The sequence below is a fragment of the Acinetobacter sp. LoGeW2-3 genome, from assembly GCF_002688565.1.
Classification (GTDB): Bacteria; Pseudomonadota; Gammaproteobacteria; order Pseudomonadales; family Moraxellaceae; genus Acinetobacter.
Map to the genome: position 1 here is coordinate 230685 of NZ_CP024011.1, position 922746 is coordinate 1153430.

The window sequence follows — 922746 nt, forward strand, 5'->3', positions numbered from 1 at the left end:
ACGGTATGAAGATTGGTTACCGCTTCTAATCTCAAACTTATGCAAATAAAAAAAGCCGCATCAAGCGGCTTTTTTTATTATGTATGTCTTTATCCAGGAATATCACGTACTGAAGCATTACGAATTGCTTCTTTCAGTGCTGCATAACCATGAATTGGTGGAAATTGCGGAAATTCTGCAATCACATTTTCTGGTGCATCAAACAGGAATCCTTGATCTGCTTCACCAAGCATCGTCGTATCGTTATAAGAGTCGCCTGCCGCGATCACACGGAAATTCAGACCATGTAATGCTTTTACTGCTTGGCGTTTCTGATCGGGCTGACGTAATTTGTAGGCAGTGATCATGCCCTTCTCATCAGTTTCAAGTTTGTGACAAAAAATAGTTGGCCATCCTAGCTGTTTCATTAATGGATGCGCAAATTCATAGAAAGTGTCAGAAAGAATGATTAATTGGAAATGTGTACTTACCCATTCTACAAACTCTTTGGCACCTTCAAATGGCCCCATATCAGCAATCACTTCCTGAATATCATTCAGACCCAAGCCATGTTCTTTCAGAATATTCAGACGTTGTGTCATTAACACATCATAGTCAGGAATATCACGAGTCGTTGCTTCAAGCGCTTTAATGCCTGTTTTCTTTGCAAAATTAATCCAAATTTCAGGAACCAATACACCTTCAAGATCCAGACATACGACTTCCATGAATATTCCCCTCAGTTATCATTTAAAAACTTTCCATATCATAGCTGAAGATTCACATTTTGCATTGTTCTTTTTTAAATCTGTTTTTTTCATAAGTATTTATTTTTTAGTGATAAGACAGCTAATTCTCTTCTATTAAAATAGATGTGAAATTAATTAATATAGGCAGAGTCATTCCAAGCCTATGTCGCCAGGATTCCCATGACCACTATTCCTACTATTGATATTGTAGATGCACTTGCATCTGAATATGCAGATAAATCTCCAAGTGAAATTTTGGAACTTGCACTGAGTCAAACCGGTGAAATTGCCATTTCATTTTCTGGTGCGGAAGATGTCGTACTGATTGATATGGCTTCCCATCTCGGTAAACCATTCCGTGTCTTTAGTCTGGATACAGGCCGCCTGCACGCTGAAACTTATCAATTTATTGAGCAAGTTCGTAAACACTATAATATTGATATCGAAATCTGCTTCCCTGAACATGAAGCAATTGAAAATCTGACCACTCAAAAAGGCATGTTCAGTTTTTATCGAGATGGTCATCAGGAATGTTGCGGGATTCGTAAGGTTCAACCATTACGTAAGAAGCTTGCAACTTTAGATGGCTGGATTACTGGTCAACGTAAAGATCAGAGTCCAGGTACCCGTAATGAAATCCCAGTGGTTCAGGCAGATCCAGGTTTTTCAGGTCCAGGTAAACAGCTGATCAAATACAATCCTCTTGCAAACTGGTCAAGTGCTGATGTATGGAATTACATCCGTATGATGGAAATTCCATATAATCCATTGCATGAGAAAGGCTTTATTTCGATTGGTTGTGAACCTTGTACCCGTCCTGTACTACCAAACCAGCACGAGCGTGAAGGTCGCTGGTGGTGGGAAGAAGCGACACATAAAGAATGTGGCCTACATGCTGGCAATTTGAAAAAATAAAGCTGAGCTACATCATTCAGTTTTATGGGAAGGCCATCTTAAAAAAGGTGGTCTTTTTAATTTTTGGTTTTACATTTAGTGACAAGATATAAAATCTCCTGCTCACCATTCGTCGGGAAGTATGATGATGATAATTAAAGAATTTATAAAGTATTAGCTAATTGATTTATTCGCATAAAAATGTGAAATTGCACTTAATACTCTTCTTTTAAGTCCTCATAATTATTCAGTTACCCTACATTTTGCTTCTTAAATCCTATTTTTAGTGATGTATTTAAAAACTAAAAAATTCACATTTCAAAAATTTAGGAAGCTATTAATTTCCTTGTCAATAGTTACTTATTCACTTGCAAGATCGTGATAAAGCAGTTCATTTATGCGTTAAAACCGCTATACTTTAATCACTAAAGCAATAATTCTAACAAGGCTTTTCAGATAGAGAACAGCCAAATAGAGTGCAGTGAGGCAATCCACGCTATGCGTCCATTACATCCAATTGATCTTATTTTTCTCTCATTAGAAAAACGGCAGCAGCCTATGCATGTAGGTGGTCTTTTTTTATTTCAGATTCCTGAGAATGCACCTGCAACTTTTATTCAAGATTTGGTCAAAGATATTCGTACTTCCAAATCAATGCCCATTCCACCATTCAATAACTATTTAAACGGTTTTTTCTGGGATGAAGACGAGCAGTTTGATCTGGATCATCACTTCCGCCATATTGCCCTGCCAAAGCCAGGCCGTATTCGCGAATTACTGACTTATATCTCACAAGAGCACAGTGCACTGATTGACCGGGCCAAACCGCTATGGACCTGTCATATTATTGAAGGTATTGAAGGTAATCGCTTCGCCATGTACTTCAAAATCCATCATGCCATGGTTGATGGGATTGCCAGTATGCGTCTAGTAGAGAAATCCCTGTCGCAAGATCCATATGCAAAAAGTATCGTACCCTTGTGGTCTGTAGAAGGTCCGCGTGCCAAGCGTCTGAAAGCACCGAAAGTGAGTCGAATCAAAGGCGTTCTATCTACACTTAAAGAGCAGTTAGAAACGACGCCACGTGTCCTGTATGAAGTGTCGCAAACCATTCTAAAAGATATGGGGCGTAATCCGGATTATGTTTCCAGCTTCCAGGCACCCGCTTCTATTCTGAATCAGCGTGTCAGTGCATCACGTCGCTTTGCTGCGCAGTCATTTGAGTTCGAGCGTCTACGCCATATTTCTAAAGCTTTAGGGGTAACGATTAACGATATCGTTCTTGCGATCTGTTCAGGCGCTTTACGTGAATATTTAATCAGTCAGGATGCCCTGCCGAAAAAACCATTGATTGCCATGGTTCCGGCTTCTGTACGTTCAGATGATTCCGATGTATCGAACCGTATTACCATGATTCTGGCGAATCTGGGTACGCATAAGGAAGACCCACTAGAGCGTCTTAAAATTGTGCGTCGCAGTGTATTAAATGCCAAAGAACGCTTTAAGCGCATGAATGCCAATCAGATTCTAAACTATAGTGCTTTTGTTTATGGGGCTGCAGGTTTAAATATCGCCTCTGGTCTAATGCCAAAACGTCAGGCGTTTAACCTGGTGATTTCCAATGTACCTGGACCACAGGAACCACTGTACTGGAATGGTGCTCGTCTGGAAGCCCTCTACCCAGCTTCAATCGTACTGGATGGTCAGGCGCTGAATATCACCATGACCAGTTACTTAGACAAACTGGAAGTTGGCCTAACTGCCTGCCGTAATGCCCTGCCAAAAATGCAGAATCTGCTCACTCACTTAGAGGACGAAATCCAGCGTTTTGAACGGATTGTAGATGGTGGCAAAACCCCAAAGCTTGCAGCAGTGAGTTAGACTGCGATAACGACTAGATTTATGTGCAAAAATGCACGTGAGCATTTTTGCCAATAATTTCATGCAAAAATATAGGGGCTTATAGAGCCCCTTTATTTTTATTTGATTATTTTTTATTCAAATAATTTCGACAATGTCAAAATTTTAACTTTTCACAGTACGACATTGCTTTAGCAATTGATAGCAAACCGTACGGACCATAGATGAAGTAATCTGAACTTCATTGCCACGTTCATCCACAATGTATCCTGCGTGGACAGTTTTCGGTTCAAGCACGTGTTTTAGACCCTTATTAATAACTGCTTTACTTATACTCATAACACACCTCATTTTTGCTAAGCCAAAAATACAGGGAGATCGGCTTTGGCTACTGAATGTATCTAGTATTCAGAATTCACCCGTACTTGTAAAATTGCAGTTGTAACAAGGGTTTTACGACATTCTGTTACAATTTCAGCTAAGAATGATATCGTATTGCTCTTGCGTGTATAAATTTTCAACCTGGAACTTAATCACGCGATCAATAAAGTGCTCCAGATCCGCCACAGCCGGAGCTTCTGCGGTCAGCAGTCGATCAATGACCGATGGATGTGCCACAACCGTAAATCCACTTTGCGATTGATAAGCACGCGCATAACGTAGAATCTCACGGAATATTTCATAACACACTGATTCTGCTGTTTTGACATAGCCACGTCCCTGACAGGTTGGACAGGATTCACATAACAGGTGCTCTAGAGATTCACGAGTACGCTTCCTTGTCATCTCAACCAGACCCAGTTCAGATACCTGAGTAATCTTGGTTTTAGCATGATCACGTTCCAGCATTTTCTCAAACTGATTCATGACCTCATCACGATGCTGCGCTTCCTGCATGTCAATGAAATCAATAATGATGATCCCACCGAGATTACGCAGTCGTAACTGACGCGCAATGACTTCAGTTGCTTCCATATTAGTTTTGAATACGGTGTCTTCCAGTGAACGACCACCGACATAGGAACCGGTATTGACATCGATGGTGGTCATAGCTTCAGTCTGATCAATCATCAGATAGCCACCAGACTTCAATGCTACACGGGTCTGTAAAGCCTTTTGGATATCATCTTCAACGTTATATAGATCAAAGATCGGACGCTCACCTGGATAATGCAGCAAGCGATCGTTCATGCTTGGCACAAACTCTTCGACAAACTCTTTTAGCTTACCGTGAATTTCACGTGAGTCGACATAGATTTTGGCAGTGTTTTCATTAGCTAGATCACGAATCACGCGTTGCGGTAGCGGTAATTCTTCAAATATCAATGATGGAACAGCGATGTTTTTTTGTTTACGCTGAATGTATTCCCAAAGCTTAGCCAGATAAGCCATATCCTGAGCAATTTCTGCTTCATCGATGCCTTCTGCCGCAGTACGTACAATCACCGAACCTGGTAGCTTATGCTCTGCCTGAATCCGTTCGATAATGGAACGTAAGCGATTACGTTCTTCTTCAGATTCAATACGTTGTGATACGCCAATATGATTACCATATGGCATCAAGACTAAATAACGCGAAGGAATAGACAGATCGGTAGACAGGCGTGCGCCTTTGGTACCGAGCATGTCTTTCATGACCTGCACGGTCAGAACCTGACCGGGTTGCAACAATTCAAATACATTCGGCGTCGGCTGCTGGCGCGGCCAAACCATATCATTGATATGCAAAAAGGCGGTACGTGACAGACCGATATCGACAAAAGCAGCCTGCATCCCGGGTAGGACACGCACCACCTTGCCTTTATATACATTCCCCACCAGACCGCGCTTCGCGGTACGCTCGACGAACAATTCGTTCACCGTGCCGTTTTCAATTAACGCCACCCGACATTCCATCGGTGTGAAGTTAATCAATAACTCGTCAGACATAACAACACTCAAAACATTATAAGAATTCTTTTTCAGCAGTTAATTTAGTGCCTTAACCGTCTGTAATAACTGTACCGTTTCATATAGGGGCAAGCCGACCACATTGGAGTAGCTGCCCTGAATTGCAGGAATATAGCGTGCTGCAATGCCCTGAATGGCATAACCGCCCGCCTTGCCTACCGGTTCACCAGTTGCCCAATAACTTTCCATATCATGGGTGGTGAGTGATTGAAATTCAACCTGTGTACGTACCACTATACTGTATTTTTCATTTTTTGTGCGTACGCATACACCGCTAAATACATCATGCTTACGGCCAGAGATTTTAGCCCACATTTCAAAAGCATGCTGCTTTGATTCAGGCTTTCCGAGGATCTCGCCATCGACACCTAAACTGGTATCTGCAGCAATAATGATGGCATCAGGATAACGCTCCGCCACAGCATCAGCTTTGGCACGTGCCAAACGTTCAACATAAGCTGCGACGGACTCATTTTGCAGTACTGATTCATCAATATCAGGACTGTAGATTTCGAACTCCAGTCCCAACTGTTGCAGCAGTTCACGGCGTCGAGGTGAACTGGAAGCCAGAATCAGATGCGCCATTTTCTGAGTAGATAATATAGAACAGGCCAGACCATGACGCTAGTCAGCATCGGTAGCCAGTGACGTGGAATTGAGAATTGGACGCCGCTAATGATCTGAGCAAAGAAGGTTAGCATCAGATGGGCAATGAGTGCCAATGCAGTAATAATCCAGAGATTACTAAAGGTCAGAATGCGCCGTTCACGGGTCAGGAAGCGTGCCATAAAGGCAATAATGATAAAGCTAAGTGCATTCAGACCCAAAGGTGCATCCAGCAGTAGATCTAGCAAGATCCCGGTGCTAAACGCAAACCAGATGCCACACCAAGTTGGCTGGCATAACACCCAGAACAGCATGATCATCAGCATAAACTGCGGACGCCAGCCAGAGACCGAATAAGATAAGGGATAGACCACCAGAACCGAGGCGACAATCACCGAAATGATGATCGGAAACAATGGATCCCGATGGGTTCTGGATTGCATTTTAGCGATCGACATGTGGTTGCTCCATCGCTAATGAATCAGAGAACAGCACCACCACATGGTGACCACCGGCAAGCTGTGCTGCCGGAATGACATCAATCTGGGCAAATTCACCTGAGTTATGACGTTGTACTTTTGAGATGGTACCGACCAGATAGCCCGCCGGGAAATGTTGTCCTAGCCCTGAACTATAGACTTTTTCACCGACTTTAATATTGGCGCTGGTGGGTACATATTCCATTTTCAGACGTCCCAGATCACCCGTCCCCGAGACGATGGCACGCATGCCGGTGTGTTCCAGACGTACTGAAAGTGAATGTTCTTTATCTGAAAGCAGCATGACGCGACTACTATGCGGGTAGACATTAATCACCTGCCCCATAATACCTTTATCATCGAGTACCGTTTGTCCAACACGTAGCTGACTATTAGAACCCCGGTTAATCACGATGATATGGCGCAGCGGATCAGCATCTGTGCCAATCACTTCTGCAATTTCCATACGTCCATCAATGATTAGAGGCGTGTCTAGCAGCCCGCGCAGACGAGTATTTTCGGCAGACAGTTCAGAAATTTTCTGTAAGCGCACCTGAGCCTGTAAGAGCTCAGCCTGCATCGCGGTATTTTCACGACGCAGTTGTGCTTCAGACTTGGTTTGTTGATTCAGCCATTCTCGCGACAATACGGGATAACTGGCCAAGGCATAAATCGGATTATATGCCGCGTTCAGTACATCCCTTGCAGGTTGAACCAGATGAGGCATGCGCCAATCAAAGAAAAGCACCACCAAACAGGTCACCAACGCAATGACGAATGAGCGAAAAGATGGCGGTTGTCGAGAAAACAGATGTGTTTGCACCCGCCGTGTCCTGTTCTTAGCCTACGAATAACATGTCATGATTTGGGTTGTCGAAGAATTCGAGAACCTTACCGCCACCACGCGTTACACATGACAGAGGATCTTCAGCAACAACCACGGGCAGACCGGTTTCTTTGGCAAGAAGCTTGTCCAGGTTACGCAGCAATGCACCACCACCCGTCAACACGATCCCGCGCTCAGCGATGTCTGAAGACAGTTCAGGAGGCGTTTGTTCCAATGCGGATTTCACTGCAGACACGATATATTGCAGTGGATCAGAAATTGCCTGAGTCACTTCATCAGAAGTTACAGTAATTGCGCGTGGCACACCTTCAGCCAGGTTACGGCCACGAACTTCAATTTCCAGTGCTTTTGCACCTTCATCCGGAAGCGCCATACCGACTTCTTTTTTGATAATTTCAGCAGTCGTTTCACCGATCACGCAGCCATGCGCTTTGCGCACGTAGTTGATGATCTGTTCATCAAATACATCACCACCGATACGCAATGAGTCCGCATAGACACAGCCTTGCAGCGAGATGATCGCGATTTCTGTTGTACCACCGCCCACGTCTACAACCATCGAACCACATGCCTGCTCTACCGGCATGCCAGCGCCAATTGCCGCTGCCATTGGTTCTTCAATCAAACGCACTTCACGCGCGCCAGCGTTATATACCGCTTCACGAATCGCACGACGTTCAACCAAAGTAGATTTACATGGAACACACACCACAACACGCGGTGCAGGTGGGAATAAACGTTTTTCGTGAACTTTGCCGATGAACTGATTCAACATGGTTTCAGTTACTTCAAAGTCTGCAATCACGCCATCTTTCATCGGGCGGATTGCTGAAATATTTGCCGGGGTACGACCAAGCATTTGTTTCGCGTCAAGACCTACGGCAGCAACAATTTTCTGTGAACCACTATGACGGATTGCTACAACCGTCGGTTCATTTAATATAATGCCTCGTCCTGGCGCATAAATAAGTGTATTTGCAGTACCTAAATCAATGGCTAGATCTGGCGAAAACAAGCCTATTAGTCGTTTTAGAATCACGGGGACGTTCTCAATTAAACTTTATATGGACGCAAGGTGGCAACTTTAACTAAATGTGATGCTTTGGACAAGTCAATCGCTTATCATAACGCATGATAATTTGATTTTTTTTTAATACTGATTAGGTAATGTTATGTCTACATCGGATGCACAGCATTCTGCAGATTTAAATGCAGAAACAGTTTCAGCTATTGCGAACCTTGCACGGTTATCTCTGAATGATACGCAATCTGCTGAATATGCTCAAAGTTTAAATAAAATTTTAGGCATGATGGAAACGCTGAAAGGTATCAATACTGACGGTGTTGAACCATTAAAAAGCCCTTTCGACCATCCTCAGCCATTACGTGAAGATGTGGTCAGTGAAAGTAATCACCGTGATGAATATCAGGCAGTTGCGCCAGCGGTACAGGAAGGCTTGTACCTCGTTCCTCGCGTGATTGAGTAATTACTATCCAGTTCACTCTTTTTATTAAATTAAACGTAAAGAATTATTTCTCATGACAGATTTACACCGCCTATCAATTCGTGAACTTACCGAAGGTTTGGCCAATGCTAAGTTTTCATCACGCGAATTGACTGAACACTATTTAAAACGCATCGAAAAAGTGGATGCTCAAGTGAAGTCATACGTGACTGTAACTGCTGAGCAAGCTCTGGCACAGGCCGATGCTGCTGACGCACTGCGTCGTGCTGGTAGCGCAAATGTGCTGACTGGTGTGCCCATTGCGCATAAAGATATTTTCTGTACCCAAGGCATTAAAACCACAGCCGGTTCTAAAATGCTGGACAATTTTATCTCTCCTTACGACGCGACCGTTGTAGCGAAAGGTAAAGCTGCGGGCCTGGTGACGCTTGGTAAAGTGAACATGGACGAATTCGCCATGGGTTCAACTTCTGAGTCATCTTACTTTGGCGCGACCAAAAACCCTTGGGCACTGGATCACGTTCCGGGCGGTTCTTCAGGCGGCTCTGCAGCAGTTGTCGCTGCTGACTTGGCTCCTTTTGCAACCGGTACCGATACTGGTGGTTCGATCCGTCAGCCAGCATCTTTCTGTGGTTTGACTGGTCTGAAACCAACTTATGGCCGTGTATCACGTTTCGGTATGATTGCGTATGCATCATCTTTAGACCAAGGTGGTCCAATGGCACGTTCAGCTGAAGACTGTGCTTACCTGATGAATGTCATGGCGGGTCACGATGCGAAAGATTCAACTTCAATGGACAAAGAAGTTGATGACTACGTCGAAAACCTGAACGGCACTTCTGTGAAAGGTTTACGTATTGGTATTCCGAAGCAGTATTTCAACGTTCAAGGTCTGGATGCAGACGTTAAAGCACGTGTTGAAGAATCACTGAAAAAACTGGAAGAAATGGGCGCTACGTTGGTTGAGATTGATCTCAACATGACTGAAGCTTATGTTCCAACTTACTATCTGATCGCGCCTGCTGAAGCATCTTCTAACCTGTCTCGTTATGATGGCGTGCGTTATGGCTACCGCTGTGAAGAACCTAAAGATCTTCTCGATCTTTACAAACGTTCTCGTTCAGAAGGCTTTGGTGCTGAAGTTCAGCGTCGTATCCTGATTGGTACCTATGCCCTATCTGCTGGTTATTACGATGCTTATTATGTGAAAGCACAAAAAGTACGTCGTTTAATCCAACAAGATTTCTTAAAAGCATTTGAATCTGTAGACGTCATTGCTGCGCCTTCTGCGCCGACTACCGCATATCGCATCGGTGCCAACCTGTCTCCGGTAGAAATGTACCTAGGTGACATCTACACCATCGCGGTGAACTTGGCAGGTCTTCCTGCGATTAACGCGCCTGTTGGTTTTGACAAAGACAACTTGCCAGTTGGCTTACAGCTGATTGGTAATTACTGGTCAGAATCTCAATTGTTGTCTGTGGTACACCAGTATCAACAAGCAACAGATTGGCATACTAAACGCGCTGCAATTGCTGAGGAGAATGCATAATGGCTAAAAACGCTGCTAAACCAAAATCTAACCTGATTGACGGTTGGGAAGTCGTTATTGGTATCGAGATTCACACTCAGCTTGCGACGAAATCTAAAATCTTCTCGGGTTCATCGACTGAATTCGGTAATGATCCAAACACTCAGGCCAGCCTTGTAGATTTGGCCATGCCGGGCGTGTTGCCAGTATTGAATAAAGAAGTGGTTGATCTTGCGATCCGCTTTGGTCTGGGTATTGATGCGTACATCGACCAGGCTTCTGTATTTGCACGTAAAAACTACTTCTACCCGGATTCTCCAAAAGGCTATCAGATTAGCCAGATGGACAACCCGATTGTGGGCTTGGGTCATATCGACATCCAGCTTGAAGATGGCACAGTTAAACGCATTGGCGTAACGCGTGCTCATCTTGAAGAAGATGCGGGTAAATCAATCCATGACCAGTTTGAAGGCATGTCAGGTATCGACTTGAACCGTGCCGGTACGCCGCTTCTTGAAATCGTATCTGAACCAGATATGCGTTCGGTTGAAGAAGCGGTTGCCTACATCAAGGCGATTCACACGCTGGTACGCTGGTTAGGTATTTCTGACGGTAACATGGCTGAAGGTTCATTCCGTGCAGACTGTAACGTGTCTTTACGTCGTCCGGGTCAACCGTTCGGCACACGTTGTGAATTGAAAAACCTGAACTCATTCCGTTTCATTGAACAGGCGATCAATGTTGAAATTGAACGCCAAATGGAAATTCTGGAATGGGACGGCACCATTGATCAGGAAACGCGTTTATTCGACCCTGTGAAGATGGAAACTCGTTCAATGCGTTCTAAAGAAGAAGCGAACGATTACCGCTACTTCCCAGATCCAGATTTATTGCCTGTGGTGATTCCAGATGCGCAAATCGAGGCGATTAAAGCGCAAATGCCTGAGCTTCCTGCTGCACGTCGTGCGCGTTTCGTGGCTGACTTCGGCGTGACTGAATACGATGCTCACGTTCTTACATTGACTCGTGAAATGTCAGAATTCTACGAAGAAGTTGTCGCTGCTGCTGGCGGTGCTGCTCAAGGTAAGATTGCGGCAAACTGGGTAATGGGCGAATTCTCAGGCGCTTTAAATAAAGCTGGCCTAGACCTTGCTGACTCCCCTGTTTCTGCTGAGAAATTGGGTGGCATGATCGCACGTATTGTCGATAACACTATTAGCGGTAAGATTGCGAAACAGGTATTCGGCTTTATGTGGGAAGAAGGCAAAACTGCGGACGAAATTATTGCTGAGAAAGGCTTGAAACAGGAAACTGATACAGGCGCGATTGAAGCAATTATCAAGGAAGTGCTTGCTGCTAATGAGAAGATGGTTGAAGAGTATAAATCTGGTAAAGAGAAAGCCTTTAACGGTCTAGTTGGTCAGGTGATGAAAGCTTCACGTGGTAAAGCCAACCCTGCTCAAGTCAATGAATTAATGAAGAAATTAATTGGTTGATTTAACCAGTTAACTTGATTAAAAAAGCCTCGATTTATCGGGGCTTTTTTAATAGAATTCAATTTAATTTAATGCAAGTAAAATCAAATGGATATAAAAGAAGAAGTAGAAGCTATACAAGAAAAACCATCAACTCAGTATAAAGCGGAAAAAGCTTCAACTTTTTTTATTAATTTTATTAGCTTACTTAAAGAAAACTTAAGTTTCCTAGTAATTATTCCAACTCTTATGGGAGGCTTATTTCAATTAATTAAATTAGCCTCACTCGATACATCTTACATAAGATTCTTTTCAGTTTCTCAAGTTGTAGCGGACGGTCTTACTGTACTTTTTTGCATTATTTTAGTCGGTCTTCTTATTAGTTCTTTCAAATTTGCTATTAGTGATTACCTTCCAATACATGATGAAAAATACAGTTATCGAACATTTATACAATTTTTTATCATTGCAATTTTTGCATTTCTTGGATATCAATTAATTCTCAGTGAAAATCCTTTTAAATTTTCATCTATCGTTTGGGCAGTAAGTGCAAAAATTGGATTATCTTTATTAGGCTACTATGTAATTGCATTTTTTATAAAGAAGCATTTCAGTTCATTAACAAATATCCTAATTTTTATAAGAGCTGTGCTTACTCTCAGTATACTTTTTTTCTGTATAAAATTTATTATCTCAGTTAATAACATTTATTCTAATTTCAACAACTTAGAAAATACTGTAATCTTAACTAATAAATTACAATCATCTTTAAAACTTAAAGAAAAACCAACTTTTATATATTTTAATAAGGATTATGTTTTCTTCAAATATATAGAAGATGAAAAAGAAAAATTTATTGTAATTGACGGTAGTGAATTAGTTCTTAAGTTTGAAAAATAGGTTTACATTTATATAAATGCATATACCAAGCAAAAATAAAAAAGTAGTTAAAATATATAGTACATATTCAAATATAAAAGTCTTTTTTGATGCATAACTAGCATCTTCACCCAACCATGTCTCAAAGGGAGAAGTTGTCATGTGATCAATTTGATACGTGTAGTTCCCTCTCCTTTATTAAAGGAGAGGGCGAGGGAGAGGTAAAACATTTAATTTTCAAAATTTTAAATATAAAATCAATCAAACACTTCACACTAAAAACAACATGACCATCAAAAAAGTATCCTCTATCACTAAACTCGAAGACTTAGGACGTATCCAACTTTCAAAGTCTTTCTTTATGCGTGACTTTCTCTATAGCGAAATCGCCAATTGGTACGGTATACCCAACTTCCCCGACCATCCTGAGATTGCGATTCGCACAGGTACAGAACTTTGCCAACAACTGCTCGAACCGCTACAAGACAAATTTGGACGGATTACTATTCGTTCAGCGTATCGCTCACCAAGCGTCAATCAACTAGGCAATAAAAAAGGACACAACTGCGCAAGTAACGAGAAAAACTTTGCCAGCCATATTTGGGACTATCCGGATGAAAAAGGCTATGGCGCAACGGCGTGTATCGTCATTCCTTCATTTCTAGAACTGTATGAAAAAGACCAATCCAACTGGCAACAACTTGCCTATTGGATTCATAACAATTTGAACTATAGTTATCTGCAATTTTTCCCAAAACTTTGTGCTTTTAATATTGGCTGGCACGAACAGCCTGCACGGGAAATTTATAGCTATATTCAACCTAAAGGTTATTTGTTGCGGGGTGAAGCGGCGAATCCAGAGTTTTAGAAGTTTTATCCGGATCTTATTTAATTGTTACCCCTCATCCCCTGCCTTCTCCCAATGGGAGAAGGAGCTTTCATTACCAATCCTATTCTGACATGAGTTTAGTAATGGATATTCCCTCTCCTGAGCAAGTTTTAAAGCACTGCTTTAAAATGCAGCGTAAGTGATGAGAATCACTGCTTCGCAAGGGAGAGGTATTTCTAAAACGAAACACAAGTTAGGATTAGAGATAGGTCTTTAAAGAAGATACTTATCAATCCCTTATATACCTTTCTCGTATGAATATATACCCGAATGATCCTTGATTAGTCATGCACTTCTCAATCAAACTTCGGCCACAAGGAGAAGTGCATTATGATTCAAATTTGGAATTCGTTGTGGTCACGCCACAACAAGACAAAGGATTTGTTTAAACGTCTAAACCCACACTATATTTTGTCTCAGAATATCAATCACACAAACGACAGCATCAATCAAGAGCAAAGTAAAAGTAATCAAAAACAAGGTTTTAATGGCTCATATAATAAAACCCAATGGTTGGGTCTATTCCTAGGTCCTTTAATATTTGCATGGCTCTATTTTGGTATGAGCTTTGATGGGTTATCGCAACAAGGGCAAGGCGTACTGGCACTTACTGCATGGCTATCCATTTGGTGGATTTTAGAAGTAATGCCTTTAGGGATTACTTCTTTACTACCCATTGTCATCATGCCAATGATGGGTACACTCACCATCGCTAAGGTTACATCTAGCTATACCGACCCAAATATTTTCTTATTTTTAGGTGGCTTTGCAATCGCTATTGCCATTGAAAAATGGAACTTACACGAACGTATTTCACTCGCGATTATTAGCTTTTCAGGCTCAACCATTAATGGCCTGATATACGGTTTTATGTTTGCAACTGCATTCCTTTCGATGTGGATTTCAAACGTTGCAACCGTGATGATGCTTTTACCTATTGGTACAGCTATCGTTTATAAGATTATTTCATTACTTAAAATGAAACAACACATGATACAGCTGATGAAGTTAAATTTACCAAGGCAATTATTTTTGCCATTGGTTTTGGTGGCATTATTGGTGGCAGTGCAACACTGATTGGTACACCACCAAATTTAATTTTGGCTGGATTAGTTAAAGAAATGTATGGCTATGAAATTGGCTTTGCAGAATGGTTTATATTCGCTTTCCCACTCTGTTTTTGTCTGGCTGTTTTCACCACATTTTGGCTCACTAAAATTGCCTACCCAATGAAAGCAAAACATATTGCTGAAGGGAAACAATTTATCGATTCGGAAAAAACACGCCTAGGCCGTATGTCTTATGAAGAAAAAGCGGTAGCAACTGTTTTTGCGATTACTGCTTTTATGTGGCTGACCCGTACTTTTATTTGGAAAGATATCATTCCGGGGATCTCAGACACAATGATTGCAATAACTGCAGCAATGGTCTTGTATATACTCCCTGCGACAGATGGAAAACGTATTCTGAATGCTGAATCACTGAGTCAAATGCCATGGGATGTATTACTTCTAGTTGGTGGTGGTTTAGCGTTAGCAGCTGGTTTTAGTAACACTGATTTATCTCAGTGGATCGGACAACAATTATTAACACTACAAAACATGCCGTATTGGACAGCATTACTGCTTACAACGATCTTAACGATTAGTCTTACGCAAGTTTCACCAAATACTGCTGTCACTACGATCTTTGTACCAATTGCTGCTACCCTTGCATTGGCTCTTGATGTCCATCCTCTTCCATTAATGGTTGCTGCTGCACTTGGCGCAGGGTTTGCATTTATGCTTCCTATCGGTACACCATCTCAAGCTGTGATCTTTGCAACAGGTAAAGTCAGCATTCGCGATATGTTAATGCAAGGTACGTTAGTTACTATTTTAGCGACTTTACTCATTGTCATATCTATTTATCTACTACTTCCAATAACTTTTGGCTTAGACTTATTTAGCTTCCCAAGTAACTGGAAATAAGATCATTTAAACTGTGAAAGTCTCCCTTTAAAAAAGGGAGACTTTGTCATTTGATCAATTTAATATGCGAGGTTCCCTCTCCTGAGCAAGTTTTAAAGCACTGCTTCCTAAGGGAGAGGTATTTCTAAAAATAAGCACAAGTGAGGATTAGGGAGAGGATTATTTTTTATGCTATAAAATCAAAAACCTCAAAGAAAAACAAAAATGACACCTGAACTTTTACTCGCCATCATTCAAATTGCTATTGGCGTATTTGCGCTGATCATTACCATTTTGCTATTGATTCCAAAATGCCGTAAATGGCTATCCGAAATGCAGCCTGAACCCCGCAGAAAACAGCGAGGACTAGGATTAAGCAATGGAATAGAAGTTATTTTCTATCCCATTTACTGGCTGTTTAAAATCATCGTTGCCATCTTCAAATAAGTCGGTACAGATACGTTAATTCCCTCTGATCGAACCCAACTTATTCCAGATATCCGGTGTCAAAAACGTCGTAATCAACTTGTTTAAATCCACATAGCGCAGTACACCTTTCAGCTGATTATTCACTTCAGGATTTTTCAGAATTTCCTCACCTGTACTACGTCCCAACGCCTGAAAACTATTACCGACAGCCTCTAAACCTTCTGCCTGAATCACCGCCTTGGTCTGTGCCGAACATTGCTCGACCAAGATGCGCTGCAATACCGCTGCCAGATTCTTATCCAGACTTTCCTTCTGCTGTGCAGACACATTGCTAAACGCTTTCAGGTCTGGATGTGCCGCTAAAGCCACAAAGGTCCATTGCATCACAGCAGTTTTATCAGCAGTTGTGGTGGACTTATCCAAACAGTCACTCAGCTGATCGACCGTTGGACCTGCATTTACCATTTGTACCGTTCCAAACAAGGCAGTCGCCATCAGCGCAGAACGAGCGATTTTGGGAAATCTGTGGCGTACAGGGGAAATACAGCGTGACATAAGCAAACTCCATTAACAGTCTGCCCTTTGTACCACAAAGCATGACAGTTCATCTGTTATTACATTGCAAAATCAAGCTGATTTTTAACCTGTTTGTAGTTATCTGATCTTGGGTAGATCCAGTTACGACTAAAGTGAACAATAAGCATCTTAAATCCACAATCTGCCTGTGCTATGGTAAATAAAAATAAATTTCTCATATAAATCATAGAGAATTAGAGGGTAACAACATGTCTAAACAAATCTTAATGTTGGTCGGTGACTATGCCGAAGACTATGAAACCATGGTGCCGTTCCAGTTTTTAACTAGCCTGGGCTATACCGTCCATGCCGTCTGCCCGGACAAAAATCCGGTGACACTGTAGCGACCGCTATTCATGACTTTGAAGGCGATCAAACTTATAGCGAAAAACGCGGTCATAACTTTGCTATTAACTATGACTTTAGTTCGGTGAATACCGGAGACTATGTCGGTCTGGTGATTCCAGGTGGACGTGCACCGGAATACCTGCGTATGAATGATCGCGTAATTGAAATCGTACGTGAATTTGACAGTGTGAAAAAACCAATTGCAGCCGTGTGTCATGGCGCACAGATCCTTGCAGCAGCAGATGTACTCAAAGGCCGCACCTGTTCCGCTTACCCGGCTTGTGCCGCTGAAGTCAAATTGGCAGGCGGACAGTACGCTGATATTGCAGTGACTGAAGCGGTAACTGATGGACATCTAGTGACTGCTCCAGCTTGGCCTGCGCATCCAGCCTGGTTGGCCCAGTTTGTTAAAGTGCTTGGTGCAACGATTAAGCTGTAAGTACCAGTCCTTTTCAGCTTTTAAAATAAAAATACCACGTTTTTGGAACGTGGCATTTTTATGTGTTGATTCAGATTGTTTTAATTCAGCTGTCTCAACATATTCTTGGCACCAGCATGATTATATTGCGTTGCCAGTCCGCTCAAGACGCGTTGAGCCTGTCCTTTAGCATTTGGAAAGCGGCTGCTATAGGTCGAAATACCAGTCAGACAACGCGCTACCAACATACCTGATTCAGTATAAACCCGAGTTCCTTCTGTACCGTGCTGCTTGCCATAGTTATAGGCACGCTGGGCATTATTGCAGGCATTATTAAGGTTCTTGCCATTATTAATGTCACGCCGAGCAGCAACATAAAGCTTCATTTGCTGCTGTTGTGGGGTTTCAACCACAGTCGCACGCGGGGTAGCGACCGTTACTGGCTTCTGCTCTTTTTTCTCTGCTTCGACCTTGGCAAGTTCTTTGCGCTCAAGCTCTTTACGATCCTGCTCCTTACGGTCATGATCTTTCAGTTCTGTCGCTGGTTTAGCTGCTACAGTCGTTTTGGCAATAGGAGTTACAGTTGCCTTCGCCACATTGAGCTGTTTCTTGGCTGGATTTGGAGTACTCGCAGCCGCGCGATAGAAATTATGTGCTTCAGCTGTTTCCATCAGTCGGGTCAGCAAGCGTACATTACGGGTCTTACTGTTCTTTTCTGGCTGACGCTCAGAAACAGGTTCAATTGAGACAATCCAGCTTTCCGCAAGGTCATCCATTGTGCATTTATAGGCACCCACACCCTGCACCACACCGCGGTTTGCAGCAAGACGCGTACGCTGAGCAGAATCGCCTACCAGACTAAATTTACTTTTATACAGCAGGGATAGCTTGCCCCCTTGCTCATGACAATATTGCGTCACGATTGAACGCGGATACATCGCCTGAGTCGAATTGCTGTGCTGTTTTTGATCCCATAGATAGACATATTCTTTCGCCTTACCATCTGGCTGATTGATTCCCCGTTTCACAATCAGTTCCTGTGGACTATGAAAAGGATGCAATATATTTTTCTTTGCGCGTTCCATGCTATTACACGCCGCCAAGCTCATTGTTATTGTTATCAATAAAAATACTTTCAGTTTCACCGTAGATATCTCAACCCAAAGCATGCAGATAAAATAATGCAAAACTGAGCAAATACCAAATCCAAGCGTCTGATTAATAAATTTATTTTTAAGGTGAAAAAAATCAAAAATGACAATTAAGACACATTTTAATGATTATTTTTCGAACTCACCCACATCAGGCTTCATTCGGTACAGTATTATTTATTAGGCAAAATTTATAGACGAAAAAAGACCAAAGAAGGAATCACGTACTTCTTTGGTCACTTATCTGTCAGGCTGGATCGAGCTTTTCTACTTTTACAGCAAACCAATCTCCACTACCAGCATACAGTTGATAAGTCTTAAACTTCTTAATTTTCATCAACGTACAGTTATTATTTTTATACGACAGAAGGCCTGAAAATTAAGTACCAAATACACTTGGCCCTTAAGATTCTAGTCAAGCGAATATTCATTGAATATCCCAAAATGAGGAGGTTTTACAAAAATTTTGCCTAAAATCGACCGTTCATCGGATACACCGGCCAATCCTGATGTGGCATAAAAAAGACCCGCCATTAGACAGGTCTTTTTTAAAAACAAAATACTATTTTTAATGAATGTGTGATTCGAATGCTTTCAGACGTTTGTAGATCGACATCAATTCGATAATTTTCGGCCAAGACAAAATCAAGTACTGGAAAGATTCACGTACTTTGTTAAATACGTTCAGGATCTGCATCATCAAACCTAAAGTAATCGCCCCTGCGGCAATACTCGGGAACAGTACGAACAGACCATAAATATTGTCGAGCTGCAAATACCAGATCCGCACCATATTGAAATAGGCATAATGGAAATACAGACGGAAATAGTTCCAGCGTACCCGGCTAAACAGTTCTTTTAGCGTCAGCGGTTGAGCACGTTCAGCATAATCTTCCCCATAGACCAGTTCCTTCCGGTAAGCCGCTTCAACCTTCTGATTGTTGAATTCCAGTCCTGGCAGTTTCATACCCACGATCATCAATACCACTGTACCAAAGGCTGCCCAACCCAGTGATGCCCAGACCAGTGCATGACTGATCTCACCTACAATTGGCAGTGTCTTAACGTGACTAGAAAGCTTGTATAGCACCGGTAAGAAAGCCATTAGCAACATAAAAGATTCAATAAAGGAAACACCGAGTTCTTCAGTACTGCGGGCAAAGCGCATGGTATCTTCCTGGATACGCTGTGAAGCTCCTTCAATATGACGCAGCTGTTCCCAGTAAGCCGTGTAGTAATCATTCATTGCTGTCCGCCAGCGGAATACATAATGGCTGACAAAGAACATATTAAATACCGCTAAAGTGACATAAATCATCGCGATATAAATAAAGACCAATGCACCCTGATAAAGCAAGGTCACGTCCCCACCACCACTGGTTAGCATCTTCTGGATCTGGTCATAGAACGGGCTATACCATTCATTCAGCACGACATTGACCTGAACACCAAACCAGATATTAAACAGGATAAAGGCTGAACCCCACACCGACCAGCGCTGCCATGGATGTCGCGCCACCACATACCAGAATCCGGCAAACAGCGCTGTGGCTGTCAGGAACCAGAGATAGAACCACAAGAATTTCTGCGACCAAAACCGACTGATATCAATCGCCATCGTCGCTTCATGGTAGCCTTCGCTAAAACCCACATAGCTGCCCCAACTTGAGCCACCACTATGCCAGACCGCGAGGTTGATAAAGAACCACACCACCACGCTGAGAAAAAACCAGACGGGTTTTGGAAAGAAAGACTTAAACATGTCCTTTGCATGCTCCTTATTTTTAATAGACCTCAGGTCAATTAATCATGATGAAATTTGCAGCAGTGTAAAGCAGTTCAGTGCAAGTTTTTCAGCTTGATTAAAAAATATCTGGCTAAAAACTGGTTATTTTTATCTGCTTATTCATAAGTATGAATCATTATATTTGTAGTGGACTGAATACTTATGTGATGAATCCTGTGATCAATCCTTTGTTCGTTTTAACATCAGTGAGCAAACCTGTACAGAACAGATACGATATATGGTTATTTTTTATCTTACTCTACGGAGATATGCACTAATAAAAATATTTATGCTGATTTTCATTTTGCAAAAACTACTCAAATACAAAGAAAAATTATGCTATCCTTGAATGAATAGTAAACATAAGAACCGTGGGGAGTTAAATCATGGAAAGCTCTGTAATTGAACTACTGAAGCCGATCACCCTAGAAAAAGAAAACTGTGCACCGATTATTTATGAAGAAGGTACAGTGCTAAAAGTAGTGATGCAAACACCAACCAGCCTATTGGTGACTACAGACAACCAGTTTAACTTCACTGTTGCGCTTAAAGACGAAAATGAAATCTGGAGAGAGCTGTAATTCTGTTCATTGAATGCGTGGGTTGTTGTATGTTTCACTTCCCCTCATGAATACAGATCAACACCTTCCTGAAAATTTTTATTTCAGTCCTAAAAACTGAAAGAAATAAAAAAAACCTCCCATCAAATCGGGAGGTTTTTTTATTGTCTTATGCAAATGCAAATCTTAAAGTTTAATAGGCCAGCTGTAGCAGGAAACGGAAAAAGCCAGCAATGATCGCCATCGTGAGAAAACCCGCCAGCCATAACACAATAAACCATCCAGCCCGATTCAGTTTCATCCTGTTTCCTCCTCCAGCTTAATGATAGCCGTCGTCACCCACCCGCACCTTGTCGCGGAACACCCAATAAGAAATACCCGTATAGAACAGGATAATAGGTATCAAAATCAGCGCGCCGATCAGCGCAAACAACTGACTGCTTTGCGGTGCAGCCGCTTCCCAAAGGGTAACGCTTGGTGGAATGATATAAGGCCACAGACTGATCAGGAATCCTGTATAAGCCAGAATCACCAATGCCAAGGTATAAATAAATGGCGCAAATTCCTGACGGCGTTTACAAGCACGTAGCGCCATAAAGGTAAATAACAACACCAGAATTGGCACAGGACTAAAATAGAAAATCTGAGGCTGACTAAACCAACGTTCGGCAATCTGTTGATGTGCCAATGGCGTATATAGACTGACTGCCCCGAAGATCACGAGCAAAGCAATGATCAGTTTTGGCATTAACTGGAACATCTTGTCTTGCAGTTCATGGTCGGTTTTGAAGATCAGCCAGCCACAGCCCAAGGTTGCATATAAGGCCACGACCCCTACCCCGGTAAATAGCGAAAATGGCGTGAGCCAGTCCAATCCACCACCGCTATAAATGCCATTGGTGGTTTTAATCCCCTGAATATAGGCACCCAAGATTACACCTTGCAAAAAGGAGGTCAGAATCGAACCGCCAATAAAAGCAATGTCCCACCAGTGCTTACCCCGATGTGCCTTAAAGCGAAACTCAAACGCGACACCACGGAAGATCAGCGAAATTACCATCAAGATGATTGGGATATACAGAGCAGAAAGCACGGTCGAATACACCAATGGAAAAGCTGCAAATAGCCCCGCACCTCCCAGTACCATCCAGGTTTCATTACCATCCCAGACTGGTGCCACGGTATTCATCATTACATCCCGTTCATGCTGATCCTTGAAGAAAGGAAACAGAATCCCGATACCCAAATCAAAACCATCCAGTACCACATACATCAGTACGCCGAGAGCAATGATCGCAATCCAGATCAATGACAGGTCAATCATTTGTTATTCTCCTGATCACGTTGAGCACGGTCATCTTCTTCATTTTGCTCAAAGGTACTCATTGGACGCTTAGAGGCACGGATGACTTCACCATCTGTATGTGGACTGGCATGGATAAATTCTGGTCCCTTATGCATCATTTTCAGCATGTAATAAATGCCCACACCAAAAACCACACAGTAGACCAGTACAAAGATAATCAGGGTCAAACCCACCTGCTCTGCTGAAACCGGGGACAAGGCATCCCGGGTACGCATAACGCCATAGACTACCCACGGCTGACGGCCAACTTCAGTGGTAAACCAGCCAGCCAACAAAGCAATGAAACCGGAGGGTCCCATAATAAAAGCAAAACGATGTAACCACGATGCTTCATAGAAACCACCGGCCTTACGCAGGATCAAGCCAGCAAATGCCAGCAACAGCATTAGCATGCCCAGACCCACCATGATGCGGAAACTCCAGAACACAATTAAGGAGTTCGGCCGGTCTTCCGGTGCAAAGTCTTTCAAACCCGGTACCTCTCCATCCCAGCTATGGGTCAGAATCAGACTACCCAGTTTCGGAATGCCAACAGCATATTTGGTTTCTTCAGCTTCCATATCTGGTATTCCGAACAGATACAGCGGCATACTCTCACCACGGTTGGTTTCCCAGTGCCCTTCAATCGCAGCGATTTTGGCAGGTTGATGTTTACTCGTATTCAATCCATGAAAGTCACCCACAACCACCTGTAACGGTGCCAGAACCAGAATCATCCACATCGCCATGGAAAAGGATGTTTTGACCAATGCATCCCGACGACCTTTGAGCAGATGCCAGGCGGCTGTCGCTGCTACCAGCAGTGCTGAAACCAGAAAAGCTGCGATCCCCATGTGAACCAGGCGATATGGGAAAGACGGGTTAAACACGATCGCCAGCCAATCCTGTGGAACAATAAGACCATTCTCAATAGCAAAGCCCTGTGGCGTCTGCATCCAGCTGTTGGAGGACAGAATCCAGAACATGGAAATACAGGTGCCAAGGGCAACCATCACCGTTGCAAAGAAATGGGTTTTCGGTCCGACCCGGTCCCAGCCAAATAGCATGATGCCGAGGAAACCGGCTTCCAGAAAGAAAGCACTCAACACTTCATAAGCCAGCAGCGGTCCGGTGACACTACCAGCCACCCGGGAAAATTCACTCCAGTTGGTGCCGAACTGATAGCTCATCACCACACCAGAGACCACTCCCATACCAAAGGCCAGCGCGAAAATCTTGATCCAGAACTTAAATAGGTCACGATAAACTGGGTCATTAGTTTTTAACCAGCGCCATTCCAGTACCGCTAAAAAACTGGCCAGACCAATGGAAATCGCCGGGAAAATAATATGGAACGAGACGGTAAAAGCAAATTGAATACGTGCCAGCTCAAGGGCCGTCAAACCTAAATCCATGTCGTCACCTTATCGTTGATTATTTTGGTGCGTTGCTTCAGCAAACCGTGCTGAAAATCTTTTAAATACAGTCTAGTTCCATCAAGATGGATACAATGTTGCGAATCTGTTGAGCTTTGGCTGCAATAAGATACGTAGTAAGAAGATAAGTGCCTAAATTGTTAGCTGTTTTGAAATGAAAATTGAGCAAGAAATGCTAAAAACAGAATAGAAAGATTTGTAAATGAAATTGGCTTTTTTATTCCATAGAAAAATTATTTAAATAGAAACAAACCCGGATTTTTGGACACATGATTATTCTGATCAAAAGGTATAAGTACAAATAAAAAGACCAAAATATCTGGTCTTTTGCTTTCATATTCGACTTGTCTAAACCAAATAGCTTAAGACTTAAAATAATTCAGTGGTAATTTTAAATAGGAAATACCATTGGCTTCCGGCTCAGGAAACTGCCCGGCACGCATATTGACCTGAATCGCTGGCAAGATCAGTTTCGGCATGTTCAAGCCAGCATCACGCTGGTTGCGCATCTCGACAAACTCAGCTTTGCTGATGCCATGCCTGATATGAATATTCTGGGTTTTCTGGGTCTGGATATCGGTCTGGCAGACAAAGTGTTGACGGTCTTTGGGTAAATAGTCGTGACATAAAAATACCCGAGTCTGGTCAGGCAACTGGAATAGTTTCTGCAATGAGTCATACAGCGTTTCAGCACTACCACGCGGAAAATCACAACGTGCCGTACCATAGTCCGGCATAAATAGTGTATCGCCGACAAAGACTGCATCGCCAATCACATAGCTGAGACAAGCTGGTGTATGTCCCGGAGTTGGAATGTTATAGGCTTCGAGATTGCCAATTCTGAAAGCTTCCTCATCTTCAAACAGATAGTCAAAAGGCTGCAAGGCATTAAACTGCTTGATGTCCAGGTTATAGATACTACTAAAGGTTTCCTGCACCAGCGAAATTTTATGGCTCATGGCAATTTTGCCACCAAGTACCGATCTCAGGTATTGTGCTGCGGTCAAGTGATCAGCATGGACATGGGTTTCCAGAATCCATTCAACGGTTAAATTCTGTGCCCGCACATAGGCAATGATCTGATCGGCATGGGTGGTCGAGGTACTGGCAGAGGCGGCATCATAATCCAGCACGCTATCAATAATGGCACATTGCTGGCTGGCAGGGTCGCTGACGACATAACTAAAGGTATTGGTATTTTCATCAAAAAATTCCTGTACCTGTGGCTGTTGTAACATGCTTATCCCCCTGCCCATTTTTTATGAATGAAAACACCGACCAACATCGCCATAATAAAGTAAAACACCTGATAATGTCCTAGACCGATGAGGGTAAAACTGGGTGCCGGACAAATCCCGGCAATGCCCCAACCTATCCCAAATAATAGGCTGCCAATAATCAGTTTGCGATCAAGTTCAGTTTTGCTTGGTAATTCTATTGGTTCACCGAATAGGGTTTTCGTTGCTGGATTACGTACTACTTTCTGGAATGGAATAAAAGCCACCATAATTGCACCCAACATTACAAAGGCCAGACTCGGATCCCAGTTACCAAACAGGTCTAAAAAACCCAGTACCTTTTCCGGATTGAACATGCCTGAAAGCATCAGCCCGACCGAGAACAGACCACCAAAGACAAAAGCCAACAGGTTTTTCATGCTAGAACGCTCCTGTCACATGGCGAATTACATACACCGTGATAAAACCGGTGGCCATAAAACACAAAGTCGCCACAATAGAACGACCTGACAAACGACTGATGCCACAAATGCCATGTCCGCTGGTACAGCCAGAACCGAGTCGCGTACCAAAGCCGACCAACAGCCCAGCCACAATCATCATCAATGGGCTGGCATTCAGCTCGATCTCGGGCTGGATAAACAAACCATAGATAAATGGGGTAATGATCAGACCAGCCAAAAACCAGATCGCCGGAGTTTTAAAGAGGGTCTCTTTATTCACGACCTGTCCGATCAGTCCACTAATCCCGGCAATCCGTCCATTAATGTAGAGATAGCCGACGACAGCCACACCGAGCAGCGAACCGCCTAAAAAGGCCAAAGTAAAATCGTGCATAGGAATTCTGGAAATTTAATATATAATTTTATAATATATAATAATTAACATTATTCAAGACGAATTTAGTAAGACATATTTTCAGAACAACATATCAGACACGATACAGGTATTTAATATGGACTTTTCTAAGGTTGATCAGGTCAGTAATTTATTGAAAGTTCTGGCGAATCCGGATCGCCTGAAAATTCTTTGTGTACTGGTCGACACCGAACTCAATGTACAGCAAATTGCCGACTGTTCTGACATTCAGCAGCCGACCCTGTCACAACAACTCACCGTGCTGCGCAAATATAAATTGGTGCATACCCGCCGTGAAGGCAAACAGATTTATTATCAGCTGAGTGATCCGAAAATTCTCAAAATCATGCAGACCCTGTATCAGTTGTATTGTCAGAATATAGACACTGTTTCCTCTGAAAAATGATCAGCTAAACAGTCCAAATTCATCTAACAAAAAATAAACTTAGTCTTAATTCATGCCACCTTGTGAGCCATCAGCCGGTTCTGTATCTTGATTTAAACTACATTAACCAATGGAATGTCCAGCCACTGAGCCTTTGGAAAATGCTGTTGTAAATATTGCTGTAAATACTGAATAGTATCCTGCGCAATCACTTCATCTTGAGCATCATCGGCATGGTTAAAAGCCAGGGCATACAATTCAATCTTGCGCTGCTTTAACAGTTCCAGACTGAGCAAGGTATGGTTAATACTGCCGAGACGGCCAGAAGTAACCAGAATCACTGGGAACTGCTGTGCTGCCATGTAATCCACGGTTAACAACTGTTCAGTCAGTGGCACCATTAAGCCCCCTGCACCTTCTAGCAATACTCGGTCATAACGTTGAGCCAGAATTTGGGTGGCTTGCTGGATTTTGGCAAAGTTCACCGGACGCTGTTCCAGCCGGGCAGCCAGATGTGGTGAAGCCGGATAGGCATAGATTTCCGGCATCGTTAACCTTTCACGATCTTCCAGTAAAAGGCCGCACCCCATAATCTTGCGATGCTGTTCGATGTCTTCAGACAGATTGGGATTGCCGGTCTGGATCAGCTTCTGGGTAATGGTACGAATCCCCTGCTCATTCCAGCTTTTAGCCAGAAAACCAGTGGTATAGGTCTTGCCAATGCCGGTATCGATACCGCTGACAAAATAGATTTCTGCGTTCATGAGCGCTTCCATGCAATGAGATAAATCGGGTGATAGGTCAAAGGATATTGCTGGTTATCTGGTAACTGGAATTGTTGATATTGCTTATAAAACTGCTGCAAAGAAGACTTCGTCCAGCGGAAACCCTCAGCGGTTGCTTGCACCCCAGTGGCCTTGATATGTTTCAGCACATCACGCGGATGTCCAAACTCCAGAATCAGGTGCTGTTCTTCTTGAACCAGAACTTCATAACCACAAGATTCCAGTAATTCAATCATTTGCGGCAGTGACTGATAATCGAGTCCCTGCCCGGTCAGTGCCTTAATTTCTTTGAGATTGTCCTGAGCATAACTGGCAAAACACAACCATCCAGACGGGTTTAAAACCTGATGAATTTTCAGGAATAACGCTTCAAGCTGCTGCACCCACTGCAAGGCAGAACAGGACACGACCAGATCCAGCGATTGTGGCAGCGGCAAAGTTTCGATATTGCCAATGCCCCAGTAAATTCGGGCATCTTCATCAAAATGCTGTTTGACTTGGGGATAGAGATCATTCAGAAACAGCTGATCAAAGCTGTAATGCTGCATCAGCTGACGGGTGAATAAACCCGAACCACAACCAATTTCTAGAATCCGCTGCACATATGGCGGGACATGCAGCTGCATACGTTGGATCAGTTCCAACGCGACCCGGCGCTGAGCAATCGCATGCTGTTCATAACTGGACTGTGCCTGGGCAAAGCGCTGCGCAACCTGATCAGTGTTCATCGTGGTAACTCCTGCAGCACATCCAGCAACCGTTGCAGCTGTGCCGAACTCACCTGCTGATGCAGACAAATCCGCAATCTGGAAGTATTTTTCGGAACTGTTGGCGGACGTACCGGCAGCACATAAAAGCCTTTTTGCTGTACATATTCTGCGGCAGCAATAGTTTTAGCTGCATCGCCAATGATCACTGGCACAATTTGCGAACTGGAGGGGCAAGGATAACCCAGAGCCTGAATCCCCTGATGGCAAAGGCCAGACAGACTGGCAAGCTGCTGACGTTCTTGATTCATTTTCTGCATTTTCTGGAAAATGAAATCGATCCAGGCCATACAAATTGGTGGCTGGGCTGTACTAAAAATCAGCGGGCGCATGCTGTTAATCAGATATTCCCGGATGACCGGATGGCAGACCAGATAGCCCCCCACCGATGCCAGTGCCTTGCCAAAGGTTCCGACCAGCAAATCAATTTGCTCTAGCACCTGATACTGCTCGGCACAACCTAGCCCGTGTTCACCCCGTACACCAATTGCATGCGCTTCATCCACATACAGCATAACCTTATCAAATTGCTGCTTGAGCGCGACCAGTGCAGCGAGATCAGTTTCATCGCCATCCATACTGAAAATGGATTCTGTGACCACAATGATGCGCTGGATATTTTCATCCGCCTGATACTTTTCCAAAAGTTGCTTCAGATGTTCCAGATCATTATGTCGGTAGCGCACATAGCTGGCATTAGACAGACGGATGCCATCGATGATGCTCGCATGTACCAGCTTGTCAGCAATGATCATGGTCTTGCTATCCGCCAGCGCTGGAAGAATCCCAATATTCATGTGATAGCCACTGTTAAACAGCAACACAGATCGGCCAAATGCCTGAGCCATGCTGGCTTCCAGCTGTTCATAAGCTGGGAAATTTCCTGTCAGCAGCCGTGAAGAACTGGAACTCATCTGCCGTTCAACAAGCGGAGTCAGATCGAAGAATTCTTCCCGCAACTGCAGATTGGCCGCCAGCCCGAGATAGTCATTAGATGCCAGATTCAGCATCTCGACACTATTCAGCTGAAGAACAAGCTGGCTGGAAATACCCTGCTTAAACTGGCGGTACTGACCCTGCTGTTTTAAATCGTCCAGCTGCTGCTGAAAATATTCCAGATGCTTCATGCTGTTGCTCCCATCGCCTGAATCATCTCAACCATATGAGTCATTAAAGTTGCAAGTTGTTCATCGGAAATGATAAATGGCGGCATCACATAAACCAGACGGCCAAATGGACGAATCCATACCCCACGGCGTACACAATCCGCCTGGAAGCTGGCCAGGTCAACAGGCTGCTGTAGTTCCACCACCCCAATCGCGCCAAGGACACGGATATCCGCAACCTGCGGCAGTGCCTTCAGGGGCTGTAAATGAGTTTTTAAAGTTTGTTCAATCTGCTGCACTCTCGCCTGCCAGTCCTGTGCCAAGAGCAACTGGGTACTTTTTAGGGCCACGGCACAGGCCAGCGGATTGGCCATAAAAGTTGGGCCATGCATAAACACACCTGCTTCACCTTGGGAAACCGTTTCCGCCACATGCTGAGTAGTGAGTGTGGCAGACAGGGTCATATAACCCCCAGTCAGCGCCTTGCCTAGACACATGATATCTGGACTGATATCAGCATGTTCACAGGCAAACAGTTTGCCGCTGCGACCAAAACCGGTCGCGATTTCATCCAGAATCAGCAGAATATTGTAGCGATCGCAAAGTTCTCGCACCTGTCGCAGATATTCCGGATGATACAAGCGCATGCCGCCCGCACCCTGTACGATCGGCTCAATAATCATCGTTGCGATCTGTTCATGCTTTTCTGCCAGCAGCTGTTCCAAAGGCCGAATATCTTCAGGCTGCCATTCACCATCAAAACGGCTTTGCGGCGCCGGGACAAAGTAACGATGTGGCAGGCTGGAACCAAAAATCTGGTGCATGCCAGTGACCGGATCACAGACTGACATGGCATTCCAGGTGTCCCCATGGTAGCCGGAACGTGTGGTGACAAAATTACTTTTCTGTGCCTGACCGCAGGCATGCCAGTATTGCACTGCCATTTTCAACGCGACTTCCACAGCCACTGAACCGGAATCTGCATAGAAAATCCGATCCAAAGGCTCTGGAGTAATTTCGATCAGCAGTTTAGCCAGATCAATTGCCGGCTGATGGGTCAGGCCGCCAAACATGACATGCGACATCGACTGTAGCTGATCCTGTACCGCCTGATTCAGTTCCGGATGGTTATAACCATGAATCGTGCACCACCAGGAAGACATGCCATCGATCAGCTGGGTACCATCTTCCAGTTCAATTACATCCCCATGCGCTGCCCTGACCTTGTAGCAAGGCAGTGGATGGGTCATGGACGTATATGGATGCCAAATATGCTGCTGATCAAAAGAATCGTGCACAGAAAATAACCTAGACAATAGCGCTGCCCCGATCTTAACGGTTTAATTTTGAAATGAACATCCACCGGATAGTCAGGAAATTTTGACTGAATGAATATCTTGTAAAAATTGCAAAATTGGCTCAATTACTAAACTGGTATCGAACAGGATGGCATCATGCGCAGCCTGAATTTTTACAAAGTTCAGATTCCTTGCAGAGATAAGTGCAATATCTTGCAAAACTTTGCAGGGAACCAGCATATCTTTCTCGGAATTAATAAATAGCATCTTGCCCGGATAGCTTTTCACGATATTGACCAGATTTAATTGTTCTAAAAGATAGAGATGGGCTTGCTGATAGGATAAATCAATATTTATCGATTGCTGTTGTAAATATTTTGCCCGTTCCCGAGGTGCTGCAGAACCTAGCGTCACCAGTGCACAGAAGCGTTGCAGAGCCTGCTCTGGCTGCAACATCACCGCATGTTTAAACTGCAGATACTGCGCTTTGGGCATCGCATGCGGCCAATTTTCCTGTGCTACAAAGCTAAGATTGGACATACAGGCAATTACAGGCTTGGTATCTTGGGTCTGCTGATAGATTTCATTAGCCAATAACATCGCCAGCTGCCCGCCGAGCGACCAGCCGATCAGCACATCCATATCGGCAGCTGTCTGTACTTTTTCTGCCAGCAGTTCTGCTTTATTCGGATCAAAGATGTCCCAGACAACAACCTGAGGTTGCTGTTCTGACTGCTGTTCCAGCTGCTGCACAAATTCATTCAGCACCTGGGTACCTAGCCCCCAGCCGCTGATGAGCAGAATTTTCATCAATCCTGTTCCCTATATTTTTGTTGTGATCCATTCAATAAAAAAGGGATCAATCTCTTTCGAAATGATCCCTGATAGACAGCTGCAAAATTTAAGCAGGCTGCATAGCATCCACGGCAAGTTCACGACCGGTTTTCTTCGGTGTCTCGGCTTTTAGCCCCAGTTTGGCAAACAGGGCTTTGTCCTTACCTTCGCCGCTGTTTGGTGCAGTCAGCAATTTATCTCCCGAGAACAGCGAGTTGGCACCAGCCATAAATGCCAGCGCCTGATCCGAATCCGACAGGGATTCACGGCCTGCAGAAAGACGGATATAGCTTTTCGGCATGATGATACGTGCTACGGCAATGGTACGAATCCAGTCAATTACATCCAGTTTTTCCACATCGGCCAGTGGTGTACCTTCAATTGGTACCAGCATATTGATTGGCACAGATTCCGGATGAATCGGCATGGTTGCAAGTTCAAATAATAATCCCACACGATCCTGTTTACCCTCACCCAAGCCAACAATCCCCCCGCTACAGACATTGATCCCCGCTGAACGGACATGATCCAAAGTATTCAAACGGTCATCAAAAGTTCGGGTACTAATTACATTGGCATAGTATTCACGCGAAGTGTCTAGGTTATGGTTGTAATAATCCAGGCCGGCATCTTTCAGACGTTCTGCCTGGGAAGCATTTAGCATCCCCAAGGTCATACAAGTTTCCATACCTAGCTTTTTGACTTCTTGAATCAGCTCCAGCACATAAGGCATATCGCGTTCATGCGGATTACGCCATGCTGCGCCCATACAAAAACGGGTTGAACCAGATTCTTTAGCCTGTTTTGCTTCAGCAATGGCCTTTTGTACCTCGACCCGTTTTTCAATTTCCAGATCGGTATCATAATGGGCAGACTGGGAGCAGTATTTACAGTCTTCTGGACAGCGACCGGTTTTAATCGAAAGTAAGGTACTGACCTGTACGGTATTGGCTTCAAAATGCTCACGGTGAATTTGCTGTGCCTGGAACAGTAAATCCATCAGAGGTTGATCATAAAGTGCCTGAATCTCGTCACGCGTCCAGTCATTGCGAATCATAATCTCAACATCAATGTTAAAAAGAGGTGTAGAAATAATACGCGGTTTTCTAAAAAATGGTTTAGCCTTTTATATCAAAATTCGGATGAAAGGCTTTTATTTTTAAGCTCAACTAATAGTCAATTCAAAAGAAAATCCCCTAAACACTCCACATTTCAAGTCAAAGATCAGTTAAGTAAGGACCTATAGCTAATAAAATAACTTCCAGTTTTCTCTTTCATCACACCAGATTGTTTAGCTCAAACTACAAGTTATAAAAATATTTTATATTTAAAAGCTTATAGAGATTTATGCATTAAGAGTCATGCTTCTTACATGTCGTAAATTATGCGCTGTATAAAAAACCCGATAATTGCTGCAATTTATTAAAGTTGATGTGTAAGCAAAAGCTGATATGTAAACAATAAAAAAGCCCTTAGATGAAATAATCTAAGGGCTTTTTTTAGGAATATGCTTTCAATTAAGTAGGCTGCAATTGACCTCAATAAAGCTATAAATATTTAAAAATAAAACTTACTTTACCGGAATCATTAGGTGTTGATACGGCGTACCTGACCACATCACATAAGGTACAGCAGTGTCCGGTTCAACATTTTTCGGATACATATCATAGAAAGCAGGTTCAGCACCAACGATCATGACATGCGGACCAGTTTTGATCCAATGGTTACCTGCACTCGGTTTTTGGGCATAAGGATCAGTATTACTGGCATCAGTTCCGCCTGCCAGCATATACATAAAGCCTACTTTACCAACTGTAGGTGCTTTATGTGTCATCCAGGCTTCTGCCCATTCTAAAGCTGCTTTATCCATACACATTGGGTCAGGACCTGGCGTAGTTGGGTTATCCGGCATACAGGTAAAGCCATTATTGCCTTGACGCAAAACTCGCATTTTTCCATCTGACTCTATAGCGATGATGGTGGCACCTGCACCTACTTTGTTTGGTGCCGCACTCATGGCACTGGCGATTGCCTTTTGGTCAGCTGTACTGGTTTTAGTCACTTGCGGTGGGGTTGCTGCGAGGACACTGGAAATAGATAGGGTTAGCCAACCAGCGGCCAGTAATATTTTGGAGAAATTCATAACCTGTTCTCCTTGAGATATAAGTGAAAAACAGATGATATCTACCAAAACAGGCTTAATAATCCGCACCACTATCAGGTCTGCCTAAAGTACATATCGACTAAAATTAGGTTAATGAAAGGAATATCTACCTATAAAAGAAATGATTATTGGCAGTTAAGAAATTGCGATGAGCTAAAGTGAATGGAGGGAATAATTAATACTCCTATAATTTAACCACGCACCGCAGCTTCAATTGTAGCAACATCAATTTTTTTCATTTTCAGCATGGCATCAAATGCCCTTTTTGCGACTTCTGGATCTGAACTGTAGGATGCTTCAATCAAAGCAGTCGGGATGATTTGCCAGGAAACACCCCATTTATCCTTACACCAGCCACATTCACTTTCCTGACCACCATTATTCACAATGGCATTCCAGTAACGATCGGTTTCTTCCTGATCTTCGGTAGCGACCTGAAAGGAAAACGCTTCATTATGTTTAAACATTGGCCCACCATTCAGGCCGATACAGGGAATTCCAAGTACCGTGAAATCCACCGTAATAACATCACCTTTCTTGCCCGATGGATAATCTCCAGGTGCAAGCACGACCGCACCTACAGACGAATTCGGAAAAGTTTCTGCATAAAATCGTGCAGCTTCTTCAGCATCGTGATCGTACCAAAGGCAAATGGTGTTTTTTGCAATATTCATGATCTCACCTCTGGGTAGAGATTAAGAGATGACTCATTTGTATATCCACTTTTCAGACTACGCTTTATGAGCGGTTTAACAAATTTATTTATGCATTCTATATTCAACCCAACTTGGCAAAAGACCAATTTCTTTATTGTGTTTTTATTGATCTAAATGTAATTCCTGTACTGCAAGCTTTTTAACTTTTTTATACTACTTATTCCTTATGTATGACAGCTATTTAATAAAAAACTTTAATAAATACTTAGCAAGACCCAGATAATAAAAATTTTGAATTTCCTTCATACCGAATAAAATTATAAAACAATGACTTAAGAATATACGCCACCAGAAAATATAGATTAACCCACTGATGCTTATTTGAAATATGAGCATCGTAAATTGGTCAATTTTGACAAGTCCAGTAAGCAAAAAAATTATCAATCTAATTTATTTTCAATCTGTTAAAGGACGGATTGAGTGGCTCTTAATCTTTCTACTTTAGCTTTTCTACCCTTTACTTATGGATCCAATAAACTCTATTTAACATATTTTTTGTTGACTATTCGTACAAATAATCATAAATTGGATCCAATTGATAAGGAGATCATAATATGTTTATTAAAAATGCCTGGTATGTAGCAGCCCGCCCTGAAGAGGTTATGGAAAAACCATTAGGTCGTCAGATCTGTGGCGAAAAAATGGTGTTTTATCGTGGTAAAGAAAATAAGGTTTATGCAGTAGAAGACTTCTGTCCACATCGTGGTGCTCCTTTATCTTTAGGCTTTGTAGAAGATGGCAATCTGGTCTGTGGTTATCATGGATTAGTCATGGGCTGTGATGGCAAGACAGTGGCGATGCCTGGACAACGTGTTCGTGGTTTTCCATGTAATAAAAGTTATAGCGTCGTGGAAAAATTTGGTTTTATCTGGGTATGGCCAGGCGACCAGTCACTTGCAAGTGAAGATCAGTTACCAGAACTGGAATGGGCTGATAATCCTGAATGGGCTTATGGTGGTGGATTGTTTCACATCAATTGCGATTATCGTCTGATGATTGACAACCTGATGGATCTTACGCATGAAACGTATGTGCACTCCGCCAGTATCGGCCAAAAAGAAATTGATGAAGCTGCTCCTACTACCCGTGTAGATGGAGACCATGTCATTACAGAACGTCATATGGAAAATATTTACGCACCTCCATTCTGGCAAATGGCATTAAGAGGTAATAATCTCGCTGATGATGTTCCTGTAGACCGTTGGCAGATCTGTCATTTCTTTGCGCCAAGTAATGTACATATTGAAGTTGGCGTAGCCCATGCAGGTAAAGGCGGTTATCAGGCAGATCCCGAGCATAAAGTGTCTTCTATTGTTGTGGACTTTATTACGCCCGAAACAGAAACTTCTCACTGGTATTTCTGGGGTATGGCTCGCCACTTCCAGCCAGATAATGTTGAACTGACAGGCCAGATCCGTGAAGGTCAAGGTAAGATTTTCTCAGAAGATCTGGACATGCTGGAACAGCAACAACAAAACTTGCTCCGCTATCCTGACCGTAAATTGCTGATGCTAAATATTGATGCGGGCGGAGTGCAAGCGCGCAAAGTGATTGATCGCCTGATCAGCCAAGAACAGGTGAACGAGATTGCAGGCAAAGACCATATTCCGTCAGTCACGCTTGGTTAAATAGTTAAAGTTTTAAGACAGTATTTTGATTTTTCAGTTTAGGAGCGGTACTCACATGGAAGTGACCATTCATCAGATCCATCAACACAATTCTCAGATCAATTCATTTGAGCTCATGAGTTGTAATGGAGAACCTCTACCTCCTTTTAAAGCAGGCGCGCATATTGATGTACATATGAGCGAGGGATTAATACGCCAATATTCTTTGGCGAATTGCAGCAGCGAACAGCACCGCTATGTGATTGGTGTACTGAATGATCCCAACTCACGTGGTGGCTCACGCTTTATGCATGAACAGTTACAAGTCGGACAACGTATTCAGATCAGTGAACCACGTAACCTGTTTGAACTGGACACAGCACTTGAACATGCCATCCTATGTGCAGGCGGGATTGGGATTACACCGATTCTGGCAATGGCCAAAGAATTAAAACAACTGAACAAATCTTTCAAGCTGTTTTACTTTGTTAAAACCCGTTCCGCAGTGGCTTTCCAGGAAGATCTCAACCTTTTAGGTGATTCAGTACATCTTCATATTGATGATGAAGCAGCCACACATTGCAATTTACCCGCTGCATTGGCTCAGGCTGACTCGGCACATCATGTTTATGTTTGTGGTCCACAAGGCTTTATGGATTTTGTCATTCAGACTGCACAACAGCAATCGTGGCCTGAAACCCATATTCATAAAGAACACTTTAGTGCACCTGCGATTGATACCAGTGAAGATGGCAGTTTCAGCATTAAAGTTCAAAAAACCGGACAATTGATCCATGTTGCACAGGACCAGACCGCTGTACAGGCACTTGAGGCTGCTGGCGTGAATATTCCTGTTTCTTGTGAACAGGGAATTTGTGGTACCTGTTTAGTGAAGGTAGTAGAAGGTGAAATTGACCACCGAGATATGTACTTAACTGAAGAAGAACAGGCAGCACAGGATCAATTTACCCCATGCTGCTCACGTGCCAAATCTAAAATGCTGGTTATCGATCTTTAAAGAAATAAAAACTGCCAGCTCCTTAAAACTGGCAGTTTAATTTTTCTCCACTTTCCGCCCTTCTGCACCCTCAGGAGGGATTTTTTATTTAAAAAAACAGACTTAAACTTAAGATGGCAGATCAGAATTAAAAATAGAACGCATCATATCCCCAAGCGTGACCACATGACTATGTTCCCGCATCAGACTCTCTGCTCGTGCCGAATCCCGATTTTTCAAGGCATTAAAAATGGCGCAGTGTTGAATATGGGCATGATGTAGTCGGCGAAATTCTGAAAGCGGATTATTTTTATCGTAAGTTAAGGCTTGGGCAGAAGCTAACGGCAGCTGGTTATTCTTACTCAGCGCCTGCACAATCGCGACGTTGTCTGAACCCTGAATAATTGTATTATGAAAAATCGTATTGTAATGATGATAGGTTTCAATATCTTCATTGCTTAGCTCAGTTTTTTTAAATATTGGATCAATTTGGGTAATACATTGCATGAGCTGATCTTGCTGCTGCGTATTTAATCCCTTCTCTGCCAGTTTTTTCGCTGCCAGGCCTTCCAGTACTCCACGAACTTCAAGCGCATCCTGAATCAACTTCGGCGAAATTTCCCTGACCGTATAGCCACGGGTCGGATTTTTGAGTAACAAGCCTTCTTGTTCAAGCAGTCTGAATGCCATACGAACCGGTTGACGTGAAACACCCAACATTTCCGCTGTCGGAATTTCGGCCACGCGAGCACCACCCGGAATTTCACCTGAAATAATCATTTTTCTAAGTTCAATCAGTACTTGCTGACCTGATGACATGGACTTACTCATTTGTGATATGTGTACTGATGCTACCGGGTGAATGAAAATAATTCAACAGAAGCCAGGAAGATCCCATACAGCGTCTAGAACCCCGATCTCCTTGGAAATAGACGTGGAAAATTTATTCAACCGAGACTGCTCCAGTTCAAGGTCATAAAAAATTATTCTTCCTGAAACTGCTGTAAATTCGTAGCCATGATTTCAAGGTTATTCCGGATCAGAAAGGCAAGATTGATATCTACCCCCTTGAGCATCGTTTGTTCCAGTTCCTGAACTACGGCTCGACATTCGTTTAATTTATCTAGCCCTTCCTGCGTGACATTGACAAGAATACGGCGACCATGAGAAGGATCCGATTCCTTACTGATCCAGCCACTACTTAATAAATCCTGTAAAATTTTATTGGTCGATTGTGGTTTGATAAAAGAGCGTTCTGCCAGTTTGGCATTCGAGAGACTACCTTTTGCCGCCAGTACAGACAAGGCTGTAAACTGAGGCAATGTAATGTCTAAAGGCTTCAGGCGTTCATTTAGTAATTTACTGATAATACGATCTACGCGAGCGATCATGTAGCTCAAGGTTGGCAGCTGATTTAACTGATGTTCCATAGTATTTAATTCAACCTTAAATCCTAACCATAAAAAAGTATGGCCCAAAAGAGGCCATACTTGAGTCATCACATTACTGAGTTGACGTATTTAATACAGGCAACTGCTGAGACACTTTTGGTTTACGTACCAAGAATAGTGCTGCAACTGCGGCAATAAAGATCAATGGAATACTTGCACCAATTACCATTGCTGAACTTGAACCCAGAGACAGTAATGCTCCAGCAAAAAGTGGACCGGCAAAAGAACCAATACGTCCTACTGCTACTGCTGCTCCCACACCAGTACCTCTCATTTCTGTAGGATAAAACATGGCAGCAAGCCCATATAGTGCTGACTGACCACCTACAATGAACAATCCACAGCCTACAGCCGATAAAGACAGTAATGCAACTGTAGGTGAAATTGCAAGGCAGCACAGTGAAATAAGAATACCGACATATATGAGTTTAATAACAAAACTCATGCGCAACTTATCCAGCAAAATACCCATCAGGACTGAACCGAATATACCGCCGACATTGTAGCCAATCTGAACATAGTTTGCTTCCGTCTTGCCTAAGCCCTGTGCTCCCATTAACAGCGGTAACCAGTTGAGTAGAAAATACAGAACGACAAGGGTAAAGAAGAAACTGATCCAGATCTGAATCGTAGAGAAACGTCGTTCCTTGGCAAATAACACTTCAAAGAAAGGCGTACTTGGCTTGTTTTGGTGTGCTGAAAGATAAGCACTTGATTCAGGCAAAAATTTCATCAGTAGAGGGATGAGTAAAATTGGAGCCAATCCGCCAACATAGAAGATATGCCGCCACTCAGCATCACCCGCCAATGCCATCGCCACGAAGGAAGTCATCATTCCACCAAAAGGAATACCACTGTACATGATACTGACTGCGGTCCCTTTATATTTTTCAGAGACTGCTTCCGATGCCATGGTAATCATCATGGGCAAGGCACCACCCATACCTAAACCCGTTAAAAAACGAATCAGGAGAAGCAAGTTATAATCACTGGCATATGCTGTCAGTACAGACATAATGCCAAAGATTAAAATACTGATCAGAAGAACCGCTTTACGTCCAATTTTATCTGCATATCGCCCACCCAGTAATGCACCAGGCAGGGTTCCCAAAATTGCTGCACTGAATGCCCATGCCATTTGGGCATTGTCCAGGCCAAACTCCGCTCGCATCCGTGGTGCTGCAACGCCCATCGATTGAAGATCGAAACCTTCAAACACTGCGATTGCAAAACACAGTACGAGTGTAAGCATGGCTTTGCCTTTGCTACTTACACTATGTTCCATTCATTATTGTCCTTTTCGAATTTTTTAATTCATACACTTCCTATGTATTGCCTTCCGTCCTAAGCAATCCGAAAAATATCACCTAAACTTATAATTTAATCAATATATATTTTTATATTTTTACAATTTAAATATTTATTTTATTAAATTACATTGGTTTATAAATTATTTTTTAAATATTCAAAATAATACTTGAATGTAAGTTTAACTGATATTATCTTAAACCTCATCAGGACATAAACAAACATCAAGGAGCAACACATGTCTTATCAAAACCGCTGGCAAACTGTTGACGTACAAGTGGATGCAGGCATTGCATGGGTAACCTTAAACCGCCCAGAAAAGAAAAATGCAATGAGCCCAACATTGAACAAAGAAATGATCGATGTACTCGAAACTCTAGAATTAGACCCTGAAGCACGTGTACTTGTTTTGACCGGCGCCGGAGATTCCTGGACAGCTGGCATGGACTTAAAAGAATACTTCCGCGAAGTCGATAATCAACCAGAGATCTTCCAAGAACGTATTCGCCGTGATGCATCTCGCTGGCAGTGGCATCTGCTTCGTTTCTATTCAAAACCAACAATTGCTATGGTAAACGGTTGGTGTTTTGGTGGTGGTTTCTCTCCACTTGTCGCATGTGATCTTGCCATTGCAGCAGACGAAGCAACCTTTGGTTTATCTGAAATCAACTGGGGTATCCCACCGGGCAACCTGGTAAGCAAAGCAATGGCAGATACTGTGGGTCACCGTACTTCGATGTACTACATCATGACGGGTAAAACCTTCTCAGGTGTTGAGGCTGCCAATATGGGCTTAGTGAATAAGAGTGTTCCACTTGCGCAACTTCGTGCTGAAGTCACTGAACTGGCTAACAACTTACTTGAGAAAAACCCGGTTGTACTACGTACCGCGAAAAATGGTTTCAAACGTTGCCGTGAACTGACTTGGGAACAAAACGAAGATTACTTATATGCAAAACTGGATCAATGTAATCATCGTGATGATGAAGGTGGTCGTGAACAAGGTCTGAAGCAATTCCTTGATGACAAGTCAATCAAGCCAGGTCTTCAAGCTTACAAACGCCCTGCTTAAGCAGTCTCAATACACATTCGTCATGATGGACATGTAAGGAAACATTTGCCATGCAAAACGTACAGTTACTTATTCACGGTCAATCCGTTGCAGCAAGCTCAGGACAAACTTTTGAAAGAATCAGCCCGATCGATGGCTCGGTTGCATCAATCAGCGCTGCTGCAACTTTATCGGATGTTGATCGTGCGATCGAATCCGCACACGAGGCGTTTAAAACATGGTCTGCCCTTTCTCCAACAGACCGTCGTTTAAAATTACTCAAAGCGGCGGACCTGATGGATCAAAAAACTGAACAATTTATTCAGACTGCGATTCATGAAATAGGTTCAACTGCAACGTGGTATGGTTTTAATGTTCACCTTGCGGCCAATATGCTACGCGAAGCTGCAGCTATGACCACACAGATTGATGGTAGTATTATTCCATCAGATGTACCAGGCAACATGGCGATGGGCATTCGCGTACCCTGTGGTGTCATCGTCGGGATGGCACCATGGAATGCCCCTGTGATTCTTGCCACACGTGCATTAGCTATGCCGCTTGCCTGTGGCAACACTGTGGTTCTTAAAGCATCTGAAGCATGCCCTGCAACACATCGTCTAATTGGAGAAGTGTTACATGAGGCAGGGATCGGAGATGGCGTAGTCAATGTCATAACCCATGCGGCACAGGATGCTCCGCAAATTGTGGAACGCTTAATTAGCCACCCACTGACCAAGCGTATTAATTTTACCGGTTCAACCCATGTGGGCCGAATTATTGCTGAAACAGCAGCTAAATATTTAAAACCTGTCCTGCTCGAACTTGGTGGAAAAGCACCTGTAATTGTGCTTGATCAGGCTGACCTAGATGAAGCTGTCAATGCCGTAACCTTCGGTGCTTTCTTTAACCAGGGTCAAATCTGCATGTCCACAGAACGTGTTCTGGTAGATGAAAAAATTGCGGATATCTTTATCGAAAAACTCGTGGCGAAAGTCAAAACTATTCGCGCTGGCAATCCACTTGAGAGTGATGCCCCACTTGGTGTGCTGGAAAGCTTAAAAGCAGCTGCACGTATTGGAAAGCTAATTGAAGATGCACGTGAAAAAGGTGCAAATTTACCACTCGGTTTGGACATCGACGGTGCTATCATGCAACCTACGATCGTGGTCAATGTCACTAAAAATATGCAGATTTATGCCGAAGAATCGTTCGGCCCTGTGTGCACGGTACAACGCTTTAAAACTGTTGATGAAGCGGTTGAACTGGCAAATGATTCCGAATTTGGTTTATCTGCAGCTGTGTTTAGCCAGGATTTAGCACAGGCGCTTGCTGTAGCAAAACGTATCGAATCTGGGATCTGCCACATCAATGGCGCGACTGTACACGATGAAGCACAAATGCCGTTTGGTGGTGTAAAACAAAGTGGTTACGGACGGTTTGGAAGTAAAGTCTCTGTTGCTGAATTTACCGAATTACGTTGGGTGACTATACAAACAAGCCCACGTCACTACCCGATCTAACGAAAATACAAAGAGTTGACATGAGGTCAACTCTTTTCGTGGGAAAAGAATAGATAAAAATACATGGAGTAATAACAATGGCACGCGTGACAGTTCAATCGCATAAATATCCTGAACGTTTTGTTAAATTAGGCAGTCATGAAACACATTTTGAATATAAGAACGGCACCTTATATATTTCTCCAAAAGAAAAGCTCAAGCCTTACCCACAAAAATTAACTGACCGTTTACTTCAATATGCAGAGACACATCCGAACCGCATATTTGCTGCAAAACGTGATGGTTCAGGTCAATGGATTGAACTGACATATGCCGAAACAGCAAATCGTGCATGGCGTATTGCACAAAGTTTAAAACAATATTCACATTTATCGACTGAACGTCCTATCGTCATTTTATCTGGCAACGATTTGGAGCATCTCACCCTATCCATGGGGGCAATGCTTGCAGGGATTCCTTTTTCCGCGGTTTCCCCGGCTTATTCTTTAATTTCCAAAGATTTTGGCAAACTCAAACATATCTTTGATGTCCTTACACCTGGTTTAGTTTTTGCCAATGATGGGGATGCTTTTGCGACTGCCATTGAGCACTGCCGTAATGCTGATGATATTGAAGTAGTCACCACATCCGGTCAGCTTGGTGGTCAAGCATGTACTTCCTTTGCAACACTGCTTGATTCTGAAATCAAGGATATCAAGGCCCACTATGCCACGATTGATGAACATCAAATTGCCAAATTTTTATTTACCTCTGGCTCGACCAAAATGCCAAAGGCAGTGCCGACCACACATTTGATGCTCTGCACCAATCAGCAAATGTTGCTGCAAACTTTCCCAGAATTTGAAGATACACCACCGATTTTGGTCGATTGGTTGGCATGGCATCATACCTTCGGCGGCAGCCATAATGTCGGAATCGCACTTTACAATGGCGGCACGATTTATATTGATGATGGCAAACCGGTCCCGGGGAAAATGGAAGAAACCATTCGTAACCTGAAAGAAATTGCACCAACGGTATATTTAAATGTTCCGAAGGGTTGGGAAGAAATCACGGTAGCACTTGAACAGGATGAAGAACTCCGTGAAAAATTCTTTAGCCGTGTCAAAGTGTTATTTTTTGCTGGGGCTGCGCTATCTGAAGCAGGCTGGAACCGTCTAGATCAGATTGCACAAGACCATTGCGGTGAACGCATCCGTATTATGAGTGGCTTAGGTATGACAGAAACTGCGCCCTCTTGTGTATTTACTACAGGTCCTAAAGTCATGGCGGGCTTTATTGGTTACCCAGCGCCAGGCTGTGAAGTCAAACTGGCACCATGTGGTGACAAACTTGAATTTTGTGTTCGCGGCAAAAACGTCATGAAACATTATTGGCGTCTACCTCAAGAACAGCAGGCTGATATTTTTGATGAAGAAGGGTTTTATCGTACTGGCGATGCCGTAAAGCTTGTTGATCCAAACGATCCAAGCCAAGGTCTCATGTATGACGGACGTATTGCCGAAGACTTTAAACTCAATACCGGTACCTTTGTTAATGTGGGTACCTTACGCAATAAAGTCCTGATTAATGGCAATCTATTAATTCAAGATGTTTGCATTACCGGCTCTAACCTGAATGCAATTGGTTTTCTGATTTTCCCGAAACTTTCAGCTTGTGCTGAATATGCTGGTTTAGATCTTAAACACGTGACAGCCCAAGAAGTATTGAGCCACCCTAAAGTACAGCAATGGTTTAAACAATTCCTGGTGGACTTCAATAAAGACGCCACTGGCAGTTCAAATACCGTATCAATGCTGTATTTAATGACAGAGTCTCCACAATTGGATGCCGGAGAAACCACTGACAAAGGTAACTTAAATCAGAGTGGCATTTTGAAACGTCGTGCTGGCATGGTGCAGGAACTCTATGAAAAACACGTTAATAATCCATTAATTATTCGTATTCCAACTCTTAAACAATAAGCCCTTACCCTGAGTTCAGCAGCGCTTTTTCTAGCGCTGCTTGGGCAGTTGCATTCAAATTAAGGATAATTCTATGCAAAAAGATAGTGATTTCGAGCTGTTCCGTGATAATTATCAACGTTTTTTAGCAGAACACGTTGCACCATTTTATGAAACTTGGGAAGAGCAAGGCTTAATCCCACGCGAACTATGGCACAAGCTTGGGGAAAATGGTTTTTTATGTGTTGATGTCCCTGAAGAATACGGGGGCTTTGGTGCGCCGATTCACTATTCACAAATGCTGGTGCAAGAAACCGCCAAAGCCGGTTTTACTGCCTTGGCAGTTGGTATTGGAGGACAAAGCGAACTTGTCTCCCCTTATATCCAAAATATTGGTAGCGAAGAACAAAAACAATATTGGTTACCCAAGATGGTCTCAGGTGAAGTGGTCACCGCGATCGCAATGACGGAAGCCAATGCTGGTTCCGATTTACAAGCAATTCGCACCCAAGCCATTTTAGATGGCGATCATTATGTGGTGGACGGTTCTAAAACCTTTATTTCCAATGGACATCATGCCGACTTAATCGTACTGGTTGCAAAAACTGACCCGCAAGCACGCGCCAAAGGCATTTCCATTTTACTCGTTGATGCTCATTTAGATGGAGTGAAAAAAGGACGCAGTCTGAAAAAAATTGGACTACATGCCCAAGACACTGCTGAACTGTTTTTTGACCAAGTTCATGTACCTAAAAATCAACTTTTGGGTCAAGAAGGCCACGGTTTTAGCTATCTGATGCAAGAATTGCCACGCGAACGTCTCAGCATTTCACTTATGGCACTTGGATCAATCCAAGGTGCCATCGACATTACTAAAGAGTATGTGCTTGAACGTAAAGCCTTTGGTCAAGCTTTATCTCAATTCCAGAATACACGTTTTGTGCTTGCACAAGCGCAAATTAAAGCGCTTGCAGCTGAAGCATTTGTTGAACGCTGTAAAGACCTATATAGCAAAGATGCCCTAAGTGTGACTGAAGTGGCCGCATTGAAGTGTTTTATTACTGACACCCAATGTGAAGTCATTGACCAGCTCCTACAGCTCTTTGGGGGCTACGGCTATATGCAGGAATATCCAATTTCGCGCTTCTTCGTCGATGCGCGTGTGCAAAAAATTTATGGGGGAACCAATGAAATTATGAAGGAGATCGTAGCACGCGAACTCTTGGGGAAATAAAACACGCATGACTTAAAAACAATATTTTCAATAATGTTTCAGGATGAAATAATGATGAAAAATTTATGGATCACACCGTTTTTACTTTTAACTACACCTGCTTTTGCCAATAGTTTTATTGAGCAAAGTAAAGTGGATTTAACGGCTCGTAACTTCTACTTCGATCGCGATTTTCAGGTTGAAAACCGTTATCCGGCACTCCGGGACTGGAGCCAAGGCTTCATTTTAAAAGCCCAGTCAGGTTATACCGAAGGCCCTATTGGATTTGGTATCGACATTTTGGCCACTGCCGGGTTTAAGCTGGATGCTGATGCAAAGTATGGTGGTACAGGAAACCTGCCACGTAATGCCAGAACCAATGAGCCAGCAGATCAATATGGGGAAATTGGGATCACCGCAAAAGCCAAAGTTGCTCAAACTGAAGTCCGCGTCGGTACATTACAACCGATGACACCAGTACTTGTCGGTTCCCCTGCCCGCCTGTTACCTCAAACCTATCGCGGGGTAGCAGTTCAGTCTAAAGATGTGCAGGGTCTCGATTTACAAGCATCCTATATAGACAAGGTTAATCACCGTGATTCGACCAATTATGAAAACATTAAAATCTCTGGGGTGAACGGCCGTTATATATCAGCCGAAACAGATCATTTGTACTATCTTGGTGGCCATTATGATCTCAATAATTATCCACTAAAACTGACCGCCTTCCATATGGATGTCGAAGATCTGTATCATCAATCATTATTGGGCGTTACCTACAGACATGCCTTTAATGAGGATACCGCACTGACCAGCCAGCTACGTTACTATTTGAGTGATGCTGATGGGGCTGCCAAAGCAGGTAAAGTCGATAATAATCTGATCCATAGCCACTCCGAGCTAAAACATCAAAATCATAAATTCATTCTTTCTACCTTCCATCATTTAGGTGACACTGCCTTCCCTTATTTAACGGGCGGTGAAACGGGCTTAACCATCGACACATGGACAGGCGAATTCTTAAATGCTAAAGAACGTGTTTATAGTGCCCGTTATGAATATGATTTTAAAGACTATGTTCCGGGCTTACGTTTTATGACCCGCTATACCCATGGTAGTAATATTTATGCGCCGCAACTCGGGGGCACCGATTTTGAGGAAGATGAACTCGATTTTGATATTGGCTACACGCTGCAAAATGGCCCACTGAAAAATCTTGGACTACGTGCACGTTATGCCATTTATGATAACGATATGCCGCTCACTGCCAACATTAAACCGGCCAATGAGACCCGTATCAATATTGATTACACATGGAAATTTAAATAATCAACTCAAAGCTCCAATTTCATTTGGAGCTTTTTTATCATGGGATAACTATCATGTTTAATCTTAGTCAATTGCCACCGATTCATCATTTATTGGGTGGTCATAATATTCAGTGGGATACAGAAAAACGTGAAATAGCTGTGAGTTATACTGCACTCGAGAGCTTTACCAATCCGCGTGGTAGTGTGGAAGGCGGTATGATTTGTGCCATGCTCGATGATGCGATGGGTATTTTGGCAGCATTGAATCAGACTGCAAAACCTGCCGCGACGATTAATTTATCGATGGATTTTTTTAGACCATGTGAAGTCGGTGAAGTACAGGCGAAAGCGTGGTTTATTAAGGAAGGACGTAAAATTCTCAGTATTGAAAGTGAAGCCTGGCAGCAAGGCAAGTTAGTAGCTAAAACAAGTGCAGCTTTTATGGTATTAGACTAAAATAAAAATTAAAGTCATTAAAAAAGGTCAGTGAAATCACTGACCTTTTTTTGTCGTTTCAGCTTTCTTTCAAACGCTTAGATATCAAGGAATACCGTTTCATTTTCGCCTTGAACGCGAATATCAAAACGATACACCACTTGACCATCACGCTCCTGGCGTTTTGCGATCAAGGTTTCACGACGTGGCGCCCACTCAATACCATTCAATAATGGATCATTGGCATTGGCTTCAGCTTCATCGTCAAAATAAACACGAGTATGTAAACCTAAGTTAATCCCACGTGCAAAAATTACCAGTGCAATATGCGGTGCTTGTTTAGTGCCTTTACGGCCTGGCACAACGCCTGGCTTAATCGTATCAAAGCTCCATACACCGGTTTCAAAGTCAGCAGCAGCTCGGCCCCAACCCAAGAAGTTTGGATCGGCTTGCTTGCCTTGTGTATCGGCTTGGCTCGGATAGACACCATTGGCATCTGCTTGCCAAATCTCTACAAGAACATCGCGGAGTGGTAAACCTAGACCATCAAATACCTGACCTTCTAAACGAATACGTTCGCCTTGAGTTTCTGCTTTCGCCAATTGGTTATTGAAACTATGTTCAAATACTTCAATACCAGCCTGGTTTGGCATTAAACCGATATGTACATACGGACCACCTGTTTGTGATGGTGTTTCACGTAATTCCTGAAAATTCCAACCGTTCATCATGACGCTCCTTATCAAGTCAATTCATTTTCAAAATAAGTACCGCGACGACCACGTAGTGTGATGTCGAAACGGTAACAACGACTGTCTGCTTCAATAAAGTTGCTCTTGTCTTCAAGGGCTATCAAAGCGCGACGCTGTTGTTCTGAAGGAATTGTTTTTAAAATTGGGCAGCTATCAATCAGCGTATCGCCTTCAAAGTAGAACTGAGAAATTAAGCGCTGTGCCCAACCATCTGCCATCACTGAGAAGTGAATATGGGCTGGACGCCATTCATTAATACGGTTACGCCAAGGGTATGGGCCTGGTTTAATAGTACGGAAAACAAAGAAACCATTTTCATCCGTTAACATACGACCACAACCACCAAAGTTTGGATCGATTGCACCAATAAACTTGTCATTTGGATGACGGTAACGGCCTGAAGCATTGGCTTGCCATACTTCAATCATGGCATTTTTGACTGGACGACCAAATTGGTCACGTAGGTAACCGTGAATAATTACGCGCTCACCGACCGGTAAACCATCTTTGGCATAGTTTAAAATCAGGTCATTATCTTTTGGACCCAAAAGATCAGCGCTAAAGTGAGGTGCAGTCACTTCTGTAAGTGTTTCTGCAATCGAGATCAATGCATTTTTTGGCGAGCGTAATACACTGGTTTTATAACCTGGTGCATACGCCGGTGGATGATCATCGGTATTACGCTGCGCATAGGCGCCTAATAGTATCTGAGACATGAATCTCTCCTTGTTCAATCTTGAAAAATCTTCCGTTATTTAAGTTTTGTCGGTGCAATACCAAGTTCTGCGAAAACTTCTTCTGCCATGTGCATCGCAGCATTTGCAGCTGGTAAACCCGCATATAAAGAAGCATGTAAAAACAGTTCTTTAAGCTCATCTTTGGTCACGCCATTGTTAAAACATGCACGAATATGCATACGTAACTCAGCTTCACGACCCAATGCGAGCAAAATACTGATGGTCACCAGACTACGTGTATGACGTGGTAGTCCTGGACGTGACCATACTTCTCCCCAAGCAAAACGACTGATGAAGTTTTGGAAATCTTCATTAAAGTCATTTAAATTTTCCAAAGAGCGTCCGACGTGTGCTTCACCTAACACTTCAGTGCGTACTTCTATTCCCTGTTTATAACGTTCTTCATCATTCATGATAAATACACTCTTTCACGTTTATAAGGCGGACTGAAGATGTCTGAGGAACACCTTCACTCCATAACGATCTTTAATTAAAATCAGTGCTTTGCAATAAATTCTGCAAAGATTTGGTTAAATTGTTGTGGTGCTTCAATATTGGATAAATGTGATGCATCCACTACAGCGATCTCACAATTCGGTATATGCGCTTGCATAAATTCGCCATCTGCGACTGTGGTTACCGGATCAAGTCCACCACATAGCGCCAGACAAGGGACTTGAATCGCTGAAATTTGTTCACGTAAGTCCGCTTGAGCAAGCGCACGACATGCTGCTGCATATCCTTTTGGTGGGGTTACCGATAGGCTTTGAATGCTCTGCTGCGCAATGGCATCATGAATATAATCAAACTTGTCACTGAACCAACGCATGTGCGTAGTACTCACTATATCTGCCAAGCCCTCTGTTTCTACAGTATCTGCACGTGATAACCACGCTGTTTCTTGACCAATTTTTGCTGCCGAATTTGCAATGGTGATACTTAGAAAATGTTGTGGCGCAATTAAACCAAGTTGCAGGCCGGTGATCCCCCCCATTGAAATGCCACAAAAATGCGCTTTTTCAATATTAAAGTGATCAAGAATATCTACGACATCATTTGCCAAATCGGTTAGCGTGCTATTGTCAATCACAGCACTTTTTCCATGGCCACGAGTGTCATAACAAATCACGAAGTAATCCTGTGCAAATACAGTCACCTGTGCCTGCCACATGCCATGATCTGTACCTAATGAATTGGAAAAAATAATGGCTGGCTGAGTCGCATCACCAAAGCTATAAACCGCCAATTGTTGGCCATTTCGGTTCTTGATCAGTGAAATCATGCTGTCTTTCCTTGTACACGTTGTAATACCGCATCTATTTGCTGTTGGGTATTACCTAAATAATGTTGCGGATTAAAAATATCTTGCAGTTGCTGTGCATCAAAAATTGCTGTGATTTCAGCATTATTTTGTGCTACATCAAGTAAATGACGTTTCTCAGCGACTGCTTGTTTACACGCCGCTTCCACCACATGATGGGCATTGAGTCGACCTAGTTTTGGTGCCAATGCCATCATCATCGCTTCAGCCATGATCAAGCCTTGGGTACATTCAAGATTACGAAGCATGTTGTCAGCTTGGACATCGAGTCCTTCAAACACTTCAATTGCACGTGCCAAACTGCCAGCAGACAATTGAAAGATTTCAGGCAATGCAAGCCATTCAGCATGCCAAGATCCTAAACTGCGTTCATGTTCCTGAACCAGGCTTTGATAAATACTCGACATCAGTGCAGGTACACGATTCGCAGCTGCCAAAATTGATGCGGCTGCTACAGGATTACGTTTATGTGGCATGGTTGATGAACCACCCCGCCCTGCCCCGCTTGGTTCAAACACTTCTGCAATTTCAGTTTGCATCATTAGCGACCAATCACGAGCCATCTTGCCCAAATTACCTGTAATCGTTGCAAGCACATGGGCAATTTCAACAATACGATCGCGTTCGCCATGCCAGGTACAATCCGGAACATTTAAATCAAGTTCTGCTGCAAAGGCTTCAATTACGGCACTGCCCTGATCAAGGAGTGATGCGAGCGTGCCGACTGCACCGCCCAATTGTACGGTTAATGCAGAATTTTTAAGAGCTTGTACACGGTCAAAATCACGCTGCAAACTTGCCAACCAACGTGCAGTTTTATGGCCAAAAGTCAGTGGCAAACCTTGTTGTAACCATGTCCGACCAATCATGACTTGGTCACGATAGCATTCAGTCAATTTTCGAGTTGCCAACATCGCCTGGATGAGTTGAGCTTCAATTAAATTCAAGCCATCACGGCACTGCAAAATACATGCAGTATCAATAATGTCTTGGCTTGTTGCTCCCCAATGTACATAGCGTGAAGCATCTTCATCGACTTTTTTAACCGCAGCCGTCAATTGCTTCACAAAGGGAATTGCAATATTTCCAGCAAGTCCTGATGCACTTGCAAGCGTAGTAAAGTCAATGACCTCGTCCACCTGTTGATGAGCAACGTGCACAATATGTGCTGCCGCTGAAGCAGGAATCACCCCCACTTTCGCCTGAGCTTGAGCCAATGCTGCTTCTGCTTGCAACATATAACACACCATTCCTTCATCACTAAATATTGCCGTGATCTCGGTTTGGTAAAATAGATTTGCATACAATTGGCTCATTTGAATATCCTTTTCTGACTTGTTTTAAATACCTTTCATTGTTTTGTTTTTAAGCAAGAAATGAAATAGGATTTAAATTTATACACGTTCAATAATCAGCGCGATGCCTTGGCCCACCCCGATACACATTGAACAGAGAGCATATTTTCCACCGATTTGTTCAAGTTGGTTCAAGGCAGTAGTCACCAGACGGGCACCGGAAGCACCGAGTGGATGGCCAATCGCAATGGCACCACCATTTGGGTTTACGCGTGCTTCATCATTTGCTAGACCTAAATCACGGGTCACTGCCAGCGCTTGTGCAGAGAAGGCTTCATTCAGTTCAATGACATCCATCTGATCTAGTGTCAAACCGGTCTGGGCCAGTAGCTTTTTGATCGCTGGTGCCGGACCAAAGCCCATAATGCGTGGTTCAACACCCACCACGGTTGCACTAATGATTTTGGCACGTGGTTTTAAACCATATTCTTGAACGGCTTCATCAGAAGCGATCAAGAGTGCTGCTGCACCGTCATTGATACCTGATGCATTCCCCGCAGTGACAGTCCCATCGGCTTTCACCACTGGTTTCAGCTTGTTTAAACCTTCAAGTGTAGTTGAAGCACGCGGATGTTCATCGGTATCGATAACAACAGGTTCACCTTTACGCTGAGGAATCACCACAGGCACGATTTCTTTTTTGAAAAAACCTTTGGCTTGTGCAGCGGCTGTGCGTTGCTGGCTAGCTAGGGCAAACTTGTCCTGATCTTCACGATTAATATTGAACTGTTCTGCCACGTTTTCAGCCGTTTGTGGCATGGTTTCAACACCGTACAACTCTTTCAGTTTTGGATTAATAAAACGCCAGCCCATGGTGGTATCTTCAAGCTTTTGAGTACGGCCATAAGCTGTTTCAGACTTACCCATGACAAAAGGGGCGCGTGACATGGATTCCACACCACCAGCCATAATCAGATTGGCTTCACCGGCTTTAATGGCACGAGCAGCAATTGCTACCGCATCCAGGGAGGATCCGCAAAGACGGTTAATCGTGGTTGCCGGTACCTGATATGGCACACCTGCGAGCAGGGCTGACATACGACCCACGTTGCGGTTATCTTCACCGGCCTGATTGGCACAGCCATAGATGATGTCATCCACTTTTTCCCAGTTGATACTTGGGTTACGTTCCATCAAGGCTTTAATCGGGATAGCTCCCAGATCGTCAGCACGAACAGGTGCCAGTCCACCAGCATAACGACCGAATGGAGTACGGATGGCATCGATGATATATGCGTTTTTCATATTTTATTTTCCCGCTCTTTAATCCTTCCCAACCTCCCTTTATCAAAGGGAGGAGAACTTCCGGCAACTATTCTCGAAAGTCCCCCTTTCTTGCACATCGACTTAAAGCAATGCTTAAGTCTCGTTCAGGGGATTTAGGGGGGATTTAATTTTCCTTAAATAACTTAACCCTGAGTCGCATCAATCAATGTTGCACCCGTCATCGACTGTAGTCCTTCAAATGACAGACCTTCAACTTTTTCAATCACTTTCATACCTTCAGCCGTGATATCAATCACGCACAGGTCGGTATAGATGCGGTCGACACATTTCAGACCCGTTGCTGGATAAGATAGCTCAGCCACAATTTTGGGTTCGCCTTTTTTGGTCACGTGATCGGTGGTGATAAAGACTTTCTTGGCACCAACCGCCAGATCCATCGCGCCACCGACTGCAGGAATCGCATCCGGTGCGCCGGTATGCCAGTTTGCTAGATCACCATTTTCAGCCACTTGGAAAGCACCCAGGACTGCAATATCAAGATGTCCACCGCGCATCATCGCGAAAGAATCCCCATGATGGAAAAAAGCACCGCCTTCAAGCATGGTGACGAATTCTTTTCCGGCATTGATTAGTTCAGGATCACGGTCTTCTTCTGCAGGTGGTGGGCCAAATGCCAGCAAACCATTTTCAGAATGCAGGAATACATCTTTATCTGAAGGCAGGTAGCTTGAAATTTTAGTGGGTAGGCCAATGCCTAAATTGACATAAGCACCATCTGGAATGTCCTGGGCAACACGTTCAGCGATCTGGTCACGGGTCAGTTTGGTATAGCTCATCTTTTTTCTCCTTAGCCGTGATTACTGTGCAGGCTGTACTTGTACAACGTGCTGTACGAAGATTCCCGGGGTAATGATGTGTTCAGGATCGAGTGCACCGAGTTCAACGACTTCAGACACCTGGGCAATGGTCACATCTGCCGCCATCGCCATGATCGGACCGAAGTTACGGGCAGATTTGCGATACACCAGATTGCCCCAACGGTCGCCTTTCGATGCTTTAATCAGAGCAAAGTCCGCTTTAATTGGATTTTCTAAAACGTAATCTTTACCTTCGTAGTTCATGGTCTGTTTGCCTTCAGCCAGCAAAGTACCAAAACCAGTTGGTGTGTAGATTGGGCCTAGACCCATGCCAGCAGCCTGGATACGACAGGCCAGGTTCCCTTGTGGCACCAGTTCCAGCTCGATCTTGCCAGCACGGTACAGCTCGTCAAAGACCCAGGAATCTGACTGACGCGGGAAAGAACAGATGATCTTACGTACTGCGCCAGCTTTAAGAAGCTTTGCCAGGCCATAGTCTCCGTTACCGGCATTGTTATTGACGATCACTAGATCTTTCACACCAAGTTCGATCAGGCCATCGATCAGTTCAGCCGGCTGACCTGCGGTACCGAAACCACCAATCATGATGGTTGATTCGTCTTTGATTTGTGAAAGTGCTTCAACCAGTGAAGCAGAACTTTTATCGATCATCAAATAACTCCATGTGTTGCCACTAGTACAAAAATTTTTGAGAACCTAAGGTTCTGGTGAAAATACATTCTGGACGGAGAACAAATTCCAACCAAAATCCTTAGGATTCTGTGTGATCTATTCTTGATAAAATCCAAGCTTTCGACTACGGTTTAAAAATAGTTTTGTACGATTTACAGAATCTTTGTACGATGATCGAACAAAAACTTTTTCTAATTCTTAGAATTAAATAAAGAAACCGTAACGATACATGAAAAAGTAATATATGAAGATCAAGGAATTTGACATGGCAACCAGTGATAGTTCACGCGACCAAATGATCCAGAACCCGGAGAATAAAAAAATGATTCGTCATGAAGACTTCATTGCCGGCGTAAGTAAAGGATTAGCAATTCTGGATTGCTTTGCCAATGATCGACACCGTTTAAACGTTAGCATGGCAGCTGAAAAGACAGGACTTACACGGGCGGCTGCGCGTCGTCATTTACTAACACTGGAATATCTTGGTTATTTAGATTTTGATGGCCATTTTTATTCTTTGAGTCCTAAAGTCCTCAAATTTTCAGGGGCTTATTTGAGTGGAGCACAGCTACCTAAAATTGCTCAACCCCTTCTTAATTTGCTGACTCAGCAAACCTCATTAATTTACTCTGTCATGGTCTTGGACGGTTTTGAGGCAATTACGATCGCTCGTAGTGCTGCACACCAACAAACTGATCGGGTCAATCCTTATGGCTTACATCTCGGCAATCGATTACCAGCACATGCTACTTCTGCAGGGAAAGTTTTACTCAGTTATTTAAGCCCTGAGTCTCAGCAAGAATGGCTTGACCAATACCCTTTAAAATCACTGACCAAATACACCTATACGGATAATCAGGCATTTTTAGCCCTATTGAAGCAAATTCGTGCCGATGAATTCTGTTACTCAGCAGAAGAGCATGAACTTGGTGTACATGCACTTGCGGTTCCAATTTATAACCACCGTGCCGATGTCGTTGCTGCTTTAAACATTGTTTCCCCTACTGGACGTACCAGCAAAGAATATTTACAACAGCATATTTTGCCTTTACTGCAACAAACAGCGCGTGAATTCCGTCAATTTGTTTAAGCCATTTTCTAGATAGAATGTGAATGTTGTAAATGAATACCTTTTCTCTATAATAAAAAAACACATCGAGCTCAAATGAACTCGATGTGTTTTGAATCTAGCGCAGATTTAAATAACAAAAGTCATAAAATTTGCACTTAGCTCGCTTTCTGTAGCGGTAGGCCTACATAATTTTCAGCAAGTGTCGTCTGACCTGCTTCTGAACCTAAAATATAGCTTAATTCTGCTTGTTTAATTTTATGTTCAAACTCAGTTTCTGTTTCGAAACAATGAAGTAAATGTGTCATCCACCATGAAAAACGTTCTGCTTTCCACACACGTTTTAAACAGTTTTCCGAATAGCTATCAATGCCAGCTTCTGAACCATTGTCATAATATTCAATCAAGGCTTTAGACAAGAATGCGATATCTGATGCAGCAAGATTAAGACCTTTGGCACCTGTTGGCGGCACAATATGCGCTGCATCCCCTGCCAAGAACAATTTACCAAAACGCATTGGTTCTGTTACAAAGCTACGCAGTGGTGCAATACTTTTTTCAATTGAAGGACCCGTGATCAGCTTTTCACGACTTTCAGGATCAAGGCGGTTTTTCAGTTCTTCCCAGAATTGTTCATCTGGCCAGTTTTCAACTTTGTCTGTTAATGGAACCTGCAGGTAGTAACGGCTACGTGTATTTGAACGCATACTGCAGAGTGCAAAACCACGCTCGGACTGTACGTAAATTAATTCATCTGCCACTGGCGGTACATCTGCAAGTACACCCAACCAGCCAAATGGGTACACTTTTTCAAAGGTCTTGATTTTATCTTCAGGAACACTTGCACGGCATACACCATGGTAGCCATCACAACCTGCGATAAAATCACATTGAACCGTGACCTGACGGCCTTCATGTTCAAATGTCACCGAAGGCTGCTCACCATAAAATTCATGAACTTGTACATTACTTGCTTCGTAGAAAGACGTTAATTGCGCTTCAGTACGTGCTTGCATTAGGTCTTTGGTTACTTCAGTTTGACCATAAACAGTGACCTGCTTACCTCCGGTGAGTTGGGTCAGATCCACACGGTGTTTCTCACCATTGGTTAAAATTTCAATACCGTTATGTGGTAAGCCCTTTTCTCTGAGTTGAGCATCTACACCGGCTTCAGCCAAAAGATCAACCGATACCTGCTCAAGAATACCAGCACGGATACGACTTGCTACATACTCAGCACTACGCTGCTCAATTAAAATATGATCAATACCGGCTTTATAGAGTAATTGTCCAAGTAATAATCCTGCTGGACCTGAACCAATAATTGCGACTTTAGTGTTTAAAATTTCCATATGCTGACAATTTCCAAATAGTCATCCTTTTTTACAAGTTAAGAAATTTTCATGTTTCCGCCTAGACCTTAGCCTCAATCCCTACCGAAATAGGTGACTTTTGACCGATGATCGGACATGATATCTAAAGAAAATAAATAATGAGGGGAATGTAATTGCGCAAAGATTTGATTTTTAGTGAAAATAATAATGAGTCTATTCAGTATGACGATTACATTGCAGGACTAGCAAAAGGTTTAAGTTTGCTTGAATGCTTCAGTACTGAACGTCAAAAGCTGAATGTTACCCAGATTGCTGAACGTACCGGGCTCAGTCGTACTGCGGCTCGACGCTATGTCCGTACCCTCAAATTTCTCGGTTATCTCGATACAGATGAACATTTCTATTGGCTCACCTATAAAGTGTTACGCTTTTCCAGCGCTTATCTCAGTTCCGCCTACTTACCTAAAGTTGCCCAACCGATGCTCAACCTCTTAAGCATAAAAACTGCTTTGAGTTATTCTGTTGCAGTACTTGATGAGCATGAAGTTGTACCTGTTGCAAAAAGTATTGCTCCCCAAATTGACACCAGCAAACTTAGTCCACTTGGTGTACACCTAGGGAACCGCCTGCCTGCGTATGCTACATCGACGGGCAAGATTCTACTTTCACATTTAAGTCTTGAAGCCCAGCAACAATGGCTGGATAAATTTAACCTGAAACGGCTTACCCCCTACACCATTACGGATCCACAGGTTTTTTTAAAAACATTAGAGCAAGTTGGTCAGCTTGATTACTGTATTTCTACAGAAGAACATGAATTAGGAATCATTGCGATGGCAGTCCCCATTTTAAATATGCAGGGAGATACTGTAGCTGCGCTAAACTGTATTGGCTCAAGCGCGCGTATTAATACCAGTTATTTAATACAAAATATCCTCCCTCTGCTTAAACAGACTGCTCATGATTTGCGTGCCATACTTTGATAATATTGCATGATTTTTAAAGTTTTTTATGATTTTTTATGCTAAGTGATTGATCATATGTATTCTTTTTTTACAAAATGAACGCCTTTGTTCATACTTTTTAATTCCTAGTATTTCACTAGATTATTCAATGATTTCCTATGTTCTATGGATCCATTTAATCCAAAAAAACGATTATTGCATATATTTTATGCTTGTATTTGGATCCAATAATGATAAATTCAGCACATCGCAAGTAGGCTGATTAAATCTTCAGCAACAGAACATGGACGGGTTCTGATCTGCGGTGGACATCTTAAACATTACTAGGATGACACCTTTTAACCAAAAAAATTATGCAATATTAATAAACTAATCACGTTTATTTATACATATATGTGCTGGTTTAGGTGTCTGATTCCATGGAGAAAGTAAATGGTTCAGAACCCTCGTGAGGAAATGAATAACAAAACCATGAATAGCTATCAATGGTTTGTTATCGGTATCTGTGTTCTTTTAAATGTCATCGATGGTTTCGATGTATTGGTGATGGCATTCACTGCATCATCGGTATCAGCAGAATGGGGACTCACAGGTTCACAGTTAGGTGCTTTATTAAGTGCCGGTCTGTTTGGTATGGGTGCAGGTTCTTTATTTTTGGCCCCTTGGGCAGACAAAATTGGTCGTCGCCCTTTAATTCTGCTTTGTCTGCTTATTAGTGGTGTCAGCATGATTGCTGCTTCACTAGTACAGAGTGCAACTCAGCTCGGTATTATGCGTTTTATTACGGGTCTAGGGATTGGTGGTATTTTGGCAAGCAGTAATGTGATTGCCAGTGAATATGCATCATCGCGCTGGAGAAGCTTGGCAGTAAGTTTGCAATCCACCGGTTATGCCATTGGTGCAACCATTGGCGGTATGATTGCAATTGCTTTGATCAGCCATTTCGGCTGGCGTTCAGTCTTCCTTGCAGGCGGATTAACGACCATGTTTATGCTGGTAGTAGCATTTTTCACTTTACCAGAATCACTCGATTATCTGCTGGTTAAACAGCCAAAAAATGCTTTAGATCGTATTAATCACCTCTGCCAACGTATTGGTTTGACTCGTATTCAGCAACTTCCTGAAGTTGTACTCAATACCGCACAATCTAAGATTGGTATTGCAAAATTATTCACTGCTGGGCTTGGCCTACAAACCATCTTACTTTGGGTTAGCTTCTTCTTCGTAATGTTCGGCTTTTACTTCGTTATGAGCTGGACACCAAAAATCTTGTCTGCAAATGGCATGACGACTGAACAAGGTGTGACTGCTGGTGTACTGATCAGTGCAGGAGGCATGTTTGGTGCGGCATTGATCGGTCTAATCAGCGCACGTGTCCGTGTATTCTATGTACAAGCAGCTTTCCTGGCATTAACCGCCATCTTAATTCTGCTTTTTGTAAACAGTACTGGCACACTTACTATTGCCTTTATCCTGTCAGTTTTCTTGGGCGTATTATCTAATGGCTGTGTGGCAGGTCTTTATGCCATGTCACCTTCAATCTATGCAGCCGATGTGCGTGCTACCGGTGTAGGTTCTGCAATTGGTTTTGGCCGTATTGGTGGAATTTTATCCCCGTTAGTTGCAGGTGCTTTCCTAGACGGCGGAATTTCTTCACTTACCTTGTATGGCTACTATGCGGGTGCTTTTGTTCTTGCGATTGTGACTGTTCTTAGTCTTTCAAAATTGCAGAATAAACACACGGCTCAATTAAACTTCCAAAGCTCTACTGTAAGTTCATAACTCTTTTATTACTTCATTATCCTGAGCTGAACATGAAGTTCAGCTCTATTCAAATATATAGGGACAATATCATGAGATTCTCTGCAATCTTTTTGGGGATACTTTCGTCTGTAGTTTTAGCTCCTGCTTTTGCAAACAGTTTTATTGATGATTCTCAGGTCACATTGACAGCACGTAATTTCTATTATGACCGTGACTATAAGCAAGGAGATGCTTTCCCGGCAGCACGTGATTGGGCTCAAGGTTTTATCTTAAAAGCAAATTCTGGTTATACGCCAGGTGTTGTTGGATTTGGTGTAGATATCTTGGGTCTAGCAGGTTTTAACTTATTAGGCGATAGCGTCGATGAGTATGCTGCTTCCGGTTTACTCCCTGTGGGTCAAGACAGAAAGCGTGCTGATCAGTATGGTGAACTCCGTTGGACCGCGAAAGCAAAAGTACAGGACTCCACATTACATGTAGGAACATTGGCGCCAATGTTCCCTGTGCTATTTTCCAGCCCTGCCCGTTTATTCCAGCAGAATTATCGTGGTGCTCATCTACAGTTTAATGAAATAGATAATTTAAAAGTTCATGCGTTGTATACAGATCGAGTCAACCAACGGGACTCCACCAACTATGAGAAAATTCGAGTAGGTAACCCAAATGGACGATTCGACACTGCTGCTGAATCTTCTGGCCTACATATGTTAGGAGCTGAATATAAGGTTAATGATCAGGTAGCTACACAAATTTTTCATGCAGACTTACATGATGTGTATCAACAAAGTTTCTTGGGACTAAAAACCAAACATGACATTGGTATCGGTAATTTCCTGTCTGATTTGCGTTTGTTCGTGAGTGAAGATTCAGGCGATGCCCTTGCAGGTAATATCGAGAACCAGCACTTCAGCGGGATTTTCGGTTTGAATCGTAGCAATCACACCTTTAGTCTGGGCTATATGCAATCATTTGGTGATACTGCCATGCCTACCCTGTCAGGTGCTGAACCTGCGGTATTCTTGGACAGTATGAGTGCTGACTTTACTAATATTAATGAAAAAGTTTATCACGTCCGTTATGACTACGATTTTAAAGATACCCCTCTTAACGGTCTTAAATTTATGACCCGTTATAGTAAAGGAGTAGATATTGAAATTAGAAATCTGCCAGGTGAAGAATTTGAGCAAGACGCGCTAGATTTCGATTTAAGTTATCGCATTCCAGCAGGTAAACTTGAAGGCTTAAACCTACGTGCACGTTATAGCCATTATCGTAATGATATGCCTGCCCAAGGCATGGCTTTCCGTTCTGATAATGAGACCCGTGTGAATATTGATTACACCTGGAAGTTTAAATAAATTCTAACTGATTAAACTTCTTATTCATTCAGATTTATTATTTTTTCAATAATTTATAAATCAAAATAAAAGAGGCCTTCCGGCCTCTTTTTATATCTATTCAATATTGAATATTTCTAAATTTAGGCATCTGCTTTAATCACATGTTCAGCCTCACCCCCCCATTACTACAATTTTCTGCGGAAACTTCAACATGTATAATTGGCGTGTTTCTGTATATTGACTGTCAGTATTATCGTGAAAGTATGCGAGTCGAAGAACTGTTAGACTAAATTTGTTTAGATCAGTAAAGCTCTTAACTATTTATTTTATTAAGTTATTTAGGAATTTTTTAATATTCCAAACGTCTCCAATTATTATTTCCAAGTTGGCTCTCTATTTGATCCATTCAAAATATAATTCCTCACTTCTTTTAAAAAATAGTTACTCAATCGCCATTCTCAACGGATAAATTTGGGACTGGTTCTCCTTACAAAAAACTACATTTCCTATGATTTAGTATCTTGGAATTATCCAAAAAATATTTTTTATGAATAACATTAATTTATGTTATAAATTAACCCCATATTTTATGAAATTATTTATTACGTAATTAAATTACGTATTGAATAATATTCAAGATCCAGTATGATGAGTTAAATTCCTTCTTTTTCTTGTGTGCATCAGGAATCGATGCAGTTCAGCAAGTCAAAGAAGTCAGGCAAACGGATTTGTCTTCTCAATATAAAACGGCAGTCATACCACCGTAGAGCCTGAACAGACAGTAAAAGATGAGCAATAGGATTGCTTCTAAAAAATGAGGATGTTGTATGAATGAATTAGCCAATCCATTAGAACTATGTGGATTCGAATTTATTGAATTTGTATCTGAAGATGGCCAACTGGATCCTGTTTTCCAAGCCATCGGATTCACTAAAGTGGCGAAGCATAAATCGAAAAATGTCTATTTATGGCGCCAGGGCAATATTAATATCATTCTGAATTATCAGCCTGAATCATATGCAGCCTATTTCTACAAAGAGCACGGTCCTTCTGCTTGTGCAATGGGCTTCCGTACCAAGAATGCGGCAAAAGCTTTTCAAAAGGCGATTGAAATCGGCGCAGAACCGATTTATAGCAAAATCGGGCCAATGGAGCTTAATATTCCTGCGATTAAAGGAATCGGTGGTTCCCCAATCTTCCTGGTCGATTGTGACATTTACCAAAATGATTTTATCTTCTTCGATAATGTTCCATCGCGTCCAGTCGGCACAGGCCTGAATGAAATCGACCATTTAACGCATAACGTTTATAAAGGTCGTATGCAGTACTGGGCAGATTTCTATGAAAAGATTTTCAACTTCCAGGAAATCCGCTACTTCGATATTAAAGGCGAATACACTGGCCTGACCTCTAAAGCATTGACTGCACCAGATGGTAAGATCCGTATTCCACTAAATGAAGATTCGGACAAAGGTAATGGTCAGATCGCTGAATTCCTGAATGAATTCAATGGTGAAGGTATTCAGCACATTGCCTTTATCTGTGATGACCTGCTTGAAACATGGGACAAGCTGAAAGCTTTAGGCACCAAGTTCATGACGCCACCGCCAAGCACTTATTATGAAATGCTGGATGAACGTTTACCGAACCATGGTGAGCCAGCGGATGAGCTGCAAAAACGCGGCATTCTGCTAGATGGCAATACCAAAGATGGCAACAAACGCCTGCTATTACAGATTTTCTCTGAAAATATGATTGGCCCGGTGTTCTTTGAATTTATCCAGCGCAAAGACGACGATGGTTTCGGTGAAGGTAACTTTAAAGCCTTATTTGAATCAATCGAACGTGATCAGATCAAACGTGGTGTTTTAGACATTTCTAAAGCCTGACCTTTTTAAAGCCATACCGGTGTCTATGTAGTCTCATGTGCATCGGTATGGTTGCCTCTGCTTCAACAGATACGCTCGTATAACACTTAAGATTCTGCATCGATGACGGCATAAAAATAATAAAGCACATCATAGTTCAGCGCTTAATCTCACATGGATGATGAATAAAAATGCAGCATATTGAACAAGGAAACCTGAAAAAAGGTTTAAGTAACCGGCATATTCAGCTCATCGCACTCGGTGGTTCAATTGGTACCGGACTGTTTCTTGGAATTTCACAAACGATCAAGCTTGCCGGGCCTTCCGTTATTTTAGGTTATGCCATTGCAGGCTTGATTGCCTTCTTAATGATGCGCCAACTGGGTGAAATGATTGTACATGAACCTGTGAGCGGTTCTTTTAGTCATTTTGCTTATAAATACTGGGGCAAATTTGCCGGATTTATGTCGGGTTGGAATTATTGGGTACTCAATATTCTGGTCTGTATGGCCGAATTAAGTGCCGTCGGTCTTTATATCCATTACTGGTGGCCGGAAATTCCGACCTGGGTTTCTGCCCTCGGCTTCTTCATTTTCATTAATGTGATTAATCTCCTCCACGTGAAATTATTCGGTGAAATGGAATTCTGGCTGGCGATCATTAAGGTCGGTGCGATTATTGCCATGATTGCGTTCGGTAGTTACCTGCTTGCCAGTGGTAGCGGCCACAGCCAGTCCAGTCTGGAAAATTTATGGCAACTCGGCGGCTTTTTCCCGAATGGAATCATGGGCCTGATTATGGCAATGGCGATGATCATGTTTGCTTTCGGCGGTATTGAACTGGTCGGGATCGCAGCCGCTGAAACCGACAACCCGAAAAAGACCTTACCTAAAGCAGTCAACCAGATTGTCTACCGCGTCCTGTTATTTTATATCCTGAGCCTAGTGGTGATTTTATCGCTTTACCCTTGGAATATGATGGCGCAAGGTGGTAGTCCATTTGTCATGATTTTTGATTCTCTCGGCAGTCAGACGGTTGCCGGAGTTTTGAATTTCGTGGTGTTAACCGCAGCGGTTTCGGTATATAACAGTACTAACTACTGTACCAGCCGTATGCTGTTAGGCTTAGCCCAGCAAGGTAATGCGCCGAAGTTCTTAAGCAAGATTAATCAGCGTGGCATCCCTGTGAATGCGGTGATGGTTTCAGCGTTTTTCACCTTGATGTGCGTTTTATTAAATTATCTGGTGCCGGAAAAAGCCTTTAGCATGCTGATGATGCTGGTGGTTGCTGCCATCGTGATTAACTGGCTTGTTATTTCCTATACTCATTTGAAATTCAAGACCTCAATGAATCGTACGCAGACTAGAACCGATTTTCCAAGTGTGGCGTATCCATTCACCAACTATTTATGTATCGCATTTATGGGCGGTATTCTGCTGATTATGAGCAGCACCCCGGACATGCGCGTTGCTGTCATCATGATTCCGGTCTGGATTGGTATTCTCTCGGTTGCCTACTTCTTTAAGCGCAAACAGGAATCTCAGACTGCTATTTTAGATAACAGCAAAATTAGCACCTTACCAGAAGCGTAATCGCATATTGATTAGATTAGGATAGATTCATGTTTCAACATATTGATACTTATGCCGGTGATCCAATTCTCTCTTTAATGGAAGAATTCAACAAAGATCAGCGTAGTAACAAAGTCAACTTAAGCATCGGACTGTATTACAACGAAGATAATATCGTGCCGCAGCTAGACTCAGTTCAGAAAGCCTATACTTATCTGACCCCTGACTATAATAAAGTTCGTGTTTACTTGCCGATGGATGGGCTAAACAGCTTTAACCAGGCTGCACAGGAATTAATTTTTGGAACTTCCAGCCCTGCCCGTGAGCAAGGCCGTGTGGTTACGATTCAGACTTTGGGTGGCTCAGGTGCACTAAAAGTCGGCGCAGATTTTTTAAAGAAATATTTTCCAAAATCTGAAATCTGGGTCAGCCAGCCAACTTGGGAAAACCATATTGCGATCTTTAACGGCGCTGGTATTCAAACCCATTTCTATCCTTATTATGATGCAGAAACCAATGCCGTTAATGTACCGGCGATGCTGGATTGCTTAAAACAGCTGCCAGCTCACAGTATTGTGTTACTGCATCCATGCTGCCATAACCCGACTGGTGCAGATTTACAGCCGCATGATTGGGATCAGGTCATTGAGGTATTAAAAGCGCAATCCTTAATTCCGTTCCTGGATATGGCTTATCAAGGTTTTGGTCAGGGTCTGGAACAGGATGCCTATGCTATCCGTGCACTCGATCAGGCTGGCATGAACTTCATCGTCAGCCATTCATTTTCCAAAATCTTCTCTTTATATGGAGAGCGTATTGGTAGCTTAAGTTTTGTCTGTGATGACTCTACAAGCGCACAAAATGTTTTAGGCCAGTTAAAAGCCACAGTTCGCCGGATTTATTCAAGTCCAGCGGCTAATGGTGCCCTATTGGTGAGCCAGGTATTAAATAATCCTGAACTGTTTCAGCAATGGCAGGCTGAAGTTGAAGAAATGCGCCAGCGTATTTTACGTATGCGTGGCCTACTCAAAGAAAAATTGTCTCAGGCATTGCCAGAACTTGATTTCAGCTACCTGACCCAGCAACAAGGTATGTTTAGCTATACCGGCTTAACTGCTGAGCAAGTGGATCTGTTAAAACAGCATTACGGTATTTATCTGGTTCGTAGTGGCCGCATGTGTACAGCAGGTCTGAACCTTAGCAATATTGATTATGTTGCCGAGTCGATGGCTGCAGTGATCAAAATGCAGAATGAAGCTGAACCACTGATTGCTTAAAAAACAGTAAGTTTTAAAAGCCTTCTAGCTTAAGTGCTCGAAGGCTTTTTTATGAATGGTGATTTGATCTTTTTAAATAAAAATAGAGTCAGGTCATGTTCTTGGGCAAAATCCGTAACCAATTGGATATCTATTCTTATTTCATCTGGACATTTTGTTCTGCACTAGGATTAAATGAGAGTACATAAAACCGTGGAACATTGCTTCTTTATTAAGTGTTAAATATGAAAAATCATAAAAAAGCCTAATTTGAGATAATCAAGCTTTTTATTACCATTTAAATATATGATTTATATAAATAAATAAAAATAATCACGTATAACGTGTATTATGTTAATTTTAGGAGATCTCAAGATTACTCTCCAATCAATTTCATATCCTTTTCATCCCACCAATGTTGAGCATAGATTTCAGGATTAGTTGTAAGTATCTCATTCAAAATATCAGCTACAAACATTAGTTGCTCTGATATATCAATTTTCTTAAAAAATCCTTTCTTAATTATTGGCCTGCAAGGATCTATGAAAACCAAAAAACCATTTTCATACTCTTGATAATGATTACATCCAACCCAAATACCTTTAAATTTTTCGTCCGCTAAGGGTATTAAATATCCCCAATCCTCATTTATGAAATCTGATACATTTAAGCCATACTTAGGAAGTTCTTCTGATAAGTATTTTGCTAATGTATGTCCCCAAATTTGTCTATCCCACTCTTCTTTCTCTTCAGAGGTTGGAGGGAAGTTATCAGATCGAAACTCTATATGTGTTTTTAATAAGGTCATAATTTTTTATTCTTTAATATTGAATTATGAAAATAAAAGTTCTTATAAAAATTGTCTACATTGCGAGATAATTTTTAATTTTTTTAAAATTAATTAGTTAAACCAAATTGATACTTTAATTTAAAATAAAGGCTGTTATACGAACTCTAAAGCATCCAAGAGTTAGAAATCTCTATTCAATTTTCTGTGAGATCGCATATCCAGTAAAATAAGAATAAAAATTCTAGTTTTATTTCATAATTAAGCCACATTTTAATTTCTGTCAAACGATCAAAAGCTGGATATAAAAAAGATCCAGCACCTCAATCAGGTCTGGATCTATGAAAGAATTATAAATTATATCTAATAGAGGAAAAGTGTTAGACAGCGACCTGTGGATTAAACAAGGCATCAATCTGCTGTTGAATCCCGAGCAGATAATCAATAGCCTGTTGCATCTGGTCTGCTGGCAACTGATCTTCGGTGCCAATACAGGTAATCACATGATCAAGCTGTCGACTGAAGTTATACACGGGAATCGCCACTGCATGGATGCCTGCCATCATATCGCCGGTTACTGAAGCATAGCCCTGCTGTAGAATTTTCTCTTTAAGTTGCAAGAATTCTTCCCAGTTCGCAGGATATTGACCTGCTTTAGCGCTACTCGCCCACTCTTTTTCCAGTAAAGGCTTAATGATATGTTCTGGCTGGAGACAAGCATGTAAACGGCCAGTTGCCGACTTCAGCAAAGGCATACGCGAGCCGACTCGGGTAATAATATTAAATACATGGTTAGACTCAAGTGACTGAACCACTACAGCACCATCGGCAAACCATTTACTGACATGAATACTGCAATTTAAATGCTGCTGAATCTGCACAATATATTTTTGGGTTAATTCCAGCATATCGGTACGTTTTAAGGCATTGACCCCAAATGCATGAGCACGCTCACCCAGGCTATAACGCCCGTCACTGAGCTGCTGGGCATACCCTTTACGTATCAAACTCACCACATAACGATGCACTTTTGCAGGATGCATAGACAGGACTTCCGACAGCTCTTTTAACATCATCGGTGCATTATGTTCAGTCAATGCATCGAGTACAGTTAATCCTACTTCTAGAGACTGCACCCCTCCCTGTAATTTTTCTTCCTCAACGCTCATCGTTTCATCCTGCATATACGCATTAATTTTCATGGTTCTATAAAGCCATTGTACTACTGAAATCAAAAATCTTGTTCAGCCAAATCTGATTCCAGATTCAGATCATATCCGCATTTTAACAAATTTACATTATTCATAATCAAATTATTTATTGCGTAATTTAAAAATATAAGTATGATTCTGTATAGAACTTAAATTTTCCACGGAAAGGATTCATATTTATGACGACGCGTTTAAAGTCATTTATCGACATCGCTCCTGATTCAGATTTCCCTTTAGAAAACCTGCCTTATGGTATTTTCAGTGATGAGCAAAACGTCCAGCCACGTGCCGGGGTGGCACTCGGAGAATGGGTTGTGGATCTGGGAGTATTGGAAGAAAAGGGTTATTTAAAGCTAAAAGAAGGTCAGCAATTTTTTAATCAGCCAACCTTGAATGCTTTTATTGAGTCGGGTAAAGCCAATTGGTCTAAAGTACGTACGGAATTACAAAAGTTACTCTCAGCCGATCATGCCGAATTGCGTGACAACAAAGAGCTACGTGATCAGGTTTTCTTGAAACAGTCAGACGTCAAAATGCATCTGCCAGTCTATATCCCGGGCTATACCGACTTTTATTCATCGAAAGAACATGCCACTAATGTCGGCTGTATGTTCCGCGATCCGAAAAATGCACTGTTAGCCAACTGGTCAGAACTTCCAGTCGGTTATAACGGCCGTGCCAGCTCCGTAATTGTCAGCGGTACAGAAATCGTACGCCCATCAGGACAGATCAAATTACCGGATTCTGATCGTCCAGTTTTTTCAGCGTGCCGCAAACTCGACTTCGAACTGGAAACCGGCTTTATTATTGGCAAGCCAAATAACTTAGGCGAGCCCATTGCGATTGAAAATGCTTGGGATCATATTTTTGGCATGGTGCTATTCAATGACTGGTCTGCACGTGATCTGCAACAATGGGAATATGTACCGCTAGGTCCATTTAACGCCAAGACTTTTGCCTCTTCGATCTCGCCATGGATCGTAACCATGGAAGCGCTGGAACCATATAAAACCAGTTCACCTGCTCAAGAGCCAAAACCTCTGGCTTATCTGCGTGAAGATAACAGCAGCAATAGCTATGACATTAACCTGTCGGTTGAAATTCAGCCTGAACATTCAGACCAGGCTGATGTCATCTGCGAAACCAATTTCAAATATATGTACTGGTCGATGGCACAGCAGCTGGCTCATCACACGATTGCAGGGTGTAATGTTCAGGTCGGTGATCTGATGGGTTCAGGCACAATTTCAGGCCCTACGCCAAATTCTTATGGTTCATTACTGGAAATCACCTGGAATGCAACCAAGCCGCTGACTTTGTCGAATGGTGAACAACGCACCTTCATTCAGGACGGCGACACCGTGATCATGAAAGGTCATTGTGAAAAAGAGGGTCTGCGTATCGGTTTCGGTGCTGTGAGCGGCAAAATCTTGCCAGCGATTGATTTCGGTTTTACTGAATAGTCCGGGGTGAAATCATGACCATGCAACTGTATACCTATTTTCGGAGTTCGGCCGCTTACCGGGTTCGTATTGCGCTCAACCTGAAAGGACTCGAAGCAGAACATATCCCGGTTCATCTGGTGAACAATGGCGGCGAACAGCATAGTGAAACATTTCGTCGGGTCAATCCGGGTGAGCTGGTCCCTGCCTTAATTGAAGATGATTTCACGCTGACCCAGTCGCTCAGCATGATTGAATATCTGGAAGAAAAATTTCCGGAAACTCCCCTGTTGCCCGAGGATTTGCAACAGCGTGCGCTGATTCGGGCCTTCAGTCTGAATATCGCTTGTGACATTCATCCACTCAACAACCTGCGTGTACTTCAGTACCTTAGCAAAACCCTGAATGCCAGCGACGAACAGAAAACTGAATGGTACAGACACTGGGTTATCACCGGTTTAAAAGCACTTGAAGCTCAATTAACGCTTTCAAATGGCCAATTCTGTTTTGGAGATCAGCCTAGCCTTGCAGATTGCTGCCTGATTCCGCAAGTGTATAACGCTAAACGTTTCAACATCGATCTTTCAGATTTTCCGAAAATTGAATCGATTTATGAATATTGCAATTCACTAGACGCATTTCAAAAAGCTGTACCTGAAGCGCAGCCCGATGCAGCATAAGAATATATAAGGATATAACCATGACCATTCAAATCGAAAAAATTCACCATGTCGCCTACCGCTGTAAAGATGCCAAAGAAACCGTGGAATGGTACAAAAAGAACCTGAACATGGACTTTATCCTGGCTTTTGCTGAGGATCATGTACCGTCTACCAAGGCTTTCGACCCGTATATGCATCTGTTTTTAGATGCAGGCAATGGCAATGTGTTGGCCTTCTTTGAACTGCCCACCCAACCGGAAATGGGCCGCGATGAAAATACCCCGAAATGGGTGCAGCATATCGCCTTAAAAGTGAAGGATCGTCAGGCACTGGTTCAGGCCAAAGAGCATCTGGAAGCCAATGGCGTAGATGTACTGGGCATTACCAATCACGGCATTTTCCATTCAATTTACTTCTTCGATCCAAATGGCCACCGTCTGGAACTGGCGTATGATGATGAAAAAGCATCGCAAAAAATTGCCATGATTACCGAAGAAATGAAATATGACATGCTGGAACAATGGAGCAAAACCAAACGCGCGCCTTCACATACCCACTTCCTGCATGCAGATGAATTAGACCACAGCGCTCGCGAAGCCAAGATGGACGCTTGAATTTTAAGATAAGGATTTCTGATGAATAAAGTCGTTGCCAATGCTCAGGAAGCTTTAGCGGATATCGTGGCAGATCATCAAATGCTCGCCGTTGGCGGATTTGGTTTATGCGGTATCCCTGAAGCACTCATTGACGCTTTAAAAAATACTGGTGTGATTGGCCTGACCTGCATTTCTAATAATGCCGGTGTGGATGATTTTGGTTTGGGCAAATTGCTGCAAACCAAGCAGATCAAAAAAATGATTTCTTCTTATGTCGGTGAAAATAAAGAATTTGAACGCCAATATCTGAATGGTGAACTGGAAGTGGAACTGACTCCTCAAGGTACACTGGCAGAAAAACTGCGTGCTGGCGGTGCTGGAATTCCTGCTTTCTACACTCAAACAGGTGTCGGCACATTGGTTGCCGAAGGCAAAGAAGTCCGTGAATTTGAGGGTAAAGAATTTATCCTGGAAAAATCATTAACCGCAGACGTGGCATTGGTTAAAGCCTATAAAGCGGATAAGGCTGGCAATCTGGTCTTCCGTAAGACTGCGCGTAATTTCAATCCTGAATGTGCCATGGCCGGAAAAATCACTGTGGCTGAAGTTGAACAGGTTGTAGAGATTGGTGAACTTGATCCGGATGATATTCATCTACCTGGAATTTATGTAAACCGAATCATCGTCAATGCTTTACCGGAAAAGCGCATTGAGCAGATGACCTTAAAGGCAGGAGCATAATCATGGCTTGGACTCGAAATGAAATGGCTCAGCGTGCGGCACAGGAACTTGAAGATGGTTTCTATGTCAATCTCGGTATTGGCTTACCAACACTGGTAGCCAACTATATTCCAGAAAATATCAACGTCTGGCTCCAGTCTGAAAATGGTCTGCTAGGCATTGATGAATTCCCGACTGCAGAAACAGTTGATGCAGACCTGATCAATGCCGGTAAACAGACAGTCACTGCTCGTAAAGGTGCAGCTTTCTTCTCAAGTGCTGAATCCTTTGCCATGATTCGCGGGGGTCATGTCAATATCGCAATTTTAGGCGCGATGGAAGTCTCCGAAACAGGTGATCTGGCTAACTGGATGATTCCGGGCAAGAAAGTCAAAGGTATGGGCGGTGCTATGGATCTAGTGGCAGGTGTGCAGAAAGTCGTAGTGCTAATGGAGCATACGGCGAAAGACGGTTCCCCAAAAATTGTTCCTCAATGTACCTTGCCCCTGACCGGTAAAGGTGTCGTCAACCGAATCATTACGGATCTCGGTGTTATGGATATTACTTCACGCGGAGTGTTTCTGATAGAACTCGCTCAAGATGTCACGCTGGAACAGATCAAAGTTGCGACTGGAGTGGAGCTGATTACGGATAGACTTGAGGCTGCCTGATCTTTTTAGGCTGAATATTCAAAGCAGCTAAGGCTGCTTTAATTTCGCCTCCGCAATATCACTTCTGCAGTCATCTTATCCAGGTCAGAGTTTTTTATAATTCCCTATAAAGGAGGTAAAGAAAGAACAGATCAGCTTTATAAATATAATTTAACTCAGTCCAAAAATTAAATTACCTTTATTTCTATATTCAACTTAATTTGCAGAAGTACTCATTCTTTTTTCTCTACTGTGTTTTCATCAAGCTAAATTGAATTCCTAAAATCTAAAAACCTTCTCACTCTATTTTTGTAATTACTATCTGATAAATAAAAATAATTATGATAATAAAATTATACATATCGAGAAAATCCGACCAATAAAAAAGCCACTTGCGTAAGTGGATGATTTATAAGAAGAATTTTGGTGGAGGTGGCGGGAGTTGAACCCACTAAAGCTTAACACTATCACAACCTATCAAATATAAGTATTTGTATTTTAAAACATTTACTTAATTTCATTTGATAGTCTGTGATAGACTTTTGAAAAAGTGTGGCAAAAAATGTGGCAATTAATTTTACCCAATGTGAACCCGAATTTGATTTAGTGCATTGAATCATAAAACTAATATTGTCTAAATCCCGCCCCAAGATAATGCAATGATAAAAATTCGGAGAACTAACTGTAATAAGAGATTCTTTTCTTTGAGAATCTCTCGAGTTGCTTCAAGAACCCTTCAAAATAATCTTTCTGCTTTTCTTCACTTCTATATCCTGCATATAAGGTTCGGCGTAATCCTTCAGGTGAAACACACTCTAAACGACGCGACGTAACCCACCCCTTCTTTTCATATTCATTTACCACCCAATCTGGCAATGCTGCAATCCCCCGACCACTTGCAACAAGCTGGATCAACATTTGGGTTAAGTCGGTAGTACGGATTTGCTTTGGCATGATGTTCTCTGGAATAAACAAACGTGACATGATATCCAATCGATGCTTGTCTACTGGATAAGTGATCAGGGTTTCTTCTGCCAGTTCTTGTACCGTAATCTCTTCGGCACGTACCAACGGATGTGTATTAGATAAAACTAGCCGAGATTCATACTCAAAAATTGGGAAATATTCGATTCCCTTCATTGCTATTGGATCAGCAGTAATTAGCAGATCAAACTCTCCTGTTTGCAACAGCTCATGTGGATTAGCTTCAAAACCGGAAGCAAAATCTAAATCAACATCAGGATATTGACTACGGTACTGATTCAAAAGTGGCATGAGCCAATCGAAACAACTATGGCACTCTGAGGAAAAAACAATGCGACCTGTCTGCCCATGAACAATACGGGTAATGTCACTTTGTGCTATTTGAACTTGTGGCAATACCTCATCGGCCAATTTCAATAGACGTAAACCCACATTAGAGAAACTGATAGGACGTGTACGACGATTGACCACTTCTACACCAAACCATTGATCTAGCTCTCGCAACTGGTGAGATACAGCCGAAGGAGTCAGACATAGGTCACCTGCTGCTGCAACCAATGAACCGTGCTCTCTCAAGGCTGTCAGTGTTTTTAAATGTCGTATTTCTATCATGTAAATCCCAAACAATAACTATAATGTCAGAAAAGCCCACACTGAGTGAGCCTGTTCTTCATATCAAATTAATTGAATATCTCTTAACTCAATCCTTTAAATATGAAAAAGCATCCAACGATACTTAACAATACCGCAAAACATTTTTTCAGCATTTGCGGTGATAAAGCATGTGCTGTTTTTGCACCCAACTTAGCTGTAAAGAAACTCATCAGGCTAATGCCTAAGAATGCATAAGTATGTACATAGCCAATACTGTTGGGCACAGCAGCATGTGCTTTCATCCCAAAAATCATAAAGCCTAAAGCACCAGCAATCGCAATGGGTAAACCACAAGCGGCAGATGTTCCCACTGACTTTTGCATGACGACGCCATAACGGTTGAGATACGGGACGGTTAAACTGCCACCACCGATCCCAAAAATAGCTGAAGCCACCCCAATCACTGAACCTGCAGCCACCTGCTTACCGGTTGAGGGCAACGTTCTGCTTGAGTCGACAGCCTTTTTAGCCCCCATGAACATGCTATATGCCACCCAAATCAAGAATAAACCAACGATGAGTTGAAGATGTATTCCTGAGAGCCATCCTGCAATCGCCGCACCTGCAAAACAGCCAATTGCCATCGGTGGCGCCAGATTTTTAAATACCGACCATATCACTGCACCATTTTTATGGTGTGCCATGAATGAACTGATTGATGTCACAACAATGGTGGCTAATGAGGTTCCTAATGCCAAATGCATGATCACATCAGGACTGTAGTCCATCTGAGTAAAAACAATAAAGAGTAATGGGACGATGATCGTTCCACCACCGACACCAAAGAGACCAGCCGCAAATCCTGCAAGCGCCCCGATGACTAAAAAAATAATAAGTTCCACGATATCCTGACTTTTAAAGGATTGAATATTGAAGCAATGAACGGTTAAACCGTTTCCAGTTGACCGACCTGATGATAGGCACGATTAAAATAGACCAGGCTTTCCTCTTGCTGGCTTTGTTTGATGGCTAATACACGACATAAGAAAATGCTATGTGTGCCAACATTTTTAATCTCTTCTATCTTGCAATCAAAACTTACCAAAGCATCTTCTAAAATCGGAGCACCTGTTTTGAGTGTGGTCCAACACCCAAGTTTGAAGCGGTCTTCAGAATTGAATTTGCTTGAAGCAAAAGCATTGGAGATATGTTCATGCTGTGTGCTGAGTACATTCACAGATAGCACTTTATTTTCAATAAAATGTGCATGAGAACGAGAGGATTGATTCATACAAACCAGCAATGTCGGCGGTGTATCGGTTACGCTACATACCGCTGATGCAGTAAAGCCATGCATCCCTGCTGTCCCTTGTGTGGTTATTACATTCACAGCAGTCGTCAACAAAGACATAGCGTTTCTAAAATCTGTTGCTTCAATCATCTCTTTCATCTCAAATGTATATATCACGTGGTGATGCTGAAAGCAGGACAAATGATCTAGCTACTATTTGCCCTGCTTAGCTTCAGACTACGTTTGATTATGCCTCTAGTTCTTTACGAACAATGGCAGCACCTGCACTTAACGCTTCAAGCTTGCCACGTGCAACATTACGAGATAAAGGTGTCATACCACAGTTGGTTGAAGGATAAAGCTTGTCTGCATCGACGAACTGAAGTGCTTTACGCAATGTGTTTGCGACTTCTTCAGGAGTTTCTATCTGATTGGTAGCCACATCAATCGCACCCACCATCACTTTCTTGCCACGAATCAATTCAATCAGATCCATCGGTACACGTGAGTTTTGGCACTCTAAGGACACAATATCAATCTTGGATTTTTGCAGTTTCGGGAAAGCTTCTTCGTACTGACGCCATTCTGAACCCAAGGTCTTTTTCCAGTCTGTGTTGGCTTTAATACCATAGCCATAGCAAATGTGAACGGCTGTTTCACATTTCAGACCTTCAAGCGCGCGTTCCAGAGTTGCCACACCCCAGTCATTCACTTCATCAAAGAACACGTTAAATGCAGGTTCATCGAACTGGATGATGTCTACTCCTGCTGCTTCAAGTTCCAGAGCTTCCTGATTCAGAATCTTGGCAAATTCCCAGGCCAGTTTTTCACGGCTCTTATAGTGACCATCGTACAATGTATCAATCATAGTCATTGGACCAGGTAATGCCCATTTGATCGGTTGATCGGTTTGACTGCGCAGGAACTTGGCATCCTCAACAAAGACAGGCTGTTTACGAGAAACTTCACCGACCACTGAAGGTACGCTGGCATCGTAACGGTTACGGATACGAACGGTTTCACGCTTGTTAAAATCCACACCGTCAAGGTGTTCAATAAAGGTGGTCACAAAGTGCTGACGGGTTTGTTCACCATCGCTGACAATATCAATGCCTGCTTGACGTTGTTCATGTAAAGATAACTTCAGTGCATCACGTTTCGCCTCAAGTAGTTCTTCACCTTCAAGTTTCCACGCAGACCACAGCTTTTCAGGTTCAGCAAGCCAAGATGGTTTCGGTAAGCTGCCTGCTGTTGAGGTCGGAAGTAAAATTGCCATAACTAATCTTCTTTCTTTAAATTCGCAAATCTGTAAATATCTTGAGTAGCTTAAGCAGCTTGGTTTTTCTAGGCTGTTTCTACTTTGAAATTGGCAGCCCATTCATCAAGGATGTGTTTATATGACTTGATGAAGTTTTCTTCAGTCCATTTGCCTTGTTTCACAGCTAACTGACCACGTTCAACTCGGTCATAGACAACACGAGTCAATGAATAATCGCCATAGCTCAAGCTTGGTTGATACACCACACCTGCAGGTGAATTGGTATTGTAGATTTCAGGGCGATAGATGCGTTGGAAGCTTTCCATAGTGCTAATGGCACTGATCAATTCAAAATCGGTGTAATCACGTAACAAGTCCCCTGCGCAGTAGAATGCAAGTGGCGCGTTCGCACCTCGAGGCTTGAAATAACGTACGCTTAAACCCATCTTGGCGAAGTATGCATCAGTACGTGAATAATCATCATTGGTGTATTCCACACCTAAGATCGGATGCACATTTGCAGTTTGATAATAAGTTTTCGTCGTTGACACACTTAAGCAGATCACAGGCTGTTTTTTGAATTCAGCTTTAAACACATCAGAATTCACTAAATGTAAATAAAGCTTGCCGTGCAGGTCGCCAAAGTCTTCTGGCATTTCATTAAACTTGCACCCTAAAGCTGGTAGTACCACGCTAAAGTCATAATCACGCACATAAGACGAGAAGCTGTTGCCAATCATGCCTTCAATACGTTCACCCGTTTGATGGTCAATGATGGTACTTTTTAAGGTTTCAATAAATGGAAACGTTTTTCCGTTGCCTTCGATATCAATTTCAGCAGAGATAATATCGATTTCAAGTGAATAGCGATCACCTTTTGGATTATCTACCGTTGCCAAGCTATTAAAACGGTTATTGATCATCGCCAAGGTACGACGCAGGTTTTCTTCACGGCTTTCCCCGCGTGCCAAATTGGCAAAGTTCGTAGTCAAACGTGTGCTGTTTGCTGGCTCATAGTTCTCATCAAAACGAATACGTTTAATTGAACATGCAAATTTGTTACTCATGGAGATTCACAACCCTAAATTTTTAAAATAAAAGCAAATTTTCTGAATGGACTTATTTAAGCGTGAATTTCTAAATGAGTAAAACGATATAAATTCAGTTAAAGATGAAGGAAATTCACTTTAAGGTATCCTCCAAACGATTTACTAAATATTTTCCTAAATATCGATCTCTACCTGAAAAAACAGAAACCTCCCCAGTCTGGGGAGGTTTTCATGGAATATTTCCAAATTGATTAGAACCTGTATTTCAGAGAGAAACGATAACTACGGTCTTCTGCTGGGTGTATATGCTGATCTACAAACCCTTCACGGCTATCTGAAGCTGCATCGCACTCAGGTGTAGAATGTTCATTGGCTAAACAGGACTCATACAGGTATTCAATATCATTCACTTTACGGTTGAACAAATTCAGCACATCCAGTTTTGCCTCTAGATTTTTAGAAATCTCGTAGCCAGCTTGTAGATTGACCAAAGTTGATGCACTTGATTTCACACTGTTATCTTCAATCAGTGGTCTTGCACCAAAGTAACGCATTCTTAAGCCAATGCTCCATGGTTGTGCAGGTGTGTAAATAATTCCAGCGGATGCAGTTCTATTAATTGCACCAGGAATGTACCTCCCTTCCTCAGCATGGTCTTTATATCGTGCTTTGGATAAGGCCAAATCAACATCTACCATCCAATTGTCATTTGGCTTATAGAAGTTACTCACCTCAATACCTTGACGACGACTCGGACGGCTCGCTTCAGTTGTACCCGCGTCACCCACAAAGAGTAACTCCGAATCTGAATCCAATTGCCACAATGCAATGGTGGTATTTAAATTTGGCAACCACTGTCCACGAACGCCAAGTTCCGCATTTTTCGTTCTTACCAGTGGATCTACGGCATCTATTTGTTCTAGATAACTTTCATCTCGCGGATCTGGATTGATTTTAATGGTCGTCCCACGTGCATCATTGCTATGAAAACCGTAAGCATAATTCACGTAATATTCGGTATTCGCCCATGGACCAAAAACCAAATTCAGTTTTGGACTGAAAATGTGGTCATCTGTATGACCCGAGTTTACTGCTAAATCTGAATCTACATCGAAATTGAAGTAGTCTGCACGCAGACCTGCAATACTCCTGAACCATGGTGTCCATTGCACCTGATTCTCTGCCCAAACACCGACATTATATTCTTTCACCTGATCTTCACGGATGGTATTAAAACGTTGGCGACCTTGTGTCTGATAGAGACCTAATCCATCTATATCATCAAAGCGTGTAGATGCGCCTATTCGGTTAATCACCAACCGATCATCCCAGTGACTGTGCCAATTATGCTGCACAGCTCCACCAAAGATATAACGATCCTCAGCTTGTTCAAACTGATCGCCACGCTCTACATCCATAAGATAATAAGTAAAATTGGAGAACAGGTTTAATTTGGAATGAATGCCATATAGATTGAACTGTGTCTGTTGATCGTCATGCGTTACCAGCTTTTCAAAGGCAATGGATGTACGGGTGGTCTCTCCACCATCACTTGGTTCGAGCGTACCAAAACGTCCAATTAAGCCCTGTTCAACTGCACGCTGAGCCACTTGATCTGTCGAATCCCAGCTAGAATCGTAATGATTGCCAGTTAAGCTCCAGCCATTCTTTTCATCACCACGTGTGTATTTTAATAAATAGTTTTGTTTTTTTAGATTTTGCTCTCTATCCCATGGGCCATCATTGCTTAAACCTTCTACGGCACTAAGCAAAGTACCATTTGCAATTTCTGCCGCACCCGCAGCGATGACACGTTTGTAATCGTGTGAACCTAATGTCATTTGTACAAATGGACGATCAAGTGTGCTGATGGTTTTAAGTTTAACACTACCTGCCGAGGCAAAATCACCATCAGCCGCCTCATTAGCGCCTTTATGATAATGCAAGTTTTCAATAAGTTCAGGGATAACAAAATTCATGTCTGTATATCCCTGTCCATGTGCATGGGTCACCATATTTAATGGCATACCATCGACTGAGGTCGCGAAGTCAGTGCCATGATCGAGGTTAAAACCGCGTAAGAAGTATTGATTGGCTTTACCATCGCCACTGTGTTGGGTCACAATTAAACCCGGTACAGTTTCTAAAACTTCAGCAGGTCGAAGCAAAGGCCGATTTTTGAGTTGTTCTTTAGTGACCGTTCCTTGGGAAGCTGAATATGCAATACCGTTTTGGCTTTCAGAATCTGCATGTGCAAAAATGTGAATGGTTTCAAGTTGGGGATAAAGTGTTCCACCAGCAAAAGCAAAATTAAATAAATTCCCAGTGGCAAAAAGTCCGATGGTTAATGCTTTTAATTTCATCTTAATCCCGATAAGTATAATGCGCCCATTATTAGCAAACTTTGTGCCAAATATCTATTTTTATTAATTTTTAAATTTACCTAACGATATATTTTGAAGATTATCTTAGATTTCCCGTTGAAGAACTTAGAATTCCTTGTACATTGCAAATCACTTGACCAAGCAATCACTGGGTATAAAGTAACTTCATATAAAGAGACTGTATTTCTCCTTCTACAAACCGCCAATTCTGGCTGATGATGCCTACGTAACTCTCTTTCCAAGTAGAGTTCGTAGGCGTGCGCTCTACTTTTATTTGGAACGCATATTTCATGTATATATCCTTTCTTTCAATTGCTCTTGATTCAGTACTTGGTGCCTAGCTTCGCTGGAGTATTAGTCTTAAATTTCACAGTGTCTTTGAACATATACCTTTCGGAACCGTTGGAGTTAACTTGATGGTGCTTTCATTATCGGGTTAGCAGTATCATTTTTTTCAAACAGTTCTATTAATCCACACTATAAGCTTTTCTTAGTCACTGGATTTTGTGGTGCATTGAACCACTTTCTCCACTTTTTCTGTAGAAGTGGTTGGGTTATTACAATCTTTAAAGTTTGAATATGCCATTTCCACCATTGCGATTCATGTGGTGGGATCGTTGATCTTTACGATTTTGGGAATGTTGACTTATCAATTGGCGACGAATCATTAAGACAAACTATTTATTCAAAAATTACCTGCACTAATTTGTGTATTGTTTGAACAATAGGAATTATATAAACTTAACATATTAATTATTAATGAGAATTTTAGTGAAGGAATCTGAATTGATATTAGTAGATACTGAGTATTCAATATTTTATTCAAATACGAACTTTATTCCTATCGATGAAGTTATATCCAGTCTCAGAGCTTTAGAACGTAATATTCATTACACCTCTAAATTTATTGAAAAGGCATATCCTAATTACAAAGTTATAAATTCTGAAATTTTTATTGAAAATTTAAAAAGCGGTAGTTTAGACGTCAAATTAATAATTCGAAAGGCTCTACATGTTATTGAGAAAAGTTCAAAGACTGCAACTCAGCTTCTACCATCTAAAGAAACAGTCAAAGATATAATTAAACAGTCTACTATAGCTTTAGTTATCGAAGGAACTAAATTAGCTACTGCTACTCCTGTGACACCAACAACAGTAAATAATATTACTGTAAATAATATTAACACGACTATTCAATCACCTTATTTAAGTGAAAAAGAGTACCAAGAGGTATTGTCCAAAATTCCTCAAAAAACTTTAGCAGAAAATGCTATCAACATAACAAAACCAGCAAAATTGGAAGATAAAGCTGAGATTAAATTTGATTATAAAAATGATAATGAAGTCACTTTTGACCGTTCAGTTTTAGATTCTATTCCTGCAACCTACACCCCACTTACCCAAGATGAGAAAGAAAAATTCCATCAAGATATTGTTTTATCAATTTATGCATCAGATAAAGATAGACGAGAAACTGGATGGGCTGGATCTATTCATTCTTTGAATCATAAAAGGGTATCTTTGAAATTAAATGATAGTGTGAAACCTGAGCAACTTCATGGAATGACTGAAGTCATAGCTAGTGTGATTGTTCATGAAAAATTTAATCGACAAAAAAAAGTATATGAAATTGCTTATATAGAAGTTCTAGGATTTAAAGCTAAATAGTTTTTTAAGATTCATTATTTGAATGTTAGTAATTCTATACACCATGAAAAGTATTCATTTTAACATTAGAAAATATCAGCATATCAAAGTCTTATGATGTACTTAAATCGCTAAAATATAGGGTTTAGATTTAAACCCTATAACCATGACAAATAAACTTGAACGTCAAAAACTGACTCTCCCAGAAGGTCATGACAAACTACTTCTCCACTCTTGCTGTGCGCCGTGCTCAGGCGAGGTGATGGAAACACTAATTGAATCAGGCATCGACTTTTCGATCTTTTTCTATAACCCTAACATTCACCCTGTTAAGGAATACCTCATCCGTAAGGAAGAAAATATTCGATTTGCCGAAAAACATACTATCCCTTTTATCGACTGTGATTATGACACTGACAATTGGTTTGCACGTGCCAAAGGCATGGAAAATGAACCTGAAAAAGGCATCCGTTGTACCATGTGCTTTGATATGCGTTTTGAACGTACAGCTTTATATGCAGCCGAAAATGGCTTCAGTCTAATAAGTAGCTCGCTTGGTATTTCCCGTTGGAAGAATATGCAGCAGATTAATGACTGTGGTCATCGTTCTGCTTCACATTACCCAGGCATTACCTATTGGGATTACAACTGGCGTAAAAATGGTGGTGCTGTTCGTATGCTCGAAATCAGCAAGAAGGAAGAGTTCTACCAACAGGAATATTGCGGCTGTGTCTATTCCTTACGCGACACCAACCGTTGGCGCATGAGCCAAGGGCGTGACCGGATTAAATTAGGTGTGAAATTCTATTCGAATGCCATGGATGACGAAAACTAAGTTTCTGTCGCCAGATACCAATTTTTCCAGGAACTGGTTCCACGTACTTTAATTGGTACAGTTGGAATCAGTTTTTCTTTTAGAACGTCAGTCTGTCCCACGGCTTTGGCAAGTCTGGCTTTCACAGAATGAATGCATTCCCGATCTCCAAATTCACAGCGGTCTAAAGTAGTCCCCCCACAAGGACCATTCGCCAATCCTTTTGGACAGGTTTCAGGACAGATATATAAAGTATCTCCTAGCCTGCATTGACCACAGCTTTCACAGCCCACAACGCCATGCTTAGAGATAAATTCAGTTTTCAATAATGCTTTTGCAGCAGGTGTATGCTCCCAAAATGAGGCTTTAAAAATAAAGTGTCCAACACCCTTGGCAATTTTGGACTCAAACAATGCCTCATGCATGAAATGTAGTTGCTGATATTTAATCAGCTGACTGGATGTGGGTTGACGGGAGTAATAAGGTAATTCCGGCACAAACTCTTTTCCAGTCTTCACTTGCCATAATGAATTCCAGAGTGCTTCAAGAGCTACCAAATCTAGATGCTGATATTGTTCTATATAACTTTCCAAAAGCATCTGCTCTTCACGCTTGTGACAGGCTGAAAGGTGAACTCCGGCAAATCCAAGATGTTTAAATATCAGGATCTGTAAAGCGCAACGTAAATAAACACGATCACTCAACCCTACCTGTTTCTCATCAGCTAGCACCTTCAGCATATGCGGTGTGATGACGATACCAGCGACTTTATTTTTCACCATAAAATTGGCACGTGCCAAACTCAGCGGCATAACACAAGCAAGTATTTTCTGTGGGTAATGGTAATGCTTTAAAAAAGCTTTGGCCTGTTTTAAAGCATCCATGTCGTAACCTAATTGCGTAATAATAAAATCTGCACCTGCCTTAAGCTTTTTGTGCAGTTTTAAATATTGTGCGTCACGCTCAGCTTCAGCATATTTGAACGGGTTAAAGGCCACACCCAAATGAAATCCACCATGGCGCTTGGCTACCATCACGGCATTCACCGATTCTAGGTATCGGGTACGGGGCGGTCCCTCTTGTCCATGGCAATGTTCTTTGAGCTTATCGCCTGTCAGCAATAAAAGATTGTTGATATTCGCTGCCTTGGCTTGTTGTAGGAATAACTCAAAATCCTGAATATCTCGCCCTTTTCCGGCAAAATGTAGAACTTTATCGACTGATTCCGGGTAATGCTGGCTAGCCTCAAGCGGTGCCATATCATGATCTGAATGGAGACGGTCTGCAATTGCGATAAAGGCTGAAAAACTAGCAATATTTTGTACTACATGGTGGGTTTTAGATGAAGTCAAATATTCAACTAAAATACAAAATTTATGATGTTCTAAGTGTCGGAAGAAATTAAGCATAACCTTGATTTACCGAATATCCTACAGCTAAAGCATTATTTAAAATTCAGGAGAGAAAATGTCATTGTAGATAAATACAAATTAAATATTCTCTCCTATTCACATTCTTTATTTTCTTTTAGCTGAGCTTATTTTAATTTGACGCCGAAGCGTATTAATTTTTTGCTCAAGTAGCTGAATGATCAGATCAGAACCACTTACCCAGGTATCATTTTCCTGAAACTTCACATCATCTTTTAGAGCCGTTTCTGATTGAGCACCATTTGTATTTTTTTTAGATATCTCAAAACCTAGAATAGAATTTTCTTTAGAACGTATTACCTTTAACACACTAAAATCAATTGGGTTATTGGTATTTGTCATTCGACATATTCGACCAATAAACTCTTTATCCTTTAACATCTTTACTCTCAAACCAACAGATTACTTACTCAAAAATTTCAAACATACTGATGAATTTGAACATCTTGCAAAAGGATTAATAAAAACATTTACAGTGATTACCAAGGTAATAATACGCGTACTTTGACTGATCACTTTTACAAGACATCCATGATGCAATTAAGGCCAGAACTTTTTTGCGACCTTGTTCATTAACTTAATTTTTTCCCACTGAATATCATAGGAAATTTTGTTGCCCTCTTCAGTTGAAGCAAAACCGCTCTGTAAACACAGCCCTAATTGCTCAATAGGTAAAAATTGAGTTGCCTCATCGATACGTTGGGAAATATCTTTTTCACTTTCAAGATATTCTTTTTTAGATGAAATTAAGCCTAAAAACACCTCTGCTTCGGTATTCTTGAGTTTCGAAATGGGCTCAAATCCACCTGCACGATCTGTATCAAATTCCAATAAAAAACGGTCAATATTCTTTAGTTTTTTAAAAATATAATCAGAAACAAAGTCATAATTCCCTTGATACAACCAGCTCGAACTAAAGTTGCCATGGTCAATATGCAACGATACGAATAAGTCTTCAGGCTTATCCTGGAGTGCAAGATTGAGTATTTCTACACCTAGCATTGCCAAGTCATCAATTGACATGCCTAAACTGATTTCACTTGCTCTATATTGTTCATCACTTAAATATGCCCAAAACTCATCATTTAGTTGTAAATATCGACAGCCTTCTTGATACAGTGATTGAATTGCTTCTCGATAAGATTGCCCAATGTCTGCAATATAGTCATTGATACGATCTGCATAAAAATGATTGTTTCTTAAGTGTGGAAAAAGCAACATGGTTGGACTTGGTATGCAATACTTAGCAGTTGCAAAACCTTCGATTGCTTTATGTAGATAACGATAATGAATCAGACTTGTGTGTTCTTCGGACCAAGCAATTTTTCCTGTTATACGGATATCAATAGGCTTAGTAATTGCATTTTTATATTTCAAACCATCACGTGTTTTGTAGCATTCTATACCTTGCAATTGCTCAAGAAAATCGAAATGCCACCAAGTACGGCGAAAATCACCATCTGTCATAACGGTACAATCTAAATCAAGCTGAATATCGATCAGATTGTCAATTTCTGCATCTTCAACCTGTCTTAATGTCTCTTCATAAATGACCCGATCAGCAAAGTCGTAACGTGCTTTTTTGAGTTTTAGTGCTCTTAAAAAGCTACCGATGTGTTCTACCTTATTATTTGCATACTGAGTTTTGGCTTGAGGAGATGTGTTACTTTGCATAAATAAACCAAATAAAAATGACTTCTGAGAAGGTCAATTTGTAAAAATAGAAGTGTCGTCAATCGATATATCTTTCAACGAAAAGAGGATGCTGTTCCAGTATTTCGGTTTATTAATGAAAAACCAGATGACGAATCGTCTGGCTTTCATGCGCATTACATTCAAAAACGGGAGTATTGAAGGTATAACAACAAAACTGTACTGGTGTTTGATTAGATAAATTTAGATAGAATAAAACTATAAACAACAGTGAATTATAACTGTTATTACATATGCTCTTACTGAAGGATTTTCACGTATAAATGAGGATCCTTCATGCTTCCCATACGGAATACTATTTCATCGCATAACGCAAGGTCACCCAAGCAGTACGACCATCTTGGTTATAACCATTGTTGGTGTTGTGCTCAGCATCAAATACATTGGCAAGTTTGGCTTGAACTTCGAATTCAGGCGTTACTTTATAACTTACTCGAGTATCAAACAATGCGAAACCATGTAATTCAGGATTCGCAACGTTACCTGTCTTACGCTGATCTTCGGCATGCACACTACCACCAAGAGTCCATTGCTCGATTGCATAATCTACAGACGCATTTAAGATTTGCTTAGGACGATAAGCAATTTGCTGACCCTCGGCGCCTTTACTACGATTTTCTGGATCTTGGTACGTATAATTTAAGTTCCAAGATACATTATCGTAGTTCTGACCTAATACTAGCTCCGCACCACGGATACGTGCTTCATTGATATTAGAGGGTACATAATTCCCTGCAGCATTTGGTGCCCAAGCAATCAGATTATCTACCTTATTTTCAAAGGCACTAAGCTCCCAATTCACATATTTATGCTGACCTTTTACCCCGATCTCAATGTTTTTTGAGGTTTCTGGTGCTAAAGCAGGATTACCAGAGCTTGGATAATATAGATCATTAAAGGTTGGTGCACGGAAAGCCGTACCATAGGTTGTATAAGCTAAAAGAGTATCGTTAAAACGATAACCTAAAGTTGCACTACCTGTTGTTTTATCGCCAAACTGCTCATTATCATCAAAACGTAGCGCACCTTGTAATTCAACTTTACCTACATTACCTAAGTACTGTGCAAAATAACCGACGTTATTACGCTCATTTTCAACATAAGTGTTACTGCTTTTGATTTTATCTATTTGATAATCAGCTCCTGTAACCATAGTATGATTTGGATGAAGTACAAAAGTATTTAACCAAGAAGCACTCTCTCGAATTGTTTCAAAACTAGATGGATATGCATCAAAACTATCGATTTTATCCTCAGATCGGCCAATTTTCAGCTCAGTTGTCCATTGATCATTAGCTTTAAATTTTACACTAGTGCCGTAAACATTTTGTTGAATTTTGGCATGTACATTAACTGTATCAGTATATGGGCTTCCCCAATCATCTTGATTATCGAACTCATATTCACCATCAACATGTAAAGCATTGACCGCAACTTCTAAACTATCATTGAATTGATGTCCAGCCCGAAATGAAACAGAAGCATTCTCATAACCATCTTTATCTAAGTCTTGAGGCTCTTTTAGGGTTGAAGCATTAATTCCTTGAGTTTTTAAACCTGCTGCACTTAAAGTCGCCCAGCTATTATCCTGACGAATATTTACACCTGCATTAGCCTCATACGTTTCATGTGAACCATACGTAAATGATGCAAATGGCTTAACTCCGTCTGTTAAACCTTTCCGTGTATAGATCTTAACGACACCACCAATCGCTTCAGAACCGTACAAACTTGAACGTGGACCGCGTACAACTTCTACTCGCTCAATTTGTGCGATTGGTAGATGTTCAAATGCAATTTGACCAAGTGTTGCCGAACCTACTTTTTGCCCATCAACTAATACTAATAATGCATTTGAATTAGTACCTCGGATGGAAACCCCAGCAGTTTGCCCTAAGCTACCTGAACTCACATAAGTAATACTCGGGATAGTACGCAATAAATCTTGTAGGGAATTAAATTGCTTACGCTCGATTTCTTCACGATCGATTACAGTTACTGCTGCTAAAGTATTGGCATTTTTTTGCTCAACCAAGTTGGCAACGACATTGATTTTAGGAAGTTGGAAAACAGATTTTTCTGCTGCCATTGCCATAGACAATGGAGATAAGACTAACAAACCACCTAAAGCGGTTGTATACATTTGATTCATGGTATACCCCAAAATTTCGCACCGCCCGTGCAAATATAAATGTGAAGCGCGCGGACGGATTTTGGGTAGGCAATACCAACTCAATATAATTGAAGTATGCAATCCCTTCTTTAACGCCCGCCGCATTAGTTAGGTTAAGCAGCAGGCCGGTCTCCGGACTTAAGGTTTAAACCTATTCACCGTTGCGGGGGCAGTGTTAGCTTACAATTTAAATTGTACTAACTTCCCAGTTTCACTTCTCTATGGAAGCACCTGAAGCAGATGCAAAGCCTAAGACTATGTCCTTGCTAAGTCAAACTGTTTCTGATTATTAGTGCTACCCTCTGATTGCTCAATCTTTGGAGAAAAATTTAAAGAGTTAATGTTTTTATAGATTAGCAGTGGTGGTAGAAGATTAACTCTGAAATAAAACATAAAAAATAAAGAATAATAAGGGAGTAAATGCATCCCTTATTCTCTATCAGCCAGCTTGTTTTCAATCTACTGATAGATTCCATAAGCTGACTAGTCGATACGGTTCTGAGTGATTTTCACTTTCTTAGGAAAAGTAGGAGCGTAATAAGGTGAGTTCTCATACATCATTTCGTAGATGGTTGAACAACCAACGCCTACGAACTCTACGACCTGTTTATTGATCTTTTAACAACCGCTTGGATAGGTATTCAGGCGATCTAACTAGTTAAGTTACAATCACTTCTATACCTTCATGATGTTACTCTGGTTGTAGTAAATGGTTCTTACTACAAATTGTGCAGTTGCACTATTTGATTCCGCAGCAATACTTTTTAATTGCCCTACCCTTAATAATTCAGGCAATAAAAATTGTGAAATAGATCTTAGGTTCCTATAACTTCAATAGACCGCCATTCAGTACTATAAATTTGGTGGCTATTCAGAATATAAGTTTGATTCTAAATTCTTAACTGATCAGTATTACTCATATAGAGGTTTTTTATTAACTAACATAAATGGGAATAGGCGAATTTTCGATAAATTTGAGTGCTACTTTTTTGGCTTGCATCAGTTGATTAAATTGATCCAACTGGGTTTGGTTTCTTTGATCTATTGAGCTTCTCACCGGATAAATATATTGATTACTCATCAGCAAGAATAAAGTTTCAATTAAATAAATAGGATTCTGCTGAAACTCTGCTAACTGCATAAAGTCATGAAATCCCAACTTTTCATTGGCAAGAGCTTTTAGCATTTTTTCAATCAAAGTTTGCGGTGCCCTAATCTCTCCAATCGGCGTTTGGAACTTTGCAACGTTCGATGGTACTCGTGATTGCATCAATTCAAATTTAATTTGCTTCAATAACGCTAAATGCTCATGTTGCTGAAGTTTACTTGGCTGTTTTTGATAGATGTCGGTCCGCTGTTTAGCATTTCGCACTAAGTCTTTTAAATATTCTCTAAGCTCTGGAATTTTTATTTTTGCAATAATTTGTTGTAGTTCATTTGGAATACTGATGCTTTCCAAATTTTCAACAGGCTGTGCACTCGCTAAATAACTCAGCCCACTAAACTCACGTACCTGTCTATGAACATCTACGCTATACAGTGGTTGCCAATGATCCGTCAATAATTCATGTGCCAAATAATCTTGACTATGATTAAGTGTTTTAACTAAGGCATCTATTTGTGGTTGATTTATAAATGCACCTTGGGCATGTAACTCTGAAAAAAGTGATTTACCAATTTGAATACTTTCACGAGATGATATTGGTGCGTGTTGATCAATTAAATTAAACAACTTTTGAATGGGTTGTAAATTCAATGAGCCGGGATAGCACATATAGTGCAGGTAAAAAATACCCTGTTTTTTTAGAAATTTAGAGGTAATTGCTAAAATTTCTTTTTGTTGTTCCAAAGCAACCCATGAATATGCACCATGGTTTACGATGAAATCAAAATCACTTTGATTACTCTCAAGAAAGTTCTGAAAATCGACTTCAACAAACTCAATATTATTGAGCTCAAGTTGCTCAGCTAAAGTTTGGGCCTCGTGAATATGTTGTGGATTAAAATCCACCCCAACGAAAGTACTCTCAGGGTAATTTATGGCTGCCACAATCAAGTTTATGCCAGTGCCACAGGCTAATTCTAAATAAGAAAAAGGTTCTGATAGATTAATGCCTTTAAATCCTAAAAACTGAGTGATGGTATTTAACCACTCAGGTTGCATTTCCTTATAAAAAAATGCTGGATAAACAGTATCAGATACATAGCCCTGATTTCTTTTCATAACTAACCTTTGGTATCAAGCAAATTAAAAATAGGGCTTACGCCCTATTTTCTTAGAATTTATAATTTAAAGCGAAGTTGTAACGTCGGCCATCAAGTACCCAAGAGTTTCCATCTTCAAGTACATTTTTATTGGTCACGTTATAAATACCGGTAGAGAACTGAAGCTTTTCATCATACTTGTACACAGCCCCAACATCTACAAAGGTGTATTCTGGTGTTTGAACATCCGATGTGTTGCCTACTGTCTTACCACGGTAGTTTAATTGACTCCATAATAGAAGTTTATCATTCACATCCCAGTCAAGACCCGCATTAAACATATGCTTAGGGATATCGTTTAAAGGCTTGCCTTCGTACTGACCAGACTTTTGCTCACTATCTGTATACGTATAAGAATGACGATATTTCAACGTGTCAGTAATTTGATAATCCGTCGTTAATTCAATACCACGAATTTGTGCTTCATCAATGTTGTAGTTATAGGTATATCCATTGGCATTGTAAGGAAGCTCTGGATATTCTTTATAGAAGTCACTGCCTGCCTCTTGGCTACCTGGCATACGCGATGAACGAGTAATTTTATCTTTAAAGTCTGTTTGATAGAACATCAAGCTCGCTAGTAGACCTAGGTCATGATTTTCATAAGCAAAACCAGTTTCATACGTTAAGCTTGTTTCTGGTTCTAAATCTGGATTAGGCATGATTGCCCCACCCATGGAGTTTAGCATGTACTCAGGCGATGAATTACGTAGACTCGGTGCTTTATAACCTGAGATTACACCACCTTTAAATGTAAAGTTATCTGTAGCTTTATATACTGCGTATGCTTTAGGGCTGAAATTATCACCAAATTGTTGGTTTTCATCAAAACGACCGCTGAGTGTCAATGCTAAATCGTCAGTGACATTCCAAGTATCTTCAGCAAATAGTGACCATTGGTAACGGTCCATTTTAGTTACTTTACCTGCCATCTCGGCTTTCTGGTTTGAAGTACCATCTTCAAGATTTTCTTTTAAGTAACGCCCTCCCACTGTAAGCGTATGCTTATCGAAGAAGTATGTCCCTTGAGTATTTGCTGTTAATGTCTCAAATAAAATACCGCCTGGGTTGGTGATGCCATTTACTGTACGGCCAGTAATTGCATTATTTTCATCTTTGTCATACTTGATGTATGACGTCAGTTTTAAATTATCGTAATCACCATCGTGTGTCAGGCTGTAGCTATTTTTTTCCAGATCTGAATATGTCGCTGTATTGGGTACAACATCAGACTGATAAATTGCATTTCCGCTTTTGTCCTTTTCACCAGTATCATAAGCTGGATAATAATTGTTATTGGATAAAATAAAGTCTTTACCACCGATATCAATTTTAGAACCTGTTGCAGAAACGTGTTTAGTATAACTTTTACCTGGATTATGGGTTCTTTCTTGTTGGGTACGTGTATATTCAGCAGTAATGGTATTTTTATCATCTGGCGTAAATACGAACTTGGTTCCAATATTAGTTTTTTGGAAGTCCGGCTCACTTTCACCTGTTTCTGATGTATTTTTTTGCAGTGAACTTTCTTCAATGGTTTGTAGACCAGCAGTCACTTGTAATGATAATAAATTATCAATCAGTGGTGCATTGACATATAAACTTGTATTGGTCGCATCATTATTCACATCATTTGCTTTGTCCGCTTTGATGTACTCAGTACGAATACTCGCTGTCAAACGATCTTGATGTTTTTTAGTAATAATATTGATGACACCACCCATGGCATCTGAGCCATAAAGTGATGATGATGGACCACGAATAATCTCAATACGCTCAATCGATTCAATTGGTGGTAGAAAGTTTACTGATGCGCCTTGCACGCCACCATTAGTCGTTAATAGACTTCCGTCATTCATTGGACGACCATCAATTAAGAACAATGTATATGCTGAGCCCATACCTCGAATAGAAACAGTTTGGTTCGTACCACCACCCTGTACAAAAACACCTGGTACATTTTTTAATGCATCCGTCACATCACTATATGATTTTTTTTGAAGTTCTTCCGCAGTAATCACCGATATTGTTGCTGCAGCATCTGCAATGTTCTGTTCATATCCACCTGCAGTTGTGACCACAATAGTATCTAGCTTTGCTGTCGCTGCTTGTTCTTGTGCTTGAACAGATAAGCCCATTGCTGAAAGTACAGCAAAAGCCAAGGTCGATTTCAAAAACTGGCTATTCATTAAAAAATTTCCCGCCCCAATTATGAAGTAAATATGTAGATTTTGGCTCATTGTAGTCAAATTAAATGATAATTCAATAAGAAATGATAATTATTATCATTATTATTTGCTGAGTCGCTTTTCTGGTTCTGTAGTCGGATACTAATTTCTATAAATCATTTTGGGTGGTTGACTGATGTTAAAAACAATAAATTAAGTTGTTAGAGACCATGCAAAATATCTATTAAAACAATATCTAAAAATAAGTATTTAAAATAAAAATAATAATTGTTATCATTCGCAACATTAAAAATCCCCCATATTTATACACAGAATTTTTCAATAATGAGTAATCCTACCCTAGATGTTTTAGCCACTGATCACGTCGTTACATCCAAACCATCGACCAAAACTAAATCTAAGCCAAAAATGATGGCTTATCGTTTCATGATTTTCTATCGCTTTCTCTTGGCGGCTTTAGGCGGCTATGTATTAGCATCGCTTGCTGCCATTGTTATCGCACAATCATTTTCTGAGTCTGGTACAAGTGCAGCAATGTCTGCAACGTTGATTGGCTTCACCTTGCAAGCCTGTGCATTTATTTGGGTCTTTATGGTGAATAAAACGCTAAAAGCCAGTTTAGGCATCGTGATTCCCAGTGTTTTGCTCTACATCATCTATCGCTTGTTAGGACAATAATATGAGACCAGATGCAAAACCAGAAGGTCCACGCCAGTCAATGTCATGGTTACATACATGGGCCAGTCTGATTTTAGGCTGGTTGTTGTATGCAATCTTTTTAACAGGAACTTTAAGCTTTTTCCAGAATGAAATTAGCACATGGATGAAACCAGAATTTCATCAATCTGTTCCTCAAAAATCTCAAATTGAACAAACCCGTGTTGCGCTAGATTATTTACAACAACATCATGCTGATGCAGGCAGTTGGTCAATTCAATTGCCAAATGCGCGCCAAAATGTGACAACCATTAGTATTCGTGGTGTCGACGAAGATCCTCGTGCACGTCGTGGTGGTACTCGAATTACGCTTGATAGCACGACTGGTGAAGTCTTAGAAGCACGCGAAACCCGTGGTGGCAGTTTCCTGTATCGTTTCCACTTTGAATTATATGGCTTGCCACGCACATGGGCACGTTGGATCGTAGGTATTGCGACTGTACTCATGTTGGTTGCCATCATTAGTGGTGTCATTACCCATAAGAAAATTTTCAAAGATTTCTTTACCTTCCGTCCGGGTAAAGGGCAACGCTCATGGCTGGATGCACATAATGCTACGGCTGTGTTTGCACTTCCCTTTCATATTATGATTACTTTCAGTGGTTTATTATTACTTCTGTTTACTATCATGCCTTGGGGAGTCAACCAGATTTATGAGAATCGCGGTGCTTTTTTACAGGAACAACGTAAAAGCCTGATTCTGGGGAATGATAATAAAGCTGAATCGAATGAAGAACGTGGTGGCATGTCTGGACGTGGTGGACATGGACCAGCTCGTAGTGAAGGTGAAGAACGAGATTCAGATAATACCGAAAATCGCTCTGAACGTGGTGATATGCAAGCGCGTAGTGAACATTCGGAAGGGCGTCGAGAACGTCATGAAGGTGAACAACGTCGCCCACGTGGAGAAAATGCACGTGGTGACGGAGAATACAGACATGGTCGTGGCGAAGGTCGCCGTGAACGCCCTGCTCCGTTGACAGATTTAGCACCTGTTTTTGAAACAGCACAACAAGAATGGCCTAATAATGAAGTCGCAACTATCACTATTATTAAGCCAAATACTAATAAAGCAGAAATTGAACTCAAAGCACTGAACGGTGTCAGTGTTGCGTATCGTAGTATCTATCCAAGCTTAGCCTTCAATGGTGTCAGTGGTGAGTTGAAAGAAGATCAAACTACGCTGAAAACACCTTCTGTTGCTAATGGCATTTATAATATCTTTACCTCGTTACATGAAGCACGTGGGGTTGACTTAGCTTTACGTTGGTTATTATTTATGTCCGGTGTGGTTGGAACCTTAATGGTCGCAACTGGCTTGATTTTATGGTGTGTCAAACGTGCACCGCAACAGCAGAAGCAAGGCTATAAATCATTCGGTTACCGTTTGGTAGAAGTGACTAACATTGCTGCCATTATTGGTTTACCAATTGCCTGTGCCGCATATTTTTATGCCAACCGTTTTATTCCTGCGGATATGGAGATGCGTCTAAATTGGGAAATTCGCAGCTTCTTTATCGTATGGGTATTAGTATTGATTTATGCAATCCTGCGAAATCATCGTCAAGCATGGTTAGAACTTTTAGCCTTTGCTGCTATTGTCTTTGCACTCCTGCCTATAGTGAATGTGCTAACAGGTGGACAAGCACTTTGGAACACCATCATGAATGATCAATGGGTGATTGCATCCTTTGATCTTTCGATGTGGGTATTGGCACTGATTTTCTGGTTTGCATTCAAACGGGTAAAAAATCATAAAGGCTTGGTTACTAAGAAAGGTAAAGTAGCTGTAGAGGGGTCTGAATCATGATGTTCTTTTTACTGATTTGGTCAATCACCTCGCTTGGATTCTTTGCACTAGCAGCATCTATGCAGAAACATCAAAAACAAATATTTGGGCATTTTTTGGATATGTCCAAAACACGACTTGCCTCAATTTTTGGTTGGGTACTTTTAGCCATTGCCCTAATACTTTGCATTCTCACTGGTGCGCTCAGTAATATGATCAGCTATTGGATCGGTAGCTTAAGTTTTGCTGCCCTTTTGGTGGGTCTAAGTCTGAGCTACGCTGAAACTAAAATTAAACCCATCGTCTTCACTTGTGTGATGGTTGCATTCATCACTGGAATTATTTACAGCATTTAAGTACTTTGGTTTTAATAGATTATAAAAGCTGATCTTTGGATCAGCTTTTTATTTTTAGAGAAATTATCGTACAGGAAGCCTTAAATAATATTTTTTAAAGAATGGCTGCAATTGCTCTTATTTTACTATTGAGTCACAATAATCTATTAAATAAAAGTAGATGGATGCAAAATCAATAACCACTTACTGAACATCTATTCTTATTTCATTTGGACAATTTTTTCTGCTTTGGGGTCAAGTGAGACGACATAAACCCGTGGAACATGGGAAAACAATAAAAAAAGCCCGACTTGGAGAATTCAAGTATTTCGTATAAGCGGTATTATATTAATTTTATAGATTCCTTAAAGCTCATTGGTCGTTTTTTTACATAAAGATAGACTCCAAACTGCAGTATTACAAAGAAGCCTATGTTTCTTAAAATAGTGAACAATAAGTCCAAATTGCCAAAAATTAAGTCTGTAGCGAAGAGCAAAATTACTAATACGGAATGTAAGTATAAGGTTTGTTGGGTCTTACTTTGCAGTGCAGTGGCTGCATTGATATAACCAATGAGCGTTAATCCTAATATCATAAGGATGATTCCGCAGATAATACCTAGGGTCATATAAGGCCCAGCGCTATATGCAAACAGGGTTAATACTGCACCAGTTAAAGCTACTAAACCTACAAATGAGCCTAATAAATTTCTTAAATAATATGTCATGCGTTACATGGCCTCTTCTAATGAAAGTTTAAAATTTTTTAGCCTTGTAGTTGCTAAAAAATGTTTTCTCTTATTCCAGGTATATCTATTACTTCTTGTACAAATACATTAGATTGATGGCACTTAATCTTTTGAATAAAACCGAATGAAGATGCAATCATATTTCAAGTATTTCTGTTTTGGATTTGCAGGATTCTCTTTATTCCTAATTTATTCGGATATTGTAGATGGTAAAACAGAATTTGGTGCATATTTAGGAAATATCGGGTTATTTCTAGTATGCATTGAAATGGGCGTTCTAATGACTTATGAACAACTCACAGCTGAAGTGACGTTAAGAAATTTCTTTTCCAAAGATAAATCTCTATCTCTCTCAGCAGTTGGGATCTTTGCCCATACACTAGGGAAAATTGGATGTATCTTATTAATTATTGATTTTGTAATGAGCTTTGAATAGCCACCAAAATTCTAGACACACATAACCATCTTTTGGACTGCCACCACTCTCCTAGACAAATTTCGTCTATTCTTTTTGCATAGGAGAGAACATTATGAGTGGACAACGATACACCCCAGAATTTAAAGATGAAGCTGTTAAATTGATTACTGAACGTGGATATTCTGTCACCGATGTGGCAGAACGTTTAGGTGTATCACAGCACAGCATTTATAAATGGCTAAAGGCCGTACAGCCTTTACGCAACAACCCTGATGAACATGAACTACTCGAAGCAAAGAAAGAAATCCTTCGCCTTAAAAGTCAGCTCAAACAAACTGAAGAGGAACGGGATATTCTAAAAAAGGCCGCAAGGTACTTTGCAAGCCTGCCCGAGTAAAGTATCAGTTTATCCTGGAATACAGCCATCAATTTAAGATTAAAACGATGTGTCGGGTTCTTAAGATTGCTCGTGCTGGCTACTATGCTTGGTTGCATGAACCCGAATCAGGCAGGACTATTGAAGATAAGCGGTTATTACAGCTCATCCGTTCTTCTTATGATGCCAGTTATGGCATCTACGGTTATCGTCGCATTACGCTGGATCTTAAAGAGCTAGGTGAAAGCTGTGGACCTAATCGTGTGCTGAAGATCATGAAGCACAATGGTATTGCCGCTGTTCGAGGATATAAGAAGCATAAAAGCTATGGTCGTGGTCGTCCTCAGATTGTGCCACCTAACCATTTAAATCGAGAATTTGTTGTAAACACACCGGATACCTCTTGGGTGACTGATATTACCTACATCCGCACCTGGCAAGGCTGGTTATATCTGGCTGTGGTTCTCGATTTATATTCGAGAAAAGTCATCGGTTGGTCAATGAAACCTACGCTTGCCAAGGATATCGTTTTGGATGCACTTTTAATGGCGGTATGGCGACGCAGACCCAATGAACCTGTGATCATACACTCAGACCAAGGCTCACAATACAGTAGCGGAGACTGGCAGAAATTCTGTCAGAAGCATAATTTAGTTCCGAGTATGAGTCGTCGTGGAAACTGTTGGGACAATGCTGTTGCTGAATCCTTTTTTAGCAGCTTGAAGAAGGAAAGAATTAAAAAGAGGATCTATAAAACACGAGAAATGGCTCGTGCAGATGTATTTGATTACATCGAGATGTTTTACAATCGAATCAGGCGTCATTCGCATCTCGATGGGATGAGTCCGGAAGCCTTTGAGGCAGCTTCAAAATGAGGCCGTCTCGTGTCTAGGATACTGGGAGCAGTCCATTGGCGATCTGCTCCAATGCAGCGACGCCTTATGGTGAAAGAGCACAAAGCATACTTCCGCTTTTAGATGCCTATGCATGGAGTTTCAAGGTAGGCACCTATAAGCCTGATTCGATGATATATCAATACTTTTTAAATCAATTGCAATGCCACCCCAATGAAGTTCTGTTCATTGGTGATACTCAAATTGCTGATGTGGATGGGCCTCAAAATTTAGGAATGTCTGCACAAATTATTGATCGTAAAAGTGGTGAAAAGCTTGCCAACGTTCTCAAGGCGTTTATTTAAAAAATTAAAAAAAGTAAGTCATTTTTAAATTTTTTAAGCTGATTCAATAGATACCAAATATGGTACTTAACTCATGATATTTAGAATTTAAGTACCAAATCTTGTACCTAATAGACAGGGTTAAATGGTCAATTAAATGCGATTAAGAATGATTTATTTATTTCATAAATTTTTAAAATAACCATTTTTTTGAAGTTTTAAACAAAACGAGTTCTAAAAAAATTTCATGTGATAAGTTTTTCACATGACGATTTATGACTAGGAAAATTTATGCCTAGCCATGAATAATTTTTAAAATCAGCTCAACTGGCTAAGTAATTTTATGCAAAACGAAATTTTAGATGTTCTTTTAGAGCTAGGGCTTACACCTATCGATTGGGTAGATGCTTCAGTGTTCTCAAAACTCACAGGCATTGAAGAGCAAAAGTTGACCCATCGACGAAAAAATTGGCCACAAGATCTAGTTTGGACAAAACAAGGTGGAAATATCTATTACTCACTGAGAGGTTATAACCAATGGCTGACAGAGCAGACGAAAAAGCGTTACCACCTGGTGTCCGAATTAGAGATGGCGCCATCGAAATCAATTTCAGCGTTAAAAAACAACGCTATTTTATCACGCTCCCCCACCCGCCAACTGCGGAAGGGATTCGTACAGCCGCTAAAATTAAAAGTGATTTAAAAACCAAAGCTAAATGGGGAATTTTGACTGAAGCTGATATTTCAAAGGTAAAAGGGATTGAAATTCCTGAAAACAATCCAGCAGATGAAGAACAAGTTTTATTTCAAGATATGGCTCAAAAATTCCTAAAATTTTCAGGTGCGAATAAAGATTCTAAAAATGGTTATCGTAAGATTTTAGAGTTTCACTGGATGCCTTATTTCGCTTTGACACCTATCTCAAATATCACGACCGAAGATATTGAGGAAGTAATTATCGATCGTGATTTTCAAACAGCTAAGACTTTTAATAACTGCGTAACTCCTCTACGAGGGGTATTTGAACTGGCTGTTAAGCATAATCAGATTTCTGCAAACCCTATGAATAAAATTAAGAATCGTAAGGTCCAAGTTGAAACACCTGATCCCTTCACACGCAAGGAGATGGAAACCTTATTGGCTTGGCTCGATAAAAGCTTGCATGATGAGGACAAATTTTACCACTGGTATTTTGAATTTGCCTTTTGGACTGGCTGTAGGCCTTCAGAAATGATTGCTCTCAGAGAAAGCGATATCGATTGGTTCAATGGAACATTCAAGGTCAGCAAAAGCCGTGTAAGAGGACTAGAAAAGAAAGTGACCAAAACACATACTTCTCGCGAGGTTTATCTGAATGAACGATCAACTCTGGCTTTGAAAGCTTTGCTTCAATTTAAAAAAGATCAAGGCTACCAAACAGATTATGTGATGCTATGTCCCAAGACTAAGGAACCATTCTTTAATGAAAAACCACCTAGAGAGCGTCTTGTAGAAGCGATGAAAGCGTGTTCTATACGTCACCGCCCTGCATACAATGCAAGGCATACTTATGCGACGATGTTGCTCATGGATGGCGTCAATCCAATGTTTGTAGCCGATCAACTTGGGCATAGCCTACAAATGCTGATCAAACGCTATACTAAATGGTTGCATGGAGATAAGAACAAGCAAGAAATTGCGAAACTTAGCGTAACTCGTACAGCCTAAATACGTCGAAATCGAAAGCTCTTGGAATGAAAAATGTGGCAAACATGTGGTAATAAAAAAGCCACTTAGTATAAGTGGCTGATTTATAACAAGAATTTTGGTGGAGATGGCGTCAATTGAACTCAAAACCTAAACTACTAATTTAAATAAACTTTTATTATATTTAAAATTTTGTGTACCCATTATTTACCCAAATTCGATTTAGTGCATTGAATACTAAAACTAATTTTGTTCAAAGTCCGTTTTAGGATTTGAACTTGGGTACTAATTTTAACACGTGTGAATTGAATATAAATTGATACGTTATATCATTACTTTTATATGTTTCTTTTTTCATGTATCATTCAATAGTACAATTCTAGGGATAAGGTTATGTTTGAAAATATTGATGCTTTAAAAACAAAATTAGATCAGCATCGCCCTCTTTCCCCAACAATTGTAAAAAATCTACAAGAAGATCTTATTGTTCGTTGGACATATCACTCAAATGCGATTGAAGGCAATACACTTACATTGCTAGAGACCAAAGTCGTTTTGGAAGGTATTACCGTTGGTGGAAAAGCATTACGAGAGCACTTTGAAGCGATCAACCATAGAAATGCTATCTACTATGTTGAAGATATTATTCGAAAAGAAGAACCTTTCTCAGAATGGCAGATTCGAAATATCCACCAACTCATCCTAAAAAATATTGATGATGACAATGCTGGACGTTATCGCCAGCAAAACGTATTGATTTCAGGTGCGACGACTAACCCACCCGACTATACATTACTAAATGACAAAATGGCTCAACTTGTCGATTGGTATAATTCAGAAGCACACAAGCTTCATCCTATTGAACGTGCAGCTAAAGTACACGCGGATTTCGTAGGTATTCATCCATTTATTGATGGCAATGGACGTACATCTCGCCTCTTGATGAACCTTGAGTTACTCAAAGCTGGATACCCTCCTTGCGTTATTACAGTCGAAAATCGCCTAGCCTACTATGAAGCATTAGATCAATGGATGGCTTATGGAAAAACTGAAGCATTTATTCAATTGATTTCTGAGGCTGTTCTGCAGGGGTTTAAACCATATCAGGTTATTCTAGGCATATAGATCAGCTTAAGCAGTAACATGATCGTTAGCATTAGATGACACAATGTCATTTAGCATCATTTGCAAAATAAACTCTATAAATGATCTAAAGTCGGTACGAGCTGTACTTGCGTGAAGTGCACGCATAGTACGTTTTTTGATTTTGGTAGATTAAAATTAAAACTGAAATTTTCAGAAAAATAGGACTCCCTCACCCAATATAAGTATTTGATTATATTTAAAAATATACCACCACTTAACAACTTAAAACTTATTTTATTTCATTAATCAGATAGACTCTAACATAGTTAGTCATCAAGCAAAGTTGTTCAAACTCTAAAATAGATTTGAACAACTGTAACTTATGACCCAAAAAGATTAAGGATTATTTTTATTTAAAATGAATAAGTCAAACCAAGTACTGGTTTATTCGGTTGCTTAATATCAGATCGGTCATAGCCCCCGAAATAGTACTGAGCAAAAACACCTAAGTTGTCATTTAAACTATGATCAGCTCGAATGGTTGAAAATCGATAAGTAAGATCTGTCTGTGTATCAAGGACGCCGTGTCCTTCATATTTTCCCCTATCAGTAAAGTAAGAACCAGCAACACCCAAAGTCAGACTTGTTGCATCAGTAAGCTTATAAACATAACTTAAACTTGAATAAGTATCTCCTTTGCTCATATAGTAAGCATCATTAAGATAGACTGAGGTACTACTAACTATAGTTCCTTTTTCAGAAATTGGAGCTGTTACAGTAAGGCCGATTTCATTAGAGGTTAGATGATCACCTCCTTGATAGTAATAAGTAGCATCCCATAAATCAAAAGCGACATTCTTATAATCCCAGATATAACCTAGGATAAAGTTATGCTCAAATTTATCACTGCTCCGAGCTTCTCCACCTTGAAGCTCTCTGAAAGAAAAGCCTATCTGAGAGCCCCAATATGTTGCATAAAACTTATCATAACCAATTGATAAAGATCCCTGTAATGTAACTCCTTCATTATCCAAGCTCTTAGTTAATCCACGAGAAACATAATCCGAAACAATCGTAAGACTTCCATTAACTGATATCTGATTTTCTTGTGCCTCTGGGCTTGATGCATTTGCAAGTCCACATGACATCATCAAGGTAAATAAACTTAACTTTTTATACATTTCATACTCTCATTTTATGAACGTTAGTTTTGTTATTGGTTCTAAAAAGCTATCGTTCAAATTTGTAAAACTTAAATATTTGGTAGATTTGCTGTAGTAGTTGTTGATTCGTAATTTGTAAAGGTTACCAGCCTAACTTTTGTTAAGCTGGATAGCATATTTAGGCTAATTCCTTTAACTGTTCAAATAGTTGAGGTTTTTTAGACTTCATAATTTTCGCTTTAGCCACCCCTAGGCAGAATGCTGTAATCAGCACACCCAGAATAATTTGTGCAATCAAATTTGATTCACTACCAATCAGGCTTGGCAGGTTGATAATTGCAATCCAAAGACAGAAGAGAAGACCAATTAAACCTAAACTTGGAGCGATAAAAGTTTTAAATAAACCGCCATCTTTATTACGTTTAAAGAAAACAACCACTGAAATACAAGTCAAAGACAGAATAGCCATATATCCCAAAGTTCCTGTAGTTGCACCCCATGCATAGATATTGAGGACTGGATCAAGTTCAAGAATCAGTAAGATGATAAATAATGTGATAGAAGATGCTGTTTGTACGAAAGAAGACATATAAGGAGATTTATGTTTTTCGTGGATGTAAGCCAGTTGTTTAGGCAGCACATCATATTTTCCTAAAATGTATTGGTAACGCACCACAATATTGTGCAGCGATAAAGCACATGCAAATAAGCTTGTAACAAGAAGAACTAAAATAATGTCTTTAGAAACAGTCCCTAAATACTGCTCTGCAATCAGTAAATATGTAGACTCGCCATGAGTTGTCGCATAATTCACAATATTACTGCTACCGATCACAGTAACTTCACACCACATGGAAATGATATAGAATAAGCCAACTCCTAAAACTGCGATATATGTTGCTTTTGGAATCGTACGATCTGGATCTTTCGCTTCTTCACGGAAAATAACCGTCGCCTCAAAACCGATAAAGCAATAAATTGCAAACATAATCCCGAGACCAGGCGAACCACTCATAATCGTTGATGGATGAAAGGCTTGCATGTCCATATTCGTTAAGCCACGCTCGGCGAATACGAATAAATCGACAAGTATCACGACTGCAATTTCAAGAATAAGAGCAATACCTAAGAATTTAGAACTAAGTTCAATATGTCGGTAGCCTAATACTCCAATCGTTGCCATACAGAACAACGTTAGTAACCACCATGGAATAGCTACACCCGTAAAGGTTGCAATCAAGTCACTTAAGGCAACTCCCAAATAAGTTTCTAATGCGACAAGAATTAAAAAATAAGATATCCAAGCAAGTGTTGCAGAACCTAAACCAATCGTCCGTCCCAATCCTTTTTGAATATATGAATAAAAAGCACCGGCATTACTAATGTATTTAGACATCGCCACAAAGCCGATAGCAAACAAAAACATAATGGCTGTAGCAATCAATGCATCAAATGCAGCCCCACCACCATTACCCATCGTAATAATCAGTGGTGTATTAGCAACCATAACTGTTAATGGGGCTGCTGTTGCAACAACCATTAGGACGATAGAAAAAACGCCTAATGAACCAGAAAGCTGGGTATTTTTTTTCTCAGACATAACTTTTCCCCCCATAAATCCATGACTATTGAACTCGTCTTAGAACAAGTTTTTTGCCCCTGCAGTTGTAATATCAGATTGATGAAGCACAATACTTGGGTCAGACATTTCAACCCAACCACAGAATGGTTCACAAACTTTATAGCCAAGCAAGTCCTGTACCTCTTTTGGGTATTTCAAAACAGTTTCTTTTGGTACCACTAAGTATTGATTTTCTTCTTGGCGTAAATAGCCACGACAGAAGGAAAATGCGATTGCAGTACGTGTTTCAGTACTTTTATTTTCGCCACCGGCATGGTAAAGAGAACCACAGTAAATCAAACCAGAACCTTTTTTCATGACAGCAGGAACCGCTTCTTCTAATGTAGGGATGCGCTTATCATCCCAAAGATGACTACCTGGGATTACTAAAGTCGCCCCATTATCTTCCGTAAAATCAGTTCCTGCGTACAACACTTGAATCTGGCTTTCCGGACCAGGATGATGTCGATGATGAAGATGATCATCACGATGTAAAACTTGTGCTTTTTGACCAGGCCAAATCTGAATAGCCTGTGTTACGCTAAGTTGAGTCGTGTTAGTGGTTTTAATTGTTTTATCAGCAAGTAAAAACTCATAATCCTCTTCTAAAAATGTGCGAGCTGCTCCCAAAAAGTGGGGCTGAGTAATAAAATATTGAGAACTTAATGTCTTTGCCATAAGTGCACAGCATCTTTTGGTTTTTGGTCCTGCAAAACCTTCTACCCCGTAAGGGGTCTTATCTAAGTATGGACTTAAATCCTCCCAAAAATTATTTAAAACTTCAGAAGAAATCATGTCTTCAATAATGACTCCCCCATCACGTTTCATAATCTCTACAACTTCTTCGACCGATGTGCTCGCCGATAACGTAACTAATTGTTTAGCCATTTTTTGCCCTTTTTTTTAAACACTCCTCATATTAGGTATTTTTTAAAATACAAATCTTGGTCGAAAAATACAGATTTTTAGTTAATCAGTACAAAATTTGAGTTATTTAGGTACATTTCTTGCTTTTAAATTAGTATCAGTAATAAAACTGGAATACTGGATATGTCTTCAATGATGCAAATGAATAAAGACATTAAAATTGGTGTGCTCTCATCTGTCGTCAGTGGATTAGAAGAATCCATCTCAGCACTTGGCGTTGATCCTCAGCCAATATTTACCTATTTTCCCGATTTGTATCGGTCAGCTGAGAGAATCCAAAAAATTACCTTAAATGATTTTTGTCATGCTATCGATATTGCAGCTGACATGACTGGAAATGAGCATTTTGCGCTGTACTATGGTGCACATTGTAAAATGGATGCTTTGGGTTTACTGGGCTATTTATTTCAAAATTCCGCGACATTACATGATGGTTTACAGGCCTTAGTTTCTTATTTTCCTTGTCACCAACAGATGAGTGAAATGCGTCTGGTGCAGGTTGGTGATTTTTATAGACTAGATTATCAAGTTGATCCAAATTATTTATCCAATCGTAGAGCAGATGCTGAAATATCTTTAGCCATGTTCTGCAATTTAATCCGTAAATTTCTAGGAGAACAGTGGAAACCCGTTCGAATTGGATTCGAGCATAACCAACCGGCAAATACCCAGCCACATCATGAATTCTTTAAGTGTGAGATGGAATTTAATTACCCACAAAATAGTATTTATATAAAATCCGAAGAACTAAACTTTAAAATTCCATCTGCTGATCCATTTCTGTTTCAATTAATTAAAAGAAATTTAGTTCAGGAAGGATTCCCACTTTCGGAACAGGAAAAGTTTTTAAAAGAGATTGAAGCATCAATCAGTAAAAAAATTAACAATGGTATTCCTTATATCGAAGAAGTCGCTGCCGATCTCAATCTACCCGTCTGGACATTTAAAAGAAGACTATCTCAAATCAATAAAAAATTTAGTGAGATTGTGGAAAGCAAGCAAAAGAAAGTGGCTTTAGATTATCTGGAACAAGGACAGGAAACCATTTCAGAAATCGCCTATCGATTAGGCTATGCTGATACCAGTAGTTTTAGTAAAGCCTTTCAGCGTTGGTATGGTATTTCCCCAAAATCATGGAGAGCTCAGCGTAATTTGTAATATCTTTTTTAAAAAAAGAAATTTATAACTCTTAATTTGTAACAGGTAGTTTTTAGCCACTATGCCTGCATAACTGCATGATCTGGTAGTTGAAATAGTGCATTTAATTGTTTTGCGATTTGCAAACGACAGGTCAAATTAAGTTTATCCAAAATTCTATTTAAATTTATTTTTACTGTCCCGACCTTAATCCCCATATATTCAGCAATCTCAGAATTACTCAAACCATCAAGCAAATATAGGCAGACTTCTTTTTCACGATTGGTCAGACTATAATTTTCCAAATAATGAAAAATTATATTTTTTTGAATTGGCTTAAGCTGTAATAGATTTTGTTCAAGAATGTAATGCAAAGATTTAATCTGAGACTGATCAAGCTGTTTTAAATTTGGATTGGTTACCCCTATACCTGCATAAGCATGGTTATTTTTCCAAAAGAGTAAATCGAAGGTTTCCTCTATGCCATAGGTTTTGATGTAGTTGTCATAGACAGATAATTCTGTACATGGATGATGTCGTCTGCACTCAGTAAGTGAGCTAAATGCTTCTTTGGATTTTAGAAAATTTTTAACATTTAACGGGTCAAGATCTTGAAGTTCACGGTGATAACTGTCGATAAAATCATGGGATACATTAATACAATCGGTAATATAAGCAGACTGGTTATATTCATTAATCCAGTAAAACATCACACCTTCAGCATCGAACAATTGCTTCGTTAAAACCAGTGCATGATGTATGGTAAGAGAAGACATTTGGCACCCTGTACTTAACTAGATGCCAAATATAATGCAGATTTTATGCCAGACTATGTTCGAAGAGCTGTCACAGTGATTTCAATGGTTTGTTCAGGATGAATCAAACCCGAAACCTCAACCGTGGTGCTGGTCGGTTTATGCCCTTCAAGCCATTGATTCAGCACAGGACTCGCTTTGGCAGCAAACTCTTGGATATCTGTCGTATAAAAAGTCCAAGCAATAATATTCTTTTTTTCCAAATTAGAGTGCTTTAAACACTTTTCAATGATATCAAGTACAAAAGACAATTGCTCCGAAGAATTGCTACCGATGAGCTGTAAATCAGCAAGTCCACCTTTTAATGGTGCTACGCCAGAAAAAAAGACCATATGTTCCGTTTCAGCAATCTGACTAAAAGAAAATGCATCAAAAAGATCTTGCTCAAAATAGCCAATATCTGGGTTAGAGAAAGTAATCATGCTAGGTTCTCCTCTAGTACATACTGTTTGGCTTCGCTATGACCATGATCAACGACCACATCCATCCCAGTCGTTTTGTTTTCTTTGATTCCTTTAAAAACTGAAAGCGGATCTTCAAAATCTCGTGCATAACCTATCGCAAAGCAAGCACATTGATATCCCATAAGTTTCAACAGGTCATCATCAAGTGTTTTAGCTACCTCTGGTGGTGTGGAAATATATTGGTTTTCTTCCTGACGCAGCCAGCCTGCTGCATAAGTGATGTTAATTGCTTGACGATAAGAATCTGTCTTATTTTCACCCGCACCATGATAAATTTTACCTGTATAAAATAGTGCGGAGCCTTTTTTCATTTCAGCTGCGATAGATTCTTCCTGACTAAACTTTTGTTTAGTTCCTTTATACATACTTCCTGGAACCAGACGTGTAGCACCGTTTTCTTCGGTATAGTCCGTCATTGCCCAAAGTAAATTACATTGTGGTTCAAAATCATCGGGAAACTCGAAGAAATCCCATGCTAATTGATCCTGGTGTAGGACCTGTGCAGGTGAACCTGGATGAACAGTAATAATTTGAGTTAAGTGGAGCTGGTAAGTTGTAGACTTCTCTAAATGTTTGCCTACAACACCCAATACTGTTGGATGAGTAATTAACTGACGTGAAGTTACCGAGCGGGAAATCAGTGAGCCTGTCCTTTGTGTTTTAGCACCTAAAAACTTATCCCCACCAAATGGACTGGTATCAATATATTCCGACGTTTCTTCAGCAATTTTATCCATTACTTCAGGATCAACTAGATTATCGACAATGACATAACCATGTTCTTTTAACTTAGCACTAATCTCATCTGCAGTAGCTGTATTTGGTAATCTAATAAGTTCCATTGTTAAACCCTCTTGTTATATGGTTGATAAAGCCAAATTAGAAGATTTAATAAGGTGCTGCATCTAACTTAAGTTATATAAAATGATTATTAATTTTAAAAATATAATTTGAATTAAAATTCAAGCGCATACATTAAAAAATATTTATTTTTCATAAATATTTTTTAATTCCATTTGCTACTACTTGCTTGCCTAATTATTACAACTCCAAACAATAACTGAATATGTTGAAAACATTAAATTCTTAGGTGGTGGCAATTGAACTCAACCTAAATTTTTAATGAAATCTATCCATTAAAAAAATTTAAGCTCCTGATTTTTACCCCAATTTACCCCATTGTCTTATCAAACCCTTCATCACGTCACAAATTGTCGTAACAACTAGCCTTTTACTAATGCTAGCCAAATCTTTTAAATTTCTTTTTATCTCATTTTTGCTAATATTCAGTTCAACTTCCATTCAAGCTTTTATACTGCAGTTACTATGGCTATTAAAAAATCAGAACTCTATTCTTCACTTTGGGAAAGCTGTGACAACCTTCGTGGAGGCATGGATTCAAGCCAATATAAAGACTACATTTTAGTTTTACTTTTTATTAAATATGTCAGTGATAAAAAAGAACAATTAGATTTTATCGACATCCCCGATTCTGCAACTTTTAGTGCCATGATTGAGCTCAAAGGTAATGCTGAAATTGGCGACCTGATTAACAAACAAATCGTTGCGCCACTTGCCGAAGCTTGTGCGCTAAATGTCAAAGCAATGCCTGATTTTAATGACTCAACCAAATTGGGTGATGGTCAAGAAAAAGTAGATCGTTTAACTGACCTTATTGCGATTTTCCAACGACCAGAACTTGATTTCTCTAATCACCTTGCCAATGGCGATGACTTACTTGGCGATGCATTTGAGTATCTGATGGGTCACTTTGCTTCTGAAAGCGGTAAAAGTAAAGGACAATTCTATACTCCAACAGAAGTCAGCCGTATAGTTGCCTCAATTGTCGGTATTGATGAATTTGAAGCACGTGGTGACACCACAGTTTATGACCCAACCTGTGGTTCAGGCTCTCTACTCCTTCGCGTAGCAGCTAAATCCAATCGTGATGATATTTCTTTATACGGCCAAGAAAAAGATGCTTCGACAAGCATTTTGGCACAAATGAACATGTTCTTGCATGGTTCTCCAACGGCAGAAATCCGCCAAGGGAATACCCTTTCAACGCCTAAATTTCTTGTCGACGGTGAACTCCAACGTTTTGATTTCATTGTGGCTAACCCGCCATTTTCAGATAAAAAATGGTCGATGGGCTTAGATGTTTCTACAGCAGATGCTGATATCTACGGTCGCTTTGAAGATTTTGGTATTCCTCCATCAAAACAAGGTGATTACGCTTATCTGCTTCACATTATCAAATCTCTAAAATCAACAGGTAAAGCGGCATGTATTCTGCCTCACGGTGTTTTATTCCGTGGTAATGCCGAAGCTGATATTCGCCAAAAATTAGTCGATTATGGTTTTATTAAAGCCATTATTGGTTTGCCTGCTAACTTGTTCTACGGTACAGGTATCCCTGCTTGTATTATCGTAATTGATCGTGAACATGCCGCAGCGCGTAAAGGCATTTTAATGATTGATGCGAGCCAAGGCTTTATTAAAGATGGTGCAAAAAACCGTCTGCGTGAGCGTGATTTGCATAAAATCATCGATGCATTCAAGAATCCTGAACAGCATGACAAGCGTTATGCGCGTATGGTCGGTTTAGATGAAATCATTAAAAACGGCTATAACCTGAATTTGCCACGTTATATCGACAATAGTGAAGCTGAAGATATCCAAGATATTGAGGCGCATTTACAAGGTGGTATTCCAAATGCAGATATTGAAGATTTAGCTGACTACTGGAAAGTTTGTCCTCAGCTTAAGAACAAACTGTTTAGTCCTCTACGTGAAGGTTATGCTGCGCTTAACTGTGCGACGCATGAAGTTAAAAGCTTTATTAACCAAGATGCAGAATTCGTTGCATTTAAAGAAAAAATGCAAGCACATTTCCAAGTTTGGGCAGATCAAGCGGAAGTCAAACTGAAAGCACTCAAAGCCAATCAGTTTGAACCTAAAGAATTAATTACTGAACTATCAGAATCTTTACTTGCCCATTATAAAGGTCAAGACCTTGTTGATCATTACAGTATCTATCAAATCTTAATGGATTACTGGGAAGGCATTATGCAGGATGATGCCTATATCATTGCTGCAGATGATTGGAAGGTCAATGCTGAACGTATTATTGAAACGGTAAAAGGTCAGCAAAAAGATAAAGGTTGGAAAGCCGACTTAGTACCAAAAGAAGTGGTGATTAATCGTTACTTTGCTGATCGTCGTGATGAATTGGCACGTGAGCAAGCCAAGCTAGATGAGCTGACTCAAGAACTGACTGAGCATGAAGAAAATCATTCAGGTGACGAAGATATTCTTGAGCAAGGTATTAAAGAAAAAGACGTGAAAGAGCTTTGGCAATCTGAAGTGTTAGATGCTGCGCCAAAGGCCTATGCGGCTGATTTTTCAATTTACAGTGCAGCACAGCAACAACTGGAAAATGCGCAAGGTATTTTGGACGGTTTAGAAAAAGAAAATACAATTATTGCGTTAATGCTCAAAGCCAAAAATACCACAGCTAAAAAGATGGCTGCTTTTGCTGAACAACAGTCGAGTGAAGAAAAGTCGATTATTGAGCGTTATGCTACAGCCTTTACTCAGTTAAAAAATGCAAAAACTCTCATGAAAAATAAATATGAGATTTTTGAGTCTGGGATTTCTGAGTTAATTACAAATAATCAAGGTGAAGATTCGCTAGATAATTTTGATAATTTGGCAGTGCTTTATCGTTGGATGGATTTAACCTATCAGATTAAAGCTCAAAAGACCTTGGTGAAAGATTTAGAAACCAAACTGGATACCGATACTTTTAATTATTATTTCAATTTAACCGAGTCTGAAATTAAGGAATTAGTGACTGACGATAAATGGCTTGCCGATTTAGCCAAGCAAATTAATGCTGATGTTGAGCGTGTGGCACAGCGTTTAACGGTACGTGTACGTGAGTTGGCGGAGCGTTATGAGTTTACTTTAGGGCAATTGACGCAAAGTGTTGAGGATTTAGAAAAGCAAGTTGAGGCTTATTTAGTTGCAATGGGGTTTGAAGTATGAACTCTGTGAACGAAGTTGTATTAACTGATATCGGCCATCTTGCAAAAGATTGGGAAATTAAAACACTTGAGCAAATTAGCTCATTAATGACGAATGGATTCGTTGGAACAGCCACATCTCATTATGTAGATGAACAAAATGGAATTCTTTACATACAAGGCTATAACGTTGAGCAAAATAGTTTTAATTTGAATGGCATTAAGTATGTGTCAAAAGAATTTAATGCAAAGCATCTCAAATCTCAGCTTAAAGAAGGAGATTTACTCACTATGGACTGCTCCCAGTATCCTAGACACGAGACGGCCTCATTTTGAAGCTGCCTCAAAGGCTTCCGGACTCATCCCATCGAGATGCGAATGACGCCTGATTCGATTGTAAAACATCTCGATGTAATCAAATACATCTGCACGAGCCATTTCTCGTGTTTTATAGATCCTCTTTTTAATTCTTTCCTTCTTCAAGCTGCTAAAAAAGGATTCAGCAACAGCATTGTCCCAACAGTTTCCACGACGACTCATACTCGGAACTAAATTATGCTTCTGACAGAATTTCTGCCAGTCTCCGCTACTGTATTGTGAGCCTTGGTCTGAGTGTATGATCACAGGTTCATTGGGTCTGCGTCGCCATACCGCCATTAAAAGTGCATCCAAAACGATATCCTTGGCAAGCGTAGGTTTCATTGACCAACCGATGACTTTTCTCGAATATAAATCGAGAACCACAGCCAGATATAACCAGCCTTGCCAGGTGCGGATGTAGGTAATATCAGTCACCCAAGAGGTATCCGGTGTGTTTACAACAAATTCTCGATTTAAATGGTTAGGTGGCACAATCTGAGGACGACCACGACCATAGCTTTTATGCTTCTTATATCCTCGAACAGCGGCAATACCATTGTGCTTCATGATCTTCAGCACACGATTAGGTCCACAGCTTTCACCTAGCTCTTTAAGATCCAGCGTAATGCGACGATAACCGTAGATGCCATAACTGGCATCATAAGAAGAACGGATGAGCTGTAATAACCGCTTATCTTCAATAGTCCTGCCTGATTCGGGTTCATGCAACCAAGCATAGTAGCCAGCACGAGCAATCTTAAGAACCCGACACATCGTTTTAATCTTAAATTGATGGCTGTATTCCAGGATAAACTGATACTTTACTCGGGCAGGCTTGCAAAGTACCTTGCGGCCTTTTTTAGAATATCCCGTTCCTCTTCAGTTTGTTTGAGCTGACTTTTAAGGCGAAGGATTTCTTTCTTTGCTTCGAGTAGTTCATGTTCATCAGGGTTGTTGCGTAAAGGCTGTACGGCCTTTAGCCATTTATAAATGCTGTGCTGTGATACACCTAAACGTTCTGCCACATCGGTGACAGAATATCCACGTTCAGTAATCAATTTAACAGCTTCATCTTTAAATTCTGGGGTGTATCGTTGTCCACTCATAATGTTCTCTCCTATGCAAAAAGAATAGACGAAATTTGTCTAGGAGAGTGGTGGCAGTCCATATCTAACTAAAAGGTGTCTACAAAATCGGTGGCTATTCAGGCATTTTTATTGTAGTAGTCTATTGTTTTCATTAATAACACTTAGGCTAAAGTTTTCTTCAGTCTACAAGAAAACAAAAAAATAAGGGAGCTGATGCTACCCTTATTCTCGTTCCGCTAACTTACTTTCAATCCATTGATTGATTTCATGCGCTGACCAAGCAATTCGATTTTGAGAAATCTTCACACTCTTTGGAAAGCTTGGATCATAGTAAGGCGAGTACTCATCCATCATGGCATAGATGGTTGATCGACTCAGTGCAGTGAATTGAATGACTTGTTTAATACTGATGAGTTGGTTCATTTGGAAGGTTTGACCGATAAACGCATTCATGATGTTTCTCCTAATCATTGAAGCGAGCGGTGATTCGCTCAAATGATAGAGCCATCTGTAAAATTTAAACTGAGCATGGGTAGCACTAGCTTTAATTCACTTTTTGTACCGATTGCTTCAGTTCATTTTGAATGCTGTTCGTAGGTATAACATTCTCCTGATGAACTTCTTCTGAGTTATAGAACTCATCAATCACATCCAAACCCTCTTCCACATCCATCTCAAATAGTGCATTGGCAAAGCCTTGTCGAGCAGTCTGATCGAGCCCATCCTGACTAAACCCTGCCTGCTGCATTTGATTGTGCAACTCTTTCGCTGTATGAATCGCCTCTTTTAAACTCACTCCTTCTCTTAGTGTTAAATCCACGTAGTAAACAGGTTGACGATAACTCTGCGTTGTACTTTTACCACGTAAGGTTAGCTGTAACGGTAGACATGAAAGTAATCCATTCGAAGCGGCATGGTAGTAGCTTAACCTCGCAGCCAAGGTCCGAATGCTATTAAAGCCCGTGGTTCTAAAAATGAATGTGCCAAACTCATCCGACTCATCAAGATTCACATGCAAACGTCCATAAGGTTTACAGTTGCCGCCTTGTGCCAAAGAACATAAATCTGGTGAAGGACATGGATGCTGCTCTACCCCTTGGCTAGTAATACGCTGACAGGTCTGACCATCTCCAACACATATAGGTCGTCCAGTCTGTCGATCAAATAAACTGTACTCTGCGCGTAAGTTCAGATCAGGATCATTGAAGATCATACGTACAGGGATTGTTCTTAGTTTTTGATTTGGTGCATTGGCACGTAGCTGTTCATCAAGTGGATGTTTGACCCAACCGTCTTTGTTTTGAATTTGGGAGGTAATAGTGAATTGATCATCCTTTTCAGGCAGACGTTTGCCGTACTTTTCCACCACTCGACCAATACTGATGCGACCTAAAATAGGTGGTGTAATCGCTAAACCTTTAATCATGGCTATTATCCTTTTTTCTTTCTTTACAGAATTGACTGTTCTATAGAGCACTCTTTTCCTCTATCCCACCTTGCACACAATAAAAATCACAAAGCGAAAATATTGGTTGTAGGAAAATGGATGTGCATTTAAGCAAAGCTGCCCAAACGCCCTTTCTTCACTCGGTGTTGAAGGGGCAGATCGGTCGGCTTTGCACGTTTTTTGTTTTGAGGGGAAGGATTCAATCGGTATAGATATTGAATCGACGGCTACCTGCTTTGGGCAGTGGATAGAGCTCAATCAGATCAGGCTGATGCTGAAGTAAAGCTTTGGTGTTCAGCCCCATACTGTCTTGTGCTTTTTTCCAGACGACTGAACCATTTAAGAACGTTGCTCGCTCCGCATCTTTCATCAACATCTGGATTTCATGTTTGAGCTGATTGAAGTTCTGCTGATGTTCATCTATCTGCCTCTTCTCTTGAATAAGCTGATCGAAGTACTGATTGGCTGTTATATCCTGGCTCAGATCTTCAGTAGTTAAAGGCACATGTTGGGGGTAAAGCACTTGAATGGCTTTAGCAGCTGATTCACTGGCATCAACAGATGGTGGAATGTCTTTTTCCACACATTCCCAAAAGTAGCGTTCAGCATTGGTGATGTGCTCTATCACTGACTCAGAACGTGTCACTTTAAAGATCTTGGTTTCATGCCCACAGAGTAAGACACAAACATGAGCTGCCTGTTTTCCTGTGACTGCCAATTGATGTTGAACTTGGCACAGTACATATAGAGGTACACCATCACGCCAAAGCTTAGCGCCATGTTCTCCTGCTGTTTTACATTCAAGAATCTGTACTTCATCACTGCCCACTACGGAGTAATCTAAGTTTGCCAACATGAAATGTTTGTCAGGATCTGGATGTTGCAACACTGCATTGATCCGTCTGACTTTATGGTTGGTATGCAGACTATAGAACTCAGCGACTAAAGGTTCGAGCTGCTTACCCCAATATAGTGGTGCAAGACCTGAACTTTCATCTTCAATACTTTGAGGCTGCCTCCCTGTTTTAATCAACCATAGTTCAAGCATCGACATATAGGGATTTAAGCCACATGCTGTGGCTGCATCACTACTGCCAATGCCTTGCTTACGTACATTTAACCAAGTCTCATAGTCCATACCTTTGGTATTTATTAGACGTTTGGCAGTTGTGCTTTTTCGAGCGAGTCCTTTATCAGAGGGTGATAGTGGAATTGGAGCTTTTAAGCTATTCAGTTGATTCAATGTTGTTTGTTGCATAGTGCTTCCTTATTAATATTCTGATCTGTAGAAATTTTCCGCATAAAAAAACCATGCATGACTTGAGTCATGCATGGCTTCAATAGGCGTTATTTCGAAGGGCTGTAAAAGGTAAAGTGGTATAAAGGCTGTCAGCGTTAGCTCATTTTAATCTCTAACGGATAAAGCTCAATGCTTGTTCTAGCCCGCGCTGTTTGAGGTTAGCTCCAGCCCCAAACCAAGCAGAATCAAGACGATGATCCTTACTCATCGAACGTCGTTCATGATCCACATATTCCGTGATGGTACAGAGCAGTCCATAAGCAGTATCTTTGGCAGATGAAAGATCTGCGCCACGTCCTTGCCCGTTAAACATTGTCATAGCTTTAGCCATTGCTCGTGCATTCGGTTCAGACTTAGCTTTCTGCTGATCCGCGACATTACGATAGAACTGCACAATGTTTTCTTCTGCATCTAAACCTGACATATTGCTATTGTTAAACACTGCATCAAAGTAAGCAGCGGCTTCGAGCTGCGTGACTTTACGCTGTGTCAGTTGCTTCATTTCATACGTATGCTCATCCCATTGACTAGCAGAAATACCCAACTGTTGTTTGATCTTCATCGCATCAAACTTGGTACTGTGTGGGACCTTCACCATGCCTGCTTGAGCTGATCCACCTTTAAACGCAATCGCCAAAGTGTTATTACACACAACACGAATAGAGGTGAATTGAGCAGTGGTTGCAAGCGTGCCATCACATGCCGTTGCCAACAAGATATAGCCATTACTGACATCCTTACCTTTTAGTATGCTGCTTTGTCCTGTCCGAGCCAAAGCCCAGAACTTCTTCCCACCTTTTAATACACCTGCGGTTTCTAGCTCAAAGCCTGCTTGCTCAGTCAGATCACGATAGAACTCCAGCACCTCCATCGGCTGCACTTCTTGATAGCGTTGACTAACAATGGAAAGTGGTACATGCGTATCAGAACGATATAAAACACGCTGTTCATCAAAAGGCATGATGATGCTTTGCCCACGTGTATTTTGTGCCATATAACTGACATTGGATGATTCAATACGCCAATCCATACCTGCCTGCTCTGCCCAGACTTCGATAGGTTGATGAGGGCTCAGTTGATTACCAAGACCATGCCAAGGGGTCTCACCTACATAGGCCATTTGTTCGACTTGATGTGCCATGATTTTATTCCTCACATTTCATGTATTTTTTTACTGGATCGTGCGTATGGTTGGATCTATTTGCATTTGGCAATGGTTGCAACGATATATAGGGATTGAATGTGAGACCTTAGGAGACTCTGGCTCATCAAGGACAAACATAAAAACCCCACCGATAACAGCTCCAGCAATAGCACCTATGATTGGAGGTACATTCAAACTCTTTGACACACTTGCACCTAATGCTGCCATGGTTGCAGGTGAAATCATTGAGCTAGTTAAAACATTGGCAGATAAAGCTTGACTCGGTTCAAGCAAGTGAATGTCACTTGAGTGACAAAAAGGACATTGCTGCATCATAAAAACTCCACATACAAAAAAGCCTGCGCAAGGCAGGCCGTTCATTCTTGAATGAAACTCAAAACTTTGAGCTCATGAATCTCATTAAGATGATATGTATGTGAATTTTTTTAGGATGTGATTAATAGCTAGGTGAATCGAATAAACTCGGTACCTGATCGCTTTACAGACTTCGGTAATACCCGTATTGCATCACTATCACTAAAAGCGACTAGTCTTTGCTTGATATAATCTAACCCATTCCTGACTTGGTTTTGATCACTGCAATTAATATTAAAATGCTCGTGCATATCGGGTTGCTGATAAGTATCACCGCGCATATTTGTAACCCTTCTCCATAGCGACTTAACTACATTCACACCAGTTTGAGAATCTGAACTTCCGTTAAATATTAGAATCACACCTGTATAGTAGCCGTATTCAACATCTTGAAATGTTCTATGTGTACAGCAAAGTAAATTTTTTAATGCAGGATACCTGTCCCTTTTAACAGCCTCGATGAAATTTATGAAGTTATCGTGATCTTCAATTTTATTAACCTCACCCTTAAACTCTTGTCTATACCCAAGTGTCAGTGAAAGTACTGTTAATGAATCAAAGTAGTGTATAAGCCTAGAAAAGTTCCATTCAACTTTCTTTAAAATATCCGAATATTCTCTCCTACATTCATACTTATCATAATTCAGATAATCACAATTTTTACGAACCTCCTGAACCAAGTTCAACCATACATGGTCTGGTATGTCCGTTAATGATTCCAGATAATGAGAATGTTCATAGAGGCTATTCACCAGTTTTTGAAATACTTTAATGGGTACGTTAAAGGTATAAGTTTTTCGGTAAAGTGTTTCAGTAAATGGGATTAACTCAAGAACACATTCCTTAATCTGCTCTAACGGTAGTTCTTGCTCATTGATCATTAGAATCAAAGCCTCAATCTCACAAAAAGTTTGAAGCTCATTAATTGGATTCGACATGTACGTAATGCTCCACAGTTCGTTAAGTACATATCACTATGGTGAGCAGTAAAAATTTAATGACTTGGATTTATGCTCTATGCCACGCCGCTTTGAATTTTCAAAGCAACCCGTTCCAAACAATCGTTTACCCATAATTTTTGAGCGCAGATATTGGTCCGTTTTTTCAGGATTAACCAGATACATTGCTGCTTGAATTAGCCTACTAATTTGCTCAGGCTGATTCCTATTAATCATGCCAAGCCCCCAAGTTCCATTCTTCATGATTTTTGCTTTATAACGCGGATCATTGGATGTAAAGAACTCACCTTTTTGCTCTGTTAAGCTAGACCAATACTGCCCAACCTTTAAAGCCAAACCGAAATCGTTTTGGTGCTTATTTCCATCGTAGATCAATAAAAGATGACAGTGATACCCTCTTTCGATCCCCTGCTCAATAGCCCAAGCATATCCCTGTAAATTCTGAAAACATCCATCTTTATTCGCTAAGCGATTTCTAAAGATCATGAAATATTGATAGAACTCGTTAAATGCAATTTCAACCTGTGTTTTCTTACTAAAATATAGATCAATACGAATACATAAGAGGCGCGAATAATGCTGCGTGAGTTTATTCAAATAGTTTTTCAAAGACAGCCTATTACTTTCAATTCGTTTTTCCTGAGTCGTTGACTCAAGTAAGGTCTTAGCGTGAACTTGCCTAAGTTCTTTCAACAAGCTTTTACTATTCCTAATAGATTCTGATGCTTTTAATGGCTCTAGATATTCATGCATGATTCTTAATGTCGTTGTATTGTCATTACATTCCTTGTAGTGAAAATCAAAACTTGGAATGAGATTCAACAAAGCTAATGCATCAGCATCTTTTAATTCTTTATTCTTTAATATCAATTGAACTAGACGATCAATCTCACACATAACATGTGCTTCATTGTAATTAATTAATGCATTTATAATCATTGGATATCTCTGTGTTAGATGGAGTCATAACACAGATACATAAGTATTTTTTTATATAATCACGATTTAATAATATTAAAAACCTATTAATAAAAATATAATGAGCACCGCTATTCACAGTTATTTTACTTACTCAATTGTATAGTGTCCTTCGAAAATAAGAAAAATTCAGTCAAAGCTAAAGTTACGACTTTGATTACGAAAAAAATCTATTCGTAATCTTCCCATTAAGATTAGAAATTAGGTAAATACAGCTCAATATTTTTAATCATTAGTTCAGACTTTAATAACTAAAAAATTTGGTTCATACACAGCTATAGCGAAAATAGCTATTTAAATGAATTTATCACTATAATTACTTCATATATTTTTTTAAAACTTTATAAAAACTCTTGAAAAAATCTAGTAAGAACACTAAAAGTTACTTATTAAATTCACAAAAAATACTACATAGAGATAATTATGATTACACCTAAAGATACTAAAAATTTGATTAAGGAAAAATTCGCTGCTCCAATTAAACTTGAAACTAACGCATTGTTGAGACAGTCTGGGCTACTTTATGACATTGGCAAAAGGGAAGTTGAGTGTATTCTTAGACATTTTAACTATTATTTTAATCCAACTAATGTGAACACATCACCTCGAGCGAAAGACGATTTTATTGTTAGCCAAATAAATAGTAAACCAGATCGCCAGAGCTACTGTAATTACCTAATTCAAATTATTGAGTCTAATCTCATTATATTGGATGATTTTAAAAATCTAGAAATTGATAACCATCGACAAACACTGCACCTCATTTCTTCAACTTTAACTCAACCCATACAATTTTACACGAACGACATGTTTGAGTGCTTCATTTACAATCTTGATGCTTTACCTGTAGAAATTTCTTATAAATACAATATCGTAAATTCAAGCCTAATGAATTTTAATACTAGAAAATTAACTTCAAAAAAATTGAAATGGTTAAATAAAGATAATTCAAAACAGATCGAATGGGCTCTAGAATACGTACAAAAAAATCCTAAAATATATCTACCACCATTCTTTAGTGTGTCCAATGATCAGCAGTATCAATATATCGTTGCGCATTTAGATAGGATGATGACCGAATCTCCTGAAGTACTAGAGCTGTATCTGTTAAAAATGAAAAAAACATGGAGTCAAAAAAAGTTTCGAGATTCAGGTAAAGCCAAAAAGCTTTATCATCTGCCACTATCAGAGACCACCAAACAAAAGCTCGAAAAAATTGCTGAATTTAATAACACTAATCAAGCAACAATTTTAGAAAGACTAATTAACTATGAATTTGAAAAATTACCTTTTTAAATGAAGTTCAATTATTATTCCAATCAAGCGTTTTTAATGAATACCACTCCATGATCTTCACACGCTCATCCCAGTACTGTGCTCGGTTATAAGCTGCACGAATACGGTTCTGGGGCACATGAGCAAGTTGGCGTTCAATCGCATCTGGATTAAATAAATTCGACTCATTCACTACAGTACTAAATAGTGACCTAAACCCATGTGTTGTCATTCGACCCGCGTAACCTGAACGCTTTATGACAGCCAAAATTGACTCACTACGCATAGCCTCTTTGTTGTTTAATCGATGTGGAAATAAAAGATCTTGATTATGTGTCAGACGCAATGCTTGAAGTTCAGCAATCATCAGGTCTGTTAGTGGTACACGATGAGGTAGACCATTTTTCATGCGCTCAGCAGGGATATCCCACTTACGCTCTTCTAGATCAAACTCATTCCAACGTGCTTGTAATAATTCACTTACACGCACACCGGTCAACATGATTAAAATAATCGCATGATGCGTTTGAGCATCGGCTGGATAGGCACGTATACGTCTAAGGAATTCAGGCATTTCATTTTCAGCTAAAGAAGCTAGATTTTTAACCTTCTTATTTTTCAATGCATAGACTAAATCACTTGCGGGATTATCATATCTGTAGCCATGAGCTATGGCATATTTCATCACCATACCACAGCGCGACAAGGTACGCTTAGCCACCTCTAGAGAACCTCTAGCCTCAATCTTTTTGATGCTCTGTAAGATCTCTGGTGCTTGGATTTGATTAATCCTTCTATGTTCAAGAACGGTGTAAAGTTCATCTAAAGATGCTCTTACATTGCTGATATGTTTTGCTGACCAAGTTTCCCTTTGATTTTCAAACCAGTCTTCAGCGACTTCTTTAAAGAAAGGTTTATTATCTTCATACAACACTGACTTTGAATGTTTATATTTGAGTTCGAGTGCAAGTTCTCTTGCCTTCTTAAGCGTCATCTCAGGATAAGGCCCTAATGACTCTGACTTACGCTCTCCGTGAACACTATATCTAACATTCCAATATTTTTGCCCCACAGGTGTCACAAGAAGTGACAAACCATTTTCATCAGAAAGACGATAACGTTTTTCTTTTGGCTGTGCTTTTCTACACTCTGCATCAGTAAGCTTCATGTGTATTTACCCATTATCTAGTCTAGAAATAATTGGGTAAATTTTCCCAATAATTACCCACAGAAGGCAAAAATTGGGTTACACGAGTTAGGATTCGATCGGACAATACAGCCAATAAAAAAGCCCTTAAACATTGAGTTTAAAGGCTTTTTTACATTCAGTCGAACATCTCTGAATTGAATTTTGGTGGAGATGGCGGGAGTTGAACCCGCGTCCGCCAACATTACGCTCGAGAATACTACATGCTTAGATATCGTCTATTAATTTAGCTCTTTGTGACCCGACGAACAGGGTACAAATCGCGATCCTTTAAGATTTAGTACGAAACCCCAAGGCTTGATTTCATACGGACTTGTGTGCGTTCGCTTCAGTCGGGACCCCTAACCACAAGTATTCAGGGATGCGGACAAGCTGCCCTTAGGCAGCTAGAGCGTAAGTTTCGTCGTTTGCGACTATTAAAATGCAAATTTGATTTACGAGAGAAAATGCGCTCTCGGCATGCATCTACGAGTTTCATCATCGGCGTCGAAGCCAAGAACATCCCCAAAGTACAGGCTCATCATAGCATAACTGGCAAAAAATACGATGCATTTTCTACACAAATACACTTTTGAATGCGCCTGATTACATAATTGCGCTAATATTTCATAATTCAAGTCAGCATTTAAAAAAATTATGAGCTATTTATTGGCACTCGATCAGGGAACGACGTCCAGCCGTGCAATCATCTTTAATGAACACGGGCAGATTCAGGCAACAGCTCAACGTGAAACCCATATCCAGACCCCACATTCCGGCTGGGTTGAGCAGGATGCACAGGAAATCTGGAGCTCGCAAATTGCAGTGGTACAACAGGCGCTTGCTACTGCCCGGATTCTGGCCAAAGATATTAAAGCGATTGGCCTGACCAATCAGCGTGAAACGACTGTGGTATGGGATTGTCGTAATGGGAAGCCTCTTGCACCAGCGATTATCTGGCAGGATCGTCGTGCAACAGACTGGTGTAATCAGCTGATACAGCAAGGCCAGATGGATCAGGTACAACAAAAAACCGGGCTACGGATTGATCCTTATTTCAGTGCTGGCAAGCTGGTCTGGTTATTGGAACATGTGGATGGCTTACGTGAACTTGCAGAACAAGGTCATGTCGCTTTTGGCACTATTGATAGCTGGCTGATCTGGAACTTGACCCAAGGGGCTGAGCATATCATCGAAGCCAGTAATGCGTCCCGTACCATGTTGATGAATCTGCATACTCAACGCTGGGATGAGGAACTACTAGACCTATTTAATATCCCTGCTTCAGTCCTGCCACGAATCATCAGTTCCGATTGTCATATTGCAGATACAGCACCGGGTTTGTTAGGAGCCACCATTCCCATTACCGGCATTCTGGGTGATCAGCAATCTGCCTTATTTGGCCAGTCTTGTTTCGAACCCGGTATGGCAAAAAATACCTATGGCACTGGTTGTTTTATGCTATTTAATACCGGCCATGACATTCAGCTCAGCCAGAATAAATTGCTTTCTACCCTCGCCTGGCAGGCACAGGAGCAGACCAGTTATGCCCTAGAAGGCAGTGTTTTTATGGCCGGTGCTGTGGTGCAATGGCTACGTGATGGGCTCGGCATCATTCAGAAAAGCGGTGATATAGAAAAGCTGGCCTGTAAAGTTGAAGATACCGACGGCGTGGTCTTAGTTCCTGCTTTTACCGGACTGGGTGCGCCACACTGGGATAGTGAAGCGCGTGCTCTGCTTTGTGGTATGTCACGTGGAACCAATAAGGCCCATATTGCCCGTGCCGCATTAGAATCGATAGCCTTTCAGGTCTCCGACGTACTGACTGCCATGCAATCCGATATTGCTCGTCCTCTAAAAGAGCTAAGGGTCGATGGTGGCGCCAGCTGTAATGATATGCTGATGCAGTTTCAGGCTGACCTCCTAAATGTTCCTGTTCTGCGCCCGAAAATGCTGGAATCTACCGCTTGGGGTGCAGCAGCGATGGCAGGTTTAAAGTCTGGGGTATTTTCTAATTTAAATGAAATTGCCCAGTCTTGGCAGCTAGATAAAGCCTTTGAACCGAAAATGCAGTCCGATGAACGTGAAGTACATTTGGCCAAATGGCAAAATGCCTTGAAACGGGCCAAATCAGATTTATAAGATCGAAAAAAACCGCTAAATAGTTAGCGGTTTTTTATTTTGGAAAATATTAATGTGATGGCATATCGCCCACACCCGCTTTTGGTCGCGGTGCCAGCCAGACGATTAAAGCAGCAAAAACAAAGACCATCGCCAGTATCAAAAACAGGTGATTGGCAGACAGCGTTAATGCTTCTTTATCCACCAGACTAGAAATATAACCCAAGGCACTGTCTGAACTCATGCCTTGTGCCATTAAGGTATTCTGGGTTTCTTGGACATTCAGTTTACCGACCAGCTCACTGCGGGCCACTTTACTATGATCATCCCAGATCGTCACTGCAATTGAAGCTCCAATCGCTCCAGCCATAGTCCGCAGGAAGTTCATTAGACCTGCTGCTGATGCCATTTCCTGAGGCTGGACTGAAGCCAATGCCATATTGGAGAGTGGAATGAAGAAGAATGGTACCGCAAAACCTTGCAGAATCTGTGGCCAAGCCAATGCCATAAAATCAGCGTCCGTAGTCCAGAATGCCCGCATCAAAGTAACTACGGCAAGCAAGATCAAACCAAAACTGGCTAGAATGCGCTGGTCGTATTTGGTTGCCATCTTCGCCACAATCGGTGACATCAACAGGCTACCAAAACCCATGGTCGCGGTTAAATAACCTGCCCAAGTGGCCGTATAACCCAGATTAATCTGCACCCACTGTGGAATCAGTACAATACTGGAAAAGAAGGCACCGAAAGCAAAGGCCAATGACAGCACAGCAAAGGTAAACCCGCGATATCGGAAGATCCGGATATCGACGATCGGATGCCGTTCGGTCAGTTCCCAAATGGTAAAGATGATTAACCCGACTATGGCAAGCACCGCCAAGGTTCCAATAAAGGAACTGCTAAACCAGTCATGTTCATGACCGAGATCTAACATTAATTGCAACGCACCAATCCACAAGATCAGTAGGAATAAACCGCCCTTATCGATCTTCAATGCATTGGTTTCAGTTTCTGCTGGCTTTAATAATTTCAATGCAGCAAGACCGCAGAACAAACCCACCGGAATATTGATGAAGAAAATCCAGTGCCAAGACAGGTTATCGCTGATGGTACCACCAAGAATTGGGCCGAGAATTGGACCGACTACGGTGGTCATCGCCCACATGCCCATGGCTTGGGATTGCTTTTCAGGTGGGAAGATGCGTAGCAATAGAGTTTGACTGAGTGGCATGATCGGGCCGCCAAACAGCCCCTGCCCGATCCGGCAAAACACCAGCATTTCCAGACTGGTGGAAATCCCGCATAGAATCGAAAAAATGGTAAAGCCGAGCAAGCAGACACCAAAGAGACGAACACTACCAAAGCGACCCGCCAGCCAGCCTGTCAAAGGTACACAGATCGCTTCTGCAACTGCATAAGACGTAATGACCCAGGTGCCTTGTGAGCTGGACACCGCCAGACTACCGGTAATATGCGGCACCGAGACATTGGCAATGGTCATGTCCAGCACAACCATGAAATTGGCTAAGGCCAGCACAAAGGCCGCCAGCATCAGCTTGCCGCCAGTCAGATTCCCATATGGAACATATTTATTCATCGGGAATTACTTCTTAAAGTGGATTTCAGCTTCCATCGACAGGCCCACACGTAGCGGATGCTCGGCCAGCTCTTTCGGATCTAGCTGGATACGGACTGGCAAACGCTGTACCACTTTAATCCAGTTCCCTGTAGCGTTCTGTGCCGGGATCAAGGCAAAGGCTGAACCTGTACCGCCAGAGAAGCCAACCACGGTGCCGTGATATTTCACTGATTTTCCATACAGGTCAGAGGTTAGTTCAGCTTTTTGACTCACACGGACGTTTTCTAGTTGGCTTTCTTTAAAGTTTGCATCAACATAGAGCTGATCTACTGGTACGACCATCATCAGCATTGTACCTGGTGCAACACGTTGACCCACCTGAATCGAACGGCGTGAAACCACCCCATCAAAAGGTGCTTTAATTACAGTACGTTCTAAGTCCAGTTCAGCTTGTTTCAGTTTGGCTTCAGCCACGAGTACATCAGGGGTCGAGTTTTCATTCGCCCCTTGAATCATGGCTTCATTCGCAGCCAGATTACTTTGTGCTGCTTTCTGGCTGGATCTTGCTTGTGCCAGACCCGCTTCAGCAGAAGCTACACCGGCTTTAGCAGTATCCAATGCACTTTGCGCTGTACTGAGTTCTTCTTTAGAAATTGCCCCAGTTGCACTGAGCTTTTCACGGCGGCTGTATTCATCTTGAGCTTTGTGTAAAGCGGCCTGAGCTTGAGCGACCTGTGCTTCAGCACTACGAATGGCATCATCACTGACACCAATCTGCGAGCTTAAAGCCCCACTATTGGCTGCGGTTTGCTTGTATTGACGTTTAGCTTTAATCAGTTCTGCCTGTGCCTGAGCCAGCGCAATTTTGGCATCACGGTCATCAATTTTGGCAAGGACATCGCCCTGTTTGACTGCTTGGGTATCATGCACCAGAACTTCAGCAACCTGACCACTGACCATCGAGGTTACAGAAGCAGTTTCTGCACCGACATAGGCATTTTCAGTACTAACTGAATTGTTCAGGAACAGTTTCCACACCAGATACAGCACCAGTGCAATCACCATGAGAATAGCAACAATCCCGAGAGCTTTTTTACGTTTGCTTTTTAATTCTTGATCAGAAGCGATGTTCGTAGATGAGTTTTCTGGCAGGGAGTCTTGTACATCTGTCATTGATTTTTCCTAAATCCAACAGACTTGGTCATGCACACACATCTATGCATTTTTTGATTTCTTGGCACAGAAGTGTGGTTTTGCTGAGAAAGTCATGATTCTATAAATTTCACGCATTCTAATCTTAAAATTTACGGAGTGAGCAGAAAAATGTAACTCTGCAGTTTCCAAAATGCATCAGGCACCGAATCTACTGAAACGGTGCCTGTATGAAAATTTTAAAGATCTAATTGAATCAGAAAAGATTAATACGCATAAGATGCTATCGCAGTTGCGATCGGTTTAGCTTCATCATTCATCAGGGTCATGCGCATGGTACATCCCTTACGCCCCAGACGCAGGGTTTCTGCACGTGCGGTAAAATATTTGCCACGACCCGGTGCTAGATAGTCCACACGCATGTCTACAGTTGCCAGACGTGAGACCTTCTTACTGGTTTCTTCCATATCTTCAGGGCTGGCTTTTTTGTACAGCTCACCCATGGCAGTGATCCCGCCAATACTATCCAGAATTGTGGCAGCCACCCCACCATGTAAAATCTGGAATGCCACATTGCCAATCAGATCCTTCTGCATTTCCACATATGCTTCAATCTGTCCATCCACCACGCGCATCTGCATACCGCAATATTGGTAGAATGGTGAACCATTAAAAGCATCACATAACTGGTTGAATAGAACGTCCTTATTCGAGCCTAAATCAATATTTCCTGTCCAACTTTTCTCTGCTACCGTCATAGTTTGCTCGAATAACCTTGATTAAATAAAAAAATGTATCCATTTGCCCTAAATGCAAATTAAGGCACTACAATACCCATAGTTTAATATTGATCAATGAGATTTTTATGACCTATACGTTCAATCGTCCCGCGTTTCCTGCAACTCGCATGCGTCGTATTCGTAAAAATGAACACCTGCGTTCAATGGTCCGTGAAACGCATCTCACGGCTGATCATCTCATTTATCCAGTATTTGTTTTACCAGGTCATAACCAGACTCAAGATGTACCAAGTATGCCAAATATTCAGCGCCTATCTGCTGATCTCTTGGTAAAAAAAGCAGAGCATTTACTTGAATTGGGTATCAGCAAATTAGCGCTGTTCCCGGTAACGCCACAAGAAGACAAAAGTCTGACCGCTGAAGCGGCGTGGCGTGAAGATGGCTTGGTACAAACCACTGTTCGTCTGCTCAAAAAAGAATTACCGGAAATGGTACTCATCACCGACGGCGCGCTAGATCCTTATACCACGCATGGTCAGGACGGCATCATTGATGAAACTGGTTATGTATTGAATGATGAAACAGTTGAATGTCTGATTAAACAAGGCTTGAGCCATGCTGAAGCTGGTGCAGATGTCTTCGCTCCAAGTGATATGATGGATGGCCGCATCGGTGCAATCCGTGAAGCATTCGAAGCCAATGGTCATATCTATACCTCGATCATGGCCTACTCTGCCAAATATGCGTCAAGCTTCTACGGCCCGTTCCGTGATGCAGTCGGTTCTTCCAGCAACCTGAAAGGTGGCAATAAATACAATTACCAGATGGATGTCGGCAACCGTGCTGAAGCCCTGCACGAAATCGCGCTAGATATTCAGGAAGGTGCAGATATGGTGATTGTTAAACCAGGTTTGCCTTATCTGGATATCGTGCGTGAAGTGAAAGATACCTTTGGTATTCCGACTTTCGTATATCAGGTTAGTGGTGAATATGCCATGCTGGCGGGCGCAATTCAGAATGGCTGGTTATCTGATAGCGTGATTCTGGAATCGCTGATGAGCTGCCGCCGTGCCGGGGCTGACGGCATCTGGACTTACTTCGCTGAAGAAGCCGCGCTAAAACTGAAAGAAATGAAATAATTCAAAATGCCTTCCTTGATTCAAGGGAGGCATTTTTTTGATTTTTGATTTTAACAAGATTGGAAAATAAGGGTTAAAACCTGATGCATATTGCCATCATCGGTGCAGGAATTAATGGACTCATGACTGCGCTGGAATTAATTGAACAGGGCTGTTCAGTGACGATTCTGGATCAGCAACAGGCAGGGAAAGCTGCCTCCTGGGCCGGTGGCGGTATTCTCTCCCCGATGTATCCGTGGCGTTATCCTCAAGCAGTCAATGACCTGGCCAAATTTGCCAAAACGTTATATCAAGACTGGAATGACAAGCTGAGTCCAACTACCGGGATCGACTTTGAAATTCATGACACTGGCATGCTGATCTTTGATGAGGCTGATTTTGATATTGGCTATCACTATGCCGAACAGCACCAGGAACCAATGCAGGAAGCGCTATATGTCGAGCAGGAACAGGTTGAGCAAATCAATCCGCAGGTTTCATCTGAATTTAAACATGCGCTGTATTTCCCTCAACTCGCCAATGTACGTAACCCTCGCCTGCTGCAATCAATTACCCGTTATTTAAAACAGCATCCACAAGTGAGCTGGCTGGAACATGCGCCAGTTCAAAAAATAAAAATTCATAATGAGCAGATTGAAGCCATTCAAACTGACCAAAATGAATGGATTGAAGCAGACCAGTTTGTGTTTAGTACTGGCGCTTGGTCGGCACAATGGTCGGAACAGTTGAAAGTAAACATCCCGGTTCGTCCGGTACAAGGTCAGATGGTACTATTTAAAACCCCAGAGCATTGGCTACCGACCATGTGTATGAATCAGGTCATGTATCTGATTCCACGTCAGGATGGTCATATCGTTTGCGGTTCCAGCATGCGTGAAGTGGGTTTTGATACCACTCCTTTAGCTGAGATTAGAGAAAAAATTCTAAATGCCTGTTTTGAGATGGTGCCGGAACTGGCAGAATTTCAAATTGTGCAGGAATGGGCAGGTTTACGTCCCGGTTCCCCTGAAGGCATTCCCTATATTGGTCAGTTACCACAGTTGAAAAATGGTTGGGCTAATTTCGGCCATTTCCGCAATGGCTTGTGTATGGCGCCCGCCTCGGCTTTATTGTTGAGACAACTGATACTAGGACAGCCGACTTTGGTTAATCCTCAAGCCTATGCACCGGATCAGTTACAGCCTTTAACTGCGCTTGTCCACTAGATCTATCAGTGCTTCCTTGATGGTCGGGAACTCAAATTTAAAACCTGCATCTTGCAGTGCTTTAGGCCGGACATACTGACCATTCAGAATCAGCTGCGACTGCTCGCCCAGCAGCCATTTCATAAAAATACCCGGCAAACAGAACAACGGTTTGCGATTCAATACCCGTGCCGCGGTCTGACTAAAATACAGCTGGCTGGTTTTTTCTGGCGCAACCACATTAAAAATATCGGGTGTGGTTTGTTCATGCATCAGGAAATCCATTACACTCAGCAAATCCTGAATATGCACCCAGGAAAATGGCTGGCGACCACTGCCAATCTTGCCAAACAGGTTCAGTTTAATCGGCATCAAAATTTGCGGTAACAAACCACCTTTTCTGCCCAGCACCACGCCAAAACGCATAATTTTAGTATTCTGATCAGTATAGGATAAAGCCAGCTGCTCCCACTGTGCACAGAGCTGCGACATAAAAATTTGCTGCGCTGCCGATTCTTCAGTACAGACCTGCTGCCATTGTTCTTCAGGATCGATGCCGTAATAACCCACTGCCGAGGTCGACAGGATACGGCGTGGAAAAATCTGATTCTTTTTTAAAAATTCATATAGTCTGCGGGTAGTGTCGAGACGACTGTTTAACAGCGTTTCCTTACGCTCATCAGTCCAACGCTGGGCACCAATATTTTCACCGGCCAGATTAATCACATAGTCAATCTGATTGCTGTGCAACTCATCAAAATCATGGATCCATTCAAAATCCTGATGCATTTCGATCCGGTGCTGTTCACGCGTCAGGCCAATTACATGGTAATCCATTCCGAGAAAGTGTTTGACCGCGTACTGGCCAATAAAACCACTCGCTCCGGTAATCAATACGACAGGCTTATGCATTGTTATTCAGTCGCTGTTTTTCTTAGGGCTCAAATATTGTACTGAACTGCACTGCCTTTGCAGTTATCAAAAGATACCATTCATTGTAACGAGATATACCAGAAGGTATATCGCCTGAAAAATCAGGTATATTTCAGGCTATTTCTGATACTAAAGTTTCAGGTTCTTATGCCTAAATTATTTATTGCTGTGTACCAAACATTTTATTGGCCATCCGCTGTGCCTGATTGCCATAAAACCAGTAAGTCAGTAGATATAAGGGAATCGCGATCAACAAGAACATGATCACCACGATGCTCATAAATTGCGGTTGCTGAAGGTACAGCATAAAATCTTGCCAGGCATTGGGATTGGCACGGGTCGCCACCAGAATTCCTATCAGTAAAAATGCCAGGTTATAGCCCCAGAAGATCAGACTGAATCCTAAAGTGATTTTTTTACGCTCGGTTTGTGTGGGTGCACGGCGATTTTGACGAAGAAACTTGAATAATACCCAGATCATGGCCACCAGATACGGCACCATGGTCAGCACTGCCCCCATTCCCATCGGCATCAACGCTGCAATCACCCCGCAAATACAGGTCATCACAAAGCAAATCAAAAAAAACCAGAGAAAATAGCGTTTTAGTGGCGCCATAGCCAACACTCACACAGAAGAATGACCTCAGTATAAAAAAAAATGATTTTTTTTTCATTGTATTGTCAACCGATCCTCAAAAGCTGACGTTATATAGGGTACAAGGTCACCAAATTTGTACCGGCATCCACAAATCTGTTTGATCTTTGCTAAAGCAATAAGACTCGTGTGCTAGCAGAAAGTTTTGAATAGCAGCCAAAACTTTTTAAACAGTACGCTTTGACCGACGATTTCACCATCACTCGAATCGTCGGTCTTTATTTTTTGGGGTTATAATTTTTTATCCCGTATAGATCCAGTTTAAAGCTATACAAAAACAATAAATTAAATTGTCTTATCTTCGCCAAATATAAGATCGTCATAAAACCCGATACTGGTTTTCTCAGATCGAGCTCACTATACTGATATTTTTCATCCAGACCAAAACCAAAACTCCAGCTTCTGGAGTAAGATTTTCGCTGGTTTTAATCCATGCTTTTACCCAGTTCGGGTGTTTAAACTTTTATAGGTTCAGGGGACATGGCAGTTCATTTTCTACATACATCAGACTGGCATTTAGGACAGTTCTTCCATAATCATGATCGTGAATTTGAACATAGCCAATTTCTGAGCTGGCTGCTGGAACAGATCAAACAAAAACAGCCAAATGCCCTGCTGATTGCGGGCGATATTTTTGACGTCATCAATCCAGCCTCAAGCGCCCAAAAACAGCTTTATCAGTTTTTAACCAGTGCCCATGCACTGGCACCGCATATGCAGACCCTGATGATTGCCGGCAACCATGATTCTGGTTATCGCATCGAACAGGTTGAACCTTTTCTTGCCAAATTCAACGCACGTGCAGTCGGTGTCATCAGTCGTAAGGAAAATAATCAGCTGGATCTGGATCGTCTTCTAGTACCCATTTATGGCACTGAACAGAAGATTGTGGCCTGGTGCCTGGCTTTGCCTTATCTGCGTAGTGCCGAGATTACCGGACTGAATGAACGTACCAGTAGTAATCAAAGTGCGATTGCTTATTTGCATCAGCAACTGATTGCCGAAGCGCGTGCGCGTCAACAACCGGGTCAAGCACTGATTTTGATGTCACATGCGCATATGCAAGGTGGGGAAACTTCCGATTCAGAACGTCCGATCGTAGTGGGACATGAAGAGGCTTTATCGACAGCGCTGTTTGAAGATGGTATTGATTATGTCGCGTTGGGTCATTTGCATAAACCGCAAAAAGTCGGTCAGGAACATATCCGTTATAGCGGCTCCCCGATTCCACTATCTTTTAGTGAATTGAATTATAAACATCAGGTAGTCGATGTCCGGATTGATCCGACCCAACCGGATGAACAACGCTTTCAATACGAGCCTCTAATTATTCCACGTACTGTGGATTTGCTCCGAATTCGTGCTGATCTAAATGACCTGATTGATGAAGTCAAAGCCTTGCCGAGTGGTGAAATTGCACAGCTTTTTGCACGTCATTTCCTGGAAATTGAATACACCACCACAGCTCCACCACCGGTGGATCTTAGACAGCAAATTGAACAGGCTCTGCCACCAAATCGTTACCGTTTGCTACGCATTTCCCGGATTTATCAGCAGGTAGCTGACTCCAGCATGCAGATTTCTAAAATTGATCTGGCTCCACCTACGCCGGAGTCTTTGTTCAGTAACCTTTGGGAAAAGTTGGGTTATGACCCAGATGACTCGGTAAAACGTGATTTCCTGCAACTGTTGCATGAAGCCCAGCAAGATATTGATGTGCAGCAGCCATAAGGAATTGCCATGAAAATTTTACGTTTGAGTTTAAATAATCTGGCTTCCCTGGCTGGCACCCATGATATCCGCTTTGATGATAGTCCGCTGGCACATGCTGGCCTGATTGCCATTACCGGCAAAACAGGTGCAGGTAAATCTACCCTGCTGGATGCTATGTGTCTGGCACTCTATAATGAAATTCCCCGTTTAAAAGGTGCTACAGGCAGTCTGAAAGATACAGGTGGACAGGATGTGTCCATTAAAGACTCTAAAAACATTTTACGTCGTGGCACCACGACTGGTTTTAGTGAACTGGAATTTATTGCACTGGATAGCAAACGCTATCTTGCTCGCTGGGAAATCCGCCGTGCTCGCAATAAAATTGATGGCAATTTAAAGGTCGACCGCTATATCAAGTGTCTGGATGATGACACTACGCTCACGCAAAAAATATCCGAAGTTACGCCGCTGATTGAAAAACTGATTGGACTCAGCTTTGAGCAATTTACCCGAGCAGTATTGCTCGCTCAGTCTGAAGTTGGGGCTTTCTTAAAAGCCAAAGATAACGAACGTGCTGATTTGCTGGAGTATTTAACTAATTCACAAATTTTTAGTGTGGTCAGTCAAAAAGCGGCACAAAAATTCAGTGAAGTAAAAAATAAACGCAGTGATCTAGAAAAGCTGATTGGATATATTGAAATTCTGTCTGAAGAAGATATTAGCGCTTTACAACAGCAACAGACGGCGCTCTCTTTACAGCTACAGAATCTGCAGCAATCTGAAAAACTGCTGGAAAATGAGAAAAAATGGCATCTGGATCGACATAAGCTCTATGCCGAAGTGCATGCCAAAAAAGAAGTGTATGATGTCCAGTTAGATGCCATAAATAAATCAGCAGGACAGCAACAATTACTGGAACAGTTAGATGAGTTTCAGTCTATCCGGGATCAGTTTGTTCAACGTGCCCGTTTAGAACTTCAAAAAGTCCAGATTCAGCAGCAACAAACACAATTCAGTCTTGAGTTTGAAACACTCAAAAAAAGCTTTACTGAAGAAGAGTCAAAACTCACGGCTTTACAGCAACAGCAGCAAAAATTTCAGCTGCATTTGGAGCAAATTAAGCCGCATCTGGAAGCAGGCTTAAAACTGGATCATGACATAAATACAGTATCTGAACAGTATAAAAAACTGCATCATGAGCAGAGCCAGTTTCAAACCACTCGCCTGCAACCTCTAGAACAACAGCTGGCACAACAGCAATTGGCATTGAATCATACTCAGGCCAAACAGCAACAGATCGTACAGCAGCTAGTTCAATCAGAATTTCTAAGTGTTTTTGATCAGGAACCGCAAAGCACTTTGCAACGGATACGGGATTATCTAAGTCAGTATCAACAATTGCAGCAGCAAAATCCTGAAAGCCTGAACCAGCCTTTGCCTGAACTGGAAAAAACCGTTGCCGAATTAAATGCTAAGCTCAATCATTGGTTTCAACAGTATCAAAGTCTTGAACAGTTAGATCAACAACTGAAATCTGTTCAGCAGACACGCCAACAGCAGCATACTGAACAACTGCAGCTAGATGTGCTAACGCAACGCTTGCAACAGACTTTGCAGCAATCTCAAGAGTCAGAGCAGCTACAAACCTCTGTGCGCACCCAGCAACAACAGCTAAAATTGCTGCAAGATACTGAACAGAATTTGCAGCAACAGATTCAATCTGAACAGCATGCGTATGAACAGCTAGAAAAAATTTTAGCCCAGCAACGTTTATTACATACGCAAAGCGTTCAGGAATTACGTGCCCAATTAAAATCTGATGAACCATGTATGGTGTGTGGCAGTCATACGCATCCCTTTGCTCAAGATCAGCATGAGTTGCTGGAACAAAGCCTGCATCAGCTACAAGAACAGCAATTACAACAAACTAAGCAACAACTCGATCAACTGCTTCAAACCCAACAACAGAAACGTATTGAAATATCTAAACTGCAGACTGTGATTGAACAACAGCAACAGCGTATGCAAACGCTGCAGCAACGAACCCAACAGCAATATGATGAATGTACAACTCAACTTGCAAATCTGGGAGTCATTACTGAGCGTGAAAATGACCTAGTTCATTTAACCCATCTGTTAGCAGAACACAGCGATAAGATCGTGAAGCAGATTGAACAGCTGCAACAACAAGAACAACAGTTACAACAACAGTTACAGCAATGGCGTCAGCAACAACAACATTTGCATCAATTGCAATTAGCTTTGCAACAACGCACACAACTGGCCCAGCTTATTCAGCCAGTGATCAATGGATTACCTGAGAATTACGCGTCGCAGAATCCAATGACATGGTTAGCTACCCTGCAGCAACAATTACAACAGCGCATGCAGCATTTGGACACGCAAAAGCAATTAGCATCGGAAATACAGCCACAACAACAAGTAGTTGATAGAACCCAATATCAGTTACAAGGTGAACAGCAGAAATTTGCTGAACTCAATCAGTCTCTGGAACAACTCATTCAGCAAGGTAAGGACCTGCGCCAGCAACTAGCTGAACTGACTGAACAATATGCCGGAAAAGTTTATCGGGTCGCCGCAGAATGGCAGGCTACACTAGATCAGCAAGCTAAAACCTTGCAACAGCAACTGGAAGTTCAGCGACAACAAACGACTCAGGCAGAAAAACAGCTGCATCAAGGCAACTTAAAGCTGCAGGATTTTATGACGCAGCTACAACAGATTAACCATCAACTTGAGCAATACCAGCAGAATATTCAGGCCTGGCAGTGTTCGCATCCACAGGTTACGTCAGCACAGATTGAACAATGGTTGAGTATCAATCTCGCCAACCATCAACGTATCCGCCAAGATTTAGCTAATCAAAAACAGGCCTTAGAAAATGCCAAAACGGCATGGCAGTTACTTGAAGAACAATATCAGGCACATTTAAAACTGCAGCCTGAGCATGCGTTTGAGGATATTGAGCAAAAACTTGTTGCACTAACGCAAGAAAAAATAGCGCAACAAGAAGCACTCAATGAAACCGATGCCAAACTACGCATGAATACCAATAACCAGAGTACCTATGCCAAATATCAGCATCAGATTGAGCAGATTAAGGCGGAGGAATATCGTTGGGGTCGGATCTATGACCTGATTGGCCATAAAGAAGGTACCAAATTCCAGAAAATTGCCCAAGAACATCATCTGGATATTCTTGTCGAATACGCCAACCAGCAGCTTCAGCCTTTAGCTCCACGTTATCAGCTTCATCGAATTCCGAACAGTCTGAGTCTGGCAATTATTGACCTGGATATGAACAGTGAAGTTCGACCAGTGCTTTCCCTTTCTGGTGGAGAAACCTTTCTAGTTTCATTAGCTTTAGCACTTGCGATTGCGAATATGGCTTCCGGTTCTATGAAACTGGAATCGCTATTTATTGATGAAGGCTTTGGCACGCTTGATCCCGCATCCTTACACATGGTGATGAATGCACTGGACCATCTGCAAAGCCAAGGTCGTAAAGTGGTGTTGATTTCGCATGTACAGGAAATGCATGAACGGATACCGGTACAGATCCAGGTCAAACCGGTCGGCTCTGGTGCCAGCACCATCCAGATTATAGGTTAGCGTTTATGAATACGACTTCACGCAGACTTTCAGCTGAATTCAGCTTACAACTAGAAAGCTTGCGTGGAGTGAGTGCCATTGTGGTGCTGTTCAGCCACTGCTTTCAGGCATTTATCGCTCCTTTTGATTTAACTTTATATTCCTGGGTGCGTCTGCTCGGTCAGGCTGCAGTGATGATGTTTTTTGCTTTAAGCGGTTTTTTGATCGGGACATCTGTACAGAATAATATCCAGCAAAATAGCCAGTTTAATTTGCCTCATTATGTTCAGCAGCGCTGTCGAAGAATTTTGCCACCTTTCCTGTTTGCTCTAGTCCTCACTTTGCTCTTATATATTTTGGCTCCTTATTTTTTTAGCTCACATAGTCATCAATTTGAAAACAGTTTCAGCATGATGATACGGACAGCTTACAGCCTTGAGTGGGACAATTTTTTAGGCTCACTATTTTTCTTAAATGGCTTTGTGACCGACACCCTGTCTGCCAATGCTCCGCTATGGAGTTTAAGTTATGAAGTCTGGTTTTATGTGCTGGCAGGCTTTCTACCTTTTTTAAGAAATTCACGCATTGCTCAAGCCATTTTTATCCTGATTTTAGTAATGCTATCTGCACTCAATCCAAGGTTTCTGATTTATTTTCTGCTCTGGTTGACCGCATTTTCTAGTTCATTTCAGCAGGTTCAGCAATATCTATTAAATTATTTGAGTTCACTTAAATCCGCTTTTTTTAGTCTGGCTTTGTTGATTGCCTGTATAGATGCATATACCTTCCATATTATTGAAAATACCAGTATTTACAGTGGTAGCTATTTTTTACCTTTTAATGTCTGTATCGGGTTGGGCTTGATCTGCTGGCTGATTCAGCTGCAACATCAACATAGCCATTATCATCCTGTCTGGGTTCAATCAGCTGGTTTTTCCTATACTCTCTATGTGACCCATTTCCCTCTATTGTTGTTTATTCTAGGCTGCTTTCCACAAAGCCGCGCTTATGGTCTAGGTGGTGCAGTTTTGAGCCTACTTGCCACGATGCTGGTTTTAATTGTATTGGCCTGGCAGATGGTAAAATGCCTTGAACCACAAAAGAGAAAAGCGTTATCCAACTCAATACTATAACGCTTTTCTTAAAAACTCTGAAGATACAGATCTATTAGTCCTTTTTAGGACGTGTTCCAAAGAGAGCCGTACCGACACGGACCATGGTTGAACCCGCTGCAATCGCTTCATTCATATCGCCTGACATGCCCATACTTAAAGTGTCCCAGTCTTCAGGTTTGGCATGTTGAGTTTTAACTTTTTCAAACAAAGCTTTGGCATCGGCAAAAGCTGCCGTATTATTTGGTGCCGGAATCACCATCAAACCACGTAAACGCATTTTTGGTAGTTTACTGATTTGCGCCACCAGATCTGCAACTTCCTCAGGCTGACATCCATCTTTGGTATCTTGCTCATCGATATTGACCTGCAAACAAATGTTTAAAGGTGCTTGATCATCTTCACGCTGATTGGATAGACGCTCAGCAATGATCAGACGATCCACGCCATGAACCCAGTCAAATTTTTCTGCCAGATGCTTGGTCTTGTTGCGCTGTACATGACCAATGAAATGCCATTCAATTTCCAGATCCTGCAACTTTTCAATTTTATCCAAGGCTTCCTGCAGATAGTTTTCACCGAAACTGCGTTGCCCAGCTGCATACATTTCCGCCAACATTTCTGCTGGATGCGTCTTTGAAACAGCCAGCAGCTGCACGGTCTGTTCATCACGACCAGCTTGCTGGCATGCAGTGTGGATTTGGGCCAATACCTGATCTCGTGCGAGTTGCAACATATTCATTGACGGAGTTCTCATTTCGTTCAAATTTTTTTCCCTTGCTCAACAACTAAGTGTTGGTTAAGCTGTGGGAAAGCCTTATTATTCTATCAAAATAAATAACATTTAAATGACTCTGGGGACTTTATGGACATTACAGAATTATTAGCATTTTCTGCTAAAAATGGCGCATCGGATTTACACTTGTCTGCGGGGATGCCACCACTGATTCGTGTTGATGGTGAAGTTCGTCGTATTAACCTGCCTGCATTGGAACACAAAGAAGTACATAAGCTGGTTTACGATATCATGAACGATAAACAGCGCCGTGACTATGAAGAAAATCTAGAAACTGACTTTTCCTTTGAAGTTCCTGGCGTGGCCCGTTTCCGTGTGAACGCATTTAACCAAAACCGCGGTGCTGGTGCCGTATTTCGTACTATTCCATCTAAAGTATTGACCATTGAAGATCTCGGTATGGGCCAGATCTTTAAAGACATCTGTGAATACCCTCGTGGTCTGGTACTGGTCACAGGTCCAACTGGTTCTGGTAAATCAACGACTCTGGCTGCGATGCTGGACTATATCAATGATAACCGTTATGACCACATCCTGACGGTCGAAGACCCAATCGAATTTGTACATCAATCAAAAAAATGTCTGATCAACCAGCGTGAAGTGCATCGTGACACACACGGATTTAATGAAGCATTACGTTCTGCATTACGTGAAGACCCGGATATTATTCTAGTGGGTGAGATGCGTGACCTTGAAACCATCCGTCTGGCATTGACCGCCGCAGAAACCGGTCACTTGGTATTCGGTACCTTGCATACCACCTCAGCTGCGAAAACCATTGACCGTGTGATCGACGTATTCCCGGCAGAAGAAAAAGACATGGTTCGTGCCATGCTATCTGAATCACTCCAAGCTGTAGTTTCACAAACCCTGCTGAAGAAAAATGGCGGTGGTCGTGTGGCTGCACATGAAATCATGATTGGAATTCCTGCAATCCGTAACCTGATCCGTGAAAACAAAGTTGCTCAGATGTACTCTGCAATTCAAACTGGTGCCAACTATGGTATGACCACACTGGATCAAAGCCTAAAAACACTGGTATCAAAAGGCGTTATCAGCCCTCAAATTGCGCGTACTGCAGCTAAACAGCCTGAATCTTTCCTATAAAAAATATGTTTTTGATTTTCTCGGGGGCGAAGTATGGATTTTAACGGCTTACTCGACTATATGGTGGCGCAAAAGGCATCGGATCTGTTTATTACTGCAGATGTCGAGCCGTCAATTAAAGTGAATGGCTCGATTGTGCCGATTGGATCAGTCAAATTGCCTGGTCCAGCAGTGGGTCAGATTCTGCATTCAATTATGAGTGAGAAACAGCGTAAGGAATTTGCGGATACACGTGAGTGTAACTTTGCGATTACCAATACCAGCAAATCGGCACGTTTCCGTGTCAGCGCTTTCCAACAGCGTGACCAGCCAGGTATGGTGTTGCGTCGTATTGAAACCGTCATTCCAACCATGGATGATCTGAAGTTACCACCGATTCTAAAAGAACTGGCGATGACCAAGCGCGGGATTATTATCTTCGTAGGTGCAACTGGTACTGGTAAATCGACGTCCCTTGCCTCTTTGATTGGCTATCGTAATGAAAATTCCAAAGGCCATATCATTACCATTGAAGACCCGATTGAATTCGTGCACCAGCATAAAGGCTGTATCATTACCCAGCGTGAAGTCGGTATCGATACCGATTCCTTTGAAATCGCCCTAAAAAATACCCTGCGTCAGGCACCGGATGTGATTCTAATTGGTGAGATTCGTTCCCGTGAAACCATGGATTATGCCATTGCCTTCGCGGAAACCGGTCACTTGGTATTTGCGACTCTGCACGCCAACAACGCCAACCAGGCGATTGACCGGATTATTCACTTCTTCGAAGCAGATCGTCATAGCCAGCTGTTTATGGACTTGTCTTTAAACTTGAAAGCAATGGTGGCGCAACAGCTGATCCCGACTATTGATGGAACAGGTCGTCGTGCAGCAATTGAGATTCTAATTAACTCACCTTTAATTTCAGATCTGATCCGTAAAGGTGATGTGCATGAAATCAAAGACCTGATGAAGCGTTCCCGTGAACTGGGTATGCAGACCTTTGACCAAGCGCTATATGACCTGTATAAGGCTAAGCAGATCAGCTATAAAGATGCACTGAAACATGCCGATTCTCCGAACGATCTACGTCTACAAATTAAGCTTTCCGAAGAAGGTGGTGCACATCTGATGAACGTGGGCAGCAATATTACCTTTGATGGACAATCTTAAAATTTAATATTAATTTTCAAATAAAAAAGGCTTCAAATGAAGCCTTTTTTATATCTAAGTAAACTTAATATTATTTTTTACGGTAAGCTTCCTGACATTCAGGTGTATCGCAGTAACCATACAGATTTAGTGAGTGACCGGTTAATTCAAAGCCAAATTTTTTCGCTACTTCGTGCTGTTCATGTTCAATCACATCATTGCTAAATTCAACAACTTTGTTGCAGTTTTGACATACCAGGTGATCGTGGTGATCGTCCTGCATAATTTCAAATACAGAATGATTATTTTCAAAGTGGTGACGCTGAATAATGCCTGCTGCTTCAAACTGTGTTAACACACGATATACAGTTGCAAGACCCACATCTTCCCCTTGATCGAGTAAAGTCTTATAGATATCTTCCGCGCTTAAATGATGCTGGCGTGAGTTTTCTAATAGTTCTAATATTTTAATTCGAGGCAGGGTAACTTTTAGTCCAGCTTTGCGTAAATCTTGATTTGAAATAGGCATGTAAAAAGGTCTCTCAACAAAATTAAAGTTGGAATATGCAACAAAGTTTAGATGCAGTATGATCTATCCTTGGATCAAATGCATCATAATTAATTTGGGATAGTGTAGCAAAATGCAAAAAATCATGTTGACGTTATTCGTCACTTCATTGCTCGTCGGCTGTTCGACCTTAGGTGTGTATAAAGTTGATATTCCACAAGGAACACCTTTAACTCAAGCACAAGCCTCTAAAATCCAGGTGGGAATGAGCCACCAACAAGTCCGTTTCCTGCTTGGCAGCCCAACAGTGACAGATCCACTAAATCCATTACGCTGGGACTACATCTACAATTATACCCCAGGAACCTATGCTAAAAAAGCCAACATTCCTGCTGCACGTGGTCAGCATTTAAAAATCTTCTTTAATCCAAATGGAATTGTGGAACGCATTGAAGGTCTGGAAACCATTCCTGAGTCACAACCCGGTTTACCTGGTTCAAAAGAAGCGATTCTGACAGCGCCACCACTATAATCGCTTTCACATGAAAAAACCCCTATATTGCTAGGGGTTTTTCTAATTAACTGCATAGGTTTATCAAATTATCGGCATTTTGCCGATGTCATGATGCATTTGATCCGCCTCAGGATTGCCACAACTTGGACCGGTTACCTTTAATATAACGACCTACTGGATTTTGCTCCGCACGTTTACGGCGGATATCCTTAGGGTTGATAGTCAGCGCACGGTATATTTCTAGACGGTCCCCAGCATTTAAAGGCTGTGCATGATTCTGCAGACGTACGCCAAAGATGCCCAGATTCAACGGCTCAGGCAATTCCACCTGATCGCGGATACCGCTTGCAGCAATCGCATCCAGTGCCGTCATGCCCTGCTGAAATGGCACTGCAATATGAAACTGTTGTTCAGGGGTAGCATAAGCCACCCAAATCAACGCTGACTGATTCATCAGAACCACTGCCCTAACACTGCAACAATTGCCACAATGATCGATACCGGTAACACCACACGTACCGCAATACGCCAGATGTTATAGAAGGCTTCAGAACTGAAATTCATAGATTTACGTAGATGGCTGATCTTCATGATCCAACCCGCAAATAAGGCATAAATCAGGCTGATGACCAAGCCCCATAGAATCAGCAGGTTATCGAAGATCGGGGTTACATTTGGAATTAACCAGACCAGTGTAGCAACCGCTACAACCGTCCATTGAATTACTACATTTATCTGACGTTGTTGCAGCTGCTCACGTGCCATTTGTAACATCAGTGCAGCTGCAGCCACAATTGCAGCAACTAAGGTAAATGCAGGTACTTCAGCTTTTACCGCAAAGAAACCAAAAGCAATCACTGCAACCAGTTGTGCAATCCAGATCGGCAATACTGTCTTGGTTGCTACATCCTGCTGTTTCACTGTAGTCAGACTAGACTGCCAATACAAGCCCATGCCTAGACCACTGGCAACTAGTGCCAGTACTGTGGCATTGCCCCATTCAGAGAATTGCACTGGAGTCACTTGCCATTCTGGCAATGCTGTCCCCATCACATTGGCAAGAACCAAAGATGCAATTACACCAACCGCAGTAATACCCACTAGAACCAGACGTGGGATTAAAGACAGTAACAACGCCACAATCACCAATCCTGCCAGAATCACTGGTTGTTGCACTTCGATATTGGCAATCGACACCACATTCGAAGCATGATTCAGCATGGCACCGGCAAGGAATGGAATAAATACCACTGCCAACCAGCCGACAATACGCCAGCGCTGTGAGCTGTCTGCCTCACGGGTCAGGCTCGACAATGCCTGTAGTGCAGTGGTCTTAGAACGCTTCGCCAGCGCAATTTCCAGATAACAGACTGGAAGCGCCAGGATCAGCATAGTCGCTAACCACAACATCCAGAAATCAAGCTGACGATCAATCTGAATACCCGTTATTGGTGCGAGGGTCGCAATAATAAGAAAGGATAAACAAAAAGCCATCAGAGGCGATAACCATTTTGACATAGCATTGTCCTGCATGATGCATTCCTATAAAAATCTAGCGCTATTTTGCCTTGCATAGCGGTGAAAATCAAAAACAAAAAGCAAACCACCCGAAGATGATTTGCTGCGCAAAATTATCGTTAGACTTTATTTTTTGTTATCAGGAATAAATGACTTTATGAGAAGAAACGAGCGAACCAGTTCTTACCCTTTTTCTTTTCTTTTTCTTTGATCAGACCGATCATGTTTTCTTTCACGGCACCGACATAGTCCGCGTCATCGTGCTGAATATGGTTGATCAACCATTTAGATAGTACTTCATGCAGTTCAGCTTCAATGGAATGGCCCATTTCAAAACGGTCACGATAAGATTCAATCTTTTTAATAAACAGATCATGCACACGTTTATGTGGAACACGGTATTTATAACCCGCTTCTTCTTGAAGTGATTCTTCAAAAGTGAAATGCGATTGTGTGTAATCGATAATATTTTCTAGAATTTGCTTAATACGCGCACGATTTGTATTGACATCAATTTCTTCGATTTCATTAATATAATCGAGAATTCGTTTATGCTGATCGTCAATCACATCGATGCCAGTATTGTATTCTGGAACCCATTTCATCTTCATTACGACCACCTATAAATATTGAGGATTTATCACATAAATCAAAGCATATAGAGTATTGATTTAAATAAAAATAAAGCGAATTAGTCGGCTTTCGCTATAAAATTGTATTTTTTCTGTTAAGTATTTGTTTTACAAATTTTAATTTAATTTATTCTGAGCAAAAAGATCAGATATTAATTAACCAATAAGAGCTATAAACTATTATTAAATTTTATTTTTTGCAAGATTATTAAACAAAAAGGCAGTGTTTTCATCCCGCCTTTTTACTATTTCAATCAGTACTGATCTGCTCGTGTCACCCGTTTCAGTGAAGGATCCAGACGTTCCCGCTCTAAACGCTCAACATGAGTCAACTGAGAGCGTACTTTGGCTCCATGCTGGAACAGAATCATTTCACCTGGCTGGAATGCAGTCCATTCTTCATTTTGAGTCAATGGTTCTGTGGTAATCACAGCTACACGATCCTCAGGTGTGGTCACCTGACTAAAATCAACCTCAACCTCGATATCAATCAATTGAGCAGGCTTAAACGGATATTCACGCACCAGCCAGTGCAGTTTGGTAATCGCATAGGTAAACAGTGCCTGACCATTAGACAGACAGAAATTAAATGTGCCATGCTCGGCAATCGATGGTGAAATTTCAGTTAAAAGATCAAAAACCTGATCCATTTTTGGCTCATGATAACCAAAACGCTTTACCAACTGATCTAGCAAATAACAGAAAGCACGCTCACTGTCGGTATTGCCGACTGGCGTGAAACGGCCTGAAAGTTCCGGGAAGAAATCATGCAGGTCACCATTATGTGCGAAGATCCACTGACGGCCCCACAGCTCACGGCTAAAGGGATGAGAATTTTCCAGATTGATCTTGCCCTGTGTCGCTTTACGGATATGCGCGATCACATTACGTGATTTGATGGGGTAGTTACGAATCAGCTCAGCAATCGGTGATTCAACCGCAGACTGATTATCGACGAACAAGCGACAAGCTTTGTCTTCAAAAAACGCTATACCAAAACCATCAGAATGATCTGAGGTAATCCCTGCGCGCTGTGAAAAGCCTCGAAATGAAAAAGTAATATCCGTTGGTGTCGCACAATTCATTCCAAGCAGCTGGCACATAATCTTCATTCAGGTATCTGGGTATGTATAAAGTTATTGTGCATGAGTCCCTAAGGCTTTTCAAATCTTGATCCATGCAATCCTATGCGCTAAAAATGCTAAGTAAGAAGTTTTTATGCTGTATTTTGAAAAAGATATAAATCTTATTAACGCTATTTCATTTGAAATGCATACATTCTGTTAAAGCTGAAAATTATTAGTACTTAAAAAGATAAAGTATAAAAAATAAAAGGCATAAAAAAGAGCCTCGATTGAGACTCCTCTTTAATCATCAAATTAATGATGTGCTGACTTTACCCGGTTGGTAATTAAAGTACCCACACCATGATCAGTAAAGATTTCCAGCAGACTGGCATGTGGTACGCGACCATCAACAATATGTGCACTGATCACACCACCTTTCACCGCATCTAGCGCACAACCTACTTTCGGAATCATACCACCGTAGATCACACCTGTTTCAATCAGGCGATCCACTTCTTGCGTGGTCAAACCAGTCAGTAGATTTTTATTCTCGTCCAGTACACCAGTGATGTTAGTCAGCAGAATCAGTTTTTCTGCACCTAATGCTTCAGCGACTTTACCTGCGACTAGATCAGCATTGATGTTATAGGTATTGCCTTCTTCATCCACACCAAGCGGTGCAATCACAGGAATGAAATCGCTATTAGTAAACATTTCCAGTACGTCAGTTTTTACACCAACCACTTCACCTACCAGACCCAAGTCAATTTTCTGGATAGAACCATCTTCAGCAGTTTTTTCCATCAACAACTTTTGCGCGCGGAGCAGGTTACCGTCTTTACCGGTCAAACCAATCGCGCGGCCACCATGCTTGTTGATCAGATTGACGATCGATTTATTTACGCTACCGCCCAGCACCATTTCAACAATTTCCATGGTTGCAGGATCAGTGACACGCATACCATCAATACGCTCAGACTCACGGCCCAGCTGCTTCAGCATAGAGTCAACTTGTGGACCACCACCGTGAACTACAACCGGATTCAGACCTACGGTTTTCAGCAATACGATGTCACGCGCAAATGAACTTTCCAGCTCTGGATCGGTCATTGCATTACCGCCATATTTCACCACAAGGGTTTTACCCGCAAAGCGTTGAATATACGGCAAAGCTTCAGTCAAAATTTGTGCTTTGTCGATGCCTGTCTGTTGATTTGGCATTCGCCTCTCCTTATTGAGCATCTAAAATGTCTTGGGCGATCGCAGGATAGCGGTCACGCAACATCGAAACGAACAGGTGACGAATTTCATTCAGGCGCGTCTGATTTTCCGCATCAAAGCGCACCGTAAAGTACTCACCTGTATTGGATGCTCGAATGATGCCAAAACCATCATTAAAATCAAGACGTATACCGTCAATTTTGCTGATTTGCGCGTTTAATTTACGTGATTGTGATTCAACAAAGTCAAGTAATTCTAGTGGCTCAATCTGATGGATCGAAACATACAGATCTTCTGTACCAGTTCGTTTAGGGTAATTTGCCAACGCTTGTGCCAATGTCTGCCCAGTTTGATCCAGATACTCCATGACTCTAAGTGCTGCATAAACGCCATCATCATAACCACCGCCACGACCATCATTGAAGACATAGTGTCCGGCATATTCACCACCGAAGATGGCTTGCCCCTTGGAATTCGCCAAATATTTACGCAGGAAAGAGCTTCCTGTCCGAATCATCACCGGTTTACCGCCCAACTGTTGTACCGTATTACGAACTAGCGTTGAACACTTCACATCAAAGACAAATTCTTTGTCCACCTGATTTTTGAGACAAATCTCAGCACATAGGCAGAGCAACTGATCTGCGGTAATAATCTGACCATTCGCATCGATGAGGACTAAGCGATCGCCATCCCCATCCAGCGCAATCCCAAGATCGGCTCGAGTCTCTAAAACTTTGGTTTTTAATAGCTGTAAATGGGCTTCTTGAGAAGGGTCTGGTGCATGATCGGGAAAATGACCATTCGCTTCAGTTCTGATTGTTGTCAGATCACAACCAAGCTTGTTCAATACTAAAGCCGCACAACGTCCAGCTGAACCATTCAGACCATCCAACACCACCCGATAACGGCGCTTCAGTTGAATATCATTCAGAATCGACTGCTGATACTTGAGACAATATTCTGGAATAATCTCGTGCTCGATCCAGTCCACTTGTTTGGACTGATTTGAATAATATTTTTGAGCTTCCTGACCTACTGCCTGAATCATTTCAGGGCATGGCGGTTCATTATTAATTAGCCACTTAATCCCATTATCCTCACGTGGATTATGGCTCGCAGTAATCATGATACCGTTGCCATCAAATTCACGTGAGGTGTAATACAGCATCGGGCTGGAACAGCAACCAATGATTTGGGCTTCAATCGCATACTGGCTCAGCGTGCGTTGAATAATATGGGCATAGGTAGGACTTGATAGCCTTGCATCATAACCAATTGCGACATGTGTCTGTCCCGCAGACTGATACTGCTGGGCCAAGCCATGTGCAATGGCATTTACCATGCCGACATTGAGTAAACTGATCTTACCGCGAATGTCATAAGCACGAAAGATTTGCATGGGGAATGGATGATGCATAAATCCCATAGATCGTAATTTCACTACTAGATAGGAGAAAATAAGCTCAAAAACCGGGTGTATTCACCACGTTATGAAACTTCTTTTTTTGTTCTAAGACCCCGTACTTTTAGCTGATTTTCAGAAAATAATCAATGTAAGAAAATTTATCAAATGGATAAATGGCAGCTAAAAACTAGATAGTTGTAGTTTTATCAAAGATTAAAAAGCCCACATTTTGTTAAATGTAGGCTCTTTTTTTAAATTAGTTTTTACCAGTATGACCAAAGCCACCTGCACCACGCTCAGTGGCTTCAAATTCATTCACAACATCAAACTGTGCTTGAACTACAGGAACGAGTACATACTGTGCCAGACGTTCACCTGGTTCTAGGCTAAATGCAGTCTGGCTACGGTTCCATACTGAAATCATCAGTTCGCCTTGATAATCAGAATCGATCAGGCCCACCAGGTTACCCAGTACGATACCATGTTTATGACCTAGACCAGAACGTGGCAGAATCAGACCTGCAAATGCAGGATCTTCGATATAGATTGCCAAACCAGTTTTTACCAATACTGTTTGACCTGGTTCGATCACCGTAGTTTCGTTCACACATGCACGAAGGTCGAGTCCTGCAGAACCTGTAGTTGCATAATTTGGCATTGGCCATTCATTGCCAAGGCGTACATCAAGGACTTTCACCTGTACTTTCATCATTTTATTCCTGTATAAAAAATACCAATAGATTAATTATTTAAATTTTAACGCTTAATTAGTGCGCGTAAATTATCCAGATAATGTTGTGCTTGCTGTTTCGGATCGATATTGCCAGCCAGCTTTTTCTTGCGACCTAACCACTCCAATTCGTCTTCCGGTAATTCATCCAGGAAACGGCTTGGGGTCATCTGTTTCATCTGCCCGCCTGCTTTACGCTGCTCAGCCAAGGTAATGGTCAAGCCCTGACGTGCACGAGTGATCCCCACATACATCAGACGGCGTTCTTCCTCGACGGTTTCCGCAGCAATCGAGTTTTTGTGTGGCAGAATTTCTTCTTCCAGACCGATCAGGTAAACATAAGGGAATTCCAGACCTTTAGAAGCATGCAATGTCAGAAGATTGACCTTATCGGTATCTTCCGCTTCCTGTTGCTGTTCCAACATATCCAGCAGTACCATCTTACGAATCACGCTTTCAATATTCTTTTCATCAACATCTTCTGCACGGTTAATCAGGCTCTGAATACTGCTATATAACACTTCAATATTGTCGAGCTTGGTTTTTTCCTGTGCCGGTGTCGCTGCCGATTCCTTGATGTAGTCGATATAGCCGGCTTCCACCATCATCTGGCGGATAATTGGCACTGGCTCATCATCATCTAGCAGGTTACGGGTAAAATTATTAATAAAGTCTGCAAACTCAGCCAACTGAGTCGTAGCTTTTTTTGGCATCGCCATGGTCAGACGCTGATCAGCTGCGGCTGCTAAAAGCGACAGATTATTTTCCTGTGCAAACAGGCCCAGTTTTTCTAGAGTTACTGGACCAATGGCACGTTTCGGCGTATTGATAATACGCAGGAAGGCACTGTCATCTTCCGGGTTAATGATCAAACGCAGGTAACCCATGATGTCTTTGATTTCCGCACGCGCGAAGAAAGACTGCCCGCCTGAAAGCTTGTAAGGAATCTGCATCTGACGCAGCTGGGTTTCCAGAATACGTGCCTGGAAATTACCACGGTACAAAATCGCGTAATCTTTCCAGTTTTTACCATTCATTAGCTTATGTGTAATCAGATCTTTCACTACACGTTCTGCTTCATCGTCATCATTACGGCAAGTGATGACACGGATCACTTCACCATGACCTTTGTCCGACCACAATTTCTTATCGAAGATATGCGGGTTGTTACCAATCACCGTATTGGCAGCTTTCAGAATCCGGCTAGTTGAACGATAGTTTTGTTCTAGCTTGATCACTTTCAGGTTCGGGAAATCCTGCTGTAACAACGCCATATTTTCCGGTTTAGCACCACGCCAAGCATAGATCGACTGGTCATCATCCCCTACCGCAGTGAATTGGCCCATTACACCTACCAGCAGTTTTACCAGAATATACTGCGCGGTATTAGTATCCTGATATTCGTCCACCAACAGATAACGCACGCGGTTCTGCCATTTGTCACGGACTTCGGCATTTTCCTGCAGCAAACGGGTTGGCATCACGATCAAGTCATCGAAGTCAACAGCGTTATAGGCACGCAGGTTCCGTTCATATAGCTGATACAAATGTGCAAACTGAACATCTTCTGGAGTTTCACAAGTGGTATGTGCCTGCTCTGGTGGGATCAGATCATTTTTCCAGTCGGAAATCATCTTCATCGCCTTGGCGATCAGTTCTTTGCTTTCTGCACCCGACAAGTTATCGCGGTGCATAAGGTCCATCAGAATACGTTTGCAGTCATCTGCATCCAGAATCGAGAAATTATTTTTTAACGGTGTATGTTTCAGCTCTAGGCGCAATAAATTCAGACCAAAAGTATGGAAGGTCGATACTGACAACCCCTTACCTTCTTCACGTGTAAGTAGTTTACCCACACGCTCTTTCATTTCACGTGCAGCTTTATTGGTAAAGGTCATGGCAGTAATACGGTGTGCCGGAATCCCGCAATGCTTAACCAAGTAGGCGATTTTTCTTGTGATTACTGAAGTCTTACCCGAACCCGCACCGGCAAGCACTAACAAGGGTCCTTGAGTGTATTTCATGGCTTCAAGTTGCTTGTCATTTAACTGACTGGCGAGTGACATAGTGCTTCCTCTTCTAGATTCGGCTCCGATTATAGTCGGCTCAAGCTCACTTGCCTAATTGAAAATTCATTTTCCTGCGTCATATTTCAGACATAAAAAAACCACCCGAAGGTGGTCTTTTTTGCAATTCAGATCTTACTGAACAGCATATACCGCGATTTCTACACGACGGTTTTGTTCTTTACCAGCCGCAGTTGTGTTGTCTGCGATTGGATTCGCTGACCCAAGACCTTGTGCATTGATACGAGTACGTGCGATGCCTTGACCAGCAAGGTAGTTCGCAACAGATTGTGCACGCGCTTGAGACAATGGCAAGTTGATTGAGTCATTACCAGTGCTGTCAGTATAACCAGTTACCAGGATACCGCTCTTGCTATCTTCAGTCAGAACTTGAGCAACTTTGTTCAATGTTGCATAGAAGTTTGGTTTGATATTTGATTTGTTAGTATCAAATGTAATCGCACCTGGCATTACAAGGTTGATCGAACCATCTGGATTACGGTTTACATCTACGCCTGTACCTGCAGTCGCTTGACGTAATTTTTTCTCTTTATTGTCAAGGTAAACACCCGCTGCACCACCAAGAACTGCACCGATTGCTGCTGCACGGTTGTTCTGAGCGCTAGTATTTGCATTGCCTTTAGAGATACCATAACCAGCCGCAGCACCAATTACTGTACCCAAAGCTGTTTTGTCGTACTCAATACCACCAAGGTTATTACCTGTAGTTTGACAACCTGTAAGTGCTACCGCCCCTGCTACAGCTGCTGTAATTAACAATGCACGCATTGCATGCCTCCTTAACTTGTTTTGTTGTATTTGAAGAATAATGGTCAATAATTCAATCAATAACCATATCTGATTTGTTAATAATAAATCTTTTCGTAACTATTTGTAATGTTTAAATGTAAACAAAACGGTTAACTTCGTCACAATTCCTCCACAGTTCTCATTCTGCGCTTTTCTAATTGTGTCTCAGACCGTATATTGTTAAAAATATGACAAAATTTAGTCGATTATCATCTTAGGACAGGGTTATATGTCGTCGGAAAGTAATAAACAACCTATTTTAAAAAAAATTGCCCGTGGTCTGACTGTCACTTCAGTAATGACTGGAAGTACCTTTTTTCATGGACCACCTGTACTGGCATTGGGTTTAACAAAACTGGTCAAAAAGTCATCCAAAATTGATGAAACCAATATTAAGATTACCAACAGTTGGCTTGGGGTGAATAACTGGCTGATTGAAAATGTCCTGAAAAATACTAAATGGACCATTACTATCGATGAGTCATTAGATCTGAATATGCAGGGCCGCTACCTGATGAGTTGTAATCATCAGAGCTGGGTCGATACTACGGTAAATCAATACTTCGGTCTGACCCGCATGCCACTGACCCGTTTCTTTACCAAATGGGAACTGATCTTTATTCCATTTGTAGGCCAAGCCTTTAAAATTCTCGGCTTCCCAATGATGAAACGTCATACCAAGGAACAAATTGCTAAAAATCCTGCACTAAAAGACCGCGATATGGATGAAGCACGCAAATCCTGCCAGCAATTGCTGAGTCAGCCATTTACCCTGCTGAATTATCTGGAAGGGACTCGTTTTACCCAAGAAAAACATGACCAGCAACAGTCTCCATATAAACACTTGCTCAAACCAAAGGCGGGTGGTTTGGCGTTGGCACTGAATATTCTCGGTGATCGTATTGATGCTTTTGTGGATATGACCATCGTTTATCCAGACGGCGTACCCGGTTATGGTGAATTCTGGCTGGGCGAAGTACCCCGTATTGCGGTAGATTTAAGAAAGATTGAAATTCCAGACTGGGTACTGGGCGGAAATTATGAGGAAAATGCAGAATTCCGCGAACGTTTCCAGCAATGGATTCACCAAATATGGACTGAGAAAGATCAGTTGATTGAGAAAATGAAGCAGGATCTGGCTCAAACAGCCTGATATCCTAATCTGAGAGACTATGAAGCCGACTCCCCCGAAAACCAGCTCCAGCGCTTTTAACTTTTTCCGTGAAGGCACCTGGGGCTGGAAGGTCGCCTTGGCCTACGACATCTTTATGATGGTGTTAATCGTCATCAACCTGTTCTGTCTGAGTGCCAACGCCATTTTAATGAGCGACTTTGGGCTGTGGCTATTCGACTTCATCCGTCTACCAGAAATTCTGCAATTCTATAAAACTGAACTGCGCCCTTGGGTGATTATTACCGAGGGCTGGTTTACCACCTTCCTGATTGGCGAATTGTTAGTGCGTTGGCTGATTGCGATTGTCCTACGTCATCATGCTCGCTGGTGGTTCTTTCCCTTTATTCACTGGTACGAAATTCTCGCCATCGTGCCACAACTACGTTTTCTGCGCCTGCTGCGTGCAGTGGCGATCGGCTACAACCTGCATAGTCATGGTTTCAAAGTAATCCCAAATAGCTGGTATAGGCGTGGCAACTTCTATTACAACCTGGTCATGGAAGAACTGACCAGCCGTATTGTAATTACCGTGCTGGATGGGATTAAACGTGAACTGACCACCAGTACCACACACCGTCAGCTGATTGATGATCTGGTGGAGCATCACCGTCAGTTATTCGCGATTGCTTTGGCAGATATCCTGCAAGAAACACTGGGCAAGGAATTACAGGCACAGCGGTATATGATTGCCAAAAATGTCGGTCAGGTGGTGAATCAGGCGATTGAAGATACCCCTGAGTTGACTCAGCTGTTACGCCTGATTCCCATAGTAGGTGGACGGCTGGAGCGACAGATCCAAAGTATCGGTCAACGCTTGGGAGAAAATATTACCCAAGGATTGATCGACCCGTTTACTCATACCAATTACAGTAAAGATAATCCAACTTTTGCCATGATTTCTGAAAAAATCAGTCAGATCCAGATTGAGCAAAATCCGAACATCGACAAACTGGTGGAATCGGCTGTTTTTGAAACACTTGAAGCGATCCGTAAACAGGTCAAAATTAAGCAGTGGCAGCAAATTTTGGAAGAAAATGAGCAAAATCAGCGTTCAACATACCTCTAATTCGGCATGAATAATGCTATTCTTTTTTATGGAATCTGATCGCATAAAAAAATAACTTGGATCGCTAGAGAATTAACGAAATTTGTTCTAGGATTTGCACTATTTACAACATTGCTTCGACATAAAATTTTACAAGTCAGAAGTATTAAGGAAGAACTATGGCTGATATACGGATTAAGGGCAGAATGGTCAATGCGATTCGCATTACCCTTGAAACAAATGATCATGATGCGATCCGCCAGCAATTAGCACCCAAATTACAAGCTGCATTTCCACCGGGCACTTTGGTGGTGATTGAAAGTACTGTCGAGCAGGAACTTATTGCGCTGATCCAGCTATTGATCAGTATGGATGTGCAACCGATGGCAGTCACTGAAGGCCCGCTTGCAGATCAGGCGCGTGCGATTCAGTTCCCGGTATTGCCACCTGACCGTCAGCTGCAGGAAATCAAGGCAACCAAAGAACAGGTCATTGAAGTCAAACCTGAAGTTGTTAAGTCAGATGCTGGAACTGAAGAAGTTAAGGCAGCACCAGTGATTGCGCATGTGACTTCCTACCATGATGAAATTCTGCGTACTGGTCAGTGCATCGTACAACATCATGGCGATATTATTATCAGTGCCGGTATTAACAGCGGCTCAGAAGTGATTGCCTCTGGCAATATTCATATCTATGGCAGCGCCCGTGGGCGTGTCATTGCCGGTGCCGGTGGCAATACCGCAGCCCGCGTTTTCTGTCATGCACTGGAAGCAGAGCTTATTTCCATTGCAGGTACTTACTGTGTTGCAGACGACATTCCACCGCATGTGGTGAAAAAGCCTGTGCATATTTACTTGAATGATCAACAAGAGCTTGTATTTGAAGCTCTACAATTTTAATGTATAAATAAACACCAAAACCCTATGTTAAATAGGGAATTTAAACCATAACAGGAGTGGATTCGGTGGCGAAAATTGTTGTCGTAACGTCAGGCAAAGGTGGTGTAGGTAAAACTACGACAAGTGCATCTTTTGCAACAGGTTTAGCCCTACGTGGCCACAAAACTGTTGTTATCGACTTTGACGTGGGTTTACGTAACCTTGACTTGATCATGGGTTGTGAACGCCGCGTTGTTTATGATTTTGTGAATGTTTTAAATAACGAAGCACGATTACAACAAGCGCTTATTCGCGATAAAGATATTGAAAATTTATATATTCTGCCAGCGTCTCAAACACGTGATAAAGATGCCCTCACTGATGAAGGTGTTGCACGTGTAATGGATGAACTGTCGCAGGAATTTGACTACATTATTTGTGACTCACCTGCGGGTATTGAACGCGGTGCGATCATGGCGATGTACCACGCTGATGAAGCGATCATTGTGACTAACCCTGAAATTTCTTCAGTACGTGACTCTGACCGTATCATTGGTATGCTCGACAGCAAAACAAAAAAAGTAGAACAAAACGAAGGCCGCATCCGTAAGCATCTGTGTATCACACGCTTCAACCCTGAACGTGCGGATAAACAGGAAATGTTGACGATTGATGACATTTCTAAAGATATTCTACGCGTGCCAACTCTAGGTGTCATTCCAGAATGCCCAAGCGTTCTGCAAGCATCGAACGAAGGTAAGCCAGTCATTAACTTTACTGCTTCTGCTGCAGGTCAGGCTTATGATGACCTGGTTGCGCGTTTCCTCGGCGAAGAGCGTCCTTACCGTCACATTGAAGTGAAACCAAAGGGCTGGTTAGCTCGATTATTTGGAGCATAAGCATGGCTGGATTCTGGAGTAAGCTTTTTAGCAGTGAAGATAAACCGTCTAGCGCGCAAACCGCAAAAGACCGTTTAAAGGTAATTGTTGCATCTGAACAGGGTCTGGGACGTCGTTTAAGCCAGGACAAGATTGACATGATGAAGAAAGAAATCATGCAAGTGGTCAATCGTTATGTTCGCGGTGTAGATGAACAGCATATTCAAATGCAGGTCCGTTCTGAAGCGAACATTGAAATGCTTGAAATGAATATCAATTTACCTGAAGAGCGATAATTTGATTTTTGATTAGTCAAGAATCTGGATTCAAGGCAAAATATGAGGCTGGAATAGCAAAGCACCGCTTTGCCCAGCCGCAAGACGAGAAGCTATGCTTCGAGTGGAATGGATATACAAAGTATTAATTTGTCCAAGCTCAAGACGAGAAGCTATGCTTCGAGTAGGCTGGATGTAACAATTACATTTATCCAACTTCTCGATGAAAAACTTTGCTTAAAGTGGACTAGACCAAAATCATTGGCCTAGCCCCTCATTAAATAAGTAATAGCTTCGAGCCAAAGTGCTCAAAAACACTTTGTCACTTGCGTACTCATATTTTGCCTTTTTTCATGTCGAAAATTATATCAAGGAGCTTGTGATGGCATTGTCTCAACCGGCAACGTTTAACGAAGAATGGTCAGATGAGCGTGTATTTGCCTATCTCAATCAATTACCTCCTGCAGGCGTAAACGCAGATTTCCATGTACTTTATCATGCGTATAAACACATGCGTCCTTTTGACTATGAACGCCTATTGACTAAATTCGTTGCAGATGGTCGTGACGTTAACGCCACCAACCCTGAAGGTGAGCGCATTCATGACGTGATTGCGAAATTCCCGCGTCACAGCGCTGAGTTCCTTGAAGTATTGGCCAAGTTTGCTTAAGACTTTGCTCATACAATAAAAAAGCCTGCATGATGCAGGCTTTTTTATTAGGTGGAGATTCCGATCTTAAATCAGAATCTCACGCTTACCATTAGCACCCATCGCGCTTACTACACCGCTCTCTTCCATTTGGTCGATAATCCGGGCAGCACGGTTATAACCCAAGCTAAACTTACGCTGTAGCGACGAGGTTGAGGCCTTACGGGTTTCTAATACGAAAGATACACACTGGTCATAGAGTGGGTCACGGTCAGAGCCACCATCGCCACCATCTTCAAAACCACGGTTTGTTGGTTCTTCATCAAACGGTGTCAGGATCTCATCGACATAGTTTGGTGCACCACGTTCACGCCATGCATCACAGATACGGTTCACCTCATCATCGGCAATAAAGGCGCCATGCACACGTTCAGGCTCAATCTTACCTGGGCCAAGGAACAGCATGTCACCATGACCGAGCAGGTCTTCTGCACCACCAGCATCCAGAATGGTACGCGAGTCGATTTTCGAGTTTACACGCAGTGCCACACGTGTTGGGATGTTGGCTTTAATCAGACCAGTGATGACATCCACGGATGGACGCTGAGTTGCTAATAACAGGTGAATACCAGCCGCACGCGATTTCTGTGCCAGACGGGTAATCATCTCTTCAGCTTTCTTACCGACCTGCATGATCATATCCGCGAATTCGTCCGCGACAATGACGATTGATGGTAATGGTGTCAAACGAGGTGCACGCTCCCCAGCAACCGATTCACTCGCCTTCCAGGTTGGATCAAATAGATCTTCACCATTGGCAATCGCTTCTTCGACCTTACGGTTATAGTCACTCAGCTTACGGATTTTCAGAAAGGACATTAGTTTGTAACGGCGTTCCATCTCATTGACACACCAATTCAAGGCACTGACTGCATCTTTCATGTCAGTTACAACTGGCGTCAACAAATGTGGAATATCGTTATAGTTGGCTAATTCCAGCTGTTTCGGATCAATCAAGATCAGACGTAATTGATCAGGAGTGTACTTGAGTAACATCGACAAAATCATCGAGTTTACTGCAACAGATTTACCCGAACCGGTGGTACCTGCAACCAGCATATGTGGTGCTTTACCGAGTTCCGTAATCACCGGATTACCGGAAATATCTTTACCCATCGCCATCGACAGAATGCCGTCTGGATCATTGAATTTCGGAATCTGTACCAGCTCAATTAAACGTACCATTTCACGGCTGCTGTTCGGCACTTCAATCCCGATATATGGCTTACCAGGAATTACCTCGACCACACGGACTGAAGCCATAGACATCGAACGTGCAAGGTCACGAGAAATGTTGGTGACTTTAGAGGCTTTGACACCCGGTGCCAGATCTAACTCAAAACGGGTTACGACTGGGCCTGGTTGAGCTTCAACCACTTTCGCCTTAACGTTGAATTCTTGAAGTTTAATTTCTAGCAATTCGGACAGGCGAGAGAGCTGCTCTTCGGTGAAATTGACCTTCTTGTTTGGATCGACTTCATCCAGCAATTCCAGTCCCGGTAATGGTGAAAGATCCTTACGGCGTTCAGCCACCATCATGGCACGTGACAATGGACGACCCATGGAGTCGGTCAATGGTGCATCAAAATCGAAGTCATCTTCTTCTTGAGGAGCACCTGCAGTTTCATGCCATGCTTCAATAAATTCTTCTTTGGACAATGCCGCTTTCACTGCATCACTGCTATTTTGCTGACTTGCATTTTGTTGGGTAGCTGTCTGGGCAATAGAGTTGTTTTCAGCTGTAGAGACTTCTATACCCTGATGCTGAATTGGTGCCTGTACAAAAGCAGAAGATTGCGCATAGCTAGAAGCACGAACTGGCTTTTCTGGCTCAATATCTTCGACTAGTAAATCATCTAGGTCGTCAAAATCAGCTTCAAACCCTGTATTGCGTACGGAAGGTGTAGAAACAGGAGCTGTGCTAATGCCTGTTGCCACAGCTGCAGTCGCTACCGCAGCTTTCGGTAAGTCTTCGACAATTCTTAAAGTTGGCTGTTCAGCAGGTGCTTGCGCAGTAAATGGACTATGCACATCCGTCGCAGTTTTACCCGGTGGTACAGCTGCTAATAACTCGTCAAAGATTTCATCATCATCCCAATCCAGACCTTTTTTCGTACTTACAGACGGTATAGGTGTTTCAGTTTTGAGATGTGACTTAATTTCCTGAATTGGAGCGACCGCGGCTGGCGTCACAGGCGCATGCTGTTCTTCTTCAGCAGCTTTGAGTAAGGCATCAATATCCTTTTTATGGCGCTGATCTTCATCAGAATGTAGTGCACGCCAAACTTCACCTGTGGTAATCACACGATCTGGGTCTTGAATCAAGCGGTGTGCTTTTTCTAGCGTTTTTTCGAATTCTTCATCTTCAGGACTGAGTTCAGGTTCTACATGTTTTTTCTGTTGTGCCTGGTATTCACGATCTGCAATGTCATCAAACAGACGCTCAGCGACATGGTCACGAACCACAGGATCTATCTCAACTGGCTCATGTTCAGGTACAGGAATCACTGGCGTAGCAACTGCCTTTTTAACTGGACTGCTGGTGATATCTTTCTTGGCAACTGCCATAGAACGATCAAACTCACCCTCCCCTTCCGGGACATTACGGTAAAACAGATCCTGTAAATATGCAGGTGATGCTTTCAGGCTGCTCCAGGTCTTGTTCCATTTCACCCCAAAGGCCAAGGTAAATAGTAATACCCACAAAGCAACTAGAAAAACTGCCGCACCATAAATCGTCAGTAGCTGTTCAAGGCTTTGACCTAATTCATAACCAATGATGCCGCCAGATGAATTATCTAGTGTATCAGCAGGTACTTCCCAAAACAGGAACATCAAGGCAGAAGTGGTCAGTAACAGGAAAAATTGTGCTGCATAACGGAACGGACGGTTCAAGAAGCTATGCGGCCACCACACCTGTACCGCTTCTACGAACAGATATAATGGAATGAGTAAGCTTGCCCAGCCAAGAAAACCAAACAGTAAGTCTGAAATCCATGCACCCGCAACTCCACTAGCATTTGAAACCGTTTGGGTGTCACTGGAAATGTGCATCCACCCCGGATCAAATGGCGTATAGGTCACTGTTGCAAGAAACAGATAGATCCCAAATGAGACCAAAAATAATGTCATTACTAAGCGCTGTGCATAAGCACTCGACACCGCTGTCATATACTGTCCTGTAGCCAATTCTTCATGAATGTTCTTTTGCTATTATGATTCAAAAAAACGACGCAATAAAATGCCTATTATGCACCTGTTACACGAAAAAAGATGCAGTATTGTGCAACTGCGCATAGTCCTTGTTGTCTATCGTCTCTATATAGCCCAAATCGATTTGTATGATCAATAATATCGACTTTAATCTCACACCACTGTTATACAGTTTCACGTATAATTCAATAAATTTCTAAATACAAAAAGGATAGCCCGATGAGCGCACGTCACTCACGACTGATTATTTTAGGTTCCGGCCCTGCTGGCTACAGCGCAGCTGTGTATGCAGCACGTGCAAACTTAAAACCGACACTCATTGCAGGTTTGCAACTTGGTGGTCAGCTGACGACGACTACTGAAGTGGACAACTGGCCAGGTGATCCTGAAGGCTTAACTGGTCCAGTACTGATGGAACGTATGCAGGCGCATGCTGAACGTTTCGGTACTGAAATCGTGTATGACCACATCAATGAAGTGGATCTGAATGTACGTCCTTTCGTATTAAAAGGTGACATGGAAGAATTCACTTGTGATGCCTTGATCATTTGTACGGGTGCAACTGCGCAGTATCTAGGTCTTGAATCTGAAGCAGCTTATATGGGTCAAGGCGTAAGCGCATGTGCGACTTGTGACGGTTTCTTCTACAAAAACCAGAAAGTCATGGTTGTTGGTGGCGGTAATACTGCGGTTGAAGAAGCACTGTATCTATCTAATATCGCATCTCACGTGACTTTAGTGCATCGTCGTAATAGCCTGCGCTCTGAAAAAATCCTTCAGGATCACCTGTTCGAAAAAGAGAAAGAAGGCAAAATCAGCATCATCTGGAATCACCAGGTCGACGAAGTGTTAGGTGATGCAAAATCTGGTGTAACTGCTGTACGTTTAAAATCAACGCAAGATGACTCAACTCAAGAAGTTGAAGTTTCAGGCATGTTCGTTGCAATTGGTCATAAGCCAAATAGCACCATGTTCGAAGGTCAATTACAGCTTCGTGATGGGTATATCCAGGTACAAAGCGGTACTGCTGGCAATGCAACACAAACCTCTATTCCTGGCGTATTCGCTGCGGGTGATATTGCGGATAGCGTTTACCGTCAAGCCATTACCTCTGCCGGTTCAGGCTGTATGGCAGCACTGGATGCAGAAAAATACCTCGATGCATTAGGCAAGTTAGACTAAGCATTGAAAATGAAAAAGCCGTCCATCTTGGGCGGTTTTTTTATGTATGATAAATACTGATGATTCTAAAACCAGGTTCAGGCATGCAGCATCTTCCCCCTTCGCAGTTCATTTTCCCCAATCCTGTAGAAGTTGATCTTGAAGGAGAAGGCCTGATTTGTATTGGCGCCGACCTCACCCCATCTACCCTGTTTGAAGCCTATTCGCATGGGCTGTTTCCATGGTTTTCCGAAGGTGATCCCATCTGCTGGTGGAGTCCCGAACCACGCTGCATCATTCGACCGGAAGATTATCATCCAAGCAAATCCCTGATTCGTAATATGAAAAAGTATGATTATAAAATTACCGTCAATCATGCTTTTGAACGAGTCATTCGTTCCTGCTCACTGCCTCGCGCTTATGCGGATGATACCTGGATTACCGAAAATATTATTCAGGGCTACTGTGACATGTTCGATGCCGGATATGGCTATAGCATTGAAGTCTGGGATGAAGATCAAGTGGTCGGTGGATTATATGGCGTGACTATTGGACAAGGCTGTTTTGGCGAATCCATGTTCAGCACCCAGACCGATGTTTCAAAAATGGCATTTTATACGCTCATGCTGATCGGTCAGGAAAATCAGCTGCCCTGGATTGATTGCCAGCTGGTCAATGACCACTTGTTGAGCTTAGGTGCCAGTACAATTTCTCGCCAGGCGTATCTTAATTCGTTACAAGATGTGATAAAACGCCCACCGATCAATTGGCAAAAGTATCAGGAGGGTGTATTTTCAAGTAAAACAATAGCGTTAAACGCGCGATTAAGTGAATGAAAATAACAGAGGGAATTTGTCATGAACTCCTATCAACCAAAATCCCTGCTGAACGATTTACAGTATTACATTACGCCGCCACACGATTGTAGTTACTTACCAAACAAGTCTGCGCGTATGGTTTTTCTTGATCCCTCACATCGTATTGATGTAGTGACGCTTTCTGAATTATCTCGTACCGGTTTTCGCCGCAGTGGCGATTTTGTTTACCGTCCCGAATGCCATCTATGCCGTCAATGTCTGTCTTCTCGTGTGCCTGTGCGCGAATTCAGCATGAACAGTTCACAGAAAAAGGCTTGGAAAAGAAATCAGGACTTGAGCCTGCGCATCACGACACCGCAACAGGCCAATGATACGCACTATGCGCTATATGAACGCTATATCAATGAACGCCATGCCGATGGGGACATGTACCCACCAAGCCGCGATCAGTTCGAAAAGTTTTTGCTGCAAAGCTGCACAGATAGTTTCTTTTTAGAATTATGGAAAGATGATCGGCTGATCAGTGTATCGACCTGTGACCTGCTCGATGATGGAATTTCTGCGGTTTATACCTTCTTTGATCCGGATGAAAGCCGCCGTTCTCTTGGCGCATTTGCAATTCTGAAGCAGATTGAACACGCCCAGAAACTTGGTCTACCATTTATATATCTGGGTTATTGGGTACCGCATTCCAGCAAGATGAATTACAAGTCCCAATACCTACCGCTTGAATTACTGATTGATGGCCAATGGCGTCGATTAAACCGCTCGCTGAATGCAACGGAGATTGAACACTTGGGAAACTCCTTGATGACGACCCTACCCTCCGGATGGAATAATCCCATCATCAAGTAAGCCGGTCGTCAGCAAGCAATACTTTAAGCCTGTTTATTTAAACAGGCTGGCAAAGTCATCGGTACATGCCTTTACCATAATGATGGCATGTTCACGACTACCACCCGGATTTGGATAATAATTCTTGCGCAGGTCAATCTGATGAAAACCAGACTTTTCATAAAGTCGGATTGCTGCTGTGTTTGATTCACGTACTTCCAGGAAAATCTGTACCGGATTATTTTTCAGTAACTGGATCGATTCTTCTAATAACTGAAAACCAAAACCCTTACCCTGCTGGCTTGGATTAATCGCCATTAACAGCAAATTGGCTTCATCCAGTACAGGTTGCAAAATACAAAAGCCAACTACTTTGCCAGCGTATTCAATGACCGTACTCTGATAAGCACTAACCGCTTCCTCGAACTGGTTTTTGGTCCAGGGATGAGATTGCACTTGTTTCTCAATCTGGGTAACAGCATCTACGTCTGCTGTTTGCATCAAACGAATCATGTTCGTTCATCTATCAATAAAAATCTCCTGCGCATTATAGAAACTTTGTGCTGAAAATCGAGTAAAAAAAAGAGCAATTTCAATCGCTCTTTTTTTTGTGCTGGATTAAAGACCGAGTTTGCCTTTCCAGTAGGCCAGCAGACTATTCGTATCATGGTCATTTGGGTGAAAACCTGGCTTAAAGTACATCGCCATTTCACGCCCCATACCAGTAATCACACCTTTAGACGGGCTATACGCATATTCGTAAATGTCCTTGAGTGATTCTAGATTTAATTGACGATCTTCTTTCAACAAACGCATAAGAAAATAACTTTGCACAAAAAATAGCGTCACCATAGCGATCACCAGTGAACTGGTACGCAAAGCATAAGATTTGAAGCCTTTACCAAACACACCTTCAAACACATCATAGGCTACGGCTTTATGCTCATTTTCTTCAATGGCATGCCAAAGCCACATGGTTTTCATGGTGTCATCTTTCATCAGTTCCTGAATATGGCTGTTAGTCAGCAGCTGAGAAGCAATGGTCGCAGTGAAATGTTCAAGTGCTGTTGTAGCAGTCAAGTCCACCATTTCCTGAGTAATACCAACTGGCTTCGCTACTTTGGCGAGCAATTTGCGTGTAGTCTGAATGACTTTATCGGTATAACGATCTAGGGTATCGACATCATGACCGTATTTTTGCGCTGATGCATTAAAGCCGACATGTTCTTGGGTATGCATGGCTTCTTGACCAATAAAGGCTGAGATTTCTTTTTGCAGCGCTTCATTGTCTTTGAGTTTAGGATGATGGCGTACTGCACGCACACTGTCGATAAAGAATTTTTCACCTGCCGGAAATAACGCAGACAGCGCTGTCATAAAATGAGTTAGCCCCGCTGAACCATTCATCCAGTATTCTGGAACCTGTTCAAAATCAAAGTTCATGCGACGCACTGGAAAACTTGCACCGGCACGATTGGTAATTTTTACTTGAGCATTCATATAACAACTCCTGACAGATCTTCTCGATCTGACCCTATTATTCTATTTTCTTATTGTTATCTTACTCACTTATCTATTTGACATCATTGCAGTTAAGGTCAGCTAAATATCAGTTAAGGCCATGAGGAGAAATAAAGCACTGCTTTATTCCGGCGCAAGAGAAATAAATAATAATATTGTTTTTTCGATGTAAGAGAAAAAATTATTAGTGAAGTTATTTTTTCGAAGCAAGTAAATTAAGCACTGCTTTATTTTGACGCAAGATTTTTGTATGAAATAACACACATAAAAAAAGCGCCCCAGAGGGACGCTTTTTTTCACAATTCAGTGATTATGCAGTAACGCGAGATACTACACCAGCACCAACTGTACGACCACCTTCACGGATCGCGAAGCGTAAGCCAGCGTCCATTGCGATTGGGTGGATCAGCTCTACTGACATCTCAACGTTGTCACCAGGCATAACCATTTCAACGCCTTCTTTAAGCGCGATCGCACCAGTTACGTCAGTTGTACGGAAGTAGAACTGTGGACGGTAACCGTTAAGGAATGGAGTATGACGACCACCTTCTTCTTTAGAAAGTACATATACTTCTGCGTCGAATTTAGTATGCGGCTTGATTGTACCTGGTTTAGCAAGTACTTGACCACGTTGAACGTCTTCACGTTTAGTACCACGAAGAAGAACACCACAGTTCTCGCCCGCACGACCTTCGTCAAGAAGTTTACGGAACATTTCAACGCCAGTTACAGTCGTTTTAACTGTGTCTTTGATACCAACGATTTCAACTTCTTCGCCTACTTTCACAACACCAGTTTCTACACGGCCAGTTACAACTGTACCACGACCAGAAATTGAGAATACGTCTTCGATTGGCATCAAGAATGCTTGGTCGATTGCACGTTCTGGTTCTGGAATGTAAGAGTCAAGCGCTTCAACAAGAGCTACAACAGCTGGTTCGCCGTATTGATCTTGGTCACCGTTAAGTGCAAGAAGAGCTGAACCACGGATCACTGGAGTGTCATCACCTGGGAAGTCGTAAGTAGAAAGAAGTTCACGAACTTCCATTTCAACTAGCTCAAGAAGCTCTTCGTCGTCTACAAGGTCGCATTTGTTCAAGAATACAACGATGTAAGGTACACCTACCTGACGAGAAAGAAGGATGTGTTCACGAGTTTGTGGCATTGGACCATCAGTCGCAGCACATACAAGGATCGCGCCGTCCATCTGAGCAGCACCAGTAATCATGTTTTTAACATAATCGGCGTGACCCGGGCAGTCTACGTGAGCGTAGTGACGAGTTGGAGAATCGTATTCTACGTGAGAAGTATTAATTGTAATACCACGTGCTTTTTCTTCTGGTGCAGAGTCAATTGCAGCGTAGTCTTTCGCTTCACCACCGAATTTCTTCGCACATACAGTTGCAATCGCAGCTGTTAAAGTTGTTTTACCATGGTCAACGTGACCAATTGTGCCCACGTTAACGTGTGGCTTATTACGTTCGAACTTAGCCTTAGCCATGAGATCTTCCTTTTTAAACTACTCATGCAGGATCACTGCATGAGCACTGGTTTTTAACTATGAATTAGTTGGGCTTATAGTAATCGAAAGATTACTCGTCGTCACCTTTTTTACCGCCAGACTGGAACTTAGCGATAATGCCTTCAGCCACGTTACGTGGAGTTTCAGCATATTTAGCAAATTCCATAGAGTAAGTAGCACGACCTTGAGACATAGAACGCATTTGAGTCGCGTAACCAAACATCTCAGCCAATGGAACTTCCGCTTTAATTGCTTTAGTACCACCAGGTAAATCGTCCATACCTTGAACCATACCACGACGACGGTTTAAGTCACCCATGATATCGCCCATGTAGTCTTCTGGAGTTTCTACTTCAACTTTCATGATAGGTTCAAGCAGGATAGGATCCGCTTTCATGAAACCATCACGGAAGGCATAAGAACCTGCCATTTTGAACGACAATTCGTCAGAATCGACATCATGGTAAGAACCATCAAATAGTGTCGCTTTGATACCCACAACAGGGTAACCAGCCAATACACCATTCTTCATACGTTCTTGAATACCTTTATCAACTGCACCGAAGAATTCTTTAGGTACTACACCACCTACAACTTCTTCAGCGAATTCGTATTCTTTACCAGTTTCGTCAACGTCAAGTGGTTCTAAACGAACGTATACGTGACCGAATTTACCTTTACCACCAGTTTGACGTACGAATTTACCTTCTTGTTCAACCGATTTTTTGATCGTTTCACGGTAAGCAACCATTGGTTTACCAATGTTCGCTTCAACGTTAAATTCACGTTTCATACGGTCAACAAGGATATCAAGGTGAAGCTCACCCATACCCGCAATAATTGTTTGGCCAGATTCTTCGTCAGTGCGAACACGGAACGATGGATCTTCTTTAGCCAAGCGACCAAGTGCGATAGACATTTTCTCTTGGTCAGCTTTTGTCTTAGGCTCTACAGCTAAAGAAATTACTGGCTCAGGGAATTCCATACGCTCTAGAGTAATGATGTTTTTCTCATCACAAAGTGTATCACCAGTAGTAACGTCTTTAAGACCTACACATGCAGCGATATCACCAGCGCGGATTTCGTCAACGTCTTGACGTTCGTTCGCATGCATTTGCACGATACGGCCGATACGTTCACGTTTAGATTTCACTGGGTTATATACCGGGTCGCCTTGCTTAAGCACACCAGAATAAACACGTACGAATGTTAAGTTACCTACGAATTTATCGTTCATGATTTTGAACGCTAACGCAGAGAACGGAGCTTCGTCAGATGCTTCACGAACAGCGCGAGTTTCCGCTTTGTCGTCAAGGATACCTTCGATCGCTTTAACTTCTGTAGGTGATGGCAAGAATTCAATTACAGCATCCAACATACGTTGAACACCTTTGTTTTTGAACGCAGAACCACAAAGCATTGGTTGAATTTCACAAGCCAAAGTTTGAGCACGAAGACCAGCAACGATTTGTTCTTTTGTCAAATCGCCATTGTTTAGGTATTCATCCATCAATTCTTCAGATGCTTCAGCCGCAGCTTCAACCATGTTAGTACGCCATTCTTCAGCAGTAGCAACTAGGTCAGCAGGGATATCGCCATATTCGAATTGCATACCTTGAGACGCTTCGTCCCAAATGATTGCTTTCATTTCGATTAGGTCAACAACACCTTGGAAGTTATCTTCAGCGCCTACTGGGATAACTACTGGTACAGGGTGTGCACCAAGACGAGTTTTCATTTGTTCAACAACGCGGAAGAAGTTGGCACCTGTACGGTCCATCTTGTTCACGAATGCTAAACGAGGCACTTCGTATTTGTTTGCTTGACGCCATACAGTTTCTGACTGAGGTTGAACACCACCTACAGCACAGTAAACCATACATGCACCGTCAAGAACACGCATAGAACGTTCAACTTCGATTGTGAAGTCTACGTGTCCCGGGGTGTCAATTACGTTGATGCGGTGTTCTGGGAATTGTTTGCCCATACCAGACCAGAAACAAGTCGTAGCAGCTGAAGTGATTGTAATACCACGTTCTTGCTCTTGTTCCATCCAGTCCATTGTTGCTGCACCATCATGTACTTCACCTAGTTTGTGAGATACACCTGTGTAGAACAAGATACGTTCTGAAGTAGTCGTTTTACCAGCATCAATGTGAGCAGAGATACCAATGTTACGGTAACGAGAAATTGGGGTTTGACGAGCCATGATTTCTAGCATTCCTAAATTTGTTGTTTAAAACAGGACGCTTTAAGCTGCTAGCAGCTTAAAGCGTTTTGATGATCATTGGGTAAAACCCATATCATCACCGTCCTGATAAGGGCCTGTTTTATTTGCTTAGAAACGGTAGTGAGAGAATGCTTTGTTGGCTTCAGCCATACGGTGCACATCTTCACGTTTTTTAACCGCTGCGCCTTTACCTTCAGCTGCATCAAGCAACTCACCAGCAAGACGTAAAGCCATAGTTTTTTCAGAACGCTTAGCAGCAGCATCTACTAACCAACGCATAGCCAAGGCAGTACGACGGGATGGGCGCACTTCCATAGGTACCTGGTATGTAGCACCACCAACACGGCGTGCTTTTACTTCGACCATAGGACGAACTTTTTCAAGCGTAGCTTCGAAAAATTCAACTGGGTCTACTTTAGATTTTTCTTGAACGCGGTCTAAAGCACCGTAAACGATACTTTCAGCAATAGATTTTTTACCATCTTGCATTACGTGGTTCATGAATTTAGCGATTGTTTGGCTACTGAACTTAGGATCCGGAAGGATTTCACGAGCAGCGACTACGCGACGTCTTGGCATTTTAAACTACCTATAAATATGACACTTCAGGTTTATCCAGCATGAGTACAAAGTGTCATGTACATTTCGCTGGCCTTACTACACGTCGCTTGAATTTCACAAAATTAAATGCAGAAATCAGACAAGCGAGACGATAAAGGATTGCAGTTCTAGCGAACTAAGAAATTGATCTCAAAAGATCAATTATTTCTTAGGACGTTTAGCACCGTATTTAGAACGTGACTGGTTACGATCTTTCACGCCAGCACAGTCTAAAGAACCACGAACGGTATGGTAACGTACACCTGGTAAGTCTTTAACACGACCACCACGGATTAGAACAACACTGTGCTCTTGCAAGTTATGGCCTTCACCACCGATGTAGCTTGATACTTCAAAGCCAGAAGTTAAGCGAACACGGCAAACTTTACGCATTGCTGAGTTAGGTTTTTTAGGTGTAGTTGTGTAAACACGTGTACAAACACCACGACGTTGTGGACAAGCCTTCAACGCAGGAACTTTTGATTTTTCAATCAAAGTCGTACGACCCTTGCGGATCAACTGATTTGTTGTTGCCATTTGGCAATTCTCCCGTTAATAAAAAGCCCCAAAAAACTACTACTTTTTGAGGGCATGCAATTGTAAGTCAAGATGCAAAATTGGTCAACATGATACAAGCGGGCAAATGTACATCTGCTAATGTTTACAATTGCCCATTACTTTCATATCCTTACTCTTTTTTCGCAGATCAATCTGCATCTTTTGTAACATCTTCAGTCGACTTTTTAGCAGAGGATTTTGTGGCTTTTTTCGGTTTCTGCTGCGCGGTTTCTGTTTCCGCTTCGCCCTGATCATTTTCAGCGGCAGATGCAGCGACTTCAGCTTGGTCTGTGACATCACCCTCAGCTTCTGCTTGCGCAAGAGTATCTTCGATCTCTTCAGGAGCAGGCTCACTCAGTGCTGGCTGCTGCACATGCTTTTCTGCCACTGGTTCTACCAGCTTATCTGCCAGCGTGTCTAAACCTTCACTGACCTTTTCATCCTTCGCTTCTTCTGTCACCTTGGTATCGGTCTTCTTCAATACTTTTACCTGAGTGATCTTGTCATTGCCTTCAATTGGAATATCTTTTTCCAGAATCAGCTCATCACCGGCATGACCATTCTTCTTGATATTTTCCAGCAGTTTTGGTGCAGCCTGTTGCAGTAGTGCTTTAGATTTCTCATACGCTTCTAATACAGAAGCAGAGCTATCACGATGCTGTAGCAAATATTGACGTGCATTTGAGAACACATCTTGTGCTTTCTGATTGACATCATCAACAAAGCGACGGCTATAGACTGCCCCTACCCCAGCACCTGCCAATGGTACCAACTTCGACAATTGTTCGATCAGGGAAACTTTCGGTATAGCGTTCATCCATTCCCATTTCGGCTGACCATCTTCCTGATTCAGGAACTTACGAAGTAGCTCGGTGTCATTGCTTGAACCCAGCATCGCTTGCAGCTGGGAAATATCATGTGTTTTTAAAGTTGAACCAAGCGCTCGCAAGCCCAATAACACGGTTTGCTTTTCTGCAATCAGACTCAAATCAATCTGACGAAAAATATGCTGCACGATATCTTGGTCTTCTTGTTTGCTCAGATCAAAACCATAAGAACGACCAACCTGATAAATGGTACGCAGCGCCAAGACCAATGATGCCGGAATATCAACCGCCGTACCAATCACCCCAGTTGCCCCTGAGAATGCACCTTGTACTGCAGCAATCCATTTATTCTGTTCACCAAATGCTTGGGAAATACGTTTAGAACGATCAACATCCTGAGTCAGCTCTTCCAGATCACGTACCCCTGCTTCATCCAGAATGGCATCCACAGAGCTAATGTCATTGGTGAACTGATTAAGATGATCAAAGAAATAGTCTGATACTTTTTCGCTAAACTTTGGCGAAATAAAATGAGTCACATTATTTACTGTATTGAAATGACGCCCAAACAATTGGCGCGACACACTTGGAAGATGTTCACGTAACATCTGCTGTGGATTGTCGTATTTTTTTGATTCAAATGGACTCTTGGCTTGAGCTGCGCCATTAATCACTTTATCTACATTTAATGCCTGTGTGACCTTCGAAACCGAATCAGGTGCAACATGGTTGAGTAGATCCAAACCTGTTGTACTGAACTTTTTCGCCACTCCAAATGCACTGGAGATGAAGCCATTTGATTGTTTATTATTGGTATTTGTCATTCCTTACCTCAGTCTGCACGTGCTTGTATTTTGTATAAATACTAGGTGCTAGCAGCGTTTATCTCAACCTTATTCTGTTTCATTTAGTAATCCCTCTGTGTAGGAATCTCTATTCGAATGTACAGCGTACTGGGCATAACATTTGCCATAAGATTTCAAAAATCTTTCTGTTATGATGTTCCTCATTGTGAACAATGGGTCAGCACTATATTTAACGCTTGATGAAAACGCTAAATATCTTCCCTGACCATAGAGATGAACTATAAGGATCTGTAGATGAAACGTGTTGTCATCACTGGTATGGGTATTAACTCATGCATCGGAAATACATTGGAAGATGTAACTCACTCTTTACAAAACGGGATTTCAGGCACACGTTTAAATCCAGTCTATGCTGAACTGAACTTTAAAAGTCATGTCAGCGCAGCTGCTGAGCAAAATTTTGACAATATCGACCGCAAGCTAAAACGCTTCATGGGCGTATGTGCAATGTATGCTTACAATGCAGCCGTGGCAGCCGTTGAACATGCCGGTTTGCAAGTTGAAGACTTAGCCAATAACCCACGTTATGGTATTGCTGGTGGTTCAGGCGGTGGTTCAACTGCGTCTGTGGTAGAAATGAAAGAACTTTTAGACACTAAAGGTGCGCGTAAAGTTGGTCCTTTCTTTGTACCACGCAACATGACCAATACCATTACTGCAAACGTCGGTGTGGCATTTAAATTACAAGGCGTAGCTCACTCAATTACCAGCGCATGTGCAACTTCTGCCGATGCCATTGGTTATGCTTATAACCTGATTCAAATGGGTAAACAGGATTTAATGCTTGCTGGTGGCGGCGAAGAAGATCACTGGTCACAAAGTTTGCTATTTGATGCCATGGGTGCGCTGTGTTCAAAATACAATGACACGCCTGAAACAGCATCTCGCCCATATTCAGCAGATCGTGATGGTTTCGTGATTGCTGGCGGTGGTGGTTTTGTGGTGCTTGAGTCACTTGAGCATGCACAAGCGCGTGGTGCGAAAATTCTGGCTGAAGTAGTGGGTTATGCTGCCAACTCTGATGGTGCAGACATGGTTGCTCCATCTGGTGAAGGTGCAACACGCTGTGTGCTGATGGCTTTAGAAGAAGCAAAACAGCACGGTGTAGACAAAATTGACTATGTAAATACGCATGGTACTTCTACTCCAGCGGGTGACATTACCGAGCTGAAAGCAATGGAACGTGCTTTTGGTGAAGGGAAAGTACCACCGCTAAGCTCAACCAAATCTATGACCGGTCACAGCCTCGGTGCTGCTGGTGTTCAGGAAGCCATTTATTCTGTATTGATGATGCAAAATGACTTTATTGCGCCAAACATCAACGTTACTGAGCTGGACGAAGGCGCGAAACCATTTGATATCGTGCTTGAAAAACGTGACGCAAAATTGAATACTGTGATGAGTAACAGTTTTGGTTTTGGCGGCGTAAATGCTTGTCTCGTTTTCAAAAAATGGGAAGGCTAAGCTGCCCATTTTAGGGTGACTTGATGGATGCTCCTTCTGATGCTTTTCTTTGGGTAAAAGCATTACATATTATTGCCGTGGTCTGCTGGTTTGCTGCATTGTTTTACCTGCCACGGCTTTATGTTTACCATGCCATGAGTGAAGATGCGGTCAGCCATATGCGTTTCCAGGTTATGGAACGCAAGCTATATCGCGGCATCATGTGGCCAGCAATGGTCGCAACACTGATTACGGCGCACTTTTTAGTGGATTGGGGTGATGCAACGCGTCATTACCATGAAGCTTTATGGTTCTATCTAAAAGTAGGACTGGTCGGGTTACTGGTGATTTACCACTTGGTTTGTGGCTATTACCGTAAAAAGTTATTGGAAGATGCGCATTACAAGTCACACAAGTTTTGGCGCTTCTTTAATGAAATGCCAACACTGATTTTATTTGCTGTAGTGATTTTAGTGGTGGTCAAACCGACCTTCTAATCTAAATGGCAAAAATAAAAAATCCCCGATCAGTCGGGGATTTTTTATGTCTTGTATTTTAAATTTTTACACAGCTATCCTGTTTCAGATTCAATTCAGGCAACTGCTGTTTTGGAAATGGTAGCTCTATACATAATTTTCCCTCTTTCTGAAAATAACGGCGACCTTCAGGATTTTGATTCAATAGTTCTAAATCGAGTGCTCCACTACTTAATGCATTAAAAGCTAGAATCTTATTATTCAAAATATGATTCATCAGCAAATATTTTTCAAAATTAGGCGTACTGACCTGAGCCAAGATATGCCCTACTGCATTTTTCAGACGCCATTTAGAAAGTGATGGATGCTCAATTGCTAAAAACTGCTGTTTCAGTTCAGTATAGGGCGTTTCCGAAAGTTTCCAGTAGACCTCATATTGTGTGACGATTGTATTAAAGGTCTTATTGGGTAAATACAACCATTCAAATTGCACAGAACTGGCTTCAGGTGAATGCGGTAAATATTGAGTCAATAAGTAATTTCCCATCAATTCATTTTGAAGACTTGTTTTTAAACCCAATTGATCTAAATCCAAATTTTTAAGCATAATTGGATTATTTTCATTTTTTTGATCTAAGCGAATTAAATCGATCATCTGACTGAGCCAATTCTGCATCAATATTTTCTCAATTAAAGACAGTCGATTTTGGGTAAAATCTAAAACCTGATGAAACTGCTGTGCATAAGTTTGTACTTTGCTACCTGAATCAAGCTGGATTTGAACCAGTTTAAGTAATTGTAAATTTCGGATATAGCTGTAACCAGGTCCGCTTGCCTGCGGCGGAATCACCAATGAAATATAATCTTTGCGTCCCAATAAATCTGAGAGTCGCTGTAAAGGAATACGCTCACGTGCCTGTAAAGCTTGTAGAGATTTTTTTTGCTCTATTACCAGTGCAGTAAATTGCTCTGGCGAGTTGTTCAAACTTATTTGCAGATTTTTCATTAGCTCAATTTCAGCTTCAGAAAAACCTTCTCGGGTCAGCTTTTCACTTAATCCCGAGTCGATCTTACGATGCTCATCAGCATTCTGATCACGAATATAGTTAGCCCATTCTCGATGGTAACGATAACGCCCCAGCGTATGAGGATTAACCTCGTCTTTGGCATCAATCCCTAATAAATAGAAATACGAATGTTGCTGAATATTCGCTGTATAGATTAAATCTGGCTGGATAAACTTTTTCGCAGTATCAGTTAAAGACTCATCTGTACGCATCCACTTGGCGGTGAGTACCAGAAGAATAATTACCCCCACAACACTAGCAGTCAACCACCACCAAATTTGCCACTTTGTTTTCCCTATCATATAGGTCCTTATTTTTAATTATAAATTTTTATTAAATTGTAATAATTAAAAAGGAGATTCACAAATTATTCTAATCACAATAAAAAAATCCTCGACTAGTCGGGGATTTTTATTTCTCAAGTTTATATCTCTAACTGAAGCTTACGTACCCGTGGTAGATATAACACACGATACGTCACCGCCAAGATTAATAACCACAGTGGACTAATCATTAACGCTTTTAAGGTATCCGGCTCCAGACTTAAGATCACCAAAGCAAAGAACAGGAACGCCAGCACAATATAAGACATCCATATCCCACCTGGCATCTTAAAGGTCGAAGTAGCATGCTTTTCAGGTTGCTGTTTACGGTAACGGATATAGCACACCATGATAATGCCCCAGATACTAATAAACAGGATCACACACAGTGAGCTTGCTAAAGTAAAAGCTTCCATCGTGTTTGGTACAAAGTACTGGAATGCTGCTCCGAGCAGAATAAAGGCACAAGAGAATATTAACCCTTTTGCAGGTACTGCACGACTAGAAAGTTGTGCCAAAGCTTGCGGTGCCTGACCACCACGTGCCAAACCAAACAACATACGGCTGGTTGAGAACACACCACTATTCATCGAAGACATCACTGATGACAAAACCACGAAGTTCATGATAATCGCTGAGGTTGGAATACCAGCATATAAGAACAGACTTACGAACGGACTTTGATCCGCAGGAATCTGACCCCATGGCGTTACTGCCATAATGACCAGCAACGACAATACATAGAACAGAATGATTCGGGTTGGAATCGCATTCACTGCTTTAGGTAGGTTCTTTTCCGGGTCTTTAGTTTCAGCCGCCATCGTACCAAGCAGCTCTACACCCACGAAGGCAAACATTGCGATCTGGAAACCTGCCAGGAAGCCGGTAGCACCTTTCGGGAACATCCCATCTGACCAGACATGACTAAAGCTCGCAGTCGCACCGCTTGGTGCCTGAAAACCACTAAAGACCATATAGCCGCCGACAAATATCAGCCCGATAATCGCCAAAATTTTGATTAAGGCAAACCAGAATTCAATCTCGCCAAATAATTTTACGGTAACTAAGTTAATACCCAGAATCAGCAATACACAGGCGGCACTGATGATGGCCTGCCCCATGGGGGTAAAGGCTGTACCTTCGGGTAACCAGAAATTGAGATAGTTAATAATCGCGGCTAGATCGGCAATACCAACCAAGACCCAACCCAGCCAGTACGACCAGCCGATGTAATAGCCTGCACCCGGTCCAATCAGATCATGCGCCATATCGATGAAAGATTTGTACTGCAGATTCGACAGCAGCATTTCCCCGAGTGCACGCATTAAAAAGAAAAACATCCCGCCAATGATCATATAGATCAGCAGGATCGAAGGACCAGCCAAGGCGATGGTTTTACCCGAACCCATAAACAGGCCAGTGCCGATACAGCCGCCAATGGCAATCATTTGTAGATGTCGATTGGACAGCTTGCGTTGTAACTCATGTTGCGACGGCGCTGCGTCATCTTTAGAGGGTGTAGTATTCATCTTTCGTTCCTTTTTCGCATCAAACCTTCACTCATCTGATCGGATTCCTTCCTGTAATCCTGAATGCAGATGTAGTTCCATTTAACAAGCTAAATGATCGGGTCTAATGCCTTTACAAAATCAGGTTGGGAGATATAAAAATCAGGCAACTTAAGGCTGTGCTGCAATCACTGCAATTTCAATCAGCCAGTCTGGATTGACCAGATTCGCCTGAATGGTGGCACGCGCCGGAGTTCCCTGACCTTGCAACCAGTGAATCCAGAGCTGGTTCACCGTTTGAAAATCTTCCAGGTTTTTTACGAACAGCTGTGCAGATAGCAGACGGCTTTTGTCTGTGCCTGCCAGTTTAAGCAGCTGATCAATCCTCATTAATACTTCACGCGTTTGACCCGTAATATCCTGACTGGTGCTATCCGGTACCTGTCCTGATAAATACACAGTCTTGTTGTGAATAGTCACAGCACTCATCACCTGATTGCTGCTGATACGTTGAATATCGTTATGTTCCGTCATCAATTTGTCCTCTCAATTTCTTTCGTTATTTAGTCAATATTTAATTTCAGCTTTCGACCTGAACTGGTACGCGTGCAGTGATGCCACACATCAACTCATAGCCAACTGTTCCTGAACCAGCAGCCACTTCATCGATTGGAAGAACTGTGCCATGGGAAGATTTCCCACACAGCACCACTTCACTACCGACTTTCGCTTGAGGAACAGCAGTCAGATCGACAGTCAGCATATCCATACTGACCCGACCGATGGTTTCGGTTCGAATACCATCCACTAATACTGGCGTACCTGTCTGGCTGATGCGCTGATAACCATCTGCATAACCACAGGCCACCACACCAATCCGCATTACCTGTTCTGCAACAAAATTGGAGCCATAACCCACGCTTTGACCGGCCTGAATATCTTGAATCGCAATGATCTCACTACGTAGACTCATGCTCGGTTTTAAGTTCCAGTCTTGAATGCTATGGGTAGGATAGTCAGGTGAGCTGCCGTAAAGCATAATACCGCTACGCACAATGTCAGATTGAATATGGGAATGATGGCGCAAGATAGCTGCGCTATTACTGACTGAGGTTTGACCTGCTAAAGGCTGAGTGATTTTCTTGAAAAGTGAATATTGGTAATCAATACCCTCTTGACCAAAACGCTGCCCATCAGCATCTGAGAAATGGGTCATATGGGTAATTGAACGCACATTTTCCAAAGCCTGAACTTGCTTGAAAATATCCGCATATTCATATGCCTGAAAACCTAAACGGTTCATACCGCTATTGAGTTTCAAGTACACATCAAATTTTGTATCAGGATTAATCTGCTGAAATTGCTCCAACCACTCGATTTGATGCTGGCTATGCAAGCTAAAACAGAGATTCAAGTTTGCACAGATTTCCAAGTCTTCTGCAGTAAAAACCCCTTCCAGCAGTATAATTTTGCCTTTCCAGCCAAGCGCACGTAAACGCTCTGCTTCAGCCAGATCGAGTAAAGCAAAACCATCTGCGGATTGAAATACAGGATAGACCCGCTCAATACCATGACCATAAGCATTGGCTTTTACCACAGCAAATACTTCGGTATTTGGAGCGGAGGCTTTGGCAATATTCAGGTTATGCTGCAGTGCATCTAAATGCACTACAGCTCGTATTGGACGTGGCATAGGTTCTTCCTTGAAACAGCAATTTACGCCGCGTGTGAGTAGCGTCCGAGTGAAAGTCCTTCTGTACTGATTTCAGTTTTATGATTCAGCACAATGTCACTAATCAACTTGCCCGAACCACAGGCCATGGTCCAACCTAAGGTGCCGTGTCCAGTGTTTAGGAACAGGTTTTTAAAACGTGTTGCGCCAATAATCGGCGTGCTATCTGGTGTCATTGGACGTAAGCCAGTCCAGAAGCTGGCTTCGGCTAAATCACCGCCGGGGAATAATTCCTGAGTGACCATTTCCAAAGTGGCACGGCGATTGTCTTTTAAATTACGGTTAAAACCACTCAATTCCGCCATACCGCCAACACGGATGCGCTGATCAAAGCGTGTGATGGCAATCTTATAGGTTTCATCCAGCACGGTAGATTGCGGTGCAAAATTGGCATCAACAATTGGAATCGTCAATGAATAGCCTTTGACTGGATAAACCGGTAAATCCAGATTCAATGGTTTTAAGAAATCACGTGAATAGCTACCAAATGCCAATACGTATTTATCTGCAGTTAACAGCTGACCATTCACGATTACACCTTTAATTTCATCGCCCTCAGTCACTAGCTGTTCTACATTCTGATTAAACTTAAACTGCACACCTAATTCTTTGGCAACATTGGCTAAGGCATTGGTGAATAAATAACAATCACCTGTTTCATCATTCGGTAAATGTAAGCCGCCTACTAATTTATCTTGAGCATGTGCCAAAGCTGGCTCAACTTTGGCGAGGTCAGCACCGAGTAATAATTCATGTGGCACGCCACATTCTTGCAACACAGCGATATCGCGTTGCACCATCTCTAACTGGGCTTCGTTACGGAATACCTGTAAAGTACCTTTAGAGCGGTGTTCATAGCTAATCCCAGTTTCCTTACGCAATTCACGTAAACAATCACGGCTGTATTCAGCCACACGGGTCATACGTTCCTTGTTAATGGCATAGCTGGCTGGATTACAGTTTTTCAGCATCTGCGCCATCCAGTTCAACTGCCACATACTGCCATCTAAATTAATGGCTAAAGGTGCATGATGCTGGAACATCCATTTCACTGCTTTAAACGGAATGCCCGGCGCTGCCCACGGTGTCGAATAGCCTGGAGAGATTTGCCCTGCATTACCAAAACTAGTTTCTTCAGCAGGTCCGGTTTGACGGTCAAGTACAGTCACATCTGCACCCTGCTGTGCCAGGTAATAGGCACTTGCCACACCGATTACACCACTACCTAAGACCAATACACGCATTGCCTTACCCTCAATATTTTTCTAGTCGATTTAACTAGTATATTTTTGGATCAATAGTGAATTTCACTGTTTTAAAGTAATATATTCAGTGAATCCACTAGATTTCTCGCGTAATTTAAAAAAAATAAGGGAATGATGAATGCGCAAATTAGACCGTATAGATCGCATGATCCTGGATATTCTGCAGCGCGATGGACGTATTGCCATCAGTGAACTGGCAGCCAAAGTGAATCTTTCTACCACCCCATGTTCTGAGCGTGTGAAGAGATTAGAACGTGATGGCATCATCATGGGTTATCACGCTCGCTTAAATCCAGAAAAACTAGAAAAGAACTTGCTGGTCTTTCTGGAAATTAAACTCTCGGCCAAATCCGGCGATGTCTTTGAACAGGTGGCACGAGACTTAAGCGAGATTCCAGAAGTCCTAGAATGTCATTTGATTTCGGGTGATTTTGATTACCTAGTAAAAGCACGATTAAAGGAAATGAGTGCTTATCGACGTCTGCTAGGTGATCTACTGAAAAAACTGCCTTCTTCTGCTTCTTCTCATAGTTATGTGGTGATGGAAGAAGTGAAAGAAACTTTATATCTGGATGTAGACTCTTAATAAGTCTTTTACTAACAATAAATTAATTTAATTTTTTTAAAAAAACTTACTTTTCTAACAAGTGTCATTTTTGAGCATACTTAAGACCAAAGTCTTAAGCACTCTGCATACCAATCGCTTAATTTTTAATTCACATGTTGCATGCAACATGCTAGTATAAATTTTATAACCAATTCAGATACTCGCTTGTACTGTAGTTACACCAGCTGCTATCCCGCTTTGCTGATTCTTGGTTAATCAATAATGTCGCTGTATTGATGATGTGCTTACGCATGCAATCAGCAGCCTTTTGCGCATCACCTGCGACCACTGCACTATGTAGCTCCAAGTGATCATCAAAAGTCTGCATGCAGTTTCTCGAAGTTGGAATGGTTGCAGAACCTGCAATCAAAACCTGATTTCGAGTATTACTGATGACATCAATCGCCTTTTGATTACCCACTATTTGCAGCAATGCCAAATGATAGTCACGGTCTGCTTTTAATGTTCCTGTGATGTTTTCTGATGAAGCCTGCAGCTTGAATTCTTCAAACAGAGCATTCAAGCGCTCAATATCAGCTTCTGTTCGAACTTCCGCTGCGCGATGAATTAGTGGAACTTCCAGCATGAGGCGGATTTGAAAAGATTCAATCATGGTAGGAAATGAGGTGGGAATAATGCGAATGCCTTTGTTCTTCTCAATTTTTACAATTCCGATCTTTTCCAGCATTTGAGCAGCTTCGCGGACGGGTGTGCGTGAAATGCCGCCCAGCATCTGACCCAACTCAGTTGCAGAATATAAAACATTGAATTGCAAATGATTATTAATAATTGCGTCCTGCAATATTTCAAATGCTTCTTCTGTCAATGTTTTAGGTTTTTGAATCAATTTCATGCGGTTTTACAAGGGAATAAATATGACTAACAAACATTATGCCATCATCGGAGGGGGAATCAATGGATTAGCTGTTGCCCGTCAACTCCTTCTCGATTTCCCTGATGCCAATGTAACAGTCTTTGAAAAAGAAACAGAAGTTGCAATGCACCAATCCAGCCATAACTCGGGCGTTGTACATGCAGGTCTGTACTATGAGCCAGGCGGCTTAAAGGCGCGCCTGTGCCGCCGCGGCGCGGAATTGGTTAAGCAATATTGTACAGAAAACAATATTCCCTATGATGAATGCGGTAAAGTGGTTGTTGCGTTATCTAAAGAAGAAGAAGGTCGTTTAGATGCTATCTATCAAAAATCTATAGCCAATAAAGTGCCTGATGTCAGCATTTTGACGGGCAGTGAAATTCAAGAAGTCGAACCAAACTGTATTGGCACTAAAGCACTGTATTCCCCACGCACTGCTATTGTCAGCTATGGCGAAATTGCACGCCACATTGCACAAGAAATTAAACAAAAAAACGGCACCTTAGTTCTTGGCCGAAAAGTCGTGAATTTAACCGAGCAGTACAATAAAATCACTGTTCATTTTGAAGGCGGCGATCATTATTCACAAACATTTAACTATGTTGTCACTTGTGCAGGCTTGCAGTCAGATCGTTTAGCTGCAAACTCTGGCGATATTGAAACACCTAAAATTGTGCCTTTCTTTGGCCAATACTATGTCATTGATGAGCAATTTAAAAGCCATGTCAAAGGCTTGATCTATCCAGTACCAGATCCTAAATATCCATTTTTGGGTGTGCATTTCACCAAACGTATTGATGGTCAAATGACCATCGGGCCAAACGCATTTATTTCCTTTGGCCGTGAAAATTATGAAGGCAACAAATTCAATATTTCAGATATCTACGATTTTCTAACTTATAAAGGTTTTTGGAAATTTTCATCGAAAAATATGTCTGCTGCCATACGTGAACTCAGAACGGTGCTTAGCCAGACCAACTTCGTTTCTGAAGCTGCCAAATATGTACCGTCGCTTGCAGATGTTTCTGTTGAACCCGCAACACGTGGTATCCGTGCGCAAGCGATGGAATCTGATGGTTCACTAGTAGACGATTTTGTAATCCGCAAGCAAGGCAACATTACCCATATCCGCAATGCTCCATCTCCGGGCGCAACCTCATCTCTTGCGATTGCCGAATATATTGTCCGGGAAATTATGACGCACCATTAATTCAACAGGAAACTCACTTAAAGGAATATTAAATGAGCAACACAAAAGAGACAGAAATCGAAAAAAAGAAGCGACTGAAGAAGGTTGCCACTGCAACCATCGTTGGTTCGATGTTGGAATGGTATGACTTTTACCTCTATGCAACTATGGCATCCATTGTATTCAGCAAGGTGTTTTTCGATAACTCAGATCCAAGCAGCGCAACTTTAAAAGCATTTGCAACTTTTGCTATCGGCTTTATTGCTCGCCCTATTGGCGGTTTATTTTTTGGCTATTTTGGCGATAAATATGGCCGAAAAAAAATGCTGTTTGTTACCTTCTTACTGATGGGACTATGCACCACTGCAATCGGCTTCATTCCAACCTATGAATCAATTGGTATTTGGGCTGCGATATTATTAGTGTTCTTCCGAATTATTCAAGGTCTCGGTGCAGGTGCAGAGTTTGCAGGCGCTGCCATTACTTCTTATGAACACGCATCTGAAGAGAAACGCGGCAGCCAAGGCGCCTGGCCTGCACTTGGTCTGAATTTAGGCCTATTGCTTTCATCCCTTACCGTATTCATTCTGACTTTAAATGGTGATGAATTCTTAGTTAATGGCGGATGGCGTATTCCATTTATTCTAAGTTTTATTTTAGTACTTGTAGGCTTATGGGTTCGTAAGAGTCTGCCAGAAACACCTGACTATGAAGAAGCGCATGTCAAAAAAGCTGAAGTCAAAAACCCTTTTAAAGACATCATGAAAACCAACATGAAAGGCTTAATGGTAGTATTTGTGGCAGCCATTGGCTACAACGCTTTGAGCTATATCTTCAAGACTTTCTCTTTAGCCTATTTAACGCAGTTCCAAGGCGTAAGCGCACATGTTACTTCTTTATCTGTAACCATTGCCAGCTTAGTAGCAATTTTCAGTGTGCCGTTCTTTGGCTGGCTATGTGATAAGTGGAATAGTAAAAAAGTCCTAATGATGGGCGGTATTCTATCTGTACTATTTGCCTATCCATTTATAAAACTTTTAGAAACTGGCGACAGCACGTTTATTTACATTGCAATTGCAATTGGTACGGGTATTTTAGCACCAATGATGTTTGCGCCTCAGGGATCATTCCTAAGCCGTCAATTCGCTGTTGAAAACCGATCCACGGGGGTGGGTTCAGGTCGTGAAATCGGTACAGCCATTGCTGGCGGTTTAGCTCCTCTAGGTGCGCTCTCGTTGGTTGCAGCATCTCCAACCCATTCAACCACTAGTGTAATCATTATCTTGGCTATCTCTGGTATTTTGGTGGCAATTGCAGCGGTCTGCGATCAAGGCGCTAAATTTTCCAAACATAAAAATTAAAAGGGTGTAAATATAAAAAAGGCGCTTTAAGCGCCTTTTTTATATTTTTAATTTAGAAATGAAACAGACTGAGATCATCTCTTCCCTATTAACTCTTAAGCTGGAATACGCAAAACTTGACCCGGGAAAATATCATCCGCATTTTTCAGTAAAGGGCGATTTGCCTCGAAAATCTTGTTGTACTGATTGGCATCACCGTAAAACTCTTTCGAAATTTTGGATAAGGTATCACCCGATTTAACCGTATAAAACTTACTTTCCGGCTCTGGGCTGGCTACTGTGAGCTGGTCGTCGACTTTCGCTACATGGTCAATGTTGCCCACGGCCAGAATAATCTTTTCACGATCGGCTTGGCTTTGCACCTGCCCTTTCACCGTTGCCAGATCAGTACTGCCATTATAGGTGACCGATAGACCTGAAATAGGTAGGCCCAGTGACTTGATGTGTCCCAATAACTTATTGGCAATTTCTTGTGCCGATGGCTCTGCCGGAGCCGCTTTCGGTGCAGCCGTAGGCGCTTTTTGCGTGGCAGGTGTCTGTTGAGGTTCTGCCGCTGCAGTATTTTTCTTACCAATACCTTTTACAAAATCAAAAATACCCATTGAAGGCTCCCTTTATTGTTGTCTGATTTCTATCTCCCTATTGTTTATAGCGGAATTCATCTAAGCAAAAGTTAATCATTGGTAAGCTTCCTGTTAAGGAATGTAAGTCCTTAATAGCTAAAATCCAGGCACAAAAAAACCACCTTGCGGTGGTCTTTAGGCTTAGCAAAGCTAAGAATCAACAATTAACCAAGTTTTTTAGAAACGTAGTCGATCGCAGATTGAACAGTTGTGATTTCGTTAGAATCTTCATCAGGAATAGTGATGTCGAAGTCATTTTCGAAAGACATTACCAATTCAACTAGGTCTAGAGAGTCAGCACCTAAGTCATCCATGAAAGATGCTTCGTTTTTAATCTCTTCGATTTTGATACCAAGTTGTTCTGCAACCGCTTGCTTAACGCGTTGTTCGATATCGCTCACAGGAATTCTCCTCATTGCTTGTGGCGTTTTTAATGCCGTTAGTTTAATTGAATCTATTAAATTTGGAAAGTTTATACTTGAGCCACTTAGCTCATGTATAAACCGCCATTCACATGAATTACAGTACCTGTAATGTAACTTGCCTTATCCGAAGCCAAGAAACTTACGGCATTCGCGATATCTTGTGGATCACCGAGACGGTTTAATGCCACTTGATCACTCATTTTTTTGCGAATTTCTTCACTTAACTGTTCTGTCATTTCTGTCGCAATAAAGCCAGGCGCCACAGAGTTTACCGTAATTTGACGACTACCCATTTCTTTTGCAAGGCTGCGGCTAAATGCTTCAATACCCGCTTTGGCAGCAGAATAGTTCGCTTGACCCGGGTTAGCAAAATGCGCCACCACAGAACTGATATTAATAATACGGCCAAAACGTGCCTTGGTCATACCTTTCAGCACACGTTTAGATAAACGATAAACGGCTTTCAGATGGATGTTCAGGATATCGTCCCAGTCATCTTCTGACATACGCAGCAACAGGTTATCTTTGGTAATGCCCGCATTGTTTACCAATGCAAGGACTGAACCATAGTTCTGTTCGATTTCAGTTACCAGTGTATCAATGGCTGCGCCATCACGTACATCAAGGACTTTACCGGCACCATTTTCAGCAAACTGTGCAGATAATTTTTCAGCACCGGCTTCTGAAGTCGCAGTACCTACAACAAAATAACCGTCTTGAATTAATTGTTGTGCAATTGCAGCACCAATGCCGCGGCTTGCACCTGTCACCAAGGCAACTTTACGTTCCTGTGTCATGCAATTTTCCCTTCTGCCACCAATACGGTGTTCAACGCATCTTCCAGACGAGATTGGGTATCTAGCGGAAGTGCTTTTTCGATATTTGGTAAACGTTTTGCCATGTTAGCAAGCACATTACCCGGACCGCATTCCACGATATATGCAACGCCTTCGTCTTGAAGGAATTGCAGTGTTTTGGTCCACTGTACAGATTCATACAATTGCGCAGTCAGTGCCTGACGTAATGCATTCACATCTGTCGCAATGTTTGCGCCCACATTTTGTATTACAGGAATACGTGGTAGCTCAATGGCAGTTTGTTCCAAAGCCGTAGCAAACTGTTCAGCGGCAGGTTTCATCAGCGAACAGTGTGATGGAACAGATACTGGTAATGCGATCGCTTTAGCGCCATTCTCTTTCGCCAGCTCAATTACCGCATCCACACGATCTTTATTCCCAGCAACAACCACTTGGCCTTTGGCATTGTAGTTGGCTGCTTCAACCGAACCTTCGCCAGCTGCAGTCGCTTGTGCGCAGAGTTCAACAACTTGAGCATCTTCCAGACCCAAAATCGCTGCCATTGCTCCCACACCTTGTGGTACTGCATCTTGCATCAACTTACCGCGTAGGTTCACTAATTTGACTGCGTCACCCAAGCTTAAAGCACCAGCCGCAACCAGCGCGCTATATTCACCCAAAGAGTGGCCTGCCAGGTATTTCGGCGCTACACCGCCTAGTTCCAACCATACACGCCATAAAGCAATAGAAGCTGTTAATAGTACCGGTTGGGTAAATTCAGTTTGATTCAGTCCTTCACCAGTTTGTGCAATCTGCCAAAGATCGAAGCCTACTGCTTCCGATGCCTCAGCAAACGTATCACGCACACTACTAAACTGCTCAGCCAGTTCAGCGAGCATGCCCGCCTTCTGCGATCCCTGACCCGGGAATACAAATGCAGTTTTGGTTGCCTGAGCTGCTTGCTCGAGTTGTTTAGCAGACATAATAAAATCCTTTCAATTAAGAGGCGCTAATCTTCTAGGTATTGATGAAAATTAACAGGTAAAACCACCTAACTCATTGTGGAGCGCAATTTAACACGTAATTTTGACCACAGTAATTGCCAAATACAACAAAAACCGAGCTTTTAGTCTATTTTATAAAAACATGAAATAAAAAAAGGGAGCTTAACGCTCCCATTTTTTCTATCAAGCTTGACGCTTAATACATCATCAATTATTCAGCAGATGCTTTAGCGAATAATTGACGACCACGGTAGATACCATCTTTAGATACGTGGTGACGACGATGAGTTTCACCAGTAGCTTGATCTACAGTTAATGCATTCTCAGTTAAAGCGTCATGTGAACGGCGCATGTCACGGCGAGAGCGACTTTTACGGTTTTGCTGAACGGCCATGATGGCTCCTTACAAATATCGAAAAAATGGATCAGAACAAATTCGATTGTCTTATACATATGAGTATAACACAAAAATTAGTTAAGTTTACCCTTCAAAGCTGCCAAAACTTCAAACGGATTGTCCCGTTTTTCTTCAACAACTTCTTCTTGAGCGGGTTGGTGCTTATGCTCACAAACATCATGCTTAGGAGACAACGGCATCAACAATAACAATTCATCTTCTATGAGTGCCAGTAAATCAGCGGTCGCAGGTGCATCATATGAACCTTTCGTCGTTGCTTCACTTTCACCTAAGACGATGAAATCAGCATCCTCATCCAAGCGCTCTATCAGTGATTCGTCATCCACAAGGGCAAGATGAAAATCTGAAACAAGTTCGATCTCAACGGTTTCCAGACAACGCTGACATTCCATTGGAACTTTTGTTTCAACATGGCCATCTAGCCACACAATGCGATGATAAGCATCCATTGATAGCTTACAGTCTATGTTAATCAATTGATCATCAATTGATCCAACAGCTTCACGAGCAATACGAACAAAGCGAGATAATGGCAGGGTTCCTGACCATACAAAGCCCTGTTCAGCCCATTTAAACGGCTCAATCTGTGCCGGAAAGGTATTTGCTGACATAATTAAGGCGGCAATTCTACAAATTCATCAGAACTCTGTCAAAGATTAAGATACAATTTTGCACTTATTTAGACAGACCAATTGGGTAATTTCAGTCATGCATCTGTTGCAGCCGCAAACAGAAGTGAATGTTTCATCACTCGTTAGCACACTTTCAACTCTGGATTCTGACAGCTCACTACAGCAAGTGCAACGCTTACCATGGGCGAATTTATCGTCAGAAGCAGAACAGGTTGATTGGCTCATCTTACACTTTAATCATTGGTTTTCCCACCTAAATGTCACTTTAGTCCGTGGTGATTTTGAACCAGAATATTTCCCGGCTACTGAGGATGCTCCTGCCCGTATTCAGTTTGCGCATGGTTTCTTTAATAGTGCCCTGCATGAGATCAGCCATTGGACCATTGCCGGTGACAAACGTCGTCTGCTACCCGATCTAGGCTATTGGTATGCGCCAGATGGCCGTACCCAGGAACAACAAGCTCTATTTGAACAGGTGGAAATCAAACCTCAAGCGATTGAATGGATGTTTGCCAAAGCCTTTGGACGTAAATTCCGCGTGTCTTTGGACAACCTGACTGGCGATGGCGGCGATGGCACCAGCTTTAAAGATAATGTCCATGCGCAAGTACAGCGTTATTTTAATGGTGAAGCCAAGTTGCCCCGTGACGCAAAATGTTTTATTGATTGTATCTGCGCCTGCACACGGAATGGCAAAAGTTTACAATCCGACGAATTTCTTCGTGAAATGCTTGATTAAATTATACAAATTTACCGTTATTGGGATTGCATGTCCTCCGCATGCAATCCCATAATAAAGTCAGCACAGGATCGGAGGCAGAGTTTATGTTGCATTTACGCGTACACCCAGACAATCCCCAACCACGTTTGATCTCACAGGCGGTGGAACGTATCCGTGCCGGTGATGTGATTGTTTATCCGACGGATGCGGCTTATGCAATTGGCTGCCAGATCGGAAATAAAAATGCCATGGAACGGATTGCCCAGATTCGTGGTTTAGGTCCTAAGCACCAATATGCCATTCTCTGCTGTGACTTATCCGACCTTGCGACTTATGCCAAAGTGGACAATGCCGTATATCGTTTGCTGAAAAATAATACACCTGCGGTGACTACTTTTATTCTTCCGGCAACCAGTGAAGTGCCTAAACGCTTAATGCACCCAAAGAAAAAGACTATTGGTTTACGTATTCCCACCAATCCTGTGTGTCAGATGCTGCTTCAAGAACTGGGTGAACCACTGCTGACCTCTACCCTGATCCTGCCAGATCAGACCGATCCTTTAGATGATCCATATGACATCGAAATGCAGCTTAGTAAGCGTATTGATGTGTTTATCGACAGTGGTCTAGGAACATTAAGTACGACTTCTATTGTGGACTTATCAGGCGATCAGCCTGAAGTGATCCGTCGTGGTGTCGGTGATGTGAGTGCTTTTGAATAAACAAAGCTGCTTCTGATTAAGTCTCGGGAGAAATTAAAATGGATTTATTTTATATCCTCCTGAATCAGCATGAATTTCCTGCACAGCATCTGATTTATACTGAATTACCGTGGACTTTGCAATCCAAAGCAATTTCCATCGAAAAAACTTCTAGCCCTGCCTTCAGCCTAAATATCGACAATATTGAGTATCAATATTTCCTCGATGTCGTGATGATAAGAAAGCTGCTACAAACTTATTCAACCAGCAGTGTCTGTCTAGAAAATACCTGCCAGCGTGTTATTGAATATGCATTAAGGGAACAGGATCAGAAAACCTTTATAACTGACGCAAAGTCATAAAATTCGGACATTGCGATAGCTTTTGTTCATGATGCATCAGTTCAGCACCTAGTTTATTCTTTAAGTGAATATGAAAAGTGATCTGGTCTTCTTCCAGTACATTCAGCATCGCCGTGCGCGCTTTGGCTTCCAATACTTTAAAGGTTTCTATCGATGCACAAGGCATGCTCTGCATTTGTACCTGCACTTGAGCTGGTAGTGTGCTGCCTTCGTATAAGGTATTGCGCATATAAAAACGGATATTCGGATATTGATCCAGCACATCAAAGTCTACTTTCGCTGCCTGCATCAGCGGCTGATAATTCGCCTTAAACTGGGCAAATCCACCGGATTTTAAATTGGTTCGCGCTTCGTCTTCGAGTTGCATGATTTGATATTTGGGATAGCCCCAGAATACCCCCAAGCCAATCATGGGAATAAGTACAAGAATAATAGGCATATTGGTCACCCGCCCTGTTTTTAGTTATTTTATTAATCAGTGTATTTTTCTGAGATATTAGAATATTTTTTAGCGATAGATATCTGTTTTAAGGATTTATTTTTCATATGTTTGCTTTTTAAATTACCAATAAAAAATACTTTCCTTCTGATCCAAGCCGCCATATTTGTCATTTCTGACAACCGATTTAAATGGGCCTAAGCCAAGTAGAAGTGTATTTTCATGACTCTAAATTACCGCTTGGGAAAGTATGGCCTTATTTCATATGATCAAAAATCGAAAAATAGCCGTAAAAGCTACTGTTTTTTTGTATCTAGCAGCATATCCAATTTATTTAGAGGTATTTTTCGAGTACACTAACATTAACTTTTTACATGCTTTTTCTTTCGATGTGATATCGAAGAATCAGCCTTCATGCCTTTGAAAATTCGCGTGGCCAACAACTGTATATGAATCAAAGTATCCATAATATGATGGAACCTACTCCACACATCCGTGTACTGGATGAATGGCAGGAGACGATTCCTGAGGATCTTTACATTCCTCCGTCAGCGTTTGAAATCCTGTTAGAGCATTTCGAAGGCCCGCTCGACTTTTTAATTTACCTGATCCAAAAAAATGGCTTCGACTTATTACAAGTCGACATCGCACCAATTGCAGCCCAGTACCTGTCCTATATGGATGCGATGAAGTCACTCAATATTGAACTGACCGCAGACTATATGGTGATGGCCGCGCTATTGGCTGATCTTAAATCGCGTTTACTGCTTCCGAAACCGAAAAGTATTTCTGCGACCGAGCAAGATCCAAAACAGGAACTGATCGATCGTCTGGAAAATTATTTACGCATTAAGCAGGCCGCAGAACGCCTGAATCAGATGAGCGTGCTTGAGCGCGATACCTTTGAGACTAATGTCAGCTTAGGTGAGTTCATTCAGCCGAATGAAGGTCACAATGTTGATCTACTGCGTGATGCCCTTCTGTGTATCTTTAATCGCCCTGAACCGGTAATTCATCAGGTACAGCAAGAACCGGTACTACTTGAAGAACGGATTGCCTATATCGAAAGTTGCCTGGAAACCGGTGAAGTACTTTCTTTTGCAGATTTACTTAAACCAAGCCAAGGCCGTATGGGTATGGTGGTGACATTTCTGGCGGTTCTGGAACTGACCCGCCAACAAAAAATTCAGATTATTGCTACAGGCGTTGAAGCCCCGCTCGCAATTCAGGGAGCACCTTTATGACCATTGACCACAGCTCAGTTCTCACAGCGGAAGACAATTTGCATGATGTTTTAATGCAGCTGGAAGCTATTATCTTCGCGAGTGATTCAGCAGTGTCTCTGGCACGCCTTAAAGAAGCGTTTCAGGATCGATATAGCAAGCAGGAATTACGTCAGTACTTGCAGCAGCTGTCTATGCTCATGCATGGCCGCTCGATTGAACTGATTGAAACTGCTCAAGGTTTCCGTTTTCAAGTACGTGCAAAGTATCGTAATATTATTGCTCAGACATGGCCCGAGCGACCAGCGCGCTTATCCCCTTCATTACTTGAAACCTTGGCCGTGATTGCCTATCACCAACCGGTGACCCGGGCAGATATAGAACAAATTCGTGGTGTCACGAACAACAGTCAGATTTTGCGTTCGCTATTTGACTGGAACTGGATTAAAGAATCCGGATTTCGTGAACTCCCTGGAAGACCTGCGTTGTTAGTGACAACGCCACAATTTTTGAATGCATTTGGTTTAACTAGTTTAGGCCAATTGCCTCCCCTGCAGGATGCCAAGGAAGCTTTTATGGCCCTCGATGCAAATGCATCGAAGTCATAAATAGGTGAACTGTTGATAATTATTTCTAAGGTTATGCTGTCATGAGTGAAAAATTGCAAAAGGTGCTTGCACGCGTTGGTTTGGGTTCTCGCCGTTATATGGAAGAAGTCATTGCCGCTGGTCGTGTAAGTGTGAATGGGCAAGTTGCCCAAGTGGGTGAACGTATCGAACCAGGTGATGAGCTTCGCATCGATGGTCGTAAGGTACAATTCCAGATTGAAGACGAAATTCGTCGTCGCGTACTGATTTACTATAAGCCTGAAGGCGAAATCTGTTCACGTAACGACCCTGAACAACGTCCAACCGTGTTTGATAACCTGCCTACGATTCAAGGCGATCGTTGGGTGATGGTTGGCCGTCTGGATATTAACTCAACTGGTCTGCTACTTTTCACAAATGACGGTGAACTGGCGAATCGTCTGATGCACCCTTCAAATGAAATCGAACGTGAATATGCGGTTCGTGTCATGGGTGAAGTAACACCTGAGCTGAAAAACAACATGCTCAAAGGTGTGGTACTGGATGATGGTCCAGCAAAATTTGAATCATTCTCTGAGCTTGGTGGTGATGGTATTAACCGTTGGTATCAAGTCGTTGTGAAAGAAGGTCGTAACCGTGAAGTACGTCGTATCTTCGAATCACAAGGTCTGAAAGTAAGCCGTCTGCTTCGTACCCGTTACGGTACAGTGATTCTTCCACGTGAACTACGTACTGGTCGCTGGATTGAACTAGATAAACAGGACATCGATAACTTGGCAAAAGCTGTTGAGCTTAAACCACGCCAAGGTACTGGCTTGTACGGCATGGCAAAACGCCGTTCTGAACGTATGCAAGAAAAACCAATGGCAGCACGCCGTGGTGGCTTCTTACGTCAGCAACGTCGTGACAGTGATGAACCAGCAGCAAACACTGGCCGTGAGCGTCGCGAAGGTGGTTTTGGCCGTCGTGACAATAATCAAGCTGGTTCACAGTTTGGACGTCGTGAAAACCAGAATGGCACTCAGTTTGTACGTCGTGACAGCCGCCCTGAACAAGGTTTTGGTCGTCGTGAAGAACGTGATGAAAATGCACCACGTCGTCCTTATGGCGTAAACAAAGGCTTTAATAAATTTTAATATCTCTTAAAAACGGATTAAAATAGGGTCACTTCGGTGGCTCTTTTTTTGCCTTTTATTTTAATAATAAAAATGACGACAAGAATGACAAAACATTATTACACACAGGCTATGAACCGTCCTTATCCTTTATTTTTTATGGCGCATACAGTGTTTCCATTCTTTCTATTCCATTATTCAGTTTGGCAAAGAGAGGATCCAAACCGTAGTTCACTTCCCTTCTCAGAAACACAATTTTTTCAGGATTTCTTTACCCAAACTTTATATTATCTTGATCCATTCATCACCAGCTTGATTCTTTTGATGGCCTTTTGGGTTCTATGTTCAAACATCATTGAATCTAAACGCATGCTATATATTTCTGATGAACACATTTCATGGGTGATTTTTGGTTACCGTTATAAAACCGTTGTACGATGCCAAGATATTCAACAGATTCAATATATTGAAATTCCACCTAAAGATAAAAATCAAACCGTGTTATTACGCTTTAAAACACACAATAATGAATACGATCTCAAGCTCAGTGATTTTGATGAAGTGAATCAAAATTTAATATTAGAACAATTATCACAATACCAAGTTGACTTGCTTCAACATCAAAACAATAGATACTCTCAAGCATAAAAAATCCCGCTATATCAGCAGGATTTTTTTCTTTGCAATTCAATCTTACATTTGCGATTGAATATAATTTTGCAGGCCAATCAGCTCGATCAGGCGTAATTGTTTTTCAAGCCAGTAAGTATGATCTTCTTCTGTATCCGACATTTGCTGACGTAGCATGTCACGGGTTACGTAGTCACCCTTCTCTTCACACAGTTTCACGCCTGCTGCCAGCTTTTGACGAACATCATATTCCAGTTTCAGGTCAGCTTTCAGGCAGCTCACCACATCTTCGCCGATCTCAACATCATCACGGGTCATGTTCGGTGTGCCTTCCAGGAACAGAACACGGCGAATAATCGCATCCGCATGCTGTGCTTCTTCCTGCATTTCATGATCGATACGTTCAAAGATTTTGGTCAGGCCCCAATCTTCATACATACGAGAATGGATCAGGTATTGGTCGCGAGCAGCCAGTTCGCCACCGATCAACATATTCAAATAATCTACGACTTCTGGATTACCGCGCATTTTTATAACTCCCTACCTTTATGGACTTATTATGGAGAAAAGCATCTGGATTTGCAAAAGAAAAATTTCGTAAATATATGATTTTTAACTAATTAAAATGAGAAGTACTTTCATTTACAGTTTTAGTTCTTATAAATCCCATTTATAAAACAATGCTTTGCAAATTTAACTTCAAGGCCGGTCTCAAATTTTGGCACAATTTTTGGAACGTTAAAAATTGTAAATTCTATTGTGGATTTTTTCTCTTTCGCTCGAATCCAAGATAAATTTCATTTCGCCAGCATATCAACATGCTGATTTCGAGTATGCTTTCTCTAGAACATGACAGAATAATTGAGTAAATATGACGACTTTAGAACAACAGGCACCCGTTTTGGTCACCGGCGCATCAGGCTATATTGCCAGCTGGGTAATTGAAAAACTGCTTAAATTAGGTCATACAGTCCATGCAACTGTGCGTAATTTAAAGAAAACCAGTAGCTTTGAACATTTAGAGCAAATTGCTGTTGCCAGCCCGGGAGAACTCAAATTATTCCAGGCCAACCTGCTTGAACCGTCTTCTTTTGATGAAGCTATGCAAGGCTGTGAAATTGTTTTTCATATGGCCTCACCTTTTGTCGTGACTAATTTTAAAGATGCAGTTAAGGACATCATTGAACCGGCAGTGTTTGGTACTGAAAATGTCCTGGCCAGCGTGAATAAAACCGATTCCGTAAAACGTGTGGTTCTGACTTCTAGTATTGCTGCGACCTACGGCGATGCTATTGATATCAAAGATACCTCTAACAACAGTTTTGATGAGTCTCATTGGAATACCACCAGCTCTGAAACACACCAACCTTATCCTTATTCTAAAGTCGCTGCTGAGCGTAAAGCCTGGCAAATGGCAAAAGCCCAGAACCGCTGGGAATTGGTCTGCATTAATCCTGCACTGGTCTTTGGCAAATCCTTAACACCAAATACTCAGTCTGGCAGTGTTGAAGTCCTGCAGCAATTTGCCAATGGTATGACTTTACTCGGTGTTCCTCCAATGTGGAACGGTGTGGTTGATGTCCAAGATGTGGCTGAAGCGCATATTCGTGCTGCTTTCAATTCAGAAGCACAGGGTCGCTATATCGTTTCTGGTGAAACGCTGAGCCTGTTGGAAATGGGTAAAATTCTGCGCGAAACCTTTGGCTCAAAATTCCCATTTCCACGCAACCAGTTACCGAAAGCGGCGTTTAAACTGTTTGGGCCATTTGCCGGATTTAGCCGTGAGTTTGTAGAAAAAAATATGGGAATTCCGATTTATTTTAATGCCCAGAAAAGTAAAGATGAACTCGGCATTGACTACCGCCCTGTGAAAAAAAGTCTAGTCGAGCACTTCCAGCAATTACTAGATGACGGTGTGGTGAAAAAATATATTCCTTAATTGTACTAGCTCAAACCTGATCTGACAGTTACCGATTTTTTATTGTGTCTGTCAGGTTAAATTTGAGCGAGTACACCGATTCATGCACCGACAAGCTCACGCTTCCTCAGTAAGCATCAACTTAAACAGAAGTCCAACGCGCATTTTTCCATGCTTGCTGTTGCTTTGAATCTAAAAAAGTCCAAGCTACAAAACGACTTTCTTTTTGCCCCTGCGTCATTTTAATGGTTTTCACATCCACTGCACCGCTCTTACGCAAGGTATTTAACAGCATTGGCAATGTTGTTTTCTTAGAAACCAGTGTACTAAACCAAAGACATTGCTCAGCAAATTGTGTGCTCTCTTGTACCATCTGGCAAACAAATCGTTCTTCACCACCATCACACCACAACTCATTCTTTTGCCCACCAAAGTTTAACACCGCCTTCGTCCGATCAACGGGTTTGCCAAGTTTCCTTAATTTTTGCGTTGCTGTGGCATTTGCTTCATCTTGCGAGGCATGAAATGGTGGGTTACACAGGGTCAAATCAAAACGATCTGAAGATTTAATCACACCTTTGAAAATATTACTTGGTGTCTTTTGCAATCGAATCTGAATCCCCTTTCTGAGATTTGGATTTGCCTCCACAATAAATTGAGCACTTTTAACCGATGCCGAATGAATGTCTGAGCCGACAAATTTCCAACCATAACTACGATGACCAATAATCGGATAAATACAGTTCGCACCAACCCCAATATCCAACACTTGAACTGTGCGTCCTGTTGGAATTTGACCGTTATTATTGAGACTTAACAGGTCAGCCAAATAGTGAATATAGTCTGCTCTACCCGGAATCGGTGGGCAAAGATAATCTTGAGGAATATCCCAATATTGAATGTCATAAAAATGCTCCAGCAATGCTTTATTGAGCATTTTCACAGCCAGTGGATCAGAAAAGTTGATTGAAAGATCATCATATTGATTGCGGCTGACAAAAGGTGCAAGTTCCGGACAAGTCTTGATAAGCTCAGGAAAATCGTAACGACTACGATGCAGATTTCTTGCATGTAATTGCGATTTTTGTTGCGGAAAAGTTTTCTTTGCTTGCGCCATGTGTATGCCAATCATCAACGGGAGAACAGAATCAATCAGGCAGGATCTATACCTGCAAATGAATCGATATTGTACGTGAATTCAACTCACATTGCCGAACCCGTCCTTATCCTTTTATTTATCTGTTGCATCCTACAATCACTAAATCTTATTATTTTGAAATCGCCATAAAAAAAGACACCGAAAGATTCATCATCCTCGGTGTCTTTTTTATTTGAGTCATTATTTAGAAGTGATCAGTCTTCGATTTGCCCATGCTCTTTCATCAAAGCAATAAATTGCGCTTCATTGATCACAGGCACACCGAGTTTTTCTGCTTTATCGAGCTTAGAACCGGCTTTCTCACCCGCAACCACACATTTGGTCTTGCTCGACACACTGCCACTGACACGTGCACCCAAGGCTTGCAATAACTGAGTCGCTTCATCACGCCCCATAGAACTTAAAGTACCGGTGACCACCCAGCTTTCTCCATTCAGTGGCTGACGTGTCGGTGCAATCGGGGCATCCCAATTAATACCAGCAGCCAATAAGCGATCCAGCACTTCCAGGTTATGCGGTGCCTGGAAGAAATCTAAAATCCATTCAGCTGTGATATCGCCCACATCCGGGGTTTTCTTCAGTGCATCAAGATCGGCAGCACGGAGTGCATCCAGCGTCTGGAAAGTATTAGCTAGCATACGTGCCGTGGTTTCACCGACACCACGAATACCTAATGCATAGATGAACGCTGCCAGTGTGGTTTTCTTACTGTTCTCGATAGAATCAATTAGGTTCTGAACAGACTTCTCACCCATTTTTTCAATTTGCAGCAACTGATCACGGTGCTCATGCAGGTGATAGATATCTGCCACATCTTTTAATAGGTTTAGATGCAATAGTGACTCAACCCAACGATCACCCAAGCCTTCAATATCCATGGCCTTACGTGATACAAAGTGACGAATAGTCTCAATGCGCTGTGCAGCACAATACAGCTCACCTGAGCAGCGTGCCAAGGCTTCACCTTCCGGCATTACCACTGGAGAGTCACATACCGGACAGTTTTCTGGAAGATGGACTTCAACGGCATCAACAGGACGGAATTCTGGCCAGACTTTTTCGACTTTAGGAATTACATCCCCACTGCGGTACACACTGACGGTATCGCCGATTCGTACATCCAGACGATGAATTTCACCGATGTTGTGCAAAGTCACATTGGAAACTGTTACGCCACCAACCGCTACAGGATTCAATCGTGCGACAGGAGTTAAAGTGCCAGTACGCCCCACCTGCCAGTCAATATGTTCAACCGTAGTTAACGCTGCCACTGCCGGAAATTTATAGGCCGTTGCCCAACGCGGTTCACGGCTCAGGAAACCCAATTGCTGTTGCTGTTTCAGGTCATTGACTTTGATTACCATGCCATCAATTTCAACACTGAGGTTTGGACGTTCCTCATTGATCTGCTCATAGACTTTCTGTACATCTTCAATGTTATCGCAGATGAAATGACGCTCACCTACAGCGAAACCAAAATGCTGTAACCATTCCAGGCTTGCCGACATTGTGGTCTGTCCATGATGTGGCACACATTGCGCAATACCATAGGCATAGAAGGCCAATGGACGTGATGAGGCAATGTTTGGATCCAGCTGACGTAAGCTACCTGCAGCGGCATTACGTGGATTAGCAAAGGTCTTTTCACCTTTAGCTAGGTTCGCTGCATTTAGTTTTTCAAAGCCAGATTTTGGCATCAAGACTTCGCCGCGCACCTCTAGCAGATCAGGCACTTTACAGTGTCCCTCACATAACAGTTTTGGCAAGTTACGGATGGTTTTTACGTTTTGGGTAATATCTTCCCCGGTTTCACCATCACCACGGGTGACGCCACGCACCAGCACACCGTGCTCATACCACAGGGAAATCGCCAGTCCATCAAATTTCAGCTCGACATCATATTCAATCTTCTGATTTGGCAAACGTTCTTCAATACGGCGTGCAAAGGCAAATAAATCTTCTTTGTTAAATACATTACCTAATGACAGCATCGGTACAGCATGCGTCACGGTCAAGAATTTTGCTAGAGGCTGCCCACCGACACGGTTAGTCGGGGTATCCGGTTGCACCAATGTCGGATATTGTTCTTCGAGGGCTTTGAGCTGATGAAAGAGCTGATCGTATTCACTGTCCTCAATCGTTGGCTGATCCATCACATAGTATGCGTGGTTATGCTTGGCAATCAGTTGAATCAGCTGGCGCATTTGCGCAATGACAGTGGTTTCCTGGGTCATAGTTTCACCATAAAAAAGGGCGGAAAACCCGCCCTGTATATTCTTCAGTTTTGGCTATTATAAAAATCGAAATGTCCAGTTTCAATACAGAAACTTAGACTTCTGCAGGCTGCCCCGCACGGTAATCGATGGCTTGATGACGCCAGAATTCACGCAGCTGTGGAGTAAATTCCTGCTGGTTCTGGTCATAGACAATACCATCGACTTCACGGGCAATCAGACGTGAAATGCTATCCATGGTATCAAAGGCATTTTGTACATCGCTATGAGGTAATGCCAGGAAGAATGCCAGACCTTTGACTTCTTCAGTCGACAAGGTTTCCAGGTCAAAACCTTCCATACCCGTATCGGTAATCTGCAATACTGAGAATAAAAGTTTTGAACCATCTTCGCTGTAACGATGGAAACAAGCCAGCTCACCATAGCGTAGACCGTATTTAAGCAACACTTTCAGGGTTTTCTCACCAGATAGCACACGGCCTTGTGGAATAACACTGAGTGAAATGATCATTTCTGCATTGGCTAATGCACATTCATCATCTACGACTTTCTGTTCATGCAGATGGGCATCAAGAATACTGCTCTCATCTTCAAAGTCAGAAATTTCGGCTTTTTCAATATTACTGTTCAGGCTAAATTCAGCAGGCTTAGTTTCTTCTGTAGCGGCATCTTCAGTCTTAGTTTTTTCTTCAATCTTAGTTTCTTCAGCAGAGGCTTCTTTCACTTCAGTTTTTGCCACTTCTGGTTCAGCTTCTTCAACAATTGGCGTATCCAGCGGGCTTGGGGCTTTTGCTACAGGCTTGGCGGTTTCTGTCAGCGTTGGTTCTACTTTCGCTGCTTCTTTTTGTTCCGAAGCGGGTGCTATGCTTTCAACAGTTTCTGTGTTCAGGCTTGGTTCAACACGTTCCGCTTCTGCTTCCTGTGCTGCCAACTGGGCACGTACATGACGTGGAATAACCGGGGTCTGACTGTCTGGATCAATATGTAATTCTGAATCCAATGATGGTGCTGCATCAGCAGGTTTTTTCATGATCATTCGAATGCCCAAGAGCATGATCACGACTGCTACAACAATCCCGAGAATAGTAGTAATTTCCATTTTATGCCTCCGCCGCTAAGCCGTATTCTTTTGCCTGTTCCAAATTCACTGTAACCAGTTTTGAGGTGCCCGGTTCAGGCATGGTCACACCCAAGAGATCTGTTGCCATCATCATTGCTAGCTTATTATGTGTGATGTAAATAAATTGCACTTGTTCTGAAAGCTCTTTGACTAAATTACAAAAACGCCCCACATTCGCATCATCCAGTGGTGCATCGACTTCATCGAGCACACAGAAAGGCGCCGGATTCAGACGGAAAATCGCAAACACCAGAGCCAATGCAGTTAATGCTTTTTCACCACCCGACAATAAAGCCAATGAACTGTTACGCTTACCCGGTGGTCGTGCCATCAGTTTTACACCTGATTGCCATCCATCTTCAAGGCTTAAACTCGCTTCACCGCCATTAAATACTTTCGGGAACAGGTTTTGCAGTTCAGCATTAACCTGATCAAAAGTATGCATAAACAGTTTGCGCGTTTCCTGATCGATGCTCTTCATAGCTGCTTGCAGTTGCTGGACTGTATTTTCCAGATCCTGCATCTGATGGCTCAGCTCATTATAGCGTGCCGAAACCTCTTCATATTCTTCAGATGCTGCAAGATTCACCGCTCCGAGCTTATCGAACTGTGCTTGGGCTTTTTCCAGCTTGGCTTGATGCGATTTAACCTCGATATTTAGGTCAGTAATTACTTCACTATTCAATTCTTTTAGCTGTTCTGAATAATGCTGCAAGTCAGATTTGGCTGCCTGCCAGGCCAGACGTTTCTGTTCCAGTCCAGTTCGCAGCTTTTCATCCTGCTGCTGGAATTGATGGCGCTGTTCAGTTAATTGTTGCTGTTTGCTTTGTACCTGATTCAGTTCTATCTGCCATTCCGACCAGGTTTTTTGCAGCTTCGCTGTTAATTCAGCTTGTTGATTAAACTGGCTTTCCAAATGTGGCAATTCCAGCTGTACCGGATCGATAAACTTTTTAGCCTGTTCAATCTGGTGAATGATTTGTTGGTACTGTTCTTTCAGGAAGACTCGATCTTTTTCTAACAGCTCGACTTGTTGCTTGGATTGCACTGATTGACGACGGGTAATTTCCAGTTCCTGCTGGGCATGCTGGGTCTGCTGCTGGCTATCTTCTAGTTGTACAGTCAACTCATCCAGCTGGAATTGCAGGGTCTTATAGTTTGGTAAAGCTAGCTCTAGTTTCAGATTTAATGCATGCAGATCGATTTCCAGATCGTCTTTTTGCATCGCATCTTCTTCCAACTGTTCATCCAGTTGCTGTAACTGGTTTTGCAATTGTTGTTTCTGAACCTCGAAAGCCTGTGCCGTACTTTGCACTTTTGCAATATTCAGATCTAGCTGCTGTAGCTGTTTCTGTGCCTGTTGTTGCTGGCTAGTAATCTGCTGTACTTGAGTCTGAAGTGCTGTCAGCTGTTCTTTTGATTCAGTAACTTGCTGTTCAACGAGCTGGAATTGTTCTTCCAATTGAATCAGTTGCTGTTCGATTTCATCCAGACGGATACGGTGACTCAATGCGCCTTGACCAGCCTGGCTGGCTTCATCAAATTCCAATCCAATCACCCAGTCTGGGCCAATATGGTAAGCATCTAAACTCAGGATGGATTGACCCGGTTGTAACTGGTTCTGCAAGGCTAATGCTTGTTGCAAGGTTTCAACGACAGCCACCTGTTGCCAGAGTGAATATTGTGGTTCTTCAATCCAATCTGAAAGACATTGAGCATTTGCTAGCTGGATTTTGGCAGTGCTTTGCTGTGCTTTCAGCTGACGAGCCGTATTTTCCAGGAAATTGTCTGAATCGGATAGCACCTGAGCAGAGAGCCATTTCGCCAGGAATTTCTCAATCAGGCTGGCATGGGCTTTGCCTTGTTCGCTAAGTTTCAGCACATGCATCAGTTGCACGGCATCGGCTTTAGCTGCCGGATTGGCTTTGGCTAACAGCTGGGATAGGTTTTTCTTTTCTGCATTGAGTACCTGCAATTCGGATTTTAGCTGCATTTGCTGTTGCTGCTGCTCAGCATGACTTTGCTTAACTTGTTCTAACTGCTGGCTCAGTTCAGCACGTTGGCTTTCTAATGAAGTAAGTTGCTGTTCAGCTTCTGATTTTTCCTGCTGATACTGGTCCAGCTCATCTTGCTGCGCCTGATTCTGGATTTGTGCTGCTTGCTGTTGCAGGGTTTCTTTTTGCTGTTCAATGCGGGTGATATTTTTAGCCAGCTGTTCGCTTTGTGCCAGCATCTGCATTTTACGCTGCTGTTGCTGTTCGACCTGGGTTTTAATCTGAGCAAATTGAGTGGCGACTGAAGTTTGTTGAGATTTCAGTTCTTGCAAACCTTGTTGCTGATCCTGACTTAAGCCTTCCTGTTGCTGCAACTGTGTGGTTTGATCTTCCAGCTGTTCTTGTAATGTATCCAGTTGCAGTTCAATCAACTGTAAGCGTTCTTTGGTTTGCGCTTTCTGTTCTTCGAGTTGTACCAGACTAGTTGAGTTTTGCTCTAGCAGAGATTGCTTCTGCTTCAGGCTCATTTCCAGTTCAGCCAGCTTTTTCTCGGCCTGTTGCCATTCATTTTGCAATGGCGTGGACTGCTGAATCAGGCGCTGAAAAAGCTCACTGGTTGCACCCAGATCATGTTCCACCGTGGTCAATTCGGAACGTACCAACTTAAAGCTGTCGCCGAGCGCGTTCATTTCGACCGTATATTCTTCCTGTAGTCGCTGGCTTTGCTCGCACTGGAATGACAGGATTTCAACTTTCAGGGTACGAATCTGTCCTTCAAGTTCTTTATATTGAATGGCGGTTTCAGATTGGCGTTTTAAGGTTTTCAGCTGGGATTTTAATTCGGAGGCAATATCTTCCAAACGCGACAGGTTCTGAGTGGTATGTTCCAGATGTTGCATCGTCTCACGACGGCGTGCCTGATAGCGTGATACACCGGCTGCTTCTTCGATATAGACCCGCATTTCCTCTGGCTTTGCATCCACCAGGCGGTTAATCATGCCCTGTTCGATAATGGCATAAGAACGTGGTCCCAGACCGGTTCCGAGGAAAATATCGGTGATGTCACGACGGCGACATTTGGTGCCATTCAGGAAATATTCAGACTTGCCATCGCGGTTGACCTGACGGCGCACTGCCAGCTCATTATAGGCATTATAAGCACCGCCAAGTTTGCCGTAGGTATTTTCAAAGCGCAGTTCCACGCTGGCCACACCCACTGGTTTACGCTTTGCAGTCCCGGTAAAAATGACGTCCTGCATGCTGCCGCCACGTAACTGGCGCGCACTCGTCTCCCCCATCACCCAGCGAATTGCATCGATGACGTTGGACTTACCACAGCCATTGGGTCCTACAACGGCAGTCCGGTTATCTTTAAAGTGTAAAGTCGTGCTATCGGCAAAAGATTTGAAGCCTGAAAGTTTTAAACTGCTTAAACGCATAATGTCCTGATTTAACGTCGCGAGCGTCTCGCCCACGCAAGTTCAATTTGTTTCATCCGTGTTAGTGATTCCAACACAAGGTTGCGCAAGTGTCGACAAAAATCTTCCATAAATAAAGTGGCCTGATGTGATTTTCGGCTCAGAATTGCATCAGTTACCAGTTTAAATAGATCAAAAGATTCCTGTAGCTCGCGCTTGGAAATATTCAGGGTCAAAAAGTAACTGCGTCGCAGTGATGGAAGTAGCTCATGGTAGTAACGCATCAGATAAGGATTACCGACCATGTCCTGCTGCTGTGCCAGGCCCTGAAAGATCAAATCATAAAACTTTTCGGTATGGCCTTGGCGAGTTTCTGCTTCTAATTGTTCTAATAATAGCTGAACGCGCTCGGCCTCATGCGGACGCCAGGTTTCCGCCATACGGTGTACGATTTGTCCCAGTAGCAGGCAGCACATTTCAAACAGGGCACGTACCTGAAGCGCTGACATTTCCGAGACAATGGCACCACGACGTGGGAAGATTTCGATGAGTTGAGTTCGTTCCAGCAACAATAATGCTTCGCGTACAGAACCACGACTGACATCAAGTTCTGATGCAATTCTCAGTTCCTGGATCCGCTCACCTTCGACGAGCTCACCCCGAATAATCTGTTCACTGATGTGCCTGGCGATCTGCTCAGACAAGCTGTTTGCTTTTTCCTCTTGCATGGCCATCCTGTCTTTATTTTTATTGATGCAGTCGTTGTCATGCTGAATGACTATTCATTTATTTAACCCATTTTATGGGAAGAATGCTTTGACATTGTCAGACAATCTTCTGTCTATGCAGCCAACTGTCCTTTATTTAAATTATCTTAGTGATTGTTTATTCAGTTCTTTCTTAATTTTTATTAGCACAAATATATTCATCAAATAAAAAAGAGAGTATCTAAACTCTCTTTTCTAAAATCTGTATCCAGAAAATCATCTTATATAAAGGCTCTGACACCCTGATAAATAAAATAGGTACCGACAATAGATAATAAGGTCGCGAAGCATTTCTTCAGCATTACCGGTGACAATAGATGTGCCACTTTCGCTCCTACTTTGGCAGTAAAGAAACTCATAATACTAATGCCGATAAAGGCATATATGTGAATATAGCCAATGGTATTTGGTACTGGAACATCGGATTGCTCACCAAACCACATAAACCCAAGTGCACCAGCAATCGCGATAGGCAAACCACAAGCCGCTGAAGTCGCCACCGCTTTTTGAATCACGACCCCACAGCGGTTGAGAAATGGTACTGTCAGACTACCACCGCCAATACCGAATATTGCTGAAGCAATACCGATACCAGCACCAGCTGCCATCTGCTTTGGTGTAGATGGTAATGTACTTGCTGGATCAAGTTTGACATTGGCACGGCTGAACATTCGCAAAGCCACCCAGACTGCAAAGAAACCGATTAGAAGCTGTAAGCCTTGACCCGGCAAATAATCAGCAATGCCTGCACCAAGAAAGGAACCAATCACCAGGCCAGGCGCCAGATTACGAAATACCGGCCAGAGTACCGCGCCTTTAAGATGATGTGCCATGACCGAACTGATCGAAGTCACGATAATCGTTGCTAAAGAAGTTCCCACCGCCATATGCATAATGACACTTGGATCATACTGAAGCTGGGTAAATACGATGTACAGAATCGGCACAATAATCAGGCCACCACCAACGCCAAATAGGCCTGCGGTGAAACCAGCAATTGCACCAATCAACAAATATATGATTAACTCCATAACGACATTTACCACGTTTAAATTCAGATGGATGTAGAAACTCGCGAACTGCAGCAACTGCTTCAAAATGCAGGACAACTTCCTGAAGTCTTATTGCTGAAACCGGTCACCACTTCGACCAATGATGATGTCCGGGATCTGGCTCAAAAAGGCATTCGACAGGTCTTGGTTAGCAGTCGTGCCCAGACTCAGGGCCGAGGCCAGCGTCAACGCCAATGGATTTCTCCGGAAGGCAACATCTATTTAAGCACATTGCTGAATACAGAGATACCGATTGATGGCCGCCTCGCGCTTGAAGTTGCCCTCAACATCCTGCAAATGCCCAGCTTGCAAAACCTTGATCTGCAAGTGAAATGGCCGAATGATTTATACAGTCAAAATGCCAAATGGGGTGGCATTCTGGTTGAACCCATCTCAGCGCATCAAGCCGTAGTTGGCGTGGGAATTAACTTAGCACCGATCGAAGCGGAACAACTGGATCAACCGGTCACATCTCTATCTGAACTTGGTTTGGCTGCTGTAACACGCATCCAGCTGATCGCAGAACTCTATCTTGCTATTCAACAAGCAGGTCAATGGTTTAATCATGGCAGTCATAATCTGGCAGCGCGTTTTAATCATCATGCCGCTTTCATTCAGCAACATGTTGAATTTACCGATCTTCAGGGACAATATACGGGGATCTTTGCCGGCATTCAGGAAGACGGCGCGGTGCAGATTGCGACTAACTCTGGCATCCAGACCTTCTATCAAGGGCAATTACGTTTAAAGACAGGCAGCTAAGGCAAGATCAATGAAAAAATTATGGCTGGATATTGGCAACACACGTCTCAAATACTGGATCACGGAACAAGATCATATCATTGAACATGCGGCTGAAATGCATCTGCAGTCTCCGGCAGATTTACTGCTGGGTCTGATTCAGCATTTTCTAGGATCAGGCCTGCATCAGGTCGGAATTTCCTCTGTTCTAGATAAGCAGAATAATGACCGTATCCAGAAGATTTTAAAACGTTTGAATGTTCCAGTAATTTTTGCCAAAGTCCATGCCGAATATGCAGGCTTAACTTGTGGTTATGACGACCCAACTCAACTCGGGATTGACCGCTGGCTGCAAGTATTGGCTGTCGCAACTTCAAATATGCAAAACTATTGTGTAATCAGCTGTGGCACTGCCCTGACTATCGATCTGGCTCAAGGACAAAGACATTTGGGTGGTTTTATTTTGCCAAATCTATATCTACAGCGGGATTCCCTGATTCAGAACACCAAAGGCATTAAGATTCCAGATGCTGCTTTTGAAGAGTTGAGCCCAGGACGTAATACCATTGATGCCGTACACCACGGTATTTTGCTTGGTCTACTCAGTACTATTGAAAAGGTATTAAGTGACTTCCCTGCTCAGCTGATTCTCACTGGTGGGGATGCACCACTATTTGCACAGCACCTGCAATCCTTCAAGCCAATGATTGAACCCGACCTATTACTTAAAGGCCTGCAGCATTTTGCAGCTCATTTAGACCATACAGCCGCTGGATAACTTCCAGTAGCTGGGGGAAATCTGTATAACCATCACTTTTTTCAAAATGCCCTGCCTGCAACACTTCATAAATCTGCGTATTGAGGAGTCGATGCGCAAGACTTAAGGACATGGCTGTCGGCACATGGCGATCATTGTTGGAAATATACATGACCCCATGTTTATAGCTTTTGGAAAGTGTTTTGAAATCCAGTTTTACACTGCGTACCAGATCATTCAGTTCTGACCACATGACCAATGGCTGATCAAAACCTGCCACCATCACTACCCCTCGAATGGCTTTAAGGTGGGTCAGATAATGCTGCTCAACAAACTTCAATACACTTAGGCAACTCAAGCCATGCGCTACCAGAATGGTGTCGGAATCCATTTGTGGAATCTGCACTGCCAGACTTTGCTGCCAATCCTGCATTTTCGGTTCTAATGGATTGGCTAACATGATGCGCTTGGCATCAATACCAAGCTTTTTGACCTGTCGACTCAACCATGGATACCAATGGTCATTAGACGTCGCCTGATAGTCATGAATGATATAAACGTTCCCTGAATTATTTGTCATCGTTGTATTCTTATACTAATTGTTAAAATAATGATGCTTCTGACTTACTGTTTTATCATGTTTTGCACAGCTTTCAAGCAAATTTCTAGCTCACTGGCATTCATTTTGTAAACCTTTTCTTTCCACTTCTATTTGGGTTGTTGGCGTATAAGATTTGGCTCAATGCTTTGCCAGACTTCAGGCAATTCCGTACAGCCTTGTGAATCAATAAAGTGGCCAAAATGCTGAGCCTTAATCACCTTAGCATCCAGGCTCTTTGCCTGTTCTAAACTGAATTTTGGTGCTACCCGATCATCACCTTCAGAGTAAATCACTACCCGCTCCTGAATCTGTTGCTTCAATAAATCAAAGTCAATTTGAGCAGCATCGATAAATGGATAAACCTCCTCCAAACGGCCAAGTCGACCATTAAAGCCTGCGATCAGTACCAGCTGCTTGATCTTTTGCTGTTTCAATCTATGCGATAAGTAATGCAAAGCCGCAATAGTGCCTAGACTGTGGGCGATAAAAATACTGTTTTCATCTATACCATCAATCTGTTCCTGCATCTGCTTTTGCCAGATTTCCAGTTGAGGTGTCGTAGATGGATCAAGTCGTAAAACTTTTAGGCTGATACGTTCTTCCTTAGCTTTTTGCTGAATCCAGGGATACCAATTTTCCTCTGGGCTCGCTGTATAACCATGCACCACAATCACTTGCGTCATTTATTCACTCCTGTATTTTCATTTTTTTAAGAGTTTGCCTGAGCTGGCTACAAGATTGGGTAAGTAAATGTATGCTTTGATTAAGCCGTAGATCCCAAAAAGCAAAAAGGCGCATGAAGCGCCTTTTTTTGAAAGAGAAAACTTATTTCTTGTCGTTCCCGCCGAACAGTGGGCCCATGCCACCGCCGCCACCAAACTGTTTCTGTAGACCACCCAATGATTTCATCATTTTTGCCATACCCGATGGATTAGCAAATTTTTTCATCATTTTCGCCATCTGGGCATGCTGCTTGATTAGTTTGTTGACTTCAGCAACATCCATACCACAGCCCGCTGCGATACGTTTTTTACGGCTTGGATTCATCAAGTCAGGGTTACGACGCTCTTTCACAGTCATCGACTGGATAATCGCTTCCATTTTTTTGATTTGCTTTTCAGGATTTGCCTGCGCAATCGCATCCTGAAGGCCAGCACTGCTCATGCCTGGAAGTTTATCCAGGAAGCCCATCATACCGCCCATCTTGTTCATTTGCTCAAACTGCATCAGCATGTCTTCAAAGTTGAAGCTACCGCCTTTCTGCAGCTTTTTCGCCATTTTTTCGGCTTTTTCTTTGTCGATCTTGCGTTCAACTTCTTCGACCAAAGAAAGCACGTCACCCATGCCGAGAATACGCTGTGCCACACGTTCCGGATGGAATGGTTCAAGCGCATCAAGTTTTTCGCCCATACCGAGGAATTTGATTGGCTTACCGGTAATGGCACGAACAGAAAGCGCTGCACCACCACGGGCATCACCATCAGTCTTGGTCAGGATCACACCGGTCAATGGCAAGGCATCATTAAAGGCTTTTGCTGTGTTTGCCGCATCCTGACCGGTCATGGCATCTACCACGAATAAGGTTTCGGTTGGGCTAATTGCAGCGTGCAACTCTTTAATCTCGTCCATCATGTCATCATCGACATGCAAACGACCTGCGGTATCAACAATCAGGACATCAGCAAACTGGATTTTTGCCTGCTCAATTGCACGGTTAGCAATATCAATTGGACGTTCATTGGCATTCGATTCAAAGAAAATTGCACCGACTTCGCCCGCAACAGTTTGTAGCTGCTTGATCGCTGCTGGTCGATAAACGTCGGCAGACACCATCGCCACTTTTTTCTTTTGACGTTCTTGCAAGAAGCGCGCAAGTTTAGCAGCAGTGGTGGTTTTACCCGCGCCCTGCAAACCGGCAAGCAGCACAACTACAGGTGGTTTTGCTGCAAGGTCGAGGCTTTCGTTAGCCGCGCCCATCATTTTGGTCAATTCGTCATAGACGATTTTGACGAAGGCCTGACCCGGAGATAACTGAGACATTACTTCCTGGCCTAATGCTTCTTCCTTAACTTTCGCGATAAATTCACGAGTTACAGGTAACGCAACGTCGGCTTCAAGAAGTGCCATACGTACTTCACGTAACGTATCTTTAATATTGTCTTCGGTTAGCTGCCCTGAGCCAGTAACATTTCTTAAACTCTGCGTGAGTCGTTCTGTTAAGGTATCAAACATTGCAAAATCCGCTTAAAATAGCCAGTAGCAAAAAACTTTTTCTTAAAATAGAAAATTTATGCATAGAATGCTATAGGATACTGTAGTTCGCACCGAATTTATATAAATGAATATTCATCACCCTTAAAAAGGTTAGACATGGTTAGCCTCCCACTGGTTTATACAATCTTGGCATTAGTCGCCTATACCGCATCCTTCTGGTATTTGTTTGTTCATTTAATGTCGAAACGTATTCCCAATCAGTGGTTTGTTGGTATTACTGCTGCACTTGGCCTTGTGTTACATGGCATGGTGCTTTATGGCGACATGCACACCCCGATGGGAATGAATTACGATGTCTTTGTTCTGGTTTCGTTTACTTCAGGACTGATGCTGTTACTCAGTCTGGCTTATAGTACCTATCGCCCAATTCTGCCGCTGAATCTGATCGGCATTCCTGTTGCAGCGACTGGGTTAATTTTAGGCTTTACCTTTACGCCGCAAGCCAAGATTATTGTGCAAAACTCATTAGGTGTGGATATTCATATCATCCTGTCACTGTCTGCTTATGCGGTACTGCTGATGGCAACCATTCAAGCCGTTATTCTGCGCTTTCAAGATCGTGAACTGAAAAAGAAGCAGAAACGCCTTTGGGTCAATCTACTGCCATCCTATCAGGATATGGAATCCCTGCTATTTGATATGCTGATGACCGGTTTTGTCTTACTAACCATTGCCCTTGGTTTCGGCTTCTTTACCATTGATGATTTCTTTGCTCAACACCTCGCACATAAAACCGCGTTTAGTATTATCTCCTGGCTGGTTTATGGTGCCCTTCTTATTGGGCACTGGAAATTTGGCTGGCGTGGACAGAAAGCGGTACGTTTTACTTTGATTGGTTTTGGTTTGCTAGCTGTAGGTTTTATTGGGTCTAAGTTTGTGCTGGAAATGCTGCTCAATAAATAAGTTTAAGATTTTCTCTAAAGTTAATATTTTTAAAAACCCAATTACTGGGCTTTTTATTTGCCACATAATTAATCTGGATTCACCCTACCCACTCGTACCGACAACGGCCAAGTAATCACTCTTGGCAATTCTGGATCTTCCCATTCCGGCAACAAAGCATCTGCCAGTACATTTAACGGATTATGACCTAATGCTTTGGTGGCTGCTTTCACTGCTGACCAGGTGCTCATATAACCAATCACCTGATAAAAATTCCACTCCACCTGCAATACAGGTGGTTGGATAACAATTTCTTGAAAGGGAAATGACAGAGTTTTGTAGCCTTCATCCACATGATGTCGTTCCGGTGGCCAATATGGAGCAATAGTGACTTCATAAAAATACTGGAAATAATGATTTAGGTGCTCTTCATCGACACTGAATACGCCATAAGTAATTAAAGCCAGAATGGCATTCGGTTTCGCAACACGACGAACCTCTGTATAGAAATTGTCCAGATCCAGCCAATGCGCTGCCTGAGCTACTGAAATCAGGTCAACAGTGTTATCAGCCAAAGGAATATTTTCGGCGAAGGCTTGGCGATATTGAATTTTAGGATGTGGTTTGGCTTGGGTAATCTGTTCAGCACTGCCATCAATCGCAATGACCTGATCAAAATAATTCGTCAAGACTTCGGAAAACTGCCCAGTACCACAACCGACATCAAGAGCCAATTTCGTACTGGGTGACAGTTCTGCCAGTATCTTGCCTAAAGCATCTGGATAATGCGGACGGAACAAGGCATAGTCCTGTGACTGCTGAGAGAAATGATCCTTAAAGCTAGGCTGCTCCATACTGCCATCCTGAGTATTTCTTGTTCTTTTCAATATAGCAATCAGCATTTAAAACTCTATTATTTTATTGTGCAAAAGACCTTACTTCTGCCGATATAGAACTTGCTTCCACTTGAATCCTCTTTCCCAATAAACATGAAATTTAAACTGCCTGGACATTCAGGTGAAAAAGCCGTATAACACCGTTTTTCTCATTCACAGGTGAACACGTTGAAACTTGTTCTTGCACCCATGGAAGGCTTAACTGACCCGATTATGCGTGATGTACTGACATCCGTCGGGAGTTTTGATTGGTGTGTGACCGAGTTTATTCGTGTCACGGATTCGGTACTACCCGATCATATCTACCATACCTACTGCCCTGAACTATTAAATGGCGGAAAAACCGCGGCCGGCACACCTGTGCATGTGCAATTTTTGGGAAATAATCCGGAAATGCTGGCAGCCAATGCAGTCAAAGTTGCTGCTATGGGTGCACCTGTGATCGATATGAACTTTGGCTGTCCGGCTAAAACCGTCAATCGTCACCGTGGCGGTTCAGTTCTGCTGGATGAGCCGGAAGTCGTGTATGAACTGGTGAAAACCGTTCGAGATGCTGTTCCAGCCCATATTCCGGTATCAGCAAAAATGCGCCTCGGTTATATGGACCGTAACTTCATGCTGGAAAATGCCCACGCCATTGAAGATGCAGGCGCTGCCTGGGTCACCGTGCATGCACGAACCAAAGCGGATGGTTATACTCCACCGGCCTTCTGGGATCAGCTGCAACCCATTCGTGAAGCCTTGAAAATTAATGTCATTGCCAATGGTGAAATCTGGACCAATGCCGATGCTAAACAATGCCAACTGGAATCCGGCTGTGAAGACTTAATGATTGGTCGCGGTGCGGTGACTACTCCTGATTTGACTCAATGTATTCGTAAGAATAGTGATGACCCGCTGATTAGCTGGAATGAGCTGCTTGGTCTGCAAATCCGTTTTCTGAATGGTTCCTATAAAAAGGAAATGAATATGGTGGGACGTTACAAACAATGGCTTGGGATGATGTCTAAACATTATCCAGAAGCCAAGGCGCTCTGGGATGAAGTAAAACGGGTCAAACCGCTGGAAGAAATTACTGAAAAGCTCAAAGCTGCGCAGAATTAAGCTAAAAATCCCTGAAATGTTCAGGGATTTTTTATTTGGCCTGTTTTCGCTGTTTTAAATTCTCTACATGCTGACGATTGGTCTGCCAGGATTTCTCCAGCATGACTTTTTCCAGCTGCAGCTGAATCCGCTTCAGTTTAGTTTCAGAAATCACTGACTCCTGAAAGCTTTTTACATAGTCGGTCCAGCTTGCACCATGAAATACATTTTCCGACATAGCTGTTTTAAATTCAGCTTCTGGCATAAATACCACCAGCGAATGAATATATTCCGGACTGAGGATCTCCGCTAGAATCTGTTCCAGCACTTTGATGTGTTTATAGTTCTGATGCAGTGGATTCTGGAATTTATAACTCTGTTTATAAATCTTTTGCGTCCACATCTTTTGCCGTTCACCACCAAAAATCCAGCCTTTATAGTTCTTGGTTTCAATCACAAACAGCCCAAATGGGCTTAGCAGTAAATGATCAATCTGGGTTGTGGTGCCTTGCTCGTCTTCAAAAGTCAGGTTATTCATTAGAATATAATGAGGCTGCTTTAAGTAGAGTTTGACATGCATGGCAACGGCGAACTCGCCAAACCTCCCCTTGAAATAAGGCTTAAACAGTTTAAGTAAGGCTGCTAAAGACAATAAAAGAAACAGCCACCAGAAATTTTCAATCACCGGGGCAAGCATAGGATTCATTTCGACTGGAATAGTTTTTATTTAGATGTGAATATCTTACTTATTTTGTTCAATATTTAACAGAATTTCCTTTCGCTCCAGACCACCAGCAAAGCCCACTAAAGTACCATTGGTACCAATCACACGGTGACATGGGGCGATAATCGAAATCGGATTACGGCCATTGGCAGCCCCCACGGCACGAACCGCTTTCGGATTGCCAATCTCGAGAGCAATTTCACGATAGGTTCGGGTTTCACCATAGGGAATATTCAGTAAAGCTTGCCAGACACTTTTTTGAAATGCTGTACCGGCAAAGTCTAGCGGCACATCAAAACAGGTCCGTTGACCAGCAAAATATTGCTCTAACTGGGCTTTGGCTGTGACTAGAATAGGATGCTCGGGATCTTCAATTAAGGTGGCCAGTTTGACCCGGTTTGGCTTTTCACAATCCCAAAGTACCGCAACCAGTGCATCTGCACTCGCCACCAACTGCAGTTGACCTACGGGTGAATCCATATAGATATAACTTAAATTCATGTCTTCACCCTGTTGCAGTGCCATAGAATGATTATTTTAACGCAGTGATCGAAAAGTGGCTTATATAAATAAATGCTGACACATTTAAGTTCTGATGCACTATGCAAACTTTAGGAAGATGAAAGCTTCATTAAAACCAAACCAGAAATAATCAACACAGCCGCCAGCATGCGCATCGCACTCGCTGGTTCTCCCAGAATAAGAATACCAATCAGAAAAGAACCGACGGCACCAATTCCTGTCCAGATTGTGTAAGCGGTTCCTAACGGTAATGTACGCATGGCGTAAGCCAGCAGTGCAAAACTCAGAAACATGAAAAGAATAGTAATAATGCTTGGGGTCAATTTACTAAAACCTTCCGATAGCTTCATCGAATAGGCCCAAACGACTTCAAAAAGACCTGCCAGTATCAATAAAAACCAGGCCATATGCCCTCCTCCATTATTTAAGAAGTCAGGCCGTCCTGACGATTTTTCCTGAGCAAAAGCAATATTTTGCATCAAGGGAGGTCGTTCCTCCTGAAACTGTGCAGATTGTATAAAATCACTTGCAAAAATACAGCGCAAATTACAAAAGATGACGGTATGAGATGCAACTTAACCGAGCTTAACTTAAGCACTCAAGACACACCCCGGAAAAGTCGCTACCTTAAGTACCCAGTTGAGAACAAAACGGAGTTCTCAATCACTTTAAAAATGACAACAATGTACTTTAGCACCGCTCCAAAACAAGAAGATTATCCACATCAAATAATTAAGTTATGCACATCAATTAAATTTAAAATTGTTCGGAGAAGTTACACAATGAAACATAAAATTAAGATAAGTTGATCACTTTTTATAAAGCTTGATTAATAAGCATTGGTGAATAAAACACCAGAATTTGCAAGACTTTCAAAATAGAAAAAGAACCCTATTTGAGTTCTTTTTATACATATTTTGTATAATGCTTAAACAACCAAGCTACAATTGATTACAATTTATGCTGGATATCCATAGGGTTACCCACATAGATATCCATATACTTATCCATAAAGTTATCCACAAGCTACTGTGAATAACATAAAATTCCGATTAGACAGTGAGCTGACCCACTTTTGCCAGCTCAGCACGCATTTCATCAATCACAGCTTTATAATCCGGCTTACCGAAGATCGCTGAACCTGCTACAAACATGTCTGCACCCGCTTCGGCAATTTCACGAATATTGGCTGGTCCAACACCACCATCCACTTCCAGACGAATATCACGACCTGAAGCATCAATGATCTTGCGTGCCTGACGCAACTTGTCCAAAGTCATCGGAATGAATTTCTGACCACCAAAACCCGGGTTTACACTCATCAACAGGATCTGATCCACTTTATCCAGTACATAATCCAGATAATGCAATGGAGTTGCCGGGTTAAACACCAGACCAGCCTGAGCGCCGCCAGATTTGATCAACTGTAAAGAACGGTCGATATGATCCGATGCTTCCGGGTGGAAAGTAATAATGTCCGCACCTGCTTCAAGGAAATCACCAATCATACGATCGACCGGTTTGACCATCAGATGCACATCAATCGGTGCCTTGGTGCCATATTTTTTCAGTGCCTTACATACCCCTGCACCAAAAGTCAGGTTGGGTACATAGTGGTTATCCATCACATCAAAATGAACAACATCAGCACCTGATGCCAGTACATTTTCAACTTCTTCACCGAGACGGGCGAAGTCAGCAGACAAAATAGAAGGTGCAATTAAATATGGCTTGGACATGGAAGAACCTGGCTGAATATGAGATGAATAGCGCATTATAACAAATTGTCCGAGTGGCTGCGCCTGTTGCGTATTGCCTTAACCGATACTCAAGCCTTCTCTAAGCGATCAACATTCAGTAATCATTTGAATATAGAAAAACAAAAGCCACACTAAGCGTGGCTGTCTTGTCATAAAATATGATGAGGACATTTAATGCGAGTGGTTAGACTCAAATGCTTTCACTGCCTTAATCCGATCCTGAGTTGCAGGATGGCTGCTAAAGAAATCCCATACAGAGCTTTCAGCCTCTTTCTCTTCACCAGATTCTTTGGCTAGGCGTTCCAGAAAGTTAGCAAAATGAATGGTAGGAATTTGCTGAGCCTGCATGGCCTTTAATGCATAGTCATCCGCTTCAGCCTCAAAGTTACGCGAATAGCTGGCTCCGACCATCGCAACTGGCAAGTTTGTCAGCAAGTCTGAACCATCGCCTGTAATCATGATCAAAATTACGCTAAAACCTAAACTAGATAATGCCTGTTGCAGGCTATGTCGCTGGACTAGATGCCCCTGTTCATGTGCCAGTACACCAATAATTTCCCGGTCATCTTTGGCTAGTGCGACCAGCTCATCAGTCAAGATAATAGTATTGTTTGGAATCGCTAACGCATTGGCACCAATTGCGCCACCTTGACGGAAAACCACCTTCGCCGGGTTATCTCCTGCTACCAGTTGCTGATATTGCGCCACAATCTTCTGCTGACGAGCTTTCGGTAGTTTGGTGTCGTCAGTCATCTTCAGGACATAGCTTTCTGCTTCATCGCCCATACGTGTCAGGGTATTGGCTGGCAGATGATTTGCCACATGATAGGAAGCTACTGGAATGCCCCATTTAATCGTCGCAAAGCCTAGTGCCAGCACAAATGCAACACTAAACAAGATCAAAGCCGGTGTGCGTTCCAGCTTCCAGACCGAATGCTGCAATCCTTTACGCTGTAAATTAAACCATTCCGGTAATTCAGTAGAAAATTCTAGCCGCGCATCATCTTTCATGTCCACCACAGGCTGAATTTTTCCGAGTGCTCCAATTAGCTGCATGTCTGCATACTTGTAATGTCGCTGCTGTGCATACGCCTCGCCATACCGAACCAGTACCGACTGATCATCAATCGCAAAGACCTGTGCAGGTTGCGGTTTCGAGACAATACCATCATAGAAAATGGCATCGATCACTTGAGCAGACATGCTTCTCTCCTGTTATAACGACACATCAATATCGAAGATGTCGCTGATCTCTTCCGCTAGCGCACTGTGATCCTGCTGTGCCCGGTTCATCATCATGTCTGGATCATTACGCAAATTCAGGGTTAATGATTCCACTTGATAGCGATACAGTCGAATGGCTGCCCAAGGTGTAAGCAAACCTAAACTCAGAATACGTGCAATCCAGTTGGTGACAATAATCCAGGTATAGTGCCACTGAGTACATTCAGTCTTAAACTGACTCCGGCTGATAGATGTATTGTTCCAGGTAGTAATAAAAATCCGTGCCTGCATCAGTGGAAAAATGATAAAAAAGCCAAACAGGTAAATCGCTACAATCCAGCCAATCAGTGAGCTTAACACTGCAGGATTACCCAGATTGGCAAAGCTGGAACCAATACCAAACACCATCACAGCGGCTAAAAAACCCATGAAAATGAACAGTGGGACATACATGGCTTTCATGTAATCGCCCCAAGTGGCATTCAGCTTGAATTTCAGCTGCCCTGCATAGAGATGATCAAAACAATAACGCTTATATAGCCAGACCAGCACCGGAAAAAAGATGCCTAAGGTAGCGATATAAACCACAACCCCCTTCAGAAAGGTCCAGTAAGCTTCCTTGTTTGTCCCGCCAAAGTAAAAACGGGCATTGCCAAATTTACTGTTGCGGGCATTAAATCGTAATGTTGCTCGGATCAGCCAAGGTACCGCTAGATAAAGAATCAGCAAGCCGACTAATGTCGCTGTAGTCGACAAGTTTGAAGCCACCGAAATAGCAAAATATAGCCCCAGCGCGATCAAACGCCCCATCAGAATTTTGGCTGGCACCCCGGTAAAGTCAAAACGGCGTCGCGCAAATTCAGTATTGCCATAAAAATAACGTAAACGGCGCACCTTGGCCCAAGGTGAATACAAGCCCAAAGTGACAATGGTCAGCAGGATATTCACAATCCAGATGCCGAAATATTCACTGGCTGTCCCATGAAAACGGAAACGCTGTAATCCACCGACTCGTACAGGCATTACTTCCGGCGTGGCTGGAATATCAGGTGGGAATGGTGGAATAACTGGAGGAATGATAGACGCGTCTATATCGCTGGTATTTTGCATAAAAAGCCTTGTTTTTATTATATAAATCTTTGCAAGCATAGCGCATGACCAGACATAGATGCCAGTATTTTTGCATCCATGCCCTGAGTCATCTGCTTTGGGTAACAGCTAAAATTAGTTTTCTAGCTGTACCGCATGGAACTGTAAATGGTCATCGACAAAGCTTTGAATAAAGTAATAACCATGGTCATAACCCTGATGTTCACGCAAGTTCAGCTTTTGTCCCGCAGCATCACAAGCCTGCTGGAATAAGGCAGGATTTAGCTGGCTATAGAACTGATCATTGAAACCTTGGTCAATCAAAATATCTGGATAAAGTGCACCTTTGGCTTTGACCAGTTCAGTTGCATCATGTTTGGCCCATTCTGCACGATCATCGCCTAAATAATTTGAAAATGCTTTTTCACCCCATGGGCATTGGCTTGGTGCACAGATCGGCGCAAAGGCAGAAACAGAGACAAATTTTTCTGGATATTTAAATGCTAGGGTTAATGCACCATGACCACCCATGGAATGTCCGAAGATGCCAATCTTGCCGGGTTGAATCTCAAACTCTTCATTTACCAATGGATACAGCTCATCCATGATAAAGCTCTCCATCTGGAAATGTTCAGCCCAAGGTAACTGTGTGGCATTGATATAGAAACCCGCACCTTGACCGATGTCCCAGTTATCCCCCTCTGCCACGCCTTCACCACGCGGAGAGGTATCTGGTGTAATCAGAATCAGTCCGAGCTGCGCTGCTAGACGCTGTGCATGTGCCTTGATCGCGAAGGTTTCCTCGGTACAGGTCAGACCCGCCAAGTAGAATAGTGCTGGACAGCTTTGTCCTGCCAAGGCTTGAGGCGGCAAATAGATCCCGAAACGTGCCGGATTTTTCAGCACTTTAGAATCAAAGCGATAGATCCGCTGTTCACCCTCAAAACTTCTATTATTCTGTACCAGTTCCATCATGATTCCTTTTTCTATTTTCTAAAGTCATTGATCAGTTTATGGCGTCACAGCGAGAGACTGAGAAGTTGTAGCTGTCGTCGCTGGCGGGAAAAGATGTTGCTCAAGCTGCGGCAACATCAATTCCATATTCTTACCGATCACCCACTGCGGTTCTGAAGGTTCAAAGCCCTGTGCACTTTCCCATTTCGCTACGGTCTGGCTGGCTTGCGCAAAAGCGCCTTTTAAGCTGTTTTGCTCACGCATTGCTTCATCAAAGAAGGCACGGCCAAAATAGGTATAATCCGCTTCATTGGAACAGCCAAAGGACTGGCGATCTGCTGCTGAAGCAGTAATTACCAAGGTATTTTCATTTTGCAGCGCAGAGACAAAGCTGCCTGAGTAACATGCAGAAATGACAATCACTCGCCAGCGAATACCGGAGGCATCCAGCGTATCACGTAACCATTTCGGATCGACCTGCGCCAGATCCAGCGGTGCATTTTCCATTTCAAATACGTTTGGCAAACCATGCGAGGTCATGTACAGGAACAGCACATCGCTTTCCCGGTTCATCTGCTGACCGATACGGCGCAAAGCCAGCTCCATACTGGTTTTTGAGGCAATCGGCATTTCAGTGCGCGCTGCTGGATGGTTTACCAACGCAATCGAACGACCAAAAGTACCAAAGCGGGTGTCAAACTGTTCCTTGATCCGTTCAATTTCCGAATAGAACACATCCTGATAACTTGCACCTGCCACACCCAGGAAATACCAGTGCGACTGGGCAAACTCGCCATATTCAATAGAATCCAGCGCTTTATTCAGTAAATTCGGTTGGGCATAGAAAGCATCTTCGGCAAAGCTTGGCGGTACTTCTTCCACTTTCCAGATCGGTTGATCCTTGACAGAGATCTGCCAAACAACCAAGGTAAACAGCGTAGCTAACATGATTAGCGCACGTTCCCACCACGGCCATTTCAATTCACGTGAGAATACCCAAACCACGGCCAGACTTTGCCAGACAAACAGCATGACGAATAAGGTCGGGATATAGTCATACAGGAGGTATGGCAGATAATCGAGATCGCCCAGATACTGAATCAGGCACTGGAACAACATGATATGGGTGTCCAGCACCAGCCAGAGCAAAGCCGGTACCAGCATCAGACGCGGATTATTAATCCGCTGTGATAGGAAAATCCCGACAATCAAGGCAATAAACGGCCACAATGCGTAGCTGACCAGACCTTGGGAATTAAATTCGCCGATCCGGCCTGAACTGAGCCAGCTAAATAGACTATTGGCACAGCCACCCAGAATGCCCCAGAACACCAGTTGTAGAATGGAGGGACGTACCATTTGTAGGGAACGCCTCGACCCCAGAAACAACCACATTCCGGCAATTTGATTGCTCTTAAAATCGTGCCAAAAATTAATGGATGGTTTGAAGTCGATCATAGGATTTCGGGGAGATGAAGTGGCTCGCTAATTCGCAGAATAAGTTTATGCTTGATAGGACTTTTATCAATGCTATTTTTTAACTATATAACAAATCCTTGGCGAATAATGAAGCAATTATCTTATTCGGCTACAAGATCATGCTGAAAATACGCATCAAAGCGACAAGCGTCCCCTTGCCATTGATGATCCGGTGCTTTATCAGCCAGAAAAACAGCAAGACGCGGACGTTTCACCACAACCCGTTTGGCAATTTTCTGTGCCAATTCTAACAGGTTATCGCCGAGGTCCATTTCACCATCCTCAGGCAAGAGCATATGCAGCAGCTGCATCTGTTTTTTCACCTGCGCCTGTTTCTTAGGTGCTTGTTGATTCTGATCACGCTGCGGGAACATTGGGTCCAGATAAACCACATCCACCACAGTATTTTGTGAGCCCCGCTGGATTAAATAGTCAGCAGAATCAGAGAAGACCAGTTGAATACGATTCACTACTGGATTTAAAAATGCATCACTCTGCGCACGCGCATGGGTATCTTCCAGCAAGGTAAATAGAATCGGATGACGCTCGACTAGAGTTACCTGCGCACCGAGGTGGGCCATCAATAGACTGTCATGACCAAGACCGGCTGTGGCGTCGATCAAGCTTGGCTTTTCACTCAGATTACAGGCACGCGCAATCATTTCTGACTTGAGTGAAGCACGTTTTAAGCGCCCGACTTCTGCCTTCCAGTCCGGCTGCATTTTCATGCCATTGGCACATAGCCATAAACCGTCCACATCGACACAGAGTGCCAGTTCAGGATTCAGGCGGAAGAAACGCGCATTGAGCTTTTCAACGGTTTCAATCTGAGCTTGTACACCACGAGAAGAAAGCACAGCCTCAAAGTGCTGTGCTTTCTCGATATATTCAGCTTCGGTATATAAGCGAATTTCGCTTACCATAATGTCCAGCCTGTATATGCAAACAATAAAATGAGCAGACCCGATACAATGCGGTACCAGGCAAAAATCATGAAATCACGCTTCGCTACATAAGCGACTAAAGCACGGATCAACAGCAATGCTGAAATAAAAGACACTAAAAGGCCAATGATAAGTACCGCCAAGTCCTGTGTACCACTAAATACGTCAAAGCTTTGATACAAGTCTAACAGGCCTGCACCGACAATCACCGGAATACCGAGGAAGAACGAAAACTCGGTTGCAGCTTTACGCGATACACCCAGGAACATGGCACCAATAATGGTGGCACCAGAACGTGAAGTCCCCGGAATCAAAGATAAAACTTGGATCAGACCAATCCAGATAGCATCTTTAATGGTCAGGTCTTCAACTTCCTGCGCACGGACCTGAGGTGGATGCTTTTCAATCCAGATGATGATCAGACCACCGACAATCAAGCCAATCGCAATCGCAATATTGTTGAACAGCAGCTCTTTCACAGTCTGACCAAACGTCAGCCCGATGAGTACGATTGGAATTGAAGCCAGGATCAAACCAATACCCAGACGGCGACCTTGAGGCTCACCGCTGAAAATCCCGGTTGCTGCACCCCAGAGACGTGCCCAGTATTCATAAATCACTGCTGCGATTGCACCCATCTGGATGGCAATCACGAAAACATCACTCTTTTCCTTGGTCCAGAAGTTCATCAGTTCTGAAGCCAGAATCAAATGCCCTGTACTGGAAATCGGTAAAAACTCAGTAATACCCTCAACAATACCCATGATTGCCGCTTTCAGCAGCAGTAATAGATCCATGCTTAATCCTGATTAATTATGCTTTGCCTTGTTCTGGAATTTTCTTCCATGCGTTATCGCGTAAATACACTGGCAGTGCCAATTCAGCACTGACCCAGTTTTCTGATGCTACTGCCACACGAGCAATCGTTGCGATATCCTGTGCTGTCGTGGTGACATCTTTGTATTCAGAAACTTCCTTTTGCACCAGATGAGCACCAGAACCAACGACAGTAAATTTGACTGCGGCACTGCCCTGTTCATAACTGAGTAGCTGTTCTTCATCGACTGGCTGCATGATGCCTTGGGCATCTAGTTGGTAGCTGGCGATATACACTTCATTCATGCGTGCATCAAGTACCGCAGTCACTTCAGTCAGGCCATGCAAACGGTATGCCGCCTGTGCCAAAGCCTGTAGCGTCGATACCGGCACCACAGGCAGGTCATTCGACCAAGCCAAAGCCTGAGTCACCGCAGCATTAATACGCACACCGCTGAATGAACCTGGTCCACGACTAAATGCAATCGCAGTCAAATCAGAAATCGCCAGGCTCAAATCTTGTAAAGCCTGCTCGATCATGGGGAGAATTGTTTGCGTTTGTGCCTTTGCGCGCGCATCAAGTTGAAAAAATAATTCTTGAGTGTCATTAATCACAGAAACGGAACACTGCTCATTGGCAGTTTCCAATGCCAGCACTTTCATGCACAACCTTAATTCAGAGAATATAAAAAATGTCGAATATCATACTCCACTCCCCAGCATGACGCGAGATATTCAAACAACAGATACAAAAAACCTGGCCATCGCCAGGTTAATAAATACAGGGAGAAGAACTGCTTAAAGCTCGATTTGTTCTAATTGCTGGAACTTCTGAAAATGATTGGCATAGTGCAGCGCACTCATTTTTAGCTTTTGTACAGCATCTTCATCCAGAGTTTTCACGACTTTACCTGGAGATCCCATTACCACAGAATTGTCTGGAATGACCTTACCTTCAGGAATCAGCGCATTTGCACCGATAATACAGTTCTTGCCAATTACCGCATTGTTCAGAATCACTGCCTGAATACCAATCAGAGAGTTATCCCCAATGGTGCAGCCATGCAGCATCGCTTGATGGCCAATGGTCACATAGTCGCCAATATGCATTTTAATGCCAGCATCGGTATGCAGCACGGCATTTTCCTGAACGTTGGTATAGTCGCCAAGGTGGATTTTGCAATTATCACCTCTTACCACGGCACCAAACCAGACACTGACCCGTTTACCCATTTCCACCTGACCAATTACCGTCGCGGTCGGTGCCACCCAGCCATCCCACGGTTGATGCAATGCTTTTGGTGAATATCCCTGAAATTTGTACAACATGCCTGAATATCCTTTTAGTCCTTAAAGAATTTTGATCGTTTAAATACCGGTGAGTTAAGTAGAAATGGCCAGTCTTTTTTATAGTCGAGGCCATATTGAAATAAAGAAATCAGCATACGCGCAGTGAGTCCCCAGACCACTTCATTTTCAACACGCATACTCGGGAAATAGAGTGACTGTTGGGCAAAGCGCACTTCATACGGTGTGGGTTTGGCTTCAAGTAAATTTCTAAGAGAAGCAAAGAAGATCCGGTCGATTTCAGTCGGCTGTGGAACTAGTTGAACCTTAGGGGGAATCAAGCCAACAATCGGTTTGACCAGCATGCCATTACGGGCTTTTTGCATCGGCAGATCACCGATTAAATGTACATCGAAGGGATTCAGTGCAGTTTCCTCATAAGCTTCTCTTAAAGCCACAACAATATTGCTGGTGTCCTGCGGATCACGCTTACCGCCAGGAAAAGAAACCTCACCGGCATGATTGGTCATATAAGCCGAACGGCGGGTGAGCAAAACCTTGGGATTCGTTTCATCGGTAATCGCAATTAACACGGCAGCATGCGCGGGTTGAATCCGCCTAGAAAAACGCAAACGCTGCTGTAATTTATGTGTTAAATCGCGGTCATCCATTCACGCTTTCCTCATTCTCATTATGATTTCATCATAGCTGATTTTTAATTCCTGAGGATAGAATTGATGCCAAATTTCAATTTTTCAGTTATTCTGAGTCTACTTTTTGTCATTGATGATGAATATGAACTTCTGTACGGCCTGTGGACATAAGACAACTGAAAAAGTACCTTTAGGTGACCAAAAAATTCGTCAAGTCTGTGGTTCCTGTGGCTTTATTCATTACATCAATCCAAAGGTGATCTGCGGCTCATTGGTAATCTGGGAAGATAAAGTACTGTTGTGCCGACGTGCGATTGAACCACGTTATGGTCTGTGGACCCTGCCGGCCGGTTATATGGAACTGTTTGAAACCATGGAGCAAGGAGCTGCACGTGAAACGCGTGAGGAAGCCGAAGCGGAAGTGGAAATCGAACAACTATACTGCATGTACAATATTCCACGTATTGGCCAGATTTATGTGCTGTTCAAAACCCAGCTAATTGAAGGCAAATTTGGCGCGGGTGAAGAAACTATTGAATCACGTCTGTTCGATGAAGCCGATATTCCTTGGGCTGAACTGGCATTCCCAAGTGTAGAACGTACTCTGCGTCATTACTTTGAAGATCGTAAAAATAATGTTTTCCCAATGCATCTCGAAACCTTGGGCTCACGTCTGGATCACACCGGTTAAAAGAAATTACTAAATACTGAAAATAAAAATGAGCGCTAATAAGCGCTCATTTTAGTTTGTAGAAAAGTTTTTTCGTGCTGCTTATGAAACTGATGCGGTGACTTCTGCTGGGTTTTTCAGGATTTTATTCTGTAAATATTTCAGCCCTTCATTCATCTTTTCTTGCACCAACGGCGTCAGTGTATCCACCGTATGACCTTCTGTAGAAATCTGGGGTAATGCCATCAAGTGCGCGGTGACATTTGGCATTTCCAACACTTTACGAACATGCGCTGCGAAACTGATCTGACCAATAAAAGGCGCAACGGTATCCAGCTCACCCTGCTGATTCACATAGCAGATCAGGCAAATCTGTACCGGACGCTTCGCTTCAATCGCCGCGCCCAGAATCCGGCCATGGACTTTCTTGATCGCACGTCCATCTGAAGTTGTGGCTTCAGGGAAAAACAGCACTGGAATATCCTGTTTTAAGAATTCAGTAATCTGTTCACGGATACGCACTGAATCTCCCGATCCACGTTTAATGAATAAGGTTCCCCCGCCCTTGGCCAGTTTGCCAAGTAATGGCCACTGTTCAATTTCAGCTTTCGCCAGGAAGAATACCCGTGCACCTGAACCAAGTACCGCAATATCTACCCAAGACACATGATTACTGACCCAAAGCGCAGGTTCTCGTGGAATCGTGCCATGTACCTGCACTTCAATATTGAACACCTTACAGAGCTGACGACAGAAATATTGTACATATCGTGTGTTATGTGGATTATTCGGATTCTTATATAAACCGTGTCGATAAACCAGATAGAATCCTTCACTCACCGCTGCGACAGAGGCAGCTATTTTTCTGCTATACAGCAGGAATTTTGCTAAACCACGAATTTCAGGTGTTTCATTATTTACACTCGGTTGCATACAAGGATCACTATTTTCCGGGCCGATCAGGTCATCATTTTCACGTATCTTTACCATTCTATACTGTTCATTCTGAACATGCATTGATTATAAAAACCGTTCAGACAGATTAAATTTTGCAATTTTTATTTAACACCTCGGCTAATTATTATCTTTTTATTGAATGCGTAAATTATGGAGTTTTATCATGCAGCAAGATCAAAATGTTAGCGTTGATGCCATTCAACCTGCACAAGCATTGAAATATATTTTTATTGCCAGCACATTCTACGCTGCTGTTTTAGTCGGTCTAGCTCAACTTTTTGTTGCCGCACTCTAACCAAAACTCACAGAGCACTGCTATCTGTCCCTGCCTTTTTCAACTAAAATGAGTTTCATTAAAAAATTTTAAAGTAGAGTGTGGACTGAGTGGAATATTTTGAACAGCATCGTGCCAAAGATCGTGTCATTCTGGTCAGCGTGACCGTGCAGATGCTGGAGGATCTGGATGCAGAAGAGTTTCACCTGTTGGCAAGTTCAGCAGGCGCAGAAATTCTTGAGCATATGCATGCTCAGCGTTTAAGACCCGATCCTAAATATTTTATCGGTTCCGGCAAGGCTGAAGAAATTGCAGAAAAAGTCGAAGCCCTCGAAGCCGATCTGGTGATTTTTGATCATACCCTCACCCCGGCTCAGGCGCGTAACCTTGAACGCGTTGTTAAATGTCGTGTTGTGGATCGAACTGAACTTATTCTGGATATCTTCGCGCTGCGTGCTCGTACCTATGAAGGTAAGTTACAAGTCGAACTGGCCCAGCTACAGCACCTATCCTCCCGGTTAATTCGTAGTCGTGGCAATCTGGATAGCCAAAAGGGTGGTATCGGTTTACGTGGACCAGGTGAAACTTTACTGGAAACCGATCGCCGTTTGCTGCGTGTACGTATGGGACAATTGAAAGCTCGTTTAGATAAAGTCCGTCAGACCCGGATGCAAGGTCGTGTGGCCCGTCAAAAAGCTGCCGTCCCTACGATTTCCTTAGTTGGTTATACCAATGCCGGCAAATCCACCCTGTTTAACATCCTCGCAGATAGCGATGTCTATGCAGCTGATCAATTATTTGCCACACTCGATCCGACTTTACGTCGTTTAGACTGGGAAGGAATCGGTACGGTGGTACTGGCAGATACAGTAGGGTTTGTGCGTAATCTGTCCCACTCTCTGGTGGAATCGTTTAAGGCGACTTTAGAAGAAACTTTAGAAGCAACTTTACTACTCCATGTGATTGACTCCAGTAGCCCAGAAATTCTGGAACAGATTGATGCTGTAGAAAGTGTGCTTAAGGAAATCGGTGCAAATGTACCGGTACTTCGTGTCTACAATAAAATTGACCGAAGCGGTGAAGAAGCCAAGATTGTCTATCACAAACCCAATCAGCCAGAACGGGTGTATATGTCTGCCCATACTGGAGAAGGTATTGACCTGTTACGTAAGGCAGTACATGAAGCATTGATGGGAGAACTGCAAAAGTTTGACCTGAAGTTACAGCCTGCACATGGCAAATTACGTAATCAACTTTATGATCTAAATGTGATTCAATCCGAGCATTATGACGAGCAAGGTCAATTACATTTACAGGTCAGTATTGCCCCGCAGAAACTGGCACAAATCATCCGTCGGGCACATTTATCACTAGAAGATATCCTGGGTGACCAAGCAGTTCAGTTTCAACGACCACTTGAAGAATTTGAAATACAAGATAAGATCGATTAAAACTTGATAAATCAAATTAAATAGACCCCAAAATGAACTGGATTAAACGTATAGATTGGCCAGCATGGATCGGCACGCTGCTTCTTATTATTGTCTTTCGGGAAGCAGCTGTATGGATTATGACTCAGCTAAATCACCCTGAGTTAGGTAACCTGGTCGGCTTAATCAGCCTGCTCATTGTCCTATTCACTTGGCGCCGCTGGAGCAAACTTCCTGTCCGCCTAGTGGATACCAACAACAAGATTATGAAAGAAAGTGCTTTTGCATTTTTACCTGTCAGTGCTGGCTCACTGATGATGCTGGTGCATATGGGACATAAAATTCCGGCCTTTCTACTCATTTTATTTGTGAGCACGCTCATCCCATTATGGGTCTATGCAAAAATGGCCAAGCGCTGGCTTTAGGAGATCACTATGTTATCTATACTTTATGGTTTCCTGATCACGCTGGTGGCCTATCTTGCAGCAAAACCATGTAACCGCGTGGTTCCGAAAATTCCAGTAATTGTCTTCGGCATGTTCTTCGTATTGGCGATTCTGTTTGTACTCGGTGTGCCTTATGAACATTATACTCAAGACACCAATCCCCTATTTAACCGTCTTTTAGGCTACGTTACAGTTGCCCTGGCAATTCCTCTAGCAGCGATGCGTTATGATGACCTGCCATTAAAAGGGGTGATTGGAATTCTGATCTTTGCCAGTATCAGTGCGGTGGCTCTGCCAATGGGACTTGCTTACCTGTTACATATGGCATCTGGCGACATCATGGCCTTTGCCACTCGTGCAGTGACTACACCGATTGCGATTAACATTGCGACTTTACTGGATGCTCCAATTAGTCTGGTAATTCTGATTGTAATTTTGTCTGGCGTTATTGGCGCCGCATTTTCACCGCTGATTCTGCGTCATATCAATGATGAACGCGCTTCTGGTCTTGCCCTAGGTTTAGCAGCACATGCGATCGGGACGGCGCAGGCTTGGCAACGTGGTAGTGTGGCGGGTCGATATGCTGCATTCGGCATGGCAGTGAATGCCGTCTTTACAGCTCTGTGGCTACCGACCTTTATTTTATATCTTCAACATCTCTAATCTGACTGCATCGTCACTCCTAGATGACTATATGATTTATATAGTCATCTTATTCTTATATCAACGTACATAAAAAACATTAGGTTTAAGCTTTTAATGGCAAATGAGCCACTTTATAAACCTCACTTAAGTTTCATATTCATGATTCAAGTGACTTAAATGACAAGTTTAAATTGAGTAATTTTATGGATTTATCACACTTAAAGTCATTTTAGTATTGCAAAATCCACCTCATTTTCTCTTAAATTATAATCTGTCTCTCAAGTCACTTATTTTTTATATTTTTATTTCACTTTCTTACACTTAACTCAATGTGTGATGAAAATCACATTTCTATTTCCAAGAAAATTGCTATACTCTCTCAGACTTAAGTATGAGTCTCTGCCTATATTCAACTTGCATTTTTTTATATAAGGTTGTATGAATAATAAACATATCGATTTTTTAAAATCTTTATGGATTAAAACTTCATATGCAGCAAGAATGAAGTAAATCAAATGGATATTTGATTTTGAAATATAGGGAATTTAAATGAAAACAATGAGTGTTTTCAGGACATCAGGTGCTGCTTGGTCATTGGGTTCAATTTCTTGTGGAGAGGAATATGGAACCATCTGGCAACAGATGCTTGACAAGACAGATTCAGCCATGGTCCTGATTGAACTGGTGAAGCATAAAGATGGCTTACTTGGAGATTTAAGCAGATCTTTGTCTAATCCACGTCTTGGTCATAAACCAATGAGAGGAAATGCAGATCATTTGCTATCTACTCAGAACTCATTTGAAATACTGGAGCGAAAAGCCTTCAATAACTTGAATTTTACTACATTACCTCATGCTGAAAATGCTTCGCTGCAAACAGCATTTGATCTACATATTCATGACCTGATTCAACAGGTCGCTATCAATGGCAATCCCTTAAATTTATATGACCATACTCAAATTTCGGTCATGGGACTTAAACACAACTGAATTTTTACTGCAGACTGATCGAAAAATAATTAGTGACCGTCTGTAATAAACAACATGGGGATGATTAATATGAAAAAATCTAAAATCGCAATGATGCTAATGGGTGCTTGTATGACTGTGTCAGCTTTTGCACAGGACTTGACAGGAACTTGGCAACAAATTGATGATAAAACTGGCTCCCCTAAAGCCATCATTGAAATTCGCAAAGAAACTAATGGTACTTTCGTGGGTAAAATCGTTAAAGTAACGCCTCGCCCAGGTTATACACCTCAAAAAAGCTGTAATAACTGCCCGGCACCATATACCAATCAACCGATTCTCGGTATGGATGTTCTTACGGGTTTGAAGCATGTAGAAGGCACCAATAACTACGAAAAAGGCCGTGTGATTGATCCATTGGCAGGCAAAATCTATGATGCCAAAGTTCGTTTGAATGCCAGTGGCAAACGTTTAACCCTGCGTGGTTATGTGGGTGTATCTGCTTTAGGTCGTAGCCAGACCTGGATTCGTCAAGACTAATCCACAGCTGGTTGAGCAAAATAAAAAAGCCACGTTTTCACGTGGCTTTTTTTGATTTGAATAGCTTAAAACACTGGATTATCAACCGCGAACATCTGCTGGTCTTCCAAACGAAAAGCCATCAGCTGATTTCCCCAGACACAGCCACCATCAACGTTCTGGATTCGATCCGAGATTTTCTTGCCTTGTAGGCCTGCCCAGTGACCAAATACGATCTGATGGGTCTGCGCCGCTTTAGATTTAAACTCAAACCACGGCTTAAAGCCTTCCGGCATTGGATCATCCAGTGATTCCTTAAAGCTGTATTCCAAGCGCCCTTCTGCATCGGTCAAACGCATCCGGGTCAGATAGTTCACAATACAGCGTAGACGCTCATGACCCTGCAAATCATCTGACCAGAGTGTAGGTTCTTTCCCGAACATCTCTTTTAGGAATGCATCCACCACTTCGAAATCTTCATGCGCAATGATGGCTTCTACTTCTTTCGCAAGCTGTGCCGTTTTCTCTGCATCCCAGATGTTAGGAATACCTGAATGCGTCAACACCGTCTGTTCGTTAGGGAACAGGCACATCGGCTGTTTACGCAACCAGTCAATCAGGTCATCACTGTCGATCGCATCAATCACATCACGCACATTATCTTTGTCTTTAACAGGTTTAATCCCACGCGCGCAGGCTAATAAAGTTAAGTCGTGGTTGCCCAGCACTGTTGCAGCCACACCATTATCAACCAGCTTTTTAATGAAGCGTAGTGCACCCAGCGAGTTTTCACCTCGCGCCACCAGATCACCAGCAAACCAAATAAAGTCCTGATCAGCATCAAAACGGATTTCTTTCAGCAATGCCTTCAAGGCCTCAAAACAGCCTTGTACATCACCAATCACATAGTTGTATCGAACAGTGCGGGTCATTATTTTTAAGCTACCATTTGATCAGATAAAGCAACGAATTGAGCAAGAGTTAAAGTCTCGGGACGTGCCATTGGATCTACGCCAGCATTCTCAAAACCGTCTTCAACCAGCATACCTTTTAAGCTATTACGCAAAGTTTTACGACGTTGGGTAAATACATGCGAAACCAGACGTGCCAAGGCTTTCTCATCTTTCGCCACAATCGGTTTCACATCGTATGGCTCTAAACGGAACACCGCTGAAGTCACTTTTGGTGGTGGATTGAAAGAGCCCGGTGGCACCTCAAACAGGAAAGTTGGCTTGCAGTAATACTGAATCATCACTGACAAACGACCATACTCTTTAGTATTTGGAGAAGCTGTAATACGATCAACCACTTCTTTTTGCAGCATGAAGTGCATGTCTTTAACTTTGTCACCGAATTCCAAGAGATGGAACAACAATGGTGTCGAGATGTTATAAGGCAGGTTCCCAACTACACGTAACGGACGACCTTCTTCAAATAAGTTAGTGAAGTCGTATTTCAGCGCATCTGTTTCGACAATCGTTAAACGTTCAGGATGTGGCACACGACCCGGCAAGCCTGCAGCCAAGTCACGGTCAAGCTCGATCACGGTTAAAGCATCACATTCACCAATTAAAGGTGAGGTTAAAGCAGCCAGACCCGGACCAATTTCAACAATATTTTCGCCTGCACGCGGATTCACTGAACGCACAATTTTGGCAATGACACGTTGGTCATGTAAGAAGTTTTGACCAAAACGCTTACGCGTGTGATGCCCTTCATCTTTTGGGTTTAAGGCATTAATCTGATACATAGACATTTCCAACGTGTAATAAAGACGAGATCATTGACGCGCTAAATCCAGCGCCAAATCCACAGCCACATGTAAGCTTGAGCTTTTCGCAAGACCTGTACCTGCGAGGGAGAGTGCTGTGCCGTGATCGACAGAAGTTCGGATAAACGGTAAGCCCAAAGTAATATTGATGGCTTCACCAAAGCCCTGAGATTTTAACACAGGTAAACCCTGATCGTGATACATCGCCAGAACAGCATCAGCATCTTTTAAATTTTCAGGAGTAAATAAAGTATCGGCAGGCAGGCTTAAACTCATGTTGATGCCTTGCGCACGATAAGTTTCCAGTACTGGATTGATCACTTCAATCTCTTCCATGCCCAAATAACCACCCTCACCTGCATGCGGATTTAAACCACAAACCAGAATATGTGGATGTTCGATTTTAAATTTGGATCTCAGGTCGTGAATCAGGATATCAATCACCTGATGGAGACGTTCCGAAGTAATGGCATCAGCGACTGCACGAAGTGGAAGATGGGTCGTTGCTAGAGCCACACGTAAAGTTTTAGTCGCTAGCATCATCACCACACGCGGTACACCAGCAAATTCCTGGTAATACTCGGTATGACCGCTGAAATGAATCCCAGCATCATTAATTACCGACTTCTGTACCGGTGCTGTGGCGACACCGACACTTTTGCCTGTCATGGCATAATCAGCTGAACGACGTAATTGTTCCAGCACATAAGCTGCGTTATGGTGGTTTAGCTCACCCAATACTACTGGTTCTTTTAAAGGCACATGCTCGACATAGAGCTGACCTTTTTCTGAGGAAGATATCTGTCCATTATATTCAACCAGCTCTATGGCCAGATTTAATTGTTGGGCGCGCTGTTGCAGCATTTCCAGATCTGCCAGTATCACAATCGGACGCTCATCGACACGATCTGCAAGGCTTAAACAGATATCAGGACCAATTCCGGCAGGCTCACCACTGGTGACATATAAAGACAGCATTTTCTTCTCAATTCACTAAGGCCTTCAATAGTATAGCCGTTTCAATCAGGCTTGCGTGCAGCGATCTGTACAGTGTTTTGGTCTGTTGTTATTTAAAGAAAAATCTGGGTTACAAATCTTGTCCGCTATTTTTATATTTTCTGCTTAATTTTTCTTCCCTTATGCGTCTAGATTATATAAAATACAGCGCTTGAAATTTTTAATTTTCATTTGTGATTCTTCACGTATTCGTTTAGAATCTCGTCTCCTTTTTGTTTGGACTGTTTCTTAGTCCAAACCAACTATAATAGGTAGTGGTTTAATGAAAACTCTCAGCGCTAAGCCAGCTGAAGTTCAACACGACTGGTACGTTGTTGATGCTTCTGGCAAAACTCTAGGTCGCCTTGCGACGGAAATCGCTCGTCGTTTACGCGGTAAGCACAAGACTTCTTATACTCCTCACGTTGACACTGGCGACTACATCGTTGTTATCAATGCTGAGCAAGTTCAAGTGACTGGTAACAAATCACTTGATAAGAAATACTATCGCCACACTGGTTTCCCTGGTGGTATCCGTGAAACTAACTTCGAAAAATTAGTTGCTCACAAACCAGAAGAAATCTTCCAACGTGCTGTTAAAGGCATGTTACCAAAAGGTCCTCTTGGTTACGCAATGATCAAGAAAATGAAAGTGTACGCTGGTACTGAGCATCCTCATACAGCTCAACAGCCACAAGTTTTGGACATCTAAGGGATACAGCACATGGCTACTAACTATGGTACAGGTCGCCGTAAGACCGCAACTGCACGTGTTTTCCTATCAGCTGGTACTGGTAAACTCGTAATTAACAACCGTTCTTTAGAACAATACTTCGGTCGTGAGACTGCTCGTATGGTTGTTAACCAACCGCTTGAGCTTCTTGAAGCGACTAACAAATATGACCTTTACATCACTGTTGCTGGTGGTGGTATCGGTGGTCAAGCAGGCGCTATCCGTCACGGTATTACTCGTGCACTAATTGCTGCTGACGAAACTCTTAAACCTGCTCTTCGTCAAGCTGGTTTCGTTACTCGTGATGCTCGTGAAGTTGAACGTAAGAAACTTGGTTTACGTAAAGCTCGTAAACGTCCTCAATTCTCTAAACGTTAATTCGTTTACCGAATCGGACAAAAACCCTGGTGTATTCCAGGGTTTTTTTATGGCTTTAAATTGACCACTTAGTAGGATTTTAAAATTATTGTTCATGAACATCCTTACCCCATACCCCTTCATGACACCAGAAGGACTTGGTTAGATAATAGTTGGCTATGCCTATAATAATAAACACGATGATTAAGCCTAAATTCATGATCATCTTATTCTGCTCCTGTCATTTTTTCTTATAATCTACCCTGCCGAAAGCCAATTGGTCCTTTATGCTTCGTGCTTTTTAGGTTGATTTTTAGTATCCTATTCTACTCACTAAAATTTGCTCAGGATTTATGTCAGTCGAAAGCGCGCCACTTCAAGGAATCACCTTATATAGCCATGCCGATGACTTTCGTTCCCATTGGATTCGCTACGTTCTTGCCGAAAAACAAATTAAATATCATTTAATCTTGGTCGATAGTGACGATGAGGACCTGGCCAGTCTGAATCCTTATAATCAGCTGCCCATGCTGATTGAAAATGATCTTAAATTATTTATTACCCAGATCATCTCTGAATATATAGATGATCGCTATCGTCAAACCAAGCTCTACGCCGATGCACCGATGCCGCGAGCAGAGCAACGACAATATCTATGGCGCTTTGAACATGACTGGCTCAAGCTTGCCGATATTATGCTTAAACATCCGGATTCTTTAGATCCCGCTGCAAAAGCTCAGGCACAAAAACAGCTTCGCGATATTCTGGTGTCGCTGATGCCACTGTTTCAGCACTTCCCATATTTCATGTCGGAACAGTTTAGTATCCTGGACTGCATGCTTGCGCCAATCTTTATCCGTCTACACAGTATGGGTGTAGAATTGCCTAAACAGCAATGCCGTCCGTTCTATCTGTATTGCCAGCGGATCTTTAGCCGTCCTGCTTTTATCAAATCGATGACCCTGCAGGAAAAGAATCACTACGCTGCCCAGTTATCAAATTAATCGAGTAATCATTATGTCTGAACAGGAATTCAACCTCACGCCTACACGTCCTTATATGTCTCGTGCGATTTATGAATGGATCTGTGATAACAATATGACACCATACTTGTTGGTCGATGCTACGCGTCCAAATACCATGGTTCCAGAACAGTTTATTAAAGATGGCCAGATTATTCTGAATATCGTGCCACATGCCGTACATGCGTTGAATATGAGCAATGATGCGATTACATTCTCAGCACGTTTTGGTGGCGTATCACGTGATATTTATGTACCAATGGCTGCAGTACTCGGGATCTATGCACGTGAAAATGGTCAAGGATTATTCTTTGATCCAAATGAATATGAGCATACACAAACCGAAGAAGATGCTTTAAAATCGAACACTGAAGAACAACCTGAAAAACCTAAGAAAAAACCAAGCTTAAGGTTATTAGATTAAATAAAAAATGGAGTAAGTGAATGGCTTTTGATTTAGTGCAATATTTTGTTGAACAGATAGAAACTCAAAAGCCTGAGCTTCTAAGTCAGTATCCTAAGCAGGAACGTCGTGCCTATATTACCGAAATCAGTGCGCTGACTTTAGGTAAGCTGATCAGCGAATGGAAGCTTAATCCGAACAAAATCTATAATGAAATCAATCATCCTGACGAACTCTATATTCAGGAAATTGCGCGTCATCTGAGCACGCTTAAATCCAATCAGTCTACTCTTTCTTTAGAAGAGCAAGAAGCCAGTATTTATGAGATTTTCAAACTCCAACTAATAGAACTTAAACAACTGCATGATACCGGGAATCACAACCTGAACAGCATTCAAGAACTATTATATGGTCAGATTGAACACCTCTATGGTAAAGCAGATGATTGGGTTTGGACAACAAATAATCTATTGGAACTAAAAGGCTCTAAACCAATGCCACAAGAAGAGCTATCATTAGAGGCAACGATGAAGGAGTTTAATCAGATGGTCAGCCAAAATACTCAGCACCAGGAACATGACGTTGAAGAAGTTACTGTAATCAATGCTCCAGCTTGGTCTAAAATTGTAGAACCAATTGTTGCAATTGCCATCCTATGGGTACTCGTAGATCAGGTTACGAAAGTATTTGCTTAAGCTTATATATTTGATAAAAAACCAGCTTTAGGCTGGTTTTTTATTTTTACGCACATGTACAGAATATGAGTAGATAAAAAAATCTATAATTTTTTTTAATAAATAAAACCTGTAAATACTACTCTGCTTCATACAAGGCGTTAAAAATTCTTAATTTTCTAAGTAACACAATCAATTTCTTTTATAGTTACGTAAGACCTTATATTCCCATTAATAGAGGGCCTGATAACCTGATAAGACTAAAGCCATTCACTTCCCATCTGATGTCCATCTGCTTCTGAAAGAAGCATTTAATGGTGATAAAAGCATTTATATAATGAGTTCAATACTACTGTTAAAATTAATTATGGCAAAGTCACCCTAGAAGGTGACTCTACTACTAGCACCACCTAGTACTTCTTCAGAAAAAATTCCCCGCATAAAAAAAACCCCCTGGCTAGCAGGGGGCTTTTGGAATAATGAGCTGGCGATGACTTACTCTCACATGGGAAACCCCACACTACCATCAGCGCTAAGAGGTTTCACTTCTGAGTTCGGGAAGGGATCAGGTGGTTCACTCTTGCTATGGTCGCCAGCACAACTGGTATGCTTACTCGCTATGGTCTTATCTACGTTGCTTACGCTTCGTGTGCCTAGCTTTCTTCAAATAGAATTCATTAACAGATGTATCTGAGTTGTCGTAGTTTGCGCTTTAGCGTTCACTAAATCAAGTTTTTGTCTGATCGTTAGATCAATATGAAATCAATTGATGCTCACTTCTTTCGAAGTTCGTATACAACTGCTTGGGTGTTGTATAGTCAAGCCTCACGAGCAATTAGTATTGGTCAGCTTCATGCATCACTGCACTTCCACATCCAACCTATCAACGTCGTAGTCTTCAACGGCTCTTTAGGAGACATAAAGTCTCGGGGAAATCTTATCTTGAGGTAGGCTTCCCGCTTAGATGCTTTCAGCGGTTATCCCTTCCGAACATAGCTACCCGGCGATGCGACTGGCGTCACAACCGGTACACCAGAGGTTCGTCCACTCTGGTCCTCTCGTACTAGGAGCAGATCCTCTCAAATTTCCAGCGCCCACGGTAGATAGGGACCGAACTGTCTCACGACGTTCTAAACCCAGCTCGCGTACCTCTTTAAATGGCGAACAGCCATACCCTTGGGACCTGCTTCAGCCCCAGGATGAGATGAGCCGACATCGAGGTGCCAAACACCGCCGTCGATATGAACTCTTGGGCGGTATCAGCCTGTTATCCCCAGAGTACCTTTTATCCGTTGAGCGATGGCCCTTCCATACAGAACCACCGGATCACTAAGACCTACTTTCGTACCTGCTCGACTTGTGGGTCTCGCAGTTAAGCGCGCTTTTGCCTTTATACTCTACGCGTGATTTCCGACCACGCTGAGCGCACCTTCGTACTCCTCCGTTACTCTTTAGGAGGAGACCGCCCCAGTCAAACTACCCACCAGACATGGTCCTCGTCCCGGATAACGGGACAGAGTTAGAACCTCAATATTACCAGGGTGGTATTTCAAGGACGGCTCCATGGCAACTAGCGTCGCCACTTCAAAGCCTCCCACCTATCCTACACAAGTAAGATCAAAGTTCAATGTCAAGCTGCAGTAAAGGTTCACGGGGTCTTTCCGTCTAGCCGCGGGTACACCGCATCTTCACGGCGAATTCGATTTCACTGAGCCTCTGCTGGAGACAGCGCCCCCATCATTATGCCATTCGTGCAGGTCGGAACTTACCCGACAAGGAATTTCGCTACCTTAGGACCGTTATAGTTACGGCCGCCGTTTACTGGGGCTTCGATCAATAGCTTCGCTTGCGCTAACCACATCAATTAACCTTCCAGCACCGGGCAGGCATCACACCCTATACGTCCACTTTCGTGTTTGCAGAGTGCTATGTTTTTAATAAACAGTTGCAGGGGCCTGGTTTCTGAGGCTGCCAACAGCTCAAGGAGCAAGTCCTATCACCGCCGGCAGCGTACCTTCTCCCGAAGTTACGGTACCATTTTGCCTAGTTCCTTCAGCAGAGTTCTCTCAAGCGCTTTGGTCTACTCGACCTGACCACCTGTGTCGGTTTCGGGTACGATTCCTGTTTAACTGAAGCTTAGAGACTTTTCCTGGAAGTATGGTATCAGCCACTTCACTGTACAAGTACAGCTTGCTATCAACTCTCAGCATAGAGCACCCCGGATTTGCCTAAGATGCATGCCTACAGTCTTCCACCTGGACAACCAACGCCAGGCTGACTTAACCTTCTCCGTCCTCTCATCGCATTAAACAGAAGTATTGGAATATTAACCAATTTCCCATCGACTACGCCTCTCGGCCTCGCCTTAGGGGTCGACTCACCCAGCCCCGATTAACGTTGGACTGGAACCCTTGGTCTTTCAGCGAACGGGTTTTTCACCCGTTTTGTCGTTACTCACGTCAGCATTCGCACTTCTGATACCTCCAGCAGACTTCTCAATCCACCTTCATCGGCTTACAGAACGCTCCCCTACCACTTGCAATAAATTGCAAATCCGCAGCTTCGGCATATAGTTTTAGCCCCGTTACATCTTCCGCGCAGGCCGACTCGACTAGTGAGCTATTACGCTTTCTTTAAAGGGTGGCTGCTTCTAAGCCAACCTCCTAGCTGTCTATGCCTTCCCACATCGTTTCCCACTTAACTATAATTTAGGGGCCTTAGCTGGCGGTCTGGATTGTTTTCCTCTTGACTACGGACGTTAGCACCCGCAGTCTGTCTCCCGGATAGTACTCATTGGTATTCGGAGTTTGCATCGGTTTGGTAAGTCGGGATGACCCCCTAGCCGAAACAGTGCTCTACCCCCAATGGTATTCGTCCGAGGCGCTACCTAAATAGCTTTCGGGGAGAACCAGCTATCACCGAGTTTGATTAGCCTTTCACCCCTATCCACAAGTCATCCCCTGGCTTTTCAACGACAGTGGGTTCGGTCCTCCAGTCAGTGTTACCTAACCTTCAACCTGCTCATGGATAGATCACCCGGTTTCGGGTCTATACCCAGCAACTAAACGCCCTATTAAGACTCGGTTTCCCTACGGCTCCCCTATACGGTTAACCTCGCTACTGAATATAAGTCGCTGACCCATTATACAAAAGGTACGCAGTCACCACTTGACGTGGCTCCCACTGCTTGTATGCATGCGGTTTCAGGATCTATTTCACTCCCCTCACAGGGGTTCTTTTCGCCTTTCCCTCACGGTACTGGTTCACTATCGGTCAGTCAGGAGTATTTAGCCTTGGAGGATGGTCCCCCCATATTCAGACAAGGTTTCACGTGCCTCGCCCTACTCGACATCATCATATCAGCCCTTTCGTGTACAGGACTATCACCCACTATGGTCGCACTTCCCAGAGCGTTCCACTAAAACTGATATGACTTAATGGGCTGTTCCCCGTTCGCTCGCCGCTACTGAGGGAATCTCAATTGATTTCTTTTCCTAGAGGTACTGAGATGTTTCACTTCCCTCCGTTCGCCTCGCAACACTATGTATTCATGTTGCGATACCGACCTTATAGCCGGTGGGTTTCCCCATTCAGACATCTCCGGATCACAGGATATTTGCCGCCTCCCCGGAGCTTTTCGCAGGCTATCACGTCTTTCTTCGCCTCTGACTGCCAAGGCATCCACCACATGCACTTAATTACTTGACTATACAACCCCAAACAGTCGTTCATCCCTACAAGTAGGATAAACAACATAATCAACCGATCACTCAGTTAATTACACAGTTAGAGTTTCGTGAACTTAATCACTGTACAGCTTCAATTAGATTCATATACCAAAACGCTTGATTCAGTTTAATCGCTAGAACTCATTTAATCACTTCACAGTTGCCTGTGTTGCTTTCAACGAGTTTGAACAAATTATTTCAACTCAAATATATTCTGTTAATGATTTAATGCATCCTCGTCGGACTGCATTACTGTGATAAATCACAGAGATTATCAAGTGGTGCGTATCTTAACGCTTCTACTTGTTAATCTCTAGGATCTACGCACTTGATCGCTTAGGAACTAAACAACATCGCTGCCGTATGTTCACATACTGCGCGAAGCGTAGCTTCTTGCTTAAATTTCAAGTAAAAGCCTTAAAGCAGTGCTTTAAGTTTTATGATCTTGAAATTTGGTGGAGACTAGGAGAGTCGAACTCCTGACCTCCTGCGTGCAAAGCAGGCGCTCTACCAACTAAGCTAAGTCCCCAGCTTATCAATAAGTCAATGTATCGTTCCGTTTCTGTATGAATTGCTTCGTCAGTAGTGGTGGGTCTGACAAGACTTGAACTTGTGACCCCACGCTTATCAAGCGTGTGCTCTAACCAACTGAGCTACAGACCCTCAGATACATCGTCATGAAGAACAACTTGTTGTGGATTCTTACCAATCGTCAATCTTTCGTTAAGGAGGTGATCCAGCCGCAGGTTCCCCTACGGCTACCTTGTTACGACTTCACCCCAGTCATCGGCCACACCGTGGTAAGCGTCCTCCTTGCGGTTAGACTACCTACTTCTGGTGCAACAAACTCCCATGGTGTGACGGGCGGTGTGTACAAGGCCCGGGAACGTATTCACCGCGGCATTCTGATCCGCGATTACTAGCGATTCCGACTTCACGCAGTCGAGTTGCAGACTGCGATCCGGACTACGATCGGCTTTTTGAGATTAGCATCTGCTCGCGCAGTAGCAACCCTTTGTACCGACCATTGTAGCACGTGTGTAGCCCTGGCCGTAAGGGCCATGATGACTTGACGTCGTCCCCGCCTTCCTCCAGTTTGTCACTGGCAGTATCCTTAAAGTTCCCGGCATTACCCGCTGGCAAATAAGGAAAAGGGTTGCGCTCGTTGCGGGACTTAACCCAACATCTCACGACACGAGCTGACGACAGCCATGCAGCACCTGTATCTAAGTTCCCGAAGGCACCAATCCATCTCTGGAAAGTTCTTAGTATGTCAAGGCCAGGTAAGGTTCTTCGCGTTGCATCGAATTAAACCACATGCTCCACCGCTTGTGCGGGCCCCCGTCAATTCATTTGAGTTTTAGTCTTGCGACCGTACTCCCCAGGCGGTCTACTTATCGCGTTAGCTGCGCCACTAAAGCCTCAAAGGCCCCAACGGCTAGTAGACATCGTTTACGGCATGGACTACCAGGGTATCTAATCCTGTTTGCTCCCCATGCTTTCGTACCTCAGCGTCAGTATTAGGCCAGATGGCTGCCTTCGCCATCGGTATTCCTCCAGATCTCTACGCATTTCACCGCTACACCTGGAATTCTACCATCCTCTCCCATACTCTAGCTTTCCAGTATCGAATGCAATTCCTAAGTTAAGCTCAGGGATTTCACATCCGACTTAAAAAGCCGCCTACGCACGCTTTACGCCCAGTAAATCCGATTAACGCTCGCACCCTCTGTATTACCGCGGCTGCTGGCACAGAGTTAGCCGGTGCTTATTCTGCGAGTAACGTCCACTTATCCTAGGTATTAACTAGGTAAGCCTCCTCCTCGCTTAAAGTGCTTTACAACCAAAAGGCCTTCTTCACACACGCGGCATGGCTGGATCAGGGTTCCCCCCATTGTCCAATATTCCCCACTGCTGCCTCCCGTAGGAGTCTGGGCCGTGTCTCAGTCCCAGTGTGGCGGATCATCCTCTCAGACCCGCTACAGATCGTCGCCTTGGTAGGCCTTTACCCCACCAACTAGCTAATCCGACTTAGGCTCATCTATTAGCGCAAGGTCCGAAGATCCCCTGCTTTCTCCCGTAGGACGTATGCGGTATTAGCGTTCCTTTCGGAACGTTGTCCCCCACTAATAGGCAGATTCCTAAGCATTACTCACCCGTCCGCCGCTAGAAATCAGTAGCAAGCTACCTATTCCCGCTCGACTTGCATGTGTTAAGCCTGCCGCCAGCGTTCAATCTGAGCCATGATCAAACTCTTCAGTTTAAAATCAGTAGTACCTTTAAAGGGTACCAATCTTGGCTCATCAATTTTCTGACAAATATTTCTCAAATAAACTTCGAGTAATTTCTACCATTCAATCAATGAAAATAATTTCGATCAATCAACCAGTAAAAATCCACACAAGTTGTTCTTCATAATCTCTTAATGATCTTCTCACTACTTCGTCAGTAGCAAGCTAGGTCGGCTATATTACTCTCTATCTCTAGAAAGTCAACCAGTAAATCAAATTATTTTTAAACTTTCTTTCTAAAACCCAACTTAACCACTCTGTGCTAAGTTACTGTTTTATCAGAAGTTTTAATCTTCATCACCGCCGATGGATGTGCATTCTACAGCATTTCAGAGCCCTTGCAACCCCCTTTTTCATCAAAAATCACTGTCTGTTTATTTATTCTACAGAAATGGCCACTTTTTCTATTTTTTGACTAAAAATGGCACAGAATTACCCACATTACTTAAGAATTTCTTTGTCCGCTTTGTAGAAAAATAACTCTGTGTCTCTAAAGCACATATAAAATTACTCTTTACGTGATTTTTTATTCAAATCTCTTTTTCCCTAGATCCTCCCTCTCATATTCTTCATCAATAATTTTTTCTGCATTTATTAAAAGCATCTCTTCAAAAAATAATTCTGACAAATATTCATTAATGATTAGCAGAAAGATACTTCGACTCTCTTACTTTAGATAACCAATATTTTGGTTTTAGGGTCGGTACGAGTCATAGTAATCAAGCTAATGTTTTGGACAAGTTATTGCATTAAGCAGATCCGGCAATGAATAAGGCAAAGTAATGCGGAGAATGCTGTGCGATACACAATGCTGAATATTTAGAAAACCCGACAGCGAATTGAGAATTTATTTAAAAGGACATTCTGATTTTATTTAGATTATTAAATTTTAGGCATAAAAAAACCGCTTAACGCGGTATCCATATATTCGACCATCTTTAGATAGATGGTCGGAGCAGTAGGATTCGAACCTACGACCCCCTGGTCCCAAACCAGGTGCACTACCAGGCTGTGCTATGCTCCGATATTTAACTCATAAGAGTTGGGGTGAATGATGGGATTCGAACCCACGACAACCGGAATCACAATCCGGGGCTCTACCAACTGAGCTACATCCACCATCACGGTGTCTTCATTATTTAGGCATAAAAAAACCGCTTACGCGGTATCATTTATTCTAACCACCCTGAAGAAGATGGTCGGAGCAGTAGGATTCGAACCTACGACCCCCTGGTCCCAAACCAGGTGCACTACCAGGCTGTGCTATGCTCCGATGTTCAACTCATAAGAGTTGGGGTGAATGATGGGATTCGAACCCACGACAACCGGAATCACAATCCGGGGCTCTACCAACTGAGCTACATCCACCATTGCCTTGGTTCTTAAAATCAAGCTACCAAAAATGGCGCGCCTGACAGGATTCGAACCTGTGACCATCCGCTTAGAAGGCGGATGCTCTATCCAACTGAGCTACAAGCGCTTTACTGATGATTTTCACCATCCGCCTTGAAGAATTGGTCGGAGCAGTAGGATTCGAACCTACGACCCCCTGGTCCCAAACCAGGTGCACTACCAGGCTGTGCTATGCTCCGATTCATCTCAGCTTTCGTATCAAGCTTATCGCTTGGTACGGTGTGCATTCTAGGCGTGACGCCCTGAGACGTCAACACCTATATTTAAAAAAAATCAAAAATTCGCTTCAAGCGTATATTTATCAAGCATTTCAGACATTTTTTATACAAATTCTAACGTTTTAGACTCGCACTAAAGTCCAGCATACGATCCAGTGGTAATTTTGCCCGTTCTGCCAATACAGGATCGACATGAATTTCCTGATCTCCATGTTGCAACACATGCAAAATGCCATCCAGTTCATTCATCGCCATCCAAGGACAATGCGCACATGAACGGCAGGTTGCCCCTTCTCCGGCAGTTGGTGCTTCAATCAGGATCTTGTTTGGTACTGCCTGCTGCATTTTATAGAAAATCCCGCGATCCGTTGCCACGATCAGACGCTCATTCGGTAAAGTCTGCGCAGCTTTGATTAATTGCGAAGTACTGCCTACTGCATCTGCAATTTCCACCACAGATTCTGGAGATTCAGGATGAACCAGTACCGCAGCATCTGGGTACAGCGCCTTCATATTCACAATGCCGCGTGAGCGGAATTCTTCATGCACGATACATGCGCCATCCCACAACAACATATCTGCGCCAGTTTTCTTCTGAATATAGCGACCAAGGTGCTGATCCGGTGCCCAAATGATTTTTTCCCCCAAGCTATCCAGATGCTCAACAATTTCAACCGCACAGCTTGAAGTCACCACCCAATCGGCACGTGCTTTCACAGCTGCCGAAGTATTGGCATAAACCACCACGGTATGGTCAGGATGAGCATCACAGAATTTGGTGAATTCATCTACTGGACAGCCAAGATCCAGTGAACAGGTAGCTTCTAACGTTGGCATTAACACGGTTTTATTTGGCGATAAAATTTTTGAAGTTTCCCCCATAAATTTCACACCGGCTACAACTAGAGTAGATGCTGGATGGTCACGACCAAAACGTGCCATTTCCAATGAATCAGATACACAACCACCAGTGAGCTCTGCCAGCTCCTGCACTTCCGGATCACAGTAATAATGTGCGACCAATACAGCATCACGCTTTTTAAGCTCCGCCTGAATCTGTGCAAACTTTTCCTGCTTGGCCTGTTCACTCAACTGATGCTCTTTGGTCTCACCTAAGCGGTCTAAATGTGCCTGCACAATTGATTTGGCTTCATTGGCTATCAGTTTGGTTGCATCATTCATAACAACGTCTTCTCTTTTCCTATATGCCTGCCTTTCAACAGACATCCACCCTACATCACATACTGGTCAGTTTTGGCAATCTGCCTTTTTGACCATTTAATAAAAAATAAAAAGTATAAAAAAAGCCTCCAGACGGAGGCTTTTGAATTAAATCAGCATTATGAGCGATAGTCCGCATTGATTCGAACATAGTCATAAGACAGGTCACAGGTATACACCGTATCTTTCGCTTGACCTCGTCCAAGGTCAACACGAATGGTCATTTCTGCCTGAGACATCACTCGCGCACCAGCTTCTTCCGTGTAGTCTGCCGCTGCACCACCATCTTTACAGATTTGTACATCATCTAACCAAACCTGAATTTTTGCAACGTCTAAGTTTGGCACACCTGCATAACCAATCGCAGCCAAGATACGGCCCCAGTTTGGATCAGAGGCAAAAATTGCAGTTTTCACCAATGGTGAATGAGCAATACTATAAGCAATATCACAGCATTCCTGAGTATTGGCACCACCTTCAACTGCTACTGTAATGAACTTGGTCGCGCCTTCACCATCACGCACGATCAGTTGAGCCAGACGTTTCATGGTACGTGTCAGCACTTCAAGAACGACTGCATAACGTGGATCTTCGCTAGAGCTGATTTCAGCACCGCCCGCTTGACCAGTGGCAATGAAGATACAAGAGTCATTGGTTGAGGTATCACCATCGATAGTAATACGGTTGAATGACACGTTCACTGTAGTCGAAAGCAGCTGTTGAACCAGTTCACGGCTAATCGGTGCATCAGTGGCTACATAGCCCAACATGGTCGCCATGTTTGGACGGATCATGCCCGCACCTTTAGAGATACCAGTCATGGTATAAGTGATGCCATCCAGTTCGAACTGTTCAGAAGCACCTTTTGGCGTGGTATCTGTGGTCATAATCCCGGTCGCTGCATCGCCCCATGCATCATCACGCAATGAGTCTAGTGCTGGCTGTAAACCACTGAGCAGACGCTCCATTGGCAGTTGTTCACCAATCACACCCGTCGAAAATGGCAGGATTTCAGCTGCATTCACACCTGCAAGTTCTGCCAGTTTGGCGCAAGTTGCTTCAGCGTTCGCCATACCTGTTGGACCAGTACCCGCATTGGCATTCCCGGTATTAATCACCAGGTAACGCGGATTACCTACCGCCAAATGTGCCTTAGATACATGAACCGGTGCCGCACAGAAAGCATTCTGGGTAAATACACCCGCAACATTGGAGCCTTCAGCCAGTTCAAATATCACCAGGTCACGTCGGTTCTGATAGCGCACATACGCTTCTGCCGAACCAATTTTCACCCCTTTCACCACATGCATCTGTGGCATAGATACGTCACCAACTGCCATTTTTAAATGTCCAATATTGAAGTTTCAGAAAAATACAGCTTAGTTGATCTGAGACAAAAAATCGAGCCAAAGCCCGATAGACACTCACTTTTATTATGGGTTTTCACAATAAAAAACCAGTCATGGCGACTGGTTTGATTAAGTTCAGCAAAACTTAGTTTTTTGCCAGCTGGGTAGCTTCATTGAGTAGTGCTTCTTTCGCCTGTTGCTGACTAGTCGCAGACAATGCCGGATTAGACGCTACGATACGATCTGCATTGGCAGCATTCGCCGCAGTAATCGCCGCAGTTTGCAGTACGATTGGACGGTTCGGATTGGCAAAAGTGTAACGAATGCCAGTACGTGGGCTTTCCACAGTCACCTGACCATTAGCATCGACCTGAACAGGTGCAGTGGTTGGGCCAATGGCTTGTTTTACTTTATCTACAGTTGTGGTTTCTGAAGCTGCAAAACTCAATGTAGGGATTGCCAAAGCAGCAATCATCAACGGTTTTAATACTTTTTTCATTGTCTGTCCGCAATTTGATGTCCAATGAGCAACTAAATAACACTTAATGCTGTGGACTGCAATTCGAAATATGCATTTGCAAAACTTTTTCACATAAAAAAATCAGAGCCCTAGAGCTCTGATTCTGTTTATGTCACTTAAATTTTACCGTGACACTGTTTGTATTTCAGACCTGAACCACATGGACATGGTGCATTACGGCTTGCTGGCGCTTCAAATACCGGTGCAACTGAGGTTGCATTGGCATTTTGCTGAGTCGTATCTTCTTCCCCATCTTCCAGCAGGCTGTCGAATTCCTGATGAGATAACTGGATACGCATTGCTTCAGCTTGAGCTTGTTGCTGTGCTTCCATCTCAGCCAGTTCTTCAGCCGTTGGTACATGGATACGAGAAAGATCCATCACCACATCAGACTTGATCACACCCAGCATATTCACGAACAGGTTGTACGCTTCTTTCTTGTATTCCTGTTCTGGGTTCTTCTGTGCATAACCACGTAAATGGATACCTTGGCGTAGGTAGTCCATCGCAGCCAGATGCTCTTTCCAGTGACGATCTAGAGAATTTAACAGGAAGTGACGTTCCAGAGTCGCTGCAGATTCAGCACCCATTTGTTCACGACGTTCGCGGTAGCGATTAATCACTTCATCGGTAATACGTTCAACCAGACCTTCTTCGTCCAGACGGCGGTCTTGCTCTAACCATTGACCTACTGGCAATTCGAAGTTCAAGTCTTCAAGCAATGCTTGTTCCAGACCTTCGATATCCCACTGATCGTGAATCGACTCAGGCGGAACATAGTTGGCAATCATACCTTTCATCACATCACGGATCATTTCTTCAATGTAATCTTGCAGAGAGCTTTCAGCCAGAATGTCATCACGTTGAGAATAGATGATCTTACGCTGTTCGTTATTTACGTCATCGTATTTCAACAGGTTCTTACGAATGTCAAAGTTACGTGCTTCAACTTTACGCTGCGCATTTTCAATTGAGCGCGACACCATCTTATGCTCAATCGCTTCATCTTCTTGCAGACCCATGGCACGCATCATGGAAATGATACGGTCGCCAGCGAAGATACGCATTAAGTCATCTTCAAGCGATAGGTAGAAACGCGATACACCCGGGTCACCTTGACGACCCGCACGACCACGGAGCTGGTTATCGATACGGCGTGATTCGTGACGCTCAGAACCGATAATGTGCAGACCACCAGAAGCCAGTACGGCTTCGTGATTCTCTTCCCATTCTGCTTTCAGACGCACTTCATCTTCAGGCGTTGGATTTTCTATCTTAGCCAGTTTGGCTTTCCAGTTACCGCCCAGCAAAATATCGGTACCACGACCTGCCATGTTTGTGGCAATCGTTACGGCGCGTGGTGCACCCGCTTGAGCAATAATATCTGCTTCACGTTCGTGCTGTTTCGCGTTCAGAACTTCGTGAGCAATACCTGCTTCTTTCAATTTTTCAGAAAGAATTTCAGACGCTTCAATGGTCGCAGTACCAATCAAGATTGGTGCTACGCCAGCTTCATGAACACGTTGAATTTCCTGAATGATTGCGTTGTATTTACCTTCACGATTCAGGTAGATCAAGTCATTCTGGTCATTACGGATCATTGGACGATGCGTTGGAATAAGTACCACATCCAGACCGTAAATTTCTTTCATTTCCGCAGCTTCAGTATCCGCTGTACCGGTCATACCCGACAGTTTTTTGTAAAGACGGAAATAGTTCTGGAAAGTTGTCGTTGCCAGTGTCTGGTTTTCAGGTTGAATTTCCAGACCTTCTTTTGCTTCTACTGCTTGATGCAGACCTTCAGACCAGCGACGGCCCGGCATGGTACGGCCTGTATTCTCATCGACGATGATTACTTCACCTTCATGAATGATGTAATGCACGTTGCGTTGATACAGGTAATGCGCACGAATGGCTGCTGTTACGTGATGCACAAGATTGAGGTTAGACGCTGAATATAGACTCTCACCTTCAGCCAATAGGCCCATGGCGATTAGTTCATTTTCAACGAATTCAAAACCGGTTTCGGTAATTTCTACAGAACGCTGTTTTTCATCAATCCAGAAATGTCCACCATCCGGCACTTTTTCTTCTTTCTGTGCATGCAATTTTGGTGGAATGTTGTTGATTGCAGCATAAAGCTGAGAAGAGTCTTCACTTTGACCAGAAATGATCAATGGTGTACGTGCTTCATCGATCAGGATCGAATCGACCTCATCGATAATGGCATAGGCCAGGCCACGCTGTTTTTTCTCTGCCAGCGAGAACACCATGTTGTCACGCAGATAGTCAAAACCAAATTCGTTGTTGGTACCGTAAGTAATATCAGCTTTATACGCTTCTGCTTTTTCTGTCGGGTTTTGCATCGAGTAAATAATACCAATACTTAAACCCAGGAATTCGAACAGCGGACGGTTAAGCTCAGCGTCACGTTGTGCCAGATAGTCGTTCACGGTAATCACATGCACACCCTGTCCGCTTAAAGCATTCAGGTAACAGGCCAAGGTACCCATTAGGGTTTTACCTTCACCAGTACGCATCTCGGCAATCTTGCCTTCATGCAGGGTGATACCACCGATCAGCTGTACATCATAGTGACGCATCCCCATGACACGCTTACCGGCTTCACGGCAGACTGCAAACGCTTCAGGAAGTAATTTGTCTAGACTTTCGCCCTTATTATATCGTTGTTTGAATTCTTCAGTTTTTGCAGATAAGTCTGCATCGCTTAGGGCTGATATCGTCGGCTCGAGCGCATTAATCTTGTCTACGATTTTACGCATGCGTTTAAGTTCGCGCTCATTTTTGGTACCGAAGATTCCTCCGATCAGACTTGCCAACATGAATAGACTCTCTAAATCTTGCTTGTCAAATGAATATGTTCTTAGTCGTTATTATGGTGCTAGAAATTTGAACTACAAGGTTTTTAGCAAAAAAAACTGATCCCTGATTCCAGCCCGAAGACTTAAGGCAAGCTAATGTAGCAAATTTTAGACAGCCAACATAGTCAAATAGATGTCTGTTTGATTCAAAAACGGATAGATGGGTTCAGCTTTTTTAGCACTTATATTCATAAGCAAAGCCAAAAACACTATTTTTAATTATAAAAAAATTGGTTCATAGTCATTTTATCAAAACCAATAACAGATCTTTTGAGGCACACATCATGACTTTACGTTTAGGCGATACCGCACCCAATTTTGAGCAGCAATCTAGTGCAGGCTTAATCAATTTCTATGACTTTTTAGGCGACAGCTGGGGCATTCTGTTCTCGCATCCAGCGGACTACACACCGGTATGTACCACTGAACTGGGCTATACCGCGAAGCTGAAAGATGAATTTGCAAAACGTGGTGTCAAAGCGATTGCACTTTCTGTAGATGATGTTGAATCCCATCATGGCTGGATTAAAGACATCAATGAAACCCAGAACACAACCATAAACTTCCCGATCATCGCGGATCAGGACCGTAAAGTGTCTACGCTGTATGACTTCATTCATCCAAATGCGAGTGAAACTCTGACTGTACGTTCTCTGGTGATCATTGACCCAAACAAGAAAGTACGCCTGATCATTACTTATCCAGCATCAACCGGACGTAACTTCCATGAAATCTTGCGTGTCGTCGATTCACTGCAACTGACTGACAACCATAAAGTCGCAACACCAGCCAACTGGCAGCATGGTGATGATGTCGTGATTGTGCCTTCACTGAAAGATGAGCAAGAAATCAAGCAACGCTTCCCTAAAGGTTATAAGGCTGTAACTCCTTACCTGCGTTTGACGCCACAGCCTGAGACAAACTAAGACACTGTCTTAGTTTGGCGCAAGACAAGCGAAGCGCGTAGTACAGGATTCGTGAAGGACTGCTCTGCCCTTGCGCAAGACGAGAAGCTATGCTTCAAGTGACAAAACTAAAAGCACTGCTTTTCAGTTTTGCGCAAGACAAGCGAAGCGCGTAGTAGCAGTTAAACGAAGTACTACTTTTTAATAAAACCGTAATCAACTCTCCACCATGAAAATGAGGATTAGTCACAATCATAAACACTCATTTCCATGTGTTGATCGAAACCCATTGACGAGCCGGGTTTTCGAACTTTCTATAAAGCCTGTCTTCGGACAGGCTTTTCTTTATCTAGAACTTTATTCTGTTTAAGATAGTCATTAAAACTACAATTTCGCGTCCTATGAAAAATTATTATTCACTTGTTCTCATTTCTACGCTTATTTTATCAGGCTGCACTCCGGCTCTGCCTGAACATCTACGTCCGAATCATTGGGGACAAGAACTACATGAACAACATAATTTTTATCAGATCAGCGATGAGCTGTACCGCAGTGAACAGCCTAGCCAAGAATTAAAGCCTTTGCTGAAACAGTATGATATTGGTGTGGTGATTAACCTGCGTTCACGTGACAAAGATTCAGAAGTACTCGTCAATGAAAATCTGAAACTGAAACATGTACCGATTCACACCTGGGCTATGCAACGTGAGGATTTACTGGAAGTCATGCGGTTGATTCAACAGGCACGACAAAATAATGAAAAGGTATTATTACACTGCTATCACGGTTCCGACCGTACGGGAGCTAGTGTAGCCATGTACCGGATTATTTTTCAGAACTGGAACATTGAAGATGCAGTTAAAGAAATGAAGCATGGCGGTTATGGCTTTCACAGCATCTGGCGTAATATCGAAAAATTATTTACCCCTGAAAATGTAAAATGGATCCGGGAGCAACTCTCGGATCCATCTTGAAGTTTAGAGCGGGTTTAGATTAATTACGTTTATCCAAAGGCACCCAATCGTTAACCCAAGCTGATTTCATGTTCAGGCTGGCATCAGAAGCGATTTTCTTACGGATCGCATCAGCAGCTTCGCGGTCTTTAGACGGACCGACCATAATCCGTACCCCTTTTGAGGTTTGGCTCTTGGTCACCTTATAACCTTTGGCACGAAGTTTCGCTGCAATTGCATCTGCATTGGCTTCATTGGCAGCCAGTGCCACCTGAACCATCCATTGCTTGTCATCTTCGCCTTCCAGCAATTTACGTGCTTTTTCAGCTTCAGCCTTTTTCTTAGCTTCTTCAGCTTTACGTTTTTCCTCAGCTTTATGCTTTTCTTCTGCCTTACGTTTCTCTTCAGCAGCTTTATGTTCAGCTTCTTTCTTTGCAGCAGCTTTACGCTGTTCTTCTGCTTTGTGCTGTTCAGCTTTACGTTTTTCTTCAGCGGCCTTGTGCTCAGCTGCTTTCTTCTCAGCCGCTTTACGCTCTTCTGCTTTGCGTTTTTCCTCGGCAGCTTTACGTTCAGCTTCTTTCTTCGCAGTATCCGAAGAAGATTGCTGCTGAGTTAATTTCTGCTGTTCAATTTTTTGCAGCTCAAGCTTTTTTTGCGCAGCCGCTTTATCCTCAGCTAAACGCTTTTGTTTGGCCTGTTCATCTTCCACTAGTTCTGGCGGAATATTGTCTGAGCTTTGCTGTCCCATACGGTGTGCATTTAGCGCCGCATATTCTTCAGCCGCTTTACGCGCAGCATCTGCTTCAGCTTGTTGTTGCATCGCCAGGAATTCTGCCGCACGTGCTTCCTGCTCAGCCACCGCCTTTTCACGGTCACGGCGCTGTTGTTCTAATAGACGTTTTTCAGTTTCAACATCCACGGTCAGTGAACTTGGTCCACCTACAGCTTGACTTTCAACCTGAGCGGATTGTTCCGGTACATTTACACTGTGATGATCAATTTCTGCTTTGCCTTTCAGGAGTAATGCTGCCAATAAAACACCACCACCTAATAAAACAACGCCTCCCATCCAGCGTTGTTTGTTATTCATTGACATTCTTCCAAATACTCCCATACCGCTTCTAACGTATGAAATGAACCACACACCAAGATCAGCTGATTATTATTCGTTTCATTTAGCGCTGATTGAAAAGCTAATTTAACATTGTCGTAAATTTCCACCTCCTGCCCAGCCAAAGCGTCGTTCAATACTGATAGCTCTGCTGCACGTGGAACATTTAATGGTGCAATTTTCCACGATCGGATACTGTCTTTCAATAACCCGACCACAGAATTTATATCTTTATCACCTAACATCGAGAAGACGCAAACGACTTCAGAAATCTGTGAATGATGATTTAAATAGTGACGTAATTGTCTTAACAGAAATTCGACCCCGTGCGGATTATGCCCGGCATCAAAAATCACAGTTTTATTGGCGATTTCACGAACTTCAAAACGACCTGGTAATTTTGCCGTTTGGATCCCTTGTGCAATAGCTTGCTGACTGACTTCTAGACCACTGAGCAAAATCGCGGCTACAGCAGTGGAGATATTATCCAATGCCAGTGCGCCTGTTGGCAGTTTTAGGGTTGTACCCGAAGAGGCAAAGCCCCAAGACTGACCATCTTCAAAAGCTTCATAAAAATAATCACGATTGATCGCATACAACGGCGCAGTACATTCAGCAGCTTTGTCCAAAATCGCTTGAGGAATCTGCTGTTGTCCACCAAATATTACTGGAATATTTGGACGGATAATGCCGGCTTTTTCAAAGGCAATTTTTTCGATGGTGTCGCCGAGCCAGTCAGTATGATCCAGACCAATATTGGTAATGACTGCAATATCTGGATTAACCACATTAACTACGTCTAGACGACCACCCAAGCCAACTTCCAGCACCCACACATCACATGCTTCATTTTTAAAAATCACGAAGGCAGCAAGTGTAGTCGCTTCAAAGAAGGACAGACTCAAACCACATTCGCGGCGAGCCTGATCTACTTCAACAAAAGCATCAATCAGCAACTGATCTTCAACTTCAATGCCACGCAGTTTGACGCGCTCATTAAAGCGATACACATGCGGGGATTGATACAGTCCAACCTTAAAGCCTTGCGCATTTAGAATGGCGGCTAAGGTGGTCGTGGTCGAGCCTTTGCCATTGGTTCCGGCAACGGTCAGCACTTTGGCTGCAGGTTGCGTAACACCCAGCTTCTCAGCGACTGGAATCACACGCTCCAGACCTAAATCAATACCCGTAACGTGAACATGGCTCCAATAATCGAGCCATGTATCTAAAGAATCTGTTGCTAAAGGTGCTGCTGTGTTCAAGGCAAATTCATCAATTTGGTCACAATACGAGAGACTGTATCACGTAATGCGTGACGGTGAACAATTTGGTCGATCACACCATGATCAAGCAAATATTCTGCACGTTGGAACGGTTCTTCCAGTTTTTCACGTACAGTTTGTTCGATCACACGTTTCCCTGCAAAACCAATCATTGCTTTCGGTTCAGCCAGATGAACATCGCCTAACATTGCCAGAGATGCAGTTACACCACCATACACCGGATGAGTCAGTACAACCACGTATGGCAGACCTGCTTCTTTCAGACGCTGGATCGCTGCTGATGTACGTGCCATCTGCATTAAAGACAACATGCCTTCCTGCATACGCGCACCACCTGAAGCGGCAAAACAGATCAATGGCTGTTGCAGTTCAATTGCACGTTCAGCAGCTTGTACAAAACGGTCACCAACTACAGTACCCATTGAACCGCCCATAAAGTCGAATTCAAAAGCACAAGCAATCATTGTCACGCCTTTCAGCTGACCTTGCATTACAACTAATGCTTCAGTTTCGCCAGTTTTTTTCTGTGCTTCAGACATACGGTCTGGATAGGCTTTACTGTCGACAAATTTTAGTGGATCTTTGGCCTTAAATTCCTGACCCATTTCAGTCTGTACCTGGTCAAAGAACCAGTTCAGACGGTCACGCGCCTTCATTCTCAAATGTTCATCACATTGTGGACAAACATAGGCATTAAATGACATCGCGGTACGTGTCACCAAAGCATGACATTCTGGGCACTCAACTGTTGGCTCAGTAAATGTCGCCTTAAGTGCGGTTTGCTCATCAGGAACCTCAATACCTGGAACTGTACGCTCCGTCCATGGGGTCGATGGGCTCAGAATTTTGCCTAATTTGACTGGTTGACTCATACTAACTCATCGAGCGCTGCTCGAAGCTCCTTGACTTTATTCACCGTTTCGACAACGGCTTGTTCTGGCGCGAGCGTTGCAAATTGCTTCACGAACGCACTTCCTACAATCACTGCATCGGCAGCAACACCCATCGCTTTCGCAGATGCAGCATCACTGATACCAAAACCAACGCCAACAGGAACATCTGTCACAGCTTTAATCTTCTGAATGCGGGCTGCAGCTTCAGACACGTCTAAAGTTGCTGCACCGGTCACCCCTTTCAGCGATACATAGTAAATAAAGCCACTGGCCTGTTTTACCACGTGCTGAATACGGGAATCAGTTGAAGTCGGTGCCAGCAGGAAGATTTGATCCATATCGTATTTTTGCAATACGATTTTCAAATTATCTGCTTCTTCAGGTGGTAGATCCACCAGAAGTACACCATCGACTCCACATTCATGAGCATAAGCTACGAACTTTTCATAGCCAATCACTTCAACAGGGTTTAAATAACCCATCAGAACCACAGGAGTTTCATTATCTTTCTGACGAAACTCTTTCACCATTTCCAGAGCATTCAGCGTATTGGTTCCACCTGCAAGTGCGCGTTCAGCAGCAAGTGCAATCACGGGACCATCCGCCATCGGATCTGAAAATGGAAGACCCAGTTCAATCACATCGACACCGGCATCCACCATCTGATGGAGCAGAGGCACAGTTACCTCAGGATGCGGGTCACCAGCCATGACATAAGAAACTAAAGCTTTACGCTGTTGAGATTTAAGTTGTCCAAATCGTGTGGCTAAACGTGACATAGGGTTGTGCGTTCCTTAACGTGTTTTCAAACTTGAAGCGTTGACTATTGTAGAAATACAAGACACCGCATTGTAACGCTATTTTTTGTCCATTGAACAGTACACAGCGAAGCGGTATTGCATTTCATTTCCTGCGCGAAGATTTCAGAACAACCCGAAAGACAGTATTTACGAATATTTTGATTTTTTTCTCAATGATCAAAGATGACTAATTTCGCTATTCTGTAAAATAATGAATGTTTAGATAAACTTATTTTTATCACCAAAAACTGAATAAAAACACAGGTATTAGCGCATATATTTAAAGTTTTCTGAAATTGCAAAACCTGCTTTATACTACGCGCACTTTTTTACTTTCCTATCTCCTATGCAGACTGATTCAGAAGCTACAGTGCAGGCACGGGCCATTGCACTGTTGCCGCTTATTGTATTTTTAACAATCTTTTTAGGCAGCGGGATTTATCACACCATGATCGGAACCGAGTTCGCGTTCTATCAGGTAAAAGCCCCTGTTGCTGCTCTGCCTGCGATTATCTTGGCTGCATTAGTGTATCGCGGCAAACTCAACCAAGGTATTGAAGAATTTCTTAAAGGTGCCAGCCATCCCAACCTGATCCTGATGTTCATGGTGTTTATGCTGGCCGGTGCATTTGCCAGTGTCAGCAGTGCCATTGGCAGTGTCGACGCCACCGTGCAAATGGGCCTGTCGGTGATTCCACCAGAATTTGTCTTGCCGATGCTATTTATCATTTCGGCATTCATTGCCACCGCAATGGGCACTTCCATGGGTACGATTGCTGCCTGTGCCCCGATTGCTTTTGGCTTTACCCAAGCCACCGATATTACCGTGATTCATGCCATTGGGGCTGTCGTTGGCGGTGCGATGTTTGGTGATAACCTGTCGATGATCTCGGATACCACCATCGCTGCGACCAGCAGCCAAAAAGTTCAACTGCGGGATAAGTTCCGGGTCAATGTTTGGATTGCAGTCCCCGCATCAATTATTACCATTGCGATTTACTTCTTCCATACCAGCACAGCAAGTGGTGTGGAATATAAGGACTTTAATTGGCTATTGGTACTGCCTTATATCGCCGTCTTTGTGTTGGCCTTTAGCCGCTTGCATGTACTTGCAGTTTTGGCGATTGGCGTGCTGCTGTCTGGCCTGTTTGGTCTGTTCGCCACTCCAGAATTTGACCTGCTTAAATTGAATACTTCAATTTATGACGGTTTTGTAGGTATGTTCGAAGTGGCTTTGCTGTCCATGTTCCTCGGTGGTTTATCAGCCATCATGCAACGTGAAGGTGGCTTGCGCTGGTTGATTGAACGCATCTATGCCCTGACCCGTTTATTTAAAGTGGGACGTCAACGTGCTGGTGAAATCGGGATTAGTTTTTTGGTGATATTCTCGAATCTATTTGTGGCAAATAACACGGTTGCGATTATTTTATCTGGTGATATGGCACGTGAAGTTGCCAAAGAATATGGGGTTGATCCGAAACGTTCTGCGGCTTTGATGGATATTTTCTCTTGTGTGGTACAAGGTTTGATTCCCTACGGCGCTCAGCTATTACTGGCCTGTTCAATTGCCAAGCTATCTCCAGTGGAACTGATTGGTGGTGTGTATTACTGCTGGATTCTAGCCATCTTTGCAGTATTAGCAATTGCCTTTAGATTTCCCAAACTCAAAGCAAATGCTTAAGCAGTAAAAGTGAAAAATGGGCGATCCTTATGGGTCGCTTTTTTTATTTCTTTTCTTCTTCAATTTTCAGTTGTTTTCGTGCTTGCAACAAAGTTTGTCCAGTTGCCGCTTTATAGGCACGTGCCAATGCTGATTGATCGGAATAGTCCAGCTGCTGGGCAATTTCAGTCAGACTGATTCCTTGCTGTAACAACATCTCACAGCGTTTCATACGTTCCTGTTCCAGTAGTTTTTTAAAGGAACTGCCCTGTTCGCTCAAATAACGCTGTAGGCTACGTGATGACATCCATAGCTGTTGTGCCAACTGTTCAATTTTAATCGCTTGCTGTTCAGTACGCAGATGATCAGCGATAATTTTTCTTGCCTGTTGTAAGGTTGATTCATTGGAAGATTTGGCAGCAATGGCTTCTTCTGCCTGACGGATGAGAAGTTGCAATAGCATCGGATCCGCCTGTTCAGATTTGAGCTTCAGATCATGTAGATCCAGTTCAAAACCATAATAGGCCTGAGAAAAATGTACGTCTAAGCCAAAGAATTTCTGATAATGCCGTTGTGTCATCAACGGCGCATGAGCAAATCGAACGCAGCGTAATACCAGCGGATGATCCTGCAAAATATAACGACCCAGTTGTACCATTGCTGCAATAGTGAGTTCATTCAGTAACTGATATTTTTCATGGATAAAATCCCAGTACAATTCAATACTATATTCATGCTGTTTTATTTGTAGAGGAACAAACTCACTGCCATCCACCACTAGCCGTTGAAAACGCATGATATAACCGATCATCTCGGAAATACTGCTGCTTTTCGAGGCCATATAACCCAATACCCCAAAGTGTTCAGGACGAATGGATTGGACGATTTCAAAGATCAATTGTGGACAATGTAGATGAGCTTGGGTTCGCTCAATCACTAAATTTAATAGTTCAAGAGGCACTTCAGTATCAAAAGGCTGATCAATCAGATGGCTCAATGGTGTATGCAGATCTTGAAGAAAATCAGCTTGCAGCGGCTCTATATTCAGGCTTCGCAGATGCGTAGCCCAAAGCTGAATATAACCATTGGATATTCTTATGTCCTGCATATGTAATTCTCTATGAGCGCAGCAATTTGACAAGTTTTATTTTCATTTGGCGTAAAATGTATAAAAATTGGCAACAACTGTCAAAACAATTTGTGTAATGGTGGACATACTGTCAGCATCGACATCAACAAGAATGACAAAAGATGAATGCACCATTAAAAACGACTGTACAACCGGTGGTTCGCACCAATCTTGATTTTAAACTTGATGAAATTCCTCGCTTCTGGTTTGGCGGCGACCCATTCCTGACCCGTATGTTTGATGCGCTGAGCCTGACTTTTCCAGACGGCGAACGCTACTTCATTCAAAGCGTACGTCTATTCCGCGACAAGATTACCGATCCTGATCTGCAAAAACGTGTGGCAGACTTTATCCGCCAGGAAGCACAGCACGGCATCGCGCATGAAAAGATGAATCAGGTCATGAAACAGCAAGGTATGCCAGTCGACCAATTTATTCAGCGGTTAAACAAGATTTTTAAATTCGAACTGGAAAAACGTTCTCCTCAATACAATATTGCCATGACCGCTGCAGCTGAGCATATGACTGCCCTGATGGCAGAAACTTTCTATACTTATAAAGACACCTTGAGAGAGGCACATCCTTATGTGCGTGCCCTGTTTGCCTGGCATGCGATTGAGGAAATGGAACATCGTGATGTTGCCTTTGACGTCATGCAACAGGTCGGCGATGTACCGGAAAATCTACGCAAATTTACCTTGGCATGGACCAGTGCATTGATGATCGGCTTTACTATTTATCGTGCCAATGTGATGTTAAAGCATGATGGATTTACACCACGCCAACGTCTGCAGATGAATATCCGAGGCCTGCCATGGTTCTTTGGTAAAAAAGGCACACTGACCCGGATGAGCAAACAGTATCGTGACTGGTTTAAAAAAGATTTTCATCCAAGTCAGCATCCGGTGATTGCTCAATATGATATCTGGGTAAAAACACTGGCTGAAACCGGTGATCCGATTCAGGCGGGTGAAGCGCTCTGGCAAGCTGCAAAAGATTAAAGATTTAGAATATCCTAAATAAAAAAACCTTCAATTGAAGGTTTTTTTATTACTAATGATTACCACTTAGCGTAATGCTGCTCAAGTAAAGCATATTCATCCAATAGTACATATTCCTGATTATCCTGCTGAATGGTCCCGGATACCCTTGCCTGCCACTGGCTAAACTGGCTACCTACGAGGCGCAGGTTCAGGTTTTCATAACGACGCCAGCCCGTAGTCACTTGCAGATTTAGCTTGTCATCTAGTGAACGGATACTCCACTGGTTGTCTGATTCCTGCTGAAACAACACATCGCTTAATGCATAAATTTTGCCATTCACCCACAAACAGTTTTCATTGCCAAAACTTTCATTCACGCCTGAAGCCAGATTGAGTCCGATCCGGTTCTGTTTTGCATCCCAGAAATTACAGGATAGCCAGAACCATGCAGTTTCAGGACGTAAGAACCCACAGGTGTCATCCAGTGAAGCAAAGGTACGTTCATTAAACTGAATGGTCTGCCCTTGTCTTGTAACGAAATGCCCTTCACAGCCCAAAGTTGTTAACTTCTGAGTATAAGTCCAGCCATTGATTCCTGTTGGGCTACACATGCTCAGCGGATCAGTTCCGGCACAGAAAATACGGGCACTGAGTTTGATATCGCCGTATTTGGTCACGGTGATATAACGCACGCCATTGGCATGTTGAATTTCGATCTGGTACGGAGATTTATGGAAATAACTGTGATTAAACAGCGGCTGTTCATCTAAAACCGTATGCCGTGACAGGAAATTAATCGCGTTCCATTCTCGTACTTCATTGGTTTGATGGTCATAGATATAGAAAAAACCATGCCCTGCCCAAGCGATATCGGCAATCGCTACACCAATGCTGTAATGCTCATGCTGGATACTACAGAATTTGAATTTTTTGTATTTGAGATTTTTACGCCAGCCAGCAACCACCTGTCCATAGGGAGTTTTGTACTGATAAGCGTTGTAATCGATACTTTTGGGAATTTCTTTAAAACGTCCGTAACGTGGTTGTCCATTTGCCTGAATTAAATCCATGTAAGGCATTCCATATAAGTAGGAGAGTTTATACAGCCGGGTTCAATATTATGCTAATTCCTTAGTCTTGATAAGGAATTTTTTATACCGTTTATCGCCAAATTATGAGCAAGGATTTGATTTCATTTGAATCTTATTCTTTTTTAAAGACCCTACTTTAAAGAAATCAGAAAGAAGAATAAAAAGGTTTCAATATTTTTTAGTTAGCTCTCTATGACACGTGATAGCGACACGGATGTCGCTCGTTTGTCAGGGATACAGGATGTATCCTCTGACAAACAAAGGGGTTTAGTCTTGCGGAGACATGCTCCTCATACCCCGTCAAAAGTAAATAACACTTAGGGATGGAAAGAAAATCTATCCAAATTTTGAAGTGCATTAGCCTTAATCTAAAGCTAATAAGCAGCCAATATTAATGTTACTTTGGAAAAGCCCAAAGTAACCAAAGGCTTTTTGTTGAGCAGACATTACCTCCCTGTAATGCTGCTCAACGGACGACATCCATGTCGTCTTCTAAATATTCTTATTACTAGAAGAAATTCGCTCACATAATTCTAAGGTTCATAAAAAAATCGTGCCGAATTGCTTCAACACGATTTTTATTAAATATAACCTCTCCCCTTGCGAAGCTGTTCTTCTCATCTCCTGCGAGGAGAGGGCTTAAAGGAAGTTACATCTCAACCATTTCCACGCCATCAATACGTGCAACAGTCATCAAGTCCTTATCACCACGACCTGAAACAGTCGCAATGATAATTTGGTCCTTGTCCATAGTCGGAGCAAGTTTAGTTACGTATGCCATGGCATGTGAGCTTTCCAGCGCAGGGATAATACCTTCAATCTTGGTAAGATCACGGAAACCTTGTAGTGCTTCTTGATCATTGATTGGTACGTATTTCACACGATCCATATCTTTCAAGAAGCTGTGTTCTGGCCCTACACCTGGATAATCCAGACCTGCAGAGATCGAATGTGTTTCAATGATCTGACCTTGTTCATCAGACATCAGATAAGTACGGTTACCGTGTAGTACACCGACATGACCAGCATTCAATGGTGCAGAATGTTTACCACTTTCAATACCATGACCTGCTGCTTCAACTCCGTACATTTTCACGTCTTGATCATTCAGGAATGGATAGAACAAGCCCATCGCATTTGAGCCACCACCCACGCAAGCAACCAATGCATCTGGAAGGCGGCCAGCTTGCTCCAGAATTTGACGACGTGCTTCACGACCAATGATCGACTGGAAATCACGTACCAATTGTGGATATGGGTGTGGACCTGCAACCGTACCAATTACATAGTAAGTAGAGTCGACGTTAGTCACCCAGTCACGCATCGCTTCATTCATGGCATCTTTCAGGGTTTTAGAGCCACTTTCGACCGGTACCACAGTCGCGCCCAGTAAACGCATACGATATACGTTCATGGCTTGACGTTTCACATCTTCAGCACCCATGAACACGACACATTCAAGGCCTAAACGTGCTGCGATAGTTGCAGTTGCTACACCGTGCTGACCAGCACCAGTTTCCGCAATAATACGTTTTTTACCTGACAGTTTCGCAAGCAATGCCTGACCAATCGTGTTATTTACTTTGTGAGAACCGGTATGGTTTAAGTCTTCACGCTTCAAGTAAATCTGCGCACCACCCAACTCTTTAGACCATCGCTCAGCATGATAAAGCGGACTTGGACGACCTACGTAGTAAGCGAGGTCACGGTCGAATTCTGCCAAAAACTGTTCGTCATTTTTCATACGGAAATACAGCTTCTCCAGATCTTCCAGAGCTGCCATAAGAGTTTCTGACACAAAACGTCCGCCATGGATACCGAAATGCCCGCGTTCATCCGGGAATTGGGTATAGTCAATCACATTATTTTGCTGATCCACGATGGACTCCTTGCATAAAGCGTTCTATGAGTTGTTGGTCTTTAATACCTTTTGCGGACTCGACACCGCCACTCACATCGACGGCGTACGCCTGTGTGGTGTGAATTGCCTGTTCGATATTGTCAGGGTTTAAACCACCTGCCAAGATCAAAGGAATATTGAGTTTAGGGAATGTGGCCCAGTCAAAGCTATGCCCGGTTCCACCTTTTAGGTCAGGATGCCATGCGTCTAATAGCACTGCGCTTGCGCCTGCATCCTGATATTTTTGAATTTCAGCCACTACATCCAGATTCGGTTTGACCTGAATGGCTTTGTACCAACGGCGTCCCACCTGTTTGGCAATCGTCTGACATTGTTCAGGTGTTTCATCACCATGAAATTGCAGAATATCTAACGGCACCGTTTTTAAAATAGTCTGTATTTCATCGGCATTGCTATTTACGAATAAACCCACTACCTGTACATAAGCTGCAACTGCTTGAACCAGTGTTTCAGCCTGTTCCAATGTCACACTGCGTGGGCTCGGTGGATAAAATACAAATCCAATCGCATCACAGCCGGCATTCACTACGGCATGTACATCTTCAACTCGGGTGATTCCACAAATTTTGGCACGGGTTCGCATATTGATTTGGCTCGAAAATTTTCTCAATGTCATAGCCGATCTATGAAATTGAGCGAATCATTGTAAAGCAATTTATAGGGCTTGCGTAAAGTTCGATCTGATATTTATTTATTCAGATTGTGTAAATGAGATGCTCATCTTATACTGCGCTCACCTTGCAACAAGTCAAAGCCTCCTGCTTTAGGGAAGCTGGTGTAAATCCAGCACTGCCCCCGCAACGGTAAAAATGAAACGTCAATCAATTTAAACCTCTGGTTTACACCACTGCATAGAAAAATATGAATATGTGGGAAGGTGGATTGGCAGCATGGCAATAGCCCTGCACATTTAAGTCCGGATACCTGCTTGTTGTGTTCTTTAACTCAATCGTTCACGGGGAGTGAATGTATGGAGCACATATCATGACTATTCAATTTCAGCCTGCTGCCTTAGCGGGTTCGATCGCACTTGCGTTGGGTTTCACATCTTCTGTTCATGCTGCAGAGCAAAAAGTAGCGAAAGCCTCTTTAGATACAATTGTCGTTACAGCGACACGGTCTGAAGAAAAAATTGAAAATGTGCCTGCACGGATCAATGTCATTGAACCAACAAAATTGAAACAATCTCCTATCGCATCATTGCCTCACCTATTAATCGATGATGCCTCCATTAATATGGTACAAACGGGCGGTCACGGGCAACAGGCTTCTATTTTCCTACGCGGAACTGAATCTGATCACACACTAATCATGCGTGATGGAGTTCGTCTAAATACTCCATCTCAAGGCTCTGCTTCTATTCAATTTGTTGATACGACAGATCTAAAACAGATTGAGATTTTAAAAGGACCTGCTTCTGTTCTATATGGCACTGATGCAATTGGTGGTGCAATCCAACTCGTTTCTAAAACTCCTGATAAAACTGGAGGTTTTATTACAGGTGAAGTGGGTGAAAATAACACTTATAAATCAATTGTTGGAGCTGACCTCACTGAAAATGGATTTTATGCTCAAATCCGTGGCCAACGTCTTGAGTCAGATGGCGATATTATTTTGAATAATGACGACCGTAAGTATAACTATGATCAGAAAGGCTACAGTGCCAAAGTTGGTGTAGATAAAAAGCATTTTTCAACTTCTTTAGATTACAGCCAAAATGAAGGAAATGGTGCTTACAATTTAAATGGAAATCTTGTTTCTCAAGATTTTAAAAATGAAATTATTAACCTCAAAGGCAAAGCTCAGATTTCATCAAATATTGAATTAATTGCCCATCTCTCTCAATTCAAAGATGATTTAGATCAGCTCAATAAACCGGATTTTGTCCATAATACTGCTCGAGAAGCTGAATTATATGGCAAATGGCAATTTACACCTGTACAAAATATTTTGGCCGGCATCACACATAAACAGATGAAAGCTGATACCTTTTCTCAGGGAGAAGGATATGAATGGAATGGTGTTTTCTACCCTGGGGAAGATGTCTTTTATGATAAAAAGATCAACTCTACTGGTTACTTTGCTCAACACCAATATCAGACTGACAAAATTCAGACTCAAGTCGGAATTCGTGTAGAAGATAACGAACGATTTGGCTCGCATACTGTAGGCCAAGGTGCTATCCGCTATCATTTAACCCCATCAACTAGTATATATAGCAATATTGGCAGTTCATTTAGAGCACCAAGCATGAATGACTTATATGCACTCAGCTGGGGTGGAAATCCAGATTTAAAACCAGAAGAAGGCTTTGCTTATGAGATAGGTTTGGATCAAGAACTTACAGATAATTCGGCCCTAGGTTTATCCATATACCGCAATGAAGTAGATAACCTAATCACTTCCAAAGCGGGGAAATTGGTGAATGTGAATAAATCAGAATTCACTGGTAGCGAACTTTCCTATAAATGGAAAGCAAATGATCTATTCTTGAATGCATCTTATGCTTATGTACAGGCAAAAGATGCTGACCTCAAAGAAGATCTACAAAAAAGACCACGTCAAAAAGTTACGCTTTCAACAGGTATTCAAAAAGAAGTATATGGTTTGAGTGCTTCAGTTGTTGGAAGCTCAAAATCCAAAAGCTGGGACAGCCGATACAAAAATCCAGGTTATGCCACTATCGATTTAAATGCTTACTGGAATATCACTCCATCTGTCAAAGTTTTCACAAATATTGAAAATATTGGTGATGTCCAATATGAGACAGAATATTTTGGTGGGAATGGTACTTACTATATCAACGGCGGTCGCCTTGCCTCTGCCGGTGTCACCTTTAAATACTAAATCCCCTTTTAGCTAAATACTTTTGAGGATAATGTCCTGCTTATGGCATTATCCTTTTTAAATTGAGATATCAGAATATTAAGGAAACTATATGGGCCACCGTTTAAGTAAAATCTATACTCGTACCGGCGACTCAGGCACTACAGGTCTCGGTGATGGCTCACGCGTTGCCAAGGACGACCTGCGTATTACTGCTTTAGGTGATGTCGATGAACTCAATGCAACAATTGGTGTATTACGTTCACAAATTGCAGTCAGTTCAATTATAGATAAAGCAACTTGGGATAAATCTCTCAGCCTGATCCAACACTGGCTCTTTGACCTTGGAGGTGAAGTCTGTATTCCCGGCTTTAATCTAGTTCAACCCGTATCAATTGATTTTTTAGAAAATGACATTGACCGGATGAACGAAGCTTTGCCAATGCTGAAAGACTTTATTCTGCCAGCAGGTTCATTGGCTTGTAGCTTTGCTCATCAGGCACGTGCAGTTTGCCGTCGTGCTGAACGTAGTGTCATGTCTGTGCATAGCCGTGACCAGAATATTCAAGCCACATCACTTCAGTTACTGAACCGTCTATCAGACTGGTTATTTGTTGCTTCACGTACTTTGCAACGCGCTGAAAGTGGCTCTGAGGTGCTTTGGCAAAAAAATATCAATGAAACCATTGATCAATAAAACCGCTAAAACTTCTTAAATTCCCCAGAAAAATCTGCGCCAGCGATCTTTGCAACAAAGTATTTCAGGCGCAGAATATCGTCATTGTTTCGTCACATCTATTCGACACCATGTATTTATCTTTATTTTCTGGGGTTATTACAACATGCGCATAATCGGCCATCGTGGTGCGCGTGGGGAAGCACCAGAAAACACTCTCGGTGGATTCCAATATATTCAAGATATTGGGATACGCGCGGTTGAATTTGACGTACGTCAACTCAAAGATAATGCTCTGATTATTATGCATGATGATGATTTTGTCCGTACTACAGGTCAGAAAAAATCTCTCTATGAATGTAGCCGTGAAGAGCTGTCTCCATACAACCATGCAGTGAAATGGTCTGACTGGAATCGGGTTGAACCAACTCCTCTGCTCAATCAGACTTTAAATGTAATTCAGAACTTTGATCATATTGAAGTCGAAATCAAAGAAGTTACTTCCGAAGCTGCCGCAGAGCAACTCACACTGGAATTACAGCAACAACTCAAAGGTTTTGAACACTCAGCCATCATCACCAGTTTTGATGCCAAAATTCATGCGGCACTACAACAACAAAAATCACAGTTTAAACGTGGGCTATTAATTGAAACTGACCTTAAAAACAAAGCCATTGATCAAGCACTTGAACTGGGCTGTTGTCAAATCGGTTGGATGAATGAACTAGCCAACAAAGATATGATTAAGGCGACTCAAGCTGCCAAGCTGAATATCAGTGTGTGGACAGTCAATGATATTGAGCGTGCCAAAGAATTGCGTGATTTAGGTGTACAAGGTTTAATCACTGATTATCCTAAACTTATGCTACAGCAGCTCTAAAATAAAATTTATGTTTTCTCAGCCTCCTTAGAATTAAGGGGCTTAATTTTTTTTTGTGAACTAGTGAACAGCCGAGTAAACACATTGCTATACATCTGTATCTAATCTTATTAACAATGTACTCATTATGAAGGTCTTCTAGGAAAGCTCAGTCCGATTTTCGTGGCTATTCATAGCTTTTCTATAACCAGTTATAGAGACTTTATCCTTATATGAATAATTCTGATACATCCATGAACTAAATATTAATTTTCTGATTTTTAACTGGTTAAATTCCTCATTTTAACCCTCAAAAATTGCACCCAGTCACAGCTTAAAAATGTCATATTTCGTTTTAATTATTCTGTTACTCATAAGTACAATACAGCTGTGCAATAAAGCTAGTGCCACCCTATTGCCCATGTTAATATGCATAAGTTCAATCCCCTATAAATCGTAGAGGATTTGGCTTTTTAGATATATCTTCCTAGGTTCAGAAACATCTTCCTAGGTACCAGGAGTGCTGTTGGAGATGAATGCTCCCTTACCTCAAGCCCCAATTAACTGGGTTGCCATGTTTGCTCTGGTTGTATTACCAATCGTAGCTGTTATTGCACTTCCGTTGTATGCGTATCACTATGATTTCAGTCTTGCTGCCTGGATCAGTATGTTTGTTTTACTTGGCGTTAGTAGCCTCGGTATTACAGCGGGTTACCATCGTCTTTGGGCACATCGTGCTTATGAAGCGACTTTAACATTAAAAATCATTCTGATGATCATGGGTACATTTGCTGTACAAAACAGTATTTTGTATTGGGGTTCAGGTCACCGTACCCATCACCGCCATGTTGATGATGTCGAAAAAGATCCATACTCTATCAACAATGGTTTTTGGTATGCGCATTTGGGCTGGATGCTACGTGATTATCCTGCAGCAGAACCGAACTATAAGAATGCACCTGACTTACAGAATGACAAAGTAGTGATGTTCCAGCATAAGTACTATGTACCGCTGGTGATTGCTGTGCATGCTGCTATTCTGCTACCAATTGGCTGGGCTGTAGGCGATGTCTGGGGTGTATTATTACTCGGCGGTTTAGTCCGTCTGATCCTGAGCCATCATGTGACTTTCTTTATTAACTCATTGTGTCATATGTGGGGATCACGTCCATATACAGATGAAAATACAGCACGTGATAACTTCTGGTTAGCTATTGCAACTTGGGGCGAGGGTTACCATAACTATCATCATATCTTCCAATATGATTACCGTAATGGTGTGAAATGGTGGCAGTATGATCCAACAAAATGGTTAATTTGGACTTGTTCCAAATTAGGCTTGGCGAAAAATCTACGTCGTATTCCAAGCTTTAATATCAAAAAAGCTGAACTGGCGATGAAGTTCAAATATGCCGAGCAAGATTTGGCAGTGTATGGTCATGATGTCAATGAAGACATTGCCAATGTTAAAAGCAAGATTGCTCTTGAATATGATGCTTTCACGCAGACCTTGAATGACTGGGCTAAGTTGAAAGAAAAAGAAATTCAAGTGAAAAAGGCAGCGGTTGCTGAGAAAATTCATCAGATGGATGACAAGCTTAAAGTTGAATTCCAACTGGTAGAGCAACGTCTGTCTCATCACCGTGAAACATTGAATTTGCTGGTACGTAATCTGAAAAAAACACCAGTATCTGAATAATTTAAATACTGTACAAACGCTCCGAATTCGGGGCGTTTTTATTTTTAACTAGTCAAAAATGATCAACAGTTTTCATTAACATTCTTTGTTATAGTGAACTAAATACACGCTAAATTTGATTGCTATGCACTTTAATGCCCGTTATAACACCCTCCCTTCCCGTTTCTATCATCATCAACAACCAGTTCCATTAAAAGGCCCTAAAGCCGGGCATTTTAATGAAGCTTTAGCTGATCAGCTGCAATGGACAGAACAAGACAAAGCTGAATGGGTCGAAATTTGCAGTGGTCAAAAAACCTTTGCTGAATTTGAGCCACTAGCGATGGTGTATGCTGGACATCAGTTTGGTCAATGGGCTGGCCAACTTGGGGATGGACGTGGACTTTTAATTGCGCAAATTCTAGATCAAAATAATCAGACTATTGATTTGCATTTGAAAGGTGCTGGATCTACACCTTATTCCCGTATGGGTGATGGTCGTGCCGTACTACGTTCGGTGATTCGTGAATATCTTGCAGGTCATGCTTTAAACTCCTTGGGCATCGCATCTAGTAATGCTGTTGGCTTTACCTCATCGACGCAAGGGATCCAGCGTGAAAGGCTTGAACCTGGAGCGATGATGTTACGGACTTCTGACTGTCATATCCGTTTTGGTCATTTTGAATGGATCAATCAGTATCAGCCTGATCTACTCACCGAATTTACGCAAAAATGTATCGAGTGGCATTATCCAGAATGCCAGCAAGCAGAACAACCAGTACTGGCTTTTGCAACTCAGGCTATTCAACGTACAGCCGTCATGATCGCGAAATGGCAATTGGTGGGTTTTGCACATGGCGTGATGAATACCGATAACCTAAATATTACCGGTTCCACATTGGACTTTGGTCCTTATGGTTTTATGGAACGCTTCCGGCCGAACTGGATCAACAACCATTCGGATTATCAAGGGCGTTATACCTACCAACAGCAGCCCAGTATTGCGCACTGGAACCTATGGACCTGGCTGAACAATCTGGTTCCACTCTGCCCTGCTGACTATGATAAAGAGCAATGGAAACAGGATTTATCTGATTGTCTTGAACATTTTGAGCCAACCTTCCTAGAACATTATAAGTTGGGTCTTACCCAAAAAATGGGTCTGCCAGGTTTCCATAAAGACAGTTTTGACTGTGCTATGGCTTTCTTGAGAATCCTGCAAAGCGAACAACTAGATTATACCCAAAGCTTTATCCGTCTGCAGAATAAGGAGTATGAAGCGATCAAAGATGATTGCTTGGATCGCCGCAGCTTTGAAAGTTTCCTGAGTCAGTATCAGAGCATCCGTGAATATCAGGACACTGATGAATTAGATGCTGAGATGACTAAAGCCAATCCACATTATATTCTACGTAATCATATGGCTCAGAAAGCAATTGAACTTGCCGAAGCAGATGACTTTTCAGAAGTAGATCGCCTGTTTAAGCTATTGAGTCAGCCATTTATCAAGCAATCTGAGCTGGAACAGCCTGAAGATCTAGGCCCATTACCAAGTGATGTTCCGGAAGTCATGGTGAGCTGTTCATCTTAATTTATTCACAAGTCATTCCAAAACTGTGGATAATTTAGACATTATCCACAGTTTTTCTTTGAATTATTCATCGCTTATGACCTTACCCTCAATCGCCAATCAAACCGCACTCTCCTTTCCAGAGGTGAGTTGTACCCAGCCATTTGGTGAAGGCTGCGATGTGTATAAGGTGCTGGATAAAGTGTTTATGCTGCAGTTTCATCTGCAAGGCAAAGCAGCGATTAACTTGAAAGTTGAACCTGAGCATGGCGACATGCTACGGGATATTTATCCTTATATTCGTACTGGCTGGCATATGAATAAACGGCATTGGATTACCATATTTGAGGATGATGAATTGGATGAATCTTTGGTAAAAGATCTGATATTTAATTCTTATGAGCTGGTTGTGTCTAAATTACGTAAGGCTGAACGGCAACGTATTGAGCTGATTAAAAATATCTAATAAAAAAGCGAATAGCACTGTTGCTACTCGCTTTTTTCATTTGAAGAAAATATTTATTAATGAGTAAATTTTGGTGTTTGTACTTTCTATTAAGTTTTACCTCTAAGATTTATACCTTCTTCCTATGCAAAAATTTAAACAAAACAAATAGTAACATGATCCACACCGGCAACATCAGCACTGACAACATAAAACCTTGATCCCACATGATATACAGTACCGTGAACATAAAGGCTAAAACCAGATAGTTACTTAGAGGTGAAAACAATGCGGAGAATCTGGTCTGTATGGCTTGTATCCGAATAGCTTGCTTAAATTTAAGATGAATCAGAGTGATTATGATCCAGTTCAATACCGCTGCCGCAACTACAATATAAATCAGATAGCTTAAGGCTTTTTCAGGTATAAAGTAGTTCAGCACTACGCAACCGAAAATCAGCAACGACAAGAATAGCACTGCAGGAACAGGAATCCCTCGTGCATTCACTTTTTTAAAGGCTTTCAGTGCATTACCGTGTTCCGCCCGACCCAACAGCATCCGGCTATTAGCATACATCCCACTCTTACACACAGAAAGTGACGCCGCCAGAATAATGAAATTGAGTAAATGTGCTGCCCAATCTATACCGATCAGATTAAAGATCATTACAAATGGACTATGGTCTAAGTCACCTAAGTTCAACTGATTCCAAGGTACAAGTGACAATAAAACCGCTAAAGAACAGATATAAAATAGAAACACGCGAATCACGGTCTGATTCACGGCCTTGGGAATATTCTGTTCTGGATTTTCTGTTTCGGCAGCCGCCATACTAATCAGTTCAATCCCGCCGAATGCGAACATCATAAAGGTAAGCATATAAAACAGGCCTTCAAAGCCATTGGGGACCCCCCCATGTGCCCATAAATTTGTTATTGAAGCTGTAGAATTTGCATCTGCGGTAAACAGTAAATAGATCCCAAATAAAATCATCGCGACGATCGCAAGGACTTTAATCATCGACAGCCAAAATTCCGACTCCCCATAAATTTTGACATTGGTGAGATTCATGGCGGTGACAGGAATGAAGAAAAATAATACCGAAGCCCATGCGGGAATCTCTGACCACCAGTAATTGATGTATTTACCAATTGCAGTCAGTTCCGTCATCGCCACGAGAATATACAGAATCCAGTAATTCCAGCCGGTTAAGAATCCTGGAAACTCACATCAATATTTAAAGGAAAAATAGCTGAATGAACCAGTTACAGGTTCATGCACAATGATTTCACCGAGTTGGCACATGATCAGAAAGGCAATCAGACCACCAATCAGGTAACCTAAAAATAATGAACGGACCAGCAGACTGAATGATATGAGCTGAACCTAAAAATAGGCCAGTACCAATGGCACCGCCCAGGGCTATCAATTGGATATGATGATTCTTCAAACGGCGTTGCAACTGCGGCGTTTCACTCTCCAAGACATATTCCCATGATGAATAAAAATAGGATTGTATCGGGTCTATAGCCAATCAGCCGACTCATAAATTTAAGTAATTAATTGTTAAATTTATATTTTTTCGTCTAAAATAATTAGTTTAAATGAGATCATAAATAGTTAATTTGATTCTAATTGCAAATAAAGCCATATCTTTTTCTAGGTAATTTTTTTTGGTTTCTGATGCTGTTAATCAATCGCATTAAAAGCCTCCTGATAAACCACCTCTCCTCTCGGAATAGGTTCATGAAATGCAATCGCCTGAAAGTATGCTGGAGGTACATCTGCCAGATATAACTCTGGATAAGTTTGAAAACCGAATCTTGAATAATAATTTGGATCACCCAACACTACGCAGCCTTGAGCATCAAACTGTTTTAATCGTTCTAAAGCTGCATGTATAAGCAATGAACCAATCCCCATTCCCTGTTTTTCGGGCAATACAGAAATTGGGCCAAGTCCATACCAGCCCCTTGCTCCTGAAGATATCGTCACAGGAGAAATCGCCACATGCCCAACAATGATTCCATTTTCAACTGCAACCCTCGACACCATCAGTTGACCATGATTGCGCAGTCTATTCACAATAAAATGTTCGGTATGGCTACTATGTTCGGCATTTAAGAACGCTTGTTTGGTTAAATTTTCAATTGCCTGCAAATCAGTTTTTTGTTCATCACGAATCTGGATGCCCATCGAAGGTTCTTCCTTTGATCTGGTTATTTTTATAGTAAAACGTGCCGCAGTATTTTCCAGAAAATAAAAAAGCGAATAGAAATACTCTATTCGCTTTTATGATTTCCTTAGACTAGATCAGTCCTCAGGATATTCAAAACGGTAGCCTACACCATACACTGCCTGAATCCACTCATGACGGTTACCTGTTTCCGCAGCATCAGAAATCTTGCGGCGCAGGTTCTTGATATGACTATCAATCACACGGTCTGCTACATCAAAGCTGTCTGGATTAATGTGATCCAGCAATTGCGCGCGTGAATACACCTGACCGACATGCTCAAGGAACAATTCCAGTAAGCGGAATTCGGTTGGGGTCAGGTTCAATGCCTTTTGTTGATACCAGATGCGCTGTTGTGATTTATCCATACGGAACAAATCATTGCTTTCCGGTTCAGCTTTACGATCCAGACGGCGCAAAACCGCCTGCACGCGTGCCACTAGTTCCTTCGGACTAAATGGTTTACAGATATAGTCATCTGCACCCATGTTTAAACCCAATACACGGTCAATCTCTTCAGTACGTGCCGTCACCATAATGATGGGTAAATCAGACTGCTCACGCACCTTACGGCAGATGGTCAAACCGTCCATACGTGGCACCATCAGATCCAGAATCATCAGGCTTGGCTTACGTTGGGTAAAGCTGTTATAGGCCTCCTGTCCATCATGAAACATGCTGACTTCAAAACCAGCAGCTTCTAGATAGTCTCGCACCAACTGTGCAAGTTCGACTTCGTCTTCAACCAGCATGATATGTTTCATGAATAAACTTCCTTATGATTTCATTTGTTTAGGAAAGGTCAGTTTGCAACGCAATCCACCCAATGGTGAATGGTCGAAGCTTAAACTGCCGCCTAATGCTTGAGTAATTTTACACGATAATGCCAAACCAAGTCCGGTACCACCAGTTGCACGGGTACGCGAGTCATCTACACGATAGAAACGCTCACCAATTCGTGCCAGCTGTTCATCAGTCAGACCAAATGGACTGTCATCGACATATAAGGTCCATTCTTTTTCATTCTGTTCAGTATGAATATGCACCTGCCCGCCTGCTTCAGTATAGCGAATACTGTTACTGAACAAGTTGGCCACAATCTGTTTAAAACGATCCAAATCCAGCTCGACTTCTGCACCTTCACCTTCTGCAGTCACAGTTAATTGCGCCTGTTCAAACTTCGGATGGAAGTTCATTAATTCCTGCTGCACGACATCCCATGGATTCACCGTACTGACATACATCTGTAATTGCTGTGCATCCGCCTGTGCCAAAGCCGCCAGATCCTGAGTCAGTTTTTTCAGGCTAGTGACTTGGCCTAGCATCGAAGCAAAATGTTCTGGTGTTGGTTTACGAATACCGTCCTGCATCGCTTCAATCTGTGCCTGCAACACAGCTAGAGGCGTTTTCAACTCATGTGAAGTATCCGCTACCCATTGACGACGTGAAGTTTCATGCTGATCCAGAATGACGGCTAACTGATTTAATTCGTTAGACAGATCACCCAATTCATCATTACGGTTTACTTTAACCTGATGCTGATAATTGCCTTTGGTGAGTTCACGTGTCCCTTTCAGCAAACGCTGAATCGGCTTTTTGAAATAGGTCGCTAACAACAGTGCAGCAATCAAACTGGTCAGAATACTTAGACCATATACTAAGAACAAGTAACGTTTCTGATTACTAAAGAAATTGATGCTGAGTGCATCTTCTTGGTCTAGAACCGGTTTTAAACCTAAGTAGCCCACAATTTTATCGTCGACCATAATCGGACGATAGGAAATCTGCTCATCCGAAGGCTCACCCACTACGAAACGACGTTTGGCATCATAGAGAGATAAACGTGAGCTTAAACCGAGACGATCGGGCATCTGGATAAACTGTTTTTTACCAGCTTGCGGCTGAGTTGTTAACTGAGAGCCATTTTTACGATCTGATCTAAACAGGTTTTGATTAGAACTCAGTGGGAACTTTAAACCTTCAAAAGGCTGAAACTGTGAAGGTAAGTTAGCTGCCAGTACACGTAACTCTTCTTCATTCGCGGCACGCTGTTCAGCATCTGTGCCCATCAGACTTGGAGCCACATTGGCTAAGGTTTGATCTTTAAAATAGCGCTGTTGCAGAGCAATATCATACTGGCGACGCAACCACCAACGCGACAGACGGTCATAATCATCTGGAGCTGCTTCACCTTCGATCTGTAGAATCTGTGCCTGAATCGCATTGCCCCAGTCATCATAAACCCCGTAAACCTCGGCCAGGTTTTCAATGACATGATCGAGTTTCTGCATTTCTACATCGGCAACATAGCGTGTGAAATTACGCTGCATGTTAAGATGAAGCACACCGAGGCTCACCGTGGTAATCACCAAGGTGGTAAACAGCACTGTTAAAAACAGCCGGAGTGCAATCGGAATGCGGCGAATATTCAAAAGCAGATTCTCAGTTTTTTCCTCTAGATTCATTATTGTAGCGAACACAGGCTAAAAAAACTCTTCATTGTTTCTTCATCTTTATTGTTTATTCTTTGCAGCATATATATCAGGCCCGTGGCGTGGAGACAAATACAATGAAAGCAATGACAAAAATCATCGTCCTAGGTGCAAGCGTTCTATCGATGGGGGCATTGACTGCGTGTCAATCAACCAAGCAAGTGCAAGGTGAAGATCATCCGCAGATGATGAAACATCATCAAGATCATAAAGGCCGTCAACTCACTCCAGAACAGCGCGAACAATTTAAGCAGATGCATGCACAACGTGCTGCGTTTTTTAAGCAAATGCAACAAGCCTGTGACAATAAAGCAGTTGGTAGTGCAGTTCAGGTAAAAGCCGGTGATAAAACTGTAGATGGTACTTGTCAGATCTACTTCAAGGCCGATCGTAAAGACATGAAAGCTGCGCGTGGCGAGTTTCGCGGCATGAAGGGTGAACATCGTCCAATGCGCGGTGACTTCCGCGGTGCATCAAACCGTGGTGAAGCGCTGACTGATGCGCAACGTGCAGACATGGTCAAACAGTTTGACCAGCGGCTCGCTCAACGTCAGGCACAACAGAAAGCGGTTGTTCAAGCCTGCCAAGGTAAAAAAGACGGTGCAGCTGCACAGATTAAAATTGGTGAAAAAACCATTAACGGTCAATGCCACGTGCGCTTCCAGCCAAATGCTCCGGTTAAAGCGCCAGCTGTGAAAGCATCTTAATTGAGCATTTGAAATTTATTGTTAAAAAGGCACCTTCGGGTGTCTTTTTTTATGCCTGTTCATTCTTAGAACTAAGTCTATCTAAGTGTGCAGGTTTTTGACCATTCGTGTCAGATATTTTTTTATAAAAACGTTTACACTCAATATACTTAAGATTTCAAGGGTAATTATCTTTGACTTTACAGTCACCAAGAAATCGCCCTGAAATGCTTGTGCCAACAGGGAAGATGTTGCACGATTAGACCCATGTCAATACGTGTCAGTGAAGGCACGTTTCAATTTAATTCAGGATTATAACGCTGGTATAAACCAGTATTGAGGAAACCGATATGCCACAATACAAAGCGCCTTTACGTGATATGCAATTTGTTTTGCATGAGCTTTTAAATGCTGAACAACATTATGCCAGCCTGCCTGCATTCCAGGAAAACGTAAGTCGTGAGCTCGTGGATCAGTACCTAGAAGCTGCAGCTGACTTCTGTGAAAATGAATTATCTCCTTTAAACCAGGTCGGTGACCGTGAAGGTTGTACTTGGAACGACGGCGTTGTCACTACTCCGACTGGCTTCAAAGAAGCGTATCAAAAATACATCGAGCTAGGTTTCCCTTCTCTTTCTGCAGAAGAGCAATATGGCGGTCAAGGCTTACCGAACTCTTTAGGTATCACCATTTCTGAAATGGTTGGTACTGCGAACTGGGCATGGGGCATGTACCCTGGTCTATCTCATGGTGCTGTACGTACTTTAGAACACCACGGTTCTCAAGAACAAAAAGATGCTTACCTGCCTAACCTTGTTTCAGGTGTATGGACAGGTACCATGTGTCTGACTGAATCTCATGCAGGTTCTGACCTTGGTATTATCCGTACTAAAGCTGAACCACAAGCAGACGGTAGCTACGCAATCTCTGGCGAGAAAATCTTTATCTCTGCTGGTGAACACGACATGGCTGAAAACATCATCCATATCGTACTGGCTCGCCTTCCTGGCGCACCTAAAGGTACTAAAGGTATTTCCCTGTTCATCGTGCCGAAGTTCAACCTGAATGCTGACGGTTCTATCGGTGAGCGTAATGGCGTACGTTGTGGTTCAATCGAACACAAAATGGGTATCCACGGTAATGCAACTTGCGTAATCAACTTTGACAATGCAAAAGGCTTCCTGATTGGCCCTGAAAACCGTGGTCTGAACTGCATGTTCACATTCATGAACACTGCACGTATCGGTACTGCTGTACAAGGTTTGTCTGCATCTGAATCATCTTTCCAAGGCGCGTTAGCGTATGCGAAAGACCGTTTAGCAATGCGTTCTTTAACTGGTCCTAAAGCACCGGAAAAAGAAGCAGATCCAATTATCGTTCACCCTGCTGTACGTAACATGCTTTTAACTCAAAAAGCATTTGCTGAAGGTGGTCGTGCACTGGTTTACCTGTTGGCCCAATATGCTGACGTGGTTGAACACGGTGTAGAAGAAGCAGACCGCAAATTTGCTGACAACATCCTGTCTCTATTAACCCCAATTGCAAAAGCATTCCTGACCGAAACTGGTTCAGAAGCTGCGAAACACGGTGTACAAGTATTCGGTGGTCACGGCTTTATCTCTGAGCACGGCATGGAGCAAATCGTACGTGATACACGTATCTCTTGCCTGTACGAAGGTACCACTGAGATTCAAGCGCTGGATCTGTTAGGTCGTAAAGTATTGGGTACTCAGGGTGCAATGTTGAAAGACTTCACCAAGATCATCCATAAATTTGCTGAAGCCAACAAAGACAACGCTGGTCTAAAAGAATTCCTTGAGCCACTTGCTGCGCTCAACAAGGAATGGGGCGACCTGACTATGCAGATCGGTATGCGTGCTATGCAAAACCCTGAAGAAGTGGGTGCTGCTGCAGTAGATTACCTGTACTTCTCTGGTTATGTGACGCTTGCTTACCTATGGGCACGTATGGCACTGGTTGCTCAAGAGCAATTGGCTGCAGGTACAACTGATGTAGACTTCTACAATGCGAAGCTGACTACTGCACGTTTCTACTTCAAGAAAATCCTGCCACGTGTTCGTTCACACGTTGACCTGATTGCGACTGGTGTAGAGCCATTAATGAGCCTGGATGCGGAACATTTCGCATTCTAAGCTGATGCAATTTTAAATGCAGAAATAAGGAAAAGGACGGTTACTTTTAAGGCGTCCTTTTTCTTTATAAAGAGTTACAGAATTAACCTTTAGTCGTCTAACAATAAGATTTTTAATGCATTAGACTGACTCAAAATCAATCGAATCAAACAATAAACAGGTGACACACTATGCCAATTTATAACGCGCCACTTGCCGATATGAAATTCATCCTGAACGATGTATTCAATGCAGAACAATTCTGGCAAGCCAATGAAAATTTAGCTCATTTAGATGCTGCAACAGCAGAAGCTATTCTTGAAGAAATGGCTAAATTTGCGCAAAACGTAACCCTTCCATTGAACCGTAGCGGTGATGAAGAAGGCGCGAAATATGAAAATGGCGCAGTGACCACTCCTGCAGGCTTTAAAGAAGCTTTCAAACAATATGCTGAAGGTGGCTGGATTGGCCTGGGTGCTGACGCTGAATGGGGCGGTCAGGAAATGCCAAAAATGCTGACTGTACTGTCAGACGAAATGTTGTTTGCTACCAACCCTTCTTTCATGCTGTATCCACTGCTATCTGTCGGTGCGGGTATGGCACTGAACAGCTATGGTTCTCAAGAACAAAAAGAAACTTACCTGCCAAAAATCTACTCAGGTGAATGGTCAGGTACTATGTGCTTAACAGAACCACATGCGGGTACTGACCTCGGTATTATCAAAACCAAAGCTGAACGCAATGGTGACGGTACTTATAGCATTACGGGTACTAAAATCTTCATTACTGGCGGTGACCACGACCTGGCTGAAAACATTATTCACCTGGTATTGGCAAAAACACCTGATGCACCTGCTGGCTCTCGTGGTATTTCCCTGTTTATCGTACCTAAATTCCTGGTAAATGAAGACGGTTCAATGGGCGAACGTAATCCTGTTGGTCCAGGTTCAATTGAACATAAAATGGGGATCAAGGCATCTGCAACTTGCGTGATGAACTTCGACGGTGCCAAAGGTTACTTAGTTGGTAAAGAAAACGAAGGTCTGGCAGCAATGTTCGTGATGATGAACTACGAACGTCTGTCTATGGGGATCCAAGGTCTAGGTGCATCTGAGTTTGCTTATCAAAATGCAGCACAATATGCGACAGATCGTCTGCAAGGTCGTAGCGCTTCTGGCGTTCAATCTCCAAACAAACCAGCGGATAGTATCTTAGTTCACGGTGATGTACGTCGTATGCTTTTAAACGCACGTGCGAACAACGAAGCATCTCGTGCTTTCGCTGTGTACGTAGGTCAACAGCTCGACATCACCAAGTTCTCTACAGATGCAGAAGCAATCAAAAAAGCTAACGACCGTGTTGCCTTGCTAACGCCAATCGCGAAAGCATACCTAACAGATACTGCATTTAATGCAACACTTGATGCACAAATGGTCTTCGGTGGTCATGGCTATATCCGTGAATGGGGTATGGAACAATGTATCCGTGACCTGCGTATTTCACAGATCTACGAAGGGACCAACGGCGTTCAATCTCAAGACTTGATCGGTCGTAAGACGATTAAGTGTGGCGGTGAATTCATCGCTGAATATATCCAGGAAATCCGTGACTTCACTAATGCACTAGATGCGGATTTGAACTTCATTAAAGATGCAACACTTGATGCTGCTGCAGAAGTTGAAGCAGTGACTCAGCACATCCTTGAAGCTGCAAAAGAAAATCCTGAATATGCGAATGGTGCAGCAGTAGATTATCTACATGCGGTAGGTCTGTTGAGCTTCTCTTACATGTTTGCGCGCATTGCCAATGCTGCGAAAGACAAACAAGGTGAGTTCTATCAGAACAAACTCGGCCTTGCGCGTTACTTCGTACAACGTATCCTGCCTGAACTAGCGCTGCGTATTACTAAAGTGAAAGCGGGTTCAGAAGCATTAACACAATTCTCTGAAGATTACTTCACTACTCAAGCTTAAGCTTCTTAAGCCATAAAAAAACGCCTGCAATCGCAGGCGTTTTTTTATTACTCTTTTAAACTTTTTCGATCAGAATCGTATCTGGCTGATTGGCCACCTTAGGATTCAGATGCTTGTTTACAATTCGGATTTCCCCTTCAGACTGCAATGATTCACACAGTTCTAAGACTTTCTGCATATCATCACTTTTAATCCCCGTACCTAGAATTAATTTTTTACCTGCTTCTAATTGACTAATCTTATTTTGGATTTTTTCTAACATCTTTTTTCTCCCTCATTATTCGATGTACAGCTTCTACAATATAGCAATTTGCTATGAAAAAAGTACACTTTTTCATCTTTTTAAATTTTTATTTTTCATAAGTCATCTTTCTTTGCATGAAATTTGCAGGACATTTCCTGAGATTTATAAATTATTCATTCTTAATCAGGAGGACATCGTAATGAAACCGAATCCCAAAGCCCTAAAAATAGAAGCCCTCCTCGACCGTTGCGGTAATCTTGCCGTAGAAAGTTTCCATTATCTCGCCCTGTTTATCATTGGCTGTATGGTGATCTGGTCTGCCGGTCATACCGTCATCGACATTTTAACGGTTAAACAATTTGCCAGTATTGATGACATTCTGCTGTTATTTATCTATTTAGAATTGGGAGCAATGGTTGGTATTTATTTTAAAACCAATCATATGCCAGTTCGTTTCCTGATTTATATCGCAATTACCGCGCTGACACGCCTGCTGATTTCTGATATTCAGCACACACATAAGGCCAGCATGGATCAAGTGATTATTACCGGTTCTATCCTGATTTTGGCTTTAGCTATTTTAGTCGTACGTTATGCATCCTGGACCTATCCTTCGATCATTCGAGATAAGCATAGTGAGAAACCATTACCACCGGGCAAAACCCCACGTCCTGAAGATGATGAGTTGGCATAACCTTTAAAAAGTCCCCCTTTGAAAAAGGGGGATATAGGGGGATTCATTAATCAAAAATCCAATCACCTCTCCTAAAAGGAGAGGGAAATTTTTAAAAAATTTCATAAAAATGATAGAAAATAAATCCCCATTTATTAAACGGTAAGCCATATATAGCGAAAGAGAGGGATTGAAAACTTATCGGTTATTCACCAACACATAACGTCCATTTTCAAAAATCCAGTGCATACCCGCAGGTGGATCAGGTAGGCCGAGACGGCGCCAGTCATTGATCAACACATAACGTGAGCTTTCAATATGCGCCACATTCGGATCACCATTCACCCAGCTATAGCTGTTTGAATTTTGATAAATAGTAGTCGGTGCCTGATATTGAATGCTAACCCCATTCTGAAGGACAGGACGATTCGGATAATGATGCACAGGTGGCAATGGACGCTGTGGATAATGCTGCTGTAGTGGACGTGGAGGCAAAGGACGTTTATAAGTATCTTTGCTGGTATAACCGACCCAGTCATTTCCTGCCATAGCTGCTATAGAAGCTCCAAATAAGAGTGCAGCTAGACAGGCGCTGGACAAGATAATTTTCATAGGAACTTCCCTCGATAGGTTTGCCTATATTTTATACAAAATTTACGGAGAAAATATGAATTTATCTGGTTATGCCATAAGGATTTATCAGCCATCACGAAATAGATATTTGTCCAGTGGCTCAGGTGCTGCATACATGCTTTATGCTAAACTTTGATTTTCCGAATTTTGAGTCCAACGTCGTGTCCGATTTAAGTTTTGATCGTTTATACGAATATTTCTGTAAAGTCCCAAGTGTTCAAAAAAACCTGATTGATAGCTATGGATCTGATGGCAAGCAAGCATGGTGGTTCAAGTTTCGTATTGATGTAGATCATCCACTGGCTTGGCAAACCGTACAGGAACTGGGTCATGTCCTTAATTATATTTCCAAGAATGAACGCTTGCCGACTCAGTTTTTACCTGTCTCCCCTCCTCCCTATATGAATGGTGTGGCAAAGGATTTTCTGTGCTGGGTGATTCAATGCAATAATGCAGATTTCCCACCGGATGTAGTATGTGACTGGTTAGAAGCACGTCTGCCGAATCCAGTGGATGAAGAATCTCAGTGGAAAATCAAAACTGATATTGCTGAACTCGACCAAATGTCCGATAAAGATTTGGATAAACTGGTTCCACCAAATCCAGCACCTTAAAATTTCCTAATTAAAATAAAAAAAATCCCTCTAATTTAAGAGGGATTTTTTATAGTGAAGCCTTCACTTAAATCTTTAGTCACTGAAAATAAAAAGCTATTAAAGTGATTCCATCAAATTTCAGACAATAAAAAAAGGCCTCAAGTCTTAATATGCTTGAAGCCTTTCCAGATATCTGGTCCCGAGGGTCGGACTCGAACCGACACGTCATCGCTGACAGTGGATTTTGAGTCCACCGCGTCTACCAATTTCACCACCTCGGGAGTGGATGAGAGGTATATTACCCGGTTTCGATCAGATGTCAACGCAGATTCTTTGCATTTGCTTAATTTTAAAACAAAACTCATTTTTTTGATCTATAAAGCTGCAATTTCCTCCCTAAAAAGGAAAAAAGTTTATACTAAGCCCAGTTTTTATTACCGTAACTTGTCATGCAACTTTCTGATTTTAGCTTTGATCTCCCAGATGAGCTGATTGCTCGCTACCCGCTTGAACAACGTAGTGCTTCCCGCCTTTTACACCTCGATGCTGAAGGTCAATATCATGACCACCAATTTACCGACATTCTGGATTTATTGAATGAAGGCGATTTACTGGTTCTGAATGATACCAAAGTGATGAAAGCCCGCCTAAAAGGTAAACGTGCCTCAGGTGGTGCGGTTGAAGTTCTGGTTGAACGCATGATGGATCAATTCATCGCGCACTGTCATATTAAAGCCAGCAATACGCCAAAAGCCGGTGCTGAACTGTTTATCGGTCCAGACGCAGTCAAAGTGACGGTTCAAGGCCGCCATGAAAATCTGTTTATTGTGGAATTCTCACAACCGATTCTTGATGTCCTAGACAAATATGGCGCGCTGCCAATTCCGCCTTATTTCAACCGTGAAGCGGAAGAGATTGATACGGTACGCTATCAAACCGTGTTCAATGATCCGACAAAATTGGCCAGTGTTGCTGCGCCAACGGCTTCCCTGCACTTCGATGAAGACTTGCTGAAAAAGCTGGAAGAAAAAGGTATTCAAAAAACTTTTGTGACTTTGCATGTCGGCGCAGGGACATTCCTGCCAGTTCGTACCAATGATATTGAAAATCACATCATGCACAGCGAGTGGTGTCAGGTCTCTGATGAATCCATGGCACTGATCAAAGCCACCAAAGCACGTGGCAATAAAGTGATTGCTGTGGGTACCACGGCGACTCGTGCGACTGAAAGTGCGGCTCAAGCGAATGGTGGTGAGCTTAAAGGCTGGACGGGTGATACACAAATCTTCATCTACCCAGGTTATGAATTTAAAGTGGTGGATCGTTTGATTACCAACTTCCACTTGCCTGAATCTACCCTACTGATGCTGGTATCAGCCTTGTCAAATCGTGACAATATTCTGAATGCCTATAAACATGCTGTAGAAAGCAAATACCGTTTCTTCAGCTATGGCGACGCTATGCTGATTGATCAGGCTAAATAATTATAGGACACGCCTATGCCGATCGATGCGGTGCAACATTCTATTCATATTCGTCGTAAGAAAAATGATGTGGTGTTTCGCAACATCGCTCGGCTTTGGGATTTGGGCCGTCAGGCAGAAAGTCATCAAGATTTGCTGGATGGCCTGCATCCTTGGAACGGTCCAATTACCCTTAAATTTGAAAATAACCTGCCACTTGCCCTCGCCCTTTTCGGCGCGATGCTGGTATTGGTAATCTTTATTGCTCCGGGCAATATCTGGATGCAAGGCAGTGTCTTCCTCGGCTGCCTACTGATCTTTTGGGCCTATATCAGCTTTGAACACCGCAAACCCATTGATGATGTCATCGCCTATCTGGAAGAAATCGCGCTCAGCAAGAAATATCAGTTAGCTTTCCAAAAGCAACCTCAGCATATTTCCATGCCACTGAATCCCATCCAGTTCATCGGCAACCTGAAACGTCTTTTTCCTTTGTTTAACCGTGGCTCTTTGATTAATGAAATTAGCCGCTATGCCAGTACCGTCTGGGAAGATGAAAATGGCCAGCAGCATCAGGTCATGGTCTTTCAATATCATTATGTGAATGAGGTTCAGATTCGGGATAAAAATGGCAAGCCAGTAAAGGTCACGGAAGTACATAAAGATCTGTGGGGTGTATTTGTCTTTGATATTCAAATTCAAGGCCTTGCTATCAGTACTTCAAAGCGCAAATTTTATTATCCTTATCCCCATCCTTGGCACAGCAGTGACATTCGTACCAACCAGCGCTTAGGCTTTTATGGCAGTGATCCGATGCAAATGGCGAAACTACTGACACCGGGATTTGTTATGCGTCTGGCCAATTTCTTTGAACAGCGTCAGGGCGATTTACTGTTTCATCCTGAGAAACATATGCTGTGCTACTTGGGGCCACATGATCTATTCAAAGTTTCTAGTCAAAACAAGAACATCAACGATATTCCCGCATTGCGTGGACATCTGAGAACGTTTAAATTAGTAGAATTGGAAAAGCTACAAACTGACCTGATTCAGTTTTTAAAATAATTATTCTCTTTGGGGACTGCTTTTATGGGATTTGTTGTTTTTGTCATTATCCCGATTCTGCTGATTGTTGCCATCATCATGATCCGCAACAGTATCGTACGTCATCATAATGCTACCATTCGTGCATGGTCGGATGTTGCCAGCTATGAACGGCAAAAACTGAAAATCCTCGATGGTCTGCAACCCTTGGTCGAGCAATATTCCAGTTTTGAAAAAGGCACGCTAGAAAAAGTCACCGAACTGCGTCAGAACATCATGAACCTGAATATCAAAGATGCAGATATCGGGCAGTTACAGCGTATCGAAAGCCTGAACCGCGAGTTGATGCATAACCTGAATGTGGTGATTGAGAATTACCCAGAACTGAAAGCCAATGAAATTTATCTAAAAATGATGAATGAAATTGAAGAACAGAATGAAAATGTCGGTGCGGCAATTAGCATCTATAACCGCAATGTCGAACTGTTTAATAACCAGATTCAGGTTTTTCCACACAATATCATTAACAACATGTTGCTACAAAAGAAAGCTGTACGTCCTTTCCGCGATCAGGCGGTGACACAAAGCTTTGACTATCGTCCGAATTTTTAAATCCCGACGAATTTTTATGCGATGATAAGCAATACCTAGCTGCCTTAGTGATGAATGAATTCTAGATAAGGCAGTTTGCTTCAGAATAAAAATAAAAGAATTAAAATTATGCTGGATCATCTCGATACCTTAAAGGAAATCCTGATCAAGGAGTTTTATCAACTCTATGATCAATACAACGATGACGGAATCTATGCCTGTAGTCTGGTCTTTGACGAGTTTCTGCGGCTCGACGATCTTGCCATTTCGACCGAACGCAGTATTTTTAACGATCAGGAAGATCGTGCCCAGTATCTATCGGAAAGCGATCGTTGGAATGCAGCGAAATGGCGTTATCGCACGACCTATAGTTCCAATAGCGGCATGACCCAGTTCCGTGCCCTGCTCGACACCTATTTCAAGAACCAGCATAGCTTTGGCAATCCTTTGCTAGAGCATGGTAAGACTGATCAGGCCAACACGCTAGATGTGTTACTAAAATTGTTTAAGCAGGCACGAGATGCTTTAGAACAGGATTATGGTCTGGACTTAAGCCAAATTCTGTTCTTCATCCATATGCCACCCCAGCCGCAGATGGAACTGCAATCCGCGACCTACCTGAATCCGGATAGTGCTTTGCGGCAACAGTTCCTGTCTAGTAAACAATCCAAAAATCATGCGACAGCGCCGAGGCAGTTCAAGCTCTCGCAGAGCGACAAAGATCTGCTGATTGATTTGGCGCAGTTAGTCAGATTAGAAGCTTATGATTACCTAAACGTGGCTCATCAGGCCTATTTGCTAACCCTGGAACCGCACTTTGTCGATGCCAATCTGTATATCCAGAAACTGATCCAGCATATCGCAGCGATGGCCACTGAAATTGACGGTAGTTGTGCCATGACTCAAGCTGAAATTCAGGAGCGGATCAGTCAGTTTGAGCGTTAAATCGCAAGCTGCTTCTTCATTTTTCATTCATACAGGCAACATAAATAAAACAGCCCCGTTAGACCCGAATGCTGGCGTTTATGTTCAGAATCAAGGAAAATAGCCGGTTTTAGCATTAACAATCAGCGAACTGTTTTTTCGCCTTGATTTGGAACTCCTATGAAGTTTGAAAAACTAGCGCAGTCGGGCCGTGCCCGTCGTGGCCGTTTAACGCTTGAGCATGGCGTGGTTGAAACGCCTATGTTCATGCCGGTGGGGACTTATGGCACGGTGAAAGGCGTATTGCCTCGTGACATCAAAGAAATTAAGTCTCAGGTGATTTTGGGCAATACCTTCCACTTATACTTACGTCCAGGCCTGGATGTGATCCGCGAACATGGTGGTCTGCATCAGTTCATGAAGTGGAACAACCCGATCCTGACCGATTCTGGCGGCTTCCAGGTATTCAGCCTCGGTGCGATGCGCAAAATCAAGGAAGAGGGTGTAACCTTCCGCTCGCCAATTGATGGTTCTAAAGTATTCCTGTCTCCTGAAATCTCGATGGACATTCAGCATACGCTGAACTCTGATATCGTGATGATTTTTGACGAATGTACGCCTTATCCGGCAACGCATGAAGAAGCACAAAAATCACTACAATTGTCTTTACGCTGGGCAAAACGCTGTAAGACTCAGCACCATGACGTACTGAAAAATCGTAATGCCCTGTTTGGGATTATCCAAGGCGGTATGTATGAAGATTTACGTGATGAATCCTTAAAAGGTCTGCTTGAAATTGACTTTGATGGTTATGCGATTGGCGGTCTGTCAGTAGGTGAACCAAAAGAAGAAATGATCAAGGTGCTGGATTATCTTCCAAATAAAATGCCGGAAGACAAGCCTCGTTACCTGATGGGTGTCGGCAAGCCTGAAGATATCGTAGAAGCAGTTCGCCGCGGTGTCGATATGTTCGACTGCGTGATGCCAACCCGAAATGCACGTAACGGTCATTATTTTGTGACTGGTGGTTTGGTGCGTATCCGTAATGCCAAATACCGTCATGACCAAAGCCCACTTGATCCAACTTGCGACTGCTACACTTGCCAAAACTTTACCCGTGCCTACCTGTTCCACCTGGAGAAATGCGGTGAAATGCTAGGTTCTATGCTGGGTACGATTCATAACTTGCGCTATTACCTGCGCCTGACTGAAGCGATGCGCGAAGCACTGGATCAAGGTACATTCGAGCAATTTGTTGAGGACTTTTATGCCCGTCGTGGCATGCAAGTGCCTCCTTGTCCTGAAGATTAATCTTTCAGCATTTGCGCTAAAGAAAAAGACAAGGTAAATTGCAGAACAAGTCAATTTATTATCATTCAGTTAATTAACCGTTTTTAGTTTAGGAAAATGTAAATGAGCCTATTTATTTCGACTGCTCACGCTGCAGGTGAAGCTGCACAACAACCAAGCCTGATGGCCAACCTTTTGATGATTGCAGTATTCGTTGCAATCTTCTATTTCCTGATCTGGCGTCCACAATCTAAACGTGCCAAAGAGCATCGTGCACTGATTGAAAGCCTGGGTGTTGGCAGTGAAGTGGTATTTGCAGGCGGTTTAATGGGCAGAATCACAAAAATTGAAGGTGACTTTGCTGTGGTTGAACTGAACCGTGGCGTAGAAGTAAAAGTTCAGCGTGCAAGCGTGGTCTCAGTACTTCCTGAAGGCACTTTGAATAACATTTAATCAAAAGAAGTCGTGCTCCCTGCACGACTTTTTCATTTTAAGAAGAAAACAAATGCGTTACCCAGCATGGAAATATGTGCTGATCCTGGTTGTTCTAGTGGTCAGCACATTATATGCCCTGCCTAGTTTGTATCCAGATGAACCTGCCGTACAGATTTCGGGTGCCAAAGCCGGCACTCAGATCGATGCAGGCATCGTACAAAGAGCAGAGCAATTATTAAAAACTGAAAATATTGCAACTCATGACAACAGCTTCAGCAACAATGCGGCCTTACTCCGTGTTGGTTCTAGCGAAGCACAGCTCAAGGCCAAAGAAGCATTGCGTCGCGGCTTGGGCGATGATTACGTTGTAGCACTTAACCTTGCACCAACAACTCCAGAATGGCTTCAAAAAATTGGCGCCAAGCCAATGAAACTGGGTCTGGACTTACGTGGTGGTGTTCACTTCTTATTAGAAGTGGATATGGACAAGGCGATTGCGCAGCGTATGGAAACATCTGCAACTGACCTGCGTCGTCAATTGCGTGATAACAACCTGAAATTCAACAGCCTGACTCTCAGCAATAACACCATTACCATGCAGTTTGCAGGCAATGATGACCGTTCTGCAGTGATGGACTTCCTGCGCCGTAACGGCAATGAATTCACGCAACAAGCTGTAGCGACAGATGCCGGTTCTACCCTACGCCTGACCTATACCGATGTGCGTAAGCAGGAAATTGAAAGCTATGCAGTCAACCAGAACTTAACCACGCTTCGTAACCGTATTAACGAACTGGGTGTCGCTGAAGCACTGGTACAGACTCAGGGCAGCAACCGTATTGTGGTTGAACTTCCAGGTGTCCAAGACACTGCTGAAGCAAAACGTGTCCTGGGTCGTACTGCGAACCTCGAGTTCCGTCTGGTGTCTGATCTGAATGATCAATATATTGATCCGTATACTGGTCAAGCAAAAGGCACATTACCACCAGGTACTGAAGCATTTGCTTATGAGTCGCTGGATAGCGGTCGTCAATTATTGCTGAACCGTACCCGTATTCTGACTGGTGAACGTGTTCAGAATGCCTCTTCTGGCTTTAGCCAGGACACTGGCGGTGCTGAAGTAAATATTACTTTGGACAGCGCTGGCGGTAAGTTGATGGCAGATGCAACACGTAATGCTGTTGGCAAACGTATGGCGGTTCTGTTCATCGAGAACAAGCAAAAGATCAGCTATGTCGAAGATCCTGCAACGGGTGCACAAACTGAAGTTCGTACCCCATATACTGAATCTGTCGTAATTAACGCAGCAACCATTCAAGCCGTACTAGGTTCTCAGTTCCGTATTACCGGTTTAGATTCTCCACAAGAAGCGTCTGAACTTGCCTTGATGTTACGTGCCGGTGCACTGGCTGCGCCAATGTACTTCGTTGAAGAACGAGTGATTGGTCCAAGTCTGGGTCAGGAAAACATCGACAAAGGTGTGCTTTCTACTCAAATCGGTTTCATTCTGGTGGCGATCTGGATGGTGGTATTCTTCCGTCTGTTCGGTGTGATTGCCAACTTCGCGCTGGTATTCAACCTGGCGATGATCCTGACTGTGATGTCGTGGATTGGTGCTTCCCTTACCCTGCCGGGTATTGCGGGTATCGTCATCACGATTGGTATGGCCGTCGATGCCAACGTCCTGATCTGTGAACGAATACGCGAAGAAATGAAGTGGGGCGCCTCGCCGAAACAGTCGATTGTCGCCGGTTATGACCGAGCCTATAACACCATTTTCGACTCGAACTTAACTACCTTCCTGGTCGCGTTTATTCTGTTTGCAATTGGTACCGGCCCGATCAAAGGCTTCGCCGTGACCCTGATGATTGGTATTGTCTGCTCGATGTTTACTGCAATTACAGTAACCCGTGCGATTGTACAGATCATCTATGGCAAAAAACGTAACTTGAAAAAGTTGAGCATTTAAGGAGATCACTGATGACTGAGAATACTCAACTAAATTCAAAACAATACGGCCGTCCGGATCACGAACGTGTCATCCCGTTTATGAAAATTGCTTTGCCTGCGGCATTGCTTTCAATTTTCTTGACGGTTGCCAGTATCTTCTTTATTGCCACTAAAGGCTTAAACCTGGGTCTGGACTTTACCGGTGGTGTGGCAGCAGAGCTGAACTATACCAATCCTGTGAAGCCAGAATCAGTTACTCAAGCATTGAGTAAAGCTGGTTTTAATGATGCCGTGGTACAGACTTTAGGTTCTGAACGTGACCTGATGGTACGTATGCCCGTGCAGAAAGATATCGAAGCGGAAGACTTGACCAAAGCCATTACTACTGCAGTTCAGCTGCCAGGTAATGCCGCTGAAGTGCCAAAGGTGGATGTCGTTGGTGGTCAGGTAGGTAACGAGCTGTACGTGCGTTCTGCAGGTGCAGTTGCCCTTGCTCTGCTACTAATGCTGGTCTATGTCACTATCCGCTTTGAGTTCAAGCTGGCAATGGGTGCAGTGCTGTCCTTGTTTCACGATATCGTCGTGACTCTCGGTGTCTTTGCCATGACACAATGGCCATTCGACCTGACTGTATTAGCAGCGTTGCTGGCAATTATCGGCTTCTCGCTGAACGACAACATCGTAGTATCTGACCGTATTCGTGAAAATTTCCGTAAGATCCGTGGTGCTGAACCACTGGAAATCGTCAATATTGCTTTGACCGAAACCTTACGTCGTACCATTCATACCTCAGCAACATTATTACTGGTTGTAGTAGCGATGATGGTGATGGGTGGTGCTGGCCTGAAATGGTTCTCGATCGCAATGTGTGTTGGTGTCTTTGTGGGTACCTATTCGTCGATCTATATCGGTACAGCCTTTGCCCTATGGCGTGGCCTCAACCGTCAGGACTTCATTGTTCAAGTGAAACCTGAATTTGATGAAGAGAACGAAATTCCATAATTTCGGCCTACTTTAAAAACATGAAAGCCCATCTTCTGATGGGCTTTTTTATGTTAGTTGAATCTGTTCAGGATACAAGATCGCGATCACTACACCGGCCTGCTGAATGTCCTGTTTCCGGAAACTGACCTGACGTTTGCCCTCCAGACTTTGGCAATGTAATTCCTGTTCAGTTTCAGCTTGTAGTTCCAGAATTAAACATAATTCATTGATGAGCTGTACGCAAAGCAGATCGGCTGGCTGAGCTTGTCTTTGACGATCACATAACAGCCACCAACCCGATTTTAGTATCGGGGCATAGACTTCGCTGCTGACTTGTATTGCATAGTGATTTGGCTGCAACTGAATCGTTGGCTCTATTTGATAATGCGCTGCGTCAATAGGCTTTAAACGGAATAGCTCCTGCTCCACCACTCGCATGCCATATAAATTGGGCACCGGAATATTTTGTACTTGTTGTATCTGCAGTTCTGGCTGATCCAAAATTAAAGCCTCCAGACCAAGTTGTTGTTCTAACTCCCGTGCAGCCTTTTCTCCAATCTGTCGCTTGCTATTCAGTAACTGGGCCACATGAGCCGCGGACAGACCATAATATTCGCAGATCTCTTTGCCAGTTTTAAATCGCTGACTAGCAATCCATTGATCAATGATCTTGCTCAGATTTTCTCTTCTACGTTCAAATAGTTCTGTCGTACTCATAGTAATTGGACGAATTCATTTTTATTAAGTGCTATTCAGCACCTTACAATAAAAAAGCCCACCAATAAATGGTGAGCTTTGATTTGAAAAATCAAATTAAAGTTTTACCAGGTCACCTTTCAGCGCTACACCTGCCACTGCAGTACCTTTCGCACATTGATAAGTCTTAGTGCTCTTGGTTTCATTGGCTTTATAATAGCTCACCAGATTAGTTACCGCATTCGCACCACGCGCTTTTGCAGTACGTTCAAACTGAATCAGTGCAGAACGCAATACATGGTCACAAGAAGATTCAGCTGACTTGGCAAAACCGTTGGTTTTTTTATTAGTGATCAAACCACGTTCGATAACACGACCACCTGACTTGGTGCCTGCCAGATAAAACTTCACTGAACCATCCAGCACGCCATCATCAACAGCACGCTTCACCGCTTCCTGGAAATCAAAATCATGCATATTATCTGCAGCCTGTGCAGATAGCACCCCACCAAAACCCAATACAGCTACTAAAGCAAATTGTTTAATTTTCATGTTATTACCCTCTAAAAGATTAGTTTAAAAATGTTGTTAATTGTGAGAATACGGCATTGTCCAGACGCATTTTCCAAGCCATTGCGTTCTTATGGATCTTATTGCCTTTTTGTTCCAGATTACGGCTGCCCGTAATTTGTGAAGAGACTTGCTGACCGCTCACCAGATAAGTGACCTGTAAATAGTGGCTACGGCGATTAATCCCTGCCACAACGCGATTGCTGTCTGTCTGTTCCACGACCCAGCCGGCACGTGCTTGCTGAGCAATCGCCTGCTTAATCTGCTTTTGTACATCAGCTGCAGAGACCTGTGCAGGAACACTAAACTGACGTTGTGGATAGTCAGAAATTTTAACCGTACTGCAAGCTGTGAGCCCTATTACCCCTGCTGCCGACAGAATCAGCAGCCAGTTTTTCAGTTTCATATTACCCTCTGAAATTATGCTTATTTATAATTAGATTTTTTTAAAGATCAGTGATGTGTTGATACCGCCAAAAGCAAAATTATTACTCATAATCATATCGGCAGACATGTTACGCATCTCACCCCGGATATAATCCAATTCTGCACACGTCGGGTCAATATGATCCAGATTTAAGGTCGGTACAAATTGCTGACGCTGCATCATTTCAATGCTCAGCCAAGCTTCAATAGCACCACAAGCCCCCAAGGTATGACCAAAATAGCTTTTTAATGAGCTAATTGGCTTTTTACCTAAAATGCGTAAGGTCGCTTGAGTTTCCGCTACATCCCCCTGATCGGTAGATGTACCATGTGCATTGACATAGTCAATCTGGGTCGCATCGACCTGCGCATCTTTAAGGGCCAGCTGCATGCAACGCCCCATCATTTCCGAATCTGGACGGGTCACATGCTGACCATCGGTATTGCTGCCATAGCCAATAATTTCAGCATAGATTTTGGCACCACGAGCTTTGGCATGTTCATATTCTTCCAGAATCAGACAGCCAGCACCTTCACCAACTACCAGCCCATCACGGTTCTGATCAAAAGGACGCGGGGTTTGTTCAGGATGATCATTCTTGCTGCTGGTCGCAAGTAGCACATCAAACACTGCTGAACCTGCAGCACTCAGCTCTTCTGCTCCACCAGCCAGCATGACTATCTGCTTACCATACTTGATTGCTTCATAAGCCTGACCAATTGCCATTGAGCCAGATGTACAAGCACTAGAAGTGGGTAACGTCAGGCCTTTCAAACCAAAATAAACTGTCATATTCACGGCACTGGTATGTGACATCATGCGGATATAAGTTGTGGCATTGAGTTGATTCATGTTGTTTTCAAGCAGCATGGCACCGAACTCACGGATAGCATCCACGCTTCCTGCAGAGGAACCAAAAGCCACACCAGTGTCGCCACTGGTCAGGATTTCATCACCCAGTAATCCTGCGTCTTCAAGCGCTTTTTCCGCACAGACTACAGACATCAGTGCAACACGGCCCATGCCGCGGGTGACCTTACGGTTAAAATGCTTCGGTACCGTAAAAGATTCAACCGGGCCACCCAGTTTGCTGCGTAAATCAGTATAGATTTCCCATTCGGGCATATAGCGAATTCCGCTCTGCCCTTCAGCAAATTGCGCAAAGATCTGATCTGCAGTTTCACCCAATGAGGTGATCCCTGACATTCCTGTAATAACAACACGTTTCATCAGATCAATCCTCCATTCACCGAGATGACCTGACGGGTGATATAACTCGCATCATCACTACACAGAAATTTTACCACTTTAGCCACTTCTTCAACCTGCCCCATACGCTGCATTGGAATCATTTTCAGCGCATGTTCCTTCACTTCTTCGGTAACCATTTCAGTTTCAATCAAACCGGGCGCGACACAGTTCACGGTGATTTTTCGTTTCGCCAGCTCCAAAGCTAAAGCTTTGGTTGCCCCAATCAGACCAGCTTTAGCGGCACTATAGTTCACCTGCCCACGATTACCCATCACGCCAGATACAGAAGATAAAGTGACGATACGGCCCCCTTGTTTCAGGCGGATCATTGGCATCATTAGTGGTTTGAGCACATTGTAAAAACCGTTCAGAGAAGTGGAGACCACATCATCCCAGTCTTCATCAGTCAATGCCGGGAAAGCACCATCACGTGTCAGGCCGGCATTTAGCACCACACCATAGAAAGCACCATGCTCTGCCACATCCTGCTCCAAGATTGCTGCGATCTGGGCACGATCATTGACATCGAACATGAGTACATGACTGGCTTGACCCAAAGCCTGAATTTCCTGTGCGACCTGCTCTGCTTCCTGCTGTCTGGAACGTGCATGTACCGTGACATCAAAACCAGCCTTGGCCAGTTCCAGTGCAATCGCCTTACCAATCCCCCGGCTAGAACCTGTGACTAAAATTCTTCTGCTCACTTTAATTTCCCAATCATGTCATCATTATCTGCAGGCTCATAAACACTTAGCATTGCAGTAAAATTATGTTCTTTATACTGTATTTCGCAATTAAATTGGCCTAGACCTTCGTGTAGATAACTCTGCTCTACCCGAATACGAACCACACTGCCTAATTCAAAATAAGGCACCAGCAATTGCATTTTGCGTGTTCCCAACAAAAAACCAATACGCGGTTGCTGACCTTTGGAATGCCCTTTATGCCCTGCATAAACGCTGACTGTCTGTGCCATCAGCTCAATACTGGTCCAGGTCGGTAAACCTTCAGCTTCACAGAACATCAGTTCAGGCCGAATAGTTAGTTCGGCAATGGCAAACTCATCATTGGCTTCAATTAAATGATCCACAAAGACCATTGGCTTTTCATGTGGAATAAACTGTACGGCATCCATCATGGACATGTGGTTCCTAAAATAAGACTGATATTGCTGCCGCCAAAAGCAAAAGAGTTACTCATCACATAACGAATTGGCTGATTTAATTCCGGGTTCAATACATAGTTTTGGTCATCTAACTCTGGATCAAGCACACCGTCCTGATGCAGTGGTAACCAGCTTTGATCCAATAACACCTGCTGACAGATATAGGCTTCAATCGCCCCGGCAGCGCCAAGACAATGGCCGGTTTTATGTTTGGTACTACTTAAAGGAACATCATGTTCTTGGAATACCGTGCGAACTGCCTTGATTTCCATCGCATCATTTTGCGGTGTCGAAGTGCCGTGCATATTCAGGTAGCCAATATCACTGGTCTGAATCCCGGCCATCTCCAAGGCTTTTTGCATGGCCTGAGCTGCACCCTGTCCTTCAGGATGCGGTGCAGAAATATGCCAGGCATCCATAGACTCGCCACTACCGAGTAACATGACTGGTGCAGTTTCTTTGGAAATTAAGAATAAACCTGCGGCCTCACCGATATTGATGCCATCACGCTGTGCACCACATGGCTGACAGATCCCTGCAGAGAGGCTTTCCAGGCTATTAAAACCATTTAAAGTCAGTCGGCATAAGGTATCCACTCCACCGACCAAAACTGCATCAGCAAGACCGGCATTTAACAAGCGCTGACCTGCGGCCAATGCCTTGGCAGCTGAAGAACAGGCAGTAGAAATGGTATAAGCAGGTCCGTGCCAACCTAAATACTGTTGCATGGCTTTGGCTAAGCAACCCATTTCCTGTTTACGATGATCCACCAAGTCTTCAGATTGCTGTGTGAAATAAACCTTCATCGCAGCTTCATTGTCACTCACCCCAGATGTCGAAGTACCTAAAATCACAGCCAGACGATGCTTTGGAAACTGAGCCACATAAGTCTGCACATCAGCTTCAATTTCTTTTAGTGCAGTTAAAGCAAAACGCAGGTTACGTGAATCAACATATTTGAGTACATCAGGCACTTCAGTGATCAGTTCACCATGATAAGCACCAACCCATACTTTCTGTTCTGGTAAAAAATCAGCACTTTCAGTCAAGGTATTTATAGGATGAGTGAGATTATATCGCAGCTGATCAGCAGTTGCCCCCAATGCTGATAGGCCTACACTCAACTGAATCCCGACAGCAGGATGAACAGTGTTGGGATTATGAACCATGCATTCCCTCATCATTTTCTAGTGTATTGCTCACAGGACTGATCACCATCTGATATGGCACCTGAATATTGTTCAACTCAATACTGTCATCTAGAGTTTTAATTTTTAGCACAGGCTGGTTCTGAATAAGCACCATCTGCATATCATCTTGTTGCTGTAAGCTGACCTGTGCAGATTGCATTTTGGCAAAATCTGGATAGGTCGCATACAAGATGTCACGCACCACATAATCAAAAGGCAGCAGCTTCATGGCATCAATGCGCTGCTCGACCTGGACTTTATTGCCATTAAAGCTGAGCTTAAACAGCTGCTGTCCGGTCAAGCTCAACGCCACCATATCCAAGTTACTGCCTTGTTGTTCCTGATACAGCAAGAAGCTAAAGCTATGTTCCTTCCATTGAACTTCAATCTGGTCCTGACGCTGATAACTTTGCGCTGACCAAGTCGACGTCACCAAGCCTTGGGCTTGCGGAATCAGGCTTTGGCAGCCACTGCAGAGCAGTACGCTAGCCAAGGCCAAAGAGATGAGCTTTAAAGGCACTCTTGCTGTCATCAAATTAACTTTCCTGTGGTTGTGCTTCACGGCAGTATTCTGCCAAGGTATTTAAGCGCTGTTTTGCATTTTTATGAATCGGATTAGTAGTATCCCAAGCATATCCGGCCAATAAGGATGAAATCATACGGCGAATTTTTTCTTCCTGACGGGTTGAGAATACAACGTCCTGAAATTCACCGGAATACCAGGATTCCACATAAGCACGGAAAACCTTGATGCCTTGACGCAATGGCTTCTCGTATTCTTGCATCCAGTCAACATTTTGACCTTGCAACACTTTATCCACCAGTGGAATCGCTAGACTGGAAGATTTCAAGGCAATCGTCACACCCGAAGAGAATACTGGATCCAGGAATTCACCGGCATTTCCCAGCAAAGCATAGTTACGTTCAGCCAGATGTTTCACATTTGCAGAATAACCTACCAGTGTACGTACCTGTGTATCGAACTTGGCCTTGTGCAATACATGAGACAGGCTTTCATCATCTGCAAGAATACGTTTAAACAGACTTTCCAAGTCTTGCTCAGCAGAATCTTCAAAACCGTATTTTTTAAAAAAGTCCTGCTCAGCCACAATACCAAAAGAGGAACGGCCATCCGCAAATGGAATCAGCCAGTACCAGGCACGATGATCTTTGTCGTGTACCGTGATCAGGATTTTTTCACGGTCAAAGTCTGGATCATCCAGAATTCCATCTTCAATATGAGTAAATACAGCGCGGCGAACCGGAAAATCTGATGGACTTTCTAAGTCCAGGAATTTCGGCAAAATTCGACCAAATCCACTGGCATCCAGCAGGAACTTACCCTGAATCTGATAACTTTCACCTTGTTCATCTTTTACAGTTAGGATTGGGTGCTCAGGTTTCACATCTACCACTATCACTTCATGACCAAAACGGATTTCAGCGCCTTTGTTCTGAGCTTCTTGTGCTAACAGATGATCAAACTGGGCACGACGCACTTGCCAGGTTGTTCCCGGTCCTTCACTAAATTTTTCGGTAAAATCATAAAAACTGCGCTGTGGTCCACGCAGGAATGCCGCACCATTTTTAAACTGGAAGGCATATTCATCGACATGTGCACGAACAGTATCTAGCAGACCGGCTTCTTCCAGAAAGACCATTGATTGAGGCAACAGCGATTCACCAATGGAAAAGCGTGGAAAATACTGCCTTTCAATCACTGTCACCTGATAACCCTTCTGTCGCAGTAGAGCTGCTGCCGAACTGCCTGAAGGACCTGCCCCAATAATCAATACATCTGTCTGCTGCATGGTGCTCATTGCACTTTCACCTTTATTCTTCAGCGCTTTGGCTGATATTGCTCAATTACAACGTGCTTTTCATCTGATGAAGTAAATAACGTTGCATAAATAAATGCGAAAATAACGCCCAATAATACGGTCAGTCCAAAGCAATGGATGGCATAGGTCTGACTGAAGGACAGTAATCCAAAACCAAAGAAGGTCGACATCATACATAGGAACAATGCCATCCCCACAACTTGAGGATGGTCATGTCCATGCCGGTAGAAAATCGCGTAATCCACCCCAATTCCGATAATCAGGAACGTGCCCATAATACTGAACAGGTTAATCTCGACCCCGAGCCAAGCCTGAATGGCAAAGGTGGTCATCAATGCCATACTAACGGGCAGAATCAACGGCAAAATAGATTTTTTGCCATACAGTGCACCTAAGCCAATCGCCAAAATGATCAAAGCGATGACCAGCAGTTTCTGGGCATGTTCACGATGCTGTTTAAATAAGGTTGATAACTGACTAACCGGACGAAGTAACTGCACGTTTGCTGAGGTTAGCTGTTTCAGTGCCTGTATATCCTGCACATTTTGCAGCATGACCAGTCGTTCAGTTGGGCTCATCTGCAAAAAGGCCAATGGATGCTCTTTAAATTCGGCTGCTGTCAATAACGGCTGATTTGCTAACTGTTGTTGCCAGCTCAACACATCTTGAACATTCAGTTGCATGGCTTCTGCATAGCTCATCAAATCCTGCTGCGGAATCTGTTGTAGCAGTTGGATATTTTGCTGCTGAACTGAAGTTGGCACTAGCCATTGTCCCAAAGCCTGTACAGATTCAAGCTTGCCTTGTTCTTGTAAACTGCTTAACTTGGAAAGAAGTGCTGCTTCTCGCTGTTCCAGTTCCGCAGGCGTATTGCCGCGTACCAGAAAATATTCACTGCCCTGCTGCTGCATAAAGCGTTCACGTACATACTGATCTTCCTGTTTCAGCTGCTGATCCATACTTTGCAGGTTACGGATATCATCATTACTTTTCAGGAAGAACAGGCTGCTACCAGTCACAACTAGAATGATGGCAATCAGGCCATAACGTAAGGATTTACGAGCCTGAATCCAGTTTCGGGCTTTGCCAATAAAAGCCAAGGTTCGAATCGCAGGTTCTGCATTTAACGCAGGTAAACGTGGCAGCAACAAGATACTGGTCACCCATGCGCCGGCTAAGCCGACCATGGAAAAGACAGCAATCTGTTTAAAGCCTGGAAATGGGGTAAAGCTCAGCACCACATAGGCCAAAAGCGTTGTCATTAGACCGACAAAAAGGCTGGGCAATAAAGGTTTTAAAACTACAAAACCATCGATATGACGGTGCTGTGATTGCATTGCCATAAAATAAAAAGAAAAGTCAACACAAACCCCGATCAAACTGGCACCAAAGACCAGCGTCATCAGGTGAATTTCACCGAATAAGGCATAGGTCGCAGCAAAAGCCACCAGACAACCGGTTCCGACTGCGATCATTTCAGTCAGCATCGGACGAATGGAGCGGAAGCCGAACCAGACCAGCAATAGAATCCCGAGTGTTGATCCCACACCAATGGTGGAGATTTCTTCTTTAGCTGAAGTCGTTCCGAACTGGGCAAACAGTAAAGTACCGGTCCAATGTGGCTGAATTTTTAATAGCTTTAACTGCTCATTAGCTTGCTGAATAAAGACTGAAGTCTGTTCCTGATAATCAATATTATAAGGATTGTTATTCAACTGCAGGACGATCAGACGCGATAAGCCTTGATCATCATGTATGGTGGCAAAGCCCTGCTCCAGCTGAATATCACTATTGCCCTGTAGCCCACTTAGCCCCATGGCATAACGTGGAAACAGTAATAGTGGATCCTGCTGCAATAGCTCTGCAGTAAGCGGCATGCCCGGACTCATCAGCTGCAGCATGCTCTGCTCAGTTAGTGACTGATAGTCCTGCTGTTGCAATAACTCGCGATCCTGCGCAGAAAGCAAGCCAGCCCGATGTTGATACAAAATCTGAGCAAACTTTTGCTGATCCATCTGTGCCTGAACCGGCTGGAACAACTGGCTCTGATCAACTTGTTTACGCAACAAATCTGTGGCCTGATTCAGACTGGTCTCATCCTGGGCATCGAGTACCACAAAGACCTTGTCATTCAGTTGTTCACTGACATACTGCTGCGCTCGTTCCAGATTGGCATCCTGATGCGCTTCTGGAAGCAAGGCAAAAATATTGGTCTGGATACGAATATCCTGACGCAACCAGGCTGTCCCGAGCGCAACCGCGATGACACTCAGGATCACCAGCCATAATGCTGTAAATTTATTTTGCCAGCTGGAAAAGCGCATTTTCTGCTGCCGTTAAGCTTTGTGGCTGAGCCGTTTGCTGGCTAAAATGAATGGTAGTGCTATTCCTTGCCTGCTCATGAATCACAATCTGATTCACATAACGCTGACCTTGCGCATCTACCTGAACAAATAACTTTTTAAATAAGCTGCTTTTCGGTTTTAACGTTACATTCCATTCGGCTGGGGTATAACGCGCAGAGACCACAGTAAAGTTTTTGGCCAAGGCCGCTTCATTACCGGACATCAACTGTAAGAACATGGTAGCCACAGAACCATACGGGGTTTTATCGACTTCAATCTGACTAGAAGTGCGCTGGGTTTTTTGCACCAGTTTTTTCTGAGTCACGATCAGATCGGCTCTCACCGGACTTTGAATCTGCCACAATACGCCCTGATTTTTATGGAACAGCACTGTGCCTTTAGATACATAGGTCTTGTTCAATGAAGCCAGTTTCTTGTGCTGTTCAAAATTGGCCCGTACCACAGGTGTTGCTGACAACTGCGTAAATACCTGCTGTAACTGAGTATTTTGCGCATGTGCTACTGGCATACTAAGAGTTAAGCTGGCAGCTGCACAGGTACATGCTGCTGCGTATTTCATTTTTTGCAAGAATTTCATTACGCATTGGCCTGAAACGCTGACCACGCATGAAGGCGGTCAAATAAAACTTGAGGAGACTGGAAACACATTTCCCGGGTTTGTATGTCTACAGCCACTTGAGTGGTATAGCCCTTGGTCAACCGTTTGCCGCTTTCAGCATCAAAGATTTGATATTCAATTTTCAAGCGATTTTCCCATTCCTTGAGTATCGCCCGAACACGGATTTTCTGTTCAAATAAAATGCCATGCGCATAACGCACATGACTTTCGATCACTGGCCATGCATAGCCCGACTCACGCATCTGGTTGTAGTTGTACTGAAACTGATCCAGCAACTTACAGCGGGCAATTTCAAAATACTTCAGATAATGTCCATGCCACACCACATTCATGGTGTCTACATCATGAAAAGGCACTTCTATGATCACATCGGCATGCATGACGGATTTCCTGTGTTTAAGATAGGATGGCGCTGCTGAACAGCTCCAAATTTTCAAAACGGTCAACCAAAGTTTGCAGCTCCTGCTGCAACGGGCGATCTTCCTCCACATATTTGAAGGACTGAAGAACCCATTGTTGGAATGCAGTTAAAACTGAGGTTAATTCTGTATCTAAGCCTTTTAACCAGACTGCCTGCACACAGGCACAGCTTAACGCAGCAATCACCTGATCGGTCAGGAGAATCACACGGCTGGCATCACGTGCAGCGATAGTGCCCATGCTGACCTTGTCCTGGTTATGACATTCAGTAGAACGAGAGAAGATCGAAGCTGAAAGCGTCTGCTTTAAGGCTTCTGCCGTCCAGGCAGAAACACCGATCTGTACGGCTTTGAATCCATGATTCAGCGGTAAACGCTCAAGACTGGAACCGGTCAAGTTACGTGGCAGACCATTGTTCATCTTGTAATCCACCAGTTGTGCCAGCTGACGATCCATCAGATCGGCAATATTGGCAATCATGATCTTGAGACTGTCCATAGCCTGAGCGATATGACCGCCATAGAAATGCCCACCATGTAAAACACGCAGATTCACTGGGTCAATCAATGGATTATCATTACTGGAATTCAGCTCATTTTCAATAAACTGACGTAGCCAGACTTTAGAATCTTCGAATACGCCAATGATATGCGGTGCACAGCGCAAAGAATAACGGTCTTGTAGACGTGAGCTTTGATGTTCAGTTTGTACTTCACTATTCAGCCAGTCACGTAATTGTGCCGCGATGTTTTGTTGTCCTGGATGCGGTTTCTGGGCAAATAAGACTTCATCAAAATGGCTTGGATTCCCCTCCAGTGCCAATACGTTCATCGCAGTAATTAAAGTACTGGTGAAAGAAATCTGCTCAGCTTTTTTATAATTAAGACAGGCAATTGCAGTCATCACGGCAGTTCCATTCATCAGTGCCAGCCCTTCTTTAGGACGCATCACATGCGGCTGCATGCCTTTGGCTGCATAAACTTCAGCAATCGGAACAATCTGACCTTGCCAATACACATCGCGCTCACCAACCAGTGCACCAGCAATATAGGATAACGGTGTCAAGTCACCACTCGCCCCAACCGAACCTTCCGAAGGAATCACCGGAATGACATTTTCATTCAGCATCCAGACCAGTCGTTCCAGCAAGGCATGCGAAACACCGGAATAACCACGTGCCAGTGAACACAATCGGGTAACGACTACAGCACGTGCCGTGATCAGATCCAGATTCTGACCTAAGCCACAGCCATGAAAACGGGACAAATGTAGAGGAAGCTCATTGACCTGATGCGGAGGAATCTCGACCAGACAGGAGTCACCATATCCGGTGGTCACACCATAAATGACACCCTCTTCTTCCAGAAGTTGATCCAGAAAGTCGGCACCACGCTGGATCAACTCACGCCATTCTGCCGAGCTTGGTAAAGCGACTTTTTTTTCCTGACGTGCGACTGCCACCACATCTTCAATGGTCAGTGCAGTTTCCCCTACAATTAACACCCGTCTTACCCTCTATCCCAAAAATTATAAAAATTGAACCATTGATATGGCGCACGCATACAATGTTGTTCTAATAAAGCCACGTAACTACGCGTCACCTGCTGCATAGACTGCAACCGTGTTTTACGTGGAAAATTTAATTGCTCTGCAACCGAATGAATATGTACTTCAAAATGCTGCTGCAGGCGATAGCAAAACACAGCCAATACCGGTGCCTTGAGCAAACTTGCCAGAATCCAGGCACCTTGTGGCCAGCTCGCCGGCTTCCCTAAAAAATCAACCGTTTGCACACGATCAGACGCTACTGGCACACGGTCAGCCGCCACGATAATCCATTCACCCTGATCCAGCTTTTCCTGGAGAATTAAAGCAGTTTCTACCCCCAATTCATCGACCGAAATCAAGTTCACATCTGCATGATCATTCAACTTTTTTAGGAATTCATTGAATTTGGTGGCATGCTTCTGATAGACCAGTACATTAATCTTCTGCGGATGTTCCGACTTGATGGCACGCAGCAATTCAATATTGCCGAAATGCGATACTACAATCACTGCACCTTTTTGGTAATGATTACGGAAATGCTCATGTCCATGCAGCTTTAATTGCTGTTCCGGAATATGACCCAGCCAGCCTTCGATCTTGTCGAGAATACATTCCCCAAACTGCATCAAATGCGTATACGTATGAGGCAAACTTGGCATCGTCTTAAAAGGAGATTGATCTCCGGCAAAACGATGTAGGTTTTGCAAATATTGTAGCGATGCCTGACGTGCAGTATTGGAAAATAACCAGTACCACATAATCACGAAGTACAACACAATACGGCATAACCATCTACCACCCAAGCGATAAAAACCCAGCATCAGCATCAATGGCAACATGCCACCCCGCTCACGGATAGCATTCCATTTTTTGGCCTGAGTGTCTGCCACCGGATTTAACCTTTCACCTTGTGATAAACCAGTTTAGGCAAACGAACTAACATGCCCGCAAATAGTCGTGAATGTGCTTTGGTTAGACCCACATTATCTCGCCAGACATTAAAGTGCGAGATGCCATTTTCCGGATAGATCACTCGGGTTGGCACATTGACAAAAGGCACATTCTCCCATTTTAGGCGCACCAGAATTTCGGTATCAAAGCCCATACGTGGCTGAAATTTTGCAGTTTTCAGAATTTTGACTGTACTTGCTAATGGATAGACCCGGAAACCGCACATACTATCTTTAATATCTAGCGACAGGCTATTGATCCATACCCAGATATGGGTTGCATAACGGCCATAGAGGCGTTTCTTCGGCACGGATTCATCAAACACTGGCTGACCAATCACCATCGCTTCCGGATTTTGCTGTGAAGCGTCCAGAAAACGCTGCACATCCTGCCAGTCATGCTGGCCATCAGAGTCCAGCTGCAATGCATGGCTAAAGCCATGTTCAGCAGCATGTAGCAGACCAGTAATCACTGCCTGCCCCTTACCCTGATTGACTTTGTGCTCAACCAGATCAACCAGATCATTTTCAACAGCGATCTGACGCAATAATTGGGTACACTCCGTCCCACTGCCATCATTCACCATAATAATCGGCAGCTGAAAGCTATTCAGATGCTGAACCAAGGCCTGTAGATAATGCGGGTGGTTATACACCGGAATTACAAAACATTGTTTCATCAGCTCAGCCTGTCACCTGTGGTTGTTGCTGTTCCAGTGCAAAGAGTAGACGACCGGATGCCAAAGTTTTATCTCCGAGTTGCAACTCAAAACTGACTTTATGCGCTTTACGCTTCAAAGTGAGCTGAACTGCCATATAGGGACGAATCAAATCCTGGAATTTTAACTGTTCAAAACCATTACACCAGTGCAAATCTGCCCAATTTTGTCGCGCAAAATGCTGGATAAAGCCAATCTGTCCTACACCCGGATAAATTGGATGACCCGGGAAATGCCCCTTGAAACATTCCAGTTCAGGAGTAAATTCAAGCTGGTAATAGATTTGCTCTTCTTCAACCTGATGCTCAAGTACCACGGGTAATTGCATTGGAGAAAACAGCGATTTTAAATATTGTTTATTCAGTTTGGACTGGGCATTTTGCGGCATTTGGCTCAAGAAGCGCCACTGACGTGGAATCGCCATGCTTTCCAGTTTATTTACTAACTGTGCTTTTAACTGCGCTACAAACTTGGCTTTTCCTAAATTTATTAGTTGTGCACGTGCAGTCTCGTTCAAAATCACGACTGCAGCAAGAATCTGACGCTGTTCTTTTTCATACACCAGCACATGGCTTTGCTGCACGCCTTCGACCGTTAATATGCTTTGCTCAATCGCATCCAGACTTAAGCGTTTTTCTTCCAGCTTTACAATCCGATCCAAACGGCCCAATAACTTGAATGTTGACTTGGGATTCTGTGATTCAGTTAGTTCAACTTTATCGCCAGTCAGAATCCAATCCTGACTATAGGCATGATCAGCACGCATCATCAGCTCACTTTGTTCCCCTGCACCGACCTCGACATTGGCAAAAGGTGTCCATAACCCATCATCTGCCTGCCGATGGGCGATCCCACCCGTTTCTGAACTGCCAAACACTTCAGTAATTGGTCTGTTCAGATAAGGACGTACGCCTGCATCCAGCTTGCCCCCGGATGAATAGACCAGCAGGCAATCTTGCAATAGCACATCTGTAGTCCAGCGTTTTAACAGGGCTGGACTGGAAATCACATAATTCGATTTTTCGAATCCTGCAATTTTCTGTTGAATATCCACTACATCTTCAGGAAAGGCCAATTGATGCTGGTAAAAACTGCGACCGCTAGCTAAAGGCCAGAGTAATTTAAATAACAAGCCATAAATATGCTGATGACTCACAGTCGCGATCGCAATCGCATCTACAGGCAGTGCAAAACTGGCATCCAGCCCTGCAACTTCATTAAACAGTTGTTCTAAGGTACGTGGAATTTTTTTTGGTTGACCGGTAGAACCTGAAGTATAGAAATAGACCTGAGCCTGACTTAAAAATGCATCATCTAAATTCAACTGAATGGTATTAGCTTCATGCTGTAGCTCAAAACGCTTAAGAAAATAAATCTTTTCAGCAGCCAATTCACGTTCCAGTTCACTGACCCGGTTCGGTGGCAACAGGACTTGCTTACCTGCTTGTAGTACTGCAAAGAAGAACACCAGAAACTCATAGCTGTCCTGCTCCCAGAGTGCCCAAACTGAAGAGCTTAAAGGCTGAATCTGAGCCGCCTGCTGTTGTACATCCTGCCAGAAATCCTGAAAAGAAACTGGTGTCAGATCTGCTTTTACACAAAGCAGGCGTGATGAATTTACATGGTGCTTAAAATGACAAGACATACTCATTCGCTAATAATTCTATCGTACTATTCTTGCTGCTGATGCAGACGTTGCTGCCGCTTACGCAAGACATATTCCCCAAGTAACAAACATCCCATGAATACATAGGAAATAAAACCGTTATACAGCACCCAGATCCGTGTTGGCGTAAAATATACGGTATACAGAGCAATGGCGGCGTTTAAAATAAAAAAACCACACCACACCACCGTGACTTTTCGAGTCCAGACTACGCCTTCAGGCGGTAAATCCGGCTCTGCTAATCGTGCAAAGCGTTCGATCATCGAAGGCGGTCGTACCAACGTACTGGCAAAAATTACACATGAGCCAATGCTCATAAATACAGGATAGAGCTTTAGCCAGTTCTGATCTTTTAAAATCAGGCTAAGACCACCACATAAAATTGCAAATCCGGTCAAAGGCCATAGTAAAGTATTACCTTTGCTGAATAGTCGAAGTGCTCCGAGCACAATCAGCAATACGCTAACCCAGGCGAAATATCCCTGTGCCAGTCCATAGCCCACTAAAAAGGGATAGAGCACCAAAGCGGTAATCACTATCCCTCTTAGAAGATGTTTCATGCAGCTGACATATTCTGGATCACGGCAACCACATCCTGAACCGTACGGACATTTTTAAAGTCTTCCGGATTCACCTGCTTGCCAGTCAGCTCTTTGATTTTTACAACCAGGTCGATTGCATCAATACTGTCGACATCTAGGTCTGTTGCCAGGTTAGAGTCGAGTTGCACATCTTCAGGTTCGATTTCAAAAAGCTCTTCCATCCACTCGCGCAGTTTTTCGAGTACTTGTTCTTGAGTAAGCATTGCAACCTCTTATGCTGTCTGTTGTGCTTCAACCAAAGCAACCAGGCTTTGAATTGATTGAAAATGCTGTTTGGTCTCAGCTGATTCTGCATTCAAGTGAATGTTATAACGTTTTTTCAGCGCTAAACCGAGTTCCAGAGCATCAATTGAGTCGAGTCCCAGACCATCTCCGAACAGAGGCGCTTCTGTTTCAATATCATCCACTGTGATGTCTTCAAGCACGAGAACATCAATAATCATTTGCTTTAATTCATCAGCAAGATTGCTCATTTTTCAATAACTCTTGGTTAAAAAACTGCTGTAATTTTTGACTCAGGTGACGGACATTTTTCTGATTTACAGAAACATCATCAATCAGCTCATCAATCTCTAAGGCATCCAGCACCCGAACCTTGATATGAAAAGGTTCTGATGGAATGTGATACCACTTTTCATTTTTGGTTAATGTCGACGGCGTGCAGCTAATCATGACCGGACGAATCGGCACATGGGCACGGAGCGCAATATTAGCAGCTCCACGCTGAAAGTCATTCAATTGCTGACCTTTAGCAGTACGTGTCCCTTCAGGGAAAATCAACAAAGAAGCTGCCTGATCTTGTCCAAGGCGGTTTACACAGTCCTGAATAAACTGTTCAGAACCTGCATTCAGGATATAACCTGCATTCTGTACCGGCCCTTTGGTAAATGGATTCGCCCAGAGTGCCTGCTTGACCACGCAGTTGGCACGTTCCATCAACCCAATCAGCACCACCACATCAATCAGGGTTGGATGATTGGCAATCACCAGTTCCTGACGGCTACTCTCCAGCTTTTCCAGCCCTTCGACTTCATAAGTCATAATGCCGAGCTTGACCATCATTTCAGTAAAACCCTTAAAGCTATACTTAATCAGCTGCTGGGTTTTCTGCTGACGCAGTTCCGGATCTTGTTCAGTCAATTTAATCAGTGGAGCAAACAGACTACCAATAGCAATACCACCTACACCAAAGCTAGCAAAACTAAAGCCGGTCGCACCAACACGCCAGACATAATTGGCTTTTTGTTTAATCTGCTGCAATTTCAACATTTATGCCACGCAAGTTTGCTGTGCTCTGAACCTTGCCAGAAAGTCTGGAAAGCCCTTGCTTCCTGAAAATAGTAAGCAGGTGTGGAATATTGGGAAAGATCAATTTCAATATTGGGTTGATTCAAAGACACGACAGCCGCCATGGAAAAGGCATCGAATATCTGAAAATCACGATAGATCGCCGGTAAAGGCTCATCATAATATACCACAAGCACCTTCGCATCTTGCTTCTGGCAAGTTTTTAGCCAGGCATAGGCTTCAACCAAGGCATCATTCCATGATCCTGCCAGACTGGTCGCTGGATTCGCATCCTGACATAGAATTGAATATAGACCTGAAATAGCATTATGTACTGAAGTTGAAAACTGGGTCGGTGATGGAGTTTGGTCTTGCAGAACATCCTTCAAAATACTGAGGGTTTTATGCTCATCTCCATACTGAGATACCCAGACGATATAATCGACACTTTGACCTTCAAGTGCTTGGATCGCGCTATTCAGCGCTATTTTTGCAATCGCAGATAATCGACGGCGCTGCATGGCCGGAATTTTTTCTAAGGCAGGATATGTGGTATTTGCCTGACTCTGTATCAGGTCAGACATGTGCAGTCTGATCATATATGCCTACCCTCACCATATGAAAATTATTTCAATAAAACTTTCAATTTTTGAATGAGGCAAATTATACCATTGGTTATTATTTTCCAACAAAAAATATATTGCACATTATCAAATAACTATAAGTGAATTTTTAGGATAGCTTTAATTCTCTTTCTTGTTAACATGCTCTAAATAGAAAAAGCCCACCAATAAATAGTGGGCTTTTTGTAAGTATATCGATCAGTACAACTAACTGCCTTGAACCAAACGACGGGCACTAATAATGCCTGGTTGTTGTTCTAATCGCGCCAGCAATTTAGATAGTTGCGCCAAACCTTTGACCTCAATCAACAGTTTCATATTGGCAATACCATCTGCTTCTGAAATAGTATTCACCTGACGAATATTGATCTGATCAGAGAAGATCACTTGGGTCAGATCTTTCAACAGACCACGGCGGTCATACGCTTCCACCACAATCTGTACACTTTGACCACGGGTCGGCTGCATTTCCCAATCGGCTTCTACTGCGCGTTCAGGTTCCTGCGAAATCATGCGCACATAATCCGGACAAGCCACCTTATGAATGCTCACCCCACGATTTAGCGTGATATAACCCGCAATAGACTCACCATGTACCGGCTGACAGCATTGAGCTACGTGTAGCTCAACGTTATCCAGACCATCAATCAGGATACCATGTGCAGAAAGTGTATGACTGGCACGTGGATTCAGCGCTGGCTTCAGCACCAGTTCAGGCTCATCCTGATCCAGATGCATATGGCGATTGACCTGATTGATCAGGGCATGCAGGCTGATATCGCCATTCACGATGCCAATCAGAATGTCTTCACCACTTTTCACATTAAAGTGGTTGCAATAATCCCCCAAATCGATTGATTTTGGGTGAATCGCCAGACGTGAAAGTTCCTTATTCAGAATTTCACGACCGACTTCCAGATTCTTACTACGATCCTGCTGACGGAACCAGTGACGCAACTTGTCACGTGCACGAGCCGTCTTGATATAACCCAGTGAATTCACCAACCAGTCACGGTTTGGTTCACGGTCTTTTTTGGTCAGAATCTCGACCTGTTCACCGGTTTTCAGGGTATAGGTCAGTGGTACATAGCGCTGGTTGACACGCGCGGCATAGCACTTGTTACCGACTTCGGTATGTACATGATAAGCAAAATCTAAAACGGTCGAGCCACGTGGTAATTCTTTGATATCCCCATCACGGCTAAACACATAGATCTTTTCAAAGCCTTCAAAATCCTGAATCTGATCAAAATTCTCAGCTTCTGCTTCAGCATCTTTATGTGCACTGGCATCATTACGCTCTTGATAATGCTCCAGTACGGCACGCAGGGAATGCAGACGATGGTTAAAGGAATGGTCAGTGGTTTTCGCCCCTTCCTTATAGTTAAAGTGCGAACACACACCCAACTCTGCCTCTTCGTGCATGTTATAGGTACGGATCTGCACTTCCAGCGATTTGTTTTCAGCAATTACGGCCGTATGCAGTGAACGATAACCATTAGCTTTCGGGTTGGTAATGTAGTCATCAAACTGATGCGGAATATGACGCCAGATCTGATGTACGATGCCTAAAGTGTGATAACACTCAGGGACTGAAGTCACCAAGACACGTACAGCACGGATGTCATAGAGCTGATCAAAGCTCAGATCCTTGCTTTTCATTTTCCGATAAATCGAATAAATGTGTTTTACCCGGCCGGTAATTTCCGCTTCAATGCCATGCTCAGCCAGCTCACTACGTAACTTGTCGATCACGAACTGAATATACTGTTCACGCTCCAAGCGTTTTTCATTCAATAAAGATGCAATTTCTTTATAGCGTTCTGGCGCCAAATAGCGGAAAGCTAAATCTTCCAGCTCCCACTTAAGCTGGGCAATACCAAGACGGTGTGCCAGCGGCGAGTAGATAGTCAGAATCTCGCGTGCAACACGTTCCTGACGATCTCTCGGAGAATTCGCCAGTTCACGTAGTGCATAGGTACGTTCTGCAAGTTTAATCAGTACAACACGGACATCTTCAGTCACTGAGATCAACATCTTGTAGATGCCGGTCAAATGCTCACGCTGGTTATTATTGAAATGATCTTCCAGACGCTTATTGTTTTCAATTAGCTCAGAAAGCTTACCCATCGACAAGGTGCCTTTGACCAAGCCATGCACATTCTCGCCGAATTTCTCTAGTACATCTGAAAGTGGTGTTACCCCTTCACGCACTGAACGATACAGCATGGCTGCAGACAAGGTATCTTCATCGACATGCAAATGGGCAAGGATATCTGCCATCTCAATACCGGTATAGAAGGTATTGGAGCGATGCTGAACCGTGGTTTCTAACTCATTTTCTAAAGTGAGATGGGCGACTTCTTCGAGCTGTTCTAATGGTGCCCCATCTAATATGCCACGCACACGATCTAACCATTCGTTCAGATCCTGCAGGGCTTGTTCGGCATGTTCTACAGTCGTCTCCTGTGACAACTCGTTCAGTCGCCCAGGCAGCTGTTCACGTACTGTGACCATACCATTCTCCTACTTTTATATACATCATCTCTTTAATCGTTTATTTAATTTTCTTTTTCGAACAAGGCAATCGACTCAACATGGCCAGTATGGGTGAACATATCCATCACACCTGCCTTGCTTAGACGATACCCCTGTTGTACCAGCAATCCGGCATCTCTGGCTAGAGTTGCAGGGTTACATGATACGTAAACGATTCTTTTTGCATCAAACTTAGGGATATATTGCATCACTTCTTCTGCGCCTGAACGAGGCGGATCAATCAGCAATGCATCAAAACCCTGATTTGCCCAAGAATGATGCGAAAAATCTTGGGTTAAATCCTGTGAATAGAATGAAAGTTGTGCAAGACCATTTATTTTGGCATTTTCCGCACCACGTTGCACCATTTCTTCACTACCCTCAACCCCTACAACGCTGCCATTAGCACCAACACAGCGCGCCAGCGGCAAGGAAAAGTTTCCTAATCCACAAAACAGATCCAGAACACGTTCTCCTGGCTGTAGTTGTAGCAAATCACATGCCAGTCGTACCATCCGCGGGTTCACTGTGGAATTGACTTGGGTAAAATCTAGTGGATCAAAGCCAAATTCAACCTCAAAATCATCTAGACGATAATGCAGGCGCGCAGGTAATTGCGGTTCATCGATACGAGTCAGTGTGTTTTGACCTGCAGACTGAATATAAAGTTGCCACCCCTTCTGTAACGCAAATTCGCGTAATTGGTTGACATCCTGTTCAGGTAATTGTGCCGTTTCACGAACCACTAATGCGATTTCCTGATCACCCATCGCTAATTCTATATGACCAACGTCCGCCTTACCATTTAGACTTTGGAGCAATTGTTTAAGACGTGTAACCGATCCAAACTCACGATCCAGAATCATGCAGCGGTCAATCGAAGTCAGCCTATTGCTTTGGCTTTCACGAAATCCCACCACCAACTTGTCTTTGCCCGGTAAATAACGCACACCAATACGGGCTTTACGGCGGTAATCTTCACGTTGAGAACGTAATGGCGCGAGCCATTCCACAGGCTGAATACCTGCGAAATGTTGCAGATGGGATTTCAGTACATTTTGCTTCAGTTCAATCTGCGCATCCGGATCGATATGCTGCATATTACAGCCGCCACAAATCCCAAAATGTGGACAAGGCGGTTGCACGCGAATTGCTGATGCTTCACTCAGCAATTCCAGTGAATCAGCTTCTTCCAGCTTTTTCACTTCGCGGGTAATTCGGGCACGAACTGTTTCACCTGGCAATGCATAACGAATAAAGACTTTTTTGCCGTGCTTGTCCGCTGGATGGTCCGGATGTGAACCATAGTGAGCAATGCCACGCCCCTCGTGCGATAGTGACTCAACCTGGAAGATGTATTCGGGTTGCTGCTTGGGCCGTGGTTGAGCTCGATGTTTCATGAAAACCTAATGTGTGGAGATGGGAAAATCAAATTGGGTAAATTCAGTCCGTTGTGAGGTTTCACGCCAGACCGATAAAAAGTCCGCATGCTGCGGTCGCGTTTGCAAATACTGGATCGTGCTTTGTACCAGATGTTGATAATCAGGCAGCAAGAGCTGTCCTTTTAGCAACAACCAGCGAATATAAACCAGCCAGGTATTCAGGACGTCACCTTCACAATAGCTGGTGAGTTTGTCCCATTCCTGATTGCGAACATATTCAGGCACATGATAGCCACCATCACCACGCTTGCCTGGATAACCGAGCAAGTGCGCAACATCATCCAGTTTCTGGAAATGACGAGCATGAAACATGGCCATCACATCCATCAAATCAACATGACGCTGATGGTAGCGGTTCTGATAGTTATTATAGCGCTTTTGCGTATCAATTTCGCCCTGATCAAATAGACTCGGTGCCGACAAGCCATGATACATGGCGCGATAAAGAATCACGGGCAGATCAAATTGTGAGCCATTCCAACTCACTAGAGTTGGATGGCGTTTATCAAAAATCGATAAAAATTTTCGTAAAATTTCAGCTTCTGAATTATTTTCCCGACTAAAGGAAAACAGCTTCATGCCCTGCTCATCAATCCATAGTCCGGAAATACAGACGATTTCATGCAGCGGCAGACGCTGAAAATCGGAACCTGATTCCTGACGACGGAGTTTGGTCAGAGCCTGATCCAGGCTTTCTTCAGGCAGATTCAGGCCAAACAGATGTGCGCCTGACTTAAGATCGGTCTGGGTTTCAATATCAAACGTTAAAACAGGCAGGCGCATAAATAGTTTACTCAGGAATTATTCAGGATCTTGTACAGAGAATAAACCTGTAGACAGATAACGGTCACCACGGTCACAAATAATGCATACGATCACGGCATCCGGATTTTCTTCTGCCAGCTTGATCGATGCCCAAACGGCACCACCAGAAGAAGTCCCCGCACTGATGCCTTCTTTTTGTGCCAGCTTGCGCATGGTACGTTCTGCTTCAATTTGTGGAATATCAATGATGCGATCGATACGGCTACGGTCAAAAATGGTTGGAAGGTATTCTTCTGGCCAGCGACGAATACCGGCAATGCTTGAACCATCAGAAGGCTGTAAGCCAATAATCTGAATATCCGGATTCATTTCTTTTAGATATTTAGACACGCCCATAATGGTACCAGTTGTACCCATCGAGCTGACAAAATGCGTGATTTTGCCACCAGTTTGCTGCCAGATTTCCGGGCCAGTGGTCAGGTAATGTGCTTCGACATTGTCTGGATTACCAAACTGGTTCAGTACCAAACCTTTACCATCATTTTGCATTTGCAATGCCAGATCACGCGCACCTTCCATACCCTGTTCTTTGGTCACTTCAATCAGTTCAGCGCCATAAGCACGCATCGCATCCTTACGTTCCTGACTCATGTTATCTGGCATGATCAGCTTCATTTTGTAGCCGCGCATTGCCGCAACCATCGCCAATGCAATCCCTGTATTCCCACTCGTCGCTTCAATCAGGGTATCACCTGGCTTGATCTGGCCGCGCTTTTCAGCCTGCATGATCATGTTATAGGCTGGGCGGTCTTTTACCGAACCCGCAGGGTTATTGCCTTCGAGCTTCGCTAACACTGTCGCTTGAGTGTGATTTGCCAGACGTTGCAGACGCACCAGTGGCGTTTTGCCTACGTAGTAGTCCAGTAAAAATTCGTCTGCTTGAAAATCAGGGGTTGTATTACTCATTATGTGCACCTATGTCGAGGTGCGGCTATTGTATGAAAATTTGCATTTCCCTGCACCCATTTAGCCGGTCTTTTTCATAAAACTGTCTAAAACTCGTGCAGCATCGTCTGAATATTAAAAATCATCAGTCCTGCCAATATATTATTCATCAACTCATCGCCTTTATTTCAGTATTTCTCAGTCAGAATTAGAGCTTAAAGCCTCTCGTTCTTTAGCATTTTATGCACTATCTATTTGAATATTTTTCATATGCAAATTTAACTTTGAAATGTCTTTTTGAGCTCATCTTGCGAAAAACTTTGATGAAATTTTAACTGAAGATTTAAAGCATGCTAATATGCGGAGCATAAGGAAAACACTGCTTGAATCATGTCAAATATCAATAAAAAGCTGTTTAAACGCCTACACTTAAATCATGCCTATGGCCAGTTGATTGCACTGATCTTTGTGCCAATTACAATTCTAGCCTGTGTGGGTGCAGCCTTGGTTTTGACAGAAACCTCCAATGCAGCACGCGCCCAACAAAAACAGATGGCGATTGCTATTCTGACCCGTTTTCAGGCCACGTCTGAATCTGCGCTAGATATTGTCAACTATTCACCTTGGCAGTATGAACAGGCACGCAGTGCCATGCAGAATATGCTGAATGAAAAGCATTTGCTTCGTGCTGCGATTCTAGATCCCCAAGGTAGAAATCGACTGGGAATTGGCTTTCAGGATCAGGCACCATGGCCAAAATTCAAGCAGGAAGCGACCTTTGTTGGACCGATCCTGAATCAGAATAATCACATTTTTGCGATTCGTATTAATGACAATACGGGGAATCCGGGCTGGCTGGCGATTGAACTGGATAATCAGCCCCTAGAAATCGCCCGCTACCGTGTAATGATCGTACTGATTGCCACAGGTCTGTTGACCTTGCTGTTACTCTTACTGTGTCTAAATTTCTATTCGCGCCGCTGGATTGCACCGATGTATGAAATCCGTATGCAGCTGCAACGCCTGAATGCGGATACTTTGGATCAGCATATGGTCATCAACAGTACCGGGGAATTACGTCTATTACAACGTGATATTGCTAATGTGGTGAAACGTCTTCATTTCAGTTTCTTGGAGCTGCGCGAACATACCGAACAGACTGAAGATGACTTGCGACGTACTCTTGACACGCTTGAAGTGCAGAACATTACTTATCGTCAGGCACGTGACCAGGCGATTTCTGCCAATCAAGCCAAGTCGGTATTTTTAGCTAATATTTCACATGAATTGCGCACCCCTCTTAACAGTATTGATGGCTTTATTCATTTGCTGTTGCGTCAGGGTAATTTAAGCAATGAACAAAGTCTGTATTTACAAACCATTCGCAAATCATCTGCGCATCTGTTGGCGCTGATCAATGATGTACTGGATTTCTCCAAAATTGATGCCGGTAAATTAGAACTCGAAACGGCACTTTTTGATCTTGAAGAAGCGATTTTTGATGTGATGGACATGCTCTCGCCTTTGGCCGCGCAGAAGCATATCGATATGGCTTTCTACTATGCCGACAATGTACCGAAATTCGTCAATGGTGATGCGCTGCGCTTTAAGCAGATCCTGACCAACCTGATTTCCAATGCCATCAAGTTCACCCCAGATGGTGAAATCATCGTACGTGCGCGTATGGAACACGATGATATCGGGCAATGTCTGCTACATTTTAGCGTACAGGATAGTGGTATCGGCCTGAGTGGTACGGATCGCAAAAAGTTGTTTGAATCCTTTTCGCAAGGCGATACTTCAGTTACCCGTCAGTTTGGCGGGACTGGTCTAGGTCTGGCAATTTCCAAGCAGCTGGTGAGTCTGATGCATGGTCAGATCGGCTTTGAAGATAATCAGGAACGTGCCCCTACTGAAAAAGGCTCGACCTTTTGGTTTACCGCCCAGTTTCTGGTGGATGAAGATGATCTCATTGAGCATCCGGACTTTAGTAATCTAACTGTGGTTTCTTATTTGGCGCATCCAGCGACAGCGAATGTGCTGCGTCATTATCTGGAAAACTACAATGTGAAGCATACTGAATGTGCTTCAATTCTGGATCTGTTTAGCCGACTTAATCATCTAAAAGGCACAACAGAAAATACCTGGTTGATCGTCGATCACAGTGGTGACAGTGAGGCCTTACTACAGGAAATCCGTACACGTTATCTTGGTAATCTTGCAGTCTATGGCTATCAAATGCAGCTTGATCCAAACATGCTAAATGAACATCGTGCTCGCGCCCTGTATCAACCACTCAGTCGAAGTGCCCTCATTCAGTTGCTGTCAAACCAGCCAGTATTTGAGCAGGATGTACATGAAGAGTTTAATGGTCAAGGCCTGCATGTATTGGCGGTGGATGATCATTTACCAAACCTGATCGTACTTGAAGCGCTACTGGGTGAACTGAACGTTACCACCACCAAAGCCACCAGCGGGCAGGAAGCGATTGATATTATCCAGCAACGCCATGAACAAGGCTTGCCAGCATTTGATCTAGTGTTTATGGATATTCAGATGCCAGTCATGTCCGGTATGGATACCACTCGTGCCATCCGCTCACTGGAATCCACCTTTGAAAATCATCGACGTTTGCCAATTATTGCGCTGACTGCACATGCCCTTTCAGATGAAAAGCAGAAATTACTTCAAGGTGGTATGGATGACTATGTTACAAAGCCAATCCAGATTGAACAGATTATCCAGATTCTAACCCAATGGACCACAGAAAACTTCCGCAAGGCACCAATGCTGGAACGGGCTAATGTGATTGATGCACTGGACAGCAATATTCTGGACTGGCAGCAGAGTCTGCAACTGGCTGCCAATAAGGAAGATCTGGCAGTAGATCTGCTAAGAATGCTGGTCGACAGTTTTGAAACTGAACTCAATGAAATTGAACAGTTGATTGAGCTGGAAGATTTCCCGCAGCTAGAACACGTATTACACCGACTCTATGGCGCGACCCGATATGTGGGGACACCAAATCTACAACAATTGACTGGCAGCTTTGAGCAGTTTGTCTCTACCCTGCGTAAGGAACGCCGTAAGGCTGATGAAGCATTCGTTCAGGAAGTGATTAAACGCCTTGATGAGCTTAAGGCAGGCATTGATCAAGTAGAACATGCTGCACAACAGGTACTCAGCAAACATGTGATCTAAGGCGCGAGTTAAGGACAATCACAAAGCGTGACTTAAGTGTCATGCACGTGATCTAGCGCTCATGCTATGCTCAGGGCAATAAGAATGAAGGGTTTCGCCATGTCACTGGTTAGTTTAGAAAAAAATAATGGAATTGCTACGGTCAGCTTAAACCGTCCAGACAAACGTAATGCCATGAGCTTTGCGTTATTGCGTGATCTTGTTGCCACAGCCAACAAGATCAAAAAAGATAAAAGCATCCGTTGTGTCATTTTGACGGGTGAAGCACAGGTCTTTAGTGCCGGAATTGATCTCGCTGACTTAAATAATCCAAAAAATCGTGCCTACGCCGCTTGGGAACTATTACGTCCGGGTCAAAGCCTGTTCCAGAAAGCATTTCTGATATGGCAGGAATTACCGGTGCCTGTAATTGCAGCTTTAGAAGGCTATTGCTTTGGTGCAGGTATGCAACTTGCTCTTGCAGCAGACATTCGGATTGCCCACCCAGACACGAAAATGTCAATTATGGAAAGCCGGTGGGGCCTGGTACCGGATATGGGGCTTAGCCGTTCACTAAAAGGCTTAATCGGGCTTGATCTCGCCAAAGAATTGACATTGACTGCGCGTATCTTTGATGGCAATTATGCCAAGCAGATTGGCTTGATCACCCATGTAAATGAACAGCCTTTAGCAAAAGCCCAAGCTTTGGCTGAAGAAATGTTGCAACGTTCTCCAGATGCCTTAATGGCATCTAAATATGTCCTGGATGCGATGGAACATCGACCAAACAAATCACTGCGTATGGAAAAAATCTGGCAGCTCAAATTACTGCTCGGTAAAAACAGCCAGCTGGCGCGCAAGAAAGACAAGAATCCAGACGTTCAATTCCAGCCACGCCAGTATTCATAAGATCACCATCTCAATAGATATCGGATAGCATCATGCAGTTTGATCAAAACACCAAAATCGCATTCCTTGGTATGGGCCTGATGGGCAGCCGAATGGCCAGCCGGCTGATTCAGGCAGGTTTCAAAGTCGCCGTTTGGAACCGGACGACTTCTGCTTGTGATACGTTAATTGCTCAAGGTGCAGTGTTTTTACAGCTTGATAAAATTGCAGATTACCCGGTGATTCTCACCTGCCTGGCGGATGATTCAGCAGTAAAAGCGGTGTATGGACAGATCGAACCGTACTTAACTGCCCAGCAGGTCATTGTGGATTTTTCCAGTTTATCTGTGCAGCAGACGCTCGAACTGGCACAACGTGCACAAGCTCAACAAGTGACCTGGATTGATTCTCCAGTGTCTGGCGGTACTGTCGGTGCTGAACAAGGCAGTCTCGTAGTCTTTGCTGGCGGCGATGAACAGACCATTTCTGCTTTAGCTCCAATTTATGAAGTATTATCCCAGCGCGTGACGCGTATGGGCGATTCTGGTACAGGTCAGGCAACTAAAATCTGTAACCAGCTGATTGTTGCTGCGAATAGTACTTTGATTGCGGAAGCGGTAGCACTGGCTGGTCGTGCTGGCGTAGATACCTCCTTACTTGCACCAGCATTAGCCGGTGGTTTTGCCGACTCCAAGCCATTCCAAATTCTGGCACCGCGTATGGCAACGCAGACTTTTGAGCCAGTGCAATGGAAAGTTCAAACGCTGTCTAAAGACCTAAATAATGCCGTGCAATTGGCTGCAGCCCATAACCTGAATATTCCAGTGGCTTCCCAAGCTTTATCTCAGCTCAAAGCCCATCAAGAGCATGGCTATAGCGAAGCCGATCTGGCAACTGTCATTCAACACGTGCAATAACCTCATTCTCACGATTATTCTTAAATTTAGTGCAAGGAGCCTCAGATGCTAAAACTCGCAGTTAACCTTTCCATGATTTTTACGGAAGTCCCACTGCTGGAGCGCTTTGCCCTTGCCCGTGAGCATGGTTTTGATCATGTAGAAATCCAGTTTCCCTATGAACTGAGTATCGAACAGATTCAGGCACAGTTGACAAAACATCAGCTCAGCCTATGCCTGATCAATGTCCCAGCAGGCGACTTGATGCAAGGCGGCCATGGTTTGGCTGGCATTCCCGGTAAGGAAATTGAATTTCATCAAGCTATGCAACAAGCGATTGAATATGCGACTGCACTGAAAGTACCCAGTGTCAATATTCTGGCAGGTAAGCAACCACTAGATAGTGATCTGCTACCTTGCCTGAATACTTTGGCAGATAATCTGAAAATGGCTTGCTCAATGCTGGCAGATCATGGTATTCAACCAGTCTTTGAGATGGTCAATGGCACAGACATGCCACGCTTTCTGGTACAGAATGTTGCTCAAGCCCAGGAGATGCTTGAAGCAGTCAAACACCCCGCCTTAAAGATGCAATATGACTGTTACCATATGGCAATGATGGGTGAAGATGTACTGGAAGCTTTAAAAGAAAATATTGACACAATTGGACACATTCAATTTGCAGATTGCCCGGGCCGACATGAACCGGGCACTGCCATTATTAATTATGTCGAGATTTTTCAATGGTTAGAGAATAGCCAATATCAGGGCTATGTCGCTGCAGAATATCGCCCTCTAAAGCATTCAGAGGAGTCTTTTGGCTGGAAGACCCGCTTTTTCGCAGATTGATTACAAAGCGAACAATGCGCTGATTTGAAATTTCGGGGCAAAACCGCTATATTAGATCATGCATAATTGTTAGGAAATTATACCCCCCATGAATTTAGAACCATCGCCCAGCGCTTCTAATTCTCACGATCTTACTATGAAATCAAACTCACAGACTGTACAAGACTGCTTGAAAGTCGTGCATGCTGCACTTGAAGATGTAAAGGCCAAAGAAGTTGTTGTGCTTGATGTCAGCGGTATGAGCAATGTTGCTGATGCCATGGTCATTGCAAGCGGTACCTCTACCCGTCACATCAAATCTCTTGCCAACAATGTTGCTGAAGAAGCACGTAAAGCTGGCTTCCGTCCACTTGGCATCGAAGGCGAACGTGATGCTGAATGGATTCTCCTAGACCTCGGATATGTAGTGGTTCACTGTATGCTTCCAACAGCGCGTAAATTCTATGACCTAGAAAGCCTGTGGAGCAGCACTCCTGCAGATTCAGTGGCATAAAACCAGATTCTTAAAAAAGCGGCCCATTGAGGTCGCTTTTTTATTGTCTGAGCATCAAATTTGATCCGAATTCACTAAAGCAATTGCTGGAGATTGGCTTCCGGATATTTTTGTTTGATTAAATTCTTGGCCTGTGCATAGACCTGATCACTACGTTGTGGACCATAGAAGTCACAGAATACCTGATAGAGACTAGTAATGGCTCTCGCATAATTTTTTGAAGATACATGACTCAACAAGTCCACACTCTTCCACAATTTCTGACAGGTTTCTTGCAACAGAATCTGATCGCATACCAGTTGCTGTCCCAGTTCCATATGAAAGTCTTTCTGATCATCCAACTGAACTTGGCCAAGAACTGACTCACCAAATTCCATATAGGCACGATACTGGGCCATCTGATTCAGAGATACGGCTTCTTCATCTTTAGATGCTGCCCATCCACTTTTTTCCAGAATAGTGAGCTCATGCAGTACCTGTTTAAGCATATCTTTACGGTTCTGCTTCAACTCTTCAGTCGTACAAATTTCACTCAAAAAACGATTCAGTACAAAAGCAGGCTGCTCGCTATATTCCTGTTCCCAATATCCGACGATCTGCTCCAGATGATTCCCTTGAAAATAATGCTGGAGCCCACGCTGAATAGCCTGCCGGCGCTGATCTAGATTGAGCACTTCTGCATTCATACTATACCCTCCTGTTCATTAATGTCGTTTAGTGATTTGGTCTGTATCGAAAGTTACATCTCGTTGGAATTCTGGATAAGACAGTTCAGCATGCTCGGTATAATCCAGACCACGCTGCTCATGCTGAGCACTTACACGTAGACCCCCTAAAATAATATGCAGAACTTTGAACACAACAAATGCAATCCCGAAGCCCCACGCAAATCCGGCACCCACACCCAGTGCCTGAACCGCAATAATGCTGCTATCAAACATTTTACTTTCATAAAATATACCAGCTGCCAAAGTCCCCCATGCACCACAAAAGCCATGTACTGTGACAGCATCGACCACATCATCAATACGCATTTTTTCTAATAGTGCTGGCAATACACTGACCATCAAGCCTGCGATCAAACCCGTTAATACAGCATAGACCGGACTCATCGTGGCACAGCCTGCTGTAATACCCACCAGTCCACCTAAGGAAGCATTAATCGTGGTTCGAATTAAAATGGCTTTACGTCGTACCAGTGCAAACAGCATATAAGCGACTGCTGCCGCACAAGCTGCCAGGTGGGTATTTAAAGCAATGCGTCCAATGCTGACATCGGCATTAACTGTGGAAGCCGCATTAAAGCCAAACCAAGCTAACCATAAAATAAAACCACCTAAAGCAACTAAAGGCAGATTGTGACCTGGTAAATAATGCACTTGGCCATTGCGACCAAAACGTCCTATACGTGGACCTAATACAATAATACCGGCTAAAGCGACCCAACCGCCGATCGAATGCACCACAGTTGAACCAGCAAAATCAATAAAGCCCATGGCTTTGAGCCAGCCTTCACCTTCAAATAGACTGCCCCATGCCCAGCTGCCGAAAATAGGGTAGATTAGACCACTCACAAAAGCGGCACTCACCACATAGGCAACGAAGTGAATCCGCTCTGCCATCGCACCACTGGCAATCGTGGTTGCAGTCGCAGCAAACATCATCTGGAAGAACAGCAGGTTCCAGCTCCAGCTATCCAGTTGATCCGGTGCGAAATGCGACAGACCGATCCAGCCACTGTGGTTCACCCCGAACATCAAGCCAAAGCCAATGGCCCAGAACACCACGCCACCCAGGCAGGCATCCATGTAATTTTTCATTAAAACATTCACGCTATTTTTACTTCTGACTGACCCGCTCTCAATCAGGGCGAAACCAGCCTGCATAAAGAACACCAGAATACCGCCCAGTACCACCCAGACGCTGTCCAGCGATATGCGTATTTCCTGAATATTTTTTACCATTTCTACTGGTTCAGACGCATAGGCAGGTAAACTCAGCAACCCCAGTAAAAATCCAAAATATTTTATTTTTGTCATGTAATTCCCCTATTTCTTAAACAAGAAATAGCAAGAACGATGCCAGACACTTTATGAATTTTTAAATTGTTTTAAGAAGCAATTTAATGTGGAATACATCAATTTTTTATAAAAAAAATATTTCTAATTCACATGATGAATATTTATTATCGATCAAATATCAGTCTATTTTGGTGCACTAAAAAACCCGTGTAAAAATAAAAAACCACCCGAAGGTGGTTTTTTATTTCTAATCTCCTTGAATTCCCCTCTTTTGAAAAGAGGGGTTAGGGGAGATTTTATACATCAGTGACCTGTACCATTAATGGCTTTGGTCATATCTTCCACAACTTTCTTCGCATCACCGAAGATCATCATGGTTTTGTCGTTATAGAATAAGTCATTATCTAGACCCGCATAACCAGTTGCCATAGAACGCTTGATCACCAGAATTGTACGTGCTTTGTGTGCTTCCAGAATCGGCATACCGTAAATTGGTGAGCTTGGATCATCTTTCGCAGCAGGGTTAACAACGTCGTTCGCACCGATTACCAATACTACGTCTGTTGCCGGGAAGTCGGAGTTGATCTCGTCCATTTCCAGAATGTCTTCATATGGTACGTCAGCTTCAGCCAGCAATACGTTCATATGACCAGGCATACGACCAGCAACTGGGTGAATTGCGAAGCGTACAGTGACACCCTGCTCTTTTAACAGGTTTGCCAATTCTTTTACCGCATTCTGTGCACGACCTTGTGCCATACCATAACCTGGTACGATTACTACACTGTCTGCATTCGACATCAGGAAGCCAGCATCATCTGCAGAACCTGAACGGTGGTTACGTTGTACTTGCTCGCCTGAACCCGCTGTCGCAGTTGCTGCACCGCCCATCGCACCACCAAACAATACGTTGATGATTGAACGGTTCATCGCTTTACACATGATGTAAGACAGAATCGCACCTGAAGAACCAACCAGCGAACCTGCAACAATCAGCATGTTGTTTTCTAGCGTGAAACCAATACCTGCAGCAGCCCAACCAGAAAACGAGTTTAGTAGCGATACCACAACCGGCATATCACCACCACCCACTGGCGCAATCCATACCCAACCAAACACTAATGCCAGACCAGTCATTGCCCAGAATGAGGTCATGTTACCAGTCAGGAAGAAATGAATTCCTGCTGCCAGCATTGCCAGAAAGATCAAAGCCTGAACCGGTTTTACCCAAGCACCTGAAATGGTTTTTGCCCATTTCTTTGCAGCCAGTTTACCGTAAGCAAATACAGATGCTGTAAAGGTAATCGCACCAACGAAACAACCCACGAATAATTCGAACAAATGTACTTTGCTCATTTCATGGAACGTTACGCCATTAGCAGCTAAAAGGTCTGGACCCAATTCAATTAACTTGTTGTTATGGATAATCGCTGCAACCGCAATTAGTACTGCAGACAAACCAACCAATGAGTGCATTAATGCCACGGTTTCTGGCATCTGCGTCATCGGTACAGTTTTCGCACGGGCAATACCTACGATTGCACCAAGAACCATTGCCCCTAGAATCATCCAGATCACCGGATTTTCTGCGACAAAGAAAGTCGTCAGTACAGCAATCGCCATTGCGATCATACCGTAGCGGTTACCTGCAATTGCAGTCTTAGGACCTGACAACCCACGTAACGTTAAGATAAAAAGAATGGCACCAATCAAATAGAACCAATTTGCATATTCACGAATGAATTCCATCGATTAGCCCTCTTTTTTCTTTTGTTTTGGTTTGAACATTTCCAGCATTCGAGCAGTCACGGCAAAGCCACCGAAAATGTTAATGCTCGCCAGGAATACTGCGATCGCACCCAGTACGCTCACCACATTAATGGTCTGGAAGTCCACACTGCCTTCAACGCCGACCATTGGCAGGCCAACAGTCTGAATCATCGCACCCACGATAATGATCGAAGAAAGTGCATTGGTTACTGCCATCAACGGCGTATGCAAAGCTGGGGTAACGCCCCACACCACGTAGTAACCTACAAAGATGGCAAGGACAAAAATCGTAATAGTTTCAACCATGAGTACTCTCCTTAACCACGCTTTAACAGCACTTGGCCGCCGTGAGTGACCAGTAGGGCTTTTTGAATTTCTTCTTCTGGATTGATGGCAAAATTCTTTTCGCTATCAAACAATGTTTCAACGAAGTTCAAAACGTTACGTGCATACAGTGCAGATGCTTCAGTCGACAAGGTAGAAGGGATATTTGGAATACCCAGAATCTTCACACCATTTTCAGTCACAACCGTTTCACCGCATTGCGAACCTTCCACGTTACCACCAGTTTCAACAGCCATATCAAGAATGACTGAACCTGGTTTCATTTTGGCAACAGTCTCGGCACGAATTAAGCGTGGCGCATCACGACCTGGCAACAGTGCAGTGGTAATCACGATGTCTGCATTGGAAACCGCTTTATCTACAATAATGGCCTGATCCTTGATGTACTGTTCACCTGGCATCCAGCCATAACCATTTTTGGCAGCATCAGCGGCTTTTTGTTGTTCTTCTTCAGACATCGGTACGTCTAACCACTTACCGCCCAAAGATTCAACCTGGTCTTTTGCTGTAGGACGAAGGTCAGTTGCTTCAACCACAGCACCTAGACGTTTTGCAGTTGCAATCGCTTGCAGACCTGCAACCCCCACCCCCATGATCACTACACGAGCCGGTTTTACCGTCCCTGCAGCAGTCATCAGCATTGGGAACATACGTTGGTATTCTGCTGCCGCAAGAAGCACAGCCTTATAACCAGACAAGTTCGCCTGAGAAGACAGGACATCCATGTTTTGCGCACGAGACAAAGTACGTGGCAAAAGTTCCAATGCAAATGCAGACACATTCTGTGCCGCGAAATGGTCAAGCTCGGTATTGCGGTATGGGTCAAACATCGCCACCACCGTTGCATTCGCAGGTAATTTTTGAATTTCTTCACCCTTCGGTGCACGAACTTTCAAAATCAACTGGCTACCGGTATAGGCATCATCCGTAATTTGTGCACCAACCTGTTCATAAACACTATCGATATAGGCAGCTTTAACCCCTGCACCACGTTCGATTACCACATTATGACCAGCGCTGATCAATTTCTTTACTGTCTCAGGTGTCGCAGCGACACGATTTTCACCGACGACAGTTTCGGCTGGAATTCCGATTTGCATGAGCGTCCCTCAAGCTAATTTTTTCTTAAGTAAACATCGCAAAAACGATGTTTCCCCTCAGGATATGTTTTTGTTGAATTTTTGGATTCTAATCAAACTATTCCAAAATACTACCCAATATTTATTTAATAAATAGCCATATTTTGAACTGACAATTCATAAAATTTAATTACTCATCGTTCATTTATTGATTAAAGGAAATTTTTTAGATTGCCGATTTAATCATCAATTTGGCTTTTAACGAGTGATGTTTTTTCCATCTAAACAGTATTCTGTCAGATCATTTTTTATATATTTTGTTACATTGATTTTTCTGACATAAAAGATGCCCTGTTTTTGACACAAGTTCATGGATTAAGTGAACTTCAGAATAGCTGATAGCAAGTCATCACATCCTCCTATCTCATAAAATTGACTATTCTGACATTTTTCAAGATATTTCAAGAACTCAGATTTATACAGTTATTCAAAGATTTGAATCTCTCTAATTAAGATGTAAATGAAGCGGACTTAATGACTGATAGTGGTTATTTTGACTAAGGAAAATAAAAGCCTGATTGAGACTACATATGTCTAAATTTGATGACTAATTGCTGAAAAAAATTATCTGAATCATTTTTTATATTAATGTCTATACGTCTACTCAAGTGTAAATGCACCTTTTTTGTGCAAAATATCAGCTATCTTGGCATTTAAGCTCCTATACCCTTTTCTTAGTCATGCTGCTAGCAGTTAAAGTCCTCGTTTTTTCAGCACTCTTTACAATTTTTAGAAGATGATTGATCTTATTTAGTGCTGTTTAAACTAATATTTCCCAGAAATCTAAAGTAAAGATTAATGAAATGGTTTCATTTCTATACTATTTTCAGCCTATCCTGATACCTAAATTTGACTTATAGTGCGCATCATTCAGACCTTTATGACACCTAAAAACAGCAAGGAATCAGAATCCACTCATGAACGCTTCTCTCGATATCAGTCAAAATAAACCGTTACTCTGGCTGATGGCGATTGCATGTGGTCTGTGTGCTGGAGCCAATTATTATTGCCAGCCTTTGATTTCCTCTATTCAACAGTATTATCAGGTGCCTGAATCGCAAGTCGCCCTGACTGTAACCTTTGCTCAAGTCTCTTATGCGCTAGGTTTACTGTTCATCGTGCCATTAGGAGACATGCTAAATAAGACCAAGCTGATTCCTGCCTTAATGTGGGGAGCTGCGCTTGGCCTAATGATCTGTGCGACTGCAGTCACTTTACCCATGCTCTGGTTTGGGACGATTATCGCGGGTCTGTTTTCAGTCGCTGCACAAGTCCTCATCCCTTTAGCAGCCATGACCGTTAAACCAGAAAAAACTGGCGAAGTGGTTGGTTTCCTGATGAGTGGTTTATTGGTCGGAATTCTGCTATCGACCAGTATTGCAGGATTACTCTCTGACTTGTTTCATTGGAAAGTCATCTATGCGCTGAGTTCAGTTTCAATGCTAATTTTGGGCATCTATTTACGTGGTCAACTACCGACTCTGCCAAAATTCCGCATTAGCTATGCCGGGATTTTCAAATCCATGGGCCACCTTTTAGCTCAAGAACCACGACTGGTACTACGTTCTCTTACCGGTGCTTTTGCCTTTGCCGCGATGAGCATCCTGTTTTCGACCATTGCCCTACTGCTGACACAACCTCCATTTAATCTAGCGGATGTTATGGTCGGATTGGTAACTCTGGTGGGTGTCTTTGGCGCATTATCCACCCAGGTTATTGGCAAATGGGCTGATCGAGGCTATATCAAATTGCTCAGCTGGCTAGGCTGTTCAATTCTGGTAGGAAGCTGGCTATTTCTCTATTTCGGTGGCACATCACTGATCAGTTATATTCTAGGTTATGCCCTGATCAATCTAGGATTGGCGATTACTCATAGCTGTAACCAGAATGTGATTTTCCGTCTACGTCCTGATGCCAAATCCCGCATTAATTCTATTTATATGACTTTATATTTTATTGGTGGTGCTTGTGGTTCTGCTGCTGGCGTATATGCTTGGCATCATGGTGGCTGGAATATGAGCTGTCTGACCGGATTGGGTTTTGCGCTGGCTGCCACCTGTTTTGCCCTGATTGATCAATGGCAGCAGCGCCGAATACAAGCTTAATCAGATCTAGCTAACTTGCACCACTGGATAATGCGGTTTGCCTGAATCCCAAGTGGCTGAATTTTCTAAAAGAATGCAAATAAAAGTGGGCAACAACCCCGCCAGTACACGGCAACTGTTTTGTAACTGCTTCATGTTAAATGAGCTATGGTAAGTCGTACCGCCCTGCGTGATCTGATGGTGTAAGCTAGAAAGACGATTGAAAATCACCAATAGCATTTCACTCAAGTTATGATCCTGCACTGCCTTTTGTATCTTTTGTTTTTGCTGAGCTAATGTTTCACGGCAGCTTTCCAAACTAACTTTTTGGTGACGATAATCCCAAAAACCTTGATCGGTATAAGGACTATTCAGTAAGGCAGAAATCGGCTGGCTGTATTTCTCCCAAACGATATGCTGAAGTTTTTGCTCCATATCTTTTTGACAGAGGGTTTCCAAAAATTGATGCAGACTGTGTTGATCCTGACGACTCTCGGTTTCCTGCGCATAGATCGAATTAAAACTGATCCATAAGCTAATAAACTTAAACTCTAATTCATCATCCAGTTCTAGTGCTTTCTTAAACCAGCTAATTCCCCGTTGGACACGTAAATTAAAATAATCTGAATGCTGAGGTTTTTTGCTTTTATAAATTTCCTCCAACATAAGCATCGTTATTCTCCTTATTTATCTCGTTTTCTTTATCTTAATCTTAAATATCTAAAAATATAGTCTTGCTGAATGACTGGGAATTTATTTTTTAATCCCAGCGGTTTTCCTGGTGGAGTCTCTCAATCAAAATTGACAGTTCAATATCCCCCTGCGGTTCAGCCTTTAGTCATGCAGCTTTTATGCTAATATTACGCCCTCTTTTCGCAGCACTGCTTTTTTGAGCAGATTTTAAGCACTTTCTGCTCATTCTTGTACTGTGTTACTACTCTTCCATTTCATTTAAGGCGTGATTTTGAATGACTGATCTCAGCACCATTGAAAACAAACTTCAACCTCGCATCAGTGTTGCGCCGATGATGGACTGGACCACCAAAGACTATCGTTTCTTTGCACGTCTGTTTAACCCGAATGTCATTCTCTATACCGAGATGGTGACCACTGGCGCGATCATTTATGGCGATGCCAAACGTCATCTGGACTTTAATCAGCAAGAACAGCCAATTGTGTTACAACTTGGCGGCTCTAATCCCAAAGAGCTCGCGACCTGTACCAAGATGGCACAGGACTGGGGTTACAACGAAGTTAACCTGAATGTCGGCTGCCCAAGTGACCGTGTACAGAACAATAAAATCGGTGCTTGCTTAATGGCTGAGCCAGATTTAGTGGCTGAATGTATTGGCGAGATGCGTAATGCGGTAGATATCCCGGTTACCGTGAAACACCGCATCGGCATCGATGACATGCAATCTTATGAAGAAATGCTGCATTTTGTCGATACTGTAGCAAAAACAGGTTGTAATAACTTTATTGTGCATGCGCGAATTGCGCTGTTACAAGGTTTATCACCAAAAGAAAACCGTGAAGTTCCACCGCTACGCTATGAAGATGTCTACCGTCTGAAACAGGAACGTCCGGAACTGCTGATTGAAATCAATGGCGGGATTAAGTCCTATGCGGAAACGATTGAACATCTAAAACATGTGGACGGCGTAATGATTGGTCGCGAGGCTTATCACAACCCGTACCTATTGGCTGAGCTGGGCCGATTGTGGAATCTTGAAGCGCCGGACCGTTTTGAGATCATGCAACAGATGATGCCTTATATTGCCCAACGTATGGCAGAAGGTGCACCACTGTCAATTATTACCCGTCATATTCTAGGTCTGTTCCAGAACTTGCCAGGTGCACGTAAATGGCGTCAGGCTTTAAGTGGTGGCAATGCCAAAACCTTAAAAGATGTAGAGAATGCCTTGTTCAATATTCAAGAAGCGATTAAACGCACTGAAGACTACCTGCTCGAACAACAAGCCCAGAATCTTTAATTTTTAGATTAGAATTAAAAAAAGCACCGCTCGAAGGTGCTTTTTTATTGAGGTCATTTAACGCAATAGATTATTGACTATAAGCTGTAATATTCCCTACTGGAATCGGTTCTTCAACCCGCTGTGATGCCATAGAAGGTTCCTGCTCCACGGCCGTAGTTGTCTTATTCACTTGATAATCATCAAAACCATCATCGTGCTCGAACTCCGCAGAAATCATCGCCAGTTCTTGCTGTAACTGTTGTTCATATCGCTGAATTTCCACTTCATCAATAAAGGCAAATGCATCCTCTTCCAGCTGCCAGCTATAACCCTGTTCTACCTTTTGGATCAAGACCTTAATCGGAAATGATTCTCCTTGATACTGCACTTGGGAAATCGCCTGAAAAGAATTGTGAGAACGTTCCACGATTTTTACATCCATGACTTTTAACCGGTAATGGCGATAATCCAAACTGGAATCAAATTCACGCTGCATCTGAGCCTGAATATTGCGCGACAGTTCATCAATAGAAACGAAGTAACTGCAGGCTGACAATATCAAGACCAGAAATAATAGACTTATTCTTTTCATACCACCCCCAGTGCTCAAGTTCGAGGCTGGAAAATAAAAAACTTCTGATTCTTATATTGTTATTTTATCTTTTTTAAATTGAACAAGAAATAGACGAAAGTATATTTCAGGGTCAAAATTCTTTGTTTTCTTTTGACCATTTAGTCAATTTTGTATAAATAAAAAAGCCCTGACGATGCAGGGCTTTTAAATATGATCAATTTAGAAGTCATCATCTTGGGAAGGATCATGATGTAGTGCATCGTGAATGGCTTCAACCAGTTGCTGGGCAATTTCCTGTTTCGAAGCCTTTTCCAGATCGCGTTTTTCCATTTGATAAGATTCTGCAAAGAATACCGTCATGGCATTTTCATCGGAAGCAAAGCCAATGTCTGCACGGGAAACGTCATTGCAAGCAATCATATCCAGTTTTTTCGCAACCAGTTTTCCAGCTGCATATTCTTCAATATTGCGGGTTTCTGCGGCAAAGCCAACCATGAATGGACGTTTTTCCTGTTGGGCAATGGTTGCGACAATATCCGGGTTTTTGATCAGTGCGACATTCAGCTCATCACCCGCTTTTTTGATCTTGTGTTCTGCAACTTGCGCTACGCGGTAATCTGCAACCGCAGCAGTGGCAATGAAAATATCACAGCCCTGTTCCAGCATATGCAAGCTTTCATCCAGCATTTTCACCGCTGAGCTAACGTTTTTGCGTTTAACACCATTTGGCGTATCCAAAGTCACCGGTCCGGCAATCAGTGTCACATCTGCACCTGCGGCATAACAAGCTGCTGCCAATGCAAAGCCCATTTTCCCGGTACTGTGATTGGAAATATAACGTACCGGATCAATCGCTTCACGTGTTGGACCCGCAGTAATCGTGACACGCTTACCTGCCAGCTGACCAAATTTTTCAGCAATCGCACGTTGGGCCTTATGGAAATACTCGGTCACCTGACGTGCCAGATCTTCAGGTTCTGGCATACGGCCTAAGCCCACATCACCACAGGCTTGTGAGCCAGCATCTGGCATAATTACATGCACACCATCTTCAATCAAAGTAGCCAAGTTGCGTTGTGTCGGCTTAGCCGCCCACATCTGCTGATTCATAGCTGGTGCTACCCAGACTGGTGCTTTGGTAGCTAGATAAAGTGTACTGAGTAGATCATCCGCCAGACCGGCAGCGAATTTAGCCAAGGTATCACAGCTTGCGGGTGCGACCAGTAACAAGTCTGCCCAGCGTGCCAACTCGATATGCCCCATGCCTGCTTCAGCTTCTGGATCAAGTAATTCAGTATGCACAGGATTACCCGACAGCGCCTGGAACGTCAGTGGCGTGATAAAGGCTTGTGCACCTTGCGTCATAACCACGCGGACATTAAAACCGGCATCTTTCAGACGGCGAACCAGAATTGCACTTTTGTAGGCAGCAATGCCACCTGTCACAGCTAAAATAATATTTTTATGAGGAATTACACTTACGTCGAAGCTCACAAACAGGCTACCTTTCTGTTGCAGTGGCGCTCACAATAGCATTAAATAAGATCATGCCCAAGAGACCTTTCTGGGTGAAAAACAATAATTAATAATAAATAAGTCTAATAAATATGCAATTTTCGATTAAACACTGGCCTGAACAGGAACGTCCACGCGAACGCCTGTTACAGTCAGGCCCACAAAGTCTCTCCGATGCCGAACTACTGGCTATTTTCCTGCGCTCCGGTTCGCAGCAGCATTCTGCAGTTGAACTGGCCCGCATTCTGATTCAGCATTTTGGACATTTGAGCACCTTATTGGATGCGCCTATTCAAGAAATTAGCCAGTTTCACGGTATGGGTGTCAGTAAATTTACCCAACTCATGGCAGTCAAAGAACTGGGACGGCGCTATATTGCCGAGCATCTTCGGCAGGATGCTTTGGAGCTCAATCATTCACGAAAAATCATGGACTATCTACGCTTCGAGCTACTTGGAGAAACTCAGGAAGTCTTTGCGGTGCTGTGCCTGGATGCTGGATTAAGAAAAATCAGCTTTAAAAAATTGTTTTATGGCTCACTTAATTCCTGTGAGATTTCGATTAATCAGTTACTACGACATGCCATTCAACAACAGGCAACATCGATTGTGATTGCCCATAATCATCCACTCGGAGAGCCTCGACCTTCCGCAGCCGATCTTGAACTTACCCAGCAGATTGCAAAGGCCTGTCGGCTGATCGAAATCCGCCTGATTGACCACTGTATCATTGCCCCGGAAGGCAGTTTTTCCTTTGCCGAGCAGCAACTCATCAATACGGTAACACTCTGAACGATAGCGCTTGACAAAGATCTGACAAGTGATGAAGATCATGAAAAAAATTGTGATGATTCCAATAAATGATCGTACGTGACCAACCCAGTATCTTTAAAGTGTTATTTTCATGGCGGGGAACGATTTTACCGAAGGTGCTGCCACCTTTAGGCGTGGTCATGCTCATCTCTGCCATTATTGGTGGGCTATCGTATGTCAATTATGTACATTTACCAGAATTACCTTTGGTCGGCTTTACCCTGATCGGGGTAGTGCTATCGATTTTCCTCGGTTTTAAGAACTCTGCAGCCTATGAACGCTGGTGGGAAGCTCGCAAGCTCTGGGGTATTCTGATTGCCAATGCGCGTCATTTTGACCGTGACTGTCGTATCTTGACTCAGGCACGTCGTGAGCGGGTCATCCAGCATGTGATTGTCTTTGCCAATGTGTTACGCGATCGCCTGCGTCATCAGACTGCCAACCCAACCGAACTGGTACAGACCAGCGGGATGAGCCCTCAGGCATTGCAACAACTCTATCAACAGGCCAATGCACCACAGTACACCTTGAGTTTGATTCAATGGGAATTGATGCAAGCGCTGAAAGAAGGTGAAATCTCGGACATTATCTATGCGCAGATGAACCAGCATGTAGCTGAGCTGAGTATTGTTCAGACCGGCTGTGACCGGATTGCCACCACTCCACTGCCTTTTGCCTATTCAGTATTGCTGAACCGTACGGTGTATTTCTTCTGTTTTATGCTGCCATTCAGCCTGGGCTCAACTCTTGGAATGGTTACGCCTCTATTGGTCGGAATTTTGGCCTATACTTTCTTGGGTTTAGATGCCCTTAGTTCTGAAATTGAAGAACCTTTTGGTACACAAAGCAATGACTTACCACTTGATTCAATGGTCCGTACCATTGAAATTGAACTCTTGGGTACTTTAGGCAAGCCAACGCCACCACCTATTCAGGCTCAAGATCATAATCTATTATAAGAAATGCGATTACAGTTGAACCCAACCCATGTGTTCAGCTCAAAATTAAAATAATGAAAACAATAAAAATAAGATTTTATGAATATCAAGCAACGGATTCATCGTTATACGCCGCAGCCGGTGACGCGTCCTGTTGCAGCTCTAGCGGCCTTGCTACTTTGTAGCGGGGGCTTATTTGCGCTCGGCTGTGTGCTGGCCTGGCAAGGTATTTTATTTCATCCTTTAGAACAGTACTGGATTTTACTACTTCTCATCAGCTTCATACTGGTGTTGAGTGTCAGTTATGACTGGAAACAATATTTCAAATTTCCTTTTCTGATCCAACAATACTTGATCGACTCGAAGCTGGCTCAGGATATCCGTGAAAGAGCTTTACGCAGCTCAGATGCCACGATTATGGGGCAACGTCAGATTCACACGACCCGGCTACACAAACAGCAGCAACTACTATTAAAACTCAATGATCATGAAACACCACAATGGTTTAATGTCGACCTGAATCAGGTCTTTAACACAGAGCCTTATCTGGATATCCATGTTCGGCCCAGTGATGCCCTCATTGGCCAGCAGGTTTTGGTCTACTATCTGATGCGTACACGCTGGATTGTGCAACTATATGCATATGATGGTGATCAGAATTTTCAGCATCTACAGCATTATATCGCAACGCCGATCCGTGGACGGATTTACTTCGACCATATCCCAAGTCGACTCATGCTGGACTTACCGAGAGTTGCACATATTCAGGCGAGTCGTGAAGATGACTCTCCATCTTATACGCTTAAGCTAAGTACCAATTATGGCAAATACTATCGGGTGTCCTGCAAAGCAGCACATTTTGACAAACTGGAACTGGCGCTCGCTAATCTGATTGATTTTTTACGTTATCGAGATTTCAAACATCATCCAGAAATCCGGCAAGCTGTAATTTCTAAGCATCATCCTTTTCTTTATCGCAATTTATTGAACTATATGCTGATCGCTGCATTATTACTGTTTGCAGCCACGACAGCAGATTGGCAACTGGCGCTCCTGAGTTTGGTAGTCGCCTGCCTGCGAGGCATGAGCATCCAGCAGCATAAGCAATCACCATTTATTGAAGCCTGACTAATAAGTACCTTAATTACCGAAAACTTTCCCAGATACCAACCTGCTCTTCTTTAACAGCTGGGATATGGCCAAGCTTGATCCAAGGCATATTTTCACCATGATAATCACTGCCTACAGAAACTTTTAATCCATATTCAGCAATCATCCGATCGACCATCTGCCGGGTAGAAGCTGGATCTACCGCTGGTGGCAGTTCGACAGCATCACCACCAAACTTGGCGAAAATTTCAATTAAGTAACGGATATTGGTTGCAGATAAATCATAACGGGTTGGATGCGCCAGCACAGCATAACCACCACTGGCATGAATTACCTGAATGGTTTCTTCCAGTCCGAGCCCATCAAACTTCACATAGGCTTTCTTACCTTCCTTGATATATTTATCAAAGGCCTGTTGTGGACGGGTAACAATTCCCTTTTCAACAAGCGTTTTAGCAATATGGGTACGGGTAACACGGTCTGGGATATTGTCGACTTTGGCTACTACATCTGGATAAATATCCTGTCCAATCAATGGAGTCAGTAGTTCACAGATTCTTTTCGAGCGTTCAGCCCGAATCCGTTTTTGCTGCTCCAAAGCCTGTTGTAGTGGCTCAGGATTTTGGATATCCAACGCCACAATATGCACGACATAATTCTTTTTGGTAGCAGGACGTGACCATTGACTGGAGATCTCCACACCGGAAATGATCTTAATTTCGTGATCTTTCGCGACCTCACGTGCCAGCTCTAATCCGTCCATGGTGTCATGATCAGTCAAGGCCAGAGTATGGATAAAGCTCGCTGCTGCGGCCTTAACCAGCTGCTGTGGACTCAAGGTTCCATCAGAAATATTGCTGTGTGTATGTAAATCTACGCCGTGCATCTCTATACTATGACATTTATTTGATCAGATTTAGATACTCTAACATGAAAGCACTTTTAGACTTTGTGCCACTCATTATTTTCTTTTATTTATATAAGACAGTAGACCCTAAAGACACCAACCATCCATTACTCCAGCTGATTGGCTCCGCAGGCGGTGTCGACAATAACAATATTCTTGTGGCAACCACAGGTCTGATCATTTCCATGTTAGTGGTCTACGGCGCGTTATTTGTTTCGCAAAAATTCCGTCTGGACAAACAGCAATGGATCGTATTGTTTATGACGGTCATCTTCGGTGGCATCACCCTGATGCTCAGTGATGATTTCTATATCCGCCTCAAAGCAGTTTTGCTAAATCTGGTGTTTTCTGGCGTATTCCTGCTTTCGCCATGGTTCAGTAAAGATAAAAAACCATTAATCCAGCGTCTGTTTGGACCGGTGTTTAATTTAACTGAAAAAGGCTGGTTTAAGCTCAACTATGCCTGGGCAGCGATGTTTGCAGTGATGTCATTCTTGCATTGCTTCTTTGCTTATATGTATATGGATGGAAAATATTGGGGTGAATTTACCGCATTTGGTGACATGATCGTGATGTTTTCCTTTATCATTATTCAGTTCATTGTATTGCGCAAATACTTTAAAGCTGCTGAATAAAAGTTAAACTAAATCATCGAGAACTGCCATGTCATTATTTGTTGTTACCTGCACCGACCAGGAAAGTACAGTAGAAAAACGTCTTGCAATCCGCCCCCAACATCTTGAACGTCTGCAAAAATTAGATGATGAAGGTCGTTTAATCGTTGCTGGCGCGATGCCAAAAGAACCGGGTAATCCTCAAGCAGGTTTTTATGGCAGCACCATCATTGTGGACTTTGACAGCCGTGAAGCATTAGATGAATGGTTACAGGAAGAACCATTTTTAAAAGAAGGCGTCTATGCTCATATTGACGTTAAACCATTCAATAAAGCATTCCCACAAGGATAAGGTACATGCACGCTGTAATTGCCAGTTTAATCGGTCTATCCCTTGCCTGCACAACTGCCTTGGCGGTTGAAGCGACACCAGCAGCAGAACTTGCTGCTACCCCAGCGCAAAATACACCAGCAACTGTGCAAACCGCGGTGGCAAATACGCCACCGCAAACGCTGCCTGCCAATAAACCTGGCATCATGCCTGTGGCTGCTTCAAATAATCCGCTCGTGCAAAACCCTGCTGCCAAGCCGTTAACTGCGGAAGACATCGCCAAAAACAAGGCTCAGCAAGATGCTAAAGTAAAGGCATTGGTCAAAGATCAGGCGACACGTCTGCAACAACTGGAAAAAGCTAATCTTGAAGCGCTGACCCAAAATCAGGAACTCCAGCTGAAGAACGATAATCTCGGAGTTCAGGTGCAGGTACTGCAAAGTGAACGCAGTGCGCAAATGTTCCTCTACGGCGCTGCAACATTGGCTGTAGGCGTACTACTCGGCTTCCTGATTGCGAGCTATGTTTATACCAAACGTCGTCGTCAATGGTAAGCTATTCCCTTTCCTGATGTATTGAAGGTTGTATCCGTTTTGTCTCACGCAATTCAAACTGCCGATCTCGATTGGCAGCTGGTGGATGGCATTGATGTGCCGGTTTCCAAACAGTTTGGTGATGTTTACTTTTCTAAGGACAATGGCCTGCTTGAAACGCGTCATGTGTTTTTAAATGGCAATGATCTGAGCACTCGCCTAACCGAATTAAAACCTTTTGAATATTTTTGCGTAGGTGAAACGGGCTTCGGTACAGGCCTTAATATTCTAGCCTTATGGCAACTCTGGCAACAGGTACGTCCAGATAATCACAGCCATCTACATGCGATTTCAGTTGAAAAATTCCCACTTTCTAAACCTGATTTGATCCGTGCCTTAAATGCCTGGCCCGAACTAAAACCACTCGCAGATCAGTTGATTTCCCAATATCCAATGCCAATTGCTGGCTGTCATCGCCTTAGCTTTCCGGATGAGCGATTCTCACTGGATTTATGGCTGGGTGATGCACATGATATCTTTCCAGTAATCGAAAAAACTGCGCCAGTCAATGCCTGGTTCCTGGATGGTTTTGCCCCTTCCTGCAATCCGGATATGTGGGAAGAAAATGTGCTGAATAATATCGTGCGACTCTCTGATTACGGTACGACCTTTTCCTCTTTTAGCGTCGCCGGCGTACTGAAACGCGGGCTCAGAAATCATGATATTTCTATTTCACGTCCCCGTGGCTTTGGTCATAAACGCGAAATGTTGAAAGCAATCTGGAATCCGCCTAAAGCTGAAGAGCGAGCAACAGAAGTTTCTGAAGATCATACTCAAAAAAAAACTTCGCTAAATAAAGAATTAAAATATCAAGCACGTCAGATTGCGGTGATTGGCGCTGGTATTGCCGGTTTAAGTACTGCTTGGGCATTTGCCACACGCGGGCATCAAGTCACACTATTTGATCAAAATGCACCGCTTTCAGGAGGTTCTGGTAATCCCCTCGCCCTGCTCAATCCAAAACTGTCTTCGATTGCTCAAAGTGCTGAACATTTAATGACCCAAGCTTGGCAACATGCGCTAAATCATTATCCACAGTTCAAAGCCTTTCGCCCACTTCAAGTCCAGCAGCTGGCATTAAAAAATCCAGAAAACCTATTAGCACTGGAGGATGAGTATCCTAGCGGTATTTTGGAAATTCCTGATCAAGATCAGCAGTCTTTAGCGACGGAATATCCAGCACTGGCATTGCTACAAGCAGGTGGTGTATCGCCACAGCAGCTACGCGATGAAATTCTGCAACACGCTAATATTCATTATATCCAGTCGCAGATTAGCCGGATTGAGCCACTGTCTCGTCCAGAACTGTTTGCTGATGATCAATCTTTAGGACAGTTTGACCATGTCATTGTCTGTACCGCACTGAATACGCCACAATTGCTGGAAGGACATCCCGAACTGAAACCAATTCGTGGACAGGTGAGCTGGGTCGAAAATAGTGAACAACCACTCGATCCAAATATTGCCTATAGCTACGGCGGTTACTGTATCCAATTTGATGAAAAGCATTTGTTGCTAGGTGCTTCTTTCTGTATCAATCGCGATGATGTCGAAGTACTGGAAGAAGACCATATACATAACCGTGAACTGATCCATTCGGTATTTCCAGAGTATGCACAGAATTTGGCGGATGTCAGTGAGTGGCAAGGTCGTGCTTCCGTTCGTGCGCAGAGTAAAGATTATTTTCCATTACTTGGAAAACTTAAACCCGATCAGGAAATTTATAGTCTTGCTGGCTTAGGTTCCAAAGGCTTCCTGTTTGCACCACTATGCAGTGAAATCCTGTCTGCACAGATTCTAGGAGAAGCCTGTCCTGCATCTACGAATATCATCAAGAAACTGGATATCAGACGCTTTGAAAAGAAAGTAAAAGTGAAGAAGCCTTACTTTAAGCCTGAAGGTTAAAGAAAGTCCCTCTTTGAAAAAGGGAGATTTAGGGGGATTATAAGTAAAGAAAATCCCTCCTTTACGGAACAATGTTCCTCACCCTTTAGAAAAGGGAGGAGTCCCCTCTCCTTTCAGGAGATGAGCAGCACTGCTGCGCAAGGGAGAGGTCAATAAACTATCCTTTAAAACAAAAAAGCGCCTGACGGCGCTTTTTTGTTTTAAAGCTTAATCAGGCACCCTGTTCCAGCGGCAAGCCTGCATCACGGGCAGCACGTGTACCACCCATCAGGATGACATATTCACGAGAGCTGTCGAAACCCTCTAGTTTTTCAGCAGCACGAGGGGCTTTACTACCTCCACCACACAGGATATAAATCGGCTGATCCGTGGACACTTGAGTAAGGCTCTCTGCTGAAAGATCGTTAATGGGCTGGTTTACCGCCCCTTTAACATGTGCTTCAGCAAAAGCATTAGAATCACGTACATCCCAGATTACGGCACCTTCTGGGAACTCAAATGTTGTAATTTCTTGTTTACGGATCATTGCGCACTCCTTTGATGTAAACAACACTTGGCAAATTGAGAAAACATCCCTAGCATCTCAGATATTCTTTCCATTTGTAAAGGTCTAAACTATGCCTTCTTTCGATATTGTTTCTGAATTAGAAATTTTTGAAGTAAACCATGCGGTTCAAAACACGCAAAAAGAGATTGCGACCCGGTTTGACTTCCGTGGTCAGGACGTTTCAATCGAGTTGAACGAAAAAAATAAAGAAATCAAAATCAAGACTGAAAGTGATTTCCAGTGTGAACAAGTTTATAGCATGCTAGAAAATCACTTCTTTAAACGTAAAGTAGATATTCAGGCGCTTGATCCACAAAAAGGTGCACCTTCAGGTAAAAACTATATCCAAGTGATCAAACTGAAAGATGGTCTTGACTCAGATACTGCAAAAAAAATTAATAAAGCCATTAAAGAAAGTGGCATTAAAGCGCAGTCTTCTATCCAAGGCGACAAAATTCGTGTGACAGATAAAAAGCGCGATACTTTGCAACAAATTATGGCATTCCTGAAAGAACAACAATTTGGTGTGCCTTTACAGTTCAACAACTTTAAAGACTAAGATAGTCTATTTTCGGATAATAGAACCATGGCCAAAAGCAATCGACTCTCCAAACTGGTAAAAGCAAGTTCACAACTTCCACACGGCATTCGTACTGCACTGCTGAGTAAAACCTTTGGACGTGTGGTACCGATGGTCGGTTCTGCCCGAATCCGCTATGAACAGGTCAGCCACGACCAGGTGGTTGTGAGCATGGCTAATCATAAAGCCATGCAGAACCATATTGGTCAGGTTCATGCCTGTGCCATGGCACTGCTTGCAGAAACAGCCACAGGATTTGTCACCGCAATGAATGTACCTGATTCTGCAATCGTTCTGATTAAAAGCATCAAAATTGATTATAAACGTCCGGCTCAAGGCGCAATGCGTGCCGTAGCAACCTTGACTGCCGAGCAGCAGCAACTCATGCAAAGTACAGATAAAGGCGAAACATTGGTATCGGTGGTCGTCACCGATGAATCCGGCGAAGCACCTATTCAGTGTGAAATGCTATGGGCATGGATCGCTAAATCGCAGCTTAAAACGAAAGCGATATCTTAATTTTTTAAGAATATGTGCTAACTGAATTTGGGATTATTTAAAAGTATCCTCATCCTCTATCAAGATATTGACTGCTTGCTCCCTTCTCAGCTTAAAAACTATTTAATTTTTTTAACTTTAAAATCAGTGCTTAAGAATTTAAATTTCCAAAAATAAAAAACCAGACATATCGTCTGGTTTTTTGCATTCATCAATTCGCTTGTTGAGCATCAATGAACTTCTGTTTTGCTTCATCTGGAATCGGACGCTTATTGCCTTTGACATCTACAGCAACAAAGGTAAATACCCCTTCTGTGACACGTACAGGTGGACGGGAGTCATCGTGACTATCCCACACTTCGATCTGCATTTGAATCGAGGTATTCCCTACTTTCAAAATCTTGGTATAGCAACTGATTACATCACCAACTTTTACCGGCACCAGGAAAGTCATCTGATTAATCGAAATCGTTGCACAACGTCCTTTGGAAAAACGTTCTGCGTGGATCGCACCGGCCAAGTCCATTTGTGAAACAATCCAGCCACCGAATACGTCACCGCTCCAGTTGGTATCTGCTGGCATTGCAATTGTCTGTAGGGAAAGAACTCCCTCTGGTTTTACATGAGAATCTGACACGTTAACTCCAGGCCTGGGTATTAGGATTTGGCATTCAGATGTTGATCCAGCCACTGTTGCAGCTGAGGTGCTCTGAGCGCGCCACTTATTCTAGCAATTTCATCAGTTTTATTCATCAAAACCAGTGTTGGAATGCTACGAACATTAAATGCAGCGCTGAGTCTTGGATTCGCTTCAGTATCAATTTTGGCAAATACTACATTCGGATACTGCCGTGCCACCATTGCAAAATGTGGTGCCATCATCTTGCACGGCCCACACCAGTCTGCCCAGAGGTCAATCAGAATCGGTAAATCACTGCCAGTGACGAACTGGCTAAAATTCTGTTCATTGAGTTCAATCGGTGCAAGTGGAATTAAGCCCTGATGACACTGACCACATGCAGGACTCGCGGTGAGTTTATCTTCAGGCACACGGTTTTTGGCCTGACATGACGGACATACAATGATCATCTAACGAACTCCAATATATTGATGTAAGAATTCTAATTGGGTCGAAATTGCTTTTTCAAACCATTCCCCATGATATATATCAAAATGCTGCATATTCCACTCATGATATTGGGCAAATGGTGCAATATTGGTTACTGTCTCACGACTAGACTCAATCGGAATCAGGCTATCCTGTTTTGCAGCGATAAATAACACCGGAACCGTAATCTTGCGCACATCCTGAATTGGTCGGTAACGAATCAGTTTAAAGAATACCCGGGCTGGTATTTCTCCACTCCAATAATGGTCGGGGTGAACGATTGAAAGGTAACCTTGGTAACTATCTGGTGTCGGCAAGAAACAAAGTTCATTTTGGGCAACGACGGGTAAAGTACGTGGAGCCATCCCGACTTTGGAACCCATATAGTCTTGACTGGAAATCTTCAGGGCTTTGGGTAGTTGCTGTAAAGGATACAGTTTGGCACTTTCTGCTCCATCAACAAATGGTACCTGTACCATAATCGCCTGTACATCTTTGGATTCTGCAGCAAGTGTCAGTGCATAACCGCCACTCAGATTTGTTCCCCAAAGCACAATACGTTTGGAATCAAGAGATTTACGCGCTTTGACATGAGCAATCATGGTTCGCCAGTCTTCAAGCTGGGCTTTAATCGAAACCAGTTCTCGTGGTCGGCCGGTACTGCCGCCCCAGTAGCGATAATCAAATAAAATGACTGCATAACCGGCTGCAGCAAACCGTTGAGCATATTTGACCAATTCAAAATGACGTAAAGCGGCCAAACCATGCGCCATTAAAATTACCGCTGGCTTTTGTATATTCTTGGGGCGATAAAAATCAGCAGCAATGACATCTTGACCGCTTTTGACATACAGTGGTTCAACTGTATATGCGTACATACGCGCTCCGTTGCGTTATTTTATGGTTGTATTCGTTTATAAAAATTCCAGATCTTTCTGCTCATTTTTGAGCTTAATGCTATCATAAAGCATATCTTTATAAATTAAATGATGGAGTGACATCATGAGCGAAAATGTAGGCTTTGCAGGTCAAATTGGTCCAGAACATATCGAACAAGTGGTTGAGAAAGGTTTTAAATCGATTATCAATAACCGCCCGGATATGGAAGGCGGCCCGGATCAGCCGACCAGTGCACAAATTGAAGAAGCTGCTCGTGCAGCAGGCCTGGATTATGTGCATCAACCTGTGGTTGCAGGTCAGATCACTGAACTCGATGTCCGCACTTTTGCCAATCACTATAATGAACTACCAAAACCATTGTTGATGTTCTGCCGTACAGGTAACCGTTCTAATAACCTGTATCAAATCGCGAAACAAATGGATTTGTTGGATGACTAATTGCTTTTGAAAATATGCAATGCTTGGGCTGCCTAAGCATTGCTACATTCAGCTTTGCTGCATAATTAAGTTGGTCACTTACTCCTGAAGTTAGTGTAGCCAGGTAAATTAATAACCCCTAGTTTCAGGAATTAATACAACAGGGCTTTAAATTAATCATCGTCAACCGTCCGGATCAGGAAACTGGTAATGAGATATCGGTTGGTCAGCTTCGTACTATTGCAGAGCGCCATCATGCCAGTGTGATTTATCGACCTGTTATTAATGGGTAAATTACACAACAGAACATTGAAAATTTTCCAAATCCTATAATGAATTATCTAAACCCATTTTAATGGTGTGTCGCAGTGGTACACGCTCTGTTGCCTTATTTAACAAGGCAAATAAACAAGGATTCATTTATGAATAAACTTTTACTGATCATCTGTTTAAGCTTGAGTTTTGTTGGTTGTAGTTCAATGAATGTTCGGCCGACTGTGGGTGTGAGTGTGGGAACCACAATTTAAAGTTAGCTCCCATAAAAAAAACAGCGCCGAAGCGCTGTTTTTTTATTCAAATTATTGTAGTAAAGGCATGAATGGATCCACCTGAACACAGTTATTACCGTAAGGACTACTGTCAAATGGTTGACCTGTTTCTGCATCAAAGTCATCTTTAAGCAATCCTAGTGTATATACAAAACTAGAATTAATATTTTTTGCACTTACATTTGTTTGTGCTCTAAATTCAACAGTTTGCCAACCAGCATATTGCCTTAAATATTGTACGCTAAAGTTAAACTTACCTGTAGCATCAGTCGTATAAGTAAAGCTTGGCGTAATATTTCCAGTCGGATCTACAAAACCTGTAGCAAGTTGTATATTAGATTTATTTGATAACTCACAATAAGATTGTAAGCGTGAAGGTAATTCTAATTTTTCAACATTACTAATTCTATCCTGAGTCTGCTGCACTTGATTTTTAAATTGATTAACAACCGTTTGCTGTTGATTCACTCTCTGCTGCTTAGCATTGTTTTCAGCACTAATTGCTCTACTTAAATCATCATTTAACTCTTCTAATTGAATATTCAGAACATTGATTCTTCCCTGAATTGTTGCAATTGAAGCTTGGGCTGCTTTAATCCTAACTTCATCTTCTGCATTTTGAGCTAATGCTAATGCAGTATTTGCATCAGCTAAACTTATTCTTGCAGAGCGTATTGATTGCTGCGTCGTTCTTATACTATTTTCTAAATTAGAAATAGCTGTCGATTGAATCGGTGCATTCTGTAAATTCGTTAAGATAGCTTCTTGTTGGCGCAAGTTAGAATTTTCTTGCAATAATTGATTACGAACAGGAATTAAACGTTGATTTCGTAAATCTTGCAATTTTTCTTTTGTTGTAAATACACCTGAACCAGCACGTAGTAAGTCAATATTCATTGTTACTTTGTAATTTGATAAAGGATTACCATTGATATCTACCACATGCGCTGAAAGTGCTTCTCTGTAATATAGTGCATCTGAAGATTTTTCTAATTCACTTGATTTACCAAAGGTGATATTACCAATCGGCTGTTCTACATGTCCTTTTGATACATTGAGTTTGAGTGTTTGCTCACTAAGCTTTTCATTCGCACTGCTAATTGTAGCATTTAAAATAATGCCCGATTTAATGAGTGTATCAGCTAGTGTACCTTCAGTTCTTGGTAAAGTAATACTATATTGAGCATTACCATCAGCATCTGTTTTCTTAACTGAACTACCTAAAATAGTAACTCTATTATTTTTTGTATTAATAACTGATAATGTGACATCCTGATCAGCTACTCCTCCCCCATTACCATCAATTGCTTTGACTGTAATAGTCGCGTTATCACCGGTAATAACTAAAGTAGGTTTATTAGAAGTCACTTCCAAATGGTACTGAGCAATCTCAGAGGTTGGAATAGATTCGATTACTTCTAGTTTTCTAGCTTGAGATGTAATTTTTCCAGTTCCATCTTTAAAAGTAGCGCTCAAATTAACGCCATTAGCGATAAGATCGCGAGAGTTTAAAATATTTGATGGATCTAATGATAAATTAAAAATTGCGTTACCATTTGAATCTGTGATTACTGTCGAACTACCATCAATCGTTATTCCATTTGATTGAGTATTGTCAATTGCAAGAGTTACTGGCTGATCAGATACACCACCACCATTTACATCGACTAGTTTAACAGTCACGACTACTGTATCACCCGTCACTAATAACTTAGGTTTATCACTGCTCATCAAAATATGATAATTAGTAGGCACTGCATCAGGATTCGTTACTGTTTCTCCATCCGTTGAATCGCCACCTGTAGAAGGACTCCCGGTGCCATTATTATAATATCCGTCACTACCACCACCGCCACAGCCGGCCAACACAAGCGCTAATGTAAGCACTGACAATTTCGTACTCAATTGTTTATTGATCATGTAAACCCCGAAGACCCTAATTAAAAAATGTGTTATCAATATTTTTTTGTTGATTATGTAATCATAGATAAATTTTTATATAAATAAAAGCAAGAGTCATCTTTTATATGCTAACTTTTAATTAAAAATTATTCCAATAGAGTAAGTATGTACGACCTCATCATCATCGGTTCAGGCACCGCAGGCATCACCGCCTATAAAGAAGCAATCAAACACACCGATAATATCCTGATCATTAATGCTGGTTCTTGGGATACCACCTGTGCACGAGTCGGCTGTATGCCCAGCAAAGTCCTGATTGCCTCAGCCAATCGTATGCACCTGCTTCAGCATGCAAGTGATTTAGCTTTGGATGTAAATACTAAGGTTGACTCTACAAATGTCATGTCACGTGTTCGTGAATTACGTGATTTCTTTACCCAGGCTACTCTTAAAGAAGTCAATCAATGGAATCCAAAACATAAAATTTCAGGTCATGCCAACTTTGTTGATTCACAAACAGTAGAAGTAGATGGAAAAACTTATCAAGCTAAAAGTTTTATTCTTGCCGTAGGTTCACGACCTAATATCGATACGAAACAAAAAGAAGCACTAGGTGATCGGCTGCTTAGCTCTAATGAAGTGTTTGAGCTTACTACCCTCCCTCAGTCACTGGCAGTAATTGGTAGTGGTGTGATTGCAATTGAACTTGCACAAGCGATGCAACGCTTAGGAGTAAAAACTACTGTCTTCGCTCGTAGTCAAAAAGTTGGTTCTCTTACAAGCCCTGTACTCCAGGAACTCGCACAACAACAACTCAGTTCAGAACTTGAAATTAAATTTAAAACTGTCCCTGATGAGATGATCCAAAAAGGTAATAAAGTTCAAATTAAATTTAAGCAAAATTATCAATCAGAAATTTTAGAAGTCGACTACGTATTAGCGGCAACTGGTAGGACTAGCAATCTCGATCAACTCGAACTAGAAAAGATTAATAGTTCTTATACAGACATCAAAAATCTTCCTATTGATTCCTCTACAAAACAGTTAGCTAATCACCCTATTTTCATTGTAGGTGATGCTGCACCTGATGCCCCTATTCAACATGAAGCAGCATACGCAGGTAAAAAAATCGTTAAAAATTGTCTGAATTATCCAGATATACAAGCAATTCCAAAACTGACTCCTTTAGGCATTGTGTTTAGTCAGCCCGAGATGGCCATTATAGGAAAGAATTACCAGCAACTACAGAGTGCAGGAACTGATTTTGTTACGGGTTTTGTTTCTTATGAAAGACAAGGCCGAGCACGAGTGGAAGCAACCAATATGGGGGGTGCAGAAATATATGTAGACAGGTCTACACGTAAACTTTTAGGTGCAGAGCTATTTTGTGCTCAGGCAGAACATTTAGCACATCTACTTGCTTGGCTGATTGGTGAAGAGCTGACAATTGATCAGATTCTAGAAAAACCATTCTATCATCCAACCCTAGAAGAAGGCCTACGTACTGCACTTAAACATGCACGTCGTCAGTTGACTGATTAGTATTAAGTTCATTTTCACTTAATACATTTACAAAGCGCTGCCTATGGGAAATAAACCGATCCAGCCAGCGGTGTGCTGCAAGTAATTCCAAGGTTCTAGCAGCACTTAATTGATTGCTAGAAGCATACTGATTAATTTTTTCACGAAGTTCAGCATGATGCTGTTTTGTCCATTGTTCTAACAAAATCAGTTCACTGTGCAACATCTGATTTTTATCATAATCTTGTAAATCTGAAGCATCCTTCCAAGAGTTTCCAAAAGTTTCAACAAAATCCAATAAAACTTGATATAAAGCAGGCTGCGTCCGAATATCTAAACTATAAGACAATTGCTCCAAATCACTGCGGAATACTTTGAGATAGACAACTTTTCTGAGTAGTGCCAATAAACGTGCCTGCTCTTTGGTATTTTCAGGTACAGTAATTTGAGCCAAATATTGTTTGAGCTTTGCAATGAGTTCATCTTGTTGTTTAAGTTGACTGGCTGCAACCAGCTGTCCATCTTTAAATGCTGCAATGAACCATCCATATTGTTGCCACACCGTTTGATCAATGACATGTTCAGCATTCGCAACTGCCACTGCCGGTACTGAAAGACTTGACTCATCCAAAGACTGAATCAAACTATCATCATCTGTAGGAATCAGCCAGGTTAGAAAATGCTTAAACTGTTCGATAAAAGCATTAATAACACTGCCCCCCACAGACTAAATGCCGTATGAAAAGCTGCAACAATAACAACAGAATCCCAAGAAGCCAGCAAATGACCTTTTTTAGATAACCAAAGAAAAAGTGGACTTAATACAACAAATGCAAAAGTTGCACTCATTAGATTAAAACCTACATGTACGGCAGCCGTTCTTTGCGCATTACTATTCGCACCAATCGCTGCCAAGACTGCCGTAGCCACAGTTCCAATATTTTGACCAATAACCAATGATCTGACTCGCCAATGCAGTAATCGTAGTCGTAATTGCAGCACTGGATGACTGTAAAATGACCGTCATCACCAGGCCAATCATGACCAGTAATAGCTTCGAGAAAAAGTTGTGAACAGTAAATACTGAAAGATCTATATGACTTGAAAGACTAGACATCGCCATTTACAACAACTCTATTCCATAGAAAATCAGACCAAAACCTGCAATTGTTAACCCTATTAATGCTACCCGACCCTGAGCTAAAATCTTGAGTAAAGCACCAGTTGCAATTAATGGTAAAGCAAATTGTCCAATCGAGAATTTGACCCCAAGCAGTGCCACCATCCAGCCGGTAGTAGTAGTGCCAATATTCGCACCGATAATCACCCCAACCCATTGAGCAAAGGTCAGTACACCTGCACTCACAAAACCAATCGTGGTGTTATCGGCAGTGTAAAAATGACCCCCTAACGGCATTTAAAAACTGACCCCCTTGGTTAATATAGCGGTCATTTTGGACTGCTCAACATGTTAACTTTGGAGCAAGCAGTGACAATCCAAATTCTTCATCAACAAGGTCTATCCATTAAAGGGATCAGTCGTGAACTTGGGGTGTCCCGAAATACTGTGCGTAAATATTTACGGCACAAGGAAACACCTCAGTATCGGCGTACACAACCTAGAACTAGTATTCTTGATCCATATAAACCCTATTTACTCCAACGTGTAAATGCAGCACATCCTGAATGGATTCCTGCCGTTGTGCTCTACCAGGAAATTTTAAGGTTTGGATATCCAGGAAAGATCAGGATATTGAGGCAATATCTTGCAACATTAAAACCAGTCGCCAAACCGGAACCCGTTATTCGTTTTGAAACTCAACCTGGCCAACAAATGCAGGTTGACTTCACCACGATTCGACGCAACAACACGACTTTAAAAGCATTTGTAGCCACATTGGGTTACTCCAGAGCAACCTTTGTCAAATTTTATGATCACGAACGCACTGAAGCATGGATTGATGGATTGGAAAATGCATTCCAATTCTTTGGCGGAGTGCCTCAGGAAATCCTGTTTGATAATGCCAAAACTATTATGATTGAGCGGGATGCTTATCAAGAGGGGCAGCATAAATGGAACCCCAAACTGCTCGACTGTGCCAAGAATTATGGCTTTCGCCCCCGCGTATGTAAGCCCTACCGTGCACAAACCAAAGGTAAAGTTGAACGTTTTAACAGCTATCTAAAATCCAGTTTTATTGTGCCATTGAAGGCAACTTTAAAGACTGCAGGATTGACTTTAGATGTGGTGACCGCCAACGCACATATTGGTCGATGGCTACATGAAACAGCCAATCAGCGAATCCATGCCACCACACAAGCAAAACCGGTTATTCGTCTGCAGCAGGAGCAGGAAAGATTTGCGCCATTACCGCGATCAAATACGGTTTCCGGCACTGTGCCTATTGCAGCGGCACAGCATGTAATGCCCTACGAAAGTCTGCAGCATCCATTATCAGTCTATGACCAATTGCTGGGAGCTTCATGATGAATCTGCAATACGAACGTATAGAGCAGCTTTGCCAAAAGCTCAATCTACCCGCCATCGCATCACAATGGTCACATCATGCACAACAAACATTAGGTCAGGATGGAAGTTATGCTGACTTTGTTGAAGCCATGCTGATGCATGAATATGCTGCTAGGCAACAGCGTAGTCAGCAGGTATTAATGAAACTTTCAGGGCTGCCTCAAGTGAAAACGCTGGAAGGCTACGATTTTAATTATGCACTGGGTGCTCCCAAATCACAGGTGGTTGAGTTGTTCAACCTGAGCTTTATCCCGAGAGCAGAAAATGTGGTGTTTCTTGGTGCTAGTGGTGTTGGAAAAACACATTTATCCATGGCATTGGGCTATAAGGCCATCATGAACAATATCAAAACCAAGTTTATTACCGCTGCTGATCTCATGCTGCAACTTAGTACAGCCTATCAGCAAGGTAAATTGAAAAGCTATATGCAGCGCGTGATACTCGCCCCGAAATTACTGATTATCGATGAAATTGGTTATTTGCCCTTTGGGCGTGAAGAAGCGAATCTGTTCTTTAACGTGATTGCCAAGCGTTATGAAAAAGGCAGTACGATATTGACGTGTACTAGCTCAAACCTGATCTGACAGTTACCCATTTTTTATTGTGCCTGTCAGGTTAAATTTGAGCTAAATTTTTCTCAGCCCAAATCCGTTTTCCATCAAGTAAAGTTTCAAGTGGTGTACGACCACAGCACATTTTTCCTTGATGAGTTCGTTCAGTATTATAGAATTTCAGCCAATCGTCTAGATCAACTTGTAATTCTTCCAATGAGCTATAAAGCTTCTTCCTAAATGTAATTTGATAGAACTCCTGCAAAATCGTCTTATGGAAACGCTCACATATACCATTTGTTTGCGGGGAAGCTGCTTTTGTCTTCGTGTGATCAATATCATTAACTGCCAGATACAACTCATAGTCATGTTGTTCTACCTTACCGCAATACTCAGTACCTCTGTCTGTGAGGATGCGAAGCATTGGTAAGTCCTGAGATTGATAAAATGGCAACACACGATCATTGAGTAAATCAGCCGCTGTAATCGGTGTTTTTGTTGTATAGAGCTTGCAATGAACGACCTTGCTATAAGTGTCGATGAATGTTTGTTGGTAGATTCGTCCAACACCTTTGAGATTCCCGACATAAAAGGTGTCTTGCGCGCCTAAATAGCCTGGATGAGCTGTTTCGATTTCACCACAAGCAACGTCATCCTCATGCTTACGTTCAAGTGCCGCAATCTGCTGATCATTTAATTCAATACCATCCTGTGCCACTTTAGCCTCAAGTGCTTTTAAACGCTTCTTAAAGTTTTCTAAATCATGACGAAGCCATATAGAGCGAACCCCACTCCCTGAAACGAATACACCCTTCTTGCGTAATTCATTACTAGTACGGTGCTGACCATATGCGGGATATTGAATTGCGAAATCAATAACAGCCTGTTCAGTAGCATCATCTACACGGTTTTTTAAATTTGGTACTCGACGGGATTTATTGATCAGTGCGTCAATATCACCAGACTTCACTAACTCTTGATAGCGATAAAATGTATCTCTTGAAACACCCATCACTTTGCATGCTCTGGATACATTCTGAAGCTCTTCAGCTAAATTGAGCAGACCTACTTTGTGTTTAATGATTTGATTGTTAGTATGCAACATAAGAAAGTTACCTTTGTTTGATTAAGATTTCGACACCTTTATCAAAACGGGTAACTTTCTCTTTTTCAAGAAGAATGTACGATCAAGTCTGAACTAATACAATTGACGAGTAACTTACCATTTAGCCAGTGGGCAAAATCCTTTGCAGATGATGTGACATTGACTGCTGCAATGTTAGATCGGTTACTGCATCATTGTAATGTCGTACAAATATCAGGTGAGAGTTATCGTTTGAAGGATAAAAAAAGAATTGGGATTCAGCCTCAGGTTGAAACTTAATAGGAAATCAAAGGGGTCAATTTTACTTTGCCATTCGTAAGGTAAAAGGGGTCAGTTTTTAAATGCCGTTGACACCCTTTGTCTTGTTATCCATGATTAATTCACACCTAATCTTTCACGCTGGTAACTGCCATCTTGAACTCGACGACACCATTCTAAATTATTTAAATACCATTCAACTGTCTTACGTAAGCCTGTTTCAAAAGTTTCTAACGGCTTCCAGTTAAGGTCTCTAGCAATTTTTGAAGCATCAATTGCATAACGTACATCATGTCCAGGACGATCTGTTACATAGCAAATCAAACTTGTATAGGATTGCTTATCGTCACGAGGCTTTAGTTCATCCAACAACGCACAAATTGTTCGTACAACTTCTATATTTTGCTTCTCGTTGTGTCCGCCAATATTATAGGTTTCCCCTACCGCTGCCTGACAAGCAACTTGATAAAGAGCTCGCGCATGATCTTCAACAAATAACCAATCTCTGATTTGCTGGCCATTTCCATACACAGGAAGTGGTTTTCCATCCAAAGCATTTAATATCATGAGTGGAATCAGCTTCTCTGGAAAATGATATGGTCCATAATTATTTGAGCAATTAGTAACGATAGTAGGAAAACCATAAGTTCGATACCATACGCGAACCAAATGATCCGAACTTGCCTTACTCGCAGAATACGGTGAGCTAGGGGCATAAGAAGTTGTTTCGGTAAATAACTCTGTTGTTCCCTCTAAATCACCATATACCTCATCCGTTGAAATATGGTGAAAACGAAATTTGGCTTTTTTATCACCACCTAATGTCAGCCAATATTTTCTTAAAACCTCTAAAAGCGTATATGTACCTACTATGTTTGTTTTAATAAACTCTGCGGGTCCATCAATAGAACGATCTACATGGGATTCTGCTGCCAAATGCATGACAATATCAGGCTGAAAATCTTTAACAATTTGTGCTACTGCAACTTCATCACAAATATCAATTTGGTGAAATGAATAACGAGTATTTTTTTCAACTTCAACTAGAGACTCTAAATTACCCGCATAGGTTAATTTATCAATATTCAATACTTCATCGTCTGTATGGTTAATAATATGACGAATAACCGCAGATCCAATAAAACCTGCTCCACCAGTAATTAAAAACTTCATAACCTAAACCAATTGATGCTCTAGTGAATTATAGTATCTAATTCAATAAATCATATTAAAAAAGAGAACAAATAAAGCTATCCAACTTATCCACTACTTTATTGAACTCATAATGATCCAATACATCTCGATATGCAGAAACAACAAGATTCGATCTTTTGATAGGGTCCATAATGAGGTTAGCTAATTTTTCAGATAAATCTTGAACATCACCACATTTAGCCATTATTCCATTTTCATTATCCCTAATGATTTGCTGCACACTAATGTGGTCACTAGCAACCACTGGTTTTCCCCAGGCAAAAGCATCTAATATAGCTAAAGGCTGAGTATCATTCATGGTAGGAACCAAGGCAATATCAATCTCTTTATAAAACTTTATTTTATCTTTACCACCAACCCACCCTAGAAACTTGACTTCATTTTCTAATTTTAAATCTTTCACTTGCTGGATCAGTGATTCCTTTTGCTCTCCTTCCCCAGCAATTAATAATTTAACCTGATATCCTTTTTGCTTCAGTTGCTCTACAGCAGCAATTGCTAAATGTGTACCTTTATATTCGACCAAACGAGTCATAATACCTAAGATTACAGGCTGTCCTAATGTATTACTAAAAAATGGTTGTTCATCGGGTAAATGAATTAAATTGGAGATAATAGCTTGGTTTTTTTTAGTTAAATCTACACCTTTCTTTTCTGCTGCTTCTGCAACACATTGCGCAACATAAGGCGTAATATGAATAAATCCATCTGCTCTTATCGTTCTTTTAACATTATGGCTATGGTTCATTGCAATAACAGAGCATTTTATTCGTGCAAGAAATATTGCATTTTTAAATAAATAAACTGCACGTCCACTATGAGCAATCACCACATCAGGACGATAGCTACGCAACCATAAAGCCAATTTCACTGCAGCGAATAAATCATAAAAACCAGAACTATTCAGAAGAAATTTCGGATAATGTTCAGATTTCAGTTTTCTATTTTCATCGCCAAATACTAGGATACCTTCATGCCCCTTACTCGCGAGTGCATCGAAAGTATTCAGCATAGCTTGCCAACGCCCACCCGAAGCATCACCATATACAGTGTGAATGATTTTTAACGTGTTCAAGAAAAAGAGCCTTCGCAGTAAGTTTACCAATCGTTCATTGGATTGATCTTTTATTCTAATATTTTCGAGATAGATAAACCATCATCTCTCTGAAAATAATCTTTCCTATCCATGGCTTATCCCCCATCTGACAATGCTATAGAATTTTGTTACCATAACAAATAGATAGATCAAACCTTCAAATATGATGAAAAGCAAACCTAGCCTTGCAGTTCTCCTGATTCATGACCAACGTGCTGGACATTTAAATCCCAGTCTTGGCGTATATGACTGCCTAGAAACAGCTTATGCAACAACTTTAAATAAAGCTGAAACTCCTGATATAAAAAAATGGCAGATCAGCCTGTTAAAAAAACTGAGTTGGTATCCTTATTTATTCGATCTTTGCTCACGTATTGTTTTTAAAGATTTGCCACCCAAACAAAATATTGACTGTATTATTTGTTCAGGCATGCCAAATTTGCTCTATGGCCTTGCGATAAGCCGGAAATTAAAAGTTCCAATATTTTATGCAGGCGATTTGCGTAAGGTAAATGGACAGTTGGTCAACTGTACTATTACAGCAATAGAACAAACGACTGACTCTGACCAAGTAGTGTTAACCACTCCCCCAGTAAAAAAAGACTTTTTTACCTTACAGGAAGATCAGCTTGATCAAACTACGGCTTTATTAGTTTTAGGTGGTCCGACAGATGAGCATCCTTTTTCATCTGAAGATTTTGAAAAAATGATTGAAAAATTTATTGCCTTTTGTGCTCAAAATCAGTTGAAAGGATTAATTACCAATTCTCGCCGCACACCTAATTTAGAAGACTATTTTCAAAAGACCCCTATTCCTTCAAATATTCAATTACATTTAGTTCAAACTGAAAATGCTTTATCTTTAGTCCAGCTTATTAAACAATCCAGCTATATTTTTGTTACGGAAGATAGTACTTCCATGCTGGCAGAAACAATTCAAAGTGGCCGTCTGGTTAGCTCAATTTATAGTTCCAAATCTATTTTGGAGACTTTGAATCGTAAATATCTACAATATAATCTAATTCAGAGACAAAATTTGACAGAGAATTTTAAGCGTCCTGAGTTAAAAAATACCCAAGACTTAGATTTAATTGGACCGATTGTTCAAGCATTTAAACGTAATTTAGGATATTAAAATGATCTCAGTCATTCTCACCCATTACAACAAAGGTTTATTGCTTAATAGAACGATTGATTCATTACAACCTGAAGATAAAAATTTACATGAAATTATTGTGGTGGATGATTGTTCTACAGATCCAGAATGGACTATTAATTCCCAATATCTACTAGAGCATTATCCTAAAGTTAAAATCATTCAAAATACAGATAATCAAGGCCCTGCTGTTCGACTGAATCAAGGCGCATTGGCTGCAACCAGTGATTATCTCTTTTTTATGGATTCTGATGATATTCTAGCCCCTAATCGCTTAAATATGTTTTTAGATGAAATGCAAAAACATCAGGCAGACTTATGCTATGCAGAAAAAGTAAAGATTCACGATTCAGATGAAATTCAAAAACACACTATTGGAATCTGGGAGTCTAGTACTACTCCTTTAAACTATGTGCTTAAAAATAATATTATGCAAATGTGCGTGATGTGTACGCGAGAATTATTTTTAAAATCAAAAGGCTGTAATGAAAATATATTTATTCAAGATGAATCACTGGCCTTAAGTTTAGCCAAACATTCTGAAAAAATTATTGCTAGTAATTTACATAGTGTTTTTGTTCTTTTAGATGCAAACGAAACCAAGTCAGTTCGTGGTGAAAATCGCTTATCACGTCATTTAGAGCAACAGCACCATGATATGTTCTTTACTATTGATGACTTTATTCATGATTACCCCAATATAAATGAACAGGATAAAAAATTATTAACTAAAAAAGCACTTTCAACCTATTGGAAAAGTATTCGACATCGACCTGAGAAAAAATTCTCTGATTTATTAATTTATTTAGCTGCACACATTAGTCCTATAGGCACTTGGAACAAGCATCATCAAAAGCTTACTACTTATTTTAACCAACTTGATCATGTACGTAAGATTAATAAACGAGCGTGATTACGCTCGTTTACCCAACTTCAAGCGCAGCTTCACCGCAAACAGCGAGTCTTTCCCACTAATCTTGATACGCTGCAGCTGCATAAAGTCTGGCGAAATACTGTCTATACCTTCTTTTGTGGTCACAGCATTGCTATAACCCGCCTGTTTCGCCAGCTCTACATCACGCTGTGAATAAATCCCGAATGGATAGGCAAAACTTGTCACAGGCTTGGCAATTAGAGCTTCAATCTGATGTTTAGATTCCGTTAATTCCTTCAGAGATGCTACATCATCCAATTTGGACAAATTTGCATGGGTCATAGTATGTGAACCAATTTCAATCAAGCCTGAATTAGACAATTGTTTCACTTGTATATCATTTAGCTTTGGCTCATGTGCTAATTCACCACTATTGTGATGGGCTTTTTTATAGGTTGACCAATCACGGTCATGACGATCCACCACGACATAAATAGTAGCTTTAGCCTGATATTTTTCTAAAATTGGAAAAGCGTTTTCTAAATTATCTAAATATCCATCATCAAAGGTAATCGCAACCGTTTTTTCTGGGTGATTCCCCCAATTGTCCTGCAGTTCCTGCATAGTCACAAAATGAAAACCCTGCGCTTTCATCCATGCAACTTGCTTATCAAACTCAGCTGGCTTTACCCGTAATTTATTAAACTTGGCTCCATCAATATGTTCACGTACCATGTGATACATCAAGACACGTGGTCTTTTCCAGTCTACTGCTGGTTTCCACCATGCATATTTTAAACTGAAGACCATTGCAACTATCAGAACAACAAAAACTATATATATCACGCTAAAAGAGCCTGCTTATGGAGCAAGTAGATATGTTGCCACACGCTCTGCCTCTTTAAAAGCAATCGTAGCGACTAATTTATTAAGCTGACTGGAACTGGAAATAAGCTTCAATTCGCCTAATTTATTTACTGACTGCGTAATCCTATCTTCCTTCAAACGATCAATCTCTATCACTCCGACTTTACAGCCTGCAGTTAGTGCCTCATAAATCATTGAAACACTGTCTTCAGTCACCCACACCGCTTCTGCTTTCTGCATCTCTTCAAAGATCCAGCCTCGAGGCGTCTGCTCTACCGGAAATATCTGTAATTTTTTACCATAAGACTTTGCTTTTAAAACACTTAAAAACGCTTTAGGAGTACGACGCGATGTGGTCAGAACCAACTCACATTCAAAGTTATTTTCTATAATTTGTTCAATTACAGCCAGCACTTTTTCATCATTCCATTGATGACGTTTAGACGAACCACCTAAAGCAATCAGTATCCTTTTTTCCTGATGTCGCCTTTCATTTACAATTGGATTGAGCGCACCTTGAGTCAAAATCACATTATCCTTTTCAGGTACGCCATCATGTTCTGGAATCACCACATGATCAAACCAGGAAAATGGAAAGTTTGGCTTCATCAAAATTACTGTTTTAGCCTCAGAAAATACCTTCCCCAGCAGCAAAACCCGTAATTGGGTATGACTACCTACGCCAAAAATATAATCAGGGGCATGTTGAAGTGCTGCATACTGACTTTTACCCAATGAAAAAATCAAAGAGAAAATAGGCAAGTTTTCAATCGAGGCTTCTTCAAAGGTCACACCAGTTTCGGACTGTCTTTGCATGGCTTTATACAAGCCCAATGCCTGCGAGCGATGCCCTGCTTTTCCATCACTGACATAAACAATATGCATAACTGAAATGACCTATCCCGAACCCAATAAAAAAGGCGAAACTTTCGTTTCGCCTCTCATCTTAACCGATCGACTTATTTTACGTAAGTTAACCAGTGCGCATATTTAGGGTCTTTACCCTGAACCGCATTAAAGAATGCTGTTTGGATTTGCTCAGTAATTGGACCACGTTTACCTTCACCGATTTGACGATCATCATATTCTCGGATAGGCGTTACTTCAGCAGCAGTACCGGTGAAGAATGCTTCATCAGCGATATAGAATTCATCACGGGTGATACGGCGTTCAACCACTTCAAAACCAAGATCTTTAGCAAGAGTAATAATGGTTTGACGAGTAATACCGTCCAGTGCACCACCAGCGATATCAGGGGTATGAATCACACCATCACGTACCAGGAATACGTTTTCACCAGAACCTTGGCATACATAGCCTTGTGGATCAAGCAGCATTGCTTCGTCATAACCCGCATGTGCTACTTCTTGGTGTGCAAGAATAGACAGTGTGTAGTTACCAGATGCTTTTGCTTTACACATGGTCACGTTTGGATGGTGATGCGTAAATGATGAAGTTTTTACGCGAATACCCTTCGCCATCGCTTCATCACCTAGGTAAGCACCCCAGCTCCACGCAGCAACGACTGCATGAATAGTATTGTCAGTTGCAGCAATACCTAGTTTTTCAGAACCAATAAAGATAATTGGACGTAAATAGCAAGATGCTAATTTGTTTTCACGAACGACATCAATTTGAGCTTGTTCTAATGCTGCATGATCAAATGGAACTTTCATTTGATAAATTTTTGCAGAATTAAGTAAACGTTTAGTGTGTTCTTTCAGACGGAAAATAGCCGTTCCATTCGGAGTTTCATAAGCACGAACACCTTCGAACACGCCCATGCTGTAGTGCAAGGTATGTGTTAATACGTGAGTTTTCGCCTCACGCCAGTCTACTAGTTGTCCATCTTGCCAAATGAAACCATCACGATCAGCCAAATTCATGCCACAAACTCCAATTTTTCACAATTATTCACTATCCAGTGCAAATACTGCACTTGGATCAATCAGTCTTTGCCATAACTTGCAAACGGTCTTTCGGGTATCGTGCCAGTCGCTTGCAGACACTTGCATGGATTGATTTGCAAGGGCTAAGCGGTGGCTCTCGGCGCGTTCACGGAGATAAGCTTGAATCAGAGCAGTCGCATCGTCGCTGGATAAGCAACCTGATTTTGCGGCATCCTCAAGGATTCTTACATTGTCGGAGTAATGGGCGAGATCTTTATTCGTCCCACTCCAAGCTAACACCGCATACTGTGCCATAAATTCGATATCTACGATACCACCTGCATCTTGTTTTAAATGAAAAATCCCATCTTTTTTTTGCTCTTTGGAAGAACCAAGATGATCTTTCATTTTCTGGCGCATTTTTAGCACTTCTTCACGCACATGACCAATATCCCGTTTTTGGGTCAAAATATCACAGCGCAATATCTCAAACTTTTTACGTAGACTCACCTCACCCGCAATTGGACGGGCACGCACCAAAGCCTGATGTTCCCACAGCCAGGCACTCTTAAACTGATATTGTTCAAAGGCTTTTAGGCTGGTGACTAACAGACCTGCCTCGCCTGAAGGACGCAGTCGAGTATCGATCTCATAAACCCGTCCATCCAGTGTTTGCGTGGTCATGAGTGACATGAGCTTCTGCGCTACACGCATGGCAAATTCAAAACCACTAATTGATTTTGGACCGTCAGTATCAGCCTGTTCATTCATATAGTGAATAAACACTAAGTCCAAGTCTGAACCATACCCCAGTTCAATTCCGCCCACTTTGCCATAACCAATCACGGCAAAAGCAGTATGATCTACCGAACAGCGCTGCCCTTCTGCATCGAGTGGGAATCCATGTTTTTTTGCCACCATTTGATAAGCTAGATGCAGCGCCGCATTTACTGACACTTCGGCAATATCGGTCAAGGCATCTGATACTTTCATTAATGGACTTTCTGCTAGAACATCACTAGCAGCGACAGCAAGTACATTGGATTTTTTGAACAGACGTAATACCCGCATCTGGTCTTCAACCTGATCCAGCTCAATACGCAGTAATTGCTGACGCAGTGAATCTTCCAGATCTTTGCGCTTTGGCAGCTCAAAGTCCATCGACAGAAATTCATCCAATAGCACCGGATAATGGGTTAATTCTTCACAGATCCAAGGGCTCACGGTTGCCATCTTGACCAGACGTTGTAATGCTCCTTTGCTTTCAATCAGCATCACCAGATACACGGTACGGCGCATCACCGACTCAACCAATGGCATTAGGCGTACCAAGGCAGTTTGCGGCTGATCAGATTGCAGAATTGCTTCGATCAGATAAGGCCAGAAGGTTTTTAAACGCTGTAAGGCTTTGGCAGGTAGTTTTTTTAGGGTATTGCTGTTCCAGAACTCATGCACCAGATTTCGTGCATTGGCATCCAATACCGCATTTAACTGTTGTTCCAGTTGAGTAAAGCTAGAGAGCTGGGTTTCTGGTCCATTTTCTTTGATCAGATGTTCAAACTGGTAAATGACTTTAGCCCGCTTCTGATCCAGTACTTGCATAAAGGCTGACCAGTCGGCAAAACCTAAAGTGTCAGCGATGCGTTGACGTGGATCATCTTCGGTAGGGAGTGACTGGGTCTGCTGGTCATTTAAGGCCTGAATCGCATGTTCAACCCGGCGCAGGAATAGATAGGCATCTTCAAGGTCTGCTACTGCCTGCTCATCCAGTAGTTCAGCTGCAACCAGATGCTTAAGGCTTACCAAACATTGGCGATCTTGCAGTTCTAGCTTGGAGCCGCCATAGATCAGCTGATACACCTGCACAATAAACTCGACTTCACGAATTCCGCCAGCACCAAGCTTGATATCATCTTCGATATTGCGGCGCTGTACTTCACGCTGGATCATCGCTTTCATTTCACGCATCGCGGCGAAAGCACTGTAATCCACATAGCGACGGAACACGAAAGGACGTGTCATTTCAAGGAGTTCATCACCTTCAGGGGTTGGATTGACAATCCGTGCCTTGATCCAGGCATAGCGTTCCCATTCACGCCCATGCTGACTGAGATATTTTTCCAACGCGATATGGCTGATGGCTAGAGGTGAACCATCACCCCACGGACGCAAACGCATATCGACACGGAAGACAAAACCATCCGAGGTAATATGATCCAGCAGATAGATCAGCTTCTGCCCCCACAGGATGCAGAATTGCTGTACATCGATACATTTGCGTCCATCTGTTTCACCCTGTTCATCAAAGGCAAAAATCAAGTCAATATCACTAGAAAGATTGAGTTCCTGAGCACCAAGTTTGCCCATAGCAATCACGATCAGTTCTTGCACCTTACCGTTATAGCCAATCGGTTGGCCATATTTAGCAACTAAAGGAATACGGGCAAAATCTTTGGCTGCACAAATCGTAGCATCAGCAAAATCGGAAAGTTCTCGCGTCAGGGTAATAACATCAGTTTGTTGATTGGCATCCTGCCAGATCCAGCGAAACATCAGGCGAGCACGTAGTGTCCGTAATGCACTCATCCATGCTGTTTCATCACTAATATTGGCAAGGATATCTGTAACAGATTGTTTGATTTGTTCAGTACTTAGAGCATCCTGAAAATGATCAATTGCATAATCCTGCTGCAGCAAGGCAGCGTGTCTGGACAATACCTGCTCGGCATATTGGCTTGCCCTTAAAGTCTTCTGCAATTGTACTTCGTTCATTTTCAGTCCTGTCACCTGCAAGATTTTTTCTAGTTATAACAGGTGACTGGCAGCGCTGTGAATGCTTTGGACGGAAATTAATTTTTTTCTTTTAATGCACCTGCTGGTTCTGCAAGCGCTAACGCCTGATGTTCATTGGTGGCTTTAGGCAATAGTACGGTGAATGTTGTCCCTTGACCTTCTTTGGAATCCACATAAATTTGACCATGGTTCAGGTCGACAAAGCGTTTACATAATACCAGGCCAAGACCCGCGCCTTTTTCATTATCTGTACCTTTTAAACTCACGGTAAGATTTGGTTTAAACAGATTTTGCATCTGTTCTTCGGTCATACCCAGACCGGTATCCTGCACGCTGATTCTAACCAGTTCATCTTCAGCTTCAGCCGTCAGAATGACCTGACCTTGCTGATCATTCGGAGTGAATTTCAGGGCATTGGAGACCAGGTTTTGTAGCACTGAAGTAATCATGTTGATATCGGCACTAACTTTCACTCCTTCAGGAATATGATCAATCAGCTCAATTTTTTTCTTCAATGCTAGGCTTTTGAGTACGTCACAGACAATTTTGCTCGACTGTTTTAGCTCAAAGTTGATCGGATGGTAAACGAAGCGTCCACCTTCGGCCATTGCCCAAGTCAGCAGACTTTCCAGCAGGTTATAGGTTGATTTGGCATTTTCACAGAGATAGTCGGCAATATTCTGGATACTCGATTCATCCAGTGTTTGCCGTTCTTCTGCCAATACTTCCGAGAATCCAAGCAGACCATGGAAAGGCGCACGCAGATCATGGGCAATGATCTGGAAGAACTTGGTCTTACTGAAGTTCATGGCACATTGCTGCTCATACATTTCTTTCAGTTCATTATAGTCTTCGTGCAAGCGGATCAGTCCGACCAGACCTTCACCAAACTCCTGCACCAATCGGATATCTTCTGGATCAAAGCCATCTTCTTTCTGGTCAAAAAACACCACATGACCAATCGAATGCGTGTCGCTGGCTTTGAGATTAAAGGAGATCATGCGTTTATGCTCTACACCAAGATTACGGATGTATTCTGACATCTCGCTATAGGCAGGATGTGTATGATCTAGATAATCATCATTTTTCAGGTAAGTGAGCAAGTTTAATTCTGGCGGTGTTTCAAAACCCCAGAAATCTGAAGCAGTGGAATACCAGATATAAGGTTCTTTATGAAAACCCAGCAAACACTTTTCAGTCCTGAGTAATCGACGAGCGACTTTAGAGAATGTATTAATTAGGTTGTTGGACGTATTTACACCTAAAATAAGAGACAGGCGGCATGAGCTAAGCTGTTCAGTATTTTGACCTATCTCTAGAAGGTTAAGCTTCATCTCTGCCTCTCGTGGTTATGTTTATTTATTCGACCAAATTTATACAATCAATAACAAATAATCTAGACGGTCTCAACGACATTTCCTATCATCTAGATCAATTAATTGATTACATTTAACTACGTATGCGTTCGTTTTTTCTTTAAAAATTGTAAAACAAGTTTGACATTAATCGTTATTTGTAAACCTATAAATAACCCTACTAAAGCTAAACCATTGCCTACTTTTTCACCACCACTTGTAACACACGCTTAAATTAAATACTAGAACCCAGCTCACACATCATTAATTTATTTTTAAATAAACCAGTTAAAACAAATTATTTAGACCAATATTATTAAGTTTTACTTAACAAATCCATCTTTTTGAGTACATATGCTACTTTCTACTTCATAATTGTCAAATGATTGTTCGCTTAAATAACTTTGTTATTCCTTTAATTCTTTGATATGTCTACTTTTTGTTAACCAGACACAATAAAACTGGCATAAAGTACCAATATTTTTGTTAATAACCGAGATTTCCCTGCGATTAATTGTAAGTAGCCAATACAATTCTCATAAACTGCATCTTTTAAATTTATGCTTGTACGCTTAATCCAGATCATTAATCTTTTATAATTTTTTTCTCGACCAAAATTCAAATATAAAAAAAGCGACCCTTGAGGATCGCCTTCTTCATCGAGATGAAATCAATTATCTGAAATCAGGGCTACTTGCTGAACATAGTTGAACAGTTTTAGCTTGGATGCCGCAACTTCTGCTTCAGGTGCCTGATTTTTGAGATCACGATGTACACGCAAATAATGCTGACGTAGCGTATGACGCTCTGTCGCATTATAAGTTTTTGTAAATTCGTTAATCGCTGGATCACCGTCTTTGACAATACGATCCACCCAACGCTGTAATTGTGCTGTCTTTTTCAGACCCTGTTTAGGAGTCAAATAAGACAAAATCACAGTTTCATTTTCATTACGTAGTAATTTACCAATACGGGAGAATTGGCGACGACGTGCTTCATGTGAGCTAATTTGCTGAACATCCAGCAAGGCTTCAATCAAACGTTCTTCAACAGGAAGGTTTTTGATTTGTTTTGCACTCAGTTCTGCCAACTGTGCGCCTAAAGCAGCCATACGCTGAACTGCTTTTTTCTGTTCGGTTTTACTTGCGCGTCCCTCTAAAGATTCGAAATCTTCTTCAGTTAAACTGCTCGGTCGACGTGCCACGATTAATCTGCCTCATAAAATTTTGCCGCAAACAGTGCCTGAATTTCAGATAAAGCTTTTTCTTCATCTGCGCCTTCAAGTACCAAGCGTAATGTTGTGCCTTTGCCCGCTCCTAGCATGAGCAAGGACATGATATTTTTTGCATCGACGAGCTTATCACCCTTTCCAATCTGGATATTGGAACGAAATTTAGTGGTGACTTCAATGAGCTTACCCGATGCCCGCGCATGTAAACCCAATTTGTTAATTACGTCAACCGTCGTATCAATCATGACCAGTGCTTCATTTCTCGGTGGAGGACTTGAACAGACCATTTTGCCTCAAGCGCTTTTTTTAGTCTATCCACAATATAAACAGATCGATGCTGACCACCGGTACACCCCACAGAAACCGTAATGTAGTGACGATGTCCTTCAGCAAAAGCCGGTAGCCATTTATCTAAGAAGTGGTAAATATCCTGGAACATATCTTCCACCTGCTCACTTTTTTCTAAAAAAGTCTGCACAGGCTGATCGAGTCCGGAAAATTTACGCAGCTCCAAATCCCAGTGTGGATTAGGCAGATGACGCACATCAAAGACATAATCGGCATCTAGAGGAATGCCGTGCTTGTAGCCAAAAGACTGGAGAATCAGAATCAGGTTATCGGTCTGACCCAGCTTATGCAGCAAGGTATGCTTCAGGTCATGTACACTTTTGTCAGACGTATCGATATGTACCGTTGAGCGCAGCTGAATTGGCAGTAAAAGTAACTTTTCTTCCTGAATACATTCATTCAAGCTCTTGAAGCGTGCTGCTAATGGATGTGGACGGCGTGAAGCACTGAAACGTGCAATCAACTCTTGATCCTGCGTCGTCAAATAAATGACATCTACAGAGCCATGCTTCTGTAGCTGCTCAAAGACATGATCGAATTCCTGCAAATCAGCACGCGTACTGCGGACATCCACGCCCAAAGCTAACTGCTCAAGGCTATTTTCCTGATCCAGTTTGGCGACAATTTCAGGAAGCAGCGCCAGCGGCAGGTTATCGATACAGTAATAACCCAAGTCTTCCAGCACCTGCAAGGCAGATGACTTACCTGAACCGGATTGTCCTGTCACAATTAAGATGCGCTTCATGCACTGCTACCCTTTTAATGACTATGCAGAATATTTTACCTGCAAATTGTCGATCAAACGTGTCTTACCTAATTTTGCCGCGATGAATAACACAAGATCCTGATTAAATTCAGCAATCTTCTGTAATTCTGGCGTACGTGCCTCAATATAATCTACCACAAAACCGGCATCAGTAAGTGTCTGGCGAATGCCTGTCAAAACTGCATCTAATGCAACGCCTTCGTACAATTGCTGTTCAGCTGCTTTCAAGCTACGGTAGATGGTCGGTGCAGCCTGACGTTCCTGTTCAGTCAGGTAACCATTACGTGAGCTGAGTGCCAAACCATCTTCAGCACGTGCAATCGGCACACCAATGACTTCCAGTGGAATATTCAGGTCTTGTACAAACTGACGAATCACTGCCAACTGCTGGTAATCCTTTTCACCAAAGAAGGCATAGTTGGGCTGAACAATATTAAACAGTTTGGTCACCACCACAGCCACACCATCAAAATGGCCGGGGCGCTGTAAACCACATAGGTCATTGGTGATGTCAGACACGCTGATATTGGTCAGACGAGGTTTGTTGCCATACATCTGATCTACGGTTGGTGCAAAGACGATGTCACACCCTACTTCAGCCAATAACTGTTGGTCTTGCTCCAAAGTACGCGGGTAGTTATCAAAGTCTTCGTTTGGACCAAACTGAATCGGATTCACGAAGATACTAACTACTACGACATCACATAACTTGCGTGCTTCACGCACTAGGTTTAAGTGACCTTGGTGCAGATTCCCCATGGTCGGTACGAAGCCGATAATTTTACGCGCTGAACGAGCCGGGTTTAATGACGCAGCTAAACCTTGGATGGTAGTTTCTGTTTTCATCTTATAACTCAACCTGGAATGTATGTTCAGGTGCAGGGAATGAGCTGTCTAGCACAGCAGCATGATAAGCCTTGAATGCATCCAGGATTGCATTGGCACCTGATTGTTCTTTCATAAAGTTACGCACAAATTTGGCGGTATGACCAAAGTTCAGGCCGAGCATGTCTTGCACAACAAGTACCTGACCATCGGTGTCCACACCTGCGCCAATACCAATCACTGGAATCTCCGGGAACGACTCAGCAACTTCTTTGCCTAATTGTGCAGGCACACATTCCAGCAATAGCAATGCAGCACCTGCTTCAACCACAGCCTTACAGTCAGCAAGCAGCTGATCTGCCGCAGCACGGCTACGTGCCTGTAATTTATAACCACCAAAGACATTCACCGATTGTGGTGTCAAACCGAGATGTACACATACTGGAATACCATTACGCGTCATCACCTGTACAGTTTCAGCCAGCCAAGCTCCACCTTCCAGTTTCACCATCTGCGCACCCGCCTGCATCACTGTACGGGCGCTTTGCAAGGCATCATTCAATGTTGCATAGCTCATGAATGGCAGATCAGTCAGGATAAAGGCATGCTGATTCGCACGGCGCACTGCAGCGGTGTGATAGGCCATATCTGTCACAGTTACTGGCAAAGTAGAATCATGACCTTGAATAGTCATACCCAAAGAATCCCCGATCAGAATGCTATCTACTTCGGCAATTTCCATGGCTTTGGCCATACTGGCATCGTAGCAGGTCAGGCAGGAGAATTTGCGGCCGTCCGCCTTGAATCGTCTTAAGTCACTCAGACTGATCATGAAGGTGTTCCTCTCTAAATTGAAGTTCTCGCGAACATGCCAATCACTTAAAAATTAAAGATTCGCCCAGTTGGTACGATCCAGTACAGTCAGGGTCGATTGTTTTACGATGTCCAGGTTTTTTAATGATTGTCCATTCAGCTGTAATTCAGCATCCAGGTCCAGCAATGGCAATAATACAAAATCACGTTCCAGCACCCCTACATGCGGCACAGTCAAACGTTCATTCTGAATACGCTCATTACCGTAGATAAGTAAGTCCAGATCCAGCGTACGTTCGCCCCAGTGGCGTAAACGCACCCGGCCCGCTTCCTGTTCCAATGCCTGTAGACGATCCAGCAGATCAAGTGGTGCTAGATCCGTGATTAACTGCACCACAGCATTATGATAATTTGGCTGATCCTGTGGACCCATCGGTGGACTTTGATACAGATGGGACGCTTTTACAGCTCCCAGTGTTGCCAGTTTCTGTACCGCTTCGCCCATAATCTGACGTGAATCACCCAGATTACTGCCTAAGCCAATATAAGTAATGATCATTGTGTCGGCCCAAAAACAACCTGGCTTAAATCACGCTGTACACGCTTACGTTTCATAATTGGATGATCCGGACCGATCTCACCACTAGCACTCGCAGCTGCATGAGAAACCGGTTTCTCTGCTGCCGGCTTAGGCTTACGGGTACGACGGCTACGTGGTTCCGGTTCATTCACTAATGGCTCAATCTCAGTGGTTTCCTGAGCAGCAGCCAGACGTTGTTCCAGATGCTCTTCCTGAGTGGCCTTACGACGACTCTTGGCACGCTGACGGTTATATTGTGCAATGGCACGCTCTTTTTCGTCACCACCCATTTGCTGATAAGCATCCCACCAGCTACCCATGCCCTGTGCCGTTTCATCACCAGATTTTTCACGCAGTAACAGGAAGTCAAAACCAGCACGGAAACGCGCATGACCAGACAGTGCTTCAATCTGTTGCGGTTTTGGATTTAACAGACGGGTTTGCATTTCCCAAACTTCACGGATAAAGGTTTCCGCAAAACGTGGAATGATGGTACGCGTTGCCTGACGTTTTAAGACGTCCAGGCCGGCTTGGGCACGTGCTTCAGCAGGCACAATGCCTTTGCTTAAGTAGAAATCACAACGTTCCAGGAATGGCTTCCACAGCAATACCGCATAGAAGAATGCTGGATTAATCGTCTTGCCAATTGAAATACGCTGATCAGTATTGGTCGCAGCACGCTCAATAAATGGCGTGATTTCCGGTTTGATATCTGCAAATAATTGACGCCAGATGCCGAAATCAATGAGCATTGGCAATACGCGGTTCAGATGCCCCATCGTAAACAGCTTCTGCGATTCATCATAAAGACGGTGCGGAGAGACATCTCGAAGCAACTGGGTCATTTCTGGCGTGAAGATATCCAGAATGGCTTCATCAATATTGAAATTTAATTTTGCTGCAAAACGCAATGTACGCAACATACGTACTGGATCTTCTTCAAATCGAAGCGTTGGGTCTCCGAGCAAGCGCAGTGTTTTATGTTTAATATCATCTACTGCATTGCAGAAATCCAGCACGATGCCTTTGCGTGGCTGGTAATACATCGCATTAATCGAGAAATCGCGGCGAGCAAAGTCCTGCTCAATCGTGCCCCAGTTATTATCACGCAGGATCATCCCTGCTGCAGAAGTCACTGCTTTTTTCGGTGGAGCACGGAAAGTCGCCACTTCAACCAGTTCGCGACCAGAATAGACATGAGCAAGCTCAAAACGACGTCCGATAATACGACAACGTCGTCCGAATACTTCTTTGACCTGAGCGGGAGTTGCATCAGTTACAGCATCGAAATCTTTGGGATTCAAACCCAGCATTAGATCTCGTACACCACCACCAACAATATAAGCTTCATAGCCAGCCTTATTTAAGGCATCAATCACATCGAGGATATAAGAAGGTAATTGAGCGGTTGATAAACCACATTTTGACGCGCGCAAAGTTTGCAAAAGACGCTGTCTCCTACGTCTGAACGTAAAATTCTAAGATGACGCTAATCATATCGCTTACACAGCTAAAGGGCAATTTGATTATGTCAATCCTAAGCGTAGCTATGATTGAGGATTCACTTTAAATTTAGACCATTTACAATGCCAGTCTAGCCTGATTTTTAACAAATAGTGCAGGACCAATTCCTTTGACCAGCTGAATATCTTCAACACGTTTAAACTTGCCATGTGCGTTGCGATATTCAATGATCGCTTCAGCTTTCTTCTGACCAATGCCATGTAGCTGCTGCAACTGCTCAACCGTCGCGGAATTCAGTCGGATCTTGTCCGCACTGGAAACAGCAGAAAGCTCCGGCTTAGCCAGATAATGATTACTAGAATTTTGAGGAGTCTGGCTCTGCTGTTGCTTAAGCCGGGCATCATATTGTTGTTGCCTGGTTTTCCAGTCAGCATAGCTTTCATTTTGAGCAGCAGCGACTGTAAACGTACTGCTCAGTACAGATAAAATCGCAAGGATGCTCCTAATCAGCCCTCTGCTGATTGGCTGAAGTATTATTATTTTCATGTTTGGCCCGTTGTTTTATTTCTTGTTTCGCCTGCTCCCACAGCTGATCTAATTCAGTCAGTGAAAAGTCTTCTATATTTAGATTTTTTTGTACTGCCTGATGTTCCATCAAGGCAAATCGAGTACGGAATTTATGGATAGTACCCAGTAGTGCCATCTCACTCGAGATGCCAAGTTTACGACCAACATTTACCAGTGAAAATAAGCAATCGCCAAATTCTTCCAGAATTTCGTCGGAATTCTGCCCTGTCATCGCTTCCTTAAATTCACCTAATTCTTCTTCTAGCTTACCCATCGCTCCAGCCACATCAGGAAAATCAAAACCAATCTTCGCGACATTTTTCTGGATCTCATCAGCTTGTACCAATGCTGGGGCATGCTTTACTTCATCCAGACGGGAATGTGGTTTACCCTGCTTTTCTAGTGCCTTAATCTGTTTCCATAAAATAGACACATCTTCAGGACTGAGTTTGGAAAATTGTTCAGCCTGAAACACATGCGGATGACGGCGGATTAATTTTTCGCTAATCGCTTGCACCACATCCTGAAAATTAAAAGCGCCTTGCTCGCTGTACATCTGCGATTGAAAAACTACTTGTAACAGCAGATCACCAAGCTCATCACGCACATCTTCCGCTTTTCCAGAACGCACTGCAGCTTCAACCTCATACGCTTCTTCAATCGCATAACGTGTTAATGATTCAGGCGTCTGCTGCTGATCCCACGGACATTTTTCACGTAGTTCACGCATGATGCTCAGTAATTGTTCCACCTTAAAACCTCTTTATCTTATCGGACAAGAAAATATCTTTTGCTCAATGTTTGCTATGCTCTAAAAACAACCAACATGGAGGTGAGCTTAATGCACAGTATCTTTATTAGCGGAGCAGCACAAGGAATCGGTGCTGCGGTTGCCAGCCTATTTTGCCGTGAAGATTACAAGGTTGGGATTTATGATCTGAATATTGACCTTGCCGAACAGCTGGCTGAACAGCTTGGTCCCAATGCTCACGCTGGCTTTCTGGATGTCGCCAGTTATGAATCCTGGCAAACAGCCTTACAGGATTTTGAAGCTTGGGCCAGCAAGATCAATATTCTGGTCAATAATGCCGGTATTCTTTATTCAGGGAATTTTGAAAAAACATCGATTGCAGCACACCACCGTACGGTCGATATCAATATTAAAGGTGTCATCAATGGCTGTCATGCCGCTTTTCCTTTTCTGGAACGCGCGGCTTTTGCCCGGGTGATTAACCTATCCTCTGCTTCCGCAATCTATGGTCAGGCCGATCTCGCTTCTTATGCGGCCAGTAAATTTGCTGTACGCGGATTAACTGAAAGCCTGGATACCGAATGGCATAAACATGGCATTCGGGTCATGGATGTAATGCCTCTGTTTGTGAATACTGCAATGGTTCAGGATATGCAGGCAGAAAGTATTAAGAAAATGGGCGTACATCTGAGTGCGGAAGACGTGGCTCAGGATATTTTAAAACTGGTACAACGTAAGGACAATTTACTGCTTCCTACTCATCAGCCCGTCGGCCTTAAAAGCCAGTTCTTATACCACCTGTCACGTTTAAGTCCGCAGTTTGTCAATCGTATGAGTAATCTGCTGATTGCTCGGAAATCCTGATTATTAGCACTTTTTTATCATCTAGGATGTTGGTAAATCTGAATTTGTGGAAAAGCAAAACCACGGCAGGACTGCTCTGCCTGCCATGCTACGCTGAGCATGCAATTCCCAACCCGGTAATTCTGATAGGCATAAATTCCCAGCTGATCTAGAGAACACATACCACCATCCTGCTCCGGATGTACCTGAGTATTCAGTTCATTCAAATTGATACGAATTCCCAAGCCATTAGCTTTAAGTACCGCCTCTTTGGTGGTCCAGACTTTAAACCAGTATTCAGGATCGCAATCCAGTGATTGCCATATCTTCAATTCTTCAGGATGAAAAGCATGTTCTGCCAGCGCTTGAAAACGCACCTTTCGACTCAGCTCTTCAATATCTACACCGATCTGTAGCATACGATGGCTCATAGCCATGGCATAGAAGTTCTGGCTATGCGTATGGTTAAAGCTGAAGTCTGGATGCTCTTGAAAATAAGGCTTACCAAAATCAGTACGGACAATATCTTGATCATTTACTTCAAGCTCAAAATACTGAGATAGACAATGGTTACGCAATTGTGCGACTTCAAGTTTGCGAGCAGCAATCTGTGCCCTGCGATCCATGCCTAAGTTACTCAGCGGCGCCAGCGGATATACATTTATTTGAATCTGTCTGGCCACAATTGCCTTTCACATACCTTTGGATTAAACCTAATTGTAAAAGAGTTGCTATCGCTTTGACTATGCTCTCAATCAGCAAAATTATATAGCCACAAAAAAGCCTGCATATGCAGGCTTTTTTATTTCATTCAAATACAACTTAACCGCGTTTGAATTTTTTCTCGGCTTTCTTGAATTTCTGAACATAACGACGTTTACGTGCCGCAGTACGTTCATCAATTTGCGACTTACGACCTTCGAACGGATTCTCAGAGGTCTTAAATTCGATTTTTACTGGCGTACCTTCAAGTTTATAAACTTTACGGAACACATTTTCCAGGTAGCGACGGTAGTCCGCAGGTGTCTTATCTACCTTGTTACCATGAATCACAATCGTAGGTGGGTTTTGACCGCCAATATGCGCATAACGCATCTTGATACGACGACCTTGAACCATTGGCGGCTGATGCGCCTCAGTGGCATCTTGCAAAATCTGAGTAATTTTTGCCGGAGATACTTTCAGGTGCGAAGAATCATAAGCACGGTGAATTGAAGGATAAAGCTCACCGACGCCTGTACCATGCAATGCAGAGATCAAGTGGATTTTCGCCCATGGAATAAAGTCAAAACGACGTTCCACATCTAGCTTACACTGTTTACGATCATACTCGGACATGTTGTCCCATTTATTGATCGCAATCACCATGGCACGACCTGCTTCAATCGCATAACCGATCAAGTGCAAGTCTTGCTCTACAATACCTTCACGTGCATCAACAACCACCACAACCACATGCGCGTCTTTCATCGCCTGTAAAGTTTTCACGATTGAGAACTTCTCAATCATTTCATCCACTTTACCTTTACGACGTACACCTGCAGTGTCGATCAAAGTGTATTGACGGCCATCGCGCTCAAATGGAATATAAATTGAGTCACGTGTTGTACCTGGTTGGTCAAATGCCACGACACGGTCTTCACCCAATAAGCGGTTAACCAGTGTCGATTTACCCACGTTTGGACGACCAATAATCGCTAAACGTAAACCGGTGTTTTTATCGTGTTCTTCTTGAGACTCATCTTCAGGCACGTCTTGTAAAACGTCCTCAAGCATTTGTTGTACACCACGGCCATGGCTTGCAGCCACTTGCATTGGTTCGCCCATACCGAGTTTATAGAACTCGACCAGCGCGGCTTCCGCATGCACACCATCAACCTTATTCGCAACAAGGAAGACTTTTTTACCTAAAGTACGCAGTTCACGAGCAATCTGCTCATCAGATGCTAAAAGGCCAGCACGGGCATCCACCACGAAGATAATAATATCGGCTTCATTGATCGCAGTTTTTGACTGTTCTGCCATGTAGGAGTCAATGCCACCTTCATTTTCGCCAATACCGCCGGTATCAACCACAATGAAAGATTTGTTTTGGAATACTGCATCGCCATATTTACGGTCGCGTGTCAGACCTGCAAAGTCTGCCACCAATGCATCACGGCTCTTGGTTATCTGGTTAAACAGAGTTGATTTTCCGACGTTCGGACGACCAATGAGCGCAATTACGGGTTTCATAGATTAACCTTTATTCAATATCAGGCTGTCTAAAAATGGCCTGAACATCAGAAAGTTTTGGAAGAAAATGGGAATAGGATTAAAGCCTAAAATAAATAAAAACACGGGGCATTGAACATTCAATCACCCCGCGCAAAAAATACGGTTGGCTTATTTTAGCATAAGCCACAGAAAAATTAACGATTCTGCCAGATACTGTAAGCACCTTTACGTGTCGATACATAGAGCTGGTTGTCGATCACACGCAGTGTGCGAACTTCACCAGAAGTTTTAGAACGACCAATAATCTGTCCAGTTGATGGATCAATTAGGTGTAATACACCATCCAGGTCACCGACGACCAGATCACCACCCAGCATTACCGGGTTGCTCAGCTGACGGTTTAACAGCTGGTCATTTTCCCAGAGTTTCTGGCCAGAGGTAATTTCATACGCGGTGATTTTACCATCAGTCTGGGCAACAAAGACACCATTACCGACCACTTCTGGACGTTGGATACTACTAGCATCTTCACTCCAGATCACCTGTTGTGAAGCCAGATCCAGTACAGTCACCTGACCTTGATAGCTTGTGGTTACTACAAACTGACCAGCTACGACTGGTTCACCATCAATATCATTCAAACGTTGGATGTCAGAACGGCCATCAGACACGGCTACACGGCGCTGCATTTTTGGCACACCAGTCACTGCATCTAGGGCATAAATATAACCATTCGCCGAAGAAATCAACACATGACGTGGGTCAAGTGCGACTGGCGCTGCCATACCACGGAGGCTGAATTGTACATTAGGTAGCTTATAAGTCCACACTTGTTTACCAGTGCTGACTTCATGAGCAAAGACCATACCGTCATTTGCCACAGTAATCACACGGTCTGCATGCACTAAAGATGGTGCAATAATAGCACCCGACAATTGCGCTGCCCAACGTTGTTCACCCGTCTGCTGATCTAAAGCAAACAGTTGACCTTTGGTATTCCCAGCAATCACCAAACCAGAAGCTGCTTCAACACCTGCGCTTAGGCCTTCCTTAGTGATTTTTTTCTGCCATAGACGTTGCTTGCCTTGATAAGCAGAAATTTCACCATTTGGATTGATGGCAAAAACAACACCATTGTCTACATCAAGACGTAAACGTAATGGATCTGCTTCATCTGTAGAAGAAACACTGTTAGAAAATACAGAAACCAGTGATTTTGCCTGTGCAAGTTTCGGTAGTGGATTTGGCTTGGCTTCTTCCACTTTAATAGTTTTACCCGCACAACCCGCCAGGGCAAGGGTTAAGACTGTTAAGGCACAGGTGAGTTTGTATTTTCTATTCATTCAGTTTCTTCCACTTGTGTATCTATAATCGGGCGTTCAATTTCAGGATCATCGACCAATACGCCAACACTTTCTAGTTTAATTTGTAAAATCTGACGTTCTTCTTTGCGTTCTACCAAAGCATCCCATGCACTTTGATACACTTTCTTGGCATTTTCAATATCATTTTTGGCAACATAGATATCACCACGTGCTTCATCTGCAGTTGCTTTAAAAGCAGGTTCAGTGACCGCTTCCAAAGTTTTCAGTGCTGCATCATATTTTTTCTGTGCCAGCTGAGCATAAGCCAGACGCAATTTAACCACCTGCACCAGACCCGCATCATCCACCTTAGAGTTTTCGACTTTCTTCAGTGCACGTTCAGCTGCCGCATAATCTTCTTTGTCATACGCCAGCTTTGCCATCACCAGCTGAGTCTGAATCGCTTGCGCTGAATCCGGGGCTTCTTTGACAATCTTATCCGCAGTATCAGACAGTTTAGCAAATGCGTCGCCCTGTGTAGAACGCGCATCATCCATTAACTGCTGTACCTTGGCGGTTTGCTTTTGCGACTCCGCCAGGTTTTTCTTCTGCCAATATTCCCATCCGAAAAAGGCAATCAGCGCAACCAGAATCCCGGTAATGATTGAAGAACCATACTTCTTCGTGAAGGATTTCAAACTTTCAAGTTGATCATCACCATCAATTGCGCTCATGTGATTACCCCGTTCCTAATGTCTTATTGATTATTTTGAAGAAATTTTAGCTGTAAAGAATGCCACAAAATCAGCAAATGGCACATCCGATTGCTCTGCCGTTGCCAGCTCTTTTACGGTAAAAGTCTGTGCTTCAAGTTCGCGCTCACCGATGATCGCAGCATAGATCGCACCAGACTGGTCTGCCTTTTTCATTTGCGATTTCATTGAACCTTGTGAGCCCACTTTCAGACGAATTGTGCTGCCTGCAGCTTCTAACTGGTCACGGATCTGTTCAGCCAGCACCAGTGCCTTACCTTGAGAAGCAGGATCTGCCACCAGGAACACTTCACAATCACGTACTGGCGTATTGTCTTCTACTTGCTCAAGTAGAAGCAGTAAACGCTCCATACCCATTGCAAAACCAACCGCAGGTACAGACTGCTCGGCTTTACCTTTTAGCTGACCAACCAAGCCATCGTAACGGCCGCCGGCACATACCGTACCTTGTGAACCCAAGTGGGTGGTCGTCCATTCAAATACAGTTTTGTTGTAATAATCCAGACCACGCACCAGTTTCTGATTAATGACAAAGCTCACGCCTGCATCAGTCAGGTATTGCTGCAACTGGTTAAAGTGCGCCAGTGTGTCTTCACCCATAAAATCATGAAGTTTTGGCGCATTTTCTAGGATACTTTGAGTTTTGGCATCTTTAGAATCCAGAATACGCAGTGGATTCGTGGTCAAACGACGTTGAGAATCTTCATCCAGATCAGCTTTATGCGCTTGCAGAAAATCTACCAATGCCGCACGGTAATTTGCTCGCTCTTCAGATTCACCGAGTGTGTTCAGCTCAAGTTGAACCTTATCGGCAACACCCATACGTTTCCATAGACGTGCAGTCATCAGAATCAGTTCAGCATCTTGATCTGGCGTAGCCACACCAAAAGTTTCCACGCCAAACTGGTGGAACTGACGATAACGACCTTTCTGTGGTTTTTCATAACGGAACATTGGCCCGATATACCACACTTTCGGCGTTGCACCACGTAGTAGGTTATGTTCAAGCATGGCACGTACACAACCCGCCGTGCCTTCAGGACGTAGGGTCAAAGACTCAGGTGGATTACCTTTGTCCAGGAATGTGTACATTTCTTTTTCAACGATATCCGTTGCATCACCGATCGAACGTTTGAACAGATTGGTCTGTTCAACGATTGGCAAACGAATTTGTTGATAACCATAGGCATCCATTAGACCTGATAGATGCTGTTCAAGACGTCTCCAAGCTGGGGTTTGCGTTGGGAGAATGTCATTAAAACCTTTGATTGCGACGATTGAACTCATGATTTACTCAGGAAAACTTGTACGAATAATTTCTTTAGATTTAGCTTCTTCAAGCTCAATAACACGTTGACGAACCATAGCTTCGATTTCGTCAACGAGTTGATTGGTATCAATTAAGTGACTCTTTTCGCCATTACGATACACCAGTGAACGTGGACTTGCACCTACAACACCAATGTCCGCTTCTTTGGCTTCACCCGGACCATTCACTTTACAGCCAATCACAGATACATCCATTGGCGTACGGATATCTTCCAGGCGCTCCTCTAAAGACTGCATCACTTTAATCACATTAAATTCCTGACGTGAACAGCTTGGGCAGGCAATGAAGTTAATCCCATTAGAACGCAGACCGAGTGATTTCAGAATATCAAAACCGATCTTCACTTCTTCTTCAGGCTCAGCTGCCAGCGAAATACGCATGGTGTCACCAATACCTTCCATCAGCAGGCCACCCAAAGCAATCGCTGATTTCACCGAACCCGTACGATAAATACCAGCTTCAGTCACACCTAAGTGTAATGGATTATCAATCTGTTTCGATAAAAGACGATAAGCATCCATAGTCAGGAAAACATTTGATGCTTTCACCGACACTTTAAATTCATGGAAATCTAGGCGGTCTAAAATATCGATATGACGCATTGCTGACTCAAGCAGTGCCTCGCCAGTAGGCTCACCATATTTCTTCTGGATATCTTTTTCCAGTGAACCGGCATTCACACCGATACGCATGGAAATATCGTTATGGCGTGCAGCTGCCACCACCTCACGAATTTTGGCTTCTGAACCGATATTACCCGGGTTAATACGCAGACAGTCTGCGCCCAGATCAGCAACTGCCAAGGCAATCTTATAGTCGAAGTGAATATCCGCAACTAAAGGCACACTCACCTGCTTACGGATTTCACCGAACGCTGCTGCTGCTTCCATACTCGGTACAGAAACACGCATGATGTCAGCACCGGCATCTACACAACGCTGGATTTGTGCAACTGTTGCTGCGACATCGCAAGTTTCGGTATTTGTCATACTCTGGATGCTGATAGGCGCATCACCACCGACATAAACAGAACCAACACGAATTTTACGAGTTGGACGACGTTGAATCGGATTCACAATCATGGTTTGCTTCTACTCTCTTGCCATTAACGTGATAAACGGAATTCTGCTTTTCCGTTAACCGTATATGGTGACAATGAAATATTTTCGTTATTCAGGGTCAAAGTGACGGCGGTTGCATCATCAAGACGGATCTGGAATGGCGTTTCACCATTTAACTCTAATGTTGATGATTGACGACCAGTGGCCAGCACTTTATCTGTTGAATCCACAATATGAACTGAAGTAGGACGGCTAAATTCAAGTTTTAGCTGATCACCTGAGACAGCTGCGTTGGAATCCATATTAATAATTTCAACGTCTGATGCTTCAGTCATTACTTCTGGTTCTGCTTCAGAGCTACTATTGCTTGACCAGTTCTGAATCATCGCAACCAATAAGCCTAAAACGACTAATACCACTAATGCGATTAAACCGCGCTTCAACCATTTACGATTACGGTCACGATTAGACCCTGGCAATTTACCCATAATCTTGATTGGGGAATTATTCAGGGCATGATTTGGCAGCAGACCAGTATCATTGGCATAAATTTCATCAAAACGCTGAATGATATTCGATGCATCAACGCCCAGGAACTTCGCATAAGTACGATAATAACCCTTGATAAAGGTCGCTTCTGGCAAAGCTTTATAATCGTCCTGTTCCAGCGCAGTCAAAGTTTTGACTGGAATATTCAGCTCACTCTCGACATCTTCCAGCTCAAGTTTCTGATTGATCCGAATCTGGCGCAAGTACTCACCTGGACGTTGAACATTTCCTAACGCGTTTGGCGCTACGCTCGAATTATTCGATGGTGAATTAGGATTTACTTCCATACGGCCTCAGTACTGTACTGTAATTGCAAATAACGTTGGTATTCCGGGCTTTCAGGGAATAATGCGCGTAATTGATTCACCAATACTTGCATATCCATTTGATCACCCTCGGCACGCGCAGTACGAATGCCGATCCAAAGCGCACGAGCACCTTGGTTTTTCTGCCCCACTGAACGTACAAATTGTTGATACATATTCGACGCTGCTGGGAACTTCTGATTCAGATAAAAAATCTCTGTCAACTCTAACATTGAAACATAAGAATCGCGATTGGCTTGCAGGGCTTGTTTGAATGATTTTTCAGCATTTGTCAGATCACCCTGTTTCAGATAGATCCGCCCCATATTTTCAAGCGCACGGTAACGCTGATCATAGCCCAGCGTAGAACCTGCAATTGCAAATTGTTCAATCGCGTCATTATAACGTTCAAGTTGATATAAATAGGTGCCGTAATTGTTACGTGCCTGTGCATTTTTAGGTTCAGCGGAAATCGCTTTTTTAAAATAGCCTTCAGCTTTATCTAAATTAGCCTTACTGCCTTCCTGTTGCAGCAATACGCCCATCAGCATATTAGCCTGGGCATCACGTGAATTACTTTCAAGTGCCTGATCCAGCGCACGCTTGGCTGAATCCAGATCACCTGTTTTCAGATATTCAACCGCCAATTGGGTACGCACCTGAGTCGCTTTCTTAGGATCCTTTTTACCGAATTCTGCCGTTTGACAGGCAGATAGGGCTATAGAAACACACACTATTGAAATAAAAGCAATTTTAGATGTCATATTTCTCAATTGGCGACCTCTTCTTATCCTTGTGAGCGCATAATCTCATTGGATTGTGCAATTTTCTTCTTCCATTGTTCAGCACGGCGAGTACGGTCCGCAACTTGCCCCACTAATTGTCCACACGCTGCATCGATGTCATCACCACGTGTCTGACGAATCGTACACACAAAACCGGCATCAGACAAAGTTTTTTGGAAAGAAATAATGCGGTTACGGCTTGAACGACCATATGGCGCATGCGGGAACGGGTTAAATGGAATCAGATTAATTTTGCTCGGAAGATTCTTCAGCAATTTGATCATCTGCTGTGCATGTTCCGGCTTGTCGTTCACACCATCCAGCATTACATATTCAATGGTCACATGCTTACGTACACTTTCATTACCATCTTTGGTGATATAACGCTGACATGCCGCAATCAACTGCTCTAATGGATATTTTTTATTGATTGGCACAAGCTCATTACGTAACTCGTCATTTGGCGCATGTAGAGAAATCGCCAAAGCCACATCAATATCTTGAGCTAATTGATCAATCTTCGGTACCACGCCTGAAGTCGATAAAGTTACACGGCGTTTAGACATCCCATAAGCAAAATCATCTAGCATGATGCGCATTGAGTTCAATACGGCATCATAGTTGAGCAGTGGTTCGCCCATCCCCATCATTACCACGTTGGTTACTGAACGCTCACGCTCAGCTACTGGCACATCTTCCATGTAGGAATAGTTCGCCATCCAGAGCTGACCGATAATTTCAGCTTGGTTTAGATCACGTTGGAAACCTTGTTTACCGGTTGAACAGAATGAACAGTCCAGGGCACAGCCTACTTGTGAAGAAATACACAGGGTCTTACGTGAACCAGTTTTATCTTCTGCCGGAATCAGGACAGTTTCAACCAGAGAGCCATCACCATCACCGACACGGAACACCCATTTGCGGGTACCGTCTTTGGAATAGTTTTTATGCACCACTTCTGGCGCTTTAATTTCACAAATCTTTTCCAGTTTTTCACGCAGCTTGCCTGAGATATTGGTCATCTCGGCAAAATCAGTCACAAAATACTGATGAATCCATTTCATCACCTGACCGGCACGGAACTTCTTCTCGCCCATATCTTCGAAGAATTTTTCCATTTGCGGACGTGACATGCCTAGTAAGTTCACTTTTTCCACAGAATTTTGCTGTGCAGGAGTGGACGGAGATTGTTGCTGTGCATCAGAAACTGCTGATGTAGCGACCACTTCAGTACTCATGTGTATACCTAAACCATGTCTAAAGATGAAAGGAGAAGCTCAATATCTGAGCAAAGAATTATTCAGAGAATAAAAAAACCAGATAAGTATAATAACACTTATCTGGTTTGAATACTGCGTATTAACGAGTACGTGGAGCAATCTCAGTTTGCGCGAAGAAGTAGTTAATTTCGCGGTCAGCAGATGCTACAGAGTCAGAGCCGTGAGCAGCATTTTCGTCGATGCTTACAGCGAAGTCTGCACGGATTGTACCAGGAGCAGCTTCTTTAGGGTTAGTCGCGCCAAGGATGTCACGGTGAGCAAGAACAGCGTTTTCGCCTTCAAGAACTGAAACAACAACTGGACCAGAAGTCATGAATGCAACTAGGTCACCGAAGAAACCACGTTCTTTGTGCTCAGCGTAGAAGCCTTCAGCTTCAGCTTGAGTCAGGTGTTTCATTTTAGTCGCAACGATTTTAAGACCTGCTTTTTCGAAACGAGCAAAGATGTCACCGATGTGGTTTTTAGCAACTGCGTCTGGTTTTACGATAGATAATGTACGTTCAATAGCCATGATTGGCTCCTTAAGTCAATTGTTGACATGAAAATTTGCCGCATTATACCGAATAATGGACTTTTTTCTGCCTTTAAACTGTAAAAAAATTGCTTTTTTCAATTGGCAATTAACGTGCTTCGTCAATCCATGCCATTTGAATGGCTTCCAGAAGCCCTTCGGTTGATTTGGTTGGATCGTCTTCAAAATCAGGAAGTGCACATACCCAGGCATGCAGGTCGGTAAAGCGAACCCATTGCGGATCCACGTCTGGATGCGCTTCATACAATTCAATCGCGATATCGAGGGTATCTGTCCAACGTAAACCCATGTCTATTCCTAAGCCTATTTACTGTGATGTAGTACTTTAGCAAATCTGCAAAATTCTGCGAGTCTTTGCCGGATCATCTCGTGATTTTTTACAACATGATATTAAAAAAAGGTGCCGTAAATACAATCATGGTGGCTACCAGCGCACCCAATATGGCCCCTACCGCTACATCACTCGGATAATGCAAGCCTAAAACCATTCGGGAGATCGCGACCAATAAAGTAAAAGGCAGCATCAAAATCAGTAACGCGGGAACAGCATAGCCTAACATTGTTGTTGCCATAACCGCATGTAAGGTATGTCCTGACGGAAAACTATAATAATCTAAAGGATCATCTCCTAAACGAATAAGTTGATGTACCTGATAGGGTCGAGGACGTACAGTTTTAGTTTTTAGTACCTTGTAAATTACCGTACCCATTGTACTTCCCACTATTAAATACAACATTTGCAGGCTATATAATAAACCTTGTAGTAACCAGGCAACTATAATCATGACATACCAAAAGATACCATTCCCAAGCCGACTAATTATTTTAAAGAAAATAGCCACTCGCCCGGAATGTGAGAGATGATTCAGCACCATGCAACCATTTAAATCCATCTCCATTAATTTTTGTTTTGCATGATGGAATTTCACCGTTTGGCTTCCTGTATTATTTTTAGTTCATTTTATCTTTTCTTAGCTAATAAATTATTTCAGATCAAATTTAGAAATTAATATCGACTGAAATCTGGTCAGTATACGTACCTGCTGGAACACCACTTAAAGGGTTATCAATCAATTGCACTGCAATAATATATTTTTGACGTTGCGCAGCACCTTGATTAAGAGGCACGCCCCACAGATTATTATTTGCTCCACTTAAATGTAATTTAGTCCGAAGTCTTTCAGGTCCATTAGATACAAAACTCATACCATCTGCACTCATTAAATTTCGGCTATTAAATAGTATGGAATAACTCTTATCACATGAAATATTAAAGGATGTTGCTGCCTGACTACGCTGATAATTTTGTAAGCGTAGCTCTCCATTACTAAAACCATCAATTGAGCAGTATTGTGCAGTGGCTAACGAACTCATGCTCAGTATAGATAAAAAGAAAAATAACTTTTTCATTGTTTTACTCCTACTTACATATAGCTTCTAGAACCTGGCTGCTAGCATTCTGGAACTGAGTATTATTGAGGTTAAATTGCCCTTGGCAGTATTGTCCTCCTTGAGTTTTAACTTTCAGGTTATATATACCCGGTTTAAATAAATACAAATAAACTAGACCTTGACTGTCTACATAAGAAGGCTCTTCACTAAGTCCTTCTATAAATACTTCAGATCCCGCAACAAGATTGTTTTGCTGTATATCTTTAAGTCTAAGTGCAATACGTTTAGTTTTATGAATAGGGAAATCCAGTCGATATCCACGTTGATCCAATCCCACTATTTCCTTAGAAGAACGATCAAAAGTTTCATCCATCGCAAGCTGATTGTGATCAAAAGAAATATCATAATGAATATAAGGAATAATATTATGTACAAACATATATCCCTTATTATTTGTACTTCCAGCCCGTGTACCAGAACGATAAATATCAAGATCAGGATGCTTATCAGCATTCACTAATACAAATGCATTATCTGCATATTTCGTTAAAGAAACTTTACTACCTAACCATACCAATGCACCCTCAAATGATGCTTGAGAATATCGACGATCTTCAAATTCATCATGGGAAAGTTGTAGATTACCTATACTCGTTTTCCATAAACCATAAGCATTATAATTAAATTCTTCATCTCGATGATTTACTCCAACTACGTAATCAAAACCATTTTGTGTCATAGTTCGATGCGCATAACTTAAACTGGTTTCATTATCAGCAGTGTCATGATCTAAAGAAACCCGCCCTTTTTCTCCCCAATTATAATAAAAAGCAATATTAAAGCCTTGATCTCCATCTTGACCAAAATCTTTATAATAGCCAAAGTCTGTAAATAAATTTCTTGTTAAGCTCTTGGTCGCGCGGACATCTAAAAGTTTACGATCTTCCCTAAGCGTACCATCTTCATTGTTATAATAAGATTGAAAAATATAATTAAAACCTAAACCATCAATAATTTTCAGATTAGTAAGGTTAAAATATAAAATATTTGAAGACTCAATATTTGACTCATATGTATCAGAGTCTAAGTATTCATACTTTTCAGTAAAATATCGTCCATTTAAACCGAAAGCCCAATTTTTGGAATCACGGCTGATACCAATTGCCGCTGCATACCCCTGTTCATTGATTTCTTTTGACTGACTAGCTGAGACAGCTGTATCTAAAAGGAAATATTTACTGATCCCTTGCGTCCATAATAAATCTACATTACTCACATTTTCATTATAAAGTAGGTCTGTTCCTAAAGTTGTAGATGCTGTCATCCCTCGACGAAAATAAAATTTACCAAAGAAATCTCGATAATCATCATCCGCCACATCATAGTTATAACGTAATTTTCCTACTGATAAGTTATATTCATTGAGTTTTGGCTTTAATAATCGGCTGTTAATATAAACTGGAAAACTCCGTACAGTACGATTTCCTAAAATATCCTCTACTACAATCTGAGCATTACCAGCCTGATTAACAATCGCTCCACCTGGTAAATTATAATTACCTGGTGTCACAGAATCTCGATATAGCCTGACACCATTAATAAAAAGATCGACAGTAGATGGTAGACTAGCGCTACCATTCAAGGCGGGAATATTCCAATAAACAAAATCTGGCCGTTCTATATAATTTGTTCCAAAACTTAAGCCGCCAAAACGAAAAGAATTATTCAGTAAACTATATGAGCTAGTCGTATCCCCTAAGGTTAGTTTTAAGAAATTTTTAGGGAAATCTACATCCAAGGTACTATTAACACGTAAAAGTTGCTGCTCTACCTCTTCTGGATCATTCCGGTAAAGAAAAGCATTTTTAAATAGCCAATAATCGTTAAATATTCCTAATTCTGAGAAAGTATTAAATTCTTGATGCTCCTCGTCCTTACCATAAAACAAACTATAATTAATAAAGCCTCCAAAATTTGCTTTTTCTGGACTTTCTATCGATAGTTCGTAATCGGTTCCTTCAAAGTAATCTGCGGGTAAAAAAACTTTAATTGCTTGAAGACTATAATCATCTTCTATTTGAATATTTGGCTGAGTTAATAGGCAAAAACTATTTTTCGCTGAGTGTCTTGGGATTTTCTCAATACGAATCCCAATGTCGTGTAAGGCTTCACATTCAACAAATCTATTTTCCCCCTCAGAAAAAGTAATTGTTTCAGTATTATAATCCACTCCATTGATCCAAATATTGACAATAAGTTGTTCAGACTTTTCTGTCTGAACGGGTTCTTGGACAGCTTCCGCATTTGTATTTGTTACCCCTATACCACATGCGATCACTAAAAGAAGTTTTGTGGCTTTCATAGCACTATCCTTTTACTACTTTTTATTATTGGATCAACTCATTAACTTTTCACAGGAAACTCTATATATCCAGCCTCATCTAACTTGATTTTTAGTTTTACTGCATTACCTGTTTTCATTTCCCTCAATTCAAATTTAACCTTATTCCCACTTAACACATAAAGAGCAACATCTTGTCGCAATAATTCATTATTTTTATCATCCAAAACAATTACTTCAGTTATTTTTGCAAAAGAATTTGCAGTGTTTTTTATATTCAGATAAGTTAAGTTATTAGTTTTTTGTAAATCAACATTTAATTTAGGGGGAGTTACTGTTCCAGCAAAGAGTGGTAAAGAAAAATTAAATAAAAAATTAATCGTAGATTTATCCTTGATCGGGGTAATTTCTTTAAAAACGACTCTCCATGCTTGTTGTTGATTCAAATTAATAGGTGGTTGGCTAAAACCAATACGTACTATTTGTTTACTTTCCGGTTTAAGCTCAAATATTTTTGGATTGAATAAAAGTGTATTATCTTCGACTAGGATATCGTTTCCTGATTCATCCTGCTGCCATTTAAATGCATTAATTTCAAAAATTTTAGAAGATGACAACCCGGTGCTTTCAATATTTACTGTAGTACTTTTTTGTTTTTTAAAATTCTGTATATTTAATTGAATAGGATTAAACTTAATTCCTGCAGACAGTGACATACTACATAGAAATACTATCAGAAATCCTATTATTTTTTTATTCATTATAAACTCCAAAATATTAGATTTAATTATTAATTTTTAAATATTAAAGTAGGAGATGCTTAACACATCTCCTAATTATTCAATTATTATTTAAAAGTAATTTTTCTTTTTTTAGAATCGAACTGCTACTGTATATATACCTGAGTAAAGACCAGCATCTGCTTCAGCATAATTAGTACCTGAGACTGTTGCAGTTACATTAAATCTTTGATCAGCATTACGAGTGCTTGCGAATGTTGTATTGCCACGAACCTCACCTCTAGCTCCTGCTTGTCGTGTAGTAACATCTACTGGCACTCTCGCACCAGCTGGACCAGTTAAATTTCTTGGTGCAGAAATATCTAAGCGATAAGGAGCATTAGTCCGCACAGTGAAAGAACCGGTATCCGTCCAATTACCGTTCCGCTCTGTAAGAGTTAGAGTTTCATCAAGAATATCCAAGTCACAATGACGCGGCACATCTAAAAGAATTTTGATTTTACCATCACATTTATCACCACAACTACTTTTACCTGGTTTATGTGGTTTGTTTGGTCCTTTTCCATGATCATCGCCTGCATAAACACTTGCTGATCCTAAGCCAACCACTAAAGATGCTAATGCTGCAAAAATTATTTTATTCATATTTTTCTCCATTCTTTTAAAAAGAATATAAATATTTATTTCGAAGAACGGTTAATGCAAAACTCTTTATTATTATGAGTGCAGCCACCTAACCGTAGGCTTATCTTATTATTTTTAGTTTCAAAACATATAAACGTGACACTATTCACAATACATTGTATTTTTATTTAACAAACACACACAAACACTATATTACATTGTATTTTAATACTTTAATTGGATTACATTACTTAATAAAGCAACCACTCCCTTAAAATGACATAAATTAATATTCAATTAAATTAACTTTTTTTTAAAATCCATAAAACAAGTTATTGTTTTATAAAAATTAATTTTAAATAGAAATAAAAAAATCTTCTCAAGAAAATTTACAAAAACTTACAATTTAAAATCTAATATTTTAAAATAAAATTATCAAACCTTTTATTTTTATTATTTTTCATTAATTTGCATTCTGCTTCTCAAAAATAAAAAACTAATAATTAAATTAATTAATTTAAAAACAATAACTTAATATATTATTTTTCATTCTTTTAATGTTTGTATCAAAATTGATTACTTTTATTTCTTTTACCTTATCTTTTTTTTAAACTTTAAATTTTATTTCACTTTTACACAATCAATATCACACCTATTAATAATTTAGCTCCTTTTTAAAATGATATATTATTTAACTTAATAATCTATATTTAACAAATAATTTATATCTATTATATTATCTACATATGCCATATAGTGAGCTATAAATACCAAACTAAATATAAATAGAATAAAAAAATCTCCACCCTCTACTCTATTTTTAATATTTTAACTATATCAATTAAGCTCTATATACTGCTTTAATAAAAAATATTAAATTTAAAATCAAAACTTTAAATTACTTAAAGAAGAATAAAACATTAATTCCCTTAAAATAACTTATGTATGTAAATAATCCTTATTCTTATATCTTGGTCAGGTGAATAAGAAATTAATTTCTCTCTACATCAACGATTTTGTTCGCTTGAATCCAAGGCATGAGCGAATTCATAGCACTGCTTTGAATGAGGCGCAAGGAATGAAAAGCACTGCTTTACCATTTTTGAGGTACGTACTATCAAATGAAATGATTCGAGAGACTAATTTTTTTACTTAGATCTAAAGTATGAGAAGACTCAAAATACTGTTTTAAGTGAAGCACAAGGAAAGAAAGCCTGCTTTCCTTTTCTTTGAAGCAATCCCCCTACCAAGTCAACTGCTTTTATAACGCCTAAAAAGCTCCCCTGTTAAAAACAAGGGCTTTTTGACTTAGAAATTAGAACTTAGTTCTTTTCTTAATCAACGATTTTGTTTGCTTGAATCCAAGGTATGAGCAAATTCAAAGCATTGCTTTGAATGAAGCACAAGGAATAAAAAGTATTGCTTTACCATTTTTGAGGCACAAAGTTTCCAATGTAAAAAACCCACTCAAATTGAGTGGGTTTTCCGTATTCAGTCAGTTGAATAAGAGATTAGTTTTTCTCTTTATCAACGATTTTGTTTGCTTGAATCCAAGGCATCATCGCACGTAATTTAGCACCAGTTACTTCGATACCGTGAGCAGCGTTTTGACGACGACGAGCAGTCATAGATGGGTAGTTTAATGCACCTTCTTGAATGAACATCTTCGCGTATTCACCAGATTGAATACGTTTAAGCGCATTACGCATTGCTTCACGAGACTGTTCGTTAATTACTTCAACGCCAGTTACGTATTCACCATATTCAGCATTGTTAGATACTGAGTAGTTCATGTCCGCGATACCGCCTTCGAACATTAAGTCAACGATCAATTTAAGTTCGTGCAGACATTCGAAGTAAGCCATTTCAGGCGCATAACCAGCTTCAACCAGAGTTTCGAAGCCCATTTTAACCAGTTCAACCGCACCGCCACAAAGAACCGCTTGCTCACCAAACAAGTCAGTTTCAGTTTCTTCACGGAATGAAGTTTCGATGATACCAGTACGGCCGCCACCTACGCCTGAAGCGTAAGAAAGCGCAACGTTACGTGCATTACCAGAAGCATCTTGGTGGATCGCAATTAAATCAGGTACACCTGAACCACGTTGATATTCAGAACGTACTGTATGACCAGGTGCTTTAGGCGCAACCATGATTACGTCAAGATCTTTACGTGGAACAACTTGGTTATAAAGAACAGAGAAACCGTGAGCAAATGCTAAAGTCGCGCCTTCTTTAATGTTTGGCTCGATCACGTCACGGTAAAGCTGAGATTGGAACTCATCTGGAGTCAAGATCATTACAAGGTCAGCTTGTGCTACAGCAGCAGGAACTTCAGCAACTTTAAGACCAGCGTTTTCAGCTTTTTTCCAAGAAGTAGAATTCGCGCGAAGACCAACAGTTACGTCTACACCAGAATCTTTAAGGTTAAGCGCATGCGCATGACCTTGTGAACCATAACCAATGATCGCTACTTTCTTAGATTGGATGATAGATAAGTCGCAGTCTTTATCGTAAAAAATTTGCATTGCTGTCTCCGCTTAATGCTTGTTTGTCTGTTTAATCAGGCAGTGATTTTTTATTTACACTGCCTGATACCCCCTTCTTTTTAGGATGAGGAAATACTTTAAAATTAGATCGTCAGTACTTTTTCGCCACGTGCGATACCTGAAACACCTGAGCGAACTACTTCTAAAATAGTATGTTCTGCAAGTGCATCGATAAACGCATCCACTTTTTCAGTGGTTCCCGCGATTTGAATGGTATATGTCGTTGGTGTTACATCGACAATCTGACCACGGAAAATATCGGCAGTACGTTTGATTTCATCACGTGATGAACCGAGTGCTTTAACTTTAATCAGCATCAGTTCACGTTCGATGTGCGCACCTTCTGAAAGATCAACCACTTTTACCACTTCAACCAGCTTGTTCAGCTGTTTAGTGATTTGCTCGATCTTGTGATCATCACCATAAGTGGTCAATGTCAAACGAGAAAGTGTTGGATCTTCAGTTGGCGCAACGTTCAATGTTTCAATGTTGTAGCCACGTTGTGAGAATAAACCCACTAAACGAGAAAGCGCGCCTGCTTCGTTTTCAACAAGTACAGAGATGATATGTCTCATGCTGTGCGCTCCCCTTTTGCCAACCACATATCTTGCATTGATTGACCTGCAATCAACATCGGATAAACGTGTTCCGTACGATCAACCATGACGTTAATGAATACGCACTTATCATTGATTGCCATCGCTTCTTCAAGCTTCGATTCAAGCTCATCAGCATGGTCAATCTGAATACCCACGTGACCATAAGCTTCCATCAATTTCGCAAAGTCAGGCAATGACTCTACATAAGAACTTGAATGGCGACCTTCGTAGTTCATATCCTGCCACTGTTTCACCATACCCAAGGCACGGTTGTTCAAGCACAAGATTTTTACGTTCAAGCCGTATTGCTTACAAGTCGAAAGTTCCTGGATACACATCTGGATTGATGCTTCACCAGTGATACACACTACTTGCTGATCTGGGAATGCAAGTTTTGCAGCCATCGCATATGGTAGACCAACACCCATAGTCCCTAGACCACCAGAGTTAATCCATTGACGAGGACGTTTGTATTTGTAATGCATTGCACCGAACATCTGGTGCTGACCAACGTCAGAGGTAATGATCGCTTCACCATTGGTCACTTTGTCTAAAGCACGTACCACTTGCTGAGGTTTCATTGAACCATCAGTTGGAATATCGAACTTCAAGCCGTGAACCTGACGCCATTCATTGATCTGTTTCCACCATGCCGCAATCGCTTCAGGATTTGGCTTGGACACATTCATTTGCTTCAACTGGTTCAGCATTTCGTTCAGTACAGGTTCTACTGCACCCACGATTGGAATGTGCGCCATGATGGTTTTAGAAATCGTTGCCGGGTCAATGTCAATGTGAATGACTTTGGCATTTGGACAGAATTTCGCAGGGTTATTGGTTACACGGTCATCGAAACGCGCACCTACACACAGAATTACGTCTGCATTGTGCATGGTCATGTTGGCTTCGTAAGTACCGTGCATACCCAACATGCCGATGAATTGATCATCATCGCCTGGGAATGCGCCTAAGCCCATCAAAGTATTTGTAACTGGGAAGCCCAATAGATGCGCAAGCTCAGTCAATTGTGCTGAAGCATTACCCTGAACCACACCACCGCCTGAGTAAATCACTGGGCGTTTCGCATGAATCAGTTCATCAATCGCTTTACGGATTTGACCTGAGTGACCACGATATGGTGGTTGATACGAACGCATCTTCACTTTTTCAGGATATTCGTATGCAAATTTCTCTGCTGGGTTAGTCGCATCTTTCGGAATATCTACAACCACTGGACCTGGACGGCCGCTCGATGCGATATAGAATGCTTTTTTGATAATTGCAGGAATTTCGCTGGCATGACGAACCTGGAAGCTATGCTTCACAATCGGACGGGAAATACCAACCATGTCTGTTTCCTGGAACGCATCTTCACCGATTAAGTGGCTTGCAACCTGACCAGACAGGATCACCATAGGAATGGAGTCCATATAAGCTGTTGCAATTGGCGTTACAGTATTGGTTGCGCCCGGACCTGAAGTGACAAGCACCACACCAGTTTTACCTGTTACACGCGAGTATGCATCTGCCATATGGCCGGCAGCTTGTTCGTGACGTACGAGGTAATGATTAATTTTGTCTTGTTGAAATAGCGCGTCGTAGATATGTAGAACTGCGCCGCCTGGATATCCAAAAACATGTTCAACGCCTTCATCCGCTAATGCGCGAACGAGCATTTCACCACCAGATAAAAGTTCCAACGTGATTCACCCTAATATTATTCACTGCACAAATGGGAGGCATTTGCAGTGTTCATTCATTAACTGTCTGCACTGTTATAGCACATAAATTTCATAGTTTTCATAGCAATAGGAAAAAAATCTGATCTCTTTGCTGTTCGAGCAATACAAGATCTAAAACATGTTGGGATAAACATATTTTGCTTAGCTTTGTTCAATTTCTCGGCTAGAGAAATCGCCCACTGCATGAAATGACACTTATTCGAAGGGTGATCGATCTAAGGCATATAAAACTATTGCAGCATTCTTGTGTTTTCAGCCCCTAAAGTCAAGTTCAAAAAACACTCTGTTTCCTTTGATGAGCAGGGTTTTTGCTGTTTTTCTAAACTTTTATGAATAATACGACCCTTTACACTATGTTTTTATTCTAAATTTATTTAATAAAATCATATCCTTAAATATTTATTTCTATAAAATTTTAATATGTCTTATATAAAAAAAATGAATGAATTTTTCTATTTTTTAATTTGAATGTTTATAAATAAATTTTCTTATTCGCCTGTTTATATTTTCTCCTGTTTATTAACCTCTGTACTTAGCTATAAAAGGTCGATAAAAACAGACAAAAATACTCCTCTGATTTTTTAAACTGACTACAATATGCATAACCTGAATGCTTAAATTGCAAAGGATCAATAACAATGAAACGTTCACTGTTTACCACTTTAATCAGTGCCCTTTTGCTCGGTTTCATAAGTGGAAATACTTTGGCAGATCAATACTATAAATGGGTAGATACTAAAGGGGTCACTCACTATACGAAAACTCCACCACCACACAATGCCAAAAAAGCAGGCAAAGTGGAAACTTATGGCTGGAAAAACTCTGCACCAACACCTGCACGTAATGAAAGTGCTGAAACAAAAACGGTGACAGAAAACAATCAGTCGCCTGCAGTCTCTAAAATCCAGCAGGATCAACAACAGCAGGATGCAAACCGAGCACTGCAACAGTCGAGATCTGAAAAATCACTTTAGTGACAGACTGCACTGCTGTATTTTCACTGATTTTTCGTAGGTGCAAAATTCACTTTTAGGTGCATTTTGCGCTATGCTGTGCAACAAACTTTTCCTCCGTAATTCATTAATACGTTTATGACTACTCACATTGACTCAGAATACCAAGCCAGTGCGATTGAGCCTCAAGTCCAACAGGACTGGGAATCTCGCAAAGCCTTTAAAGTTGCCGACACTGTAGAAGGTCCACGTCGTTATATCCTCTCGATGTTCCCTTACCCAAGTGGCAAGCTGCATATGGGTCATGTGCGTAACTATACGATTGGTGACGTGATCAGCCGTTTCCACCGTTTAAAAGGTGAAACTGTGCTTCAACCGATGGGTTGGGATGCTTTCGGTCTTCCTGCGGAAAACGCTGCGATCGCGCATCAGGTTGCACCAGCAAAATGGACCTTTGAAAACATTGATTACATGCGTAATCAGTTGAAAAAATTAGGTCTATCAATTGACTGGGATCGTGAATTTGCAACGTGTACACCAGAATACTATCGCTGGGAACAATGGTTATTTGTTCAGCTTTATAAAAAAGGTCTGATCTACCGTAAACTTTCAACAGTGAACTGGGATCCAGTGGATCAGACTGTTCTTGCCAATGAACAGGTTGAAAATGGTCGTGGCTGGCGTTCAGGCGCATTGGTGGAAAAACGTGATATTCCAATGTACTACTTCCGCATTACTGACTATGCGCAAGAATTATTGGATGACCTAGAAACATTAAAAGACGGTTGGCCACAACAAGTTTTGACCATGCAACGTAACTGGATTGGTCGCTCACAAGGGATGGAAATTACTTTCCCTTCAGCGAACCCAGACGTTTATGCAGATGGTCTAACTGTATTTACCACGCGTGCCGATACCTTGATGGGTGTGACATATGTTGCAGTTGCAGCAGAACATCCAATGGCGCTTAAAGCAGCTGAAAACAATCCTGAACTTCAAGCGTTCATTGATGAATGCCGTATGGGTTCTGTAGCCGAAGCGGATCTTGCCACTGCCGAGAAGAAAGGCATGGCAACAGGTCTTTCTGTAAAACACCCTGTGACAGATGAAGAAGTTCCTGTCTGGATCGCAAACTACGTATTGATGTCTTACGGTTCAGGTGCGGTGATGGCAGTGCCTTCACACGATGAACGTGACTTCGAATTTGCCAATAAATATGGCTTAACCATCAAACAAGTTATTGATGCTAAAGACGCAGACGATGCAGACTTTGACGCTACACAATGGCAAGAATGGTACGGCTCTAAAGACGGTAAACTGGTCAATTCAGGCGAATTTGACGGTTTAGACTTCCAAGGCGCATTTGATGCATTCCTTGCAAAATTAGAACCACAAGGCCTTGCGAATGTAAAAGTTCAATTCCGTCTACGTGACTGGGGTGTATCGCGTCAGCGTTATTGGGGTTGTCCAATTCCAATGATCAACTGTAATACCTGTGGTCAGGTGCCAGTGCCTGAAGATCAACTTCCTGTAGTTCTTCCAACTGACGTGGTTCCAGACGGTTCAGGTAACCCACTGAACAAAATGCCTGAGTTCTACGAAACTAAATGTCCTTGCTGTGGTGGCGACGCACGTCGTGAAACAGATACATTGGATACCTTCGTAGAATCATCTTGGTACTACGCACGTTATGCATCTCCAGACTTTACTGATGGCATGGTAAAACCTGAAGCAGGTCAAACCTGGCTTCCTGTCAACCAATACATCGGTGGTGTTGAACATGCGATTCTGCACTTGCTTTACGCACGTTTCTTCCACAAGTTAATGCGTGATGAAGGTGTGGTACAAGGCAACGAACCATTCACTAACTTGCTCACCCAAGGTATGGTGCTTGCAGATACCTATTACCGTGAGTCTGAATCAGGCAAGAAAACCTGGTTCAACCCTGCTGACATCGAACTTGAGCGTGACGAAAAAGGCCGTATCACTTCTGCCAAATACAAAGGTGATGGTCAGGACGTTATCGTTGGCGGTCAAGAAAAAATGTCGAAATCGAAAAATAACGGTATCGACCCGCAAGCGATTATTGACCAATACGGCGCAGATACTGCACGTGTGTTCATGATGTTTGCTGCACCACCAGATCAATCACTTGAATGGTCTGATGCCGGTGTTGAAGGTGCAAACCGCTTCCTGAAACGTGTATGGCGTTTGGCAACAGGTTTCCTTGAAAAAGGTAATACTGCGACTGAATTCGATAAAGCCGCTCTTTCTACAGCTGCGCAAGATTTACGCCGTAAGACTCACGAAACCATCCAGAAAGTGGGTGATGATATTGAACGTCGTCATGCATTTAACACAGCCATTGCAGCGATGATGGAGCTATTAAATGCCAACAACAAGTTTGAAGCGAAAGATGACAATGACGTTGCTGTAGCACGTGAATCGATCACTACGCTTTTAACTTTGCTTGCACCATTTGCACCACACTTAAGCCAGACTTTATTGGCTCAGTTTGGAATTGAGTTAACTCAAGCGCAGTTCCCACAAGTGGATGAATCTGCATTGACTCGTAACACCCAAACCATCGTGGTTCAGGTGAATGGTAAGCTTCGTGGAAAACTTGAAGTGTCTGTAGATGCGTCTAAAGATGATATTCTTGCTCAAGCCAAGGCATTGCCTGAAGTACAACAATTCTTGACTGGCCCAACCAAGAAAGAAATTGTGGTACCAAATAAACTTGTAAACCTTGTTGTTTAAATAAATTTAGAGAAATCCCTCCCACCCTCCCTTTAATAAAGGGAGGAGCTGTGCTTCCTAGAGGCACTCTACACATTGTGGAAAGTCCCCCTTTGAAAAAGGGGGATTTAGGGGGATTAAATTTAGCAAGTAAAACAATTCCCAAACAAAGCCCGTTGCCAGTCAACGGGCTTTGACTTTACAATCCGATTCAGGATTTCAGATATTTCCTTCGGGAAGAACAGAGGACAACGCATGCATTTGGGCAAACGTTTAGCAGCAATTGTTTTAACTTGTGGTCTAAGTGCAGGCCTGGTCGGCTGTGGCTTCCATCTCAAGGGAACGAATCCTAGTTCCGCACCTGTGGCTTATTCAGTGATGAGTCTGGCTTTACCCGCCGATACCGAAGACCTTCAGGAAAAACTGGCGATTTATCTCGGCGCTGCTGGTGTTCAGTTGTCGAATTCACCGAATGCCTACGTGTTGCGTGTGCTGGACTACACTCCGCGTCGTCTGGAACTCAATGGTAAACTGGTAGAAACCTTATTGCGCCTGAATGTGACCTTCCGTATTGAAGATGCTCAAGGCAATCCGGTGACTGAACCACGTACAATTGTTGCGACCCGTACCTATCAATATGATATCGAAACTGTAAATACCGATGACCAGGAACAGGTTTTCCTAAAGCAGGTTCTTATTGATGATGTGGCACAGCAGATTGCACGTCAGATCTCGTCGAACCGTCTGCCATTGGCAAAACCAGAAACCTCTACTCAACCAGCAAAATAAGACTACGCCATGAAACTTGACTACCTTCAGGCATTGAAACGTGTCTCTGATGCTTGTGGTGCCTGGGTGTTGCATGGTCAGGAACCGCTGCTTGAACAGAACCTGATGGATGCGTTTCGTGCCAGCTGGCAACAGCGGGAAGTCGAACGGCAACGCTATGATGTCAGTTCCGTCAGTGACTGGAAGAATGTCTTTAATGCTTTAAATAGCTTGTCCCTATTTTCCACTCAATTAGCGGTTGAAGTACATGGCAACATCAAACCGGATGCTAGTGGCATCAAACAGCTTAAGAGCTATCTGCAACAGGACAGCGATAATTTACTGCTGATCGTGATGCCTAAACAGGATAGCAGCAGCCTGAAATCCAGTTTCTTCCAGGTCATGGATGCTAATGGTGTTAATGTCTCTCTGACAGCTAACTATCCGCGTGATCGACAACAGATCCTGTCCGTCGAAGCAGAAAAGTTAGGTATTCAACTTGCCAATGATGCCTGGGCATGGCTGGAACAGCATCATGAGCATAACCTGCTCGCTGCTAAAAACAGCCTGATGCGCGTCAGTGATACCTTTGCAGATGTCGATGTAATTCAGGTGGATCATTTATATGCCTGCCTGCAAGATCAGTCGCGCTACACGACCTATGACCTGAGTGATGCTCTACTCAATGGCAATTTAACGCAATCGATCAAGATTTTTCAATACCTGATTGCTTCTGGTGAACCCATGAGTCTGATTTTGTGGAGCATCAGTAAAGAAATGCGCTTATTGATGCAACTGTTTGAACAACCTCAAAATGCTTTGCAAATTGGGATTTGGAAAACCAAAGTTGGCTTATATCAACAAGCGCTTCGACGTTTAAGCCCACAGACTTTTCTCAGTTGGCCTCAGCTTTTATTAAGAATTGATGCTTCAATCAAAGGCTTAGGACACGAAAATCCTGAACATTTAGTGCTTCAAGCCATCAGTAGTATGTGTGGCAAAAGCCTGTGGACCTCACCGGTTTAACTAAAGAACCGTGAAAACCAACTCTTGCCTTTTTTCTGCTCTTGAACTTTTAGATAGTGGATCATATTGTCTCGCACTGCATCGACATAATCCTGATCATCATGCTGAATATGATTAATTAACCACTTTGACAGTAATCGGTACAAATCATTTTCTACCGAAAGCCCTTGTTCGAACTTTTCCCGATAATCATTTAAACGTTTGACAAACAGATCATGAATACCCCGATGTGAGGGTAAATATTGATAATTTACTTGAGATAACAAATTTTCTTCGAAGCTAAAATGTGACTGTGTATAGTCAATTAAATCTTCTAAAATTTCTTTAATTTTACCGCGATCACCCGTCTTTCGGACCTCTTCCAAGATATTGATATAGTCCAAAATTTGGCGATGTTGATTGTCGATAACATCAATACCGATATTATAACTTTTGTTCCATTCCATGCATGGTCCCGTCTATCATTTTCAAAAATACTTATTAGATCTTATGAACTTATAATGACTAGGCTAGATTTATAATTCATACCATTATTTTTTATAAGGGATTTTAAATTAGGGTATTTTTATACGCAATCTAGTAGGCTATCGCTAATTTTTTATTTTTTCACTTCATAAGTAGATAATTTTTAACCTGTATTTTTATACCCCATTTCACATAATAAACAACACACTTAAAAAGGTTAAAAATTTAGAATTGAGATGAAATGAAGCCGATGAAGGTCTAATTCTATAAAATGTAAATTTATTGATTAAGCACGATACGAAATTCAACATAAGAATTTAATAACAACTTTTCTTTGTAAAATGAGAAACTTAAAAATAATAATCATTCTTATTTGTAAAAAAAATTCACGATTTATCCTCAATTCGCTTTTATAATCATTCACATATTTTTGAATTAAATTTGCTCACTATGCCCAAAATAAAGCCGTCTAAACTGATCATGGCAGCGGTCATTGCCATTGTACTTGTCGCCACTGGGTGGTATTTCCTGAAACCTAAAGAACAGCCAACGCAGTACATTACTGCTGAGGTAACTCAGGGAGATATTGAAAACTCGGTACTGGCAACAGGTGTACTGGAAGCCACCAAGATGGTCAGCGTCGGTGCGCAGGTATCTGGTCAGGTCAAAAGAATGTATGTGCAACTTGGTGACCAAGTCAAACAGGGTCAACTGATTGCTCAAATTGATTCCGTCCGTCAGGAAAATGATTTAAAAACTGCTGAAGCCAGTATTAAAAACCAGATGGCTCAACTGGCAGTAAAACAGGCCAATCTTGCTAAAGTTGAAGCAGAATATAATCGTCAGAAAGCCATGTATGCCCAGGATGCAACTTCGCGTTCAGAGCTGGAATCAGCTTTGGCGAGTTATAAGACTGCACAAGCAGACATTACGGCGATTAATGCTCAGATTGAGCAGTCACGCCTGACTTTAGCGACTGCGAAAGAAGATCTTGGCTATACCCAAATCGTAGCACCGATGGATGGTACCATTGTGGCGATCGTGACTGAAGAAGGTCAGACTGTAAACGCGAATCAAAGTGCGCCAACAATTGTGAAGCTGGCAAAACTTGACACCATGACGATTAAAGCTGAAATTTCTGAAGCCGATGTCATGAAAGTTGAAGAAGGCCAAACGGTTTACTTTACAACGCTAGGCAACAATGAAAAGAAAATCTACGCTAAACTACGTCAGGTAGAACCAGCGCCGAATTCAATTAATACTGACACCAATACTTCAAGTTCATCTTCAAGCTCTGCAGTGTATTACAACGCCCTGTTCGACGTACCAAATGAAGACGGTAAGCTGCGTATTGATATGACGGCTCAAGTTTATATCGTGCTGGATGAAGCGAGAAATGTGCTGACTATTCCGGCCGCTGCAATTCAAAGCTCTAACCGCCCACAACGTCCAAATCGTGGTGAAGGCGCTCAAGGCGCAGGTGGTGAAGGTCGTCCACGTGGTGATGCGTCTGCTGCACGTGGTGAAGGCCGTGGAGACACTACCAAAGGTGAGCGCCCTCCTCGTTTAGAACTTTCTGATGCTGAACGTTCTCTGGTTGAACAAGGCAAAGCGCAACGTGCCATGGTTCGCGTATTACAAGCAGACGGTACTGCAAAACCAACCCCTGTGCTGATTGGTCTAAATAACCGTGTTACTGCTCAGGTCATTAAAGGCCTGAAACGTGGTGATCAAGTGGTCATTGCCGACGGTTCTGATACTTCAAATGATGGTGCTAAACGTGGTGGCGGCAGTGGCCGTGGTCCTGGCGGTGCTGGCGCCGGCCCAATGAGAATGTAAGCATGAATCAACAACAACAGCCTCTGTTAGAGGTCAAGAATCTGATTCGTGAATTCCCTGCGGGTGAAAGTACGGTTCAGATTCTCAAGGGTGTTAACCTCGAAATATATCCGGGAGAACTGGTTGCCATTGTCGGCCAGTCCGGCTCGGGTAAATCGACGTTAATGAATATTCTGGGCTGTCTAGATAAACCAACCGCTGGCAGCTATAAAGTCAAAGGCCGTGAAACCCGCGAACTGGAAGCGGACGAACTGGCTCAGTTACGCCGTGAATATTTCGGCTTTATTTTCCAGCGGTATCATTTGCTAGGCGATTTGAATGCTGCAGGCAACGTTGAGGTTCCAGCAATTTATGCTGGTGCAGACTCAAGTGAACGTCATGAGCGTGCAGTCAAATTACTAACTGACCTAGGCTTGGGTGAAAAAACCGAAAACCGTCCAAGCCAGTTATCTGGTGGTCAACAGCAGCGTGTTTCAATTGCACGTGCCTTGATGAATGGTGGTGACGTGATCCTTGCCGATGAACCGACAGGTGCACTGGACAAGAATAGCGGTATTGAAGTAATGCGTATTCTGCGTGAGCTGAATGCCAAAGGTCATACCATCATTCTGGTGACACACGACCATAACGTGGCCAAGAATGCGACCCGCATCATTGAGATTTCGGACGGGAATATTATTTCCGACCAGCAGAATGTACCTGAAGTCGATGATGGTTTTGAAAAGCAAACGCTGGAACGCAATGAACAGAAGAAAATCTCGAGCTGGCGTTCAGCAGTAGATCGTCTTGGTGAAGCCTTCCGTATGGCACTACTGGCCATGAATGCTCACCGCATGCGGACCTTCCTGACCATGCTCGGGATCATCATCGGGATTGCATCCGTGGTTTCTGTGGTTGCCCTCGGTAACGGCTCACAAAAGCAGATTCTGGAAAATATCAGCAGCCTCGGTACTAATACTATTACTGTATTCCAAGGTCGGGGCTTTGGGGATAATTCACGATCCTCTCAAGCCAAGACCCTGATTCCTGCCGATGCTGATGCTTTGGCAGAACAGCCTTATGTCGATGGCGTCAGTCCATCCGTCAACAGCAGTGTTACTGGGCGCTATAAAGAGATTGAGGCATCCACTACCGTTAACGGTGTCGGTGAAGATTTCTTTTATGTCAAAGGCATGACTTTTAAATCTGGTCAACCTTTTGATAAAGAAAGCGTCACTGAACAGGCTCAAGATGTTGTCATTGACACCAACACCCAAAATACCTTCTTTAAAGATGGCACTAATCCGGTTGGACAAGTGATTCTGTTGGGTAGTGTGCCGACCCGGGTGATTGGAGTCATTGATGCTCAGAAAGGCATGATGGGCGGTAATGATACGCTGAATGTGTATTTACCTTATTCAACTGTGATGAGCCGTATGTTAGGCCAGTCTAATGTGCGTCAGATCATTGTGCGGATTAAAGATGAATATCCAAGTGCAGCAGCTGAAAATGCGATCCTGAATTTGCTGGTACAGCGTCACGGTGCGCAGGATGTATTCACCCAGAATGCAGACAGTATTCGTGAAACGATTCAGCAGACCACACAGACCATGACCTTGTTGATCTCGGCAATTGCAGTAATTTCACTTGTCGTTGGTGGTATTGGTGTGATGAATATCATGCTGGTATCGGTAACCGAACGTACTCAGGAAATCGGTGTACGTATGGCTGTCGGTGCCCGCCAAAGCGATATTCTGCAACAGTTTCTGATTGAAGCAGTACTGGTCTGTATCTTGGGCGGTATTTTGGGTGTGTTGCTGTCGCTCGGTATTGGCCAGCTAATTACCCATTTTGCCGGAGGCACCTTCCAGATGGCATATTCAACCACATCGATCGTGGCGGCCTTCGTCTGCTCAAGTCTGATTGGTATTGTATTTGGCTTTATCCCGGCACGTAATGCAGCACGATTGAATCCAGTCGATGCACTCTCTCGAGAATAAGGAATCTGATATGCAAATGACTTTAACCAAACTTGCCAGTGCCCTGCTCCTCGGGAGTTCACTGGTCGGTTGTGCGGCAGTGGTGAAAACCCCCTATGAACAGCCAAGTGTCGCTGTGCCTGGCAGTTTTCAGAATAACACTGCGCTAAGCAAGCAAATCTATGATGAGGTATTGGCTGATCAGTGGTGGACCTTATTTAAAGATCCACAGCTGAATGCGCTTGTTGGTGATGTATTAACACGTAATAGCAATCTTGCCGTAGCCGGAATTAACCTGCAACAGACACGTATTCAGGCTCGACAAACTCAAAGCCAGCAAGGTGTACGCATTGGTGATGCTGGACTGACCACGCGTAGAAGTTTTGAGTTAGAGGGCGGTGATAGTTCATCTAGTCTGGGGGTCAATTTTCCTGGTCTAAGCTATGAACTGGATCTGTTTGGTAAACTCGCCAATCAAACTGAAGCTTCGCGCTGGGAAGCCTTGGCTACTGAACAGGACTTGCAGGCAACGGCGCAAAGTCTGATTGGAACAACGGCACAACTTTACTGGCAATTGGCTTATTTAAATGAACGCTATAGCGTGGTACAGCAAAACCTGGCAACGGCGCAGAAGACTTATGATCTGGTTCGCGTGCAATATCGTGCTGGCGCAGTTTCTGGACTAGATCTGACTCAGGCTGAACAAGCCATTCAGAGTCAGCAATCCACTTTGAGCCAGATCGAACAGCAGCGCGTTGAAACACGTACTGCACTTGCAGTGCTTATGAATATGCCGGTACAGCAGCTTTCGATTCAGGAACCACAACGTCTACCGAATATTGCCTTGCCGACGATTGCAGCCGGCTTGCCTGCAAGTTTACTGTCACGTCGTCCAGATCTGAATGCTGCTGAGCTGCGCTTACGTAAAGCGCTCGCAAATAAAGATGCCAACAAGGCCAGTTATTATCCATCGATCAGCCTGACCGGTAGCTTGAGCACGGGTATTGGTACTAGTTCATCCTTATCAGATGCGCTAAAAAACCCTGTTGCGACATTAGGTGCAGGTTTGACTCTGCCCTTCCTGCAATGGAATGACATGAAGCGTGATTTAAAAGTGAATGAGCTGGAATATGAGAAAGCGATTATTCAGTATCGCCAGACCATTTATGAAGCTTTTGCCGATGTTGAAAATGCCTTGTCCAATCGGACTGAACTGAGCAAACAGGTTGAACTGCAACGCCGTAATGTCGAGCTGGCAGAGAGGACTGAACGTTTAACTGAAGTTCGTTATCGTAACGGTGCAATTGCCTTGAAAAATCTACTGGATGCTCAGGAAACCACACGTAATGCACGTCTCAGTCTGGTGCAAACGCGTCAAAATCAATACAACGCTTATGTCACCTTGATGCAGGCGCTGGGTGGTAGCCCAATCAAGCAATTACCATAATCTTCAAAATCTTCAAATAAAAAAACCGCTGCCTCGGCAGCGGTTTTTTTATGCTAATTTGTTATTCATTTGCAGATAGGCATTTAAATTGTTCAGCTGTTCCTGTGAAGCCGCATGTCCCAGTAAGCTTCCCTTCTCAAGCCATGCTCGGGCAGTTATTACATCACGTTCTACGCCAATCCCTTTGGTATATACACGGCCCAGATGACTATAAGCATCGGCATTCACCTGTGCAGCAGCTTTACGATAGAGCTGAATCGCTTGATCCATATTGGCGTCAATACCAACACCTTGTTCCATGGCTTCACCCAGTGCATTCATGGCCATCGCATTTTTCTGCTCTGCTGCCTGTTTTAAATAATTCAGACCTAAAGCAATGCCTTGCGCTACATCTTGACCTTTAAGATACATTATACCGAGTTGAGCTTGCGCCTGAGCATGACCGAGTTGTGCTGCCTGATGTAAGTAACGTTTGGCTTGGTCTTCATCTATGGCAAATACCGGATATTGACCAGAAAGTGCCTGATACAGATACCAGGCAGCTTCAGCTGAGCCTTTACTCACGGCTTGATTCAGGTATTGAATCGCTTTCTCACGGTTCGGTAATGGATACTCAGGCAGACTATAGAAACGACCCACGACATAAACCAGATCAGCTTCAGACTGTGCGGCGATATTCCAATGCTGTAGCGCGACCTGCTGGATGATGTGAGTGGCTTTAGCCGTATCCTTTGCTGTACCGATGCCATGCAGATAGCATAAAGCTAAGCCCATCTGGCTATAGAAGTCATTTGGCTCGATCTCGGCAGCAACCTGATACAAGCTAAACGCTTTTTCAGGCTCATCCGCGACCAGATAAGATTCATAATATAAGGCTGCAATCACGCTCAAGGCTTGAGGAAATTGAATGTTGGCAGCCTCACTCCAATAGCGAAATGCCATGGTTTCATTCTTCTCAACAAACCAGCCATGAAAATAGGCCAAGCCAAGTAAAGTCTTGGCTTGAGCATCTTTATGCTCATAAGACTGCTGTTGCAAATGCTGCAAGATCCGCTGACGTTGATCGACATCAATCGTACCGAGCAATACACCAGCATAATAGTCATACAGACCTTCCTGATCCCCCAGATTAATGCTTTGTTTGATAAAACGTAAAGCTTGTGTCTGATCCTGCGGCAAGATATTGCCTTCAGCATACAACTTAGCAATCTGTTTGGTTGCTTCAAGATGATCTTGCTGCGCAGCCAGAAACAGGTTATGGATTCCTAAACTTAAATCTTGGGCAGTACCTTCTGCCAAATAGTGTTGTGCCACCTGGTACTGCGAACCCGCATGTCCCTGATCAGCATTCTGAATCAAGAGTTGTAGACGATGCTGTTCTGCCGCATCTTGAGTCGGTTCGGACAGTTCGGTAATTCGATACTGCGCTTCCAGATTACCGCGTGCCACAGCGTGACGATACCAATACAGTGCTTTATCGGTATCTTGATGCTGATAGCGATCAGCATCATAGATCTGTCCCAAATGATAAGCAGCTTCATCACTGCCAAGACGAAATGCATTTTCCAGTAGACTAATCGCATTTTCGATACTTTGCGGACGTCCCAAACCTTTGAGCTGCATCAGCCCCATGCCTACATAGGCTTGAGGAATTTCCTGCTGCTGGGCTAAATCCTGATAGATCTGATAGCCACGCTCATAGTTTGGCTGATATGCATCTGAACTCAACCGATCTGCAAGTTTGAGCTGTGCCTCAATCTGTTCAATCCACAGGTCATGTTGCACTGCCCTGGCTTGATCCCGTGTTACTGGGTCAGGACGCTTCCACATCCAGATTCCCAACGCCACGATCCCCAAAATCAGTACCAGTAAGAACCACATAGCTGCTCCCTGACATTGTTTTTTGTTATATGAATATAGTCTTCATTCTAAACGCAAGCACAAAAAAAGCACAGAGACTGTGCTTTTTTATTTTGTGAATCAGGCTTTTGCTCGCTTCATATCCAGCTTTTTCAGCACTTCTGATACTGCGACCATAGCAAAGCTAGACGTCACTACCACCGCAGAACCATAACCACCACAACGCAAACCTGCACTTGGGCAAACATCAGCACTGGAGAATGGATTATCAATTGAATAAACACATGTAATACCAAATTTTTCTTTTGGTTTTTTACAGATGCCTTTAGCGCGTAGTTGGGCACGCAATTTAGCCAGCATTGGGTCTTGTTCAGTTCTTGATAAATCTGCAACACGGATTTTTAATGGATCTAACTTACCGCCTGCACCACCGGAAACAATCAATGGAATCTTGTTAAAACGGCAATGTAGCATCAAGGCAAACTTGGCTTTCACGTCATCGATACAGTCCAGAATAATGTCAGGATTTCCTGCCAGGATTTCTTTGACATTTTCGGGAGTGAGATAATCGTCAATCAAGTTTACTTTGATACGTGGGTTAATCGCTCGACAACGCTCAGCCATGATTTCAATTTTTTCACGACCTAAAGTTGTGGTCATGGCAGGTAGCTGGCGGTTGATATTCGATGCAGCCACCACATCCATATCAACGATGGTCAGTTCGCCGATACCAGTACGTGCCAATGCTTCAACTGCCCAAGAACCGACACCGCCAATACCGATCACCATCACATGACTGTTTTCATAATGATGAAAGCTATCATCGCCATAAATTTTGGCGACACCAGCGAAACGGCGGTCATATTCATCATCTTGAAGGAGATCAGTCATAAGTCATCAATAGCAAGAAAAACACCGAGGCATTTTAGCAAATTCATAGCGGGTTTACTGCCACTAAAATTCAGATACAAAATCAGTCAAAAAAGCATTCTTGTACCGTCAATAAACACGTAAAATCGATCAAATTATATTCATTAGTAAAATCATCACAATAGATCTTTTTCATAAACCAAAAATGATCTTTATATTCATATTTAAATGGATATTGAAAGTTCCTTCTTCCTCTGGGAGAAGGTTAGGATGAGGGATATTTCTTAAATATAACCTCTCCTACAAGGAGAGGGGAATTTCATTTTAATGATTAAAAAATGATTTATGAAAGGACCCTAATAACCAAAATATTTTAATTATTATCAGCTTAAAAGGGAGTTGGATCAGCATGTTATTTAACGCCCTTTTTGCCCTGATGGTTATTCTGTACCTGCTTTATGTTTATGGCTTAGTCTTTAAAAAGCAGAAAAATTATTATCTCAGTATCATGATCCGCTTACTGACTTTGGGATTATTCATCTTGATTATCTTCGATCAACATGAAACTCAGACTCATCTTATTTTGGTGTTACTGACATGGGTACTGTTTGAAAGCAGCGAGAATTTTTATAATAAAAAGCTATCTTCAAGCAAATAAAAAAAAGAGGCTAACGCCTCTTTTCAAACCATTCTAAATTAGTCTTTATTCATGATAAAGAAATATTCGCGGTAGTATTTGAGTTCAGCAATCGAATCACGAATGTCATCCATCGCCAAGTGCGATGCGTTCTTTTTCAAGCCACCCATGATTTCTGGACGCCAGCGTTTCGCAAGCTCTTTCACAGAAGACACATCCAGATTACGGTAATGGAAGAACTGTTCCAGTTCAGGCATTAAACGGTGCATGAAACGGCGATCTTGACAGATCGAGTTACCACACATCGGAGAAGTTTTAGGATTCACCCATTTTTTCAAGAATTCTAAAGTTTGTAGTTCTGCATCTCGTGCAGTCAATTTACTACGACGTACACGCTCAATCAGACCTGACTGACCATGTTGACGTGTGTTCCACTCATCCATCGCATTTAACAGAATTGGAGACTGGTGAATTGCAAGGACAGGGCCTTCTGCAAGAATATTTAAATTATCGTCTGTCACAATAGTCGCAATTTCAATAATCTGGTCGTTGTCTGTATCCAGACCTGTCATTTCCAGGTCAATCCAAATCAGGCGGCTATCCGGGGTGCTGCTCATAAATGTGCAATCTTATTAGGCTATAAAACATTTATAGTAGCAAATTTATTAGCTCGATGCTGTAACTGACACCCTGCTTCATGCTATTTTTGCCATCTCCCTCCCATGGTTTTTTAGGATTTGAATGGCTTTAATACGTAAACGTCGTTTAACTGAACAACAACAACGTCGTATTCAAAAACAGCACAAAACGCGTCAGGAAGAGATTGATACCTCTCAAGACCTGGAAGGACTGGTCGTGCAGCATTATGGCCGCCAGCTTGAAGTCCAGGCTCTCTCGGTTCCTGAACAGCATCCTGAAAAACCTGTGGTGGCTGATGGTGAACCTGAGCCCTTCTGGAAAGAGATTGAACTAGGCAGTGTGTGGCGCTGCCATACCCGGACCAATCTTGAATTGCTGGTCACTGGCGACCGCGTCAAATGGCAGGCCGATCCGAATACTGGACTCGGCATTATCACGGCGATTCATCCACGTAAATCACTGCTGACCCGCCCAGACCGCTATCATAAGGTCAAACCGGTCGCAGCCAATATTTCCCTGATCGTGATCGTGTTTGCACCATTGCCAGAACCAGCACCTGGCTTAATTGACCGTTATCTGGTGGCGTGTGCTGATGCAGAGATTCCAGCATTATTAGTACTGAATAAATCAGACTTGCTCAAAGACAATGATCCAATTCTGGATCTGCTCAAAGAATATGAAAATTTGGGTTATGAAGTGATGCAAACCCAATCTGATGGCGATCTGACTGAACTGTCCGCTCGTCTGAATGAGGAAACTGTGGCTTTTGTGGGTCAATCTGGTGTAGGTAAAAGCACCCTGATCAATGCCATCGTGCCGGATGCAGCACAGAAGACCAATATCATTTCAGAAAATTCGGCACTGGGTCAGCACACCACGACGTCAACACGTTTAATTTCCTTTGGTGATGGTGCAGCCTTGATCGACTCCCCTGGGATCCGTGAATTTGGCCTATGGCATCTGCCTTTGGACAAAGTGCAAACTGGTTTTCCGGAAATTGAAAATCTGCTGGGACACTGTCAGTTCCGTAACTGTACGCATAAGCATGAAAAACAATGTGCTTTACGTCAGGCGGCAAGTTCAGGTGAAATTCTGCCGCGTCGTTTGGACAGCTATCTGCGATTAATTGATGAAATCACGGAAGCTCAACAAAAAAATTGATATTCTTAAGCTTTAGCCCTTGAAGCGGTGATTTTGATCACCATATTTATGAGCTATACTCTTGGCAATTTTGAAATTGTAATTAGGTGAATTGTGGAACGTTGGTTCGAGTTTATGGGGAATCACCCCTTCTTGTTTGGTGCACTTGCAGCATTGGTGGTTTTGTTCTTCATTATCGAAGGTCAACGTAACGGTCGTAAGATTTCTCCGCAATCGCTGGGAATTCTGGTTAAGGCAAAAAATGCCATGCTGATCGACCTGCGTGATGCCAAAGATTTCCGTGAAGGTCATATCAGCGGTAGCCGCAATATTCCATACAGCCAAATTACTAAACATGTTGAAGAGTTAAAAACAGCAGATCGCCCATTGGTGTTCATTTGTAATCTGGGTCAGGTTGCAGGCACTGCGCTACAACAAGTCGGTCATGCAGATGCTTACCGTCTTGATGGCGGTATTAGCAACTGGAAAGCCCAAGGCTTACCTCTGGTGAAAAGTAAATAATTTACGATCAGGAGATTCATTCATGGCTGAAGTCATTATCTATTCAACGACTGTGTGTCCATACTGTGTCCGTGCAAAACAGCTCCTTGAGCGTAAGGGCGTAGAATATAAAGAAATCAATCTGTCTAAAGAAGATCCACAGGTTCGTCTTGATTTGATGCAACGTACCAATCACCGTACAGTGCCACAGATTTTTATCAATGAACAATTTATCGGCGGTTTTGATCAGCTTTACGCTTTAGAGCGTGAAGGCAAACTCGACGAATTACTGGCTTAAGCTACTAAAACCCATCTCATATCAAGGATTAAAGAATGAGTGAAGAACAACAAGCTCAACCACAATTGGCATTAGAGCGTATTTATACTAAAGACATTTCTTTTGAAGTACCTGGGGCACAAGTTTTTACCAAGCAATGGCAACCTGAGCTGAACATCAACCTTTCTTCTTCTGCAGAAAAGATTGATCCAACTCACTTTGAAGTTGCTTTGAAAGTTGTCGTGCAAGCAAACAACGAAGGTGACACAGCATTTATCGTTGACGTAACGCAAGCAGGGATCTTCCTGATTGATAGCGTTGAAGAAGAGCGTCTGCCTTACATTCTTGGTGCTTACTGCCCGAACATCCTGTTCCCTTTCCTTCGTGAAGCGGTAAATGATCTGGTAACTAAAGGTAGCTTCCCACAATTGCTACTTACACCGATCAACTTCGATGCTGAATTCGAGGCCAACATGCAACGTGCACAAGCTACTGCTGTTGAAGGTCAAGCTTAATCACTTGATCCTGAATCGAAAAAGACCGCAAGTGCGGTCTTTTTTATTTCTTATTATTTAAAGTTCTGATGACCTTGTTTTTTAATGGCATCAATTTTTTCTACAGATTGCTTTGCCTGTTCAAGCTGCCCTGCCTCAGTCAAAGCTTGCGCTTGTTTTAACTCACTGATTAACTGATTCAATAAGCTATGATAACTATACAGTTGTGGATCTTCTGGACTCGCTTTTTTGAGTGATTTTGGGCTGGTCTTCTGTGCATCCAAAGCTGCCTGATTCATTTTTTCTAAAGCGTCTAATGCTACTTTCGGATCTGTCGTGTTCTGGAATGTTTTATAGTTAGAATTTAAGGCATACATGTCCATTCTAAGGCTTTTCGCCATGACACTGCTATTCATTGTCCCGCCTAACAAACAGAGAATCGTTAAACTAAGAATTCTTAACATGGGAATTTCCTTAATCATTTTTCAGTTATTCTTGTTTTTTTAGATTATGCACGCAAGTCTATTCATCTATAAACTTAAGTAATTTATTTCAAAATAGATTTTCTATTTCATTTAAACAAATACTACAAATACAAAAACCCCTCAATCGAGGGGTTTTCATTGCTCAAAATAAGTATTTAAAAAACTTATTCTGCATCCAGCATTAGTTCAGCACTCATGCCTACTGTGTTATAACCGGCATCAACATACATGATTTCACCAGTGATCCCATTTGCCCATGGTGAGCACAGGAACAATGCAGCATTACCGACATCTTCAATCGTTACATTACGTTTAAGTGGAGCCACTTTTTCGTTCAGATCCAGCATTTTACGGAAAGATTTAATACCTGACGCTGCAAGCGTGCGGATTGGACCAGCAGAGATGGCATTAACACGAATACCTTCCGCACCCAAGCTAGATGCCAGGTAACGTACGCCTGCTTCTAAAGATGCTTTTGCCAGACCCATCACGTTATAGTTTGGCATTACACGCTCAGAACCTTGATAAGTCAGGGTCAATAAACAACCTTGACGTGCAGCCAGTAATGGCTTCGCAGCACGCGCCATTGCGATAAAGCTATAAGCACTAATGTCATGCGCAATTTTGAAGCCTTCACGATCTGTTACATCAGTGAAATCACCATCTAATGTATGTGCTGGCGCAAAACCGATTGAATGCACGACACCATCCAGCCCATCCCAGTGTTTTGCCAGTTCTGCAAATGCATTGTCAATTTCTGCATCTACCGCCACATCACAAGGAAACACCAATTCAGAACCAAACTGTGCAGCGAAATCATCGACACGTTTTTTCAGTTTTTCATTTGGATAGGTAAAAGCAAGTTCTGCACCTTCACGGTGTAATGCTTGTGCAATACCAAATGCGATTGATAATTTACTTGCAATACCTGCGATCAGGAAGCGCTTACCCGCCAAAAGTCCTTGTGCCATATGAATCTCACTCAAAATAATTTATAAGCATGATGCCAAGTCTAAAGCATTTTAGAAATTGCATAATGCGCCTTTTTTCATTGGATCATAAATTAGAAATATGCTTTCCGATATATGCGAGGCTTTTATATTTAGATATCTAGATGAAAAGCCTGATGGGTATTTTTCCAGAGCTGTTCAGCCAGTTCATTTTGATCCATGTGCAAGCTCTTGGCCAAGCCTTGCAGAACATAAGGCAGATTGGCAGGCGTATTACGCGTGCGTTGTTCTTTAGAATGCTGGCAGCATAAGGGTGTCATGTCTGGACAATCAGTTTCCAACACCAGATGCTCTGCCCCAACAATCTGTACCACCTGATGCAATTTCTTGGCATTGGGATTGGTAATTTGTCCAGTAATACCTAGCTTAAACCCGAGCTTGATAAATGCTTTGGCTTCTTCAACTCCACCACCAAAGGCATGCGCAATACCACCTTGCTGGAATTTATGCGCTTTTAGCATTTTGAGTACATCGGCATGGGATTTACGGATATGCAGCAAAATCGGCTTGTCATACTGCTGTGCCAATTCAATCTGAGCGGCAAAAAAATCTTTCTGCTTCTGGAAAATTTCCAGTTGCTTATGCTGTTTCAGGAAAGTATCCAGACCGATTTCACCAATGGCAATGCAGTCTTCAGTTTTTAGAATCTGCTCCAGATCCTGCAAATGTTCCTGCTGATGCTCTTCAATATAAAACGGATGCAACCCAGGAGCTAAATAACTGCGTGGTGCATCAACTAGATTATTTAAAAAATGCTGGGTTTGAATTAGGTCCTGAAAACGCTTCTGTAAAAAGCCAATCAGAACCAGTCCCTCAACCCCAGCCTTTTTAGCTGCATAAGCCAATTGCTCCCGATCATGATCAAAATCGGGAACATCAAAATGGGTATGGGTATCAAACAGTTTCAGGCTCATTTTGCGACTTGGGCTTCTGAAGCAGCCTGTTCGGGTTTAGGCAGGTATTCTGGTTTTAAAATTCCCTGCAAATCACTATAGGGAATATTCAAACGCGGTAAGCCGACCACATAAGGCCCAATTTCATATTCTGCATATTGCAGTGCCAGACCCTGTTTGGTCAGAAAGAAATTATCCGTTAATTTAAATTTCCAGGCCTGCTCATATTCCGCAACATCAGTAGCCAATTGAGAGTCGATCACCCACGTCTTGAAGACTTCATGGGCTTTAGCTTCCAACTGTGCCTTTTGTTTTGGCAGGACAATATCATCCAGCTTGATCAGCTTTTTACTGTCCAGATCGAAGTTATAATAGTTCTGCGCAGTAGAACCATGTGCCCCGCCTAGATAATGCGTGCTGTTCAACACTACCGTTGCTAATGGATTTCCCGGATTCAAAATCTTCGGTTTAATCATCAGACTAATACTGTGATTAGCATTGAGTGCTTTCAGTTCTTTATCCAGATTCAGGAAAGTCTGCATATATGGAATGGTTTGCTTTTCCAGCTGCTGACGAGGACTCAATTGTGGTGTTGTTACAGCTGCTTCTGAAGCTGCAGATTCAGCAGAAGCTGGCTTACTAGCTATTTCAACTTTCGCTGGTGCAATCGCATCGACATCAAGCACGCCCTGCAAACGGGTTAAAATTTGTTGATCAATAAAGTCATCAATAAAACGCTGATTACTGTTCAGGCGTTCAATGGTAATTTCCGGGCAACTTTTACCATCACACTCCGGAATATCCAGTCTGAGTTTTTCAGTTTCACCCTTGAGCTGGACCAATTCAGGCTGTGCCTGAACGACTTCCGGTGGGCTAACCTCTTTGGCTTCCTTTTCTCGAGGCTGACAGGCAGTCAACAGAATCGCTGTCGCCAGTACAGACAGGCCGAATATCTTGTTATATTTTGGCATTCAATAACCTTTTGTGTTACATCACATTCCACCCGTTCTCGGGCATCAATCTTAAAACATATGCTGATACACTTCAGCTTTCAAGACCTGTTGTGTTTGTTCTTGACTAAGATAAATATCAAGTTGTTTAGCATCCTTGACAATTTCCCCACCACGATAATGCAGCCCAATCCCCTCCTGATCAAAGAACCAGTCAGCTTGCCCCCAATACAGTTTTTTCGGAGCAGTTTGTCGGACTTCTTTACTATTTTCTTTTAGCCATTTTACATAAGCATCTTGCACGATCTTGTCCATCGTGACCCGTTTTTGTGGATCAATAATTTCTAAGGCCGTCAGATTTTTTTGACTGCGGCGATCTGCCACATAAAAATAATAGCGTTCCTTCACCGTAACATTTTCCTGTTCTGTATCCACCCCAATCTGCATTAGCACATACTGATTATGCTGATAAGGGATGCGGGTATACATGGACAGTTGATAGGCTTTATTGATTTTAATCTGTTCCTGCCAGGTATCTGACTTTTTTACATAGGCATTGACGGCCTGCTGTAAGCTCATATCCTGCTGCTGATCTTTATCCCGAATCTGATCCTGAATCACCAGTGCCTGTTTACGTTCCATCCACTGGTTCAGCCATGGATCTACCGTATCCAGAGTCTGAATATCCAGTTCGATACAGTTTTTCGTTTCACAAAATGGGAGTGCAATCTTGGCCGGCTGTTCCTGAATATTCAGATAAGGCAATACATCTGCCTTTTCTACTTGCTCAATTTCGACTACCGTATCCTGAGTTTTTGTTTCTGGTTCTGATTTTTTTTGATCGCAGGCGCCCAGCAATAATCCTAAACTGATTGCTGAACTCAGCATGACTGCATTGCTAAGTTTCATATTCCCAAGCAAATTTGAAAAGATAAGTGAATGTAGCACAAAATAAAACAGCTTCCTGAGAAGCTGTTTTATTTTTAAATCATTTTATTACTTAGTGTTCACGGGTATTGCGGAACACGATGTCGGGGTAACGTTCCTGCATCAGTTGCAAGTTCACGCGACTTGGTGCCAGATAAGTCAGATGTCCACCACCATCGACAGACAACTGGTCATGGGCTTTTTTCTTGAATTCGTTAAATTTCTTCTCATCATCACAAGATACCCAACGCACGGTATTAATGCTGACTGGCTCATACACACAGTCAACTTTGTATTCTTCTTTCAGACGATATGCAACCACTTCGAACTGCAGCACACCCACAGCACCAACGATCAGGTCATTGTTGTGTTGCGGCATGAAGACCTGAGTTGCGCCCTCTTCGGAAAGCTCTTTCAGACCTTTTTGAAGCTGTTTAGATTTTAATGGATCTTTCAGACGTACACGACGGAACATTTCCGGCGCGAAGTGAGGAATACCAGTGAAGTGCAGATCTTCACCTGAAGTGAACGTATCACCAATCTGAATCGTACCGTGGTTATGCAGACCGATAATATCGCCAGGCCAAGCTTCCTCAAGGTGCTGACGGTCGCCCGCCAGGAAGGTCAGAGCATCGCTAATACGGATATCTTTACCCAGACGCACATGCTTCATTTTCAGGCCTTTTTCATATTTACCTGAACAGATCCGCATGAAGGCAATACGGTCACGGTGTTTCGGATCCATATTTGCCTGAATCTTGAAGACAAAGCCACTAAAGCCTTCTTCAGTCGCTTCAACTTTACGGTCTTGTGTTGGGTGCGCCTTCGGTTCTGGTGCATATTCACTGAACGCATTCAGTACATGATCCACACCGAAGTTACCCAATGCTGTACCAAACAATACTGGAGTTTGACGACCAGCAAGAAACTCTGCGCGATCTAATGGTTCATTCGCCATTTGCACCAATTCAAGCGACTCTTCAAATGCAGCCCATGCCAGATCACCCACTTTTTCACGTAAGTCAGCATGGTCATAACCATCACGCACTTCAATGTCAGTAATCACTGAACCAAAACCGGCTTTATAGACGTAGAATTTTTCTTCGATCAGGTTATATACACCTGCGAAGTCGCGACCAGTACCCAGTGGCCAAGTGATCGGTACACATTTAATTTTTAGGACGTTTTCGATTTCATCCAAAAGCTCAAGCGGCTCACGGATTTCACGGTCCATTTTGTTGACGAAAGAAATAATCGGCGTATCACGCATACGACACACTTCCATCAATTTAATGGTACGGTCCTCGACACCTTTTGCACCATCAATCACCATCAACGCTGAGTCCACAGCGGTCAGGGTACGGTAAGTATCTTCCGAGAAGTCTTCATGCCCTGGGGTATCGAGCAGGTTGATCATTTTGTCTTTGAACGGGAACTGCATGACAGAGGTCGTGATCGAAATACCACGTTCCTTTTCCATTTCCATCCAGTCCGAAGTCGCTGCACGATCTGACTTACGGCTTTTCACCATACCGGCAACCTGGATCGCCTGTCCCCATAACAGCAGTTTTTCTGTCATAGTGGTTTTACCGGCATCGGGGTGGGAAATAATCGCGAATGTACGTCGCTGCGCGACCTGCGCCGCTAACTCTTGTTTAAAACTCATGGAAAATACCTACTGCAGATCCGCAGTGCAAAAGATCAAGCACGATCAATATGAAAAATTGGCGATATTGTAGCAGAATTTCTAAATGCAGTGCTCATTCCTCAATGCCAGAGCTCTCCTGCCCTTCTTATTTATCGAGTGGGCTGATTTAAGAGGAGGATATTGTTTAAGCTAATATTTTGAGAGAAATATCGACTTTTATCTTATGGTGAAACCTACTCAAATAGTTTTAGATTTCAGTTAAGTATTTAGGCTCTATAAATTTATTAAAATAACTGATCATACTTAAATAAGGATAAATGGATGACAAGGATTGCCTTTCAGGATCTCTACGCTGAAGCTTATACCCATTGTTATGGCTGTGGACGTAATAATCCGCATGGTTATCAGTTGAAAAGCTATTGGGATATTCCATCTGTGCAGACCATTGCACATATTCGCCCTGAATTTCATTATACCGGTGGCGTACCTGATCATCTTTACGGTGGATTGATTGCATCGCTGCTGGACTGTCATGGTACCGCTTCGGCTGCCGCCTTTAAAAGTCACGTACTTGGTATCGTATTTGATGGTAGTGAAAACTTAGTTCGCTGCGTCACAGGTAGTCTGAATATTCAGTTTATTCGCCCTGTACCCGTGAATACCGAACTAGTGTTGACGGGTCGATTACTGAAAATTGAAGACCGTAAAATTCAGGTTACCCTGTCTCTGTCTGCCAATAATATTGAATGTGCAAAAGCTGAAATGCTCGCCATTCAAATAAAAAGCCCCTGAATTTAGAGGCTGATTGATAAAATTAAATAGCTTAAGAAACGATGGCAGCTTCGGGTAAATTCTCAACACTGACGGGTTTACTGAATAGGAATCCTTGTAACTGCTGACAACCCAAACGGGTCAGGATGTCTGCCTGTAACTGAGTTTCTACCCCTTCGGCAGTGACCTGTAAACCTAGCTTAATTGCAAGATGAATAATACTTTCCAGAATCATTTCTTCCTTGGAACCGGCAGTCAGGTCTGCAATAAACTCTTTATCAATTTTTAGCTCATCGACTGGCAGGTTCTTTAAATACAAGAAACTGGAATGCCCTGTACCAAAGTCATCAATTGCCAACTGAATCCCCATAGCACGTAAGCGTTCCAAGGTACGCACACTGGCATCAATATGATGCATGGCTGTCGATTCAGTAATCTCAATCATCAAGTGATTCGGATTAATCTGATAACGTGCTAACAGCTCTTCTAGATTTTTAAACAGATTTTTATGTTCGAACTGAACTGCAGATAAGTTGACTGCAATCGGAAAGTAATTGACTCCTTCCGCTTCCCATTGATGAATCTGTTTGCATGCTTGTTCCAATGCCCAGTATCCCATTTGAATAATCAGGCCAGTCTTTTCTGCGCCTCGGATAAACATCACCGGCGATAGCAAGCCAAGTGCTGGATGCTGCCAGCGAATCAGGGCTTCTACACCACAAATCTGTAGATCTTCAGTGCGATATTTGGGCTGGTAATACAGCTCAAACTGATGTTCTTCAACCGCTTTATACAAGTCATTAATCAGTTTACTCTGACTTCTAGATTCCTTTTCATCATTGCTGAAATTGAACAATGAATAGGTATTACGGCCCTGATTTTTGGAAGTCAGCATGGCCGAATCGGCGTTAATTAGAAGATCCTGAACATTCTGACCATGTTCTGGGTACATCGAGATGCCGATACTGCCAGACACATTGATCACCTTGCCCGCAATGGTAAAGCTTTCCTGAATCATGCTTAAAATTTTATCAGCAATTTCAGTTGCTTGTTCTGGTATTGCATTTTCCAGAATTAACAAGAATTCGTCACCGCCGATTCGTAGCAATCTGGAATGCTCATTAAGCAAGCTGTGAACCCGGTTAGCCAGTTGGATCAAAAGCTGGTCACCGACATGATGTCCAAACACATCATTTACCGCTTTAAAGCGATCTAGATCGATATAGAGAAAGGCAAACTGTGCATTACGATAATGATGGTCATTAAACAAAAAATGTGAATATTCTGCTAAATAAAGACGATTGGGTAACTTGGTTAGATTATCTTGCACAGCCAGATTGGCCAGCTCTTTATTGGCCTCAGCCAGCTGACGATTACGTTGTTCTAGACGCTGTTCTAACATGGCCACACAAAAACCTGCAACCAGAATCAGGCAAGTAATGAAGATCACGGTGATCAGCAATTCGCGTTCCAGTGTTGACATTTCTGCCATGCTTTCACCCACGATGGAATGAAAACTGGTCGCTGCCATGCCGGTATAATGCATACCGACAATTGAAAGGGTTAGCGTGAATGCTACACCAACTTTTAACCAGAAACTGCGACGAGCAATATTTCTGTTTTTGAATAACATCCAAAAACCTAAACCAGCACCGCTGATGGCAATCAATACCGAACAGACTACCAATACCGGATCATAACGGATCACATAGCCCTGCATCACCATACTCATCATACCAGTATAGTGCATGCCGGAAATCCCTAAACCCATTAATACTGCGCCAAGCACCAGACGAGGGAAAGGTAAGGTCGGACGTGTCGTCAGCCAAATGGCAAAAGTAGAAGCAATAAAAGCGATGAGATAAGAGGTAAAGGTCAGCCCAGAATCAAAATAGGTATGAGCGGGCAGATGACTTGCTGTCATGCCGACAAAGTGCATACTCCAAATTGAGAGCCCGAGAATTGCGCCACTTGTAACCAGAATCAGCTTTTCATATTTGGGAGAAGCTTTATGAAATAACAGCTGTTCAATTGAGATGGCAAGAAAGCAAACCACCATAGCGACAATGAGCGAACCGATAACCAGATTAATGTCATAATGAACATGAATCATATGAGAGTCCCGTAGAGGCTTTCTTTCCCGATCTGCTTAAGCCCACATTGCATCTTTACCAGCCTAACTTGAGGGCACCCAAGAATATTGCTCAACCCATACACCCTTGGTCATACCTGACCTATAAAAAGTTTTTTAATTTATCGATACTTGAACCGCAATATTTAAAGCACAACAAAAACGATGGAATGACTGACTTCAATCTAAATCAGTCAAAAATAAAAATATGTGACATATATTAAAAGTGTTTCAAATTTTAGCAAATGGTTAAATCTACTCATTGAGTAGAATTTAACAGATCTCTGTCACAACATTATACATTTCAACAAAACAGATAGCATTTTTTTGAAAATAATCGATCTTTACTCGCTTACGATTTACCAACAAAAAAAGAAAAACAGCCTGCATATGCAGGCTGTTAGTCAAATTAATGCATTCAATTTTAAATAACTATTTCACTTTCCCTTGTAAACGCGCATAGTCATGCAGAACATTAGCAGCTTCAACCACGAAGACTTCCTCTTCAGGGAGCTGCGGACGATCCTTCGCTTTCATCTTGGCACGTGATTCAATCAATGCATCCAGAGAAGCCTGATAGCTTTCCCAGTTAGCATAAGGTTTCAGACCGGTTGCTGCACGACGTGCATTTTCCGATTCCAAGGTTTTATGCTCAAGTTCCAGCAATTCGGCTTTACGCTGATTCAGATCCAGCACTAAACGCTTTTTCTCATCGGTTTTCTTGGCAATCGCTTTACGCTGCTCAAGATACTTGAACTGTGGATCGAGATTGACACGAACTTGTGAGCTTTTGATCAGATCAGGTACATATTTCTGTACTTCACCTTCACGCTTAAATGGGGCTGTTGGAATAGTATCCCACTGCAAGGCATTCTTCGCTTTACGCTCACCAAACTCTTCATTGTAAATATCAACCAGTTTGATGTCTGGAATTACACCCTTATTCTGGGTACTGCCACCGGTGACACGATAGAACTTACGTTGTGTCAATGTCGCCTGTCCGTGCGCCAAGGTATCTAGCTGCACTTGCGCAGTCCCTTTACCTGTCGTGGTGCTACCAATCACAATACCACGCTCATAATCCTGAATCGCAGCAGAGTAGATTTCACTTGCCGATGCAGAAGCGAGGTTGACCATGACAGCCAATGGACCTGCATAAGTCTGTGCACCACCGTCATCATCTTCGAAGACACTGACATTGCCATTGCCATCACGAATCTGTACCACTGGACCAGACTTAATCACCTGACCTAGCATACGTGCAACTTCTTCCAGTGAACCACCTGGGTTGTTACGCAAGTCGACAATGATCCCCTCAACATTCTTTGCAGACAGTTCTTTTAGGGCATTATTGGTATCTTCAGATACAGAACGGTAATCCGTACCGGCACGACGTGCACGATAGTTCAGATAGAATGATGGAATTTCAATCACACCATATTGGTATTTCTTGCCATCACGCTGAATATCAACCACACGGGTACGTACACCAGCATCTTCTTCCTGGATCACATCACGGGTAATCGTAACATTACGTGCCTGTCCTAACGTTGCGCCAGCGCCTAATAAGCGTAAAGTTACCTTGGTTCCGCGTTTACCACGAATCAGACCGACAATTTCATTGCTCGGCCAACCGATCACATCGACCATTGGTCCGCCATCCTGAGCCACACCAATAATACGGTCACCGGATTTCACCTGACCGGACTTGCTCGCTGGACCACCTTCAACAATGGTTTCAATCTTGGTGTAGTCTTCATTACCACGTTCTGGACGAATCGAAACCCCTACACCTTCAAGTTGAAGGGTGGTTTGGCGATTCAGTTCCATCGCATCCACAGGCGGGAAATAATTGCTGTGTGGATCATAAGTCAGCATCATCGCATTCAGCGTCTTATCCAGCACGTCATCACTCTTGATACGGCTTAAACGTTCCAACTGACGGGTATAACGCTTGGTTAAGGTTTGTGCCGGTGTCAAATCTTCTGGACCACTCAGGTCCTGACCATTGGCCAGTTCCGGGTTGTCTTTTAATGCTTTCTGTTTGGCCTGCTCTTCTTCTTTACTGATGGTCAGATTAATCAGCTGAGAGACCAACATTTTTGACCAGTAAGCGCGTTGTTCTTCTGGTGTTTTGAAGAAAGGAGCTTTCTCACGGTCAGTATCAATATAGACATTGGTTTGATTCAGGTTCTGAGGCTTTTTCAACTCATCCAGCATAAAAGTATAGAACTGCTTGAGACGATCGCTATAGTGCGCATGCATCTCAAATGGACCAGCCAGATTGCCTGATTTCAAGTTGGCACCAAAATTAGCACTATAACGTTTTTTATAGTTATCAATTTCCGGTGCCAGGAACAGGCTGTGTTCCGGATCCAGACTATCAATATAAAAATCAAAAATACGTTGTGAAGTTTGTGCATCCAGACGCATGTTCAAATAGTGCTGGCGATCTACCAATGTAGCCAGCTGTCTTGATACGAGCGCTTGTTCCTGAGATGGTTGAAGGGCTTTGCTTACGACTTCTGATTTTTCAGCAGCAATCGCGTCGCTCACCACATGGGTAAAAAAGAATCCGCCTGTCGCAATTGCAACTGCGCAAGCTACTGTTTGAAGTTTCATAAATAATTCGTACTTCCTTGGCCTTTTGACCAATTTAACCGTGTCGTTTTCCGATCTGAAATAAACGTATCCGGGATCTTAAACAACTTAATAAGTTTATGTTATGTAGTTTTATCATATTCTGTGCAGTCAAAGTGTAGCAAAAGATTGCAGAAATCAGGTATTGTTTTCGCTGAAAAATTCTAACATGGACACCGCATATGATTGGCGCATTGATGCTCGACATCGCTGGCACTCACCTTACTCAGGAAGATATTGAACTATTACAGGCTCCGCAGGTCGGTGGAGTGATTCTGTTCGGTCGCAATATTGAATCGCCTGCACAAGTTCGTGCCCTGACGGATCATATGCGTCAGATTCGCCCGGATATTCTAATCGCCGTCGATCAAGAAGGTGGTCGCGTTCAACGCTTGAAACAGGGCTTTACTTTACTCCCAGCCATGGGCCGTTTTGGAGAGCTTTATCAAAACGAACCTGAACGAGCGTTAGAACTGGCAGAAAAATGTGGCTGGTTGATGGCAATAGAAGTTTTAGCAATCGGTATTGATTTTAGCTTTGCTCCGGTACTGGATCTGAATGACATTAGTGATGTTATTGGTGACCGTAGCTTTGCTACCAATATTCAGGACATCATTCCACTGGCAAGTGCTTTCCTAAAAGGCATGAAACATGCTGGTATGGCATCAACTGGTAAACACTTCCCAGGGCATGGGTCTGTGAAAGCTGATTCTCATGTAGCAGCCGCAGTCGATACTCGCAGCTATGAAGATATTCAGCAAAAAGACATGCAGACCTTTATTCAGTTGCAACCACAACTGGATGCCTTGATGCCTGCTCATGTGATCTATAGTCAGGTCGATCCAAATCCAGCTGGTTTCTCGGAATTCTGGATTCAGAAAGTCTTGCGTCAGGAACTTGGTTTCGACGGCGTACTGTTTTCGGATGACTTGAGTATGCAGGCCGCTTGTGTGGCTGGTGGCGCTGATGCGCGCATTCAGGCTGCCCTGAAAGCAGGTTGCGACATGGGACTGGTGTGTAACGACCGGGCAGCGCAATGCGTGGCACTTGAGGGAATTGTAGACCTTCCGCTTCCTAATCAAGAACGTTTGGAACGCATGCGCGGTCGTATTCCTCAGATTCACATTGATGAAGTTCTGGATCTTGGCGATGAATGGCGTCAGGTTCGCGATGAGATTACAGCATTTAAAAATCAGGTGGCTTAATCACCTCGTTTAAACCGTGCAATCCATGAATACGATAAAAGGAACACCACAAGGTGTTCCTTTTTGTTTATGATGTAAAAATACAAAAACTTATACAATAACAATAAGGTCAGGATGACATGACACAACCACTATCACAACATCGGCATATTTCTTTTACTGCGCACTATACCGGCTATATCTGGTATCAAATGGGGATTTCTCATCCCGTATTTGCAACTGGTCGAGGCAAATTCCTGGCTGCATTGGTGCATCCTCTGGAAACCTGGGCTGAAAAGCATGTGGGCGGTAGTATGCGTACGACCCTGAAACAGCGCCATCAGATGATTGATGAACATCTCTGCCAGCTCATTACTCAACATCCACAGCTGCAGGTACTGGAAATCGCCTGCGGTCTATCCCCACGTAGCTGGAATTTCAGAAAAAAATTCCCAGAGATCAATTATCGTGAACTCGATCTTCCCGATATGGCCAAGATTAAAACCCAGGCATTAAAAACTCTGGATCAGGATGCCCCAGAAGTATTGACCGCTGATATCTTCAGTGAAGAACTAGCGAATATTTTTCAGGTCTTTGATCCTGAACAACCGCTGGTGGTAATTAGTGAAGGGCTAATTAACTACTTCAATAAAGACATGCTGCAGACCTTATTAAAAGGTATTGCCGAATATGGACAACGTTTCCCGGAAATTCATTACCTAAGCGACATTTATCCTGAACCAGTGAAGAACCGATTGGCCAGCTTTATCTGGACCTGTAGCCGTTTACTGAAGTTTATGTCACGTAGTGCTTTTACCTTTCATTTTAAGTCGCCGCAAGAATTACAGCAATTCTGCCAGCAGGCAGGATTTAGTGGCGTAGAAGTCAAACAACCACAGCGCTATTTTGCTTCGCCTCAGCAAGCCAATCCAGCAATTGAACAAGATGAGCATTTAGGCGATCTAGTATGGATGATTCATGCGATGAAAAAAAACAGCGTTAAATAACGCTGTTTTTTTAAATATTTATCTAACTTTCGAATTCTGGCCGGTAGCAGTCTAAACGACTGCATCCAGCACTTGCGCCTCAAGTAAAGCTTTTTGAGTTTGCACAAACCGTAGCAAACGTTCCGCCACTTCAAAACTGCCGTGCTTAAATAAGGCACGGATCTGGTTTTGATCATGCTGGAAGATCAGGCATTCAATCTTGAACTCACCTTCTTCATCTTCCAGATGTAGTGCCAAGTCACGTGGATATTGAATCGCCTGTTGTACCTGCGCTTCATCCATCTCAAATAAGACACCAAAGAAACTTAAGTCAACAATGGTCGCAGGTAAGCGAAGATCTGAATGACGATGGCTCAGGAAACGTTCTGGATCTTGCACCGGAATACGATCCTCTCCACGACGTTCAAGTTTCAGCATTTGCTCACGGGTAAATGGAATAATTCCTTCCAATTGATCTACCGGTTCATCTCGCAGGAATGTGGCAAACAGATGCATGGTTTCTTTGCGGCGTTGCAATTGTGGCACATGGTCGGCACTCGCAATCTGTACATATTGCATGTCTGGACATTGCAGGGCGAAACCGGCATTTTCATGCGGCAAAGTAAAACTGTCATACTGACCACAAGCGACAAGTACCTTACATTGCGGAATCGGCACATGCTTCAGGCGTAATAGACGGTTGCAGTTAATGTCATAACGATCCTGCTCAGTTGCCGTAAACTCCGCCATCTGTCTGAAGAACAGTCGCTTGGCAGTTGGTGACATTCGGGTTTCTTTCAGACGGGCATGATTAACCAGATACAGAATCACGGCTTGACCAAACTCATCCATACGCCCTTCTTTCATCAGGTGTAAGGATTCTTCTAGTAACATTCGCCAGCTTTTGCGTGTTTTCTGCATTACACCCATCAGGATCATACGATCCACCAGTTCAGGACGTTGATCCGCCAGACAGGAAGCCACGACAGATCCTAATGACATTCCCAATACAGCAACTTTTGGCAAGCGCATTTGCTCTAGCCAGCATCCGAGCATGCCTGCCAGATCTTCAAGTTCCAATGAACCTGCAGAAATACCTGTATCTACATTGGCAATCTGCTGATTGGCACCCATGGATGGCAGGTCGATCAGAATAATTGGCCCTGCGGCAAATAGTTGCTCAACACAGTATTTATAGGAATTAAAGTTCTGAAACGCACCACCAATAATGACCATCGGTGTCATATGCAGGGTTTCAGGACGGGCGATTGCCATATATTCAATTTTCCAGCCGTCCATCCAGGTGGTACGCGGTGGCTGTTTAAAACTGTTTTTATCGTATAGATCAAAAAACGCATGATGGCTGTGTTGATCCTCGCGGTGGTGGTCCATCTGGATAATGGAATTCATCTTCCTTTCCTCCATCCTTGCCTTATTTTTATTGTGCAAGCAATTATTGAGAGATTTCATGCTTCAAGATCAAATGGAAAAGACTTGAATACGCGTCCTACTCTGTATTTATTATTGAATTTGACATCATGTCACTGTCATTCATTCTATACAGAGGTTGTTTTTACAAGCAACTAATCTTGCAACCGCTTGTCTGCTTTTAAAGATAAAACGATTTCAAAATGTTTAACGATTGTAAAAGCACATGAAATTTCGCCAGCAGACTTCATTGTACCGGCTCAGACTGTTAATATCGGAAAGATATTTCTAAGTGATCGAACCGCTATGCAAGAGTCTATTGAACAATATATGCAAACGGTAGGACAGCAGGCTCGTCAGGCTTCACGTGTCTTGGCGCGTGCGTCCACCCAAACAAAAAACAGCGCATTGTCAGCAATTTATACTGCTTTGAAAAATAGTGAAGCTGCGATTTTGGCTGCCAATCAGATTGATATGACCAAAGCGCACAACAACAATCTGGACAGTGCCCTACTCGATCGCTTAGAACTGACTCCCGCACGCTTCAAAGGCATGTTGCAAGGCTTGAATGATGTGATTAGCCTGGTCGATCCAATTGGTGAAATTACCGATATGGCTTACCGTCCATCTGGCATTCAGCTCGGTAAAATGCGTGTGCCACTCGGTGTAGTCGGCATGATCTATGAATCCCGTCCAAATGTGACTTTAGAAGCAGCATCTTTGGCACTGAAATCTGGTAATGCGATTATTCTTCGTGGTGGCTCTGAAGCACTAGAGTCTAACCAAGCCATTGCCAAAGCCATCCAACACGGTTTACAGGTTTCCGGCTTACCAGAAGCAGCAGTGCAAGTGATCAATACCACAGACCGTGCAGCAGTCGGTCAGCTGATTACCATGTCTGAATATGTCGATGTGATTGTGCCACGTGGTGGCAAAGGCCTGATTGAACGGATTACCAATGATGCACGGGTGCCTGTGATCAAGCATCTGGATGGTAACTGTCATGTCTATGTAGAAGCACAAGCAGACTTACTCAAGGCTCTTCCAATTGCGCTAAATGCCAAAACGCATCGCTACGGCGTATGTAATGCCATGGAAACCTTGCTGGTCGATGAAAAGGTAGCTGAAGAATTCCTGCCACGCATTGCTGAACTCTATGAAGAAAAACAGGTGGAACTGCGTGGTTGCCCTGCGACTCGACGTATTCTGGATAAAGCGGTACCGGCTTCAGAAGAAGACTGGTATACCGAATATCTTGGTCCGATTCTAGCAGTCAAAGTGGTTTCGGGTGTTGAAGAAGCAATTGAACATATTAATAAGTATGGTTCACATCATACTGATTCAATCATCACTGAAAACTACAGCATTGCGCGTGAATTCTTGGCTGGTGTAGATTCAAGCTCAGTCATGATCAATGCTTCTACCCGTTTCGCGGATGGCTTTGAATATGGTCTCGGTGCAGAAATCGGTATTTCAACCGACAAAATTCATGCCCGTGGCCCAGTTGGCCTTGAAGGTCTGACCTCACAGAAATGGGTCGTATTTGGTGATGGACAGATTCGCCAATAAAATGTCAGTAGAAAATCATCTTCAGCCCTGTTCGCAGGGCTGATTTTTTTTCTAGAGATAAATAAGAAGAAGAAGAAAAATGCAACTCAGTGAACCTTGGGGTCACGTTTAATGAAGATTATCTTTGGAAATTTGTAGTTTGTTTAAATTTTCAGCAATTCAATGTATAAACTATAAAAAGTGAATCTGTTTAGCATGCTTTATAAGGTTTATTGGCTCAACGCTATTTTGAATGAGGTCTGCTTTTACTACTATTTCATTGATAAATGAAAACGATGAACTGATAAATTTTAATTATAACTGACAAAATGATCGATAGTGCTTAAGTCTAATCACCTAAAGTCTATCTAGGACAGAAAAATATCGCATGTTACAACTGCATCACTGATCTAAATTGCATCGCCTAGGCTTGCAGGACAGATCAATCAAATGGATGAGAATTTTAATTAGAATCGGGTAAACAATCGTGTCTAAATCAGTATTAGTTATTAATTGTGGCTCTTCTTCAATCAAATTTGCTTTACTACTTGAAGAACAGAATTTCCGTATTCACGGCTTAGCTGAGAACTTAGGCACAGAAAATGCCCGTATTAAAGGTGTGACTGTCGGTAATGAACCGGTAGACATCCATATCCCATTTGCAGATCATAAAAAAGCACTGGAAGTAGGTCTTGAGCGTCTAGCCAACTACAAACCAGATGCGATCGGTCACCGTGTGGTACACGGCGGCAGCTTGACAAAAGCTGAACTGATCAATGACGAAATCATTGAAAAAATTCGTGCTGCAACCCCGCTTGCACCGCTACATAATCCGGCACACTTAATCGGAATCGAAGCAACACAACGCCTGTTCCCAGATCTGCCACAGGTTGCAGTATTTGATACAGCTTTCCATCAAACCATGCCAGCGCATGCATACCGTTATGCTGTGCCTAAATTCCTTTACACTGATTTTGGTGTACGCCGCTACGGTTTCCATGGCACCAGCCATGCTTATGTATCTGAGCGCGGTTCTGAACTGGCAGGTAGCTTCAAACAAGGCGGCTGGTTAACAGCGCATCTGGGTAATGGTAGCTCGACTTGTGCAGTATGGAATGGTCAAAGTGTAGATACCTCTATGGGCTTAACACCACTAGAAGGTCTGGTAATGGGTACCCGTAGTGGCGATGTAGATCCAAGTCTGCATAGCTTCCTGGCTGCAAACCTAGGTTGGGACGTGTATAAAATTGACCGCATGCTGAACAAAGAAAGTGGCTTGCTCGGTTTATCAGACAATCTTTCCAATGACATGCGTACACTGATCGAAGCCTCTGAACAAGGCAATGAAGATGCTACGCTAGCGATTGAAGTATTCTGCTACCGTCTAGCAAAATCATTGGCTGCTCTAAGCTGTGGCCTGCCATGTCTTGATGGCTTGTTCTTCACAGGTGGTATCGGTGAAAACTCGGCTTATATCCGTGAAAAAACCATGGCTTACCTACCACACTTCGGTTTCAACTTAGACAAAGAAGCCAATAATGTGTTGAAGCGAGGTACTGAAGGTCGTATCGATAATGGTACAGGCCCACAAATCTGGGTGGTACCAACTGATGAAGAAGGTCGTATTGCTAAAGAAACCCAAAGCGTGGTTGAGCAGGAAGTGGAGAACGCGACTGCAAAAAAGTCTGAACCTGAGGCTGCGCTTGCATAAGCAAGCGTAGGATTCCTATACCTTCTATTTGATTTTAGATATTTGAATACGCTATGAAGACCATTCTATTAGTTCCGACTGGGGAAGGCGTTGGTTTAACGTCTGCATGCTTAGGCTTGATTTACGCACTGGAATGTCAAGGTGTGAAAGCCGGTTTCGTCAAACCTTTTTCTCAGGAAATCTCTGATACGGCAGATCGTACCACCACCCTGTATCGTCATGTCTCTAATGCAAAGACTGTTGAACCCATTAGCTTTAACACGATGGTACAACGTCTGAGTCAGGGCGAGCAGGATGAACTTCTAGAAGATGCGGTACGTCTGCATCGTGAAATTGCCCGCAATCATGACCTGATCATTGTCGAAGGTCTGGTACCCAATGGTCGTGACAGCTTTGTAGATGAACTGAATGCTTCTCTGGCTCAAGCACTGGATGCCAAAGTGATTATCGTCAGCAATGCTGATATCCGTCATCCAGCTCAAACAGCAGAAAAAGTTGAAAACCAGATTCGTAATTTTGGTGGCGCAAGCTCAACACGCCTGTCCAGCATTCTATTCATGCGTACCAAAGGTTTACCTGAAGAATCTGCACAGATCCCAGTGACCATTGATCCGGAACTACGTCTGACTGCTGAAACTGAACAGTTTGTACAAGCGATTCAGAAAACTCACCCATCTATCGGGTCTGAAAAGCTTCCAGTAATTGGCCTGGTGCCATTCAGTAAAACCCTGAGCGTGCCACGTATATCAGATCTGGCGGCACATATTTCTGCACTCTGGATTCATCAAGGTGAAGCTGCACAGCGCCGTGTTCAACACAGCAGCCTGATTGCTTCCAGCATTGAACATGAACTGCATAAATTTGTCGCGGGTGAACTGATCATCACTGCCTCTGACCGTGTCGATGTGCTGCTAGCAAGTAGCCTGGCGAGCTGTAATGGTATTCCACTCGCTGGCTTAGTTCTGACTGAACAACATCAGCCAAATGAACAGGTGCTGGGTTTCTGCCAATCTGCAATTAAACATGGCTTGCCAATTTTACATACCCCATTAAGCACTTTTGAAACTGCTCAGAAGCTGGCAAATCTTGGTAATGAAATTCCGGTGGATGATACAGAACGCGCCGATCAGGTGACCCGTTTTGTATCTAGTCACATCAATCCAGACTGGCTGATTCAGATGTTAAATGGCACTTACAAGCCACGTCTGTCTCCTTCTGCGTTCCGTCATGAACTGGTACAAAAGTCGATTGCAGCAAAAAAACGGATTGTACTGCCTGAAGGTGATGAACCGCGTACCATCCAAGCCGCAGCGATCTGTCAGTCGCGTGGAATTGCACATTGTATTCTGCTGGCAAAACCTGATGATGTACTGGAAGTTGCCAAAGCACGTGGAATTGAACTGCCAGAAGGTCTAGAAATTGTCGATCCTGACCTGATTCGCAACGACTATGTCGAGAAGATGGTCACACTGCGTAAAGGCAAACTAAATGAACTCCAAGCTAAAGAGCAACTGCAAGATACGGTTGTTTTAGGCACAATGATGCTGGCGCTTGATCAGGTTGATGGTCTGGTATCTGGTGCAGTGCATACCACTGCAAATACTGTGCGTCCAGCCTTCCAGCTGATTAAGACAGCGCCAGATTATTCACTGGTGTCTTCAGTATTCTTTATGCTGTTGCCAGATGAAGTGTATGTCTATGGTGACTGTGCAATTAATCCAGATCCGGATGCCGCGCAACTGGCAGAAATTGCGATCCAGTCTGCGGATTCAGCAAAAGCCTTTGGTATCGATCCACGTATTGCTATGATCTCTTACTCAACAGGTACTTCAGGTGCCGGTGCTGATGTAGAGAAAGTCGCTGAAGCCACCCGTATTGCCAAAGAACGTCGTCCTGACCTATTGATTGATGGTCCATTACAATATGATGCTGCTTCTGTTGAAAGCGTTGGTCGTCAAAAAGCACCAGATTCACAAGTGGCTGGTCGTGCCAATGTCTTCATCTTCCCGGATCTGAATACAGGTAACACCACGTATAAAGCGGTACAACGTGCTGCCAATGTGGTAAGTGTTGGTCCAATGCTGCAAGGCCTGAACAAGCCAGTAAATGACTTGTCACGTGGTGCTCTAGTCGATGACATCGTGTTTACGATTGCGTTAACTGCGATTCAGGCGGATCAACAAGCAGCTCAATAAGCGCTAACTCAATTCTCTACTCTATCTGTGCTTTCGCCATCCAATGGACACATTGGATGGCCTTTTTGTTTTTATATTTCTTAAAATAGCGCACATAAAAATGCCAGTCGATCTGACTGGCATTTTTGGGAAAATCATTTGCTTTTCTAACCACGATTACGAATGAGTGGTAATAGTAAAAAAAGCAGTCTGATTTACATGGTTGTCCATTCATTACGGACATCATCTGCCGCTTTATTCAAAATTACCTGATCACCTTTGACTTCACTGACCCAGCTGAGTGGAATCAGATGGTGTTCATTATTTTCATCGTCACTTCTTGTTAATTTAATTGAATCTTGGCCTTCTAAATGGTCCACTTTTCCAACTTGTGTCCCGTCTGAAGCAATTACTGATGCATGTTCCTTGATGTCACTTGGATTTACTGTAGTCATTACAATTGCCCTATTATTAATAGAAGTTGAGAGAAATCAGTCTAGGCAATAAAAAATCGGCTGTGTGTAAGGGTTATCAGGCTTTGAGTATTACTGGGTTAATAATGTAATGATAAAAATACAGTGTGTTTCAACAAGTGAAGAGCGTAGCGGAGTGATGTGAAGATTTGGAATTTGGAGGGCTATTTAGGAAAATATGAGAATAATTTTTATAAAATTTTAGGCATAAAAAAAGAAGATAAAGCGTTAGGCTTGATCTTCTTGCTTACCGTAGAACCATGTTGCTGCGATGTATGCAGTGAAGCCGATAACCATTAGAACAACTGAAGCTGACATATTTTCTATCTCTCGTTTCGATGAGTGCATTATGCGAAAGTTTTATGACAGTTATATGACAATATGCAGAGTATTGTAATTTTTATAATATATTTTAAATTCAATAATTTAATAAAATAAATGAAGATTTTTTAAGTTTTATGACATGAAATATGACAGTCATTATGACAATTTTCAATCAAAACATGACACGATTGATTCTACTTATACACAGATAAATGAGTATTAAACTTTCGCCCAAAAGCCCCGCAAAACGTCCCACAACTTTTGTGTTTTGTCATATAATTTAGCCCGCTAGCTATCAGCCCGCTCAAGAGATTTTTGTATGACAACTATTATCAAGCAAGATGACTTGATCACATCGGTTAAAGATGCGCTTCAGTTCATTTCTTACTATCACCCACAGGACTTCATCCAGGCGATGAGTCGTGCGTATGACCGTGAAGAAAACAAAGCGGCTAAAGATGCGATCGCGCAAATCTTAATTAACTCTCGTATGTGTGCAGAAGGCCATCGCCCGATCTGCCAGGATACCGGTATCGTAAACGTATTCGTTGAAGTGGGCATGGACGTTAAATTTGATTTAACGATGAGCTTAGACGATGCGATCAACGAAGGTGTACGTCAAGGTTACCTAGAGAACTCTAACGTACTGCGTGCCTCTGTACTTGCTGACCCTGCGTTCGGTCGTAAGAACACTAAAGACAATACACCTGCTGTGATCTATCACAAACTTGTTCCAGGTAACAAAGTTGACATTACTGTTGCAGCGAAAGGTGGCGGTTCAGAAAACAAATCTAAACTGGCAATGTTAAACCCATCTGACTCAATCGTGGACTGGGTACTGAAAACTGTTCCAACAATGGGTGCAGGCTGGTGTCCTCCTGGTATGCTGGGTATCGGTATTGGTGGTACTGCTGAAAAAGCCATGATGCTTGCAAAAGAAGCATTGATGGAAGAGCTGGACATGGACGAACTTCTTCATCGTGGTCCGCAAAGCAAACTTGAAGAACTTCGTATTGAAATCTTCGAGAAAGTAAATGCCCTAGGTATTGGTGCACAAGGTCTTGGCGGTTTAACAACTGTTCTAGACATCAAAATCAAAGATTACCCATGTCACGCTGCTGGTAAACCAGTCGGTATGATTCCGAACTGTGCTGCAACTCGTCACGCACATTTCACGCTTGATGGTTCTGGCGTTGCTCACATCATGGCACCGAAACTTGAAGACTATCCAGAAGTCACTTGGGATTCATCTTCTTCTAAACGTGTTGACCTCGACAACATCACGCAAGAAGAAATGAATTCTTGGAAGCCAGGTGATACGCTGCTTCTGAACGGTACAATCTATACTGGCCGTGATGCTGCGCACAAACGTATGGTTGACATGCTGAACAATGGTGAAGAACTTCCAGTTGATCTGAAAGGCAAATTCATCTACTACGTAGGCCCTGTAGATCCTGTTGGCGACGAAGTCGTTGGTCCTGCTGGTCCGACAACGGCTACACGTATGGATAAATTTACACGTCAAGTGCTTGAAGCAACTGGCATGTTCGGCATGATCGGTAAAGCAGACCGTGGTCCTGCTGCCGTTGAAGCAATTAAAGACAACAAAGCAACTTACCTGATGGCTGTTGGCGGTGCTGCTTACCTAGTATCTAAAGCAATCCGTGAAGCTGAAGTTGTGGCATTCGCTGATCTTGGTATGGAAGCAATTTACAAGTTTGTTGTAAAAGATATGCCTGTATCTGTAGCGGTTGACGTAAACGGTACTTCTGTACATGCGACTGCACCAAAAATCTGGCAAGCGAAGATTGGCAAGATTCCAGTAGTTGATGCTGCTGCAGGCTAATTTAAGCTTCAATAAAAAAGCACCCTACTTGGGTGCTTTTTTATTTGTTTTTGAAAATCAATTACCAGGTTCTTGGGTCCCACAGTTTAAATGGCGTAGTCAACTGCACATCTTCAGCAGGATCATATTCGATGGCTTTAATTTTCTGGGCTTTCTTGCGAAGTTTGCCTGTTTCCTGATCTTGAGCAACAAAGTTAAAGCTGTCCGACTTGAGTTGGGTAAATGCAATTTCATTCAAGCCCACATTTTCAGGCATCAGCATTAAAGGGCCAGTATCAGTACGGCGCGTTGCTATATTTTCTTCATCATATTTAATGAAATAGGAGTTACCAGACTCTACAGTAAAATCCAGATATTTTGGTTTCTGGAAATGCATCGCACCAAGCGGACGGCTGGTGCTAAGACGGTAAGTACCTGGCGGTAGTTCAACCCAGTAATAATGATTATGCAGCAGGCTTGGAATGCGTTCCTGATTAATAAAAATACTGGCAGCGACAATTTCCTGACGGTTCCATTTCGAATCTGGGCGGTATAAATACACCACAGCAGCCTGCTCATGTTGCGGCTTGACTGGTGCAAAACGTTGACCCAGCTTTTGATTGACCCATCCACCAATAGTGAACATGCCGACTTTATGTTGCTCGATAAACCCCGGCTCTTCACTCAGATCAATATTTTTCAGTGTTGATGTCAGTTGTTGTTCCTGAACGGCGTGCTTCGAATGACAACCCATCAAAGCTAAACCGCTGATGAGTACAATTGCGGCTCCACGCATGCTTATCCCTCACTGCGTCTTTATTATTGTATGCACGTTTTATAAATTTATATGAATAATCAGGCGTCCACGCCTAAGAAATGAGATTAACATTGTGCTTTATTTTTGAAAATAAAAAACGTGCGAAAACAGTTCATTTTCGCACGTTTCAGACGAACAGCAGTTAAGCAGACTTGCTGTTAACTACCTTTAAGTCGACCTTGGGAGTAGCAGTTTGCTCAGCAGCAGCCTGACGTTCCGAAAGGAATTCCGGCTTAGCCTCACCATTGATTACCGCTTCACTCACCACCACAGTACCGACATCGGTACGACTTGGCAGGTCATACATAGTTTCAAGCAATGAGTTCTCAAGAATAGAACGCAGACCACGCGCACCGGTATTACGTTCCAGGGCTTTTTTCGCCACAGCACGTAATGCAGAATCTTCAAAGACCAGGTCTACATTTTCCATATCGAACAGATGCTTATACTGACGAGTTAAAGCATTCTTCGGCTCAGTCAGAATTTGCATCAATGCTTCTTCATCCAGCTCATCCAGCGTTGCAATGACAGGCAAACGACCGATGAATTCTGGAATCAGACCAAATTTCACCAGGTCAGTCGCTTCAACTTGACGGAACAAGTCAGACAGCTTCTTGGTTTCTTCTTTATTGCGTACTTCCGCAGTAAAGCCGATCCCGCCCTTCTCCTGACGTTGCTGCACAATTTTCTCAAGACCTGAGAATGCACCCCCACAGATAAACAAGATATTTGAAGTATCAATCTGAATGAATTCTTGCTGCGGATGCTTACGACCACCTTGTGGCGGAATTGAAGCAACCGTACCTTCGATCATTTTTAACAATGCTTGCTGTACGCCTTCGCCCGATACATCACGTGTGATGGATGGGTTTTCAGACTTACGGGTAATCTTGTCGATTTCATCGATATAAATAATACCCTTCTGCGCTTTCTCGACATCATAATCAGCTTTTTGCAGCAGCTTCTGTACGATGTTTTCGACATCTTCACCCACATAACCAGCTTCGGTTAATGTAGTGGCATCCGCCATGGCAAATGGTACATCCAGCAAACGTGCAAGCGTCTGTGCAAGCAGGGTTTTACCCGAGCCTGTTGGACCAACCAGCAAAATATTACTTTTGGCTATTTCAACGCTGTCATCCGCTTTTTTACCATTAGTCTGCACTTTTAGGCGCTTGTAATGGTTATATACTGCAACAGATAACGTCTTTTTCGCTACGTCCTGACCAATGACATATTGATCTAGCGCCGCACGGATCTCATGCGGTTTCGGCAAAGGACGATTCGCCCAGTCATTGGTTTCCACCTGTTGACTGGTCTGAACCAGATCCAAGCATACGTCTACACATTCATTACAAATGTAGGCGTCTTCGCCAGCAATCAGCTTGCCGACTTCAGACTGCGTTTTACCGCAGAATGAACAATGCTTTTGTCCTTGAGTATGTTCGGACATAGTCTCTCCAATATCTCAATCTTTCAAACTTATGGACGTTTCGTTAGAACTTCGTCCACGAGACCATATTCTTTCGCTTGCTGAGCAGTCATAAAGTTATCACGGTCAGTATCACGTGCGACTTTGTCGAAGTCCTGGCCACTATGCTCTGCCATCAGACGGTTTAAACGCTCTCTGATAAACAGGATTTCACGGGCATGGATTTCGATATCAGATGCCTGACCTTTGAAACCACCCAATGGCTGGTGAATCATGACACGGGCATTTTCAAGGCAATAACGTTTGCCCTTTGTGCCCGCATTCAGCAGGAATGCACCCATTGATGCGGCTTGGCCCATACAATAAGTCACAACATCCGGCTTAATGAATTGCATGGTATCGTAAATCGCCATACCTGCAGTCACCGAACCACCTGGTGAGTTGATATAAAGATGAATATCCTTATCAGGATTTTCAGCTTCTAAAAACAGCATTTGCGCAACGATCAGGTTGGCCATGTTGTCCTCAACTTCACCAGTCAAGAAAATTACCCGCTCACGTAAAAGACGTGAATAAATATCAAAAGAACGTTCACCGCGAGATGATTGTTCTACCACCATTGGAACTAAAGCGTTTTCAATCGTTGGAACATGCATAGGTTTATTTATTCCTAAATTTTTTGTGACTCAATCCATAATTACAATATGAGGGATAATCAATGAAATTGCAAAATAATCGCCAATAAAACCATCATATTTTTTGCATTAGTTTTGTGAAAAACTGATTAGGCCAATGAAAGCTAAAGTATTAAAAAAAGGCGCTTAAAGCGCCTTTTTTATGACCAGCTAAACTTAGCCTTGTTGGCGAGCTTGCTGAGCTTTCAATAGGTCTTCATAGCTAACCTTAGTGTCAGTCACTTTAGCAGCAGCTAGGATGTGATCAACAACTTGGTCTTCAAGAACCACTGCTTCGATTTGAGCGCGTTGTTGCTTGTCGTTTTTGAAGTATTCGATCACTTCAGTTGGATCTTCGTAAGAAGAAGCCATGTCTTCGATGTAAGCTTCTACACGTGCTTGATCAACTTCGATTTTCGCTTCAGCAAGTACTTTGCTTACCAATACGCCAAGTTTTACTGATTTTTCAGCTTGTTCTTTGAACAGTTCGTCTGGAAGCATGCTTGAATCAAATGCTTTCGCGCCTTGAGCACCGAACTGTTGAGTGAACTGCTGGATCATTTGTTGACGTTGACGGTCAACTTCTTGAGCAAGCATTGCAGCTGGAATTTCAACTTCGTTAGCAGCTACAAGCGCATCAAAAGTTGCGCCTTTAACTTGGTTGCGAAGACCGTTTTTCACTTCACGTTCCATGTTTTTACGAACGTCAGCTTTCAGTTTTTCTACGCCGTCTTCTTCAGAGATACCGAAGATTTGCAGGAATTCAGCATCAATTTCTGGAAGTTTCTGTTTTTCAACAAGTTTCACAGTGATTTTGAATTGAGCTTGTTTGCCAGCAAGGTTTTCAGCTTGGTAATCTTCTGGGAAAGTTACATCAATAACTTTCTCTTCGCCTTTCTTCATACCAACGATGCCGTCTTCGAAGCCAGGGATCATACGACCAGAACCTAAAACTAGTTTAAAGTCTTGCGCAGCGCCGCCTTCAAATTTTTCGCCATCAACAGTACCTTCGAAGTCGAAAGTTACTTGCATGTCTTTTTTCGCCATGCCTTTAGTTTCAGCCCAAGCAGCACGTTGTTTTTGAAGATTTTCGATCATCTTCTCAACGTCTTTGTCGTTTACTTCAGCTTCATTACGTTCAACTTCAAGACCTTCGAACTTCACTTCAACTTCTGGATAAACCTCTACAGTTGCTTCATAAACTAAAGCATCATCTTTCATTTCAGTTTTTTCGATGTTTGGCATACCAACAGCGTTGATTTTCTCTTGTTGGATAGCTTCGAAAACTGTGTCACGAATGATGTCATTTACTACTTCTTGGTAAATGCCAGCACCGTATTCACGACGAATAACGTTCAAAGGCACTTTACCTGGACGGAAGCCGTTGATTTTCGCAGTCTTAGCTGTGCGTTTCAAGCGAGCTTCAAATTGCTCATTAATACGGCTCGTCGGTACAGATACATTCAAACGACGGGCAACGCCCGAAACCGCTTCAGAAGTTACTTGCATGGCTTCCTCTATATTTTGGTAATAACAGGTTTATAAAAATGTGCCACATTATATGACAACATTTGCAGATATACAAAACACAACGTCTTAATCATGTTTTTTGTTGTTATAAACAGCAACTTTTGCTTAAAAGCCTACCCTTTTCGCTGCAAATCAGCTTTTACTTAAAATTATTTTAATTCAGGATGAACATTCTCCAAATTTAAATAGAACTCTGTAGGCGATTACAGCTTTTTATAGAGTTTTTAAGAAGATTTCGTTTATTTTAGTTATCAAAAATGAAATCCCTAGAATTCCCAATAAAAAAAACAATAACGATCTATTATTTAGATTTATATAAAATACAAAAACTTATACATGATTCTCATGATCATGGATTCAATAAACCATTTAACTATTAATTATTAATAGTCATTTACTATGAATATGCAATTCTTAAATTAAATAAGAATCATTATTATTCGCATACACAAATAAGCATCCTTCGGGTTCCACATGTCATTCATCAAGTCACGTAAAAAAATCGTTTCCTCTGCGATCGCGTCATCTCTTTCTATGATCGCAATGAACGCCGTTGCGGAAGATCAAGTTATTCAACTTGAAACGATCCATCAAGAAGTTGCGGCTGAAAAAGAACAAGGCTTAAAAGTAGATAATTCAGCAAATAAGAAATTTGTTGCACCGTTATTGGATACGCCTAAATCTGTATCGGTGATTTCCAAACAAATCATTGAAGATACTCAAGTGACTACACTTGCTGACGCTTTACGTACTGTGCCTGGCATTACCTTAGGTGCTGGTGAAGGTGGCAACCCGAATGGCGACCGTCCATTTATCCGTGGTTATAATTCTGAAAGCTCGATGTATGTAGATGGCGTACGTAGTGCGACTTCACAAAACCGTGAGATGTTTGCAGTAGAACAGGTTGAAGTCACCAAAGGTTCTGCATCTGCAATGGGTGGCGCTGGTACCACTGGCGGTAGCATCAACATGATTTCTAAAGTCGCTAAAGCGGGCGATTCTTTAGAGGGTTCTGTTGCTGGCGGTACTGATAATTACCAACGCATTACTTTAGACGGTAACAAGGATTTTGGTAACGGCATTGCCGCACGTGTGGCTGTAATGGGTCATCATAATGAAAAAGCCGGTCAAAAAGACGGTGCTGAATATAAACGTGCTGGTATTGCGCCAAGTATTACTTTTGGCTTAGATACCCCTACCCGTGCGACTTTAAGTTATTACTACTTAAAAACAGATGATACTCCTGATTCAGGTGTACCTTATTGGAATTCTAAAGATAACTCTGCAACTGGTAAGCCTCTTAATGCTAAACAAGGTATTTATTATGGCTGGCTAGACCGTGATTTCCAGAAGCAGGAAAACCAGATTGGCACCATAAAAGTAGAGCATGATTTAACTGATGATCTAACTATCAGTAATACCGCTGTGTATGGCAAATCTAAAAATGACTATATCTGGACACAACCAGATGATTCAAAATTAAATATTGCCAATGGTCAAGTGGTTCGTCGCGCGAATACACGTATTACAGATACTGAAACCTTTACTGATCAACTTTCTTTAGCAGGTAAGTTCAATACAGGTGCTTTAAACCATAACTTTAACACAGGTGTAGAGTATTCTCGCCAAGAGTCTGATAAAGGTAGCTATAACCTAACCGACCTGGGCGCAACGACAACAACTCTTCCTAACGGCACACCAAACATAAATGCTCCTAGTGGCTGTTCAGGTCTTACTGGCTCCACGTCTAACTTCTGGTGTACCAATGCCTACCAGCCTAATTCAAGAGATCCTTGGTTAGGCTCAATCGCTGCCGCACCAAAAGCAAGTACAACAGAAACAGAAAGTACTGGCATCTATTTACTCGATAATATTGAATTAAATCCACAATGGTTATTAGATCTAGGCGTTCGCTGGGATAAATTTGAAACTGAACAAACAATTCATGCTTCAAATACAAAATATTCAAGTGACAATGATTTCTTTAATTACCAAGCAGGCGTAACGTATAAACCATTAGAAAATGGCTCTATCTATGCAAGCTATGCAACTTCCGCCAATCCAGTAGGCGTAGATGCAGCTGATGGTTCAGAAGGAATTTCTGTACCTGGCCGTAATACAACTGAAGAACAAGCTCAAGCTATGAACAACCTTAAACCTGAGGAAGTTCGTACCATGGAATTGGGTACAAAATGGGATTTATTTGATGATAGACTAAATCTGACTGCGGCAATTTTCCGTACTGAAAAAACCAATACTCGAGCGACGGATACCGATGGTTTTACCCGTAATATCGGTGAAACACGTGTAGATGGTCTTGAACTTGGAGCGAATGGCAATATCACAGATAAATGGGCAGTTTCAGCTGGCTATACTTATTTAGATAGTGAAATTGTCGATGATGGTGCTGGTACGAATGATGGTAACCAGGTTCAGAACGTTGCGAAAAACTCGGCAACACTTTGGACGACTTATGACCTCACTCCTGCTTTCACTATTGGTGCTGGCGCGGTTGCTATGGATAAAGTTTACGGTAATGCCGACAACACCAAATATGTTCCAGGTTATGTGCGTTACGATGCGATGGCACGTTATAACGTGAACCAGAATGTTGACTTACAATTGAATGTAAACAACCTGACCGATGAGCGTTATTTCAGTAAAGCAAATACGTCCCACTATGCCACTGAAGCAGAAGGTCGTAGTGCAGTCCTTTCTCTGAACTTTAAATACTAAGTTGAAAATCCCTTATTTTATATAAGGAATTTCATCTAAAATAGCCTCTGCACAGAGGCTATTTTTGTATATGCTGTCATCATAAAAACTCATTATATTTTCGGAAGGTCTTGCTGTGATTTACCATATCCCAAATGTTTTAAGCAAAGAACAGGTCCAATATTTTCGTAATGAAATGGCAAAAGTCGACTGGATTGATGGCAAAAAAACCACAGGATCACTTTCCGCAAACGTAAAACAAAATCAGCAGCTCCCGGAAGATCATCCTTTAACCCAACATTTAGGTGACATTATTCTGGCGGCATTAGGACAAAATCCCTTATTTACTTCTGCTGCCCTTCCCCTGCAAATTTTGCCGCCTTATTTTAATCGTTATGAAAATGGCGAAACTTTTGGTTTTCATGTTGATAATGCCATCCGCAAGGTTCAGGGCACTAATCAACGTATCCGTACCGATTTATCCTGTACCATTTTTCTGAGTGAACCCGAAGAATATGAAGGTGGTGAACTCGTGGTTGAAGATACTTATGGCTATCATGAAGTCAAACTGCCGGCTGGGGATCTAATCCTCTATCCTTCCACCAGCGTACATGAAGTGACACCTGTGACCAAAGGCTGCCGGATTGCTTCATTTTTCTGGCTGCAAAGCATGATTCGGGATGATGCAAATCGACATATGCTGTTTAATCTGGATCAGAGCATTCAAAACCTCAGAATGGAACTTGGTGATGCGCATGCAGAAGTGGTGAAACTCACCAGTCTGTACCATAACCTGATCCGCAAATGGGCTGAGATTTAAATCACGCACTGATCATTTATAAAAGCTGAGCCATACATGACTAAAAAAAATATCCTGCCGCCCCTGACCCAGATTCCAGCCTACCTGCAGACTATTGCAGACTATAAAGTTGAGGCAGAAAAATATCTGTCCGGCATGGTTTGGGATTATTTGCAGGGCGGTTCCATGGATGAAGTCAGTGTCCGGGGCAACCTGCAGCAGTTTCAGGATATTCAACTGTTACCACGCATGCTCAAAGACTTGACTCATGGCAGCACTGAAATTGAGATTTTTGGACAGAAATTTCCACATCCCATTTTTCTAGCACCAATTGGACATCAGCAGCAGTTTCACCCTGAAGCCGAGGCAGCTTCTGCCCTTGCCGCAGAAGTGATGGGCAGCAATATCATTCTCAGCACCTTTACCAATACTGATATGCGAGCGCTGAAACGGGAGAATCCACACAAATGGTTCCAGCTGTATTGGCAAGGTGACCGGGAAAAATCTTTAGCTTTGGTAAAAATGGCCGAAGCCCATAATTATACGGCGCTGGTGATTACGGTGGATTCACCGCATACCGGGATCCGCGATCGGGAGCGTCGTGCTTTTTTCCATTTACCTGAAGGGATGCAACATCCGCATACGCCCACACATATTCCCCTGCCCGAATTAAAAGAGGGTGAGCATCCGGTTTTTAATGGGCTAATGAAGATTGCTCCGAACTGGGAGGATATTGCCTGGATCGTGCAACAAACCAACCTACCCGTTATTCTCAAAGGAATCATACATCCACAGGATGCCCAGCTCGCCATTCAGCATGGCGTAAAAGGTCTGATCATTTCTAATCATGGCGGTCGTGTGCTGGATACCTGCATTTCGCCACTGATTGCACTCCAGTTGATTAAAAAAGTGGTACCAGCAGATTTTGCGCTACTTTATGACGGCGGCATCCGTCGTGGGTCTGATGTATTTAAGGCAATTGCCCTAGGTGCTTCTGCGGTGCTGATTGGCCGTCCTTATATTTATGGCCTAGCGACTGCTGGAGCTTTAGGCGTAGCACACGTGATTAAAATTCTGAAAGAAGAATTTGAAATCACCATGGCCTTAATGGGAACCGCCACTGTCACGGATATTCAACCAAGCTGTTTATTTAGTGGATTTGAAGGATAGTCTGAATCCATGGGATTTCCCTTTATTTTCTGGCTTCAATGAAGCAGTACATCCGTTGCTCAAAAAGCAGCACTCAAGCTATCATATAAAGAAATATTTTAGCCTTATAGCTTAATTTTAGGAAATTCCAACAAGATTAAAATAGATCATAGAAATATTTTCCCAATTAACAACTTTATAAGAAAATCTTTTTTAAGATACGACTAAAATCCATAGAAAAAGCAAAAACTTTTCACGTTTTCTGGACTAAAATTTAATTATAGGTTCACCATGCAGGTGTTTGGTCGATCCTGATGATCAAGACTTAAAAAAATACAGGATTGATCCAATTTACCCTCACCTGCCTGTAAACGAATATATAGACAAAATCTATGCTGTAGACCGAGCAACTGCTACACCAAGCGAGTATGCCAGGCTACCTAAGGAGCTCTCTCATGATGTTGGCTGATCCAAATAAAAAATACCGTCGCATGTATCAACGTGTGGACTTACCAGACCGTCAATGGCCGAACAATGAAATCACTAAAGCGCCAATCTGGATGAGTACTGACCTGCGTGATGGTAACCAGGCGATCTTCGAGCCAATGAACATCGAGCAGAAGTTCAAAATGTTCCAGATGTTGGTGAAAATCGGTTTCAAACATATTGAAATCGGCTTCCCGTCTGCATCGCAAATTGATTTCGACTTCACCCGTAAATTGATCGAAGAAGGTCACATTCCGGATGACGTATACATTGAAGTATTGGTTCAGGCACGTGACCATTTAATCGCACGTACTTTTGAATCTTTACAAGGTGCAAAACGCGCGATCGTGCATATCTATAACTCAAACTCGCCAACATTCCGTCAAAAAGTCTTGAACGTAGACGTTGAAGGTGCAAAACAGTTAGCGATTAATGCAGCGCAAAAAGTGAAAGAATACGCAGCGAAACAGCCTGAAACTGAATTTGTCTTCCAGTACAGCCCTGAATGTTTCTCTGCAACTGAATTGGAAGTGGCGAAAGACGTCTGCGATGCAGTAACTGAAATCTGGGAAGCTTCTCCGACCAATAAAGTGATCTTAAACTTGCCGGCAACTGTAGAAGTCTCTACACCAAACGTGTATGCCGATCAGGTTGAATGGATGCACCGTAACATCGAGCGTCGCGACGGCGTGATCATTTCAGTTCACTGTCACAATGACCGTGGCTGTGGTATCGCAGCGTCTGAATTGGCGATTATGGCTGGCGCTGACCGTGTTGAAGGTTGTGTATTTGGTAATGGTGAACGTACGGGTAACGTAGACGTAGCAGCAATTGCCTTGAACATGTATACCCAAGGTGTTGCCCCAAACTTGGATTTCTCAAACATCAACGAAATCATTGCGACTGTTGAAGAATGTACTGGCTTACCTGTACACCCACGTCATCCATATGCGGGTGACTTGGTCTTCACAGCATTCTCTGGTTCACACCAGGATGCAATCAAAAAAGGTTTTGAATTCCAGAAAAACGAAGAAATCTGGGATATGCCTTACTTGCCAATCGATCCAAAAGACTTGGGCCGTGACTATGACGCTGTCATTCGTGTGAACTCACAGTCTGGTAAAGGTGGTATTGCTTACTTGTTAGAATCGAACTACAACGTGACCTTGCCACGTCGTTTACAGATCGAATTCTCGCAAATCGTGCAGCAAAAAACTGATGAAGATGGTACTGAAATTTCAGCACAAGCGATCTGGAGCTTATTCAAAGAGACATATGTTGCTGCGAAAGATGCCCATTATTCTGCGAAAAACTACAAGTTGTCAGATGAAAATGGCAATCAAGTGATTGAGCTGGATATTGAAGTCAATGGTGAAACTCAGCACTTACGTGGTGAGGGTAATGGTCCAATCTCTGCAATCTTGGACGCATTACAATTACCAATTGACGTATTGAACTATGAAGAACGTAGCATCAGTTCAGGTGCGCATGCCAAAGCCTTGGCATTGGTTGAACTTCAAGTGAAAGGTACTGGTAAATCTGCCTTTGGCGCTGGCGTACATGACAACATCGTGACCTCTTCAATTGAAGCGATTATCGCATGTACCAACCGCCTGATCGATGAGGGCGTGTTAAGCACTGAACAGGTGATTGCTGCTGCCGTCTAAGCCCGGTATCAAAATTAACAATCATTCATAGCACTAAAATGACTTTAGAAGGATACCCGCAAGTGGTATCCTTTTATTATTCATACTAAAGATTTAAGGCGAATTACTCCCGTGTCTTTTTCAGCAGACTCAGTGGGCCTTGTTACCCCACAAAAGTTCCAATTTGAAGAGCCGCTAGAGCTTGAATGCGGACGCATCCTCCCCCGTTTCGAACTGATGGTAGAAACTTATGGTGAACTGAATGCAGATAAGTCGAATGCCATTTTGATCTGTCATGCCCTTTCTGGTCATCATCATGCCGCAGGTTATCATCATGAAGATGATAAAAAACCAGGCTGGTGGGATGCCTGTATTGGCCCAAACAAGGCAATTGATACCAATAAATTCTTCGTCGTTGCCCTGAATAATATTGGTGGCTGTAGTGGTTCAACCGGCCCAACTTCACCAAACCCTGAAAATGACAATCGTCCTTATGGGCCGGATTTTCCATTGGTGACTGTACGTGACTGGGTAAAAACCCAAGCGATGCTGTCTGACCGTTTGGGTATTGATGTGTGGTATTCCATCATCGGTGGTTCTTTGGGTGGTATGCAGGCATTGCAATGGTCAGTGGATTATCCAGATCGTCTGCAAAAGTGTGTAATTATTGCCAGCGCACCTAAATTATCTGCACAGAATATTGCCTTTAACGAGGTGGCACGTCAGTCAATTTTATCTGATCCTGATTTCCACAATGGTCGTTATCTGGAACATGACAGCTATCCAAAACGTGGTCTGATTCTGGCTCGTATGGTCGGTCATATTACTTACCTGTCTGAAGAAGCCATGAAACAGAAATTTGGTCGTGACCTGAAGTCTGGAAAATTCATGTATGGTTTCGATGTGGAATTCCAGGTGGAAAGCTATTTACGCTATCAAGGCGAGCAATTTAGCCGTAACTTTGATGCCAATACATACCTGATCATGACCAAGGCATTGGATTACTTTGATCCATCACGTGAATATCAGCAATCATTGGTCAAAGCGATGGCCCAAACCAAGTGTAAATTCCTGGTGGTCTCTTTCACGACTGACTGGCGTTTCTCGCCTTCACGTTCTGTTGAAATCGTGGATGCCTTAATTACCAATCATAAGCCTGTCAGCTACGTAGATATTGATGCTGAACAAGGCCATGACTCCTTCCTATTCCCAATCCCGCTATATGTGAAGTCACTACGTGCCTTCCTGGGTGGTGAAGAACTGTTAAAATCAACACCGAAGGAGGCTGTGTAATGCGTATTGATCAACAACTGGCAGAACGTTGGATTAACCCGGGTTCACGTGTCCTTGACCTTGGCTGTGGTGATGGTGAATTACTGGCTCATATGAGCAGAAAGCACAATATTCGCGCATATGGATTAGAAATTGATCAAGAAAAGATTGCAATTGCAGTCAGTCGTGGGTTAAATATCATCCAACAGGACTTAAATCTGGGATTAAGTCGTTTTGCAGACCAGTCTTTTGACTATGTTGTCATGGCACAGGCCTTGCAAGCTGTAGATGCACCGGACGTTTTATTGCGTGATATGGTGCGGGTGGGTAAACAGGCGATTATTACGTTCCCAAACTTTGCGCATTGGAAGACCCGTTCTTTCTTGGCACTTAAAGGGAAAATGCCTGTTTCGGAAGCTTTACCGTATATGTGGTATAACACGCCGAACATCCACTTATGTACCTTCCGTGACTTTGAAGCACTTTGCGCGGAAAATAACATTAAAATTATTAACCGACTCGCTGTAAATGGGGACCAACAAGGTAGCATGCTCAGCAAGCACCTCCCTAATCTGTTTGGTGAAGTCGCAATTTATCGAGTGAGCGCTCTATGAAAAAATTATTACTAAGTACGACGCTACTGGCTGGACTTTTTAGCTTTCAGGCCCATGCAGACTATGTTGCGCCAGCACCTTCTGTAGCAAGTCAAGCCGCACAATATTCTATTATGGATATCAATAGCCTGATCAAGGCAGCGAAGGCAGGACAGCCAGGTGCACAGTTTTATTTAGCCACCAAATACCAATATGGCAAAGATGTACAGAAAGATGAACGTCAAGCTTTTGCCTGGTATAAAGCAGCAGCCGATCAAGGTCTGGCAGTTGCTCAGTTGAATGTTGGCCGTATGCTGGCTGATGGGATTGGCATCAAGAAAGATGAAGCTTTAGCGCGTCAATACTTCGAAAAGGCAGCTAGCCGTGGTGATAACCGTGCCAGCTTTAATCTTGCCATGATGGAAGAGAAAAAGAAAAACTACATGGGTGCTTACCAGTGGTATGAACTTTCTACTCGTGATGGCATGCTGGACAATAAAGTGATTACGCTTTCTGAAGGTAAAAAAACTGCTTTGGCAGCGAACCTGACTCAGGAACAGATCCGTCAGGCACGTGACCGTGCAGATAAATGGATTCAGGCACAATAAGCTGAATGTATTAAAGAGCACCTTCGGGTGCTTTTTTATGCACAGGAGGATTTGAGCCTAAGCATTTTAATAAAGCGCAAGCCTCCAAATTCACAAACATCTGAAATACACTCAAAGCCAAATTTTTCATATACGGCAACAGCATTACAACTCGAATTGACACTGATCTGCTGATGATTACCATTTTCCAGATGTTGCAGTAAATGATTCCATAATAATCGACCAATTCCCTGTCCTTGATCAGCCTGGTCTATAAAGAAATGAACGATATGTGCCGGTTCTCTATAAGCAATTACGCCAATTATTTTGCTGGCTCTTTCATACACAAAGTAATGGACTTCCGATTGTTGCAAGAGATTTTCCAGAGCAGACTGACTGAATTTCTGCTCACCTTCTGTATAAATGGCAAACTCAGAAATATAGGGCTGAATCAGGTATTGGATGGCTTTACTATCTTGTAACTTGGCTCTTCTAATCACAATTTATTTCCTAATTTTATTATTGTTTAATTCAAATCTACAAAATCAGTCCTATACTAAATCACGAACTAAAAATCCGTTAAAATAGCGGCATATTTATTGATACAAAGAGCACAACTATGGCGTCTCAGGACTGGTTATCTCAAGGAACTCTCGTTCTTGCAAGTAACAATAAGGGCAAAATTGCAGAATTTGAGAAAATGTTTGCAGAACTCAAGCTTCCAGTGGAAGTAATTCCGCAGGGCAAACTGAATATTGAAGATGCCGTTGAGGATGGTTTGAGTTTTGTTGAAAATGCCATTATCAAAGCACGTCATGCGTCTAAGATTTCTGGCAAACCTGCAATTGCTGATGATTCAGGTATCTGCGTGCCAGTTCTTGGCGGGGCACCTGGCATCTATTCAGCACGTTATGCCGGTGAACATGGCAATGATGCTGCGAATAATGAAAAATTACTGGCTAACCTGAAACCACTGCGCAAAGATGGCGAAGCGATTGAAGGTATGTTCGTCTGTGTTCTTGCTCTAGTTCAGCATGCCGAGGATCCATTACCACAAATCTTCCAAGGTATTTGGAAAGGTGAAATCTTAGAAGCAGCGCGTGGTGAAAATGGCTTTGGCTACGACCCGCTATTCTGGCTACCCGAACTGGGTATTGCGAGTGCTGAAATGAGCAAAGAAGAGAAAAATAAAATCAGTCATCGTGGCCAGGCAATGCAACTGCTTAAGGCGAGTTTGGAAAAATAAATCTAATTTTTAAAAGGAGTCCTCCCTCCTAAAAGGAGGGAGTTAGAGAGAGGTCATTATAAAAATAACCCTCATGATGCTGCTCATCTCCCATAGGAAAGAGAGAAAAACTCCTCCCTTTATTAAAGGGATGTTGGGAGGGATTCTTCTATACGACTCTCTCCTGATGCTAAAGTCTTGTTCATTTCTATAAGACGTTTAAAAGACGTTTAATCCCCCTAAGTCCCCCTTTTTCAAAGGGGGACTTTCCTTATTTATAAACCCGGCACCAACGCATGCACCACCACCCCATACATTCCAATCAATATCGCACTGGCAATGGTGCCTGAAGCGATATATTTCGCAGAATAGCCTGTACCTTGATAATGAGTTTCGAGTGCCACAATATTTGCTGCGGGTGGAAGCAGGAAATACATCATCAAAACAGCATAAGTCAGGATTTGATGCGGAATCGGCAGCAAGAAATAAGCACCTGCAGCAAGACCTAGAGCCAGCACAAAACGACCGCTGATCAAGATCAAACTACGTTTTAAATCACTCAGTTGAATCCGGACTTTACTCAGCCACATTCCCAGAATACACATACCGGCAAAAGTCACCAGAAACTTGTTGGCTGCATAGCTCCATTGAATCACTGGATGCGATTCATAAGCAGTGAAATCCCAGAATGACAGAATTGCAGCGACGGTAAGTGCAATTACTGGTGGAGACTTCAGCATATTTTTAATAATGAATTGGGGATCCTGCTTATCAGGACTAACAGCGACTACAGCACTGACATTGCCAAATAAAGAACCGCCAATATAAAGAGCAACAATAGTATTTAAGGCATCCGGACCAAATACAGCTAAGGCAAAAGGAAAACCCAACCAGACTCCATTGAGATAACTAAAACACAGTGCACGTAATTTATCTTTGGAAAAAAGATAGAACAGTCCAAACAGGAAGATCGAACTAAAAATACTAAAGCCAATTAGCCACAGACTGCCCTGCTTATAGAACACCATGTTGTAAATCACAATTAACGGGATCAGCAGGCGTGCCAGTAAGGCAGCCATAAACGGGCGAATTGGTTTTAAATAATGGACGCCCCAGAATCCAATTAGAAATGAAATAAGTGGTAGGAGCAGTGCCATAGAAAGATAGAGTCAGTAATAATAGACAGGTTTCATCCTAGCACACCTCTCTATACTCAGAGCTTGATGATTAAACTGATCTTTTTATAAATCTCATCACCAATACTGTTATTTATGTAGTGATCGGAATGACTTGCTCGACAATCTGCCCTGCTGTTTCACCCTGTTGGGATTTTTCCAGCCATTGCCATTCATCGGTTTTCATTCTGAGGAAATTGGAACAGCGCGTGCCATACACTGGACTTTGAATAAAGGTCGAAGATAATAGTTGTTCCATTTCATGCGAGATCCCGGTCTTCGGTAATAGCTCCGGAATGATCTTGCGTTCATCTTCCAGAATATCCCATACCGCATAGTACAGGTCAGCCTTAGGTGTATCGGGATGCTGCATCATCGGCAGGAATTCTTGTGTAAAACGCTTGCGTAAATGTCGGGTCTTTTCCCAATGTTCAGTCAGCAAGCCATTAGACACTACATACACGCCATGTGCCAGCACTTGCGGCGCTTCACCACGGTTACTCATATAAATTGCCTGTTCACGATCACCGACGAACAGGTTAAAGCCGGCATAATCACATTGCTGCTTTTCCAGCTCTTGAGCAAAACGGATCGGGGTAAGCTCCGACTCCAGAAAATTCTGAATAATATGGCCACGTGAAGTCGGATAATTATTCTTGTCATTGCCATCACGGAAATTGGTAATCACCGCCCATCTTCCTGAAGCAGTCACACCCATCCAGGTACCGCCAGACTGTAAATCCTGACCGGCAATAATCGGGCTATTTTCCCAGGCATGCAGGCTAACTGTCGGACGCTGATAGAACTCATCCCGGTTTGAAATCAGACAAAGTGGCTTGTCATCCAGTACACGCCAAGCCAAAGCGACGATACACATAATTGATGCTCTAGATCTTTACACATTGAATGTACAACATTTTTCCTAAGTTTAGGCTAAAATCAGGACAAAACAGAATGACAAAGGAAGATGCATGCTCACCTATCCCAATATTGATCCCGTAGCGATTTCGCTCGGGCCATTGCAGGTCCACTGGTATGGACTGATGTACCTGATGGCATTTTTATTTGCCTGGGGACTGGCGACTTATCGCGCTAAACAACGCGGCTGGACACCAGATATGGTCTCGGATTTAATTTTCTTCGGGGCACTTGGGGTCATCATTGGTGGTCGTGTTGGCTATGTATTCTTTTATGGCTTTTCCCAGTTCCTGGCAGATCCATTGTGGCTGTTCCAGATCTGGACGGGTGGCATGAGCTTTCACGGTGGTTTCCTGGGTGTAATCTTGGCGATGCTGCTGTGGTGTAAGAAATACAAAATGACATGGTTCCAGACTTTGGACTTTATCGCACCTTGCGTACCTACTGGTCTAATGTTTGGCCGTATCGGTAATTTTATCGGTGGCGAACTGTATGGTCGTCAGGTCACTGATCCAAACTTTGCCTTCGGCATGATTTTCCCAACCGATCCGCTACAATTGGTTCGTCATCCATCCCAACTCTATCAGGCACTCTGTGAAGGTCTGATTCTGTTTATCGTATTATGGTGGTTCAGTTCTAAACCGCGCCCACGTATGGCTGTTTCTGCGCTATTCCTGATTGGCTATGGTCTGGCACGTTTTATCGTCGAGTTCTTCCGTGAACCGGACAATGGTCAACTATTTATTGCCTGGATGAGTAAGGGACAATTCCTCAGCCTACCAATGATTCTGATTGGCCTATGGATGATATGGTATGCCTACCAGAAGAAAATTTACGACTGGGGTCCACAGAAAAACGTGTAAGACATCCTGAAATATTGCGAGGCAGCTGCCTCGCTTTTTTATATCTAAAATATGCTAAAGTGCTGATCAACTCTTTTAAATTTTCACGGTTGCCATGCTTGAATACTGGTTTAATCCGCAAATTTCTGTCATTAAAAAATTACTGATTTTTATCGTGATTGCTGTGCTGACAGCAGTGCTGTACTGGATAGAACCTTTACCACTGGATGCGATTCTAATGTTCGCTGGCACCGGAATTATTTTCCTGATTTGCCGTTACTGCAAAATCCATTTTGCTGCAAAAAATCCAACTGGCCTGTTCTATCGGGTGCTGACCTGGATTCCAATAGCCCTGTTACTTTCATTAATCTTTATGAATATGAAAAATGGCGAGATCCTGGTTGCAGGCGCTCAAGGGATTGGCTTTATGGCGATTTCCATTTGCCTGTTCTCGCCACTCTCATTAATGCATAAGAATACGGATATGCCACCGCCTCATGCTTAATTACTGGTATTCCGAACGTTGTACACGGCAGATCAAGTTAATTGTCTGTATTGCTACCTGTGTAGTAATTTATTACGCATCAACCTTTGCCGAACTGGATTGGATTTATGTGGGGATGAGTCTAGGAATCGGTATGCTCAATCATGTCTTGCGGACGATCGCCTTAAAATTACCTGAGCAGAATCCTTACCGGGAAGGTTTCGCACGACTGTTTTTCTGTATTCCGCTGATTGCCCTAATCACCTTGTTTGGCTATCTACCAGAACAACACAAAATCGCTTTGGCTGTGCAGTGTGTGGGCTTTAGTGCGATTGGACTGTTTATCGTGTCTATTTACGGGAATCGTGCGAAACGTTTCGAGGATTAAATCATTTCGCACGTGAAGAGGTAGGCTTAAATCGTATTATCCAGACGATAGTAAGTGTATTTCACTTCTGGGCTGCGATAGACCGCATAGCCTGCTTGTCTAAAGTCTGATACCCAAGCCGAACCTGAATAAGCGGCAATATGGCCATACTTATGTTGTGAAGTACGGTCAATGATATAGATATCACCCTTTTTCGGACGGTCAAATGACAGGTTAATTTTGCGGTAGCCCAATTGCTGTAAGGTGCTACCCCAGTCAGCTGCAGCGACAGGGTGGTTTACGATTTTAGCACCTGAAGATTGCAGGCCGATGCGAATACTACGCGCACACATCTGGGTACTCTTATTGCGAGTAATGCCTTGCAAATAATTGGTGAATTTTTCAATATCAAAACGCTGACCGTTCATCACGCTAAAGGTTTTACGTGATTCAGACGTTTTGTTGCGGGCAGTTTCAGTTGCTTTGCGTTGTGACTGACCTTTGGAATTTTTTCCCGACTGGGAACGAATTATGACGTTCGCTTGAACAGGAGCATGAACTTCACTCATATTCACTTGATGATCATAAATCATATTAAACCAAGTACTCCTCGCCCTTATGCAGGCGTTCATATATTTTGACAGGTCCGAATACTAGCCCCATTAATGTTATTTTTCACGTTCAAAATGTAAAAAAATTTATCAATATTTGATCAATTAAATCTAAACTCCTATTCTGCATAGAATTATTAAAATCCATTCAGTTACAAAAAAGTCTATTATTAAGTTTTATTGAATAATAAATTGATTAATTGATCTATTTTTAGACAAAAATATTATAAAAATTAGTCAGATCCTGAGCTAATTAACACTTTTTCATGTTCTCTACGTAATCGCATCTTATTGAAAACAAACACAACATTTCACTACATGATTACATCTTCTTTTTAATAGCTTCATGTTTAGACTGATTGAGCACGAAAACATTGACTGAAATAAAACGGAGAAAATAATGAGTCATGATATCCCGACCGTTTCAAATTTTAATCTCACCCAATATTTAGGCACCTGGTATGAAATTGCCCGCCTGCCAATGAAACATCAGCCTGAAGACAGTACCGATATCTCAGCTGTTTATAGCCTGAATGAAAGTGGTACCGTACGTGTTCAGAACCGCTGTCTGGATGGTGATGGCAAGCTGGATGAATCCATTGGTGAAGCAACCATTGTCGATGCTGAGAATGCCAAACTTGAAGTCAGCTTCCTGCCAGAAGGCTTACGCTGGGTTCCATTTACCAAGGGAGATTATTGGGTATTGAAGCTGGATGGTAACTATCAAACAGCATTGGTCGGTGAGCCAAGCATGAAATATCTATGGCTGTTACACCGCACCCCAACCATTGATGAAGCGACCAAACAGGAATATCTGGCTTATGCACAATCGCTCGGTTATGACCTGTCTGATCTGATTGATACGGTACATACCGGTAAGCCAACTGCTTAAAGTGGACTGTAAAAAGGCATCCTTTGTGGGTGCTTTTTTATTGCATTTTCTCTTAACTAGATTCATTTTCCAGTCGATGTGGAAGTTTTGAAAAAATGTTATGATGAGCGCAATTTTAAATTGCTCAGTTCAAAGAGAAGCAATTTTTCAACGAATTTTAAGAGAGACTTATGCGCCAATACCTTGACCTTTTACAACATATCCTCGACAACGGCGGCGATAAAGGCGACCGTACCGGTACTGGTACGCGTTCGGTATTTGGTCATCAAATGCGCTTTGATCTTTCCAAAGGTTTCCCTTTACTAACCACCAAAAAAGTTCACTTCCGTTCGATTGTGATTGAACTGCTGTGGTTCCTGAAAGGCGATACCAACGTTCAATACCTAAAAGATAATAAAGTCAGCATTTGGGATGAATGGTCCACTGCAGAACAGACTGCACGTTTTGGCCGCCCAGAAGGTGAGCTTGGTCCAGTGTATGGTCATCAGTGGCGTAACTTTGGCGCTACTAAAAATGAAGATGGTAGCTATAACAATGATGGTTTTGACCAGATTAAATGGCTGGTTAATGAAATCAAGACCAATCCGAATTCACGCCGTCTGATCGTGTCTGGCTGGAACCCGAATGAAGCAGGTCAAGTGGCGCTGCCACCTTGCCATACCTTGTTCCAGTTCTTCGTACATAATGGCAAACTGTCTTGCCAGTTATATCAACGTAGTGCGGATGTTTTTTTAGGCGTACCATTTAATATCGCCAGCTATGCCCTGCTCACCCATATGATCGCGCAAGTCTGTGAGCTGGACGTCGGTGATTTTGTCTGGACCGGTGGTGATACACACTTATATGCTAACCATTTTGAACAAGCACAGCTTCAACTTAGCCGTGAACCACTTGGTCTGTGTCAGTTAAAACTGAATCCTGAAATCAAAGATCTGTTCGATTTCAAATTCGAAGATATTGAAATTGTGGGTTATGAATCCCATCCAGGAATTAAAGCGCCAGTCGCGGTTTAAATTTCCCAAACCGAATAAAATTCAAATCCCACTTTGCTTAAAGTGGGATTTTGCATTTTAATAGCAATAATTTTTATTTGTTTTTGAGTATAGGTATGGCATTTCAGGATTTAGAAGTCGTTCATGTCGTTGCAATGGATCAGCAGCGCTGTATTGGTAAGGACAATGACCTGCCTTGGCATATCTCAGCAGATCTCAAACACTTTAAGGAAATCACCCAAGGCGGTGTAATTGTAATGGGACGTAAAACGCTTGAGTCCATGGGTCGTGCCCTGCCTAAACGCGTGAACTGGGTGATTACCCGTGATGCTGAGTGGTCTTTTGAAGGCGTTAAGGTCGCGCATACCATTGAAGATGCTTTGACCCAGGCTATAGCAGATGTAAAAGCTTCGGAAAAACCAGAGTCTATTTACATTATTGGTGGCGGTGAAATCTTCAAACAGACCATGCCGATTGCTGACCGTCTGGAGCTGACCCATGTAGAACTAGATGTACAAGGTCATGCCTATTACCCAGAAATTCCGGTTGAGTTCAAAAAGGTTGCTTCCGAGTCACATATCGACGACAAAACCGGGATTGCTTTTGAGTTCGCAACTTATAGAAAATAAAGAATAATTTTTAATTAAAGATTCCACTATGCATGCACAGGGAAATCCTGCACCCCACTGGCTATTCTGGTTACTAAACGCAGTATTTACCCTGTTTGTGATTGCTTCGAGTTTTTGGCTGTGCCTGGCGATCTGGGTGCAGCAACCCTTAGGGCTAATTGGCAGTTCTGTACTGATTGGTCTTTGGATTGTTTTAGCCTGTGCCGTTCTCGGTATTTATTTTAGCCGTCATCTAATCTCACGTGGCATTGATACTATTCTTTATATTCTGGCTTTCCTGTTTAGCCTGTTCTGGTATTTCAGTCTGGATGCCCGTCAGGACCGGGAGTGGAATCCTGAAGTTGCCCGTATTCTCAGTTATGAACAGCAAGGCGATCAAGTTACCCTGCATAATGTGCGGAATTTTGTCTGGCAGCCAAATGGTAAATATATTGAGCGCTGGGAAAGCCGCAGCTTCGATTTAAACCAGATCACTGGTGTCAATGTCATTACCTCTTACTGGATGGGGCCGCATATTGCCCATACCTTGGTAAGTTTCGACTTTGCTGATCAGAAACCGTTGACCTTCTCCATCGAAATCCGTAAAGAAAAAAATGAAGATTTTTCTGCCATTGGCGGTTTCTTCCGCAAGTTTGAACTGAGTCTGGTCGCTGCGGATGAACACGATATTATCTACACACGTAGCAATACCCGCGGTGAGCAAGTTTATTTCTTTCCGGTGAATATGCCGCAGGATCAGGCCAAAGCGCTATTTAAAGAATATCTGAATAAGGTCGATGATCTGGCGCAGCAGCCAAAGTGGTATAACACCTTGACCAGTAATTGCACCACACTGGTATTTGATATGGTACAAGCCGTTTCACAAAAACCCTTACCGACCGATTATCGCCTGATTGCATCAGGTTATTTGCCGAATTATATGTATGACCTGCAAGCCTTAAATCAGGATTGGGACTTGACCACTTGGTATGCCAAGGCGCATGTCAATCCAAGGGTGAAAGAGTTTGCTCAGGTCAGCAGCGAACAGTATTCTATTTTACTTCGTCAGGGATTACCTGCTCCGCAAGCACAATAAAATCCACTTTTTGGGTGAACCAAAAGATACAAATTGTATTGGTATCATTCTATTTTTTCTGTTTATATACAGTGATGTATCAAAGAAAAAGAGTAAGTCCAATGTTAAAAAAAGTGACCGCAATTGCAATGTTCGTTTCAGCACTGGCAATAACAGGCTGTCAAACCACACCAGACCAGACGTCTTCTCAGGCAGTTGAAAATCTTCAGCAACTTCAGAACCGTACCTGGATTGTCACCCACATTGGCAGTACCGAAATCAGCACTGCACCTACAGCACGCAATATCCCAAGCCTACAATTTGATGCCGCCACTCAGCGTGTAACAGGTGCGGATGGCTGTAACCGCATTATGGGCAGCTATACTGCAGGTAAAGATACTTTGAACCTGAGCCAGATGGCAGGTACAAAAATGGCTTGCATGAACAATGACAATATCGATCAGAAGTTCAATGAAGCTCTGGCAAAAGTAACCCATTATCAGGTGTTCGGTAAAACCCTGAAGCTGCTCGACAGTTATGGTAATCCAGTGATTCAACTCGCAAGCCCGGTTCAACCACGCTAATAATTAAATAAAAAGCCTGTTTTTACAGGCTTTTTTCTATTCAGTATTTACAGCGTAGAATAGAAGCAGAGATTCAGAATTAAGGACAAGATTATGCAACAGGCCCTATTTGGTGGTGGATGCTTTTGGTGTACCGAAGCGGTATTCCTGCAGATTCGTGGTGTCAGCAAAGTCGTCAGTGGCTATGCAGGTGGACATAACGAGAATCCAACTTATGAACAGGTTTGCGATGGCAATACCAACCATGCCGAAGTGATTCTGATCGATTTTGATGAAAGCCAGATCAGCTTTAAGCAATTGCTGGATGTATTCTTTGCGACTCATGATCCAACCACACTAAATCGTCAGGGTAATGATGTCGGCACACAGTATCGTTCTGTGATTTATTATCTGAACGAAGAACAGCAACAGCAGTCACAAGCAGCGATTGATGCACTCAAGGCCGAAGGCCTGAATGTGGTAACGGAACTCAGCCCTGCTCCAACTTTCTATCCCGCTGAAGATTATCACCAGAACTTCTTTGCCAAGAATCCAACTCAGGGGTACTGCAATTTTGCCATTCCGCCAAAACTGAATAAGCTGCGTGCCAAATTTGTAGAGCTGCTGAAATAAGACAATCAACTGTCATAAAAAAAGCGACCACATCGGGTCGCTTTTTTTGATCTTGGGAAAATCAGTTATCTGTTGCAAAGGCAATATCGCTGAGTCCGGCTCCACTCGCGCGTGACATCACTTGAGCGACAGTGTCATAACGTGATTCTTTGTCTGCTTTCAATACAATCGTTGGCTGACGCTCTGCCTGACCTGCTTCATTGAAACGGGTTTCTAACTGTTCCAGGCTAAGCACATCGCCATTCCATGCTACATCACCCTGAGAGTTAATGCTGATGGTGATATTCTCTGGCGGAAGATCAACAATTTCCGCTGTGGTTTGTGGTAAGGTTAATGGAATTGATGGGTTCGCAACGGTCGCTGTCACCAGGAAGATGATCATCAATACCAACATAATGTCGATCAGGGGAATGAGGTTCATCTCATTCATGCCTGTATCGTTGTCTTCACCCAATTGAAAAGCCATTAAACTTGACCTCCCACTAAATTATCTTGTGCTACTTTTGCTTCAGCTTTCTTCGCAGATTCCTGTTGCAACATGGTATCGATCAACAAGCTATGTGCATGGTCTTGCAGTTCATTGCTTAACGTACGGTTAAAACGTACCGCGATGTTATAAGCCAATACCGCTGGAATCGCTACTGCTAAACCCAGACCTGTCATGATCAACGCTTCACCGACTGGCGTTGCAACTTGAGCCAGACCCGCCTGACCGCTCTTACCTACTGCGACCAATGCATGGAAGATGCCCCATACCGTACCGAACAGACCTACGAAAGGTGCAATTGATGCGATGGTACCCAGAACTGAAACACCTTTTTCAGCATTGGCTTTTTCAGCTGAAATCTGGCGTAGTAATGCTTGTTCAGCCACTGCTTTGCGCTGTTCAAAACCCAAAGGCGCCATTTTAGATTTCAGTTTATCTAAGGCTGTAGACAACTGTGCATAAGCCACTTGCTTGAGTTGGCGTGTACTGAGTAAACGTAGTACAAAGATGGTCCATGTCGCAATCGACATTGCCAGTAATACAAAATAAAGTGTCTTACTGACTGCATCAGCATGTTGCCAATAAACTGAAAAGTTCATATTCGAACTCCTAATGGGTTAGCCGTTATCTGGTAATCTGGAAGTCAAAAGGTTGCTCAACACGTGTTGGATAAGCAACGCCATTTTCAACATATTTGGTCAATTGTGCACGACGTACAGCATTTTCCACCTTACGGTTAATCGAAGGACTGCAGCTTGAATTACGTGCTGTCGCAGACACCACCTTGCCCTGCTCATTCGCAGAGATATCTACCACCATTGAGCAGGAGCTTTTCAATTCACCCGCTGACATTGATACTTTTGGCGTACGTAACCAGGTCACCCCACCACCCAGAGAAACACTCTTCGGAGATGGAAGTGCAGGCGGTGCCGGTGGCGCAACAGGCGCAGGCGGTGCCACAGGTGCTGGTGGAGGTGTCGGAGCAACTTTCGTTTCTTTTACAACCGTTGGTGCAACTGGCGTTGGCGTCGGTTTTGCTTCAACTGGTTTCGGTGCCACGACCTTAGGCGCTTCAGCCTTCTTCACTTCCTGGATTTTTTCAACTTTCTTCGGAGGTGGTGGCAACGGTTTTTCAACAATCTTGACCTCTTTCGGCTTCGGCGGCTCTTTCTTCGGCTCAGGCTTTGGCTTCGGAAGTAATGGTTTTGGTGCTTCCTGTAGTTTCACAAAGCGAACCTTCATTGGCTGCTTGTCTACAGGCTTGAGTTCAGGTGCTTTCATCTGGCTGACAGCCCACAATAGGCCAACATGTCCCACCAGTACAGCTGCCATAACAGCCGCGACTTTCTTTTTCATCTGGTTGGGTGGAGTAGGCATCATAGGAGAAGCAACTTGGCTCATTAAATCTTTTACCTTGAGGAGATGATGTGAAACAAACAATCAAGCTCATCGGTTAGCACAATTAAAGTATGCCAATAATAAATGAGAAGGGTTTTCATTTGCAATAACAATCCCCCACTTTCTTCATTTTTTTTCGACAAAGTGGGAGAAACAACTCAAATAAAAAAGGCATACTTAAAGTATGCCTTTTTAAATCATGATGCAAGACTTACTGGAAGACCACCGTCTTGTTACCATCGACAATAATACGGTCTTCCAGATGCCATCTTACCGCGCGTGCCAGTACATTACGCTCTACATCCTGACCCAGTTCACGCAACTGCTCCACAGTAAAGTCATGGTTAACACGCTCTACGTCCTGCTCAATAATCGGACCTTGATCCAGATCAGCCGTTACATAGTGTGCAGTTGCACCGATCAGTTTCACGCCTTTTTCATATGCCTGTTTGTATGGATTCGCACCCACGAACGCTGGCAGGAATGAATGGTGAATGTTGATCACTTTCATTTCCCATTTTTGTACAAACTCTTCATCCAGAATCTGCATATAGCGCGCCAGTACTAACAAATCATTGCCTTGCATCAATTCATCAATTTTTGCATAAGCTTCGCGTTTGTTTTCTTTAGTCACTGGTACCACTTCAAATGGAATACCAAAGTTTTCAACCGATTCACGCAGCGTTTCATGATTCGATACCACTTTGGTGATTTCACATGGCAGACCGCCACGTGAATGACGCCACAACAGCTCAAGCAAAGCGTGGTCGACTTTAGATACCAGAATCCCGACTTTTTTAACATCACTGACCAGTGCCAAACGCCAATGCATAGCATAGCGTTCTGCAACATTGGCAGCAAACGTCTGTAACAGGCTTTCTTTACGGCTTTGCAGGTTATCCAGTTCGAACTCAACACGCATGAAGTAACGTCCGCCCTGAGCTTCTGTCGCGTATTGATCAAGCGCAGTAATATTGGCGCCCTGATGATACAAGAAGCTTGAAACAGCCTGCACGATGCCCGGCTTGTCTTCACAAGTAATCAATAAACGTGCGGTGTTAGCAGTCGTCATATTCATGTTGGTAAACGTCACTAATCAGATAAATTAAAAAATAAGCCGAGTATTCTAGCGCGTTTCTTACTTATTCTGAATAGTTTGTTCAGTTTCCCGATCTTTAGCTGATGACAGACTGGCAAATAGCTCGGAAGAACCAAACGAGTTCAACAGGCTTTCGTACGTTTGACGGCTTTCACCACGCAGATATGCCCCTTCCAGGAACACCATCTGACGCAATGCTTGCCAGACCCATTTTTCTTCCAGATGGTTGGAGTCGGTAATATGACCCGACATATACAGAAAGTTGGTCCAGTTGGTCAGGACGATCCACAAGTTAATGATTAGGGCTTCAATTTCCGAATCAGTCATTTCCATCAAGCCAGCAGTTACGAAAGCCTTATAAATTTTCTGACCCTGTTGCATCACTTCACCAGCAAAACGCGGATACAGCTTACGGAAGTCTTCATTATTTTCTACAAGATGGTAGACATCACGATGCAGGAAACGGTACGCCCATAACTGGCTACTGAGCACCTGGAAATAATGAATCTTATCATTGGCATCCAGCGGACGGTCATCCGGTAATGCCAGCATTTCCAGCGTTTCCTTCTGGTACTGCTCCATCAGTTCCTTGATGATTTCATTCTTATTACGGAAGTGATAGTACAGGTTACCCGGGCTCATACCCAGTTCAGCAGCAATATGGTTGGTCGTCACAGAACGCTCACCACGCTCATTAAACAACTGCAAACTGAGCTGCAAAATACGTTCTTTCGTTTTCAACGTTTTGGTTTGGGACATCCTAAAATAACCATTCAGTTCATGGACCCGCACACGCCAGCAGCGCACTGACGGTCGAGTACACAAAGTAACTTGACTAATTAGAGTATTTACTCTAAAAATGAATAATCGATTTTCTTAAAAATGGTAGTGCTGCATGAACAGTCACACAAAAACGACATTAATGACACCACATTTTTTTGACAGCCAGTGCCTTAATGACATTCTGGCACAACAAAAACATGCCTACTTACGTTACCCATTGCCGACTGCAAAGGAACGTATCGATCGTTTAGCTCGACTTAAGCGTATCTTAGTTAAGTATCAAGATCAATTTGCCGATGCAATTAATCAGGATTATGGCAATCGTTCGATTGGGGAAACCAAAATCGGCGAACTGTTGACCTGCCTGGAACATATTAAATATTACAGTAAAAATTTAACCGGCTGGATGAAGCCATCTAAACGTCATGTCAGCATTATTCACCAGCCAGCCAAAGCCTGGGTGCAGTACCAGCCTTTGGGTGTAGTTGGCATCATTGCGCCATGGAACTATCCTTTATTACTGTCGATTGGACCGCTGGTTTGTGCACTCGCTGCAGGCAACCATGCCATGATCAAGATTTCCAGCGCATCCGCAGCCTTTGGTGCCGTACTGGAAAAAGCACTGGCAGAAGCCTTCCCGAAAGAACTGGTTGCTGTAGTCAATGGTGGTGGACCTGTATCTGATGCCTTTTCTCATCTGGCATTCGACAAGCTGATTTTCACCGGTTCAACCGCTGTCGGTAAAACCGTGATGGCGGCGGCAGCAGAAAATCTAGTGCCAGTCATTCTAGAACTCGGTGGTAAATCCCCTGTGCTGGTTCATCCATCGATTGACATTGAAGACGTGGCTGAACGTATTGCAGTCGGTAAACTCTGGAATGCCGGTCAAACTTGTGTCGCACCGGACTATATGTTCCTGCCACGTGGCAAAACTGCTGAATTTATCGATCATTTCCGCAGCTATGTGGAAACCATGTATCCGGATATCACCCATAATCAGGATTACACTTCGATTATTAATGACAAGCAGTACAACCGTCTACAAGGTTATTTAGAAGATGCTCGTGCGCGCGGTGCTCAAGTTATTGAAATCAATCCACAGAATGAAACGCCAGCAGATCTGCGTAAAATTGCACCAACGATTCTGACCAATGTCACGCCAGATATGGACATTATGAAGAATGAAATCTTCGGTCCGCTGCTGCCAATCATGGAATATGATCAAATTGACGATGTAATCGACTTTATTAATAGCCGTCCGCGTCCACTTGCATTATACTATTTCGACTTTGATCAGGCGCGTGCCGATTATGTCGCACAGCGTACCCATTCAGGGCACTTCGGCCAGAACACGGTACTCACTCATGTAGCACAGGATGACCTGCCATTTGGCGGTGTTGGCGCTTCGGGGATGGGTAAATACCATGGGCCAGAAGGCTTCTTCAGTTTGTCGCATGAACGGTCTGTAATGTCGAATCCTAAGCTGTATAGCTTGAAATACATTCTCCCACCGTTTAATAAGCCGATTCATAAACTGATTTCGAAGACTCTTCTTCGATAAATGATCAAGGCATGAGCTGTTGCACCATCTCATGCCCGGTTTTAGACAAAATCGCTTGTCTTTTAAGCGCATTTTTGTTATAAAACGCCCCTTGAATGAATTCAATCCGTTTATTTTTGACTGGCCATACAGATTTGCTGTTGGCTAAATCAATGGAGTTACACCATGTCTAAGGTTTGCCAAGTTACCGGCAAGCGTCCAGTCGTTGGTAACAACGTCTCACACGCCAACAACAAAACTAAGCGCCGGTTCGAGCCGAACCTGCACCAACACCGCTTCTGGTTAGAAAGCGAAAAACGTTTCGTACGTCTTCGTCTTACTACTAAAGGTATGCGTATTATCGATAAATTGGGCATTGAAAAGGTTGTTGCTGACCTACGTGCTCAAGGTCAAAAGATCTAAGTAAGGAGTCAGGACAATGCGTGATAAGATTCGCTTAGTTTCTTCAGCTGGTACAGGTTATTTCTATACCACTACTAAGAACAAACGTACTATGCCGGAAAAAATGGAAATCAAAAAATTTGATCCAAAAATCCGTCAACACGTGATCTTCAAAGAAGCTAAAATTAAATAATTTTAGTTTTTCGAAAAAAAGCGACCTTTTAGGGTCGTTTTTTTTTTGCACTTTTTTTATTCGGCTTGATAAACTTTCTGTTTCTTTTGGCACTTTTCGTGCTTATTTCCCATAAAAAACTGAAATTTCATAAAATTTATTTTAAAGGAGTGTTTAGTGCCACATGACGTAGATCTCATTATATTACTGGCTGTAGGCTTTGGACTGGCGTTGGCATTTGGCTATATTGCTGCACGCCTGCGTTTACCCCCGCTAATCGGATATCTGATTGCCGGGATTCTGATTAGTCCCAATACCCCCGGGGTGGTCGGTGACATTCAATTAGCCAACCAGCTTGCCGAATTAGGCGTCATGTTCCTGATGTTTGGTGTCGGGATGCACTTTTCCCTCAATGACCTGATGCAGGTAAGGCGTATTGCCCTGCCTGGTGCGATTCTGCAAATTGCAGTAGCAACCTTGCTCGGTGTTGGTGTCTCTATGCTCTGGGGTTGGAGTTTTGGTACTGCCCTGGTCTTTGGTCTGAGTCTATCGTGTGCCAGTACCGTTGTACTCCTGAAAGCCCTTGGCGATCGTGGTCTACTCGAGTCCATTAACGGTAAAATCGCCGTTGGCTGGCTGCTGGTTGAAGATCTGGTCATGGTATTGGCACTGGTCTTGTTACCTGCAACAGCAGTCCTACTCGGTGGTCAGGCACTAGAAGGCAGCAGTGATGAAAATATCTGGCTCACTCTAGGCATTACTTTGCTCAAGGTGGCTGGCTTTATTGCCTTTATGCTGATTATTGGTAAACGCCTCATCCCGATGATCATGCAGGTGGTTGCTCGTCTAGGCTCACGTGAGCTGTTTACTTTAACCGTTGTTGCGGCTGCTGTATCAATTGCCTTTGGCGCTTACAAAGTCTTTGGCGTTTCTATGGCACTGGGTGCGTTCTTTGCCGGCATGGTAGTGAAAGAGTCGGACTTCAGCCATCGTGCTGAAGAAGAAACCTTACCACTACGTGAGATCTTCTCGATCCTGTTCTTCGTTTCTGTGGGCATGCTGTTTGATCCGCGGATTATTCTCGAGCAACCGCTGCATGTGCTGGCGGTGATTGCCATTATCATGATTGGTAAAACCATCGCTGCGATGGCACTGGTATTATTTTTCCGTTATCCGATCAATACTGCATTAACCGTAGGTGCATCACTGGCACAGATCGGTGAATTCTCCTTCATTCTTGCAGCGCTGGGTGTATCGCTGAATCTATTGTCTTTAGAAGGACAAAACCTGATTCTGGCAGGCGCCTTGATTTCTATTACCCTCAACTCCTTTATTTTCTCTGCGATCGAACCGGTACAGAACTGGATTCGCGAACGTTCTAATCTAGCTCGCTTGCTGGAGCGTAGTGGTGACCCATTGGCAATGTTGCCAGATGAAGTGTCACAAGACTACCTGCGCGATCAGGTAGTGATTGTTGGGCATGGTGAAGTCGGTCGTCGCATCACCCTTTCTTTGATGGAGCAAAACATCAAAGTGGTGATTGCTGAAGAAAATCGTGAGATCGTAGAAAAGCTGCGTGCCAAAGGCATTGCAGCAGTATCCGGTGTAGCAACTGAACCTAGCGTACTCATTCAAGCGCATATTCAGCATGCGCGTCTGTTGGTGATTTCTCCAATGGATATTTTAGATATTCATAAAATCGTGGATATTGCCAAGACCTTAAATCCTGAAATTCAGGTACTGGTCTGTGCCGAAAGTAAGGAAGAAGCAGATGTCATCCGCCGCGATAATGTCGGTGCGGTGTACTATGCTAAGGAAGAAATGGCGAAAAATATGAGCCGTCATATCCTGCATCAGATTCAGATTGCCCATCAGCACGAGGGTGGACACTAGTTTTCATCGATTCGAAATTAAAAAAGCGCACTTTAAAGTGCGCTTTTTTATTGAGGATGGGAGAGTAATCAGCTTAAATATTTCGGTTTTTCATCCACAATTTCAGCCTGTATTTCATTTGCCTGCTTCTCGAGCAGACCAAATAAAGCCGCCTGAATCATATGCTGAGCAACCACGGGAGCTTCATCACCGAGAAGTGCTTTTACTTCATCATTGAACTGAATAATGACCAATGGCTGTTTTTCAGAGCCTGCATTGCGTAATGCTAACTCACCACTTTCCAGTTGAACGAGTTCTAAAATCGCTTCTTGATTACCAAATAATTCTTTCAATTGTTCTATAGACATATGTCCTCCATGTTCAACATGGTGGCAAAGCGCAGAATCACTTTGCATCGCTGTTAATTGGATATATGGTTAATAATTTCAATTTCAAGGGCCATTGGTCGGATTAAAATTCCACCATCTCATTGCGAAAACCATCGATCAATTGGGTCAGGTCACGATGCCATTCACGCAGGATTGCCGTATCGGGTAACCAGGCTTGCGGAGTTTGAGTTACTTTAATAATCAGTTTAGAAGATGTCTCATCTTCAGGTTCTGGCACACTTGGCTCAGGCGTGTACTGACAGAGGCGATAGGCACGCTTCAGCTCAGCGATAAAGCCATCTTTAGACAGTTGCTGCATCACGGTCACTTCAGGAGAAACCTGCCCTTTGGCAGCCATCTGCTCTTCAATAGACTTCAGGGTCGGACTCAGGTCATTGAGACGATAGTAACGCACTAATTCCTGCAAAAAAGCTAAGACTGCACCATGCAGATGAAACACGGCTGCTTCACGATGTGCCTGAGCCTGCTGGACATGATCGGTTTGCTCTGCCTGCTGGCAGGCAAGGCGGGCGAAATAAAGTTTCTGATTGGTACGGTCCGCATGATAGCGAGCAACACGAGTCATGGATTTTTCCTAAGTGTTAAAACAAATTTTGGCTTTTATAACTTAAAACCAGATCATTATTTTTACAATGGAATTTATTTTATTTATTGATCTTTTCGAGAGATATGAGTAACCAAACTGAATTACAGATTCAATTTATTTTAGTTTTAGAACAGTCATTTTATTGAATAGAAAATAAAGTTTTGACTGAGTTCTTTAATCAGAAGGTCTAACCATGTGGTCAATTTAGAAACATGATTTCCATAAAAAAGGAGCATCATCTGCTCCTTTTTCTATTTACGCCTGAGGTTTTTCTTCAGCCTGTTTCACGCGAATGCCTGTGCCATGTAAGCGCAAAGTGTTCAAGCCTTTGATCGCTTTAACCGCTTCACGGCCATGTGGCATTTCGACAAAGGCAAAGCCTTTAGATTTACCCGTTTCAGCATCCAGCACCAGTGTACAAGTATCTACTGTGCCATATTGCTTGAACAATTCCAGTAACTCAGCCTCAGTCACAGTACGTTCCAAGTTACGAACTAAAATTTTCATTTGATAACCTTAAGAAGATAGGCAAAAAACATCAAAAAGCACTCGCCTACTCTACTTTTTGCATACAACAATATCTGTCTAGTTTAATCGAGATCAATGCCAAAATCTAAATTAATCGACTGGCGCTCGATTAAAGCACTTTTCACCGTTTGCTGACGGGTCTTGTAATGAGTTTCGGTGGTACACAAATGCCGAGTCAGATCATTCATAAAATAACTCTCCACTTTACGACCTTGTTCATCCACCGTTTCCCGTGCCCAGTGATTCAGATTTTGCTTGGTCAGAATCAGCTCATTTTGTGCACGTGTTAGTGCGACATAGAGCACCCGACGTTCTTCCTCAACATCATCAAAATCACCTTGTGCTCGCGCATGTGGATATTGCCCTGGAGTTACATTCGCTACATAACACACCTTCTGCTCTGTGCCTTTGGCAGAGTGAATGGTGATTAAGGTCACTACATCAGGATCTGACTGTCTTTCAATTTCGGAAATTGACACTGGATCGAGTACATATTCTTCTAGGAACTCGCTGAGCTGGGCATGTTTAGAGGCTAATTGTTTGACCAGTTCAAAATCACCCTGACGGCGATTCCAATCTTTTTTATAGTTTTCAGCAAGCTGATTTTCGATGGCTTGGATAGCCAGACTGACACAGGCTTCAACTTCAGTTTTTAGGACCGTCATCTGTTTCATGATTAGAATAGATTCCAATGGAATCTTGCCAAACTTTTCCAGCTTGTCTGTAAGGGTATCCATCTCCGGTTCTGCCAAAAGCTGCTGAGACAGTTTGCTGGCACCCACATCACCAACGCCATTCCATAGGGTCAGGAAACGCATCCAGGCAATATCATCGAGAGGATTGGCAACCACACGTAGCAAACTCAACAAGTCTTTAACGTGTGCAGTCTCTAATAGCTTCATCCCACCGATAAAGCGATACGGGACATTGGCAGCAATACAGGCCGCTTCAATATGACGAGCAGCAAAACTGGAACGCACCAGTACCATATGATCAGACCATTTACTGCCTTGAAGGTAATGACGCTCTTTAATATCGATCGCGATCCATTTGGCTTCATCAAATTCGTTCGGGAAAATATGCATTTTCGGCTTGATGCCTTCACCACGATGCGCATCCAGACGCTTATCATATTTAATTTCAGACTGATCCAATAGCCAGTTAGAAAGGTCTAGAATTTCCTGAGTCGAACGGTAATTCTTTTCTAATTTGAAAATCTGAGCGTCTGGCACACGTTCCTTGAAATGGTGAATATTTTCAAAGTCTGCACCACGGAAACCGTAAATCGACTGTGCATCATCGCCAACACAAAACAGACTAATGTGTTCTTTCAGCGGTTCCAGCAAGGCCCATTGCAATGGGTTGGTATCTTGCATTTCATCAACCAGCATATGGCGACAGATTGAAGAGACATATTCCACTAGACCTTCAGACTGTGCCAAAGCAGCCGCCACTACGGCGAGGATATCGTCATAATCGAGGAAACTACGTGCTTTTTTACGCGTTTCGTATTCCTTCATAATGTCGGCAATCTGGTCTTTGAGTGCTAGGTATTCCGGCATCTGTTTTTCCAAAGCCAGACTCAGTTTCTGACGGGTATTACGAGCAAAGGAATACAGATCACAGAGTTCTTGCGGCTTGGGCAAATGATTTGGATTTTTCTTGTCATCACGACCACGGATCAGACGGAACATCATCAGCTGATCATCACGATCAATAATTGAAAATTGTTCTAGACCAAATGCTTTTGGAATACGGCGCAACAAGTACATACAGAAAGTATGGAAAGTCGATGCACGCAGGCCCTTGGCTTGTTCACCCAATGCCAGCTCCACACGTGCCACGATTTCACTGGCTGCACGGCGGGTAAAGGTCAAAATTTGAATCTGATTCGCTGGAACACCTTGATCAATCAGATACGCCGCACGTGCCACAATGGTTTTGGTCTTACCACAGCCCGCCCCAGCCAGGACTAAACTATGCTTGGCATCAGTCGTCGCAGCTTGCTTCTGTTGGGGATTTAGTTCATCAATTAGGGCGGCTAAACTCATGGTCACTCATCATTCTGTGGATGGGTGTAGTTTAACAGAGCTGTCCCTAGAAAACTTATCATCAATATTCCAGAAAGCATTTGAATCCGGCCAGGCGGCATGGATGCCGCCGTTATTCAGTGATGCAGGGATGTATCATCTGAATAACACAGGAGTTTGGTTACTTTGCTCCGTCAAAGTAACAATGCACCTACGCACCCCACATAAGTTCACTCACCTATAAATGAGGTCGGGCATTCAGCTAGGTTAGCTCATAAAAATTTATCTATTTTGTTGTTCCAGCTTTGTTTTAATTTCTTTCATAACACGAGCACAAGCCTGCTCCAGGTTTTGCTCAGCATTTTTTAATGCTTCTTCTAATGAGCAACCTGGCGGATTAATCCCCACAATTTGGCTAAATCCTTCCTCATACAATGATTCAATCCCCTCACCCACGAGCCCTGCAAAAGCAATCACTGGTTTATTAAATCGCTTTGCGACCTGAGCAACTCCAAACGGTGTTTTTCCTAGCGAGGTTTGACTATCAATCTTGCCTTCACCGGTCAACACATAATCTGCCTGAGCAATTTTTTCTGCCAATCGACTTTGTTGAATAATCAATTCCACACCAGATTGTAGCTTGGCACCAGCAAAAGCCATCAAGCCAAAGCCCAAACCACCGGCTGCACCAGCACCAGAAATATCCCTAACGGAGATCCCAAAATGTTCTTCAACCAGATCAGCTAAATGCCTCAGATTACGATCTAGTCGCTGTACTATTTCTGGTGTAGCTCCCTTCTGCGGTCCAAAGATTACCGAAGCACCGTTCGGTCCGCATAAAGGATTATTCACATCAGAAGCAATCAGGATTTCGGTGTTCTTTAAGCGGACATCTAATTGAGAAAGATCTATTCGATAAATCTGATCCAAGTTACCACCGCAGACCTGAATTGATTCTCCTGCAGTATTTAAGAATCGGACTCCTAAAGCCTGAGCCATACCGGCACCACCGTCATTGGTAACACTACCACCGAGCCCAATAATGATTTTCTTTACACCGAGATCCAACGCATTCCTAATCATCTCACCCGTGCCATAGGTCGAGGTCAGCATTGGATTACGTTGAAAACCTGCTAGTAGATGAATGCCATTGGCTTTGGCCATTTCAATAACAGCGGTTTGCCCCTGATCAACGACTGCAAAATAAGTCTCAACTTGTTGAATCGCTAATGGTCCTGTCACAGTACAGGAAATACGCTGCCCATCGAGAGAATGCAACAAGGCATCTACTGTTCCTTCACCACCATCTGCCATCGGTACTGCAATACAGCGTGCATCTGGAAAGATCTGTAAAATACCGCGCTGCATAGCCTGACATGCTTGCTCAGCAGTCATACTTTCTTTAAAGGAATCAGGTGCCAAGACAAAAGTAGCCATATTTCTCTCAATCGTTACTATTTAATGGTCATGAGTTCCAGTCTATCGATAACCTCATGAATGATTATCAAAATTATCTACAAGCACAACTAAAGTTGTGGATAAATTCAGTATTATCCACATTAGCGTTTCCAACCTAATTCAATCGCAGTGATTTCATTGATCAGGGTCTGGTTCAAAGAATCTGGCATTTTGCTCACTGTTTGAGAGGTCGGAATATATCCTGCCATTAGCTCAGCTTTCGCTTGAGGAAATAAAGGTTGCTGATCTGGAAATGCATATCCAGCAGGATACATCGGCTGACCGGTAGCCAGATCATATTTATCGCTAGCTCCAAAAGCATGTAACAGCTCATGCACCAATACAATCTTGTTCTGCTCAGTCTGTTTCTTGGAAGCAAATAGATTCACTGATCCAATCCGGCCTTTTTGCAAAGCCGTTGAGTGTTTTAAGACCTTGTGCTGCGCCGGATCATAATAATTTAAATATAAGGTTACATTGGCTGAAGGATCTGAACTTTGCTGCTGTTGCCATGCATAGAAACGGAATTTCAGACTCCAAAATATGGTATCTATAATCGATGCCTGCTCAGGTACTTTAGGTGGTAATTCTTTCAGTTCACGTCCGAGATTAAAATAGAAATAAGTTGGCTGGCCACGATACTGCCGTGCAGCTGTTTCCAGATATTCCCGTGCTCCATTTAATTCTTGCGCCGAGAGCTGTTGAATATATTGTTACGTAGCCGTTGAACCATCAGCATTAATGGGATGCAACAAGACAAAAACCGGCTTGTTCCAGTTCTGGTTTTGATCACGATAGGCATTTACAGCCACAATAAAGAGAATCAGCAGCAAAATCAGAATTCGAATTTTTTTCCACATAGATGAAAATCAACTTAGCTTGTTGTTTTTATAGATTTCTATTATCCATAAAAAATGCCGACTGATGTCGGCATTTTTTACTTTTAGATTTTAGGCTTCAACCCATTTTCCGTCCTGGTAAACCAGAGACCATTTGGTTTGCTTGCCTTCAGGCGTTTCTGAACCAATATATTGCGACTGGTTCTTACGGCTGAATTTCACCAAAGTTGGGTTCCCTTCAGGATCTTCATCTGGCGCTTTCAGAATAAACTGATATTTCGGATCCAGCTGTTCTGCAACAGTACGTAGTTCTGCAACCTTCGGTGCACGAGTTTCACGTACTTTCGGGAACTTGCTCGCTGCCAGGAACAGACCTGCAGCACCATCACGCAAGACAAAGAAGTCATCGTGTTTGGTTGAACGTAAGTGTTCCATCTTGATCGGATCAACACGCGGTGGTGCAGGCTGACCATTCTTCAACACTTTACGGGTATTGTCACAGCTGGTGCAGGCAAAATATGGACCAAAACGACCTGTCTTCAACTGCATTTCACCATCACATTTATCACATGGAATGGTTGGGCCATCATAACCTTTGATCTTGAACTCGCCTTCTTCCAGTTCAAAACCGGCACAGTCCGGGTTGTTACCACAGATATGCAGTTTACGACCACCATCAATCACGTAGCTATCCATCGCCGTTGCGCAGATTGGACAACGTTTTTTCGACATTAGATCTGCAGTTTCAGCAGCATCATCATCAGATAGCGCAGCTAAGGACTCAACTGGGGTCAGGTTCAGCGTCCCCTTACAACGTTCTTTGGGCGGCAGGTTATAACCCGAACAACCCAAGAATACGCCCGTGGTCCCGGTACGGATCTGCATCGGACGATCGCACTCTTTACAATGCACTGCATTGACTTCTACAGGCTGATTACGGCGCATACCGTTCTCACCCTGTGCATTGGTCAAACGTTTCTTAAAGTCGCCGTAGAAGCTGTCTAAGAGCTCTTTCCAGTTACGTTCACCATCTGCCACCTTATCCAGCTGACCTTCAAGATCTGCTGTAAAGGCATAGTTCATCAAATTATTGAAGCTTTCATCCAGACGATCAGTAACGATTTCACCCATTTTTTCAGCAAACAGGCGACGGTTATCCAGTTTCACATAACCACGGTCTTGAATGGTTGAGATAATCGCTGCATAAGTCGAAGGACGACCAATGCCACGTTTCTCAAGCTCTTTTACTAATGACGCTTCAGTAAAGCGTGCAGGTGGCTTGGTGAAATGTTGAGAAGGATCAAGTTTCTCAAGTTTCAAGACTTCACCCACTTTTACTGCTGGCAACAGAATATCGTCATCTGCCTTGTTGGCACCACGGACTTTAGTGAAACCATCAAATACCAGGGTACGGCCTTTGGCTTTTAACTCTACACCATTAGCATCAACCAAGATGGTAGAAGACAAGTATTCTGCAGGGGTCATCTGACAGGCAACAAACTGACGCCAGATCAGGTCATACAGACGCTGTGCATCACGTTCTACACCAACAAGACTATCACCTTTTAAACCAACGGTTGAAGGACGAATCGCTTCATGGGCTTCTTGCGCGCCGGCTTTATTGCCATAACGGTTTGGTTTGGCTGGTAAGTATTTTTCACCGAATTCAGATTCGATGTGACCACGTACCATATTGACTGCATCATCACTTAAGAATGTAGAGTCAGTACGCATATAGGTAATGAAGCCCGCTTCATACAGACGCTGTGCCAGCATCATGGTTTTCTTCACAGAGAAACCTAAGCGTGTGCTGGCTGCCTGTTGTAGCGTTGAAGTGATATACGGCGCGCTTGGATTCACCTTGGTCGGTTTATCCTCACGACTAATGACCTTATATTCGCCATCTTTGATCAGATTTAATAAAGCATCAGTTTCCGCTTTATTGTGCAGCTTTAAGGTCTTACCGTTTTGTTTTACTGCTTCAAGACGAATGTCATCTTTTTTCGCTTTGGTATCAGCAAACACTTGCCAGTATTCTTCAGGAATAAAGGCACGGATTTCACGTTCACGCTCGACCACCAGTTTTACCGCAACTGACTGTACACGACCTGCCGATAAACCACGGGCAATTTTTTCCCACAGCAATGGCGAGATCATAAAGCCTACGACACGATCCAAGAAACGGCGTGCTTGTTGAGCATTAACTTTGTTGGTATCCAGACGGGTTGGATGTTTAAACGCTTCCTGAATGGCATTCTTGGTAATTTCGTTAAAGACCACACGTTGATAACGTGAATCATCACCGCCAATCACTTCTTTCAAGTGCCAAGCAATTGCTTCCCCTTCACGGTCCAAATCCGTTGCCAGATAGACTTCATCGACTTGTGATGCCAGTTTTTTCAGTTCAGCGACGACATGTTCTTTACCAGGTAAAACTTCGTATTTGGCTTTCCAGTCGTGTTCTGGATCTACGCCCATACGGTTAATCAACGCTAACTGTGATTTTTCCGCTTTTTCTGCTTCAGTCAGCTTGGTTCGCGTTACTGGTTTTTTCTCTGTACTTTTGGCAGAGCCACCCGTCGGCAAGTCACGTACGTGACCGACCGATGATTTCACAATGTAGTTCGAACCGAGGTATTTGTTGATTGTTTTCGCTTTTGCAGGCGACTCCACAATCACTAAGGCACGCTTACTTCCAGCGTCGGGAGACTTCGCTGTGCTGCTTTTTGATGTGGACCGAGGAGCGTTCGCCATAATTAACCGTTAATCCTGTATATTCTAAAAAATTAAAGTTCAGCCAAGGAATGTAATAGTGCCTTGATGTCATCGAGCTGGGCTGCTTTTAGATCAGCTTCTTCATCCCAATACAGTCCAACACAGTTTGCCTGCATATCAATAGCATAAATGCCCTTTAATGCAATGGGAAAATCTTTAAATTTGTCACCACCTTGTACCAGCTCAAGCTTTTGATCGACCACACGGGCACGCATCAGCGGCAGGCGCGCATCTGGAATCAGCACACTGTAATAGGCCACCATGCTGGCACGCTTTTCAGTGGCCATCGGCACTTTAGTCCAGTCAGGAGCCACGACCAGACGTGGGTGCAATCCCATCTTACGAGCTTTCTCACGCATCATCCCTAAGGCTCTTTCTCTTGGGCTGACACGCAGACCAAAAATAGATCCCAGTACAAATACAATGATGACGACAGCAACCCAGATTCCTGTATTTTCCATAGCTCAACCTTTATGTTCTATTATTAGAGTTGCATAAGCTCAATATAAAACGCAAGTTTGCGCGACAAAATTAATTCAGGAACATCTCATGGCTGTAGAGAATTTCGTGACCATTCCAGTAAATATAGCCCTTCTCAAGCAGTTCCTTCAGCAATAAACGTATGTCAGATTTTGGAAATAACTGTTCCAATAAATCACGCAGTTCATAAATATCTTTGGGTTTGTCACCTTGTAGTTCACGGAGCTTACGTGCCACTTCCATCTGCACAGGATCGATGCGGGCAAAGTTTTTGAATAACCCCTGCTGTGCAGACTGAATGCTAGATTGTTCTTCATTCACTTCTGGCGGCACTTCCGGTGTCAATTCAGCAATGGCCTGACTCAAATCTCGTGGTGTACTTGGAGCAGTAGACAGATCCAGCTGTGACCATTGTTTGAGTACCTTTTTACGAAAGGCAATCTGATCTTCATAGCGTTTTACGATCTTGAGGTTTATCAGCATTCCAACCACATGCTGGGCCTTGCTTGGCAGCACTTGTAGTATATTTGCCACAGAATTTTTTAGGCTTTCCAGTGTGGTTGGCTTGCCCGGCATTTTTGCCAGTGCATCACAATATTTTTTCACCAGTTGCAAAGCGGGTTTCTGCTGAATGGTGTCGAGGCTTGGAATCTTGAATTTAGGATTAGTCTTGTTATCTTGTTCCGTTTCTGCCTGTACCTGAATCAGACTACAATGAATATCAGACGCAATCAGCATTTGCATCAACATTTCGCTGCTGTCCATGGCAGAAATCAGTTCTACATGCGTATCCGGTTCCAGTAATGCCATCAGCTGACCGACGATTACTGCATATTCATATTCTCGGTGTTCAGCTTCAGGAATGTCCAGAATGACCACTTGCCCACTGGCAATCCATCCTGCCAGTTCAGTCAGGTCTTCCAGTTCAAACTCAAACTTACCTGCACAGCTAAACAGGTACAGGGTCGGATAATGCTTAGTGATTTCACGCAATAGAGTGGCGGTCGGGAAATTATTTTCAAGATCGAGTAAAACGACTTTCTGTGACATGAAACACCAATCTGAACAAAACCTGGAAGCGCTATTAGAGGGGCAAGCGTGAAAAAGGTCAAATTATTTTAAGAACGTTATCTTTTTACTGACTAAGAAAGCTCTATTGGAACAAACGATAAGCTCATTAAAACGAAAACCCTCACAATGGAGGGTTTTCTGCATAACTAATTACATAATTAATAATGAGGTGGACGGTCAATTATCGGGTCAAATTCTGCAATCCCTTCAGACAAATCTGCTGACTCAACACGTTGATATAGCAGCTTCATTTGCTTCTGAAGCTCGATGATTTCCAGATTCTGCCTGGTCACCTGCTGATTCAACTGTTCAACTAAATCGTCCAAAAATGCAATTCGGACTTGCAAATCTTCAATGGGTGCGGAAAATGACGCCTGATCATTTAGATTTTGTTGTTTAGTCATTTTAAGTCCTCATCATAGGATTTCAGGAAACCATTATGGCATATATTACCCTAAGGGACGTCCAACTCGCGTTTGGCGGACCTGCACTGCTCGACGGCGCCAACTTTAATTTAGAACGCGGTGAACGAGTGTGTTTGATTGGCCGTAATGGTGAAGGTAAGTCTACCTTACTTAAACTGATTGAAGGAAGCCTCTTACCTGATAGTGGTGAAGTTTCCTTACAAAATGGCATCACTATTTCCATGTTGGCCCAAGACGTGCCGATGGACTCAGGCAAAGTCGCTGATATCGTAGCAGATGGTGCAGGTGAAGCTGCTCAGGTACTTCGTGATTATCATGCAGCCAGCGATGCCTGCGTACTCGGTGATATGGAAGCCTGTGACCGTATGGGGCATTTGCAACATCAGATGGACCAAATGGATGGCTGGGCTTTAGAAACTAAGGTGAATTCTATCCTGAGCAAAATGGGTCTGGATCCGGATGCGGATCTTGCCGATTTATCCGGTGGTCGTAAGCGTCGTGTGCTGCTGGCGCGTGCTCTACTGACTCAACCAGATGTGCTGTTACTCGACGAACCAACCAACCATCTGGACGTTGAAAGTATCGAATGGTTAGAGAAATTCCTTCTAGACCAAAATAATTTAACGCTTCTGTTTATTTCGCATGACCGTTCATTTGTGGATAGTATTGCAACGCGTATTGTGGAACTGGATCGCGGTGTTTTGCGTAGCTACGAAGGTAACTATTCACGTTATCTGGAGCTTAAAGCACAGCAAATGGAAGCTGAAGAAAAGCAGAATGCGCTATTCGACAAACGCCTTGCTGAAGAAGAAGTGTGGATTCGCCAAGGCATTAAAGCGCGTCGTACCCGTAACGAAGGTCGTGTTCGTGCCCTAAAAGCTTTACGTGAAGAATCAAAAGCACGCCGTTCACAACAAGGTAAAGTGAGCATGGCGACTCAGGACGCGAATCGTTCTGGTAAAGTCGTGTTTGAGATTGAAAACCTCAGTGTGAAATTTGGTGATAATGCACCGATTATTAATGACTTCTCGGCATTGGTGCTTCGAGGCGATCGTATTGGCTTGGTCGGTGATAATGGTGTGGGTAAAACTACCCTGATCAAAGCAATTTTAGGCCAGATTGAGCATGGCGGTACGGTAAAAACGGGTACTCAGCTTGAAGTGGCTTACTTTGACCAATTGCGTAACGTGCTGGATCTGGAAAAATCAGTCAAAGATAACGTCGCTGAAGGTTCGGATCATGTGGATATTAATGGTAGTCGTCGTCATATTTATAGCTATTTACAGGACTTCCTGTTCTCGCCTGAACGTGCCCGTACGCCAGTAAAAGCACTTTCTGGTGGTGAGCGTAACCGTATTTTGCTTGCAAAATTGTTGCTTAAACCATCGAACCTGATTGTGATGGACGAACCAACCAATGACCTGGATATGGTGACGCTTGAGCTGTTAGAGGAAATGTTGAGTGGTTATAAAGGCACTTTACTGCTGATCTCGCATGACCGTGCTTTCATGGACAACGTCGTGACCTCAACTTGGGTATTTGATGGTAAAGGCAATATCGATGAATACGTTGGTGGTTATCAGGATTATTTAGAGCAGCGTCCGAACCAGACAGCAGTCGATCAAAAATCTGCTGTGAAAAAAGCGGCAGCCAAAGCTGAGGCCGCAGCAACTGCCGTTGCTCCTGCACCGAAAAAAGTAAAACTTAGCTACAAAGATCAGCGTGAGCTTGAACAATTACCTGCAGAAATCGAAGCACTGGAAAGTGAACAGGCTGAACTCTCTGACAAACTGGCAGATGGTTCCTGGTTTGTGAAAGATGCAGCAGCAGCGACTAAGGCATCTGAACGTTTAGGTGAAATTGACGAGATTTTGCTGGAAAAAATGGAACGTTGGGATGAACTGGAAAATATGACCAAAGGTTAATTTTTCTATCTCTCTAATACTAAGCATCTGTATTCGTACAGGTGCTTTTTTATTTTCACTTTTTTGTTTCAAAAAGCTCTTCTGCTACACTGCAGATATCTTTAGGTTTAAATAGCAAATTATGAGTAAAAAGCCAGATTACCAACCCGGTGAATTTCAATGGGCCTTCCTGTCTCCACAGTATTGGGGCATCTGGGTAGGTATTGTATTCCTGATGATTCTGGCGATTTTACCTTGGGCAATTCAGTACCGACTGGCACAGCTTATCGGTAACCTTTGTTTTAAATATTTAAAATCTCGTCGTAAAACTACTGTTCGAAATTTGGAAGTCTGTTTCCCGGAATGGTCTGCACAAGAAATTCAAGATAATGCCCGTCAGGTTTTTGTCGATCAGATGATGGGAATTTTTGAAACCCTAAATGCCTGGTACACACCAAAATGGTTTAAAGACCGTGTGACCATTGAAGGTCTGGAATATATCCAACAAGCGCAAGCTGAAGGGAAAGGTGCATTGTTGCTAGGTACACACTCTACTCTGCTGGATGCAGGTGGCTATTTATGCGCACAGTATTTTGAACCAGATGTCGTCTATCGTCCGCAGAATAACCCCCTGTTAGATATGCTGATTTACCGTTGTCGCGCTACGATTTATGCCAACCAGATTGACCATGATGATATGCGTGGTTTAGTGCGTAACCTAAAAAATGGACATGCGATCTGGTACAGTCCGGATCAGGATTTTGGTCTAAAACAAGGCGTGATGGCCCCCTTCTTTGGGGTTCCTGCTGCAACCGTGACAGCCCATCGTCGTTTGCTCAAAATGACCAAAGCTGCTGCGATTCCACTGTATTTCTACCGTTATGGTGACATTAAAGATCCGAAATATCATGTACTGATTGAACCACCAGTTGAAAACCTGCCAGGTGCAGATGAACTGGATGATGCCACTCGCGTCAACCAAATTATTGAACGTCAGCTACGAATCGCTCCAACACAATATATGTGGTTCCACCGCCGCTTTAAGACCCGCCCACAGGGTTATGAGTCTATTTACTGATCCACACAACACAAGGAAATAAACATGAAAGTGATGCAGCTTTTACCTGAACTCAATAGTGGTGGTGTGGAACGTGGAACGCTAGAAATTGCCCGTGCCCTGGTCACTGCTGGGCATAAATCCCTTGTAGTATCCAATGGGGGTCGACTAGTTGCTCAGCTTGAAACCGAAGGCTCGACTCATTTAACTCTGCCCATTCATAAAAAAGCATTATCCAGCCTTTGGCAGATTCGTCCGCTGCGTCAATTGATTGAACAGCATCAGCCGGACATCGTCCATGTACGCTCACGTGTGCCTGCCTGGCTGACCCATTTCGCTCTTAAAGGTATTCCGGCACACAAACGTCCACATCTAATTAGTACAGTACATGGTTTCTATTCAATTAACCGCTACAGCCAGATCATGACTCAAGCTGAAAAAGTCATTGCAGTTTCCGACAGTGTGGTGAAATACATTACTGACCATTATAAAAACTGCCCGCCTCAAGATATTGTACGTATCTACCGCGGTATTGACCCGCAGGCATTTCCACATGGTTATCAGCCTTCTGCACAATGGATCGATCAGATCTTTAAGGATTTTCCTAAACTAGAAAACAAGTTCCTGATTTGCCTGCCAGGACGTATCACACGCCTAAAAGGCCATGAAACCCTAATTAATCTAATCGAAAAATTGCTACAAAAATATCCGCAGGTACATGCCGTCGTGGTCGGTGGTGCAGATCCAAAAAAAGCAGCCTATTTAAAAGAACTGGAACAGACTATTCAGCATAAGGGCTTAAGTGAACACATTACTTTTGTCGGTCACCGTTCTGATATTCGGGAATGGCTGGCTTTCAGTGACGTGGTTCTTTCCTTATCAAACCAGGCAGAAACCTTTGGACGTACTGCACTTGAAGCGCTTTCAGTAGGTACACCTGTCGTTGGCTGGAATCGTGGTGGTGTAGCCGAAATCCTGTCATATCTATATCCGCAAGGCTTAATTGAAGTCGATGATCAGGAAGGTTTATTTAAAACATTACAAATACATATAGATACCCATCAAGAGGTTGCACCAGTAACTATGTTCAGCCTGGACGATATGTGTAATCAGACACTAGCGCTCTATGAACAGGTAGCCCATAAGGCTTAATAATCTGTTCCCTGATAAATCCACATGGCTTCAGTCTTCCCAGCACGACTGAAGCCTAAAGCATGATAAAAGCCAGTAGCATGCTGATCCGCTACTAAAATTTTCTGATGAAATTCTGAATAATGCTCTAGCAAAGTTTGTATAATTCGACGACCAATGCCCTGCCAATGCAATTCTGGATGAACCAATAAATGTGGGAAATAGACTACAAGATAGCCATCAGAAATTGCATTACCGAGTCCTACCAATCGACCATCAATACGTGCAGTGACCAGACTATGGGAATGATTTAAGGCTTGTAAAAGTAATTATAGTTTTTCAGCCGCTGACCAGTGATTGGCACGATAGAGTTCAAGCACTTCAGATTCTTGGACTAAATCACTGTCAGAAATAACAAGCTACATATAAGCCTTCCAAAGAACTTTTTTATTTAGTAAATTATTTTAATAATCAAATAAATATACAGAAAAATTAAAGTTATAAAATAATTTAACCCGGGCTCTACATCCTGTAAAAACCCGGGTTAATGAGGTTGTGCTTTCAACATTTTAATTCTTGGTTTATTGTGATTTCCATTTCATCATCATATCCATGATGTCTTCATTCAGCTTCGTCTTCCTTATGAGAAATTCCCTTCTCGACTCCCTGTGCTGATGTAAGTAGAATATCGAAATCACCTAAGAATGAATATCGTTTGCGACCCCAATCCGTGTAAGCTATTTCGTACACTTTTCCGATAAATTCATCACACTTTTGAACTATTTTTGTAGGTTTGAGCAATTTCATCCGTTACGATTTTTTCTTCTTTTTCAGCTTTTTCAATACCTTCTTGTATCGCTTCCTGAGCTTCCTGCTCATCTTCTTCAGTCTGTTCCAGCTCTTCTTGTACATGTTCAAAGACTCGTCCGGTTTGCAGTACCACAAACACCGGAAAATGGTCCGATCCTACATGTGGCAAACGTTCCATATGCACTAAGGCAAAATCGGTGCTGTGAAAGACATGATCGAGTGACCAGCGGAACATGGGATAATCCGCATGAAAGGTATTGATATAACGGCGCCCGACTCGTGGATCGAGCAAGCCACTAATACGTTGAAATAGCCGTGTAGTACGTGACCAAGCCACATCATTCAGATCGCCCATGACGATACAGCTTTCATCCAGATCCTTGATTTGATCTCCAACAATCAACAATTCAGCATCACGCAGTTTTGAGTCTTCAGCTTCCGTCGGACTTGGTGGTTTGGGATGCAGACAATATAACTGCACTGGATGACCAGAACGCAAAGTGACCGTGGTATGTATAGAAGGAATTTCATCACTCAGAATAAATTTCACTTCGGTATCACTAAGTTTTAATTTACTGTAGAGATGCATTCCATACAGGTTATCTAAGGGGACTGGGACACGATAGGGATAATCTGCTTCAATGACCGAAAGCTGTTTCTGCCATTCTGAATTGGTTTCCAGCGTCAGTACCAGATCTGGCTGATGCTTCTGGATCTGCTCAACTAAAAGATGATATTTTTTATTGGGAGTCAGCACATTGGAAACAATCAGGGAAATCTGCCGTTCCGGATTCAGGTCTTTTTGCTTCACTTTTTGAACCTGTTTTTTCCAGACAAAGGTATAAGGCAGTACCATCTTCAACTGGTAAGCTTGTGCAGCTACTAACCCTACAAAAATAATTTGATCTAACAGGGTCCAGGAATGTTCCCAGAAGATATAAAGTCCGAGCGCAATAAAGCCAATCATCAGAATTTGTAGTCGCGGGAAATCAGCGCCACGGATCCACCATTCATCACGCGGAATAAGGGACCAGAAGCTGAGCCAGATAACCAGCACTGACAATATCTGAATAAACAAAATCATAAAGTGACTCTTTGCTATGTTGTTAATTTTTCTAGAAGAAAATCTGCGTTATCAATTTTGTATGTAACATAAACAAGATATTCCGCTCAATATTATTGATGTTTCGATTATGTAGCTATTGCAGTTGAGTCCCTTTTTGGTACACTCGAAACCCCTTTAATTTTTTAACGCACCGAGGCAAAGTGACATGAAAGTAGGTCTGGTCGGTTGGCGCGGGATGGTTGGTTCCGTCCTAATGCAACGTATGGTTGAAGAGAATGATTTTGCTCATTTTGAGCCATTCTATTTCTCTACCAGTAATGCGGGTGGTGAAGCACCAGCATTTGGTGGTAAGACTGCCCCAGCACTTATGGATGCGACAGACATTGATAGTCTGAAGCAAATGGATGTCATTATTACCTGCCAAGGTGGCGATTACACCACCGCGGTATTCCCGAAGCTAAAAGCTGAAGGCTGGAATGGTTACTGGATTGATGCTGCATCTACCCTGCGTATGGATGATGAAGCAATTATCGTACTTGATCCAGTGAACCTGAACGTGATCAAAGACGGTCTGGTAAAAGGCACTAAAACTTTCGTTGGCGGTAACTGTACCGTCTCCCTGATGCTGATGGGTCTCGGTTCTCTATTCCAAAATAATTTAGTGGAATGGGCAACTTCGATGACCTATCAGGCAGCGTCTGGTGCCGGTGCACAAAACATGCGTGAGCTGATCACAGGCATGGGCTACCTGTATAACAATACGAAAGACTTGCTCGATGATCCACGTTCTCCAATTTTAGACATCGATTCTAAAATTGCTGAATTACAACGTGGTGAAGGCTTCCCATCTGCAAACTTTGGTGTGCCTCTAGCGGGTTCCCTGATTCCATATATCGACAAGCAACTAGAAAGCGGTCAGTCGAAAGAAGAATGGAAAGGTCAGGTTGAAACCAACAAGATCTTAGGCAACCAGCAAATCGTTCCTATCGATGGTCACTGTGTCCGTATCGGCGCAATGCGTTGCCACTCTCAGGCGATTACTTTGAAACTAAAACGTGATGTACCTTTGAATGAAATCGAAGATATGATCCGTCAGTCTAGCCAATGGGCAAAAGTAGTACCAAATACACGTGAAGCATCAATGACTGATCTGACACCTGTAGCCGTAACGGGTACATTGACTGTTCCAGTGGGTCGTCTACGTAAGATGAACATGGGTAAAGAGTACCTAGGTGCATTTACCGTGGGTGATCAGTTACTTTGGGGTGCTGCTGAACCATTACGTCGTATGCTACACATTCTGATTGATTACAAAAATGCTTAATTAAGTATATTGTAGTCAAACTAAAAGCCGATCTTTATTGATCGGCTTTTTTGTGTCAGTATCATGAAAATAGTTAAACAAACATAGACATCCCAATCATCGATTCATATTGACTGCAATATGACCGATGCCTGAGCCTAGAATGAAGATGACTGTATATAAAAAATTTAAAATTGCTACTTTAACCATGATGATTGCACAGCCTGTTTTTGCGATCACGGTTGAGCCAGTTCAGGTTCAATCTGCCCCCGGGGAATTACTTTATGCGGAAATGAATTTCCGTCAGTCAGATATCAATACGCCGATTGAAGTGAGTCTGGCAACACCAGAAGATTTGATGACGCTGGGAACCACACATCAACCACCCGGTCATCTCAATTTTTTTACCCGTCGTAGCAGCAATGGCACTGGTGTGATTACCATTACCTCTTCACGCCCCATCACTCAAAATGACCTAAATTTTGTGGTGAAGGTGAAAGAAGGTAATGCAGCTCGTTTACAACATATCAAGACCACACTCAAACCTAAGACAGATCTGCTTAAAGCTTCTATTAGCGCGAATGAACGTCCGCTAACCCCAGTGGTGGTGGTTAATGAAAAAGAGATTGATTTAAATTTACCCGTTAGCACTCAATATAAGACTTCAACAACTAATACTAAAGCTAGGGAAAAGCCATTGGCTGTGCAGCGTCTTGCCCCACCGCCGCTTTCTCCAAATTCTATTCCTCAGACAGCGTCAATAACTACTCCTGCTACTCCGGCTTCAGTCAAGGTTGAGGAAACTATTCAAACTACGAATACGCGCCCAACCGCAAGCACTGTGACAACTCCAGCACCCATTGCTGAACCTGCAGCACCAGCTCCTCAGCAAAAGCCACTAGCGCCAGTTAATATTCAGAAGAACCCTGTGGCTACAGCTCAAGCAAAAACTTCGGTAGCTGTTGCTCCTGTTGCTCCTGTTGCTCCTGTTGCTCCTGCTGCTCCTGCTGCTCCTGCTGCTCCTGCTGCTCCTGCTGCTCCTGTTGCTCCTGTTGCTCCTGTTGCTCCTGTTGCTCCTGTTGCTCCTGTTGCTCCTGTTGCTCCTGTTGCTCCTGTTGCTCAGCAGAATACAGAAGGATCACAGCAAAAAGCACAACAGCTAAAACCAGTAACTGCCTCATCTACTGTTGCGCCACAAGCCAACTCTAGCGATCCACTAGTAAAAAAATATGCCGAAGAACAGATAGCAAAACAGACAGAAACCTCTCCTAAAAAACCAACTCAAAAAAGCACAGCTCAAACACAACAGGCTCATCCAGTGAGCCAAACATCTCCTGCAAGAGCAACCTATGTGGTTCAATCCAATGAATCACTCTGGAAGATTGCTGCCCGTGTTGCTCAGGAACAAAACCGCAGTGTCGGTGAAGTCATGCAGCACATTAAGGAAAATAATGAACAGGCCTTTATTGGCGGAGATGCAAATCGCCTGAAGCGCGGTGCAGCATTGAATTTGAACATTGCACCCGCACAAAAACAGCCAATTAAAGTTAAAACAAATGAGATTGCACAGGTTCAGAACAAACCTAAAGGCAGCACCAAATATCGCTTAAATCAGGCTGAAATGAGCCTGGTTGCTGAGAACCAGAAGCAATCTGCGCAACTTTCTGCAAATCACAACACATTAGACCGTCAAACTTCGAAAGAGTTATCATTAAAAGTTATGACAGTCCGAGAAAAAACCGTTAAATTACAGAGAAACGTAACTGAATTAGAATTGGCGCTTAATCAAAAGGATCAGAGAATTCAATTATTAAATGCCCGTCTTGCCCGGCTGCAACAGCAGCTCAAAGCACAACAGACAGATAAAAAAGCCAATTAACTAATCTTTACATACATTGATTTACAGGGATGGGTGGATATATGAAGCACTCTATCTCTAAGGGGTACTTAACATGCTGATTTATGTGATTCCATTAATTTTATTAATCATTGTTTTGATCGTCGTTAAAAAACGGCAGGATGCTCAAGGGTCAGATAAACCAAAAGCAAATACAGCTAAAGCGAGAAAAACTGCAAGTTCAGCACGAACCACCCCGGCAAAATCCCGAGTAGTGGAAGAACCTGCAGCTAAATCACAGGAAGCTGTTGCGCTTTCAGCAGATCTGCGCAAGAAGATTGAACGCTTAATCAGTGAAGGAAATTTCTTTGCCGCTGAAGCACAAATCAATCAGGCGCTCAAGAAAGACAACCGTCAGCATGAACTGTATCTGTTACTCCTTGATATCCATATTCAGCAGAAAGACGAGTTTGCCATTTCCCAGCTGATCAACCATGTCCGTTCACTCGGTCTGGAAGATATTCTTGCACAGGCAGAAGCTAAAAAGGCAGAATTTGAAAATTCAGCTACGTCGACCAAGGATACAATCGACTTCCCTTCTGCTCAGTTAAGTGCTGGATCACCAGTGTCTGAACCTACACCTGTAGACAACAGTGCTGCCTTTGAAGAACTCTCTCCAACCCACAGCCCTGTAGTTAATGATCTAGCTTTTGATGAACTACAACAAGAAAACCAACCTCAAAAAGCAGTATTTGAGCCAGCACCATCGCAGAATGATATCCAACCGCTGGAATTCAATTTTGAGCCTAGCTTCAGCAAACCAGCAAGTGATGAACTTAAGGAACAGTCAGTCTCTACTGGTTTAGAATTTAACTTCTCTGAATCTCCTTCAATATCTGAACCTACACCTACCACATCTGATACTGCTTCACCAACACCAAACTTTAGCTTTGATTTAAATACATCAACGACCGCTGAAACTGAAAGCACACCTGTTGCAGAACCGGAAACGGCAGTACCAGTCATAGACTTTAGTCTTGACCTAGCCAGCTCAGAAACACCTGAAGTAACATCGTCTCCTACAGAGGTAGTTCAGCCTCTTGATTTCTCTTTCTCAGTAGATACAACTCCTACTTCAGATACACAAGCAGAAGTCGCAGCACCAGAGTTTGACTTATCAAGCATAACTACTACTGAACCAACAATTTCTGCAACACCTGCAGTTGCCTCAGAGTTGGATTTTAAACTGGATGCCGTTCCTGAAAAACCAGCCAGCGCTGGAATCAGCTTTGAAATTCCATCTGAGCCTGCTATTTCAACAGTCAACCAAAATGATCCACTGATTCAGTCTTTCCCGGAATTAAAGGAAACTGATGAAGTGGTATTAAATCTGGAATTAGCAGAGCAATATATTCAATTAGGTGCATATGATGCCGCACGTGAAATCTTGTCAGAGAAAGAAGCAGACTATAGCCCGCAACAACGTACCCACGTTGACCTACTACTGAATCGAATCGCTTCTTAAGCAAATTCGTTCTACACTAAAGCAGTCACTATGGCTGCTTTTTTTATGATGAAAAATATTGCATTAATTTACATGGGAGGCACTTTTGGATGCGTTGGCGATCCACTCGCTCCCATGCCTGCCGAAGCTTTTTTTATAAAACTAAAAGAATTATTGAATGAAGATATTCATTCAATAGAGTGCTTCTGCGCCCCTGTCATAAAGGACAGTAGTGCATGCACTGCTCCCGATTGGCTAGCCTTAATCCAATCTATTCAGCAGCTACAGGCTCAGGATTACCAGCACTTTGTCATTATTCATGGCACAGATACCATGAGCTATGCATGTGCTGTGTTAGCACATCTCTTAGGGCAATCTGCCTATGTCGTTTTAACCGGTAGCCAGTATCCATTACTGAATGCAGCAGGTGAGCAGCCACGCGAATTTAGTGACGCGCTGGAAAACCTATGCTTTGCGCTTGACTCCGTACTACAGATCAAGATGGGGGTTTACCTGGCATTTAACCGGGAACTGGTGCATGGTAGAACCGCATTAAAACAGCATACTACTGAACTTAAGGCCTTTGCTGGCATAGATGCAGAAGTGAAAATCCCACCGCAATCTTATACACATACGATTAGTCCACAAGATTTGGTTAAGGCAGAGCAATTTAATTGTATGAGCGTAATGATGCAGCCGATCGGATTAGATCAACAGCTTCGCAATCTTAAGCAATTATTAAATTCACCTCTCCATTTCCTGATTCTGCAAGGCTTTGGTACGGGTAATCTTGCAGTCAATCAAGAACTCATTCAGCTATTTGATGAATTTTATAGTGCGGGCTGTGCCGTGATTCTCACGACCCAAGTACCTTTCGGTAGCACAGACCAACGTTATGCGATTGCCGATTGGGTTAAAGACAGTAAAGTTTTACTCAATGATAGTTATGGTCATGCTGATCTTTATGCAAAAGCCCTGAAAATGTATTTACAATACGACACCGTAGAGCAATGGCACCGCCATTGGTACGATTAGTTGAATCTTGAGGTGAATATGCAGCGTTTTGCAGTCGGTATTGAGTTTAGTGGAGCACACTACAGAGGTTGGCAAACCCAACAGCCCGGCGTCGCAAGCGTGCAGGAAACCATTGAAAAGGTGCTGTCTAAAGTTGCCAATGAACCAATAATCCTACACGGTGCAGGCCGCACTGATGCCGGTGTGCATGCTACCAATATGGTTGCTCATTTTGACACGTCTGCTGATCGCTCTATATATGGCTGGCTGCGAGGCTGCAATAGCCAGCTACCGAAAGATATTGCGATTCAGTGGATTCAGGAAATGGATATGGATTTTCATGCCCGTTTTAAAGCTCAAGCCCGTCGTTATCGCTATGTCGTCTATAACCATCCAGTTCGTTCTGCGTTGCTACACAAGCAAGTCACCCATATCCATTACGACCTAAATGTCGACAAGATGATTCAGGCTGCGATGAAGTTTGAAGGTACACATAATTTTGAAAGTTTCCGTGCCTCTGCCTGCCAATCCAATCAACCCGTACGCCATGTGCATCACTGCTGCCTAATCCGTCATGGTCACTATCTGGTACTGGATATTCAGGCTGATGGCTTCCTGCATCATATGGTACGCAATATCATGGGCTGCTTACTGGAAATTGGTCAGGGCATGTATGAGATTGACCATATTGACGAGATTTTTGCAGCCGAAGACCGTAAAGCGGCTGGTGTGACTGCCCCACCAGATGGACTCTACTTTATTCAGGCCCATTATCCAGAACACTTTAATTTACCGAAAGTGCCCTTAGGTCCACATTGGTTGAATATGCCGGAATAAGCTAATTATTTTTAGTGTTTAAATCCCTCCTAACCTCCCTTTTTAAAGGGAGGAACTCCCTTCCTGAGCAAAGCTTAAGCACTGCTTTAAGCTGAAGCACAAGAAAGGAGGGACTTAGGGAGGTAATTAACGCTGCTTCCGTTTTCTATACTCTACCGGTGTTTCATTGGTCCAGCGTTTAAAAGCACGATAGAAAGTACTTGGTTCAGAGAAACCTGTTAGATATACAATCCGTTCTACACTTTCAGTCGTTCCCGCCAATAAACGCTTTGCCAAGCGACAGCGATAATCCGACAGGATTTGCTGAAAGCTGGTATTGGCTTCGCTCAGCTGGGTACGTAAACGGCGTGGCGTGATATTCAGCTGTGCGGCAACCGTTTCTAGCGTCGTTTCACCACTTTCCAAGGTTGAACCGATGGCACGACGAACTTCACCGACCAAATCATAGCGTGCCAGTTCTTGCAGCTTTTCAATCGCCAATTGCTCATGTAATTGAAGCAATTCTGGCTCTGCCTGCCAGAGGGGAAATTCAAGAATACTTGGATCAAAATACAAACGGGTTTCTTTCTGCCCTAGACTGACAGGGCATTCATAGACTCGGAAGTATTCATCATCGGGTGCACCTTTGGAAAAATTGAAGTCGATATAGATCGGTTCAAAGCGCCCCTCAGTAATAAACTTAAAGAAACGCAGCACGCCAGACATGGCACATTCAGTGAAATGACGGTTGACAATATTCTCGGCAAAAGGTTGCTCGCCATTGGTTAAATAGCAGCGATCATCTTCAATGACCAGTTGAGCATGGAAGGCGTCACTGATTAGACGCTGATATGCCAAGGCACGTTTTAGCCCCTCACCAAAGTTTTCCGATGAAATAAACAAATGCTCAATCACCTGACCACGGTATAGTGGCAAGTGTTCACCCAAATGTAAGCCGATATCGGGGTCCTTACTGACCTCTTCTGCCGCAACCCAGAATGCATATTGCGCACTCAAAGGGGTACGGTCATTGGCTTCAACCTGGTTTAAGGCGACCCCTGCTTTAGTAAGCAATTCTTCGGTTGGCAAACCCGCACGACGTATCGCCTGGTAGCCTAATCGCAGTACAACCGATGCATCTGTTAGCTGACCCACTCAAAAACCTTCCTTGTATGTGCTTCATTTATACCCAAAAAGATATTTTTTAGATTAACTGTGATTGACCAAACTGACAACATGGTCGGGCACTTTTTTCGTGAAAATATTTGTACTGATGCTTCGCATATTTTGCTTTCATATGATCAGTCTAAAGCCTGCTATGCCTTGTGTTATACGAAAAAATTGACTATAATTTGCGCCTTTCTAATTTATTCTTTTAGGTAGGCTATGGCCAATAAAGAGGAACTCATCGAGTTCGAAGGCGTTGTCACCGAGACGCTTCCTAATACTATGTTCCGTGTACGTTTAGAAAACGGTCACGAAGTGATTGCTCATATCTCTGGTAAAATGCGTAAACACTACATCCGTATTTTGACTGGCGACAGTGTAAAAGTGGAGATGACTCCTTACGACTTAACTAAAGGTCGTATCACTTATCGTGCACGCTAAGATTTAGCGCTAGTAAAAAGCCACTGATCAGGGTGGCTTTTTTTGTGCCTGTTATTTCAGGCTCAAACCTTGACCGTGTGTCAAATTACAACAATAAGCTCATTTTCGACTCGCTACAATAAAACCAATGGCGTTTTTTGTAGGAGTCAGAATATGTTATCTGCATTTCGCCAAATGAAACTCGCGTTGCCGAGCATGCTTCTGCTGTTATTTGCATGTACCCATACGCCCACACTAACCCAAGCCGAACGTGATGCTTATCTACAGCAATACATTGGACAATCCAGTCAAAGCATTTATGCTAACCTGGATTTAAGCAAACTGGGCTATCAGCAGGTTAATGAACCTGTACTTTCAGAAAAACAACTGGTCTATATCGTACAGCGCCCTGTCGCCCTTCCACTCTCTGTCGCGCAGCACCCGGTTGCCGGTACGGGTACAGTACCGATTCCAGTAACCCATAGCCCATCACGCGGCTATGATGTGAATCTGCAATGTAAAATCGTATTCGAATTGAAAGACAATATTGCTCAAGCAGTGAAATATACCGGTCGAACCTGCTAATCCAGCAGACATAAAAAAACGCAGCCTCGGCTGCGTTTTTTGTTGGTCTAGAAACTTAGCCTAATGCAGCAACCACTGCCTGACCCATTTCCACAGTACCAACTTTGCTCATGCCTTCAGACATAATGTCTGCAGTACGTAGACCTTGATCCAGTACGTTACCTACCGCATCTTCAATCGCTTTCGCAGCCGCTTCTTCACGGAAGGTATAACGCAGCATCATTGCAACAGAAAGAATTGTTGCTAATGGGTTTGCCAAGTTTTGACCTGCGATGTCTGGTGCAGAACCATGACATGGCTCATACATACCTTTGCCATTCTCATCTAATGATGCAGATGGCAACATACCGATTGAACCGGTTAGCATTGCCGCTTCGTCAGATAAGATGTCACCAAACAGGTTAGACGTTACAATTACATCAAATTGTTTAGGCGCACGTACCAGCTGCATTGCAGCATTGTCGACATACATATGCGACAGGTTGATCTCTGGATATTGCTGTTCTTTCAGTGCAGTAACGGTTTGTTTCCAAAGCTCAGTTACTTCAAGGACATTGGCTTTATCGACTGAACATACTTTACCGCCACGCAGGCCAGCAAGTTCAAATGCAACTTTAGCGATACGCTTGATTTCAGATTCTGAATAAACATCCGTGTTGAAACCTTGTTTTTCGCCATTTTCCAGTTCACGGATACCACGTGGTTGACCGAAGTAAATACCACCCGTCAATTCACGCACGATCAGGATATCCAGACCAGCGACAATTTCAGGTTTTAAGCTAGATGCATCAGCAAGTTGCGGATAAAGAATCGCTGGACGCAAATTAGCAAACAGGTTCAATTCGCTACGTAATTTTAACAGACCACGTTCTGGACGGATTGAACGCTCAATGGTATCCCATTTAGGACCACCTACAGCACCAAGCAGAATGGCATCTGCCTTTTTCGCCTGTTCAGAAGTCACATCCGGATAAGGTGCACCATGTGCATCAATTGCAGCACCACCTAACAGACCATGTTCCCAGCTTAGATCTAAATTAAATTTTTCATTTACGCGAGTCAGCACTTGCTCTGCTGCTTTCACAATTTCAGGACCGATGCCGTCACCAGCTAAAATCAAAATTTGTTTAGACATGAGATGTTCCATTTATAAAGTCAGCATTTCGCTGACTGGGTTAAATTTTCTGTTCCACAAACTCAGCAATGCCAGTTTGAACATTGTAAGGTTTGCAGAAGCGTCGAATTGTTTTGGTGTCCTGCAACAGATCTACACAGAGTGGATCAGGTGCAGAGGCCTGTAATAAACTGGTGCTTCGAGCCGAACGCTGGCGATACATCTTAAAGGTGTATTTATGCTTGGCCTGGAAGTTCTGGAATACATGTAAAACTTCGGCCTTATCCGGACTAATCGGATAAAAGCGCACCACCAGTTCATGCTGCCCCGCGGGTACCGCCAGGTAAACCGGATTCGGGTCTTTCAAGCTTTGTGCCTGTAAACGCACAAGCTTAAGTTTGAGCGCCTCGCTCTCTACATGCCGGTTTTCAGCATTGATGATCTTGATATCATCAATACGTTCAAAATTACAATCGTGAGTACCTGAGCAATAGATCAGCGCTTCTGATCCATTTGTCCCACTTGGAGCTGAATCTGTTAATTTCTTCAACTGCATCGTATCGATGGTCTGACATGCTGTCATTAACATCGAAACCGTACCCAATGCAAATAACTGTTTCCAATAGCTGGCCATGCTGAATGTCTAACCCAAACGAAAATTCCATGATTTCACGATATTAGCAAGGGTTAGACTTTCCCGCTATGACAATTTAACTGGATTTAGTCACTAATTTCTGCAAATACCCAAGGGCGTGAAGCTTTGGTTTTTTCTTCATAAGCGCGAATGGCATCCGCATCTTGCAAAGTTAAACCGATATCATCCAAGCCATTTAACAGGCAGTGCTTGCGGAATGGATCCACTTCAAACTTGAAGCTTTCACCAGACGGCGTACGCACTTCTTGCGCTGCAAGGTCGATGGTTAATTGATAACCTTCTGTCGCAGCGCATTCTTTAAATAACTGATCCACGATTTCTTCAGACAGAATCACGGGCAACATGCCGTTTTTAAAGCTGTTATTGAAGAAAATATCCGCATAGCTTGGCGCAATCACGGTACGGAAGCCGTATTCATTCAATGCCCATGGCGCATGCTCACGGCTTGAACCACAACCGAAGTTGGCACGTGAAATTAAAATCGAGGCACCTTGGTAACGTGGTTTGTTTAATTCAAAATCCGGGTTTAACGGACGTTTTGAATTATCTTGACCTAAATAGCCTTCATCCAAGTAACGCAATTCATCAAATAAGTTTTCACCAAAACCGGTACGTTTGATCGATTTTAAGAACTGTTTTGGAATGATTAAATCAGTATCTACATTGGCACGGTCTAATGGTGCAACGATACCCTGTTCAACGGTATAAGCCTTCATGTCTTTGCTCCTATTAGCCGATTAGAATGAACGTACGTCAACAAAGTGACCGGCAATAGCTGCTGCCGCTGCCATTGCTGGGCTTACCAAGTGGGTACGACCGCCATTGCCCTGACGACCTTCGAAGTTACGGTTTGACGTTGAAGCACAGTGCTCGCCCGATTGCAATTTGTCAGCATTCATTGCCAAGCACATAGAACAACCTGGTTCACGCCATTCAAAGCCTGCTTCGATCAAGATTTTGTCCAAACCTTCAGCTTCAGCTTGGGCTTTTACCAAACCAGAACCTGGAACGACCATTGCCTGTTTAATGCTTGATGCTACTTTCTTGCCTTTCGCCACTTCAGCTGCAGCACGAATATCTTCAATACGTGAGTTGGTGCAAGAACCGATAAATACGCGGTCTAACTGGATATCAGACAATGCCTGACCTGCTGTTAAGCCCATATATTGGTAAGCACGTGTCCAGTCATTGCGCTGAACATCATCTTTCGCCTGCTCCAAAGTTGGAACTGCTTGAGACACAGGAATTACCATCTCAGGAGAAGTACCCCAAGATACTTGTGGCTCAATCTCTTCACCTTGCAAGACCACAACGGTATCGAAGTGCGCATCTTCATCAGAATGCAAGGTATTCCAGTAAGCAACTGCTTGATCCCACTGCTCGCCTTTCGGTGCATATGGACGGTCTTTTACATATTCAATAGTCTTGTCATCGACAGCGACCATGCCGACACGTGCACCGCCTTCGATCGCCATGTTACATACGGTCATACGACCTTCAATCGACATGTCACGGAATACTTGGCCGCCGAATTCAATCGCATGACCTGTACCGCCTGCAGTCCCGATTTTACCGATAATTGCCAAAACCACATCTTTAGGTGTTACGCCTTGACCCAATTTACCGTCAACGCGTACCAACATGTTTTTCATTTTCTTTTGAACAAGACATTGGGTTGCCAATACATGTTCAACTTCAGATGTACCAATACCATGTGCCAAACAGCCAAAAGCACCATGCGTTGCGGTATGTGAGTCACCACACACAACGGTCATGCCTGGCAAGGTCAAGCCCTGCTCAGGCCCCACAACATGCGCGATCCCTTGGCGGATATCGTTAATATCGAATTCAACGATATCGAAAGTCTTACAGTTGTCATCTAAAGTTTGTACCTGGATACGTGAAGTTTCATCTTCAATCCCAGAAATACCCTCTGAACGTTCTTTAGTAGAAGTCGGTACGTTATGGTCTGGTGTCGCTACGTTGGCACTTAAACGCCATGGTTTACGACCCGCCAGTTGTAAGCCTTCGAATGCCTGCGGAGAAGTTACTTCATGCAATAAATGACGGTCGATATAGAGTAAAGCTGAACCATCGTCACGCTGTTTTACTAAATGGTCATCCCATAACTTATCGTATAATGTTTTTGCTGTTTGGGTCTCGCCTGCCATGTCGATGTGCTCCACTGGACTGGGTAAATTCTATCTCTAATTTTGATTATATCGCTGCAATCACATAAATCTAATTTATCATTTTTATTAGTTAATAAACTTTTTGGAATCTTTGAAATCGAAGTTTAAACAAGTAGATATTGATTTTTATTTAATCTAATTTATCGATCATTTTCTTCAATATATTCGTTTTTACAAATTAAATGAGAATTATTATTATTTCTTCATACAGAACACATTCAATCTCTTTTGAGGAATATCGACATGGCACACGTTCAAAAATTTGTTGTAGATAACCAGCGTATGTTCAAGAAAACCTTGAGCTACCACATCATGCACATCACTGTCGCCATGTTAGTGGGATATTTCGTGACTGGCAGTTTAGCCATGGCGATTGCATTGAGCTTATTAGAACCCACTGTTCAGGCGGTTGCTTTCTTCTTCCACGAAAAAGCGTGGGAAGGCAAAACTGAACAAAACAATAATGAGGAAATCACCGCTTAAATTTTTTCTGTCGCTATTCCTCGTTTTGCCACCGCTTACCCTCGTTGGCTTTTTTTATAATGAATATCCTGCGCTTATAAAGTGTTTTTCTTACTGCAAGCTACAATTTTCATCAGTCAATTCTGTTGAAAACAATGAATGTCGTAATTTACAGCAATAGATACAACTTTTCCTTTGATTTATTCTTAAAATATTACAACAATAGATATACGCATAAAAAATCTTTATAGGTAATTAAGATGAATCTCGCAGCCTTTGAAGCCTTTGTAAAAGTCATGGAAACTGGATCAATTTCTCTGGCGGCAGATCAGCTTTTTATTACCCAACCCGCTGTGACTAAACGTATTCATAGTCTGGAAGAGTACTTTGGGGTCAAACTGTTTGAATCCGCTGGTCGTGGCGTACAAGCCACTCATGCCGCCCATTCACTATTACCTAAAGTGAAGAACTGGCTGAATGAACTGGGCGATATCCACCATACCCTCAGTCATGAGCAAGGCCAGATTCAAGGCAAACTGAAAATCGGTACCAGCCATCATATTGGCCTGCATCACCTTCCAGCACACTTGCGTCAATATGTACTGCAATATCCGGATGTCACTTTGGATGTGCACTTTGTCGATTCCGAACAGGCACATGAACAAGTGATTGCCGGTGATCTGGAACTGGCTTTCCTGACGCTGCCTCCGCATGGCGATGAGCGCCTAAACTACGTCACCATCTGGAATGATCCATTGGTGTTTGTCGTAGCACCATTTCATCCATTGGCTCAGCAAAAGAATCTGTCACTAGAGGATTTGATTCACTATCCAAGCCTGTTACCGTCTGCGCAAACATATACCACGCAGATCACTATGGCCGAATTTGAGAAACGTGGTGTTAAACCAAAAATCACCATGAGTAATAATCCATTGGAATCGATCCGTATGCTGGTTTCAATTGGTTTGGGCTGGTCAGTACTGCCACAAACCTTGGTCAATCATGACCTACAACAACTGGATATTCCTCTAGAAATGAACCGCCAGCTCGGTATGGTTTGGCATCCAGGACGTACCCAGTCTAAAGCCGCACAGGCTCTAGTTGAGCTAATGCAACAACCTAAACTCTAAGCTGATTCATTTTAAAATAAGATGCTGCGATGGATTCAATTCGCAGCATTTTGTTACCTAAATGGCCAACAACTGCATCCTGCTTTGCATTAAGTTTAAAGAATTCCCTGCCCGGATTGACCAGCGGAATATCATAAAATTCTTAATGGAGTCTGATGGATGCAGCCCGATTCAACCTTATCTACAACCGAACAGCCAAATAATAAAACGTCGTTAAATCTAGAAGATGACAGTCCTTGGCAACAGGGTAAGATTCGCCTGCTCCCAACGCCCAATTTAAACTTTGATGATATTGCCACGGCGCGCCATGTCATCCGTGAATATTTTCTGAATACCTTTGATACTTACGAATCCCTGTTTGACTGCTTACGCAATAAAGAGGCTTTTTATGTCAAACCCATCAGCCTGCGCCATCCGCTGATTTTCTATTTCGGCCATACCGCCACTTTTTTTGTCAATAAACTGCTGCTCAGCAAACTGATTCCTGAACAGCTGAATCCGCATATGGAAAGTATCTTTGCCATTGGCGTGGATGAAATGAGTTGGGACGATCTGGATGAACAGAACTACAACTGGCCGGATGTTAATGAAGTAAAAGAGTATCGACATCGGGTCCGAGCACTGGTACTGAAAATTATTGAGAATGCACCTTTAGAATTACCGATCAACTGGCAAAATCCATGGTGGTCAATCCTGATGGGAATTGAGCATGAACGGATTCATCTGGAAACTTCATCGGTATTAATCCGGCAGCATCAGCTGCAATATGTACAGAATCACCCGTTATGGCAGGCCCGAATTCTCACTGGCCCTGCCCCAGAAAATCAGCTACTGCCTGTTCCTGCGGGGACGATTCGACTCAATAAAACCTTCGCTGATCCCTATTATGGCTGGGACAATGAATATGGCCTGCATGAAGCTGAGATCAGTGAGTTTCAAGCTTCGCAGTTTTTAGTCTCTAATCAGGAGTTCTGCAGCTTTGTCGAAGCTGAAGGCTATCAGCATCCTGAATATTGGGGCGAAGAAGGCAAAGCCTGGCTGGAATTTGCTGAAGCCCAGCATCCAACTTTCTGGATCAAGAAAGAAGATGACTGGCATTTGCGTATCATGCTGGAAGAAATCCCAATGCCGTGGGACTGGCCAGTTGAAGTGAATTACCATGAAGCTAAAGCCTTCTGTCACTGGAAATCAGCACAGACTGGTAAATCGATTCGCCTACCAACTGAAGATGAATGGTATCGACTGTATGAGCATGTTGGCTTGGATCCCAATTTACCCATGCCACTAGAGGCCAATATCGCTTTACAGCATGCACCAACTCCTTGCCCGGTGCATCAGTTCCAGCAAGGTGAGTTTTGTAATGTGCAAGGCAATGTCTGGCAATGGACTGAAACTGCGGTTTATCCTTTTGAAGGTTTTCAAGTGCATCCGATCTATGATGACTTCAGTACCCCGACCTTTGATGATGGGCATAATCTGATGAAAGGTGGTTCATGGATTTCTGGCGGTAATGAAGCTTTGCATAGTTCCCGCTATGCCTTTAGACGACACTTTTTCCAGCATGCCGGTTTTCGCTATGTAGCGGCATCAGATAGAGTAGTTTCGGCTTATCAATCACATTATGAGACGGATGAACTGATTTCGCAGTATCTGGAATTTCAGTATGGTCAGGAATATTTTAACGTTCCTAATTTTGCTAAATCTCTCATTACCCTCGCCCAGCCATATTTTGCAGAAATTGCCAGGAAAAAAGCACTGGATATTGGCTGTGCCACAGGACGTGCCAGCTTTGAACTGGCTCAGCATTTTGAACAGGTCACTGGGCTAGATTTCTCGGCACGATTTATTCAGCAAGGTGTAGCGCTGGCCCAAGGTGAAACCCTACGTTATACCGTCCCGGTTGAAGGTGAACTGGTCGAATATAAATCCTGTTCACTTAAAGATTTTGGGCTCGATCAAGTTGCTCATAAGGTCGAATTCTATCAAGCCGATGCTTGTAACCTAAAACCGCAGTTTAAAGATTACGATTTCATTCTGGCCGCCAATCTGATTGACCGCCTGCATCATCCTAAAGCCTTTCTGACTGAGATCCATCATCGACTAAATATCGGTGGTATTCTAATGCTGGCTTCGCCTTATACCTGGCTGGAAGAACATACCGCGCGTAGTGAATGGCCCGGTGGTTTTAAACAGGCTGGAGAAAACTTTAGAACCTTAGATGGAATACGGGAATTGCTCAGTCCACATTTTGAAGTGCTGGCTAAACCGGTAGATGTACCTTTTATAATTCGTGAAACAGCGCGTAAATATCAGCATACCCTGTCGCAAGTGACTTTATGGAAACGCGTACGTTAAGATGTCAAAACCAAATAAAAAAGCCAGTTATCGAACTGGCTTTTGGGTGTTTAAAGACACATTTAGCTTTCGCTAGTTGCATCCTCATGCAGGGATTCATTCAGTTGGTCTACCACGATGGCCCATTCACCATCAGACGCAATTTTTTCAGCAAGGAACTGGCGCTGTGCTTCGGACCAGTATGGTGCATCCATCAGGGTAAAATCCTTATGCAGCTGATGGTCGTTTATGAAGGTCGCAATACCTTCCTCGCTGGCATCCAGGCCCAACTGTTCAAATAGGTGCGTCATGCGTGGTCTTACTTTGTTCATTTCAACTACCTCTGAGTTTCCCTTATTCTCATTATGCAAATTAAGCTTAGCATGAGCTGAAGCAAGGTAGTGTGACAATAGTTTATTTTTCATCTTGAAACTGTGCACATAAAAAAGCACAACCCGAGTTGTGCTTCACAGATTTAAACGATTCAGATGATTAAATCGACCAGTCCTGAATTTCCCAGCCCTGCTCTTTGGCCAGAGCTTCCAGACGGTCATCTGGATTGACTGCAATAGCATGATCCGCATGTTCCAGCAGGAAACGGTCATTGATCGAATCCGAATATGCCCAAGACTCAGTCACATCACGGCCTTCCAGCCACTGTTCTAGACGGACGAGTTTGCCTTTCTGGTAACAGGCAGTATTAATCACTTTACCGGTGTATTTGCCATCCACGATTTCAGCATTGGTAGCGATAATTTCAGTAATCCCAAATTCACGGAAGATTGGCGCAGTAATAAAGTCCGAAGTCGCAGTGATCCCGACCAGCTCATGTCCTGCTTCACGGTGGCGTTCAATTGCTTTGAAACCTTCTGGGCGCATTTGGGGACGAATGACTTTTTGCATGAATAATTGATGCAATTCAGTCAAATAATCATTGTCATGTTGAGTTAAAAATTCAAATACAAATTCATTATAAGCATATGGGTCCAACTGACCTTTTTTATAATCTTCATAGAACTTGTCATTCATGGCACGGTGGTGAACAGGATCAACCAGGCCCTCATTGACCAAGAATTCTCCCCAAGAATGATCCGAATCTGTATTTAACAAGGTGTGATCGAGATCAAATAGCGCCAATTTCATAAAAATACTCGTAAAAACTGAAATTTAAGAAAAAAATTGTAAATCTATCTCCGCTAGTCGATAGAAATTCGTTAAGATCATAGCAATTTTAACATTTTTAAACTTTGCTTTTTTCGTGCTGGATACAGAAATAAAAATCCCCGAGGGCAAAGGCATAAATTACACAATATTAGGTGCCAAATGATCGACTCTGAAGGTTTCCGACCGAATGTCGGGATCATTTTGGCAAACGATGCTGGACAAGTTTTATGGGCGAAGCGCATTGGACACAATGCATGGCAATTTCCACAAGGAGGGATCCAACATGGAGAAACCCCTGAGCAGGCACTCTACCGTGAGCTGAGAGAAGAAGTTGGCTTACTGCCCGAACATGTCCAAATTGTAGCGCAAACCAAAGGCTGGCTGCGTTATCGTTTGCCGCACCGGTACATTCGTACGGATTCAGATCCTGTGTGTATCGGTCAGAAACAAAAGTGGTTTTTACTCAAACTGACGGCGTCGGTACAGAACATTCAGCTTGATCTGTCCGATCCACCCGAATTTGATCAATGGCAGTGGGTCAGTTACTGGTACCCACTCGGTCAGGTCGTGAATTTTAAACGTGACGTATACCGCAAGGCCATGGTAGAACTGTGTCAGCAACTTCCTATAGAAAAACCTTAAAAATTGCATAATTATGCAGATTTTTTAGGCAGTTATTGTTATAAATAAAGAAGATACCGGAACCTAAATCACTAAGGAGCAGCGCGAATGTCGAATATGCAACTGGAGACCCTGAGACGCATTGTTCAAGAGATCAATGCGTCAGCCAGTTTGCATGAATCACTCGACATTATGGTCAATCAGGTGGCCCATGCGATGCAGGTCGACGTCTGCTCCATTTATTTGCTGGATGAGCGTAACCAGCGCTATCTGCTGATGGCATCTAAGGGCCTGAAACCCGAAGCAGTAGGCCATGTCTCACTGCAAACTGGTGAAGGTCTAGTGGGTCTGGTTGGACAGCGTGAGGAAATTGTTAACCTCGACAATGCTCCAAAGCATGAACGCTTCCTGTACCTGCCGGAAACCGGTGAAGAAATTTATAACTCCTTCCTCGGTGTGCCAGTCATGTACCGCCGTAAGGTCATGGGCGTCCTGGTTGTTCAGAATAAAGAGTCTCAGGATTTCTCTGAAGCGGCTGAATCTTTCCTGGTGACCCTCTGCGCTCAACTCTCTGGCGTGATTGCGCATGCACATGCAGTCGGTAATATTGATGTCTTCCGTAAACCTAGCAATCTGCCTGCCTATAAAACTTTCCAAGGTGTATCGGGTTCCGGTGGTATTGCCTTAGGTCGTGCGGTAATTCTGTATCCACCTGCTGATTTGGCGGCTGTTCCAGATCGTGAAGCAGATGATATTAGCGAAGAACTGGCCCTGCTTGATAATGCGCTGAGTTCAGTACGAGAAGAAATTCAGTCTTTAGATGACAAAATGCAAGATGCCCTCATGGCCGAGGAGCGTGCGCTGTTTAGCGTGTTCCTGCGTATGCTGGATGAAAATGCCCTGCCAGCTGAAATCAAGGAATTGATTCGCGAAGGCCATTGGGCTCAAGGTGCAGTACGGATTGTCATTGAAAATCATGTGGCGCAGTTTGCCCAGATGGAAGATGATTATTTGCGTGAACGCGTTGCTGACCTGAAAGATTTAGGCCGCCGGATTCTGGCGAAATTACAAGAGGCTGATGAGAGCCATCGCGAACTGACCGATGAAAGCATCCTGATTGGCGAGGAAATCTCGACTGCAGCATTGGTTGAACTTCCTGTCGATAAAATCGCAGCGATCGTCACCACTGAAGGTGCCATGAACTCGCATATGGTGATTGTGGCGCGTGCACTTGGCATTCCAACCGTGGTCGGTGTGACTGAAATGCCAATTAATACCCTTGATGATGTCGAAATGATTGTCGATGCACATCAGGGTCGCGTTTTTATCAATCCGCCGCGTCGTCTGCGTACCCGTTATAAAGAGATTCAGAAAGAAGAAGAACAGATCGCCAAAGACCTGCGACAGTACGAAACCAAGGATGCAATTACACCAGATGGTATAGCTGTTCGCCTGTTTGTAAATACCGGTCTGATGATTGATGTTGTGCGCGGTGTACAGCGCGGTGCCAAAGGTGTAGGCCTGTACCGTTCTGAAATTCCATTTATGTTACGCGACCGCTTTCCTGGCGAGGAAGAACAGCGTGCCATTTACCGTCAGCAACTTACGCATTTCGCTAACAAGCCTGTGGTGATGCGTACCCTGGATATCGGGGCCGATAAAGATCTGCCCTATTTCTCGATTGAGGAAGAAAACTCAGCATTGGGTTGGCGCGGGATTCGTTTCACGCTTGATCATCCAGAAATTTTCTCTTCACAGATTCGTGCCATGCTGAAAGCCAGTATTGGCCTGAATAATCTGCATATCCTATTACCGATGGTGACCAGTGTCAGTGAAGTGGAAGAAGCGCTGTATTTACTGGAGCGTGACTGGGTTGCCGTACAGGAAGAAGAACAGGTCAAAATCACCAAGCCAAAAATCGGCATTATGGTGGAAGTACCGAGCGTCCTACATCAGATAGATGAGTTTTCTGAGTTTGTCGATTTCTTCTCGGTGGGTTCTAATGATTTAACCCAATATTTACTGGCAGTGGATCGTAATAATCCGCGTGTGGCTAACGTCTATTCGCATTTGCATCCTGCCGTATTACGTGCCTTGACTCGTTTGGTACAGGACTGTCATCGTAATGAAAAGCCAATCAGTATCTGCGGTGAAATGGCGGGTGATCCGATCTCGGCAGTGCTATTAATGGCAATGGGCTTTAATACCCTGTCGATGAGTTCGAGCAATATTCTGCGGGTACGTAAAACGATCTGTCATGTGCCAATGCCGGATGCGCAGGACTTATTAGAACATGTATTGAAACTGGATAATCCGCTGGTGGTGAAAAGCTGGATGGAACATTATTTCCGGACCCATGGTCTGGGAGATATGGTGAAAGGTGCGACCCGAATCGTGGGAGCTTAAGCTGCTAGATTTAGCAAAACTGCCATAAACAAAAGGGAGATAGTCATTTGAGTATCTCCCTTTTTTGTGCTTGCTGTAGCCACGTTTTGCGTCTTTCTTGCGGTCTGTAAACACTTGGCTTTTGTTAACCTCATGCATATGTTTGGCCACAAAGTTGTTGACTACAACCTCTGGCACTACTTTTTTCTTTGCCATCTTCTCACCTGTTTTTTTAATTCAGCATCTGAACGATGCTGTACATATATTGCGCTCTATGAGACAAATTTCAAGGGGTTTTCGATATTTGTTATTAGGCATGAGAGACAGAAGAATAACTTTTTAAAAAGCTATTCTTCTCTTCTTATCACTATCTTATGACTTGATTAATCTTGAGCTAAAGTCCGCTCCAATATCCGCTTAACATCCACCAGTTTAGCACTAATCATACCCATTACCCGACCATGAAAATCACTATAACGTGTCTGAATAAACGCATCGGAAATAAAACCAGGTGCATAACGTTTCAATAATACGGCTTGAGCCAAAATGGTTAAACGGCTGACCAGACTGCGCCCCATAAACTGCAGCTCATCTGCCGGCTGCTGGAACAGCTTAAATAATGTTTGCAGTTCCTGCTTCAGGATTTCATCCTGCATTGTAGTAGAAGCTATATCCTGGAATAGCACTTCGATGGATTCTGGATCACGGCCAATCGCACGCAGTACATCCAGACACATGACATTGCCTGAACCTTCCCAAATGGTATTCACCGGTGCTTCTCTGAAAATTCGTGCCATGATGCCATTATCAACATAACCATTACCGCCAAAGACTTCCATAGTTTCACCAGTCAGCTCTACGGCACGTTTGCAGATCCAGAACTTGGAAGCAGGCGTCATGATGCGTTTCCAAGCGAGTGACAGAGCATCATCATTTTCATAGCAGGAAGCTAAATAAAAACTGAGTTGCATCGCTGCTTCAACTTCCAGTGCCAGATCGATCAGTACTGCTTGCATCAACGGTTGTTCGACCAGATGTTTGCCAAAAGCCTTACGTTGTCGGGTATAGGCCAGACATTGCACCAATGCCTGGCGCAGCATTGCAGTGCTACCGACCGAACAGGTCAGACGCGTGTAATTTGCCATTTCGATAATCGTTGGAATACCTCGTCCGGCTTCGCCGATCATAATGCCCCAAGCTTGCTGAAACTCGACTTCGGAACTGGAGTTACTGCGGTTCCCGACTTTGTCTTTGAGTCGCTGCACATGAATATTGTTCTTGGTACCATCCTCACGCCAGCGTGGCACAAAGAAACATGCCAAGCCATCCTGCTCAGTTTTCGCCACGACCAGATGGGCGTCACACATTGGTGCCGAGAAGAACCACTTATGTCCGGTAATCAGATAAGCTTTTCCGCGACCTGATTCAGCTACAGGTACGGCAATTGTTTCATTCGCTCGTACATCGGAGCCGCCCTGCTTTTCAGTCATGCCCATACCGAGCCAGATTGATTTTTTCTGGGCAATTGGCAGATCACGTTCGTCATATTCGGTAGAGAGTAATTTATCTCCGATTTTGGCCCAGAGTTCCGGTTCACGCTGGATCAAGGGAATACTGCCGAGGGTCATCGAGGTGGGGCATAGACTGCCGCATTCGACTTGTCCGCTGAGGTAAAAACGTGCCGCCCAGTCGACCCATTTCGATGTGGATTCAGCATGATTAAAAGGATGTGCATGGCTATCAAACTGGCGATTGATGCGCATCCACTGATGCCAGGCTGGATGGAACTCAATGTAATCACGACGGCGACCACGGGCATCAAAAGCATGCAAGATTGGTGTATGTCGGTTCGCCAGATCGGCATATTCATAATATTGCGATGAACCTACTACCTGCCCCATCTCAGTGAGAGTAGCTTGATCCTGACTACCGTTTCGCTGCAGGATTTCTTGCAAAATGGTGTCAGTTGTAAAAAGGTTATAGTCTTGCTTTTCATCAAACTGGTTGCTGATCTTATGGGTCGTCCATGTGTTCATCTTATCTTCCTTGGTCTTTATTTTTTGTTGTATGGTTTTCGGTTCAGTATAAAGAAAAAGTTGCTAATACTTATTAAGTTTTCAGTAAAGCAGCCAGCTTTCTATGACTAGACATTCTATGATTTAAATAGACAATCAAATTTCAGACAATAAAAGACCGACTCGAAAGCCGGTTTCTTTTTAATACTGAGAACTTACTTCTTCACATCAAAACGGTCTGCATCCATGACTTTCACCCATGCTTTAACGAAGTCACGCACGAATTTTTCTTTGTTGTCATCCTGCGCATACACTTCCGCATAAGCACGCAGAATCGAATTTGAACCAAAGATCAGGTCTACACGTGTTGCAGTCCATTTCTTCACGCCAGTCGCGCGTTCAACGATGTCATATTTGTTACGGCCTGCTGGCTTCCACTGATAGTTCATATCCGTCAGGTTAACGAAGAAGTCATTCGTTAAAGCACCTACGTTGTTCGTCAGTACACCTTCAGGCGCACCCGCATAGTTAGTACCGAGTACACGCATACCGCCCACCAGCACCGTCATTTCAGGTGCAGTCAGACCTAACAGTTGTGCACGATCTACTAATAGCTCTTCAGCCTGAACCACATATTCATCTTTCAACCAGTTACGGAAACCGTCATATTTAGGCAACAGATCCTCGAATGAATAGGCATCTGTCTGTTCCTGAGAGGCATCACCACGGCCCGGCGTAAATGGAACCTTAATATTCACCCCTGCTGCTTTTGCTGCCTGCTCAATCGCTGCGCTACCACCCAGTACGATCAGATCAGCAATGCTGACTTTCTTCTCAAGACCAGCCTGAATCTCTTCAAGTTTGTTCAGTACTTTATTCAAACGTTCTGGTTCGTTACCTTCCCATTGACGTTGTGGTTCTAGACGGATACGTGCACCATTGGCACCACCACGATAATCAGAACCACGGTACGTACGTGCACTGTCCCAAGCAGTATTGATTAGCTCAGTTGGCGTTAAGCCACTGATCAGCAATTTTGCTTTCAGTTCTTCAATTTCAGCTTCAGACAGAGTGTAATCTACTTTCGGAATTGGATCCTGCCAGATCAGATCTTCAGCCGGTACATCTGGGCCAAGGTAACGGGATTTTGGCCCCATATCACGGTGTGTCAGTTTGAACCATGCGCGTGCAAAGACTTCAGAGAAGTAAGCTGGATCACGGTAGAAACGTTCTGAAATTTTGCGGTATTCCGGATCAATTTTCAGTGCCATGTCGGCATCGGTCATCATCGGATTACGGCGTACACTGGTGTCATGCGCATCAAATGGTTTATCTTCTTCTTTGATGTTAATCGGTTCCCACTGTTTCCCACCTGCCGGGCTCACTGTTTTTTCCCACTCATAAGTAAACAAGAGATGGAAGAATTCATTGTCCCATTTGGTTGGGTTAGTGGTCCATGCACCTTCCAGGCCACTGACCATGGTATTCGCTGCGTTACCGGTACCTTCCGGGTTATGCCAGCCCAAGCCCTGGAATTCGATATCTGCAGTTTCAACATCCGGTCCAAGCAAGTCTGCTTTACCGTTACCATGTGTTTTACCTACGGTATGGCCTCCTGCAGTCAAGGCAACAGTTTCTTCGTCATTCATTCCCATACGGTCGAAGGTGACACGCATATCCTGTGCCGTACGTAATGGATCCTGTACGCCATCTACACCTTCAGGATTGACATAGATCAGGCCCATTTGAACCGCAGCAAGAGGATTTTCAAGTGTGGTACGATCTTCATTATTTTCATAACGGTTTTCTGTCGGTGCCAACCATTGGCGTTCATCACCCCAGTACACATCTTTTTCAGGATGCCAGATATCTTCACGACCACCAGCAAAACCGAATGTTTTCAAGCCTGCAACTTCATAAGCCACTGTACCAGCGAGGATAATCAGGTCACCCCAAGAGAGCTTGTTACCGTATTTTTTCTTGATCGGCCATAACAGACGACGACCTTTATCGGTATTGACGTTATCTGGCCAACTGTTCAATGGCGCAAAACGCTGGTTACCCGTATTGGCACCGCCACGACCATCCTGTTTACGATAAGAACCTGCCAAGTGCCAAGCCGTACGAACAAACATACCGATATAGCTGCCATAATCTGCTGGCCACCATGCCTGGTTAGTCGTGATGAGTTCACGCAGGTCTTGTTTTACTGCTTCAAGGTCAAGGGAATTAAAGGCTGCTTTATAGTCAAAGTTAGGATCGAAAGGATTTGTTTTAGTATCGTGTTGGGAAAGAATGTCGAGATTAAGCGCATTTGGCCACCAGTCAGTATTGTGCGAGCTGGCATTGCTTGCTGCTGTACCTTCATGTTTTTGATGAAATGGGCAGCCTGATGCTTGCGAATCTTGTGTCATTGTGTAGCTCCAAGACTTTAATAAAGTCTGCTTGATCTGAACCGTTTAAACATTGTATTTACTCAACATAACCCTTTTACCATATAAGCAAAAGCAAGTTTTACGAATGAAAACAATCGTTTTCTTCTATCTAAAAGATTGTAGATGCACTGATTATTTATTTTTTTGCTAGTTTTTCTAGGAAATTGTAGAGAACTGGTGGGTTGGTGAAAATTCAGCCGTGGTAAATATTCCGGTGGTTATTCGACTAAAGTTATAGAGCGTAGAGGTAAAGGAACCTCTCCAGCAAAAATACGAATCTGTTGATCCTTAGCAAGCTGGATTTACATCTTGAGATTATTTAGTTCAAGCAGCAGCTTTGATTCTATTTTGCTATTTTTTAAAGATTTCATTTACAGAAAAATAGACGCCGAAGCGCCTATTTATAAAGTGATCTGAATATGCGGTTTGGAAAACGCTATCTGAAAATATTCATCTAGTCTGTTTAAGTGAATACTTCTCTATACCCGCCCTTGGGTACGTTCCAGCCATACTTTCTGGGTTTGTGGCTTCACAAACAAGGTAATAATTTCAGGATGGATCTGTTTGATCTGGGCTTCGATCCGATTCACACAGGCTTCAATTTCATCCGAGGTCAGATTATCCATAAACTCTAGACTTAAAGATGCAATCACCTGATGTGCACCGATCTGTTCAGTCAGCACACCATTTGCACTAAACACGGCGATATCTTCCTGTGCGATATTCAGAACATTTGCCCGTAGTTTAGGATCAGCGTTTTCACCCAATAATAGGCCTTTGGTTTCACGTGCCAGTAACCAGGCCGAGACCGCCAACACCACCCCAATCAAAATGGAGGCAGCACCATCCAGCTCAGGAATATTCAATTGATGGGCCAAGAAGATACCGATTAAAGCAATGAACAGACCGATCAATGCAGCTGTATCTTCAAATAACACAGTAAAAGTTGTTGGGTCTTTGCTGCGTCTAAAGGCTTCAAAATAACCCATTTTCCCTTTCATTTTTCGGAATGTTTTCAATGCGACAAACCATGAAAAACCTTCACATAAAATGGCAATACCGAGCACCACGTAGTTGATCATCGGATCCTGCATTTCTTCAGGATGAATAATGTGCTGGATGCCCTGATAGATCGACACAATGGCACCGAGAGCAAAGACCATCAAAGCCACGATAAAGGCCCAGAAGTACAGTTCACGTCCATAGCCGAAAGGATGCAGAGCATCAGGGCGCTGCTCGGCTTTTTTCATACCGTACAGCAGCAGAATTTCATTCAAGGTATCCACCACCGAGTGAATCGCCTCACTCAGCATGGCAGAACTGTTGGTGATATAGGCCGCGACAAATTTCACCAGCGCGATTGCCAGATTACCAAACAGCGCTGCATATACCACAATTTTATTCGATTCAGACGACATTCAAATTTGTCCTAGTTTTTTCTCAAACAGATGGATCTATTTGATTTTTCATTTTATCTCTTTGCATCTTAATAAACTGCTGCGATAAATTGTTTATTGTTTTGTTGTTCTCATTTTTAATCGGAATCCTCATGCTTGAAATTGTTTCTACTTCTGTTGATCAGCATCCTGCCCTGTTAGAACTGTGGGAACATTCAGTTCGTGCTACGCATCATTTCCTGAATGACGCGCAGATCCTGAAGATTCGCCAGCAGATTATTCAGCATGGTTATTTTGATCAGGTGCAACTGTTCCATGTGGAACATCAGCAGCAGATTCTAGGCTTTATGGGCATTGCTGGCAGCAAACTGGAAATGCTGTTTATTTCCCCTTCGGCCTTCCGGCAAGGTATTGGCAGCCAGTTATTGCAACATGCGCTTGAGCTAGGTGTGGCTGAAGTTGATGTGAATGAGCAGAATCCTGATGCAGTTACTTTTTATTTGAAGCATGGCTTTGAGATGATCAGCCGCTCAGAAACCGATAGCGAAGGCAATCCCTACCCGATTCTGCATCTGCAACTGAAAAACTAAAAAGGAAGCCGAAGCTTCCTTTTGGGTGTTAATTTACCTTGAACTGTGAATTTTAGAATTTGGAAAAATACTGTTCGCGCCATTCTTTCCAGAAGTACATCACGATCCCGAACATCACCACTGCAATACCAGCGAAAGCATGACTACTGATAATTTCATTATTTAGGCTTGCACCCAAAATCAAAGCAATAATCGGCGTCATCACATTGCTGAGCGATACGGTGGATGCCGCCAGACGACGAATCAGCCAGAAGTAACACAGCATCGCCACAATCGAAGACAAGATCATGGTAAAACCAAAGCCGAACAGTGCCTGCATACTCGGCATTTGCGTTGGGAAAGATTGCCAGATAAATGGAATGATTAGTAATGATCCTAGTGAGGAAACAATCAAAGAACCCGTCGCTTGTGTCATCGGTTTCAATGGTGCATTGATCTTTTTCACCCAGAAGATTGAGCTGATATAAGACACCATACTGATAAACATCAATACCACGCCCAATGGATTAATTTTACTGTCGGCTGAGTCTGCAAATACAAAACTTAAACCCGCGACTGCGACAAACATACCAACCCATTGTAGCCAGATCAGGCGATTGGTTTTCAGGATGACATGCCCGATCAGACCTGCAACCAATGGTGAAAATCCGAAAATCAAGGCCATTAAACCTGAGGTTAAATAGTTCGCAGCCAGATAAATGAATAGCTGCGCGCCGATCAGATTCAGGCTGCCTGCCACATAGCTCATCATGGAGGTTCGATCAAATGGCAAAGGATTACGCATGGCAGCCAAGATCGCCAGCGCCAGCACAGAAGCGCCGAAATAACGGATGATCAGCACCCACATCGAATGAACTTCTGCAACGCTCCAGACAATCGCCAGTGGTGTTGCTGCCCAGATCAGCACCAGCAAGGCATAAATACTTGCCGTCACCAGCATGGGAGATGAATTTGAATTCATTAAAAGGACTCAATTAAATTTTTTCAGAAAGAATTGAACTAACTTCTCGTTCAAATTCACAATCGACAATACTGATGGCGGCAAGGATGCCGCCTGTGGTGCTGGGGGATATGGATATCCCCTCAGCACTACAGAAGATTTTTGCCTTGCGAAGCAGTGCTTCTCATCATATTTGAAAAGTAAAAACTGCCTACACACAGAAATGTCCATTTACAATGCAATTTGCGGCAGTAATTTTACTAAAACAATAGCCATAAAAAAGCAGACCTAAGTTGCCTAAGGTCTGCCCTTTTGTAAACTTATAAATAAAGCAAAGTTATTTTACAAGTTTACGAAGATCTTGGCTGAGATCTAAATATTTATCTGCTTCAAACGCTGCATTCTTGCTGATCAGCTTTTTCAGGTGACGCATTTCTTTTGCCGCATTTACAGTAATACCGCCAACAATAACGCCATCAGTCACACCAAACATCACGAATGATGATTCAGCGCGAAGCTCTGGATTGATTTCACCACGGACTTGCCATTCAGCAGCCGCCATGTCACCCACGAACTGGTAGTTGATGTCCAACTGATCTGTCCAGAACCATGCTGGGTTAGGCGTCGGATGTTCAACGTCCATCACGTGACGTGCAAAGATACCTGCTTGAAGGTTGGCATTTTCCCAAGTTTCGACACGACGGTGGTTACCGCAGTTACGAAGTTGAGTTGCCACATCACCTGCTGCATAGATGTCTGCATTTGAAGTCTGGCAGTTTTCATTCACTTTAATTGCGAAATCAACATCTAGGCCAGCTTCTACCGCTAGTTGCGCATTTGGCACGATACCGATACCGTAAACCACAGCATCAGCACGAAGCTCTTCACCACCCTCAAGGGTAATCACAACTTCTTCACCGTCAAGTTTGCAGTCTGCAATCTTGGTTTCCAGACGAACATCGATACCTGCCAAACGTTGTTGTTCTAACAGGAACTCGCTCAGAATACGTGGTGAACAGCGACCCATGACCATAGGACCCATTTCGATCACAGTTACCTGGCATTCTTTGAAACGTGCAGATGAAGCCAATTCCAGACCGATGACACCACCGCCAATCAGGACAATACGACGGCCTGATTGCAATACAGGGACCAGTGCTTGCGAATCTTCAAGGTTACGCAGCGTATAAACATGTTTACCCAGCGCATCGAAGTTTGGCAGACGACGTGCTGCGCCGCCAGTTGCAAGCAACAGTTTGTCATAAGCAATAAGGTCACCATTTTGAAGTTCAACCGTTTTCGCTTCAGCGTTGATTTTTTTCACGCCATTGCCACGAATGGTTTCCACACCAAGTTCCGCCAGTTTTTCTTCTGACAGGATTTCAATCTTGGTTTCTTCAGGTTTTAGAATCACGTCCTTAGACAGTGGTGGACGCTCATAAGGAAGATGTGTCTCATCACCGATCAGAATGATTTTACCTTCGTATTTATTGCCACGAAGTTCTAAAATCGCGCTTGCACCTGCTTGGCCAGCACCTACAATTACGATGGTTTCGATGTTGCTCATGTCTTTAACCTTTTAACTCTGCAGATACGATGCCAAAGCCCGCAATCCATTCACTGATTTCTTCATAACAGTGCGTTGTCATTTCGTACTCGCCCATTTCGCTTAAAGCAGCAAACGCCGCCATCCACGAACGAACTTCCTGACCACCACGGCCACCATCACGGCGGATTTCAGCTTCAGTCATGGTCTCAAGTGCAGCGAAGTCGGCATTCTTGAATTTTTCAAGCAATGCGATATCCCATTCAGCATTCAGAGGAACTGCAACAGAAGTGTCGCCTGCTGCCAGTTTCTGGCCCACTGCAATGATTTTGGACTGACGCGCGTTACGTGCTTCAGGTGTCGGGTTACGACCTGCAATCAGGAACTCTTCCACTTCTGGTGGTACAGAACCCATTTGCGGAGTTGGTGGATCGTGTGACAGACCACCTGTACCCAGAACGAGTACACGCTCATTTTCAAGGTTCAGAGATTTGATGAACTGACCTACAGCACGGCCTAAAGCGATCGTACGCTTAGTCGTTGGCATCGGTGCTGCAGCGCCATTAATGAAAATTGGAATCGTTGGATAACGATCAAGTTTGCCGTCGCACAGGAAGTGCAATGGCTGAGTCACACCATGGTCAGCTTGCATACGGTAAGAATAAGCAACGTCCACACCTTCATCGAGTACACGACGGACCAAACCCAGTGCTTTGTCTTCAGGTACATCAATGTGTGCATTGTCTTTACCATAGTCCCAGTCCCCTGCAGCCGTCGCGCGAATGCCCACACAGAAGCTTGGCATCAGGTCATAGAAGAAACCATTGAAATGGTCAGGACCAAAGGTAATGATCAGGGTTGGGTCGTAAGCTTTTACTTCAGCAGACAGTTTTTCAAACGCTTCACGAACGGCCTGTTCTTTGCGTTTTTCCTGCGGTGAAGCAAATTCCATTAAAGGACTGTGCGATGCACAAATAAGTTTAACGGCCATGAGAGACTCCTTAAAAGGAAGGCAGCCAAGAACAGGCTGCCGAAAAGTCCATTTCAGACTAGATTTTTATTCGTCAAAGAAACCGGCACGTGGCTGACGTAAGCCGCGAATACCCAGACCGCATTCTGCATTGATCAGAACACCAGTCAAAGGACGGTTATTTTGACGAGATGCCAAGAGCACATATGAACCAGTCATATCTTCCGGCTCAGGTAAGAAATTCAGTGGCATGCCACGTGCGATTTTCTCAGGATCACGTGCATCCAGCAGGCCAAGATTTTCCTGACCTAAAGATGCAGCACCTTTGATGTTCACATTCATACCTGATGGCGCAACGGCATTGACTCGGACTTTAGGTGCAAGTTCGTAAGCCAGTTCTTTCATAATGCCCACACCCGCATGTTTCGATGCTGTGTAAACTGGACCGCCACCTGCAGAATACAATGCAGAATTTGACAGTGTGAAAATGATTGAACCTTCAGATTTTACTAACTCATCAAGTGCAGCTTTGGTACCTAGTATCAGAGATTTGGTGTTAATCCCCATAATCTCATCAAAGGCTTTTTCCAGCTGCTCACCTGAGGTATTGACGATATCGGCATAGTGATCCCAGATACCCGCATTACCCACGAAACAGTCGAGTTTACCATAACGCTCTACAGTCGCTTTAACAGCACGGACGTTGTCTTCATAGCTGGCCACATCACCTGCGATTGCCAGCACGCGGTCACCAAAATGTGCATTCAGTGCATCGACTTTAGACTGTGAACGTTGAAGAACGGCCACTTGTGCGCCCTCTTCCAGGAAACGTTCTACCAGTGCCCAACCGAGACCTGAACCACCACCAGTGATCAGTGCAACTTCGCCTTGTAGCCAACCCATGATTACTCTCCTGCCATCTCTACGTATAACGCACCATCTTCAAGTACAACTGGGAATGTTTGAATCGGGTCAGTTGCTGGTAAGCAAAGTGCCTGACCTGTTTTCAAACAGAAGCGAGCTGCATGAAGTGGACATTCCACTGTACCGTCGTCTTCAAGGTAGCCTTCAGACATAGAAGCATTACCGTGTGAACAGCGGTCGTTCATTGCGAAGAATTCGCCACCGTTGTTGAATACTGCAAGCGCTTCGATACCGTTTACGCCGCAATCCACTTTTAACGCTTCGCCTTCGTCTAATTCGTCAACTTGGCAAACAAAAATCTTATTCATTAGAAGAACACACTCAGGTTATGTGAGTTATAGGTAACTTGGTCAAGAGTGATCTTACGGTTGAAGATCTGGAAGCCCAGGCCGCCTTCAACTTTGCGGATCTTGTCATGACGTTTACCACAGTAAATCGTAACGTCTTTCTCTTTCTGGGTACGGTACAGAAGGTATGTCACGTACACATCGTATTCGCCTTCAACTTCAGTCGGCTCAACAATCACGTTGCTCACCATGTGAGTGGTACGTGATGGAGGCTCTTCAGCCCAAGCCATACCTGTTTCCAGACGTGCAACACGACGCTCTAAAAGATCTTTCGTATCGTTGAATACCCAAGTTGTAGGTGGTTCAACTGAACGACGACGGTCACGCGTTTGAGCGTTTGGTGTAGTACGTAGCGTGTAAGAAATATCTTCAGCTAGCGTGTCTAACCACTCGCGGAATTTCCAGTCATCAAGAAGCTTGGCTTCTTGATACAGGAACTGACTAATTTGGTGATGAAGTTCTAAACTGATTTGACTCATTTCATAAGCTCCTTCTCGTATTCGTCAGCCGCAGCTTCAACGTCTTCCCATTTTTCATGAATCAATAAATCTGCCCAACGGCGGTACATACCACGTGCTGCAGTTTCAGAGAAAATATAGTTAGTGATACCCGGGATACCATCTTCACGTACTTTCTCGTTGCCTTTACCCATTTCCATAATGAGTTTGTTTTGACGTGCTTTGTAACCACGTAAAACTTTTTGGATTTCGATCCAGTTTTCAGAGTCATCTTGCTCTAGGAAACCAGCAGGACCGAAGGCACGAGTTGCAGAACGTTCAAATGCTGCTTGTACATCTTCTGGCGCGTCCGCATCACAGATACAGAATGCCCAAACTTCAGTTTTGTTTGGACCACGTGGGTGCCATACGCGAAGTGTTGCAGTACCGTTCAACCAAGACAATGTTGGGAACATGGTGTTGTGACCTGCAAGACGCAGCGCACGAGTTTCACCTAGACGTTCTTTCACTTCTTCGTAAGTTTCGCGGAAGTAGTTTGCAACTTCACCGTCAACCCATACGTTTGCATCTGGTTTCTCTGTGAAGAAGAAGCCTGAACCGTGACCACGTGAACCGTATTGGATCGCGTCTTTGGCAGTTTCCCAAACTGGACGAGCAGTTTGCGCAGCACCTAATTTCTTAGATGATTCGTCGTCTGGTTTTGCACCCAGCACCTGAATTGCAGATGCGTGAGAGAACAATGCGTGGTATTGGTCAGATGCGAACTGTTCAGCAGCAAATTTCCAGTTACACTCGATTTCCCATTTGTGTACACCACCAACGATCACAGTACCGCCTTCACGACGATCTACAACACCGTCCAGGTACCAAGCGATATCGCCCATGTATTCTTCTAGATCTGGAGTTGTTTCATCCCAGCAACCGAAGATCAGGCCTTTGTATGATTTAACACGGTTAACTTCTACCAGACCCCATTGCTCTTTACATGCACCATGTGGGTAAGCACGATCTTCAAGCGGGATGTCTTTTAGAGAACCGTCAATACCGTATGACCAGCCGTGGTATGGGCAAGTGAACGCACGTGTGTTACCACAATCTGCGAAGCTTACGCGCATAGAACGGTGACGGCATTGGTTTAAGAATGCTTTGATTGAGCCATCTTTTTGGCGCGCCACGATGATTGGATCTTCACCCATGTAGGTATTGAAGAAATCGCCAGCCTTAGGAATTTGGCTTTCATGGCAAAGGAATAACCATGTACGACCGAAGACACGTTCAAGTTCTAATTCGTAAATGTCAGGATCTGTATAGATAGATGGCGTGATACGTCCATTTTGTGCATCGACTAAAGCGTCGATTTCGCGCACATCAATTTTTCCACTCATGAAAAGCTCTCCTGTGACCAGTTATGGCACAAAGTAATAGACTCAACTTTTCAACGATGATGGATTTTTGAGTGGATTTGCGGAAATATTTTTTTTGTTTTGATTAATAGATTTCACCAATTAGTAACTTGGCGATATTATCTATTAAAACACTTTTTTTACGACACATTCATTTACTTTGTGAATGGTAAAATAAGCTTCACCATATAGTTGCTTATGCACTATACTGCTTGAAAATTATAGTAATACATTTTTTGGATTACTCGGCGGGCTAGTTTTATGGAATTACGACATCTTCGTTACTTTATTACCGTTGCTGAAGAACTGAACTTCAGTAAGGCGGCACTCAAACTTTATACGGCACAGCCTTCCTTGAGTCAGCAAATCAAAGACCTAGAAGAAGACGTGGGTGTAAAGCTCTTAAACCGTACTAAGCGTAAAGTCGAACTCACTGAAGAAGGTGCGGTATTTCTTGAACAGGCTCGTTTGACGCTGGCTCAGGCAGATAAAGCCATTGCCATGGCACGTCAGGTTTCACAGGCCAAGCAGCAGATGTTACGCATTGGTTTCGTCCCTGTAGCGGAGATGAAAATCTTCCCGTATGTGCTGCCAAATCTGCGCGTTCAGAATCCAGACCTGAAAATTGAACTGCTCAGCCTAAACAACACTGAACAGATGAAATTGCTGAAAAAAGGTGAGCTAGATCTTACTTTTACCCGTCATAACTTCAATAGTGACGAGATTGAAAGCCAATTTGTGATTCGTGAACCATTGATCTTCATTCTTCCAAAAGATCATCCACTTGCGAAATATGACCGTATTCCGGTGAAAGCACTGAACGGTATCGACTTTATTATTCCATCTGCAGAACAGTCACTAACCCTGCATAATGCGATCATCGACTTTGCTAAAGCCAATGGCATCGAGTTCAATATTGTGCAAAAAGCAGACAATATTTTGTTTAACATCAACTCGATTGGTATTGGTTTAGGTTGTACTATTTTGCCTGGTTATATCGCGCCACTGACCATGAACAATACCGTGATTCGACCTTTGGATGTCGAACTGCCGTATCTGGATCTGTATGTTAGCTACCGCAAAGATGGCAACTCGGTTGCAGTGAAGAAATTCCTTGAATTACTGACACGTGTGTTCTATCTCGATATTAACCGTAATGAACAGGCCTAATCCTTTAGGCTAATCTCAACGCGCTTACTGATGATTTCAGGGGGCGCGTTTTTTATTTCCCCAATTCAAATGCACATTTTTTAAGCAGTCAAAATCAGCGGCATTTAACGCTTTAACCTATATTTCAGCTGGCTGCTGCATCAAGAAAATCTATTAAAATTTCAAAATTGATCATTTAGTGTTCGATAAGTCCCTTGCTTTTACAACTTAAGTCTAATGCAGTTTTAGGGGTGAGAAAAAAGGTTTTAGACGCCAAAGATATTGTGCAAATTATGTTTAAATCTAAATCAGCGATGAATGAGAATCACCATTATTGAATACACTTGAGTCAATCTTTTTTAGGTATAAAAAAAGGATGGCTGAAGCCATCCTTTTTAACTGTATTACGACTTATTTTACGCCGTGAACAGCCAGGTAGTTTTTGATTACAGTGTTGAACTCATCTGATTTTTCAACTTGAGACCAGTGACCACATTGGCTGAAGATGTGGGCATCAGCATTTGGCACGATATTCAGGATGTCCCAAGTACGAGAAACCGGAATCACTACGTCTTGAGTACCGTGAATCAATAATACAGGCACAGTAATGTCTTTCATTTTTTCGAAATCCAATGGGAATTCGAAACGGTCACGGTCACGTGCGCCAACTACATCCATCAAACGGTTTGATGCATAGTCATTTGCAGCAGAAGCAAAACGTACTTTAACCAGTTCATCAGTGATCAGGTCTTTGTTCACCACGAACATAGAAAGTGTCTTTTTGATACCTTCTTCTGTAAGAACTGGGTTAGCGTGAGCTTTTAGTGCAGCAGTTTGTTTCGCACCACCAGTACCCATAGACACGATACCCAAAATACGCTCTGGATAGTCAAGTGCCATTTGGAACGCTAACCAACCACCTAGAGAATTACCCACCAACCAGGTTTTTTCGATACCTAAAGCATCTAAAGTACGGATCGCGTGATCTACCCAAGCACGGATACCATAAGCAGTACCAGGTGCAACCACAGTTTGACCATAACCAATCGTATCAATCGCGATACAACGTGCTTGTTCGCCGATTGAAGGCAGGTTTAACCACCAGTTAGCAGCAGCAGATACACCCGTACCTGAACCGTGAAGGAATAGAATCGGTGTGCCTTCACCAATTTCGTGGTAGTGAGTCAACTCACCTTCTGCAGTTTCAATCCATTTGTCTTCTAAGCCAAAGAATGGATCTGTTTTATAATCAGGGATTTGAACAGTGCGCATGTTGATTCCTCGTACAGTCTTTAGCTTGCGTGTCCATCTATTCAGAGGTCGACGTCAAGTTGACTCTTTAAAAAATGACTTTTTACAGCTTTATATTAACCGCTTAGCACAGGTCAACTGATACAAAATTACGATTGCATACTATAAAATATATATAATTTAAATTATTGTTTTATATAATTATTTTTAAAATAATTCCTTATAAAGATTCAGGTTTTACATTCCAAATTGAAACAAAAAAAGAGCAGTGCTTTTGCACCGCTCTTTTGCATTATAAATCCTAGAATTTGTAAGTATAAGTTGTTGCAACACGATGTTCTTGCAGATCAGCAAAACCAGGTACGTTACGATAATCTACATCGATAAACATGTACTGGAAGCCTAAACCTTTCAGCTTACCTTCAGGTACAACATAGTTCACAATCACATTGTTTTCGTCTTCTTTACCGCGCGTGCCATCATTATTTTTAATATTCCAGCCATCATAATGACGAACTGTTGCAGTTAGACCCGGTGCACCAACGTCTTTAAAATCATAGGTATAGCCCAAGCTCCATGATTTTTCATCACGACGGATAAAGCTTGCTACTGACCAGTTGGCTAAATAAGGCTGTGGCACCCAGCCAGCCAAAGTTGGGAAGAATGGTGAATGATCTATTGCATCTTTACCAGCTCCAGTAATTTGACCATGATCTCCAAACATCTGTTGATAGCCAGCATCTAATGTGTGGTTACTATGCGTCCATGCACCTTTTAATGAAAGTGCCTGGCTGTCGATATCACCAAAAATGGCTTCACCAGATTCACGGTTATCGAAATAACGCGCATGAGTTGCAATCTTGTTTTTGTCATCCAACTTCTTATTGTATGTCACACCAAGATAGTTCTGACGATAGATATTGGTCACATCACCATAGAAGTAACTAAGACCAAGTTCAGGCGTTGCTTGGTAGTCAACACCTGCAACATACATCCCTTCATTCTTATGTCCTTTATTCACTTCTTTTGCAGACACTTTATTGAGAGGGTTTGGCCATAAGTAGAAATCATGTGCCTGATTTTCATAACGAGCATTGATACCATCTAAATAACCCAAAGTGATTTTGGTTTTATCGATATCCTTAGACTCTAACCAAACACCATTATAGGTAGTGAGTAATTGACGTGATGGGTCAAAGTGTACCACTGGTGTTGCAGGCAGAATTTCACCTACACGAAGTTCGGTTTCAGAAACTTTCGCTTTTAAAGTAGCCCCTACTTTACCGAAGTCACGCGCCTGTTTACCATCTTCAAAAGGCAGAATGTAATCGTCAGCTTTACGGTCTCCACTTAGGCGTACTGCATGTTGAACCAGTACATCTACACCCACTTTCACTGGACCAACATCAGCATAACCAGACTTAGCATCCAAAGTCACACCTTGTGACCAGCTACCAAAATCTTTTGATGGTGTATTAGCAGTACCTTCAATTTGACGATCTAAATAAAAGTTTCTAAATTTTAATTGAACATTACTGTCGTCAATAAAATCAGCCTGAGCAGCTGTTATTCCTAAAGTCGCTGTTGCAGCAATGATTGCTATCCATAAATTATGACGACGCATTTTCTTTGTCCTTAACCAACATAAGAAGTAATGGCAGCATCATGCTTAACAACGTATTTATTTAAAATCCGACCACAGTATTAACTTTTCGATCTCAATTATTTTTCTGGGTTCATTTGAATATATTTGTCATTTTTTTAATATTTTTAAAATCTTAGAGTATTTTTAAGTTTTTACTAATCAATGAAAATAACTCTTTGTTCTATATTTTAAATTCAATATTGAAAAGCATATTTAACCTGTAAATTCTATTTTTTAATCGTTTTCATGTTTAAGACTTTTTATAATACCTCAAAACTATAAGTTGTATTTATAAGAAATATGAAGGTTATTTAATTCAGTAGATTTATTTTGAAGTTCAACTATTTATTCATAACAGCGTATATGATTTATTTCTCAATTTATTTTCTATTTTGTTGCTGAAATATTTTTAAATTTTAAAAATAAAAAAAGCACCCTTTCGGGTGCTTTTTAAAATGGCAATCTTAAAAGATTAAATCATTCAAATTAAGCTTGAAGCTCTTTCGCTTTCGACATAGTCAATGCCAAGTCTTCAATCATGTCTTCCTGACCACCAACTGTGCCACGACGACCAAGTTCCATCAGGATTTCACGAGCAGACACGCCATATTTCGCTTCAGCACGTTTAGCGAATAACAGGAATGAAGAGTAAACACCTGCATAACCTAGAGTTGCAGCATCACGGTCTGCACGAATCTGATGTGTCATCATTGGAATGATCAGATCTTCCGCAACGTCTTGTACTTTAAACAGGTCAACGCCAGTTTCCATTTGCATACGGTTGGCAACCGCAACAAACAGCTCAAGTGGCGTATTACCTGCACCAGCACCCAGACCCGCAGAGGCTAAGTCGACACGTGTTGCACCTGCTTGTACAGCAGAAACAGAGTTGGCAACACCCATACCTAAGTTATGGTGACCATGGAAACCGATTTCGATGTCTGAACCTAAGTTAGAACGTAAGATACCTACACGGTCAGTCACGTCTTGCGGAAGCATATAACCAGCTGAGTCTGTTACATAGATACAGTTTGCACCGTATGACACCATTTTTTGCGCTTCTTCAAGAAGTTTTTCTGGAGAAGCCATGTGCGCCATCATTAAGAAGCCCACAGTGTCCATACCCAGTTTACGTGCAGCAGTAATGTGCTGTTCAGAAACGTCCGCTTCAGTAGAGTGAGTTGCAACACGAATAGTTGCCACACCTACATCATGCGCCATTTTCAGGTGATCAACTGTACCGATACCAGGAAGCAAAAGTGCAGACACTTTCGCTTGTTTCAGTTTAGGAATAACTGCTGTTAGGTATTCTTCGTCAGTTGCTGCCGCAAAACCGTAGTTTACAGAGTTACCGCCAAGGCCGTCACCATGTGTTACTTCGATTAAAGGTACACCTGCATCATCCAGCGCAGTGGCAATCGCAACCATTTGTTCAGGTGTAGTTTGATGGCGCATTGGATGCATACCATCACGTAAAGTCATATCATTAATAATAATCTTAGACATGAAGGTGCTCCTTAAGCTTCAACTGCATTTAAAACACGTTCTGCGAACATTTCTGCGGTACGTGCAGCTGCTGCAGTCATAATGTCGAGGTTACCTGCATATTTAGGCAGGAAATCACCCAGACCTTCAACTTCAAGGAAGATCGATACGCGGTTGCCATCAAATACTGGACCATTGACCAGTTTGTAGCCTGGTACGTATTTTTGAACTTCTTTGATCATGGCATGTACAGATTCAGTGATCGCAGCCTGATCTGGTTCACCCTCAACCAAGCAGTGAACAGTGTCACGCATCATCAATGGTGGCTCAGCAGGGTTAATGATGATGATCGCTTTACCTTGTTTCGCACCACCGACTTTCTCAATCGCACCTGCAGTAGTACGAGTGAATTCGTCGATGTTTTTACGCGTACCAGGACCAACTGATTTAGTAGATACAGTTGCGATGATTTCGCCATAGTTTACAGGCTGAACGCGAGAAATCGCTGCAACCATAGGAATAGTTGCCTGACCGCCACAAGTCACCATGTTTACGTTTGGCACTTCACCTTGTTCAAGTAAAGCTTCAAGGTTTACAGGTGGTACGCAGTATGGACCGATCGCAGCTGGTGTTAAGTCAATCATTAACACGCCAAGCTCGTTCAGCTTACGGCTGTTTTCAGCATGTACATAAGCAGAAGTTGCATCAAATGCAATTTTGATGTCGTCTTCAATGACATGAGGAAGTAGACCTTCTACGCCTTCAGCAGTGGTTTTTAAACCCATTTTCGCTGCACGCGCCAGACCTTCAGAAGTTGGGTCGATACCCACCATCCATACTGGTTCTAACCATTCGCTACGTTGCAGTTTATAAAGCAAATCAGTACCAATATTACCTGGACCGATCAATGCACATTTAATCTTTTTCATGAATGTACTCTCTTGTATTCCCTTATTCAGCAGCAAAAGCAGCTGTTACTGAACCAAAGCCTTCAATTTCAACTTTGAATTCATCGCCCGGCTGAGCCACAACCATTGGACCTAAAGCACCAGTCAGAATGATGTCGCCTTTTAATAATGGACGACCGCGACGTACCATTTCGTCAGCCAGCCATACAGCAGCATTTAGTGGATTTGCCAGACATGCTTTACCCACGCCTTGAGAAACCACTTCTTCACCGCGAGTCATGACCATCTTGCAATTCACAAGGTCAAGGTTTTCAAGTTTTACAGGCTTAGAGCCCAGAACGAATGCAGCAGAAGATGCATTATCAGCCACTGTATCAATCAGGCTGATTTTCCAGTTTTCGATACGGCTATCCACTACTTCTACCGCAGGCAATGCATAATCAGTTGCACTGATGATGTCTGCATACGTGTGTTTTGCTTTGGTTAAATCTTCTTTGATCACCAATGCAATTTCTGCTTCAACTTTCGGTTGAATCAATAGACCTGCAGGAATCGCTTCACCATCGCCATAGGCCATGTCGGCAAACAACATACCGAAGTCAGGTTGGTCTACACCGAGTTGCGCTTGAACAACTTTAGAGGTTAGACCGATTTTACGACCAACCAAACGGCGACCTTCAGACAATGCACGCTCTGTGTTAACTTCCTGAACGGCGTATGCGATATCCACGTCAGCACTTTCGCCACCCAATTGTGGGCGGATCGGTGCGATCGCAGTTTTTGACAATTCAGCGCTACGTAATGCTTGAGCAACTGATTCAACGACAGCAGAATTCGACATCAATGTTTCCTTAAACTGCAAAAATGAGGTTTATGCTGGAATCCAGAACAGGACCTGACCAAGCGCAAAGAAATCTTCTGCAATTTGGGAAATTGGCCGATTCTGAAAAGAACATAAAAATAAACAGTCTAAGAATCGGAAAATTAATGAATGAATGCCAATAGTTATTTTATTTTTCGCTATAGCTATTATCTATAAATATTTCTTATATTAATTTATATAAAACAATTACTTAATTATTTAACCCAGACAAATTCCGAGTAAAATCCTCAGCAATATTGGCGGTTTAAATTGATCAAGTTTGCAGCTTTAGACTAAAAGATTAGACTAAATGCACGAATTTAATTCAATGACAGGCATTCAATCTACATATATTGCCTGTCATTTCATAGAACCCAGAATACCGGATTAAATTGCTTCCTTCCATTGGACTTTAGCCAATAAAAACTCATGTAAGCTGCTGACATCATTCACAATCGACAGTGGATTAAACTGCGCCAAAGTTTCTGGTGTATGTACGCCATAAGCCACACCTACACTTGGCATGGCAATATTCAGCGCCATTTCCAGGTCGTAAGAGGTATCCCCCACCATAATTGCTTCATGCGCATGTACATTTGTTTCTGCCAGAATTTCAGCCAGCATTAAAGGATCAGGTTTGGAGCGTGTTTCACTGGCAGCACGGGTGGCATGAAATAGGTCCACACTCTTGGTCTGATTGAGCACTCGATCTAAACCTTTACGGCTTTTACCTGTAGCAACAGCTAGTTTGATTCCCTCGTCTTTTAAGGCATAAAGCATTTCAGAAACACCCTCAAACCAGGCATCTTCAACAGAGTTCGCCACATAATGATCTGAATAGGCTTGCAAAATATCAGCATGTAATTCTGGCACACTTGGAAATAGTAGCTGCGCCACTTCTGGCAAACCCAGCCCGATAATGCTTTTGGCGTCTGCATCAGTTAACGGTTGCTGAAATTGCTGTGCGGCAAACTGCAGGCTCGACACGATCTGACCTACTGAATCAAATAAAGTGCCATCCCAATCAAAAATGACCAGTTTTACAGGGGAATTCATATAAGGTTCCTAGTATTTGATTCAGTAGAAGAAGATTCGCTACTTCTTGCGTGCAAATTCAAAACATAAATAAGCTTTCGTAATATCCCCTCTCCTTCTAGGAGAGGGTTAGGGAGAGGTTAAATTCATTCATAACCTCGATCAGCTTCAATGTCGAACTGTTTTCGTATAGGTATTATCTACTTTTCAAGGATGAAAAGTAGCAAAAATCCTTTGTTACTCTGATGGCACGTCCCTGTACTACAGAGTAACGGCGACATCCATGTCGCCTTTCATTGATTTAGAAATTAGCTTGAATTCCCTAACCCTCTTTAATAAAAAGAGGAACTCCCCCACTTAAATAAAGCAAAATGAGAGAAGGCACATTAAAAAGCTAAATATTACTCATCATCTTCCGCGGGCGTTACTACCTTATCCGCCTTTTGCGCACGAAGCTGAGCTACAAGACTCTGCATATCTTCCGGTAATGGTGCTTCGATGGTCGGATAACCTGGAATCTCTAGACGCATGGCATGCAAACATAAACGACGAGGTTTTGGACCACGATATTCAGTTTCATGACCGTATTTCTCATCACCCACCAGTGGATGACCAATACTTAAACCATGTACACGAATCTGATGGGTACGACCAGAAAGTGGAGATGCATACACCAGTGTTGCATGCATAAAACGTTCCTGCACATTCCACTGGGTTTTCGAATCCTTACCTTCTTTAGAGACACGGACACGACGTTCGCCATTCGAAAGCTCATAACGATGTAAAGGTGCATCAATTAATTGCTTGTCCAGGCTGACTTGACCTTTTACCACTGCTGCATAGGTTTTTTTAATCTTATGTTCACGTAATAAATCTTGCAGAGTTTTCAGCACGCTACGTTTTTTCGAGATCATCACCAGACCAGACGTATCACGGTCAATACGGTGGATGAGTTCTAGGTATTTTTTACCCGTTGCTGCACGCAAGCCTTCGATCAGACCATAGGCCACGCCGCTACCGCCATGCACAGCAATACCCGATGGTTTATTCACCACCATCAAGCCTTCATCTTCATAAATCACACGTGCCAACAGACCTTGTGCCACCTTGTCAGACACTGGCGCAGCAGATTCATCTTTTTGTTCATAACGGATGGGCGCGACACGAATCTGGTCACCAATCGCCAGTTTAGTTTCTGCCTTAATTCGTTTTTTATTGACGCGAACCTGGCCTTCACGGATCAAACGATAGATGCGGCTTTTGGGTACACCTTTCAGACGGCTAAACAGGAAATTATCGATTCGCTGTCCATCTTGGTGTTCATCCACCTCAAACCACGTGACGTTTTGCCATTGTTGCGTAGAATTCATACAGTTACTATGACCTAAAAATTGATTGAAATTGATTAATAAGTGACCACTTAGGCTATGCTTTACACAAGAAACATAAGCTTAGCCCATAGGCAGATGATTCAAGGTTTGATATAGTCAGCGCACGGAAACCATCGTTTGTGAGTAAAAGTTGGTGCATGACAGATTTATTTCTGTACATGATCATTCAATTAAACCCTCACATAATACGGGAAGGTCCCAAAAGAATTATGCCGACGCCGAAGGCTTATTATATCGGCAAAAAAGCAAACTGTTGCGTTTAATTGTACCTCAGGTACATAAATCAGTTTGTCTGAAAAAATATGTCGCCAACTTAGTTGGCTTTTAAACGTAAACTGATACACATCAGATTAGTCGCACCCTGAAGACGACTTCAGGCTACAGCGTTTGATGCATTGGATCTGCACAGTTTGTAAAGGTACGACGATAATTCCGTATCAAGACACTCTATCTACAAAGAAGGGATGATCTTCGAGCAATGTGACAGTGAAAGTTACTCACATCCAATGCACCGCTCGTCCGCCAGTGAAGCGTTCAGGTGACTTTAATCGTTTAAAGATTGAAGCCGTATTGCCATCATCAATACGTGAATCAAAAAACCGAAGCTGATCTATATCAAAATAGACGCCGGGAATAAAAGACTCAGACCACAATGAAATTCATTGCAGATCTGGGCCATTGATCCGTGATGTTTGATGTTCGCTACGTGAATAGCGATTTTTTGCTGTGTATCACTATAAGGTGTTACACCCATGAAACGTATGTTGATTAATGCAACACATGCCGAAGAAATTCGCGTTGCACTTGTCACTGGTCAGCGTCTTTACGATTTTGATTTAGAGAATCGTACCCGTGAACAAAAGAAATCTAATATCTATAAAGGTCACGTGACTCGCGTTGAACCTTCTTTAGAAGCTGTATTCGTTGAATACGGTGCGGGTCGTCAAGGTTTCTTGTCGATGCGTGAAATTGCCAATACTTATTACAAAGCAGATCCTCGCCAAACTTCAAATATCCGCGAACTGATTACTGAAGGCACTGAGCTTTTGGTACAGGTGGAAAAAGAAGAACGTGGTAATAAAGGTGCTGCCCTTTCTACTTTCATCTCTTTAGCTGGCCGTTATTTGGTTCTTATGCCAAATAACCCGAAAGGTGGCGGTATCAGCCGTCAGATTTCGGGTTCAGTTCGTGAAGAATTGAAAGAAATGCTAGCCTCTTTAAATGTGCCACGTGGTATGAGCGTAATTGTTCGTACCGCAGGGATCGGTCGTTCTCAAGAAGAACTGCAACTTGATCTTCAACATTTGATGGATCTTTGGGCACAAATCCAAAGTACTGCAAACTCTGGCCCATCACCTATGCTGGTACACCAGGAAGCAGGTGTAGTGACTCGTGCCATCCGTGACTATTTACGTGATGACGTTGCTGAAATCTTAATTGATTCTGAGCAAGCGTATAACGAAGCCTATAACTTCGTAAAAGCAGTAATGCCACGTCAGCTAGACAAGCTAAAAACTTATACTTTAAATGAGCCTTTATTCGCTCACTTCGGTATCGAAAGCCAAATCCAAACTGCTTATGAACGTGAAGTAAAACTTCCTTCTGGCGGTTCGATTGTGATCGACCAAACTGAAGCATTAGTGTCAATCGATATCAACTCAGCAAAATCAACGCGTGGTCAGGACGTTGAAGATACAGCGTTAAATACCAACCTTGAAGCTGCTGAAGAAATTGCCCGCCAATTACGTTTACGTGATATCGGTGGTCTGGTTGTAATCGATTTCATTGACATGACCAAAGACCGCAACCAGCGTATGGTTGAAGCGAAACTGCGTGAAGCAACACAAAGCGACCGCGCACGTATCCAGTTCGGTCAATTGTCTCGTTTCGGTTTGATGGAAATGAGCCGTCAACGTCTGCGCCCTTCTCTGGAAGAAGCAACTGGCTATGTATGCCCACGTTGTCATGGCACAGGTATGGTTCGTGACCTGCGTTCTCTATCACTTTCTATCATGCGTAAAGTGGAAGAGATTGCACTGCGTGAACGTCATGGTGAAGTTCAGGTTGAAGTACCGGTTGAAATCGCAGCATTCTTATTGAATGAAAAACGTCACAGCTTGGTTTACCTGGAACAAACTTCAAGTACTCGTGTGACTGTATTGCCGCATCCGCACTTGGAAACGCCACATTACGAGATTTCTTATAATCCTGAAGGTTTCGCACCGACTAGCTATGAACGCACTGAAGCAACACGTTCAAGTGAAAAAGAACTGGGTTATGAGTCTTCTGAATGGCATTTAGAAGAAGAGCAACATGCTCAACAAGCCGCAGCTCAAGCCCCTGCGCAACAACAAAACAACGGCAGAAATAATAAACGTCGCAATAACCAAAATCAAAACCAGAATGCACAACAAGCACCCGTTGCTCAACAGGCACCTGCTGCTCAAGTTGCTGCTCCTGCAGCCAGCCCATGTGCATGGTTAGAAAACCTGTTTGTACAAAAACAGGCGGCTACTGTTGATCAATCTCGCACTGCCAATAATGCAGCTGCTGCGATTGAACAAATGATCAATGGCGGCGCGGTAAGTCGTGGTCAATTCGGTCAAGTTGCTGCACCTGTTGCTCAACCAGCACCGCAACATACCGCTCAACCAGCACCACAACCTGCTGCTGCACCAAGCAGTAATGCTTATCTTGCACCATCCACTGTGGCGCATAAGCCAGAGCGTGATCTTGCTGAAAAAGCTGAACGTGAAGAAAAATCACAACGCAGCCATAAAAAACAGCGCAACAACAAGCATAAAGAGCAGCGCGAGCCGCAACAACACGACAATGCACCGCAACAAGTGCATGAAGAAGTGGTTCAGTTGTCTCGTCAGGAACAGCGTCAAGAACAACGTGAGCAAAAGCGCAAGAATCCGCGCCATCAGCAAGAGCACAATCAAGATGCCCAAGCTGAACAGCAAACTGCTGTACCACGTCGTGACCGTCGCAACCAGCAACGCCCAGAACGACCAAATCGCCACCGCGATCAAAGCGTGCTGAATGAACAGGCTGCTGCACCTCAAGCTCCTGCTGTTGTTGAAGCACCAGCTGCTAACGAACAGCAAGTCCGTGTAGAATTGATTGATGCACCGCGTCAAGACGTTACACCAACAGCAATGGTGGTAAATGTCGATCAGGGCCAAAGCGAAATCGTGGCACTGAACGGTACTACACCTGTAGTGGCTGCTCCTACTGAAACTGCACCTGAAAAGGCGCCAGCTGTAGCAACAATGGCAGCAGAACTGAAAGAAAAAACTGAAACGGTTGATCTGACTGAAGCCCCTGCTCCAGCAGCAGCGCTTGAACAGGCAACGCCGAAAGCTGAAAAAGCTCGTGCCAGCAATGACCCACGTCAACGTCGTCGTGACCGTCGTGCCGCACAAGGCCAACAGGCTTCTCAAGCCGCTCAGCTTCGTCCTTCACAAGTACCGACCCTCGGTCAGTACACTGTAGGCAGCCTGATCCGCCATGTATACGGTGAAGACTGTTCAGTACTGATTGAACAGTTCGGTCTGATGGCAACTTTCAACCGTGCGCTAGACAAGTTCACGAAGCAATATAACGAAAGTGTTGTTACTGCAGCGACTGCCGAGAAAAAACCGGTAACGCGTGATGTGGAAGTGAGTAAAGCGCAACCAGAACCAGAACCAGCGCCGGTACTAGATCTGACTCCACCAAAACCGGTATCAGAAAAGCGTGTAGCAAACGATCCGCGTGAGCGTCGTCGTTTAGCTAAACTTGCTGCTGAACAAGCACTGGTACAAGCTAAACAGGCTGCTCAGTCAGAAGAAAAAACTGAACAGGCTGCTCAGTCAGAAGAAAAAACTGAACAGGCTGTTGCTGAACCAGCAGCAGAAGCTCAAGCTGTTGCAGCACAGTCTGCAGAAACTGTAGAAGTGCTGAATGCTGAACAGCCGACGAAAGCAACACCTGAACAGGTTGTTGAAGCAGCTGCGGCACCTACTGAAACAGAAGCACCTGCTACGGCAGAAACAGCAACTGAAGAAGTCGCACCAGCAGCTGAAAATACCGCTGAAGCAACTGAAGTGAAAGCTGAAACAGTGGAAACGGAAGCGGAAAAGGCAGAGAAATCTCCTGCCCGTCCACGTCGCCCACGTGGCCGTCCACCGAAGAAAGCCAATACTGCAACTGAGTCATAATTCGCCCAATTGCAGTAATCTAAAAAAACCTAGTCATTTCGGTGACTAGGTTTTTTTTGCTAGATTTTGTCAAATTAGGTTGATTACTCTTTAAATCAACCATTAAAACTACAACAGACAGTTATTGCATATTTATTGCGCGTATCGGATACGTAAAAGAAATAGGATTACCATGAGCCAAACCACACAACATGATCTGATTGGTATTGCTGATGTCGCAGCCAAAATCCCCGCTTTCCTGAAAAAAGTGCCGAACTTGGTAAATGGACTTAGGCAGGCTTATTTACGTACCCCCAATACTGCTGCAGGTCTGGGCCTCGCCTTTGAGAAAGCCGTACAGCGTAATCCGGAAGGCATTGCCCTACGTTTTGAAGATCAGAGCTTTAGCTATGTTGAACTGAATGGCTGGGCGAACCAGATTGCACACTACTACCTGTCACTCGGTGCGAAAAAAGGTGATGTGGTTGCGCTGATGGTCGAGAACCGCCCTGAAGTGATCGCGAGTGTGATTGGCCTGGCCAAGCTCGGTGTGACTATTGCCCTACTGAATACTTCACAAGTGGGTAAAGTTCTGGCGCATAGCATTAACCTGGTCAAACCAATTGCCGTGATTGTGGGTGATGAATGTCATGCTGCAGTTGCCGAGATTCGTGATGAACTAAATATCGCAGCGGATCGCTTCCACTGGTTTGCTGATCAACCGACCCAGCAAAACCCAGGTCAGGCACCTGAAGGTTTTGTGAATTTGGCTGAAGTGATTGATACTTTCCCAAAATTTAATCCATCGACTACGCACAATGTGCAAGGCAAAGATGGCCTGTTCTACATCTACACTTCCGGTACAACTGGCCTACCAAAAGCCGTGATCTTCACCAATAGCCGTTGGACCCTTGCTTATGGTACTTATGGTCACGTGCTGAATCTGGGTACAGAAGATGTGATGTATTGCACCCTGCCACTGTACCATGCGACTGGCATGGTGGTGTGCTGGTGTGGCGTGATTGCCGGTGCAGGAACCTTTGCGATTCGCCGTAAATTCTCGACCTCTTCATTCTGGAAAGATGTACAAAAATTTGATGCTTCTGCGATTGGTTATGTCGGTGAACTGTGCCGTTACCTGATGGATGCCCCTTCTTCTCCACTAGAGAAAGGTCATCGTGTTAAGAAAATGATCGGGAACGGCATGCGCCCGAATATCTGGGATAAATTCAAAGCCCGTTTTGGCATTGAAGAAGTGCTTGAGTTGTATGCATCTAGCGAAGGCAATGTTGGCTTCAGTAACGTATTCAACTTTGACAATACCGTCGGCTTCTCTCCTACCCCGTATGCCATTATTGAATTCGATAAAGATAAAAACGAGCCGGTACGGGATGCCAAAGGCTGGTGTAAGCGCGTCAAAAAAGGTGAAACAGGCCTGTTGATCGGCAAAATCACCCGCCGCTCTCCATTTGATGGCTATACCGACCCGGAAAAGAACAAGTCTGTGATTATGAAAGACGTGTTCTGTAAAGGTGATGCTTTCTTTAATACGGGCGACTTGGTGCGTAACATCGGTTTCCGTCATGCACAGTTTGTCGACCGTCTCGGCGATACCTTCCGCTGGAAAGGTGAAAATGTCTCTACCACTGAAGTGGAAAACATGCTGACCGAGTATGACAAGATTGTAGAAGCCGTGGTTTATGGTGTAGAAATTCCAAATACCAATGGTCGTGCCGGTATGGCAGCCATTACCCTAAAACCGGAGACTGAGCTGACCGATACTGACCTGAAAGACATGCTAAGCTGCTTCAAGAAATGCCTGCCTGCTTATGCGGTGCCAGTATTCTTGCGTGTACAGCAACAGGTCGAAACCACGGGCACCTTTAAATACCAGAAAAATAAATTGAAAGAACAAGCATTTGACCCGAGCAAAACTGATGAACGTTTACTGGTCTGCTTACCAGGATCGGATGCATATTGTGATGTCACGGCAGAGGTTTTTGCCAATATACAGGCCTATCAATATCGCTTCTAAGTACTGAAGTTGCCTATTTTTTGTGTATATAAATTCAAATTGTTGTATTTATAATCAAACATAGGCAACTTTGTTATTTTTTACTTGCGCTGATTTGATATCTTGCTACAATACGCTCCATCAAACAAAGTGGTGCTTTTGAAACTTTTTAGTTTATTTTGCACTACACAATTAAGCCTTGCTTAGTTGTTGGTTCAGGGCCGTTAGCTCAGTTGGTAGAGCAGTGGACTTTTAATCCATTGGTCCCGCGTTCGAGTCGCGGACGGCCCACCATTATTTTGATACCCCCTGATGGGCCGTTAGCTCAGTTGGTAGAGCAGTGGACTTTTAATCCATTGGTCCCGCGTTCGAGTCGCGGACGGCCCACCATCTTTTCTAAAATTCCTTTTTAGAAACTTCAATCAAAGCTACTTTGATTACCCGAATGGGCCGTTAGCTCAGTTGGTAGAGCAGTGGACTTTTAATCCATTGGTCCCGCGTTCGAGTCGCGGACGGCCCACCATTCTTTCTTAGAGCTTCTTTCTTCCGGCTTGCGAAGAACAGAAACTTGCATATTCCAACCAAGACAACAAACCAATTACGGTTTTGAATTGCCATTCTCGAAATTTTGCTGCACGATTGTTCTAGATGATCTGTTTTTTCTTGGGTTCAGGAAAATTTGGATATATATCTTGCAGTCGGCTGAAACCTTGTTTCACATCCTTGCTTAGGGTTGTTAGCTCAGTTGGTAGAGCAGTAGACTCTTAATCTATTGGTCGTGGGTTCGAACCCCACACAACCCACCAATTTCTTATTTTATAAATTTTTATAATTATATTTTTAGTCTGATCGATCTAGAGTCATCCTGATTTTTTCAGCTTTTAGTATGCCCTCGCCTTCTACGCACTAAGGCAATTTATCATTGATATCTTTGACCAGTTCATAAGAAATACGTGGCAGCACATAATGCTGATCCATCAACTCCTGCTGATTTTCTTTCTGGGTTTTGGCAATATTCATCACCAGCGTCGTATTGTTTTTGACATCGTAATATAAAACCAGGCCTTCCTTGCGATGAACCACCAGCTCCTTACGACTTGGATTTAATTCCCAACGGTCTTTGCGGTAGGTTGAATAAGGGGTTGCCATCTGGTTTTGGAAGGTAAATACCTGACCATGTTGCAGAATACTGCGGTATACCAGACCATCAGGCGAGAGGGTCAGAATAAACATTGCCTTGCCATCTTTGCAGGGAGAAAAGCCATCATTACAGGTGACTTCTGTGTAATAGCGTCCCACAAAGTCGGTTGCATAATCTGGAATAGGACCGCCATTAAAGCCATCTTCCTGCTTTAATGTGGCATGACCGGCAATATCGGTGAGCTTTTTGGCAGATGCAACTTCAGCAGAAACATCTTGATTGGCAAGCGATACGGATACGCCCTCTTTCGGCACTAATGCAAGATCAGCATCACTGATCGGTTTACCCGAATGACGCTCACAGCTGACTAAGCCGAACGCACTCAGCAAGATCACACCGAGCTGATATTCCAGTGTCTTGAAAGCCTTAAAAACCTTAAATTTCATTTAATTCAACTAGATTATGAACAGCCAAGCATTTTTATAAAGTCATAGAGAAGACGTTATTATTAAATTCAGGAACCTTCGTCTTCATGTTAAAGATTTCAGGAAAAATACTTAATCCCTAATTACATAACTTTACGAATAAACGCTATTTAGACACTTTAAAAAGAATAACTTATCTCCATATTTTAATAAGAACACTGTTGTTCTTTTATTCCAATTTTTAAGGAGACCTGGATGGCCAATGTTGGTTTATATCGCTCTAACCGCTCTAACATGATTGCAGGTGTGATGGGTGGTATTGCTGAACGTTTTGGTTGGAATGCAAATCTACTGCGTCTGATTTTTGTGGTGATCTCAGTGATGAGTGCCGCTTTCCCAGGTATCCTGGTTTACCTTGTGCTTTGGCTGGTAATGCCAAAAAAGAAAACTATGGTTGAACATACCCCGTATCAGTCTATGGGCTATCAACGACCAATTCGTGATGTAAATAAAGATCCGCTGTAAGTTTCTTCTCAGGAAGTAAAGTGAATTTAAGTAAGATAAATTAAGTCCGTTTACCCCTTTTGTGCTGTGGCATTTCCCCTAATGTCACTGCTTTTTTTTGCCTGTTTTTAGATACAGAATGAATTGTTAAATTATTTCTCTAGCCTTTGCCAACTGGCTGATTTACCTATAACTTAATTAAAAACCCTTTGAATGGATTCAGGATGACGCAGGCTGAATGGATTGTACTGTGCTTGTGTGCTGTAGCAGCCCTGTTGCATGGCTTAAGCGGTTTTGGCTTCCCGATGATGAGCACGGCGGTACTCTCCAGCCAATACCCGTTGAGTCTGGCCGTCACATTGGTGATTCTCCCCTGTCTACTCTTGAATCTATTGATGCTGAATGCTGATCCCCAGCACAGTCTGCTGCAAAGTATCCGCTATTATTTAAAACATTATTGGCCTCTGATTTTAAGCAGCCTCTTGGGAAGCCTACTCGGAGTAAAACTGCTGCTGTGGCTAAATGAAGGCTATCTCAAACTGCTGCTCGGCACAGTTATTGTATTTTATGTCCTGGATCAGCTTCGTTCTAAACCGCTCCAGAGTAGTCCGCATGTGCTGAGCATGCTGTGTTTTGGCTTATTGGCTGGCGTAATTGGCGGAGCGACCAATGCCATGGCTCCTTTCCTGATGATGTATCTGCTCAGTTGCCAGCTCAGCAAAACCGATATTGTCATTATCAGTAACCTGAATTTCATTGTCAGTAAACTGATCCAGTTGCTATTACTGTTCCCGATCCTGCTCCAGATCAATTCACAACAGCAATCTATCCTGATCGGCATTACTATTTTTGCCTTAATCGGGGTCTGGATTGGCGGGAAAATCCGTCATCGCTTATCACAGCAGCATTTCAAATTCCTGGTGCTTGGCTTACTGGCAGTCTTAGGGGTACAGACACTGTGGCAGAGCGCTGCATTATTACAACATTCAAGTCAGCTTCTTTTAAATTAGTGTATTTTATAAACAAACCTCTTCATAATTAGAAAGATTCTTCATAAAAATTAGTTGTATAAAACAAGGAGTGTGCGTATGACAAGTCCAAATCTTGCTACCACCACCAATGCTATGCCCAAAGGCTTAGTAAAAGGGTGGATCCTGATCATCATCGCGGCCATTGTGTCCTTTGGTCTGTATCAGGTTTTACCTTATGACCAGAATGCCAACAAAGGCCTCGCTCTGTTGGCTTTTATCGGCATTTTATGGCTGACGGAAGCGATTCATATCACCATTACTGCCCTGCTGGTACCTGTACTGGCCGTCATCCTCGCCATGCCCATGGCCAAAGGCGATGAGCTGGAACCGATTACTACACAGGCAGCACTTACCACGTTCGCAGACCCCACCATCTTCCTGTTTTTTGGTGGTTTCGCCCTAGCCTCGGCATTACATATCCAGAAACTGGACCGGAAAATTGCCATGTGGATCATTTCCCTGTCTGGTGGTCATCTCGGTGCTTCGGTACTGGCGATATTCGTAGTGACTGCGGCACTGTCGATGTGGATTTCCAACACCGCAACCGCTGCGATGATGTTGCCACTGGCGCTGGGCTTGCTTTCGCATCTGGATGCTGAAAAAGATCGTAAAACCTTTGTATTTATTCTACTTGGGATTGCCTACTCAGCCAGTGTCGGTGGTTTAGGTACCATTGTCGGCTCACCGCCGAATGCCATTGCCGCTAAAGCACTAGGCTATACTTTTTCAGACTGGATGAAGATCGGCTTACCGATGATGTTCATTATCTTGCCTGCAATGCTGACCAGTCTGTATCTGGTGTTACGTCCAAAGCTAAATCATAAGGTAAATTTTGTTACTGAAGATATTCCCTGGAACCGAAGCCGTATTGCTGCAATGATCCTGTTTATCTGTACAGCACTTGCATGGATTTTCAGTAAAAAGCTGACCGAGAATTTTGGCGTCAGCCAGCCAGATACCTGGATCGCGATTCTGGCAGCCTGTATGGTGGTGATTCTGGGCACAGCCACTTGGAAACAGGTCGCAGATAATACCGACTGGGGCGTACTGTTTCTGTTTGGTGGCGGTCTGACCCTCAGTGCCGTCTTGAAGGATTCTGGTAGTTCTCTGGTACTCGGTCAAACGCTGGCAAATGCTTTTGGTGATGCCTCTCCTTTAGTCATTATCTTCGTCGTGACAGCCTTCATTATCTTCCTGACCGAATTTACCAGTAATACTGCTTCGGCTGCACTACTGGTTCCGGTCTTTGCGGCCATTGCCGACCAGATGGGCATGCCAAAAGAAATTCTGGTCATTGTGATTGGGATCGGTGCTTCTTGTGCCTTCATGCTGCCTGTAGCGACACCACCAAATGCAATTGTATTTGGTTCTGGTCATATCAAGCAGTCTGAAATGATGAAAGTCGGTTTTGTGCTGAATATCATGTGCATCTTTATTGTTTCACTCTTTATTTACTGGTTCTTCCTGTAAAGATTAACGCATTAAAAAAGCACGCTACGGCGTGCTTTTTTATTTTCTAAAATGGATCTCAATCAGTTCAAATCAGGCACTCAATTTGAAATGATTCAGTTCCTGATATAAAGCCGCAATCATATCGGCCCGGCTAATAATACCAACCAACTGCCCTTCATTTAGCACCGGAATATAGTTAAACGAACGCTCCACAAAATACGGCACCAAGTCCTGAATTGGCTGATCTGGTCGAACGGTGACGACTTTCCGGCTCATGATATGACCGACTTCAGATTCCCAACCACTACGGATATCAGCTGCGCGTTCAAACCATTCCACCACCTGATACATCGCCAAAGTCCCGACCAGCTTTTTCTCGGCATTAATAACTGGCAAGCTCATCAGGTTCATCTGTCTAAACTTCGCCAAGGCATGTCGAATATCATCACTTTCCTGCAAGCTAGCAACGTCTTTACTCATAATGTCCTGACACAAGAATGGACTGTCGGCACGTTCACTGGCTCTGCTCTGCGCTTCCAGAATGATTTTCTGTAAGTCATATTCACTGATATCCAGTAACTGGGTTTGTTTATCCAGCACCGCCTGAATATCCTGCGGCTGAATCGTGACTTTCTGGGTCGGCGTTGGATCTTTGGAACGGGTATTGATCTGCAACTGCTGCGGATAGGCCTTACCCAGCATCCGGTTAAATACAATCGCCACCACCATCAGCAAAACCGAGTTCAACAACACCGGATAGAACACAAAAGCATAACCTAGCTCATGAATGGCATCCCCGCCCAATACCGCTGTAATCGCCACTGCCCCACTCGGTGGATGCAAAGAATCCGTACTTAGCATCAGAATAATCGCAATCGCCACAGCCAGACTGAATGCCAGCGTCAGGCTTGGAAACAGCAAAGTACAGGTCACACCCACGATTGCAGCAATGGTATTTCCAACGACCATATTCCATGGTTGTGCCAATGGACTGGCAGGTACAGCAAACAGTAATACCGAAGAGGCACCCATCGGGGCGATATACCAGGCCTGAAAATCACCCAGCGCCCACAGGCTTATTAAAGATGACAATGCCAGACCAATCAGTGCGCCTAAACCACACAGGATACGGTCTTTGACAGGAAGAATTTTAAAATTCGGCTTAAGGCTTTGCAGCCATTCAGAGGAACTATGGAACACGGTCGGCCTGAATTGTTGTTTTGGGGAGTGTGCGCATTATAAAACCCTTGGCTTTAAAGATGTATTTATTTTATATCTTTTACTCATTGGTTTTTTTGCTTATGCTGTGGGAGCTCTATCTAAAAAATATAACAAGAGCCACGCTTAAGCAGCGTATTTTCATCTCTCCAACTAGAATAAGAACTATGCATTTTCTGATCCAGCCTTTGCGGCAAAGTAAAACCGGAATCGCGATACAGCTATTGTTGGCACCCCTGTTGGGATTAGCTTTACTCTATGGTCCCTTGATGTTATTCCTGCTGATCTTGCACTCGTTATTCCTGACAGTGACTTCAAGCTCACCCTTGCTTTCAATAGTAACCTTTATGCTGATCATGTATATTTTCGGGCTGCTGTTTTACCTATGCCTGATCTATATTCCTTTATGTATCAGTCTGTTTCTATTACATCATCTACAGCAGTTTCATATTTTCAGTATTGTTCTGGTCGGTATTTTGGCAACGCTGATTCTGACTTATTTCTTAAGTTCCAATGATCTACTCAATACCCTATTCATGATTTCCTGCTTTAGCCTTCCCTCTATTGGATTTTTTATCTTTCTCAGTCTGCGCACGCATGAGCAGGCAGGATCTGCAGCCGAATAAAAAGCGGCACAGGCAATTGGTGGATAACCTTTGCCACGCCTTCGCAAAATCCTTATAATCAAGCACAATTTTTCTCTAATTTTAAGTGGATGACCATGAGTCGCGCCATATCGCATATTGATACCTTCCAAGGCTTAATTCTTGCCTTACAAAACTACTGGGCGGAGCAAGGCTGCGTCGTTTTGCAACCTTACGACATGGAAATGGGTGCAGGGACATTCCACACTGCAACATTCCTTCGTGCGCTAGGTCCTGAAACCTGGAACGCTGCTTATGTTCAACCATCACGTCGTCCTAAAGATGGTCGTTACGGTGAAAACCCGAACCGTTTGCAACATTACTACCAGTTCCAAGTTGTACTTAAGCCAAACCCGGACAATATCCAGCAGTTGTATCTGGATTCTTTAAAGGCAATCGGTATTGATCCTTTGGTTCACGACATCCGTTTCGTGGAAGATAACTGGGAATCTCCAACTCTGGGCGCTTGGGGTCTAGGTTGGGAAGTTTGGCTGAATGGCATGGAAGTGACTCAGTTCACTTACTTCCAGCAAGTCGGTGGTGTTGAATGCTACCCAGTTACTGGTGAAATCACTTATGGTCTGGAACGTCTGGCAATGTACCTGCAAGGTGTAGACTCAGTTTACGATCTGGTTTGGACCAAAGGTCAGTTCGGTACTGTGACTTATGGCGATGTGTTCCATCAAAATGAAGTAGAACAATCGACTTATAACTTCGAATATGCACCAGTGGACAAGATGTTCGAACTGTTCGACTTCTACGAAGCTGAAGCGACCCGTCTAATCGAAGCTGAATTGCCATTACCTGCTTATGAGCAAGTGATTAAAGCATCTCATAGCTTTAACCTGCTGGATGCGCGTGGCGCGATCTCTGTAACTGAACGTCAGCGTTATATTCTACGTGTACGTACTTTAGCGCGTTCAATCGCAACCAGTTATGTGGCAGCACGTGCGAAGCTTGGCTTCCCAATGGCTGAACCACATCTACGTGATGAAGTGTTAGCGCAGTTAAAAGCACAAGTTGAAGCAGAAGCGGCTCAAGCAGAAAAATCAGCGGAGAACAAATAATGTCTAAACATACAGTTTTATTTGAACTTGGCTGTGAAGAACTTCCACCAAAAAGCCTGAAAAAATTACGTGATGCTTTAAAAGCTGAAACTGAAAAAGGCTTAAAAGATGCAGGTCTGGCTTTCGACGTAATCGAAGCCTATGCAGCACCGCGTCGTCTGGCACTTAAAATCGTAAACGTTGATGCTGCTCAGGCTGATACGCAAAAACGCTTTGACGGTCCTGCTGTTCAAGCCGCTTATGATGCTGAAGGCAAACCGACTAAAGCGCTTGAAGGCTTTATGCGTGGTCAAGGTATCACTGTGGATCAAGTATCAACTTTCCAAGCCGGTAAAGTTGAGAAAGTGTGTTACTTAAAAGATGTTAAAGGTCAAAGCCTGGACGTATTACTGCCACAAATTTTACAGCACGCTTTAGATCAGCTTCCAATTGCAAAACGCATGCGTTCTGCAGCAAGCCGTACTGAATTCGTACGTCCAGTAAAATGGGTTGTGTTGTTAAAAGACAACGACGTGATCGATGCAACGATTCAGGATCATAAAGCAGGTAACGTAACTTATGGTCACCGTTTCCATGCACCTGAAGCGATTATTCTGGCAAATGCAGATGCTTACCTTGATGCCCTTCGCGCTGCGAAAGTGGTTGCTTCTTTTGAAGAACGTCAAGCGATCATCGATCAGCAAGTAAAAGCGCTGGCGGATGAAGTGAATGCGATTGCAATTGTCCCTGCTGATCTTCGTGACGAGGTAACTGCACTGGTTGAATGGCCGGTTGCACTTCGTGCCAGCTTCGAAGAGCGCTTCCTTGCAGTTCCTCAAGAAGCACTGATCACGACGATGCAGGATAACCAGAAGTATTTCTGCTTGGTAAACGCTGAAAATAAATTACAGCCTTACTTCATTACTGTTTCAAACATTGAGTCTAAAGATCCAACTCAAATTATTGAAGGTAACGAGAAAGTGGTTCGCCCACGTCTGTCGGATGCCGAGTTCTTCTTCCTTCAAGATCAGAAACAACCGCTTGCGTCTCGTAAAGAGAAACTGGCAAATATGGTATTCCAGGCACAACTGGGCACTTTATGGAACAAGTCTGAACGTATTGCCAAACTGGCTGTAGCGCTTGCGCCTATTACTGGTGCAAAAGCAGAAGATGCTGAAAAAGCTGCTCTTCTTGCGAAATGTGACTTAACTTCTGAGCTAGTGGGTGAATTCCCAGAACTTCAAGGGATCGCGGGTACTTACTACGCACGTCTTGAAGGTGAAAATTTTGAAGTGGCTGAAGCTTTAGGTGAGCAATACCTGCCTAAATTCGCGGGTGACGTTCTGCCTAAAACAAAAACTGGTACAACGATTGCGCTTGCGGATCGTCTAGATACTTTAACTGGTATTTTCGGTATTGGTCAGGCACCTACAGGTTCTAAAGACCCATTTGCACTACGTCGTTCTGCAATTGGTATTCTGCGTCTAGTGACTGAAAATGAACTGGATGTATCGATCGAAGACCTGATCAAGCTGGCTTTGGCTGCTTATGGCGATGTATTGAAAGACCACGACAAGACTTTGGCGGATGCAGTTGCATTCCTGGAAGGTCGTTACCGTGCGAAATACGAAGACCAAGGCGTTGATGTTGACGTGATTCAAGCGGTTCAAGCGCTGTCACCAAAATCACCGCTTGATTTTGACAAACGCGTAAATGCGGTAAATCACTTCCGTGCATTGCCTGAAGCTGCTGCGCTTGCTGCTGCGAACAAGCGTGTTGCCAACATCCTTGCGAAAGAAGCAGCACCTGAAGGTACTGTGGTTGAAGCAAATCTGGTTGAAGATGCTGAAAAAGCATTATTCTCTGAACTTGCGAAAATCGCGCCAGTGGTTGAGCCGTTATTTGCTTCTAAAGATTACACTGCTGCATTGTCTGCATTGGCTGCTCTTCGTGCGCCAGTCGATGCGTTCTTTGAGGGTGTAATGGTCATGGCTGATGATGCTAACCTGAAAGCGAACCGTTTACGTCTGCTTGCTCAGTTACGTGATCTATTCACTAAAGTTGCAGATATTTCAGTGCTTCAACACTGAGTGTTAATTGCTTGAAATTTAAACAAAACCCCGCTATAAATTAGTGGGGTTTTCTTTTTAAAAATCATATGAAAAAAATTAATAAATCTTGCCTAATATGTTTCTCAAATAACAACAATATACGACAGGCTATTATAAACTTAAGGTTTGTCCTTGAATCTATCGAAGAATTAGAACATATAGCTCTTTGGTCAAGGCTAGCCTCAGCATTAACAGATATCAAATTTGACAGTTATGAACATCAAGAACTAGAAACTTATCTATGCGATCTATATGAATTCAACAGAGAAGATGATGAATATTATGAAAAGTATATGCTGGAACTTACACGCTTCATGTATTTATATAACATTCTAGAATACATAGCTCCTAAAAAAGGAAATCAATATCAACCTGACATACCTAAGTTCAGAAATAATATAGAAAAATACTCAATAGATAGCTATCCAATATATACGGAAAAATATTGTGAAAAATACATAGCTGTTATAAAAAGAGGATTACAGCTAAATTACTTAAACGATCAAAAGATTGAAAAATTTATTAATAACAAGGAAGCCTCAAATCATGTATCAACATCTTTTTATCTTTTGACAAATATTAGAAACTTATTAGCTCATGGTAGAATAAAAGTAGTTCCCAATCCGGATTTTACAGGAGATCATGAAGAAGCCTTATACTTTTCAACTCTCTTTAGAGCTTCTACAATTATTGTAGTCATTTATATTCAATTATATATTTTAAATAATTATAAAAAATTTAATTCAGAGCATATTATTGCTTACCGCTCTGATTATGACATTTTTCCATTAGATGAAAAATTTATAAGTCTGATTAAGACTAATCATTTACTATCAAATTCTCCCCTAATAAGTTTAGGGATTCTTGAAGAAGAAAATATTTTTGATGAAGTGAATCACTATTTAGTAACTCAGTAATGAGTCTAATACTAGAATCAATTGCTATAGGCATATCCCTATATATTTCATATACTCCCCCTAACAACACTCTACAAGAAAGAAGCACATGAAATTTCAAACTCTTATGATGGCAACTCTTGCGGGTATCGCAATTACAGCATGTACATCTCAGCCAACGATTCCACAACTAGAACTTGGGGTATTACAAGAAGTTCAAAACCTTGAGGTTTACCCTGAAACGACGAACAACAGCGCAAAACTGACTAAATTCATGGACAAATGCGTCATCGAATTTAGAGGTCAGCTTGAAAGCAGCCGTGTCATCGAACAATGGTCATTCAAAGGCTTAACCCTGATTGATGCAGGCTCAGCAACTTTCCAGCGTGACAACACCAGCACTGCACAGAAATTTGACCTGCACAGTGAAACCGCTCAAAAGAATTTCCTGGCACTGCGTAACCACTTTGCCAAAGAAGCGATCGAACAGTGTAACTAAGCACCCCGCCCTGTATTTACATCAAATATGGGGCAGCTTCTCTTTCAAATGATCTCTACATAAAACTCCTCCCTTTCTTATTATCAAAATCAGCCAAGTTCACTTCCCTCTTTCTCGTATCAGTTAAGTGAATCGCACAGAAAATTCATTGTTTTTACATCTCCTTCCATTACACTGAAAAACAGCATTAAAGACCGTTATCTCACTCTGCGAGGTCGATCCCCCTATGACCATGAAAACAACGACGATGAAAAAAACCAAGATTCTTAGTACCGCATTATTAATGTGTGCGCCTATTTTTATGCAAACTGTGCAAGCCAGTGAAATCCAGCAGCAAGATGTAAAACCACCGATTGCACCTTATGGTGACAATCCAAACCTGTTACACGTATTTGCTTATAAAACCCAACAGGGCGTAATCAATACCGCTGAAAAAGTGGGGGCAGCGGCAGAAAAAGGTGTCGCAAAAGTAAAACCGAAAGTTGATCGTGCTTGGGGCAATACCAAATCCACCGCAGCGACAACCATTGAAAAAGTAGACCAGACTGCCACTCAAGCGGCACAACAAACAGGTCAGAAAATTCAGCAGACCAAAGACGTTTGGCTCGGTAATCCACAACAGCCCGTCCCGATTGAGCAACAACCTTTAAGCCAGTCCTCAACAGCAACGCAAAGTACTACACCACAATCTAGCTCAGGTGGTGCGACCAGTTATGCAGTGACTGATGATCTGTAAAAGCTGTAGAAAAGTTTCGATTTAAAAGCCCCCTATGGGGCTTTTTGTTTAGTAGCATTGAACATCGGGGAGGCATTATTTAGACTGATATCAGGCGCTCCAAAAGAAGATTATAAAAATGAAAAAAATTCTCCTCAGCTTTATAGTTGGCATTCTGTGCGGTGTCGCAATCCTGTACATCGTTTTACTGGTTTCTGGTGAAACGGTCACTTCTATTGCGGGAATTGATGATGAATTATCTCCTATCCCTAGCCTTTCTACTTCCAATCGATATACTCATAAAGCAGAAGGCCAAAAAATTCAGCATATTGAATATCTGGAGGAAGATGAATTTAAATCTACTGAAGGTAATAAAGCTGATCTCTATCAGTTACCAGGTATGTGTAAGTTAACGATTGGTATCTATGGAGAAACTATTTATAGCTCACGCACTGCTTACTTTCATGAAAATCGCTTAATTTACATGTTTGAAACCGACTATCGAACTTCTTATGGTCAATTCCCCGACCAGAAAATACCTGAGTCCAAACGTATTTATCAAGAAGTAGTATTCAATCCAAATTCCCAACTTGTACAAGATGAATTTTCTAAACTATTGTCCAAGTACATTACCCAAGAAAACCAAAAAAAATGCTGATCAAACTCGATCAGCATTTTTGTTTCTAATAAATAGGTTTTAATTCACCTGACGGATGGGCTGACCTGTCTGAAAGGCTTTTACATTTTCCACCATCTGATCCACGATGCGCTGGCGGGCATCGACACTGCCCCAGGCATTGTGCGGTGTCACAATCAGATTCGGAATGTTTGGATCAAGCAGGACATTACCGTCTTTTGGCGGTTCTACTGTCAGTACATCGGTAGCAGCACCCGCGATTTTTCCTTCACGTAATGCTTGAGCTAATGCTGCTTCATTGACAATACCGCCGCGAGCACAGTTAATCAGGAAAGCGCTTGATTTCATTGTTTCTAATTCAGCATGGCTGATCAGGTCACGAGTTTCTTCAGTTAAAGGGCAATGTAGGCTTAGGAAATCGACCTGTGGCAATAGCTCCGCGAAGGGTACACGAGAAGCATCACCTGAACGGTTCGGCAATGATCCGATAATGACGTTCATGCTAAAAGCTTCAGCCAGTTTCGCCACAGCTTTACCCAATTCGCCATAACCAACAATGCCGAGGGTCTTGCCAGAGAGTTCTACAATCGGCGCATCCAGCAGGCAGAATTGAGTGGCTTTTTGCCATTCGCCTTGTTGTACTTTTTGCTGATAAGATAGAAAAGATGTCGCCAGATTGAGCATTAACATGAGAGTATGTTGCGCGACAGCGGAAGTGCCATAAGCCTGACAGTTACACACCACAATATCGCGTGCTTTGGCTGCTGCTAGATCGACATTATTGGTGCCTGTGGCCGAGATTAAAATCAGTTTCAGTTGAGGGCATTGCTGAATGATTTCGGCATTCACCATAACTTTGTTGGTGATGATGACATCGACATCCTGAACCCGTGCCAAAAGTTCAGCCGCAGAAGTTGCAGGATATAATATTAGCTCATCAAATAAGCCATGCAGCGCCTGAAAGTCAAGATCCTGTTGATCCAGAGAAGCATAATCCAAATATACGGCTTTCACGGCCTGACCCTCAATCTTGTTAGACAATTATCCTGTCATTTAAAACAAGTCATTCAGGGTTTTCAACCGTTTTTTAGACTTTATCCTGCCTTGCTTAATCGAGTGGTTTATCCAGATGGCGACGTACGGAATGACGAATTTTATAAACAATATAAACAGTCAGAATCATCAAAAATACGATGGTTGCACTCAGGAAAATAATTGTTGGGTGTACGGCGTCTTTGGCGAATGCCACATTAGGAAGACCCAAAGTCAGCATTAAAAATATGGTGGCGAACTGTGTAGATTGCATAAGATGTACCCCCTTCTCACGAAAACGATCGCGTGCGGCAAGAAGAAAACCCATACCGCATAACTACATCTTATGCCGCCAAAATAATAAGTCAAGTCATTGTTTTTTAGTGTTATTTCAAGTTAATTTGCTTCACTACGTGTCACAAAGTGCGTATTTTTGTCACTGTCGTCAACAAAAGCTGCTGCACCGTATTCATCAGTTTTGAGACTCAGTTCCTTATAACTGAACATATAGAAATCTGGATAACGTTTCATCAGAATTGGATGCATGCCGACTGAAAGTGGCTCCTGCTCTTTCACCAGTTTCATCATATGACGGTCATTCATCACCACCAGATAACGTTCGTCATTCAGGCTGATGGTCAGCAAACCATTGCCACGTGCATAGATCGGAATCAGGAATTTATGGTTTAGTGCAATCGCCTGATCAGCATAGCTTTCAATCTTGTTGCTGATGACATTAAACACCAGACCATGCCCATAGATATCCAGCAGGATCTGACGGTTTTCTTGCGGCAGATTGACCTGAATACCCAGTTTCATCAGGTCATGCTGATCAACCTGTTTATTGCTGAGTAACTCACGCAGAATGGTCTGTTTCTGGTTGGCATCAAAGAACTGTGAATCCAGTTGCAGATCATTATTTTTCAGGATACGCCCCAAAGCCATACGATGGCGTGGCAACAGGTTCTCAATCACCTTACGGTAATAGAATTTGCTGTTCTTTTTGACCCGGCGCATTTTCTGATAAAAATAGCTGGCATCAAATTCATGCAACAGGAAGTCATTCACCAGTTCCGAGCTTGCCAATACAGCAATGGCATCATGATTGGTAAAGGCCAGATGCAATACATAATGTGGCGGTAGTACTTCGCGGAGCTTATGGTAATGTGCACGATCTTGAGGATAGTGCGGATCATAAATAATGATGTATTCACGATCTTCACTGACATCTGCCGTAGTAATGCGCATCTCGCCATTCAGATCGGGCTGATAGAACATGTTATAGCGCGCGTCTTTCACATCTTCCGGATCAATCGAATATTGCGGCACCATGGCCACGGCGCGCTGCACATCCAAAGCATTGGAATACTTAATTGCCGCATAACCGCCCATTGAACCGCCATAGGCAATACGCTGCTCAAATGGTGTAATCAGCTCAGCAATCGCTTCCAGCATGGCTTGCATAGAAGCTTGCGGAAACCAGGATTTGTCCTTCGGCATAATCCCGAGCACATTGAATTCAAACTTTTGCAGCGATTTCTCTGCATTGATGGTGGTTCCCTTGGCACGGGTAATCAGATCCCCGAAGGAGAAGATCAGTTCTGAAGATGAACCCGGCATAAAGATCGCGCGAATGTGCTCATCTTCAAAGACGATTTGTTTTTCCATAACTTTCCCATGCCTGTAAAACGAACGCTTCCATTACAAATTCAATGGCGCAAAACGATGCAAAAATGAATATGCTATTTTATAGCGAAGACCAAGATTAAAAAGCGCAAAATATGACACAATCATTGCATCCTGCTGCAAAACAAGGTTTTAGCAGCGCTGCTGAGCGCTATCAGCAGGTGCGCCCGAGTTATCCTGAAGCATTAGTGCCCTGGTTGCAACAGCAGCTTGCTTTATCTACGGATGCCCAGTTGCTGGATGTGGGTAGCGGTACCGGTAAATTCCTGCCCCAGCTGAAATTACTCAGTTCGCATATTCTGGCGGTTGATCCTGTCGCGGAGATGTTAACGCAACTCAAGCAGGTTCATCCAGACATTCCAACCCTGCAGGCGATGAGTGACGCCCTGCCGCTGGACAATGCTTCGATGGATGCGGTGTTCTGCGCGCAATCTTTTCACTGGTTTGCCAATCTGAACAGTCTGAAGGAAATCCATCGGATACTGAAAGATCAAGGCTATCTAGTATTAATCTGGAACCAGCGTGATGTTAATGTCGACTGGGTTAAAGCGCTGGCAGATTTTATTCTACCTATGGAAGGCGATACCCCGCGTTATCATAGTGGTCAATGGCGTGAAGTATTTCAGCATCAGCAGTTGTTTAAACCCGTAGCAGAAACAACTTTACAGCAGATTCATTCAGGAACGGTGGAACAGGTCGTGTCCAAACGCCTACTCTCAACCAGCTTTATTGCTGCCCAGCCTGAAGATGTACAGCAGCAACTGAAATCTCAGTTTGAACAAATCGTGCAAGACTATACAGGCAAGCAGCCTGATGAACAGATTGACTTTCCCTATGTCACCCATGTCTATATCTTTCAAAAAATTCCAACGCTTTGATAAAACTTTAACAGGACAGAACAATGCCAAATATCCAGAACCTCAGCCGAATCACTTTACTTGCGTCCACCCTGTTGCTGGTGGCGTGTAATCAGAAAGATGCACCGAAGCAGGAAGCGACTCAACAAAATGAAGCAGCTGAAGAAATGATGAAGGAACTAAAAACACAGCCGGTGAAGAATTTTCCACAGACTGCGGATGATCAACATGACATTGCCGTACTGGATGATTTTGAACAGCGCCTGCAATCCTTAAATAATGATATCGAAGCCGAAACTGAGCGTATGCGTAAGGAAGGTAATCTGACTGAAGAATTTATGCTGGAACGTCAGCGTGACCATATCCAATCGGCACTGGCTTTATTAAAAAGTCTGGAACTGAAAACTGAACAGGGACGTTATATTCAGGGGCTGATCTATCAATACTGGGAACAGCAGCAAAAACTGCTGGGCACAGCTTCTTCAGACAAAGCTATTCAGCATGATGCCAAGGAAAATGTGAAGGGTTTAGGACAGTATCTGCATGCTCAGGAACAACTAGAACACTGGCGTAATCAGTATTCAAAAACTCAGGCCAAAGCTCAGTAAGACTGATCTGTTTTTTATTAGGGACGTTCATGATATTGCGGCAGTGTGTCATGAATGTCATCCCACTCAGCTTTAAAACCGACATAGAAATGGCAAGTCAGTTGCTGCTCAATCGGGGTATCCAAACTACCAATACGCAGGCGATAAACATCCGGCAGATCTGCTTTTACGCTATAAATCGGAGAACCGCATTCGCTACAGAAATTGCGGCTCACGCCAGTCGTAGTATTAAATGACTTTAGCAATTGCTGTCCTTGCAGCAGATAAAAATCTGCTTTGGCAATCGGACTATTGGTGGCAAAGGCAGTACCGGTAGCTTTGCGGCAACGACGGCAGTGACATTGAATAATATCACCCAGCGGTCCACGAACTTCATACTGGATTCCACCGCATAGACAACTACCGCCATAATGATGTTGAGTCGACATATCAGCAAACACCTTGTGAATGATTTTCGCTCAATATAGTCTAAAAAATTACTTACTGTGAATGTCTGAAATATCTTAGCTTTCAGCAGAACCAGATAAATAAGCTACGACACCTTCACCCGCAGCACGACCGGTTGCCATACAGGCTGTCAACAGATAACCACCGGTGGGTGCATCCCAATCCAGCATTTCTCCACACAGGAATACATGAGGATTGGATTTGAGTTGCAAGTGTTCGGTCAGCACATCACGTTTCACACCGCCCGCACAGCTAATCGCTTCTTCAATCGGACGGAAACCAGTGAGAGGAATCATCAATTGTTTGATCTGTTGCGCCAGTTGTTCAGCATCCTGCCAGATTTCTTTTGCCACCAGTTCACGTACCAGTGCCGCTTTAGCGCCTTCTAGCCCCGCTTTACGCCAGATATTGCTTAAAGACTGCTTTTTGCTCGGCTGTAGTTTTTTCGCCAGCTGTGCTGTGCTTTGATCCGGGAATAAGTCCAGATACAGTTGCATGGGCTGGCCACGCTTGACCTGCTCACGCAAGCCGCGTCCCTGTTTATAGATCAAGCCACTTTCGAGACCATAATGACTGATGACAATATCACCCATGGTCTTGTCACCGCCCTCAACCCAGGCTTCAACCCGTTTCAGTGGTTGACCAAAGACTGGTTGCATAAACTTGGACCATGGATATTCCACACCGGCATTGCTGGCTTGGAAAGGTTCAATTTCTTCGGTCTGTAGCCATGCCTGCCATGCACCATCGCTACCGAGTTTCGACCACGACACTGCGCCACAAGCGAGGATAATGGCATCAAAAGATTCTGTTCGCGACTCATCAGTTTTCAGGTCTAACAATTGCAGCTGGTTCTGGATGAGTTGCGTCACCTGATGGCGATAATGAAACTGTACCCCCTGCTCGGCTAGGCGTTTTAACCAGGCACGTAACAGCGGAGCCGCTTTCATTTCAGTAGGAAACACCCGACCCGATGAACCGATATAGGGCTCAATCCCCAGATCTTGCATCCACTCTTGAATCCAGACTGCGTCCCAACGTTTTACCCATGGCGCTAGCCATTCCGCCTGATCATAACGCTGGATAAACTGTTCTACTGGTTCGGCATGCGAGATATTCAACCCGGTCTTACCTGCCATCAGGAATTTACGTGCTGCCGAAGGCTTCTGCTCATAGACATGCACGTCATAATCCTGCTGGCTGAGTACTTCTGCTGCCATCAAGCCTGCCGGGCCAGCACCCACAATCGCAATGCGTTTGCTCATGGCTTATTCCGCAGCCGCAGCATTTTGCCCCTGTAGAGGCTGGAAATCATCAAAGCGGGTGGCATAACCCTCAGGTTTAGTAATAATCAGCTGCTGACACAATTCCCCACGTTCCAGATACTTGATCTCAAAATGGGTACGTGCTGAATCAGAGGCAATCACCTGTTTCTCATAAGGCAGGTTCCATAGTTCTTTCATCTGCTGTTCAGCTTCATCAATATATTCTGGAATATTACTCGCCAAAGTAATCGAGCCGCCTGTTTTTAGACGTGACAGTAGAAATTCAAAGAATGGCATATTTGCCCAGCGCTGTGCCGGGTTATGCGGTTCCGGATTTGGATACAGGATAAAGAGCTGCTCGACCTGTGCAGGATAAAGCGCATGTACTATCCATGGCAGGGCATCAGCATGCACGGTCTGCAAGTTTGGCTGACCTTCCAATTCATGCTGCTTTTGCATCGCCAGGAATTTTTCCTGGGTCCGTTCAATCGCAATCAGTTTGTGCTCTGGATGTGTCCGGGTGAATAACAAAGCATGCTTGCCCTTACCTGCACCAATTTCTACACAAATCGGTTCAGGGCTAATGCTTTGAAAATCACGAGGGGCATGCATACGCTGCGCTTGAAATTGACGAATCGGCATAATCAGATCAAACTAATGAAAACCGCATAAGTCTAACAAGTGCGGCTATATTTGCCTAATTGAATCCTGTTTTTTTTGTGGAGTGTTGTCTCATGCCAACGACCCTGAAATGCCCACGCTGTGGCGCACTGACTACTTGGGAAGACAATGCGTTTCGCCCCTTCTGCTCTGAACGCTGCAAAATGATTGATTTGGGTGCCTGGGCCAATGAAGACTACAAGCTGCCAACTCAAGATGCTCCTCAAGCCGATGGCGGCCGTGAAGAAGATCAGTATTAAGATATACTGAGCAAAGCAAAGGAATTCAGATTGAATTCCTTTTTTATTTAGTGTTAAACTCTAATAAACAATATATACAATTGATTTTTAAAATAAAATTAAAATAACTATTCCAATGAAATAACAAAAATAAAAGAGGACTTGTGTATGTTCATCCTCATGCTCAGAGTATTCATGTTGCTACTATTTCTGATGTGTTGCACCAGTTTTGGTCTGGGAATCTGGAAAGAAGACTATATCTTTATTGCCATTGGTATTCTTTTGGCCTTGGCGATTTGGGTATTAAGACTTCAGATCCGTCAGTTACAACATAATCCTTTTGCCTAAAACAATATTCAAATCACTGCTCCCCCAAACAAAAAAAGGAACCTCAATAGATTCCTTTTGCATTTTAGAGGCTAATAAATTATTAACCTGCTGTACCTGCCACAAATGGATTATGCTGCTTTTCAAAACCAATCGTACTCATTGGACCATGTCCAGAGATAAACTGGGTTTCTTCTGGCAGGCTAAAGCATTCACGCTGGATTGAATCTAGTAATTGCTGATGATTGCCACGCGGGAAGTCAGTACGGCCAATCGAACCTTTAAACAGTACATCGCCCGTCCAAAGCAAACCATGATTGCGATTATAGAACATCACATGGCCTGGAGTATGGCCAGGCGCAAAGCGGACTTCAAACTCTGCATCACCGAGTTTTAGCACTTCACCGCCTTCGAGCCATTCCGTGACTTCTACTTTTTCTGGAATCGGGAAACCATAACGGGCAGAGACTTCCTGAATCATATCCAGCCAGAACGCATCATCTTTATGCGGACCAATCACGGGCACATCCCAAGCCTTCTTTAAAGCACCGACCGCACCCGCATGATCTAAATGACCATGGGTCAACCATAATGCTTTAACTTTCAGACCGAGCGCTTCGACTTCAGCTTTCAGTTTTTCAGGCTCACCGCCAGCATCAATCAAAACTGCTTCTTTGCTGTCTGTATCCCATAAAATGGAACAGTTTTGCTGAAAGGCAGTCACTGGAACAATTTTGACTTGGAGCATAGGCTTTAAAACCTCAAAAAATTAGTGAGCAAGAGTATGAGTCAATGCATCAAGATTAGCCTGTAGCAATGAATTGAGCAATTGCAAATGATCTTCGCGGCTATTCAATGCCGGAATATAGCTATAGCGTTCACCACCATTAGCCTTGAAGGTATCCGCATTTTCGATTGCCAGTTCTTCTAAGGTTTCCAGGCAATCCGCCGAGAAAGCCGGACTCATGACCTGAATCGATTTCACACCCTGCTTGCCCCACTCTTCAATCAAGGCATCGGTATAAGGCTTAACCCATTCCTGCTTGCCAAAACGTGACTGGAAGCTAATCGCATACTGATCTTCAGATAACCCTAAAGCTTTAGCTACCAGTTTCCCGGTGATACGGCAACGGTCAGCATAGGGATCGCCTTTATCGGCATAAGGCTGTGGAATGCCATGAAACGACATCAACAGCTTTTCTGGCTTGCCATGAATCGCCTGATAGTCACGCACACTCTGTGCCAATGCCTGAATAAACAGCGGATGCTGATAATAATCACGAATCAGTGATAAACCCGGAAGATTACGCTGAGTCAGTACCCATCTCGCGACTGCATCGTACAGCGGCGCAGTGGAAGTGGCTGAATACTGCGGGAACAAGGGCAACAGGATCACGTGATCCTGAGGTTGTGCGCTGATCTGGCTAAGAACAGTCTGAATGTTCGGATTGCCATAGGTCATGGCGGGCACCACATTCAGCTCGAATTGCGAATAACGCTGAGTCAATTCTGCTCTGACTGCTTCAACCTGTTGCAGCAGGATTTCACGCATGGGTGAATCTTTAGCCCATACTTGTGCATAAGCCTGCGCAACCCGTTTAGGACGGAAAGGTAAAATAAACAGGCGCAAAATGATCTGCCAGAGCAGTTTGGGGATTTCAATGACACGCTGATCGGACAGGAACTGCTGCAGAAAAGTTCGTACTGCGGGAACGGTAGGAGCATCAGGGGTACCGAGATTTGCCAGGATAATGGTGACTTTCGGTTTAGCAAACATTCAGATCATCCGTCTTGAGGGGTCAACCCCTGTACTTTAACAGTTTTCAATAAATTTATAATATGGATTAATATACTGACTTATATTGAAAAACCCGATCTTTATCCAGTAAATTACTTTCTATCAATTTCTGGGCTTTAGCCGTGATCTGCCATAGTAAACGCTGACGGTCATCACGGCCAGTCGGTACAATCCAGTCATTTTGTCGCATCTGCATTTTCAGGCTATGCAAGGCACGAATGTTCATCTGTGCACGTGCCACGGCATGAGCACGTGGCATTTCTATACGTGCATCTTCCAGACCGGTTTCATTTAAATATTCATTCAGGCGCTTAGAGAAGAATTCTTCTGGCGTTGGATTGACAAAAGTAGATCCAAGAATTGCCAGAAGCTCAGCCCAAGTCAGTTTTTTCTGAATTTTGAGCTCTTTAAAGTTACCATCCTGATAGGCATGCATGCGGTATTCAAAAGAAAAAATTTCATGCATGGACACTTTAGGCAAGCTCAAGAATGGATCAGGCTCACGCTTGCCTGCTTCTGCTTCCATTTGGGCAATACGCGCCTTGAGCTGATCAATTTCATCATGCAGGGCTTGGGCATTTTGAGGACGCACCCAGCCAGTCACCGGATAGCGTTCTAGCATCTGGGGCATGTTCAGGCGAACCGCCATTTCCAGATCACGCAGGCTACGATAGGTAAAGACCTGATCGACTTCATTTTGTAGCAGTTTTCGGAATTCATTGAATTTTTCACGCAATTCCGCTTTGGCATCATGCAGGGACGGCTCACGAGAGGCAGGGTCATCATGCATAAATACAATAATCGGTTTCTGCTTGGTTACTGCATAGATATATTCAAGGTGCATATAGCCAACGCCAGAAACGGACTGTTCACCATACTGGCTTCCCAGCAGGATTACCACATAGTCACAGTCATCAATTTGACGGCGAGCAAAGGCAGTACTGAGTGGATTACGCTGTTCCAGCCCCCAGGAGAAGAAGCCCATACCCACCAGCGTTTGCGACAAGATGATACGCTCTGGCTGCATTTCCGAACCAGATGTGGATATAAAGACCTGATAACGTTTATCCAGCATTCCAAACCCTCTCCAACTACCGCGAATATGCACAGTTCACCTCGATTTCCATGAGCTGTTGAATATGCGTGCCCCACTTAAAAATATCAAATTTTAAAATAATGTAATTCACTGACTTAAAACTCAGCTTATATATTACTTACAGACCATTGAATATCGTCCGGAATCAGGTGCTGTATAATCGGTTGAACTTGCTCAGCATTTTGACCACTGACAAAAATTTCGATTCTTACACTTTCTTTACGCTCGCCTTCAAATAATAACTCATTTTTGATCAAAATACGGGCGGTTTGTCTTGCAACTGCCAATCCAGAGTCAATCAATGTCATTTTATGACCAAAAATATACTGAATTGACGATTTTAGGAAGGGGTAATGTGTACATCCAAGTACTAAATAGTCTGCACCCTGATCTACAACTGGTTGTAAAATGTTGGTTAATGTCGCTAGACACGCGGGACTCATCTGCTCGCCAGCCTCGACAAAAGGCACCAGATCCAGACAGGTGACTGGGATCACATTTACCCCTGCGGGCTCGGCAAAACGGGTCATGACTTCTTTGATCAGCTGACCGCGAAAGGTTGCTGGTGTGGCAAGCACGGCCACAGTTTTGGAATGGGTCGCCAAAACTGCCGGCTTTAAAGCCGGTACCAGACCGATAATTGGAAAACGCTCGCCATAATGCGTACGCAAATAATCCAGACTAAAAGCTGAAGCGGTATTACATGCCACAACAGCAGCCTTACAGCCCTTGCGATATAACCATTCAATTGCCTGCGCGGTGAGCTCACGAATGTCCTGATCCTCACGCGGACCATAAGGCACATTGGCAGTATCGGCATAATAGACGAAACGTTCATTCGGTAAATGGCGCGCGATTTCCAGTGCAACAGAGAGGCCTCCGATTCCTGAATCAAAAATCCCAATGGGTGCATCTGCAGTAACATCAATAATGGGATCGAGTGTGGACGGAATCGGATAAATGGCGCTCATACAGGGGCTGTTTGCTCAAATGGACAGACATGGCACAAAGCTTAAACCTCAGGTGCCTAAATGCAAGTCTAAATCACCACTTTTCAAGTTTAATACCGTGTCGCCTTCAGAATTTTCGACGAGCTCACCCATTTCTACCAGATGTAAAAAGGCAGCTCGCTGGATCAATGCATTAATGCCGAAACGCACATGCACATAAGGGCGCTGTTCATTATCAAAAGTACGCATGAAAATTGGATGTTCTTTATCTACGATGATTACATCCTGCGTCGTTGTCGTCAGCTGAATATAGCTTTTTCCATCAATTTCTACCTGATCAGCCTGCCCTACAAATAAGGGCTCATCTTCGACTTCTATTTCGATCTGCTCAACCGGGGTTTTGAGATAGAATTTGCCATCTTCTTTCCATAGCACTGTTGAGAACAGGTCAATCATGGCTTGGCGTTTAATCAATTGACCTTCGTGCCACCATTCTCCATTGGCTAAAATCTTCAAATCCATTGTGCCACAATGCTTTGGCTGCCACTGATCTAAAGGGGGTATTGACCTTTTGTGACTGCCCTGTGCATCTTTTATGTATTGTGCAATATTTGTTAAATTTTTATCATCACTCATGGCTGTTTTTTTCGTCGGATGATTCGTTTTTGCTGACTTATCCATAGTAGAAGACCTTAATGACGGAAAAATAATATGTTTCAGCCAATTGGCTTAAACTGGGTTTAAAACTATACTAGCCCACAAGATGAAAGACACTAATCTTTTTGTGTCCAGGAATTATAAATACTCATGGCAGCACCCGATCATCCGATTATGGTTGCCACCGAATGTAATATGAGGAGTCCCACATGGAGCACATCGAACGTGAATCGATGGAGTTTGACGTAGTCATCGTAGGCGCAGGCCCTGCGGGTCTTTCTGCTGCGATCAAAATCCGTCAGCTTGCAATTGAAAACAACCTGAATGATCTGTCCGTTTGTGTCGTGGAAAAAGGCTCCGAAGTCGGTGCTCATATTCTTTCTGGTGCTGTACTTGAACCGCGTGCCATGAACGAGCTGTTCCCGAACTGGAAAGAAGAAGGCGCGCCTTTAAATGTACCAGTGACTGAAGACAAAACCTTCTTCCTGCTCTCTGATGAAAAATCACAAGAAGCTCCGCACTGGATGGTGCCTAAAACCATGCATAACGATGGCAACTATGTCATCTCACTGGGCAACGTGGTGCGCTGGTTAGGCCAGAAAGCAGAAGAACTGGAAGTCTCGATCTTCCCAGGCTTTGCTGCCTCTGAAATCCTTTACCATGAAGATGGTTCAGTCAAAGGTATCCAGACGGGTGACATGGGCATTGGTAAAGATGGCGAACCAACGCATAACTTCACTCCAGGTTACGAGCTGCACGCGAAATACACGATTTTTGCTGAAGGCTGCCGTGGCCACTTAGGTAAACGCCTGATCCAGAAATTCAACCTGGATAAAGATGCAGATCCACAGCATTACGGTATCGGCATTAAAGAACTGTGGGAAATCGATCCTGCCAAGCACAAGCCAGGTCTGGTTATGCATGGTGCAGGCTGGCCACTCAATGAAACCGGTTCTTCAGGTGGCTGGTGGTTATACCATGCGGAAAATAACCAGGTGACTCTGGGCATGATCGTGGATCTTTCTTATGAAAACCCACATATGTATCCATTTATGGAAATGCAGCGCTGGAAAACCCATCCTCTGATCAAACAGTATCTGGAAGGCGGTAAACGTATTTCTTATGGTGCACGTGCTGTGACCAAAGGTGGCTTTAACTCACTACCAAAATTCACTTTCCCAGGTGGTTCTTTAATCGGTGATGATGCCGGCTTCCTGAACTTTGCCAAGATCAAAGGCTCACATACTGCGATGAAGTCAGGCATGCTCTGCGGTGAAGCGGTATTTGAAGCAATCAAGGCCGGTGTAGAGAAAGGCGGTGACCTGGCAGTTGCACGTGTAACTGAAGGCGAAGACTTCTTCGTGAAAGAGTTGACTACTTATACAGAAAAGTTCAACAACAGCTGGTTGAAAGAAGAACTGTATAGCGCGCGTAACTTTGGCCCTGCAATGCATAAATTTGGGCAATGGATGGGTGGTGCATTCAACTTTATCGACCAGAACGTGTTTAAAGTGCCATTCACCCTGCATGACCTGGTGCCAGACTTTAAGACATTGAAAACTGTTGATGCGGTAAACTTCAAGCCGAATTATCCAAAACCGGATGGCAAGCTGACTTTTGACCGCCTGTCTTCAGTCTTTGTATCGAACACCGTGCATGAAGAAAACCAGCCTGCGCACTTGAAACTGACCGATGCTTCAATTCCAGTGAACGTAAACTTGCCAAAATGGGATGAGCCAGCTCAGCGCTACTGCCCGGCAGGTGTTTACGAAATCATGGAAAATGATGATGGCAGCAAGCGCTTCCAGATCAATGCAGCAAACTGTGTGCACTGTAAGACTTGTGACATCAAAGACCCATCTCAAAACATCACTTGGGTTGTTCCTGAGGGTGCGGGTGGTCCAAACTACCCTAATATGTAATGAGCGATGATCAAGTCGAGCATTGCTCGTCCATCGCGCAAGAGAAAAATCTGTGATTTTTCTTAAGCCATAAAAAATCCCTGCCAAGTGCAGGGATTTTTTATATCTGAATTAAAAGGACTTAGCCTTTCTTGACCAAATAATGGAATTCTTTATTGCCATTTTCATCCAAACTCTCTTCCTGCAGCAGCAGTTCATGTCCCAGATGCATACAAAATTTTGGAATATCCCATGAGGTTGAATTATCTGTTGCAAACACTTCAACCACATCACCTGACTTGGACTTACGGATCGCCTGATGCAACATCATCACAGGTTCCGGACAGCGTAAACCACGAGTATTTAATTGCAGGCTAGGAGTAATTTCAGCTTCAGACATCGACATGCTCAGGATGGAAAGACCTTAGTATTTTAACATAAACATGTGTTTGTACCCATGTCTCGCTGCACTGTCATTTTCCTGTTAGCCGGCTGACTGCGACGGTCACAGTCGTCCTAAATAATTGCAATAGACAACTGTATTTTCTACGGTATGATAAAATCACATTTTTTAAATATTAAGAGTCTTTAGGAAAGAGCATGCACGAGGAATCAGGCCCGTCGTGGGGTATGCGCGGCTTACGCAAATGGCTGGGAACTGCTCCCGAAACTCGCGACGAACTGCTAAAACTAGTACAAGATTCACGTCGATTTCTAGAACCCGATACTGTAGCAATGCTTGAAGGCGTACTCGACCTTCCAGCGACCAAAATTCGTGAAGTGATGACACCACGAACTTCTATGATCAGCTTACAGGAAGATGACCAGCTTCTTGATATTCTGCATGTTTTAGTAGAATCAGCACATTCACGCTTTCCCGTATTTTCATCCGATCAGCCTGATAATGTCGTTGGCATTCTGTTGGCCAAAGACTTGCTGCCTTTCCTGACTGAACCGACCTCTAAGGTCGATATCCGTGCCTTAATGCGTCAACCGCTGTTTGTGCCTGAAAGTGCCCGTTCAGATCAGGTTCTGCGTATGCTGAAAAATACCCAGACCCATATTGCCGTCGTGATTGATGAATATGGTTCGACCTCCGGTCTGGTAACCTTGGAAGATATTCTGGAAGAGATTGTCGGTGAAATTGAAGATGAACATGATATTGCCGATGAAGAAGCACTGTATATTGTTCCAGACAATGATCCGACCACAGCCAATACCTGGATCGTACAAGCGCTGACTCCAATTGAGCATTTCAATAATATGCTCGATGCCAACTTCTCTGATGATGAAGTCGAAACCATGGGCGGCTTGTTATTACAGGAAATTGGCTTAGTGAGCGATTTAGAAGGTCAAGTAATTGAGCTGGAAAACTGGATCTTTACTATTCTGGAAGCTGATGCTCGTTCTATTCACTCGATTCGGGCTGTGCGCCAATGAGGGCACATTTCGACAAGTTGTTGAAGCTGTCTGAAGATTCCGAGCAACTTCCGCTGATTTATCCGCTGCTTCTGTCTTTATTTTCCGGTGCCATTTTTAGCTTTGCACTGGCGCCATACCATTATTGGTGGTTGGCGATCCTGTCTCCGGCTCTGCTTTACGCTTGTTTGCGTAAACGTAGTGCTAAACAGGCCTTTGGTATTGGTTGGGCTTACGGGATTGGTCTATGGTTTGTCGGGGCTTTCTGGCTGTATACCTCAATCCATGAATATGGAGATACCAGTTCATTTCTTAGTGTACTGATGATCCTGTTTATGGCTATGGTGATGGGGCTGTTTACTGCAGTACAGACGTTTATTTACCGTCGCTTTTTCCCGGAAACGCCACTGACCTTTGCGCCGCTATGGGTACTATTTGAATGGGCAAAAACCTGGGTTTTCACAGGTTTTCCATGGCTATTTGCCGGATATGCCTTTACTGAACGTTTCCTGGATGGCTATGCACCGCTGTTTGGCGTGTTTGGCGTATCGTTCGTGGTGATCACACTGGCCTGTGCTTTGGTCGAAATCCTGAATCGTCGTGTATTCTGGGCTGTGCCATCCGTACTACTGTTGCTAGGTGCCTGGGGTGCTTCGCAACTGACTTTTGTAGAACAGAAAGAAGGCAGCAAACCACTGAGTGTTTCCCTGATTCAGGGCAATATTCCGCAAGATCTGAAATGGTTGACTGAATATCAGGTCAAGACTCTGCTGATTTATGCCAATCTGACCAAGACTGAATGGGGTCGTGATCTGATCGTCTGGCCGGAATCTTCGATTCCGATGTTCCAAGCCGATATTCCTGATTTTCTGGATGCAATGAAAGCACAGGCAGAAAAATCTGGAAGCTCTTGGGTAACAGGTATTCCTTATTGGGATTTGAAAGAATCTAAAGCTGAAGGCACGCCTAAGTATTACAACAGCATCATGGCCAGCGGCGATGAAGCGAGTGGTCTATACAAGAAACAGCGTTTGGTGCCATTTGGTGAATACATTCCACTTTCTGGTGCGCTCAGCTGGGTACTCCCTGCTTTGCAAAATGACCCCTCTGTAAGCGGTTTCTCTCGTGGGGCAGATGATCAAAACCCGTTGAATGTCAAACAGCATCATCTCGGCTCTGCGATTTGCTATGAAGTGGCTTATCCGAATCTAACCCGTCGTAATGCCAGTCAGAGCGACTTCTTGGTGACGGTATCTAATGATGCTTGGTTTACTGGCACTGCCGGCCCACAGCAACATCTGCAAATGGTACAGATGCGTGCCAAAGAAAACGGCCGCTGGTTTATCCGTGCCACCAATACCGGTGTGACTGCTTTTATCGACCATAACGGGCATATCGTGAAACGTGCCCCGATGGATCAAGAAGCTGTGTTACGTGGTGAGTTACCTGCCATGCAGGGTGAAACCCTGTATATAAAACTCAGCGACTGGCCAGTGCTGGTCTTCTCAGCACTGCTGCTGTTAGTTGGATGGCGTTTCCGTCCGCGTAAAGTGGATGTGAGCTTTAAATCGAGAAGATAACTTCCTAAGTTCCCTCTCCTGAGCTAATTTACAAGCATTGCTTTTTAAATTAGCGCAAGTGAGGGTTAGGGAGAGGTACATTTTTGCCCTCTCCTCTTACGAAGAAATACTTCTCATCTCCCAGAGGGAGAGGAAGTTTTCTAAATTCCACCTTTACGAAGCATTGCTTCTCACCCTTTATAAAAGGGAGGAGCTATAAAAAAACCGAGGCATAAGCCTCGGTTTTTTTATTTGGAGAGATAATCAAATCTGTACAGCAAGATAAGACAACATGCTGGCCAATGACAGCATCGGTATATAACGATACAACTGCACCACCCCACGCTCAAAGGATGAAATTTCTTGTTGTTTCACATCCATCACGCTGGCTTTCAGCGCTGACCAGAAGCACAAAGCCAATAAGCTACTCATCAAACTCAAGGCAAAGAAGCCCACCATAATCTGACTGCTGCCTTCAGTGCTTTGCCATAAATGCAAAATGCCTTGGCTCGCCGGAAGAATGCTTAAAACCAAAAAGACAGATTTCAGCATTGACCAATGAAACTGGTTGATTTCATCTCCTACGATTAATGCTTTCATGCTCATCTCCTTTGGCTAAATATGTGCCATTGAAATGATTATGAGCTTTTTTATAAAAATGAAAAGTCTATATTTATTCATATTTTACGATAATTGTAATCGATAGATATGGGAATAATTCTTATTATAACTATCAAATAGAATTAATTATTATATTAATTTAAAATTCATAGACTTAGATTATATTTATGTATTAAGAGTTATTATCACTTCACTTAATATTGAGACACCCAATTAAGTGAAGTGATATATTCTATAAATGAGAAACTTATAATAATTCTCAATTAAGGTTGATAATAAATATCTGCATCGGTACCTTCACCACCAGACTGGCCATCCGCACCAAATGAATAAAGATCAAATGGACGACCGTCAGTACCTGGAGCGACATATTGCAATTCATTATCCCAGCTGTCTTTCGGATAACCACCTTTGACATAGCCACCCGGTAACCAGTTCTTTGCAGATGCTGGTTTATTCACTAAAGCATCTAAGCCACCTTCCTGCATGCTTGGATATTTACCATTGTCCAGCTTGTATTGGTCCAGAGAACCAGCCACGCTTTGCAGTTTAATCACTGTAGTATCAACCTTGGCTTTTTCACCACGACCCATCACGTTTGGTACTATTAGTGCAGCCAATACACCCAAAATCACAATTACGACCATTACTTCGATCAGGGTAAAACCTGAAGCATGTTTAATGCGTGCCATACGTGAGCCTACTTTTGAAGAACCTAACTGTTCATTCATCATCTCAGTCCTTTTCATTCCATGTCTCTCATTACTTAATTTCGAAAATCTGTTGGAGCTTTCTATAATTGGAATTCTACCCACATCAGATTTAAATCATATTATTCATATTTACAATTGGCAGCATCACCGCAATCACAATGACCAGCACAATACTCGCCATGAGTACCAGCATGAGCGGTTCCAGTAAAGCCAATAAGGTTGAAATCAGCGTGGTTACTTCACGGTCCTGCATGGTCGATGCCCGTTCCAACATCCGGTCCAATTCGCCTGAAGATTCACCACTTCGAATCATTTGTACCATCATCGGTGGAAAATAACCACTACGCTCCAGCTGAGTCGCTAAGTTGCCCCCCTCGGTGACTTTTTCTGCCGCCAGATTGACCGCATCACGAATGACCCAGTTATTACTCACCGCTGCTCCAATCTTCAATGCATCGACCAGTGGTACGCCAGAACGGGTCAAAATCGACAAGGTACTAGCAAAACGGGCGGCATTAATACCACGCGATAATTTTCCAAATAGTGGCAATTTCAGAGTCAGGCGATCAAAAGCATAATGTCCAGCGGTGGTCCGTAGGAAGCGGATTAACAGGAAAATACCGACGGCACTACCTGCTAATAGAAAAGGCCAGGCCATACGAATAAAATCACTGGCCTTCATCAGTGCGACCGTGATCCATGGCAAGGCATCTTTGCTCTGATCAAAGGTTTTGACGATATCCGGGACCACATAAGTCATCAGCCCCATCACTATCGCAAAAGACATCAACAGCAGAATGATTGGGTAGATCATCGCTCCCTGAATTTTCTTCTGCATGGCAAAACGGTTTTCGGTATAGTCCGCCAGCTGATCCATGATCAGATCCAAATGCCCGGAACGTTCACCGGCAGCAATCGTGGCAATATACAGCTCTGGAAAACGTCCAGATTGCTGTAAACCCTGCGCCAGACTATGCCCTTCCAGCACTTTAGAGCGCACTGACATCAACAGGTTCTGTACATGTGCCTTTTCGCTCTGTTTGCCGACGGCGCGAATGGCTTCTTCCAGCGGAATACCAGCGGCAACCAACACTGATAATTGCCGGGTCATGAGTGCCAGGTCATAAGCTGTGATGCTTTTTTCAAACCAGCGCGGTCGATGGTGCTTGTCTTTCTGCTCGACTGGATCAACAGACACCGGGATCAATTCTTTATCCCGAAGTTGTTGACGGATCTGACGTGCAGAATCTCCTTCCAGTACGCCTTTTTGCTGCTTACCCGAGGCATCAAGCGCAATAAATTGATATGCTGGCATTGTAATGCTCTAATTTTCCCAAAAATTGCCCTAACGCAGTTGCGTCAGACCATCAAAATCATTCATATTCTTAGATATAAAATATCTGCTCACTCTAACACAACTGCCTTTTTAGCACGACGAAAATTCATCAGGATGCCTCACTTGCCCATGTCAGATCACCCAGCCTCGACTCCTCCGGTTTATCGCGTTCGTGTCGCTGTTCCTGTTCATCTGTTTGACTGCTTTGATTACAGCTTAAGTGCGGAGCAATACCAGCAGGCTAAGGTCGGTGCTCGAGTGGCGGTGTCGTTTGGTCGGCAGAATCTGGTTGGGGTCGTTATGGAAAAACTGCCACCAGATGCTCCTCTCGATTCTAGCTTTAAACTCAAAGATATTACTGAGTTATTAGATGATCGAGCACTGATTGATACCAAGGTGCTGAATCTTTTGAACTGGTCAGCGCAGTATTACCAATTTCCAATTGGTGAGGTGGTGCAAAGTGCCCTACCCACCCTGCTCCGTCAAGGCAAACCCTATAACCTGCTGGCCCGGAACTGGAAACTTTTAGATGATCAGGCTGAAGCCAAAGTTCGCCGTTCCGAGCGTCAGCAAGAAGCCTATAAAATTCTGAAACTGCATCCAGTTGGCACCACGGAAACCGTACTAAATCTGGCGGGTGTAGAAACGGCCATCCTGAAAGCCCTAGAGAAAAAAGGCATTTGTGAATGTGTGCTGGAAGCTCAAGACTTTAGCCCACAACCCGTTCAACTTGCGCAGATGCCACTGACAGCGAATCTGGAACAACAGCATGCTATTCAACAGGTGCTGAAATTTAAGAACAAATATCAGGCTTTTTTGCTGGATGGCCTGACCGGTAGCGGCAAAACCGAAGTCTACTTGCAGATCATGGAAAAGGTGCTGAAACAGGGCAAACAGGTTTTAGTGTTAGTTCCAGAAATTGGCCTGACTCCGCAAACCATTAGTCGTTTCCAGTCGCGTTTCCATTGTCATATTGCCCTGCTACATTCTGGCCTCAATGACTCTAAACGCCTGCAAGCCTGGCAGGCGGCAGAAACTGGTAAAGCCTCGATTGTACTGGGTACCCGTTCGGCAATTTATACCCCGATGCCGAATCTGGGGCTGATCATTCTGGATGAAGAACATGATCTGTCCTTTAAACAGCAAGAAGGCTTCCGTTACCATGCCCGGGATGTCGCCTTATATCGCGGTCATTTGCAGCAGTGTCCAGTATTACTCGGTTCAGCGACACCAAGCATTGACAGCTATGCATTGGTAGAAAATGGCAAAATGCAGGCACTGGAACTGAATCAACGTGCTGGTACGGCATTAATGCCAAAGATTCATATTCTGGATCTGAAAGTGGCGCAGAAGCAGCATGGCATCAGCCTGCATCTGATTCAAGAAATACGTAAGCGTCTGGAGAAAAAGGAACAGGTATTGGTTTTCCTGAACCGTCGCGGTTATGCACCAGTGCTGATTTGTGATAGCTGTGGCTGGCAGGCACAATGTCCAAACTGTGATGCCAATTTCACTGTACATCGTCAGCCTTATCAACATCTGCATTGCCATCATTGCGGTACGCTGCACCGTATGCCAGACCATTGCCCAAGCTGCAATCATACCGAACTCAAAACACTCGGGATGGGGACAGGTAAGGTCGAAGAACAGCTGAATGAATTATTTCCCGATCATGAAGTCATTCGTGTGGACCGTGATTCCACCAGTCGGGTCGGCAGCTGGCAAAAAATTTATGACAAGATTCAAAAAAGTGAACCCGCCATTCTGCTCGGTACGCAAATGCTGGCTAAAGGTCACCATTTTCCTTATGTTACGCTGGTCGCCATTTTAGATATCGATTCTGGTTTACTCAGTGTGGACTTCCGTGCTACAGAACGCACCGCTCAGCTGATTGTACAGGTGGCGGGACGTGCCGGGCGTGGTGAACGTAAAGGCGATGTCTATTTACAGACCTTACGTCCCGACCATGCTTTGCTCAATACCCTGGTCACGGATAACTATCGGGCTTTTGCTAAACAGACTTTAGAACAGCGTCAGATTGCCCGGATGCCGCCCTACCGCTATGCGGTGATGATTCGCTGCGAATCACGTGATCAGACATTAAATACTGAATTCCTACAGAAACATGCTGCGGTCTTGAGGCAGTATCAGGACCTGCAGCTGGAGATCTGGGGACCTATTCCGGCACCGATGGAACGTAAAGCAGGACGCTATCAATCGCATATGGTACTGCTTTCGGCAGACCGTGCGCGTTTGCACTATTATGTCAGGGCATGGTGGCAAGCCATGCTGCAGGATAAGCCTTCTTCAATGAAGCTGAGTCTGGACGTCGATCCACAAGAACTAAGCTAGTTTTACCTGCTGCAACACGGAAATAAGATTTAAGGTTGAACATGTCGATACTGTTGCAAATTACATTCATTCTGGCGGCAGCATTGCTGATTGTGCCAATGACCCGGTATCTGAAACTGCCAGCAGTACTTGGTTATTTATTTACAGGTCTGGTGCTTGGTTCGGGAGCACTGAATCTCGTTACTGATCCCGAACTACAGTCAATCCTGATACAAGTTAGCATTCTGTCTCTCCTGTTCTGGGTGGGACTACAGTTGCGACCGCAACGCTTCGTCCAGATGCCACAATCTGCCTGGATTTCAACTGCTGTACTGGTCTTAGGGTCAGGTGGCGTTCTAACCTTATGCGCTGCTATTTTTTTACAGCAAAATCTCGTTACGAGTGTCGTTATTGGATTGGCTGGCAGCCTGTCTGCCATGACCTTAAGTATTCAACATCTGATGCGACAAGAGCAACTCATGACTTCCCATGGTCAGCTCAGTTATATCAGCCTATTAATTCAAGCGCTGGTGTTGATTCCGCTGATTGCCATCATTCCATTATTTTCAGGGGTAAGTTCGACTGAACATGGCGTGGCTTATTTCGCTGCGATTATCGCAACCTTTACCGGACTGTTTCTGTGTAATCGCTATTTGATGCAACCGCTGTATCGCTGGATTGCCAGAAGCTCTAGTCATGACCTGCATGCTCTTGTTGCTATTTTTGTGACACTCGGCTTACTGGTGCTGATGCAGACGCTAGGCTTGACCCTATATTTAGGCGCATTATTCGCTGGAATACTGCTGGCCGATTCTGATTTCAGACCGCATGTTGAAAATGCAGTTCAACCTTTTCATGGTGTATTGATCGGTTTGAGTTTTATCAGTATTGGTCTGTCGATCCAGCTAAGTGATGTCGTGCAGATACCTGGACTAATCATCGGTGGTGCCCTGCTGATCATCTTGAGTAAATTTATGATTAGTCTGGCGTTTGCCCGTTATTATCAGAACAGCTGGCGTACCAGTACTTTGACTGCGGTTAGCCTGGCTCAGGGCGGCGAATTTACCTTTGTGTTACTCACGATCGCCATTACTCACAGCATTTTAAATATCAGTTTGCTGTCACCGCTACTGTATATGCTGGCGCTATCGATGTTAATGACACCAGCACTCTACTGGTTGCTCGATCGACAGATTTTACCGCGCTTAGATCGTTCGCATCATCTAGTCGCGGACTTTGATATCCCAGCAGAGACTTTAGTTACTACACCAATTTTATTGATTGGTTTTGGCCGCTTTGGGCAAATTGTGGCACGTGTGCTTCATCAGCAAGGGCTCAAATTTAGCGTGATGGACAGTACGGTTGAAGCGACTGATCTGCTTAAAGAGCAGGAGATTCCTTTTTATCAGGTGGATGCCACCGAAACTTCTGTATTACAACTGGTAGATATTGCTTCCAAAGATCAGGTAATTGTTGCGATTGATGATATTGAGGATTCTTTGTTGGTAGTACGCCATTTGCGCTGGAATTATCCGAATCTGAAATTATGGGTACGTGCCCGAGATCGTCATCATGCACATTTGCTGCATGAGCTGGGTGTAGAACAGATTTTCCGTGAAACTTATCTTTCTGCTTTAGCGCTGACCCAGTCATTATTGGCAGAGACTCATCAATCTGTCGAAGAAGCTGAACAGGCTATTCTGCAATTCCGTCAATATGATGAAACCTTGCTGAAAGCACAACAACAAGCAGAATACGGTAATGAGTCATTACGCGCTCAACATCACAGCAGCATGTCGGAATTAAGCTACCTGTTTGAGCAGGATCAACATCGTAAAAGTGTAATAAATCCAATACAGAAGCAACAGAATATCAACGCCACAGGAATTGATGCCATAACAGATGATCTGTCATAACTTGTGTTTTACAATAGTGTCACCATTAAAGCAGGGTTATGGAGAATTTTATGTCTGATTTACGCCAACGCTTTTTTATTGAGGATAGCCCTGTTCGTGGTGAAGTAGTGCATCTTCAAGAAGCTTTACAAACAATTCTAGCGCAGCGCGACTATGCTCCTGCAGTACAAATCCTGTTGGGTGAAATGCTCAGTGCGACTGCCCTATTGGCAAGTACTTTGAAAATTAAAGGTCGCATCAGCCTGCAAATTCAGGCTTCGGGCACTTTTAAATGGGCGATGGCGGAATGTAACCATCGTGGTGAAGTGCGTGCGTTGGCTGACTATGAGGAAGATCCACGCTTCCAGGCAGCAGAAGACAGCAGCACAGTTCTAAAAGCCTTAACCAGCCCAGTACTGTTCATCAATATTGAGCCTGAATTTGGTGAGCGTTATCAAGGTATCGTACCACTGGATAAACACAACCTGGCTGGCTGTTTAATGCAGTACTATGATCTGTCTGCACAGATTCCAACCCGTATTGTACTGGCAAGTGACCAGAAACGTTCAGGTGGTCTGCTGATCCAACTTTTACCGCGTAATAGCGAAGAAGAACAGCGCCGTGTTGATGAAGACCTCTGGCCACGTCTGACCATGCTGACTGAAACCCTAAAGACGGAAGAGCTGGTGAGCCTGGACGCCAATGAAATCCTTTATCGTTTGTATAACGAAGAAGAAGTGCGTCTACCTGAAGCAGAACAGCTGAAATTCGGCTGTACCTGTTCTAAAGAACGCTGTGCGATTGCATTGCAACAGATCGGTGTTGAATCTGTTCGTGAAACTTTAGAATTCCAGAATCCAATCGAAATGGACTGTCAATTCTGTAACAGCCAATATACTTTTACTGCTGAAGAAGCATTGGGGCTGTTCGGTGAACACCTGAGTTAATTACAAGTATTCCCCCTAATAAAAAAGCACTCAATATGAGTGCTTTTTTATTTTTATACTCATAAACAATGACCTAATTTTTCCATAAAAGAAGATAAATGCACTTTATTTCGAACTTGCAATATGGTTAAAATCTGCGCGCCGATAAAGTCAAAAATATCAACGGTGCTTTAAAAGCAAAATAAAAATCGAAAAACAAACGGAAGACTTTAAATGAAATTTCAATATTGGAGGGGGTTGGCGCTATGTGCTGTTCAGAGCTTAAGTTATGCAACTGAAATCACCGGCATATGGAAAGCCATCGATGACAAGACCGGCTATGCACGTGCTGACGTTGAAATTAGCAAACTGAACGATGGTAGCTACAATGGTAAGGTGGTTCGCATTCATGCGATTCCAAACCGTCCTGCCAATACGTATTGTTCCAAATGTACTGGTGCGCTGAAAGATGTGCCTATTCTTGGCTTATCTGTCTTGTCCGGCTTAAAACCGGATCCACACAAGAAAAATGAATTCATCAATGGTTCGATCCTCGACCCATTGACAGGAAATGTTTATAAAAGCAAGGCAAAACTCAACTCACGTGGCAATGTGTTGACGTTACGTGGTTATGTCGGGACACCCATACTAGGACGTACCGTTTCATGGGTGAAAGTACACTGAACACTTTTAATAAATTCTGATCTTTAAGGCTGTCTAAAGAGACCTAATCATTTGGACAGCTTTAAATCCTTCTTGTTTTCAATACTCATATCACTTAAATACCAACCCCATCCCACATTCCTCATTTAATGTGATTTTTCATTAATTTAATTCTTAATTTTTTAGAAATTTAATTGATTATTCACTGGTATTTAGTATATTTTTCACGCTATATTAATCCCATAATATTTTTATGCCTTTATCAATTTAAAAGCTTTTTAGTACTTGGGGGATATGTGATGATGAAATTAAAACTGTTCTGTTCCATGATTTTTGCAGCAGCGGTCACGATCAGCATGTCAGTCTCTGCTAACAATGATCCACTGGTTGGGAAATGGAAAACCATTGATGACCGTACCGGTTATTCTCTGGCAGATGTCATCATCAGCAAGGATGCTAAAGATCGCTATATTGCCAAGATTGTAAATGTACGTGAGGCTCCGGGAGCAACCCGACAACAAAACTGTACTCAATGCACAGGCGCTCTCAAGGATCAGCCTCTGGTTGGACTGACTATGCTGAAAGGTCTGAGCAGCCATCCAGAACATGACAATGAATTTATTAATGGCACCCTGCTCGATCCCGTCTCAGGACAATTGTATCAAGCACGTGCCCGTCTAAAAAATAATGGTCGCCATCTGGCAATTCATAGCCGCACTGAAGGCTCACCGGTCGGACGTAATATGACCTGGATCAAAAACTAAGAAATGTTCTTAGTTCAAAAAGCCCATCTCGGGCTTTTTTATTTGCAGGTGAGAATGGAGAACAAATGTCTGACTCTATGCTTGCGACTTAAATGTGCAATTATCCGATGAACTGTCACTTGGCTAAAATATTGATATTACCAAACTTATTTTCATCTACTTTTTTCTAAAGGCGTTTTTGTCATTTCTTGAAACAATAAGGTACAAATCTTCACTGTTGTAGTGCACTAAAACTTAGAATAATGGATCGAACACGGTTATTTTTTATCCATTTACTATGTTCAGATCGCATGACTCTTTGCTCCAACGATCACCTGACCCTTTATTGATATCGGGTCACGGCATAGAAATGTTCAAAAATAAAAATAAGAAACAGGGTCATGCAGCTAAAAGCATCTTCGAACGCCTATCAGCAAAACAGCTGTCATTACATGGTAAAAATCAGCCAATTTTATTTCGCCACCTGCCCAGCCCAAATTTAAGCAGGTTTTGTACCTCCGGCAGCTTTTTCAATGCTGCCACTCATATATTGAATCATGGGAAATCTGATTTCAGGCATTACCTCAAACCCTATCTATTACAACATGCCCTCGATCCGATTTACATCAATGACTTTAATCTGGATATTCAAGGAGCAGGCCATGACCACCATTCAATATAAAGAAAACTTTTCTCAGGGTTATATTCCCTCAGAAATCATGGACGACCATCAATTTGATCTCAGCCATTTTGCAGAAGCATGTGGACAAAGCCCGGAATGGGTGATGCAGCTGATGGAACATGGAATTTTACCCAACCGTAGTCGTAACACTTCTTTTCATTTCATCGGTGAAGATGTCACCCGGGCACAACGTGCTTACCGACTGCAACGTGATTTTGATGCATCTTTTAGTGCTGTCGCCATGATGCTGGATCTGATTGATGAAGTTCAACAGCTACGTCGCGAAGTGAAACATCTGCACTTCAAATAACAGCCCCACCCCCTGGTCTGTCTCAGCTGACACTGAGATGGTTCGGGGATTCTTACATTATTTTTTTGAGTTTATACCTGATTATGAAAACCAGAGATTGCAATAAAAAATTAAAGTACATGTTTCCCGAGTACCGTGACCTCATTACCCAACTTCGGGATGAAAATCCGTATTTCGCACGGATTTTTGAAGAACACGATGAACTGGATCGACAGATTGCTCAGCTGGCCTTAGACCCTGTGAATCTGATTAATACAGACATCGAAGCAATCAAGCGGAAAAAATTAAAGTTAAAAGATGAGATCTATCGATTACTCAAGAATTCGGAGGTAGATCCTTTGACCTGATTTAAGATGGTTAGGGATTAAAGGCAGGAAGATTATGCTCTAGGAATCTAACAGAGCTTCTAAGCATAAAGTGATCGTGATAATACTTCCTGCTTTCTATAAAAGTTCCATAATCCAATTTAGTCTGAACAATCAGTAGAAAACACTTTGTTCATAGACGAAAGACTAAAGTCTGTATTGTTTAGATCACATCTTTTGTGGAAGTAGATTAAATTAAAATGAACTTTAATTTGATGATAGCTTTTTGGTGTCAAAATAAAATTTAAATAAATAATCGTAGCTATGAGGATTTAGTTTTTATACTTAGTTTCCTCTTAAAATGCTGGCTTCATTTAAATTTTAAAATATAAATTTAATAGATTTCCCCCTATTCAAATCCGCTCCATTTTTGATTTTATAAATTCCAGACATAAAAAAGCCTGCATGAAGCAGGCTTTTTCAGACTTAAAAAGTGATCGAATTATGCTTGTTCGATGTCTTTCATTGTCAATTTGATACGGCCACGGTTGTCAACGTCAGCAACCTGTACTTTCACTTCCTGACCTTCTTTCAATACGTCTGCAACATTGGCAATACGCTCGTTAGAGATTTGAGAAATGTGCAGCAGACCATCAGTACCTGGCATGATATTGACGAACGCACCAAATTCAACGATACGAATCACTTTACCAGTGTAGATGGTACCTGGTTCAACTTCAGCAGTAAGCGCCTGGATTTTAGCAATCGCAGCTTGTGCAGCAGCTTTAGTTTCACCAAATACGCGTACTGTACCGTTGTCTTCGATATCAATCGCTGCTTTAGTTTCTTCAGTGATTTGACGAATAGTCGCACCACCCTTACCAATCACGTCACGGATCTTGTCAGGGTTAATAGTGATCACTTGGAAAGTCGGCGCGTGCATAGAGATTTCTGGACGAGCACGTGAAATCACTTGGTTCATTGCATTCAGGATGTGCATACGACCTGCATAAGCCTGGTTCAATGCAACTTCCATGATTTCTTCAGTAATACCTTCGATTTTGATATCCATCTGAAGTGCAGTAATACCGTTCGCAGAACCCGCTACTTTAAAGTCCATGTCACCAAGGTGATCTTCGTCACCCAAGATGTCAGAAAGCACTGCGAAACGTTCACCTTCTTTCACAAGACCCATTGCGATACCCGCAACTGGTGCTTTAATTGGCACACCTGCATCCATAAGTGATAGAGAAGCACCACATACAGAAGCCATTGAAGATGAACCGTTAGATTCAGTGATGTCAGATACGATACGGATCACGTACGGGAAGCGGTCAGCTGCAGGAAGAACGGCTTGAACACCACGACGCGCCAGACGACCGTGACCGATTTCACGACGTTTAGGACCAGATTCACGACCAGTTTCACCCACAGAGTATGCAGGGAAGTTATAGTGCAGCATGAAGTTATCAGTTTTCGTACCTGCAAGGGTATCAACCATCAACGCATCACGAGTGTTACCCAAAGTTGTTGTTACCAACGCCTGAGTTTCACCACGTGTAAACAATGCAGAACCGTGAGCACGGTCTAATACGCCAACTTGTACGTCAAGCGCACGAACAGTTTTGGTATCACGACCGTCAATACGTGGCTTACCAGATAGAATGTTGTCACGTACTGTACGGTATTTCAGATCTTCAAACAATTCATTCAAGTCGTCTACGATACCAGTTTCGTCATTTTCAGGAACGAATTGAGCAACTGCTTCTGCTTGAATTGCATCAAGAGCCGCGTAACGGTCTTGTTTAACAGCGATTGTATAAGCTTCTGAGATTTTCGCTTCGAAAGCTTCTTTCAGTTTTGCACGAAGATCTTCGTTTTTAGTTGGAGCAACCCAAGTTGATTCTTTCGCACCAGCTGCAGCAGCAAATTCTTTAATCGCTTGAATCGCGATTTGCATTTCGTCATGACCGAACAATACAGCACCCAGCATTTGGTCTTCTGAAAGTTCTTTCGCTTCAGATTCAACCATCAATACTGCAGATTCTGTACCTGCAACAACTAAATCAAGGTCAGACTGAGCCATTTGCTCGTAGTTCGGGTTAAGAACATATTCACCGTTGATCAAACCAACACGTGCGCCACCGATTGGACCACGGAATGGTGTACCAGCGATTGCAAGTGCAGCAGAAGTACCTAACATCGCAGCGATGTCAGCTTCCATAGTTTTGTCAGAAGAGATTACAGTCGCAGTTACCTGGATTTCATTGTAATAACCTTCTGGGAACAATGGACGGATTGGACGGTCAATCAGACGTGAAATTAAAGTTTCAGCTTCAGACTGACGGCCTTCACGCTTACCATAACCACCTGGGATACGACCTGCAGCATATTGCTTTTCTTGGTAGTTCACAGTAAGTGGGAAGAAGTCTTGACCTGCTTTAGCAGTTGGTTGAGCAACAACAGCAACCAGTACTGTTACGCCGCCCATAGTAATTACAACAGTATTTGCCTGGCGCGCAACACGACCAGTTTCAAGAACCACCTGGTGCTGACCAAACTGGAATTCTTTACGAACAATATTAAACATCGACATGTTTTATTTTTTCCTGATTTTATTCTAGTGGAGACCCCTAAGGTTTGGCATTCACGTCCATTTGAACGAGTAAATGACAAAGCTTAGAAGCCGACCTCACCAGAAATAAACACTAATTTTAAACACAAAGAAGGAGCGAACATTCGCCCCTTCCCTAGGCCTGACTAAAAAGCCAAGCCGACTTTAGTTTTCAGCTGTAAAGCACAATGCATGCAATAAACCCGAAAATAAAGCTTAAATCGAATTAACGACGTAAACCTAAAGCACCGATCAAAGCAACATAACGACCGTGGTCTTTACCATTTAGGTAGTCAAGAAGCTTACGACGTTGGTTAACCATACGGATTAGACCGCGACGGCTATGGTGGTCGTGTTTGTGCTCTTTAAAGTGACCTTGTAAGTCATTGATTTGAGCAGTTAAAAGAGCTACTTGAACTTCTGGTGAACCAGTGTCATTTTCAGCGCGAGCGAATTTAGCGATGATCTCTGCGCGATCTGCGTTTGTTAAAGCCATTCGATTTCTCCGAGATGCTTATATATCTTGATAAAAATCAATGTAATGAGAATTCAGAACACTGACTGCCGTGCATCACTACAGCAAGTTGCATATTTTAAGGGAAATTGCGTTAGATTGCAAAAATAGATATGCGACTACGCATACCCCTATATAAGATTAATCAGTTCATTGGAAGCAGGTCATTTATCTACAGGATAAAGCTTTACCGAACTGCTTTAGATATTGAGCTAATGATTATGAAAAATGCCCAACTCTTCTAATCAGATGCAACACCGCTCACCTCTCTATTCATTGACTAGAAGCAAAGATCAATTTCATTCCAGCATAAAAAAAAGCCCGAGAGGTCCCGGGCTTCTTGTGCGCTGTAGTTTCTTCTTTTTTCATTATTTTTTTATTATTTATTGTTCTTATTACGCTGCATCGCGTTTTTATAGTTATTATTGTTAATAAAAACTTTCCTTGTTCTTAATCAACGTCCCTATGCAGTAGATTCTGCCACAATACCGAGCCACTCATAGACGCATTTTTCGTATCTATATGTAAGTATTTTCTTACATTAATTAACTTAAATTGTGAACAATATTACATAAATCTCATATTTAACCCATCTAGTTCACCCTATATGCATGTTTTAGTTAAACTAAATAATTTATGAAATTACGCCACCTTTCCATCAACTCCAGATATAAAAAAGCCTTGTAGTCTCTCCCAAAACTACAAGGCTTAGCGGCTGTAAGTTTCCTCTTTTTTCACTTACATCAATGTAAGTTCGCTGTCTGACGACTTTCTTATAATAATTATGCGATTATACTCAACTTTCCATGTTGAGCTCTTTGTAGGGCTCATCTTCTCAAAAACAACAATGAAGCTCTATCCGCAAATCTCCTGAATCACTGTAAGCATATGCTTACATTAAACAGTCTAACTATCACCTGAAAAATTATGACAATGTTCAATGATTTTCTTACTTAGACCACTGCGGCGTATGGTTCGAAGGCTTAAAGATTGCTTAAATGCTTCACGATCTACCAACAACGTCACCACTTTTTTCGCACGGGTAATGGCTGTATAAATCAGCTCCTTACTCAGCAAATTACTTGCCTTATGGTCCAGCACCACAGCAGTATGCCGGAATTCCGAACCTTGGGATTTATGAATAGTTAAGGCAAATGCCGTTTCAATACTTTTTGGCAAACGTGTTGCCAGTACCCATTTTTCCAGGCTCGGGAAATAGACTTCAAACTGACGTTGCCCCAGATGCTCACGCAGGAAACAGATGCCGATATCGCCATTGGATAGTCCAAGCTGATAATCGTTATAGGTCATCATCACCGGACGGCCGATATACCAGTCACCCTGTTTGACCTGCCCGGTTGACGTCAGCACGCGCTGTTCAATCTGCTGATTTAGTTTTGTCAGGCCCAAAGTACCATGCCGAATCGCGGTCAAAATACGGTAATCATCAAAATGCTGGATGATCTGCTGCACAAATGCATTAAAGTCTTGGTCGCCCTTCCCGGCTTTTAGTGCCTGTACATAACCCTGATAGCCATACATCAGCTGATCATAATACGGCTGAGCCTGATTCAGTAGAATATTTTCAGGCAGGTATTGCAGCTGTACATGATCAATTTCGATCTGTTGTAGGTCAATCGCATGCAGCTCAGAAGGAGCGACGACTTGCTGTTGAAACTCGGTCAGCAGATCATGCTCAGGATCAGCATCCTGAATAAAATGTGCCAGTGCACCAATGCGGGCCCCTTCAGCAAAGCGACGCGTGGTGATCAAATTGACCCGATTCTTTGCCAAAGCGGGTACCTGCTGTAGATCAGCGAGCACAGTTCCGACATCCACAGAAGCTAACTGGTTGGCATCCCCGAGTAAAATCAAGCGAGCACCATCCGGTACTGCGGCCAACAGCATTTGTGACAGGCTTAAATCAAGCATAGAAGCTTCATCCACCACAATCACGTCATACGGCAGTGGTTGCCGGGCATGGAATCGTGGCTGTGCCGTGGTGCCTAAACCTAACAAACGATGCAGGGTAACCGGCTGGAGCTGTTTCAGGGTCTCCAGATCAAACTGGGCCAGTGCCGGACTGTTCAAGGCATTTTGCAAGGCTTCTTTCATACGCTGTGCCGCCTTCCCGGTCGGTGCTGCCATGGCAATCCGGATCTCGGGCAGACTTTCATTTAGCACGGCAATGATATGGGCTAAGGTATAGGTTTTCCCGGTGCCCGGGCCACCGGTAATAATACTGAAACCCTGACTCACCACCATTTCCAGGGCTTTCTGCTGCTGTGGATCGGAAAGCAGGCTTAGATGTCGTTCACTCAAGGGAACCGCTTTTAACTGCTGGGATTTAATCCTTGCCACATGTGCTGCGACGACCTGTTCCAGTTTCCAGTAGCGGTACAGGTACAGCTGCTGATCCTGAAAAATAAAAGGTGCAATCGCTTGCGGATCAGACTCGCCACGGCACACCAGATTGTGCAGCAAGGTAGCTTGATCTTCTGTTGCCTCGATACAGCTGTTGCCATTTTGTATGGCTTCCAGCACGGCATGCATGAGCAGTTTGGCTTCATCGCTAAAGTGTGCCGAGCTAAATGGCGGCTGACATAAATGCTCGATCCATGGCATCAAGGGCGAAGCCAGCTGTGACACGTGATTTTGCTCATTTTCCACACAGTTATCCTCAAAGTTATCCACAGGATAATATTCTGTTTCTGTTACCTAAATTTTTAATTTTAGCCATTTTATGCAGATTTATTCACCGCATAATAGCCCAGAATTTGATCCAGTTTCTGGATGAATTCCACCTCAGGTTGCCAGTGATACAGTCCCTGTCCAGCCTGTCCATTCATGCCACGCAGATACAAATAGGTCGCCCCACCGAGATGCTGCCTGATATCGTAGTCCTGCAGGTTGGCACTTAAATAACGGTGCATCGCCACCAGATACAAGGCCGCCTGCAACCAGTAGCTGGAATGGGTCATGCTGTCATGAATCGCTTCCGGCAGATAATCTTCTCGATTGGCCCCAAGATAGTTACTCTTGTAGTCGGCAATGTGATAACGCTGCCCGTCAAAATAGACCAGATCAATCGCCCCCGTCAGATAACGTGCCGATTTGGCTTCATTAAAGTCCGGCATGATCAGGCCATAATCGGCAAACAGCTGCTGAATCTGGCGAATCTGCAAGGGTGCGTCACTTAAAGACAGATAGAACGGGAATTCCGACAGGAAGTTTTGCTGGTCCAGCTGGCTGAGGCGAAACTCATTCTGGATTGGGGTATTCAGAATTTCCCCGACCCAATCATGCATCAAGTTCAGCAAGATATCTTCGCTCAACTCTTCAAAGAACAGCTGTACCGACTGCTCCATTAATTTCGTAACATCTACGATTTCATTGGATGTAGCTCGTGGCAGCTTGCCCAACTCCTGTTCAAACTGCTCAATAAAGACATCATCCTCCAGTTCCAGAAAATAACGATCAAACTGGGTCATAAACTGCAGGAAGCCGCTGACGTCCAACGGTGGTTGCTGGAAGAAGCTATGCCATTTCGCACGATAGGCAGCACTCTGGTCATGCAGGCGGATGCCGGTCAGTAGCTTGTAATTGACACTGGCCATGACCCACAGAATCGCTTCAGCCAAGGCTTCTGCTTTTAATCCAGCATTGCCAGCTACTCGCTTAAACAAGGTATTCAGGTTAATGGTGGCCTGCAGATAATGCTGCTGAAAAGCATCTTGTAGCCTGTCCAGAATCTGGAAATCCTGCTGGAACTGGCCTTTGAGTTCCATCCAGATATGCGGTGCTGTGTTCTTGAAACGACGGCGGATTTCCAGATTCCAGTAACTACTATCTTGAAAATCCAGATGCTCAAAAATGCTGTGCAGGAAAGTTCCAGCGACAGTACCTTTGGGAAAATTCAGCTTGATCCAGTCCAGTGGCTGCAGCAGCACTTCGGCCTCTGCCTCCAGATAGATTTCATCGGCGGCACTTTCAGCCTGCTCAGGTAAACTGACCAGATCGTCCTGTAGCACTGCTGTATGCAGCTGGTGCCGCGACAACGCGGTAAAGCTGGTTTTGGTACGTGGATAGAACTGTTGTTCCGGCAAAGGATGTGCGATCAATTCCGGTGTAGTTTTCTGCTGCTGTGCCACAATACGCGGTGGTTCAGCCCTTAAGGTATTTTCTACACAGCTCAGCGAATGCTGGAACACCTGCTCCCCCTGCCCGCGCCAGTAAGCCAGACAGGAATCCGATTGTCCACTTTGATCCTGTAGTAGGGCATAGACCCGGTGACTGGCACGGGTTAGCGCCACATACCAGAGCCGGTGATTCTCTGCGGCATTACGAGCTGCATTCTGCAGCTGCATATGTTCATGCAGGTCCTGACGGTTCACGGCAATGACCCGTGACTGGTTCAGGATATCATCCTGCTCATGACCTGCCAGCGAGAAATTCAGGTTACCTTTATTCACATCAAAAGGGGCATCGGCGCCCATCAGGAACACAACTTTAAATTCCAAACCTTTGGAAGCATGAATGGTCAGTAGCTGCACACCGCGGTCGCCAGAGAGCTTGCGTTCTTTTTCGCTGTCTTTGCCGGACGGTGACTGCAACTGGCGCAGATACCAATGATACAGTTTCTGTGCACCTTGATAATATTCACTTTGCTGCGATAGGATTTCGGTCAGATGACGCAAATTAACCACCACCCGTTCATTGTCAATGCTCTGGCTCGCCACCAAGTTGGTCCAGACATCAAACAGGTTTAGAGCATAGTTCCAGGCACTCAGGAAGCCCTTGTCGAACCACATTTCCCGGATCGCTTCGAAATCGGCAATAAAGGTGCTGAGGCCAACCGGTTGCTGCTGCAGTTCCAGCAGTTTTTTCAAATCAAAGCCGAGCAGTCGGGTCACCAAGGCACGACGAACCTTGGCTTCATTAAACGGATCCATGATCGCAGTCAGTATCGCAGCGACATCCTGTGCTACGCTGCTGGCAAACACGCTTTGCTTGGATTCCTTGTAGCAAGCTATTCCCATACGCTGCAGACGCTGTTTCACCTGTTCCAACGCATAGTGTCCAAAGGACAATACTGCGATGTCATCTTCGGTCAGTACAGCAGAACTATCCTGCTGCTGGAAATACAGTTGTTGCTGTGCAGATTGATTCAGTAATTCACGGATTTTCCAGGTGACCTGATCAGCTTCATGATCCTGCTCTCCTAGCTGAATCCAGCGTAATGGATATGGATTGCTTTGACCCGCATCCATCAGATCTGGATGTGGTCGACTGCCTGCCTGAATCAGGCTATAGATGACGCTTTCACCAAAATCCATCTGCCGCTGGAACAGCGCATCCACCACTTCGACCAAAGGTTTGACCGACCGGTGGTTCTGGGTCAGGGTATATTCCCAGCCCTGCTTTAAGCGCACATCGGCATGCGCCTTGTTATAGGTCAGCATGTCACCGCCACGGAACCCGTAAATCGCCTGTTTCGGGTCACCGACCATGATCATACAGCCCAACTGTACCCGTGCTGCATCACGCCAGATTCTGGCCAGCAGGTCGTCCTGATCCTGGTTGGTGTCCTGGAATTCATCGACCAGAATGAGAGGATAACGTGACTGCACAAACTGGGCAAAACGGCGGCCTTGTTCGCCTTGCAGCGCTTCAGTCAGGGTGCGGATCTGCTGGGAGAATGTAGTTTCGCCCTGCTTCTGTAAGGTTTGCGGCAAACGATGCTGCACGCTGCGAATCAAGTGATATTCCAGATAAGCGGTGAGCTGTTTGAATTTTTTATCCAGTGCCTCTTTGACTTTACATAACTCTTCAATGGCGCAGATCAATGGATGACTAAGGAAATACTGCTGTTCTTCTTCACTGCAACTTTTGGTAAAACGCTGTTTGCCTGGCTGGAAATCGATTTTATTGCGCAGCAGATGACATAGTTTTAATACCAACTTGCATAGCTCTGGGTCGAAAAAGCACATGCCCTTCTGTTCACTCAGCTGTACCGCCCAGTCGGAAAAATTGTTGCAGATTTCCGACAGTTTTGCATGGAAAGTTTTATAGAAATACTTTGGTGTTTCGGTGCAATAAGTCTGCATCTTGAGCAGCTCTGCCGGGCTGATATTGACCAACTGCTCGATACAGGCATCCAGTTCGCTCAAGTCCCATTTTACATGTTGTACTGGCTGGAAATGATTGGCGCTAAAGTTCAGCGCATCACGCACTAGGCCGACATACTGTTCTGGTGCTTTCAGCTGGTTCTGCAGATACATCTGATTGATGACATATTGCGGCTGCTGCTGAATCCATTCCCGCAGCACATCATGAATCAGCTGCTGAATATACAGGTCCTGATCTTCGGTCAGTTCAGCCCGTTCAATACGACCGCTTTCAAAGGCAAATTCACGCAATAATTTTTGGCTAAAGCTGTCCAGCGTACCAACAAATAGTTCATCCAGTTGATTCAGTACCAATCCCAGACGGCGGCGGGCATAGTCCATCCGGCTACCATAATCTTTCAGCACTTTCTGGAACAGTGGATCAGATTCCTGCTCAATCTGCTGTGCCATTTCTACAGAAGTGAGATGCTGATAGCGCTGGATATAACGCAGAGTTTCTTCCACGCGCGCACGTACCCGGCTTTTTAGTTCAGCTGTTGCCTTACGGGTAAAAGTCGTCGCTATCACCTGATGCGGATAGTATTTATCCAGAAAGATCCGCACCATCAGACTGGACAAGGTATAGGTCTTGCCGGTTCCCGCGGAAGCCTCGATCCAGTGCAGACCGCTAAAGGTCATGTCCTGAATCGGATTGGTGGAAATCTTGGAATGCTGAGGGGCCATGGTCATTTATTTTACCCACTCTAAATGTTGTTGAATTGGAGCATACAGGTCATAGGCAAATTTGATTAGGCTGTGCTGCAATGCCTGATCCGGGTCCTGATCCTGCAAAATAAACTGCCAGTCCTGATGCAGCACACAGGATTCATCCGAACTCAGTGGTCGGGCACTTTCATAAGTATTGTTCCAGGTTGCCAGCAGCTTATCCAGATCACCGATGATCATCTGACCCTGCTCATTGGTTTCCCATTGCCAGTCTTTTTTCAAGATCAGTTCAGCTGGCAATACCACAGGCTGTTGCTGACCCGCTTCCCAGGCCTTAAACCAGTGCGATAAATATTCTTTAGCTTGAGAGGACGTTACCTTGCAAAATTTCACCGTCTTGTTGCTGAACACCACAATCCGCTCTAGCTCTGCGGTATAGCTGTCATCATTTAAATATGCCAGCCAGAGTAGATATTCCAGCCAGATATGCGCACGGCGGCGCTCCGAGGCTGATGTCGACTGTATACTTAGCCAGTACGAAGCATTCACTGGCTGTGGCACAGTAATTTGCAGAATCAGATTGGATGAATAGCGATAATTCTGTTGGGTCGTCCGGGTAATCTTCTTATCCAGCTGTAGTAAGCGCTGCTGTAACGCTTCCTGTTCCTGCTGGGTACTCAGCCAGGTGGCTTCCTGAGTCTTGCCGACGGGTAAACGATCCAACATCAGCCGGGTATCAATCTCTTGCTCCTGTTGTAGCAGAAAATCCCGCACCTGATATTGCTGCAGCTTATCCAGCAATAACGGCTCCTGTGCCGCTGGCAGGTCTTTATATTTCACGCTGGAAATACCGACACTTTTCAGGAACAGCCGAGCCGGGAAAGTCATGTCCCGAATCCATTCATCACCACGCAGAATCTGAATCTGTTCCTGCTGCACTGGTGGACAATGAGTATTGATCCAGCTACGACGCTGCCCTTCGGCTTTACACAGGAAAGTTGCCACATCATGCCACTGATCCTGAAAACGCGGGGTTCTTGGCGTACCAAAACCAACCGGGTCAAAGGGCTGTAGAGGATGCACGTGATAAAGCTGCTGGATATGTGCTGCGACTGGCAGACCATTGATTTCGGTCATTACATCGACATCCGCATCCGGATGTTCGGAGTGACAGATCAGGGCAATATGCTGAATCAGCTCCTGCAATGAAGTCGATGAATCACGTACCTCACCATCACTCACATCAAAGCCATTATAAAATAGCCATAGATTTTCCTGGGCTAGCAGCAAGGCATCTAGAAAAGCGCCCTGATCATCATCCAGACGGGAACGGTCACCGAGCTGTGGCTTGAGAATGCTCATTAGGTCAAATGGCAGCTGCTGGTTGCGGCTTGGGAATTTACCGGTATCCAGATTCAGCATCACCACCAGCTTATACGGCAGCGGACGAATCTGTCCGATCTGGCTAAAGGTAATCTGTCCGGTCGGTTCCGCCTGATCCAGCTGCATGTCCAGACTGTTCTGGATTTCTTCCAGCACATATGGCAGCGGCAGGCTTAAAGCCACCAGTTCCTGAATCGCATTCGGATCATCCTGATCGTGGTAATCGGCCAAGGTCAGCATCCGCATTTGCTTTTCAATGATTTCTGCGACGGTTTTTAGCGACTCAACACCACGGCTCCGGAATTCATTCACATCCCGATTCAGATATTCCAGCCAGGTTTTTACCGGCGTACGCTGACCCTGCTCATGTGCCTTCAGCCAGCCACGACGCTCGTTGAAATCCTGATAAATCTGGATCAAGGTCGCAATTAGTGGGAAATCACTGCTCAATACCTTGGCATAGCTCAACGTATCATCGAACAGCTGATGTTCCGGCACCGCCATGCCCAGCGCCAGACGATCCAAGGCAAAACGGAAAGTAAAGCGATAATCTTCATCGCCTTCATACAGCTGCTGCTGTAGGTGCTCTTGATCCAGTCCACGCTTGAAGCCAGCATCACTCAGCAATTGAATGATCCGTTCTACCTGAGCATAATCCAGCGCATAGTACTGCTGGGTAGCGCTGAGACTCAGCCAGTCGGCAAAATCTTCAATAGTGAAACGGCGGTGCATGAGCTGAATACGACCTAATACTGCACGCCAGGCATTGCTAACATCCAGACGTGACACCCCTGAAATCTGAATCGGCAGATAGATATTGTTTTTGCGCAAACGCGACTGGCTACCTTCACGCTCACGTGGCGGTGGTGCAAAGACACTGCGAATTGCCGGTTCCAGCTCTTTCAGGTTTGGACTGAGGACCAGAATATCACTCGGTTGGCGTGGTGCTTCTTCCGTGCCTTGAGCCAACCAGTGAATAATCTGCTCTCGCAATACTTCCAGCTGACGTAGTGATGAATGACAGACATGAATCTGTACCGACGTGTCATCCGGTTTAAGCGGATAGGTATGCCGTTCTGGCTCCACCAGATACAGAATATCGGACTGGATTTTTGCCAGCAGATGATCCTGATAATCATCAACAAAGGCATCGGCCCAATGCCCTTCCTCACCCGACGACAGTTTAGATAATAACGAGAAGTGATCTCGTGCCTGCTTACCAAACCGGGTCAGTAATGGATGACGTGATTCCCGGTCTTCGGCATTAAAATTCAGCTGGAACTTTTGCCAGAAAGCGGCAATTTCTGCATCAGTTGGCTTTTGTCCACGCGACTGCTCATATTTGCGAATAAAACGTTCCTGTACACCCAGATCATAACGTGATTTCCAGCTCGGATCGACACTGTCCGCCCAGTATTCCTGCGACGGGTTAAAGTGGAAAATATAAATATCGATGTACTGACCCAAACGACGCAGAAAGTCCAGCTGTGCCGGTGGCAGTTCCAGCATACTAAACACCACCACTTGAGATGGTAGCTGTTTTAATGCCTGTGCTCGGGTTTCCGGGTTTTCGATGCGCTCCCAGTACAGTTTTTCGATTTCCAGGATTTTAGCGTAGTCATCCTGAAATACGTTTTGCCACAACCAGCGTTGCCAGGCTTCCAGTTCACGTGCCTGAATTTTGACAAAGTCCGCAACCGGAATTTCTTGGCCATTTTCATCCTTGGGGATATACAACATCTGCTCGATGTCTAAAGGCAGATCCTGTCCCCAGTTATTCAGCCAGTTGGTTGGACAGCTACACCGTTGCGGTGGGCAATTCCGTGCGCAATAACCGCGATAATCCATATAGTGGCTAAACAGGCGCGACACCTGCTCGCAAACCCAATACAGCATGCTTTGTTTTTTGAGCAGGCGTTCATTCGACTGTTCCAGACGGTCGGCACTGTCATAAATCCGCTTCACGATCGAATACAGCGGATGCTGGGATTTTAGTGGAATTTCATCCGCGAGAATGGTCTTGCGTAGCGCCTGAAAAGCACGCCATTTGATAATAATCCGTGGAATATTGGCTTCACGCACCTGTTCTAATTCTTTTTGCGCGTTCAATACCCATTGATAAGACGTCCACTGAAAGGCACGAATCCGATGGTGAAATTTTGTATTGGCACTAATGCCTTTTTTTTCGGCAATTTTTTGGGTTAGCCAGGCCTCAACTGCGGGTGATGGCACAATGAAATGCTGTGGCTCAAGCACCTGAAAAGCGGTCTTTTTCTGTTGGCTCGTGACCAGCAGCATGCTATCCAAAAGCACATCAATTTTCTGACTTTGAATAACATGAATAGCCATAGGTTCCCCAGATTAAAAGAAGGCAATACTACAAAACAACAAAGATTATTTACTATACACCCTGTTCTGTCTATGCCACTTTTAATCTACACTTAAGTGGAAAAATTTCTTTGAAAAAAGCATCTTAAGGATGCTTTTTTAGCAAAATAACAACAGGACGCTTTAGGTAATTGCCCATGAAATTAGACAAAATTCCTGATCAGATTGATCCAAGTTTAAATCTAGAACAGATCCGTGAAGAGTGCCTGGAGCTGATTAAGAAACGTGCCTACATGTCTGCGGGCGCAGCGGTGATTCCGGTACCGTTTCTTGATGTCGTGATTGACGTCGGCATCCTGTCACAGCTGATCCCTGAAATCAATGCTCGATTCGGTTTGGCACCTGAACAAATCAGCGTATTTGATCCAAAAACCAAGCAAGTTCAATGGGATGAAATACGTAAACGCGGCATACAATTTTCTGGCTTTGTTGTTGCACGTACGGCAGTGAAAAAATCCATCAATAATGTCGCCGCTAAATATATTACCAAGCAGGTGACCAAATTTATTCCACTGGGTGGTCAACTGATTGCTGCAAGTTTAGGCTATGTCATCATGAAAAAAGTGGCCGAAGCTCATGTCGAAGATTCTTATAAACTGGCCAAGAACATTCAGCAGAAACAGCAGGCTAAAACTGTATAAATTGATCAATATTTATTTACAACAGCTTGGCAAGGATTACCCTACGCCAAGCTGTTTTAGTATGGTTTTTAAAATTTGTAGACGTGCGCTATTTTTGTCATCGGTAGCAATCACATGCCAAGGTGCACTATCAGTACTGGTATGCTCAAACATATCTGCCGCAGCCTGCAGGTAATCCTCCCATCGTTCCCGATTCCGCCAGTCCTCGTCAGTAATCTTAAAGCGTTTATGCGGAGTTTGTTCTCTCACCTTAAAGCGGCTAGCTTGTTCTTCTTTAGAAATGGCGAGCCAGAACTTGATAATCACGGTCTGCGCCTCACACAGGTCCTGTTCAAATCGATTAATTTCATCATAAGCTCTCTGCCATTCTGCTACGTTGGCAAAACCTTCAATACGTTCGACCAAGACACGTCCATACCATGAACGGTCAAAAATGGTGATCTTGTCTTCCGGCTGTAACTTGGTCCAGAAACGCCATAGATAAGGACGGCGCAATTCATATTTTTCTGGCGCGCCGATGGTATGAATTTCATATTCACGTGGATCGATCTTTTTGACAATCCGTTTGATTGCACCGCCCTTTCCGGCTGCATCCATACCTTCGAAGACAATCACCACATTACGGCGATCCATACGCATAGTATTGGCGACCTGTTGGCTCAGTTTTTTCAGCTCATCTTTATAGGTGGTCTTATCCACTTCCTCCTGCGGGGGCTGTTGCAGGATTTCAGGAATAGATGCCTGCTGCCATTTTTTATTGCTCTCAGTCAGATGTTCAGGACAATGCTCCAAAGCCGCCAGAATAGTCTGGGCAAACTGCTGGTCACGCCGGGTTTCATCCTCACCATCAATAATAATCCAATCGTCGGTAAAGCGCTGACGCAAGCGCTGGATTGCATCATATTGCTTGCGGCTACGCCAATCCAGACCATGTAAGCGATGCCAGTGCATCTCGCTCGGATCAATATCATCTAGACGTTTTTGCAGTGATTTCCAGGACAGGTCAAACCAGACCTTGATGACATCGACATGATTATTTTTCAGATCTTGTTCAAAGGCCCGCATGCGTTCGACATAATGATCAAACATGCTTTCATCCATAGGATTAGCCACATGCATGGCGGTACTGAGCAGATCGGTATACCAGTTACCAAACAGCACCATAATCTGCCCTTCCGCCGGAATAAAACGTGCATAAGGCTGCCAGAAGGTCTGGCTTTCATTTAGAGGCTGCGGTCGGTCTGCTTTTACCCGTAAATAACGTGGATCCACCCATTCTCTTAATTGCTTAACAGCTTCACCCTTGCCCGCCAGTTCAATCCCATTAACCAGCACTACCAAACTTTTGGCATTTTTCTGCCCGCGCGTATCTTTCAGGGCATATTGAGCATCAATCAGTTTGACCGACAACTCGTCCTCTGCAATCAGCTGAAATTGTTGCTTTTCTGTAGCCATAATTGTGTCTGATCTATTGTTCTTGATTGCAGTATAGACAGCCTGTTTAGCCAATGAATAGAGATCGCTACGATTTTTAAACGATCTTCTTTGTCGATCTTTTCAGCAGATTGACTGCAAATTCAGCGTAATTGGTCAATTTGTCATAGCGCACCATACGAACTCGTTCTAAGATTCCCGCATCCATAACCATATTTGAACTCCCCATGTCCAAACTTGCGGTTTTAGATGATCTTCTGGAACGTTATTATCAACTGAATTATCATAAGCAACCTGCACTGCAACAACGCCTACAGGACGTACAGCTGTGGCAAAAACAGCGCATGCAACGTACCCATGCCAAGCAGTTTGCAGAAAAGCAGAATGTGCTGATGTCGGAATATTTCCTGAACCGTCTCTATGGTGGACCAGATTTCGATGGGTTGGCAGAACAGATTGCCCGCCTGACACGCTATGCACATAAGGCAGAAAAGCTGATTCCGGATAATGCGATCAAGACCGGCACCCACGGTGTAGAGCTAGCCATTCTTGCCGTACAACTCGATGAACAAGTTGCACAACAATTGCTAGAAGATTATCACCCGACTGAATCGCTCACCGATGAGATCATGCGTCTGACCTATTTAAAGCTGGATCAAGGCCAAGACCGTCTTAAACAGTTAGCCATGCTGGATCAACTGGGAACTCATCTGGATAAATATATGCGCTCCTTCATTGTGCAAGCTGCATTTAAAATGTGTAAGGGCGCAGCAGAAAAATACCGTTTTGAAGTGATGTATGACTTTATGCAAGAGGGTTTCCAGGCCATGAAACCGCTTAAGTCTGCAGAAAAGTTTGTGCGTGAATTTACGGCGACTGAACGTAATATTATTGATCGCGTGCATGCCGGTGATCTAAATCCTTTCCGATAATTTCGGGCAAGCTGGAAAACTTTGAATATATAGATTCAAAAATCAGGTAAGCAGATGTTTGCCTGATTTTTTAGTTTCAAGAAATAGGATATTTAAAAAGCGCTTACACTAAAAAAATTAAACTTATCTCAATACCTTATTAAATATAAATAATTGTGATTTTTGACTTGAGATAAAACTATTTGTGATCAGCTCAGCGCTAATAAAATTAGAAAAATTATGCAAAAAATACATAAATTAATTCGTATGTAGTCATAGTGCTCCAATTCATCTCCGTGTTATTTAAGCTTTCGTATATCTTGGTTTTTTATAGATGTACCCATACAAACAAATATTTGGGGGAACTTAAATGGGGTACAAAGCGTTATCTATTCGTGGCCATGTGCAAATAAACCCGAGATCATCAGCAGACAGTTATCAAATTGATGCTCAAGATATACAGATCGAAAGCTATAAATCTTTGGATGAATACGGTCAGACCGTGCTTATTCATGATCTGAAATGCAAGTTAAAGATCGGCTATTTCCATATTGTCATCACCACAGATAAAGAGCGGATTATTTCCATTGAGCGTGGTGATTATGCACTGGGAGATGGGCTTTATTATGACTTGGAGCAACTGTCGATTCGCTATGGTAAAAACCAGTTTATCCATAAACTGAGTGACTCTTAAAAATTCTGGATACAAAATGAAAAAACCCGGCATCCTGCCGGGGTTTTCCGTATTGGTTCGCTTGGTATAACTCCTGTCGTACCTTACTTTCCTTGTATTTATCTATTTTTATTCTTCTGGGGAACTTCCTGTTCCTGATGAACTTATCATATGAATTTTCAATCAGATCAAATAGACGCTAAAAACCTGAATCAGTGTAAGTAAAAACCTACAAGAGACTAAGTAGGTTTTAAGTCACCATTTAATTAAGCTATGGTGCAAAGCATCAGAAGAAAGATATAAAAAACCAAGCCGTCTCTCATCCGTTTTCCCAATCAATTGAGAGTGATTTTTCGGCTGAGATTTCAACGAGAGATAAATTTTTCTGTATATTATTCATAACAATTGCATGATGATTGCTGTATAACATCTTAGAATCTGTCATTATGCAGTCCATGCACGCATGCAAGATTAACCCCATTGATATGTTAGGAGTGACTCCAATGTCGAATGAAAATACTACGCCTACCTCTACACCCGAGTCGGCACAACAAACAGACAAAGTGAGTCCTTTCTTAACTGCACCACTCCCACAAGGTGCGCCACAAGGTCAGCAACAGTCGCTAGAACAACGCCTGACCGATACCCCAGTAACCGGTAGCGTACCGAAATATAATCTGCCACGTGGTGCGAATACTGGTAATGTGGGTCCAACCACTCACTTCGGTTATCAGACTGTCAGCAGTGAAGAAAAAGCGCAAAAAGTTGCTGAAGTATTCCATTCAGTCGCTAGCAAATACGACATCATGAATGACTTGATGTCTTTCGGTATTCACCGTCTCTGGAAACGTTTTGCAATTAACATGTCAGGTGTACGTCGTGGTCAGCATGTGCTGGATATCGCGGGTGGTACGGGTGACCTGGCGAAAGTATTTAGCCGTGAAGTTGGTCCAACTGGTCATGTCGTATTATCAGATATCAATGAATCAATGTTAAACGTTGGTCGTGACCGTCTGATTGATGCGGGCTGTACCAATGTCGATTTCGTATTGGCCAATGCCGAAACTTTAGAGCCATTTGCAGACAACAGTTTTGACCTGTTAACCATTTCCTTTGGTTTGCGTAATGTGACCGATAAGGATGCCGCACTGGCTGCGATGTACCGCGTGCTTAAGCCAGGTGGCCGTCTGCTTGTTTTAGAATTCTCTAAACCAGTCTTTGAACCATTCTCGAAACTGTACGACCTCTATTCGTTCACTGCCTTGCCAATCATGGGTAAAATCATTGCCAATGATTCTGAAAGCTATAAATACTTGGCAGAATCAATTCGTATGCACCCAGACCAACGTACCTTAAAAGGCATGATGGAAAATGCTGGTTTCCAGAATTGTGACTACCACAACTTAACTGGTGGTATCGTTGCTGTTCACCGCGGTTTTAAACTTTAAGGTTCCCATTCATGTGGTCAATTCTGGCACTGGGTGCCGTTGAACGTGTGATTCACCATTACATTGATCTGGATGCAATTACCCGCATCCCGTTAAATGCATTGGCTGGCAAAATGCTGCGCGTGGTGATTGCCTCACCGCAGCTTTCTGTCGATATATTCTTTGATGATGGCAAAGTTCGTCTCGAGCCAACTGCAACTGGACATACCGAAGCTGCTTCGATCTTTGAACAGCGTCCTTATGAAAATAATGCTGCACAGATTTCTGAAGCTACTGCGACCTTGCAAGTCAGGAATGTCGTTGAGCTGCTAAAACTGCTGCTTTCAGATGAAATTGGCAATATTCCCCTGCAAGGTGACTACAAGTTATTGCAGGAAATCCAGTGCATCATGCAGCAAGCTGAACCGGATCTGGCGGCTCATCTCAGCCCATGGATCGGACCAACGCTCGCACATGAAATTGGCAAGCTGCAACTGGCACCTAAACATCTCAAACGCAGTCTGCAAAGCGGTCTATTCTTTATGGAAGACACGCTTAAAGAAGACAGCGGCCTCTTTGCTGCACGTTGGCAAATGGATGATTTACAGCAAGATACGCGTATACTTAATCAAAATATTGATCGTGTCGAAGCCAAGATTCGTCAGCTTCAAGCACAAATTGAAAATCAACAAGATTCAACTCAGAACTAGGTACACCACTTTATGATTCCGCATGTTTCACGTTTACTCGAACTCTGGCGCATTGCTGCGCATTATCGACTCGATACGTTGTTTCCTGCGGAAGAACTCCCTGAAAAAAGTCGCCATATCCTGTCTCTGATTCGCATGCACCCTGCTGCATGGTCCAGCCGTGAGCGTAAAAATCCGCTTAAGCTGAAAGAAGCTTTAGAGGAAATGGGTCCTTTGGCGATCAAAATGGGACAGTTGCTTTCAACCCGTCGTGACCTGATTCCGCCTGAAGTGCTGCAACAGTTAGTATTGCTGCAAGACCGCGTTAAGCCATTTGATAATGATGTGGCCAAGATGCGCATTCAGGAGTCGCTGAAAGCAGACGTGAATACCCTATTTGCCCGTTTTGATGCTCAGCCTCTGGCTGCAGCTTCAATTGCACAGGTGCATACCGCTGCCCTGCATGATGGGCGTGAAGTGGTGGTGAAAGTGACTCGCCCGAATATCCGTAATCAGATTTTGCAGGATTTCGAGATTCTGAGCTGGTTAGGTGATTTTCTTGAAAAGCGTCTGGAAGCAGCACGCGCCCTGCACTTGTCAGAAATTATTCAGGATTATCGCCAGATTATTCTGAATGAGCTGGATCTGACTCTGGAAGCGGATAATACCCGCCGCATGCGCCATTACTTTACTGGTTCCAGCATGATGTATGTGCCTGAAGTCTATATGGACAGCAAGGATGTACTGGTGGCTGAGCGCATTACCGGTGTACCGATCTCGGATATTGAAACTTTTGACAAGCTGGGTATGGATCGTGCTGATCTGGCACGTAAAGGTCTGACTATCTTCTTTACTCAGGTGTTCCGCGACAACTTTTTCCATGCGGACATGCACCCGGGTAATGTCTTTGTAGAAACCATTAATCCAGCCAATCCACGCTTTATTGCATTGGACTGTGCGATTATGGGTGAGCTGTCCAAGCATGACCAGATGACCGTGGCGCGTATGCTACTGGCGGTAATGAACAGCGACTTCATGCAGCTGATTCAGATTGTGCATCAGGCCGGCTGGATTCCACCGGGTACTGATCAAGATGCCTTAGCCCGTGAAATGCGCCGCACTGTGGGACCAATGGTGTCCAAGCCAATGCATGAGCTGGACTTTGCTGGCATTCTGATTCAGGTGATGGATATTGCGCGTCGTTTCCATTTGGAAATTCCACCACAATTAATGCTTTTACTTAAAACGTTGGTGCATGTGGAAGGTTTAGGAACTGATCTTTATCCTGAACTGGATATCTGGAGTTTGGCTAAACCGATCCTCACTGATTGGGTCAAAGCCCAGATGAATCCACAAAAGAACCTAAAAGAATTAGGTCAAAAAATTCCTGATTTACTTTTAGGCGCGCAAGACTTCCCAACTTTAATGATTGATAGTTTGAATGGCCTCAAGAATCAGTCTGCTTGGCATGCCAAACAACTCAATGAATTGCAAAGTATGCGCCTGCAGATGGAACACCAGCAAAAACGCAGCTGGGTTTTTGGCAGTTTAATGGCAATTTTGCTCTCTGTTGCTATTATTTCACCTTGGTTTATTTCTATCATACTGATTCTATTGGCTAGTATTTTGGCAGTTTGGCGAATCGTAAAATAAGACTTTCTTCTGTGGTAAAGAAGCCTGAATCCTTCAGGCTTTTTTATTCCCTGATGACTCTAAAGTCACCTTTGGACACTTCTCGCCATTGGGCTTTATCCGCTTTACCGTAAAATGACTTCACCTTTACTCCCTATAGCAGTGCCATGATACAGATTTTGCAAAAGCCTGCCCCTGCCCTAAAGATTCGTGCCGGCCATCTGGCGCGTGAATTGATCTTAAAGGAAGGTTTACAGCCGGCACAGGTGGATATTATTCCAGGTGCGGCAGGTGGTCCAAAAGGTATTGGTATTCAGGGACTGGATCAGGCCATTTTTGGAGATTTTCTGCAACGTACGCCACAACGTCGCACCTTAGTCGGATCTTCTATTGGTAGCTGGCGTTTTGCCAGTATCGCAGCACATGGGGCAAAACAAGGTACTGAATTACTGGGTGAGCTCTACACCAATTTGAGCTTTCATAAAAAAATGAGTCGTCAGGATGTGAGTAATGTCTGTCTCGAGATGCTTAAAACATTGGTACAAGGTAAAGAAGCTGAATTGGTGAATCATCCTGACTATCACCTGACTGTACTTTCGATTAAAGCCCAACACATTTTCCAGAGTGATAAAACCTTACCTTTATTTACCTCCATCGCAGGGATTGTAGGGACGACTGCGTTAGGACGTCGACATAGCCGTCATTTTATGCAACGTGTGATTAGCCAGCCAGGAATGGGGAATCAGTTTAAGATTGCAGATGATAGTTTTAGCACGCATTATCAGACCTTGACCGAACAGAGTGTGCTGCCATGGTTGATGGCTTCTGCTTCAATTCCTGGGGTCATGGCTGCTATTCGTGACATTCCTGATGCGCCACGAGGCAGCTATCGTGATGGTGGTTTAATTGATTATCATATTGACCTACCTTTTGAGACTGAAGGCATCGTGCTCTACCCTCACTTTACTGATAGCATTACGCCAGGCTGGTTCGACAAGCTATTTAAACGTACTGCCAATCCTGAAAATCAGGCACGAACCTTGCTCATCTCTCCGTCGCAAGAATATCTGCAAAGTTTACCGTTGGGTCGCCTGCCAGATCGTAAGGACTTTACTTTAAAAGGACTCGATCAAAAACAACGTATCAAGCTTTGGAAAGAATATATTGCTGAAAGCCAGCGTCTGGGAGATGAGTTTCTGGAACTGGTCGAGAAACAAAGATTTGCTGAAGTGATGCAGCCCTTGTAATTGACCGCCCTGTCCCGAATTAAGAGTAGAATCGTTTTTATTTTTGAATTGTTGAGTTTTATGCAGAAATTTTTAGTTGTCCTGCAATATGCATGTTTGGCCTTTGGTCTTTATCTGATTTATAGCGTTGGGATGTCATTGTATACCCAACAATTTGAACTAATGGAACTGGTGGCGGATATTGGTACTATCCTGATCTGTCTGGATTTAGGCGTGTTCCTGTACAGCAACCGCGGCAAACATGGCATTAGCATGGAAGAATATGCACGACAGCTAGAAAATGCGCCTTCAAAGCTGGTTTATGTGACACGAAAATTGGGACATCTTGGTATTTTATTGATTATTACTAGCTGGATTGTTCCGATCATTAATGGCTAGAGTTCCGTAATAAAAAACCTCCCAATTGGGAGGTTTTTTATTTGAAATTAAAGATTATTTCGAACCTTTAATCCCTGCCTGTAATAGCAATGCACCTAAGCCACCAATTTTTTGCTCTTGTGGTTTAGCCGACTGAGGTTTCTTGCCTTGAGAACGATCACCTTGCGGACGTGCTTGTTGTGGACGTTTACCTTGAGGCTTACGCTCACCACGTTGCTCATTATTCTGTTCACGACGTGACTGACGCTGTGGCTTCGCAGGCGCTTCTGAACCTTCAGGACGCATCGACAGATTGACACGGTTACGTTCAACATCAACATTCAGAACACGAACTTGTACGATCTGACCAGGTTTCACCACTTTATGCGGATCAGCCACAAATTCATTCGCCAGTTCAGAAATATGCACCAAACCATCCTGATGCACACCGACGTCTACGAATGCACCGAAGTTGGTTACGTTGGTCACTACACCTTCCAGCTGTAAGCCTTCAGTTAGCTGAGCCACTTCAGTGATGTCATCACGGAACTTCGCTGTACGGAATTCTGGACGTGGATCACGACCTGGTTTTTCCAGCTCACTCAATACATCCTGAATGGTTGGCAGGCCGAATTTATCATCTACAAACTCTTCAGCATTTACTTGGCGAATGATTTCAGTATTGCCAATGATACCTTTTACAGTCGTTGCTTTTGCTTCAACAATCTTGCTCACCAACGCATAAGATTCAGGATGCACTGCAGAAGCATCGAGTGGTTCAGAACCGTTTTGAATACGTAGGAAGCCTGCTGCCTGTTCAAAAGTACGCTCGCCTAAACGTGGTACTTTTTTCAGAGATTGACGGTTGTCAAAACGGCCATTTTCTTTACGGAATTCGACAATTTGCTGTGCAATTGACTTATTCAGACCTGCGATATAACCCAAGATCGCAGCAGATGCTGTATTCACATCGACACCAACTGAGTTCACACAGTCTTCGACTACAGCTTCAAGGGTTTTCGCCAAACCTGTTTGGTTGACGTCATGTTGATACTGACCTACACCAATCGATTTAGGATCGATCTTCACTAACTCAGCTAGTGGATCTTGTAGACGACGCGCAATTGATACTGCACCACGGATCGATACATCCAGCTCAGGAAGTTCTTGCGAAGCCAGTTCAGATGCTGAATAAACTGATGCACCTGCTTCCGAAACAGAAACACGCGTTACTTGCAGATCGCTATTTGCTGCCATCATTTCAGCAACAAGTGCTTCAGTTTCACGGCTTGCCGTACCATTACCGATCGCAATTAGGTCAACATTAAATTCACGACATAAACGCGCAAGTTCAGCCAATGAGCCTTCTTTATCTTCTTTCGGTGCAAATGGGTAAATGGTGCTATGCGCCAACACATCGCCAGACTCATTTACAACGGCCAGTTTTACACCGGTACGGATACCAGGATCTACACCCAATGTCGTACGTGCACCAGCAGGCGCAGATAACAGTAAATGACGTAAGTTTTCTGCAAATACGTTCATTGCTTCAGATTCAGCAGCCAAACGTTTTTCAGTCAATAAAGAGTGTTCGATGGTTGGACGAACTTTACCGAGCCAGAACAGTTTCGCTGTTTGCTTCAGGAAATCCTGACGGGATTGTGGCTGGATCGTATCCAGATTGTATTCAGTTTCAATACGTGCCAATGGTGCATCATCTTCACCATCCACTTTTAAACCCAATACATTTTCTTGACGGCCACGTAGCATCGCCAATAAACGATGTGAAGGTACTTTATTTAGATTTTCTGAGAAATCGAAGTAATCACGGAACTTTTTGCCAACTTCTTTTTTCTCATCAGACGCAACTAAACTTTTTAAAATGGCAGTTTTTGCAAATGTTGCCTTCAGCTCAGTAGTCAACCCAATATTCTGCGCCCAGTCATCAATCAGGATGTGCTGAATCGCATCTAGCTGGCTTTCCAGATCTGGATAATCTTCATGGCTAAAGCCAACAATTGCTTCGGCAGGATCAACCGCTTCAGCAAAGATTTTCTCTGCAATCGGACCGAGACCCGCTTCTTTAGCTTTGAAAGATTTGCTGGTACGCTTTGGACGGTACGGCGCATAGATCTCTTCAAGCGCATTCTTGGTTTCAGCCGCATTTACACGCGCCAATAAATCATCTGTTAATTTATTTTGTTCTTTTAGTGATTCAATCACCTTTTCACGGCGTTCAAACAAATCACGTAAATACGATAAACGTGTGTCGAGCTGGCGAAGTTGCGTATCGTCTAGGCCCTGCGTTACTTCTTTACGGTAACGTGCAATAAATGGAACACTGGCACCTTCATCAATAAGTTTGATGGCAGCTTCTACTTGAGTTGGACGTACGGCAAGTTCTTTTGCCAACTGCTGAACTAAGTCAGTCATCGTGTTTGATCCCACAAGGATAAGTACTAAATGGCATGATTATAAAGACCAGGTCTATAAAATCCACAATTGTTTTTATTAATTTATCTCCAGGAATAATGACAGCGCTTCCAGATATTTGAAGAATGACATTTAGATCCAGGCGATAATCACTTCGTATTTGCGAAACTTTTATCATTTACCTGTATATATTTGGTATCCATCCCTTGATTTTAACTGCGATTTTTGTTGCTTTAGAGCATAGTCAATCGTTATAAATGAATCGTATACTCAAGACATCACTTAATTTTTGTTTAAGACGACAATAAAGAATAAAGGAGCACCTTATGAGTTTAGTTGTACCCGCTGAAAAACCCGATGCAGTACATACCGAAACCGATCGGGTAGAACGCATTCTGGTTGTCGATGACGATGTCCGTCTACGTACTTTGCTACAACGCTTTTTAGAAGATAAGGGCTTTGTAGTCAAAACTGCGCATGATGCCACTCAAATGGACCGATTGCTGCAGCGAGAACTGTTTTCTCTGATCGTGCTCGACTTTATGCTCCCTGTTGAGGATGGCCTGAGTATCTGTCGTCGTTTACGCCAGTCCAATATCGATACACCAATTATTATGCTCACTGCGCGTGGCAGTGATTCAGATCGTATTGCTGGACTTGAAGCCGGTGCAGATGATTACCTGCCTAAGCCATTCAACCCGAATGAATTGTTAGCGCGAATCCGTGCGGTACTGCGTCGTCAGGTGCGTGAAGTGCCAGGTGCGCCAAGCCAGCAAATGGAGGTAGTTTCATTTGGTCCATGGTCATTGGATCTGTCTACCCGCACATTGACACGTGAGGGACAAGTGGTAACACTGACAACGGGTGAATTCGCTGTATTGAAAGCCTTGGTACAACACCCGCGTGAACCACTGACTCGCGACAAATTAATGAATTTGGCACGTGGCCGTGAATGGGGTGCAATGGAACGCTCAATTGATGTTCAGGTGTCTCGCCTGCGTCGTCTGGTAGAAGAAAACCCGGCTCGTGCACGTTATATCCAAACCGTATGGGGTGTGGGTTATGTCTTTGTTCCAGATGGTGCTGAATAAAACCCACCTCAATGAGACAATGATCACTACAATAGTCGTCTCTTAACGCCATTCGCTGCTGTCTGAGCCAAACCTGAATCACAGGCTCGTATGGAACTTCGCGAGTTCAGCGAATGGCAAAATTTTTTGGTTACTTTTTTTGAAAAAAGTAACATAACGAACTCCTTCCATCGAAGGTACACGCAGTAAGACTCCGCCAAAAACAATACTGCTTACCTCAAATGCGCCTACAGGATGCTGGTGTGAAACTCGACCCCATCGACCCACAAGAATTTACCGATTTTGTCCACTATTCAGAGAAAAAGCGTACCCATATGGAACGTTTCCTCGACAAAATCAAGCCACGTTCTGCTGCGATGCGAACTGCGGTACTTGTGGTGTTTGTGGTCTTATTCAGCCTATTCATGTCGATCTGGTTCTTCTGGCGAACGCTCTACTTACCAGAAATTCAGCAGCATGCCCGTTATCTTGCTGTTGAACTGGAAATTCTGAATAATCCTAGCCTGCGCATGTATCACCATGATCAGGAAGTAGATATTGATACCTATTTCAAAAACCGTATCGGCATTGAATACATTACCGATCCTAAACAGTATCCAAATATTCGTGAAAAAGTGGTTGCTGAATTCTTTACCAACAAAATTGAAGAGAAGCTGGCTAAAGAACTTCGCATAGATCAGGCAACTGTATATTTCCAGTTCAAACCTAGCCCACGCATCTGGATTCAGACACCAGAAATGAATGGCAATTGGGTTCGGGAACCATTAAAAACTTATGCCAACTATAGTCCTGAACTGATCTTTGCCTGGCTGCTTGGCACCCCGCTAATTGCTGGTATTATCATTTTGACTTTAGTGCGTCAGCTGAATCGTCCGCTACGTCGTTTACAGAATGCCGCGAATAGCTATAGTACAACAGGTTCTGCACCCTATTTAGATACCAATCATGGCCCGCTTGAAATCCGTCAAGTGAACCATGCTTTTAATCATATGATTTACACCTTGGAACAGGCCGAGCGTGAACGCCGGATCATGCTGGCAGGGATTTCACATGATTTACGTACGCCTTTGACCCGTATCCGCCTGAGTGCCGAGATGATGCCGGATGAGGATTTCCTGAAAGAAGGTCTGATTTATGACGTCGAGGATATGGATGCAATCCTGAATCAGTTTATTTCCTTTATGCGTGATGGTTCCGATGAAGAACCTCAGGAAACCAATGTTAATACGCTACTACAGGAGCTGGTGACCCAGTTTAAGCCACTGGATATCCGGTTTACCCCTCAAGAATTACCACTAATCCAAGCACGTAGTATGTCACTTAAGCGATTGATTGGTAACTTAATTAATAATTCAAAACGCTATGGCGCAGAACCCGTTGAACTCTCTGCTCAGATTGAACAGGATCGACTGTTAATCAAAGTGGCCGACCATGGTGAAGGCATTCCAGAAGACCAAATTGAAGACCTGATGCAGCCTTTTGTTCGTGGAAATTCCGCCCGTACGGTGCAAGGGAGTGGTCTAGGTCTGGCGATTGTGAAACGGATTGTCGATATTCATTCTGGTGAACTATACATTCATAATCGACCTGAAGGTGGCTTGGAAGCTATCATTTCCCTACCCATTCATCATGCAGAACCGGAACAGGCTGCTACCCCGACCACTTTGGACAAAATCCGTAAATCCCTGATCGATCATTTTTAAGAATAGCTTAATATTTACACATTTGATTTCTGAGAATTAATTTACTATTTATATAAATAATATATTAATCAATATGTTAAAAATCATCATTCATTTTTATACCACTATTTGGCTAAAAAATTAGACCTTAGCCTAACACCTATGCAAAATACTTTTTTTGATCGGTACAATCCGTATCAGTATTCAGGAATTTAAGAGAGTTCAAATGTCTTTAGACCGTATCCGTTTAGCATCCCTACACAATAAGGTAATGAGCGCAGAACAGGCAGCTCAGTTCATCGAAGATGGCATGACTGTAGGTATGAGTGGCTTCACTCGTGCAGGTGAAGCAAAAGCGGTTCCACTGGCTCTGGTACAGCAGGCAAAGGCGAACCCATTAAAGATTACTCTTATCACTGGTGCTTCTCTGGGTAATGATCTAGACAAGCAATTAACAGAAGCTGGTGTATTGGCACGTCGTTTGCCATTCCAGGTGGACAATACCCTGCGTAAAGCAATCAACAAGGGTGAAGTAATGTTCATCGATCAACATTTGTCTGAAACTGTTGAACAAATGCGTAACCAGCAACTGAAAAAACCAGATGTAGCAGTGATTGAAGCGGTTGCGATTACTGAAGACGGCGGCATCATTCCTACAACTTCAGTAGGTAACTCTGCAAGCTTTGCGATTTTTGCAGAAAAAGTGATTGTAGAAATCAATACTAACTTAAGCCCAGCATTCGAAGGCTTACACGATATCTACATCCCGACTTATCGTCCAACACGTCAAGCGATTCCGTTGACTAAAGTGGATGAGCGTATCGGTACGCATGCGATCAATATTGATCCAGCGAAAATTGTCGGTATTGTATTTAACAATGAATATCATGACTCTCCATCTACAGTAACTGCTCCGGATGATGAGACTCAATCTATTGCAAACCATCTGATTGCTTTCTTCGAAAAAGAAGTAGCTGCAGACCGTTTACCGAAAAACCTTGGCCCGCTTCAAGCAGGTATTGGTTCAATTGCCAACGCAGTATTAACTGGTTTGAAAGAATCTAATTTTGAAGACTTGATCATGTACTCAGAAGTACTGCAAGACTGTACTTTCGAATTGATCGATGCGGGCAAAATGAAATTTGCTTCAGGTTCATCAATTACTCTTTCTGCAAAATATGGCGAGAAAGTATTTAACAACCTTGAGCAATACAAAGACAAACTTGTATTACGTCCACAGGAAATTTCTAACCACCCTGAACTGGTTCGTCGTTTAGGTATCATTGGTATCAACACTGCGCTTGAGTTCGACATCTACGGTAATGTGAACTCTACTCACGTATGTGGTAGCAAAATGATGAACGGTATCGGTGGTTCAGGTGACTTTGCACGTAATGCACACATTGCGATCTTTGTGACCAAGTCAATTGCTAAAGGTGGTGACATCTCATCTGTCGTTCCAATGGCATCTCACGTTGACCATACTGGCCATGACGTAGACGTTCTTGTGACTGAACAAGGTTTAGCAGATCTTCGTGGTTTGGCGCCGCGTGAACGTGCTCGTGCCATTATCGACAACTGTGTACACCCAATGTACAAAGATGCATTGAATGACTACTTTGACCGTGCATGTGTACGTGGTGGTCAGACACCTCATCTTCTAAATGAAGCATTGAGCTGGCATGCAAACTTTGAAGAAACTGGTTCTATGCTAACTTCTGTAAAAGAAGCAAAATCTGCATAATTGAGCTTATAAAGAAACGCCCTTCGGGGCGTTTTTTTTAGTGATCTATCAATGAAATTTTATTTGCTCAGTTAAAGAGTTTCCTAGATCTGAAAGTCCCCGAATGTTAAGAGAACATTCAATTACTCCTATCGAAACCACATCCTGATTGATCTGTAAGGTTAACTGTCCTTTTTCATTCAGCTGAAATAAGCTATTAAGCTTACTCAAACCATCTGTTATTTTCTCAGCACCCAATTGATTCAACATTGCAATTGTTTGCGAACTCTCGATTCGGTCTACATCTGTAGCCGTAAGAAATAGACCACCCTGTCCAGATACCAGCGCAAGTAAATCGTCATCCAAGTTTCGCAAACTTGATGAATCAAATAGATTTGCCATTGCTGGAGGCTCAATCCCTGCCATTAATATAGTGAATGTAAGCATACAAGCCCTATTCATAGCACTGCCTCCTGAATTTTAGCAATATCAAAATATCATATTTATGTACATAAATATCAACCACTTATCTTTATTTTATGAAATATTTCCAACAGAAATATCCCATTCATTGAACTATTTCACAAAAAACATGAATATTCAGACGAATAACTAAAGTCAACTTAGGTAATAAAAGAACTTTTAATATTTTAAATCCTTCAATCTTATACTTGGTTCTTTCAGCCTAATCAGCCTTTAAATTCTGGCTATATGCCCTCATACTTCTTTTAACAGAAATATTTAGGAAATTTCATGCGCGTAGATATCTGGTCAGATGTGGTCTGCCCTTTTTGTTATATCGGTAAAAAACGTTTAGAAGCTGCTGCTGAACAGGCAGGTGTAGAACTTGAAGTTCATTGGCATAGCTTCCAGCTTGATCCAGAAGCGCCAGTACGTCAGGAAATTTCTAACTCTGAACGACTTGCGCAGAAATATGGCCGCACTGTGGCTGAAGTCGAAGAGATGCAGCGTAATATTGCTGAGATGGCCAAGGCAGAAGGTATTGAGTTTAATTGGGAAGGTGCCAATTCCGGCAATACTTTTAATGCTCACCGTATTATCCATCTTGCTCAGAGCAAAGGCCTAGGTAACGAAGCTGAGGAAGCTTTTTTCTATAGTTATATGACTCAAGGTCTTGCTATTGGTGAACGTGAAACATTGGAAGACGTAGCAGCACGTATTGGCTTAAATCCAGTTGAAGTCGACGATGTGTTGAATTCAGAAGAATATGCTGATTTCGTTAAATTCGATCAGGAAATTGCACGTGACCAACTGAAAGTGACAGGCGTACCGTTCTTCGTATTTGACCAGCGTATTGCCTTGGCAGGTGCCCAACCGAAGGAAGTTTTCGTACAGGTACTCGAAAAAGCACTAGAGCCAACACCGGTTGCTGCAGAACAGTGTACGGATGATCAATGCGATTTACCTAAATCTGAATAAGATAAAGCACATAAAAAAATCCCCATTTGAAATGGGGATTTTTTTATTCTATATTTATTCAACCAGAAAACTGATTTTAAGATTGACCCGATATTCAGTGATTTTATTGTCTTTGATGACAACTTTTTGTTCATTAATCCAGGCACCCTGAACATTCTTGACGGTTTCTGTGACCTTAGCAATTCCAGACTGAATCGCGTCCTCAAAGCTCATATTACTGCTTGAATTGACTTCAACAACTTTTGCGATTGCCATGATGAAACTCTCTTTTTATTGTGAGCGAAGCATCATCATAGTGGATTTAAATTTTGAGCAAGAGTTCCTTAAACAACTGACAGCAAATCCTTACATGCGTTTTACAATACAGTTTTTATCTCAAAATAATAAGCTCGTCATATCTTCTTAAATCTTTTATATAAAACTCCTTATTCTCCTTTAAATTCTTATTTTTTAAATAAGCTCGAAGAAAATAAGCACTCTAACAATTAGAGCAAAAGTTCTAATTAATTGTTTTTTATAACTAAAATCTTATGATTTTTTTAGAAATTGCCGAATCGATCATTTTTTAATAACGTTGCTTTGCTATCATTTTCACGTAAACAAGGTTCCACTTTCTCCCTGTTCAATTTGTTGAACATCAGCTTAAAAAGGTCATGTTATGAACGCTATTAAATTTGTTTTGGCTGCAACTGTAATGGCTCTTTCAGTAACTGCAACTGCTCAGATTGTCTACACACCTGACTTTCCAGTAAACAAATCTGCTGTAGTAGAAACTGTTGCGGCAGCAGATACTGCTGAAACTGTAAAAGCAGCTTAAGCTTTTAATTTCTCTCCTAAAAACAGGCTGAATATCTCAGCCTGTTTTTTATTTAGCGGCAGCAATACAATAGAAAGTGATTCATCAGAGTTAGATCTGATTTCACTTATATAAATATTCTGATTAATTTTCACCTATGTGATCTTTAGCACTGTTCCAAATTTTATCGCGCTATATTTCTAGAAAATAATTGATAAAAAATAACATTTTTTATTTTTCCTCCATATAATCAAAAAATGATCATTTTTTATATGCATTAAGTTTTGCTATGAATGAATTGCAAGCTTTGGTACAAGGTAAAATTTCTCCACAGGCGATTCCTATTGATCATCTATTGCAGATGGCCGAACGCTATACCGATCCGAATACAACTGAATATAAACTGATTGAACTGGCTGCCAATATCATTCTGGCCAAAAGCCTGGATAAAGCACTTAAATATTTATAAATAGATGACCATGATGAATGCCCTTGAAAAAGTACATCTGATTAAAGAACTATATGAATTAGGACATGATCTGGATCATCGCAGCCTCAGCTTATATGAAGTAGCTCGCTCTAAAAAACGTGTGCAGGAAATTTTCCAGCAGTGCAATGAACCTATTTTCAAAAAACAGCTTTTAGCATTCAAAACCCGCATTCAACCGGAAATTGCTGCCCAGGAATTTGCGCGAGAAACCCATTATTACCATAGCTACCGTGGTTTTTTTCTGAATGAAGACAATCTGAAAGAAGCACTGTATGCCCACCCGCTCTCAGGCTGGGCTTTCTTGCATGACCCTCAACGTGGCTGGCAAATCTGGTTGATCCCAGCACCTCAGCGTACTGCACTCATTAGTGAATGGAACTTTGATATAGAACAGAGTTTTAATTGGCTGTTACACCAGCAGCAGCTTTCTTCATGTTTAAAAAGTGATCATGAATTACAAACTGCCGCAGCGACACTCTCTTTAGAAATGGTCGAGGAAAAGCTTCCTGCGCCATCAATCAATACTTATATCTCCAAACATGAGATTTGGGCGAATACTCAAGTTTTGCCAGTTCAACAGAAATTTGAAACTGAGCTTCAGACAGTAACGCCTCCAGCACAATTAGATCCAGTTAATTCAGAGCCAGAAAAGCCACAAATAGAGAATGAGGAAATCGTAGCCACATCCGATATTCCAGCTGCGCTAGAGTTTCAAAATTTATCATTCCAGGTTTCTGAATTTAGCTTTGCCGAAGCGCGTCATCATAATCTCTTTGAATTGAGCCTGGCCCCTGAGTCATCTATGCAACACATTAAGATGGCTTGGCATTATCAGAAAGATATAGACTGGACCTCGCAACCAGTTTATCTGGCTGAGCAAGTAGATCGCTCGGGACGCTTTAGCCACTATTGCATGTTATTAGGAGTAACTGAGTGGCAGCAAGCGATCCAATTAATGCAGCTCTGGGGACAACAAGAGAATGGTCGTATTGTTGCGATTAAAACGATGAGCATTACTGAATTAGGTACTAATTTTTTGCAGCTTGATTCGCTCTACCAGACTTATTCCGAGCAAGCTCGATTCATATGGCAACGAGAAGATTATTGTCCATTTATTCCTCTGCGCCAGATTACAACCCAAAAATTTATTGTGTTTGATGAGCAGGAAGCAAATTTCAATATTCCCCTCCTATTGCTACAGGAACGTCAAAAGTTACGTGTCATTCATGGGGAACAACGTCTCAAGCTTTCCTCCACCGAACAGATGTATCCTTGCCTAATTCTAAAACGTGACCAGCAAATTAATTGGCAGCTGATTCACCAGATCCTTATGGATTTTAAAGAACCTGTTGCAGTAGAAGGTCTTTATGCAGCCATCTTGGATAAAGCTTTAGATAAATTGATGTAATTTTGTAGCTCTTATTGCTTTTATAGGATGCAATTCTGCAAACTTATCTTTGAAATATAAAGAAAAAGAGCAAGAATAGCCCTATGAAAAAAAGCAGGATTTTGCCCGCATCTCTCTTATTGGTCAGTTTGACAAGTGTGAGCCCAATACTTTGGGCTGGGCTTGAACAATCTTCTGATACCACTCAAACAGCCGAAGCTGATCATCAGGAAACGGAGCCTGCCAATGGTTTTAGCTTCCTTGACTATATTCCGCGATTAATAGATAGCACGCCCACCTTTCTACCAGAACAGTCTAGTGAACCCATCGTTCCCAGCACAAATGAGACTGAGGAAAGCACCTGGGTAGACCGGAAACAAAAGGGCGTTCGTCACTGGGCTGACCGTACTGCAAATAAAATTGACAACTGGTTTGGTGAGCCAGATAAAGATGAACCTGCACGTGCGACACTTAGAGTGATTGTAGATAATAGCTGGAATAAATATGATGAATATGAAGTTAAACCACGTATTCGTGGCAGAATTAAGCTCCCTACCCTAGAACGTAAACTCAGTTTGGTTTTTGGTGATGACAGCCTCGACAATGAATTGAATGACAATGTCGCAATCACCAATGAGAATCCCGGTAATGCACCGGACAGACGACTGGATCGTAGCCGGACACGGGAAAATAACAGCTCACTCGCACTACGTTGGTCTGAACTTTCTAAAAAACTCCCTTTTGAAACGGATCTGGATCTAGGTGTACGTTCTGGTGATGACATCTATGTCCGTTTGAAAGCAGGTCGAGATTGGGAACTACATAATGATTTCTCTTTCCATGCTGAACAGATTTATCGTTATGGCATTGATAGTGAAAATTATCTGCGAACCAACCTGGAATTAACGCACGCTCGTCCTAATGAGCCATTTCTCTCTAACCAGTTTAGCCTGACCTATGCGGATGAGCAGGATGATGATCTGCGCTGGGATAATTATAGCTTCAGACAGCACCAGTTCTTTAATGCACATCGTTTCAGCTATGGCCTTTATACCGGTGGTTATATGAACGATAGCGATCTACGTCTGAATACATGGGGACCTTATGTTTCCTGGCGCCAGCCTTTTCTTCGGGAATGGTTCTTTATACAGACGGACGTTAATTATTTGAATGACCATCGTGAAGATCGAAGCCATTACCTCGGTGCTGCAGTCCGCTTAGAAGCCATTTTCTAAACTTTGTCGTTCCAAATATACAAAAAGCCCATGTCAGATGGGCTTTTTTAATCCAATAAACTCTTCATTGATCAAATTTTTCTAAATACAATACGATCTGTTCGCACTACACGTTTAGATTGCACGGATGGCTGATCCAAGGTGGCTTTATTAAACACTACACGATCGGTACGTTGTATACGTTCAACCTGTTGAGCTTCCATTTTCATTGGTTTATAGAAACTTATACGATCAGTACGCACCACTTTTTCAGCACCAGAATTCGCCATAGTCAACTGACTCATTGACATGAGTATGGCCGTCATCAAACTCATTAAAATTACAGATTTCATGAGCTATATCTCTATTCACTCAATAATCGTTATTATAAATTATTTTATATACTATTATCTGTTTAACAAATGAAATACTTTGCTGTATTTTCTTATTTTGATGATGGGTTTTCCAGATTAAAATGCTTTTATATTCAGAAAATTCCAGTGAATAGTCATAAAAAAACCCTTCTAAAAGAAGGGTTTTTCTAACTCTGAAAATTAAGCTAATAACAGACTGTTAATACGCTTTACATACTCAGCTGGATTCTCTGGTAAACTACCTTCAGCAATTACTGCCTGATCAAAGATCACATTGGCCAGATCATCAAACTGAGCAGAGCCTTCCAGTTTTTTCACCAGTGGATGTTCAGGGTTGATCTCTAAAATGGGCTTCATATCTGGTACAGGCTGACCCGCATCTTTCAGCATACGAATCAGTTGTGGAGACAATTCGCCTTCTCCAGTCACTAGACAAGCTGGTGAATCCACCAGACGAGTTGTTACACGCACCTCCTTGGTTTTATCCTTCAATGAACCCGCAAGCTTATCGACCACAGGCTTGAACTGTTCAGCAGCGGCTTCGAGCGCTTTCTTCTCTTCAGCATCTTGCAGATCACCAAGGTCGACTGCACCTTTAGATACGTTTTGCAACGGCGTACCGTCGAACTCATGTACGAAATTCATCGCCCATTCATCGACGCGTTCAGACATCAGCAGAACTTCAATGCCTTTTTTCTTGAAAACTTCCAATTGAGGGGAGTTTTTCGCAGCATTTAGGCTTTCAGCAGTCACATAGTAAATGGCTTTCTGACCTTCCTTCATGCGCGCTTTATAGTCTGCCAATGAAGTGCTGACTTCATCATTAGTTGATGTCGCATAACGCAGTAATTTCAGGATACGTTCACGATTACTAAAATCTTCACCCAAACCTTCTTTCAGCACAGCGCCAAATTCACGGTAGAAAGTTTTGAAATTTTCCTGATCTTTTTCATCTTCAGACTTGGCCAGATTATCCAGCATGGTCAGGATACGACGGGTATTACCTTCACGGATGGTTTTTACATCACGGCTTTCTTGCAGCAGTTCTCGGCTCACATTCAGAGGTAGATCCGCACTGTCCACTACACCCTGTACAAAACGCAGATAGTTTGGAATCAGGTTATCTGCATCATCCATAATGAAGACGCGTTTCACATACAGCTTGATCCCGGCCTTAGCATCGCGAGTGAAAATATCCTGTGATGCTTTGCTTGGTACATACAGCAGTTGGGTATATTCAGTGCTACCTTCAACACGGTTGTGCGCCCATGCTAGTGGTGCAGCAAAGTCATGGGTCAGGTTTTTATAAAACTCGACATATTGTTCTTCAGTAATCTCAGACTTGCTACGAGTCCATAAAGCACTTGCAGAGTTGATCGCTTCCCATTCATCGGTCTTCACATATTGACCACCTTTTGGCGTTTCACCTTCGGCAGCTTCTTCTTCCTGCCAGACTTCTTTCTGCATCTGGATTGGCAGGCTGATATGGTCAGAATATTTGTTGATGATCTGCTTCACTTTATAGCTTTGCAGATAGTCTAGAGCATCTTCACGCAAATGCAGGATGATGTCTGTACCACGGCCTTCCTTAGTGATCTGTTCAACTTCGAAATCACCTGTACCACCGCTGATCCAGCGTACCCCTTCAGACTTATCTGTACCTGCACGACGAGATTCTACGGTGATCTTGTCAGCGACAATAAAGCCTGAATAGAAACCTACACCGAACTGACCGATCAACTGAGCATCGGCTTTTTGATCTCCTGTCAGCTTCGACATAAAGTCTTTGGTACCCGATTTGGCAATCGTCCCCAGATTATCAATGGCTTCTTGCTGGCTTAAGCCAATGCCATTGTCAGAAATAGTAATGGTTTTATTATCTTGATCGAGGCTGACCCGTACACGCAGGTCAGGTTCATTTTCATAATATTCAGGATGATTGATCCCTTCAAAGCGTAACTTATCACATGCATCTGAAGCATTTGAAATCAGTTCACGCAGGAAAATTTCAGGGTTTGAGTATAGCGAATGTGTCACGAGGTGCAGTAACTGCGCCACCTCGGCCTGGAAACTATGCTTTTGTGCGTTTGACTCGCTCATTCTTCACCCCTTTCATTCTTGGAAACAGACTTAAGCTGATGCCTATATGAATGGAGTGAGTTGTTTAATTTTCAATAGTATCTAGCGATTTTCATGCAAAAAAATTCACCATTTAAAATGGTCCTTGACGATAAACCCGGTCAAATTGCAAGTCAATCTGCTGCTGACGCATTTTATACACCTGCATCAGGCAGTCGACTGACTCCTGACATTGATCTCGAAACTGTAACCACTTGATCTGATCCCGTTGAATGACCGAGCGTGTCCCCATCGGCACAAGATGACGGATAATATTATAGCTAGTGGCCATTTTGACATCGGCGTCATTCAGTACACGATGCTGGCAGATCGCTTTCTCCGTCTGTGACTGGGCTTTTTGGCAGTCAAAACTTGCGGCATGGCTTTGGATCGTCCAGACCACAAAGAAGATCAATCCACTTCTAAGCAACCACTTCATTGTTGATCTTCCTATTCTCTTTATTGTATTCAGATTATCTTTAACTTTATTCCATTCAATATATTTGAACAGGGCGAATCTGCTCAATTAAATCACGTTATAAATCGTTGTTATTTTGCAAAAAAAAGCCCTATCCGTAGATAAGGCTTTTGGATAACTCTAAAACTTAGAATTTGTAGCTATAACCAAGAGTATAAACCCAAGGATTTACTTCGAGATCACCTAAACTTACTTTAGTACCATCAGGGTTTTTTGCTGTTAATTCAGTTTTCACATCTGCATAACGAACATCTACAAATACACCCCAGTTTTTAGCATCAGCAGGTTGGAAGTTAAAACCAACTTGTCCTGCGACACCATAAGCTACATCAGCGTCTAACTTTTCAGCACCTGTTACTGTTTTAGTTGTTTGAGATAATTCTTCATCCCAAGGTACAACTACAGTCGCGCCCACACCTACGTATGGAGTAAAACGAGTTGAATTTTTAAAATTATACTTTGCTGTAATGGTAGGAGGTAAATGTTTGAAAGATGCAGCATTTTCAATCGTACCAATGTTTACATCATGATCAAAAGGTAATGCGAGCAATAACTCTACTGAAATTGGTGAATTCGCAAAGAAATATTCTACTGAAGGTGTGAAGTTAACTTCGTTACTCACATCTGCTTTTAATGCAGCTGAACCACCTGCTGCCAAAGGTACATTCAATGTGCCATTGTCATCATTTTGTGGTGCCAATGCTGATGCACCAACTTTAACTTGCCAATCACCTGCCATCGCAGATGCTGAAAGACCCATTAATGCAATTAGAGTAACTTGCTTTAACATTTTAAATACCCCATTGGAAGAATAATTATTAAGAAAAATAAACCTTAATTAATAATAAACGCGGTTAAAATCAATATGCAATAGATATTATAAAATCAAATTATTATTATTATTTAAGTATATGTAATTACTATATATTTATTTTAATCTGACCAACTTGGTTGGTTTATAATACCAACCAAGTTAATCTGATTTAATTATTATTTATTCTAAGTAAATAAGTCGGAATTAATATAAATTAATTCAATTAAAATGAGTGAAATTCACAAAGTTTAAAGCACCATTGCCGCAATCCAGCCAAAAATCAGCAATGGAATGTTGTAATGGATAAAGGTCGGAATCACACTGTCCTTCATATGGTCGTGTTGACCATCCATATTCAGGCCAGATGTAGGCCCCAAAGTCGAGTCTGATGCTGGAGAACCCGCATCACCTAGAGCTGCAGCGGTACCAATAATGGCAATCGTCGCTTCAGGACTAAAACCAAACTGAATACACATCGGCACATAGATAATTGCCAGAATTGGCACGGTAGAGAAAGATGAACCAATCCCTAAAGTAACCAACAGACCAATCAAAAGCATCAGGAAGGCAGCGAATGGCTTGCTTTGTCCGATCCAGTCTACAGATGCCTGAACCAGCGCTGGAACCTGATTAGTTGCATCAATTACAGCCGCAAAACCTTGCGCAGCGATCATGATGAAACCAACCAGTGCCATCATACGCATACCGGTAATGATTACATCATCAGCTTCTTTCCACTTAAAGATTCCGGCACAGCTGAGAATTGCTACGCCCACTAGACCCGCAAGAATCATCGAATCTGAATACAGCTGCACAGCCAGCGTGGCAACCACTGCAATTGCTGCCATCCAGATAGTGAACTTGGCGATTTGAGGTCGACCTGCGTGTTGTTCCACACCCAGCTCAGCAGAAATACTTTGCTGTTGTTCAACATGAATATCTTTATAAACACGTGGTTTGCGATAGCTGATGAACATCGCAACCAGCAAGCCGATAAACATACCAAACACAGGAATGGCCATGGCACCAGGAATCTGGTCATTGCTAATCTGGAAGCCATAAGCTTTACCAAAGTTATTGATGTTCTGACCCAGAATATCATTCAGGAAGATCGCACCAAAACCCACAGGCACCAGCATATAAGTGGCAACCAGACCAAAGGTCAGCAAACAAGCCACCAAACGGCGGTCTAACTGCAAATGGTTAAATATGATCAGTAAAGGCGGAATCAGCACTGGAATAAACGCGATATGCACAGGAATCACGTTTTGAGAGAACACCGCTGCAATGGCAACAGTTACAAAAATCACATATTTAACACGATTTTGTGCTTTGACATCGGCCTCACCTTTTAAGGCACTAATCATCTTATAGGCGAGTAAGTCAGGTAGACCTGAACGTGCCAATGCCAAGGCAAATGCACCTAAAATACCGTAGGCCAAGGCAATTTTTGCGCCACCACCTAAGCCATTGTTAAATGCATCTAAAGTTCCCTGTAGGCCTAGACCTGCCAGCAAACCACCAACAACAGCACCAATAACGAGGGCAAATACTACGGGTACGCGTGCCAGAGCGAGTCCGAACATGACTCCGACAGCAGCAAGAATTGCGAACATAATGAATTGGGAATGAGAGAAAAGGAGGTATTTTATCAGAAAATGCGAATAAAAATTCCTCTACATTTTCATCCATCCAAATCCATCTTTATACCCAGCTTAAGTATGCAGTTGGGTAAATTCGCGAATATAGTTCGCAATAGCTTGTGGCTGACTTAAGATCGCCCAGTGATTGGCATCCAGCTCAACTCTGGAGAAGGTTTGCACCCACTTCGGCATTTCATCAACCAATTGTGGACTGACAAAATTATCGCGTTTTAACACAATCGCCTGTACCGGACAGATCGCATAGCGTTCACGAGGTTTAAGCAATCGTGGAATAAAATTCGCCCGATACAGACTAACGCCATATTTTCCATCTTTAACAATATTCTGATTCAGTGGCAGCCCTTCCTTACCTTCCAGTTCTCGAATAACTCGGCTCCAACGCTCAGGATTGAAGAAATTCCATGCAGCTGGTGCCAGCCAAGGTAACTGGAACATCGCGATATACCAGGACTTGCTTAATTGTTTAAAAAATCTTGATCTGTTGTGCTTAAACTGATTTCTCATCCAGAATGCCACATGATCCAGACAAGGACCTGACATGGTAGTAAAGGAGAGAATGCGCCCTTCAAATCGTGGATCGGTCACTGACTCCCAAGACTGGATTGAACCCCAGTCATGCGCTGCCAAATGAAAAGATTGTCCGGGAAGAATCGTATTCACTACTTCTTCCAGATCCAGGCTGAGTCGCTCCAGACGATAATCACGGACGTATTTGGGAATAGAGGAGTCTCCGGCACTACGTACGTCATAAGTGACAATAAAATAATCCTGTTTCAGATACAAAATCACATTTTTCCAGACCTCCTGATGATCTGGATAACCATGTACCAAAACCAAAGCCGGCTTGGTCATATCGCCAAAGGTTCTTACTGCTAGACGCTGCTGATCACTGGTCGCCACCCATTGTGGTTGTGTTTCCATCTGACCTTCCTTTATTTTTATTGACCGTTTATTTTATAACTCGGCATGATTTATCAATGCCATCGCAATTTTGTTGTTCTAGTATGCATAGCTATACAAGAAAAAAGAATGTCAGTATGAGCCTATTACGTAAAATTCAAAGCCTGCCCCTGATCACCAAATTTATCTTAAACCGTTATGCACCGTATCGCGGTGCGGGTATTGAAATTGATGAACTGGATTATGCCAATTATCACATTCGCGTGAAAATGCCACTGACTCGTAAAAACCAGAATGTTGTCGGCGTACATTTTGGTGGCAGCCTGTATTCAATGGTCGATCCCTTTTACATGCTGCTTCTCATGCATCATCTGGGACCGAAATATATTGTCTGGGACAAAGAAGCTACGATTCAATTCCTCTCTCCAGGCCGCGGGACAGTGTATGCAGATATTCGTATTGATGCTGAAGAAATCAATACGATTATGAATCTGGCCACTGATCATGCACCTGTGTATCGGAATTATCAGGTCGATATTTATGATGATTCAGGTGTCCGTATCGCAGAAGTAAAAAAGACCGTATACATTCGCCGTAAGAAGCCTAAGGCACTCTTTAAAGCAAAAGATAAATAGAAATTGAATCGACAAAATAAAAGCGCCAATTAAGGCGCTTTTATATTTATATGAGATTAACCTGAAGTCTTAGCGACGGTTATTTTGTTCAATTGCTGCACCAGCACCGCCACCAATGGCACCACCGATCGCTGCACCGCCAGTACCGCCGAAGATGCTTTTACCAACAGCTGAACCGACTGCACCGCCGACACCACTGTAGGTCGCATTACGGTTTGAACCGCCTTGTGCTTTACTACCGACTGCCGCACCAGCACCACCGCCAACTGCTGCACCAACACCACCGCCGACTTTACTACCTAGACCGCCACCGACTGCACCACCTAGGGCTGCAGTACCGATACGTTGATCACGACTCGACATGTTCTCACAACCTGCCAGCATAAAGGTTGATACAGTCACAGCTGCAATTACGCCTATTAACTTTTTCATTGTCCAGTTCCCTGTTCGATGTTTCTGACTTAAGAGTAACCGGAATTTAAGGAGCAAATTATAACAAGATGTTAAATCTTGAAACTCCCAGACGCTATTTTGTAAAGAGCACATGAAAGTGAATATTTTTTAAATTATTCAACAGTATTAACTTCCAGCAAATCGCGGGTAGTCGCACCATCCTCTGTCATCACAGTATGAGTGACTCTGGCTTTATCAACCCCGGTATTTTGCTGCAACTTTAGCGTGCGTTTTACTGGATCTGCCTGGTCTTTTTTAAATTCAACCCCTTCAGCATCAATAGTTCGAGTCTGCTTGATGATTTCACCATCCTGCTTCAGTGTGGTATTCAATTCAATTTTAGAGGTTGGAACAATCACCCCACCTTTTTGAATCACTGGAATTGATAGCTTTTTATCGGAGAATTGCCCTAGGCTGTCATTAAATACCACTTCTTTAGCGACGATGTCTTTACCTTTATTGGTGATTTCCAGAATCGTTGCTTCAACATGACGGATTGGCTTCTGCCCTTCTACACGGCGTAGCACTTCAGTTTTCAATACTGGAACAACTGCTTTGTCATCCACCACAATGCTGTTTGGCATGGGTGCGGCAACAGCGCTCAAGCTGATTGAACCGGATAAAATTGCGAAACTTGTAAAGCGAGAAAAAATCATATTACCCCTCTTAAAACTTATAAATGAATTCAATTGTTATCCTTTGACTATATGAAAATTCATTTGAATTTAAAAGAGTTAAAGATTTCATTTCTATTTTTAAACCCATAAAAAAAGCCACCCGAAGGTGGCTCTTTTTAGGCTAGTTTAAAGGGCTAATTAAAGACCGTTAAACTCATCATTAAATGCTTGGCTAAGCGCTTGGTCTACATCAGAGAAGTCATTGTGCAGTTCAAATTCTGCAGCTTCTGCTTCTTGACGACGACGCTCTAAGTGGTAAGCCAGACCTGTACCCGCTGGGATCAGACGACCTACAACTACGTTTTCTTTCAGACCGCGTAGATCATCTTCTTTACCTGTTACAGCAGCTTCAGTTAACACACGAGTTGTTTCCTGGAACGATGCAGCAGAGATGAACGAGTCAGTAGAAAGTGACGCTTTGGTAATACCCATCAATTGACGTTCAAACTTCGCAGGGAACTTGTTCTGAGCAAGCAGAGCTTGGTTCTCTTGAGCAACGCGGATGTAATCCACTTGTTCGCCTTTGATGAAGCTAGAATCACCACCATCAGTGATTTCAACTTTACGCAACATTTGACGTACGATTACTTCGATGTGCTTATCGTTGATTTTTACACCTTGCAGACGGTAAACGTCCTGAACTTCGTTCACGATGTAGTTAGTCAACGCCACTTCACCTTTCAGACGTAAGATGTCATGCGGGTTTTGTGGACCATCAGAAATAGTTTCACCACGGTTCACATGTTCGCCTTCGAACACGTTAATGGTACGCCATTTCGGAATAAGCTCTTCGTAGATCTCAGAACCATCATCTGGAGTAATAACCAGACGGTTCTTACCTTTGGTCTCTTTACCGAAGCTTACGATACCAGACACTTCTGCAAGGATCGCATGTTCTTTCGGTTTACGTGCTTCGAACAAGTCAGCTACACGCGGCAGACCACCGGTAATATCACGAGTACGTGAAGATTCTTGTGGTACACGACCAATTACGTCACCCACACCAATTGTTTCGCCATCACGGACAGAAAGAATTGTGTTTTGTGGCAAGAAGTAGAACTGTTCGCCGCCATCTACTGTATCAAGCACAACAGCTGGACGTAAATCTTTACCAGAAGCAGGACGAGCTGTTACAGGCAAGATTTCAACAGTAGTCATACCAGTTGCATCATCAGTTTTCGATGTTGCAGTTACGCCATCAGCGATTTGGCTGAAGCGAACTTTACCAGCTACTTCTGTTACAAGTGGATGTGTATGCGGATCCCAAGTCGCCACGATACCGCCCGCTTCTACAGCTTCGCCATCTTTCAGCAAGATAGACGCACCGTAAGGGATTTTGTAACGTTCGCGCTCACGACCTAGATCATCAGCAATACCGATTTCACCTGAACGTGAAGTTGATACCAAGTGACCTTTCGCGTGTTGTACAGTTTTCACATTGTGGAAACGTACAGTACCCTTGTTACGAACTTGTACGCTGTTAGCAGCAGAAGTTCGGCTCGCAGCACCACCCACGTGGAACGTACGCATGGTTAACTGTGTACCTGGCTCACCAATTGATTGAGCAGCCATTACACCCACAGATTCACCAGGGTTCACTTGATGACCACGTGCCAAGTCACGACCGTAACATTTCGCACATACACCGAAAGTAGAAGCACAGTTTACAACTGAACGTACTTTGATTTCGTCAATACCAGCGTTTTCAATAAATGTTGCAAGTTTCTCGTCAATCAGTGTGTTACGTGGAAGAAGAACTTCTTCTGTACCCACTTTCTTAACGTCTTCAGCAACCACACGACCCAGTACTCGAGTACCCAGGTTCTCGATCACATCACCGCCTTGAATGAACGGAGTCATGACAAGACCGTCATAAGTACCACAATCTGGCTCAGTAATTACCAAGTCTTGCGCAACGTCTACCAGACGACGAGTCAGGTAACCAGAGTTCGCAGTTTTCAATGCAGTATCGGCCAAACCTTTACGCGCACCGTGTGTTGAAATGAAGTACTGAAGTACTGTCAAACCTTCACGGAAGTTCGCTTTAATAGGCGTTTCAATGATCGAACCATCCGGTTTCGCCATCAGACCACGCATACCAGCCAACTGACGAATCTGAGCTGCAGAACCACGGGCACCAGAGTCAGACATCATGTAGATACTGTTGAATGATTTTTGCTTCTCGTCTTCGCCCTGTTTGTTTTTCACAGTTACGAATGACAAGTTGTCCATCATCGCTTTCGCTACCTGGTCGTTAGTACGTGCCCAGATATCGACAACTTTGTTATAACGTTCACCGGCAGTTACGAAACCTTGTTCGAACTGTTGTTCGATTTCACGAACTTCAGCTTCTGCCTTACCGATAATCACCTGTTTGTTTGGTGGAATCAGCATGTCTTCCATACCAACAGATACACCTGAGCGAGTCGCTTGACGGAAGCCTAGGTACATCAACTGGTCAGCGAAGATAACAGTATCTTTTAGACCCAGTTTACGGTAGCAAGAGTTGATTAACTTAGAGATGTTCTTTTTAGTCATCTCAACGTTAATTTGCTGGAAGTCCATACCTTCAGGAACAACTTCCCAAAGCAGACAGCGACCAGGCGTTGTATCAACAATGATTGTTTCTTGACGACGGTTGCCATCTTCATCAATCACAGTTTGGTGTACACGTGCTTTAACGCGAGCGTGTAGATCAACCTGACCAGTAGCAAGTGCACGGTTTACTTCGTGAGTATCCGCGAACACCATGCCTTCACCTTTGGCATTGATTGCATCACGCGTGATGTAATACAAGCCCAAGACAACGTCCTGAGACGGTACGATGATTGGCTCACCGTTCGCTGGAGACAAGATGTTGTTAGTTGACATCATTAACGCACGAGCTTCTAACTGAGCTTCAAGTGTTAATGGAACGTGTACCGCCATTTGGTCACCATCGAAGTCGGCGTTGAACGCAGCACATACGAGTGGGTGAAGACGGATCGCTTTACCTTCAATCAGAATAGGTTCAAATGCTTGAAGACCTAGACGGTGAAGTGTCGGCGCACGGTTCAACATCACTGGATGTTGACGGATGACTGATGCAAGAACGTCCCAAACTTCTGGAGTTTCACGCTCAACCATTTTCTTCGCAGCTTTAATGGTTGTTGCTTGGCCAGACGCTTGTAGTTTCGCGAAAATGAATGGTTTGAACAGTTCAAGTGCCATTTTTTTCGGAAGACCACATTGGTGCAAACGAAGATTTGGACCTACAGTAATTACCGAACGACCAGAGTAATCGACACGTTTACCCAACAAGTTCTGACGGAAACGACCTTGTTTACCTTTGATCATATCTGCCAAAGATTTAAGAGGACGTTTGTTAGAACCCGTGATGGCACGACCACGACGCCCGTTATCTAGCAATGCATCAACAGACTCTTGCAACATACGTTTTTCGTTACGTACGATGATGTCTGGCGCTGCAAGGTCAAGAAGACGTTTCAAACGGTTGTTACGGTTGATCACACGACGGTAAAGATCGTTCAGGTCAGAAGTCGCGAAACGACCACCTTCAAGAGGAACCAACGGACGAAGATCTGGTGGAAGTACTGGAAGTACATTCATCACCATCCATTCTGGCTTGTTGTTTGACTCTTTGAACGCTTCCATCAACTTCAAACGTTTAGACGCTTTTTTCAGCTTCGTTTCTGAAGTTGTGTTAGGAATTTCTTCACGAAGACGAGAAATCTCAGCTTCAAGATCGATGTCTTTCAACAAGTCTTGAACTGCTTCTGCACCCATTTTCGCTGTGAATTCGTCACCGTGTTCTTCTAACGCATTGAAGTACTCTTCATCGTTAAGAAGCTGGTATTTCTCAAACGGAGTCATACCTGGATCAGTTACAACGTAAGATTCGAAATACAGTACGCGTTCGATATCACGTAGCGTCATGTCTAGAAGAAGACCGATACGGCTAGGAAGTGATTTCAAGAACCAGATGTGGGCAACTGGAGACGCAAGCTCGATGTGACCCATACGCTCACGACGAACTTTCGCAGTTGTTACTTCAACGCCACATTTTTCACAAATGACGCCTTTGTATTTCATACGCTTGTATTTACCACACAAGCATTCGTAATCTTTTACTGGACCAAAAATTTTGGCACAGAATAGACCATCACGTTCAGGCTTGAACGTACGGTAGTTGATTGTCTCTGGCTTTTTAACTTCACCGTGAGACCATGACTTAATCATTTCTGGTGACGCAAGACCAATACGGATGCGATCAAACTCTACAGGAGCATGACCGTCTGAATCCGTCTTTTTGCGCATGATATCGAGCAAGTCTTTCAATTTTTTTCTCCGTGTGTTGTGGAGATTTTCACTTCACAACTGGGTCACAAATATTGTTTTTTACTGAAACCTGGGAATCTCCCCTAACCCCTCTTTAAAAAAGAGGGGAATTTCCCCTTTATAAAAGGGGGTCAGGGGATTAATTAGTCACCATTTTTCAGTTCAATGTTGATACCTAAAGAACGGATCTCTTTGGTCAATACGTTGAACGATTCAGGCATACCTGGGTCCATGTAATGGTTACCATCTACAATGTTCTTATAGATACGGGTACGGCCTTCAACGTCATCCGATTTCACAGTAAGCATTTCTTGGAGTGTATATGCTGCACCGTATGCTTCCAGTGCCCATACTTCCATCTCACCGAAACGCTGACCACCGAATTGTGCTTTACCACCAAGCGGCTGTTGCGTTACTAGAGAGTAAGAACCAGTAGAACGCGCATGCATCTTGTCGTCAACCAAGTGGTTCAGTTTCAGCATGTACATGTAACCTACAGTTACCGGACGGTCGAAACGTTCACCAGTACGGCCATCGTACAATACTGTTTGACCAGTACGTGAAATGCCACCAAGTTCTAGCAATTCTTTGATTTGTGATTCTTCAGCACCGTCAAATACTGGAGTAGCTAAAGGAACACCTTTACGCAAGTTACCAGACAATGCCAAGATTTCATCATCAGTTAAGCTATCAAGATCTTCTTGCTCGCCACCAACTTTGTTATAAATCTTGTCTAAGAAGTCACGAAGCTCAAGTACTGTACGTTGCTCTTGAAGCATCTTGTCGATTTTGTCGCCAAGACCTTTCGCAGCCATACCCAAGTGAGTTTCCAGAATCTGACCCACGTTCATACGTGATGGTACACCTAGAGGGTTAAGTACCACGTCAACTGGGACACCATTGGCATCGTGCGGCATGTCTTCTACCGGTAAGATGTTAGATACAACACCCTTGTTACCGTGACGACCCGCCATCTTATCACCAGGCTGGATACGACGTTTCACTGCAAGGTAAACCTTAACAACTTTCAGAACGCCAGTAGTCAGTTCATCACCTGTAGAAAGCTTACGTTTCTTCTCAGCAAATTTCTCATCAATCTCTTGGCTCTTCTCTTTCAAGAATACCTGGATTGAAGTTAAACGCTCAGCGATCGCTTCGTCTACTGGTTGGATGTCTAACAGGTCAACAAGCTCTAAACCAGACAGAACGTCTTCAGACAGTTTGTCACCGCGTTTAGTTGTACCACCACCGTTAGATTCTTGACCTTTCAACAGGCGAACAATACGTTCACGTGCTGCTTCTTCGAAGATTTTGTATTCTTCTTTTAAGTCTTTACGGTATGCATCAAGCTGAGCTTTTTCAATTGCTTGAGCACGTTCGTCTTTTTCAAGACCGTCACGTGTAAACACTTGAACGTCGATCACAGTACCTTTAGTACCAGATGGAACACGTAAAGAAGAGTCTTTCACGTCAGCTGCTTTTTCACCGAAGATTGCACGTAGCAATTTTTCTTCCGGAGTCAGCTGCGTTTCACCTTTAGGTGTTACTTTACCTACCAGGATGTCGCCAGCTGTTACTTCAGCACCGATGTAAACAATACCTGACTCGTCCAGTTTAGAAAGTGCTGCTTCACCCACGTTCGGGATATCGGCAGTAATTTCTTCAGCACCCAGTTTAGTATCACGCGCTACACATGAAAGTTCCTGAATGTGAATAGACGTTAAACGGTCTTCTTGAAGAACACGCTCAGATAACAAGATCGAGTCTTCGTAGTTGTAACCGTTCCAGGTCATGAACGCTACGCGCATGTTTTGACCAAGAGCCAATTCACCGCCATCAGTTGATGGACCATCAGCCAGAACGTCACCACGACCTACTTTATCGCCCATGTTCACAAGAACTTTCTGGTTGATACAAGTATTTTGGTTAGAACGTGTGTATTTGATCAGGTTATAGATATCTACGCCTGCTTCGCCCGCAACCATTTCGTCTTCGTTGACACGAATAACAACACGAGAAGCGTCTACATATTCAATACGACCACCACGTTTCGCAATCACACACACACCAGAGTCATGTGCTACGTTCGCTTCCATACCGGTACCAACCAGTGGTTTGTCAGCGATTAACGTAGGAACAGCCTGACGTTGCATGTTTGAACCCATCAATGCACGGTTCGCATCATCGTGTTCAAGGAACGGAATCAGTGATGCAGCTACAGATACAACCTGCTGAGCAGATACATCCATATGGGTTACTTTTTCTGGTGGAATACGTACAAATTCACCTTGGTGACGTACAGATACGAATTCTTCAGTCAGGTTGCCATCTTTATCGATTGCAGAATCGGCCTGTGCAATCACAGTACCCACTTCTTCAATTGCAGACAGGTATTCAACTTCTTCAGTTACACGACCATCAACAACTTTACGGTATGGAGTTTCCAAGAAACCGAAGTTGTTACATTTTGCATAAACAGAAAGCGAGTTGATCAAACCAATGTTTGGACCTTCAGGCGTTTCAATTGGACAAACACGACCGTAGTGAGTTTGATGTACGTCACGTACTTCGAAGCCCGCACGTTCACGCGTCAAACCACCAGGCCCAAGTGCTGATACACGACGTTTGTGTGTAATTTCAGACAATGGGTTGTTTTGGTCCATGAACTGAGACAACTGACTTGAACCAAAGAATTCTTTGATTGCAGCAGCCACTGGCTTCGCATTGATGAGGTCTTGCGGAGACAGGTTATCAGTTTCAGCTTGTGACAGACGTTCTTTAACAGCACGTTCTACACGAACAAGACCAACACGGAATTGGTTTTCAGTCATTTCACCAACTGAACGAACACGACGGTTACCCAAGTGGTCGATATCGTCGACTTCACCTTTACCGTTACGAATTTCAACTAATGTTTTAAGAACATCAGTGATATCGTCATTCGAGAGGATACCTTCAACTTCACGTGACTTCTGGTCTGTACCGACTTCGTAAGGACGACCCAAACGACGGTTGAACTTCATACGACCGACTGGAGACAAGTCATAACGCTCAGAAGAGAAGAACAAGTTGTTGAATAAGTTTTCAGCAGCTTCTTTTGTTGGTGGCTCGCCTGGACGCATTACTTTGTAGATTTCTACAAGTGCTTCTTCACGACCCGTGGTAGTGTCGGCACGTAATGTATCCGCGATGAATGAACCACGGTCGATATCGTTAGTGAATAGAAGGTTGAACTGCTTCACGCCGCCTTCTGCAATTTTCACCATAATTTCATGGCTTAATACAGTATTGGCTGCGATTACGTCGCCATCTTTCAGCTGGATATCTTCAGCAGTGATACGCTCGTACAGGTACTCATCAGGAACAGACAATTTCTCAAGGCCTGAAGCTTCCATTTGACGTACGTGACGTGCGTTGATACGTTTACCTTGTTCAACAATGATTTTGCCATCTTTGTCAGCAATATCGAATTGCGCCATTTCGCCACGCAGACGTTCTGGAACAAGGTCAATCTGATAGCTACCCATATCAAGATATACAGGTACTTTCTCATAGAACATGTTCAAAATTTGTTCGTTGTTATAACCCAACGCACGAAGAACTACAGTCGCTAATAATTTACGACGACGGTCAATACGTACGAATACAAGGTCTTTAGCATCGAATTCAAAGTCTAACCATGAACCACGGTAAGGAATGATACGCGCAGAATAAAGGACTTTACCACTTGAGTGAGTTTTACCTTTATCGTGGTCAAAGAATACGCCTGGTGAACGGTGTAATTGAGATACGATTACACGCTCGGTACCGTTAATTACGAAAGTACCGTTATCCGTCATCAATGGCATTTCGCCCATATAGACTTCTTGTTCACGTACGTCTTTGATTGATTTCGTTTCACGATCTTTAAGGATCAAACGAATCTTCACACGCATTGGTGCCGCATAAGTTGAGCCACGAAGAATACATTCGCGTACATCAAACTCAGGCTTACCAAGACTATACTCAACAAATTCTAAAGCAGCATTGCCAGAATAACTTTCAATAGGAAAAACTGAACGAAATGCGGCTTGGAGACCGATATCTTCGCGGTTTTTTGGTGATTTGCCATCTTGTAAGAATGTTCTGTACGAGTCGACTTGAATCGCGAGCAAGTACGGAGCATCCATGACGCTAGGCAATTTACCAAAATTCTTACGGATCCGTTTCTTTTCGGTATATGAGTATGCCATCTGGAGTCCTCGGAAAGTGTAAACTAAGCCCGCCTGCAGAACGGGCTCAGAAGGAATTACGCTGGCCGGATATGGCCACCACTCTTTACAAATGCTGCAATTTTTAGTGGTATTAAAACGCTTAACAATATTTTTTACTGAAAAATATTGGTAAGCGTTTGATCAATTATGTTTGTTTTTAAAATTGTATGAATTTCTATCACGCAAACAAAAATCGAGCCGATTATTGTAACGCAAAAAGGCTGATGACCCAAGAGCCATCAGCCAAATTTTGGAGCCGATTATAAAAAAACCGACTCCCTTAAGAAATTACTTAAGTGTAACTGTAGCACCAGCTTCTTCAAGTTTCTTCTTAAGCTCTTCGCCTTCTTCTTTAGAAACGCCTTCTTTAAGAACTGAAGGAGCGCTTTCAACTAGGTCTTTAGCTTCTTTCAAGCCAAGGCCAGTAGCTTCACGAACTGCTTTAATTACAGCAACTTTGTTAGCGCCAAAAGAAGTCAACTCAACGTTGAATTCTGATTGTTCTTCAGCAGCAGCAGCAGCGCCAGGAGCAGCAGCAACAGCTACAGCAGCAGCAGAAACATTGAATTTCTCTTCGAAAGCAGAGATAAGTTCAACAAGTTCAAGAACAGTTTTTTCTGCAACTGCGTTTAGGATTTCTTCGTTAGTTAAAGCCATGAGAATAACTCCAAATGGAAATTGAATGGTGTGGAAATAAATTTAAGCTTATGCAGCTTCTGACTCGTTTTTCTCTTTGAGCGCAGTAATAAGGCGACCCAATTTCGAAATAGGAGCTTGAAGAACGTTTGCAAGCATAGTAAGCGCTTTTTCTTGGTTCGGAAGGTTCGCGATCACGCTAACTTCAGCACCTTCATAAACCTTGCCATCAAATGCAGCAGCTTTAAGTTCGAATGCTTTGTTAGTTTTTGCGAATTCTTCGAACAAGCGTGCAGCTGCACCCATGTCGTCTTCAGAAGTCGAGAAAGCTAAGATTGTTGGGCCAACAAGGCTGTCGTTCAAGATATTGAATTGAGTATCTTGAAGAGCACGTTTAGCTAAAGTATTACGTACAACACGTGTAGCAACACCTAGTTTACGAGCTTCAACACGAAGAGCAGTTAATTGCTCAACTGTTAAACCTTGGTAGTCAGCAACAACAGCGGCAAATGCAGTAGAAGCAATTTCACTTACTTCAGCTACGATCTGTTTTTTGCCTTCAATAAGAAGAGCCATTGTAAAACCTCCTAACGGTGATTTATGTACTTCAGAGAAGTACACTCCCAATTCGTAAGTCCATCACTGGACCCACACGCGGAGGATGAACAAATCACACCACCGCGTCTACGCAGGCTGGGATATTAAGAGAAGAGCATAAAACTCCCCTCGCCTGAGGTCTTTGACGCTGATAAATTCTCATTTATCAATTCAAAGTTTGCCTAAGTTTCACAAGAGTTCCGAAACCGGTTTCTCTTGCGTAAGTTTTAAAGCAGCGCTTTAAAACTTACTCAGGGCTTTAAAATTCTGTAATAAGTCGAAACTTATTTAGAAACGTTTGCTACATCAACGATCAGACCAGGACCCATTGTAGAGCTTAGAGTGATCTTTTGGATGTAGATACCTTTAGAAGTAGCAGGTTTTGCTTTCTTAAGGTCAGCTACAAGAGCTTCAACGTTTTGACGAACAGCTTCAGCAGAGAAACCTACTTGACCGATCGCAGCGTGGATGATACCCGCTTTGTCTACACGGTAACGTGCTTGACCAGCTTTTGCATTTTTAACTGCAGTCGCTACGTCAGGAGTTACAGTACCCACTTTAGGGTTTGGCATTAAGCCACGTGGACCAAGAATCGTACCAAGTTTACCTACAACGCGCATTGCATCTGGAGCAGCAATTACTACGTCGAAATCAAGGTTACCCGCTTGGATGCTTTCTGCAAGATCGTCGAAACCAACAACGTCTGCGCCTTCAGCTTTAGCAGCTTCTGCAGCAGCGCCTTGAGCGAATACAGCTACACGTACAGTTTTACCAGTACCTGCAGGAAGCGTAGTCGCGCCACGAACAACTTGGTCAGATTTACGAGGGTCAACACCTAGGTTAACAGCGATATCCAAAGATTCTTTGAATTTCGCAGCTGGAAGGTTAGTAAGAACTTCTACAGCTTCTTCTAAAGTGTAAACTTTTTGCGCTTCAACAGCAGCAGCAATGGCTTTTTGACGTTTAGTTAACTTTGCCATGTCTTATAGCTCCACTTCCAAGCCCATAGAACGTGCAGAACCAGCGATGGTACGAACACGTGCGTCTAAATCAGCACCAGTAAGATCTGGTTCTTTAGTAGTCGCAATTTCTTCTAACTGAGCACGAGTCAACTTACCAACTTTAGTTTTGTTAGGTACAGCTGAACCTTTTTGGATACCAGCAGCTTTCTTAAGAAGAATAGCAGCAGGTGGAGTTTTCATGATGAAAGTGAACGACTTGTCGTTGTACACAGTGATCACTACTGGGATTGGCAGACCAGCTTCAAGCTTTTGAGTAGCAGCATTGAATTCTTTACAGAATGCCATGATGTTAACACCACGTTGACCCAGTGCAGGACCAATAGGTGGAGATGGATTCGCTTTACCAGCTGGAACTTGCAGCTTGATATAGCCGTCAATCTTCTTAGCCATTTCAAATTACCTCTGGGTGCAAACGCCGCTAGGCTCCCCAATGATTCTACGTAACGATAACCGTTACAACAACAATGCCCGATCCTTTAACAAATCGGGCGTTTTCAACCAACACCAATTAGATTGTTTTTTCGACTTGGCGAAATTCCAATTCAACCTGAGTTGGTCGGTTAAATACGTTGATTGTCAGCGTTAAGCGTGACTTTTCGTACTGAACTTCTTCCACCACACCTTTAAAGTCTGTGAATGGACCGTCAATAACGAGTAATTCTTCGCCTGGTTCAAACATCGTCTTAGGACGAGGTGCTTCGCCAGTATTGCGTACACGCGCAAGAATCGCATCAGCTTCTTTTTGCGTAATAGGCGCCGGTTTTTCAGCCGTACCACCAATGAAACCTAATACTTTTGGACATTCTTTAACAATGTGCCAAGTTTCATCGTTCATTTCCATTTCAACTAATACATAGCCAGGGAAGAACTTACGCTCTGATTTACGTTTCTTGCCATCCTTCATTTCCACTACTTCTTCAGTAGGGACCAGGACTTCACCAAAGCTATCGGCAACAGCGCTACGCTGGATTCGATCATTAAGCGAACGCATCACTTGTTTTTCATAACCAGAATAGGCATGAATAATGTACCAACGTTTCATAGCTCTCTTACCCGATAATAAACTTCATTAACCAGCCTAATGCGTAGTCAAAACACCACAATAAAATGGATGCAAGGACAACAACAACAAGTACCTGCCATGATGTGGACACAGTCTCTTGTTTAGTAGGCCAAGTCACTCGACGGAGCTCAATTCGTGCGTCTTTCAGCAGTCGAACAAAGCCTTTGCCTTGATGGGTGGCGTATAATAAACCTAAAGCGCCCACGATACAAGCCAAAATCACCCCAACACGAACCCAAATATCATTCGCTGGCGCCCAGTATGCTGGCAAATATTGATTCACCATCATTGCACCACCCAACAAAATCAAGGCGATAACCCATAGAACAATGTCCAATGGAGAACCAGTTTTTACATCTACAGCAGGATTATTTCTTTGGGGTATTGCCGCGCCGCTCATTGCGTCACGTGATTTATCATTCGACATTTTTGTACTCGTCGTAGGTTTCGCGACTTATTATATGACCAGATTTGCCGACATCAAGCGTCTTTTAAGAAAAAATGATGGCAGGCCAGGAGGGACTCGAACCCCCAACATTCGGTTTTGGAGACCGACGCTCTACCAATTGAACTACTGACCTTCAAAAAGACAAACTGGAGCCGGGGCTCCAGTCAATATCTTATACTATATTATGCAGTAACGCGAGATACTACACCAGCACCAACCGTACGACCACCTTCACGGATCGCGAAGCGTAAGCCAGCGTCCATTGCGATTGGGTGGATCAGCTCTACTGACATCTCAACGTTGTCACCAGGCATAACCATTTCAACGCCTTCTTTAAGCGCGATCGCACCAGTCACGTCAGTTGTACGGAAGTAGAACTGTGGACGGTAACCGTTAAGGAATGGAGTATGACGACCACCTTCTTCTTTAGAAAGTACGTATACTTCTGCGTCGAATTTAGTGTGCGGCTTGATTGTACCTGGTTTAGCAAGTACTTGACCACGTTGAACGTCTTCACGTTTAGTACCACGAAGAAGAACACCACAGTTCTCGCCCGCACGACCTTCGTCAAGAAGTTTACGGAACATTTCAACGCCAGTTACAGTCGTTTTAACTGTGTCTTTGATACCAACGATTTCAACTTCTTCGCCTACTTTCACAACACCAGTTTCTACACGGCCAGTTACAACTGTACCACGACCAGAAATTGAGAATACGTCTTCGATTGGCATCAAGAATGCTTGGTCGATCGCACGTTCTGGTTCTGGAATGTAAGAGTCAAGCGCTTCAACAAGAGCTACAACAGCTGGTTCGCCGTATTGATCTTGGTCACCGTTAAGTGCAAGAAGAGCTGAACCACGGATCACTGGAGTGTCATCACCTGGGAAGTCGTAAGTAGAAAGAAGTTCACGAACTTCCATTTCAACTAGCTCAAGAAGCTCTTCGTCGTCTACAAGGTCGCATTTGTTCAAGAATACAACGATGTAAGGTACACCTACCTGACGAGAAAGAAGGATGTGTTCACGAGTTTGTGGCATTGGACCATCAGTCGCAGCACATACAAGGATCGCGCCGTCCATCTGAGCAGCACCAGTAATCATGTTTTTAACATAATCGGCGTGACCCGGGCAGTCTACGTGAGCGTAGTGACGAGTTGGAGAATCGTATTCTACGTGAGAAGTATTAATTGTAATACCACGTGCTTTTTCTTCTGGTGCAGAGTCAATTGCAGCGTAGTCTTTCGCTTCACCACCGAATTTCTTCGCACATACAGTTGCAATCGCAGCTGTTAAAGTTGTTTTACCATGGTCAACGTGACCAATTGTGCCCACGTTAACGTGTGGCTTATTACGTTCAAACTTAGCCTTAGCCATGTTCATCTTCCTCGTTTACGTCGAACACAATTCTGAGTAAAACTCAGCTCCGACATATCGCCTAAAAAAATCAAACGCCCAATACTTGAAAAGCAGACTAAATAGCCTGCTTTTGGAATCTTTCGCAACAATGTTGCTATAAACTGTAATCTGGAGCTCTTATCGAGATTTGAACTCGAGACCTCTCCCTTACCAAGGGAGTGCTCTACCACTGAGCTATAAGAGCAAATATTAGTACTTCAATGGAGCGGGAGACGAGGGTCGAACTCGCGACATGTAGCTTGGAAGGCTACCGCTCTACCAACTGAGCTACTCCCGCACGATGTTGGTACATACCACTTATTGAAGTCTTAAAATTGGTGGTGAGGGAAGGATTCGAACCTTCGAAACTTTCGTAGCGGAGTTACAGTCCGCCCCCTTTGACCGCTCGGGAACCTCACCATTTTTACACTTACATCAGTGCTGTTCTTTACCTTAACTACTCAACTCTCTAAGATGGTGCCGGCACACGGATTCGAACTGTGGACCTACTGATTACAAGTCAGTTGCTCTACCAACTGAGCTATGCCGGCGTTTCTTAGTGTTTCGTACGTTTCATATCGGAACGGTGTGCAGTTTAGCAAAACTCAGAAACCATGCAAGTGTTTTTTTCAAAAAAAACGTCAAAAACTCATAAAATCAAACCATTTGATGATAATTCAACCGCTTTGATCACTGCGCGAGCTTTTATTTGGGTTTCATTCCACTCAGATTCAGGATTTGAGTCAGCAACAAGCCCTGCTCCAGCCTGAACATAGACTTTATTTTCGCGAATAACACAGGTACGAATCGCAATCGACATGTCCATTTCGCCATGCCAGCCTAAATAACCAATAGCACCACCAAAAATTCCACGTTTTACTGGCTCAACTTCGTCAATAATTTCCATGGCGCGAATTTTTGGCGCGCCAGAAAGTGTACCTGCAGGGAAAGTTGCCTTAAAAACATCCAATGCATCGACATCATCACGCACTTCACCCTGCACATTAGAAACAATGTGCATCACATGCGAATAGCGTTCGATCACCATTTGATCAGTCACTTGTACTTTACCGATTTTTGACACGCGACCGACATCATTTCGGCCTAGGTCGATTAGCATTAAGTGCTCGGCAATTTCTTTTTCATCAGAAAGCAGATCTTTTTCTAATGCGAGATCTTCTTCTTTAGTTTTGCCACGTGGACGCGTACCTGCTAATGGACGAACCGTGGCAATGCCATTTTCCAGACGAGACAGAATTTCTGGTGAAGAACCGACAATATGGAATGGCGTATTGTTTTCTAGCGTCTGCCCTTGTACCAGGAACAAATAAGGTGATGGATTAAGGTGACGTAATGCACGATAGACCTGTAAAGGCTCACCATCGAAATCAGAAACCATACGATGCCCTGGCACCACCTGCATCACATCACCAGCACGGATGTACTCTTTAACCTTTTCAATAGAAGCAAGGAAGTTGTCATGCCCGGTTAAAGACTCAAAATGGGGTGGCGTATGTTTTTCAGCTTTTAAGCTGATTGGTGTTGCCAGAATATTTTCTAATTCATTTAATTGTTCATGTGCTTTTTCATATGCACCAGCATCATTCGCATCAGCATGCACAATCAAGAACAAAGTATCTTTAAGGTTATCAAATACGATGACTGTTTTAGACAGCATCATCCAGATATCTGGCAAACCGACAGGATCGGCTTCAGGGACATTATTCAGCTTGGGTTCGATATAACGTACCGAGTCATAGCCAAAGTAACCCACTAGGCCACCAGTAAAGCTTGGCAAAGCCGGTAAGTCTGCTTGAGTCGGTACTTTAAATTGCGATTGAAAGTCACGGATATATTGAAAAGGATCTGCACAGTACTGCTTTTCAATCGAACCATCGGCGTGCTGTACAGTGAGCTCACCAGCATTGCAGGAGAACACTGTAGATTCACCTAGCCCAATAATAGAATAGCGCGCCCAGTTCTCCCCTCCTTCTACAGATTCAAACAGATAAGCCTGCTTATGCTCTTTTAAACGCGCAAAGATAGACAGTGGTGTATCTGTATCAGCTAGACGTTGGCGGTATACAGGAATCAGGTTATAGCCTTGCGCAGCAAGTTGTTGGAATTGTGCTTGAGTGGTCATTCGGTTTTTCTCTTTAAATTAGGGTTACTCAGTGTGTAAATAGAATTGGACTGAGCGACGCCATCGAAAAACCTTACAACTATTCATCTTATTTCCTTCGTACCCTATTTAAGCAAGCAACTCACGTAGATCATCGACAATTTCCTGAGGATGACTGTCTGCTATATTCTCACCATGATTATAGCCATAGCTGACTACAATACAATCTATACCCGCACGGCGTGCCGCCTCGACATCATTCACCGAGTCACCAATCATCAGCACCTGTTCTTTGCTGACGCCATAATGTTCAACACAATGCAGTAATTGACGCGGATCCGGCTTACGCTCGGTAAAGCGATCTCCCCCAATAGTGTCAGCAAAATAATGGGCCATATCCAATATTTCTAAAATACTACGGGCAGGCTGCTCTGGCTTGTTGGTGACACAAATTAGGGTTTTCCCCTGTTTTTTTGCCCAGTCCAAAAATTTTAAAATTCCTGGAAAAGGAACGGTATCGACACAGGGATCAGCATTGTAGATTTCCAGAAAAGTATTCAGTAGCTCCTGGTGCTGTGCCGGATCTAATTTTCCAGTGAGATGTAGGAGCACACTCTCACAAAACTTTGAAGTCCCCTTACCAATCCAGACCCGCACCTGTTCTTCAGTCACAAAAGGCAATTGCAGCACATTCAGGCTCATGTTCATGGCACGATACAGATCAGAAGCTGAATCCACCAAAGTACCATCCAGATCAAATAAAATCAGTTCACGCTTATCCAGTTGAGCGACAGACATCTTTACCCTCTTTATGTTTATTTATCACGCAGCCACAAAAAAGGCATGCGATTGCATGCCTCGATTGTAACCAATACTCGGCTTATTTAAAGAATAGCCAAGCCATAATTGCTAAAATCACGATCACAATTAATGAAATCAAACCAACTGAAGCATTTTTTTGCTGTTCCTTCACTTCTTCTACACGAGAAACCGGTTGCTCGACAGGAATTGGCGTTGGTTCAGGTTTTACAGCAGACAAGTCAATCCCTTCAGGAATTGGTGCCGGTTTTGGAATACTGACATTGGTTGGCATACCATCACGAGTTAACTGAACTTCTGCATGACGCTCTTTCAGCTCTGGGATACCCTGCTCATTCATCTGATGGGCAGCAGTCTTCTCAGCAGCCTCTTCAACAATACGTTCAGCTGTTTCTTCCAGCTCAGGTTCAACAACGACTTCTTGTGCCGGTTCCAGCACAGAGAATTTCAGGCTAGCAAACTGTACAATATCACCCTGCTTTAGCAATTTTTCAGTATCAATACGCAGATCATTGACAAAGGTGCCATTCGAAGAACCTAAGTCTTGCACCCAGAGTGCATCTTCCTTCAGCAAGAAAGCAGCATGCTTACGTGAAATTTCTGCAGCCTGCAAGACAATATCTGCGGCCTGATGACGACCCACCAGCATGTCGCGGTCAATACTAATTTCCTGTCCCGTCAAATCGCCAGTAATAGCTTGAATTTTCCAAGTCATGACATCCACTTCTCTTTTATTCTGTTAGGTCGATCATAACATGCTGTCTGCAACTACCGCACGTCTAGCTTTTCGGACGTAAGGTTGTGGTTGTCACTGTATTTCGGGTTTTTTCTACATTTTGCACCGGTTGCACAGATTGCTGTTGCACCATAGGTTCAATAGCGACTGGCGTAGTCACCACTGCCGCTGGCTGTGATGTTACAGGTGCACTTGGTACTGTTTGATATACAGGTGTTTTGGAAACAGGTAGACGCTGTTGATACACGTCATCCAGATTTTCTGGTAACTTGGCAAAATTACCATCCGAATCTAAAGCCAGTTGCAAGCTATAAAGCTGACCATAACGCTGCTGGGAAATCTTACGTACTTCATTCTTATCCCCCACAATAGTTGGGTGAATAAAGATCAGCAGGTTACGTTTCTGATTGGATTTACCTTCAGAACGGAATAAACGTCCCAAACCTGGAATTGCGCCCAAACCTGGTACCGCCTGACGACCATAACTGGTGTTATCTGAGATCAGACCACCCAGTACAATAGTTTGCCCATGTTCAGCCAGAATCGAGGTTTTGATTGCGCGTTTACTGGTGACCAGATCCGATGCCTGCCCTTTATCACGAGCAACCGCAGAAACCTCCTGCTCCACTTCCAGACGTACCGTGCCATCTTCCCCAATGTGAGGAATAACTTTCAGCGTTACACCGACATCTTTACGTTCAATGGTGGTATAGGGATTGGCAACACCTGCAGCGCCAGTAGACACCGAACCCGTCACAAAGGGTACATTTTCACCCACGACAATATAGGCCTCTTCATTGTCCATGGTCACAATGGATGGCGTAGACAACAGATTAGATTTAGTGGTTTCTTTGAGGGCCTGAATCAACGCACCATACAGCTTACGTGAACCATCACTGCCTTCACGGTAATCCCCAATCACGACTGAGGTACCAGTCCCAATGGCACTACCCGCACCTGCACCACCGCCGGTGAGATAACCGGCAGCAATATTTTTCAAGCTGGCACCAAAATTATCAAAGTTGATCAGACCAATACCGCTACTCAGGTCACCGAGTGCCCATTGCACGCCAAGCTGGTCAGCATCGGTGCCTTCCACTTCCATAATGGCAGCTTCAATCAATACCTGCTGACGACGTGTATCCAGCTGGTTAATCGCTGACTCAATTTCACGCATCAGCTGCGGATCTGCTTTGACCACCAATGAGTTCTGAGTCGCATCCGCAATAATACTGACGCCATTGGCATTAAAGCTGGTAATCCCTTGCTGGCTATTCCCCAAACCTGAATTCAGCTGAATCCCAGAAGTGGAACCATCCTGAGACATATTAGATGAAGAACTATTATTGCCCAGTGTATTTAATGAAGTGCCAGAGGAGCTATTCTCAGAAGATGAGCTTGAACGTCCCAAAGCCTGACCTGAAACCAGCCCTTGTAGAATCTCAGCCAGATTTTTGGCGCTGGCATATTTCAGACGGAAGACTTTAAGACCACCCAAACGATCTGCTGCAGGTACATCCAAGGTTTCAATAATTTGGCGAATACGCTTGCGGGTCGCCGTATCGCCTTTAATAATGATCCGGTTGGTTCGCTGATCTGCCATAACCCGCACGCGAGAACCTTTAAGATCCTTGGCTGCACCAGTAGCCGTCATCGATTCAATCAGGCCAATCATTTCCTCAGCCTGACTCGATTGCAAGGTAACGGCTGCCAGATCATTCTGACCCGTACCATCCAGATTACGTACAATAGTTTCCAGCTGATAAATATTGCTGGCACGATCGGAAACAATAAGAGCATTTGTTCCAGGTACAGCTGCCAAATGAGCGAACTGTGGCATCAACGGACGTAGTGCTGGAATCAGGTCATTTGGATTGGTATTTTCCAGCCAGATCACTCGGGTCACAATCTGATCCCCGGTGGCACGGTTACGCGCATCATAAGGAATACCGGAGTTTTTGACGTTATTATCAGGTACCAGTTTGATGGTATTCCCCGATGGAATCGCTACCACACCATTAACATTTAAGACCCCAAGGAACAGGTCATAGACTTCATCGCGGTTTAATGCCCGGTTTGAAATGACCGTGACATTGCCACGTACCCGTGGATCAACGGCAAAGTTTTTCCCGGTAATATCTGCCACTTCATTAATAAAGGCAGCCAGGTCTGCATCACGCAGATTGATTTTCCAGGTCTGCGCATAACTTGCAGTACTTGCCATGGCAACCAGGGGTGCAGCAACACAAAGCGCCCATGCGGATCGATTATTATTAAATAAAGCCATAAACCTAAATGCTTCCCAACCCTATATGTGATGACACATCACTTTAAATCCTGTTGTATGGTCATCACCTGATCACCACGCTTAATTTCGAGTTTCACCTGACCCTGCTGCCGTGCCTGTTCCAGTACTTGTGCTTCAGATTGCCCTGCAGTGACGGTCTGACCATTCAGAGACACAATCCGGTCGCCCGGTCTAAGACCGAGACGATTACGCAACACTGCTGGCGTCCGCGAAGTGACTTCATAGCCACCTTCACCCGCAGACACGCCCATATTTTCCAGATACTGTTCACGGTTTTCATTCATCTGCTGAATGGCACGGCTAATTTCATTCTGTGGTGAAGCAGGCTCATTGGTCGGCTGATTACTTGAGCCACCCCAACTCGAGGATGAAGATGAACGACCATTCTTCTGCTCATTGCTCTGCCAGGGCTGATTTAGGCCATTTTCCAAACCTTTAAAGAAAATCTCTTTGCTCGCACCGCTTTTCTGACGAATGATCACCCGATCCCAATACACTTCAGCCAGCTCATAACCGGTATCGCCCAAGCTCTCACCAACACGATAACGGTCGACCTGATCATTCAGTTTCAATACCGCCGAAGATAAATAGCTTGGACTGGCAACCATCACCCCTTGTAGCAGAATATTGGAGACTTCCGCAGTGGCCGCAGTCTGTCCAAATTCCTGAAATAAGGAGAAAGAGCTGATATTCGGAATCCGCGGTTGTTGTGAACCCAGCTCTACACGTTCAAGTTGCAGCGCTTGGGGGGGGCAACCACCAGCCAGAATAATGCTGCCAGCTTCCAGCATAGATACAGAATTAACAAGACCAATAATACCGGTGCAGCCCGGTTCAGCGACTGCATATCCAGGCGTTTGAATTTATCCAGATCCATGGCCATTAGTTCAGGCCTCCTATCAGAGGCTGACGGGTACTGATCACATAAGTATCCAGTCCAGCTTTGCCTTCATAGGAAGGAACATTCAGAAGCATGCGTTGGGTCAATTGCACGTTTAGCATCAGATCCGGATCAAGTTCAATATTCAGCATTTTCTGGTCACGGCTATCGCGAACATCCAGCAATAATTTGCCTGACTCATCTGCCAAATTTCCGGCAAGAACAGGAACACTCATACGTTCTTGACGTTGTGCAAAGGTATAGATCAATTCGCCCCCGGTCCAGTTCAACTGACCATTTACATCACTAAAACCATTTTGTTTTTTATATTTAAAATCGAGCTGATTAAATTGAATCGCATTGGTAGGCCATTGCCAGTCCGCCAGGGTTTTCAGAGTTTCAGGTGCGACCTGCCCTTCTAGATTTTTAGCAATCAGGGTTTTGGTGAGGCCATAAGCCATTACACCGGCAAGTTTAGTATTACCGCTATGCACTTCCACATTTGCCCCAAGACGCAATAACAGCAAATCTAATGGACGAACCTGCCAGTTTAGGCTCCCGCGTAATTGACCTTTTTTCCAGTCAGCGCTTCCCTGCCAGATATTGCCACTGACATTATGTAGTACCTGATTATTTTTATAAAATTTTGAAATGAGCCAGGCAGCAGGCACCTGCAAAACCACAAAAATAAGAAAGGCGACTATGGCAAGAATTAACCATTTAAAAGTTTTCGGCTTACTGCTCATCCCACCCCAACCAATCCATCAATTTCAGTTCCTGGTTATCATTCTTTTATTATATAAGCACATTATGCATACTTTTTTCATCACGCCAATTGATAGGCATAAAAAAACCAAGCAAAGATGCTTGGTTAAAGATGCATAGGTCATCTCCATGACAACCTATGACGACATCAGAGTCGAATCTTTAGATCAGGAAATCTTCCAGCTTGGCGCCTTGTTCCAGCTCTGCAACCAACCAGCGTGGCTGTTTACCACGACCTGTCCAGGTTTCTTCCGGATTTGCTTTGCTGCGGTAACGTGGTTCTACAGTCTTGCGAGATGACTTCTTACGTTTAGAAGCACCAAATTCAAGTAACTGCTCAATAGTCATACCTACTTTTTCTGCAATACTGAGAACTTGATTATAAGCATCTTCGATCTCTTGGTCTTTTTTAGACGCGATTAATGCTTCAGCTTCAGCTTGTAAACGCTTTAACTCTTCAACTGATAAATTTGTAATGTCTGGCATGACTCTCTCCGTAAAAATAATATTATTCGTTTTATAAATAACTTTTTCATAATATTTATATTAAATAAAATATTCAATAAAAAAATTTGAACGGATAACAACAAATAATAAAATTAATTACAAAATTAAATAATTTAATCGTATTTTAAACGGTATGTTCAACCGTATTTTCTAACTCTCTTATTATTTCCTGCACATCTTCAGGAATCGGCATTTTCTGCATGGTATTTTTATTGATACACACCAGAACTGCTTCAGAAGTTGCTACAATACTTTGTTGCTGTTCACTCCATAATAAATAACTCATACGAAATGATGTGGTTCCCATATCTTCAATACGCACACCAATTTTAAGTTGATCAGGATAAACTACAGGTTTTAAATAACGACATTGATTGGTCGCCACAACAGTTAATAATGGACCAATCAGTATATTTAATCGAGCCAGATAAGCCAGTCGGGCACTTTCAATATAACGATAATATACCGCGTTATTGACATGACCAAAGGCATCCATATCTCCCCAAGCCACACGTTGCTCAAAAATCACCGGATACTGTGCTAGTGATTCCATATATTTCCCTCTTATATTCTTGTATCAATAAAATTGGCATTTGATTCAAATACCTGATTCAGTTGTTGTTGTAGCTCGTCCTGTCCCTGTAAAGCAGATTTGATCCGTAGATAACTCATACGCACATCATCTGGATAGAGTTCAAGCAGTTGTTGGGCCTCATCCACTCGGCCTGTCGCTTGCAGCACATGCCATTTGGCAAATGTTAATACTGGCACTGCTGTATATTTTTCTTCCCATAATGAAATTTGCTGATTAATAATTTCATAATCAGGATTTTGTCGAAGTAATTGTTGTTGAAACCACAAATAAAATACATCCTGATTAAATTGCTGTTCCAGTAAATGCACAGCAAGTGCTTCATGCTCGGCACTCATTTCAGGCATTTTAAATAACAATTTCAACCACAATAATTTGACTGCATAGTCACGCGTAAATATTTCTTCGCTTAAGTCTAAATAACGCTGTTGCAAATATTTTAAATCTTCCTGATCCGCCAGATCAAAAGCCAGTAATAACTGCTCCAACCATCGAGTTTTGGTATTTTGCTCTAAATGACCATATTGGGTTGATCTTAAATATAACCAGGGAAACTGTAAGGCAAATTGACCCCATAATTTGGTTAATCGCTGTTCATAAGCTGATTTAACTTTAAACAGCCATGGGGATAATTCATGCTGATTTAAAAACTCCAGATGAGTTAATGCCTGCTGACCATCCTGTTGTGATAAATACACTTCAATACGCTGTAATTCTGCCAGTTCAAATGCCATAGGATTGGACTGATTTAAAGATTTCAAAGCCTCATCAAAATCTTGTTGTCCCCAAGATAATCGCGCATGAATAATATCTTTTAATAATCCGGATTGAGCAAAAGACTGCTGAATAAAATTACGCTGATCCTGCGATGCGTTAAGCAGCCATACCACTGCCAGTTGCTCATAAGGATGCAAATGATGAAAGCTGAAAACGCGTTGTTTTTTACGTTGTTCACGATTCAGGTAACGTGTAACCGCATACCACAACATATGCATGACAAAACTAATGATGACTAGCAGCCCCGCAAGGATCCACAGACTGGTCTGTACCTGCCAGTTGCGCCAATAAAGATAGACATAACCCGGGCCATGGCCGTAACTCAGCAGACTTAAGGCTGCTATACCCAGCAGGCTGACAAATAAATAGGCAAGCAGAATCTGTTTCATAAGCGATTAGCTCATTAAAGTACGGGCATTCAGAGGAGGAACCGGTGTCAGCGTTATGGCACGGATTTGTTCTAGTTGTTTAATCCATTGCTGGCTTTTCGCATCCGGCAATTGTCTGAGTACTTCAGCTACGGCACCAAGCGATTGCTGGAAAGGAATTTGTTGACCTTGCTGTAGCGCATTTTGTGCCATTAATAGACGCAATTGAGCTTCTTTCAGTACTAAACCTCGTTGCATTAACACCGTACTTGGCTGCTGTACAGCTTCAATTTGAATCAGGTTACGCCAGAAGGAGCCAGACTCCGCAGGTGTAGTACTGTGCTGGGCTTTTAGCTCTTTGGCGATTTCAGTATCCATCTGGCTAAGCAGATCTCGGATCTTGTTCTGCTGTACTAGGCGACCATTGATGAACTGTTGCAGCATCACCTGATCTTTGCTGAGTACGCTTTCCAGACTACCTCGCAAAGCCTGTGCAAGTGCATAATTCGGCAACTCCAGTTGCAGTTGACCGAGTTTTTCCAATGCTGTGCTGTATTGCTGCTGTTGCAAAGCAAACTCAATCAGGCTGAGTTGCTGACGAACCAGCTCGACATCGTTCGATTCAGGAACAGTGATCGTCTGTGAGTTGGATGCAGCTGCTGCGCCTTGTCGTTGTTCAGCCATCTGCCGTTTAAGTGCAACGACATTGTCATTCAAGCTGGCATTTTGCTGTTGCAATAAATTGAAGCTGGAACTGAGTTCTGTATGGGCATGACGCAAGGTAAACAGGTCATAACTGATTTTCGCCATCCAGGCGACCGCGACAATGAACAGCACGATTAAAATTTTCTTCATGAGTTCCCCAGTACTCGCTCCATTTCCCGTACGATAACATCACTGCTCAAGCTATCAAGTTGTATAAATTCAAATGCTGCAGCATGATGTTGACGGTATTCCCCTAGAATAGCAGCCAAACGTGGACCTAAAACCAAATAAATTCCTTTGCTGATCAGAGAAATATCCTGCTGCAACAGCTGTAACCAGTTTAGCCAACTAGCCTCACTACTCATCAGCACCACATAATGGTCATCTTGCTGTAATTGAGGCAAGAGCGCAGCCATAACCTGTTGTGACTGAACCGGACACTGACGTTGATACAACACAAAATTCAGCACCTCGGCACCCTGCTGACGCAAATGATCCATTATAAATAATCGACCACCTTCCCCGCGCCAGAAAGCTACAACAGCATTACTATTAAGACCATCTAAAATTGGCAACTGCAGCATGCCTTCAGAGCTTTCAACTTCAGGCACATGACTTTGAATACCGTATTTCAGTAATGCCTGTTCCGTAGTTTTTCCTACAGCGATCCACTGGATATGAGTCAATGTAGCTACTTCAATACCCGTTTTTTCAAGATACTGCATACCGATCTGTACTGCAGTCGGACTCACCACCACAATGACTTGAGCACGATTCAACTGTTGGTACAAGCTATTCAATTCTGCTGAATAAGGCTGTGCAATCAGCTCCAGTAAAGGCAATTCCACTACCTGAATTTGTGCGGCCTGCAATTGTTGCGTGAGTCGGACAGCACGATCCTGAGGACGGGTATTAATAAACAGCATGAATTTTATGAATACAAAGCTTTAAGCAGATCGCCCGCACCTTGGGCCAACAGATCCTGTGCTAGAGAAACACCCAGCTGTTCCGCTTGGTTTATCCCACCTTGTAATTGAGCTTTTAACAAGGTCGCACCATCTACACTACCCACACGACCTTCAATCGAGATTTGGCCCTCTTGCAATGTTGCATAACCCGCAATCGGCACCTGACAACCACCCTCCAGATAAGCATTAAAAGCACGTTCAGCACGGACACAGGCATCGGTTTCAGCATGTAGGAGTGGCAAGATCAAATCCAGTACAGCTTGGTCACCATCACGGCATTCAAGACCAAGTGCACCCTGCCCTACTGCAGGCAGACTAACTTCAGGCACAATAGTATGACGAATACGCTCTGCCAGCCCCAGACGTTTTAAACCGGCACTCGCAAGAATAATGGCATCGTACTGACCAGCATCGAGTTTTGATAGGCGTGTGCCGACGTTACCACGTAGATCAATGATCTCCAGGTCTGGACGTGCCTTCAAAATCTGGCTCTTGCGACGTAGGCTAGAGGTACCTACTTTGGCACCTTGTGGCAACTCGTCAAAACTTGCGTAGGTATTAGAGACAAAGGCATCCAAAGGATCTTCACGCTCGCAGATCACTGCCAGACTTAGGCCTTCAGGCAGAGCCATTGGCACATCTTTCATAGAATGCACGGCCAAATCTGCACGACCATCTAGTAATGCAGCCTCAAGTTCTTTGACGAATAGACCCTTGCCACCAATCTTCGCCAGCGGTGTATCGAGAATTTTATCGCCCTGTGTCACAAAAGTGACCAACTCGACCTGTAGGTCGGCATGCAATTCCTGCAGACGTGCACGGATATGTTCCGCTTGCCACAGCGCAAGAGGACTTTGTCGAGTTGCAATTTTCAGGGTCTTCATAAATTTCAAATACAGTGAATGAGAACAATAGTCTAAACTTAACCTGATCACTTTAAAATGCAAGTGAATTTATGCAAGATTCAACTGCAACCCGATCCCATACGCATTCAGAGCTTATGAATGCGTTCACGTAAAAATGGTAAATGGCGTCGACTCACTGCAAGTCGTTCATCCAGCTCACGGCAGCGCACCTGATACTGTCCTGAACTGACCACTTCCAGTCCATCCAGATAGTTTACAGACACCAGTGCATTGCGATGAATCCGGATAAAATTCTGGCCAAACTCCTGTTCCAAGTCCTTTAATGTTTCATCAATCAGGACACTGCCGTTTTTATGCCGTACCGTGACATATTTCTGGTCAGCCAGGAAATAGTAAATATTCTCCACAGGGACAAGCTCCACCCCGCGATAAGTCTTTGCCGCAATCTGATGGCGGCTGATATTGAGTTCTTCCATATTTTCTTTTTGTTTTAGTTGGCTCATCTGAGCTTGGGTAAGTTTGGTTAAATGCTCGAAAACCTGTGCTAACTCCTGTTGCATTACTGGTTTGAGCAAGTAGCCTTCTGCATTCGATTTGAACGCATCAAGCGCGTGGTGGTCATAGGCCGTACAAAAAACAATTGCCGGCATTGGGTCAAGCTGACGCAAATGTTGCGCGCAACGTAGACCGTCCATTTCGGGCATTTGAATATCTAATAAAATGACATCGGGCTCGTGCTGATGGGCCAGATCAATCGCTTGCTGACCATGAGTGGCTTTCGCAACCACAGTATGGCCGAGCTGGCTGACCAGGCGTGCCAAGCGCTCTACGGCAAGTGGCTCATCATCACAGATTAGGATGTCCATTTATCCTCCTTCAGTTAACCGCATGTCATTGTTGTCAAGTTAACTGCATTTTATTGTTATTTATACTGATATTGCATAACCGTCGTAAAAAGTCCCTTGCCGGCATACGTTCTAAAGGTCACAGTCGGGCCATAATAGGCCTTCAGGCGCTGTCGAACATTTTCAATTGCAATACCATTTCCCCGCTTTAATGCTGCATGATCCTGTGAATATGGGTTTGTTATAATAATATTAATTTGATTTTGCAGGATTTCAATCAATACGCTTATCGTACTCTTTGTTAGAATTTTTTCAACTCCATGGAAAATACTATTTTCTAATAGGGGTTGTAAAGTCAATAATGGAATTTGGACTTTTGAGTATAAGTCTTTGTTTTCTAGTTTCCATTCGACCTGCAAACGGTCACCAAGCCGGATCTGCTCAATTTCCAGATAACGTCGGCAAAGATCGATTTCTTCCTGTAAGCTGACCAGCTTCAGTTCCTGAAAACTGGCACGAAACAGACGGGACAGATTGAGCAGCATCTGTTCTGCCTTGTCTGGATCAATGCTGATCAGGCTGATCGCGCTATTTAAACTATTAAATAAAAAATGCGGTTGAATCCGGGCCTGCATGGCCTGAATCCGTGAATTTAATTCACTATGATGCTGACGCGTCCACTGCTCTCTTAAGTAAAGATAACGAAAACAAAATGTTCCTAAAAGAATACCAAAACTCAGGTGCATCCCGACCTGCTCGAAAGCAATTTTTAATGTCAGATCATGAAAATTAAAATTGATACCAAAATGTATCAGAATGTTTAAACTGACCGTCGTTAGCAAAACGATCGCTTGTAATAATAAAAATCCGGTGATTAGCGCGGATTTGATCCCCATACGGTCAAAATACTGATGAAACAGTTCCACGCAAGCCGCGAAAGACAGTAACACCCAGTTGATATAGAGCATGTATTGCAGCAGATGCATGAAATTGAGTGCTTGCCAGGATTGTGCTTCAGCTAGGCTTAGTACCAAAGCCAGAACATTCCCCCCTACAAACAGTTCCAGCAGATAGCGCCAATTGCCAATCTGGCTAAAAAAATAAGAAGATTCTTGCTGCCCTATCGGATCTATAACAGATTGAGCAGATGGAACTTCGGCAACAGCCGTTGAATTTGCTATACTCTTTTTCGTTCTACTGCTTTTAATCTTATTGAGCCGACATGACCACATCTTCTAATTCCTCAAATCCATCACAAGCCCAGACTTCGGGTATGTGGGGCGGTCGTTTCTCTGAAGCGACTGATGCTTTTGTAGCTGAATTTACAGCATCTGTACAATTTGACCAACGTTTTTATAAACAAGATATTGCGGGTTCAATTGCGCATGCAACCATGCTTGCAAAAGTAGGCGTGCTGACTGAACAAGAACGTGATGACATCATTGAAGGCCTGACTGCGATTAAAGCAGACATTGAAGCAGGTAACTTTGAATGGCGCATTGACCTTGAAGATGTGCACATGAACATTGAGTCACGTCTGACTCAGCGCATCGGCATTACAGGTAAAAAACTGCATACTGGCCGTAGCCGTAATGACCAGGTGGCAACCGATATCCGCCTTTATGTCCGTGATGAAATCGATGCCATCCTAAAATTATTGGAAAAATTACAAAAAGGCATCCTGGGTCTGGCAGCGAAAAACACCAATACCATCATGCCTGGCTTTACTCACCTACAAACTGCACAGCCTGTGACTTTTGGTCATCACTTGATGGCTTGGTTTGAAATGCTGGTACGTGACTCTGAGCGCCTGATTGACTGCCGTAAACGTGTCAACCGTATGCCGCTTGGTTCTGCTGCTTTAGCGGGTACAACTTATCCAATCGACCGTGCATACACTGCTGAACTTCTAGGTTTTGAAGCCGTAGCTGAAAACTCACTGGATGCGGTATCTGACCGTGACTTCGGTATTGAATTCAATGCAGCGGCATCCTTGATCATGATGCACTTGTCTCGTATGTCTGAGGAAATGATTCTGTGGACATCTGCACAGTTTAAATTCGTAAACATTCCAGACCGTTTCTGTACTGGTTCTTCAATCATGCCACAGAAGAAAAATCCGGATGTGCCTGAACTGATCCGTGGTAAAACTGGCCGTGTGTATGGCGACCTGATGAGCCTGTTAACACTGATGAAAAGCCAGCCTTTAGCGTACAACAAAGACAACCAGGAAGACAAAGAACCATTGTTTGATGCGATTGATACCGTTCGTGGTTCATTGATGGCATTTGCTGACATGATTCCTGCACTGGTTCCAAATATTGAAATCATGCGTGAAGCAGCACTTCGCGGTTTCTCAACTGCGACTGACCTGGCAGATTACTTAGTGAAAAATGGTGTGGCCTTCCGTGATGCACACGAGATTGTTGGTAAAGCCGTTGCGCTTGGTGTTCAAGAAGGTAAAGACCTGTCTGAATTGACACTTGAACAGCTGCGACAGTTCTCCGACCTGATTCAGGCAGATGTATTTGAAAAAGCTTTAACACTAGAAGCCTCTGTGAATGCGCGTAACCACATTGGTGGTACTGCCCCTAATCAGGTTGCAGCAGCGATTGAACGTGCTTATACACGTCTGGAAAAACTTTACGCTTAATTGCGCCATCTTAAATTCGGAGTATTGATATGTCTCGACAAGTATTTTGCCGTAAGTATCAAAAAGAAATGGAAGGCTTAGACTTTGCACCGTTCCCAGGTACAAAGGGTGAGGAACTGTTTGACACTGTCTCTAAACAGGCTTGGCAGGAATGGCTGAAGCATCAGACTACGCTAATCAATGAAAAGCGTTTAAACGTGTTTGAAGCAGATGCGAAAAAGTTCCTTGAAGAACAACGTGAGAAGTTCTTTAACAATGATGAATCATTGGAAAAAGCTGAAGGTCTAAAGCCTGAGTAATTTTTAGAGCATTGCTCTAAAAATTACGCAAGACAAGCGAAGCGCGTAGTTTCAAATGTCATAAAGAAGTCTGAAAAGGCTCCTTTATTTTTCTACAAGACAAGGACAAAGTCCGCGTAGGCAAGCATTTAAAAAGGGTCTCTAAAGAGGCCCTTTTTTATGATTAGCACTGCTCCGCCACGCCGCAAGACAAGCAGCTATGCTGCGCGTAAGCTTTAATTTAAAAAGAGTCTCTTCTGAGGCTCTTTTTTATTATTGCCGTTGTTCCGAATACCACTTAAGACAAGAACGCCACAAAGATCAACATCTGAAAAAAGACTCTCTTTTAAGACTTTTTTCTAATTTCACAATCCACTTTCCCATCCAAAAAAGAAAAGTAGCGCAAATAATTGAATGAAATACCTAAAATCTCTTTCTTTTAGCCATCTATTTTCTAGTAAATAGATCAGATTCACTGTCGATCAACTCACTACTCAGATCATAAGTTTGAGGATCAACTCTTCTTAAATATTTCTTTTTATATGAACTCAATTTATTGTAAATATGAAGCTTTACTAATCAATGAAATGTAATATATACGTTTTATATACTTTATTTAAAGGATTTAAGCATTGGCTTTATTGAAATTAACTTATTCATTTGTTTCAAAATAATGGATTGTAAACAGCAGATACAAGCCACTATAAAAAACGCAACATTACACTACAAGAATGTACATGAATTAAAAAATGGAATTCCTATAATAGCAACTAAGAGGATGGCAACATCTTTGTATAATAGCGATAAATATCCCCGATTTCATCCCAGTTCTTCCCCCAAAGGCTGGGTATTTTTTTGCCTGAAATTTGCTTACATATCCCCATAAAAAAAAGCCCCAATGGCTGGGGCTTGATTCAATATTTAATTAGGGCTGTTTCAGATATGGCCAAGCTGCTTTCAGGTAGATAAACATCGACCACAAGGTGAGTACTACGGCGGTATACAGCAATGCATAAGCCAGCATATCCAGCGGACGCCAGTTGAGCAAGAATACAGTAATTGCGATCATCTGGAAGGCGGTCTTGTATTTGCCAACAGTAGACACCGCCACACTGGTACGTGCACCGAGTTCCGCCATCCATTCACGTAAAGCTGACACCGTAATTTCCCGCGAGATAATCACAATTGCAGCAAAGGCCATGGAAATCGAAGGCTGCCATTGCACCAGTACAATCAGCGCAGCTGCCACCATGAGCTTGTCTGCCACCGGATCCAGGAATCGACCAAAAGCTGAAGTCTGGTTCAGTGTTCTCGCCAGATAGCCATCAAACCAGTCCGTTACCGCCGCAACTACAAAAATTGCAGTCAGCAGCATATGACGCGTCATATCCGGATTGCTTTCATCGAGCCCCATAGCCGGAGGCCAATACGCCACCAATAGAAAGACTGGAATCAGGACAATACGTGCCAAGGTCAAGATGTTCGGAATATTCAGGATACGACCTGTAGTCATAGACACCGCCAATTGTTCCCCTCATGTACGATGAAAATGCACACTTTTATTGAGGTTTGATCCATCGTTAATAGGCTTCACTTTATACGAATTGACTAGCAGTGTCACTAGGCAAACACTGTCACTGTCTGTCTGGCAATCGCAATCAGGCGATTTTGAGTGTCCCACAGATAGGCATGTTCTGTAGCATAGCCATCTGCTGCATGGTCAGTAAATACTTTATATTTAAACCAATCATTCAACTGATGTTGCACCGGGTGCACATAAGTCACTGTCCAGCTCAAACTACTGGCCGGGGCAATATGTCTAAACATCGGCAACACACCGGGCGGCCAGATATCAAAAATTGCCATCAGGTCAGCGACTTCAAAATTACGATTGGCGTGCCGCTCTGGATCAAAACGGCACCATCCGCCGAAATCGGGATGATCACTGCCTGTACATGGGAGATTTACATCTGCCCAACGCACCTCAAACTGCTGATAGCATTCAGGTATAGGCACATTTTTAGGAATACTAAACAGGCTTTCTGGTGCCGGATAATCTGGTGCAGAAGTCTCCTGATGCACCTGTATCGTCGAATCACGCGCTACGCCAAAACTGGCAATCAGAATACTTTGCACCGCCTCATCCTGCCACAGACGAACTTCAACTGTAGTCACGGATTTACCTTCACGCAGAATTTCTGACGTTAGTCTGACTGGTCGTTGCTGGACTGGTCCTACGAAGGTCACGCTGGTACTTAGAAGATGTTTCATCGGATCATTGATGCTCAGCACCGCCCTTTGCATCATCATCGCCGCAGCCAGACCACCATACAACGTTCGTCCTTGCAACCATCCTGCTGGCAGATCTACCCATTCATCAGCAGCAATCGCCGCATACACCTGTTCCAGTGCCATTGTTCATCCCTGTGCTTTATTTGAGTTCTGACATCATTCAATAAATTTGAATGAATGTGAATGCTCAATGACTTCCCCGTCACTGAGCACTTTGGCAAATGATTTCTTTTGGATTGTTATTCATGCAGTACTTTATAAATGGTACGTGCCATCACTTCACCTAAACCGGGTACTAACATCAAGTCTTTCTCTGAAGCTTTAAGTACACCTTGAATGCCACCAAAATGAGTCAGCAGGTCACGACGGCGTTTAGGCCCCAGACCGGGAATGACTTCCAAAACTGAAGAACCACGTTTCTTGTCACGTTTGGCGCGGTGTTTGGTAATCGCAAAACGGTGCGCTTCATCACGCACCTGTTGAATCAGATGCAGAGCTTTATGGTCTTCTGGCAATTGAATTTTAGTACCATCGGTAAAATGCAGCGTTTCTAGCCCCGGCTTACGCCCCTCGCCTTTCGATACTCCGACCATAAAAGCTTCTAGACCCAAGTCCTGCATGACTTCCATCGCCATATGCAGCTGACCTTTACCACCATCAATCAATAGTAAGTCTGGCAGCATGTGTTTTTTATAACGTCGGGTCAGCGCCTGACGCATTGCAGCATAATCATCACCCGCTTGAATATCATTGATAGAAAACTGGCGGTAATCCCGTTTCCGTGCACCACCGCTGTCGAACACCACGCAAGAGGCTACAGTTTCTTCACCCATGGTATGCGAAATATCGAAGCATTCGATTCGATCCACAGGACGACCCACCACCTGCTCCAACTGATGGAAGCGTTCATTCAGCTCAAAGTGATTCGCCAGTTTAGATTTAATCCCCTGCAGCACATTCATCTGTGCCAGTTCTAGCCATTCGGCACGAGTTTCCCGAACCTTGGACTTGATCTGGATTTTCTTGTCAAAATGCTGAGCCAATGCCTGTTCCAGCTCATTACGATCAGTCACCTCTACATTGACGATCAGTTCTGCGGGAATTTCATCAGCAACCTGAAAATAAAAATTGGCAATAAAATCACTCAGCATCTGGCTGAGGTCATCGCCTTGCATATCCGGGAAATAGCTCTTACCACCCAGCATTTTGCCATTACGCACATGCATGATCTGCACGCAAGTCACACCAGCCTGATGGGCAATCGCTAGAATATCGGCTTCACCTTTGACTTTGTAGATGGCCTGATTGGCTTGAACATCACGCAGTAAGGCCATACGGTCGCGATAAAACACCGCCTTTTCAAATTCAAGCTGTTCAGCCGCAGCTTCCATTTTGGCAATTAGCTGCTGGTTTAGTTCCTTGGTGTCGCCTTGCAGGAAACGGATCGAATTATTGACGTCTTCCTGATAGTCTTCAGGTGAAATCAGGCCTACACAGGGGCCAGAGCAGCGCTTGATTTGGTATTGCAGGCAGGGACGTTTACGCTGGGCGAAATAGCTATTTTCACACTGACGTACATTAAACAGTTTTTGTAAGACGATCAGCGTGTCTTTGGCATTATAAGCACTTGGATAAGGCCCAAAAAACTTGCCCGGTTGATGCTTCCCCTTACCTCGCCCTGCCGCAATTCGTGGATAAGGCTTGTCGCTGGAGACAAAGATATAGACATAAGATTTGTCATCGCGCAGCATAATGTTATACGGCGGACGATGCAGTTTAATCAGGTTTTGTTCTAGCAATAGTGCTTCAGTTTCGGAACGCACAACCAAAGTTTGAATATCGTAAATCCGCGCCACCAGAGCTTGAGTTTTTGGGTGTTCAAGCGTTTTGACAAAATAACTAGATACGCGGTTTTTCAGGTTTTTCGCCTTACCCACATACAGCAATTCGCCATCCTTGCCATACATCCGGTACACTCCCGGAAGCGTGGTCATATTCGCCAGGATTTTTTCAATATGGGGACGCGCGTTCTCGTTCACCTGCAACCTATTTTTTCACATGCAATATGCAGATAATGTGATGCTTATTGCCTGCTTTTCAAGCGCAGTGACAAAATTACCATCAAGCCTATCCGCAGACGCATTTCACCAGTAGATAATACTGCTTAATTTATAAGCTCACCGTTATACTGTGATTGCTAAAAGCTATAATTTTCAAGTGATATCTTTGTTATGCTCGATGGGTTCGTTTTGAGATCCCCCAGATGACCACGCAGCATTCCAATTTTCATGTTGTCCAGCCCGGCACCTCTACACACAGCGCTTCTGAACGTGATCGCCTGATTGGCAAGCCACGCTTTTACTTTGAACCCAAGGCAGTGATGGATCTGTTAAGAGAACGGATTATTGGTCAGGATGCTGCACTGCGGGAAATTGAGAAAATGCTGCATGTGGTCAAGGCTGATTTTTCCAGCCCTGATCGTCCACTGTCAGTCACCTTAATGCTGGGTCCAACTGGTGTGGGGAAAACCGAAACTGTACGTTTAATTGCGGAAGCAATCTATGGCCGTCCGGATGCGTTTTGCCGGATTGATATGAATACCTTGGCTCAGGAACATTATGCTGCAGCGCTGACGGGTGCACCCCCGGGTTATGTCGGTTCCAAGGAAGGTCATAGCCTGTTTGATGAAACTGCGATTGCAGGTAGTCATACCCGCCCGGGCATCATGCTGTTTGATGAACTGGAAAAAGCCTCCAATGAAGTGATTCGTGGCCTGATGAATGTACTGGATACTGGTCGACTGACACTGACCGCGGGTACCAAAACCATCGACTTCCGCAACTGTATAATCTTTATGACCAGTAATGTCGGTGCTCAGGCCGCACAGCAATATCTGGAAAAACTCAGTTATTTACCACAGCAGGTTCAGAATCTATGCCTGAAAAAAGTACCAACCCGGCGCATTATTGAAAAGGTCATGCAGCGCAAGTTTGATCCTGAGTTTTTAAACCGGATTGACCGCACCCTACATTATCAGGCAGTACAAAATGATGCCTTACCAAGACTGGTCGAGATTGAACTGGAGAAACTGAATAAGCGTCTACAGCATCAGCAGCGAACTGTGATTTTAACGGATGCAGCCAAGGCTTATTTCTATCAGGGCCATGATATTCGCTACGGCGCACGTCATCTTGGTCGAAAAATGAGGACTGAACTGGAACCAATTTTAGCTATATATTTTTTAAATCAGCCGGAGCAATCCATCTTGAAACTGGACTGTATCCAAAATACTTTGGTGATTCAGTCAGAATAGCTCAACTACCGAATCAGATCTTAAGATGCCTGCTGATTCTGCACCGCATTAATAAATGCAATCTGGTCTTTGGGTGAGATCAGCACAAATTTATTTGTTCCATCTTCACGATAATCCACACGCAAACGTTTCAGGGATAAGGCGGGCGCAACCGATGAATAGTCGGTTGGCGTGACTGCCTGAATAGCGGTTAAGGGAATCTGCCAGCTAAACCACATACTTTTAACCACCAAGTGATCGGCAGTAAGCTGATATCGGGTATTCAGCACAGGCCACCAGACCATCACAATGGTCAGCATATACACCGCAGTATGTAGTGGGTATTGTTGCATGGTGCCTTTGGCGGACATCACCAATAACAACTGCACCAACAAGCCAGTCATACACACCAGAAAGGCCACCAACCACCAATCTTTTTTGGAACGAAATACCTGCATGCGTGCTCCCCTATTCTTCATCCTATTGTAAGTCTAAAAATAGGATGTACCAGCAGAATTACTTAACTCATCAGATATTTTAGAAGTGATATAGCACTGAATACGGATGATGATTCACTATTGGATTACCACTATTTCCCTTTGAGCTTGGACTGCTTCTTGACCGCATACATCTTGTCATCAGCACAGCGGATCAGGCTGGCACTGTCCAGATAGCCGCTGCTGGCATCGGCTTGATGAATTCCGACACTCAGGCTGACCTGCATCTTCAATTGGCTCAAGGTCTGCTCTACTCGCGGAATAAAGCTATGCAAGGCATCAACCTCAGTACAGTTTGGTAGCACTACTAGAAACTCATCACCGCCATAACGAAAACAGTAATCTTCATCCCGAGCAATCTGCTTTAAGGTGCTCGCCACCGCCTGAATGACCTGATCACCATAGACATGACCATATTGGTCATTTAGCAATTTAAAGTCGTTGATATCAATAAAAACCACCGTTACTGGCGTATGCTGTTGTCGCGCACGATAGAGTAGTTCATTCAACATCGGCGTCAGACTACGTACATTATAGAGACCGGTCAGTGGATCCAGCCGGGACAAGGTTTCCATTTCTTGTGCATGCGCACCGAGTGCCATGGCGTATTCCCTCAATTTGTCATGTGAGCTATTAACTTCCTTGACCAGACTCCAGACATAGGTTTCCACCACCAGGGTAATATCAAAGGTATACAACTTTTCCAAAGTATCCTGTACCTGTCGTGCCAGAGCTTTATCCGGCACATATTGTTCTACCAGTTTAAAGATCCCTAATTTGAGCTGATGCAAAGCTGCCAGATACAGACGTGGCTCTACCCCAATGCGTTTATGCACCAGTCCAATCCGCAAGCGGTTATTCACATACACACTGTCATAGCAACCAGAAAACAGATCCAGAATATATTGATGCTGGGCGACCTTAAGACGCTTAAGGGTATCTACATCACCAATCAGATTATTAATTTCAGGCACTGAGGTTTGATAGTCATAAAATTCGGCCACGGTGTCCTGCAAGCCCGGCTCGATCAGCTCACGCACGGTCGCCAGTGCTGCCAGTGCTTCCTCGGTTAGTCCAAGTAATTGCTTACGTCGCTGAATGTCAGGCAATGAAATCTGCATCTGCTGCATCAGCGTCTGATCGGTCAATTTCATGCAGTGATCTTCTTATTATTGTTCTTGGATTTTATTTATTTTCACCTATTCTAAGTCGTGCTGATACACAAGCCCAGCCAGCTTATCGGCAAACTAGCACATAACAACCAAACTGCAACAAAGCGGTACTTAGAGCGCGACTTTGAGTGGGCTGCAAAACTGCAACAAACAAAGATTCTGTATTGAATTGACATTTTTGACAGAAAAACGATTTTTTCAAAGACTTGAAAAGCCCTTTTACCGCCCAATATAAACCAGGTTCTCATTAAAAAATTGTGAACTGAAACAAAATCTTCAGTTCATTGTGCTTTATAAGAGCCATACCGGAACGCATAACAGCCAAAATAGTTCAGGCAAAAATAGATGACCCTTGCGTCACGGCTTGATACAACTTGTTATGTTCTTTTTGGATATAGTTATCGTAAGATTGGCGAAGCATAAATATGCGCAGGAATCGCGCATAGGCTCTTCACAACATCAACTTAGAAGTCCTCCAAAATAAAGGAGATCAGGCATGATCCACGCTGGCAATGCCATTACCGTCCAAATGCTTTCGGACGGAATTGCAGAATTCCGCTTTGACTTACAAGGTGAGTCGGTCAACAAATTTAACCGTGCAACAATTGAAGATTTTAAAGCTGCGATTGAATCGGTAAAAGCAAACGCTGACATCAAAGGTTTAATTGTAACTTCAGCGAAGTCAACCTTCATCGTAGGTGCAGACATTACTGAGTTTGGTGCGAACTTCGCGCAAGGCGAACAGGCAATTGTAGAATGGGCGCTGCCTGTTCATGACATCTTCAACTCTTTTGAAGACTTGGACATTCCTAAAGTAGCGGCAATCAATGGTATGGCATTAGGCGGCGGCTTTGAAATGTGCCTGGTGTGTGACTACCGTGTCATGTCAGAAGCAGCTCAAGTCGGTCTTCCTGAAATCAAGCTGGGGATCTTCCCGGGCTTCGGTGGTACAGTTCGTTTAAGCCGTGTGATCGGTATCGACAATGCTGTTGAATGGATGGCAATGGCGAACCCTAAAAAGCCTGCTGCTGCACTGAAAGACGGTGCTGTAGATGCTGTGGTTGCTGCTGACAAACTACAAGACGCTGCCATTGATCTGGTTAAACAAGCGATTGCTGGTCGTTTGGACTGGAAAGCAAAACGCCAAGAAAAATTAGACCCTGTTAAGCTGAATATGCTTGAGCAAATGATGGCGTTCAACACAGCGAAAGGCGCGGTTCTTGCAAAAGCTAACCCTGCTCAGTACCCTGCGCCAAAATTGATGCTGGATTCTTTACAAGCAGGTGCAAGCCTGCCACGTGACGAAGCATTAAAAGCTGAAGCACAAGGTTTTGCCAAAGCTGCTGTGACTCCACAAGCAGGTGCGTTGATCGGTTTATTCATCAACGACCAAATCGTGAAGAAAACTTCGAAAAAATATGAGAAAGGTGCACATCCTGTCAACCAAGCGGCTGTTCTAGGCGCGGGTATCATGGGTGGTGGTATTGCTTACCAAGCGGCAAGCAAAGGCACACCAATCATCATGAAAGACATTGGTAATCAACAGCTTGCTTTAGGTATGAAAGAAGCAAACGGTTTGCTGACCAAACAAGTTGAACGTAAGAAAATGAAACCTGCGCAAATGGGTGAAACTCTTGCGCGTATCCGCCCTACTTTAAGCTATGACGAATTCAAAGAAGTCGACATCGTGATTGAAGCGGTGACTGAAAACCCTAAAGTGAAAGGCATCGTACTGAAAGAAACTGAAGCGAAAGTGCGTGAAAACACGATTATTGCTTCAAATACGTCTACGATCTCAATCACACGTTTGGCTGAAAACCTAGAGCGTCCTGAAAACTTCGTCGGTATGCACTTCTTTAACCCAGTTCACATGATGCCATTGGTAGAAGTGATCCGTGGTGAAAAGACTTCTGCTGAAGCAATTGCGACGACTGTTGTTCTTGCTCAGAAAATGGGTAAAACACCAATCGTTGTGAACGACTGCCCGGGCTTCCTGGTAAACCGTGTCTTGTTCCCTTACTTCGGTGCATTCGACCTTCTACTTAAAGATGGTGCTGACTTCCAACAAATCGACAAAGTGATGGAAAAATTCGGCTGGCCAATGGGCCCTGCTTACCTGATGGACGTTGTCGGTATTGATACTGGCGTTCACGGTGCAGAAGTCATGGCTGAAGGTTTCCCTGACCGTATGAAGCCTGACTTCAAAGGTTCAATCCAAGTGATGTACGAAAGCAAACGTCTTGGACAAAAGAATGACGTTGGTTTCTACAAATACGAATTGGACAAGAAAGGCAAGAAAGCCAAAGTGGTTGATCCAACTGCGTATGAACTTGTGGCTTCTGTTGCAACTACGGAAAAACGTGAATTTGATCCTCAAGAAATCATTGACCGTATGATGCTTGCATTCTGTAACGAAACTGTTCGTTGCCTGGAAGACAACATCGTTGCAACTCCATCTGAAGCAGATATGGCGATGATCATGGGTGTAGGTTTCCCTCCATTCCGTGGCGGTCCATGCCGTTACATCGACCAGACTGGTGTGGCTGAGTACGTTGCGCTTTGCGACAAATACGCACACTTAGGTAAGGCTTATGAAGCGCCGCAATCACTGCGCGACATGGCTGCTAATAACAAAAAATTCTACGGTTAAGGAGCAACGTGAATGGCTACTTTAAATCCACGTGACGTTGTCATCGTTGATGGCGTACGTTCAGCAATGGGTAAAACCAAAAATGGTATGTTCCGCAATGTACGTGCTGACAGCCTTTCTGCTGAACTTGTACGTGCACTTGTTGCTCGTAACCAGTTTGATGTCAACGAAGTTGAAGACGTGATCTGGGGCTGTGTAAACCAGACCCTAGAACAAGGGATGAACATTGGTCGTAACATCGCGTTATTGGCTGATTTACCTAAGACTGTTGCAGGTCAAACGGTTAACCGTCTGTGTGGTTCTTCTATGCAAGCAATCCACACGGCTGCTGCACAAATCATGACAGGTCAAGGCGACGTGTTCATTATCGGTGGTGTTGAGCATATGGGTCACGTAGGCATGATGCACGGCATCGACCTGAACCCAGAAGCATCTAAGCACTATGCAAAAGCGTCTAATATGATGGGCTTAACCGCTGAAATGTTGGGTCGTATGAACGGCATTACGCGTGAAGAACAGGATGCGTTTGGTGTGGAATCTCACCGCCGTGCTTGGGCTGCAACTCAGGAAGGTCGTTTCAAGAACGAAATCATCGGTATTGAAGGTCATGATGCTAACGGTTTTAAACAGCTTTGCGACATCGACGAAGTAATTCGTCCTGATGCAAACCTTGAAGCATTCAAAGCATTACGTCCAGTATTCGATCCGAAAGGTGGTTCTGTAACTGCTGCAACGTCTTCAGCGTTGTCTGATGGTGCTTCTGCAATGTTATTGATGTCTGCTGAACGTGCTCAATCGCTTGGTCTTAAGCCACGTGCTGTGATTCGCTCTATGGCGGTTGCAGGTTGTGATGCGGCGATCATGGGTTACGGTCCTGTTCCTGCAACACAAAAAGCGTTGAAACGTGCTGGCTTGTCAATTGCTGACATTCAAACTTTCGAGCTGAACGAAGCGTTTGCTGCACAGGGTCTATCTGTTCTTAAAGGCTTAGGCATTTATGACAAACAAGACATCGTGAACCATAACGGTGGTGCAATTGCGTTGGGTCACCCATTGGGTTGTTCTGGTGCGCGTATCACAACGACCTTGTTGAACGTAATGGAACAACAAGATACACAAATCGGTCTTGCGACGATGTGTATCGGTCTTGGTCAAGGTATCGCAACAGTGATCGAACGTGTTTAATCTTTAAATACGTGACCTAAAAGAACCCCGCTTTTGCGGGGTTTTTTATTGCCATTTATTCATTTAAGGTTTTGTAAAATTAAATATTCTTATTTATTATATGGTTGAATATTAACTACAAACTTAAAATAATCATGAAAAAATATTTAGTATTTACCGCTCTAAGTCTGAGCCTAGTGGGATGTGCCAGCACACCAAAAGCACCACAATCAGATTACTTTGCCCAAGTTCAAAAAGAATTTAAAACCCAGCCTGTAGCTGTTTCGACAGATTCCTGTCTATTACGTAAAGAAGTGGGTAATAGTCATATTTTACTTGAGCCATCTAACCGGACAGCTGCCGCGATTACTCAAGAATTGATCCAGCAACTAAACCGTAATCAAGTGAAGGTCACACAAAACTTCCAGCAGTTGCATTGTGGTTTCTTTGAAAAGAAAGTAATTCAAACTTATAAAAAGCGTCAAAATCTAGATGCGAAACCTGAAGATTTGGCGGTTTATCCTGTCTTTGCAGCCAATCAACCTCAATTAACAGATCTACAAGGGTTAAGCCTGCAATTGCTGCATCAGAAGACCTTTAAAGTCGGGGTCGGTCGTTATAATTTCAGTAATAATTATCAACCGGTGGATATTGAAATTACTGATGTTCAACTTGAACAACTGAAATCTTTATTGGGTACGTCGAAGGTATTGGTGATGCAGGTCTTGGGACAACAGCCTTCATTAGGTAACCGTATTGGTAATATTGCAGGTAGTGTGGCTTTGGCAACCTTAACCATGGGCGCTGTAACCACAGGTGATCCGGTTCCTCAAGAAGGGCAATATTATCTATTGTCTTATGTCGATTTAGACAAGAAGCAAGTACTTTGGTCAAAGCAACAGAAGTTCGATGGCAAGCTTTATCAGACTGACTCTGTTAGCTTAACAACACCAGATATGCTAAAACCTTTAGGTCTTTAAAATAAGATGAATAACAACACCCTGCTCAATGCAGGGTTTTTTATAAAAAATAGAAATGTTATCCCTTTGTAAATTTAGTTGAATATTCAACCATTAAAATTTTGTTCATCAGCCAGTTAAGCTGCATAAGAGTATCATATTTCTATCTCTTCCCTTCTTTTCTCCTATGGGGTTTAACATGACTATGCTTAAAACACTGCTTGCAACTGCAATCGTTGCAACTTCAGCTTCTGCTATGGCTGCTGAAGTGACTTCTCCTGTTGCTGTAATGAAAGCGCAAGTACAAGCAAATGCTATTCAAGCCGTTGCACCAGCTCAAGCAAAAGTAGCGACTACAACTGTTAAAGCACAAGAAGCTACAGCGAAAGCTGCTGCCAACAAACAAGCTGCAGTAGCAAAAGCAGAAGCTGCTAAACAACAAGCAACTGAAGCTAAAAAAGCGGCTGATGCCAAAGTTGTTGCTGCAAAAACTGAAGCAGCTAAAAAAGTAGAAACGGCAAAAGCTGCACCTGCTGAAGTGAAAAAAGCAGCGGATGCTAAAGCTGCAGCAGTAAAAGCAGAAGCTGTCGTAAAAACTACAGAAGCAAAAGAAACTGCGATGGCTAAAACAGCAGAAGTAAAAACAGAAACAACACAACAAGTCGAAGCTGTAAAAGCAACACCTGTTGAAGCAGCAGTAAAAGCTGAGAAAAAAGGCTTTTTCTCTTGGTTTAAAAAAGCAGCTTAATCCTGCATTTCAAACTGTATAGGGATGTCATCTGACATCCCTTTTTTATTTTTTCTAGTTCCATACAGTCTTTATTTAAACTTTAAACCTGCAATTAAAATTTCAAAATTTAAGCTGAGACTTTCTGCGCCAGCATGGTGGCAAAATGCTGCTTGATCCGCTTGCCCTGATCATCAACCCGATGCAGTTCGCCAATATCTTCGTTGTATTTGATCAGCTTCCATCTTTGATACAGCTCGCTTAACTGACCTGGCTTGAAGGCAAAAGGAAAGTCTAGCTGCGCTGGAATGTCATCGGTATCCATCGCACAGACAATCAGATTATAGCCATTGATCTTAGTCGCCTGCTGCATTTGGGCAATCAGCTCTGGAACGGTCTTCGCTTCCAGGAACATCATCACCACAGTACAGCAGATAAAGTCATAACTGCCAGAAATGCTTGGATCAGCATTCAAATCCCGCTGTGCGACATGAATCTGTTGCATATTTTCGACATCAATAATCTGCTGCAGTTGTTCTAAACTTTGAGTGTTTACATCCCAAGCATCAACTTCATAACCCATCTGACTGAGATACAAAGCATTACGCCCTTGACCGCAACCGACATCCAAGGCATGACCGCTGGTTAAATAAGGCGTGGCAGCCAGAATCTCGGAATGTGTTGGGGAAATCGCGTATTTCTTATGAAAATAATCTTGATGGGTACAATAGAACTTTAACTGGCATTCCACATCTGCACTGGCAGAAACAATCTGATGCCAACACTGTGGTTCAATCATTGGCGGTTGCTGATCGGGTGTAAAGATATGCGTAGACTGCACTTCTCCACTTTCATCGACAAAGGCAAAGGTCAGCTCACCCTTCAGAACCGTCAGTTTAGCCCAAGTGCCAGCCTTGGTATTGTGTGGATGCTGAAAACCCTGAGGAATCCGCTCCTGTGTCCAGATTGGCATTTCTTTATAACAGACTAAGTCTTGGGTCATGCAGTATTGCTCCTGTTCTCGCGCCATTCTATTCAGCTGGTAATTTCCTGTTTATCTATAGCATGCTTATGTTTTGAGTACCATGCTCATGATGATTTACAGGTAAATGGCGCTTCCAGGTTACAACGCCTCTTCGACAATTTTTTGATTTTTGGTCTTAATTTGCTGCATCTGTTTATTTAGGTTCTCAATGTCTTTATACAGCGCGATAAATGGCTGAACCGCTTTTTCATCATGGAACATAAACATGCGGTTGCGTTTTTCCCATTTATATTTTTTTAGTAAGGCAAATAGCTGATCGGCTTTAGCCAGGCTCTGCTTTTCAATTTCAAAGATGGCGTAGGCATCATTTTCCTGCTGGGTCGCTCTCAGATTCTGTGCCAATTGCTGACGATAACGCTGCTTGATATCCAGTTGCTTAACCTGCTCAATCTGGGTCTCTTCTCGATGCTGAATGGTCTGCTCATAATTCTGCACAATCTGATGCACCTGCTTGAGCATAGCTTCAGTTTCTTTATAGCCTTGCGCCTGATCCTTTTCCAAACGATCGATGTCTAGGAAACGTTCCCAGTTTGCTGCTTTCAGATCTCGCAAATACTGGTTACGCTCTTCAGCACGGTCTCGCATCTGTCCCAGCACATATTCAGCCATGACCGCATAATCACCATCCAGACGCTCTTCTTCAATGTCTAACTGAATCGGCTTACTCCAGTCCTGGGCCTGCTCAAAGATTTCAGCTGTCTTTTCATTCAGAACAGTTTCATATTCGATCAGCTCAGCTTCATCCTGCTGTTGCACGGTATATTGATAAAACAGCCATGCAAAGACAACAAGCGTCGCGCCAGCCAGGACCATAAAGACACGCGGCATGCACATGCTCCCCTGCTGCAGGTTATGTATTGATTTCCTTTTAACCAATATGCTGATTTTTTAGACATAAATCAATTCTTCTATACAAAAACCCTATGCAAAGGCACAGCTCATCCGAATAGGAAATTTAATTAAAATTCCTGTTTGAACCAGTTCTGAATCCTTTGATCCTATTTAGCAACCGTTGGCAGCACACCACTCATTAATCAAAGTTCGGTCAACATTATTCGGATTGAATTGTTCCCGAGCGGCTTGGGCTGAAGTTGCATCACGGTTAATGCCGAAAGGAACTATCATTAGATAAATACCATCACGTGGATCAGGAGAGCGCAAGCCATCAGCAATTGCCTGCACATACTGTTGCACACCCGGTGGCAGGTTATCCAGTCGTGCCGGATTGGTAGTCGGTAGAATCTCGATATCACCCGCAAAGTCAGCATTGACTGTATAGTCCTGCAGTTCGCGTTCAATCTTCATCATCCGCATGTTTAAAGCTTTTTTCTGGCTATATTGTTCTTGCAAAGGAAGCATGAACTCTGTTTCTTCTCGCAATTCACGATCTGCCATTACAGTCAGTGTCGGCAAAGTGACAGGATCTGGCGTGGCATGAGCATCGACCAGACGCAGTGCAGTAAACAGGCTCAGTAACATCAGAAAAGTTGTGTCGAGGGGACGCATAAGGAAAACCTCCGCATCGTCATTTCAGTGGGAGAAACCTTATTCTTGCTTGAACTTGTGTAAAGGTGCTCAGTATTACTGTGAGCATTGATAGACGGTTAATACAGCTGATCGCTGGCATGCGATTTAAATGATTTATTCTATGAATTAATGGCAATAAAAGATAAATTTCTCGCAAATTCCAGACATAAAAAATCCCCGACTGGCGAGGATTCAAAGACTTAAGAGTGGGCTATTTTTTTCAGGCTTAAGGGATAGCAGGAGAAAGTTTATTGAAATATTCCTGTGTACCAAGTTTGATCGTGCCGGGATTAATTTGCAACTGGAAACGATATTCGGCAGATTGACTATTACTACGGTCAATACCTAGCGGCTGCAGCATGATATTTAAGCCTTGAGTTGGATCACTCGATTGTAAGCCTTGGGCAATGCTCATGACATATTGCTGTAGCATCGGAGAAACCTTACTAAAATCAGGCTGTACCTGCGGCTGAAAATCCAGATTTTCAATCACCTGTGTATTCAGTACAAAATTCTGGGCTTCCTTGGAACTGCGCATCACCTGATGCTGTAAAGCACGCTGATTCTTTTCTTCCTGTACAAAAGGCACATAGCCCGTTTCATTACTCATTTCAGGTTCAGCCATGATCGTCATAGTTGGCAGCTTTACCACAGACTTCTCATCCTCCGCTTGTGCTGCCATGCTGAATACGCCCAGCATAATTCCGAATGTAGACATTTTCATAATATTCATTGGCTTGCCTCCCCTATTTTCAGATCACCCAAGTTGTGCAACTGACGGTGTTACAGTCTATTGTAAAAATTCTTTTCTATTAGATTACCTTGATTATTTATATAACTCATGTCTGCTCAGATGAATGGCATGTTAGGTAAATCCTATAAAAAACCAAGAGAATATGGTGTTGATAATCTTGGAGCTGAATAGTGAGGAAAGACCATTTTTTATGGAATGACAAAATGACAGGCGAAAAAAAACCTCAAACATTGTTTGAGGTTTTTTAAATATGGTGGCGAGACCCAGGATCGAACTGGGGACACACGGATTTTCAATCCGTTGCTCTACCTACTGAGCTATCACGCCGATGCGGTGTATTAAGCCGTATCTGCACACATTAGTCAATCAAATTCAGAAAAAAAATGATCGAATGTGTAAAATTTGATCCAAAAAAAATCCCTGATGGGATCAGGGATTGAAAACTTTAAACTGTTTTGAATATGGTGGCGAGACCCAGGATCGAACTGGGGACACACGGATTTTCAATCCGTTGCTCTACCTACTGAGCTATCACGCCGATGACGCGTATTAAACCGTTTCAGTCCTATGCCGTCAAGCATGAAAAGTATAATTTTTATCAATCGCCTACTTTTACAGCGAAATTAATCATTATCTGCTTATTTTTTAGGTGATCTCATCTAAATAATTCATTTTTGGTGAAAAATTCACATAAAAAAGCAGCCCGAAGGCTGCCTTGATACAGAAAAGGTTTAGATTTTCTCAATATGGGCCAGACAGCGATGAATCGCGCCACAGCCTGGTTCAAATACCTTCACGCCTTTTTCCTCTTCCATACGGCAGGCTTCGCTGACCAGCCTTTCTGCAACCCCACGTCCACGGTTGGCTGGATGTACAACCACGTACTGCAGCAGGCGGGTTTCGCCTTGACCGGTACACCAGATCGCACCAATAATACGGGTATTAAATTCTGCAGTATAAAGTACGGTATACTGTTGCAAGTTTTGCTCTAGTTGTTCCATGGCATCGGTCCCGTCACTAAATTCCGGGCTGGTGTCATACAGTCGCTCAAGCTGGCTGCGCACTTCATCATTTTCCAAAGAAGTATAAGCATGTACGGTAATAGGCATTGATAAACCCTCCTGAGCAATCTAATATGCGGTGACGTCGTCACGGCGAAAATATTTTCTACATCAATCATTTTGACGTATTTGAGGAACGTGTCTATGACAGATCGTATCAGTGAAGTGGTAAGAAATACCAACGAAACCAAAATTCGAGTTCGCTTGAATCTCGATGGTACTGGTCAAGGCACTTTAAACACTGGTGTTCCATTTTTAGATCATATGATTGATCAAATCAAGCGACATGGTTTGTTTGATATTGATATTCATTGTGACGGCGACCTGGAAATTGACGATCACCATACCGTAGAAGACTGTGGGATTACTCTCGGTCAAGCCTTCGCTCAGGCATTGGGTGACAAGAAAGGTTTGCGTCGTTATGGTCACTTCTATGCCCCGCTAGATGAGTCTTTGAGCCGTGTCGTGGTCGATCTATCTGGCCGTCCGGGCCTGTTTATGGACATTCCATTTACCCGTGCCATGATTGGCCGCTTTGATGTGGATTTATTCTCTGAATTCTTCCAGGGCTTTGTAAACCATGCACTGATGACCTTACATATTGACAACTTAAAAGGTAAAAACAGTCACCATCAGATCGAGAGCGTATTTAAAGCATTTGCCCGTGCATTGCGTATGGCATGTGAAGTTGATCCACGTGCTGCCAATACTGTTGCTTCCACCAAAGGTACCCTGTAATGACCCGTATTGCTCTTCTTGACTATGGCATGGGAAATCTTCACTCCGCTGCCAAAGCATTAGAATATGTCGGCGCTACAGTAGATGTGACCAATGATCCAAAGCTGATTGCTCAGGCAGACAAAATTGTCTTTCCGGGTGTAGGCGCAATGCGTGACTGTATGCACGGTATGCATGAAGCCGGAATTGATGATGTAGTACGTCATGCGGTGTTCAACAAACCTGTACTGGCGATCTGTGTGGGTATGCAGGCACTCATGCAACGTTCTGAAGAAAATGGCGGTGCCGATGCACTGGGTATTTTTGAAGGTGAAGTAAAACGCTTCCCCGATGTTGACGGTTTAAAAGTGCCACATATGGGCTGGAACCAGGTACATCAGGCTGATCCGAGCCATCCAATGTGGAAAGACATTGAACAGGATGCACGTTTCTACTTCGTACATAGCTTCTATGTAGAACCGAAAGATCCAAGTATTGTTGCTGCAACTTGTGATTACGGTCTGGAATTCTGTACTGCACTGCATAAAGAAAATCTGTTTGCGACCCAGTTCCATCCAGAAAAGAGTCACACTGCTGGTCTGCAATTGCTGAAAAACTTTGTGGAATGGAATATCTAATTCTATTTACGTTAAAAAACCCGCATGATGCGGGTTTTTTATTGCTTAATATTTAATCTTTTATTTTTTAATAAATTACTATACCATTCATTTACTTATAAAAATTTTAACGACAAAAACAAGGAAATAATAATGAGTAATTTAAATGATTCTGCTTTAAATGCAGGGGGACGCTTTGGACGCCGATCATATCTGGCCTGGAATCTGCTGATGGGCTTTTGTTTGACGTTTATCTTTATTTTGGCTGCTGTCCTTCTTCCAGGAACAAATCCATTCCTGACTCCAGATGGCTCTTTGCCTATGTTGACGCTAGTCGTACTGGGACTCATCTATGTTGCAGCCATTTATTTCAGTATCATCTTTTTGATTCGTCGCCTGCATGACCGTAATCATAGCGGCTGGCTGTCTTTGTTGGTTTTGGTGCCAATTGCAAATCTTTTATTAGTACTATATGTCCTGTTTGCACCCGGCAACCGCGACAACAACCAGTTTGGTCAACCGCGTAGCACGCGTGGCTGGGAAAATGTGCTAGCGATTATTTATATTGTGCTGATCTTACTTAGTATTGTGGTAGCTGCCTTCGCTCTACCGAGCTATCAAAATTATGTAGACCGTATGCAGCAAACGAGTTTGAAACAGTAATAAGATTGATATAGTCACCTGTATTAAATTGCCAGATCTAAGAATAGGTCTGGCTTTTGATTTAAAATCAATTTTCTTAAAAGCGCTTTAGACTGACTTGAAAAAGTCTTAAGCTGCATCTTTAATACGGATTCATACAGACTCGTCATGGATGCACTTCAACCTCCTATTCTGCCAACCAAAGAAGAAATCGCCACACTACCACGATTTCAGAATCTCTCTGCCGACAAAATCATCGTGATTCAAACGCTGCAACAGGCAGAAGCACTCCGTGAAGAATTATCCCAGGTTGCTGTGTTTGGTTTTGACTCAGAATCAAAACCGATATTTAACAAAGGCGAAGTACAAACCGGCCCGCATCTGATTCAACTTGCGACATTAGATAAAGCATATTTATTTCAAATGAAACCTGAAATTTGGGAGTTCCTAAAACCAATCTTTGCAAGTCGTGATCAAATCAAAGTGGGCTTTGGTCTAAAAAACGATGCACATCTGTTTCGAAAAAAAGGCGTCGAACTGAATAGCGTTATTGAACTATCCAAATGTTTTGGTGGTTTTGGTTTTAAAAACCCGATGGGGGTGAAAAATGCTATTGCCTTGCTATTTCAACAGAACTTTCCTAAATCAAAAAAAATCAGTACCTCCAATTGGGCGAGTCCACAATTAAGTCCTGCCCAAATTGAATATGCCGCGGCAGATGCCTATGCCTGTGTTATTGTTTTTGAAGAATTACTGCGTTTAGGACAGTTACCTAAACACATTCCCAACACGTCGCTCAAACTGCGGATTCGCCCGCATATGAATGTTTAATCTCTCTATCGCTACAAATATCCACATCAACCAATGACAGGTTTTTTCATATGGGAGATTCAGTATTTAGATTTAGAAATCCGCCGTTTATTTGTTAAGATGGCAGCCATTCAAATTCAATCGACGATTAGGCCAGGAGCGAAAGCATGCTGATCATCCCTGCAATTGACCTGAAAGATGGCAAATGTGTCCGTTTAAAACAAGGTCGTATGGAAGACGATACTGTATTTTCTGATGATCCAGTGGCTACTGCACAGCATTGGGTAAATGAAGGTGCACGTCGTCTCCATCTGGTTGATCTGAACGGTGCTTTTGCAGGTACACCGATTCATAAACCAGTCGTAGAAGCGATTGCTAAAGCTCAGCCAAACTTACCAATTCAAATCGGTGGTGGTATCCGTTCACTGGAAACCATTCAACACTACCTGGATGCAGGCGTGTCTTATGTAATTATCGGCACTAAGGCAGTTAAAGAGCCTGAGTTCGTTGAAGAAGCATGTAAACAGTTCGCAGGTCATATCATTGTTGGTATTGATGCCATGAACGGCATGGTTGCAACTGATGGTTGGGCAAATGTGACTGACGTGAAAGCAACTGAACTGGCAAAACGTTTTGCTGATGCTGGTGTATCAAGCATTGTCTATACTGACATTGCGCGTGACGGCATGATGCAAGGCGTTAACATTGAGCAAACCGTGAATCTGGCAACTTATTCAGGTCTGCCTGTAATTGCTTCTGGTGGTGTCACCAATATTGACGATGTTCACGGCTTAAAAGGCCAGCCAGGCATTCTTGGTGCGATTACCGGTCGTGCAATCTATGAAGGCACTTTAAACCTTCGTGAAGCACAAGCTGTTTTAGACGCTTAGCCTAAAATACTGATGTTGTTATAAAAGAGGTCTTCGGGCCTCTTTTTATTTTTAATTAAATACTGATCTCCCATGTCTACCCACTCCTCTGAATCCTTCATATGGAAAGCGAAGCTCCCTCAGCTTTCCCTGATTTTAATTACCCTCATCTGGGGTGGTAGTTTTATCACCGTACAATATGGTCTAAGTTTCTGCTCACCGATTCTGTTTGTCGCACTACGCTTTGCTGCTGCAGCATTCACAGTGACCTGTATCTCCTTGAAGCACCTGCGTGGCATGACCCTAAAAGAAATTCTGGCGGGAGCAGTGATTGGTGCGGTGATTGCGATTGGTTATGGTACGCAAACTGTAGGCTTGCAGACGATTAGCAGCAGTGAATCGGCCTTTCTGACCGCACTCTATGTCCCACTGGTACCAATTTTACTCTGGCTATTATTCCGTAAGAAACCACACTTCATGACCTGGATCGGTGCTCTGTTTGCCTTTTTCGGTTTGGTCTTTTTAACTGGCAATAGTTTTGGTGCGATTCAGCTGAATTTTGGTCAGGCGCTGACCTTGCTCGGTTCAATTGCCATCGCGCTTGAAATTATTTTTATTAGCCATTTTGCACCTAAAGTGAATACTCGCCGTGTCACGGTACTGCAGCTGATCTTTGCGTCACTGTTCTGCTTTCTGATGGCCCCAATGCTTGGCGAATCGCAGCTACCTGAATTTCACTGGCATCTCGCAGCTATTTTAGTGGGTCTAGGTATTGCCAGTGCCTGTATTCAACTGGTGATGAACTGGGCGCAGGAAATGGTGGATCCCTCTCAAGCTGCGATTATCTATTCAGGTGAACCCGTTTGGGCTGCCCTCATTGGACGTATCGCGGGTGAACGTTTACCAGCTTTAGCGCTGCTAGGCGGGTTAATGGTGGTGCTCGGCGTGATAGCCAGTGAGTGGAAACCAAAGTTTTTAAGAAAACAACAAACTGAAGAATTGAAGGAAGATCTTTCTTAACCCGCAACACTTTCTTGCGCAACAGTGTTGCTCATCTTTCAATCTCTCCAAGCCTCCCTTTTAAAGGAGCACAGAGAATTCAAAATAATAAAAAACTAGGGAGTAAGGCTTCTATTATCAATCCCTGTAAATCTCCCTTTGATAAAGGGAGACTTTAAATAGGATAATTTTTTAATCAACATACATCGGCAAATTATCATTCAAGCGCATAATCCCACGAATTGCACGATAGACAATCCAGATCCAAGACAGACCGATCACGATTAGGCAGAAAGTCGTTGCACCGAAGGCTACTCCTGCAAACAGATCCGGGTCTTCACCAGTAAAGAACAGGAATAAAAATGGTACAAAAGCAACAATATTCCAGATCAGATACCACCAGAAAGTCCGAATCTGCCAGGTAAAGTGACTCTCAAAAATTGAGCCATAAACCAAACTACGTTTCACATAGTTAATCACCAGCGCGATGACAGCAAGCAGACCACCGGTAAAGATCGCCACAATATAAAGAATATATAAAATAAAAGTCAGTGTACGGTTAGGGTCCTTGTCAATCGAATAGTTCATACCCTCTCCTTTTTATCACTTTCCCCTAAATCGTTAAGCTGTTTAATGGGGAAATAAGCCATAGAATCAAAATGATGTTAAAGGCTATGGTACAAAAATAAATCTGACGGAATGGTTGTTTTTGTGTTTTATGTCTCAGTTTCTGTTGCGCTAACCAGGCGGCCGGCCAGCCACCCAGAAAAGCCACCAAGTGGAGTGCATTTTCAGAAATACGGCGATTACCCAACTGGGCCGCTTCCTTGTCTTGTGCATAGAGCCAGTAACTCAGCAGATTCATTAAGCTGATAAATAGCAATACCATTCCACTTAATAAACCACTGAAACTAAGTACAATAAGCGCCAGAATATATCCCACGCAGAGAATCTGCATCGGCTGGAATTTTTCTTTCTGGTTATTTATGGTGGCTTTCTTCTTGATCGGCACAGCTTTGATCTGGGCTGCTTTGAGATAAGTGACCTGCTGAGCACGATAACGTCCCTGCTCATCTAGAATCACGGCATAATCTAGGGCACAGCCAACAATCGGGCGTGGACCAGGGCGTGCAAAGTCCTTAATGTGTAAAAACACGCGTTCCTTGTCAGTATCATTGGGCTGAATAAAGCCATAGCCTTTTTCATCAAACCATTCCACTAAACGCCCTTGATCACGCATATTGTTGTTCCTGTTGGTTAAGCGGTGACAAACTTAAGTCGTTCGACCAACATATTACGCATTTCTTGCGGATTTTTTTGTAGGATATCGTTTCCAGTACGGCCTTCAGCAGCATTTTTTTGTGCCACTTGTAAACGCATCATCCAGAAACGGCCTGCTGCCATTGCTAGATAGAGCTGTAAACAGGCTTTTTCATCTTCAGTCAATGGACGGATACTTTCATAAGCCTTTAGAAAAGCAACTGCACGTTCTTCATTCAAGGTTACTGCTGGGTAATCAGTACAGAAGTCATTCAGGGTAATGGCAATATCAAACAGCAATTCATCTTTATTTAACTCATAAAAGTCCAGAATTCCGTTGAGCTGATCACCCTCAAACAAAGTATTGTCACGGAACAGGTCTGAGTGAATAAAGCCACGTGGACGATCGGTATAAACGGCTGTTAGCGCTTCATATAAACCGAGTAATTTACCTAACAACACTTTATCTGCGGCATTCAGAGTCGGTTTGATCTCCTGTGCCACAGCGTACCAATAGGTGTGGTCACGTACAAATTCACGTTCCAGTTTAAAATCTTGTAGTGCCACATGCATTTTTGCCTGAGCAACAGCAATGGCTTCCGCCTGAGCCGTAGTCGCTGGCATAGGATGTTCACCCAGCATACGTGGCGCGATCTGGGCTGGCTTACCCTTGATGCTATGAATGGCCTTGCCTGAATGGGATAAAGGCACAGGCACAGCCACCCCTGCCTGTCCCAGATGCTCAAGTACGGGTACCAATTCACCAGCGGCTTTTTCATCCATGTCCTCGAACACAGTCAATACATATTGCCGATCTTCACAGACCAGAAAGTAGTTGGTGTTCTGGATACCTCCTTGAATGGGAATCAGATCAATCGCCTTGAGACCATAAGGCGCTGCAAAATCCTGAACTTCCTTTAAAGTCAAAGTGGTATAAACCGACATAGAAAACCTGCGAAAAAACTTACATATTTTTGCTAGAATACCGTTTCCATCTGCCAAGGTGTAGCGCTTGCGTGGGTGAGTTTCATAATCGGCTGTAATAATTGGAAAAATTTATGCTAGCTAAACGTATTATTCCTTGCCTCGACGTTGATAATGGTCGTGTGGTGAAGGGTGTTCAGTTCCTTGATATTCGTGATGCGGGCGACCCGGTAGAAGTAGCGCGTCGCTATAATGAACAAGGTGCCGATGAAATTACTTTCCTTGATATTACCGCTACACATCATGGACGTGACACAACTTATCGTACTGTAGAGCGCATGGCCGAATCTGTATTCGTACCGTTAACCGTCGGTGGTGGTGTCCGTAAAGTTGAAGATATTCGTTTACTTCTAAATGCTGGCGCGGACAAAGTCAGCATTAACTCAGCTGCCATTTATAATCCAGAATTCGTACAGGAAGCTTCTCAACGTTTCGGTGCTCAATGTATCGTGGTTGCCATTGATGCCAAGAAAACTGGTGAAAATAAATGGGAAATCTTTACCCATGGTGGCCGTAAGGAAACGGGTATTGATGCCATTGAATGGGCAGTAAAAATGGCGGATTACGGCGCTGGTGAACTGTTAGTGACCTCGATGGATGCGGATGGTACCAAAGCAGGTTATGACCTGGCACTGATGCGTACCATCAATGACCGCGTGAATATTCCAACGATTGCTTCTGGCGGTGTGGGTAACTTACAACATCTGGCTGACGGGATCTTGAAAGGTGGTGCAGATGCCGTACTTGCAGCTTCAATCTTCCACTTTGGTCAACATACTATTCCAGAAGCAAAAGCCTATCTGGAAGCGCAAGGTATTGAAATGCGTCTCTAACTCTTTTTAAAGAAAAGATGTAAAAAAAGGCATGTTGATCATGCCTTTTTTATTGCTTAAGAACTGATGCACATGAATTATGGATAAAAAAAAGGAGTCTTGCGACTCCTTATAAAACCAAGAATAGACTACAGCGCTTGGTATCAATATAACTTGTAAAAACTAACCATAACTCAAGTATTCATAACAACTTATCAGCGTTAGGCTATATCGCTGACAGGTGTAAATATAGGTCAAAAAACCCACCGAATATTGACAATTTAAGTAGGAATTATTGACAAATCACGACAAAATTAGTGTGCAAATGCATTTTATTTCGATTTTTAAAACTTTTGAGTTTCTTTTTAGGGTTTAACCACCCATTTGACTGGAAAAATCCGGTGAATACCCGTGGTCAGCGCTTGAGAAACAGGTGCAGGCAGGTGAATACCGAGCGGATTTTGTTCCTGTAATTCAGGCGATGAAATCACCCTGGTTCCCATGACATAGTCAAACCATGGCCGGGTCACACACCAGTTTGCATCCTGATTACTATTCATATGGTGGTCATAATGCCAGGGAATTTTTCGTTTGGCCCATTCTGGTTCCAGATGTGCCCGGCGATGTACATAATAATAATTGCAGGCGCTATAAAGTGTTGCGAGTGACATGGCTTTTGAAATCGGATAAAAGGCCAAACCGAACACACTGGCAACGATGACTAGCGAGCCAACTTCATTGCGGGTGCGCCAATTCTGCAAACCTTCAACATAACCATAGTCTGAAAATTCAGCTTTACGGACTTCTCTGTGATGTTCCCAATGCGAACGCATGCTACGAGGGATAGGACTGAAGCGGGTTTGACCCTTGCGATGTATGCCATGCAATACATACTTATGTGCAAACCATTCAAAAGCATTAGCAACTACGAGGCCAGCGATAAATCCTTTGATCATATCTACTCCTCCCTTTCTTCTAGTATAAGCATCGGATTCGGCTAGATATTGACCAAGAAATTCAATATGATTGACAATATACGACATTCGAAAAGAATTAAAAGATGCAAGGCACACAGGATTACGCAGGTACGGTTTATGGAGGCTTAGGGCATTTGCTGCTAGAGTTCTATCAGCATAAACGACTACCTATTCCTGAAAAACTGCTTGCTATACAGGAAGTTGAACGCTTTGACTTTGTGATCTGGCGTGAGTTACTCATGCAGTTACAGCACAAGTTACAGACCCCTGGCTTAGGTCTGGAAATCGCTAATTTCGTACGACCCCGACATCTTGGCATTATTGCCTATCTGGCGCTGTCCTGTGAAACCTTGGGCGAAGCCATGATGCGCTATCATGACTATCATCGTCTGGTCTATGACGGCAGTCCTTTAGAAGTCCGGGTCGAAAATGACTACCTGTCGATTGCCTGGGTCGATGTTCCTCTCAATCTGGCGACTCAATTGACTGATGAAGTCGCCATGGCATTGATGCTGAAATTTGTTCGTTCGCTGATGACTCTTGAGGATATTCACTTACAGGAAGTACATTTTCGCCACCCAGCCAATAAACATCTCAATCTGTATGAGCAGTACTTCCGCTGCAAGGTTCGTTTTGATCAGCCTAAAAGCGTGATTTTTATGCATGTTTCCGAGCTGGCAAAACCATTACGTCAAGGTGACCAGACGCTGCAGAAGCTGTTAAAACAGCAGGCCGAAGCCTTACTGGGAAAACTACCAAATACTTCACAGGTGGATCATCGCATTCAACAGGCAATCCTGACCGGGCTACAGAAAAATATGTTCCAGATCGAGCATATTGCCCGGCAGTTGCACTGGTCAGTTCGGCAGTTACAGCGTCATTTGCAAAAACAGGGCAAGACCTATCAGCAGAGGATGCAGGAAATCCGTTTTATGCTGGCTCAGCAATATCTGACCGATGAAAATCTAAGCCTGCACGAGATTTCCCTGCTCTTGGGCTACTCTGAACAAAGTGCTTTTCAGCGTGCCTTTAAGCAATGGACCAGCAAGACACCACAACAGTGGCGCTCAGACTATCAAGAAAATAAAACACAGGAAAAATTGGTACAGCACTCCATGGAGGCTGAGCCAAACACTCAATATCAAATTTAGATTTTGGATAAAAACAACAAAGGTAATTCAAGATAGATAAATATTTTGCAGAATTGATCGGCACTTTTTAGTTGGTCTTTGGGCGGGTGGTCGCTTTGACGCTAAAGAGCTGATTCCCTATGTCATCTCTCAGCTGATCGGGGCAAGTATCGCAGCATGGGTACTATATCTGATTGTACAGGGACAGGCCGGCTTCGCTGGTACAGGTGGCTTTGCAAGCAATGGTTTTGGTGATCTTTCACCCGGTAAATATTCAATGATGTCCGCCTTGATCATTGAGGTTGTATTGACTGCCATTTTTCTGATTGTGGTTATGGGGGCGACAGAACATCGTGCACCAGTAGGCTTTGCCCCAATTGCGATTGGTCTAGCACTGACCTTAATTCACCTGATCATTATTCCAGTCACCAATACTTCGGTGAATCCTGCACGTAGTACGAGTGTAGCGCTGTTTGCAGAAACCGCTGCACTTATTCAATTGTGATTGTTCTGAATCGCGCCGATTGTCGGTGGTGTGATTGGTGCACTGATCTATAAGACTTTGCTTGAGAAAAAGATATAACTTTCTTAGCCTAAATAAAAAAGCTCACGTTGATCGTGAGCTTTTTTTGTTCCATGTGGAACAATCTATAATTTTAAAAGATAATCTATTATAAAAATGGATTATCAATTTCCTGAGCGTCATCACGCTGGATTTTTTCAGGTAGATCTGGTGTATTTTCTAGCTGCTGAACCACATCATTCAGTAGCGCTTGCAATGCCTTGGCTGCTTTCAATCCAGACTGATCCTTGGTTAACTGCAAGTTTCCATAGAGGCTGACACAGTCCACATCATTTTCAATGGTCAGGTCATGAATCGCATGTGATTCGGTGCCATTTTCATAAGGCTTAAACATTTTCTTTTGTCGCTTCCTTGTTGTTTTTCAATTGTATCGGACAAGATTTATGCTACCTGAATCCGGTCTGGCACAACAGAATTATTTCAGCAGCTGCAAAATGAACTGTAATACTGCTTCTAGTAACTGCTTGATCAATGCGCCTTGCGGATCATTATTGCTTGGTGCTTCAGTACTGGAGTTATTTGGCGTTGCTGGACTCTCGCTAACAGACATGTTACTGCCACCAGAACGTTTGAATTCAGCTTGTAATGCTTCCAGGTCACTCTTGGATACATCTTCGGCACACTGGCTTTCTGCATCCCAGTTTGCATAGGTGATTGGCTTCTTGGCCTTCACTTCACTGGCTTTCAAAGGCAGTCTGTAGGTATTGCGCTTCTGTTCTTCAGTCAGTTGCGGGAAGATATTGATATTGACCAGCTCTTCCAAAGCACAGACACTAATAATCTGGACTTTCGGCGCCGGATTTTTTAGGTTGTTATCGACGTAATACACCCCTGCTGCACCGGTTTTTGGCATATATACCGCTTTATAGGTCGCATTCGGTACAATCACGCCTTTACCAATGGTTTCCAGCTTTTTCGCGCTATAGACTGGTCCAGTAACGATGTAAACATCCTGTTTCTGTTTGGTCACCACTGCACGGGTGGCTTCTTCCAGCTCACGCCACACCTGCTGATTGTTCTTCGGTGCTTGCGGTACCATGTTGGCTAAAGAAAAGCTGTCAAACTGTGCCTGCTTGGTGGGCATGTCGGCATTCGGTGCCATGTGCCCACGGTCATAGCCAGTACCGCGATAATCTGCCAACGTCGCACGATGTGCTGAACTGACACGTTCTTCCTCATGGAAGCTATCTTCACGCGGAATCTTCTGACTTAAGCGAGATGAAGTTAGTAATTCTGCCACCCATAACGGTGTTTTGGATACGCCGGAATACATGACATTGAAGCCGTTAAAGCACAGCGCATAGCTGTTCTTTTTTAAGCTGTCCTTCATTAAGTAAGGCGGTACATCCCGGTAAAATTGATCTAAACAGGCAGAATTTGAGGGTGAAGACAGCGATACCCACTGGCTGATTTTTTCCTGACCAAAGGCAATCGCAAAGCTGCCCGATGCCACCATCCCTAGGATGATTTTTACAGTATTTTCGTTAAGGAACTGAAAGACAGGATTTTTTTTGGTACGTTGCTTCTTGGCCATGATTACAGCTACTTTAGAACATCTACAGCGAGTGTTGCCGAGCTTAACAAGCCCTGTAAGCCGTGTATATCGTGGCTTCTCTAATCGCTTAACAAATAAGCAATATGTAAAAAATCAGTAGCTCAAAATGTAACAGCCTGTCGTTTTTTTACGAATACTTGGACTAGGTTTCAATCCATTTATGTAGCTTTCCTTGATGCTCAATCTTGAATTATGTAATTGTAAGAACCTCTTATTCCTCGAAGAAATATACGAAGGAGCATTGTGATGTTCTCGCTGAAGAAAAACTCCCATACGCATTATTCAAAATTGTTGGCTTTAGGTGTATTCACCAGTCTCATGAGCCTCAGTGCATTGGCTGAACCACGTGTACAGCCGGGCGAAACATTAGAAAGCCTGTCCAAGGCACGAATTACGACTACTGTAAACGGTCAGAATGCTTCTCTGGAAAATCTGGTCAATTCTGGTCAGATTCGTTTAGTACAGCCGAGTCAGGCGCCTGTCCCTCAAGCTGCACCAACTTCGGCAATGCAACCTGAAATGCAGCCAAGTGCTCCACAGGATCCAAACATGCAGCAAGATCCTGCCATGATGCGACAAGGTACAAATCCGGATATGCAGCAGCCAAACGATCCACGTACCCTGCCTGAAATGCAGCAGGATTCTCCGATGGCACCTACAGGCTCTACTCCTCCAGGTGCAACCACTCCATAAGTGGTTTGAAACAGAGATAAAAAAAAACCAGAGCTGAGCTCTGGTTTTTTTCATTTTGAATATTATTGCTAGATTTCAATCTGGCTGCCGAGTTCTACCACCCGGTTGGTTGGAATTTGATAGAAATCACTCACTGGACTGGTATTACGTTGCATGGAAATAAACAGTTTCTCACGCCATGGGGACATGCCTTCACCAATCGCATGAATCACCCGATCACGCGAGATAAAGAAGCTGATCTGCATTAGGTCATAGTCAAAGCCCCATTCAGCATAGGCTTGCTGTACCGCCTGTGGAATATCCGGTTGATCCTTAAAGCCGAAATAGGCATAAATCCGGTAGAAATGTTCATTCAGTTTTTCAACTTCTACCCGCTCATTATCTCCCACAAAAGGAATGTCCCGTGTAATCACTGTGACCATGATATTGCGTTCATGCAGGACCTTGTTGTGCTTGATGTTATGCAGCATGGCATGCGGTACCACCTCCGGTGTTCCAGTCAGGAAAATCGCATCACCCGGCACAAACTGAGTACCGCCACCGCTAGAAACACTTTTAATAAACAGCTCAATCGGCAAGGTATTTTGCTGCATACGTTTCAGTAGCAATGCACGCCCATCTTTCCAGGTCATCAGGATGGTAAACAGTGCTGCACCGAGCATGATCGGCACCCAACCACCAGAATGGATTTTCAGTGAAGTAGAGGCGACAAAAATCAGATCTAAAGCCAGAAAAGGTGTCGCAAACAGTGCTACTTTCCAAATTGGCCAGCGCCAGAAACCATAAGCTAGGATGGAGATCAGAATCGTACCGCAAAGCATGGTCATGGTCACTGCAACGCCATAGGCACTGGCAAGTCGAGCACTGTTTTCAAAAAGTAAAATCAGAATCACCACCGAGATAAACAGCATCCAGTTAATGAATGGCAAATAGATCTGTCCACGTTCTTCAGCTGAAGTGTGTTTGACGCTCAGACGTGGCAAATAGCGCAACTGAATCGCCTGATTGACCATAGAAAATACACCGGTAATTACCGCCTGTGAGGCAATCACCGCAGCAGCAGTCGCCAGACCAATCATCGGATACAAACTCCATTCTGGCAGCAGCATATAGAATGGATTAGCCAAAGCTTCAGGACTACGCAGCAACAGGGCACCCTGCCCTGCATAATTCAGTAATAGACATGGTAGTACGATAATGAACCATGCCAAACGGATTGGTAGTCGGCCAAAATGCCCCATATCGGCATAAATTGCCTCGCCCCCAGTCATGGTCAGGATCACTGCACCCATGGTCAGGTAAGCAACATAGGGCTGATCCGCTACAAAATGATAAGCCCAGTAAGGATTGATCATCTGCAGGACCATTGGCGTCTGGATGATGCTCCATAAACCAAAGCCACCAATCGACAGAAACCACAGCAAAGTCAATGGACCAAAGAATTTGCCCATAGTTGCAGTACCATGACGCTGCACCAGAAACAGGCTGGCAATAATCCCGATGGAAAGAGGTTCCAGCCATTTGTTAAAGACCGGCGTGGCAATACTTAGCCCTTCAATGGCAGAGAGCACTGAAATCGCTGGTGTAATAATCCCATCGCCAAAAAATAAAGATGCACCAATAAATCCCAGGGCGATCAGGTAGATTTTCTTCTTATCCGAGATACGTGTGGTTCGCAGATTCAGGGCTAGCAATGACATGATGCCGCCCTCACCGTTATTGTCGGCTCGCATGATGATAGTGACGTATTTAAAACTCACCGTCAGCATGATGCACCAGAAAATCAGGGAGAGAATGCCCAGTACCGAGGCTTCACTGATGGCAAGATGCGAGGTCAAGAAGCACTGACGCAGTGCGTAGAGAGGACTGGTGCCAATATCACCAAAAACGACCCCAAGCGCAGCCAGCGTAATGACTGGTAAAGCTGCTTTTTGTGCAGTACTTTGCATATAGTGTCTTCGTTTTAGAAAGCATTTTTGCGAATCATAGCACCGCCTCCAAACTTTTTCCGCAAATCAATTGTTTCAAGCTTGGCAGAGTGGTTTTTTTTCTATATCATCCACCGCCATGGTGAAGTGTCCGAGTGGCTGAAGGAGCACGCCTGGAAAGTGTGTAAACGTTTATAGCGTTTCGAGGGTTCGAATCCCTCTTTCACCGCCAAGATTTATTATCATGTAGCCACATGATGTCTTAAAAGGTTTAAATCCAAAGGATTTAGGCCTTTTTTTATATCTAATACATTCCACTACAGTCTTATAGAATACCTTCATATTTACAGATACAAATCTAAAAAGGCAAAATTTAAAGCATAAAATTCCACAAATGCTGAATTTTTACTGCAGATAAGAGCATGAGACATGGTAAAACATTCACCCTACAAATGTATTGCACGATATTCATTACCAAAAATCTTTACTCAACAAATGTCAGATAATTTCAGAGAGGTTTTATGAAAAAACAACTTTTATCTCTTTTGACAGCCGGGGTCATTCTTACCGGTTGTGCATCAACTCAAATAGCTGTTGAAAAATCTAATGATGTAAGCTCAGAACGTATTTATAAGAAAGAGTTTCTTACCAAATCAGAAAAAAGAACAACACCTATCACCTTTGTTAGAGATAGTGGATTTGTAGGTGGTGGATGCAATCACATTATCTCTATAGACAATTATAAAGTAGCGGCATTAAAACCCAAGGAAAGTGTGACAATCTATCTAGAGTCACGCGATAACTTTGTTAGAGTAGAAACAGCAGCATCAAGTTTATGCCCATATGCTCAAACATCAGAAATGATCAATGTTCTTGAGAATGTACCAAGTAGCTATCGAATCGCGATAACACCTTCGCTTAATGATGCTTTGAAACTTATCAAAATAAACTAATGCATATTTCAAGGGATAGAGTCAGTTACAAGATATGATACAAATTAATCATCTTTCCCTTTCTATAGAAGGTTTAAATCTAAAGGATTTAGGCCTTTTTTGTTGCCTATAATAAAGTGTCACCCTGCTATCTTCGCTACCCTTGTGCTAGATTTCATTTTCAGCCCTTAAAATTGAATATTCCATTAAAATATTTAATTTTCATGGTGTTATAAACTAAAAAAATCATCGCATACTTAAGCTAAATTCCACTTTTAGTGATTCAAACCAGTTCAATCTCATAAATCGCTATAAAGCTTGGAATATTCTGCCAATTGATTGAAAAGTAACCTAATGTAGAATTTTTAATCAGAGACTAGCTGTAGTTTCTTTTCCAGTTTTTACCTCCTTCCCCATGATGGAGGTATTTTTTTATTTAAAAGAAATCTGTTCTTTTACAGTAGAAGATTCTCTTATACTCTTATCATTTAGATCCAGATAACAACTAGAAAAGACCATGAAAAAACTCAAATTTACGACCCTGCTCATCACCTTTGCAATTGCTGGTTGCCAAAAGCAGCCCGAACAGGCAGAAGCTGCCATGACGACTGATAAAAATTCTGTAGATGTCATCCAGTTTGAACAGGCGGATCAAAAGATCAGTAATTTTCTGGACCAGTTAGATAATCCTGCTACGCCTATGGAAGTCCGCAAGCAGATCATTTGCAAAGACTATCCTGAAGCCTATTTCAAAGAATATGTGCCTGCCTTTATGAAAATTGCGCCAGAAAATACGAAAGAACAATTAGAACAGGATCTAAAGCTGGCATTGGATTTTTATAAGAAGAAAGACAATGTGGTTTGTTAATGATTTTCTTTTGAACAATTAAGAAATCAGCAACTATCTTTTCATTATCCTTGCTTCAGGAAAGTTCCACAAAAATTTACTTACAGAATTATAACTTGGCACAAAATTAGCTTAATTTAATTGTCATCATCGCTATGTTATGTTGCTCTTATGGGGAACATAAAAGGAGAACAAAAACCAATAGATATAGCCAACTACGCCATTGATCTTGATTCAAACTAAAAGCTAAAAGATAGACACACTGCTATTCGGGAGCGAACATGAATAACAGCGCAAACTATGCAAAACAGATCAAAAACGCTAAACGTGGCGGTTACACCCCGACCATTGCCAAGGACGTCAACAAACACAAGATTCAAAAAGCCCTAAGACTCATCGAACAGTGGAGAAGCCTCGCTCAAGAACTCAAACCCCAAATGCAGTTTGACATGGCCTTTACCTTGGAGGAGTGTGCTCAGGATCTCGACCGTATCCTAAAAAGCCGATAAACCTAATTTTTATTCATCTCTAAAACCAGTTTAAATTCTCTACCCTCGCCCACACTTTCGCATGTGGGCGATGTTCATCAAGCCAGTTGATTTATTTCAAATCTCCCAGCCTTCTAAGCACTATAAAATTCAGCCCAAGCTAAAATTCCACCAAAGCATTTAAACGGTTATTTTTTGGCTTGCATCACCCCAAAAAATCTGTAGAATGCACACCACAACGCCGGCATAGCTCAGTTGGTAGAGCAACTGACTTGTAATCAGTAGGTCCACAGTTCGAATCCGTGTGCCGGCACCATTATCTTAGCCTCGCTTTTTAGTGAGGCTTTGATGTTTCTAGAGCCTGCATTTTCTTTAGGCTTAATTTTCGGGCACTGTTCTAGTGCTTTGCCTTCACGCTGATCTGTACATATCGCACCACACCTTCTTCAAAAAGCTTCCGGCATAGCTTTGCTGTCATCTGAATTTTAAATTGATCCAGTTTTGATGCTTTCACAGACTGAACTGAATCTTTTGAATTTAAATCCTGCTGAACATAGCGGGCAAAACCGGCAAATACTGCTTCCGACAGATCTTCTATCTGAATATCTGTGAATTCAAAATCATCGAGACATTCATATAACGCGCCGACCGTCATTAGATCATTCAAATTGATATCTGCTGACTTCAGCAAAAGTTGATATTTACGCTTTTGAAATGAATTTAAAGTTTTCCAACGCTCAAACAATGCTAAATGATGAAAACCAATTCGTGCATTTGAATTCAAAACGGGAATGATCTGCTCGAGCAGGTTCGGGACACTATTGTGATAGGCAGCATCCAGACAAACGACGACGTCAAATTTATGCGGGAAATGGATATCTTTTAATCGCAGGAAGGAAGCATGATAAATGGCATTCAGCTCAGGAAGATGCTGCTGAATCTTGGCAACACAAGCTTTCTGTAATTCTACGCCTGCCAGGTATTGCACCTGATATTGCTGCTGCCAATGCAGCAGACTGGCACCTTGGCCGCAGCCAAGATCCAGTAATTTATCTTTTGAATTTAAATGAATGGTTTCAGCCAGATGATCGGCCAAAGCCTGGCAGGCGGCAACGTAGTCCTGCTGCCCTGCCTGCCAGTAACCAAGATTGCTCCAAGGCAATAATGAAGTATCTCCAAGCAATGCCGCATTGATGGCATATTTATGCTCGGGTAGGCGCTGTCGAAAAGCCTGGAGCAACTTCATGCTTAATAACCGAGTTGAGGTGCAACCTCGATATTCGGTTTTAAGCCTTCAAATGGCAATGGCGCACCGAAGATTTCTGCAATCTTCATGGCTGAAGTCACGGCAGATTCCAGAATTGGCAAGCCATCACATGACCATGAACCACAGTAGAATACCTTACGACCCTGATCCAGATGACGTTGCTGCAATTCTTTGTTTAAAGCCACCGTATGCGTATCGACCACTGCACGAGTCAGGGTTACAGATGAAATGATTTTCTTCGGATCAATTTCAGTCACCGGACGCCAGGTCTGGAATACCGGAGATTTACCCACCAGTGTCGGTTCAACCGCATTCAGCCACACCGTGAACTGCTGACGGGTAAACTTGCGGTCCATCATATAGCTCAGGACTGCCCAATCCTTACGTTTCGGTGGCATCACGCTGGCATCAGTATGGATCACCAATTGTCCCTGCTCAAACTGGAATTGTTTTAGCAATTCAATATCTGCCGTAAACTGGTCTTTATCAAGGAATTCCTCGATCTTGTTGGTTGGCGTAGCAACAATCACACGGTCGAATAACTTGGAGTAACCAGCGGCATTTTCTACGCGAACCTGATCGCCCTGCTGTTGTACCAACGTGGTTGCGGCCCCACTCACGATCTCGATGCCTTCAATCAGTTTATCCACCAGTGCCGGTGTACCGCCCTGCATACGTAATAATGCATCGCCATCAGTTAGCTGACGCAGGAAAATCAATAAAGGTTTAGCTGGCCATTCGCCAATGGTTTTCGGGTTACAGGTACAAATGGTATACAGCACCGGCATCACCGCACCATGCCAGAATACTTCTTCAATATCATTTCGATTGATAAATTCTGCCAGGCTGAGGTCCTGATTTTTAGATTTAAAAAATTTGTTTAAGGCTGTTTTTAGTTGTAATAGGCCTTTTACCAGACGCCAGCCATACTGTTGTAGGCCTTTGCGGTTATTAATAATCGGGAAATTCCCAATCCGACTGCGTGACGTGGTCAGCCAGGTTTCAGTCTTGTCCTCAAATAACCAGCTGCACGCCATATAAGTGCGTACTGGATAGGTCTTGATCCCCAGATGTGTCGCAAGGCTTAGGGTATTTTTCCACAAGTACGGATTCATCACACGCAAAGGGGCATCAATCAAGCCGCCTTCAAATTCCAGGCTGTGACTGTCCATGCCGCGCCCTTGTAGCGCTTCAAAAATAGTGATGTGATGTCCTGCATCTTGAAGAATTCTGGCGGTAGCCAGTCCGGCCATGCCACTACCAATTACTGCGATATCCAAACCGATCATCCGTTATTGAGAAACTTTTAGAAATTATGTACCAAGCCTGCGCCAATTCGGCTATTAAAATCTTCCAGATTGCATTTTTTTCGGATGAGCTAAAGGTCTTGAAAATTCATAATTTTTTACATTTTTAATATAAAAAATTAACACTGTTTAAATTTATGCTTTTATTGATATTTTTTGTATTTTTAAAAAATTTTTCCTTTAAAAACAATATATTTAAATTAACCAATTTTTTAACTTCTGTTTTACAAAAGATACAATAAGGGCTATAATTTGCTGCATAACAAAATGATAACTTCGTCACACTCCAAAGTGATGAATTTATTAAAAAAATATTATAATCAGAAGAACTTACAGCGCATAACGATATAAGAAGCCTCTGCAGTGCAGAGGCTTCTTTCTTTTTAGACTGACATTTTTATTCAGTAGTTACAGGAATCTCACCAAATTTGCCATTATTAAAATCCTGGAAGGCTTGGACAATTTCTTCCTTGCTGTTCATCACAAATGGACCATACCCTTGAATTGGTTCATTCAGTGGTTCACCAGTTAAGACCAAGAATCTTGTGTCCTGATAGGCCTGTAACTGGATAGCAGGATCGCCATCACGAGCAAACATCACAATGGAACTGTCTAGCACTTTCTGTGTGCCATTCACTAGCAGATCGCCACTTAGCACCACCAACAGCGCATTATGACCAGCAGGCACATGCAATATGGTTTCATACTCAGCCTTGAGTTCACCATCCCAGACATTCACCGGACTAAAGGTATGTGCAGGGCCATGATGACCGCCAAATTCACCAGCAATCACCCGGATATGGCCTGCACCTTCATCCATTTCAATCCGGGGAATATCGGCTGCAGTTAATGCCTGATAGCGTGGTGTGGTCATTTTGTCTTTGGCTGGCAAATTCACCCAAAGCTGTACCATTTCAAACAGACCACCATTTTGAGCAAAGTCTGGAGAATGAAACTCTTCATGCACCACACCTGCACCTGCAGTCATCCACTGCACATCACCAGCCTGAATGGTATCGCCACCACCACCAGAGTCTTTGTGGGTCACTTCACCCTGATAGGCAATGGTCACGGTTTCAAAGCCGCGGTGCGGATGTGAACCCACGCCATGCTGGACAGTGGTCGGATCAAAATGATACGGCGCTGCATAGTCCAGTAACAGGAACGGACTGATGGCCTGACCAAGACGGTCATAGGAAAACAAATTTTTCACCGGGAAGCCGTCACCGACCCAGTGCATGTTTTGATTGCTGTAAACACCAATAACTTTTTTCATCTTTTTACTCCTATACGCAATAGGATGAACATGCAGCCATTGTATGCTTTGCAGGCAGTTCTCGATACTAGGTTATTGAAATGCAGTATCCCAAATATAAGACAATTCTCACTTTAAAATTTCTTATTCATCACCAATAAATTTAAATTTTTGCTGTAAATTTCAAATTATCCTATTTTCAAGATTAACTGTCCCAGAATTTGGACTTAATTTGTCCTATTTTTATCTCTACCATGCAATCACAGCATGTCGCCGACCGGCTGATGTGCTCTCCAGATTTCATCATGAGGAAAATAAAAATGGCAAGACCCTATGTTCGTTTAGACAAGGACAACGCAGCAGTATTGTTGGTCGACCACCAAGCTGGCCTATTGTCACTGGTACGTGATATTGACCCGGACAAATTCAAGAACAATGTGCTGGCACTGGCTGCAGCGGCAAAATATTTCAATCTGCCAACGATTCTGACGACCAGTTTTGAACAGGGGCCAAATGGTCCACTCGTGCCTGAATTAAAAGAAATGTTCCCGGATGCACCTTATATTGCCCGTCCTGGTCAAATTAATGCCTGGGATAATGAAGACTTTGTTAAAGCAGTAAAAGCCACAGGTAAAAAGCAGCTGATTATTGCTGGTGTCGTGACTGAAGTTTGTGTGGCTTTCCCTGCTCTGTCTGCACTGGAAGAAGAGTTTGACGTGTTCGTAGTGACTGATGCTTCCGGTACCTTTAACCATCTGACCCGTGATTCGGCATGGAATCGCATGTCACAGGCTGGCGCACAACTGATGACCTGGTTTGGCTTAGCATGTGAATTACACCGCGACTGGCGCAATGATATAGAAGGCTTGGGCACCCTGTTCAGTAACCATATCCCTGACTACCGCAACCTGATCAATAGCTATAACCAGAACACGGCACAGAAATAATCTGCTACAACTTAAATCAGCGGCCTAAGGGTCGCTTTTTAGTATAAAAATCAAATGAGATTTTGCTAGAAAATATATAGCCCAAGACGGATTTCCCCTATGATGGGAATAGCATACGCGCAGGGCGATTGAGGTGAAGCGTGCATTCTTTTGATGACTATTATTATTTCTACCTAGTGGTAAAGCATGGTGGTTTTAGCGCGGCCAGTGACGCCTCTGGCATTACCAAGTCCAAACTCAGTCGTCGTATTCTGGAACTGGAGGCACGTTTTAACGTTACCCTGATCCAGCGTTCGACCCGACATTTTAAAGTAACACCACTTGGTCAGGAATTTTATCAGGAATGTGAAAAGCTGATTCAGCAGGTGGAATGTGCTCACAGCGTTCTGCTTAAACAAAAAAGTGAACCACAAGGTCTGGTCAAGCTCAGCTGTCCTTCAGTGATGATGCGTTTCCAGATTCGCCAGTTGCTGAATGAATTCCTCAAAGCCTATCCGCAAGTACAGGTCGAAATGGAAATCACCAGCCGCCGTGTCGATGTGCTGCATGATGATATTGACCTTGCCATCCGTACCAACTTTGAAGCCAATGAAGATTCCAGCATCGTGGTCCGCGATGTGATTAAAACCACGCATTGTCTGGTCGCCAGTCCTGAATTATTAAAAGGCCGAACACTGGATTATCCGACTGAGATTAATGATTTCCCGACCATCGTTCTTGGTACCCAGAGAAATCATTACCAATGGTATCTGCATCGTACCGATAGCAATGAGCAAATAGACATTACGCTCGAACCACGGATCAAGAGTAATGATCTGGCAGGTGTCTATTATTCTGCACTAGATGGACTCGGTATTGCTGATCTACCCTATTTAACCGTAGAAGATGACCTAAAAACAGGGAAGCTGATTCATCTATTACCGGAATGGTGTTCCAATGTAGGTACTGTCCAACTGGTCTATGCTTCACGTAAAGGCCAGCGTCTGGTCATGGAAAAATTGATTGAGCATCTGGTTGAAGGCTTGCGTTCTGCAGCCGAAGGTCATAAGGGCTATACCATTTAAATCATTATTTTATTTTCAGTAGGCAATAAAAAATCCAGCACTGAGGGCTGGATTTTTTTAATTGCGATAAAGATTTATTGAATTAGATTTTACCGACCAGGTCGATTGAAGGAGCAAGCGTTGCTTCGCCTTCTTTCCATTTTGCAGGACATACTTCACCTGGGTGAGCGTGTACATATTGCGCTGCTTTTACTTTACGAAGCAGTTCTTGTGCGTCACGACCGATACCACCCGCGTTGATTTCAACGATCTGGATTTTACCATCTGGATCAATCACGAAAGTACCACGGTCAGCCAGACCATCAGCTTCGATCAGTACTTCAAAGTTTTTCGCCAGCGTCCAAGTTGGATCGCCGATCATTGGGTACTGGATTTTACCAATCACGTCAGACGTATCGTGCCAAGCTTTGTGCGTAAAATGCGTGTCTGTAGATACAGAGTAAATTTCTACGCCCATTTTCTGGAATTCAGCATATTGATCAGCAAGATCGCCTAATTCTGTTGGACAAACAAAAGTGAAGTCAGCAGGATAGAAGAATACAACAGACCATTTGCCTTTCATGTCCTGTTCAGACACTTCAACGAATTGACCGTTGTGGTAAGCAGTTGCATTAAATGGCTTAACTTCAGTATTGATTAAACTCATGTGACTTTTCCTATCAGTTCGTGGGAATTCATTCGATGAACTAAGAATACGCAAAAACTATAAATAGGTAAAACCGTAACTTTTTATAAAAACTATCGGTTTTTTAGATTTAATAATTCTATTAACTTTCTGCTTATCATCTTTTATCTCGATTCAGGAAGATGTTTACTGAGAAAAATGCTGTAGAGAATCCCAAACTGATTGTGCCAAAGCAGACGTATGCTGTTGCGGGGAATCTTTGACTCGACTGGCAAGCCAGGCACGGCAATAACTTTCTGTTGCGCCAATGACCAAAGAAGTCAGCAAAGCAGGTGGAACCGCTTGCAGACGGGCTGCATCTGGCTGCTGAGCCATCCATTTCTTTAGATCCTGATTACGCTGGCGAGTCTGCTGTTCCAGATTTTGACGCAGCTCAGAGGTGTGCACCACATGATGGGCAGCATAGAGAAAACGGGCAAAATCTGGATAACTGATCACCCAGTCAATATAACTTCGGATAATGGCATGAATGCCCTGTTCGGCACTTTTCGCTCGGGATAAAGCCTGTAAACGTCGGCTGGACTGATCTTTTAAAGCTGCCAAATAGAGTGCAGCAACGATTCCATCCTTGTGATGAAAATGATGGTAGATTGCACCGACACTGGTTTCTGCCCGATCCCGGATCATTTCAATCGTCGTCGCGGCTATGCCACTGTGTAAAAATTCCTGTAATGCGCAATTTAGAATTTGACGTTTTAAGGCCGCTCGCCTTCCTGGATAACTCCCTTCCAATACATCCATCCCTTGCATTCTCCCCAATGTGCTCGGTGGTGTTGATCATTAACTTCCCTATTTTAAACACATTTCTTGTGAGTCCTGCCAATACAGAATATTATTCTGTTTGAGGATCTTATTATTATTCACCTCTTACGCAGGAATAGCGATCATGAGCCAAGCGCTTAAAATATGGAAAAGCTTTCAAAAAAAGCCAGGTGGCAAATATATATTTTCCAGACTACTTTGCATAAAAATACCTTATTTCAGCAGTATTTCCCCCCTGCTCGAAACACTTGCACCCGATTACTGCGAAGTGAGCATGAAAAAACATAATGCTGTACTCAACCATCTAGATACAGTCCATGCAATTGCCATATGCAATCTGGCTGAACTGGCAGCAGGCACCATGACCGATGCCAGTGTTCCCAAAACCCACTCCTGGATTCTTAAAGGTATGCAGGTTGAATATCTTAAAAAAGCGACCACAGATTTAAGGGCAATTGCCACACCAGCAGACTTAAATATTCAATGGGATGAAATCACTGAATATCAGGTCAATGTTGAGGTTCTGGATATGGCACAAGATATCGTATGCCATGCCTTCATCACGATGCGGGTCTCTCCTAAAAAGAAGAAAACAAATAAACAGGCTTAAAAAAACCCGCCAGATGGCGGGTTTTTAATAATGATCTTCCGTTTTAAGTTTTAATTAAAATGGTAGGTCGTCATCTAGATCTGCTGCTGGCGCTGCAACTGGTGCTGGCGCTGCTTTCGGTGCAAAACCACCTGGGTTGTTGCCATAGCCACCACCTGCAGGTGCATTATTGAAGCCACCTTGTTGTGGTGCGTTATAACCTTGTTGACCGCCCTGGTTATTATTGCCATAGCCGCCTTGGTTATTGTTAAAACGTGGCTGTGCAAAACCACCATTATCAGATTGTTCGCCACCTTGTGGACGACCTGAATCTAGCATTTGCATCTGCTCACCACGGATTTCTGTAGTGTAACGCTCTTGACCGCTTTGATCTGTCCACTGACGGGTACGTAGTGAACCTTCGATATATACTTTAGAACCTTTACGCAGATACTGCTGTGCAATTTCACCTAAACGGTTATGCAGCACAATGCGGTGCCATTCGGTTTGCTCTTTACGCTCACCAGTGCTCTTATCTGTCCAAGAATCACTTGTTGCGATAGAGAATTGAGTAAGAGAACCCCCATTAGGGAAAGTTTTTGTTTCAGGATCTCGACCTAAAGTACCAACTAAAATAACCTTATTTACACCACGCATGAGACCTATACTTCCTATTTGTTTCTATATTTTACTTTATAAGAGTTATGCTTAAATGGCTACCTCTTTACCCAACAAGTGCGTTAATTGTTGTCGCGCAGTATCATTAATCTGCTGTTTATCAACCTTGACGTAGGCCACTTGCTGTTCCGGCATCACCACGACTTCTTCAATACCATGAATGGATAAAAGCTGTGAAGTCCATTCATCTGTTTGTCTATTTTCAGGCAGGCTTAGCACCAGAGACGAAAGATAGCGCGGCTGAGCCAGCCCAAAACTGATGAGCAGCCAAATTATAGCAATCGCGGTCAGAATACTCCAACCCATGGACGTGTCATTCAGCAACAAAAGTTGTCCACCCACTGTACCCCCAAAAAAGGCACCGAGGAACTGGCTGCTGGCATTGACGCCCATGGCTGTGGCCTTGGACTGAATCGGTGCAACTTTGGACAACCATGATGGCAACAATGCTTCCATGACGTTAAAGGCAATGAAGAAGATACCTAAGCCAATCAATAGAATATATTTCGATTCAAAACCAAAAATCAGCACCAATAAGCCAATGATAATTCCCGCAATTGCGGTGAGGAAAATGCCACGCATTTTGCGGTATTTTTCCGCCAGAATAATACTTGGAAAGGCAAAGAACAGGCTAATCACCAGCAGCGGCAAATAGACCCAGCCATGACTGGCTAAAGGAATATCTGCGAACTCGATCAACTGGGATGGCACATAGATAAACATTGCCGTTAATAGCAGATGCAGACTGAAAACTGACACATGCAGGCGATTCAGATCGCCCATTTTCAGTACCTGTTTCAGCTGGGTCAGATAGCCTTGCTGAAAGTTACGATGGTGACGGGTCACTTTTGGAACCAGTAGCAACATTGCAATTGCCGCCAGACCCATCACCGTGGTTACCCAGAATAAACCTGAAATACCCACCAGACCCGTTAGCCAAGGCCCCAAAGTAAATGCCACCACAAAAGATAAACCGATACTCATACCCATGGTCGCCATGGCTTTCATCCGGTTTTCTTCACGAGTTACATCGGCCAGCAATGCCATCACCACTGCAGAAACAGCACCACCACCGGCAATGGCACGACCGATAATCACGCCATAGATCGTTTCTGACATGGCGGCAATTGCGCCACCCAGTGCGAAAAGCAATAACCCGATGACCACCAGTGGCTTACGGCTAAAACGGTCCGCGATCAGGCTAAATGGAATCTGTAAAATGGCCTGTGTCAGACCATAGACACCAACGGCCAGGCCAATGAGTGCCGGCGTAGCATATTCATATGACTGCCCTGCAACCGAAAATACAGGAATAATCATAAACAACCCCAGCATACGCAGTGCAAAAATACTGCTAAGTGCAAAGGTTGAGCGACGTTCTAAGGCATTCATCATAAATTATGGCAGTTCAATTGGTGGATCTTCAGGCGAAGATTATAGGACATTCAGCCGGGTTGGATGCAGGAATTTTATTTGAAATAAAGATGATGCTGATCTGAAAATAAAAAAGCGCAGCCCGAGCCACGCTTTTAATCAACTACAGACGTGTTATTTACCTGAGTTAATCTGACGGTTGGTATATTGGATTGAAGCAATCACCGCCCAAACAATGAAGGCTACACCGATCAGGCCAGTCACCACTTCCGGAATGTGCACGCCAGTACCACTCGCCAACATAATGAAAGCCAAAGCACCAATCGCATAATGCGCACCATGTTCCAGATAGATATAAGCATCCAGTGTGCCTTTATCTACCAGGTAAATCGTCATGGAACGTACGAACATCGCACCGATCGCCAGACCGAGCATGATGATCACCACATCAGAAGTAATCGCAAAAGCACCAATTACACCATCAAAACTGAAAGATGCATCCAGGACTTCTAGGTATAGAAAGCCACCGAAACCCGCTTTTACCACACCCGCGGGTACACCTTCAGCATCGTGACGAACTGCATTACCCTCTTCATCAACTTCTGGCTCACCACCAAGTAAGTGACTCAGAACCTGTACCCCGATGTAAACCACAATCCCCCAGATACCGGCAAGGGTTACATCAAGGCGTTTTAGCTCATCTACATGCGATGCTGTTACCAGCAAGGCAATTAAAGTCAAGAACACTGACATCGCGGGAACGTTGGCTAAATGGGCCAAACGGCGCTCTAGCATTCTGAACCAGTGTGTATCTTTTTCTTCATCGAGAAAGAAGTTCAGGAACACCAGCATCAGGAAGGCACCACCAAAGGCAGCAATTTCCGCATGATGTGCCATCAGCTTCGCCGAGTATTCCTTCGGTGCATTTAATGCCAGCTGCACGACTTCCATAAAGCCCATATCGGCAGTCACTGCGACAATAACCACAGGGAAAATCAGACGCATCCCGAATACGGCAACCAGAATACCCACGGTCAGGAAGATCATTTTCCAGAAGTGATCCCAGCCGCGCAGGACTGAGGCATTGACAACCGCGTTATCGAACGACAACGACACTTCCATGATTGCAAGAATTGCAGTGATGGTGAGTGCTGTGAGCATGGTTTGCAGGCCCGCTTCAGGACCATGGGTATAACCCCAGTAAGCAGCCAAACCAAGACACACGATCGAGAATGCAAATGAGAAACCAAAATGTTTCAACATACAAATCGACCTTGTATTAAACAGAATTTAAAATATCATTTCGCAGTACAAAAAATGAATAGCTGTGAAAATTTGTCGCCATTATGAAACTTTTGCGACTTAAACCAAAGCGATTCCATGTAGCTTTTCAATTATTTTTAGCTTTTATTCCCACGCATTATTTTATTCATGAGATGCGATGTTTGGCTAAATATTCTACTCTTGTTTTCAAGCGTATCTAGTCAGCTGCATTTCACTTTTTTATTTGCTAAAAATCATATTCTCTACAGAGGTCTTTCTAAGGCCAGCAACTTAAATTTGATTCACCCCATATCCAAAAATTATTTTTTATACAAAGGTTTTATTTTTGAAATCAAAGATTAATATTGTTGCAAAGTTCATCTAACTGTTCAGATATTTACGATTCAGCACCAATATTCTATTGATCACTGAACTGAGCCGTCACAACTTGACGTTAAATGTACTAATCTTTGCACTTGAACATTTTTCATGCGCTATCATATATAAGTTTTTTAAAGAATCATCCAGGATTATTGCATGAGCCAAAGTCATATCCGTATTCGAGGCGCACGTACGCATAACCTTAAGAATGTGAACCTCGATATTCCACGCGACAAGTTTGTGGTGATTACGGGGCTTTCAGGTTCAGGTAAGTCTTCACTCGCTTTTGATACCTTATATGCTGAAGGTCAGCGTCGTTATGTCGAATCGCTGTCTGCCTATGCGCGTCAGTTCCTGTCCCAGATGGAAAAACCTGAAGTCGATTCGATTGAAGGCCTCAGCCCGGCCATCGCTATTGAACAGAAGTCGACCAGCCATAACCCGCGTTCTACTGTGGGAACCATCACAGAAATTTACGACTATTTACGTCTGCTCTATGCGCGCGTTGGTACACCCTATTGCCCGGAACATGACCTGCCGATGGTGGCGCAAACCGTGAGTGAAATGGTGGATGCGGTAAAAGCTCTGGAAGAAGGCACGGGCCTGATGTTGTTGGCACCAGTCGTGCGTGAACGTAAGGGTGAATACTCTGCGCTATTTGAACAATTGCAGAGCCAAGGTTTTGTACGTGCCCGCGTGGATGGCGAGATCATGGAAATTGATCCACCACCAGAACTGGACAAAAAGAAAAAGCACACCATTGAAGTAGTCGTTGACCGCTTTAAAGTCCGTGATGATCTGGGCAATCGTATTGCGGAAAGTTTTGAAACTGCCCTACGTCTGGGTGGTGATATTGCTATTGTCTCTCGAATGAAAGGTGAACGACCAGATCGTGTCTTCTCAGCAAAACACTCTTGCCCGAAATGTGATCGTGCGGTGGCGGAACTGGAACCACGTCTGTTCTCGTTTAACAATCCATTTGGTGCCTGTCCAGTTTGTGATGGCCTGGGTACGCGTAGTCATTTCAGTGCTGAAAAACTGATTCCAAATCCTGAACTCAGCATCAGTCAGGGCGCGATCCGTGGTTGGGACCGTCAACGTCCGTACTATTACAGCATGATTGAGAAGGTTGCCAATCACTTTGGCTATTCTCTGGATACGCCATGGAATCAGCTGGAAGCGGATGTTAAAAAGAAATTCCTTTACGGTACCGGTCGTGAAAAAATTGACCTGAGTTATGTCGATGAGCGTGGCCGCCGTCATAATCGGATGATTGCTTTTGAAGGTGTGCTGCCGCATTTAGAACGCCGTTACCGTGAAACAGAAAGTAATTATGTGCGTGATGATCTGGCACAGTACTTATCTAATGCAGCCTGTGATGCCTGTGATGGTTCACGTCTGAATGAAATCTCACGTAATGTGAAAATTCTGGACAAAACCATTGCTGAAATCACTCGTATGTCGATTGGTGATGCGGAAAGTTATTATCAAGAGCTCAACCTTGAAGGTGCTCGCGGTGAAATTGCCGACAAGATTTTCAAGGAAATCCGTGAACGTCTGCACTTCCTGGTATCAGTCGGTCTGAACTATCTCAGCCTTTCCCGTTCTGCGGAAACTCTGTCGGGTGGTGAAGCCCAGCGTATCCGTCTGGCATCACAAATCGGTGCTGGTCTAATGGGCGTGATGTATGTGCTAGATGAACCGTCAATTGGTCTGCATCAACGTGATAACGACCGTTTGCTGCAAACTCTAGTGCGTCTGCGTGATCTTGGTAATACTGTGCTGGTGGTTGAGCATGATGAAGATGCGATTCGCGCTGCCGATCATATTATTGATATCGGTCCGGGTGCTGGTGTGCATGGTGGTTATGTGATTGCTGAAGGAACCTATCAGGAACTCGCAGCAAATAAAGATTCTCTAACGGGTAAATATCTATCTGGTAAGCTAAAAATTGAAGTACCAAAACAACGCGTCAAACCACCAAAGCCAGAAGAACAGATCAAGCTCATGGGTGCGGCGGGTCATAACCTTAAGAAAGTCGATCTGACGATTCCTCTGGGTGTAATGACTTGTGTGACGGGTGTATCAGGTTCAGGTAAATCAACACTGATTAACCGGACTTTATTACCATTGGCAGCAACCCAGCTCAATGGTGCGACCACTCAAACTTCAGAGAAATTTGATTCAATTGATGGTCTGCAATTCCTGGATAAAGTCGTAGATATTGACCAGAGTCCGATTGGACGTACACCACGTTCGAATCCGGCGACTTATACCGGTTTATTTACCCCAATTCGTGAGCTGTTTTCTCAGACTCAGGAAGCCAAAGGTCGTGGTTATACTGCAGGCCGTTTCTCGTTTAACGTGAAAGGTGGTCGCTGTGAAGCCTGTGAAGGCGATGGCATGATTAAAGTGGCGATGCACTTCCTGCCAGATATGTATGTACCGTGTGATGCCTGTCATGGCAAGCGTTATAACCGCGAAACACTGGAAGTGAACTATAAAGGCAAAAACATCTCTGATGTACTGGAAATGACAGTTGAAGATGCCATGCATTTCTTCGATGCTATTCCAGTGATTCACCGTCGTCTGGAAACATTGCATCAGGTAGGTTTAGGTTATATCCGTCTGGGTCAGTCAGCAACAACACTTTCTGGTGGTGAAGCACAACGGGTTAAACTGGCACGTGAGCTGGCAAAACGTGATACTGGTAAGACCCTGTATGTTCTGGATGAGCCAACGACTGGTCTGCACTTCCATGATATTGCCAAGTTACTCGATATCCTGCACGAGCTACGCAACAAGGGTAATACTATTGTAGTGATTGAGCACAATCTGGATGTCATTAAAACTGCGGACTGGATCGTGGACTTGGGTCCTGAAGGTGGTTCAGGAGGCGGTATGATTATCGCTGAAGGTACGCCTGAACAAGTGGCGAAGAGTAAGAGTTCACATACTGCGCGGTTCTTAAAGCCGTTGTTGAAATAAGAATCTCCCCTAGCCCCTCTTTAGAAAAGAGGGGAAATTCCCTCCTTTCTCAAAGGAGGGTTAGGGAGGATTAAAACTTAATAAAAAGGATTTTTTGTTTTTCAGGGGGAATCATGCGGTTTTCAGAAAGATATGGTTATAAGCCTGTACGTGACATTATTCAAAAAGAAAGTATAGATGATGCTTTAAAAAATGGATTATGGAATGCAATCGATTTAAGTATTTTTAGTCAATATTATATTTTTAATAATCGACATGCTCCTATAAACGGAAGTAATTTAGAGGAATTCTTTAAAACACTATTTCATTACTTCTTTAAAGTTAGAATTGATCAAATTCCATATAACTTGCAACAAACTATTAATTTTATAGATGATCTTTATTTCAAAAAATATAAATGGTATGAAATTTATAATTTTATTGAAGCATGTATAGAGTATTTTCCTTTTGATGAAGGGAAAGAAGATTTTATCAATCTACTGAATAATTGCTTACGAATTGAGAATTCTGCTTATAGGGTGATTAATGACCAAATCACCCCAGTCACCTCAGAACAAGAAATCCAATCCATTGAAGAAGCTTTAGAAGATACAAGTCCCTATTCCGGTGTTCAAAAACATTTAAATCAAGCTTTAAAGCTTATGTCAAATCGCCAGAATCCTTATTATCGAAACTCTATTAAAGAGTCAATCAGTGCTGTTGAATCTATTTGTAAAATAGTGACAGACGATGATAAAGCAAGTTTAGGACAAGCTTTAAAGATAATCGAAACAAAGTATGGATTACATGAGGCCTTGAAGAAAAGTTTAAGCCAACTTTATGGCTATACTTCTGATGGTGATGGTATACGCCATGCGATGTTAGAAGAATCCAATTTAAGCTATATCGATGCGAAATTTATGCTCGTAGCCTGTACTAATTTTATTAACTATCTGATCGATAAAACTAAAAATTAAATTATATAACCGGCGACATGGATGTCGCCCATCTGATAGCCCTAAAGGGAGTTAACATCAGTCAAACAAATGCATTTTGCTACTTTTGGTTAGTCAAAAGTAAGAATATTTTTATTAATGAAGATAAATAAATTAGTTAAGCTAAACATCCACCACTGCATTCCGTCCTCGACCTTTAGCCATAAACAAAGCTTTATCTGCTTTAGTAAACAGGCTGATCCAGGACTGTGCGCCTATTGCCAATCCAATACTGACCGATACCTGAATTTGCTCGCCAGTATCACTTAAAATACAAGCATCAGCCACTTGACTTCGAATCTTATTGGCAATGATATGAGCATTATAAAGATCAATATTTTCGATCAAAACCAGAAACTCATCCCCACCATAACGCACCAATAAATCAGAAGTACGGACATTGTCCTTCAGGCACTGGGCCACGAACTGAATAACCTCATCTCCGACAATGTGCCCATACTGATCATTAACCTGCTTAAAGTGATCAATATCAATAATCATCAGACAGGTCTGGCTAAACTGCGAAGGATGTGACTCTAGAAAGCGAGTGTATTCCTCTAAAGCGAACCGATTTGCCAATCCAGTTAAAGGATCGGAATGGGCAATATTTTTAAGCCTAAATTCTAAAGCCTCACGTTGCTGCAACATTTGCTGCAACTTTTGAATAGCTGCAAATAAAGAGTCTGATTTGGAGCGAGCATTCGATGATAAAGGCTGAGCATCTCCGTTCTCTGAAAGTGTAAACAGAATTTGACGCGCTTCGATCAACGGCTGAAAAACGCTTTTACGTGCAAAAATCATCGTCGCAATTGCTGCACTTAAAGACACCAGCGAAAGTAAAATCGTCCAGAGCAAATGCTGCAAATGAGAAGATTTTTCCTGTTCTGCGACCTGATTGCTGTAATCAAGCAAATAAGTTTGCAGATCAACCACAGTAACGAATTTATCTACCATGGCATTGGTCAGTTCTGTTCCCGCCAAATGGTAAGGTACTTGCTGACTACTCTCGTCCATCAGGCTGGAAATAATCGGTAAGCCCTTTTGAATAAAGACAGTATCTACAGCATTATGCAGTCGGTTAAATTCTTCAGTCTTGTCCTGTTCTGGCTGCAATGTGCCGATTAAATCCCAAAGATAGTGGATTCGATATTGAATTTGCACGGCACGAGTCAAGCTTGTCGCTGGAATCTGTTGGCCAAAAGTCACATAAGGCATGATTGTAGAAGCTGCCCGCCCAGCCTGATCTCGTAAGTCAGATAAAAATAAAATTTGAGGAATAAAATTGTTTTGTGCTGTAGAGGTCTTATTAGAAGCAATAACGACTCCTTTTAGAAGAGTCCGACAACTATCCCACACTTTAAACATTGCACCAATCGCATGATCTAATGCTTTTGCACTACGCTGGTTCCAAGGGGTTTTTGCATAAAGATCAATCTGTAAACGCCCCTGTTCCAGACTTGGCCGAACCACCCTTTCTAAACGCTGGCTTAAATGCGGAAAGCCTACCTGCTGCAATACCTCGGCCGTATGTTCAAACTGCTGATCTACTTCTTTACGATAAATTTCAAGTTCTTGTTGTCGTTGTTGAATATCTTCAGGCGTACTGGAAAGCACTTTATTGGCAGGTGCACGTTCCTTGGAGATCTTATTGGCTAGAATGGCAACTTCTTGGAGTGCATGTAATTCATCAGAAGTACGCACTGCTTCAAGGTATCTTTGTGTGCTATTAACAATGAGAGGGATACAAATCAGCAGCAGACATAGAATAATGACAGACATTGCCCAATACAGATGTTTACTGATTTGTTCAGAGCGTAAGGTATTCATTGTCTTCGCATACGCCCTCAGGCTAATAATAAAGTATTTGATTTATCTTAATTATTATACAAAAAATCCATTTCTTCAGAAAGAAAAAATTCTTCATATTAAATGATTTTATATAGCTTTACTGAACTCAAAGGTCAAAGAAAGGCTCATTCATGTTCTTAGATTTTAAATAAAAATTTTTAGATTTAGTAAAAAACCAGCGGATGTATCAAATAATTTCAAAAAAAATCTAAATTCGTATTGTTTACTGTTTACACATGCAACAATTAAGTGCATAATGCACCGCATTAGGGCGAATTAAATTTTTCCTCAGCAGATATTTTGATTTACCCGCAAATTTTGGCTAAAAAATCCCAGTTTTCATTGAAAATTGGGATTTTTTTGTCTATTTCATTTTCTATATAATATTTAATTGAATATTATGCACTATTTTGGTGCAATTTATTCTTGCAAGACTGCTTGTCTTGTTTGTTATTTATACTGATTAACTCATATTTTTCTCTTCTCACTCCTCCCTTCTAAAATTTTAGACAAAAAAAAGCCCAACCTTGGGGAAAGCTGGGCCGATAAAACACAAAATTTGTGGAGGATCAGGTCAAATAAAAATCATATCTCGTCTGACTTGATCATATCATTATGGTAATTTTCATATAAAATGTAAAGCAGATTAAAATAGTCGGGTTTCTATTTGTTTAATTAATCATCATTACGGTGATTTATATTCAAAAAACACAAATTTATTAGTAGCTAACCTATTAAAATTTATCTATTACTTAGCTTCAGTCACCAAACTATGACAAATAGATAGATCAAAAATTGTTTTTTTCTATGTTTAAGAAATAATCAATTAGATTAAACAATAAATTATCCACAAATAAAGTGATTTTTCACATATTTTATAGCTCTTTTATATTTGCTTAGTTAATTGTTCTAACAGCATTTTTTCAGGTTGAAATGGCAAATATCTTCTTGTTCACAATTTCATCAAATCAAACACTTATAAGCTTTGTATTTAATAATTACATTAGGGTTCATTGACTTAATAAATTGTTACAATACAATTACTGCTGTTTTACCCCCTTTTGAAAAATGGTAATTATCATGAAAAAACTAGGTTTAGCCACTGCTTTATTATTAGCGATGACCGGTGCTCAAGCATATCAATTCGAAGTTCAAGGTCAATCAGAGTTCATTGATAACACTGCTAATGACAAAAACTTTACTGGTGCAGTTCAAGGTACTTACTACTTCAAAGATGTAGACACTACTAAAGGTCCATTAGCTGAAGCAGCATTTTTAAACCAAGCGTCTAATGTATCTGCTTCTTATACATATGGCGAATACGACGTAGATGCTGATAACAACCAAAACTTCACTTCTCACACTTATGGTGTAAAAGGCGAAGCTTATGTTCCAACTAAAGTAGTTCCTGCATATGCAAGCGCTTCTTATAGCCATACTAAATTTGATGGTAAAGGCGGCCAAAAAGATGGCAATGGCGACCGTTATGCATTAGAACTTGGTGCTTTCGCTACACCTAACTTCCTGGTTGCTGTAGGTTATACAAGCGTTGCTGACCAGACTTCTTACGATGCTTTCAACATGTTTAACAACGGTGTTGCTAAAGCTGCTATTGAATCAGACACAATCGCTGAAGATCAAGATGCAATCACTGCTCGTACTAAATACGTAGGTGGAATCGATGGTACTAACATGGCGATCGGTTTTGAATCTGGTTTAGTTTATGGTGAAGACACTGCTTATAACCTAGGTACTACACTATATGTAACTCCTAAACTAGGTGTTGGCGTTTCTTACATGGAATCTAGCTTTGCTGGTTCTCCAGACAAAGCATATGGTGCTAACGTAAACTACTTCGTTACTCCAGCAGTTTCTGTAGGCGCTAGCTATGTAAATGCTAACTTTGAACGTTCTGAAGCAACTGAAATTGCTCGTGACACTCAAACTGTTGGCTTAAATGCTAAATTCCGTTTCTAATTTCTGATTAGATTCCGAATACAGAAAAAAGGACGCTTTAAGCGTCCTTTTTTTCTTGTTCCGACTTTTTATGCGGTAAATGAGAAATATATTGTAATCCCACCAGCCGTGACACAATCAAAGCCAGATACATCACACCAAAAAACATCTGAATCATAGCCAACATTCTGGCAAGGGGACTCACGGGCATGGTATCTGCTAATCCTGTGGCGGATTGCACACTAAAACTCAAGAACAATAAGTCCAACCAAGGCTGATAAGCTTGAAGGTCGGGATCCGCAAAACTATAAGGAATCAGTAGCTGACAAATACTATAAAGAAAGGCAAATCCCCAGGCCATCAAAGTAAAGGCCGCCCCTGCTGCAAATAGTTCATCTTTAGTCAGGTAACGGTCATGAAACATATAACGTAATAAACCATAAGATGCACTGAAATAAGCACAAGCTTCAAAGGCATGCGCGATAATCAACACCCAGACCTGTTTCACGCCTAATAAAACCAATGATGAAAAAAATAGTGCACCAATAACGAAACTTAATCCCAGTATCGTGAAGACAGGGGTTTGACGAATGACCCGGGCAATCACCAGTAAAACCAATACGCCTATTACCCAAGTTGCGGCCCGATAAGGAGCATACTCATAACTTAGTACAGATAGGATCAGAATAATGAATTGCAGACAGAGTAGCCATGCAGAAGGCAGTCGCTTAAAAGTCGTCCAGCACATTAACAAAGTTTTTTTCATCTAATCCTTCTTTTTCATGACACTACAAATCTGCAGTTTTATTTTTTTCTGTTCAAACTTAACATTTAATCAGTAGCTTGCAGAGCAGCGCTTTGTATCAAAATGATGTATTCATTAAAAATATAAATAATTAAATATACTGCATAATCTATTCAGTGAATACGTTACCTCTTTTAATCCTTAAAGCAGCTCAAACCACTATTGCGATTAAAGATGAATAAAAATTGCATTTTGTTTTAATCAGCTTAGGCATTTGATTTTTGTGTATTAAAGAAGATCTCAATAAAAAAGGACGCATATTGCATCCTTTTTTATTCGGTTAGCCAAGTGAAAGAGCTTAACGCACCCTACTTAAGAAGTGTAAATGCCGTTCATATTGATCCAGAATATCCTGCAACAAGTCTTCACGCGTCCATTCCATCACATCATAGTTTTGCCCACCTTCATTGAGGAAGACTTCAGCCTGGAAGTGTTGTCCTGCATCTTCATCCTGAGACGGCATAAAACTTGGTGGTAAGATCTGGCGCGCGACCACCGCATAGACAAAATTTGCCTCATCCTGATGGTCTACTCGCAAGCATAGCCCCTGCTCTATTTCATCAATGATCACGGCATGATGACGGCGTTGGAATTCTTTTTGAATACTTAAAAATGCCTGTCTCACTTCTGACTGGATATACTGCGTTACTTCCTGTTCATCATGCGCATAATGCATGATCAGTCCCAGACGCTGTTGCCAACTACGCGGATTATGAATGGCTCGTGGGGTAATTCGGGCTTCTTGTAAGGCCTGCATTTTGGTGACTTCTAGCCGTAATGCCTTAATCAACCCCCAACTAATCACCAGCATGATCAAGGTAAAAGGCAAGGCACTCAGCATCGTAGCAGATTGCAATGCAGCCAAGCCACCCGCATATAATAAGACGATCGCTAGCAAAGCCATGATCACTGTCCAGAACAAACGTTGCCAGGTCGGAGACTGATCAGATTTAGCCGTCAGATAATCCGTGACCAGCGCACCAGAGTCAGCTGAAGTCACGAAAAATAGCACCACCAGGAGTGTTGCAACTATACTCATCACTGCTGAGAAAGGCATTCCATGCAGAAATTCAAACAGTGCTACAGATGAGTCACGCTGTACCGCCTGCATCAGGTTGATATTGGCTTCTTGCAAAATGCTATATAGCGCTGCATTCCCCATAAAGCCCATCCAGATCAGAGTAAAGCCGGTTGGAATCAGTAAAACACCTACAATAAATTCACGAATAGTCCGACCTCGAGATACCCGAGCAATAAACATTCCCACAAATGGTGACCAGGAAATCCACCAGGCCCAATACATGATGGTCCATCCACCAATCCAGCCACTGGGCTGATAGGCATAGAGATTAAAGGTCATACTGAACAGGCTAGACACATACTGTCCGACATTCTGAATAGTTGTTTGAAGCAGATAAATCGTTGGTCCTGCCAGGAAAACAAACAGCAATAGCCCCAAAGCCAACACCAGATTCAGCTCGGATAAACGCTTGATGCCTTTATCCAGGCCAAAAAATACTGAAAGTGAGGCCATGGCACTGACGATAATAATCAGAATGACCTGTACCCCAGTACTCTGCTCGATACCAAACAGATAATTCAGACCAGAATTAATCTGTGTGACCCCAAAACCCAAAGTGGTGGCAACACCAAATACGGTTCCGATGGTCGCGAAGATATCCACGCCATCCCCAATCGGACCATAAATTCGTTTTCCAATTAAAGGATAAAGAGCCGAGCGTATTTTTAAAGGCAGCTGATGCCGATAAGCAAAATAAGCCAGTGATAATCCCACAAGGGTATAGATCGCCCAAGCATGAAGTCCCCAGTGGAAGAAAGTGACACGCATGGCCTGCTGTGCCGACTGAATCGTTTCCGGTTCACCCGATGGCGGAGTGACATAGTGCATCACTGGTTCCGCAACACCGAAGAACATCAACCCAATCCCCATGCCTGCAGTAAATAGCATGGCAAACCAAGAGGCATTTTTATAATCCGGGGTGCTATGGTCTGGACCCAGCTTGATCCTGCCCATATCAGACAATGCAATGAAAATCAGGAGAATCAGAAAAATTGCGACTGATAAAACATAGAACCAGCTAAAAGAGGTCGTTACCCACTGGTTCAGTTGCTGAGTCATCAGTTCAAATGAATTTGGTGCCAAGACCACCATTAGAAGAAATAGTCCAATAATGATGACAGTTGTTAAAAACACACGAGGATTCACATTGGAATACCAGGATGTGGTTCTGGAAGACATATCCACTCCATTTTTGCTTTTTATTTATCCGACCAGATTGGTCACACAGGCATTACTCAAAAAGAAGACATGAGTAAAAAGAACGCATTTCGATCACATATCGAAACCTAAGTACTAGGATAAGTTATTGTTCTTATTCACTTGGTTGTACTCCTGTTCCCTTCTCGTAACTTAAAAGAGGAAAGTCTTGATCTATTCTGTTTATCAAAGGCCATAAAATCTTGCTCTAGAAATACAGGAATCGTGCAATGAAATATTGCATTAGCCTCAAAACATACAAGCAATAAAGAAGTCCCTTACGGGACTTCTTTATGGAGCATCAAATCATCTTAGTGATCAGATGCACCTGAGATACCGATACCTGTTTGTGAACGTACAAACTGTGCATCGAATGCTTTGCGTTCTGCTTGAGCCTGTGCCGAATTATCAGTCACAGAGAATAACCAGCAGCAGAAGAACGACAACGGCATTGCGAAGATCGCTGGACCATTGAATGGGTTCACTGCAGTTTCTGCAATACCCAGTGTATCTACCCAAACTGCTTTAGACAGTACAATCAGAACTACCGCAGTCACCAAACCTACGATACCACCAATCACCGCACCACGAGTGGTTAAGCCTTTCCAGAACATAGACAAAACCAGTACCGGGAAGTTGGCACATGCCGCAACCGAGAATGCTAGACCCACCATGAATGCTACGTTTTGTTTCTCGAACAGGATACCCAAGATCATCGCGAAGATTGCAAGACCAAGCGTTGCGATCTTAGACATGCGTAATTCAGATTCAGGCGTTGTTTGACCTTTCTTCAATACGTTTGCATACAAGTCATGAGAAATCGCTGATGCACCTGATAGAGTCAGACCGGCTACAACCGCAAGAATTGTTGCGAATGCCACTGCAGAAATGAAGCCCATGAACAAGTCGCCACCTACTGCATCTGCAAGGTGAACCGCTGCCATGTTGTTACCACCTACAAGCTCCAGCTTGCCAGTGATTGCCATTTTTGCAACATCAAGGAATTGTGGGTTATTCGATACGTATAGAATCGCACCGAAACCAATGATGAAGGTTAACAGGTAGAAATAACCAATAAAGCCTGTCGCAACCACAACTGATTTACGTGCTTCTTTCGCATCTTTTACTGTGAAGAAACGCATCAGGATATGTGGCAGACCTGCAGTACCAAACATCAATGCAAGACCCAAAGAAATTGCATCAACTGGGTTAGAGGCCAAACTACCCGGGCCCATGATTTTAGTTGCATCAGCAAGGTTTAGATCGTGTACTTTTGAATAGACACCAATCGCCTGTTCAAACATGTTAGTAAAGCTGAAGCCCACGCCTTTCATTACCATGAAGGCCATGAAAGTTGCACCAGATAACAGCATGACTGCTTTAATAATCTGTACCCAAGTCGTTGCCAGCATGCCCCCGAAGATTACATAAGCCATCATCAATAAGCCAACAATCACAACTGCGATGTTGTAATTCAGACCAAAGAGCAACTTGATCAGCTGACCTGCACCTACCATTTGTGCAATCAGATAGAATGCTACAACTACGAGTGAGCTAAGTGCAGCCAAGGTACGTACCGGTTTTTCCTGCAAGCGGAAAGATACCACGTCTGATAAGTTGAATTTACCCAAGTTACGCAGACGTTCTGCGACCAGGAACAATACGATTGGCCAACCCACCATGAAGCCTAGAGAATATAGTAAGCCGTCGAAACCAGACAGGAATACCATTGCGGAAATACCCAGGAAGGATGCAGCCGACATATAGTCACCGGCAATCGCCAAACCATTCTGGAAACCAGAGATCCCGCCACCGGCAGTATAGAAATCATTGGTACTGGTGGTTTGTTTTGCTGCCCATTTGGTAATGAAAAGTGTTGCACCTACGAAAATCACAAACATGATAATCGCGTGCCAGTTAGTAGCTTGCTGTTCTGCTGCACCCAGATCAGGTCCAGCCAGTGCCATACCTGAAGCAATTGTCGTTGCAGCAAGGGCGATAAGAGAATTCCATTTCATCTTAGTGAGGTCCTTTTTCATGAGCAATTGCTTCTACTTCACGCATTGCTTCTTCAGTCAATTGATCAAGTTTGTTATTGGCGATGTAGGAATACACGCCACACAAGATAAACGACAGCACAATAATGCCTAGACCTAATGGAATCCCCCAAGTCGTCACACCGCCTGAAATTGAAGACAATAAAAACTCTTTGTTATAGCCGACCAAAAGCATGAAGCCGACATAAACGAATAACATAATTGCTGTGAGCGTCCAGCTAAGACGACTTTTCTTGGCAACCATTTCTTTGAATTTGGGATTTTGTAGAATCTGTTCTACTTGTCTCTCATCCATAACCATACTCCTTGCTATGCCCAACCTTGGGCATCCATTTTTTAATTCGAATTATCACTGCTACAACTTAACAAGCTTCATGGCTGGTTGTAATTTAGACTTTGGTCGTTAAAAATTGAGCAATTTGAACGCCTGCGTTCACGATGCTGTATCATAGCCGCATGCTCAGTAGACATCAGGCAATATGAACAGTTGGCTCATCATAGGGGTACTCGCCCTCTATATCGCATTACTCTTTGTTTGTGCATTTTTCGGGGAGAAACACGCCAGTCGTCTTAGCACCCGTGGACGCATGTTATTGTTTAGCCTAACTTTAGGTGTTTACTGTTCTTCCTGGACATTTTACGGCGCAACCGGTGCCGCAGTTCGTGAAGGCATCATTTTCCTACCGATTTATCTGGGCCCTTTGCTTTTTGTCGCGATTGGTTATGACATCTGGCGCCGACTGGGTCGAGTGCGTCAGCATCACGCCATTTCATCAATCGCCGACTTTGTCGCAGCGCGTTATGGCAAAAGTGGGCCACTGGCATCGCTAGTAACCATACTGGCTGTAATCGCAATTATTCCCTATCTAGCTTTGCAGCTACGTGCGATTGCGCTCAGTGCCTCCGTGATTCTGGAACCATCCGCAGGCATCACTAGCACCACCAATAGTGTGCTGTTCCTGACTGGGATTCTGGCTATTCTGGCGATGATTTTTGGTACCCGGCAGATTGCCAATACCGAGCAGCATGGCGGTTTAATGCTGGCAGTCGCCTTTGAATCTTTCGTAAAATTGTTTGCGCTACTAGCAGTCGCTGGCTTCTTCATGTTTGCTGCGCCAGAAAATTTATCGCAGATTAGCGGTGATATCAAAACCACCTTCCATGAAGTGCAACTGTTTGGTGTGCCAGAAAGCTTCTGGGTACAAACTCTACTCGCCGCATTAGCGATTATCTGTTTACCACGTCAGTTCCATGTCGCTGTAGTCGAACTACGTGATGAAAAACATATTCGTGGCGCCCGACGCTGGTTTGCCATCTATCTGATCCTGACCACGATCGCGATTGTTCCAATTGCCAGCTGGGCGCTGCATGCGGCACCGCATTATCTGGCGATTCCAGACGTCGCTGTGCTGTCTTTGCCACTCAGTTACAACCAGGACTGGCTAACTTTATTGGCCTTCCTCGGTGGTTTTTCGGCATCCACCGGAATGTTATTGGTATCTTCAGTTGCCTTGTCGATCATGCTCAGTAATGACTTGATCATGCCGGCACTGTGGCGCTTTAACCTGATTTCCCGTCATGATAAACGTTTACCACTGGTACTGAAATTTACTCGCCGCATCTGTATTTTAGCCGTGATGCTGCTGGGCTTTCTGTTCTTCAATTTCTTTAATGATATTGATCAGCTTTCAGTCTTCGGTCTGCTGGCCTTTAGTGCGGTGGCGCAATTTGCCCCTGCCCTGATCGGCGGTCTGTACTGGCGTGGTGGTAGTAAACAAGGCGTCTATGCCGGCCTGCTGACTGGTTTTGCCTTGTGGGCCTATACTTTACTGTTCCCAACCATTCTGCGTAGCTTGCCGGAACCGTATCAGCAGTTCAGCCAGGACTTTTTAAATTATGGTCCACTAGCACTCAACTGGCTGCGCCCTGAAGCACTGCTTGGTTTTGAATCTTTTGATTCTCTGACTCATGGTGTGGCCTGGTCACTTGGCCTTAATTTAATTCTTTATATCTGGGTTTCTCGTATTTTCCGCCCAAGTGTAGCAGAACAAATTCAGGCAGAAAGTTTCTTCTATTACGAAACCAAACCTTTGCCTTCGCAGAGCCCAACCACTGAGGTAAGCTATTCACATCAGGATGTAGCACGCTTAAAAGTCGGGGATCTGATTACTTTAGCCAAACGCATTACCGGTGAAGAACCCACCACGCGGGCTTTCCAACAGTTCTGTAATCAAAATAATGTCGAGCTGAATGAAAACAGCAGTGCCAATGGCATGTGGTGGCGCTTTACCGAGCAGTATCTGGCTGGCACCATTGGGGCTGCTTCGGCACGTACCTTATTAACCACTGCGATGGTGAATAACGGTCTAGCTCTCGGTCAGGTGGCAAATATTCTTGACCAAGCCTCCCAATGGCAACGCTTTAACCAGAATCTGATCATGACCATGATCGACCACATGACCCAAGGTGTCAGTGTCGTCGATGAGAACATGTGTCTGGTGGCTTGGAACAACCAGTACCTGAAGCTATTTGATTATCCAAAGGACATTGTCTACGTCGGATGTCCAATTGCAGACCTGATTCGTTACAACGCTGAGCGTGGTGAATGTGGGCCGGGTTCCGTCGAAGAACATGTGCGTAAGCGTATCCACTGGATGCAGGTCGGTAGCGCACATGAGTTCGAGCGGATCCGTAAGGATGGCCGTGTGATTCAGATGCGCGGCAATCCGATTGAAGGCGGTGGTTTCGTAACGACCTTCGCGGACATTACTGCCTTCCGTGAAAATGAAGCAGTACTGGAAGCACGCGTGCGGGATCGTACCCAACAGCTTGCGGATGCCTTGTCCGAACAGCAACTGGCACGTGAACAGGCGGATAAAGCTAATATGTCCAAGAGCCGCTTTATTGCAGCGGCCAGCCATGACCTGTTACAGCCGATGCATGCTGCACGTCTGTTTAGTACTGCACTAGAGCAAAGTGTGCAAAGTGAAGAAGATCGCAAGACCTTACAACAACTAGATCGTGCCCTGCATGGTGCAGAAAGTATGCTCTCTGCCCTGCTGGATATTGCACGTCTGGAAGGTGGTACGATTCAGCCGAAGCGCCAGGCTTATCCATTGCATGACCTGCTCAGCGATCTGGAATTACAATTCAAGTCGATTGCAGCGCAACGTGGTATCAAGTTCAGCGTGCATGATGCCCAGTTCTGGATTGACACCGATCCACAATGGATTCGCCGTATTATCCAAAACTTTGTCAGCAATGCGCTACGTTATACCGCTAGCGGTAAAGTAATTGTCGGCGTACTGCGTTCAAGTAGTAAACCGAATCATATCCGTATTGGTGTCTGGGATACTGGACCGGGGATTGCTGAAGAACAACGCATCAAACTGTTCCAGGAATTTGAGCGTTGTGGCCACACGTCCCCTTGGGGTGAACAAGGTCTGGGTTTAGGTCTGGCGATTGTGCAGCGTATGACCAGCATGCTGGACTACCCAGTCCATGTCTATTCTGAATATGGCAAAGGCTCCTGCTTTATGATTGAAGTACCGCTGACTGAAGCACCAAAAGTCGTGGCGGCTCCAGTACAGGCTGTACCGCTGAAATCTAAAGCCTTTAAAGTGCTGTGTTTAGACAATGACGAAACCATTCTGGAAGGTATGTCGACTTTGCTGACCAAATGGGGTTATCAAGTGTTTAAAGCCACAGAACCTGAACAGGCACAGGAGCTAATAGAACAGGAAAATATTCAAGTTTGGCTAGTCGATCAGCATTTAAATAATGACAAACGCGGTTTGGACTTTATTGTGAATAACCGTAAGCCGAATGTACCCGTTGCTTTGATCACGGCAGATTCTGATCCAGAACTGCCACAGCAGCTCAAGGAACTGAATATTGTTCTGCTGAAAAAACCGCTAAAACCTGCTTCATTACGTTCATGGCTTTCTGGCTTAAAAATCTCGGATAGTTAAGACGTTATAGGTTTGATAAGTGCCTGTTTTACTAAATAAAGCAGGCACTTTTTATTTTAAATGTCACAAAAAATTTCAACATTTGCATGATATTTAAGCGGATGTGCTAAAAGCATCAAAATCAGGCTAGAAATACTGATATCCATTGACCAAAAATATCATTTTTAAAATCACTATGGCAAAACTTCACCATTCCTGACGTGAAGCTGTGTGTACTTGGTTACAATATTGTAAGTTATTATTTTTTATAAACTAATATTGGTCTAATTTGGTTATTCGAACTTTAGTCGTATTTTTTCTTCCCCTATTCCGCTCTAAAAATATGACTTAGAAACGATCAGTATCTATTCATGCCAATAATTCTTCATCCGCATGTCAGCTGATCATTTATTACTGCATAAAGGATGACTAATCATGAGCTTAGACACTACTACTGAGATTAATCAGAACCGACAGTTTCATCGTCAATACGGTGCCAATGCCATGCTGCCGGCAATCGACTGGAGCAATCTATTTAAATACAGCAAACTTGATCCAGCACAGGTTGAAGCACTGGAAACTCTGTATCAGTCTGCCGTTCCCCTCGCTCTGCAAGTATTTGAAGAATTGCACTTTGATGTATTTGAACCTTTTGCCTATAAGCCTCAAGGTTTGGGACTATTTGAGCGTCTGGCGGAACAGGAATCAAAACTGATTCAATCGCTGGAAACCGAAACTGCAGAATTAAGTGAAGACACCCGTCATCAGATCTGGAGCATGTTATTGCGTGGTGGTGCGGTACTGGTATTTAAAGCATGGCTGGCAAAAGTCAAAACTGGTGATGACCAACTGGATACCTCACAGTTTGATGAACTTTCTGAACTACTGTTTATTAAAACTCCACCGCTTGAACTGGCAGAGCGCTTACGTGTTGATCCAAATTCAGAACAGGATCATATCTTCCTGATGTATGGCAATGACGTTTATCTGGATCGCTTCAACAGTCTGGAAACTGCAGCATTGTTTGTAGACCTTGGTGTTTATGATGCCGCTTTCCTGAGTCTGCGTGATGATCGTGTTGCTGAATACCTGATGTCGCAAGGCTATGTCACTCAGGAGCAGATTGATGAACTGCAATGTGCTCTGAACCCACTGTTCTGTGCAGATCTCACTCCTAAACAAGATTGTATCGCTTAAAAGCAGATATTCAGGCAATAAAAAAGACCTCTATTGAGGTCTTTTTTTGTCGCTTTAAAAAGCTTAGATTTTCTTTTCTTCAATATTCAATGCATTGATCGCCAATACAGCTTGAGTACGGTTCTGTACACCGAGCTTACGGAAGATTGCAGTTACGTGCGCTTTAATAGTTGCTTCAGAGACATCCAGCTCATACGCGATCTGTTTGTTGAGCAAGCCTTCTGCCACCATCATCAACACGCGGAACTGTTGCGGTGTCAAAGACTGAATACGTTCAGCCAATGCAGTTTCATCAGCAGCACGTGGATCAAAATTCATGTTGGCTGGCAGATTTGGTGGTAACCAGATTTCGCCTTCCAGTACTTCACGAATCGCTTCACCAATATGGCTTGGATGCGCTGATTTTGGAATGTAGCCCATTGCACCATGTGCAATCGCACGTTGAATGATGCTGACTTCTTCATGAGCCGACACCACAATAATTGGCAATGAAGGATACTGTGCGCGGACATGCACCAATGCAGAAAAGCCGGAAGCACCCGGTAAATTCAGATCCAGCAGCACAAGATCAGGTTCAGGACCATTTTCCAGGCGTTCATAAAATTCATTCACTGCTGCAGTTTCATGAATTTGTGCTTGCGGTAAGCTATAACGAACGGCTTGAATTAAAGCATGACGAAACAGTGGATGATCATCAACGATTAAAATATTCATAGGACGTGAGAGAGATCTTGTGCACGGTAGCTTCTATTCTACCTGTACTCGGTAGCTCAGCGATATGCAAGACTGTACATTTTTTAAAAATAATCTTCAGTTTCGCTACATAAATTATAAAATATCTGTATTTCACTAATTATTTAATTCTCATCATTTTTTTGTATATACATTGTTGACTGACTGCAAAGCTTATTCTCATTCAATATAAGTCAAAATATCAATGTATTAGTCACTAGCAGCGTTACTAATACTCACCATTTTAATTATATCTCAAATTTAGATAACTTTTCAGCTTTTCCTTATTTTACACGCATAAGCTCATTTTGGATTAATAGGCTCATTCCGAGACCAACCAATTTTTTAGGTTCCAAAATGTCAAATCAAGATCTACAAAAACCACTGAATATCGTTGCCGTTTCTGGTGGTTTAAATAATCCGTCTAAAACTGAAGCACTGGTACAAGCGATTGTTGATGAGCTAGGTGAAGCAACACCAATCAATGTACATTTCATTAAATTCAGCGAAATTGGTCAGTTACTGGGTGGCGCGATCTACCGCAACCAGTTACCACAACGTGTTCAGGATGATTTGGCAGCGGTTGAAGCAGCTGATGCGCTGATTGTCGGTACACCAGTTTACCGCGCATCATTCACTGGCTTGTTCAAACACTTCTTTGACTTTGTAGAACAAACTGCACTGGTTGATGTTCCTGTTCTTTTAGCAGCATCAGGTGGTAGTGACCGTCATGCGCTGGTACTTGAACACCAATTACGTCCATTGTTCAGCTTCTTCCAGGCTCAAACGCTGCCAATCGGTGTTTATGCAACAGATCGTGACTTCACGCCTGAATATACCATTCACAGCGAATTACTGCGTGCACGTATTACACTCGCTGTCGCACGTGCATTACCAATCCTTGAATGGGCACCAGCAAAAGGTCAACGTGCAGAAGTGGTTAAAGAAAAATCACAACAAGCTAACCAGAATCTGGGCATCAACAAGCAAATCGAACAGGAAGAAGTTCTGCCTTCAGCAGCAGTGCCTAGCCTGGATGCAGCAGAGTCTCGTTTACACAGTAAGAAAGCACCAAAAACTCAAGTTGCTTAATTAATTAACTTCTTCAGAGGATGAGAAGAATGTCAAACAACAAAAATATTACTTTTGCATATTGGGTTCCAAATGTAAGCGGTGGTCTGGTCGTGAGTAACATCGAGCAACGCACTGACTGGAGCTATGACTATAACGTACGTCTGGCACAGACAGCAGAAAAGGCTGGCTTTGACTATGCCCTGACCCAGATTCGTTTTACTGCAGGCTACAATGCAGAAAATCAGCACGAATCTGTTAGCTTCAGTCACGGCATTTTGGCGAAAACTGAACGTCTAAAAGTCATTGCGGCGATTCTGCCAGGCCCTTGGAAACCAGCATTGGCAGCAAAACAGCTGGCAACCATTGATCATTTAACTAACGGCCGTATCGCGATCAATGTCGTCAGTGGCTGGTTCCGTGGTGAATTTGATGCAATTGGTGAAGAGTGGCCTGAACATGACCAGCGCTATGCACGTTCAGAAGAATTTATTCGTAGCCTGAAAGGTGTCTGGACCCAAGATAATTTCAGTTTTGATGGTAAGTACTACCAGTTTAAGGACTATACCTTGAGTCCAAAACCGGTACAGAAACCACATATTGAAATATTCCAGGGCGGCAGTTCACGTGCGGCACGCGACATGGCATCACGTGTATCGGACTGGTACTTTACCAATGGCAACACGCCTGAAGAGCTGAAAAAGCAGATCGATGACATTCGTGAAAAGGCTAAAGCCAATAATCATCAAGTGAAAATCGGTGTGAATGCTTTCGTGATCGCCCGTGATACTGAAGAAGAAGCGCAAGCGGTACTACGAGAAATCGTTGCTAAGGCCAATGTCCAAGCCGTGAAATCTTTTGGTGATGCAACCCGTGAAGCAGGTGCAGCAACAGCGGAAGGTGAAGGTAACTGGGCCAAGTCTACGTTTGAAGATCTGGTGCAATACAACGATGGCTTCCGTACCAACCTGATTGGTACACCGCAGCAAATCGCTGAACGTATCATTGAACTGAAAAAAGTTGGTGTGGATCTCATCCTGTCTGGATTCCTGCACTTTATTGAAGAAGTTGAATACTTTGGCCAAAAGGTATTACCTTTGGTTCGTGAACTTGAAGCACAACAGGCAACGGCTGTGCAACAAGAAGAAGCTGAGCTCGTATAACGATTCCGATAATTCTCAGCGGACTCCCTTCACTCCCCTAAGGCTCGGCTTAGGGGATTTTTTTATCTGGGCATAAAACTAGGCAGTGCAGCACAACTATAGCCGTACTCCATATTCCTCCCTACAATGTGATGCAATTGCAAGAATAGATGTTTAACTATGTATACCGGTATTGTCCAAGGCCTGGAAAAGGTCGTTGAAATTCGCAAAGGCGATGGCTTTATTACGATCATCGTGAGTGATCAGCAAGGCTTTTTTGAAGATGTGTTTATTGGTGCCAGTGTGGCGGTGAATGGTGTGTGCCTGACCGTAACCACAATCGACCGTGAGCAGCAACAGATTCATTTTGATATTTCTAATGTTACCCTCGATCTGACCACGCTGAACTCATTAAAAGTCGGTGATGAAGTGAATATCGAACGCTCTGCCAAAGTCGGCGCAGAAAATGGTGGACATAACCTGTATGGGCATATTGAAGGCACCGCTAAAGTCAGCCAGATTGAACGTCGCGGTGAAACCTTACATATTGACCTGCAAATTCCAGATGGCAATATCAAATACTTCTTCCTGAAAGGCTTTATCGGGCTAAATGGCTGTAGCCTAACTGTGAACCGAGTCGATCGTGCCAAAAGCGAGATTTCGATTGACCTGATTCCAGAAACTTTACGCCTAACCACCTGGAAAGCGGTTCAGGTCGGTGATGAGGTCAATTATGAAATTGACCAGATGACCCGTACCCTGGTGGATACGCTAGAAAATATTCATTTAGCCAAAGGCTAATTTTAGGAAGGTTGAGGTAAATAAAACTCAGCCTCTATCCCGTTAATATTTCTCTACTATTTCTGTCCTGCCAGATTGCCTAGAATGCATGGCATCTTATTTGTAGAAAATAGCCATGCATCTGATCTGGTTCCGGAATGACTTAAGACTTCATGACCATGCTGCCTTATGGCATGCAGCACAAAGCAGACAATGTCTGGCTTTAGTCATCCTGTCACCTGAGCAATGGCAACTGCATCAGGATGCACCGATCAAGATTGATTTCTACCTGCGCCGGCTCAAAGTCCTGAAACAGCAGCTAGAAGCACTGAATATTCCTCTACTGATTTTGAATATTCCACGCTGGAAAGATATCCCAGATCAGTTCTTGTCACTGTGTCAGCAATTCCAGATCAGTACCGTGCATTGCAATATTGAAACTGGTTTTAATGAACAACAACGCGATCAAGCCGTAGAACAACTGCTACAACAGCATCAGATTGCTTTTGAGTCTTATGAAGACCGAACTCTGTTTCCTTTAGGTTCAATCCGTAATCAGAACCAGCAGCCCTATCAGGTGTTTAGCGCGTTTAAAAAGAAGTGCTATGAGCGGCTGATTATCGATGTACCTTCCTGTTATCCAGAGATCGAAGCTCAGCCTAAATTAGAATTCGATCTTTCTAGCTTTGATTTTGACTTAGACAAGTTTGCTGAAACTTATCAGCAAGAAGCTATCAGCCGATATTGGCCAATTGAAGATCAGCATGCTTTTGAGATGCTGAATGAATTTATAGAAGACCGGCTGGTTGACTATAAAATTGATCGTGACCTCCCATCCATTGATGGAACCAGCCAACTGTCTCCGCATTTAAATATTGGCATTCTCTCTATCCGGGAGTGTGTGCAGTCTCTGTTTGCATCTTCACAAGGCTATTTTCAAATTGAAAATGAAGGTCAGCAAACCTGGCTGGATGAACTGCTTTGGCGTGAGTTCTATCAGCATACCTTGCATGACTTTCCTAAAGTCTCCAAGCATCAACCTTTTAAGGACAATACCAAAGCCATCGTGTGGCGAGACGCCCCTGAAGATTTAGCTGCCTGGCAGCAAGGTCAGACCGGGATTCCGATTGTCGATGCCGGTATGCACCAACTACTGGCTACTGGCTGGATGCATAACCGGGTGCGCATGATCACCGCCATGTTCCTCAGTAAAAACCTGTTGATTGACTGGCGTTTGGGCGAAGCCTGGTTTATGCAGCATCTGATTGATGGCGATCTGGCAGCCAATAATGGCGGCTGGCAATGGTGCACCTCCACCGGCATGGATGCGGTACCCTATTTCCGGATTTTTAATCCAGTGAATCAGTCTCAGCGTTTTGATCCCAACGGCGACTATCTCCGTAAATGGGTGCCAGAACTGGCACATCTGGATAGTAAAAGCATTCATGAACCTTATGCTAAAAATCCAGATTTACAGCTGGATTATCCAAAGCCTATTGTCGATTTAAAGCAGTCCCGTATACGAGCGATTGAGGCCTTTAAACAGCTTTAAGTAAAACCATCATTAAATAAAAAGCCTCCAACTGGAGGCTTTTTAAAAGATAAATCAAGAATAAAAACTTGGATCAGGCACTTTACCCGTCAGCACCCATTCGCCGACTTCCTGATATTTATAATCCACCGGATCATGTAGGGTCTGGGTACGGACATTGCGCCAGAAACGGTCCAGATTCAGCTTGGCAGTCGTTGCTCGTGCCCCCATCACCTGAAAGATGTTTTGCGTGATATAGAGTGAAGTATTGGTCGCAGCAATTTTTGCAGTGGCAATGGCAATCGACACTTCACCACGCTGTTCAGCAGTCAGTTCAGCGCCCACATCCCACGCTTTTTGCAGAGTCTGAATAGCTTTGTTTGCCAATAGACGAACGCCTTCAAGTTGCACATAGAACTCGGCAAAATGCTTCTGGGTAAATGGGTCATTCACCGCATTTTCTGCTAGAGACTTGGACCAGGCTTTTTGATTCTGTACGGTCTGCTTCGCCACTTCAAAAGCCCCTTCGGCTACACCGAGGAACATGTGCACAAAAATCAGCTGGGCAATCAATGGACGCAGGCTGGAATATGGGGTACTCAGTGGTCCCGGATTCAGTAACAGTTCATCTTCATGAATTTTCACCTGTTCAAAATGGCTGGTGCCACTATCGGTCTGACGCTGGCCCATATTGTTCCAGTCCCCGAGGAAACTCACACCATCACGCTGGGTTGGAATCACCCCGATCAGCAGTTTGCCTTCTTCGTTATAGCCGGAACACAGCAGAATGTCGGAATCCATTGAACCAGAACAGAAGCTCTTGTCACCATGGAAAATATATTCTTTCTCAGAAATTTTAGTCGCTGTAGTACGGCGATCTAGCGGATTCAGAGTATTGCCCCAAAACAGGTTTTCTTGTGCAGTCTGTTCAAACCAGGAGCCATATTGTTCTGGCTGTGAAAACAGTTCAACCGTTGCGATCAGCAGATGATGGAAACCATAAACATGCGCCAATGAACTATCGACGCGCGCAATAATCTGAATGGTCTGAAAGATCGTCTGCCAGTCTGCACCCTGCCCACCATATTCCTTTGGAATCGAGAGTCCCAGCAATCCGCTCTGACGGATCAGGTCACGTTGCTGCTTGGGATTGCCACCCTGTTTGTCACGTTCAGCCGCAGTCAAAGCGAACTGATCTGCCAGGGATTGGGCAATATCCAGTGGAGATTGATCCAGGTATTGTTGTCGCGCATTCATTGTTTTGTACTCATTTCTGCTCTCTACAGCATGCCAGAAGCTTAACAGATCACGCCCAGAGCCTATATCCGAAAGCATGCAGAGCTTATCAATGATATAAAAATACCGACTGAGGACAGTCGGTATCTTATTAATTTTATAATGATTTAGGCAGTTCTTTGCACTTCAGCAATCAGGTTATCCACCACCTGTGGTTCAGCTAAAGTTGAAGTATCGCCTAAGCTATCCAGTTCATTCGCTGCAATTTTCCTCAGGATACGGCGCATGATCTTGCCGGAACGGGTCTTCGGTAAGGCCGGTGCCCAGTGTAGTGCATCTGGCGTTGCCACTGGTCCAAGAATTTTACGTACCCAAGCCACCAGTTCAGCGCGTAGCTCTTCCGTACTTTCAGTGCCAGCTTGTAGGGTCACAAAGGCGCAAATCCCCTGACCCTTGATGTCATGCGGCATTCCCACAACTGCAGCTTCTGCAACTGATTCATGTGCTACCAGTGCACTCTCAATTTCTGCTGTACCCAGACGATGACCAGAGACATTGAGTACGTCATCGACACGGCCAGTGATCCAGTAATAGCCATCTTCATCACGGCGCGCACCGTCACCCGTGAAATAGGTACCCGGATAAGTCGAGAAATAAGCTTCAATAAAACGGTCTGGATCGCCCCAGATAGTACGCATCTGACCTGGCCAGGAATCCTTAATCACCAGATTGCCCTCAGCTGCCCCGTCCAGTTCCTTCCCTTCAGCATCGACAATGGCAGGTTGCACGCCAAAGAATGGACGGGTCGCTGAACCCGGTTTCAGATCAGTTGCCCCCGGCAAAGGGGTAATCATGAAACCACCAGTTTCAGTCTGCCACCAGGTATCTACGATTGGGCAACGGCTTTCACCGACCACGCTGTAATACCAGTTCCAGGCTTCCGGATTAATCGGCTCACCCACCGAACCGAGGAGACGCAGGCTACTGCGGTCACTTTCACGCACAAAGGCATCACCTTCACGCATCATGGCCCGGATCGCAGTTGGTGCCGTATAGAGAATAGTGACATTGTGCTTGTCCACGATATGTCCGGTACGTGCCCAGGTTGGATATTGCGGTACCCCTTCAAACATGACCGTGGTGGTCCCGTTAGACAATGGACCATAGAGCACATAAGAGTGACCAGTAATCCAGCCCACATCTGCGGTACACCAGAACACATCATCCTGTTTGATATCAAAGACTTCTCGGAAGCTAGAATTTACATAAGTCAGATAGCCACCAGTGGTATGCAGCACGCCTTTCGGTTTACCAGTAGAACCCGAGGTATACAAAATGAATAGTGGATCTTCCGCGTTCATTGGCTCTGGCGGGCAGATCTCATTCACGGTCATGATTTCCATGTGATACCACAGGTCGCGACCTTTTTGCATTTCAATCGGATTACCCGTGCGATGTACTACCATGACATGCTCTATCGATTCAGTTCCGGCAATTTTCAGAGCTTCATCGACATTGGCTTTCAGCGGAATCTGCTTGCCACCACGCATACCTGAGTCTGCAGTAATGACCATTTTCGCCTGACTGTCTTCAATACGGCTAGCCAGTGAGTCTGGTGAGAAACCGCCAAATACCACACAGTGCACCGCACCAATCCGGGCACAAGCCAGCATGGCAATCGCAGCTTCGGAAACCATTGGCATATACAGCACCACCCGATCGCCTTTTTTAATCCCGTTCTTTTTCAGGACATTGGCAAAACGGCAGGTTTCATCGTAAAGCTCATGAAAGGAAATGATCTTGTGCCGGGATGGATGATCCCCTTCCCAGATAATTGCCGGCTTATATGGGTGTTCTTTCAAATGACGATCCAGACAGTTGGCACTGACATTCAGCTGACCATCAGCAAACCATTCGATCTTGAAATCATCTTTATTAAAACTGGTATTTTTGACCTGAGTAAAAGGCGTGATCCAGTCCAAACGCTGCGCCTGCTCTACCCAAAATTCCTCAGGCTCTTCAATGGAGCGTTTATAGCGTTCAAAATATTCGGTCTCGTTGGTACGTGCGGTTTTCTTAAATTCTGCTGGTACAGGATAGATCTCTTTCATTGTTCGCTTCCTTGATCTTATTCCATCTCGTCACGAGAGGTTCATGCCACGTTATTGATTGTTTTTTATGCATAGTCGCAGTATGGACCGCTTATTTCAAGTTGGACAATCATGCTTTGGTCGTATTCTGATCAATCCATTTAAAACATAGGTTTACAGGTGATACCAACATATTCCTGTCTATTTTTCGTATCTTGCCCTTTTATTTAATCCTATAATAGTGCTGAATTTTTATACTTCCTCACAGACAGAAGTGTTTGTCTGTTTTCGACTGGTTAATCTGGCTCAGCCCATGAACTCTAAAGATACTTCACCATTCTTCTCCCGCTCTCCGATACCCTCCAATGATAATCCATTATCTCTTGAAGGGCGCTTTGGTCGGCTTAGCTTTATCGGCTGGTATGCCTTCCTGCATATGATTTTCTTCTTTGCTTCAATCGCCTTAAGTCTGGTCAGCGGTATTTTCAGCCTAACCACCTTGTCTCTGGATAATCAGCATTTCGTTGATGCACTGACCGGTCTGGCAGGTCTCGGCTATCTGGCTTTAGTCATTTTCTATCTTTATTTTTATATTGTGATAGTGGCACGCCGTCTGCATGATCTGAATAAATCAGGCTGGTTGATGTTGCTGATGCTAGTTCCGGTGGTGAATATTTTCTTTATTTTCTATCTGCTGCTGGCTGCAGGAACGCCAGGACCGAATCGTTTTGGTCCAGTACGTTCGGCTGCAATCTGGGAAAAAATCCTAGCCTGGCTGATGATTTTATTGACCGTATTAAGCCTATTTGCAGCCAGCAGTGTAGTGTCCTTTATGATGGGGAGTGGTGAGCTGGAAAGCCCGCAGGAAGCGATCCAGAAAGGCACAGAATATTTTTAAGCTTATGTTAAATTTTGCTACCCTCCGCAAGGGCTGTGCAATTTTCTATTAAGTTCAAGGTAAAAATCAGGCAAAATAACGCGAATTTTTTTGAATTGGGATACTTGTGGCTGAAAAAGACACTGCGCTTAGTCAGGTGACTGAAGGAACGACTGAGCTGTTGCATCAGGCAACTGAAAAAACTGCTCAGACCGTTATTGAGCACACGGCTAAATATAATGACGCGTATTCAACCGTCGATAAATTTATTGAGGCGTTTTGGGAGCGCCTGCCTTATATCTGTATCGCACTGGTGGTTTTCACCATCTTTTACCTGCTTTCGAAACTGTTTAAATTCTTTGTTCGTAAAGCAATTGGTGAGCGTAGTTACAGTAAACAGAACTTGGTACTGGTACTAAACCGTGTCGGTACATCTGCCATTATTTTTATTGGCTTCCTGATTGCCATGGTCATTGCCATTCCAGGCTTTACTCCTGGTCAGCTGATGAGTGCCTTGGGGATTGGTTCGGTAGCGATCGGTTTCGCCTTCAAGGATATTTTCCAGAACCTGCTCTCTGGTGTACTGATTTTGCTCGGTGAACCGTTTAAAATTGGAGATGACATTATTGTTTCAGGTATGGAAGGTACGGTTGAAGATATTCAGATTCGTGCGACTTTCCTGCGCTCACCTGATGGTCGTCGTATCGTGATTCCAAACGCAACGGTTTATACCAGCGCAGTGACGGTAAATACGGCTTATCCACGTCGCCGCTGCCAGTTTGTCGTCGGTATTGGTTATGAAGATGATGTACAGAAAGCCAAAGACATCATTATGGCAATTCTGGATAAAGATCAAAGCATTCTTAGCCAGCCTGCTTTTAGTGTCAATGTGACTCAACTGGCTGACTTCTCAATCAATCTAACCGTAACCTGGTGGGTAGATACTGCAGAAAGTTCGATTGGTACGTCGATCAGTAGTGTTCAGGAAAATGTAATTGAAGCCTTCGCTGCACATGACATTTCAATTCCATATCCTGTACAAGAAGTGAAAGTTTACCGTGGTGGCGGTGAAGATGTTTCAGCGCGTGCTAAACATACGACCTAAGACATAGGGAATCACCGTTTCAGTACGGATGATACGGTTGCCAAGGCTCACCGCCTGGCAGCCGTTTTTTATCAGCAAATCAACCTCATAAGGAATAAAACCGCCTTCTGGGCCAATCACCACCGTACATGAATGCTCAATGGCATATGGCATTTTATTCTCAGCATAAGGGTGCGCTACATAAGCTGGACTATCTGCGTTTATCAATGTCGGTAGCACATCTTCGACAAATGGTTTAAAGCGTTTATACAGTTCAATGTGTGGCGCAATCGTATCCCCTGCCTGTTCAAGACCTAATTGCACATAATGATCTAGCTGTTGCAAGAAAGGCGTCTGCCAGTAGCTTTTATCAACTCGGTAGCTATGCAGCAAGATGATCTTCTCAACCCCAAGCGTTACCGCATCCATAATCAAACGACGTAGTACTTTAGGGCGTGGTAAAGCCACGATCAAAGTCACAGGTAATTTTGCTGGGATTGGTTCTTCTTGCAAGGGCTTTAACCGAACGGCTTTTTCGGTGATATCGACAATCTCTGTCAAATAACGTTTGCCATCTCGAATCCCAACTTTTAAGGTATCACCCACCTGAATCTCCAGATGCTGCTGCAAATGTTCCAACTGCCGCTTGGAACTAATTAACCACAGTTCAGATTCAGTTTGACGAGGATCAAGAAGGACAATATTCATATAGGAAATAAAATCTAAAAAAGAAATTCAAAACACCAAATCACAACCAGCATTTACTATCAAGACTTAGTGACATGGATGTCGCCTATTTCACTGTGCTGCAGGGATGCAGCATTAGTGAAATAAAGGGCTTTTGTTACTTTTGGCCCGACAAAAGTAAGATACGGCCTACGCGATAAACACCTATATTCTGTACTTCATCAAAAGGCCGTGATTACTCTTTAAATTGATTTCGCACCGCCTCAAATCGCAATACAAATCAAATAACTATTGTGTAGGCATTCCCTACTTTTGACAGCGCAAAAGTAGGCAAAACGCTTTTGTTAGACTGATGATACCTCCCTGTATCACAGTCTAGGCGGCATCCCTGCCGCCTTGGTAAATCTGATCTTTACTATGTATCGAATTGAATTAAAGATACTGGTCAATCACCTGAATATGCTTCGCTAATGAACCCTGATTCTGCTGCATAATCTTTTGCGCAGCCGTATTTAAACTTTCAGCCTTTGCTGAATTATTTAAAATTTCCAGCAGAGTTTCAGCTGCCTGCTTAAAATTATCTACGGCTTCTACAGCCTGAGCCTCAACGAACTCATCGACAATAGTCTGGAAGTTAAAATAATTCTTGCCCAGAATCGTCGGCACATTCAGCGCGATTGGCTCCAGAATATTGTGTCCACCACCCGGTTCATTGAGTGAACCACCAACATAGCTAGCCTGACTAAGTGCATACCATAGCCACATCTCGCCCATCGAATCTGCCAAATAAATTTGAGTATCTACTTCAATTTTCTGTCCCAAACTACGGCGCTGGGTGCGTAAATTTAAAGCTTGGGATGCTTGAAACACTTCATCAAACCGTTCTGGATGACGTGGTACAACAATACATAATAAATTTGGATCAGCATTCAAAGTAGCTTTCAACTCAGCTATCAACTGCTGTTCTTCAGGTGCATGGGTACTGGCCAAGGTAATGATCTTCCGACCTTGCAGATTCCACTCCTGTTCTAACTCGCTAGCACGATCAATAAACTGCTGTGGTGCGGTAATATCAAATTTAATATTGCCCAAAACTTGGGTCTTGTTAATCTGAATACCTAAATTAATATAACGCTGTTGCGTGGCAGTATCTTGCGCCAATAACAGTTGCATCGAATTCAGCATGCCTCGGGTTAGACCTTTGACTTTGCCATAACCTTTGGCTGATTTTTCTGAAAGACGGGCATTCAGCAACAGACAGGGCACATTAAAATTCTGTGCCTGATCTATGAGATTCGGCCAAAGTTCAGTCTCCATGAGAAGCAATAATTTCGGCTGATATTTCTGGTAGAAATCCCGAATCAAATACTTTTGATCGGCAGGCAAATAGACTGCCTGAAATAGATCTAAATAAGGCTCTTTGAAAAAAAGTGATTTAGCCCGTGTCTGACCTGTTTTTGTTGTATTAGTCACCAGGACTGGATGACCTGATTTTAAATAATGCTCAATCAGGGGTTGTGCCGCATTGGTTTCTCCAACTGAAACCACATGAAACCAGATGGCATGTTTATTTTTTGGAGTCTGAAACGGACCAAAACGTTCAAGCAGTTCCTGTTGCAGTTGCTCAGGACTTTCCGCACGCTTACGAATACGTGACTGATATACAGGCTTGATCAGTGTCAGTGCCGCGTTGTACCAAAAAGGAGTAGCCAAATGTTGCCCCGAAATTGAGTGAATCGGCAAAATATAACAGAGCCACACCGACATGTTAATCGATGTGACCCAAGTTTTAGATTATTCTATGGTGCTTAAAACTTTTAGTTCTGCCAAAGTTGGGTAATCAATATAACCTTCAGCGGTTTGACTGCCGATCATATTTTCCAGTCTTAACTCGTTCAATGATGCATCTTGAAGCAAGCGCTCATACAAGTCTGGATTCGCAATATAAGCCTTACCAAAAGAGACTGCATCAGCTTTCCCGGAAGCTAAAAGCTCAATCGCATCCTCACGGCTCAATCGCATATTGGCAATATATGGAACGCCATCTGAACGCTGTTTCATATATTCAGAAATGCTATCTTCCGCCAGATATTCACGGGTAAAGAAGAAAGCAATCTTGCGCTTGCCCAGCTGTTCCATCGCATAACCGAATGTTTCACGTGGATCATCATCGCCCATATCGTGCTCATCGCCACGTGGTGCCAGATGCACACCGACACGATCTGCACCCCAGACATCGATTAAAGCATCAACCACTTCCAGCAGGAAACGGACACGGTTTTCAACTGAACCACCGTACTCATCTTCACGCTTGTTGGTCTTGGTCTGCAGGAACTGATCAATCAGATAACCATTGGCGCCATGCAGCTCGACCCCATCAAAACCGGCCTCTTTGGCACGAATTGCAGCCTGCTTATATTGCTCGGTAATGGCATGGATTTCTGCAATTTCCAGCGGACGCGGCAGCACATAAGGACGTTTCGGACGCAATAGGCTGACATGGCCAGCTTGCTGTACTGAACTTGCTGATACTGGTGTTTCACCATTCAGTAATTCAGGATCTGAAACACGCCCTACATGCCATAACTGCGCAACAATCAAGCCGCCCTTTTCATGTACAGCATTGGTCACCAGTTTCCAGCCTTCGACCTGTGCCTCTGTAAATAACCCCGGTGTATTGCGGTAACCATTGGCTTCTTCAGAAATCACTGTCGCTTCGGAAATAATCAGGCCTGCACTTGCGCGCTGCGCATAATACTCAACCATCATTGGTGTTGGCACTCGATCATCAGTTGCACGACTACGCGTTAAAGGTGCCATGATGACACGGTTTTTTAATTTAAGCGCACCCAGCTTTAAAGGGGTATTTAATTCAGCCATTCTGACTCCATCCTCTAATGGTATTTTAGAGATGTTGTTGTAGATGTTCGATGTATTGCTGAATCAGAGCTTCGTTGCGGGAGAAATAAGACCATTGTCCATGTTTAGTGGCAGTGATTAATCCTGCCTGCTGTAATACGGACAAATGATTGGACATAGTGGACTGAGAGACTTGTCCTAATTTTTCAATCTGGCCAGCACAAACACCACGCTGAAAGCCCCCACACTCTTCGGCAGACAGATACTGCTCTGGTGTTTTCAACCATTCCAGAATTTGCCGGCGTGTAGGATTTGCCAGTGCTTTAAAGATCAGATCAAAGTCCATAGTCACATCACAAAGTCGTGCGCAACAAAGCTGATTGCAGCATTTGCCTCAGTATATCGCATTTTTTCGATTTATATATCGAATATTTTAGATATATAGATGACAAGCTGTATTCACTTTGTTACGCAGAGAGTTAAAAGGTCTGCTTACAAACCTTGTTTCAAGCTAGCTTCAATAAATTTATCCAGATCACCATCCAGAACTGCACCAGTATTTGAGCTTTCCACACTGGTACGTAAGTCTTTAATACGTGAGTCATCCAGAACATATGAACGGATCTGGCTGCCCCAACCGATATCTGACTTGGTATCTTCTAAGGCTTTGGCTGCATCATTACGTTTTTGCATCTCAAGTTCATAGAGTTTTGCACGTAACTGTTTCCAGGCATGGTCACGGTTGGCGTGTTGTGAACGCTGGTTCTGACATGCCACCACAATACCTGTTGGTGCGTGTGTTAAACGTACCGCAGAGTCGGTTTTGTTAATGTGCTGACCACCCGCACCAGACGCACGGTAAGTATCGGTACGAACGTCCGCAGGATTGATTTCAATCTCAATATTGTCATCAACTTCAGGAGAAACGAAGACTGCTGAAAACGACGTATGACGACGGTTACCTGAGTCAAATGGTGATTTTCGCACGAGACGGTGTACGCCTGATTCGGTACGTAACCAGCCATAGGCATACTCGCCTTCGACACGGATGGTTGCAGATTTAATCCCGGCAACATCACCATCAGAAACTTCCATCACTTCTGCTTTAAAGCCATGACGTTCAATCCAGCGCATGTACATGCGCAGCAACATCGATGCCCAATCCTGCGCTTCAGTACCGCCAGAACCGGCCTGAATTTCTACATAGCATGGGTTTGGATCCATCGGGTTGCTGAACATACGACGGAATTCCAGCTTCGCCAGTTCTGCTTCTGCTGAATCAAGCTCTGCCTGAACATCAGCAAGCATTTCTTCTTCGTCAGCTTCAACGGCTAAATCAAGCATTGCTTGGGCATCTTCAAGCTGAGTGCTTAAGCCATCTAATACATTAATAACGTTCTCAAGCTCGCCTTTTTCTTTGGCCATTGCCTGAGCACGGTTCTGATCATTCCAGATGGCTGGATCTTCTAATTCACGGAGAACCTCTTCCAAACGCTCTTTTTTCAGATCGTAGTCAAAGATACCCCCGTAGTGTTTGACCACGTTCGTTTAAGTCTTTTAGCTGGAGTAGATAAGGATTAATTTCCACGTGAATTTCTCTCAATCAATAAGGCATAAATTTTTAGCAGGTAATTATATCACAGTCCTTTCCTGCAGTTTTAGCAGGACCTCTTTATGATTTTTGCCTCTCATCAAGACTTATTTAGAAGATTCATATCAATCAATTCAGTGATATTTACTCATGTCTACCTACCCAGTCAAAGCATTAAAAAATATATTTCAGCAGCTAAAAATTTTCTTCTTTTTACAGACCAAACTAGTCAATTTAATGACACCTTTTCAGATTATTTTTTAAGCAAAATGCTTAAAATTCACAATCTTTACATAGTTTTAATAAAACAAAACATTCTTTATTTTTATTATATTTCAATGAATTATAATTATAAACTTACACAAAATTACCGTATTGACATTACTGCAACTTTCCCTTGATTGACGATCTCCCGATTTGGGCTAGACTGAAACTGTAACAAAAAATGTATTAAATCCCAGCCAAACTTTCAGAGGGGAGTATCCGCATGAAAAAATTAGCAATCGCTTCAGCACTACTTTCAGCCGTAGCTTTTACGGGTACCGCAGCACATGCATATCAAGCAGAAATTGGTGCATCAGCAGGCTTAATCGATCCGGACAACGGTAGCTCAAGCGGCTCTTTCGGTGTAGATGGCACATATTACTTTAATCCTGTACAAACTCGTGACGCACCACTGGCAGAAGCAGCCTTCCTTGACCGTGCGAGTAACGTAAAAGCTGAGTATGAATATCGAGAAGTTGGTGATTCTGAAGCGCATCGTTATGGTGTAGGCGCAGAATACTTCGTACCAAATTCTGACTTCTACTTAAGTGGTAAAGTAAGCGGTCATGATTTTCAAGACAATGACCAGATTGATAATGACCTGACTACTTATGCTGCAGAAGTGGGTTATTTACCGGCTCCAGGCCTATTGATTGCCGCTGGTGTGAAAGGTTGGGACCATGACCGTGATGACGGTGTAGATCCAACCCTTCGTGCAAAATATGTAACTACATTAGCCAATGGTAAAGACATTAACCTTGAAGCTGGTGCCGCTTTTGGTGACCTTGATGAGTACAACCTGAAAGCTGACTACTTCATCGATAAAACTTTGAGCGTTGGTGCTGATTATCAAAGCAATGATATTACAGACCGTAGTGAGTTCGGTGTAAATGCCCGTAAGTTCTTTACTGATCAAGTTAGCTTAGAAGGCCGAGTTGGATTTGGAGAACAAGGTAATAACGACTACAACTCATTTGGTGTAGCTGCGAAATACCGTTTCTAATCTGACCTATATACACTTTTAATAAAAAAGCCCTTCTTCGGAGGGGCTTTTTTTTATTGCACCAAAATAAGACTAACGGCATTGACCATAAGGATAAAAAACATACAATTTGTTGCAATTATAAAATTCCAAGTTTTATCAATAACAACTGAGACTTTTACATGTTAAAAAAAATTGTACTTGCAACTGCACTATTGAGTATTTTTGGTTTAAGCCATGCTTATCAGGCTGAAGTAGGTGGAAGCCTGCTTTATATTGATCCAGATCAAGGAGATTCCGCAATCGGATTTGGCTTGGATGGAGCTTATTATTTCAACCCAGTTCAAGTGAAAAACTCTCCATACAATGAAGCAGCATTTTTAAATCGTGCCAGTAATGTGAATGGTGGATTTGCTTACGTCAGCAACGATGATGTTGATTCAACCAGTTTTAGTATAGGGGTAGAAGTTTTTGTACCAAACTCAGATTTCTATATCAGTGGTGATATTAGCCATAATGAAAGAGAAGTAGATTTAGGTCCATTTACTGTTGAATCAGATCTAACTACTTATGGTGCTGAAGTAGGTTATTTACCGGTACCAGGTCTACTGCTTGCTGCTGGCCTTCGTGGCTGGGACAATGACAATGATGACGGTGTTGATCCAACCTTACGTGCTAAATATGTTGCGCCACTGGCAGGTAATGACATTAACCTGGAAGCTTATTTCGGTCTTGGCGACTTGGATGAATTTTCATTACGTGGCGACTACTACTTTGATAAAACGTTTAGTGTCGGGGTCGATTATTATGACAACGATGTCTCTGATGAATTTGGCATCAATGTAAAAAAATTCTTTAGCCCACAAATGAGCCTTGAAGGTCGTATCGGCTTTGGAGATGATGAAGATAACTTTAGCTTACGTGCTGCATACCGTTTCTAATTTCGAAGATTAAAAAAAACCGCTCTTTTAAGCGGTTTTTTTTATTTACTGTTCCAGATGCGCAATCCGCATTTGCAAACTAACATTGCCATTAAAGACATTTTTATCCAGTTCATAGACTAGACGTACACTGTCCTGCATCGGATCAAACTGATATTTGCTCGCTGCATTGAAAGCAATGGCATCTACAACTTGTCCATTTTCCAAAGCGACACGTAACTTCAGATGTACCTCTTTGAGCCAACGGTAATCCAGCACTTTAAAAATGCCTTCAAATATTGGTTGCGGAAATTTCTGTCCCCATGGACTCAGATTATGCAGTAAGTCGACAGTCTCTATCTGAAAAGCAGAAGCTGGCAGTTCACCATCGGTCCATAAAGTTGCAGTAAACAGACTCTCATCCATACTGCCAATCAGTTGTTCAAAAGTCTGCTTAAATTCAGCAAAGTGATCTTTCTTGATGGTCAGCCCTGCCGCAGCTGCATGCCCACCAAAATGACTGACAATATGCGGATGCTGTTCAGCCACCCGCTCAATTGCATCACGGATATGAATGCCTTCAATCGAGCGTGCCGAGCCCTTGATATGAATGCCATCTTCATCCGCGGCAAAGACAATACTTGGACGATGAAACTGCTCTTTTAAACGACCTGCAACAATGCCAATTACACCTTGATGCCAGTGCTGTTCGAACATAATCAAGGCAGCCGGAAGTTCAGCTTCATCTAACTGGATTTTTTCCAGTTCAGCCAGAGCTTCCTGCTTGATCTTGCCTTCAACCTGTCGGCGTTCAACATTGAGCTGATTCAACTGTTCAGCCAATGGATAAGCGGATGCCAAATCTTCAGCCAGCAGGCATTCGATGCCAATATCCATGGTTTCCATACGCCCTGCCGCATTGATACGTGGACCTAGTACAAAACCAAGATCTTGAGCTTTTAAAGTCGCTGCATCGCGACCAGCAATCTCAAGCAGTGCGCTAATACCTGGACGGCATAAATGCTGCTGAATCCGTTTCAGACCAGCATCCACCAGAATACGGTTGTTATAGTCTAAACTGGCGACATCTGCATAGGTGCCAAGCGCCACTAGATCCAGATAATTAGTAATCACTGTTGAAGACTTACCGAGTTTCTTACGATGCGTCGACAGATTAGCCAAGACATAGAAAGCTACCCCGACCCCAGCTAAAGCTTTGCTTGGAAAGTCACAGCCTAACTGGTTTGGATTAACTACCGCCTCAGCAGGCGGCGTTGGCTTAGTTGTAAGATGATGATCAGTAATAATCACCTGCATGCCATGATCTTGGGCCTGTTTTACCCCTTCATGACTGGAAATCCCGTTATCCACGGTAATCAGCAGATCAGGCGTAAAATTGGCAAAAGCCAGATCAGCAATCGCAGGTGTTAGGCCATAGCCATACTTGAAACGGTCGGGAACCAAATAGTCGACATTGGCACCCATGTCACGCAGTGCCAGCACCATCAATGTGGTACTGGTGGCACCATCGGCATCATAGTCCCCGACAATCACAATCTTCTGACCTGCATCAATCGCAGTATCGATCAGCTGAATCGCTTCAGGCAGACCTTTCATGGTCGGTGCTAATAAATGCTTAAGTTTAAGTTCAAGTTCCTGCTGCGATTCCACGCCACGGCGGGCCAGAATTTCTGCAATAAAAGACGGCACGTCCTGAAAGGATTCAGGACGGGTCAGTAATGGTCGCTGATTGATTTCAAGTTTTGGCATTTATGGCATCAGTCGTTGCAATGTCCAAGCATCATCAGTCTTGGTATAGCTCAGACGGTCATGCAGGCGATTCGGACGGCCCTGCCAGAATTCATAATAATCTGGGATTAGGCGATAACCACCCCAGAATTCCGGCTTATCAAGCTGTTCCTGATTGGCCATCGAATCATGGTAATCCCAGAAACGTTGCTGTAGTTCATCTCGACTGGCAATCACCCCACTTTGTGGGGTGCTGACATGCGCAGCAATCTGACTGTCACGGGGACGTTTATGATAATAATCAGTCGATTCTTCTTCAGAAATTTTAATTACACGACCAGAGACACGGATCTGACGTTCCTGCTCCTGCCAGTAAAATAGCAATTCAGCATAAGGATTAACTTCAAGATCCATCCCTTTCTGGCTGTCATAATTGGTATAGAAAGCATAACCATCTGGAGTCGCACCACGCAGCAACACCGTACGTACATGCGGACGACCTTGTGCATTCGCTGTCGCCAATGACATGGCATAAGGCTCATGCAGCTGAGCTGCCAAGGCATGATTAAACCAGAGCAAAAACTGTTCATGTGGATCCAGTTTAACCTGATCCTCAAGCAGCTCACCTTTCTGATAATTCAGACGCAATTCACTCAGATCTTTAATTAAATCAGTCATTCCATCTCTCTATAGTCAGACAGCAAATTTAGGCAGCATTCGCACGTACAGCATCTGCCAGTGAATGCGCCAGTGTAGTGACTTCATCCAGGTCTTCGCCTTCCACCATAACACGAATAACTGGCTCAGTACCTGACTTACGAATCAACAAACGACCACGGCCTTTCAGCTGCTGCTCGGCTTTCTCGAATTCGGCAGCAAGCGCTGGTACGGCATATGGGTCAAACATGGCTTCCAGACGGACATTGACCAATACATTTGGCAATAAACGGAAATCAGCAACTAATTCGTGAAGCGCTTTTTTCTGCTCAACCATGACAGTTAATACTTGCAGAGCAGCAATAATGGCATCGCCTGTAGTGCTCTTATCCAAAGTCAGGATATGACCTGATGGCTCGCCACCAATTGACCAGCCTTTTTCTTCCAGACCTTGCAATACATAACGGTCACCGACTTTGGCACGTAACAGCTCTACCCCAGCTTTTTCGAGGGCCAATTCCAGTGCCATATTACTCATCAATGTACCGACAATACCAGCCGGCTTATTCTTCGCCTGAGTCGCAAGGATATATAGAATATGATCACCGGTAATTTGCTCACCGTTTTTATCAACCATAATTACACGGTCAGCATCTCCATCAAAGGCGATCCCGAGATCGGCCTTATATTCAACCACTGCTTTTTGCAGGTTTTCCGGATGAGTTGAACCACAGTTTTCATTGATATTCAGACCAGTTGGTTCATCGTAGATAGAAATGACTTTTGCACCTAATTCACGGAAAACCGCAGGACCTACGCTATAAGCAGCACCATTGGCACAATCGACCACAATGGTTAAGTCATTCAGATCTAAATGGTATGGGAAGGTCGATTTACAGAATTCGATATAGCGACCATTGGCATCTTTCACCCGGAAACTTTTACCTAAGTTCGCGTTATCTTCAATCACCAGTTCTTTTTCTAGTTCCTGATTGATTTCCTCCTGTAAAGCATCCGGCAATTTTTTGCCTTCACCCGAGAAAAATTTAATCCCATTATCAAAATACGGGTTATGTGAGGCTGAAATGACAATACCCAGACTGGCATGCAGTGCACGAGTCAAATGGGCAATTGCAGGGGTTGGTAATGGACCAAGTAGATGTACATAAACACCTGCCGCATTCAGACCCGCCTGCAAGGCAGATTCAAGAATATAACCAGACAGACGTGTATCTTTACCCAGTACCACCAATGGTTTATTTTTCTTACTGTGACGTTTTAATACTTTTCCTGCTGCAAAACCCAATTTCAGGGCAAATTCAGGTGTAATTGGTAACTCACCAAATTTTCCACGGATACCGTCGGTGCCAAAATAACTCATCGTTGTCTCACTTCTTATTGGGTGATTTTCATCATCCATTTTTACAATGCGTGACACTTTACACCAAAACAAAAAAGCCGTCATTTGCATGACGGCTTTTTTTAAATAAGTACAGACAGGAAATTAGCCAACGCGATAGTTTGGCGCTTCCTTAGTAATTGTCACGTCATGCACATGAGATTCAGACATACCCGCAGAAGTGATTTTCACAAACTTGGCATTTTGACGAAGATCTTCAATCGTTGCAGAACCGGTATAACCCATAGATGAACGCAGACCGCCCATCATTTGATGCACGATATTGCCCATTGGACCTTTGTAAGGTACACGACCTTCAATACCTTCTGGAACCAGTTTCTCAGCACCTGCTTTAGAGTCCTGGAAGTAACGGTCTGCAGAACCTGTCGCACCGGCCATCGCACCCAATGAACCCATACCACGGTATGCTTTGTAGTAACGGCCCTGGAAGAATTCAACTTCACCTGGAGCTTCTTCAGTACCAGCCAATAGTGAACCGACCATGATTGTGCTTGCACCAGCACCAATCGCTTTCGCCATATCACCAGAGAAACGAATACCACCATCAGCAATCAATGGAATCTGCTCTTTCAATGCATTCGCAACAGAGTCGATCGCAGAGATCTGTGGCATACCAATACCGGCTACGATACGCGTAGTACAGATTGAACCAGGACCGATACCGACTTTAACAGCATCTGCACCAGCATCTAGAAGTGCAAGCGCAGCATCACCAGTAGCAATGTTACCGCCGATCACTTGAACTTGTGGGAAGTTTTGTTTTACCCAACGTACACGTTCAATTACACCAGCAGAATGGCCATGCGCAGTATCTACCACGATCACGTCTACACCAGCTTCTACCAATGCTTCAACACGGCTTGGAGTTTCTGCGCCAGTACCGACTGCAGCACCCACGCGTAGGCGGCCGAGGTCGTCTTTACAGCTGTTTGGATAGCTTTCAGCTTTGCGGAAATCTGTAACCGTGATCAAACCTTTCAGTTCTTGCTGTTCATTTACAACCAGAACTTTTTCGATACGGTGTTTTTGCAGTAAGGCCTGGATATTTTCTTTCGATTCACCTTCGCGAACTGTTACCAGACGATCCTGACCAGTCATGATGTTGCTGACTGGTTGCTCAAGATTGGTTTCAAAGCGTGTATCACGACCTGTCACGATACCAACCACTTTGCCATCTTTAACAACAGGCACACCACTGATGTTGTTTGCCTGTGTTAAAGCGATCAATTCACGAACAGTAGTTTCTGGAGTAACGATGATTGGATCTTTCACCATACCCGCTTCGAATTTCTTCACACGACGTACTTCAGCAGCCTGTGCAGCAATATCCATGTTCTTGTGCAGAATACCGATACCACCATTTTGCGCCATCGCAATCGCCATACGGGATTCAGTCACCGTATCCATAGCTGCAGACACAAGAGGAATATTCAGGTTAATGCCGCGAGTCAGGCGTGTCTTTAGAGAGACATCTTTTGGGAGAACAGTAGAGTAGGCAGGGAGTAATAGGACATCATCGAAGGTTAACGCGTCTTGAACGATGGTCAACATAACAGTCTCACTGGTAATTTCCGTGCGCTATTATAAACAAATTTAGCTCTAAATTTCATTGCAATTGCAAAATTTATTTTGTCTAAATCTAGACTTAGATTTAATTTAACTACTTAAATTTATAAATTCGGTCATTCAATCAACAGTTTAAATATTCCAAAGCAGTGAGAATATGTATTGCGGTTACAAAATCATTGATTGGCTTTCTCTTTTCTGCAAATGATGAAATAAAAAACAGTTCATTTAGAGATGATTTTCACCTACAGAATAAAAGATTCAAATCTCAATCATGCCAATTCTTATACCCAATTAAAAAGCAGAGCCATAGCCCTGCTTTTTAAATCCTAAATTCAGATTTAGCTGACGCGTTCAAAATTATCATCATTGTCCGCTTCATCTGCCTCAATCTGGATGAAAGGCAGCATATTATGGGCAATGCGGGCTTTATTACATTGGGCGTCGGCAACCTGGACTTCCTTACACGTAGTGCTGCGTAACTCATACATGCCACAACTCACCTGCTCACCAATCTTGCCTTCTAGCACAACACAACGCGGATTTTTCTGATTCGTCCCTGCCATGCATGAATAGACCGGGGTAAGTGGCTCCGTATAGTGTTCGGGCATCGGAATGCCCTCTGCCCAGTAGAACGATACCCTAAAATAAGCGCAACATGCGCCACAACTTAAACATGCATCCTGTGTTGGAACTTGAGACAACATTTTTTATAAATTCTCGTCATCAAAAAGATTTTTTGGAAATCGAAAATATAAAAAATGTTGTTTTTTCACTCAAGTATTTTTTTAATTTTTCCTCTTATTCCGGGCAGGTAAATACTGTTTCATCCATCAAATCAGTGCCACATTCCAAGGTTTCAATCCAGTCCAGGAATTGATTGATCTGCTCCTGCCCCACAAATGGCGTACCGTGCTGCGGCACGATCATTTCCACATCCATGGTCCGTACCATCTGCACCCAAAGACGAATCACTTTGTTATTACACATATAGCGCTGATGGAAACCTTTCATTTTCGGAATATGTGCAGCAAAGTTTTCCAGTGGACGTGACGCATCTTCAACCATGGATGCGCCCATATCGCCTGAGAACAGGATTTTGGCAATTGGATCATAGAACTGGAAATTACCCACTGAATGCAGGAAATGTGCAGGAACTGCCACAATATTGGAATTACCCAATTTAATGATCTGACCATGGTCCGGCAACTCCACCAGACGATCCAGCCAGTTACCTTTCATACGGTCACTCATGAAAGCCGAGTTCAGGTGTGGCAAGAAACGTGCCCAGAGTTTGGATGCCACCACTTTGGCATCGGTATAGACCAACCAGCGTGGCATCGAGGTGATGATATCTGGATCTTGATGCGAAGCCATGACATAGTCCAGATTCGCCAGACGGGTATATTTATTCAGTTCCATGGTCAGCGGCACATAGGTCAGGTCACCACCCGGATCCAGTACCGCAGCACGGTTATTATCAATAATTAAAAACTGGTTAGCCTGAACGCCTTCGCCTTTTACCAGGCTGGTAAAACTAATGCATTTATGGATGCCATCATCAAATAAAACCTGTGATGTGGTACGTTCAAAAGCCATAACTTTCCCCAATTTTATACATTTAAAAATGATTTTTGTGTTGCTGTTAACATATAAGTATTTAGAGAAACTTACAATAAATAAAAATGTCTCTATAGCCTTATTTATCAGTATTTTGAGAGCTATTTCACAATAAAAAATCCCGAGTTTTTAGCTCAGGATTTAATAGATTATTCTTATGAATTAGAAATAATAATGTTTGAGCAGCGTGCCAATACCAATCAATAGGAAGATCAAGGCACCAATTTTATGAATCAGCGAAATTGGCAAGCGGTTTGCCAGTTTATCTCCAATAAATACTGCAGGTGCATTGGCAATCATCATACCGACAGTGGTTCCCATCATGACCCAAAGTACACTGTCAAAACGTGCTGCTAAAGCCACAGTTGCGATCTGGGTTTTGTCACCAATTTCCGCTAAGAAAAATAGGATAAAGGTCGCACCAAATACCCCGAATTTTTGCCATTTGCTGATACTTGAACTTTCATCACCAAGTTCATCCGGAATCAACATCCAGATTGCCATGGCAATAAAGCCAATTGAAACAATCCATAACAACACATCTGGACTAAGGACCGTTGTAACCCATTGACCTAGAGCAGCAGACAGACCATGGTTAATGACGGTCGCTAACAGGATGGCAACCAAGATCGGAACAGGTTTTCTAAAACGTGCAGCAAGAAGCAAGGCAAGCAATTGGGTCTTATCGCCCATTTCAGCAAGCGCTACGATGGCCGTCGACAGGAGGAATTCGTACATGTGTCTTTCTCTGGCTGGCATTTGCTACCGATGACTTACCCTTCCCGCCAGCCAAAATCTGCAGAATGGTAAATCAAAGGTCTTGCCAACAAAAGAAAGCTTCGAGAAGCTCATTTGGTTCTTTGCTATGATGACCATGTCCGGTTTAGGACAATTATGTTGACCATCACCCTTTCGCTTTGCGCAAAAGGCGGCTACTCCCCAATGAAGTGCGGTCATTATAATCAATGGCATTCATATTTACAAATTGTAATAAAAAAACCCTGCCGAAGCAGGGTCTTTATTTTCATACTTTAATGAATTAGATCAAGAGCGTACGAATATCTCTTAACAGTTTGGTCAGCTTATTGGTAAAGCGTGCTGCATCTGCACCGTTAATCACGCGGTGGTCATAAGACAATGACAATGGCAGCATTAGGCGTGGATCGAAGCTTTCACCATTCCATACCGGTTGCATGGTCGCTGGAGAAATACCGAGGATCGCTACTTGTGGCCAGTTCACCAATGGCGTAAATGCTGTACCACCAATTGAGCCTAAGCTGGTGATGGTGAAGTTCGCACCTTGCAGATCTTTCGGTGACAGCTTCTTGTCACGTGCTTTCTGACCTAACACGCCCAGTTCAACTGCGATCTGTTTAATCGATTTCTGATCCGGGTTACGAAGTACAGGAACTGTCAGACCATCTGGAGTCGCTACGGCGATGCCCATATGGATTTCATTACGTAGCAACACTGATTTTCCATCATCAGACAGGTGACCCGCAAACTCACGCTCTTCTTTGAGTAGATACGCCACAGCTTTGATGATGAAGGCCATGATAGTCAGGCTGATGCCTTCTTTCTTGAAGTTGCCTTTCAGCTCATTACGCCATGCTTCCAGTTCAGTGATGTCTGCTGCATCAAACTGGGTCACTTGCGGAATGTAATTATTTAAAGACAACTGCGGAATCGACACTTGCTGCAGACGTGTTAGCGCTTTTTCTTCTACACCACCGAAGGCAGTGAAGTCAGGTAATTTCGGTAAACCTGCAGGTGCTACAGCTGCCGCTGGCGCAGGTGCTGCTTGCGGTGCAGTCAGACGATCTTTTACATAAGCAAACAGATCTTCTTTCATTAAACGCGCATGTGGACCAGAAGCTTTCACTTCTGCCAATACCACACCGAGTTCACGTGCCAGCTTACGTACCGCAGGGCCAGCATAGACTTTGGCATTGGCAGCATTCTGCTCTTTGGTGAGCTTATCTGCACTATGTGTAGCAGGTGCAGTAGCAGTTTCTGCTTTTGGTGCCGCCGTGGGTGCAGGTGCTGCTTTGGCTGCAGGCGCTTCTGCTTTAGCTGCTGGAGCCGCAGCGGGTGCTGCCTGACCTTCCACCTCAATGGTAAGTAATGCCACGCCTTCGGAAACATTCTGACCCAGTTCAACATGAATCGCCTTGATGGTACCTGCAGTGGTGCTTGGCACTTCCACAGTTGCCTTATCCGATTCCACCACGATGATGCTTTGGTCTTTCTCGACCTTATCACCGACTTGAACCAGAATTTCAGCAACTGCAGCCTTATCGACACCCAAGTCTGGTACTTTCACTTCCACATCACCAGCAGGCGCTGCAGGAGCTTGTGCTGCTGTTTCAGCTTTGGCTTCAAGTGCGGCTTGTTCAGGTGCTTTTTCAGCTTGAGGAGCTGCTTGCTGAGTAGCCGGTGCTGAACCTGTAGTTTTCACCGTCAGGATAACTACACCTTCTTTAACCGTATCGCCTTCCTTGATTGAAATGGCTTCTACAATACCATCCACCGTACTTGGCACTTCGACGGTCGCTTTATCAGATTCAACCACTACGATACTTTGATCAACCGTGATTTCATCACCGACCTGCACCAGAATTTCACCGACGAGCGCTTTTTCTACTCCGATGTCTGGTACTTGCACTTCAACTGTCGCAGATGCACCACTGTTAGTCGCAGGCGCTGAATTTTGTGAACTAGCAGCGCCTGGCTGATGTGAAGCCACTTCCTGCAAGATTTCATCATCAGATAATGAGGTTGGGGTATTTTCTGAAGTTTTGTCTGAAGCATCAGCTTGCTGGGTTTCTACAGCATTAGCATCATCTTCAGCCTGCAGCTCAATCAATACTGCACCTTCAGAAACTTCATCACCCTGATTGACCAGAATACTTTTCACCACGCCTGCTGAAGTGCTAGGCACTTCAACAGAGGCTTTGTCCGATTCCAGCAGCACAATACTTTCATCGATGGCAATGGTGTCACCCACTTTCACCAGAATTTCAGCAACGGTTGCCTTATCTACACCAATATCAGGAGTCGTAATTTGCATGATTAGTTCTCCTCTTTGTAGTCAGCAACAGCATGTAGCTCAGGTGTTGCTTGTGGCGCCCATGCCACCGGACGATCAGTATCCAGCTCGAAGCTAGAAATTGCATCTTTTACTAGACGTGGATCAACTTCACCTTCATCTGCCAGCTTTTTCAGAGTTGCAACTACGATGTGAGCCGCATCGACACCGAAGTAGCTACGTAGGTTGCCACGTGTATCCGAACGTCCATAACCATCAGTACCTAAAGCAACGAATGGGCGGTTATCTGGCAGGTAAGCACGGATCTGTTCGCTGTATGCGCGCATGTGGTCGGTCGCTGATACCACGATACCGTCTTTGCCACGCAGCTGCTGAGATACCCAAGCTTCTTTCGCTTCTTCAGCCAGCGGATGCAAACGGTTGTATTCTTCACATGCCATACCATCACGTGCCAGTTCGTTAAAGCTGGTCACACTGAAGACATTTGAATGAATTTGATATTCTTCACGCAAAATCTTCGCTGCTTTAATCACTTCGCGCAGGATCACACCTGAACCCAGTAATTGAACAGTGGCTTTTTCATCTTCTTCAAGCAGGTACATACCACGCTTGATGCCTTCTTCAACGCCTTGCGGCATTTCTGGATGCGCGTAGTTCTCGTTCATCACAGTCAGGTAATAGAACACACGCTCTTGGTTCACATACATACGTTGCAGACCATCATGCACGATCACTGCAAGCTCATAACCAAAGCATGGGTCATAAGACACACAGTTCGGAATAGTATTGGCCAGAATATGTGAGTGACCATCCTGATGTTGTAAGCCTTCACCATTCAATGTGGTACGACCAGCTGTTGCACCTAACAGAAAGCCCTGCGCCTGCGCATCACCCGCAGCCCAAGCAATATCACCAATACGCTGGAAGCCGAACATCGAGTAGTACATGTACATCGGGATCATTGGCAGATTATTGGTTGAATAACTGGTTGCCAACGCTGCCCAGGCACTCATCGCACCAGCTTCGTTAATCCCTTCCTGTAGCATGTGACCATCTTTGGCTTCACGGTAATGCATCAGCTGTTCTTGGTCTTCAGGGGTATATTTTTGACCGTGCGCGGCATAAATACCGAGCTGACGGAACATTCCTTCCAGACCGAAAGTACGCGCTTCATCTGGTACGATTGGTACGACACGGTCTTTAATCGCTTTTTCTTTCAGAAGAGATGAAATCAGACGCACCATCACCATGGTGGTTGACTGTTCTTTACCGTTTGAACCTTTCAGTACACTGTCAAATACAGAAAGCTCAGGAATCGGTAAAGACTCACTCTCTTTACGACGTGCTGGCAGATAACCACCGAGTGCCTCACGACGTGCCTTCATATATTTAATTTCAGGCGAGTTTTCACTTGGACGATAGAATGGAATTTCTTCCAATTGCTCATCAGTAAATGGCAGGTTGAAACGGTTACGTACGTATTTTAATGATTCCAGCTGCATTTTCTTGATTTGATGCGTTTTATTCACCGCTTCAATTTCGTCAGACAGACCATAACCTTTTACAGTTTTCGCCAGAATAACTGTTGGCTGACCTTTGGCCTTAGTCGCTTCTGCATAAGCCGCGAATACCTTGTACGGGTCGTGGCCACCACGATTCAGATTATCAATATCTTCATCGCTTAAGTCTTTGACCAACGCTTCTGCTTCAGGATATTTACCAAAGAAGTGTGCACGCGCATACGCACCACCCTTCACTTGATAACGCTGGAAGTCACCATCCACGGCTTCTTCCATAATCGCTTTTAATGCACCAGTTTCGTCTTTGTCCAGTAGCGGATCCCAATGACGACCCCAAACGACTTTAATCACGCGCCAACCTGCACCACGGAACAATGATTCAAGTTCCTGAATGATCTTGCCATTACCACGTACCGGACCATCCAGACGCTGCAAGTTACAGTTCACCACCCAGATCAGGTTGTCCAGTTTTTCACGACCAGCTAATGAGATCGCACCCAAGCTTTCTGGCTCGTCCATCTCGCCATCACCCAGGTAAGCCCAGACCTTACGATCTTCTTCTTTGATCAGGCCACGGTTCATCAGGTATTTCTGAATATGCGCCTGATAGATTGACATGATTGGGCCTAAACCCATGGATACAGTTGGGAACTGCCAGTAATCCGGCATTAAGTACGGGTGTGGATATGAAGGCAGACCTTTACCGCCCACTTCACGACGGAAATTATTTAAATGGTCTTCGGTCAAACGACCTTCAAGGAAAGAACGGGCATAGATGCCTGGCGCACAGTGACCTTGATAGTAGATCATGTCGCCGCCGAAGCTGTCGTTATTGGCACGGAAGAAATGGTTAAAGCCAACATCGTATAAGGTTGCTGATGACGCGAAGCTGGCCAGGTGGCCGCCCAGATCATCGCCAGTTTTGTTTGCTCGAAGTACCATCGCCAGTGCATTCCAGCGGATTAGCGCACGAATACGGCGCTCCATGTCCTGGTCACCTGGCATAGGTGGTTGTTCTTCAACAGAAATCGTATTTAAGTAAGGAGTATTTAAACGCTGAATGGGAACATGCTTAGCAATCGCGCGCTGATAAAGTTTTTCCAATAAAAAAGCCGCACGCTCAGTGCCCATGTGTTGCAAAACAGAGTCAAAAGCGTCCTGCCATTCCTGAGTTTCTTGCGCGTCTGTATCGCCATAAAACGCCATAATCCACTATTCCTAAAGATCTACACTAATCGTTTATATGTATCACATTTGGGATAGCGACAGGTATCGCCCACGCTGAATGCGCGAATGGCATGGTATTTAGCAGCTAAATACCTGTTGATTATTTATTACACAAAGCTACAAATCTGAGCCAATAAAGTATAAAAATTATACATTGCTCATAGTTTTTGATGATAATTTAAGGCTTAAAAGCAATAAATCTCCAGTTTCTCTCATTTTAGAAAGAGACCAGAGACATATTACTTCTAAATATAGATGTGTTTTTCTGTAGGTGTTATGTACAGCTTAGCTTAAACGACCTGACAGCCCTTATGGCAGCATGGCAAGATAAGTTGAAGGATTCTTACGCTGACCGTCTTTTACTACTTCATAGTGTAAATGCGGACCGGTACAACGACCTGTACAGCCTACATTGGCAATATGCTCACCCGCTTGCACCTGATCACCTACGCGTGCGATTAAACGCGAAGCGTGAGCATAGCGAGTCAGGTAACCATTACCGTGATTAATTTCTACGTATTGGCCATAACCTGTACCCCAGCCAGATTTGGTCACAATACCAGGACCAGTTGCATAGATTGGTGTACCGCTTGGGGCAGACATATCTAGACCAGAATGGTTTTCAGCACGGCCATTCATGGTACGACCACCAAAGTCAGAGCTTACACGTTTCAGGTTTGGCAAAGGATGTGCAACTAACCAAGAATATGGAGAAGATGAAAAACTTGTAGAAGATTTAGATTTAGAAGCGCCGTATTTTTTCTCAATCGTTGCATTGTTGAGCTCAACTGGCTTCTCACGGAGCTGAACGTTTAATTTAGTTTCAGCAGGGATATAAACATCTTCTGATTGTGTATAAGCGCCCTGTGCCAAAGTCCGTGTAAGCTGCTCAAGACGATCGACGGAACCACTTTCCTGATTTAGATCCACTAAATCTGCGAATGCTACTGAAGCAGCTGAAGTCGCTAGGGAAAATGCCAACAAAATACGTCGCAAATGCATAAAAAACCTCTCTAAAACTGTTTTAATCGAGTTCCTTGGGTGATCTCTTCCTTGATATCTACCGAAAAGAGCGCATAAGATTAAGGCATAATCATGTAGGAATGATGTATGTCTGAACCTGTCAACGTTTTTCAACAAACAAGAAAACACATAAAAACAGGAAACTTCTCGTTTCTCTCGTCACAAGTTGCTGCATGGCAGAAACTTACAAAACTCATTCAACCTTTACTACCCCAACCGGAACAGTGGCAGGTTGTCTGCTATCAAAATGGTGTGTTGACGATTACTGGTGAAAACCAGGCTATGATTTCTCAGTTGGCCTATTTACAGAAGCAATACGTTTCACAACTCTCTCAAATTAGCGAATTAAAGGACTTAACCAAACTGCAAGTGTGTTTACGAAATCCATCCAAAACACCTTTGCTTACAGAAAAATCCGAAAGAGCCTTAAGTCCAGAAACACAGGATATACTCCGTAGTGCTGCTGACTTTATAACCGACCCTAAGCTTAGCCAAGCTTTACTACGTTTGGCAAGCAATAAAAAATAACATACAAATCAAATAATGTTGATTTACAATGTAAATTATGAGAACCAGTTCTCATTCTACATTGTTATAACATAACATAGGCACTAAAAGACAATGACTTATGTCACATTCACATAAGGAATTGGACAAGTTTCAATGTCATCAAATGTTACAATTTGATAACTGTCTGGATCGCTGCTGACATTACGCAAAAGCTGGTTATTTAAGGCATGTCCAGATTTGTAACCGTCAAACTTAGCAATAATCTGGTGTCCCATCAGATACAAATCGCCCACAGCATCTAAAATCTTATGGCGAACGAATTCATCTGAAAAACGTAGTCCTTCTTCGTTTACTACTCCAGTTTCATCCACACCAATGGCATTTTCCAGACTTGCACCAAGCGCCAAATTATTGGCTTTCAGATAGTCCAGATCCTTCATAAAACCAAAAGTACGTGCTTCACTAACCTCATATACGAAGGTTTCAGTCGAGAAATCGATAGTGGCAGACTGGTATTCTTTCTTAAAAGCAGGATGATCAAAATCGATGGTGAAATTCAACTGGAAGCCTTCATGCGGACTGAAAGCTGCACGCTTATCATCAATGAGTGCTTCTACAGGCTTAATAATCTTAATAAATTTCTTCGGTGCATCCAGTTCCTGAAGTCCGCCTTGCATCAGCAGGTAGATAAATGGACCCGCACTGCCGTCCATGATCGGCACTTCAGAAGCAGAAACTTCAATAATCAGGTTGTCGATCCCTAAACCGGCAATGGCACTCATCACGTGCTCAATAGTCCCCACCTTGGCATTTTCCTGAACCAGATTTGAGCACATGAAGGCTTCCTGGATCAGCATGGCATTAGCTGGAATGTCAACCGGTGGATTCAGATCGATGCGTCGAAACACAATTCCCCCATCGGCATGGTGTGGCACGAAGTTAATCATGACTTTCTGCCCACTATGAAGACCGATCCCGCTCGCTTTCACGACACGTTTCAGGGTACGCTGTTTCAACATGCTTTTATCATCTGTTCATCAACAAAACCGCTATACGTTAGCATATTTAGCCATTGATAAAAAACAAAAAGGTAGCCCTAGAGCCACCTTTTGTGTTGAATCATCGTAAACACATATTGTTACATATTATTTACGTTGTTGATTTTTAAGATAATCTTGGATACTCATTGGTGTCGGACGCGGGCTTGAAACAGAGGCTGCCGGAGTCGCTGCCGCACCTGCGCCAGTTTGCTGACGTTGAATTGCTGGCACATCATCTTCATCCACTGCAGCTTGTGCTGTGGCAGGACGTGACGGCTGTACATTGGTACGTTTCGCAGGTTCTGCGGCATCTGCTGAATTACGAGTCAAGCCAGTCGCAATCACAGTGACACTGATTTCGTCACGTGCATCCGGATCAAATACAGTACCGTAGAATACCTGACCTTCGTCCAGATCTACGATCTGGTTCACAACATCAGTAATCTCTTCGATTTCACCGAAGGTTACGTCATCGCCACCAGTCACGTTAATCAGGATGCCTTTAGCATTCATAATGGTTACGTTATCCAGTAACGGACTGCGAATTGCCTGTTCAGCGGCTTGACGTGCACGGTTTTCACCACGGCCTAAGCCTACACCCATCATCGCATAACCGCGTGTACTCATCGCTGTTTTCAAATCGGCGAAGTCAAGGTTGATATGACCTGGGCGTACCACAAGATCAAAGATACTGCGTACAGCGTTTAACAGCACGTCATCCGCTTTCTTGTAAGCATCTTTCATCGAGATGTCACGGAACACTTTCAGCAGACGCTGGTTTGGAATGATGATCAGTGAGTCTACGTGCTGTTCTAGAGCCTGAATACCTTTCTCAGCAGACTGCAGACGGCGCTTACCTTCAAAGTTGAATGGCGTAGTCACCACACCCACGGTCAGGATGCCCATCTCTTTGGCAATTTCTGCAACCACGGGTGCTGCACCGGTACCTGTACCACCGCCCATACCTGCAGTCACGAACACCATATCGGTGCCTTCAAGATGCTGGCGAATCAGTTCACGGCTTTCTTCTGCTGCCGCTTGACCGACTTGTGGGTTTGCACCTGCACCCAGACCACGGGTACTTTGTTCGCCTAGCTGAATTTTAAATTCAGCTTCCATGCGATCCAGTGCCTGTTTGTCAGTATTTGCACAGACAAATTTCACACCCTGGATGTCTGATTGCAGCATATGCTGAACCGCATTACCACCTGCACCCCCTACACCAAATACAGTGAAACGGGCTTGACCAATGCTATCGTCTTGATCGTCTTCAAAAAATTCAAATGAGGCCATGACCTATAAAATTCCTAATTTAGTACTGGCAGTCACTAAGCCCGTATACTGCCTTGATCTTAATAAAAAATTGTTTTTAAGAATGCTGCTCCACAACTCAGTTGTCAAGTGCAAGCATTTTTTACTACAACTTCTCAACAATATTCACTATAAATGTCGACTAAAAAATTGACTTTAATGTTTCATTAAAGCCCGACCAGGCACGTTTCACGCGCTGAGTCACCGACAGTCTTTCATTTTCTTCCGATTCTACGATGGTTTCCTGAGCATCACTCTGGCTAAACATCAACAGACCAGCCGCAGTTGCATACTGCGAACGACGTAGCGCTGCCTGATGTGCTTCATCTGCATGTACCGATGCTGGCGGATTACCCAAGTGCGCCGAAATGCCCAAAGTACGGCGGACATAGCTGACCATACCTTCAATATGGCTGGCATCACCCGTCAATACTACACCATGATACAGACCCTGCATTGCACCACTATTTTCCAGTTCATCACGCACTAGACCCAGAATTTCACTATAACGCGCAATAATGATTTCAGTCAGTTCAATCCGGCTAATCGTTTGCGGCCCATCAATGCCCTGGAACTGGATCATGTGATCCGGTTTCACTACTTTTAAATCGACACAACCGTACAGCAACTTGATACGTTCTGCTTCTTCAGTTGTGGTCTGTAACACGGCTGCGATATCACGTGTTACATGTTCACCGCCACGCTGAATGGTATGCGTTAATGCCAGACGACCATCCAGATAAACTGCTAAATTTGTTGTACCGGCACCGATGTCAACCAGACATACGCCATATTCTTTTTCATCTTTCAGCAAGCTGGCTTCAGCGGTTGCCAGACAAGATACCACCATGCGCTCCACACCAATATTGGCACCTTTTAAGGCACGGTCAATATTCTGCATGGTACTGATAGGTAACATCATTAAATGATAATGCCCGGTCATGCTGTGTGCAGACATACGGATAGGGTTCAGCACCCATTCCGGTGCATCATCCAGCTCAAAGCCCAGTGGAACGGCGCTGACCAGGTAATGATCAGAGGTCTGATGACTGGCTTTAGCCAGTTCAAGCGCACGAACCACCTCACTGGTGGTAATTGTATGTTCTGCATTTTCAATTGAAGTCCGGCCTGAAGCATAAAAGCTTTTCAGCTCCGCACTTGGAATTGAAATCCAGGCTGAGTGTACACGGCATTCCGCCATGTCTTCCGCTTCTTGAACGGCATTTTTTATTGCGGTAATGACTTTATCGAGACTTACAATTTTCCCTTTATTCATGCCTCGGTTACGAGCAGTCGCCATCCCAATGACCTGGATATTGTCTGGCGCATGTACCTTACCAATCAAAACTGAAACTTTGTGCGTCCCAATGTCAATCGCAACAACTGAGGGAACAGCTTCATTCATTATTCGTTACTACCATTACCTGTGTTTAATTTATGGCACTAAGCCTCTATTTTTTAAAGCCGAACATTATGGCTTCACTGTAACGCCGTTCTCAACGCCGGTGTCATTATTCGTTACAATAAAATGGCCATTTTGTATCTTGGGTGGAACAGCATTCTTCCACTGAATCGCCAGCCCGTTTCTATAGCGCAGATCGATCGAAGAAATTCTAGACCAAACCGGCTTCAAATCGCTATAGGAAAGATGACTCAAACGTTGCAGCTTGCTCATGGTTTGATCCTGATCCACAATCACGCGCAAGCCTGAATCAAACTGCATGAACCAGGTCATGCGTTCTGTCAGATATAACTCTTTTAAACGAATGCCATGCGGTGCGAACAACTGATTAATTTCATTATAGCGACGCATCATGGTTCTAGCCTGACTGGCAGGACCATGCAGCAACGGCAATTCAGGATAGCTCTGCGGCGTCACTTCCGTGAAAATTTCCCCACTATCACTGAGCAGACGTCCCGTTCCCCAGCGCGCAATTGCATGGTGCGGCATCACTCGTACCCGAATCGCATTCGGCCAGGCACGAGATACCACCACACGATCCACCCAAGACAATTCTAAGGTCTTGTCACGAACCGATCTTAAATCCGAAGTGAAATAATTTTCGGTAATGATCGGCGATACGTGTTGCAGGATCTGACGCTCTTCTGCAGCCGAACGTGAACCAATGACTTCCAGCTCTGCCAGTTCAGCATCGGTCATGACGCGATAGAAGCCTAATATTCCTGCAGCCAGCACCACAAAAGCCACACACAGCAGTAGCCAACCACCGAAATTGGCCATCTTTTCCTTTCGTGTTGGCGGCTTGTCGTGAATTGAGGTAATCGCAGCACGTTTACGGCGCATAGATGCAGGAAGTTGAGCCATATCTTAGTGAGCCACACCGTTCAGGGTTTGTTCCAGAATTGCCACACACAACTCGTCAAAGCTATAACCCACTGCTGCTGCCGCTTTTGGCACCAAAGAATGACTAGTCATACCCGGCACAGTATTCACTTCAAGCAACCAGAACGTGCCATCCTGATCTTGCATGGCATCAATACGACCCCAACCACTGGCACCTACGGCCTGGAAAGCACGTAAAGCCAAGGCCTGCAGTTCTTTTTCTTCAGTTTCACTCAAACCGCATGGAATGCCATACTGCACGTCGTTACGGTTATATTTTGCTTCGTAATCGTAAAAGGCAACATCTTCTGGCGGTTGCAGACGAATCACAGGAAGTGCCTGACCATTCAATAACACGATGGTAAATTCACGACCGGTGATCCATTTTTCTGCCATCACAATCGCATCATGTTCAGTCGCTTTCGCAATAGCAGTCGCAAAGTCTTCGATTTTTTCGACTTTACTCATACCAATACTTGAGCCTTCATGTACCGGCTTGATGATCAGCGGCAAACCCAGCGCTGCAACAATGTCTTCAGCATTCGAATCTTTGGTCACAATACGATATGGAGCAGTTGGCAGTTCTGAACCTTGCCAAACCTGTTTGGTTTTGACCTTGTCCATACCAATTGCTGACCCCTGTACACCTGTACCAGTATAAGGAATATTCAACCATTCAAGCGCACCTTGAATCTGGCCATCTTCACCGCCACGACCATGCAAGACAATGAAAGCGCGGTCATAATCTGTCAGTTCAGTAATGCTACGTTCCTGAGGATCGAAGCCTTCGGCATTCACTCCAGAACGCACCAATGCCTCAAGCACTGCCGTACCACTGTCTAGCGAAACCTCACGCTCTGCAGATTTACCACCAAGCAATACGGCAACTTTTCCGAATTTTGAAGCATTTGACACGTTTATATCCTTAAACTTTTTAAATCTGGTCAATTCTATCTGAGCCACACGCAGTGACTATTTTGCATACAGATGATTCTGAGCAAGTTCAATTGAAATTGCACCTACATTTCCTGCACCTTGAGTCAGTAACAGGTCATTTGCTTGTAGCACATTTTTCATGACATTGCTGAGGTTTCCTTCAACAGGATCAATCAGAATCGGCTCTACCTCACCACGTAGACGAATACTACGCGCTAAAGCACGGCTATCCGCACCGACGATTGGCTTCTCCCCTGCTGGATAAACTTCCAGTAATAACAGCTGATCTACCGTAGATAATACGTCAACAAAGTCTTCAAAGCAGTCACGGGTACGGCTAAAACGGTGCGGCTGGAACATCATTACCAAACGGCGGTCTGGATGGCTGGCACGTGCTGCCTTGATGGTTGCTTCCACTTCTTTCGGATGGTGACCATAGTCATCCACCAGCTTCACATCACCGTCGCCAAGCTCAAACTGACCTTGAACCTGGAAGCGACGACCCACACCGCTAAAGCTTTCTAAAGCGCGGCAAATCGCAGCATCAGACACACCTTCATCAGTCGCGATGCCAATGGCTGCCAATGAATTTAGAATATTGTGCGCACCCGGCATGTTGATAGTGACACGGAGTGGCTCACGATCTTTACGCAGCACGGTAAAGTGCGACTGCATACCATCTTGTTCAACATCAACGGCACGGATGTCGTTGTCTTCATTGAAGCCATAGGTAATCACTGGACGACCGATACGCGGCATGATTTCGCGAATATTGGCATCATCACCACAGACTACAGCCAGGCCATAGAATGGAAGTTTTTGCAGGAACTGTACGAAAGTATCTTTCAGTACATCGAAGCTGCCGCCATAGGTATCCATATGATCGGCATCGATGTTAGTGACAATCGTTGCCATTGGCTGCAAGTGCAGGAAAGACGCATCAGATTCGTCTGCTTCCGCCACGATATAACGACTCGCACCCAGCGCGGCATTCACACCAGTACGATTCAGCAAGCCACCAATGACATAAGTTGGATCGAGATTTTCTTCTGCCAACATACAAGTCACCAGACTCGTTGTTGTAGTCTTACCGTGAGTACCAGCAACTGCGATCCCGTGACGGTAACGCATTAATTCACCGAGCATTTCAGCACGGCGAACTACCGGAATACGCTTTTCAATCGCGGTTTTAATTTCCGGATTTTCAGGATCAATCGCAGTTGAAACCACAATTACATTGGCACCCTGAATATTTTCAGCAGCATGACCGATGTAAACCTTGATTCCATTTTCTTCGAGCTGAGCCGTGGTCTTAGACGCTTTGATATCTGAACCAGAGACTTTGTAGCCCTGGTTTTGCAATACTTCAGCAATACCACACATACCAGCACCGCCGATCCCCACAAAATGAATGTGTTTGATACGGCGCATTTCTGGCACTTTAATTAACTTTTTCGCTTGGTCAGCTGGCGTTGATGGAGACATAATTTACTCGGTTTACAATTCTTGAATTAAACGAACCACGTGTTGGGTTGCATCGGGTTGAGCCTGCTGGCGTGCTTTTACAGCCATTTCCATAAGAAGCTGGCGATTCAGCATCGGTTCCAGCAGCGCTTTTAAACTGTCTGGGGTCATCGTAGCTTGCGGGCAGATTTTCGCTGCACCGAGATTCGCCAGGAATCCGGCATTGGCGGTCTGGTGATCATCCACCGCACTTGGTAATGGCACAAAAATCGCGGCTACACCTGCTGTGGCAATTTCAGTTACAGTCAGCGCACCGGCACGGCAGATAATGAGATCGGCATCGCTATAAGCCTGTGCCATATCTTCAATAAACGGCTGTACTTCCACATTTAAAGTTGCCGGTTTATCTGCATAACGTGTGCGGGTTGCATCCGCATGGTTTTGACCACACTGATGATAAACATTCAACGGAACATTCAGCTGTTTTAGCGCTTCAGGCACACGTTCATTTAGTGCCTGCGCACCCAGTGAACCACCAACAATTAAAATACGTAGTGGTTGACCAGCTTTTTCCCGTTCCTGATAACGCCAGGATGGATTGAGAATTCCAGTAATTTCTTTACGTACCGGATTACCAGTCGTAATAATTTTATCTTGGGCAGGAAAAGTATTCGGAAATGCCTGACAGACTTTTTTAGCAATACGCGACAGCTGGGTATTGGTAAAACCAGCGACCGCATTTTGCTCATGAATAATCACAGGAATGCCCAACATACGTGCTGCCAGACCGCCTGGTCCTGCAACATAACCACCAAAACCGGCAACAGCATCCACTTTCAGCTGCTTCATATATTTCATGGCACTGAGTGTGGCTTTTAGAATTTTAAATGGTGCAGCCAGTTTGCGTACCACGCCATTGCCGCGCACGCCTTGGATATCAATCTGATAAATTGGAATATTATGGTTTTTTAAGAGTCGGTTTTCCATGCCTGCTGGAGTTGCCAGCCAAGACACTTCGATGCCCTGTTGTTGTAAGTCTTTTGCAACGGCTAACGCTGGAAATACATGTCCACCGGTACCTGCGGCCATCATCATGACATGTTTAGGCTGTTTTTGCTGAGCGTCGGTCACGGTCTAATTCTTCAATTCTAAAATATAAACAGGAAGTGTGATTTAAGTGGTCAATTGTAATCACAATCGACTAGCCATGAAAGTTTATTTACTTTATTTCAACGAGCGTTTCATTGTTTTTTTTCACACGATTTTAAAGTTTAAACTGTATTTATAATCAGATGTGCATTTTTATTCAATTTTCAGGAAAAAACCGGTTTCTACCACTGCATTCTACCGATTCGTTTTCTATGAATATAAAAAGAATTTTATACCCAGATTAAACAAGGATATTACATCACTTATCATTCATTTTAATACCTAAACTTAGGTCTAAACAGAATGAAGTTTATTCTATTTCTATGTTATTTATACGCTGTAAAAAATCCCATAAATTCTTTAATGAATTGATTGAATAGATAAAGTGATTACAGATGTCAAAAATTTCAGTGCATGACAGCTGGGTGATTCTGGCAGGTTATCTGGCTGCAATCCATGTCGGCAAACTCTCTGCCGTGATTCCAATTCTGCAACAGGACTTAGGACTCAGCTTTACCCAGGCTGGTTTTTCTCTGTCTCTGGTTCAGGGCGCAGGTATGCTGTTTGCTCTGAGTATTGGTGCATTCGCTGAAAAATTTGGACTGAAACGTTGTTTGATTCTGGCACTTACAATTCTGGGCATCAGCAGTATTGCCGGACTCTGGATTCAGCATGTCGCTGCATTATATTTTTTCCGTTTTACCGAAGGCATCGGTTTTCTCACTATTTCCCTGTGTGCACCAGCCATCCTGAAACGGATCAGCCGACCAGAACACCTGAATTTCAAGATGGGCTTATGGAGCTCCTATATGGGCGTCGGAGTCAGTCTAGTAGTACTGTGTATTCCGGTACTATTAGAATGGCTACACTGGCAGACCATCTGGGCTTTACTCGGTGGACTGTGCCTACTGATTGCCTTGATGGTGCAGCGCTATCTACAGCTTGAGCCACAAGCGGCTACCTCTCAAACAATTGCAACACCGACTACATCAACTTCTTTCTGGGAAATTGTTCGGGTCACAATTACCCATCCACCCATTTTGTGTCTAGCAGTGATTTTTGCCTGTTATACCAGTCAATGGCTGACCGTGATCGGCTTTTTACCCAGTATGTATGTTGCAAATCAAATCGATTTAAAAATTGCCGGCATGTTGGCCTCATTGGTCGTGGTGGCTAATCTCGGCGGTACCTTTGGTGCCGGGATATTGTTGCAACGCGGCTGGCAGCCTAAAACCTTATTTCGGATCGGCTTTATTACGATGATGTTGACCAGCTTTTTAGCCTTTGCTGCTCGTTCCTGGTTAATGCTGGAATTACAGGTATTGAGTGCGGTGTTATTTTCGCTGGTCGGCGGGATTATTCCGACGACTGTTTTTGCAATTACCCTGAAATATGCACCACGTGCCAATGCCGCAGCAGCCAGTGTCGGTCTGGTTTTACAGGTTTCAGCATGTGCACAATTTTTTGTGCCACCCCTCAGTGCATCACTGGTTTCTGCCACCGGAGAATGGGCCAATATTGCGGCGGTTACTGCCTGCCTTTCAATTTTAGGCTTAGTGATGAGCAGCTATCTGTTTCGACGCCATGCCGCATAAAAAGAGCCTCAATTGAGGCTCTTTTATTTTCGCTTTTAATGGATAAAAAAACTTATTTGGTTTTTACCACAGCTTCATCGGTTGCTAGCAGCTTACCGACTTTACGCCATGGGTTTTTACGCTGGTATTTCTGTTCCAAATAATCCAAACCTTTCCAATACCAAGGAATCAGATGATCTTTAATGACTGGCATAGCCAGCAGATGCAAACCAACCCAAGGTAAAAATGGACTACGTCGTCCATAAGCCCAAAGCTCTATACGTATCGATCGTCGTACACTTGGTCCACGTGCGTGAAAACCATAAGTATCCGCAATGACTAAAGTATTTTTTTTCACGGCAAAAGCTTGAGGCTGACCATAGCCTAGTTCGGCTAATTCATTTGGCTGAATACGCAAGGAGCCCCGTCGACTCATAGCATCAGTCTTTGAATTAATGCTTATTGAGCGTTGATATTCCCATTCCAGCCGCTTTTCATTCAGGATATGTGAACCCGGCACATAGACAAATGGGCCTTCATCTTCGGCCACATCGGTCAGAAATAACCAGGCCTTCATATTTGAATGAAAGGTATCGCTGTGCAGATTGGTTTGAGGATCAGGACGGGCTTTGCGCACATGCGAAATAATCACTTGCACATAGTACATCGGCTGTACTTTGGAACTATTCACATAATTTAAAAGTGCACGCCAATGCTTACTCTCAAGTAAACGCTTGGTATGAGGCAATTGCTTGAGTACCTGTCCATCCAATGCCATACGGCGCGTTACTGTATCGCCCTGCAAGGTTTCACGAGTATCTAAAGCCGTTTCTAACAACTCTTTGGATAAGGCTTTAAACCCATCTTCTGGCAAAAAGTTCTCTTTTAAAATAAACCCATTTTGCTGAAAGAACTCAACTTCATCAGCACTCAGGTATTTCGCCAGCTTTTCCCTACGGGATTCAGCTAGCTTTGCCGCCTGCTCCACCCGGAACCGGTGCAACCCCAAGGTGTTTAGCGTTTTATTGCCAATAATTGAATGAGATTCAAAACTCTTGGCTGTACCGAAAAGTGTTACAGCGTCTGCTGCAAACTTTTTCGGACTGGCTTGAGCATTTTTTTTCAATTCCTGCACTGCTGTTTGAAACTTTTCATTTGCCCAGAGGCGTTGAATAGATGGAAACACAATACACTCTCAGTTTAATTATTATTTTTTAAGACCCGCTTCCAGCACATCAAACAGGTCATCCGCAATTGAAGTACCAAACTGGGTATCAATTTCACGAATACAGGTTGGACTGGTCACGTTAATCTCAGTCACATAGTTACCAATTACATCCAGGCCCACGAAAACCAGACCTTTTTCTCGTAGGAATGGACCGACTTTTGCGGCAATGGCTTTATCATTTTCAGTTAAAGGACGCGCTTCACCTAGACCACCTGCAGCCAAATTGCCACGTACTTCACCATTTTGCGGAATACGTGCCAGGCAGTAAGGAATTGGTTCACCATTCACCATGAGGATACGTTTATCCCCTTCCACAATTTCAGGAATATAACGTTGCGCCATAATTGGCTGAGTCCCGTTATTGGTCAGGATTTCAATCGTTGAACCGATATTCACTCCATCCTGATACAGACGGAAAATGCCCATCCCGCCCATCCCATCCAGCGGTTTAACAATCACATCACCATGTTCTTTAATAAACTCACGGATCAGACCTTGTTGTGAAGTCACGAGCGTTGGTACTTGTAGTTCCGGGAACTGGGTGGCAAACAGTTTTTCATTACAGTCACGCAGGCTTTGCGGCTTGTTAATAATCCATGCACCTTCACGTTCTGCCTGTTCCAGAATATAAGTCGCGTAGACAAAATTCATATCGAAAGGTGGATCTTTACGCATCAACACCACGTCATAAGCTGCGATAGATTCTTTACGCTTTTCACCTAATTCATAGTAGTGATTGTAATCTTCAAACACCTGTAGTGGTGAGATCAAACCAAATGCTTTGCCCTGATCAATATACAAATCTTGCTGTAATGCATAACCCAGTTCATGACCACGACGTGCAGCTGCCCACAGCATTGCCATAGTTGAATCTTTTTTCAGGTTTACATTTTCGATGGGATCCATCACAACAAGTACGCGCATATCTTTGGCTCTTTTCTAAAATGAATTTGGCAATGAGTATAGCCGAGATTATTCTTTTATTTATTCAGATTTTGCATGAGTATGTATGCATTCTTGTGTTAAGGGAGAAGCGAAAGATGTTGCAAGCTATCATTGGTTTTCATTTAGATGAGGAAAATCATTGGGTCGCAGAGCTTGCCTGTGGGCATGGGCAACATGTACGGCATGATCCACCCTGGCAAAACCGACCTTGGGTGATAACTGAAGCAGGCCGTAAGGAAAAATTAGGGGTAAAATTGGACTGTAAAAAATGTGATACACAAGAGGATTAATACCCTCTAAAGAAATTTAATAAATATATTTATTTCAGTATCTTATTTTGCTTCCTAAACTGATTAAAAACTAAATAAAAATATATCTTTTATAATTACATTTATTTCTGGTTAATTTTATCTAATTTTATGATTTATCGATTATTTTTCGAAATCATGGTACCCAACATAATTATAAAGGTACTTACCCCGCCAATGAGTACACTCATTAGCCCAATTTCCAAAGTAATTCTATGATGCCAGCGTTGATCTGGAATCCAAGGCAAATTCAGATGATCCCCAAAAATAAAATTGATGGTGCATACTATAAGAAAGCTAATCATTGTGGATATCAGCAAGGTCACCACCAGATTCTTCCACATCTTGCGCCCCACCAGCATGACAATACTGGCTAAACTTACCACCGTTATAATCGATACAAATAAAACACCGTTCCAGTAATCCATTCCTAGTACTCTTATTTTACGTCAATTAAAATTATGAAATTCTTATAATTAATTACTTAATATGTATTTTAATATAGGTAGATTAATATGTATAAACAATGACCAGAACTATCTTATTTATTTTATTTGTAAAAGGTTTTAAATACTTTCTAATTAAAGCTTTATTTAATCTTTTATAAAAAAATGATTATTTTCAGATAAATATATTTCATGAGATTCATTTATTTATTTTTAGAATACATTCATCCAAACAAATCCTTCTTATTCAAATAAAAAAAATAAAGCCCTAAATGATTAGGGCTTTACTCATCTTTATCTGAAGAATCAGATTTTAGATCCCGTATTTCACACGGTACGCTTCCATTTTTGCCAGCGCGTCTTGATCCCCTTTAGCATCCAGGTAATCCATCAAATCTTTCATGGTAATCAAGGCATGTACTGGAATTTCCAGTTCTTTTTGTACTTCTTGAATCGCAGACAATTCGCCCTGACCTTTTTCCTGGCGATCCAGTGCAACTAATACACCCGCAATTTGTGCACCCGCATTTTTAAGGATGGTTACGACTTCACGAATCGCAGTACCTGCTGTGATCACATCATCAATGATCCAGACTTTTTTACCTTCGACTGAAGCACCCACTAACACACCACCTTCGCCGTGATCTTTAGCTTCCTTACGGTTAAAGCCCCATGGCACACTCACACCATGATTTTGAGACAAGGCTACAGCAGTTGCCGCGACGAATGGAATGCCTTTATAGGCAGGGCCAAAAACCACTTCGACATTGTTACATTCAACTAATTTTGCTGCATAGCCAGAAGCTAGAAGAGACAAGGCTTCACCATCATTGAGCAAGCCAGCGTTGAAAAAATAAGGACTCACACGACCCGATTTTAAAGTAAACTCACCAAATTTAAGCACACCGCGTGATAATGCGAGTTCGATAAAAGCTTGTGGGTTAAACTGAGCTTGCGTTGACATGAGGTGCTCCTAAATCCATTAATTAAGGTAAGACTTGCGCATGATACCAAAGAGTAGCTATCCAGGTGATCAAAAAATTCTTCGTGTCGTTTCAATTAATGTCAACGGCTTACGTTCATCCGTGACCAAGGGTCTGTTGGAATGGATGGAAAAATCTGACGCTGATGTCATTTGTATGCAGGAAAGCCGGATTACTCATGCGCAGTGGACCGATAAATTTAAGCCTGAAGGCTGGTATGCACACCTGTTCCCGGCTGAACGTCCAGGCTATGCCGGTACTGCCATTTATAGCCGCCTGCCTTTTGTTTCCCTGACCGATGGGCTGGGCTTTGAATTGGCGGATTCACAAGGTCGTTTTATTGCTGCCGAGTTTGATTTGGGTTTAGATAAAACTGCACATATTTGCTCGCTGTATCTACCATCTGGTTCATCGGGTGATGAAGCACAGGCGCGTAAAGATCACTTCCTCGATGAATATGAAAAGATCCTAAAACAATGGCGTGATGAAGACAAATCCATCATTGTGTGTGGTGACTATAATATCGTGCATAAACGCATCGACATTAAAAACTGGTCAGGCAACCAGAAGGCCTCAGGTTGTTTGCCACATGAACGTGCATGGCTGGATCATATCTATGATGAACTAGGCTATGTCGATACTTTCCGTGAAGTGCGCAAAGAAGCTGAGCTATATTCTTGGTGGTCGAATCGCGGTCAAGCCCGTGCCAAGAACGTCGGCTGGCGGATTGATTACCAAGCCTGCTCACCAGACTGGAAAGAACGTACCGTAAATGCCTGGGTGTATAAAGATGAATGGTTTAGCGACCATGCCCCAGTCATTATTGACTATAAACTTTAACTAAACAGACAAACTTAGTGAACAATTGTTCACTAAGTTAGTAGTAATCACTTACAGGACAAGACGTATTAACAGCTATTATTAAGCTCAAATACATAGCATTATACTTTCACGGCACAAGGACATGTCAGGATGACAGCAAAAGGACAGGAAGCCGTAGGAAGAAATAAAACAAACTATAAGATTTAGCTTGTTTTGCATGGATGTGACATCGGACGTTGAGATGAGACCCGCATAATCAGGATGATTGAATGCGGGTTTTCTCATTTTAGAGCCTCTATCAGCATCTTATTTCTTATAATTTCATGTCTTTATCTTCATCACTATTTTGCACAATTCAAATGTCAGTTTTATGACATTCCTGTATCTACTATGTATCTATTTTTATCTCATTTTTTTCAGGTAGTCTCTTCGGCATTATGGCTGTAGTCATCAAATTTCGCTAAGCTACTTGTAGAATTTATATGGGTAATAATTATGTTGAAGATATACGGAATCAAAAACTGCAATTCCATGAAGAAAGCCTTTGATCTGCTGACTGAGCTGGGTTTGAGCTATGAGTTTCATGATTATAAAAAGCAGGGAATTGATGTTGAAACCGTAAAAACCTGGCTGGATGCTTTGGGTCAGGATGTCGTCCTCAATAAAAAAGGCACCACCTGGCGCAAGCTCAGTGAAGAAGAACAGCAAACTGCCTTAGCCAGTGAAGAAAATCTACTTACTGTTTTAACCACACACACCAGCCTGATTAAACGCCCTGTTCTGGAAACTAGTTCAGGTTTTATTGCCGGCTTTGATGAAGTGGCATATCGATCGCTGAACAAGTAAAGCAGCTGAAAATAAGTTCAATACAGAAACCAATCTATAGTGACAAAAAAGCCTGACAATCGTCAGGCTTTAACAGTCTCAGACTCAGGATTAGTTCGCACGAATCCAAGTTTGATTGCGACCTAGGGCTGCTACACCAATGAAGCCACGTAACTCCAGCTTCTTGCCACCATCAGCCAGGTTGCCTTTCAACTTATAGGTCTTGCCTGTTTTTGGATCTAGAATCGAACCACTTTCATAGCTGGTGCCACCAGCATTTTTTAGACCTTTAACAATCGTCAAACCTTTCAGAGATTTGTTGTGATATGGACCTTCACATTTCGTGCAGGCATTCTCTTCACCTTTGGTTAAAACTTTCTGAATGCTAGCACTTAAAGTCCCATTGCTTTGTTCAGTAAATTTTACAATTGCCTTTGGCTGTTTCGTTTCGTCGTCAATCGTTTTCCAAAGCGTTCCATTTAAAGGATCTGCAGCATTCGCCAATGCACTTAAACCCAGTAGTCCTAACACAAGCGCCATTCTTTTCATTTTTGTTTCTTTCCCTAGTCTGTGAGTAGACCGTTGTAGTATTAATTAAGTCACAACAATTTTTCAATTTCTGGATGTGACTATCTAGTGTAACCTTGTAAATATTGTTGGTAAATAACACACCAGACCAATGAAAACATAAAAAGATGGAAGGAAAATGAAGATTAGCCCCCTTACGAAACAGTTAATTACAGAAACGATTTTAAAAACTTCCATCCGCAAGCCAAGCCAGTTTAATCTCCCGCCTGCTGCGCTGAGAAAAGCCCTCGAGCAGTTCTGCAAACTATTTCCTCTAGACAAAAATGTCGAAGTACGATCCTTAAAACTGGCAGGTCTGGATGCTGAGGAAATCAAGCCACAGCAAGAAGCTACCCAGCTGATTTTCCATATCCATGGCGGTGCTTTTTATCTCGGCTCAATGAAGACGCATCGTGCTTTTATGACCCAGATTGCAGCTCGCACCCAGATGCAGGTGCTGCATGTAGATTATCCGCTAGCCCCTGAGGCCCCTTATCCTGCTGCACTCGATGCAGTCTTTGATATTTATATGCAGCTGTTAGATCAGGGTGTACAGGCCAAAGATATCATTCTGTCTGGAGATTCTTGCGGAGCAAATCTGGCGTTGTCTTTAGCCCTGAAAATTCAAAAACTGGAACTTCCACAACCGAGTGGTCTGATCCTGCTTTCTCCATTTGTAGACCTGACCCTGACCAGTGAGTCCTTGCGCTATAACCAGGCCCATGATGCTTTGTTATCAATTGAAACGCTGGAAAGCGGTATTCAATACTATGTACCTTCCTCATTCGACCCGAGCGATCCAGAAATCTCACCTTATTTTGCTGACTTAAGTGGTTTACCACCAATGCACATTCAGGTCGGTTCTAAGGAAATCTTGTTAGATGATGCACAGCGTCTACGTGATAAAGCTGAAGCTGCAGGTGTTGAGGTAGAGTTCAAGCTATATACCGGCATGTGGCACAATTTCCAGATGTTCAGTGCTTGGTTTGATGAAGCAAAACAATCCTTGGCTGACTTGGCTGACTTTGCGCATCGTCTAGATCGGGACTAAAACATTTTCTTTTAGATTTTTTATTTTTCAGGATGATGCCGGGAAATTTTCTATTTGGTAAATATCAATAAAAGCCAGATACATCACAGCTGCCCGCTCATCCTGTTATTTATTCCGCATCTCACATGCAACCCACATTTCAAACTTCGCTAAAATGACCCCTGTGTACAAAATATAGTCATTCTCTTGCCCAATACATCTATGCTATTCTAAGTCCAAGATATAAAAACATTTTATTCATTACGCTATTTATAAATTTAAAATGATCATCATGGGACGCAGCCTTGTATGAAGCATATTTCGCCTGCTCTGCAAGCTATTTTCAAGCATAAAATCACCAAGTATCTGGTCGAAGATGAAGTGGTGATGAATTGGGGGGTGCTCAAAAAATGTATCCTCATGCTTGCACTTGGCTGTGGTGTCCATCTGAGCTGGATGCTTTGGGATATCTTTGTTTTGTTCAGTCCTGAATATTGGCAACATGTTGATATACAAGTGGTCAAGATGCAGGTTATCGTCAATAGCCTGTTTTTGCTGATTCTGCTTGGTCTGATTTATCCCTGCTATAAATTTCGAAATAACACCCGCGTCGAGCGTTACCTGCCCTATCTTTCGGTGGGCATCTTTGTCGTTTCCCTCTGCCGTGATGCATATGTCGTTGGTGTAGTCAGCCCAGTCTCCATGATTTCCTATGTCAGTCTGATGACAGTAGGGCTGGTCCTGTTTTCTCGAACGCTGGTCTATAGCATGCTGATTCCAGCGTCAATTTTTCTCACCATTTGTGGTTATTTAAGTTATATCGGTCAGCTTCCTTACTCGCCACTCTTTACCATTCCGGGCAAACTGTTCTATAACGGTTTCTGGCTGGTATCCATGCTGTATTTCATTCTGCCTATTCTGGCCATCTGTATGGTGTTGTTTGAAATCCTGCTCAGTCAGTGGCGACATCGCGAAAAACTGATCCAGCATTTGAGCCAGATTGACCCGCTGACCAATCTGTTTAACCGACGCAGCATCAATCAATGTCTGGATAAACTGAATAGCGTGAAACCGGAAAGCTATGCGCTGGTTCTGCTGGATCTGGATCATTTTAAGAAAATTAATGACTACTATGGTCATCACAAAGGTGATGAAACCCTGATTCAGGTCAGCGAAGTGCTGACCCAGCTACTACGTGAAAGTGATGTGGTAGGCCGTTTTGGTGGTGAAGAATTTATTCTGGTTCTGAAAAACTCCAATCTGGAAAAGGCACGTCAGGTTGCAGAACGTTGCCGTGCTGCAATCCAGCAACTGGAAATCTACAGTGATGATGGGCAGCGTATCCATGTGACCGCAAGTTTTGGTATTGCACTGTCCAGCCCGGAGCTGCGTCCACAACAGTTATTGAGTCAGGCAGATAAAGCCCTGTATCAAGCCAAAGCAAGTGGCCGAAACCTGGTCAAAGCCTATAACGCTGCACTGGATGGTGGGATGCAACTCAATCATTCCTGATTCAGTGACCTTTCATGCGATATCAAAAGAATCAATTTGTTTTATTGAGCTTGGGCAAAACGTTGCAGCTGTGCCAGTAATTCATTTTCTGTAAAGGCACCCGTCAGGCGCAATCCACGAATTTCCTGCTGCTGATCATTTAAGAATAGATAAGTCGGCGGACCCAGAATTTCCCACTGATTTAACAGCGATTGATGGGTCGCATCATAATGACTAAGGTCCAACTTAATCAGGAAATACGGTGTCAATGCCTGCTGTACCTTCGCTGATTTTAGCACCCGATGTTCAATGGGCTGACAGGCCACACACCAATCGGCATAGACATCAACAATAACCTGTTGTCCTTTTGGCACTGTCGCCAGTAATTGCTCAAAATCAGCAGCGGTTTCTGCCACATGCCAGTTCGCTTGTTGCTGAACAGTTTCAATGAAAAAGCGCTGGCTGTGCTGATACTGACTATAAATAATATAGGGCATGGCAATTGCCAAACAGATGATATATAACCATCGAAGTCCAGTAGTTTTCCAGAATAACCGAGCCAAGATATAAGCCACAAAACTTAAACCCAGTCCAAGTGACAGCCACTGCAGTACTGCTTCTGAAAGCAATGGCCGTATAAAATATAACGCCAAAGCCAACATGATAAAAGCAAACAGTACCTTCACCTGATTCATCCAGTGTCCAGCTCTCGGCAATACCCGCGAACCAAGAACACTAGCAAGTAGCAAAGGTGTGCCCATCCCAAAGCCCAAAGTAAATAGCAGCAAAGCGCCTTGCCACTGACTTTGGGTTTGAGAAATAAAAAGTAATGCACCTGCCAACGGTGCGGTCATACAGGGACCTACCAACAGTGCGGACACCATGCCCATAATACTGGCACTGACCAGAGTCCCGCCCTGCTGCATCGCTTGCACCTGATCCAGTCGATGCACCAATCGCTGTGGCAACTTGATTTCAAACAGACCAAATAGATTCAGGGCAAAAGCCACAAATAATAAGCTAAAGGCAATTAGAGTGGCAGGCTGCTGTAACCAGCGCTGGAAATTCAATCCAGCCGAAGAGGCAATTAAACCGAGTACTGCATAGACCATGGCCATACTGGTCACGAAACTCAAAGCAATCATCCAGGCCTGTATCCCTCTGCGATCCCGCACAATCAGTGAGGTCAGAATAGGGAGCATAGGAAGTGAGCATGGGGTAAAAGCCAGCAACATACCCAAGCCGAAAAACAGCAACAGACCATAACCTAATGAACTTTCTGCCAACTTTTCAGACCATTTCTGGTCTTTAGCGGCGAAGCTGGAGTCTTTAGTATTATTTATTGTTGGCTCAGCCTCAGCAGGTTCAGAACTATTATCCAAAAGACTGTTTTGCTGAGCTGAAGAATTGCTTAAATCAAGCAGTCGTTTAGAACCCGTTCCTTCGGGTTGATATTGCACCAAACCTGATAGATCAGTTTTGAACTCAACACTTTGTGGTGGATAGCAGAGCCTGTCTTTGGCACAGCCCTGCCAGGTTACCTGATAGGTTTGCGAAGCTTGAGTCGGAATATGGAGTTGAAGTTGCTGATAATAAACCTGCGTCTGACCATAGTTATCATCATGCAAGTCTTCAGCCGGTGGCAAATCCAGTTGTAGTGTTCGACCACCCTGCTGGACTTCCACTTTATGCTGATAGATATAATAATTGTCTGGAATGTCCCAACTGAGTTCCGCCTGCTGTGAACTAGTAGAAATTACCGTAAATGGGAAAGCCTGTTCTGGCGGCAGTAAAGGCGCTTCCGCCTGTACAGTACAACTCAGCAGCAGGCTCCCAAATAGAATTCGAGAGCCAGATCTACTCCAGGCTTTCAGTTTTTCGGCATCCATGACGATTGATCAAAACTCCTAGAATAGGAAAGCTACGCCCAGACCTGAGCTATAACTCTTGTCAGCACCATTTAAGTCCACACCTACACTGGCATCTAACTGAACACGGTCATTCAGCGCATACATCACGCCTGTGCCTAGCCCATATTCATAATCCTGACTTTCAGCCTTGCGATAGACAAATTCTGAAAAACCGGACAGCTTGTCAGTGATTTTATATTCTAGTGTTGGTACAGCTTGAATGGCCCATTGATCATCCTGCCATTCATAGCGCATGGTAATCGACGTATTGACCAGATCATTATATTGATACGCTACGGCTGAACTTAGACTATAAATGTCTTCTTCATTGCTAAAGCCTTGATTACCCGTCGCAATTACTGCTTCAGCCAATAACGCCATAGACAGTCGTTCGTCATCCAGATCAATGGCTTTTTTCAAACCAATACTGACATCACCCAGACCATCATCTTCTGATTTAACACCATCTATCTTGCTTTTAGACCAAGATGGACCAGCCCAACCCAGTTGTAATTCCAGGCTATCGCTTAAACCGGTACGCAACAACATATCCGCATTGAGTGTAGTGCTATGATCATTGCCTGATTCAACATAGCTGGCAGAAGGCAGCCCTTGTTCCCAAGCCAACTGCCCTACCGGTGTCGTAGTCGTACTAAAGCCAGTACCTGGTCGGTCAAAAGCAAAATCTGCAGCAAATACCTGCGCGCTCGTAGCTGCCAGTGCCACAAAACCCAATGTCTTCAATGTTGTCATGATTGTTACTCTTTCTTTTTAAGTCTTAACCGAGTTCTTTGGACATCTTCGCGCCACGGCTACGAAGCAGTTCCAGGGTCTGCTTTTCCTCTTCCAGTGCTTCTGCCCAGTTGACTTCATCGAAGTCACAGTCAAAGAATAGGTCACAGATTGAAGAGAGAATGGTCAGGCCATCTTCATCTCGGGTATTTGGATCGACATTTTCATCTAATAAGCGTTGTACGGCGGGTACACAGGCAGCACTTGCTGCATCCCAAAGTGGACCATAGATTTCTTCAGCATCCCACAGGTGCAGATTTACCTTAGCTGCAATCAAGGCATCCAGAATATCCAGATGCACTTGAAGCTTCTGTTGTTTTTCCTCGGTAGAGAGAATATTGCCCGCTTCATAAGCTTCGCAGACTTCTTCCCACCATTTGAACAGCCCATCGGACCAGACTGAAATGACCGGGCCTTTTTCCATATCAATAAAATTCGGATTGAGTCCATCTGCCAGGAGCTTTTTTACCTGATTCAGATCTAGTTCTTCGAGTGCTTGCACAAAAAGCTGTTGTTGCGCAGTTAACATGATGGAGCTCACTTCAATTCGTTTTCGACTATTATGCCGAATAAAGCAGGATTTGTTTTATTCTCATTCGTTTATTTTATCTAAAATTGAAAAAAGCCCCGCAGGGCCTTTTTCATCTGTAAAACTTTTTATTCTTCTATATCTGCAGTTGTTTCTTCTTCCGCAAGTTTCAGCGGAGTACCACGCACATTGTCTTTTTTCTCAATCACGTGCTCTAGACTACGTTTTAAGCGATCAATGGCTCCACGAATTGCGGTATCAATATTGTGACCATGATGGTTCACGACAATTGGCTTCAAGCCGGCAGGACGTGCTTCGATCATGCAGCGAATATCGTCATCGCCACCTTTTGCGGCATTTTCATCGCTAAGATGCACTGAGAAATGGGTGATACGCTCACTGTGGCGCTGAAATTCCTGATTTAATTCGGTACGAACGTAAGTAATTAGACGATCACTATTGCGAATATTTTTATCGGTACGGAGTTCAATGTTCATAAAATACCATCCTCAAATCATTGTAACTTTTTAGTGCAGATTATTTTATCTTGGCACGTTTGTAGCTTGCTGTTTTGTATTGCATTTCACTTCTTCAAATCGCTTTGGATTAACCCTCCACATTGAATGATGAACACTTTTTTGAGTCTGCAGAACCGTGTCCTTATACTTTGAATATCGGTCCTCTCTCGAAAATATGCAAGTGATATTTTGATTTTTTTAGCAAAAGGACAACCGATCGTGACAACTGCTTACTTACGTGGAAAACAACTGATAGAAACCATACAAAAGCAAGAATATTCACGCGATTTAATCGGCTATCACGGTAAACCGCCACATGCACAATGGCCCAATGCTGCCCGAATTGCGGTACAGTTCGTGCTGAACTATGAGGAAGGCGGGGAAAATCATGTCGAACATGGTGATGCCGGTTCCGAGCAGTTTCTGTCCGAAATTGTAGGCGCCGCCAGCTTTCCAGCAGTCCACCGCTCGATGGATTCAATGTATGAATATGGCTCACGTGCAGGTTTCTGGCGGATTCATGAGGAGTTTCAAAAACGCGGCTGGCCGATGACCATTTTTGGTGTCGGGATGGCACTGGCTCGCAATCCTTATATCATCGAAGCAATTAAGGCAGCTGATTATGACGTGGTGTCACATGGTCAGCGCTGGTTGCATTATCAGGATATGGATATTGAAACTGAACGTCAGCATATGGATCAGGCCTTAAGTGTTCTGACTGAGCTGTTTGATGAAACACCTATTGGCTGGTATACCGGTCGCGATAGCCCAAATACACGTCAATTATTAGCTGAATTTTCTCAGATTAAATATGACTCTGATTATTATGGAGACGACCTCCCATTTTGGAGCACTTTAACTGGACCAGATGGTCAAAAACGCCCTCATTTGATCATCCCCTATACATTAGAGTGCAATGATATGAAGTTTAGCTCTCCAGGCGGTTTCAATTCAGGTGAGCAATTTTACCAATATTTAAAAGATGCCTTTGATGTACTTTATAGTGAAGGTGAAACTGCACCAAAAATGATGTCGATTGGTATGCACTGTCGTCTGCTTGGACGTCCGGGACGCTTCAAAGCCTTGCAGCGCTTTATGGATTATGTACAGAGCCATGACAAAGTATGGGTCTGTCGTCGCAATGATATTGCACAGCATTGGTACACCCATCACTTTCCTGCGCACCAGGACTAATCATTTACTAAAATCACCCAAAGAGAGCTTCATGCTCTCTTTTTTATTTTGACCTTTTGGTCAACTACCTGTCCGACAACAGTCAGCAATTTGGCATTGTTATTGCAATTTCCAGTGAGAAATATGGATAACAAAGCTTTAATTATGCAATTAACTGAATTTAACCAGGCATCGGACAGCAATATTGAGCTGCTGCTTAAGCAGTGTGTGCATATTGACCGTTGGGCTGAAGAACTTAAACAGCAACGACCTTTTGCTTCACGTGATGAACTGCTCGAAGCTGCCAAAAAACAGGCGCAGACATGGACTTGGGAAGAAATTTCTAAAGCACTCGCGACCCATCCTCGTATTGGCGAGAAACAGGCCCAAGCTGCTTTAACAGCCAAAGAAGAAGGCTTTTCCGAGCGAGAACAGGCCGCAATTTCACAAGATGAAGAAACCCAAGCCGCTTTACTGAAAGGCAATCTGGCCTATGAGAAAAAATTTGATTTTATTTTCCTGATTCGTGCAGCAGGTCGTAGCAGTGAAGAGATTCTAACTGCTTTGAAATACCGCTTGGTGAATGACATTGATACTGAAAAACGCATTGTTCATCAGCAGCTTTTAGAAATTGCTCTATTACGTCTGGCGCAGGAGATTGAAGCATGATCAGCACCCATATTCTTGATACTCACTTGGGTAAGCCTGCAGCCGATGTTGAAGTCAAATTGATGGATGCCACAGGCCAGGTATTGGCAACTGCTATGACTAATAGTGATGGTCGGGTGCTCGTCCCGGATTTTGGTTTAGACAGCATTAATGCCGGTGATTACAGCATCGAATTTGCAACCAAAGCCTATTTCGATGCACAAGGTCTGGCAACTTTCTTTCCAAAGGCCGTGATTCATTTCAGCGTTTTAGATACTGCTCAGCATTATCACATTCCATTACTGATCAGCCCTTTTGCTTATTCGACCTACCGCGGTAGTTAAGTCAAGCCGCTTGTGATCTAGAATAAAGAAGGATTTTATATGTCAGAACAAGAAAAAACAGTCTCACCCGAACATGAATTTTTAGGGGTTGGAAAAAGTGCCGCTTATGGCTTGCAACATGTATTGACCATGTATGGCGGTATTATCGCCCCACCCCTGATTGTGGGGACTGCAGCAGGTTTAAGTGGGATGGAAATCGGCCTGCTGATTGCAGCAGCATTATTTGTCGGTGGCTTAGCCACGATTTTACAAACGGCTGGTGTAAAATATGTAGGCGCACGTTTACCTCTAGTACAAGGCGTTTCTTTTGCCGGCGTAGCCACCATGGTGGCAATCGTTACCACAGGAGGAGGATTACAAGCCGTCTATGGTGCCGTGATTGTCTCTGGCCTGGTTGGTTTCTTTCTGGCACCCTATTTTTCAAAAATTATCCGCTTCTTCCCGCCAGTAGTGACTGGCTGTGTGATCACCATTATTGGTCTGTCTTTACTACCCGTCGCGGTACGCTGGATGATGGGCGGAAACAAGAATGCCGAAAATTGGGGTAGCGCAGAAAATATCGGTCTGGCGCTGATGACGCTGGCGATTGTGATTCTGCTGAATCTGTCTCGCAATGCGGCAATCCGTCGTTTATCCATTCTATTGTCAATTGTACTCGGAACTATTTTTGCGGCTTTGCTGGGCTTTGGCGATTTTTCTAAAGTGGCTGATGGCTCATGGCTGCAGTTCCCAAGCTTCTTTGCCTTTGGCATGCCGACCTTTGAACTGACGGCTATTCTTTCCATGCTGATCGTGACTTTGGTGATCATGACTGAAACCACCGCAGACATTATTGCAGTCGGGGAAATTGTAGGAACCAAAGTCGATGCACAACGTATTTCCGATGGTCTACGTGCAGATATGTTATCTAGTGCCGCAGCGCCTATCTTCGGTTCATTCATGCAAAGTGCTTTTGCACAAAATGTCGGACTGGTGGCGATTACCGGAGTTAAGAGCCGTTTTGTTGTGACCGCAGGTGGTGTCATTTTGGTGGTATTGGGCTTATTACCAGTTATGGGACGTTTAATTGCTTCTATTCCGGTACCGGTGCTTGGTGGCGCAGGCTTGGTGCTATTTGGCACAGTTGCAGCAAGCGGGATTCGCACCTTGGCGAAAATTGACTACAACGACCAGAAGAACCTGATTATTGTCGCAACTTCAATTGCTGCGGGCATGGTGCCTATTATCGATCATAGTTTCTATGCGGACTTTCCAAAATGGGTTCAAACTTTATTCCATTCTGGCATTAGTTCAACCTGTTTAATGGCGATTTTACTGAATATCTTATTCAACCATTTAAACTGGTTTAAGAATAAGAATTTGGCAAATTCTGAACCAGTGGTGGACAGCCATCACTAGATCTGAGTAATGAAAGTTGGTCGGGATCTTGCATATAAATTTTAGTTACCGGTCAATTTTCACTTTATTTTTACTTATTAATCTGTATGCTTTATCTGCTTTCTTGGGGGAGAGATATTAAATGAAACTTAAACAAATCGTGGCACTTTGTGCATTAGCTTCTACTGCGACTTTTACTCAGGCAAGTCCTATTGTATGGCAAGACTTTAGCCTGACTGGCCTTTATGGTGAACACTATAAAGTAGGTACTGAAGATCGTACGACTTTGACTGCAGAATATGCAGCAGGTCTAACTTTTGGTGATTTATTCTTCTTCGTTGACCAACAATGGGATGGCAACGACAAAGACTCAACTTACTTAGAGTTAGCACCACGTTTTAGCTTAAGCAAAATATCTGGTGAAGAGCTTAAATTTGGCCCTGTGAAAGATGTTTTAGTGGCAACAACTTGGGAACATAATGCCGGACACGGTAACAACCAAGAATTTAATAACTTCCTTTACGGTATCGGTTTTGCTTTAGATATTCCATATACCAGCTATGCAAATATCAACTTCTACAAAGTTGATAATGACAGCAAGTCATTACCATTTACTAAAGATGACTACCAAATGACAATCACTTATGCGGTGCCGTTTAAAATTGGTGGTGAAGAATTCCTTGCTGATGCATTCCTAGATTGGTCTACAGCTGAAAAAGGTGCTCAAGCATCTGAACTGAACTGGACTTCACAATACAAATGGAATGTAGGTAAACACATTTCTCCAGAGACTAAACTTTACCTTGGTATCGAACACTCAGTTTGGAACAACAAGTTTGGTATTAAAGGTGAAGACCAAAACGACGTCAGCGCTCTTGTGAAGTATCACTTCTAAGAAATGCTATATTAAGAGCAGAACTTCGGTTCTGCTTTTTTTATTCTTGAATTTAATCGAACCATAGGTGCCTGAATGAGTGCAGTTCAGATTCGCGCAGCAAATGTAAATGATCTTGAGAGCATCCGTGAAATTTATAATCAGGAAATCTTGAATGGTACTGCTACCTGGAACTTTACTGCGATGGCACTGTCGGATATACAAACCTGGTTTAAGACACTTCAAGAACAGAACCATCCGGTACTGGTTGCAGAACATCAACCTACAGGCAAAGTGATTGGCTATGCTAACTATAATGAGTTTCGTAGCATTCAAGGATTTTATAAAACGGTTGAACATGCAGTTTTTCTACATCCCGATTATACCGGCCAAGGTATAGGAAAACAGTTGCTATTACGCTTGATGGAAATTGCCAGAAGTCAGGGCATGCATATTATGGTCGCAGCAATTGACTCAGAAAACGTAGCTTCGATTCATCTGCACCAACGACTAGGCTTTGTTCAAACTGGCTATATGCCACAAGTTGGAGAGAAATTTGGTCAGTGGCGCGACCTGGTCTTGATGCAACTTAATCTGGATCAACTTCAGACTGAATCCATTACTTAATTGATCGTCAAATTAAATCTACAAGAAAAAAATAAAGGGCTCCTAGAAGCCCCCTGCTGATAAATCACTACTATTATTATTTTATGTATTTTTTCTAATGAATTTTCATGCAATATTTAGTCCAATGGATTACCAATAATATTACTAATAATACCTTTCATGATATGGGGTCCATTTTCTCGGCGTAATTCTTCATACCATTCCATCGTCACATCTTTATCTTTCATATGGGTGACATCACAGCGTTTACGCGCACGAAGCACCAATTCATTGGCACGTTCATTACGTTTGTTCTGATAGCGACGTAATGAGTCCTGTAATCCCAGTGTATTGATCTGAAGTACACGAGCCAGGTAAATGGCATCTTCCATCGCCTGACAACCGCCTTGACCAATATCCGGCGTTGTACTGTGGGCTGCATCACCAACAATGACGACATTACCTTTGTAGAAATCAGCAAATGGTTCGATGTCATGGATTTCGACACGGTTAGTACGCTGCTCATCAATCGCATCAATCAGCTTTTGAACTTGAGGGCACCAGCCCTTAAAGTATTCTTCTAATAAAACTTTGTACTGGCTACGGTCATTTTCTAGACCTGCTGGTAATGGCACATCAAAGAAAAAATAAAAACGATTATTTGCAACTGGCATCAATGAAGCACGTTTACCCTCGCCGACAAAAGTGGTCCACTGATCTGCTGGAGCTAAATCCTCCGATACTTCAACCAGACCATTCCAGTTCACATATCCGGCATAACGACGCGGTACAGTTTCACCCAGCACATAAGCTCGAGTCATGGAATGGGTTCCATCAGCACCGACCAGTAAATCAGTTTGGATCTCTGAACCATCAGCAAAGCTGACGGTGACCTGTTGCCCATCATCATTGAGCGCCACCATTTTTTTACCCAGATGAATGTCATTACGACCAAATTCATCCATCAGCATATTCTGTAATTCGGCACGAGAGACCGGATAAGGACGCTGTCCCACTTCTTCAATTAAAGGATAGAGGCTGAACTGGGTCATGACATCGCCAGTCAGACCATCGACATATGCCAGGTTGTCCATCTGTCCGCCCAATTTGGCAACCTGTTCAGTTAAACCTAAGTAATTTAAACATTTCACCCCATTGGGCCAGAGAGAAATCGCAGCACCCACAGGCAAAATCTGTTCGGCCTGTTCATATATGCTGACCTGATGTCCAAACTTCTTTAATGCAATGCCTGTGGTTAAGCCCGCCATCCCGGCGCCAATAATGGTGATATTCATTGTTCCCCCTGTTTTCATAAATGTTGATCCATCTAAAGGAGACAAAGCGAAAAGTATGCCATTTTCCTCATAGCATCAAATACTCAGATCCAAGTTGGCACATGCTGTGCATTATTTTTTAAAGTACTGCCTTGTTTTGGGGAGAAAAAACAGGGCAATTGGCTATCTTTAGCCTGTAAAAAATGACAGTTGAATAAATTTAGAATGGAAGATTAATATGGCGACCCTGTTTGCACCTGCTTTTGAAATCCCTGCACAATTACAGCAACTTACTAATCTGGCAGATGAACGTATTGGTGCAAAAGTATTGCAATGTTCAGATGATTTTTTTGCTGAAGCACAGCGTATGCTCCAGTTTACAGCACCCATTTTTGTCGAAGACAAGTTCGATAATCATGGCAAATGGATGGACGGCTGGGAAACCCGCCGCAAACGTCACGCTGGTTACGACTGGGCAATTGTCAAACTTGGTGTTGCCGGGAAAATCAGTGCACTGGATATTGATACTACTTTTTTTAGTGGCAACTATCCTGCCTCAGCTTCCGTTGAAGCTTGCTATGCACCAGATGAGAACCTGGATCAAGTTGAATGGCACCAAATTTTACCAAATAGTATATTAGGACCAAGTCAGCATCATATTTTTGAAGTCGCTTCAGATACGACTTATACCCATTTACGTTTAAATATATATCCGGATGGTGGCGTAGCCCGCCTGCGCGTCTATGGTGATGTCCAGATTCAGATAAAAAACAGCAATGAAACACTTGATCTATTAGCACTTGAGAATGGTGGGCGTGTAATTGCCTATAGTGATGCGCACTTCGGCCATCCACGTAACCTGATTAACCCGGGTCGTGGCGTCAATATGGGCGATGGCTGGGAAACTGCGCGTCGCCGTGCACCAGGTTTTGACTGGTGCATTCTAGCACTCGGTCAGGCTGGAAAAATTGAAAAAATTGATATTGATACAGCACACTTTAAAGGTAACTACCCTGCTGAAGTGTCGATTCAGGCAGTGTATGTTGAAGATGCGACCGATCCACAGCTGATTCCACAAAGTATGTTCTGGCCGTTCCTGTTAGAAGCCCAGCCTATGCAGATGGATCATGTGCATAGCTTTATCAATGAAGTTCTGGCACATGAAAAAATCTCACATATCCGCGTGAACATGATTCCAGATGGTGGCATTAGCCGTATCCGCCTGTGGGGTAAAACCACAGACTAAGTTTAAGTCATCTTTCTCCACAAGATGACGATTGTTGGCTCAGTCGTATGACGGTTTAAGTTCTACGACTGATGCTTCTTTTCAAATGAATTGACTACTTAAAAATAGAATGAAACAGCACGTTAAAATTCAAAAACTCACCGCAGAAAATTTTGCCACTTTCGGTGAAGTGATTAGCTGTCAGGGCAATGACTTTTTTCATATTAATGATGCGCATACCGAGCGTTATCATGCCCTTGTGACCGCTGAAATCATCGGTGATGCCAAAGCTGGTATCAGTATTTTTCGGAACATTAAAAGCACCCAAGTGCCGTTTGAGATCTCGATGCTGGAACGTCATCCGAATGGTTCTCAAGCTTTTATCCCAATGCAAGGTCAAAGATTTCTGATTGTAGTTGCTCCTGGACTTGATACAGATACACCGGATCTATCCCAGCTATGTGCATTTATCAGTGATGGGACCCAAGGGGTAAATTATCGGGCAGGAACTTGGCATCATCCACTACTCACCTTGGAAGCACCGAGTGATTTTGCTGTGGTGGATCGGATTGGTGGTGGGCATAATTGTGATGTGTATCAGTTTCCTGAAATCATCCTTATTGAGAATATGCTTTAATGCCTGCACAAGACTTAACCTATGAAAAAGAATCAGGTAATATCGAACTCAAAATAACAATGACTAAAGTAACCTATGGCAAAATTTCTTAATACCAGTGCAACGAATTTCTTTTTGGAAGAACTAATCAAGAGTGCAAAAGAACGCTTAATTCTGATTAGCCCATATTTGCGTTTGAATGATCGAATTAAAGAATTATTAGAAGATAAAGACCGGTTAAAAATTGATATTCGTATCGTATATGGGAAGAGCGATTTACATCCAGAAGAGATTAAATGGCTGCAAAAACTTGATTATGTCCGTCTTAGTTTTTGTAAGAACTTACACGCTAAGTGCTATCTCAATGAATCTGAATGTATTATCTCAAGCTTAAATCTATATGAATTTAGCCAGGTCAATAATAATGAAATGGGTATTTTAGTCCAAAAATATGAAGACGATAATGTCTTTAAAGAAGCCTATGAAGAAGCTCAACGGATTATCCGTATTAGTGAGGAAGTACGAATTAGTTTAGATGAGGTCAAAACAGATTCAACTTCCAAAGAGATTGAAGCAGATGAAGAAAATAATAATTTTTCTAAACTTACCACTTCTAAACTTGCAGCAAAATACAAACTCAAAACAGCAGATTTACTGGATAAATTAACTGAAAAAGGATTTTTAAAATTGAATGAAAATGGTAAACACTTTCTGACCGAACAAGGGAAAGAAATTGGGGGTGAGTTTAGACCAAGTCAGTATGGGGGTTATTTCCTCTGGAATGAAAATACTGAGATCTAAATCCCTCCAAACCTCCCTTTTTTAAAGGGAGGCTTCTTGAAACATCAAATCGCCACCAACTCCCGAATCCCCTTCTCCGGCATTTCACTACCCGCACCTTGCGCGACAACCTGCCCACGCGCCATCACGGTATAACTATCCGCTAGCTCTTCAGCAAAGTCATAGAACTGCTCGACCAGTACAATCGCCATCTCACCACCATCAGCCAGTTTACGGATGACCCGGCCAATATCTTTAATAATCGATGGCTGGATCCCTTCAGTTGGTTCATCCAGAATCAGGACACTTGGTTCAGAAGCCAGTGCACGGGCAATCGCCAGCTGCTGTTGCTGACCACCGGATAAATCCCCACCACGGCGATGCTTCATTTCATCCAGCACCGGGAAAATTTCATAGAGATGCTCCGGCACTTTACGGGTTTTGGCACCTTTAAATTTGGCCATGCCAATCAGGATATTTTCTTCCACGGTTAAGGTCGAAAAGATATCCCGACCTTGCGGCACATAAGCCAGACCTTCTCGCACGCGCTGCTCTGGACTGAGCTTGGAAATGTCCTTGCCATTCAGCAAAATCTGCCCGGATTTAATCGGCAGAATACCCATCAGGCACTTTAAGAGCGTGGTTTTACCCACGCCATTTCGCCCCAGAACGACCGAGCATTCACCAATAGGTGCATTAAAGGACACATCACGCAGAATATGACTGCCACCATAAAACTGATTGACGTCTTTGACTTCTAACATTGCGGTCTCCTTAACGCCCTAAATATTTTTCAATGACTTCTTCATTGGCCTGAACTTCTGCCAATGTGCCTTCTGCCAAAATCGCCCCTTGTGCCAGTACCGTGACTTTTTCACTAATGGTGTCGATAAAGCTCATGTCGTGCTCTACCACGACCAGGGTATGATTCTTTTTCAGTTCCAGACACAGCTCTGCGGTACGCTCAGTCTCAGCATCGGTCATGCCTGCCACCGGTTCATCCAGTAGAATCAGTTTGGGACGCTGCATCAGCAACATGCCAATTTCCAGCCACTGCTTCTGACCATGCGACAGCAGTCCGGCAGGCTTGTTAATAAATTCCTGTAAACGGATTTGTTGTAGTGTTTCATCCAATGCATTTTGTGCATCCGGATCCAGCTTGCTAAAGAAACTCTTTTTCACCCGTTTGTCTTTTGGTGCTGCCAGGAGCAGATTTTCCATCACGGTGAAGTTTTCAAAAACTGTCGGTTTCTGGAATTTACGTCCAATCCCCGCCTCGGCAATTTCTTCAGTGCTCATTTTCGACAGGTCATAGGTCTGACCGAAGAATGCTGAACCTTTGGTCGGACGGGTTTTACCGGTAATCACATCCATCAGGGTAGTTTTACCGGCACCATTTGGACCAATGATGCAGCGCAGCTCACCTTCTTTGATGTATAGCGACAGGTCATTTAGGGCACGGAAAGCATCAAACCAGACACTGACTTTTTCCAAGTAGAGTGCAATACCATGGCTAAAATCCGCACCATGTTCTTTTGGACGGCCATAGCCTTCAGAAGCATGGCCGCCATGAGGTTGTAGAATCTCGCTCATTCGCTACGCTCCTTTTTAAAACGGTCAAAGATGCCAATCACGCCTTTTGGCAGGAATAGGGTTACCACGATAAATAGGGCACCTAAAATCAGTAACCAGGCTTCCGGATAGGCCACAGTGAAATAGGTCTTCACGGCATTAATCAAACCTGCCCCAAGGATCGGGCCAATCAAGGTGCCACGGCCACCAGCCGCTACCCAGACGGCCATCTCAATCGAATTCACTGGGTTCATTTCACTCGGGTTAATAATCCCGGCTTGTGGTACATACAATGCGCCCGCAATCCCGGCAATCACTGCAGAGAGTACCCAAGCGGACAGCTTGTACCAGAGCGTGCGATAACCGAGATATTGCAGACGGTTTTCGCTGTCACGAATGGCACCGAGTACACGACCATAAGGCTTGTTCATCAGGTGGCGTAAGCCGATAAAACACAGCAGTAATACCAGTGCAGTAATAAAGCACAAGCTGGCACGCATTGGTGCAGAGGTGATATCCATGCCAAGAATGGTTTTAAAACCGGTAAAACCGTTATTGCCACCAAAGCCGGTTTCATTACGGAAGAATAGCAGCGCCGCAGCAAAGGTCATCGCCTGGGTAATAATCGAGAAATACACCCCTTTGATCTTGGAACGGAAAGCAAAGAAACCGAAGATGAAAGCGACTAGCCCCGGTGCCAGCACCACCAGCAGCATGGCCCACCAGAAATGGTTAGTGCCCACCCAGAACCAAGGCAGCTCGGTCCAGCTTAAGAAACGCATAAAGTCAGGCAGACCATCGCCTGCTGACTGGCGCATCAGGTACATCCCAAAAGCATAACCACCGAGAGCGAAGTACAAACCATGCCCCAGACTTAAAATGCCGGCATAGCCCCAGACCAGATCAAGGGCCAAAGCCACCAGAGCCAGACACATAATCTTGCCGATCAGGGTCACCCAATAGGCAGATAAATGCAGGGCTGAATCGGCAGGTAGCAGATGCAACCAAGGCAAAATCAGCAGGATTGCAAAGCACACTGCAATTGCAACAGCGCTATAAGGTTTATCGGAAAGTAATGATGTGATTTTCATAGGCTTACTCCACAAATCGTCCCTTGATGGCAAACAAACCTTGTGGACGCTTTTGAATAAACAAAATCACAAGAACCAGAAGAATAATTTTGGCCAGAACTGCACCCATACCGATTTCCAGTACCGTGCCGCTGACGCCCAAGCCCAGTGCAGCCAGTACCGCACCCCAAACTTGTCCTACACCACCGACAACAACAACCAGAAAGGCATCAATAATGTAGTTTTGGCCAAGATCTGGGCCGACGTTACCGACTTGCGCCAATGCACAACCAGCCAGGCCAGCCAAACCAGAACCCAGACCAAAAGCCATCATGTCGATACGGCTGGAACGAATCCCCACAGCGCGTGCCATCTGACGGTTTTGTGTTACCGCGCGAACAAACAGGCCAAAACGGGTTTTGTTCAGCAAATAAACTAGCAGCAGAAGTACCGCCACAGTAAAGACGATAATCGCAATCCGGTTATATGGCAGCATCAGGCTTGGGGTCAGGGAAATCCCGCCGGATAGCCAGGAAATATTGGAAACCTCAACGTTTTGCGCACCAAAAATCATCCGCACCACTTGCATCAGGATCAGGCTTACCCCGAAAGTCGCTAGCAGGGTTTCCAGCTGACGGCCATACAGCGGACGGATCACGGTACGTTCGATCAGCATGCCAATTAGTGCACTGACCAGAAAGGCTGCCGGAATTGCCGCAATCAGGTACCAGTCCACATAGCTGCCGAGATAGGATTTAAACAGGCTTTGCACCACATAGGTGGTGTATGCACCAATCATAATCAGCTCACCATGTGCCATATTAATCACGCCGAGCAGACCATAAGTGATGGCGAGACCCAGTGCCGCAAGCAGCAAAATGCTAGCTGTACTCAATCCTGAGAATACGTGCCCAGTCCATTCACTGGCCTGAATACGGGTCTTGATACTACCCTTGGCATCGAGCAGTGCTGCTTTTAAATCCGCATGCAGATTCGGCTGTGCCAGTTCGCTATCAATCATGGCCAGCACATCGGGACGGTTGGATTCTTTTAGTACTTGAGCGGCCTGGATTTTGATCAGTACATCATCCGATGTGTAGTCCAGACGTGCTTTCAGCTGGGCAATACGTGCTTTAACGCTATTATTTTTTTCAGCCAAATAGAGCTGATTGATACTTTTTATATCCAGTTCAGATAAGTTATTTTCTAAAATATCAATCGCTTCTAGACGCTGTGACGCTTCTTCAGATTTTAATTTCTTTTGTGCCTGAGCAAAGGTTAAAGCCTTACTCAAGGTATTTACCAAAGTCACCTGTGACAGATCCGATGGCCAGGTCTCAACCAGTGTCAGATCCGGATAGCTGAGCAGTTTATCTTCTGCTTCCAGGATATAAGTATTGCCAGCACTGTCGCTATAAAGCTGTTCATTGGCAACATACTCTGCCAGCTGATCTAGCAGTTCGATACTGGCTGGCCATTGATTCAGCAAGGCACGACGTTTGGCAAAATCCCCACTGACAAACTGCTGAATTGCATCACCAGTGACTGCAGGCTGAACTGCCGCGGAATTTTCTGTAATTTGAGTATCCGCATAAACGCTATTGAGTAAAAGACACTGACTCATGATCAGCAAAATAGCGGCGAATTTTAGGCGAGTGAACATGGCTGTCCCCCCTATATGTAGAACTTTTACCGTTTGGAAAAGAGAAAAATCAAAAAAAGCCCGCTGCCGAAGCAGCAGGCCAGATATCACCTTATTTAGGGATGTATGGGCTCCAAGGCTCAGCTTGGATAGGCTTAGGTGTCTTATAAACTACGTCGAACTGACCATCTGCACGGATCTGACCGATCATTACAGGTTTGTGTAAATGATGGTTGCTGGCATCCATTTGCAGTTTGTAGCCTGATGGTGCATCGAAGCTTTGACCTGCCATCGCTTCACGGACTTTATCGACATCGGTAGACCCGGCTTTTTCAACTGCCTGTTTCCACATGTTGATACCGACGTAAGTCGCTTCCATTGGGTCATTGGTTACAAACTTGTCTGCATTTGGCAGTTTGAAATCAACTGCGTATTGCTTCATTTTTCCTGTGAATTCAGTATTGGTTGGATTCTTCACAGACATGAAGTAGTTCCACGCTGCCAGGTGGCCTACCAATGGCCTGGTATCAATACCACGCAGTTCTTCTTCACCCACTGAGAATGCCATTACTGGAATATCAGAAGCTTTAATGCCCTGGTTACCCAGCTCACGGTAGAATGGAACGTTTGAGTCACCATTAATGGTCGAAATCACCGCAGTTTTCTTACCTGCAGCAAATTTCTTCACATTACCAACAATGGTTTGATAGTTGCTGTGACCAAATGGAGTATATTCTTCCATGATGTCTGCATCAGCAACGCCTTTAGACTTCAAGAAAGCACGCAGAATCTTGTTGGTAGTACGTGGATAAACATAGTCAGTACCCAGCAGGACAAAACGTTCTGCTTTACCACCCTCTTCACTCATCAGGTATTCCACTGCAGGAATCGCTTGTTGGTTAGGCGCAGCACCGGTGTAGAAAATATTTTTAGATTGTTCCTGGCCTTCATACTGTACTGGGTAGAACAATAGGCCATTCAGCTCTTCTACTACTGGCAATACTGATTTACGTGAAACTGAAGTCCAGCAACCAAAAATAACCGCAACTTTATCTTGAGTGATCAACTGACGTGCTTTTTCAGCAAACAGTGGCCAGTCAGATGCTGGATCTACAACTACAGGCTCCAGTTTTTTACCTAATACACCACCATTGGCATTGATCTCATTGATCGCCATCAATGCAGTATCTTTCAGTGATGTTTCCGAAATTGCCATGGTGCCCGAAAGTGAATGCAGGATACCGACTTTAATCGTTTCACCACTTACCTCAGTTGTTTTTGTTTCTGCTGCTGGTGCTTCTGCCTTTTCTGCAGGTTTTGAGCACCCAGTCAACACAACAGCCCCTGCCACGGTTGCGGCTAAAATACTTTTAGAAAATAAATTGCGTTGGAACATCATGTTTTCTCCAAACTTTTATGAGGCATTTCAATGAATGCGTTTTTAAATCTCGAGAGAACAATTCAATTTCTGTGCCAAGCTGAAGAAAAATAAAAAATAGGGTGATCAAACTGTTAGACAAATAGTATTACTGGTATGGCGAAATGTCATACCAAAAATCAGCGATGATCTATATCGCTGGGCTTTTCAAAGCGTCATAAACAGGACATTCTGAAAATAGTGCTCAAACTAAAAATATTTAATTTTTCTCCCCTGCTCGGCAATGGTGCATTGCTGTTTTTATAATCAGCACCAATTTGAAGCATAGAAAATCCCGCAAATGCGGGATTTTCTATGGACAAAATATAAGCTTAATAAGACCAATATCCTTGTTTTAAGATCTTTAGAATCAAATCGCGGTTCAAAGAAAAATCCAGTTTAGATAAGCCTGAACCGCCTCTCGTTGTGCCTTGTCGAATAGATGAAACTGTTGTAGCTCATCACTCATTTTGCATAACCGACCAGCCAGATTAAATCGATATTTCCCTTGTAGATCAGTAATCAAAAATGTAGGCAAATGGAAACGCATGCCTTGAGCATCAAAAAAGCCCAAGCTGCTATTACAATCATTTAAATCCTGAACAGGGATTTTTGACCAGTCGGATTTTTCATCCTTCTCACGTAAAGCAGCACGCTCTGCCAAAGATTTATAATCATCAACGCCTTGAGCTTCCCATAAGCCAATGCCATCACCTAAGCTGACATTGGAAAATGCGGTTTCGATCTGCGTTTGGATATCCTTCACGGCCTGCCATAAACAGAGGGTTTCTTCAGCATTGGCTATGGTCGCAAGATCATAGCCAAGCTGCTTCATCTGCTGAATATCTTCAGGTGAAGGATAGATTTTCATTAAACCACGATATCCGCCAGGTTACCTTTTTGCTCTAGCCAGTCTTTACGATCGCTGGCACGTTTTTTTGCCAGCAATTTATCCAGTAGACCGGCTGTAAGATGCGCATCATCCAGATCCAGCTGTACCAGACGGCGGGTATTTGGATCTAAAGTGGTTTCACGTAACTGGCTGGCATTCATCTCACCCAGACCTTTGAATCGGGTGATCTGTGGATTTTTGGTTTTACATTTTTTCAGAATACCTTCCAATTCGTCCTCATCCAGGGCGTAATGTACGTCCTTATTGTCATCGATACGGAACAGTGGCGGCATTGCGACAAACAGATGGCCTTCTTCAACCAGTGCCGGGAAATGCTTCACGAACAATGCACACAGCAAGGTCGCGATATGCAGACCATCCGAATCGGCATCGGCCAGAATACAGATCTTGCCATAACGCAGTTCAGATAGGTCATCTGAACCAGGATCGACACCAATGGCAATCGCGATGTTATGTACTTCTTGCGAAGCCAGTACTTCATCAGAAGACACTTCCCAAGTATTCAATATCTTACCGCGAATCGGCATGATCGCCTGGAAGTTCTTGTCACGTGCCTGCTTGGCTGAACCACCTGCAGAATCCCCTTCCACAATAAACAGTTCAGACTGATCCAGATCATGTCCTACACAGTCTGACAGTTTGCCTGGTAAGGTTGGTCCAGCAACGATTTTCTTACGTTCAACTTTTTTCGCTGCTTTCAGACGGCGACCAGCTTTGGAAATCGCCATCTCTGCCAGCTGCATAGCAATGTCAGAATTCTGGTTGAGCCATAATGCAAAAGCATCTTTGGCAATATTCTGCACGATACCCGCTGCTTCACGGCTGGATAAACGCTCTTTGGTTTGACCGGAGAACTGCGGTTCCTGGAATTTCAATGACAAGATATAGTTCACACCATCCCAAACATCTTCTGCGGACAGCTTCATGTTACGAGGCAACAAATTACGCAGCTCACAGAACTCACGCATGGCATCCGTCACACCCGAACGCAAACCATTGACATGAGTACCACCCTGCGCGGTTGGAATCAGGTTGACGTAAGATTCCTGAATGCTTTCACCACCTTCGACATTCCAGCAGATGGCAAATTCAGCACTGGCACGTTCAGCATCACCGGTTGCAACAAAGGCAGGTGCCGGAATGATCTCACGGTCTTCCAGCTCATCCATCAGATAGTCAACCAGACCATTTTCAAACTGCCAGGTGATCTTCTCATCATTAATCTGATCGATATAATTGATCTCTAAACCCGCGGCCAAAACGGCTTTGGCTTTCAGATTATGCTTTAAAGCTTTTAGGGCAAATTTTGGTGAATCAAAGTATTTGGCTTCTGGCCAAAACTGAACTGTTGTTCCTGTCGCACGTTTTGCGCATTTGCCTTCTAATACTTCGAGTGGACCTGTCGGTTCACCATGTTCAAACGTCATTTTGTAGAGGTTGCCCTGACGCTGTACCGCTACTTCAACACGGGTCGACAGCGCGTTAACGACCGAGATCCCCACCCCATGCAGACCACCAGAGAACTGGTAGTTATCAGTACTGAACTTACCACCGGCATGCAGTTTGGTCAGGATGATTTCAATCCCGCTTTGGCCATATTCCGGGTGAATATCCACCGGCATACCACGACCATTATCTTCTACCGCTAATGAGCCATCTTTATGTACCGTCACGGTGATTTTGTTGGCGTGCCCAGCCAGTGCCTCATCCACAGCATTATCAATCACTTCCTGCGCCAGATGGTTCGGACGAGTGGTATCGGTATACATGCCCGGACGACGACGGACCGGATCCAGACCAGACAGAACTTCAAGAGATTGAGCCGTATATTGAGACACGTTATTCGGTTTCCTTTTTTATGCAGTCCAATAAAAACTGTAATACCAGCGGAATCTTCTCCGCAAAATCATCCATCCCGTGGTTGCCGTTGGCCTCAGTCATCAGCATCGCCGGGGGACGAGCAGCACTATAATAGCGATGTGCTTCACGATAATCCAAAACTTCATCACCTTGTTGCAATAGCACCAGTATTTTGTCTGCATCTTGTGCAGTTGGCAGTGCCAGCCCTTCAAGCTGGTCAAGATGTGAATCATCCAGACGCCAGTTGGGGTGCACCTGAAGCGGCAATTCATCATCGAACAGTTCGCGGAACAGCTGCCATGGTCGCATGGCCGGATTAATCAGTACAGCCGGCACACCATGCTTGGCGACCAGATGTGTCGCATAAAATCCCCCGAGACTACTGCCTACCAATGCCACATTACTCAACGATTCAATTAACGCTGACATGTGCTGAATCGTCTCCACAGGAGACATGTTCAGATCAGGCAAATGGACCTGAATTTGTGGATTATTTTCACAATACTGTTGCAGCAGTCGACCCTTAATCGAAGCAGCACTACTTCTAAATCCGTGTAAGTAAATGACATTCATCAATTATTAATAAAAACGCCTATATTTTAATCAAAATCTATTCTATAAATAAGATACGGATCATCGTTATCTAATCTGTTTTTTGGTGAATTGTCCGACAAAAAACACCGCAGTTGTTCATGTTCCTCGGTATTTTAAGAATATTCCCAGAAAAATTAGAAACATCAAAGTTCAGAAGAATTTATACCGCGAACATCTTTAAAAAGAAAGCACTCAGATATTCGCATTAATGAAAGGAACGGATCCAATGACAAGCTTAACGCCATTGCATGAAACCTATTGCAAGTGGGATCGCACTCCTCCTACCCAGGCCGATGTACTGGAAGGACTCGCTCAGCTTGTTACCATGCGTTTCAGTGATGTGGCTCAGGAACTGATCAAGACCATTCAGCGTGAAATCTTATATAGTTTCTTTGGTCTAAGCGAACGTCATGCAGAAAAAATCCAGAACCTGCCTGCCATTGTCCGGCTTTATCAACGTTCCTATGACATGCTGTTTCATTATGGGAATACCATGGTCGCACCCGGGCTGCGCAGTATTATTACTAAATTCCCACGCCTGCATGATAAACCGCTGACGCCGAGTCTGCATTTTCTGGTCGGTGTACTGAATGGCATCATTGGCGACTATTTACTTAAGCATCAAAATCCGATGGCATTACCAATGGTGGTTTATGATCACTATACCTCATTGCAGCAGGGTGAACTGACCGGCCGGATTACCATCTTTGTGCATGGCTTATGTATGAATCATCTCACCTGGTCTAACCATAAACATGAAGGCATTGGGGAAAAACTGCTGGCACAGCGTGATCACAATACCATGCTGTATCTGAACTATAATTCTGGCCGCCGTATCTCCGCCAATGGCCGCAGCCTGGCCAATACCCTGAATGATCTGGTGACCCGTAATCCCGGCATTACCAGTATCGACCTGATCGGCCACAGTATGGGCGGATTGGTTTCTCGTAGCGCTCTATTCTATGGCAAACAGCATGTCTATGAATGGGTCAATATGGTCGATAATCTGGTTTGTCTGGGTTCGCCGCATCATGGTGCAGCACTGGAACGCTTTGGCTTTAGCCTACAGGATAAATTGGGACGCTTTCCCTTCGGGAAAATTATTGGTCATGTGGTGAATATTCGTAGTAACGGGATTCTAGATCTGCGTCATGGCAGCGTTCGGGATGATGACTGGGAACATAATGAAGTCCGGATTGGCCTGATGGATGATAACCGTAAGCCGGCACCGATTCCTTCACATATCCAGACCTATCTGGTGGCGGGTACCATTGAATATGAAAACCGGCATAACCGCACCCGTAATGTGATTGGAGATTATCTGGTCAGTGTTAAAAGTGCGCTCGGAGAACATCCGAATCCACGCTTTCAGTTGAAAGTTCCAGATTCACATAAAGCCATTTTCTATGGTCTGAACCACTTTGAAATTCGTTTCCACCCACAAGTCGCAGAGCAAATTATGCGCTGGTTCTATCCAAGTGTTGAAGACAAAGTCTTTGACCAGATCCATGAATATATGATGGATCTGGAAAGTGTTGAAGGTATCGCTTTAACGTGATCAAGATATGAAAAAGCCCTCAGTTGAGGGCTTTTTAATTGAATCAATATTTATCTCTTAAACGCTTGACGGGTGCAGTGTGATATTTACGGAATAACTGCCACAAACTGACCAATAGCAAGATACTGAAAAATACCAAGGACCAGACCGGTAAAGACTGTCCCAGGAAAGTCCAGTCCACTTTGGCGCATTCACCTGAACCGGTAAGGACCTGCTGAAACACCGACTTCATCGGCAAAGTTTCCAGCCAGTAATCTAGACCCGGACCACAGCTTGGTACTTTATCTGGCGGCAGGTTTTGTAGCCAGACATGACGTGCAGCTACCCCGGCAGACCATAAAATACTGAGTGATCCTAAAAAGGCATACAGGCGTTTCATGCCATTTGCTTTTGGATTATGCAGTAAAGCAATTAAAGAAATAATCCCCAGGCCAATCAGGCCAATACGCTGAAACACGCATAATGGGCAAGGCTCAAGGCCCTGCACATGTTCTAAATATAATGCAAATGCCATCCCCATCACGGATGCGGCAAATAACGCACCACTCACGAAGCGGTAACCCCATTTCATGGTCGATCCTCTTGTTTTTTATCGAAATTGAGCGAGATATTCAGCAAAGCTGATGCTGCTATCTTGCTCGAGTTCCTGCTGTTGCTGCAAGGACTTTTGTGATAATTCATCGAAATAAGCAGAGGTTTTTTTACTAAGCTGACGTGCTTCATACACCGCAGCATGCTGCTGCGCCAACATCTGACCGAAATGCCACATGCCCCCTTGAGCACGGGTATCACCTACTACCAGCGCAGAAAGTGTTGCATCAACTTCATCGACACGGATCTGCATGGTCTTCATCGCCGTTGTGTACAGTTGGTTGCCATATGCCGCATCCAATAATTCTGCCAGCGGCTGCATGCGTGCCAGATGAACTGCACACCAGTCTTCAATTGGCTGTTTTTGGCCATTTTCTAAAATAGCGGCATTCGGTGCACGACCACGATTGACCACTTCAGCCTGATTTTTCTCGATGATATCCTGTTCATCGCTAAGCAATGCTGGGCTATCTTGTAATAGACAATACAGCGCCACCACTTCCAGGAAGCCTGCAGTATGTTCATCGATCCCGATCGGGCTATATGGATTCACGTCCACTGCACGCAGTTCAACATAGCCGATACCACGATTTGCCAATGCCTGAGATGGAGTTTCCCCCGCTTGTGGCACCTGTTTTGGACGGACCAGACTGTAGTATTCATTTTCAATTTGCAGCACATGGTCATTAATCTGGATTGGCTGCCCTTCGGCATCTTCCAGACCCAGACGGGTAAATGGTTTATATGGTGTTTTGACTGCTTTTTGCAGACCTTCCAGATAATCCTGTAGATTGTTGTAATGAATACCAAGCTGCTTTTGCGCTGAGTTCTGATAACCGAAACGGCCCATACGCAGTGCAGTGGAATATGGGGTATATAAAGTGCCGCGAGTGAGTGGCAGCAACTGATGATCACGACCGGTCATGAAGCATTGACACACTGCCGGACTAGCGCCAACCAGGAACATCACCAATGGGGTCAAACGGATAAAGTTACGGATCAGCCCCATGTAACGGTGGCTGCGGTAATCCTGCAGACTTAAGGTCCGTAGTGACTCATCACTTTCATTGGCTTGTAGCGCTTCAAAGAAATGATCCGGGAAAGACAGATTGTAATGCACGCCAGAAATGGTCTGCATACGGCGGCCATAGCGCACGCCCAAACCACGACGATAAAGGGTCTTAAATAAACCAATATTAGAAGAACCATACTGTGCCAATGGAATGCTGTCGTCAGTGCTGTCGAGCATGCATGGCATCGACATCGGCCACAGTTTTTCTTCATCTTCCAGCTTGCGATGTACCACCGCATGGATATCCATCAGGTAATCCAATGCTTCACGAATGCTGTCTTTCGGTGGCGTAATAAACTCCATCAAAGCTTCAGAATAGTCGGTGGTAATATGAGGATGAGTCAGGGCTGAACCGAGTGCTACAGGATGCGGTCGCTGCGACAGAAAGCCATTACCTTGCATACGCAGGCTTTCTCGCTCAATTCCGCGCAGCATCCCCTTGATGAGCGACGAATCCACCCAAGTTGGTAATACCGCTTGGCTGGTCGATTCAGGTTGACTCATTACAATCTCGCTTAATGGGCTAAACTATTAAAATAAAATCATCATTTTATAAGAGTATAACGTGATTTTAGACCCGCACATTACACCCTGCCTGCTTTTCAGGCAAACCATTGATTTTAATTCCGCAAATTTTTAACACAAACTTTCTCTATAAGACATGTGAAATTTGTGATTTTATTGACAAATAAATGCTAATGAATTGTAAACCTTATGAATTATCAAGATATTTTAGACTTCTGGTTCAGTGCTGAAACGCAGCCAAACTGGTTTGCCAAAAGCGACCAGTTCGACCAAAGTTTGACTGAGCAATTTAGCGAAATTCTGGAACAGGCCAGTCAAGCTGAACTGTGGTCCTGGCGTAAAACTGCCGAAGGCCGTCTGGCAGAAATCATTGTTCTGGACCAGTTTTCTCGCAATATTTTTCGGGGTACCGCGCGTGCTTTTGCTCAGGACAGCCTGGCATTAGCACTGGCACAGGAAGCCATCAGTCTGGATCTGGACAAACAGCTGAGTCCGGAACAACGTGCTTTTTTATATATGCCGTTCATGCACAGCGAATCCAAGCTGATCCATGAATATGCCTACAAATTATTTCAGCGCCTCGGCAATCCATCTAATTTCGAATATGAAATTAAGCATAAAATCATTATCGAACGCTTTGGACGCTACCCACATCGCAACCAGATATTGGGCCGTGAATCTACCGAGGAAGAACTCAGTTTCCTGACCCAGCCCGATAGCAGTTTCTAGGCATTACGCGCACTGCTGTCGCTGGATCATCCTATCAGGAGAACGCAGATGAAAAAGACCATCATCGCCCTAGCACTTGCAGGCACTACCCTGCTTTCAGGCTGTGCAACCACGCCTTCCAAGCCGCTGACCTTTAATCAACTTGGTCAGTATAGTACGACGCCATTAAATGCCCAGACCTATCGGATCAGCTTTAAGGCACGTCCTAATATGAGCTTTGGTACGGCAGAAGAAATTACTCTGCTGAAGGCTGCCCAAACCACGGTACAGAATGGTTTCCAGTTTTTCCGGGTACTGAATGATCCAAGCAACCGCACCCAGCAACCACCGCGTGAAGCCATTGTCTATCCAACGCCGATGCCCTATCCCTATGGCTATTATCGCCGGCATCCATTTTATTGGCCTGATCCCTTCTATGACATGCCGTATCGTGTCACTGTAGAGCCGGCACAGATTGCCTATACTATTGAATGTTTTAAAGCAGGACAGGCACCCAAAGATGCCTTTGATGCCCGGTTGATCCTGCAATCACTCGGCACTAAATATGGTCTGAGTCCGACAGGTGAGGTATTACAACCGCAGCCTGTGACCACGACTAAATAGGAGCTTTTATGCCAGAAGAGACCAGTTCACCGAGCCTGCAACGCAGTAAGCGTTTTGCCACCATTGCCTTGATCGTGGCTGTTGTCACCTGGTTAGTGCTGATGGTCACTGCCAAATTACTGCCAGAATATGTATGGTTAATTCATATCCTGATGCTGTCTGCAGAAGCGGGTGTGGTCGGTGGGCTGGCAGACTGGTATGCGATTACGGTGCTGTTCCGCAATCCTTTTGGCAAATTGCCAATTCCTAAATTTCTGCGTGATCACACCGAGATCATCCCACGCAATAAGGCACGTATTGCCGAGTCGATGGGCCGTTTTGTCCAGGAAAATTTCCTGTCTCCGCAGATTGTGGAACGCAGTCTGGCCAGTACCGACCTGAGCCTGGCGGCAGGCCGCTGGCTAGCGAATCCAGAGAATAACCGTCAGGTGACTCAGGTGATTCAGCAGACCGCACCGCGGATCTTTGAGTTTGTCGGCCAAGAGCAAATTTCCAGCTTTATCCAGACCAACAGTGTGCAATGGGTCAAGAGTACCCAGATCAACCATCTCGCCAGTGAAATGCTACGTGCCGTTCTGGAAAATGACTTCCATCAGGATGTGTTACAACGTGGTCTCGATCTGGCACATGCCTGGATGACGTCGCATCCGGATCAAACCCGTGAATTAACCCGCAGCCTGTTCAAGGAAATGGGCGTGTGGAAGCTGGCTAAAGGAGCGAGCTGGATCGGGATTGATGTGCAGCAGCGTAGTATCGACTCGGTGATTCAGCGAGTTGAAGCCATGCTGGCAGATCCAGATCATCCATGGCGTCTGAAAATTGAAGAATCTGCGCAGCAGTTGATGCTGGAATTGGCGAATAATGACAGTGAAGCCAGTCAGCGTTTGAATTCTGCCAAGGATGCCTTGCTGGACAGCCCTCAGGTATTGAACTTCATCAGCGGTGCAGTCGTAATTCTGTGTGATGCAATCAAGGCGGATCTGGAAAAACCGGATTCCGGTATTGCAGAAAATCTGCGGATCGCGATTCAACAGGTGGGTGAGAATATCATTTCCAACAGTTCAGTGCGTGAGTTACTAAATAACCGCATGAGTGGCATGGCAGTGGATCTCAGTGATCAATACAGCGAGAAAGTCATTCGCTTTATCAGTGAACGGATTCATGAGTGGGATTCACGCGAAATGATTGACAAGATTGAAAATGAAGTCGGTGGCGACTTGCATATGATCCGGGTCAACGGCGTGGTAGTGGGTGCCTGTATCGGCCTGATACTTGGGGTCATTCGTGCTGCAGTCGAGCATCTGATCTAAGTGATTTTGAGTGAGCGCATTTTCCAGCAGTGAATTGTTTTGCATCTCTTAGCACGATCTTCTGAGTTCTCATCTGATAAAGATAAAAAACGCTTATTTGGGTGGTTGCTGTCCACTCATATCCACTAACAGACCAGTGAGCTTATGCACCACCGGCAACAGTAACAACACAATTGGAAAAGCAAAAGCCCAGGAAATCATCCAGTTGTGAAACCAGAGTGCCATAAAACCTTCGATCCAACCCAAATTCCGTAGCATATTGATAAAAGAGATGATGCCGCTCATCAGGCAGGACAGGATAAACGGGATAATAATCAATGCCCATTTGGCTGGGAGTTTGGGAATATTGCCGAAGATGACCGGAGTTTTTTGCGAATCCACTTTAGGCTCTTTTTATTATTTGATTCTGAATAATATAGGGCATTTTTTATTGATTGAGGATTCATTTTTTAGAGCTGATTTTGCAACTTATTTATTGCACGATTCTTCATGTGATCAATAAAGTAGTAAATTACAATTTTTTATCATCCCGCTAGCAACCGATCGTATATTTTTTATTCCCCATAAATGGTTTTACCTAAAGAGTCGGAAATTTGCTATATTTGCTGTTTTTCTGCGATATCTATTTTCGACTGATTATGAATACGGCAATCCAAGCAGCTCTCGATCATGCAGTGCAAACCTTAAAGGCACAAAACGTACTCCCATCTGACTGGAACAATACAAGTAATTTGACGCGTACCAAAGACCGTAGCCACGGTGACTTTGCATCAAATATTGCCATGATCGCGTCTAAAGCTGCGGGTATGAAGCCGCGTGATTTAGCAGAAAAAATCCTTGCTGCCCTGCCTGAAGTTGCAGATATCAGCAAAGCCGAGATTGCAGGCCCGGGCTTCATTAACTTCTTCCTGAATGCTGACCAACGCTTCGCAGTTCTGGACCAAATCCAGGCTCAACAAGATACGTTTGGTCGTACCCAGGCCAATGCGGAAAAACGTATTCAAGTGGAATTCGTTTCTGCAAACCCAACCTCTAGCCTGCACGTGGGTCATGGCCGTGGTGCTGCATACGGTATGACCGTTGCAAACTTGTTAGAAGCAACTGGTGCAAAAGTTGACCGCGAATACTATGTCAATGATGCTGGCCGCCAAATGGATATTCTGGCGACTTCAACATATTTACGTTATTTGGAACTCACTGGCCAAGAACTAGTATTCCCGAAAAATGCCTATCAAGGTGACTACGTTAAAGAGATCGCACAAAGCATCATCGACCAAGATGGCACAGCGTATGTACGTCCAGTGGCCGATGTCTACAAAGATGTACCGGAAGATGTGCAATATGCAGCAGAACCAGATGCGGAAGGCAATAAAGTGGTTCTTTCAGGTGATAAAGAAAAACATATCGATGGCCTGATTCACAACTCACAAACCTTATTAAATGAAGGCTACCGCGTCTTCCATCAGGCAGCATTGAAAGCTATTCTTGACGATATCAAAGATGACCTTGGCGAATTCGGGGTGACTTTCAATCAATGGTTCAGCGAAGCAACATTGGCTGAAAAAATTGAAGAAGCATTACAAACCCTGGATCAACGCGGCTACTTATATGAACAAGATGGCAACATCTGGTTCAAATCAACTGAATTTGGTGACGAAAAAGACCGTGTGGTAAAACGCCGTAATGGTCAAACCACTTACTTTGCGTCTGATATCGCGTATCACCTGAATAAATTACAACGTGGCTATACCGATATTATCGATATCTGGGGTTCGGATCATCATGGTTATATCACACGTGTGAAAGCAGCCATTGATGCAATGGGCTATGACTCGAAAAAGCTGACTGTGCTTTTAGTACAGTTCGTGAGCCTATGGCGTGGCGGCGAGATGGTACAAATGTCATCTCGTTCAGGTCAGTTCGTGACTTTACGTGACCTGCGTAAAGAAGTGGGTAATGATGCGGCGCGTTTCTACTACGTGATGCGTAAGTCTGAACAGCACATTGACTTTGACCTTGACCTTGCTGTGTCACAAAGCAAGGACAACGCTGTGTACTACATCCAGTATGCCCATGCTCGTATCTGCCGTATGTTAGAAAAAGCTGTTACCACTGGCGTGAACTTTGATGCTGTGACTGCACGTGGTCTGGCAGCTAAACTTGAACTAGATGCTGAAACTGAGATCTTGGCGAAACTGGCAGCGTACCCTGAAATTGTGGTGCGTGCAGCGAACAGCTATGAACCGCACCAAGTCGGTAACTATCTGAAAGAATTGGCTGCGTTGTTCCATGGTTGGTACAATGAGAACAAGGTACTCGGTGATGATGCTGAACTGACTCAAGCACGTCTGCTGTTGTCTGTAAATGTACGTCAAGTACTCCGCAATGGTCTGGAACTTCTTGGTGTATCAGCTCCTGAGAGCATGTAAGCAAAACACAGTTTTGCATGCTCGCAAGGCGAGAGCTGTGCTCGAAGCAAAAATGTAAAGCACTGCTTTTACATTGACGCAAGACAGCGAGCTTAGCTCGAGTAAATAATGCAAAACACAGTTTTGCATGCTCGCAAGGTGAGAGCTGTGCTCGAATTGAGCATGCCGACAGTTAAAATCATGAACTATATGTCTGATCTGACCTATAGTTCATAAAAATATGCTGTAAAGTTCGTGTATTGCATAATGACATTTGCATCACGATCACATACGATGCAGAAAGTAAGGCATAACACCGGTTATGCCTTTTTCTGTCTGGTAAAATAAATACAAGAGGAAATCTCCAGTGTTTGGAAAAACGCAGCGCGGTGTATCTGAACGTCCGAACAAGCCGAAGAAACCATTGATCCCTGCATGGCTCGGCACACTCGTGATCATTTTAATCGTGTTAAGTTTTCTGGTGGCGCTCATGCTGTGGAAGCCATGGGAACCTGTAAAACCAAACAATGATCAGGTGACTTCTGGGCATTATGAAGAAGAGGACTCCAATAAGGATTATCGCTTCTATGACCTGTTGCCAAAGCAGCAAGTCACTCCAATTCCTGAGCAGGCTGTGCCTGAAACCAATAAACAGGATGCCGTGGTGATTGTAGAAGCACCTCGAACTGAGGAATCTACAGCTGAAACTGCGACTGAGCCTGGGTTAGTTGAATCACCTGCTGTACCAGTAACGACCTATATTCTGCAAGTACGCAGTTTTGATGATCCGGATCAAGCCGATGCCCGTCGTGCCGAGATTATTTTGAATGGTCTATCCGCAGATGTTGTTCGCAGTGTGGAAAATGGCAAGGTCTGGTACCGTGTGGTGTCTGGTCCTTATGATTCTGTAGATGCTGCTGTAATTGCCCAGCAGACATTGCAGCATAGCGGGATTGACTCAATTGTCGTGAAGCAATAAATATTAGAAATAAAAAAAGCGCCTTTAGGCGCTTTTTTTTACTCCTCTCTTTCATAAAGGGAAGTTGAGAAGGGTTTTAAAAATTTGGAATCCCCTGTCCTTGCGCAGCAGTATTGCTCATCTCCTACAAGGAGAGGGAACCTCCCCCTTTGAAAAAGGGGGAATGAGGGGGATTTATTATATTGAATCCTCCCCTAGCCCCTCCTTTGAAAAAGGAGGGGAATAAGGCATCTTTTAAATCGTATGACCTAAAGCCTCACCCATCAACACCGTCGAATTGGCTTTGAACTTCTCATCCCAATGCATCTTGTTTTCTTCAAACAGGATCACAGCAGTTGAACCCAGGTAAAAACGACCGAGTTCTGCGCCCTTCTCTAAGAACAGATTATGCTGGTTCAGCTCAATACGACCAGATGGTTTCACCTTACCAGTCGCCACGGTTTCAATGCCTGCCACAATCATAGCCCCGACAAGTACCACTGCCATACGACCAAGTTCAGTATCAAACAGACACACCATACGTTCATTACGCGCAAACAGGCCTGGAATATTTTCAGCTGTGGTCTGGTTAACCGAGAACAGTTCACCCGGCACATAGAGGGTTTCTGTCAATGTGCCGGCAAATGGCATATGTACACGGTGATAGTCACGTGGTGACAAATACACCGTTGCGAATTCACCATTTTTGAATGGCTGCGCCAATTGCGGATCAGCAATCAGGTTTTCAACTGTAAATTTTTGACCCTTGGCCTGAAACACATCGCCATTTTCAATCTTGCCAAGCTGGGAAATCGCACCATCAGCAGGAGAAACAATACTGCTCTGGTCTGCATCGACTGCACGTACCCCGGTTCTTAGACCGCGGGTAAAGAAATCATTAAATGACTTGAATTTTAAAGCATTAGTTTGTTCAGCAATCGACATATCGATGCCGTATTTGGCTTTAAATGCAGAAATCACCGCAGTTTTTACAACCGGATTTTCACTGGCTGCAATTTTACCGACCACACGAGACAGACGATGCTGTGGCACTACTTTCTGAGCCTGGATAAATAATTGTTGTTTTAAACGCGATGTGATGCTCAAGATGGCAACTCCCCAGTAGCGATTGGACTATCGAGGCGGTTGCCCCATTCACTCCACGCACCATCATAAGCCTGGACTTTCCAGCCGAGTAAACGTCCTAAGATATAGGCCAGCCCGGAGCGGTGATGTGACTGACAATACACGACCACAGGCTGCTTAAGATTAAAACCCAGTTGTTCCAGGCGCTGTTGTGTGCGCTGCAAAGGATGTAATTTTAAATGATTTTGACGGTTAAGGGCAGTACTCCACTCAAAATGACGTGCCCCCGGAATGTGACCGCCGCGTCGCGCTGTCAGACGCAGACCGGTATATTCATCTTCTGTACGGCAATCCCAGAGCTGAACCTGCCCCTGCTCGACCTGCTGACGTAGGGCTTCATAATCAATCCGTACGGTATTTTCCTGATTTAGATTGACCTGCACCAATTGTTCGACCGGTGCCAGTTTTACTGGATCCGAGGAAGTTGGCAGTCCAGCTGCTAACCAAGCATGAATGCCACCATTGAGTAAGCTTGTATTCTCGAAACCTAGACAATGCAGGTTCCATAAAAGACGTCCTGCCCAAGCACCACCTTCATCATCATAAGCCACGACATGATGTTCAGGAGAAATATTCAGATAACGAACCAGTGCTTCCAAACCTTCTTGATCCGGCAATAAACCAAGGGCTTTTTCTTCCTGACGAACCAGCATTTTTGGCTGCAAATGTAGTGCATGGGGGATATGCAGCTGTTCATAAACAGAAGCACGGCTCAGGTCAACAATACGAAGTTTTTCATTGCCCAGATGTGGTACCAAGTCTTCTGCCTCAATCAGCAGACCAAAATTAAAAGCTAAAGCTGTCATCGTTATCTATAGGTGTTATGGTTCAAATCAGTTTGATCTTAGCACAGCTCATTTTCACAGATATGCGGTTTTTATTGGCTTATTTATCACAATTTATGATAAGAACTTTGGCAAACAGAACATTGTATAAAAAAACCGCCTCAAGTCTGAGACGGTTTATTGGTAGTTACTGTTCAGCGACTTCGCTGATATCAAACACCTGACGCAAATACGCCAGGAAGGTGTCATTGTCAGTCATAGTTTTACCCGGACTGTCGGAAATTTTCGCGACTGACTGACGGTTGCATTCCACCAGTTTCAGCACGATATTGAGTGGGGTTTGACCCATATCATTGGTCAGGTTCGTCCCTATCCCGAAGCTGACCTGGAAGCGGTCCTTAAAGTATTGATGCAGCTTCCATGCTTTTTCCAGGTTTAGACCATCACTGAAAGTCAGCATTTTGGTCTTGCTGTCTATTTTCAACTTTTTATAGTGGTTATAAGCCTTGTCGCCCCATTCATACGGGTCACCACTGTCATGACGTAAACCATCAAACAGTTTGGCAAAATACAGGTCGAAATCACGTAAGAAGGCATCCATTCCGACTACATCGGTCAGGGCAATTCCGAGGTCACCGCGATATTCCTGTACCCAGGTTTCCAGGGCTGCTTTCTGGAAATTACGCAGACGCACATCCAATGCCTGGAAAGCTTGCAGAAATTCATGCGCCATGGTGCCAATCGGGGTAATGCCCAGCTCTTTGGCCAGATAAACATTACTGGTCCCACGGAACACATGTGGTGCAGCTTTATTGAACTCTTCCACGACATGCTTTTGCCAATCAAAACTATAGCGACGGCGGGTACCAAAGTCTGACACCAGGAATGGCGGGGCATTCGAATCTTGTGAAGCATCATATTGCTTGAGCAATTCGATTTTGGCCTTAAGACGACGCTCACCTTCAGCCAGTACTTCAGGCGTGCGAATCCGGCTGAAATACAGTTCATTGACAAGGGCCAGTACAAAGATTTCGAACATCATTGCCTGAACCATTGGGCCCTCAATCGTAATATCTAGGCGGCCTTCACTGTCGATGGTTGCCTTGATAAAACGGCGTTTGAGCTGGAACAGTTCTAGATAATCGACAAAGTCGCTTTTGATAAAACGCAGACTGCGTAAATATTGTAATTCGTCTTCTTTAAATTTCAGCTGACACAGCAAGTCCAGTTGGTGGTTCAGATCATCCAGGATATCCGTGAGTGGATAAACCGTATCTTCAAGATTACGACAACGGAAATGATAGACACTATGCGTTTGCGGGAACTTGTGTAATACCACTTGTAACATGGTGAATTTGTACAAATCAGTATCAAGCAGGGATTGGATGATTGGCGCCATAACTTAGGAAATATCGCTGTGCTTATCATTGCATTAAAGCATAAAAAGCCCGGTAATATTGCAGGAATTACATACAGCCAAGAGAAATATAGACCAAAGTACTGATGCAGATAGCAGCCTATTTGGCTGCTTTTGCTTTAGATTTTTCTGCTTCTTGGATAATTTTTTGTAGCTGTTTTTCCTGACCGATTACTTTAGCAAATTCAGCCGTGGTTTTTTGTCCGGTCTTTTTGGCATTGGCATCACAGTCGACCTGACGTAGCAGTTTCGCCACTGCCCATTCCATTTTGAACAGTGCACCCATAAGTGCGGTATTACCTTTATTATCACGGGCACAGCGGTCTGCACCATGTTTCAATAAAGTAGTGACAATACTCTGATGACCATAATAGGCGGCCATCATCAACGGGGTATAACCATCTGCATTGCGTATATCCACCGGGAAGCCATGTTTTAGAAATTCATTAATCACTTCGTCATTGCCAGTTTTGGCTGCGGCAAAGAACAGTGCAATCAATTCCTGTTGTGAGGTCATCTGAACGTTTGCTGCATCTTTCGCAGGGGAGACATTCTTCACTTCAGCAGCAGTTGCGAATGCGGAACTGAACACAAGAACACTGGCTAAAAATGCATGTTGCATAACTTTCATGATGAACTCCAACAGAAATCGAAGGGAAAATTTAAGCCTTATAAAGACTAAATTGACCTGAGATGGGATGAAAAACGGAGTGCCTGTAAAACTCCCCCTAGGGTGCAGGAAAGGTTTGGAGTTTTACAGGGCTTTTCGGAGGTGATGCGCTATGCCCTAGTCACCGGTTCCTCAAGACCAATCGGAATTAGTCTTTTAATTTCGCAGCTTTTGCTTTAACAGTTGCGATGTCACCATTGACTGCTTTAGTCATACGCATACCGTAATCTGCATCTGCCTTATAGAAGTAAGACAACATGATGTGCTTGGTTTCTGAATCTTTGACATTGCCAAGGTCAGCAGCCAGGTTCATGATCAGGTCATCTTTTTCTTTGGCAGTGTATGAACGGTAAAGGTCACCTGCCTGCTTGAAGTTTTGCTCTTTAGTACCGATCTGTTGAACATGACCAGTCAATGGCGTTTCAACTGCACGCGCTTTTTCAGTTGCCGGTTTTGGCTCTTTACGGCTTGGCTCATAGTTCACATCAGAATCACGCTCACCAACATTCATGTGACCTTCCTGGTTATTGTTGTTCACATTCACCACTGGACGGTTTACTGGAATTTGCTGATGGTTCGCACCTAGACGGTACATTTGCGTATCTGAGTAAGAGAAGATACGACCTTGAAGCAAACGGTCTTCAGATGGTTCGATACCAGGAACCAGGTTGCCTGGTGCAAATGCAGCCTGTTCAGTTTCATTGAAGAAGTTCTTCGGCATACGGTTTAGCGTCAATGTACCGACTTTCACTTCTGGAACCAGATTGGTTGGCCAGATTTTGGTTGGGTCTAGCGGATCGAAATCAAAGCTGTTCAGATCTTTAGGATCAAGCACCTGAATATACAAATCCCATTTCGGGAAGTTACCCGCATAGATGTTGTTATAAAGATCGTTGGTCAAGTGGTTAAAATCTTTACCTTGTTGCACAGCCGCTTCTTTGACGTTTAAGCCCTTCACGCCCTGTTTAGAGCGGAAGTTGAACTTCACGTACTTGTATTCGCCTTTGTCGTTATACAGTTTGTAGGCATGTACACCGAAACCGTCCTGTTCGCGGTAGCTGGTTGGGACACCTTGCTTGCCATAAACATAAGTCAGCATGTTGGTTGCCCAAGGCTGGCTAGACAGGAAGTCAAACACACGGTTGGCATCTTGTACGTTGGTGACCGGGCTTGGTTTCATCGCGTGGATGAAGTCCGGGAACTTGATCGCGTCACGGATAAAGAAGACTGGCGTCTGGTTACCGACTAAGTCCCAGTTACCTTCCTGAGTATAGAATTTGATGGCAAATCCATGCGGGTCACGTAGAGTTTCTGGTGAACCTTTACCGTGAATGACGGTAGACATACGCACAAAAACTGGAGTTTTGGTGCCGGCCTTGAATAGAGACGCAATCGTTAAATCAGACAGATCTTTAGTCGTGACGAATTCACCATAAGCCCCCGTACCACGTGCGTGAACCACACGTTCAGGAATACGCTCACGGCCAAAACGTTGTAGTTTTTGAACCAGTTGCACATCCTGCAGCAAAGTTGGACCTTGTGGACCCGCAGTGATCGAGTTCTGGTTGTCACCGACTGGTGCCCCGTTATCTTTGGTTAATGGTGCAGCTTGGGCAGCTGTCACCGTTGCAAGCATTGCAACAAGTAATGAACGCTTAAACATTTCTAAATCTCTCAATTTAATACCTTTCCTGCATACAGCTAAGATACGTGAGAGCATAAAATAGATAAAACAGATAATTTTTATAATTATGATCGTGTTTTTAGATAGTTTAAAACATTATCAATGATAATCAATAAATTAAGCCCATTTTTTAGACATTAGCTTTATATCAGATGAGTCTAGTCTTGCTACAATGGCGACAATTTTGAATCTGATTGAAATTGATTATGCGTGCATTATTACAACGGGTACTGGAAGCCAAAGTCGTGGTCGATGGTGAAACCACCGGAGAAATTGGCAAAGGTATTCTGGTTTTTCTGGGCCTCGGTAAAGAAGATAATCTGGACAAAGGCAAAAAGCTGATTGATAAAATATTAAAATATCGCTTCTTTGATGATGAGCAAGGCAAGATGGGCTGGAATGTCAGTCAAGCCAATGGCGGTTTACTGCTGGTGTCCCAATTTACCTTGATGGCGCAAACCCAAAAAGGCTTACGTCCGGATTTTGGTCCAGCGATGCCACCTGCTGAAGCCAAAGCAATGTACGATCAGTTAGTGGATTATGCCAAGTCACAATTTGAAGGCGTACAAACTGGTGTTTTTGGCGCAGATATGAAAGTGCATCTGGTTAATGATGGGCCGGTAACGTTTAATCTGGAAGTTGAATAATCAAAAGTTTCGCTGCATCCAAAAGCCCTTAATGTTGAGGGCTTTTTTCTGAAAGCTACATGACATTTTTATGGAATAAGATACGCGGAAAAGTCATCAGCAACTGTTTGAGGCAGAACTAAATATAAAAATAAATGGTTCTGCGATTAATCAAATAGCAGATGCCATATGCCGAGTTTTGATGATGACAATGCCTTTGGTTACTTTGGGCGAAACCAAAGTAACAAGAGAAACAATGCTGATTTTTTAATGAATAATGAAAAGATTCCACAAAGAAAAAAATTAAGGAGCCCACATAAGGCCCCTTAATCAAAAAATACAGCTACAAAAGAAATGATTGCTTATTTACCAGTCTTATCTTTAATAAACTGACGTACCAGTTTTACTTTTTCTTTGACTGGTTTTGGCAGTTTAGGCGGAATCATTTTCGCCACTTGATTAAACCAAACCAGAAGGCCAAAATCTCCTTCCATCTTGATGCTGCCGTTTTGCATACCAGTCATAAATGCAGTTGGGTCACCTTTCATTAAGGTTTTTACGCCCTGCTCGCTGTCGGCAAACTGCAACACAAAATCTGCTGGTTCAGCATTACCTGACACGGTATCAATCTGGCCGTTATTAACAATAATCTGGCGAGCTAGACCTTCATCAGTACCGATCTGGATACGGAACTGACGCTCATGGACCAATTCAATAAATTTTGGACTGGTACGCGCCAACTGCTTCATACGCAAAGCCAAGCCTGCAACCAGTAAATCAAGCGGGTCGGTACTGATATCGACTAAAGGAAGTTTCAGGACAGGAATTGACGACAGTTTCATGAGTTATGCCTATTGTAATTGTACGAAAATTGACAGCTATCCTAGCATAAATTGCAAGGAGGTTAAGCATGCAGTTTGTAGATGATCGTTAACAAAAAATGCACCCGAAGGTGCATTTGTTTTTATTGTTTTTAATAGCGCTGTTATCGGCTGGATAACTGTTGCTGATCATCTTCATAAACAGGCGTATGTTCGATGCAGCGGCGCTTGGCCAATGCACGCTCAGCACGACGATCTTCACGTAGTAACAGTAGAGTTACTATTACCATCACGCTCGATAATGCCGCTAAATAACCATAAGTCATTGGCAGTTCAAATAGCGTCTGTGTTCCCAGGCGGATGACTTCAATCAGCCCCCACGTAAACATTCCAGCCACCATAAAACTTAACCAGCGACGATACGGCGAGAAGAACACAACAAGTACAGCAGCGGCTACCAGGCCAAAGCCCACAATTGTTGCTAAATTCGCTGTTACCATAAAATCCCCTCCGTCCAACCCCAGACTATGCAAGCAATGCAGCAGTTCTGATGATTGAATGTCCTAAAACCCACTTCGTGGAATATATTGATTTGTCTCTCTATGCCAGCATTATGATGAGTTTTTTGACTAAAAAAAGTCCTTTAATTCTCTACAACGACATATCCTGTCGCGAGATTATTTTGTCATTACATTTTTTATTTTTAGAGTTTTTCCGAAACATTTGCCCCATCAATGCTGGCGTGTCATTACAAAATAAATAGCGTTTTTCTGGACTAAAAAAATTATTTTTCCGTTTAAGATGATCGGTATATTTCTATACAGCTCTCGCTACTATTCTTCAAATCGGGATAGATCACTATAAAAAAACGCGGCCATTAGGCCACGTTTTTAGCTTAAAAATACTGAATATCAGGCACGGCTCAGATCTTTATCATGCACACCAAGTAGGTACAGCACCCCATCCAGACCGACACTAGAAATCGCCTGATTGGCATTCTGACGTACCAGTGGCTTGGCACGGAAGGCCACACCTAAACCGGCAATAGAAAGCATTGGCAAGTCATTGGCGCCATCACCCACAGCAATCGCCTGTTCCAGGGAAATCCCCATTTCTTCAGCAATGGTCATTAACAGATGGGCCTTACGTGCGCCATCAACAATATGGCCTTTAACTTCACCTGTTACGATTCCGTCCTGAACATCCAAGACATTGGCATGTACTTCATCAATGCCCAACTTGGCTTGCAGATGCTCAGCAAAGTACTGGAAGCCGCCAGAAAGAATTGCTGTACGGTAACCCAGTGCTTTCAAGGTAGAGATCAGACGCTCTGCGCCTTCAGTAATGGTCAGACGTTCTGCAATCTTCGGTAGTACAGATGCATCCATGCCTTTTAATAACGCTACACGCGCACGGAAGCTTTGCTGGAAGTCCAGCTCGCCCTGCATGGCACGCTCAGTGATTTCAGCCACCTGCGCACCCACACCGGCTTCAATAGCCAACTCGTCAATCACTTCCTGCTCGATCAGGGTCGAGTCCATATCAAAACAGACCAGACGGCGGTTACGACGGTAAACATTATCTTCCTGTACCGCTACATCGACATTCAATGCAGTAGACAGGCTGAGACAGGCTGTACGCATTGCTGCGGCATCCAGCATCTGGCCTTTCAGGCTGAACTGTACGCAGGCACGTTTTGGTCCAGCATCTGCATTATCACCATCCAGCACCGGACGACCGGAGAGTCGGGTGACCGTTTCAATATTAAAGCCCTGGCTGGAGACAATTTGGGTCACGGCTTGCAGATGGGAAGCCTTTAATTCTGGGGCCAATGCAGTCACGATATAGCGGGTCTGACCGCCTTCTTTGACCCATTGATTGTATTCTGTGATAGAGATCGGTTTAAAGCGCACTGTTAACCCGATATCATGTGCTAGAATCAGGATTTCCTTCATGGCTAATGCGGTAGCGGTCTGGTCGTCCGAAGATACAACAATACCTAAGGTCAACTGGTTATGAATAACCGCTTGTCCAACATCCAGGATCTGTAAGGAATGAGCGGACAAAACCTGCATTAATCGTGTAAATTGATTAGGCTGGTCGGGTCCTAAGAATGATATAAGAATGATTTCTCGCATGAATTGACTCGGGTCTGAGCTACAACTATTGTTAGAATCATAATCGAATTTGAATAGAATTGCCTTGGAAGTTTACGTTGAATGCGCCTAGACAAGGGCTATTTGCTAGCCTACTGATTATAAGTTTTGCCCTTCATACCTTCTTACTGGTATTGGCAACCACTCACCAGCTGAATGAAAACCGTGCCAGCCAAGGTCAGCTGATGACCAGTCAACTGGTGACAGACAGCCTGGCTGAACTGGATCCGGCCAACCGTGTTTCACTGGCGTTACTGGCAAATCGTTATTCCACCAATCCAAGTGTTGCCTCAATTCGCATCCTGGATGCGAATGCTCAGGTTTTAGCCACTGGTGGTCTGACCAAAACCCGTGATGGTGAAGTTTTCGTCCGCGAAGCGTTGCTTAACGAGAAAAAAGTCGGTTCAGTGGAAATTACCCTGATCGAGCCAAGTATCGGTGAAATTCTGCGTACCCAGTGGATGGCGATTCTATTCTCCTTCATCCTGCACGGTCTGTTGTGGTTAGCTTATCGTGCCATTGCTCGTCCAAGCCGCAGTGAATACCTGGCACGCATTAACAATGAATCACGTCTGAAATTTGAAATTCAGACTCTGACTCAGGCACTGGAACAGGAAAAACACAATGCCGCACTGGCGATTGCTCAGGCACAGCAGTCTGTTCAAAATAAGCCGAAAGAAAAAGACAACGTGCCAGCTGTCGTGGAAAAAGATACCCTGTCACTGAGTATCCAGTTCTATGATCCGAAACAGCTACTGGATTCAGTGAATAAGACTGTGTCTGTACCTTATTTCAACCTGTGTCAGATCTTTCTGAATAAGGCGACTGAGCTATGTGTGCAGCATTACAAGCTGAACAGCTCAGATGTCTGGACAGTACATAAGTTCGATGAAAAAGGTGCAACGCTGAGTATTGCCGCAGACAAGCCGAATGCCCTCGCCTGCCTGACGCTGATCAGTTATGTATTCCAGCTCCTTTCAGAAGTTCTCTACAAACGTTATCGTGAAGATAAACGCTTTGTATTGCAGACACGTAGTGCGATTGCGTCGAAAGTGGATGAAATGCAGCTGACTTCAAGTCAAGCGGCTGAACGTCTGGTACAGCAACTGGTCGCACGTGAAAGCGCGGTGCATGTACCGAATGCCTTCCTGAAATCTATTTCTGATCACTATGAATTGGTCAGCATGCCAAATCCAACCAATGTCCTGACCCGTCATGCTTTCGTGATGAATGGTATGGATGCCGAGATGGCAGAACTGGCGCAGAGCTTCCGAACCGATATCCTGAAATCGAAACAGTCCAAAGCCTCTTAAGAAGTTTGGAAAACGAAAAAGCCCGACTCTAAGCTCGGGCTTTTTTGTAATTCGTTTCTGCTGAAATCAGTTGTGCTGATCATTCTCAGCGGGTGGTTTGGCTGCCCAATAAGTTGCCAAAGCCGGTCCGGAAATATTGTGCCAGAGACTGAAAATCGCACTTGGCAAAGCGGTCATTGGTGAAGCAGCAAAATGCGTCGCCGCCAATGCCACACCTAGGCCTGAGTTCTGCATCCCGGCTTCAATCGATACCGCGCGGCAGTCAATTTCCTGTAGTTTAAAGATACGACCCGCCCAGTAGCCGAGTAAATAACCCAGCCCATTATGCAAGGCAACAATACCCAGAATCATCAGACCTGATTCCAGAATCTGGGTTTTACTGCCTGCAATAATCGCCGCCACAATCGCAACAATCGCCACCACAGATACCACCGGCATAATCTGGATATAAGCTTCAACTTTGGCTTTAAGAACACCACGGACAATCAGACCTAAGATAATTGGGAACAGCACAACCTGTAGGATCGAGACCAGCATCGACATGGCATTGATTTCAATCCATTGACTAGCCAAAACATAGAACACTGCTGGAGTCAGCAAAGGTGCGAGCAAGGTCGATACCGAAGTACAGGCCACTGATAAAGCCGTATTCCCCTTGGCCATATAGGTAATCACATTCGATGCTGTGCCACCCGGACAGCAACCGACCAAGATCACGCCAATCGCAATTTCCGCAGGAAGCTGGAACAACTGACATAATAGAAAAGCCAGGCCCGGCATCACCACAAATTGCGCTACGACTCCAATTAATACTGCCTTCGGGCTTTGTAGCACACTCTTAAAATCACCCAAGGTCATGGTCATGCCCATACCAAACATGATGATCCCAAGCATCCATGGAATATAGGCTTTTAGCCAGACAAAGGCCTCAGGCACTACCATGGCAATGACTGAAAATAGAATCACCCACAAGGCGAAAGTTTTTTGAATAAATTGCGTAAATTTGAATAATGCCGACATGAGGGGGAGTCCATGTGTCATAAAAGAAATATGCCGTGGCAGTCAGTACTGTCCACGACTATTGAATTCAGCAGCTTAGCATACTCATGTGTAGGCAAGTTTTGCTTACGATAAAGGTTTAAGCAGCTTGAATGATGTCTTTCATATAAATGCGTTTTACACCCTGAGCCAGCATGTCCTGCCAGGCATGTTGCAGCGAACCATTCAGGTCAATGCCCTTAGTCGCATCGGAAATCACGAAAGTCTGGAAACCCAACTTGCGTGCATCGATTGCTGTCCAGGCCACACAGAAATCAGTCGCAATCCCGACAATAAATACCGTGTCGATCCCACGTTCGCGCAGATAACCCGCCAAGCCGGTACTAGTCTTTTGATCCGCTTCCATAAAAGCAGAATAGCTGTCGATATGCGGATGGCAGCCCTTACGGATCACCAATTGCGCCTGTGGCAGATTTAATTCTGGATGCAGCTCCGCATCTTCAGTGCCTTGCACACAGTGGCTTGGCCACAGTACTTGTGAGCCATAATCCAGCTGAATCATTTCATAAGGCGCTTTATCTGCATGATTATCAGCAAAGGAAATGTGATTCTCTGGATGCCAGTCCTGAGTCAGCACGATATTGCTAAAGTACTGTCCTAGTTGATTGATATTCGGAATGATCTGATCCGCCCCTGCGACTGCCAGATTACCACCTGGGGTAAATCCCTTCTGAACATCTACTACAATCAACGCGGCATTCTGCTGCATACGCCCTCATTCCTTGAAATCTTGATGATGCCCAAGCATAGCTTAAAAAGCCTGCTGATTTTTAGTCCCACTGACAAAAATAGAATGACTGCGCATTCGGATTAAAGTTATAGCCAAACAGGGAAATCTAGAGAGATACGAGCCTTCAATAAGAAATTTTTAAGGCAATAAAAAAGCCTGCAGATGCAGGCTTTTCAATTTTGTGATGCTTACACTTTCGTGCGGCTCACCAGGAACAACATACATACTGCAGAGATCAGGATACATGGAATCGCTGCCGAGATTACCCCTGCTGCACCGAAGCCTGCTGTCAATAATTGACCTGCGATTGCAGGGCCAAGCATTGCGCCGATACGGCCAACCGCAGAAGCTACGCCTACACCTGTACCACGTACTTCTGTTGGATAAACGATACTACCGAAGGCATAGAGTACGCCCTGACAGCCAATCACAAAGGCACCTGCTAATGCTGCTGCCATGTACATTTGCTCAAGTGAACTTGCTCCGTTCAGTGCCAATAGACCCGCCAGGATACCGCCGTACATCAAGATGATGACATAGGCTTTCTTCAAACGATCCGTCAGCATACCCAGGATAATCGTACCGATAGTCGCCGTTACCATGAAGTAGAACTGTGCAGTTGAACCATCTTTACGTGTGAAGCCCAATTCCATAAACAGTGATGGCAACCAGCTCAACATGATGTAAACCACCATCAACGTGAAGAAGTAGCTCACCCAGATGCACAGCGTACGTAACAGGTTGTCAGAGTTAAACAGATCCTTGAATGAACCCTGTGGTGAGGTTACACGTTCTGCTGCGGTTTTGTTTTGAGTTTTTAGATATTCCTTAGACTCAGGCAGGCAGAGCATCATCAATGGAATCACGAAGATCGGAAGTAAACCACCCAAGTAGAATACGTTTTTCCAGTTCGCACCAAATTCAGTGGCAGCAATCAGTGACAGAATTGCTGCACCGACTGGCATACCACAATACATCAAGCCGACTGCACGACCACGGTTCTGTGGAGACACCGCTTCAGACGCCAGCGTAATCAAAATTGGCATCGCACCGCCAAGACCCGCACCTGCCAGGAAACGAACTGCCAGCAAGCTGTGGAAGCTGTTGACCCATACGGTACATAAAGTAAATAAGGCAAAGATGCCCGTTGACCAGATTAAGACTTTCTTACGGCCTATACGGTCCGCAAATCGACCGCCGACCAGTGCACCAGGCAATAAACCCAGAATCCCTGCACTAAAAAACACACCCAATTGCGAGCTATCGAGACCAAAATGCTCACGAATACCCGCCGCTGCAATCCCTGCAGCCTGAATATCTAAGCCTTCAATCACGGCGATCAGGAAACAGATCCCAACCGTGATTATCGCGTGCTTATTGTCTGATTTTTCCATTGGAATATCCTTGTTCAATCAGCGTTCAAATAGAGCCGTCATCATCTATGAGACCGAGGTCGAATTTAACTAGCAATAAGTTGAACGTTTTGGTGGGATATCCCTAAACAGGGTGACGTTGTGTTGTTGTAGAGAGAACAGTCAGAAAGTCGCAAAAACAATTATTGTAATCGCTACAAAATTTCTGCCAAATGATTTAAGGCTTACAGATCAGCTTAAAAAATCCAACATTCAATAAATATATGAAATTTCATTAATATCTAAAAAGAATTACTGCAATGGTTTTTATGCATTTTTAGTCATGATAATTCTTCTTACATTGATAAGTTTTAACTATTGGATAATCATTTATAAATCTTAACAAATCTTTTAACTATTTGAATTTTCAATATAATCACCTAATTAAATAGTTATGTACCTAGTGATGAGCTAGAGTATTTAATTACCAAAATAAGTGAAAATACATCTCTCCCCTTATACTTTTACGAGAAGCTTCATCCTTTTATCACTTGCTTGTTGTTTCAGAGCTTTGTATAAAGAATTGAGTGGCTTTCAGCAAAGCATATTGTTCTTATGCTGCCGATCAGTCATAATTTGCATACGCAATATTCAATTCAGCGCAAATGCATTGAATTTGCTACAAATCAAAATACAAACCCATCCCAATTTATGTTTTCTCATTCTCTTCGGATGGACAAATAGGATAGTTTTTTAAAATGACTCAGCAAGCACAGACCATTCAGGGTTCCATTGTCGCAATCGTCACCCCCATGTTTGAAGATGGCAGCGTAGATTGGAAGGGTCTCGAAAAGCTCGTTGAGTGGCACATTGCAGAGGGCACCAATAGCATCGTAGCCGTTGGAACAACCGGCGAAGCATCAACGCTGAGCATGAGCGAACACACGCAAGTGATCAAAGAAATCATTCGTGTTGCCAACAAACGTATTCCAATCATTGCAGGTACAGGTGCAAATTCAACCCATGAAGCGATTGAACTGACCAAAGAAGCCAAAGAGCTTGGTGCAGATGCTGCACTTTTGGTGACGCCATATTACAACAAGCCAACTCAAGAAGGCCTGTATCAGCACTATAAAGCCATTGCTGAAGCGGTTGACCTACCTCAGATCTTGTACAACGTACCAGGCCGTACTGGTGTGGACATGTCAAACGAAACAGTCATTCGTCTAGCTGATATCCCGCAAATCGTCGGCATTAAAGATGCTACAGGTGATGTTGAACGCGGTGCAGCACTGATCGCTGGCCTGCAAGGCAAAGACATGACTGTTTATTCAGGTGATGATGCAACAGCGTATCAACTGATGGCACATGGTGCGAAAGGTAATATTTCTGTGACCGCCAACGTAGCACCGAAAGTCATGAGCGAAGTGTGTGCCGCTGCCATTGCTGGTGATGCTGCGCGTGCTGAAGAAGTGAACACTCAGGTTGCAAATTTACACAATATTTTATTTTGCGAATCCAATCCAATTCCTGTGAAATGGGCACTCCATGACATGGGCCTTATCGGTACAGGTATACGCCTGCCGTTAACACCACTTGCAGAACAATATCGCGCTCCGCTTCATGAAGCACTTGCTGCAGCGGGCGTCACTAAATAAGAGCACAATACTATGCAATTACGTTTAGGACTTATCCTTGCCCTTTCAGCAATCAGTTTAGCGGATTGTAGTACCTTTAAAAACGGGACTTTGGACTACAAAAACACAACCACGCTAGATCCTTTGCAATATCCGGAAGGTGCCATGGTTCGTCCTGCAACGCCATTGTATCCTGCTCCAACAGTAGATCCACTTGCGATTGAACATGCACCGAAGCTAGAAAATGAGCGTGGCAGCCGTTTTGCCCTGCCACGCCCTTCTGCTGAGCCAGTTCGTTCAACTCAAGCTGATGAAACTGTTACAGATATTACAGGAAAGCCACAGCTGGTGATGGACGGAAATCAAAATCCGTTGCTCAAAATTGATGGAAATGCTGCTACAATATGGCAATACACTCTTGCCACGCTCAGCAGCCTTAACCATTCCATCGTTGGTCAAAGCAAAGATCGTTACCAAGTAACGATTCAGGTCGATCAACAGACCTATGTTTTAAGACTCTCTCCTGCAGGTTCGAGTAACACCCTGGCTGTGTTTAATCCTGATAACAGTTTTGCCGATCGCGAAAAAGCAGCAGAACTGTTAAACCAGATTTACCAAAATTGGCCAGCCTAGACATTTTCTAGGCATTTTTTTTTGTAGAAGGTTCCCTCATGTTAAAACAAACCTTGCTCTATACTGGTAAAGCGAAATCTGTCTATACAACAGACAGTGAAGACCACCTGATTTTAGTTTTTCGTGACGATGCGTCCGCATTCAATGGCGAAAAGATCGAACAACTGGATCGTAAAGGTAAGGTGAATAACCGTTTTAACGCCTTCATCATGGAAAAGTTAGCTGCTGCTGGCATCGAAACTCACTTTGAGAAGCTTTTAACACCAAACGAAGTTTTGGTTAAAAAACTCAAAATGATTCCAGTGGAATGTGTGGTACGTAACTATGCTGCAGGTTCTTTATGCCGTCGTCTTGGCGTAGAAGAAGGTAAAGAGTTAACTCCTCCTACATTCGAATTGTTCTTCAAAGATGATGCCCTTGGCGATCCAATGGTGAACGAATCTCAAGCGATTGCTTTAGGTTGGGCGACTGCTGAACAATTGGCAAAAATGAAAGAATTAACTTATCAAGTGAATGAAGTGCTTAAAGCATTATTCGAAGCGGGTAATATGCTTCTTGTTGACTTCAAACTTGAATTCGGTGTGTTCCACGACCGTATCGTATTGGGTGATGAATTCTCTCCAGACGGTTGCCGTCTATGGGACAAAGACACCAAGAAAAAACTTGATAAAGACCGTTTCCGCCAAGGCCTAGGTGGTGTGGTTGAAGCATACGAAGAAGTTGCTGCACGTTTAGGTATTGAACTCGACAATATCTAATCTGTAATTCACGGATTCAAAAAAACCGGGCTGAATGGCCCGGTTTTTTATTTGCCTTCCACACTCATCGAAAAAACAAATTTTATTGATGAAAATGACCGTTTTTACATCACTGATAAAAGCACTTAAAATCATTTTCATAGTAAGCAAGCTAGTCTAGATAAACGCTATATTAGCTATGCTTGCCAACCAGATTTTCCCTCTACCCTCTAGGATGTATCTCCCCAAGGACATCCTATTTTCAGCCCGATTCTCCCAGAACCGGGCCTTTTTTTGCATGCTTTTCATGTCTCTAAATAGCGATGTGCTTATGACTGAGCTCCGCCTCAGTTAAGGGTATATTCCTTAGCAGAAAAGCCTATAAAAAATGGACACCTATAATAGATATCCATCGAGAGTTTTATTGCTGCTGTTGCTGTAGTTGCCAGCGGCGTTGTTGTAGACGTTCCCCTTCAACTTCGCGCTTATTCCGTGCCGACTCATACAGCTTGGTACCTTTTAACTCAGGTGGTAAATACTCCTGTAGTACAAAGTGTTCCGGATAATTATGTGGATATAGGTAATCCACACCATAACCCTGCTCTTTCATCAGTTTGGTCGGTGCATTACGTAAATGTAGCGGTACAGGCAGATTAGAAGTCTTATCTGCCAACTCCATAGCTTTGTTGATGGCTAGATAAGTACTGTTGCTCTTGGCGCTGGTAGCCAAATACACGGCACATTGTCCCAAAATAATCCGGCATTCCGGCATTCCGACTGCCTGAACGGAACGGAAGCATTCTCCGGCCAGCAATAATGCATTTGGATTGGAGTTGCCAATATCTTCAGAAGCAGCAATCAGCATACGGCGTGCGATAAAGACTGGATCTTCACCGCCTTTGAGCATGCGTGCCATCCAGTACAGCGCTGCATCCGGATCACTACCACGAATCGATTTGATAAAGGCAGAAACCAGATCATAGTGCTGCTCGCCAGACTTATCGTAGCGGGCAATATTCTGCTGGGCAACCTTCACCACCACCGCATTGGTGATGATGTTTTCCATATCCGGTTCAAAGGTACTGGCAACTAGATCCAAAAGGTTCAATGCCTTACGTGCATCCCCAGCCGCAAACTGAATCAAGGCATCAAACTCTTCAATCTGGATATGACGTTCTTGCAGAAAAGTATCAGACTGAATTGCCTGAGTAAGTAGAGTTTCAATCGCCTCGGCACTCAAAGCATTTAGGCTATAGACCTGACAGCGTGACAGCAATGCACTGTTGACTTCAAAAGACGGATTTTCAGTGGTCGCGCCAATTAGAGTAATCTTGCCCTTTTCGACCGCATTTAGCAGCGCATCCTGCTGGGACTTATTAAAGCGGTGAATCTCGTCAATAAACACTACTGGTGTCAGCAAATCACCACCGTCAGCAATCACTTCACGTAGCTCTTTTACTCCGGTATTTAAAGCAGACAGGCTGACAAAGGGCCGATCCACTGCCTGTGCCAATAAAAGTGCAATCGTGGTTTTGCCTACGCCGGGAGGACCCCAAAAAATGATAGACGGTAAATGTCCCTGATCAATCATCTGACGTAAAGGTGCATTTTCACCGAGCAGGTGATCCTGTCCAATAATTTCCCTGAGGTCACGTGGCCTCAAACGTTCAGGAAGAGGGATATGGCTGTCTGACATTTTATAATGGGCTCACTTTTAATCTATCTGCATTCTAGCATTAGCTGTTTTTAATTCCGAATATGAAGTTTGTCTAGCTTCAGTGTCTGTACCGACGTATGACAATGTTTTTTATCATTTCAAGTGAATTAGACCTTGCATCTTCATACAAATTTGATCATATTCTTTTTAGATCAGCTAGAGCTGAATAAATGTTCTTTTATTCTAATAATAGATAAGTGGGTCCGAGGTTGGATCAAATAAAACCTCTGTATCGGTGAATACATGGAATTTGATAAGCAGAATTTGGACGCTTTTGCCCGGTTTGAATCACCGGAGTCTTTACATTCAGATACCTTTAGGTCGACTACTGGTCCAGAGCTGTCACGTATCCAGCATTTTGCCGATGCCCTCCCTCATCCCATGTGGTTGCAGACCCGTGATGAAGTCGAATATTTCAATACGGCGATGAAAGACTATCTCGGGATTGACCTGAATGAGTATGGCCGGGAACACTGGCAACAGTTTATTCATCCTGAAGATTTAGCCAATTTCATTAATGAATGGCACACTGCACTCAATAAACGTCAAAATGCAGAAATCCAATGCCGGATCCAGAAACCGGATCACTCTTATCACATGTGTCTGCTGAGCATGAAGTTTCATCATGAAGCACATAGCCTGCTGCATTGGGCCATCACCCTAACCGATATACATGACTATTTTGAAATCCAGCAACAGCTGTCACAGATGATTGCGGCTCAAAAGAACATGCTGGATGCGAGCCTGGACTGTATCAAAATCATGACACCAGAGGGCAAACTGAGTCATGTGAATCGTTCTGGTCGGCAGGCTTTGGGACTGTCTGAAACTGAACAGCAGTTTGGCATGTCCTGGCTAAATCTATTGCCTGCTGAAGTCCGTCCATCTGGCAGACGCGCACTCAAACGTGCTGCCCAAGGGATGAACGCCCGTTTTGCAGGTATCAGCCAGTTAGAAGGTCAAGCGCCAGAGTATTGGGATAACCTACTCACGCCGATGGTGGATGAGCAAAATATAACTCGGCAGATCCTATGCGTTTCACGCAATATCAGCCAACAGAAACATGTAGAAACTCAGCTTAAAGCAGTTACAGAAATTGATGAGCTGACTGGACTGTATAATCGCCGTACCTTCTACAAACAGTTTAAACGTACCCTATTTAAAGCTCGACAGCAGCAGAGCCAGGTCGGACTACTATTAATCGACCTGGACTATTTCAAGCATATTAATGACACCTTAGGACATATTGCTGGTGACCATCTTCTGCATGTGTTAGGTGAGCGTTTCCAGAAAAACCTGGGTCCTGAAGCTATTGTCTCCCGTTTAGGCGGTGATGAATTTGCCGTACTGGTGCAAAACCTTGAGCATGAATCTCAGCTGTTAGAAGTGGCTAAAAAAGTCAGCCAACAGATGGAAATGCCGATCAGTTATGCTGGCAGGACTATTAATAGCGGAATCAGTGTAGGTGGTGCAATTTATCCACGCGATGCTATCAACAGCTCCAATTTACTGAAATGTGCCGATATCGCGCTGAATGACTTAAAAAACAGTGGTCGTGGTGGTATCCGGATGTTCAGTCAGGAAATGTTTGAGTCACTGGACAAGATGACCCGTCAGCTAATCCTGGCACGGAAGATTATCAATTCAAATCAGATTATTCCTTACTATCAACCTAAAGTTCGTCTGTCTGATGGTGCTGTAATTGGTTTTGAAGCATTGCTGCGCTGGAAGGATCAACACCATCAGGTTCAGCTACCTTCGCATATTTTCTGTGCTTTTCAGGACTATGAACTGGCTTCACGCATCAGTGAAACCATGCAACTCAAAGTCTTTGAAGATATGACGCGCTGGCAGGAACAAGGCTTAGAAATTTTGCCGATCTCGATCAATGCCGCACCGGTCGAATTTTTACGTGATGATTATGCTGAAAAGCTGTTAGAACGCTTGTCGCGCTTTGATATTCCAGCGGATAAAGTCGAATTAGAAATTACCGAGCAAAGCCTCTCAGAACGTGGTGCCAATTATGTAATCCGTGCACTCAACCTGTTAAAACAGGCGGGTATCCATATTTCTCTGGATGACTTCGGAACGGGGCATTCTTCCTTGACCCGCTTGCAGGAATATCCGGTGGACTGCATCAAGATCGACCGTAACTTTGTGGAACGTCTGAATACTGATCCATCTGCATTAGCGATTGTCAAAGCCATTACGCAGATTGGTTTTAGTATTGAACTTGATGTACTGGTGGAAGGCATTGAAAATACTGAACAGCTCTCAACCCTGATCAATTGTGACTGCCAGATCGGACAAGGTTTCTATTTCTATCGACCGATGGCAGGCAGTGCCGCACAGGAATTACTGCATAGCACCATGTGTTAGAGAAAAAGTTCTAGCGCACCCAGCGCACAATATGATCTTCCATTTCTTCTTCATCCACTTCTAATTCACTCAGACAGCGACCCGCAGCAGACTTGCGCGCTTTAATCACACTTTCACGTGAACCGCTAATCAAGTAATGCCAAGACGGCAAGTGCTTGCCTTCTGCTACCCGGCGATAGGCACAGCTGGATGGTAACCAGTGAATCGTTGCCAGTTTTTCAGGCGTAAGCTGAATACAATCCGGAACGAATTGTAAACGGTTCGGATAATCCGAACAGCGTGCCGTTTGACAGTCAAGCAGCTTACAGGCGACTCGCGTATAAGTCACTTCCTGAGTATCTTCATCTTCGAATTTAATCAGACAGCAGAGCCCGCAGCCATCACACAGTGCCTCCCACTCCTGAGGTTTCAGCTCAGTCAGGGCATAGTGTTTCCAGAATTTAGGACGCAAAGTATCAGTCATAACAGAAGGCAGAGATGAGGCAGGAGAAATCTATTATAGCAGCCCTGTACAAAACAAACGTACTGTAAGCGTCTGATAACTATACTCACACGAATGCTAAGGTCTAGATACATCACCAACAAAAGACGAACAGTTTGAAGGGGTTATTGTCCCTATACTGATTTTGAGAATAAAAACACATGGAGATTCAAAGATGTTTCGTTGGGCTATTATATTCGCTGTTATTGCGTTGATTGCCAGTTTACTCGGTTTTGGTGGAGTAGCAGGTCTATCTAAAGATTTCGCGATTATTTTGTTAGTAATTGCGGTTATTCTTGCAATTGTTGGCTTCTTGTCCCGCGGTAAGGTCTAGAGTAACGGATCTGATCCGAGACTCAAACCCATCTACCGATGGAATAGAAACTAAAAAAATAAGAGCTCAACGGCTCTTATTTTTTGCATGAATTTTATGGTTTCAGATGTTGTGGTCGGAAGCCAGCCAATACTAAGGCCACCAGATAAACTGCGACTCCGACAATACATAGTCCGATGACTTCAGCCACACGGATCCATTGTGATACATCACCGTTATACCAGGTCAAGGCATAAGCCAATGCTGCGATCATCGCGAAGTTGGCAAAACCAAACTGCAAAATCAGCTTTTTCCAGTGACCACCAAAACGGAAAATATCGCGCTTATGCAGATAAAAATACAGCATTCCGGCATTGACCAAAGCTGAACCTGAAGAGGCTAAAGCCAATGCCATATGCTCTGCATGCCAGTTGATCAGCTTAAAGAAACCAATAAAGATTACGTTCAGAATGGCATTGGCCGCTACCGCCATCAGACCAACACGTACCGGTGTTCTGGTATCTTGCTGGGCATAAAAACCTGGGGCAAAGACTTTAATCAGCATGAATGAAATCACGCCAGCACTCATACACTGCAGTGCCATTGCAGTCATCTGGGTATCTTCCAGATCAAACTGACCACGCTGGAACAGCGCCTGAATGATTGGGGTCGAAAGCATAAATAGTGCAATACTGGCAGGCAAGCCAACCATTACAATCACTTTTGCTGCCCAGTCAATCATGCTACGGAATTTCGCCTGATCCTGCTCAGCATGACGTGCCGACAAAGATGGCAGAATCACGGTACCAATTGCCACGCCAATCAAGCCCAATGGCAATTCGGTCATACGTTCCGCACTGTACAGCCAAGACACTGAACCATCCTGCATAAAGGATGCCCAAATCGTATTCAGCAATAGGTTGATCTGCGTGACTGAAACACCAAAAAGTGCTGGCAGCATCAGTTTCATGATGCGGTCTACACCTTCATGTTTGAAATCAACTTTGGGTGGAATTAGCAGTTTTTTGCGCCATAGCTCCGGGATCTGGATCGCCAGTTGCAGCGCGCCGGCAATCAAGACTGCCCAACCCAGTGCCATGATCGGCTCAGCCATATACGGGGTCAGCCAGAAGGCGCCAGCAATCATTGCCACATTTAATAACACTGGTGCAAAAGCGGGTGTGGTGAATGAACCATAGCTATTTAAAATACTGCTGGCAAAAGCTGTCAGCGACATAAACAGCAGATAAGGAATGGTCAGGCGGAACATGTCCGATGCCAGCGCAAACTTCTCCGGATCTGCATGGAAACCCGGTGCATAGACATAGATAATCGCGGGTGCAGCGACCATCGCCACAAAAGTCAGCAGGCTCATGACCGTAGATAGGCAACCAAACACCCGGCTAATCAGAATCTGTACTTCGGCATGTGTCCGTGTGGTTTTATATTCGGTCAATACCGGAATAAAGGCCTGTGAAAAAGCCCCTTCCGCAAACAGACGCCGGAAGAAATTGGGAATACGGAATGCGACCACGAAGGTATCGAAGTCCTTGCCTGCACCAAAGACATTGAGCAAGACAATATCCCGAACCAGACCTAGTACTCGTGACAACATGGTCATCGCACTGACAATGACGGTCGAACGCCACAGCGCCATACTGTTCACCTAATGTTTAAATTTTGCCTATTGTAATGAAACTTCTGGCAGAAGTTCATTGCTTTATCACATTCCTATTCAGGTATTGATGTATTTTTATAATGATGTAGTTGTTCCCGGAATGCCGCCCAGTTGAAATACGGGCCTGGATCAGTTTTGCGTCCCGGCGCGATATCTGAATGTCCGGCAATGTGCTGTTGGGTTTTCGGATAATGCGCTTGCAAACAAGCGGTCACCTGAACCAGCGCATCATATTGTGCCTGTTCAAATGGAAGGTCATCGCTACCTTCCAGCTCAATCCCGATAGAATAATCATTGCATTCTTTCTTGCCGAGATAGGTCGAGCGCCCCGCATGCCAGGCACGGTCATTGAAATTGACAAACTGTAGTACTTCCCCACTACGCAGGATCAACAGATGGGTCGACACTTCCATGCCCTGAATGGTCTGAAAATACGGATGCACTGACCAATCTAGCTCGTTCTGGAAAAACTGTTCAATATAGCCACCGCCAAATTGAGATGGCGGCAGGCTAATGTTATGCACCACGATCAGCTGAATCTCGGTATTTTCCGGACGCTGGTTAAAGTTGGGTGAGGGAATCTGGCGTGCACCGATGAGTTGTCCATCCTTTACATGAAACGCAGGTGCTTGTTGCATAAAAACTTTCCTATCCCCAACTAAAGGCTTAATGCTAAAACTTTCGCATTCAAATCTCAATTCAGCTGTGATGACTGTACGAAAAATCGCTCATTTTTATGTAACAGTGCTAATATAACGCGCAATTTTCACGGCTTAATAAAGATACGGAAATACTCATGAGCATATCTCAAGCTTTGCTAGAACAGTCGATTCAGATCAATATTCAACAGGCGCTGGCAGAAGATGTTGGTGATGGTGACATCACTGCCCTGCTGACACTGGAAGCTGAACAGGCGACTGCCACCATCATTAGCCGTGAAGAGATGATGCTGGCTGGACAACCTTGGGTAAATGCTCTGATTCAGGCTTATGATCCAAAAGTTGAAGTGATCTGGCTAAAGAATGATGGTGACCGCGTACAGGCTAATGAAGCGTTCCTGAAACTGGCAGGATCAGCACGTAGCTTGCTCACGGTAGAACGTCCAGCACTGAACTTTGTGCAAACCCTGTCTGCAGTTGCAACCAAAACTGCCAGCTATGTCAAAGAATTAGATGGTTTAAATACCAAGTTACTAGATACACGTAAAACCATTCCGGGCCTGCGTATTGCACAGAAATATGCGGTAGCGGTTGGTGGTGGCCAGAACCATCGTCTGGGCCTGTTTGATGCCTTCTTAATTAAAGAAAATCACATCATGGCCGCTGGTGGAATTACTCAGGCGATTGCTAAGGCACATCAGATTGCACCAGGCAAACCGGTTGAAGTTGAAGTCGAAACTTGGGATGAACTGAATCAGGCACTCGAAGCGAAAGCCGATATCGTGATGCTAGATAATTTCAGTCAGCAGCAGATGATTAATGCGGTGAAGCATGTAGCAGGTCGCTGTAAACTTGAAGCTTCAGGCAATATCACGATTGAGAATTTGCGCGAAGTGGCAAGCACAGGGGTAGATTATATTTCTATGGGTGTACTGACCAAAGATGTGAAAGCCATTGATTTATCCATGCGTTTTAATGGCTAAGTCCTGATTGGATCTGTGGTATTAGAAGGGTGCGTAGCACCCTTTTTTATTTTCGATTTTTGCACAAATTTTGCACAATAATAATATAAGTGAATGAACTGAGATTTGATTGCGATTACTGGTTGGTATTTTGTCCTGCTGGTGCAGAAGCGCCATCCCGATCCGCATCGCGGGAATTGTTATCACATGCCGTAAGACCAAGAACGGTACAGACTGAAAGTGCCATGAATAATATTTTCATACTTTGACCCTCTATATTTAAGTAGATTGAAAATCATCTCCCGAAACACAGCGATACAGTAGACAGGTCCTGTTCAATTTTTGTGAGGCAATGTTGATGCCTAAAGACAAGCATAAAAAAACGCATCCGAAGATGCGTTTTTCACTGGAAAATAAATTACCAGCCTAAAGCTTCTTGCTGTTTCTTGATCAGCTCTTGAATACCTTTCTCAGCCATTTCCAGCATGTCATTGCATTGGCTACGGGTAAATGGCTTGTCTTCTGCAGTACCCTGAATTTCAATAAATTCACCGGCTTGCGTCATCACCACATTTAGGTCAGTCTGGCAATTAGAGTCTTCTTCATAGCAAAGATCCAGTAATACTTCATCTTTGAAAATACCCACAGAAATTGCAGCTACCAGACCTTTAAGTGGGTCTTGCTTGATTTTTTTCTTCTCAAGCAATACGTTCATCGCATCGATCAATGCTACCGCAGCACCCGTAATTGATGCGGTACGTGTACCACCATCTGCCTGGATCACGTCACAGTCAATCGTAATCGTGTTTTCACCGAGTTTTTTCAGGTCCACCATGGCACGTAAGCTACGGCCGATCAAACGCTGGATTTCCTGAGTACGGCCACTTTGTTTGCCGCGTGCTGCTTCACGGTCGCTACGGGTATGGGTAGAACGTGGCAGCATGCCATATTCTGCGGTTACCCAGCCTTGACCCTGACCTTTCAGGAAGCGTGGTACCGAGTTATCAATGCTGGCAGTACAAAGCACTTTAGTATGACCAAATTCAACCAATACTGAACCTTCCGCATAACGTGTGTAGTTGCGGGTAATTTTAACGTCACGTAATTGATCTAATGCTCGCTGGTCGATACGCATAATAAGTCCTGCTTTGACTGGAAAATAATTGCGGCTCAGTATAGCAGAAGCCTCCACTAAGATTGTCCAGCCCTTGGCATGATTTACAAAATCAATCAGTTTAGTTCGATCAAAATATGAAATTGGGCTATCTGAATTGCGCTATGTGATTGCTGATTTTTTGTTAGAATCAAAGGGAAATATCAAGAAGATTTTTATGTCTTTACGCGAAGAACGCAAACAGCAAAGTCATCAGGCTATTCTAGATGCCGCATTGGTGTTAAGTAGCCGTGGCCGCGCCTTTAGCAATATCAGCTTGCGAGAGCTTTCCCGTGAAGTTGGACTCGTACCAACGGCGTTCTATCGACATTTTAACGACATGCAGCAGCTGGGTCTGGAGCTACTGGATCAGGTCACCATTCAACTTAAAAGTGTCTTAAACCAGCTGGTTGATGCTTATCTGCATCAGGTACATTCCGACAGTAACGCCTCTATCAGCCTATTCTTTCAGGCGGTTGAAGAGCATCCCGAACCGTGGCTATTTTTTGCTACAGAGCGTTGGGGTGGATCAGATTTTTTAAGAAGCAGTATTGAGCGAGAACTGCAATTTTGGGTATCTGATCTGGTCGATGAACTGGAAAATCTCTATGCTGCTCAGGGCATTGAACAACCTCAACACTTAAAGCTGCTGATTCAAATGCTGGTGGATTTATCCCTGAATTGGGCAATGGGTTGGATGAATATTCAAGGTCTGGCAGATGCTGAATTGAAAGAGCTTCGTAGTAAAGAATTTAAGACCCAAACCGTGATTCAGATGCAACTGCTGTTTCAGGGCATCCATGCATAAACAACGTTTAGACCGCTAGAGCTAGAGTAGATATTTTTAGCAATAAAAAAACCTGCATCAATGTGCAGGTTTTTTTTAAAAATCAGAAAAAAATTATTTTGCCTTACGTTCTTTTTCAACCAGATAAGAAATCACTTGAGTAACTTTGGCATCTTCACCTTGCACGATGTATTTACCATTTACCACTACTGCAGGTACACCAGTAAGCTGATAAGTCTGCGCCAAACGTTTTGCCTGCGCAATTTTAGAGCTCACTGGGAATGATTTATAAGTGCTGTTAAACTTCGCTTCAGACACGCCATAACGGGTATAGAACTTGGCAAAACCAGCTTGCTCTAGCAGGCTTTGTTGACCACGTACATGAATGTCATGGAATAGCTGCAAATGTGCTTTTTGACGAACGCCTAGTAATTCAGATGCATAGTAGGCACGTGCACCCTGCTCCCATAGCGGATTCATCGCTGCAGGGGTACGGACAAAACGCACATCTTTAGGAATTTGTTTTAACCACGTTTGCATATGTGGTTCTAATTTGAAACAGTGTGGGCAACCGTACCAAAAGAATTCACGTACTTCGATTTTCCCCGGAACTTCAACTTTGACCGGATTTGGAACCACAGTGTAGTCCTTACCGGCAGTAAATTGTGCAGCCATAGCGCTGCCAGAAATTGCAAAAAGAGCGGCTGCTACGCCACTGAAAAGGAATTTTTTCATTGAACTTATAGTCCTCTAAATCATTATGATTAGCTTATGCAGATACTATAAATCAAATATGCGGCTTTCGTTTTTATTCTGTGAACTTTTTTAAGGCTTTTATCGCTTTTTTTGCAGGAAGCGCTACACTAATCAGCATTGAACTTTTTTAAAATATAACGACTTGATTGAGGTGACACCGATGTCGCAATTGAATGTTGATCCACAAGAAATTGCCAAATTTGAAGCTTTCGCAGCCATATGGTGGGATCAGCATTCCGAGTTCCGCCCTTTGCACATGATTAATCCACTACGTCTGAACTGGATTGATGAGCATGCCGGTGGCCTGAGTGGAAAAAAGGTTCTGGATGTGGGCTGTGGCGGCGGCATTCTGGCAGAAAGCATGGCGCGCCGTGGTGCCGAGGTGCTTGGCATCGATATGGGTGAAGCACCGCTAAATGTGGCGCGTCTGCATGCGGAACAAGAAGGTGTCAGCAATATTCAATATCGCCAGGTTCCAGTGGAGCAACTGGCTGAGGAACAGGCGGGTCAATATGATGTCGTGACCTGTATGGAAATGCTGGAACACGTTCCAGATCCTGCCTCAATTATTCAGGCTTGCCATAAACTGGTCAAACCAGGCGGCCATGTGTTCTTCTCGACCATTAACCGTAATCCGAAGTCTTATTTATTTGCCATTATCGGTGCGGAATATGTGCTGCGTATGCTGGCACGTGGTACACATGATTACAGTAAATTCATCAAGCCATCTGAGCTGGCGCATGACATCCGTAATGCAGGCCTGAAACTGAAAGATATGACCGGTCTACACTATAACCCGTTGACCAAGCGTTATTGGTTAGCGCCAAATGTCGACGTCAATTACATGGTCTATACTGTCAAAGAAGATAGCGTAAAAGAAAATGTGAATGGAGCTGCTGAATGAAAGCAGTCCTCTTCGATCTCGATGGTACTTTAATTGACACTGCAGCTGACTTTGTCCGTATTATTCAGGATATGTGCCGTGAAGAAGGTCGTGAAGTAGTGGCAGCAGAGCTGATCCGGACTCAGGTTTCGGAAGGTGCCCGCGCCATGGTCAAGCTGGTTTATCCAGAACTTGGACTAGAAGATCCATTGCTGCTGGCGCATCGTCAGCGTTTTCTGGACCTGTATGGTGCCGATATTGCAGTCGATACCGATCTATTTGACGGCATGTATCCTTTACTAGAAGCTTTGGAAGCACGTAGCATTCCTTGGGGCATTGTAACCAATAAGCCACGCTGGCTGAGTGAATCACTGCTCGCTGCATTAAACCTAAGCGAACGCTGTTCGGTACTGGTTTGCCCGGAAGATGTTGGCCGTACCAAGCCAGATCCAGAACCAATGTATCTGGCAGCGAAACAGATCGAGCTGGCGGCTAAAGACTGTATTTATGTGGGCGATCATCCCCGTGATATCGATGCCGGACGCGCAGCCAATATGTATACCATTCTGGCGGCTTACGGTTATCTGCCACTGGAACATAAAGATGATTTAAACGCTTGGCATGCGGATTGTATCGTGCATAGTGTAGAAGAATTACATCAACGCATTCAGGATCTGGTTTTCAAGCCGGTACTCAGCTAAAACTTAGGTTCCGATCAGAACATTAAACTTAACAACAATAAGCAAGAAATAAGGAGGTCGTTCATGAAATATTCAGAATATCAACCTCGCTCTGACCTGTTAAAGGATCGTATTATCCTGATCACAGGTGCTGGCGATGGCATTGGACGTGCAGCAGCGATCAGCTATGCGCTGCATGGCGCGACGGTGGTACTGCACGGCCGCACCCTGAACAAGCTTGAAGTCATCTATGATGAAATTGAAGGTTTGGGTGCACCGCGACCAGCGATTCTGCCGCTACAACTTTCCAGTGCTTCTGAGCGTGATTACGAGTTCCTGGTCGAGACCCTCAGCAAACAGTTTGGCCGACTGGACGGGATTCTGCACAATGCGGGCATTCTCGGAGAACGTACTGAACTGGCGCATTATAGTCCCGGTGTCTGGGATGATGTGATGGCCGTCAACCTGCGTGCGCCGTTTGTGCTGACTCAGGCCCTGCTTCCTTTGCTGGAAAAATCTGAACATGCTTCAGTGGTCTTTACCAGTTCAGGTGTCGGCCGTCAGGTGCGTGAACGCTGGGGTGCTTATTCGGTGTCCAAGATTGCCATTGAAGCCGTAAGTCAGCTATTTGCTAAAGAAAATGTGCATCCAAATGTGCGTTTTAACTGCATCAATCCAGGTGGAACCCGTACGGCAATGCGTTCTAAAGCCTACCCGGATGAAGATCCACTGACCTTGCCAACCCCAGAATCGATCATGCCGGCTTATCTGTACCTGATGGGTGACGACAGCCTGCATATGAACGGTCAGAGTATTGATGCACAGGATTAAGTCCTGATTTAAGTGAAGACGATTGGAATTAGGGAGCTATGGCTCCCTTTTTTATTGCGATTTCATACTTAAATAATGCATAAATCTTGCCTGACTCCACCGTGGTCGCATTGAGTTTCGTTAAAATTCACCCATACTATCGCTAACAGATTTTGATTCGAGTGCAACATGACTGACCTAAACAACATCACCGTGACCCCTTTGGAAGATGGCATGGTGTCACTTCTAATTGATCAGCAGCCGATTTCTGAAAAATACGGCGTGAAGTTTGAAGCCAGTATTGTGGACGACATCAAAGCACTCGAAAATGGCAGCAAGCTGAAACTATTCGAGCAGTTTATTTTTTCCCATACCGATCTGAACTTTGAACATGCCTACTACTATGTGACCGGTATTGAAAAACTGGATGATGGCTACCGTCTGGCTAAACATTTTGTGTATCGCATTAAAATTGAAAACCAACCGGATATCGAGCATGTGATTACCAATCAAGGCAAACCAATGACCGCAGATGATGTGCGTGCCTTTATTAATGCACATATCCAGAAATCGCTAACTGATTATACGGATTTGAACTACGCTTACTAAGCGGATTCTGAATCGATATAAGAGCATGCTTGACGTGCTCTTTTTTATTTGGCAAATCTTTTAAAAATAACAATAAATCGGTTTTTCATATAGTAACTATAATTTATTCGGTTTTTCAAATTAAGATCTAAGCGTTATGCTGTCGGTATTCAACAGATGATGACCGAATAAAGGAGAGCACTGCATGGCTGACCAAAAACGTAAGATTGAGACCATTCGCCATATTGAAAGCCTACAATTATCAGATACCTTGATCCAGGCGCTAGATGATGCCACTGAAGCTGAATGTGTAGCTGAAGCGATCCAATCTTTACAGGGTTTAACCGAACAATGGAACTAGTTCAAAGCTGCCTATATTGATATGCGATTTGACCTGGATCTAGCAGATTAATCGTTCTCATTTACCGGGTTTTACTTGACCCCAAAAGACAATGCCCTCAGGATAGTATTCCGCAGGTTCTCAAGCGCTTAGCCTGTATGAAGCGCTCAAAAGCTACTGAAATCATGGCATAATCATAATCTCTCTGCATTCTTTAAAGAATACATGCCTGATCTTCACAGTTTCTCTGCAATTTTTGCGTAAATTAGACCTGTAGAAAATGAACAATTGATTGAGGGTTCACCATGAAAAAGCTTTTAGTTGCTTTGACAATGTCTATCAGTACCTTAATGCTGACGACTGTTGCCAATGCTGCGCCGCATTTTGATGATGAACGTCATATGGATCAGCGTCATGGCCAGGGTCAAGGTAAAAAAGCTCGTGATCGTGGCGACCATGAAGACCATCGTCGCGTGCGTGAAGAACGCGGTGTAAAGCGTTTACAGCAAATGAGATGGCAACCTGGCTATGTCATGCCACAGCACTATCGCGGTAATGGTTATAAAGTCGAATATAAAGACCACAAATTGCCAAAACCTGACCGCAAACAGCAGTGGTATAAGGTCAACAATGAATACATCCTTGTCGATTCGGATAGCAACAGCATTATTCGTAGCCTTGGACACTAAACTTTAACATCTTTATAGACCCAACTTGTTTGGGTCTTTTTTATTTTGGCTCAGTGCTCATTTTTTGTTGTTAGCTAAAAAGCCTGTAATCCACTCTTATTCTTCTTTTTTTCTTCATAAATTTAACAATTCGCCTAAATTGCCCTCACGGTTTCTCTCTACTGATTCGCTAATTTAGTCTCATCGAAACGAGAATGATGAATTCAGGTGAATGCCATGAAAAAAGTGTTAACAACAATCGCTTTATCCTTGAGTGCTTTAGTTGCAACTTCTGCAATGGCGGCACCACAACATGATCCACGTTATGCACCGCATAAACCGGCAGCGCATTGGGATCATAAAGATGCGAAAAAATGGGATGACCGTCGCTATAACAACCGTGTCGTGAATCCAAGTCGTGACTGGCGTGTAGGTCAAAAACTGCCAAACCAATACGATAATCGTCGCTTTGAAGTGAGCAGCTATGAAGAACGTCGTCTGCCAAAAGCGAACAAAAACCAGCAGTGGTACAAAATCAATGGTGACTACGTACTGGTAAATGACCGTAACGACAAGATTGTTCGTATCATCAACTAAGTCCTTCTTCTTAATCTTTTCTCCATTACACCTGAAGCCCGCGCTTCAGGTGTTTTTTTATTGCTGTACTTCCCTTCTGGCTTTTTTTAGAATCAAATTCAATTAAGTATTATTTTTTAATATAGGTCAGCGCATGAATTCAGCAGAACCGTCTCTAAGCACAACTTTGCAATATGTGCATTGGTTTCGCCATTCTGCGCCCTATATCAATGCGCACCGTAACAAAACCTTCGTGATCATGTTTGATGGCGAGGCGGTGCTGCATGACAACTTCCAGCATATTATTCACGATATTGCCCTGCTGCATTCTCTGGGGATTCATCTGATTCTAGTCCATGGTGCACGTCCGCAGATTAACCAGAATCTGGCAGCCAGTCAGATCACTACGCCTTTTCATCGTCAGCGCCGCATTACCACCCGTGAATCGTTAAGCTGTGTCATGAATGCCGTTGGTTCAATCCGCCTGCAAATTGAAGCACTACTTTCTATGGGGCTGGCGAATTCACCGATGTATGGCGCCCGTATTGATGTAGTCTCTGGTAATTTTGTGACTGCCAAACCTTACGGAATTCGTGACGGGATTGATTTCCAGTTAACCGGTGAAGTTCGTGCTGTGGATACGGATGCGATTCAGCGTCATCTCGACAGCCACAATATTGTGGTGCTTGGATCAACCGGTTACTCCACCACGGGTGAAGTCTTTAATCTACTGGCCGAGGAAGTCGCGACCAAAACTGCGATTCACATCAAGGCAGATAAGCTGATTTTCCTGGGTAAACAGCATGGTCTGCTCAATGCCGATGGGCAATTGCAGCGTGAAGTGCAGCCGAGCCAGCTGGATGCTTACATGATGCAGGATGCTCAAGATGTTCCATCCGAACTCACCTTGCAGCTGCGTGCTGCACAGGAAGCCTCAATGAACGGGGTGAATCGTGTGCATCTGATTTCTTATGCCCACGACGGCGCATTGCTGGAAGAACTCTTCACCCGAGATGGTTCCGGCACCCTGATTACTGATGCACATTATGAAGATGTACGTATGGCGACTATTCAGGATGTCGGCGGCCTGATCAACCTGCTGCGCCCTTTGGAAGAAGAAGGCATTCTAGTATACCGTTCACGCGAACGTTTGGAAAATGAAATTGGACAGTTTGCGGTGATTGAGCGTGACGGGATGATTCTGGCCTGTGCAGCGCTGTACCCTATTCCAACTGCCGGCAATGAACCCTGTTCTGCCGAAATCGCCTGTGTAGCGGTGCATCCAAGTTACCGTAAGTCCAATCGTGGCAGCCAGATTCTGAATTATCTGGAAGATAAAGCGCGCAGCATGGGGATTCAGCAACTGTTTATTCTGACCACCCGTACTGCGCACTGGTTCCTGGAACAGGGCTTTGAACAGTCCTCGGTCGAGGATCTGCCAGATGCCCGTCAGGCGCTATATAACTACCAGCGTAATTCCTTAGTTTGTAAGAAGTCACTTTAATGTGACTTTTTATTTATCTATATATCTTATTTTTTGCTAAAGATATTTAAATTTCTCAAGCATTTATCTTAAGACTGTTTGCAGAGATTCTCATATCGATATCTTTATATTTCATTAATAAAATTAATTATAAATTTCAAATACTTAAATTCAATAAAAATCACACTTTATGAAATCCCTAAATCACTTTTCCGCATAAGTTTTGCGCTTTTTTATTTATCTTTTTTTCTCATTAGAAATTCCCGAATTGTTATTTTTTTTGAAAAGAAAAAACCATTAGCGTATGCCTAACTTATCTATTCCATCTAATTGGCTTTTTGTCAGGAGTTTATATTCATGCGCCAATCTACGATTAAATTCATCGCAAAAACAGCAGCTTTAAGTACTGCTATTGCTGGCGTGATGTTGCTCACTGGCTGCTCTAAAAAAGAAGAAAGCGTAACGCTGAATATCGGCTTCCAGAAATATGGTGTACTTCCTATCTTGAAAGAACGCGGCACTTTGGAAACTTCATTAAAAGAACAAGGCGTAAATGTGAAATGGGTTGAATTCCCAGCCGGTCCACAGTTACTTGAAGGTCTGAATGTCGGCAGTGTGTCTTTTGGTGAAGCGGGTGAAGCACCACCAATCTTTGCTCAGGCAGCCAACTCAAATCTGGTTTACGTGGCAAACCAGCCTGAAGCACCAAAAGCAGAAGCCTTAATCGTACAAAAAGATTCAAACATTCAGTCCGTACAAGACCTGAAAGGCAAACGTGTGGCACTAAATAAAGGCTCAAACGTTCATTACTTACTCTTAAAAGTTCTTGAAGCCAATAATCTGAAACTCAGCGATATCGAAGTGGTGTATCTGCCACCTTCTGATGCCCGTGCAGCCTTTGAACGTGGTGCAGTTGATGCCTGGGTCATCTGGGATCCGTTCTTCGCAGCAGCAGAACATCAGATTGGTGCACGTGTGATTGCAACCGGTGACAACGTAGTGAGTAACCACCAGTTCTACCTGGCAGATCGTAAGTTTGCTGAAGCAAATCCACAGATTATTGAAGCCGTAGTGAATGAGTTGAACCTGACCACTGAATGGGTATCTAGCCATCAGGATGAAGCAGCGAAACTCCTAGAAAAACCAACAGGTCTGGCATTTGACGTATTGAAAACTTCAATTTCACGTATGGGCTTTGGGGTAAAACCATTATCTACAGACGTGATTCAAAAACAACAACAGGTGGCTGATGCCTTCTATGGCCAGCAACTGATTCCAGCAAAACTTAATATTCAATCAGCAGTTTTAACGAAGTAAATCATAGGACAATTTAGGGGATTTAATGATGACTCAACATCAGCTATACAACAAAGCAATCACATGGTTCAAGACATCCAGTCATGGCATGAATGCCGCATTAGTTGCTTGTGCGATGTTGGGTTCAAGTGCCGCTTGGGCAGTTGATCCGTCAGTGAAACAGCTTCGTGTAGGCTATCAAAAAGCATCTGTGAACCTGGTCATTGCACAGCAGCAAAAGCTTTTTGAAAAGGAATTTCCAAACGCAAAAATCAGCTGGAATGAATTTCCTGGTGGTCCACAAATTTTAGAAGCATTGGCTGTAGGTTCTATTGATATTGGTGCAACTGGAGATACCCCACCTGTCTACGCTCAAGCAGGCAATAAACCATTGCATTATTTTGCTTATGAAACTGCAAAACCTTTAGCTTCTGCCATTCTGGTACAAAACAATTCCAAAATTACCAAGCTGAGCCAGCTCAAAGGTAAACGTGTCGGCGTACACCGCGGTTCGAGCTCACATTATTTACTGGTGCAGGCAGTACGCAAGGCAGGTTTGCAATGGACTGACATCCAGCCAATCTGGTTAAGCCCTGCTGATGCACGTGCAGCTTTCCAGAAAGGTGCGATTGATGCTTGGGCAATTTGGGATCCGTACTATGCAGCAGCACAAGTAGAAGATAAAGCAAGAGTTTTATCTTCGGGTAAAGGCTTAAGTCCAAATTACACCTTCTATCTAGCTTCAGAAAATTTAATCAAAAATCATCCACAAGCATTAAAAGGCATTATCAAGCAGGTTAATGTTGCGGATAAATGGGTACAAAGCCACAAGGCTGAAACTGCAAGCATTTTTGCGCAAAGTACCGGTCTAAAACCAGTGGTCAGCCAGACCTTTATCCAGCGTCGACCTAATCCATCTGGTGCGGCACCGCTCACCAAGAAAGTGATTGCCGATCAGCAAGAACTCGCAAACCGTTTCAGTGAACTCAAGATCATTCCGAAATCTATCAATATTCAGCAAGCCGTTTGGGCAGGCAAATAATCTAAGGATCAAAGACATGAAAATTTTCTGGTTTATCCCAACACATGGCGACAGCCGCTACCTAGGTACCAGCAAAGGCGCACGCCAGGTGGATCATGCCTACATGAAGCAGATTGCTGTTGCGGTCGATAACCTGGGCTATGAAGGTGTCCTGATTCCAACAGGCCGTTCATGTGAAGATCCATGGTTAACAGCAGCCAGCCTGATTGACGCAACTAAAAAATTAAAATTCCTGGTTGCGCTACGTCCTGGCGTAACCACTCCTGCCCTGACTGCACGTATGGCAGCAACTTTTGACCGTCTGTCTGGTGGACGTGTATTACTCAACCTGGTCACTGGTGGTGATGAGCAGGAACTGAAAGGCGATGGTGTGTATGAAGATCACGAAACTCGCTACAAGACTGCTGCTGAATATACGACGATCTGGCGTGAAATCCTGAAACGCTCTCACACTGGTGAAAGTTTCACTTTCCACGGCGAACGCTTAAGTGTAGATGATGCCAAATTACTCTATCCACCAATCCAAGAACCCCATCCTCCACTATGGTTTGGTGGTTCTTCAGATGCTGCGATTGAACTGGCAACAGATCAGGTTGACACTTACCTGACTTGGGGTGAACCACCTGCCGCAGTGAAAGAAAAAATTGAAAATGTGCGTGCCAAAGCTGCAGCGAAAGGCCGTAAATTAACTTACGGTATCCGCTTACACGTCATTGTTCGTGAAACCAATGAAGAAGCATGGAAAGCAGCAGAAGAGCTGATCCAATATGTAGATGATGCAACCATTGCAGCAGCTCAAGCAAAATTCAAGACTATGGATTCTGTCGGTCAGCGTCGTATGGCTGAACTGCATAATGGCGACCGTACTAAGTTAGAAGTATCTCCGAACCTTTGGGCAGGTGTAGGTCTGGTACGTGGTGGCGCAGGTACAGCACTAGTGGGCGATCCAGAAACTGTTGCAGCACGTATTCAAGAATATGCTGACCTAGGTATCGATACCTTCATCTTCTCTGGCTACCCACACCTGGAAGAATCAATCCGTTTTGCGGAACTGGTATTCCCTCTGCTACCACTTGAAACCCAGAAAAAATTGACTCAGCCAAACCTGACTGGTCCATTCGGTGAGATTGTGGCAAATAACTACACTCCAGATGAGAACAAAAAGGCTGCGAGTGTTCAGGAGCCAGCTTAATGTCAAAAGTCGTTTCTGTTGAAACCCTCGCAGAAAAGAAGGTTTCACGTGGAACACAGCTCGGGCAGCGTTTGCTGCCCTGGTTAGTTCCCATTGGATTAATTTTTATCTGGCAGATTGCGTCAAGTACTGGTCTGCTGGAAAGCCGCATTTTACCAGCACCGAGTGCCGTTGTAGTCGCATTCTGGAACCTGTTAATGAGTGGCGAACTCTGGACCCACGTGCAAGTCAGTGCTGGTCGTGCCATTAGTGGTCTATTGGTGGGCGGTGGTTTAGGTCTGCTTTTGGGCTTATTAAATGGTTCATCTAAAACCGCCTCTACCCTGCTCGATACCACTTTACAAATGATCCGTAATATCCCAGCTTTAGCCTTAATTCCACTGGTGATTTTATGGTTCGGTATCGATGAATCAGCCAAGCTGTTTCTGGTCGCGATTGGTGTGTTCTTCCCGATCTATATCAATACCTATCACGGTATTCGTTCAGTCGATCCACAGTTGATCGAAATGGGTAAAAGCTATGGCCTGACCCGCTGGCAGCTATATAAAGAAATCATTCTGCCAGGTGCAATGCCTTCGATTCTGGTGGGCTTACGTTTTTCACTCGGTCTGGTATGGGTACTGCTGATTGTGGCTGAAACCATTTCTGCACAGTCTGGCATTGGTTATATGACCATGAACGCGCGTGAATTCCTGCAAACAGATGTAGTCCTAGTCGGTATTTTACTGTATGCCCTACTCGGCAAACTGGCAGATGTTCTGGCAGTTGCTTTGGAACGTTTCCTGCTGCGCTGGCATGCTGGCTATCAAAAATAACTGAATAATATTGAGGAGCATGTGATGACTGATCTCAGCTTAGGGCGTCTCGCCAATGACCAAACTGCACCACAAGACTATGCTGCGGCAGATATCGATCCCCATGCAGTCATCGGTGCCGAAATCATTATTGAACAGCTGCACAAGTTCTATGGCTCGGTTAAGGTTCTCGAAGATCTGGACCTGCATATTCAGCCGGGTGAGTTTCTAGCGATTGTTGGTCGCAGTGGCTGTGGTAAAAGTACTCTACTACGTCTGATTGCCGATCTGGAACAACAGAGCTACGGCGAAATCAAATTCAAGTCGGCGCGTCATATCCGTGAAGGCATTACCGCAGATGATATCCGGGTGATGTTCCAGGATCCACGTCTACTGCCATGGCGTAGCATTGAACAGAATGTGCAACTGGGTTTGCCAAAAGAGCAACATGCCAATGCCTCCAGCATGCTGGAAAAAGTGGGCTTAAAGGAAAAAGCAGGACTATGGCCATCGCAGCTCTCTGGCGGTCAGCGTCAGCGTACTGCTCTGGCACGTGCCCTATCCCATAAGCCACGTATCTTGCTGTTAGATGAACCACTGGGTGCGCTGGATGCCCTGACCCGTCTCGACATGCAGAATCTGATTGAAAAGTTATGGACTGAACAGGGCTTCACTGCCATTTTAGTGACCCATGATGTCAGTGAAGCTGTACAACTTGCAGACCGTATTATCCTGCTGGATAAAGGCCATATTGCCAAAGAGTTCCGTGTGGATCTTCCACGCCCCCGTCAGAAAGGAGTCCAGTTTGCTGAACTGGAGCAGCAAGTCTTGAATGCTGTATTGGCAACCTAAAGAAATCAAACCCGGATTTAGAATCCGGGTTTTTATTTTTGATAGTTGGATATTTCATGAAATTTCATCATGATTAAAACGACAATCAAGCTTAAATATAAAATGTGATGAATTTGGCATTTAGCAAATTAACTTCTCTATAATGAAAGACTTCAAAATAATTTAAGTCTTTTCAAAAGCTTGATTTTTATACTGAGATTCGCTAGTTTCCTAGAGATTACATAGTTGATCTACAGAATAAATCATCATTATTCAAAAAATTAGACTTCTACTTTGTGCACAAATCTGATGATTTGCCGTACAATTCAATATTCCCCTTTTTTAATTGTTTTTATATTGCTGATGGAACAAAAAAAGAGTACTCAAAAGCGCAACCAGCTGCTCAGTGCCGCTCTAGACGTTTTTTCCCTATATGGTTTTAGTGGGGCAAGTCTGGACGAAATCGCACAAATTGCAGAAATGCATAAATCCAATATTTTCTATTACTATGAAAATAAAGAAGCTCTCTATGTAGAGGTGTTAACTACGGTTCTACAAAAGTGGCTTGCACCATTGCAAACGCTTGAAGCCGAGCTTGAACCGGAAGAAGCGATCACCAATTATCTGATGCAGAAAATTGAAGTGTCACGCACGCAACCGAAAGCCTCTCGTCTGTTCGCATTGGAAGTCATTCAAGGTGCACCACATATTCTTGAGATTCTGAAAGGTCCACTGAAGAAATTGGTAAAACGTAAAGCCAAAGTCATCAGTAACTGGCAGGAACAAGGCAAGATTTCTAAAGATATCGACCCTGAACTGCTGATCCTGAATATCTGGGCAGTGACACAGAACTATGCCGACTTCGCCACCCAGATGGAAATGGTGACCGGCAAAACTCTGCGCAACCGCAGCATGCAGCAGCGTGTAATTCAACATACGGTGCACATGATGCTTTACGGCGTAATACCGCGCCCTGAACAAAACGCATAAGTTTTGCTTGGCATACGACCATAGTGATTATGGCCGCCAAACCGGTCTTTGACCTTATTATTTTAACATCTGATATAAAAACAACAGTTTTTGAGCGCCTAACAATAAGTTTTCCTCCCAGTCGAGATGCGCTGTGTCATTGGCACCATCGGTAATGTATTTCACAGAAATCAGGCGTACACCGAGTTTCTTGCATACCTTGGCCAGTGCATAGCCTTCCATGTCGACCAGTTGGCAGGGCACTTTCGGTTGTCCTGTTTCGAAGCTATCCCCGGTTCCGCAAATCCCCTTAGGCAAATGATCAAAGAAAGGCTCAAGCTCAATTGCTCCCGGGAAATGCTGATCCATGGGTGTTACCCCGACTTCAAAACCGAGGGGTGATACATCCATATCTCGCTGTACGAACTGACTCACTTCGACCAGCGCATGCGCATCAAAATGTGAACTGCCTGCCGTACCCAGGTTCAATAACGTCTTGCAACCGGTTTTCTGAATCACGTCAAAGGCCTTAAAGGCTGCATTCACCTTACCAATGCCGCTGTAATGCACATCAATGCCTTCTGCTTCAAATAAGCCTTTGGATTCATTCGGTAAGGCCATGATCAGTGCATGTTCAGACATCGGATTTTCACTTTAATTTTAAAATAACCAGATTATTAAAAGATAAACACGTCAGCGCTGCAAATGAAAAATCGATTTCTGCTCTGTAGAAAATGATCTCTCCTACTGACTAGAAGTCGTATTTAAACTGTCAGCAAAGTAGAAATATCTCAGATTTGAGGAATAGAAAAGAAAGAAGAATTATTGATTAATTTTTATTTCATTCAGCTGATTAAGCTTCTGGCTTAAGATTTTCCAGTAAAAGATATTGCATAAAAACACAACAACAAGACGAAACCTAAAGATTATGGCAATATATAGCCTCTTCGAATTTCCAAGCACCTGATTCGCCCATGAAGCTGCTCCGTCTAAATGCCTTATCGTCTCGCACAGAGTTACCCAAAACGGTGGTTACCATTGGTAATTTTGACGGCGTGCATTTAGGTCATCAGGTCATGATCAAACAGCTCAAAGCCGTTGCAGAACAGCAGCAGCTCAAAAGCGTGGTGATGATCTTTGAACCGCAGCCACTAGAATACTTCAAAGGTTATGAGGCCCCACCCCGTATTTCTTCCTTACGAGAAAAGGTGGAATACCTGACAGAACTGGGTGTGGACTATATTGCCGTGGCGAAATTTGATGAAACTTTCCGGAGCCTCAGCGCAGAACAATTTGCCGAGATTCTCAAAGACAAACTCAATGCCGAGCATCTGGTGCTGGGTGATGATTTTCACTTTGGTAAACACCGCCAAGGCAATAGCGAATTCTTACGTAACTACGGCTTCCAGGTCACCAATTTAGAGACCGTAGCGTTGGACGGCGAACGTGTCAGTTCAACCCGTATCCGTCAGACTTTACAGGCCGGCGATCTTGCGCTGGCGGCCAAATTACTCGGTCGTCCTTATAGCATCACAGGCCGTGTGCAATATGGCGATCAGATCGGTCGTACCATTGATTTCCCAACCATTAATGTGCGCCTGAACCGTCATAAACCGTGTCTGCATGGCATTTACGGTGTGGAAGTGGTCTGTGAAACCGAATCATTAAAAGATAAAGCACTCGCTGGCGATCCAAGCAAAAAAGGCATTGCTGGCTATGACCCAACCGGTCTGTTTGGTGCCGGACATGTCGGTACCCGCCCGGCCATCCAACAGGAACAACCAGAATGGCGATTAGAAGTACATTTCCCTGATGTTTCTGCTAATCTGTATGGCCTGTTGATGCGGGTGACATTCTTAAACTATTTGCATGGCGAAAAGAATTATCCTTCGCTTGAAGCCCTAAAAGCCGGAATTGATGACGATGTCGAAAAACTCCTTGAGTTTCGTCGAAATCACCCCACATTTCCCTTTTAATACCTCGTATTTTTATTGTAAAACGTGTCTGTCAAATGACAGATTGAATTGGAAGACAACTTGCATGAGCGATAAGCAAACTCCTGAAAATGCAGTGGATTACAAAGCCACGCTAAACCTCCCAGGTACTGACTTTGCAATGAAGGCAAATCTGGCAGTACGTGAAGCGAAATGGTTAGAAGAGTGGTATGCCGACAACATTTATCAGCAGATTCGTGCGTCGCGTATTGGCAAGAAAAAATATGTGCTTCATGACGGCCCTCCATATGCCAACGGTCAAATCCACTTAGGCCATGCGGTAAATAAAGTCCTGAAAGACATCATCATTAAAAGCCGCATTATGGATGGCTTTGATGCACCGTATGTGCCGGGCTGGGACTGTCACGGTCTTCCAATCGAACTAAAAGTAGAAGAAAAAGTCGGTAAAGTTGGCGTGAAGGTTGATGCTTCGACTTTCCGTAAAGCTTGCCGTGAATATGCGTATACGCAAGTTGAATTACAGAAAAAAGACTTCGTGCGTATGGGTGTGTTCGGTGACTGGGATAACCCTTACCTGACCATGAACTTCAAACAGGAAGCGGATATTGTTCGTTCACTGGGTGCGATTGCCAAAGCGGGTCACATCGAGCCAGGTCTGAAACCGGTAAACTGGTGTCTGGACTGTGGATCATCTCTGGCTGAAGCAGAAGTTGAATACGAAGACAAAAAATCAGATGCCATCGACGTTGGCTTTAGTGTTGTAGATCTTGCAGATCTGTCTGCACGTCTTGGTGTTGAAGTTACTGATGCTACAGATATCGTGATCTGGACCACAACACCTTGGACACTTCCTGCGAACCAGGCTGTTGCCCTGCACGCTGAAATTGAATACCAACTGGTTAAAGCACGTGGCGAAGAAAAAGCGGAACAAAACTTCATCCTGGCTAAAGATCTGGTTGAATCTGCAACTGAACGTTATGGCTTTAACAGTGTTGAAGTGATTGCTGATTTTGCTGGTGCCAAACTTGAAAATCTGGTTTTACAGCATCCTTTAATTGCAGATCGCCAAGTGCCTGTAATCTTGGGCGAACACGTGATTGCAACCAGCGGTACTGGTGCGGTACATACTGCCCCTGGCCACGGTGTGGACGACTATAAAGTTGGCTTGCTGTACAACCTGAAAGTAGACAATCCTGTCGGTGGTAACGGTGTGTATTTACCAACGTCTCCACTGTTTGCAGGCGAACACATCTACAAAGCCAATCCAAAAATTATTGCGGCATTGGGTGAAGCCAATAAGCTATGGGCACATAAGCCAATCAAACATAGTTACCCACACTGCTGGCGCCATAAAACTCCAATTATCTTCCGTGCGACACCACAATGGTTCATCAGCATGGATGCCAAAGGCTTACGTCAAGGTGCATTGAATGCGATCGAAAATAAGATCAGCTTCGTGCCAGATTGGGGTAAAAACCGTATCCAGGCGATGATTGAAGGTCGTCCAGACTGGTGTATTTCACGTCAACGTACTTGGGGTGTGCCAATTCCATTCTTCGTACATAAAGATACCAATGAGCTGCATCCACGTACCCCTGAACTGATCGAAGAAGTGGCAAAACTGATCGAACAGGAAGGTATTGATGGCTGGTATAACCGTGAAGCCAAAGACTTCATCGGTGATGATGCTGAACAATACAATGCAGTACGCGATACATTAGACGTATGGTTTGACTCTGGTACAACCCATTACGCAGTACTTCGTGAACGTGAAGAGTTACAAGATCCGGCTGACCTTTATTTAGAAGGTTCGGATCAACATCGTGGCTGGTTCCAGTCTTCATTACTGACTTCTATGGCAATCAATGAACGTGCGCCATATAAAGGTCTGTTGACTCACGGCTTCGTGGTAGATGAAAAAGGCCGCAAGATGTCTAAGTCGATCGGTAACGTGATTACACCACAAGACATCATTAAAGATATGGGTGCGGATGGTCTGCGTTTCTGGATTGCATCTTCAGATTACCGTTATGAAATGACAGCGGGTAAAGAAATCTTTAGCCGTGCGTCTGATGGTTATCGTCGTATCCGTAACACCCTGCGCTTCCTGTTAGCGAACCTAAATGGTTTCAAACCGTCTACAGATGCCTTGCCAGTGGATCAATTGATTGCATTGGATCAATACATCTTGCAACGTGCAGCTGAGGTTCAGAAAACTGTTCAGCAAGCCTATGAAGATATGAACTTCCATATCGTGACCAGCGCACTGACTAACTTCTGTATTAATGACCTCGGTGGTTTCTACCTGGATATCATCAAAGACCGTCAGTACACCACCAAAGCGGATTCTCAAGCACGTCATTCTGCACAAACTACGTTGTATCACTTGGTACAAGCCTTTGTCCGTTGGATGGCACCAATCTTGAGTTTTACGGCACAAGAAGCTTGGCCACTGATTCCTGAGCAATCAGAGAAATATGTGTTTACGGCTGAATGGTATGACATTCCAGTAGCATCTACTGCGAACTTAGTGACAGAAGCTGAATGGCAAACCCTGATTTCAGTGAAATCTGCTGTGAACAAGTTTATTGAAGCGGCGCGTACAGCAAAAACTGTCGGTTCGAATCTATCTGCCAAAGTTGAACTTTGGGCGAATGATGAGCTGAAAGCGGTACTGGACAAACTGGGTGATGAACTGCGTTTCGTTCTGATTACCTCTCAAGTAATCGTAAATGGCTTTGATGCTGCTCAAGGTGAAGCATCAGATCTTGAAGGTCTGAATGTGAAAGTTTCTGCGGCAGACGGCGAGAAATGCGTACGTTGCTGGCACGTGCTTCCTGATGTGAACACGCATGCATCGCACCCAGGTTTATGTGGCCGCTGTATCATTAACCTTCCTACAGGCCAAGGCGAAGAGAGAAAATATGCCTAATCCACAACAAAAAAAGGGCTTGTTCCAGTTCTATCCCCACAATCTGTGGTGGTTAGGTCTGACTATTGTTTCCATTATTCTAGATCAATGGACCAAATGGATTGCGACTACTAGTCTGAATTATGCAGATCCAGTGCCAGTCCTGCCCTTTTTAAATTGGACATTACTGCATAACTATGGCGCAGCCTTTAGTTTTCTGTCCGATGCCGGTGGATGGCAACGTTATTTCTTTACCTCGCTGGCAGCGCTGGTGTCTGTGATTTTCGTGTTCTGGCTGATGCGTATGCCAAAGAATATGAAAGTCTTGCCTTTGGCCGTTGCCCTGATTCTGGGTGGCGCCATCGGCAATCTGATTGACCGTGTTTCTCTCGGCTATGTGGTCGATTTTATTCACGTCTATTATCAGAACAGCCACTTCCCTGCCTTTAACCTCGCAGATAGTGCCATTACCCTTGGTACCATTCTGCTGCTGATCGATACGTTTTTCCTGGAAAAACACCGAATTCAACGTGCACAGGCGAACAATGACTGATTTTATTAATCCTAACGAGGAAACTCGTATTGAAGCTGGCGCTAAAGTCGAGCTTCATTTCTCAGTAGCCATTGAAAATGGCGTTGAAATTGACAATACCCGTAGCCGTGCTGAACCCGTTAGTTTGGTGATGGGTGATGGCAGCTTGCTGCCAGGCTTTGAAAAAGCCCTGTTTGGTTTACGTGCAGGTGACCGTCGTACCGTCAGTCTTCCTCCTGAAGATGCTTTCGGTCCATGGAATCCTGAAAATGTACAAAAATTTGATACGGTGAAATTTGGCGAACGCCCAATCGAAGGTCACATGATCGAGTTTGAAGATAAAGCTAAACAAAGCCTGTATGGCGTGGTGAAAACTGTCGGTGATGACATCACTGAAGTGGACTTTAATCACCCGCTGGCTGGCAAAAACATTACTTTTGAAGTCGAAATCTTTAAAGTGACCCCAGCCGGTCAACAAGGTGTGAAATTGATGTAAGCATCAGTTCACGACAAAAAGCGCCTTCGGGCGCTTTTTTTATGGTCCAGATATTAAGATACAAATCATGCCTATTCATCCCTGCTCATTCTGATTAATTTAAATTTAGTGAAGTAGAACAGGATAATAAGATGAAGATTTACATTATTGTAGGTAGTGTTCGCGAAGGACGCGTTGCGATTAAAGTCGCTGACTGGATCTTTAAACAAATTAAAACCTATCACTTCAGTACCGTTGAAGCTGAAATTGTCGATCTGAAAGAATGGGAGCTGCCAATATTTGCTGGCTCACATCCACCACTCACCGGTATTTATGACCAGCCGAAACAACAGGAATGGGCCGATTTTATTGCACTTGCAGATGCTATTATTTTTGTTAGTCCGGAATACAACCATGGCTACAGCCCGGCCCTAAAAAATGCCCTGGATTATCTGGGCAAGGAATGGCAAGGGAAACCGGCTGCTTATGTCGGATATGGTGCGACCAATGGCTCGCGTTCTATTGATCAGATCCGCCAGGTCGGTACACAGCTCGGCCTCGTAGATACCAATGCAGTGATCGAAATTCGTGACATTTTTAGTCGTGCAAAGGACTACACCTTTGAAGGCAATGAGTTTGATAATAAAACCCTGAGAGCCGTGGTGGATAAACTGATCCAGTATGTCAGCGCATAAGTTGCAGCCGACAGCCACGTCCGTTTTAGCTTACAAGCGAAGCAGAGATCACTGCTATTTGCTTAAAAACATGCACGCTATATTAGAGTCACAACCGGACAGGATGTCCACCCGCGATACAAGAATAAGAAAAAGCGCATCACAACAGGAAGTTGCCAGATCCGACAGGAGTTAGATCTTCACAGCAAATCCAGAAGGCCTCGACAGGATGTCGAGGCCTTTTACTTTTTAGGGCTTCTATAAGCTTAAAAACTCACATACCCTGCTGTAAAATTCAGCACCCCTGTACGCTGTGGCGCACAAGCATTGCGGAGAATTGAGGCTATACCGAACCCACACTTCCGCTTATAGTAAAGACATACAGGACAGGATGTCTTGAAGAATAAAAAACAATAAATGCAGCAGGAAGCTGATCGGTATGACAGGAGTTATACCTTGTAAATGAATCTGGAAAAGCCCTGACAGGATGTCAGGGCTTTTTCTTTTCATTCGTCGTAAAAACTAAAAATGATAGCACTCGGTTCAGTGAAATATAGTACAAATAGGCACAACAAATCGTTCAAGGTTTGAACAATAAAAAAACAATGCTTAGGGATATAAGCACAATAATAAAAAGAGTATGCCAACATGCACATCCAACAATCTTTTTTACATGATTATGCTAAAGTTTTTCAATCGCTTGATCCTTTAGCCAAAGCAGAAGATCTGGCTCAATATATCTCTATCCATCGTGATGAATTAATGCAGCAACTTCATCAACATGGCATTTTGTTGTTCCGTGGTTTTAATATTGAAAATCCGGAGCAGTTTAATGAAATTGTAGAACAGCATTTAAAATTTGAAGCATGGAATGCATTTAATCCGAATCTACCGGGTTGGGTAGCCTCATGGATGCGCAAGTACACTGAAAAACTTTTAGGTGCAGGCGATTACCGTCGTTATATCGATCGTAATACCGTGCAGTTGGGACCAGTCGAAAACTCGGTACAAGGCCCGCATGTCGAAGGTGGCGTGCGTTCAGAGCGATCTCGCTACATCACTTTATATTGTCAGGAACCTTCTTCTTATTTGGCTGAAACAGGTTTTAATAACCTTGAGAAAGTTTGGGAAAATTTCCCTGAATCCATCAAACAAAAATACCTCGGTGCCTGGAATCATTTTTCCTATACATCAGCACGTAAATTAAATTTTATTGATAAAATTTTATTGAAAAAAAGCCCATTTACCTTAGAAATATTACCCAACAAAAAAGGTAAACTGATTTTGCAACGCTCTCCTCTTGTCGTCATTCATCCTCAAAGCCAAAAGCAGGTGATTCAACCCTGGGCTTTTGCAAACAATACCAATCCCTTTGCACATCAAGCAGCTAAAAAATGTTTTGAAAATCGTGGTGAGATCGATATCGATTCAACGGCTGGCGGCATGCAGCTCAATTGGGAAATTTATGATGTGTCAGGTAAACAAATAGAATGGAATGATCAAGAAAAACAGGAGTTTTTTGATGCCATGTATCAGGATGCTTTATTGCTCCAATGGCAAAAAGGCGATTTTGCGATTGTCGATAATATTAAAATTGCCCACTGGCGCATGAATGGTGAACAAGGCAATCGCAAGCTCATTCAAATTCAGGCCAATGCTTTTAATGCTGATGATCACTACGCTGCATAATTCAATAAAATGAATGACCTGAATATTTTTAAAAACTCCCCCACTTTAATGAGGGAGTTTTAAATTAAAAGATAGAACTATTGAGCAGTCAGTTTTAATAGCCTGGCTTGAGGACCATCTTCAATTACCCAGATGCCACCATCCTGAGCCTGCACTACGCCACGAATACGCGCTTTCATATCTAGTCTTTGGACTTCTTTCGCGGATTGCTGCGCTGTATCTACAATGATAATCGCCTTGGAAGACAGCCCTGTAGCAATGGCTTTATTCTGCCATTGTGGGAATACAGAGCCAGTATAGAACATTAAAGAGGATGGCGAGATCACCGGTGTCCAATCCAATACAGGAGCTTCAAATTCAGGTCGGGTGCTATGATCTGGAATCGGCTTGCCATCATAATGATCACCATTCGAGACAATCGGATAACCATAATTCTTGCCCTTAAGGACTTTATTCAGCTCATCACCACCTTTTGGCCCCATTTCAATCACCCAGAGCTGTCCTTGTGGATCAAAAGCCAATCCCAATGGATTTCGGTGACCCAAACTCCAGATTTGCTTGGCAATCTCACCCTGATTCATAAAAGGATTATCCTGCGGAATCGAACCATCAGCATTGAGGCGGATAATCTTACCGGCATTAGATTTCATATCCTGTGCAGGATCGAACTGTTGACGCTCACCTGAGCTGATCCAGAGCTTGCCATCTGAACCAAAGACGATCCGGTGTCCATAGTGGCCTTGGCCTGAAGAAAACTTCGGCACTTGAGTCCAGATTTTTTCAATTTGCGTGAGTTGCGGTGTGCTCTGCTTTAAATCTAGCTTGCTACGAACCACTACCGCACCATAACCACCCTGACCTTGCTCAGCGTAACTCAGGTAAATCCATGGATTATTGGCGAAGTCAGGATGCAGCGCGACATCACCCAGGCCTCCCTGACCGCCATAGGCCACTTTTGGAATACCTTTAACTTCAGTCTTTTTCTTTGTTTGTGGATCAAACAGATACAACCTGCCTTTACGCTCGGTAACCAGCAGACGACCATCATTTAATGGTGCTATCGCCCACGGTTCATTAAACTGGGCGATATTATTCACTTTATAGGCTTGCTGCACCTGTGTAGAAGAGGATGAAGCTACGGATTGAGAAGCGGGCTTTACCGGCTCTGGACTGTTATTTTGTTCCTGCGAAGTATTATTCTGTGCATGACAGGCAGTCAGGCTATAAGGGATAAAGCCTAAACACAATATTGCTGCGAGATGAACCTGTTTCATTGTTATTCTGCGTACTTATTAACATGGATAACCCACAATTTAGCATCCCTGACGCTGGCTAAAAGCATAAAAAGGTTAGAAATCGTAAACAGAAATCATCCAAAGCCAGTTTAGTTAAGCAATGATCGTACTAAAACCATCATTTAATGCAGGCTGAATCTCGCTGCACTTTTGCCTGATATAACTGCTGATCGGCAGTTTTCAGTAAGCGATCGACATTTCTATAGATATGTTCTGCATCCATGACTGCTGCACCGACACTAATACTAATCCAGGTTTTCTCATCAGCACGATTAGCATGTTCAATATTTTGTTGACGAATCACCTGACACAGTTGCTGGGCAAATGCTTCAGCTTCCTGCCAGGAAATTTCTGGCAAGATAACCGCAAATTCTTCACCACCATAACGTGCCAAGAAGCCATTTTCAGGCAAAATCTGCTGAATAGTCTGAACCAATGTTTTTAAAATATAGTCCCCTTTGAGGTGACCATAATAATCATTGTAATTTTTAAAATAATCCACATCGATCATAAAAAAGGCCAGTGAACTGTGATTTTCTAAGGCCTGCTCATACTGTTGCTGGATCTGCTCATTCAGGGCAAAACGGTTATAGGCACCGGTGAGAGAATCCAGACGCACCTGCTCTGCCAGCTTTTGATTGAGCAGGCTAATATCGCGGGTGCGTTCCTGTACTTTCTGATCCAGTTGCTTATTCCAACGGATCAATTTCTGATTCAGCACCTCAGTATTGATGCTTTGTACCGCATAATCACGACTGAGCTGGAAAGTAATTAAAATAAAATAGATACAAGAGGTATAAAACCCAATTTCAACCGAATCAATTACTTTTAATGCCAACAAATAATCATGCAGGAAGGTCAGACAGACCAGCAACACGGCAATAGAATTGACCTTCGAATAACGCATATGCGATTTATGCATGCGATACGCCGCATAAAGCAGATTGATAAAAACCAGGATCGCAATACTAAAGCTTTGAAAAAAGAAGCTCTGGAAAGTATAAGGCTGTGCAAACAGCGTAACGGCTACATTCAAACAAATAATCGCTACTGTAATTTTTAGTAGATAAGGATTTAGCAGTCGATAAGGCAATAAATAGATATAGATCAGGAAGAACAGACAAGCCAGTTCGGTCAGCAGATATTCGAAACGTGTTCCCCATACCCAAGAAATATCCGTAAATAGCGTATAAATAAACGGTACTGCAAAGAAGCTACGTAAACTTAAACACAGGATAAACAAGCCTAAAAATAGCAGCAGATTACCCGCTTGCGTGCGGACACTACGGAACATGGCGAAGAACACCATAAAACTGCCAATCATGAGCAGGACACCACTCACAACGCTTAAAGGAATGACCTGACCATAAAATTTATCCAGAATCGGACGATTAAAACCAATCAATATACTGTTTTCCAACCCGCCACGGATATGGTGAAAACTTGAAGCCTGAATGGTAATCGTCACTTCGCGCTGTGACGGAAAAAAAGATGCCAGTTTAGGGGCCATCATGGTCTGGTGTTGGTCGGATGTCCCCACCTTCCCCACTTCAATCAACAGGTGATCATCGACATACATTCGATAAGCACCATACTGATAAGGCACATAGATATACACGGCATGAGAAAGAGCAGATTCGGGTAAGCGAAAGGTTTTCTGGAAAGTGCCAATATGGTCTTTATGACCTGTTAAAGTCAGAAAAGAATTTGGTAATTGAACTTTTTCTACATTATTGTTATTTGAAGAGAGCGTTTTATTAACAGATGTAGGATCAATCAGCTGACCCGGATAAAAATCCCACTCTCCATCCAAATTCACATTCTGTTGCTGGGTAAAATGAAGATCGGTAACCGCATAAAGCTGACTATGGATCAGGCTGAGCCATATGAACAGGAGGGCTTGAATCAGGATCTGCTGCATACGACACAAAGAAGAAACATTATATTATTAGTATAACATTTTACTGTTGAGCAGCGTTTAATCGGCAGCAAAAAGGCGATGAATAAAGATAAAAAACAGCCATAAAAAAAGCCCCCTGGCTAGCAGAGGGCTTTTGGAATAATGAGCTGGCGATGACTTACTCTCACATGGGAAACCCCACACTACCATCAGCGCTAAGAGGTTTCACTTCTGAGTTCGGGAAGGGATCAGGTGGTTCACTCTTGCTATGGTCGCCAGCACAACTGGTATGCTTACTCGCTATGGTCTTAACTACGTTGCTTGCGCTTCGTTTGCCTAGCTTTCTTCAAATAGAATTCATTAACAGATGTATCTGAGTTGTCGTAGTTTGCGCTTTAGCGTTCACTAAATCAAGTTTTTGTCTGATCGTTAGATCAATATGAAATCAATTGATGCTCACTTCTTTCGAAGTTCGTATACAACTGCTTGGGTGTTGTATAGTCAAGCCTCACGAGCAATTAGTATTGGTCAGCTTCATGCATCACTGCACTTCCACATCCAACCTATCAACGTCGTAGTCTTCAACGGCTCTTTAGTGGACATAAAGTCCAAGGGAAATCTTATCTTGAGGTAGGCTTCCCGCTTAGATGCTTTCAGCGGTTATCCCTTCCGAACATAGCTACCCGGCGATGCGACTGGCGTCACAACCGGTACACCAGAGGTTCGTCCACTCTGGTCCTCTCGTACTAGGAGCAGATCCTCTCAAATTTCCAGCGCCCACGGTAGATAGGGACCGAACTGTCTCACGACGTTCTAAACCCAGCTCGCGTACCTCTTTAAATGGCGAACAGCCATACCCTTGGGACCTGCTTCAGCCCCAGGATGAGATGAGCCGACATCGAGGTGCCAAACACCGCCGTCGATATGAACTCTTGGGCGGTATCAGCCTGTTATCCCCAGAGTACCTTTTATCCGTTGAGCGATGGCCCTTCCATACAGAACCACCGGATCACTAAGACCTACTTTCGTACCTGCTCGACTTGTGGGTCTCGCAGTTAAGCGCGCTTTTGCCTTTATACTCTACGCGTGATTTCCGACCACGCTGAGCGCACCTTCGTACTCCTCCGTTACTCTTTAGGAGGAGACCGCCCCAGTCAAACTACCCACCAGACATGGTCCTCGTCCCGGATAACGGGACAGAGTTAGAACCTCAATATTACCAGGGTGGTATTTCAAGGACGGCTCCATGGCAACTAGCGTCGCCACTTCAAAGCCTCCCACCTATCCTACACAAGTAAGATCAAAGTTCAATGTCAAGCTGCAGTAAAGGTTCACGGGGTCTTTCCGTCTAGCCGCGGGTACACCGCATCTTCACGGCGAATTCGATTTCACTGAGCCTCTGCTGGAGACAGCGCCCCCATCATTATGCCATTCGTGCAGGTCGGAACTTACCCGACAAGGAATTTCGCTACCTTAGGACCGTTATAGTTACGGCCGCCGTTTACTGGGGCTTCGATCAATAGCTTCGCTTGCGCTAACCACATCAATTAACCTTCCAGCACCGGGCAGGCATCACACCCTATACGTCCACTTTCGTGTTTGCAGAGTGCTATGTTTTTAATAAACAGTTGCAGGGGCCTGGTTTCTGAGGCTGCCAACAGCTCAAGGAGCAAGTCCTATCACCGCCGGCAGCGTACCTTCTCCCGAAGTTACGGTACCATTTTGCCTAGTTCCTTCAGCAGAGTTCTCTCAAGCGCTTTGGTCTACTCGACCTGACCACCTGTGTCGGTTTCGGGTACGATTCCTGTTTAACTGAAGCTTAGAGACTTTTCCTGGAAGTATGGTATCAGCCACTTCACTGTACAAGTACAGCTTGCTATCAACTCTCAGCATAGAGCACCCCGGATTTGCCTAAGATGCATGCCTACAGTCTTCCACCTGGACAACCAACGCCAGGCTGACTTAACCTTCTCCGTCCTCTCATCGCATTAAACAGAAGTATTGGAATATTAACCAATTTCCCATCGACTACGCCTCTCGGCCTCGCCTTAGGGGTCGACTCACCCAGCCCCGATTAACGTTGGACTGGAACCCTTGGTCTTTCAGCGAACGGGTTTTTCACCCGTTTTGTCGTTACTCACGTCAGCATTCGCACTTCTGATACCTCCAGCAGACTTCTCAATCCACCTTCATCGGCTTACAGAACGCTCCCCTACCACTTGCAATAAATTGCAAATCCGCAGCTTCGGCATATAGTTTTAGCCCCGTTACATCTTCCGCGCAGGCCGACTCGACTAGTGAGCTATTACGCTTTCTTTAAAGGGTGGCTGCTTCTAAGCCAACCTCCTAGCTGTCTATGCCTTCCCACATCGTTTCCCACTTAACTATAATTTAGGGGCCTTAGCTGGCGGTCTGGATTGTTTTCCTCTTGACTACGGACGTTAGCACCCGCAGTCTGTCTCCCGGATAGTACTCATTGGTATTCGGAGTTTGCATCGGTTTGGTAAGTCGGGATGACCCCCTAGCCGAAACAGTGCTCTACCCCCAATGGTATTCGTCCGAGGCGCTACCTAAATAGCTTTCGGGGAGAACCAGCTATCACCGAGTTTGATTAGCCTTTCACCCCTATCCACAAGTCATCCCCTGGCTTTTCAACGACAGTGGGTTCGGTCCTCCAGTCAGTGTTACCTAACCTTCAACCTGCTCATGGATAGATCACCCGGTTTCGGGTCTATACCCAGCAACTAAACGCCCTATTAAGACTCGGTTTCCCTACGGCTCCCCTATACGGTTAACCTCGCTACTGAATATAAGTCGCTGACCCATTATACAAAAGGTACGCAGTCACCACTTGACGTGGCTCCCACTGCTTGTATGCATGCGGTTTCAGGATCTATTTCACTCCCCTCACAGGGGTTCTTTTCGCCTTTCCCTCACGGTACTGGTTCACTATCGGTCAGTCAGGAGTATTTAGCCTTGGAGGATGGTCCCCCCATATTCAGACAAGGTTTCACGTGCCTCGCCCTACTCGACATCATCATATCAGCCCTTTCGTGTACAGGACTATCACCCACTATGGTCGCACTTCCCAGAGCGTTCCACTAAAACTGATATGACTTAATGGGCTGTTCCCCGTTCGCTCGCCGCTACTGAGGGAATCTCAATTGATTTCTTTTCCTAAGGGTACTGAGATGTTTCACTTCCCCTCGTTCGCCTCATTAACCTATGTATTCAGTTAATGATACCTACCTTATGGTAAGTGGGTTTCCCCATTCAGAAATCTCCGGATCACAGGATATTTGCCGCCTCCCCGGAGCTTTTCGCAGGCTATCACGTCTTTCTTCGCCTCTGACTGCCAAGGCATCCACCACATGCACTTAATTACTTGACTATACAACCCCAAACAGTCGCTCGTACCTACAAGTAGTACTTCGCGTTGCGAACTTAATCGCCACAGTTAGAGTTTCATGAACTTAATCACTGTACAGCTTCAATTAGATTCATATACCAAAACGCTTGATTCAGTTTAATCGCTAGTACTCATTTAATCACTTCACAGTTACCTGTGTTGCTTTCAACGAGTATGAACAAATTATTTCAACTCAAATATATTCTGTTAATGATTTAATGCATCCTCGTCGGACTGCATTACTGTGATAAATCACAGAGGTTAATAACAACGAAGCGAATAATACGCCTCTTTATCACTAAGCTCTATAACCTAAGCACTTGATCGCTTATTTCTTAGCTCTTTCCAGTATTGTTTGATTACAGTGTAATCATTCAACCTCATTAATTTAAAAAGCAGTGCTTTTAAATTAATTCGTGGTGGAGACTAGGAGAGTCGAACTCCTGACCTCCTGCGTGCAAAGCAGGCGCTCTACCAACTAAGCTAAGTCCCCAGCTTATCAATAAGTCAATGTACCGTTCCGTTTCTGTATGAATTGCTTCGTCAGTAGTGGTGGGTCTGACAAGACTTGAACTTGTGACCCCACGCTTATCAAGCGTGTGCTCTAACCAACTGAGCTACAGACCCTCAGATACATCGTCATGAAGAACAACTTGTTGTGGATTCTTACCAATCGTCAATCTTTCGTTAAGGAGGTGATCCAGCCGCAGGTTCCCCTACGGCTACCTTGTTACGACTTCACCCCAGTCATCGGCCACACCGTGGTAAGCGTCCTCCTTGCGGTTAGACTACCTACTTCTGGTGCAACAAACTCCCATGGTGTGACGGGCGGTGTGTACAAGGCCCGGGAACGTATTCACCGCGGCATTCTGATCCGCGATTACTAGCGATTCCGACTTCACGCAGTCGAGTTGCAGACTGCGATCCGGACTACGATCGGCTTTTTGAGATTAGCATCTGCTCGCGCAGTAGCAACCCTTTGTACCGACCATTGTAGCACGTGTGTAGCCCTGGCCGTAAGGGCCATGATGACTTGACGTCGTCCCCGCCTTCCTCCAGTTTGTCACTGGCAGTATCCTTAAAGTTCCCGGCATTACCCGCTGGCAAATAAGGAAAAGGGTTGCGCTCGTTGCGGGACTTAACCCAACATCTCACGACACGAGCTGACGACAGCCATGCAGCACCTGTATCTAAGTTCCCGAAGGCACCAATCCATCTCTGGAAAGTTCTTAGTATGTCAAGGCCAGGTAAGGTTCTTCGCGTTGCATCGAATTAAACCACATGCTCCACCGCTTGTGCGGGCCCCCGTCAATTCATTTGAGTTTTAGTCTTGCGACCGTACTCCCCAGGCGGTCTACTTATCGCGTTAGCTGCGCCACTAAAGCCTCAAAGGCCCCAACGGCTAGTAGACATCGTTTACGGCATGGACTACCAGGGTATCTAATCCTGTTTGCTCCCCATGCTTTCGTACCTCAGCGTCAGTATTAGGCCAGATGGCTGCCTTCGCCATCGGTATTCCTCCAGATCTCTACGCATTTCACCGCTACACCTGGAATTCTACCATCCTCTCCCATACTCTAGCTTTCCAGTATCGAATGCAATTCCTAAGTTAAGCTCAGGGATTTCACATCCGACTTAAAAAGCCGCCTACGCACGCTTTACGCCCAGTAAATCCGATTAACGCTCGCACCCTCTGTATTACCGCGGCTGCTGGCACAGAGTTAGCCGGTGCTTATTCTGCGAGTAACGTCCACTTATCCTAGGTATTAACTAGGTAAGCCTCCTCCTCGCTTAAAGTGCTTTACAACCAAAAGGCCTTCTTCACACACGCGGCATGGCTGGATCAGGGTTCCCCCCATTGTCCAATATTCCCCACTGCTGCCTCCCGTAGGAGTCTGGGCCGTGTCTCAGTCCCAGTGTGGCGGATCATCCTCTCAGACCCGCTACAGATCGTCGCCTTGGTAGGCCTTTACCCCACCAACTAGCTAATCCGACTTAGGCTCATCTATTAGCGCAAGGTCCGAAGATCCCCTGCTTTCTCCCGTAGGACGTATGCGGTATTAGCGTTCCTTTCGGAACGTTGTCCCCCACTAATAGGCAGATTCCTAAGCATTACTCACCCGTCCGCCGCTAGAAATCAGTAGCAAGCTACCTATTCCCGCTCGACTTGCATGTGTTAAGCCTGCCGCCAGCGTTCAATCTGAGCCATGATCAAACTCTTCAGTTTAAAATCAGTAGTACCTTTAAAGGGTACCAATCTTGGCTCATCAATTTTCTGACAAATATTTCTCAAATAAACTTCGAGTAATTTCTACCATCAATCAATGAAAATAATTTCGATCGATCAACCAGTAAAAATCCACACAAGTTGTTCTTCATAATCTCTTAATGATCTTTCTAACATCTCGTCAATGCTAGAAGCTGGACTCAAAACACTAGACAACTCAGCGATCCGCTTCGTTCATCACCGTGTATCTCGTCGGTATGGGCTCATTATAGGGCAATTTCTTACACGTGCAAGCTCTTTTAACTGACACAAATCACGAGTGTACTATTTTTATGCACCAATATGAATCATTTTCACCCTATTTCACATATAAATATATGATTATAAAGTAAAAATACTCACAAAATATTTCCGCATCATTTTTTGCTTATTTTTGCGGGCTTGCTGTTTTAATACTCACACTATTAATAACTACGGGTTTCACAGGTACATTTTGATGCATTCCGTAGTTTGCCGTCGGTACACCGGCAATTTTATCGATGACATCCATGCCTTTAGTCACCTTACCAAATACCGCATAACCGGCATTCATAGGAGAACGGTTTAAGAAGTCATTATCGACCAGGTTCACAAAGAACTGGGAACGGGCAGAATCCGGCTGGTTCATACGTGCCATGGCCAAGGTGCCACGCGTATTGGTTAAACCGTTATAGGATTCATTCTTAATGGTCGACTTATTATTTGGCTTTTCCACCATATTCGCGTCAAACCCTCCCCCCTGCACCATGAAGCCTGGAATCACCCGGTGGAAAATGGTGCCTTTATAGAAGTTAGCTTTTACATACTCTTCAAAGTTCTTGGCAGAGATTGGGGCTTTATCGTTATAAAGCTCAATTTCGATATTCCCCATAGAAGTTTTCATTTCGACGACTGAATTGGCAGCCAGTGCTGGTAAAGACAAAGCAGTCAAGGCAATTGCATATAATGGTTTTTTTAACATTTTTTAACTCATCTACTCAGAAGTAATGGTTGAGAATCAAGCTATATTAATCTTTGATACCAATTAATGCATTACCCTACCCGACCAATTACAAGAGAATAAGAATGAACGTGCACCGTTTGCAGGAGAAAAATATTCATCAGTTTCCTCCCTGGCATTTACAGGGAGAAGGTTTTATTTTGAATTATTGGATCACACCACACTTTATTCGTGAATCCCGGAATTTTGGAATTGCACCTTCACCACTCGGTCGTGTTGTACAGGTGATGCTGGTGCGCTATCACCACTCTCCTGTGGGTCCTTATGATGAACTGCTGATTATGGATCACCCTTTAATCAGTCGGCGACGTCTGTCGACCATTCCGAAGATTTATGTTTCTACCCATGAATCTATTGTTCATGGTCAGCATTTATGGGGGATTCCTAAGGAATATGCAGAATTTGACTGGCAGGAACAGGGACAAGAAGTGATTTGCCATATCACGCATCAAGGGCAAAGCATGACTGTTCGCCTAAAGAAATCCAAATCTCCACGTTCTTTCTATTTAAATAGTCATCATCTTCCAACGTCCATGTTAAAGATCCGACAAACCTGGAAATCTTTACACTACCAGTTCAGCCCGCAATTCCGTGGTTATCTTTCTAAACTTGCTCAGGCAGAGTGGCAGGATACGCAATCTATTTTCCCGGATTTTTCCCGCGCCAAATATATACAGAGCTTTTACGTGCCTAAATTTAATCTGATCTTTCCCGAAGCCAAAGTGCATAAAAAGTAGAAAAGGTGTTTCACGTGAAACACCTTTATTTAAATTTCGCTCTATACCTTTATATAGATAGCTACTTTTAACTTTGCTTATCCCAGAACTTGCGGAAGTGTTTACTCATTTCAATGACATGCTTTTTGGCGCGCCTTGAAATTGTGGTCAAATTAATAAAGCCATGCGTCTGATCGGTATAGTCGTGATAATGCACTTTGACTCCATGCTGACGTAGCTTATGTGCATAGATGGTACCTTCATCGTGCAGGACATCATGACCAGCCGTAATCAGATAAGCCGGTGGCAGTTTTTTCAGGTTGCCGTAGGTAGGTGAAATCAGCGGATCATCCAATGCAATTTCATGTCGCTCTGCATAATGATAAGACACCAGTTCGATATCACTGTCGGTGAGGACCAGACCATCTTTATAAGCAAAATAAGAAGGATGACGGCTTTTAAAGTCCATGGCTGGATAAATGAGTAGCTGAGCCTGAGGCACATAAATTTTGTCTGCACTGCGCTGGGCTACCACTGCTGCCAGATTACCACCTGCACTATCCCCTGCGACTGCAATACGTTTCTTCAGAATTCTGAGCTGCTTGCTGTGTTGATGTGCCCAAGCCAAGGCATCCTCACAAACCTGAACCATTTGTGCAGGATGATGTTCCGGCGCCAATGGATAGGCCACACTTAATACCTGTGCATGCGCGTGTTTGGCCAGCAACCGACAATATTCATCATGCGTGTCCAGACTACCAATCAGGAAGCCTCCGCCATGATAGAATATGATCAATGGCAATTTTTTAGCTGGTGCTGGGTGATAGTGACGTGCCTGTACCGTACCACTCTGCAAGAGCAATTGGATATCTTCGACATGGCGAATGGCTGTAGGCTTGGATTTCAGCAACTGTATGCTCTGTTCGAAGAAAATGCGTGACTGCGCGATATCTTCTGTAACTATGCCGGCCTTACCCTGTTTAAGCTGCACGGCCATCAGACATTTTACAAAGGGATCTAATTCAGGATAGTGATAAGGATAATCCAGACTTCTGACAATTCCTTCCTGAGCAATTTTAGGCAATCGGTCCAGCAGACGTGCTGCGACTCCTTGACCTTTGTCCATCATGGCGTGTACTTGCTGCTTAGATATCACCATAGCGTCCTATCCTTATTCGCTTAATTCTTCATATTTTCTACATGATCAGGGTGTATTTTGACCATATTCTTATACAAGTGCCCACATCAACATACAAATTTAGGCAGATCAATAAGCTAATCTAATTTTATCCCCGCTGTCATTGACAATTTAAGCTGACTTATAGGCGTAAATTGTAGGATTGACCTTAACAAGGAGTGCTCACCTATGGCTGGAAAACTGATATTCGTGTCAATTGCGACGAGCTTATTAGCTGTAGGTTGTGTCGCATTTCCTGAAGATGATTATTATGACGGACGTTATAACAATAGAGGTTATGACTATCGTTATGATCGCGACAACCGCTATGACCGTCAACGTTGGGAATATGAGCAACAACGACGTTTACAGCAGGAACGTCGCCGAACCGAACTGGAACGTCAGCGTTTAGAGCAACAGGGTCGCCAGTTGAATGATCAACGCAGAAGACAAATCGAACTAGATCGAAAACGTCAGCAAGAACGTCAGCGTATTGAACAGCAGCGTAAAATTGAACAACAACGTAAAAAAGTCAGCAGTAGTCAAGCGGCCAGAAATCGTGCCGAGGCTGAACGTAAAAAACGCGGACAGCAGGCTGATGCACGTCGACGGGCAGCTGAGCAGCAGCAACGACGCAAAGCTGAACAGAATCGTAATGAACGTAATAAACGCTGGCAGGAATCACGCCGCTAGAATAGTGACGCTGAGCTAGAAAGGAGAAAGCTATTCTAAGTAGAGACTAATCAGAATATATTTCCTTTATAAAAAAAGTCCGATTTCGGGCTTTTTTTAATATCTATATTAATAGAAATAGATTTTAGATGGTTCTTATAGAATAAAACCCCTGAAGTATGTTTCCTCAGGGGTTTTATAGGGTTGTGTTTAAACGAACATCCTCTCGTTTATATGCTTCTCAGCAAACTTTTCAGAACTTCCTGTTCTTGATAAATCAATACTAGGCTGATTTGAGTATCTGACCAAGCCGATATTGGCTTGAATCCTTGTAGGCTTTAACTTACACCGTTTTTATAAGTGATTGATAACAGGAATATGAGAAGAAAATTGCTAAATTTCACGCAAAAAAAAAAGCTTATCTAGAGAGGATAAGCTTGAAAAACACATTTCAAAATAAGAAGAAACTACAGCGATAGAATCTGAAATGAATAATACGAATTTGATCATTTTTTGTGAAATACTTTATTGCTTAGTTATTAATCGCTTTTATGTCTAAAAAACAATCAATATAAAAATTCAGGCAAAAAAATAGCTGAGTCTTGGGGTACTCAGCTATAAAAGGGTAAAATGAATCTGGAACAGCAACCCAGCTCGGCTCTCTCCTTCTGAACCAGGTCACTGTTGATGTAGCTATGATGGCGCTTTTGATTTAATTTTTAAAACAGATAAATATTATTGTTCATATCTAAAAATACGATTCACGAATTTTTATAATTAAAAACATCATTTTATTGAATACTCGTTTTTCTAAAGATTAATTTAAGCGCTTAATCATTCAGCTTTTATTGAGTTATGAATATTAAAACTGCTTAGAAATGCTTAGATTTTCATCTTCAAAACTAAAAAATTATCTGCTTTTTCTTGCTTAAATCAGGCTTGAGATAAAGGAAACACGGACTTTTTCAATAAATCTTAAAATTAATCACTCATTTCGCTTGAATTTTGCAGCCCAGCCCCGACTTCTTTAGGTAATTAAGAACTTCCCTAAACCATGGCAGTTCAGCATTAACGCAGTTAACACTGACGCCGAAGGACTGTGCATGTTTAAGAACCCATTTAAACGGAGTAAATCAATGGCGACTGAGCAAAACGATCAAGCTCAAGAACTTGAGCAAGAGCAAACGGAACAACAAACAGCTCAAGCTGAACCTGAACAAGCTGAAGTTACCGTTGAGTCTTTACAGGAACAAATCGCACAACTTGAAGGCGATTTAAAACTGGAAAAAGCGCGTACTGCAAATGCCGTATATGAAGCACAAAAAAGTGTAGAACGTATTCAGCGTGAATCAGAAAAGCATAAAGATACTGTTCTAGAAAAGTTCTCTAAAGAACTTTTAGATACTGTAGACAACCTGGAGCGTGCAATTGTTGCTGCGGGTGAAGAACAAAGCCCGTTACGTGAAGGTGTAGAACTCACCCTCAAAGGATTACTCACCACCTTAGAGAAATTTGGTGTGGTCGCAGTCGATACTGAAAATGGTTTTAATGCCGAGCTCCATCAGGCAGTGGGTATTGCACCAGATGCCAAAGCCAATGAAATCGGTACGGTCTTGCAAAAAGGCTATGCCCTGAACGGCCGTCTGTTACGTCCTGCAATGGTCATGGTTGGCGCTTAAGCTAAATAAAATCGGGAGTTTGTGAAATTTTTTCTAAAAATTTACTTGAAAAAATTGAACGGCTCTCATATCGGATAACAAGTAAATCCCTTTTAATTTCCCTTTGTTAAAGGGAACAATTTGGGAATAAAAGAATTTTTGAGGAAACATCCAAATGGCTAAAATCATTGGTATTGACTTAGGTACTACAAACTCATGTGTTGCAGTACTTGAAGGCGACAAAGTTAAAGTTATCGAAAACGCTGAAGGCGCACGTACAACTCCATCTATTATTGCGTACAAAGATGGCGAGATCCTTGTTGGTCAATCAGCTAAACGCCAAGCGGTAACCAACCCTAAAAACACATTATTCGCAATCAAGCGTCTGATTGGTCGTCGTTATGAAGACCAAGCAGTACAAAAAGATATCGGTCTTGTACCTTACAAAATCCTAAAAGCTGACAATGGTGATGCTTGGGTTGAAGTAAACGACAAGAAACTTGCTCCACAACAGATCTCTGCAGAAGTTCTGAAAAAAATGAAGAAAACTGCAGAAGACTACCTGGGTGAAACAGTAACTGAAGCAGTTATTACAGTTCCTGCTTACTTCAACGATGCACAACGTCAAGCAACTAAAGATGCAGGTAAAATTGCAGGTTTAGAAGTTAAACGTATCATCAACGAACCAACTGCTGCGGCACTTGCGTTCGGTATGGACAAGAAAGAAGGCGACCGTAAAGTTGCGGTATACGACTTGGGTGGTGGTACTTTCGACGTTTCAATCATTGAAATTGCGGACCTTGATGGCGACCAGCAAATTGAAGTGTTATCTACCAACGGTGATACATTCCTGGGTGGTGAAGACTTCGATAACGCTTTAATCGATTTCTTGGTTGAAGAGTTCAAGAAAGAACAAAATGTTAACTTGAAGAACGATCCACTTGCATTACAACGTCTGAAAGAAGCTGCTGAAAAAGCAAAAATCGAGCTTTCTTCTTCTAACGCAACTGAAATCAACCTTCCATACATCACTGCAGATGCGACTGGTCCTAAACACTTAGTGATCAACGTGACTCGTGCAAAACTTGAAGGTCTGGTTGCTGATCTTGTAGCTCGTACGATTGAACCTTGCCGTATCGCGCTTAAAGATGCTGGTCTTTCGACTTCTGACATCTCTGACGTGATCCTGGTAGGCGGTCAGTCTCGTATGCCAATGGTTCAACAGAAAGTTCAAGAATTCTTCGGTCGTGAGCCACGTAAAGACGTGAACCCTGACGAAGCAGTAGCAATGGGTGCTGCGATTCAAGGTGCAGTATTGTCTGGTGACAAAACTGACGTACTTCTTCTTGACGTAACTCCGTTGACACTTGGTATTGAAACCATGGGCGGCGTGTTGACTCCAATCATCGAGAAAAACACCACAATCCCTGCGAAAAAATCTCAAGTGTTCTCTACAGCTGCTGACAACCAGCCTGCAGTAGACATTTCGGTTTACCAAGGTGAACGTAAAATGGCTCAACAAAACAAATTGTTGGGTAACTTCCAGTTAGGCGACATTCCACCTGCTCCACGTGGTGTGCCACAAATTGAAGTATCGTTCGACATCAACGCGGATGGTATCTTGAAAGTATCTGCGAAAGATAAGAGCACTGGTAAAGAGCAATCTATCCAGATTAAAGCAAACTCAGGTTTGTCTGATGCTGAAATCGAAGCAATGATCAAAGATGCTGAAGCGAATGCTGAAGAAGACCGTAAGTTCGAAGAGCTTGCAAAAGCACGTAACGAAGCAGATGCGCTAGTTTCTTCTGCTCAAAAAGCTGTTAAAGATCTTGGTGAACAAGTGACTGCTGACGAAAAAACTGCAATCGAAACTGCGGTTTCTGAGTTAGAAGCATCAACTAAAGAAAATGATGTTGAAGCAATCAAAGCAAAAACTGAAGCATTGCAAAACATCATTATGCCGATCACCCAACGTGCTTATGAAGCAGCTCAAGGCCAAGGCGGTGCGCAAGGTTTTGATCCAAACGCTTTCCAAGGCGGTGAAGGTCAACAACAAAAAGCGGACGACGGCGTTGTAGATGCTGAGTTCACTGAAGTGAAAGATGACAAAAAATAATTTGTCAGCTTAAGCTTAAAAAAAACCGCGCGAAAGCGCGGTTTTTTTATGGGTTATAGATAATCAAAAAGAAAAATTACTAAAAATGAATAGCAGTTTAAGACCAGGCTGTTTAAGTTAAGCGGAACTCTAAATTCTCATATCTTATGAAAACAATAATGCTTCTGGTGCTGTGCAGCAGCCTTATGCTGATGGCTTGTACCTCACCTACGACATCTTTATCTACACCATCACAGCATGTCCAGACCCAACAGGCACAAGTAATCGCGGAATTATTTAATCAAGCTCAGACTCAAGGGGTTTTAGTCATTCAGCATGGCGCTAAGGTACAAAGCTATGGCAATGACTTAAGCCGTGCAGATACCGAATATGTGCCCGCCTCCACTTTTAAAATGCTGAATGCCTTGATTGGATTACAACATCACAAAGCCAACATAGAGGAAGTGTTTAAATGGGATGGCAAGAAACGTAGCTTTCCGGCCTGGGAAAAGGACATGACCTTGGGCGAAGCTATGCAGGCCTCTGCTGTACCTGTCTATCAGGAGCTGGCACGCCGTATTGGTCTGGAGCTCATGCAACAGGAAGTGCGACGGATCAAATTTGGTAATCAAAAGATTGGGCAACAAGTCGATAACTTCTGGTTAGTGGGCCCCTTAAAAATCACTCCTAAACAGGAGGCCGATTTTGTCGCTCGCCTGGCTCAACAGCAATTGGCTTTTGATCCTCTGGTTCAGCAACAAGTGAAACAGATGTTACTCTTGCAACAAAGACAGGGTTATCGTCTCTATGCCAAATCTGGCTGGGGAATGGATCTTGAACCACAAGTCGGCTGGTTGACAGGCTGGATTGAAACTCCAGACGCTGAAATCGTGGCATTCTCACTGAATATGCAGATGTATAATTCGACGAATCCGGCAATTCGCCTAGAAATTTTACAACAGGCGCTGGCTGAATTAGGGCTTTATCCAAAAGCATAGGAATGAGACAGATAAAAATGGGAAAAGCCTTAAAAGTAAGCTATATTTTTTGAAAATAAATATTTAAACAAGAATATGCGTCTTCTTTATCTGCTCATGGCTATGGTATTACTGATTGCAGCTTTTCTGCATCTACAGACCCAGTCTCATCCGCAGCTAAAATTCAACTCGCTGTATGACCGTCTCAGCCACCCTTTTGATACGCGCTTACGCTTTAAGGTGGATCAGGTCGATCCAGGTTTTGGTCTAACCCGTGAAGAAGTGATTCAACTGGCACAGGAAGCGGTTGAGATCTGGCACCATGGCACTGGCCGTAATGACCTGATGGTCTATGATGAAAATGCACAACTGAGTATCAAGCTGATTTATGATCACCGTCAGCAGGAGTACGATGCTCTAAAGAAAACCACGCAGAAACTGCTTAGCGATGAAGCTCAATATCAACGTCAGGCAGAAAACCTGACCGCTTCCCGAGACAGTCTGGATCAGCAACAGCGTCAGTTGCTAGAGCAGCGCAATTTACTGCAAATCCAGTTCCAGCAACTTGTGCAACGGCGTAATCAGCCGGGACTCTCAGCCTATCAACATGAGCAGCTGCAACAGGAATTTAACAAGCTGCAACTCAAGTCAGAACGTTTCCAGCGTGAAGCGGAATATCTGCAGCAACAGCAACTATCTTTCAATAGCCAAGTTTCTGCTTATCAAAGCAGTGTGCAATCTCACCAGAATAATATCACTCAGGCACAGCAACGCTTTCCACCACGTCAGTTCCATAAAGGGATTTTTAAAGGTGACGAAATTCATGTCTATCAGTTTGATGCCCAAGATGACCTGCGCCTGACTCTGGCACATGAACTGGGCCATGCCTTGGGATTATTGCATCATGGTGATCCTGAAGCACTGATGTATCCGGTACTGGGTGAGCAGAAACTGGAGAATTTTGAATTGCGTACGGCAGACAAGACTTTGCTGTATACGCGCAAATCTTAAGCAATTTAATTCCCTATTTATTTTACGTCTTTATTATCTGTTTGAACGTCCATATCCGGTAATTTCATGTTATTGTGAGGGGATATCATTCACCTAAGCCCTCTGTGGAGATCGGCATGAGTTATTACCATATCCTGATTGAAGCCAATGATCATATCAGCACAATTGATGAAACTCGTGATATCGAAATCTTTGATATTGTAGAACTTCAGCCTTATTTGCATTCTATCCTGCTGCCTTATTTTAATGAGCAGCTGATTGAACTTGAGGATGAAAATATTGCCTTTAAGGACATTCTGCATTTACAAGTGAAGCAGACGCTATTGCCGATCAATGACCTGATTGAAGAAGAACAAAAGCTGTTACCGAGTGATACCGATATCACCATTACTGCGCATGAGATTTTTAATAATCGTGAGCTGAGTCAGGATGTGACGACTGTAATTTTTGATCTACTGGAAGCAGTAAAACTCGAAGCTTAAATATAAAAAACGAAGCACAAAAAAGTCCTCATTTGAGGACTTTTTTTTCTATGGTCTAAATCTCAAATCATTGTTAGATCGAGAAGGATGAACCACAGCCACAAGTAGTTGTAGCATTTGGGTTTTGTACCACAAAGCGTGAACCTTCCAGACCTTCTACATAATCCACTACTGAACCGACTAGATATTGATAACTCAGTGAATCGACCAGCATTTTTACGTCGCCATTGATGAATTCTGCATCATCTTCATTTTGGCTTTCGGCAAAGTTAAAGCCATAAGAAAAACCTGAACAGCCGCCACCAGTCACATAGACACGCAGCATAAGATCTTGGTTACCTTCACTGTCACGCAATTGGCGTACTTTATTGGCAGCATTGTCAGTCAGCACAAGTGCTTGAGCATTCATGATGGATTCCTCTGTTCGGTTCGGGCATCTTTAAAAAGAAAAGACCATATTTCAAGTATAGCATACTCAATATATGGTCAGTCTTTGTAAATTAAAGCTTAATCAGAGTAAATTTATCAGGATTGTTTATAATTTTCATCCTGCAGTGCGCACTCAAAGTTTTTCGGGTCCTGCTTACAGCGGAACTGCCATAACAGCTTCATCATCCGCTTGTCATAAATGCCGCGCTTGGTCAGGTCGATCCGTGCTTCACGCATCATTTTTTGATAGCCTGGCTTGTCTACAGCTGGAATATCCATCCAGTATTTCTTTGGAATGTCAGCTTTCATTTTACCCAAGATTCCAAAAGCACGTGGTAATTCTCCTTTCACCCATTCACGTGATTTTTGTCCAAAACCAGCCGGGAACTTATCCGGACGAATAATAATATTACCCGTCACCTGTAAAATTGGATAATTCACAATCGCGCCTTTCGTGCCCAGACCTTTATGTAGCTCTAGCGGTTTAAATACGGCTGCTGGTGCACCAATAATATCCACCTGACCATTGTTAAACTTAGCACCGAAGTTAGTGACATCGGCACTCACCGCCTGTGCGCCCACCTGCTGCACCATGATTTTTTGCGCTTCATCATAATCCAGTACGGCAATTTTTTTTCCTGCTGCCTTGGCCACGGTGTTAATACTACGGTCATTAACCAATAAGAAAGCGTCGCCAACAGGAATCACTCCGACGACCTCATATTTACCTTGCACCATATTTTTAGCAAATGTTGGACTGGCTAGACCCTGCATCACCTTAACTGCCAGATTCAGATCCGGAATCGCCCCAATGGCATCCAGTGAACCAGTGAAATTATTGAACTGGCGACCGCGCATCCCGGTGACGCTAATACCATCACATTTTCCGGCTTTAAAGTCTTCGGCAACCACAGCCTCATTGGTATTGACACGCAGCTCAATATCCGCGCCCCAGTTTTTTGCAGCCAGCTGATAATCTTTCATTACAGCGTAGACATCGCCGCTTTTACCGACCAGATCAAATACACAGACCACTTGCTTTGCCTGTGCTGCACCGGAAGCTGCGACCATTCCTGTGCCGAGTGCGAGCGCCTTCAACCAAGTTTTCATATTTTATTCCTTAAAAAATTGTTTTTGTTTTCTCTGGGCTGCTGCATATCATTGTTTTTATGAGAAAGATTACAGCATGACTGATATTCATTCTAATCATTTTTAAGTTGCAGGCAATGGCAAAGTTGCCTGCTACAACATAAAGAAAGCCCGGAATTTTCCAGGCTTTTTTTCGTTTAAAATCAGCTTATTCACCCGGTAGTGAGCATTCGAAGTTTGCCTTATCGACAGAACAGCGGGCACGTTTCAGTACACTCATCATCGAAGCATCATAGATTCCCTGCTTGGTCATATCCATACGGCCATCGCGAAGCATTTTTTGATACTTGGTTTTATCTTCTGCACTTAGGTTCATTTTATATTTGGCTGGAATGCCTGCTTCCAGACGGTTAATCATCGCAATACTCTTCGGCAAGTGTTTGATAAACCAGTCACGTGACTTCTGGCCGAAACCTGCCGGGAAGCTGTCAGGGCGGATTACGAAGTCTGAAGTGACATGCAGCACCGGGAAGTTGAACATCGCGCCACTATTGCCCAAACCTTTATAGATCTCTAACGGTTTATAGGCATAAGCTGGTGCACCCACCATATCCACCTGACCGTTATTAAACTTGGCCACAAAGTTGGATACATCAGATACCACTGCCTGTGCACCTACACGCTGCACCATGATTTTTTGCGCATCGTCATAGCCCAGTACGGCAAACTTTTTACCAGCCGCTTTTTCAATCGAGTTGATGTTTTTGTCACGCACAAAGATAAATGCAGAACCTAGTGGCGCGATACCAGCGATTTCATATTTTTTGCCGCCTAAATTACTGACCATCTTGGCAGCATTACGTTTATCCAAAGCAAAAGTAATCGCACGTTGTGCAATGGCATTACTTGGCGCGCCGCCCAGCGCATCAATAGATCCGGCAAATTTATTATATTGACGTGCACGCATCGCCGTCATAAATACGCCGTCACATTTACCTGCTTTAAAGTCATTGTCTGCAACTGCTTCATCCTGACGGGCAATCAGATTGATCTCTGCTCCCCAGGATTTTGCTGCCAGTGCCCATTCCTGAGCCATCTGGAAAGACTCACCCGATTTACCGAGTAAGTCGAACACACAAATATCGACTTTTTGTGCTTGTGCTGTACCAGCGAAACCAAAGGCAGAAAATGCGGCTAAGGTCAGAAGTGTTTTTTTCATTGTAATAATCCCTGCAAAATCTTGTTATTCGATGGGGTTTCCATACTTGTGACAAATATTAGCAAGTTTCTTTAAAAAGAATAGAGTATTTACTCCATTATTATCAGGCAGTTTGTCCCCTATTATCAAAATGTGTCCTCTATTCACATTCTTAGTTTAAGAAAATGTATAGATATCAATTTTTTAGCTATTTATCTGGAAGCTAAAAGATTTACATTTTTTTAATCCAATTTACAAACAAACACATAGGTGGACTATTCTCCACCTAATGAGCATTCAAAGTTGGTTCGTTCTACGGTACAGCGTGCGCGTTTCAATACCCGCATCATATTCGGGTCATAAATTCCCTGGCTGGTTAGATGGATGCGGCCATCTCGGAGAATTTTCTGGTAACTTGTATAATCTTCACGGCTTAAATTATGCATATATTTGCCAGGAATCTCCGCTTCCATACGTTTGACCGTAGCAATAGTTTTGGGCAACTGTTTGATAAACCAGCTACGGGATTGTTCTGCAAATTTGTCCGAAAATTTATTAGGACGGATAATTAAATCTGCCGTGACATTGACCACAGGAAACTTGATCATCGCGCCTTTGCTACCGAGGCCCTTATATATTTCCAGAGGTTTAAAGGCATAGGCGGGTGAAGCCACAATATCGACTTCACCCTGATTAAAACGACGAATAAAATTAGAAATTTCCGACATCACAGGTACAGCTTCAATCCGGTCCACCATAATTTTTTGGGCATAGTCATAATGCAAGACGGCGAATTTCTTATCTTTGACATGTTCAATCTTGTTCACGCCACGATCGCGTACAAAAATATACGCCGTACCAATTTGCACGATACCAGCCACTTCAAACTTGTCTTTACCTATGGTGGACACTAAACGTTTAGCATTGCGTTGATCCAGCACATAGCTAATGGCTTTCATAGCAATATCATTGCTGGGAACACCGCCAATCGCATCAATCGAACCAGCAAATTTATTATAGGCACGAGCACGCATAGAGGTCATAAACAAGCCATCACATTTGCCGGCTTTAAAGTCCTGATCAACCTTGGCTTCATCCTGATAAGCAATCAACTGGACATCAGTGCCCCACTGCTTGCTGGCCAACTGCCATTCTTCTAATAGCTTATAAGACTCTCCAGACTTTCCCAACAAGTCAAAGACACAGATATCTACTTTGGCAAAACTCATATTTGAGGCAAGTGCAGTCAAGGCAGCTAAAATTAAAGATCCTTTTTTCATTTTGCTTCACTCTTTTTATTCTTGGTCATTTTTTATCGATAGTTAGCTTTCAATATCATCTTGTTATTTCATTGAAAATACTTGTTCTATTTAAACATAGATTTAAAAATATGAATCCATGTTACGGATGAATTGCAGGATCCTGTGAATTCTCCAGCAAGATTTTTTTATTTTGATGGGCTTTCCTTTAGAATAGCGCCATTCTTCTTGTCGAATGTCAGTACAGCTCCATGATTCAGTTAGATCAGTTAACCATACGCCGCGGTGGACGCATCCTTTTCCAGAAAGCCTCCATGCAATTGCATCCTGGATGGAAAATTGGCCTGACCGGTGTCAATGGAGCCGGTAAATCAACCCTATTCTCAGCACTGTTAGGCGGGATTGAATCCGACACAGGCTCCCTGAGCCGTCCTGCGGTCTGGACCGTGGCGCATATGGCACAGGAAATCAAAGCTTTAAATATGAAGGCGATTGATTTCGTGCTGTCTGGCGATGAAGAATATTGGGATATACAACAAAAGCTGAACCATCCTGATCAGCTGGATGATACTGAACTGGCACGCCTCTATGGCCGTTTTGATGAAATTTCCGGTTATGCCGCACCGTCTAAGGCTTCTCAGCTAATGGCCGGTTTGGGCTTTATGGATTATCAATCCGAGCTGGATGTTGCCAGTTTCTCGGGTGGTTGGCGTATGCGTCTGAATCTGGCGCGTACCCTGATGAGCCGTTCTGACCTGCTGTTACTGGATGAACCAACCAACCACTTGGATCTGGATGCCATTTTATGGCTGGAAGACTGGCTCAAAGCTTATGAAGGTACGTTGGTGCTAATCTCGCATGACCGTGATTTCCTCGATGCCATTACCGACCATATCCTGCATATTGAAAATCAGGAATTAACGCTTTATACCGGTAATTATTCAACTTTTGAACGTACTCGTAGCGAACGTCTGGCACAGCAGCAACAGGCCTATGAAAAGCAGCTTGAAGTGCGTGCCCATCTGCAAAAGTTTATTGATCGCTTTAAAGCCAAAGCCACCAAGGCAAAACAGGCACAAAGCCGGATCAAACAGCTGGAACGTATGCAGGAACTTTCTGTCGCACATGTCGATACGCCATTTACCTTCAGCTTCCGTGAACCGACCAAAATGAGTTCACCGCTACTACAGCTGGAAAATGCTGATATCGGTTATGGTGACAAACTGATTGTACGCAATGTCAGCCTGCAAATTACCCCGAATAGCCGCATTGGTTTACTGGGGATGAATGGTGCCGGTAAATCGACTTTGATCAAATCGCTCGTTGGTGATTTGCCTTTAATTAAAGGTCTGCGTAAAGACTCGGAACTGTTAAATATTGGCTACTTTGCCCAGCACCAGATGGATGCTCTGGATGGCAGTGCCAGCCCAATGCTGCAACTGGCACGGATTGCTGATCCAAAAATCAGTGAAGCCAGCCTGCGTTCTTTCCTTGGCAGCTTCGGCTTTAGCGGTGAACGTATGGATACGCCAAGTGAAAGTTTCTCAGGCGGTGAGCGTGCCCGTCTGGCCCTAGCTCTGATTGTATGGCAGCGCCCAAACGTGCTGATTCTAGATGAACCGACCAACCATTTGGACCTGGATATGCGTCATGCCTTAACTATGGCATTACAGGATTTTGAAGGTGCAGTAGTTCTGGTTTCGCATGAGCGTCAACTGATTGCCAGTGTTTGTGATGAGCTGTTGCTGGTTCATAATGGTAAATGTACTGAATTTGATGGTGACCTGGTGGCTTATGCCGAGTGGTTACGTCAGGCACGTGCAGAATTATTGAAAAATGCGCCTAAAACTGCGGATGTGGTGAAGGCCCAGCAAGCTGAAGTGAAACCTGCACCAAGCAAAGTGGATAAAGAGGCACAACGTAAGGAAGCGGCTCGCCAGCGTGAGCAGACCCGTCCGATTCGTAAAAATATTGAAAAATGTGAAAGCCAGATTAGCAAATTACAGCCAAAACTTGCTGCAATTGAAGAAAAACTGGCAGATAGCGGTCTATATGATGCAGCACGTAAGGATGAACTGCTCAAGCTGATGAATGAGCAGACTGAACTAAAAGCTCAACTGGAAACCGCTGAGGAACAGATGCTGGAACTGATGATGGAATTAGAAGAGTTGGAGCAATCTTTCCAGGAGAGCTAATTTTAGAATTGGCATAAATATTTAAGGATCAGCGGCGATTGTCACTGATCCTTTTTTATGGATTTATGTATTCTTCTTTTCTAATAAAACTCTTCTAATATTAGCTTTCTTAGACTTCCTAGCTTTCCTATTCATTTACCCGATTTTTGACATATTTTGTCGTGAATTACGCAAATCCTATATAAGCTTATTTTTTAAACAGTCGGGTTCCTTATTTCATACATTAATTTACAGCTCTAGGTCGGGTTATAAGGCTCTAATAAAAAGGCTTTTAAATCATCAACAGCCTTATATGAGTCTGTTTTAATGTTGAACTAGAGAGGAAATCCGTATGCGTGCACTGACCTATCATGGTAGTCGGGATGTAAGAGTTGAATCTGTTCCAGATCCAGTGATTCAGGAAGCAGATGATGTCATTTTAAGGGTAACAGCTACCGCAATTTGTGGTTCAGATCTGCATCTTTATCGTGGGAAAATTCCAGCCACTGAAGAAGGCGATATTTTTGGCCATGAATTCATGGGTATTGTGGAAGAAGTCGGTCCTGCAGTGACTGAAGTGAAAAAGGGTGACCGGGTGATTATTCCCTTCGTGATTGCCTGCGGTCACTGCTTTTTCTGTGAACATGAACTGACTGCCGCCTGTGAAAATACCAATACCGGTCGTGGTGCGATTATTAACAAGAAACAGATTCCACCCGGTGCTGCCCTGTTTGGTTATAGCCATCTGTATGGCGGTGTGCCAGGTGGTCAGGCTGAATATGTCCGTGTACCTAAAGGTAATGTCGGTCCTTTTAAAGTGCCAGGCTCATTACCGGATGAGAAAGTCCTGTTCCTGACCGATATTCTACCGACTGCCTGGCAGGCAGTGACCAATGCCAAGGTAACCCGTGGCTCCACAGTCGCGATTTATGGTGCCGGTCCGGTTGGTCTGTTGTCCGCAGCGTGTGCCCGTATGCTCGGTGCTGAACAGATCTTTATGGTGGATCACCACCCTTACCGCCTGCGCTTTGCCCATCAGACTTATGGTGCAATTCCTGTGAACTTTGATGAAGTCGATGCTGCTGAATTTATCATTGAAAATACCCCGGGCCACCGTGGTGTTGATGCCGTGATTGATGCGATTGGCTTTGAGGCTAAAGGCAGTATGCTGGAAACGGTGATGACCAATTTAAAAATTGAGGGATCAAGTGGTTTCGCGCTGCGTCAATGTATTGCTGCCGTTCGCCGTGGCGGTGTGGTTAGTGTGCCAGGTGTCTATGCCGGTCCAATCCATGGTTTCCTGTTTGGTGATGCTTTTGATAAAGGTCTCACCTTTAAAATGGGACAAACCCATGTACACAAGTTCCTGCCAGAACTGCTTGAACATGTGGAAAATGGCAACCTCTCCCCTGAAGTGATCATTACTCACCGTATGAACCTGTCCGATGCCGCTGAAGGTTACCGGATCTTTGATAAACGTGAAGAAGACTGTCGTAAGATCATCTTGACACCATAAAAAGTGCTCAAAGAATAAAAGCGCCTATTGAGGCGCTTTTTTATATGTATCCATCATGAATCAAATGACATATTTTTCTCGGTCTCAATTACCGAAAATTCAATCTAGCAAAAGTTATTGAGTTCCTGCTCCACGCTATCTAACTAACTATAAACAGTTCTTCAAACATTAAATCTTAGGACTTATTCAAAGTGGTAAACCAAAGAAGAAATGAGTAGTTAAAATTCTTAAATCAATGATTTTAAAATAAAAATGAAAGTTCACTTGATTATTAAAATAATTATGTAGTTTAACTACATCTCAAATTTTTCAAGCAAAATATGTTCCACGCTGATTATTAAATAAAACTACATTAAGCATATAAGTGACTATTTTATAGAATATTTATTTTAAACTTCTTATAAAACTACCATCTAAACCGATCCATGCTGAAGGTCCGACTTAAAAGAAGCTATCCAATACTAGCGGGTAATTTAAATTTAAAACGCTATTTTAAATTTAAAAACACTTATCCACAAGTTACTAGGGATTAAATTTAAATTTGAAAGCTAAGAATTAATTTTTGAGTAACCTTATTGTGGATAAATACTCTCTTATTCACACAAATAAATATGGATAACTTTTGAGTTATCCACACTATTGATCAAGCTTTGAGCTTATTTAAAAACAATACTATTCACATATAATTTCTTTATTTATCGCTATATTTATTATTATTTTCTTAACTGATTGAAAGTATAGGATTTTAGGAATCGAAGCTCAATAATTTTCCATTCATCCTCATAACGCCACAACTCCTGAATACGGTGTTTATCTTCCGCTAAACCAGTTACCACCCAGCATTCAGTTTCATCCTCGTTGTATTCATACTCTTCATATTCTACTTCAGGCTTATGTGGTTTCCAGACCCCATTCTTCACCGCATGCGCAATCCGGTCATAGCGGACATAACTGGTTTCTACACGGTTTTTCTGCTCAAAGACCACTTTAAAGTCTTCATGCTCATACTGACGCAGCACATCATAATCACCAGTGTAGAATGCATTGGCCCAAATTTCACGGACTTGTTCAAGCTGGCTATCCATGGATAAACCTCTTTATTACTCTAGGTTGGCTCAAATCAGATAAATACTGCATATAAAAATCACCAGATTTGGTGCCAAAAATCACTGATCAGCGACTGAATAAGCTGACCAATTAAAATGACATTAGCATAAATTGCTCATAAAAAAGCACCCCGGAAGGTGCTTTTTTAAGTGTATTGTGTATCAGTTATGCATCGATATCCGCGTTCAGTGCATTCTCTTCAATGAAGGCACGACGTGGTTCTACGTCATCACCCATCAAGCAAGAGAACATACGATCTGCTTCAATTGCATCCTGTACAGTCACTTGGAGCATGTTACGGTTTTCTGGATCCATAGTCGTTTCCCACAACTGATCCGCGTTCATCTCGCCTAGACCTTTATAGCGTTGAATCATCATGCCACGACGTGAGTCTTGCAGGATGTGCTGCCATACTTCATGGAAACTATTCACCAGAATCTTGCGCTCGCCTTTTTGCAGGTAAGCACCGTCTTCAAGCAGCGTAAACCAGCTCTTCGAGTTCTTTAATAAACGTGCATATTCACTTGAACCCAACAGACCAGCATCCAGCAGATACGCATGTGGCAGGTTATGGATATAGATCGTGATACGGGGCAGATAAGTCACAGACTTGTTGCCTTCTGCATCTTCCTTCTCGAAGGTTTCAATACCTAGCTCAGGACGCAGGCTTGGTTGCTTGTCTTCGATATGTTGACGCAGTTGCATTGCCCAGTTTTCGACATAATCCAGATCAGTGGCCTGATCCAGTTTAAATGCTTCAAGCGCCAACAGACCATCCAGCAATGTTGCAGGATAACGTACCGTTAAACGATGCAAGCTTTTTTGCGATGTCTGGTAATCCGCAATCACATTCGCTAAAGCATCTCCGCGAATCGCAGGGGCATCTGCACTGATGTGTAATTCAAGCTCATCAATCGCATTCGAAATCAGGTAAGTTTCCAGCGCATCATTATCTTTAATGTACTGTTCCTGCTTGCCTTTTTTCAGTTTGTACAGCGGTGGCTGCGCGATATAGATATGACCACGTTCAACCAGTTCCGGCATTTGACGGAAGAAGAAGGTCAACAGCAGCGTACGGATATGTGAACCATCGACGTCAGCATCGGTCATGATGATGATTTTGTGATAACGCAGCTTGTCCGGATTGTATTCTTCACGACCAATACCACAGCCGAGTGCAGTAATCAGCGTGCCGACTTCAGCAGATGAAATCATACGGTCGAAACGCGCACGTTCTACGTTCAGGATTTTACCTTTTAGTGGCAAGATGGCCTGCATCTTACGGTTACGGCCCTGTTTTGCCGAACCACCTGCAGAGTCACCTTCGACTAGGTACAGTTCAGACAATGCTGGATCTTTTTCCTGACAATCCGCCAGTTTACCTGGAAGACCTGCAATATCCAGTGCGCTCTTACGGCGTGTCATTTCACGTGCTTTACGCGCTGCATCACGAGCACGGGCTGCATCAATAATCTTGCCAGCAATTGATTTCGCTGCTTGCGGATTCTCTAAAAGATATTCAGAGAATGACTTATTCATGGCCTGTTCGACTGCAGTTTTTACTTCACTCGACACTAGCTTTTCTTTGGTCTGTGACGAAAATTTCGGATCAGGCACTTTCACCGATACGATTGCAGTCAAACCTTCACGTGCATCATCACCTGAAACAGCAACTTTTTCTTTTTTCAGAATATTTTCACTGTCCATGTAGTTGTTTAAACCACGGGTCAGTGCAGCACGGAAACCGGCTAAATGGGTACCACCATCCTTTTGCGGGATGTTATTGGTAAAGCAGCGTACATTTTCCTGATAAGAATCATTCCATTGCAAAGCAACTTCAACCCCAATACCGTTCTCAGCTTGCACAGTGAAATGGAAAATATCATTCAGATGGGTTTTGCCTTCATTGATATATTTCACGAATTCAGACAAGCCGCCTTCGTAGTCAAATACATATTCGGCATTGATACGTTCATCACGCAATACGATCCGTACACCAGCATTCAGGAATGACAATTCACGTAAACGACGCGCCAGAATATCGACATTGAAAATGGTCTGGCTAAAGGTTTCAGTACTTGGCCAGAAACGTACACGGGTACCGGTACGGTCGGTATCACCAATGACTTTTAGCGGGTATTGTGAATCGCCATGACGGTATTCTTGTTGATGAATATGACCCGCACGATGAATTGTTAACTCGAGCTTTTCTGACAATGCGTTTACAACCGACACACCTACGCCATGCAGACCACCAGAAACTTTATAACTGTTGTCATCGAACTTACCGCCGGCATGCAGAATAGTTAGAATTACTTCTGCTGCAGACACGCCTTCTTCAGGGTGAATATCGGTTGGAATACCACGGCCGTTATCAGCTACCGACACAGATTCATCTTCATGAATAGTCACTAAAATTTCATCACAGTGACCTGCCAGCGCCTCGTCAATCGAGTTGTCAACCACCTCGAAAACCATGTGGTGTAAGCCTGTACCGTCGTCTGTATCACCAATGTACATGCCCGGACGCTTACGTACAGCGTCTAAACCACGTAATACCTTGATGCTAGAGGAATCATAAGCCTTTTCAATGGTTTGTTCTGGTTGAGAAGCAGCTTGATCTTCTGAACTCATGGTTTCTCCCTAGTGAAAAATAGGTCTATCCAAAGATGGGTAAAACTTTAAAATACTATTGCACAACAACGTGAACGACACCGTTTTCAACATTGAATAACTGATATGAGATAGACAAATCATGTAAATGCTTTTGTACTGATTCGTGGTCTAAAGTGGTAATAAAAACTTGACTACCAAGTTGGCTCAATCGCTCAATTAAACGTTGTTGTGCGGTTAAATCTAATTCTGCTGTCAGATCATCTAATAATACCACAGTTTCCTTATTACAAGAATGTAGCATTGCAATTTGAGACAGTTTTAACGCCATCAGCAGCAGCTTTTTCTGTCCGCGAGACAGGATCACATCTGCATCCCCCAGAGGGGTCTTCAGGCGCAAATCTGCGCGATGTGGACCGTATTCTGTATAGCGTCTCTCAACGTCCCGCTCATGATGATTCGTCAGGTCATTCAACAATCCCGTTTCAGCATGAAAACCGGGGCTATAATCCAGACTAATGCTGAGATCTGGCAGTAGGTGCCTCAAGTCTTCTTCAAAGAAAACTTTCCATTGCTCGATAATACCAACACGCTGCGAATGCAGAATCTCACCATACTGGCTCAGCATCTGGTTCCATGGTTCCAGTTCAGACAGACTCAGATAGCGTTTGGACTTCAGCAGACTGTTGCGCTGTTTCAAGGCACGCGAGTAATACTGCCAGGCATGATAAAACTCTGGTTCCACGTGGAACATTAACCAGTCTAACAACTGGCGACGCGGCTTGGCACCATGATCGATGATATCGGTACTTTGTGGATCAATCAGTTGTAGTGGCAACAGCTTGGCCAGTTGCCCCTGAGTCGCAACCAGATCGCCATTCACCTTAATCAGCTGTTCGCCGCTGGCCATTTTCTGCATACCGACTTTTTCGGTATCCGATTGGGCGAATACAATCGCATCCGAGGCACTGTGCTGAATGTAATTTTTAGGAATATGAGTACGAAAAGAACGCCCTGTGGCCAGCAGGTGAATGGCTTCCAGAATAGAGGTCTTGCCTGAACCATTCTGACCATAAAAAACGTTAAACGGCTGCAATCCCTGGAGAGCAACCGTCTTTAAGTTTCGTACACGCTCGATATGCAAACGCGTAATGTGCATGATTTACTTGTGCCTGAATGCCGCCGCTTAAACGCGCATCGGCATCACCACATAGGTCTGGTCAGTATGTGCAGGATCCTGAACCAGCACAGACTGATTCGCTTCAGTCATGCTCATGGATACATCATCACCATCCAACACACCCAGAACTTCTAGCAAGTACTGTGCATTGAAAGACATTTCCATTGGCGCATCTGCATACTGGATGGCTAGATCTTCAATCGCTTCATCCTGCTCCGGGTTATTGGCACGAAGCTGTAACGAATCCGCATTAAAGTTCAGGAATACGCCACGCAGTTTTTCATTACTCAAAATCGCAACACGTTGTAAAGATTGCTTGAATACGTCATGGGCAATGATCACATGCTTGTCACCACCACGTGGAATCACACGGCGATAGTCCGGGAATTTACCGTCAATCAGTTTTGTGGTGAAACGTACAGTCGTATCACCCTGCTCTTTATCACGGCTTGGCACGGTAATAGTGACATTCAACAATTCACGGCCGATCAGCAATGATAATTGATCATCTTCAACACTCAGTAGACGTTGTAATTCGCCTACAGCTTTACGTGGCACAATCGCCTGAATCGGTTGAGTTGCAGTCGATTGCGCAGCTGTTTCACACAGTGCCAGACGGTGACCATCAGTTGTCACTGCGCGTAACTGGTTCGCGTCAATTTCCAGCAATGTACCGGTCAGATAGAAACGTACATCTTGAACCGCCATCGCGAAAGCCGTCTTTTCAAATAGACGTTTCAGTTCACGTTGAGTCACAGTGACTTGCGTGCCCTGGCTATTTTCAGTTGACAGTAATGGATAGTCTTCAGCTGGCAAAGTGCCCAATACAAAACGGCTGTTTCCAGATTTCAGGATACAGCGCTGATCTTCAGTAATTTGCAGATCCACCAACGCGGCAGATGGCAGAGATTTACAGATATCAATCAGCTTACGCGCTGGAACAGTGGTTTCACCGGCTTGCAGACAAGCACCTTCATTCAGAGGAGTACTCGCCACCAGTTCCACTTCAAGATCTGAACCGGTCACCGTTAATGCTTGAGCTGTCACTTGAATTTTCAGGTTAGACAGAATGTTTAGGGTATGGCGACGTTCAACCGCTCCTACGACATGTGATAGAACATTCAGTAAGCTCTCTTTCGCGATTTTTAAACGCACGGTACATTCCTCTGAAAACTGAAGATTAATATGGAAAAGTTAATTTTTTAGCACTGTACTATGCGGCAAAAAAAGCCGCATAGCAAGAGCAGAATTTGAGCGTTTTGGCTTAGCTTTGCAGCAGGCGCTGCAGGTTTTTATAGTCCTCGTTGAAGATCGGATCTTCCTCGCGCAGACTCTGCACTTTTTCGCAGGCATGCATTACGGTACTGTGGTCACGACCACCAAATGCCATACCAATTTCCGGGAAACTATCCCCGGTCAATTCACGTGCCAGACCCATTGCAAGCTGACGCGGACGTGCATAAATACGGGTACGTTTTGGACCCACCAGTTCTTTCAATGGAATACGGAAATATTCACTCACCACACGCTGAATATTTTCAGTACTGATTGTCCGGGCACGAATTGCCAAAACATCTTTGAGTGATTCACGCACCACATCCAGATCAATCGGTGTACCTTTAAAGCGGGAAATCGCCACCACTTTATTCAGTGCACCTTCAAGCTCACGCACGTTAGCGACCACTTGCTGGGCAATAAACAGTGCACAGTTGCGTGGTAGATCCACTTCATTGCTTTCAGCTTTTTTAAGTAAAATTTCAATACGGGTTTCAATATCGGGTGGTTCAACACCCACCGATAAACCCCAAGAAAAACGTGAAACCAGACGTGGATCCAATTCAGTCAATTCTTTTGGATAACGATCCGATGTCAGAATGATCTGTTTGGATTCATCTAGCAGCGCGTTAAAGGTATAGAAGAACTCGACCAGACTGGCTTCTTTACCTGCCAGTAAGTGAATATCATCGACCAGTAACAGATCCAGAGAACGGCAGTTCTTCTTAAATTCTTCTACCTTGCCCTGCTGTAGAGAGCTGACAAAGTCCTGTACAAAGCTTTCCGCGGTCATATACATCACGCGAGCATTTGGCTTGGCTTGCAGTAAGGCATTCCCGACTGCCTGCATCAAGTGCGTTTTACCCAGACCAGTTGGGCCATATAAAAATAATGGGTTATGTTGAGACGCACCCAATTGCGTTAAAACCTTACGGCAGGTTTCAGCCGCCATCTGATTGGAACGACCTTCTACAAACAGTGAAAAGGTAAACAAAGGATTTAGTTGACGCTTACGGCTATTTTTAACCGATTCTTCTTTTTCTTTACGTGGGCGAGGTGCAGGTGCACTCACCGGTTGCGATTCTAATGCAGCAGTGGTGGTCGCTGGCTGTTCGCTGGCAGACAAAATCGCACCAGGACGGGAATCCACCAGAATTTCGACTTTACGAATACGGCCTTCAGATAACTGTTCCGCCAGAATCGAGATCAGCTCTAGATGATGCTCTTGAATGTAGCGCGTCCAGTAAGGATTAGGTGCATATAGACGCAGTGTATCGTCCAGTTCTTCTGCAACCAGTGGGCGGATCCACATTGTAAAGACATTTCCAGAGAGCTCTTGTCGCAAGCGATTTAAGCAGTCTGTCCAAAGCATGTGAATCCCCTATTCATTCCATTGTTCATTCAAAAAAGCTTGCCGCGCTTGAAAGCGGGTCGCTATTCTAACCAAGTTATCCACATCTGTCATGAAAAATTCAGCACCAATCGTTCAAAAAAGCACTTTTCATGCATAAATTCAAATTTAAAACCCAGTGTGGATAAGTTTATCCGCAAGCTGTGGATAAAATATAACATAAAGTTATCCACAAAGTATAAAAATTATAGAAACAGTTTTATCCACAATATAAATTCATGTTTATAAAAGTTAAAAATGCATTTTCCACAGAAAAACAGCTTCCTAATAATAATAAATTTAAATTTATAAATTTGAATTTATTTATAAGCTTCAAGCTTTCTGTGGATAACTAAGATCAGGTTTAAATTTAAATTCAAAGAGAGAATATAAATTTGAATTGTGTATAGTGTTGTGGATAAATCTGTTGATATAGATGTTAATAACTAAAATTTAATTTTAAAACAAATATTTATATTGTGGTTAACTATTTAATTTGCTCTTTGACTACACTATTTGAAAATAATCAGGCAATTCCAGCCTGAGACTAATTTGAAAAGAAATATGCTTTTGCATTGACAGCTCAAGCAATGAGCACTAAAATCGCGGACCTTCATAGAAAGATCATTTTTGGAGTTTCGACATGAAACGTACATTCCAACCATCTGAATTAAAGCGTAAACGCGTTCATGGTTTCCGTGCTCGTATGGCTACTAAAGCTGGTCGTCAAGTTCTAGCTCGCCGTCGTGCAAAAGGTCGTCACAGCTTAACTGTTTAATCAGTTAGGCTTCGCCGACTTTGGGTGATATGACAACGCTTTATAGTTTTGGCACAGAGTTACGATTACGCTGTGCTGCCGATTATAAAGGTGTCTTTGATGGTGCGCTTTTTAAAGTGCATCAACCCCATTTCTTATTTCTTGCAAAACCGTCCGAACTGGCCAATAGCCGTTTGGGTTTAGTTGTTGCCAAGAAAAAAGTGCGCCGTGCGCACGAACGAAATCGAGTAAAACGTCTTGCTCGCGAAAGTTTTCGCCTGTATCAACAGCAACTCAGCGATCTGGATATTGTGGTGATGCCTAAAGTAGGTATCGAAACAGTGCCGAATGCCGAATTGCATCAGCAACTACAATTTGCCTGGCAGAAACTCAACCGTCTTGCCAAAAAGCATATAAAAATAGCTCCCTCCCCACAAAAGTAGAGATGGCCAATGGTACGTTTACTGCATTGGTTAATACGTTTCTATCAGATTGCGATTAGTCCTCTACTTGGACCCCGCTGTCGTTATATTCCAACATGTTCTCAATATTCCTTGGAAGCAGTCCATACACATGGCGCTGTACGTGGTGTGTGGCTGGCTACTAAACGTATTTGCCGTTGTCATCCGTGGGGTAGCTCAGGATATGATCCTGTTCCTCCAAAAGCGATTCGTTTTATTTCATTTCAGCAAATAGATTCTCAAACGCTTCACGTTGCTGTACCCTTTCGTGATCGTTTATTGAACCAAAATCACTCTAACCACTTGGGGTAATACATATGCAACAATGGGCCAGGATTGCAATTCTCGGGGCTATGTTTGTTGTCGCATATTTGCTCATTTTGGCGTGGCAAAAAGATTATGGAAATGCGCAAACTCAACCTCAGCAGGAAGCTGCGGTTGTATCGCATGAAGTGTCAGCAGATTTGCCAAATGCTCAGACGGCGACAGCCGCTTCTGATGTGCCACAAGCAAATGTTCCAGCGCAGCAAGCCACGGATGCTACAGCACCTGTAAGTCAGCAGCTTATTTCAGTACAAACTGACCTTTATCATCTTTGGATTAATCCTAAAGGTGGTGATATTGTTCGTGTTGAATTACTCAATCATGACAAAAACAAAGACAGCGATGAACCTTTCGTGATGCTGGAAAGCGATGCGAAACGAACTTATGTCGCGCAGTCTGGTTTAGTTGGTCTAAATGGACCGGACAGCAGCCGTAGTGGCCGTCCAATGTATGAGCTGGAAAAAACCGCTTATACCTTAAATGATGCCAAAGCAGTCAAGAACAAAGATGGCGAGAACTTAAAAGTTCTGTCTGTGCCAATGGTATTCAAGACTGCTGATGGTGTCGAAATCATCAAAACCTTTAATTTCACTGAAGGTGAATATCCAGTTGTTGTGAACCATAAGGTGGTAAACCGCAGTGGACAGGCTTGGCAAGGTCAAATGTTTGGCCAGATCAAGCGTGATAACTCTGAAGACCCGGGTAAATCTGACCAAGGTATCTTTACTTTAGGTACATTCCTTGGCGGCGCATGGGGTACACCGGATGAGACTTACAACAAGTTAAAATTTGACAACTTTGTTGAAGAAAAACTCAGCACTGAAGCCAAAGGTGGTTGGGTTGCGATGGTCCAGCACTATTTTGTAAGTGCTTGGGTACCAGGTAACCTGAAACTGACTCAGGGCAAAGGCGAAACCTATACTGCGAAGCTTGAGTCACGTAAATCAACTGATGACATGAACATCATTGGCTTTACTTCTCCAACCTTCAATGTACCCGCAGGCACTGTGGCTGAAATCGATGCGACCTTCTATTCAGGTCCGAAAGTTCAGTCAGAGCTGAAAGATCTGGCAACTGGTCTGAACCAGACTGTGGATTATGGCTGGTTATGGCCAATCGCTAAACTGCTGTTTGTTGGTCTGGAATTCTTCCACGGTCTAGTGGGCAACTGGGGCTGGGCAATCATCCTGTTGACCGTTCTGGTGAAACTGATCCTGTGGCCATTGTCGTCGAAGAGCTACCGCTCTATGGCGAAAATGCGTGTGATTGCGCCAGAAATGCAGCGCATGAAAGAAGAGTTCGGTGAAGACCGTATGCGCTTCTCTCAAGAGATGATGGCACTTTACAAACGCGAGCAGGTGAATCCACTTGCTGGCTGTTTACCGCTATTACTGCAAATGCCAATCTTCCTGGCATTGTACTGGGTACTGATGGAATCTGTGGAACTGCGTCATGCACCATGGATGCTGTGGATTCAAGATTTATCATCAATGGATCCTTGGTTTATCCTGCCATTGTTGATGGGTGCGACCATGTATATCCAGCAGTCATTGAACCCTCAACCGACTGACCCAATGCAAGCCAAAGTGTTCAAGATTATGCCGGTGATCTTTACAGTATTCTTACTGTTCTTCCCTGCTGGTCTAGTGCTGTACTGGATCGTGAACAACCTGATTACCATCTTGCAGCAAACACTGATCAACAAGTCTGTTGCCAAAGACCGTGCACAACGTGATGAGGCAAAGCCAGTCAACTAAGTTGTACTGACGGGCTGAATAAATCCGCTTAAGATGGTAATCTTAGGCGGATTTTTTTTACTGTATTTTTTGTTCTTCTGCAGGTGAATTTTATGCTCAACCCAACCACAACTATTGCTGCGATTGCGACACCACCGGGGCGTGGCGGCGTTGGGGTGATTCGCCTGTCTGGTCCAAAATCTTATGAAATTGCCCAGGCCCTGACCCAGAAAGAACTGCCGAAAGCCCGTTTTGCTGGTTTCCGTCAGTTTTATGATGCAGCGGGCGAAGTGATGGATGAAGGTCTAGCAATCTGCTTTCCAAACCCGCATTCCTTTACCGGTGAAGATGTGGTTGAGTTGCAAGGCCATGGTGGTCCAGTGATTCAGAATGCCCTGCTGGCACGTCTGCTGGAACTCGGTGCCACCGCAGCCAAAGCCGGTGAATTCTCAATGCGTGCCTTTGAAAATGGCAAGCTGGATCTGGTACAGGCCGAAGCGATTGCCGACCTGATTGATGCAACTTCTCAAGCTGCTGCACGTTCTGCGGTACGTTCTTTGCAAGGCGCATTCTCTACCAAGGTCAATACAGTTTTAGAACAGCTGATTCATTTGCGTCTACATGTGGAGGCAGCGATTGACTTCCCTGAAGAAGAAATTGATTTCCTGGCGGATGGCAAGATCTTAAATCTGCTGGATGGTGTGGCTGCTGCAGTGACCCAAGTTCAGCAATCGGCACGCCAAGGCCAGTTATTGCGTGAAGGTTTGCAGGTGGTGATTGCTGGCAAGCCGAATGCCGGAAAATCTTCTTTACTGAATGCTTTAGCCGGAATTGAACGCGCCATCGTAACTGATATTGCCGGTACTACGCGTGATGTCCTACACGAAAAAATCACTTTAAATGGTTTGCCAATTACCCTGACCGATACCGCTGGTTTGCGTGAAACTGGCGATATCGTGGAAAAAGAAGGCATCCGCCGTGCCATTAAAGAAATTGAACAGGCTGATCTGTTGTTACTGGTATATGACCTGAGTCAGGGTGATGACCCATTACAATTGGCGCAGGAATACTTTGCTGAGCATCTTGAACCGAAACGTCTGATGTTGATTGGGAATAAAGCAGATTTGACCGGTGCTGAAGCGACAATTGGCGATTTTCAAGGTTTCCGCCATATTACCGTCTCTGCCAAGCAGGAAACTGGGGTTCAATCGCTCATAGATGCGATTACAGCGCATGCTGGCTTCCAGCCGGAAGAAGATACCTTCATTGCCCGTACCCGCCATTTAGATGCAATGAAGCGTACTCAGATGTACTTGGCTGAAGCGCGTGAGCAACTCGTTGTTTATAACGCAGGTGAGTTAGTGGCCGAATCACTTCGCCTTGCGCAAAATGCCTTGGGTGAGATTACCGGTGACTTTAGTGCCGATGATCTGCTCGGCAAGATTTTTGGGTCGTTCTGTATCGGAAAGTAATTTCAAATTTATCCGATATTCTAATAAATTCCAGTAAGTTTTAATTTAAATAAAATATCATTAAGTTTTAATAGCTTAATGATTTTTTATTGCTTTATTATTATTCCAATATGTTCTATTAAGTCATCTAGTGCTATGATTTTTTTAGTCACTTATTAGTTACGTGGCGAATTTAAACCATTTTTAAGCATGAGTGACTAAAAATATGCCCAAGATAAGCGGTTTGTTTTTCTCTACTGATAGAGAGATTCAAAACCTGAAACCACAAGAAAAAAGATATTCAGTTAAAGATAAGCTGAATAACGGTTTATTCATTGAGGTGAAGGAATCAGGTATTAAGTCTTGGCACTATCGTTATACATTCGATGGTAAACAGGAACGGCTTGTTATTGGTCGTTATCCTGACCTATCTCTAAAAGATGCAAGATTAATTAGAGATGAATCGGCTGCAATGGTGGCTAAAGGTATTTCACCCAAACAGCAGAAAGATAAAGAAAAAAAAGGAAAAAGTAGCAGCATCCTTTTTAAGGACTACGGCGAACGCTATTTAAATGAAGTTATTAAGAAAGATAGAAAAGATCCATATAACATGGTTCTTTATTTAAACAATGATATCTACCCATTTATGGGGCATATCACTATTAAAGATATCTCTATAGAAGATGTACGTCGTGTGATTTGGCGTAAAAAGGAACAGGGATATGACGCAGCAGCTAATCAAGTTAGAGGCTTGCTAAAACGTATGTTTGATTATGCGGTAACGCTTGGATTGGTCCTTTATAACCCTATTTTGGCAATTCCATCACGCCATGTATTCAAAAGTAAGCCCAGAGATAGATATTTAAGTACGGATGAAATCCGTAAATTCTATACCACTGTTTTAGACTCACGTATCTATAGAGCGAGAAAGCTAGGTTTATTGTTGTCGTTACTTACGCTGCTGAGAAAATCAGAATTATTGAGAGCTGAATGGTCCCATATAGATTTTGATAAGCGGATATGGCTTATTCCAGAAACAAAGGCAGACAGTAGAACTGGTAACAGTAGAAAAATGATTGTTTATATGTCAGACCAGGTTATTGAGATTCTAAAAGAACTTAAGACTATTGCTAGAGATGAGCCTTATGTATTTGTTGGAAGAAAACGTGGCACACATGTCAGTCATAACGTGCTGAACACTGCTCAAAAAACAGCAATAAGATTTACTGATGTACCTCATTTTACTATTCATGATTTACGTAGAACGGCGAGCACTCACCTGAATGAGCAAGGGTTCAATCGTGATGCAATCGAGAAATGTTTGAATCACTCAACTTCTGGTGTCCGTGCTGTGTATAACAAAGCTGAGTATGCAAATGAACGTATCCAGATGATGCAAAAGTGGAGTGATTTCGTTTTTTCGGTGATTTATGAGTCAAATTTGATATTTTTTAATGGAGGTACAAAGGCAAACTGATTGTTTTTTGCTCATTTAAATAGTGGATAAATTATTAAATTTTCAGCCCATATTTTTGGTAGGCAAATACCTTGATATTCAAAGTATATTGACCAAATAAGCTTGATTTTTAATCGTTCATTTAATACTCAAAAAGGCATGTTTTTGCTAATTATTTGAACTGACCTATGGTGTGTATTGTACTGATAAATAAAAGGAATAATTATTTTTTGATTGATTGGCTTTATACATTAGTTTATCTTTCACACGTTCATTGAGTATTAGGTAAAGCTAATAAGCTCAATAACAAAAAGACTGCTTTAGGTATTGGCGTACCTAACAGCAGTCTTTAGGGAAGCGGTAAAGGAATTGGCGTTCCAATACCCTTAAGTTATTCACTGCCCTTTGCGGGGTACAAGTCTAGAGATTAGAAATGTAAGCAGATTAAATAACTAAGTTAATTAAACGACATAAAATATCGTCAGGTCATATTATCTGAATTATAAATTCTCGTAAAGAAATGCCTGCCCGTTAGTGGATCTTCGAATATCTACTGATGAAATACTTTTGTCTTTTTTTTGATGACTTTGTATTCCCCTCTGCTCATTTTTGATCTCTAGGCAATCTTTGAAGATTGTTAAGATGATTTTATCTAAAACTGAACAAATTAAGAATTTACGTTTAATTCGTCGTAAAGAGGTACAAGCTAAAACTGGCTTTGGTGCTTCTTCTATCTATGCTGAAATGGCTAAAGGGGCGTTCCCGAAACCGATTCAAATATCCGAACGTCGCGTTGCCTGGATTGAGTCAGAAGTAGATGCATGGATTGCTGCACGCATTGAAAGTCGTGATGCCAACATGTCTATGGCAGGGGTTTAATTATGCAGAATCATCAAACAAAAATATTAAATCATCTTAAGTTAGGACAAACACTTTCTCAGGCTGAAGCAATTGATCTCTATAACTGTTATCGCCTAAGTGCAGTTATCTATTGTTTACGAAATTTAGGGTATGCCATTGTTAAACATAACGAATGTAATAATTCAGGCGTAGGAACTCATGCTCGTTATGAATTGGTTCAAGAGATGGTGGCATGAAAAAATACTTACTAAATTTTGTAATAATGCCATTTCCATACAATGATGCAATGTTAATTCCCCTAGGTGTTTGTTACCTAGGTGGTAATGAAATGGGGGATTATGAATACATGTCATAAAAGTCTTCATACGCCCTATCTGGCAATAAATAATCAAAAAAAATATACGCTTATACACCCAGAGGATGATGCTTTACTGCATCATCCTCTTATTGAGCGTTTTGGTCATCCTAAACAGCAAATATATATTGACCAAGATAGTGAGCAACAACCAACTATTTGGCCTCTCTATAATGGGCAATTAGAAGTTGTGCAATATGCTGTCATGCAAGATGGTGAGATAATCGAATTCACATCTGATGGAGAAAACAGGGATAGCAGACTAGCTAAAGGTTTTGCTATGTATGGTGACTTTCATCATGACAAGCCTGTAATCATTACTTATAGCTTAGAGGCATTCTTTAAAGTTGCGCAGACTAACTATAGTGTTGTATTAGTCGTACTACCTACCCTGTGTAGTAAACGTTTAATTGAGCTTAAACCACATGATTTTGAACAAATTCGTTTTGTAATTAATCAGCTATTCCAAGCAAGTTATAAGCAGCTCTATCTACCTATTAGACCTGAGCAAATGCAGCTTGATCCATTTAAAAAGCTGGAGCAGAACACAGCTGTTAGATTGATAAATCACTATCATGATGGCTATGAGTGTGATTTATCTCAATATGATGAAACAGAGCAGGTACAAGAATCTATAAGCCATGCTATAGCTTCTCTATCAAAACAGAATCCACTTCCTAAAGGTCATTTAGCCCAGCCATTCAAGATAGATGACAATTCATTTTTGTACATAATGGAGAGTGGCTTATATCTAGTAAAAGAAAAGAGGGAGGAGGATGGAGAACTCAAGCAGACGCGCACATTCATTTGTAATTCAGCTATTATCCTTGGTGAAGCACGAAGCTTGAATAATGACAACTGGAAGCGTGTTATCCAGTTTCATGATAAGGACAATGCTCTGCATCGACTGCTCATCCCTTATGAGCATTTTATGGGAGAAGCACAAGAGGCATTAAAGATTATTGCCAATCATGGCTTGATGCCACCATGTCAGGCGTACAAAAAGAAAGTATTGATTAACTACATTCAGGATTACCCAATAGAACGGCGTTTCCGCTGTATAGATCGTGCTGGATGGCATGGGGCCTGTTTTGCTACACCTAACAAGACCTATGGTTATAGTGAAGGCGAAGAATTGCTATTTCATAGTGATAATAAAAGCCCCTATACAGTTTCTGGAACTTTTGAGGAATGGCAGCAATTAAGTAAGTTAATTGAAGCTCATGCTTTAGCAGTATTAGTATTTTCATGTGCCTTTTCAGGTCAATTGGTTTTACCCTTGGGAGCTGAAAGTGGTGGTTTTCATATCTATGGTTCGTCAACTGATGGCAAAAGTACCATTACCAAAGCGTCATGCAGTGTATGGGGTGACCCTAAGCAGATCTCTAAGTCATGGCGAACTACTGATAATGCTTTAGAGAATGAAGCTGAATTGAGAAATGACAGCTTTTTGAATCTGGATGAGCTACGCCAGGCTGTTCCAAAAGCCGTATCTGATATTGTTTATATGCTCACTGGTGGTCAAGGTAAGGCGCGAAGTACCAAGGCAGGTAAAAACCGCGATGTTAAGCAATTCAGTCTAATGTATACCTCTACCGGTGAAGTGACGTTAGAGGAACATTTACGACGTGGCAATATTGAGCTTGATGCTGGTTTGCTACTACGTTTTGCACATCTTCCAAGTGATGCGGGTAAAGGTTACGGCGTATTTGATTGTATTAACTACGGTACAGCGCCACAGGATCTAGGTAATCAGATTAACGACTTGGCATCAAAGAACTATGGTCATGCCGGTATAAAGTGGCTTGAATATCTAACCGTCAATAAAGATGCAGTAACGCTAAAAGCACAGGCATTCTTGGACAGTTTTATCGAGCAGCATAATCAGATAAAGAATGGACAGGCTAACCGTGTTTTACGGCGTTTTGGATTAGTAGCGGCTGCTGGTGAAATAGCAACACTGGCAGGGATTACAGGATGGCAGCAAGGGCGTGCATTTGAGGCAATAGCGCAATGTTTTAATACCTGGCTTGGTAGTCTAGGCAATGGTGAAAATATGGAGGAAACAAAGATTCTGGAGCATATTAAAGCCTTTTTTGAAGCCAACGGAACAAGTCGCTTTGAAGACTTAACTGTAATCAGACAAGCAGATGGTGAAGTCACCCGTCCACGTATTCAAAACCGTGTTGGTTACTATGAGCCTAAAAGCAAAATGTACCTTATATCCCCTATTATGTTCAAAAAGGAAATGTGCATTGGAATGAGCGAAACATACACTAAGAAAGTTCTAATTCAAAAAGGTTGGCTTAAGACTTTTAATGAAGGTGGAAAGATATTGTCCAGTAAAAAGGTAAGTAGTCTTTTACCTGATGGCACAAGACCTAGGATGATGCACTTTAGTATTGAAGCTATGCAATCTGACAATGAGTTCTAAAGTTAAATATTTGAAGATGGACAAGGTGGGCATACTATAGTTTAAATGTAATAAGATACTGTTTAATATGTATTTTATTATGCCCATATTTTAGTAAATACTCTTTTAAATAGGGTGGACATCAAGTGGACAAGGTGGACATGATTTAAAGTTATGTCCACCTTTTTTGTTTATGCCCATTATGTGAATACTTGATTGAATAACTAGATAGATATCATAAATTATTTAAAATCATGTGTGTAAGAACTTATGCCCACCATGTCTCTTATGTCCACTTAAAAAGATAGTTAAGCCAATTGAAAATGAAACGGTATAGAGATTTTCTCTTGTACACGCGCGTAATGGGTCAAAATTGAAAATTGAGTATGCTTAAATACTTTGAATATCAAAGTATTTGCTATTTCGTTCCGTTTCGTTTGGCGTTTCGTTTCGTGTATTTGCAGTAAAATAATAAGATCCTTTGTTAGAAAAAGCATTTTAAGAATTTTTCTTATTTAGTTAGATATTTACGTAAATATATAAAAATAGGCATTAGGAATAGAAAATGAGGCAAAGCGATAGTGATGAGCTTTTTAGAGGGTGGCTTACAATCCATGAAACTAAACAATTCTCAGCAGTGGCTGTATTAGTATATTTAGAGTGGCAACTTTTAATAATTAGAAAGATAAGCCTACAGTGAGAGTAAATAATTTATAAGTCTACGCTAACAATCGACTAGCTAAGATTACAATTAAGTATTTTAGGAAAGTACAAAATCTAACTCAAATTTAGTGTAAAAATTATATTCTTACTGATATTAATGTAATGAATCTGGTTACTAATATATTAGTTCTAATTACTACAATTAGTATCTTAAGACTTTGAGTAGAGATAGGTTTTGCTTTAGAGTGTTTTAATAAATTAGTGCAAATTTGTAAAAAATAAATCATCAATTATGAAGAATAATTAGTTACTATCGAACATTAGGAATAAGGTGAAATATTGTTTGTAGTAAATTAATGAGTGGTTTTAGCACCTTTGATTTCAAGGTAAATTCTTATCCATAATTATAGTTTTTGTGTTGGGAGTATTATAAATGATGGCAAAAGATTTAACAGAATCTATTCATGAGCGACAGAATATTCTTAATAATCGCTATGCTCTACAGCAAGCTGAAGCACACCTCAATTTAGGGGGTATCTCTTTTCAGGGTGAAATTGTTTTTACAAAACAACAAGTAATGTCTTTATTCGAAATTAGCGATGCAACTATTGAACGTTATATATCTAACCATGGTGATGAATTAAAAAATAATGGCTATCAAATTTTGAGAGGACAAAAACTTAAAGATTTTAAAGAGTTGGTACATGGTACCCTCATCGGTGAGGGTACCAAAACGAGTGTTTTAGGAATATTTACTTTTAGAGCTGTTCTGAATTTAGGAATGCTATTAACTGAAAGTGAACAAGCTAGAGTACTGCGTTCAAGAGTATTAGATATTGTATTAGATGTAGTAGCACACAGAGCTGGAGGACATACTAAGTTTATTAATCAAAGAGATGAAAACTATTTATTAGCAAGTTTCCAAGAAGAAAATTATCGTAAAAAGTTTACAGATGCAGTTGATAACTACATTGAAGGTAGTCAATGGAAGTATGCAAGATTTACTAATCTGATTTATAAAAGTATTTTTCAGGAAAATGCTACAGAGTATAAAAAAGTATTAAAATTAGCAGAACACGATAAAATTCGTGAAACTATGTACACTGAAGTTATTAATTTAATTGCAAGTTTTGAAGCAGGAATAGCTCATGAGTTAGAGATTGCAGGAAAAAAGAAAGGTAGCAAATTAACTCAGAAAGAAGCAGAAAAACTTTTTTTAGATTTTGAAAAACATCCATTATTCACACCTTTAATTTTGGATGCCAGAACTAAAATGGCGAGTCGAGATCTATGTTTTCGAGACGCCTTACATGAAAAATTGGAAGCTTACATTCAAGCAGTACCAGAAGCTGATTTCGAAAGATTTTTAGGCGAGAAAAGCAAGTCTTTACAAGAACAACTAAGTGATCCAGAAACCTTAGCCGTATTTAAAAGATTAAAGGATCGATAAAAAATGGAGGATATAAGCGTAAGATTTTTATACTTCGATATACATTATGCTATTCATACACATGATTGGATTATTGAAAATACAGGAGGACTGGTAGGAGTAAAAGATATAGGTCAATTAGAGAGTCCTTTAGAACATATACAAAATGATCTTTATTATCCTGAAATTGAAGATAAATTAACGCATTTAGTTTTCTCAATTAATAAGAATCATGCCTTTAATGATGGAAATAAAAGGTCATCTTTAGCACTAGGTGCATACTTTATTGAGCTAAATGGCTTTGATTATATTGTGAAAAAGTTTATTTATGAAATGGAAAATATAGCTGTATGGGTAGCTGATAACGTAATAAATAAGGATTTATTACATAAAATCATTACCTCTATATTATATGAAGATGATTATTCTGAGGAATTAAAGCTTGAAATTCTAGAAGCTATATCTAAAACTTAAATTTAGGTTTGTATCTTTATTCTACTAAGTAAAAAAACTTGATTAAGGACAGAGATAAAGAATAATTGTTTAGGTATACAGAATTCTTGCTTGAGCAGCTACATTCAGATTTACAAACATATTGCCATCTTCAGTAGGATCTACAATCAAGCCCAAGCTTGTTGCAACCTGTTGTGCATATTCCCCAATTATATAAAAGTCGGTATTTTTTGCTGTACCCGCGTCTACCTTATCTTTCAGAGATAATAGTATATCCTTTAGGTTTTCTATTACATCATATAGCTTATGTGAGCTTATCTCATCACTAATAGTCATTCCTCCCTCCTTGCTCGACAAGTCTCCCAAGTAATAAGATGAATATTTAAATAAATTAAAAATTAAGTGAATTGTATTGTTGAATAGAGTAGAAAATCTTGAACTATCGGTGCTGCATAAATATTCCTTAAATGTGCGTTCTATGGAGCTATCAAATTGATTAATTACATCCAGGAGAATAGATTCGTATCTCACGCTCTGGTCTGATCCAATCATATTTGCCCAGCTACACACTTGATATTCGTCCCAGCATGTTAAGGAGGTTAAGTGCATAAATCCCTCCCAGTCATTTCTAAAGTTATCTTTAGTTAGCAATTCTGGGTTCATTTTTAATAGTTGCTGATACCCAAAAACATGACAAAACTCATGAAAGAGCAAGTGAGAAAAATCATTATAAATATTAATAATTTCTTCTTCTGATACTGGCTCAATGTATTCAGTTAGAAGGTACTCAAGACCTAAATACCTACAATTTATGAGGATATAATTTCTATTATAGTCCCCATTAATATTAGTTAGTGTCATTGCTACCCCTACTGCAACACCGTTGGAGTAAGTTAACCGCTCATTGAAAGATTTTAATTGCTGCAGATATTCTTCATCTCCAATTGTAAAAGAAATGCCTTCTAGAGTAGAAATATTAATGAGAGTCGATAGTTCCACAATAGAGTTATAAAAAACAGGAGTTAGTTGGTCAATTAGAGATTGATTGAATCCGATTAGCTTAAAACTAAATCCTTCTTTTAAAGAACTCTTATTTTGCATTCTAATATCTCTTAATTTTTCCATTGATTCATTATCTAGAGTTTTTCTTTTATTGATACAAGCCTCTTAGAGGAGGTTTAGTATTAGAGAAAATTAGAATCTATACTTTCTCCGCATTAATCTTTCATGTAATTCTGCAACATGACACCAGCCAAAAAATAAAATTAGTACTGGCATAGCTATCAAGCCCCAACGTAGCCAATTTAGATTTTCTACAATCAATTGCTGAAAAGGTTGGGTACCTAATATATTTAAACTCGCAATTCCCTTTAATAGTGGGAAGTAACCGATTAGAGCGATAGCCGCAATAGCCATATAAAATATTGAACACCAATAAACCTTTGGATATTCATCAAAAACATAGCCTAGGTGTTCTAGTTTTTCTTTAATCCATTCCATTTTTTTCCCCATAAATTATTGTTAGAAATAAATATATAGGGATATCTGTTTAATTTTCAAGCAATATAAAACTAATCTTATCGATTCTAGTTAAATAAATATTCTACCTTTTTATTACAGCAAAGCCATGTATGTAATTCGGGTACTCTGTTTCTTGCCACTCTATACTCTGAACAATATGAGTGTGGAAGCTAGTAGGAAAATAGCTTATTTTATTTCTTTCTCCTAATAAAAAACTGCCACTTAGGACGGTTTGCTTACTAAAGCCTTGGGCAAAATCGCTCCCAATCTCCTCTCATTAAAATTTTCTCTTCTTCTGATAATGGAGTCAGGCTAAAAATTGAAAATATTGCATCATGGTATTCAATTTTATCAACCAAATAATAAGTTCCTAACGAGGATTCATAATTATTGATATGTCCAGGCATTAGAGTGGATTCAAACCGGTATTCACCTAAATCATCCTTTTTGGTTTCAAAAGATTCTTGAACTTTCATAGTTTATCCATAAACAATTTTAGAGAGACTACTTTACTTTAAAAATAAGAACTAGACCAAATTAGGTTCAAAGCATTTCTTTATCCTCACACTTTAACATCCCCTTAGCTAAAGTGCAGTTCTCCTAGATCAAGTGTAATATTAATTTTGATTAAATAGAAAAAGTAGATCAGGCACAGAATAAAAATGCTTAGCGGTGACATAAATAGTCACCAATTAGGCACTAACATGAATTTATTTCATTAACTAATTAATTTATATTAAATTAATTAGTTAAAATATATTCTGTATTGGGAAGTAATCCCTAAGTTATAAAAAAAGCCCTCATTCGAGGGCTTTTTTGTTAGGCCTTTATGCGCAGTTTCTGATGTGATAACCAGAGAACTAAACATAAAGCACTCATCACAACGCAGAAGCTGATTACACTAAAAGTTAAGCCAAAATGGTCAGCCAAGTAACCCACTGCAATAATCGGCACAATCGTGCCTAGATAGCCAATAAATAAATAGGTTGACATCACGGCTGCGCGGTTCTGTAAAGTTGTGATCGTATGAATCACACCAAATGCACCCATCAGGGCAAAGCCATGCCCAATCCCAAATAAAATATCACTGACAAAAAATAAGATGCTCGTTTTGAGGATCATACATAGCGCAAGACTAACTAGACTTACCAGCATAATGATTAAGCCAATATTCAGACATTTCTTTGCAGCAACCGCTTTGGCACAGAACTGCACTACAGCAGAAATCAGCAGAATGCAGGTAATAGCGGTACCGCTGACCAAAGGACCATGCCAAGGTAAGATATCCTGCACGAACGATGGTGAAAGTGAAGCAAATAAACTGAAGGCAGCAAAGGCACTAAATGCGGTAAAACCAACAATCAAGAACAGCGCATGATATTGCTGCTCTGGGCGCAGTAGTTTAGGTGCAATACTAAAGGGCTGGCGTTCAAATAATGGTGCTTTTAGCCAGAACAAGCCAATAAAACACAGCACTGCGCCAAGAATAATAGGCAGATATGGAGTGATCAGTGGAGTTTGAGAATACTGTGCAATGACTCCTCCGACAAAAGGCCCTAGACCAAAGCCGATAGCGGTCAGAATCGATACCAATTGCGGTGCAAGCGACTTATGACTCTCAGGAATGGTTTGCATCATGCCAATCATGGCAGAGGTGGTCATCAAACCTGAAGCAATGCCAATAATGAAACGGCCGAGCGATAAAATTAGCGCATTGTCTGCAAAGACAGAAATAATTAACCCTAAGCTAATAAATACCAGACCGATTTGTAAGGTTCTTAAAAAACCAATGCTGTTACTGGTTCGCCCCAGGAACAACAGCGTACCCAGACAGCCAAACATATAGGCGACAAAAATATAGGTAATCTGGCTTGGGGATAAATGCCACACCTGTTGATAAATGGGATAAAGCGGACTTGCCAGCGCCGTTCCGATGGTGCCCATAATCAAAGTGAAACTAACCATGGCGAAAGGTCGCCATGAGGTATTTGCTGTCATGCTGCTGCCATAGAAGTTCCACATCAAACTATAAAAAAGAATGATATAGAAGAAAGAAAAGAATGGGTGGCAGTGTATCGGTTAGATGAAAAAGCGGTCAATGCTATTCAGTTTTATCTTCGTAACAAACAGATAGCTAGTGGTCCTAAAATTTCTATGAGTGTTATTAAAATAATTTTCACTCAAAATATTAATTAACTTTAAAGTATTGAGACCTCTTTATTACAAATATTGTCCTACCTATTATGTGATTTTGCCGAGTGCCTTTAATCGGAAAAAAATAAGTTCAAAAAAATAAATTTTTAAAAATATTAAAATCAATTGTTTATATCTGTATTTGTTTGTCGGCTTAAATTGAGTTGCCTATTGGAACGCTATATATTGATGACCTAGGGTGAGTGTATCAGCACCATTTAAGAAAAAAATTCTAAACAATAATTAGAATAATTTAAAAAAATAATAAAGTCACATGCGGATATGTGGCGTCCAGGATTAAGCGTATGGAAGCGGTCTTAGAGTCTCAAGATGTCGATCACCTGAGTCGGCGAAAAATAGTCGCATGGATTATTTTTGGTGCACTGTTCGTAGCACTCATGCTCTGTGTTGCTTATTACTTCATGGTCTATCGTTACTATCAATCCACTGATAATGCTTATGTACAAGCTGATGTGACTTGGTTAATGCCTAAGATTTCTGGTGAAGTCATTCAGCTCAAAGTCAAAGATAACCAATTCGTAAAACAAGGGGATGTACTGGCTTTGATTGATCATCGTGATTATCAAGCCCGTTATGATCAAGCCCGCTCCATGGTGGATTTAAAAACGGCAGCTATCGCCATTCATACTGAAAATGAAAAATCCGCACAATTTAGCATTGAAGAAGCATTGAGCAACGTTAATGCGGCTCAAGCTGAATTGGGCCGTTTAGAGGCCGATTATCTCCGCTATCAACAACTTTTGGGTGATGGCGTGATCACGCGGCAACGATTCGAAACCATTGAATCTCAATACGTCTCTGCACGTGCGCAGTTAGCACGTAGTCAAGCCATGTTAAATACAGCAAAAGCTCAATATGGCAGCGTTCAAGCTGGACGTGCACAGATTATGGCAGATTTAAATAATGCGAAAGCGACAGTCAATTTATATCAAGTTGATTTAAATGCAGCAAAATTAATGGCCCCTGTTTCAGGCAATATCGGCAGCTTGTCTATTCAGCTTGGTTCTCGTGTTACGCCTCAATCCCGCGTATTGGCAATCATTCCTGAAAATAGTGTCTTTGTAGAAGCAAATTTTAAAGAAACCCAAATTGAGAAAATGCATAAGGGACAAAAAGTCCAGGTGAAGCTAGATGCTTATCCGAATTTAACCTATCGAGGGATAATTGACAGCTTCTCGCCTGCATCGGGTGCGACTTTCTCGATGATGCCGAGTGATAACGCCACAGGTAACTTCAATAAAGTCGTACAACGTATACCAATACGTATTGTGCTTGAGCCGCATCCTCAGATTGAACTGGTAAAACCGGGCATGTCGGTAATTGCCAAAGTCGATCTCAGATCTTAAGTCTGATTTAAGCGCTTATCACAATGAAGCTGCATACGAACAAAACAGATTGGGCTTTCCCGAAATCTGTGGCCTGGGTGATCTTTGCTGCCATGATTTTTGGAAATTTCATGGCGATCATGGATATCCAAATCGTTGCAAGTTCACTTAATGAAATTCAGGCAGGCATGAGTGCAAGCCGCTATGAAGTGACATGGGTACAAACGGTGTACTTGATTGCCGAAATTATTGCGATCCCGATTGCCAGTATCATGTCCCGGATTTTGTCGACTCGAACCTATTATTCGATTTGTGCCATTGGTTTTACCTTAAGTTCACTTTTATGTGCATTGGCATGGAATTTAGAGAGTCTATTGGTATTTCGTGCCTTTCAGGGATTTATGGGCGGCGGTATGATTCCGACGTCTATGTCGGCACTGTATTTGCTCTTCGCTGAAAATAAAAGGACCTTGCCGCTGGTTCTATTCGGTATGGTGAGCACGCTGGGTCCTGCGATTGGTCCAACCATTGGAGGATGGCTCACCAATAACTTTTCGTGGCATTGGATGTTCTTGATTAACATCATTCCAGGAATTGTGATTAGCGTCATCGTTTATGCGAACCGCGATATTGATCAAGCTGATCATGCCGCATTCCGAACTATGGATTGGTTTAGTCTGATTGGGCTTGCAATGTTCTTGGGTGGACTGGAGTACTTCCTTGATGAAGGTGCGCGACACGACTGGTTTAGTGATGTTGGAGTGAGAAATGCATTCTTCATTTGTGTAATCGGTGCGTTGATTTTCTTTTATCGAAGCTTTACCACCGACAAGCCACTGCTCGATTTAACCGTTTTTAAGAATAAAAACTTTAGTTTGAGCTGTATGATCACCTTTGTGATCGGGATGGCACTGTATGGATTGGGCTACATTATTCCGGTTTTTTTAGGACAAGTCCGGGAAATGAACAGTAGTCAGATTGGTCATATCATGATGGTCAATGGCATTGTGATGTTCTGTTTTGCGCCGTTACTGGCATGGATGATTCCCAATTTTGATACACGAAAAACGGTTTTTGTCGGGTTATTCCTGGCCGGTATCGGGATTTGGATGAACTCCTATTTGAGTATCCATAGCGACTTTGAGTTTATGTTTTGGCCACAGGTATTTCGTGGGATCGGACTCATGATTTGCCTGATTGTGGTGTCGCATTTAGCCATGAGTACTTTGGATGTCGGCAAGGTGTCTGATGCGAGCGGAATTTATAACTTGATGCGAAATATTGGTGGTGCAGTCGGCCTTGCCATTATTAACTCATCACTGGATTGGTTTACAGCCCTACATGTCACAGCACTGAATACTTTTATGACTCCTGAGAATTATGTCTTTATTGAGCGCTTAGAAAGTTTGAAAATTCAGTATGCGACCATGGGAGATGCAGCTGAACAATTGGCGATTGCCACGATTTATAAGGATATTCACTTTCAAGCCATGAGTTCAGGCTTTAATGATTTACTTCGATTACTCGCGATTGTGGTTTTTGCAGTAGCGGTGTTAACAATATTTATGGATAAAACCCAGAAAATGAAAACATAGGAGGCTGAAATGTAAAAGGGATTTTGTGTTGTGAAGCACACTAAAACTAAATAATAAAAATATTTATAAAAATAAATATAAATCAATTATATAGGTTGTAATATGGTTCGTAAACTTAGAAAACGTATGCGCTTGACTCGGCCAAGCGTAACTCCACATGGACGCTATGTGGAAAGAAAAAAAATTAATGAAAAACAATTAGAACAAATGTATTCCATTTATCAGGACTATTATGAGAATACTCAGTTTTCCTTGTTCTTAAATGATTTCAAAAAGAAAACGGGTGCGATTTTACTATTTCATCCGCAAACAGATGACATCATAGGCTTCTCTACGGTCGCAATTCATCATTTCGAGTTAAATGATAAGAAATATACCGTGTTATTTAGCGGTGACACTGTCGTACATAAAGACTTTTGGGGCGCGCGTACGTTGCCACTGGTCTTCTTTAAGCTCTTGGTTAGACTCCGAGTAAAATACGCATTTAGAGAGTTCTATTGGTTATTGATTTCCAAGGGCTATAAAACCTATCTGTTATTGGCCAATAACTATTTTGTCTACTATCCACATTTCAATGGAAAACATAAACAGCTATCTCCAATTGTAGAAAAATATTGCCATACGTATTTCCCGGTGTATTTCGATACTAAAACCGGCTTACTTAACTTTGGCAATGATTATCAACCCTTAAAAGGTGAAGTCGCACCGATCACCCTGGAAATGCGTAAAGCAAATCCAAAAATTGATTTCTTTGAAACCATGAATCCAACCTGGCATTTGGGTACAGAATTACCATGTATTGGGCGTTTTGGATGGTCTGATCTAGCACGATATCCAATACGTCTCATGACTAAGCCACCAAGTAAAGGTCAATCTCCACTGGTGGCTCAAATGAAGTCTGCGGGTCAGGGTCTACCCTCATGATTTTGAACTCAGCCCTTACCTTTGCATCACACCAGATCCTCAGGAAATGGTGTGATCAGCAGGATCAGCATTTTCAAAATAATCTGACCCGTTTAGAGCAGATCCAGCGTGCCAAACTGAATAAAATTTTGAAAAGTTCGACCTTTGCAACCCAGCAAAATATTCAAGACTACGCGAGTTTTACAGCGGCTTTTCCTGTATCGCGTTATACAGATTGGAAAAATGCGATTTTAGCCAGTCGCGATGGAAAACAGCATTTATCAACTAGTCCATTGGTGCGTTTCCAGCCCACCAGTGGTTCGAGTGAGCAAATTAAATTTATTCCCTACAACAAAATGTTTTTAGAGGAATTAGACAGCGCGATCGCATCCTGGTTATCGAGTATTTATCGCAAATGTCCTGAGCTGGTCTATGGAACCCACTATTGGTCAGTCTCCTGGTTGCCAGAAAGTCAGCGTGAAGTTTTAAAAGATGACAATCTCAATGACGATAGTGCATTACTTGGTTTTGGTAAGCGGATCTTGTCTAAATTTACTCAAGCCGTTTCAGGCGATGTCTCTTTTGCAGCACAAGCGGAAGATGCCATTTTTGCCACGCTGTGCTATTTGGTTGCCGATAAAAATCTGGCCATGCTTTCGGTATGGAGTCCGACCTTTGCGATTCAACTGCTAGAGAAACTTGAACAATATCGACATGAAATTATTCAGGTGCTAGATACAGGAAACTGGGGCAAACGTGCTGAATCCCTGCAGCAAATGAAAGCGCCGAAAAATAAGAAACGTGTGATTCAGCTGATTCGTAGCCAACAGAATGGTCAGTTGCAATTGCAAAAGTTGTGGCCAAGATTGAAGTTTTTATCCAGTTGGGACACGGCTGGTTCACAACAGTGGGCATCGGTCTTACAAGAAAAAATTCCATTTGCACTGTTTGAGGGTAAAGGACTATGGGCAACCGAAGGTGTGGTCACGATTCCTTATGATGGACATTATCCCTTGGCCTATCACAGTCATTTCTATGAGTTTGAATATCTTGAAGGCGAACAGATTGGTCAGGTCATTCCATCGTGGCAGTTAAAACTCGGTGATGTGGTCAGTCCGATTATTACGTCGGGTAATGGTTTATTACGTTATAGCCTGGATGACAGTTTGTTGGTCACAGGTTTTATGGGCGATGTCCCATGTTTTGAGTTCCAGGGACGCCGTTTTGGAGTGGATTTGGTCGGTGAAAAGCTCGCACCCGATACCGCAATGCAAATTTTAAATCACTTATCCCATGAGAATTTCAAAGCAGTATCGCTGTTGGCAGTCGATACCGGATTATCTGAAAAGCCGTATTACAGTGTGCTGTTCGAAGGCAAGCAACCTGCTTCATTTAACCCTGAACAGATTGATCAGTTATTACGCGGCAATTTCCATTATGACCTTGCACGAGATTTGGGGCAGTTAGATGCAGCGCAGTTTCATTGCACCCAAGATGGTTGGCAGGCGTATAAAACACTGGTGATGCATGATGGAATGATTGAAGGAAATATAAAACCCGAACCTTTAAAAAAGATCCGTTCAGAAAGCTTGAAGTTACTGGCTTAAGAATGAGGCAGGGATATAAAAAATCAGGGATAGATGTGAAAAAATTATTATTTTGTCTTATCTGTAATTGTATCAGTATTCATGCAGCCTATGCCTTGTCATTGGATGAAGCAATTGATGCAAGTTTACATTATGAAAGTCAGCTCAAACTTAAACAGCTTAGCTTAAATCAGTCTGAGGCAGTACTCGAGCAGGCGAAAAAAAGTCATGGCTTGAATGTAAATATTCAGGGGCAATATGACTATGAACGGGTTAATACGCCGTCGGGTGTGATGTTCCCGACATCAGGCAACCGACATGGGCGAGCAGTTCAATTACAGTTTGATTATCCAATTTATACTTCCGGTCGTCATCAGTTAGGTGTCGATGTTGCTGAGTCTCAACGTGCTGCACAGCGGCAGTCTTTTTTAGACAGTAAAGCAGACACGATTGTACAGACTGTAATGGTATATACCGAAGTGTTGAAGAAACAGGCAATTTTAAAGCTGAGAGAAAACGTTTACCAAAACCTGGAACGCGCATTATATGAAGCACAGAAAAAATTTGCGGCAGGTGTGATTACCCGTGCAGATTTGGCACAAGTTGAAGCGCAACTTGCACAAGGTTTTGCGGACATCACCCAAATGCAGTCTGAACTTAAAATTAGCATGACACAGTTTGAGCAAGTCACTGGAATTCGCCCTCAGCAACTGCAAACCGTTAGTAAAGTTCCCAGCTTACCCATAACGCTTGAAGATATGCTGTTGCATGTAGAGCGACATCCTGCATTGAAACAGGCAATCCTAGAAAAAGAGGCCTTTGACAGTCAGTACAAACTCACTCAACGAGAACTGAAACCGTCCGTATTATTATTAAGTCGAATCTCGAAGCAAAATGAAGCGACGTATATCGGTTCAGAAAGTGACAATTACTTAGTCGGTTTGCAGGTCAATCTGCCCCTCTATAATGGTGGGTTAAATAAAGCCAATTTGAAAAAGGCCAGCGCCGATATTGAAGTTGCACAGCAGCGGATTGAGGTGATTCAACGCCAGTTGTCAAAACAATTACAAGACACCCATGCACGCTTGCAATCGATTCAGCAAAACAAAAAAGCCATCGAAATGAACATTCATTCAGCATCTATGGCGTTGGATTACATTCGTAAAGAACTCGAATTTGGGACCAAAACCACCTACGATTTATTAACGGCTGAACAGAAATTAGCAGACGTTAAAACGCAGCAAATTGTAAATAATCAAGATGAAATTTTATTGACCTATCAACTTTTAGAACAAATGGGTCTTTTAGATACTACACTCGCAAAAACACAATAAAAATAAGGATGGACACTATGCAACAGGCTGCACAAAAACATATATATGACGAACGCCTTACAATTCGAGGCACGGTTGATCAGGATGATCTAAAGCTTAGAGAAATTATTAATATTCCGCTAACCACCAAAGGGGTTTTACTCAGCTTTCAACGAGAGCCAAGTTATTTCCAAGCCTCTAAAGTCATTTATAAAAACAATGATCATTCTGTTGTAGAGGACGACCAAAACAGAATGATTGCCTGTTTTAGTAATGGTTCACGTCCCTGTTATGTCAATCAAGAAATTAAGCCTTTACGTTATGCCTGCGATTTACGGGTAGTCTCTGCACAACGTGGAAAAGCCGTACTTAATCTGGTGGCAAAACGTATGCGTGAAACCATGCAAAATCCAGATTTTGCACAAAACATCATTTTTGATGACAACCATGCTGCCCGAACGGCGATTCAGACTTCAAAATTTGGTTTACCACAATATTATGCAGAAGGTGCAGTACAAACCTTAACGCTCACTGGGTTTCAATCCGAGAAAAAAATTCAGGCATTCTTCGGGCAGCAATATCAGGCAACAGATATCAATAAGATCCGATCCTGTGTGGCGGAACCAAAACATATTGAGCAAATGAATCAATTCGTTAAGGAAATGGCGCAGTTCTATAACTTTATTCCTGCCTATGACTTTAATGAACTGCTACAGTCACATCCCTATTTTTTAGGCTTAAAGTTAAACGATTTCCACTTGTACTTCGATGAGCACAATGTGCTTGTAGGTATGTTTGGGCTATGGGATCAGCACTCATTTAAGCAAAGCAAAATTGTCGATTATGGAAAGATCATTGGTTTTGCTCGTCCTTTTTATAACGTGTATTCCAAAGTCACAGAGAAAATGACCTTACCGAAGCGTGGACAATCCTTCCATTATCATGCTTTGCATTCTTTACTTTGTCATCCTGCTCAGCTCGCGCTTCATCATCGTATGCTGAAAGATGCATTACGCTTATCCAAGCAAAAAGGCATTGATAATGTTTGCTTTACTTTATCTAAACGGGATCCGCGTTATCAGCTGAATCAGTTTTATAAGGGTGAAATATTGTCAGGGACCCATGGTTATGTCAGCTTCAATAGCGATCCACGCCCGAGTATTGATGAAGCCTATATTCCATATTTTGAAGTCGGTCGAATTTAAAATAGCATTTTCTATAATTTTAAGGCGCTCAACCGGCTTAAAGCTTTAATTTATGATCTTCACTAAGTTGATGCTTACTTTTAGATGTCTTTGATGGATTGTATGAAATATTATTTTATGTTCCACATGAAACATAAACGATATGATTTAAATACAGCTAAAAAAACTCGCCTGCTATTTGATACAAATACGGCCAAAATAATCAAAACACTAAGTCAGGATTCAGGCTGAAAACATCATGCTATTGATTTCAGCCCTTTTAACTGCACGCTTTTAAAGATTGAAAATATTTAAATCAAAGATAGGATGTAGTGGATTAGTGAGATAAAAAAGCGGTCAATCATCTTGCTGTAAATAGATGAAGATATTTAGTGATAAATCAACCATAACGCTTTAACAGTTTTAAAAATTCCTGCAAGTCCTGTTCACTGACTGCTTCCGGGTCTTTAATCACATGCTCTCTGAGATGTTCCTCAATCAGTTCATTCATCAGGCCATTCACGGCACCTTTGATGGCAGCAACTTGTTGTAGTACTTCAATACAGCTCGGTTCTGGCTGAGTCAGTGATTCTTCTACTGCATGAATCTGACCCTTCAAGCGCCGTACCCGATTTAATATTTTTTTATCTTCATGCAAATGACTCACCACAAGTCTCCAAAAATAAATATACTAAGGGGGAGTATATAAATAAGACCACTTGAATGCAAAAGAATACCGTTCCACAGCACACCCATCAGTTTGATGAAGGCAATCCGCTGGCACAGAAAAAAATACTGCTTGCCACGATCCTCACGGCTGTGATGATGGTATTTGAAATCATGGGCGGCTGGATCTTTCAGTCCATGGCCTTACTGGCAGATGGCTGGCATATGAGTTCCCATGTCCTGGCATTGGGTCTTGCCTTCGCAGCCTACAAAGCAGCACGGCATTATGCCGATGATCCGCGTTTTAATATGGGGACCTGGCGTATTGAAATTCTGGCAGGTTATAGCAGTGCGATATTACTGCTGGTGATTGCGGGTTTCATGGCCTTTCACTCTTTTGAACGTCTGTTTTTCCCGGTCGAGATTCACTATAACGAAGCTATTCCGATTGCAATTCTGGGCTTATTAATCAATCTGATCTGTGCCTGGTTGCTGCATGATGGTGGACACGCACATTCTCATGGGCATGACCATGATCACGATCATAGCCATTCCCATGAACATCAGCATGACCTGAATCATCAGGCGGCATTTATGCATGTGGTGGCAGATGCCCTGACTTCCGTTTTTGCCATCATCGCCCTGTTTGCTGGCAAGTATTTCGGCTGGGATATTCTGGATTCGTTACTTGGGGTTGTCGGTTCGATCCTGGTAGCACGTTGGTCGATTGGCTTATTGAAACAGACCGGTAAAACCTTACTGGATGCCGATATGGATGCACCAGTGGTGGAAGAAATCCGCGAAGTGATGGCAGAATTTGGCCCGGCAGTAAAATTGACTGACCTGCATGTTTCACGTGTTGGTAAAGGCAAGTTTGCCTGCTTTGTGGCAATTGATACTTCTCTGGACATCAGTCCTGATCAGATCCGCGAAGCCATTTCTATTCATGAAGAAATCGTGCATATTTCTGTAGAGATCAATCCAGTTATTTCTGTTTCATAAGAACTTCATGTTCCACGTGAAACAGTAAAAAATTAAGTGGACTAGAGCACTACATAAATCATCTGATTTTTCTGCATGAAACGCATAGAATCAGCACTACTTTACTCTGAAATGAGCGGGAGATTCATGCTGAAACCTACCCTACTGCTGGCCATCCCTGCATTGGCTTCCAGCCTTAGCTTTGCCAATATTGATACGGTAAAAGCCAACCTGGCCAAGAATAGCCCAGACCTGAAAATTGAAAATCTTCAAAGCACTGAAATGAAAGGCATCTATAGTGGCTCTATGGATGGACAGGTGGTTTACTTAAATGAAGATGCGAAACATCTGATTGGCGGTTCGATGATTCGTCTTGCCGACAAGCAGAATCTGACCCGTGATCTGGTGCTGAAACAGAACAGTATTGACTGGAAAAAGCTGCCTTTACAGGATGCCTTGAAATCAGTACGAGGAACAGGTAAGCGTCAGCTTGCGATATTTTCTGACCCCAATTGCCCGTATTGCAAACAGCTTGAAGTAGAACTGAAAAAGCTCAATGACGTGACCATTTATACTTTTGTTCTGCCATTGAAAGCGCAGTCGATAGCCCCTTCTCGACAGATCTATTGTGAAAAAAATCCGGCTCAAGCCTGGGATGATCTGATTAGCAAAGGCATTCAGCCAAAATCCACTAAACGCTGTGCCAATCCGGTGGATCGTAACTTGGCTTTGGCTAAATCTCTGAATGTTCAGGGTACACCGGCGATTATTTTCTCGAATGGCTTTAAAGTGATGGGTGCCTATCCAGCTGAGCAGATTGAAAAGATTCTGACTGAACTGGGTCTCTAATCTCAACTTCATTCCAGTTTTTTAAAATGGATTTTGAGCAGACAATCTGAATTAAATTTTAAAAAGCCAGCGCCAAAAAAAGCACCCAATCGGGTGCTTTTTTAATGCAAAACAGAGATTATTCAATTGAATAGTTAGACCGTTTTGCGTTTGCTGACCATATTATAAATAAACAGAATGATAATGGCACCAATCACCGAAGCAATAAAGCCTGCAGCTGAACCTTCATCGTAAAGACCCAGCATACGACCACCGTAAGTGGCAAGTAATGAACCGGCAATCCCCAGAAGGGTTGTCATAATGAAGCCTGCCTTGTCATCTCCAGGATGGATCGCACGGGCAATTAAACCTGCGATAAAACCAATAACAATTGCAACTATCAGTGACCACATATGCATACTCCTTTCTTATCATGTCTTTGTTTTTAAGTCATGTTCAGGAATAATCATCGGATAAATCAAGTCTTTAATCTAGAAAAGTCCTGAAACGGAATGTTAGCTTTTTGTTCATGTGAAGCAGGCATAAAAAAAGTGGCTCATCGCCACTTTTTCAAGTTTAGTCTGTTAAAGACCAATTTCACCAATAAATGGAATATGGCGATATTTCTGGTCGTAGTCTAGGCCATACCCAACAATAAATTTATCTTCGACTTCAAAGCCCAGGAATTTTACTTCTAGCTCAATTTCACGACGTGAAGGTTTGCTGACCAAAGTACATAACTGGATCGAGTTGGGTGCACGAGTTTGCAGAATTTCTAGAACCTTACTCAGAGTATTACCTGAGTCGATGATGTCTTCTACCACAAGGACATCTTTACCACGGATTTCACCGTCCAAATCTTTCAGGATTTTGACATCACGGCTCGATATCGTACCGCCGCCGTAGCTGGATACAGTCATGAAATCGAGTTCATGCGGTTTGTTAATGGCACGACATAAGTCCGCCATGAAGATCACTGAACCGCGTAACAAACCGATGAGCACAAGCTCTTTGTCACTATTGGCATAGTGTGCATCGATTTGAGCACCAAGCTCTTTGACTTTAGCTTGAATTTCTTCAGCGGAAATCATTACGCTCATTTGAACGGTCATGGGTAGATACCTAAAAAGTAAAAATAGCAAAATAAAAAAGGTGTTGACCTGCAACACCTGATATATCAGCAATTTTAATACATCCGGCAGGCAGATGCACCTGTTTTGCCCTGTGTTAATGTAATCATTTTTTCGGCAATTGTGAATCACGCCTGAGTAAAAAAGCACAGCCAATCGCTACCGCAGATAGCATGAACCATGTGCGACGGTGTGATTTTTCAGGCTTTTTCCTCAGCTGTTTCTTTGACATAAACCGCTTCTCCAAAAACATAGGTCGCTGCAATATTACGGTCATCACCCAGCATGATCAGTGCAAAAAATGCATCTTCAATGTTCTTAGCTCTGCTTTGACGCAGCTGTTGTAGCGCCGTTGCATTCAGATCCAGCACTACGAAATCGGCTTCTTTACCGATATTAAAATTACCTAAGCGGTCATCCATACTCAAGGCTTTGGCTCCACCCAGTGTTGCATGATAGAGCGATTCAAAAGCAGACAATTTATCGCCTTGCAGTTGTTGTACCTTATATGCTTCATTCAGGGTTTGCAGCTGGTTAAATGAAGTGCCAGCACCGATATCGGTACCGAGTCCGACTTTCACCTGCTTGTCCCAAGCTTTTTTCAATGGGAATAAGCCGCTGCCCAAGAACAGGTTAGAAGTCGGGCAGAAAGCAATGGCGGAGTCGGTCTGATGCATGCAGTCCCACTCTCCTTCTTCCAGATGCACACAATGCGCAAATATCGATTTAGAACCAGTCAGGCCATAGTGATGGTAAACATCCAGATAACCCTGACGTTCCGGGAACAGTTCTTTGACCCAAGCAATTTCATTCTTGTTTTCACTGAGATGGGTATGCACATACACATCTGGGTATTCGGCTTTGAGCTTACCGGCTTGTTCTAGTTGTTCTGGGGTCGAAGTCGGTGCAAAACGTGGTGTAATTGCATACAGGTTACGACCCTGACCATGCCATTTTTCAATTAGGGATTTAGAGTCGTGGTAAGCCGACTCTGCTGTATCGGTGAGTGCTTCAGGGGCATGACGGTCCATGAGCACCTTACCGGCAATCAGGCGCATATTACGCGCGGTCGCTGCATTAAATAAGGCATCTACAGACTGAGGATGAACCGTACAAAATACCAGTGCGGTAGTGGTCCCGTTTTTAAGTAATTCTTCTACAAAAAAATCAGCAATTTTTTCTGAATAATCTGGATCCTGGAACTGGATTTCAGTCGGGAAAGTATAGGTATTTAGCCATTCCAGTAACTGTTCACCATAAGCTCCGACCATCTCGGTTTGCGGGAAATGGATATGCGTATCAATAAAACCCGGCACAATCAGCTGTTCAGGATAATGCGTTACTTGCACCCCTTCTGGTAGATGCTGCTGTCCTTCTTCCCAGCTGCCAAACCATTGAATCTCACCATTCTGGCTGATGAGTAAGCCATCTTCTACATATCGCACTTGGTCGTGAATTTCACGCGCTTGGGCAACCGTATTCTTGATATCCAGGAAGCGACCGCGTACTGCCGTCGTTGCAATGATAGAAGACATTTAAAACCTGCACTTTGTTATTTTTTCGATTGATTGTACCTGATCTTTTTCACTTAAACTGTATTGTGTTTATGGCGTCCTAATTTGGTTAGGAAACTGCAAGAAGTTATAGGGAAAAGAGCATCAGATTCGGAATGGCATTCATCATATGTTTGCCTTTTTGCTGCATATAGGTAGATGCAATTTCTTTGCCAGCCGGTCAAAATAGAGATAATGATCGATATACAAAAGCCCTCCAGAGGGAAGGCTTTGTCTTGGTTTTGAACTGTGTAAATACTTAGAGTTTTTGGATATTGTATTTCTTGTTGTGACGGATCGACAGGAATGCCGTGATGGTGAGTACCAGTATAATCACACTTAAAGACATCCAGATTGGCATATGGAAAACATCCAGCATCAACATCTTGAAGCCAATGAACACCAGAATGATTCCCAGACCATAAGGTAGGTAATACATTTTCGATGCTGCACCCGCTAGCAGGAAAAACATGGCACGTAAGCCTAGAATGGCCATCAGGTTCGCGGTCAAGACAATAAATGGATCCGTAGTCACTGCAAAGATCGCAGGAATCGAATCTACGGCAAAGATTACGTCTGATGCCTCGACCAGAATCAAGACCAGAAACAGCGGCGTTGCCCATAACAGGCCATCTTTACGCACAAAGAATTTATCGCCTTCCATTTGCGGGGTCAGGCGCAAGTGTTTACGCAGCCATTTTAAGATCGGCATGTCTTCAATATTGCTGGGCTCATCATTATGACCGCGCAGAAACTTAAAGCCGGTATAAACCAGGAATGCGCCAAACAGATACAGAACCCAGGAGAACTCCTGTACAAACCATGCACCAATAAAGATGAAAATGGTTCTGAGGACAATCGCACCCAGTACGCCATAGAGCAGTAGCTGACGTTGTAACGCAGGTGGAATTGCAAAAGCAGCAAAGATCATCAACCAGACAAAGACATTATCAATTGCCAGTGATTTTTCCAGTAGATAACCGGCAAAGTATTCCATCACCTTCTGATTGGCAATAACCGCCCCTGCCGTCTGTTCCAGATACAGCCATAAACCGCCACCAAACAGAATTGCCGTGGTTACCCAGGCAATGCTCCAGTAGGCTGCAGTCCGGACTTTAACTTCCTTGCCATGCTGATGTTTAAAGCCAATGAAATCGACTGTCAGCATGACAGCGACAATTCCGAAAAAAACAAGATACAGCCACAGCGTACCAATTGTTTCCATGTGTATTCTCCACATCGGACAATTGGCCATAAAAAAACCTCGACCAGTTGTCTGATGAAAAACATCCATAACAACATGATCAAGGTCTTGCCTACATCGTACTGTTTCAATTTTGCATGAATACAGTGACGATGCTCAGATACCGACTTTTTGCAAAGTGTAATGACGATATTCTGACACGTTTAAATCTCTCAGTAGAGATCTTTAAACGTTTGGAGGAGGCTACTCCCCTTGTTCAAACTAAAATTCTTTTTGAGCCAAAGCTCAATGTTAATTCAGCATGACAGATTTTAATCTGACATACAATTTTATTTACAAATATCATCTACTAAGCTTTGATAAAATCAGTACGGCGTACCAAGTACAAACTCAGTACAAACCCAAAAATCGCCAATAAACCACCAACCCAACCAATACTAATCAAGCCAATTTGTGCTGTCACGATCCCGCCGAGTAAAGCACCCCCACCAATGCCGACATTGTATAAACCTGAAAAGATCGCCATGGCGACATCGGTCGCATCTGATGCGAGGTTTAGGGTCTTGGCCTGTAACGCCAGACTAAAACCAATAATGCTGACGCCCCACATGAGGCTCAGACTTTTTAAGCCAAACAGACTTGCAGACATTGGCAAGAGCAAGAGCATGGAGAGGCCAAGTCCTAAAGTGAAAAATGGAATAGTGAGCTTTGGAAATTGTGGTGCAAATTTGCCAAACAGGTAAGAACCCAGGAAGCCTGCTCCACCATAGATCAGCAGTAAGGTGGTGGTCTGTGCAGAGCTGAAATGTGCCACGTTCAGGGCAAAGGGTTCGATATAACTATAAGCGGTGAACTGGGCACTAATCACCAATACTGTCAGCGTAAAGACCAACATCAAGCTAGGTCGTTTGATCAGGCTTTTCAGGCTGCTAAAGGAACCTGAATTAATGCTCGGTAAACGTGGCAAAGTCTTGATGAGAATCAGGCAGACTAACGTGGCAATCACCGCAATCAGCCCAAAACTGTTACGCCAGCCATAGGCCTCGCCAATCATCCGACCAAAAGGAATCCCAAGCACCATTGCCATCGCAGTACCGGTAGACAGCAGGCCCAAGGCTTGAAATTCTTTTCCTTTCGGTGCTACACGTACGGCAAGTGATGCGGTGATTGACCAGAATAGTGCATGAGCCACTGCAATCCCGATTCGACTCATGACCAGAACTTCGAAACTCCAGGCAAAATAAGACAGTACATGACTGATGATAAAGACAATAAACAGTAGCGTGAGCAGGAAACGCCGTTCAATATTTTTGGTGAGCAGCATGATGGGTAAAGACAGCAATGCCACGACCCAGGCATAAATGGTCAGCATCAGCCCGACTTCTGTCGGAGACATGGCAAAGCTTTTTCCTATATCGCTCAGAAGGGCTACTGGAATAAACTCGGTCGTGTTAAAAATAAAGGCGGCACAGGCCAAGGCAATCACACAGATCCATTGGCGTGTGACAGAAAGAGAGTGAGCAGAAGCGGACATGAGAGATGATCAATACAGGATCGGCACATTCTATGCTTTTGCCAGAAAATTTCACATGAGGCTGGCTGTAATTTAACTCGGCGGAATTAAAAAAATTGCAACATTGTAAAGCTGAGGACTATGGCAGTCTGACTTAAAATCTTGAGGTAAACCTATGCAGATTGAACACCAGGAACAAGGCAGTAAAGGTGAATGGTATGTGGCGCAGGAAGACAAGCGCCTGGCAGAGATGACTTATTCCCGGGCAGGTGATGATAAGTTCATTATTGACCATACCTGGGTGGATGACAGCTTACGCGGGCAACGCGTTGGCCAGCAACTGGTTGAAGCCGCGGTTAACTTTGCCCGAACACAGGGTCTGAAAATTATTCCGCTCTGCCCTTTTGCCAAATCAGTGTTCGATCGAAATGAGAGCATACGGGATGTACTTCAATAGGACTTCATCTAACTCGAAGATGGGAAACACCATCGACAGGATGTTTAATGGATGAGGATATGACGAGATAACAGGTTAATCCTGGATTAGAACAACAGGTAAGAAAATGAGCAACATCAAACATCAGGACTCAAAGCGCGGCGGTGTATTTTATATGGAAGACCAAGGTCAGCGCGTGGCAGAAATTACCTATCAGTGGCGGGAACCGGACACGATTGTTGCCGACCACACCTGGGTTTCGCATGCACTGCGTGGCCAAGGTGTGGCCCGTAAAATGCTGGATATTCTGGTCGAATTTGCGCGTCAGAAACACCTGAAAATTATTCCGCAATGCTCCTACGTGCATGTCATGTTTAAGCGTGATCGGAATTTGCATGACGTAGCGACTTTAGCTTTTTAAGCCATTCCGTTGGAATAAGCAGATCCAGATTGATCAGAGACAATAAGCCCTGTTTATGGGCTTGTGGCAGTCTATACAGCAAAATGCCACTGAATAGTCCCAGTCCCATCCATAAAATCTGCTGATACTGCTGCAGCATGATCAAAATAGCGATCATCAGGAAGATGCTGGTCTGAAAAAAGACACGGCGATCTACACACTGCAGCAGTGTCCAGGTTAATAGAATAGTACTGATCAGCACGTTAATCTCAGGTTGCAAGCCCCAGCTATGCAGCAAGATGACGAGTGCGAAACACAGACATAACAAGCTTAACGTGATGAAAAGATCTCTTAGCATGATGTTTCATCCTCATTAAAAGCATTATGATTTGAATAATTATTTTTCAATAATGTCTCTTTAATTTTTAATAATTTATCTACAAAATGCAAACTGAAAACAGTGTAGGAAATAGCTGATAATTGCTTAAAAAATAACCTAAACCCAATGTTTTGACTTTAAAATCAATACTTGTAATTTGAAGGAATCATCCATGCTACAACTCTGTTATGCCAGTGAGCGTATCGAAACAGAACAAGATCTATTACAGGATCTGAGTGATATTCTCGCTATTGCACGCAAGTTCAATCATGAGCATCAGATCTATGGGGCGTTGTACTATGCACAGGGGAAATTTTTCCAGTGCCTGCAAGGTGAAGCTGAGGTTGTAGAGCAGCTTTTTCAAAGTATTTCGAAAGACCGACGACATCAGCAAGTCTATCGTTTTGCTGATACGACTGTGGACACACCAAGCTTTGCGGAGTGGTCAATGAAATATGTACATAAGCATAGCGAGATTGCTGCGTTCTTTTCCAAGCTGGGTTATAGCACCTTTCAGCCGCATTATCTGAACTCTCAGGATCTGGATGGCTTGTTAGAGATTCTGTACCGGGTGGATGAAAACCATCAACAGCTGGTTTCACCACAGGGTTATAAACAACGTGGTTATGTGCCCTACTTCTAAAATTAAGCTGTATGAAAAAGCCCGCAATGCGGGCTTTTATTTTGAAAACTAAATACGTCTGCCTTTAGTAATCAATCATCACTTTTAAGGCTTTCTCATCAGAAGCATGCTTAAACACATCATAGGCCTTTTCAAATTGATCAAATTTAAAGTGATGGGTCGCCAGTTTTTCCAGTGGCAGTTTTCCAGAACAACAAGTCTTCAGTAGCATGCCAGTGGTGTTGGTATTCACTAGACCGGTGGTAATGGTCAGGTTTTTGATCCAGAGCTTGTTCAGCTCAAAATTCACTGATTTACCATGCACGCCGACATTGGCCAGATGTCCGCCTTCTTTGACGATGTGCTGGCAAATATTCCAGGTCGCTTCCAGACCGACCGCTTCAATGGCACAATCCACTCCTCGCCCATCAGTCAGATCCAGCACACGTTGAATGGCATCTTCTGTGGCTGAATTCACGGTATGGGTGGCACCAACGGTTTTGGCAAACTCTAGTCGGTTGTCATCAACATCAACCATGATGATATTAGCTGGAGAGTAAAACTGCGCGGTGAGTAAGGCACTCATCCCAATTGGGCCAGCACCGACAATCGCGACATTGTCCCCTGGTTTGACATCACCATATTGCACGCCAATTTCATGTGAGGTGGGCAAGATATCAGACAGGAACACCGCCACATCTTCATTTAACCCTTCAGGCAAATGATACAGCGAGGTATCGGCAAATGGGGTACGCACATATTCGGCATGGGTGCCATCAATCATATAGCCCATGATCCAGCCGCCTTCATTACGACAGTGCGCATAGAGTTGTTTCTGGCAGTTTTCACAGGTTCCACAGCGGCTGACACAGGAAATAATCACCCGATCGCCCTTTTTGAAGTTTTTAACTGCTGAACCGACTTCTTCAATGATCCCAATACCTTCATGGCCGAGAATCCGGCCATTAAAGCTGCCAGTTTTTTCTTTTGCCACCTCTTCAATTTCCGGGTTTTTACCTTTCCAGATGCCGAGATCTGTCCCGCAGATGGTGACTTTGGTTAATTTAATAATGGCATCATCAGGCTGCAGGATTTTCGGGATGGGACGTTCTTCAAAACGGATGTCATTGGCGCCATAGTAAACCATTGCTTTCATTGTATTCGACATGGCAACTATCCTTCTTCGTGATTATTGTGGAGGATTGGCAGTCGTTTTAGCTTTGACGACTGTCAGCTGAGAAATACGCAATGGCTTTAAGCTAGCAAGGCTTCAGTAGAAGTTCATTGGCAAAATAGTTAATCCCTTAAAAAATGTAAGTATTTTTTTGAAACGTTAAAAAAAGGATCGCAGACTTATGTCTGCGATCCTTGAGAAGTCTTATGAAATAAAGACTAGAATGGTTTAGGGGTTAGGCTTTTAATGCAGCAATCAGTTTTTGGTGCAGACCACCAAAACCGCCATTGGACATGATCACTACAGCATCGCCCTCGCCTGCTTCCGCAGTAACAGTTTGAATGATTTCATCCAAAGTACGTGCCACAACCGCTTTATTTGGCGCCGCCTCAATCACGGGTTGTAGATCCCAATCCAGACCTTCAGGTTGATACCAGATCACTTCATCGGCCAGACGTGCTGAATGCGCTAAACCATCTTTATGGCTACCCATACGCATGGTATTGGAACGCGGTTCAATGATCGCCCACAGTTTGCGCTCACCCAAACGTTTGCGTGCGCCGTCAAGCGTAGTATCAATTGCTGTCGGGTGATGGGCAAAGTCATCATAGACTTCAATGCCACGTATGGTATCTAACAGCTCCATACGGCGTTTGACTCCACCGAAATTGGATAATGCTTCACAAGCTGTTTCAATAGAGACACCGACATGCTCGGCCGCCGCAATGGTTGCCAGTGCATTGGCTACACTATGCTGACCGGTCATATTCCATTTCACTTCACCTTTGACTACGCCATGCTGTAGCACCTTGAAGTGTGAACCATCAGCAGACAATTGTTCTGCATACAGTTCAGCTTTTTCATTAACATCTAGTGAGGTACGAACCACTGGTGTCCAGCAGCCCTGCTCTAGCACTTCATCAATATTCGTTTCAGTAATTGGCGCAATGATGCGGCCTTCACTTGGAATGGTACGTACCAGGTGATGGAACTGTTTTTGAATCGCCGCCAGATCATCAAAGATATCGGCGTGATCAAATTCCAGATTATTCAGAATCGCGGTTTTGGGATGGTAATGCACAAACTTGGAACGCTTATCGAAGAAAGCAGAATCGTATTCATCCGCTTCAACACAAAAGTATTTGCCACCACCTAAACGCGCACTTTCAGAGAAGCCCAGTGGTACACCACCAATCAGGAAGCCCGGCTCTAAACCAGCTTGATCCAACACCCATGCCAGCATGGTAGTGGTTGTGGTTTTACCATGCGTACCAGCAACACCAAGGACATGTTTGCCTTGCAATACGTGATCGGCCAGGAACTGCGGACCTGAAATATAAGGTAGGCCTTCATTCAGCATGTATTCCACAGCATCAATACCACGTTTCATGGCATTGCCGACAATTATTAGATCTGGATGCGGTTGTAGATGGCTACGGTCATAGCCCTGCATTAGTGTAATGCCTGCATTTTCCAGTTGGGTCGACATTGGCGGATACACGTTCTGGTCTGAACCTGTCACCTTATGTCCAAGGTCTCGCGCGAGTAAGGCCAGCGAGCCCATAAAGGTGCCACAAATGCCCAAGATATGCAGATGCATCTACTTCACTCCATTCTGTACTGACACATCACTTTGTTTTCTGTGCTGTTGTCATGATTTATTCGATTTACCGGCAACGATAGCAAGGCTTTGCGGGAAAAGATAGGCATTCTGGCGTGATTTTTTATGTGAAGAAACGATGCTGAATGCGATAAAAAACCAAGCTTCACGATTATCTTTTACTACAATAATCCGTAAAATATCCGGTAAATTTTCTAATGGCATCCGCTATGTTCTGGCCCCTGCTTCTGCTTGTTTGTGCAAACTGCTTTATGACGTTGGCCTGGTATGGTCATCTGAAATTTTTGCCGCATGATGCACCGATGTGGCAGATTATTCTATTCAGTTGGCTGATCGCGCTGTGTGAATATAGCCTGATGATTCCAGCGACCCGATTGATGGCACAACATGGTCTGGCGGTCGGTCAGATGAAGATTACCCAGGAAGTGGTGACCTTATTGGTCTTTGTGCCCTTTATGCTGTTCATGTTTAAACAGCCGTTTAAACTGGATTATCTCTGGGCAGGATTATGCCTGTGTGGCTGTGTCTATTTCGTGTTCCGTAGCCCCTAATATCACTGAAGTCGTGTACATCCCTATTTTTATTCCAGATTTTAATATTTCATTAAAAAAATAAGAAAAATCGAGCCTTGCTTTGACCGTTAAATTTTATGAAGCTGAATTTTCAGTCTATAATATGCCTTCCCATTAAAGCTTGGCTCTCTCGTCGAGATTTATCTTCTCTTACTTTAATCTCTGGAAACATTGCAATGAATGCGGCTGCTGCACAAGATGCTCCTCTAGTAGGTATTATCATGGGTTCTCAATCAGACTGGGCAACTCTCGAACACACTGCCAATATGCTTAAGCAGCTTGGTGTCCCATTTGAGGCCGAAGTCGTTTCCGCACACCGTACTCCTGACCGTCTGTTTGAATATGCAGAACAAGCGCGTGATCGTGGTATCCAGGTGATTATTGCTGGTGCTGGCGGTGCAGCGCATTTACCAGGTATGTGTGCCGCGAAAACTGATCTGCCAGTATTAGGCGTGCCAGTAAAATCTTCGATCTTAAATGGTGTGGATTCATTGCTTTCAATCGTGCAAATGCCAGCGGGTATTGCAGTGGGCACTTTGGCGATTGGTCCTGCAGGTGCAACTAACGCAGCAATTATGGCAGCGCAAATTCTAGGTCTGACTCGTCCAGATATCGCGAAAAATGTTGCCGATTTCCGCGCTGCTCAAACGGATAAAGTGGCAAGCAACAATATTCCAGGTCAACAGTAACACCAAGCTTAAATACGGGACAAAACACAATGGATAAAACCATCGGTATTTTTGGTGGCGGTCAGCTGGGTCGTATGATGGCGCAAGCGGCATTGCCTTTAAACATTCAATGTACTTTTTTTGAAGCGAGTACAGACTGTCCTTCGGCCGCTTTGGGTCCAGTATTTTCGACCAAAGCTGAAAATGGTCTGCAAGACTTTATCAATAGTGCAGATGTGTTCAGCCTTGAGTTTGAAAACACGCCATTGGCAGATGTCGATGTTTTGACAAAAAACAAAGATCTGCATCCACCACGTCAGGCTTTAGCGATTGCACAGCATCGTCTGTCTGAAAAGGCTCTGTTTGATGAGCTTGAGATTCCAGTTGCACCTTATAAAGCCGTGACTTCACTGGAAAGCTTAACAGCAGCTGTTGCCGAGCTTGGTTTACCAATCGTATTGAAAACCTCTCGTGGCGGTTATGACGGTAAAGGACAATTTGTTCTACGTTCAGCAGATCAGATTGATCAGGCTTGGGCTGAATTGGGTCCTGCAGGCGAACTGATCGCAGAAAGCTTTGTAACTTTCTCACGTGAAGTATCTATTATTGCGGTACGTGGCCAAAATGGTGATGTAAAAACTTGGCCATTGGCTGAAAACCATCATCACAATGGCATTCTGTCGCACTCGATTGTTCCCGCACCTAACAGCACGGATCTGCAGCCAGTCGCGCAAGACTACATCACTCGCCTGCTCAATCACCTGAACTATGTTGGTGTATTAACGCTTGAGCTGTTTGTGACTGACAAAGGCTTATATGCGAATGAGATGGCACCACGTGTACATAACTCAGGTCACTGGTCAATTGAAGGTGCGATCTGTTCACAGTTTGAAAACCATGTTCGCGCCGTAGCTGGCTTGCCATTGGGTTCAACTGCTGTAGTACGTCCAACGGTGATGGTCAACATCATCGGTCAGCATCCAAAATCTGAAGATGTTTTGGCTTTAGAAGGCGCGCATCTGCATCTGTATAACAAGTCAGAACGTGAAGGCCGCAAAATTGGTCACATCACTTTGATGCCAAATGACAGCGCACAATTGACTACGCTTTGTCGTCAACTGGCGAAGATTTTGCCAAATCCATTAGCATTGAGCGAAGATATGACCATCTAAGCTTTAACTTGCTGATAAAAAAAGCGATCACACCCGTGGTCGCTTTTTTATTTGTCTGGATTCAGGCATGATTGCGCCTCTTTGAAAATGCCACACCATTTATCGGATTATTTTCAAAATCAATTGCTTATAAAACGTACAATCATTTATAGATAATTGATGAAAATTTAATCTTTTGCTGCATTATTTCATCTATCCAGATTTAAATTTAAATGAATTTAAAACATGTAAAGTGGACTTTGAATTTAAATTCATAAGAATAAATTCAAATTTAAATACGGTTATTTGAATTCAAATCGGGCTTTTGAATTTAAATTCAAAACAATAAATTCAAAACTAGAGAAATGAATTCAAAGTTTTGAATTTAAAAATAACACTCATATTTTATAAATGAATTTAAAAGCTAAGTTGCTGAATACCTCTATTTCTGTGGTTAAACACTTATAGTTATCCACACTGCTACTTTTGAATTTAAAAGCCTTATTGTGCAGGTTTTGAATTTAAATTTAAAAAGTAGGTTTAAATTTGAATTTAAAACATCTTGTGGATAAGTTTTTAAATTCAAAACTTACAAATAAATTTAAAAATGAAGAAAATATGAATTTAAATTTTACGTATTCACGCTTTAATTTTATCCACAAGCTGATAAGGTGATTAGGAACATAATTCGAAATATAAGATTTAAGGGTCCTATGCAACGGCTTGCACTTTTTCTTGGCTCAATCGTTTTGGCTGCCTCTCAGGCAAATGCTGAACTGATTATTAATGGACAGCGTGTAAACGCGTCAGAATTGCCTTCGAGTCCGAGCGTCTATACGCCGAGTTCCAGCTCATTTCAAAATTGTCTGGCTGGGTTGAAATCCCAGGCATTGGCTAAGGGTGTCTATACAGCGTCTTATGATCGCTATACGCAAAATCTCACGCCTGATTATTCCGTGATTGAAAAACTCAACTATCAGCCTGAATTTTCAACGCCGATTTGGGATTATCTGTCTGGTCTGGTGGATGAAGAACGGGTGCAGCAGGGCCGTCAGAAATTACAGCAGCATGGTGATGTGTTAAATCGCGTCAGCGCTGCTTATGGTATTCCAGCGGAAACGGTGGTGGCAGTCTGGGGTGTGGAAAGTAATTATGGGGATATTTCCGGTAAATATCCTTTATTACAGGCGCTTGGTACTTTGAGCTGTGAAGGTCGTCGCCAAAGCTATTTCCGTGGTGAGTTCTTTACCACTATGAAACTGTTGCAGCGCGGTGATGTCTATGAAAATCAACTGAAAGGTTCATGGGCAGGGGCATTTGGTCATACTCAGTTTATGCCATCAACCTATGATGAACTAGCGGTCGATTTTGATGGGGATGGTCGTCGTGATCTGGTGGGCAGTGTTCCGGATGCATTAGCTTCTACCGCCAATTTCCTGAAAAAACGCGGCTGGCAAACGGGTCAGCCGTGGGGCTTTGAAGTCAAACTGCCTTCTGGTGTTTCAACCGCTGGTGAAAGCCGTACCAATAAAAAGCCGTTAAGTCACTGGATGGAACGTGGTTTGGTGCGTGCTGATGGTTCGTCTTTACTGCAAGCTAATCTGTCTGAATCTAGTCAAGCAGGTTTAATTGCCCCGGCAGGGCAAAACGGCCCAGTATTCTTAGTATTTAAAAATTTTGATGCCATTTATAGTTATAACGCTGCGGAAAGTTATGCCTTGGCGATTGCCCATTTATCCGACCGTTTACAAGGCAAGGGTAATTTTCTGACTGCGTGGCCAACTGAGGATCCAGGAACTTCACGTGCCGAACGTCGTGAAATTCAGCAATTCTTGCTGTCCAAAGACTATGATATTGGTGAAGCGGATGGTTTGATTGGGGATAAAACTCGTCAAGCGATCCAACAGGAACAGATGCGTCTGGGACTAAATCCAACCGGTCGAGCGGGGCAGCAGATTTTAAAAGCATTCCGTGCTGAAAAAGCGCGGAATATGCTACGCTAATGATTAGTTGCTTTGAAATCTAATTTTCAAAAAAAGGTCTGCATATGCAGACCTTTTTCATACCTCTATATAGTTATCATTTTTACATGGCAGTAATGGTGCCAAGAACACGGTAACCAGATGCACCAGTCACCGCAGGCAGGTTGCCACTTTGATGATTCATGAAGCGCATGGCTAGCCAAGCAAAAGCGGTGGCTTCTACCCAGGTCGGGCTTAAACCTAAATCGGCTGTGGTCTGTACGCTCCATTGATGTTTGCGTAAACGCCAGCGGAGTTGTTCCAGTAAGTGTGAATTATACGCACCGCCACCACAGACATAGACTTCACCGGTATCTAAGCCAGAACGGTAAATGGCTTTCTTGATCGCGCGGGTCGTGAGCTTCATTAAAGTCGCCTGAACATTTTCAGGATTATCTTCCAGCTCGTCATATTCTAAAGAACTGCGCCAGTCGGCAATCTGTTCGTCCAGCCATTCCAAGTTAAAGTCTTCACGGCCGGTACTTTTTGGCGGCTCTTTAGAAAAATATTCGTGTTCTTGTAAACGATCCAGCAGGCTGCGGATCGGAGTGCCATAAGCCGCCCAATTACCATTTTCATCATAGGGTTGGCCGGTATAGCGTTCACACCAGGCATCCATCAGAATATTAGCCGGACCAGTATCAAAGCCATACACCTGATCTGGCTGACCTGCAGGCAACATGCTGACATTGGCAATACCGCCTAAATTCAGAATCACACGGTTGATATTGTCATGCTGGAAAATATCTTGGTGAAAAGCAGGCACTAAAGGTGCGCCCTGGCCGCCAGCCGCTAGATCACGACGACGAAAATCGGAAATGGTCGGAATCTGGGTAATTTCAGTAATAATATTTGGATCGCCGATCTGCAGGGTAAAGCCATGTTCCGGACGGTGACGAATGGTCTGTCCGTGTGAGCCAATAGCTTTGATTTGCGAACGATCCAGATTATTTTTTTCAATCAGCTCATTAATCCCATGACCAATCATCTGCGCCAGTGCAACATCGGCCTTACCCATACGGTCAATTTCATTATCACCCGGCAACGTGAGTGCCATCAGTTCATCACGAAGATCATGATCAAAAGGCAAGGTGAGGGTGGCATGAAGCTGAAGTGGATCAAAAGAAGCAGCAACAATATCGACACCATCCATGCTTGTGCCGGTCATTACCCCAATATAGATCGCTGTCATGGTTATTCTTAAGCCTGCAATGTGCTGAAAAAGTGTTAGTATATCGCACAAATTGAATAACTGATGTATTTGGGTTTTGTGATGTCAAATTTCCTGCCGGCTGAAGAACAACTTGCCCTCATCCAACGAGGCACACACGAAATTATTTCTGAAGAAGATCTTCTGAAGAAATTAAAGCAGAATCGTCCGCTAAAAATTAAAGCGGGTTTTGACCCAACTGCACCTGATTTGCACTTAGGTCATACTGTACTGATCAATAAACTCAAAGTGTTCCAGGACCTGGGTCACGAAGTTTTCTTCCTGATTGGTGACTATACTGCAATGATCGGTGACCCAACCGGCAAGAGCGCAACACGTCCACCATTATCACGTGAACAAGTTTTAGAAAACGCAAAAACTTATCAAGAACAAGTATTTAAAATTCTTGATCCAAATAAAACCAAGGTTGTATTCAACTCTGAATGGTTTGGCAAAAAAACTGCAGCAGATTTGATCCAGTTAGCATCTCAGCAAACTGTAGCGCGTATGTTAGAGCGTGATGATTTCACCAAGCGTTATAACAACCAGCAACCGATTGCGATTCATGAATTCCTGTATCCGTTGGTACAAGGTTATGACTCAGTGGCACTTGAAGCAGACGTAGAGCTGGGTGGTACAGACCAAACCTTTAACCTGTTAATGGGTCGTACCCTTCAAGGTCGTTATGATCAAGAAGCGCAAGTCTGTATTACAGTACCCATTCTTGAAGGTTTAGACGGTGTGAATAAAATGTCTAAATCTTTGGGTAACTATATTGGTGTATTTGATGCCCCAGGTGCGATGTACCAGAAAGTCCTGTCTATGCCGGACTCACTGATCGAGCGTTACTTTGATCTGCTCAGCTTCAAATCTGTAGAAGAAATTCAGGTATTGCTGAAAGAAATTGAAGAAGGTCGTAATCCACAAGAAGTGAAACGTATCCTTGCGCTGGAACTGGTTGAACGGTTCCATGGTGCCGAAGCTGCTGCTCATGCACATAAAGGTGCGGGTAATATCATTACGGAGGGTGAACTTCCTGAAGGTACGCCTGAAGTGACTATTTCACTGGGCGAGTTTGGTGGTGAAATCTTTATCACTTCGATTCTGCGTGAAGCGGGTCTGACTAAAAACTCGGCACAAGCCAAAGATGCGCTGGGTCGTGGTGCTGTAAAAGTAGACTGGAAACTGGTTGATGCAACTTTTTCTGTGAAAGAAAACGTGACTTTGATTGTTCAAGCGAGCAAGAAAGCTATTGCAAAAGTGACCTTTGTTGACTGAGTGACTTTCTAAGTTATTGAATTAAAAGCAGGCTTCGGCCTGCTTTTTTTTATGGGCTTCTATATTCAAAATTCAAATAAGCAAATTCAAAAAAAACCTTATGAAAACAAGAGTTAAATTTTCCCAAATCCCTTGCGTTTCCCCATTATTATGTATAAGATTTATTCATCTAGAGAATTCGCTTTAAGCACATCTAGAGGGTAGTGGTAATAACAAATAACTCCACAACTTATATAGTCTCTTCCCCAAGAGACTTTTTTTAAGATACTGCAGCGAATAACTATAATAATGACATACTGGATCGGGTAAAGATTCAATTCCGAGGGAGAGATTTTGGGAGAGATCTCTTCCTTTTTTATTTCCTAAATTTCACTTTTCCTTTCTATATTTTCTTTTAACAATCACATTTTTGATTTGCTTTAAATACAGCGAAGATTGCCCGATAGATACTGACATCCAGAAAATTATCAGTATGCTGATCAGATGAGGTCTCAAAGAAGATCCGTAAATTTAAAATAAGAGGGTAAACAGCGTTTATGTACCATTATCAGACTCAGGATATTTTCGATCAGGAAATCGATTTCATTTTGCGTTTTCTATTTGAATACGATACGCCTGAACAAAAACAGAAATCCTTTGATCAAGCACATGCTTTATTGCAGCAACTCGATCTCGCCTCACACTATCTTCTATTCTCCTTGGTCAAGGAGCGTTTACCACGCCGGGCTAAATTGTTATTTGCCGCTGAGGACTATACAGGTAAGAACGAAGTGATTGAGGAAGTCATGCATCACTGGGTAGGACATCATAATTCCCAATACGCAGCTTAAGTCGTTTTAACATCCTACCGAACTTTATATAGCTACTAAATTAGGTGTCATAACTTATATAAAGCTGAATAAAGAGGATTTACTGATTTTTTACGCTTTAAAATCTGGAAGTAAAAAGAAAAGCCAGTATAAAAATAGCAGAATGGCTTTGCTGATCTGGTCTATATCTATAAGTTGGATAGAAAACAGTAAAATATGTAAGCTGATATAAGAAAGTTTTAGAAAATTCTGGATACAGCGCTGAAATTCTAAGGACTTATCAAAAATTATTGCCTTTTTGAGAGCTATTAGGTCTTAATAAAAATCACTATTAAAAAATGAATTGCAGTGAATACAGCTTTTATTTCAGAAAAATGCTCAAAATTTAGATAAAAAAGCGATTTTTTCATGATTTTCGTAGAAAAAAGATACATACGTGAAAAATATAGTGAATTGGGGGTTGCAATGATTCTGAAATCCTCTAGAATGCACCCATACCGACGAGATACACGGTGATGAACGAAGCGGATCGCTGAGTTGTCTAGTGTTTTGAGTCCAGCTTCTAGCATTGACGAGATGTTAGAAAGATCATTAAGAGATTATGAAGAACAACTTGTGTGGATTTTTACTGGTTGATCGATCGAAATTATTTTCATTGATTGATGGTAGAAATTACTCGAAGTTTATTTGAGAAATATTTGTCAGAAAATTGATGAGCCAAGATTGGTACCCTTTAAAGGTACTACTGATTTTAAACTGAAGAGTTTGATCATGGCTCAGATTGAACGCTGGCGGCAGGCTTAACACATGCAAGTCGAGCGGGAATAGGTAGCTTGCTACTGATTTCTAGCGGCGGACGGGTGAGTAATGCTTAGGAATCTGCCTATTAGTGGGGGACAACGTTCCGAAAGGAACGCTAATACCGCATACGTCCTACGGGAGAAAGCAGGGGATCTTCGGACCTTGCGCTAATAGATGAGCCTAAGTCGGATTAGCTAGTTGGTGGGGTAAAGGCCTACCAAGGCGACGATCTGTAGCGGGTCTGAGAGGATGATCCGCCACACTGGGACTGAGACACGGCCCAGACTCCTACGGGAGGCAGCAGTGGGGAATATTGGACAATGGGGGGAACCCTGATCCAGCCATGCCGCGTGTGTGAAGAAGGCCTTTTGGTTGTAAAGCACTTTAAGCGAGGAGGAGGCTTACCTAGTTAATACCTAGGATAAGTGGACGTTACTCGCAGAATAAGCACCGGCTAACTCTGTGCCAGCAGCCGCGGTAATACAGAGGGTGCGAGCGTTAATCGGATTTACTGGGCGTAAAGCGTGCGTAGGCGGCTTTTTAAGTCGGATGTGAAATCCCTGAGCTTAACTTAGGAATTGCATTCGATACTGGAAAGCTAGAGTATGGGAGAGGATGGTAGAATTCCAGGTGTAGCGGTGAAATGCGTAGAGATCTGGAGGAATACCGATGGCGAAGGCAGCCATCTGGCCTAATACTGACGCTGAGGTACGAAAGCATGGGGAGCAAACAGGATTAGATACCCTGGTAGTCCATGCCGTAAACGATGTCTACTAGCCGTTGGGGCCTTTGAGGCTTTAGTGGCGCAGCTAACGCGATAAGTAGACCGCCTGGGGAGTACGGTCGCAAGACTAAAACTCAAATGAATTGACGGGGGCCCGCACAAGCGGTGGAGCATGTGGTTTAATTCGATGCAACGCGAAGAACCTTACCTGGCCTTGACATACTAAGAACTTTCCAGAGATGGATTGGTGCCTTCGGGAACTTAGATACAGGTGCTGCATGGCTGTCGTCAGCTCGTGTCGTGAGATGTTGGGTTAAGTCCCGCAACGAGCGCAACCCTTTTCCTTATTTGCCAGCGGGTAATGCCGGGAACTTTAAGGATACTGCCAGTGACAAACTGGAGGAAGGCGGGGACGACGTCAAGTCATCATGGCCCTTACGGCCAGGGCTACACACGTGCTACAATGGTCGGTACAAAGGGTTGCTACTGCGCGAGCAGATGCTAATCTCAAAAAGCCGATCGTAGTCCGGATCGCAGTCTGCAACTCGACTGCGTGAAGTCGGAATCGCTAGTAATCGCGGATCAGAATGCCGCGGTGAATACGTTCCCGGGCCTTGTACACACCGCCCGTCACACCATGGGAGTTTGTTGCACCAGAAGTAGGTAGTCTAACCGCAAGGAGGACGCTTACCACGGTGTGGCCGATGACTGGGGTGAAGTCGTAACAAGGTAGCCGTAGGGGAACCTGCGGCTGGATCACCTCCTTAACGAAAGATTGACGATTGGTAAGAATCCACAACAAGTTGTTCTTCATGACGATGTATCTGAGGGTCTGTAGCTCAGTTGGTTAGAGCACACGCTTGATAAGCGTGGGGTCACAAGTTCAAGTCTTGTCAGACCCACCACTACTGACGAAGCAATTCATACAGAAACGGAACGGTACATTGACTTATTGATAAGCTGGGGACTTAGCTTAGTTGGTAGAGCGCCTGCTTTGCACGCAGGAGGTCAGGAGTTCGACTCTCCTAGTCTCCACCACGAATTAATTTAAAAGCACTGCTTTTTAAATTAATGAGGTTGAATGATTACACTGTAATCAAACAATACTGGAAAGAGCTAAGAAATAAGCGATCAAGTGCTTAGGTTATAGAGCTTAGTGATAAAGAGGCGTATTATTCGCTTCGTTGTTATTAACCTCTGTGATTTATCACAGTAATGCAGTCCGACGAGGATGCATTAAATCATTAACAGAATATATTTGAGTTGAAATAATTTGTTCATACTCGTTGAAAGCAACACAGGTAACTGTGAAGTGATTAAATGAGTACTAGCGATTAAACTGAATCAAGCGTTTTGGTATATGAATCTAATTGAAGCTGTACAGTGATTAAGTTCATGAAACTCTAACTGTGGCGATTAAGTTCGCAACGCGAAGTACTACTTGTAGGTACGAGCGACTGTTTGGGGTTGTATAGTCAAGTAATTAAGTGCATGTGGTGGATGCCTTGGCAGTCAGAGGCGAAGAAAGACGTGATAGCCTGCGAAAAGCTCCGGGGAGGCGGCAAATATCCTGTGATCCGGAGATTTCTGAATGGGGAAACCCACTTACCATAAGGTAGGTATCATTAACTGAATACATAGGTTAATGAGGCGAACGAGGGGAAGTGAAACATCTCAGTACCCTTAGGAAAAGAAATCAATTGAGATTCCCTCAGTAGCGGCGAGCGAACGGGGAACAGCCCATTAAGTCATATCAGTTTTAGTGGAACGCTCTGGGAAGTGCGACCATAGTGGGTGATAGTCCTGTACACGAAAGGGCTGATATGATGATGTCGAGTAGGGCGAGGCACGTGAAACCTTGTCTGAATATGGGGGGACCATCCTCCAAGGCTAAATACTCCTGACTGACCGATAGTGAACCAGTACCGTGAGGGAAAGGCGAAAAGAACCCCTGTGAGGGGAGTGAAATAGATCCTGAAACCGCATGCATACAAGCAGTGGGAGCCACGTCAAGTGGTGACTGCGTACCTTTTGTATAATGGGTCAGCGACTTATATTCAGTAGCGAGGTTAACCGTATAGGGGAGCCGTAGGGAAACCGAGTCTTAATAGGGCGTTTAGTTGCTGGGTATAGACCCGAAACCGGGTGATCTATCCATGAGCAGGTTGAAGGTTAGGTAACACTGACTGGAGGACCGAACCCACTGTCGTTGAAAAGCCAGGGGATGACTTGTGGATAGGGGTGAAAGGCTAATCAAACTCGGTGATAGCTGGTTCTCCCCGAAAGCTATTTAGGTAGCGCCTCGGACGAATACCATTGGGGGTAGAGCACTGTTTCGGCTAGGGGGTCATCCCGACTTACCAAACCGATGCAAACTCCGAATACCAATGAGTACTATCCGGGAGACAGACTGCGGGTGCTAACGTCCGTAGTCAAGAGGAAAACAATCCAGACCGCCAGCTAAGGCCCCTAAATTATAGTTAAGTGGGAAACGATGTGGGAAGGCATAGACAGCTAGGAGGTTGGCTTAGAAGCAGCCACCCTTTAAAGAAAGCGTAATAGCTCACTAGTCGAGTCGGCCTGCGCGGAAGATGTAACGGGGCTAAAACTATATGCCGAAGCTGCGGATTTGCAATTTATTGCAAGTGGTAGGGGAGCGTTCTGTAAGCCGATGAAGGTGGATTGAGAAGTCTGCTGGAGGTATCAGAAGTGCGAATGCTGACGTGAGTAACGACAAAACGGGTGAAAAACCCGTTCGCTGAAAGACCAAGGGTTCCAGTCCAACGTTAATCGGGGCTGGGTGAGTCGACCCCTAAGGCGAGGCCGAGAGGCGTAGTCGATGGGAAATTGGTTAATATTCCAATACTTCTGTTTAATGCGATGAGAGGACGGAGAAGGTTAAGTCAGCCTGGCGTTGGTTGTCCAGGTGGAAGACTGTAGGCATGCATCTTAGGCAAATCCGGGGTGCTCTATGCTGAGAGTTGATAGCAAGCTGTACTTGTACAGTGAAGTGGCTGATACCATACTTCCAGGAAAAGTCTCTAAGCTTCAGTTAAACAGGAATCGTACCCGAAACCGACACAGGTGGTCAGGTCGAGTAGACCAAAGCGCTTGAGAGAACTCTGCTGAAGGAACTAGGCAAAATGGTACCGTAACTTCGGGAGAAGGTACGCTGCCGGCGGTGATAGGACTTGCTCCTTGAGCTGTTGGCAGCCTCAGAAACCAGGCCCCTGCAACTGTTTATTAAAAACATAGCACTCTGCAAACACGAAAGTGGACGTATAGGGTGTGATGCCTGCCCGGTGCTGGAAGGTTAATTGATGTGGTTAGCGCAAGCGAAGCTATTGATCGAAGCCCCAGTAAACGGCGGCCGTAACTATAACGGTCCTAAGGTAGCGAAATTCCTTGTCGGGTAAGTTCCGACCTGCACGAATGGCATAATGATGGGGGCGCTGTCTCCAGCAGAGGCTCAGTGAAATCGAATTCGCCGTGAAGATGCGGTGTACCCGCGGCTAGACGGAAAGACCCCGTGAACCTTTACTGCAGCTTGACATTGAACTTTGATCTTACTTGTGTAGGATAGGTGGGAGGCTTTGAAGTGGCGACGCTAGTTGCCATGGAGCCGTCCTTGAAATACCACCCTGGTAATATTGAGGTTCTAACTCTGTCCCGTTATCCGGGACGAGGACCATGTCTGGTGGGTAGTTTGACTGGGGCGGTCTCCTCCTAAAGAGTAACGGAGGAGTACGAAGGTGCGCTCAGCGTGGTCGGAAATCACGCGTAGAGTATAAAGGCAAAAGCGCGCTTAACTGCGAGACCCACAAGTCGAGCAGGTACGAAAGTAGGTCTTAGTGATCCGGTGGTTCTGTATGGAAGGGCCATCGCTCAACGGATAAAAGGTACTCTGGGGATAACAGGCTGATACCGCCCAAGAGTTCATATCGACGGCGGTGTTTGGCACCTCGATGTCGGCTCATCTCATCCTGGGGCTGAAGCAGGTCCCAAGGGTATGGCTGTTCGCCATTTAAAGAGGTACGCGAGCTGGGTTTAGAACGTCGTGAGACAGTTCGGTCCCTATCTACCGTGGGCGCTGGAAATTTGAGAGGATCTGCTCCTAGTACGAGAGGACCAGAGTGGACGAACCTCTGGTGTACCGGTTGTGACGCCAGTCGCATCGCCGGGTAGCTATGTTCGGAAGGGATAACCGCTGAAAGCATCTAAGCGGGAAGCCTACCTCAAGATAAGATTTCCCTTGGACTTTATGTCCACTAAAGAGCCGTTGAAGACTACGACGTTGATAGGTTGGATGTGGAAGTGCAGTGATGCATGAAGCTGACCAATACTAATTGCTCGTGAGGCTTGACTATACAACACCCAAGCAGTTGTATACGAACTTCGAAAGAAGTGAGCATCAATTGATTTCATATTGATCTAACGATCAGACAAAAACTTGATTTAGTGAACGCTAAAGCGCAAACTACGACAACTCAGATACATCTGTTAATGAATTCTATTTGAAGAAAGCTAGGCACGAAGAGCACTGCTCTGAGAGAAGACCATAGCGAGTAAGCATACCAGTTGTGCTGGCGACCATAGCAAGAGTGAACCACCTGATCCCTTCCCGAACTCAGAAGTGAAACCTCTTAGCGCTGATGGTAGTGTGGGGTTTCCCATGTGAGAGTAAGTCATCGCCAGCTCATTATTCCAAAAGCCCCCTGCTAGCCAGGGGGCTTTTTTATGCGTGGAATAATGATTCGTCTAAAAAATAAACTTAATTTGATATAATCATGATCTTAATAAACTGAAATATAAAAATAAATTTGGAAAAAGCATGCAGATTCTTTTCATTTTAATTGTTCTATTGGCTTTGATTTACTTTCCAACCAAATACGTTGCTGAATACTTCGGGGCAGAGCGAACTGGTTTTTGGGCGATTTTGTTGACCTTAATTATTAATGGCTTCATTACCCAAGCTGTAGGATCATTTATCGATAATAAACTGATTACTTTTGTGATCATGCTAGGCATTGGTGGCTTACTGTTTCAACATATCCTGTCTGCTGCCAGCTACAGACAAGGATTTGTTATCTCATTATTAAGTCAGGTTGCTATTCTGGTCTGTTTCTTGGTGTTTGCTGGTACATATAGTGTTGTGGCTACTTAATGGTTGGAATAGATCTAGTCATTTATTAATCCTAATTTCAAAATACCTTCTGAACTTCATAAGGTGTTTTTTATATATGACCCAAATAATTGCTGTTTAAAACAAGAATATTCATGTAATACCTTCATTTACCTGTTATTAAATTGATTAAAAACTGGACTACTGGGTCTAGCTTTTTGCACCATTCTGCGACCTTTGTATAGTATTTGAGCAAAGTTAAGCATGCTCAACTAAGGCTGTTGCGAAAGCATGGCGGGATAAATCAATAAAAATAAGATTAAAGAGTTAATTGTCATGTGTCGCGGTTCAAAACAATGAAATTGAAAACTCACAGGAGGTGAGACGTGACAATGAATACAGTCAATGTAAATGACGTCATCGATAAGGCCAAATTTACCCCATTTCACTTTAATGTGGTGTTCTGGTGTTTGCTGATTATTTTATTTGATGGCTATGACCTGGCGATTAATGGTGTGGCTTTGCCGCTGTTAATGCAGGAATGGTCTTTAAGCGCAGTACAGGCTGGTATGCTGGCGAGTACTGCACTTGCAGGCATGATGTTCGGTGCCATGCTGTTTGGAACCTTAGCAGACAAAATTGGCCGTAAGAAAGTTATTATGATCTGTGTGGTGCTATTTAGCGGCTTTACCTTTGCTGGTGGCTTTGCATCTAACCCGACAGAATTCGGTCTATTACGTTTCCTGGCTGGTTTAGGCATTGGTGGTGTAATGCCAAACTTGGTAGCGCTTACTTCTGAATATGCACCGCAGCGCTTACGTGCCACCTTAGTTACTACCATGTTCAGTGGCTATGCGGTAGGGGGTGTAATGGCAGCTTTATTGGGTGCTTGGTTTACACCTAATTTTGCTTGGCAAATCATGTTCTTTATTGCAGGTGTGCCATTACTGTTATTGCCGCTAATCTGGAAATTTTTGCCTGAATCCCTGACCTTTTTGGTAAAAGCACAGAAGAACGACAATGCCCGTCAAATCATGCAGCGTTTAGATGATCAGCTGAGTTTAAATGCACAGACTCAATTGGCTTTAAGCGAGATCAAAATTGCTGAACCTGCTTTTGTCAGCAGCCTGTTTAAGCAGGGGCGTACAGCAAGCACATTACTGTTCTGGCTAGCCTTCTTCATGTGTTTGCTGACGCTATATGCATTGGGCAGCTGGTTACCGAAACTGATGATGGCAGCAGGCTATTCCTTGGGTAACAGTCTAATGTTCCTGCTAGCAATGAATATTGGCGCAGTGATTGGCACTGTAGGCGGCGGTATTTTGGCGGATAAGTTCCACTTAAAACCGGTGATCATCACCTTATGTTTATCCGGTGCAGTGGCATTATCCCTATTAGGCTTTAAGTCACCTCAGCCTGTGATTTACTTCCTGGTTGCTGTAGCGGGTGCTTCAGCGATTGGTGGTCAGATTCTGCTGTACAGCTATGTAGCACAATACTATCCATTAACTGTTCGTTCTACTGGCATTGGTTGGGCTTCAGCAGTAGGGCGTAGTGGTGCAATTGTTGGTCCTATCTTGATCGGTATGCTACTCGGTATGGAATTACCGCATCAGTTGAACTTCATGGCTGTCGGCTTGCCAGTGGTGATTGTAGCCATTGCTGTATCACTGATTGTGCGTAAAGACCGCGTGGTTGATGTAGATCCAGTCGCAGAGCAGAAGCTTAAAGCTGTCAAGGCTTAGTGACCCACCGGTTCTTATATTCATTTTTAGTCTTTAAAAACCGTGAAACCCCTTCAAATAAGGGGTTTCAGCGTTTAAATTCATAATTTTCCGCAGAAATCAAAATATATTTTTCCGCAGTCAAAATCACTAAAAAACATAGTTAAAAATAGATTTTAAATATATAAAACAAGTATTTAAATATTAATAATAACGTGATAAATCACATAAAAGTATGTTTCTTAAGATTTAATTTACCTTAACTATGGTCTTATTGTGACGCAAAAACCGCTTCAGTATATTCGCTCGAACTGGCTGTTTTGTCGTAATGGTCAGTAGGATTTATGGACAAGTACTCATGGGAGATGAGAACGATGACAACGGAAAAAATAGATGTTAATTCTGTAGTCGATAATGCGAAATTTACGCCTTTTCACTTCAATGTAGTTGCTTGGTGTTTACTCATTATCTTATTTGATGGCTACGATTTAGCAATTAATGGTGTGACGCTTCCACTCTTAATGCAAGATTGGGGCTTAAGCGCAGTACAAGCAGGTATGCTGGCCAGTACAGCACTTGCAGGCATGATGTTTGGTGCCATGATTTTTGGTTCACTGGCAGACAAGATTGGCCGTAAAAAAGTCATCATGATCTGTATCGTGCTATTTAGTGGTTTAACTTTCGCGGGCGGCTTTGCCTCTAACCCGACTGAATTTGGTATGTTACGTTTCCTTGCTGGTTTAGGCATTGGTGGGGTAATGCCAAACCTGGTAGCACTGACTTCTGAATATGCGCCACAAAAGATGCGTAGTACCTTAGTAACCACAATGTTCAGTGGCTATGCCGTAGGTGGCGTAATGGCTGCTTTACTCGGCTCATGGTTTACCCCAGATTTTGGCTGGCAAATCATGTTCTTTATCGCAGGTATTCCTTTATTTTTACTGCCTGTGATCTGGAAATTCCTACCTGAATCTTTGTCATTCATGGTGAAGGTAAATAAACAGCCTGAAGCACGTCGTATCGTGCGTCGCCTGGCACCGAATGTAAAAGTAACAGACAATACTGTATTCACTTTACCTGAAGAAAATGTACCTGAAGCTGCGAACGTGGTCAGCCTGTTCCGTCGCGGTCGTGCAGTAAATACCTTACTGTTTTGGGTAGCATTCTTCACCTGCTTACTGACGATGTATGCACTCAGCAGCTGGTTGCCAAAATTGATGATGGCTGCGGGCTACTCAATGGACAACAGTCTGATGTTCATGATGGTCATGAACGTAGGTGCAGTGGTTGGTATCGTCGGCGGTGGTATTCTGGCTGACCGTTTCCACCTGAAACCAGTACTGATGTTCCTGGGTATTATGGGAGCGATTGTGATGAGCTCAATGGGCTTTGCAGCGAACCAGTTCTTACTTTACATCTTGGTGTTCCTGGCTGGTGCAGCGTCAATCGGTTCGCAAATGTTGCTATACAGCTATGTAGCGCAGTACTACCCACTGGCAGTACGTTCTACAGGTATTGGTTGGTCTTCTGCGATCGGTCGTATGGGTGCAATTGTAGGTCCAATCCTGATTGGTGGCTTACTGGGTATGAATCTGCCTGCACACTTCAACTTTATGGCAGTTGGTTTACCGGTACTGATTACAGCGATTGCTGTTGCACTGATCATGCATGAAAATGAAGCTGACAAGATTGGTTCAGCGGATACAGTTGCAGCAAAAGCTTAAAACCAAGTTTGAAATAAGAGGCCTCCGAAAGGGGGCTTTTTTATGACAAAAGAAAAATAGTCATATAGCGTGTTTAAATATTTATAAGCACTTTATATTTAACATTATAATTGGCATAAATATTTTTAAAATTATAGAGATTTTACTAGAGGGGACGTAATGGAATTAATTGAGCAGATTGCTGAAGTTCTTAGAGAAGCTAAAAAAGAAATGCATGTTGATGCAATCGCTGAAGCAATTGTAGAAAAGTATCCACATACACGTGCACCTCTGTATGAATTATCTAAAAAAGTATCATCGTTATTAGCAAAAGACATTGCAAAGAAAAAGACGAAATCAGATTTTGTAAAACCAAAAAATTCTAAAGGTGCTCCTAGAAGAGGAATGTACCGAATTAAAATTAAAAGAGTTACTCCTGAAATTGTTCCTCCTCCTCCAATTGTAAATGTGCTTTATACAGGGAAAGCAGGCGAATTTGCTGTAATGTCTGAATTACTTTTCTTTGGTTTTAATACCTCATTTATGACTGTAGATGATGGAATTGATATCGTAGCGACTAAAGATAATAAATATTTTCATATCCAAGTTAAAACGGCAAATATCTCTGAATCAAACAACCAGTATAAATTTACTATTAATCAGAGATCATATGATTCAAAAGATGCCTCTTCAACTTTCTATATTTTTGTTTTGAGATCAGCTTCAGGACCGTCATTTGTAAATAACTATATTATCCTCCCGAATAGTGACATTAGCCGATTAATAGAATCTGGAATAATCACACAAGGTAATAAGTTATCTATTAGAATTGAAAAAGATACGACAGGAAAGTATTTATTGAACTCTAAAGAAGATGTCAAATATGCATTGAACCGGTTTGATAAGATACGTTAGTAAGAAAAAATCTATTACTTTTATTAGATTTATATAAAGATTAATTTAAGGCAATATTCTTCAAGATAAAGATATTTTTTAGGTAGAAAATTATGGAATTCAATTCTATCTCCCCAATCCCTGAAGATGATGAAGAACTTCATCTTCCTGAACTGGTGTACTGGGCTTCAGTCGGTGACGTTGAACAGGTCGAGCAGGGCTTACAAGAAGGTCTGGACGTCAACTCTGCCGATGAAGAAGGCTATAGCGCTTTACAGGCCGCTGCTGAAAATGATCATCTTGAAGTGGTGAAGCTGCTGGTGAGCAAAGGCGCAGATGTCGATCATCGCAGTACCTATACCGCTTTAGAGCTGGCTGAAATGGCAGGCAATAAAGACGTTGTGGAATATCTAAAAAGCCTGAAAGGCAGTATTCCCAAATAAGAAAGAATAAAAAGAAACCCCACAAGTTGGGGTTTCTTTTTAAAGGCAGTTTGGAATTACGGAATAATATCCATATCCGCTTCCAATTCTTCGACAATCGCGGTATTAAAAGCAGGTAAATCGTCCGGATTACGTGAAGTAATCAGTACCCAGCCATTGGTATTGCAGCGGTGTACTTCTTCATCGACCCATTTTGCACCGGCATTCTGCAGATCCAGTTTAATACTCTTATAAGAAGTCAGGTGTTTGTCTTTGACCCGACCTGCATCGATCAATGCCCATGGACCATGACAGATCGCTGCAATCGGTTTCTGGTTATCGGCAAAGTACTGAATAATGCGTTGGGCATCTTCATTAATCCGTAATTTATCGGCATTTACTGTACCGCCAGGAATCACCAGAAGATCATAATCTTCAACATTGACTTCATGCAGTGTGGTATCGGGTGTGTATTGTGCACTTTGCTTTTCATCACTTTCTACGGTTTGAACATCTTCATTTTTTTCTGCAGCATGAATGACTAGGAAGCCTTTTGATTGCAGGAAGTCCAGCGGTTGAACCAGTTCATCGTGTTCAATACCCGAGTTTGAAGTAATAATCAGAACTTTCTTGACCATAATTTTATATCTCAATATCTGCAGGGGTCTTTAGCTTAGCAATAAGGCATTTTTTGCAATGTTGCTTTTTTAGCCGAGGACTGTAAGCATTTATAGAAGAAAAGCCTGATAGAACAACAGAGAAAAACAATAGATGGAAAAAAGCCCCGATATCCTATCGGGGCTTTTCCGTATTTCGTGCTCTAGGTATAACTCCTGTCGTACCTCACGTCCTGGTGTATCTGCTTATTCTTGTTTTTATGTTTCGGAGCATCCTGCTCTCTATGTGTTTAAGATACTGCAGCTTGATTAAGCTCGAAAGACGTAGATGACAGCTTATGTTGTACGCCTAGGCTTACAGGATTTAAGCTAATTTCTGTAAGCCATTCTTTTCATTAAAAGTGCATATCTAGACCGATATAAGGACCTTTAAATTCGAGCTGAAGATCTGGTGCATTATTTTGCTCGGCATCCATTTTCATGATGCGATAACCCACTTTGGCACCAACGTCCACTAGCAGATTGTCAACAAAGTCGTATTGAAGTTCAGCCTGGACATCAGTCTTTTTAGTATCGCTACCATGGCTATAAACGGCTTCAGCTTTGGCACTCATACCGGTAAATGGCAGTTTGACACCCGCCGTTGCATAGAGCAGTGGGCTGTATTCATCCAGATCGTACTGGGTCGCAACACCAGCATTCAGGTTTCTCACCGTACCATCCAGATTAGTTAAGCCGACACCGACATCGGCATGTACAACGGTATCCAGCAATTCGTAATACAGAATATAGTCGATATTGTTCAGCTCGATATCTGAAGCGTTAAGCAAAGTGCTTTGCTCGCTGTTGCTGTCGAGATTTACGTATTTAATTTT

839 protein-coding genes, 26 tRNA genes, 9 rRNA genes, 1 other RNA gene, 9 pseudogenes and 4 riboswitches (2 of these 888 running past the window's edge) are annotated in these 922746 nt (G+C 43.3%); of the genes and pseudogenes, 385 read left to right on the plus strand and 499 right to left on the minus strand.

What is annotated here, in order from left to right:
- Window positions 1–29: the end of an OmpP1/FadL family transporter gene (locus BS636_RS01090; RefSeq protein ID WP_099337131.1), read on the plus strand. The gene continues 1165 nt to the left of window position 1, outside the view; only the last 29 of its 1194 coding nucleotides appear in the window; its start codon lies off the left edge, out of view; the stop codon is at window positions 27–29.
- 60 nt (window positions 30–89) lie between these two features.
- Here the strand turns inward: BS636_RS01090 and thrH are convergent, their stop codons facing one another.
- Entirely contained in the window at window positions 90–707 is a 618-nt protein-coding gene (gene thrH, locus BS636_RS01095) for a bifunctional phosphoserine phosphatase/homoserine phosphotransferase ThrH (protein ID WP_099337132.1), read from the minus strand.
- A gap of 201 nt (window positions 708–908) precedes the next feature.
- On the opposite strand from thrH, the gene BS636_RS01100 reads away from it, so the two are divergent.
- Window positions 909–1643: a phosphoadenylyl-sulfate reductase gene (locus tag BS636_RS01100; RefSeq protein ID WP_099337133.1), complete on the plus strand. Its 735-nt coding sequence runs from the start codon at window positions 909–911 to the stop codon at window positions 1641–1643.
- 477 nt (window positions 1644–2120) lie between these two features.
- Entirely contained in the window at window positions 2121–3503 is a 1383-nt protein-coding gene (locus tag BS636_RS01105; protein ID WP_099337134.1) for a WS/DGAT/MGAT family O-acyltransferase, read from the plus strand.
- 144 nt (window positions 3504–3647) lie between these two features.
- Here the strand turns inward: BS636_RS01105 and BS636_RS16240 are convergent, their stop codons facing one another.
- The 6 genes from BS636_RS16240 to BS636_RS01135 form a co-directional block, all read right to left on the minus strand.
- Window positions 3648–3821, minus strand: a complete 174-nt coding sequence (locus BS636_RS16240; protein ID WP_099337135.1) for a PA1571 family protein — start codon at window positions 3819–3821, stop codon at window positions 3648–3650.
- A gap of 135 nt (window positions 3822–3956) precedes the next feature.
- Window positions 3957–5411, minus strand: a complete 1455-nt coding sequence (rng, locus tag BS636_RS01115) for a ribonuclease G (RefSeq protein ID WP_099337136.1) — start codon at window positions 5409–5411, stop codon at window positions 3957–3959.
- Window positions 5412–5450: 39 nt separating this feature from the next.
- Entirely contained in the window at window positions 5451–6017 is a 567-nt protein-coding gene (locus tag BS636_RS01120) for a Maf-like protein (RefSeq protein WP_099337137.1), read from the minus strand.
- Complete coding sequence (gene mreD, locus BS636_RS01125; protein WP_099337138.1) at window positions 6005–6496, minus strand: rod shape-determining protein MreD; 492 nt, start codon at window positions 6494–6496, stop codon at window positions 6005–6007. Before mreD ends, BS636_RS01120 begins: the two co-directional genes overlap by 13 nt.
- On the minus strand, window positions 6483–7340 hold the full coding sequence (mreC, locus tag BS636_RS01130) for a rod shape-determining protein MreC (protein ID WP_099337139.1): 858 nt from the start codon (window positions 7338–7340) through the stop codon (window positions 6483–6485). The genes mreD and mreC overlap by 14 nt, the downstream gene beginning before the upstream one ends.
- 16 nt (window positions 7341–7356) lie before the next feature.
- Window positions 7357–8403, minus strand: a complete 1047-nt coding sequence (locus tag BS636_RS01135) for a rod shape-determining protein (RefSeq protein ID WP_004810982.1) — start codon at window positions 8401–8403, stop codon at window positions 7357–7359.
- 133 nt (window positions 8404–8536) lie between these two features.
- On the opposite strand from BS636_RS01135, the gene gatC reads away from it, so the two are divergent.
- From gatC to BS636_RS01170, 8 genes are all read left to right on the plus strand, one after another.
- Window positions 8537–8851 (plus strand): Asp-tRNA(Asn)/Glu-tRNA(Gln) amidotransferase subunit GatC, encoded by a 315-nt coding sequence (gene gatC / locus BS636_RS01140; protein ID WP_099337140.1) that lies wholly within the window; start codon window positions 8537–8539, stop codon window positions 8849–8851.
- Window positions 8852–8903: 52 nt separating this feature from the next.
- Window positions 8904–10382, plus strand: a complete 1479-nt coding sequence (gene gatA / locus BS636_RS01145) for an Asp-tRNA(Asn)/Glu-tRNA(Gln) amidotransferase subunit GatA (RefSeq protein WP_099337141.1) — start codon at window positions 8904–8906, stop codon at window positions 10380–10382.
- Window positions 10382–11857 carry an Asp-tRNA(Asn)/Glu-tRNA(Gln) amidotransferase subunit GatB gene (gatB, locus tag BS636_RS01150; protein WP_099337142.1) on the plus strand — a complete coding sequence of 492 codons (1476 nt, stop codon included), beginning with the start codon at window positions 10382–10384 and terminating at the stop codon, window positions 11855–11857. The genes gatA and gatB overlap by 1 nt, the downstream gene beginning before the upstream one ends.
- An 87-nt stretch (window positions 11858–11944) precedes the next feature.
- Window positions 11945–12736, plus strand: coding sequence for a hypothetical protein (locus BS636_RS01155; protein WP_099337143.1), 792 nt, complete (start codon window positions 11945–11947; stop codon window positions 12734–12736).
- Window positions 12737–13001: 265 nt separating this feature from the next.
- Window positions 13002–13583, plus strand: a complete 582-nt coding sequence (locus BS636_RS01160) for a hypothetical protein (RefSeq protein ID WP_099337144.1) — start codon at window positions 13002–13004, stop codon at window positions 13581–13583.
- Window positions 13584–13934: 351 nt separating this feature from the next.
- Window positions 13935–14681, plus strand: a complete 747-nt coding sequence (locus tag BS636_RS16535; RefSeq protein ID WP_265735288.1) for an SLC13 family permease — start codon at window positions 13935–13937, stop codon at window positions 14679–14681.
- Window positions 14660–15574 (plus strand): SLC13 family permease, encoded by a 915-nt coding sequence (locus tag BS636_RS16540; protein ID WP_265735295.1) that lies wholly within the window; start codon window positions 14660–14662, stop codon window positions 15572–15574. Before BS636_RS16535 ends, BS636_RS16540 begins: the two co-directional genes overlap by 22 nt.
- Window positions 15575–15778: 204 nt before the next feature.
- The gene (locus BS636_RS01170; protein WP_099337145.1) at window positions 15779–16000 is read left to right on the plus strand and encodes a hypothetical protein; all 222 of its coding nucleotides are present in this window, start codon (window positions 15779–15781) and stop codon (window positions 15998–16000) included.
- A 15-nt stretch (window positions 16001–16015) separates the two neighbouring features.
- Here the strand turns inward: BS636_RS01170 and BS636_RS01175 are convergent, their stop codons facing one another.
- A complete protein-coding gene (locus BS636_RS01175; RefSeq protein WP_099337146.1) occupies window positions 16016–16537 on the minus strand; it encodes a hypothetical protein in 522 nt (173 codons plus the stop codon).
- A 230-nt stretch (window positions 16538–16767) separates the two neighbouring features.
- Between BS636_RS01175 and BS636_RS01180 the strand changes: the two are divergent.
- Window positions 16768–17345, plus strand: a pseudogene (locus BS636_RS01180) (DJ-1/PfpI family protein).
- 80 nt (window positions 17346–17425) lie between these two features.
- Here BS636_RS01180 and BS636_RS01185 read toward each other — a convergent pair.
- Entirely contained in the window at window positions 17426–18433 is a 1008-nt protein-coding gene (locus BS636_RS01185) for a hypothetical protein (protein WP_099337147.1), read from the minus strand.
- A 610-nt stretch (window positions 18434–19043) separates the two neighbouring features.
- Window positions 19044–20237, minus strand: a complete 1194-nt coding sequence (sbmA, locus tag BS636_RS01190) for a peptide antibiotic transporter SbmA (RefSeq protein ID WP_099337148.1) — start codon at window positions 20235–20237, stop codon at window positions 19044–19046.
- Between the two features lie 410 nt (window positions 20238–20647).
- On the opposite strand from sbmA, the gene BS636_RS01195 reads away from it, so the two are divergent.
- A complete protein-coding gene (locus BS636_RS01195) occupies window positions 20648–20842 on the plus strand; it encodes a hypothetical protein (RefSeq protein WP_099337149.1) in 195 nt (64 codons plus the stop codon).
- 172 nt (window positions 20843–21014) lie between these two features.
- Here BS636_RS01195 and BS636_RS01200 read toward each other — a convergent pair whose 3' ends face one another.
- The 6 genes from BS636_RS01200 to BS636_RS01225 form a co-directional block, all read right to left on the minus strand.
- On the minus strand, window positions 21015–21122 hold the full coding sequence (locus BS636_RS01200) for a DUF2474 domain-containing protein (RefSeq protein WP_099337150.1): 108 nt from the start codon (window positions 21120–21122) through the stop codon (window positions 21015–21017).
- A gap of 18 nt (window positions 21123–21140) precedes the next feature.
- Window positions 21141–22145: a cytochrome d ubiquinol oxidase subunit II gene (gene cydB, locus BS636_RS01205; RefSeq protein ID WP_099337151.1), complete on the minus strand. Its 1005-nt coding sequence runs from the start codon at window positions 22143–22145 to the stop codon at window positions 21141–21143.
- Window positions 22142–23581, minus strand: coding sequence for a cytochrome ubiquinol oxidase subunit I (locus tag BS636_RS01210; RefSeq protein WP_099337152.1), 1440 nt, complete (start codon window positions 23579–23581; stop codon window positions 22142–22144). The genes cydB and BS636_RS01210 overlap by 4 nt, the downstream gene beginning before the upstream one ends.
- A 383-nt stretch (window positions 23582–23964) precedes the next feature.
- The gene (locus tag BS636_RS01215) at window positions 23965–24840 is read right to left on the minus strand and encodes an MBL fold metallo-hydrolase (RefSeq protein ID WP_099337153.1); all 876 of its coding nucleotides are present in this window, start codon (window positions 24838–24840) and stop codon (window positions 23965–23967) included.
- Between the two features lie 2 nt (window positions 24841–24842).
- Entirely contained in the window at window positions 24843–25259 is a 417-nt protein-coding gene (locus BS636_RS01220) for a DUF6691 family protein (RefSeq protein ID WP_099337154.1), read from the minus strand.
- A gap of 1 nt (window position 25260) precedes the next feature.
- Complete coding sequence (locus BS636_RS01225) at window positions 25261–25677, minus strand: YeeE/YedE family protein (protein WP_099337155.1); 417 nt, start codon at window positions 25675–25677, stop codon at window positions 25261–25263.
- A 118-nt stretch (window positions 25678–25795) separates the two neighbouring features.
- Here BS636_RS01225 and BS636_RS01230 point away from each other — a divergent pair, with 118 nt between their 5' ends.
- Window positions 25796–26104, plus strand: coding sequence for an ArsR/SmtB family transcription factor (locus BS636_RS01230; protein ID WP_099337156.1), 309 nt, complete (start codon window positions 25796–25798; stop codon window positions 26102–26104).
- A gap of 92 nt (window positions 26105–26196) precedes the next feature.
- On the opposite strand, the gene bioD is transcribed toward BS636_RS01230, so the two are convergent.
- The 8 genes from bioD to BS636_RS01270 form a co-directional block, all read right to left on the minus strand.
- Window positions 26197–26847 (minus strand): dethiobiotin synthase, encoded by a 651-nt coding sequence (bioD, locus tag BS636_RS01235; RefSeq protein ID WP_099337157.1) that lies wholly within the window; start codon window positions 26845–26847, stop codon window positions 26197–26199.
- Window positions 26844–27596 carry a malonyl-ACP O-methyltransferase BioC gene (gene bioC, locus BS636_RS01240; RefSeq protein WP_099337158.1) on the minus strand — a complete coding sequence of 251 codons (753 nt, stop codon included), beginning with the start codon at window positions 27594–27596 and terminating at the stop codon, window positions 26844–26846. The genes bioD and bioC overlap by 4 nt, the downstream gene beginning before the upstream one ends.
- Window positions 27593–28762: an 8-amino-7-oxononanoate synthase gene (locus BS636_RS01245; RefSeq protein ID WP_099337159.1), complete on the minus strand. Its 1170-nt coding sequence runs from the start codon at window positions 28760–28762 to the stop codon at window positions 27593–27595. Before BS636_RS01245 ends, bioC begins: the two co-directional genes overlap by 4 nt.
- Window positions 28759–30039: an adenosylmethionine--8-amino-7-oxononanoate transaminase gene (bioA, locus tag BS636_RS01250; RefSeq protein ID WP_099337160.1), complete on the minus strand. Its 1281-nt coding sequence runs from the start codon at window positions 30037–30039 to the stop codon at window positions 28759–28761. Before bioA ends, BS636_RS01245 begins: the two co-directional genes overlap by 4 nt.
- 72 nt (window positions 30040–30111) lie before the next feature.
- Window positions 30112–30849, minus strand: a complete 738-nt coding sequence (locus tag BS636_RS01255) for an alpha/beta hydrolase (protein ID WP_099337161.1) — start codon at window positions 30847–30849, stop codon at window positions 30112–30114.
- 91 nt (window positions 30850–30940) lie between these two features.
- Window positions 30941–31933 carry a biotin synthase BioB gene (bioB, locus tag BS636_RS01260; protein WP_213064235.1) on the minus strand — a complete coding sequence of 331 codons (993 nt, stop codon included), beginning with the start codon at window positions 31931–31933 and terminating at the stop codon, window positions 30941–30943.
- A gap of 510 nt (window positions 31934–32443) precedes the next feature.
- Complete coding sequence (locus BS636_RS01265; protein ID WP_099337163.1) at window positions 32444–33016, minus strand: hypothetical protein; 573 nt, start codon at window positions 33014–33016, stop codon at window positions 32444–32446.
- A 212-nt stretch (window positions 33017–33228) separates the two neighbouring features.
- Window positions 33229–33711, minus strand: a complete 483-nt coding sequence (locus BS636_RS01270; protein WP_099337164.1) for a VOC family protein — start codon at window positions 33709–33711, stop codon at window positions 33229–33231.
- Window positions 33712–34307: 596 nt separating this feature from the next.
- Here BS636_RS01270 and BS636_RS01275 point away from each other — a divergent pair.
- Window positions 34308–35381, plus strand: coding sequence for an aromatic ring-hydroxylating oxygenase subunit alpha (locus BS636_RS01275; protein ID WP_099337165.1), 1074 nt, complete (start codon window positions 34308–34310; stop codon window positions 35379–35381).
- A gap of 55 nt (window positions 35382–35436) precedes the next feature.
- On the plus strand, window positions 35437–36378 hold the full coding sequence (locus BS636_RS01280; RefSeq protein WP_099337166.1) for a PDR/VanB family oxidoreductase: 942 nt from the start codon (window positions 35437–35439) through the stop codon (window positions 36376–36378).
- Between the two features lie 108 nt (window positions 36379–36486).
- On the opposite strand, the gene BS636_RS01285 is transcribed toward BS636_RS01280, so the two are convergent.
- From BS636_RS01285 to mhpT (BS636_RS01295), 3 genes are all read right to left on the minus strand, one after another.
- Window positions 36487–37188, minus strand: a complete 702-nt coding sequence (locus tag BS636_RS01285) for a GntR family transcriptional regulator (RefSeq protein ID WP_416202903.1) — start codon at window positions 37186–37188, stop codon at window positions 36487–36489.
- A 152-nt stretch (window positions 37189–37340) separates the two neighbouring features.
- A complete protein-coding gene (locus tag BS636_RS01290; protein WP_099337168.1) occupies window positions 37341–37787 on the minus strand; it encodes a MarR family winged helix-turn-helix transcriptional regulator in 447 nt (148 codons plus the stop codon).
- Between the two features lie 73 nt (window positions 37788–37860).
- Window positions 37861–39093, minus strand: coding sequence for a 3-(3-hydroxy-phenyl)propionate transporter MhpT (gene mhpT / locus BS636_RS01295; RefSeq protein WP_099337169.1), 1233 nt, complete (start codon window positions 39091–39093; stop codon window positions 37861–37863).
- A gap of 261 nt (window positions 39094–39354) precedes the next feature.
- Here mhpT (BS636_RS01295) and BS636_RS01300 point away from each other — a divergent pair, with 261 nt between their 5' ends.
- The 6 genes from BS636_RS01300 to BS636_RS01325 all read left to right on the plus strand — a co-directional run bounded on the left by BS636_RS01300 (window position 39355) and on the right by BS636_RS01325 (window position 46612).
- On the plus strand, window positions 39355–40188 hold the full coding sequence (locus BS636_RS01300) for a p-hydroxycinnamoyl CoA hydratase/lyase (RefSeq protein WP_099337170.1): 834 nt from the start codon (window positions 39355–39357) through the stop codon (window positions 40186–40188).
- A 50-nt stretch (window positions 40189–40238) separates the two neighbouring features.
- The gene (locus BS636_RS01305) at window positions 40239–41690 is read left to right on the plus strand and encodes an aldehyde dehydrogenase (RefSeq protein ID WP_099337171.1); all 1452 of its coding nucleotides are present in this window, start codon (window positions 40239–40241) and stop codon (window positions 41688–41690) included.
- A gap of 77 nt (window positions 41691–41767) precedes the next feature.
- Window positions 41768–43654: a feruloyl-CoA synthase gene (locus tag BS636_RS01310; RefSeq protein ID WP_099337172.1), complete on the plus strand. Its 1887-nt coding sequence runs from the start codon at window positions 41768–41770 to the stop codon at window positions 43652–43654.
- A gap of 73 nt (window positions 43655–43727) precedes the next feature.
- On the plus strand, window positions 43728–44867 hold the full coding sequence (locus tag BS636_RS01315) for an acyl-CoA dehydrogenase family protein (protein ID WP_099337173.1): 1140 nt from the start codon (window positions 43728–43730) through the stop codon (window positions 44865–44867).
- A 54-nt stretch (window positions 44868–44921) separates the two neighbouring features.
- Window positions 44922–46175, plus strand: coding sequence for an OprD family outer membrane porin (locus tag BS636_RS01320; protein ID WP_213064236.1), 1254 nt, complete (start codon window positions 44922–44924; stop codon window positions 46173–46175).
- Between the two features lie 53 nt (window positions 46176–46228).
- A complete protein-coding gene (locus BS636_RS01325) occupies window positions 46229–46612 on the plus strand; it encodes a PaaI family thioesterase (protein WP_099337175.1) in 384 nt (127 codons plus the stop codon).
- Between the two features lie 77 nt (window positions 46613–46689).
- Here the strand turns inward: BS636_RS01325 and pcaG are convergent, their stop codons facing one another.
- The 8 genes from pcaG to BS636_RS01365 all read right to left on the minus strand — a co-directional run bounded on the left by pcaG (window position 46690) and on the right by BS636_RS01365 (window position 53512).
- On the minus strand, window positions 46690–47319 hold the full coding sequence (gene pcaG, locus BS636_RS01330) for a protocatechuate 3,4-dioxygenase subunit alpha (RefSeq protein WP_099337176.1): 630 nt from the start codon (window positions 47317–47319) through the stop codon (window positions 46690–46692).
- Window positions 47320–47333: 14 nt separating this feature from the next.
- Window positions 47334–48059, minus strand: coding sequence for a protocatechuate 3,4-dioxygenase subunit beta (gene pcaH, locus BS636_RS01335; protein ID WP_099337177.1), 726 nt, complete (start codon window positions 48057–48059; stop codon window positions 47334–47336).
- Between the two features lie 35 nt (window positions 48060–48094).
- A complete protein-coding gene (pcaC, locus tag BS636_RS01340) occupies window positions 48095–48493 on the minus strand; it encodes a 4-carboxymuconolactone decarboxylase (RefSeq protein WP_099337178.1) in 399 nt (132 codons plus the stop codon).
- Between the two features lie 83 nt (window positions 48494–48576).
- Window positions 48577–49362 carry an alpha/beta fold hydrolase gene (locus BS636_RS01345; RefSeq protein ID WP_171265975.1) on the minus strand — a complete coding sequence of 262 codons (786 nt, stop codon included), beginning with the start codon at window positions 49360–49362 and terminating at the stop codon, window positions 48577–48579.
- The gene (pcaB, locus tag BS636_RS01350; protein ID WP_099337179.1) at window positions 49359–50717 is read right to left on the minus strand and encodes a 3-carboxy-cis,cis-muconate cycloisomerase; all 1359 of its coding nucleotides are present in this window, start codon (window positions 50715–50717) and stop codon (window positions 49359–49361) included. Before pcaB ends, BS636_RS01345 begins: the two co-directional genes overlap by 4 nt.
- A 78-nt stretch (window positions 50718–50795) precedes the next feature.
- Window positions 50796–52001, minus strand: a complete 1206-nt coding sequence (pcaF, locus tag BS636_RS01355) for a 3-oxoadipyl-CoA thiolase (RefSeq protein ID WP_099337180.1) — start codon at window positions 51999–52001, stop codon at window positions 50796–50798.
- A gap of 164 nt (window positions 52002–52165) precedes the next feature.
- Window positions 52166–52819, minus strand: coding sequence for a 3-oxoacid CoA-transferase subunit B (locus BS636_RS01360; RefSeq protein WP_099337181.1), 654 nt, complete (start codon window positions 52817–52819; stop codon window positions 52166–52168).
- A gap of 21 nt (window positions 52820–52840) precedes the next feature.
- Window positions 52841–53512: a 3-oxoacid CoA-transferase subunit A gene (locus BS636_RS01365; protein WP_099337182.1), complete on the minus strand. Its 672-nt coding sequence runs from the start codon at window positions 53510–53512 to the stop codon at window positions 52841–52843.
- Window positions 53513–53798: 286 nt separating this feature from the next.
- Here BS636_RS01365 and pcaU point away from each other — a divergent pair, with 286 nt between their 5' ends.
- Window positions 53799–54623, plus strand: a complete 825-nt coding sequence (gene pcaU / locus BS636_RS01370; protein ID WP_099337183.1) for an IclR family transcriptional regulator PcaU — start codon at window positions 53799–53801, stop codon at window positions 54621–54623.
- Window positions 54624–54760: 137 nt separating this feature from the next.
- On the opposite strand, the gene pobA is transcribed toward pcaU, so the two are convergent.
- Window positions 54761–55954, minus strand: coding sequence for a 4-hydroxybenzoate 3-monooxygenase (pobA, locus tag BS636_RS01375; RefSeq protein ID WP_099337184.1), 1194 nt, complete (start codon window positions 55952–55954; stop codon window positions 54761–54763).
- Window positions 55955–56109: 155 nt separating this feature from the next.
- Here pobA and BS636_RS01380 point away from each other — a divergent pair, with 155 nt between their 5' ends.
- The 6 genes from BS636_RS01380 (at window position 56110) to BS636_RS01405 (ending at window position 64721) form a co-directional block, all read left to right on the plus strand.
- Window positions 56110–56919 carry an IclR family transcriptional regulator domain-containing protein gene (locus BS636_RS01380; protein WP_099337185.1) on the plus strand — a complete coding sequence of 270 codons (810 nt, stop codon included), beginning with the start codon at window positions 56110–56112 and terminating at the stop codon, window positions 56917–56919.
- A gap of 414 nt (window positions 56920–57333) precedes the next feature.
- Window positions 57334–58683 carry an MFS transporter gene (locus BS636_RS01385; protein ID WP_099337186.1) on the plus strand — a complete coding sequence of 450 codons (1350 nt, stop codon included), beginning with the start codon at window positions 57334–57336 and terminating at the stop codon, window positions 58681–58683.
- Window positions 58684–58754: 71 nt separating this feature from the next.
- Complete coding sequence (locus tag BS636_RS01390; protein ID WP_099337187.1) at window positions 58755–60023, plus strand: OprD family outer membrane porin; 1269 nt, start codon at window positions 58755–58757, stop codon at window positions 60021–60023.
- Window positions 60024–60832: 809 nt separating this feature from the next.
- The gene (gene hppD, locus BS636_RS01395; RefSeq protein ID WP_099337188.1) at window positions 60833–61894 is read left to right on the plus strand and encodes a 4-hydroxyphenylpyruvate dioxygenase; all 1062 of its coding nucleotides are present in this window, start codon (window positions 60833–60835) and stop codon (window positions 61892–61894) included.
- A gap of 170 nt (window positions 61895–62064) precedes the next feature.
- Window positions 62065–63465: an amino acid permease gene (locus tag BS636_RS01400; protein WP_099337189.1), complete on the plus strand. Its 1401-nt coding sequence runs from the start codon at window positions 62065–62067 to the stop codon at window positions 63463–63465.
- Between the two features lie 29 nt (window positions 63466–63494).
- Complete coding sequence (locus BS636_RS01405; protein ID WP_099337190.1) at window positions 63495–64721, plus strand: aromatic amino acid transaminase; 1227 nt, start codon at window positions 63495–63497, stop codon at window positions 64719–64721.
- 355 nt (window positions 64722–65076) lie between these two features.
- Here BS636_RS01405 and BS636_RS01410 read toward each other — a convergent pair whose 3' ends face one another.
- The gene (locus BS636_RS01410) at window positions 65077–65508 is read right to left on the minus strand and encodes a hypothetical protein (protein WP_099337191.1); all 432 of its coding nucleotides are present in this window, start codon (window positions 65506–65508) and stop codon (window positions 65077–65079) included.
- 359 nt (window positions 65509–65867) lie between these two features.
- A complete protein-coding gene (locus tag BS636_RS01415) occupies window positions 65868–66689 on the minus strand; it encodes an IclR family transcriptional regulator (protein ID WP_099337192.1) in 822 nt (273 codons plus the stop codon).
- Window positions 66690–66877: 188 nt separating this feature from the next.
- Between BS636_RS01415 and fahA the strand changes: the two genes are divergently transcribed.
- From fahA to BS636_RS01440, 5 genes are read left to right on the plus strand one after another with little or no spacing between them, the layout of a single operon-like run.
- Window positions 66878–68161: a fumarylacetoacetase gene (gene fahA, locus BS636_RS01420; protein WP_099337193.1), complete on the plus strand. Its 1284-nt coding sequence runs from the start codon at window positions 66878–66880 to the stop codon at window positions 68159–68161.
- A 20-nt stretch (window positions 68162–68181) separates the two neighbouring features.
- Window positions 68182–68820, plus strand: coding sequence for a maleylacetoacetate isomerase (gene maiA, locus BS636_RS01425; protein ID WP_099339568.1), 639 nt, complete (start codon window positions 68182–68184; stop codon window positions 68818–68820).
- 20 nt (window positions 68821–68840) lie between these two features.
- The gene (locus BS636_RS01430) at window positions 68841–69416 is read left to right on the plus strand and encodes a VOC family protein (RefSeq protein ID WP_099337194.1); all 576 of its coding nucleotides are present in this window, start codon (window positions 68841–68843) and stop codon (window positions 69414–69416) included.
- A gap of 21 nt (window positions 69417–69437) precedes the next feature.
- Window positions 69438–70139, plus strand: coding sequence for a CoA transferase subunit A (locus BS636_RS01435; protein WP_099337195.1), 702 nt, complete (start codon window positions 69438–69440; stop codon window positions 70137–70139).
- A 2-nt stretch (window positions 70140–70141) separates the two neighbouring features.
- Window positions 70142–70789: a CoA transferase subunit B gene (locus BS636_RS01440; protein ID WP_099337196.1), complete on the plus strand. Its 648-nt coding sequence runs from the start codon at window positions 70142–70144 to the stop codon at window positions 70787–70789.
- 657 nt (window positions 70790–71446) lie between these two features.
- Here the strand turns inward: BS636_RS01440 and BS636_RS01445 are convergent.
- From BS636_RS01445 to BS636_RS01470, 6 genes are all read right to left on the minus strand, one after another.
- Window positions 71447–72364 (minus strand): LysR family transcriptional regulator, encoded by a 918-nt coding sequence (locus BS636_RS01445; protein ID WP_099337197.1) that lies wholly within the window; start codon window positions 72362–72364, stop codon window positions 71447–71449.
- Window positions 72365–72447: 83 nt separating this feature from the next.
- Entirely contained in the window at window positions 72448–73248 is an 801-nt protein-coding gene (locus BS636_RS01450) for a sulfite exporter TauE/SafE family protein (protein WP_099337198.1), read from the minus strand.
- Between the two features lie 44 nt (window positions 73249–73292).
- On the minus strand, window positions 73293–73787 hold the full coding sequence (locus BS636_RS01455) for a flavin reductase (RefSeq protein WP_099339569.1): 495 nt from the start codon (window positions 73785–73787) through the stop codon (window positions 73293–73295).
- A gap of 97 nt (window positions 73788–73884) precedes the next feature.
- On the minus strand, window positions 73885–74913 hold the full coding sequence (locus tag BS636_RS01460) for a methionine synthase (protein ID WP_099337199.1): 1029 nt from the start codon (window positions 74911–74913) through the stop codon (window positions 73885–73887).
- 68 nt (window positions 74914–74981) lie between these two features.
- Entirely contained in the window at window positions 74982–75962 is a 981-nt protein-coding gene (locus BS636_RS01465; protein ID WP_099337200.1) for a putative oxygenase MesX, read from the minus strand.
- Between the two features lie 233 nt (window positions 75963–76195).
- Window positions 76196–78307: a TonB-dependent receptor gene (locus tag BS636_RS01470; protein WP_099337201.1), complete on the minus strand. Its 2112-nt coding sequence runs from the start codon at window positions 78305–78307 to the stop codon at window positions 76196–76198.
- 185 nt (window positions 78308–78492) lie between these two features.
- Window positions 78493–78560: riboswitch (Fluoride riboswitch) on the plus strand.
- A gap of 58 nt (window positions 78561–78618) precedes the next feature.
- Between BS636_RS01470 and crcB the strand changes: the two are divergent.
- From crcB to BS636_RS01490, 3 genes and pseudogenes are all read left to right on the plus strand, one after another.
- Window positions 78619–78999 (plus strand): annotated as a pseudogene (gene crcB, locus BS636_RS01475) (fluoride efflux transporter CrcB).
- Window positions 79000–79099: 100 nt separating this feature from the next.
- Window positions 79100–79996 carry a hypothetical protein gene (locus BS636_RS16420; RefSeq protein WP_228206918.1) on the plus strand — a complete coding sequence of 299 codons (897 nt, stop codon included), beginning with the start codon at window positions 79100–79102 and terminating at the stop codon, window positions 79994–79996.
- A 145-nt stretch (window positions 79997–80141) separates the two neighbouring features.
- Entirely contained in the window at window positions 80142–80810 is a 669-nt protein-coding gene (locus tag BS636_RS01490; protein WP_099337202.1) for an epoxyqueuosine reductase QueH, read from the plus strand.
- Here the strand turns inward: BS636_RS01490 and BS636_RS01495 are convergent.
- The 7 genes from BS636_RS01495 to BS636_RS01525 all read right to left on the minus strand — a co-directional run bounded on the left by BS636_RS01495 (window position 80807) and on the right by BS636_RS01525 (window position 90559).
- Window positions 80807–82198, minus strand: coding sequence for a methylenetetrahydrofolate reductase C-terminal domain-containing protein (locus tag BS636_RS01495; protein ID WP_099337203.1), 1392 nt, complete (start codon window positions 82196–82198; stop codon window positions 80807–80809). The two genes, BS636_RS01490 and BS636_RS01495, sit on opposite strands and share 4 nt — an antisense overlap.
- A gap of 108 nt (window positions 82199–82306) precedes the next feature.
- A complete protein-coding gene (locus BS636_RS01500; protein ID WP_228206919.1) occupies window positions 82307–82561 on the minus strand; it encodes a hypothetical protein in 255 nt (84 codons plus the stop codon).
- A 198-nt stretch (window positions 82562–82759) separates the two neighbouring features.
- On the minus strand, window positions 82760–83893 hold the full coding sequence (locus BS636_RS01505) for a 5-methyltetrahydropteroyltriglutamate--homocysteine S-methyltransferase (protein WP_099337205.1): 1134 nt from the start codon (window positions 83891–83893) through the stop codon (window positions 82760–82762).
- Between the two features lie 334 nt (window positions 83894–84227).
- Window positions 84228–86084, minus strand: a complete 1857-nt coding sequence (locus BS636_RS01510; protein ID WP_099337206.1) for a TonB-dependent receptor domain-containing protein — start codon at window positions 86082–86084, stop codon at window positions 84228–84230.
- 126 nt (window positions 86085–86210) lie between these two features.
- Window positions 86211–86355: riboswitch (cobalamin riboswitch) on the minus strand.
- A gap of 233 nt (window positions 86356–86588) precedes the next feature.
- The gene (locus BS636_RS01515; protein WP_099339571.1) at window positions 86589–86720 is read right to left on the minus strand and encodes a helix-turn-helix transcriptional regulator; all 132 of its coding nucleotides are present in this window, start codon (window positions 86718–86720) and stop codon (window positions 86589–86591) included.
- A 319-nt stretch (window positions 86721–87039) separates the two neighbouring features.
- Window positions 87040–88329 (minus strand): class I SAM-dependent methyltransferase, encoded by a 1290-nt coding sequence (locus BS636_RS01520; protein WP_099337207.1) that lies wholly within the window; start codon window positions 88327–88329, stop codon window positions 87040–87042.
- A gap of 52 nt (window positions 88330–88381) precedes the next feature.
- Window positions 88382–90559 carry a TonB-dependent receptor domain-containing protein gene (locus BS636_RS01525; protein ID WP_228206920.1) on the minus strand — a complete coding sequence of 726 codons (2178 nt, stop codon included), beginning with the start codon at window positions 90557–90559 and terminating at the stop codon, window positions 88382–88384.
- 324 nt (window positions 90560–90883) lie between these two features.
- Between BS636_RS01525 and BS636_RS01530 the strand changes: the two genes are divergently transcribed.
- Genes BS636_RS01530 through BS636_RS01540 form a run of 3 tightly spaced genes read left to right on the plus strand, consistent with a single transcriptional unit; the run spans window position 90884 to window position 93421 of the window.
- Window positions 90884–91237, plus strand: coding sequence for a hypothetical protein (locus tag BS636_RS01530; protein ID WP_099337208.1), 354 nt, complete (start codon window positions 90884–90886; stop codon window positions 91235–91237).
- A 1-nt stretch (window position 91238) separates the two neighbouring features.
- Entirely contained in the window at window positions 91239–93086 is a 1848-nt protein-coding gene (locus tag BS636_RS01535; RefSeq protein WP_099337209.1) for a PepSY-associated TM helix domain-containing protein, read from the plus strand.
- Window positions 93083–93421 carry a DUF3325 domain-containing protein gene (locus tag BS636_RS01540; RefSeq protein ID WP_099337210.1) on the plus strand — a complete coding sequence of 113 codons (339 nt, stop codon included), beginning with the start codon at window positions 93083–93085 and terminating at the stop codon, window positions 93419–93421. Before BS636_RS01535 ends, BS636_RS01540 begins: the two co-directional genes overlap by 4 nt.
- A gap of 322 nt (window positions 93422–93743) precedes the next feature.
- Here the strand turns inward: BS636_RS01540 and BS636_RS01545 are convergent, their stop codons facing one another.
- Window positions 93744–94127 carry a hypothetical protein gene (locus tag BS636_RS01545; protein ID WP_099337211.1) on the minus strand — a complete coding sequence of 128 codons (384 nt, stop codon included), beginning with the start codon at window positions 94125–94127 and terminating at the stop codon, window positions 93744–93746.
- Window positions 94128–94272: 145 nt separating this feature from the next.
- Between BS636_RS01545 and BS636_RS16245 the strand changes: the two genes are divergently transcribed.
- The 5 genes from BS636_RS16245 (at window position 94273) to BS636_RS01570 (ending at window position 98930) form a co-directional block, all read left to right on the plus strand.
- Entirely contained in the window at window positions 94273–94584 is a 312-nt protein-coding gene (locus BS636_RS16245; RefSeq protein ID WP_099337212.1) for a hypothetical protein, read from the plus strand.
- Between the two features lie 94 nt (window positions 94585–94678).
- Window positions 94679–95817 (plus strand): IS3 family transposase gene (locus BS636_RS01555; protein WP_099337213.1). Its coding sequence is split into 2 segments (ribosomal slippage): window positions 94679–94937 and window positions 94937–95817, totalling 1140 coding nucleotides; the frame shifts between segments, so codons are not numbered across the junction.
- Window positions 95818–95852: 35 nt separating this feature from the next.
- On the plus strand, window positions 95853–96140 hold the full coding sequence (locus BS636_RS01560; RefSeq protein ID WP_322872044.1) for an HAD-IA family hydrolase: 288 nt from the start codon (window positions 95853–95855) through the stop codon (window positions 96138–96140).
- A 516-nt stretch (window positions 96141–96656) separates the two neighbouring features.
- Complete coding sequence (locus BS636_RS01565; protein ID WP_099337214.1) at window positions 96657–97826, plus strand: site-specific integrase; 1170 nt, start codon at window positions 96657–96659, stop codon at window positions 97824–97826.
- 372 nt (window positions 97827–98198) lie between these two features.
- The gene (locus BS636_RS01570) at window positions 98199–98930 is read left to right on the plus strand and encodes a Fic family protein (RefSeq protein WP_099337215.1); all 732 of its coding nucleotides are present in this window, start codon (window positions 98199–98201) and stop codon (window positions 98928–98930) included.
- A 374-nt stretch (window positions 98931–99304) separates the two neighbouring features.
- Here the strand turns inward: BS636_RS01570 and BS636_RS01575 are convergent, their stop codons facing one another.
- From BS636_RS01575 to BS636_RS01585, 3 genes are all read right to left on the minus strand, one after another.
- On the minus strand, window positions 99305–100072 hold the full coding sequence (locus BS636_RS01575; RefSeq protein ID WP_099337216.1) for a hypothetical protein: 768 nt from the start codon (window positions 100070–100072) through the stop codon (window positions 99305–99307).
- Window positions 100073–100232: 160 nt separating this feature from the next.
- Window positions 100233–101654: an APC family permease gene (locus BS636_RS01580; RefSeq protein ID WP_099337217.1), complete on the minus strand. Its 1422-nt coding sequence runs from the start codon at window positions 101652–101654 to the stop codon at window positions 100233–100235.
- Window positions 101655–101693: 39 nt separating this feature from the next.
- Complete coding sequence (locus BS636_RS01585) at window positions 101694–102563, minus strand: phytanoyl-CoA dioxygenase family protein (protein ID WP_099337218.1); 870 nt, start codon at window positions 102561–102563, stop codon at window positions 101694–101696.
- Between the two features lie 162 nt (window positions 102564–102725).
- Between BS636_RS01585 and BS636_RS01590 the strand changes: the two genes are divergently transcribed.
- On the plus strand, window positions 102726–103760 hold the full coding sequence (locus BS636_RS01590; protein ID WP_099337219.1) for an AraC family transcriptional regulator: 1035 nt from the start codon (window positions 102726–102728) through the stop codon (window positions 103758–103760).
- 59 nt (window positions 103761–103819) lie between these two features.
- Here the strand turns inward: BS636_RS01590 and BS636_RS01595 are convergent, their stop codons facing one another.
- From BS636_RS01595 to BS636_RS01605, 3 genes are read right to left on the minus strand one after another with little or no spacing between them, the layout of a single operon-like run.
- Window positions 103820–104515, minus strand: coding sequence for a helix-turn-helix domain-containing protein (locus tag BS636_RS01595; protein WP_099337220.1), 696 nt, complete (start codon window positions 104513–104515; stop codon window positions 103820–103822).
- Between the two features lie 53 nt (window positions 104516–104568).
- Window positions 104569–104976 carry a RidA family protein gene (locus tag BS636_RS01600; protein WP_228206921.1) on the minus strand — a complete coding sequence of 136 codons (408 nt, stop codon included), beginning with the start codon at window positions 104974–104976 and terminating at the stop codon, window positions 104569–104571.
- Window positions 104973–105860 (minus strand): phytanoyl-CoA dioxygenase family protein, encoded by an 888-nt coding sequence (locus BS636_RS01605; protein ID WP_099337221.1) that lies wholly within the window; start codon window positions 105858–105860, stop codon window positions 104973–104975. The genes BS636_RS01600 and BS636_RS01605 overlap by 4 nt, the downstream gene beginning before the upstream one ends.
- A 484-nt stretch (window positions 105861–106344) precedes the next feature.
- Between BS636_RS01605 and BS636_RS01610 the strand changes: the two genes are divergently transcribed.
- Window positions 106345–109068: an N-6 DNA methylase gene (locus BS636_RS01610; protein WP_099337222.1), complete on the plus strand. Its 2724-nt coding sequence runs from the start codon at window positions 106345–106347 to the stop codon at window positions 109066–109068.
- On the plus strand, window positions 109065–109382 hold the full coding sequence (locus BS636_RS01615; RefSeq protein WP_099337223.1) for a hypothetical protein: 318 nt from the start codon (window positions 109065–109067) through the stop codon (window positions 109380–109382). The genes BS636_RS01610 and BS636_RS01615 overlap by 4 nt, the downstream gene beginning before the upstream one ends.
- Here the strand turns inward: BS636_RS01615 and BS636_RS01620 are convergent.
- The 8 genes from BS636_RS01620 to BS636_RS01655 all read right to left on the minus strand — a co-directional run bounded on the left by BS636_RS01620 (window position 109374) and on the right by BS636_RS01655 (window position 116658).
- A protein-coding gene (locus BS636_RS01620) for an IS3 family transposase (protein ID WP_099337213.1) occupies window positions 109374–110512 on the minus strand; the annotation gives its coding sequence in 2 pieces (ribosomal slippage) (window positions 109374–110254 and window positions 110254–110512; 1140 coding nt in all). The genes BS636_RS01615 and BS636_RS01620 overlap by 9 nt on opposite strands.
- Window positions 110513–110716: 204 nt before the next feature.
- A complete protein-coding gene (locus tag BS636_RS01625) occupies window positions 110717–110947 on the minus strand; it encodes a helix-turn-helix transcriptional regulator (protein WP_099337224.1) in 231 nt (76 codons plus the stop codon).
- A gap of 91 nt (window positions 110948–111038) precedes the next feature.
- A complete protein-coding gene (locus BS636_RS01630) occupies window positions 111039–111920 on the minus strand; it encodes a hydrolase or metal-binding protein (RefSeq protein WP_099337225.1) in 882 nt (293 codons plus the stop codon).
- A 220-nt stretch (window positions 111921–112140) separates the two neighbouring features.
- Window positions 112141–113199, minus strand: a complete 1059-nt coding sequence (locus BS636_RS01635; RefSeq protein WP_099337226.1) for a YqaJ viral recombinase family protein — start codon at window positions 113197–113199, stop codon at window positions 112141–112143.
- A 154-nt stretch (window positions 113200–113353) separates the two neighbouring features.
- Window positions 113354–114382 carry a DUF932 domain-containing protein gene (locus tag BS636_RS01640; RefSeq protein ID WP_099337227.1) on the minus strand — a complete coding sequence of 343 codons (1029 nt, stop codon included), beginning with the start codon at window positions 114380–114382 and terminating at the stop codon, window positions 113354–113356.
- A 30-nt stretch (window positions 114383–114412) separates the two neighbouring features.
- Window positions 114413–114721, minus strand: a complete 309-nt coding sequence (locus BS636_RS16250; RefSeq protein WP_171265976.1) for a hypothetical protein — start codon at window positions 114719–114721, stop codon at window positions 114413–114415.
- Between the two features lie 128 nt (window positions 114722–114849).
- Window positions 114850–115698 (minus strand): hypothetical protein, encoded by an 849-nt coding sequence (locus BS636_RS01650; protein ID WP_099337228.1) that lies wholly within the window; start codon window positions 115696–115698, stop codon window positions 114850–114852.
- Between the two features lie 36 nt (window positions 115699–115734).
- A complete protein-coding gene (locus BS636_RS01655) occupies window positions 115735–116658 on the minus strand; it encodes a YagK/YfjJ domain-containing protein (RefSeq protein ID WP_099337229.1) in 924 nt (307 codons plus the stop codon).
- A 462-nt stretch (window positions 116659–117120) separates the two neighbouring features.
- Here BS636_RS01655 and BS636_RS01660 point away from each other — a divergent pair, with 462 nt between their 5' ends.
- Window positions 117121–117993, plus strand: a complete 873-nt coding sequence (locus tag BS636_RS01660) for a hypothetical protein (RefSeq protein WP_099337230.1) — start codon at window positions 117121–117123, stop codon at window positions 117991–117993.
- Window positions 117994–118000: 7 nt separating this feature from the next.
- On the opposite strand, the gene BS636_RS01665 is transcribed toward BS636_RS01660, so the two are convergent.
- A complete protein-coding gene (locus BS636_RS01665) occupies window positions 118001–119140 on the minus strand; it encodes a tyrosine-type recombinase/integrase (protein WP_099337231.1) in 1140 nt (379 codons plus the stop codon).
- Between the two features lie 184 nt (window positions 119141–119324).
- Window positions 119325–119685, minus strand: a transfer-messenger RNA (tmRNA) gene (ssrA, locus tag BS636_RS01670).
- Window positions 119686–119815: 130 nt separating this feature from the next.
- Here ssrA and glpK point away from each other — a divergent pair.
- Window positions 119816–121300 (plus strand): glycerol kinase GlpK, encoded by a 1485-nt coding sequence (gene glpK / locus BS636_RS01675; RefSeq protein WP_099337232.1) that lies wholly within the window; start codon window positions 119816–119818, stop codon window positions 121298–121300.
- A 49-nt stretch (window positions 121301–121349) separates the two neighbouring features.
- On the opposite strand, the gene BS636_RS01680 is transcribed toward glpK, so the two are convergent.
- From BS636_RS01680 to BS636_RS01690, 3 genes are all read right to left on the minus strand, one after another.
- Window positions 121350–122876, minus strand: coding sequence for a DHA2 family efflux MFS transporter permease subunit (locus BS636_RS01680; RefSeq protein ID WP_099337233.1), 1527 nt, complete (start codon window positions 122874–122876; stop codon window positions 121350–121352).
- A 6-nt stretch (window positions 122877–122882) separates the two neighbouring features.
- Window positions 122883–124031, minus strand: a complete 1149-nt coding sequence (locus BS636_RS01685; protein ID WP_099337234.1) for an HlyD family efflux transporter periplasmic adaptor subunit — start codon at window positions 124029–124031, stop codon at window positions 122883–122885.
- Window positions 124032–124276: 245 nt separating this feature from the next.
- Window positions 124277–124768, minus strand: coding sequence for a thioesterase family protein (locus BS636_RS01690; protein ID WP_099337235.1), 492 nt, complete (start codon window positions 124766–124768; stop codon window positions 124277–124279).
- A 107-nt stretch (window positions 124769–124875) separates the two neighbouring features.
- On the opposite strand from BS636_RS01690, the gene hemB reads away from it, so the two are divergent.
- Both hemB and thiO read left to right on the plus strand, forming a co-directional pair.
- Complete coding sequence (gene hemB, locus BS636_RS01695) at window positions 124876–125889, plus strand: porphobilinogen synthase (protein WP_099337236.1); 1014 nt, start codon at window positions 124876–124878, stop codon at window positions 125887–125889.
- A gap of 83 nt (window positions 125890–125972) precedes the next feature.
- On the plus strand, window positions 125973–127094 hold the full coding sequence (gene thiO / locus BS636_RS01700) for a glycine oxidase ThiO (RefSeq protein WP_099337237.1): 1122 nt from the start codon (window positions 125973–125975) through the stop codon (window positions 127092–127094).
- Here the strand turns inward: thiO and BS636_RS01705 are convergent.
- Together BS636_RS01705 and BS636_RS01710 are read right to left on the minus strand one after the other, a co-directional pair.
- A complete protein-coding gene (locus BS636_RS01705) occupies window positions 127074–127985 on the minus strand; it encodes a TIGR01777 family oxidoreductase (protein ID WP_099337238.1) in 912 nt (303 codons plus the stop codon). The two genes, thiO and BS636_RS01705, sit on opposite strands and share 21 nt — an antisense overlap.
- A 181-nt stretch (window positions 127986–128166) precedes the next feature.
- A complete protein-coding gene (locus BS636_RS01710) occupies window positions 128167–128622 on the minus strand; it encodes an ABZJ_00895 family protein (RefSeq protein ID WP_099337239.1) in 456 nt (151 codons plus the stop codon).
- Window positions 128623–129141: 519 nt separating this feature from the next.
- On the opposite strand from BS636_RS01710, the gene BS636_RS01715 reads away from it, so the two are divergent.
- From BS636_RS01715 to BS636_RS01725, 3 genes are read left to right on the plus strand one after another with little or no spacing between them, the layout of a single operon-like run.
- Window positions 129142–130392 carry an exonuclease SbcCD subunit D gene (locus BS636_RS01715; protein WP_099337240.1) on the plus strand — a complete coding sequence of 417 codons (1251 nt, stop codon included), beginning with the start codon at window positions 129142–129144 and terminating at the stop codon, window positions 130390–130392.
- A 9-nt stretch (window positions 130393–130401) separates the two neighbouring features.
- Window positions 130402–134007, plus strand: coding sequence for an SbcC/MukB-like Walker B domain-containing protein (locus tag BS636_RS01720; protein WP_099337241.1), 3606 nt, complete (start codon window positions 130402–130404; stop codon window positions 134005–134007).
- A 5-nt stretch (window positions 134008–134012) separates the two neighbouring features.
- On the plus strand, window positions 134013–135119 hold the full coding sequence (locus tag BS636_RS01725; RefSeq protein ID WP_099337242.1) for an acyltransferase family protein: 1107 nt from the start codon (window positions 134013–134015) through the stop codon (window positions 135117–135119).
- 34 nt (window positions 135120–135153) lie between these two features.
- On the opposite strand, the gene BS636_RS01730 is transcribed toward BS636_RS01725, so the two are convergent.
- Complete coding sequence (locus BS636_RS01730) at window positions 135154–135840, minus strand: YggS family pyridoxal phosphate-dependent enzyme (RefSeq protein WP_099337243.1); 687 nt, start codon at window positions 135838–135840, stop codon at window positions 135154–135156.
- Window positions 135841–135963: 123 nt separating this feature from the next.
- On the opposite strand from BS636_RS01730, the gene BS636_RS01735 reads away from it, so the two are divergent.
- Window positions 135964–137001, plus strand: a complete 1038-nt coding sequence (locus BS636_RS01735) for a type IV pilus twitching motility protein PilT (protein ID WP_099337244.1) — start codon at window positions 135964–135966, stop codon at window positions 136999–137001.
- Window positions 137002–137034: 33 nt separating this feature from the next.
- On the plus strand, window positions 137035–138156 hold the full coding sequence (locus tag BS636_RS01740) for a PilT/PilU family type 4a pilus ATPase (protein WP_099337245.1): 1122 nt from the start codon (window positions 137035–137037) through the stop codon (window positions 138154–138156).
- A 70-nt stretch (window positions 138157–138226) separates the two neighbouring features.
- On the opposite strand, the gene fur is transcribed toward BS636_RS01740, so the two are convergent.
- Complete coding sequence (fur, locus tag BS636_RS01745) at window positions 138227–138664, minus strand: ferric iron uptake transcriptional regulator (protein ID WP_099337246.1); 438 nt, start codon at window positions 138662–138664, stop codon at window positions 138227–138229.
- 112 nt (window positions 138665–138776) lie between these two features.
- On the opposite strand from fur, the gene BS636_RS01750 reads away from it, so the two are divergent.
- Window positions 138777–139175, plus strand: a complete 399-nt coding sequence (locus tag BS636_RS01750) for an outer membrane protein assembly factor BamE (protein ID WP_099337247.1) — start codon at window positions 138777–138779, stop codon at window positions 139173–139175.
- Between the two features lie 109 nt (window positions 139176–139284).
- On the opposite strand, the gene BS636_RS01755 is transcribed toward BS636_RS01750, so the two are convergent.
- From BS636_RS01755 to BS636_RS01795, 9 genes are all read right to left on the minus strand, one after another.
- Entirely contained in the window at window positions 139285–139611 is a 327-nt protein-coding gene (locus BS636_RS01755; protein WP_099337248.1) for an RnfH family protein, read from the minus strand.
- Window positions 139611–140690, minus strand: coding sequence for a hypothetical protein (locus tag BS636_RS01760; protein WP_099337249.1), 1080 nt, complete (start codon window positions 140688–140690; stop codon window positions 139611–139613). The genes BS636_RS01755 and BS636_RS01760 overlap by 1 nt, the downstream gene beginning before the upstream one ends.
- 140 nt (window positions 140691–140830) lie before the next feature.
- Window positions 140831–141286: a bacteriohemerythrin gene (locus BS636_RS01765; RefSeq protein ID WP_099337250.1), complete on the minus strand. Its 456-nt coding sequence runs from the start codon at window positions 141284–141286 to the stop codon at window positions 140831–140833.
- A 275-nt stretch (window positions 141287–141561) separates the two neighbouring features.
- Window positions 141562–142410: a class II glutamine amidotransferase gene (locus BS636_RS01770; protein WP_099337251.1), complete on the minus strand. Its 849-nt coding sequence runs from the start codon at window positions 142408–142410 to the stop codon at window positions 141562–141564.
- A gap of 276 nt (window positions 142411–142686) precedes the next feature.
- Window positions 142687–143595 carry an acetylglutamate kinase gene (gene argB, locus BS636_RS01775; protein WP_099337252.1) on the minus strand — a complete coding sequence of 303 codons (909 nt, stop codon included), beginning with the start codon at window positions 143593–143595 and terminating at the stop codon, window positions 142687–142689.
- A 10-nt stretch (window positions 143596–143605) separates the two neighbouring features.
- Complete coding sequence (locus tag BS636_RS01780) at window positions 143606–145024, minus strand: phosphomannomutase/phosphoglucomutase (RefSeq protein WP_099337253.1); 1419 nt, start codon at window positions 145022–145024, stop codon at window positions 143606–143608.
- Between the two features lie 235 nt (window positions 145025–145259).
- A complete protein-coding gene (gene dut, locus BS636_RS01785) occupies window positions 145260–145712 on the minus strand; it encodes a dUTP diphosphatase (RefSeq protein ID WP_099337254.1) in 453 nt (150 codons plus the stop codon).
- 47 nt (window positions 145713–145759) lie between these two features.
- Complete coding sequence (locus BS636_RS01790) at window positions 145760–147799, minus strand: UvrD-helicase domain-containing protein (protein ID WP_099337255.1); 2040 nt, start codon at window positions 147797–147799, stop codon at window positions 145760–145762.
- Between the two features lie 135 nt (window positions 147800–147934).
- On the minus strand, window positions 147935–148588 hold the full coding sequence (locus tag BS636_RS01795) for an OmpA family protein (RefSeq protein WP_099337256.1): 654 nt from the start codon (window positions 148586–148588) through the stop codon (window positions 147935–147937).
- Between the two features lie 250 nt (window positions 148589–148838).
- On the opposite strand from BS636_RS01795, the gene BS636_RS01800 reads away from it, so the two are divergent.
- The 6 genes from BS636_RS01800 (at window position 148839) to BS636_RS01825 (ending at window position 153529) form a co-directional block, all read left to right on the plus strand.
- Window positions 148839–149762, plus strand: a complete 924-nt coding sequence (locus tag BS636_RS01800; RefSeq protein ID WP_099337257.1) for an acyltransferase — start codon at window positions 148839–148841, stop codon at window positions 149760–149762.
- 19 nt (window positions 149763–149781) lie between these two features.
- Window positions 149782–150849, plus strand: a complete 1068-nt coding sequence (locus BS636_RS01805) for a hypothetical protein (protein WP_099337258.1) — start codon at window positions 149782–149784, stop codon at window positions 150847–150849.
- A gap of 158 nt (window positions 150850–151007) precedes the next feature.
- Entirely contained in the window at window positions 151008–151727 is a 720-nt protein-coding gene (gene minC / locus BS636_RS01810; protein ID WP_099337259.1) for a septum site-determining protein MinC, read from the plus strand.
- Between the two features lie 65 nt (window positions 151728–151792).
- Window positions 151793–152605 (plus strand): septum site-determining protein MinD, encoded by an 813-nt coding sequence (gene minD / locus BS636_RS01815; RefSeq protein ID WP_004811150.1) that lies wholly within the window; start codon window positions 151793–151795, stop codon window positions 152603–152605.
- 2 nt (window positions 152606–152607) lie between these two features.
- Complete coding sequence (minE, locus tag BS636_RS01820) at window positions 152608–152880, plus strand: cell division topological specificity factor MinE (RefSeq protein WP_071319892.1); 273 nt, start codon at window positions 152608–152610, stop codon at window positions 152878–152880.
- A gap of 361 nt (window positions 152881–153241) precedes the next feature.
- Window positions 153242–153529, plus strand: a complete 288-nt coding sequence (locus tag BS636_RS01825) for a PA4642 family protein (protein ID WP_099337260.1) — start codon at window positions 153242–153244, stop codon at window positions 153527–153529.
- A gap of 66 nt (window positions 153530–153595) precedes the next feature.
- Here the strand turns inward: BS636_RS01825 and BS636_RS01830 are convergent, their stop codons facing one another.
- Window positions 153596–156739 (minus strand): DNA translocase FtsK, encoded by a 3144-nt coding sequence (locus BS636_RS01830; protein WP_099337261.1) that lies wholly within the window; start codon window positions 156737–156739, stop codon window positions 153596–153598.
- A gap of 261 nt (window positions 156740–157000) precedes the next feature.
- On the opposite strand from BS636_RS01830, the gene trxB reads away from it, so the two are divergent.
- The 3 genes from trxB (at window position 157001) to BS636_RS01845 (ending at window position 159615) form a co-directional block, all read left to right on the plus strand.
- Window positions 157001–157963, plus strand: a complete 963-nt coding sequence (gene trxB / locus BS636_RS01835) for a thioredoxin-disulfide reductase (protein ID WP_099337262.1) — start codon at window positions 157001–157003, stop codon at window positions 157961–157963.
- An 83-nt stretch (window positions 157964–158046) separates the two neighbouring features.
- The gene (gene aat, locus BS636_RS01840; protein WP_099339575.1) at window positions 158047–158778 is read left to right on the plus strand and encodes a leucyl/phenylalanyl-tRNA--protein transferase; all 732 of its coding nucleotides are present in this window, start codon (window positions 158047–158049) and stop codon (window positions 158776–158778) included.
- 21 nt (window positions 158779–158799) lie between these two features.
- Window positions 158800–159615 (plus strand): arginyltransferase, encoded by an 816-nt coding sequence (locus BS636_RS01845; protein ID WP_099337263.1) that lies wholly within the window; start codon window positions 158800–158802, stop codon window positions 159613–159615.
- A gap of 33 nt (window positions 159616–159648) precedes the next feature.
- Here the strand turns inward: BS636_RS01845 and rimI are convergent, their stop codons facing one another.
- From rimI to BS636_RS01880, 7 genes are all read right to left on the minus strand, one after another.
- Entirely contained in the window at window positions 159649–160107 is a 459-nt protein-coding gene (gene rimI / locus BS636_RS01850; protein WP_099337264.1) for a ribosomal protein S18-alanine N-acetyltransferase, read from the minus strand.
- Between the two features lie 105 nt (window positions 160108–160212).
- Window positions 160213–161094 (minus strand): metal-dependent hydrolase, encoded by an 882-nt coding sequence (locus tag BS636_RS01855; RefSeq protein WP_099337265.1) that lies wholly within the window; start codon window positions 161092–161094, stop codon window positions 160213–160215.
- Window positions 161095–161425: 331 nt separating this feature from the next.
- Window positions 161426–162616, minus strand: a complete 1191-nt coding sequence (gene tuf, locus BS636_RS01860) for an elongation factor Tu (protein ID WP_099337266.1) — start codon at window positions 162614–162616, stop codon at window positions 161426–161428.
- 91 nt (window positions 162617–162707) lie between these two features.
- Entirely contained in the window at window positions 162708–164846 is a 2139-nt protein-coding gene (fusA, locus tag BS636_RS01865; RefSeq protein WP_099339576.1) for an elongation factor G, read from the minus strand.
- 129 nt (window positions 164847–164975) lie between these two features.
- Window positions 164976–165446, minus strand: coding sequence for a 30S ribosomal protein S7 (rpsG, locus tag BS636_RS01870; protein WP_067728659.1), 471 nt, complete (start codon window positions 165444–165446; stop codon window positions 164976–164978).
- Between the two features lie 183 nt (window positions 165447–165629).
- Window positions 165630–166004 (minus strand): 30S ribosomal protein S12, encoded by a 375-nt coding sequence (rpsL, locus tag BS636_RS01875; protein ID WP_004638184.1) that lies wholly within the window; start codon window positions 166002–166004, stop codon window positions 165630–165632.
- 169 nt (window positions 166005–166173) lie between these two features.
- Window positions 166174–167676, minus strand: a complete 1503-nt coding sequence (locus tag BS636_RS01880) for an EcsC family protein (RefSeq protein ID WP_099337267.1) — start codon at window positions 167674–167676, stop codon at window positions 166174–166176.
- 276 nt (window positions 167677–167952) lie between these two features.
- On the opposite strand from BS636_RS01880, the gene BS636_RS01885 reads away from it, so the two are divergent.
- Together BS636_RS01885 and hemJ are read left to right on the plus strand one after the other, a co-directional pair.
- The gene (locus tag BS636_RS01885; RefSeq protein ID WP_099337268.1) at window positions 167953–169182 is read left to right on the plus strand and encodes a beta-ketoacyl-ACP synthase II; all 1230 of its coding nucleotides are present in this window, start codon (window positions 167953–167955) and stop codon (window positions 169180–169182) included.
- 23 nt (window positions 169183–169205) lie between these two features.
- On the plus strand, window positions 169206–169658 hold the full coding sequence (gene hemJ, locus BS636_RS01890; protein WP_099337269.1) for a protoporphyrinogen oxidase HemJ: 453 nt from the start codon (window positions 169206–169208) through the stop codon (window positions 169656–169658).
- 58 nt (window positions 169659–169716) lie between these two features.
- Here the strand turns inward: hemJ and BS636_RS01895 are convergent, their stop codons facing one another.
- The 5 genes from BS636_RS01895 to BS636_RS01915 all read right to left on the minus strand — a co-directional run bounded on the left by BS636_RS01895 (window position 169717) and on the right by BS636_RS01915 (window position 175511).
- Window positions 169717–171006: a hypothetical protein gene (locus tag BS636_RS01895; protein ID WP_099337270.1), complete on the minus strand. Its 1290-nt coding sequence runs from the start codon at window positions 171004–171006 to the stop codon at window positions 169717–169719.
- A 122-nt stretch (window positions 171007–171128) separates the two neighbouring features.
- The gene (locus BS636_RS01900; RefSeq protein WP_099337271.1) at window positions 171129–172556 is read right to left on the minus strand and encodes an amino acid permease; all 1428 of its coding nucleotides are present in this window, start codon (window positions 172554–172556) and stop codon (window positions 171129–171131) included.
- Window positions 172557–172706: 150 nt separating this feature from the next.
- Window positions 172707–173069, minus strand: coding sequence for a RidA family protein (locus BS636_RS01905; protein WP_099337272.1), 363 nt, complete (start codon window positions 173067–173069; stop codon window positions 172707–172709).
- Between the two features lie 46 nt (window positions 173070–173115).
- Entirely contained in the window at window positions 173116–174228 is a 1113-nt protein-coding gene (gene alr / locus BS636_RS01910; RefSeq protein WP_099337273.1) for an alanine racemase, read from the minus strand.
- Window positions 174229–174251: 23 nt separating this feature from the next.
- Window positions 174252–175511, minus strand: a complete 1260-nt coding sequence (locus BS636_RS01915; protein WP_099337274.1) for a D-amino acid dehydrogenase — start codon at window positions 175509–175511, stop codon at window positions 174252–174254.
- Window positions 175512–175650: 139 nt separating this feature from the next.
- On the opposite strand from BS636_RS01915, the gene BS636_RS01920 reads away from it, so the two are divergent.
- Entirely contained in the window at window positions 175651–176118 is a 468-nt protein-coding gene (locus tag BS636_RS01920) for an Lrp/AsnC ligand binding domain-containing protein (RefSeq protein WP_099337275.1), read from the plus strand.
- 163 nt (window positions 176119–176281) lie between these two features.
- Here the strand turns inward: BS636_RS01920 and BS636_RS01925 are convergent, their stop codons facing one another.
- Window positions 176282–176992 (minus strand): GntR family transcriptional regulator, encoded by a 711-nt coding sequence (locus tag BS636_RS01925; protein WP_099337276.1) that lies wholly within the window; start codon window positions 176990–176992, stop codon window positions 176282–176284.
- A gap of 22 nt (window positions 176993–177014) precedes the next feature.
- Between BS636_RS01925 and lhgO the strand changes: the two genes are divergently transcribed.
- Together lhgO and BS636_RS01935 are read left to right on the plus strand one after the other, a co-directional pair.
- Window positions 177015–178223, plus strand: coding sequence for an L-2-hydroxyglutarate oxidase (gene lhgO / locus BS636_RS01930; RefSeq protein ID WP_099337277.1), 1209 nt, complete (start codon window positions 177015–177017; stop codon window positions 178221–178223).
- A 32-nt stretch (window positions 178224–178255) separates the two neighbouring features.
- On the plus strand, window positions 178256–179563 hold the full coding sequence (locus BS636_RS01935) for an MFS transporter (protein ID WP_099337278.1): 1308 nt from the start codon (window positions 178256–178258) through the stop codon (window positions 179561–179563).
- Window positions 179564–179658: 95 nt separating this feature from the next.
- Here the strand turns inward: BS636_RS01935 and lysM are convergent, their stop codons facing one another.
- The 6 genes from lysM to BS636_RS01965 form a co-directional block, all read right to left on the minus strand.
- Window positions 179659–180165 carry a peptidoglycan-binding protein LysM gene (gene lysM, locus BS636_RS01940; protein ID WP_099337279.1) on the minus strand — a complete coding sequence of 169 codons (507 nt, stop codon included), beginning with the start codon at window positions 180163–180165 and terminating at the stop codon, window positions 179659–179661.
- 185 nt (window positions 180166–180350) lie between these two features.
- A complete protein-coding gene (gene acpP, locus BS636_RS01945; RefSeq protein ID WP_004646101.1) occupies window positions 180351–180587 on the minus strand; it encodes an acyl carrier protein in 237 nt (78 codons plus the stop codon).
- Window positions 180588–180673: 86 nt separating this feature from the next.
- A complete protein-coding gene (gene fabG, locus BS636_RS01950; RefSeq protein WP_099337280.1) occupies window positions 180674–181408 on the minus strand; it encodes a 3-oxoacyl-ACP reductase FabG in 735 nt (244 codons plus the stop codon).
- The gene (fabD, locus tag BS636_RS01955) at window positions 181405–182391 is read right to left on the minus strand and encodes an ACP S-malonyltransferase (RefSeq protein WP_099337281.1); all 987 of its coding nucleotides are present in this window, start codon (window positions 182389–182391) and stop codon (window positions 181405–181407) included. Before fabD ends, fabG begins: the two co-directional genes overlap by 4 nt.
- Window positions 182392–182623: 232 nt before the next feature.
- Window positions 182624–182806 carry a 50S ribosomal protein L32 gene (gene rpmF, locus BS636_RS01960; RefSeq protein ID WP_004279227.1) on the minus strand — a complete coding sequence of 61 codons (183 nt, stop codon included), beginning with the start codon at window positions 182804–182806 and terminating at the stop codon, window positions 182624–182626.
- A gap of 77 nt (window positions 182807–182883) precedes the next feature.
- Window positions 182884–183441 carry a YceD family protein gene (locus BS636_RS01965; RefSeq protein WP_099337282.1) on the minus strand — a complete coding sequence of 186 codons (558 nt, stop codon included), beginning with the start codon at window positions 183439–183441 and terminating at the stop codon, window positions 182884–182886.
- 97 nt (window positions 183442–183538) lie between these two features.
- Between BS636_RS01965 and BS636_RS01970 the strand changes: the two genes are divergently transcribed.
- The 3 genes from BS636_RS01970 to BS636_RS01980 all read left to right on the plus strand — a co-directional run bounded on the left by BS636_RS01970 (window position 183539) and on the right by BS636_RS01980 (window position 185246).
- Window positions 183539–184201, plus strand: a complete 663-nt coding sequence (locus tag BS636_RS01970; RefSeq protein WP_099337283.1) for an elongation factor P hydroxylase — start codon at window positions 183539–183541, stop codon at window positions 184199–184201.
- Window positions 184202–184287: 86 nt separating this feature from the next.
- Window positions 184288–184905, plus strand: coding sequence for an L-threonylcarbamoyladenylate synthase (locus tag BS636_RS01975; protein ID WP_099337284.1), 618 nt, complete (start codon window positions 184288–184290; stop codon window positions 184903–184905).
- Between the two features lie 38 nt (window positions 184906–184943).
- Complete coding sequence (locus BS636_RS01980; RefSeq protein ID WP_099337285.1) at window positions 184944–185246, plus strand: hypothetical protein; 303 nt, start codon at window positions 184944–184946, stop codon at window positions 185244–185246.
- On the opposite strand, the gene BS636_RS01985 is transcribed toward BS636_RS01980, so the two are convergent.
- Complete coding sequence (locus tag BS636_RS01985; RefSeq protein WP_099337286.1) at window positions 185224–185685, minus strand: hypothetical protein; 462 nt, start codon at window positions 185683–185685, stop codon at window positions 185224–185226. The two genes, BS636_RS01980 and BS636_RS01985, sit on opposite strands and share 23 nt — an antisense overlap.
- Before the next feature lie 449 nt (window positions 185686–186134).
- On the opposite strand from BS636_RS01985, the gene BS636_RS01990 reads away from it, so the two are divergent.
- The 4 genes from BS636_RS01990 to BS636_RS02005 all read left to right on the plus strand — a co-directional run bounded on the left by BS636_RS01990 (window position 186135) and on the right by BS636_RS02005 (window position 189258).
- Window positions 186135–186929 (plus strand): segregation and condensation protein A, encoded by a 795-nt coding sequence (locus tag BS636_RS01990; protein WP_099337287.1) that lies wholly within the window; start codon window positions 186135–186137, stop codon window positions 186927–186929.
- On the plus strand, window positions 186926–187516 hold the full coding sequence (scpB, locus tag BS636_RS01995) for an SMC-Scp complex subunit ScpB (RefSeq protein WP_099337288.1): 591 nt from the start codon (window positions 186926–186928) through the stop codon (window positions 187514–187516). The genes BS636_RS01990 and scpB overlap by 4 nt, the downstream gene beginning before the upstream one ends.
- 41 nt (window positions 187517–187557) lie before the next feature.
- On the plus strand, window positions 187558–188631 hold the full coding sequence (gene rluB / locus BS636_RS02000) for a 23S rRNA pseudouridine(2605) synthase RluB (protein ID WP_099337289.1): 1074 nt from the start codon (window positions 187558–187560) through the stop codon (window positions 188629–188631).
- A gap of 84 nt (window positions 188632–188715) precedes the next feature.
- Complete coding sequence (locus BS636_RS02005) at window positions 188716–189258, plus strand: hypothetical protein (RefSeq protein ID WP_150128988.1); 543 nt, start codon at window positions 188716–188718, stop codon at window positions 189256–189258.
- Between the two features lie 45 nt (window positions 189259–189303).
- On the opposite strand, the gene ftn is transcribed toward BS636_RS02005, so the two are convergent.
- The gene (gene ftn / locus BS636_RS02010) at window positions 189304–189768 is read right to left on the minus strand and encodes a heteropolymeric bacterioferritin subunit Ftn (RefSeq protein WP_099337291.1); all 465 of its coding nucleotides are present in this window, start codon (window positions 189766–189768) and stop codon (window positions 189304–189306) included.
- A gap of 343 nt (window positions 189769–190111) precedes the next feature.
- On the opposite strand from ftn, the gene BS636_RS02015 reads away from it, so the two are divergent.
- Complete coding sequence (locus tag BS636_RS02015; protein ID WP_099337292.1) at window positions 190112–191179, plus strand: SDR family oxidoreductase; 1068 nt, start codon at window positions 190112–190114, stop codon at window positions 191177–191179.
- Window positions 191180–191300: 121 nt separating this feature from the next.
- Here BS636_RS02015 and rlmF read toward each other — a convergent pair whose 3' ends face one another.
- The 6 genes from rlmF to BS636_RS02045 form a co-directional block, all read right to left on the minus strand.
- Window positions 191301–192275, minus strand: a complete 975-nt coding sequence (gene rlmF, locus BS636_RS02020) for a 23S rRNA (adenine(1618)-N(6))-methyltransferase RlmF (protein ID WP_099337293.1) — start codon at window positions 192273–192275, stop codon at window positions 191301–191303.
- A gap of 236 nt (window positions 192276–192511) precedes the next feature.
- Window positions 192512–194551, minus strand: a complete 2040-nt coding sequence (gene ligA / locus BS636_RS02025) for an NAD-dependent DNA ligase LigA (RefSeq protein WP_099337294.1) — start codon at window positions 194549–194551, stop codon at window positions 192512–192514.
- Between the two features lie 94 nt (window positions 194552–194645).
- Window positions 194646–195650, minus strand: coding sequence for a cell division protein ZipA C-terminal FtsZ-binding domain-containing protein (locus tag BS636_RS02030; RefSeq protein WP_099337295.1), 1005 nt, complete (start codon window positions 195648–195650; stop codon window positions 194646–194648).
- Window position 195651: 1 nt separating this feature from the next.
- Window positions 195652–199104, minus strand: coding sequence for a chromosome segregation protein SMC (gene smc, locus BS636_RS02035; protein ID WP_099337296.1), 3453 nt, complete (start codon window positions 199102–199104; stop codon window positions 195652–195654).
- A gap of 11 nt (window positions 199105–199115) precedes the next feature.
- Window positions 199116–199811, minus strand: a complete 696-nt coding sequence (locus tag BS636_RS02040; protein ID WP_099337297.1) for a GntR family transcriptional regulator — start codon at window positions 199809–199811, stop codon at window positions 199116–199118.
- Window positions 199812–200071: 260 nt separating this feature from the next.
- Window positions 200072–200881, minus strand: coding sequence for a sulfite exporter TauE/SafE family protein (locus BS636_RS02045; RefSeq protein WP_099337298.1), 810 nt, complete (start codon window positions 200879–200881; stop codon window positions 200072–200074).
- 27 nt (window positions 200882–200908) lie between these two features.
- Here BS636_RS02045 and BS636_RS02050 point away from each other — a divergent pair, with 27 nt between their 5' ends.
- Together BS636_RS02050 and BS636_RS02055 are read left to right on the plus strand one after the other, a co-directional pair.
- Window positions 200909–201664 (plus strand): biotin--[acetyl-CoA-carboxylase] ligase, encoded by a 756-nt coding sequence (locus tag BS636_RS02050; protein ID WP_099337299.1) that lies wholly within the window; start codon window positions 200909–200911, stop codon window positions 201662–201664.
- A gap of 10 nt (window positions 201665–201674) precedes the next feature.
- Window positions 201675–202421, plus strand: coding sequence for a type III pantothenate kinase (locus tag BS636_RS02055; protein ID WP_099337300.1), 747 nt, complete (start codon window positions 201675–201677; stop codon window positions 202419–202421).
- Here BS636_RS02055 and BS636_RS02060 read toward each other — a convergent pair.
- From BS636_RS02060 to ffh, 3 genes are all read right to left on the minus strand, one after another.
- Window positions 202369–202980: an RBBP9/YdeN family alpha/beta hydrolase gene (locus tag BS636_RS02060; protein ID WP_099337301.1), complete on the minus strand. Its 612-nt coding sequence runs from the start codon at window positions 202978–202980 to the stop codon at window positions 202369–202371. The two genes, BS636_RS02055 and BS636_RS02060, sit on opposite strands and share 53 nt — an antisense overlap.
- A 128-nt stretch (window positions 202981–203108) precedes the next feature.
- A complete protein-coding gene (locus tag BS636_RS02065) occupies window positions 203109–203684 on the minus strand; it encodes an RBBP9/YdeN family alpha/beta hydrolase (RefSeq protein ID WP_099337302.1) in 576 nt (191 codons plus the stop codon).
- 142 nt (window positions 203685–203826) lie between these two features.
- The gene (gene ffh / locus BS636_RS02070; RefSeq protein ID WP_099337303.1) at window positions 203827–205233 is read right to left on the minus strand and encodes a signal recognition particle protein; all 1407 of its coding nucleotides are present in this window, start codon (window positions 205231–205233) and stop codon (window positions 203827–203829) included.
- Between the two features lie 138 nt (window positions 205234–205371).
- Here ffh and BS636_RS02075 point away from each other — a divergent pair, with 138 nt between their 5' ends.
- A complete protein-coding gene (locus BS636_RS02075) occupies window positions 205372–206178 on the plus strand; it encodes a cytochrome C assembly family protein (RefSeq protein ID WP_099337304.1) in 807 nt (268 codons plus the stop codon).
- 68 nt (window positions 206179–206246) lie between these two features.
- Here the strand turns inward: BS636_RS02075 and BS636_RS02080 are convergent, their stop codons facing one another.
- On the minus strand, window positions 206247–207011 hold the full coding sequence (locus BS636_RS02080; protein WP_099337305.1) for a class I SAM-dependent methyltransferase: 765 nt from the start codon (window positions 207009–207011) through the stop codon (window positions 206247–206249).
- 210 nt (window positions 207012–207221) lie between these two features.
- Here BS636_RS02080 and BS636_RS02085 point away from each other — a divergent pair, with 210 nt between their 5' ends.
- Entirely contained in the window at window positions 207222–208157 is a 936-nt protein-coding gene (locus BS636_RS02085) for a tRNA dihydrouridine synthase (RefSeq protein WP_099337306.1), read from the plus strand.
- Between the two features lie 31 nt (window positions 208158–208188).
- On the opposite strand, the gene BS636_RS02090 is transcribed toward BS636_RS02085, so the two are convergent.
- From BS636_RS02090 to BS636_RS02150, 13 genes are all read right to left on the minus strand, one after another.
- Entirely contained in the window at window positions 208189–208842 is a 654-nt protein-coding gene (locus BS636_RS02090; protein WP_099337307.1) for a nuclease-related domain-containing protein, read from the minus strand.
- 36 nt (window positions 208843–208878) lie between these two features.
- Window positions 208879–209361, minus strand: a complete 483-nt coding sequence (locus tag BS636_RS02095) for a methylated-DNA--[protein]-cysteine S-methyltransferase (protein WP_099339577.1) — start codon at window positions 209359–209361, stop codon at window positions 208879–208881.
- 110 nt (window positions 209362–209471) lie between these two features.
- On the minus strand, window positions 209472–209789 hold the full coding sequence (gene sugE / locus BS636_RS02100; protein ID WP_099339578.1) for a quaternary ammonium compound efflux SMR transporter SugE: 318 nt from the start codon (window positions 209787–209789) through the stop codon (window positions 209472–209474).
- A gap of 645 nt (window positions 209790–210434) precedes the next feature.
- Window positions 210435–211121: a ribulose-phosphate 3-epimerase gene (gene rpe, locus BS636_RS02105; RefSeq protein WP_099339579.1), complete on the minus strand. Its 687-nt coding sequence runs from the start codon at window positions 211119–211121 to the stop codon at window positions 210435–210437.
- A 192-nt stretch (window positions 211122–211313) separates the two neighbouring features.
- Window positions 211314–212345, minus strand: coding sequence for a M48 family metallopeptidase (locus BS636_RS02110; RefSeq protein ID WP_099337308.1), 1032 nt, complete (start codon window positions 212343–212345; stop codon window positions 211314–211316).
- A gap of 12 nt (window positions 212346–212357) precedes the next feature.
- A complete protein-coding gene (locus tag BS636_RS02115; RefSeq protein ID WP_099337309.1) occupies window positions 212358–213476 on the minus strand; it encodes a YjgN family protein in 1119 nt (372 codons plus the stop codon).
- Between the two features lie 114 nt (window positions 213477–213590).
- Window positions 213591–214427 (minus strand): S-formylglutathione hydrolase, encoded by an 837-nt coding sequence (fghA, locus tag BS636_RS02120; RefSeq protein ID WP_099337310.1) that lies wholly within the window; start codon window positions 214425–214427, stop codon window positions 213591–213593.
- 39 nt (window positions 214428–214466) lie between these two features.
- Window positions 214467–215867 carry a C13 family peptidase gene (locus tag BS636_RS02125; RefSeq protein ID WP_099337311.1) on the minus strand — a complete coding sequence of 467 codons (1401 nt, stop codon included), beginning with the start codon at window positions 215865–215867 and terminating at the stop codon, window positions 214467–214469.
- A 122-nt stretch (window positions 215868–215989) separates the two neighbouring features.
- Window positions 215990–216811, minus strand: coding sequence for a class I SAM-dependent methyltransferase (locus BS636_RS02130; RefSeq protein WP_099337312.1), 822 nt, complete (start codon window positions 216809–216811; stop codon window positions 215990–215992).
- A complete protein-coding gene (locus BS636_RS02135) occupies window positions 216805–217629 on the minus strand; it encodes an undecaprenyl-diphosphate phosphatase (RefSeq protein ID WP_099337313.1) in 825 nt (274 codons plus the stop codon). Before BS636_RS02135 ends, BS636_RS02130 begins: the two co-directional genes overlap by 7 nt.
- A gap of 16 nt (window positions 217630–217645) precedes the next feature.
- Complete coding sequence (gene tsaB, locus BS636_RS02140) at window positions 217646–218311, minus strand: tRNA (adenosine(37)-N6)-threonylcarbamoyltransferase complex dimerization subunit type 1 TsaB (RefSeq protein WP_099337314.1); 666 nt, start codon at window positions 218309–218311, stop codon at window positions 217646–217648.
- 135 nt (window positions 218312–218446) lie between these two features.
- The gene (locus BS636_RS02145; RefSeq protein WP_099337315.1) at window positions 218447–218977 is read right to left on the minus strand and encodes a gamma carbonic anhydrase family protein; all 531 of its coding nucleotides are present in this window, start codon (window positions 218975–218977) and stop codon (window positions 218447–218449) included.
- Window positions 218978–218991: 14 nt separating this feature from the next.
- Entirely contained in the window at window positions 218992–219606 is a 615-nt protein-coding gene (locus tag BS636_RS02150) for an NUDIX hydrolase (protein ID WP_099337316.1), read from the minus strand.
- Between the two features lie 124 nt (window positions 219607–219730).
- On the opposite strand from BS636_RS02150, the gene BS636_RS02155 reads away from it, so the two are divergent.
- Complete coding sequence (locus BS636_RS02155) at window positions 219731–220279, plus strand: NUDIX hydrolase (RefSeq protein WP_099339580.1); 549 nt, start codon at window positions 219731–219733, stop codon at window positions 220277–220279.
- 81 nt (window positions 220280–220360) lie between these two features.
- Here the strand turns inward: BS636_RS02155 and BS636_RS02160 are convergent, their stop codons facing one another.
- On the minus strand, window positions 220361–221191 hold the full coding sequence (locus BS636_RS02160) for a lysophospholipid acyltransferase family protein (protein ID WP_099339581.1): 831 nt from the start codon (window positions 221189–221191) through the stop codon (window positions 220361–220363).
- Between the two features lie 187 nt (window positions 221192–221378).
- Between BS636_RS02160 and BS636_RS16545 the strand changes: the two genes are divergently transcribed.
- The 6 genes from BS636_RS16545 (at window position 221379) to BS636_RS02185 (ending at window position 225519) form a co-directional block, all read left to right on the plus strand.
- A complete protein-coding gene (locus BS636_RS16545; RefSeq protein ID WP_265735289.1) occupies window positions 221379–221510 on the plus strand; it encodes a hypothetical protein in 132 nt (43 codons plus the stop codon).
- An 89-nt stretch (window positions 221511–221599) separates the two neighbouring features.
- The gene (gene hflX, locus BS636_RS02165; protein ID WP_099337317.1) at window positions 221600–222940 is read left to right on the plus strand and encodes a ribosome rescue GTPase HflX; all 1341 of its coding nucleotides are present in this window, start codon (window positions 221600–221602) and stop codon (window positions 222938–222940) included.
- A gap of 32 nt (window positions 222941–222972) precedes the next feature.
- Window positions 222973–223344: a hypothetical protein gene (locus BS636_RS02170; RefSeq protein WP_099337318.1), complete on the plus strand. Its 372-nt coding sequence runs from the start codon at window positions 222973–222975 to the stop codon at window positions 223342–223344.
- A 9-nt stretch (window positions 223345–223353) separates the two neighbouring features.
- Entirely contained in the window at window positions 223354–224028 is a 675-nt protein-coding gene (locus BS636_RS02175; protein WP_099337319.1) for an LrgB family protein, read from the plus strand.
- 531 nt (window positions 224029–224559) lie between these two features.
- A complete protein-coding gene (locus BS636_RS02180; RefSeq protein WP_099337320.1) occupies window positions 224560–225000 on the plus strand; it encodes a hypothetical protein in 441 nt (146 codons plus the stop codon).
- A 69-nt stretch (window positions 225001–225069) separates the two neighbouring features.
- Window positions 225070–225519: a DUF2147 domain-containing protein gene (locus tag BS636_RS02185; protein ID WP_099337321.1), complete on the plus strand. Its 450-nt coding sequence runs from the start codon at window positions 225070–225072 to the stop codon at window positions 225517–225519.
- 65 nt (window positions 225520–225584) lie between these two features.
- On the opposite strand, the gene BS636_RS02190 is transcribed toward BS636_RS02185, so the two are convergent.
- The 3 genes from BS636_RS02190 to pdxA are packed head-to-tail and all read right to left on the minus strand — an operon-like array spanning window position 225585 to window position 228247.
- A complete protein-coding gene (locus tag BS636_RS02190) occupies window positions 225585–226430 on the minus strand; it encodes a symmetrical bis(5'-nucleosyl)-tetraphosphatase (protein ID WP_099337322.1) in 846 nt (281 codons plus the stop codon).
- A 5-nt stretch (window positions 226431–226435) separates the two neighbouring features.
- On the minus strand, window positions 226436–227248 hold the full coding sequence (rsmA, locus tag BS636_RS02195) for a 16S rRNA (adenine(1518)-N(6)/adenine(1519)-N(6))-dimethyltransferase RsmA (protein WP_099337323.1): 813 nt from the start codon (window positions 227246–227248) through the stop codon (window positions 226436–226438).
- A gap of 30 nt (window positions 227249–227278) precedes the next feature.
- The gene (gene pdxA, locus BS636_RS02200; RefSeq protein WP_099337324.1) at window positions 227279–228247 is read right to left on the minus strand and encodes a 4-hydroxythreonine-4-phosphate dehydrogenase PdxA; all 969 of its coding nucleotides are present in this window, start codon (window positions 228245–228247) and stop codon (window positions 227279–227281) included.
- 301 nt (window positions 228248–228548) lie between these two features.
- Here pdxA and rplM point away from each other — a divergent pair, with 301 nt between their 5' ends.
- From rplM to BS636_RS02225, 5 genes are all read left to right on the plus strand, one after another.
- The gene (rplM, locus tag BS636_RS02205) at window positions 228549–228977 is read left to right on the plus strand and encodes a 50S ribosomal protein L13 (RefSeq protein ID WP_004785249.1); all 429 of its coding nucleotides are present in this window, start codon (window positions 228549–228551) and stop codon (window positions 228975–228977) included.
- A gap of 12 nt (window positions 228978–228989) precedes the next feature.
- Window positions 228990–229376 carry a 30S ribosomal protein S9 gene (gene rpsI / locus BS636_RS02210; RefSeq protein WP_004811301.1) on the plus strand — a complete coding sequence of 129 codons (387 nt, stop codon included), beginning with the start codon at window positions 228990–228992 and terminating at the stop codon, window positions 229374–229376.
- Window positions 229377–229708: 332 nt separating this feature from the next.
- Window positions 229709–230359, plus strand: coding sequence for a glutathione S-transferase N-terminal domain-containing protein (locus BS636_RS02215; RefSeq protein ID WP_099337325.1), 651 nt, complete (start codon window positions 229709–229711; stop codon window positions 230357–230359).
- Window positions 230360–230372: 13 nt separating this feature from the next.
- The gene (locus BS636_RS02220) at window positions 230373–230801 is read left to right on the plus strand and encodes a ClpXP protease specificity-enhancing factor (RefSeq protein WP_099337326.1); all 429 of its coding nucleotides are present in this window, start codon (window positions 230373–230375) and stop codon (window positions 230799–230801) included.
- Between the two features lie 20 nt (window positions 230802–230821).
- Entirely contained in the window at window positions 230822–231475 is a 654-nt protein-coding gene (locus BS636_RS02225) for a hypothetical protein (RefSeq protein WP_099337327.1), read from the plus strand.
- 461 nt (window positions 231476–231936) lie between these two features.
- Here BS636_RS02225 and rrf (BS636_RS02230) read toward each other — a convergent pair.
- From rrf (BS636_RS02230) to secA, 15 genes are all read right to left on the minus strand, one after another.
- A 5S ribosomal RNA gene (gene rrf / locus BS636_RS02230) occupies window positions 231937–232051 on the minus strand.
- Between the two features lie 217 nt (window positions 232052–232268).
- A 23S ribosomal RNA gene (locus BS636_RS02235) occupies window positions 232269–235162 on the minus strand.
- 473 nt (window positions 235163–235635) lie between these two features.
- A tRNA-Ala gene (locus tag BS636_RS02240) sits at window positions 235636–235711 on the minus strand.
- 57 nt (window positions 235712–235768) lie between these two features.
- Window positions 235769–235845: transfer RNA gene (locus tag BS636_RS02245), tRNA-Ile, on the minus strand.
- A 61-nt stretch (window positions 235846–235906) separates the two neighbouring features.
- Window positions 235907–237445: ribosomal RNA gene (locus BS636_RS02250) — 16S ribosomal RNA — on the minus strand.
- Window positions 237446–238420: 975 nt separating this feature from the next.
- Window positions 238421–238497: transfer RNA gene (locus BS636_RS02260), tRNA-Pro, on the minus strand.
- Window positions 238498–238516: 19 nt separating this feature from the next.
- Window positions 238517–238592: transfer RNA gene (locus BS636_RS02265), tRNA-His, on the minus strand.
- Between the two features lie 77 nt (window positions 238593–238669).
- Window positions 238670–238746 (minus strand) — tRNA-Pro (locus BS636_RS02270).
- 19 nt (window positions 238747–238765) lie between these two features.
- A tRNA-His gene (locus BS636_RS02275) sits at window positions 238766–238841 on the minus strand.
- A 35-nt stretch (window positions 238842–238876) separates the two neighbouring features.
- Window positions 238877–238953: transfer RNA gene (locus BS636_RS02280), tRNA-Arg, on the minus strand.
- 35 nt (window positions 238954–238988) lie between these two features.
- Window positions 238989–239065: transfer RNA gene (locus BS636_RS02285), tRNA-Pro, on the minus strand.
- Window positions 239066–239218: 153 nt separating this feature from the next.
- A complete protein-coding gene (gene nadA / locus BS636_RS02290; RefSeq protein WP_099337328.1) occupies window positions 239219–240286 on the minus strand; it encodes a quinolinate synthase NadA in 1068 nt (355 codons plus the stop codon).
- A 158-nt stretch (window positions 240287–240444) separates the two neighbouring features.
- Window positions 240445–241665: a bifunctional glutamate N-acetyltransferase/amino-acid acetyltransferase ArgJ gene (gene argJ / locus BS636_RS02295; protein ID WP_099337329.1), complete on the minus strand. Its 1221-nt coding sequence runs from the start codon at window positions 241663–241665 to the stop codon at window positions 240445–240447.
- Between the two features lie 154 nt (window positions 241666–241819).
- Entirely contained in the window at window positions 241820–242173 is a 354-nt protein-coding gene (locus BS636_RS02300; protein ID WP_099337330.1) for a hypothetical protein, read from the minus strand.
- A 137-nt stretch (window positions 242174–242310) separates the two neighbouring features.
- A complete protein-coding gene (secA, locus tag BS636_RS02305) occupies window positions 242311–245037 on the minus strand; it encodes a preprotein translocase subunit SecA (protein ID WP_099337331.1) in 2727 nt (908 codons plus the stop codon).
- A 323-nt stretch (window positions 245038–245360) separates the two neighbouring features.
- Between secA and BS636_RS02310 the strand changes: the two genes are divergently transcribed.
- Both BS636_RS02310 and BS636_RS02315 read left to right on the plus strand, forming a co-directional pair.
- Entirely contained in the window at window positions 245361–246002 is a 642-nt protein-coding gene (locus tag BS636_RS02310) for a peroxiredoxin (protein ID WP_099337332.1), read from the plus strand.
- Between the two features lie 380 nt (window positions 246003–246382).
- A complete protein-coding gene (locus BS636_RS02315; protein ID WP_099337333.1) occupies window positions 246383–246955 on the plus strand; it encodes a dual specificity protein phosphatase family protein in 573 nt (190 codons plus the stop codon).
- 19 nt (window positions 246956–246974) lie between these two features.
- Here BS636_RS02315 and BS636_RS02320 read toward each other — a convergent pair whose 3' ends face one another.
- The 4 genes from BS636_RS02320 to trpA are packed head-to-tail and all read right to left on the minus strand — an operon-like array spanning window position 246975 to window position 251000.
- Window positions 246975–248024, minus strand: coding sequence for an SPOR domain-containing protein (locus tag BS636_RS02320; RefSeq protein WP_099337334.1), 1050 nt, complete (start codon window positions 248022–248024; stop codon window positions 246975–246977).
- Window positions 248021–249307: a bifunctional tetrahydrofolate synthase/dihydrofolate synthase gene (gene folC, locus BS636_RS02325; protein ID WP_099337335.1), complete on the minus strand. Its 1287-nt coding sequence runs from the start codon at window positions 249305–249307 to the stop codon at window positions 248021–248023. The genes BS636_RS02320 and folC overlap by 4 nt, the downstream gene beginning before the upstream one ends.
- Window positions 249304–250200: an acetyl-CoA carboxylase, carboxyltransferase subunit beta gene (gene accD, locus BS636_RS02330; RefSeq protein ID WP_099337336.1), complete on the minus strand. Its 897-nt coding sequence runs from the start codon at window positions 250198–250200 to the stop codon at window positions 249304–249306. The genes folC and accD overlap by 4 nt, the downstream gene beginning before the upstream one ends.
- Entirely contained in the window at window positions 250197–251000 is an 804-nt protein-coding gene (gene trpA / locus BS636_RS02335; RefSeq protein WP_099337337.1) for a tryptophan synthase subunit alpha, read from the minus strand. Before trpA ends, accD begins: the two co-directional genes overlap by 4 nt.
- 367 nt (window positions 251001–251367) lie before the next feature.
- Here trpA and BS636_RS02340 point away from each other — a divergent pair, with 367 nt between their 5' ends.
- A complete protein-coding gene (locus BS636_RS02340) occupies window positions 251368–252702 on the plus strand; it encodes a Na+/H+ antiporter NhaC family protein (protein ID WP_099337338.1) in 1335 nt (444 codons plus the stop codon).
- Between the two features lie 43 nt (window positions 252703–252745).
- On the opposite strand, the gene BS636_RS02345 is transcribed toward BS636_RS02340, so the two are convergent.
- Window positions 252746–253789: a helix-turn-helix domain-containing protein gene (locus tag BS636_RS02345; RefSeq protein ID WP_099337339.1), complete on the minus strand. Its 1044-nt coding sequence runs from the start codon at window positions 253787–253789 to the stop codon at window positions 252746–252748.
- Between the two features lie 143 nt (window positions 253790–253932).
- Here BS636_RS02345 and BS636_RS02350 point away from each other — a divergent pair, with 143 nt between their 5' ends.
- A complete protein-coding gene (locus BS636_RS02350; RefSeq protein ID WP_099337340.1) occupies window positions 253933–254811 on the plus strand; it encodes a metal-dependent hydrolase in 879 nt (292 codons plus the stop codon).
- A 59-nt stretch (window positions 254812–254870) separates the two neighbouring features.
- Here BS636_RS02350 and BS636_RS02355 read toward each other — a convergent pair whose 3' ends face one another.
- The 3 genes from BS636_RS02355 to BS636_RS02370 all read right to left on the minus strand — a co-directional run bounded on the left by BS636_RS02355 (window position 254871) and on the right by BS636_RS02370 (window position 258388).
- On the minus strand, window positions 254871–255863 hold the full coding sequence (locus tag BS636_RS02355) for a DUF2804 domain-containing protein (protein ID WP_099337341.1): 993 nt from the start codon (window positions 255861–255863) through the stop codon (window positions 254871–254873).
- A gap of 670 nt (window positions 255864–256533) precedes the next feature.
- A complete protein-coding gene (gene trpB / locus BS636_RS02365; RefSeq protein ID WP_099337342.1) occupies window positions 256534–257763 on the minus strand; it encodes a tryptophan synthase subunit beta in 1230 nt (409 codons plus the stop codon).
- Window positions 257747–258388: a phosphoribosylanthranilate isomerase gene (locus BS636_RS02370; RefSeq protein ID WP_265735296.1), complete on the minus strand. Its 642-nt coding sequence runs from the start codon at window positions 258386–258388 to the stop codon at window positions 257747–257749. The genes trpB and BS636_RS02370 overlap by 17 nt, the downstream gene beginning before the upstream one ends.
- Before the next feature lie 145 nt (window positions 258389–258533).
- Window positions 258534–258752, plus strand: a riboswitch (cobalamin riboswitch).
- 37 nt (window positions 258753–258789) lie between these two features.
- Here BS636_RS02370 and BS636_RS02375 point away from each other — a divergent pair.
- The 6 genes from BS636_RS02375 to BS636_RS02400 all read left to right on the plus strand — a co-directional run bounded on the left by BS636_RS02375 (window position 258790) and on the right by BS636_RS02400 (window position 265880).
- On the plus strand, window positions 258790–260652 hold the full coding sequence (locus BS636_RS02375; RefSeq protein WP_099337344.1) for a TonB-dependent receptor plug domain-containing protein: 1863 nt from the start codon (window positions 258790–258792) through the stop codon (window positions 260650–260652).
- A gap of 91 nt (window positions 260653–260743) precedes the next feature.
- Entirely contained in the window at window positions 260744–261328 is a 585-nt protein-coding gene (locus tag BS636_RS02380) for a cob(I)yrinic acid a,c-diamide adenosyltransferase (protein ID WP_099337345.1), read from the plus strand.
- 145 nt (window positions 261329–261473) lie between these two features.
- Entirely contained in the window at window positions 261474–262187 is a 714-nt protein-coding gene (locus BS636_RS02385) for a glycerophosphodiester phosphodiesterase (protein ID WP_099337346.1), read from the plus strand.
- A gap of 511 nt (window positions 262188–262698) precedes the next feature.
- A complete protein-coding gene (locus BS636_RS02390) occupies window positions 262699–263865 on the plus strand; it encodes an acyl-CoA desaturase (protein WP_099337347.1) in 1167 nt (388 codons plus the stop codon).
- A gap of 124 nt (window positions 263866–263989) precedes the next feature.
- Window positions 263990–265435, plus strand: coding sequence for a protein adenylyltransferase SelO (locus BS636_RS02395; RefSeq protein ID WP_099337348.1), 1446 nt, complete (start codon window positions 263990–263992; stop codon window positions 265433–265435).
- A 76-nt stretch (window positions 265436–265511) separates the two neighbouring features.
- The gene (locus tag BS636_RS02400) at window positions 265512–265880 is read left to right on the plus strand and encodes an MmcQ/YjbR family DNA-binding protein (RefSeq protein ID WP_099337349.1); all 369 of its coding nucleotides are present in this window, start codon (window positions 265512–265514) and stop codon (window positions 265878–265880) included.
- A 109-nt stretch (window positions 265881–265989) separates the two neighbouring features.
- Here BS636_RS02400 and BS636_RS02405 read toward each other — a convergent pair.
- From BS636_RS02405 to baeS, 4 genes and pseudogenes are all read right to left on the minus strand, one after another.
- Window positions 265990–267343 (minus strand): annotated as a pseudogene (locus BS636_RS02405) (amino acid permease).
- 206 nt (window positions 267344–267549) lie between these two features.
- Window positions 267550–268056: a GNAT family N-acetyltransferase gene (locus BS636_RS02410; protein ID WP_099337350.1), complete on the minus strand. Its 507-nt coding sequence runs from the start codon at window positions 268054–268056 to the stop codon at window positions 267550–267552.
- Window positions 268057–268173: 117 nt separating this feature from the next.
- Complete coding sequence (locus tag BS636_RS02415; protein WP_099337351.1) at window positions 268174–268860, minus strand: response regulator; 687 nt, start codon at window positions 268858–268860, stop codon at window positions 268174–268176.
- Between the two features lie 12 nt (window positions 268861–268872).
- The gene (gene baeS, locus BS636_RS02420) at window positions 268873–270528 is read right to left on the minus strand and encodes a sensor histidine kinase efflux regulator BaeS (protein WP_099339582.1); all 1656 of its coding nucleotides are present in this window, start codon (window positions 270526–270528) and stop codon (window positions 268873–268875) included.
- A gap of 137 nt (window positions 270529–270665) precedes the next feature.
- Between baeS and BS636_RS02425 the strand changes: the two genes are divergently transcribed.
- The 3 genes from BS636_RS02425 to BS636_RS02435 all read left to right on the plus strand — a co-directional run bounded on the left by BS636_RS02425 (window position 270666) and on the right by BS636_RS02435 (window position 275379).
- On the plus strand, window positions 270666–271295 hold the full coding sequence (locus tag BS636_RS02425; protein ID WP_099337352.1) for a hypothetical protein: 630 nt from the start codon (window positions 270666–270668) through the stop codon (window positions 271293–271295).
- Between the two features lie 329 nt (window positions 271296–271624).
- Window positions 271625–273427 carry an acyl-CoA dehydrogenase C-terminal domain-containing protein gene (locus BS636_RS02430; RefSeq protein WP_099337353.1) on the plus strand — a complete coding sequence of 601 codons (1803 nt, stop codon included), beginning with the start codon at window positions 271625–271627 and terminating at the stop codon, window positions 273425–273427.
- A gap of 170 nt (window positions 273428–273597) precedes the next feature.
- The gene (locus tag BS636_RS02435) at window positions 273598–275379 is read left to right on the plus strand and encodes an acyl-CoA dehydrogenase C-terminal domain-containing protein (RefSeq protein WP_099337354.1); all 1782 of its coding nucleotides are present in this window, start codon (window positions 273598–273600) and stop codon (window positions 275377–275379) included.
- A gap of 55 nt (window positions 275380–275434) precedes the next feature.
- On the opposite strand, the gene BS636_RS02440 is transcribed toward BS636_RS02435, so the two are convergent.
- Window positions 275435–275641: a hypothetical protein gene (locus BS636_RS02440; RefSeq protein WP_099337355.1), complete on the minus strand. Its 207-nt coding sequence runs from the start codon at window positions 275639–275641 to the stop codon at window positions 275435–275437.
- Between the two features lie 181 nt (window positions 275642–275822).
- Here BS636_RS02440 and BS636_RS02445 point away from each other — a divergent pair, with 181 nt between their 5' ends.
- Complete coding sequence (locus tag BS636_RS02445) at window positions 275823–276317, plus strand: phosphate-starvation-inducible protein PsiE (protein ID WP_099337356.1); 495 nt, start codon at window positions 275823–275825, stop codon at window positions 276315–276317.
- Window positions 276318–276494: 177 nt separating this feature from the next.
- On the opposite strand, the gene BS636_RS02450 is transcribed toward BS636_RS02445, so the two are convergent.
- Window positions 276495–276908 carry an RcnB family protein gene (locus BS636_RS02450; protein ID WP_099337357.1) on the minus strand — a complete coding sequence of 138 codons (414 nt, stop codon included), beginning with the start codon at window positions 276906–276908 and terminating at the stop codon, window positions 276495–276497.
- 182 nt (window positions 276909–277090) lie between these two features.
- On the opposite strand from BS636_RS02450, the gene BS636_RS02455 reads away from it, so the two are divergent.
- On the plus strand, window positions 277091–277543 hold the full coding sequence (locus BS636_RS02455; RefSeq protein WP_099339583.1) for a hypothetical protein: 453 nt from the start codon (window positions 277091–277093) through the stop codon (window positions 277541–277543).
- 176 nt (window positions 277544–277719) lie between these two features.
- Here the strand turns inward: BS636_RS02455 and BS636_RS02460 are convergent.
- A tRNA-Leu gene (locus tag BS636_RS02460) sits at window positions 277720–277806 on the minus strand.
- 168 nt (window positions 277807–277974) lie between these two features.
- Here BS636_RS02460 and queA point away from each other — a divergent pair.
- The 8 genes from queA to secF all read left to right on the plus strand — a co-directional run bounded on the left by queA (window position 277975) and on the right by secF (window position 286224).
- Window positions 277975–279009 (plus strand): tRNA preQ1(34) S-adenosylmethionine ribosyltransferase-isomerase QueA, encoded by a 1035-nt coding sequence (gene queA, locus BS636_RS02465; protein ID WP_099337358.1) that lies wholly within the window; start codon window positions 277975–277977, stop codon window positions 279007–279009.
- A 15-nt stretch (window positions 279010–279024) separates the two neighbouring features.
- Window positions 279025–280053: a hypothetical protein gene (locus tag BS636_RS02470; RefSeq protein ID WP_099337359.1), complete on the plus strand. Its 1029-nt coding sequence runs from the start codon at window positions 279025–279027 to the stop codon at window positions 280051–280053.
- A gap of 24 nt (window positions 280054–280077) precedes the next feature.
- Window positions 280078–280644 (plus strand): LemA family protein, encoded by a 567-nt coding sequence (locus BS636_RS02475; protein WP_099337360.1) that lies wholly within the window; start codon window positions 280078–280080, stop codon window positions 280642–280644.
- Window positions 280645–280752: 108 nt separating this feature from the next.
- The gene (locus BS636_RS02480) at window positions 280753–281568 is read left to right on the plus strand and encodes a DUF4303 domain-containing protein (protein ID WP_099337361.1); all 816 of its coding nucleotides are present in this window, start codon (window positions 280753–280755) and stop codon (window positions 281566–281568) included.
- A gap of 159 nt (window positions 281569–281727) precedes the next feature.
- Complete coding sequence (gene tgt, locus BS636_RS02485) at window positions 281728–282858, plus strand: tRNA guanosine(34) transglycosylase Tgt (RefSeq protein ID WP_099337362.1); 1131 nt, start codon at window positions 281728–281730, stop codon at window positions 282856–282858.
- A gap of 102 nt (window positions 282859–282960) precedes the next feature.
- A complete protein-coding gene (gene yajC / locus BS636_RS02490; RefSeq protein WP_004816064.1) occupies window positions 282961–283290 on the plus strand; it encodes a preprotein translocase subunit YajC in 330 nt (109 codons plus the stop codon).
- A 52-nt stretch (window positions 283291–283342) separates the two neighbouring features.
- Complete coding sequence (gene secD, locus BS636_RS02495) at window positions 283343–285241, plus strand: protein translocase subunit SecD (RefSeq protein WP_099337363.1); 1899 nt, start codon at window positions 283343–283345, stop codon at window positions 285239–285241.
- An 8-nt stretch (window positions 285242–285249) separates the two neighbouring features.
- Entirely contained in the window at window positions 285250–286224 is a 975-nt protein-coding gene (gene secF, locus BS636_RS02500) for a protein translocase subunit SecF (RefSeq protein WP_171266050.1), read from the plus strand.
- Between the two features lie 48 nt (window positions 286225–286272).
- On the opposite strand, the gene BS636_RS02505 is transcribed toward secF, so the two are convergent.
- The 25 genes from BS636_RS02505 to cysM all read right to left on the minus strand — a co-directional run bounded on the left by BS636_RS02505 (window position 286273) and on the right by cysM (window position 309857).
- A complete protein-coding gene (locus BS636_RS02505; RefSeq protein ID WP_099337365.1) occupies window positions 286273–286923 on the minus strand; it encodes a hypothetical protein in 651 nt (216 codons plus the stop codon).
- Between the two features lie 96 nt (window positions 286924–287019).
- Complete coding sequence (locus BS636_RS02510) at window positions 287020–287454, minus strand: excinuclease (protein ID WP_099337366.1); 435 nt, start codon at window positions 287452–287454, stop codon at window positions 287020–287022.
- Window positions 287455–287473: 19 nt separating this feature from the next.
- Complete coding sequence (locus BS636_RS02515) at window positions 287474–287878, minus strand: hypothetical protein (RefSeq protein ID WP_099337367.1); 405 nt, start codon at window positions 287876–287878, stop codon at window positions 287474–287476.
- 30 nt (window positions 287879–287908) lie between these two features.
- On the minus strand, window positions 287909–289129 hold the full coding sequence (locus tag BS636_RS02520; protein ID WP_099337368.1) for a beta-ketoacyl-ACP synthase: 1221 nt from the start codon (window positions 289127–289129) through the stop codon (window positions 287909–287911).
- Window positions 289129–289854, minus strand: a complete 726-nt coding sequence (locus tag BS636_RS02525) for a 3-ketoacyl-ACP reductase FabG2 (protein WP_099337369.1) — start codon at window positions 289852–289854, stop codon at window positions 289129–289131. The genes BS636_RS02520 and BS636_RS02525 overlap by 1 nt, the downstream gene beginning before the upstream one ends.
- The gene (locus tag BS636_RS02530; RefSeq protein WP_099337370.1) at window positions 289851–290288 is read right to left on the minus strand and encodes a 3-hydroxylacyl-ACP dehydratase; all 438 of its coding nucleotides are present in this window, start codon (window positions 290286–290288) and stop codon (window positions 289851–289853) included. Before BS636_RS02530 ends, BS636_RS02525 begins: the two co-directional genes overlap by 4 nt.
- Window positions 290285–291484 (minus strand): beta-ketoacyl-[acyl-carrier-protein] synthase family protein, encoded by a 1200-nt coding sequence (locus BS636_RS02535; RefSeq protein WP_228206922.1) that lies wholly within the window; start codon window positions 291482–291484, stop codon window positions 290285–290287. The genes BS636_RS02530 and BS636_RS02535 overlap by 4 nt, the downstream gene beginning before the upstream one ends.
- The gene (locus BS636_RS02540) at window positions 291474–292037 is read right to left on the minus strand and encodes a DUF3261 domain-containing protein (protein WP_099337371.1); all 564 of its coding nucleotides are present in this window, start codon (window positions 292035–292037) and stop codon (window positions 291474–291476) included. Before BS636_RS02540 ends, BS636_RS02535 begins: the two co-directional genes overlap by 11 nt.
- Before the next feature lie 4 nt (window positions 292038–292041).
- Complete coding sequence (locus BS636_RS02545; protein ID WP_099337372.1) at window positions 292042–293325, minus strand: NAD(P)/FAD-dependent oxidoreductase; 1284 nt, start codon at window positions 293323–293325, stop codon at window positions 292042–292044.
- A 20-nt stretch (window positions 293326–293345) separates the two neighbouring features.
- Window positions 293346–295670 (minus strand): MMPL family transporter, encoded by a 2325-nt coding sequence (locus BS636_RS02550; protein WP_099337373.1) that lies wholly within the window; start codon window positions 295668–295670, stop codon window positions 293346–293348.
- Window positions 295645–296220, minus strand: coding sequence for a LolA family protein (locus BS636_RS02555; RefSeq protein ID WP_228206940.1), 576 nt, complete (start codon window positions 296218–296220; stop codon window positions 295645–295647). The genes BS636_RS02550 and BS636_RS02555 overlap by 26 nt, the downstream gene beginning before the upstream one ends.
- Window positions 296221–296288: 68 nt before the next feature.
- Window positions 296289–296711 (minus strand): acyl-CoA thioesterase, encoded by a 423-nt coding sequence (locus tag BS636_RS02560; protein ID WP_099337374.1) that lies wholly within the window; start codon window positions 296709–296711, stop codon window positions 296289–296291.
- 16 nt (window positions 296712–296727) lie between these two features.
- Window positions 296728–298254, minus strand: a complete 1527-nt coding sequence (locus tag BS636_RS02565) for an HAL/PAL/TAL family ammonia-lyase (RefSeq protein ID WP_099337375.1) — start codon at window positions 298252–298254, stop codon at window positions 296728–296730.
- Between the two features lie 5 nt (window positions 298255–298259).
- Window positions 298260–299138 (minus strand): acyltransferase, encoded by an 879-nt coding sequence (locus tag BS636_RS02570; protein WP_099339586.1) that lies wholly within the window; start codon window positions 299136–299138, stop codon window positions 298260–298262.
- Between the two features lie 56 nt (window positions 299139–299194).
- Window positions 299195–299929, minus strand: a complete 735-nt coding sequence (locus BS636_RS02575) for a glycosyltransferase family 2 protein (RefSeq protein ID WP_099337376.1) — start codon at window positions 299927–299929, stop codon at window positions 299195–299197.
- A 4-nt stretch (window positions 299930–299933) separates the two neighbouring features.
- The gene (locus tag BS636_RS02580; protein ID WP_099337377.1) at window positions 299934–301613 is read right to left on the minus strand and encodes an AMP-binding protein; all 1680 of its coding nucleotides are present in this window, start codon (window positions 301611–301613) and stop codon (window positions 299934–299936) included.
- A 26-nt stretch (window positions 301614–301639) separates the two neighbouring features.
- On the minus strand, window positions 301640–302194 hold the full coding sequence (locus BS636_RS02585) for a septation protein IspZ (protein ID WP_099337378.1): 555 nt from the start codon (window positions 302192–302194) through the stop codon (window positions 301640–301642).
- Window positions 302191–302439, minus strand: a complete 249-nt coding sequence (locus tag BS636_RS02590; RefSeq protein ID WP_099337379.1) for an acyl carrier protein — start codon at window positions 302437–302439, stop codon at window positions 302191–302193. Before BS636_RS02590 ends, BS636_RS02585 begins: the two co-directional genes overlap by 4 nt.
- Window positions 302440–302448: 9 nt before the next feature.
- Window positions 302449–302709, minus strand: a complete 261-nt coding sequence (locus BS636_RS02595) for a phosphopantetheine-binding protein (protein ID WP_099337380.1) — start codon at window positions 302707–302709, stop codon at window positions 302449–302451.
- Window positions 302693–303505, minus strand: a complete 813-nt coding sequence (locus BS636_RS02600; RefSeq protein WP_099337381.1) for a lysophospholipid acyltransferase family protein — start codon at window positions 303503–303505, stop codon at window positions 302693–302695. The genes BS636_RS02595 and BS636_RS02600 overlap by 17 nt, the downstream gene beginning before the upstream one ends.
- On the minus strand, window positions 303499–304122 hold the full coding sequence (locus BS636_RS02605) for a beta-ketoacyl synthase chain length factor (protein WP_099337382.1): 624 nt from the start codon (window positions 304120–304122) through the stop codon (window positions 303499–303501). Before BS636_RS02605 ends, BS636_RS02600 begins: the two co-directional genes overlap by 7 nt.
- A 231-nt stretch (window positions 304123–304353) precedes the next feature.
- On the minus strand, window positions 304354–306663 hold the full coding sequence (locus BS636_RS02610; RefSeq protein ID WP_099337383.1) for a RelA/SpoT family protein: 2310 nt from the start codon (window positions 306661–306663) through the stop codon (window positions 304354–304356).
- A 44-nt stretch (window positions 306664–306707) separates the two neighbouring features.
- The gene (gene rlmD / locus BS636_RS02615) at window positions 306708–308084 is read right to left on the minus strand and encodes a 23S rRNA (uracil(1939)-C(5))-methyltransferase RlmD (RefSeq protein WP_099337384.1); all 1377 of its coding nucleotides are present in this window, start codon (window positions 308082–308084) and stop codon (window positions 306708–306710) included.
- Window positions 308085–308090: 6 nt separating this feature from the next.
- A complete protein-coding gene (locus tag BS636_RS02620) occupies window positions 308091–308909 on the minus strand; it encodes a 3'-5' exonuclease (protein WP_099337385.1) in 819 nt (272 codons plus the stop codon).
- An 18-nt stretch (window positions 308910–308927) separates the two neighbouring features.
- Complete coding sequence (gene cysM, locus BS636_RS02625) at window positions 308928–309857, minus strand: cysteine synthase CysM (protein ID WP_099337386.1); 930 nt, start codon at window positions 309855–309857, stop codon at window positions 308928–308930.
- A 369-nt stretch (window positions 309858–310226) separates the two neighbouring features.
- On the opposite strand from cysM, the gene BS636_RS02630 reads away from it, so the two are divergent.
- From BS636_RS02630 to rsfS, 5 genes are all read left to right on the plus strand, one after another.
- Entirely contained in the window at window positions 310227–313037 is a 2811-nt protein-coding gene (locus BS636_RS02630; protein WP_099337387.1) for an ATP-binding protein, read from the plus strand.
- 99 nt (window positions 313038–313136) lie between these two features.
- Window positions 313137–313925: a crotonase/enoyl-CoA hydratase family protein gene (locus tag BS636_RS02635; RefSeq protein WP_099339587.1), complete on the plus strand. Its 789-nt coding sequence runs from the start codon at window positions 313137–313139 to the stop codon at window positions 313923–313925.
- A 32-nt stretch (window positions 313926–313957) separates the two neighbouring features.
- Window positions 313958–314821 (plus strand): NAD(P)-dependent oxidoreductase, encoded by an 864-nt coding sequence (locus tag BS636_RS02640; protein ID WP_099337388.1) that lies wholly within the window; start codon window positions 313958–313960, stop codon window positions 314819–314821.
- A 45-nt stretch (window positions 314822–314866) separates the two neighbouring features.
- The gene (locus BS636_RS02645) at window positions 314867–315649 is read left to right on the plus strand and encodes a hydroxypyruvate isomerase family protein (RefSeq protein ID WP_099337389.1); all 783 of its coding nucleotides are present in this window, start codon (window positions 314867–314869) and stop codon (window positions 315647–315649) included.
- An 88-nt stretch (window positions 315650–315737) separates the two neighbouring features.
- Window positions 315738–316142, plus strand: a complete 405-nt coding sequence (gene rsfS / locus BS636_RS02650) for a ribosome silencing factor (RefSeq protein WP_099337390.1) — start codon at window positions 315738–315740, stop codon at window positions 316140–316142.
- Window positions 316143–316216: 74 nt separating this feature from the next.
- Here rsfS and BS636_RS02655 read toward each other — a convergent pair whose 3' ends face one another.
- From BS636_RS02655 to BS636_RS02675, 5 genes are all read right to left on the minus strand, one after another.
- Window positions 316217–316828 (minus strand): hypothetical protein, encoded by a 612-nt coding sequence (locus BS636_RS02655; protein ID WP_099337391.1) that lies wholly within the window; start codon window positions 316826–316828, stop codon window positions 316217–316219.
- An 18-nt stretch (window positions 316829–316846) separates the two neighbouring features.
- A complete protein-coding gene (locus tag BS636_RS02660; protein ID WP_099337392.1) occupies window positions 316847–318181 on the minus strand; it encodes an ammonium transporter in 1335 nt (444 codons plus the stop codon).
- 285 nt (window positions 318182–318466) lie between these two features.
- Window positions 318467–319912 (minus strand): NAD(P)(+) transhydrogenase (Re/Si-specific) subunit beta, encoded by a 1446-nt coding sequence (locus tag BS636_RS02665; protein ID WP_099337393.1) that lies wholly within the window; start codon window positions 319910–319912, stop codon window positions 318467–318469.
- Window positions 319913–319915: 3 nt separating this feature from the next.
- The gene (locus BS636_RS02670; protein WP_004783638.1) at window positions 319916–320239 is read right to left on the minus strand and encodes a proton-translocating transhydrogenase family protein; all 324 of its coding nucleotides are present in this window, start codon (window positions 320237–320239) and stop codon (window positions 319916–319918) included.
- A gap of 11 nt (window positions 320240–320250) precedes the next feature.
- Window positions 320251–321378: a Re/Si-specific NAD(P)(+) transhydrogenase subunit alpha gene (locus BS636_RS02675; RefSeq protein WP_099337394.1), complete on the minus strand. Its 1128-nt coding sequence runs from the start codon at window positions 321376–321378 to the stop codon at window positions 320251–320253.
- Window positions 321379–322334: 956 nt separating this feature from the next.
- On the opposite strand from BS636_RS02675, the gene BS636_RS02680 reads away from it, so the two are divergent.
- A complete protein-coding gene (locus tag BS636_RS02680) occupies window positions 322335–323522 on the plus strand; it encodes an MFS transporter (protein ID WP_099337395.1) in 1188 nt (395 codons plus the stop codon).
- A 6-nt stretch (window positions 323523–323528) separates the two neighbouring features.
- On the opposite strand, the gene BS636_RS02685 is transcribed toward BS636_RS02680, so the two are convergent.
- The gene (locus tag BS636_RS02685) at window positions 323529–324173 is read right to left on the minus strand and encodes a HEPN domain-containing protein (RefSeq protein WP_099337396.1); all 645 of its coding nucleotides are present in this window, start codon (window positions 324171–324173) and stop codon (window positions 323529–323531) included.
- Between the two features lie 296 nt (window positions 324174–324469).
- On the opposite strand from BS636_RS02685, the gene dusA reads away from it, so the two are divergent.
- Entirely contained in the window at window positions 324470–325495 is a 1026-nt protein-coding gene (gene dusA / locus BS636_RS02690) for a tRNA dihydrouridine(20/20a) synthase DusA (protein WP_099337397.1), read from the plus strand.
- Window positions 325496–325565: 70 nt separating this feature from the next.
- Here the strand turns inward: dusA and BS636_RS02695 are convergent, their stop codons facing one another.
- Together BS636_RS02695 and coaBC are read right to left on the minus strand one after the other, a co-directional pair.
- On the minus strand, window positions 325566–326069 hold the full coding sequence (locus tag BS636_RS02695; RefSeq protein WP_099337398.1) for a hypothetical protein: 504 nt from the start codon (window positions 326067–326069) through the stop codon (window positions 325566–325568).
- Between the two features lie 201 nt (window positions 326070–326270).
- Window positions 326271–327545, minus strand: coding sequence for a bifunctional phosphopantothenoylcysteine decarboxylase/phosphopantothenate--cysteine ligase CoaBC (coaBC, locus tag BS636_RS02700; protein ID WP_099337399.1), 1275 nt, complete (start codon window positions 327543–327545; stop codon window positions 326271–326273).
- Between the two features lie 113 nt (window positions 327546–327658).
- Here coaBC and radC point away from each other — a divergent pair, with 113 nt between their 5' ends.
- The 3 genes from radC to BS636_RS02715 all read left to right on the plus strand — a co-directional run bounded on the left by radC (window position 327659) and on the right by BS636_RS02715 (window position 330444).
- Complete coding sequence (gene radC, locus BS636_RS02705) at window positions 327659–328357, plus strand: RadC family protein (RefSeq protein WP_099337400.1); 699 nt, start codon at window positions 327659–327661, stop codon at window positions 328355–328357.
- 68 nt (window positions 328358–328425) lie between these two features.
- On the plus strand, window positions 328426–329337 hold the full coding sequence (locus BS636_RS02710) for a bestrophin family protein (protein WP_099337401.1): 912 nt from the start codon (window positions 328426–328428) through the stop codon (window positions 329335–329337).
- 78 nt (window positions 329338–329415) lie between these two features.
- Window positions 329416–330444: a hypothetical protein gene (locus tag BS636_RS02715; RefSeq protein ID WP_099337402.1), complete on the plus strand. Its 1029-nt coding sequence runs from the start codon at window positions 329416–329418 to the stop codon at window positions 330442–330444.
- A gap of 16 nt (window positions 330445–330460) precedes the next feature.
- Here BS636_RS02715 and BS636_RS02720 read toward each other — a convergent pair whose 3' ends face one another.
- A complete protein-coding gene (locus BS636_RS02720) occupies window positions 330461–331312 on the minus strand; it encodes a PHP domain-containing protein (RefSeq protein ID WP_099337403.1) in 852 nt (283 codons plus the stop codon).
- A gap of 44 nt (window positions 331313–331356) precedes the next feature.
- On the opposite strand from BS636_RS02720, the gene BS636_RS02725 reads away from it, so the two are divergent.
- Genes BS636_RS02725 through mnmC form a run of 4 tightly spaced genes read left to right on the plus strand, consistent with a single transcriptional unit; the run spans window position 331357 to window position 334776 of the window.
- Complete coding sequence (locus tag BS636_RS02725; RefSeq protein ID WP_099337404.1) at window positions 331357–331968, plus strand: septation protein IspZ; 612 nt, start codon at window positions 331357–331359, stop codon at window positions 331966–331968.
- Between the two features lie 28 nt (window positions 331969–331996).
- The gene (locus BS636_RS02730; protein ID WP_099337405.1) at window positions 331997–332299 is read left to right on the plus strand and encodes a YciI family protein; all 303 of its coding nucleotides are present in this window, start codon (window positions 331997–331999) and stop codon (window positions 332297–332299) included.
- A 5-nt stretch (window positions 332300–332304) separates the two neighbouring features.
- Window positions 332305–332832, plus strand: coding sequence for a hypothetical protein (locus tag BS636_RS02735; RefSeq protein WP_099337406.1), 528 nt, complete (start codon window positions 332305–332307; stop codon window positions 332830–332832).
- A gap of 39 nt (window positions 332833–332871) precedes the next feature.
- Window positions 332872–334776 carry an FAD-dependent 5-carboxymethylaminomethyl-2-thiouridine(34) oxidoreductase MnmC gene (gene mnmC / locus BS636_RS02740; protein ID WP_099337407.1) on the plus strand — a complete coding sequence of 635 codons (1905 nt, stop codon included), beginning with the start codon at window positions 332872–332874 and terminating at the stop codon, window positions 334774–334776.
- Window positions 334777–334987: 211 nt separating this feature from the next.
- Here the strand turns inward: mnmC and BS636_RS02745 are convergent, their stop codons facing one another.
- A complete protein-coding gene (locus BS636_RS02745) occupies window positions 334988–335302 on the minus strand; it encodes a rhodanese-like domain-containing protein (RefSeq protein WP_099337408.1) in 315 nt (104 codons plus the stop codon).
- 91 nt (window positions 335303–335393) lie between these two features.
- Between BS636_RS02745 and BS636_RS02750 the strand changes: the two genes are divergently transcribed.
- Together BS636_RS02750 and BS636_RS02755 are read left to right on the plus strand one after the other, a co-directional pair.
- Window positions 335394–335882 (plus strand): YajQ family cyclic di-GMP-binding protein, encoded by a 489-nt coding sequence (locus BS636_RS02750; protein ID WP_004816006.1) that lies wholly within the window; start codon window positions 335394–335396, stop codon window positions 335880–335882.
- A 27-nt stretch (window positions 335883–335909) separates the two neighbouring features.
- Window positions 335910–336422 (plus strand): DUF4442 domain-containing protein, encoded by a 513-nt coding sequence (locus tag BS636_RS02755; protein WP_099337409.1) that lies wholly within the window; start codon window positions 335910–335912, stop codon window positions 336420–336422.
- A 190-nt stretch (window positions 336423–336612) separates the two neighbouring features.
- Here the strand turns inward: BS636_RS02755 and BS636_RS02760 are convergent, their stop codons facing one another.
- From BS636_RS02760 to BS636_RS02770, 3 genes are all read right to left on the minus strand, one after another.
- Window positions 336613–336984 carry an acyl-CoA thioesterase gene (locus BS636_RS02760; RefSeq protein WP_416202909.1) on the minus strand — a complete coding sequence of 124 codons (372 nt, stop codon included), beginning with the start codon at window positions 336982–336984 and terminating at the stop codon, window positions 336613–336615.
- A 74-nt stretch (window positions 336985–337058) separates the two neighbouring features.
- Window positions 337059–337490: a thioredoxin TrxC gene (gene trxC / locus BS636_RS02765; RefSeq protein WP_099337411.1), complete on the minus strand. Its 432-nt coding sequence runs from the start codon at window positions 337488–337490 to the stop codon at window positions 337059–337061.
- The gene (locus BS636_RS02770) at window positions 337491–338387 is read right to left on the minus strand and encodes an alpha/beta hydrolase (RefSeq protein ID WP_099337412.1); all 897 of its coding nucleotides are present in this window, start codon (window positions 338385–338387) and stop codon (window positions 337491–337493) included. It abuts the gene before it with no gap.
- 124 nt (window positions 338388–338511) lie between these two features.
- Here BS636_RS02770 and BS636_RS02775 point away from each other — a divergent pair, with 124 nt between their 5' ends.
- Complete coding sequence (locus BS636_RS02775; RefSeq protein WP_071321295.1) at window positions 338512–338847, plus strand: TIGR01244 family sulfur transferase; 336 nt, start codon at window positions 338512–338514, stop codon at window positions 338845–338847.
- 122 nt (window positions 338848–338969) lie between these two features.
- Window positions 338970–339256: pseudogene (locus BS636_RS16425) on the plus strand (beta-lactamase hydrolase domain-containing protein); the annotation flags it as partial.
- 148 nt (window positions 339257–339404) lie between these two features.
- On the opposite strand, the gene BS636_RS02785 reads toward BS636_RS16425, so the two are convergent.
- The gene (locus BS636_RS02785; RefSeq protein ID WP_099337413.1) at window positions 339405–341294 is read right to left on the minus strand and encodes a hypothetical protein; all 1890 of its coding nucleotides are present in this window, start codon (window positions 341292–341294) and stop codon (window positions 339405–339407) included.
- 147 nt (window positions 341295–341441) lie between these two features.
- Here BS636_RS02785 and BS636_RS02790 point away from each other — a divergent pair, with 147 nt between their 5' ends.
- Window positions 341442–342818, plus strand: a complete 1377-nt coding sequence (locus tag BS636_RS02790; RefSeq protein ID WP_099337414.1) for a dihydrolipoyl dehydrogenase — start codon at window positions 341442–341444, stop codon at window positions 342816–342818.
- Here the strand turns inward: BS636_RS02790 and BS636_RS16430 are convergent.
- Genes BS636_RS16430 through BS636_RS16445 form a run of 4 tightly spaced genes read right to left on the minus strand, consistent with a single transcriptional unit; the run spans window position 342787 to window position 344214 of the window.
- Window positions 342787–343521, minus strand: a complete 735-nt coding sequence (locus tag BS636_RS16430; protein ID WP_228206923.1) for a hypothetical protein — start codon at window positions 343519–343521, stop codon at window positions 342787–342789. The genes BS636_RS02790 and BS636_RS16430 overlap by 32 nt on opposite strands.
- Window positions 343470–343712 carry a hypothetical protein gene (locus BS636_RS16435; RefSeq protein WP_228206924.1) on the minus strand — a complete coding sequence of 81 codons (243 nt, stop codon included), beginning with the start codon at window positions 343710–343712 and terminating at the stop codon, window positions 343470–343472. The genes BS636_RS16430 and BS636_RS16435 overlap by 52 nt, the downstream gene beginning before the upstream one ends.
- Window positions 343690–343920 carry a hypothetical protein gene (locus tag BS636_RS16440; RefSeq protein ID WP_228206925.1) on the minus strand — a complete coding sequence of 77 codons (231 nt, stop codon included), beginning with the start codon at window positions 343918–343920 and terminating at the stop codon, window positions 343690–343692. The genes BS636_RS16435 and BS636_RS16440 overlap by 23 nt, the downstream gene beginning before the upstream one ends.
- Window positions 343921–344214 (minus strand): Na/Pi symporter, encoded by a 294-nt coding sequence (locus BS636_RS16445; protein WP_228206926.1) that lies wholly within the window; start codon window positions 344212–344214, stop codon window positions 343921–343923.
- A gap of 51 nt (window positions 344215–344265) precedes the next feature.
- On the opposite strand from BS636_RS16445, the gene istA reads away from it, so the two are divergent.
- Window positions 344266–345285, plus strand: a complete 1020-nt coding sequence (gene istA, locus BS636_RS02800) for an IS21 family transposase (RefSeq protein ID WP_099337415.1) — start codon at window positions 344266–344268, stop codon at window positions 345283–345285.
- Window positions 345285–345887, plus strand: a pseudogene (gene istB / locus BS636_RS02805) (IS21-like element helper ATPase IstB); the annotation flags it as partial. The gene istA and the pseudogene istB, both read left to right, overlap by 1 nt.
- Before the next feature lie 55 nt (window positions 345888–345942).
- On the opposite strand, the gene BS636_RS02810 reads toward istB, so the two are convergent.
- Window positions 345943–346983, minus strand: coding sequence for an IS481 family transposase (locus BS636_RS02810; RefSeq protein ID WP_004642076.1), 1041 nt, complete (start codon window positions 346981–346983; stop codon window positions 345943–345945).
- A gap of 102 nt (window positions 346984–347085) precedes the next feature.
- Between BS636_RS02810 and BS636_RS02815 the strand changes: the two are divergent.
- A pseudogene (locus BS636_RS02815) lies at window positions 347086–347262 on the plus strand (ATP-binding protein); the annotation flags it as partial.
- 96 nt (window positions 347263–347358) lie between these two features.
- Here the strand turns inward: BS636_RS02815 and rfbB are convergent.
- On the minus strand, window positions 347359–348414 hold the full coding sequence (rfbB, locus tag BS636_RS02820) for a dTDP-glucose 4,6-dehydratase (protein ID WP_099337416.1): 1056 nt from the start codon (window positions 348412–348414) through the stop codon (window positions 347359–347361).
- 55 nt (window positions 348415–348469) lie between these two features.
- Complete coding sequence (locus BS636_RS02825) at window positions 348470–349531, minus strand: glycosyltransferase family 4 protein (RefSeq protein ID WP_099337417.1); 1062 nt, start codon at window positions 349529–349531, stop codon at window positions 348470–348472.
- A gap of 184 nt (window positions 349532–349715) precedes the next feature.
- Between BS636_RS02825 and BS636_RS02830 the strand changes: the two genes are divergently transcribed.
- Complete coding sequence (locus BS636_RS02830; RefSeq protein WP_099337418.1) at window positions 349716–350687, plus strand: ELM1/GtrOC1 family putative glycosyltransferase; 972 nt, start codon at window positions 349716–349718, stop codon at window positions 350685–350687.
- Between the two features lies 1 nt (window position 350688).
- Window positions 350689–351621 carry a glycosyltransferase gene (locus BS636_RS02835; RefSeq protein WP_099337419.1) on the plus strand — a complete coding sequence of 311 codons (933 nt, stop codon included), beginning with the start codon at window positions 350689–350691 and terminating at the stop codon, window positions 351619–351621.
- Here the strand turns inward: BS636_RS02835 and BS636_RS02840 are convergent, their stop codons facing one another.
- From BS636_RS02840 to mazG, 14 genes are all read right to left on the minus strand, one after another.
- Complete coding sequence (locus BS636_RS02840) at window positions 351622–352392, minus strand: polysaccharide deacetylase family protein (protein WP_416202904.1); 771 nt, start codon at window positions 352390–352392, stop codon at window positions 351622–351624. It lies immediately after the preceding gene.
- A 51-nt stretch (window positions 352393–352443) separates the two neighbouring features.
- A complete protein-coding gene (locus BS636_RS02845; protein ID WP_099337421.1) occupies window positions 352444–353334 on the minus strand; it encodes a mitochondrial fission ELM1 family protein in 891 nt (296 codons plus the stop codon).
- A 74-nt stretch (window positions 353335–353408) separates the two neighbouring features.
- The gene (locus tag BS636_RS02850) at window positions 353409–354335 is read right to left on the minus strand and encodes a branched-chain amino acid transaminase (RefSeq protein WP_099337422.1); all 927 of its coding nucleotides are present in this window, start codon (window positions 354333–354335) and stop codon (window positions 353409–353411) included.
- 24 nt (window positions 354336–354359) lie between these two features.
- Entirely contained in the window at window positions 354360–357110 is a 2751-nt protein-coding gene (glnE, locus tag BS636_RS02855) for a bifunctional [glutamate--ammonia ligase]-adenylyl-L-tyrosine phosphorylase/[glutamate--ammonia-ligase] adenylyltransferase (RefSeq protein WP_099337423.1), read from the minus strand.
- Window positions 357111–357187: 77 nt separating this feature from the next.
- Window positions 357188–358465, minus strand: a complete 1278-nt coding sequence (locus tag BS636_RS02860) for a sensor histidine kinase (protein WP_099337424.1) — start codon at window positions 358463–358465, stop codon at window positions 357188–357190.
- A 691-nt stretch (window positions 358466–359156) separates the two neighbouring features.
- A complete protein-coding gene (gene yjgA / locus BS636_RS02865) occupies window positions 359157–359690 on the minus strand; it encodes a ribosome biogenesis factor YjgA (protein WP_099337425.1) in 534 nt (177 codons plus the stop codon).
- A gap of 2 nt (window positions 359691–359692) precedes the next feature.
- Window positions 359693–359962: an HPr family phosphocarrier protein gene (locus BS636_RS02870; RefSeq protein ID WP_008303424.1), complete on the minus strand. Its 270-nt coding sequence runs from the start codon at window positions 359960–359962 to the stop codon at window positions 359693–359695.
- Window positions 359959–360810 carry an RNase adapter RapZ gene (gene rapZ / locus BS636_RS02875; RefSeq protein ID WP_099337426.1) on the minus strand — a complete coding sequence of 284 codons (852 nt, stop codon included), beginning with the start codon at window positions 360808–360810 and terminating at the stop codon, window positions 359959–359961. Before rapZ ends, BS636_RS02870 begins: the two co-directional genes overlap by 4 nt.
- 21 nt (window positions 360811–360831) lie before the next feature.
- Window positions 360832–361677, minus strand: a complete 846-nt coding sequence (panC, locus tag BS636_RS02880) for a pantoate--beta-alanine ligase (protein WP_099337427.1) — start codon at window positions 361675–361677, stop codon at window positions 360832–360834.
- A gap of 1 nt (window position 361678) precedes the next feature.
- The gene (gene panB / locus BS636_RS02885) at window positions 361679–362488 is read right to left on the minus strand and encodes a 3-methyl-2-oxobutanoate hydroxymethyltransferase (protein ID WP_099337428.1); all 810 of its coding nucleotides are present in this window, start codon (window positions 362486–362488) and stop codon (window positions 361679–361681) included.
- 54 nt (window positions 362489–362542) lie between these two features.
- Entirely contained in the window at window positions 362543–363028 is a 486-nt protein-coding gene (folK, locus tag BS636_RS02890) for a 2-amino-4-hydroxy-6-hydroxymethyldihydropteridine diphosphokinase (protein ID WP_099337429.1), read from the minus strand.
- On the minus strand, window positions 363025–364494 hold the full coding sequence (gene pcnB / locus BS636_RS02895; protein ID WP_099337430.1) for a polynucleotide adenylyltransferase PcnB: 1470 nt from the start codon (window positions 364492–364494) through the stop codon (window positions 363025–363027). The genes folK and pcnB overlap by 4 nt, the downstream gene beginning before the upstream one ends.
- A gap of 136 nt (window positions 364495–364630) precedes the next feature.
- Complete coding sequence (locus BS636_RS02900) at window positions 364631–365059, minus strand: ComEA family DNA-binding protein (protein ID WP_099337431.1); 429 nt, start codon at window positions 365057–365059, stop codon at window positions 364631–364633.
- Window positions 365016–365831 (minus strand): nucleoside triphosphate pyrophosphohydrolase, encoded by an 816-nt coding sequence (mazG, locus tag BS636_RS02905; RefSeq protein ID WP_099337432.1) that lies wholly within the window; start codon window positions 365829–365831, stop codon window positions 365016–365018. The genes BS636_RS02900 and mazG overlap by 44 nt, the downstream gene beginning before the upstream one ends.
- A 90-nt stretch (window positions 365832–365921) precedes the next feature.
- On the opposite strand from mazG, the gene BS636_RS02910 reads away from it, so the two are divergent.
- Window positions 365922–366695 carry an SDR family oxidoreductase gene (locus BS636_RS02910; RefSeq protein ID WP_099337433.1) on the plus strand — a complete coding sequence of 258 codons (774 nt, stop codon included), beginning with the start codon at window positions 365922–365924 and terminating at the stop codon, window positions 366693–366695.
- A gap of 17 nt (window positions 366696–366712) precedes the next feature.
- Here BS636_RS02910 and BS636_RS02915 read toward each other — a convergent pair whose 3' ends face one another.
- The 19 genes from BS636_RS02915 to BS636_RS03005 all read right to left on the minus strand — a co-directional run bounded on the left by BS636_RS02915 (window position 366713) and on the right by BS636_RS03005 (window position 386755).
- On the minus strand, window positions 366713–367357 hold the full coding sequence (locus BS636_RS02915; RefSeq protein ID WP_228206927.1) for a 4'-phosphopantetheinyl transferase family protein: 645 nt from the start codon (window positions 367355–367357) through the stop codon (window positions 366713–366715).
- A gap of 139 nt (window positions 367358–367496) precedes the next feature.
- On the minus strand, window positions 367497–368909 hold the full coding sequence (gene der / locus BS636_RS02920) for a ribosome biogenesis GTPase Der (protein ID WP_099337434.1): 1413 nt from the start codon (window positions 368907–368909) through the stop codon (window positions 367497–367499).
- 176 nt (window positions 368910–369085) lie between these two features.
- Window positions 369086–370234, minus strand: coding sequence for an outer membrane protein assembly factor BamB (gene bamB, locus BS636_RS02925; protein ID WP_099337435.1), 1149 nt, complete (start codon window positions 370232–370234; stop codon window positions 369086–369088).
- Complete coding sequence (locus tag BS636_RS02930) at window positions 370231–370929, minus strand: YfgM family protein (RefSeq protein ID WP_099337436.1); 699 nt, start codon at window positions 370927–370929, stop codon at window positions 370231–370233. The genes bamB and BS636_RS02930 overlap by 4 nt, the downstream gene beginning before the upstream one ends.
- Window positions 370930–370959: 30 nt before the next feature.
- Window positions 370960–372255: a histidine--tRNA ligase gene (gene hisS / locus BS636_RS02935; protein ID WP_099337437.1), complete on the minus strand. Its 1296-nt coding sequence runs from the start codon at window positions 372253–372255 to the stop codon at window positions 370960–370962.
- Between the two features lie 3 nt (window positions 372256–372258).
- Window positions 372259–373380 (minus strand): flavodoxin-dependent (E)-4-hydroxy-3-methylbut-2-enyl-diphosphate synthase, encoded by a 1122-nt coding sequence (gene ispG, locus BS636_RS02940; RefSeq protein ID WP_099337438.1) that lies wholly within the window; start codon window positions 373378–373380, stop codon window positions 372259–372261.
- Window positions 373381–373403: 23 nt separating this feature from the next.
- Window positions 373404–374195, minus strand: a complete 792-nt coding sequence (locus tag BS636_RS02945; RefSeq protein ID WP_099337439.1) for a helix-turn-helix domain-containing protein — start codon at window positions 374193–374195, stop codon at window positions 373404–373406.
- Complete coding sequence (gene pilW / locus BS636_RS02950; protein WP_213064231.1) at window positions 374186–374977, minus strand: type IV pilus biogenesis/stability protein PilW; 792 nt, start codon at window positions 374975–374977, stop codon at window positions 374186–374188. The genes BS636_RS02945 and pilW overlap by 10 nt, the downstream gene beginning before the upstream one ends.
- A 23-nt stretch (window positions 374978–375000) precedes the next feature.
- Entirely contained in the window at window positions 375001–376236 is a 1236-nt protein-coding gene (rlmN, locus tag BS636_RS02955) for a 23S rRNA (adenine(2503)-C(2))-methyltransferase RlmN (protein ID WP_099337441.1), read from the minus strand.
- 121 nt (window positions 376237–376357) lie between these two features.
- Window positions 376358–376789 carry a nucleoside-diphosphate kinase gene (ndk, locus tag BS636_RS02960; RefSeq protein ID WP_004782097.1) on the minus strand — a complete coding sequence of 144 codons (432 nt, stop codon included), beginning with the start codon at window positions 376787–376789 and terminating at the stop codon, window positions 376358–376360.
- A gap of 109 nt (window positions 376790–376898) precedes the next feature.
- Window positions 376899–377099, minus strand: coding sequence for a Fe-S cluster assembly protein IscX (gene iscX / locus BS636_RS02965; RefSeq protein WP_005232138.1), 201 nt, complete (start codon window positions 377097–377099; stop codon window positions 376899–376901).
- A gap of 88 nt (window positions 377100–377187) precedes the next feature.
- Entirely contained in the window at window positions 377188–377739 is a 552-nt protein-coding gene (locus tag BS636_RS02970; protein WP_099337442.1) for a phosphatase PAP2 family protein, read from the minus strand.
- Between the two features lie 70 nt (window positions 377740–377809).
- Window positions 377810–378220, minus strand: a complete 411-nt coding sequence (locus tag BS636_RS02975; RefSeq protein WP_099337443.1) for a hypothetical protein — start codon at window positions 378218–378220, stop codon at window positions 377810–377812.
- 10 nt (window positions 378221–378230) lie between these two features.
- Window positions 378231–380564 (minus strand): fimbria/pilus outer membrane usher protein, encoded by a 2334-nt coding sequence (locus BS636_RS02980; protein ID WP_099337444.1) that lies wholly within the window; start codon window positions 380562–380564, stop codon window positions 378231–378233.
- Window positions 380565–380605: 41 nt separating this feature from the next.
- Complete coding sequence (locus BS636_RS02985; protein WP_099337445.1) at window positions 380606–381304, minus strand: molecular chaperone; 699 nt, start codon at window positions 381302–381304, stop codon at window positions 380606–380608.
- Between the two features lie 111 nt (window positions 381305–381415).
- Window positions 381416–381928, minus strand: a complete 513-nt coding sequence (locus tag BS636_RS02990; protein WP_099337446.1) for a hypothetical protein — start codon at window positions 381926–381928, stop codon at window positions 381416–381418.
- 1490 nt (window positions 381929–383418) lie between these two features.
- Entirely contained in the window at window positions 383419–384435 is a 1017-nt protein-coding gene (gene ilvC, locus BS636_RS02995) for a ketol-acid reductoisomerase (RefSeq protein WP_099337447.1), read from the minus strand.
- 104 nt (window positions 384436–384539) lie between these two features.
- Entirely contained in the window at window positions 384540–385031 is a 492-nt protein-coding gene (ilvN, locus tag BS636_RS03000) for an acetolactate synthase small subunit (protein WP_004813125.1), read from the minus strand.
- Entirely contained in the window at window positions 385028–386755 is a 1728-nt protein-coding gene (locus BS636_RS03005) for an acetolactate synthase 3 large subunit (RefSeq protein WP_099337448.1), read from the minus strand. Before BS636_RS03005 ends, ilvN begins: the two co-directional genes overlap by 4 nt.
- A 680-nt stretch (window positions 386756–387435) precedes the next feature.
- Here BS636_RS03005 and BS636_RS03010 point away from each other — a divergent pair.
- The 4 genes from BS636_RS03010 (at window position 387436) to holA (ending at window position 392283) form a co-directional block, all read left to right on the plus strand.
- Window positions 387436–387771: a DUF4124 domain-containing protein gene (locus BS636_RS03010; protein ID WP_099337449.1), complete on the plus strand. Its 336-nt coding sequence runs from the start codon at window positions 387436–387438 to the stop codon at window positions 387769–387771.
- 117 nt (window positions 387772–387888) lie between these two features.
- The gene (gene leuS / locus BS636_RS03015) at window positions 387889–390510 is read left to right on the plus strand and encodes a leucine--tRNA ligase (protein WP_099337450.1); all 2622 of its coding nucleotides are present in this window, start codon (window positions 387889–387891) and stop codon (window positions 390508–390510) included.
- Window positions 390511–390744: 234 nt separating this feature from the next.
- On the plus strand, window positions 390745–391278 hold the full coding sequence (locus BS636_RS03020; RefSeq protein WP_099337451.1) for a hypothetical protein: 534 nt from the start codon (window positions 390745–390747) through the stop codon (window positions 391276–391278).
- Between the two features lie 9 nt (window positions 391279–391287).
- Window positions 391288–392283 carry a DNA polymerase III subunit delta gene (holA, locus tag BS636_RS03025; RefSeq protein ID WP_099337452.1) on the plus strand — a complete coding sequence of 332 codons (996 nt, stop codon included), beginning with the start codon at window positions 391288–391290 and terminating at the stop codon, window positions 392281–392283.
- On the opposite strand, the gene BS636_RS03030 is transcribed toward holA, so the two are convergent.
- A complete protein-coding gene (locus BS636_RS03030) occupies window positions 392280–392729 on the minus strand; it encodes a bacteriohemerythrin (protein ID WP_099337453.1) in 450 nt (149 codons plus the stop codon). The genes holA and BS636_RS03030 overlap by 4 nt on opposite strands.
- A gap of 469 nt (window positions 392730–393198) precedes the next feature.
- On the opposite strand from BS636_RS03030, the gene BS636_RS03035 reads away from it, so the two are divergent.
- From BS636_RS03035 to BS636_RS03045, 3 genes are read left to right on the plus strand one after another with little or no spacing between them, the layout of a single operon-like run.
- On the plus strand, window positions 393199–394587 hold the full coding sequence (locus tag BS636_RS03035) for a MacA family efflux pump subunit (RefSeq protein ID WP_099337454.1): 1389 nt from the start codon (window positions 393199–393201) through the stop codon (window positions 394585–394587).
- Window positions 394588–394589: 2 nt separating this feature from the next.
- Complete coding sequence (locus BS636_RS03040; RefSeq protein ID WP_099337455.1) at window positions 394590–396566, plus strand: MacB family efflux pump subunit; 1977 nt, start codon at window positions 394590–394592, stop codon at window positions 396564–396566.
- 10 nt (window positions 396567–396576) lie between these two features.
- Window positions 396577–397992, plus strand: coding sequence for an efflux transporter outer membrane subunit (locus BS636_RS03045; protein ID WP_099337456.1), 1416 nt, complete (start codon window positions 396577–396579; stop codon window positions 397990–397992).
- A gap of 48 nt (window positions 397993–398040) precedes the next feature.
- On the opposite strand, the gene BS636_RS03050 is transcribed toward BS636_RS03045, so the two are convergent.
- Together BS636_RS03050 and BS636_RS03055 are read right to left on the minus strand one after the other, a co-directional pair.
- Window positions 398041–399873, minus strand: coding sequence for a tetratricopeptide repeat protein (locus tag BS636_RS03050; protein ID WP_099337457.1), 1833 nt, complete (start codon window positions 399871–399873; stop codon window positions 398041–398043).
- A 99-nt stretch (window positions 399874–399972) separates the two neighbouring features.
- Window positions 399973–400743: a ThiF family adenylyltransferase gene (locus tag BS636_RS03055; protein WP_099337458.1), complete on the minus strand. Its 771-nt coding sequence runs from the start codon at window positions 400741–400743 to the stop codon at window positions 399973–399975.
- A gap of 388 nt (window positions 400744–401131) precedes the next feature.
- On the opposite strand from BS636_RS03055, the gene BS636_RS03060 reads away from it, so the two are divergent.
- Window positions 401132–401380, plus strand: a complete 249-nt coding sequence (locus BS636_RS03060) for a hypothetical protein (protein ID WP_099337459.1) — start codon at window positions 401132–401134, stop codon at window positions 401378–401380.
- Window positions 401381–401418: 38 nt separating this feature from the next.
- On the opposite strand, the gene orn is transcribed toward BS636_RS03060, so the two are convergent.
- Window positions 401419–401976 carry an oligoribonuclease gene (orn, locus tag BS636_RS03065; RefSeq protein ID WP_099337460.1) on the minus strand — a complete coding sequence of 186 codons (558 nt, stop codon included), beginning with the start codon at window positions 401974–401976 and terminating at the stop codon, window positions 401419–401421.
- A 124-nt stretch (window positions 401977–402100) separates the two neighbouring features.
- Between orn and rsgA the strand changes: the two genes are divergently transcribed.
- From rsgA to secB, 4 genes are all read left to right on the plus strand, one after another.
- Window positions 402101–403159, plus strand: coding sequence for a ribosome small subunit-dependent GTPase A (rsgA, locus tag BS636_RS03070; protein WP_099337461.1), 1059 nt, complete (start codon window positions 402101–402103; stop codon window positions 403157–403159).
- 93 nt (window positions 403160–403252) lie between these two features.
- A complete protein-coding gene (locus BS636_RS03075; protein WP_004813143.1) occupies window positions 403253–403660 on the plus strand; it encodes a rhodanese-like domain-containing protein in 408 nt (135 codons plus the stop codon).
- Between the two features lie 22 nt (window positions 403661–403682).
- Window positions 403683–403937 carry a glutaredoxin 3 gene (gene grxC, locus BS636_RS03080; RefSeq protein WP_004813145.1) on the plus strand — a complete coding sequence of 85 codons (255 nt, stop codon included), beginning with the start codon at window positions 403683–403685 and terminating at the stop codon, window positions 403935–403937.
- Between the two features lie 35 nt (window positions 403938–403972).
- On the plus strand, window positions 403973–404431 hold the full coding sequence (secB, locus tag BS636_RS03085; protein ID WP_004813149.1) for a protein-export chaperone SecB: 459 nt from the start codon (window positions 403973–403975) through the stop codon (window positions 404429–404431).
- Between the two features lie 53 nt (window positions 404432–404484).
- Here the strand turns inward: secB and BS636_RS03090 are convergent, their stop codons facing one another.
- The 6 genes from BS636_RS03090 to BS636_RS03115 form a co-directional block, all read right to left on the minus strand.
- Window positions 404485–404874: a cytochrome b562 gene (locus BS636_RS03090; RefSeq protein WP_171265979.1), complete on the minus strand. Its 390-nt coding sequence runs from the start codon at window positions 404872–404874 to the stop codon at window positions 404485–404487.
- 185 nt (window positions 404875–405059) lie between these two features.
- Window positions 405060–405866 carry an enoyl-ACP reductase FabI gene (locus BS636_RS03095; RefSeq protein WP_004782067.1) on the minus strand — a complete coding sequence of 269 codons (807 nt, stop codon included), beginning with the start codon at window positions 405864–405866 and terminating at the stop codon, window positions 405060–405062.
- Window positions 405867–405997: 131 nt separating this feature from the next.
- Window positions 405998–406819, minus strand: a complete 822-nt coding sequence (locus tag BS636_RS03100) for a TatD family hydrolase (protein ID WP_099337463.1) — start codon at window positions 406817–406819, stop codon at window positions 405998–406000.
- The gene (locus BS636_RS03105; protein ID WP_099337464.1) at window positions 406816–407769 is read right to left on the minus strand and encodes an RsiV family protein; all 954 of its coding nucleotides are present in this window, start codon (window positions 407767–407769) and stop codon (window positions 406816–406818) included. Before BS636_RS03105 ends, BS636_RS03100 begins: the two co-directional genes overlap by 4 nt.
- 51 nt (window positions 407770–407820) lie before the next feature.
- Window positions 407821–408657, minus strand: coding sequence for a hypothetical protein (locus tag BS636_RS03110; RefSeq protein ID WP_099337465.1), 837 nt, complete (start codon window positions 408655–408657; stop codon window positions 407821–407823).
- Between the two features lie 91 nt (window positions 408658–408748).
- Window positions 408749–410341, minus strand: a complete 1593-nt coding sequence (locus BS636_RS03115) for a peptide chain release factor 3 (protein WP_099337466.1) — start codon at window positions 410339–410341, stop codon at window positions 408749–408751.
- Window positions 410342–410644: 303 nt separating this feature from the next.
- On the opposite strand from BS636_RS03115, the gene BS636_RS03120 reads away from it, so the two are divergent.
- A complete protein-coding gene (locus tag BS636_RS03120; protein ID WP_099337467.1) occupies window positions 410645–411115 on the plus strand; it encodes a PaaI family thioesterase in 471 nt (156 codons plus the stop codon).
- Window positions 411116–411146: 31 nt separating this feature from the next.
- Here the strand turns inward: BS636_RS03120 and BS636_RS03125 are convergent, their stop codons facing one another.
- Complete coding sequence (locus BS636_RS03125) at window positions 411147–413207, minus strand: EAL domain-containing protein (protein WP_099337468.1); 2061 nt, start codon at window positions 413205–413207, stop codon at window positions 411147–411149.
- Between the two features lie 450 nt (window positions 413208–413657).
- Window positions 413658–415847 carry a carboxy terminal-processing peptidase gene (locus tag BS636_RS03130; protein ID WP_099337469.1) on the minus strand — a complete coding sequence of 730 codons (2190 nt, stop codon included), beginning with the start codon at window positions 415845–415847 and terminating at the stop codon, window positions 413658–413660.
- Window positions 415848–416047: 200 nt separating this feature from the next.
- Between BS636_RS03130 and nagZ the strand changes: the two genes are divergently transcribed.
- The gene (gene nagZ, locus BS636_RS03135; protein ID WP_099337470.1) at window positions 416048–417070 is read left to right on the plus strand and encodes a beta-N-acetylhexosaminidase; all 1023 of its coding nucleotides are present in this window, start codon (window positions 416048–416050) and stop codon (window positions 417068–417070) included.
- A 119-nt stretch (window positions 417071–417189) separates the two neighbouring features.
- On the plus strand, window positions 417190–418056 hold the full coding sequence (locus tag BS636_RS03140; protein WP_099337471.1) for a class I SAM-dependent methyltransferase: 867 nt from the start codon (window positions 417190–417192) through the stop codon (window positions 418054–418056).
- A 51-nt stretch (window positions 418057–418107) separates the two neighbouring features.
- Here BS636_RS03140 and BS636_RS03145 read toward each other — a convergent pair whose 3' ends face one another.
- The gene (locus BS636_RS03145) at window positions 418108–419445 is read right to left on the minus strand and encodes an alpha/beta fold hydrolase (RefSeq protein WP_099337472.1); all 1338 of its coding nucleotides are present in this window, start codon (window positions 419443–419445) and stop codon (window positions 418108–418110) included.
- 324 nt (window positions 419446–419769) lie between these two features.
- Between BS636_RS03145 and BS636_RS03150 the strand changes: the two genes are divergently transcribed.
- From BS636_RS03150 to pta, 3 genes are all read left to right on the plus strand, one after another.
- The gene (locus BS636_RS03150; protein ID WP_099339590.1) at window positions 419770–421032 is read left to right on the plus strand and encodes a glutamate-5-semialdehyde dehydrogenase; all 1263 of its coding nucleotides are present in this window, start codon (window positions 419770–419772) and stop codon (window positions 421030–421032) included.
- 466 nt (window positions 421033–421498) lie between these two features.
- Window positions 421499–422722 (plus strand): acetate/propionate family kinase, encoded by a 1224-nt coding sequence (locus tag BS636_RS03155; RefSeq protein ID WP_099337473.1) that lies wholly within the window; start codon window positions 421499–421501, stop codon window positions 422720–422722.
- Window positions 422723–422775: 53 nt separating this feature from the next.
- Window positions 422776–424917: a phosphate acetyltransferase gene (gene pta, locus BS636_RS03160; protein WP_099337474.1), complete on the plus strand. Its 2142-nt coding sequence runs from the start codon at window positions 422776–422778 to the stop codon at window positions 424915–424917.
- A gap of 194 nt (window positions 424918–425111) precedes the next feature.
- Here pta and BS636_RS03170 read toward each other — a convergent pair whose 3' ends face one another.
- A complete protein-coding gene (locus BS636_RS03170) occupies window positions 425112–425351 on the minus strand; it encodes a DUF2171 domain-containing protein (RefSeq protein ID WP_004813194.1) in 240 nt (79 codons plus the stop codon).
- A gap of 661 nt (window positions 425352–426012) precedes the next feature.
- Between BS636_RS03170 and BS636_RS03175 the strand changes: the two genes are divergently transcribed.
- Window positions 426013–427539: a fumarate hydratase gene (locus tag BS636_RS03175; RefSeq protein WP_099337476.1), complete on the plus strand. Its 1527-nt coding sequence runs from the start codon at window positions 426013–426015 to the stop codon at window positions 427537–427539.
- 61 nt (window positions 427540–427600) lie between these two features.
- On the opposite strand, the gene BS636_RS03180 is transcribed toward BS636_RS03175, so the two are convergent.
- The 4 genes from BS636_RS03180 to tig all read right to left on the minus strand — a co-directional run bounded on the left by BS636_RS03180 (window position 427601) and on the right by tig (window position 431950).
- The gene (locus BS636_RS03180; RefSeq protein ID WP_099337477.1) at window positions 427601–428314 is read right to left on the minus strand and encodes a DUF2846 domain-containing protein; all 714 of its coding nucleotides are present in this window, start codon (window positions 428312–428314) and stop codon (window positions 427601–427603) included.
- A 163-nt stretch (window positions 428315–428477) separates the two neighbouring features.
- Entirely contained in the window at window positions 428478–429788 is a 1311-nt protein-coding gene (gene clpX, locus BS636_RS03185; protein ID WP_099337478.1) for an ATP-dependent protease ATP-binding subunit ClpX, read from the minus strand.
- Between the two features lie 29 nt (window positions 429789–429817).
- The gene (gene clpP / locus BS636_RS03190; protein ID WP_099337479.1) at window positions 429818–430423 is read right to left on the minus strand and encodes an ATP-dependent Clp endopeptidase proteolytic subunit ClpP; all 606 of its coding nucleotides are present in this window, start codon (window positions 430421–430423) and stop codon (window positions 429818–429820) included.
- 195 nt (window positions 430424–430618) lie between these two features.
- Window positions 430619–431950 (minus strand): trigger factor, encoded by a 1332-nt coding sequence (gene tig / locus BS636_RS03195; RefSeq protein WP_099337480.1) that lies wholly within the window; start codon window positions 431948–431950, stop codon window positions 430619–430621.
- A 495-nt stretch (window positions 431951–432445) separates the two neighbouring features.
- On the opposite strand from tig, the gene BS636_RS03200 reads away from it, so the two are divergent.
- The 7 genes from BS636_RS03200 (at window position 432446) to BS636_RS03230 (ending at window position 441239) form a co-directional block, all read left to right on the plus strand.
- Complete coding sequence (locus BS636_RS03200; RefSeq protein ID WP_099337481.1) at window positions 432446–434707, plus strand: TonB-dependent receptor; 2262 nt, start codon at window positions 432446–432448, stop codon at window positions 434705–434707.
- Between the two features lie 115 nt (window positions 434708–434822).
- Window positions 434823–435506: a Fe2+-dependent dioxygenase gene (locus BS636_RS03205; protein WP_099337482.1), complete on the plus strand. Its 684-nt coding sequence runs from the start codon at window positions 434823–434825 to the stop codon at window positions 435504–435506.
- 36 nt (window positions 435507–435542) lie between these two features.
- On the plus strand, window positions 435543–436655 hold the full coding sequence (locus BS636_RS03210) for an alpha-hydroxy acid oxidase (RefSeq protein WP_099337483.1): 1113 nt from the start codon (window positions 435543–435545) through the stop codon (window positions 436653–436655).
- A 434-nt stretch (window positions 436656–437089) separates the two neighbouring features.
- Window positions 437090–438787 carry a 2-isopropylmalate synthase gene (leuA, locus tag BS636_RS03215; protein WP_099337484.1) on the plus strand — a complete coding sequence of 566 codons (1698 nt, stop codon included), beginning with the start codon at window positions 437090–437092 and terminating at the stop codon, window positions 438785–438787.
- A 111-nt stretch (window positions 438788–438898) separates the two neighbouring features.
- The gene (gene metX, locus BS636_RS03220) at window positions 438899–440059 is read left to right on the plus strand and encodes a homoserine O-succinyltransferase MetX (protein ID WP_099337485.1); all 1161 of its coding nucleotides are present in this window, start codon (window positions 438899–438901) and stop codon (window positions 440057–440059) included.
- Window positions 440059–440652 (plus strand): methionine biosynthesis protein MetW, encoded by a 594-nt coding sequence (metW, locus tag BS636_RS03225; RefSeq protein WP_099337486.1) that lies wholly within the window; start codon window positions 440059–440061, stop codon window positions 440650–440652. The genes metX and metW overlap by 1 nt, the downstream gene beginning before the upstream one ends.
- Window positions 440649–441239, plus strand: a complete 591-nt coding sequence (locus tag BS636_RS03230; RefSeq protein WP_099337487.1) for a tetratricopeptide repeat protein — start codon at window positions 440649–440651, stop codon at window positions 441237–441239. Before metW ends, BS636_RS03230 begins: the two co-directional genes overlap by 4 nt.
- Before the next feature lie 35 nt (window positions 441240–441274).
- On the opposite strand, the gene BS636_RS03235 is transcribed toward BS636_RS03230, so the two are convergent.
- The gene (locus tag BS636_RS03235) at window positions 441275–441718 is read right to left on the minus strand and encodes a GNAT family N-acetyltransferase (protein WP_099337488.1); all 444 of its coding nucleotides are present in this window, start codon (window positions 441716–441718) and stop codon (window positions 441275–441277) included.
- A gap of 119 nt (window positions 441719–441837) precedes the next feature.
- On the opposite strand from BS636_RS03235, the gene rdgB reads away from it, so the two are divergent.
- Complete coding sequence (rdgB, locus tag BS636_RS03240) at window positions 441838–442464, plus strand: RdgB/HAM1 family non-canonical purine NTP pyrophosphatase (protein ID WP_099337489.1); 627 nt, start codon at window positions 441838–441840, stop codon at window positions 442462–442464.
- Between the two features lie 254 nt (window positions 442465–442718).
- Here the strand turns inward: rdgB and BS636_RS03245 are convergent, their stop codons facing one another.
- Together BS636_RS03245 and BS636_RS03250 are read right to left on the minus strand one after the other, a co-directional pair.
- Window positions 442719–443600 carry a permease gene (locus BS636_RS03245; protein WP_099337490.1) on the minus strand — a complete coding sequence of 294 codons (882 nt, stop codon included), beginning with the start codon at window positions 443598–443600 and terminating at the stop codon, window positions 442719–442721.
- 112 nt (window positions 443601–443712) lie between these two features.
- The gene (locus BS636_RS03250; RefSeq protein WP_099337491.1) at window positions 443713–444495 is read right to left on the minus strand and encodes an NRDE family protein; all 783 of its coding nucleotides are present in this window, start codon (window positions 444493–444495) and stop codon (window positions 443713–443715) included.
- A 94-nt stretch (window positions 444496–444589) separates the two neighbouring features.
- Here BS636_RS03250 and lgt point away from each other — a divergent pair, with 94 nt between their 5' ends.
- The 3 genes from lgt (at window position 444590) to BS636_RS03265 (ending at window position 446250) form a co-directional block, all read left to right on the plus strand.
- On the plus strand, window positions 444590–445399 hold the full coding sequence (gene lgt / locus BS636_RS03255) for a prolipoprotein diacylglyceryl transferase (RefSeq protein WP_099337492.1): 810 nt from the start codon (window positions 444590–444592) through the stop codon (window positions 445397–445399).
- Window positions 445400–445493: 94 nt separating this feature from the next.
- Complete coding sequence (locus tag BS636_RS03260; RefSeq protein ID WP_099337493.1) at window positions 445494–445883, plus strand: hypothetical protein; 390 nt, start codon at window positions 445494–445496, stop codon at window positions 445881–445883.
- On the plus strand, window positions 445876–446250 hold the full coding sequence (locus BS636_RS03265; RefSeq protein WP_099337494.1) for a hypothetical protein: 375 nt from the start codon (window positions 445876–445878) through the stop codon (window positions 446248–446250). Before BS636_RS03260 ends, BS636_RS03265 begins: the two co-directional genes overlap by 8 nt.
- A gap of 26 nt (window positions 446251–446276) precedes the next feature.
- Here the strand turns inward: BS636_RS03265 and BS636_RS03270 are convergent, their stop codons facing one another.
- Window positions 446277–446822, minus strand: coding sequence for a CHAP domain-containing protein (locus BS636_RS03270; protein WP_099337495.1), 546 nt, complete (start codon window positions 446820–446822; stop codon window positions 446277–446279).
- 418 nt (window positions 446823–447240) lie between these two features.
- Between BS636_RS03270 and BS636_RS03275 the strand changes: the two genes are divergently transcribed.
- From BS636_RS03275 to msrA, 6 genes are all read left to right on the plus strand, one after another.
- Window positions 447241–447732, plus strand: coding sequence for a lipocalin family protein (locus BS636_RS03275; RefSeq protein ID WP_099337496.1), 492 nt, complete (start codon window positions 447241–447243; stop codon window positions 447730–447732).
- A gap of 170 nt (window positions 447733–447902) precedes the next feature.
- Window positions 447903–448745 (plus strand): thymidylate synthase, encoded by an 843-nt coding sequence (gene thyA / locus BS636_RS03280; protein ID WP_099337497.1) that lies wholly within the window; start codon window positions 447903–447905, stop codon window positions 448743–448745.
- A 95-nt stretch (window positions 448746–448840) separates the two neighbouring features.
- On the plus strand, window positions 448841–449353 hold the full coding sequence (locus BS636_RS03285) for a dihydrofolate reductase (protein ID WP_099337498.1): 513 nt from the start codon (window positions 448841–448843) through the stop codon (window positions 449351–449353).
- A 28-nt stretch (window positions 449354–449381) separates the two neighbouring features.
- On the plus strand, window positions 449382–450428 hold the full coding sequence (locus tag BS636_RS03290; protein WP_099337499.1) for a DUF4105 domain-containing protein: 1047 nt from the start codon (window positions 449382–449384) through the stop codon (window positions 450426–450428).
- A 101-nt stretch (window positions 450429–450529) separates the two neighbouring features.
- Entirely contained in the window at window positions 450530–450991 is a 462-nt protein-coding gene (locus tag BS636_RS03295; protein ID WP_099337500.1) for an META domain-containing protein, read from the plus strand.
- Window positions 450992–451084: 93 nt separating this feature from the next.
- A complete protein-coding gene (gene msrA / locus BS636_RS03300; protein ID WP_099337501.1) occupies window positions 451085–451603 on the plus strand; it encodes a peptide-methionine (S)-S-oxide reductase MsrA in 519 nt (172 codons plus the stop codon).
- Between the two features lie 61 nt (window positions 451604–451664).
- On the opposite strand, the gene BS636_RS03305 is transcribed toward msrA, so the two are convergent.
- The 5 genes from BS636_RS03305 to BS636_RS03325 all read right to left on the minus strand — a co-directional run bounded on the left by BS636_RS03305 (window position 451665) and on the right by BS636_RS03325 (window position 455346).
- Window positions 451665–452069, minus strand: coding sequence for an ExbD/TolR family protein (locus tag BS636_RS03305; protein WP_099337502.1), 405 nt, complete (start codon window positions 452067–452069; stop codon window positions 451665–451667).
- On the minus strand, window positions 452069–452689 hold the full coding sequence (locus BS636_RS03310; protein ID WP_099337503.1) for a MotA/TolQ/ExbB proton channel family protein: 621 nt from the start codon (window positions 452687–452689) through the stop codon (window positions 452069–452071). Before BS636_RS03310 ends, BS636_RS03305 begins: the two co-directional genes overlap by 1 nt.
- 25 nt (window positions 452690–452714) lie before the next feature.
- Window positions 452715–453491 (minus strand): energy transducer TonB, encoded by a 777-nt coding sequence (locus BS636_RS03315; RefSeq protein WP_099337504.1) that lies wholly within the window; start codon window positions 453489–453491, stop codon window positions 452715–452717.
- Window positions 453492–453699: 208 nt separating this feature from the next.
- Window positions 453700–454566 (minus strand): formyltetrahydrofolate deformylase, encoded by an 867-nt coding sequence (gene purU / locus BS636_RS03320; protein ID WP_099337505.1) that lies wholly within the window; start codon window positions 454564–454566, stop codon window positions 453700–453702.
- 60 nt (window positions 454567–454626) lie between these two features.
- Window positions 454627–455346, minus strand: a complete 720-nt coding sequence (locus BS636_RS03325; RefSeq protein WP_099337506.1) for a TetR/AcrR family transcriptional regulator — start codon at window positions 455344–455346, stop codon at window positions 454627–454629.
- A 136-nt stretch (window positions 455347–455482) separates the two neighbouring features.
- On the opposite strand from BS636_RS03325, the gene BS636_RS03330 reads away from it, so the two are divergent.
- The 4 genes from BS636_RS03330 to BS636_RS03345 all read left to right on the plus strand — a co-directional run bounded on the left by BS636_RS03330 (window position 455483) and on the right by BS636_RS03345 (window position 459377).
- On the plus strand, window positions 455483–456931 hold the full coding sequence (locus BS636_RS03330) for a coniferyl aldehyde dehydrogenase (RefSeq protein WP_099337507.1): 1449 nt from the start codon (window positions 455483–455485) through the stop codon (window positions 456929–456931).
- A 165-nt stretch (window positions 456932–457096) separates the two neighbouring features.
- Window positions 457097–457333 carry a 50S ribosomal protein L28 gene (gene rpmB / locus BS636_RS03335; protein ID WP_004813275.1) on the plus strand — a complete coding sequence of 79 codons (237 nt, stop codon included), beginning with the start codon at window positions 457097–457099 and terminating at the stop codon, window positions 457331–457333.
- A 16-nt stretch (window positions 457334–457349) separates the two neighbouring features.
- Complete coding sequence (gene rpmG / locus BS636_RS03340) at window positions 457350–457505, plus strand: 50S ribosomal protein L33 (protein ID WP_001205031.1); 156 nt, start codon at window positions 457350–457352, stop codon at window positions 457503–457505.
- 156 nt (window positions 457506–457661) lie between these two features.
- Window positions 457662–459377: a cation:proton antiporter gene (locus BS636_RS03345; protein WP_099337508.1), complete on the plus strand. Its 1716-nt coding sequence runs from the start codon at window positions 457662–457664 to the stop codon at window positions 459375–459377.
- Between the two features lie 68 nt (window positions 459378–459445).
- Here the strand turns inward: BS636_RS03345 and BS636_RS03350 are convergent, their stop codons facing one another.
- The 10 genes and pseudogenes from BS636_RS03350 to BS636_RS03395 form a co-directional block, all read right to left on the minus strand.
- Window positions 459446–459724 (minus strand): hypothetical protein, encoded by a 279-nt coding sequence (locus BS636_RS03350; RefSeq protein ID WP_099337509.1) that lies wholly within the window; start codon window positions 459722–459724, stop codon window positions 459446–459448.
- A gap of 103 nt (window positions 459725–459827) precedes the next feature.
- Window positions 459828–460331, minus strand: coding sequence for a DUF6586 family protein (locus BS636_RS03355; protein ID WP_099337510.1), 504 nt, complete (start codon window positions 460329–460331; stop codon window positions 459828–459830).
- 276 nt (window positions 460332–460607) lie between these two features.
- A complete protein-coding gene (locus tag BS636_RS03360) occupies window positions 460608–460859 on the minus strand; it encodes an RNA recognition motif domain-containing protein (RefSeq protein WP_004890294.1) in 252 nt (83 codons plus the stop codon).
- A gap of 83 nt (window positions 460860–460942) precedes the next feature.
- Window positions 460943–462931, minus strand: coding sequence for an ATP-dependent helicase (locus BS636_RS03365; protein ID WP_099337511.1), 1989 nt, complete (start codon window positions 462929–462931; stop codon window positions 460943–460945).
- Between the two features lie 261 nt (window positions 462932–463192).
- Window positions 463193–464347, minus strand: coding sequence for a glycerate kinase (locus tag BS636_RS03370; protein WP_099337512.1), 1155 nt, complete (start codon window positions 464345–464347; stop codon window positions 463193–463195).
- 122 nt (window positions 464348–464469) lie between these two features.
- Window positions 464470–465228 (minus strand): annotated as a pseudogene (locus tag BS636_RS03375) (hypothetical protein).
- A gap of 90 nt (window positions 465229–465318) precedes the next feature.
- Window positions 465319–467961, minus strand: coding sequence for a type I DNA topoisomerase (gene topA / locus BS636_RS03380; protein ID WP_099337513.1), 2643 nt, complete (start codon window positions 467959–467961; stop codon window positions 465319–465321).
- Between the two features lie 32 nt (window positions 467962–467993).
- Window positions 467994–468443 (minus strand): ammonium transporter, encoded by a 450-nt coding sequence (locus BS636_RS03385; protein ID WP_099337514.1) that lies wholly within the window; start codon window positions 468441–468443, stop codon window positions 467994–467996.
- A gap of 70 nt (window positions 468444–468513) precedes the next feature.
- The gene (locus BS636_RS03390) at window positions 468514–469512 is read right to left on the minus strand and encodes a hypothetical protein (RefSeq protein ID WP_099337515.1); all 999 of its coding nucleotides are present in this window, start codon (window positions 469510–469512) and stop codon (window positions 468514–468516) included.
- 179 nt (window positions 469513–469691) lie between these two features.
- On the minus strand, window positions 469692–469937 hold the full coding sequence (locus BS636_RS03395; RefSeq protein WP_099337516.1) for a SlyX family protein: 246 nt from the start codon (window positions 469935–469937) through the stop codon (window positions 469692–469694).
- A 35-nt stretch (window positions 469938–469972) separates the two neighbouring features.
- Here BS636_RS03395 and BS636_RS03400 point away from each other — a divergent pair, with 35 nt between their 5' ends.
- The 3 genes from BS636_RS03400 (at window position 469973) to BS636_RS03410 (ending at window position 474071) form a co-directional block, all read left to right on the plus strand.
- Window positions 469973–471883, plus strand: coding sequence for an ATP-binding cassette domain-containing protein (locus tag BS636_RS03400; RefSeq protein WP_099337517.1), 1911 nt, complete (start codon window positions 469973–469975; stop codon window positions 471881–471883).
- A gap of 121 nt (window positions 471884–472004) precedes the next feature.
- Window positions 472005–472940: a lauroyl acyltransferase gene (locus BS636_RS03405; RefSeq protein WP_099337518.1), complete on the plus strand. Its 936-nt coding sequence runs from the start codon at window positions 472005–472007 to the stop codon at window positions 472938–472940.
- A 24-nt stretch (window positions 472941–472964) separates the two neighbouring features.
- Window positions 472965–474071: a glycosyltransferase family 4 protein gene (locus tag BS636_RS03410; RefSeq protein WP_099337519.1), complete on the plus strand. Its 1107-nt coding sequence runs from the start codon at window positions 472965–472967 to the stop codon at window positions 474069–474071.
- Here BS636_RS03410 and BS636_RS03415 read toward each other — a convergent pair.
- The gene (locus tag BS636_RS03415; protein WP_265735290.1) at window positions 474068–474319 is read right to left on the minus strand and encodes a GNAT family N-acetyltransferase; all 252 of its coding nucleotides are present in this window, start codon (window positions 474317–474319) and stop codon (window positions 474068–474070) included. The two genes, BS636_RS03410 and BS636_RS03415, sit on opposite strands and share 4 nt — an antisense overlap.
- 497 nt (window positions 474320–474816) lie before the next feature.
- Window positions 474817–475944, minus strand: a complete 1128-nt coding sequence (locus BS636_RS03425; protein ID WP_099337521.1) for an endonuclease/exonuclease/phosphatase family protein — start codon at window positions 475942–475944, stop codon at window positions 474817–474819.
- A 187-nt stretch (window positions 475945–476131) separates the two neighbouring features.
- Between BS636_RS03425 and asd (BS636_RS03430) the strand changes: the two genes are divergently transcribed.
- The 5 genes from asd (BS636_RS03430) to truA all read left to right on the plus strand — a co-directional run bounded on the left by asd (BS636_RS03430) (window position 476132) and on the right by truA (window position 482421).
- The gene (gene asd / locus BS636_RS03430) at window positions 476132–477250 is read left to right on the plus strand and encodes an aspartate-semialdehyde dehydrogenase (RefSeq protein ID WP_099337522.1); all 1119 of its coding nucleotides are present in this window, start codon (window positions 476132–476134) and stop codon (window positions 477248–477250) included.
- 142 nt (window positions 477251–477392) lie between these two features.
- Complete coding sequence (locus BS636_RS16390) at window positions 477393–479108, plus strand: hypothetical protein (protein ID WP_150128989.1); 1716 nt, start codon at window positions 477393–477395, stop codon at window positions 479106–479108.
- Between the two features lie 73 nt (window positions 479109–479181).
- Complete coding sequence (locus BS636_RS03440; protein ID WP_099337523.1) at window positions 479182–480591, plus strand: hypothetical protein; 1410 nt, start codon at window positions 479182–479184, stop codon at window positions 480589–480591.
- Window positions 480592–480636: 45 nt separating this feature from the next.
- Window positions 480637–481605 (plus strand): asparaginase, encoded by a 969-nt coding sequence (locus tag BS636_RS03445; protein ID WP_171266054.1) that lies wholly within the window; start codon window positions 480637–480639, stop codon window positions 481603–481605.
- Window positions 481606–481623: 18 nt separating this feature from the next.
- Entirely contained in the window at window positions 481624–482421 is a 798-nt protein-coding gene (gene truA / locus BS636_RS03450; RefSeq protein ID WP_099337525.1) for a tRNA pseudouridine(38-40) synthase TruA, read from the plus strand.
- A 126-nt stretch (window positions 482422–482547) separates the two neighbouring features.
- On the opposite strand, the gene BS636_RS03455 is transcribed toward truA, so the two are convergent.
- Window positions 482548–483555, minus strand: a complete 1008-nt coding sequence (locus BS636_RS03455; protein WP_099337526.1) for an AraC family transcriptional regulator — start codon at window positions 483553–483555, stop codon at window positions 482548–482550.
- Window positions 483556–483786: 231 nt separating this feature from the next.
- Here BS636_RS03455 and infA point away from each other — a divergent pair, with 231 nt between their 5' ends.
- Together infA and BS636_RS03465 are read left to right on the plus strand one after the other, a co-directional pair.
- Window positions 483787–484008, plus strand: a complete 222-nt coding sequence (gene infA, locus BS636_RS03460; RefSeq protein ID WP_001284370.1) for a translation initiation factor IF-1 — start codon at window positions 483787–483789, stop codon at window positions 484006–484008.
- 153 nt (window positions 484009–484161) lie between these two features.
- Complete coding sequence (locus BS636_RS03465; protein WP_099337527.1) at window positions 484162–484572, plus strand: hypothetical protein; 411 nt, start codon at window positions 484162–484164, stop codon at window positions 484570–484572.
- A 55-nt stretch (window positions 484573–484627) separates the two neighbouring features.
- On the opposite strand, the gene leuB is transcribed toward BS636_RS03465, so the two are convergent.
- The 4 genes from leuB to leuC all read right to left on the minus strand — a co-directional run bounded on the left by leuB (window position 484628) and on the right by leuC (window position 488512).
- Window positions 484628–485707, minus strand: coding sequence for a 3-isopropylmalate dehydrogenase (gene leuB / locus BS636_RS03470; RefSeq protein ID WP_099337528.1), 1080 nt, complete (start codon window positions 485705–485707; stop codon window positions 484628–484630).
- Between the two features lie 40 nt (window positions 485708–485747).
- Window positions 485748–486320, minus strand: a complete 573-nt coding sequence (locus BS636_RS03475) for a hypothetical protein (RefSeq protein WP_099337529.1) — start codon at window positions 486318–486320, stop codon at window positions 485748–485750.
- Between the two features lie 86 nt (window positions 486321–486406).
- Window positions 486407–487057, minus strand: coding sequence for a 3-isopropylmalate dehydratase small subunit (gene leuD, locus BS636_RS03480; protein ID WP_099337530.1), 651 nt, complete (start codon window positions 487055–487057; stop codon window positions 486407–486409).
- Between the two features lie 21 nt (window positions 487058–487078).
- On the minus strand, window positions 487079–488512 hold the full coding sequence (leuC, locus tag BS636_RS03485) for a 3-isopropylmalate dehydratase large subunit (RefSeq protein ID WP_099337531.1): 1434 nt from the start codon (window positions 488510–488512) through the stop codon (window positions 487079–487081).
- Between the two features lie 264 nt (window positions 488513–488776).
- On the opposite strand from leuC, the gene BS636_RS03490 reads away from it, so the two are divergent.
- From BS636_RS03490 to ovoA, 3 genes are all read left to right on the plus strand, one after another.
- Window positions 488777–489016: a DUF2061 domain-containing protein gene (locus BS636_RS03490; protein ID WP_099337532.1), complete on the plus strand. Its 240-nt coding sequence runs from the start codon at window positions 488777–488779 to the stop codon at window positions 489014–489016.
- A gap of 239 nt (window positions 489017–489255) precedes the next feature.
- Window positions 489256–490125, plus strand: a complete 870-nt coding sequence (locus tag BS636_RS03495; RefSeq protein WP_099337533.1) for a LysR family transcriptional regulator — start codon at window positions 489256–489258, stop codon at window positions 490123–490125.
- Between the two features lie 159 nt (window positions 490126–490284).
- The gene (gene ovoA / locus BS636_RS03500; protein ID WP_099337534.1) at window positions 490285–492480 is read left to right on the plus strand and encodes a 5-histidylcysteine sulfoxide synthase; all 2196 of its coding nucleotides are present in this window, start codon (window positions 490285–490287) and stop codon (window positions 492478–492480) included.
- 62 nt (window positions 492481–492542) lie between these two features.
- Here ovoA and BS636_RS03505 read toward each other — a convergent pair whose 3' ends face one another.
- Window positions 492543–492791 carry a DUF2789 family protein gene (locus BS636_RS03505; RefSeq protein ID WP_099339591.1) on the minus strand — a complete coding sequence of 83 codons (249 nt, stop codon included), beginning with the start codon at window positions 492789–492791 and terminating at the stop codon, window positions 492543–492545.
- Between the two features lie 160 nt (window positions 492792–492951).
- A complete protein-coding gene (locus BS636_RS03510) occupies window positions 492952–493602 on the minus strand; it encodes an HAD family hydrolase (RefSeq protein ID WP_099337535.1) in 651 nt (216 codons plus the stop codon).
- A 180-nt stretch (window positions 493603–493782) separates the two neighbouring features.
- Between BS636_RS03510 and BS636_RS03515 the strand changes: the two genes are divergently transcribed.
- Together BS636_RS03515 and ptsP are read left to right on the plus strand one after the other, a co-directional pair.
- Window positions 493783–494265: an RNA pyrophosphohydrolase gene (locus tag BS636_RS03515; RefSeq protein ID WP_099337536.1), complete on the plus strand. Its 483-nt coding sequence runs from the start codon at window positions 493783–493785 to the stop codon at window positions 494263–494265.
- An 87-nt stretch (window positions 494266–494352) separates the two neighbouring features.
- The gene (gene ptsP, locus BS636_RS03520) at window positions 494353–496650 is read left to right on the plus strand and encodes a phosphoenolpyruvate--protein phosphotransferase (RefSeq protein WP_099337537.1); all 2298 of its coding nucleotides are present in this window, start codon (window positions 494353–494355) and stop codon (window positions 496648–496650) included.
- Window positions 496651–497012: 362 nt separating this feature from the next.
- Here ptsP and BS636_RS03525 read toward each other — a convergent pair whose 3' ends face one another.
- The 3 genes from BS636_RS03525 to BS636_RS03535 all read right to left on the minus strand — a co-directional run bounded on the left by BS636_RS03525 (window position 497013) and on the right by BS636_RS03535 (window position 502497).
- Window positions 497013–498665 (minus strand): acyl-CoA dehydrogenase family protein, encoded by a 1653-nt coding sequence (locus tag BS636_RS03525; RefSeq protein ID WP_099337538.1) that lies wholly within the window; start codon window positions 498663–498665, stop codon window positions 497013–497015.
- 194 nt (window positions 498666–498859) lie between these two features.
- On the minus strand, window positions 498860–501058 hold the full coding sequence (gene katG / locus BS636_RS03530) for a catalase/peroxidase HPI (protein WP_099337539.1): 2199 nt from the start codon (window positions 501056–501058) through the stop codon (window positions 498860–498862).
- Window positions 501059–501558: 500 nt separating this feature from the next.
- Window positions 501559–502497, minus strand: coding sequence for a cation diffusion facilitator family transporter (locus BS636_RS03535; protein WP_099337540.1), 939 nt, complete (start codon window positions 502495–502497; stop codon window positions 501559–501561).
- Between the two features lie 131 nt (window positions 502498–502628).
- On the opposite strand from BS636_RS03535, the gene BS636_RS03540 reads away from it, so the two are divergent.
- Window positions 502629–503066 (plus strand): GNAT family N-acetyltransferase, encoded by a 438-nt coding sequence (locus BS636_RS03540; RefSeq protein WP_099337541.1) that lies wholly within the window; start codon window positions 502629–502631, stop codon window positions 503064–503066.
- A gap of 52 nt (window positions 503067–503118) precedes the next feature.
- Here the strand turns inward: BS636_RS03540 and BS636_RS03545 are convergent, their stop codons facing one another.
- The 7 genes from BS636_RS03545 to hcaE all read right to left on the minus strand — a co-directional run bounded on the left by BS636_RS03545 (window position 503119) and on the right by hcaE (window position 509636).
- Window positions 503119–504027 carry a DMT family transporter gene (locus tag BS636_RS03545; protein WP_099337542.1) on the minus strand — a complete coding sequence of 303 codons (909 nt, stop codon included), beginning with the start codon at window positions 504025–504027 and terminating at the stop codon, window positions 503119–503121.
- Window positions 504028–504343: 316 nt separating this feature from the next.
- Window positions 504344–505573 (minus strand): 3-phenylpropionate/cinnamic acid dioxygenase ferredoxin--NAD(+) reductase subunit, encoded by a 1230-nt coding sequence (gene hcaD, locus BS636_RS03550; RefSeq protein ID WP_099337543.1) that lies wholly within the window; start codon window positions 505571–505573, stop codon window positions 504344–504346.
- A 4-nt stretch (window positions 505574–505577) separates the two neighbouring features.
- The gene (locus tag BS636_RS03555) at window positions 505578–506543 is read right to left on the minus strand and encodes a 3-carboxyethylcatechol 2,3-dioxygenase (protein WP_099337544.1); all 966 of its coding nucleotides are present in this window, start codon (window positions 506541–506543) and stop codon (window positions 505578–505580) included.
- A 66-nt stretch (window positions 506544–506609) separates the two neighbouring features.
- The gene (gene hcaB / locus BS636_RS03560; protein ID WP_099337545.1) at window positions 506610–507425 is read right to left on the minus strand and encodes a 3-phenylpropionate-dihydrodiol/cinnamic acid-dihydrodiol dehydrogenase; all 816 of its coding nucleotides are present in this window, start codon (window positions 507423–507425) and stop codon (window positions 506610–506612) included.
- 2 nt (window positions 507426–507427) lie between these two features.
- Window positions 507428–507754, minus strand: coding sequence for a 3-phenylpropionate/cinnamic acid dioxygenase ferredoxin subunit (hcaC, locus tag BS636_RS03565; RefSeq protein WP_004781817.1), 327 nt, complete (start codon window positions 507752–507754; stop codon window positions 507428–507430).
- The gene (hcaF, locus tag BS636_RS03570) at window positions 507754–508272 is read right to left on the minus strand and encodes a 3-phenylpropionate/cinnamic acid dioxygenase subunit beta (protein ID WP_004781816.1); all 519 of its coding nucleotides are present in this window, start codon (window positions 508270–508272) and stop codon (window positions 507754–507756) included. Before hcaF ends, hcaC begins: the two co-directional genes overlap by 1 nt.
- Entirely contained in the window at window positions 508269–509636 is a 1368-nt protein-coding gene (hcaE, locus tag BS636_RS03575) for a 3-phenylpropionate/cinnamic acid dioxygenase subunit alpha (RefSeq protein ID WP_004781815.1), read from the minus strand. The genes hcaF and hcaE overlap by 4 nt, the downstream gene beginning before the upstream one ends.
- 279 nt (window positions 509637–509915) lie before the next feature.
- Here hcaE and hcaR point away from each other — a divergent pair, with 279 nt between their 5' ends.
- Window positions 509916–510824, plus strand: a complete 909-nt coding sequence (hcaR, locus tag BS636_RS03580; protein ID WP_099337546.1) for a DNA-binding transcriptional regulator HcaR — start codon at window positions 509916–509918, stop codon at window positions 510822–510824.
- A 390-nt stretch (window positions 510825–511214) separates the two neighbouring features.
- Here hcaR and BS636_RS03585 read toward each other — a convergent pair whose 3' ends face one another.
- The 7 genes from BS636_RS03585 to BS636_RS03615 all read right to left on the minus strand — a co-directional run bounded on the left by BS636_RS03585 (window position 511215) and on the right by BS636_RS03615 (window position 519359).
- Complete coding sequence (locus tag BS636_RS03585) at window positions 511215–512075, minus strand: alpha/beta fold hydrolase (protein ID WP_099337547.1); 861 nt, start codon at window positions 512073–512075, stop codon at window positions 511215–511217.
- A 280-nt stretch (window positions 512076–512355) separates the two neighbouring features.
- Window positions 512356–513678, minus strand: a complete 1323-nt coding sequence (locus tag BS636_RS03590; RefSeq protein WP_099337548.1) for an OprD family outer membrane porin — start codon at window positions 513676–513678, stop codon at window positions 512356–512358.
- Between the two features lie 507 nt (window positions 513679–514185).
- Window positions 514186–515205: a 4-hydroxy-2-oxovalerate aldolase gene (gene dmpG, locus BS636_RS03595; RefSeq protein ID WP_099337549.1), complete on the minus strand. Its 1020-nt coding sequence runs from the start codon at window positions 515203–515205 to the stop codon at window positions 514186–514188.
- A gap of 11 nt (window positions 515206–515216) precedes the next feature.
- A complete protein-coding gene (locus tag BS636_RS03600) occupies window positions 515217–516113 on the minus strand; it encodes an acetaldehyde dehydrogenase (acetylating) (protein ID WP_099337550.1) in 897 nt (298 codons plus the stop codon).
- A 22-nt stretch (window positions 516114–516135) separates the two neighbouring features.
- Entirely contained in the window at window positions 516136–516933 is a 798-nt protein-coding gene (locus BS636_RS03605; protein WP_099337551.1) for a 2-keto-4-pentenoate hydratase, read from the minus strand.
- A gap of 408 nt (window positions 516934–517341) precedes the next feature.
- The gene (locus BS636_RS03610; protein WP_099337552.1) at window positions 517342–518010 is read right to left on the minus strand and encodes an HAD-IA family hydrolase; all 669 of its coding nucleotides are present in this window, start codon (window positions 518008–518010) and stop codon (window positions 517342–517344) included.
- A gap of 380 nt (window positions 518011–518390) precedes the next feature.
- Entirely contained in the window at window positions 518391–519359 is a 969-nt protein-coding gene (locus tag BS636_RS03615; protein WP_099337553.1) for an RluA family pseudouridine synthase, read from the minus strand.
- A 773-nt stretch (window positions 519360–520132) separates the two neighbouring features.
- Between BS636_RS03615 and BS636_RS03625 the strand changes: the two genes are divergently transcribed.
- The 6 genes from BS636_RS03625 (at window position 520133) to BS636_RS03650 (ending at window position 526384) form a co-directional block, all read left to right on the plus strand.
- Window positions 520133–523585: an Rne/Rng family ribonuclease gene (locus BS636_RS03625; protein WP_099337554.1), complete on the plus strand. Its 3453-nt coding sequence runs from the start codon at window positions 520133–520135 to the stop codon at window positions 523583–523585.
- Between the two features lie 172 nt (window positions 523586–523757).
- Entirely contained in the window at window positions 523758–525599 is a 1842-nt protein-coding gene (locus tag BS636_RS03630; RefSeq protein ID WP_099337555.1) for a long-chain-acyl-CoA synthetase, read from the plus strand.
- A gap of 197 nt (window positions 525600–525796) precedes the next feature.
- Window positions 525797–525872: transfer RNA gene (locus BS636_RS03635), tRNA-Lys, on the plus strand.
- A gap of 20 nt (window positions 525873–525892) precedes the next feature.
- Window positions 525893–525968: transfer RNA gene (locus tag BS636_RS03640), tRNA-Lys, on the plus strand.
- A gap of 57 nt (window positions 525969–526025) precedes the next feature.
- Window positions 526026–526101, plus strand: a tRNA-Lys gene (locus tag BS636_RS03645).
- 207 nt (window positions 526102–526308) lie between these two features.
- Window positions 526309–526384: transfer RNA gene (locus BS636_RS03650), tRNA-Lys, on the plus strand.
- A gap of 100 nt (window positions 526385–526484) precedes the next feature.
- Here BS636_RS03650 and BS636_RS03655 read toward each other — a convergent pair.
- The gene (locus BS636_RS03655) at window positions 526485–527165 is read right to left on the minus strand and encodes a hypothetical protein (protein ID WP_099337556.1); all 681 of its coding nucleotides are present in this window, start codon (window positions 527163–527165) and stop codon (window positions 526485–526487) included.
- A gap of 234 nt (window positions 527166–527399) precedes the next feature.
- Between BS636_RS03655 and BS636_RS03660 the strand changes: the two genes are divergently transcribed.
- From BS636_RS03660 to BS636_RS03670, 3 genes are all read left to right on the plus strand, one after another.
- Window positions 527400–527669 carry a PspC domain-containing protein gene (locus BS636_RS03660; RefSeq protein WP_099337557.1) on the plus strand — a complete coding sequence of 90 codons (270 nt, stop codon included), beginning with the start codon at window positions 527400–527402 and terminating at the stop codon, window positions 527667–527669.
- A gap of 203 nt (window positions 527670–527872) precedes the next feature.
- The gene (locus BS636_RS03665; protein WP_099337558.1) at window positions 527873–528658 is read left to right on the plus strand and encodes a sulfite exporter TauE/SafE family protein; all 786 of its coding nucleotides are present in this window, start codon (window positions 527873–527875) and stop codon (window positions 528656–528658) included.
- Between the two features lie 78 nt (window positions 528659–528736).
- Entirely contained in the window at window positions 528737–530149 is a 1413-nt protein-coding gene (locus tag BS636_RS03670; protein WP_099337559.1) for an SLC13 family permease, read from the plus strand.
- A gap of 72 nt (window positions 530150–530221) precedes the next feature.
- Here BS636_RS03670 and BS636_RS03675 read toward each other — a convergent pair whose 3' ends face one another.
- On the minus strand, window positions 530222–531331 hold the full coding sequence (locus BS636_RS03675) for an HPP family protein (RefSeq protein WP_099337560.1): 1110 nt from the start codon (window positions 531329–531331) through the stop codon (window positions 530222–530224).
- 185 nt (window positions 531332–531516) lie between these two features.
- On the opposite strand from BS636_RS03675, the gene BS636_RS03680 reads away from it, so the two are divergent.
- From BS636_RS03680 to BS636_RS03710, 7 genes are all read left to right on the plus strand, one after another.
- Entirely contained in the window at window positions 531517–531975 is a 459-nt protein-coding gene (locus BS636_RS03680) for a hypothetical protein (protein WP_099337561.1), read from the plus strand.
- 95 nt (window positions 531976–532070) lie between these two features.
- Window positions 532071–533060, plus strand: coding sequence for a glycine--tRNA ligase subunit alpha (gene glyQ / locus BS636_RS03685; protein ID WP_099337562.1), 990 nt, complete (start codon window positions 532071–532073; stop codon window positions 533058–533060).
- On the plus strand, window positions 533060–535129 hold the full coding sequence (gene glyS, locus BS636_RS03690) for a glycine--tRNA ligase subunit beta (protein WP_099337563.1): 2070 nt from the start codon (window positions 533060–533062) through the stop codon (window positions 535127–535129). Before glyQ ends, glyS begins: the two co-directional genes overlap by 1 nt.
- Before the next feature lie 68 nt (window positions 535130–535197).
- Window positions 535198–536067, plus strand: a complete 870-nt coding sequence (locus BS636_RS03695; protein ID WP_099337564.1) for a hypothetical protein — start codon at window positions 535198–535200, stop codon at window positions 536065–536067.
- Between the two features lie 88 nt (window positions 536068–536155).
- Window positions 536156–536545, plus strand: a complete 390-nt coding sequence (locus BS636_RS03700) for a hypothetical protein (protein WP_099337565.1) — start codon at window positions 536156–536158, stop codon at window positions 536543–536545.
- Window positions 536546–536771: 226 nt separating this feature from the next.
- The gene (locus BS636_RS03705) at window positions 536772–537281 is read left to right on the plus strand and encodes a hypothetical protein (protein ID WP_099337566.1); all 510 of its coding nucleotides are present in this window, start codon (window positions 536772–536774) and stop codon (window positions 537279–537281) included.
- Between the two features lie 118 nt (window positions 537282–537399).
- Window positions 537400–537918, plus strand: a complete 519-nt coding sequence (locus BS636_RS03710; RefSeq protein WP_099337567.1) for a hypothetical protein — start codon at window positions 537400–537402, stop codon at window positions 537916–537918.
- Between the two features lie 39 nt (window positions 537919–537957).
- Here the strand turns inward: BS636_RS03710 and BS636_RS03715 are convergent, their stop codons facing one another.
- The 3 genes from BS636_RS03715 to BS636_RS03725 form a co-directional block, all read right to left on the minus strand.
- Window positions 537958–538911, minus strand: coding sequence for a 2-hydroxyacid dehydrogenase (locus BS636_RS03715; RefSeq protein ID WP_099339592.1), 954 nt, complete (start codon window positions 538909–538911; stop codon window positions 537958–537960).
- 94 nt (window positions 538912–539005) lie between these two features.
- Window positions 539006–539203 (minus strand): hypothetical protein, encoded by a 198-nt coding sequence (locus tag BS636_RS03720; RefSeq protein WP_099339593.1) that lies wholly within the window; start codon window positions 539201–539203, stop codon window positions 539006–539008.
- A 122-nt stretch (window positions 539204–539325) separates the two neighbouring features.
- Window positions 539326–540597, minus strand: a complete 1272-nt coding sequence (locus BS636_RS03725) for a hypothetical protein (protein ID WP_099337568.1) — start codon at window positions 540595–540597, stop codon at window positions 539326–539328.
- A 113-nt stretch (window positions 540598–540710) separates the two neighbouring features.
- Here BS636_RS03725 and BS636_RS03730 point away from each other — a divergent pair, with 113 nt between their 5' ends.
- Complete coding sequence (locus BS636_RS03730; protein WP_099337569.1) at window positions 540711–541493, plus strand: class I SAM-dependent methyltransferase; 783 nt, start codon at window positions 540711–540713, stop codon at window positions 541491–541493.
- Window positions 541494–541516: 23 nt separating this feature from the next.
- On the plus strand, window positions 541517–542080 hold the full coding sequence (locus BS636_RS03735) for a hypothetical protein (protein ID WP_099337570.1): 564 nt from the start codon (window positions 541517–541519) through the stop codon (window positions 542078–542080).
- Between the two features lie 17 nt (window positions 542081–542097).
- Here the strand turns inward: BS636_RS03735 and BS636_RS03740 are convergent, their stop codons facing one another.
- The 3 genes from BS636_RS03740 to BS636_RS03750 form a co-directional block, all read right to left on the minus strand.
- Window positions 542098–542508, minus strand: a complete 411-nt coding sequence (locus BS636_RS03740) for a GFA family protein (RefSeq protein WP_099337571.1) — start codon at window positions 542506–542508, stop codon at window positions 542098–542100.
- Window positions 542509–542583: 75 nt separating this feature from the next.
- Window positions 542584–543792, minus strand: a complete 1209-nt coding sequence (locus BS636_RS03745) for a TIGR03862 family flavoprotein (protein WP_099337572.1) — start codon at window positions 543790–543792, stop codon at window positions 542584–542586.
- 3 nt (window positions 543793–543795) lie between these two features.
- Window positions 543796–544440 (minus strand): SAM-dependent methyltransferase, encoded by a 645-nt coding sequence (locus BS636_RS03750; RefSeq protein WP_171266055.1) that lies wholly within the window; start codon window positions 544438–544440, stop codon window positions 543796–543798.
- A gap of 86 nt (window positions 544441–544526) precedes the next feature.
- On the opposite strand from BS636_RS03750, the gene BS636_RS03755 reads away from it, so the two are divergent.
- On the plus strand, window positions 544527–544712 hold the full coding sequence (locus BS636_RS03755; RefSeq protein ID WP_099337574.1) for a DNA gyrase inhibitor YacG: 186 nt from the start codon (window positions 544527–544529) through the stop codon (window positions 544710–544712).
- A gap of 147 nt (window positions 544713–544859) precedes the next feature.
- Window positions 544860–545039 (plus strand): hypothetical protein, encoded by a 180-nt coding sequence (locus BS636_RS03760; protein WP_099337575.1) that lies wholly within the window; start codon window positions 544860–544862, stop codon window positions 545037–545039.
- A gap of 82 nt (window positions 545040–545121) precedes the next feature.
- Here BS636_RS03760 and BS636_RS03765 read toward each other — a convergent pair whose 3' ends face one another.
- From BS636_RS03765 to BS636_RS03785, 5 genes are all read right to left on the minus strand, one after another.
- Window positions 545122–545766, minus strand: a complete 645-nt coding sequence (locus BS636_RS03765) for an MBL fold metallo-hydrolase (protein ID WP_099337576.1) — start codon at window positions 545764–545766, stop codon at window positions 545122–545124.
- A gap of 21 nt (window positions 545767–545787) precedes the next feature.
- Window positions 545788–546795 (minus strand): ferrochelatase, encoded by a 1008-nt coding sequence (gene hemH, locus BS636_RS03770; protein ID WP_099337577.1) that lies wholly within the window; start codon window positions 546793–546795, stop codon window positions 545788–545790.
- 67 nt (window positions 546796–546862) lie between these two features.
- Entirely contained in the window at window positions 546863–547891 is a 1029-nt protein-coding gene (locus tag BS636_RS03775) for a DUF4062 domain-containing protein (RefSeq protein ID WP_099337578.1), read from the minus strand.
- Window positions 547892–548019: 128 nt separating this feature from the next.
- Complete coding sequence (gene murI / locus BS636_RS03780; protein ID WP_099337579.1) at window positions 548020–548883, minus strand: glutamate racemase; 864 nt, start codon at window positions 548881–548883, stop codon at window positions 548020–548022.
- Between the two features lie 48 nt (window positions 548884–548931).
- On the minus strand, window positions 548932–549543 hold the full coding sequence (locus BS636_RS03785; RefSeq protein ID WP_099337580.1) for a DUF1285 domain-containing protein: 612 nt from the start codon (window positions 549541–549543) through the stop codon (window positions 548932–548934).
- 185 nt (window positions 549544–549728) lie between these two features.
- Between BS636_RS03785 and BS636_RS03790 the strand changes: the two genes are divergently transcribed.
- Entirely contained in the window at window positions 549729–551441 is a 1713-nt protein-coding gene (locus tag BS636_RS03790) for an electron transfer flavoprotein-ubiquinone oxidoreductase (protein WP_099337581.1), read from the plus strand.
- A 121-nt stretch (window positions 551442–551562) separates the two neighbouring features.
- On the opposite strand, the gene tusA is transcribed toward BS636_RS03790, so the two are convergent.
- The gene (tusA, locus tag BS636_RS03795) at window positions 551563–551820 is read right to left on the minus strand and encodes a sulfurtransferase TusA (RefSeq protein WP_099337582.1); all 258 of its coding nucleotides are present in this window, start codon (window positions 551818–551820) and stop codon (window positions 551563–551565) included.
- A 200-nt stretch (window positions 551821–552020) separates the two neighbouring features.
- Here tusA and BS636_RS03800 point away from each other — a divergent pair, with 200 nt between their 5' ends.
- Both BS636_RS03800 and lnt read left to right on the plus strand, forming a co-directional pair.
- The gene (locus tag BS636_RS03800; protein ID WP_099337583.1) at window positions 552021–552860 is read left to right on the plus strand and encodes an HlyC/CorC family transporter; all 840 of its coding nucleotides are present in this window, start codon (window positions 552021–552023) and stop codon (window positions 552858–552860) included.
- Window positions 552857–554419: an apolipoprotein N-acyltransferase gene (lnt, locus tag BS636_RS03805; RefSeq protein WP_099337584.1), complete on the plus strand. Its 1563-nt coding sequence runs from the start codon at window positions 552857–552859 to the stop codon at window positions 554417–554419. The genes BS636_RS03800 and lnt overlap by 4 nt, the downstream gene beginning before the upstream one ends.
- A 243-nt stretch (window positions 554420–554662) precedes the next feature.
- Here the strand turns inward: lnt and BS636_RS03810 are convergent, their stop codons facing one another.
- From BS636_RS03810 to gspF, 3 genes are all read right to left on the minus strand, one after another.
- Entirely contained in the window at window positions 554663–554998 is a 336-nt protein-coding gene (locus tag BS636_RS03810) for a hypothetical protein (RefSeq protein ID WP_099337585.1), read from the minus strand.
- Between the two features lie 284 nt (window positions 554999–555282).
- Complete coding sequence (gene gspG / locus BS636_RS03815) at window positions 555283–555750, minus strand: type II secretion system major pseudopilin GspG (RefSeq protein WP_099337586.1); 468 nt, start codon at window positions 555748–555750, stop codon at window positions 555283–555285.
- Window positions 555751–555841: 91 nt separating this feature from the next.
- Window positions 555842–557047 (minus strand): type II secretion system inner membrane protein GspF, encoded by a 1206-nt coding sequence (gspF, locus tag BS636_RS03820; RefSeq protein WP_099337587.1) that lies wholly within the window; start codon window positions 557045–557047, stop codon window positions 555842–555844.
- Between the two features lie 150 nt (window positions 557048–557197).
- Between gspF and BS636_RS03825 the strand changes: the two genes are divergently transcribed.
- The 8 genes from BS636_RS03825 (at window position 557198) to BS636_RS03860 (ending at window position 564965) form a co-directional block, all read left to right on the plus strand.
- Window positions 557198–559420, plus strand: a complete 2223-nt coding sequence (locus tag BS636_RS03825; protein ID WP_099337588.1) for a primosomal protein N' — start codon at window positions 557198–557200, stop codon at window positions 559418–559420.
- Between the two features lie 41 nt (window positions 559421–559461).
- A complete protein-coding gene (locus tag BS636_RS03830) occupies window positions 559462–561315 on the plus strand; it encodes a cation:proton antiporter (RefSeq protein ID WP_099337589.1) in 1854 nt (617 codons plus the stop codon).
- Window positions 561316–561365: 50 nt separating this feature from the next.
- Window positions 561366–562241, plus strand: a complete 876-nt coding sequence (hslO, locus tag BS636_RS03835) for an Hsp33 family molecular chaperone HslO (protein ID WP_099337590.1) — start codon at window positions 561366–561368, stop codon at window positions 562239–562241.
- Between the two features lie 213 nt (window positions 562242–562454).
- Entirely contained in the window at window positions 562455–562904 is a 450-nt protein-coding gene (locus BS636_RS03840; RefSeq protein ID WP_099337591.1) for a DUF2147 domain-containing protein, read from the plus strand.
- 278 nt (window positions 562905–563182) lie between these two features.
- On the plus strand, window positions 563183–563647 hold the full coding sequence (locus BS636_RS03845) for a DUF2147 domain-containing protein (RefSeq protein ID WP_099337592.1): 465 nt from the start codon (window positions 563183–563185) through the stop codon (window positions 563645–563647).
- A 349-nt stretch (window positions 563648–563996) separates the two neighbouring features.
- Complete coding sequence (locus BS636_RS03850; RefSeq protein WP_150128991.1) at window positions 563997–564308, plus strand: hypothetical protein; 312 nt, start codon at window positions 563997–563999, stop codon at window positions 564306–564308.
- Window positions 564289–564618 carry a chaperone modulator CbpM gene (locus BS636_RS03855; RefSeq protein ID WP_099337594.1) on the plus strand — a complete coding sequence of 110 codons (330 nt, stop codon included), beginning with the start codon at window positions 564289–564291 and terminating at the stop codon, window positions 564616–564618. The genes BS636_RS03850 and BS636_RS03855 overlap by 20 nt, the downstream gene beginning before the upstream one ends.
- A gap of 83 nt (window positions 564619–564701) precedes the next feature.
- A complete protein-coding gene (locus BS636_RS03860; protein WP_099337595.1) occupies window positions 564702–564965 on the plus strand; it encodes a YdcH family protein in 264 nt (87 codons plus the stop codon).
- A 460-nt stretch (window positions 564966–565425) separates the two neighbouring features.
- Here the strand turns inward: BS636_RS03860 and pnp are convergent, their stop codons facing one another.
- The 5 genes from pnp to BS636_RS03890 all read right to left on the minus strand — a co-directional run bounded on the left by pnp (window position 565426) and on the right by BS636_RS03890 (window position 578616).
- The gene (pnp, locus tag BS636_RS03865) at window positions 565426–567513 is read right to left on the minus strand and encodes a polyribonucleotide nucleotidyltransferase (RefSeq protein WP_171266057.1); all 2088 of its coding nucleotides are present in this window, start codon (window positions 567511–567513) and stop codon (window positions 565426–565428) included.
- 250 nt (window positions 567514–567763) lie between these two features.
- Entirely contained in the window at window positions 567764–568033 is a 270-nt protein-coding gene (rpsO, locus tag BS636_RS03870; RefSeq protein WP_004637724.1) for a 30S ribosomal protein S15, read from the minus strand.
- 924 nt (window positions 568034–568957) lie between these two features.
- Window positions 568958–570721 carry an exodeoxyribonuclease V subunit alpha gene (gene recD / locus BS636_RS03880; protein WP_099337597.1) on the minus strand — a complete coding sequence of 588 codons (1764 nt, stop codon included), beginning with the start codon at window positions 570719–570721 and terminating at the stop codon, window positions 568958–568960.
- Between the two features lie 71 nt (window positions 570722–570792).
- On the minus strand, window positions 570793–574908 hold the full coding sequence (locus BS636_RS03885; RefSeq protein ID WP_099337598.1) for a UvrD-helicase domain-containing protein: 4116 nt from the start codon (window positions 574906–574908) through the stop codon (window positions 570793–570795).
- Window positions 574909–578616, minus strand: a complete 3708-nt coding sequence (locus BS636_RS03890; protein WP_099337599.1) for an exodeoxyribonuclease V subunit gamma — start codon at window positions 578614–578616, stop codon at window positions 574909–574911.
- Window positions 578617–578792: 176 nt separating this feature from the next.
- Here BS636_RS03890 and BS636_RS03895 point away from each other — a divergent pair, with 176 nt between their 5' ends.
- Window positions 578793–579296, plus strand: coding sequence for a hypothetical protein (locus BS636_RS03895; RefSeq protein ID WP_099337600.1), 504 nt, complete (start codon window positions 578793–578795; stop codon window positions 579294–579296).
- A gap of 36 nt (window positions 579297–579332) precedes the next feature.
- On the opposite strand, the gene BS636_RS03900 is transcribed toward BS636_RS03895, so the two are convergent.
- Complete coding sequence (locus BS636_RS03900; protein ID WP_099337601.1) at window positions 579333–580751, minus strand: phosphate--AMP phosphotransferase; 1419 nt, start codon at window positions 580749–580751, stop codon at window positions 579333–579335.
- 206 nt (window positions 580752–580957) lie between these two features.
- Between BS636_RS03900 and BS636_RS03905 the strand changes: the two genes are divergently transcribed.
- From BS636_RS03905 to BS636_RS03935, 7 genes are all read left to right on the plus strand, one after another.
- Entirely contained in the window at window positions 580958–581662 is a 705-nt protein-coding gene (locus BS636_RS03905; RefSeq protein WP_099337602.1) for an FFLEELY motif protein, read from the plus strand.
- A 349-nt stretch (window positions 581663–582011) separates the two neighbouring features.
- Complete coding sequence (locus tag BS636_RS03910) at window positions 582012–582335, plus strand: hypothetical protein (RefSeq protein WP_099337603.1); 324 nt, start codon at window positions 582012–582014, stop codon at window positions 582333–582335.
- Window positions 582336–582817: 482 nt separating this feature from the next.
- A complete protein-coding gene (ubiE, locus tag BS636_RS03915) occupies window positions 582818–583762 on the plus strand; it encodes a bifunctional demethylmenaquinone methyltransferase/2-methoxy-6-polyprenyl-1,4-benzoquinol methylase UbiE (protein ID WP_099337604.1) in 945 nt (314 codons plus the stop codon).
- An 11-nt stretch (window positions 583763–583773) separates the two neighbouring features.
- Window positions 583774–584451, plus strand: a complete 678-nt coding sequence (locus tag BS636_RS03920; RefSeq protein ID WP_099337605.1) for a ubiquinone biosynthesis accessory factor UbiJ — start codon at window positions 583774–583776, stop codon at window positions 584449–584451.
- A gap of 12 nt (window positions 584452–584463) precedes the next feature.
- Window positions 584464–586083, plus strand: coding sequence for an ABC1 kinase family protein (locus BS636_RS03925; protein ID WP_099337606.1), 1620 nt, complete (start codon window positions 584464–584466; stop codon window positions 586081–586083).
- 146 nt (window positions 586084–586229) lie between these two features.
- Window positions 586230–587309 carry a patatin-like phospholipase family protein gene (locus tag BS636_RS03930; protein ID WP_099337607.1) on the plus strand — a complete coding sequence of 360 codons (1080 nt, stop codon included), beginning with the start codon at window positions 586230–586232 and terminating at the stop codon, window positions 587307–587309.
- A gap of 60 nt (window positions 587310–587369) precedes the next feature.
- The gene (locus tag BS636_RS03935) at window positions 587370–587687 is read left to right on the plus strand and encodes a hypothetical protein (RefSeq protein WP_099337608.1); all 318 of its coding nucleotides are present in this window, start codon (window positions 587370–587372) and stop codon (window positions 587685–587687) included.
- Window positions 587688–587741: 54 nt separating this feature from the next.
- Here the strand turns inward: BS636_RS03935 and BS636_RS03940 are convergent, their stop codons facing one another.
- On the minus strand, window positions 587742–590099 hold the full coding sequence (locus BS636_RS03940) for a Tex family protein (protein ID WP_099337609.1): 2358 nt from the start codon (window positions 590097–590099) through the stop codon (window positions 587742–587744).
- Window positions 590100–590425: 326 nt separating this feature from the next.
- Between BS636_RS03940 and ompR the strand changes: the two genes are divergently transcribed.
- The 3 genes from ompR (at window position 590426) to BS636_RS03960 (ending at window position 594616) form a co-directional block, all read left to right on the plus strand.
- Entirely contained in the window at window positions 590426–591190 is a 765-nt protein-coding gene (ompR, locus tag BS636_RS03950; protein WP_099337611.1) for a two-component system response regulator OmpR, read from the plus strand.
- 242 nt (window positions 591191–591432) lie between these two features.
- The gene (locus tag BS636_RS03955; RefSeq protein WP_099339594.1) at window positions 591433–592893 is read left to right on the plus strand and encodes an ATP-binding protein; all 1461 of its coding nucleotides are present in this window, start codon (window positions 591433–591435) and stop codon (window positions 592891–592893) included.
- Between the two features lie 205 nt (window positions 592894–593098).
- A complete protein-coding gene (locus BS636_RS03960) occupies window positions 593099–594616 on the plus strand; it encodes an acetyl-CoA hydrolase/transferase family protein (protein WP_099337612.1) in 1518 nt (505 codons plus the stop codon).
- 48 nt (window positions 594617–594664) lie between these two features.
- Here BS636_RS03960 and BS636_RS03965 read toward each other — a convergent pair whose 3' ends face one another.
- A complete protein-coding gene (locus tag BS636_RS03965; protein WP_228206928.1) occupies window positions 594665–595042 on the minus strand; it encodes a hypothetical protein in 378 nt (125 codons plus the stop codon).
- A gap of 306 nt (window positions 595043–595348) precedes the next feature.
- Between BS636_RS03965 and BS636_RS03970 the strand changes: the two genes are divergently transcribed.
- Window positions 595349–596035, plus strand: a complete 687-nt coding sequence (locus tag BS636_RS03970) for a DsbA family oxidoreductase (protein WP_099337614.1) — start codon at window positions 595349–595351, stop codon at window positions 596033–596035.
- 54 nt (window positions 596036–596089) lie between these two features.
- On the opposite strand, the gene BS636_RS03975 is transcribed toward BS636_RS03970, so the two are convergent.
- The gene (locus BS636_RS03975; protein ID WP_099337615.1) at window positions 596090–596290 is read right to left on the minus strand and encodes a dodecin family protein; all 201 of its coding nucleotides are present in this window, start codon (window positions 596288–596290) and stop codon (window positions 596090–596092) included.
- Between the two features lie 403 nt (window positions 596291–596693).
- Here BS636_RS03975 and BS636_RS16265 point away from each other — a divergent pair, with 403 nt between their 5' ends.
- From BS636_RS16265 to BS636_RS03990, 4 genes are all read left to right on the plus strand, one after another.
- Entirely contained in the window at window positions 596694–596852 is a 159-nt protein-coding gene (locus BS636_RS16265) for a hypothetical protein (RefSeq protein ID WP_171265980.1), read from the plus strand.
- 268 nt (window positions 596853–597120) lie between these two features.
- Window positions 597121–597300 (plus strand): hypothetical protein, encoded by a 180-nt coding sequence (locus BS636_RS03980; RefSeq protein ID WP_099337616.1) that lies wholly within the window; start codon window positions 597121–597123, stop codon window positions 597298–597300.
- A 10-nt stretch (window positions 597301–597310) separates the two neighbouring features.
- On the plus strand, window positions 597311–598729 hold the full coding sequence (locus BS636_RS03985) for a hypothetical protein (RefSeq protein ID WP_228206929.1): 1419 nt from the start codon (window positions 597311–597313) through the stop codon (window positions 598727–598729).
- An 83-nt stretch (window positions 598730–598812) separates the two neighbouring features.
- Window positions 598813–599943, plus strand: a complete 1131-nt coding sequence (locus BS636_RS03990) for a hypothetical protein (protein WP_099337617.1) — start codon at window positions 598813–598815, stop codon at window positions 599941–599943.
- A gap of 71 nt (window positions 599944–600014) precedes the next feature.
- Here the strand turns inward: BS636_RS03990 and BS636_RS03995 are convergent, their stop codons facing one another.
- The 6 genes from BS636_RS03995 to BS636_RS04020 all read right to left on the minus strand — a co-directional run bounded on the left by BS636_RS03995 (window position 600015) and on the right by BS636_RS04020 (window position 606291).
- A complete protein-coding gene (locus tag BS636_RS03995; protein WP_099337618.1) occupies window positions 600015–600275 on the minus strand; it encodes a hypothetical protein in 261 nt (86 codons plus the stop codon).
- Between the two features lie 201 nt (window positions 600276–600476).
- Window positions 600477–602396, minus strand: a complete 1920-nt coding sequence (gene htpG / locus BS636_RS04000) for a molecular chaperone HtpG (RefSeq protein WP_099337619.1) — start codon at window positions 602394–602396, stop codon at window positions 600477–600479.
- A 112-nt stretch (window positions 602397–602508) separates the two neighbouring features.
- Window positions 602509–602853, minus strand: a complete 345-nt coding sequence (locus BS636_RS04005) for a lysozyme inhibitor LprI family protein (RefSeq protein ID WP_099337620.1) — start codon at window positions 602851–602853, stop codon at window positions 602509–602511.
- Between the two features lie 166 nt (window positions 602854–603019).
- Entirely contained in the window at window positions 603020–603682 is a 663-nt protein-coding gene (locus tag BS636_RS04010; protein ID WP_099337621.1) for an OmpW/AlkL family protein, read from the minus strand.
- Between the two features lie 272 nt (window positions 603683–603954).
- Window positions 603955–605322: a Na+/H+ antiporter family protein gene (locus BS636_RS04015; RefSeq protein WP_099337622.1), complete on the minus strand. Its 1368-nt coding sequence runs from the start codon at window positions 605320–605322 to the stop codon at window positions 603955–603957.
- A gap of 99 nt (window positions 605323–605421) precedes the next feature.
- The gene (locus tag BS636_RS04020; RefSeq protein ID WP_099337623.1) at window positions 605422–606291 is read right to left on the minus strand and encodes an alpha/beta fold hydrolase; all 870 of its coding nucleotides are present in this window, start codon (window positions 606289–606291) and stop codon (window positions 605422–605424) included.
- A 116-nt stretch (window positions 606292–606407) separates the two neighbouring features.
- Between BS636_RS04020 and BS636_RS04025 the strand changes: the two genes are divergently transcribed.
- Window positions 606408–606905: a DUF4442 domain-containing protein gene (locus BS636_RS04025; RefSeq protein ID WP_213064233.1), complete on the plus strand. Its 498-nt coding sequence runs from the start codon at window positions 606408–606410 to the stop codon at window positions 606903–606905.
- 69 nt (window positions 606906–606974) lie between these two features.
- On the opposite strand, the gene BS636_RS04030 is transcribed toward BS636_RS04025, so the two are convergent.
- The 30 genes and pseudogenes from BS636_RS04030 to BS636_RS04175 all read right to left on the minus strand — a co-directional run bounded on the left by BS636_RS04030 (window position 606975) and on the right by BS636_RS04175 (window position 636276).
- Window positions 606975–607337: a DNA transfer protein p32 gene (locus tag BS636_RS04030; RefSeq protein WP_099337625.1), complete on the minus strand. Its 363-nt coding sequence runs from the start codon at window positions 607335–607337 to the stop codon at window positions 606975–606977.
- Window positions 607338–607471: 134 nt separating this feature from the next.
- A complete protein-coding gene (locus tag BS636_RS04035; RefSeq protein WP_099337626.1) occupies window positions 607472–608014 on the minus strand; it encodes a hypothetical protein in 543 nt (180 codons plus the stop codon).
- 159 nt (window positions 608015–608173) lie between these two features.
- Window positions 608174–612373: a DNA-directed RNA polymerase subunit beta' gene (gene rpoC, locus BS636_RS04040; protein ID WP_099337627.1), complete on the minus strand. Its 4200-nt coding sequence runs from the start codon at window positions 612371–612373 to the stop codon at window positions 608174–608176.
- A gap of 143 nt (window positions 612374–612516) precedes the next feature.
- Window positions 612517–616605, minus strand: coding sequence for a DNA-directed RNA polymerase subunit beta (rpoB, locus tag BS636_RS04045; RefSeq protein ID WP_099337628.1), 4089 nt, complete (start codon window positions 616603–616605; stop codon window positions 612517–612519).
- A gap of 309 nt (window positions 616606–616914) precedes the next feature.
- Window positions 616915–617283, minus strand: coding sequence for a 50S ribosomal protein L7/L12 (rplL, locus tag BS636_RS04050; protein WP_067761353.1), 369 nt, complete (start codon window positions 617281–617283; stop codon window positions 616915–616917).
- 48 nt (window positions 617284–617331) lie between these two features.
- Window positions 617332–617838 (minus strand): 50S ribosomal protein L10, encoded by a 507-nt coding sequence (rplJ, locus tag BS636_RS04055; protein WP_099337629.1) that lies wholly within the window; start codon window positions 617836–617838, stop codon window positions 617332–617334.
- A 305-nt stretch (window positions 617839–618143) separates the two neighbouring features.
- A complete protein-coding gene (gene rplA, locus BS636_RS04060) occupies window positions 618144–618839 on the minus strand; it encodes a 50S ribosomal protein L1 (RefSeq protein ID WP_099337630.1) in 696 nt (231 codons plus the stop codon).
- A gap of 3 nt (window positions 618840–618842) precedes the next feature.
- Complete coding sequence (rplK, locus tag BS636_RS04065; protein ID WP_004813566.1) at window positions 618843–619271, minus strand: 50S ribosomal protein L11; 429 nt, start codon at window positions 619269–619271, stop codon at window positions 618843–618845.
- Window positions 619272–619389: 118 nt separating this feature from the next.
- Window positions 619390–619923, minus strand: coding sequence for a transcription termination/antitermination protein NusG (gene nusG, locus BS636_RS04070; RefSeq protein ID WP_004813568.1), 534 nt, complete (start codon window positions 619921–619923; stop codon window positions 619390–619392).
- 7 nt (window positions 619924–619930) lie between these two features.
- Window positions 619931–620371: a preprotein translocase subunit SecE gene (gene secE, locus BS636_RS04075; RefSeq protein ID WP_099337631.1), complete on the minus strand. Its 441-nt coding sequence runs from the start codon at window positions 620369–620371 to the stop codon at window positions 619931–619933.
- A 78-nt stretch (window positions 620372–620449) separates the two neighbouring features.
- A tRNA-Trp gene (locus BS636_RS04080) sits at window positions 620450–620525 on the minus strand.
- Between the two features lie 49 nt (window positions 620526–620574).
- Window positions 620575–621765 (minus strand): elongation factor Tu, encoded by a 1191-nt coding sequence (gene tuf, locus BS636_RS04085; RefSeq protein WP_099337266.1) that lies wholly within the window; start codon window positions 621763–621765, stop codon window positions 620575–620577.
- 151 nt (window positions 621766–621916) lie between these two features.
- Window positions 621917–621991, minus strand: a tRNA-Thr gene (locus BS636_RS04090).
- A gap of 17 nt (window positions 621992–622008) precedes the next feature.
- Window positions 622009–622084, minus strand: a tRNA-Gly gene (locus BS636_RS04095).
- A 38-nt stretch (window positions 622085–622122) separates the two neighbouring features.
- Window positions 622123–622206, minus strand: a tRNA-Tyr gene (locus BS636_RS04100).
- A gap of 55 nt (window positions 622207–622261) precedes the next feature.
- A tRNA-Thr gene (locus tag BS636_RS04105) sits at window positions 622262–622337 on the minus strand.
- A gap of 98 nt (window positions 622338–622435) precedes the next feature.
- The gene (trpE, locus tag BS636_RS04110) at window positions 622436–623929 is read right to left on the minus strand and encodes an anthranilate synthase component I (protein WP_099337632.1); all 1494 of its coding nucleotides are present in this window, start codon (window positions 623927–623929) and stop codon (window positions 622436–622438) included.
- Window positions 623930–624037: 108 nt separating this feature from the next.
- A complete protein-coding gene (locus BS636_RS04115) occupies window positions 624038–624706 on the minus strand; it encodes a phosphoglycolate phosphatase (protein ID WP_099337633.1) in 669 nt (222 codons plus the stop codon).
- 82 nt (window positions 624707–624788) lie between these two features.
- On the minus strand, window positions 624789–625442 hold the full coding sequence (locus BS636_RS04120) for an FHA domain-containing protein (RefSeq protein WP_099337634.1): 654 nt from the start codon (window positions 625440–625442) through the stop codon (window positions 624789–624791).
- A gap of 64 nt (window positions 625443–625506) precedes the next feature.
- On the minus strand, window positions 625507–627750 hold the full coding sequence (gene gspD / locus BS636_RS04125; protein ID WP_099337635.1) for a type II secretion system secretin GspD: 2244 nt from the start codon (window positions 627748–627750) through the stop codon (window positions 625507–625509).
- A gap of 38 nt (window positions 627751–627788) precedes the next feature.
- Window positions 627789–628654 (minus strand): annotated as a pseudogene (locus BS636_RS04130) (type II secretion system protein N).
- On the minus strand, window positions 628654–629397 hold the full coding sequence (gspN, locus tag BS636_RS04135; protein WP_099337636.1) for a type II secretion system protein N: 744 nt from the start codon (window positions 629395–629397) through the stop codon (window positions 628654–628656). Before gspN ends, BS636_RS04130 begins: the two are co-directional and overlap by 1 nt.
- A gap of 181 nt (window positions 629398–629578) precedes the next feature.
- On the minus strand, window positions 629579–629902 hold the full coding sequence (locus tag BS636_RS04140) for an H-NS family nucleoid-associated regulatory protein (protein WP_099337637.1): 324 nt from the start codon (window positions 629900–629902) through the stop codon (window positions 629579–629581).
- A gap of 145 nt (window positions 629903–630047) precedes the next feature.
- Window positions 630048–630476 (minus strand): acyl-CoA thioesterase, encoded by a 429-nt coding sequence (locus BS636_RS04145; protein ID WP_099337638.1) that lies wholly within the window; start codon window positions 630474–630476, stop codon window positions 630048–630050.
- A gap of 11 nt (window positions 630477–630487) precedes the next feature.
- The gene (locus BS636_RS04150; RefSeq protein ID WP_099337639.1) at window positions 630488–631681 is read right to left on the minus strand and encodes a heme biosynthesis protein HemY; all 1194 of its coding nucleotides are present in this window, start codon (window positions 631679–631681) and stop codon (window positions 630488–630490) included.
- Window positions 631682–631687: 6 nt separating this feature from the next.
- On the minus strand, window positions 631688–632515 hold the full coding sequence (locus BS636_RS04155) for a hypothetical protein (RefSeq protein WP_099337640.1): 828 nt from the start codon (window positions 632513–632515) through the stop codon (window positions 631688–631690).
- Window positions 632512–633291, minus strand: a complete 780-nt coding sequence (locus BS636_RS04160) for a uroporphyrinogen-III synthase (RefSeq protein ID WP_099337641.1) — start codon at window positions 633289–633291, stop codon at window positions 632512–632514. Before BS636_RS04160 ends, BS636_RS04155 begins: the two co-directional genes overlap by 4 nt.
- A 5-nt stretch (window positions 633292–633296) precedes the next feature.
- Window positions 633297–634217, minus strand: coding sequence for a hydroxymethylbilane synthase (hemC, locus tag BS636_RS04165; protein ID WP_099337642.1), 921 nt, complete (start codon window positions 634215–634217; stop codon window positions 633297–633299).
- A gap of 107 nt (window positions 634218–634324) precedes the next feature.
- A complete protein-coding gene (locus tag BS636_RS04170; RefSeq protein WP_099337643.1) occupies window positions 634325–635065 on the minus strand; it encodes a LytR/AlgR family response regulator transcription factor in 741 nt (246 codons plus the stop codon).
- A gap of 56 nt (window positions 635066–635121) precedes the next feature.
- Entirely contained in the window at window positions 635122–636276 is a 1155-nt protein-coding gene (locus tag BS636_RS04175) for a sensor histidine kinase (protein ID WP_099337644.1), read from the minus strand.
- On the opposite strand from BS636_RS04175, the gene argH reads away from it, so the two are divergent.
- Together argH and BS636_RS04185 are read left to right on the plus strand one after the other, a co-directional pair.
- On the plus strand, window positions 636267–637697 hold the full coding sequence (argH, locus tag BS636_RS04180) for an argininosuccinate lyase (RefSeq protein WP_171265982.1): 1431 nt from the start codon (window positions 636267–636269) through the stop codon (window positions 637695–637697). The genes BS636_RS04175 and argH overlap by 10 nt on opposite strands.
- Before the next feature lie 29 nt (window positions 637698–637726).
- Complete coding sequence (locus BS636_RS04185) at window positions 637727–637996, plus strand: oxidative damage protection protein (protein ID WP_099337645.1); 270 nt, start codon at window positions 637727–637729, stop codon at window positions 637994–637996.
- Window positions 637997–638900: 904 nt separating this feature from the next.
- Here the strand turns inward: BS636_RS04185 and pgsA are convergent.
- The 3 genes from pgsA to uvrC form a co-directional block, all read right to left on the minus strand.
- Window positions 638901–639488, minus strand: coding sequence for a CDP-diacylglycerol--glycerol-3-phosphate 3-phosphatidyltransferase (pgsA, locus tag BS636_RS04195; protein ID WP_099337646.1), 588 nt, complete (start codon window positions 639486–639488; stop codon window positions 638901–638903).
- 107 nt (window positions 639489–639595) lie between these two features.
- Entirely contained in the window at window positions 639596–640390 is a 795-nt protein-coding gene (locus tag BS636_RS04200; RefSeq protein ID WP_099337647.1) for an acyl-CoA thioesterase, read from the minus strand.
- Window positions 640391–640506: 116 nt separating this feature from the next.
- Window positions 640507–642306, minus strand: a complete 1800-nt coding sequence (gene uvrC, locus BS636_RS04205; RefSeq protein ID WP_099339597.1) for an excinuclease ABC subunit UvrC — start codon at window positions 642304–642306, stop codon at window positions 640507–640509.
- Between the two features lie 224 nt (window positions 642307–642530).
- On the opposite strand from uvrC, the gene BS636_RS04210 reads away from it, so the two are divergent.
- Window positions 642531–643580 (plus strand): AAA family ATPase, encoded by a 1050-nt coding sequence (locus BS636_RS04210; protein ID WP_099337648.1) that lies wholly within the window; start codon window positions 642531–642533, stop codon window positions 643578–643580.
- 20 nt (window positions 643581–643600) lie between these two features.
- Here BS636_RS04210 and BS636_RS04215 read toward each other — a convergent pair whose 3' ends face one another.
- Together BS636_RS04215 and BS636_RS04220 are read right to left on the minus strand one after the other, a co-directional pair.
- Complete coding sequence (locus BS636_RS04215) at window positions 643601–644017, minus strand: PH domain-containing protein (protein ID WP_099337649.1); 417 nt, start codon at window positions 644015–644017, stop codon at window positions 643601–643603.
- 131 nt (window positions 644018–644148) lie between these two features.
- Entirely contained in the window at window positions 644149–645210 is a 1062-nt protein-coding gene (locus tag BS636_RS04220; RefSeq protein WP_099337650.1) for a diguanylate cyclase, read from the minus strand.
- 514 nt (window positions 645211–645724) lie between these two features.
- Here BS636_RS04220 and fadB point away from each other — a divergent pair.
- From fadB to BS636_RS04240, 4 genes are all read left to right on the plus strand, one after another.
- Window positions 645725–647878: a fatty acid oxidation complex subunit alpha FadB gene (gene fadB, locus BS636_RS04225; RefSeq protein ID WP_099337651.1), complete on the plus strand. Its 2154-nt coding sequence runs from the start codon at window positions 645725–645727 to the stop codon at window positions 647876–647878.
- 12 nt (window positions 647879–647890) lie between these two features.
- Entirely contained in the window at window positions 647891–649063 is a 1173-nt protein-coding gene (gene fadA / locus BS636_RS04230) for an acetyl-CoA C-acyltransferase FadA (RefSeq protein ID WP_099337652.1), read from the plus strand.
- A gap of 134 nt (window positions 649064–649197) precedes the next feature.
- On the plus strand, window positions 649198–650022 hold the full coding sequence (locus BS636_RS04235) for a hypothetical protein (RefSeq protein WP_099337653.1): 825 nt from the start codon (window positions 649198–649200) through the stop codon (window positions 650020–650022).
- 178 nt (window positions 650023–650200) lie between these two features.
- A complete protein-coding gene (locus tag BS636_RS04240; RefSeq protein ID WP_099337654.1) occupies window positions 650201–650749 on the plus strand; it encodes a hypothetical protein in 549 nt (182 codons plus the stop codon).
- 109 nt (window positions 650750–650858) lie between these two features.
- On the opposite strand, the gene tehB is transcribed toward BS636_RS04240, so the two are convergent.
- The 7 genes from tehB to BS636_RS04275 all read right to left on the minus strand — a co-directional run bounded on the left by tehB (window position 650859) and on the right by BS636_RS04275 (window position 655163).
- Window positions 650859–651731 (minus strand): SAM-dependent methyltransferase TehB, encoded by an 873-nt coding sequence (gene tehB, locus BS636_RS04245; RefSeq protein ID WP_099337655.1) that lies wholly within the window; start codon window positions 651729–651731, stop codon window positions 650859–650861.
- A gap of 120 nt (window positions 651732–651851) precedes the next feature.
- A complete protein-coding gene (locus BS636_RS04250) occupies window positions 651852–652601 on the minus strand; it encodes a hypothetical protein (RefSeq protein WP_099337656.1) in 750 nt (249 codons plus the stop codon).
- Between the two features lie 174 nt (window positions 652602–652775).
- On the minus strand, window positions 652776–653279 hold the full coding sequence (locus BS636_RS04255) for a hypothetical protein (protein ID WP_099337657.1): 504 nt from the start codon (window positions 653277–653279) through the stop codon (window positions 652776–652778).
- 247 nt (window positions 653280–653526) lie between these two features.
- On the minus strand, window positions 653527–654033 hold the full coding sequence (locus BS636_RS04260) for a hypothetical protein (protein WP_099337658.1): 507 nt from the start codon (window positions 654031–654033) through the stop codon (window positions 653527–653529).
- Window positions 654034–654305: 272 nt separating this feature from the next.
- Window positions 654306–654381: transfer RNA gene (locus BS636_RS04265), tRNA-Phe, on the minus strand.
- A gap of 135 nt (window positions 654382–654516) precedes the next feature.
- Window positions 654517–654592: transfer RNA gene (locus tag BS636_RS04270), tRNA-Phe, on the minus strand.
- A gap of 193 nt (window positions 654593–654785) precedes the next feature.
- Window positions 654786–655163, minus strand: a complete 378-nt coding sequence (locus tag BS636_RS04275) for a GNAT family N-acetyltransferase (protein ID WP_099337659.1) — start codon at window positions 655161–655163, stop codon at window positions 654786–654788.
- 96 nt (window positions 655164–655259) lie between these two features.
- Here BS636_RS04275 and hisB point away from each other — a divergent pair, with 96 nt between their 5' ends.
- The 6 genes from hisB to BS636_RS04305 all read left to right on the plus strand — a co-directional run bounded on the left by hisB (window position 655260) and on the right by BS636_RS04305 (window position 659790).
- Window positions 655260–655853, plus strand: a complete 594-nt coding sequence (hisB, locus tag BS636_RS04280; protein ID WP_099337660.1) for an imidazoleglycerol-phosphate dehydratase HisB — start codon at window positions 655260–655262, stop codon at window positions 655851–655853.
- The gene (gene hisH / locus BS636_RS04285; RefSeq protein WP_099337661.1) at window positions 655853–656470 is read left to right on the plus strand and encodes an imidazole glycerol phosphate synthase subunit HisH; all 618 of its coding nucleotides are present in this window, start codon (window positions 655853–655855) and stop codon (window positions 656468–656470) included. The genes hisB and hisH overlap by 1 nt, the downstream gene beginning before the upstream one ends.
- Before the next feature lie 132 nt (window positions 656471–656602).
- Complete coding sequence (locus tag BS636_RS04290) at window positions 656603–657112, plus strand: DUF805 domain-containing protein (protein ID WP_099337662.1); 510 nt, start codon at window positions 656603–656605, stop codon at window positions 657110–657112.
- A 147-nt stretch (window positions 657113–657259) separates the two neighbouring features.
- Window positions 657260–657922, plus strand: coding sequence for a 3'-5' exonuclease (locus BS636_RS04295; RefSeq protein WP_099337663.1), 663 nt, complete (start codon window positions 657260–657262; stop codon window positions 657920–657922).
- A 146-nt stretch (window positions 657923–658068) separates the two neighbouring features.
- On the plus strand, window positions 658069–658791 hold the full coding sequence (hisA, locus tag BS636_RS04300; protein WP_099337664.1) for a 1-(5-phosphoribosyl)-5-[(5-phosphoribosylamino)methylideneamino]imidazole-4-carboxamide isomerase: 723 nt from the start codon (window positions 658069–658071) through the stop codon (window positions 658789–658791).
- A 72-nt stretch (window positions 658792–658863) separates the two neighbouring features.
- Window positions 658864–659790 (plus strand): DMT family transporter, encoded by a 927-nt coding sequence (locus BS636_RS04305; protein ID WP_099337665.1) that lies wholly within the window; start codon window positions 658864–658866, stop codon window positions 659788–659790.
- 171 nt (window positions 659791–659961) lie between these two features.
- Here the strand turns inward: BS636_RS04305 and BS636_RS04310 are convergent, their stop codons facing one another.
- The 3 genes from BS636_RS04310 to BS636_RS04320 are packed head-to-tail and all read right to left on the minus strand — an operon-like array spanning window position 659962 to window position 661974.
- Window positions 659962–660357 (minus strand): DUF4870 family protein, encoded by a 396-nt coding sequence (locus BS636_RS04310; protein WP_099337666.1) that lies wholly within the window; start codon window positions 660355–660357, stop codon window positions 659962–659964.
- Window positions 660358–660382: 25 nt separating this feature from the next.
- Window positions 660383–661009, minus strand: coding sequence for a DUF1294 domain-containing protein (locus BS636_RS04315; RefSeq protein ID WP_099337667.1), 627 nt, complete (start codon window positions 661007–661009; stop codon window positions 660383–660385).
- A gap of 17 nt (window positions 661010–661026) precedes the next feature.
- Entirely contained in the window at window positions 661027–661974 is a 948-nt protein-coding gene (locus tag BS636_RS04320; RefSeq protein WP_099337668.1) for a homoserine kinase, read from the minus strand.
- A gap of 113 nt (window positions 661975–662087) precedes the next feature.
- Between BS636_RS04320 and hisF the strand changes: the two genes are divergently transcribed.
- A complete protein-coding gene (hisF, locus tag BS636_RS04325) occupies window positions 662088–662846 on the plus strand; it encodes an imidazole glycerol phosphate synthase subunit HisF (RefSeq protein WP_099337669.1) in 759 nt (252 codons plus the stop codon).
- A 344-nt stretch (window positions 662847–663190) separates the two neighbouring features.
- On the opposite strand, the gene BS636_RS04330 is transcribed toward hisF, so the two are convergent.
- Window positions 663191–663781, minus strand: a complete 591-nt coding sequence (locus tag BS636_RS04330) for a hypothetical protein (protein ID WP_099337670.1) — start codon at window positions 663779–663781, stop codon at window positions 663191–663193.
- Between the two features lie 104 nt (window positions 663782–663885).
- Between BS636_RS04330 and BS636_RS04335 the strand changes: the two genes are divergently transcribed.
- Complete coding sequence (locus BS636_RS04335) at window positions 663886–664953, plus strand: AraC family transcriptional regulator (RefSeq protein WP_099337671.1); 1068 nt, start codon at window positions 663886–663888, stop codon at window positions 664951–664953.
- Between the two features lie 70 nt (window positions 664954–665023).
- Window positions 665024–665515, plus strand: a pseudogene (locus tag BS636_RS04340) (aquaporin); the annotation flags it as partial.
- Between the two features lie 88 nt (window positions 665516–665603).
- Here the strand turns inward: BS636_RS04340 and BS636_RS04345 are convergent.
- On the minus strand, window positions 665604–665849 hold the full coding sequence (locus tag BS636_RS04345) for a hypothetical protein (protein ID WP_099337673.1): 246 nt from the start codon (window positions 665847–665849) through the stop codon (window positions 665604–665606).
- Between the two features lie 81 nt (window positions 665850–665930).
- Window positions 665931–667049 carry a DNA/RNA non-specific endonuclease gene (locus tag BS636_RS04350; protein ID WP_099337674.1) on the minus strand — a complete coding sequence of 373 codons (1119 nt, stop codon included), beginning with the start codon at window positions 667047–667049 and terminating at the stop codon, window positions 665931–665933.
- A gap of 267 nt (window positions 667050–667316) precedes the next feature.
- Here BS636_RS04350 and BS636_RS04355 point away from each other — a divergent pair, with 267 nt between their 5' ends.
- A complete protein-coding gene (locus tag BS636_RS04355) occupies window positions 667317–667763 on the plus strand; it encodes a hypothetical protein (RefSeq protein ID WP_099337675.1) in 447 nt (148 codons plus the stop codon).
- 68 nt (window positions 667764–667831) lie between these two features.
- Here BS636_RS04355 and BS636_RS04360 read toward each other — a convergent pair whose 3' ends face one another.
- Window positions 667832–669712 (minus strand): potassium transporter Kup, encoded by a 1881-nt coding sequence (locus BS636_RS04360; RefSeq protein WP_099337676.1) that lies wholly within the window; start codon window positions 669710–669712, stop codon window positions 667832–667834.
- 120 nt (window positions 669713–669832) lie between these two features.
- On the opposite strand from BS636_RS04360, the gene BS636_RS04365 reads away from it, so the two are divergent.
- The 5 genes from BS636_RS04365 (at window position 669833) to BS636_RS04385 (ending at window position 672274) form a co-directional block, all read left to right on the plus strand.
- Window positions 669833–669923 (plus strand) — tRNA-Ser (locus BS636_RS04365).
- Window positions 669924–670212: 289 nt separating this feature from the next.
- Window positions 670213–670644, plus strand: coding sequence for a hypothetical protein (locus BS636_RS04370; protein WP_099337677.1), 432 nt, complete (start codon window positions 670213–670215; stop codon window positions 670642–670644).
- Between the two features lie 496 nt (window positions 670645–671140).
- On the plus strand, window positions 671141–671491 hold the full coding sequence (locus BS636_RS04375) for a hypothetical protein (protein ID WP_099337678.1): 351 nt from the start codon (window positions 671141–671143) through the stop codon (window positions 671489–671491).
- 260 nt (window positions 671492–671751) lie between these two features.
- Entirely contained in the window at window positions 671752–671979 is a 228-nt protein-coding gene (locus tag BS636_RS04380) for a hypothetical protein (RefSeq protein ID WP_004813658.1), read from the plus strand.
- 219 nt (window positions 671980–672198) lie between these two features.
- A tRNA-Thr gene (locus tag BS636_RS04385) sits at window positions 672199–672274 on the plus strand.
- A gap of 81 nt (window positions 672275–672355) precedes the next feature.
- Here the strand turns inward: BS636_RS04385 and BS636_RS04390 are convergent.
- From BS636_RS04390 to BS636_RS04400, 3 genes are all read right to left on the minus strand, one after another.
- A complete protein-coding gene (locus BS636_RS04390; RefSeq protein WP_099337679.1) occupies window positions 672356–673204 on the minus strand; it encodes an SAM-dependent methyltransferase in 849 nt (282 codons plus the stop codon).
- A 2-nt stretch (window positions 673205–673206) separates the two neighbouring features.
- Window positions 673207–674514: an FAD-dependent oxidoreductase gene (locus tag BS636_RS04395; protein ID WP_099337680.1), complete on the minus strand. Its 1308-nt coding sequence runs from the start codon at window positions 674512–674514 to the stop codon at window positions 673207–673209.
- A gap of 415 nt (window positions 674515–674929) precedes the next feature.
- Complete coding sequence (locus BS636_RS04400) at window positions 674930–675808, minus strand: pirin family protein (protein ID WP_099337681.1); 879 nt, start codon at window positions 675806–675808, stop codon at window positions 674930–674932.
- Between the two features lie 299 nt (window positions 675809–676107).
- Between BS636_RS04400 and ycaC the strand changes: the two genes are divergently transcribed.
- Entirely contained in the window at window positions 676108–676734 is a 627-nt protein-coding gene (gene ycaC, locus BS636_RS04405) for an isochorismate family cysteine hydrolase YcaC (RefSeq protein WP_099337682.1), read from the plus strand.
- 140 nt (window positions 676735–676874) lie between these two features.
- On the plus strand, window positions 676875–677798 hold the full coding sequence (locus tag BS636_RS04410) for a LysR substrate-binding domain-containing protein (RefSeq protein ID WP_099337683.1): 924 nt from the start codon (window positions 676875–676877) through the stop codon (window positions 677796–677798).
- Window positions 677799–677880: 82 nt separating this feature from the next.
- On the opposite strand, the gene ahpC is transcribed toward BS636_RS04410, so the two are convergent.
- Complete coding sequence (gene ahpC / locus BS636_RS04415) at window positions 677881–678444, minus strand: alkyl hydroperoxide reductase subunit C (RefSeq protein WP_099337684.1); 564 nt, start codon at window positions 678442–678444, stop codon at window positions 677881–677883.
- A 165-nt stretch (window positions 678445–678609) separates the two neighbouring features.
- Entirely contained in the window at window positions 678610–679224 is a 615-nt protein-coding gene (locus BS636_RS04420) for a TetR/AcrR family transcriptional regulator (RefSeq protein WP_099339598.1), read from the minus strand.
- Between the two features lie 145 nt (window positions 679225–679369).
- Between BS636_RS04420 and BS636_RS04425 the strand changes: the two genes are divergently transcribed.
- The gene (locus BS636_RS04425; RefSeq protein WP_099337685.1) at window positions 679370–679855 is read left to right on the plus strand and encodes a hotdog fold domain-containing protein; all 486 of its coding nucleotides are present in this window, start codon (window positions 679370–679372) and stop codon (window positions 679853–679855) included.
- 54 nt (window positions 679856–679909) lie between these two features.
- Here the strand turns inward: BS636_RS04425 and ssb are convergent, their stop codons facing one another.
- From ssb to BS636_RS04440, 3 genes are all read right to left on the minus strand, one after another.
- Window positions 679910–680491, minus strand: a complete 582-nt coding sequence (gene ssb, locus BS636_RS04430; protein ID WP_099337686.1) for a single-stranded DNA-binding protein — start codon at window positions 680489–680491, stop codon at window positions 679910–679912.
- A gap of 51 nt (window positions 680492–680542) precedes the next feature.
- Entirely contained in the window at window positions 680543–681907 is a 1365-nt protein-coding gene (locus BS636_RS04435) for an MFS transporter (RefSeq protein WP_099337687.1), read from the minus strand.
- Between the two features lie 153 nt (window positions 681908–682060).
- Entirely contained in the window at window positions 682061–683149 is a 1089-nt protein-coding gene (locus BS636_RS04440; RefSeq protein ID WP_099337688.1) for a DUF475 domain-containing protein, read from the minus strand.
- A 537-nt stretch (window positions 683150–683686) separates the two neighbouring features.
- Between BS636_RS04440 and uvrA the strand changes: the two genes are divergently transcribed.
- The gene (uvrA, locus tag BS636_RS04445; protein WP_099337689.1) at window positions 683687–686518 is read left to right on the plus strand and encodes an excinuclease ABC subunit UvrA; all 2832 of its coding nucleotides are present in this window, start codon (window positions 683687–683689) and stop codon (window positions 686516–686518) included.
- Between the two features lie 113 nt (window positions 686519–686631).
- Window positions 686632–687474, plus strand: a complete 843-nt coding sequence (locus BS636_RS04450) for an AbiJ-NTD4 domain-containing protein (protein ID WP_099337690.1) — start codon at window positions 686632–686634, stop codon at window positions 687472–687474.
- A 141-nt stretch (window positions 687475–687615) separates the two neighbouring features.
- On the opposite strand, the gene BS636_RS04455 is transcribed toward BS636_RS04450, so the two are convergent.
- Window positions 687616–689319, minus strand: coding sequence for a diguanylate cyclase (locus BS636_RS04455; protein ID WP_099337691.1), 1704 nt, complete (start codon window positions 689317–689319; stop codon window positions 687616–687618).
- 1101 nt (window positions 689320–690420) lie between these two features.
- Between BS636_RS04455 and omp33-36 the strand changes: the two genes are divergently transcribed.
- Window positions 690421–691317 carry a porin Omp33-36 gene (gene omp33-36 / locus BS636_RS04460; protein ID WP_099337692.1) on the plus strand — a complete coding sequence of 299 codons (897 nt, stop codon included), beginning with the start codon at window positions 690421–690423 and terminating at the stop codon, window positions 691315–691317.
- A 37-nt stretch (window positions 691318–691354) separates the two neighbouring features.
- Here omp33-36 and BS636_RS04465 read toward each other — a convergent pair whose 3' ends face one another.
- The 4 genes from BS636_RS04465 to BS636_RS04480 all read right to left on the minus strand — a co-directional run bounded on the left by BS636_RS04465 (window position 691355) and on the right by BS636_RS04480 (window position 696731).
- A complete protein-coding gene (locus BS636_RS04465; RefSeq protein ID WP_099337693.1) occupies window positions 691355–692062 on the minus strand; it encodes an ion channel in 708 nt (235 codons plus the stop codon).
- Between the two features lie 337 nt (window positions 692063–692399).
- Complete coding sequence (locus BS636_RS04470; RefSeq protein WP_099337694.1) at window positions 692400–694361, minus strand: BCCT family transporter; 1962 nt, start codon at window positions 694359–694361, stop codon at window positions 692400–692402.
- Between the two features lie 329 nt (window positions 694362–694690).
- Window positions 694691–696397 carry a cation acetate symporter gene (locus tag BS636_RS04475; RefSeq protein ID WP_099337695.1) on the minus strand — a complete coding sequence of 569 codons (1707 nt, stop codon included), beginning with the start codon at window positions 696395–696397 and terminating at the stop codon, window positions 694691–694693.
- A gap of 1 nt (window position 696398) precedes the next feature.
- Window positions 696399–696731 (minus strand): DUF485 domain-containing protein, encoded by a 333-nt coding sequence (locus BS636_RS04480; protein WP_099337696.1) that lies wholly within the window; start codon window positions 696729–696731, stop codon window positions 696399–696401.
- Between the two features lie 184 nt (window positions 696732–696915).
- On the opposite strand from BS636_RS04480, the gene BS636_RS04485 reads away from it, so the two are divergent.
- A complete protein-coding gene (locus BS636_RS04485; protein ID WP_099337697.1) occupies window positions 696916–700407 on the plus strand; it encodes a PAS domain-containing hybrid sensor histidine kinase/response regulator in 3492 nt (1163 codons plus the stop codon).
- Between the two features lie 414 nt (window positions 700408–700821).
- On the plus strand, window positions 700822–701583 hold the full coding sequence (locus BS636_RS04490; RefSeq protein ID WP_099337698.1) for a hypothetical protein: 762 nt from the start codon (window positions 700822–700824) through the stop codon (window positions 701581–701583).
- A 63-nt stretch (window positions 701584–701646) separates the two neighbouring features.
- Here BS636_RS04490 and BS636_RS04495 read toward each other — a convergent pair whose 3' ends face one another.
- Window positions 701647–702297, minus strand: coding sequence for a response regulator (locus tag BS636_RS04495; RefSeq protein WP_004813697.1), 651 nt, complete (start codon window positions 702295–702297; stop codon window positions 701647–701649).
- Between the two features lie 375 nt (window positions 702298–702672).
- On the opposite strand from BS636_RS04495, the gene msuE reads away from it, so the two are divergent.
- The 4 genes from msuE (at window position 702673) to BS636_RS04515 (ending at window position 706860) form a co-directional block, all read left to right on the plus strand.
- Complete coding sequence (gene msuE / locus BS636_RS04500; protein ID WP_099337699.1) at window positions 702673–703407, plus strand: FMN reductase; 735 nt, start codon at window positions 702673–702675, stop codon at window positions 703405–703407.
- A gap of 29 nt (window positions 703408–703436) precedes the next feature.
- Window positions 703437–704549, plus strand: a complete 1113-nt coding sequence (sfnG, locus tag BS636_RS04505) for a dimethylsulfone monooxygenase SfnG (RefSeq protein ID WP_099337700.1) — start codon at window positions 703437–703439, stop codon at window positions 704547–704549.
- A gap of 159 nt (window positions 704550–704708) precedes the next feature.
- On the plus strand, window positions 704709–705329 hold the full coding sequence (locus tag BS636_RS04510) for a riboflavin synthase subunit alpha (protein WP_099337701.1): 621 nt from the start codon (window positions 704709–704711) through the stop codon (window positions 705327–705329).
- Window positions 705330–705444: 115 nt separating this feature from the next.
- On the plus strand, window positions 705445–706860 hold the full coding sequence (locus tag BS636_RS04515) for a cryptochrome/photolyase family protein (RefSeq protein ID WP_099337702.1): 1416 nt from the start codon (window positions 705445–705447) through the stop codon (window positions 706858–706860).
- A gap of 54 nt (window positions 706861–706914) precedes the next feature.
- Here BS636_RS04515 and BS636_RS04520 read toward each other — a convergent pair whose 3' ends face one another.
- Both BS636_RS04520 and acs read right to left on the minus strand, forming a co-directional pair.
- Window positions 706915–708096 (minus strand): acyl-CoA dehydrogenase family protein, encoded by a 1182-nt coding sequence (locus BS636_RS04520; protein WP_099337703.1) that lies wholly within the window; start codon window positions 708094–708096, stop codon window positions 706915–706917.
- A gap of 146 nt (window positions 708097–708242) precedes the next feature.
- A complete protein-coding gene (gene acs, locus BS636_RS04525) occupies window positions 708243–710186 on the minus strand; it encodes an acetate--CoA ligase (protein WP_099337704.1) in 1944 nt (647 codons plus the stop codon).
- A 292-nt stretch (window positions 710187–710478) separates the two neighbouring features.
- Here acs and BS636_RS04530 point away from each other — a divergent pair, with 292 nt between their 5' ends.
- Together BS636_RS04530 and BS636_RS04535 are read left to right on the plus strand one after the other, a co-directional pair.
- Window positions 710479–711063, plus strand: a complete 585-nt coding sequence (locus BS636_RS04530) for a DUF805 domain-containing protein (RefSeq protein WP_171265983.1) — start codon at window positions 710479–710481, stop codon at window positions 711061–711063.
- A 106-nt stretch (window positions 711064–711169) separates the two neighbouring features.
- Window positions 711170–712147 (plus strand): mechanosensitive ion channel family protein, encoded by a 978-nt coding sequence (locus BS636_RS04535; RefSeq protein ID WP_099337706.1) that lies wholly within the window; start codon window positions 711170–711172, stop codon window positions 712145–712147.
- On the opposite strand, the gene BS636_RS04540 is transcribed toward BS636_RS04535, so the two are convergent.
- From BS636_RS04540 to prfB, 5 genes are all read right to left on the minus strand, one after another.
- Window positions 712121–712834 (minus strand): 16S rRNA (uracil(1498)-N(3))-methyltransferase, encoded by a 714-nt coding sequence (locus tag BS636_RS04540; RefSeq protein WP_099337707.1) that lies wholly within the window; start codon window positions 712832–712834, stop codon window positions 712121–712123. The two genes, BS636_RS04535 and BS636_RS04540, sit on opposite strands and share 27 nt — an antisense overlap.
- Window positions 712835–713245: 411 nt before the next feature.
- Window positions 713246–714526 carry a 3-deoxy-D-manno-octulosonic acid transferase gene (locus BS636_RS04545; protein ID WP_171265984.1) on the minus strand — a complete coding sequence of 427 codons (1281 nt, stop codon included), beginning with the start codon at window positions 714524–714526 and terminating at the stop codon, window positions 713246–713248.
- Between the two features lie 81 nt (window positions 714527–714607).
- Entirely contained in the window at window positions 714608–715693 is a 1086-nt protein-coding gene (locus tag BS636_RS04550) for an alkene reductase (RefSeq protein ID WP_099337709.1), read from the minus strand.
- Between the two features lie 25 nt (window positions 715694–715718).
- Entirely contained in the window at window positions 715719–716018 is a 300-nt protein-coding gene (locus BS636_RS04555) for an ArsR/SmtB family transcription factor (protein ID WP_099337710.1), read from the minus strand.
- 146 nt (window positions 716019–716164) lie between these two features.
- A protein-coding gene (gene prfB, locus BS636_RS04560; protein WP_099337711.1) for a peptide chain release factor 2 occupies window positions 716165–717260 on the minus strand; the annotation gives its coding sequence in 2 pieces (ribosomal slippage) (window positions 716165–717187 and window positions 717189–717260; 1095 coding nt in all).
- Window positions 717261–717750: 490 nt separating this feature from the next.
- Between prfB and BS636_RS04570 the strand changes: the two genes are divergently transcribed.
- Complete coding sequence (locus BS636_RS04570) at window positions 717751–718530, plus strand: putative porin (RefSeq protein WP_099337713.1); 780 nt, start codon at window positions 717751–717753, stop codon at window positions 718528–718530.
- Window positions 718531–718691: 161 nt separating this feature from the next.
- Window positions 718692–719450, plus strand: a complete 759-nt coding sequence (locus BS636_RS04575) for a putative porin (RefSeq protein ID WP_171265985.1) — start codon at window positions 718692–718694, stop codon at window positions 719448–719450.
- 45 nt (window positions 719451–719495) lie between these two features.
- Here BS636_RS04575 and recJ read toward each other — a convergent pair whose 3' ends face one another.
- The 10 genes from recJ to BS636_RS04630 form a co-directional block, all read right to left on the minus strand.
- Complete coding sequence (gene recJ, locus BS636_RS04580) at window positions 719496–721199, minus strand: single-stranded-DNA-specific exonuclease RecJ (RefSeq protein WP_099337714.1); 1704 nt, start codon at window positions 721197–721199, stop codon at window positions 719496–719498.
- Window positions 721200–721856, minus strand: coding sequence for a pyridoxamine 5'-phosphate oxidase (pdxH, locus tag BS636_RS04585; RefSeq protein WP_099337715.1), 657 nt, complete (start codon window positions 721854–721856; stop codon window positions 721200–721202).
- A gap of 28 nt (window positions 721857–721884) precedes the next feature.
- On the minus strand, window positions 721885–723216 hold the full coding sequence (gene glmM, locus BS636_RS04590) for a phosphoglucosamine mutase (protein ID WP_099337716.1): 1332 nt from the start codon (window positions 723214–723216) through the stop codon (window positions 721885–721887).
- Window positions 723217–723339: 123 nt separating this feature from the next.
- Window positions 723340–724806, minus strand: a complete 1467-nt coding sequence (gene guaB, locus BS636_RS04595; protein WP_099337717.1) for an IMP dehydrogenase — start codon at window positions 724804–724806, stop codon at window positions 723340–723342.
- Between the two features lie 356 nt (window positions 724807–725162).
- Complete coding sequence (locus BS636_RS04600) at window positions 725163–725528, minus strand: YkgJ family cysteine cluster protein (RefSeq protein WP_099337718.1); 366 nt, start codon at window positions 725526–725528, stop codon at window positions 725163–725165.
- 94 nt (window positions 725529–725622) lie between these two features.
- Complete coding sequence (locus tag BS636_RS04605; RefSeq protein ID WP_099337719.1) at window positions 725623–726420, minus strand: MBL fold metallo-hydrolase; 798 nt, start codon at window positions 726418–726420, stop codon at window positions 725623–725625.
- Between the two features lie 183 nt (window positions 726421–726603).
- On the minus strand, window positions 726604–727179 hold the full coding sequence (locus BS636_RS04610) for a TMEM165/GDT1 family protein (RefSeq protein WP_099337720.1): 576 nt from the start codon (window positions 727177–727179) through the stop codon (window positions 726604–726606).
- A gap of 72 nt (window positions 727180–727251) precedes the next feature.
- Window positions 727252–727394: riboswitch (yybP-ykoY riboswitch) on the minus strand.
- An 86-nt stretch (window positions 727395–727480) separates the two neighbouring features.
- Window positions 727481–729511 carry a 2-oxo acid dehydrogenase subunit E2 gene (locus BS636_RS04620; protein ID WP_099337722.1) on the minus strand — a complete coding sequence of 677 codons (2031 nt, stop codon included), beginning with the start codon at window positions 729509–729511 and terminating at the stop codon, window positions 727481–727483.
- Window positions 729512–729513: 2 nt separating this feature from the next.
- Window positions 729514–732216: a pyruvate dehydrogenase (acetyl-transferring), homodimeric type gene (aceE, locus tag BS636_RS04625; RefSeq protein ID WP_099337723.1), complete on the minus strand. Its 2703-nt coding sequence runs from the start codon at window positions 732214–732216 to the stop codon at window positions 729514–729516.
- Between the two features lie 330 nt (window positions 732217–732546).
- Window positions 732547–733239 (minus strand): M23 family metallopeptidase, encoded by a 693-nt coding sequence (locus tag BS636_RS04630; protein WP_099337724.1) that lies wholly within the window; start codon window positions 733237–733239, stop codon window positions 732547–732549.
- Window positions 733240–733347: 108 nt separating this feature from the next.
- On the opposite strand from BS636_RS04630, the gene BS636_RS04635 reads away from it, so the two are divergent.
- Window positions 733348–733788: a DciA family protein gene (locus BS636_RS04635; protein WP_099337725.1), complete on the plus strand. Its 441-nt coding sequence runs from the start codon at window positions 733348–733350 to the stop codon at window positions 733786–733788.
- 98 nt (window positions 733789–733886) lie between these two features.
- On the opposite strand, the gene lpxC is transcribed toward BS636_RS04635, so the two are convergent.
- The 7 genes from lpxC to murG form a co-directional block, all read right to left on the minus strand.
- The gene (gene lpxC, locus BS636_RS04640; RefSeq protein ID WP_099337726.1) at window positions 733887–734789 is read right to left on the minus strand and encodes a UDP-3-O-acyl-N-acetylglucosamine deacetylase; all 903 of its coding nucleotides are present in this window, start codon (window positions 734787–734789) and stop codon (window positions 733887–733889) included.
- 126 nt (window positions 734790–734915) lie between these two features.
- Window positions 734916–736103, minus strand: coding sequence for a cell division protein FtsZ (ftsZ, locus tag BS636_RS04645; protein WP_099337727.1), 1188 nt, complete (start codon window positions 736101–736103; stop codon window positions 734916–734918).
- Window positions 736104–736263: 160 nt separating this feature from the next.
- Complete coding sequence (ftsA, locus tag BS636_RS04650; protein WP_099337728.1) at window positions 736264–737526, minus strand: cell division protein FtsA; 1263 nt, start codon at window positions 737524–737526, stop codon at window positions 736264–736266.
- A gap of 66 nt (window positions 737527–737592) precedes the next feature.
- Window positions 737593–738447, minus strand: coding sequence for a cell division protein FtsQ/DivIB (locus BS636_RS04655; protein WP_099337729.1), 855 nt, complete (start codon window positions 738445–738447; stop codon window positions 737593–737595).
- A 3-nt stretch (window positions 738448–738450) separates the two neighbouring features.
- Window positions 738451–739380 carry a D-alanine--D-alanine ligase gene (locus tag BS636_RS04660; RefSeq protein ID WP_099337730.1) on the minus strand — a complete coding sequence of 310 codons (930 nt, stop codon included), beginning with the start codon at window positions 739378–739380 and terminating at the stop codon, window positions 738451–738453.
- A 57-nt stretch (window positions 739381–739437) separates the two neighbouring features.
- Entirely contained in the window at window positions 739438–740886 is a 1449-nt protein-coding gene (gene murC, locus BS636_RS04665) for a UDP-N-acetylmuramate--L-alanine ligase (protein WP_099337731.1), read from the minus strand.
- A gap of 12 nt (window positions 740887–740898) precedes the next feature.
- Window positions 740899–741996, minus strand: coding sequence for an undecaprenyldiphospho-muramoylpentapeptide beta-N-acetylglucosaminyltransferase (gene murG / locus BS636_RS04670; protein WP_099337732.1), 1098 nt, complete (start codon window positions 741994–741996; stop codon window positions 740899–740901).
- A gap of 413 nt (window positions 741997–742409) precedes the next feature.
- Between murG and BS636_RS04675 the strand changes: the two genes are divergently transcribed.
- Window positions 742410–743609 (plus strand): CynX/NimT family MFS transporter, encoded by a 1200-nt coding sequence (locus BS636_RS04675; protein WP_099337733.1) that lies wholly within the window; start codon window positions 742410–742412, stop codon window positions 743607–743609.
- Window positions 743610–743661: 52 nt separating this feature from the next.
- On the opposite strand, the gene BS636_RS04680 is transcribed toward BS636_RS04675, so the two are convergent.
- Together BS636_RS04680 and gshB are read right to left on the minus strand one after the other, a co-directional pair.
- On the minus strand, window positions 743662–744774 hold the full coding sequence (locus BS636_RS04680) for a phytanoyl-CoA dioxygenase family protein (protein ID WP_171265986.1): 1113 nt from the start codon (window positions 744772–744774) through the stop codon (window positions 743662–743664).
- A gap of 21 nt (window positions 744775–744795) precedes the next feature.
- On the minus strand, window positions 744796–745740 hold the full coding sequence (gene gshB, locus BS636_RS04685) for a glutathione synthase (protein ID WP_099337735.1): 945 nt from the start codon (window positions 745738–745740) through the stop codon (window positions 744796–744798).
- A 116-nt stretch (window positions 745741–745856) separates the two neighbouring features.
- On the opposite strand from gshB, the gene BS636_RS04690 reads away from it, so the two are divergent.
- A complete protein-coding gene (locus BS636_RS04690) occupies window positions 745857–746051 on the plus strand; it encodes a DUF3565 domain-containing protein (RefSeq protein WP_099339599.1) in 195 nt (64 codons plus the stop codon).
- Window positions 746052–746185: 134 nt separating this feature from the next.
- Here the strand turns inward: BS636_RS04690 and BS636_RS04695 are convergent, their stop codons facing one another.
- Both BS636_RS04695 and pyrE read right to left on the minus strand, forming a co-directional pair.
- On the minus strand, window positions 746186–746497 hold the full coding sequence (locus BS636_RS04695; protein ID WP_099337736.1) for a hypothetical protein: 312 nt from the start codon (window positions 746495–746497) through the stop codon (window positions 746186–746188).
- 331 nt (window positions 746498–746828) lie between these two features.
- Window positions 746829–747479, minus strand: coding sequence for an orotate phosphoribosyltransferase (pyrE, locus tag BS636_RS04700; protein ID WP_099337737.1), 651 nt, complete (start codon window positions 747477–747479; stop codon window positions 746829–746831).
- Between the two features lie 40 nt (window positions 747480–747519).
- Here pyrE and BS636_RS04705 point away from each other — a divergent pair, with 40 nt between their 5' ends.
- On the plus strand, window positions 747520–748338 hold the full coding sequence (locus tag BS636_RS04705) for an exodeoxyribonuclease III (protein ID WP_099337738.1): 819 nt from the start codon (window positions 747520–747522) through the stop codon (window positions 748336–748338).
- A gap of 477 nt (window positions 748339–748815) precedes the next feature.
- Window positions 748816–749166: a Spx/MgsR family RNA polymerase-binding regulatory protein gene (locus BS636_RS04710; RefSeq protein WP_099337739.1), complete on the plus strand. Its 351-nt coding sequence runs from the start codon at window positions 748816–748818 to the stop codon at window positions 749164–749166.
- Between the two features lie 90 nt (window positions 749167–749256).
- Here the strand turns inward: BS636_RS04710 and BS636_RS04715 are convergent, their stop codons facing one another.
- A complete protein-coding gene (locus BS636_RS04715; protein ID WP_099337740.1) occupies window positions 749257–749694 on the minus strand; it encodes a DUF2147 domain-containing protein in 438 nt (145 codons plus the stop codon).
- A gap of 157 nt (window positions 749695–749851) precedes the next feature.
- Between BS636_RS04715 and BS636_RS04720 the strand changes: the two genes are divergently transcribed.
- Together BS636_RS04720 and BS636_RS04725 are read left to right on the plus strand one after the other, a co-directional pair.
- Window positions 749852–750763, plus strand: coding sequence for an alpha/beta hydrolase (locus tag BS636_RS04720; RefSeq protein WP_099337741.1), 912 nt, complete (start codon window positions 749852–749854; stop codon window positions 750761–750763).
- A 288-nt stretch (window positions 750764–751051) separates the two neighbouring features.
- Window positions 751052–752254 (plus strand): GGDEF domain-containing protein, encoded by a 1203-nt coding sequence (locus BS636_RS04725; RefSeq protein ID WP_099337742.1) that lies wholly within the window; start codon window positions 751052–751054, stop codon window positions 752252–752254.
- 41 nt (window positions 752255–752295) lie between these two features.
- Here the strand turns inward: BS636_RS04725 and dsbD are convergent, their stop codons facing one another.
- The 4 genes from dsbD to BS636_RS04745 all read right to left on the minus strand — a co-directional run bounded on the left by dsbD (window position 752296) and on the right by BS636_RS04745 (window position 755961).
- The gene (gene dsbD / locus BS636_RS04730) at window positions 752296–754122 is read right to left on the minus strand and encodes a protein-disulfide reductase DsbD (protein ID WP_099337743.1); all 1827 of its coding nucleotides are present in this window, start codon (window positions 754120–754122) and stop codon (window positions 752296–752298) included.
- 18 nt (window positions 754123–754140) lie between these two features.
- Window positions 754141–754896 carry a transporter gene (locus BS636_RS04735; RefSeq protein WP_099337744.1) on the minus strand — a complete coding sequence of 252 codons (756 nt, stop codon included), beginning with the start codon at window positions 754894–754896 and terminating at the stop codon, window positions 754141–754143.
- Window positions 754897–754921: 25 nt separating this feature from the next.
- A complete protein-coding gene (locus BS636_RS04740) occupies window positions 754922–755464 on the minus strand; it encodes an ankyrin repeat domain-containing protein (RefSeq protein WP_099337745.1) in 543 nt (180 codons plus the stop codon).
- A gap of 128 nt (window positions 755465–755592) precedes the next feature.
- The gene (locus BS636_RS04745; RefSeq protein WP_099337746.1) at window positions 755593–755961 is read right to left on the minus strand and encodes an HPF/RaiA family ribosome-associated protein; all 369 of its coding nucleotides are present in this window, start codon (window positions 755959–755961) and stop codon (window positions 755593–755595) included.
- A 240-nt stretch (window positions 755962–756201) separates the two neighbouring features.
- Here BS636_RS04745 and puuE point away from each other — a divergent pair, with 240 nt between their 5' ends.
- The 6 genes from puuE to BS636_RS04775 all read left to right on the plus strand — a co-directional run bounded on the left by puuE (window position 756202) and on the right by BS636_RS04775 (window position 761025).
- Window positions 756202–757176 (plus strand): allantoinase PuuE, encoded by a 975-nt coding sequence (puuE, locus tag BS636_RS04750; RefSeq protein WP_099339600.1) that lies wholly within the window; start codon window positions 756202–756204, stop codon window positions 757174–757176.
- A gap of 144 nt (window positions 757177–757320) precedes the next feature.
- Complete coding sequence (gene uraD / locus BS636_RS04755) at window positions 757321–757824, plus strand: 2-oxo-4-hydroxy-4-carboxy-5-ureidoimidazoline decarboxylase (protein ID WP_099339601.1); 504 nt, start codon at window positions 757321–757323, stop codon at window positions 757822–757824.
- A complete protein-coding gene (uraH, locus tag BS636_RS04760; RefSeq protein WP_099337747.1) occupies window positions 757821–758147 on the plus strand; it encodes a hydroxyisourate hydrolase in 327 nt (108 codons plus the stop codon). Before uraD ends, uraH begins: the two co-directional genes overlap by 4 nt.
- Before the next feature lie 39 nt (window positions 758148–758186).
- Entirely contained in the window at window positions 758187–759545 is a 1359-nt protein-coding gene (locus BS636_RS04765; protein WP_099337748.1) for a nucleobase:cation symporter-2 family protein, read from the plus strand.
- 121 nt (window positions 759546–759666) lie between these two features.
- The gene (locus BS636_RS04770) at window positions 759667–760419 is read left to right on the plus strand and encodes an outer membrane protein OmpK (protein WP_099337749.1); all 753 of its coding nucleotides are present in this window, start codon (window positions 759667–759669) and stop codon (window positions 760417–760419) included.
- A gap of 75 nt (window positions 760420–760494) precedes the next feature.
- A complete protein-coding gene (locus BS636_RS04775; RefSeq protein WP_099337750.1) occupies window positions 760495–761025 on the plus strand; it encodes a GNAT family N-acetyltransferase in 531 nt (176 codons plus the stop codon).
- A gap of 116 nt (window positions 761026–761141) precedes the next feature.
- Here BS636_RS04775 and hpxO read toward each other — a convergent pair whose 3' ends face one another.
- The gene (gene hpxO / locus BS636_RS04780) at window positions 761142–762299 is read right to left on the minus strand and encodes an FAD-dependent urate hydroxylase HpxO (protein ID WP_099337751.1); all 1158 of its coding nucleotides are present in this window, start codon (window positions 762297–762299) and stop codon (window positions 761142–761144) included.
- A 217-nt stretch (window positions 762300–762516) separates the two neighbouring features.
- Here hpxO and alc point away from each other — a divergent pair, with 217 nt between their 5' ends.
- From alc to BS636_RS04795, 3 genes are all read left to right on the plus strand, one after another.
- Window positions 762517–763524, plus strand: coding sequence for an allantoicase (gene alc, locus BS636_RS04785; RefSeq protein WP_099337752.1), 1008 nt, complete (start codon window positions 762517–762519; stop codon window positions 763522–763524).
- A 109-nt stretch (window positions 763525–763633) separates the two neighbouring features.
- On the plus strand, window positions 763634–764140 hold the full coding sequence (locus BS636_RS04790; protein WP_099337753.1) for an ureidoglycolate lyase: 507 nt from the start codon (window positions 763634–763636) through the stop codon (window positions 764138–764140).
- Window positions 764141–764215: 75 nt separating this feature from the next.
- On the plus strand, window positions 764216–764920 hold the full coding sequence (locus BS636_RS04795) for a phospholipase D family protein (RefSeq protein WP_099337754.1): 705 nt from the start codon (window positions 764216–764218) through the stop codon (window positions 764918–764920).
- Between the two features lie 44 nt (window positions 764921–764964).
- On the opposite strand, the gene urtE is transcribed toward BS636_RS04795, so the two are convergent.
- From urtE to BS636_RS04835, 8 genes are all read right to left on the minus strand, one after another.
- The gene (gene urtE, locus BS636_RS04800) at window positions 764965–765663 is read right to left on the minus strand and encodes an urea ABC transporter ATP-binding subunit UrtE (protein ID WP_099337755.1); all 699 of its coding nucleotides are present in this window, start codon (window positions 765661–765663) and stop codon (window positions 764965–764967) included.
- 10 nt (window positions 765664–765673) lie between these two features.
- Window positions 765674–766492: an urea ABC transporter ATP-binding protein UrtD gene (gene urtD / locus BS636_RS04805; RefSeq protein WP_099337756.1), complete on the minus strand. Its 819-nt coding sequence runs from the start codon at window positions 766490–766492 to the stop codon at window positions 765674–765676.
- A complete protein-coding gene (gene urtC, locus BS636_RS04810) occupies window positions 766489–767562 on the minus strand; it encodes an urea ABC transporter permease subunit UrtC (RefSeq protein ID WP_099337757.1) in 1074 nt (357 codons plus the stop codon). The genes urtD and urtC overlap by 4 nt, the downstream gene beginning before the upstream one ends.
- Before the next feature lie 4 nt (window positions 767563–767566).
- Window positions 767567–769204: an urea ABC transporter permease subunit UrtB gene (urtB, locus tag BS636_RS04815; RefSeq protein WP_099337758.1), complete on the minus strand. Its 1638-nt coding sequence runs from the start codon at window positions 769202–769204 to the stop codon at window positions 767567–767569.
- Window positions 769205–769295: 91 nt separating this feature from the next.
- Window positions 769296–770579, minus strand: a complete 1284-nt coding sequence (gene urtA, locus BS636_RS04820; RefSeq protein ID WP_171266059.1) for an urea ABC transporter substrate-binding protein — start codon at window positions 770577–770579, stop codon at window positions 769296–769298.
- A 403-nt stretch (window positions 770580–770982) separates the two neighbouring features.
- On the minus strand, window positions 770983–771471 hold the full coding sequence (locus BS636_RS04825) for a DUF6714 family protein (protein ID WP_099337760.1): 489 nt from the start codon (window positions 771469–771471) through the stop codon (window positions 770983–770985).
- The gene (gene parE / locus BS636_RS04830; RefSeq protein WP_099337761.1) at window positions 771471–773351 is read right to left on the minus strand and encodes a DNA topoisomerase IV subunit B; all 1881 of its coding nucleotides are present in this window, start codon (window positions 773349–773351) and stop codon (window positions 771471–771473) included. Before parE ends, BS636_RS04825 begins: the two co-directional genes overlap by 1 nt.
- 1 nt (window position 773352) lies before the next feature.
- On the minus strand, window positions 773353–773946 hold the full coding sequence (locus tag BS636_RS04835) for a YqiA/YcfP family alpha/beta fold hydrolase (RefSeq protein ID WP_099337762.1): 594 nt from the start codon (window positions 773944–773946) through the stop codon (window positions 773353–773355).
- Between the two features lie 247 nt (window positions 773947–774193).
- On the opposite strand from BS636_RS04835, the gene BS636_RS04840 reads away from it, so the two are divergent.
- The gene (locus tag BS636_RS04840) at window positions 774194–775525 is read left to right on the plus strand and encodes a hypothetical protein (protein ID WP_099337763.1); all 1332 of its coding nucleotides are present in this window, start codon (window positions 774194–774196) and stop codon (window positions 775523–775525) included.
- Window positions 775526–775568: 43 nt separating this feature from the next.
- On the opposite strand, the gene BS636_RS04845 is transcribed toward BS636_RS04840, so the two are convergent.
- Window positions 775569–776096, minus strand: coding sequence for a disulfide bond formation protein B (locus BS636_RS04845; RefSeq protein ID WP_099337764.1), 528 nt, complete (start codon window positions 776094–776096; stop codon window positions 775569–775571).
- Between the two features lie 18 nt (window positions 776097–776114).
- Window positions 776115–777692 carry a glutamate--cysteine ligase gene (gshA, locus tag BS636_RS04850; protein WP_099337765.1) on the minus strand — a complete coding sequence of 526 codons (1578 nt, stop codon included), beginning with the start codon at window positions 777690–777692 and terminating at the stop codon, window positions 776115–776117.
- Window positions 777693–777902: 210 nt separating this feature from the next.
- Between gshA and BS636_RS04855 the strand changes: the two genes are divergently transcribed.
- From BS636_RS04855 to BS636_RS04865, 3 genes are read left to right on the plus strand one after another with little or no spacing between them, the layout of a single operon-like run.
- Window positions 777903–778442 (plus strand): DUF924 family protein, encoded by a 540-nt coding sequence (locus BS636_RS04855; protein ID WP_099337766.1) that lies wholly within the window; start codon window positions 777903–777905, stop codon window positions 778440–778442.
- Window positions 778443–778490: 48 nt separating this feature from the next.
- Window positions 778491–779045, plus strand: a complete 555-nt coding sequence (locus BS636_RS04860) for a CC0125/CC1285 family lipoprotein (protein ID WP_099337767.1) — start codon at window positions 778491–778493, stop codon at window positions 779043–779045.
- An 8-nt stretch (window positions 779046–779053) separates the two neighbouring features.
- Complete coding sequence (locus BS636_RS04865) at window positions 779054–780355, plus strand: DUF445 domain-containing protein (RefSeq protein ID WP_099337768.1); 1302 nt, start codon at window positions 779054–779056, stop codon at window positions 780353–780355.
- 93 nt (window positions 780356–780448) lie between these two features.
- On the opposite strand, the gene BS636_RS04870 is transcribed toward BS636_RS04865, so the two are convergent.
- Window positions 780449–780736 carry a DUF2798 domain-containing protein gene (locus BS636_RS04870; protein WP_099337769.1) on the minus strand — a complete coding sequence of 96 codons (288 nt, stop codon included), beginning with the start codon at window positions 780734–780736 and terminating at the stop codon, window positions 780449–780451.
- A 257-nt stretch (window positions 780737–780993) separates the two neighbouring features.
- Here BS636_RS04870 and argS point away from each other — a divergent pair, with 257 nt between their 5' ends.
- On the plus strand, window positions 780994–782784 hold the full coding sequence (gene argS, locus BS636_RS04875; RefSeq protein ID WP_099337770.1) for an arginine--tRNA ligase: 1791 nt from the start codon (window positions 780994–780996) through the stop codon (window positions 782782–782784).
- Window positions 782785–783130: 346 nt separating this feature from the next.
- Window positions 783131–783742, plus strand: coding sequence for an SPOR domain-containing protein (locus BS636_RS04880; RefSeq protein WP_099337771.1), 612 nt, complete (start codon window positions 783131–783133; stop codon window positions 783740–783742).
- A gap of 234 nt (window positions 783743–783976) precedes the next feature.
- Here BS636_RS04880 and asd (BS636_RS04885) read toward each other — a convergent pair whose 3' ends face one another.
- The 5 genes from asd (BS636_RS04885) to BS636_RS04905 form a co-directional block, all read right to left on the minus strand.
- The gene (gene asd, locus BS636_RS04885) at window positions 783977–784828 is read right to left on the minus strand and encodes an archaetidylserine decarboxylase (RefSeq protein ID WP_099337772.1); all 852 of its coding nucleotides are present in this window, start codon (window positions 784826–784828) and stop codon (window positions 783977–783979) included.
- Window positions 784825–785673 carry a sulfurtransferase gene (locus tag BS636_RS04890; protein WP_099337773.1) on the minus strand — a complete coding sequence of 283 codons (849 nt, stop codon included), beginning with the start codon at window positions 785671–785673 and terminating at the stop codon, window positions 784825–784827. Before BS636_RS04890 ends, asd (BS636_RS04885) begins: the two co-directional genes overlap by 4 nt.
- A gap of 166 nt (window positions 785674–785839) precedes the next feature.
- Complete coding sequence (gene pncB / locus BS636_RS04895; protein WP_099337774.1) at window positions 785840–787051, minus strand: nicotinate phosphoribosyltransferase; 1212 nt, start codon at window positions 787049–787051, stop codon at window positions 785840–785842.
- A 118-nt stretch (window positions 787052–787169) separates the two neighbouring features.
- Complete coding sequence (locus BS636_RS04900; RefSeq protein ID WP_099337775.1) at window positions 787170–787700, minus strand: ankyrin repeat domain-containing protein; 531 nt, start codon at window positions 787698–787700, stop codon at window positions 787170–787172.
- Between the two features lie 187 nt (window positions 787701–787887).
- A complete protein-coding gene (locus BS636_RS04905; RefSeq protein ID WP_099337776.1) occupies window positions 787888–789402 on the minus strand; it encodes a catalase in 1515 nt (504 codons plus the stop codon).
- Window positions 789403–789629: 227 nt separating this feature from the next.
- On the opposite strand from BS636_RS04905, the gene dtd reads away from it, so the two are divergent.
- Window positions 789630–790070: a D-aminoacyl-tRNA deacylase gene (gene dtd, locus BS636_RS04910; protein ID WP_099337777.1), complete on the plus strand. Its 441-nt coding sequence runs from the start codon at window positions 789630–789632 to the stop codon at window positions 790068–790070.
- 341 nt (window positions 790071–790411) lie between these two features.
- Here the strand turns inward: dtd and BS636_RS04915 are convergent, their stop codons facing one another.
- The 3 genes from BS636_RS04915 to serB all read right to left on the minus strand — a co-directional run bounded on the left by BS636_RS04915 (window position 790412) and on the right by serB (window position 793008).
- Window positions 790412–790891 carry an SCP-2 sterol transfer family protein gene (locus BS636_RS04915; RefSeq protein ID WP_099337778.1) on the minus strand — a complete coding sequence of 160 codons (480 nt, stop codon included), beginning with the start codon at window positions 790889–790891 and terminating at the stop codon, window positions 790412–790414.
- Between the two features lie 143 nt (window positions 790892–791034).
- Complete coding sequence (gene aciT, locus BS636_RS04920; RefSeq protein ID WP_099337779.1) at window positions 791035–791370, minus strand: ciprofloxacin tolerance protein AciT; 336 nt, start codon at window positions 791368–791370, stop codon at window positions 791035–791037.
- 411 nt (window positions 791371–791781) lie between these two features.
- Window positions 791782–793008: a phosphoserine phosphatase SerB gene (gene serB / locus BS636_RS04925; protein ID WP_099337780.1), complete on the minus strand. Its 1227-nt coding sequence runs from the start codon at window positions 793006–793008 to the stop codon at window positions 791782–791784.
- 77 nt (window positions 793009–793085) lie between these two features.
- Between serB and BS636_RS04930 the strand changes: the two genes are divergently transcribed.
- A complete protein-coding gene (locus BS636_RS04930; protein WP_099337781.1) occupies window positions 793086–794339 on the plus strand; it encodes a hypothetical protein in 1254 nt (417 codons plus the stop codon).
- Window positions 794340–794405: 66 nt separating this feature from the next.
- Here BS636_RS04930 and BS636_RS04935 read toward each other — a convergent pair whose 3' ends face one another.
- From BS636_RS04935 to mhpT (BS636_RS04945), 3 genes are all read right to left on the minus strand, one after another.
- Entirely contained in the window at window positions 794406–795359 is a 954-nt protein-coding gene (locus BS636_RS04935; RefSeq protein ID WP_099337782.1) for a bile acid:sodium symporter family protein, read from the minus strand.
- A gap of 118 nt (window positions 795360–795477) precedes the next feature.
- A complete protein-coding gene (pncA, locus tag BS636_RS04940) occupies window positions 795478–796107 on the minus strand; it encodes a bifunctional nicotinamidase/pyrazinamidase (RefSeq protein ID WP_099337783.1) in 630 nt (209 codons plus the stop codon).
- Between the two features lie 209 nt (window positions 796108–796316).
- Complete coding sequence (gene mhpT, locus BS636_RS04945; RefSeq protein ID WP_099337784.1) at window positions 796317–797522, minus strand: 3-(3-hydroxy-phenyl)propionate transporter MhpT; 1206 nt, start codon at window positions 797520–797522, stop codon at window positions 796317–796319.
- Between the two features lie 716 nt (window positions 797523–798238).
- Between mhpT (BS636_RS04945) and dapA the strand changes: the two genes are divergently transcribed.
- From dapA to purC, 3 genes are read left to right on the plus strand one after another with little or no spacing between them, the layout of a single operon-like run.
- Window positions 798239–799138, plus strand: coding sequence for a 4-hydroxy-tetrahydrodipicolinate synthase (dapA, locus tag BS636_RS04950; RefSeq protein WP_099337785.1), 900 nt, complete (start codon window positions 798239–798241; stop codon window positions 799136–799138).
- Between the two features lie 12 nt (window positions 799139–799150).
- Window positions 799151–799750: a lipoprotein-34 precursor (NlpB) gene (locus tag BS636_RS04955; RefSeq protein ID WP_099337786.1), complete on the plus strand. Its 600-nt coding sequence runs from the start codon at window positions 799151–799153 to the stop codon at window positions 799748–799750.
- Between the two features lie 38 nt (window positions 799751–799788).
- Window positions 799789–800508 (plus strand): phosphoribosylaminoimidazolesuccinocarboxamide synthase, encoded by a 720-nt coding sequence (purC, locus tag BS636_RS04960; RefSeq protein ID WP_099337787.1) that lies wholly within the window; start codon window positions 799789–799791, stop codon window positions 800506–800508.
- A gap of 400 nt (window positions 800509–800908) precedes the next feature.
- On the opposite strand, the gene BS636_RS04965 is transcribed toward purC, so the two are convergent.
- On the minus strand, window positions 800909–802183 hold the full coding sequence (locus tag BS636_RS04965) for a replication-associated recombination protein A (RefSeq protein WP_099337788.1): 1275 nt from the start codon (window positions 802181–802183) through the stop codon (window positions 800909–800911).
- A 264-nt stretch (window positions 802184–802447) separates the two neighbouring features.
- Here BS636_RS04965 and BS636_RS04970 point away from each other — a divergent pair, with 264 nt between their 5' ends.
- Entirely contained in the window at window positions 802448–804583 is a 2136-nt protein-coding gene (locus tag BS636_RS04970) for a putative bifunctional diguanylate cyclase/phosphodiesterase (RefSeq protein ID WP_099337789.1), read from the plus strand.
- A gap of 10 nt (window positions 804584–804593) precedes the next feature.
- On the opposite strand, the gene BS636_RS04975 is transcribed toward BS636_RS04970, so the two are convergent.
- Window positions 804594–805046 (minus strand): YcgN family cysteine cluster protein, encoded by a 453-nt coding sequence (locus BS636_RS04975; protein WP_099337790.1) that lies wholly within the window; start codon window positions 805044–805046, stop codon window positions 804594–804596.
- Window positions 805047–805239: 193 nt separating this feature from the next.
- On the opposite strand from BS636_RS04975, the gene BS636_RS04980 reads away from it, so the two are divergent.
- Window positions 805240–805398: a DUF1328 domain-containing protein gene (locus BS636_RS04980; protein ID WP_004647174.1), complete on the plus strand. Its 159-nt coding sequence runs from the start codon at window positions 805240–805242 to the stop codon at window positions 805396–805398.
- A 94-nt stretch (window positions 805399–805492) separates the two neighbouring features.
- On the opposite strand, the gene murJ is transcribed toward BS636_RS04980, so the two are convergent.
- Window positions 805493–807043, minus strand: a complete 1551-nt coding sequence (gene murJ / locus BS636_RS04985; RefSeq protein WP_171265987.1) for a murein biosynthesis integral membrane protein MurJ — start codon at window positions 807041–807043, stop codon at window positions 805493–805495.
- Window positions 807044–807108: 65 nt separating this feature from the next.
- On the minus strand, window positions 807109–807693 hold the full coding sequence (gene ampD / locus BS636_RS04990) for a 1,6-anhydro-N-acetylmuramyl-L-alanine amidase AmpD (protein ID WP_099337792.1): 585 nt from the start codon (window positions 807691–807693) through the stop codon (window positions 807109–807111).
- A 158-nt stretch (window positions 807694–807851) separates the two neighbouring features.
- On the opposite strand from ampD, the gene nadC reads away from it, so the two are divergent.
- Window positions 807852–808697, plus strand: coding sequence for a carboxylating nicotinate-nucleotide diphosphorylase (nadC, locus tag BS636_RS04995; RefSeq protein WP_099337793.1), 846 nt, complete (start codon window positions 807852–807854; stop codon window positions 808695–808697).
- A gap of 115 nt (window positions 808698–808812) precedes the next feature.
- On the opposite strand, the gene BS636_RS16550 is transcribed toward nadC, so the two are convergent.
- Together BS636_RS16550 and rph are read right to left on the minus strand one after the other, a co-directional pair.
- The gene (locus BS636_RS16550) at window positions 808813–808938 is read right to left on the minus strand and encodes a hypothetical protein (RefSeq protein ID WP_265735293.1); all 126 of its coding nucleotides are present in this window, start codon (window positions 808936–808938) and stop codon (window positions 808813–808815) included.
- 156 nt (window positions 808939–809094) lie between these two features.
- The gene (gene rph / locus BS636_RS05000; protein WP_099337794.1) at window positions 809095–809811 is read right to left on the minus strand and encodes a ribonuclease PH; all 717 of its coding nucleotides are present in this window, start codon (window positions 809809–809811) and stop codon (window positions 809095–809097) included.
- A 196-nt stretch (window positions 809812–810007) separates the two neighbouring features.
- On the opposite strand from rph, the gene BS636_RS05005 reads away from it, so the two are divergent.
- Entirely contained in the window at window positions 810008–810637 is a 630-nt protein-coding gene (locus BS636_RS05005) for a TetR family transcriptional regulator (RefSeq protein WP_099337795.1), read from the plus strand.
- A gap of 93 nt (window positions 810638–810730) precedes the next feature.
- Here the strand turns inward: BS636_RS05005 and BS636_RS05010 are convergent, their stop codons facing one another.
- Window positions 810731–811351 carry a thiol:disulfide interchange protein DsbA/DsbL gene (locus tag BS636_RS05010; protein ID WP_099337796.1) on the minus strand — a complete coding sequence of 207 codons (621 nt, stop codon included), beginning with the start codon at window positions 811349–811351 and terminating at the stop codon, window positions 810731–810733.
- A gap of 181 nt (window positions 811352–811532) precedes the next feature.
- Here BS636_RS05010 and ubiG point away from each other — a divergent pair, with 181 nt between their 5' ends.
- The 14 genes from ubiG to BS636_RS05075 all read left to right on the plus strand — a co-directional run bounded on the left by ubiG (window position 811533) and on the right by BS636_RS05075 (window position 823545).
- Entirely contained in the window at window positions 811533–812276 is a 744-nt protein-coding gene (gene ubiG / locus BS636_RS05015) for a bifunctional 2-polyprenyl-6-hydroxyphenol methylase/3-demethylubiquinol 3-O-methyltransferase UbiG (protein ID WP_099337797.1), read from the plus strand.
- On the plus strand, window positions 812273–812956 hold the full coding sequence (locus BS636_RS05020; RefSeq protein ID WP_099337798.1) for an HAD family hydrolase: 684 nt from the start codon (window positions 812273–812275) through the stop codon (window positions 812954–812956). Before ubiG ends, BS636_RS05020 begins: the two co-directional genes overlap by 4 nt.
- A 63-nt stretch (window positions 812957–813019) precedes the next feature.
- Window positions 813020–813766: a YciK family oxidoreductase gene (locus BS636_RS05025; protein WP_099337799.1), complete on the plus strand. Its 747-nt coding sequence runs from the start codon at window positions 813020–813022 to the stop codon at window positions 813764–813766.
- 168 nt (window positions 813767–813934) lie between these two features.
- Window positions 813935–814354 carry a hypothetical protein gene (locus tag BS636_RS05030; protein WP_099337800.1) on the plus strand — a complete coding sequence of 140 codons (420 nt, stop codon included), beginning with the start codon at window positions 813935–813937 and terminating at the stop codon, window positions 814352–814354.
- Between the two features lie 184 nt (window positions 814355–814538).
- Window positions 814539–814694, plus strand: coding sequence for a hypothetical protein (locus BS636_RS16270; protein ID WP_171265988.1), 156 nt, complete (start codon window positions 814539–814541; stop codon window positions 814692–814694).
- Between the two features lie 284 nt (window positions 814695–814978).
- Entirely contained in the window at window positions 814979–815362 is a 384-nt protein-coding gene (locus BS636_RS05035; protein WP_099337801.1) for an RcnB family protein, read from the plus strand.
- 216 nt (window positions 815363–815578) lie between these two features.
- Window positions 815579–815938, plus strand: a complete 360-nt coding sequence (locus BS636_RS05040; protein ID WP_099337802.1) for an RcnB family protein — start codon at window positions 815579–815581, stop codon at window positions 815936–815938.
- Between the two features lie 133 nt (window positions 815939–816071).
- Entirely contained in the window at window positions 816072–817421 is a 1350-nt protein-coding gene (gene argA, locus BS636_RS05045) for an amino-acid N-acetyltransferase (RefSeq protein ID WP_099337803.1), read from the plus strand.
- A 336-nt stretch (window positions 817422–817757) separates the two neighbouring features.
- Window positions 817758–818717, plus strand: coding sequence for a sulfonate ABC transporter substrate-binding protein (locus BS636_RS05050; protein ID WP_099337804.1), 960 nt, complete (start codon window positions 817758–817760; stop codon window positions 818715–818717).
- Between the two features lie 28 nt (window positions 818718–818745).
- A complete protein-coding gene (locus BS636_RS05055) occupies window positions 818746–819738 on the plus strand; it encodes a sulfonate ABC transporter substrate-binding protein (RefSeq protein WP_099339602.1) in 993 nt (330 codons plus the stop codon).
- A 16-nt stretch (window positions 819739–819754) separates the two neighbouring features.
- Complete coding sequence (ssuD, locus tag BS636_RS05060) at window positions 819755–820930, plus strand: FMNH2-dependent alkanesulfonate monooxygenase (RefSeq protein ID WP_099337805.1); 1176 nt, start codon at window positions 819755–819757, stop codon at window positions 820928–820930.
- On the plus strand, window positions 820930–821745 hold the full coding sequence (ssuC, locus tag BS636_RS05065; RefSeq protein WP_099337806.1) for an aliphatic sulfonate ABC transporter permease SsuC: 816 nt from the start codon (window positions 820930–820932) through the stop codon (window positions 821743–821745). Before ssuD ends, ssuC begins: the two co-directional genes overlap by 1 nt.
- A 24-nt stretch (window positions 821746–821769) precedes the next feature.
- On the plus strand, window positions 821770–822576 hold the full coding sequence (locus tag BS636_RS05070) for an ABC transporter ATP-binding protein (protein ID WP_099337807.1): 807 nt from the start codon (window positions 821770–821772) through the stop codon (window positions 822574–822576).
- A gap of 333 nt (window positions 822577–822909) precedes the next feature.
- Window positions 822910–823545, plus strand: coding sequence for a TetR family transcriptional regulator C-terminal domain-containing protein (locus BS636_RS05075; protein WP_171266060.1), 636 nt, complete (start codon window positions 822910–822912; stop codon window positions 823543–823545).
- Between the two features lie 57 nt (window positions 823546–823602).
- On the opposite strand, the gene BS636_RS05080 is transcribed toward BS636_RS05075, so the two are convergent.
- Window positions 823603–824166 (minus strand): 5'-nucleosidase, encoded by a 564-nt coding sequence (locus BS636_RS05080; RefSeq protein ID WP_099337808.1) that lies wholly within the window; start codon window positions 824164–824166, stop codon window positions 823603–823605.
- Between the two features lie 332 nt (window positions 824167–824498).
- Here BS636_RS05080 and ribF point away from each other — a divergent pair, with 332 nt between their 5' ends.
- From ribF to BS636_RS05110, 6 genes are all read left to right on the plus strand, one after another.
- A complete protein-coding gene (ribF, locus tag BS636_RS05085; RefSeq protein WP_099337809.1) occupies window positions 824499–825500 on the plus strand; it encodes a bifunctional riboflavin kinase/FAD synthetase in 1002 nt (333 codons plus the stop codon).
- Window positions 825501–825564: 64 nt separating this feature from the next.
- Window positions 825565–828411, plus strand: coding sequence for an isoleucine--tRNA ligase (ileS, locus tag BS636_RS05090; protein ID WP_099337810.1), 2847 nt, complete (start codon window positions 825565–825567; stop codon window positions 828409–828411).
- A complete protein-coding gene (lspA, locus tag BS636_RS05095; protein WP_099337811.1) occupies window positions 828404–828943 on the plus strand; it encodes a signal peptidase II in 540 nt (179 codons plus the stop codon). The genes ileS and lspA overlap by 8 nt, the downstream gene beginning before the upstream one ends.
- Window positions 828936–829418, plus strand: coding sequence for an FKBP-type peptidyl-prolyl cis-trans isomerase (locus BS636_RS05100; protein WP_099337812.1), 483 nt, complete (start codon window positions 828936–828938; stop codon window positions 829416–829418). The genes lspA and BS636_RS05100 overlap by 8 nt, the downstream gene beginning before the upstream one ends.
- A 131-nt stretch (window positions 829419–829549) precedes the next feature.
- Window positions 829550–830092 carry an NADPH-dependent FMN reductase gene (locus BS636_RS05105; RefSeq protein ID WP_099337813.1) on the plus strand — a complete coding sequence of 181 codons (543 nt, stop codon included), beginning with the start codon at window positions 829550–829552 and terminating at the stop codon, window positions 830090–830092.
- Window positions 830093–830719: 627 nt separating this feature from the next.
- On the plus strand, window positions 830720–831760 hold the full coding sequence (locus tag BS636_RS05110) for a TauD/TfdA family dioxygenase (protein WP_099337814.1): 1041 nt from the start codon (window positions 830720–830722) through the stop codon (window positions 831758–831760).
- Between the two features lie 77 nt (window positions 831761–831837).
- Here BS636_RS05110 and BS636_RS05115 read toward each other — a convergent pair whose 3' ends face one another.
- From BS636_RS05115 to BS636_RS05150, 8 genes are all read right to left on the minus strand, one after another.
- Window positions 831838–833034 carry a PQQ-dependent sugar dehydrogenase gene (locus BS636_RS05115; protein WP_099337815.1) on the minus strand — a complete coding sequence of 399 codons (1197 nt, stop codon included), beginning with the start codon at window positions 833032–833034 and terminating at the stop codon, window positions 831838–831840.
- A gap of 139 nt (window positions 833035–833173) precedes the next feature.
- Entirely contained in the window at window positions 833174–834976 is a 1803-nt protein-coding gene (locus tag BS636_RS05120) for a GGDEF domain-containing protein (protein ID WP_099337816.1), read from the minus strand.
- 144 nt (window positions 834977–835120) lie between these two features.
- Window positions 835121–835235, minus strand: a 5S ribosomal RNA gene (gene rrf / locus BS636_RS05125).
- 217 nt (window positions 835236–835452) lie between these two features.
- Window positions 835453–838346 (minus strand): 23S ribosomal RNA (locus BS636_RS05130).
- 435 nt (window positions 838347–838781) lie between these two features.
- A tRNA-Ala gene (locus tag BS636_RS05135) sits at window positions 838782–838857 on the minus strand.
- Window positions 838858–838914: 57 nt separating this feature from the next.
- Window positions 838915–838991: transfer RNA gene (locus BS636_RS05140), tRNA-Ile, on the minus strand.
- Between the two features lie 61 nt (window positions 838992–839052).
- Window positions 839053–840591 (minus strand): 16S ribosomal RNA (locus tag BS636_RS05145).
- Window positions 840592–841018: 427 nt separating this feature from the next.
- Window positions 841019–841591 (minus strand): peptidylprolyl isomerase, encoded by a 573-nt coding sequence (locus BS636_RS05150; RefSeq protein ID WP_099337817.1) that lies wholly within the window; start codon window positions 841589–841591, stop codon window positions 841019–841021.
- Window positions 841592–841695: 104 nt separating this feature from the next.
- Between BS636_RS05150 and BS636_RS05155 the strand changes: the two genes are divergently transcribed.
- Window positions 841696–842367, plus strand: coding sequence for an acetoacetate decarboxylase family protein (locus BS636_RS05155; RefSeq protein WP_099337818.1), 672 nt, complete (start codon window positions 841696–841698; stop codon window positions 842365–842367).
- Window positions 842368–842434: 67 nt separating this feature from the next.
- Here the strand turns inward: BS636_RS05155 and BS636_RS05160 are convergent, their stop codons facing one another.
- A complete protein-coding gene (locus tag BS636_RS05160) occupies window positions 842435–843505 on the minus strand; it encodes an alpha/beta hydrolase (protein ID WP_099337819.1) in 1071 nt (356 codons plus the stop codon).
- A gap of 207 nt (window positions 843506–843712) precedes the next feature.
- On the opposite strand from BS636_RS05160, the gene BS636_RS05165 reads away from it, so the two are divergent.
- The 6 genes from BS636_RS05165 to BS636_RS05190 all read left to right on the plus strand — a co-directional run bounded on the left by BS636_RS05165 (window position 843713) and on the right by BS636_RS05190 (window position 850418).
- Window positions 843713–844216: a hypothetical protein gene (locus tag BS636_RS05165; RefSeq protein ID WP_099337820.1), complete on the plus strand. Its 504-nt coding sequence runs from the start codon at window positions 843713–843715 to the stop codon at window positions 844214–844216.
- A 1115-nt stretch (window positions 844217–845331) separates the two neighbouring features.
- On the plus strand, window positions 845332–845874 hold the full coding sequence (gene grpE, locus BS636_RS05170; RefSeq protein WP_099337821.1) for a nucleotide exchange factor GrpE: 543 nt from the start codon (window positions 845332–845334) through the stop codon (window positions 845872–845874).
- A 154-nt stretch (window positions 845875–846028) separates the two neighbouring features.
- Window positions 846029–847969: a molecular chaperone DnaK gene (dnaK, locus tag BS636_RS05175; RefSeq protein ID WP_099337822.1), complete on the plus strand. Its 1941-nt coding sequence runs from the start codon at window positions 846029–846031 to the stop codon at window positions 847967–847969.
- Window positions 847970–848115: 146 nt separating this feature from the next.
- The gene (locus BS636_RS05180) at window positions 848116–848946 is read left to right on the plus strand and encodes a class D beta-lactamase OXA-568 (RefSeq protein WP_099337823.1); all 831 of its coding nucleotides are present in this window, start codon (window positions 848116–848118) and stop codon (window positions 848944–848946) included.
- 75 nt (window positions 848947–849021) lie between these two features.
- Window positions 849022–849936, plus strand: coding sequence for a matrixin family metalloprotease (locus tag BS636_RS05185; RefSeq protein ID WP_099337824.1), 915 nt, complete (start codon window positions 849022–849024; stop codon window positions 849934–849936).
- A 104-nt stretch (window positions 849937–850040) separates the two neighbouring features.
- Window positions 850041–850418, plus strand: a complete 378-nt coding sequence (locus BS636_RS05190) for a hypothetical protein (protein WP_171265989.1) — start codon at window positions 850041–850043, stop codon at window positions 850416–850418.
- A gap of 73 nt (window positions 850419–850491) precedes the next feature.
- Here the strand turns inward: BS636_RS05190 and erpA are convergent, their stop codons facing one another.
- The 4 genes from erpA to BS636_RS05210 all read right to left on the minus strand — a co-directional run bounded on the left by erpA (window position 850492) and on the right by BS636_RS05210 (window position 854414).
- Complete coding sequence (gene erpA / locus BS636_RS05195; RefSeq protein WP_099337826.1) at window positions 850492–850827, minus strand: iron-sulfur cluster insertion protein ErpA; 336 nt, start codon at window positions 850825–850827, stop codon at window positions 850492–850494.
- A gap of 116 nt (window positions 850828–850943) precedes the next feature.
- Complete coding sequence (locus tag BS636_RS05200) at window positions 850944–851957, minus strand: putative solute-binding protein (RefSeq protein WP_099337827.1); 1014 nt, start codon at window positions 851955–851957, stop codon at window positions 850944–850946.
- A gap of 187 nt (window positions 851958–852144) precedes the next feature.
- Complete coding sequence (locus tag BS636_RS05205) at window positions 852145–853155, minus strand: putative solute-binding protein (RefSeq protein WP_099337828.1); 1011 nt, start codon at window positions 853153–853155, stop codon at window positions 852145–852147.
- Window positions 853156–853409: 254 nt separating this feature from the next.
- A complete protein-coding gene (locus tag BS636_RS05210; RefSeq protein WP_099337829.1) occupies window positions 853410–854414 on the minus strand; it encodes a putative solute-binding protein in 1005 nt (334 codons plus the stop codon).
- A gap of 230 nt (window positions 854415–854644) precedes the next feature.
- Between BS636_RS05210 and BS636_RS05215 the strand changes: the two genes are divergently transcribed.
- Both BS636_RS05215 and BS636_RS05220 read left to right on the plus strand, forming a co-directional pair.
- Window positions 854645–856588, plus strand: a complete 1944-nt coding sequence (locus BS636_RS05215; RefSeq protein WP_099337830.1) for an ATP-binding cassette domain-containing protein — start codon at window positions 854645–854647, stop codon at window positions 856586–856588.
- A gap of 331 nt (window positions 856589–856919) precedes the next feature.
- Window positions 856920–858083 carry a zinc-dependent alcohol dehydrogenase gene (locus BS636_RS05220; protein ID WP_099337831.1) on the plus strand — a complete coding sequence of 388 codons (1164 nt, stop codon included), beginning with the start codon at window positions 856920–856922 and terminating at the stop codon, window positions 858081–858083.
- A 713-nt stretch (window positions 858084–858796) separates the two neighbouring features.
- On the opposite strand, the gene BS636_RS05225 is transcribed toward BS636_RS05220, so the two are convergent.
- The 5 genes from BS636_RS05225 to dnaA all read right to left on the minus strand — a co-directional run bounded on the left by BS636_RS05225 (window position 858797) and on the right by dnaA (window position 865630).
- A complete protein-coding gene (locus tag BS636_RS05225) occupies window positions 858797–859168 on the minus strand; it encodes a hypothetical protein (RefSeq protein ID WP_099337832.1) in 372 nt (123 codons plus the stop codon).
- Between the two features lie 187 nt (window positions 859169–859355).
- Complete coding sequence (gyrB, locus tag BS636_RS05230) at window positions 859356–861824, minus strand: DNA topoisomerase (ATP-hydrolyzing) subunit B (protein WP_099337833.1); 2469 nt, start codon at window positions 861822–861824, stop codon at window positions 859356–859358.
- Window positions 861825–861879: 55 nt separating this feature from the next.
- Window positions 861880–862962 (minus strand): DNA replication/repair protein RecF, encoded by a 1083-nt coding sequence (gene recF / locus BS636_RS05235; protein WP_099337834.1) that lies wholly within the window; start codon window positions 862960–862962, stop codon window positions 861880–861882.
- Between the two features lie 27 nt (window positions 862963–862989).
- Window positions 862990–864138, minus strand: coding sequence for a DNA polymerase III subunit beta (gene dnaN / locus BS636_RS05240; protein WP_099337835.1), 1149 nt, complete (start codon window positions 864136–864138; stop codon window positions 862990–862992).
- 109 nt (window positions 864139–864247) lie between these two features.
- Window positions 864248–865630 carry a chromosomal replication initiator protein DnaA gene (gene dnaA, locus BS636_RS05245; RefSeq protein WP_099337836.1) on the minus strand — a complete coding sequence of 461 codons (1383 nt, stop codon included), beginning with the start codon at window positions 865628–865630 and terminating at the stop codon, window positions 864248–864250.
- A gap of 661 nt (window positions 865631–866291) precedes the next feature.
- On the opposite strand from dnaA, the gene rpmH reads away from it, so the two are divergent.
- The 11 genes from rpmH (at window position 866292) to BS636_RS05305 (ending at window position 878028) form a co-directional block, all read left to right on the plus strand.
- Window positions 866292–866426, plus strand: a complete 135-nt coding sequence (rpmH, locus tag BS636_RS05250; RefSeq protein ID WP_000831329.1) for a 50S ribosomal protein L34 — start codon at window positions 866292–866294, stop codon at window positions 866424–866426.
- A 29-nt stretch (window positions 866427–866455) separates the two neighbouring features.
- On the plus strand, window positions 866456–866848 hold the full coding sequence (gene rnpA, locus BS636_RS05255; protein ID WP_099337837.1) for a ribonuclease P protein component: 393 nt from the start codon (window positions 866456–866458) through the stop codon (window positions 866846–866848).
- 9 nt (window positions 866849–866857) lie between these two features.
- Window positions 866858–867178 carry a membrane protein insertion efficiency factor YidD gene (yidD, locus tag BS636_RS05260; RefSeq protein ID WP_099337838.1) on the plus strand — a complete coding sequence of 107 codons (321 nt, stop codon included), beginning with the start codon at window positions 866858–866860 and terminating at the stop codon, window positions 867176–867178.
- A 5-nt stretch (window positions 867179–867183) separates the two neighbouring features.
- Window positions 867184–868947 (plus strand): membrane protein insertase YidC, encoded by a 1764-nt coding sequence (gene yidC / locus BS636_RS05265; RefSeq protein WP_099337839.1) that lies wholly within the window; start codon window positions 867184–867186, stop codon window positions 868945–868947.
- A gap of 92 nt (window positions 868948–869039) precedes the next feature.
- Window positions 869040–870398, plus strand: coding sequence for a tRNA uridine-5-carboxymethylaminomethyl(34) synthesis GTPase MnmE (gene mnmE / locus BS636_RS05270; protein WP_099337840.1), 1359 nt, complete (start codon window positions 869040–869042; stop codon window positions 870396–870398).
- A gap of 205 nt (window positions 870399–870603) precedes the next feature.
- Complete coding sequence (locus BS636_RS05275) at window positions 870604–871854, plus strand: tyrosine-type recombinase/integrase (RefSeq protein WP_099337841.1); 1251 nt, start codon at window positions 870604–870606, stop codon at window positions 871852–871854.
- 621 nt (window positions 871855–872475) lie between these two features.
- Window positions 872476–872712 (plus strand): helix-turn-helix transcriptional regulator, encoded by a 237-nt coding sequence (locus BS636_RS05280; RefSeq protein WP_099337842.1) that lies wholly within the window; start codon window positions 872476–872478, stop codon window positions 872710–872712.
- A 2-nt stretch (window positions 872713–872714) separates the two neighbouring features.
- Window positions 872715–872930, plus strand: a complete 216-nt coding sequence (locus BS636_RS05285) for a helix-turn-helix domain-containing protein (RefSeq protein ID WP_099337843.1) — start codon at window positions 872715–872717, stop codon at window positions 872928–872930.
- 102 nt (window positions 872931–873032) lie between these two features.
- On the plus strand, window positions 873033–875483 hold the full coding sequence (locus BS636_RS05290; protein ID WP_099337844.1) for a DUF927 domain-containing protein: 2451 nt from the start codon (window positions 873033–873035) through the stop codon (window positions 875481–875483).
- A gap of 1075 nt (window positions 875484–876558) precedes the next feature.
- On the plus strand, window positions 876559–877575 hold the full coding sequence (locus BS636_RS05300) for a hypothetical protein (RefSeq protein ID WP_005104939.1): 1017 nt from the start codon (window positions 876559–876561) through the stop codon (window positions 877573–877575).
- 3 nt (window positions 877576–877578) lie between these two features.
- The gene (locus BS636_RS05305) at window positions 877579–878028 is read left to right on the plus strand and encodes a type II toxin-antitoxin system death-on-curing family toxin (protein WP_005104938.1); all 450 of its coding nucleotides are present in this window, start codon (window positions 877579–877581) and stop codon (window positions 878026–878028) included.
- Between the two features lie 69 nt (window positions 878029–878097).
- On the opposite strand, the gene BS636_RS05310 is transcribed toward BS636_RS05305, so the two are convergent.
- The 4 genes from BS636_RS05310 to BS636_RS05325 form a co-directional block, all read right to left on the minus strand.
- Window positions 878098–879132 (minus strand): hypothetical protein, encoded by a 1035-nt coding sequence (locus BS636_RS05310; protein WP_228206930.1) that lies wholly within the window; start codon window positions 879130–879132, stop codon window positions 878098–878100.
- A 69-nt stretch (window positions 879133–879201) separates the two neighbouring features.
- Window positions 879202–879507: a hypothetical protein gene (locus tag BS636_RS05315; RefSeq protein WP_099337847.1), complete on the minus strand. Its 306-nt coding sequence runs from the start codon at window positions 879505–879507 to the stop codon at window positions 879202–879204.
- Between the two features lie 260 nt (window positions 879508–879767).
- Window positions 879768–880004 carry a hypothetical protein gene (locus BS636_RS05320; protein ID WP_005104932.1) on the minus strand — a complete coding sequence of 79 codons (237 nt, stop codon included), beginning with the start codon at window positions 880002–880004 and terminating at the stop codon, window positions 879768–879770.
- A gap of 343 nt (window positions 880005–880347) precedes the next feature.
- Complete coding sequence (locus BS636_RS05325) at window positions 880348–881493, minus strand: MFS transporter (RefSeq protein ID WP_099339605.1); 1146 nt, start codon at window positions 881491–881493, stop codon at window positions 880348–880350.
- Window positions 881494–882026: 533 nt separating this feature from the next.
- Between BS636_RS05325 and BS636_RS05330 the strand changes: the two genes are divergently transcribed.
- The 6 genes from BS636_RS05330 (at window position 882027) to BS636_RS05355 (ending at window position 889669) form a co-directional block, all read left to right on the plus strand.
- A complete protein-coding gene (locus BS636_RS05330) occupies window positions 882027–883088 on the plus strand; it encodes an HlyD family secretion protein (protein WP_099337848.1) in 1062 nt (353 codons plus the stop codon).
- A 23-nt stretch (window positions 883089–883111) separates the two neighbouring features.
- Window positions 883112–884662, plus strand: a complete 1551-nt coding sequence (locus BS636_RS05335; protein ID WP_099337849.1) for a DHA2 family efflux MFS transporter permease subunit — start codon at window positions 883112–883114, stop codon at window positions 884660–884662.
- Between the two features lie 102 nt (window positions 884663–884764).
- Window positions 884765–885586 (plus strand): hypothetical protein, encoded by an 822-nt coding sequence (locus BS636_RS05340; RefSeq protein ID WP_099337850.1) that lies wholly within the window; start codon window positions 884765–884767, stop codon window positions 885584–885586.
- The gene (locus BS636_RS05345) at window positions 885583–887172 is read left to right on the plus strand and encodes a GH3 family domain-containing protein (RefSeq protein ID WP_099337851.1); all 1590 of its coding nucleotides are present in this window, start codon (window positions 885583–885585) and stop codon (window positions 887170–887172) included. The genes BS636_RS05340 and BS636_RS05345 overlap by 4 nt, the downstream gene beginning before the upstream one ends.
- Window positions 887173–887174: 2 nt before the next feature.
- Window positions 887175–888485 carry a TolC family protein gene (locus BS636_RS05350; RefSeq protein WP_099337852.1) on the plus strand — a complete coding sequence of 437 codons (1311 nt, stop codon included), beginning with the start codon at window positions 887175–887177 and terminating at the stop codon, window positions 888483–888485.
- Window positions 888486–888502: 17 nt separating this feature from the next.
- A complete protein-coding gene (locus BS636_RS05355) occupies window positions 888503–889669 on the plus strand; it encodes a hypothetical protein (RefSeq protein WP_171265990.1) in 1167 nt (388 codons plus the stop codon).
- A 379-nt stretch (window positions 889670–890048) separates the two neighbouring features.
- Here BS636_RS05355 and BS636_RS05360 read toward each other — a convergent pair whose 3' ends face one another.
- Window positions 890049–890315, minus strand: coding sequence for a metal/formaldehyde-sensitive transcriptional repressor (locus BS636_RS05360; protein ID WP_099337853.1), 267 nt, complete (start codon window positions 890313–890315; stop codon window positions 890049–890051).
- 56 nt (window positions 890316–890371) lie between these two features.
- Between BS636_RS05360 and dmeF the strand changes: the two genes are divergently transcribed.
- Window positions 890372–891316, plus strand: a complete 945-nt coding sequence (gene dmeF / locus BS636_RS05365) for a CDF family Co(II)/Ni(II) efflux transporter DmeF (RefSeq protein WP_099337854.1) — start codon at window positions 890372–890374, stop codon at window positions 891314–891316.
- Between the two features lie 126 nt (window positions 891317–891442).
- Complete coding sequence (locus BS636_RS05370) at window positions 891443–892144, plus strand: DsbC family protein (RefSeq protein WP_099337855.1); 702 nt, start codon at window positions 891443–891445, stop codon at window positions 892142–892144.
- 134 nt (window positions 892145–892278) lie between these two features.
- On the opposite strand, the gene BS636_RS05375 is transcribed toward BS636_RS05370, so the two are convergent.
- The 5 genes from BS636_RS05375 to BS636_RS05395 form a co-directional block, all read right to left on the minus strand.
- Window positions 892279–892536: a GlsB/YeaQ/YmgE family stress response membrane protein gene (locus tag BS636_RS05375; RefSeq protein WP_099337856.1), complete on the minus strand. Its 258-nt coding sequence runs from the start codon at window positions 892534–892536 to the stop codon at window positions 892279–892281.
- A 171-nt stretch (window positions 892537–892707) separates the two neighbouring features.
- Window positions 892708–893235 (minus strand): hypoxanthine phosphoribosyltransferase, encoded by a 528-nt coding sequence (gene hpt / locus BS636_RS05380; RefSeq protein ID WP_099337857.1) that lies wholly within the window; start codon window positions 893233–893235, stop codon window positions 892708–892710.
- A gap of 218 nt (window positions 893236–893453) precedes the next feature.
- Window positions 893454–894788, minus strand: a complete 1335-nt coding sequence (gene guaD, locus BS636_RS05385; RefSeq protein ID WP_099337858.1) for a guanine deaminase — start codon at window positions 894786–894788, stop codon at window positions 893454–893456.
- 277 nt (window positions 894789–895065) lie between these two features.
- Window positions 895066–896031 (minus strand): TerC family protein, encoded by a 966-nt coding sequence (locus BS636_RS05390; RefSeq protein ID WP_099337859.1) that lies wholly within the window; start codon window positions 896029–896031, stop codon window positions 895066–895068.
- Between the two features lie 328 nt (window positions 896032–896359).
- Window positions 896360–897544 carry a sugar transporter gene (locus BS636_RS05395; protein ID WP_099337860.1) on the minus strand — a complete coding sequence of 395 codons (1185 nt, stop codon included), beginning with the start codon at window positions 897542–897544 and terminating at the stop codon, window positions 896360–896362.
- Between the two features lie 154 nt (window positions 897545–897698).
- Here BS636_RS05395 and BS636_RS05400 point away from each other — a divergent pair, with 154 nt between their 5' ends.
- Window positions 897699–897980, plus strand: a complete 282-nt coding sequence (locus BS636_RS05400; protein WP_099337861.1) for a GNAT family N-acetyltransferase — start codon at window positions 897699–897701, stop codon at window positions 897978–897980.
- 106 nt (window positions 897981–898086) lie between these two features.
- A complete protein-coding gene (locus BS636_RS05405) occupies window positions 898087–898380 on the plus strand; it encodes a GNAT family N-acetyltransferase (protein WP_099337862.1) in 294 nt (97 codons plus the stop codon).
- Here the strand turns inward: BS636_RS05405 and BS636_RS05410 are convergent.
- A complete protein-coding gene (locus tag BS636_RS05410) occupies window positions 898334–898717 on the minus strand; it encodes a hypothetical protein (RefSeq protein ID WP_099337863.1) in 384 nt (127 codons plus the stop codon). The two genes, BS636_RS05405 and BS636_RS05410, sit on opposite strands and share 47 nt — an antisense overlap.
- A 193-nt stretch (window positions 898718–898910) precedes the next feature.
- On the opposite strand from BS636_RS05410, the gene BS636_RS05415 reads away from it, so the two are divergent.
- Entirely contained in the window at window positions 898911–899381 is a 471-nt protein-coding gene (locus BS636_RS05415; RefSeq protein WP_099337864.1) for a BLUF domain-containing protein, read from the plus strand.
- A 64-nt stretch (window positions 899382–899445) separates the two neighbouring features.
- On the opposite strand, the gene BS636_RS05420 is transcribed toward BS636_RS05415, so the two are convergent.
- The 3 genes from BS636_RS05420 to BS636_RS16275 all read right to left on the minus strand — a co-directional run bounded on the left by BS636_RS05420 (window position 899446) and on the right by BS636_RS16275 (window position 902359).
- Window positions 899446–900528 carry a zinc-dependent alcohol dehydrogenase family protein gene (locus BS636_RS05420; RefSeq protein WP_099337865.1) on the minus strand — a complete coding sequence of 361 codons (1083 nt, stop codon included), beginning with the start codon at window positions 900526–900528 and terminating at the stop codon, window positions 899446–899448.
- A 241-nt stretch (window positions 900529–900769) separates the two neighbouring features.
- A complete protein-coding gene (gene mpl, locus BS636_RS05425) occupies window positions 900770–902134 on the minus strand; it encodes a UDP-N-acetylmuramate:L-alanyl-gamma-D-glutamyl-meso-diaminopimelate ligase (RefSeq protein WP_099337866.1) in 1365 nt (454 codons plus the stop codon).
- A 51-nt stretch (window positions 902135–902185) separates the two neighbouring features.
- Window positions 902186–902359, minus strand: coding sequence for a hypothetical protein (locus BS636_RS16275; protein WP_171265991.1), 174 nt, complete (start codon window positions 902357–902359; stop codon window positions 902186–902188).
- On the opposite strand from BS636_RS16275, the gene BS636_RS05430 reads away from it, so the two are divergent.
- The 4 genes from BS636_RS05430 (at window position 902353) to BS636_RS05445 (ending at window position 906549) form a co-directional block, all read left to right on the plus strand.
- On the plus strand, window positions 902353–902706 hold the full coding sequence (locus BS636_RS05430) for a DMT family protein (protein ID WP_171265992.1): 354 nt from the start codon (window positions 902353–902355) through the stop codon (window positions 902704–902706). The two genes, BS636_RS16275 and BS636_RS05430, sit on opposite strands and share 7 nt — an antisense overlap.
- Before the next feature lie 197 nt (window positions 902707–902903).
- The gene (gene purE / locus BS636_RS05435; protein WP_099337868.1) at window positions 902904–903416 is read left to right on the plus strand and encodes a 5-(carboxyamino)imidazole ribonucleotide mutase; all 513 of its coding nucleotides are present in this window, start codon (window positions 902904–902906) and stop codon (window positions 903414–903416) included.
- A gap of 29 nt (window positions 903417–903445) precedes the next feature.
- Entirely contained in the window at window positions 903446–904567 is a 1122-nt protein-coding gene (locus tag BS636_RS05440) for a 5-(carboxyamino)imidazole ribonucleotide synthase (protein WP_099337869.1), read from the plus strand.
- A 692-nt stretch (window positions 904568–905259) separates the two neighbouring features.
- Complete coding sequence (locus tag BS636_RS05445; RefSeq protein WP_099337870.1) at window positions 905260–906549, plus strand: lytic murein transglycosylase; 1290 nt, start codon at window positions 905260–905262, stop codon at window positions 906547–906549.
- Window positions 906550–906631: 82 nt separating this feature from the next.
- Here the strand turns inward: BS636_RS05445 and BS636_RS05450 are convergent, their stop codons facing one another.
- Window positions 906632–907759 (minus strand): anhydro-N-acetylmuramic acid kinase, encoded by a 1128-nt coding sequence (locus tag BS636_RS05450; RefSeq protein WP_099337871.1) that lies wholly within the window; start codon window positions 907757–907759, stop codon window positions 906632–906634.
- 63 nt (window positions 907760–907822) lie between these two features.
- Between BS636_RS05450 and tyrS the strand changes: the two genes are divergently transcribed.
- The 12 genes from tyrS to BS636_RS05510 all read left to right on the plus strand — a co-directional run bounded on the left by tyrS (window position 907823) and on the right by BS636_RS05510 (window position 921275).
- A complete protein-coding gene (gene tyrS / locus BS636_RS05455) occupies window positions 907823–909055 on the plus strand; it encodes a tyrosine--tRNA ligase (protein WP_171265993.1) in 1233 nt (410 codons plus the stop codon).
- Window positions 909056–909591: 536 nt separating this feature from the next.
- Entirely contained in the window at window positions 909592–909885 is a 294-nt protein-coding gene (locus tag BS636_RS05460; RefSeq protein WP_099337872.1) for a hypothetical protein, read from the plus strand.
- Between the two features lie 732 nt (window positions 909886–910617).
- Window positions 910618–912156, plus strand: a 16S ribosomal RNA gene (locus tag BS636_RS05465).
- A gap of 61 nt (window positions 912157–912217) precedes the next feature.
- A tRNA-Ile gene (locus BS636_RS05470) sits at window positions 912218–912294 on the plus strand.
- 57 nt (window positions 912295–912351) lie between these two features.
- Window positions 912352–912427, plus strand: a tRNA-Ala gene (locus BS636_RS05475).
- A gap of 435 nt (window positions 912428–912862) precedes the next feature.
- Window positions 912863–915756, plus strand: a 23S ribosomal RNA gene (locus BS636_RS05480).
- Between the two features lie 215 nt (window positions 915757–915971).
- A 5S ribosomal RNA gene (gene rrf, locus BS636_RS05485) occupies window positions 915972–916086 on the plus strand.
- 134 nt (window positions 916087–916220) lie between these two features.
- Window positions 916221–916553, plus strand: coding sequence for a hypothetical protein (locus BS636_RS05490; protein ID WP_099337873.1), 333 nt, complete (start codon window positions 916221–916223; stop codon window positions 916551–916553).
- 344 nt (window positions 916554–916897) lie between these two features.
- A complete protein-coding gene (locus BS636_RS05495; protein ID WP_099337874.1) occupies window positions 916898–918256 on the plus strand; it encodes an MFS transporter in 1359 nt (452 codons plus the stop codon).
- A gap of 353 nt (window positions 918257–918609) precedes the next feature.
- Window positions 918610–919959 carry an aromatic acid/H+ symport family MFS transporter gene (locus BS636_RS05500; protein ID WP_099337875.1) on the plus strand — a complete coding sequence of 450 codons (1350 nt, stop codon included), beginning with the start codon at window positions 918610–918612 and terminating at the stop codon, window positions 919957–919959.
- Between the two features lie 159 nt (window positions 919960–920118).
- Complete coding sequence (locus BS636_RS05505; protein WP_099337876.1) at window positions 920119–920853, plus strand: hypothetical protein; 735 nt, start codon at window positions 920119–920121, stop codon at window positions 920851–920853.
- A gap of 92 nt (window positions 920854–920945) precedes the next feature.
- Entirely contained in the window at window positions 920946–921275 is a 330-nt protein-coding gene (locus BS636_RS05510) for an ankyrin repeat domain-containing protein (RefSeq protein ID WP_099337877.1), read from the plus strand.
- A 56-nt stretch (window positions 921276–921331) separates the two neighbouring features.
- Here the strand turns inward: BS636_RS05510 and BS636_RS05515 are convergent, their stop codons facing one another.
- Window positions 921332–921892 (minus strand): type 1 glutamine amidotransferase domain-containing protein, encoded by a 561-nt coding sequence (locus tag BS636_RS05515; RefSeq protein WP_099337878.1) that lies wholly within the window; start codon window positions 921890–921892, stop codon window positions 921332–921334.
- Between the two features lie 374 nt (window positions 921893–922266).
- Window positions 922267–922746, minus strand: partial view of a TIGR04219 family outer membrane beta-barrel protein gene (locus tag BS636_RS05520; RefSeq protein WP_099337879.1) — the 3' portion only. It continues 213 nt past the right edge of the window; only the last 480 of its 693 coding nucleotides appear in the window; the start codon falls outside the window, past its right edge — the gene reads right to left on this strand; its stop codon occupies window positions 922267–922269.

Coding starts and splice junctions, on each gene's coding strand:
- BS636_RS03720 (WP_099339593.1), bottom strand. CDS start 539,203: ATGCAATCTACACAGTTCGCCACCATATTTTTAATGCTGACTTTGGGT.
- grpE (WP_099337821.1), top strand. CDS start 845,332: ATGGCGACTGAGCAAAACGATCAAGCTCAAGAACTTGAGCAAGAGCAA.
- lnt (WP_099337584.1), top strand. CDS start 552,857: ATGAGGGCACATTTCGACAAGTTGTTGAAGCTGTCTGAAGATTCCGAG.
- pcaU (WP_099337183.1), top strand. CDS start 53,799: ATGGCAACCAGTGATAGTTCACGCGACCAAATGATCCAGAACCCGGAG.
- BS636_RS03600 (WP_099337550.1), bottom strand. CDS start 516,113: ATGAAAAAGATTAAATGTGCATTGATCGGTCCAGGTAATATTGGTACT.
- BS636_RS02505 (WP_099337365.1), bottom strand. CDS start 286,923: ATGAGTACGACAGAACTATTTGAACGTAGAAGAGAAAATCTGAGCAAG.
- BS636_RS03330 (WP_099337507.1), top strand. CDS start 455,483: ATGAACAGTCACACAAAAACGACATTAATGACACCACATTTTTTTGAC.
- fghA (WP_099337310.1), bottom strand. CDS start 214,427: ATGGAACTGGTACAGAATAATAGAAGTTTTGAGGGTGAACAGCGGATC.
- dnaK (WP_099337822.1), top strand. CDS start 846,029: ATGGCTAAAATCATTGGTATTGACTTAGGTACTACAAACTCATGTGTT.
- BS636_RS02090 (WP_099337307.1), bottom strand. CDS start 208,842: ATGAATCCTATGCTTGCCCCGGTGATTGAAAATTTCTGGTGGCTGTTT.
- BS636_RS05320 (WP_005104932.1), bottom strand. CDS start 880,004: ATGAAAGTTCAAGAATCTTTTGAAACCAAAAAGGATGATTTAGGTGAA.
- BS636_RS01525 (WP_228206920.1), bottom strand. CDS start 90,559: ATGAATAGCCAGTTTTTGAAATCGACCTTGGCTTTTGCTGTACTTTCA.
- hslO (WP_099337590.1), top strand. CDS start 561,366: ATGTCTGATTTACGCCAACGCTTTTTTATTGAGGATAGCCCTGTTCGT.
- BS636_RS02350 (WP_099337340.1), top strand. CDS start 253,933: ATGAATGCACCATTAAAAACGACTGTACAACCGGTGGTTCGCACCAAT.
- BS636_RS04725 (WP_099337742.1), top strand. CDS start 751,052: ATGAAGCATATTTCGCCTGCTCTGCAAGCTATTTTCAAGCATAAAATC.
- rng (WP_099337136.1), bottom strand. CDS start 5,411: ATGTCTGACGAGTTATTGATTAACTTCACACCGATGGAATGTCGGGTG.
- BS636_RS03980 (WP_099337616.1), top strand. CDS start 597,121: ATGAATGAATTGCAAGCTTTGGTACAAGGTAAAATTTCTCCACAGGCG.
- BS636_RS01715 (WP_099337240.1), top strand. CDS start 129,142: ATGGCAGTTCATTTTCTACATACATCAGACTGGCATTTAGGACAGTTC.
- lspA (WP_099337811.1), top strand. CDS start 828,404: ATGCCTAATCCACAACAAAAAAAGGGCTTGTTCCAGTTCTATCCCCAC.
- BS636_RS02560 (WP_099337374.1), bottom strand. CDS start 296,711: ATGCATGCCGATGTGATCATAGAAGTGCCTTTTCATGATGTAGACACC.
- dnaA (WP_099337836.1), bottom strand. CDS start 865,630: ATGCTTTGGACAGACTGCTTAAATCGCTTGCGACAAGAGCTCTCTGGA.
- BS636_RS03425 (WP_099337521.1), bottom strand. CDS start 475,944: ATGATTTTGTTTATTCAGATATTGTCAGTGCTGGTTATCTGGCTCAGC.
- panB (WP_099337428.1), bottom strand. CDS start 362,488: ATGATCAGTCTGAGTGACTTAAGACGATTCAAGGCGGACGGCCGCAAA.
- fahA (WP_099337193.1), top strand. CDS start 66,878: ATGACGACGCGTTTAAAGTCATTTATCGACATCGCTCCTGATTCAGAT.
- BS636_RS04425 (WP_099337685.1), top strand. CDS start 679,370: ATGAGCCAAGCGCTTAAAATATGGAAAAGCTTTCAAAAAAAGCCAGGT.
- BS636_RS03295 (WP_099337500.1), top strand. CDS start 450,530: ATGTTAAAAAAAGTGACCGCAATTGCAATGTTCGTTTCAGCACTGGCA.
- nagZ (WP_099337470.1), top strand. CDS start 416,048: ATGATTGGCGCATTGATGCTCGACATCGCTGGCACTCACCTTACTCAG.
- BS636_RS01460 (WP_099337199.1), bottom strand. CDS start 74,913: ATGGCAATTTTACTTCCGACCTCAACAGCAGGCAGCTTACCGAAACCA.
- BS636_RS16440 (WP_228206925.1), bottom strand. CDS start 343,920: ATGGCGATGTCTAGTCTTTCAAGTCATATAGATCTTTCAGTATTTACT.
- BS636_RS03475 (WP_099337529.1), bottom strand. CDS start 486,320: ATGGCCAGCTATTGGAAACAGTTATTTGCATTGGGTACGGTTTCGATG.
- BS636_RS04140 (WP_099337637.1), bottom strand. CDS start 629,902: ATGCCAGACATTACAAATTTATCAGTTGAAGAGTTAAAGCGTTTACAA.
- gshB (WP_099337735.1), bottom strand. CDS start 745,740: ATGCGCGTACTTGTTGTGATGGATCCCATCGAAAATGTAAACCTGAAA.
- grxC (WP_004813145.1), top strand. CDS start 403,683: ATGGCTGAAGTCATTATCTATTCAACGACTGTGTGTCCATACTGTGTC.
- BS636_RS01965 (WP_099337282.1), bottom strand. CDS start 183,441: ATGTCAGCAAATACCTTTCCGGCACAGATTGAGCCGTTTAAATGGGCT.
- thrH (WP_099337132.1), bottom strand. CDS start 707: ATGGAAGTCGTATGTCTGGATCTTGAAGGTGTATTGGTTCCTGAAATT.
- BS636_RS03965 (WP_228206928.1), bottom strand. CDS start 595,042: ATGCTTACATTCACTATATTAATGGCAGGGATTGAGCCTCCAGCAATG.
- BS636_RS03960 (WP_099337612.1), top strand. CDS start 593,099: ATGTCTTTAGACCGTATCCGTTTAGCATCCCTACACAATAAGGTAATG.
- BS636_RS03060 (WP_099337459.1), top strand. CDS start 401,132: ATGTTATTTAACGCCCTTTTTGCCCTGATGGTTATTCTGTACCTGCTT.
- hisH (WP_099337661.1), top strand. CDS start 655,853: ATGACCCGTATTGCTCTTCTTGACTATGGCATGGGAAATCTTCACTCC.
- BS636_RS05415 (WP_099337864.1), top strand. CDS start 898,911: ATGCTACAACTCTGTTATGCCAGTGAGCGTATCGAAACAGAACAAGAT.
- BS636_RS03860 (WP_099337595.1), top strand. CDS start 564,702: ATGAAAACCAGAGATTGCAATAAAAAATTAAAGTACATGTTTCCCGAG.
- BS636_RS05160 (WP_099337819.1), bottom strand. CDS start 843,505: ATGGTGATATCTAAGCAGCAAGTACACGCCATGATGGACAAAGGTCAA.
- BS636_RS04770 (WP_099337749.1), top strand. CDS start 759,667: ATGAAACTTAAACAAATCGTGGCACTTTGTGCATTAGCTTCTACTGCG.
- BS636_RS02990 (WP_099337446.1), bottom strand. CDS start 381,928: ATGAATAAAATAATTTTTGCAGCATTAGCATCTTTAGTGGTTGGCTTA.
- BS636_RS02745 (WP_099337408.1), bottom strand. CDS start 335,302: ATGATCCGTAAACAAGAAATTACAACATTTGAGTTCCCAGAAGGTGCC.
- BS636_RS04980 (WP_004647174.1), top strand. CDS start 805,240: ATGTTTCGTTGGGCTATTATATTCGCTGTTATTGCGTTGATTGCCAGT.
- BS636_RS01510 (WP_099337206.1), bottom strand. CDS start 86,084: ATGAATCAAATGTATACAACCGCTTTAGGTGGTTTGTTAGTCTTATCT.
- BS636_RS05325 (WP_099339605.1), bottom strand. CDS start 881,493: ATGGTTAGTTTCACTTTGATTATGGGCACCATCGGAACGGCGCTGGCA.
- BS636_RS03465 (WP_099337527.1), top strand. CDS start 484,162: ATGTTATCTGCATTTCGCCAAATGAAACTCGCGTTGCCGAGCATGCTT.
- BS636_RS03920 (WP_099337605.1), top strand. CDS start 583,774: ATGTGGTCAATTCTGGCACTGGGTGCCGTTGAACGTGTGATTCACCAT.
- BS636_RS05155 (WP_099337818.1), top strand. CDS start 841,696: ATGAACGTGCACCGTTTGCAGGAGAAAAATATTCATCAGTTTCCTCCC.
- aciT (WP_099337779.1), bottom strand. CDS start 791,370: ATGGTAACAGCGAATTTAGCAACAATTGTGGGCTTTGGCCTGGTAGCC.
- BS636_RS04255 (WP_099337657.1), bottom strand. CDS start 653,279: ATGCGTCCCCTCGACACAACTTTTCTGATGTTACTGAGCCTGTTTACT.
- BS636_RS04610 (WP_099337720.1), bottom strand. CDS start 727,179: ATGTACGAATTCCTCCTGTCGACGGCCATCGTAGCGCTTGCTGAAATG.
- BS636_RS03800 (WP_099337583.1), top strand. CDS start 552,021: ATGCACGAGGAATCAGGCCCGTCGTGGGGTATGCGCGGCTTACGCAAA.
- BS636_RS02585 (WP_099337378.1), bottom strand. CDS start 302,194: ATGAAACATCTTCTAAGAGGGATAGTGATTACCGCTTTGGTGCTCTAT.
- minE (WP_071319892.1), top strand. CDS start 152,608: ATGGCTGGATTCTGGAGTAAGCTTTTTAGCAGTGAAGATAAACCGTCT.
- omp33-36 (WP_099337692.1), top strand. CDS start 690,421: ATGAAAAAACTAGGTTTAGCCACTGCTTTATTATTAGCGATGACCGGT.
- BS636_RS02410 (WP_099337350.1), bottom strand. CDS start 268,056: ATGGGCATCCAGATTCGTGATGAACAAAAAACTGATTTGCAGGCAATT.
- BS636_RS01315 (WP_099337173.1), top strand. CDS start 43,728: ATGCAAAAAGATAGTGATTTCGAGCTGTTCCGTGATAATTATCAACGT.
- BS636_RS04900 (WP_099337775.1), bottom strand. CDS start 787,700: ATGAAAGTTATGCAACATGCATTTTTAGCCAGTGTTCTTGTGTTCAGT.
- BS636_RS04375 (WP_099337678.1), top strand. CDS start 671,141: ATGAAAAAACTCAAATTTACGACCCTGCTCATCACCTTTGCAATTGCT.
- BS636_RS03445 (WP_171266054.1), top strand. CDS start 480,637: ATGATGAAAAATATTGCATTAATTTACATGGGAGGCACTTTTGGATGC.
- tgt (WP_099337362.1), top strand. CDS start 281,728: ATGAAGTTTGAAAAACTAGCGCAGTCGGGCCGTGCCCGTCGTGGCCGT.
- BS636_RS05505 (WP_099337876.1), top strand. CDS start 920,119: ATGGAATTAATTGAGCAGATTGCTGAAGTTCTTAGAGAAGCTAAAAAA.
- BS636_RS03055 (WP_099337458.1), bottom strand. CDS start 400,743: ATGACTGATCTCCTTCAAGATGATGAATATGACCGCCGTTTCGCTGGT.
- BS636_RS02060 (WP_099337301.1), bottom strand. CDS start 202,980: ATGACAAATAATTCAGGGAACGTTTATATCATTCATGACTATCAGGCG.
- BS636_RS04840 (WP_099337763.1), top strand. CDS start 774,194: ATGACAAGCTTAACGCCATTGCATGAAACCTATTGCAAGTGGGATCGC.
- BS636_RS01595 (WP_099337220.1), bottom strand. CDS start 104,515: ATGTCTTCTCTTACCATACATCATGCACTGGTTTTAACGAAGCAATTG.
- BS636_RS04370 (WP_099337677.1), top strand. CDS start 670,213: ATGAAAAAACAACTTTTATCTCTTTTGACAGCCGGGGTCATTCTTACC.
- nusG (WP_004813568.1), bottom strand. CDS start 619,923: ATGAAACGTTGGTACATTATTCATGCCTATTCTGGTTATGAAAAACAA.
- BS636_RS05180 (WP_099337823.1), top strand. CDS start 848,116: ATGAAAACAATAATGCTTCTGGTGCTGTGCAGCAGCCTTATGCTGATG.
- BS636_RS03020 (WP_099337451.1), top strand. CDS start 390,745: ATGCATTTGGGCAAACGTTTAGCAGCAATTGTTTTAACTTGTGGTCTA.
- BS636_RS01245 (WP_099337159.1), bottom strand. CDS start 28,762: ATGAAGCATCTGGAATATTTTCAGCAGCAGCTGGACGATTTAAAACAG.
- BS636_RS02510 (WP_099337366.1), bottom strand. CDS start 287,454: ATGAAAATTAAACAATTTGCTTTAGTAGCTGTATTGGGTTTTGGTGGG.
- dsbD (WP_099337743.1), bottom strand. CDS start 754,122: ATGGATGCCGAAAAACTGAAAGCCTGGAGTAGATCTGGCTCTCGAATT.
- BS636_RS01530 (WP_099337208.1), top strand. CDS start 90,884: ATGAGTAATCCTACCCTAGATGTTTTAGCCACTGATCACGTCGTTACA.
- hpxO (WP_099337751.1), bottom strand. CDS start 762,299: ATGAATATCACCATTATTGGCGCCGGGATGGCGGGCTTAACCACAGGC.
- pcaB (WP_099337179.1), bottom strand. CDS start 50,717: ATGAGCCAATTGTATGCAAATCTATTTTACCAAACCGAGATCACGGCA.
- hemB (WP_099337236.1), top strand. CDS start 124,876: ATGACCTATACGTTCAATCGTCCCGCGTTTCCTGCAACTCGCATGCGT.
- BS636_RS04485 (WP_099337697.1), top strand. CDS start 696,916: ATGAACAGTTGGCTCATCATAGGGGTACTCGCCCTCTATATCGCATTA.
- BS636_RS03505 (WP_099339591.1), bottom strand. CDS start 492,791: ATGAACAAAGTAAGACCACGCATGACGCACCTATTTGAACAGTTGGGC.
- uraD (WP_099339601.1), top strand. CDS start 757,321: ATGCAATTAACTGAATTTAACCAGGCATCGGACAGCAATATTGAGCTG.
- BS636_RS02985 (WP_099337445.1), bottom strand. CDS start 381,304: ATGAATAAAAAAATAATAGGATTTCTGATAGTATTTCTATGTAGTATG.
- BS636_RS02785 (WP_099337413.1), bottom strand. CDS start 341,294: ATGATCAATAAACAATTGAGTACGAAATTGTCAGTGCTTACATTAGCG.
- BS636_RS02155 (WP_099339580.1), top strand. CDS start 219,731: ATGAACTTCTGTACGGCCTGTGGACATAAGACAACTGAAAAAGTACCT.
- BS636_RS04015 (WP_099337622.1), bottom strand. CDS start 605,322: ATGTTCGCAATTCTTGCTGCTGTCGGAGTCATGTTCGGACTCGCTCTG.
- BS636_RS05420 (WP_099337865.1), bottom strand. CDS start 900,528: ATGTCGAATACAATGAAAGCAATGGTTTACTATGGCGCCAATGACATC.
- BS636_RS04120 (WP_099337634.1), bottom strand. CDS start 625,442: ATGACTTGGAAAATTCAAGCTATTACTGGCGATTTGACGGGACAGGAA.
- BS636_RS03940 (WP_099337609.1), bottom strand. CDS start 590,099: ATGACTGACTTAGTTCAGCAGTTGGCAAAAGAACTTGCCGTACGTCCA.
- tig (WP_099337480.1), bottom strand. CDS start 431,950: ATGCAAGTAACTTCTGAAGCGGTTTCGGGCGTTGCCCGTCGTTTGAAT.
- BS636_RS03105 (WP_099337464.1), bottom strand. CDS start 407,769: ATGCCAAAATATAACAAGATATTCGGCCTGTCTGTACTGGCGACAGCG.
- BS636_RS05390 (WP_099337859.1), bottom strand. CDS start 896,031: ATGGAAACAATTGGTACGCTGTGGCTGTATCTTGTTTTTTTCGGAATT.
- BS636_RS02400 (WP_099337349.1), top strand. CDS start 265,512: ATGACCTTACCCTCAATCGCCAATCAAACCGCACTCTCCTTTCCAGAG.
- BS636_RS04380 (WP_004813658.1), top strand. CDS start 671,752: ATGAATAACAGCGCAAACTATGCAAAACAGATCAAAAACGCTAAACGT.
- BS636_RS05300 (WP_005104939.1), top strand. CDS start 876,559: ATGATGGCAAAAGATTTAACAGAATCTATTCATGAGCGACAGAATATT.
- BS636_RS03785 (WP_099337580.1), bottom strand. CDS start 549,543: ATGGATAAGTCAGCAAAAACGAATCATCCGACGAAAAAAACAGCCATG.
- BS636_RS02320 (WP_099337334.1), bottom strand. CDS start 248,024: ATGAATAACAAACAACGCTGGATGGGAGGCGTTGTTTTATTAGGTGGT.
- BS636_RS01905 (WP_099337272.1), bottom strand. CDS start 173,069: ATGACGGAACATAACGATATTCAACGTATCAGCAGCAATCAGGTGATG.
- BS636_RS02645 (WP_099337389.1), top strand. CDS start 314,867: ATGCTAAAACTCGCAGTTAACCTTTCCATGATTTTTACGGAAGTCCCA.
- BS636_RS02870 (WP_008303424.1), bottom strand. CDS start 359,962: ATGATTGATACGACGGTTGACGTAATTAACAAATTGGGTTTACATGCG.
- BS636_RS04400 (WP_099337681.1), bottom strand. CDS start 675,808: ATGAAAAAAGTTATTGGTGTTTACAGCAATCAAAACATGCACTGGGTC.
- iscX (WP_005232138.1), bottom strand. CDS start 377,099: ATGGGTTTACGTTGGACAGATACCCTCGATATCGCGATTGAATTGTAT.
- BS636_RS03995 (WP_099337618.1), bottom strand. CDS start 600,275: ATGAAATCTGTAATTTTAATGAGTTTGATGACGGCCATACTCATGTCA.
- BS636_RS01590 (WP_099337219.1), top strand. CDS start 102,726: ATGTCTTCAATGATGCAAATGAATAAAGACATTAAAATTGGTGTGCTC.
- BS636_RS04860 (WP_099337767.1), top strand. CDS start 778,491: ATGAAAAAGACCATCATCGCCCTAGCACTTGCAGGCACTACCCTGCTT.
- ptsP (WP_099337537.1), top strand. CDS start 494,353: ATGTCGAATATGCAACTGGAGACCCTGAGACGCATTGTTCAAGAGATC.
- BS636_RS01915 (WP_099337274.1), bottom strand. CDS start 175,511: ATGCGTGTATTGGTCTTAGGTAGTGGTGTAATCGGTGTGGCAAGTGCC.
- gspG (WP_099337586.1), bottom strand. CDS start 555,750: ATGAATGAACAGTTAGGTTCTTCAAAAGTAGGCTCACGTATGGCACGC.
- BS636_RS02045 (WP_099337298.1), bottom strand. CDS start 200,881: ATGGAGTTAATCATATATTTGTTGATTGGTGCAATTGCTGGTTTCACC.
- BS636_RS05150 (WP_099337817.1), bottom strand. CDS start 841,591: ATGTTAAAAAAACCATTATATGCAATTGCCTTGACTGCTTTGTCTTTA.
- BS636_RS04935 (WP_099337782.1), bottom strand. CDS start 795,359: ATGTCGGCATTATTCAAATTTACGCAATTTATTCAAAAAACTTTCGCC.
- BS636_RS03825 (WP_099337588.1), top strand. CDS start 557,198: ATGTCAGATCACCCAGCCTCGACTCCTCCGGTTTATCGCGTTCGTGTC.
- BS636_RS03090 (WP_171265979.1), bottom strand. CDS start 404,874: ATGTTAAGAATTCTTAGTTTAACGATTCTCTGTTTGTTAGGCGGGACA.
- BS636_RS05050 (WP_099337804.1), top strand. CDS start 817,758: ATGCGCCAATCTACGATTAAATTCATCGCAAAAACAGCAGCTTTAAGT.
- fusA (WP_099339576.1), bottom strand. CDS start 164,846: ATGGCTCGTCAAACCCCAATTTCTCGTTACCGTAACATTGGTATCTCT.
- acs (WP_099337704.1), bottom strand. CDS start 710,186: ATGAAAGAGATCTATCCTGTACCAGCAGAATTTAAGAAAACCGCACGT.
- BS636_RS03290 (WP_099337499.1), top strand. CDS start 449,382: ATGCATGCACAGGGAAATCCTGCACCCCACTGGCTATTCTGGTTACTA.
- BS636_RS05185 (WP_099337824.1), top strand. CDS start 849,022: ATGCGTCTTCTTTATCTGCTCATGGCTATGGTATTACTGATTGCAGCT.
- BS636_RS01845 (WP_099337263.1), top strand. CDS start 158,800: ATGAACTCCTATCAACCAAAATCCCTGCTGAACGATTTACAGTATTAC.
- BS636_RS01585 (WP_099337218.1), bottom strand. CDS start 102,563: ATGGCTAAACAATTAGTTACGTTATCGGCGAGCACATCGGTCGAAGAA.
- glnE (WP_099337423.1), bottom strand. CDS start 357,110: ATGAACGAAGTACAATTGCAGAAGACTTTAAGGGCAAGCCAATATGCC.
- argA (WP_099337803.1), top strand. CDS start 816,072: ATGAATTCAGCAGAACCGTCTCTAAGCACAACTTTGCAATATGTGCAT.
- BS636_RS04160 (WP_099337641.1), bottom strand. CDS start 633,291: ATGCTGTTTATTAATACCCGTCCTCAGGATCGTGCTGTCCGACTCACG.
- BS636_RS04310 (WP_099337666.1), bottom strand. CDS start 660,357: ATGAACTATTCGATTGACAAGGACCCTAACCGTACACTGACTTTTATT.
- pdxH (WP_099337715.1), bottom strand. CDS start 721,856: ATGACTGATTTAATTAAAGATCTGAGTGAATTGCGTCTGAATTATCAG.
- BS636_RS03385 (WP_099337514.1), bottom strand. CDS start 468,443: ATGGAAAATACAGGAATCTGGGTTGCTGTCGTCATCATTGTATTTGTA.
- BS636_RS01780 (WP_099337253.1), bottom strand. CDS start 145,024: ATGGGATTTATGCATCATCCATTCCCCATGCAAATCTTTCGTGCTTAT.
- BS636_RS03490 (WP_099337532.1), top strand. CDS start 488,777: ATGGCACACGTTCAAAAATTTGTTGTAGATAACCAGCGTATGTTCAAG.
- BS636_RS04955 (WP_099337786.1), top strand. CDS start 799,151: ATGCAATTACGTTTAGGACTTATCCTTGCCCTTTCAGCAATCAGTTTA.
- BS636_RS03855 (WP_099337594.1), top strand. CDS start 564,289: ATGACCACCATTCAATATAAAGAAAACTTTTCTCAGGGTTATATTCCC.
- BS636_RS04795 (WP_099337754.1), top strand. CDS start 764,216: ATGGCAAAATTTCTTAATACCAGTGCAACGAATTTCTTTTTGGAAGAA.
- BS636_RS04575 (WP_171265985.1), top strand. CDS start 718,692: ATGTTAAAAAAAATTGTACTTGCAACTGCACTATTGAGTATTTTTGGT.
- BS636_RS01615 (WP_099337223.1), top strand. CDS start 109,065: ATGAACTCTGTGAACGAAGTTGTATTAACTGATATCGGCCATCTTGCA.
- BS636_RS04550 (WP_099337709.1), bottom strand. CDS start 715,693: ATGGCTGAATTAAATACCCCTTTAAAGCTGGGTGCGCTTAAATTAAAA.
- BS636_RS02550 (WP_099337373.1), bottom strand. CDS start 295,670: ATGCGCTTTTCCAGCTGGCAAAATAAATTTACAGCATTATGGCTGGTG.
- BS636_RS03810 (WP_099337585.1), bottom strand. CDS start 554,998: ATGAAAGCATTAATCGTAGGAGATGAAATCAACCAGTTTCATTGGTCA.
- guaB (WP_099337717.1), bottom strand. CDS start 724,806: ATGTTGACCATCGTTCAAGACGCGTTAACCTTCGATGATGTCCTATTA.
- BS636_RS05035 (WP_099337801.1), top strand. CDS start 814,979: ATGAAAAAGCTTTTAGTTGCTTTGACAATGTCTATCAGTACCTTAATG.
- pgsA (WP_099337646.1), bottom strand. CDS start 639,488: ATGACTACAGGTCGTATCCTGAATATTCCGAACATCTTGACCTTGGCA.
- rpsO (WP_004637724.1), bottom strand. CDS start 568,033: ATGGCTTTAACAAACGCAGATCGCGCAGAGATCATCGCTAAATTCGCT.
- yajC (WP_004816064.1), top strand. CDS start 282,961: ATGAGCCTATTTATTTCGACTGCTCACGCTGCAGGTGAAGCTGCACAA.
- BS636_RS03740 (WP_099337571.1), bottom strand. CDS start 542,508: ATGTCGACTCAACATCATTATGGCGGTAGTTGTCTATGCGGTGGAATC.
- BS636_RS03515 (WP_099337536.1), top strand. CDS start 493,783: ATGATCGACTCTGAAGGTTTCCGACCGAATGTCGGGATCATTTTGGCA.
- BS636_RS03310 (WP_099337503.1), bottom strand. CDS start 452,689: ATGAACTTTTCAGTTTATTGGCAACATGCTGATGCAGTCAGTAAGACA.
- BS636_RS04705 (WP_099337738.1), top strand. CDS start 747,520: ATGATACCAAAGAGTAGCTATCCAGGTGATCAAAAAATTCTTCGTGTC.
- msrA (WP_099337501.1), top strand. CDS start 451,085: ATGCAACAGGCCCTATTTGGTGGTGGATGCTTTTGGTGTACCGAAGCG.
- glmM (WP_099337716.1), bottom strand. CDS start 723,216: ATGAGTTATTTTGGCACCGACGGTATCCGTGGAAAATTTGGTGAGTTA.
- BS636_RS01545 (WP_099337211.1), bottom strand. CDS start 94,127: ATGACATATTATTTAAGAAATTTATTAGGCTCATTTGTAGGTTTAGTA.
- BS636_RS03540 (WP_099337541.1), top strand. CDS start 502,629: ATGCTTGAAATTGTTTCTACTTCTGTTGATCAGCATCCTGCCCTGTTA.
- BS636_RS04005 (WP_099337620.1), bottom strand. CDS start 602,853: ATGAAGTGGTTGCTTAGAAGTGGATTGATCTTCTTTGTGGTCTGGACG.
- argH (WP_171265982.1), top strand. CDS start 636,267: ATGACCACATCTTCTAATTCCTCAAATCCATCACAAGCCCAGACTTCG.
- secD (WP_099337363.1), top strand. CDS start 283,343: ATGCGTTACCCAGCATGGAAATATGTGCTGATCCTGGTTGTTCTAGTG.
- BS636_RS03730 (WP_099337569.1), top strand. CDS start 540,711: ATGACACAATCATTGCATCCTGCTGCAAAACAAGGTTTTAGCAGCGCT.
- BS636_RS01215 (WP_099337153.1), bottom strand. CDS start 24,840: ATGTTACAACAGCCACAGGTACAGGAATTTTTTGATGAAAATACCAAT.
- katG (WP_099337539.1), bottom strand. CDS start 501,058: ATGACACAAGATTCGCAAGCATCAGGCTGCCCATTTCATCAAAAACAT.
- BS636_RS03265 (WP_099337494.1), top strand. CDS start 445,876: ATGCTTAATTACTGGTATTCCGAACGTTGTACACGGCAGATCAAGTTA.
- BS636_RS02475 (WP_099337360.1), top strand. CDS start 280,078: ATGGGATTTGTTGTTTTTGTCATTATCCCGATTCTGCTGATTGTTGCC.
- BS636_RS16240 (WP_099337135.1), bottom strand. CDS start 3,821: ATGAGTATAAGTAAAGCAGTTATTAATAAGGGTCTAAAACACGTGCTT.
- lpxC (WP_099337726.1), bottom strand. CDS start 734,789: ATGTTGAAACAGCGTACCCTGAAACGTGTCGTGAAAGCGAGCGGGATC.
- ispG (WP_099337438.1), bottom strand. CDS start 373,380: ATGATTGTGAATCCGATTCAACGTCGTCCAACTCGTAAAATTCGTGTT.
- ftsA (WP_099337728.1), bottom strand. CDS start 737,526: ATGAATGAAGCTGTTCCCTCAGTTGTTGCGATTGACATTGGGACGCAC.
- BS636_RS03885 (WP_099337598.1), bottom strand. CDS start 574,908: ATGACCATGGCCCCTCAGCATTCCAAGATTTCCACCAATCCGATTCAG.
- ovoA (WP_099337534.1), top strand. CDS start 490,285: ATGCAGCCCGATTCAACCTTATCTACAACCGAACAGCCAAATAATAAA.
- BS636_RS03535 (WP_099337540.1), bottom strand. CDS start 502,497: ATGTCGTCTGAATCGAATAAAATTGTGGTATATGCAGCGCTGTTTGGT.
- BS636_RS02735 (WP_099337406.1), top strand. CDS start 332,305: ATGCACGCTGTAATTGCCAGTTTAATCGGTCTATCCCTTGCCTGCACA.
- BS636_RS03760 (WP_099337575.1), top strand. CDS start 544,860: ATGTTCATCCTCATGCTCAGAGTATTCATGTTGCTACTATTTCTGATG.
- BS636_RS01755 (WP_099337248.1), bottom strand. CDS start 139,611: ATGAATCAGTCAGCGTTGATTTGGGTGGCTTATGCTACCCCTGAACAA.
- BS636_RS01770 (WP_099337251.1), bottom strand. CDS start 142,410: ATGTGCCAGCTGCTTGGAATGAATTGTGCGACACCAACGGATATTACT.
- BS636_RS02620 (WP_099337385.1), bottom strand. CDS start 308,909: ATGCGCCTGCCTGTTTTAACGTTTGATATTGAAACCCAGACCGATCTT.
- BS636_RS03735 (WP_099337570.1), top strand. CDS start 541,517: ATGCCAAATATCCAGAACCTCAGCCGAATCACTTTACTTGCGTCCACC.
- rpmH (WP_000831329.1), top strand. CDS start 866,292: ATGAAACGTACATTCCAACCATCTGAATTAAAGCGTAAACGCGTTCAT.
- BS636_RS02355 (WP_099337341.1), bottom strand. CDS start 255,863: ATGGATTTAATTCAGGCAAATGGACAACCACGTTACGGACGTTTTAAA.
- BS636_RS01660 (WP_099337230.1), top strand. CDS start 117,121: ATGATTACACCTAAAGATACTAAAAATTTGATTAAGGAAAAATTCGCT.
- BS636_RS05120 (WP_099337816.1), bottom strand. CDS start 834,976: ATGCAGCAGATCCTGATTCAAGCCCTCCTGTTCATATGGCTCAGCCTG.
- bamB (WP_099337435.1), bottom strand. CDS start 370,234: ATGAATAGAAAATACAAACTCACCTGTGCCTTAACAGTCTTAACCCTT.
- BS636_RS05510 (WP_099337877.1), top strand. CDS start 920,946: ATGGAATTCAATTCTATCTCCCCAATCCCTGAAGATGATGAAGAACTT.
- BS636_RS05010 (WP_099337796.1), bottom strand. CDS start 811,351: ATGAAAAAATTCCTTTTCAGTGGCGTAGCAGCCGCTCTTTTTGCAATT.
- rsmA (WP_099337323.1), bottom strand. CDS start 227,248: ATGTATCAGATTAATGCCTTAAACCCAAAAGATGAAGGGCATCACACG.
- hcaB (WP_099337545.1), bottom strand. CDS start 507,425: ATGGGTTGGCTACAAGGCGAAGTTGCACTGATCACTGGTGGTGGTTCA.
- BS636_RS16535 (WP_265735288.1), top strand. CDS start 13,935: ATGATTCAAATTTGGAATTCGTTGTGGTCACGCCACAACAAGACAAAG.
- rdgB (WP_099337489.1), top strand. CDS start 441,838: ATGGCGTCTCAGGACTGGTTATCTCAAGGAACTCTCGTTCTTGCAAGT.
- BS636_RS16445 (WP_228206926.1), bottom strand. CDS start 344,214: ATGCCGTTAGGGGGTCATTTTTACACTGCCGATAACACCACGATTGGT.
- metW (WP_099337486.1), top strand. CDS start 440,059: ATGCGTATTGATCAACAACTGGCAGAACGTTGGATTAACCCGGGTTCA.
- pcaF (WP_099337180.1), bottom strand. CDS start 52,001: ATGAAAAACGCATATATCATCGATGCCATCCGTACTCCATTCGGTCGT.
- ndk (WP_004782097.1), bottom strand. CDS start 376,789: ATGGCTATTGAACGTACATTATCTATCGTAAAACCAGACGCAGTTGCT.
- BS636_RS02160 (WP_099339581.1), bottom strand. CDS start 221,191: ATGCAACCGAGTGTAAATAATGAAACACCTGAAATTCGTGGTTTAGCA.
- BS636_RS01210 (WP_099337152.1), bottom strand. CDS start 23,581: ATGGATTTAGGTTTGACGGCCCTTGAGCTGGCACGTATTCAATTTGCT.
- rplJ (WP_099337629.1), bottom strand. CDS start 617,838: ATGGCTCTTCTTATTGAAGGCAAAAAACAGATCGTAGCTGAAGTAAGT.
- BS636_RS05020 (WP_099337798.1), top strand. CDS start 812,273: ATGAAAGCAGTCCTCTTCGATCTCGATGGTACTTTAATTGACACTGCA.
- erpA (WP_099337826.1), bottom strand. CDS start 850,827: ATGAATGCTCAAGCACTTGTGCTGACTGACAATGCTGCCAATAAAGTA.
- BS636_RS01320 (WP_213064236.1), top strand. CDS start 44,922: ATGAAAAATTTATGGATCACACCGTTTTTACTTTTAACTACACCTGCT.
- BS636_RS03180 (WP_099337477.1), bottom strand. CDS start 428,314: ATGCGTGGAGCCGCAATTGTACTCATCAGCGGTTTAGCTTTGATGGGT.
- BS636_RS01565 (WP_099337214.1), top strand. CDS start 96,657: ATGGCTGACAGAGCAGACGAAAAAGCGTTACCACCTGGTGTCCGAATT.
- lgt (WP_099337492.1), top strand. CDS start 444,590: ATGCTCACCTATCCCAATATTGATCCCGTAGCGATTTCGCTCGGGCCA.
- BS636_RS03665 (WP_099337558.1), top strand. CDS start 527,873: ATGACGCAGGCTGAATGGATTGTACTGTGCTTGTGTGCTGTAGCAGCC.
- BS636_RS01580 (WP_099337217.1), bottom strand. CDS start 101,654: ATGTCTGAGAAAAAAAATACCCAGCTTTCTGGTTCATTAGGCGTTTTT.
- BS636_RS03555 (WP_099337544.1), bottom strand. CDS start 506,543: ATGGCCGTTAAACTTATTTGTGCATCGCACAGTCCTTTAATGGAATTT.
- BS636_RS02145 (WP_099337315.1), bottom strand. CDS start 218,977: ATGTTGTACAAATTTCAGGGATATTCACCAAAAGCATTGCATCAACCG.
- secB (WP_004813149.1), top strand. CDS start 403,973: ATGAGTGAAGAACAACAAGCTCAACCACAATTGGCATTAGAGCGTATT.
- radC (WP_099337400.1), top strand. CDS start 327,659: ATGCAATTTTCGATTAAACACTGGCCTGAACAGGAACGTCCACGCGAA.
- BS636_RS05370 (WP_099337855.1), top strand. CDS start 891,443: ATGCTGAAACCTACCCTACTGCTGGCCATCCCTGCATTGGCTTCCAGC.
- BS636_RS01925 (WP_099337276.1), bottom strand. CDS start 176,992: ATGAAATTGATTCAAAAACCTAAAACATTGACAGAAGAAGCATTTGAA.
- BS636_RS03590 (WP_099337548.1), bottom strand. CDS start 513,678: ATGCGTCGTCATAATTTATGGATAGCAATCATTGCTGCAACAGCGACT.
- murI (WP_099337579.1), bottom strand. CDS start 548,883: ATGAGCGCCATTTATCCGATTCCGTCCACACTCGATCCCATTATTGAT.
- secE (WP_099337631.1), bottom strand. CDS start 620,371: ATGTCGAATGATAAATCACGTGACGCAATGAGCGGCGCGGCAATACCC.
- BS636_RS05030 (WP_099337800.1), top strand. CDS start 813,935: ATGACTGACCTAAACAACATCACCGTGACCCCTTTGGAAGATGGCATG.
- BS636_RS01290 (WP_099337168.1), bottom strand. CDS start 37,787: ATGGAACATCAGTTAAATCAGCTGCCAACCTTGAGCTACATGATCGCT.
- rpoB (WP_099337628.1), bottom strand. CDS start 616,605: ATGGCATACTCATATACCGAAAAGAAACGGATCCGTAAGAATTTTGGT.
- BS636_RS03985 (WP_228206929.1), top strand. CDS start 597,311: ATGATGAATGCCCTTGAAAAAGTACATCTGATTAAAGAACTATATGAA.
- hcaR (WP_099337546.1), top strand. CDS start 509,916: ATGGAATTACGACATCTTCGTTACTTTATTACCGTTGCTGAAGAACTG.
- BS636_RS04540 (WP_099337707.1), bottom strand. CDS start 712,834: ATGAATATTGTCCTTCTTGATCCTCGTCAAACTGAATCTGAACTGTGG.
- BS636_RS02860 (WP_099337424.1), bottom strand. CDS start 358,465: ATGAAGCTTAACCTTCTAGAGATAGGTCAAAATACTGAACAGCTTAGC.
- ampD (WP_099337792.1), bottom strand. CDS start 807,693: ATGCAACAAGCACCTGCGTTTCATGTAAAGGATGGACAACTCATCGGT.
- pcaC (WP_099337178.1), bottom strand. CDS start 48,493: ATGAATGATGAAGAACGTTATAAACAGGGAATAGAAGTACGCACTGAA.
- folK (WP_099337429.1), bottom strand. CDS start 363,028: ATGATCATTACTTATATTGGCTTAGGCAGTAATCTGGGTGATTCACGT.
- topA (WP_099337513.1), bottom strand. CDS start 467,961: ATGGCGAACGCTCCTCGGTCCACATCAAAAAGCAGCACAGCGAAGTCT.
- BS636_RS02190 (WP_099337322.1), bottom strand. CDS start 226,430: ATGACCCGCACTGTTCGATACAACTATGTGATTGGTGATGTACAAGGC.
- BS636_RS05400 (WP_099337861.1), top strand. CDS start 897,699: ATGCAGATTGAACACCAGGAACAAGGCAGTAAAGGTGAATGGTATGTG.
- BS636_RS03890 (WP_099337599.1), bottom strand. CDS start 578,616: ATGGCTATTCATGTTATTCAAAGTCAGAAAATTGATGTGCTTTTGGAT.
- BS636_RS02980 (WP_099337444.1), bottom strand. CDS start 380,564: ATGAAAGCCACAAAACTTCTTTTAGTGATCGCATGTGGTATAGGGGTA.
- rplM (WP_004785249.1), top strand. CDS start 228,549: ATGAAAACTCTCAGCGCTAAGCCAGCTGAAGTTCAACACGACTGGTAC.
- BS636_RS03680 (WP_099337561.1), top strand. CDS start 531,517: ATGCATTTTCTGATCCAGCCTTTGCGGCAAAGTAAAACCGGAATCGCG.
- BS636_RS02840 (WP_416202904.1), bottom strand. CDS start 352,392: ATGGTCTTCAGTTTAAAATATGCATGGTGGAAACCAGCAGTAGACTGG.
- pilW (WP_213064231.1), bottom strand. CDS start 374,977: ATGACATCTAAAATTGCTTTTATTTCAATAGTGTGTGTTTCTATAGCC.
- yidD (WP_099337838.1), top strand. CDS start 866,858: ATGGTACGTTTACTGCATTGGTTAATACGTTTCTATCAGATTGCGATT.
- BS636_RS02660 (WP_099337392.1), bottom strand. CDS start 318,181: ATGACAAAAATAAAATATTTTGGATTTTTACTGGGGTTGCTGAGTTTA.
- BS636_RS04275 (WP_099337659.1), bottom strand. CDS start 655,163: ATGCCTATTACCGTACATGCTTATACTTCTTTGGAAAATGATGAAGTG.
- BS636_RS05205 (WP_099337828.1), bottom strand. CDS start 853,155: ATGAAAAAAACACTTCTGACCTTAGCCGCATTTTCTGCCTTTGGTTTC.
- scpB (WP_099337288.1), top strand. CDS start 186,926: ATGACCATTGACCACAGCTCAGTTCTCACAGCGGAAGACAATTTGCAT.
- leuC (WP_099337531.1), bottom strand. CDS start 488,512: ATGGCAGGCGAGACCCAAACAGCAAAAACATTATACGATAAGTTATGG.
- BS636_RS05285 (WP_099337843.1), top strand. CDS start 872,715: ATGCAGAATCATCAAACAAAAATATTAAATCATCTTAAGTTAGGACAA.
- asd (WP_099337522.1), top strand. CDS start 476,132: ATGAAAGTAGGTCTGGTCGGTTGGCGCGGGATGGTTGGTTCCGTCCTA.
- gshA (WP_099337765.1), bottom strand. CDS start 777,692: ATGAGTCAACCTGAATCGACCAGCCAAGCGGTATTACCAACTTGGGTG.
- rpmG (WP_001205031.1), top strand. CDS start 457,350: ATGCGTGATAAGATTCGCTTAGTTTCTTCAGCTGGTACAGGTTATTTC.
- rnpA (WP_099337837.1), top strand. CDS start 866,456: ATGACAACGCTTTATAGTTTTGGCACAGAGTTACGATTACGCTGTGCT.
- BS636_RS01540 (WP_099337210.1), top strand. CDS start 93,083: ATGATGTTCTTTTTACTGATTTGGTCAATCACCTCGCTTGGATTCTTT.
- BS636_RS03285 (WP_099337498.1), top strand. CDS start 448,841: ATGGCATTTCAGGATTTAGAAGTCGTTCATGTCGTTGCAATGGATCAG.
- BS636_RS03610 (WP_099337552.1), bottom strand. CDS start 518,010: ATGAATTCCCCTGTAAAACTGGTCATTTTTGATTGGGATGGCACTTTA.
- BS636_RS05445 (WP_099337870.1), top strand. CDS start 905,260: ATGCAACGGCTTGCACTTTTTCTTGGCTCAATCGTTTTGGCTGCCTCT.
- BS636_RS01640 (WP_099337227.1), bottom strand. CDS start 114,382: ATGGCACATCAAGTCGAACAAATGGCCTATGTAGGTGAGACCCCTTGG.
- BS636_RS04765 (WP_099337748.1), top strand. CDS start 758,187: ATGTCAGAACAAGAAAAAACAGTCTCACCCGAACATGAATTTTTAGGG.
- BS636_RS02540 (WP_099337371.1), bottom strand. CDS start 292,037: ATGACAGCAAGAGTGCCTTTAAAGCTCATCTCTTTGGCCTTGGCTAGC.
- gatA (WP_099337141.1), top strand. CDS start 8,904: ATGACAGATTTACACCGCCTATCAATTCGTGAACTTACCGAAGGTTTG.
- BS636_RS01740 (WP_099337245.1), top strand. CDS start 137,035: ATGGATTTTAACGGCTTACTCGACTATATGGTGGCGCAAAAGGCATCG.
- BS636_RS01360 (WP_099337181.1), bottom strand. CDS start 52,819: ATGAGCTATACCAAACTGACCCGTGACCAGATCGCTGAACGTGTTGCC.
- BS636_RS03045 (WP_099337456.1), top strand. CDS start 396,577: ATGCAAATGACTTTAACCAAACTTGCCAGTGCCCTGCTCCTCGGGAGT.
- BS636_RS01650 (WP_099337228.1), bottom strand. CDS start 115,698: ATGTCGAATCCAATTAATGAGCTTCAAACTTTTTGTGAGATTGAGGCT.
- BS636_RS02445 (WP_099337356.1), top strand. CDS start 275,823: ATGAAACCGAATCCCAAAGCCCTAAAAATAGAAGCCCTCCTCGACCGT.
- BS636_RS05200 (WP_099337827.1), bottom strand. CDS start 851,957: ATGAAAACTTGGTTGAAGGCGCTCGCACTCGGCACAGGAATGGTCGCA.
- BS636_RS02005 (WP_150128988.1), top strand. CDS start 188,716: ATGACAAAACATTATTACACACAGGCTATGAACCGTCCTTATCCTTTA.
- BS636_RS04555 (WP_099337710.1), bottom strand. CDS start 716,018: ATGGACTTTGATCTGATCTTTAAAGCACTGGCAAATCCTACACGCCGG.
- BS636_RS03585 (WP_099337547.1), bottom strand. CDS start 512,075: ATGCGCACTGTTCAAATCCCTGATTATAAAACAGATCCATTCTTTGGC.
- clpP (WP_099337479.1), bottom strand. CDS start 430,423: ATGCATGTTCCAACGATTGAAAACGCTTTAGTTCCAATGGTGGTAGAA.
- BS636_RS03050 (WP_099337457.1), bottom strand. CDS start 399,873: ATGTGGTTCTTACTGGTACTGATTTTGGGGATCGTGGCGTTGGGAATC.
- BS636_RS02375 (WP_099337344.1), top strand. CDS start 258,790: ATGACTATTCAATTTCAGCCTGCTGCCTTAGCGGGTTCGATCGCACTT.
- BS636_RS01470 (WP_099337201.1), bottom strand. CDS start 78,307: ATGAAATTAAAAGCATTAACCATCGGACTTTTTGCCACTGGGAATTTA.
- tusA (WP_099337582.1), bottom strand. CDS start 551,820: ATGTCTGAAGCTGAAATTACTCCTAGCCTGCAATTAAATACTCGTGGT.
- BS636_RS03395 (WP_099337516.1), bottom strand. CDS start 469,937: ATGACTAAACAACAAAATCTAAATGATCAGGCGTCATTTTCCGCACCC.
- BS636_RS04200 (WP_099337647.1), bottom strand. CDS start 640,390: ATGGCACTGGAACAGGTGTATGCGGCGATTGCTGCTGATGAATGGGTA.
- BS636_RS02370 (WP_265735296.1), bottom strand. CDS start 258,388: ATGCGAACCCGTGCCAAAATTTGTGGAATCACCCGAGTTGAAGATGTA.
- BS636_RS03670 (WP_099337559.1), top strand. CDS start 528,737: ATGACAAGTCCAAATCTTGCTACCACCACCAATGCTATGCCCAAAGGC.
- BS636_RS04175 (WP_099337644.1), bottom strand. CDS start 636,276: ATGTGGTCATGTCGGCTCAATAAGATTAAAAGCAGTAGAACGAAAAAG.
- BS636_RS02395 (WP_099337348.1), top strand. CDS start 263,990: ATGCACTTTAATGCCCGTTATAACACCCTCCCTTCCCGTTTCTATCAT.
- BS636_RS01405 (WP_099337190.1), top strand. CDS start 63,495: ATGTTTCAACATATTGATACTTATGCCGGTGATCCAATTCTCTCTTTA.
- BS636_RS02180 (WP_099337320.1), top strand. CDS start 224,560: ATGAAAACAATGAGTGTTTTCAGGACATCAGGTGCTGCTTGGTCATTG.
- BS636_RS03905 (WP_099337602.1), top strand. CDS start 580,958: ATGTCCAAACTTGCGGTTTTAGATGATCTTCTGGAACGTTATTATCAA.
- BS636_RS02570 (WP_099339586.1), bottom strand. CDS start 299,138: ATGTTGCCATTGATGCTGATGCTGGGTTTTTATCGCTTGGGTGGTAGA.
- BS636_RS04965 (WP_099337788.1), bottom strand. CDS start 802,183: ATGTCAGACAGCCATATCCCTCTTCCTGAACGTTTGAGGCCACGTGAC.
- BS636_RS04035 (WP_099337626.1), bottom strand. CDS start 608,014: ATGATTTTTTCTCGCTTTACAAGTTTCGCAATTTTATCCGGTTCAATC.
- BS636_RS05220 (WP_099337831.1), top strand. CDS start 856,920: ATGCGTGCACTGACCTATCATGGTAGTCGGGATGTAAGAGTTGAATCT.
- ssb (WP_099337686.1), bottom strand. CDS start 680,491: ATGCGTGGTGTAAATAAGGTTATTTTAGTTGGTACTTTAGGTCGAGAT.
- BS636_RS04970 (WP_099337789.1), top strand. CDS start 802,448: ATGGAATTTGATAAGCAGAATTTGGACGCTTTTGCCCGGTTTGAATCA.
- BS636_RS03895 (WP_099337600.1), top strand. CDS start 578,793: ATGAAATTAGACAAAATTCCTGATCAGATTGATCCAAGTTTAAATCTA.
- BS636_RS02575 (WP_099337376.1), bottom strand. CDS start 299,929: ATGAAACAATGTTTTGTAATTCCGGTGTATAACCACCCGCATTATCTA.
- BS636_RS04450 (WP_099337690.1), top strand. CDS start 686,632: ATGCGGTTTTCAGAAAGATATGGTTATAAGCCTGTACGTGACATTATT.
- BS636_RS04490 (WP_099337698.1), top strand. CDS start 700,822: ATGAGCTTAGACACTACTACTGAGATTAATCAGAACCGACAGTTTCAT.
- BS636_RS02900 (WP_099337431.1), bottom strand. CDS start 365,059: ATGAAAATAATAATACTTCAGCCAATCAGCAGAGGGCTGATTAGGAGC.
- BS636_RS02185 (WP_099337321.1), top strand. CDS start 225,070: ATGAAAAAATCTAAAATCGCAATGATGCTAATGGGTGCTTGTATGACT.
- BS636_RS02830 (WP_099337418.1), top strand. CDS start 349,716: ATGATGAAAAGCAAACCTAGCCTTGCAGTTCTCCTGATTCATGACCAA.
- BS636_RS01255 (WP_099337161.1), bottom strand. CDS start 30,849: ATGAAAATTCTGCTCATCAGCGGCTGGGGGCTAGGTACCCAGGTGCTG.
- BS636_RS04480 (WP_099337696.1), bottom strand. CDS start 696,731: ATGGATGAGAGACAAGTAGAACAGATTCTACAAAATCCCAAATTCAAA.
- BS636_RS01120 (WP_099337137.1), bottom strand. CDS start 6,017: ATGGCGCATCTGATTCTGGCTTCCAGTTCACCTCGACGCCGTGAACTG.
- fur (WP_099337246.1), bottom strand. CDS start 138,664: ATGCCTATTTCAAATCAAGATTTACGCAAAGCTGGACTAAAAGTTACC.
- BS636_RS01175 (WP_099337146.1), bottom strand. CDS start 16,537: ATGTCACGCTGTATTTCCCCTGTACGCCACAGATTTCCCAAAATCGCT.
- BS636_RS05440 (WP_099337869.1), top strand. CDS start 903,446: ATGGATAAAACCATCGGTATTTTTGGTGGCGGTCAGCTGGGTCGTATG.
- pcaG (WP_099337176.1), bottom strand. CDS start 47,319: ATGAACGGTTGGAATTTTCAGGAATTACGTGAAACACCATCACAAACA.
- rpe (WP_099339579.1), bottom strand. CDS start 211,121: ATGTCCAAGCCATATTTAATTGCACCTTCTATTTTGTCTGCTGACTTC.
- BS636_RS04570 (WP_099337713.1), top strand. CDS start 717,751: ATGAAAAAATTAGCAATCGCTTCAGCACTACTTTCAGCCGTAGCTTTT.
- BS636_RS05350 (WP_099337852.1), top strand. CDS start 887,175: ATGAGGCAGGGATATAAAAAATCAGGGATAGATGTGAAAAAATTATTA.
- BS636_RS01265 (WP_099337163.1), bottom strand. CDS start 33,016: ATGAATTTCTCCAAAATATTACTGGCCGCTGGTTGGCTAACCCTATCT.
- BS636_RS02130 (WP_099337312.1), bottom strand. CDS start 216,811: ATGGTAAGCGAAATTCGCTTATATACCGAAGCTGAATATATCGAGAAA.
- pcaH (WP_099337177.1), bottom strand. CDS start 48,059: ATGTCTCAGATACTATTAGGCGCCTATGCGCAGCGTAATACCGATGAT.
- BS636_RS01750 (WP_099337247.1), top strand. CDS start 138,777: ATGCAAAAAATCATGTTGACGTTATTCGTCACTTCATTGCTCGTCGGC.
- BS636_RS01385 (WP_099337186.1), top strand. CDS start 57,334: ATGGTTCAGAACCCTCGTGAGGAAATGAATAACAAAACCATGAATAGC.
- BS636_RS02945 (WP_099337439.1), bottom strand. CDS start 374,195: ATGGAAGTAAATCCTAATTCACCATCGAATAATTCGAGCGTAGCGCCA.
- BS636_RS02790 (WP_099337414.1), top strand. CDS start 341,442: ATGTACGACCTCATCATCATCGGTTCAGGCACCGCAGGCATCACCGCC.
- BS636_RS01655 (WP_099337229.1), bottom strand. CDS start 116,658: ATGATTATAAATGCATTAATTAATTACAATGAAGCACATGTTATGTGT.
- BS636_RS01885 (WP_099337268.1), top strand. CDS start 167,953: ATGAAACGTGTTGTCATCACTGGTATGGGTATTAACTCATGCATCGGA.
- pobA (WP_099337184.1), bottom strand. CDS start 55,954: ATGGAAATTTTAAACACTAAAGTCGCAATTATTGGTTCAGGTCCAGCA.
- BS636_RS02435 (WP_099337354.1), top strand. CDS start 273,598: ATGCCAATTTATAACGCGCCACTTGCCGATATGAAATTCATCCTGAAC.
- BS636_RS05225 (WP_099337832.1), bottom strand. CDS start 859,168: ATGGATAGCCAGCTTGAACAAGTCCGTGAAATTTGGGCCAATGCATTC.
- BS636_RS01830 (WP_099337261.1), bottom strand. CDS start 156,739: ATGACAGCGGTGTCGAGTGCTTATGCACAGCGCTTAGTAATGACATTA.
- trpA (WP_099337337.1), bottom strand. CDS start 251,000: ATGTCACGTTTAGCCACACGATTTGGACAACTTAAATCTCAACAGCGT.
- BS636_RS04905 (WP_099337776.1), bottom strand. CDS start 789,402: ATGTTTAAGCGTTCATTACTTGTTGCAATGCTTGCAACGGTGACAGCT.
- pnp (WP_171266057.1), bottom strand. CDS start 567,513: ATGTTTAATATTGTTCGTAAAGAATTCCAGTTTGGTCAGCACCAGGTG.
- BS636_RS05335 (WP_099337849.1), top strand. CDS start 883,112: ATGAAGCTGCATACGAACAAAACAGATTGGGCTTTCCCGAAATCTGTG.
- BS636_RS01310 (WP_099337172.1), top strand. CDS start 41,768: ATGGCACGCGTGACAGTTCAATCGCATAAATATCCTGAACGTTTTGTT.
- BS636_RS02685 (WP_099337396.1), bottom strand. CDS start 324,173: ATGCTTATGTTGGAGGAAATTTATAAAAGCAAAAAACCTCAGCATTCA.
- BS636_RS02730 (WP_099337405.1), top strand. CDS start 331,997: ATGTCATTATTTGTTGTTACCTGCACCGACCAGGAAAGTACAGTAGAA.
- BS636_RS04710 (WP_099337739.1), top strand. CDS start 748,816: ATGTTGAAGATATACGGAATCAAAAACTGCAATTCCATGAAGAAAGCC.
- BS636_RS05215 (WP_099337830.1), top strand. CDS start 854,645: ATGATTCAGTTAGATCAGTTAACCATACGCCGCGGTGGACGCATCCTT.
- BS636_RS02415 (WP_099337351.1), bottom strand. CDS start 268,860: ATGAAACATATCATGCTGGTTGAAGACGAAGTCGAACTTGCACAGTTG.
- BS636_RS02380 (WP_099337345.1), top strand. CDS start 260,744: ATGGGCCACCGTTTAAGTAAAATCTATACTCGTACCGGCGACTCAGGC.
- BS636_RS04220 (WP_099337650.1), bottom strand. CDS start 645,210: ATGAAATTGACCGATCAGACGCTGATGCAGCAGATGCAGATTTCATTG.
- hisF (WP_099337669.1), top strand. CDS start 662,088: ATGCTAGCTAAACGTATTATTCCTTGCCTCGACGTTGATAATGGTCGT.
- BS636_RS04250 (WP_099337656.1), bottom strand. CDS start 652,601: ATGCCGCGTGTCTTTATGGTCCTGGCTGGCGCGACGCTTGTTGTCTTT.
- BS636_RS03830 (WP_099337589.1), top strand. CDS start 559,462: ATGTCGATACTGTTGCAAATTACATTCATTCTGGCGGCAGCATTGCTG.
- smc (WP_099337296.1), bottom strand. CDS start 199,104: ATGCGTTTAAGCAGTTTAAAACTTTCAGGCTTCAAATCTTTTGCCGAT.
- bioD (WP_099337157.1), bottom strand. CDS start 26,847: ATGAACGCAGAAATCTATTTTGTCAGCGGTATCGATACCGGCATTGGC.
- BS636_RS03350 (WP_099337509.1), bottom strand. CDS start 459,724: ATGTCTATAGAACAATTGAAAGAATTATTTGGTAATCAAGAAGCGATT.
- BS636_RS05290 (WP_099337844.1), top strand. CDS start 873,033: ATGAATACATGTCATAAAAGTCTTCATACGCCCTATCTGGCAATAAAT.
- BS636_RS16275 (WP_171265991.1), bottom strand. CDS start 902,359: ATGCCATTAGAAAATTTACCGGATATTTTACGGATTATTGTAGTAAAA.
- BS636_RS03125 (WP_099337468.1), bottom strand. CDS start 413,207: ATGATTCATGTTCATTATGACATTAATCTGGTTATCGGTTCGCTCATT.
- BS636_RS04240 (WP_099337654.1), top strand. CDS start 650,201: ATGACTATGCTTAAAACACTGCTTGCAACTGCAATCGTTGCAACTTCA.
- BS636_RS03390 (WP_099337515.1), bottom strand. CDS start 469,512: ATGTCACAGAAAGTCGTTTTACTCGATCTTGAAAATAATTTCCCGACC.
- rluB (WP_099337289.1), top strand. CDS start 187,558: ATGAGTGAAAAATTGCAAAAGGTGCTTGCACGCGTTGGTTTGGGTTCT.
- BS636_RS05330 (WP_099337848.1), top strand. CDS start 882,027: ATGGAAGCGGTCTTAGAGTCTCAAGATGTCGATCACCTGAGTCGGCGA.
- gspN (WP_099337636.1), bottom strand. CDS start 629,397: ATGAGCAGTAAGCCGAAAACTTTTAAATGGTTAATTCTTGCCATAGTC.
- hemC (WP_099337642.1), bottom strand. CDS start 634,217: ATGAAGACCCTGAAAATTGCAACTCGACAAAGTCCTCTTGCGCTGTGG.
- BS636_RS01765 (WP_099337250.1), bottom strand. CDS start 141,286: ATGAAGATGAAATGGGTTCCAGAATACAATACTGGCATCGATGTGATT.
- BS636_RS02215 (WP_099337325.1), top strand. CDS start 229,709: ATGTCAGTCGAAAGCGCGCCACTTCAAGGAATCACCTTATATAGCCAT.
- BS636_RS02605 (WP_099337382.1), bottom strand. CDS start 304,122: ATGATCAGACTGCACATGTCTGACCTGATACAGAGTCAGGCAAATACC.
- rfbB (WP_099337416.1), bottom strand. CDS start 348,414: ATGAAGTTTTTAATTACTGGTGGAGCAGGTTTTATTGGATCTGCGGTT.
- BS636_RS04775 (WP_099337750.1), top strand. CDS start 760,495: ATGAGTGCAGTTCAGATTCGCGCAGCAAATGTAAATGATCTTGAGAGC.
- BS636_RS05115 (WP_099337815.1), bottom strand. CDS start 833,034: ATGAAACAGGTTCATCTCGCAGCAATATTGTGTTTAGGCTTTATCCCT.
- BS636_RS01230 (WP_099337156.1), top strand. CDS start 25,796: ATGGACTTTTCTAAGGTTGATCAGGTCAGTAATTTATTGAAAGTTCTG.
- accD (WP_099337336.1), bottom strand. CDS start 250,200: ATGAGTCAACCAGTCAAATTAGGCAAAATTCTGAGCCCATCGACCCCA.
- BS636_RS02630 (WP_099337387.1), top strand. CDS start 310,227: ATGTCAAATATCAATAAAAAGCTGTTTAAACGCCTACACTTAAATCAT.
- BS636_RS02555 (WP_228206940.1), bottom strand. CDS start 296,220: ATGCCAGTAGCACATGCGCAAAATACTCAGTTACAGCAGGTATTTACG.
- guaD (WP_099337858.1), bottom strand. CDS start 894,788: ATGTCTTCTATCATTGCAACGACGGCAGTACGCGGTCGCTTCCTGGAT.
- BS636_RS05345 (WP_099337851.1), top strand. CDS start 885,583: ATGATTTTGAACTCAGCCCTTACCTTTGCATCACACCAGATCCTCAGG.
- BS636_RS01495 (WP_099337203.1), bottom strand. CDS start 82,198: ATGCTTAATTTCTTCCGACACTTAGAACATCATAAATTTTGTATTTTA.
- BS636_RS04305 (WP_099337665.1), top strand. CDS start 658,864: ATGTCTACCCACTCCTCTGAATCCTTCATATGGAAAGCGAAGCTCCCT.
- sugE (WP_099339578.1), bottom strand. CDS start 209,789: ATGGCCTGGTTTTTATTGATACTGGCAGGTCTTTTTGAAGTCGTTTGG.
- BS636_RS01985 (WP_099337286.1), bottom strand. CDS start 185,685: ATGCCTATTATTCTTGTACTTATTCCCATGATTGGCTTGGGGGTATTC.
- BS636_RS01195 (WP_099337149.1), top strand. CDS start 20,648: ATGGAAAGCTCTGTAATTGAACTACTGAAGCCGATCACCCTAGAAAAA.
- BS636_RS04740 (WP_099337745.1), bottom strand. CDS start 755,464: ATGTTAACTGCGCAACAACAGCTTTTTGTGCAAGCACTCGAAGAACTA.
- BS636_RS01285 (WP_416202903.1), bottom strand. CDS start 37,188: ATGAGTAAGTCCATGTCATCAGGTCAGCAAGTACTGATTGAACTTAGA.
- BS636_RS02715 (WP_099337402.1), top strand. CDS start 329,416: ATGAATATCAAGCAACGGATTCATCGTTATACGCCGCAGCCGGTGACG.
- queA (WP_099337358.1), top strand. CDS start 277,975: ATGCAACTTTCTGATTTTAGCTTTGATCTCCCAGATGAGCTGATTGCT.
- BS636_RS01935 (WP_099337278.1), top strand. CDS start 178,256: ATGAGCAACACAAAAGAGACAGAAATCGAAAAAAAGAAGCGACTGAAG.
- cysM (WP_099337386.1), bottom strand. CDS start 309,857: ATGAGTAATACAACCCCTGATTTTCAAGCAGACGAATTTTTACTGGAC.
- BS636_RS04675 (WP_099337733.1), top strand. CDS start 742,410: ATGTCAAAAATTTCAGTGCATGACAGCTGGGTGATTCTGGCAGGTTAT.
- BS636_RS01270 (WP_099337164.1), bottom strand. CDS start 33,711: ATGAATATTGCAAAAAACACCATTTGCCTTTGGTACGATCACGATGCT.
- BS636_RS01900 (WP_099337271.1), bottom strand. CDS start 172,556: ATGAATACTACACCCTCTAAAGATGACGCAGCGCCGTCGCAACATGAG.
- BS636_RS01455 (WP_099339569.1), bottom strand. CDS start 73,787: ATGATTGAAGCAACAGATTTTAGAAACGCTATGTCTTTGTTGACGACT.
- BS636_RS03790 (WP_099337581.1), top strand. CDS start 549,729: ATGGAGCACATCGAACGTGAATCGATGGAGTTTGACGTAGTCATCGTA.
- BS636_RS02040 (WP_099337297.1), bottom strand. CDS start 199,811: ATGCAAGAGGAAAAAGCAAACAGCTTGTCTGAGCAGATCGCCAGGCAC.
- BS636_RS02755 (WP_099337409.1), top strand. CDS start 335,910: ATGGCCAAAAGCAATCGACTCTCCAAACTGGTAAAAGCAAGTTCACAA.
- BS636_RS04605 (WP_099337719.1), bottom strand. CDS start 726,420: ATGGCTTTTGAACGTACCACATCACAGGTTTTATTTGATGATGGCATC.
- BS636_RS01325 (WP_099337175.1), top strand. CDS start 46,229: ATGTTTAATCTTAGTCAATTGCCACCGATTCATCATTTATTGGGTGGT.
- BS636_RS05110 (WP_099337814.1), top strand. CDS start 830,720: ATGCACATCCAACAATCTTTTTTACATGATTATGCTAAAGTTTTTCAA.
- BS636_RS02640 (WP_099337388.1), top strand. CDS start 313,958: ATGCAGTTTGATCAAAACACCAAAATCGCATTCCTTGGTATGGGCCTG.
- BS636_RS03655 (WP_099337556.1), bottom strand. CDS start 527,165: ATGAAATTTAAGGTTTTTAAGGCTTTCAAGACACTGGAATATCAGCTC.
- BS636_RS03140 (WP_099337471.1), top strand. CDS start 417,190: ATGACACAACCACTATCACAACATCGGCATATTTCTTTTACTGCGCAC.
- urtA (WP_171266059.1), bottom strand. CDS start 770,579: ATGTTCCAACGCAATTTATTTTCTAAAAGTATTTTAGCCGCAACCGTG.
- BS636_RS02220 (WP_099337326.1), top strand. CDS start 230,373: ATGTCTGAACAGGAATTCAACCTCACGCCTACACGTCCTTATATGTCT.
- glyS (WP_099337563.1), top strand. CDS start 533,060: ATGTCTAAACATACAGTTTTATTTGAACTTGGCTGTGAAGAACTTCCA.
- BS636_RS02425 (WP_099337352.1), top strand. CDS start 270,666: ATGAAAGCAATGACAAAAATCATCGTCCTAGGTGCAAGCGTTCTATCG.
- BS636_RS02170 (WP_099337318.1), top strand. CDS start 222,973: ATGAACTGGATTAAACGTATAGATTGGCCAGCATGGATCGGCACGCTG.
- BS636_RS05210 (WP_099337829.1), bottom strand. CDS start 854,414: ATGAAAAAAGGATCTTTAATTTTAGCTGCCTTGACTGCACTTGCCTCA.
- BS636_RS01730 (WP_099337243.1), bottom strand. CDS start 135,840: ATGAATATGTTGCAACTCGCACGAGATCAGGTATTGGCCCAAATCCAC.
- BS636_RS02520 (WP_099337368.1), bottom strand. CDS start 289,129: ATGAAACGTGTTGTTATTACAGGAATGTCAGGGATCACCTCATTGGGT.
- dmpG (WP_099337549.1), bottom strand. CDS start 515,205: ATGTCTAAGATTATTATTAATGATATGACTTTACGTGATGGTATGCAT.
- rlmN (WP_099337441.1), bottom strand. CDS start 376,236: ATGAGTACTGAAGTGGTCGCTACATCAGCAGTTTCTGATGCACAGCAA.
- BS636_RS04010 (WP_099337621.1), bottom strand. CDS start 603,682: ATGTTAAAGCAAGTTACTCTAATTGCATTAATGGGTCTTTCAGCATCT.
- pdxA (WP_099337324.1), bottom strand. CDS start 228,247: ATGCTGTCTTTATATGTCACCAGTGGTGAGCCTGCCGGAATTGGTCCT.
- BS636_RS03095 (WP_004782067.1), bottom strand. CDS start 405,866: ATGGCACAAGGACTTTTGGCGGGTAAGCGCTTCCTGATCGCAGGTATT.
- BS636_RS03765 (WP_099337576.1), bottom strand. CDS start 545,766: ATGCTCCAAGTCAAAATTGTTCCAGTGACTGCCTTTCAGCAAAACTGT.
- BS636_RS05355 (WP_171265990.1), top strand. CDS start 888,503: ATGCAACAGGCTGCACAAAAACATATATATGACGAACGCCTTACAATT.
- fadB (WP_099337651.1), top strand. CDS start 645,725: ATGATCCACGCTGGCAATGCCATTACCGTCCAAATGCTTTCGGACGGA.
- purC (WP_099337787.1), top strand. CDS start 799,789: ATGTTAAAACAAACCTTGCTCTATACTGGTAAAGCGAAATCTGTCTAT.
- BS636_RS01610 (WP_099337222.1), top strand. CDS start 106,345: ATGGCTATTAAAAAATCAGAACTCTATTCTTCACTTTGGGAAAGCTGT.
- BS636_RS04395 (WP_099337680.1), bottom strand. CDS start 674,514: ATGATCGGTTTGGATATCGCAGTAATTGGTAGTGGCATGGCCGGACTG.
- BS636_RS02910 (WP_099337433.1), top strand. CDS start 365,922: ATGCACAGTATCTTTATTAGCGGAGCAGCACAAGGAATCGGTGCTGCG.
- BS636_RS01575 (WP_099337216.1), bottom strand. CDS start 100,072: ATGTATAAAAAGTTAAGTTTATTTACCTTGATGATGTCATGTGGACTT.
- BS636_RS01795 (WP_099337256.1), bottom strand. CDS start 148,588: ATGCGTGCATTGTTAATTACAGCAGCTGTAGCAGGGGCGGTAGCACTT.
- BS636_RS03130 (WP_099337469.1), bottom strand. CDS start 415,847: ATGAAACTTCAAACAGTAGCTTGCGCAGTTGCAATTGCGACAGGCGGA.
- nadA (WP_099337328.1), bottom strand. CDS start 240,286: ATGAATGATGCAACCAAACTGATAGCCAATGAAGCCAAATCAATTGTG.
- ubiE (WP_099337604.1), top strand. CDS start 582,818: ATGTCGAATGAAAATACTACGCCTACCTCTACACCCGAGTCGGCACAA.
- BS636_RS03615 (WP_099337553.1), bottom strand. CDS start 519,359: ATGAATTCTACGCAACAATGGCAAAACGTCACGTGGTTTGAGGTGGAT.
- purU (WP_099337505.1), bottom strand. CDS start 454,566: ATGAATATGACGACTGCTAACACCGCACGTTTATTGATTACTTGTGAA.
- BS636_RS04835 (WP_099337762.1), bottom strand. CDS start 773,946: ATGAATGTCATTTACTTACACGGATTTAGAAGTAGTGCTGCTTCGATT.
- BS636_RS01805 (WP_099337258.1), top strand. CDS start 149,782: ATGAAGCCGACTCCCCCGAAAACCAGCTCCAGCGCTTTTAACTTTTTC.
- BS636_RS04290 (WP_099337662.1), top strand. CDS start 656,603: ATGAGTAATTTAAATGATTCTGCTTTAAATGCAGGGGGACGCTTTGGA.
- BS636_RS02440 (WP_099337355.1), bottom strand. CDS start 275,641: ATGTTAGAAAAAATCCAAAATAAGATTAGTCAATTAGAAGCAGGTAAA.
- BS636_RS16250 (WP_171265976.1), bottom strand. CDS start 114,721: ATGATGCAGCAATGTCCTTTTTGTCACTCAAGTGACATTCACTTGCTT.
- BS636_RS03925 (WP_099337606.1), top strand. CDS start 584,464: ATGATTCCGCATGTTTCACGTTTACTCGAACTCTGGCGCATTGCTGCG.
- orn (WP_099337460.1), bottom strand. CDS start 401,976: ATGAGCAGCACCCCGGATAGCCGCCTGATTTGGATTGACCTGGAAATG.
- panC (WP_099337427.1), bottom strand. CDS start 361,677: ATGAAAACAGAAACTACCATCCAAGGTTTAGCTGCGTCATTAAACCCG.
- BS636_RS04890 (WP_099337773.1), bottom strand. CDS start 785,673: ATGACAGCTTTAGCTTTTAATTTTGGTCTGCTGATTGAGGCAGAAGAC.
- BS636_RS04320 (WP_099337668.1), bottom strand. CDS start 661,974: ATGTCGGTTTATACCACTTTGACTTTAAAGGAAGTTCAGGATTTTGCA.
- rpmF (WP_004279227.1), bottom strand. CDS start 182,806: ATGGCCGTTCAGCAAAACCGTAAAAGTCGCTCTCGCCGTGACATGCGC.
- argB (WP_099337252.1), bottom strand. CDS start 143,595: ATGCCAAATCAACAGACAGGCATCGACAAAGCACAAATTTTGACTGAA.
- BS636_RS01345 (WP_171265975.1), bottom strand. CDS start 49,362: ATGATTTCACTGATCAAGAACCGAAATGGCCAACAATTGGCGGTTTAT.
- BS636_RS02665 (WP_099337393.1), bottom strand. CDS start 319,912: ATGGAATTCATTCGTGAATATGCAAATTGGTTCTATTTGATTGGTGCC.
- clpX (WP_099337478.1), bottom strand. CDS start 429,788: ATGTCCGAACATACTCAAGGACAAAAGCATTGTTCATTCTGCGGTAAA.
- hisA (WP_099337664.1), top strand. CDS start 658,069: ATGCTGATCATCCCTGCAATTGACCTGAAAGATGGCAAATGTGTCCGT.
- leuS (WP_099337450.1), top strand. CDS start 387,889: ATGACTACTCACATTGACTCAGAATACCAAGCCAGTGCGATTGAGCCT.
- BS636_RS01855 (WP_099337265.1), bottom strand. CDS start 161,094: ATGAATGCTCAAGTAAAAATTACCAATCGTGCCGGTGCAAGTTTTCCA.
- fabD (WP_099337281.1), bottom strand. CDS start 182,391: ATGTCTGCTAAACAACTCGAGCAAGCAGCTCAGGCAACCAAAACTGCA.
- leuB (WP_099337528.1), bottom strand. CDS start 485,707: ATGTCTAAACAAATTTTGATTTTAGCTGGTGACGGCATCGGTCCTGAA.
- BS636_RS04020 (WP_099337623.1), bottom strand. CDS start 606,291: ATGGAAACACAACCACAATGGGTGGCGACCAGTGATCAGCAGCGTCTA.
- BS636_RS03400 (WP_099337517.1), top strand. CDS start 469,973: ATGGCATATATTACCCTAAGGGACGTCCAACTCGCGTTTGGCGGACCT.
- BS636_RS01400 (WP_099337189.1), top strand. CDS start 62,065: ATGCAGCATATTGAACAAGGAAACCTGAAAAAAGGTTTAAGTAACCGG.
- BS636_RS16390 (WP_150128989.1), top strand. CDS start 477,393: ATGAAGATGACTGTATATAAAAAATTTAAAATTGCTACTTTAACCATG.
- BS636_RS04620 (WP_099337722.1), bottom strand. CDS start 729,511: ATGCAAATTACGACTCCTGATATTGGTGTAGATAAGGCAACCGTTGCT.
- BS636_RS04630 (WP_099337724.1), bottom strand. CDS start 733,239: ATGCATTTGCGACGTATTTTGTTGGCATTTTCCCTAGCGACTTCAGCT.
- BS636_RS04355 (WP_099337675.1), top strand. CDS start 667,317: ATGTTCTCGCTGAAGAAAAACTCCCATACGCATTATTCAAAATTGTTG.
- rplA (WP_099337630.1), bottom strand. CDS start 618,839: ATGGCAAAGTTAACTAAACGTCAAAAAGCCATTGCTGCTGCTGTTGAA.
- BS636_RS02055 (WP_099337300.1), top strand. CDS start 201,675: ATGAAAAAATTATGGCTGGATATTGGCAACACACGTCTCAAATACTGG.
- BS636_RS04915 (WP_099337778.1), bottom strand. CDS start 790,891: ATGAAACTGTCGTCAATTCCTGTCCTGAAACTTCCTTTAGTCGATATC.
- BS636_RS02530 (WP_099337370.1), bottom strand. CDS start 290,288: ATGATGGATGCCGTACAGTTTATTCCACATGAAAAGCCAATGGTCTTT.
- BS636_RS03275 (WP_099337496.1), top strand. CDS start 447,241: ATGAGTCATGATATCCCGACCGTTTCAAATTTTAATCTCACCCAATAT.
- ssuD (WP_099337805.1), top strand. CDS start 819,755: ATGAAAATTTTCTGGTTTATCCCAACACATGGCGACAGCCGCTACCTA.
- BS636_RS01490 (WP_099337202.1), top strand. CDS start 80,142: ATGACAAATAAACTTGAACGTCAAAAACTGACTCTCCCAGAAGGTCAT.
- BS636_RS01710 (WP_099337239.1), bottom strand. CDS start 128,622: ATGGCGCCACTAAAACGCTATTTTCTCTGGTTTTTTTTGATTTGCTTT.
- BS636_RS02930 (WP_099337436.1), bottom strand. CDS start 370,929: ATGAGCGCAATTGATGGTGATGATCAACTTGAAAGTTTGAAATCCTTC.
- BS636_RS03725 (WP_099337568.1), bottom strand. CDS start 540,597: ATGGAAAAACAAATCGTCTTTGAAGATGAGCACATTCGCGCGATCTTT.
- dapA (WP_099337785.1), top strand. CDS start 798,239: ATGACTCAGCAAGCACAGACCATTCAGGGTTCCATTGTCGCAATCGTC.
- BS636_RS03145 (WP_099337472.1), bottom strand. CDS start 419,445: ATGAATTCCATTATCCAGATGGACCACCACCGCGAGGATCAACACAGC.
- BS636_RS02065 (WP_099337302.1), bottom strand. CDS start 203,684: ATGACGCAAGTGATTGTGGTGCATGGTTATACAGCGAGCCCAGAGGAA.
- BS636_RS03605 (WP_099337551.1), bottom strand. CDS start 516,933: ATGTCGAATTCTGCTGTCGTTGAATCAGTTGCTCAAGCATTACGTAGC.
- BS636_RS03930 (WP_099337607.1), top strand. CDS start 586,230: ATGATACAGATTTTGCAAAAGCCTGCCCCTGCCCTAAAGATTCGTGCC.
- BS636_RS04360 (WP_099337676.1), bottom strand. CDS start 669,712: ATGCAAAGTACTGCACAAAAAGCAGCTTTACCAGTCATTACGCTGGCT.
- BS636_RS01100 (WP_099337133.1), top strand. CDS start 909: ATGACCACTATTCCTACTATTGATATTGTAGATGCACTTGCATCTGAA.
- leuD (WP_099337530.1), bottom strand. CDS start 487,057: ATGAAGGCTTATACCGTTGAACAGGGTATCGTTGCACCATTAGACCGT.
- fadA (WP_099337652.1), top strand. CDS start 647,891: ATGGCTACTTTAAATCCACGTGACGTTGTCATCGTTGATGGCGTACGT.
- lysM (WP_099337279.1), bottom strand. CDS start 180,165: ATGGGTATTTTTGATTTTGTAAAAGGTATTGGTAAGAAAAATACTGCA.
- BS636_RS03210 (WP_099337483.1), top strand. CDS start 435,543: ATGACTAAAAAAAATATCCTGCCGCCCCTGACCCAGATTCCAGCCTAC.
- ribF (WP_099337809.1), top strand. CDS start 824,499: ATGAAGCTGCTCCGTCTAAATGCCTTATCGTCTCGCACAGAGTTACCC.
- BS636_RS02535 (WP_228206922.1), bottom strand. CDS start 291,484: ATGGTTCATAATCCCAACACTGTTCATCCTGCTGTCGGGATTCAGTTG.
- BS636_RS04350 (WP_099337674.1), bottom strand. CDS start 667,049: ATGGCCAAGAAGCAACGTACCAAAAAAAATCCTGTCTTTCAGTTCCTT.
- tehB (WP_099337655.1), bottom strand. CDS start 651,731: ATGACCCAAGACTTAGTCTGTTATAAAGAAATGCCAATCTGGACACAG.
- BS636_RS03115 (WP_099337466.1), bottom strand. CDS start 410,341: ATGAGTTTTAAACAAGAGTTAGCGGCGCAGGTCGCGCAGCGACGTACA.
- thyA (WP_099337497.1), top strand. CDS start 447,903: ATGCGCCAATACCTTGACCTTTTACAACATATCCTCGACAACGGCGGC.
- BS636_RS02655 (WP_099337391.1), bottom strand. CDS start 316,828: ATGAATGCAGAAGTGCTCAATCTAGATCAGCGCCGGCAGGCTATTCAG.
- BS636_RS02345 (WP_099337339.1), bottom strand. CDS start 253,789: ATGCAGGACATAAGAATATCCAATGGTTATATTCAGCTTTGGGCTACG.
- BS636_RS01880 (WP_099337267.1), bottom strand. CDS start 167,676: ATGACAAATACCAATAATAAACAATCAAATGGCTTCATCTCCAGTGCA.
- pncA (WP_099337783.1), bottom strand. CDS start 796,107: ATGCAGCAGAATGCCGCGTTGATTGTAGTAGATGTTCAGAAGGGATTT.
- BS636_RS01430 (WP_099337194.1), top strand. CDS start 68,841: ATGACCATTCAAATCGAAAAAATTCACCATGTCGCCTACCGCTGTAAA.
- BS636_RS01980 (WP_099337285.1), top strand. CDS start 184,944: ATGGATTTATTTTATATCCTCCTGAATCAGCATGAATTTCCTGCACAG.
- BS636_RS01415 (WP_099337192.1), bottom strand. CDS start 66,689: ATGAAAATTAATGCGTATATGCAGGATGAAACGATGAGCGTTGAGGAA.
- dut (WP_099337254.1), bottom strand. CDS start 145,712: ATGAAAGTACAGGTGAAAGTCCTTGATGTACGCCTTGGCAATGAATGG.
- ssuC (WP_099337806.1), top strand. CDS start 820,930: ATGTCAAAAGTCGTTTCTGTTGAAACCCTCGCAGAAAAGAAGGTTTCA.
- BS636_RS03775 (WP_099337578.1), bottom strand. CDS start 547,891: ATGCTGGATAAACGTTATCAGGTCTTTATATCCACATCTGGTTCGGAA.
- BS636_RS03990 (WP_099337617.1), top strand. CDS start 598,813: ATGAAAAAAAGCAGGATTTTGCCCGCATCTCTCTTATTGGTCAGTTTG.
- BS636_RS02225 (WP_099337327.1), top strand. CDS start 230,822: ATGGCTTTTGATTTAGTGCAATATTTTGTTGAACAGATAGAAACTCAA.
- ligA (WP_099337294.1), bottom strand. CDS start 194,551: ATGACCCAGGAAACCACTGTCATTGCGCAAATGCGCCAGCTGATTCAA.
- ycaC (WP_099337682.1), top strand. CDS start 676,108: ATGGCAAGACCCTATGTTCGTTTAGACAAGGACAACGCAGCAGTATTG.
- BS636_RS02075 (WP_099337304.1), top strand. CDS start 205,372: ATGGTTAGCCTCCCACTGGTTTATACAATCTTGGCATTAGTCGCCTAT.
- BS636_RS02385 (WP_099337346.1), top strand. CDS start 261,474: ATGCGCATAATCGGCCATCGTGGTGCGCGTGGGGAAGCACCAGAAAAC.
- ilvN (WP_004813125.1), bottom strand. CDS start 385,031: ATGAGACATATCATCTCTGTACTTGTTGAAAACGAAGCAGGCGCGCTT.
- BS636_RS04150 (WP_099337639.1), bottom strand. CDS start 631,681: ATGAAACAGATTCTGCTTGCCTATTTATTTGTCAGCCTGCTGGGTATA.
- BS636_RS03040 (WP_099337455.1), top strand. CDS start 394,590: ATGAATCAACAACAACAGCCTCTGTTAGAGGTCAAGAATCTGATTCGT.
- BS636_RS03525 (WP_099337538.1), bottom strand. CDS start 498,665: ATGAACACATGGACGACCCATAAGATCAGCAACCAGTTTGATGAAAAG.
- BS636_RS01280 (WP_099337166.1), top strand. CDS start 35,437: ATGGAAGTGACCATTCATCAGATCCATCAACACAATTCTCAGATCAAT.
- gspF (WP_099337587.1), bottom strand. CDS start 557,047: ATGCCAGCATATCAATTTATTGCGCTTGATGCCTCGGGTAAGCAGCAA.
- trxB (WP_099337262.1), top strand. CDS start 157,001: ATGAGCGCACGTCACTCACGACTGATTATTTTAGGTTCCGGCCCTGCT.
- BS636_RS04210 (WP_099337648.1), top strand. CDS start 642,531: ATGACCACGCAGCATTCCAATTTTCATGTTGTCCAGCCCGGCACCTCT.
- ileS (WP_099337810.1), top strand. CDS start 825,565: ATGAGCGATAAGCAAACTCCTGAAAATGCAGTGGATTACAAAGCCACG.
- BS636_RS03355 (WP_099337510.1), bottom strand. CDS start 460,331: ATGACTCGTGTTGCTCGCTATCATGCGGACCGTACCAATCAGAAACTT.
- BS636_RS02750 (WP_004816006.1), top strand. CDS start 335,394: ATGCCTTCTTTCGATATTGTTTCTGAATTAGAAATTTTTGAAGTAAAC.
- BS636_RS04855 (WP_099337766.1), top strand. CDS start 777,903: ATGAATTATCAAGATATTTTAGACTTCTGGTTCAGTGCTGAAACGCAG.
- urtB (WP_099337758.1), bottom strand. CDS start 769,204: ATGTTCACTCGCCTAAAATTCGCCGCTATTTTGCTGATCATGAGTCAG.
- tuf (WP_099337266.1), bottom strand. CDS start 162,616: ATGGCTAAGGCTAAGTTCGAACGTAATAAGCCACACGTTAACGTGGGC.
- BS636_RS05490 (WP_099337873.1), top strand. CDS start 916,221: ATGCAGATTCTTTTCATTTTAATTGTTCTATTGGCTTTGATTTACTTT.
- BS636_RS01635 (WP_099337226.1), bottom strand. CDS start 113,199: ATGCAACAAACAACATTGAATCAACTGAATAGCTTAAAAGCTCCAATT.
- BS636_RS05310 (WP_228206930.1), bottom strand. CDS start 879,132: ATGGAAAAATTAAGAGATATTAGAATGCAAAATAAGAGTTCTTTAAAA.
- BS636_RS03100 (WP_099337463.1), bottom strand. CDS start 406,819: ATGAGCCTGAAACTGTTTGATACCCATACCCATTTTGATGTTCCCGAT.
- BS636_RS01155 (WP_099337143.1), top strand. CDS start 11,945: ATGGATATAAAAGAAGAAGTAGAAGCTATACAAGAAAAACCATCAACT.
- BS636_RS04185 (WP_099337645.1), top strand. CDS start 637,727: ATGTCTCGACAAGTATTTTGCCGTAAGTATCAAAAAGAAATGGAAGGC.
- maiA (WP_099339568.1), top strand. CDS start 68,182: ATGCAACTGTATACCTATTTTCGGAGTTCGGCCGCTTACCGGGTTCGT.
- BS636_RS03110 (WP_099337465.1), bottom strand. CDS start 408,657: ATGAAACTTAGCAATGCAGTCATGCTGAGTTCAGCAATCAGTTTAGGA.
- tsaB (WP_099337314.1), bottom strand. CDS start 218,311: ATGAAAGTGCTGGCATTGGAAACTGCCAATGAGCAGTGTTCCGTTTCT.
- BS636_RS02310 (WP_099337332.1), top strand. CDS start 245,361: ATGACTTTACGTTTAGGCGATACCGCACCCAATTTTGAGCAGCAATCT.
- BS636_RS01800 (WP_099337257.1), top strand. CDS start 148,839: ATGTCGTCGGAAAGTAATAAACAACCTATTTTAAAAAAAATTGCCCGT.
- gyrB (WP_099337833.1), bottom strand. CDS start 861,824: ATGAGTTCAGAAGATCAAGCTGCTTCTCAACCAGAACAAACCATTGAA.
- pta (WP_099337474.1), top strand. CDS start 422,776: ATGAAGACCATTCTATTAGTTCCGACTGGGGAAGGCGTTGGTTTAACG.
- BS636_RS04145 (WP_099337638.1), bottom strand. CDS start 630,476: ATGGAATCACTAGCACAGTATCCGGTGATTTTTGAGCAACGTGTGGCT.
- BS636_RS02430 (WP_099337353.1), top strand. CDS start 271,625: ATGCCACAATACAAAGCGCCTTTACGTGATATGCAATTTGTTTTGCAT.
- rapZ (WP_099337426.1), bottom strand. CDS start 360,810: ATGAAGCGCATCTTAATTGTGACAGGACAATCCGGTTCAGGTAAGTCA.
- BS636_RS05100 (WP_099337812.1), top strand. CDS start 828,936: ATGACTGATTTTATTAATCCTAACGAGGAAACTCGTATTGAAGCTGGC.
- BS636_RS02340 (WP_099337338.1), top strand. CDS start 251,368: ATGCAGACTGATTCAGAAGCTACAGTGCAGGCACGGGCCATTGCACTG.
- BS636_RS03705 (WP_099337566.1), top strand. CDS start 536,772: ATGACCATGAAAACAACGACGATGAAAAAAACCAAGATTCTTAGTACC.
- BS636_RS01975 (WP_099337284.1), top strand. CDS start 184,288: ATGTTGCATTTACGCGTACACCCAGACAATCCCCAACCACGTTTGATC.
- BS636_RS04790 (WP_099337753.1), top strand. CDS start 763,634: ATGAAACAGCACGTTAAAATTCAAAAACTCACCGCAGAAAATTTTGCC.
- BS636_RS04435 (WP_099337687.1), bottom strand. CDS start 681,907: ATGATGAATGCCTTAGAACGTCGCTCAACCTTTGCACTTAGCAGTATT.
- urtD (WP_099337756.1), bottom strand. CDS start 766,492: ATGAGCGAGATTCTACAACCTCATGGCGGCCATGCTTCTGAAGGCTAT.
- BS636_RS05280 (WP_099337842.1), top strand. CDS start 872,476: ATGATTTTATCTAAAACTGAACAAATTAAGAATTTACGTTTAATTCGT.
- BS636_RS04315 (WP_099337667.1), bottom strand. CDS start 661,009: ATGCGTGATCAAGGGCGTTTAGTGGAATGGTTTGATGAAAAAGGCTAT.
- BS636_RS02125 (WP_099337311.1), bottom strand. CDS start 215,867: ATGATCGACTTCAAACCATCCATTAATTTTTGGCACGATTTTAAGAGC.
- BS636_RS01895 (WP_099337270.1), bottom strand. CDS start 171,006: ATGATAGGGAAAACAAAGTGGCAAATTTGGTGGTGGTTGACTGCTAGT.
- BS636_RS01625 (WP_099337224.1), bottom strand. CDS start 110,947: ATGAATGCGTTTATCGGTCAAACCTTCCAAATGAACCAACTCATCAGT.
- tuf (WP_099337266.1), bottom strand. CDS start 621,765: ATGGCTAAGGCTAAGTTTGAACGTAATAAGCCACACGTTAACGTGGGC.
- BS636_RS05275 (WP_099337841.1), top strand. CDS start 870,604: ATGCCCAAGATAAGCGGTTTGTTTTTCTCTACTGATAGAGAGATTCAA.
- BS636_RS01665 (WP_099337231.1), bottom strand. CDS start 119,140: ATGAAGCTTACTGATGCAGAGTGTAGAAAAGCACAGCCAAAAGAAAAA.
- BS636_RS04735 (WP_099337744.1), bottom strand. CDS start 754,896: ATGACAACATTGAAGACATTGGGTTTTGTGGCACTGGCAGCTACGAGC.
- BS636_RS01410 (WP_099337191.1), bottom strand. CDS start 65,508: ATGACCTTATTAAAAACACATATAGAGTTTCGATCTGATAACTTCCCT.
- BS636_RS03260 (WP_099337493.1), top strand. CDS start 445,494: ATGCTTGAATACTGGTTTAATCCGCAAATTTCTGTCATTAAAAAATTA.
- BS636_RS04170 (WP_099337643.1), bottom strand. CDS start 635,065: ATGGACATCCTAATCTGTGATGATGAGCCACTTGCCGTAGAGCGCTTG.
- ffh (WP_099337303.1), bottom strand. CDS start 205,233: ATGTTTGATACCTTAACAGAACGACTCACGCAGAGTTTAAGAAATGTT.
- BS636_RS02695 (WP_099337398.1), bottom strand. CDS start 326,069: ATGAAAAGAATAAGTCTATTATTTCTGGTCTTGATATTGTCAGCCTGC.
- BS636_RS02835 (WP_099337419.1), top strand. CDS start 350,689: ATGATCTCAGTCATTCTCACCCATTACAACAAAGGTTTATTGCTTAAT.
- rpmB (WP_004813275.1), top strand. CDS start 457,097: ATGTCTAAGGTTTGCCAAGTTACCGGCAAGCGTCCAGTCGTTGGTAAC.
- BS636_RS04715 (WP_099337740.1), bottom strand. CDS start 749,694: ATGAAAAGAATGGCGCTTGTGTTAGGACTACTGGGTTTAAGTGCATTG.
- BS636_RS04025 (WP_213064233.1), top strand. CDS start 606,408: ATGAGCCTATTACGTAAAATTCAAAGCCTGCCCCTGATCACCAAATTT.
- BS636_RS04495 (WP_004813697.1), bottom strand. CDS start 702,297: ATGAATATTTTAATCGTTGATGATCATCCACTGTTTCGTCATGCTTTA.
- BS636_RS05450 (WP_099337871.1), bottom strand. CDS start 907,759: ATGACAGCGATCTATATTGGGGTAATGACCGGCACAAGCATGGATGGT.
- sbmA (WP_099337148.1), bottom strand. CDS start 20,237: ATGTTTAAGTCTTTCTTTCCAAAACCCGTCTGGTTTTTTCTCAGCGTG.
- BS636_RS03510 (WP_099337535.1), bottom strand. CDS start 493,602: ATGAAATTGGCGCTATTTGATCTCGATCACACCTTGTTAAATACAGAT.
- BS636_RS01440 (WP_099337196.1), top strand. CDS start 70,142: ATGGCTTGGACTCGAAATGAAATGGCTCAGCGTGCGGCACAGGAACTT.
- tyrS (WP_171265993.1), top strand. CDS start 907,823: ATGTATTTGGGTTTTGTGATGTCAAATTTCCTGCCGGCTGAAGAACAA.
- hpt (WP_099337857.1), bottom strand. CDS start 893,235: ATGACCGTTCAAATGAGCGTAATGATTTCCGCTGAAGAAATTCAAGCT.
- BS636_RS02315 (WP_099337333.1), top strand. CDS start 246,383: ATGAAAAATTATTATTCACTTGTTCTCATTTCTACGCTTATTTTATCA.
- BS636_RS16245 (WP_099337212.1), top strand. CDS start 94,273: ATGAAGATGCAATCATATTTCAAGTATTTCTGTTTTGGATTTGCAGGA.
- rph (WP_099337794.1), bottom strand. CDS start 809,811: ATGCGTATCGACCAGCGAGCATTAGATCAATTACGTGACGTTAAAATT.
- BS636_RS02080 (WP_099337305.1), bottom strand. CDS start 207,011: ATGGAGCAGCCTAGCTTTAAGGATCATTTCTCTCAGCAGTCACAGGAC.
- BS636_RS05460 (WP_099337872.1), top strand. CDS start 909,592: ATGTACCATTATCAGACTCAGGATATTTTCGATCAGGAAATCGATTTC.
- BS636_RS01760 (WP_099337249.1), bottom strand. CDS start 140,690: ATGCAGGACAATGCTATGTCAAAATGGTTATCGCCTCTGATGGCTTTT.
- rlmD (WP_099337384.1), bottom strand. CDS start 308,084: ATGAAACATCGAGCTCAACCACGGCCCAAGCAGCAACCCGAATACATC.
- BS636_RS04465 (WP_099337693.1), bottom strand. CDS start 692,062: ATGAAAAAAACTTTGTTAATGTGCTGGACGACTTTTAAGCGACTGCCT.
- BS636_RS03270 (WP_099337495.1), bottom strand. CDS start 446,822: ATGATTTATGATCATCAAGTGAATATGAGTGAAGTTCATGCTCCTGTT.
- BS636_RS04600 (WP_099337718.1), bottom strand. CDS start 725,528: ATGTTGTCTCAAGTTCCAACACAGGATGCATGTTTAAGTTGTGGCGCA.
- BS636_RS04635 (WP_099337725.1), top strand. CDS start 733,348: ATGTCTGAACCTGTCAACGTTTTTCAACAAACAAGAAAACACATAAAA.
- BS636_RS03695 (WP_099337564.1), top strand. CDS start 535,198: ATGAAAAAAATTAATAAATCTTGCCTAATATGTTTCTCAAATAACAAC.
- ilvC (WP_099337447.1), bottom strand. CDS start 384,435: ATGCAAATTTTTTACGATAAAGACTGCGACTTATCTATCATCCAATCT.
- BS636_RS02515 (WP_099337367.1), bottom strand. CDS start 287,878: ATGAAACTGAAAAACTGGCTGCTGATTCTGTCGGCAGCAGGGGTAATA.
- BS636_RS04390 (WP_099337679.1), bottom strand. CDS start 673,204: ATGAAGTTGCTCCAGGCTTTTCGACAGCGCCTACCCGAGCATAAATAT.
- BS636_RS05005 (WP_099337795.1), top strand. CDS start 810,008: ATGTCTTTACGCGAAGAACGCAAACAGCAAAGTCATCAGGCTATTCTA.
- gatB (WP_099337142.1), top strand. CDS start 10,382: ATGGCTAAAAACGCTGCTAAACCAAAATCTAACCTGATTGACGGTTGG.
- BS636_RS03840 (WP_099337591.1), top strand. CDS start 562,455: ATGAAATTTCAATATTGGAGGGGGTTGGCGCTATGTGCTGTTCAGAGC.
- rlmF (WP_099337293.1), bottom strand. CDS start 192,275: ATGGCGCAAGCAAAGAAAACTTTTCCGCAACAAAAATCGCAATTACAT.
- secA (WP_099337331.1), bottom strand. CDS start 245,037: ATGTTGGCAAGTCTGATCGGAGGAATCTTCGGTACCAAAAATGAGCGC.
- argS (WP_099337770.1), top strand. CDS start 780,994: ATGAATACGGCAATCCAAGCAGCTCTCGATCATGCAGTGCAAACCTTA.
- BS636_RS01790 (WP_099337255.1), bottom strand. CDS start 147,799: ATGTCACTCGCCAGTCAGTTAAATGACAAGCAACTTGAAGCCATGAAA.
- BS636_RS04215 (WP_099337649.1), bottom strand. CDS start 644,017: ATGCAGGTATTTCGTTCCAAAAAAGATTGGTGGTTGGTGGCCTTTCTG.
- thiO (WP_099337237.1), top strand. CDS start 125,973: ATGCATATTGCCATCATCGGTGCAGGAATTAATGGACTCATGACTGCG.
- BS636_RS05500 (WP_099337875.1), top strand. CDS start 918,610: ATGACAACGGAAAAAATAGATGTTAATTCTGTAGTCGATAATGCGAAA.
- BS636_RS16545 (WP_265735289.1), top strand. CDS start 221,379: ATGCAGCAAGATCAAAATGTTAGCGTTGATGCCATTCAACCTGCACAA.
- BS636_RS05165 (WP_099337820.1), top strand. CDS start 843,713: ATGGCTGGAAAACTGATATTCGTGTCAATTGCGACGAGCTTATTAGCT.
- BS636_RS05040 (WP_099337802.1), top strand. CDS start 815,579: ATGAAAAAAGTGTTAACAACAATCGCTTTATCCTTGAGTGCTTTAGTT.
- BS636_RS05430 (WP_171265992.1), top strand. CDS start 902,353: ATGGCATCCGCTATGTTCTGGCCCCTGCTTCTGCTTGTTTGTGCAAAC.
- mnmE (WP_099337840.1), top strand. CDS start 869,040: ATGCTCAACCCAACCACAACTATTGCTGCGATTGCGACACCACCGGGG.
- BS636_RS04520 (WP_099337703.1), bottom strand. CDS start 708,096: ATGAATGCGCGACAACAATACCTGGATCAATCTCCACTGGATATTGCC.
- BS636_RS04510 (WP_099337701.1), top strand. CDS start 704,709: ATGTATACCGGTATTGTCCAAGGCCTGGAAAAGGTCGTTGAAATTCGC.
- BS636_RS01605 (WP_099337221.1), bottom strand. CDS start 105,860: ATGGAACTTATTAGATTACCAAATACAGCTACTGCAGATGAGATTAGT.
- rpsG (WP_067728659.1), bottom strand. CDS start 165,446: ATGCCAAGACGTCGCGTAGTCGCTGCTCGTGAAATCCTTCCGGATCCT.
- murC (WP_099337731.1), bottom strand. CDS start 740,886: ATGTCTCCATCAACGCCAGCTGACCAAGCGAAAAAGTTAATTAAAGTG.
- BS636_RS04155 (WP_099337640.1), bottom strand. CDS start 632,515: ATGAAGAAAATTTTAATCGTGCTGTTCATTGTCGCGGTCGCCTGGATG.
- BS636_RS02720 (WP_099337403.1), bottom strand. CDS start 331,312: ATGCACGGCGTAGATTTACATACACACAGCAATATTTCTGATGGAACC.
- BS636_RS02975 (WP_099337443.1), bottom strand. CDS start 378,220: ATGAAAAAGTTATTTTTCTTTTTATCTATACTGAGCATGAGTTCGTTA.
- BS636_RS02580 (WP_099337377.1), bottom strand. CDS start 301,613: ATGTCTTGTCATTTTAAGCACCATGTAAATTCATCACGCCTGCTTTGT.
- BS636_RS02595 (WP_099337380.1), bottom strand. CDS start 302,709: ATGAGCAATCTTGCTGATGAATTAAAGCAAATGATTATTGATGTTCTC.
- BS636_RS01275 (WP_099337165.1), top strand. CDS start 34,308: ATGTTTATTAAAAATGCCTGGTATGTAGCAGCCCGCCCTGAAGAGGTT.
- BS636_RS05055 (WP_099339602.1), top strand. CDS start 818,746: ATGACTCAACATCAGCTATACAACAAAGCAATCACATGGTTCAAGACA.
- BS636_RS16265 (WP_171265980.1), top strand. CDS start 596,694: ATGAACGCTATTAAATTTGTTTTGGCTGCAACTGTAATGGCTCTTTCA.
- BS636_RS05340 (WP_099337850.1), top strand. CDS start 884,765: ATGGTTCGTAAACTTAGAAAACGTATGCGCTTGACTCGGCCAAGCGTA.
- BS636_RS01725 (WP_099337242.1), top strand. CDS start 134,013: ATGAATACGACTTCACGCAGACTTTCAGCTGAATTCAGCTTACAACTA.
- BS636_RS05515 (WP_099337878.1), bottom strand. CDS start 921,892: ATGGTCAAGAAAGTTCTGATTATTACTTCAAACTCGGGTATTGAACAC.
- BS636_RS04690 (WP_099339599.1), top strand. CDS start 745,857: ATGTTGCAAGCTATCATTGGTTTTCATTTAGATGAGGAAAATCATTGG.
- BS636_RS02610 (WP_099337383.1), bottom strand. CDS start 306,663: ATGGTCACAGTACGTGAACAGCTGCCTGGGCGACTGAACGAGTTGTCA.
- BS636_RS05080 (WP_099337808.1), bottom strand. CDS start 824,166: ATGTCTGAACATGCACTGATCATGGCCTTACCGAATGAATCCAAAGGC.
- BS636_RS04115 (WP_099337633.1), bottom strand. CDS start 624,706: ATGTCTGTCGCTCAACTGGATAAGCGTGAACTGATTTTATTTGATCTG.
- minC (WP_099337259.1), top strand. CDS start 151,008: ATGGCTGATATACGGATTAAGGGCAGAATGGTCAATGCGATTCGCATT.
- BS636_RS16270 (WP_171265988.1), top strand. CDS start 814,539: ATGGCTGACCAAAAACGTAAGATTGAGACCATTCGCCATATTGAAAGC.
- BS636_RS02135 (WP_099337313.1), bottom strand. CDS start 217,629: ATGGATCTATTACTGCTGCTGAAAGCGGCAATCATGGGTATTGTTGAG.
- BS636_RS04330 (WP_099337670.1), bottom strand. CDS start 663,781: ATGATCAAAGGATTTATCGCTGGCCTCGTAGTTGCTAATGCTTTTGAA.
- dtd (WP_099337777.1), top strand. CDS start 789,630: ATGCGTGCATTATTACAACGGGTACTGGAAGCCAAAGTCGTGGTCGAT.
- BS636_RS04845 (WP_099337764.1), bottom strand. CDS start 776,096: ATGAAATGGGGTTACCGCTTCGTGAGTGGTGCGTTATTTGCCGCATCC.
- BS636_RS04335 (WP_099337671.1), top strand. CDS start 663,886: ATGCAAGGCACACAGGATTACGCAGGTACGGTTTATGGAGGCTTAGGG.
- BS636_RS01520 (WP_099337207.1), bottom strand. CDS start 88,329: ATGAAAAGAAATCAGGGCTATGTATCTGATACTGTTTATCCAGCATTT.
- hisS (WP_099337437.1), bottom strand. CDS start 372,255: ATGAGTTCAATCGTCGCAATCAAAGGTTTTAATGACATTCTCCCAACG.
- BS636_RS02115 (WP_099337309.1), bottom strand. CDS start 213,476: ATGCAAAATACCAGCGATATAGACGCGTCTATCATTCCTCCAGTTATT.
- pyrE (WP_099337737.1), bottom strand. CDS start 747,479: ATGTCAACGCAAGCTCAGTTTAACCCACAAGCTTTTATCGAACTCGCA.
- gspD (WP_099337635.1), bottom strand. CDS start 627,750: ATGGCTTTATTTAATAATAATCGATCCGCATGGGCGCTTTGTGTTGCT.
- glpK (WP_099337232.1), top strand. CDS start 119,816: ATGAGCTATTTATTGGCACTCGATCAGGGAACGACGTCCAGCCGTGCA.
- BS636_RS01390 (WP_099337187.1), top strand. CDS start 58,755: ATGAGATTCTCTGCAATCTTTTTGGGGATACTTTCGTCTGTAGTTTTA.
- BS636_RS01365 (WP_099337182.1), bottom strand. CDS start 53,512: ATGATCGATAAAAGTTCTGCTTCACTGGTTGAAGCACTTTCACAAATC.
- BS636_RS03845 (WP_099337592.1), top strand. CDS start 563,183: ATGATGAAATTAAAACTGTTCTGTTCCATGATTTTTGCAGCAGCGGTC.
- BS636_RS02675 (WP_099337394.1), bottom strand. CDS start 321,378: ATGCAAATCGGAATTCCAGCCGAAACTGTCGTCGGTGAAAATCGTGTC.
- BS636_RS03230 (WP_099337487.1), top strand. CDS start 440,649: ATGAAAAAATTATTACTAAGTACGACGCTACTGGCTGGACTTTTTAGC.
- BS636_RS04295 (WP_099337663.1), top strand. CDS start 657,260: ATGGATGCACTTCAACCTCCTATTCTGCCAACCAAAGAAGAAATCGCC.
- rsgA (WP_099337461.1), top strand. CDS start 402,101: ATGGCTTTAATACGTAAACGTCGTTTAACTGAACAACAACAACGTCGT.
- serB (WP_099337780.1), bottom strand. CDS start 793,008: ATGCGAGAAATCATTCTTATATCATTCTTAGGACCCGACCAGCCTAAT.
- BS636_RS03305 (WP_099337502.1), bottom strand. CDS start 452,069: ATGGCTTTTCAATTGGGTGAAGACAACGATACAGGCATGAATGAGATG.
- BS636_RS05315 (WP_099337847.1), bottom strand. CDS start 879,507: ATGGAATGGATTAAAGAAAAACTAGAACACCTAGGCTATGTTTTTGAT.
- BS636_RS03365 (WP_099337511.1), bottom strand. CDS start 462,931: ATGAGTTTAGCCGCCCTAATTGATGAACTAAATCCCCAACAGAAGCAA.
- infA (WP_001284370.1), top strand. CDS start 483,787: ATGGCCAATAAAGAGGAACTCATCGAGTTCGAAGGCGTTGTCACCGAG.
- aat (WP_099339575.1), top strand. CDS start 158,047: ATGCAGCATCTTCCCCCTTCGCAGTTCATTTTCCCCAATCCTGTAGAA.
- BS636_RS02810 (WP_004642076.1), bottom strand. CDS start 346,983: ATGTTGCATACTAACAATCAAATCATTAAACACAAAGTAGGTCTGCTC.
- recJ (WP_099337714.1), bottom strand. CDS start 721,199: ATGCCAAAACTTGAAATCAATCAGCGACCATTACTGACCCGTCCTGAA.
- msuE (WP_099337699.1), top strand. CDS start 702,673: ATGTCAAATCAAGATCTACAAAAACCACTGAATATCGTTGCCGTTTCT.
- yidC (WP_099337839.1), top strand. CDS start 867,184: ATGCAACAATGGGCCAGGATTGCAATTCTCGGGGCTATGTTTGTTGTC.
- BS636_RS03120 (WP_099337467.1), top strand. CDS start 410,645: ATGACAAGGATTGCCTTTCAGGATCTCTACGCTGAAGCTTATACCCAT.
- trxC (WP_099337411.1), bottom strand. CDS start 337,490: ATGATCATTGTATGTCCGTCATGTCAGGCCAAAAACCGTGTGCCTGAA.
- BS636_RS03175 (WP_099337476.1), top strand. CDS start 426,013: ATGACAACTATTATCAAGCAAGATGACTTGATCACATCGGTTAAAGAT.
- BS636_RS01220 (WP_099337154.1), bottom strand. CDS start 25,259: ATGAAAAACCTGTTGGCTTTTGTCTTTGGTGGTCTGTTCTCGGTCGGG.
- BS636_RS03975 (WP_099337615.1), bottom strand. CDS start 596,290: ATGGCAATCGCAAAAGTTGTTGAAGTCAATTCAAGCAGTAATATGAGC.
- BS636_RS03900 (WP_099337601.1), bottom strand. CDS start 580,751: ATGGCTACAGAAAAGCAACAATTTCAGCTGATTGCAGAGGACGAGTTG.
- BS636_RS02175 (WP_099337319.1), top strand. CDS start 223,354: ATGTTATCTATACTTTATGGTTTCCTGATCACGCTGGTGGCCTATCTT.
- BS636_RS03970 (WP_099337614.1), top strand. CDS start 595,349: ATGCGCGTAGATATCTGGTCAGATGTGGTCTGCCCTTTTTGTTATATC.
- nadC (WP_099337793.1), top strand. CDS start 807,852: ATGAGCATATCTCAAGCTTTGCTAGAACAGTCGATTCAGATCAATATT.
- mpl (WP_099337866.1), bottom strand. CDS start 902,134: ATGCATCTGCATATCTTGGGCATTTGTGGCACCTTTATGGGCTCGCTG.
- BS636_RS03755 (WP_099337574.1), top strand. CDS start 544,527: ATGCCAACGACCCTGAAATGCCCACGCTGTGGCGCACTGACTACTTGG.
- BS636_RS04655 (WP_099337729.1), bottom strand. CDS start 738,447: ATGGCTCAACTTCCTGCATCTATGCGCCGTAAACGTGCTGCGATTACC.
- BS636_RS02050 (WP_099337299.1), top strand. CDS start 200,909: ATGGATGTAGAAACTCGCGAACTGCAGCAACTGCTTCAAAATGCAGGA.
- BS636_RS04470 (WP_099337694.1), bottom strand. CDS start 694,361: ATGTCTTCCAGAACCACATCCTGGTATTCCAATGTGAATCCTCGTGTG.
- BS636_RS03150 (WP_099339590.1), top strand. CDS start 419,770: ATGCAAGAGTCTATTGAACAATATATGCAAACGGTAGGACAGCAGGCT.
- BS636_RS03410 (WP_099337519.1), top strand. CDS start 472,965: ATGAAAGTGATGCAGCTTTTACCTGAACTCAATAGTGGTGGTGTGGAA.
- BS636_RS02545 (WP_099337372.1), bottom strand. CDS start 293,325: ATGAGCACCATGCAGCAGACAGATGTATTGATTATTGGGGCAGGTCCT.
- alr (WP_099337273.1), bottom strand. CDS start 174,228: ATGCCACGTCCAATACGAGCTGTAGTGCATTTAGATGCACTGCAGCAT.
- BS636_RS01535 (WP_099337209.1), top strand. CDS start 91,239: ATGAGACCAGATGCAAAACCAGAAGGTCCACGCCAGTCAATGTCATGG.
- BS636_RS03910 (WP_099337603.1), top strand. CDS start 582,012: ATGGGGTACAAAGCGTTATCTATTCGTGGCCATGTGCAAATAAACCCG.
- BS636_RS02480 (WP_099337361.1), top strand. CDS start 280,753: ATGCTGGATCATCTCGATACCTTAAAGGAAATCCTGATCAAGGAGTTT.
- argJ (WP_099337329.1), bottom strand. CDS start 241,665: ATGGCAGTTGGTGACGTATCTATGCCACAGATGCATGTGGTGAAAGGG.
- BS636_RS03170 (WP_004813194.1), bottom strand. CDS start 425,351: ATGACTACAGTAAATCCAAGTGACATCAAGGAACATGCATCAGTAATT.
- BS636_RS03200 (WP_099337481.1), top strand. CDS start 432,446: ATGTCATTCATCAAGTCACGTAAAAAAATCGTTTCCTCTGCGATCGCG.
- BS636_RS02095 (WP_099339577.1), bottom strand. CDS start 209,361: ATGAATTTAAGTTATATCTATATGGATTCACCCGTAGGTCAACTGCAG.
- BS636_RS01990 (WP_099337287.1), top strand. CDS start 186,135: ATGAATCAAAGTATCCATAATATGATGGAACCTACTCCACACATCCGT.
- BS636_RS05405 (WP_099337862.1), top strand. CDS start 898,087: ATGAGCAACATCAAACATCAGGACTCAAAGCGCGGCGGTGTATTTTAT.
- glyQ (WP_099337562.1), top strand. CDS start 532,071: ATGAGTCGCGCCATATCGCATATTGATACCTTCCAAGGCTTAATTCTT.
- BS636_RS04720 (WP_099337741.1), top strand. CDS start 749,852: ATGAAGATTAGCCCCCTTACGAAACAGTTAATTACAGAAACGATTTTA.
- urtE (WP_099337755.1), bottom strand. CDS start 765,663: ATGTTAGAAGTCAAAGACGTCAATCAGTTTTATGGTGGCAGTCATATT.
- rplL (WP_067761353.1), bottom strand. CDS start 617,283: ATGGCTTTAACTAACGAAGAAATCCTAAACGCAGTTGCAGAAAAAACT.
- BS636_RS04440 (WP_099337688.1), bottom strand. CDS start 683,149: ATGTTGAAACATTTTGGTTTCTCATTTGCATTCTCGATCGTGTGTCTT.
- mhpT (WP_099337784.1), bottom strand. CDS start 797,522: ATGGAAAAATCAGACAATAAGCACGCGATAATCACGGTTGGGATCTGT.
- BS636_RS01680 (WP_099337233.1), bottom strand. CDS start 122,876: ATGAATAAATATGTTCCATATGGGAATCTGACTGGCGGCAAGCTGATG.
- BS636_RS05375 (WP_099337856.1), bottom strand. CDS start 892,536: ATGTGGTCACTGATAGTTGCAATTGTTATTGGTTTTATCGCAGGTTTA.
- BS636_RS02590 (WP_099337379.1), bottom strand. CDS start 302,439: ATGCTTACTCAAGAACAAGTACTCGAAAAACTGCGCGAGTGGATGGAA.
- BS636_RS03700 (WP_099337565.1), top strand. CDS start 536,156: ATGAAATTTCAAACTCTTATGATGGCAACTCTTGCGGGTATCGCAATT.
- hcaF (WP_004781816.1), bottom strand. CDS start 508,272: ATGAGTCAAATCAGTTTAGAACTTCATCACCAAATTAGTCAGTTCCTG.
- hemJ (WP_099337269.1), top strand. CDS start 169,206: ATGGATGCTCCTTCTGATGCTTTTCTTTGGGTAAAAGCATTACATATT.
- leuA (WP_099337484.1), top strand. CDS start 437,090: ATGATGTTGGCTGATCCAAATAAAAAATACCGTCGCATGTATCAACGT.
- BS636_RS03010 (WP_099337449.1), top strand. CDS start 387,436: ATGAAACGTTCACTGTTTACCACTTTAATCAGTGCCCTTTTGCTCGGT.
- BS636_RS03325 (WP_099337506.1), bottom strand. CDS start 455,346: ATGTCCCAAACCAAAACGTTGAAAACGAAAGAACGTATTTTGCAGCTC.
- BS636_RS02450 (WP_099337357.1), bottom strand. CDS start 276,908: ATGAAAATTATCTTGTCCAGCGCCTGTCTAGCTGCACTCTTATTTGGA.
- BS636_RS04865 (WP_099337768.1), top strand. CDS start 779,054: ATGCCAGAAGAGACCAGTTCACCGAGCCTGCAACGCAGTAAGCGTTTT.
- BS636_RS05395 (WP_099337860.1), bottom strand. CDS start 897,544: ATGTCCGCTTCTGCTCACTCTCTTTCTGTCACACGCCAATGGATCTGT.
- BS636_RS01170 (WP_099337145.1), top strand. CDS start 15,779: ATGACACCTGAACTTTTACTCGCCATCATTCAAATTGCTATTGGCGTA.
- BS636_RS02845 (WP_099337421.1), bottom strand. CDS start 353,334: ATGCATATTGTTTATGTCAGTGATGGAAAAGCAGGGCATCGCTCGCAG.
- ubiG (WP_099337797.1), top strand. CDS start 811,533: ATGTCGCAATTGAATGTTGATCCACAAGAAATTGCCAAATTTGAAGCT.
- BS636_RS01825 (WP_099337260.1), top strand. CDS start 153,242: ATGGCATTGTCTCAACCGGCAACGTTTAACGAAGAATGGTCAGATGAG.
- BS636_RS01300 (WP_099337170.1), top strand. CDS start 39,355: ATGTCTTATCAAAACCGCTGGCAAACTGTTGACGTACAAGTGGATGCA.
- rplK (WP_004813566.1), bottom strand. CDS start 619,271: ATGGCTAAGAAGATTGACGGCTATATCAAGCTGCAAGTTCCAGCTGGT.
- BS636_RS03030 (WP_099337453.1), bottom strand. CDS start 392,729: ATGGAATGGAACAAAAGTTATAATATCGGTATTGATGTTATCGACAAT.
- hppD (WP_099337188.1), top strand. CDS start 60,833: ATGAATGAATTAGCCAATCCATTAGAACTATGTGGATTCGAATTTATT.
- BS636_RS01225 (WP_099337155.1), bottom strand. CDS start 25,677: ATGCACGATTTTACTTTGGCCTTTTTAGGCGGTTCGCTGCTCGGTGTG.
- BS636_RS01970 (WP_099337283.1), top strand. CDS start 183,539: ATGCATCTGTTGCAGCCGCAAACAGAAGTGAATGTTTCATCACTCGTT.
- BS636_RS16550 (WP_265735293.1), bottom strand. CDS start 808,938: ATGAAAATATTATTCATGGCACTTTCAGTCTGTACCGTTCTTGGTCTT.
- BS636_RS03625 (WP_099337554.1), top strand. CDS start 520,133: ATGAAACGTATGTTGATTAATGCAACACATGCCGAAGAAATTCGCGTT.
- BS636_RS03495 (WP_099337533.1), top strand. CDS start 489,256: ATGAATCTCGCAGCCTTTGAAGCCTTTGTAAAAGTCATGGAAACTGGA.
- BS636_RS01185 (WP_099337147.1), bottom strand. CDS start 18,433: ATGAGCTTGGCGGCGTGTAATAGCATGGAACGCGCAAAGAAAAATATA.
- BS636_RS05070 (WP_099337807.1), top strand. CDS start 821,770: ATGACTGATCTCAGCTTAGGGCGTCTCGCCAATGACCAAACTGCACCA.
- BS636_RS01630 (WP_099337225.1), bottom strand. CDS start 111,920: ATGATTAAAGGTTTAGCGATTACACCACCTATTTTAGGTCGCATCAGT.
- rimI (WP_099337264.1), bottom strand. CDS start 160,107: ATGATTCGTTTGATGCAAACAGCAGACGTAGATGCTGTTACCCAGATT.
- BS636_RS02150 (WP_099337316.1), bottom strand. CDS start 219,606: ATGGATGACCGCGATTTAACACATAAATTACAGCAGCGTTTGCGTTTT.
- rpsI (WP_004811301.1), top strand. CDS start 228,990: ATGGCTACTAACTATGGTACAGGTCGCCGTAAGACCGCAACTGCACGT.
- alc (WP_099337752.1), top strand. CDS start 762,517: ATGGCGACCCTGTTTGCACCTGCTTTTGAAATCCCTGCACAATTACAG.
- BS636_RS04345 (WP_099337673.1), bottom strand. CDS start 665,849: ATGTTTAAGCCTTATGAAAATGGCACCGAATCACATGCGATTCATGAC.
- BS636_RS03405 (WP_099337518.1), top strand. CDS start 472,005: ATGAGTAAAAAGCCAGATTACCAACCCGGTGAATTTCAATGGGCCTTC.
- BS636_RS03745 (WP_099337572.1), bottom strand. CDS start 543,792: ATGAGCAAACGCATTGCGATTGTGGGTGCTGGCCCGGCAGGCTTGATG.
- uvrA (WP_099337689.1), top strand. CDS start 683,687: ATGAGCCAAAGTCATATCCGTATTCGAGGCGCACGTACGCATAACCTT.
- BS636_RS02725 (WP_099337404.1), top strand. CDS start 331,357: ATGAAAGCACTTTTAGACTTTGTGCCACTCATTATTTTCTTTTATTTA.
- ftn (WP_099337291.1), bottom strand. CDS start 189,768: ATGCGCGGTAATCCAGAAGTCGTAGATTATTTGAATATGTTGATCGGT.
- rpsL (WP_004638184.1), bottom strand. CDS start 166,004: ATGGCAACAACAAATCAGTTGATCCGCAAGGGTCGTACGACTTTGATT.
- BS636_RS05025 (WP_099337799.1), top strand. CDS start 813,020: ATGAAATATTCAGAATATCAACCTCGCTCTGACCTGTTAAAGGATCGT.
- BS636_RS03370 (WP_099337512.1), bottom strand. CDS start 464,347: ATGGCTACTTTTGTCTTGGCACCTGATTCCTTTAAAGAAAGTATGACT.
- BS636_RS01500 (WP_228206919.1), bottom strand. CDS start 82,561: ATGACAAATACCAATAACCCAATTGATTTTAGTGTGTTAAAGGTAATA.
- purE (WP_099337868.1), top strand. CDS start 902,904: ATGAATGCGGCTGCTGCACAAGATGCTCCTCTAGTAGGTATTATCATG.
- BS636_RS01685 (WP_099337234.1), bottom strand. CDS start 124,031: ATGACAGATGTACAAGACTCCCTGCCAGAAAACTCATCTACGAACATC.
- BS636_RS01445 (WP_099337197.1), bottom strand. CDS start 72,364: ATGATAGAAATACGACATTTAAAAACACTGACAGCCTTGAGAGAGCAC.
- BS636_RS01920 (WP_099337275.1), top strand. CDS start 175,651: ATGCGCAAATTAGACCGTATAGATCGCATGATCCTGGATATTCTGCAG.
- mreD (WP_099337138.1), bottom strand. CDS start 6,496: ATGTCGATCGCTAAAATGCAATCCAGAACCCATCGGGATCCATTGTTT.
- BS636_RS01305 (WP_099337171.1), top strand. CDS start 40,239: ATGCAAAACGTACAGTTACTTATTCACGGTCAATCCGTTGCAGCAAGC.
- BS636_RS05105 (WP_099337813.1), top strand. CDS start 829,550: ATGAAGATTTACATTATTGTAGGTAGTGTTCGCGAAGGACGCGTTGCG.
- sfnG (WP_099337700.1), top strand. CDS start 703,437: ATGTCAAACAACAAAAATATTACTTTTGCATATTGGGTTCCAAATGTA.
- BS636_RS01690 (WP_099337235.1), bottom strand. CDS start 124,768: ATGACGGTAGCAGAGAAAAGTTGGACAGGAAATATTGATTTAGGCTCG.
- BS636_RS03360 (WP_004890294.1), bottom strand. CDS start 460,859: ATGAAAATTTTAGTTCGTAACTTGGAACGTACTGTGACTGAGGCTGAG.
- BS636_RS02850 (WP_099337422.1), bottom strand. CDS start 354,335: ATGAATTTGGCTGATCGTGATGGTTTCATTTGGCAAGATGGACAACTA.
- BS636_RS01570 (WP_099337215.1), top strand. CDS start 98,199: ATGTTTGAAAATATTGATGCTTTAAAAACAAAATTAGATCAGCATCGC.
- dmeF (WP_099337854.1), top strand. CDS start 890,372: ATGCAAAAGAATACCGTTCCACAGCACACCCATCAGTTTGATGAAGGC.
- BS636_RS02635 (WP_099339587.1), top strand. CDS start 313,137: ATGTCACTGGTTAGTTTAGAAAAAAATAATGGAATTGCTACGGTCAGC.
- BS636_RS04530 (WP_171265983.1), top strand. CDS start 710,479: ATGAACTCTAAAGATACTTCACCATTCTTCTCCCGCTCTCCGATACCC.
- BS636_RS03850 (WP_150128991.1), top strand. CDS start 563,997: ATGTTCAAAAATAAAAATAAGAAACAGGGTCATGCAGCTAAAAGCATC.
- lhgO (WP_099337277.1), top strand. CDS start 177,015: ATGACTAACAAACATTATGCCATCATCGGAGGGGGAATCAATGGATTA.
- BS636_RS05305 (WP_005104938.1), top strand. CDS start 877,579: ATGGAGGATATAAGCGTAAGATTTTTATACTTCGATATACATTATGCT.
- BS636_RS02300 (WP_099337330.1), bottom strand. CDS start 242,173: ATGAAAAAAGTATTAAAACCGTTGATGATTGCTGCTTTGGCAATCCCT.
- BS636_RS03545 (WP_099337542.1), bottom strand. CDS start 504,027: ATGAATTCAAATTCATCTCCCATGCTGGTGACGGCAAGTATTTATGCC.
- recF (WP_099337834.1), bottom strand. CDS start 862,962: ATGCACATTACGCGTTTGCATATCGAGCGTGTACGAAACTTAAAGACG.
- BS636_RS03710 (WP_099337567.1), top strand. CDS start 537,400: ATGAAAAAAATTCTCCTCAGCTTTATAGTTGGCATTCTGTGCGGTGTC.
- mhpT (WP_099337169.1), bottom strand. CDS start 39,093: ATGGAACATAGTGTAAGTAGCAAAGGCAAAGCCATGCTTACACTCGTA.
- htpG (WP_099337619.1), bottom strand. CDS start 602,396: ATGAGCGAGTCAAACGCACAAAAGCATAGTTTCCAGGCCGAGGTGGCG.
- urtC (WP_099337757.1), bottom strand. CDS start 767,562: ATGAAAATCACATCATTACTTTCCGATAAACCTTATAGCGCTGTTGCA.
- BS636_RS03250 (WP_099337491.1), bottom strand. CDS start 444,495: ATGTGTATCGTCGCTTTGGCTTGGCGTGTACTGGATGACAAGCCACTT.
- cydB (WP_099337151.1), bottom strand. CDS start 22,145: ATGATTGACCTGTCATTGATCTGGATTGCGATCATTGCTCTCGGCGTA.
- BS636_RS04825 (WP_099337760.1), bottom strand. CDS start 771,471: ATGAAAATCTATCCTTCACCTGAAGATATTCAGCAGATGAAGCAGCTT.
- BS636_RS04455 (WP_099337691.1), bottom strand. CDS start 689,319: ATGAATACCTTACGCTCTGAACAAATCAGTAAACATCTGTATTGGGCA.
- BS636_RS02470 (WP_099337359.1), top strand. CDS start 279,025: ATGCCGATCGATGCGGTGCAACATTCTATTCATATTCGTCGTAAGAAA.
- ompR (WP_099337611.1), top strand. CDS start 590,426: ATGAGTTTAGTTGTACCCGCTGAAAAACCCGATGCAGTACATACCGAA.
- rsfS (WP_099337390.1), top strand. CDS start 315,738: ATGAATTTAGAACCATCGCCCAGCGCTTCTAATTCTCACGATCTTACT.
- BS636_RS01505 (WP_099337205.1), bottom strand. CDS start 83,893: ATGCAAAGTAACACATCTCCTCAAGCCAAAACTCAGTATGCAAATAAT.
- BS636_RS01105 (WP_099337134.1), top strand. CDS start 2,121: ATGCGTCCATTACATCCAATTGATCTTATTTTTCTCTCATTAGAAAAA.
- holA (WP_099337452.1), top strand. CDS start 391,288: ATGAAACTTGACTACCTTCAGGCATTGAAACGTGTCTCTGATGCTTGT.
- BS636_RS01160 (WP_099337144.1), top strand. CDS start 13,002: ATGACCATCAAAAAAGTATCCTCTATCACTAAACTCGAAGACTTAGGA.
- uraH (WP_099337747.1), top strand. CDS start 757,821: ATGATCAGCACCCATATTCTTGATACTCACTTGGGTAAGCCTGCAGCC.
- hisB (WP_099337660.1), top strand. CDS start 655,260: ATGACAGATCGTATCAGTGAAGTGGTAAGAAATACCAACGAAACCAAA.
- BS636_RS04030 (WP_099337625.1), bottom strand. CDS start 607,337: ATGAAAAAGTTAATAGGCGTAATTGCAGCTGTGACTGTATCAACCTTT.
- BS636_RS02760 (WP_416202909.1), bottom strand. CDS start 336,984: ATGCCAGCAGATACCAACTGGAGCGGTGACGTATTCGGTGGCTGGATT.
- hcaD (WP_099337543.1), bottom strand. CDS start 505,573: ATGAGCAACATCGAAACCATCGTAATTGTAGGTGCTGGCCAAGCAGGT.
- BS636_RS02110 (WP_099337308.1), bottom strand. CDS start 212,345: ATGTCTGCTCAAGTGATCGATGCCATTTTCTATGATGGTATTGTCTCG.
- BS636_RS02030 (WP_099337295.1), bottom strand. CDS start 195,650: ATGGAAATTACTACTATTCTCGGGATTGTTGTAGCAGTCGTGATCATG.
- der (WP_099337434.1), bottom strand. CDS start 368,909: ATGAAACCCGTAATTGCGCTCATTGGTCGTCCGAACGTCGGAAAATCA.
- truA (WP_099337525.1), top strand. CDS start 481,624: ATGCAGCGTTTTGCAGTCGGTATTGAGTTTAGTGGAGCACACTACAGA.
- BS636_RS02770 (WP_099337412.1), bottom strand. CDS start 338,387: ATGTACGCATATACAGTTGAACCACTGTATGTCAAAAGCGGTCAAGAT.
- BS636_RS04235 (WP_099337653.1), top strand. CDS start 649,198: ATGAAAAAATATTTAGTATTTACCGCTCTAAGTCTGAGCCTAGTGGGA.
- BS636_RS04260 (WP_099337658.1), bottom strand. CDS start 654,033: ATGAATATTATGAAAATGTCTACATTCGGAATTATGCTGGGCGTATTC.
- BS636_RS02600 (WP_099337381.1), bottom strand. CDS start 303,505: ATGTTGAAATTGCAGCAGATTAAACAAAAAGCCAATTATGTCTGGCGT.
- BS636_RS01465 (WP_099337200.1), bottom strand. CDS start 75,962: ATGAGTAACAAATTTGCATGTTCAATTAAACGTATTCGTTTTGATGAG.
- trpE (WP_099337632.1), bottom strand. CDS start 623,929: ATGACCACTCAAGCACAATTCCAACAACTTGCTGCGCAAGGCTATAAC.
- aceE (WP_099337723.1), bottom strand. CDS start 732,216: ATGGCGTTTTATGGCGATACAGACGCGCAAGAAACTCAGGAATGGCAG.
- BS636_RS03935 (WP_099337608.1), top strand. CDS start 587,370: ATGCAGAAATTTTTAGTTGTCCTGCAATATGCATGTTTGGCCTTTGGT.
- bioC (WP_099337158.1), bottom strand. CDS start 27,596: ATGAACACTGATCAGGTTGCGCAGCGCTTTGCCCAGGCACAGTCCAGT.
- BS636_RS04420 (WP_099339598.1), bottom strand. CDS start 679,224: ATGGATGTATTGGAAGGGAGTTATCCAGGAAGGCGAGCGGCCTTAAAA.
- BS636_RS04515 (WP_099337702.1), top strand. CDS start 705,445: ATGCATCTGATCTGGTTCCGGAATGACTTAAGACTTCATGACCATGCT.
- BS636_RS04975 (WP_099337790.1), bottom strand. CDS start 805,046: ATGACTGATACTTTGCGTCCTAAATTCTGGAAACACTATGCCCTGACT.
- BS636_RS02670 (WP_004783638.1), bottom strand. CDS start 320,239: ATGGTTGAAACTATTACGATTTTTGTCCTTGCCATCTTTGTAGGTTAC.
- BS636_RS04695 (WP_099337736.1), bottom strand. CDS start 746,497: ATGGATTACTGGAACGGTGTTTTATTTGTATCGATTATAACGGTGGTA.
- BS636_RS03660 (WP_099337557.1), top strand. CDS start 527,400: ATGGCCAATGTTGGTTTATATCGCTCTAACCGCTCTAACATGATTGCA.
- hemH (WP_099337577.1), bottom strand. CDS start 546,795: ATGTTTGCTAAACCGAAAGTCACCATTATCCTGGCAAATCTCGGTACC.
- dusA (WP_099337397.1), top strand. CDS start 324,470: ATGACTGATCTCAGCACCATTGAAAACAAACTTCAACCTCGCATCAGT.
- BS636_RS01720 (WP_099337241.1), top strand. CDS start 130,402: ATGAAAATTTTACGTTTGAGTTTAAATAATCTGGCTTCCCTGGCTGGC.
- BS636_RS03440 (WP_099337523.1), top strand. CDS start 479,182: ATGCTGATTTATGTGATTCCATTAATTTTATTAATCATTGTTTTGATC.
- pncB (WP_099337774.1), bottom strand. CDS start 787,051: ATGGCGCCAATCATCCAATCCCTGCTTGATACTGATTTGTACAAATTC.
- BS636_RS01600 (WP_228206921.1), bottom strand. CDS start 104,976: ATGATTACTTTCTCTAACCCAGATATTGGCTATTTTGAGCAAGATCTT.
- BS636_RS04745 (WP_099337746.1), bottom strand. CDS start 755,961: ATGAACATTGAACTCCGTACCGATAAAAATATTCGCAATAGTGATCGT.
- fabG (WP_099337280.1), bottom strand. CDS start 181,408: ATGACACAGGAACGTAAAGTTGCCTTGGTGACAGGTGCAAGCCGCGGC.
- BS636_RS03035 (WP_099337454.1), top strand. CDS start 393,199: ATGCCCAAAATAAAGCCGTCTAAACTGATCATGGCAGCGGTCATTGCC.
- BS636_RS01705 (WP_099337238.1), bottom strand. CDS start 127,985: ATGCATAAGCCTGTCGTATTGATTACCGGAGCGAGTGGTTTTATTGGC.
- ftsZ (WP_099337727.1), bottom strand. CDS start 736,103: ATGGCCTCATTTGAATTTTTTGAAGACGATCAAGACGATAGCATTGGT.
- istA (WP_099337415.1), top strand. CDS start 344,266: ATGTTAACTTTGGAGCAAGCAGTGACAATCCAAATTCTTCATCAACAA.
- BS636_RS02775 (WP_071321295.1), top strand. CDS start 338,512: ATGAGCGAAAATGTAGGCTTTGCAGGTCAAATTGGTCCAGAACATATC.
- BS636_RS05410 (WP_099337863.1), bottom strand. CDS start 898,717: ATGCTAAGAGATCTTTTCATCACGTTAAGCTTGTTATGTCTGTGTTTC.
- BS636_RS02390 (WP_099337347.1), top strand. CDS start 262,699: ATGAATGCTCCCTTACCTCAAGCCCCAATTAACTGGGTTGCCATGTTT.
- BS636_RS01735 (WP_099337244.1), top strand. CDS start 135,964: ATGGACATTACAGAATTATTAGCATTTTCTGCTAAAAATGGCGCATCG.
- BS636_RS02710 (WP_099337401.1), top strand. CDS start 328,426: ATGATCGTACGTGACCAACCCAGTATCTTTAAAGTGTTATTTTCATGG.
- BS636_RS04475 (WP_099337695.1), bottom strand. CDS start 696,397: ATGAAATGGAATTCTCTTATCGCCCTTGCTGCAACGACAATTGCTTCA.
- BS636_RS03315 (WP_099337504.1), bottom strand. CDS start 453,491: ATGAGCCAAGTTGCTTCTCCTATGATGCCTACTCCACCCAACCAGATG.
- BS636_RS03630 (WP_099337555.1), top strand. CDS start 523,758: ATGAGCCAAACCACACAACATGATCTGATTGGTATTGCTGATGTCGCA.
- gatC (WP_099337140.1), top strand. CDS start 8,537: ATGTCTACATCGGATGCACAGCATTCTGCAGATTTAAATGCAGAAACA.
- hcaE (WP_004781815.1), bottom strand. CDS start 509,636: ATGAGTGGAAAAATTGATGTGCGCGAAATCGACGCTTTAGTCGATGCA.
- hcaC (WP_004781817.1), bottom strand. CDS start 507,754: ATGAATAAGATTTTTGTTTGCCAAGTTGACGAATTAGACGAAGGCGAA.
- BS636_RS02015 (WP_099337292.1), top strand. CDS start 190,112: ATGACGACTTTAGAACAACAGGCACCCGTTTTGGTCACCGGCGCATCA.
- BS636_RS01435 (WP_099337195.1), top strand. CDS start 69,438: ATGAATAAAGTCGTTGCCAATGCTCAGGAAGCTTTAGCGGATATCGTG.
- BS636_RS01200 (WP_099337150.1), bottom strand. CDS start 21,122: ATGAAACTGAATCGGGCTGGATGGTTTATTGTGTTATGGCTGGCGGGT.
- BS636_RS03245 (WP_099337490.1), bottom strand. CDS start 443,600: ATGGCACTGCTCCTACCACTTATTTCATTTCTAATTGGATTCTGGGGC.
- BS636_RS02680 (WP_099337395.1), top strand. CDS start 322,335: ATGAACGCTTCTCTCGATATCAGTCAAAATAAACCGTTACTCTGGCTG.
- ahpC (WP_099337684.1), bottom strand. CDS start 678,444: ATGAGTTTAATCAATACTGAAGTTAAGCCATTTAATGCAACTGCTTAC.